Annotated in this window: 830 protein-coding genes, 8 tRNA genes, 1 other RNA gene and 1 pseudogene (2 of these 840 running past the window's edge); 352 read left to right on the top strand and 488 right to left on the bottom strand. The window is 71.9% G+C overall.

Features of this window, described 5'->3' with window-relative positions:
• The 5 genes from ABIQ69_RS11420 to ABIQ69_RS11440 form a co-directional block, all read left to right on the top strand.
• On the top strand, positions 1-111 hold the end of the coding sequence (locus tag ABIQ69_RS11420; protein ID WP_350347239.1) for a hypothetical protein. The gene continues 270 nt to the left of window position 1, outside the view; only the last 111 of its 381 coding nucleotides appear in the window; its start codon lies off the left edge, out of view; its stop codon occupies positions 109-111.
• The gene (locus ABIQ69_RS11425; protein ID WP_350347240.1) at positions 111-491 is read left to right on the top strand and encodes a DUF4326 domain-containing protein; all 381 of its coding nucleotides are present in this window, start codon (positions 111-113) and stop codon (positions 489-491) included. The genes ABIQ69_RS11420 and ABIQ69_RS11425 overlap by 1 nt, the downstream gene beginning before the upstream one ends.
• A gap of 124 nt (positions 492-615) precedes the next feature.
• Positions 616-1,413: a hypothetical protein gene (locus ABIQ69_RS11430; RefSeq protein WP_350347241.1), complete on the top strand. Its 798-nt coding sequence runs from the start codon at positions 616-618 to the stop codon at positions 1,411-1,413.
• A 37-nt stretch (positions 1,414-1,450) separates the two neighbouring features.
• A complete protein-coding gene (locus ABIQ69_RS11435; RefSeq protein ID WP_350347242.1) occupies positions 1,451-1,660 on the top strand; it encodes a hypothetical protein in 210 nt (69 codons plus the stop codon).
• Positions 1,653-1,949: a hypothetical protein gene (locus ABIQ69_RS11440; protein ID WP_350347243.1), complete on the top strand. Its 297-nt coding sequence runs from the start codon at positions 1,653-1,655 to the stop codon at positions 1,947-1,949. The genes ABIQ69_RS11435 and ABIQ69_RS11440 overlap by 8 nt, the downstream gene beginning before the upstream one ends.
• Positions 1,950-2,556: 607 nt before the next feature.
• Here the strand turns inward: ABIQ69_RS11440 and ABIQ69_RS11445 are convergent.
• Positions 2,557-2,796 carry a hypothetical protein gene (locus ABIQ69_RS11445; RefSeq protein WP_350347244.1) on the bottom strand — a complete coding sequence of 80 codons (240 nt, stop codon included), beginning with the start codon at positions 2,794-2,796 and terminating at the stop codon, positions 2,557-2,559.
• Between the two features lie 155 nt (positions 2,797-2,951).
• Between ABIQ69_RS11445 and ABIQ69_RS11450 the strand changes: the two genes are divergently transcribed.
• From ABIQ69_RS11450 to ABIQ69_RS11470, 5 genes are all read left to right on the top strand, one after another.
• Positions 2,952-4,217 (top strand): hypothetical protein, encoded by a 1,266-nt coding sequence (locus tag ABIQ69_RS11450; protein WP_350347245.1) that lies wholly within the window; start codon positions 2,952-2,954, stop codon positions 4,215-4,217.
• A gap of 65 nt (positions 4,218-4,282) precedes the next feature.
• On the top strand, positions 4,283-4,540 hold the full coding sequence (locus ABIQ69_RS11455; protein WP_350347246.1) for a hypothetical protein: 258 nt from the start codon (positions 4,283-4,285) through the stop codon (positions 4,538-4,540).
• Positions 4,537-4,833: a hypothetical protein gene (locus ABIQ69_RS11460; RefSeq protein ID WP_350347247.1), complete on the top strand. Its 297-nt coding sequence runs from the start codon at positions 4,537-4,539 to the stop codon at positions 4,831-4,833. The genes ABIQ69_RS11455 and ABIQ69_RS11460 overlap by 4 nt, the downstream gene beginning before the upstream one ends.
• Positions 4,834-4,837: 4 nt before the next feature.
• Complete coding sequence (locus tag ABIQ69_RS11465; RefSeq protein ID WP_350347248.1) at positions 4,838-5,008, top strand: hypothetical protein; 171 nt, start codon at positions 4,838-4,840, stop codon at positions 5,006-5,008.
• Between the two features lie 14 nt (positions 5,009-5,022).
• On the top strand, positions 5,023-5,520 hold the full coding sequence (locus ABIQ69_RS11470; RefSeq protein ID WP_350347249.1) for a hypothetical protein: 498 nt from the start codon (positions 5,023-5,025) through the stop codon (positions 5,518-5,520).
• A gap of 7 nt (positions 5,521-5,527) precedes the next feature.
• Here ABIQ69_RS11470 and ABIQ69_RS11475 read toward each other — a convergent pair whose 3' ends face one another.
• Positions 5,528-5,764 (bottom strand): hypothetical protein, encoded by a 237-nt coding sequence (locus ABIQ69_RS11475; RefSeq protein ID WP_350347250.1) that lies wholly within the window; start codon positions 5,762-5,764, stop codon positions 5,528-5,530.
• Positions 5,765-5,844: 80 nt separating this feature from the next.
• Here ABIQ69_RS11475 and ABIQ69_RS11480 point away from each other — a divergent pair, with 80 nt between their 5' ends.
• The 21 genes from ABIQ69_RS11480 to ABIQ69_RS11580 all read left to right on the top strand — a co-directional run bounded on the left by ABIQ69_RS11480 (position 5,845) and on the right by ABIQ69_RS11580 (position 24,716).
• Entirely contained in the window at positions 5,845-6,339 is a 495-nt protein-coding gene (locus tag ABIQ69_RS11480) for a helix-turn-helix domain-containing protein (RefSeq protein ID WP_350347251.1), read from the top strand.
• Positions 6,332-7,672: a phage terminase large subunit gene (locus ABIQ69_RS11485; protein ID WP_350347252.1), complete on the top strand. Its 1,341-nt coding sequence runs from the start codon at positions 6,332-6,334 to the stop codon at positions 7,670-7,672. The genes ABIQ69_RS11480 and ABIQ69_RS11485 overlap by 8 nt, the downstream gene beginning before the upstream one ends.
• A 13-nt stretch (positions 7,673-7,685) precedes the next feature.
• Positions 7,686-9,359, top strand: a complete 1,674-nt coding sequence (locus tag ABIQ69_RS11490) for a phage portal protein (RefSeq protein WP_350347253.1) — start codon at positions 7,686-7,688, stop codon at positions 9,357-9,359.
• Positions 9,360-9,543: 184 nt separating this feature from the next.
• Entirely contained in the window at positions 9,544-10,518 is a 975-nt protein-coding gene (locus ABIQ69_RS11495; RefSeq protein ID WP_350347254.1) for a phage minor capsid protein, read from the top strand.
• Positions 10,519-10,751: 233 nt separating this feature from the next.
• Complete coding sequence (locus tag ABIQ69_RS11500; protein ID WP_350347255.1) at positions 10,752-11,558, top strand: hypothetical protein; 807 nt, start codon at positions 10,752-10,754, stop codon at positions 11,556-11,558.
• Between the two features lie 16 nt (positions 11,559-11,574).
• A complete protein-coding gene (locus tag ABIQ69_RS11505; RefSeq protein ID WP_350347256.1) occupies positions 11,575-12,771 on the top strand; it encodes a DUF5309 family protein in 1,197 nt (398 codons plus the stop codon).
• Between the two features lie 69 nt (positions 12,772-12,840).
• Complete coding sequence (locus ABIQ69_RS11510; RefSeq protein ID WP_350347257.1) at positions 12,841-13,272, top strand: hypothetical protein; 432 nt, start codon at positions 12,841-12,843, stop codon at positions 13,270-13,272.
• Positions 13,269-13,610: a hypothetical protein gene (locus ABIQ69_RS11515; RefSeq protein WP_350347258.1), complete on the top strand. Its 342-nt coding sequence runs from the start codon at positions 13,269-13,271 to the stop codon at positions 13,608-13,610. The genes ABIQ69_RS11510 and ABIQ69_RS11515 overlap by 4 nt, the downstream gene beginning before the upstream one ends.
• A gap of 10 nt (positions 13,611-13,620) precedes the next feature.
• The gene (locus ABIQ69_RS11520) at positions 13,621-13,962 is read left to right on the top strand and encodes a hypothetical protein (RefSeq protein WP_350347259.1); all 342 of its coding nucleotides are present in this window, start codon (positions 13,621-13,623) and stop codon (positions 13,960-13,962) included.
• Positions 13,959-14,414: a minor capsid protein gene (locus ABIQ69_RS11525; RefSeq protein ID WP_350347260.1), complete on the top strand. Its 456-nt coding sequence runs from the start codon at positions 13,959-13,961 to the stop codon at positions 14,412-14,414. The genes ABIQ69_RS11520 and ABIQ69_RS11525 overlap by 4 nt, the downstream gene beginning before the upstream one ends.
• Before the next feature lie 69 nt (positions 14,415-14,483).
• Positions 14,484-15,185, top strand: coding sequence for an IPT/TIG domain-containing protein (locus ABIQ69_RS11530; protein ID WP_350347261.1), 702 nt, complete (start codon positions 14,484-14,486; stop codon positions 15,183-15,185).
• Between the two features lie 73 nt (positions 15,186-15,258).
• Positions 15,259-15,651, top strand: a complete 393-nt coding sequence (locus ABIQ69_RS11535) for a hypothetical protein (protein WP_350347262.1) — start codon at positions 15,259-15,261, stop codon at positions 15,649-15,651.
• Positions 15,652-15,728: 77 nt separating this feature from the next.
• On the top strand, positions 15,729-15,926 hold the full coding sequence (locus ABIQ69_RS11540; protein ID WP_350347263.1) for a hypothetical protein: 198 nt from the start codon (positions 15,729-15,731) through the stop codon (positions 15,924-15,926).
• The gene (locus ABIQ69_RS11545) at positions 15,916-18,378 is read left to right on the top strand and encodes a hypothetical protein (RefSeq protein ID WP_350347264.1); all 2,463 of its coding nucleotides are present in this window, start codon (positions 15,916-15,918) and stop codon (positions 18,376-18,378) included. The genes ABIQ69_RS11540 and ABIQ69_RS11545 overlap by 11 nt, the downstream gene beginning before the upstream one ends.
• A complete protein-coding gene (locus ABIQ69_RS11550) occupies positions 18,378-19,214 on the top strand; it encodes a hypothetical protein (protein ID WP_350347265.1) in 837 nt (278 codons plus the stop codon). Before ABIQ69_RS11545 ends, ABIQ69_RS11550 begins: the two co-directional genes overlap by 1 nt.
• 9 nt (positions 19,215-19,223) lie before the next feature.
• Positions 19,224-20,183 (top strand): hypothetical protein, encoded by a 960-nt coding sequence (locus ABIQ69_RS11555; RefSeq protein WP_350347266.1) that lies wholly within the window; start codon positions 19,224-19,226, stop codon positions 20,181-20,183.
• A gap of 26 nt (positions 20,184-20,209) precedes the next feature.
• Positions 20,210-20,395, top strand: coding sequence for a hypothetical protein (locus ABIQ69_RS11560; protein WP_350347267.1), 186 nt, complete (start codon positions 20,210-20,212; stop codon positions 20,393-20,395).
• A gap of 551 nt (positions 20,396-20,946) precedes the next feature.
• A complete protein-coding gene (locus ABIQ69_RS11565; protein ID WP_350347268.1) occupies positions 20,947-21,534 on the top strand; it encodes a hypothetical protein in 588 nt (195 codons plus the stop codon).
• A gap of 4 nt (positions 21,535-21,538) precedes the next feature.
• Positions 21,539-22,492, top strand: coding sequence for a hypothetical protein (locus ABIQ69_RS11570; protein ID WP_350347269.1), 954 nt, complete (start codon positions 21,539-21,541; stop codon positions 22,490-22,492).
• A gap of 99 nt (positions 22,493-22,591) precedes the next feature.
• Positions 22,592-23,869 (top strand): hypothetical protein, encoded by a 1,278-nt coding sequence (locus ABIQ69_RS11575; protein ID WP_350347270.1) that lies wholly within the window; start codon positions 22,592-22,594, stop codon positions 23,867-23,869.
• 16 nt (positions 23,870-23,885) lie between these two features.
• Positions 23,886-24,716 carry a hypothetical protein gene (locus ABIQ69_RS11580; RefSeq protein ID WP_350347271.1) on the top strand — a complete coding sequence of 277 codons (831 nt, stop codon included), beginning with the start codon at positions 23,886-23,888 and terminating at the stop codon, positions 24,714-24,716.
• On the opposite strand, the gene ABIQ69_RS11585 is transcribed toward ABIQ69_RS11580, so the two are convergent.
• The gene (locus ABIQ69_RS11585) at positions 24,713-25,165 is read right to left on the bottom strand and encodes a hypothetical protein (protein ID WP_350347272.1); all 453 of its coding nucleotides are present in this window, start codon (positions 25,163-25,165) and stop codon (positions 24,713-24,715) included. The genes ABIQ69_RS11580 and ABIQ69_RS11585 overlap by 4 nt on opposite strands.
• Positions 25,166-25,231: 66 nt before the next feature.
• On the opposite strand from ABIQ69_RS11585, the gene ABIQ69_RS11590 reads away from it, so the two are divergent.
• From ABIQ69_RS11590 to ABIQ69_RS11600, 3 genes are read left to right on the top strand one after another with little or no spacing between them, the layout of a single operon-like run.
• Positions 25,232-25,591: a hypothetical protein gene (locus ABIQ69_RS11590; protein WP_350347273.1), complete on the top strand. Its 360-nt coding sequence runs from the start codon at positions 25,232-25,234 to the stop codon at positions 25,589-25,591.
• A 17-nt stretch (positions 25,592-25,608) separates the two neighbouring features.
• Positions 25,609-26,052 carry a hypothetical protein gene (locus tag ABIQ69_RS11595; RefSeq protein ID WP_350347274.1) on the top strand — a complete coding sequence of 148 codons (444 nt, stop codon included), beginning with the start codon at positions 25,609-25,611 and terminating at the stop codon, positions 26,050-26,052.
• Positions 26,045-26,893, top strand: a complete 849-nt coding sequence (locus ABIQ69_RS11600) for a hypothetical protein (RefSeq protein WP_350347275.1) — start codon at positions 26,045-26,047, stop codon at positions 26,891-26,893. Before ABIQ69_RS11595 ends, ABIQ69_RS11600 begins: the two co-directional genes overlap by 8 nt.
• Before the next feature lie 38 nt (positions 26,894-26,931).
• Here ABIQ69_RS11600 and ABIQ69_RS11605 read toward each other — a convergent pair whose 3' ends face one another.
• The 3 genes from ABIQ69_RS11605 to ABIQ69_RS11615 form a co-directional block, all read right to left on the bottom strand.
• Positions 26,932-27,393, bottom strand: a complete 462-nt coding sequence (locus ABIQ69_RS11605; protein WP_350347276.1) for a hypothetical protein — start codon at positions 27,391-27,393, stop codon at positions 26,932-26,934.
• 117 nt (positions 27,394-27,510) lie between these two features.
• On the bottom strand, positions 27,511-27,804 hold the full coding sequence (locus tag ABIQ69_RS11610) for a hypothetical protein (protein WP_350347277.1): 294 nt from the start codon (positions 27,802-27,804) through the stop codon (positions 27,511-27,513).
• 9 nt (positions 27,805-27,813) lie between these two features.
• Complete coding sequence (locus tag ABIQ69_RS11615) at positions 27,814-28,080, bottom strand: hypothetical protein (protein ID WP_350347278.1); 267 nt, start codon at positions 28,078-28,080, stop codon at positions 27,814-27,816.
• A gap of 282 nt (positions 28,081-28,362) precedes the next feature.
• Here ABIQ69_RS11615 and ABIQ69_RS11620 point away from each other — a divergent pair, with 282 nt between their 5' ends.
• Entirely contained in the window at positions 28,363-28,803 is a 441-nt protein-coding gene (locus ABIQ69_RS11620; protein ID WP_350347279.1) for an Rv3235 family protein, read from the top strand.
• A 135-nt stretch (positions 28,804-28,938) separates the two neighbouring features.
• Here the strand turns inward: ABIQ69_RS11620 and secA are convergent, their stop codons facing one another.
• The 6 genes from secA to mtrA form a co-directional block, all read right to left on the bottom strand.
• Positions 28,939-31,734 carry a preprotein translocase subunit SecA gene (secA, locus tag ABIQ69_RS11625; RefSeq protein WP_350347280.1) on the bottom strand — a complete coding sequence of 932 codons (2,796 nt, stop codon included), beginning with the start codon at positions 31,732-31,734 and terminating at the stop codon, positions 28,939-28,941.
• Between the two features lie 165 nt (positions 31,735-31,899).
• Complete coding sequence (raiA, locus tag ABIQ69_RS11630) at positions 31,900-32,604, bottom strand: ribosome-associated translation inhibitor RaiA (protein ID WP_350347281.1); 705 nt, start codon at positions 32,602-32,604, stop codon at positions 31,900-31,902.
• Between the two features lie 23 nt (positions 32,605-32,627).
• Positions 32,628-33,449, bottom strand: coding sequence for a phosphoribosyltransferase family protein (locus tag ABIQ69_RS11635; protein ID WP_350347282.1), 822 nt, complete (start codon positions 33,447-33,449; stop codon positions 32,628-32,630).
• A 94-nt stretch (positions 33,450-33,543) separates the two neighbouring features.
• The gene (locus ABIQ69_RS11640) at positions 33,544-35,223 is read right to left on the bottom strand and encodes a GerMN domain-containing protein (protein WP_350347283.1); all 1,680 of its coding nucleotides are present in this window, start codon (positions 35,221-35,223) and stop codon (positions 33,544-33,546) included.
• Positions 35,216-36,898 carry an MtrAB system histidine kinase MtrB gene (gene mtrB / locus ABIQ69_RS11645; RefSeq protein ID WP_350347284.1) on the bottom strand — a complete coding sequence of 561 codons (1,683 nt, stop codon included), beginning with the start codon at positions 36,896-36,898 and terminating at the stop codon, positions 35,216-35,218. The genes ABIQ69_RS11640 and mtrB overlap by 8 nt, the downstream gene beginning before the upstream one ends.
• Positions 36,899-36,906: 8 nt before the next feature.
• Positions 36,907-37,587 (bottom strand): MtrAB system response regulator MtrA, encoded by a 681-nt coding sequence (gene mtrA, locus ABIQ69_RS11650; protein ID WP_350347285.1) that lies wholly within the window; start codon positions 37,585-37,587, stop codon positions 36,907-36,909.
• 189 nt (positions 37,588-37,776) lie between these two features.
• Here mtrA and ABIQ69_RS11655 point away from each other — a divergent pair, with 189 nt between their 5' ends.
• From ABIQ69_RS11655 to ABIQ69_RS11675, 5 genes are read left to right on the top strand one after another with little or no spacing between them, the layout of a single operon-like run.
• Positions 37,777-39,006, top strand: a complete 1,230-nt coding sequence (locus ABIQ69_RS11655; RefSeq protein WP_350347286.1) for a glycerophosphoryl diester phosphodiesterase membrane domain-containing protein — start codon at positions 37,777-37,779, stop codon at positions 39,004-39,006.
• Between the two features lie 10 nt (positions 39,007-39,016).
• Positions 39,017-39,664 (top strand): DUF4129 domain-containing protein, encoded by a 648-nt coding sequence (locus ABIQ69_RS11660; RefSeq protein ID WP_350347287.1) that lies wholly within the window; start codon positions 39,017-39,019, stop codon positions 39,662-39,664.
• A 5-nt stretch (positions 39,665-39,669) separates the two neighbouring features.
• Positions 39,670-40,944: a DUF4350 domain-containing protein gene (locus ABIQ69_RS11665; RefSeq protein WP_350347288.1), complete on the top strand. Its 1,275-nt coding sequence runs from the start codon at positions 39,670-39,672 to the stop codon at positions 40,942-40,944.
• On the top strand, positions 40,941-41,912 hold the full coding sequence (locus ABIQ69_RS11670) for a MoxR family ATPase (protein WP_350347289.1): 972 nt from the start codon (positions 40,941-40,943) through the stop codon (positions 41,910-41,912). The genes ABIQ69_RS11665 and ABIQ69_RS11670 overlap by 4 nt, the downstream gene beginning before the upstream one ends.
• A gap of 1 nt (position 41,913) precedes the next feature.
• A complete protein-coding gene (locus tag ABIQ69_RS11675) occupies positions 41,914-43,254 on the top strand; it encodes a DUF58 domain-containing protein (RefSeq protein ID WP_350347290.1) in 1,341 nt (446 codons plus the stop codon).
• 81 nt (positions 43,255-43,335) lie between these two features.
• On the opposite strand, the gene ABIQ69_RS11680 is transcribed toward ABIQ69_RS11675, so the two are convergent.
• Positions 43,336-44,334, bottom strand: a complete 999-nt coding sequence (locus tag ABIQ69_RS11680; RefSeq protein ID WP_350347291.1) for a stage II sporulation protein M — start codon at positions 44,332-44,334, stop codon at positions 43,336-43,338.
• Positions 44,335-44,351: 17 nt separating this feature from the next.
• On the opposite strand from ABIQ69_RS11680, the gene ABIQ69_RS11685 reads away from it, so the two are divergent.
• The gene (locus ABIQ69_RS11685) at positions 44,352-45,203 is read left to right on the top strand and encodes an RDD family protein (RefSeq protein WP_350347292.1); all 852 of its coding nucleotides are present in this window, start codon (positions 44,352-44,354) and stop codon (positions 45,201-45,203) included.
• 58 nt (positions 45,204-45,261) lie between these two features.
• On the opposite strand, the gene ahcY is transcribed toward ABIQ69_RS11685, so the two are convergent.
• From ahcY to ABIQ69_RS11700, 3 genes are read right to left on the bottom strand one after another with little or no spacing between them, the layout of a single operon-like run.
• Entirely contained in the window at positions 45,262-46,743 is a 1,482-nt protein-coding gene (gene ahcY / locus ABIQ69_RS11690) for an adenosylhomocysteinase (protein WP_350347293.1), read from the bottom strand.
• A gap of 31 nt (positions 46,744-46,774) precedes the next feature.
• Positions 46,775-48,208, bottom strand: a complete 1,434-nt coding sequence (locus ABIQ69_RS11695; protein WP_350347294.1) for a phosphomannomutase/phosphoglucomutase — start codon at positions 48,206-48,208, stop codon at positions 46,775-46,777.
• The gene (locus ABIQ69_RS11700; protein ID WP_350347295.1) at positions 48,205-48,453 is read right to left on the bottom strand and encodes a DUF3499 family protein; all 249 of its coding nucleotides are present in this window, start codon (positions 48,451-48,453) and stop codon (positions 48,205-48,207) included. The genes ABIQ69_RS11695 and ABIQ69_RS11700 overlap by 4 nt, the downstream gene beginning before the upstream one ends.
• A 13-nt stretch (positions 48,454-48,466) precedes the next feature.
• Here ABIQ69_RS11700 and ABIQ69_RS11705 point away from each other — a divergent pair, with 13 nt between their 5' ends.
• Complete coding sequence (locus ABIQ69_RS11705; RefSeq protein WP_350347296.1) at positions 48,467-48,910, top strand: hypothetical protein; 444 nt, start codon at positions 48,467-48,469, stop codon at positions 48,908-48,910.
• Positions 48,911-48,985: 75 nt separating this feature from the next.
• On the opposite strand, the gene ABIQ69_RS11710 is transcribed toward ABIQ69_RS11705, so the two are convergent.
• The 5 genes from ABIQ69_RS11710 to ABIQ69_RS11730 form a co-directional block, all read right to left on the bottom strand.
• Entirely contained in the window at positions 48,986-50,440 is a 1,455-nt protein-coding gene (locus ABIQ69_RS11710) for a DUF5719 family protein (RefSeq protein ID WP_350347297.1), read from the bottom strand.
• Positions 50,433-53,498, bottom strand: a complete 3,066-nt coding sequence (locus ABIQ69_RS11715; RefSeq protein ID WP_350347298.1) for a glycosyltransferase — start codon at positions 53,496-53,498, stop codon at positions 50,433-50,435. The genes ABIQ69_RS11710 and ABIQ69_RS11715 overlap by 8 nt, the downstream gene beginning before the upstream one ends.
• A gap of 98 nt (positions 53,499-53,596) precedes the next feature.
• Positions 53,597-53,914 (bottom strand): WhiB family transcriptional regulator, encoded by a 318-nt coding sequence (locus ABIQ69_RS11720; RefSeq protein ID WP_350347299.1) that lies wholly within the window; start codon positions 53,912-53,914, stop codon positions 53,597-53,599.
• 169 nt (positions 53,915-54,083) lie between these two features.
• On the bottom strand, positions 54,084-55,046 hold the full coding sequence (galE, locus tag ABIQ69_RS11725; protein ID WP_350347300.1) for a UDP-glucose 4-epimerase GalE: 963 nt from the start codon (positions 55,044-55,046) through the stop codon (positions 54,084-54,086).
• 93 nt (positions 55,047-55,139) lie between these two features.
• A complete protein-coding gene (locus ABIQ69_RS11730) occupies positions 55,140-55,292 on the bottom strand; it encodes a hypothetical protein (protein WP_350347301.1) in 153 nt (50 codons plus the stop codon).
• A gap of 97 nt (positions 55,293-55,389) precedes the next feature.
• Here ABIQ69_RS11730 and ABIQ69_RS11735 point away from each other — a divergent pair, with 97 nt between their 5' ends.
• Positions 55,390-56,409 carry a helix-turn-helix domain-containing protein gene (locus ABIQ69_RS11735; protein ID WP_350347302.1) on the top strand — a complete coding sequence of 340 codons (1,020 nt, stop codon included), beginning with the start codon at positions 55,390-55,392 and terminating at the stop codon, positions 56,407-56,409.
• A gap of 1 nt (position 56,410) precedes the next feature.
• Here ABIQ69_RS11735 and manA read toward each other — a convergent pair whose 3' ends face one another.
• Entirely contained in the window at positions 56,411-57,667 is a 1,257-nt protein-coding gene (manA, locus tag ABIQ69_RS11740; RefSeq protein ID WP_350347303.1) for a mannose-6-phosphate isomerase, class I, read from the bottom strand.
• A 113-nt stretch (positions 57,668-57,780) separates the two neighbouring features.
• On the opposite strand from manA, the gene ABIQ69_RS11745 reads away from it, so the two are divergent.
• The 4 genes from ABIQ69_RS11745 to ABIQ69_RS11760 all read left to right on the top strand — a co-directional run bounded on the left by ABIQ69_RS11745 (position 57,781) and on the right by ABIQ69_RS11760 (position 62,502).
• Entirely contained in the window at positions 57,781-58,959 is a 1,179-nt protein-coding gene (locus ABIQ69_RS11745; protein WP_350347304.1) for an acyl-CoA dehydrogenase family protein, read from the top strand.
• A 48-nt stretch (positions 58,960-59,007) separates the two neighbouring features.
• Positions 59,008-60,396: an O-antigen ligase family protein gene (locus ABIQ69_RS11750; protein ID WP_350347305.1), complete on the top strand. Its 1,389-nt coding sequence runs from the start codon at positions 59,008-59,010 to the stop codon at positions 60,394-60,396.
• Positions 60,393-61,703: an O-antigen ligase family protein gene (locus ABIQ69_RS11755; RefSeq protein ID WP_350347306.1), complete on the top strand. Its 1,311-nt coding sequence runs from the start codon at positions 60,393-60,395 to the stop codon at positions 61,701-61,703. Before ABIQ69_RS11750 ends, ABIQ69_RS11755 begins: the two co-directional genes overlap by 4 nt.
• Before the next feature lie 76 nt (positions 61,704-61,779).
• Positions 61,780-62,502 (top strand): class I SAM-dependent methyltransferase, encoded by a 723-nt coding sequence (locus ABIQ69_RS11760; RefSeq protein ID WP_350347307.1) that lies wholly within the window; start codon positions 61,780-61,782, stop codon positions 62,500-62,502.
• Between the two features lie 41 nt (positions 62,503-62,543).
• Here the strand turns inward: ABIQ69_RS11760 and ABIQ69_RS11765 are convergent, their stop codons facing one another.
• Positions 62,544-63,653 (bottom strand): glycosyltransferase family 1 protein, encoded by a 1,110-nt coding sequence (locus ABIQ69_RS11765; protein WP_350347308.1) that lies wholly within the window; start codon positions 63,651-63,653, stop codon positions 62,544-62,546.
• A 67-nt stretch (positions 63,654-63,720) separates the two neighbouring features.
• Positions 63,721-64,722, bottom strand: coding sequence for a glycosyltransferase family 2 protein (locus tag ABIQ69_RS11770; RefSeq protein ID WP_350347309.1), 1,002 nt, complete (start codon positions 64,720-64,722; stop codon positions 63,721-63,723).
• 136 nt (positions 64,723-64,858) lie between these two features.
• Here ABIQ69_RS11770 and ABIQ69_RS11775 point away from each other — a divergent pair, with 136 nt between their 5' ends.
• Genes ABIQ69_RS11775 through ABIQ69_RS11785 form a run of 3 tightly spaced genes read left to right on the top strand, consistent with a single transcriptional unit; the run spans position 64,859 to position 66,886 of the window.
• Entirely contained in the window at positions 64,859-65,743 is an 885-nt protein-coding gene (locus ABIQ69_RS11775) for a glycosyltransferase family 2 protein (RefSeq protein ID WP_350347310.1), read from the top strand.
• Positions 65,744-65,783: 40 nt separating this feature from the next.
• Entirely contained in the window at positions 65,784-66,521 is a 738-nt protein-coding gene (locus tag ABIQ69_RS11780) for a glycosyltransferase family 2 protein (RefSeq protein WP_350347311.1), read from the top strand.
• The gene (locus ABIQ69_RS11785) at positions 66,518-66,886 is read left to right on the top strand and encodes a DUF2304 domain-containing protein (protein WP_350347312.1); all 369 of its coding nucleotides are present in this window, start codon (positions 66,518-66,520) and stop codon (positions 66,884-66,886) included. Before ABIQ69_RS11780 ends, ABIQ69_RS11785 begins: the two co-directional genes overlap by 4 nt.
• On the opposite strand, the gene ABIQ69_RS11790 is transcribed toward ABIQ69_RS11785, so the two are convergent.
• The 3 genes from ABIQ69_RS11790 to ABIQ69_RS11800 form a co-directional block, all read right to left on the bottom strand.
• On the bottom strand, positions 66,846-68,102 hold the full coding sequence (locus tag ABIQ69_RS11790) for a hypothetical protein (RefSeq protein ID WP_350347313.1): 1,257 nt from the start codon (positions 68,100-68,102) through the stop codon (positions 66,846-66,848). The genes ABIQ69_RS11785 and ABIQ69_RS11790 overlap by 41 nt on opposite strands.
• 6 nt (positions 68,103-68,108) lie before the next feature.
• Complete coding sequence (locus tag ABIQ69_RS11795; RefSeq protein ID WP_350347314.1) at positions 68,109-69,146, bottom strand: NAD-dependent epimerase/dehydratase family protein; 1,038 nt, start codon at positions 69,144-69,146, stop codon at positions 68,109-68,111.
• 62 nt (positions 69,147-69,208) lie between these two features.
• Positions 69,209-70,462 (bottom strand): acyltransferase, encoded by a 1,254-nt coding sequence (locus tag ABIQ69_RS11800; RefSeq protein WP_350347315.1) that lies wholly within the window; start codon positions 70,460-70,462, stop codon positions 69,209-69,211.
• Positions 70,463-70,628: 166 nt separating this feature from the next.
• Between ABIQ69_RS11800 and ABIQ69_RS11805 the strand changes: the two genes are divergently transcribed.
• Entirely contained in the window at positions 70,629-72,221 is a 1,593-nt protein-coding gene (locus tag ABIQ69_RS11805; protein WP_350347316.1) for a DUF2142 domain-containing protein, read from the top strand.
• On the opposite strand, the gene ABIQ69_RS11810 is transcribed toward ABIQ69_RS11805, so the two are convergent.
• Positions 72,210-74,129 carry a hypothetical protein gene (locus ABIQ69_RS11810; protein ID WP_350347317.1) on the bottom strand — a complete coding sequence of 640 codons (1,920 nt, stop codon included), beginning with the start codon at positions 74,127-74,129 and terminating at the stop codon, positions 72,210-72,212. The genes ABIQ69_RS11805 and ABIQ69_RS11810 overlap by 12 nt on opposite strands.
• Before the next feature lie 189 nt (positions 74,130-74,318).
• Between ABIQ69_RS11810 and ABIQ69_RS11815 the strand changes: the two genes are divergently transcribed.
• The gene (locus ABIQ69_RS11815; protein WP_350347318.1) at positions 74,319-75,686 is read left to right on the top strand and encodes a glycosyltransferase; all 1,368 of its coding nucleotides are present in this window, start codon (positions 74,319-74,321) and stop codon (positions 75,684-75,686) included.
• A gap of 36 nt (positions 75,687-75,722) precedes the next feature.
• Here ABIQ69_RS11815 and ABIQ69_RS11820 read toward each other — a convergent pair whose 3' ends face one another.
• Positions 75,723-76,991, bottom strand: coding sequence for a glycosyltransferase family 39 protein (locus tag ABIQ69_RS11820; protein ID WP_350347319.1), 1,269 nt, complete (start codon positions 76,989-76,991; stop codon positions 75,723-75,725).
• 303 nt (positions 76,992-77,294) lie between these two features.
• Between ABIQ69_RS11820 and ABIQ69_RS11825 the strand changes: the two genes are divergently transcribed.
• The 5 genes from ABIQ69_RS11825 (at position 77,295) to ABIQ69_RS11845 (ending at position 83,197) form a co-directional block, all read left to right on the top strand.
• Positions 77,295-79,199 carry a glycosyltransferase gene (locus ABIQ69_RS11825; RefSeq protein WP_350347320.1) on the top strand — a complete coding sequence of 635 codons (1,905 nt, stop codon included), beginning with the start codon at positions 77,295-77,297 and terminating at the stop codon, positions 79,197-79,199.
• 34 nt (positions 79,200-79,233) lie between these two features.
• Complete coding sequence (locus ABIQ69_RS11830; RefSeq protein ID WP_350347321.1) at positions 79,234-80,130, top strand: ABC transporter permease; 897 nt, start codon at positions 79,234-79,236, stop codon at positions 80,128-80,130.
• 7 nt (positions 80,131-80,137) lie between these two features.
• Positions 80,138-81,376: an ABC transporter ATP-binding protein gene (locus ABIQ69_RS11835; RefSeq protein WP_350347322.1), complete on the top strand. Its 1,239-nt coding sequence runs from the start codon at positions 80,138-80,140 to the stop codon at positions 81,374-81,376.
• Between the two features lie 34 nt (positions 81,377-81,410).
• Complete coding sequence (locus ABIQ69_RS11840; protein ID WP_350347323.1) at positions 81,411-82,244, top strand: glycosyltransferase family 2 protein; 834 nt, start codon at positions 81,411-81,413, stop codon at positions 82,242-82,244.
• Positions 82,245-82,582: 338 nt separating this feature from the next.
• Positions 82,583-83,197, top strand: coding sequence for a hypothetical protein (locus ABIQ69_RS11845; protein ID WP_350347324.1), 615 nt, complete (start codon positions 82,583-82,585; stop codon positions 83,195-83,197).
• Here the strand turns inward: ABIQ69_RS11845 and ABIQ69_RS11850 are convergent.
• The 3 genes from ABIQ69_RS11850 to rfbC form a co-directional block, all read right to left on the bottom strand.
• On the bottom strand, positions 83,163-84,983 hold the full coding sequence (locus ABIQ69_RS11850; protein ID WP_350347325.1) for a cell wall-binding repeat-containing protein: 1,821 nt from the start codon (positions 84,981-84,983) through the stop codon (positions 83,163-83,165). The genes ABIQ69_RS11845 and ABIQ69_RS11850 overlap by 35 nt on opposite strands.
• A 293-nt stretch (positions 84,984-85,276) precedes the next feature.
• Positions 85,277-86,155, bottom strand: coding sequence for a glucose-1-phosphate thymidylyltransferase RfbA (gene rfbA, locus ABIQ69_RS11855; RefSeq protein ID WP_350347326.1), 879 nt, complete (start codon positions 86,153-86,155; stop codon positions 85,277-85,279).
• Between the two features lie 5 nt (positions 86,156-86,160).
• On the bottom strand, positions 86,161-86,769 hold the full coding sequence (rfbC, locus tag ABIQ69_RS11860; protein WP_350347327.1) for a dTDP-4-dehydrorhamnose 3,5-epimerase: 609 nt from the start codon (positions 86,767-86,769) through the stop codon (positions 86,161-86,163).
• A gap of 79 nt (positions 86,770-86,848) precedes the next feature.
• Between rfbC and rfbB the strand changes: the two genes are divergently transcribed.
• Both rfbB and rfbD read left to right on the top strand, forming a co-directional pair.
• Entirely contained in the window at positions 86,849-87,847 is a 999-nt protein-coding gene (gene rfbB, locus ABIQ69_RS11865) for a dTDP-glucose 4,6-dehydratase (protein ID WP_350347328.1), read from the top strand.
• A 3-nt stretch (positions 87,848-87,850) separates the two neighbouring features.
• Positions 87,851-88,699, top strand: coding sequence for a dTDP-4-dehydrorhamnose reductase (gene rfbD / locus ABIQ69_RS11870; protein WP_350347329.1), 849 nt, complete (start codon positions 87,851-87,853; stop codon positions 88,697-88,699).
• 17 nt (positions 88,700-88,716) lie between these two features.
• On the opposite strand, the gene ABIQ69_RS11875 is transcribed toward rfbD, so the two are convergent.
• Entirely contained in the window at positions 88,717-90,321 is a 1,605-nt protein-coding gene (locus ABIQ69_RS11875; protein ID WP_350347330.1) for a glycosyltransferase, read from the bottom strand.
• Positions 90,322-90,419: 98 nt separating this feature from the next.
• On the opposite strand from ABIQ69_RS11875, the gene ABIQ69_RS11880 reads away from it, so the two are divergent.
• Both ABIQ69_RS11880 and ABIQ69_RS11885 read left to right on the top strand, forming a co-directional pair.
• Positions 90,420-91,331, top strand: a complete 912-nt coding sequence (locus ABIQ69_RS11880; RefSeq protein WP_350347331.1) for a glycosyltransferase — start codon at positions 90,420-90,422, stop codon at positions 91,329-91,331.
• Positions 91,332-91,346: 15 nt separating this feature from the next.
• On the top strand, positions 91,347-92,483 hold the full coding sequence (locus ABIQ69_RS11885; RefSeq protein WP_350347332.1) for a glycosyltransferase family 1 protein: 1,137 nt from the start codon (positions 91,347-91,349) through the stop codon (positions 92,481-92,483).
• Positions 92,484-92,550: 67 nt separating this feature from the next.
• Here ABIQ69_RS11885 and ABIQ69_RS11890 read toward each other — a convergent pair whose 3' ends face one another.
• The 3 genes from ABIQ69_RS11890 to ABIQ69_RS11900 form a co-directional block, all read right to left on the bottom strand.
• Positions 92,551-93,915: an LCP family protein gene (locus tag ABIQ69_RS11890; protein WP_350347333.1), complete on the bottom strand. Its 1,365-nt coding sequence runs from the start codon at positions 93,913-93,915 to the stop codon at positions 92,551-92,553.
• On the bottom strand, positions 93,912-94,379 hold the full coding sequence (gene purE, locus ABIQ69_RS11895) for a 5-(carboxyamino)imidazole ribonucleotide mutase (RefSeq protein WP_350350014.1): 468 nt from the start codon (positions 94,377-94,379) through the stop codon (positions 93,912-93,914). Before purE ends, ABIQ69_RS11890 begins: the two co-directional genes overlap by 4 nt.
• A gap of 85 nt (positions 94,380-94,464) precedes the next feature.
• Positions 94,465-95,595, bottom strand: a complete 1,131-nt coding sequence (locus ABIQ69_RS11900; protein ID WP_350347334.1) for a 5-(carboxyamino)imidazole ribonucleotide synthase — start codon at positions 95,593-95,595, stop codon at positions 94,465-94,467.
• 110 nt (positions 95,596-95,705) lie between these two features.
• On the opposite strand from ABIQ69_RS11900, the gene ABIQ69_RS11905 reads away from it, so the two are divergent.
• Entirely contained in the window at positions 95,706-96,305 is a 600-nt protein-coding gene (locus ABIQ69_RS11905; RefSeq protein WP_350347335.1) for a GtrA family protein, read from the top strand.
• A 22-nt stretch (positions 96,306-96,327) separates the two neighbouring features.
• On the opposite strand, the gene ABIQ69_RS11910 is transcribed toward ABIQ69_RS11905, so the two are convergent.
• The 3 genes from ABIQ69_RS11910 to ABIQ69_RS11920 form a co-directional block, all read right to left on the bottom strand.
• The gene (locus ABIQ69_RS11910; RefSeq protein WP_350347336.1) at positions 96,328-97,176 is read right to left on the bottom strand and encodes a DarT ssDNA thymidine ADP-ribosyltransferase family protein; all 849 of its coding nucleotides are present in this window, start codon (positions 97,174-97,176) and stop codon (positions 96,328-96,330) included.
• Positions 97,177-97,286: 110 nt separating this feature from the next.
• Positions 97,287-97,862 carry a PH domain-containing protein gene (locus ABIQ69_RS11915; RefSeq protein WP_350347337.1) on the bottom strand — a complete coding sequence of 192 codons (576 nt, stop codon included), beginning with the start codon at positions 97,860-97,862 and terminating at the stop codon, positions 97,287-97,289.
• 7 nt (positions 97,863-97,869) lie between these two features.
• Positions 97,870-98,730 (bottom strand): biotin--[acetyl-CoA-carboxylase] ligase, encoded by an 861-nt coding sequence (locus ABIQ69_RS11920; protein ID WP_350347338.1) that lies wholly within the window; start codon positions 98,728-98,730, stop codon positions 97,870-97,872.
• Positions 98,731-98,846: 116 nt separating this feature from the next.
• Between ABIQ69_RS11920 and ABIQ69_RS11925 the strand changes: the two genes are divergently transcribed.
• Both ABIQ69_RS11925 and ABIQ69_RS11930 read left to right on the top strand, forming a co-directional pair.
• On the top strand, positions 98,847-100,436 hold the full coding sequence (locus ABIQ69_RS11925; protein WP_350350015.1) for an acyl-CoA carboxylase subunit beta: 1,590 nt from the start codon (positions 98,847-98,849) through the stop codon (positions 100,434-100,436).
• Positions 100,437-100,444: 8 nt separating this feature from the next.
• Positions 100,445-100,663, top strand: coding sequence for an acyl-CoA carboxylase epsilon subunit (locus ABIQ69_RS11930; RefSeq protein ID WP_350347339.1), 219 nt, complete (start codon positions 100,445-100,447; stop codon positions 100,661-100,663).
• Positions 100,664-100,916: 253 nt separating this feature from the next.
• On the opposite strand, the gene ABIQ69_RS11935 is transcribed toward ABIQ69_RS11930, so the two are convergent.
• From ABIQ69_RS11935 to ABIQ69_RS11950, 4 genes are read right to left on the bottom strand one after another with little or no spacing between them, the layout of a single operon-like run.
• Positions 100,917-101,930: a hypothetical protein gene (locus ABIQ69_RS11935; RefSeq protein ID WP_350347340.1), complete on the bottom strand. Its 1,014-nt coding sequence runs from the start codon at positions 101,928-101,930 to the stop codon at positions 100,917-100,919.
• Positions 101,927-103,111, bottom strand: a complete 1,185-nt coding sequence (locus ABIQ69_RS11940) for an ATP-binding protein (protein WP_350347341.1) — start codon at positions 103,109-103,111, stop codon at positions 101,927-101,929. Before ABIQ69_RS11940 ends, ABIQ69_RS11935 begins: the two co-directional genes overlap by 4 nt.
• A gap of 37 nt (positions 103,112-103,148) precedes the next feature.
• A complete protein-coding gene (locus tag ABIQ69_RS11945; protein ID WP_350347342.1) occupies positions 103,149-103,856 on the bottom strand; it encodes a response regulator transcription factor in 708 nt (235 codons plus the stop codon).
• A gap of 20 nt (positions 103,857-103,876) precedes the next feature.
• Complete coding sequence (locus ABIQ69_RS11950; protein WP_350347343.1) at positions 103,877-105,214, bottom strand: TRAM domain-containing protein; 1,338 nt, start codon at positions 105,212-105,214, stop codon at positions 103,877-103,879.
• Positions 105,215-105,260: 46 nt separating this feature from the next.
• On the opposite strand from ABIQ69_RS11950, the gene ABIQ69_RS11955 reads away from it, so the two are divergent.
• On the top strand, positions 105,261-105,902 hold the full coding sequence (locus ABIQ69_RS11955) for a nucleoside triphosphate pyrophosphatase (RefSeq protein ID WP_350347344.1): 642 nt from the start codon (positions 105,261-105,263) through the stop codon (positions 105,900-105,902).
• 139 nt (positions 105,903-106,041) lie between these two features.
• Positions 106,042-107,826 (top strand): biotin carboxylase N-terminal domain-containing protein, encoded by a 1,785-nt coding sequence (locus ABIQ69_RS11960; protein WP_350347345.1) that lies wholly within the window; start codon positions 106,042-106,044, stop codon positions 107,824-107,826.
• 31 nt (positions 107,827-107,857) lie between these two features.
• Here ABIQ69_RS11960 and ABIQ69_RS11965 read toward each other — a convergent pair whose 3' ends face one another.
• From ABIQ69_RS11965 to ABIQ69_RS11980, 4 genes are all read right to left on the bottom strand, one after another.
• Positions 107,858-108,421 carry a hypothetical protein gene (locus ABIQ69_RS11965; protein WP_350347346.1) on the bottom strand — a complete coding sequence of 188 codons (564 nt, stop codon included), beginning with the start codon at positions 108,419-108,421 and terminating at the stop codon, positions 107,858-107,860.
• 357 nt (positions 108,422-108,778) lie between these two features.
• Positions 108,779-109,288: a nucleoside deaminase gene (locus ABIQ69_RS11970; protein ID WP_350347347.1), complete on the bottom strand. Its 510-nt coding sequence runs from the start codon at positions 109,286-109,288 to the stop codon at positions 108,779-108,781.
• 9 nt (positions 109,289-109,297) lie between these two features.
• On the bottom strand, positions 109,298-110,821 hold the full coding sequence (locus ABIQ69_RS11975; protein ID WP_350347348.1) for an amino acid permease: 1,524 nt from the start codon (positions 110,819-110,821) through the stop codon (positions 109,298-109,300).
• 69 nt (positions 110,822-110,890) lie between these two features.
• Entirely contained in the window at positions 110,891-112,321 is a 1,431-nt protein-coding gene (locus ABIQ69_RS11980; RefSeq protein WP_350347349.1) for an NAD(P)H-quinone dehydrogenase, read from the bottom strand.
• A gap of 84 nt (positions 112,322-112,405) precedes the next feature.
• On the opposite strand from ABIQ69_RS11980, the gene ABIQ69_RS11985 reads away from it, so the two are divergent.
• Both ABIQ69_RS11985 and ABIQ69_RS11990 read left to right on the top strand, forming a co-directional pair.
• Positions 112,406-113,233, top strand: coding sequence for a purine-nucleoside phosphorylase (locus ABIQ69_RS11985; protein ID WP_350347350.1), 828 nt, complete (start codon positions 112,406-112,408; stop codon positions 113,231-113,233).
• 17 nt (positions 113,234-113,250) lie between these two features.
• Positions 113,251-114,978 carry a phospho-sugar mutase gene (locus ABIQ69_RS11990; RefSeq protein WP_350347351.1) on the top strand — a complete coding sequence of 576 codons (1,728 nt, stop codon included), beginning with the start codon at positions 113,251-113,253 and terminating at the stop codon, positions 114,976-114,978.
• Positions 114,979-115,002: 24 nt separating this feature from the next.
• On the opposite strand, the gene ABIQ69_RS11995 is transcribed toward ABIQ69_RS11990, so the two are convergent.
• The 11 genes from ABIQ69_RS11995 to ABIQ69_RS12045 form a co-directional block, all read right to left on the bottom strand.
• Positions 115,003-115,287 carry a PTS sugar transporter subunit IIB gene (locus ABIQ69_RS11995; protein WP_350347352.1) on the bottom strand — a complete coding sequence of 95 codons (285 nt, stop codon included), beginning with the start codon at positions 115,285-115,287 and terminating at the stop codon, positions 115,003-115,005.
• Positions 115,284-115,745, bottom strand: a complete 462-nt coding sequence (locus tag ABIQ69_RS12000; RefSeq protein ID WP_350347353.1) for a PTS sugar transporter subunit IIA — start codon at positions 115,743-115,745, stop codon at positions 115,284-115,286. The genes ABIQ69_RS11995 and ABIQ69_RS12000 overlap by 4 nt, the downstream gene beginning before the upstream one ends.
• Positions 115,746-115,793: 48 nt before the next feature.
• A complete protein-coding gene (locus ABIQ69_RS12005) occupies positions 115,794-116,915 on the bottom strand; it encodes an adenosine deaminase (RefSeq protein ID WP_350347354.1) in 1,122 nt (373 codons plus the stop codon).
• A 107-nt stretch (positions 116,916-117,022) separates the two neighbouring features.
• On the bottom strand, positions 117,023-118,327 hold the full coding sequence (locus ABIQ69_RS12010; RefSeq protein ID WP_350347355.1) for a thymidine phosphorylase: 1,305 nt from the start codon (positions 118,325-118,327) through the stop codon (positions 117,023-117,025).
• Positions 118,324-118,743 carry a cytidine deaminase gene (locus tag ABIQ69_RS12015; RefSeq protein WP_350347356.1) on the bottom strand — a complete coding sequence of 140 codons (420 nt, stop codon included), beginning with the start codon at positions 118,741-118,743 and terminating at the stop codon, positions 118,324-118,326. The genes ABIQ69_RS12010 and ABIQ69_RS12015 overlap by 4 nt, the downstream gene beginning before the upstream one ends.
• 62 nt (positions 118,744-118,805) lie before the next feature.
• A complete protein-coding gene (locus ABIQ69_RS12020) occupies positions 118,806-120,071 on the bottom strand; it encodes an ABC transporter permease (protein ID WP_350350016.1) in 1,266 nt (421 codons plus the stop codon).
• 41 nt (positions 120,072-120,112) lie between these two features.
• Complete coding sequence (locus ABIQ69_RS12025) at positions 120,113-121,453, bottom strand: ABC transporter permease (RefSeq protein WP_350347357.1); 1,341 nt, start codon at positions 121,451-121,453, stop codon at positions 120,113-120,115.
• Complete coding sequence (locus ABIQ69_RS12030; RefSeq protein WP_350347358.1) at positions 121,450-122,970, bottom strand: ABC transporter ATP-binding protein; 1,521 nt, start codon at positions 122,968-122,970, stop codon at positions 121,450-121,452. Before ABIQ69_RS12030 ends, ABIQ69_RS12025 begins: the two co-directional genes overlap by 4 nt.
• A 160-nt stretch (positions 122,971-123,130) precedes the next feature.
• Complete coding sequence (locus tag ABIQ69_RS12035; RefSeq protein ID WP_350347359.1) at positions 123,131-124,231, bottom strand: BMP family ABC transporter substrate-binding protein; 1,101 nt, start codon at positions 124,229-124,231, stop codon at positions 123,131-123,133.
• Between the two features lie 185 nt (positions 124,232-124,416).
• Positions 124,417-125,478, bottom strand: coding sequence for a BMP family ABC transporter substrate-binding protein (locus tag ABIQ69_RS12040; RefSeq protein WP_350347360.1), 1,062 nt, complete (start codon positions 125,476-125,478; stop codon positions 124,417-124,419).
• 47 nt (positions 125,479-125,525) lie between these two features.
• Positions 125,526-126,644, bottom strand: coding sequence for a sugar phosphate nucleotidyltransferase (locus ABIQ69_RS12045; RefSeq protein WP_350347361.1), 1,119 nt, complete (start codon positions 126,642-126,644; stop codon positions 125,526-125,528).
• Positions 126,645-126,843: 199 nt separating this feature from the next.
• Here ABIQ69_RS12045 and sdhC point away from each other — a divergent pair, with 199 nt between their 5' ends.
• From sdhC to ABIQ69_RS12065, 4 genes are read left to right on the top strand one after another with little or no spacing between them, the layout of a single operon-like run.
• Positions 126,844-127,263 (top strand): succinate dehydrogenase, cytochrome b556 subunit, encoded by a 420-nt coding sequence (sdhC, locus tag ABIQ69_RS12050; protein ID WP_350347362.1) that lies wholly within the window; start codon positions 126,844-126,846, stop codon positions 127,261-127,263.
• 10 nt (positions 127,264-127,273) lie between these two features.
• A complete protein-coding gene (locus ABIQ69_RS12055; RefSeq protein ID WP_350347363.1) occupies positions 127,274-127,717 on the top strand; it encodes a succinate dehydrogenase hydrophobic membrane anchor subunit in 444 nt (147 codons plus the stop codon).
• Positions 127,718-127,724: 7 nt separating this feature from the next.
• On the top strand, positions 127,725-129,530 hold the full coding sequence (sdhA, locus tag ABIQ69_RS12060; RefSeq protein WP_350347364.1) for a succinate dehydrogenase flavoprotein subunit: 1,806 nt from the start codon (positions 127,725-127,727) through the stop codon (positions 129,528-129,530).
• A gap of 1 nt (position 129,531) precedes the next feature.
• Positions 129,532-130,293 (top strand): succinate dehydrogenase iron-sulfur subunit, encoded by a 762-nt coding sequence (locus ABIQ69_RS12065; protein ID WP_350347365.1) that lies wholly within the window; start codon positions 129,532-129,534, stop codon positions 130,291-130,293.
• A gap of 148 nt (positions 130,294-130,441) precedes the next feature.
• Here the strand turns inward: ABIQ69_RS12065 and ABIQ69_RS12070 are convergent, their stop codons facing one another.
• From ABIQ69_RS12070 to ABIQ69_RS12080, 3 genes are all read right to left on the bottom strand, one after another.
• Positions 130,442-139,888: a hypothetical protein gene (locus ABIQ69_RS12070; RefSeq protein ID WP_350347366.1), complete on the bottom strand. Its 9,447-nt coding sequence runs from the start codon at positions 139,886-139,888 to the stop codon at positions 130,442-130,444.
• A 313-nt stretch (positions 139,889-140,201) separates the two neighbouring features.
• Positions 140,202-147,347, bottom strand: a complete 7,146-nt coding sequence (locus ABIQ69_RS12075) for a DUF5979 domain-containing protein (RefSeq protein ID WP_350347367.1) — start codon at positions 147,345-147,347, stop codon at positions 140,202-140,204.
• 320 nt (positions 147,348-147,667) lie between these two features.
• Positions 147,668-150,172: a hypothetical protein gene (locus ABIQ69_RS12080; protein WP_350347368.1), complete on the bottom strand. Its 2,505-nt coding sequence runs from the start codon at positions 150,170-150,172 to the stop codon at positions 147,668-147,670.
• A gap of 197 nt (positions 150,173-150,369) precedes the next feature.
• On the opposite strand from ABIQ69_RS12080, the gene ABIQ69_RS12085 reads away from it, so the two are divergent.
• The 4 genes from ABIQ69_RS12085 to ABIQ69_RS12100 are packed head-to-tail and all read left to right on the top strand — an operon-like array spanning position 150,370 to position 154,298.
• On the top strand, positions 150,370-151,650 hold the full coding sequence (locus tag ABIQ69_RS12085) for a YihY/virulence factor BrkB family protein (protein ID WP_350347369.1): 1,281 nt from the start codon (positions 150,370-150,372) through the stop codon (positions 151,648-151,650).
• Positions 151,651-151,660: 10 nt separating this feature from the next.
• Positions 151,661-152,497 carry an exodeoxyribonuclease III gene (locus tag ABIQ69_RS12090; RefSeq protein ID WP_350347370.1) on the top strand — a complete coding sequence of 279 codons (837 nt, stop codon included), beginning with the start codon at positions 151,661-151,663 and terminating at the stop codon, positions 152,495-152,497.
• 18 nt (positions 152,498-152,515) lie between these two features.
• Positions 152,516-153,526 (top strand): tryptophan--tRNA ligase, encoded by a 1,011-nt coding sequence (gene trpS, locus ABIQ69_RS12095; RefSeq protein WP_350347371.1) that lies wholly within the window; start codon positions 152,516-152,518, stop codon positions 153,524-153,526.
• A gap of 1 nt (position 153,527) precedes the next feature.
• Complete coding sequence (locus tag ABIQ69_RS12100; RefSeq protein WP_350347372.1) at positions 153,528-154,298, top strand: HAD family hydrolase; 771 nt, start codon at positions 153,528-153,530, stop codon at positions 154,296-154,298.
• Positions 154,299-154,364: 66 nt separating this feature from the next.
• Here the strand turns inward: ABIQ69_RS12100 and glpK are convergent, their stop codons facing one another.
• The 3 genes from glpK to ABIQ69_RS12115 all read right to left on the bottom strand — a co-directional run bounded on the left by glpK (position 154,365) and on the right by ABIQ69_RS12115 (position 158,718).
• Positions 154,365-155,879, bottom strand: coding sequence for a glycerol kinase GlpK (gene glpK / locus ABIQ69_RS12105; RefSeq protein WP_350347373.1), 1,515 nt, complete (start codon positions 155,877-155,879; stop codon positions 154,365-154,367).
• Positions 155,880-155,994: 115 nt separating this feature from the next.
• A complete protein-coding gene (locus ABIQ69_RS12110; RefSeq protein ID WP_350347374.1) occupies positions 155,995-156,753 on the bottom strand; it encodes an MIP/aquaporin family protein in 759 nt (252 codons plus the stop codon).
• A gap of 195 nt (positions 156,754-156,948) precedes the next feature.
• Positions 156,949-158,718, bottom strand: coding sequence for a glycerol-3-phosphate dehydrogenase/oxidase (locus tag ABIQ69_RS12115; protein WP_350347375.1), 1,770 nt, complete (start codon positions 158,716-158,718; stop codon positions 156,949-156,951).
• Positions 158,719-158,846: 128 nt separating this feature from the next.
• Here ABIQ69_RS12115 and ABIQ69_RS12120 point away from each other — a divergent pair, with 128 nt between their 5' ends.
• From ABIQ69_RS12120 to ABIQ69_RS12160, 9 genes are all read left to right on the top strand, one after another.
• Complete coding sequence (locus tag ABIQ69_RS12120) at positions 158,847-159,836, top strand: sugar-binding domain-containing protein (protein WP_350347376.1); 990 nt, start codon at positions 158,847-158,849, stop codon at positions 159,834-159,836.
• Between the two features lie 139 nt (positions 159,837-159,975).
• Positions 159,976-161,118: a hypothetical protein gene (locus ABIQ69_RS12125; protein WP_350347377.1), complete on the top strand. Its 1,143-nt coding sequence runs from the start codon at positions 159,976-159,978 to the stop codon at positions 161,116-161,118.
• Positions 161,119-161,406: 288 nt separating this feature from the next.
• Positions 161,407-162,477 (top strand): bifunctional diaminohydroxyphosphoribosylaminopyrimidine deaminase/5-amino-6-(5-phosphoribosylamino)uracil reductase RibD, encoded by a 1,071-nt coding sequence (gene ribD / locus ABIQ69_RS12130; RefSeq protein ID WP_350347378.1) that lies wholly within the window; start codon positions 161,407-161,409, stop codon positions 162,475-162,477.
• Position 162,478: 1 nt separating this feature from the next.
• Positions 162,479-163,159 (top strand): riboflavin synthase, encoded by a 681-nt coding sequence (locus ABIQ69_RS12135; RefSeq protein WP_350347379.1) that lies wholly within the window; start codon positions 162,479-162,481, stop codon positions 163,157-163,159.
• Positions 163,156-164,457: a GTP cyclohydrolase II gene (gene ribA / locus ABIQ69_RS12140; RefSeq protein WP_350347380.1), complete on the top strand. Its 1,302-nt coding sequence runs from the start codon at positions 163,156-163,158 to the stop codon at positions 164,455-164,457. The genes ABIQ69_RS12135 and ribA overlap by 4 nt, the downstream gene beginning before the upstream one ends.
• Complete coding sequence (gene ribH, locus ABIQ69_RS12145) at positions 164,454-164,924, top strand: 6,7-dimethyl-8-ribityllumazine synthase (protein WP_350347381.1); 471 nt, start codon at positions 164,454-164,456, stop codon at positions 164,922-164,924. Before ribA ends, ribH begins: the two co-directional genes overlap by 4 nt.
• Before the next feature lie 51 nt (positions 164,925-164,975).
• Positions 164,976-165,329, top strand: a complete 354-nt coding sequence (locus tag ABIQ69_RS12150; protein ID WP_350347382.1) for a Fe-S protein — start codon at positions 164,976-164,978, stop codon at positions 165,327-165,329.
• Positions 165,330-165,524: 195 nt separating this feature from the next.
• Positions 165,525-166,901, top strand: coding sequence for an MFS transporter (locus ABIQ69_RS12155; RefSeq protein ID WP_350347383.1), 1,377 nt, complete (start codon positions 165,525-165,527; stop codon positions 166,899-166,901).
• A 123-nt stretch (positions 166,902-167,024) separates the two neighbouring features.
• Positions 167,025-167,510 (top strand): hypothetical protein, encoded by a 486-nt coding sequence (locus ABIQ69_RS12160; RefSeq protein WP_350347384.1) that lies wholly within the window; start codon positions 167,025-167,027, stop codon positions 167,508-167,510.
• Between the two features lie 62 nt (positions 167,511-167,572).
• Here the strand turns inward: ABIQ69_RS12160 and ABIQ69_RS12165 are convergent, their stop codons facing one another.
• The 4 genes from ABIQ69_RS12165 to ABIQ69_RS12180 all read right to left on the bottom strand — a co-directional run bounded on the left by ABIQ69_RS12165 (position 167,573) and on the right by ABIQ69_RS12180 (position 170,686).
• Positions 167,573-167,923 (bottom strand): hypothetical protein, encoded by a 351-nt coding sequence (locus tag ABIQ69_RS12165; protein WP_350347385.1) that lies wholly within the window; start codon positions 167,921-167,923, stop codon positions 167,573-167,575.
• Between the two features lie 140 nt (positions 167,924-168,063).
• Positions 168,064-168,888: an ABC transporter permease gene (locus tag ABIQ69_RS12170; RefSeq protein ID WP_350350017.1), complete on the bottom strand. Its 825-nt coding sequence runs from the start codon at positions 168,886-168,888 to the stop codon at positions 168,064-168,066.
• Positions 168,888-169,763: an ABC transporter permease gene (locus ABIQ69_RS12175; RefSeq protein WP_350347386.1), complete on the bottom strand. Its 876-nt coding sequence runs from the start codon at positions 169,761-169,763 to the stop codon at positions 168,888-168,890. The genes ABIQ69_RS12170 and ABIQ69_RS12175 overlap by 1 nt, the downstream gene beginning before the upstream one ends.
• A complete protein-coding gene (locus ABIQ69_RS12180) occupies positions 169,760-170,686 on the bottom strand; it encodes an ATP-binding cassette domain-containing protein (RefSeq protein WP_350347387.1) in 927 nt (308 codons plus the stop codon). The genes ABIQ69_RS12175 and ABIQ69_RS12180 overlap by 4 nt, the downstream gene beginning before the upstream one ends.
• Positions 170,687-170,807: 121 nt before the next feature.
• Between ABIQ69_RS12180 and ABIQ69_RS12185 the strand changes: the two genes are divergently transcribed.
• The 4 genes from ABIQ69_RS12185 to ABIQ69_RS12200 all read left to right on the top strand — a co-directional run bounded on the left by ABIQ69_RS12185 (position 170,808) and on the right by ABIQ69_RS12200 (position 174,607).
• Positions 170,808-171,035 (top strand): hypothetical protein, encoded by a 228-nt coding sequence (locus tag ABIQ69_RS12185; protein WP_350347388.1) that lies wholly within the window; start codon positions 170,808-170,810, stop codon positions 171,033-171,035.
• A 26-nt stretch (positions 171,036-171,061) separates the two neighbouring features.
• A complete protein-coding gene (locus ABIQ69_RS12190) occupies positions 171,062-172,966 on the top strand; it encodes an ABC transporter ATP-binding protein (protein ID WP_350347389.1) in 1,905 nt (634 codons plus the stop codon).
• Positions 172,967-173,174: 208 nt separating this feature from the next.
• A complete protein-coding gene (locus tag ABIQ69_RS12195; protein WP_350347390.1) occupies positions 173,175-174,056 on the top strand; it encodes a hypothetical protein in 882 nt (293 codons plus the stop codon).
• Between the two features lie 65 nt (positions 174,057-174,121).
• On the top strand, positions 174,122-174,607 hold the full coding sequence (locus ABIQ69_RS12200; RefSeq protein WP_350347391.1) for a 2'-5' RNA ligase family protein: 486 nt from the start codon (positions 174,122-174,124) through the stop codon (positions 174,605-174,607).
• On the opposite strand, the gene ABIQ69_RS12205 is transcribed toward ABIQ69_RS12200, so the two are convergent.
• From ABIQ69_RS12205 to ABIQ69_RS12215, 3 genes are all read right to left on the bottom strand, one after another.
• Positions 174,579-174,728, bottom strand: a complete 150-nt coding sequence (locus tag ABIQ69_RS12205; RefSeq protein ID WP_350347392.1) for a hypothetical protein — start codon at positions 174,726-174,728, stop codon at positions 174,579-174,581. The genes ABIQ69_RS12200 and ABIQ69_RS12205 overlap by 29 nt on opposite strands.
• Positions 174,729-174,737: 9 nt before the next feature.
• Positions 174,738-175,160, bottom strand: coding sequence for a DUF1622 domain-containing protein (locus tag ABIQ69_RS12210; RefSeq protein ID WP_350347393.1), 423 nt, complete (start codon positions 175,158-175,160; stop codon positions 174,738-174,740).
• Between the two features lie 91 nt (positions 175,161-175,251).
• Positions 175,252-177,123 (bottom strand): phosphoenolpyruvate carboxykinase (GTP), encoded by a 1,872-nt coding sequence (locus ABIQ69_RS12215; RefSeq protein WP_350347394.1) that lies wholly within the window; start codon positions 177,121-177,123, stop codon positions 175,252-175,254.
• Positions 177,124-177,251: 128 nt separating this feature from the next.
• On the opposite strand from ABIQ69_RS12215, the gene ABIQ69_RS12220 reads away from it, so the two are divergent.
• Genes ABIQ69_RS12220 through ABIQ69_RS12230 form a run of 3 tightly spaced genes read left to right on the top strand, consistent with a single transcriptional unit; the run spans position 177,252 to position 180,075 of the window.
• Positions 177,252-178,694 (top strand): helix-turn-helix domain-containing protein, encoded by a 1,443-nt coding sequence (locus ABIQ69_RS12220; protein ID WP_350347395.1) that lies wholly within the window; start codon positions 177,252-177,254, stop codon positions 178,692-178,694.
• A gap of 59 nt (positions 178,695-178,753) precedes the next feature.
• Complete coding sequence (locus ABIQ69_RS12225) at positions 178,754-179,095, top strand: PadR family transcriptional regulator (protein ID WP_350347396.1); 342 nt, start codon at positions 178,754-178,756, stop codon at positions 179,093-179,095.
• Positions 179,092-180,075 (top strand): permease prefix domain 1-containing protein, encoded by a 984-nt coding sequence (locus tag ABIQ69_RS12230; protein ID WP_350347397.1) that lies wholly within the window; start codon positions 179,092-179,094, stop codon positions 180,073-180,075. Before ABIQ69_RS12225 ends, ABIQ69_RS12230 begins: the two co-directional genes overlap by 4 nt.
• Positions 180,076-180,156: 81 nt before the next feature.
• On the opposite strand, the gene ABIQ69_RS12235 is transcribed toward ABIQ69_RS12230, so the two are convergent.
• From ABIQ69_RS12235 to ABIQ69_RS12265, 7 genes are read right to left on the bottom strand one after another with little or no spacing between them, the layout of a single operon-like run.
• Entirely contained in the window at positions 180,157-180,945 is a 789-nt protein-coding gene (locus tag ABIQ69_RS12235; protein ID WP_350347398.1) for a 3-hydroxyacyl-CoA dehydrogenase, read from the bottom strand.
• Between the two features lie 31 nt (positions 180,946-180,976).
• On the bottom strand, positions 180,977-182,152 hold the full coding sequence (locus ABIQ69_RS12240; RefSeq protein WP_350347399.1) for a thiolase family protein: 1,176 nt from the start codon (positions 182,150-182,152) through the stop codon (positions 180,977-180,979).
• Between the two features lie 9 nt (positions 182,153-182,161).
• On the bottom strand, positions 182,162-184,384 hold the full coding sequence (locus ABIQ69_RS12245) for an alpha-N-acetylglucosaminidase (RefSeq protein WP_350347400.1): 2,223 nt from the start codon (positions 184,382-184,384) through the stop codon (positions 182,162-182,164).
• Entirely contained in the window at positions 184,381-185,766 is a 1,386-nt protein-coding gene (locus tag ABIQ69_RS12250) for a Gfo/Idh/MocA family oxidoreductase (RefSeq protein WP_350347401.1), read from the bottom strand. The genes ABIQ69_RS12245 and ABIQ69_RS12250 overlap by 4 nt, the downstream gene beginning before the upstream one ends.
• A 5-nt stretch (positions 185,767-185,771) precedes the next feature.
• The gene (locus ABIQ69_RS12255; protein WP_350347402.1) at positions 185,772-186,641 is read right to left on the bottom strand and encodes a carbohydrate ABC transporter permease; all 870 of its coding nucleotides are present in this window, start codon (positions 186,639-186,641) and stop codon (positions 185,772-185,774) included.
• Positions 186,638-187,600 carry a sugar ABC transporter permease gene (locus tag ABIQ69_RS12260; protein ID WP_350347403.1) on the bottom strand — a complete coding sequence of 321 codons (963 nt, stop codon included), beginning with the start codon at positions 187,598-187,600 and terminating at the stop codon, positions 186,638-186,640. Before ABIQ69_RS12260 ends, ABIQ69_RS12255 begins: the two co-directional genes overlap by 4 nt.
• A complete protein-coding gene (locus tag ABIQ69_RS12265; protein WP_350347404.1) occupies positions 187,597-188,982 on the bottom strand; it encodes an extracellular solute-binding protein in 1,386 nt (461 codons plus the stop codon). Before ABIQ69_RS12265 ends, ABIQ69_RS12260 begins: the two co-directional genes overlap by 4 nt.
• A gap of 175 nt (positions 188,983-189,157) precedes the next feature.
• On the opposite strand from ABIQ69_RS12265, the gene ABIQ69_RS12270 reads away from it, so the two are divergent.
• The gene (locus ABIQ69_RS12270) at positions 189,158-190,141 is read left to right on the top strand and encodes an Lrp/AsnC family transcriptional regulator (protein WP_350347405.1); all 984 of its coding nucleotides are present in this window, start codon (positions 189,158-189,160) and stop codon (positions 190,139-190,141) included.
• Here the strand turns inward: ABIQ69_RS12270 and ABIQ69_RS12275 are convergent.
• Entirely contained in the window at positions 190,138-192,315 is a 2,178-nt protein-coding gene (locus tag ABIQ69_RS12275; protein WP_350347406.1) for a PQQ-binding-like beta-propeller repeat protein, read from the bottom strand. The two genes, ABIQ69_RS12270 and ABIQ69_RS12275, sit on opposite strands and share 4 nt — an antisense overlap.
• 362 nt (positions 192,316-192,677) lie before the next feature.
• Between ABIQ69_RS12275 and ABIQ69_RS12280 the strand changes: the two genes are divergently transcribed.
• Positions 192,678-193,991 (top strand): alkaline phosphatase family protein, encoded by a 1,314-nt coding sequence (locus ABIQ69_RS12280; protein ID WP_350347407.1) that lies wholly within the window; start codon positions 192,678-192,680, stop codon positions 193,989-193,991.
• Here ABIQ69_RS12280 and ABIQ69_RS12285 read toward each other — a convergent pair.
• Complete coding sequence (locus tag ABIQ69_RS12285; protein WP_350347408.1) at positions 193,981-195,474, bottom strand: glyceraldehyde-3-phosphate dehydrogenase; 1,494 nt, start codon at positions 195,472-195,474, stop codon at positions 193,981-193,983. The genes ABIQ69_RS12280 and ABIQ69_RS12285 overlap by 11 nt on opposite strands.
• Positions 195,475-195,623: 149 nt before the next feature.
• Complete coding sequence (locus ABIQ69_RS12290) at positions 195,624-195,926, bottom strand: hypothetical protein (RefSeq protein ID WP_350347409.1); 303 nt, start codon at positions 195,924-195,926, stop codon at positions 195,624-195,626.
• Between the two features lie 143 nt (positions 195,927-196,069).
• On the opposite strand from ABIQ69_RS12290, the gene ABIQ69_RS12295 reads away from it, so the two are divergent.
• The 8 genes from ABIQ69_RS12295 (at position 196,070) to hpaD (ending at position 205,821) form a co-directional block, all read left to right on the top strand.
• On the top strand, positions 196,070-197,275 hold the full coding sequence (locus ABIQ69_RS12295; protein WP_350347410.1) for a metallophosphoesterase family protein: 1,206 nt from the start codon (positions 196,070-196,072) through the stop codon (positions 197,273-197,275).
• A gap of 151 nt (positions 197,276-197,426) precedes the next feature.
• Positions 197,427-199,088 carry a thiamine pyrophosphate-binding protein gene (locus tag ABIQ69_RS12300; protein ID WP_350347411.1) on the top strand — a complete coding sequence of 554 codons (1,662 nt, stop codon included), beginning with the start codon at positions 197,427-197,429 and terminating at the stop codon, positions 199,086-199,088.
• Positions 199,089-199,245: 157 nt separating this feature from the next.
• Positions 199,246-200,031, top strand: coding sequence for a 2-oxo-hept-4-ene-1,7-dioate hydratase (hpaH, locus tag ABIQ69_RS12305; protein WP_350347412.1), 786 nt, complete (start codon positions 199,246-199,248; stop codon positions 200,029-200,031).
• Positions 200,016-200,834: an aldolase/citrate lyase family protein gene (locus ABIQ69_RS12310; RefSeq protein ID WP_350347413.1), complete on the top strand. Its 819-nt coding sequence runs from the start codon at positions 200,016-200,018 to the stop codon at positions 200,832-200,834. The genes hpaH and ABIQ69_RS12310 overlap by 16 nt, the downstream gene beginning before the upstream one ends.
• Before the next feature lie 61 nt (positions 200,835-200,895).
• Positions 200,896-202,395, top strand: a complete 1,500-nt coding sequence (locus ABIQ69_RS12315) for a fumarylacetoacetate hydrolase family protein (protein ID WP_350347414.1) — start codon at positions 200,896-200,898, stop codon at positions 202,393-202,395.
• Positions 202,392-203,090, top strand: coding sequence for a GntR family transcriptional regulator (locus ABIQ69_RS12320; protein ID WP_350347415.1), 699 nt, complete (start codon positions 202,392-202,394; stop codon positions 203,088-203,090). Before ABIQ69_RS12315 ends, ABIQ69_RS12320 begins: the two co-directional genes overlap by 4 nt.
• An 8-nt stretch (positions 203,091-203,098) precedes the next feature.
• A complete protein-coding gene (gene hpaE / locus ABIQ69_RS12325) occupies positions 203,099-204,634 on the top strand; it encodes a 5-carboxymethyl-2-hydroxymuconate semialdehyde dehydrogenase (protein WP_350347416.1) in 1,536 nt (511 codons plus the stop codon).
• A 44-nt stretch (positions 204,635-204,678) separates the two neighbouring features.
• Positions 204,679-205,821 (top strand): 3,4-dihydroxyphenylacetate 2,3-dioxygenase, encoded by a 1,143-nt coding sequence (gene hpaD, locus ABIQ69_RS12330; RefSeq protein WP_350347417.1) that lies wholly within the window; start codon positions 204,679-204,681, stop codon positions 205,819-205,821.
• A gap of 62 nt (positions 205,822-205,883) precedes the next feature.
• Here the strand turns inward: hpaD and ABIQ69_RS12335 are convergent, their stop codons facing one another.
• The 10 genes from ABIQ69_RS12335 to topA all read right to left on the bottom strand — a co-directional run bounded on the left by ABIQ69_RS12335 (position 205,884) and on the right by topA (position 217,111).
• Positions 205,884-206,369: a hypothetical protein gene (locus tag ABIQ69_RS12335; protein ID WP_350347418.1), complete on the bottom strand. Its 486-nt coding sequence runs from the start codon at positions 206,367-206,369 to the stop codon at positions 205,884-205,886.
• An 88-nt stretch (positions 206,370-206,457) separates the two neighbouring features.
• Complete coding sequence (locus tag ABIQ69_RS12340) at positions 206,458-207,246, bottom strand: alpha/beta fold hydrolase (protein WP_350347419.1); 789 nt, start codon at positions 207,244-207,246, stop codon at positions 206,458-206,460.
• Positions 207,243-207,878, bottom strand: coding sequence for an isochorismatase family protein (locus tag ABIQ69_RS12345; RefSeq protein ID WP_350347420.1), 636 nt, complete (start codon positions 207,876-207,878; stop codon positions 207,243-207,245). Before ABIQ69_RS12345 ends, ABIQ69_RS12340 begins: the two co-directional genes overlap by 4 nt.
• Positions 207,879-207,956: 78 nt before the next feature.
• Positions 207,957-209,474, bottom strand: a complete 1,518-nt coding sequence (locus tag ABIQ69_RS12350) for a D-alanyl-D-alanine carboxypeptidase (protein WP_350347421.1) — start codon at positions 209,472-209,474, stop codon at positions 207,957-207,959.
• 103 nt (positions 209,475-209,577) lie between these two features.
• Complete coding sequence (locus ABIQ69_RS12355) at positions 209,578-210,561, bottom strand: Gfo/Idh/MocA family oxidoreductase (protein WP_350347422.1); 984 nt, start codon at positions 210,559-210,561, stop codon at positions 209,578-209,580.
• A gap of 172 nt (positions 210,562-210,733) precedes the next feature.
• Positions 210,734-210,809, bottom strand: a tRNA-Thr gene (locus tag ABIQ69_RS12360).
• Between the two features lie 117 nt (positions 210,810-210,926).
• Positions 210,927-212,453, bottom strand: coding sequence for an alpha/beta hydrolase (locus tag ABIQ69_RS12365; protein WP_350347423.1), 1,527 nt, complete (start codon positions 212,451-212,453; stop codon positions 210,927-210,929).
• The gene (locus ABIQ69_RS12370; protein ID WP_350347424.1) at positions 212,450-213,631 is read right to left on the bottom strand and encodes a DNA polymerase III subunit delta'; all 1,182 of its coding nucleotides are present in this window, start codon (positions 213,629-213,631) and stop codon (positions 212,450-212,452) included. The genes ABIQ69_RS12365 and ABIQ69_RS12370 overlap by 4 nt, the downstream gene beginning before the upstream one ends.
• A 55-nt stretch (positions 213,632-213,686) precedes the next feature.
• Positions 213,687-214,307, bottom strand: coding sequence for a dTMP kinase (gene tmk / locus ABIQ69_RS12375; protein WP_350347425.1), 621 nt, complete (start codon positions 214,305-214,307; stop codon positions 213,687-213,689).
• Positions 214,304-217,111: a type I DNA topoisomerase gene (gene topA, locus ABIQ69_RS12380; protein ID WP_350347426.1), complete on the bottom strand. Its 2,808-nt coding sequence runs from the start codon at positions 217,109-217,111 to the stop codon at positions 214,304-214,306. The genes tmk and topA overlap by 4 nt, the downstream gene beginning before the upstream one ends.
• Before the next feature lie 217 nt (positions 217,112-217,328).
• Here topA and ABIQ69_RS12385 point away from each other — a divergent pair, with 217 nt between their 5' ends.
• Entirely contained in the window at positions 217,329-217,565 is a 237-nt protein-coding gene (locus tag ABIQ69_RS12385) for a hypothetical protein (protein WP_350347427.1), read from the top strand.
• Here ABIQ69_RS12385 and ABIQ69_RS12390 read toward each other — a convergent pair.
• From ABIQ69_RS12390 to ABIQ69_RS12410, 5 genes are all read right to left on the bottom strand, one after another.
• Positions 217,543-217,989, bottom strand: coding sequence for an Rv3654c family TadE-like protein (locus ABIQ69_RS12390; protein ID WP_350347428.1), 447 nt, complete (start codon positions 217,987-217,989; stop codon positions 217,543-217,545). The genes ABIQ69_RS12385 and ABIQ69_RS12390 overlap by 23 nt on opposite strands.
• Positions 217,965-218,309: a TadE family type IV pilus minor pilin gene (locus ABIQ69_RS12395; RefSeq protein WP_350347429.1), complete on the bottom strand. Its 345-nt coding sequence runs from the start codon at positions 218,307-218,309 to the stop codon at positions 217,965-217,967. Before ABIQ69_RS12395 ends, ABIQ69_RS12390 begins: the two co-directional genes overlap by 25 nt.
• The gene (locus ABIQ69_RS12400) at positions 218,290-218,577 is read right to left on the bottom strand and encodes a DUF4244 domain-containing protein (RefSeq protein ID WP_350347430.1); all 288 of its coding nucleotides are present in this window, start codon (positions 218,575-218,577) and stop codon (positions 218,290-218,292) included. Before ABIQ69_RS12400 ends, ABIQ69_RS12395 begins: the two co-directional genes overlap by 20 nt.
• A 61-nt stretch (positions 218,578-218,638) precedes the next feature.
• Positions 218,639-219,661 (bottom strand): type II secretion system F family protein, encoded by a 1,023-nt coding sequence (locus ABIQ69_RS12405; protein ID WP_350347431.1) that lies wholly within the window; start codon positions 219,659-219,661, stop codon positions 218,639-218,641.
• Complete coding sequence (locus ABIQ69_RS12410) at positions 219,658-220,737, bottom strand: TadA family conjugal transfer-associated ATPase (RefSeq protein ID WP_350347432.1); 1,080 nt, start codon at positions 220,735-220,737, stop codon at positions 219,658-219,660. The genes ABIQ69_RS12405 and ABIQ69_RS12410 overlap by 4 nt, the downstream gene beginning before the upstream one ends.
• A 474-nt stretch (positions 220,738-221,211) precedes the next feature.
• Between ABIQ69_RS12410 and acs the strand changes: the two genes are divergently transcribed.
• Positions 221,212-223,167 (top strand): acetate--CoA ligase, encoded by a 1,956-nt coding sequence (acs, locus tag ABIQ69_RS12415; protein WP_350347433.1) that lies wholly within the window; start codon positions 221,212-221,214, stop codon positions 223,165-223,167.
• A gap of 82 nt (positions 223,168-223,249) precedes the next feature.
• Here acs and ABIQ69_RS12420 read toward each other — a convergent pair whose 3' ends face one another.
• The gene (locus ABIQ69_RS12420) at positions 223,250-223,717 is read right to left on the bottom strand and encodes a RidA family protein (RefSeq protein ID WP_350347434.1); all 468 of its coding nucleotides are present in this window, start codon (positions 223,715-223,717) and stop codon (positions 223,250-223,252) included.
• The gene (locus tag ABIQ69_RS12425; protein ID WP_350347435.1) at positions 223,717-223,944 is read right to left on the bottom strand and encodes a hypothetical protein; all 228 of its coding nucleotides are present in this window, start codon (positions 223,942-223,944) and stop codon (positions 223,717-223,719) included. The genes ABIQ69_RS12420 and ABIQ69_RS12425 overlap by 1 nt, the downstream gene beginning before the upstream one ends.
• 135 nt (positions 223,945-224,079) lie before the next feature.
• Between ABIQ69_RS12425 and ABIQ69_RS12430 the strand changes: the two genes are divergently transcribed.
• The 3 genes from ABIQ69_RS12430 (at position 224,080) to ABIQ69_RS12440 (ending at position 227,837) form a co-directional block, all read left to right on the top strand.
• Entirely contained in the window at positions 224,080-226,719 is a 2,640-nt protein-coding gene (locus tag ABIQ69_RS12430; protein ID WP_350347436.1) for a transglycosylase domain-containing protein, read from the top strand.
• Positions 226,716-227,696, top strand: coding sequence for a metallophosphoesterase (locus ABIQ69_RS12435; RefSeq protein ID WP_350347437.1), 981 nt, complete (start codon positions 226,716-226,718; stop codon positions 227,694-227,696). The genes ABIQ69_RS12430 and ABIQ69_RS12435 overlap by 4 nt, the downstream gene beginning before the upstream one ends.
• A gap of 64 nt (positions 227,697-227,760) precedes the next feature.
• A tRNA-Pro gene (locus ABIQ69_RS12440) sits at positions 227,761-227,837 on the top strand.
• Between the two features lie 71 nt (positions 227,838-227,908).
• Here the strand turns inward: ABIQ69_RS12440 and ABIQ69_RS12445 are convergent.
• The 20 genes from ABIQ69_RS12445 to ABIQ69_RS12540 form a co-directional block, all read right to left on the bottom strand.
• On the bottom strand, positions 227,909-229,219 hold the full coding sequence (locus ABIQ69_RS12445) for a UDP-glucose/GDP-mannose dehydrogenase family protein (RefSeq protein ID WP_350347438.1): 1,311 nt from the start codon (positions 229,217-229,219) through the stop codon (positions 227,909-227,911).
• 40 nt (positions 229,220-229,259) lie between these two features.
• Complete coding sequence (locus ABIQ69_RS12450; RefSeq protein WP_350350018.1) at positions 229,260-230,441, bottom strand: heparan-alpha-glucosaminide N-acetyltransferase domain-containing protein; 1,182 nt, start codon at positions 230,439-230,441, stop codon at positions 229,260-229,262.
• Positions 230,372-231,226: a universal stress protein gene (locus tag ABIQ69_RS12455; RefSeq protein ID WP_350347439.1), complete on the bottom strand. Its 855-nt coding sequence runs from the start codon at positions 231,224-231,226 to the stop codon at positions 230,372-230,374. Before ABIQ69_RS12455 ends, ABIQ69_RS12450 begins: the two co-directional genes overlap by 70 nt.
• 140 nt (positions 231,227-231,366) lie before the next feature.
• Positions 231,367-231,987: a thymidine kinase gene (locus tag ABIQ69_RS12460; protein WP_350347440.1), complete on the bottom strand. Its 621-nt coding sequence runs from the start codon at positions 231,985-231,987 to the stop codon at positions 231,367-231,369.
• Between the two features lie 116 nt (positions 231,988-232,103).
• On the bottom strand, positions 232,104-233,192 hold the full coding sequence (locus ABIQ69_RS12465) for a hypothetical protein (RefSeq protein ID WP_350347441.1): 1,089 nt from the start codon (positions 233,190-233,192) through the stop codon (positions 232,104-232,106).
• 54 nt (positions 233,193-233,246) lie between these two features.
• On the bottom strand, positions 233,247-234,452 hold the full coding sequence (locus ABIQ69_RS12470; RefSeq protein ID WP_350347442.1) for an ATP-binding protein: 1,206 nt from the start codon (positions 234,450-234,452) through the stop codon (positions 233,247-233,249).
• Positions 234,453-234,598: 146 nt separating this feature from the next.
• Positions 234,599-235,678, bottom strand: a complete 1,080-nt coding sequence (locus ABIQ69_RS12475; protein ID WP_350347443.1) for an Rv2578c family radical SAM protein — start codon at positions 235,676-235,678, stop codon at positions 234,599-234,601.
• 102 nt (positions 235,679-235,780) lie between these two features.
• Positions 235,781-237,532, bottom strand: coding sequence for an ATP-binding cassette domain-containing protein (locus tag ABIQ69_RS12480; protein WP_350347444.1), 1,752 nt, complete (start codon positions 237,530-237,532; stop codon positions 235,781-235,783).
• A gap of 330 nt (positions 237,533-237,862) precedes the next feature.
• Positions 237,863-239,341, bottom strand: a complete 1,479-nt coding sequence (locus ABIQ69_RS12485; RefSeq protein WP_350347445.1) for a malate:quinone oxidoreductase — start codon at positions 239,339-239,341, stop codon at positions 237,863-237,865.
• A 57-nt stretch (positions 239,342-239,398) separates the two neighbouring features.
• Positions 239,399-240,439 (bottom strand): BadF/BadG/BcrA/BcrD ATPase family protein, encoded by a 1,041-nt coding sequence (locus ABIQ69_RS12490; RefSeq protein WP_350347446.1) that lies wholly within the window; start codon positions 240,437-240,439, stop codon positions 239,399-239,401.
• Positions 240,436-241,692 carry a 6-phospho-beta-glucosidase gene (locus ABIQ69_RS12495; RefSeq protein WP_350347447.1) on the bottom strand — a complete coding sequence of 419 codons (1,257 nt, stop codon included), beginning with the start codon at positions 241,690-241,692 and terminating at the stop codon, positions 240,436-240,438. Before ABIQ69_RS12495 ends, ABIQ69_RS12490 begins: the two co-directional genes overlap by 4 nt.
• 148 nt (positions 241,693-241,840) lie before the next feature.
• Positions 241,841-242,998, bottom strand: a complete 1,158-nt coding sequence (locus ABIQ69_RS12500) for an ROK family transcriptional regulator (RefSeq protein ID WP_350347448.1) — start codon at positions 242,996-242,998, stop codon at positions 241,841-241,843.
• 84 nt (positions 242,999-243,082) lie between these two features.
• On the bottom strand, positions 243,083-243,931 hold the full coding sequence (locus ABIQ69_RS12505) for an ATP-binding cassette domain-containing protein (protein WP_350347449.1): 849 nt from the start codon (positions 243,929-243,931) through the stop codon (positions 243,083-243,085).
• Positions 243,928-244,833, bottom strand: a complete 906-nt coding sequence (locus tag ABIQ69_RS12510; protein ID WP_350347450.1) for an ABC transporter ATP-binding protein — start codon at positions 244,831-244,833, stop codon at positions 243,928-243,930. Before ABIQ69_RS12510 ends, ABIQ69_RS12505 begins: the two co-directional genes overlap by 4 nt.
• A complete protein-coding gene (locus tag ABIQ69_RS12515; protein WP_350347451.1) occupies positions 244,830-245,819 on the bottom strand; it encodes an ABC transporter permease in 990 nt (329 codons plus the stop codon). The genes ABIQ69_RS12510 and ABIQ69_RS12515 overlap by 4 nt, the downstream gene beginning before the upstream one ends.
• Positions 245,812-246,816, bottom strand: a complete 1,005-nt coding sequence (locus ABIQ69_RS12520) for an ABC transporter permease (RefSeq protein ID WP_350350019.1) — start codon at positions 246,814-246,816, stop codon at positions 245,812-245,814. The genes ABIQ69_RS12515 and ABIQ69_RS12520 overlap by 8 nt, the downstream gene beginning before the upstream one ends.
• 43 nt (positions 246,817-246,859) lie before the next feature.
• Complete coding sequence (locus ABIQ69_RS12525; RefSeq protein ID WP_350347452.1) at positions 246,860-247,003, bottom strand: hypothetical protein; 144 nt, start codon at positions 247,001-247,003, stop codon at positions 246,860-246,862.
• Positions 246,997-248,526 carry an ABC transporter substrate-binding protein gene (locus ABIQ69_RS12530; protein WP_350347453.1) on the bottom strand — a complete coding sequence of 510 codons (1,530 nt, stop codon included), beginning with the start codon at positions 248,524-248,526 and terminating at the stop codon, positions 246,997-246,999. Before ABIQ69_RS12530 ends, ABIQ69_RS12525 begins: the two co-directional genes overlap by 7 nt.
• 282 nt (positions 248,527-248,808) lie before the next feature.
• Positions 248,809-249,426 (bottom strand): bifunctional 4-hydroxy-2-oxoglutarate aldolase/2-dehydro-3-deoxy-phosphogluconate aldolase, encoded by a 618-nt coding sequence (locus ABIQ69_RS12535; RefSeq protein WP_350347454.1) that lies wholly within the window; start codon positions 249,424-249,426, stop codon positions 248,809-248,811.
• Complete coding sequence (locus tag ABIQ69_RS12540) at positions 249,423-250,343, bottom strand: sugar kinase (RefSeq protein ID WP_350347455.1); 921 nt, start codon at positions 250,341-250,343, stop codon at positions 249,423-249,425. Before ABIQ69_RS12540 ends, ABIQ69_RS12535 begins: the two co-directional genes overlap by 4 nt.
• A gap of 79 nt (positions 250,344-250,422) precedes the next feature.
• Here ABIQ69_RS12540 and ABIQ69_RS12545 point away from each other — a divergent pair, with 79 nt between their 5' ends.
• The 4 genes from ABIQ69_RS12545 to ABIQ69_RS12560 are packed head-to-tail and all read left to right on the top strand — an operon-like array spanning position 250,423 to position 254,587.
• The gene (locus ABIQ69_RS12545; protein ID WP_350347456.1) at positions 250,423-251,760 is read left to right on the top strand and encodes an alanine racemase; all 1,338 of its coding nucleotides are present in this window, start codon (positions 250,423-250,425) and stop codon (positions 251,758-251,760) included.
• Between the two features lie 7 nt (positions 251,761-251,767).
• Positions 251,768-253,411: an amidohydrolase family protein gene (locus tag ABIQ69_RS12550; RefSeq protein ID WP_350347457.1), complete on the top strand. Its 1,644-nt coding sequence runs from the start codon at positions 251,768-251,770 to the stop codon at positions 253,409-253,411.
• On the top strand, positions 253,411-254,142 hold the full coding sequence (locus tag ABIQ69_RS12555; RefSeq protein ID WP_350347458.1) for an IclR family transcriptional regulator: 732 nt from the start codon (positions 253,411-253,413) through the stop codon (positions 254,140-254,142). Before ABIQ69_RS12550 ends, ABIQ69_RS12555 begins: the two co-directional genes overlap by 1 nt.
• A 58-nt stretch (positions 254,143-254,200) precedes the next feature.
• Positions 254,201-254,587 carry a Rid family detoxifying hydrolase gene (locus tag ABIQ69_RS12560; protein WP_350347459.1) on the top strand — a complete coding sequence of 129 codons (387 nt, stop codon included), beginning with the start codon at positions 254,201-254,203 and terminating at the stop codon, positions 254,585-254,587.
• A gap of 26 nt (positions 254,588-254,613) precedes the next feature.
• Here the strand turns inward: ABIQ69_RS12560 and ABIQ69_RS12565 are convergent, their stop codons facing one another.
• The 3 genes from ABIQ69_RS12565 to ABIQ69_RS12575 form a co-directional block, all read right to left on the bottom strand.
• The gene (locus ABIQ69_RS12565; RefSeq protein WP_350347460.1) at positions 254,614-255,306 is read right to left on the bottom strand and encodes an SGNH/GDSL hydrolase family protein; all 693 of its coding nucleotides are present in this window, start codon (positions 255,304-255,306) and stop codon (positions 254,614-254,616) included.
• An 11-nt stretch (positions 255,307-255,317) separates the two neighbouring features.
• A complete protein-coding gene (locus tag ABIQ69_RS12570) occupies positions 255,318-256,373 on the bottom strand; it encodes an aspartate-semialdehyde dehydrogenase (RefSeq protein WP_350347461.1) in 1,056 nt (351 codons plus the stop codon).
• Positions 256,374-256,489: 116 nt separating this feature from the next.
• Positions 256,490-257,764: an aspartate kinase gene (locus tag ABIQ69_RS12575; RefSeq protein ID WP_350347462.1), complete on the bottom strand. Its 1,275-nt coding sequence runs from the start codon at positions 257,762-257,764 to the stop codon at positions 256,490-256,492.
• A 127-nt stretch (positions 257,765-257,891) separates the two neighbouring features.
• Between ABIQ69_RS12575 and ABIQ69_RS12580 the strand changes: the two genes are divergently transcribed.
• Positions 257,892-258,392, top strand: a complete 501-nt coding sequence (locus tag ABIQ69_RS12580) for a hypothetical protein (protein WP_350347463.1) — start codon at positions 257,892-257,894, stop codon at positions 258,390-258,392.
• 30 nt (positions 258,393-258,422) lie between these two features.
• Here ABIQ69_RS12580 and ABIQ69_RS12585 read toward each other — a convergent pair whose 3' ends face one another.
• The 3 genes from ABIQ69_RS12585 to ABIQ69_RS12595 form a co-directional block, all read right to left on the bottom strand.
• The gene (locus ABIQ69_RS12585; RefSeq protein ID WP_350347464.1) at positions 258,423-258,782 is read right to left on the bottom strand and encodes a nuclear transport factor 2 family protein; all 360 of its coding nucleotides are present in this window, start codon (positions 258,780-258,782) and stop codon (positions 258,423-258,425) included.
• Positions 258,783-258,891: 109 nt separating this feature from the next.
• Positions 258,892-259,488, bottom strand: coding sequence for a recombination mediator RecR (gene recR / locus ABIQ69_RS12590; protein WP_350347465.1), 597 nt, complete (start codon positions 259,486-259,488; stop codon positions 258,892-258,894).
• A gap of 3 nt (positions 259,489-259,491) precedes the next feature.
• Positions 259,492-261,972, bottom strand: coding sequence for a DNA polymerase III subunit gamma and tau (locus tag ABIQ69_RS12595; RefSeq protein WP_350347466.1), 2,481 nt, complete (start codon positions 261,970-261,972; stop codon positions 259,492-259,494).
• A 161-nt stretch (positions 261,973-262,133) separates the two neighbouring features.
• Between ABIQ69_RS12595 and ABIQ69_RS12600 the strand changes: the two genes are divergently transcribed.
• A complete protein-coding gene (locus ABIQ69_RS12600) occupies positions 262,134-262,505 on the top strand; it encodes a TraR/DksA C4-type zinc finger protein (RefSeq protein WP_350347467.1) in 372 nt (123 codons plus the stop codon).
• Between the two features lie 49 nt (positions 262,506-262,554).
• Here the strand turns inward: ABIQ69_RS12600 and ABIQ69_RS12605 are convergent, their stop codons facing one another.
• The 5 genes from ABIQ69_RS12605 to pta all read right to left on the bottom strand — a co-directional run bounded on the left by ABIQ69_RS12605 (position 262,555) and on the right by pta (position 273,650).
• Positions 262,555-268,155 carry an IPT/TIG domain-containing protein gene (locus tag ABIQ69_RS12605; protein WP_350347468.1) on the bottom strand — a complete coding sequence of 1,867 codons (5,601 nt, stop codon included), beginning with the start codon at positions 268,153-268,155 and terminating at the stop codon, positions 262,555-262,557.
• Between the two features lie 102 nt (positions 268,156-268,257).
• On the bottom strand, positions 268,258-269,628 hold the full coding sequence (locus ABIQ69_RS12610) for an MFS transporter (protein ID WP_350347469.1): 1,371 nt from the start codon (positions 269,626-269,628) through the stop codon (positions 268,258-268,260).
• Positions 269,625-270,233 carry a winged helix-turn-helix domain-containing protein gene (locus ABIQ69_RS12615; protein ID WP_350347470.1) on the bottom strand — a complete coding sequence of 203 codons (609 nt, stop codon included), beginning with the start codon at positions 270,231-270,233 and terminating at the stop codon, positions 269,625-269,627. The genes ABIQ69_RS12610 and ABIQ69_RS12615 overlap by 4 nt, the downstream gene beginning before the upstream one ends.
• 49 nt (positions 270,234-270,282) lie before the next feature.
• Complete coding sequence (locus ABIQ69_RS12620; RefSeq protein WP_350347471.1) at positions 270,283-271,497, bottom strand: acetate kinase; 1,215 nt, start codon at positions 271,495-271,497, stop codon at positions 270,283-270,285.
• Positions 271,494-273,650: a phosphate acetyltransferase gene (gene pta, locus ABIQ69_RS12625; protein ID WP_350347472.1), complete on the bottom strand. Its 2,157-nt coding sequence runs from the start codon at positions 273,648-273,650 to the stop codon at positions 271,494-271,496. The genes ABIQ69_RS12620 and pta overlap by 4 nt, the downstream gene beginning before the upstream one ends.
• A gap of 124 nt (positions 273,651-273,774) precedes the next feature.
• On the opposite strand from pta, the gene ABIQ69_RS12630 reads away from it, so the two are divergent.
• The 6 genes from ABIQ69_RS12630 to ABIQ69_RS12655 all read left to right on the top strand — a co-directional run bounded on the left by ABIQ69_RS12630 (position 273,775) and on the right by ABIQ69_RS12655 (position 278,133).
• On the top strand, positions 273,775-275,115 hold the full coding sequence (locus ABIQ69_RS12630; RefSeq protein WP_350347473.1) for an NAD(P)-binding domain-containing protein: 1,341 nt from the start codon (positions 273,775-273,777) through the stop codon (positions 275,113-275,115).
• Positions 275,112-276,056, top strand: a complete 945-nt coding sequence (locus ABIQ69_RS12635) for a bile acid:sodium symporter family protein (protein ID WP_350347474.1) — start codon at positions 275,112-275,114, stop codon at positions 276,054-276,056. The genes ABIQ69_RS12630 and ABIQ69_RS12635 overlap by 4 nt, the downstream gene beginning before the upstream one ends.
• On the top strand, positions 276,053-277,006 hold the full coding sequence (locus ABIQ69_RS12640) for an NAD-dependent epimerase/dehydratase family protein (RefSeq protein ID WP_350347475.1): 954 nt from the start codon (positions 276,053-276,055) through the stop codon (positions 277,004-277,006). The genes ABIQ69_RS12635 and ABIQ69_RS12640 overlap by 4 nt, the downstream gene beginning before the upstream one ends.
• A gap of 53 nt (positions 277,007-277,059) precedes the next feature.
• An RNA gene (ffs, locus tag ABIQ69_RS12645) (signal recognition particle sRNA small type) lies at positions 277,060-277,156 on the top strand.
• Positions 277,155-277,239 (top strand) — tRNA-Ser (locus ABIQ69_RS12650). Before ffs ends, ABIQ69_RS12650 begins: the two co-directional genes overlap by 2 nt.
• Before the next feature lie 390 nt (positions 277,240-277,629).
• Positions 277,630-278,133 carry a hypothetical protein gene (locus ABIQ69_RS12655; RefSeq protein ID WP_350347476.1) on the top strand — a complete coding sequence of 168 codons (504 nt, stop codon included), beginning with the start codon at positions 277,630-277,632 and terminating at the stop codon, positions 278,131-278,133.
• A 25-nt stretch (positions 278,134-278,158) separates the two neighbouring features.
• Here ABIQ69_RS12655 and ABIQ69_RS12660 read toward each other — a convergent pair whose 3' ends face one another.
• The 6 genes from ABIQ69_RS12660 to ABIQ69_RS12685 are packed head-to-tail and all read right to left on the bottom strand — an operon-like array spanning position 278,159 to position 283,848.
• Positions 278,159-278,779 carry a GNAT family N-acetyltransferase gene (locus ABIQ69_RS12660; RefSeq protein WP_350347477.1) on the bottom strand — a complete coding sequence of 207 codons (621 nt, stop codon included), beginning with the start codon at positions 278,777-278,779 and terminating at the stop codon, positions 278,159-278,161.
• A complete protein-coding gene (locus ABIQ69_RS12665) occupies positions 278,776-280,695 on the bottom strand; it encodes a helicase HerA-like domain-containing protein (RefSeq protein ID WP_350347478.1) in 1,920 nt (639 codons plus the stop codon). The genes ABIQ69_RS12660 and ABIQ69_RS12665 overlap by 4 nt, the downstream gene beginning before the upstream one ends.
• Before the next feature lie 9 nt (positions 280,696-280,704).
• Positions 280,705-281,808 carry an ATP-binding cassette domain-containing protein gene (locus ABIQ69_RS12670; RefSeq protein WP_350347479.1) on the bottom strand — a complete coding sequence of 368 codons (1,104 nt, stop codon included), beginning with the start codon at positions 281,806-281,808 and terminating at the stop codon, positions 280,705-280,707.
• Positions 281,805-282,623, bottom strand: a complete 819-nt coding sequence (locus ABIQ69_RS12675; RefSeq protein ID WP_350347480.1) for an ABC transporter permease — start codon at positions 282,621-282,623, stop codon at positions 281,805-281,807. Before ABIQ69_RS12675 ends, ABIQ69_RS12670 begins: the two co-directional genes overlap by 4 nt.
• On the bottom strand, positions 282,620-283,414 hold the full coding sequence (gene modA, locus ABIQ69_RS12680) for a molybdate ABC transporter substrate-binding protein (protein WP_350347481.1): 795 nt from the start codon (positions 283,412-283,414) through the stop codon (positions 282,620-282,622). The genes ABIQ69_RS12675 and modA overlap by 4 nt, the downstream gene beginning before the upstream one ends.
• A 29-nt stretch (positions 283,415-283,443) precedes the next feature.
• Positions 283,444-283,848 carry a TOBE domain-containing protein gene (locus ABIQ69_RS12685; protein WP_350347482.1) on the bottom strand — a complete coding sequence of 135 codons (405 nt, stop codon included), beginning with the start codon at positions 283,846-283,848 and terminating at the stop codon, positions 283,444-283,446.
• Positions 283,849-283,960: 112 nt separating this feature from the next.
• Here ABIQ69_RS12685 and ABIQ69_RS12690 point away from each other — a divergent pair, with 112 nt between their 5' ends.
• Genes ABIQ69_RS12690 through ABIQ69_RS12710 form a run of 5 tightly spaced genes read left to right on the top strand, consistent with a single transcriptional unit; the run spans position 283,961 to position 288,093 of the window.
• On the top strand, positions 283,961-285,184 hold the full coding sequence (locus tag ABIQ69_RS12690) for a ThiF family adenylyltransferase (protein WP_350347483.1): 1,224 nt from the start codon (positions 283,961-283,963) through the stop codon (positions 285,182-285,184).
• The gene (glp, locus tag ABIQ69_RS12695) at positions 285,181-286,479 is read left to right on the top strand and encodes a gephyrin-like molybdotransferase Glp (protein WP_350347484.1); all 1,299 of its coding nucleotides are present in this window, start codon (positions 285,181-285,183) and stop codon (positions 286,477-286,479) included. Before ABIQ69_RS12690 ends, glp begins: the two co-directional genes overlap by 4 nt.
• Entirely contained in the window at positions 286,476-286,958 is a 483-nt protein-coding gene (moaC, locus tag ABIQ69_RS12700; protein ID WP_350347485.1) for a cyclic pyranopterin monophosphate synthase MoaC, read from the top strand. The genes glp and moaC overlap by 4 nt, the downstream gene beginning before the upstream one ends.
• An 8-nt stretch (positions 286,959-286,966) precedes the next feature.
• Entirely contained in the window at positions 286,967-287,854 is an 888-nt protein-coding gene (locus ABIQ69_RS12705) for an NTP transferase domain-containing protein (protein WP_350347486.1), read from the top strand.
• A complete protein-coding gene (locus tag ABIQ69_RS12710) occupies positions 287,854-288,093 on the top strand; it encodes a MoaD/ThiS family protein (RefSeq protein WP_350347487.1) in 240 nt (79 codons plus the stop codon). The genes ABIQ69_RS12705 and ABIQ69_RS12710 overlap by 1 nt, the downstream gene beginning before the upstream one ends.
• 21 nt (positions 288,094-288,114) lie before the next feature.
• Here the strand turns inward: ABIQ69_RS12710 and ABIQ69_RS12715 are convergent, their stop codons facing one another.
• Entirely contained in the window at positions 288,115-288,621 is a 507-nt protein-coding gene (locus tag ABIQ69_RS12715) for a MarR family transcriptional regulator (RefSeq protein ID WP_350347488.1), read from the bottom strand.
• A gap of 135 nt (positions 288,622-288,756) precedes the next feature.
• Between ABIQ69_RS12715 and ABIQ69_RS12720 the strand changes: the two genes are divergently transcribed.
• Positions 288,757-289,548 (top strand): SDR family NAD(P)-dependent oxidoreductase, encoded by a 792-nt coding sequence (locus tag ABIQ69_RS12720; RefSeq protein WP_350347489.1) that lies wholly within the window; start codon positions 288,757-288,759, stop codon positions 289,546-289,548.
• 70 nt (positions 289,549-289,618) lie between these two features.
• On the opposite strand, the gene moaA is transcribed toward ABIQ69_RS12720, so the two are convergent.
• From moaA to ABIQ69_RS12740, 4 genes are all read right to left on the bottom strand, one after another.
• The gene (gene moaA / locus ABIQ69_RS12725; protein ID WP_350347490.1) at positions 289,619-290,632 is read right to left on the bottom strand and encodes a GTP 3',8-cyclase MoaA; all 1,014 of its coding nucleotides are present in this window, start codon (positions 290,630-290,632) and stop codon (positions 289,619-289,621) included.
• Positions 290,629-291,054 carry a molybdenum cofactor biosynthesis protein MoaE gene (locus tag ABIQ69_RS12730; RefSeq protein ID WP_350347491.1) on the bottom strand — a complete coding sequence of 142 codons (426 nt, stop codon included), beginning with the start codon at positions 291,052-291,054 and terminating at the stop codon, positions 290,629-290,631. The genes moaA and ABIQ69_RS12730 overlap by 4 nt, the downstream gene beginning before the upstream one ends.
• Complete coding sequence (locus ABIQ69_RS12735) at positions 291,054-291,560, bottom strand: MogA/MoaB family molybdenum cofactor biosynthesis protein (RefSeq protein ID WP_350347492.1); 507 nt, start codon at positions 291,558-291,560, stop codon at positions 291,054-291,056. The genes ABIQ69_RS12730 and ABIQ69_RS12735 overlap by 1 nt, the downstream gene beginning before the upstream one ends.
• Positions 291,561-291,624: 64 nt before the next feature.
• Positions 291,625-292,113, bottom strand: coding sequence for an SRPBCC domain-containing protein (locus ABIQ69_RS12740; RefSeq protein WP_350347493.1), 489 nt, complete (start codon positions 292,111-292,113; stop codon positions 291,625-291,627).
• A 99-nt stretch (positions 292,114-292,212) separates the two neighbouring features.
• On the opposite strand from ABIQ69_RS12740, the gene ABIQ69_RS12745 reads away from it, so the two are divergent.
• A complete protein-coding gene (locus ABIQ69_RS12745; RefSeq protein ID WP_350347494.1) occupies positions 292,213-293,175 on the top strand; it encodes a helix-turn-helix transcriptional regulator in 963 nt (320 codons plus the stop codon).
• Positions 293,172-294,020: an aminoglycoside phosphotransferase family protein gene (locus tag ABIQ69_RS12750; protein WP_350347495.1), complete on the top strand. Its 849-nt coding sequence runs from the start codon at positions 293,172-293,174 to the stop codon at positions 294,018-294,020. The genes ABIQ69_RS12745 and ABIQ69_RS12750 overlap by 4 nt, the downstream gene beginning before the upstream one ends.
• A gap of 35 nt (positions 294,021-294,055) precedes the next feature.
• On the opposite strand, the gene ABIQ69_RS12755 is transcribed toward ABIQ69_RS12750, so the two are convergent.
• On the bottom strand, positions 294,056-294,649 hold the full coding sequence (locus tag ABIQ69_RS12755; RefSeq protein WP_350347496.1) for a TetR family transcriptional regulator C-terminal domain-containing protein: 594 nt from the start codon (positions 294,647-294,649) through the stop codon (positions 294,056-294,058).
• 67 nt (positions 294,650-294,716) lie between these two features.
• Between ABIQ69_RS12755 and ABIQ69_RS12760 the strand changes: the two genes are divergently transcribed.
• A complete protein-coding gene (locus tag ABIQ69_RS12760) occupies positions 294,717-295,184 on the top strand; it encodes a GNAT family N-acetyltransferase (RefSeq protein ID WP_350347497.1) in 468 nt (155 codons plus the stop codon).
• Positions 295,185-295,189: 5 nt separating this feature from the next.
• Here the strand turns inward: ABIQ69_RS12760 and ABIQ69_RS12765 are convergent, their stop codons facing one another.
• The 10 genes and pseudogenes from ABIQ69_RS12765 to ABIQ69_RS12810 form a co-directional block, all read right to left on the bottom strand.
• Complete coding sequence (locus ABIQ69_RS12765; protein ID WP_350347498.1) at positions 295,190-296,476, bottom strand: FAD-binding protein; 1,287 nt, start codon at positions 296,474-296,476, stop codon at positions 295,190-295,192.
• Positions 296,477-296,501: 25 nt separating this feature from the next.
• Positions 296,502-297,344, bottom strand: a pseudogene (locus ABIQ69_RS12770) (arabinan endo-1,5-alpha-L-arabinosidase); the annotation flags it as partial.
• A gap of 168 nt (positions 297,345-297,512) precedes the next feature.
• Positions 297,513-299,024, bottom strand: coding sequence for an alpha-N-arabinofuranosidase (locus ABIQ69_RS12775; RefSeq protein WP_350347499.1), 1,512 nt, complete (start codon positions 299,022-299,024; stop codon positions 297,513-297,515).
• A gap of 92 nt (positions 299,025-299,116) precedes the next feature.
• Positions 299,117-300,058, bottom strand: a complete 942-nt coding sequence (locus tag ABIQ69_RS12780; RefSeq protein WP_350347500.1) for a carbohydrate ABC transporter permease — start codon at positions 300,056-300,058, stop codon at positions 299,117-299,119.
• The gene (locus ABIQ69_RS12785) at positions 300,058-301,026 is read right to left on the bottom strand and encodes a sugar ABC transporter permease (RefSeq protein ID WP_350347501.1); all 969 of its coding nucleotides are present in this window, start codon (positions 301,024-301,026) and stop codon (positions 300,058-300,060) included. The genes ABIQ69_RS12780 and ABIQ69_RS12785 overlap by 1 nt, the downstream gene beginning before the upstream one ends.
• A 101-nt stretch (positions 301,027-301,127) precedes the next feature.
• A complete protein-coding gene (locus ABIQ69_RS12790) occupies positions 301,128-302,459 on the bottom strand; it encodes an extracellular solute-binding protein (protein WP_350347502.1) in 1,332 nt (443 codons plus the stop codon).
• Between the two features lie 214 nt (positions 302,460-302,673).
• The gene (locus tag ABIQ69_RS12795; protein ID WP_350347503.1) at positions 302,674-303,687 is read right to left on the bottom strand and encodes a LacI family DNA-binding transcriptional regulator; all 1,014 of its coding nucleotides are present in this window, start codon (positions 303,685-303,687) and stop codon (positions 302,674-302,676) included.
• Between the two features lie 58 nt (positions 303,688-303,745).
• Positions 303,746-304,603: a phosphatase PAP2 family protein gene (locus ABIQ69_RS12800; protein ID WP_350347504.1), complete on the bottom strand. Its 858-nt coding sequence runs from the start codon at positions 304,601-304,603 to the stop codon at positions 303,746-303,748.
• 104 nt (positions 304,604-304,707) lie between these two features.
• Positions 304,708-305,994: a multidrug effflux MFS transporter gene (locus ABIQ69_RS12805; RefSeq protein ID WP_350347505.1), complete on the bottom strand. Its 1,287-nt coding sequence runs from the start codon at positions 305,992-305,994 to the stop codon at positions 304,708-304,710.
• Between the two features lie 186 nt (positions 305,995-306,180).
• Positions 306,181-307,377, bottom strand: a complete 1,197-nt coding sequence (locus tag ABIQ69_RS12810; protein WP_350347506.1) for an ROK family protein — start codon at positions 307,375-307,377, stop codon at positions 306,181-306,183.
• Between the two features lie 145 nt (positions 307,378-307,522).
• On the opposite strand from ABIQ69_RS12810, the gene ABIQ69_RS12815 reads away from it, so the two are divergent.
• The 5 genes from ABIQ69_RS12815 to ABIQ69_RS12835 are packed head-to-tail and all read left to right on the top strand — an operon-like array spanning position 307,523 to position 314,832.
• Positions 307,523-308,818, top strand: coding sequence for an extracellular solute-binding protein (locus tag ABIQ69_RS12815; protein ID WP_350347507.1), 1,296 nt, complete (start codon positions 307,523-307,525; stop codon positions 308,816-308,818).
• A 14-nt stretch (positions 308,819-308,832) separates the two neighbouring features.
• Entirely contained in the window at positions 308,833-309,873 is a 1,041-nt protein-coding gene (locus tag ABIQ69_RS12820; protein ID WP_350347508.1) for a sugar ABC transporter permease, read from the top strand.
• Positions 309,870-310,739 carry a carbohydrate ABC transporter permease gene (locus tag ABIQ69_RS12825; protein ID WP_350347509.1) on the top strand — a complete coding sequence of 290 codons (870 nt, stop codon included), beginning with the start codon at positions 309,870-309,872 and terminating at the stop codon, positions 310,737-310,739. Before ABIQ69_RS12820 ends, ABIQ69_RS12825 begins: the two co-directional genes overlap by 4 nt.
• Positions 310,736-313,180 carry a glycoside hydrolase family 3 N-terminal domain-containing protein gene (locus tag ABIQ69_RS12830; protein ID WP_350347510.1) on the top strand — a complete coding sequence of 815 codons (2,445 nt, stop codon included), beginning with the start codon at positions 310,736-310,738 and terminating at the stop codon, positions 313,178-313,180. The genes ABIQ69_RS12825 and ABIQ69_RS12830 overlap by 4 nt, the downstream gene beginning before the upstream one ends.
• 14 nt (positions 313,181-313,194) lie before the next feature.
• Entirely contained in the window at positions 313,195-314,832 is a 1,638-nt protein-coding gene (locus ABIQ69_RS12835) for a family 43 glycosylhydrolase (protein ID WP_350347511.1), read from the top strand.
• Between the two features lie 41 nt (positions 314,833-314,873).
• On the opposite strand, the gene ABIQ69_RS12840 is transcribed toward ABIQ69_RS12835, so the two are convergent.
• Entirely contained in the window at positions 314,874-315,908 is a 1,035-nt protein-coding gene (locus tag ABIQ69_RS12840; protein WP_350347512.1) for a LacI family DNA-binding transcriptional regulator, read from the bottom strand.
• 123 nt (positions 315,909-316,031) lie between these two features.
• Between ABIQ69_RS12840 and xylA the strand changes: the two genes are divergently transcribed.
• On the top strand, positions 316,032-317,225 hold the full coding sequence (xylA, locus tag ABIQ69_RS12845; RefSeq protein WP_350347513.1) for a xylose isomerase: 1,194 nt from the start codon (positions 316,032-316,034) through the stop codon (positions 317,223-317,225).
• Positions 317,226-317,360: 135 nt separating this feature from the next.
• On the top strand, positions 317,361-318,758 hold the full coding sequence (gene xylB / locus ABIQ69_RS12850; RefSeq protein ID WP_350347514.1) for a xylulokinase: 1,398 nt from the start codon (positions 317,361-317,363) through the stop codon (positions 318,756-318,758).
• A gap of 197 nt (positions 318,759-318,955) precedes the next feature.
• Here xylB and ABIQ69_RS12855 read toward each other — a convergent pair whose 3' ends face one another.
• The 3 genes from ABIQ69_RS12855 to ABIQ69_RS12865 are packed head-to-tail and all read right to left on the bottom strand — an operon-like array spanning position 318,956 to position 322,907.
• Entirely contained in the window at positions 318,956-320,095 is a 1,140-nt protein-coding gene (locus ABIQ69_RS12855; RefSeq protein WP_350347515.1) for a glycerate kinase, read from the bottom strand.
• The gene (locus tag ABIQ69_RS12860) at positions 320,092-320,823 is read right to left on the bottom strand and encodes a ThuA domain-containing protein (RefSeq protein ID WP_350347516.1); all 732 of its coding nucleotides are present in this window, start codon (positions 320,821-320,823) and stop codon (positions 320,092-320,094) included. The genes ABIQ69_RS12855 and ABIQ69_RS12860 overlap by 4 nt, the downstream gene beginning before the upstream one ends.
• Before the next feature lie 50 nt (positions 320,824-320,873).
• Positions 320,874-322,907, bottom strand: a complete 2,034-nt coding sequence (locus ABIQ69_RS12865; RefSeq protein WP_350347517.1) for a beta-galactosidase — start codon at positions 322,905-322,907, stop codon at positions 320,874-320,876.
• A 291-nt stretch (positions 322,908-323,198) separates the two neighbouring features.
• On the opposite strand from ABIQ69_RS12865, the gene ABIQ69_RS12870 reads away from it, so the two are divergent.
• From ABIQ69_RS12870 to ABIQ69_RS12885, 4 genes are all read left to right on the top strand, one after another.
• Complete coding sequence (locus ABIQ69_RS12870; protein ID WP_350347518.1) at positions 323,199-323,516, top strand: extracellular solute-binding protein; 318 nt, start codon at positions 323,199-323,201, stop codon at positions 323,514-323,516.
• On the top strand, positions 323,513-324,514 hold the full coding sequence (locus ABIQ69_RS12875; RefSeq protein WP_350347519.1) for an extracellular solute-binding protein: 1,002 nt from the start codon (positions 323,513-323,515) through the stop codon (positions 324,512-324,514). Before ABIQ69_RS12870 ends, ABIQ69_RS12875 begins: the two co-directional genes overlap by 4 nt.
• Positions 324,515-324,614: 100 nt before the next feature.
• Positions 324,615-325,538, top strand: coding sequence for a sugar ABC transporter permease (locus tag ABIQ69_RS12880; protein ID WP_350347520.1), 924 nt, complete (start codon positions 324,615-324,617; stop codon positions 325,536-325,538).
• Positions 325,532-326,482 carry a carbohydrate ABC transporter permease gene (locus tag ABIQ69_RS12885; protein WP_350347521.1) on the top strand — a complete coding sequence of 317 codons (951 nt, stop codon included), beginning with the start codon at positions 325,532-325,534 and terminating at the stop codon, positions 326,480-326,482. The genes ABIQ69_RS12880 and ABIQ69_RS12885 overlap by 7 nt, the downstream gene beginning before the upstream one ends.
• Positions 326,483-326,530: 48 nt before the next feature.
• On the opposite strand, the gene ABIQ69_RS12890 is transcribed toward ABIQ69_RS12885, so the two are convergent.
• Positions 326,531-327,394, bottom strand: coding sequence for an AraC family transcriptional regulator (locus tag ABIQ69_RS12890; protein WP_350347522.1), 864 nt, complete (start codon positions 327,392-327,394; stop codon positions 326,531-326,533).
• Between the two features lie 88 nt (positions 327,395-327,482).
• On the opposite strand from ABIQ69_RS12890, the gene ABIQ69_RS12895 reads away from it, so the two are divergent.
• Together ABIQ69_RS12895 and ABIQ69_RS12900 are read left to right on the top strand one after the other, a co-directional pair.
• Positions 327,483-330,758, top strand: a complete 3,276-nt coding sequence (locus ABIQ69_RS12895) for a DUF5107 domain-containing protein (protein WP_350347523.1) — start codon at positions 327,483-327,485, stop codon at positions 330,756-330,758.
• Complete coding sequence (locus ABIQ69_RS12900) at positions 330,755-332,068, top strand: cellulase-like family protein (RefSeq protein ID WP_350347524.1); 1,314 nt, start codon at positions 330,755-330,757, stop codon at positions 332,066-332,068. Before ABIQ69_RS12895 ends, ABIQ69_RS12900 begins: the two co-directional genes overlap by 4 nt.
• Positions 332,069-332,127: 59 nt before the next feature.
• On the opposite strand, the gene ABIQ69_RS12905 is transcribed toward ABIQ69_RS12900, so the two are convergent.
• The 11 genes from ABIQ69_RS12905 to ABIQ69_RS12955 form a co-directional block, all read right to left on the bottom strand.
• Positions 332,128-333,357 (bottom strand): alpha-L-fucosidase, encoded by a 1,230-nt coding sequence (locus ABIQ69_RS12905; protein WP_350347525.1) that lies wholly within the window; start codon positions 333,355-333,357, stop codon positions 332,128-332,130.
• The gene (locus ABIQ69_RS12910; RefSeq protein ID WP_350347526.1) at positions 333,354-334,013 is read right to left on the bottom strand and encodes a hypothetical protein; all 660 of its coding nucleotides are present in this window, start codon (positions 334,011-334,013) and stop codon (positions 333,354-333,356) included. The genes ABIQ69_RS12905 and ABIQ69_RS12910 overlap by 4 nt, the downstream gene beginning before the upstream one ends.
• A 4-nt stretch (positions 334,014-334,017) precedes the next feature.
• The gene (locus ABIQ69_RS12915; protein ID WP_350350020.1) at positions 334,018-334,917 is read right to left on the bottom strand and encodes a carbohydrate ABC transporter permease; all 900 of its coding nucleotides are present in this window, start codon (positions 334,915-334,917) and stop codon (positions 334,018-334,020) included.
• A 32-nt stretch (positions 334,918-334,949) separates the two neighbouring features.
• The gene (locus ABIQ69_RS12920) at positions 334,950-335,963 is read right to left on the bottom strand and encodes a sugar ABC transporter permease (RefSeq protein WP_350347527.1); all 1,014 of its coding nucleotides are present in this window, start codon (positions 335,961-335,963) and stop codon (positions 334,950-334,952) included.
• Between the two features lie 78 nt (positions 335,964-336,041).
• Complete coding sequence (locus tag ABIQ69_RS12925) at positions 336,042-337,322, bottom strand: extracellular solute-binding protein (protein WP_350347528.1); 1,281 nt, start codon at positions 337,320-337,322, stop codon at positions 336,042-336,044.
• A 172-nt stretch (positions 337,323-337,494) separates the two neighbouring features.
• On the bottom strand, positions 337,495-338,571 hold the full coding sequence (locus ABIQ69_RS12930) for a hypothetical protein (protein ID WP_350347529.1): 1,077 nt from the start codon (positions 338,569-338,571) through the stop codon (positions 337,495-337,497).
• Between the two features lie 7 nt (positions 338,572-338,578).
• Positions 338,579-339,676 (bottom strand): Gfo/Idh/MocA family oxidoreductase, encoded by a 1,098-nt coding sequence (locus ABIQ69_RS12935; protein ID WP_350347530.1) that lies wholly within the window; start codon positions 339,674-339,676, stop codon positions 338,579-338,581.
• Complete coding sequence (locus ABIQ69_RS12940) at positions 339,673-340,443, bottom strand: cupin domain-containing protein (protein ID WP_350347531.1); 771 nt, start codon at positions 340,441-340,443, stop codon at positions 339,673-339,675. Before ABIQ69_RS12940 ends, ABIQ69_RS12935 begins: the two co-directional genes overlap by 4 nt.
• The gene (locus ABIQ69_RS12945) at positions 340,440-341,441 is read right to left on the bottom strand and encodes a PmoA family protein (RefSeq protein WP_350347532.1); all 1,002 of its coding nucleotides are present in this window, start codon (positions 341,439-341,441) and stop codon (positions 340,440-340,442) included. The genes ABIQ69_RS12940 and ABIQ69_RS12945 overlap by 4 nt, the downstream gene beginning before the upstream one ends.
• 60 nt (positions 341,442-341,501) lie before the next feature.
• Positions 341,502-342,602, bottom strand: coding sequence for a M24 family metallopeptidase (locus ABIQ69_RS12950; RefSeq protein WP_350347533.1), 1,101 nt, complete (start codon positions 342,600-342,602; stop codon positions 341,502-341,504).
• Positions 342,599-343,618, bottom strand: coding sequence for a LacI family DNA-binding transcriptional regulator (locus ABIQ69_RS12955; protein WP_350347534.1), 1,020 nt, complete (start codon positions 343,616-343,618; stop codon positions 342,599-342,601). The genes ABIQ69_RS12950 and ABIQ69_RS12955 overlap by 4 nt, the downstream gene beginning before the upstream one ends.
• A 166-nt stretch (positions 343,619-343,784) precedes the next feature.
• Between ABIQ69_RS12955 and ABIQ69_RS12960 the strand changes: the two genes are divergently transcribed.
• The 5 genes from ABIQ69_RS12960 to ABIQ69_RS12980 are packed head-to-tail and all read left to right on the top strand — an operon-like array spanning position 343,785 to position 349,453.
• Positions 343,785-344,708, top strand: coding sequence for an NAD(P)-dependent oxidoreductase (locus ABIQ69_RS12960; RefSeq protein WP_350347535.1), 924 nt, complete (start codon positions 343,785-343,787; stop codon positions 344,706-344,708).
• Positions 344,709-344,734: 26 nt separating this feature from the next.
• A complete protein-coding gene (locus ABIQ69_RS12965) occupies positions 344,735-345,664 on the top strand; it encodes a 5-dehydro-4-deoxyglucarate dehydratase (RefSeq protein ID WP_350347536.1) in 930 nt (309 codons plus the stop codon).
• Positions 345,661-346,752, top strand: coding sequence for a mandelate racemase/muconate lactonizing enzyme family protein (locus ABIQ69_RS12970; protein WP_350347537.1), 1,092 nt, complete (start codon positions 345,661-345,663; stop codon positions 346,750-346,752). The genes ABIQ69_RS12965 and ABIQ69_RS12970 overlap by 4 nt, the downstream gene beginning before the upstream one ends.
• 39 nt (positions 346,753-346,791) lie before the next feature.
• Positions 346,792-348,273 carry an aldehyde dehydrogenase (NADP(+)) gene (locus tag ABIQ69_RS12975; RefSeq protein WP_350347538.1) on the top strand — a complete coding sequence of 494 codons (1,482 nt, stop codon included), beginning with the start codon at positions 346,792-346,794 and terminating at the stop codon, positions 348,271-348,273.
• 22 nt (positions 348,274-348,295) lie between these two features.
• Positions 348,296-349,453 carry an MFS transporter gene (locus tag ABIQ69_RS12980; RefSeq protein ID WP_350347539.1) on the top strand — a complete coding sequence of 386 codons (1,158 nt, stop codon included), beginning with the start codon at positions 348,296-348,298 and terminating at the stop codon, positions 349,451-349,453.
• A 39-nt stretch (positions 349,454-349,492) separates the two neighbouring features.
• Here the strand turns inward: ABIQ69_RS12980 and ABIQ69_RS12985 are convergent, their stop codons facing one another.
• A complete protein-coding gene (locus ABIQ69_RS12985; protein WP_350347540.1) occupies positions 349,493-350,836 on the bottom strand; it encodes a Gfo/Idh/MocA family oxidoreductase in 1,344 nt (447 codons plus the stop codon).
• Positions 350,837-351,039: 203 nt separating this feature from the next.
• Here ABIQ69_RS12985 and ABIQ69_RS12990 point away from each other — a divergent pair, with 203 nt between their 5' ends.
• The 4 genes from ABIQ69_RS12990 to ABIQ69_RS13005 all read left to right on the top strand — a co-directional run bounded on the left by ABIQ69_RS12990 (position 351,040) and on the right by ABIQ69_RS13005 (position 356,261).
• Positions 351,040-352,068 (top strand): LacI family DNA-binding transcriptional regulator, encoded by a 1,029-nt coding sequence (locus tag ABIQ69_RS12990; protein ID WP_350347541.1) that lies wholly within the window; start codon positions 351,040-351,042, stop codon positions 352,066-352,068.
• A gap of 754 nt (positions 352,069-352,822) precedes the next feature.
• On the top strand, positions 352,823-354,049 hold the full coding sequence (locus ABIQ69_RS12995) for a Gfo/Idh/MocA family oxidoreductase (RefSeq protein ID WP_350350021.1): 1,227 nt from the start codon (positions 352,823-352,825) through the stop codon (positions 354,047-354,049).
• A complete protein-coding gene (locus ABIQ69_RS13000; protein WP_350347542.1) occupies positions 354,049-355,380 on the top strand; it encodes a dihydrodipicolinate synthase family protein in 1,332 nt (443 codons plus the stop codon). The genes ABIQ69_RS12995 and ABIQ69_RS13000 overlap by 1 nt, the downstream gene beginning before the upstream one ends.
• Entirely contained in the window at positions 355,377-356,261 is an 885-nt protein-coding gene (locus tag ABIQ69_RS13005; protein ID WP_350347543.1) for a sugar phosphate isomerase/epimerase family protein, read from the top strand. The genes ABIQ69_RS13000 and ABIQ69_RS13005 overlap by 4 nt, the downstream gene beginning before the upstream one ends.
• A 3-nt stretch (positions 356,262-356,264) precedes the next feature.
• Here the strand turns inward: ABIQ69_RS13005 and ABIQ69_RS13010 are convergent, their stop codons facing one another.
• Positions 356,265-356,885, bottom strand: a complete 621-nt coding sequence (locus ABIQ69_RS13010; protein WP_350347544.1) for a hypothetical protein — start codon at positions 356,883-356,885, stop codon at positions 356,265-356,267.
• Positions 356,886-356,946: 61 nt separating this feature from the next.
• Complete coding sequence (locus tag ABIQ69_RS13015) at positions 356,947-358,734, bottom strand: ABC transporter ATP-binding protein (RefSeq protein ID WP_350347545.1); 1,788 nt, start codon at positions 358,732-358,734, stop codon at positions 356,947-356,949.
• Between the two features lie 47 nt (positions 358,735-358,781).
• Here ABIQ69_RS13015 and ABIQ69_RS13020 point away from each other — a divergent pair, with 47 nt between their 5' ends.
• Positions 358,782-360,128, top strand: a complete 1,347-nt coding sequence (locus ABIQ69_RS13020) for a GNAT family N-acetyltransferase (protein ID WP_350347546.1) — start codon at positions 358,782-358,784, stop codon at positions 360,126-360,128.
• 187 nt (positions 360,129-360,315) lie between these two features.
• Positions 360,316-361,908, top strand: coding sequence for a peroxidase family protein (locus tag ABIQ69_RS13025; protein WP_350347547.1), 1,593 nt, complete (start codon positions 360,316-360,318; stop codon positions 361,906-361,908).
• Between the two features lie 125 nt (positions 361,909-362,033).
• Here ABIQ69_RS13025 and ABIQ69_RS13030 read toward each other — a convergent pair whose 3' ends face one another.
• The 4 genes from ABIQ69_RS13030 to ABIQ69_RS13045 form a co-directional block, all read right to left on the bottom strand.
• Positions 362,034-363,164, bottom strand: a complete 1,131-nt coding sequence (locus ABIQ69_RS13030) for an AI-2E family transporter (protein ID WP_350347548.1) — start codon at positions 363,162-363,164, stop codon at positions 362,034-362,036.
• A gap of 9 nt (positions 363,165-363,173) precedes the next feature.
• Positions 363,174-364,256 carry a serine/threonine-protein kinase gene (locus ABIQ69_RS13035; RefSeq protein ID WP_350347549.1) on the bottom strand — a complete coding sequence of 361 codons (1,083 nt, stop codon included), beginning with the start codon at positions 364,254-364,256 and terminating at the stop codon, positions 363,174-363,176.
• A gap of 142 nt (positions 364,257-364,398) precedes the next feature.
• A complete protein-coding gene (locus ABIQ69_RS13040) occupies positions 364,399-365,868 on the bottom strand; it encodes a lipase maturation factor family protein (RefSeq protein WP_350347550.1) in 1,470 nt (489 codons plus the stop codon).
• A gap of 49 nt (positions 365,869-365,917) precedes the next feature.
• A complete protein-coding gene (locus ABIQ69_RS13045; protein WP_350347551.1) occupies positions 365,918-366,631 on the bottom strand; it encodes an NUDIX domain-containing protein in 714 nt (237 codons plus the stop codon).
• A gap of 36 nt (positions 366,632-366,667) precedes the next feature.
• On the opposite strand from ABIQ69_RS13045, the gene ABIQ69_RS13050 reads away from it, so the two are divergent.
• Positions 366,668-367,468 carry an MBL fold metallo-hydrolase gene (locus ABIQ69_RS13050; protein ID WP_350347552.1) on the top strand — a complete coding sequence of 267 codons (801 nt, stop codon included), beginning with the start codon at positions 366,668-366,670 and terminating at the stop codon, positions 367,466-367,468.
• A 9-nt stretch (positions 367,469-367,477) separates the two neighbouring features.
• On the opposite strand, the gene ABIQ69_RS13055 is transcribed toward ABIQ69_RS13050, so the two are convergent.
• The gene (locus ABIQ69_RS13055; RefSeq protein WP_350347553.1) at positions 367,478-368,050 is read right to left on the bottom strand and encodes an NADPH-dependent F420 reductase; all 573 of its coding nucleotides are present in this window, start codon (positions 368,048-368,050) and stop codon (positions 367,478-367,480) included.
• A 104-nt stretch (positions 368,051-368,154) separates the two neighbouring features.
• Between ABIQ69_RS13055 and ABIQ69_RS13060 the strand changes: the two genes are divergently transcribed.
• A complete protein-coding gene (locus ABIQ69_RS13060) occupies positions 368,155-368,673 on the top strand; it encodes a MarR family transcriptional regulator (RefSeq protein WP_350347554.1) in 519 nt (172 codons plus the stop codon).
• A gap of 56 nt (positions 368,674-368,729) precedes the next feature.
• On the opposite strand, the gene ABIQ69_RS13065 is transcribed toward ABIQ69_RS13060, so the two are convergent.
• Together ABIQ69_RS13065 and ABIQ69_RS13070 are read right to left on the bottom strand one after the other, a co-directional pair.
• Positions 368,730-369,032 (bottom strand): DUF1540 domain-containing protein, encoded by a 303-nt coding sequence (locus ABIQ69_RS13065; RefSeq protein WP_350347555.1) that lies wholly within the window; start codon positions 369,030-369,032, stop codon positions 368,730-368,732.
• Between the two features lie 142 nt (positions 369,033-369,174).
• Positions 369,175-370,269: a GNAT family N-acetyltransferase gene (locus ABIQ69_RS13070; protein ID WP_350347556.1), complete on the bottom strand. Its 1,095-nt coding sequence runs from the start codon at positions 370,267-370,269 to the stop codon at positions 369,175-369,177.
• A 57-nt stretch (positions 370,270-370,326) separates the two neighbouring features.
• Between ABIQ69_RS13070 and ABIQ69_RS13075 the strand changes: the two genes are divergently transcribed.
• Positions 370,327-371,340: a PHP domain-containing protein gene (locus ABIQ69_RS13075; RefSeq protein ID WP_350347557.1), complete on the top strand. Its 1,014-nt coding sequence runs from the start codon at positions 370,327-370,329 to the stop codon at positions 371,338-371,340.
• Between the two features lie 9 nt (positions 371,341-371,349).
• Here ABIQ69_RS13075 and ABIQ69_RS13080 read toward each other — a convergent pair whose 3' ends face one another.
• Together ABIQ69_RS13080 and ABIQ69_RS13085 are read right to left on the bottom strand one after the other, a co-directional pair.
• Positions 371,350-371,556: a hypothetical protein gene (locus ABIQ69_RS13080; protein ID WP_350347558.1), complete on the bottom strand. Its 207-nt coding sequence runs from the start codon at positions 371,554-371,556 to the stop codon at positions 371,350-371,352.
• Positions 371,557-371,684: 128 nt separating this feature from the next.
• Positions 371,685-372,323: an SDR family oxidoreductase gene (locus ABIQ69_RS13085; protein WP_350347559.1), complete on the bottom strand. Its 639-nt coding sequence runs from the start codon at positions 372,321-372,323 to the stop codon at positions 371,685-371,687.
• Positions 372,324-372,508: 185 nt separating this feature from the next.
• Here ABIQ69_RS13085 and ABIQ69_RS13090 point away from each other — a divergent pair, with 185 nt between their 5' ends.
• Positions 372,509-372,991, top strand: coding sequence for an NUDIX domain-containing protein (locus tag ABIQ69_RS13090; RefSeq protein ID WP_350347560.1), 483 nt, complete (start codon positions 372,509-372,511; stop codon positions 372,989-372,991).
• Between the two features lie 2 nt (positions 372,992-372,993).
• The gene (locus tag ABIQ69_RS13095; RefSeq protein WP_350347561.1) at positions 372,994-373,950 is read left to right on the top strand and encodes a transposase; all 957 of its coding nucleotides are present in this window, start codon (positions 372,994-372,996) and stop codon (positions 373,948-373,950) included.
• 20 nt (positions 373,951-373,970) lie between these two features.
• On the opposite strand, the gene ABIQ69_RS13100 is transcribed toward ABIQ69_RS13095, so the two are convergent.
• A complete protein-coding gene (locus ABIQ69_RS13100) occupies positions 373,971-374,165 on the bottom strand; it encodes a hypothetical protein (protein ID WP_350347562.1) in 195 nt (64 codons plus the stop codon).
• Positions 374,166-374,361: 196 nt separating this feature from the next.
• Here ABIQ69_RS13100 and ABIQ69_RS13105 point away from each other — a divergent pair, with 196 nt between their 5' ends.
• Positions 374,362-375,195: an alpha/beta hydrolase gene (locus tag ABIQ69_RS13105; protein WP_350347563.1), complete on the top strand. Its 834-nt coding sequence runs from the start codon at positions 374,362-374,364 to the stop codon at positions 375,193-375,195.
• Positions 375,196-375,243: 48 nt separating this feature from the next.
• On the opposite strand, the gene ABIQ69_RS13110 is transcribed toward ABIQ69_RS13105, so the two are convergent.
• Positions 375,244-375,951 carry an NAD-dependent deacylase gene (locus ABIQ69_RS13110; RefSeq protein ID WP_350347564.1) on the bottom strand — a complete coding sequence of 236 codons (708 nt, stop codon included), beginning with the start codon at positions 375,949-375,951 and terminating at the stop codon, positions 375,244-375,246.
• Between the two features lie 95 nt (positions 375,952-376,046).
• Between ABIQ69_RS13110 and ABIQ69_RS13115 the strand changes: the two genes are divergently transcribed.
• The gene (locus ABIQ69_RS13115; RefSeq protein WP_350347565.1) at positions 376,047-377,132 is read left to right on the top strand and encodes a PLP-dependent aspartate aminotransferase family protein; all 1,086 of its coding nucleotides are present in this window, start codon (positions 376,047-376,049) and stop codon (positions 377,130-377,132) included.
• Positions 377,133-377,227: 95 nt separating this feature from the next.
• Positions 377,228-378,247 carry a LacI family DNA-binding transcriptional regulator gene (locus tag ABIQ69_RS13120; RefSeq protein ID WP_350347566.1) on the top strand — a complete coding sequence of 340 codons (1,020 nt, stop codon included), beginning with the start codon at positions 377,228-377,230 and terminating at the stop codon, positions 378,245-378,247.
• On the opposite strand, the gene ABIQ69_RS13125 is transcribed toward ABIQ69_RS13120, so the two are convergent.
• Positions 378,237-382,256, bottom strand: a complete 4,020-nt coding sequence (locus tag ABIQ69_RS13125) for a glycosyl hydrolase (protein ID WP_350347567.1) — start codon at positions 382,254-382,256, stop codon at positions 378,237-378,239. The two genes, ABIQ69_RS13120 and ABIQ69_RS13125, sit on opposite strands and share 11 nt — an antisense overlap.
• Before the next feature lie 211 nt (positions 382,257-382,467).
• Between ABIQ69_RS13125 and ABIQ69_RS13130 the strand changes: the two genes are divergently transcribed.
• Both ABIQ69_RS13130 and ABIQ69_RS13135 read left to right on the top strand, forming a co-directional pair.
• Positions 382,468-383,700: an MFS transporter gene (locus tag ABIQ69_RS13130; protein WP_350347568.1), complete on the top strand. Its 1,233-nt coding sequence runs from the start codon at positions 382,468-382,470 to the stop codon at positions 383,698-383,700.
• Positions 383,697-385,142 (top strand): L-fucose/L-arabinose isomerase family protein, encoded by a 1,446-nt coding sequence (locus ABIQ69_RS13135; protein ID WP_350347569.1) that lies wholly within the window; start codon positions 383,697-383,699, stop codon positions 385,140-385,142. The genes ABIQ69_RS13130 and ABIQ69_RS13135 overlap by 4 nt, the downstream gene beginning before the upstream one ends.
• 101 nt (positions 385,143-385,243) lie before the next feature.
• Here ABIQ69_RS13135 and ABIQ69_RS13140 read toward each other — a convergent pair whose 3' ends face one another.
• From ABIQ69_RS13140 to ABIQ69_RS13190, 11 genes are all read right to left on the bottom strand, one after another.
• Positions 385,244-385,927 carry a glycerophosphodiester phosphodiesterase family protein gene (locus ABIQ69_RS13140; protein ID WP_350347570.1) on the bottom strand — a complete coding sequence of 228 codons (684 nt, stop codon included), beginning with the start codon at positions 385,925-385,927 and terminating at the stop codon, positions 385,244-385,246.
• The gene (locus ABIQ69_RS13145) at positions 385,924-386,709 is read right to left on the bottom strand and encodes a DeoR/GlpR family DNA-binding transcription regulator (RefSeq protein ID WP_350347571.1); all 786 of its coding nucleotides are present in this window, start codon (positions 386,707-386,709) and stop codon (positions 385,924-385,926) included. The genes ABIQ69_RS13140 and ABIQ69_RS13145 overlap by 4 nt, the downstream gene beginning before the upstream one ends.
• A 28-nt stretch (positions 386,710-386,737) precedes the next feature.
• Positions 386,738-388,117: a hypothetical protein gene (locus ABIQ69_RS13150; RefSeq protein WP_350347572.1), complete on the bottom strand. Its 1,380-nt coding sequence runs from the start codon at positions 388,115-388,117 to the stop codon at positions 386,738-386,740.
• An 85-nt stretch (positions 388,118-388,202) separates the two neighbouring features.
• The gene (locus ABIQ69_RS13155) at positions 388,203-389,756 is read right to left on the bottom strand and encodes a metallophosphoesterase (RefSeq protein ID WP_350347573.1); all 1,554 of its coding nucleotides are present in this window, start codon (positions 389,754-389,756) and stop codon (positions 388,203-388,205) included.
• Positions 389,753-390,580, bottom strand: coding sequence for a carbohydrate ABC transporter permease (locus tag ABIQ69_RS13160; RefSeq protein ID WP_350347574.1), 828 nt, complete (start codon positions 390,578-390,580; stop codon positions 389,753-389,755). Before ABIQ69_RS13160 ends, ABIQ69_RS13155 begins: the two co-directional genes overlap by 4 nt.
• On the bottom strand, positions 390,580-391,539 hold the full coding sequence (locus ABIQ69_RS13165; RefSeq protein WP_350347575.1) for a sugar ABC transporter permease: 960 nt from the start codon (positions 391,537-391,539) through the stop codon (positions 390,580-390,582). The genes ABIQ69_RS13160 and ABIQ69_RS13165 overlap by 1 nt, the downstream gene beginning before the upstream one ends.
• On the bottom strand, positions 391,536-392,810 hold the full coding sequence (locus ABIQ69_RS13170; protein ID WP_350347576.1) for an extracellular solute-binding protein: 1,275 nt from the start codon (positions 392,808-392,810) through the stop codon (positions 391,536-391,538). The genes ABIQ69_RS13165 and ABIQ69_RS13170 overlap by 4 nt, the downstream gene beginning before the upstream one ends.
• Before the next feature lie 40 nt (positions 392,811-392,850).
• Positions 392,851-395,757 carry a family 78 glycoside hydrolase catalytic domain gene (locus ABIQ69_RS13175; RefSeq protein ID WP_350347577.1) on the bottom strand — a complete coding sequence of 969 codons (2,907 nt, stop codon included), beginning with the start codon at positions 395,755-395,757 and terminating at the stop codon, positions 392,851-392,853.
• A gap of 141 nt (positions 395,758-395,898) precedes the next feature.
• Entirely contained in the window at positions 395,899-396,807 is a 909-nt protein-coding gene (locus ABIQ69_RS13180; RefSeq protein ID WP_350347578.1) for an inositol monophosphatase family protein, read from the bottom strand.
• Positions 396,808-396,809: 2 nt separating this feature from the next.
• Entirely contained in the window at positions 396,810-397,538 is a 729-nt protein-coding gene (locus tag ABIQ69_RS13185) for a DUF47 family protein (RefSeq protein ID WP_350347579.1), read from the bottom strand.
• Complete coding sequence (locus ABIQ69_RS13190) at positions 397,433-398,401, bottom strand: inorganic phosphate transporter (RefSeq protein ID WP_350347580.1); 969 nt, start codon at positions 398,399-398,401, stop codon at positions 397,433-397,435. Before ABIQ69_RS13190 ends, ABIQ69_RS13185 begins: the two co-directional genes overlap by 106 nt.
• A 142-nt stretch (positions 398,402-398,543) precedes the next feature.
• On the opposite strand from ABIQ69_RS13190, the gene ABIQ69_RS13195 reads away from it, so the two are divergent.
• The 4 genes from ABIQ69_RS13195 to ABIQ69_RS13210 are packed head-to-tail and all read left to right on the top strand — an operon-like array spanning position 398,544 to position 403,124.
• Positions 398,544-399,596: a 2-hydroxyacid dehydrogenase gene (locus ABIQ69_RS13195; RefSeq protein WP_350347581.1), complete on the top strand. Its 1,053-nt coding sequence runs from the start codon at positions 398,544-398,546 to the stop codon at positions 399,594-399,596.
• Entirely contained in the window at positions 399,593-401,032 is a 1,440-nt protein-coding gene (locus ABIQ69_RS13200) for an FGGY family carbohydrate kinase (RefSeq protein ID WP_350347582.1), read from the top strand. Before ABIQ69_RS13195 ends, ABIQ69_RS13200 begins: the two co-directional genes overlap by 4 nt.
• Positions 401,029-402,519 carry an FGGY-family carbohydrate kinase gene (locus tag ABIQ69_RS13205; RefSeq protein ID WP_350347583.1) on the top strand — a complete coding sequence of 497 codons (1,491 nt, stop codon included), beginning with the start codon at positions 401,029-401,031 and terminating at the stop codon, positions 402,517-402,519. The genes ABIQ69_RS13200 and ABIQ69_RS13205 overlap by 4 nt, the downstream gene beginning before the upstream one ends.
• Positions 402,516-403,124, top strand: coding sequence for a histidine phosphatase family protein (locus ABIQ69_RS13210; protein ID WP_350347584.1), 609 nt, complete (start codon positions 402,516-402,518; stop codon positions 403,122-403,124). The genes ABIQ69_RS13205 and ABIQ69_RS13210 overlap by 4 nt, the downstream gene beginning before the upstream one ends.
• Positions 403,125-403,139: 15 nt before the next feature.
• On the opposite strand, the gene ABIQ69_RS13215 is transcribed toward ABIQ69_RS13210, so the two are convergent.
• From ABIQ69_RS13215 to ABIQ69_RS13225, 3 genes are all read right to left on the bottom strand, one after another.
• On the bottom strand, positions 403,140-403,733 hold the full coding sequence (locus ABIQ69_RS13215) for a class I SAM-dependent methyltransferase (RefSeq protein ID WP_350347585.1): 594 nt from the start codon (positions 403,731-403,733) through the stop codon (positions 403,140-403,142).
• A gap of 76 nt (positions 403,734-403,809) precedes the next feature.
• Entirely contained in the window at positions 403,810-405,759 is a 1,950-nt protein-coding gene (locus tag ABIQ69_RS13220) for a DUF2264 domain-containing protein (protein ID WP_350347586.1), read from the bottom strand.
• Positions 405,756-406,769, bottom strand: a complete 1,014-nt coding sequence (locus tag ABIQ69_RS13225) for a hydroxyacid dehydrogenase (RefSeq protein ID WP_350347587.1) — start codon at positions 406,767-406,769, stop codon at positions 405,756-405,758. The genes ABIQ69_RS13220 and ABIQ69_RS13225 overlap by 4 nt, the downstream gene beginning before the upstream one ends.
• Before the next feature lie 122 nt (positions 406,770-406,891).
• Between ABIQ69_RS13225 and ABIQ69_RS13230 the strand changes: the two genes are divergently transcribed.
• The 3 genes from ABIQ69_RS13230 to ABIQ69_RS13240 all read left to right on the top strand — a co-directional run bounded on the left by ABIQ69_RS13230 (position 406,892) and on the right by ABIQ69_RS13240 (position 410,757).
• Positions 406,892-408,844, top strand: coding sequence for a hypothetical protein (locus ABIQ69_RS13230; protein ID WP_350347588.1), 1,953 nt, complete (start codon positions 406,892-406,894; stop codon positions 408,842-408,844).
• Positions 408,841-409,941, top strand: coding sequence for a substrate-binding domain-containing protein (locus ABIQ69_RS13235; RefSeq protein WP_350347589.1), 1,101 nt, complete (start codon positions 408,841-408,843; stop codon positions 409,939-409,941). The genes ABIQ69_RS13230 and ABIQ69_RS13235 overlap by 4 nt, the downstream gene beginning before the upstream one ends.
• Before the next feature lie 69 nt (positions 409,942-410,010).
• Positions 410,011-410,757 (top strand): EI24 domain-containing protein, encoded by a 747-nt coding sequence (locus tag ABIQ69_RS13240; protein ID WP_350347590.1) that lies wholly within the window; start codon positions 410,011-410,013, stop codon positions 410,755-410,757.
• 6 nt (positions 410,758-410,763) lie between these two features.
• Here ABIQ69_RS13240 and ABIQ69_RS13245 read toward each other — a convergent pair whose 3' ends face one another.
• Entirely contained in the window at positions 410,764-411,381 is a 618-nt protein-coding gene (locus tag ABIQ69_RS13245) for a histidine phosphatase family protein (RefSeq protein ID WP_350347591.1), read from the bottom strand.
• Between the two features lie 51 nt (positions 411,382-411,432).
• On the opposite strand from ABIQ69_RS13245, the gene ABIQ69_RS13250 reads away from it, so the two are divergent.
• Together ABIQ69_RS13250 and ABIQ69_RS13255 are read left to right on the top strand one after the other, a co-directional pair.
• Positions 411,433-412,302, top strand: a complete 870-nt coding sequence (locus ABIQ69_RS13250; RefSeq protein WP_350347592.1) for a LysR family transcriptional regulator — start codon at positions 411,433-411,435, stop codon at positions 412,300-412,302.
• A 146-nt stretch (positions 412,303-412,448) separates the two neighbouring features.
• On the top strand, positions 412,449-413,156 hold the full coding sequence (locus ABIQ69_RS13255) for a type 1 glutamine amidotransferase domain-containing protein (RefSeq protein ID WP_350347593.1): 708 nt from the start codon (positions 412,449-412,451) through the stop codon (positions 413,154-413,156).
• A gap of 19 nt (positions 413,157-413,175) precedes the next feature.
• Here the strand turns inward: ABIQ69_RS13255 and ABIQ69_RS13260 are convergent, their stop codons facing one another.
• Positions 413,176-413,721, bottom strand: a complete 546-nt coding sequence (locus tag ABIQ69_RS13260) for a hypothetical protein (protein WP_350347594.1) — start codon at positions 413,719-413,721, stop codon at positions 413,176-413,178.
• Between the two features lie 178 nt (positions 413,722-413,899).
• Complete coding sequence (locus tag ABIQ69_RS13265; protein WP_350347595.1) at positions 413,900-415,048, bottom strand: epoxide hydrolase family protein; 1,149 nt, start codon at positions 415,046-415,048, stop codon at positions 413,900-413,902.
• Positions 415,049-415,128: 80 nt separating this feature from the next.
• On the opposite strand from ABIQ69_RS13265, the gene ABIQ69_RS13270 reads away from it, so the two are divergent.
• The 4 genes from ABIQ69_RS13270 (at position 415,129) to ABIQ69_RS13285 (ending at position 419,711) form a co-directional block, all read left to right on the top strand.
• On the top strand, positions 415,129-416,100 hold the full coding sequence (locus tag ABIQ69_RS13270) for a WYL domain-containing protein (protein ID WP_350347596.1): 972 nt from the start codon (positions 415,129-415,131) through the stop codon (positions 416,098-416,100).
• Between the two features lie 116 nt (positions 416,101-416,216).
• The gene (locus tag ABIQ69_RS13275) at positions 416,217-417,068 is read left to right on the top strand and encodes a class I SAM-dependent methyltransferase (protein WP_350347597.1); all 852 of its coding nucleotides are present in this window, start codon (positions 416,217-416,219) and stop codon (positions 417,066-417,068) included.
• 14 nt (positions 417,069-417,082) lie between these two features.
• Positions 417,083-417,298, top strand: a complete 216-nt coding sequence (locus ABIQ69_RS13280; RefSeq protein WP_350347598.1) for a hypothetical protein — start codon at positions 417,083-417,085, stop codon at positions 417,296-417,298.
• A gap of 40 nt (positions 417,299-417,338) precedes the next feature.
• The gene (locus ABIQ69_RS13285; RefSeq protein ID WP_350347599.1) at positions 417,339-419,711 is read left to right on the top strand and encodes a LuxR C-terminal-related transcriptional regulator; all 2,373 of its coding nucleotides are present in this window, start codon (positions 417,339-417,341) and stop codon (positions 419,709-419,711) included.
• 48 nt (positions 419,712-419,759) lie between these two features.
• Here the strand turns inward: ABIQ69_RS13285 and ABIQ69_RS13290 are convergent, their stop codons facing one another.
• The 4 genes from ABIQ69_RS13290 to ABIQ69_RS13305 form a co-directional block, all read right to left on the bottom strand.
• Positions 419,760-420,284: a GNAT family protein gene (locus ABIQ69_RS13290; protein WP_350347600.1), complete on the bottom strand. Its 525-nt coding sequence runs from the start codon at positions 420,282-420,284 to the stop codon at positions 419,760-419,762.
• Positions 420,285-420,312: 28 nt separating this feature from the next.
• Positions 420,313-421,854 carry an ATP-dependent DNA ligase gene (locus ABIQ69_RS13295; protein ID WP_350347601.1) on the bottom strand — a complete coding sequence of 514 codons (1,542 nt, stop codon included), beginning with the start codon at positions 421,852-421,854 and terminating at the stop codon, positions 420,313-420,315.
• 39 nt (positions 421,855-421,893) lie between these two features.
• On the bottom strand, positions 421,894-423,171 hold the full coding sequence (locus tag ABIQ69_RS13300; protein WP_350347602.1) for an arginine deiminase: 1,278 nt from the start codon (positions 423,169-423,171) through the stop codon (positions 421,894-421,896).
• A 167-nt stretch (positions 423,172-423,338) separates the two neighbouring features.
• Positions 423,339-424,328, bottom strand: a complete 990-nt coding sequence (locus ABIQ69_RS13305) for a DUF5937 family protein (protein WP_350347603.1) — start codon at positions 424,326-424,328, stop codon at positions 423,339-423,341.
• A 109-nt stretch (positions 424,329-424,437) separates the two neighbouring features.
• Between ABIQ69_RS13305 and ABIQ69_RS13310 the strand changes: the two genes are divergently transcribed.
• From ABIQ69_RS13310 to ABIQ69_RS13350, 9 genes are all read left to right on the top strand, one after another.
• Positions 424,438-424,728 carry a DUF4287 domain-containing protein gene (locus tag ABIQ69_RS13310; RefSeq protein WP_350347604.1) on the top strand — a complete coding sequence of 97 codons (291 nt, stop codon included), beginning with the start codon at positions 424,438-424,440 and terminating at the stop codon, positions 424,726-424,728.
• 64 nt (positions 424,729-424,792) lie between these two features.
• Positions 424,793-425,665 carry a 3-methyladenine DNA glycosylase gene (locus tag ABIQ69_RS13315; protein WP_350347605.1) on the top strand — a complete coding sequence of 291 codons (873 nt, stop codon included), beginning with the start codon at positions 424,793-424,795 and terminating at the stop codon, positions 425,663-425,665.
• A gap of 110 nt (positions 425,666-425,775) precedes the next feature.
• Positions 425,776-427,038 (top strand): ABC transporter substrate-binding protein, encoded by a 1,263-nt coding sequence (locus ABIQ69_RS13320; protein ID WP_350347606.1) that lies wholly within the window; start codon positions 425,776-425,778, stop codon positions 427,036-427,038.
• A gap of 97 nt (positions 427,039-427,135) precedes the next feature.
• Positions 427,136-428,083 (top strand): sugar ABC transporter permease, encoded by a 948-nt coding sequence (locus ABIQ69_RS13325; RefSeq protein ID WP_350347607.1) that lies wholly within the window; start codon positions 427,136-427,138, stop codon positions 428,081-428,083.
• On the top strand, positions 428,083-429,051 hold the full coding sequence (locus tag ABIQ69_RS13330) for a carbohydrate ABC transporter permease (RefSeq protein WP_350347608.1): 969 nt from the start codon (positions 428,083-428,085) through the stop codon (positions 429,049-429,051). Before ABIQ69_RS13325 ends, ABIQ69_RS13330 begins: the two co-directional genes overlap by 1 nt.
• 5 nt (positions 429,052-429,056) lie before the next feature.
• Complete coding sequence (locus tag ABIQ69_RS13335; RefSeq protein ID WP_350347609.1) at positions 429,057-431,015, top strand: hypothetical protein; 1,959 nt, start codon at positions 429,057-429,059, stop codon at positions 431,013-431,015.
• Positions 431,008-431,799: a ribonuclease activity regulator RraA gene (locus tag ABIQ69_RS13340; protein WP_350347610.1), complete on the top strand. Its 792-nt coding sequence runs from the start codon at positions 431,008-431,010 to the stop codon at positions 431,797-431,799. The genes ABIQ69_RS13335 and ABIQ69_RS13340 overlap by 8 nt, the downstream gene beginning before the upstream one ends.
• Positions 431,769-432,809, top strand: a complete 1,041-nt coding sequence (locus tag ABIQ69_RS13345) for an aldo/keto reductase (protein ID WP_350347611.1) — start codon at positions 431,769-431,771, stop codon at positions 432,807-432,809. Before ABIQ69_RS13340 ends, ABIQ69_RS13345 begins: the two co-directional genes overlap by 31 nt.
• Positions 432,809-433,648: an amidohydrolase family protein gene (locus tag ABIQ69_RS13350; protein WP_350347612.1), complete on the top strand. Its 840-nt coding sequence runs from the start codon at positions 432,809-432,811 to the stop codon at positions 433,646-433,648. Before ABIQ69_RS13345 ends, ABIQ69_RS13350 begins: the two co-directional genes overlap by 1 nt.
• 36 nt (positions 433,649-433,684) lie before the next feature.
• Here the strand turns inward: ABIQ69_RS13350 and ABIQ69_RS13355 are convergent, their stop codons facing one another.
• From ABIQ69_RS13355 to ABIQ69_RS13385, 7 genes are all read right to left on the bottom strand, one after another.
• On the bottom strand, positions 433,685-434,356 hold the full coding sequence (locus ABIQ69_RS13355) for a GntR family transcriptional regulator (RefSeq protein WP_350347613.1): 672 nt from the start codon (positions 434,354-434,356) through the stop codon (positions 433,685-433,687).
• 48 nt (positions 434,357-434,404) lie between these two features.
• Positions 434,405-435,022, bottom strand: coding sequence for a GDSL-type esterase/lipase family protein (locus ABIQ69_RS13360; RefSeq protein WP_350347614.1), 618 nt, complete (start codon positions 435,020-435,022; stop codon positions 434,405-434,407).
• Positions 435,023-435,097: 75 nt separating this feature from the next.
• Positions 435,098-435,889: a siderophore-interacting protein gene (locus tag ABIQ69_RS13365; RefSeq protein ID WP_350347615.1), complete on the bottom strand. Its 792-nt coding sequence runs from the start codon at positions 435,887-435,889 to the stop codon at positions 435,098-435,100.
• Between the two features lie 105 nt (positions 435,890-435,994).
• On the bottom strand, positions 435,995-437,785 hold the full coding sequence (locus ABIQ69_RS13370; RefSeq protein ID WP_350347616.1) for a beta-galactosidase family protein: 1,791 nt from the start codon (positions 437,783-437,785) through the stop codon (positions 435,995-435,997).
• 114 nt (positions 437,786-437,899) lie between these two features.
• Positions 437,900-439,240: a sugar ABC transporter substrate-binding protein gene (locus tag ABIQ69_RS13375; RefSeq protein ID WP_350347617.1), complete on the bottom strand. Its 1,341-nt coding sequence runs from the start codon at positions 439,238-439,240 to the stop codon at positions 437,900-437,902.
• 51 nt (positions 439,241-439,291) lie between these two features.
• Complete coding sequence (locus ABIQ69_RS13380) at positions 439,292-440,104, bottom strand: carbohydrate ABC transporter permease (RefSeq protein ID WP_350350022.1); 813 nt, start codon at positions 440,102-440,104, stop codon at positions 439,292-439,294.
• Positions 440,105-440,223: 119 nt separating this feature from the next.
• Complete coding sequence (locus ABIQ69_RS13385) at positions 440,224-441,159, bottom strand: sugar ABC transporter permease (RefSeq protein WP_350347618.1); 936 nt, start codon at positions 441,157-441,159, stop codon at positions 440,224-440,226.
• A gap of 117 nt (positions 441,160-441,276) precedes the next feature.
• On the opposite strand from ABIQ69_RS13385, the gene ABIQ69_RS13390 reads away from it, so the two are divergent.
• Entirely contained in the window at positions 441,277-442,335 is a 1,059-nt protein-coding gene (locus ABIQ69_RS13390) for a LacI family DNA-binding transcriptional regulator (protein WP_350347619.1), read from the top strand.
• On the opposite strand, the gene ABIQ69_RS13395 is transcribed toward ABIQ69_RS13390, so the two are convergent.
• Both ABIQ69_RS13395 and ABIQ69_RS13400 read right to left on the bottom strand, forming a co-directional pair.
• Complete coding sequence (locus tag ABIQ69_RS13395) at positions 442,332-445,226, bottom strand: hypothetical protein (RefSeq protein WP_350347620.1); 2,895 nt, start codon at positions 445,224-445,226, stop codon at positions 442,332-442,334. The two genes, ABIQ69_RS13390 and ABIQ69_RS13395, sit on opposite strands and share 4 nt — an antisense overlap.
• A gap of 119 nt (positions 445,227-445,345) precedes the next feature.
• Positions 445,346-446,110: an SDR family oxidoreductase gene (locus ABIQ69_RS13400; RefSeq protein WP_350347621.1), complete on the bottom strand. Its 765-nt coding sequence runs from the start codon at positions 446,108-446,110 to the stop codon at positions 445,346-445,348.
• Positions 446,111-446,279: 169 nt separating this feature from the next.
• Here ABIQ69_RS13400 and sigJ point away from each other — a divergent pair, with 169 nt between their 5' ends.
• Positions 446,280-447,233, top strand: coding sequence for an RNA polymerase sigma factor SigJ (gene sigJ / locus ABIQ69_RS13405; RefSeq protein ID WP_350347622.1), 954 nt, complete (start codon positions 446,280-446,282; stop codon positions 447,231-447,233).
• A 90-nt stretch (positions 447,234-447,323) separates the two neighbouring features.
• On the opposite strand, the gene ABIQ69_RS13410 is transcribed toward sigJ, so the two are convergent.
• Both ABIQ69_RS13410 and ABIQ69_RS13415 read right to left on the bottom strand, forming a co-directional pair.
• Positions 447,324-447,908, bottom strand: a complete 585-nt coding sequence (locus ABIQ69_RS13410; protein WP_350347623.1) for a hypothetical protein — start codon at positions 447,906-447,908, stop codon at positions 447,324-447,326.
• Between the two features lie 77 nt (positions 447,909-447,985).
• Positions 447,986-448,462 (bottom strand): Lrp/AsnC family transcriptional regulator, encoded by a 477-nt coding sequence (locus tag ABIQ69_RS13415; RefSeq protein ID WP_350347624.1) that lies wholly within the window; start codon positions 448,460-448,462, stop codon positions 447,986-447,988.
• 92 nt (positions 448,463-448,554) lie between these two features.
• On the opposite strand from ABIQ69_RS13415, the gene ABIQ69_RS13420 reads away from it, so the two are divergent.
• The 3 genes from ABIQ69_RS13420 (at position 448,555) to ABIQ69_RS13430 (ending at position 451,513) form a co-directional block, all read left to right on the top strand.
• Complete coding sequence (locus tag ABIQ69_RS13420) at positions 448,555-449,583, top strand: alcohol dehydrogenase catalytic domain-containing protein (protein ID WP_350347625.1); 1,029 nt, start codon at positions 448,555-448,557, stop codon at positions 449,581-449,583.
• A gap of 62 nt (positions 449,584-449,645) precedes the next feature.
• On the top strand, positions 449,646-450,623 hold the full coding sequence (locus ABIQ69_RS13425) for a GNAT family protein (RefSeq protein ID WP_350347626.1): 978 nt from the start codon (positions 449,646-449,648) through the stop codon (positions 450,621-450,623).
• Positions 450,624-450,772: 149 nt separating this feature from the next.
• Positions 450,773-451,513 carry an alpha/beta hydrolase gene (locus ABIQ69_RS13430; RefSeq protein ID WP_350347627.1) on the top strand — a complete coding sequence of 247 codons (741 nt, stop codon included), beginning with the start codon at positions 450,773-450,775 and terminating at the stop codon, positions 451,511-451,513.
• A gap of 93 nt (positions 451,514-451,606) precedes the next feature.
• Here the strand turns inward: ABIQ69_RS13430 and ABIQ69_RS13435 are convergent, their stop codons facing one another.
• A complete protein-coding gene (locus ABIQ69_RS13435; RefSeq protein WP_350347628.1) occupies positions 451,607-452,428 on the bottom strand; it encodes an alpha/beta hydrolase in 822 nt (273 codons plus the stop codon).
• A 104-nt stretch (positions 452,429-452,532) separates the two neighbouring features.
• The gene (locus tag ABIQ69_RS13440; protein ID WP_350347629.1) at positions 452,533-453,099 is read right to left on the bottom strand and encodes a TetR/AcrR family transcriptional regulator; all 567 of its coding nucleotides are present in this window, start codon (positions 453,097-453,099) and stop codon (positions 452,533-452,535) included.
• 129 nt (positions 453,100-453,228) lie between these two features.
• Here ABIQ69_RS13440 and ABIQ69_RS13445 point away from each other — a divergent pair, with 129 nt between their 5' ends.
• Positions 453,229-454,272 (top strand): GlxA family transcriptional regulator, encoded by a 1,044-nt coding sequence (locus tag ABIQ69_RS13445; protein WP_350347630.1) that lies wholly within the window; start codon positions 453,229-453,231, stop codon positions 454,270-454,272.
• Between the two features lie 15 nt (positions 454,273-454,287).
• Here the strand turns inward: ABIQ69_RS13445 and ABIQ69_RS13450 are convergent, their stop codons facing one another.
• Positions 454,288-454,944 carry a GyrI-like domain-containing protein gene (locus ABIQ69_RS13450; protein ID WP_350347631.1) on the bottom strand — a complete coding sequence of 219 codons (657 nt, stop codon included), beginning with the start codon at positions 454,942-454,944 and terminating at the stop codon, positions 454,288-454,290.
• A 267-nt stretch (positions 454,945-455,211) separates the two neighbouring features.
• Between ABIQ69_RS13450 and abc-f the strand changes: the two genes are divergently transcribed.
• Positions 455,212-456,873 (top strand): ribosomal protection-like ABC-F family protein, encoded by a 1,662-nt coding sequence (gene abc-f, locus ABIQ69_RS13455; RefSeq protein ID WP_350347632.1) that lies wholly within the window; start codon positions 455,212-455,214, stop codon positions 456,871-456,873.
• A gap of 16 nt (positions 456,874-456,889) precedes the next feature.
• Here the strand turns inward: abc-f and ABIQ69_RS13460 are convergent, their stop codons facing one another.
• Entirely contained in the window at positions 456,890-457,852 is a 963-nt protein-coding gene (locus ABIQ69_RS13460) for an oxygenase MpaB family protein (RefSeq protein ID WP_350347633.1), read from the bottom strand.
• 57 nt (positions 457,853-457,909) lie between these two features.
• Positions 457,910-458,500: an XRE family transcriptional regulator gene (locus ABIQ69_RS13465; protein ID WP_350347634.1), complete on the bottom strand. Its 591-nt coding sequence runs from the start codon at positions 458,498-458,500 to the stop codon at positions 457,910-457,912.
• Between the two features lie 73 nt (positions 458,501-458,573).
• Here ABIQ69_RS13465 and ABIQ69_RS13470 point away from each other — a divergent pair, with 73 nt between their 5' ends.
• The 3 genes from ABIQ69_RS13470 to ABIQ69_RS13480 all read left to right on the top strand — a co-directional run bounded on the left by ABIQ69_RS13470 (position 458,574) and on the right by ABIQ69_RS13480 (position 460,749).
• Positions 458,574-459,509, top strand: a complete 936-nt coding sequence (locus ABIQ69_RS13470; protein WP_350347635.1) for an NAD(P)/FAD-dependent oxidoreductase — start codon at positions 458,574-458,576, stop codon at positions 459,507-459,509.
• Positions 459,510-459,553: 44 nt separating this feature from the next.
• Positions 459,554-459,952, top strand: a complete 399-nt coding sequence (locus ABIQ69_RS13475; RefSeq protein ID WP_350347636.1) for a hypothetical protein — start codon at positions 459,554-459,556, stop codon at positions 459,950-459,952.
• A gap of 89 nt (positions 459,953-460,041) precedes the next feature.
• Complete coding sequence (locus ABIQ69_RS13480) at positions 460,042-460,749, top strand: endonuclease/exonuclease/phosphatase family protein (protein WP_350347637.1); 708 nt, start codon at positions 460,042-460,044, stop codon at positions 460,747-460,749.
• A 15-nt stretch (positions 460,750-460,764) separates the two neighbouring features.
• On the opposite strand, the gene ABIQ69_RS13485 is transcribed toward ABIQ69_RS13480, so the two are convergent.
• Positions 460,765-461,238: a GNAT family N-acetyltransferase gene (locus ABIQ69_RS13485; protein WP_350347638.1), complete on the bottom strand. Its 474-nt coding sequence runs from the start codon at positions 461,236-461,238 to the stop codon at positions 460,765-460,767.
• A 136-nt stretch (positions 461,239-461,374) separates the two neighbouring features.
• Here ABIQ69_RS13485 and ABIQ69_RS13490 point away from each other — a divergent pair, with 136 nt between their 5' ends.
• On the top strand, positions 461,375-461,944 hold the full coding sequence (locus ABIQ69_RS13490) for a hypothetical protein (RefSeq protein WP_350347639.1): 570 nt from the start codon (positions 461,375-461,377) through the stop codon (positions 461,942-461,944).
• Positions 461,945-462,018: 74 nt separating this feature from the next.
• Here ABIQ69_RS13490 and ABIQ69_RS13495 read toward each other — a convergent pair whose 3' ends face one another.
• From ABIQ69_RS13495 to ABIQ69_RS13505, 3 genes are all read right to left on the bottom strand, one after another.
• A complete protein-coding gene (locus tag ABIQ69_RS13495; protein ID WP_350347640.1) occupies positions 462,019-465,765 on the bottom strand; it encodes a phosphodiester glycosidase family protein in 3,747 nt (1,248 codons plus the stop codon).
• Positions 465,766-465,942: 177 nt separating this feature from the next.
• The gene (locus ABIQ69_RS13500) at positions 465,943-466,728 is read right to left on the bottom strand and encodes an MBL fold metallo-hydrolase (RefSeq protein ID WP_350347641.1); all 786 of its coding nucleotides are present in this window, start codon (positions 466,726-466,728) and stop codon (positions 465,943-465,945) included.
• Positions 466,729-466,781: 53 nt separating this feature from the next.
• Entirely contained in the window at positions 466,782-467,447 is a 666-nt protein-coding gene (locus tag ABIQ69_RS13505; RefSeq protein WP_350347642.1) for a CGNR zinc finger domain-containing protein, read from the bottom strand.
• Between the two features lie 63 nt (positions 467,448-467,510).
• Here ABIQ69_RS13505 and ABIQ69_RS13510 point away from each other — a divergent pair, with 63 nt between their 5' ends.
• Positions 467,511-468,836, top strand: coding sequence for an MFS transporter (locus ABIQ69_RS13510; protein ID WP_350347643.1), 1,326 nt, complete (start codon positions 467,511-467,513; stop codon positions 468,834-468,836).
• A gap of 72 nt (positions 468,837-468,908) precedes the next feature.
• Here the strand turns inward: ABIQ69_RS13510 and ABIQ69_RS13515 are convergent, their stop codons facing one another.
• The 3 genes from ABIQ69_RS13515 to ABIQ69_RS13525 all read right to left on the bottom strand — a co-directional run bounded on the left by ABIQ69_RS13515 (position 468,909) and on the right by ABIQ69_RS13525 (position 473,710).
• Positions 468,909-471,566: a lamin tail domain-containing protein gene (locus tag ABIQ69_RS13515; protein ID WP_350347644.1), complete on the bottom strand. Its 2,658-nt coding sequence runs from the start codon at positions 471,564-471,566 to the stop codon at positions 468,909-468,911.
• Positions 471,567-471,754: 188 nt separating this feature from the next.
• Positions 471,755-472,990, bottom strand: coding sequence for an AI-2E family transporter (locus tag ABIQ69_RS13520; protein WP_350347645.1), 1,236 nt, complete (start codon positions 472,988-472,990; stop codon positions 471,755-471,757).
• A gap of 87 nt (positions 472,991-473,077) precedes the next feature.
• A complete protein-coding gene (locus tag ABIQ69_RS13525) occupies positions 473,078-473,710 on the bottom strand; it encodes a glyoxalase (RefSeq protein ID WP_350347646.1) in 633 nt (210 codons plus the stop codon).
• Positions 473,711-473,868: 158 nt separating this feature from the next.
• On the opposite strand from ABIQ69_RS13525, the gene ABIQ69_RS13530 reads away from it, so the two are divergent.
• A complete protein-coding gene (locus ABIQ69_RS13530; RefSeq protein ID WP_350347647.1) occupies positions 473,869-474,285 on the top strand; it encodes a hypothetical protein in 417 nt (138 codons plus the stop codon).
• Here ABIQ69_RS13530 and ABIQ69_RS13535 read toward each other — a convergent pair.
• The 5 genes from ABIQ69_RS13535 to ABIQ69_RS13555 all read right to left on the bottom strand — a co-directional run bounded on the left by ABIQ69_RS13535 (position 474,264) and on the right by ABIQ69_RS13555 (position 481,582).
• The gene (locus ABIQ69_RS13535) at positions 474,264-475,445 is read right to left on the bottom strand and encodes a Cmx/CmrA family chloramphenicol efflux MFS transporter (RefSeq protein ID WP_350347648.1); all 1,182 of its coding nucleotides are present in this window, start codon (positions 475,443-475,445) and stop codon (positions 474,264-474,266) included. The genes ABIQ69_RS13530 and ABIQ69_RS13535 overlap by 22 nt on opposite strands.
• 186 nt (positions 475,446-475,631) lie before the next feature.
• Complete coding sequence (locus tag ABIQ69_RS13540) at positions 475,632-476,180, bottom strand: AAA family ATPase (protein ID WP_350347649.1); 549 nt, start codon at positions 476,178-476,180, stop codon at positions 475,632-475,634.
• A gap of 132 nt (positions 476,181-476,312) precedes the next feature.
• The gene (locus ABIQ69_RS13545) at positions 476,313-478,928 is read right to left on the bottom strand and encodes an ATP-dependent Clp protease ATP-binding subunit (protein WP_350347650.1); all 2,616 of its coding nucleotides are present in this window, start codon (positions 478,926-478,928) and stop codon (positions 476,313-476,315) included.
• Between the two features lie 70 nt (positions 478,929-478,998).
• Complete coding sequence (locus ABIQ69_RS13550; RefSeq protein ID WP_350347651.1) at positions 478,999-481,107, bottom strand: RNA 2'-phosphotransferase; 2,109 nt, start codon at positions 481,105-481,107, stop codon at positions 478,999-479,001.
• A gap of 136 nt (positions 481,108-481,243) precedes the next feature.
• On the bottom strand, positions 481,244-481,582 hold the full coding sequence (locus tag ABIQ69_RS13555) for a hypothetical protein (RefSeq protein ID WP_350347652.1): 339 nt from the start codon (positions 481,580-481,582) through the stop codon (positions 481,244-481,246).
• Positions 481,583-482,445: 863 nt separating this feature from the next.
• Between ABIQ69_RS13555 and ABIQ69_RS13560 the strand changes: the two genes are divergently transcribed.
• From ABIQ69_RS13560 to ABIQ69_RS13575, 4 genes are all read left to right on the top strand, one after another.
• Complete coding sequence (locus ABIQ69_RS13560; RefSeq protein ID WP_350350023.1) at positions 482,446-482,964, top strand: PadR family transcriptional regulator; 519 nt, start codon at positions 482,446-482,448, stop codon at positions 482,962-482,964.
• 53 nt (positions 482,965-483,017) lie between these two features.
• Complete coding sequence (locus ABIQ69_RS13565; protein ID WP_350347653.1) at positions 483,018-484,712, top strand: AarF/UbiB family protein; 1,695 nt, start codon at positions 483,018-483,020, stop codon at positions 484,710-484,712.
• 132 nt (positions 484,713-484,844) lie between these two features.
• On the top strand, positions 484,845-486,488 hold the full coding sequence (locus ABIQ69_RS13570; RefSeq protein ID WP_350347654.1) for a DUF222 domain-containing protein: 1,644 nt from the start codon (positions 484,845-484,847) through the stop codon (positions 486,486-486,488).
• Positions 486,489-486,826: 338 nt separating this feature from the next.
• Entirely contained in the window at positions 486,827-487,303 is a 477-nt protein-coding gene (locus ABIQ69_RS13575; RefSeq protein ID WP_350347655.1) for a GNAT family N-acetyltransferase, read from the top strand.
• 54 nt (positions 487,304-487,357) lie between these two features.
• Here the strand turns inward: ABIQ69_RS13575 and ABIQ69_RS13580 are convergent, their stop codons facing one another.
• A complete protein-coding gene (locus tag ABIQ69_RS13580) occupies positions 487,358-488,137 on the bottom strand; it encodes a TetR/AcrR family transcriptional regulator (protein ID WP_350347656.1) in 780 nt (259 codons plus the stop codon).
• A gap of 55 nt (positions 488,138-488,192) precedes the next feature.
• Here ABIQ69_RS13580 and ABIQ69_RS13585 point away from each other — a divergent pair, with 55 nt between their 5' ends.
• On the top strand, positions 488,193-488,576 hold the full coding sequence (locus ABIQ69_RS13585) for a VOC family protein (RefSeq protein WP_350347657.1): 384 nt from the start codon (positions 488,193-488,195) through the stop codon (positions 488,574-488,576).
• A gap of 95 nt (positions 488,577-488,671) precedes the next feature.
• Positions 488,672-489,451 (top strand): SDR family NAD(P)-dependent oxidoreductase, encoded by a 780-nt coding sequence (locus ABIQ69_RS13590; RefSeq protein WP_350347658.1) that lies wholly within the window; start codon positions 488,672-488,674, stop codon positions 489,449-489,451.
• A gap of 47 nt (positions 489,452-489,498) precedes the next feature.
• Here the strand turns inward: ABIQ69_RS13590 and ABIQ69_RS13595 are convergent, their stop codons facing one another.
• Positions 489,499-490,812 carry a serine hydrolase domain-containing protein gene (locus ABIQ69_RS13595; RefSeq protein WP_350347659.1) on the bottom strand — a complete coding sequence of 438 codons (1,314 nt, stop codon included), beginning with the start codon at positions 490,810-490,812 and terminating at the stop codon, positions 489,499-489,501.
• Positions 490,813-490,982: 170 nt separating this feature from the next.
• Here ABIQ69_RS13595 and ABIQ69_RS13600 point away from each other — a divergent pair, with 170 nt between their 5' ends.
• Positions 490,983-491,423: a VOC family protein gene (locus tag ABIQ69_RS13600; protein ID WP_350347660.1), complete on the top strand. Its 441-nt coding sequence runs from the start codon at positions 490,983-490,985 to the stop codon at positions 491,421-491,423.
• Here the strand turns inward: ABIQ69_RS13600 and ABIQ69_RS13605 are convergent, their stop codons facing one another.
• Positions 491,424-492,389: an SDR family oxidoreductase gene (locus ABIQ69_RS13605; protein ID WP_350347661.1), complete on the bottom strand. Its 966-nt coding sequence runs from the start codon at positions 492,387-492,389 to the stop codon at positions 491,424-491,426.
• Here ABIQ69_RS13605 and ABIQ69_RS13610 point away from each other — a divergent pair.
• Positions 492,379-492,984 carry a dihydrofolate reductase family protein gene (locus ABIQ69_RS13610; protein ID WP_350347662.1) on the top strand — a complete coding sequence of 202 codons (606 nt, stop codon included), beginning with the start codon at positions 492,379-492,381 and terminating at the stop codon, positions 492,982-492,984. The two genes, ABIQ69_RS13605 and ABIQ69_RS13610, sit on opposite strands and share 11 nt — an antisense overlap.
• A gap of 208 nt (positions 492,985-493,192) precedes the next feature.
• Here the strand turns inward: ABIQ69_RS13610 and ABIQ69_RS13615 are convergent, their stop codons facing one another.
• The 3 genes from ABIQ69_RS13615 to ABIQ69_RS13625 form a co-directional block, all read right to left on the bottom strand.
• Positions 493,193-493,726, bottom strand: a complete 534-nt coding sequence (locus ABIQ69_RS13615; RefSeq protein WP_350347663.1) for a dihydrofolate reductase family protein — start codon at positions 493,724-493,726, stop codon at positions 493,193-493,195.
• A 78-nt stretch (positions 493,727-493,804) separates the two neighbouring features.
• Positions 493,805-494,443, bottom strand: coding sequence for a LysE family translocator (locus ABIQ69_RS13620; RefSeq protein ID WP_350347664.1), 639 nt, complete (start codon positions 494,441-494,443; stop codon positions 493,805-493,807).
• Between the two features lie 170 nt (positions 494,444-494,613).
• Positions 494,614-495,285: a DUF4097 family beta strand repeat-containing protein gene (locus ABIQ69_RS13625; RefSeq protein WP_350347665.1), complete on the bottom strand. Its 672-nt coding sequence runs from the start codon at positions 495,283-495,285 to the stop codon at positions 494,614-494,616.
• A 236-nt stretch (positions 495,286-495,521) separates the two neighbouring features.
• Between ABIQ69_RS13625 and ABIQ69_RS13630 the strand changes: the two genes are divergently transcribed.
• On the top strand, positions 495,522-496,241 hold the full coding sequence (locus ABIQ69_RS13630) for a helix-turn-helix domain-containing protein (protein WP_350347666.1): 720 nt from the start codon (positions 495,522-495,524) through the stop codon (positions 496,239-496,241).
• An 11-nt stretch (positions 496,242-496,252) separates the two neighbouring features.
• Here ABIQ69_RS13630 and ABIQ69_RS13635 read toward each other — a convergent pair whose 3' ends face one another.
• A complete protein-coding gene (locus ABIQ69_RS13635; protein WP_350347667.1) occupies positions 496,253-496,996 on the bottom strand; it encodes a flavin reductase family protein in 744 nt (247 codons plus the stop codon).
• A gap of 95 nt (positions 496,997-497,091) precedes the next feature.
• Positions 497,092-498,159 carry a winged helix DNA-binding domain-containing protein gene (locus ABIQ69_RS13640; RefSeq protein ID WP_350347668.1) on the bottom strand — a complete coding sequence of 356 codons (1,068 nt, stop codon included), beginning with the start codon at positions 498,157-498,159 and terminating at the stop codon, positions 497,092-497,094.
• Between the two features lie 119 nt (positions 498,160-498,278).
• Between ABIQ69_RS13640 and ABIQ69_RS13645 the strand changes: the two genes are divergently transcribed.
• Positions 498,279-499,313: an NADPH:quinone reductase gene (locus tag ABIQ69_RS13645; protein WP_350347669.1), complete on the top strand. Its 1,035-nt coding sequence runs from the start codon at positions 498,279-498,281 to the stop codon at positions 499,311-499,313.
• Here the strand turns inward: ABIQ69_RS13645 and ABIQ69_RS13650 are convergent.
• From ABIQ69_RS13650 to ABIQ69_RS13660, 3 genes are read right to left on the bottom strand one after another with little or no spacing between them, the layout of a single operon-like run.
• The gene (locus tag ABIQ69_RS13650; RefSeq protein ID WP_350347670.1) at positions 499,285-499,740 is read right to left on the bottom strand and encodes a hypothetical protein; all 456 of its coding nucleotides are present in this window, start codon (positions 499,738-499,740) and stop codon (positions 499,285-499,287) included. The two genes, ABIQ69_RS13645 and ABIQ69_RS13650, sit on opposite strands and share 29 nt — an antisense overlap.
• Positions 499,741-499,782: 42 nt before the next feature.
• Positions 499,783-500,292, bottom strand: coding sequence for a dehydrogenase (locus ABIQ69_RS13655; RefSeq protein WP_350347671.1), 510 nt, complete (start codon positions 500,290-500,292; stop codon positions 499,783-499,785).
• Entirely contained in the window at positions 500,285-501,148 is an 864-nt protein-coding gene (locus tag ABIQ69_RS13660; protein WP_350347672.1) for a glycosyltransferase family A protein, read from the bottom strand. The genes ABIQ69_RS13655 and ABIQ69_RS13660 overlap by 8 nt, the downstream gene beginning before the upstream one ends.
• An 84-nt stretch (positions 501,149-501,232) precedes the next feature.
• Here ABIQ69_RS13660 and ABIQ69_RS13665 point away from each other — a divergent pair, with 84 nt between their 5' ends.
• Positions 501,233-501,913, top strand: a complete 681-nt coding sequence (locus tag ABIQ69_RS13665; RefSeq protein ID WP_350347673.1) for a DNA alkylation repair protein — start codon at positions 501,233-501,235, stop codon at positions 501,911-501,913.
• 35 nt (positions 501,914-501,948) lie between these two features.
• Here ABIQ69_RS13665 and ABIQ69_RS13670 read toward each other — a convergent pair whose 3' ends face one another.
• Complete coding sequence (locus ABIQ69_RS13670; protein ID WP_350347674.1) at positions 501,949-503,541, bottom strand: ABC-F family ATP-binding cassette domain-containing protein; 1,593 nt, start codon at positions 503,539-503,541, stop codon at positions 501,949-501,951.
• A gap of 181 nt (positions 503,542-503,722) precedes the next feature.
• On the opposite strand from ABIQ69_RS13670, the gene ABIQ69_RS13675 reads away from it, so the two are divergent.
• A complete protein-coding gene (locus tag ABIQ69_RS13675; RefSeq protein ID WP_350347675.1) occupies positions 503,723-504,697 on the top strand; it encodes an alpha/beta hydrolase in 975 nt (324 codons plus the stop codon).
• Positions 504,698-504,763: 66 nt separating this feature from the next.
• On the opposite strand, the gene ABIQ69_RS13680 is transcribed toward ABIQ69_RS13675, so the two are convergent.
• Both ABIQ69_RS13680 and ABIQ69_RS13685 read right to left on the bottom strand, forming a co-directional pair.
• On the bottom strand, positions 504,764-505,711 hold the full coding sequence (locus ABIQ69_RS13680) for an LLM class flavin-dependent oxidoreductase (protein ID WP_350347676.1): 948 nt from the start codon (positions 505,709-505,711) through the stop codon (positions 504,764-504,766).
• A complete protein-coding gene (locus ABIQ69_RS13685) occupies positions 505,708-507,642 on the bottom strand; it encodes an FAD-binding protein (protein WP_350347677.1) in 1,935 nt (644 codons plus the stop codon). Before ABIQ69_RS13685 ends, ABIQ69_RS13680 begins: the two co-directional genes overlap by 4 nt.
• 83 nt (positions 507,643-507,725) lie before the next feature.
• Here ABIQ69_RS13685 and ABIQ69_RS13690 point away from each other — a divergent pair, with 83 nt between their 5' ends.
• Positions 507,726-508,220 carry a MarR family winged helix-turn-helix transcriptional regulator gene (locus tag ABIQ69_RS13690; protein ID WP_350347678.1) on the top strand — a complete coding sequence of 165 codons (495 nt, stop codon included), beginning with the start codon at positions 507,726-507,728 and terminating at the stop codon, positions 508,218-508,220.
• Between the two features lie 13 nt (positions 508,221-508,233).
• Here the strand turns inward: ABIQ69_RS13690 and ABIQ69_RS13695 are convergent, their stop codons facing one another.
• From ABIQ69_RS13695 to ABIQ69_RS13705, 3 genes are read right to left on the bottom strand one after another with little or no spacing between them, the layout of a single operon-like run.
• A complete protein-coding gene (locus ABIQ69_RS13695; protein WP_350347679.1) occupies positions 508,234-509,001 on the bottom strand; it encodes a hypothetical protein in 768 nt (255 codons plus the stop codon).
• Positions 509,002-509,058: 57 nt separating this feature from the next.
• On the bottom strand, positions 509,059-509,952 hold the full coding sequence (locus ABIQ69_RS13700; RefSeq protein WP_350347680.1) for an RNA polymerase sigma-70 factor: 894 nt from the start codon (positions 509,950-509,952) through the stop codon (positions 509,059-509,061).
• Positions 509,949-510,551, bottom strand: a complete 603-nt coding sequence (locus ABIQ69_RS13705; RefSeq protein WP_350347681.1) for a carboxymuconolactone decarboxylase family protein — start codon at positions 510,549-510,551, stop codon at positions 509,949-509,951. Before ABIQ69_RS13705 ends, ABIQ69_RS13700 begins: the two co-directional genes overlap by 4 nt.
• Positions 510,552-510,644: 93 nt before the next feature.
• Between ABIQ69_RS13705 and ABIQ69_RS13710 the strand changes: the two genes are divergently transcribed.
• Positions 510,645-511,856, top strand: a complete 1,212-nt coding sequence (locus tag ABIQ69_RS13710) for an amidohydrolase (RefSeq protein WP_350347682.1) — start codon at positions 510,645-510,647, stop codon at positions 511,854-511,856.
• A 7-nt stretch (positions 511,857-511,863) separates the two neighbouring features.
• On the opposite strand, the gene ABIQ69_RS13715 is transcribed toward ABIQ69_RS13710, so the two are convergent.
• The 6 genes from ABIQ69_RS13715 to ABIQ69_RS13740 all read right to left on the bottom strand — a co-directional run bounded on the left by ABIQ69_RS13715 (position 511,864) and on the right by ABIQ69_RS13740 (position 519,234).
• Positions 511,864-512,655 carry a DeoR/GlpR family DNA-binding transcription regulator gene (locus ABIQ69_RS13715; protein ID WP_350347683.1) on the bottom strand — a complete coding sequence of 264 codons (792 nt, stop codon included), beginning with the start codon at positions 512,653-512,655 and terminating at the stop codon, positions 511,864-511,866.
• A gap of 98 nt (positions 512,656-512,753) precedes the next feature.
• Complete coding sequence (locus tag ABIQ69_RS13720; protein WP_350347684.1) at positions 512,754-515,846, bottom strand: NPCBM/NEW2 domain-containing protein; 3,093 nt, start codon at positions 515,844-515,846, stop codon at positions 512,754-512,756.
• Positions 515,847-516,109: 263 nt separating this feature from the next.
• A complete protein-coding gene (locus tag ABIQ69_RS13725) occupies positions 516,110-516,427 on the bottom strand; it encodes a metalloregulator ArsR/SmtB family transcription factor (protein ID WP_350347685.1) in 318 nt (105 codons plus the stop codon).
• The gene (locus tag ABIQ69_RS13730) at positions 516,424-516,897 is read right to left on the bottom strand and encodes an SRPBCC domain-containing protein (RefSeq protein ID WP_350347686.1); all 474 of its coding nucleotides are present in this window, start codon (positions 516,895-516,897) and stop codon (positions 516,424-516,426) included. The genes ABIQ69_RS13725 and ABIQ69_RS13730 overlap by 4 nt, the downstream gene beginning before the upstream one ends.
• A 36-nt stretch (positions 516,898-516,933) precedes the next feature.
• On the bottom strand, positions 516,934-518,133 hold the full coding sequence (locus ABIQ69_RS13735) for an MFS transporter (protein ID WP_350347687.1): 1,200 nt from the start codon (positions 518,131-518,133) through the stop codon (positions 516,934-516,936).
• Positions 518,134-518,211: 78 nt separating this feature from the next.
• Positions 518,212-519,234, bottom strand: coding sequence for an NAD(P)-dependent alcohol dehydrogenase (locus ABIQ69_RS13740; RefSeq protein ID WP_350347688.1), 1,023 nt, complete (start codon positions 519,232-519,234; stop codon positions 518,212-518,214).
• Between the two features lie 100 nt (positions 519,235-519,334).
• On the opposite strand from ABIQ69_RS13740, the gene ABIQ69_RS13745 reads away from it, so the two are divergent.
• The 9 genes from ABIQ69_RS13745 (at position 519,335) to ABIQ69_RS13785 (ending at position 526,602) form a co-directional block, all read left to right on the top strand.
• On the top strand, positions 519,335-520,027 hold the full coding sequence (locus tag ABIQ69_RS13745; RefSeq protein WP_350347689.1) for a TetR/AcrR family transcriptional regulator C-terminal domain-containing protein: 693 nt from the start codon (positions 519,335-519,337) through the stop codon (positions 520,025-520,027).
• A complete protein-coding gene (solA, locus tag ABIQ69_RS13750) occupies positions 520,024-521,238 on the top strand; it encodes an N-methyl-L-tryptophan oxidase (protein ID WP_350347690.1) in 1,215 nt (404 codons plus the stop codon). The genes ABIQ69_RS13745 and solA overlap by 4 nt, the downstream gene beginning before the upstream one ends.
• Before the next feature lie 96 nt (positions 521,239-521,334).
• The gene (locus ABIQ69_RS13755; RefSeq protein WP_350347691.1) at positions 521,335-522,069 is read left to right on the top strand and encodes an alpha/beta hydrolase; all 735 of its coding nucleotides are present in this window, start codon (positions 521,335-521,337) and stop codon (positions 522,067-522,069) included.
• Positions 522,070-522,228: 159 nt separating this feature from the next.
• On the top strand, positions 522,229-523,104 hold the full coding sequence (locus tag ABIQ69_RS13760; protein ID WP_350347692.1) for an RNA polymerase sigma-70 factor: 876 nt from the start codon (positions 522,229-522,231) through the stop codon (positions 523,102-523,104).
• On the top strand, positions 523,094-523,471 hold the full coding sequence (locus ABIQ69_RS13765; RefSeq protein ID WP_350347693.1) for a hypothetical protein: 378 nt from the start codon (positions 523,094-523,096) through the stop codon (positions 523,469-523,471). The genes ABIQ69_RS13760 and ABIQ69_RS13765 overlap by 11 nt, the downstream gene beginning before the upstream one ends.
• A gap of 33 nt (positions 523,472-523,504) precedes the next feature.
• Positions 523,505-524,038 (top strand): GNAT family N-acetyltransferase, encoded by a 534-nt coding sequence (locus tag ABIQ69_RS13770; RefSeq protein WP_350347694.1) that lies wholly within the window; start codon positions 523,505-523,507, stop codon positions 524,036-524,038.
• 63 nt (positions 524,039-524,101) lie between these two features.
• Complete coding sequence (locus ABIQ69_RS13775) at positions 524,102-524,863, top strand: SDR family oxidoreductase (protein ID WP_350347695.1); 762 nt, start codon at positions 524,102-524,104, stop codon at positions 524,861-524,863.
• Between the two features lie 6 nt (positions 524,864-524,869).
• Complete coding sequence (locus ABIQ69_RS13780; protein WP_350347696.1) at positions 524,870-525,667, top strand: NAD(P)H-binding protein; 798 nt, start codon at positions 524,870-524,872, stop codon at positions 525,665-525,667.
• A complete protein-coding gene (locus ABIQ69_RS13785) occupies positions 525,664-526,602 on the top strand; it encodes an alpha/beta hydrolase (protein ID WP_350347697.1) in 939 nt (312 codons plus the stop codon). The genes ABIQ69_RS13780 and ABIQ69_RS13785 overlap by 4 nt, the downstream gene beginning before the upstream one ends.
• On the opposite strand, the gene ABIQ69_RS13790 is transcribed toward ABIQ69_RS13785, so the two are convergent.
• Positions 526,599-526,904: a hypothetical protein gene (locus ABIQ69_RS13790; RefSeq protein ID WP_350347698.1), complete on the bottom strand. Its 306-nt coding sequence runs from the start codon at positions 526,902-526,904 to the stop codon at positions 526,599-526,601. The two genes, ABIQ69_RS13785 and ABIQ69_RS13790, sit on opposite strands and share 4 nt — an antisense overlap.
• A 130-nt stretch (positions 526,905-527,034) precedes the next feature.
• On the opposite strand from ABIQ69_RS13790, the gene ABIQ69_RS13795 reads away from it, so the two are divergent.
• A complete protein-coding gene (locus ABIQ69_RS13795; protein WP_350347699.1) occupies positions 527,035-527,406 on the top strand; it encodes a hypothetical protein in 372 nt (123 codons plus the stop codon).
• 48 nt (positions 527,407-527,454) lie between these two features.
• Here ABIQ69_RS13795 and ABIQ69_RS13800 read toward each other — a convergent pair whose 3' ends face one another.
• The 3 genes from ABIQ69_RS13800 to ABIQ69_RS13810 are packed head-to-tail and all read right to left on the bottom strand — an operon-like array spanning position 527,455 to position 530,021.
• The gene (locus tag ABIQ69_RS13800; RefSeq protein WP_350347700.1) at positions 527,455-528,423 is read right to left on the bottom strand and encodes a nucleoside hydrolase; all 969 of its coding nucleotides are present in this window, start codon (positions 528,421-528,423) and stop codon (positions 527,455-527,457) included.
• Positions 528,424-528,431: 8 nt separating this feature from the next.
• Positions 528,432-529,505, bottom strand: coding sequence for an epoxide hydrolase family protein (locus tag ABIQ69_RS13805; RefSeq protein WP_350347701.1), 1,074 nt, complete (start codon positions 529,503-529,505; stop codon positions 528,432-528,434).
• 24 nt (positions 529,506-529,529) lie between these two features.
• Positions 529,530-530,021, bottom strand: coding sequence for a DUF6194 family protein (locus tag ABIQ69_RS13810; RefSeq protein WP_350347702.1), 492 nt, complete (start codon positions 530,019-530,021; stop codon positions 529,530-529,532).
• A gap of 41 nt (positions 530,022-530,062) precedes the next feature.
• On the opposite strand from ABIQ69_RS13810, the gene ABIQ69_RS13815 reads away from it, so the two are divergent.
• Positions 530,063-530,839 carry a MerR family transcriptional regulator gene (locus ABIQ69_RS13815; RefSeq protein ID WP_350347703.1) on the top strand — a complete coding sequence of 259 codons (777 nt, stop codon included), beginning with the start codon at positions 530,063-530,065 and terminating at the stop codon, positions 530,837-530,839.
• Between the two features lie 6 nt (positions 530,840-530,845).
• On the opposite strand, the gene ABIQ69_RS13820 is transcribed toward ABIQ69_RS13815, so the two are convergent.
• A complete protein-coding gene (locus tag ABIQ69_RS13820) occupies positions 530,846-531,928 on the bottom strand; it encodes an alpha/beta hydrolase (protein WP_350347705.1) in 1,083 nt (360 codons plus the stop codon).
• Positions 531,929-532,109: 181 nt separating this feature from the next.
• On the opposite strand from ABIQ69_RS13820, the gene ABIQ69_RS13825 reads away from it, so the two are divergent.
• Positions 532,110-532,508 (top strand): cupin domain-containing protein, encoded by a 399-nt coding sequence (locus tag ABIQ69_RS13825; protein ID WP_350347706.1) that lies wholly within the window; start codon positions 532,110-532,112, stop codon positions 532,506-532,508.
• 4 nt (positions 532,509-532,512) lie between these two features.
• On the opposite strand, the gene ABIQ69_RS13830 is transcribed toward ABIQ69_RS13825, so the two are convergent.
• Positions 532,513-532,914, bottom strand: coding sequence for a PLDc N-terminal domain-containing protein (locus ABIQ69_RS13830; protein ID WP_350347707.1), 402 nt, complete (start codon positions 532,912-532,914; stop codon positions 532,513-532,515).
• A 57-nt stretch (positions 532,915-532,971) separates the two neighbouring features.
• Between ABIQ69_RS13830 and ABIQ69_RS13835 the strand changes: the two genes are divergently transcribed.
• From ABIQ69_RS13835 to ABIQ69_RS13845, 3 genes are all read left to right on the top strand, one after another.
• Complete coding sequence (locus ABIQ69_RS13835; RefSeq protein WP_350347708.1) at positions 532,972-533,547, top strand: GNAT family N-acetyltransferase; 576 nt, start codon at positions 532,972-532,974, stop codon at positions 533,545-533,547.
• Positions 533,548-533,650: 103 nt separating this feature from the next.
• Positions 533,651-534,241, top strand: coding sequence for an FMN reductase (gene msuE, locus ABIQ69_RS13840; protein ID WP_350347709.1), 591 nt, complete (start codon positions 533,651-533,653; stop codon positions 534,239-534,241).
• Between the two features lie 71 nt (positions 534,242-534,312).
• A complete protein-coding gene (locus ABIQ69_RS13845) occupies positions 534,313-535,689 on the top strand; it encodes an FAD-binding oxidoreductase (RefSeq protein ID WP_350347710.1) in 1,377 nt (458 codons plus the stop codon).
• Positions 535,690-536,011: 322 nt separating this feature from the next.
• Here the strand turns inward: ABIQ69_RS13845 and ABIQ69_RS13850 are convergent, their stop codons facing one another.
• Entirely contained in the window at positions 536,012-540,391 is a 4,380-nt protein-coding gene (locus tag ABIQ69_RS13850) for an Ig-like domain-containing protein (RefSeq protein ID WP_350347711.1), read from the bottom strand.
• A 242-nt stretch (positions 540,392-540,633) separates the two neighbouring features.
• On the opposite strand from ABIQ69_RS13850, the gene ectB reads away from it, so the two are divergent.
• The gene (ectB, locus tag ABIQ69_RS13855; protein WP_350347712.1) at positions 540,634-541,908 is read left to right on the top strand and encodes a diaminobutyrate--2-oxoglutarate transaminase; all 1,275 of its coding nucleotides are present in this window, start codon (positions 540,634-540,636) and stop codon (positions 541,906-541,908) included.
• 24 nt (positions 541,909-541,932) lie between these two features.
• Here the strand turns inward: ectB and ABIQ69_RS13860 are convergent, their stop codons facing one another.
• From ABIQ69_RS13860 to ABIQ69_RS13870, 3 genes are read right to left on the bottom strand one after another with little or no spacing between them, the layout of a single operon-like run.
• A complete protein-coding gene (locus ABIQ69_RS13860; RefSeq protein ID WP_350347713.1) occupies positions 541,933-542,436 on the bottom strand; it encodes a MarR family transcriptional regulator in 504 nt (167 codons plus the stop codon).
• Positions 542,433-543,236 (bottom strand): alpha/beta hydrolase, encoded by an 804-nt coding sequence (locus ABIQ69_RS13865; protein ID WP_350347714.1) that lies wholly within the window; start codon positions 543,234-543,236, stop codon positions 542,433-542,435. Before ABIQ69_RS13865 ends, ABIQ69_RS13860 begins: the two co-directional genes overlap by 4 nt.
• 47 nt (positions 543,237-543,283) lie before the next feature.
• Positions 543,284-543,823: a bifunctional nuclease family protein gene (locus ABIQ69_RS13870; RefSeq protein WP_350347715.1), complete on the bottom strand. Its 540-nt coding sequence runs from the start codon at positions 543,821-543,823 to the stop codon at positions 543,284-543,286.
• 144 nt (positions 543,824-543,967) lie between these two features.
• On the opposite strand from ABIQ69_RS13870, the gene ABIQ69_RS13875 reads away from it, so the two are divergent.
• Positions 543,968-545,383: an MFS transporter gene (locus ABIQ69_RS13875; RefSeq protein ID WP_350347716.1), complete on the top strand. Its 1,416-nt coding sequence runs from the start codon at positions 543,968-543,970 to the stop codon at positions 545,381-545,383.
• A gap of 74 nt (positions 545,384-545,457) precedes the next feature.
• Here the strand turns inward: ABIQ69_RS13875 and ABIQ69_RS13880 are convergent, their stop codons facing one another.
• The 4 genes from ABIQ69_RS13880 to ABIQ69_RS13895 form a co-directional block, all read right to left on the bottom strand.
• Positions 545,458-546,222 carry a PspA/IM30 family protein gene (locus ABIQ69_RS13880; RefSeq protein ID WP_350347717.1) on the bottom strand — a complete coding sequence of 255 codons (765 nt, stop codon included), beginning with the start codon at positions 546,220-546,222 and terminating at the stop codon, positions 545,458-545,460.
• Positions 546,219-546,848 (bottom strand): hypothetical protein, encoded by a 630-nt coding sequence (locus ABIQ69_RS13885; protein ID WP_350347718.1) that lies wholly within the window; start codon positions 546,846-546,848, stop codon positions 546,219-546,221. Before ABIQ69_RS13885 ends, ABIQ69_RS13880 begins: the two co-directional genes overlap by 4 nt.
• Before the next feature lie 134 nt (positions 546,849-546,982).
• Positions 546,983-547,726 carry an SUMF1/EgtB/PvdO family nonheme iron enzyme gene (locus ABIQ69_RS13890; RefSeq protein WP_350347719.1) on the bottom strand — a complete coding sequence of 248 codons (744 nt, stop codon included), beginning with the start codon at positions 547,724-547,726 and terminating at the stop codon, positions 546,983-546,985.
• Between the two features lie 39 nt (positions 547,727-547,765).
• The gene (locus tag ABIQ69_RS13895; RefSeq protein WP_350347720.1) at positions 547,766-548,248 is read right to left on the bottom strand and encodes a hypothetical protein; all 483 of its coding nucleotides are present in this window, start codon (positions 548,246-548,248) and stop codon (positions 547,766-547,768) included.
• A 134-nt stretch (positions 548,249-548,382) separates the two neighbouring features.
• On the opposite strand from ABIQ69_RS13895, the gene ABIQ69_RS13900 reads away from it, so the two are divergent.
• Positions 548,383-549,801, top strand: a complete 1,419-nt coding sequence (locus ABIQ69_RS13900; RefSeq protein WP_350347721.1) for an APC family permease — start codon at positions 548,383-548,385, stop codon at positions 549,799-549,801.
• Between the two features lie 308 nt (positions 549,802-550,109).
• Here ABIQ69_RS13900 and ABIQ69_RS13905 read toward each other — a convergent pair whose 3' ends face one another.
• From ABIQ69_RS13905 to ABIQ69_RS13935, 7 genes are all read right to left on the bottom strand, one after another.
• Complete coding sequence (locus ABIQ69_RS13905) at positions 550,110-551,429, bottom strand: hypothetical protein (RefSeq protein WP_350347722.1); 1,320 nt, start codon at positions 551,427-551,429, stop codon at positions 550,110-550,112.
• Positions 551,430-551,606: 177 nt separating this feature from the next.
• Entirely contained in the window at positions 551,607-552,494 is an 888-nt protein-coding gene (locus tag ABIQ69_RS13910; protein WP_350347723.1) for a MurR/RpiR family transcriptional regulator, read from the bottom strand.
• 43 nt (positions 552,495-552,537) lie between these two features.
• Positions 552,538-553,740, bottom strand: coding sequence for a M20 family metallopeptidase (locus tag ABIQ69_RS13915; protein WP_350347724.1), 1,203 nt, complete (start codon positions 553,738-553,740; stop codon positions 552,538-552,540).
• A 1-nt stretch (position 553,741) separates the two neighbouring features.
• Positions 553,742-554,548, bottom strand: coding sequence for an amino acid ABC transporter ATP-binding protein (locus ABIQ69_RS13920; RefSeq protein ID WP_350347725.1), 807 nt, complete (start codon positions 554,546-554,548; stop codon positions 553,742-553,744).
• Positions 554,545-555,492: an amino acid ABC transporter permease gene (locus ABIQ69_RS13925; RefSeq protein ID WP_350347726.1), complete on the bottom strand. Its 948-nt coding sequence runs from the start codon at positions 555,490-555,492 to the stop codon at positions 554,545-554,547. The genes ABIQ69_RS13920 and ABIQ69_RS13925 overlap by 4 nt, the downstream gene beginning before the upstream one ends.
• A 44-nt stretch (positions 555,493-555,536) precedes the next feature.
• A complete protein-coding gene (locus ABIQ69_RS13930; RefSeq protein WP_350347727.1) occupies positions 555,537-556,502 on the bottom strand; it encodes an ABC transporter substrate-binding protein in 966 nt (321 codons plus the stop codon).
• A gap of 137 nt (positions 556,503-556,639) precedes the next feature.
• Complete coding sequence (locus ABIQ69_RS13935; protein WP_350347728.1) at positions 556,640-557,575, bottom strand: LysR substrate-binding domain-containing protein; 936 nt, start codon at positions 557,573-557,575, stop codon at positions 556,640-556,642.
• Between the two features lie 77 nt (positions 557,576-557,652).
• On the opposite strand from ABIQ69_RS13935, the gene ABIQ69_RS13940 reads away from it, so the two are divergent.
• Entirely contained in the window at positions 557,653-559,386 is a 1,734-nt protein-coding gene (locus ABIQ69_RS13940) for an FAD-binding protein (protein WP_350347729.1), read from the top strand.
• 66 nt (positions 559,387-559,452) lie between these two features.
• Here the strand turns inward: ABIQ69_RS13940 and ABIQ69_RS13945 are convergent, their stop codons facing one another.
• Positions 559,453-559,854 carry a RidA family protein gene (locus ABIQ69_RS13945; RefSeq protein ID WP_350347730.1) on the bottom strand — a complete coding sequence of 134 codons (402 nt, stop codon included), beginning with the start codon at positions 559,852-559,854 and terminating at the stop codon, positions 559,453-559,455.
• A gap of 92 nt (positions 559,855-559,946) precedes the next feature.
• Here ABIQ69_RS13945 and ABIQ69_RS13950 point away from each other — a divergent pair, with 92 nt between their 5' ends.
• The 3 genes from ABIQ69_RS13950 to ABIQ69_RS13960 are packed head-to-tail and all read left to right on the top strand — an operon-like array spanning position 559,947 to position 561,779.
• On the top strand, positions 559,947-560,912 hold the full coding sequence (locus ABIQ69_RS13950; RefSeq protein WP_350347731.1) for a WYL domain-containing protein: 966 nt from the start codon (positions 559,947-559,949) through the stop codon (positions 560,910-560,912).
• A 39-nt stretch (positions 560,913-560,951) separates the two neighbouring features.
• Complete coding sequence (locus ABIQ69_RS13955; protein ID WP_350347732.1) at positions 560,952-561,359, top strand: VOC family protein; 408 nt, start codon at positions 560,952-560,954, stop codon at positions 561,357-561,359.
• Between the two features lie 21 nt (positions 561,360-561,380).
• Positions 561,381-561,779 (top strand): TIGR03618 family F420-dependent PPOX class oxidoreductase, encoded by a 399-nt coding sequence (locus ABIQ69_RS13960; RefSeq protein ID WP_350347733.1) that lies wholly within the window; start codon positions 561,381-561,383, stop codon positions 561,777-561,779.
• A 53-nt stretch (positions 561,780-561,832) separates the two neighbouring features.
• Here ABIQ69_RS13960 and ABIQ69_RS13965 read toward each other — a convergent pair whose 3' ends face one another.
• Positions 561,833-562,399 carry a GNAT family N-acetyltransferase gene (locus ABIQ69_RS13965; protein WP_350347734.1) on the bottom strand — a complete coding sequence of 189 codons (567 nt, stop codon included), beginning with the start codon at positions 562,397-562,399 and terminating at the stop codon, positions 561,833-561,835.
• Positions 562,400-562,483: 84 nt separating this feature from the next.
• Here ABIQ69_RS13965 and arr point away from each other — a divergent pair, with 84 nt between their 5' ends.
• Positions 562,484-562,894, top strand: a complete 411-nt coding sequence (gene arr, locus ABIQ69_RS13970) for an NAD(+)--rifampin ADP-ribosyltransferase (RefSeq protein WP_350347735.1) — start codon at positions 562,484-562,486, stop codon at positions 562,892-562,894.
• A gap of 51 nt (positions 562,895-562,945) precedes the next feature.
• Here the strand turns inward: arr and ABIQ69_RS13975 are convergent, their stop codons facing one another.
• Positions 562,946-563,404, bottom strand: coding sequence for an Lrp/AsnC family transcriptional regulator (locus ABIQ69_RS13975; protein ID WP_350347736.1), 459 nt, complete (start codon positions 563,402-563,404; stop codon positions 562,946-562,948).
• A gap of 119 nt (positions 563,405-563,523) precedes the next feature.
• Between ABIQ69_RS13975 and ABIQ69_RS13980 the strand changes: the two genes are divergently transcribed.
• Positions 563,524-566,421: an aminotransferase gene (locus tag ABIQ69_RS13980; protein WP_350347737.1), complete on the top strand. Its 2,898-nt coding sequence runs from the start codon at positions 563,524-563,526 to the stop codon at positions 566,419-566,421.
• Between the two features lie 98 nt (positions 566,422-566,519).
• On the opposite strand, the gene ABIQ69_RS13985 is transcribed toward ABIQ69_RS13980, so the two are convergent.
• The 7 genes from ABIQ69_RS13985 to ABIQ69_RS14015 all read right to left on the bottom strand — a co-directional run bounded on the left by ABIQ69_RS13985 (position 566,520) and on the right by ABIQ69_RS14015 (position 574,890).
• On the bottom strand, positions 566,520-567,575 hold the full coding sequence (locus ABIQ69_RS13985) for a sugar ABC transporter permease (RefSeq protein WP_350347738.1): 1,056 nt from the start codon (positions 567,573-567,575) through the stop codon (positions 566,520-566,522).
• Positions 567,572-568,666: an ABC transporter permease gene (locus ABIQ69_RS13990; protein ID WP_350347739.1), complete on the bottom strand. Its 1,095-nt coding sequence runs from the start codon at positions 568,664-568,666 to the stop codon at positions 567,572-567,574. Before ABIQ69_RS13990 ends, ABIQ69_RS13985 begins: the two co-directional genes overlap by 4 nt.
• Positions 568,663-570,294 carry a sugar ABC transporter ATP-binding protein gene (locus ABIQ69_RS13995; protein WP_350347740.1) on the bottom strand — a complete coding sequence of 544 codons (1,632 nt, stop codon included), beginning with the start codon at positions 570,292-570,294 and terminating at the stop codon, positions 568,663-568,665. The genes ABIQ69_RS13990 and ABIQ69_RS13995 overlap by 4 nt, the downstream gene beginning before the upstream one ends.
• 127 nt (positions 570,295-570,421) lie before the next feature.
• Positions 570,422-571,417, bottom strand: coding sequence for a substrate-binding domain-containing protein (locus ABIQ69_RS14000; protein ID WP_350347741.1), 996 nt, complete (start codon positions 571,415-571,417; stop codon positions 570,422-570,424).
• Positions 571,418-571,613: 196 nt separating this feature from the next.
• Complete coding sequence (locus tag ABIQ69_RS14005; RefSeq protein ID WP_350347742.1) at positions 571,614-573,158, bottom strand: sugar ABC transporter ATP-binding protein; 1,545 nt, start codon at positions 573,156-573,158, stop codon at positions 571,614-571,616.
• Positions 573,155-574,183 carry a LacI family DNA-binding transcriptional regulator gene (locus tag ABIQ69_RS14010; RefSeq protein WP_350347743.1) on the bottom strand — a complete coding sequence of 343 codons (1,029 nt, stop codon included), beginning with the start codon at positions 574,181-574,183 and terminating at the stop codon, positions 573,155-573,157. Before ABIQ69_RS14010 ends, ABIQ69_RS14005 begins: the two co-directional genes overlap by 4 nt.
• A gap of 113 nt (positions 574,184-574,296) precedes the next feature.
• Positions 574,297-574,890, bottom strand: a complete 594-nt coding sequence (locus tag ABIQ69_RS14015) for a TetR/AcrR family transcriptional regulator (protein WP_350347744.1) — start codon at positions 574,888-574,890, stop codon at positions 574,297-574,299.
• Between the two features lie 57 nt (positions 574,891-574,947).
• On the opposite strand from ABIQ69_RS14015, the gene ABIQ69_RS14020 reads away from it, so the two are divergent.
• On the top strand, positions 574,948-575,838 hold the full coding sequence (locus tag ABIQ69_RS14020) for an alpha/beta fold hydrolase (protein WP_350347745.1): 891 nt from the start codon (positions 574,948-574,950) through the stop codon (positions 575,836-575,838).
• Between the two features lie 11 nt (positions 575,839-575,849).
• Here the strand turns inward: ABIQ69_RS14020 and ABIQ69_RS14025 are convergent, their stop codons facing one another.
• The 6 genes from ABIQ69_RS14025 to nrdH all read right to left on the bottom strand — a co-directional run bounded on the left by ABIQ69_RS14025 (position 575,850) and on the right by nrdH (position 580,729).
• Positions 575,850-576,008: a hypothetical protein gene (locus tag ABIQ69_RS14025; protein ID WP_350347746.1), complete on the bottom strand. Its 159-nt coding sequence runs from the start codon at positions 576,006-576,008 to the stop codon at positions 575,850-575,852.
• A gap of 126 nt (positions 576,009-576,134) precedes the next feature.
• A complete protein-coding gene (locus tag ABIQ69_RS14030) occupies positions 576,135-576,569 on the bottom strand; it encodes a GNAT family N-acetyltransferase (RefSeq protein WP_350347747.1) in 435 nt (144 codons plus the stop codon).
• A 228-nt stretch (positions 576,570-576,797) separates the two neighbouring features.
• Positions 576,798-577,817: a class 1b ribonucleoside-diphosphate reductase subunit beta gene (gene nrdF, locus ABIQ69_RS14035; RefSeq protein ID WP_350347748.1), complete on the bottom strand. Its 1,020-nt coding sequence runs from the start codon at positions 577,815-577,817 to the stop codon at positions 576,798-576,800.
• Positions 577,818-577,866: 49 nt separating this feature from the next.
• The gene (nrdE, locus tag ABIQ69_RS14040) at positions 577,867-579,972 is read right to left on the bottom strand and encodes a class 1b ribonucleoside-diphosphate reductase subunit alpha (protein WP_350347749.1); all 2,106 of its coding nucleotides are present in this window, start codon (positions 579,970-579,972) and stop codon (positions 577,867-577,869) included.
• 26 nt (positions 579,973-579,998) lie between these two features.
• Positions 579,999-580,415 carry a class Ib ribonucleoside-diphosphate reductase assembly flavoprotein NrdI gene (nrdI, locus tag ABIQ69_RS14045; RefSeq protein ID WP_350347750.1) on the bottom strand — a complete coding sequence of 139 codons (417 nt, stop codon included), beginning with the start codon at positions 580,413-580,415 and terminating at the stop codon, positions 579,999-580,001.
• Between the two features lie 80 nt (positions 580,416-580,495).
• On the bottom strand, positions 580,496-580,729 hold the full coding sequence (gene nrdH, locus ABIQ69_RS14050; protein WP_350347751.1) for a glutaredoxin-like protein NrdH: 234 nt from the start codon (positions 580,727-580,729) through the stop codon (positions 580,496-580,498).
• A gap of 514 nt (positions 580,730-581,243) precedes the next feature.
• On the opposite strand from nrdH, the gene ABIQ69_RS14055 reads away from it, so the two are divergent.
• Complete coding sequence (locus ABIQ69_RS14055) at positions 581,244-582,041, top strand: alpha/beta fold hydrolase (protein ID WP_350347752.1); 798 nt, start codon at positions 581,244-581,246, stop codon at positions 582,039-582,041.
• Here the strand turns inward: ABIQ69_RS14055 and ABIQ69_RS14060 are convergent.
• The 4 genes from ABIQ69_RS14060 to ABIQ69_RS14075 form a co-directional block, all read right to left on the bottom strand.
• Entirely contained in the window at positions 581,984-583,354 is a 1,371-nt protein-coding gene (locus ABIQ69_RS14060) for an acyltransferase (RefSeq protein WP_350347753.1), read from the bottom strand. The two genes, ABIQ69_RS14055 and ABIQ69_RS14060, sit on opposite strands and share 58 nt — an antisense overlap.
• Positions 583,355-583,486: 132 nt before the next feature.
• Positions 583,487-584,158: a response regulator transcription factor gene (locus tag ABIQ69_RS14065; protein WP_350347754.1), complete on the bottom strand. Its 672-nt coding sequence runs from the start codon at positions 584,156-584,158 to the stop codon at positions 583,487-583,489.
• Positions 584,155-585,603 (bottom strand): sensor histidine kinase, encoded by a 1,449-nt coding sequence (locus ABIQ69_RS14070; RefSeq protein WP_350347755.1) that lies wholly within the window; start codon positions 585,601-585,603, stop codon positions 584,155-584,157. Before ABIQ69_RS14070 ends, ABIQ69_RS14065 begins: the two co-directional genes overlap by 4 nt.
• A 113-nt stretch (positions 585,604-585,716) precedes the next feature.
• Positions 585,717-586,292: an HhH-GPD-type base excision DNA repair protein gene (locus ABIQ69_RS14075; protein WP_350347756.1), complete on the bottom strand. Its 576-nt coding sequence runs from the start codon at positions 586,290-586,292 to the stop codon at positions 585,717-585,719.
• 121 nt (positions 586,293-586,413) lie between these two features.
• On the opposite strand from ABIQ69_RS14075, the gene ABIQ69_RS14080 reads away from it, so the two are divergent.
• A complete protein-coding gene (locus ABIQ69_RS14080) occupies positions 586,414-586,788 on the top strand; it encodes a glyoxalase superfamily protein (protein ID WP_350347757.1) in 375 nt (124 codons plus the stop codon).
• 11 nt (positions 586,789-586,799) lie between these two features.
• Here the strand turns inward: ABIQ69_RS14080 and ABIQ69_RS14085 are convergent, their stop codons facing one another.
• From ABIQ69_RS14085 to ABIQ69_RS14125, 9 genes are all read right to left on the bottom strand, one after another.
• A complete protein-coding gene (locus tag ABIQ69_RS14085; RefSeq protein WP_350347758.1) occupies positions 586,800-587,858 on the bottom strand; it encodes a LacI family DNA-binding transcriptional regulator in 1,059 nt (352 codons plus the stop codon).
• A gap of 28 nt (positions 587,859-587,886) precedes the next feature.
• Positions 587,887-589,410, bottom strand: a complete 1,524-nt coding sequence (gene araA, locus ABIQ69_RS14090; RefSeq protein WP_350347759.1) for an L-arabinose isomerase — start codon at positions 589,408-589,410, stop codon at positions 587,887-587,889.
• Positions 589,411-589,489: 79 nt separating this feature from the next.
• Positions 589,490-591,103, bottom strand: coding sequence for an FGGY-family carbohydrate kinase (locus ABIQ69_RS14095; RefSeq protein ID WP_350347760.1), 1,614 nt, complete (start codon positions 591,101-591,103; stop codon positions 589,490-589,492).
• Positions 591,100-591,840 carry an L-ribulose-5-phosphate 4-epimerase gene (locus ABIQ69_RS14100; RefSeq protein ID WP_350347761.1) on the bottom strand — a complete coding sequence of 247 codons (741 nt, stop codon included), beginning with the start codon at positions 591,838-591,840 and terminating at the stop codon, positions 591,100-591,102. Before ABIQ69_RS14100 ends, ABIQ69_RS14095 begins: the two co-directional genes overlap by 4 nt.
• Positions 591,841-592,025: 185 nt before the next feature.
• Positions 592,026-593,285 (bottom strand): multiple monosaccharide ABC transporter permease, encoded by a 1,260-nt coding sequence (gene mmsB, locus ABIQ69_RS14105; protein ID WP_350347762.1) that lies wholly within the window; start codon positions 593,283-593,285, stop codon positions 592,026-592,028.
• A 37-nt stretch (positions 593,286-593,322) separates the two neighbouring features.
• Positions 593,323-594,852, bottom strand: coding sequence for a multiple monosaccharide ABC transporter ATP-binding protein (gene mmsA, locus ABIQ69_RS14110; RefSeq protein WP_350347763.1), 1,530 nt, complete (start codon positions 594,850-594,852; stop codon positions 593,323-593,325).
• A gap of 84 nt (positions 594,853-594,936) precedes the next feature.
• Positions 594,937-596,013, bottom strand: coding sequence for a multiple monosaccharide ABC transporter substrate-binding protein (chvE, locus tag ABIQ69_RS14115; RefSeq protein WP_350350024.1), 1,077 nt, complete (start codon positions 596,011-596,013; stop codon positions 594,937-594,939).
• Positions 596,014-596,172: 159 nt separating this feature from the next.
• Entirely contained in the window at positions 596,173-596,913 is a 741-nt protein-coding gene (locus ABIQ69_RS14120) for an L-ribulose-5-phosphate 4-epimerase (protein WP_350347764.1), read from the bottom strand.
• Between the two features lie 325 nt (positions 596,914-597,238).
• Entirely contained in the window at positions 597,239-598,300 is a 1,062-nt protein-coding gene (locus ABIQ69_RS14125; RefSeq protein WP_350347765.1) for a LacI family DNA-binding transcriptional regulator, read from the bottom strand.
• A 172-nt stretch (positions 598,301-598,472) separates the two neighbouring features.
• Between ABIQ69_RS14125 and ABIQ69_RS14130 the strand changes: the two genes are divergently transcribed.
• The gene (locus ABIQ69_RS14130; RefSeq protein WP_350347766.1) at positions 598,473-598,997 is read left to right on the top strand and encodes a hypothetical protein; all 525 of its coding nucleotides are present in this window, start codon (positions 598,473-598,475) and stop codon (positions 598,995-598,997) included.
• Here the strand turns inward: ABIQ69_RS14130 and ABIQ69_RS14135 are convergent.
• From ABIQ69_RS14135 to ABIQ69_RS14160, 6 genes are all read right to left on the bottom strand, one after another.
• Entirely contained in the window at positions 598,936-600,324 is a 1,389-nt protein-coding gene (locus ABIQ69_RS14135; protein WP_350347767.1) for an MFS transporter, read from the bottom strand. The genes ABIQ69_RS14130 and ABIQ69_RS14135 overlap by 62 nt on opposite strands.
• A 44-nt stretch (positions 600,325-600,368) precedes the next feature.
• A complete protein-coding gene (locus tag ABIQ69_RS14140; RefSeq protein ID WP_350347768.1) occupies positions 600,369-601,199 on the bottom strand; it encodes an aldo/keto reductase in 831 nt (276 codons plus the stop codon).
• A 116-nt stretch (positions 601,200-601,315) separates the two neighbouring features.
• Positions 601,316-602,248 (bottom strand): cyclase family protein, encoded by a 933-nt coding sequence (locus tag ABIQ69_RS14145; protein WP_350347769.1) that lies wholly within the window; start codon positions 602,246-602,248, stop codon positions 601,316-601,318.
• A complete protein-coding gene (locus tag ABIQ69_RS14150) occupies positions 602,245-603,591 on the bottom strand; it encodes an amino acid permease (protein WP_350347770.1) in 1,347 nt (448 codons plus the stop codon). Before ABIQ69_RS14150 ends, ABIQ69_RS14145 begins: the two co-directional genes overlap by 4 nt.
• A 90-nt stretch (positions 603,592-603,681) precedes the next feature.
• Positions 603,682-604,482 carry an ABC transporter permease gene (locus tag ABIQ69_RS14155; protein ID WP_350347771.1) on the bottom strand — a complete coding sequence of 267 codons (801 nt, stop codon included), beginning with the start codon at positions 604,480-604,482 and terminating at the stop codon, positions 603,682-603,684.
• Entirely contained in the window at positions 604,479-605,225 is a 747-nt protein-coding gene (locus ABIQ69_RS14160) for an ATP-binding cassette domain-containing protein (protein WP_350347772.1), read from the bottom strand. The genes ABIQ69_RS14155 and ABIQ69_RS14160 overlap by 4 nt, the downstream gene beginning before the upstream one ends.
• A 72-nt stretch (positions 605,226-605,297) precedes the next feature.
• Here ABIQ69_RS14160 and ABIQ69_RS14165 point away from each other — a divergent pair, with 72 nt between their 5' ends.
• Complete coding sequence (locus tag ABIQ69_RS14165; protein ID WP_350347773.1) at positions 605,298-605,873, top strand: helix-turn-helix domain-containing protein; 576 nt, start codon at positions 605,298-605,300, stop codon at positions 605,871-605,873.
• Between the two features lie 48 nt (positions 605,874-605,921).
• On the opposite strand, the gene ABIQ69_RS14170 is transcribed toward ABIQ69_RS14165, so the two are convergent.
• The 4 genes from ABIQ69_RS14170 to ABIQ69_RS14185 all read right to left on the bottom strand — a co-directional run bounded on the left by ABIQ69_RS14170 (position 605,922) and on the right by ABIQ69_RS14185 (position 612,349).
• The gene (locus tag ABIQ69_RS14170; RefSeq protein WP_350347774.1) at positions 605,922-607,082 is read right to left on the bottom strand and encodes a cystathionine gamma-synthase; all 1,161 of its coding nucleotides are present in this window, start codon (positions 607,080-607,082) and stop codon (positions 605,922-605,924) included.
• Positions 607,083-607,092: 10 nt separating this feature from the next.
• Positions 607,093-608,466, bottom strand: a complete 1,374-nt coding sequence (locus ABIQ69_RS14175) for a cystathionine beta-synthase (protein WP_350347775.1) — start codon at positions 608,464-608,466, stop codon at positions 607,093-607,095.
• A 139-nt stretch (positions 608,467-608,605) separates the two neighbouring features.
• Positions 608,606-610,114: a sugar porter family MFS transporter gene (locus ABIQ69_RS14180; RefSeq protein WP_350347776.1), complete on the bottom strand. Its 1,509-nt coding sequence runs from the start codon at positions 610,112-610,114 to the stop codon at positions 608,606-608,608.
• A gap of 105 nt (positions 610,115-610,219) precedes the next feature.
• The gene (locus ABIQ69_RS14185) at positions 610,220-612,349 is read right to left on the bottom strand and encodes a vWA domain-containing protein (protein ID WP_350347777.1); all 2,130 of its coding nucleotides are present in this window, start codon (positions 612,347-612,349) and stop codon (positions 610,220-610,222) included.
• A 145-nt stretch (positions 612,350-612,494) separates the two neighbouring features.
• Between ABIQ69_RS14185 and ABIQ69_RS14190 the strand changes: the two genes are divergently transcribed.
• Together ABIQ69_RS14190 and ABIQ69_RS14195 are read left to right on the top strand one after the other, a co-directional pair.
• Complete coding sequence (locus tag ABIQ69_RS14190; RefSeq protein ID WP_350347778.1) at positions 612,495-613,172, top strand: DUF3105 domain-containing protein; 678 nt, start codon at positions 612,495-612,497, stop codon at positions 613,170-613,172.
• The gene (locus ABIQ69_RS14195; RefSeq protein WP_350347779.1) at positions 613,169-613,867 is read left to right on the top strand and encodes a DUF305 domain-containing protein; all 699 of its coding nucleotides are present in this window, start codon (positions 613,169-613,171) and stop codon (positions 613,865-613,867) included. The genes ABIQ69_RS14190 and ABIQ69_RS14195 overlap by 4 nt, the downstream gene beginning before the upstream one ends.
• Before the next feature lie 42 nt (positions 613,868-613,909).
• Here ABIQ69_RS14195 and ABIQ69_RS14200 read toward each other — a convergent pair whose 3' ends face one another.
• The 4 genes from ABIQ69_RS14200 to ABIQ69_RS14215 all read right to left on the bottom strand — a co-directional run bounded on the left by ABIQ69_RS14200 (position 613,910) and on the right by ABIQ69_RS14215 (position 619,372).
• Complete coding sequence (locus ABIQ69_RS14200) at positions 613,910-615,784, bottom strand: ABC transporter ATP-binding protein (protein WP_350350025.1); 1,875 nt, start codon at positions 615,782-615,784, stop codon at positions 613,910-613,912.
• A gap of 151 nt (positions 615,785-615,935) precedes the next feature.
• On the bottom strand, positions 615,936-616,940 hold the full coding sequence (locus ABIQ69_RS14205) for a carbohydrate ABC transporter permease (RefSeq protein ID WP_350347780.1): 1,005 nt from the start codon (positions 616,938-616,940) through the stop codon (positions 615,936-615,938).
• Positions 616,937-617,905 carry a sugar ABC transporter permease gene (locus ABIQ69_RS14210; RefSeq protein ID WP_350347781.1) on the bottom strand — a complete coding sequence of 323 codons (969 nt, stop codon included), beginning with the start codon at positions 617,903-617,905 and terminating at the stop codon, positions 616,937-616,939. Before ABIQ69_RS14210 ends, ABIQ69_RS14205 begins: the two co-directional genes overlap by 4 nt.
• A gap of 108 nt (positions 617,906-618,013) precedes the next feature.
• Complete coding sequence (locus tag ABIQ69_RS14215) at positions 618,014-619,372, bottom strand: ABC transporter substrate-binding protein (protein ID WP_350347782.1); 1,359 nt, start codon at positions 619,370-619,372, stop codon at positions 618,014-618,016.
• Between the two features lie 281 nt (positions 619,373-619,653).
• Between ABIQ69_RS14215 and ABIQ69_RS14220 the strand changes: the two genes are divergently transcribed.
• Positions 619,654-620,679, top strand: a complete 1,026-nt coding sequence (locus ABIQ69_RS14220; protein ID WP_350347783.1) for a LacI family DNA-binding transcriptional regulator — start codon at positions 619,654-619,656, stop codon at positions 620,677-620,679.
• Positions 620,680-620,752: 73 nt separating this feature from the next.
• Here ABIQ69_RS14220 and ABIQ69_RS14225 read toward each other — a convergent pair whose 3' ends face one another.
• On the bottom strand, positions 620,753-622,000 hold the full coding sequence (locus ABIQ69_RS14225) for an MFS transporter (RefSeq protein WP_350347784.1): 1,248 nt from the start codon (positions 621,998-622,000) through the stop codon (positions 620,753-620,755).
• A complete protein-coding gene (locus tag ABIQ69_RS14230; RefSeq protein ID WP_350347785.1) occupies positions 621,997-622,476 on the bottom strand; it encodes a MarR family transcriptional regulator in 480 nt (159 codons plus the stop codon). Before ABIQ69_RS14230 ends, ABIQ69_RS14225 begins: the two co-directional genes overlap by 4 nt.
• Positions 622,477-622,756: 280 nt before the next feature.
• Between ABIQ69_RS14230 and ABIQ69_RS14235 the strand changes: the two genes are divergently transcribed.
• The 5 genes from ABIQ69_RS14235 to ABIQ69_RS14255 all read left to right on the top strand — a co-directional run bounded on the left by ABIQ69_RS14235 (position 622,757) and on the right by ABIQ69_RS14255 (position 629,258).
• Entirely contained in the window at positions 622,757-623,686 is a 930-nt protein-coding gene (locus ABIQ69_RS14235) for a sugar ABC transporter permease (protein WP_350347786.1), read from the top strand.
• A 151-nt stretch (positions 623,687-623,837) separates the two neighbouring features.
• Positions 623,838-624,608 carry a carbohydrate ABC transporter permease gene (locus tag ABIQ69_RS14240; protein WP_350350026.1) on the top strand — a complete coding sequence of 257 codons (771 nt, stop codon included), beginning with the start codon at positions 623,838-623,840 and terminating at the stop codon, positions 624,606-624,608.
• A 122-nt stretch (positions 624,609-624,730) separates the two neighbouring features.
• Positions 624,731-626,062, top strand: coding sequence for a sugar ABC transporter substrate-binding protein (locus ABIQ69_RS14245; protein ID WP_350347787.1), 1,332 nt, complete (start codon positions 624,731-624,733; stop codon positions 626,060-626,062).
• 152 nt (positions 626,063-626,214) lie between these two features.
• On the top strand, positions 626,215-628,119 hold the full coding sequence (locus ABIQ69_RS14250) for a DUF6807 family protein (RefSeq protein ID WP_350347788.1): 1,905 nt from the start codon (positions 626,215-626,217) through the stop codon (positions 628,117-628,119).
• Entirely contained in the window at positions 628,116-629,258 is a 1,143-nt protein-coding gene (locus ABIQ69_RS14255) for a Gfo/Idh/MocA family oxidoreductase (RefSeq protein ID WP_350347789.1), read from the top strand. Before ABIQ69_RS14250 ends, ABIQ69_RS14255 begins: the two co-directional genes overlap by 4 nt.
• Here ABIQ69_RS14255 and ABIQ69_RS14260 read toward each other — a convergent pair.
• From ABIQ69_RS14260 to ABIQ69_RS14295, 8 genes are all read right to left on the bottom strand, one after another.
• Positions 629,245-630,417 (bottom strand): lipase, encoded by a 1,173-nt coding sequence (locus ABIQ69_RS14260; protein ID WP_350350027.1) that lies wholly within the window; start codon positions 630,415-630,417, stop codon positions 629,245-629,247. The two genes, ABIQ69_RS14255 and ABIQ69_RS14260, sit on opposite strands and share 14 nt — an antisense overlap.
• 17 nt (positions 630,418-630,434) lie before the next feature.
• On the bottom strand, positions 630,435-632,567 hold the full coding sequence (locus ABIQ69_RS14265; protein WP_350347790.1) for a hypothetical protein: 2,133 nt from the start codon (positions 632,565-632,567) through the stop codon (positions 630,435-630,437).
• Positions 632,568-632,600: 33 nt separating this feature from the next.
• Positions 632,601-633,413, bottom strand: coding sequence for a carbohydrate ABC transporter permease (locus ABIQ69_RS14270; protein WP_350347791.1), 813 nt, complete (start codon positions 633,411-633,413; stop codon positions 632,601-632,603).
• Between the two features lies 1 nt (position 633,414).
• On the bottom strand, positions 633,415-634,356 hold the full coding sequence (locus ABIQ69_RS14275; RefSeq protein WP_350347792.1) for a sugar ABC transporter permease: 942 nt from the start codon (positions 634,354-634,356) through the stop codon (positions 633,415-633,417).
• Between the two features lie 6 nt (positions 634,357-634,362).
• Positions 634,363-635,637, bottom strand: coding sequence for an extracellular solute-binding protein (locus tag ABIQ69_RS14280; protein WP_350347793.1), 1,275 nt, complete (start codon positions 635,635-635,637; stop codon positions 634,363-634,365).
• Positions 635,638-635,689: 52 nt separating this feature from the next.
• The gene (locus tag ABIQ69_RS14285) at positions 635,690-637,510 is read right to left on the bottom strand and encodes a class I mannose-6-phosphate isomerase (RefSeq protein WP_350347794.1); all 1,821 of its coding nucleotides are present in this window, start codon (positions 637,508-637,510) and stop codon (positions 635,690-635,692) included.
• Positions 637,507-638,445, bottom strand: a complete 939-nt coding sequence (locus ABIQ69_RS14290; protein WP_350347795.1) for an ROK family protein — start codon at positions 638,443-638,445, stop codon at positions 637,507-637,509. Before ABIQ69_RS14290 ends, ABIQ69_RS14285 begins: the two co-directional genes overlap by 4 nt.
• Positions 638,446-638,542: 97 nt before the next feature.
• Positions 638,543-639,577: a LacI family DNA-binding transcriptional regulator gene (locus ABIQ69_RS14295; protein WP_350347796.1), complete on the bottom strand. Its 1,035-nt coding sequence runs from the start codon at positions 639,575-639,577 to the stop codon at positions 638,543-638,545.
• Between the two features lie 197 nt (positions 639,578-639,774).
• On the opposite strand from ABIQ69_RS14295, the gene ABIQ69_RS14300 reads away from it, so the two are divergent.
• The gene (locus ABIQ69_RS14300; RefSeq protein ID WP_350347797.1) at positions 639,775-640,914 is read left to right on the top strand and encodes a DUF4185 domain-containing protein; all 1,140 of its coding nucleotides are present in this window, start codon (positions 639,775-639,777) and stop codon (positions 640,912-640,914) included.
• A 185-nt stretch (positions 640,915-641,099) separates the two neighbouring features.
• Here ABIQ69_RS14300 and rplL read toward each other — a convergent pair whose 3' ends face one another.
• Both rplL and rplJ read right to left on the bottom strand, forming a co-directional pair.
• The gene (gene rplL / locus ABIQ69_RS14305; RefSeq protein WP_350347798.1) at positions 641,100-641,492 is read right to left on the bottom strand and encodes a 50S ribosomal protein L7/L12; all 393 of its coding nucleotides are present in this window, start codon (positions 641,490-641,492) and stop codon (positions 641,100-641,102) included.
• A 49-nt stretch (positions 641,493-641,541) separates the two neighbouring features.
• Entirely contained in the window at positions 641,542-642,057 is a 516-nt protein-coding gene (gene rplJ, locus ABIQ69_RS14310) for a 50S ribosomal protein L10 (protein ID WP_350347799.1), read from the bottom strand.
• A 479-nt stretch (positions 642,058-642,536) separates the two neighbouring features.
• Here rplJ and ABIQ69_RS14315 point away from each other — a divergent pair, with 479 nt between their 5' ends.
• From ABIQ69_RS14315 to ABIQ69_RS14325, 3 genes are all read left to right on the top strand, one after another.
• Complete coding sequence (locus ABIQ69_RS14315; protein WP_350347800.1) at positions 642,537-644,240, top strand: MDR family MFS transporter; 1,704 nt, start codon at positions 642,537-642,539, stop codon at positions 644,238-644,240.
• A gap of 10 nt (positions 644,241-644,250) precedes the next feature.
• A complete protein-coding gene (locus tag ABIQ69_RS14320) occupies positions 644,251-644,691 on the top strand; it encodes a MarR family winged helix-turn-helix transcriptional regulator (RefSeq protein ID WP_350347801.1) in 441 nt (146 codons plus the stop codon).
• Positions 644,692-644,784: 93 nt separating this feature from the next.
• Positions 644,785-645,177 carry a RidA family protein gene (locus ABIQ69_RS14325; protein WP_350347802.1) on the top strand — a complete coding sequence of 131 codons (393 nt, stop codon included), beginning with the start codon at positions 644,785-644,787 and terminating at the stop codon, positions 645,175-645,177.
• On the opposite strand, the gene ABIQ69_RS14330 is transcribed toward ABIQ69_RS14325, so the two are convergent.
• Positions 645,174-646,754, bottom strand: a complete 1,581-nt coding sequence (locus ABIQ69_RS14330) for a HAMP domain-containing sensor histidine kinase (RefSeq protein WP_350347803.1) — start codon at positions 646,752-646,754, stop codon at positions 645,174-645,176. The two genes, ABIQ69_RS14325 and ABIQ69_RS14330, sit on opposite strands and share 4 nt — an antisense overlap.
• A 44-nt stretch (positions 646,755-646,798) precedes the next feature.
• Positions 646,799-647,539: a response regulator transcription factor gene (locus ABIQ69_RS14335; RefSeq protein WP_350347804.1), complete on the bottom strand. Its 741-nt coding sequence runs from the start codon at positions 647,537-647,539 to the stop codon at positions 646,799-646,801.
• 140 nt (positions 647,540-647,679) lie between these two features.
• Here ABIQ69_RS14335 and ABIQ69_RS14340 point away from each other — a divergent pair, with 140 nt between their 5' ends.
• The 4 genes from ABIQ69_RS14340 to ABIQ69_RS14355 all read left to right on the top strand — a co-directional run bounded on the left by ABIQ69_RS14340 (position 647,680) and on the right by ABIQ69_RS14355 (position 651,561).
• Complete coding sequence (locus ABIQ69_RS14340) at positions 647,680-649,191, top strand: ABC transporter permease (RefSeq protein ID WP_350347805.1); 1,512 nt, start codon at positions 647,680-647,682, stop codon at positions 649,189-649,191.
• 44 nt (positions 649,192-649,235) lie between these two features.
• Positions 649,236-649,904: an ABC transporter ATP-binding protein gene (locus ABIQ69_RS14345; protein ID WP_350350028.1), complete on the top strand. Its 669-nt coding sequence runs from the start codon at positions 649,236-649,238 to the stop codon at positions 649,902-649,904.
• A 183-nt stretch (positions 649,905-650,087) separates the two neighbouring features.
• On the top strand, positions 650,088-650,774 hold the full coding sequence (locus ABIQ69_RS14350) for an amidase domain-containing protein (RefSeq protein WP_350347806.1): 687 nt from the start codon (positions 650,088-650,090) through the stop codon (positions 650,772-650,774).
• Positions 650,775-650,823: 49 nt separating this feature from the next.
• Positions 650,824-651,561, top strand: a complete 738-nt coding sequence (locus ABIQ69_RS14355; RefSeq protein ID WP_350347807.1) for an amidase domain-containing protein — start codon at positions 650,824-650,826, stop codon at positions 651,559-651,561.
• A 3-nt stretch (positions 651,562-651,564) separates the two neighbouring features.
• Here ABIQ69_RS14355 and ABIQ69_RS14360 read toward each other — a convergent pair whose 3' ends face one another.
• The 7 genes from ABIQ69_RS14360 to ABIQ69_RS14390 all read right to left on the bottom strand — a co-directional run bounded on the left by ABIQ69_RS14360 (position 651,565) and on the right by ABIQ69_RS14390 (position 659,641).
• The gene (locus ABIQ69_RS14360) at positions 651,565-652,593 is read right to left on the bottom strand and encodes a sugar phosphate isomerase/epimerase (protein WP_350347808.1); all 1,029 of its coding nucleotides are present in this window, start codon (positions 652,591-652,593) and stop codon (positions 651,565-651,567) included.
• Entirely contained in the window at positions 652,590-653,459 is an 870-nt protein-coding gene (locus tag ABIQ69_RS14365; RefSeq protein ID WP_350347809.1) for a sugar phosphate isomerase/epimerase family protein, read from the bottom strand. Before ABIQ69_RS14365 ends, ABIQ69_RS14360 begins: the two co-directional genes overlap by 4 nt.
• 87 nt (positions 653,460-653,546) lie before the next feature.
• Positions 653,547-654,752 (bottom strand): substrate-binding domain-containing protein, encoded by a 1,206-nt coding sequence (locus ABIQ69_RS14370; protein ID WP_350347810.1) that lies wholly within the window; start codon positions 654,750-654,752, stop codon positions 653,547-653,549.
• Entirely contained in the window at positions 654,752-655,909 is a 1,158-nt protein-coding gene (locus ABIQ69_RS14375) for an ABC transporter permease (RefSeq protein ID WP_350347811.1), read from the bottom strand. The genes ABIQ69_RS14370 and ABIQ69_RS14375 overlap by 1 nt, the downstream gene beginning before the upstream one ends.
• The gene (locus ABIQ69_RS14380; RefSeq protein ID WP_350347812.1) at positions 655,906-656,973 is read right to left on the bottom strand and encodes an ABC transporter permease; all 1,068 of its coding nucleotides are present in this window, start codon (positions 656,971-656,973) and stop codon (positions 655,906-655,908) included. Before ABIQ69_RS14380 ends, ABIQ69_RS14375 begins: the two co-directional genes overlap by 4 nt.
• Positions 656,970-658,532, bottom strand: coding sequence for a sugar ABC transporter ATP-binding protein (locus tag ABIQ69_RS14385; protein WP_350347813.1), 1,563 nt, complete (start codon positions 658,530-658,532; stop codon positions 656,970-656,972). The genes ABIQ69_RS14380 and ABIQ69_RS14385 overlap by 4 nt, the downstream gene beginning before the upstream one ends.
• Positions 658,529-659,641, bottom strand: a complete 1,113-nt coding sequence (locus ABIQ69_RS14390) for a Gfo/Idh/MocA family oxidoreductase (RefSeq protein ID WP_350347814.1) — start codon at positions 659,639-659,641, stop codon at positions 658,529-658,531. The genes ABIQ69_RS14385 and ABIQ69_RS14390 overlap by 4 nt, the downstream gene beginning before the upstream one ends.
• Before the next feature lie 116 nt (positions 659,642-659,757).
• Here ABIQ69_RS14390 and ABIQ69_RS14395 point away from each other — a divergent pair, with 116 nt between their 5' ends.
• From ABIQ69_RS14395 to ABIQ69_RS14405, 3 genes are all read left to right on the top strand, one after another.
• Entirely contained in the window at positions 659,758-660,945 is a 1,188-nt protein-coding gene (locus tag ABIQ69_RS14395) for an ROK family transcriptional regulator (RefSeq protein ID WP_350347815.1), read from the top strand.
• Positions 660,946-661,157: 212 nt separating this feature from the next.
• The gene (locus ABIQ69_RS14400; protein ID WP_350350029.1) at positions 661,158-661,742 is read left to right on the top strand and encodes a YqaJ viral recombinase family protein; all 585 of its coding nucleotides are present in this window, start codon (positions 661,158-661,160) and stop codon (positions 661,740-661,742) included.
• On the top strand, positions 661,739-662,560 hold the full coding sequence (locus ABIQ69_RS14405; RefSeq protein ID WP_350347816.1) for an alpha/beta fold hydrolase: 822 nt from the start codon (positions 661,739-661,741) through the stop codon (positions 662,558-662,560). Before ABIQ69_RS14400 ends, ABIQ69_RS14405 begins: the two co-directional genes overlap by 4 nt.
• Here ABIQ69_RS14405 and ABIQ69_RS14410 read toward each other — a convergent pair.
• From ABIQ69_RS14410 to ABIQ69_RS14420, 3 genes are all read right to left on the bottom strand, one after another.
• A complete protein-coding gene (locus ABIQ69_RS14410) occupies positions 662,544-663,431 on the bottom strand; it encodes a capsular polysaccharide synthesis protein (protein ID WP_350347817.1) in 888 nt (295 codons plus the stop codon). The two genes, ABIQ69_RS14405 and ABIQ69_RS14410, sit on opposite strands and share 17 nt — an antisense overlap.
• A complete protein-coding gene (locus tag ABIQ69_RS14415) occupies positions 663,428-664,081 on the bottom strand; it encodes a Pr6Pr family membrane protein (protein ID WP_350347818.1) in 654 nt (217 codons plus the stop codon). The genes ABIQ69_RS14410 and ABIQ69_RS14415 overlap by 4 nt, the downstream gene beginning before the upstream one ends.
• A 73-nt stretch (positions 664,082-664,154) precedes the next feature.
• Positions 664,155-665,114: a helix-turn-helix domain-containing protein gene (locus ABIQ69_RS14420; protein ID WP_350347819.1), complete on the bottom strand. Its 960-nt coding sequence runs from the start codon at positions 665,112-665,114 to the stop codon at positions 664,155-664,157.
• A 55-nt stretch (positions 665,115-665,169) separates the two neighbouring features.
• On the opposite strand from ABIQ69_RS14420, the gene ABIQ69_RS14425 reads away from it, so the two are divergent.
• Positions 665,170-666,522, top strand: coding sequence for an MFS transporter (locus ABIQ69_RS14425; protein WP_350347820.1), 1,353 nt, complete (start codon positions 665,170-665,172; stop codon positions 666,520-666,522).
• 39 nt (positions 666,523-666,561) lie between these two features.
• On the opposite strand, the gene ABIQ69_RS14430 is transcribed toward ABIQ69_RS14425, so the two are convergent.
• From ABIQ69_RS14430 to ABIQ69_RS14475, 10 genes are all read right to left on the bottom strand, one after another.
• On the bottom strand, positions 666,562-667,323 hold the full coding sequence (locus tag ABIQ69_RS14430; protein WP_350347821.1) for a hypothetical protein: 762 nt from the start codon (positions 667,321-667,323) through the stop codon (positions 666,562-666,564).
• On the bottom strand, positions 667,320-668,162 hold the full coding sequence (locus ABIQ69_RS14435; protein ID WP_350347822.1) for a protein phosphatase 2C domain-containing protein: 843 nt from the start codon (positions 668,160-668,162) through the stop codon (positions 667,320-667,322). Before ABIQ69_RS14435 ends, ABIQ69_RS14430 begins: the two co-directional genes overlap by 4 nt.
• On the bottom strand, positions 668,159-669,625 hold the full coding sequence (locus ABIQ69_RS14440; RefSeq protein ID WP_350347823.1) for a DUF5684 domain-containing protein: 1,467 nt from the start codon (positions 669,623-669,625) through the stop codon (positions 668,159-668,161). The genes ABIQ69_RS14435 and ABIQ69_RS14440 overlap by 4 nt, the downstream gene beginning before the upstream one ends.
• Positions 669,622-672,201: a transglutaminase-like domain-containing protein gene (locus ABIQ69_RS14445; RefSeq protein ID WP_350347824.1), complete on the bottom strand. Its 2,580-nt coding sequence runs from the start codon at positions 672,199-672,201 to the stop codon at positions 669,622-669,624. Before ABIQ69_RS14445 ends, ABIQ69_RS14440 begins: the two co-directional genes overlap by 4 nt.
• Positions 672,198-673,652 (bottom strand): DUF58 domain-containing protein, encoded by a 1,455-nt coding sequence (locus ABIQ69_RS14450; RefSeq protein WP_350347825.1) that lies wholly within the window; start codon positions 673,650-673,652, stop codon positions 672,198-672,200. The genes ABIQ69_RS14445 and ABIQ69_RS14450 overlap by 4 nt, the downstream gene beginning before the upstream one ends.
• Positions 673,649-674,614: a MoxR family ATPase gene (locus tag ABIQ69_RS14455; RefSeq protein WP_350347826.1), complete on the bottom strand. Its 966-nt coding sequence runs from the start codon at positions 674,612-674,614 to the stop codon at positions 673,649-673,651. Before ABIQ69_RS14455 ends, ABIQ69_RS14450 begins: the two co-directional genes overlap by 4 nt.
• Entirely contained in the window at positions 674,611-674,742 is a 132-nt protein-coding gene (locus ABIQ69_RS14460; protein WP_350347827.1) for a hypothetical protein, read from the bottom strand. The genes ABIQ69_RS14455 and ABIQ69_RS14460 overlap by 4 nt, the downstream gene beginning before the upstream one ends.
• A complete protein-coding gene (locus ABIQ69_RS14465) occupies positions 674,739-680,765 on the bottom strand; it encodes an Ig-like domain-containing protein (RefSeq protein WP_350347828.1) in 6,027 nt (2,008 codons plus the stop codon). The genes ABIQ69_RS14460 and ABIQ69_RS14465 overlap by 4 nt, the downstream gene beginning before the upstream one ends.
• On the bottom strand, positions 680,765-681,901 hold the full coding sequence (locus ABIQ69_RS14470; protein ID WP_350347829.1) for a serine/threonine-protein kinase: 1,137 nt from the start codon (positions 681,899-681,901) through the stop codon (positions 680,765-680,767). Before ABIQ69_RS14470 ends, ABIQ69_RS14465 begins: the two co-directional genes overlap by 1 nt.
• Positions 681,902-682,027: 126 nt before the next feature.
• On the bottom strand, positions 682,028-682,567 hold the full coding sequence (locus ABIQ69_RS14475) for an N-acetyltransferase (protein WP_350347830.1): 540 nt from the start codon (positions 682,565-682,567) through the stop codon (positions 682,028-682,030).
• Between the two features lie 48 nt (positions 682,568-682,615).
• Between ABIQ69_RS14475 and ABIQ69_RS14480 the strand changes: the two genes are divergently transcribed.
• Entirely contained in the window at positions 682,616-684,001 is a 1,386-nt protein-coding gene (locus tag ABIQ69_RS14480) for an ATP-binding protein (protein WP_350347831.1), read from the top strand.
• Between the two features lie 61 nt (positions 684,002-684,062).
• Here ABIQ69_RS14480 and aceB read toward each other — a convergent pair whose 3' ends face one another.
• The 3 genes from aceB to ABIQ69_RS14495 form a co-directional block, all read right to left on the bottom strand.
• Entirely contained in the window at positions 684,063-685,760 is a 1,698-nt protein-coding gene (gene aceB, locus ABIQ69_RS14485; RefSeq protein WP_350347832.1) for a malate synthase A, read from the bottom strand.
• A gap of 33 nt (positions 685,761-685,793) precedes the next feature.
• A complete protein-coding gene (gene aceA, locus ABIQ69_RS14490) occupies positions 685,794-687,140 on the bottom strand; it encodes an isocitrate lyase (protein ID WP_350347833.1) in 1,347 nt (448 codons plus the stop codon).
• A gap of 182 nt (positions 687,141-687,322) precedes the next feature.
• A complete protein-coding gene (locus tag ABIQ69_RS14495; RefSeq protein WP_350347834.1) occupies positions 687,323-688,369 on the bottom strand; it encodes a WYL domain-containing protein in 1,047 nt (348 codons plus the stop codon).
• Between the two features lie 102 nt (positions 688,370-688,471).
• Between ABIQ69_RS14495 and ABIQ69_RS14500 the strand changes: the two genes are divergently transcribed.
• The 9 genes from ABIQ69_RS14500 to ABIQ69_RS14540 all read left to right on the top strand — a co-directional run bounded on the left by ABIQ69_RS14500 (position 688,472) and on the right by ABIQ69_RS14540 (position 696,518).
• Entirely contained in the window at positions 688,472-688,888 is a 417-nt protein-coding gene (locus ABIQ69_RS14500; RefSeq protein ID WP_350347835.1) for a VOC family protein, read from the top strand.
• 55 nt (positions 688,889-688,943) lie between these two features.
• Positions 688,944-689,894 carry a TIGR03557 family F420-dependent LLM class oxidoreductase gene (locus tag ABIQ69_RS14505; protein WP_350347836.1) on the top strand — a complete coding sequence of 317 codons (951 nt, stop codon included), beginning with the start codon at positions 688,944-688,946 and terminating at the stop codon, positions 689,892-689,894.
• 68 nt (positions 689,895-689,962) lie between these two features.
• Positions 689,963-690,328, top strand: a complete 366-nt coding sequence (locus tag ABIQ69_RS14510; protein WP_350347837.1) for a PadR family transcriptional regulator — start codon at positions 689,963-689,965, stop codon at positions 690,326-690,328.
• A 5-nt stretch (positions 690,329-690,333) separates the two neighbouring features.
• Positions 690,334-691,755, top strand: coding sequence for a permease prefix domain 1-containing protein (locus tag ABIQ69_RS14515; RefSeq protein WP_350347838.1), 1,422 nt, complete (start codon positions 690,334-690,336; stop codon positions 691,753-691,755).
• A gap of 128 nt (positions 691,756-691,883) precedes the next feature.
• Positions 691,884-693,392, top strand: a complete 1,509-nt coding sequence (locus ABIQ69_RS14520) for a helix-turn-helix domain-containing protein (RefSeq protein ID WP_350347839.1) — start codon at positions 691,884-691,886, stop codon at positions 693,390-693,392.
• Positions 693,393-693,435: 43 nt separating this feature from the next.
• Positions 693,436-694,071 carry a GntR family transcriptional regulator gene (locus tag ABIQ69_RS14525; protein WP_350347840.1) on the top strand — a complete coding sequence of 212 codons (636 nt, stop codon included), beginning with the start codon at positions 693,436-693,438 and terminating at the stop codon, positions 694,069-694,071.
• Positions 694,068-694,550: an OsmC family protein gene (locus ABIQ69_RS14530; protein ID WP_350347841.1), complete on the top strand. Its 483-nt coding sequence runs from the start codon at positions 694,068-694,070 to the stop codon at positions 694,548-694,550. The genes ABIQ69_RS14525 and ABIQ69_RS14530 overlap by 4 nt, the downstream gene beginning before the upstream one ends.
• A gap of 145 nt (positions 694,551-694,695) precedes the next feature.
• Positions 694,696-696,144, top strand: coding sequence for an FAD-dependent oxidoreductase (locus ABIQ69_RS14535; protein ID WP_350347842.1), 1,449 nt, complete (start codon positions 694,696-694,698; stop codon positions 696,142-696,144).
• Positions 696,141-696,518, top strand: a complete 378-nt coding sequence (locus ABIQ69_RS14540) for a cupin domain-containing protein (protein WP_350347843.1) — start codon at positions 696,141-696,143, stop codon at positions 696,516-696,518. The genes ABIQ69_RS14535 and ABIQ69_RS14540 overlap by 4 nt, the downstream gene beginning before the upstream one ends.
• A gap of 20 nt (positions 696,519-696,538) precedes the next feature.
• Here ABIQ69_RS14540 and ABIQ69_RS14545 read toward each other — a convergent pair whose 3' ends face one another.
• The 3 genes from ABIQ69_RS14545 to ABIQ69_RS14555 form a co-directional block, all read right to left on the bottom strand.
• On the bottom strand, positions 696,539-697,267 hold the full coding sequence (locus ABIQ69_RS14545) for a helix-turn-helix domain-containing protein (protein WP_350347844.1): 729 nt from the start codon (positions 697,265-697,267) through the stop codon (positions 696,539-696,541).
• Positions 697,268-697,271: 4 nt separating this feature from the next.
• Positions 697,272-697,712, bottom strand: coding sequence for a VOC family protein (locus tag ABIQ69_RS14550; RefSeq protein ID WP_350347845.1), 441 nt, complete (start codon positions 697,710-697,712; stop codon positions 697,272-697,274).
• 97 nt (positions 697,713-697,809) lie between these two features.
• Entirely contained in the window at positions 697,810-699,519 is a 1,710-nt protein-coding gene (locus ABIQ69_RS14555) for a PucR family transcriptional regulator (RefSeq protein WP_350347846.1), read from the bottom strand.
• Positions 699,520-699,611: 92 nt separating this feature from the next.
• On the opposite strand from ABIQ69_RS14555, the gene ABIQ69_RS14560 reads away from it, so the two are divergent.
• From ABIQ69_RS14560 to ABIQ69_RS14575, 4 genes are all read left to right on the top strand, one after another.
• Entirely contained in the window at positions 699,612-701,096 is a 1,485-nt protein-coding gene (locus tag ABIQ69_RS14560) for a CoA-acylating methylmalonate-semialdehyde dehydrogenase (protein ID WP_350347847.1), read from the top strand.
• Positions 701,097-701,107: 11 nt separating this feature from the next.
• Complete coding sequence (locus tag ABIQ69_RS14565; RefSeq protein WP_350347848.1) at positions 701,108-702,547, top strand: aspartate aminotransferase family protein; 1,440 nt, start codon at positions 701,108-701,110, stop codon at positions 702,545-702,547.
• A gap of 105 nt (positions 702,548-702,652) precedes the next feature.
• A complete protein-coding gene (locus ABIQ69_RS14570; protein ID WP_350347849.1) occupies positions 702,653-703,000 on the top strand; it encodes a hypothetical protein in 348 nt (115 codons plus the stop codon).
• A gap of 39 nt (positions 703,001-703,039) precedes the next feature.
• Positions 703,040-704,554 (top strand): FAD-dependent oxidoreductase, encoded by a 1,515-nt coding sequence (locus ABIQ69_RS14575; RefSeq protein WP_350347850.1) that lies wholly within the window; start codon positions 703,040-703,042, stop codon positions 704,552-704,554.
• Here the strand turns inward: ABIQ69_RS14575 and ABIQ69_RS14580 are convergent.
• Genes ABIQ69_RS14580 through ABIQ69_RS14595 form a run of 4 tightly spaced genes read right to left on the bottom strand, consistent with a single transcriptional unit; the run spans position 704,439 to position 707,565 of the window.
• Positions 704,439-705,173: a Pr6Pr family membrane protein gene (locus ABIQ69_RS14580; protein WP_350347851.1), complete on the bottom strand. Its 735-nt coding sequence runs from the start codon at positions 705,171-705,173 to the stop codon at positions 704,439-704,441. The genes ABIQ69_RS14575 and ABIQ69_RS14580 overlap by 116 nt on opposite strands.
• Before the next feature lie 53 nt (positions 705,174-705,226).
• Positions 705,227-706,036 carry an amino acid ABC transporter ATP-binding protein gene (locus ABIQ69_RS14585; RefSeq protein WP_350347852.1) on the bottom strand — a complete coding sequence of 270 codons (810 nt, stop codon included), beginning with the start codon at positions 706,034-706,036 and terminating at the stop codon, positions 705,227-705,229.
• The gene (locus ABIQ69_RS14590) at positions 706,020-706,688 is read right to left on the bottom strand and encodes an amino acid ABC transporter permease (RefSeq protein ID WP_350347853.1); all 669 of its coding nucleotides are present in this window, start codon (positions 706,686-706,688) and stop codon (positions 706,020-706,022) included. The genes ABIQ69_RS14585 and ABIQ69_RS14590 overlap by 17 nt, the downstream gene beginning before the upstream one ends.
• Before the next feature lie 52 nt (positions 706,689-706,740).
• Complete coding sequence (locus ABIQ69_RS14595; RefSeq protein ID WP_350347854.1) at positions 706,741-707,565, bottom strand: amino acid ABC transporter substrate-binding protein; 825 nt, start codon at positions 707,563-707,565, stop codon at positions 706,741-706,743.
• Positions 707,566-707,830: 265 nt separating this feature from the next.
• Here ABIQ69_RS14595 and ABIQ69_RS14600 point away from each other — a divergent pair, with 265 nt between their 5' ends.
• Complete coding sequence (locus ABIQ69_RS14600; protein ID WP_350347855.1) at positions 707,831-708,160, top strand: hypothetical protein; 330 nt, start codon at positions 707,831-707,833, stop codon at positions 708,158-708,160.
• 39 nt (positions 708,161-708,199) lie between these two features.
• Here the strand turns inward: ABIQ69_RS14600 and ABIQ69_RS14605 are convergent, their stop codons facing one another.
• Both ABIQ69_RS14605 and ABIQ69_RS14610 read right to left on the bottom strand, forming a co-directional pair.
• Positions 708,200-709,408, bottom strand: coding sequence for an acyl-CoA dehydrogenase family protein (locus ABIQ69_RS14605; protein WP_350347856.1), 1,209 nt, complete (start codon positions 709,406-709,408; stop codon positions 708,200-708,202).
• Complete coding sequence (locus tag ABIQ69_RS14610) at positions 709,405-710,544, bottom strand: CoA transferase (protein ID WP_350347857.1); 1,140 nt, start codon at positions 710,542-710,544, stop codon at positions 709,405-709,407. Before ABIQ69_RS14610 ends, ABIQ69_RS14605 begins: the two co-directional genes overlap by 4 nt.
• A gap of 199 nt (positions 710,545-710,743) precedes the next feature.
• Between ABIQ69_RS14610 and ABIQ69_RS14615 the strand changes: the two genes are divergently transcribed.
• Entirely contained in the window at positions 710,744-712,108 is a 1,365-nt protein-coding gene (locus ABIQ69_RS14615; protein WP_350347858.1) for an NAD-dependent succinate-semialdehyde dehydrogenase, read from the top strand.
• 51 nt (positions 712,109-712,159) lie between these two features.
• Here the strand turns inward: ABIQ69_RS14615 and ABIQ69_RS14620 are convergent, their stop codons facing one another.
• A complete protein-coding gene (locus ABIQ69_RS14620) occupies positions 712,160-712,513 on the bottom strand; it encodes a DUF1801 domain-containing protein (RefSeq protein WP_350347859.1) in 354 nt (117 codons plus the stop codon).
• Between the two features lie 37 nt (positions 712,514-712,550).
• Positions 712,551-712,778 (bottom strand): hypothetical protein, encoded by a 228-nt coding sequence (locus tag ABIQ69_RS14625; protein ID WP_350347860.1) that lies wholly within the window; start codon positions 712,776-712,778, stop codon positions 712,551-712,553.
• A gap of 67 nt (positions 712,779-712,845) precedes the next feature.
• Between ABIQ69_RS14625 and ABIQ69_RS14630 the strand changes: the two genes are divergently transcribed.
• Entirely contained in the window at positions 712,846-713,121 is a 276-nt protein-coding gene (locus ABIQ69_RS14630; RefSeq protein ID WP_350347861.1) for an acylphosphatase, read from the top strand.
• Between the two features lie 108 nt (positions 713,122-713,229).
• Here ABIQ69_RS14630 and rplA read toward each other — a convergent pair whose 3' ends face one another.
• The 5 genes from rplA to ABIQ69_RS14655 all read right to left on the bottom strand — a co-directional run bounded on the left by rplA (position 713,230) and on the right by ABIQ69_RS14655 (position 715,971).
• On the bottom strand, positions 713,230-713,919 hold the full coding sequence (rplA, locus tag ABIQ69_RS14635; protein ID WP_350347862.1) for a 50S ribosomal protein L1: 690 nt from the start codon (positions 713,917-713,919) through the stop codon (positions 713,230-713,232).
• Positions 713,920-714,013: 94 nt separating this feature from the next.
• Positions 714,014-714,442 carry a 50S ribosomal protein L11 gene (rplK, locus tag ABIQ69_RS14640; RefSeq protein ID WP_127792295.1) on the bottom strand — a complete coding sequence of 143 codons (429 nt, stop codon included), beginning with the start codon at positions 714,440-714,442 and terminating at the stop codon, positions 714,014-714,016.
• 143 nt (positions 714,443-714,585) lie between these two features.
• Entirely contained in the window at positions 714,586-715,512 is a 927-nt protein-coding gene (gene nusG / locus ABIQ69_RS14645) for a transcription termination/antitermination protein NusG (RefSeq protein WP_350347863.1), read from the bottom strand.
• Positions 715,513-715,582: 70 nt separating this feature from the next.
• Positions 715,583-715,858: a preprotein translocase subunit SecE gene (gene secE, locus ABIQ69_RS14650; RefSeq protein ID WP_350347864.1), complete on the bottom strand. Its 276-nt coding sequence runs from the start codon at positions 715,856-715,858 to the stop codon at positions 715,583-715,585.
• Between the two features lie 40 nt (positions 715,859-715,898).
• Positions 715,899-715,971: transfer RNA gene (locus ABIQ69_RS14655), tRNA-Trp, on the bottom strand.
• A 196-nt stretch (positions 715,972-716,167) separates the two neighbouring features.
• Between ABIQ69_RS14655 and dgt the strand changes: the two genes are divergently transcribed.
• The 3 genes from dgt (at position 716,168) to ABIQ69_RS14670 (ending at position 721,435) form a co-directional block, all read left to right on the top strand.
• The gene (dgt, locus tag ABIQ69_RS14660; protein ID WP_350347865.1) at positions 716,168-717,685 is read left to right on the top strand and encodes a dGTP triphosphohydrolase; all 1,518 of its coding nucleotides are present in this window, start codon (positions 716,168-716,170) and stop codon (positions 717,683-717,685) included.
• A 118-nt stretch (positions 717,686-717,803) separates the two neighbouring features.
• Entirely contained in the window at positions 717,804-720,074 is a 2,271-nt protein-coding gene (locus ABIQ69_RS14665) for an esterase-like activity of phytase family protein (RefSeq protein WP_350347866.1), read from the top strand.
• A 143-nt stretch (positions 720,075-720,217) separates the two neighbouring features.
• Positions 720,218-721,435: a pyridoxal phosphate-dependent aminotransferase gene (locus tag ABIQ69_RS14670; RefSeq protein ID WP_350347867.1), complete on the top strand. Its 1,218-nt coding sequence runs from the start codon at positions 720,218-720,220 to the stop codon at positions 721,433-721,435.
• A gap of 129 nt (positions 721,436-721,564) precedes the next feature.
• Here ABIQ69_RS14670 and ABIQ69_RS14675 read toward each other — a convergent pair whose 3' ends face one another.
• On the bottom strand, positions 721,565-721,738 hold the full coding sequence (locus ABIQ69_RS14675; RefSeq protein ID WP_350347868.1) for a CsbD family protein: 174 nt from the start codon (positions 721,736-721,738) through the stop codon (positions 721,565-721,567).
• A gap of 94 nt (positions 721,739-721,832) precedes the next feature.
• Positions 721,833-722,741, bottom strand: a complete 909-nt coding sequence (locus ABIQ69_RS14680) for a LysR family transcriptional regulator ArgP (protein WP_350347869.1) — start codon at positions 722,739-722,741, stop codon at positions 721,833-721,835.
• Between the two features lie 72 nt (positions 722,742-722,813).
• On the opposite strand from ABIQ69_RS14680, the gene ABIQ69_RS14685 reads away from it, so the two are divergent.
• From ABIQ69_RS14685 to ABIQ69_RS14725, 9 genes are all read left to right on the top strand, one after another.
• Complete coding sequence (locus ABIQ69_RS14685) at positions 722,814-723,602, top strand: LysE/ArgO family amino acid transporter (RefSeq protein WP_350347870.1); 789 nt, start codon at positions 722,814-722,816, stop codon at positions 723,600-723,602.
• Between the two features lie 35 nt (positions 723,603-723,637).
• Positions 723,638-724,471: a hypothetical protein gene (locus ABIQ69_RS14690; RefSeq protein ID WP_350347871.1), complete on the top strand. Its 834-nt coding sequence runs from the start codon at positions 723,638-723,640 to the stop codon at positions 724,469-724,471.
• An 80-nt stretch (positions 724,472-724,551) separates the two neighbouring features.
• Positions 724,552-725,376 carry a YciI family protein gene (locus ABIQ69_RS14695; protein WP_350347872.1) on the top strand — a complete coding sequence of 275 codons (825 nt, stop codon included), beginning with the start codon at positions 724,552-724,554 and terminating at the stop codon, positions 725,374-725,376.
• A gap of 20 nt (positions 725,377-725,396) precedes the next feature.
• Complete coding sequence (locus ABIQ69_RS14700) at positions 725,397-726,698, top strand: DUF6596 domain-containing protein (protein WP_350347873.1); 1,302 nt, start codon at positions 725,397-725,399, stop codon at positions 726,696-726,698.
• Positions 726,699-726,784: 86 nt separating this feature from the next.
• The gene (locus ABIQ69_RS14705; RefSeq protein WP_350347874.1) at positions 726,785-727,720 is read left to right on the top strand and encodes an ABC transporter ATP-binding protein; all 936 of its coding nucleotides are present in this window, start codon (positions 726,785-726,787) and stop codon (positions 727,718-727,720) included.
• Positions 727,717-728,616, top strand: a complete 900-nt coding sequence (locus ABIQ69_RS14710) for an ABC transporter permease (RefSeq protein ID WP_350347875.1) — start codon at positions 727,717-727,719, stop codon at positions 728,614-728,616. Before ABIQ69_RS14705 ends, ABIQ69_RS14710 begins: the two co-directional genes overlap by 4 nt.
• Positions 728,617-728,705: 89 nt before the next feature.
• On the top strand, positions 728,706-729,887 hold the full coding sequence (locus ABIQ69_RS14715; RefSeq protein ID WP_350347876.1) for a sensor histidine kinase: 1,182 nt from the start codon (positions 728,706-728,708) through the stop codon (positions 729,885-729,887).
• Positions 729,880-730,539, top strand: coding sequence for a response regulator transcription factor (locus ABIQ69_RS14720; RefSeq protein ID WP_350347877.1), 660 nt, complete (start codon positions 729,880-729,882; stop codon positions 730,537-730,539). Before ABIQ69_RS14715 ends, ABIQ69_RS14720 begins: the two co-directional genes overlap by 8 nt.
• Positions 730,540-730,589: 50 nt before the next feature.
• Entirely contained in the window at positions 730,590-732,200 is a 1,611-nt protein-coding gene (locus ABIQ69_RS14725) for a phosphatase PAP2 family protein (protein WP_350347878.1), read from the top strand.
• A 7-nt stretch (positions 732,201-732,207) separates the two neighbouring features.
• On the opposite strand, the gene ABIQ69_RS14730 is transcribed toward ABIQ69_RS14725, so the two are convergent.
• From ABIQ69_RS14730 to ABIQ69_RS14740, 3 genes are read right to left on the bottom strand one after another with little or no spacing between them, the layout of a single operon-like run.
• A complete protein-coding gene (locus ABIQ69_RS14730) occupies positions 732,208-733,392 on the bottom strand; it encodes a UDP-N-acetylmuramate dehydrogenase (RefSeq protein ID WP_350347879.1) in 1,185 nt (394 codons plus the stop codon).
• Complete coding sequence (locus ABIQ69_RS14735; RefSeq protein WP_350347880.1) at positions 733,392-733,817, bottom strand: MaoC family dehydratase; 426 nt, start codon at positions 733,815-733,817, stop codon at positions 733,392-733,394. Before ABIQ69_RS14735 ends, ABIQ69_RS14730 begins: the two co-directional genes overlap by 1 nt.
• 1 nt (position 733,818) lies before the next feature.
• Positions 733,819-734,265, bottom strand: a complete 447-nt coding sequence (locus tag ABIQ69_RS14740) for a MaoC family dehydratase N-terminal domain-containing protein (RefSeq protein WP_350347881.1) — start codon at positions 734,263-734,265, stop codon at positions 733,819-733,821.
• Between the two features lie 153 nt (positions 734,266-734,418).
• On the opposite strand from ABIQ69_RS14740, the gene ABIQ69_RS14745 reads away from it, so the two are divergent.
• The 5 genes from ABIQ69_RS14745 to ABIQ69_RS14765 all read left to right on the top strand — a co-directional run bounded on the left by ABIQ69_RS14745 (position 734,419) and on the right by ABIQ69_RS14765 (position 739,609).
• A complete protein-coding gene (locus ABIQ69_RS14745) occupies positions 734,419-735,270 on the top strand; it encodes an alpha/beta hydrolase (protein ID WP_350347882.1) in 852 nt (283 codons plus the stop codon).
• Complete coding sequence (locus ABIQ69_RS14750; protein WP_350347883.1) at positions 735,263-735,877, top strand: WHG domain-containing protein; 615 nt, start codon at positions 735,263-735,265, stop codon at positions 735,875-735,877. Before ABIQ69_RS14745 ends, ABIQ69_RS14750 begins: the two co-directional genes overlap by 8 nt.
• A gap of 43 nt (positions 735,878-735,920) precedes the next feature.
• Entirely contained in the window at positions 735,921-736,340 is a 420-nt protein-coding gene (locus ABIQ69_RS14755) for a metalloregulator ArsR/SmtB family transcription factor (protein ID WP_350347884.1), read from the top strand.
• A 1-nt stretch (position 736,341) separates the two neighbouring features.
• Positions 736,342-736,992, top strand: coding sequence for an SRPBCC family protein (locus ABIQ69_RS14760; protein WP_350347885.1), 651 nt, complete (start codon positions 736,342-736,344; stop codon positions 736,990-736,992).
• 97 nt (positions 736,993-737,089) lie between these two features.
• Positions 737,090-739,609 carry a carboxypeptidase regulatory-like domain-containing protein gene (locus ABIQ69_RS14765; RefSeq protein ID WP_350347886.1) on the top strand — a complete coding sequence of 840 codons (2,520 nt, stop codon included), beginning with the start codon at positions 737,090-737,092 and terminating at the stop codon, positions 739,607-739,609.
• A gap of 108 nt (positions 739,610-739,717) precedes the next feature.
• Here the strand turns inward: ABIQ69_RS14765 and ABIQ69_RS14770 are convergent, their stop codons facing one another.
• Together ABIQ69_RS14770 and ABIQ69_RS14775 are read right to left on the bottom strand one after the other, a co-directional pair.
• Positions 739,718-740,404, bottom strand: coding sequence for a response regulator transcription factor (locus ABIQ69_RS14770; RefSeq protein WP_350347887.1), 687 nt, complete (start codon positions 740,402-740,404; stop codon positions 739,718-739,720).
• Positions 740,397-741,590, bottom strand: coding sequence for a PspC domain-containing protein (locus ABIQ69_RS14775; protein WP_350347888.1), 1,194 nt, complete (start codon positions 741,588-741,590; stop codon positions 740,397-740,399). Before ABIQ69_RS14775 ends, ABIQ69_RS14770 begins: the two co-directional genes overlap by 8 nt.
• A 115-nt stretch (positions 741,591-741,705) precedes the next feature.
• Between ABIQ69_RS14775 and ABIQ69_RS14780 the strand changes: the two genes are divergently transcribed.
• A complete protein-coding gene (locus ABIQ69_RS14780; protein ID WP_350347889.1) occupies positions 741,706-743,277 on the top strand; it encodes a PspC domain-containing protein in 1,572 nt (523 codons plus the stop codon).
• Between the two features lies 1 nt (position 743,278).
• Entirely contained in the window at positions 743,279-743,773 is a 495-nt protein-coding gene (locus ABIQ69_RS14785; protein WP_350347890.1) for a hypothetical protein, read from the top strand.
• Between the two features lie 59 nt (positions 743,774-743,832).
• Here ABIQ69_RS14785 and ABIQ69_RS14790 read toward each other — a convergent pair whose 3' ends face one another.
• The 6 genes from ABIQ69_RS14790 to gabT form a co-directional block, all read right to left on the bottom strand.
• Complete coding sequence (locus ABIQ69_RS14790; RefSeq protein ID WP_350347891.1) at positions 743,833-745,416, bottom strand: APC family permease; 1,584 nt, start codon at positions 745,414-745,416, stop codon at positions 743,833-743,835.
• A complete protein-coding gene (locus ABIQ69_RS14795; protein WP_350347892.1) occupies positions 745,413-746,291 on the bottom strand; it encodes a universal stress protein in 879 nt (292 codons plus the stop codon). Before ABIQ69_RS14795 ends, ABIQ69_RS14790 begins: the two co-directional genes overlap by 4 nt.
• Positions 746,288-747,655, bottom strand: coding sequence for an NAD(P)/FAD-dependent oxidoreductase (locus tag ABIQ69_RS14800; protein ID WP_350347893.1), 1,368 nt, complete (start codon positions 747,653-747,655; stop codon positions 746,288-746,290). The genes ABIQ69_RS14795 and ABIQ69_RS14800 overlap by 4 nt, the downstream gene beginning before the upstream one ends.
• A 74-nt stretch (positions 747,656-747,729) precedes the next feature.
• Entirely contained in the window at positions 747,730-749,199 is a 1,470-nt protein-coding gene (locus tag ABIQ69_RS14805; protein WP_350347894.1) for an NAD-dependent succinate-semialdehyde dehydrogenase, read from the bottom strand.
• 136 nt (positions 749,200-749,335) lie between these two features.
• The gene (locus ABIQ69_RS14810; RefSeq protein ID WP_350347895.1) at positions 749,336-750,637 is read right to left on the bottom strand and encodes a Glu/Leu/Phe/Val dehydrogenase; all 1,302 of its coding nucleotides are present in this window, start codon (positions 750,635-750,637) and stop codon (positions 749,336-749,338) included.
• On the bottom strand, positions 750,634-751,992 hold the full coding sequence (gene gabT, locus ABIQ69_RS14815) for a 4-aminobutyrate--2-oxoglutarate transaminase (RefSeq protein WP_350347896.1): 1,359 nt from the start codon (positions 751,990-751,992) through the stop codon (positions 750,634-750,636). Before gabT ends, ABIQ69_RS14810 begins: the two co-directional genes overlap by 4 nt.
• A 171-nt stretch (positions 751,993-752,163) precedes the next feature.
• On the opposite strand from gabT, the gene ABIQ69_RS14820 reads away from it, so the two are divergent.
• From ABIQ69_RS14820 to ABIQ69_RS14830, 3 genes are all read left to right on the top strand, one after another.
• Positions 752,164-753,723, top strand: a complete 1,560-nt coding sequence (locus ABIQ69_RS14820; RefSeq protein WP_350347897.1) for a PucR family transcriptional regulator ligand-binding domain-containing protein — start codon at positions 752,164-752,166, stop codon at positions 753,721-753,723.
• 107 nt (positions 753,724-753,830) lie between these two features.
• Complete coding sequence (locus ABIQ69_RS14825) at positions 753,831-754,022, top strand: DUF1918 domain-containing protein (protein WP_350347898.1); 192 nt, start codon at positions 753,831-753,833, stop codon at positions 754,020-754,022.
• Positions 754,023-754,043: 21 nt separating this feature from the next.
• Positions 754,044-754,802, top strand: a complete 759-nt coding sequence (locus ABIQ69_RS14830; protein WP_350347899.1) for an SGNH/GDSL hydrolase family protein — start codon at positions 754,044-754,046, stop codon at positions 754,800-754,802.
• A gap of 58 nt (positions 754,803-754,860) precedes the next feature.
• Here ABIQ69_RS14830 and ABIQ69_RS14835 read toward each other — a convergent pair whose 3' ends face one another.
• The 12 genes from ABIQ69_RS14835 to ABIQ69_RS14890 form a co-directional block, all read right to left on the bottom strand.
• The gene (locus ABIQ69_RS14835) at positions 754,861-755,352 is read right to left on the bottom strand and encodes an FBP domain-containing protein (RefSeq protein WP_350347900.1); all 492 of its coding nucleotides are present in this window, start codon (positions 755,350-755,352) and stop codon (positions 754,861-754,863) included.
• An 82-nt stretch (positions 755,353-755,434) separates the two neighbouring features.
• Positions 755,435-756,385 (bottom strand): bile acid:sodium symporter family protein, encoded by a 951-nt coding sequence (locus ABIQ69_RS14840; protein WP_350347901.1) that lies wholly within the window; start codon positions 756,383-756,385, stop codon positions 755,435-755,437.
• Between the two features lie 72 nt (positions 756,386-756,457).
• The gene (locus ABIQ69_RS14845; protein WP_350347902.1) at positions 756,458-757,768 is read right to left on the bottom strand and encodes an aminotransferase class V-fold PLP-dependent enzyme; all 1,311 of its coding nucleotides are present in this window, start codon (positions 757,766-757,768) and stop codon (positions 756,458-756,460) included.
• 186 nt (positions 757,769-757,954) lie between these two features.
• Positions 757,955-758,620, bottom strand: coding sequence for an alkylhydroperoxidase domain protein (locus tag ABIQ69_RS14850; protein WP_350347903.1), 666 nt, complete (start codon positions 758,618-758,620; stop codon positions 757,955-757,957).
• Positions 758,617-759,195 (bottom strand): CMD domain protein, encoded by a 579-nt coding sequence (locus tag ABIQ69_RS14855; protein WP_350347904.1) that lies wholly within the window; start codon positions 759,193-759,195, stop codon positions 758,617-758,619. The genes ABIQ69_RS14850 and ABIQ69_RS14855 overlap by 4 nt, the downstream gene beginning before the upstream one ends.
• Before the next feature lie 43 nt (positions 759,196-759,238).
• Positions 759,239-760,312, bottom strand: coding sequence for a putative FMN-dependent luciferase-like monooxygenase (locus ABIQ69_RS14860; RefSeq protein ID WP_350347905.1), 1,074 nt, complete (start codon positions 760,310-760,312; stop codon positions 759,239-759,241).
• Positions 760,309-761,961: an ABC transporter ATP-binding protein gene (locus tag ABIQ69_RS14865; RefSeq protein WP_350347906.1), complete on the bottom strand. Its 1,653-nt coding sequence runs from the start codon at positions 761,959-761,961 to the stop codon at positions 760,309-760,311. The genes ABIQ69_RS14860 and ABIQ69_RS14865 overlap by 4 nt, the downstream gene beginning before the upstream one ends.
• On the bottom strand, positions 761,958-762,908 hold the full coding sequence (locus tag ABIQ69_RS14870) for an ABC transporter permease (RefSeq protein ID WP_350347907.1): 951 nt from the start codon (positions 762,906-762,908) through the stop codon (positions 761,958-761,960). The genes ABIQ69_RS14865 and ABIQ69_RS14870 overlap by 4 nt, the downstream gene beginning before the upstream one ends.
• Complete coding sequence (locus tag ABIQ69_RS14875) at positions 762,905-763,843, bottom strand: ABC transporter permease (RefSeq protein ID WP_350347908.1); 939 nt, start codon at positions 763,841-763,843, stop codon at positions 762,905-762,907. The genes ABIQ69_RS14870 and ABIQ69_RS14875 overlap by 4 nt, the downstream gene beginning before the upstream one ends.
• 11 nt (positions 763,844-763,854) lie before the next feature.
• On the bottom strand, positions 763,855-765,492 hold the full coding sequence (locus tag ABIQ69_RS14880; RefSeq protein ID WP_350347909.1) for a TIGR04028 family ABC transporter substrate-binding protein: 1,638 nt from the start codon (positions 765,490-765,492) through the stop codon (positions 763,855-763,857).
• A gap of 265 nt (positions 765,493-765,757) precedes the next feature.
• The gene (locus ABIQ69_RS14885; RefSeq protein WP_350347910.1) at positions 765,758-767,158 is read right to left on the bottom strand and encodes an NtaA/DmoA family FMN-dependent monooxygenase; all 1,401 of its coding nucleotides are present in this window, start codon (positions 767,156-767,158) and stop codon (positions 765,758-765,760) included.
• 289 nt (positions 767,159-767,447) lie between these two features.
• The gene (locus tag ABIQ69_RS14890; RefSeq protein WP_350347911.1) at positions 767,448-767,963 is read right to left on the bottom strand and encodes a hypothetical protein; all 516 of its coding nucleotides are present in this window, start codon (positions 767,961-767,963) and stop codon (positions 767,448-767,450) included.
• Between the two features lie 92 nt (positions 767,964-768,055).
• On the opposite strand from ABIQ69_RS14890, the gene ABIQ69_RS14895 reads away from it, so the two are divergent.
• From ABIQ69_RS14895 to ABIQ69_RS14920, 6 genes are all read left to right on the top strand, one after another.
• Positions 768,056-768,619 carry a GIY-YIG nuclease family protein gene (locus tag ABIQ69_RS14895; protein ID WP_350347912.1) on the top strand — a complete coding sequence of 188 codons (564 nt, stop codon included), beginning with the start codon at positions 768,056-768,058 and terminating at the stop codon, positions 768,617-768,619.
• A gap of 33 nt (positions 768,620-768,652) precedes the next feature.
• Positions 768,653-769,852: a non-homologous end-joining DNA ligase gene (gene ligD / locus ABIQ69_RS14900; RefSeq protein ID WP_350347913.1), complete on the top strand. Its 1,200-nt coding sequence runs from the start codon at positions 768,653-768,655 to the stop codon at positions 769,850-769,852.
• Positions 769,853-769,921: 69 nt separating this feature from the next.
• Positions 769,922-771,067, top strand: coding sequence for a zinc-dependent alcohol dehydrogenase (locus ABIQ69_RS14905; protein ID WP_350347914.1), 1,146 nt, complete (start codon positions 769,922-769,924; stop codon positions 771,065-771,067).
• An 11-nt stretch (positions 771,068-771,078) separates the two neighbouring features.
• Positions 771,079-771,654, top strand: a complete 576-nt coding sequence (locus ABIQ69_RS14910) for a hypothetical protein (RefSeq protein ID WP_350347915.1) — start codon at positions 771,079-771,081, stop codon at positions 771,652-771,654.
• A gap of 53 nt (positions 771,655-771,707) precedes the next feature.
• Entirely contained in the window at positions 771,708-772,331 is a 624-nt protein-coding gene (locus ABIQ69_RS14915) for an NAD(P)H-dependent oxidoreductase (RefSeq protein ID WP_350347916.1), read from the top strand.
• 130 nt (positions 772,332-772,461) lie between these two features.
• Positions 772,462-772,752, top strand: a complete 291-nt coding sequence (locus ABIQ69_RS14920) for a hypothetical protein (protein WP_350347917.1) — start codon at positions 772,462-772,464, stop codon at positions 772,750-772,752.
• A 147-nt stretch (positions 772,753-772,899) separates the two neighbouring features.
• Here ABIQ69_RS14920 and ABIQ69_RS14925 read toward each other — a convergent pair whose 3' ends face one another.
• A complete protein-coding gene (locus ABIQ69_RS14925; RefSeq protein WP_350347918.1) occupies positions 772,900-774,732 on the bottom strand; it encodes a DEAD/DEAH box helicase in 1,833 nt (610 codons plus the stop codon).
• A 69-nt stretch (positions 774,733-774,801) separates the two neighbouring features.
• Here ABIQ69_RS14925 and ABIQ69_RS14930 point away from each other — a divergent pair, with 69 nt between their 5' ends.
• Positions 774,802-775,857, top strand: a complete 1,056-nt coding sequence (locus tag ABIQ69_RS14930; RefSeq protein WP_350350030.1) for a DNA polymerase IV — start codon at positions 774,802-774,804, stop codon at positions 775,855-775,857.
• A 51-nt stretch (positions 775,858-775,908) separates the two neighbouring features.
• Here ABIQ69_RS14930 and ABIQ69_RS14935 read toward each other — a convergent pair whose 3' ends face one another.
• A complete protein-coding gene (locus ABIQ69_RS14935) occupies positions 775,909-778,476 on the bottom strand; it encodes a LamG-like jellyroll fold domain-containing protein (RefSeq protein ID WP_350347919.1) in 2,568 nt (855 codons plus the stop codon).
• 249 nt (positions 778,477-778,725) lie between these two features.
• Between ABIQ69_RS14935 and ABIQ69_RS14940 the strand changes: the two genes are divergently transcribed.
• Positions 778,726-779,430: a DUF2510 domain-containing protein gene (locus tag ABIQ69_RS14940; protein WP_350347920.1), complete on the top strand. Its 705-nt coding sequence runs from the start codon at positions 778,726-778,728 to the stop codon at positions 779,428-779,430.
• Positions 779,431-779,434: 4 nt separating this feature from the next.
• On the opposite strand, the gene ABIQ69_RS14945 is transcribed toward ABIQ69_RS14940, so the two are convergent.
• Entirely contained in the window at positions 779,435-780,142 is a 708-nt protein-coding gene (locus tag ABIQ69_RS14945) for an alpha/beta hydrolase (RefSeq protein ID WP_350347921.1), read from the bottom strand.
• A gap of 49 nt (positions 780,143-780,191) precedes the next feature.
• On the opposite strand from ABIQ69_RS14945, the gene ABIQ69_RS14950 reads away from it, so the two are divergent.
• Positions 780,192-780,887 (top strand): WYL domain-containing protein, encoded by a 696-nt coding sequence (locus tag ABIQ69_RS14950; RefSeq protein ID WP_350347922.1) that lies wholly within the window; start codon positions 780,192-780,194, stop codon positions 780,885-780,887.
• Between the two features lie 36 nt (positions 780,888-780,923).
• On the opposite strand, the gene ABIQ69_RS14955 is transcribed toward ABIQ69_RS14950, so the two are convergent.
• The 3 genes from ABIQ69_RS14955 to ABIQ69_RS14965 form a co-directional block, all read right to left on the bottom strand.
• Positions 780,924-781,787, bottom strand: coding sequence for a hypothetical protein (locus ABIQ69_RS14955; RefSeq protein WP_350347923.1), 864 nt, complete (start codon positions 781,785-781,787; stop codon positions 780,924-780,926).
• Between the two features lie 121 nt (positions 781,788-781,908).
• Positions 781,909-782,997, bottom strand: a complete 1,089-nt coding sequence (locus tag ABIQ69_RS14960; RefSeq protein ID WP_350347924.1) for a saccharopine dehydrogenase NADP-binding domain-containing protein — start codon at positions 782,995-782,997, stop codon at positions 781,909-781,911.
• An 81-nt stretch (positions 782,998-783,078) separates the two neighbouring features.
• Complete coding sequence (locus ABIQ69_RS14965; RefSeq protein ID WP_350347925.1) at positions 783,079-783,687, bottom strand: NAD(P)H-dependent oxidoreductase; 609 nt, start codon at positions 783,685-783,687, stop codon at positions 783,079-783,081.
• A 76-nt stretch (positions 783,688-783,763) separates the two neighbouring features.
• On the opposite strand from ABIQ69_RS14965, the gene ABIQ69_RS14970 reads away from it, so the two are divergent.
• Positions 783,764-784,453, top strand: coding sequence for a TetR/AcrR family transcriptional regulator (locus tag ABIQ69_RS14970; protein WP_350347926.1), 690 nt, complete (start codon positions 783,764-783,766; stop codon positions 784,451-784,453).
• A gap of 66 nt (positions 784,454-784,519) precedes the next feature.
• On the opposite strand, the gene ABIQ69_RS14975 is transcribed toward ABIQ69_RS14970, so the two are convergent.
• The 6 genes from ABIQ69_RS14975 to ABIQ69_RS15000 all read right to left on the bottom strand — a co-directional run bounded on the left by ABIQ69_RS14975 (position 784,520) and on the right by ABIQ69_RS15000 (position 790,648).
• Positions 784,520-784,593 (bottom strand) — tRNA-Met (locus ABIQ69_RS14975).
• 38 nt (positions 784,594-784,631) lie between these two features.
• Positions 784,632-784,703 (bottom strand) — tRNA-Thr (locus ABIQ69_RS14980).
• Between the two features lie 109 nt (positions 784,704-784,812).
• Positions 784,813-786,693, bottom strand: coding sequence for a glycoside hydrolase family 13 protein (locus tag ABIQ69_RS14985; protein WP_350347927.1), 1,881 nt, complete (start codon positions 786,691-786,693; stop codon positions 784,813-784,815).
• A gap of 26 nt (positions 786,694-786,719) precedes the next feature.
• Complete coding sequence (locus ABIQ69_RS14990; RefSeq protein WP_350347928.1) at positions 786,720-787,709, bottom strand: sugar ABC transporter permease; 990 nt, start codon at positions 787,707-787,709, stop codon at positions 786,720-786,722.
• On the bottom strand, positions 787,709-789,334 hold the full coding sequence (locus ABIQ69_RS14995; RefSeq protein WP_350347929.1) for an ABC transporter permease subunit: 1,626 nt from the start codon (positions 789,332-789,334) through the stop codon (positions 787,709-787,711). The genes ABIQ69_RS14990 and ABIQ69_RS14995 overlap by 1 nt, the downstream gene beginning before the upstream one ends.
• Positions 789,335-789,415: 81 nt before the next feature.
• Positions 789,416-790,648 (bottom strand): maltose ABC transporter substrate-binding protein, encoded by a 1,233-nt coding sequence (locus ABIQ69_RS15000; RefSeq protein WP_350347930.1) that lies wholly within the window; start codon positions 790,646-790,648, stop codon positions 789,416-789,418.
• A 275-nt stretch (positions 790,649-790,923) separates the two neighbouring features.
• On the opposite strand from ABIQ69_RS15000, the gene ABIQ69_RS15005 reads away from it, so the two are divergent.
• Positions 790,924-792,618, top strand: a complete 1,695-nt coding sequence (locus ABIQ69_RS15005; RefSeq protein ID WP_350347931.1) for a glycoside hydrolase family 13 protein — start codon at positions 790,924-790,926, stop codon at positions 792,616-792,618.
• A 221-nt stretch (positions 792,619-792,839) separates the two neighbouring features.
• Here ABIQ69_RS15005 and ABIQ69_RS15010 read toward each other — a convergent pair whose 3' ends face one another.
• From ABIQ69_RS15010 to ABIQ69_RS15020, 3 genes are all read right to left on the bottom strand, one after another.
• A complete protein-coding gene (locus ABIQ69_RS15010) occupies positions 792,840-794,330 on the bottom strand; it encodes a peptidoglycan DD-metalloendopeptidase family protein (protein WP_350347932.1) in 1,491 nt (496 codons plus the stop codon).
• A gap of 215 nt (positions 794,331-794,545) precedes the next feature.
• A complete protein-coding gene (locus tag ABIQ69_RS15015) occupies positions 794,546-795,376 on the bottom strand; it encodes an inositol monophosphatase family protein (RefSeq protein ID WP_350347933.1) in 831 nt (276 codons plus the stop codon).
• 178 nt (positions 795,377-795,554) lie between these two features.
• Positions 795,555-796,004 (bottom strand): SRPBCC family protein, encoded by a 450-nt coding sequence (locus ABIQ69_RS15020; protein ID WP_350347934.1) that lies wholly within the window; start codon positions 796,002-796,004, stop codon positions 795,555-795,557.
• A 55-nt stretch (positions 796,005-796,059) separates the two neighbouring features.
• Between ABIQ69_RS15020 and ABIQ69_RS15025 the strand changes: the two genes are divergently transcribed.
• Positions 796,060-796,401: an ATP-dependent DNA ligase gene (locus ABIQ69_RS15025; protein ID WP_350347935.1), complete on the top strand. Its 342-nt coding sequence runs from the start codon at positions 796,060-796,062 to the stop codon at positions 796,399-796,401.
• A gap of 31 nt (positions 796,402-796,432) precedes the next feature.
• Here ABIQ69_RS15025 and ABIQ69_RS15030 read toward each other — a convergent pair whose 3' ends face one another.
• Complete coding sequence (locus ABIQ69_RS15030; RefSeq protein ID WP_350347936.1) at positions 796,433-796,768, bottom strand: ATP-dependent DNA ligase; 336 nt, start codon at positions 796,766-796,768, stop codon at positions 796,433-796,435.
• 138 nt (positions 796,769-796,906) lie between these two features.
• On the opposite strand from ABIQ69_RS15030, the gene ABIQ69_RS15035 reads away from it, so the two are divergent.
• Complete coding sequence (locus ABIQ69_RS15035) at positions 796,907-797,686, top strand: EAL domain-containing protein (protein ID WP_350347937.1); 780 nt, start codon at positions 796,907-796,909, stop codon at positions 797,684-797,686.
• Between the two features lie 49 nt (positions 797,687-797,735).
• Here ABIQ69_RS15035 and ABIQ69_RS15040 read toward each other — a convergent pair whose 3' ends face one another.
• Complete coding sequence (locus ABIQ69_RS15040) at positions 797,736-798,002, bottom strand: hypothetical protein (protein WP_350347938.1); 267 nt, start codon at positions 798,000-798,002, stop codon at positions 797,736-797,738.
• 33 nt (positions 798,003-798,035) lie between these two features.
• Here ABIQ69_RS15040 and ABIQ69_RS15045 point away from each other — a divergent pair, with 33 nt between their 5' ends.
• Complete coding sequence (locus tag ABIQ69_RS15045; protein ID WP_350347939.1) at positions 798,036-798,329, top strand: hypothetical protein; 294 nt, start codon at positions 798,036-798,038, stop codon at positions 798,327-798,329.
• Positions 798,330-798,428: 99 nt separating this feature from the next.
• On the opposite strand, the gene ABIQ69_RS15050 is transcribed toward ABIQ69_RS15045, so the two are convergent.
• The 4 genes from ABIQ69_RS15050 to ABIQ69_RS15065 all read right to left on the bottom strand — a co-directional run bounded on the left by ABIQ69_RS15050 (position 798,429) and on the right by ABIQ69_RS15065 (position 801,556).
• Positions 798,429-800,357, bottom strand: a complete 1,929-nt coding sequence (locus ABIQ69_RS15050) for a diguanylate cyclase (RefSeq protein ID WP_350347940.1) — start codon at positions 800,355-800,357, stop codon at positions 798,429-798,431.
• A 122-nt stretch (positions 800,358-800,479) separates the two neighbouring features.
• Positions 800,480-800,561 (bottom strand) — tRNA-Tyr (locus tag ABIQ69_RS15055).
• Positions 800,562-800,685: 124 nt separating this feature from the next.
• A complete protein-coding gene (locus ABIQ69_RS15060; protein ID WP_350347941.1) occupies positions 800,686-801,375 on the bottom strand; it encodes a PH domain-containing protein in 690 nt (229 codons plus the stop codon).
• Positions 801,376-801,391: 16 nt separating this feature from the next.
• Complete coding sequence (locus ABIQ69_RS15065) at positions 801,392-801,556, bottom strand: hypothetical protein (protein ID WP_350347942.1); 165 nt, start codon at positions 801,554-801,556, stop codon at positions 801,392-801,394.
• Positions 801,557-801,756: 200 nt separating this feature from the next.
• Between ABIQ69_RS15065 and ABIQ69_RS15070 the strand changes: the two genes are divergently transcribed.
• The 3 genes from ABIQ69_RS15070 to ABIQ69_RS15080 all read left to right on the top strand — a co-directional run bounded on the left by ABIQ69_RS15070 (position 801,757) and on the right by ABIQ69_RS15080 (position 804,039).
• Positions 801,757-802,773 (top strand): LacI family DNA-binding transcriptional regulator, encoded by a 1,017-nt coding sequence (locus tag ABIQ69_RS15070; protein WP_350347943.1) that lies wholly within the window; start codon positions 801,757-801,759, stop codon positions 802,771-802,773.
• A gap of 82 nt (positions 802,774-802,855) precedes the next feature.
• Complete coding sequence (locus ABIQ69_RS15075) at positions 802,856-803,344, top strand: YajQ family cyclic di-GMP-binding protein (protein ID WP_350347944.1); 489 nt, start codon at positions 802,856-802,858, stop codon at positions 803,342-803,344.
• Between the two features lie 35 nt (positions 803,345-803,379).
• Positions 803,380-804,039, top strand: coding sequence for an NUDIX domain-containing protein (locus tag ABIQ69_RS15080; protein WP_350347945.1), 660 nt, complete (start codon positions 803,380-803,382; stop codon positions 804,037-804,039).
• A 40-nt stretch (positions 804,040-804,079) separates the two neighbouring features.
• Here ABIQ69_RS15080 and ABIQ69_RS15085 read toward each other — a convergent pair whose 3' ends face one another.
• Positions 804,080-804,847 carry a GAP family protein gene (locus ABIQ69_RS15085; protein ID WP_350347946.1) on the bottom strand — a complete coding sequence of 256 codons (768 nt, stop codon included), beginning with the start codon at positions 804,845-804,847 and terminating at the stop codon, positions 804,080-804,082.
• A 107-nt stretch (positions 804,848-804,954) separates the two neighbouring features.
• On the opposite strand from ABIQ69_RS15085, the gene ABIQ69_RS15090 reads away from it, so the two are divergent.
• Both ABIQ69_RS15090 and ABIQ69_RS15095 read left to right on the top strand, forming a co-directional pair.
• Positions 804,955-806,133, top strand: coding sequence for a histidine kinase (locus tag ABIQ69_RS15090; protein WP_350347947.1), 1,179 nt, complete (start codon positions 804,955-804,957; stop codon positions 806,131-806,133).
• Positions 806,130-806,765 carry a response regulator transcription factor gene (locus tag ABIQ69_RS15095; protein WP_350347948.1) on the top strand — a complete coding sequence of 212 codons (636 nt, stop codon included), beginning with the start codon at positions 806,130-806,132 and terminating at the stop codon, positions 806,763-806,765. Before ABIQ69_RS15090 ends, ABIQ69_RS15095 begins: the two co-directional genes overlap by 4 nt.
• Before the next feature lie 23 nt (positions 806,766-806,788).
• On the opposite strand, the gene ABIQ69_RS15100 is transcribed toward ABIQ69_RS15095, so the two are convergent.
• From ABIQ69_RS15100 to ABIQ69_RS15125, 6 genes are all read right to left on the bottom strand, one after another.
• Positions 806,789-807,802, bottom strand: coding sequence for an alpha/beta hydrolase (locus ABIQ69_RS15100; protein ID WP_350347949.1), 1,014 nt, complete (start codon positions 807,800-807,802; stop codon positions 806,789-806,791).
• A 70-nt stretch (positions 807,803-807,872) separates the two neighbouring features.
• A complete protein-coding gene (locus tag ABIQ69_RS15105; RefSeq protein WP_350347950.1) occupies positions 807,873-808,277 on the bottom strand; it encodes a hypothetical protein in 405 nt (134 codons plus the stop codon).
• A 74-nt stretch (positions 808,278-808,351) separates the two neighbouring features.
• Positions 808,352-808,999, bottom strand: coding sequence for an A24 family peptidase (locus tag ABIQ69_RS15110; protein WP_350347951.1), 648 nt, complete (start codon positions 808,997-808,999; stop codon positions 808,352-808,354).
• Positions 809,000-809,091: 92 nt separating this feature from the next.
• Positions 809,092-810,471 carry an FAD-dependent oxidoreductase gene (locus ABIQ69_RS15115; protein WP_350347952.1) on the bottom strand — a complete coding sequence of 460 codons (1,380 nt, stop codon included), beginning with the start codon at positions 810,469-810,471 and terminating at the stop codon, positions 809,092-809,094.
• 14 nt (positions 810,472-810,485) lie between these two features.
• A complete protein-coding gene (locus ABIQ69_RS15120; protein ID WP_350347953.1) occupies positions 810,486-811,607 on the bottom strand; it encodes a polyprenyl synthetase family protein in 1,122 nt (373 codons plus the stop codon).
• Between the two features lie 54 nt (positions 811,608-811,661).
• A complete protein-coding gene (locus ABIQ69_RS15125; protein WP_350347954.1) occupies positions 811,662-812,366 on the bottom strand; it encodes a class I SAM-dependent methyltransferase in 705 nt (234 codons plus the stop codon).
• Between the two features lie 123 nt (positions 812,367-812,489).
• Here ABIQ69_RS15125 and ABIQ69_RS15130 point away from each other — a divergent pair, with 123 nt between their 5' ends.
• Both ABIQ69_RS15130 and ABIQ69_RS15135 read left to right on the top strand, forming a co-directional pair.
• Complete coding sequence (locus ABIQ69_RS15130; protein WP_350347955.1) at positions 812,490-812,774, top strand: DUF427 domain-containing protein; 285 nt, start codon at positions 812,490-812,492, stop codon at positions 812,772-812,774.
• 74 nt (positions 812,775-812,848) lie between these two features.
• The gene (locus tag ABIQ69_RS15135) at positions 812,849-814,147 is read left to right on the top strand and encodes a chorismate-binding protein (RefSeq protein ID WP_350347956.1); all 1,299 of its coding nucleotides are present in this window, start codon (positions 812,849-812,851) and stop codon (positions 814,145-814,147) included.
• Between the two features lie 6 nt (positions 814,148-814,153).
• On the opposite strand, the gene ABIQ69_RS15140 is transcribed toward ABIQ69_RS15135, so the two are convergent.
• From ABIQ69_RS15140 to ABIQ69_RS15150, 3 genes are all read right to left on the bottom strand, one after another.
• Complete coding sequence (locus ABIQ69_RS15140) at positions 814,154-815,008, bottom strand: polyphosphate kinase 2 family protein (protein ID WP_350347957.1); 855 nt, start codon at positions 815,006-815,008, stop codon at positions 814,154-814,156.
• Positions 815,009-815,139: 131 nt separating this feature from the next.
• Positions 815,140-816,945, bottom strand: coding sequence for a 2-succinyl-5-enolpyruvyl-6-hydroxy-3-cyclohexene-1-carboxylic-acid synthase (gene menD / locus ABIQ69_RS15145; RefSeq protein ID WP_350347958.1), 1,806 nt, complete (start codon positions 816,943-816,945; stop codon positions 815,140-815,142).
• A complete protein-coding gene (locus ABIQ69_RS15150) occupies positions 816,938-817,393 on the bottom strand; it encodes a PLD nuclease N-terminal domain-containing protein (RefSeq protein ID WP_350347959.1) in 456 nt (151 codons plus the stop codon). Before ABIQ69_RS15150 ends, menD begins: the two co-directional genes overlap by 8 nt.
• A 75-nt stretch (positions 817,394-817,468) precedes the next feature.
• Here ABIQ69_RS15150 and ABIQ69_RS15155 point away from each other — a divergent pair, with 75 nt between their 5' ends.
• Positions 817,469-817,747: a DUF4229 domain-containing protein gene (locus ABIQ69_RS15155; protein ID WP_350347960.1), complete on the top strand. Its 279-nt coding sequence runs from the start codon at positions 817,469-817,471 to the stop codon at positions 817,745-817,747.
• A 54-nt stretch (positions 817,748-817,801) separates the two neighbouring features.
• Here ABIQ69_RS15155 and ABIQ69_RS15160 read toward each other — a convergent pair whose 3' ends face one another.
• The 3 genes from ABIQ69_RS15160 to ABIQ69_RS15170 are packed head-to-tail and all read right to left on the bottom strand — an operon-like array spanning position 817,802 to position 821,015.
• The gene (locus tag ABIQ69_RS15160; RefSeq protein ID WP_350350031.1) at positions 817,802-818,773 is read right to left on the bottom strand and encodes a 1,4-dihydroxy-2-naphthoate polyprenyltransferase; all 972 of its coding nucleotides are present in this window, start codon (positions 818,771-818,773) and stop codon (positions 817,802-817,804) included.
• Positions 818,774-818,830: 57 nt separating this feature from the next.
• On the bottom strand, positions 818,831-820,048 hold the full coding sequence (locus tag ABIQ69_RS15165) for an AMP-binding protein (RefSeq protein ID WP_350347961.1): 1,218 nt from the start codon (positions 820,046-820,048) through the stop codon (positions 818,831-818,833).
• Positions 820,049-820,076: 28 nt separating this feature from the next.
• Positions 820,077-821,015: a 1,4-dihydroxy-2-naphthoyl-CoA synthase gene (locus tag ABIQ69_RS15170; RefSeq protein ID WP_350347962.1), complete on the bottom strand. Its 939-nt coding sequence runs from the start codon at positions 821,013-821,015 to the stop codon at positions 820,077-820,079.
• 96 nt (positions 821,016-821,111) lie between these two features.
• On the opposite strand from ABIQ69_RS15170, the gene ABIQ69_RS15175 reads away from it, so the two are divergent.
• Positions 821,112-822,110 (top strand): o-succinylbenzoate synthase, encoded by a 999-nt coding sequence (locus ABIQ69_RS15175; RefSeq protein WP_350347963.1) that lies wholly within the window; start codon positions 821,112-821,114, stop codon positions 822,108-822,110.
• 61 nt (positions 822,111-822,171) lie between these two features.
• Here the strand turns inward: ABIQ69_RS15175 and ABIQ69_RS15180 are convergent, their stop codons facing one another.
• Complete coding sequence (locus ABIQ69_RS15180; protein WP_350347964.1) at positions 822,172-822,477, bottom strand: hypothetical protein; 306 nt, start codon at positions 822,475-822,477, stop codon at positions 822,172-822,174.
• 90 nt (positions 822,478-822,567) lie between these two features.
• On the opposite strand from ABIQ69_RS15180, the gene ABIQ69_RS15185 reads away from it, so the two are divergent.
• A complete protein-coding gene (locus tag ABIQ69_RS15185; protein ID WP_350347965.1) occupies positions 822,568-823,032 on the top strand; it encodes a MarR family winged helix-turn-helix transcriptional regulator in 465 nt (154 codons plus the stop codon).
• Positions 823,033-823,047: 15 nt separating this feature from the next.
• Here the strand turns inward: ABIQ69_RS15185 and ABIQ69_RS15190 are convergent, their stop codons facing one another.
• Complete coding sequence (locus tag ABIQ69_RS15190) at positions 823,048-823,410, bottom strand: MerR family transcriptional regulator (RefSeq protein ID WP_350347966.1); 363 nt, start codon at positions 823,408-823,410, stop codon at positions 823,048-823,050.
• 110 nt (positions 823,411-823,520) lie between these two features.
• Here ABIQ69_RS15190 and ABIQ69_RS15195 point away from each other — a divergent pair, with 110 nt between their 5' ends.
• Positions 823,521-824,753 carry an MFS transporter gene (locus ABIQ69_RS15195; RefSeq protein WP_350347967.1) on the top strand — a complete coding sequence of 411 codons (1,233 nt, stop codon included), beginning with the start codon at positions 823,521-823,523 and terminating at the stop codon, positions 824,751-824,753.
• Between the two features lie 99 nt (positions 824,754-824,852).
• On the opposite strand, the gene pulA is transcribed toward ABIQ69_RS15195, so the two are convergent.
• From pulA to ABIQ69_RS15225, 6 genes are all read right to left on the bottom strand, one after another.
• Positions 824,853-830,885, bottom strand: coding sequence for a pullulanase-type alpha-1,6-glucosidase (gene pulA, locus ABIQ69_RS15200; RefSeq protein WP_350347968.1), 6,033 nt, complete (start codon positions 830,883-830,885; stop codon positions 824,853-824,855).
• A 263-nt stretch (positions 830,886-831,148) separates the two neighbouring features.
• Positions 831,149-832,261, bottom strand: a complete 1,113-nt coding sequence (gene ccsB / locus ABIQ69_RS15205) for a c-type cytochrome biogenesis protein CcsB (RefSeq protein ID WP_350347969.1) — start codon at positions 832,259-832,261, stop codon at positions 831,149-831,151.
• Between the two features lie 9 nt (positions 832,262-832,270).
• Positions 832,271-833,953 carry a cytochrome c biogenesis protein ResB gene (locus tag ABIQ69_RS15210; protein ID WP_350350032.1) on the bottom strand — a complete coding sequence of 561 codons (1,683 nt, stop codon included), beginning with the start codon at positions 833,951-833,953 and terminating at the stop codon, positions 832,271-832,273.
• A gap of 22 nt (positions 833,954-833,975) precedes the next feature.
• Positions 833,976-834,728 (bottom strand): cytochrome c biogenesis protein CcdA, encoded by a 753-nt coding sequence (locus ABIQ69_RS15215; RefSeq protein ID WP_350347970.1) that lies wholly within the window; start codon positions 834,726-834,728, stop codon positions 833,976-833,978.
• A 2-nt stretch (positions 834,729-834,730) separates the two neighbouring features.
• Positions 834,731-835,351, bottom strand: a complete 621-nt coding sequence (locus tag ABIQ69_RS15220; RefSeq protein ID WP_350347971.1) for a TlpA disulfide reductase family protein — start codon at positions 835,349-835,351, stop codon at positions 834,731-834,733.
• A gap of 11 nt (positions 835,352-835,362) precedes the next feature.
• Positions 835,363-836,034: a histidine phosphatase family protein gene (locus tag ABIQ69_RS15225; RefSeq protein ID WP_350347972.1), complete on the bottom strand. Its 672-nt coding sequence runs from the start codon at positions 836,032-836,034 to the stop codon at positions 835,363-835,365.
• A 69-nt stretch (positions 836,035-836,103) separates the two neighbouring features.
• Between ABIQ69_RS15225 and aspS the strand changes: the two genes are divergently transcribed.
• The gene (gene aspS / locus ABIQ69_RS15230) at positions 836,104-837,453 is read left to right on the top strand and encodes an aspartate--tRNA(Asn) ligase (RefSeq protein WP_350347973.1); all 1,350 of its coding nucleotides are present in this window, start codon (positions 836,104-836,106) and stop codon (positions 837,451-837,453) included.
• Positions 837,454-837,521: 68 nt separating this feature from the next.
• Here the strand turns inward: aspS and ABIQ69_RS15235 are convergent, their stop codons facing one another.
• The gene (locus tag ABIQ69_RS15235) at positions 837,522-838,454 is read right to left on the bottom strand and encodes a DUF559 domain-containing protein (protein ID WP_350347974.1); all 933 of its coding nucleotides are present in this window, start codon (positions 838,452-838,454) and stop codon (positions 837,522-837,524) included.
• Positions 838,455-838,772: 318 nt separating this feature from the next.
• Between ABIQ69_RS15235 and ABIQ69_RS15240 the strand changes: the two genes are divergently transcribed.
• The gene (locus ABIQ69_RS15240) at positions 838,773-839,687 is read left to right on the top strand and encodes a formylglycine-generating enzyme family protein (RefSeq protein ID WP_350350033.1); all 915 of its coding nucleotides are present in this window, start codon (positions 838,773-838,775) and stop codon (positions 839,685-839,687) included.
• A 58-nt stretch (positions 839,688-839,745) separates the two neighbouring features.
• On the opposite strand, the gene ABIQ69_RS15245 is transcribed toward ABIQ69_RS15240, so the two are convergent.
• From ABIQ69_RS15245 to ABIQ69_RS15265, 5 genes are all read right to left on the bottom strand, one after another.
• Positions 839,746-840,699 (bottom strand): HAD family hydrolase, encoded by a 954-nt coding sequence (locus ABIQ69_RS15245; protein ID WP_350347975.1) that lies wholly within the window; start codon positions 840,697-840,699, stop codon positions 839,746-839,748.
• Position 840,700: 1 nt separating this feature from the next.
• The gene (locus ABIQ69_RS15250) at positions 840,701-843,049 is read right to left on the bottom strand and encodes an arylsulfatase (RefSeq protein WP_350347976.1); all 2,349 of its coding nucleotides are present in this window, start codon (positions 843,047-843,049) and stop codon (positions 840,701-840,703) included.
• Positions 843,050-843,128: 79 nt separating this feature from the next.
• A complete protein-coding gene (locus ABIQ69_RS15255) occupies positions 843,129-844,673 on the bottom strand; it encodes an FAD-dependent oxidoreductase (RefSeq protein ID WP_350347977.1) in 1,545 nt (514 codons plus the stop codon).
• A gap of 62 nt (positions 844,674-844,735) precedes the next feature.
• Complete coding sequence (locus tag ABIQ69_RS15260) at positions 844,736-845,008, bottom strand: glutaredoxin family protein (RefSeq protein ID WP_350347978.1); 273 nt, start codon at positions 845,006-845,008, stop codon at positions 844,736-844,738.
• Positions 845,009-845,089: 81 nt separating this feature from the next.
• On the bottom strand, positions 845,090-845,188 hold the full coding sequence (locus ABIQ69_RS15265; RefSeq protein WP_003792170.1) for an AURKAIP1/COX24 domain-containing protein: 99 nt from the start codon (positions 845,186-845,188) through the stop codon (positions 845,090-845,092).
• A gap of 131 nt (positions 845,189-845,319) precedes the next feature.
• Here ABIQ69_RS15265 and ABIQ69_RS15270 point away from each other — a divergent pair, with 131 nt between their 5' ends.
• Both ABIQ69_RS15270 and ABIQ69_RS15275 read left to right on the top strand, forming a co-directional pair.
• Complete coding sequence (locus ABIQ69_RS15270; protein WP_350347979.1) at positions 845,320-845,829, top strand: GNAT family N-acetyltransferase; 510 nt, start codon at positions 845,320-845,322, stop codon at positions 845,827-845,829.
• A gap of 28 nt (positions 845,830-845,857) precedes the next feature.
• Positions 845,858-846,340 carry an anthrone oxygenase family protein gene (locus ABIQ69_RS15275; RefSeq protein WP_350347980.1) on the top strand — a complete coding sequence of 161 codons (483 nt, stop codon included), beginning with the start codon at positions 845,858-845,860 and terminating at the stop codon, positions 846,338-846,340.
• 3 nt (positions 846,341-846,343) lie between these two features.
• Here the strand turns inward: ABIQ69_RS15275 and ABIQ69_RS15280 are convergent, their stop codons facing one another.
• Positions 846,344-846,778: a metalloregulator ArsR/SmtB family transcription factor gene (locus ABIQ69_RS15280; RefSeq protein ID WP_350347981.1), complete on the bottom strand. Its 435-nt coding sequence runs from the start codon at positions 846,776-846,778 to the stop codon at positions 846,344-846,346.
• A gap of 71 nt (positions 846,779-846,849) precedes the next feature.
• Between ABIQ69_RS15280 and ABIQ69_RS15285 the strand changes: the two genes are divergently transcribed.
• The 5 genes from ABIQ69_RS15285 to ABIQ69_RS15305 are packed head-to-tail and all read left to right on the top strand — an operon-like array spanning position 846,850 to position 852,084.
• Positions 846,850-848,295: a potassium transporter TrkG gene (locus ABIQ69_RS15285; protein WP_350347982.1), complete on the top strand. Its 1,446-nt coding sequence runs from the start codon at positions 846,850-846,852 to the stop codon at positions 848,293-848,295.
• On the top strand, positions 848,288-848,956 hold the full coding sequence (locus ABIQ69_RS15290; protein ID WP_350347983.1) for a TrkA family potassium uptake protein: 669 nt from the start codon (positions 848,288-848,290) through the stop codon (positions 848,954-848,956). The genes ABIQ69_RS15285 and ABIQ69_RS15290 overlap by 8 nt, the downstream gene beginning before the upstream one ends.
• Positions 848,957-849,016: 60 nt before the next feature.
• Positions 849,017-849,943, top strand: coding sequence for an ABC transporter ATP-binding protein (locus tag ABIQ69_RS15295; RefSeq protein WP_350347984.1), 927 nt, complete (start codon positions 849,017-849,019; stop codon positions 849,941-849,943).
• Positions 849,940-851,562, top strand: a complete 1,623-nt coding sequence (locus ABIQ69_RS15300) for an ABC transporter permease subunit (protein WP_350347985.1) — start codon at positions 849,940-849,942, stop codon at positions 851,560-851,562. Before ABIQ69_RS15295 ends, ABIQ69_RS15300 begins: the two co-directional genes overlap by 4 nt.
• A 12-nt stretch (positions 851,563-851,574) precedes the next feature.
• A complete protein-coding gene (locus tag ABIQ69_RS15305; protein ID WP_350347986.1) occupies positions 851,575-852,084 on the top strand; it encodes a MarR family transcriptional regulator in 510 nt (169 codons plus the stop codon).
• Here the strand turns inward: ABIQ69_RS15305 and ABIQ69_RS15310 are convergent.
• A complete protein-coding gene (locus tag ABIQ69_RS15310; protein WP_350347987.1) occupies positions 852,065-852,463 on the bottom strand; it encodes a hypothetical protein in 399 nt (132 codons plus the stop codon). The genes ABIQ69_RS15305 and ABIQ69_RS15310 overlap by 20 nt on opposite strands.
• A gap of 273 nt (positions 852,464-852,736) precedes the next feature.
• Here ABIQ69_RS15310 and kdpF point away from each other — a divergent pair, with 273 nt between their 5' ends.
• Genes kdpF through ABIQ69_RS15340 form a run of 6 tightly spaced genes read left to right on the top strand, consistent with a single transcriptional unit; the run spans position 852,737 to position 860,514 of the window.
• Positions 852,737-852,826 carry a K(+)-transporting ATPase subunit F gene (gene kdpF, locus ABIQ69_RS15315; protein WP_350347988.1) on the top strand — a complete coding sequence of 30 codons (90 nt, stop codon included), beginning with the start codon at positions 852,737-852,739 and terminating at the stop codon, positions 852,824-852,826.
• The gene (gene kdpA / locus ABIQ69_RS15320; protein ID WP_350347989.1) at positions 852,826-854,499 is read left to right on the top strand and encodes a potassium-transporting ATPase subunit KdpA; all 1,674 of its coding nucleotides are present in this window, start codon (positions 852,826-852,828) and stop codon (positions 854,497-854,499) included. Before kdpF ends, kdpA begins: the two co-directional genes overlap by 1 nt.
• A gap of 1 nt (position 854,500) precedes the next feature.
• Positions 854,501-856,672, top strand: a complete 2,172-nt coding sequence (kdpB, locus tag ABIQ69_RS15325) for a potassium-transporting ATPase subunit KdpB (RefSeq protein ID WP_350347990.1) — start codon at positions 854,501-854,503, stop codon at positions 856,670-856,672.
• 37 nt (positions 856,673-856,709) lie between these two features.
• Positions 856,710-857,321, top strand: a complete 612-nt coding sequence (gene kdpC / locus ABIQ69_RS15330) for a potassium-transporting ATPase subunit KdpC (protein ID WP_350347991.1) — start codon at positions 856,710-856,712, stop codon at positions 857,319-857,321.
• Positions 857,322-857,323: 2 nt separating this feature from the next.
• Positions 857,324-859,810 carry a sensor histidine kinase KdpD gene (locus ABIQ69_RS15335; RefSeq protein WP_350347992.1) on the top strand — a complete coding sequence of 829 codons (2,487 nt, stop codon included), beginning with the start codon at positions 857,324-857,326 and terminating at the stop codon, positions 859,808-859,810.
• Positions 859,807-860,514, top strand: coding sequence for a response regulator transcription factor (locus tag ABIQ69_RS15340; RefSeq protein WP_350347993.1), 708 nt, complete (start codon positions 859,807-859,809; stop codon positions 860,512-860,514). The genes ABIQ69_RS15335 and ABIQ69_RS15340 overlap by 4 nt, the downstream gene beginning before the upstream one ends.
• Here the strand turns inward: ABIQ69_RS15340 and ABIQ69_RS15345 are convergent.
• Positions 860,496-861,074 carry a DUF402 domain-containing protein gene (locus ABIQ69_RS15345; RefSeq protein ID WP_350347994.1) on the bottom strand — a complete coding sequence of 193 codons (579 nt, stop codon included), beginning with the start codon at positions 861,072-861,074 and terminating at the stop codon, positions 860,496-860,498. The genes ABIQ69_RS15340 and ABIQ69_RS15345 overlap by 19 nt on opposite strands.
• Positions 861,075-861,109: 35 nt before the next feature.
• On the opposite strand from ABIQ69_RS15345, the gene rlmC reads away from it, so the two are divergent.
• The gene (gene rlmC / locus ABIQ69_RS15350) at positions 861,110-862,240 is read left to right on the top strand and encodes a 23S rRNA (uracil(747)-C(5))-methyltransferase RlmC (protein ID WP_350347995.1); all 1,131 of its coding nucleotides are present in this window, start codon (positions 861,110-861,112) and stop codon (positions 862,238-862,240) included.
• A gap of 15 nt (positions 862,241-862,255) precedes the next feature.
• Here the strand turns inward: rlmC and ABIQ69_RS15355 are convergent, their stop codons facing one another.
• A complete protein-coding gene (locus tag ABIQ69_RS15355; protein ID WP_350347996.1) occupies positions 862,256-863,569 on the bottom strand; it encodes a family 20 glycosylhydrolase in 1,314 nt (437 codons plus the stop codon).
• The gene (gene proC / locus ABIQ69_RS15360) at positions 863,566-864,414 is read right to left on the bottom strand and encodes a pyrroline-5-carboxylate reductase (protein ID WP_350347997.1); all 849 of its coding nucleotides are present in this window, start codon (positions 864,412-864,414) and stop codon (positions 863,566-863,568) included. The genes ABIQ69_RS15355 and proC overlap by 4 nt, the downstream gene beginning before the upstream one ends.
• A 22-nt stretch (positions 864,415-864,436) precedes the next feature.
• On the opposite strand from proC, the gene ABIQ69_RS15365 reads away from it, so the two are divergent.
• Positions 864,437-865,399, top strand: coding sequence for a cation diffusion facilitator family transporter (locus ABIQ69_RS15365; protein WP_350347998.1), 963 nt, complete (start codon positions 864,437-864,439; stop codon positions 865,397-865,399).
• Positions 865,400-865,458: 59 nt separating this feature from the next.
• Here the strand turns inward: ABIQ69_RS15365 and tadA are convergent, their stop codons facing one another.
• Positions 865,459-865,932, bottom strand: coding sequence for a tRNA adenosine(34) deaminase TadA (gene tadA / locus ABIQ69_RS15370; protein ID WP_350347999.1), 474 nt, complete (start codon positions 865,930-865,932; stop codon positions 865,459-865,461).
• A 43-nt stretch (positions 865,933-865,975) separates the two neighbouring features.
• On the opposite strand from tadA, the gene upp reads away from it, so the two are divergent.
• The 3 genes from upp to ABIQ69_RS15385 all read left to right on the top strand — a co-directional run bounded on the left by upp (position 865,976) and on the right by ABIQ69_RS15385 (position 868,812).
• On the top strand, positions 865,976-866,608 hold the full coding sequence (gene upp / locus ABIQ69_RS15375; RefSeq protein WP_350348000.1) for a uracil phosphoribosyltransferase: 633 nt from the start codon (positions 865,976-865,978) through the stop codon (positions 866,606-866,608).
• A gap of 496 nt (positions 866,609-867,104) precedes the next feature.
• Positions 867,105-867,893 carry a winged helix-turn-helix domain-containing protein gene (locus tag ABIQ69_RS15380; RefSeq protein ID WP_350348001.1) on the top strand — a complete coding sequence of 263 codons (789 nt, stop codon included), beginning with the start codon at positions 867,105-867,107 and terminating at the stop codon, positions 867,891-867,893.
• Positions 867,894-868,407: 514 nt separating this feature from the next.
• On the top strand, positions 868,408-868,812 hold the full coding sequence (locus ABIQ69_RS15385; protein ID WP_350350034.1) for a MarR family transcriptional regulator: 405 nt from the start codon (positions 868,408-868,410) through the stop codon (positions 868,810-868,812).
• A gap of 254 nt (positions 868,813-869,066) precedes the next feature.
• Here the strand turns inward: ABIQ69_RS15385 and ABIQ69_RS15390 are convergent, their stop codons facing one another.
• The gene (locus ABIQ69_RS15390) at positions 869,067-869,366 is read right to left on the bottom strand and encodes a GNAT family N-acetyltransferase (RefSeq protein WP_350348002.1); all 300 of its coding nucleotides are present in this window, start codon (positions 869,364-869,366) and stop codon (positions 869,067-869,069) included.
• A 58-nt stretch (positions 869,367-869,424) separates the two neighbouring features.
• Complete coding sequence (locus ABIQ69_RS15395) at positions 869,425-870,627, bottom strand: hypothetical protein (RefSeq protein ID WP_350348003.1); 1,203 nt, start codon at positions 870,625-870,627, stop codon at positions 869,425-869,427.
• Positions 870,628-871,090: 463 nt separating this feature from the next.
• Here ABIQ69_RS15395 and ABIQ69_RS15400 point away from each other — a divergent pair, with 463 nt between their 5' ends.
• Both ABIQ69_RS15400 and ABIQ69_RS15405 read left to right on the top strand, forming a co-directional pair.
• Positions 871,091-871,942, top strand: coding sequence for a tyrosine-type recombinase/integrase (locus ABIQ69_RS15400; RefSeq protein ID WP_350348004.1), 852 nt, complete (start codon positions 871,091-871,093; stop codon positions 871,940-871,942).
• A gap of 46 nt (positions 871,943-871,988) precedes the next feature.
• Entirely contained in the window at positions 871,989-872,276 is a 288-nt protein-coding gene (locus tag ABIQ69_RS15405) for a hypothetical protein (RefSeq protein WP_350348005.1), read from the top strand.
• Between the two features lie 54 nt (positions 872,277-872,330).
• Here the strand turns inward: ABIQ69_RS15405 and ABIQ69_RS15410 are convergent, their stop codons facing one another.
• From ABIQ69_RS15410 to ABIQ69_RS15510, 21 genes are all read right to left on the bottom strand, one after another.
• Positions 872,331-872,627: a hypothetical protein gene (locus ABIQ69_RS15410; protein WP_350348006.1), complete on the bottom strand. Its 297-nt coding sequence runs from the start codon at positions 872,625-872,627 to the stop codon at positions 872,331-872,333.
• A 66-nt stretch (positions 872,628-872,693) separates the two neighbouring features.
• Positions 872,694-872,891 carry a hypothetical protein gene (locus tag ABIQ69_RS15415; protein ID WP_350348007.1) on the bottom strand — a complete coding sequence of 66 codons (198 nt, stop codon included), beginning with the start codon at positions 872,889-872,891 and terminating at the stop codon, positions 872,694-872,696.
• 18 nt (positions 872,892-872,909) lie between these two features.
• Positions 872,910-873,140: a hypothetical protein gene (locus tag ABIQ69_RS15420; protein ID WP_350348008.1), complete on the bottom strand. Its 231-nt coding sequence runs from the start codon at positions 873,138-873,140 to the stop codon at positions 872,910-872,912.
• On the bottom strand, positions 873,137-873,934 hold the full coding sequence (locus ABIQ69_RS15425; RefSeq protein WP_350348009.1) for a M23 family metallopeptidase: 798 nt from the start codon (positions 873,932-873,934) through the stop codon (positions 873,137-873,139). The genes ABIQ69_RS15420 and ABIQ69_RS15425 overlap by 4 nt, the downstream gene beginning before the upstream one ends.
• A 152-nt stretch (positions 873,935-874,086) precedes the next feature.
• Positions 874,087-874,656 carry a tail fiber protein gene (locus ABIQ69_RS15430; protein WP_350348010.1) on the bottom strand — a complete coding sequence of 190 codons (570 nt, stop codon included), beginning with the start codon at positions 874,654-874,656 and terminating at the stop codon, positions 874,087-874,089.
• A gap of 9 nt (positions 874,657-874,665) precedes the next feature.
• Positions 874,666-876,690: a hypothetical protein gene (locus tag ABIQ69_RS15435; protein WP_350348011.1), complete on the bottom strand. Its 2,025-nt coding sequence runs from the start codon at positions 876,688-876,690 to the stop codon at positions 874,666-874,668.
• On the bottom strand, positions 876,690-877,184 hold the full coding sequence (locus ABIQ69_RS15440; RefSeq protein ID WP_350348012.1) for a hypothetical protein: 495 nt from the start codon (positions 877,182-877,184) through the stop codon (positions 876,690-876,692). Before ABIQ69_RS15440 ends, ABIQ69_RS15435 begins: the two co-directional genes overlap by 1 nt.
• Entirely contained in the window at positions 877,181-879,271 is a 2,091-nt protein-coding gene (locus ABIQ69_RS15445) for a hypothetical protein (RefSeq protein WP_350348013.1), read from the bottom strand. Before ABIQ69_RS15445 ends, ABIQ69_RS15440 begins: the two co-directional genes overlap by 4 nt.
• Positions 879,272-879,443: 172 nt before the next feature.
• A complete protein-coding gene (locus tag ABIQ69_RS15450; protein ID WP_350348014.1) occupies positions 879,444-879,737 on the bottom strand; it encodes a hypothetical protein in 294 nt (97 codons plus the stop codon).
• Between the two features lie 23 nt (positions 879,738-879,760).
• Positions 879,761-880,165 (bottom strand): hypothetical protein, encoded by a 405-nt coding sequence (locus tag ABIQ69_RS15455; RefSeq protein ID WP_350348015.1) that lies wholly within the window; start codon positions 880,163-880,165, stop codon positions 879,761-879,763.
• The gene (locus ABIQ69_RS15460; protein ID WP_350348016.1) at positions 880,165-880,602 is read right to left on the bottom strand and encodes a hypothetical protein; all 438 of its coding nucleotides are present in this window, start codon (positions 880,600-880,602) and stop codon (positions 880,165-880,167) included. Before ABIQ69_RS15460 ends, ABIQ69_RS15455 begins: the two co-directional genes overlap by 1 nt.
• A 1-nt stretch (position 880,603) precedes the next feature.
• Positions 880,604-880,984: a hypothetical protein gene (locus ABIQ69_RS15465; RefSeq protein ID WP_350348017.1), complete on the bottom strand. Its 381-nt coding sequence runs from the start codon at positions 880,982-880,984 to the stop codon at positions 880,604-880,606.
• The gene (locus ABIQ69_RS15470; RefSeq protein WP_350348018.1) at positions 880,981-881,310 is read right to left on the bottom strand and encodes a hypothetical protein; all 330 of its coding nucleotides are present in this window, start codon (positions 881,308-881,310) and stop codon (positions 880,981-880,983) included. Before ABIQ69_RS15470 ends, ABIQ69_RS15465 begins: the two co-directional genes overlap by 4 nt.
• A gap of 5 nt (positions 881,311-881,315) precedes the next feature.
• Positions 881,316-882,905, bottom strand: a complete 1,590-nt coding sequence (locus ABIQ69_RS15475; RefSeq protein ID WP_350348019.1) for an HK97 family phage prohead protease — start codon at positions 882,903-882,905, stop codon at positions 881,316-881,318.
• Positions 882,902-884,062, bottom strand: coding sequence for a phage portal protein (locus ABIQ69_RS15480; RefSeq protein WP_350348020.1), 1,161 nt, complete (start codon positions 884,060-884,062; stop codon positions 882,902-882,904). The genes ABIQ69_RS15475 and ABIQ69_RS15480 overlap by 4 nt, the downstream gene beginning before the upstream one ends.
• A 55-nt stretch (positions 884,063-884,117) precedes the next feature.
• The gene (locus ABIQ69_RS15485) at positions 884,118-885,611 is read right to left on the bottom strand and encodes a terminase large subunit (protein WP_350348021.1); all 1,494 of its coding nucleotides are present in this window, start codon (positions 885,609-885,611) and stop codon (positions 884,118-884,120) included.
• Positions 885,608-885,937, bottom strand: coding sequence for a hypothetical protein (locus ABIQ69_RS15490; protein WP_350348022.1), 330 nt, complete (start codon positions 885,935-885,937; stop codon positions 885,608-885,610). The genes ABIQ69_RS15485 and ABIQ69_RS15490 overlap by 4 nt, the downstream gene beginning before the upstream one ends.
• 97 nt (positions 885,938-886,034) lie before the next feature.
• Positions 886,035-886,286, bottom strand: coding sequence for an HNH endonuclease (locus ABIQ69_RS15495; RefSeq protein WP_350348023.1), 252 nt, complete (start codon positions 886,284-886,286; stop codon positions 886,035-886,037).
• A 344-nt stretch (positions 886,287-886,630) separates the two neighbouring features.
• Positions 886,631-886,936: a hypothetical protein gene (locus ABIQ69_RS15500; RefSeq protein ID WP_350348024.1), complete on the bottom strand. Its 306-nt coding sequence runs from the start codon at positions 886,934-886,936 to the stop codon at positions 886,631-886,633.
• Positions 886,936-887,178 carry a hypothetical protein gene (locus ABIQ69_RS15505; RefSeq protein WP_350348025.1) on the bottom strand — a complete coding sequence of 81 codons (243 nt, stop codon included), beginning with the start codon at positions 887,176-887,178 and terminating at the stop codon, positions 886,936-886,938. Before ABIQ69_RS15505 ends, ABIQ69_RS15500 begins: the two co-directional genes overlap by 1 nt.
• Complete coding sequence (locus tag ABIQ69_RS15510) at positions 887,175-887,876, bottom strand: hypothetical protein (protein ID WP_350348026.1); 702 nt, start codon at positions 887,874-887,876, stop codon at positions 887,175-887,177. The genes ABIQ69_RS15505 and ABIQ69_RS15510 overlap by 4 nt, the downstream gene beginning before the upstream one ends.
• A gap of 114 nt (positions 887,877-887,990) precedes the next feature.
• On the opposite strand from ABIQ69_RS15510, the gene ABIQ69_RS15515 reads away from it, so the two are divergent.
• Positions 887,991-888,290, top strand: a complete 300-nt coding sequence (locus tag ABIQ69_RS15515; protein WP_350348027.1) for a helix-turn-helix transcriptional regulator — start codon at positions 887,991-887,993, stop codon at positions 888,288-888,290.
• Here the strand turns inward: ABIQ69_RS15515 and ABIQ69_RS15520 are convergent.
• The 10 genes from ABIQ69_RS15520 to ABIQ69_RS15565 all read right to left on the bottom strand — a co-directional run bounded on the left by ABIQ69_RS15520 (position 888,256) and on the right by ABIQ69_RS15565 (position 899,592).
• Positions 888,256-888,328: transfer RNA gene (locus tag ABIQ69_RS15520), tRNA-Arg, on the bottom strand. The two genes, ABIQ69_RS15515 and ABIQ69_RS15520, sit on opposite strands and share 35 nt — an antisense overlap.
• Before the next feature lie 151 nt (positions 888,329-888,479).
• On the bottom strand, positions 888,480-889,490 hold the full coding sequence (locus ABIQ69_RS15525) for a carbohydrate ABC transporter permease (RefSeq protein WP_350348028.1): 1,011 nt from the start codon (positions 889,488-889,490) through the stop codon (positions 888,480-888,482).
• Between the two features lie 8 nt (positions 889,491-889,498).
• Positions 889,499-890,485, bottom strand: a complete 987-nt coding sequence (locus ABIQ69_RS15530) for a sugar ABC transporter permease (protein ID WP_350348029.1) — start codon at positions 890,483-890,485, stop codon at positions 889,499-889,501.
• Between the two features lie 87 nt (positions 890,486-890,572).
• Positions 890,573-891,931 carry an extracellular solute-binding protein gene (locus ABIQ69_RS15535; protein ID WP_350348030.1) on the bottom strand — a complete coding sequence of 453 codons (1,359 nt, stop codon included), beginning with the start codon at positions 891,929-891,931 and terminating at the stop codon, positions 890,573-890,575.
• 72 nt (positions 891,932-892,003) lie between these two features.
• Positions 892,004-893,674, bottom strand: a complete 1,671-nt coding sequence (locus ABIQ69_RS15540) for a glycoside hydrolase family 13 protein (RefSeq protein WP_350350035.1) — start codon at positions 893,672-893,674, stop codon at positions 892,004-892,006.
• A gap of 179 nt (positions 893,675-893,853) precedes the next feature.
• Entirely contained in the window at positions 893,854-894,861 is a 1,008-nt protein-coding gene (locus tag ABIQ69_RS15545) for a LacI family DNA-binding transcriptional regulator (protein ID WP_350348031.1), read from the bottom strand.
• A 78-nt stretch (positions 894,862-894,939) separates the two neighbouring features.
• Positions 894,940-895,911, bottom strand: coding sequence for a carbohydrate ABC transporter permease (locus ABIQ69_RS15550; protein WP_350348032.1), 972 nt, complete (start codon positions 895,909-895,911; stop codon positions 894,940-894,942).
• The gene (locus tag ABIQ69_RS15555; protein WP_350348033.1) at positions 895,908-896,915 is read right to left on the bottom strand and encodes a sugar ABC transporter permease; all 1,008 of its coding nucleotides are present in this window, start codon (positions 896,913-896,915) and stop codon (positions 895,908-895,910) included. The genes ABIQ69_RS15550 and ABIQ69_RS15555 overlap by 4 nt, the downstream gene beginning before the upstream one ends.
• On the bottom strand, positions 896,915-898,294 hold the full coding sequence (locus tag ABIQ69_RS15560) for an extracellular solute-binding protein (protein ID WP_350348034.1): 1,380 nt from the start codon (positions 898,292-898,294) through the stop codon (positions 896,915-896,917). The genes ABIQ69_RS15555 and ABIQ69_RS15560 overlap by 1 nt, the downstream gene beginning before the upstream one ends.
• 116 nt (positions 898,295-898,410) lie before the next feature.
• Positions 898,411-899,592, bottom strand: coding sequence for an alcohol dehydrogenase catalytic domain-containing protein (locus tag ABIQ69_RS15565; protein ID WP_350348035.1), 1,182 nt, complete (start codon positions 899,590-899,592; stop codon positions 898,411-898,413).
• Positions 899,593-899,666: 74 nt separating this feature from the next.
• Between ABIQ69_RS15565 and ABIQ69_RS15570 the strand changes: the two genes are divergently transcribed.
• Positions 899,667-899,987: an ATP-dependent DNA ligase gene (locus tag ABIQ69_RS15570; RefSeq protein ID WP_350348036.1), complete on the top strand. Its 321-nt coding sequence runs from the start codon at positions 899,667-899,669 to the stop codon at positions 899,985-899,987.
• A gap of 11 nt (positions 899,988-899,998) precedes the next feature.
• Here the strand turns inward: ABIQ69_RS15570 and ABIQ69_RS15575 are convergent, their stop codons facing one another.
• Positions 899,999-900,238 carry a hypothetical protein gene (locus ABIQ69_RS15575; protein ID WP_350348037.1) on the bottom strand — a complete coding sequence of 80 codons (240 nt, stop codon included), beginning with the start codon at positions 900,236-900,238 and terminating at the stop codon, positions 899,999-900,001.
• A gap of 154 nt (positions 900,239-900,392) precedes the next feature.
• Here ABIQ69_RS15575 and ABIQ69_RS15580 point away from each other — a divergent pair, with 154 nt between their 5' ends.
• Positions 900,393-900,953 carry an SRPBCC family protein gene (locus ABIQ69_RS15580; protein WP_350348038.1) on the top strand — a complete coding sequence of 187 codons (561 nt, stop codon included), beginning with the start codon at positions 900,393-900,395 and terminating at the stop codon, positions 900,951-900,953.
• A 100-nt stretch (positions 900,954-901,053) separates the two neighbouring features.
• On the opposite strand, the gene ABIQ69_RS15585 is transcribed toward ABIQ69_RS15580, so the two are convergent.
• On the bottom strand, positions 901,054-901,413 hold the full coding sequence (locus tag ABIQ69_RS15585) for a hypothetical protein (protein WP_350348039.1): 360 nt from the start codon (positions 901,411-901,413) through the stop codon (positions 901,054-901,056).
• A 181-nt stretch (positions 901,414-901,594) separates the two neighbouring features.
• Positions 901,595-901,762, bottom strand: coding sequence for a hypothetical protein (locus ABIQ69_RS15590; protein ID WP_350348040.1), 168 nt, complete (start codon positions 901,760-901,762; stop codon positions 901,595-901,597).
• Between the two features lie 336 nt (positions 901,763-902,098).
• Between ABIQ69_RS15590 and ABIQ69_RS15595 the strand changes: the two genes are divergently transcribed.
• The 3 genes from ABIQ69_RS15595 (at position 902,099) to ABIQ69_RS15605 (ending at position 904,314) form a co-directional block, all read left to right on the top strand.
• Positions 902,099-902,983 (top strand): SDR family oxidoreductase, encoded by an 885-nt coding sequence (locus tag ABIQ69_RS15595; RefSeq protein WP_350348041.1) that lies wholly within the window; start codon positions 902,099-902,101, stop codon positions 902,981-902,983.
• 73 nt (positions 902,984-903,056) lie between these two features.
• Positions 903,057-903,323, top strand: coding sequence for a Rho termination factor N-terminal domain-containing protein (locus ABIQ69_RS15600; RefSeq protein ID WP_350348042.1), 267 nt, complete (start codon positions 903,057-903,059; stop codon positions 903,321-903,323).
• A gap of 10 nt (positions 903,324-903,333) precedes the next feature.
• Positions 903,334-904,314, top strand: coding sequence for a DNA topoisomerase IB (locus ABIQ69_RS15605; RefSeq protein WP_350348043.1), 981 nt, complete (start codon positions 903,334-903,336; stop codon positions 904,312-904,314).
• A gap of 12 nt (positions 904,315-904,326) precedes the next feature.
• Here ABIQ69_RS15605 and ABIQ69_RS15610 read toward each other — a convergent pair whose 3' ends face one another.
• Positions 904,327-904,668, bottom strand: coding sequence for a hypothetical protein (locus tag ABIQ69_RS15610; protein WP_350348044.1), 342 nt, complete (start codon positions 904,666-904,668; stop codon positions 904,327-904,329).
• Between the two features lie 77 nt (positions 904,669-904,745).
• Positions 904,746-906,132, bottom strand: the 3' portion of a protein-coding gene (locus ABIQ69_RS15615; RefSeq protein WP_350348045.1) for an ATP-dependent DNA ligase. It continues 1,100 nt past the right edge of the window; 1,387 of the gene's 2,487 nt are visible here — the last part of the coding sequence; its start codon lies off the right edge, out of view — the gene reads right to left on this strand; it ends in the stop codon at positions 904,746-904,748.

The raw sequence follows: 906,132 nt of genomic DNA on the forward strand, positions 1-906,132 counted from the left end.
GACTTCGATCCCGAGTTCGACGGGTGCCGTCGGTGTGCGGCCCTTCCTGGGGATGGGCCGATTTGCGATGGGTCGCCGCTGGGTATCCGTACCCGAGAGGAGGGCGACTGATGCCCGAGCGTATCCAGTTGTCGCGTCGGAAGGGGTGGCGGAAGCCGGAGAACACGGTCGTCGTCGCCCGCCCGTCGAAGTGGGGCAATCCGTTCAAGATCACGCACGAGCACTGCGACGAGGCGGAGGTCGGCGGCATGTGCTGGGTCGTCCGGCGCGCGGATCGCCGCCCCGCGTTCGCCCATGAGTCGACCGTGCGTGAGGCCCGAGCCGTGGCCGTCGAGGAGTTCCGCACCTACCTGCGTGCAGGGCTGCTCTCGTTCACGGTCGAAGGGGTACGCGCCGAGCTCGCGGGGAAGAACCTCGCCTGCTGGTGCCCACTGGATCAGCCGTGCCATGCCGACGTGCTGCTCGAGATCGCGAACGAGTCGGGCACATGATCCGGGAACGGTACGCCCCGGACCCTCAACCCCGCACGAGGGAACCGAGATGTTGCGCGAAATGCAAGACCCCGTACGGGTGCGCGAACCCTACGTGCGCCACCTGCCATCCGAAGGAGCAACCGTGAACTACGACGTCCCCTGCCGTCGAGGCTGCACCCGCGCCGACTCCGACGACCTCCTCCCGGCCCGGCACGGCGCCTACTGTGCCCGCTGCTGGGGCCGCATCGAACAAGCCCTCATCCAGGCACCCGAGCTCGCGTCCCACATCCTCGGGCACGTGAACCCGGGAGGCGCGCAGGTCGGGGAACGGGTCAGCAACAGCGGCGACGACGCGCCCCTGCCGTTCAACGAGACCGCGCACGGGGACGTGAACGAGCTGTACGCCCTCCTGGTGTACTGGTGCAGCATCTGGGCCGACTATCTCGAGGTCCGCCCCCCGGCGGTGGCACGGCGGGCGTGGCGGCGCAGGTCGGGCACCGTGATCGGCCTGCCGCCCACGACGACATCGGAGGAAGGGTCCCAGGCGGTCCGGTACATGACCGGGTGGTTGCGGGACCGGCTCGACGAGATCCTCACCCTCGCCCCGGAAGACGTTGACGAGTTCGACGAGGGTATCCGGGACGTGTGGCGCATGAATGCCCGCTGGCCGCGGGTGGAGCGTCCCCGGTTCGCGGCCGCACCGTGCGTGTTCGACGGGTGCGGCCAACGGCTTGCCGTGTACCCGCCCGCGTTCCCCGGGGACGTGCAGCGCATCGTCTGCGAGGCGGGCCACTTCTACGCACCGGATGAGTACGACGACATGGTGGCCACGTTCGTGGCGTTACGGAAGGCGGAGGGCCGGAAAGCGCAGGCCGACGCGGAACGGCCCGAACGAGTCAAGGCGACTCTGATCGCGAAGTACCTGAGGAGGTCCGCATGAACCCGAGAACGGCAGTTACTGGACGAGAGGACGAACGATGACCGACGCACTACCCGACACGACCACGCCGCTGACCGAGGACGAGCGCTGGCAACGCGCCGAGGACTGGTCCGACTACAGGAAGGCGTACGGCGTCAGCGCTGACCCCGTCATCCGCAAGAGCGAGCACCTTCTGTTCTGCGCCGGCTGGGATGCGCGTCGAAACCGTGACCCGGAAACGCACGTAGAAGGGTCCGGCCGTGACTGAGACACCAGAAGAGATCGCGCAGAAGGTAGTGGATGCCGCCATGGAGGAGAGCGATCCATTCATTCGTGAGCTGTTGCTCGCACTCAGAACCGCACGTTTCAGGATCGAAGGAGCGAGCATGAACGTAGGCAAGGACTCAAAGGTCCGACTGTTGTCGTCGGGAGGAGAGGTCGAGTACTCGGTGCAAGCCACGGTGAGCCTCGCACACTTCATCGACATGCTGCGGCGCTTGGAATCGCTCGACGTGAAACCAGACCCAGAATCTCATGATTCGAGGTCTGAGCGATGACCCGGTGTGCTGGCTGCTCGGGTCCGGGTTGCATCGGGCCGCTGCGGAACGGATACGAGCGGCACTGTCCCTGCGAAGGATGCGCGTGCCCTGAAACCGACGATGTTGGGTCCGCTGATGGATGACCTCGACGCCGAGCTCGCGGCACTCACGAAGGAGCGGCCGCCGAAGCGTCCACAGTGTTCCCTGACATGGCCGGCATGGGTGCACGGATACCCCGACGCCCCATGCACGGCCCGCGCGAAATGGGTGGCGGTCCTGTCCTGCGCGTGCGACCCTCGACCCGTGTGCGATGAGCACCGGTCGGCGGGCGCGTACGGGCTCGCGATGGGTAGGCAGGCGACATGCGCCGCGCACGGCGTCGTCGATGTGGAGTGGAGGGAAGCGTGACGTTCGACGAGTACTGCGAGGCGAACAGAATCCAACCCAGTGAAGAGCCTGCCGCGTTCGCCGCGTACCTCCACGAACTCTCGGGCGGCGCATGGGACGGCCCGATGCGCGAGGTTCCCAGGGAAGACACAGCGACGACTTGACAGACTTCCCACCCCCGCCGTGTGTATAATAGTCGTGATAGGTCGCACCCGCTCGGGCGCGGCCTTTCGCGCGTCTACCGCTTGCGGCGGTCGACCTCGGCACGGAGCCGGGTGACCTCCGAGCGCAGCTGCTCCACTTCAGAGATCAGCGCAGCCAGCGAGTTCTGAGCATGCGCTGCGGCCACCGCCAGCAGCACCTCCGGCTTCGGGTCATGCCCGATGTTCCCGAGCACCTGCAGCGCCGAGCTACTCCCGTTGAGCGCGTTCCCGATCATCTTCGCCTGCGACTTCGCAGCAGTGAGGTTGGCAGTCATGCCCGAAGCGTATCGACGGCGACCGACATGGGAGGCCACCATGTCTCGTGGACTCCCCCGAGGCTTCGCCCTCGTGTACGCCGCAGCGTTCATGCTCCTCACCGCGGTCTCCCGCGTGATGCGGCACCTCCGACACCCCCGGTAGGGAGGGCGACGTGGCCGACGCATCGAAGCTGTTCGACAACCCCGAGTTCGTGACCGACGTTCTCGATGTCGACGGCATCAGCGGCGACAAGGTCGCAGCGAAGTGGGGCATCGCGAAGTCCGCGGTCAACAAGTGGCGGCGCCGTGCTCGCGAAGGTCAGCCGCTCCCCGGCCAGAAGGCACCCACAACGTATGTCGGCGGCAACTCGGAAGAGGCGAGTTCGGACGGCACCATCAAACAGGCTGTCCGCATGTCCGACACCCCGTGGGGGCTCGACGAGTGGCGCGCATGGCTGCGGTCGAAGGGCCAGGACCCCGACCGGGTCACGTTCAACTACGGTGTCACATCGAACCCCGCCGGCGGGTACTGGAACAAGCTCAACAACGTCCGCCCCATCGTCGACGACGCCGTCGCGTCCGTGGACTGGGAGGCCGCGGCGCGGTTCATCGAGGGCTTCACGTTCGTCCCCGCGAAACGCGACCACCTCGTCGACGTCGCAGTCCTGCAACCCACCGACGAGCAGTGGGGCAAGACGGACTTCAACGGCGGCACCCCGGAGACTGAAGAGCGCGTCCTGACGTCGTACGCCGGCTTCGTCGAGTACGTACGTGAGTACCGCCCCCGCACCGTGCTCCTCGCACGCACCGGCGACGGCATCGAGAACGCCTGCTCCACCAACTCGCAACGAGACACCAACGACCTCGACCTGCCCCACATGCTGCGGCAGATGTTCGCCATCAACCTCCAATCGTTGAAGATGCTCGCCCCCGAGGTCGACCGCATCATCGATGCCACCATCCCCAGTAATCACGGCCGGTGGCGCACAGGCATCAAGCAGGACGCCGGGAACCCGCACGCCGACTTCGGTATCGCCGTCGCCCGGCAGCTCGAGGACACGCAACGCATCCTCGACGTGTTCCCGAACGTCGAGTTCCGCTTCCCCGACAAGCTCATGGAATCCATGACCGTCGACCTCGGCACGCTCCGCGTCGGCATGGTCCACGGCCACCAGGTCAACTCCCCCGACCGCCTCGGCGACTGGTGGGGCAAGCAGGACCACGGCCGCATGCCCACCTGGGATGCCGACGTCCTCCTCGCCGGCCACTTCCACTCCCACCGCAAGTACCAGTCCGGAGACGGACGGTACGTGTTCGTCGGCCCCGCATCCGACAACGGGTCGTCCTGGTTCTCGAACCTGCAGGGCGAACGCGCCACCGCGGGGATGCTGGCCCTCTGCTTCGAAGGCAAACGACACCGGTTCGAGGAGATCCTCTAGGGGTTAAACCCCGCCGGCTTCACACCCACCGAATGAAGGGGTGAGCATCATGATGGAGCGGGAGCGTGTTCACGGGTAAGGCCGGGCGCGCAATCGACGGCGCCCTCGACCACATCCTGCGGCAACGGAAGCAGACCGCGAAGCAGGAAGCCGAACGCGCCTCCGTGGAGTGGCTGCTCTGGTACGTCGTCGACGGGTCACGCGTCCTCATCGACGCACCCCTCTCGGACCGCCTCCACTGGCTCTCCGAAGTCGACGCCGCCCTCCACGTCGCAGGCCTCGAACGCCCGGCCGCTGAAGAGGTCACGGAGCCCACCGCATGAGCACCGTGCACTTCGTGCCAGACGGTGACCTCATCGAGCACGACATCACCTCCGACGACTGCGTGTGCGGCCCCACGACCCAGCCGGTCGAGTGGGACGACGGCACCACCGGGTGGCTCGTCACACACGCCAGCCTCGACGGCCGCGAAGTCGTCCCATCCGAAGCGTTCACGTTCGAGATCCCCGGAGGCGCGCAGAAGGCGCCCGACACGGAGGTGCTGCAGCAGGCAGCAGACGCCCTCGAACACCGCCTCACTCGTCACGACGAACCGAGGGAGCCGTCCAATGGATGACCGCGTGTCCCGCCTCCTCGACAAGGCAGAGCAGGCGGCCGACCAGAACAACCTCGACCAGGCGGAGACGTATCGCATCCTCGCCGGTCAGGTCGCGTATGGCCAGGTGGCGCCGCAGTGGTCACACGGATGCATCGTGTTCACCGCCCGCTGGGTAGACCGCGGACGCGAGTAACCCCGGAGGTCGCCATGATCGGTCAGGTCGCGATCATCTCCGGACACGGGTGGGCGGCACGCCTCGTCCAGGTGGTCACGAGGTCGGCTCATAATCACGTTGTGATCGGCATCGGGAACGACATCTGCGTCTCCGCGGAACCAAGAGGCGCGATCCTCCGCCCCACCAGCTACTACCCCGACCGAGGCGACCGCATCACCTGGTCCCGGTTCAACCTCACCCCCGACCAAGCCGACGCCATCGCAGACTGGGCATTCGACGCCGAAGGCACCGAGTACTCCTGGATCGACTTCGTCTACGCCGGCATCGCCTCACTCCTGAAACAACACACCCCACGGTTCATCCGCGAACGCGTCGCATCCCCCGACCGGCTGATCTGCTCACAGCTCGCCGACCTCGCACTCCAAGCCGGCGGCATCCACCTGTTCGCAGACCAACGCCCCTACGGAGCCGTCACTCCCGCCGACTTCGCCCAAGTCTTCATCGACCACGGATGGACCGACCAGGCCTGAAGCTTCCTCACCGGATGCGACGCACCGAACCCCGCGACGCACGAGCCGGCTCCGGCTCGGGGAACTCCTCCAGCGCCATCGGGATAGACGGCGACACCAGGATCGTGAGCCACCGGTCATCAGCGAGACGGAACTGCACCGTCCCCTCGGCGATCTCCCCGCCGTCGTTACGCAGATCCGCGAGGACCCGACCATCGTTCGTCTCGAACCTCTGCCCGCCATAGTGCAGCACATACTTCGCCATACCCACACCATCCCACTCGACGCCGACAACGGCGAGAGCCCCAGACGCGGGACAGGCGCCCGTCGAAGAGGTGAACGCACATGGCGAAGCCAGCAACGTTCGACTCTCACGCACGTGTACGCGCGCGGAAGCTGTTCGACGAGGGCATGTCGTGCAACGCCATAGCGCGTGAGCTCGGCGTCTCGGCGTCGACGATCTCTCGTTGGGCGAAGGGTGAGGGGTTGTCGTTCGACCGGTCGGCGACCGCGGCGGCTTCTGCTGCTGTCGAGGTGGATGCGCGTGCACGTCGGACGCTGATCCGTTCTCGCCTGTACGGGCGTGTGGAGAAGCTGCTGTCGTCTGTGGAGGCGGAGACGTTCAAGACGTTGGTGCCGTCGGGCCCGGGCGAGCAGTCGACGCGGACACTGGACTATGTGCCGTCGAACGATGAGCGGAACATCTCGACGTCGATCGCGAACTATCTGAAGGAGGCCCGCGAGCTCGAGCGGGCTGATGACGACCGTGGTGTCGGGTCGGCGGAGTCGCTGCTGGGTGCTCTGGCGCGGGAGTTGGGGCTGGAGCCTGCGGATGGTTGACGTGCTCGACGGCGCCCCCGTGCTCTCCTGCCTGGGTGCGACGCAGCAGACCGCGTTGCGTGGCATGAAGGCACGCGTGAACATCCTCGAGGGCGCGATCCGGTCGGGCAAGACGATCGTGTCGCTGCTGCGGTTCCTCATCGCGGTGGTGTTCGCGCGTGGAGGCGCGATCGTCGTCGTCGCCCGCACCCGTGACTCGGCGTACCGGAACGTGTTCGCCCCGCTGATGGACCCGGCCCTGTTCGGCCGGCTCGCGTTCCTCGTGTCCTACAACTCGGGTGCGCCGACGGCGAAGATCCTGGGCCGCACCGTGCACGTCCTCGGCGCGTCGGATGCGAAGGCGGAGAAGGTGCTCCGTGGTCTCACGGTCGCTCTCGCGTACGTGGATGAGGTCACCGTCATCCCGGAGGAGTTCTTCACCCAGCTGCTGGGCCGTATGAGCCCACCGAACGCGCAACTCTTCGGCACGACCAACCCGGACTCGCCGGCGCACTGGCTGAAGGTCAAGTTCCTCGACCGCATCGGCACCGACCTCGTCGGCTGGGTGTCGTTCCACTTCACCCTCGACGACAACCCAGGCCTGACCGAGCAGTACAAGCTGTCGATCAAGGCCGAGTTCACGGGCCTCTGGTACAAGCGGTTCGTGCTCGGCGAGTGGGTCGCCGCCGAGGGCGCGATCTTCGACATGTGGGACCCCGACATCCACACGATCCCGTGGGACGACCTGCCCGAGATGCAGGAACTCATCGCCGTGGGCGTGGACTACGGCACCACAAACCCGACCGCAGCGATCATCCTCGGCATCAGCGCCGAGCACGACGGGTACGGGCGCCCCCGCCGGCGCCTGTTCTTCGTCGACGAGTTCCGGCACGACTCGAAGACGGCGCAGCAGAAACTCACCGATGCGCAGCTCTCCGAACGGCTGCGGGCATGGCTCGACGAGAACCACCTGCCACCGTCCACAGGGACACGCCTCCGACCCCGGTACGTGATCCTCGACCCGTCGGCCGCATCGTTCATGGTGCAGCTCCACTCCGACGGCGTCACCGCAGCGCAGGCCGACAACGAGGTGCTGTACGGCATCCGCACCGTCGCTTCCCTCCTCGCCGCAGGGAAGCTGCTCGTCGCCCGCCCCACCACGCAGAACCCTGATCGCGGATGCCCCGGCTTCATCGCCGAAGCACCCGGTTACGCGTGGGACCCGGAGGCGACGCTGAAGGGCGTCGACAAGCCGATCAAGGTCGCGGACCACTCACTCGACGGCGGACGCTACTCCGTCGTCACGACCGAGCGCATCTGGCGTTCCCGCATCGACTTCGCTCTCGCTGCCTGAAACGGAGGCCCGCATGGCTGACACGTGGCCTCCCGAACCATTCGACATCGCGTTCGCCCGATTCCGCGAGCTCGACGCCTGGTACACCGGAGACGCGCAGACCCTCGCGGAGATCTACTCCGGGCAGGCGGCCGCTGCAGCGCCCACGCACACCGTCAACGGGCGCGCGTACCGGGGCGGCATCCTCGGTTCTCTGTCGAAGATGTTCGTCGGGCAGCCCGTGGTGCCGGACGAGAAGCGGATGCGGATGCACCTGCCGCTCGCCGCGGACCTGTGCACCCTGTCGGCGGACCTCCTGTTCGGTGAAGCCCCGCAGGTCGTGTTCCGCAACCCAACCCCGGACGCGGCGCCGGCGGACGGTGAGCCGGTCACGAAGTGGACCCACCCGGCGCAGGACCGCCTCGACGAGATCATCGGCGCCGATGAGGCGCACGCGGAACTCCTGCTCGCTGGTGAGTACGCTGCCGCGCTCGGCGGGTCGTACATCGCGGTCGCGTGGGATAAGGAGCTGCAGGACCACGTCTTCCCGAAGGCGTACGCCGCTGACTCCGCCATCCCCACGTTCCGTCACGGCCGCCTGTGGTCGGTGAAGCTGTGGTCCGAGTACCACGACGGCAACGAGGTGTACCGCCTCGTCGAAGAGCACCAGCGCGGCACCGTCGAGTTCACCCTGTACCGCGGCACCGCCCGCACCCTCGGCAAGCCGGTGCAGATCGAGGAACGCCCAGAGACGGCGCATTATGCGTCCCTCCGTACACCGGCGGACTACGACGTCCTCGACGGGGAACTCCCCCAGTCGGTGAAGATCGCGACCGGCTCCGACCGTCTCGCGGTCGCGTACATGCCGAACGCACGCCCCGTGAGGGACTGGCGGAAGCTCGGCCCCCTCGCATACCTCGGACGCTCCGACCTCGACGGCGTGCAGGACATCCTCGACAAGGTCGACATGACATGGTCGTCCCTCATGCGCGACATCGAGAACGGGCAGGGCCGGCTCATCATGCCGGAGGAGTTCCTCACCGTGAACGGTCCCGGGCAGGGTTCCACCGCGGACCTGTACCGGCAGGTGTTCACCCCCGTCGCGGGTGGCCTCGGGAAGTCGACCGACAACAGCGGTGGGATCACGATCGCGCAGTTCGCTATCCGGGTGCAGGAGCACCTCGACACCATCAACGGGTTGAAGAAGGAGCTCGCGTCCGCTGTCGGGTACTCCGAGTCTCACCTCGGCCTCGACGACGCGAGGGGGGAACGAACCGCGACCGATGTGCAGGCTGACCTGTCCGACTCGGAACGCACCCGCGACAAGAAGGCCCTGTACGCGAAGGCCGCGCTCGCACGCTGGTCGCTCGCGGCGCTCGAGATCGACAAGGCCGTGTTCGGCGGCACCGACGTCGGAGACCTGACCTCCGCACCCGACGTGGTGTTCGCGCCTGTGTCGCAGGCGGACCCGGAGAAGATGGCCCGCACCGCGCAGCTGCTCGACGCTGCCCGCGCAGCGACCCGGGAGACCATCGTCCGCACCGTTCACCCCGACTGGGACGACGACGAGGTCAAGGTGGAAGCCGACGGCATCCGCGACGAACTCGATCAGGCGGCGATGCGTGACCCGATCATGTCGCCGTTCGACCCCACCGACCAGGAGAAGCCCGACGACGGCGAGGAGCCTGAGGATGGCGACGAAGACTGAACCGACCGCGGCGCAGCACGCAGCAACCCTGATCGGTGCGTACGTGCTCGCCGAGGTTCAGCTTCTCCGTGGCGTCACCGGAATCCTGCGGACGTCGGAGGGTTTCACTGGGCTGCCTCGCATCCGTGAGCTCGTCTCGCGGGTGGTGAGGTCCCTTGCACGTGGTGATCGTGTCGCTCAGGCGATGGTGTCCGCCGCGATTGTGGAGGGTACGGGCATCGCCCGCGGGCAGACGAAGACGCTGAAGGCTGTGATCCGTGCCGCCGGTGTGGACGCCCGCGGCGGCTCCCGAGGGCCCGGAGGTGGGCGCCCGCCGGGACGTGGGCTGCAGCTACCCGACGATGAGTTCTTCGACCTGTCGATGCCGCACGGGGAACGCGCCGCGCAGGCGATCCGAGACGACATCGTGTCCGAGCTCGAAGACGTGCGGCGCCGCATCACCCGTCTCCCGGACGACATCTACAAGATGATCGCCCCGCACGGTGCGATCTACCAGGTCCTGTCGAACGACGTCACGCCAGCCCAGGCGCAGGCGATGGCGTGGCGGGTGTTCGTGTCGCAGGGAGTCACCGGGTTCACAGACCGTTCCGGCCGGGACTGGTCGCTCTCCGCGTACGTGGAGATGGCGGTCCGGACTGCGGCGGCGCGGGCGCAGAATGCGTCACACCTGGCGCGGATGCGTGCGATCGGGGTGGAGTACTTCACCGTCCCGACGTCGGCGCACCCGTGCCCGCTGTGCTTCCCATGGCAGGGGCGTGTCATCACCGCTGAACCGATCCCGGACCCGGTGATCCCGGTCGCGGGCACGATCGAGCAGGCGACCGCGGCGGGGCTGTTCCACCCGAACTGTGCGCACGTCCTGATCCCGGTGTATCCGGGCATCACGCAGCTCGAGCCGGGTGTGTGGACGGAGGAGTTGCAGCGGGAGTACACGCTGTCGCAGCGGCAGCGTGCGATCGAGCGGGAGATCCGGAAGGCGAAACGTCAGGCGGAGTACGCCCTCACCCCCGAGGCGCGGGCCGACGCGATCGGCAAGCTGCGGCATGAACAGGCGCGGATGCGGTCGTTCATCGCCGACACCGGGTTCCTCCGCGACTCCCGCCGCGAACAGGTCGACCTCACCGACCCGCGCATCAAGCTGCCCCAGCCAATCCGGTGACATCGCATGACCGCAATTCACATGTATCTCGGACGCCCGTTCGTCACCGGCGTCGAGTGTCCTCGATGCCAATTCGATTCGATGCTCGCCGCCCTCGTGCTGATCGACAACCAGCCCGCCTTCCTGTGGGCGTGCGGTCGGCCCGTGTGTTCAGCGGGCGACTAGCTCCCGCCTCGCGCGGGCTCATCCCCATCCACCGACTGCCGGCAGGTCCGGCGAAGGAGACAACCATCATGTCCGAGCAGGCCTCGAACACTCAGCACGACCTCATCGACATCTCGACCTACGCCGATGCGGAACCGGTCTACATGCCGGGCCCCGCGCGACCGTCGAAGCTCGCCCTCATGGGCATCCGCTTCATGACGGACGAGGGAGACGGCACCGGCGCAGGCGACCCGCCCACCGATCCGCCCTCGAGCTCCACCCCGCCGTGGGGTGACGACCCGTCGAAGTTCGACCCGGACAAGGCCTGGAAGCTCATCCAGAACGTCAAGGGCGATCTCGTCGAGGAGCGCACGAAGCGTGAGCAGGCCATCAAGGACGCCGTCGAACAGGCGCAGAAGTCCACCCTCGCGGAATTCGCGAAGCTCCTCACCGGAGGCGAACCCGAGGAGACCGACCCTGAGAAGCTCAAGGCCCGCGTCACCGACCTGTCGACGCAGATCCAGTCGAAGGACGGCGAGCTCACGAAGGCGCAGGCCGACGTGAAGGCCGCGAACCTCTCCACCGCCGTCGCCCTCCTCGCCCCCTCGCTCGGCGGGAACGCGAAGCTCCTCCTCGCGAACGAGGAGTTCAAGACCTCCATCGCGTCGGCAGAGCCGACCGATGAGGCGGCCATCACGGCCGCGATCACCAAGGCGTTGCAGGCCAACGCCGCACTCAAGCAGCCCCCCGCCCGGTCAGGTGCCGGCGAACACACGGGGCCGACCGTCCAGTCCCTCGAAGCGCAGCTCAAGGCCGCGACAGAGAAGGGCGAATGGCGGGAGACCATCCGCCTGAAGCGGGCCATCGCAGCCGCGAAAACCGCCACCGGCAACTGAACCCAAGGAGAACAGCATGGCTGGAATCACCGGGCAGGGGACGACCTTCAACCTGCCCAACTACACCGGCGAGCTCTTCCAGATCTCGCCCGACGACACCCCCCTCCTCTCCGCGATCGGTGGCCTCACCGGCGGCAAGGAGACCAAGTCGACCGAGTTCGAGTGGCAGACCTACGACCTCCGTTCCCCGGAGGAGAACCGGTCCCGCCTCGAGGGCGCGAACGCGCAGAACTCGGACCAGCGTGTCCGCGCGAACGTGTCGAACGTGGTGGAGATCCACCAGGAGACCGTCGAGGTGTCGTACACCAAGCAGGCCGCCACCGGCCAGCACAGCGGCGTGAACAACGACGCGTCGAACCCCGTCACCGCGGAACTCCCGTGGCAGATCGAGCAGGCGCTGAAGGCGAAGGCGACCGACGTCGAAGCGTCGTTCATCCTCGGCCAGTACCAGAAGCCGGTCGACAACACCACGGCCCGGAAGACCCGGGGTCTGCTGCAGGCCATCACGACCAACGTGATCGACCTCGGCACCGCGTTCACCGGCCTCGCCGCCGCGACCGACACGATCACCCACACCGCCACGCCGCTCGCGGACAACGACGCGGTGCGGTTCACGTCGGTGGGCGCGTCGACCGCGATCAAGGTGAACCGCGTCTACTACGTCGTCGGCAAGACCACGAACGCGTTCAAGGTCTCCGCGACGAAGGGTGGCGCGCCGATCAACATCGGCACCGCCACCGTCGACGTGTCGAAGCTCGCGACCGCGGGCCCGACGAAGGACACCTACGACGAGCTGTTCCAGCGCGTCTACGACAACGGCGGCATGCGCGAGGGCGCGACGCAGACGATCATCGTCGGCTCGCGGCAGAAGCGGAACCTGTCCGAGGCGTACGCCCGCGCGTACGGCAAGTACCAGGAGCAGTCCCGGAACGTCGGCGGTGTCAACTTCACCACCATCCAGACGGACTTCGGCACGTTCAACGTGCTGCTCGACCGCTGGCTGCCGGCCGACGTGTTCAACGTCACCTCGCTCGAGCAGCTCGCCCCGGTGTTCCTGAACATCCCGGGCAAGGGCCACTTCTTCGAGGAAGAGCTCGCGAAGATCGGCGCGTCCGACCGCGTGCAGCTCTACGGCGAGATCGGCCTGGAGTACGGCAACGAGAAGGCGCACGGCGTGATCCGTGGCCTCCCCGTCGCGCCCGTCTGGGCCTGACCCGCACTGGCCCCAGCGCTCACCACGGGCGCTGGGGCCAACCCCACCATCCCATCCAAGGAGACGCCCATGTTCGTGGTCCCGACGACCCTGGCCGAACCAGCTGACCTCGCTGCATGGACGGGCACCGACGCGCCGACGAACGCCGCGCAGATCCTCCGCTCCTGCACGTCCCTTGTGCTCGACGAGACGAAGACGGCGACGTACCCCGTCGACCCGGAGACGGGCCTCTCCACCGACACGGACGTGAAGAACGCGCTCCGTGACGCGACCTGCATTCAGGCCGCCGCGTGGGTGGCGTTGAAGATCGACCCGGCGACGGGTGGTGTGCTCGCCCAGTCGGTGAAGAAGCGGAAGGAGCTCGGCACCGCGGTGATCGAGTATGCGGATTCCGCATCCGCCGCCGCGGCGCGGGCGCAGGCGTACCGTGAGCTCGTCCCTGAGGCTCGCGCATTCCTCCGCAACCGGGGCCTGCTGGACGCGGCGGTGAGCCACTCGTGAGCGACCTCGACGACTTCTTCGTCCACACGGTGACGGTGGAAGCGTTCCAAGACACGAACGGGTACGGCGAACCGCAGTACGCCGCCCCAGCCGTCGTGGCGTGCTTCACCGAAGCGAAGCGTCGCCTCGTGCGGTCCTCCACAGGTGAGGAAGTCGTGTCCGAAACGACCCTGTACACCGACGCATCACACGAGACGAAGTTCCCGCCCGGCAGCCGCGTCACCGTCGGCGCCGACGTCGCGACCGTGATCACAGCCGGCGCGTTCACGTCCGGCGACCTCGATCTCCCCGACCACCTCGTCGTGAACCTCGACCGCGGAGCATCCCGCAACCAGTAGGAGGCGCACCGTGGCCGACGATGAAGACTTCCTCGCGGTCCTCCACCGCGTCGACGAGGGCATGGACGGGCTGATGCCCATCGCGCTCGCCCGCGGCATGGAGCACATCCGCGGTGTCGCCGCAGGCCTCACGCCGGTCCGCACGGGACAGCTCGTCGGGTCCGCCTCGGTCACCGTCGATGGTGACGAGGCGCAGCTGTTCTACCCGGGCCCGTACGCCCGCCGACAGCACTACGAGCTCGACTGGCGGCACACGAAGGGCCAGGCGCTGTACCTCGAGCAGCCGATGCGCACCGAGGCCGACACGGCTCTCGGCATCGTCTCCGACACGCTCGGGGGTGCGTTCCAATGAGCAACACCACCGTCCTCGCCACAGGTCTCGCGGAGGTGCTCGCGAGCGCCGGAATCGGGCTCACCTGGAACCCCACAGGCACGTACCCGGCCGGGCAGACGGGCATCTTCATGAAGATCATGCCGCAGTCGCCCGACCGGGTCGTCACCATCAACGTCGTCTGGGCCGGCGACGACATCACGATGCCTCGTGCGCAGCCGATGATCCAGATCCGCGGCCGTGGCCTCCCGAAGAAACCGCTCGACGTCGACGACCTTCTCGACCCGATCGTCGATGTCCTTCACGGCCGCACGAACCTGCCGCTCGGTGGGCTCATGGTCGTGCAGATCAACCGTCGCGTGTCCGCCCCGCTCGGCGCTGACGAGAACGGCCGTTGGGAGCGCGTGGACCAGTACTACGCCGACGTCGACGTCCCGCCCACGATCAACCGCCCCGAAGGCGGTAGCTGGTAGCCGCCAGCGCTTCGCCCCCAAGGCTCATGCCGCGGGGCTCACACCCCGATCAGCCTGAGGAGGCTCATCATGCCCACCGCTCTTGCACGCCGTTTCAAGGTCGATGTTTCGACTGACGGCACCACTTGGCTCACCCTCAAGGGGATCAACGACCTGAACCCTGCGATCTCTCCCACCCTTGTTGGTGCGGACGACTACGACTCGAACGGGTTCGCCTCGTTCGAGAAGACCCTGCAGGGCTGGGTCCTCACGGCCAAGGCGCTGCGGAAGACGAACGCCGGCGTCTTCGACCCCGCCCAGGAACTCGTCCGCGGCCGACAGCTGAGCTTCGGAGACACGGCCCGTGTCTACGTCCGCTGGTACGACCGCAACGGCGCACCGGAGGCGTACCAGGGTCTCGCGATCGTCGGATGGGCGCCGTCGAAGACGGGTGTCGCGGACCTCGACGAGGTCACGATCACCCTCACCGGCGACGGCATCCTCACCCAGATCGCGAACCCGTACAACGCGGCCGCTGTGCCCGTGATCCTCGGTGCCAGCCCGTCGGGCGTCGCCGCGGGCGGCATCGTCAACATCTCCGGCACCGGCTTCGCGGGTGTCAACGGTGCGGCGTCGGTCAAGTTCGGCGCGACGAACGCGACGAGCTACATCGTCGTGTCCGACAACACCATCGTCGCCGTCATGCCTGCTGGCTCCGCTGGTGCCGCGAACATCACCGTCGTGAACAGCGCCGGCACGTCGACCGCGTTCAGCTACACGCGCGGCGCGTAATCCCCAAGCCCCCGGGCGCCCGTATGGGGATGCGGGCGCCCGGGCTCATCCCCACAGAAAGGTCCCCCAGATCATGACGCAGCTTCGCGAGTACACCGAGTTCTCCGACGGCCCCCTGCAGTTCCCGATCCGAGGGAAGGTGTACACCGCCCCGGAGATCGACATCCCGACCGGCATGCGCCTCAACGGGATCGTCGAAGGTACCGCTGACCAGGACATGAACTCCGTCGAGCTCGGACAGCTCATCCTCGGCCCCGTGTGGGACGAGATGATCGCCGACGGTGTCCCCCTCGCCGCAGCCACGCGGGCCGTGTCCGTCGCGATGGCCGACTTCCTCTACGGGCGCGAGTACGCGCAGGCGTACTGGGAGACCGGCAACGACCCAAAAGCGCTGGAGAAGCGCCTGGCACCGAACAGGGCCTCGAGGCGATCGACAAGTACGGGTGGGGCGAGAAAGACCCGCTGACCGGACTGTACGAGGGTTACGACCTTCCCCAAGGCCTGTCGAAGCCGCCCGGCAACCCGATCTCGCTGAGAGCCGTCGTGGAGCAGTGGGCGCTCGTGGAGTTCTCGTTCCACCAGATCCTCGGCGTCGACCTTGAGGACGTGTGGCGGCGGAAGTCGTGGCGCTGGTTCGAGACCCGGGTCCGCGGTCTCCTCTCCATCGACTCCCCACTCGCCCGCTTCTTCGCGCCCGACGAGCAGGCGCCACCACAGCCGGAGGTGAACGATGGCGGGTGACGGACCCACGACCGCAGGTTCCATCGTCGGCAAGCTGAAGATGGACCGGTCGGACTGGCTCGCCGGTGTGGCAGCCACGACGGCCGAAGCGCGAGCGCTCGGTTCCCTCGATCCAACGATCGACATCGACACGAACGCTCGAGACGTCATCCGCGAGCTCGACGACACGGCACAGTCCGTCGGCGTCGTCACCGAGCGGCACCGCACTCTCGGCAGCGTGGTGCAACGCACCACCGACGACACGATCAAGTTCAACGACGCGAACCGTACGTCGTTCACCCGCATGGGCATGATCGCGTCCGCTGTGGCGCTGCTCGTCCCCCTCCTTGGGCCCCTCGGCGCTGGCATCATCGGCGTCGGGTCCGCGTTCCTCGGCATGGGTGTCGCCGGCGTCCTCGCCCTCGTCGGCATCCACCAGCAGATGGAGCAGGGCACCGAACTCGGCCGCCAGTACTCCACCGGCGTCGGCCAGATGAAGTCGATGTTCTCGCAGCTGTCCGCGACGGCTGCCGTGAGCATGCTGACCTCGTTCAACCGGGTCGTGAAGGAGACCTCCGACGCGTTCCCGTTCCTGAACCAGCAGGTCAGCACCTTCTCGGGACTCCTCGGCCGATCGGGCGCGAACTTCCTGTCCGGCGTCATCACGTCGCTGCAGATCCTGAACCCGCTGTTCATGACCGCGGCAGTGTGGATCGAGGACATCTCCGAGGGCTTCCAGCGGTGGACGCAGGATGGCGGGCTGCAGCAGTTCGCGTCCTATGCGCTCTCCGCGCTGCCGTCCGTGCTCGACATGATCGGCGCCCTCTCGGGCATGGTGATCCACCTGATCACCGCGCTCGCCCCGCTCGGCGCGATCGGCGTCGGCGTGCTCACGGGCATCGCGGACGTCATCAACGCGATCCCGGTGGAGGTGCTCGGCACCCTCATCGGCATGGTCACGTGGGGCACCCTCGCGTTCAAGGCGTGGGGGTTCGTTGCCCCGCTGCTCGCCGGTATCGCAACCCAGTTCGGTGCCGTCGGGGCTGCTGCGACCATCGCGACAGGCCCGATCGGGTGGGCGGTCGCAGGTGTCGCCGCGCTCGCGTCGATCCTCGTCATCGCCACTGCGGGCACCCGTGGTGCCACGGCCGCCATGCAGGACTACACCGCAGCGGTGGAGGCCGACAACGGCGCCATCGGTGAGAACGTGCGCGCGAAGGCCGCCCAGCGTCTGCAGGACGACGGAGCGCTCGAGACCGCGAAGAAGCTGAAGATCGCGACCGAGGATGTCGTGAGCGCGACCCTTGGCGACGTGTCCGCGAAGCAGCGCGTCAACGAGAAGCTGGACGAGTTCGCGAAGGGCTCGTCGATCGCTGCGACCTGGGCCGACACGCTCAGGCAGTCGATGGAGGATAACTCCGGCGCGATCGAGGGTGAAGTCGACCGCTACCACGCCCTGAACGAAGCCGTCGGCGGAGTCGCGACGTCGACGGGCACCATGTCCGAGATGACGCGCTCCTCGGCGTCGTCGTACCTCGAGGCGGCGGACGCCGCTTCCGAGCTCCGGAACCAGCTCGAGCAGCTCCTCGCGAAGATCAACGAGGGCAACGACCTCGGGCAGGACGCGATCACCGCGAACTCCGCCTACCAGGACGCCCTCGCGGGCATCACGGAGGAGGTCGAGCGGCAGAAGGCTGCGTACGAGGAAGCGAACGGCACCCTCGACGGGTTCGTGTTCTCCCTCGACGAGTCCACCGCGACGGGGTCAGGGAACGCTGCTATGTTCGCGGATCTCGCGCAGAAGTCGCAGACCGCGGCGGAGAAGCAGCTGCAGCTCACCGGTGACACGGCGGCGTACAAGGCTCAGCTCGAGGCGGGCCGGCAGACGCTGTACGACACGATCCTGGGCCTCACGGGGAACGCGGATGCCGCGCAACGGCTGACGGACAAGATCTACGCGATGCCGTCTCAGAAGGAGATCGACATCCTCGCGGACACGCTCCGCGCACAGTCGGCGCTGGATGCGTTCATCGCTTCTGCGAACGCGCGGGTCGCGACGATCACGGTCCGGGCCACGATGCCGGACCTCAACGGCGAGGCGTCGGGTTCAGGCCGGATGGGCACGTTCGGCGCGAACGGCCTGACCGCGCAGGGACTCGCCTCCGGCGGGTCTGGCACGGTCGTCGGGCCCGGGAACGCGCACTCGGATGGTGCGGGCCTGTACGTCCTTGCCAACGGTGAGGAGGTCACGTCGGACCGGTTCGGGCAGGCATCCCGGAACCGGGCGCTCCTGAAGCAGCTGAACGCCGGCGTCGTCGCACCGATGCTGCCCTCAGCTGGTTCACGTGAGCCAGCCGCGTACCCGCAGCAGGTCACGAAGGTCGAGAAGCACTTCCACTTCACCGTGTACGCCAACGACCCGAACGACCTGTTCCAGAAGGTACAGAACCGGCAGAACCAACTGGGGGGCTGATGGCGACCACGATCGACTACGGCCACATCCCGTTCGGCGGTGTCGACGAGTTCGGCGTCCGGTGGAGGCTGACGAGCTTCGATGGGTGGGACGGGTCTCCCGCTCCCACCCTCGACGTCGTCCAGAACCCGCGCGGCGCTGGCGGGTCCGCAGGTGAGGGCTTCTTCACCCCGCGGTACCTCGCCCCGCGCGGGCAGATCATCGCCCCCACGGCCGAGCTCCTGAACGACGCCGTCGATCGTCTCAACGACGCCGTCGCGCTCGACGATCGACCGTTCACCGTCGCCCAGGCGGGCAAGGAGCGGTGGCTCAATGTCCGCCGGGCAGACGAGGTTCGCGCGCCGAAGCTGAACGACCGGATCGCGGAGTACGCGTTCCAGGTCGTAGCGCTCGACGGGCGGAAGCTCCATGGCGAGATGTCCGGGACGACGGCGCTGCCGTCGTCGGTGGGTGGCCTGACGGTGCCGTTCACGGTGCCGTTCATCATCGACGCGACGCAGGTCTCTGGGCAGGTTTCGCTGACTAATCCGGGCAACGAGGTTGGACCCGTGAAGGTCCGAATCGATGGGCCGTGCGTCGGCCCCGTCGTGACACACGTGTCATCGGGTCGGTCGCTGGTCTTCGCGTCGTCGCTGGTGCTGGGCGCCGGCGAGTGGCTCGAGATTGACATGGACGCCCGGACGGTCCTCGCCAACGGGCAGTCGAACCGGCGCATGTACGTGTACTCCGCCGGCTGGTCGTTCTTCGAACCCGGCGACAACACCTGGGCGTTCACCGCCGCTTCCTTCGATCCCGCTCCCCGGATGACCGTGACGGCCATCCCCGCAGACAAGTAAGGACACCCCATGGTCGACACGCTCTACCCCGCGAACGCGGTGACGGATGCGCCCGCCTACAACGGGCGCATCCTGCGTCAAGCGGGCGCCGTGGACCTCGCCGGCGCGGTAGCCGGCCGCCCGCTTGGCGCTCGATCCGGTGTCCGCCCGGGCACCCCGACGAACACCGTGACGACGACGTCGAGCACGTGGACGTGTCAGCCGTTCGCTGGTGTCGCGGACGTGATGACGGCCGCGGAGTCCGGCCCGTACCGGTTCGCGTTCGACGCTGCGGCGTCGGGTTCGATCGTCGCGGCGGACACGCAGGCGCGGAAGGACATCATCTACGTCGAGGTGAAGGACCCCGCGGAAGGTGTGGGGTCAACGCCGTCGGTGACGCGGAAGTACCTGCCTGGTGCCCCGTCCGGGACGCCGTCGGCTCCGTCGATCCCCCCGACGGAACGCGGCTTCGTGATCGCGGAGATCAACGTCCCGGCGACAGGCGGCGGGGCCCCCACGGTCACGTGGGTTGCACCCTACTGCGTGGCGGCCGGCGGCGTGCTGCCCGTTCCGGCTGGCGTGTACCCGACGTCGCCGTACCTGGGGCAGTACGTCGACGACCCAGTGAAGGGGTTGCTCCGCTACGACGGCACAGGGTGGGTGCCGCAGTCGCCCCTCATCATGCCCGGTGCTGGTCTCGTCGGCGGTACCCCGCCGGCCGGTACCCGGTTCATCGAGAAGTCCGGCGCGTTCCTCGTGAACACGAACGGTTCGGGTGACGCCGGATACACGTACCCGACACCGTTCCCGAACGGGGTCTTGTCGATCGAGCTTCAGCGGCGGGACTTCTCCAACTACGGGGCCACGATCCAGATCCTGAACGCCACCCAGACACTGTCTGTGGCGTCGTTCCGCGTCTACCAGCCGGGTGGTGCCCCACTGACGGGCGTCAACAACGTCCCGTTCACCTACAGGGCCATCGGTTGGTGACCCTCGATCCACAGGGAGGTCATCTCATGGTCGTGATCATCGGCGGCCACAGCGTGCCGGAAGACAAGGTTGACCTGTTCTTCGACGGGAAGTCAGGCCGACGGGTCACAGACGCCGAGTGGGACGAATCGAAGCGGCGCCTACGCGAGGCGGAAGCGCTCCTCGGAGACGCCGCGGTGACGTGGGAGCCGATCGGGGAGCCGGAGTCATGACGCACTCGAGACTCACAAACGGCGTGCAGCTCACGTCGGATTCGAGTGACGCCTGCGTTGACAGCTGCCACCGCCCGTTCGTGCGTTCCCCGGCGAACAGCGGAGTTCGTACTCGCGGCCTGGTCGATCACGCGGACTGGGACACTTCCATCCCGAACATGCATGTCGGTCGAACGGGTCTCGCGCACGGCGCTGTCGCAGCCCAGGACGGGTTCATCTTCTCGACCGAGGGGGCTTCGACGACGATGACCGGCAAAGTCCGCGTATACGGCCACTACTCGGGCTAGGAGATCATCATGCACAACCCGCTCGCGCGCTGGCGCGTCACTGGCACGTGGGAAGACCACGCGTCGTATTCGGAGGGCGGCACTGACCATCCGACACCGTATGGTACTCGGCTCGAATGTCCTGCGTCGGGGACATTGCGGTACGACGGCTGGGTGGGCACGGCGGGGCGCCGTGCGACTCTGTACTTGGATCACCCTCAGGGCCGTGTCCGCGGAGCCTCGGGCACCCGGATGTCGGGTGGGCGCTCGGAGGCTCCTGGCCCGATGGTCGCGGTCGTCTTCCAGCATCTCTCGGCGGACCCGCGGTCGGGTCACTACAACGAGTGGGACCCAGACATGGTCCGCACGGGTGCATCAGCGTCTGGCCGTGAGTTCGGCGGCGACGTCCACCATCACATCCACGGGCTGGATGCCCGCGGATACCGGCTCGATTTCACGAAGTTCATCGGTGCGTCGCTCGCAAGCGTGAGCGAGGCGCCCGTCTCGGAGGAGGACGACATGCTCGACATCATCACGGTCGACGGGAAGAAGTTCTTGGTCACGACGACGTCGATGACGTGGATCGAAGGGCCGGGGCATCTCGGGGCACTCGAGAAGTGGATCGGGGGGGCCAACTCCTTGACGGAGGCGGAGCGCAAGGTCGTGGGGTACTACCAGTCCAAGTTGCGCGGCCGGCCGGACGCGCAGATCGTCGAGATCCCGAACGACCCGAAGTCGCGCTATCTGTCGGTGGGCGGCGAGCTGAAGTGGATTGAGGGGCCGGGCCACCTGCCGGTGCTGGAGAAGTTCGTCTCGGGTGCAGCGTCGTTCTCTCCCGCGGAGCGCGACGTACTGGACCACTACCTGGGCTGAGTTCATGGCTGACACATTCCACGAGACGCCGCGGGTCACACCGTGCGCACCGCAGAACAAGCCCCGGCCCGCCCGGAAGCGGAGGCCGGTCGGCTGGGTCGACCATCACATCGTCGGCACCCTGCCGGGGTGCACTGCCCATTTCCAGAACCCGAGCACCGGCTATGCCACGAACTACGGCATCGGCTCAGGAGACGGACGCGGGGGCGGCGGGTGGTGGATCAACGAGTTCGTGCCCGCTGACGAGGTCGCGTACGGCAACGGGAACGAACACCTCAACGAGGTCGCGATCTCCGTTGAACACGAGAACGACCTCCGGCTCGGGATCGCCGGCAAGCCACGTCCGGAAGTGCACGAGCTGTCCGCTCGGTTCATGGCGGCGTGCGCTGTCCGGTTCGATTGGCGCATCAAGGGGAAGGTGCAGCTGGTGCTGCGCGACTTCCCGAACCACGACTTTTACGGGAAGCGAGTTCCCGGGTTCGGGACGGAGTTCAACGTGATCGGGCACAGCGCTGTGGCACTGAAGGACTGCCCGCGCGACCTCGACATGCAGTGGAAGGTCAACCGGGCGAATCAGATTCTTGCCGATGGCGAGGCGCCGATTATCGAGGAGGTGTTCGGCATGGCCGGACGTATGTATTTCGCGCGAGTTCGCAAGGAAGGCGAGTCCCTCGTCGATGACGGCGAATGGATGATCGCCGGTGTCGATATCCCCCCACACCCGCTGGGTTCGACGGCTCCCGATGCCACACCGGAGCAGCGCCTGTACGCGTTGCAGGACGGATACCGGGTCACGACGGACAAGGTGCAAGCGCTGATCTGGGCGCGGCAGTACAGCTTCTCCCCGGCGAAGACGTTGTCGGTGCAGTTGCCTCGGGAGCAGTACGTGGCCCAGCAGGAGTTCGCACGCCGTGACGCGGCCGAATGGCGCCAAGGCATCCGCAACGCTGTGAAGTGAGGAGAGCGCCGTGACTCGTGTGATCGTGACGAACGCCCGCACGGGTCGACGAGGAGACGTTGAAGACGTTCGGCCTCGCCCGCATCTGACGCAGAGAGGGTGACCGCGATGCGCCATTACTGGCTCGCGACGGCCGCGAAGACCGGTGCGGTCCTTGCCGACCTGCCGGGCCTGTCGGTCCCGAAGGTGAAGAAGGTCATCGGCCGGTATGAGCCCGCGACGGCATCCTTCCCCCTCGTCGGGAAGGGTGTCCCAGTGGACTGGGAACGCATCCTCATCGAGGGTGCGACGGTGTTCCACCTCCTGCGGGACAACCCGAACGACCCCGCCCATGGCATCCCGGTGTGGGGTGGCATGCTCGTCCGTCCCCCGAGGACCGAGGCTGACGACGTGCAGCTGTCGCTGCAGACGGCCGAGTGGTACTTCGATGGTCGCTACGTCGGAGACAAGAAGTACACCGGGGTGGGGCAGAACCTCATCGTCAAGGATCTCGTGGAGTCCTTCGCCGCGGCGGGCCCGAACGGCGGCCTCCCGATTCGTGTGGAGATCGTGAACGGCGGCGATGGGAAGCCCCGAGACCGGGAGTACCAGAACTCTGACGACAAGACCCTGTATTCGGTGCTGCAGGAGCTCATGGGCGTCATCGACGGCCCCGAGTGGACCATCGGTTGGGAGTGGCAGGCCAACCCAGAACGCATCACGCCGGTGCTGTATGTGGGTGACCGGATCGGGACCGCGAAGCCAGCGTGGATGCCATCACCGGCCGCAGTGTTCGAGATGCCCGGTTCGGTGCTGTCGTTCACCGACGACCGCTCCTACGGGCGCGGCAAGGGCGCGAACGTAGTGATGGCGAAGTCGTCCGGACAGGGCGGCGCGCGCCCGGAGTCCACACCGATGGTCGCCGTGGACGATCTGCGGCCAACGTTCGAGTACCGGTTCACCCCGTCGACGTCGATCAAGGACGTCGGGACCCTGGACGAGCATGCCCAGGCGAAACTGCAGATCCTGAAGGACGGCTCGCCGACCCTCGAGATGGTCGCCCTCGCGGACCGGGGCCCGCTGCTCGATGTCGACTGGTTCATCGGCGACGACATCGGCTACAGCATCGGGAAGTCATCCCGCAGCCGCCGCCAGCCCGCCGCGATCCAGGTAGATCCCGAAGGCTACGCTCCGGCCTCACCGGTCGACGGTGAGGGCTACGGCAGCATGGCTGGCCTCACACTCGACACCGACAACTACGCGGAGCCGGCCCCGGATACTCGCCCGATCGTGCCCGCATACCCGCGCGGCCGCGAAGGCGTCGCCCGCGTCATCGGGTGGGAACTCGAACCCCAGGGCACGCCAACCGTGACGCCCATCCTGTACGCCCCGGAGTGAGAGGAGCGCGAGCGGAATGGCACTCTTCCCGACACCTCCCGCCGAGGATGACCTGGTTCGGCAGCAACGCGACCTCGTTCGCGATCAGGAGCAGATCGCGGCCGCCCGTGAGCTGGAGTCATCCTCGATCGGTGAAGGCGGCCTTACCGTCCAGGACGGTGGCGCGATCCGCATTGAGGACGGCGGTGACCTGTTCGTCGACGGTGATGCGACGTTCAACGGCAACCTGACGGTCCCGGCCGGGTCATTGAACACGGCCGGGTCGATCTCCGCGAGCGGCAACGTCCAGGGTGGCGGGCTCATCTCCACGGGCTCGGCGTCTGTCGCCGGGACGTTGAGCGCTGGCGGAATCTCCACCGGGAACCTGTCGGCGTCGGGCACTGTGAGCGGGAACTACGGTGGCGATTTCCCCGCCGGCCTCCGCTCAACTGGCGCGTACAACACGCTCGTGACCGGTGGCGGCGCGTACGTCGCAGCATGGATTCACAGCGACGGCCGAGTTGGGTACGCGCCCTCGTCGCGTCGGTTCAAGACCGGGTTCGTCCCCGTGGTGCTCACCATCGAGAAGGTGCTCGAGCTCCAGGGGTTCTACTTCCAGTACCTCGCGGCGGTGCCGTACGACCAGGCGCAGCAGCGGTGGGTGATCGGCCTCCTCGCGGAGGACACCCACAATGCCGGGTTCCCGTTCCTCGTGGACTACGACGAGGACGGGGAACCGTTCGGTATCCGTGCCGACCTGCTCGCGGTGGTCGTTCTCGAGGGCCTGCGGGACCTCTACCGCCAGCATCTGGAACTCAAGGCGACCGTCGTCGCGCTAGCGGCCCGTCTGGAGGCCGCCGGGATCTAGTGCTGGCAGGGCACCTGGGTGCCGTCTTCTAGCACCTGGCAGATGGTGTGCACTTGGGTTCCGGGCACGGGGCCGGTGTACTCGGGCTCAGGCTCTTCGACGACCGGCTCTTCTTCGGCTACAGCCTGCTCTGCGGCGATCCGCTCGGCTTCCGCGGCGGCGGCCTGCTCGGCCGCGATCCTGGCGGCTTCCGCTGCTGCGGCTTTGGCGGCGAGACGGTCCTGTTCAGCCTTCACGGCTGCGGCGGCTTCCGTCTCCTGCTCGGCGGCGAGGCCGTTGGTGTACGGGACGGATGCCAGGTCGACGGTGATCGCGGCGACGGTGGGTTCCGGGGTGGGTTCTGCGGCGTTCGCACCACCGAAGACGGTGAACGCGCCGAACGCGATCGCGCCGGCTGCGCCGAGGGCTACAGCACCGGCCCCAACGTCTCTGGCCCACTTCTTGTTCATGGGCGGCAGTTAACCGCCGACCACCGACGTACCGCAATAGGTGCAGACCCTGAGATCGGAGACCCCATGCCCGAATGGTTGATCACTGTCGTCGTCGCTGTCATCGCGGCGGCCGGCGGATGGGGGTCGGCGTTCCTGCAGTCGCGAGCGAAATCCCGGGACGACAGACAGGCCCTGATCGACCAGCTCCAGGAGGAGCGGAACTACGCGGACGAGCAGCGCCGCCTCGAGCGGGAGGCGTTCTCGATCGAGCTCGCGAAGGAACGCGAGCAGATCGCGGCGGAGCGGGTCGAGTACACGACCCGTCTGGATCGCATGTGGGCGGACAAGGCCGCGTCGCGTGCTCACGTCGCACAGCTGAACGACCACATCTGGCAGCGGAAGCCGCCGCCCCCGCCGGAGCCGCCGGCCGGGTACATCCACTGATCGCCTGAGGGGGCATTATGAACGACCGCATCATCCAGCTGATCCGGACCTTCTGGCCGGGTGCGATCGCGTGGCTGATCGCTCAGGCGGTGGCGCAGATCCCGGCCGTGGCCGACTGGATCGCGTACGTCGACGACCTCCTCGTCTCGGCTGGGTGGGGTGCGACGGCGCAGGAGCTTCTCACGGCCGCTGCGATCGGTGCGACGATCGCGGGCTACGTGGCGCTGGTGCAGTGGCTGTCGAAGCTGCCGAAGATCGGGCACTGGATCGCCCGCCTCGGGTTGGGCTCGTCGAAGACGCCGACGTACCGCGCCATCGCTCCGGTACCGACGCCGGTGAACATCGATGCGGAGTCCGACGGGTTCCTGCTCGCGCTCGAGCTCGGGGCGGCGCAGGGCCTCACCCGTGAGCAGGTGTGGGACCGGTACGTGGAGAAGATCCGCGGGGGCGACGGTGCCTAGGAAGCCGGTCACCGCGGACACCGACACGGACCAGCTGCAGGACGTCGTCCGCGCGCGACTCGCCTCGAACCTCGGCGACCCCGGCCAGCCCGAGGGCGCAGCAGTGGCTGCGGCGATCGCTGCTGCAGGCCCCGAGGGCTCGTCGGGGGGTGTGCCGGCGGCTTTCGTCCGCCCGGTGCCCGGGTCTGCGACCGCCTCGGTAGCGGGCGTCACGCTGACAGCCGTGGGCACCGCGACCGCAGCGAGCCTGGCGAACACGGCTCACCAGTCACTCCCGCGCGTCGAGTACCTTGTGACCACCGCTTCCACCAGCGCAACCGGTGGCGTTCGATCGTCCGCTCCCCTAGTCGTCCGCGAGGTGACCGGAGCGCCCACGTTCGGCGGATGGGACATCCGAATGCGGGTCGCGCCCGCTGTCGGCGTCACGAACGCCTCACACCGGTTCTTCGCTGGGCTCCGCGCCTCGAGCCTCTCACCGACCGACGTTGACCCGTCAACGCAGGCGTCCTGCATCGGGTTCGGCTACGACTCCGCGGATACGAACCTGCAGGTGATGCACAACGACACCTCCGGGAACTGCACGAAGGCGGACCTTGGGTCTTCGTTCCCGAAACCATCCGCGGACCGGGCGGCGGTGTACGAGTTCACGTGCACGGCAGCGCCCGGTGCGACATCGGTCGCGTGGACCGTGCGCGACGTTGTCACGGGCGCGGAAGCGTCGGGGACCATCACCACCGACCTGCCAGCTTCGACGATGCCGCTCGGGTTCGGTACTTGGACTTCGGTTGGTGGAGTCTCCTCTACCGTCGGCACGGCCCTCTTTGCGCTGAACATCGAGTAACGAACGCCCCGCTCTCCTTCGGGAGGGCGGGGCTTTCGTCATGCCCGGAAGCGCGCGACGTACTCGGAGTGCAGGGCTTCGACGGCGGTCCGGAGTTGGTCGAACCGGCCCACCACGACGCCGTACACCTCACCCTCGTAGACGACCCGGGTGCCGTCGTCGAACAGCTGCACTTGCCACGCGATCCGTCCCTTGAGGTCACGGTGTACCCACACACCGGGCTGGGTCTCCTCCGCTTCGAGTAGCGGGTGCCACGGCACCCCGTGGTGTTCCTTCGCCGCGGCGGGTTCCTGACCTTGCTCCTGCACGGTGGCAGAGTACTCGCCCCACACCGTCTCCGCGGCGAGCCGGAGCTCGTCGGCGGGGAAGAATCCGATGAGGTCCCGGTCGCTCGGGTCGGGCGCCCATGTCTCCGCCCGGAGCAGAGGCCGCGGCGGGGAGGACATCTGCACGACCCGGATCACGGCGATCTTCCGTGACCCGTCGAACTGAATCCACACACCACGCTCGATGGACCTGAGCTTCGGCTGCCAGTACCGCAACGGGCCGGGACTCCTCTCCTGGGGGGTTGAGTGGAGCGCGCCGGCCCGCGCGGTGAAACCGAGTGTGGCAGGACCCTACGACACGATCGTGATACCCAACAGCTGATACCCGTCCGGCACCTTCGCCTGCAGCGCCGCGACCGCGGCCTCATAGGTGGGGCCGTCCGCCTCGATGGGTTCCGTGCGGTCGGGACGGATCAGGCCGTGCACCTCGACGCCGCCGGCCTTCAGCTTCTGGTCATGCGCCCGGATGAGTTCATGCCCGGGTGGGATGAGCGCTTCGAACTGGGCGCGCGCCGACGGGAGATCCTCGCCGGTCGCGGTGAGCTCGGTCGTCGACGTCGGGCGGATGTGGGCAGAGACCTTCACCCTCCGAGCCTACGTGCGCGGCGATTCCTTCACCCTCTGCCGAGCATCCGCGGCGTCGTCGGCGCGCCGGCGCTCACTGTGCCACCAGGCGAACGCCTCGAACAGCATGTACGCGACGAGCGCGAAGCCAGCAAACTGGGCAAGCCACGTGGAGAACGACAGCACCGTCATCCCGTCGAGGCCCATGCCCTGAGCGATGAAGTACGCGATCACCGCGACGACGAGCCCGAGGACACCGACGATGCCGAGGGCCACGCTCCACGGGTTCTGTCTCATGCGGCCGAGCATAGACCCGCAGCGGATGCGCGCGTCAGTGCCTACCCGTAGATGCGACGTATTAACGCCCGAGATCGTCGAAGAGGAGGTCCCACCGCATGCAGCGACGCTACCGGGAGCATCCCCGAGGACGACCGCGTTCTCCACAGGTGGCGAAACTCCTTGACAGAGAAACGGAGCGGGCAGTACCGTCCAGTCCAGGACCACCCTGAGTCCCCCGTTCGGGGGGTGGTCTTGCGGGCCCGAACCCCGCGTCCCTCCTCCCCCTACAGGAGCCTGACGATGACCGCTCTGCCGGCCGCGCGTGCCGAACGCGCCCCGTTCCCCCGCTACCGCGTCGACGATGACGAGTACTTCGCGCGCCAGCGTTCGAGTCGCAGCGAGCTGCCCGACCCCGAGGTCGTGCTGAAGAACCTCACTCACTGCGTGCTCGAGGCGCTGGCCGGGGCACGCGACCTCGAGCAGCTGGCGCGGTGGGTGACCGATGACGTGTACCGAAGCCTGCAGAAGCGCGTGGTGCTCGCCGCACGGTCGCGGCGTGCGCGCGGTGCCAGCGCCCAGCGCCCGGTCTTCACCATCGGCAACATCCACCGCAGCGAACCGGCCGACGGCGTCGTCGAAGCGGTCGTCATGGTGCACCAGCGGCAGCGTTCCCGAGCTGTCGCCATCCGACTCGAAGGCCTCGACGCGCGCTGGCGCGCGAGCGTCATCAGCGTGCTCTGAGCCCCGCCGGCCGGCCGCCTTCGGACGGGTGGCTCGCGTTCACGCGCGACCGCACGCACCTCCCGCCACACGACCACCGACGGAACGGGGTCGCACCGCCCATGGCGATGCGACCCCGTTCTGGTGCGCGAGCGGTCAGCGGCCGCGCTTCTCCTGCGCGCGGCGCTCCGCGCGGTTCTGCGGCGCCGGGCCGGCCGGGGCATCCGTCGCCTGCCCGAACGCACCGCGCTGCTGCGGGGCGGGCTGCTGCTGCGACTGCGCCTCGGCGACCGCGCGGCGCGCTCGCTGGGTCGCCGCCTGCTGCACCTGTCCACGCTGGTTGCGCACCTCGACACCGCCCGAATCGCTCGGCGCCGAGTAGCTGAGCTTGTCCGCGGGGGCTTCCTGCCGGCCGAGCCCCTTGGCTTCGATGGTCGGTGCGGCACCTCCGGTGGGCGCCACTTCGACCTCGAGGTTGAAGAGGAACCCGACGGTCTCCTCGCGGATCGAGCCCATCATCTGCTGGAACATCGCGTAGCCCTCGCGCTGGTATTCGACCAGCGGGTCGCGCTGCGCCATCGCCCGCAGGCCGATGCCGTCCTTCAGGTAGTCCATCTCGTAGAGGTGGTCGCGCCAGCGACGGTCGATGACCGAGAGCACGACCCGGCGCTCGAGCTCCCGCATGGCCGGGCTGCCGAGCTGCTCCTCGCGGCGCTGGTAGGCGAGCTTGGCGTCGGAGATGATCTCGCGGCGGATGAAGTCGCGGTTGACCCGGCCCTTCTCGCCCGCCTCCGCGACGACCTCGTCGATCGTGATGCCGATCGGGTAGAGCGTCTTCAGCTCGGTCCACAGGGCGTCGAAGTCCCACTCGTCGGGGTTGCCCTCGGCCGTGTGCTCGTCGAGCACCTCGTCGATGACGTCCTCGAGGAACTGCTGCGTGCGCCCGTGGAGGTCGTCGCCCTCGAGGATGTGACGGCGGTCGGCGTAGATGGCCTCGCGCTGACGGTTCAGCACGTCGTCGTACTTCAGCACGTTCTTGCGGATCTCGGCGTTGCGCGCCTCGACCTGCGACTGCGCCGACCGGATGGCCCGGGTGACGACCTTCGACTCGATCGCCACGTCGTCGGGCACGCCGCGGGCCATGAGGCTCTCCGCCGCGCCGGCGTTGAAGAGGCGCATGAGGTCGTCGGTGAGCGACAGGTAGAACCGGCTCTCGCCGGGGTCTCCCTGGCGGCCCGAGCGGCCGCGGAGCTGGTTGTCGATGCGGCGCGACTCGTGCCGCTCGGTGCCGAGCACGTAGAGGCCTCCGGCGGCGAGCACCTTCTCGGCCTCCTGGTCGACCTCGGCCTTGGTCGCCTCGAACACGGCATCCCACTCGGCCTCGTACTCGTCGGGCGTGTCGACCGGCGAGAGCCCCTTCTCGTGCATGCGCTGCACCGCCATGAACTCGGCGTTGCCGCCCAGCATGATGTCGGTGCCGCGGCCGGCCATGTTCGTCGCGACGGTGACGGCGCCGAGCCGGCCCGCCTGCGCGACGATCGCGGCCTCGCGCGCGTGGTTCTTCGCGTTCAGGACCTCGTGCCGGACACCCTTCTTGGCGAGCAGTCGCGAGAGGTACTCGCTCTTCTCCACGCTCGTCGTGCCGACGAGCACGGGCTGGCCCTTCTGGTGCCGCTCGACGATGTCTTCCACCACCTGGGCGAACTTCGACTCCTCGTTCTTGTAGACGAGGTCGGGCTGATCGATGCGGACCATCGGCTTGTTCGTCGGGATAGGCACGACCCCGAGCTTGTACGTCGACATGAACTCGGCGGCCTCGGTCTCGGCGGTACCGGTCATGCCCGACAGCTTGTCGTAGAGACGGAAATAGTTCTGCAGGGTCACGGTGGCGAGGGTCTGGTTCTCGGCCTTGACCTGCACGCCCTCCTTCGCCTCGATCGCCTGATGGATGCCTTCGTTGTAGCGACGGCCCATCAGGATGCGGCCGGTGTGCTCGTCGACGATGAGCACCTCGCCGTTCATCACGACGTAGTCCTTGTCGCGCTTGAACAGGGCCTTGGCCTTGATGGAGTTGTTGAGGAAGGAGATGAGCGGGGTGTTCGCCGACTCGTAGAGGTTGTCGATGCCGAGGTAGTCCTCGACCTTCGCGATGCCGGGCTCGAGCACGCCGACGGTGCGCTTCTTCTCGTCGACCTCGTAGTCTTCGCCGGGCACGAGGCGCTGGGCGAGTCTCGCGAACTCGGTGAACCAGCGGTTCGCCTCTCCGGAGGCGGGGCCCGAGATGATGAGCGGGGTGCGGGCCTCGTCGATGAGGATCGAGTCGACCTCGTCGACGATGGCGAAGTAGTGACCGCGCTGGACCATGTCGCTGGCCTGCCAGGCCATGTTGTCGCGCAGGTAGTCGAATCCGAACTCGTTGTTCGTGCCGTAGGTGATGTCGGCGGCGTACTGCTCGCGGCGCTGCGCCGGCGTCTGTCCGGCCACGATGCATCCGGTCGTCATGCCGAGCGCGCGGTAGACGCGGCCCATGAGCTCGGACTGGTAGCTCGCGAGGAAGTCGTTGACCGTGACGACGTGCACACCGCGGCTGGTCAGCGCGTTCAGGTACGCGGCGGTCGTCGCCACGAGCGTCTTGCCCTCACCGGTCTTCATCTCGGCGATGTTGCCGAGGTGCAGGGCCGCGCCGCCCATGAGCTGCACGTCGAAGTGCCGCAGGCCGAGGGTGCGCCGGCTCGCCTCGCGGACGGCGGCGAACGCCTCGGGCAGCAGGTCGTCGAGCGACTCGCCGTTGCCGTAGCGCTCGCGCAGCTCGACGGTCTCGTGCTTCAGCTCCTCGTCGGTGAGATCGCGGAAGTCGTCCTCGAGCGCGTTGATGGCCTTGGCGTAATTCTCGAGCCGCTTCAGGGTTCGGCCCTCGCCGACGCGGAGGACCTTTTCCAGAATCGAAGCCACGAATGCTCTCCTGTCATCGTCGGGCGCGCGGGCCTCGGGGAGCCGGGCACGCCGCATGCCGCCTGCAGACGGACATAGTAGCCATGCTAGCGGGCAGCAGGCTGGCAGGAGCCCCGGCGGGAGCACCCGGGACGGGCGCTCCCGCCGGGTCCGGCGGTCGTGCGGTCAGGCGCTCGCGCGCTCGCGGGCCGCGGACGCCTCGCCCGAGGTCTCGGCGTGCTCGTCGAGGCCGATGAGGCCGTAATCCCAGCCCTTGCGGCGGTACACGACGCTCGGCCGACCCGTCTCGGCGTCGACGAACAGGTAGAAGTCGTGGCCGACGAGCTCCATGTAGTAGAGCGCGTCGTCGACGGTCATGGGCGTGGACGCGAACACCTTCCGGCGGATGACGACGGGGCTGTACGCCTCGTCCTCCTCATCGTCTCGCGGCCGCTCGTCGGCGACGACCGGGATGCTCCCGGTGCGGACGGCCTCGAGGACGTCGACGCCGGCGGCCTGCACGCCGACGCCGCTGAATCCGTCGTCCGCCGCCTCGCGGAGCGAGGTCGGACGCCGCGATCCGCCGCGGTGGAGCTTCCGGCGGTCCTTCGCCCGTCGGATGCGCTCGAGCAGCCGCCCGAGCGCGACATCGAACGCCGCGTACTTGTCTGAGCCGTCGGCCTCGGCTCGCACGACGGGACCCCGGCCGACGAGCGTGAGCTCGACGCGATCGGGACCTGGGTTGCCGTTCTTCTCGCTGTGCCGCGTGAGCTTCACGTCGAGGGAGATCGCGCGCTCGGCGAGATGGGTGACCTTCTCGGCCTTCTCGGCGACGTAGGCGCGGAATCGGTCGGTGACCCCCAGGTTTCGTCCGACGATGTTCAGTTCCATGACGACCTCCATCCACCGGCGTGTCACCCGGTTCTGAAGGGTGGATCGACCACGCCTGTCCTGACACCGTACGCCCGATCCCCCGAGAAGTCACGGAGAGTTTCCCGGCCCGTCGCCGACGTCGCCGTGGCGCTCCGGACCCGCTTCGGCGTCTCCGCGACGACCGCGGCGCCGACCACCGCACCGCCCGCGGCCCGGATCGCCCGGACCGCCTCGGCGAGCGTCGAACCCGTCGTCATCACATCGTCGACGACGAGGAACCGGCGGTCGGCCAGCGGGTGCCGCGCAGCCAGACCGCCGGCCGCGTTCGCCCGTCGCGCATCGACGCCCAGCCCGGCCTGATCCGCGCGGTCGCGGACGAGTCGCAGCACGGGCGCCGCCCGGAGTCCGCAGGCGCCGAGCAGCATCGGCACCGGGCGGTACCCGCGAGCCCGGAGTGCAGCGCCGGTCGACGGGATGTCGCAGAGCTCGATGCCGGCCGGACGGGTCGACCGCGCGTCGCCGGCGGGCGCCGCGTCACCGGGGTCCCGCGCGTCGACCGCGGCGAGCGCGGCACGGATCGCGCACCCCATGGCCGCCGCCAGCGGCGCGGCCGCGTCGGTGCGGCCGCCGTCCTTCACGGCGCCGATGACGCGTGCCACGGTCCCGCCGTACTCCAGCGCCGCCCAGGTGGACAGGCCGGCCCGCTCGACCCGGCGCGGCGCGGGCGTCAGGTCCTGGAGGCAGGCGGCGCAGACGGCTCGGTCGGGCGCGCCGCAGCCCGCGCAGTCGACGGGCACGGCGAGCGCGAGTGCGTCGGCCGCCGCCGCGGCGGCGAGGCGGAGCAGACGACCGGCGGGCGGCATGCTCCGAGCGTGGCAGCGCGGCCGGGGCGGCACCGGCCGCGGCGAGGCATCCGTGGACCGATCGCCGGCGTGCGGGGCGGTGGAGGAGCGAGCGTCAGTCCGGCTGCTGCGCGGCGATCAGCAGGATGCCGGAGGCCTGCACCTGCCAGCCGAGGCCGGACCGCGTCTCGAGGTCTCCCGACGCGGTGCGGACCCGCAGATCGCCGAGGCTGTTCCCGCCGCCGAGTTCCGCACCGTCGACCGGACCGGGCCGGGTGGAGTCGAGGCCGCCGCCGATCGTCTGCGTGAGCACGCGCGTCCCGTCGCTCACCGAGGTCAGGCTCGCCACGGTGCGGTCGTCGAGCCACGCGATGTCGAGCGGCACCCCGTCGACGTCGGCGAGCTCGAGGGTGACCTTCCCGAGCTCGACGGGCACGCCGTCGCCGTCGCGCACGACGGAGGCGGCGACGAACCTCGTGCGCGCACCGTCGGCGAGGAGCGCGACCACCCGGGTCGTGTCGCGCGAGACCTGGAGCGCCGCGATGGCCGTGCCGGTCCACGGCACGGCGAGCTGCACGGGAGTGCCGTCCGGGGCGTAGACCGTCAGCTGGTCCGGCGAGGACCGCGGAACCGACCACACCACCCCGTACCCGTCGATCGCCGGCACGATGAGGTCGCCACGCGGGTCGAGGAGCACCTGATCGTCGCCCGGACCCACCAGCACGACGCCGTCGGCGGTGCGGAGCGCGGCCTGCTCGGCGCCCGGCCCGACGGAGGCGCCGCTCGGGGCGAGCGGCACGACGCGCTCGCTCAGCCCCTCGATCGGGGTCACCGTCTCCCCGGATGCGCTCAGGTGCCCGAACGCCTCGCCATCGAAGACCACGGGGCGCGCCGGCACGAGGGGGTCGACCCCCGGCTCGTTCGGGATCTCGTCCGAGCCCTGCTCGACGCCGTTCAGCGACAGCCGCACGTCGCCGACGCCGCGGACGCCGCGCAGGCTCTCCTCGAGCTGGAAGCGCATGAGCTGGACCGTGCGGGCATCCTCAGCCGGGGCATCCACGAGATCGACGCCGGCCGTCGTGTTCGTCACCGGCACCGCGTCGGCCTCGAGCCTGGCGCCGTCGGGGAACGCGGTCGTGACACCGGGATCCAGCCACTCGGCGGGCCCCGCGAGCAGGGCCCGCACGATCTTGGTCTGCACCGTGTCGCGCCCCGCGAACCACCGGACGTCGGGCACCGCCCAGCGCTCGGTGGGGTCGAGGAAGGTCAGCGCGTGCGCGCGGAACGCCCGCGTGAAGTTCGACGAGTCGATGAGGATGCCGTCCGGGGCCCCCGAGATGCGCCACTCGCCCTCGACCTGCTCGAACGAGTAGTCGAGCGGGATCTGAGCGGTGGACGGCGCGATCGCGTACCTGCCGTTCGGCCCGAGCGATGCCGTCGGGACGACCTCGAGCCGGATGGCCTGCGGACCCGTCGCCTCGTAGTCCCGCGCGCTGAACTGGTCGATCGTCGCCGATTCGTCGGCCCGCCACTCGGCGGAGAAGGCCGGCGTCAGGAACTCGCGGGCGATCTCGTAGTTGTTGCGCGCGTCGGTCGCGGCGTCGATGAACCCCCGCAGGATCTCCTCCTGCGTCTCCCCGCCCGTCGGACCGGAGGCCAGCAGTTCGAGATCCAGCGTCTCGGGCTGGGTCCGCGGCTCGCCGCGGTGCACACCGCCCGAGCTCGGGATGCTCGCGCACCCCGCCAGCAGGGCGGCGATGATCGCGATGGATGCCGCCGCGATGCGCCTACGCATCCCGCACCTCCACACTCTGGGTGTCGAGCCGTGGAGAGGGCGACTCCCCCGGCTCGTCGGCCTCCGGGTCGACCGGCTCCAGCGGGAGCGGTGAGCCGGTGATCGGACGCCCGGCGACCCGCGGCACGGTGAGGCGGAACACCGTGCCCGCCCCGGGCTTCGACCACACCTCGAGCGCTCCGCCGTGCGCGATCGCGTCTTCGAGGGAGATCGCGAGGCCGAGCCCCGTGCCGCCGATCGTCCTCGTACGACTCGGATCCGCGCGCCAGAAGCGGTCGAACACCCGCGCGGCCTCGCCCTCCGTCATCCCGAGCCCGTAGTCCCGCACGCTCAGCGCCACCGCCCCCGCGTCGCTGTCGACCGAGACGACGATCGGCCGGCCCTCGCCGTGCTCGATCGCGTTGCCGAGCAGGTTCCGCACGATCCGGCGGATACGTCGTGGGTCGACCTCGGCGTCGAGGTGCCCGCCCGGAGCGACGAGGCGGAGCTCGCTGCCGTGCTCCCGCGCCAGCTCGTGCATCGACTCGATCGCGTCGCCGGCCAGATGGACGAGGTTCGTCGGCTCGGTCACGAGCTCGACCGAGCCGGCGTCGTACCGGCTGATCTCGAGCAGGTCCGCGAGCAGGCGCTCGAACCGCTCGGTCTGGGTGTGCAGGAGCTCGACGGTTCGCGACGTCGGCCCGGGGAACTCCTCGCGCTGGCCGTAGAGCACGTCGCCCGCGAGCCGGATGGTCGTGAGCGGCGTGCGGAGCTCGTGCGAGACATCCGACACGAATCGCTGCTGCATCACCGACAGCTCGGCGAGCTCCCGGATCCGCGCCTGCAGCGTGTCGGCCATGCCGTTGAAGCTCGCCGCGAGGGTCGCGAGCTCGTCCTCGCCCTGCTCCGGCATCCGGACGCCGAGGTCACCGGCCGCCAGCCGCCGGCTCGTCGCAGCGACGGTCCGGACGGGCTCGATGACCCACCGCACGACGAGGAGGGTGATCGCGGCGAGCAGCACGAGGAGGGCGATGGCCCCGATGATGCCGATGACCTGCATGAACGCGAGCGTCGCCTCGGCGTCGGCGAAGCTGTAGCCGATGTACAGCTCGTAGGTGCCCGCGCCGGGCACCGCGAGGTCGGTGCCGACCACCACGCCGGGCTCGCCGTCGCCGCCGGCCGCGCCGCCGAGCTCGACCGACTGCCAGTACTGCCCGTCGCGGTCCTCCTGCACGCTCGCGCGGAGCTCGGGACTCACGAGGCCCGACATCGACGGGGCCAGCTGGTCCTGCGGAGCGAGTTCGTTCGGCGCCTGGCCGGGTTCGCGGAACAGGGCGATCGACGAGCTGCCCGAGACGGTCTGCACGGTCGCGAACACGCGCTCCATCACGAGCTGGAGCGCGGCGCGGTCGGCGGCGTCCGAGGAATCGAGGAGGGTCTGCGCCTCCTTCGCCGCGTTGTTGGAGGCGACGAGCGCCGACTCGAGCTTCGACTCGAACAGGTTCGAGGCGATGCTGAAGGTGATGTAGAGCCCGATGACGAGGATCGCGAGACCGGAGAGCCCGATGGTGATCAGCACCGTGCGGAACTGCAGCGAGCGACGCCACAGCGCGCCGATGCGTCCACCGGCCGCGGTGAGGCGACGACGCACGCCGTCGGCCACGCCGCCCGGCACCGCGGATGCCTCGCCCGCCATGCCGCGGCCTAGGTGGTCGCGCCGGCGCGGTAGCCGACGCCCCGCACCGTCTGCACGATGCGCGGGTTGTCGGGGTCGTGCTCGACCTTCGCGCGGAGCCGCTGGACGTGCACGTTCACCAGCCGGGTATCGGCCTTGTAGTGGTAGCCCCACACCTGCTCGAGCAGCATCTCGCGCGTGAAGACCTGCTGCGGCTTGGACGCCAGCGCGAGGAGGAGGTCGAACTCGAGCGGCGTGAGGTTGATGCGCTGGTCGCCGCGGCGCACCTCGTGGCCGGCCGCATCGATGACGAGGTCGCCGATGGCGATCGTCTCGACGACGGGGTCGGGTGCCGGGCGGAGCCGCGTGCGGATGCGCGCGACCAGCTCCTTCGGGTTGAAGGGCTTCACCATGTAGTCGTCGGCGCCCGACTCGAGGCCCTTCACGACATCGGTGGTGTCGGACTTCGCCGTCAGCATTATGATGGGGGTGCCCGACTCCGCGCGGATCCGCCCGCACACCTCGATGCCGTCCATGCCCGGCAGCATGAGGTCGAGCAGCACCAGGTCGGGCCGGGTGTCGCGGAACGCCTGCAGGGCACCCGCCCCGTCGGCGCAGAACACCGGGTCGAACCCCTCCGTGCGCAGGACGATGCCGATCATCTCGGCCAGGGCCGTGTCGTCGTCGACGACGAGTACGCGTGCAGTCATCGGTTCGTTCCCGCTCGTGGCCGCCTGGGCGCGGCCGTGGTGATCGGCTCCCAGCGTAGTCGCTCGCCGCTCGGAGGCGCCGGAGCCCGTCGTCGGTTGCGCCGGAGCGATGGTCCGGTGGGGAGAGGATGCCTCGCCGGCACGCGGATGTGCGAGCATGGCAGCACCGGCGGAAGGAGTGGACGGCGCGTGTCCGATCGAGCTTGGCAGGCCCCCGACGGGGCCCGCGACCCGATGCTTCCCCCTGCTCCCCCGCCGCCCCCGCCCGGCTGGGAGCAGGCGCCCCCTCCGCCGCCGCCCGGCTGGCAGCAGGCGCCGGCGCCGGCGCCGCAAGGCTGGGCGCCGCCGCCGAAGCCCGGCCTCATCCCGCTGCATCCGCTCGGATTCGGCACCATCCTCTGGGCGCCGTTCCGCACGCTTCGCCGCAACCCGGCGCCGACCTTCGGCAGCGGACTGCTCGTGCAGCTCGCCTCGGTGCTGCTGACCGCGGCGGTGTTCGTGCCGCTCGCGCTCGTCCTCGCTGCGCGCACCGCTCAGGCCGGCGCCGACGATCAGGACGCCGTGCTGACCGGCTCGATCGCGGCGCTGCTGGTCGCGATGCTCATCCCGATCGCCGTGACACTGGTGGGCGGGGCCTTCCTGCAGGGCGTCATGGTCGTGGAGGTGGCGAGCGGCACCCTCGGCGAACGCCTTCGGTTCGGAGCGCTCTGGCGGCGCGCCGCGACCCGGATCTGGCCGCTGCTCGGCTGGACGGCCCTGGTGGCCCTGGCGGTGGGCGTCGCCGTGGGAGCCGGCATCGCCGTCGTGGTGACCGGCATCCTGGTGGGCGGGCCCGTGGGCGCACTGGTCTCCGTGCTCCTCGTGATCCTCGGTGCGCTGGGCGTCCTGGTGCTGTGGGCGTGGCTCGGCACGAAGCTGGCGCTCGTGCCGAGCGTCATCGTGCTCGAGGGCCGGGGCATCGGCTCGGCGGTGCGGCGTTCCTGGCAGCTCACCGACGGCTATTTCTGGCGCACGTTCGGCACCCTCGCGCTCGTGAGCGTCATCCTGAGCTTCGCCTCCCAGGTCGTCACGCAGCCGCTGGCCTTCATCGGCGGCATCCTCGGCGGGCTGCTCGACCCGACCGGCAGCTCGGGCACCGCCGCAGTCGTGCTGGTCGTCGTCTACGCGGTGACCCTGCTCATCTCGATCGTCATCGGCGCGATCACCACCGTCGTGCAGGCCGGGCTCGTCGCACTCATCGCGATCGACCTGCGCATGCGCAAGGAAGGGCTCGATCTCGACCTGCAGCGCCACGTCGAGCGGCGCGACGCCGGGCTGCCCGTGGGCGACCCCTACGCGGCGCCGGCCGAACGGCCGACGGCCGCCCCGGTGCCCACCCCGCCGCCTCCGGCCGCCCCGTACGCCGGCCCGGTGCGCTGATCGCGTGCGCGTGAGCGACATCCCCGTCGACCCCGACGCTCCCGAGGCGCGCCGGTGGCTGCTCGACGAGCTCTCCCGCCCCGAATACCGGGAGGCCGAGCCGACGTGGTTCGACCTCGCGGCGCAGGCGGTCCGCGACTGGCTGATCGGCCTGTTCCAGGGCGGCGTCGGTCTCCCGGGCGGCATCCTGCCCGTCCTCGCCGTGCTGCTCGTCGTGGTGCTGGTGGTCGTCGGGATCCTCGTGTTCGGCGTCCCGCGGCTGCGCCGCCGACGGGGCGGCGGCGGCCGGGCACCGCTGTTCGACGACGCCGACACGCGCTCGCTCGCCGAGCTCCGCCGGGCTGCGGATGCCGCCGAGGCCGCCGGCGACTACGGCCTCGCGATCGAGGAGCGCTTCCGCGCGGTGGTCAGGGCGCTGGTCGACCGCGAGCTCGTCCGCGCCCACCCGGGCACCACGGCCCACGGCTTCGCCGCCAGCGCGGCGCCCGGCTTCCCCGGCCACGCCTCCCGGCTCCAGAGCGCGGCCGACGCGTTCGACGCCGTGCGCTACCTCGGCCGCCCGGGCACGATCGAGGAGGCGCGCGCACTCGCCGCGCTGGATCGCGACCTCGCCGCGGCGACGCCGGTGCCCGCCGCGACGGCGGGGGCAGTCGCGTGAGCGGCGTGGCGACCGCGGCTCCCGCGGCCTCCCGCACGCCGACCATCCGTGCCCGGCTGCGACGCGGGCGCACCCGGGTCGTGCTCGCCGTGCTGCTGCTCGTCGGCGGTGGCATCCTTCTCGCGCTTCGGGGCATCGGCGGCGGAGGCGGCACGCCGCTCGGCGCCTCCGATGCGACGCCGGTGGGCGCCAAGGCGCTCGTCCAGGTGCTCCGCGCGCAGGGCGTCGAGGTCGTCGAGGCGCGCAGCCTCGAGCGAGCCGTCGACGAGGCCGGTGCCGGGTCGAGCATCCTCCTCTACGACGCCGCCGGGTACCTCGGTCGCGAGCAGGCGCTCGAACTGGCCGAGGCTTCCGACCGGCTCGTCGTCGTGGCACCCGGGTTCGAGATCCTCGATGCGCTCGCCCCCGGCGTCCGGCACGCCGGCGCCGCGCTCGGCGACCTCGACGACGCGCGATGCGACTTCGGACCGGCCGAGCGCGCCGGCGCCCTCTCGGGCGAGCAGCGCCTCTTCTCGATCGATTCCGACGCGGCCGACGGCGGGTGGGTCGGCTGCTTCCCCGACGAGGAGCACGGCTTCGCCGTCGTCGCAGGCCCCGGCGCCGACGGTGGCGAACTGGTGTTCGTCGGCACGGAGGCGAGCTTCGCCAACGCCACCGTCGACGAGGCCGGCAACGCCGCGCTCGCGCTGGGGGTGACCGGCTCCGAGCGGCGCCTCGTGTGGTATCTCCCGGGGCCGGCGGACGCCGGGCCCGGCGGCCCGACGCTCGGCGAACTGACGCCGGAGTGGGTGAGCCCGGTCCTCGTCCTCGCTGCACTCGTCACCGTCGCCGCCGGGATCTGGCGGGGCCGGCGCTTCGGTCGCCTCGTCGTCGAAGACCTCCCCGTGCACGTGCCGGCCGGTGAGTCGGCCGTCGGCCGCGGCCGCCTGTACGCCGCCTCCTCGGCGCGGGAGCACGCCCTCGACCAGCTGCGGATGGGGACGATCCGCCGGCTCGCGGCGACCCTGCGCCTGCCCCGCGCTGCGAACGTCGACGAGGTCGCCGGTGCAGCGGCCGCCGCGACCGGCACCGACGTGCGTTCCATCCGGAGCCTGCTCGTCGACCACCCGCCCGAGGGCGATGCGCAACTGGTGGCGCTCGCCCGAGCGCTCGAGCAGCTCGAGCACGACGTCCACGAGACCCTCCGGCCGGCCCGCGGCGGCGAGCGGCGAGGCGCCGCGCCGCCGGGCACGCACCGCGACCGTCCCGAACGAGATGACCCGACAGGAAGGCGACCATGACCGATCAGACCCCGACCGACGACGAGCTCCGGGGGGCGCTCGACCGGGTGCGCACCGAGGTCGGCAAGGCCGTCGTCGGGCAGGACGGCGCGGTGACGGGCCTCATCATCGCGTTGCTCTCCCACGGCCACGTGCTGCTCGAGGGCGTGCCCGGCGTGGCGAAGACCCTGCTGGTGCGCACCCTCAGCCGCACCCTCCGGCTCGAGACGCGCCGCGTGCAGTTCACCCCCGACCTCATGCCCGGCGATGTCACCGGTTCGCTCGCCTACGATCCGCGGACGGGCGAGTTCGCCTTCCGGGAGGGGCCGGTGTTCACGAACATCCTGCTCGCGGACGAGATCAACCGGACGCCGCCCAAGACGCAGTCGGCGCTGCTCGAGGCGATGGAGGAGCGCCAGGTCTCCGCCGACGGCGTGACCCGCCCGCTGCCCGAGCCGTTCCTCGTCGCGGCGACGCAGAACCCCATCGAGTACGAGGGCACTTACGCGCTGCCGGAGGCGCAGCTCGACCGGTTCCTGCTGAAGCTCGTGCTCGAGGTCCCCGAACGCACCGCCGAGGTGGCCATGCTGCGCCGCCACGCCGACGGGTTCGACCCGCACGACCTGGCTGCGGCCGGTGTCGAGCCCGTGATCGGGGCCCCTGAGCTCGCCGCGGCGCGGGCCGCGGCGGCCAGGGTCGGCGTGACCGACGACGTGCTCGCCTACCTCGTCGACCTCGCCCGCGCCACGCGCGTGAGCCCGTCCCTCCGGCTCGGGGTGAGCCCGCGCGGGGTCGCGGGGCTGCTCACCGCGTCGAAGGCGTGGGCCTGGCTCACCGGATACGACTCCCTCATCCCCGACCACGTGCAGGCGATGCTCCTGCCCGTGTGGCGGCACCGCGTGCAACTGCGCCCCGAGGCCGAGCTCGAGGGCGTCTCGGTCGACCAGGTGCTGCGCGGCATCATGCAGCAGGTGCAGGTGCCGCTCTGAGATGGCGGTGACCGGTCGGTTCGTGTGGCTCGTCGCCGCGGGGGTGGTCCCCGTGGTGCTCGCCGGGGTGTTCGCCGGCCCGGGAGCGGCGTGGCTCGCTCTGCTCGGGTGGCTGCTCGTGGCCGTCGGCGCCGGGGCGGTGGACCTCTCGCTCGCCGCGTCGCCGCGGCAGGTGGGCCTGTCGCGCGAGCTGCCCGAGCGCGTCCGGCTCGGAGAGAGCGTCAGCGCGTCGCTCCTCGTGGCGAACCTGGGCTCGCGCACGCTCCGCGCGAGCGTACGGGACGCGTGGCAGCCCTCGGCGGGCGCGTCGGGCGCGGGCCGCGGCCGGCTCGTCGTCCCGCCGGGCGAACGGCGACGGATGACCCTCCGCCTGACGCCCTGGCGCCGCGGGGACCGCCGGGTCGCGGACGTCACGATCCGCTCGGCGGGGCCGCTCGGTCTGTGGCTGCGCCAGGCGACGCTCGCGGCACCGGGGCGGGTGCGCGTGCTGCCGCCGTTCGCGTCCCGCGTGCACCTGCCGTCGCGGTTGACGAGGCTCCGCGAGCTCGACGGCCGCACGCCGCTGCTCGTGCGCGGCCAGGGCACGGAGTTCGACTCGATCCGCGAATACGTGCGGGGCGACGACGTGCGCTCGATCGACTGGCGAGCCACGGCGCGGCGCCCCGACCCCGAGGCGCCCGGGTCGTCGAAGCTGATGGTGCGCACGTGGCGGCCCGAGCGCGACCGCCGGATCGTGATCGTCGTCGACACCTCGCGCACCGCCGCGGCGCGGGTCGGCGACGAGCCGCGCCTCGACACGGCGTTCGAGTCGGCGCTGCTTCTGGCCGCGCTCGCGGCGCACGCGGGCGACCGGGTCGACTTCCTCGCGTGGGATCGCCGGGTCCGCGGCCGGGTGCACGGGGCGAGCGCCGGCGATCTGCTCGCCCGCATGGTCGACGCCATGGCCACGATCGACGCCGAGCTCATCGAGGCCGACTGGGCCGCCGTTCCGGGGCAGGTGCGCCGTCTCACGAGCCGGCACGCGCTCGTCGTCCTGCTCACGGGCGTGGACTCCCCCGGCAACGCCAGAGGGCTGCTCGCGATGCTTCCGCAGCTGACGGCGCGGCACACGGTCCTCGTCGCCTCGGTCACCGACCCGGATGTGGTGGAAGCCAGCCGCCGCCGCGACGAGCTGGCCGAGGTGTACCGGGCGGCGGCCGCCGAGCGGGCGCTCATCGACGCCGATCGGGTGGCGGCCGCGATCCGCCGGCTCGGCGCCGATGTGGTCAGCGCGCCGCCGGCGCAATTGCCGCCGGCCCTTGCCGACCGGTACCTCGAGCTGAAGGCCGCTGGCCGCCTCTGAGTCGGCGCCGCCCTTCGGCCGGGCCGCCGAGCCGCGCGCGGCTCCGGCGAGCAGCCGGCGCGGAGAGTGATGGTCAGCCGGTCAGCCGGCCACGATGCGCCGGGCGCCGGCGTCGGCCTCGTCGAGGTCACCGGTCGCGCCCTCCGAAGCGGCACGGCGGCCGAGCACCAGCATGTACGCGAGGAAGCCCGCGAGGGCGAGCGCGCCGATGCCGATCTTCACCGCCCACGGCCAGGGCGCCGGCGTCACGAACCCTTCGATGATGCCGGAGACGAACAGGAAGAACACCAGCCCGATCGCCACGCCGAAGAGGGCGCGCGCGTCCTCCGCGAGCGCTTGGCCGCGGCTTCGCGGGCCAGGTGCGATCCAGGCCCAGAAGATCCGGAGCCCGGCCGCGGCCGCGACGAACACGCAGGTGAGCTCGAGCAGGCCGTGCGGGGCGATGTAGAGGAAGAACGCGTCGGCCTGGTCGTGGGCGAACATGACGGCTGCCGTGCTTCCGAGGCCGACCGCGTTCTGCATGATGACGTACGGCACCCAGACCCCCGTGATGCCGAAGGCGATGCACTGGGCGGCGATCCACGCGTTGTTCGTCCACACCGAGCCCGCGAACGAGGCGGCCGGGTGCTCCGAGTAGTAGGCGACGAACCCTTCGTCGGCGAGCTGGCGGAGGTCGGCCTCGGAGCCGAGGCTCGCGAGCGCGCGCGGGTCTGCGCTGAGCCACCACGCGACGAGCCCCGAGATCAGCACTGTCGCCGCAGCCACCGCCAGCGTGAGCCAGCGGAGCCGGTACAGCGCGGCGGGCAACGACTGCACCGCGAACCGCGTGAGCAGCACCATCGGGTTCTCTGGGGCACCGGTGAAGCGGAGCCTGGCGCGCGCGAGCGAGATCGAGAGGCGGTCGCCGAGCGGGGTCGAGCCCGCCGTCGTCTGGATGAGCGAGAGATCGGATGCCGCGGCCTGGTAGCGCTCGATCAGCTCGTCGGCTTCGGCACCGGTGAGGCGCCGTTTCGACCTCCCGAGCGCGTCGAGGCGCTGCCATTCGTCGTGGCGGGCGGAGGCGATCGCGTCGAGGTCCATCTGCTTGAATACTAGCCATGTCCGAGCCCGCGCCCCGCGACCGGTTCGCCACCGCCGGCGCCGACGATCCGCTCGTCACCGGCGAGGCCGTAGCGCTCGACGTCCGGCCCGCGAGCGCCCTCATCCGCGGCGGTGGCACGGCCATCGATGTGCTGCTGAGCGTGGCGCTGCTCGCCGGTGTCGCGCTCGCCCTCCTCAACCTCTCCCTCGATGAGGCGGCCGTCCGTGCCGTTGCGATCACGAGCCTCGTGGTCGTGCTGGTGGTAGTGCCGACCGCCATCGAGACCGCGACGCGCGGCCGCTCCCTCGGCAAGCTCGCGCTCGGCCTCCGCGTGGTTCGCGACGACGGCGGGGCGACGGGCTTCCGGCACGCGTTCGTCCGCGCCCTCACCGGCGTCCTCGAGATCTATCTGACGTTCGGCGGACTCGCCGTCCTGGTCGGGTTCCTCACCCCGTCGTCGAAGCGGCTCGGCGACGTCCTGGCCGGCACGCACGCCCAGGTGGAGCGGGCTCCCCGGGTGGTGACCCAGACCTTCGGCGTGCCGACGGCACTTGCGAGCTGGGCCGTCGTCGCCGACGTCGGACGCCTGCCCGACCCCCTCGAGCGGCGAGTCGCCTCGTTCTTCCGGACCGCCGGTCACCTCGTCCCCGCGAGCCGGGCGCGCGTTGCGGAGTCCCTCGCCGCTGAGGTCGCCCCGTACGTCGAGCCGGTTCCCCAGGTGCCGGCCGAGCTCTTCCTCGCCGGCGTGGTCGCCCTCCGCCGCGAGCGGGACCTCACCGCCCTCCGCCTCGAGCGCGAGCGGCTCGAGGCGCTCGCTCCCGTGCTCGACGCTCGGCCCGTCGGCTTCCCCGTTCGATCCGACGCCTGAGGGGATGCCCGGGCGGGACATCCCCTCGTGTTCCGGTCGCGTGCGCGACCGGGGTCGCTCAGTAGCGGTAGTGGTCGACCTTGTACGGACCCTCGACGGGGACGCCGATGTACGCGGCCTGCTCGGGCGTGAGCACCGTGAGCTCGACGCCGAGCGCGTCGAGGTGCAGGCGCGCGACCTTCTCGTCGAGGTGCTTCGGCAGCACGTACACGCCCACCGGGTAGGCCTCGGGCCGCGTCCAGAGCTCGATCTGGGCGAGCACCTGGTTGGTGAACGAGTTGGACATGACGAACGACGGGTGGCCAGTGGCGTTGCCGAGGTTCATCAGACGTCCCTCCGAGAGGATCAGGACGCTGCGCCCGGTCGGCAGCCGCCACTCGTGCACCTGCGGCTTGATCTCGACGCGTTCCGCTCCCTCGAGCGATTCGAGGGCGGCCATGTCGATCTCGTTGTCGAAGTGGCCGACGTTCGCGACCACCGCGAGGTGTTTGAGCCCCAGGAGGTGCTCGAGTCGCACGACGTCCTTGTTGCCCGTGCCGGTCACGAGGATGTCGACCTCGCCGATCACCGACTCCAGACGCGACACCTGGTAGCCGTCCATCGCGGCCTGCAGGGCGTTGATCGGGTCGATCTCGCTGACGATGACGCGTGCACCCTGGCCGCGCAGCGCCTCCGCGGCGCCCTTGCCGACGTCGCCGTAGCCGCAGACGAAGGCGACCTTGCCGCCCATGAGCACGTCGGTCGCGCGGTTCAGCCCGTCGGGCAGGGAGTGCCGGATGCCGTACTTGTTGTCGAACTTCGACTTCGTGACGGAGTCGTTGACGTTGATGGCCGGGAAGCGGAGGCCGCCCTCGGCGTGCAGCTCGTACAGACGGTGCACACCGGTCGTCGTCTCCTCGGTGACACCACGGATCTCGGCGGCGATGCGGGTCCAGCGATCGGGCGAGAGCTCGAGCGAACGGCGGAGCGTGTCGAGCACCACGCGGTACTCGTGGCTGGCCGAGGCATCCGCCTCAGGCACCTGACCGGCCGCTTCGAACCGCACGCCCTCGTGCACGAGCAGGGTGGCGTCGCCGCCGTCGTCGAGGATCATGTTCGGGCCGATCCAGTCGGCGCCCGCCGCCGCAGCCTCGGCCGACCAGTCGAAGATGCGGTCGGTGCACCACCAGTACTCCTCGAGCGATTCGCCCTTCCAGGCGAAGACCGGGACACCGCGAGGCTCGTCGACCGTGCCGTCGGGACCGACCACGATCGCGGCGGCCGCCTCGTCCTGCGTGGAGAAGATGTTGCAGCTCGCCCAGCGCACCTGCGCGCCGAGCGCGACGAGGGTCTCGATGAGCACCGCGGTCTGCACCGTCATGTGCAGGCTGCCCGCGATGCGCGCGCCCGCGAGCGGCTGGGACTCGCCGAACTCCGCGCGGAGCGCCATGAGCCCCGGCATCTCGTTCTCGGCCAGCCGCAGCTGGTGTCGCCCGGCCTCGGCGAGCGAGAGGTCGGCGACCTTGAAGGGCAGGGCGGATGTCGCGGGCAGCGTGGTCATGGCCCTATTCTCGCAGGCCGCGCGCCGGGGGTCAGCCGCGAATGAGCGCCAGGACCTCGTCGCGGACGCGGACCATGGTCGCCTCATCCGCGCCCTCGGCGTTCAGCCGCAGCAGCGGCTCCGTGTTGGAGGGGCGGACGTTGAACCACCAGAACGGCTCGTCCTGCCCGGTGATGCCCGTCACGGTCAGGCCGTCGAACTCCTCGAACTCGGCGCGTCCGGTGAACGCCTCGACGATGCGCGTGTACGCCGCAGGCACGTCGTCGACGGTCGAGTTGATCTCGCCCGACATCACGTACGGCGTGTAGCGCCGCGACAGCTCGGAGAGCGGCTCGTCGTGCGCGCCGAACTCGGCGAGCACGTGCATGGCCGCGAGCATGCCGTTATCGGCGCCCCAGAAGTCGCGGAAGTAGTAGTGCGCCGAGTGCTCGCCGCCGAAGACCGCGCCGGTCTCCTTCATTCGGTCTTTGATGAGCGAGTGGCCGACACGCGTGCGCACCGGCGTCGCACCGGCCCGCTCGATGGCCTCGGGCACGGCCTGCGACGTGATGAGGTTGTGGATGACGCTCACGTCGGCCTCTCCGGCCGCGCGCACCCGCGCGATCTCGCGAAGCGCCACGATCGCCGCGACGGCCGACGGGTTCACGGCGCCGCCGCGCTCGTCGACGACGAAGCAGCGGTCGGCGTCACCGTCGAAGGCCAGGCCCAAGTCGGCGCCGTGCTCGACGACCGCGCGCTGGAGGTCGACCAGGTTCGCCGGCTCGAGCGGATTCGCCTCGTGGTTGGGGAACGTGCCGTCGAGCTCGAAGTAGAGGGGCACGATCTCGAGCGGGAGGCCGGGCAGGCCGGCGGCCTCGCCGAGCACCGCCGGCACCGTCAGCCCGCCCATGCCGTTGCCGGCGTCGACGACGACCTTCAGCGGCCGGATCGAGGACAGGTCGACGAGGGAGCGGAGGTACGCGGCGTAGTCGCCGAGCACGTCGGCCTCCATGACGGCACCGGGCTCCGCGACGCGCTCGATGCCGGACTCGAGATAGGCGGCCGCGCGGTCGCGGATCGCGGCGAGCCCCGTGTCGAGCGAGATGCCCTGGGCTCCCGCGCGGGAGAACTTGATGCCGTTGTACGCCGCAGGGTTGTGGCTCGCCGTGAACATCGCCGCCGGCGCGTCGAGCGACCCGGAGGCGAAGTAGCTCTCGTCGGTCGAGCACAGCCCGATCGCGACGACGTCGGCGCCACGAGCGGTCGCGCCACGGGCGAAGGCCGCGGCGAACCCCGGCGAGGATTCGCGCATGTCGTGGCCGACGACGATGCGGCCGCCGGCCGCGCCGACCTCGTCGACGAACCCGGCCCCGAGGGCCGCGACGATCTCGTCGGTGAGCCCCTCGCCGACGATGCCCCGGACGTCGTAGGCCTTGACGACGGCGTCGAGCGGGGAACGGCTGGGAGTGGAGTCGGTCGAATTCACGCTGTGAAACCTACCTCACCGAGCGGCAGGTGCCGCACGACCTGCCACCCGCGGGGCGCCGACGTGCGCTCGGCGTGGCGGGCGCACAGGTCGTACCCGTGCGGCTCGGGGCGGGGCGCGAGCGGGCCCAGCACGGCGAGCGAGTCGGCGTAGTCGTAGGTGAGCGTCGCCACCGCCTCGGCGGTGCATGCGGTGCGCGAACAGCGTCTCATGGCACCGAACAGATTAGCGACGGTCGCGGACATTACGATGGATCGCATGCCTCGCCCACGCCGTGTCGCGTCCACGCCGAGGTCGCCCAGGCGCCTCGCCCACGATCGGCACGGCCGCGGACTCCGCTCGCCCGTCACCGGGCCGCACCTGCCGCTGCTGCGCACGCGCGTCGATGAGTTCGACCTGACGGTCGCGACGACCGCCTCGTACCTCCGCGGCCTGTGGCCCGAGCTCGAAGGCGTGGTGTTCGAGGTGGCACAAGGACCCGCCGAGGCCATCCACGACGACCACGTCGACCGCTGGAAGGTCTTCCACGACGAACGGCGCATCACGTTCTACCGCCTGCCGATCGTGCGGTTCCTCCGGCTCCAGGAGGGCGAGGATCGCGACGAGAAGCTCCTGGTCGAGTCCTGCGTTTATCGCGCCGTCGCCGACCTCCTCGGCAAGGATCCGTGGGAGCTCGCGCCCGGCCGGTACCGGCACCTCTGACCCGGAGCAGCCGCGCCCGGCCCACCGGTCGGAAGAGCAGGGCCATGACCGAGCCGCGGCCGAGCCGCGATGCGATCAGTGCGGGAAGACGCGGATCGGCGCATCCGTCGGACCCGGCGGCTCGACCGGCGCCGACGCGATGACCCGCCCCCCGTCGTAGGCGACGGCGCCGTGCAGGCCGGCCGCCTCCCGCAGGGTGACCCCGTCGCCCGCGGTGAGCCCGATCGAGGCTCTGCCGCCGGCCGGGACCTCGACGGTACGTTCGGACCCGCCGGTGACGAGGACCGCGGCGACCGCGGCATCCCCCGGATTCACGAGATGCAGGGTCGGCGAGGGAGCGTCTGCGACCGCGATGGCGGTGTCGCCGATCAGCGGGGAGGTCGCGGTGAACCAGGCGAAGTCGCCGGGGTCGCCGACCGACCGCGTGTCACCGCTCGCCGGGACCGGGGCGACGCTCGTGCGCGCCGCAGCGACGACGGGCGCATCGGCGTCGATCGCGACGGTGTACTCGCCCGCGCGCAGTTCGCCGAGCGGCACCTCGGTGACCTGGCCGGGCACCAGGCGGACGTCGAACGTCGTCCCCGCGCCGCCTCCGGCACCCTGCACCTCGACCGCGGCCTCGACGGGTTCCTCCCCCGGCGCGAACAGGCGGAGCGCGGGGAAGGCGTCGCCGTCGAGATGGTCCTCGCCGACGGCGGCACCGCCGGCCTCGGCCACGAGCACGCCCGGGATCACCTGGGTGCGGGCCGGAGCCGCGGCAGCCCCGACCAGGTCGGCGCCCGCGGGCACGAGGCCGTCGATCGACGTCTGCTGCAGGCTCGCGGCGATCCGTCCGCCCGTCGCGACCACGTGCACCACCGGGGCGCTGAGGTCGGGGGCGAGCCCGGCGAGCGACACGACGCGCTGCTGGTGCGGCGGGACCCGGATCCCGAGCGCCGACGGCGCGTCCACGGGCCCCGCCTCGCCCGAGATCCGGAGGTCGACCGTCGCCGCGACATCCGAGGGATTGGCGAGGAGCACGAGCGTGACCCGGCCGAGCGCCGTCGATCCGCCGACGAGCCAGGACTCCGCGACGGCTTCGGCGCATGAGGCGACGGCGAGACCCGAGATCGTCTCCGTGTCGGCGACCTGCGCCTGCGTCCCGGCGAGGAGGCCCGCGTCCACCGCTCCCGGTTCGGCCACGAGCGCGACCGGCCCGCCGTCGGCGTCGGCATCGGGGTTCTCCGGGGCCTCGACCGGCACCTCCTCGACCAGTCCGCTCGCCGGTTCGACCTGGGTCACGAGCGTCGTGCCGCCGAACGACGTGGCCGTCGTGGCCGACGCGGCGTCGTCGGCGAGGGCCAGCACGGGGCCCGGGCAGACCCGCACCTCCTGCGCTTCGGCCGGCTCGACGACGACAGACGACGGCTCCGCCCGATGTTCCGGCCATGGCACCAGGAGCCCGGTTGCGACGAGCGCGCCACCGGCGGCCAGGGCGGCGACGCCCGCGAGCGTGCGGGTCCCTGCGGAGAGCAGGATGCGGCTAGCCACGGTCGGCTCCCTTCGGGTCGGACGGGTGATCGGGATCGGGATCGTGATCGTGATCGGAATCAGGGTCCGGCCCGGCCGCGGCCGCCCGGCCATCGCCCTCCGCCGCGGCATCCGGCTCCTCCGGGGCATCCGTCTCGACGGCGCCGTCGCCGTCCGCCGCGGCATCCGACTCGACCGCGGCATCCGACTTCGCTGCCACCGTCGCGTCGTCACCCGGCCGCCGGCGCGCACGTCGCGGCTGTCGCGGACGCGGCGCGCGGACGGGGCGTCGGTCGGCCTCCCGGCCGGCTCCGGTCGGGATCGACAGCAGGAGGGTCGCGCCGAGCACCACCAGCTGGAGCACCGTCCAGAAGGTGGCGGCGGCCCCGCCCGCGTCGGCTGGGATGGCGGCGGCGGGGGCGGGCGACGGCGCGTCGCGGAATCGCCAGAGTACGCCGAAGTCCGTCTCGCCGACCGGGATGAGCGACGCATTGCCGTCGAGCGCGGCGCGAGCGCGTTCCTCGGTGGCCATCGCGCGCCGGTCGTCGGCACCGGCGGGTCCGAGCAGGACGAACGTCGTGCCGAACCGGCTCACCGCCGCCTCGGCGTCGAAGCCGCTGCGCGACGCGAGGTTACCGGCCAGCTCGGCGAGTTCGACCTCGTCGTCCGTGAGTTCGGGTCGCGTGGCATCGAGCGTCGACTGGTCGTCGAGCGTGGTCCCGGCGCCGTGCTCGAGCCACGCACGCAGGCCGCCGTCCTCGAGCGGCGCCATCCGCAGCGTCGTCACCCTGGGGTCGTCGGCGACCTCGGCGACAACAAGCGCCGGCAGCTCGCGGTCGGGGGCAGGCTCGACCAGTGCGGCTCCGCTCGCGAGCGCGATCCCGGTCGGGACCACGAGCGCGACCGCCGCGAGGCCGGCCACCGCCGCCACCGGCGCCCACGACCGCCGGAGGCCGTCGAGGGCGACGACCGCGGCGGTCACGAGCCCGAGCCAGGCGAGGCTCTGCCCGCCGCCGGTCCACACGGGGACGGACGCGTCGCCCGTCGTCGCGACGGAGAGGTGGGCCGCGGCGATCGCGGTCGCGAAACCCGCAGCGGCGCACACGAGCGCGAGCAGGGCGGCGCGGAGCCGGCGCCGACCCGCGGCGACGGCAGCGGCCGCGAGCAGCAGGAGCGGGGCCGCGAGCCCGACCGCGGGCCACCACGGATCCCAGTCGAGTCCGGCACCGGCGAGCACGGCGCTCCAGCCGCCGTCCGAGCCGCCGGGGAAGCCCAGGGCGAGCCATCCGCCCGACGGGATGCCGCTCGGCGCCGGCAGCCCGGGATCCGCCACGAGCGAGAGCGGCGTGCCGCGGGTGAGCTGCTCCCAGATCAGCGGCGCGGCGAGCACGAGCGCCGGCAGCGGGAGCAGCGCGTATCGGACGGCGGCGCGTCCGCTGACGGCGAGCGCGAGGATCCACCCGAGCAGGAGCGCCGGCGTCAGGCTCGGGGCGGCGGCGACGACGGCGGCGAACAGCAGCCCCGCCGTCGCGGCGGAGGCCCAGCTCGTCGCTGCGCCGAGCATCGCGAAGGCGAGCCAGCCGAGGAGGGCGTGGGCGAGCACGGCGCCCGGCCGGCCGTCGGCGAGTGCGACGAGGAACGGCGGAGCCGCCGCCCACGCGAAGGCCGCGAACGCGCGCACCGCCGGTCGCTCGGTGAGGCGGGATGCCGTGAACCACGCGCCCATGGCGGCGACGGGAAGGGCGAGGAGCCAGAGCAGCACCATGGCGTACGACGGCGACCAGAACGTGATGGAGCCGAGTACCGCGAGGATCCCCGCGAACGGGTCGGCGGCGCCGACGAAGCCCGCACCGAGATCGCGCCAGCCGTACGCGGCGTTCGCCCACAGCTCGCCGAGCTGTCCGGACAGCGGCAGCAGTGCGCCCCCGGCGACGCCCGACGAGCCCAGGAGCCACGGTGCGACGGCGATGCCGGCGATGAGCGCGGCGAGCAGGACCCAGCCTCCCCCGGTGCCGAGGAACTGGAGGTCCTCCGTGCGTCCCCGGGCGCGGGCGCGGCGCGCCTCGGCGACAGCGCGTCGTCGGCGACGCACCTCGTCGGGCTGGACGCGGAGGGGCGCGATCGCCGACCAACTGCTGGTCTTCGCCGCGCGGAGCGTGCGACGAGCTCGTGCGACGCCGCCGAGTCCGGCCATCGCCTGCAACGCGGCGGCGAACTCGCCGGCGATCGCGCCCGGCTGCTTCACGAGGAGCAGCCGGATGGACCGGAGGAGGGCGAGCGGGAGGAAGCTGAGCCAGTGCAGGGGCACGAGCGCCGCCGGGGCGTACACGAGCCGGCGATGCAGCTCGGCGGTGCGTTCGAGCCGCCGCGCACGACGGGAGACCCGGCCGCGGCCGACCTGGACGCCGGCGACTCCCGATTCGGCGACCTCGACGTGCGCGGTCGGAACGACGCGGACGCGGTGGCCGGCCAGCCGCGCGCGGATGGAGAAGTCGAGCCCGTCGTCGGCGACCGGCAGCGCGTGGTCGAAGCCGTCGAGCTCGCGCCAGACGGTGTGGCGGACGAGGAGCCCGGCCGAGTCCACCCCGAGGACGTCGCTCAGATCGTCGTGCTGGCCCTGGTCGAGCTCGTCCGTGACCAGGTCGACGGTCCGCCCGAACCGGGTCACCGACCGCCCGAGGTGAGCGATGCGGTCGGGAGACTCCCATTGCATGAGCTTCGGGCCGGCGACGGCGACCGAGCGCTCGGTCTCGAGGACCGCGCCGAGCGCGTCGAGGGCACCGGGCGCCGGTGCCGAGTCCTCTGCCAGCAGCCAGAGCGCGTCGCCGTCGCCCGCCGGCGCCTCCAGCACGCGCTCGGCGGCGCGCACGGCCTCGCCGAAGGAGACCCTGGTGGGGAGCTGGACGACGTGGCTCGGAACCGCGGCTTCGATGTCGGCGGTCGCCGCGGCATCCGCGTCGTTCAGGACGACGATGAGGGCGTCGGGGGTGCGGCGCTGGGTGCGGAGCGCTTCAATGGTGCGGCGGAGGCGGTCGCCGCCGCGGTGCACGACGAGGATGGCGGTGACTCGAGGGAACATCGGGGCCAGCCTAGGCTCCGGGTCAGCCGTGAGCGGCCACCCCGTCTGGCGTGCCGCGAACCGATCGTCCGCGGCACGCGACGTCCGTCGGGGTGCCGTCAGCCCGCGCGCTTGCGGAGCTTGCGCCGCTCGCGCTCGGAGAGCCCGCCCCAGATCCCGAACCGCTCGTCGTTCGCGAGCGCGTACTCGAGGCACTGGGCCCGGACTTCGCAGCCCGTGCAGATCTTCTTCGCGTCGCGGGTCGATCCGCCCTTCTCAGGGAAGAAGGCTTCCGGATCGGTTTGCGCGCACAGCGCGTCGCTCTGCCAGGCCAGCGGATCATCGTCGACGTTCCCCCGAACGCCCGGAACGCCGAGGCGAACCGGATCGACGAACCAATCCTCAGGTACCCCAGAACGATATTCAGGATTGCCCATATCGTCTCCCACCCAGTTGTACCGACCGCCACGGGGGCGTGTCAGGACAATTACACCGGTGTAATTCGGAGGCGTCAAGTCGCGAACAATAAACCTTCAATCATCGCTGGAGGCTTCGCACGCGCCGCGACACGCCGCGAGCGTGTCGCAGTTGTGATGATGGGATGCCTCACGCCGCGGCGCGACGGGCCTCCCAGGCGCTCCGGACCATGTCTTCGAGGGTGTGCCGCATGCGCCAGTCGAGGTCCCGCGCGGCCAGTTCGCCCGACGCGACGATGCGCGCGGGGTCGCCGGTCCGGCGCGGACCGATCTCCGGTTGGAAGGCGATGCCCGTGACCTCGGCCACCGCGTGCATGATCTCACCCACGGACACGCCGTCGCCGGAGCCGAGGTTGTAGACGGGCTCGAGCGGCGCGCCGGCATCGAGGCGCTCGGCGGCGACGACGTGCGCGTCGGCGAGGTCGGCGACGTGGATGTAGTCGCGGACGCAGGTGCCGTCGGGCGTCGGGTAGTCGTCGCCGTTGATGCGGGGCGTCCGGCCCTCGAGGAGCGCGTCGAAGACCAGCGGGAAGAGGTTGTGCGGGCTGACGTCGTAGATCTCGTCGCTGCCGGAGCCGACGACGTTGAAGTAGCGGAGCGAGGTGTGCGCGAGCCCCGTCGCCCTGGCCTGGTCGGCGAGGAGCCACTCGCCGATGAGCTTCGACTCGCCGTACGGCGACTCGGGGTGCTTCTCGGTGGCCTCGGTGACGAGGTCGACGTCGGGCGTGCCGTAGACGGCTGCGCTCGAGGAGAAGACGATGCGCTCCACGCCGCGCTCGGCCATCGCGGCGAGCAGGGTCGTCGTGCCGGTGACGTTCTGCTGGTAGGTGTGCAGGGGGCGCTGCACCGAGACGCCCGCGTACTTGAAGCCGGCGAGGTGGACGACGCCCGTGATCGGGAACCGGGAGAACGTGTCTTCGAGGAGCGGTCCGTCGAGGATCGTGCCCTGCACGAACGGCGTGCCGTCGGGGAGGAAGGCGCGCCGACCCGAGGAGAGGTCGTCGATCACGACGGTCTCGATGCCCTTCGCCTGGAATGCGCGCACGACGTGCGCGCCGATGTATCCGGCGCCTCCGGTGACCAGCCAGCTCATCTCACCCTTTCCGGCCCGGTGCCTCCGGAGCCTCCCCGATCGTATCGGGGCGACTCCGGAGGCACCGGGCCGCGGCGGGTGCAGGAGCCGGGCTCACGCGTCGACGAGCGAGCGGTGCCTCGGGTCGCGCGTGGGATCGGGGATCGGGAGGCGGCCGTATCCGTCGCGAACGAGCACCCGGATGGTGGCGACGAGGCCCCAGACGAAAAGGGTGATGAGCAGCAGCAGAACGATGATCGTGGTCATGGCAGAAAAACTACGGCTTGCGACATCCTGCCGACAGTGGCAGAGTGACCAAGCAACGACGTAATCCTGCCAATACGCACCGCCCGCCGGAGGACCCATGCTCCAGACCATCGCCTGCATCGCCCTCCCCCAGATGGCGCCGTTCGAATTCGGCGTGATCTGCGAGGTCTTCGGCATCGACCGGCGCGAGCACGGCGGCCCCACCTTCGACTTCCACGTCGTCGCCGCCGACCCCGGCCCCGTTCGCACCAAGCTCGGCTTCGACATCGTCGTGAACGAAGGGCTCGACGCCGCGCGCACCGCCGATCTCGTCGCGGTCCCGGCCTCCCTCATCGACCAGGCGCCCGACGAGCGCGTGCTCGAGGTCGTCCGTGACGCCGTCGACCGTGGCGCCTGGGTGCTGTCGGTCTGCTCCGGCTCCTTCACGCTCGGGCACGCCGGGGTGCTCCGCGGCCGCCGCGCGACCACGCACTGGATGTACACCGACCGCATGGCCGAGCTGTTCCCCGACACCGAGGTCGACCCGGATGTGCTCTTCGTGCAGGACGGGAAGGTCGTGACCGGCGCAGGCACCGCCGCCGGCATCGACGCCGCGCTGCACATCGTGCGCACCGAGCTCGGACAGTCCGCCGCCAACATCGTCGCCCGGCGCATGGTCGTGCCTCCGCAGCGCGACGGCGGGCAGTCCCAGTTCATCCAGACCCCCGTCGTGGAGTACCGCAGCGACTCGTTCGCGCGCATCACCGAATGGATGCTGGAGCACCTCGACGAAGACCTCACCGTCGACCGCCTCGCCCGCAAGGCGCTCATGTCGCCCCGCACGTTCGCCAGGAAGTTCCGGGCCGAGACGGGCACGACGCCGAACGCCTGGCTCAACCGGCAGCGGCTCCTCCGCGCCCAGCAGCTGCTCGAGGAGACCGACCTGACGCTCGAGGAGATCGCCCGCGAGGCCGGGTTCGGTCAGGCGGCCGTCATGCGCCACCACTTCTTGAAGGTCCTGCAGACGACGCCCACGGCGTACCGCCGGCTGTTCGGCGTGCGAACCGCCGCCGCGGGCTCACCGGCTCGCGTGGCCGCAGCCGCCGGTGCTCAGCACGAGCTGATCGCCGCCGGCTGACTCACTCGAGGGATGCCCCGATCCCGGCGCCCGTCGTCGCGACCCAGGCGACCCCGGCACCGGTGACGACGAGCTCCCGCTCGTCGGGCGTGACGTAGACCGCGCCGCCGCGCGGCACGTCGATCGCGTCAGCAGCGCCGTCGAGCCGGACGGCCCCCCCCTCGGCGAGGACGATCGCCGGGCCGTCGAGCACGATCCGCGCCTCCGAGGCGCCGGGCTCCACGCGGTGCAGGACGAAGTCGGGCACGTCGGGCCGGAACGTGCGCACGCCGGGCGAGGTCGCCTCGGGCTCGAGCCGCGGCGGCTCGATGGGGGTGAAGTCGAGCACGTCGACGAGCTCGCTCACGTCGATGTGCTTGGGTGTGAGGCCGCCGCGCAGCACGTTGTCGCTCGCGGCCATCAGCTCGATCCCGAGTCCGCGGAGGTAGGCGTGGATGTTGCCCGCGCGCAGGTACAGCGCCTCGCCGCGGGCGAGCCGCACGCGGTTGAGCAGCAGCGAGATGACGATGCCCGGATCGCCGGGGTACGCCTCGGCGAGCTCGCCGACCGTCTCGAACGACCGCGCGAGGCCGGGTGCCGCCGCCGACGCGGCCGGCGCGAGCCGGACGACGCGCTCCACCACCCACGACGCCTGTCCCGTGTCGCCGCCGCGACCATCCTGCAGCAGCCATTCGACCGTCCGCTCGAGCCCGTCCTCCCCCGCGAGATGGGACTCCAGCAGGTCGAGGGCGCCGGGATCGGGCTGCTCGTCCGCGGCATCCGCCTGCCGGAGTGCGGCCAGAACGGCTCGCACCTCGGCGAGGGGACGGAAGCCCGACAGGGCGTCGAACGTCTCGCTCACGGCGACGATGAGCTCGGGTTTGTGGAACGCGTCCTTGTAGTTGCGGTCGTAGGCGTCGATCGCGACGCCGTCGGCCTCCTCGCGGGCGAACCCCGCCCGCGCCTGCTCGGGAGTCGGGTGCGCCTGGAGCGACAGCGGACCGCCGGCGGCGAGCAGCTTCAAGAGGAACGGCAGACGACCGGATGCCCCGAGCCCCGGCCCGAGCGCACGCTCGGGGTCTGCGGCGATCCACTCGGCGAGATCGGCTGCCCCGCCGGTCTGCGCGGGGTCGACGATCCGGGCGGGCGAACCGGGGTGCGCGCCGAGCCAGAGCTCGGCCTCCGGGCCTCCGGACGGAGCGGTGCCGAGGAACGCGGCGATGTCGTTGGTCGAACCCCACGCGTAGTCACGCGGAGTGTTGCGGATCGCGACAAACATGCAGCGGACGTCCTTTCAGGCCATTCGCCCCAACCTACAACGGCTTCGTCCGGCATCGACGGGGCTGCATAGGCTCGGGGCATCCGTCGACGCATCGATGCACAGGAGCTGCCATGACCTTCGAACCGCTCGCCAGCGACTTCTACTCGTACGAGCGCCTGCTGACCGACGAGGAGCGCGAGGCGCTCGGTCGGCTCCGCGCGTGGCTCGAGGCCGACGTGAAGCCGATCATCGGCGGGTACTGGGAGCGCGCGGAGTTCCCGATGCAGGTCGTGAAGCCGCTCGCCGAGCTCGGCGTCCTCTCCTACGCGTGGGGGGAGACGAAGCCGTTCGAGAACTCGGCGGTGTTCCGCGGCTTCGTGGCCCTCGAACTGGCCCGGGTGGATGCCTCCGTCGGCACGTTCGTGGGGGTCCAGAACGGCCTCGCGACCGGGTCGATCTCGCTCGCCGGCTCGGCCGAGCAGCGGGCGGAGTGGATCCCCAAGCTCGCCTCGGGCGAGGTCATCGGCGCATTCGGCCTCACCGAGCCGACCTCCGGGTCCGACTCCGCGCGGGGCCTGCGCACCACGGCCCGGCGCGAGGGCGACGAGTGGGTGCTGAACGGCGCGAAGCGCTGGATCGGCAATGCGACCTTCTCGGACATCACGATCATCTGGGCGAAGGACGAGGCCGACGGACAGGTGAAGGGCTTCATCGTCCCGACCTCGACCCCCGGCTACACCGCGACGAAGATCGAGGGCAAGATCAGCCTGCGACCCGTGCAGAACGCCGACATCGCCCTCACCGACGTCCGCGTGCCCGAGTCGCTCCGGCTGCAGAACGCGAACTCGTTCCGCGACACGGCCGCGGTGCTCCGCGCGACGCGCGCCGAGGTCGCCTGGGCGGCTGTCGGCACCGCGATCGGTGCCTACGAGGCCGCGCTCGCCTACGCCAAGGACCGCGTGCAGTTCGGCCGGCCGATCGCCTCGCACCAGCTCGTCCAGGAGCACCTCGTGAACGCGATCGGCAACATCACCGCCTCGCTCGGCATGGTGGTGCGCGCCTCGCAGATGCAGGACGCCGGCGAGCTGCGCGACGAGCACTCGGCCCTCGCCAAGGCGTATGCCACCTCGCGCATGCGCGAGACCGTCGCGTGGGCGCGCGAGGTCTGCGGCGGCAACGGCATCGTGCTCGAGTACGACGTCGCCCGCTTCTTCGCCGACGCGGAGGCGCTGTACTCGTACGAGGGCACCCGCGAGATGAACACCCTCATCGTGGGCCGCGCGATCACCGGTGAGGCGGCGTTCGTCTGATCGGAGCCGGCCGGGCGCTGCCCGCCCGGCCGCGATAGCCTTGACCGCATGACCCCCGCCCGTCGCCGCGCCCTCACCGGCGCCGTCGCGACGTTCGCGCTGTTCACCCTCTTCGCCGGCCAGTTCTGGCGCAACCTCCTCGGCTGGTGGGGCTTCGGCGCCGTGGCGCTCCTCGTGCTCTCCGGCATCGTCTGGCTCGTCGTCACCGCGAAGCCGGCGTGGAACTGGCGGCGGGTGCCGAAATCGACGCTCGCCTTCCTCGGCATCGCGGCGCTCTCCATCGCCTGGTCCGCGTACCCGGCCTCCTCGGCGCTGGCCGTCGCCTCCACGCTCCTCACCGCGTTCGCCGGGGTCGCGCTCGCGCTGTGCCTGCCATGGGACCGCTTCGTCGGCGCCCTCGCCGGGGCACTGAAGTGGATCCTCGGCCTGTCGATCGCGTTCGAGCTGTGGGTCGCGATCGTCGTCCGCCGGCCGGTGCTGCCCGTGTTCCCCGACTTCGATCCCGCGGCCTACGCGGAATCGGGCGAGAAGATCCCCATGGCCTTCTACTGGTCGCGCGCGCTGCTCTTCGACGGCGGGCCCATCGAGGGCATCGTCGCAAGCCGGAACCTGCTCGCCATGACGGCCCTCCTCGGCGTCATCGTCTTCGGCGCCCTGCTCGCGGCCGGCAGCATCCGCCGCGCGCAGGGCATCGGCTGGCTCGTCGTCGCCGGTCTCACCCTGGTGCTCACCAGGTCGGCCACGGTCATCCTGGTCGCCGGACTCGTGCTCGCCGCCTGGGGCTTCGCCGCCTGGGCCAGGCGCGTCGGCCCCGACCGGCGCCGCCCCGTCTATCTCACCGCCGTCCTCGGGCTCGTGGCATCCGGCACCCTGCTCATCGTGTTCTGGGGGCGTCTGCTGGCGCTGTTCGGCAAGAGCGAGGACGTCACCGGCCGGTTCGACATCTGGAACGCCGTCATCGGCCTCGCGACCGAACGCCCGTGGGCCGGCTGGGGCTGGATGAGCTACTGGATGCCCTGGGTCGAGCCGTTCAACGACCTCGCCGAACGCAAGGGCGTCGTGTACCTGCAGGCGCACAACGCCTGGCTCGACGTCTGGGTGCAGCTCGGCGTGATCGGCGTGATCGCGTTCGCCTCCGTCGTGATCGGCGCGCTGTGGCGATCCTGGTTCCTCGCCGTCGACCGCCCGATGGATGCCTCGGGCCGCCCCCTGCCGTACTCGGCCGCGTCGCTCGTGCCGCTGCTCGTACTGGTGGCCCTCATCGGACAGAGCCTCGCCGAGAGCCGCCTCCTCGTCGAAGGCGGATTCGCCGTGCTGCTCGCGATCGCCTGGGCGACGAAGCGACGGCAATGGGCGCCCGAGCCGCTTCCGGCCGCGCCCGCGCGTCCCCGCCTCGACGACGAGCGGCCGAGCACCGACGTCCAGCCCGCCCGATGACCGACGAGCGGCCCGGAGCGCGGATGTGGCAGTCGGCACGCGAAGCCGTCGGCTCGGCTCGGTTCGCCCAGGCCGTCGCGCTCCTCGCCATCGGCCTCGCCTTCTCGACCCACGCGATCACCGCCCTCATCGGCTGGCCGGGGCTGATCGCCGCCCTCGCCACGCTCATCGTCCTCGCGGGCTTCTCCCTCGTGGCCCGCTGGCCCGCCGTCGAGTGGTACGGCATCCTGCCCCTCACCATCCTCGTGTTCGTCGCCTGGTGCGCGGCATCGGTCATCTGGAGCGACACGAGCTGGCTCGTCGCGACCCGCGTCGCCTACCTCATCGCCTTCGGCGTGCTCGGCGTGTACGTCGCGCTCATGCGCGACACCATCCAGATCGTCCGCGCCTTCGGCGACGTCATGCGGCTGCTGCTCGGCCTCTCCCTCGCCCTCGAGGTGCTCTCCGGCATCCTCCTCGACCTCCCGATCACGTTCCTCGGCATCCAGGGCGACCTCGCCGAGCTCGGCCCCATCCAGGGTGTCTTCGGCACGCGCAACATGCTGGGCTTCGTCGCGCTCATCGCCCTGCTCACCTTCATCATCGAGTGGCGCACCAAGATCTCCCGGCGCGGGAAGGCGCTCGCGTCCGTGGTGCTCGCGGGCCTCTGCATCATCCTCTCGGGGTCGCCCACCACCTGGGTCGCCCTCGGAGCCGCACTCGTCGCCCTCGCCGCCCTCTACGGCCTGCGCCGCGCCGCCCCCGCCACCCGCTGGCGCTGGCAGATCGCCCTCATCGCGGGCGGCATCGCCGCGCTCGTCATCGGCTGGCTCCTGCGGATCCGCATCATCGAACTGCTCGACGCCCGCGCCGAGTTCGACGTGCGCCTCGACCTCTGGCGCGAAGCATCCCGATACCTCGCACTCAACCCGCTCCAGGGCTGGGGCTGGGTCGGCGAATGGCCGGGCCGCGTCCCGTACCTCTGGATCGAGACCATGACCGGGCGCGACCACGCGTCGGCCCTCAGCGCCTACATCGACGTGTACTTCCAGGTCGGCGTCATCGGCGTGCTGCTCTTCGTCGCACTCGTCGGCGTCGCCCTCGTGCGCGCCTGGCTGCTCGCGTCGACTCGGAAGAGCCCCGTGTACCTCTGGCCGGCCCTCATGCTCGTCGTCATCGCCGTGACCTCGTTCGCCGAGAGTTTCGCGATCGTCGAGGGCGGGTGGATGCTGCTCGTGGTGTGCGCGGTGAAGGCCGCGCGGGACATGAGCTGGCGGGATGCGCTGGCGCCTGCAACTCCCACGCGGCGTCCAAAGAACGCTAGCTGAAGGAGCGGCCGGCGCATACGGAATCGCCACGGCGGGTGCGCAGCATGGGGTCGTAGGCAAAGATGTTGGGATGAGGATGAGCGAGCGCGACGAGGCGGATCCCTATCTCGTCTGGAAGGGTTGGGGCACCGACTTCGCCAAGCTCAAGCCCGGCGACGTGCAGTACTACGACAGCGAATTGCGCGATGTGATCAACCTGCGCGGCGACCTGCGCGTCCTCGAGGTCGGCTTCGGGAACGGCGCATTCCTCGCGTACTGCGCATCGCGGTCCTGGACCGTCACCGGGACCGAGCTCCTCGCGGATCTCGTCGCGATCGCGCGGGAAGCGGGCTTCGACGCCCACCATGCCGCGGACCTCGGAGCGCTGCCCGACGCCGCGTTCGACCTCATCGTCGCGTTCGACGTCTTCGAGCACATCCCACCCTCTGAGAGCGTCGGATTCCTGCGTTCGCTCGCGACGAAGCTGGCTCCTGGAGGGCGCATCGTGCTGCGTTTCCCGAACGTGGACACGTGGATCGGAAATCCGCTGCAGCACGGAGATGTCACCCACGTGAACGACATCGGCGTGCTGAAGATGGAGTACTACGCGCGTGAGGCGGCGCTGGAGCTCGCGCGTGTCCGGGGAGTTCGGCGTCGAGGCTTCTCGACATCCATCATCCACGGACTGCACAAGTACACGGCAGGCGTCGCCATCAAGATCTATGCAGGGGTTGCGAAGGCGCTCTTCTTCCCCGACCTGCGCGTAGTGCTGTCCACATCGAGCGTCGTCTGCGTCCTCCGGCGCCGTTCTCCCGTCTGAGCCTGAACATCGCTGGCGCGCCGCTCACGGGCACCGAGCAGTTAGCTCCCAAGGGCGCGGCCCGACACGACCTTCCGGTATGCCTCGACATGGCCATCGACGCAGCGATCCCACGTCAACGACGCGACATGCGCGAGCCCGGCGCGCTGGAGCTCCTTGGTCTGGTCGATCGCGTCGCCGATTCCGCGCGCGATATCGACCGGGTCATGCGGATCGAAATAGACCGCAGCGGTGCCGCAGACCTCCGGAATCGAGCCGGCGTTCGACGCCGCCACCGGGCAGCCGGACGCCATCGCCTCGAGCGGCGGGAGACCGAAACCCTCGTAAAGGCTGGGGAACGCGAGCACCGACGCATCCTGGTACAGCCTTCGAAGCTCCTCCCCTGAAACCAGCCCGCGAACGTCCACCCAGTCCGGGAAGTCCCCAAGCCGCTCGAGATCGCCTCCGGTGAGCACGAGGCGGAGGCCGGGACGATCGCGCCGCAGGAGTTCGATGGCTTCCACGAGACGAACGTGGTTCTTGTGCGGCCAGCCCCGTGCCGGGTAAAGGACGAAGGCCGCCCGCTCGCCGAGGTTCGGCTGGTACGACGACGTGTCGACCCCGAGCGGCACGACCTGGACACGCGCCGTGTCGACACCCAGGTGCCGGACGATGCCCGCCTTCGCGAACTCGCTGATCGTGATGACGAGGTCGGCCCGTCGTGCCGGTCGATCGTATGCGAATACTCGGAACAGCCGCTCGAGCGGGCTGAACAGCCGGGGCAGTTCCTTGTGCTGGACATCGTGCACCGTGATCACTGTCGCCTGGTTTCGACGCGCGCGGGGTGCTGCGACGGTGAACGGGTAGTGAATGACTGCAGCATCGGCCAAGGCGGCGCGCACGCGGCGTCCGAGGAGGACGGAGGACGCGATCGCGCGCAGACGTCCGATCGTCGACGGACGGGCGACGATGCCTCGGACCGACACGGCACCTTCGACAGCCACGTTCTCCGGTGTCGCAGCCCGAAGGGCCACGTCATCTCGACGGGCGAGACCGGCCACGAGCGCTCGGGCATACGTTTCGCTGCCTCCCATGCCGCCGGCGACCATCGTCATCAGAGACACGCCGACATCGACCGGCACGCGCGCGTCGCTGCCATGCAGCGGGCGCACGGACAACCCGTCACCTGAACGTGGCCTCATCGTGCCCTTCTCCCATCGGTCGTGGTGGCCATGCGGTTCAACGCGGCTGAACCAGATCGCGCAAGACATCCTGCGGGCCGTTGCCGTAAGCGCTGTAACGGCCCGTCCGCTGTTCCCGGAGCACGGGCAGCACTCGCCGAAGCCGTGGCGCCGGCAGCGTGCTGCGGACCTGCTCATGGCCGAGTTTGTCGATCGCCGCTGCGATGAAGGCCTCGTCACCTGAAGCAATCTCGGGGGCGCGCGCAGCGAGCGCGCCAGCACGAGCGAGCAGGCGGGCATTGCGTGGTGTCCGCGGGGTTCGCAGCCTCGACATCCGGTCGCGGAGGCTCGCGCGCGAGACGCCGATCTGGTTGGCGTCGTGCTGCCGATACCCGATCAACGCGTCGGGGAGGACGACCATACGCCCGGACGCCGCGGCGACGATGGCCAACCACTCGTCGTGAACCCACGAGACTGGAAACGGCGTCGCCCGCTCGACCAGCTGCCGTCGGACGACCATCGTCGCCCCGGTCACGAGGTTTCGGCGCAGGAGCTCCCGGGCCGCGGAGTCCGCACCTAGACGGGCCAGCGTGCGCTCGTCGACGCCGAGCGTCTCGAGGAGCCGCCTGCCGAGCGGGGCGTCATCCGCGCCGATGAGTTCGGCGTCCGAGGCCACGAGAAGAACGTCGGGCCGTTCTCGGAACACCTGAACCGCGCGCTCGACGCGGTCCGGCCTCCAGATGTCGTCCTGGTCGCTCAATGCAATGAGGTCCCCCGTTGCAGCGCGCATCCCCCGCTCGAAGTTGCGGGTGACGCCGAGTGCGATCGGATTCGTGAGCACCACGAGGTCGAGCTGGTGCGTAGGGTCCCGGTACGACTCGATCGTCGCTCGCGCGAGTTCGATGGTGCCGTCCGTCGAGGCATCGTCCGAGAGGACGACTTCATCGATCGGCCGCTGCTGCCGCAGGATGCTCCGGAGTTGGGACTCCAGGAAGCGGGTGCCGTTGTGCGTGGCCACGACGACGGAGACGCGCAGCGCGCGGTCGCGTACGTCGCCCACACGGCTCCTCTCGCTCGACGGCCCGGCACCCGGTTCGAACACACGGTTCGCTCAATGCTACAAGCGGGCGCTCCACCTCGGCCGCCGTGCAATTCCGCGTTCGAGGGCCCGGACCGTCGTGTGTCAGCATGGATGAATGCGCCTCGACATCTTCATGCCGTTCTACGGGCGGTTCGACCATCTCCGGGAGGCCGTGCTCAGCGTGACCGCGCAGGACGACCCGGAGTGGCGCCTCGTCGTCGTCGACGATGTCTACCCTGACACGGCACCGGGCGAATGGGTCCGATCTCTGGGTGACCCCCGCATCGAGTACATCCGGAACGAGGTCAACCTCCGTCCGAGCCGGAACTACCGCAAGTGCGTGTCGCTCGCGGAGAGCGAGTTCGCGACCATCATGGGCTGCGACGATGTGATGCTTCCTGGATATGTGCGCAGGGTGAAGCAGCTCATCGCCGAGTTCCCGGACGCCTCGATCATCCAGCCCGGAGTGACCGTGATCGACGAGCACAGCCGGCCGGTGAGGCCGCTCGCAGACCGGGTGAAGCGGCTCTACCGGTTCTCGGGGCATGGCGCGCGCGCGTACAGAGGCCAGCAGCTCGCGACGAGCCTGCTCCGCGGAAACTGGACCTACTTCCCCTCGCTGTGCTGGCGCGTCTCTGAACTGCGGCGCCACGAGTTCCGGCTCGATCTCGACGTGGTGCAGGATCTGGCGATGCTGATGGACATCACCCTCGCCGGCGGGACGCTCGTACTCGACGACGTCGAGTGCTTCGCCTACCGTCGTCACTCCACGAGTGTGTCGGCCGTCACCGGCCCGGACGGCTCCAAGTTCCTGCAGGAGCTGACGCTGTTCCGGGAAATGGCCGATCGGTGCGCTTCGGCCGGCTGGACGCGGGCAGCCCTTGCCGCTCGGTGGCACTTCTCGTCCCGGTTGAACGCGCTCACCGAGCTTCCGTCGGCGCTGAGGACCCGAAACGAGGCGGGTCGCCGGAACCTCACGAGGCACGTCTTCGGCCGCTGAGCGACGCTGTGCCTTCCGGTCCGATTGATAGGATCTCCACATGACCTCCCGCCTCGAGCACACGCTGATCGTGCTGCCCGCGCTGAATGAGCAGGAGGCGATCGCCGGTGTCATCGCCGAGGTCCACGCGGCCATCCCCGAGGCGAGCGTCGTGGTCGTCGACGACGGTTCGAGCGACCGCACTGCGGAGGTCGCGGCCTCGGCTGGAGCGACCGTGCTCGCGCTCCCCTTCAACCTCGGCGTCGGGGGCGCGATGCGTCTCGGCTTCAAGTACGCGCTGGAGCACGGCTTCTCCTACGTCGTCCAGGTCGATTCGGACGGCCAGCACGATCCCGCCGCGGTCCCCGAGCTACTCGAGGCGCTCGACTCCGCCGATGTCGTCCTCGGCGCCCGCTTCGCCGGCGAGGGCGCGTACGAGGCACGCGGACCTCGACGGTGGGCCATGCGAGTCCTCGCCCTCAGCCTGAGCCGGCTGGCCGGAACGAAGCTCACGGATACCACCTCCGGTTTCCGCGCGACCGGACCTCGCGCTCTCGAACTCTTCGCACGCACCTACCCTGCCGAGTATCTCGGCGACACCGTCGAGTCATTGGTCATCGCACTCCGAGCTGGCTGCACCGTTCGTCAGGTGGCGGTCTCGATGCGCACCCGGGCCGGCGGAGTCCCCTCGCACAATCCACTCAAAGCGGCGATCTATCTAGGTCGAGCGGGGATGGCCTTGCTCGTTGCCTTGTTGCGCCCGCGGGAGACTCTGCGACAGGAACTGGCAACCGCATGAGCGTCACCACCTATGTCCTCGGCATCGCGGCAGCCATCGCCACCCTTGTCGTGGTCATCGAGCTGCTTCGCCGCCGGCGACTACGCGAACGTCACGCGGTCTGGTGGCTGCTCGCGGGATTCCTCGCACTCATCATCGGGATCTTCCCCCAGGTGCTCGTGTGGGCAGCGGGAGTCGTGGGCATCGAGATCCCGACCAACCTCATCTTCTTCGTCAGCCTCGTTCTGCTGTTCCTCGTCTGCATCCAGCATTCTTCCGAGCTGACCCGCCTGGAGGACAAGGTGCGCATTCTCGCAGAGGAGCAGGCCCTCGCCCGCCAACGGATCAGCGACCTGGAGGCGGCGCCCAGCGACGACGCGCACTGAGCCCGATCGTCTGTACGAGCAGCCCCGCGATGGGGCCGAACCAGAGCGCGAGGATCGCTCGCTCGACGAGCGGCAGCGGGAGCAGCAGTAGCCCGACGGTGGCGACCGCGGCGACGACCCAGCCGGCCGTGAACAACGAGTGGCGGTTGCGCGCGAGGACGAGCGGTCCAGTCACGCACAACGCCCCGATCGCCGCCGACGAGCCGATGACGCCCGCGAGAATGAACCCGGGAAGCGCGAACTCGGGTCCGAACGCGACGAGCATCAGCTGCTCGCCCCAGATCCACGCGACGCCGGCGGCCATCCCGCTGAATACGGCCACGATGCCCACGAGACGCGCCGCGTCCCGGAAAGCGTTCCGTGCGGAGGTCTTGAAGCGAACCACCAGATAGCTCTGCAGGGCGAGCACGACGACGACGATGGGGGCACGGGTGAGATTGATCGCGAACACCAGCGGCGCGAACTCCGTGGCATCGGCACCGCCGGTCGTCGCCCCGAGCAGGAGTGGGAAACCACTGATGAGCACACCCGTCGATGCTGCACCGATCACGGTTCGAAGGGAGTTTCCGATCAACCGCGATGCATCGACGTCCAACTCGAAGCGCCGACGCACCCCTCGGGCGGCGAACGGCCAGACGAGAAGCGGTGCCATGAGGAACGGGATGACGACCGCCCAGGCGACGACGACGACGTCTCCGCTGATGAGCATCGACGCACCGGCGAGCACGAGCCGCAGAACGCCATCGACGATGACCATCGCCGCGATCGGGCGCCACAACTGCAGTCCGTACAAGATGCCGGCGACGACGGTCACGATGACATACGAGGCGACGCCGAACGAGAGCGGCCAGATCAGCGAAGTCCAGTCTGCGCCGAACACCGATGGCGACCAGACCGGTGAGCTGCCGAGCACGAGCACCGCGACGGTGGCCGCCGCCGTGGCAGCGAATCCGATGGCGAGTCTGCTCGAGCGCCTCGTCGCGTCTCCACCCGGGGAATCGCTCCGGTGTGCGCTGCGGGTCACCTCTTGCTGAATGCCCGATGCGCCGCTCACCCAGAGGTACAGCGCCGACCAGAAGACGGCGAAGACGGCATAGGTGGATGCGCCGAGCGCCGGCCCCGAGAAGGCGGACAGGAGGTATCCCGCGCCTCCACCGACTGCGGTACCGATGAGGACCCAGCCAGCACCGCCGAGTGCGCTTCCGGCTCTAGCCACCGAAGGTCACAGCGTCTGCTCGATCCACTCCTGGAGATCGGCGATGCCGCGATCGAGCGACCACTCAGGTCGCCAATCGAGCGCCGCGAGGGAGTCGTCGATGTCGCATGATGCGTGGCGGACGTCGCCGTCGCGGAACGCCCCAGTGATGTGCGGCGCGGGCGCGCCGTGGTACTCGGCGAGCTTCCTCGCGAGCTCGAGAATGGTCGTGGCGACCCCGGAGCCGATGTCGAAACAGCTCGCGGGCGCCTCCGGCGGATTGACGGTGACGGCTGCCACCGCCGCCGCGACGTCGTGGATGTAGACGAAATCCCGAGTGATCAGCCCGTCTTCGTACACGGGGATCGATTCGCCGCGGCGCGCGAGCTGCGAGAACAGGGAGACGATCCCCGTATACGGGTTCGACAAGGACTGCCCCGCCCCATAGACGTTCTGGAATCGCAGAACGCTGAGCTTGGACCCGTGCGCGCCACTCCAGGCGGCTAGGATCTGCTCCTGGGCGAGCTTGGTGGCCCCGTAGATGCTGGTCGGCGACGGCCAGGTCCGCGCAGCCGCACTCGGAAGCGACACAGCCCCCGGGAAGTCCCACTGGCCGGATACCAGTTGAGCGTGCGAACGCTGACCGGGGCGGAAGGTGGAGCCGTCAGCGCGCTGCCACTCACCCTCGCCGTAGACTGCCCGCGACCCGCTGAACACGAAGTGCGCGGGTACATGGCCGACGCGGCTGAACCCGTCGAGCATGGCGGTGGTTCCGACGACGTTCACCTCAGCGTGCCGGGTGGCCTGATGCAGCGACTGGCCCGTGCCGGTCTCAGCCGCGAGATGGATGACCGTGTCGGGACGGACATGGGCGAGTAGCTCGTCCCAGGTAGCTGCTCGTGCGACGTCGGCCACGACGAGCTCAGCGGACCCCGCGAGCGACGCCGGCCGGACGGGCTCCGGGTGAACCTGCGGGTGGAGATTGTCGACGACGACCCAGCGCTCGGCTCGCTCAGCGATCAGTCTCGACACTGACGTGCCGATGAACCCGGCGCCGCCCGTCACCAGGACGGTCCCCAACTCGGTCACATGGAGTCCTTTCGTCGAGTGCACAAACCCAAGAGAGCCTACCCGACCTCAGATTCCGGCTCGGCTGTCGTCTGCTGTGGCGAGGAGGTGCGGCCAGCGCGGGACCTGCGGGCGAGGGATCGGGAGCGCTCATACCAGTAGCGCACTCCTCGCCCGGGGCCCCAATCCTTCAGCGCGAGCGCCCACTTCTCAACCCCGTGCCAACTGAGCCAGGCGCATCCGCCGGCGATCACGACGGTCGAAAGCACCCACGGCAGGTAGCCCCAGCGGTACCAACCGAGGGCCGCGGTGGCCTGCTGGACGAGGAACCCGTACACGTAGATGCCATAGGAATAGTCGTTCTTCGCGCCGATCCGCTGGGACCACTTCGGAAGCCGGGCCGCCATCCAGAGCAGGAGATACGCGAAGGCGGGGTATCCGATGAGGGTCCAGCCCGACGTTCTCAACGAGACGATCACGGCGGCCGCGGAGAGCAGGGCCAGGCCGTCGTGGAAGACGATCTCCTTCGAATAGACGGCGATCGTTGCACCGATCATGAAGATCAGGCCGAGCTTCAGCGTGTACCCATCCGCCAGCTGAGGCACGACGGTGCCCGCAGCGCCAGGCACGATCTTCGAAGCGAGTTCCATGACGAAGTAGAAGGCGGTGATGCCGAGGACCAGGAGTCGTGCCCGCTTGAGGATCCCGAACATCACCAGCACGGCGATGATGAGGTAGCAGCCGAACTCGTAGGCCAGCGTCCACAGCGACCCATTGAAGACGCTACCGTGCACGGCCTGACCGTACGGTGTGTCGACGAAGATGTCGTGGATGCCCCACTGTCGCATCGTCAGGTCGGCGTTGCCGGTGAAATACGCCACCGGCCCGCCCGGCCCCAGGGTGAGATAGTCGGCGAGGTCCCGCCCCATCACCAGCCAGGCGATCGGGCCGACGATCAAGGAGCCGACGAGGAGCACGATCCAGAACGCTGGGAAGATCCGCAGCACGCGGCGCCAGAGGAACTGCACGACGTCCGCGTTCATGCCCGATTTCGCGATCAGATAACCGGAGATCGCGAAGAACCCTGCGACGGCGAATCCACCGATCGACTCCTGTCCGCGCGACCAGCCGAGGCTCGGGTTCGGTCCGAATCCACCCAGCGGGAACGCGTGATCGAAGATGACCGCGGTGGCGAGTACCAGACGGATCACTCCGAGCGAGTTCCGGTGCCCGGCGAGCGCCTCACCGATCGATCCGGGGCGCGTGCCCGCGATGCGCGCAGGAACCAGTCCCTGCGTCTCGGTTGACGTCATTCCGCTCCTCGGTAAGCCTGGCGCGGCGCGCCCGTGAATTCCCCGCGCCAGCGGCATGCCAATGATACGTGGTCGCACCGGTCGCCACTCGCGCCCCGCAGGCGCTCGATACCGCCGGTGGCCTATCCTGAACTGGTTTGCCCCCTCCGCCACGCCTGGAGCGCCGATGATCGACCGAACGGCCATGCCCGCCGCCCGTCTTGCTCCGTGGAGCGTGTTCGGCGCGGTGTTCGCCCTGTTCTCACTGCTGATGGGGATCTGGGCGCTCGCGTCGCCACTCATGGCTGTTCCGGACGAACCCGCCCATGCGATCCGCGCAGCGGCAGTCGTACGCGGACAGTTCATCGCCGGTGCATCCCCTGACCAGCCGTGGCAAGCTGAGGTGACAGTTCCCCGCTTCGTGGCGCACACGGGCTCACTGACCTGCTTCGCGTTCGACCCGACGAAGTCGGCCGCATGCCAGACGCCTCTCGACGGCGACCAAGACGAGTTGGTGCCGGCGCCGACTTCCGCGAACGTCAACAGTCCCGCGTACTACGCGATCGTCGGCCTGCCAACGCTCGTCTTGAGCGGCGACGTCGCCATCTACGCCATGCGCCTGGTCAACGCCGTGCTGGTGGCCGCGCTCATGGGATTCACCGCGATGGCCCTCAGTATGGCCCGATGGGCACGGTGGTCGCTCCTCGCGTTCGCCGTCTCGGCCACCCCCATGCTCCTGTTCCTCGGCGGTTCCATCAATCCGAACGCCGCCGAGATCGCATCGGCGATGGCGGTGTTCGCCGCACTCGTCGCGGTGCTGACTGCGCCCATGTCCGATCGGCGGCTTTGGGCCCTCACCGCCGTCACCATCGGCAGTGTGTGGATGCTGGTGAACACGCGGAGCATCGCCCTCCTGTGGTTGGTGGTCGTCGTCAGCGCCGCGCTCGTGCTCGGCCGACCCGGCGTCGTCCGCCGGGTGCTTCGGCGGCCGGCCGCGTGGGTCGCTCTCGCCGCCTCATTCGCTGTCTCGCTCGCCGCCTTCGCCTGGTACACCAAGCCGCAGATCGATGCGCCTGCCGGCTCGGCGCCCGACTACCCGTTGATGGGCGCACCGTTCTTCACGGGATTTCAACTCATGCTCGAGCAGACCTTCGATCTCTTCTCTGGTTGGGTCGGCATCTTCGGATGGCTGGACACTGCGGCTCCGGGATGGGCGCAGGGGGTATGGGCGATCCTTCTCACGACGCCGGTCCTCGGGGCGATCGCATTCGGCAGCGGGCGCGCTCGCATCGCAACGATCCTCTTGGTGGCGGCTGCGTTCCTCATCCCCCCGATCGCCCAGGGCGTGTTGATCACCGACTACGGTCTCATCTGGCAGGCACGCTATGCGATGGCCGTCTACTGCTGCATGGTGATCTGCGCCGGCATCGCGTTGGACGGTATCAGGCAGGACGCGCCACTCCCGTCGCGTGGCCGCATCGGAACCGTTGCACTGGTGTTGGCTGCGTTCGGCCAACTCGTGACCTTCGTCTGGGTCCTCCGGCGGTACGTTGTGGGCACAGGCGGCTGGGCGGACATGCTGCTGCGCCCGGAGTGGCAGCCTCCCCTGGGCTGGCTCACGCTCACAGTGGCCTTCGCCGCCGTCCTCGCCGCAGGCGTGGTGTTTGCCTCCCGGGCCCTGCACCCGCGACTGGTCGCAGCCAACGGGGTGGAGGCGGTCGACGCGATCCAGCCCGTCGTGCCCGCGGGCACGACGCCCAGAACGAAGTCAGCGGGTTAGGTACGCGTACAGGTGAAGGGTACGGTCTTGTGCACCCTCGACCACGCGCAGCGGAACGAGGCAGCTGTACCCCTCGAGCCTGAACTCGGACACGACCCATCCGGGGTCGGCGTGAGCCGCGACGACGGGATCGCAGGGTGAGATCTGCAGGCGCATCATGGTTCCCACATTCCGTTCGATGACGGCTGGTCGGCCTTCCGGTGCAGGCATCCATTCGTACTGCGCGTAATTGTTCCAGAGTGCTTCCTGATCGGGAGCGAGATCGCTCATCAACTCACGATCCGGGTACGGTGTGGTTCCCGATACGCTTTGGAATCCGGCAGATCGGACCCGCGCGACGCTCGCGAGATCGCCGAAGACGAGAACTCGCGGGTTTTCGGAAGGGTCGGCCGACTCGCGGAGCGCCACAGCGAGCGGATCCTCCTCGAGCGGAGAAATGCCGTGTTGGAGAGGATTCACCGGAAGCCAGCTGGCAGCGGCGTACACCGCAAGGACGAGAGCGGCCCATCCCGACCACGACGGGACCAGGACGCAGGCAGCAGCGACCCCGAACACGACGCCGCTCGCGGCAGCGAGCCAGCTCGACACCAGCGTGGTGTCCCACGGGAGCGACTCGGCGGACCAGACCGTCAGTGCGGCGGTCGCCAGCGCGGCGGCCGCGAGCCAGGGCCAGGACCACACCGCCGGACGCCGTCTCACGGTGGTCGCGAGCGCGAGCAGCAGTATCGATGCGAAGCCGAGAGCCAGCGGGACGCGCGCGGGTTGAATCCGATCGAGCAGCGTGATCGCCCCGAACCAGGAGGGAAGCGGCAGAAGCGCCCACGCCAGAAGCAGAACGATCGCGGCCGAGACTCCCGCGAGCATTCCGAACGGTGCGTCGTCCCGCCTCACACGAAGCTTCTTCCTGCGGACGGCCAGGAGCGCGATTCCGAGCGCGACGATCACGACCACGGCCACCGGGAACCAAGACGACGAGGCCCCCGACTGATTTGCGATCTCCCCACCGAGACCCGACGCACCGAGGCTCTGTCCGGCCGCCCCGGTCATCCAGAAGTTCAACGGCGCATCGACCAAGGCGGCCGCCGATGCAGAGCCCGCCTCCACACGACGCTGTCCGGGGTAGATCGTGCCGGCGATCGCCGCGATACCGGCCGAGTGGGTCGCATACCAAACGCCCATGACGCCGCCGGTCGCCAGGATGGCAACTGAGGAAGTCCAGGCGAGCCTCCACCAACCGGGGCGCCGATCGAGCACGTAGCCCACGCAGAGCAGGGCGATCACAATCAGCACGGAGATCTGCCAGCCCGGGTAGAGGACAAGTGTCTGGCTGATCACCGCATAAGCGGCCACGAGCGCGAAGGCGCCAGCGAGGGCTGCCCGCCGCGCCTGCCAAGCGGCAATCATCGCCGCGCCCGCTGCGACACCCCAACCGAGGAACAAGGTCGGCGCCCACCACGCGGAGTACGGCGTGAACGTCGCGATGACCGCGAATGCAGCCGACAGCAGGATGCGCCGGGTCAGGAGCCCGAAAAGCGCGTACGTCGCAACCACGCACACGACGAAACCCCACCACCAGTTCCATGCCAGCCCGCGGCCCGGATCGAGGAGGGCGAAGCCCCAATCCTGCGCCCGGAACGCGATCGACCAGTCCAGCGTCGGGCCTCCGCCCGCCGCGACCGCCTGGTCCACCTCTGCCAGCCCGACCCATGCGGTCGCAGGCATCCCCTGCCGCGCTGAGGAGATCGCGTTCGGGGTCTCGAGGAGGTACTCGTCGCTGCGTACGCCCAGCGGAGCACCCGCGATCAGGCCCCGGTTCTCGGGATGGTCGGCGAACGCGCTGATCGACGAGCCCGACAGATCCAGTCCGACCAGCACCGCGAAGAGGGCCACCACGATGAGCGGCAGCACCGCCCACTCCCAGCGCCGCGCCGCCGCAGAACGCCCAGGGTTCGTCGTTCCCCGTTCTGAGAGAGGCAGGGGTGAGCGCATCCGAACCTTTCTGACTGCAGGCGACGGCCGTGAGTCTAGCAACGTCATCCCCCCGGGACTCGGCACTCCACCGTGCTAGTCTCACAGGCTGGCCGGGGAGGGACGATAGTGAGCAATGGCACGCATGAGCATCCGCGGATCCTGATCTGCACTCCGGATTCGATCGGTGAGCAAATGGCCGGGCCGGCCATTCGAGCGCTGGAAATGGCGAAGGTACTGTCCGCCGGCTGTGAGGTGCGCTTGGTGTCCACCCAGCAGGCCGATCTCACGCGCGCAGGGATCACGATCGCGTACGCCGACGACGACGCCTTGCGCCGCCACGCCGACTGGGCGGATGCGATCGTGTTCCAGGGGCACGTGTTGGCGAGCCATCCCTGGCTCTCCGACGCGCGATACGTACTAGTCGCCGACATCTACGACCCCATGCATCTCGAGGTGCTGGAACAGACCCGATACCTCTCACAGGACGACCGCGAGCACGTCTCAGCGATCACGACGGAGGTGCTGAACACGCAGATCGAACGCGCCGATTTCCTGATCTGCGCGTCTGAGAAGCAACGCGACTTCTGGCTCGGACAGCTCGCGGCGCTCGGACGGATCAATCCTCGGACCTACGATGCGGACACCAGCCTGCGGTCGTTGCTCGCCGTTGCGCCGTTCGGTATCGGCGACGAACCGCCCGTCCAAAGCCGGCACGGCATCAAGGGCACGGTTCCGGGCATCGGCGCCGACGACACGGTCGTCTTGTGGGGCGGCGGGATCTACAACTGGTTCGACCCCATCACGCTCATCCACGCAATCGATCGCCTGGCCCCGAGGCATCCTGATCTTCGTCTGTTCTTCCTCGGCGTCAGCCACCCCAACCCGAATGTGCCCGAGATGGAGGTCTCGATGCGCACGCGGGAGCTCGCGGCCGAGCTCGGCCTCGCCGACCGCGTGGTGTTCTTCAACGAAGGCTGGGTGCCCTACGCCGAACGCGCCGATTTCCTGCTCGATGCAGACCTCGGAGTCAGTACTCATTTCGACCATCTGGAGACGGCGTTCAGCTTCCGCACCCGGATCCTGGACTACCTCTGGGCGGGGCTGCCCATCGTCGCCACGGACGGCGACACGTTCGCCTCCATCATTCGCGAGCACCAACTCGGGCGAGTGGTGCCACCGGAGGACGTCGATGCGCTCGCCGACGCACTCGAGCGTTCGCTGTACGGCGACGGCGAGGCGGAACGGCTTCGCGCCAATGTGCGCACGTACGCGGACCGGATGCGGTGGTCGACGGTCCTCGCCCCGGTCGCGGCGTTCTGCCGGAACCCCCGACGAGCCGCCGACCGCGGAGTGGAATCGGTGCGCCGTCGAGAGCAGCGCTCGCTCGAGATCCGCGTTGAGGCGCTCGAACGCAGCACGTCCTGGCGCATCACGCGCCCACTGCGATGGGCGGCAGGCAAAGTGGCGCGCCGCGCGATGAGGCGGGCGCAGTGAGCTGAGCGCGTGGCGCCTCGACCGCGCGACGCAGCCTTACTCGCCGATGAACAGCAACGCTGTGTAGCTCACGGCGCCGAGGCCCGCGAGGACGACCGAGGATGCACGCCGCTCGCGCACGAGCAGCGTCGCGCACGCGACGAACAACGGGTAGAGCGACAGTCCATACCGCTCGGGTAGCGGGAAGTAGTCACCGGTCGTGACTTTCACCATCACGGCCAACAGCGGCCCCAGGACGAGCGCCATGGCGAGGGTGCCGTAGGCGAGCGAAGCGGACGATGAGGACGAGCGACTGACAGCGGCGAGGCCGACCACCCCGACGACGCCCACCCACGTCGCGATCCCCGAGACCAGGATCGCCGCGCCCGCCGGGCCGCCGACGCCCTGACCCGCCCCGACGAGATAGCGGAACACGAGGCCGAGAAGGGTGTCCCCGGTCAGCGGCTGGGCCGTGCCCTGGTCGCTGTAGATGTGCAGCGAGAGCATCGAACGGATACCCAGCCACAGCAGCTGTGCCGACACTGCGGAGAGGACCATCCCCAGCGCGACGAGCGTGCGTCTGTCGCGGCGGAACTCGCGCCACCCGCCCGCTCCAACCGCCCTCGACAGCGCGAGGAACAGGAGGGCCAGTGCGATCGCACCGACGGCTGCGAAATTCTGGAACTTCAGCCAGACGACGACGGGCGCGGCGCCCACCAGCCACCATCCTGCGGACGCGCCTTGGACGAACCTGATGGCGAGGTAGAGCAACAGGGCGCCGGCGAGCATTGTCGGCGCATCGGTGCTGAGGTACGTCGTATACCAGTACGCCGGAAGCGAGCCCACGACGAGCAGCGTCGCCCCGCCCCCGATCCACGGGGAGACCCGGAGCCGACGCAGCGCGAGGTACAGCAGAAGCGCGGCACCGGCGAGCCACAGTGCGCCCATGAAGCGGCCGGCCTGCGTCGGCGAGTCGATGAGGCCCGTCAGGATCAACGGCTCGGCAAGCGCGCGGGTGATCGCGAAGTAGAGCGGCGTGTAGATATCGGCCGACGTGATGCCCCCCATCGGGAACCGACTGTCGTCGTCGAGGATGGTCGAGGCGGTGGTGCAGCGGTCGTCCGGCACCGGAAGGAGGATCCGCAGGCCGCGGCACCCGAGTTCGCGCCTCGCATAATCACCGACCTCCTCCCCCTCACGCACCACACCCTGCTGAAGCACCTTGTCGTAGTAGTCCACGTAGACGTACTCGTCGATCGGCGAGAGCGACTGGTGCTGAGGAACGTGCACGATGCCGACGAGGAGGCTCGCGACCACGAGGAGCACGGGGACGAGCCAAGTTCCGACGGATCGTCGCGCGGTCGGACCTGGGCGAGTGGGTGCGGAGGACGGCTCGGTCACCGACCTACTCTCTCATGGCCGGCCCTGCTGGCCGAGCCGGGCAGGCACCTGGAGTGGAGTACGGTTGCGGTGTGTGAAAGGGGTCGAATGGCAGGAAGCTCAACGGCGAGACTCCGCAATGCGTTCTGGCGTCGCGTCCGCACGGCGGCACGAGGCGACTCGATCGTCGCGGACCGCCTCCGACGCGCCGATCAGGACTGGCGCATCCGCGATCTCGTCGGCTCGCGTGTGTTCGACCTCGACTACTACCGTTCCCAATCTGGCATCGACTTCGCGACGCGGCGTGATGCGGCCAAGCATTTCCTCGAGGCCGGGGACGAACTCGGTATCTCACCCAGCCCCCTGATCCAACCGGAGTGGTACGCGCACCACGGCGGGGCTCGCGCATCCGGTGCGATCACCGAGCTGCTCTTCGGCGGCGTGCCGGTGACGACCACCGCGCCGTGGTTCGACGGACGGCTGGTCGAGGGCCGCTCGGTCGCGACCATGCGCGACGCGCTCGACGTCTTCCTCGCAGGAGCGGACGACGACACGATTCTGCCGACCCATCCGCTGTGCGCGGGCACTCCCACACTCGGTGCGGCCCGCCGCGCGGCGCTGGAGGCATCCGAGGAGGTTCGCCGCAGGGAACACCTGAACCGACCCCGGCTGCTCGACTCATTCGAATCGCAGCGTGTCCCTGTGGCCGAGACCGGCCCTCTCGTCTCGGTGATCATGCCCGTTCGGGACCGCGCCGACGTCGTGGGTGCCGCAGTGCGATCCGTCACCGATCAGCGCTATCGCAACTGGGAACTCATCGTCGTCGACGACGGATCGACCGATCGCTCCGCGGATATCGTCGCGGAGACGGCCGATGGAGACCCGCGCGTCCAAATCGTCCGGGGACCGGCTGCAGGCGTCTGTGCGGCGCGGAACGCGGGGCTTGCGGCTGCCTCAGGTTCATTCATCGCCTTCCTCGACTCGGACAATCGTTGGCTCCCCGAGTTCCTCGGTGCCAGCGTCGCCGCCCTGATGGAGAGCGACGCGGTCGGCGTCCACGCCGTCGTCGAACTCGTCGATGATGCAGGGCGCCGACGGTTCCTCGCGATCGAGGGCGACCGCGAGGACCTGCTGCATGGAGGGAACTTCGTCGACCTCAATACGCTCGTCACTCGCCGTGATGCGGTCGAGCACATCGGCGGATTCGACGAGTCGCTGCGGCGATGGGTGGATTACGACCTGGCCATCCGGCTCGCCGGGCTCGGACGCCTGGAACTCCTCCCGTTCGTCGGCGTCATCTATGCGGAGTCGAGCGACACGGGGCGGATCAGTCGAATCGAAGCGCCCGGCTGGGAGCAGCGCGTCCTCGCGAAATACTTGCTGGACAGCCCGATCTCATCGGATCCGGTGATTCGCGATCCCGACCTCGTCTCCATCGTGATGCTGACGTACGCTGACTGGTGGGGGACGCTGCGCGCGGTGCGGGACGTCCTTCGTCACACGTCAGGCGCTTCATTCGAGCTGCTCGTGGTTGACAATGGATCGCCCCGCAACACCGCCGAGATCCTCGTCGCCGGCCTCACCGACGCGCCGCACACCACGCTCGTGCCCTTCGAGCGCAACCGCGGATTCGCGCTCGGGAACGACCTCGCGTTCACACGGACGAAGGGGGCCACGATCGTGTTCTTGAACAACGATGCCTCCGTTCACGCGGGCTGGCTGCCGCCACTGCTCGCAGCACTGGACTCGGGTGCAGATGCGGCGCAGCCGGTGACCCTGAACCCTGACGGCTCGATCCAGAACACCGGCCTCTCCCTCGTCGCGGACGAGCCTCGACCGGTCGTGTCGACCGAGCTGGTCGAGGGCGTCGAGCCCATCGACTTCGCGAGCGGGATCGCCATCGCCCTACGGTCGAGTGCGTTCGCCAGGGTCGAGGGCTTTGATCCCCTGTTCACGAACGGGTTCGATGATGTCGACCTGGGACTGCGGCTTCGTACGTCTGGTCGGGGCAAGTTCGTGGTGGTCGGAGACTCGTTGGTGACGCACCACGAGCGGTTCACCCCCGGCCGGTTCGACGCAGACGAGGCGAACCTCAAGCTGCTGGCCGAGCGGCGACGTGACGCGGAGCGTCGGGCACAGCCTTCGGCACTATAATTACCGGAGCCGACCCGGAGCGAGATCCCATCTGATGACATCCCAAGAGCGATTCGACGCGCTTGCGCGACAGCCCATGCACGTGGTCGGATCGACCGGTACTCGAGGGATCTTCTCTTCACTTCGCGAGATCGCCGGTCATCGCGAAATGCTCTCGCTCCTCGTCCGGCGCGACCTCAAGGCTCGCTACAAAGACAGCACGCTCGGATTTCTGTGGACGCTGATCCGGCCGCTGACGCAGCTACTGATCTACTACATCGTGATCGGCAAGTTCCTCTCGGCGGAGCGAGGCATCCCTGATTTCGCCGTGTACGTGTTCACCGGACTCACCGCATACGGGCTCTTCAGTGAGATCGTTTCCGGTGGCACGGCGTCGATCGTCGGGAACGCGGGCCTCATCAAGAAGATCTACCTCCCGAGAGAGGTGTTCCCGCTCGCGACCGTGGGCTCGGCACTCTTCAACTTCTCGATCCAGCTGGCGATCCTGCTCGCCGCGACGCTCGCGCTCGTCGCATTCCCGATCGGCCCGGACCTGGTCTACTTCATCCCCGGAGTGCTCGTGTTGCTCATCTACGGCACCGCGTTCGGCCTTCTCCTCGCCGCCGTCAATGTCTATCTGCGGGACATCCAGTACCTCGTCGAGGTCCTTCTGCTCCTCCTGCTCTGGGCCTCGCCGATCGTGTACTCATGGGAGATGGTCAGGGACGTTCTCGGCGCCGGCCCGGCGCTCGAGATCTACACGAACAACCCCATCACGCTCGGGGTGCTGGCATTCCAGCGTTCGTTGTGGACCGCCGGCGCGGAGACCGCGGCTTACCCGTCCGACCTGATGCTCCGCCTCGGCATCGCGATCGTCATCGGCGTCCTCCTGCTCGTGGGCGCCCACCGAGTTTTCACCAAGCTGCAGGGCAACTTCGCCCAGGCGCTGTAGGAGCGACATGAGCCAGACTCACACCAGCGCCGCGATCACGCCTGCTGAAGCACCCGACATCGTTCGGGTGACGGGAGTGTCCAAGCGGTTCATTCTCAGGAAAGACAACTCCCTCAAGGAGCGACTCGTCACCTTCGGCCGACGCGGTCGACGCCATCGGGAGGACTTCTGGGCGCTCCGCGACGTCACCGTCGCGATCCAGGCCGGTCACACCGTCGCACTCATCGGTCACAACGGCTCCGGGAAGTCGACGCTCTTGAAGACGATCGGCGGCATCATCGACCCGTCCGCCGGCACCGTCGAGCGGCGTGGACGGATCGCAGCACTGCTCGAACTCGGCGCCGGGTTCCACCCCGACCTCACCGGCCGCGAGAACGTCTTCCTCAACGCTTCCATCATGGGACTGTCGCGGAGCGAGACGGAATCCAAGTTCGATGCCATCGTCGAGTTCTCGGGAATCGGCGAGTTCATCGACACGCAGGTCAAGTTCTACTCCTCCGGGATGTACGTGCGACTTGCGTTCGCGGTGGCGATCCACACCGACCCGGATCTCCTCCTCGTCGACGAGGTCCTCGCCGTCGGGGATGAGGCGTTCCAGCGCAAGTGCCTCGACAAGATCCGCGAGTTCCAGGAACAAGGGCGCACGATCATCCTGGTGACGCACACGCTGAGTCAAGTGACAGAGCTCTGCGACCGCGCGATCCTGCTGAACGGCGGCAATGTCGCTTACGACGGCGACCCTCGTGAGGCCGTCGCCCGCTTCCGCGACATCCTTGAGGACCGCCGAGTGAGCGAGCTCCACGACACCCACCCCGAGCAGCCCGATCACGAGGCGGTGATCCATCGGGCGGTCGCGCGAGTGGCGGGGCGCGGCGAAGCCGCCGATCTCGAGATCGGCGACGATCTCGAGATCGAGATGGACGTCGAGTACTTCACGCCGACCGAGGACTGGTTCTGCGCGATCCAGATCGACACGGCCCTTGGCCAGATCGCCTACGGTACGACGACGCGCCGGATGGGAATCCAGCTGGCTCCCGTGAGCGGGCGGCGGACCGTTCGGTTCACGCTGTCGGACACCCGCTTCGGCACAGGCAAGTACTTCGTCAACCTCTCGCTGATGCAAGGCTCCGGTCGACATGTCTTCGATCTGCCCCAGGGCTGTTCGTTCAATGCGGCGGGCGACGTACTGGCCGTCGGAAGCACCTATGCACGACCGTCGTTCGAGGAACTCGGGTCAAGCGCGTGAGACGCCCTGGAGAGGCCGCAGTATGAGCCCTCGTGTGCTCGTCGTCACGGTGACCTACCGGACGGGAGAGACGCTCAGACCATTCCTCGACAGCGTCCGCACGGCGAGCGTCCGTCCGCTCGAGGTCGTCGTCGTCGACAATGCATCCGGTGACCTCACCGTGGAACGCGCGCTCACCGATGCAGCGGGAGCGCGTCTGATCGAGTTGCCAGACAATCGAGGCTACGGGTCCGGAATCGCCGCGGGTGTCGAGTCATCCCAGCCGTCCGACTATGTGCTGGTGGCGAATCCGGACGTGGTCTTCACGCCAGGTGCGATCGATGTGCTGGTCGATGCCGCAGAAGCCGACCCGGCGATCGGGGCGATCGGCCCGAGAATCGACAATCCCGATGGAACCGTCTACCCGTCGGCACGAAAGCTCCCGTCGATCGGCGCCGGCATCGGGCATGCCCTGCTCGGGTCGGTCTGGCGCAGCAACCCTTGGACGCGGGAGTACCTGGCGGAAGGCAAAGCGTCGGCCGCCGGGCGGGATGCCGGCTGGCTGTCCGGGGCGTGCGTTCTCGTACGGCGGCGTGCCTACGACCAGGTCGGCGGATTCGACCCGAAGTTCTTCATGTACTTCGAGGACGTCGACCTCGGCGCCCGGCTCGCCGACGCAGGCTGGCGTAATCGCTACGAGCCGGCGGCCGTAATCACCCACACCGGCGCGCACTCGACGTCGAAGGTCGGTGGCGCGATGGCCGCAGTGCACCACGACAGCGCCTACCTGTACCTCGCGAGCCGGTACGACGCGTGGTATCAGGCGCCCGTCCGCGTCCTGCTCAGGGTCGGTCTGAGTGCTCGCAAGCGTTTGGTGACCCGCCCGTGAGACACCCTCGCGACATCGACGGCGGGCCGCTCGAGGTGGCACGCTGGGCCCTCGGGGCACCGTCGAGGGTCCTGCGACGCACCTACTCTTCCCTACGTCGGCGCATCGACGAGTGGAGTGCACCACCACGGGCCGCACGCGCCCAGGCGCGCGCCCAGCGTGAGTGGGTCCGTTCCGTCCGAGCCCGGCTCCGCCGCCCGGCCGAGGTCGAGGTCCTGCAAGGCACCCCCGCGGCCGACGCCCTACCGGTGATCATGTGCCTTTGGAACCGCCCTCAGCGCATTGACGCAGTCCTCGCCCAGCTCGACGCACAGACATCGTCACGCGGTATCCGGCTGATGCTCTGGAACAACCAACCGGACCACGACGCAATCTACCGGGCGGCGATCGCGGCGTACCGGCGCGACGGTTCACTTCAGAGTGTCGAGTACCACGTAAGCGATGCAAACCTGGGCGGCTTCGCGCGGTTCTTCCTCGCTCGGCACGCCAGGCGTACGGGATCGTCTTCACCGGTCTTCATCATGCTCGACGACGACGAGGACGTGACGCCGTCCTTCGCCGACGACATGCTCGCGTCGGCGGGCCCACGAATCTACGCCGGGCTGTGGGCCTGGCGGTACCTGGGCTCACATTGGGACCGCGTCCCGGCAGCAGTCGGCGAGGAGGCCGACTATGTGGGAACGGGCGGCTCGGTATGCGACATGCAGCTCGTCGACGACGATCGTTTCTTCACGACCCTGCCGCTGCGTTTTGCGTTCCTCGAGGACCAGTGGCTGAGTTCATGGGCCCGACGACACGGCTGGTCGCTACGCAAGGTCGAGACACCGGTCGAGTTCGTGCTGCATGAGTCGAATCAATTTCCGGCGCTCGCGGACCTCAAGGACGAGTTCCGCATCTATCTCGATCGACTGCCCGCGGTCAGCACACGGCGAGGTAAGCGACTCGGTCCGTGATCACTTCTGGTCCACCGAGCAGCATGAGCGAGGATGCCTTCACTGCGTCCTCGCGCAGCTCCGGCGCCACGCAGTCGGCGAACGAGACATAGAGCGGAGCACGCGACTTCCCGGCGGCCGCCGAGCCCGCGAGTGCATCCGGGAAGGAGACGCCCGTCGCGACATACATCCTTGCGGCATTCGGGAAGGCGTCCCGGTTGATGGCCACACTGGTGCGATAGCGGTCCGGACCGGCGAGTCGCTGCACGGTGATGCCCGCCGCGACGAGTCCCTGCTCGACCCCAGCCGAAATCGCGGCGGTGCCACCCACGAGCTTGACGCTCGTGATGCCGAGCGTTCGCAAGGTGGTGATCGTGACAGGATCCACCGCCGGAAGAGCGCCGTTGGTGAGCAGGACCGGCACGCGCTGCGCGCCGGCCGCAGCACTGGCCGACAGCGCGTCAGGAAAGTCCATGCCGGTGGCGAGATAGGCCGTCGTCGCTGACCCGAACGCCCGCTGTGCCACGAGCTTCGCCGTCTCGTATCGGTCCGCCCCGGCGATGCGGGTCACCGGCGCGAGCTTTGACAGCTCGGACTGCACAGCAGGACTCACTGCGGCAGGTCCGCCGACCAACACGATCGAGGAGGGCTTGAGCCGCTGCAACTCGGCGGTCGTCGCCGCCGGGACATAACCGGGATCCGTCAGGAGTAGGGGTCCTCCCTGTACCGCGGCCGCCCCACCGGCAGCGAGGGCGTCAGGGTAGTTTCCTCCGGTCGTGACGTAGACGATCGGCGCCGTGGTCGGGTACGACGACTTCGAGATGCTGACCGCGGTGTCGAATCGGTCCGCCCCGCCTAGTCGAGTGGCAGCCGGGTTGGGCGCGGTCGTCGGGTTGCCGAACCACGCGTTGTAGTAATTCCAGAAGTTGCGGTTTCCGTAGGAAGCGCACGGATCGCTGCTGGCACCCCAGCCCGCCGCGAGCGAGGCGGCGTTCGGCTGATACGGGGTGTACCAGTACAGGGCCGCCGTCGCGATATTGCTGATGTACACCCCCGGTGCGCCGCAGGCGGTGTTCGGGTGGTATTGGATCGGCCTGACCTGGCCCACCGCGTACTTGCCGCTCTGGTACATGGAACTGCCGGGGTTCGTGTACCACGTGAGTTGCCTGGCAGCGGCGTAAACCTGGTTGAAGAACCCGTAGTACTGGGAATCGCAGACACTGGTATCCGGACATCCCATGCCCATCGCCTTGCGGAGTTCGAGCGACGTGGGCGCTGACTTGGTGATGAGGCCCTGCTCCTTCTGCAGGGTGACCAGGATGACCTTGGCGCTGAGGCCGCACGCCCGTTGGACTTTGTAGATGATCCGGGCGGCGCTCTCGCCGGGTGCCCCGGAATACGGAGAACATGTACCGAACGACCATGATGCGTTCGGCGTATCGATACGGAGCGCGGCGAGACAGTTCGAATTCGCACAACTGCCGACCTTGGACTGGAGAAACGCTTGAATCTCAGCCTCGGTCATCGCCCAGGAGTTGAAGAAGTTGAAGTCACTGATCAAGTTGCCCGGTGAGAACGTTGGCGCGGCGGCCGCGGTGAACAGCTCCGCCTTCGCGGAACCCGCGTCGACCAGGGGCGGAGCTGGCTGGATCGAGGGGCCGGCCGGCTCTGAGGCCTGCGGTTCGGTGCCCTCACCTGGCTCGCCCTGTATCGGTTCGGCCGTCGGCAGGGGTGTCTCGGTCGGCCCAGGGGTCTCGGTCGGCACAGGACTCTCGGTCGGCGCGGCTGGATCCTCGGGCTCGCCCATAGCCTGGTCCGTCTCGAATCGGGCCGACGAGCCGGCTGCGGTGTGCGCCGTCGCCGAGGAAGCGGCACTAGCCAAGTTGGATGATGGCGCCGGCGCCGCGACAGCGGCGAGCGGCTGGACCGCCAAGGTGATCGCTGCGATCAGCGCAGCGGAGAGCAATGCCGTTCGTGTTTCCCCCACTCGCTCGACGCTACCGGTTTCCGGTCGCGACGCGCGACTGCATTCTGGCGTGTCATGCGTCCCGACCGTCGTGCGTTCTTGGTCGGGAGAGTCAGGCGCTCACCGACGAGCGCTCAACGCCGCTTCGTACCGGAATTCGCGAGCCGCTCGAGATACGATCCGTACCCGCTCTTCCGCAGCGGTGCAGCGAGCGCTCGGAGCCCGGCGTCGTCGATCCATCCGGCCCTCCAGGCGACCTCCTCGATGCATCCGACCTTGAACCCCTGCCGGTCCTCGATCACCCGCACGTACTCGGACGCCTGCATCATCGACTCGAACGTGCCTGTGTCGAGCCACGCCGTGCCGCGATCAAGCACTTGGACCTTGAGCGATCCGTCCCGGAGGTACCAATCGTTGACCGAACTGATCTCCAGCTCACCGCGAGTGCTGGGTTCGATCGTCTTCGCGACTTCAACGACCCTGTTGTCGTAGAAATACAGACCAGGTACCGCAAAATTGCTCTTCGGCTCAGCGGGCTTCTCCTCGATCGACACCGCCGCGAACGACTCGTCGAATTCGACGACACCGTACGCCGTGGGGTCTACGACCTCGTAGGCGAAGATGAGCGCACCGTTCACATCGTTGTGGGCGCGAAGCGCCGACCCGAGTCCGGAGCCATGGAAGATATTGTCACCGAGCACCAGGGCTACGGACTCGTCACCGATGAACTCCTCGCCGATGATGAACGCCTGGGCAAGGCCATCGGGCGAAGGCTGCACGGCATACTCGAGGCGGATGCCGAGCTGCGAGCCGTCACCGAGCAGCGCCCTGAACTGGTCGTTGTACTCAGGGGTGGTGATGATCAGGATTTCGTTGATGCCGGCCATCATGAGCGTCGACAACGGGTAGTAGATCATCGGCTTGTCGTAGATCGGCATCAGCTGCTTGGAGATGCCCTTGGTGATCGGCCACAGCCGAGTGCCGGATCCGCCGGCGAGAATGATGCCGCGCATCGAGGTTATCTTCCTTCGTTCAGCGAGCGATAGAACGCGCGTGCGGCGTCCCACGTCGGGAGCACACCCGCCTCTGCGGCCTCAGCGAGACTCGGCGCGTCCGTGTCCTTCGGCGAGAGCACCAGATGGGCTTCGTCGATCGGGAACTCCAGGCCGACGCCGGGGTCGAGCGGGTCGATACCGTGCTCGCGTTCGGCGTTGAACGTCGAAGTCACGAGGTAGCTGACGGTCGCGTCATCGGTGAGCGCGATGAAGCAGTGCCCGAGCCCCTCGGCGATGTAGATCGCCCTTCGGTCGACGTCATCGAGGAGCACGGAATCCCACTGTCCGAAGGTCGGCGAACCAACTCGGATATCGATGACGAAGTCCAGGACCGCGCCATGGGTCGCAGTGACATACTTGGCCTGGCTGGGCGGGATGTCGGCGAAATGAATGCCTCGCACTACCCCGCGCTTGGAGACCGAAGTGTTCGCCTGCTCGAGTCGCAGCGGGTGTCCGATCGCCTGCTCCAGCCGATCGAATCGGTACCACTCCAGGAAGACGCCGCGGTCGTCGCCGAACTGTTTCGGGGTGATCTCGTAGCTGTCGGGGATCTTCAGTTCGCGGATCTGCACCCCGAGAGTGTAGCAACCGACGGCAAGGCCCTCTCATAGTGCGCAAGGGGTCTTGCGCGCCGCCGGATAGGATGTCGGGGTGTCAAACCTCCTCGTCACCGGCGGAGCCGGTTTCATCGGCTCCAACTTCGTTCACTACGTGCTCGCGAACACCGACCACTCCGTGACGGTGCTCGACAAGCTGACGTATGCCGGGAACCTGGCCTCGCTCGACGGGCTGCCCGAGGACCGCTTCCGGTTCGTGAAGGGCGACATCGCCGACGCCGGGCTCGTCGACTCGCTCATCGCCGAGCACGACGCCGTCGTGCATTACGCCGCCGAGAGCCACAACGACAACTCGCTCGCCGATCCCCGGCCGTTCCTCGACACGAACATCATCGGCACGTACACGCTGATCGAGGCGGCTCGCCGGCACGGCACCCGCTTCCACCACATCTCGACCGACGAGGTCTACGGCGACCTGGAGCTCGACGACCCGGCACGTTTCACCGAGCAGACGCCGTACAACCCGTCGAGCCCCTATTCCTCGACCAAGGCCGGCAGCGACCTCCTCGTGCGGGCATGGGTGCGCTCGTTCGGACTCCAGGCCACGATCTCGAACTGCTCGAACAACTACGGGCCGTACCAGCACGTGGAGAAGTTCATCCCGCGACAGATCACGAACGTCCTGCGCGGCGAGCGGCCCAAGCTCTACGGCGCCGGCGAGAATGTCCGCGACTGGATCCACGCCAACGACCACTCCTCCGCCGTCCTCACAATTCTCGAGAACGGCGTCATCGGTGAGATCTATCTCATCGGCGCGGACGGAGAGAAGAACAACAAGGAGGTCGTGGAGCAGATCCTCACCGAGCTCGGGCAGCCGGCCGACGCGTACGACCACGTCACCGATCGACCGGGCCACGATCTCCGCTATGCGATCGACTCGACCAAGCTGCGCACCGAGTTGGGCTGGGAGCCGCGGTTCGGCGACTTCGCGGCGGGCCTCGCCGACACCATTCGCTGGTACCGCGAGCACGAGGACTGGTGGGCGCCGCAGAAGGACGCGACCGAGGCACGCTACCGCGAGCAGGGCCACTAGCCGATGAAGGTCCTCATCACCGGCGCATCCGGAATGCTCGGCCGAGACCTGCAGGCCGCGCTGAGCGATCGCGAGGTCACCGCACTCGGCCGAGCCGACCTGGACGTGACGGATGCCTCCGCGGCGCGCGAAGCCGTCGATGGTCACGACGTCGTGATCAACGCCGCCGCGTATACGAAGGTCGACGATGCGGAAACGCACGAGGACGAAGCGTACGCAGTCAACGCGATCGGCGCCGCCAACCTCTCCATCGCCGCGGCCGCCGCGCAGGCGCGGCTCGTGCAGGTGTCGACGGACTACGTGTTCGACGGCAGCGCGACGTCGCCATACCCCGAAAACGGGCCGCATGCTCCCATCTCGGCCTACGGCCGGACGAAGGCCGCCGGTGAGCGACTCGCGCTCGAAGCGAATCCAGGCGCCACGTTCGTGGTGCGTACGGCGTGGCTCTACGGCGCGCACGGGCCGAACTTCGCGAAGACCATGCTGAAACTGGCTGAGACCAAGGACACATGGTCGGTCGTCGATGACCAGGTCGGCCAGCCGACCTGGACGGGTGACCTCGCTCGCCAGATCGTCGCGCTCCTCGATACCGATGCGCCAGCGGGCATCTACCACGGCACGAACCGAGGGCAGGTGAGCTGGTTCGGCTTCGCGCGTGCAGTGCTCGAGGAGGCCGGGCTCGATCCCGATCGCATCACGCCGACCGACAGCTCGGCGTTCGTGCGACCCGCGCCTCGCCCGGCGTACTCGGTGCTCGGACACGACGCGTGGTTCCGCGCCGGGCTCGCGCCGATGCGGGACTGGCGTGAAGCGCTCACGGCTGCAACGGAGGCCGGCGTCTTCACGGCCTGAACCGCCGCCGGCCCGGCTCAGCGCGAGAACCGGTCGTGCTGCAACCGCCCACCCCACCTGGCGTGCAGAAGATCCGTCTCGTGCGGCAGCACCTTCGCGTCCCGTGTGCGCGACTCGAAGTGGTAGAGCTTGACGCGCCCGAGAACGAGGATGCGGTGCCCCCGGTCTCCGATCTTCTGCGCGAGGTCGACGTCGTTGTAGTTTCCCGCGAACTCGCGACTGAAGCCGCCGACCTTCATGAAGAGGGACGCCGGGACCATGGCGCACGCCGCCGTGACCCCCGAAACCTCACGGGTAGCGCTGAGCAGCGCCGGGTCGACGAGGGCGCCCGGCATGAGCCCGAACCCCACGTGGCCGGCGGCACCGCGCTCGTACCGGTGACCGAGATGCTGGATCGACCCGTCCTCGAAATAGAGGGCGCTGCCGACCATGCCGACCTCGGGCTGCTGCGCGACGCCGACCATCTGGTCGAGCCAGTCGGGGGTGAGCAGTTCCACGTCGTCATTCAGCATGAGCAGAAACTCGCCCTGCGCGATGGCCGCGCCTCGGTTCATCTTTGCGCTGAAGTTGAACGGCTCGCTCCATCTGACGAGGCGGAGGCGATCGCCGGCGACCTCGTCGAGCGCGTCGATGACCTCCTGGGGGGTGGGGTCGTCGGCTACGACGATGATCTCGTAGCGGCGCCAAGTCGTGCGTTGAACGATGCCGCGCACGGCATCGACGACGAAGGCGCGATCACGTCCGGCGATGCGGTCGCGGCCGCCGCGGGTCGGGATGATGATCGAGACGAGCGGCTCCCCTTTCGGCCGGTAGACGACCTCGCGGACCCCCCCGCCGAGCGCGATGCCAGCATCGACACCCTCCCACCGCAGGCGTTCCTCGAGCACCGCCGCGGCACGCGCAGCTCGGTCGCCCGAGGGAAGGTCCACGCCCGCACCGATCCCGAGATCGTGCGGCACGCGCACGATCTTGGCAGCGTCGGTACCGAGCAGGAGATCCAGCAGCTGAGCACCGTCGGCGTCAGCACGGAACCCGCCTCGCTCACGAAGCGCGGCGGCCACGACGACCACGACTGGTCCGAGGTCGTCGATTTCGCGCAGGCGGAACACGGAGTAGTCGGCGGCGGGGCGCGGAACGCCGCTCGGGCTGCGGGAATCTCCGAAGAACACCTCGGCCTCGGGGTGTTCGAGCGCGGCCTGTTCGATTGCACGGATCGCATCGGGCGCGAGCCGGGCGCCTGGGCGCACGAGGGCGAGAAGCGGTTCGGTTGCGGAGGCGAGTAGCTGCGCGCCTTCCACGGCGGTCTCGGGTACCGAGGCGACTCGGACGAGTGTGGACCCGATGGCGGGAGCTGCCCCCCGCTGTCGAGCCCGCCAGGCCTCTCGCTTGGCGCGACGAATCGCCTTCTTCGCGAGGGCGGTGGCACCGGTCGCACGAAGCCGGCGCATGACGCCGCCCCTGATCCGACGTTTGAAGGTGAGCGGCGGATGCTCCGCCACCAGCCCGTAGCGCGCTGCCGCATCGAGGGCGACGGTGCGGTCGACACGTGCGAGCTCCGCCTCCCAGTGGAGCTCAGCTTCCCCGATCTCGACCTCGCGCGCCGAATGCCAGCCTTCGTTCAAGAGCTCTGTCGTCCTTTCGCCGAACGGCCATCAACTACTCTAATCTGGGTGGCCGATCGAACGATGTGCCACCCCCCGGCCGGAAGGAGCGATGGGAAGTGCCGCGTGTCGTCGCCGTCGTGCCGAGCTACCACCCCGACCGCGACGTCGTCCAGCACATGCGTGCGCTCATCACGCAGGTCGACCGTCTGATCGTAATCGACGATGGTTCCGGCCCTGGCGCCGAGCCCGTGCTCAGCGAGCTCAGCGCGCTCGGTGCATCCGTGATCCGGCTAGATCAGAACAGCGGCATCGCGCGAGCCTTGAACATCGGGATCGGCGCGGCGCTCCGCGACGATGCCGAGTACATCGTCACGACCGATCAGGACACCGAGCTGCCTCGCGGCTACGTGGAGGAGTGCCTCTCGACATTTGCTCGTGCGAACCCGGTCACCAGGCTCGGCATCGTCTGCGCCGACCGAGTCAACGGCCAGCCCTCGCTCCCGACCTGGACCTCGCCGGAGGGCATCGGGCTGGTGCCGGAAGCCATCCAGTCCGGGTTCGTGATCTGGCGCGGGGTCGTCGAAGAGGCTGGACTCTTCGACGAGCGACTGGTCATCGACTGCGTCGACACCGAGTACTGCATCCGCGTCCGCGACCACGGCTTCCGGATCGGGATCGCTTCGGGCACCGACATCCGCCATGAGCTCGGGGAAATGGTGCCCTTCCGCCCGTTCGGACTCCGCCTGCGCAATCGCAACGGCACCTACGACTACCAGTACCACTCGCCGTTCCGGCAGTACTACATCGTCCGCAACAACATCGACCTCGTCTTCCGCTCAGCCCGGAAACACCCGCGCTGGGCGCTTGCCGTCGTGAAGCGTCAGATCGGACCCGCGGTCGATGCCATCGTCAGCGGCCCGCTGCGGTGGCGACACGCCGTGGCGACTCTCGTCGGCGCCGCGCATGGATACCTTCGTATCCGTGGCCAGATCCCTGCCGGACTCCGCCGCTACCTCACGCGACCCTGACCCTCAGGACCTAACGTGACCACCACCCTCCGCCTCATCGTCGACCAGCTCGTCGCGCCCGTTCCGGGTGCGCTCGGCCGGTACACGGCAGACCTCGGCTGCGCCTTGATCGCGACGGCGCCGGAGGGCTGCGAGGTGGCGGGCATCGTCTCCTCCTCTCCCGAGTCCGACTACGAGCGGATCAGGCTGGAGCTCCCGGGGCTCAGCGACCTCTATAAGACGTCGCTCGCGCGCCGCGAACTCGCGGCCGCGTGGCAGCTCGGGGTGACCACGTCGCCCGGCGGCGGGTTCATCCACGCTCCGAGCCTGTTCGCCCCGCTCCGCCGACACCAGCGGGATCAGGGCGATCAGACCGTCGTGACCGTGCACGACGTGCTCGCGTGGACGCATCCCGAGGCGATGAGCGCGGCCTCCGTGGCGTGGCAGAAGGGCATCATGAAGCGTGCGCGCAAGCACGCCGACGCCGTGGTGGTGCCGACGCACGCCCTCGCCGAGCAGCTGGCCGAGCTGATCGATCTCGGCGATCGTGTCCGCGTCGTGCCGACGGCGGCCAGGTCGGGCCTGATGCTCGGGCCCGATGCGTCGGAGCGGTCGGCGCGCCTCGGTCTCCCGCGCGACTACCTCGTCGTCCCCGGCACGCTCGAGCCTCGGAAGGGCCTCGTGGACGTGCTCGCGGCGCTCGGCCGGCCGGGCGTGCCCCAGGTCCCGATCGTCGTCATCGGGCCCGACAGCTGGGGCGAGCAGCATCTCGCCACCGTCGCCGAGGAGTACGGCGTCGCGGCCAACCGGGTGCAGCACTTCGACGACCTCGACGCCGCCGACCTGGCGGTGGTGCTGGCTGGCGCGCTCGCGTTCGTCGCCCCGAGTCACGAGGACGGGGCGGGCACGGCGCTCATCGAGGCCTTCGGCCTCGGCGCAGCGGTGATCCACTCGGACATCCCGGCTTACGCCGAAGTCGCCGCGGGCGCAGGCCTCTCGGTGCCGATCGGCATCGGCGACGGCTTCGTCGACCGCCTCGCTGCGGCGATCACGCGCGTCGCCGAAGACCCCGCGTTGGTCGAGCGCCTCCGCATCGCCGGGCAGGACCGCGCGAAGGCGTTCAGCTGGCGTGACGCCGCCGAACGCGTCTGGCAGCTGCACGCCGACCTCTGAGCACGCCAGAATCCGACCGCTGCGCGCTGCCGGGCGCAGCGTCCTCGGGCAACTCCGAGGGTGTCGCCTACTCCGCCGGTTCCTCGCTCGCGGGAGGCGCGACGGCCTGCTGCACGAGCTGCCTGGCGTACTCGTAGTCGGGATCCTCGGGGTCGAAGCCGTTGTCGGGCACGAGCTCCACGTCGACGATCGGCAGCTCCTTCGTCTTGCCGGCGAGGTTCACGAAGTAGCCCAGCATCGACTGCGGGACATCCGTCTTCACGACCTGCGCGCCCGCGGCCGCGACGTCCTGGAACTTGGTGAGCACGTTCGCCGGGTTGAACTGCGCGAGCACCGCCTCCTGGATCTGCAACTGGCGCGCCATGCGGTCGTAGTCGCTCGTGCCGTGCCGGGAACGGGCGTACCAGAGCGCGTGGTAGCCGTCGAGGTGCTGCTCGCCGGCGGGAATCCACTCCGCCACGGTCGTGAACGTCTCGTCGGCGTGGATCGGCACGTCCTCGGGGACGTTGATCGTCACGCCGCCGAGGGAGTCGATGAGCTGCTGGAAGCCGGCCATGTCGATGAGGACGTAGTACTGGATCTCGAGTCCAGTGATGGCCTCTGCGGCGTCGCGCATCGCCTCGATGCCGGGCTCGGAGCCCTCCGCGACGGCGTTCGGGTACATGTCGGGGCTCTTCAGCTCCACCTCGGTGTAGATCGAGTTGAGCATGCAGGCGTCCACCTCGCAGCCGTCGATCGAGCCGTAGCCCTCGGGGTACACCTGGTACAGCGGCGAGTCCTCGTTGAAGGGCACGTCCTCCATGTTGCGGGGCAGGCCGATCGTGACGGCCTGCCCGGTCTCGGCGTCGATGCTCATCACGCGGATGCTGTCGGGGCGGAGGCCGTCGCGGTCGGGACCGGCGTCGCCGCCCAGCAGCAGGATGTTGTACCGGCCGTCGACGGGCGGCTCGGTCGGCCCGGCGACGAACACCGAGGAGAGGAACCCGCTGGTCGTCGTGGCGAAGTACGCCGCGTAGCCCGCGGTGCCCGAAACGAGCACGAGGAGCGCGGTGGTCGCGAGCGCGAGCCAGCCGCGCGCGGCGGGCGCGGTCTTCACGAGGCGGAGCAGGCGCAGCGTGTCGAGCGTGAGGACGACCCACAGCACCGCGTAGAAGACGGCGACGAGCGCGACGACCCAGAGGGCGATGCTGTTCGTGGCGACCGTGAGCAGCACCGTCGGCCAGAGCAGCCACACCACGAGGGCCGCGACCGCGAGGGTCCAGAGCAGGAGCGTCGCCCCGAGGCCGAACCGGCCGAGTCGCCGATTCCCGGCGAGCACCTGCGGCGCACCCGGGATGAGGAAGTTCAGCACGACGAGCCACCAGGCCCGCCGCGTCATGAGCGGGCGGGAGGTGGTGTCCGGGAACCGGATGGGGCTGGCGGCGAGGCTCATCGCGCCTGCTTCAGCCGCTCGTTCTTCTCCTCGACGAGAGCGGCGAGCTCGTCGGCGTACGTGGCGAGCGCGGCTGCGAGGCCGGGGTCGGATGCCCCGAGGATGCGCGCCGCGATGAGACCGGCGTTCTTCGCACCGCCGATCGAGACGGTGGCCACTGGGATGCCCGCCGGCATCTGCACGATGGACAGGAGCGAGTCGAGGCCGTCGAGCCGGGCGAGCGGCACCGGCACGCCGACGACGGGGAGGGTGGTGACCGAGGCGAGCATGCCGGGCAGGTGGGCCGCGCCGCCCGCACCCGCGATGATGACGCGCAGGCCACGGCCCGCGGCCTGCTTGCCGTAGGCGATCATCTTGTCGGGTGTGCGGTGGGCCGAGACGACCTCCACCTCGTGCGCGATGTCGAACCGGTCGAGCAGCTCGGATGCCTCGCGCATGACGTTCCAGTCGGAGTCGGATCCCATCACGACGCCGACGAGCGGGGGGCGGTTCGTCTCAGTCACTCGAACGAGTGTAGGGCTGGCCGCTGGGAGATGACCGCAGCGCCACTCAGTCCTGGAAGACGGCAGCGGCGGCCCGGGCCTCGTAGACCACCTCGTCGAGGTCGTCGCCGACGGCGGTCACATGGCCGACCTTCCGGCCGGGGCGCGGAGCCTTGCCGTAGTTGTGCAGCTTGACGGTGGGGTGCCCGGCGAGCGCCTCAGGGTAGCGCTCCTCGAGCGTGCCCTCTTCGGGCCCGCCGAGGATGTTGACCATGACCGACCAGGCGCCGTACGTACCCGTGCCGCCGAGCGGGAGGTCGAGCACCGCCCGGAGGTGCTGCTCGAACTGTCCGGTGGTGGAGCCGTCCATCGACCAGTGGCCGGAGTTGTGCGGGCGCATCGCGAGCTCGTTCACCAGCACGCGGTCGTCGGTGGTCTCGAACAGCTCGACGGCGAGCACGCCGGTGACGTCGAGCCCTTCGGCGACCGCGACGGCGATGTCGCACGCGACGTCGGCGACCTTGCCCGCGGAGTGCGGCGCGGGGGCGATGACCTCGCTGCACACGCCGCCGACCTGCAGCGTCTCGACGAGCGGCCAGGCGGCCACCTCGCCGCTCGGGCGCCGGGCGACGAGCTGGGCGAGCTCGCGACGGAAGTCGACGAGCTCCTCGGCGAGCAGGGCGCCGTCGCCGCCGTCCTCCGCGACGGTGGCGAACCACTCGGCGACCTCGGCGGCGGATCGCACGACGCGGACGCCCTTGCCGTCGTATCCCCCGCGCGGCGTCTTCACGACCGCGGTGCCGCCGTGTGCCGCGATGAAGGCGTCGAGGTCCGCCGGCGTCTGCACCCGGGCCCAGTCGGGCACGGGGAGCCCCAGCTCGGAGAGCCGCTCGCGCATCAGGAGCTTGTCCTGCGCGACGGCGAGCGCGTGCGGCCCGGGTCGCACCGCGACACCCGCGTCGACGAGCGCGCGGAGCACGTCCTGCGGCACGTGCTCGTGGTCGAAGGTGATCACGTCGACGTCGCGGGCGAAGTCGAGCACCGTCGAGGCATCCGTGTAGTCGCCCACCCGATCGGCCGCGAGTGCGGCCGACATTCCGTCGGCCTCCGCGAGCACGCGCAAATCCACGCCGAGCTCGATCGCCGCGGGGATCATCATCCGCGCCAGCTGTCCGCCGCCGATCACTCCGACCCGCACCCGATCGCCCCGCTCTCCTGCTCGTGGGAAGTCGCCGGACCCGCCGGCGTGCGGCGCGAACGCACCGCGCTCCCAGTCTAGGCGCGGCACCGCGCGGCTATCATGGCCCGGTGAGCCAGCAGGTCGATGCGCGCCCGCGCGGGCGCGCCGCCGCCGTCCTCCGACGCGCGTGGCACGGGCTCATCGCGTACGCCCTGAAGTTCGGCGTCGTCGGGCTCATCGGCCTCGTCATCGATGTGGCGCTCTTCAACGCCCTCCGCCTCGGCGCGTTCGGAGCCGACGGCTGGGCGCAGTCCGCGATCGGCGCGAAGACCATCTCGACGAGCGTCGCGATCGTGTGCAACTGGATCGGCAACCGCTATTGGACCTTCCGTCGGCACCGCCGACGCAACTACCTGCGCGAGTTCGCCGAGTACGTCGTCGTCTCCCTCGGCGGCATGGCGATCTCGCTGCTGTGCCTGTGGATCAGCCACCACGTCCTCGGCTTCACGAGCCTCGTGGCTGACAACATCGCCACGAACGTGATCGGGCTCGGGCTCGGCACGGCGTTCCGGTTCCTGCTGTACCGGTTCTGGGTTTACGGGCACCACCGCGCCGACGGTCTGTCGAACCTCGCGAGGGTCGAGGAGGCGCAGCGCTCGCTGTTCGAGGAGCCCGAGCAGCACCCAGGCGACCCGGAATCCGGCGCCGAGCGCCGTTCGACGGCCTGAGCCGCGGGCGCCCGGCGGGCACTCACGCAGACGTCGGCAGGAACCAGGGCGGGTACACGGCGACGCGCGTCTTCACGCCGACGGCGGTGAGTGCCGCCCGGACCCGGTCGCGCACGCGATCGTTCGCGACCGCGATGAGCTGGATCCGCTCGAGCGGCACCTCGTCGCGCACGAGGAACTCACCGGAGGCGAGGCCGTCCTCGGCGACCGAGAGCCGGCGGAGCAGCCGCTCCCCCTCGGCCCAGCCGACCGCAGCCTGGGCGCCGGGCAGGGCGAGGTCCGCCGTGGACACGGCGACGTGGCCGTCGACCGCGGCGCGGGCGCCGGCCGCCTGGCCGGCGGAGCTGACCAGGAGGACGAAGTCCGCTGCCGAGCGGGGCGACTCCTCGGTCTCCGGGACGAGCCGCGGGTCGGGCTCGCCGTCACGGATCGAGGTCCAGAGGTGCGCCTCGGTGCTGAGGAAGAACGGCACGTAGGCGGCGATCGGGACCCCCGACCCCTCGAGCTCGCTGCGTCGCCGGAACTCGCGTGCGGCGGGGGCGGCGACATCCACGACGGGTGCGGCGGGCACCGAGCCGGCGTCCGCGAGGAGCGCGCCGGATCCCAGGATGCGGGCCAAGTTGTCGAGGTGCGTCAGGTGGTAGACGCGCATGGCCGCGGCGTCCACCGGCGGTTCCGTCAGCGGACGCCCGCCCTTCGACGGCGCCGGCGTGCGCGTGGCCCGCGCCGCCGTGCGGGCGGCGGACTCACCGGCCGGCCGGGCAGCGCGCGTGCGCGCGGCGACCACCGGCTGCGGGTCGGGCTCCGGGGCCTTCGGGGGGAAGCAGATGGCGCACAAGCCGTCGTCGAATCCGTGGATGCACTCGCCCAAGTCGAACCTCTCTCGCGGCTCGCGCCGGGTTCACGCGAGCACCGCCCGACCACTGTACGCGCTCCCGAGCGCTCCGGCGGACGCCGGAAGACGCCCGGACCGATGAGCCGCTACCTCGCGCCCCAGATGACGGTGTCGCCCTCGCCGATCGACTGCTCGGCACGCCGGTGCTCGGCGACGATCGAGTGCGACCCGCCCATGAGCTCGTTGAGCGCGGCCTGCACGGCCGCCGGACGCGGCACGTCCCTGAGCACGAACGGCCGCTCATGGCCGGTGTTGATCCGCACATCGCCCGAGCCGAAGATCCGCTGCCCGGGGGTCTGGCGAACCGTGAGGTCGTACCCGCGGCTGAGCAGCAGTTCACGCCGGCTCCGCACGAAGACGCCCGATCGCTGGATGATCCGCCGGGTCGTGATCGTGGTGCGCTTGGTGAGCCAGGACAGGAACGGCAGGACGCACGCGAGCAGCACCACGAGCAGAGCGGCGCCCGCGACCGCGACGCGCGGCCACACGTCCGTCACGGCGAAGACCGCGTACACGGAGACGCCGGCCACGGCGATGAGCACGAGCGCGGGCAGGATCAGCACCCGACCGTGACGGCGGACGCGCGCGACGATGCGCTCGGGCGCCGCAGCTCGCGGCGCCCCGGGCGCCGCCGTCTCGGCGGCCTTCGCGGCGGGGGTCATACGCCCATTAATAGCGCAGGTGCGTGACATCCCCGGCGGCGACAGCCTGGGGCTCGCCATTCTCCCGGTCGCGCACCACGAGCCGCCCGTCGCGGTCGATGCGCTCGGCCGTGCCGACGAGTTCCGCGTCACCGGGGAGCTCCACGCGAACCTCCTCGCCGAGGGTGCCGCAGACGGCGGCGACCCGGTCGGCGATGCCGCTCGCCACGGCGTCGCCGCCGGCCCCGGCGAGCTCGTCGACGAGGGCGATCAGGCGGCGCAGATACTCCGCCAGCACGGCGTCGGCATCGGGTCGCCGGCCCGTCGCGAGCAGGAGCGACGTCGAGGTGAGCGTCGGCAGGTCGTGCTCGTCGAGCGTCAGGTTGAGTCCCGCACCGACGATCACCGCGCCGGGCCTCTCACCCGTCGGCCCGGGCAGCAGCTCGCAGAGGATGCCGCACACCTTGTAGCCCGAGATGAGCACGTCGTTCGGCCACTTGAGGGTCACCTCGAGCAGGCCGGTCCCGTCGTCCTCGCCCTCACCAGGAGCCGCGGATGCCGCGGCCACCGCGGTGCGCACCGCCTCGGTCATCGCGACGCCGGCGATGAGCGGCAGCCACCCGTAGGCCTCGACGGGCAGGGCGACCCCGCCCGGACCATCGCCCCGGAGCACGACCGAAATCGCCAGGGTCTTGCCCGTCGGAGCGAGCCAGGTGCGACCGAGCCGGCCGCGCCCCGCGGTCTGGTCATCGGTGACGAGCGCGGAGCCATGGGGCCAGGCCGAGGCATCCGTCGCCTGCACGGCGAGCCGCAGCTCATCGTTCGTTGACGTCGCCTGCTCGACGAACTCGAACCTCGGCACGGCCTCGACCGCCCGCTTCCATTCCATGCCGCACCCTCCGCGCCCGTGTGGGATTCAGGCTAGTGTCCGGGCCTGATTTGTAGGAAACCGTCAACGAAGCGGCCGTGAGAGGCGCCGGTAGAGTGAACGGCGTGACCGACACGATCAGCGACGGCCCCGACCTCTCCACGACCGCCGGCAAGCTCGCCGACCTCAAGCAGCGCTACCACGAAGCGGTGACCGCCTCCGGCGAGGCGGCGATCGAGAAGCAGCACGCCAAGGGCAAGATGACCGCCCGCGAGCGCATCGCCGAGCTCCTCGACCCGGGGTCCTTCGTCGAGCTGGACGAGTTCGTCCGTCACCGCACGCACGCGTTCGGCATGGAGGCCAAGCGGCCCTACGGCGACGCGGTCGTCACGGGCACCGGCACCATCCACGGACGTCAGGTCGCCGTCTACTCGCAGGACTTCACCATCTTCGGCGGCTCGCTCGGCGAGGTCGCCGGCGAGAAGATCATCAAGGTCCAGGAGCTCGCGCTGAAGACGGGCGTGCCCATCATCGGCATCCTCGACTCGGGCGGAGCCCGCATCCAGGAGGGCGTCGTCGCGCTCGGCAAGTACGGCGAGATCTTCCGCCGCAACACGGCCGCGTCCGGCGTGATCCCGCAGATCTCGATCGTCTGCGGTCCGGCGGCCGGCGGCGCCGTCTACTCCCCCGCCCTCACCGACTTCGTCATCATGGTCGACAAGACCAGCCAGATGTTCGTCACGGGGCCGGACGTCATCAAGACCGTGACCGGCGAGGACGTCGGCATGGAGGAGCTCGGCGGCGCGCTCACGCACAACACCGTCTCGGGCGTCGCTCACTACCTCGCGAGCGACGAATCCGACGCCCTCGACTACGTCCGCACGCTCGTGTCCTTCCTGCCCGACAACAACCTGTCCGAGCCGCCGGTGTTCGAGGCCGAGACGGAGCTCGAGATCACCGACGCCGACCGCCGGCTCGACACGGTCATCCCCGACTCCCCGAACCAGCCGTACGACATGCACACCGTCATCGAGGGCATCGTCGACCACGGCGACTTCCTCGAGGTGCAGCCGCTGTTCGCGCCGAACATCGTCGTCGGGTTCGCCCGCGTCGAGGGCCGGTCGGTCGGCATCATCGCGAATCAGCCGAGCCAGATGGCCGGCACGCTCAACATCGCCGCGGGCGAGAAGGCGGCCCGGTTCGTGCGGTTCTGCGACGCGTTCGGCATCCCGATCCTCACCCTCGTCGACGTGCCCGGCTACCTGCCCGGCACCGACCAGGAGTGGACCGGCGTCATCCGACGCGGCGCGAAGCTGCTCTACGCGTACGCCGAGGCGACGGTGCCGCTCGTCACCGTCATCACACGGAAGGCGTACGGCGGGGCCTACATCGTCATGGGCTCGAAGCAGCTGGGCGCCGACATCAACCTCGCCTGGCCGACCGCCGAGATCGCGGTGATGGGCGGTCAGGGCGCCGTGAACATCCTCTACCGCGGGGAGATCAAGCGCGCCGAGGAGGCCGGCGAAGACGTCGCGGCGGTCCGCACGCAGCTCGCCAACGAGTACACCTACAACGTCGCCTCGCCGTTCCTCGCCGCCGAACGCGGCGAGCTCGACGGCGTCATCGAGCCGGCCGCGACGCGCGTCTCGCTCGTGAAGGCGCTGCGGATGCTCCGCACCAAGCGTGCGAGCCTGCCGCCGAAGAAGCACGGGAACATCCCGCTGTAGGGGGACGCATGACCGACGACACGACCGCTCCCGACCTCCGCTTCCTCACCTCGGTCTCCGCCGAAGAGGCGGCCGCCGCCACCGCGGTGCTCCTCGCGGCCATGGCCGAGCACACCGACACCCCGACCGCGGCGACCGGCGACGACCGGCGCTGGGTGCGCGGCGCCGGCGCGCTCCGGGCGCCGCTGACCGCCGGCCCCGGACGCTGGGCGTCGTGGGGTCGATGAGCGCCCCCCACGGCTGTCCCCCGAAATGCTGACTTCACTTCCCGGCTGCCGTCGCCCAAGATGATGGTGCAGGCTCTTCGTGAGCCGCCCGCGACGCCGGACGGGTAACCGGCCTCGCTGCAATGGGGCGAGTCAGGGCGATATTCGGGTTGTCGCCGTGACTCGGGCTTGATGGGGGCCGGTCATCGACCGGCCCCCTCCTCTTTTCCCGGATCTCTTTACGCGACCCTGCGACCTCCTCGCGCGGCAGCCGTCAGATCCGGCGCGGGATCTCCAGCCAGAGCTCCACCTCGGCGTCCTCCGTGTCCGCAGTGTCGACGCCCTCGTCACCTGGCACCACGAGTCCGACGACCGTCACCGCGACCGGGGAGCCCTCGGCGGCCGTCCGCGCGATGATCCGGTCGGCGCGCGACTTCGCGATCGCTTCGGCCAGACGCGAGAGCACGCGGTCGCGCGTCGCCTCGTCGAGATCGTCGATGCCGCCCTCATCGAGGAGCGTCACCAGCACACCGCGCTCGCGGGCATGCTGCACCTCGGCGCGCACGACGTCGGTGAGGAGCATCCGGCCCCGGATCTCGTCGCGGATCGCCGCCTCCAGCATCCGGCACTCGCGACGTTGCGCCTCGGTGAGGACCCCGCCGCGGTCGGCGATCCGGCGCAGCATGGGCGCGGCGATGCGGTTGGTCTGCGCGAGGCGCATCCGGCCTTCGAAGAGATGCGCGTCCTGGGCCGCCTGCCAGGCCGCCGCCTCCCGCTCGGCCTGCGCATACCGGCGAGCCTCGCGCGCCGCGGTCGCGAGCGCGACGGTGAGCATGTGCGCGATTGCCACCCACACGATGCTGCCGACGACGCCGAGCGTGCCGAGGGCGGGCACGCCGGCCCACACGACCGTCTGCACGGCGAGGGATGCCACGCCGAGCCAGGCGGCCACGAGCTGGCGTCGGGCGGCCGTGATGGTCATGAGGGTGCCGACCGCCGCGACGTACCACGTCGCGTAGCCGTTGTCGGCCGAGGCATCCAGCTGACCGGTGACGAGCAGCGGCATGGCGATGCTGACGGCCAGGTCGAAGGCGGCAAGCCAGTCGGGCATGCGCATGCGCCGCACCGGCCAGAGGCTCAGCACCGTGGCCACGGCGTACAGCACGAGCGCGACGACGGCGGGCCAGGGGTTGTCGGGGATGTCGAGCGAGGTGATGCCGAGCACCACGTGGTACGCGGAGAACAGGGCGGCGAGCACCAGCATCAGCCACCTGGGGACGGTGATCACGAGGCATCCCCCATCGCCTCGGCGGGCCAGGCGAGCACGACGGTCGTGCCGTGTCCGGGCCGCGCATCCAGCCGGGAACGTCCGCCGGCGTTCGCCATGCGCTCCTCGATCGATACGCGCAGACCGAGGCGCTCCTGCGGAACCGCGGCGGGGTCGAACCCCGCGCCGTTGTCGGAGACCTCGATGACGCAGCCGCCGGCCCGCACGCCGCGGACGCGGAGCTCGCGCCGGGTCGTGCGCCCCGGCTCGTCGGCGTGCTGCGCCGAGTTCACCATCGCCTGCACGGCGGCCGTGTACAGGGCGTCCACCGCCTCGACGGGCAGCTCCACGCCGCCCGCGTTCACCACGCGCACCGTGAACGGCGTCGTGAACGTCGTCATCGCGGCGCGGAGCCGCCGCACGAGGACCGTCAGCGCGACGCGCTCGAGCGAGCGCGGGCCCGTCGCGCCGGCCTCGTCCAGGCGTTTCACCGCGTCGCGCGCCATCCGTGCCGCGAGCGCCTGCTCGTCGGGCGTGGTCGCCGCGGCCGCCGAGAGCAGGGTCGTCAGCACCGAATCGTGCACGAGCGCGTCGATCTTCACCCGCTCGATCTCGGTCGCGTGCTGCCTCGCGGCGACGTCGTAGCGCTGCAGCGCGGCGTCCTGCGCCTGGTCGACGGCCTCGGCCGCCTGCCGCAGCATCGTGATGATCACGAGCACGACGATGCCGAGGATGAGCGCGTAGACCGCGTCGAGTCCGGCGAGCGCGGGGCCGACGCCCCCGCCGGCCGGTGACAGCCGGACGAGGCCGTAGAGCATCGGCACCGCGACGGTGTAGCCGACGGCGCCGCCCACCGGGAACGCCACGACGGCCGCCGTCGTCGCGATCGTGCAGAGGTAGTACAGCCAGGGCGCACGTCCCTCGAGGAGCGCGGGATCTTCGACCAGGGCCGGCCAGGCCGCGAGCGCGAGGGCGTACGCGAACGCGTAGCTCGTGGCGGCGGTGCGCACCCCGACCCGGGTGAATGTCGCGAGGGCGACGACCACGGCGATGCCGTACAGCACGGCCATGAGCGCGATGCCCGCGCCGTCGACGAGCGCGCCCGCCTGGGCGAGCGCCGACGGCACGGTCTGCGCCGAGAACACCAGCCCGAAGACGCCGAGCGCGCGCGCGGCGACGGTCTCGACCTGCGCGCGGGTCACGGCGCGCCGGCGGGCGGACGGGCGCTGGACCCGCCACTCAGCCGCGGGCATCTCCGGCGTCGCCGTCGAGCCCGGGGAGGATGCCGTCTTCGACGGCGCGTCGCAGCAGGTCGACCTTGGTCGGCGCGGGCCGGCCCACCTCGACGTACTTCGCCCGGATGCGGTCGAGGTACTCGCGGGCGGTCGAGTGGGCGATGCCGAGCTGCAGGGCGACGAGTTTCAGCGGCAGCCCCGACGCGTAGAGATGCAGCACGTCGCGCTCGCGCCGACCGAGCTGGGCCTTCGCGAAGTCGCGGTCGGCTTCGATGGCGCTCGCCCACTCGACGTTGTTCAGCACCTCGCCGCGCGCGACCGTGTCGATCGCGTTGATGACGACCGACATCGGCGACGACTTCGGGATGACGCCCGCCGCCCCGGCCGCGAGCGCCTCGCGCACGGCCGCCACACGGTCGGCGATGCTGTGCACGAGGACGGCGCTGCCGGTCGCGAGCAGACTCCGCACGTTCTCGGTCACCGAACGGCCGTCGCCGAGCGAGAGGTCGAGGACGACGACGTCGCACCGCCCGCCGTCGAGCCGGTCGAGCAGCTCGGGCACGCCCGCGGTCTCCGCGACCACCCGGTACCCGGCGTCCTGGCACGCGGCGCGAAGCCCCAGCCGGACGGCCTCGTGATCGTCGACGATCGCGACGGTCGCCCCCGGCGACGTCTCCTGCGCCTGCTCGGCGCGTGCGGTCTCCGCGGCCACCGCGTCCCCCTTCCCGACGATCACACGATAGCGCCAAGGCGTGCGACCGCCTCGACATGATGCGTGTTCGGGAAGAGGTCGAAAGCGCGGAGCTCCTCGAGCTCGTACCCGTGCTCCCGGAAGGTGCCGAGGTCGCGGGCGAGCGCGATCGGGTCGCAGGCCACGTACACGAGCTGGGCGGGCCGCAGGGCTGCGAGCCGCTCGACGACCTCGCGCCCCGCGCCGGAACGCGGCGGGTCGAGCACGACGGTCGCGGCCCGCAGACGCGCCTGCAGGGCGCGATCGGCGGATGCCTCGAGCTCGGCGAGCCACCGGTCGACCCGGCCGGTCTCGGCGCGGGCGCCGACGTGGTCGGCGAGGTTCGCTGAGGCGTGGTCGGTCGCCCGCTCGTCCGCCTCGACGCTCGTGATCCGCACCGTCTCGCCGAACCGGTCGGCGACGGCGGCGGCGAGCAGTCCGACGCCGCCGTAGAGGTCGAGGTTCGCGGCGCGGGGGTCGAACCGGTCGCCGTCGACGGCGTCGCGCACGGCGCGGGAGAGCGTGGCGGCCGCACCTCGGTGCACCTGCCAGAACCCTCCGCGGTCGAGCTGGAAGGTGCGCCCCTCGACGATCTCGCGGACGACGGCCCCCTCGCCGCCCGCCGGCGCGTCGACGATCATCTCCGCATCGCCCGCACTCGGCGCGACCAGATCGACGAACCGGCTCCCGGGCAGGCGGTCGCCGAGCGGGGCGCGCTCCTGCAGCTCGCCCACGGCGAGCGGCAGCGAGTCGACCGGCACCACCCGGTGGCTCCGCGCCGCGAACGGGCCGATGCGCCCCTCGTCGTCGACGTGGAGTCGCACCCGGGTGCGCCAGCCGGTGCCGAATCCGGCGTCCACGCCCGGCGCGAGTTCGGCGTCGACCGGCTCGACCGCGACCGCGCGGTCGAGTCCCGCGAACCGGGCGAGCCCCTCGCGCAGCACGTCGGCCTTCAACGCCCGCTGGCGCTCCATGAGGATGTGACCGAACTCCGCCCCGCCCGCGCGGTCTTCCGGCGCGCGGGCGACGGATGCCTCGGCCCAGACGTGCTCGCGGCGGTCGGGCGAGGCGTCGAGCACCTCGATGGTGTCGGCGCGCCAGAACCGGTCCTTCGAGGCATCCGTGACGCGTGCGCGGACCCGCTCGCCGGGGATCGCGTCGGCGACGAACACGACGCGCCCCTCGTGATGGGCGACCGCGACGCCGCCGTGGGCGATGCGCTCGACCTCGAGGTCGAGCAGCGGCCCGTCGGTGGCGGGCGGACGCGGCTCGCGCGAGCGGCGAGCCGGACGCTCGGTGCGGTCGGCACGTGGCCGGCGGGGGCGGGGCGGACGAGGCATCCTCCGATGCTTCCACAGTCCCGGCGTACGCGGGCAGGATGGGGGGATGCGTCTCTACCTGGCCTCCACCTCTCCCGCCCGTCTGCAGCTGTTGCGGCAGGCGGGCATCGAGCCGGTCACCGTGTCGCCCGGCGTCGACGAGGAGGCCCTCGTCGAGGAGATCGAGGCGGTGCGCGGTCCCCTCCCGGCCCAGGAGCTCGTGCAGCTGCTCGCCCAGGCGAAGGCTGAGGCCATCCTCGGCGCGGAGCCGGGCGGAGCACCGATCGACGGGTTCGTGCTGGGCGGCGACTCGGCGTTCCTCATCGACGGGCGCATCCACGGCAAACCCCACCGCCCGGAGATCGCGCGCGAACGGTGGCACGCGCAGAACGGCCGATCGGGCGAGCTCTGGTCGGGCCACTGGCTGATCGACCACCGCGGCGGGACCGTCCGGGGCGCAGCCGGCCGTCCGGCCGTGGCGACCGTGCACTTCGCGCGGCTCGACGACGGCGAGATCGAGGCGTACGTCGAGTCGGGCGAGCCGCTGCTCGTCGCGGGCGCCTTCACGGTCGACAGCCTCGGGGGCCCGTTCATCCGGCGCGTCGAGGGCGACCCGTCGACGGTCGTCGGCCTGTCGCTGTCGACGCTGCGCGAACTCGTCCGCGAGCTCGGCGGGAGCTGGACGGACCTCTGGAACACCCGAGGCTGACCGGCGGCCACTCGCCCGGCCGGGGTGTCGACCGCCCGGCGCGAACCCCGTGCGATTGTCGATCGGCGCAAGAGGCATCCACCGTTTTTGTGGAGGTCACCCAAAGGACGGATGGTGCGCGCGAATAGGCTTGATGATCATGCCGCGCATCACGAAAGTCCTCATCGCCAACCGCGGAGAGATCGCCGTCCGGGTCATCCGCGCGGCGCGCGACTCCGGTATCGCGTCCGTCGCGGTGTACGCCGACCAGGACCGCGACGCCCGGCACGTCAAGCTCGCCGACGAGGCGTACGCCCTCGACGGCTCCACCAGCGCCGACACGTATCTCGTCATCGACAAGCTCCTCTCCGTCGCCCGCCGCTCCGGCGCGGACGCCGTGCACCCCGGCTACGGGTTCCTCGCCGAGAACTCCGACTTCGCCCGCGCCGTCATCGACGCCGGCCTCATCTGGATCGGACCCTCCCCCGAGGCGATCGAGCGCCTCGGCGACAAGGTCTCTGCGCGCCACGTCGCCGAGAAGGTCGGCGCCCCGCTCGCGCCCGGCACGCTGAACCCGGTGGCGGATGCCGCCGAGGTGCTCGAGTTCGTCGACGTCCACGGCCTGCCCGTGGCGATCAAGGCCGCCTTCGGCGGCGGCGGCCGCGGCCTGAAGGTCGCCCGCACCCGCGAGGAGGTGCCCGAGCTCTTCGACTCGGCCACCCGTGAGGCCGTCGCGGCCTTCGGCCGCGGCGAGTGCTTCGTCGAGAAGTACCTCGACCAGCCACGGCACGTCGAGACCCAGTGCCTCGCCGACCAGCACGGCAACGTCGTCGTCGTCTCGACCCGCGACTGCTCGCTGCAGCGCCGGCACCAGAAGCTCGTCGAAGAGGCGCCCGCGCCGTTCCTCACCGACGAGCAGGTCGAGGCGCTGTACACCTCCTCGAAGGCCATCCTCAAGGAGGTCGGCTACGTCGGCGCCGGCACGTGCGAGTTCCTGATCGGCAAGGACGGCACCGTCTCCTTCCTCGAGGTGAACACGCGCCTCCAGGTCGAGCACCCCGTCTCGGAAGAGGTCACCGGCCTCGATCTCGTCCGCGAGCAGTTCCGGCTCGCCGAGGGCGGCGTGCTCGACTACCCCGATCCCGTGGCCGTCGGCCACTCGTTCGAGTTCCGCATCAACGGCGAGGACCCGGGCCGCAACTTCCTCCCCGCCCCCGGCCCGATCCACCAGCTGCGCTTCCCCGGCGGCCCCGGCGTCCGCGTCGACTCCGGCGTGACGAGCGGCGACGAGATCTCGGGCGCCTTCGACTCGCTCCTCGCGAAGCTCATCGTCACGGGCAAGGACCGCCAGGAGGCGCTCGCACGCGCCCGCCGCGCCCTCGACGAGTTCGAGGTGACGGGCCTGCCGACCGTGCTGCCGTTCCACCGCGACATCGTGCGCGACCCGGCCTTCGCGCCCGAGGGCGACGAGCCCTTCTCGGTCTATACGCGCTGGATCGAGACCGAGTACGACAACACGCTCGAGCCGTGGACGGGCGAGCTCGAGGAGCCCCGCGGCCCCGCCGCGCGCACCTCGGTCGTCGTCGAGGTGGAGGGCCGTCGCATCGAGGTGTCGCTGCCGAAGAAGCTGCTGGGCGGCGGGTCGGGTTCTGCGGCCACCGGTGCTGCGGCCTCGGGCCCGGCTCCCCGCCGCCGCTCGGCCGCACACGCCGTGGACACCGCGACGGGGGACGCCGTGAAGGCGCCGATGCAGGCCACGGTCGTGAAGGTCGCGGTCGCCGAGGGCGACCGGGTCGTCAAGGGCGACCTCGTCCTCGTGCTGGAGGCCATGAAGATGGAGCAGCCGATCGTCGCCCACAAGGACGGCATCATCGGGCTCGTGAACGCCGAGGCGGGTGCGACCGTCTCGAGCGGACACCTGCTGCTGTCGATCGCGGACGCGTAGGTCGTGCGGCGGGCGCCCCGTGCGGACCCGCCTACACGTGACCGATGCCGAAGTTCCAGGGTGCGGAGACGACGCTGGTCACGGTCGGGTCCGTGGTGCCGCCGCCCCAGAGGTTCACCGACACGGCGTTGGCGTTCGCGTACTCCACGCACGAGCCGTCCCACTCGAAGCACATCCGCGGCGCGATGTCGGGACCGGTCTCGGCGGGGAACTCGTCGTATCCCGAACCGTGCCACTCTTCGCCCAGTTCGGCGGCGAACGCCTCGAGGTCATCGCCCGGGCGGAACCCTTGCACCGTCGAGACGGAGATACCGTTCCCCACGATCGGGTGGGTGAAGCGGACGCTCACGTTCATGTCGGCGGAAACTCCGTCCGGTTCGTGGTCGTCCACGACCTGCACACCCGGCCAGCGGTCGGCGGTGCTCGGGAACCACTCGTGGCCGCCTCGGCGCTCCTCGACGTCGGGTGCGCCGCCCAGGACCCCGCCGAGGACGTCGATGAAGACCCCCGCGTCGGCGTCGTACGAGAGCGTGTCGACCACTGCGCCCGAGCGGTTCACCAGCTCGAGGTGCTCGGGCCGGACGACGATGCCCACGACCGCGGCATCCGGCGCTGCTGAGGGCGTCGGTGCCGACGCCGGCGGAGTCGGCGCGGGGGCCGCGGTGGCGCTCGGCCGTGCGGACGACGTCGGCGACGGCGGTGGCGACGGCTGGATTGGGGCGGGGACGCACCCGGTCAACCCCGCCGCGGCCGCCAGCACGATGACTGCCGCACAGTACGCCCGAACGGTCACGATCCCCTCCACCTCTTCCCCCGGATACGCCGGGCGAGACGACTGTAGCGGTCGGCCGCGAATGGGAGGGCGATCGCCGCATTGCGATTGGATCACGGCACGGGCCCGCGAGCCGGACGAGCAGTGCAACTGCTCGACGCCGCAGGTGAGGACTGAGCCTCAGCGACCCGCCCGGTCGAGCATCCGCTCGAACAGCACCCGCACCTCGGCGGAGAGCTCGGCGTCGGGCCCGGCCACCTCCACGCCGGGTGCCACGGCCTGGATCGGCAGCGCAGCGACCGGCCCGGCGGGCAGGCCGCGTTCGCGGCGCCACGCGGTGAACTGCTCGCTGCTCGTCGCGTAGACGATGCGGCCGAGACCGACCCAGGCGTGCGCTGCACTGCACATCGGGCAATGCTCGCCCGAGGTGTAGACGACGCAATGGCGCCGTTCCTCGGGTTCCAGGTGCCGGGCCGCCCACTGCGCGATCGCGAGCTCGGGATGCGCCGTCGCGTCGCCGCCGCCTTCGCGGTTGCGGTCCTCGAACCGCACCTCGCCGGCGGCGTCGACGAGGAGGGACCCGAACGGCTCGTCGCCGGCGTCGAGCGCCTCGCTCGCCAGCTCGACGCAGCGGCGCAGCCGTGCACGGTCGACGTCGTCGAGCGGGCGAGTCTCGGGCGAGGCATCCATGCCGGTCACCTACCGGCCCGCCGTCGGGTCGTCGGAGCCCTGCGCGGTAGGCAGCTCGACCTCGCTCACCTGTCCGCCCGCGAGGCGCGAGCGGCGACGGCCGTAGAGCAGGTAGATCACGATGCCGATCGCGAGCCAGACGAGGAATCGCACCCAGGTCAGCGTCGTGAGGTTGAACATCAGCCAGAGGCACAGCGCGGCCGACACGATCGGCAGCACGGGCGACCACGGCACCCGGAACCCGCGCGGCAGATCGGGCCGAGTCCGCCGCAGCACCACGATGCCGACACTCACCAGCACGAACGCCGAGAGCGTGCCGATGTTGATCATCTCCTCGAGCAGGCCCACATCGGTGAACGCCGCTACGAGCGCGACAACCAGCCCGCCGATGATCTGCACGCGCGCCGGCGTCTTCGTGTGCGCCGTCGTCTTCGAGAACCAGCGCGGCAGCAGCCCATCGCGGCTGAGCGCGAACACGATGCGCGAGAGCCCGAGCAGCAGGACCATGATGACGGTCGTGAGACCCGCGAGCGCCCCCAGTGAGATGACCGCCGACGCCCAGTCCTGCCCGACGAGCCGGAACGCCGTCGCGAGCGACGGGCTCTCCTCCTCGGCGAGCTCGCGGTACGAGACCATGCCGGTCATCACGATCGACACGAGCACGTACAGCAGCGTCACGATGCCGAGCCCGAGGAAGATGCCGCGCGGGAGCCGGCGCTGCGGGTCGCGCACCTCCTCCGCGCTGGTCGCGACCACGTCGAACCCGATGAATGCGAAGAACACGAGGGATGCCGCGGCCAGCAGGCCGAACACGCCGTACTGCGCGGGCGCCGCGCCCGTCAGCCAGGAGAACAGCGACTGCGTCCAGGCATCCGACGCGCCGCCCTCGGTGGGCACCGCCTCGGGGATGAAGGGCGTGAAGTTCGCCGCGCGGACGAAGAAGAACCCGACGACGATGACGAACAGCACGATCGCGACCTTGATGATCGTGAACACCGCGCCGACGCGGGCGGTGAGCTTCGTGCCGGCGACGAGCAGCGCGGTGAACACCGCGACGATGAGGAACGCGGGCCAGCTGACCTCGAGGCCGCCGAGCTCGAACGTCGCCGGGAACGGTACGCCGAACGCGAGCAGCGCCTCGCTGAGGTACACGCCCCAGTACTTCGCGAGCACGGCCGCGGCCGTGAACATCTCGAGGATGAGGTCCCACCCGATGATCCACGCGAGCAGCTCCCCCATCGTGGCGTACGTGAAGGTGTACGCACTGCCCGCGACCGGCACCGTGGAGGCGAACTCGGCGTAGCACATGATCGCGAGACCGCAGGTGATCGCGGCGAGCACGAACGAGACGATCACGCTCGGTCCGGCGAAGCTCGCGGCGGCCTGCGCGCCGACGGAGAAGATGCCCGCGCCGACCGCGACCGCGATGCCCATGAGGGCCAGATCCCAGGTCCCGAGCGACCGCCGCAAGCTCCTCGACTCGTCCGCGGCATCCGCCATCGACGCCTCGACCGACTTGACCCGGAGGTCCATCGGTTCCCCCTTCCTGGTGCGCTCCCTCGCGCCCATCCGTGTTCCGGCGCGGCCCCCGCGCCTCGCGCATCAGCGCACGATATGCATCGCCCTCGCCGCGTCGGTCAGCGACCCGCTGAGCGACGGATAGACCGGGAACGCCTCGGCGAACTGGTCGACCGTCAGGCGGTGCTCGACCGCGAGCGCCAGCGGGAAGATGAGATCCGAGGCCCTCGGCGCGACGATGACGCCGCCGATGATGGCGCCCGAGCCGCTCGAGGCGAACAGCTTCACGAACCCGTCGCGGATGCCCATCATCTTCGCCCTCGGGTTCGACAACAGCGGCAGCTTGTAGACGACGCCCGGCACGACGCCCTCGTCGATCTCCTTCTCGGTCCAGCCGACAGTGGCGATCTCGGGCTGAGTGAAGATGTTCGACGTGATGTTGCGGTTCTCGGGCGGGTTCACGATGTCGCCCATGGCGTGGAACATCGCGGTGCGGCCCTGCATGGAGGCGACCGAGGCGAGCGGCAGGAACGTCGTGCAGTCGCCGGCGGCGTAGATGTTGGGGATGGACGTGCGCGCCACCCGGTTGACCCGGATGTGGCCGGACTCCGACAGCTGCACACCGGCGTCCTCGAGGCCGAGGTCGCGCGTGTTCGGCACCGAGCCGACCGCCATGAGGCAGTGCGATCCGCGCACCTCGCGGCCGTCGGTGAGGGTCGCGACGACGGAGTCGCCGTCGCGCACCACCGACTCGGCGCGCGACTTGTTCAGCACCTTCATGCCGTTGCGCTTGAAGACCTTCTCGATGACGGATGCCGCGTCCTGGTCTTCGCCCGGCAGCACCTGGTCGCGGCTGGAGATGAGCGTGACCTTGGCTCCGAGGGCGCGGTAGGCCGACGCGAACTCGGCGCCGGTGACGCCGGAGCCGACGACGATGAGGTGCTCGGGGATCTGCTGCAGGTCGTAGAGCTGCGTCCAGGTGAGGATCCGCTCGCCGTCGGGCACGGCGGTCGGCAGGATGCGGGGCGTGGCCCCGACCGAGATCAGGAGCGTGTCGGCCTCGATGCGGTCGAAGTCTGTGCCGCCCTTCGCCGTCGACACGATGATGGCGTTGGGCCCGTCGAGGCGCCCCTCGCCCTGCACGAGGTGCACGCCCGCGTCGATGAGGTTCTGCCGCATGTCCTCGGACTGCTGCGCGGCGAGGCCGAGCAGGCGCTTGTTGACCGCGGCGAGGTTGATCGCCACCTGGGGCTTCACCGCCTTGTCGGCGGCGCCCTTCGCGTAGAACTGCACGCCGAGGTCGGCGGCCTCCTTGACCGCGTTCGAGGCCTCGGCGGTCGCGATGAGCGACTTCGAGGGCACCACGTCGGTGAGCACGGCCGAGCCGCCCACGCCCGCACGTTCGATGAGCGTGACCTCGGCTCCGAGCTGCGCGCCGGCCAGCGCGGCCTCGTATCCTCCTGGCCCACCTCCGAGGACGGCGATTCTCTGGGTGCGCTCGAACTCGTAGGCCATGCTCATATTCTGTCGCATCCGTCGGATCGACCGGCACATGAGCACGCTCGCGCGCGGCATCCGGCGGCTCATTAGCATGGGGGGATGCAGCAGCAGAACCCGCTCGACGATCCCGCCGCCGACCCGTTCGCCATCGCGCAGGAGGCGGCCGACCGCATCGCCGAGCTCACCGGCGTCGCGCGCCACGACGTGGCCCTCACCCTCGGCTCCGGCTGGGGCAAGGCCGCCGAGCTCCTCGGCGAGACGACCCACACGATCCCCGCGACCGAGGTGCCCGGTTTCTCGAAGCCGGCGCTCGAAGGACACGTGGGCACGCTGCGGTCGGTGGCGCTGCCGAACGGCCGGCGGGCGCTCGTGATCGGGGCACGCACCCACTACTACGAGGGCCACGGGGTTCGACGGGTCGTGCACTCGGTGCGTACCGCCGCGGCCACCGGCGCGACGACGATGATCCTCACCAACGGCGCCGGCGGCATCAAGGAGACCTGGACCCCGGGCACCCCGGTGCTCATCAGCGACCACATCAACCTCACCGCCGACTCCCCGCTCGAGGGCGCCACGTTCATCGACCTCACCGACCTCTACTCGCGGCGACTGCGCGACCTCGCCCGGTCGATCGCACCCGAGCTCGACGAGGGCGTGTACTGCCAGTTCCGCGGCCCGCACTACGAGACCCCGGCCGAGGTGCAGATGGCGAAGGCCATCGGCGGACACATCGTCGGCATGTCGACGGCGCTCGAGGCGATCGCGGCGCGCCAGGCGGGCATGGAGATCCTCGGGATGTCCCTCATCACCAACCTCGCCGCGGGCATCCAGCAGACCCCGCTCAGCCACGAGGAGGTCATCCAGGCCGGCCGCGCCGCAGAGCCCGTGATCTCGCGGCTCCTCGCCGACATCGTGCAGGCCCTGTAACCGGAAGGCGACGACGGATGTCTCAGCCCGAACTCTCCGCAGACGACCGCACGCGCATCGCGCTGGCCGAGTCCTGGATCGCCCAGGACCCCGACCCCGAGACGCGCGAGGAGCTCGCGGCGATCATCGAGGCGGTGCGCGCGGGGGACGTCTCCGCGGCCGACGACCTCGCCGACCGCTTCGACCACCGCCTCGCGTTCGGCACCGCCGGACTCCGCGGGGCGATCGCCGCCGGTCCGAATCGGATGAACCGGGTGCTCGTCGCTCAGGCAGCTGCCGGACTCGCCGCCTACCTGCTCGAACACGCCGAGGCGGGGACGGTGCCGTCGGTCGTCATCGGCTACGACGGGCGGAAGAACTCCGAGGTGTTCGCGCGCGACTCGGCCGAGGTGATGGCCGGGGCGGGCGTCCGCGCCATCCTGCTCCCCCGGCTGCTGCCGACCCCGGTGCTCGCCTTCGCCGTGCGCCATCTCGACACTGCGGCCGGGGTCATGGTGACGGCGAGCCACAACCCGCCGAACGACAACGGCTACAAGGTCTACCTCGGCGGCGCGAGTCACGGGTCGCAGATCGTGTCGCCCACCGACGCGGAGATCGCGGCGCATATCCTGCGCATCGCCGAGGAGCGACGCGTGCCCGACCTGCCCCGCGCCTCGTTCGAGACCGCGCCCGAATCGGTCGTCGACGCCTACGTGGCGGCGACCGCCGCGGTAGCGTCCGCGGCTCGCGCGGACTCCGCCGGTACGGAGCTCCGCGTCGTCTACACGGCCATGCACGGGGTCGGCTGGGAGACGTTCGCCCGCGTCGCCGATGCCGCGGGCTTCCCGCGACCCGCGGTGGTCGACACCCAGATCGCGCCCGACGCCGCGTTCCCGACCGTCGCGTTCCCGAACCCCGAAGAGCCGGGCGCGATGGATCTCAGCTTCGAACGCGCCCGCGCCGTCGGCGCCGATCTCGTGATCGCCAACGACCCCGACGCCGATCGGCTCGCCATCGCCATCCCCGATCAGGCCGCCGACGGCGGCTGGCGCCGCCTCAGCGGCAACGAGGTGGGGCTGCTGCTCGGCTGGCGCGCGGCAGAGCAGGCCGCCTCGGTCTCGGGCGACGGCGGTGCCGAGGGCACCCTCGCGTGCTCGATCGTCTCCTCGCCTGGGCTCGCCGCCATCGCGGAGGCCTACGGCCTCGAGTTCCGCGCGACGCTCACCGGGTTCAAGTGGATCTCGCGGGCGCCCGGACTGGTGTTCGGCTTCGAGGAAGCGCTGGGCTACCTCGTGAACCCCGCCACCGTACGCGACAAGGACGGCATCTCGGCGGCCATCGCGTTCCTCGACCTCGCCGCCGACCTCGCCGCGCGCGGGCGGAGCGTCGCCGAACACCTCGACGACTTCGTCGCCCGATTCGGATGCTTCGCCTCCGGCCAGGTCTCGATCCGCGTCACCGACCTCTCCCGCATCGGCGCCGTGATGGCGCGGCTGCGCGCCGACCCGCCGACCTCGGTGGGAGGCATCCCGGTGGACCGCATCGAGGATCTCGCCGACGGCTTCGGCGACCTGCCGCCGAGCGATGTGCTGAGGCTCGTGCTCGAGCACGGGGGACGCGTCATGGTGCGACCGAGCGGCACCGAGCCGAAGCTGAAGGTCTACCTCGACGCGGTCGCGACCGAGGGCGACGTGGCCGAGCGCCGCGCAGCGGCCGCCGCGACGATCGCCGCGCTCGAAGCCGGCATGAGGGAGCTCGTGGCCTGAGCTCCGCTGCCCACGTGGCGGGCGTCAGCCGAGCGAGCGCTCGAGGTGCGCCGCGATCTCCTCGACGTCGAAGTAGTTGCGTACCTCGATGATCTCGGCGTAGGTGCGCCCGAGTCGTGAGCGCACCTGCGCCGCCAGCTCGCTCGAGGTCAGCACGACTTGCGCGTCAGCCGCGGTCGTCACGATGCCGTCGAGATCGGTCGCCGTCACGTCGGCGGAGAGCCCGAGCCGGGCGAGGGCGCGTTCGGCGTTCACCTTCAGGATGGCCGAGGTGCCGATGCCGGCACCGCAGACGGCGACGATCCTCACGCCGACACCTCCTCGGCGTGGACGCCGAGCACCGCTCGCACCTCGTCGGCCGTCGTGGCCGAGGCGATGCGCCCGATGGCCGTCGGGTCGTTGAACACATTCGCGAGCCCGGCGACCGACGCGACGTGCTCCTCCGCGTTCGACACGGCGAGCCCGAGCACCACGCGCACGGGGTCGTTGTGGGGGTGTCCGAAGGCGACCGGCGTGGCGAGGGTCACGACGGCGAGGCCCTCGCGCACCACGTCGGCGCCTGGGCGTGCATGGGCCAGCGCGAGACCCGGTGCGATGACCACGTACGCGCCGAACTCTTCGATCACGGCGATCATGCGCTCGACGTACTCCGCCTTCGTCGCACCCGACCGGTTGAGCGCCCGACCGGCGAGGCGCACGGCGGCACGCCAGTCGGCGGCCTCGGCTCCGAGCGCGACGGCGGTGTCGGGGAGGGGCGGGAGGGGCATCGACGGATTCCGTTCGGGTGGTGCGGTGCGGTGCGGGCGGCGGGCCGGTCAGGCCTCGTCGAACCCGTCCTCGATCTGCTCGGCGAGCTCCTCGCGGTCGTCGAGCGGCAGGAAGGCCGCCGCGGCCGCGTTCAGCTGGAACACTTCGAGGTCGTCGAGGTCGTAGCCGAAGGCGTCGGCGAGCAGCCAGAGCTCACGCGTCAGCGACGTGCCCGACTGCAGCCGGTTGTCGGTGTTCACGGTGACCCGGAATCCGAGCTGGTACAGCAGGTCGAACGGGTGGTCGACCAGCTCGTCGCCCCACGCTGCGATGGCGCCCGTCTGGAGGTTCGACGACGGGCTCGTCTCGAGCGCGATCTCCCGGTCGCGCACCCACTGGGCGACCTGGCCGAGCGAGACGTACGTGTTCTCGTCGTCCTGCCGCTCGATGACGAGGTCCTCCGCGAGCCGCACCCCGTGACCGAGCCGCAGAGCCCGGCCGTCGATGAGGGCGCCGCGGATCGACTCGATGCCGTCGGCTTCGCCCGCGTGCACGGTCACGGGGAAGAACCGGCTCGCCAGGTAGTCGAACGCGGTCCGGTGCCGGCTCGGCGGGAAGCCCGCCTCGGCGCCGGCGATGTCGAACCCGACGACGCCGCGATCGCGGTGCCGGACGGCGAGCTCGGCGATCTCCAATCCGCGATCGGCGTGCCGCATCGCGGTGATCAGCTGGCCGGTGCGGATGCTCCGGCCCTGGTGCCGCACGTCGTCCGCACCCTGCTCGAGCCCGGCCTGCACGGCCTCGACCGCCTCGTCGAGGGACAGCCCGCGCGTGAGGTGCTGCTCGGGTGCCCAGCGGATCTCGCCGTACACGACGCCGTCGGCCGCGAGGTCCTGCACGAACTCGCGCGCCACGCGGGTGAGCCCCTCACGGGTCTGCATGACGGCCGTCGTGAGGTCGAACGTCTTCAGGTACTCGACGAGGGACCCCGAGTCGGCCTGCGCGGTGAACCAGTCGGCCAGCTCGTCGGCGTCGCTCGTCGGGAGATCGAGTCCGAGCTCGTCGCCCAGCTCGATAAGGGTCTGGGGGCGCAGGCCCCCGTCGAGGTGGTCGTGCAGGGACACCTTGGGCAGCGCCCTGATGTCGGCGCCGTCGCCCTCGAGCCGGTACTGCGTCGGATTCGTCTCCACGGCTCAACGATACCGGCGCGGTGCCCGCGAAGTCTCGGCGATTTCGAAGCCTGGACGGAGTCCGGGGCGCCGCATGGACGCGACGGATGCGCTAGGCGTCGCGCACCTCAGCGGCCGATGCTCTCCGCGATCAGCGGACCGCCGTCGTCGACCGGATCGCCGGGGTCGCCGATGCGCCACGCACCGTCGACCGCCTCCAACGCCCGGGCGAATCGCGCGGGCTCATCGGCGTGCAGGGTGAACAGCGGCTGACCGGCCCGCACCGCGTCGCCGGGCTTCGCATGGAGGTCGATTCCGGCGGCGTGGTGGACCGGGTCCTCCTTGCGCGCCCGGCCGGCGCCGAGCCGCCAGGCGGCGATGCCGAACGGCAGCGCCTCCTGCGCCACCAGCACGCCGTCGCGGTCAGCGGTGACGACGTGCTGCTCGCGGGCGACCGGGAGCGGGGCATCCGGGTCGCCGCCCTGCGCACGCACGGTCGCCCGCCAGGCGTCCATGGCCCTTCCGTCGTCGAGCGCCGCCTCCACGTCGGCATCGGGCTGCCCCGCGAGCGCGAGCATCTCCCGCGCGAGCGCGAGGGTCAGTTCGCGGACGTCGGCCGGGCCGCCGCCGGCGAGCACCTCGACCGACTCCCGCACCTCGTTCGCGTTGCCGATCGTGAGCCCGAGCGGCACGTTCATGTTCGTCAGCAGGGCGCTCGTGGCGACGCCGGCGTCCTCGCCGAGCTCGACCATCGTGCGCGCGAGTTCGCGCGAACGCTCGATGTCTTGCAGGAACGCGCCCGAGCCGAACTTCACGTCGAGCACCAGCGCCCCCGTGCCCTCGGCGATCTTCTTCGACATGATCGACGACGCGATGAGCGGGATCGCCTCGACGGTGCCGGTGATGTCGCGGAGCGCATACAGCTTCTTGTCGGCCGGAGCGAGCCCGGCGCCCGCGGCGCAGATCACGCCGCCCTGCTCGCGGAGCTGCCGGAACATCTCCTCGTTCGTGAGCTCGGCACGCCAGCCCGGGATCGACTCGAGCTTGTCCAGCGTGCCGCCCGTGTGACCGAGCCCTCGCCCGGAGAGCTGGGGCACCGCGACGCCGAACGCCGCGACGAGTGGCATGAGCGGCAGGGTGATCTTGTCGCCCACGCCGCCTGTCGAGTGCTTGTCCGCGGTGGGCTTGCCGAGGCCCGAGAAGTCCATGCGCTCGCCCGAGGCGATCATGGCCATCGTCAGGTCGCGGATCTCACGGCGCCCCATGCCGTTGAGGAAGATGGCCATGGTCATCGCCGACATCTGCTCGTCGGCGACATACCCGCGCGTGTACGCGTCGACGAGCCAGTCGATCTCCGCGGTCGTGAGCTCGCGCCCGTCGCGCTTGGCCCGGATCAGGTCGACGGCGTCGAATGCCTCCACCGCGGCGCTCATGCCTGCTCCCCCGCGTAGGCGGCGAGCGTACGCGGACCGAACGCGTCGGGCAGCACCTCGTCGATCGTCTTCAGCCCGGACACCGTGTCGAGCACCATGCCCTCAGCCGAGTGCTCGAAGAGCAGCTGGCGGCACCGTCCGCAGGGCATGAGCGTGTTGCCGTGCCCGTCGACGCACGCGAACGCGACGAGCTTGCCCCCACCCGACATGATGAGCGCCGACACGAGCGAGCACTCGGCGCACAGCGTGACGCCGTACGAGGCGTTCTCCACATTGCAGCCGCTGACGACACGCCCGTCGTCGACGATCGCCGCCGCCCCCACCGGGAACTGCGAGTAGGGCACGTACGCCTTGGCCATCGCCTCGCGCGCGATGCCGCGCAGGTGGTCCCAGTCGATCGCTGCCGATTCGGTCATGGTGCTCCCCCGTCTCGGGTCGTCGGCCGGAAGGCCCGGCCGTGATGGAGCCGCGAGGCGGCTCAGGACTTGATGTACGGTTTGCCGGATGCCGCGGGGCCTCTCACCTTGCCCACGAGCCCCGCCACGGCGAAGATCGTCACGACGTACGGCAGCATCAGCATGAACTCGCTCGGCACGGGCGACCCGATGACGCCGAGGGTGTTCTGCAGATTGAGCGCGAAGCCGAACAGCAGGGCCGCGAGGGTGGCCTTGATCGGGTCCCACTGACCGAAGATCACGGCGGCGAGGGCGATGAAGCCGAGCCCGGCCGTCATCTCCTTGTTGAAGGCGCCCACCGAGCCGAGGGTGAAGAAGGACCCGCCGAGGCCCGCGATCGCACCGCCGAGCGAGACGTTCCAGAAGCGCGTGCGACCGACGTTGATGCCGACGGTGTCGGCGGCCTGCGGGTGCTCGCCGACCGCCCGGAGCCGCAGCCCCCACTTCGTGTGGAACAGCCCGATGTAGACCAGCACGACGGCGACGTACATGAGGTAGACGATGATGGTCTGCCGGAAGAAGGTCGGCCCGATGAGCGGGATCTCGCTGAGCAACGGGATCGGGATGCGCTCGAGGCGGGGCGGTGAGTTCAGCACCGAGGCGTTCGGGGCGAGCACCTGCGAGAACAGGAAGCTCGTGAGGCCGAGCACCAGGACGTTGAGCACGACACCGACGATCACCTGGTCGACGAAGTACTTGATCGCGAAGGCCGCCAGCACGAACGACACGAGCACGCCCGCGATCGCCGCGGCGATCATGCCGACCGTCTGCCCCAGCACGGCCTGCCCGATCGCCGACGACACCATCGCCGACGTGAACGCGCCGGCCAGCAGCTGGCCCTCGATCGCGATGTTGACGACGCCCACCCGCTCGGAGATCACGCCGCTCAGCGCACCGAAGATGAGCGGCACGGAGAGGCTCAGCGCTCCGGCGAACAGCCCGGCGAGCGGGATGACGTGCGTCGAGGCGCCCGCGGCGGCCCAGGTCAGGAAGCCGAGCATGAACACCACGGCGAACACGATCACGAGCCACAGCGGCACCCGGCGCTTCGCGCGGACGAGCAGGGCACTCCAGACGGTGAGCGCCGCGAGGAGGACGAGACACACCCACGTCGTGGCGATGCCCGGGAGCACGATCTCGGGGATCTGGATGACGTCGCGCGGCGACGACACCCGGAATACGGCCTCCGCGTCGTGCGGGGCGATGAGGAACAGCAGCGCCGAGAGGACCGTCACGGCGCCCAGCGCGATCGGAGCCTTCCAGCTCACGACCACGGTGGACTCGAGCACCGGCTGCTGCGCGGCTCCGGCGTGGGGCTGGGTCGCGGTGGTCACTTGGCCGCCACCTCCTTCGTCACGATCGGCCGAGGCCGCTTGGGGCCTGCGCCCGGTGCCGGCAGGCGGAAGATCGCCCGCACGAGCGGCGGCGCGGCGATGAAGAGCACGATGAGCGACTGCACGACGAGCACGATCTCGATCGGCACGCCCTCGGCGGCCTGCATGGCGAACCCGCCGGCCTTGAACGCGCCGAAGAGGATGCCGGCCGCGAGCACGCCCCACGGCGTCGACCGCCCGAGCAGCGCGACGGTGATCGCGTCGAAGCCGATGCCGGCGTCGATGCCGGACGAGAATCCGGTGGTGACGGTGCCGAGCACCTGGCTCACGCCCGCGAGCCCGACCAGGGCGCCGGAGATGAGCATCGCGTAGACGTACATCGACGTGACGTTGATGCCCGCGACCCGGGCCGCGTTCGGATTCTCGCCGACGGCCCGGAACTTGAATCCGAGCGCCGACCGGCTGAGGATCCACCAGACCAGCACGACGGCGCCGAGCGCCAGGATGAAGCCGAAGTGCAGGTTGTACTGCGGCCCGAGCAGGTCGGGGAAGACGGCCGTGTCCTTCATCGCGGGAGTCTTCGGGTTGTTCGAGCCCGGCGCCTGGAGCAGCCCCGGGGTGCGGAGCATCCACGTCACGAGGTAGAGCGCGACGTAGTTCAGCATGATCGTGACGATCACCTCGTGCGCACCCGTTCGCGCCTTCAGGAGGCCGGCGATGCCCGCCCACAGCGCGCCCGCGAGGAGTCCCGCGAGCAGGGCGACCAGCATGTGGACCCCCCACGGGAGGTCGAACGAGAAGGCGACCCAGCCGGCCGCCGCGGAGGCCATGAGCATCTGGCCGCGACCGCCGATGTTGAACATGCCGACGCGGAACGCGAGCGCCACGCCGAGACCGGCGGCGATGAGCGGCGTCGCGAACGTCAGCGTCTCGGTGAGCGGACGGATGCCTGCGGCGAAGCCCGGGCGGCGGAAGTTGTAGATGGAGCCCTGGAAGAACGCGGTGTACGCACCGGCGACCGAGTCCCAGATCGCGACGAACGTGTCGCCGGGGCGGGCGAAGAAGTACGCGGAGGCGGCCTGCACGCGCTCGTCGGTGAACGCGATCATCACCGCGCCCACGAGAAGCGCCAGCAGCACCGCGAGCACCGAGATGATCGCGTTGCCGGTCGTGATCTCGCGGAACGCCCGGTGCCAGCGCGACTCGGATTCGGGCCCGGGCTCGGCGCCCGGCTTCGCCGCGGTCGGCGGCGCGGGCCGCTCGGGCTGCACCTCCTCCGGCACCTGCGAGCCGGTCTCGAGCGCGACGTCGGGATCGTTCGGGGTGGGCGCGCTCATGCGGCGGCTCCTTCGGTGCTCGGCGCCTCGCCGGCCATCATGAGGCCGAGGATGTCGCGCGGGGTGTCTCCCGGGACGATGCCCACGACCTTGCCGCGGTACATCACCATGATGCGGTCGGCGAGGGCCGTGACCTCGTCGAGCTCGGTCGAGACCACGATGACGGGCACGCCGGCGTCGCGGGTCTCGACGATGCGCTTGTGGATGAACTCGATCGAGCCCACATCGACGCCGCGGGTCGGCTGGGCGGCGACGAACAGGCGCAGGTCGCGGCTGAGCTCGCGCGCGAGGACCACCTTCTGCTGGTTGCCGCCCGAGAGGCGGCCGACCTTGGTCTCGATCGACGGCGTGCGCACGTCGTACTCCGCGACCTTCTCGCGGGCGAAGCGCTCGAGCGCGCCGCGCTGGACGTTGCCGCCCTTCACGAACGGCGCGCCGTCGGCGCGGTCGAGCATGAGGTTCTCCGCGATGGTGAACTCGGCGACGAGCCCGTCCTCCTTGCGGTCCTCGGGCACGAACCCGACACCCGCCTCGAGGATGTGCCGGACGTGGCGCCCGACGAGCTGGTTGCCGTCGAGGGTCACCGAGCCCTGCACGCGCGGCTGCAGGCCGACGAGGGCCTCGGTGAGCTCGGTCTGGCCGTTGCCCTGCACGCCGGCGACCGCGAGGATCTCGCCCCGGCGCACCTCGAACGAGACGTCGTTGACGACGAGCTGCCCGATCGGATCGATGACACTGAGCCCCTCGACCACCAGTGCGGGGTCGCCGAGCGTGGCGGGCTCCTTCTGCACGGTGAGCTCGACCGCACGACCGACCATCATCGACGCGAGCTCCGCGTTCGAGGCCGCGGGATCGGCCTCGCCGACGACCTTGCCGAGGCGGATGACGGTGATCCGGTCGGCGACCTCGCGCACCTCGCGAAGCTTGTGCGTGATGAAGACGATGGAGGTGCCGCCCTCCTTGAGCTGACGCATGATCGCCATCAGCTCGTCGGTCTCCTGCGGCGTCAGCACCGCGGTGGGCTCGTCGAACACCAGCACCCGGGCGTCACGCGAGAGCGCCTTGATGATCTCCACGCGCTGCTGCACCCCGACCGGCAGGTCGTCGACGAGCGCGTCGGGGTCGACGTCGAACCCGAAGCGGTCGGAGATCTCGCGCACCTTCGCGCGGGCGGCCGGGAGGTCGAGGAGCCCGGCACCCTTCGTGGACTCGTGTCCGAGCATGACGTTCTCGGCGACCGTGAAGACGGGGATGAGCATGAAGTGCTGGTGCACCATGCCGATGCCGGCGCGCATGGCGTCACCGGGGCCGGCGAAATGCTGGACCTCGTCGTCGAGCAGGATCTCGCCGGAGTCGGCCTGGTAGAGGCCGTAGAGCACGTTCATGAGGGTGGACTTGCCGGCCCCGTTCTCCCCGAGGAGGCAATGGATCTCACCCGGTTCGACCGTGAGGTCGATGTGGTCGTTCGCCACGAGCGTCCCGAAGGTCTTCGTGATGCCCCGAAGCTCGAGTTTCATGTCACCGATCCTAGTGATGGGCCTGCGGATGCAGCAGATGCTGCGCAGATGTCGGAGAGCGGTCGGACCGCCTGCTCAGATGTTGTGACGGACGCGCATCCGCGTCAACGGCGACGGGGAGGCCGGCGCCTGCCGACCTCCCCGCCGTGTGCCGTTCGGACTACTCGGCCAGGTAGGACTCCACCTGGATGTCGCCCGCGACGATCTGCTCGCGCAGCTCCTGGAGCTTCGCGTCGAGCTCGGCCGGGACGCGGTCGGCCCAGTCGTGGTAGTCGGCGAGGCCCACGCCGTCGTTCTCGAGCGTGCCGACGAACGGCGTCGTGTCGAACTCGCCGTTGCCGGCCTCGACGATCGCCTCGTGCACGCCGACGTCGATGCCCTTCATGATCGAAGTGAGCAGGAGCGACGCGACCGACGGGTCGGTCTCGAACACGTCGGCGTCCACGCCGATGAGCGCGATCTCGCGACCGGAGTCCTCGATGGCGGCAGCGGCCGACTGGTAGATCGGACCGCCGACGGGCAGGAGGACGTCGACGTTCTGGTCGATGATGCCCTGCGCGAGCTGACGGGCGGTGTCGTTCGCCTCGAAGCCGCCGGTGAACGAGCCATCCTCGGCGGCGCGGTCCCAGCCGACCACCTTGACGGCGGTGCCGTTCTCCTCGTTGTAGTAGTCGACGCCCTGAGCGAAGCCGTCCATGAAGATGGTCACGGTCGGGATGTTCATGCCGCCGAAGGTGCCGACGACGCCGGTCTGCGAGACACCGGCGGACAGGTAGCCCGCGAGGAACGCGGCCTGGGCGGTGTCGAAGATGATCGGCTTGATGTTCTCGGCGTCGGTGGTGCCGTCGAAGTCCTGGTCCACCGGGTCGTCGATCGAGATGTACTCGATGTCGGGGTTCTGCTGGGCCGACTCGAGGGCGGCCGGCGCGAGCAGGAAGCCGACCGTGACGATGGCGTTGCAGCCCTGGTCGACGAGGCTCGAGAGGTTGGCGGCGTAGTCGGTCTCGGCGGCCGACTCGACCTCGTTGTACTCGACGCCGAGCTCCTCGGCCGCGGCCTGGAGGCCCTCGAAGCCGAGCTGGTTGAAGGACTTGTCGTCGAACCCGCCCGCGTCGGAGACCATGCAGGGAAGGAAGTCGAGGGCCTCGCCCCCGCCGTCGCCGCCCGACTCCTCGGGAGCCGACGCGCAGCCGGCCAGCAGCGCGGCGGCGCCGAGCATGGCGAATCCGCCGAGCGCGGCCTTCTTCGTCGTGATCGTCACTGTGTCCTCCAAAGACGCTCACCCCGACCGTCGCGGGGTTGGTGCCCTCACGTTACCGAATGTTGCGAGCGCGGCCCGGGTCCCGCCTGCCCGCGCAATCCAATGGTTATCAAGAAGCGACAATCTGCTCATATGAGCAGATGCGGCTCACCCCCGAGCGGGGGGCACGCGGCGGTGGCAGGCCGTCACGGTGCGCTCGGCGACTCCACGAGCAGCTCGCCCGAGATGATCCGCTGGCGCAGCTCGTCGAGCTCGGCGTCGAGCTCGGCCGGCACCAGTGCCTCGAGGTCGTGGTACGGCGCGATCTCGACGCCGCCGTTCTCGAGCGTGCCGATGTACGCCTCGTTCGTGAACGCGTCGTCGACCACGTCACCGACGATCTCGACCATCGCCTGCCGCGTGTTCTTCAGCACGCTGGTCAGGAGCACGGGCCGGTACTCGGCCGGCAGGGTGTCGTAGCCGTCGCTGTCGACCCAGATGATCGACACGCCCGAGCGCTCGATCGCGGCGGCCGCCGCACCCTCGCCGACCTGACCGGCGACCGGCAGGATGACGTCTGCGCCCTGGTCGATGAACCCCTCGGTCAGCACCTTGCCCTTGTTCACGTCCTCGAAGTCGCCGGTGAAGGCGCCGTCCTGGGCGGTCTTGTCCCAGCCGAGGGCCCGCACCTGAGTGCCGTGCGCCTCGTTGTACGCGGCCACGCCGTCGACGAAGCCGTCCATGAACAGGGTCACCGGCGGCTGGTTGCCGCCGCCGAAGGTCGCAACGACCCCCGTCTTCGTGACGCCCGCGGCGAGGTAGCCCGCGAGGAAGGAGGCCTGCGCGGTGTCGAAGACGACCGGCTTGACGTTCTCCGCCTCGACCGTCTCGTCGACGATCGCGAAGGCGAGGTCGGGGTTCTTGCCCGCCTGGTCGAGCGTGGCCTCGGCGAGCTCCCAGCCGACCGTGACGATCAGGCCGCAGCCCGAGTCGACGGCCTGCTGCACGTTGGGGGCGAGATCCGTCTCGCCGGTCGAGACGAGGGCCTCGGCCTCGACGCCGTACTCCTCCTCCGCGTCCTGCAGCCCTTCCCAGCTCGACTGGTTGAAGGAGCGGTCCTCGAGGCCGCCCGAGTTGGTCACCATGCGGACGCACTCGTCGGCGCCGTCGGACTCAGCCCCCGGCTCGGGTGCGCTCTGGCAGGCGGTGAGGGCGAGGGATGCCGCGGCGATGGCTGCGATCGCGAGGAAACGGCTGGGACGGGACATCCGGTGCTCCTTTGTCGGGCTCGGGCGGTACGGGTGGGTGCGGCAGGTCACAGGACGTCGTTCGAACCGCCGAGGCGGAGCGCGTCGACGACGGCCTTCACCCGCTGGGCGTGCTCGCTCGTGGTGACGAGCAGGGCGTCGGGGGTGTCGACGACGACGATGTCGCGGACGCCGATGAGGCTGATGACCCGCTTCGAACGGCTCACGACGATGCCGCTCGACGCGTCGGAGAGCACGCGCGCGTTCTCGCCGAGGATCGCGAGCTCGCCGGAGCGGCCCGAGGTGTTGAGTTTCGCGAGCGAGGCGAAGTCGCCGACGTCGTCCCACTGGAAGTGGCCGCGGACGACCGCCAGCCGGCCGGCCGCCGCCGCGGGCTCGGCCACCGCGTAGTCGATCGCGATCTTCTCGAGGCCCGGCCAGATCCGGTCGACGGCGGGACCCCGCGTCGCCGGATCGTCCCATGCGGCGGCCAGTTCGACGAGACCGGCGTGCAGCTCGGGCTTGGTGCGCTGGATCTCCTCGAGCAGCCGGTCGGCGCGGGCGATGAACATGCCGGCATTCCAGAGGTGGCGCCCGCCCGCGAGGTACCGCTTGGCGGTCTCGAGGTCGGGCTTCTCGACGAAGCTCGCAACGGCCTCGACGTGCGAGGCGCCCGGCACGTCGAACTCGGCGCCGCACTCGATGTATCCGAAGCCGACCGCCGGCTCGGTCGGGGTGATGCCGATGGTCGCGATGTACCCGGCGTCGGCCGCCGCCACCGCGTCGGCCACGGCCTGACGGAACAGCGCATCACCGGAGATGACGTGGTCGGCCGCGAACGAGCCGACGATCACGCCCGGCTCCCGGCGCTGGAGGATGGCCGCCGCGAGGCCGATCGCCGCCGTGGAGTCGCGCGGCTCGCTCTCGAGCACGATGTTCGCGTCGGCGAGGGCCGGCAGCTGCGCCTCGACCGCGGCGCGGTGCGCGCGGCCGGTGACGACCATAATCCGCTGCTCGCCCGACAGGGGAACGAGGCGGTCCCACGTGTCTTTCAGCAGCGTCTGGCCGGAGCCGGTGAGGTCGTGCAGGAACTTCGGCGCATCGGCGCGCGAGAGCGGCCACAGCCGCGATCCCACGCCGCCGGCGGGGATGATGCTGTAGAAGCGGTCGATCGGTGCGTCGTGCATCCGCCCAGCGTATCCGCGACGGCCGGCGCCCGCATGGCGGTGTCCACTGACCACGCGGGCCTCCCGATCTCTCGACGTCGAGACAGTTAGGACCGCCTAAGCAGCGCCGGATGGGCGCTCGGACTAGACTCTGCTCGGGCCTTCACGCCCGACTGCCCGCTCGTTCGGGAGCGGATCACACAGCCATGGAGGGTTGTTCATGCCAGATTCACAGGCAGGGACCCTGACCGCACCCACCCCGGCCAAGGAGCGGCCGGGCGGCACGCTCTACCGCGGCCGCGAGGGCATGTGGTCGTGGGTGCTGCACCGCATCACCGGTGTCGCCATCTTCTTCTTCCTCCTCGTGCACATCCTCGACACCGCGCTCGTGCGGGTCAGCCCCGAGGCGTACAACGCCGTCATCGGCACGTACCAGACGCCGATCATGGGCCTCGGCGAAGTGGCCCTCGTCGGCGCGATCGTCTTCCACGCCTTCAACGGCATCCGCGTGATCCTCGTCGACTTCTGGGCGTGGGCGACGCGCCACCAGAAGCTGCTCTTCTGGATCGTCATCGGCCTGTGGGTGGTCACGATGCTCGGCTTCGTGCCCCGCCACCTCATCAACGTCTTCAGCCACTAAGGAGCGCCGAGTGTCCGTCATCGAAGCGCCCCGCACGCCGGTCCGCCCCGCTCCCAAGCGCGGCGTGAACCTGGAGAAGTGGGGCTGGATCTACATGCGCGTCTCGGGCGTCGTCCTGATCGTGCTGGTCTTCGGCCATCTGTTCGTGAATCTCATGGTCGGCGAGGGCGTGAAGGCCATCGACTTCGGGTTCGTGGGCGGCAAGTGGGCCGACCCGTTCTGGCAGTGGTGGGACGTGCTGATGCTCTGGCTCGCCCTCATCCACGGGGCGAACGGCATGCGCACCGTCGTCAACGACTACACGAAGCCCGGCACCGTCCAGCGCATCCTCAAGGGCGCGCTGCTCGCCGCCGTCGTGGTGCTGCTCGTCCTCGGCACGCTCGTCGTCTTCACCTTCGAACCGTGCCCCGCCGGCGCCCCCGCCGACCTGCTGCCCTCGTTCTGCGCCGCATAGGAGACCTGTGACCACCGAGAACCACGTCGAGACCCAGGTCGTCGACGGAGTCCACTACCACCAGTACGACATCGTCATCGTCGGCGCCGGCGGCGCCGGCATGCGTGCGGCGATCGAGGCCGGCCCCGGCGCGAAGACCGCGGTCATCTCCAAGCTCTACCCGACGCGGTCGCACACGGGCGCCGCGCAGGGCGGCATGGCCGCCGCGCTCGCGAACGTCGAAGAGGACAGCTGGGAGTGGCACACCTTCGACACGGTGAAGGGCGGCGACTACCTCGTCGACCAGGACGCGGCGGAGATCCTCGCGAAGGAGGCCATCGACGCGGTCATCGACCTCGAGAACATGGGCCTGCCGTTCAACCGCACGCCCGACGGCAAGATCGACCAGCGGCGCTTCGGCGGTCACACCCGCGACCACGGCAAGGCGCCCGTGCGCCGGGCCTGCTACGCGGCCGACCGCACGGGCCACATGATCCTGCAGACGCTGTTCCAGAACTGCGTGAAGCTCGGCATCGAGTTCTACAACGAGTACTACGCGCTCGACCTGGTGATGACCGAGGTCGACGGCGTGAAGAAGCCTTCGGGCGTCGTCGCCTACGAGCTGGCGACGGGCGAGCTGCACGTCTTCCAGGCGAAGGCCGTGATCTTCGCCACCGGCGGATTCGGCAAGATCTTCAAGACCACGTCGAACGCGCACACCCTGACGGGCGACGGCGTCGGCATCATCTGGCGCAAGGGCCTGCCCCTCGAGGACATGGAGTTCTTCCAGTTCCACCCGACGGGGCTCGCCGGGCTCGGCATCCTGCTCACCGAGGGCGCGCGCGGCGAGGGCGCCATCCTGCGCAACGCCTCGGGCGAGCGGTTCATGGAGCGCTACGCGCCGACCATCAAAGACCTCGCGCCGCGCGACATCGTCGCGCGCTGCATGGTGCAGGAGGTCGCGGAGGGGCGTGGCGCGGGCCCGCACAAAGATTACGTGTTGCTCGACTGCACGCACCTCGGCGCCGAGGTGCTCGAGACGAAGCTGCCCGACATCACCGAGTTCGCCCGCACCTACCTCGGGGTCGACCCGGTGGTCGAGCCCGTGCCCGTGATGCCGACCGCGCACTACGCGATGGGCGGCATCCCGACGAACGTCTCGGCCGAGGTCCTCTCCGACAACGACACCGTCGTGCCCGGCCTCTACGCGGCGGGCGAGTGCGCGTGCGTGTCGGTGCACGGCTCGAACCGTCTCGGCACGAACTCGCTGCTCGACATCAACGTCTTCGGCAAGCGCGCCGGCCGCAACGCGGTCGAGTACGTCAAGACGGTCGACTTCACCCCGCTGCCCGAGGACCCGGTCGCGTTCGTGCGCGGCATGCTCGACGAGCTGCGCGAGTCCAACGGCACCGAGCGGATCGCCGCGATCCGCAAGGAGCTGCAGGACGAGATGGACAAGGGCGCGCAGGTGTTCCGCACCGACGAGTCGCTCGCGCACGTGACGAACGTGATCGCGAAGCTCCGCGAGCGGTACCGGAACGTCGCCGTGCAGGACAAGGGGAAGCGGTTCAACACCGACCTGCTCGAGGCCGTCGAGCTCGGCTTCCTCCTCGACCTCGCCGAGGTCGTCGTCTACTCCGCCCGCAACCGGCAGGAGAGCCGCGGCGGTCACATGCGCGACGACTTCCCCAACCGCGACGACGCCAACTACATGAAGCACACGATGGCCTACCTGTCGGGCGATGCGCATTCGTCCGACGCCGCCGACCACATCCGGCTGGACTGGAAGCCGGTCACCGTGACGCGCTACCAGCCGATGGAGAGGAAGTACTGACGTGTCGACCGCGACGCTCGAGCAGCCGCCCGCCGAGGCGGCGCCCATCCAATCCTTCACCGTCACGTTCCTGATCCGGCGGTTCGATCCCGACGTGGACACCGAGCCGCGCTGGCAGGACTTCGACGTCGAGATGTACCCGACCGACCGGGTGCTCGACGCGCTGCACAAGATCAAGTGGGAGCAGGACGGCTCGCTGACCTTCCGCCGCTCCTGCGCGCACGGCATCTGCGGGTCCGACGCGATGCGGATCAACGGCCGCAACCGGCTGGCGTGCAAGACGCTGATCAAGGACCTCGACATCTCGAAGCCGATCTACGTCGAGGCGATCAAGGGGCTGCCCCTCGAGAAGGACCTCATCGTCGACATGGAGCCGTTCTTCGCGAGCTACCGCGAAGTGCAGCCGTTCCTCCAGGCGAAGACCGCGCCCGAGCCCGGCAAGGAGCGCGTGCAGTCGGTCGCCGAGCGCGCCCGCTTCGACGACACCACCAAGTGCATCCTCTGCGCCGCGTGCACCTCGAGCTGCCCGGTCTTCTGGACCGACGGCCAGTACTTCGGTCCTGCGGCGATCGTGAACGCGCACCGGTTCATCTTCGACTCCCGCGACGACGAGGCGAAGGTGCGCCTCGACATCCTGAACGACAAGGAGGGCGTGTGGCGGTGCCGCACGACCTTCAACTGCACCGAGGCATGCCCGCGCGGCATCGAGGTGACGAAGGCGATCGCCGAGGTGAAGCAGGCCGTCATGCGCGGCAAGCCGTGACGCCCTGATCGCGGACGCCCGAAGGGCCGGTGCCTCCTGGCACCGGCCCTTCGGCATGGCGGGGAGTTCCCCTTCACGATCCGAGCCCTCGGGGCGAGCGGGGCCGCGGATCGCGGGGCGACGGTTGGAGGACCGCCGCCCCTCCCCGTCATCCCGCGGCGTCCCCCCGACGCCGGCGGCTGATGGCGAGCACCACGGCGATGCCGCCGAGCAGGAGCAGGGATGCCCCGACCCACACGAGCGGACCGCCGGCGAACCCGGTGACGGCGAGCGGTTGCGGCACGGTGATCCGCACGCTCGAGTCGGCGCAGACGATCTGCGCGTTGGCATCGTCACCCGGCGCCTCGCCGTAGCAGACTTCGCCCGTGTTGGTCAGGCTGGTGGCCTTGGACGTCGGGCGGAGCGTGACGTCCAACGTCACCGGCGGCGCCTCGGTGATGTTCGGCCCCAGCACCCCGAGCAGCTCACACCGCAACGTGCCGCCGTACCCGCCGGCACCCCGGCCCGTGACCTCGCAGCCCTCCCAGCGCGGGAACGCCGGAGCACCAGCCGTGGTGATCGCATCCACCCGCAGATCGGCCGGGATCTCATCGATCAACGTCACCGGCTCCGCCGCACCGATCCCCGTCGAACGCACCTGCAACGTGTACTCGAACGACGACCCAGGCTTCGCACTGGTCACACTCGAGGTCTTCTCGATCTCCAGCAGCGGCGGCCGATCGATCGCACACGTCGGCAACGCCTGCGGGTACACCGCCAGCACCGACTGCGACGGGTTCACCTCGAACGTGATCGTCGCCGGGTTCTCCATGTCACGCCACGGATACGTCGCGACATTCTCATCCAGGATCAGATCCAGGAACCGCGTCCCAGGCACCGGCGGATTCGTCAGATCCGCCTCCGTGACCGGACGCCACCCCGGGAACTGATACGGAACCCCGTTCTCATCCACCGCAGCCCCCGGCCACAACAACCGACCTGAGAGGTCCTCGGGCGAGATCACCTCTTCCTTCGTGAGGGTGCCGTCGGCGGAGGTCCACGTGACGGTGACCGGTCCGGGCTCGACGTTGTCGGTGACCTGGATGTCGTAGTAGAGCCATGGCACGTCGTTCACGCACCGGACGTACACCCCGGCGTCGATCCGCTTGACCGGCACCTCGGCGTCGGCGCAGTCGTTGTCGGGCTCGAGGTCGAGCACGAGCGGCAGCTGCAGCGGTGCGATCTCACCGTCGGAAAGCGCGAGCTCCTCCTCGGGCTCCGCTCCGGTGATCTCCACGCACGCGCGGTTCGGGATGGTGGACGGTCCGAGCGGGGGGAGCACCGGCGGCGGGTCATCCGGTCCGACGGCAGGCGGGGTCTCGCCGGCCGGCGGCACCTTCATCAGCACCGGGATGCGGATGGTCGTGACGGCGCCCTCGGGGTAGATCCCCGTGTACGTCGCCGCGAAGGCGTTGTCGGTGCCGCCCGAGACCTGCAGCCAGGTGCCGGGCTGCGCCGGGTCGGCGGCCGGCTCGATCACGGCGGGGCCGGTGACCTCGAGCTCGTCGTCGATCAGGTCGGTCACTTCGAGGTTCTCGACCGGGTCGCCGTGGTTCGTGACGGTGAGCACCCAGGTGAAGGCGTCTCCCGCCTCGACGGCCGTCTCGCCCTCGGGCAGGTCGTCGTACGTCTTCTCGATGCCGACGTCGACGGGCGGGATGTTCGTGCAGGCTTCGAGGGGCGTCTCGATCAGGCCTGTGCTGAACACGGCCCCGTTGTAGAAGCCCTTGCCCTCGGTCTCCTCGACGCAGCGTGCGTCGTCGATCGTGGTCAGCTCGGAGACGTCCGCAACGACGGTGATCGTCCAGACCTCCACCTCGCCGGCGCCGATCGGCCGATCGGCGGCCAGCGCGGTGGCCGCGCCGGTCCCCGTCCAGCCGGCGACCGGGTTGCCATCGGGGTCCTCGGCGGTGGCCGTGAAGGTCACGCCGTCGGGCAGCACCGGCGCATCGCTCAGGTCGTAGTGCGTCTGGAGCGTCTCGGCACCGGTCACCGCGATCTCGTATTCGACGGTGTCCGTGTCGTCGCCGTTCAGGATCGGGCCTCCGCTGACGGTCTTGACGGCTGTCGGGAACTCCGGATCCGCGCAGACGCTGCGCTCCAGCGGCTGCTCGTTCACCGTGAGGACGGCGAGGTTGCGGAACCCGCCGCGCTCGAATTCGCCGGGCGGCGTGCACTGCGTCTCCGGGTGCTCGACCGCACCGACCAGGGTGCGGGCGAGGACCGTCACCGTGTAGGTGTCGGTCGCCCCCGGTGCGAGGAGCGCGCCGTCGGCGAGCGTCTCGACCCGGTCGTCGGGCAGGCCCGTCCAGCTGCCGGATGCCCCGGCCGGGCCGGTCCAGTCGGCGCTGTCGATCTCGATGAGCTCGCCGAACAGGTCGAGCGAGTCCTCGAGGCCGTAGGTCACGGGCGAGACCGCGCTCTCGTTCTCGACGGTGACGTCGTAGACGATCTCCCAGTCGCCGTCCGGCTGCTGCTCGACCGACACGAGGGTCTTGTCGAACAGGTAGGTCGCCGGCCGGGCCGTGTTGACGATGGTGCAGGTGACCTCCTGGCCGGGCTGCAGCACGACCTCGCCTTCGACGATCGTCGCCGGAACGGGTGGCTCCGCGTTCGTGACGACGCACTCCCAGTCGCCGGCTTCGAACTCGCCGGCCTCCGGGAACGTCGCGGCCTCGCTGAGGCCGTACCCGGTGTTCGATTCGACCTCGCCGGTCGCGCTCCCCGCCCCGCTCAGCACGACCCCGTCGCCGTCGCTCGCCTCGAGCGTCCAGAGGGTGGGCGGGAAGAGCTCGGCGACCGCCTCCGGCTCCACGACCTTCTCGAGCGTGAGCTCGGGTGCGACATCCGTGTTCGTGATCTCGCAGTCGACCGTGGCGCCGAGCTCGGTGACGGTGAGGGTGGCGCTGCGGTCGTTCGGCCCGGCCACGAGGGTGAAGGCGTCCTCGCCCTGCTCCGAAGTGCAGCTCCAGGTCGCGGAGACCTGGTACTCGACGCCGTCGTCCCAGATCGTCGAGACCTCGTTCAGCAGATAGCCGACGTTCAGCTCGACGGGGCCGGACGCGGTGCCGTTGCCGCCGAACCCGTCGTCGGGGCCCGATGCGGAGAGCGTCCAGTCGCTCGGGACGGCGTCGCCGCCGTGCTGGTTGTCGACGACCTTGGCGAGGTTCACGGTCTGCGTGCAGTCGACCTCGTTGGTGACGTCGAAGCGGTTGTGAGCGAGCTCGAGGGTATAGGTACCGTCGCCTTCGACGCCGACCAGCTCGCAGCCGGCCGGCACGACGACGTCGGCCTCGTCCACCTCGACGGTGTCGCCGAGCTCGTACGGACCGGATTCCTCGCCCCAGTCCACCGCGACGCCGTCGAGCAGCGCCTGGGCGGAGAAGCCGGCCGGCAGCGCCGGGTCGTCCCAGACGATGGGCTCGCCGCCGTCGATCACCCAGTACTTCAGGAGCTCGACGTCGACGGGCACGTCGAAGCAGGCCTCCGACTCCCAGCTGCCGCCGGAGACCACGACCGCACCGTTCAGCAGGCCCTGACCGCCCTCGCCTTCGCAGAGGAGGGTCGGGTCGTCGGGCTCGGTGTCGCCGACCGTGAACGAGACCGTCACGGTGAACGTGTGGGTCGCGCCGCCCGCGAGCAGCTGATCCTCGACGACGAGGTCATCGGTGGAGCCGGCGCCGTTCCAGGCCGGGTTGACCGTGACGTCGGCGCTCGTCACTTCGCGGTCCGTGATGGTCACGGCCCCGGTGAAGTCGGGCGCGTCCGTCAGGTCGTAGACGAGCGCCTGCGTCGGGCTGCCGTTCTGCACGGTCAGCTCGTAGGTCGCCTCCCAGTGGTCGCCCACTTCGGTGACCGAGCCCACGGTCGTCTTCTCGATGATCGGGCGGGCGGGCAGCCCGCAGCCGAGATCGATCTGCTCCGCGCCGTCGCTCGTGAGGATCGCGGCGTTCAGGAAGCCGACATCGGGGTCGGCGAGGCTCGGCTGGCAGGTCGTGGTCGTCGGGTCCTCGAAGGCCGCGGCATCCACGGTCGCCGTCACGGTGACGGTGTACGTGTGCACCTCGTCGATGCCGATCGGCGTGGCGGTGCCGACGATCGTCGTGGTCGGGTCCGTCTCGGGGTCGGCCCACGTGCCGCTGTCGCCCTCGCCGCTCCACTCGGCGCTCAGCACCTCGACCTCCGGACCGAACCGGAGCGTGTCCTCGAGCGTGTAGGTCGAGATGAACTCGGGGTTGCCGGTCACCGTGAGCTCGTACTCGGCCGTCCAGACGCCGTCGGCATCCTGGCTGACGGTCGGGTCGTCCTTCGTCACGGTCGGCTGGCCGCCCTCCCTGATGTTCGGGCAGTTGTCGTCGCGGTCGACGATCTCGCCGCTCGTGAGGACGGCCTCGTTGAAGAAGCCCTTGCCCGGTTCGCCTGGCACGCAGAGCCGGTCGACGGGCGGCAGACCGGACGGCACCGTCACGTTGAGCGTGATGCGGTAGACGTGAACGGCGCCGGCGGCGATCGGCTCGTTCGCCACGACGGGGATGCTGGCCGGCACCGGCGAGGCATCCGTCACCAGATTGCCGGGCGTCGGCAGGATCTCGTCGATCGTGTACGAGTTGATCGTGAGCGCCGCCGGGAAGTGCGGGTCGTCGACCAGCGTGTAGTGGCTCGGCTTCGCGCCGGGGGCGTCGTTGAACACCGCGAGCAGGTAGCTCACATCCCAGGTGGCATCGGGCTGCTGCACCGCGGTGCCCTCGGTCTTGGTCACCTGCGGCGCGCTCGGCGAGTCGCACGCGGTGTCGATCGTCTGGTCGCCGCCGACCGTCAGGATGCCGGCGTTGTTGAACGCACCGTCGACGTCGTCCGCCGGGCACGCCGTCTGCTGCGGCGTGAGCTCGGGGCCGTCGAGGGCGATCCCGCTGACCGTGACGATCCAGACATCGGATGCCCCGCCGGCGAGGTAGCGGTCGACGACCAGGTCGCCGCTGCCGGTCCACGCGAGGGGTGCTGGCCCCCCGTTCAGCGTGACCGCGTAGCTCGCGCCGCCGAGGTCGACCCCGGCGCCGAAGTGGAGCTCGTCGGCGAGCGAGTACACGCCGCCGATCTCACCGGTGTTCGCGACGTCGAGCCGGTAGGCGATGGTCCAGAGCCCGTCGCCGCCCTGGCTCACCGAGCCCGGCACGACCGACTTGTCGATGGTGACGTCGGGGAGCTCGATCTCGACGCAGCCCGTGGCATCCGTCTCCTGGTTGCCCGAGTGCAGGGTGGCGACGTTGTTCAGTCCGTCCTCGGCGGGGCAGGCGAACGGCCCGTCCTGGGCGTCGAGGGTCACGGTGACCGCGATCTCGTACACGTGCTGGTCGAGGCCCGCGGTCCCAGGAAGCACGACGTCCTCCGCGAGGCGCGTGTTCGGCGCCGCGCCGGTCCAGCCGGCCACCGGGGTGACGCCCGCCGGCGCCGAGACGATCGTCGCCGGGCCGGTGGCGGTGACGCCCGCCGGCAGGTCGAGGACGTCGTCGAGGTCGTACTCGACCGCGGTCGTGGCCGACGGGTTCGTCACCGTGACCGTGTACGGCAGCGTCCACGTGCCGTCGCCGTGGTCGACGGCGGTGCCGCCGGTCTTCGCGATCGTCGGGTTCACCGGCTCGGCGCAGGCGTCGTCGCGGCCGACCTCCTGCTCGTCCACGATGATCCAGGCCGAGTTGAGGAACCCGCCGGCCTCGCCGGACGTCGGCGCCGGGCACCGCAGCTGGTTCTCCGGGTCCTCGAAGGCGCCGGCATCGACCGTCGCGACCACGGCGATCGTCCAGGTCTCCGTCTCGGCCGGTGCGAGGGCGCGGGAGTTCGCGAGCTCCTGCACATCGCCGAAGGGCACGCTCCACGCGGTGGTCGCGCCGTCGGGGTCGGTGTACTCGGCGGAGTCGATGGTGAGGTCGCCGCCGAACTCGAGCTGGTCCTGCAGGTCGTAGTCGACCGCGGCGAACGCGCTCGGGTTCGTCACGTCGATCGTGTAGGTGACGAGCCAGGCATCGCCCTGCGGCACGGGCACCGCGACGTTCTTCACGATCGTCGGCACGAAGGGCTTCAGGGTGTTGGTGACCACGCACTCCACCTCGTCGCCCGCGTCGAGTGCGGGCACCACGGGGCCGGGCACGTCGGGGCCGCCGTTCAGCGAGCACACCCACGCGCCCGCCTGGAACTGGTCGGCGTTCGGCAAGTCGGTCGACTCGGCGAGCGTCAGCTCGACGCCGGCGGGCACCTCGACGAAGCCGCCCGTTCCGCCCGCGCCCGACGCGACGACGTCGTCGCCGTCGGAGGCGCTCAGCGTCCATGCGGCGGGGTCGGCGACGTCATCGGTCACGACCTTGTCGAGGGAGAGCTTCGGCGGCACGGGTTCGTTGCGGAACACGCAGGTGGCGGTGCCGAGCGCCGGCAGCGTCACGCTCGTGGCATCCACGTAGGTGCCGTTCGGTCCGGTGCTGCACTGCAGCGAGACCTGCTCCCAGCCGTCGGGCCCGCCCGACTCGCTGAGGGTGTACGGCTTGCCCGGGCGGAGGTGCATCGACTGCCCGCTGGTCACGGTCTGCGCCTCGAGGCCCGGGATGGCGGGCGCCTGCGGCGTCGCGGTGAGGTCCCACTCGGACGGGTCGGCGCTCACGCCCGGGATCGGGTCGACGATCTTCAGCAGCGTGAGCGTGGCCGTCTCGTTCACCGCGGTGCATCGCACGCGGAAGCCGAGCGGCACGGTGACGCCGCCGTTGATGCCGTCGGAGAAGCCGGGCACGACGTTGCCCTGGGCGTCGGTCTGCACGCAGTTCCAGCTGCCGGTGGACGGCGGGATCGGCTGCCCGCCCTGCAGGATCGACTGCACGTAGCGGGGGTCGCCGTCTTCCACGAGCGGGTACCGCACATTCGGCGTGACCGGGGCGACGACCCCGCTCAGCCCGTTGGGCCCGGGCAGCGAACCGACGGGGGCGACCGCGTCGAGCGTCCAATCGCCGGGTGCGGCGTCGCCGTTGGCCACCTGCTTCACGAGGGTGAGCTCGGCCGCGCACGTCACGACGTTCGTGATCGTGTAGCTGTTCGAACCGGGCTGCAGCGTGGGCGTGTACGGCAGCGCCTGGTCGGCGACCTGCCCGTTCGCGAGGGTGACCCGGCTGCTCGTCACCTGACAGAGGGTGCGGGTGCCGACCCCCGTCGTCTCGCCGATCTTCACCGTGCCGTTCGCGGTGTACCCCGTCTGCACGACGCCGAACGGACGGTTCACGTCGTCGAGCTGCAGCTGGGCGGTGAGCCCGATCGGCTGGTTGCCGTGCTGGAAGGTCTGGCCGTTCACGACCCACACCTTGTCGACGCGCACGTCGGCCTGCGGCAGCGGCGGCCGGTTCCACACGGTGCAGCTGATCGCCGCACTCGGCGTGACCGGAACGGTGAACGAGTCCGGCCCGGTGTTCGTCACGGTGACGGATGCCCCGGTGCCGACGTTCGTGCAGACGGCGTTCTTGCCGCCCGTGGTGACCACCGAGTATCCCGGCTGCTGCGTCTCGTCTACGGAGACGGTGCCGGTCACGGTGCCGCCGGCGAAGTTCAGCGGGAAGTTCACCGCACCGGTGCCGGCCGCGGTGGACCCGTTCTGGCTGAGCGGCGTGATGCCGCCCGTCGTGGGCGCGGCGGTGAACTCCCAGCCGCCCGTCGGCGTCGCACCGGTCTTCTGCTCGCCGGTGGTGCCGGCGTCGACGACCTGCTTCACGACCGAGACAGAGCCCTCGCAGTTGCCGAGCGCGAGGTCGCGCAGCGCCTGCCCGGCCTGCGTGTAGTCGTCGGTCTGGTAGTAGTCGGAGTTCGCGGTCGGACCCGAGATCGCGATGAGGTTCTCGGGGTCGCCGCCCACGCCGTCGCCGACGCCGACCGCGACGATCCTGGTGGCGAGCGCCTTGACCGCGTTCGCGGAGAACACCCCGTTCTCGACCTCGCGGAAGCGTGTGCGGTTGCCCGGGCCCTCGTCGTTGGAGTAGACCGTCGGGTTGCCGTCGGTGAGGACGACCGCGAGGTCGTAGTCGACCCCGCTCGTGGCGACCTGGTAGATGCCGCGATCCCAGTTGGTCGCCTCCGTCGGGGTGCCGAAGCCGTCGATGTGGTCCTTCACGGTCTCGGCGCCGGCGGGCGTGGAGACCGGGGTGATGCCGAGGTTGCCGCCGACGCTCGCCGGGGCGACGTTGTTGAACGTGAACAGGCCGATCTGCGACGGCGTGCCGGTCAAGGCGTCGACGAAGCCCTTCGCGGCCTCCTTGAGGTCCTCCTCGAACGGGGCGACCGAGCCCGACAGGTCGATGATGAGCGCGACGTCGATGCCGCACTGCTGCATCGATGTCGGGTTGGTCCGCGAGTTCTGCCAGATGCCGCCGGAGGCGACGTTGTTGGTGTTGCCCGAGGCGAGCATGAAGTTCGAGTTGGAGTTGATGACGGCCCCGCTGCCCACGGCCGGCGTGATGAACGCGTAGCGCTGGGCGCTCGGGTCGGTGCCGATCGCGAGCTCATCGTTGGAGAACCAGCCGGCCGGCACGTCGTTCGGCGCGGCGCGCTGGACGACCCAGTACTGGGCGCCCGTCGGCGCCGGGACGGTGAACACGCAGGAGCCGGCCGCGTCGGAGGTGCAGGTCGACCAGGGCTGGGCGACCGGCACACCGAGGCTGCCGCCGGCGTTCGTGTAGAGCTCGAGCTGCACACCGGCGAGCCCGGAGACCGCCGACAGGCCGGTGCGGTCGCCGCCGACCTGCACCGTGATGGTGGCGGGCTGGACGAAGGTGTGCGTGAAGGTGCAGGCGGCGAACTTGCCCGCATTGCCGCCGTACGTGACCGTCCGGTCTTCTTGATCCCAGGTCGGGTCGCCGCCGCCCGAGCCGCCCGTCGAGCACTGGAACCCCGTGAGCGCGTAGCCGGCCGGCCCGTTGTCGGCGGCGATCGTGTAGGTCGCGCTGCGCGGCACGGGCCGGGTCTGGGTCGAAGCGAAGTTGTAGTTGTCGCTGTTGCTCTGGCGGACCGCGTGGAGCGCCCAGTCGTTCGGCGAGGCGGTGCCCCCGACGACGACGTTCGTGATCGTGAGGTTCGCGCAGTTCGTCGTACAGTCCGCGGTGTCGGCGGGGAATGCGGCGAACGGTGTGACGTCCGCCGGCGCCCGCGACTCCTCGGCGGGCGGGGCGGGCGGCTGTTCCTCGGCCGGCGGCTCTTCCGTCGGGGGTTCCTCGGCCGGCGGCTCCTCGGCGGGTGGCTCCTCCGCGGGGACCTCCTCGGCGGGCTCCTCGGCCGGCGGCTCGCTCGCTTCCTCGTCCGGCGGCGCCGCGGGCGCCTCGCCCTCGGAATCCGTCTCCGGCTCCCCCGCGGTCACCGCCGCCGGCTCGCCCCCGGTCTCGCCCGCCAGGGCGACGGTCGGCAGCCCGAGTGCGAGCAGCGCCCCGACGGTGAGCGACGCGATCAGCGCCGTGAGGCCGCTGCGTCGTCGGGCCTCACGGCGGCGGCGCTCGCGACGGCTCGGCGTGGACGTGTCGGGCGTGGATCGGAAGTTCATCTTCATCGACCTTCTGCGGCTGGCGCGGCGGTCCCGGGGGTTCGGGGGTTGCGCGATCGCGCCGAGTCAAGCACCGCAGCCGGCGTACCCGACAGATCCTCACTGTCACCAATACGGGGGGATGCCTCCGGAGTGTTTTCCTTTCTGATCAGTGATTTTCTCGGCCTTACCCCTGAACTGGGGGTGAGTGATGCTCACGTTACGTCCGCACTTCGGGGGACGAACTCGCGGAACCGGCCCTCCCCCGGGCCTCGCATCGGAGCGACGCCCGCAGAAGTTCCCCTCCGCGAGCGCCGCCCCGAGGCGGAGCCGATCAGCCCTTCGTCACCTGCTGCTCGCGGCGCCGCCGGCTGATCGCGAGCGCTCCGAGGATGGCGCCGAGCCCGAGCACCCCGAGGGCCGCCGCCAGGAGGCCTCCGGCGTTGGCACCCGTCACGGCGAGCGGTTGCGGCACGGTGATCCGCACACTCGACTCGGCGCAGACGATACCGTCGTCCGGGACATCCGGGTTGCCGTAGCAGACTTCGCCGGTGTTGGTCAGGCTGGTGGCCCTGGACGTCGGGCGGAGCGTGACGTCCAACGTCACCGGCGGCGCCTCGGTGATGTTCGGCCCCAGCACCCCCAGCAGCTCACACCGCAACGTGCCGCCGTACCCGCCGGCACCCCGGCCCGTGACCTCGCAGCCCTCCCACCGCGGGAACGCCGGAGCACCAGCCGTGGTGATCGCATCCACCCGCAGATCGGCCGGAATCTCATCGATCAACGTCACCGGCTCCGCCGCACCGATCCCCGTCGAACGCACCTGCAACGTGTACTCGAACGACGACCCAGGCTTCGCACTGGTCACACTCGAGGTCTTCTCGATCTCCAGCAGCGGCGGCCGATCGATCGCACACGTCGGCAACGCCTGCGGGTACACCGCCAGCACCGACTGCGACGGGTTCACCTCGAACGTGATCGTCGCCGGGTTCTCCATGTCACGCCACGGATACGTCGCGACATTCTCATCCAGGATCAGATCCAGGAACCGCGTCCCAGGCACCGGCGGATTCGTCAGATCCGCCTCCGTGACCGGACGCCACCCCGGGAACTGATACGGAACCCCGTTCTCATCCACCGCAGCCCCCGGCCACAACAACCGACCGGTGCGGGCGTCCCACGGGATCGTCTCGGTCTTGGTCAGCGTGCCGTCGGCCGACGTCCACGTCACCGTGATCTCGCCCGGCTCCACGTTGTCCGACACCTCGATGTCGTAGTAGAGCCACGGCACATCGTTCACGCAGCGGACGTAGACTCCCGCGTCGATCGCCTTCTTCGGCACCTCCACGTCGTCGCAGTCGTTGGCCTCAATGAGGTCGGCGGGCACGCCCTCCCCCTCGGTGATGGCCACGCATGCCTCGTTCGGAATGTCCTCGAGATCGATCTCGGGCACCACGGGCGCCGGGTCGTCGGGGCCGACGGCGTCGGGCGTCTCGGTGGGGGGCGGAGCCGGCAGCGTGACCGGGATGGTGATGGTCACCACGTGGCCCGGCTCGAACGGTCCGACGCCGTGGGCGGTGAAGTCGTTGTCGCCGGCCGTGCCCGTCTCCTCCCAGTTCGCCAGCGGCCCGCCCGCCGAGTCCGTGAAGACGGCGGAGCCGGCCACGACCAGCTCGGGATCGATGAGGTCGGTCACGTCGAGCTCGGCCACCGGCGCCGTGCCGTGGTTCGTCACCGTCAGCACGTAGTCGAACGTGTCGCCGTTCTCCACCGCGCCGTCGGGGTCGTCGCCGAGGTCGTAGGCCTTCTCGATGCCGACGTCGACGAGGTCGGCCACGTTCTCGAGCGAGCACGTGGTGAGCCAGCCGAGCACGACCGTGCCGACCGAGTCATCCGCGATCTCGTCATCGCACACCCAGCCCGTCGCGTGGTAGTAGGCCAGCAGCGGATGGGCCGCCTGGGCGTCGGCGATCTGCTCCGAGAGGAGGTAGCCGCCCACCGGGACCGTGAACACGAGGCCGGCGTCGCCCGCGTGGGCGATGGAGTGCAACAGCGGGTTGCCGGGGTCGCCGCCCTCATGGAGCGCGGCACGGAGTCGCCAGTCGCCGGCGCCCAGCAGCTCGAGGTCGTCGCCGAAGCCGAGGTCGGCGAGATCGACGCCGTCGAACGCCGAGTTGTCGACCGTCTTCGAGAGGGCGATGCGGCCGACCGGGATCGTCTCGCAGTCGCTGTCGGTGGTGACGATCGTGCCGTTGTCCATCTCGGCCTCGTTGAAGAAGCCGCGGCCGCTCGTCGTCGCCGTGCAGGTCACGTCGTCGATGTCGACGATGTCGGTCACGTCGGCGATCACGGTGATCGTGTACGTGTGCGTCGCCCCGGCGAGGATCTCCTCGCCGTCGGCCAGCACCGTCGCGCTCTCACCGTTCCAGCCGGTGGTGTCGACGCCCGCGTCGTTGGTCGCCACGGCCGACTCGATCACCACCCCCTCGGGGAAGCCCGGCGTGTCGGACAGGTCGTAGAAGAGGTCCTGGTCGCTCGGGTTCGCCACGACGACCGTGTAGACGACCGTCCAGTCGCCGACGTTCGGGTCGGCGGGGTCGGTGATGCGGGTCGGGGTGCCGACGAGCTCCTTGTCGAGCGTCGTGCGGCCCGGCTCGTCGCAGTCGGTCGCCGGCTGCGGCTGACCGTCGCCCACCTGCAGCCAGGCGGTGTTCCGGAAGCCGCCCGGCGTGGTCTCGCCGGGCTGGCACAGCTGCTGCGACGTCTCGTAGACCTCGGCGGGCACGGTCGCGTTGATCGTGATCACGTAGGTCGCCGTCGAGGATGCCGCGACCGACGCGTCGTCGGCGAGCACGTAGTCGCCCGCGACGGCGTCCCAGTCGGCGGCCTCATCGCTCGGGCCCGTCGCCGACGAGGAGTTGATCACGACGCCGATGCCGAAGAACGGCCGGTCCTCGAGGTCGTACACGAGCGGAGCGATCGGGCTGAGGTTGGTCACCTCGACCTCGTAGACGAGATCCCACGTGCCGGCCTCGTTCTGGCTGATCGAGGTGAGCTCCTTGGAGATCTCGCCGGCCGGCGGGACGACGGAGTTCGTGATCGCGCACGAGACGTCGAGACCGGGAGTCGCCACGAACTGGTCGCCCGGAAGCTGCGGGTTGCTGTCGGCGACGTCGCAGTCGAGCAGCGACGGCTCGTTCCAGCCATCCGGCGGAGCCACCTCGGTGATCGTGTACTCCGTGCCGATCGCGAGGTTCGTCCAGGTGACGGTGTCGGTGCCGTCGCCGGTGCCGCTGACCTCCTGCGAGGCGCCGGGCAGCACGCCGTCGGCCGGCGAGATCACCAGCTCGAACGACCAGTCGAACCCGTCTGGGGTGCCTTCGACGTGCTTGGTCACGGTCACCTCGCCCGGCACGGCCTCGTTGGTCACGGTGCAGCTGAGCGAGAGACCCGGCGTCACGGTGAACTGGAAGCCGGGTGCGCCGGCATCGGCGTCCTGCAGGCCCTCGCAGACGATCGCGCCCTCGTTCCAGCCCGGCGCATCACCCTCGGTGAGGGTGTACGTCTGGCCGACGACCAGGTCGTTCCAGCTGACGCTGGCGTCGGCCTGGGTCACGTGCTGCGTGGCCTGCTGGCCAGCCGGCACCGGGTCGATCGTGATCGAGAAGTCGAACGGGTATCCCTGCGGGACGCCCTCGACGATCTTGCGGAGCGTCACGTCGCCGGGCTCCGGGCTGTTGAGGTAGGTGCAGGTGACCACCTCGCCCGCGGCGAGGTCGATCGTCGCGAGGCCGTCGGTCACCTCGATCCCCTCGCTGCCGACACAGCTCACGCTGTCGAGCTCCCAGTTCTCCTCGAGGAGCTCCTCGACCGAGTACTCCCCCGGTTCGAGCAGCGGCGAGGCCCACGGCGCCTGGTCGGCCGTGAGGGTGAACGGCGTGACCGTGTCGCCGTCGGAGAACTCGAAGTCGAACACCTGCGCGGCCGGCCCGCCCGCGATGTTCTTGTCGACGATGATCTGGCCGAGCTCCGTGTTGGAGTACACGCAGGTCACGGTCTCCCCGGGGTCGAGGTCGATGAGCCCGGTGAGCGGGTCGCCCGGGTCCACGCCCGACCCGTCGTCGGCGTCGCCGCCGCTGCGGGTCTCGGTGCACTGCTGGAGCTCTCCGACGTAGGAGGTCAGCAGATCCTCCGTGACGGAGTAGCCGCCTGCGACGACGTCGGCGAAGACGGCCTGGCCGGTGCCGCCGGTCGTCTCGATGTCGAACGCTCCGACCTCGGGCTGACCGTTCCACGGCCACGTACCGGTGAAGCCGAAGCTGCCGTCGGCGCCGTCGACGTGCTTGACGATGACGATCGTGCCCTTCGCCGTGTTCGTGATCGCACACGAGATCACGTCTCCGGCGGCGACCGTGAAGCCGGTCTCGTCGATCGCGGCCGGGATCTGGCTTCCGGCGTGCAGCACGGTGCAGACCAGCTCGCCGGCGACCCAGCCCGAGCCGGGGTCGGCCTCGGAGATCGCGTACTCCGTGCCGGGCACGAGGTTCGCGAAGGTCGTCTCGCCGACGCCGCCGCCCGGCGGCGCCACGATGACCTGTTCGACGGCCGGGCCGTCGGGCTCGACCGGGTCGAGCACGAACGTGAACTGGCCGCCGGCGCCCACGGCCGTCTTGGTCACCTTCGCCGAGGCCGGAACGGCCCGGTTCGTGACGTCGCAGGTGAGCGCTGCGCCAGGCGTCGCGGTGAACTGCAGGCCGGGGGCATCCGATTCGTCCTGGATGCCGGTGCAGCTGATCGCGCCGCCCTCCCAGCCGGCGGGCACCTGCTCGGTGAGCGTGTACTGCGTGCCGATCGCGAGGCCGGTCCAGCCGACGGTCGGGTCGGCGTCGGTCGCGGCCTGCGTCGCAGGCTGGCCGCCCGCCCCGTCGGGGTCGGGGGCGATGCTGATGAGGAAGCTCCACGGCGTGCCGTCTGCGACGCCGCTGACGTGCTTCGTGACGTCGACGCTCGCGGGCTCTGCGGTGTTCGTCAGATCGCACTCGAGCGTCAGCCCGGGCGTGACCGTGAACTGGAAGCCCGCCGCGCCGGCGTCCTCGTCGACGAGACCGGTGCACGTGATCGTGCCCGTCTCCCATCCGGGGACCTCGCCCTCGGCGAGGGTGTACTGCACCCCGACGTCGAGATCGGTCCAGCCGACGGTCGGGTCCTCGTCGGTCGCCTGGATCGTGCCCTGCTGTCCGGCGGGCACCGGGCTGATCGAGATCGGGAACGACCAGTCGTATCCCTCCGGGACGCCCGCGACGTGCTTCTCGACCTCGACGCTGCCCTTCGTGGCCGTGTTGAGGACGGTGCAGGTGACGGTCTCACCCGGGTCGAGCGTGAACGCGATCGGCGAGTCGGTCGTGGGAGCCGCCTCGCCCGTGCAGGTCATGCTCGTGACGTCCCAGCCGGCGAGCGCGAGCTCGGCGAGGGTGTACGCCCCGGGCACGACGTGGTTGAACGCCCGGTTCTCCCCGTCGGAGAGGGTGAAGTCGGGCTGTCCGGTGAGGGTGAACGAGAACTCGTCGTCGGCCCCGTCGGGGTTGGTCTGCTTCTCGACGATGATGTTGCCGCGCTGCGTGTTCGTGTAGGTGCAGGTCACGAGTTCGCCAGGCTGGAGCGAGATCGACGCCGTCCCGGTGGCGAGGGTGCCGACGGAGTCGCCCGTCACGTCCTCGACGCAGGTGAGCGCGGTCAGGTCGTAGGCGGGCGCCGGCGTCGTCTCGGTCACGCTGTAGTTCCCGGCGGGGAGGCTCGTGTACTCCTTCATGCCGGTCTTGGCGTCACCGGTCGTCGTGATGGAGAACGGACCGCCCGGGATCGTGGTCGTGAACTCGAACGTGCCGTTGCCTCCGGCCACGTTCTTGATGATCCGGATGGCTCCGTCCTGCCGGTTCGTGAACGTGCAGTCGATCACCTGGCCGGCGACGGTCTGCACGCTCGCCGTCGCGGTGGGGACATCCGTCTGATAGGCGCCGCCCTGCGGAGCGCACGAGATCGACTGCAGCCGCCACTGCGGGCTGCCGGGCTCCGGCTGCTCGACGAGGTTCACGACCGATCCCGGCGTGTACCAGAACACCTGCGAGCTCGAGCCGCCCGCCACCGGCACGGTGCCGGGCTGCCCGGTGACCGCGAAGTCGAACGTCGTCGGGTCGCCCTCGGCGACCTTGGTGACCTTCACGCCGGAGGTGACGTTCGTGATCGTGCAGGTCGTCGTGGCGCCGACGTAGAGCGTGAACGCCTGCGGCGCGGTGTAGGTCTCGAGCTGGTTCGTCGCGGGGTTCGTCACCGTGCAGACGGTCGACTGGTGCTGCCACGGGGCGGGCGGCGCCGCCTCCGTCAGCACGTAGTCGGAGCCGGCGAACACGTTCGCCCAGGTGTGCGTCTCGCCGAGCCCGATCGCGGCGCCGAGGCCGTTCGTCCCGGCCACCGCGTCGCCGCTGGCGTTCTGCTGGCCGGCGGGGCCGACGAGGGTCGTGTCGTGCACGACGCCGCCGCCCGACCGGGCGACCGAGTAGGAGAAGCTCGCCGCCGGTCCGCCGTCCGTGCCGACCTTCTTCACGACGAGGCCGCCGCAGTTGCTGATGGTGAGCGGCGTCGGGTCGCGGACGATGTCCTCGGTGGAGGCCTGCTGGCTGTTGCCGGTCCGGGTGATGAAGCCGTCGGCGGTGAACGTCTTGCAGGTGCCGCTGCCGAGCACGCCGGCGGCGGTGAGATCGATCGCGAGTTCACCGAACGTCGCGTCGTTGCCGGTGGCGGGGGTGTCGGTGTTCGTGCCGACCGCCGCCTGGTACGGGATGCTCCCGCCGAGCGGCTCCCAGCTGTTGCCGTCCCAGTCGAGGACGCGGAGCAGCGTCTGCGCCCCGCTCGACTGGTAGTTGAACTCGATGAGGTAGTCGTCGTCGAAACTGCCCGGGTTGGGGCCTGCGAGCACCTGATAGGTGGTCATATCGCCGAGGCCCTGCAGCCGGGTCCAGTACTGGTAGAGGATGATGTGCGGCGTGCCGCCCACGTCGACGATCTCGTAGGCGCTCGCGGTGGTACACCCGTCGCCCTTGGCGTTCGGCTCGGGGCTCGCCTCGGGGGTCCACGGGTTGTCGTCGATCTTGTCGCCGCCGGCGAAGACCGTGTTGTCCGTCCCGCCCGTGCAGTTCGCCGCGCTCGCGCCGGCGTCGTAGGCGAAGGACGCGTCGACGATCCCCGACGACTGATGCCCCGACGCCGTCACGTAGGGACTGGTCGTCGGGGTGCCGTCGAGGATGGTGTCCCAGTCGACCCCGCTGCCGACCGTCTTGTTCCCGTCGATCTCGAAGGAGGTCGAGATGGGCCCCACGGTGGCCGCCGACGCGGCCGGTGCCGGCCCGACCGGGGCGATCGCGAAGGCCACCGCCCCCGCCGAGGCGAGCAGGGCGCCGATGGTGAGGCCGCTCAGCCACCGCATGCGCTCGTGCCTCCGCCGGCGCCGGAGGTCGGCCCTCGTCTCGGCTCGAGGGGTCGTTCGGGTATGCAGCCGCTTGGCGTTCATCATCAGCCTTCGGGTTACGAGGACGACCGCCGCCGTCCTCGGCTGGGTTCAGGCCCCGGGTAGTGGGCCCAGAGTCCGCGGGTAAGACGGGCTCGCGGTCATCCTCCCACCGTGCCCCTATCGCGAGATAGTCTCAGGTTGGCACCAAAACGGGGGCCAGCATGACGGATGCCGCGGCCCCCTGCCGCGGCATCCGCCCGCTGTTCACGCCGCGTTCACGGCGCCTGCCTCCCCGGTCATCGGGCCTCCCGGAAGCGGCGACCGGCGCGGAGCCCCGCCGCCCCGAGCAGGAGCAGCAGCGCCGCCGAGGCGAGCACCGCCGTACCGTCGACACCGGTCGCCGCGAGGCCGCCGCGCGATGGCGAGGCCGCCGCCGGCGTCACCGGCCGGACCGGCTGGTCGGGCGCCGCGTTGCAGTTCGGCGTCGGCGGCGGGTACACCGCCACCGCGTCGTTCGACGGGTTCACCCGGATCTCCACTACGGCCTCGTCTCGGAGGTCGTAGAACGGGGCCGACGGGTCGAGCACCCAGGTGCCGTCGGCCAGCTGGGTCCAGCCCGGCCAGGCGATCGGGTCGCCCGCCTCGTTCACCGCCGCGCCCGGCCAGAGCCGCTGGCCCGAGATCGTCATGCCGCTCGTCCACCCGGCCGGGTAGGCGATCGGATCGACCTGCGATGCGCCGTCGGCGAGGATCGCCGCGACATCGCTCGCCGGGATCGACGGATCACGCGCCGCGAAAGCCTCCGGCGTCCACCAGATCAGCACGATCGGGTTCGCCGCGGGGTCGCCCACCTCGAACGGGGTGATCGAGAAGGTGAACCAGGGCGTGTCGTTCACGCACTGGGCCATCCCGACGAGGCCCACGGACTTCACCGGGGTCTCGGCCTCGTCGCAGTCGTTCGCGGGGTTGGTGTCGAGCCCGACGGGCTCGTCGTCCGCGACCGCGGCGAGCGCGGGCGCGTCGTCGGGCGGGTAGGCCTCGACGGCGACGCACGCGGCGTTCACGAGCGGCGGGATGGGTTGGTCGGGCGCCGGTTGCGCCAGGTCGCCCACGGTGACGTCGAAGGTGATCGTCACGACGTCGCCCGGGTCGAGCCAGCCCTCGTGCTGCACGGTGAGCACGCCGTCGGCGACCGTCACCTCACCCCACGCATCCGGATCCGGCGAGATGACCGCGGACCCCTCGACGTACTCGACGCCCTCGGGCAGCGTGTCGGTGACGAGCGCGCGGTAGGCGGGGTCGTCGCCCACGTTCGTGATGGTCAGGCTGTAGGTGATCACGTCGCCTTCGCCCGAGTCGACCGGGCCGCCGTCGGCGGTCGTGGCGGTCTTCTCCAGGCCGACGTCGACGAGCATCACCGGGTGGTCGACGACGCACGGATCCTCGTCGACGAGCGCCGCGGGCTCGGTCGGGCATTCCCCGCCGGGCGAGGGCTCGACCTCGTTGTGCAGCAGCGTGCCGCCCGCGTCGGCGTCGACCCTGACGGTGTACCAGGTCGTCGCCTCCTCGCCCGGATCGAGCTCGGGGACGTTCCAGGTGAGCACCGTGCCGGCCGGACCGGTGAGGCCCGGCCCGAGCTCGACGAGCGTGGCGTCGTCGAGCACGTCGGCGAGATCGTCGTACGCCTGGGCGCCGGTGACGACGGTGTCGGAGTCGTTCACGGCGTGGAGGGTGTACGTGATGAGCTCACCGGGCGACACCTCGGCCCCGTCGGCCGGGTCCGAGGACTTGTCGAGCAGCCAGTGCGGCGTGGGGCACGGCAGGATCACGATCGTCCCGGTGCGGTCGTTCTCCGGGTCGTCGCCCACGCGGTGCAGCACGACGAGGTACGCGCCGGGGGCCGGCAGGTCGAACTGCCACTGGAACCCGGTGCCCGTCGCGGTGAAGGTGTGCGAGCCGACGAGCGTCATCGTGTCTCCGGCGTAGACCCGCACCTCGTACTGGAAGGCGAGCAGGAGGCCGGCGAGCGTGACGTCGAGGGCCGGCAGTTCGCCGTTCGGCGCGATGCACGGCACGAAACCGAGCTGGAGCGTCGGCGCTGGCGCCTCGCAGTCCTCACCGAGGATAGGGAGCAGCGCGAGGTTCAGCCCCGGGAAGTGCTTCTGCACCCCCTCGGCGTCGAGGTAGTCGAACGCCGGGATCACGTCGCGCAGATCCTGGTGCAGGGCGTGTGCGTGGCCGCCCGAGTACGGGTCGCTCGGGTCGCCGTTCGGATCGATGATCGACCGCACACTCGGGCTGATCGCCACGTACGGGTTCGCGTCGCTCGCGGTCGCGTGGCAGATGTCCACGTGATCGTTCCACTCGGGCACCGTCGAGGGGGGCCCTGCGAGCGGGGCAGCTTGCGCCGCGTCGGCGGCGGGCGGCGCGACGGATGCCTCGGCCTCGGCGGCCGCCGCATCCGTTCCGGCGTCGGCCGGGACGTGCTCGACGGGTGGCGCTTCCGGTTCGGCCGCGGGAGCCTCCTCCGGCGGCTCGGGTGCAGGCGGTGCTTCCTCGGCTGCCGGCTCGGCGGGCAGCGCCTCGGCGGGGGCCTCCTCGGGCGGCGGTGCCGGCTCCGCGGGCGGCGAGGCCGCGACGGTCGCCGCAGGATCGGCGATCCCCTCCTCGGCGGCGGCCATCGTCGGCAGGCCGAGGAGGATCAGGCCCGCCGTGGTGAGGGCGGCGATGCCCCCGCGCACGGCGGATCGGGTGGAGAGGGAGTTTCGGCGCGCGCGGCGCGCCATGCTGCGCTGTGACATGTCAGCTCCTGTGGGTTTCGGGTTGGAGCCGGCTCGGGTAAGAGTCGGGTGTCAGCGCTTCCAGTGTCCCGCCGCGATCGCAAGAAAAGAAGTATTCCTCATCTTTTGACCCGTGAATGGGGGTGTTCGAGCCCGACGGGGACGGCGGCCGGGTGCGGCATCCCCTCGCCTCGCCACCCCCTCGCTATCGTGAGCGTGTGGGCGATCGCGCGAACGACGGCCGGGGGGATGCCGCAGCGCCTCGCCGCGCGCGCGCCACAGCGGCTCGGGCCGGCGCAGAGGTGAAGGAAGACCTCGAGGCCGCCAGGCGCCGGCTCGAAGAGGCCGGCCAGCCGCTGCGCGAGCGGTTCGACCCGCAGATCCAGCAGGTGAGCCGGATCACGAGGCGCACGATGCGCATCTTCCCGGTGCGCGTCTGGCGCCACTTCCTCCTGCAGAACGGCTTCATCATGTCCTCGGGCATGAGCTATCAGTCGCTGTTCGCGGTCTTCGCCGGCGTCTACGTCCTCTTCGCCATCGCGGGCATCTGGCTCGTGGGCGATGAGGAGGCCATGGAGGCCTTCGCGACGCTCGTCAACACCTACGCCCCAGGCCTCATCGGCGACAACGGCGTGATCACCACCCAGGCGCTCATCCAGATCACGCAGGAGAACACCAGCCTCTTCGGCTGGACCGGCGCCATCGCGCTCGCGGGCTTCATCTGGACCGCGATCGGGTTCGTCACCTACGCGCGCATCGGTGTGCGCAGCATGTTCGGGCTGCCGAAGGACACGCGGTCCTACGTGTTGCTCAAGGCGCGGGACCTCGTCGCCGCCCTCGTGTTCGGCCTCGTGCTGCTCGCGGCCACCGCGATGTCGATCGTCACGACGAACTTCATCGACTGGATCCTCGGCGTGCTCGGCTGGGACTTCGGCTCGAACTGGTCGACCTATTTCGTGCAGTTCGGCGCCCTGCTCGTGGTCTTCGCGATCGACACGCTCGCGCTCGCGGCGCTCTTCCGCTTTCTCTCCGGCGCGGCCATGCCGTGGCGGCGGATGTGGGTCGGCTCGCTGCTCGGGTCGGCGGGGGTCAGCGTGCTGCAGCTGTTCAGCTCCGTCGTGCTCGCCTTCACCACCGACAATCCGCTCCTCGCGACGTTCGCGGTGTTCGTCGGCCTCCTCCTCTGGTTCCGCATCACGAGCATCGTCATCCTCGTCGCCGCGAGCTGGATCGCCGTCGAGGCGAGCGACGCGAACGAATCGCTCCGGCTCGTCACGCCCGAGCAGCTCGAGGCGGAACGGCGCCAGCGGGAGTACGAGGCGCTCGTCACGGCGGCGCGGGTGCGCGTGCGCATGTCGCAGGACGAGCTCACACGCGCCAGCTGGATCGGGCGATTCACCGCGAAGCGCAGCCTCGGCCGAGCGGAGGCCGAGCTCGCCGAACTCGAGGCGTCTCCCCCGCCCCCGGTGCCGAAGAGGGATGTCGGCTGGCTCGAATAGGATCGATCCCATGCCTGCCAAGCCCCTCCGCGTCGCCACTGCCAACGTGAACGGAGTGCGAGCGGCGTACCGTCGCGGCATGGGCGACTGGCTCGCCGCACGCGACGTCGACATCCTCGCGCTGCAGGAGGTGCGCGCCTCCACCGACGACCTCACGGCGCTGCTCGGCGACGAGTGGGACGTGCTGCACGACCCGGCGAGCGCGAAGGGCCGTGCCGGCGTCGCCATCGCGAGCCGGCAGAAGGCGCACATCCACCGCGTCGAGTTCGGCGCGACCGACTTCGACACCGCTGGCCGGTGGCTCGAGGCCGACTACGAGGTCGGCGACCGCATCGTCACCATCGTGAGCGCCTACGTGCACACCGGCTCCGTCGACACCCCCAAGCAGGTCGAGAAGTACCGCTTCCTCGACGCGATGGAGGCGCGGCTGCCGCAGCTGGCCGAGCACAGCGAGTTCGCCGTCGTCATGGGCGACCTCAACGTGGGCCATCGCACCCTCGACATCAAGAACTGGAAGGGCAACGTCAAGAACGCCGGCTTCCTCCCCGAGGAGCGCGCCTACTTCGACCGGTTCGTCGGGGCAGAGGGCGAGCCCGGCTACAACGACGGGGCCGGCCTCGGCTTCGTCGACGTCGGCCGCCGGGCCGCCGGCGAGGTCGACGGCCCGTACACCTGGTGGTCGTGGCGCGGGAAGGCGTTCGACAACGACACGGGCTGGCGCATCGACTACCAGCTCGCCACCAAGGCCCTCGCCGACACCGTGGTCTCCTACACCGTCGATCGCGCGGCCGCCTACGACGAGCGATGGTCCGACCACGCTCCCGTCGTCGTCGACTACGCCATCTGACCCAGAGGAATCCTCCGCATGACCACCGCACATCCCATCGTCTTCTCCGGCATGCAGCCGTCCAGCGGCTCGCTGCACCTCGGCAACTACCTCGGCGCGCTCGTCAACTGGGTGGCGCTGCAAGACCGCTCCGACGCCATCTACTGCGTCGTCGACCTGCACGCGATCACGGTCGCGCAGGACCCCGCCGAGCTCCGCCAGCAGACCCGGTTCACCGCCGCCCAGTACCTCGCGGCGGGCATCGACCCCGAGCGGTCGACGCTCTTCGTGCAGTCGCACGTGCCGGCGCACGCCGAGTTGGCCTGGGTGCTCAGCACCATCACCGGGTTCGGCGAGGCCAGCCGGATGACCCAGTTCAAAGACAAGTCCGCACGTCACGGCGCGGATGCCACCACGGTCGGCCTCTTCACCTACCCGGTCCTGATGGCGGCCGACATCCTGCTCTACGACACGACCCTCGTGCCCGTCGGCGATGACCAGCGCCAGCACCTCGAGCTCACCCGAGACCTCGCCGGCCGGTTCAATTCGCGGTTCGGCGACACCTTCGTGCGGCCGGAGGCGTACATTCCCGAGGAGTCGGCGCGCATCTACGACCTGCAGGACCCCGCCATCAAGATGTCGAAGTCGGCCTCGAGCGAGGCGGGCCTCGTCCGGCTCCTCGACGAGCCCGCGGTCACGGCGAAGAAGATCAAGAGCGCGGTCACCGATGCCGAGCGCGAGATCCGGTACGACGTCGCCGCGAAGCCCGGCATCTCGAACCTGCTCGACATCTACGCGACCGTCACGGGCCGCTCGATCCCCGAGCTCGAGGCCGAGTACGCGGGGCGCGGCTACGGCGACCTGAAAAAGGACCTCGCCGAGGTGGTCGTCGATCGCATCGCTCCGATCCGGGCCCGCACCCTCGAGCTCATGGAGGACCCGGCCGAGCTCGACCGGCTCCTCGCACTCGGCGCCGACAAGGCGGCGGAGCGGGCCGAGCGCAAGCTCGCCGACGTGTACGACCGCGTCGGCTTCGTCCGCCGGCGCTGACGTGGTCAGCCGCACCGGCTCGCGGGTGCGCGAGCCGTCACCCGTCGTCCTGTTCGACCTCGACGACACGCTCATGGCGCATCGAGAGGCGGTCGAGTCGGGCATACTCCTTCACGCCGGCGAGCTCGGGTACATCCCCGACCCCGACGCCGCGGCCATGCAGCGCCTCTGGTACGAGCTCGAGGAACGGCACTACCACGCCTACCTCGCGGGCGAGCTGAGCTTCGAGGGCCAGCGGAGGGCTCGCGCGCGCGACTTCGCGGCGGCGCACGGCGTCGACCTCGACGACGACGCGGCCGGAGCCTGGTTCGCGACGTACTTCGAGCGCTATCGCGAATCGTGGTCGCTTCACGACGATGCGCTGCCCACCCTCGACGCGCTCGAGCGCGAGCTCCCGGGCGTGCGCTTCGGCATCATCACGAACGGCGAACTCGAGTTCCAGACGGCGAAGCTCGTGCGGCTCGAACTCCCCGGGCGGTTCTCCCATGTGGTCGCCTCCGGCGCGGTCGGCGTCACGAAGCCCGACGCCGCGATCTTCCGTCACGCGATCGAACGCTTCGCCGCCGACGCCCCGGTCGGCGCGGCCGCGTACGTCGGCGACCGGCTCCGCACCGACGCGATCGGCGCGGCGCATGCCGGGCTGCTCGGCGTCTGGCTGAACCGCCGCGGCGTCACCCCGACGGCCGACGAGGCCGCCGACGCCGAGGCATCCGGCGTGGTGGAGATCACGCGACTCGCCGAACTGCCCGCGCTGCTGGCCGACCGCTGGTGACGAACGGACGACGCGGGCCGGCCACCTGGAGGTGCCCGGCCCGCGTCGTTCAGTGGTCGCAGCGCGTCAGCGCACGTCCTCGTCGACCCAGTCGAGGGTCTTCGTGACGGCCTTCTTCCAGTTGCGGTCGAGGCGCTCGCGCTCGGCCTCGTCCATCGACGGGGTCCAGCGGCGGTCCTCCTGCCAGTTGGCCCGCAGCTCGTCGAGCGTCGACCAGAAGCCCACGGCGAGGCCCGCCGCGTAGGCCGCACCGAGCGCGGTGGTCTCGGCGACCACCGGCCGGACGACCGGGACCCCCAGGATGTCGGCCTGGAACTGCAGCAGCGTGTCGTTCGCGGTGGCGCCGCCGTCGACTCGGAGCTCCGTGAGGTCGACGCCCGCGTCGGCGTTCACGGCCTCGATGACGTCGCGGGTCTGGAACGCGATCGCCTCGAGCGCCGCCCGCGCGATGTGCCCCTTGTTCACGTAGCGCGTGAGGCCGACGAGGGCGCCGCGCGCGTCGGGCCGCCAGTACGGCGCGAACAGGCCCGAGAACGCCGGCACGAAGTACGCGCCGCCGTTGTCCTCGACCGAGTTCGCGAGCTGCTCGACCTCGGCCGCTGAGGAGATCAGGCCGAGGTTGTCGCGCAGCCACTGGATGAGCGAGCCCGTGACCGCGATCGAGCCCTCGAGCGCGTAGTGCACGGGCTGGTCGCCGAGCTTGTAGCCGACCGTCGTGAGCAGCCCGTTCTTGGAGTGCACGATCTCCTCACCCGTGTTGAAGATGAGGAAGTTGCCGGTGCCGTACGTGTTCTTCGCCTCGCCGGTCGCGAACGCGGCCTGCCCGAACGTCGCGGCCTGCTGGTCGCCGAGGATGCCCGCGATGGGCGTCTCGCGGAGCAGCGAGTGCTCGCTCGCGACGCCGTAGACCTCGGAGGACGACTTGATCTCGGGCAGCATCGAGCGGGGCACGCCGAACGCCGCGAGGATCTCGTCGTCCCACTGCAGGGTCTCGAGGTCCATGAACATGGTGCGGCTCGCGTTCGTGACATCCGTCGCGTGCACGCCGCCCTCGACACCTCCCGTGAGGTTCCACAGCACCCACGTGTCCGTGGTGCCGAAGAGCAGGTCGCCGGCCTCCGCCTGCTCGCGCGCGCCCTCGACGTTCTCGAGGATCCAGACGATCTTCGTGCCCGAGAAGTAGGTGGCGAGCGGGAGGCCGACCTTCGCCTTGAACCGTTCGACCCCGCCGTCGGCCGCGAGGCGGTCGACGATCGGCTGCGTGCGGGTGTCCTGCCAGACGATCGCGTTGTACACCGGCTGCCCGGTGCGCTTGTTCCAGACCACCGCGGTCTCGCGCTGGTTGGTGATGCCGACGGCGGCGATGTCGTGGCGGGTCAGGTTGGCCTTGCCGAGCGCCTGGCCGATCACCTCGCGGGTGTTGGCCCAGATCTCGGTCGGGTCGTGCTCGACCCAGCCGGCCTTGGGGAAGATCTGCTCGTGTTCGAGCTGGCCGGTCGAGACGATCGACCCCTGCTTGTCGAAGATGATCGCGCGCGACGAGGTCGTGCCCTGGTCGATCGCGAGGACGTAGTCAGCCATCGGAGAACTCCATTGTCGGTATCGGTTCGGAAGGGGTGAAGCGGGGTGGGATGCCGCGGCTCGGCCGGTGCTCGCAGGAGCCGGTCGCGCCGCGTGCCGCGGCTCGGACCGCGGCTCAGCCGAGGACGGGCAGCAGCGGGATCGCGGCGAGCCCGGCGAGGACGCCGCCGACGAGGGGCCCGACGACGGGGACCCAGGAGTAGGACCAGTCGGAGCCGCCCTTGCCCGCGATCGGGAGGATGGCGTGCGCGATGCGCGGGCCGAGGTCGCGCGCGGGGTTGATGGCATAGCCCGTGGGGCCGCCGAGCGAGGCGCCGATGCCGACGACGAGGAGCGCGACGGGCAGCGCGCCGAGCGCGGCGAGGCCGCCCGCGTCACCGTTCCGGCCGAAGCCGATGACGACGAAGACGAGCACGAACGTGCCGATGATCTCGGTGACGAGGTTCCACCCGTACGAGCGGATCGCCGGGCCGGTCGAGAACACGCCGAGCTTGTTGGCCGGCTCGGGCTCGGCGTCGAAGTGCTGCTTGTACGCCAGCCAGCAGAGCACCGCGCCGATGAAGGCGCCCGCGAGCTGCGCGCCGATGTAGGCGAGCACCGACACCACGTTCACCGGGACGCCCTGTCCGAACTCGGTCGCGCCGTTCGCGACGAGGCCGACGGTGACCGCCGGGTTCAGGTGCGCGCCCGAGGCGTACGAGACGACGACACCGGCGAAGACCGCGAGGCCCCAGCCGAAGTTCACCATCAGGAACCCGCCGTTGAAGCCCTTGGTGCGCACGAGCGCCACGTTGGCCACGACGCCGCAGCCGAGCAGCACGAGCATGGCCGTCCCGACGAGCTCTGAGAGCACGTCGATGCCGAGATTGTCCACGTTGACCTTCTTTCGAGGGTGGGGCGGCCCTGCGCCGCCGTCGGATTTCCACTGGGCCCGGCGCCGGCACGACGGCCGGCGGCGAGGGCCCCGATGAAAGCTATCCGCCGATCACCCCCGGAATGGCCCGATCCGGGTGCACATCCGTCCAGATTCGAACCGGGCGCGCGGCTGCGGCCGACCCCGGGGGGCGGGTCAGGCCGTCAGGGCTGCGACGCTCCGGGCCGGGGCATCCAGCAGCACGCCGTGCCGCTCGGCGAGGACACGCCGGAGGTCCGCCACCTCGTCCGCCCGGCGCGCGGCGTCCCAGCCGAGCACGTCGCCGGCGATGCCCGCGAGCTCGTCGAGGAGGCCGGCGGTCACGGCGCCGGTGAAGGCGAGGCTCGTGCGCCGCTGGACCAGGTCGCCCAGGTGGGCGACCCGCTCGTGACGGACGAGCCAGGCGATCTCGCCGCGCGTGTAGCCCGGGTGGTGCGCGAGCACCTGGTCGGGCTCGCCCTCGAGGTCGGCGAGGATCGCCTCGGCGCGCGTGCCGTACCGCTCGAGCAGCTGCTCGGCGCGGTCGCGGCCGACCTCGTCGCCGTGTGCGACGACCCAGACACGGCGCGCATCATCGGTCGTGGGGTAGCCCGCGCCGCCGCCGATCGGAAGCCCCGCGGTGGAACGCACGCGCTCGCGGCCGAGGAGGCCGAGCACTTCGTCGGAGAGGTGCTCGGCGAGCGCCCGGAACGTCGTCCACTTGCCGCCGACGAGGCTCAGCAGCGTCGCACCGGGACGCTCGGCGATGGGAGCGCGCTCGATCCGGTAGTCGCGGGAGACGAACCCGGGCTGCGTGTCGTCGTGGCGCGGCAGCGGCCGCACGCCCGAGAACCGGTAAACGATCTGCGTCCGGTCGACCTCGATCGACGGAAAGACGTGCTTCACGAGGTCGAAGAAGTAGTCGACCTCCTCTTCCGTGCAGATCGCGGGTTCGCGCAGGTCGTGCTCGAGGTCGGTCGTGCCGACCATGACCCGGCCCTTCAGCGGGTAGATGAGCACGATGCGGCCGTCTTCGTGCTCGAAGAAGATCTCGCGCCCGCCGGTGGCGGCCAGCAGTTCGGGGTGGTCGAGCACGATGTGCGACCCCTTGGTGCCGCCCATGTAGCTCGTCGGCCGGCCGAGCGCCTCGTTCGTGAGGTCGGTCCAGGGGCCGGAGGCGTTCACGACGACGTCGGCGGCGAGGTCGAACTCCTCACCCGTCAGCCCGTCGCGCACGCGCACCCCGTCGGCGCCGAGCGCGACCGCGGCGAGGTGGTTCGCGGCGCGGGCGTGCGGGCCGGCGGCCAGGCCGTCGTGCAGCACGTCGAGGGCGAGCCGCTCGGGGTCGTGCATGCTGGCGTCGTAGTAGGTGGCCGTGTACTTCACGTCGGGGTTCAGACGGGGCAGCTCCGCGAGCGAGCGCTTCCGTCCGTGGAACCGGTGCCGGGGCACACTGCCGCCGTCGCGCGAGAACGAGTCGTAGATCGTGAGCCCGGTCTTGATGAGCGCTGCGCCGCGTTCGGTCGGCTTGCCCTGCCGGTGGGTGAGGAAGCGAAGCGGCGCTGCGAGGATGCCGGAGAACGTGGAGAAGATCGGCACCGTCGTCTGCAGCGGCTTGACATAGTGGGGGGCGATCTTGATGAGCGCGTTGCGCTCGGTGACCGACTCCTGCACGAGCCGGAACTCGCCGTTCTCGAGGTAGCGGATCCCGCCGTGGATCATGTGCGAGGAGGCCGAGGAGGCGCCGGAGACGAAGTCGTCGCGTTCGACGAGCACGACGTCGACGCCCTGCAGGGCGAGGTCGCGGAAGGTCGCGATGCCGTTGATGCCGCCGCCGATGATGACGACGGATGCCTCGGGCCGGGCGCGGAGCGCCTCGATCTCGGGGCGAGCAGCGCCGGCGGCGCCGGGGGCGCCGTTCGTCGACGTCGACGTGGAGGTGGGCATCGCGGTCCTTTCGGAGCAGTGACGGGCGCGGCGGTTGCGCCGAGCGTCCCGGGTGTGGATGAATACATCGTGAACGCGTGCGAACACTCTTTCAAGCCGCGTGCACAAACGTGCAAGGGGACGCAGACATGGACACCAACCGGACGGCCGAGCGAGATCGCGCCCGCGAGCAGCTGCCGCCGAAGACGCGGGAGGCGCTCCGCGCCGCGCACCTGTACTACATGCAGGACCTCACGATGGACGCGATCGCGCACGAGCTGCACACGTCGCGGTCCTCCGTCTCACGCCTCTTGAGCCACGCCCGCGCGAGCGGGCTCGTGGAGATCTCCATCCACTCGCCGCTCGACCTGCCGAGCCGCCTCGAGCAGGAGATCCTCGAGGCGTACGGCGTCGGCGCCCACGTCGTCCCCGTTCCCGACCATGCGACCGACGTCGATCGCCTCGAGCGCGTGGCCCTGTCGGCTGCACGCATTCTCGGCCGGTTCGTCGACTCGAACCAGACCATCGGCATCGCATGGGGCTCGACCATGGGCGCGGTCAGCCGCCACCTCGTGCCGAAGCCGACGCACAACACCGAGATCGTGCAGCTGAACGGCGCCGGAAACCTCCGCACCACCGGCATCGTCTACGCGAGCGAGCTGCTGCGCCGCTTCGGCGACGCGTTCGGCGCGCACGTGCAGCAGTTCCCGGTGCCGGCGTTCTTCGACGACCCCGCGACCAAGCGCGCGTTCTGGCGCGAGCGCAGCACGAGGCGACTGCTCGATCTGCAGGGCCGGCTCGACGTGGCGCTCTTCGGCGTCGGCTCGCCCTTCGCCGAGGTGCCGAGCCACGTGTACCAGGGCGGCTACCTGGAGCGGGCCGACTACGAGGGGCTCAGCCGCGATGGCGCGGTCGGCGACGTGGCGACGGTGTTCTACCGTGCCGACGGCTCGACCGACGGCATCGCCCTGAACGCCCGCGCCACCGGGCCGGAGTTCCACGTGCTGCGCCGCGCCCCGCGCCGCATCTGCGTGGTCTCGGGGCGCGCGAAGCTGCCGAGCCTGCGCGGCGCCCTCGCCGCCGACCTCATCACCGACCTGATCGTCGACGAAGGCACCGCGCGCGGCCTCGTCGAGTGAGCGCCCGGAGCGAGCCCATCGCGTGAGCCCGTTGCGGGGCTCGTTGCGGGAGCCCGTTGCGCAATCGTGACGACACACGCCGTCGCGGGCGGTTAGCGTGACCACGTCGCCACCGCGGGCGACGCGACGAGAGGATGCCATGGCCCCGACGACGACCGCCGACCGGGCGTCCCGGGTGTGGGTCCCCGTCCTCGCCGGGCTGCTCCTCGTCGGCGGCGGCATCGCCGGCCATCAGCTCGGTTCCGCCGTGCTGCACGAACGTGCATCGGCGATCTGGGCGGCGACCGACGCGCGGTACGACCGGGCCGGCGTCGACCTCGCGAGCCAGGTCGATCAGGCCGAATCCCTCGGCGTGCGTGCGGTGACGCTGCGCGAGGTGCTCTCTGCCGAGCTCGCTGGCGCCGAGGCGCTCGCCGCGCTCGACGCCGACCTCGAGCTGCTCGGCGAGCGGATCTCCGCCCCGCCCGCGCGCCCCGCGTCGGGCGAGATCCGTCTGTCCGAGCCCGACGTCGCACTGCCCGCATGGGTCCGGTACGCCGACCTGGTCCGCCTGCACGAGCTCGTGCCGGCGCGCGTGGAGACGGCCGTCCGCCTCGAGGTCGCCGCCGACCAGGTCCTCGATGCGCGGCGAGCCGTCGACGACGACATCCGGGCTGTGTTCGACCAGGCCGCGACGGCCGCGGAGGCGCAGCTGTCCGCCGCGACGTCGGCATCGCATCGCAGCCGGCTCGCCGTCGAGCGCCTGATCGACGACATCGACGACACCGGCGTCCCGCCCGGCGCCGACGCCTACCGTGCGCTCGCCGAGGCCGTCGCCGAGCTACAGGCCTCCCACGCGGCGGAAGAGGCGCGGAAGCTCACCCGCGAGTACCCGGTCCGTGCAGAGATCGAGGCGTTCGCCCGCTCGATCGCCGCTGGCGTCCCGCTCGATTTCTCCTGGGCGTACGAGGTCGCCGGCAAGCCGAGCGACGGCTGGCTCGCGGGCACCGCGGAGCTCTGGCCCGATGGCGGCGGGTGGAGCCACGTCACCCTCAGCGAGTCGATCTCCGACTCGTGGCCCGATGAGAACGCGCGGGCGGTGGTCGTGCACGAGGTCGGCCACACGCAGGCGCTCCGCCCGGTGTGCGCGGCGATCTTCTCCTCCCCCGTCTTCGGCGGCGAGCACGAGGTGTGGGCCACCGCGTGGGCCATCGGCATGGGCTACGACCTGCCGGGCGCCGGCATCGAGGCGTACGGGCGGCCTAGCGACGAGCAGATCGAGGCGTCGAAGGGATGCCGCTGACCGCGGAACGCCTCCGCCCGTGCGTGCGGGAATAGGCCGGCCGCTGCGGCGTTGACCTAGAATCGACACGACAAGCGTGCTCCGGGGTCGGTGCAAGTCCGAACCGGCGGTGACAGTCCGCGAGCCGGGCGCGCGTGGCCGACCGGCCGCGCGCGCCCGGTTGAACCGGTGGGATTCCGGTACCGACGGTGAAAGTCCGGATGGGAGGCGGCACGTGTCGGCGGCGCCGTGCGTCGCCGACGTCCGGCATGCCGGACGCATCCCCCGGAGCCTGAAGGCAGGACTGGGATGACGGCGAACGAGGTCGGCACCGCCGAGGCGCGCGCCATGCGGCGGGCCCTCGAGCTCGCGGCGCTCGGCCCGGCGACGGGGGTGAACCCGCGCGTGGGCTGCGTGCTGCTCGCCCCGGACGGCCGCGTGCTCGCCGAGGGCTGGCACCGCGGCGCCGGGACCCCGCACGCCGAGGTCGACGCCCTCTCGAAGCTGCCGGCAGGCTCGGCGCGCGGCGCGACCGCCGTGGTCACGCTCGAGCCGTGCAACCACACGGGCCGCACCGGGCCCTGCTCCGAGGCGCTCATCGCCGCCGGGGTCGGGCGCGTCGTGTACGCCGTCGCCGATCCCGGCCGACGCTCCTCGGGCGGTGCGGCGCGGCTCGCCTCGGCGGGCGTCGAGGTCGAGTCGGGCGTGCTCGCGGACGAGGTCGAGGCTTTCCTCGCCGACTGGCTGTTCACGGCCAGGCACGGGCGGCCGTTCGTCACGGTCAAGTGGGCGGCCACCCTCGACGGGCGCACCGCCGCCGCGGACGGCACCTCGCAGTGGATCACGGGTCCCGCAGCGCGCGCCGACGTGCACCGGCGCCGGTCGCAGGCCGACGCCATCGGCGTCGGCACGGGCACGCTCCTCGCCGACGACCCGTCGCTGACGGCGCGCACCGCCGACGGCGCCCTGCTCGAGGCCCAGCCGGTGCCCGTCGTCTTCGGCCGGCGCCCGGTGCCGGCGGAGGCGGCCGTGACGAGGCATCCGCACCCGCCGATCCTGCTCGACGGCGCAGATCTCGCGAGCGACCTCGGGCAGCTCGCCGGGCGCGGCATCCGGTCGCTCTTCCTCGAGGGCGGCCCGACGCTCGCGAGCGCGTTCCTCGCCGCCGGCCTCGTCGACGAACTGCTCGTCTACCTCGCCCCCGCCCTCCTCGGCGGCCCGCGCCTGGCCGTCGGCGACCTCGGCATCGGCACGATCGCCGACGCCCTCCGATTCGACTTCGCCGCCGTCGAGCGGCTCGGCGACGACCTCCTCGTCGTCGCCACCCCGGTCCAGGGCGGCGCCAGCCGCGCCCGGACCTCCACCACCGAAGGGAACTGACATGTTCACCGGCATCATCGAGGAACTCGGCCGCATCGAGCGGGTCGAGCGCACGGCCGACGCCGCGCGCCTCACCGTGCGCGGCCCGCTCGCCGTCCAGGGCGTGCGGCACGGCGACTCCATCGCGGTCTCGGGCGTGTGCCTCACCGTCGTCGACTTCGACGAGACCGGCTTCACGGCCGACGTGATGGCCCAGACGCTCGCGATGTCGACGCTCGACGAGGCCCGCGAAGGGCTCGCGGTGAACCTCGAACGCGCCGCGGAGGTCGGCGACCGGCTCGGCGGGCACATCGTGCAGGGACACATCGACGGCACCGCCCGCGTGCTCGAGATCCGGCCGGGCGAGGCGTGGCGGGTCATCCGCTTCTCGCTCGACCGGGCGCACGCGCCGCTCGTCGTCGACAAGGGCTCCATCGCCGTCGACGGCGTGTCGCTCACGGTCAGCGCCATCGGCGACGAGCCCGACGGGTCGTGGTTCGAGGTGTCGCTCATCCCCGAGACGCTCGCGGCCACGACGCTCGGCGAGCGCCAAGTCGGCGACGCCGTGAACATCGAGACCGACATCATCGCGCGGCACGTCGAACGGATGCTCCGCCTCGGCGTCGTCCCCGCGGAGGCGCAGCGCGTGGAGACGGCCTCCTCGCTCGATCCCGAGTCGGTCGCGACCGGAGGTGCCGCATGAGTCTCGCCACGATCCCCGAGGTGCTCGAGGCGCTGCGCGCCGGCAAGCCCGTCATCGTCGCCGACGACGAGGCCCGCGAGAACGAGGGCGACGCCATCATGGCGGCCGAGTTCGCGACCCAGGAGTGGATCGCGTGGATGGTGCGCCACACCAGCGGATTCCTCTGCGCGCCCATGCCCGGCGCCCTGGCCGACCGGCTCGAGCTGCCCGCGATGGTCGAACGCAACGAAGACGTCCGCGGCACGGCGTACACCGTGTCGGTCGACGCGGCCGACCGCGTGTCGACGGGCATCTCGGCGTCCGACCGCGCACACACGCTCCGCGTGCTCGCCGACCCGGATGCGACGCCCGACCGGCTCATCCGCCCGGGCCACATCCTCCCGCTCCGCGCGGTCGACGGCGGGGTCCGCGAACGCGCCGGCCACACCGAGGCCGCCGTCGACCTCATGCGCCTCGCGGGGCTCGCCCCCGTCGGCGTGATCGCCGAGCTCGTGGGCGACGACGGCGAGATGCTGCGACTGCCGGGCCTCATCGAGCTCGGTGAGCGCGAGGGGCTGCCGGTGACGACGGTCGCGGCGCTCATCGACTGGCTGCGCGAATGGCATGCCGGGCAGGACCTCGAGGCGGGGCCTGCGGCGCCCATCGCCGAAGGCAGCACCGTCGGCTTCGAGGTCGAGACGAACCTGCCGACAGTCCACGGCACGTTCCGGGTGCGCGCCTACCGGGATCGCCGGACGGGTGCCGACCACGTGGCGATCATCGCGGGCGACCCGGCCGGCGACCCCGCCGGCGCGATCGTCCGGGTGCACTCGGAGTGCCTCACGGGCGAGGCGTTCGGATCGCTGAAGTGCGAGTGCGGCCCGCAGCTCGACGCGGCGCTCGAAGCGATCCGCGAGTCCGGCGGCGTCGTGGTCTACCTCCGCGGACACGAGGGACGCGGCATCGGGCTCATCAACAAACTGCGCGCGTACCGCCTGCAGGAGGACGGCCTCGACACGCTCGACGCGAACGTCGCGCTCGGCCTGCCGATCGACTCGCGCGACTACTCGGCCGCGAGCGCCATCCTCGACGATCTCGGTGTGGAGCGGGTGCGCCTGCTCACGAACAACCCCGAGAAGGTCAGGCAGCTCGAAGCCCACGGCATCCGCGTCGCCGAGCGGCTGCCGCTCGTCGTCGGCGTCGGCGCCGGCAACCAGGGCTACCTGGAGACCAAGGCGCGGCGCATGGGCCACGCCATCGACGACGGCCAGCTGGCGGATGCCTCGGCCGAGACCCTCTTGGAAGGACACGCCTCATGAGCGGAGCAGGCTCCCCCACCCTCGACATCGACGGCACCGGCCTCGACGTCGTGATCGTCGCCGGCAGCTGGCACGACGAGATCACCGACGGCCTCATCGCCGGAGCGACCCGGACCCTCGAGGCATCCGGTGCTTCGTTCTCGCTGGTGCGCGTGCCAGGCAGTTTCGAACTGCCGGTGGTCGCGAAGGCGGCGCTCGAGGCGGGAGCCGATGCCGTCGTCGCGCTGGGCGTGATCATCCGCGGCGGCACACCGCACTTCGAGTACGTCTCGTCGGCGGCGACCGACGGGCTCACCCGGGTGGCGCTCGACACGGGAAAGCCCGTCGGCTTCGGCGTGCTCACCCTCGACGACGAGCAGCAGGGCCTCGATCGCGCCGGACTGCCCGGCTCGAAGGAGGACAAGGGGCGCGAGGCCGCGGAAGCCGCGATCGCGACGGCACGCGTGCTCCGGACCCTGCGCGGCTGAGCCCGCGCGCCGATTCGACTTCGACGATCGGTAGAACTTAAACTCGGCTCCATGGAGACCCTCCGTCACATCGTCGTGTTCGTCCACCTGATCGGGTTCGCCCTGCTCTTCGGCGCGTGGGCCGTCGAGGCCGTGAACCGGCGGTTCGACGTGACCCGCCTGATGAGCTACGGCCTGCTCATCGCCGGCGTCGCCGGGCTCGCCCTCGCGGCGCCGTGGGGCATCGAGTACGACCTGAACTACGCCAAGCTCGGCGTGAAGCTCGTGGTGCTCGTCGCGATCGGCGCGCTGCTCGGCATCGGCTCCGCCCGTCAGAAGCGCAACGGCTCCGTGCCGCCCGCGCTCTTCTGGTCGATCGGCGCCCTCACGCTCGTGAACGCCGGCATCGCCGTCATCTGGCGCTGACCGTTCGTCGCACCGACACCGCCGTTCGTCGCACGGTGCCGCCGTCCACCCGGCCGGGTGGACGGCGGCACCGCCGCGATGACGTAATGTGACTGGGTTGCCACAAGCGACGATTCCCACCGTTCCGGGCCCGCCCACGCCAGACCGACGTTCTCGCCCGGGCGACCCCACGTCCCACCGGAGTCCTCGCAGGCGATGTCCACTTCCAGCACGACGGCCGCAGCGGCCGCGTCCTCCAGCCCCACCACCCCGGCCAACCCGCGCAGCCGGGTCATCCTGGCCAGCCTCATCGGCACCACGATCGAGTTCTACGACTTCTACGTCTACGCCACCGCGGCGGTGCTGGTCTTCCCGCACCTCTTCTTCCCCGCGGGCGACGCGACCACCGCGCTGCTCTCCTCGTTCGCCGTCTTCGGCGCGGCGATGGTCGCTCGGCCGCTCGGCGCGGTCGTGTTCGGCCACCTCGGCGACAAGCACGGGCGCAAGGCCACGCTCGTGGGCGCCCTGCTCACCATGGGCATTGCGACCTTCCTCATCGGCGTGCTGCCGACCTACGCCCTCGTCGGCTGGCTCGCGCCGCTGCTGCTCGTGATCCTCCGCATCGCGCAGGGCTTCGCCCTCGGCGGCGAGTGGTCGGGTGCCGCGCTCGTCGCGACCGAGAACGCCCCGACGGGCAAGCGCGCCTGGTACGGCACGTTCCCGCAGCTCGGCGCGCCGATCGGGTTCATCATCGCGAACGGGCTGTTCCTCATCATCGCCGCGGCCCTGCCCTCCGACGACCCGAGCATGCCGTCTCAGGCGTTCCTCGACTGGGGCTGGCGCATCCCGTTCCTGTTCTCGGTCGTGATGGTCGTCGTCGGCCTCTGGGTGCGGCTGCGGCTGGTCGAGTCGACGGCGTTCTCCAAGGCCTCGCAGGAGGGCAAGCTCAAGCGCCTCCCGCTCGCGAGCGTGTTCAAGAGCTACTGGAAGGAGCTCATCCTCGGCACCTTCTTCATGCTGGCGACCTACGTGCTCTTCTACCTGATGACCACGTTCTCGCTGAGCTACGGGCGCGCACCGATCGAGGCCGCCGAGGGCGCCCTCCCCGGCCTCGGCTACTCGTACAACACGTTCGTGCTCATGCTCATCGGGGGCGTCGTCTTCTTCGGCATCTTCACGCTGCTCTCCGGCCCGTGGGCCGACCGCTGGGGCCGCCGGAAGACGCTCATCTGGGTCACGCTCGGCATCATCGTCTTCGGCCTGCTGTGGGTGCCGCTGCTCGGCGCCGGCTTCTGGGGCGTGATGCTGTGGCTCATCGTCGGCTTCGCGCTCATGGGCATGACGTTCGGTCCGATGGGCGCCCTGCTGCCCGAGCTGTTCCCGACGAACGTGCGCTACACCGGCTCCGGCATCTCGTACAACGTCTCGTCGATCCTCGGTGCGGCGGTCGCGCCGTTCATCGCGGTCGCGCTCTGGCAGGCCGGCGGCGGCAGCCCGTTCTGGGTCGGCATCTACCTGTCGGCCATGGCGGTGCTCACCCTCATCGCGCTCCTGGTCTCGCGCGAGACGAAGGACGTCGACATCGATCGCTGAGTCCTGATCAGCTCACGACGGATGCCCCGGGCCTCATGCCCGGGGCATCCGTCGTTCCGCATTCGTTGCTCTCTGCCCCCCTTCTGGGCCGCGGGTCGCCGGCGTAGCATGGCCGGCGACAGGATGGCCGGGTTCCCAGCCGGCATCGTCGTCGCCCGGCGCCCGGTGAGGACGACGCGCGTGATGCACACGACGATGGACATGATGAAGGACGCCATGTCGGCCGAGCAGGGGCCGATGCCGGGCATGGATCTCACGCTGATGCAGGAGTGTCTCGAGGCCCTCTCCGCGTGCGAGCAGGCGTGCGTGATGTGCGCCGACGCCGACGCGGGCGAGGGCATGGGCCGGTGCGCCGGGATGTGCGCGAACTGCGCCGACCTCTGCGGCACCATGATGCGGATGATGCTCCGCATGAACGGCTGGGACGCGGCCGTGATGATGTCGGCGATGGAGACCACCATGGCGATGTGCCGGGCGTGCTCGGCCGAGTGCATGATGCACGCGGAGATGAGCGAGCACTGCCGGATGTGCGCCATGGCCTGCGACGAGGCGGCGTCGTCGCTCGAGCGGCTGCTCGGTTCGATGCGGGAGCGGATGCCCGCGATGTGAGAAGGCCGCGGCGTCAGGCGTCGGCTCCGCGGGGTCGGGCGTCAGGCGTCAGGCGTCAGGCGTCAGGCGGCGGCGACGCTGAGGTGCTCGTCGCCGACGGCGAGCACGCCGTAGACGGCGTGGAGCGCGACGGGCTCGCCGCTCCGGAGGCGTCCGCCGAGGGGCGCATGGTGCCAGACCCGGCGGAGCCCTCCGTCGAGGGCGGCGACGGTGACGAACCCGTCGGCACCGGCCTCGAGCACGACGGCGTCGACCCAGCGGCTGGGGGTCGCGCGCGCGACCCGCGCCTGCACCGCGTTCAGGCCATGGCCCGGCCGGTCGCTCCGGCAGGCCTCGTGCGCCTCGCAGCCCCGCATGCCCATGACCCGGCCCGGCTGGGGCCGGGTGGCGGCGTGCGGTTCGCGGTGCGACATGAGGACTCCTTGCGACGGTGCGGGCGACGATACGCCTCCACCGCGCCGACGTCGCGGGCGAGCGTCACACGCGGCAACACGTCCGCGTCGCACGGGCGGCGCGTGCACCCGTCCTCCGTCGGTGTGCGCCCTCGCGCCCGTCAGTCGAGGAACAGCGCCCGCAGCCGGGAGGTGGTGAAGAACATGCCGGCGACGACCATGACGACGTAGTACGCCACGTGCCAGAGCAGCCCGAGACCGACGGCACCCGTGGTGAGGCCCCGGACCAGTTCGACCCCGTGCCAGAGCGGCAGCGCCTGGATGACCCACTGGATCGGCTCGGGGTACACCGAGAGGGGGTAGAACGTCGAGGAGAACAGGAACATGGGCAGCATCACGAAGTTGATCCAGTCCATCTGCTGGAACGTCTTCAGGTAGCTCGTGACCGCCATGCCGAGGCTCGCGAACCCGAAGGCGATGAGGAGCACGGCGGGCAGGGCGAGCAGCGCCCACCACGAGAGGGTGAGCCCGAGCACCTGCATCACGAGCATGAAGCCCGTGGCGTAGAGCCCGCCACGGAGGAGTGCCAGCGAGATCTCGCCGAGCGCGACGTCGAACGGGCCGAGGGTCGTCGCGAGCATGCCCTCGTAGAGCTTCGCGAACCGGATCTTGAAGAACACGTTCCACGTCGAGTCGTAGATGGCGCCGTTCATGGCCGCGACCGCGAGCAGCGCCGGCGCGATGAACGCGGCGTACGGGATCTCGCGGCCGTCGGCCGTCACCGTGCCGACGAGCGCCCCGAGTCCGACGCCGAGCGAGAGCAGGTAGAAGATCGGCTCGAACAGCCCGGAGAGCATGACGACCCAGTTGGTCGAGCGCGTCGCCCGCCAGCCGCGGTACATCACGGCCCGCGCGTTGCCCGCGTAGAGGGAGCGGAGCGGCCGGCGGGAGGTCCGGTGCTCGATGGCGTGGTCGACGGTCGTCATCATGCGGCGAGCCTCCGGACGGCGATGCGCCGGGCCCACACCCAGCCCACGGCGGTCATCGCGAGGAGCACCACGACGTGCAGGGCGGTGAGCCACACCGGCTCGGGGTATCCGAAGGTCGCGACGCGCGCGAGCTCGGTGCCGTGCCAGAGCGGCGAGATCCAGCCGATCCACTGCAGGAACCACGGCAGCTCGGAGAGCGGGAAGAAGGTGCCGGAGAACAGGGTGAGGGGCAGCACCACGAGCCGCTCGACCATGGCGAGCTGGCCGGTGTCCTCCGTGATCGTGGACGCATAGGCCATGAGCAGCGTGCCGAAGGCCATGCCTGTGAGGATCGCGGCGACGATCGCGAGCCAGCCCGTCGGCGCGGGCACGGCGCCGAAGGCGAGCATGAAGAGGTAGTAGATCGCGACCGTCGCGGCCAGCCGCACGACGACCGAGATGACGAGCCCGTCGACGATCTGCCCCGGCCGGATCGGGGCGGCGTGCATCGCCGAGAAGGTCGGGTTCCACTTGTAGCCGAGTAGCACCGGGTAGGAGAACTCGATCGTCGCGGTCGTGAGGCCGGCACTGCAGAGCAGCGCCGGTGCGACGAACACCAGATAGCCGACGCCCTGCGCCTCGAGGCCGGCGCCGCGGTCGACGAGCGTCGCAAGGCCCACGCCCATCGCGTACAGGTAGATGAGCGGCTCGCCGAAGCCCGTGACGAGGATGGTCTGCGCGTACGAGCGCATGACCCGGAAGCGGTGCTCGGCCACGTACCAGGCGCCGAAGCGCCTCGGCCGCACGCCGGCGGCGAGCGCGCGGCGCGCGTCGGCGGACGGGGCGCCGGACGCGGTCGCGGCGACCGCGTCGCCTGCTGCTGCGCCGCTCATTCGATGAGGCTCCGCCCGGTCAGCCGCAGGAAGACGTCTTCGAGGCTCGAGCGCCGCACGAGGCTGGTGATGGGGTGCAGCCCGCCGTCGGCGATGCGGGCGAGCTCCGCCTCGCCGTCGGCGGCGTAGACGAGGACGCGGTCGGGCAGCACCTCGATGCGGTCGCCCGTGCCCTCGAGCAGGCGCGCGACCTCCTCGTTGCGGTCGGAGCCGAAGCGGAGCTCGAGCACCTCGCGCGAGGAGTACCGGCGGATGAGCTCGGCGGGGGTGCCCTCCGCCATGATGCGGCCGTGGTCGACGACGACCAGCCGGTCGCAGAGCTGCTCGGCCTCGTCCATGTAGTGCGTGGTGAGCACGAGGGTGGTGCCCTGCTCCTTCAGGCGGAACAGGCGATCCCAGAGGATGTGCCTGGCCTGCGGGTCGAGCCCGGTGGTCGGCTCGTCGAGCAGCAGGATGCGCGGGTCGTTGATGAGGCCGCGGGCGATCGTGAGCCGGCGCTTCATGCCGCCCGAGAGCGCGTCGACCTTGGCCTTGGCCTTCTCCTCGAGCTGCGCGAAGGCGAGCAGCTCGTCGGCGCGGCGGGCGACCTGGGCGCGCGGCAGGCCGAAGTAACGGCCGTAGACGAGCAGGTTCTCGCGCACCCGCAGCTCTTCGTCGAGGTTGTCGGACTGCGGCACGACGCCGAGCTGCGAGCGGATCTCGGGGCCGTGCCGGTCGGGGTCGAGCCCGAGGATCGACAGCTCCCCGCCCGTGCGGGTGGACACCGCGCCGATCATGCGCATGGTCGTGGACTTGCCCGCACCGTTCGGCCCGAGCAGACCGAACGACTCGCCGGGCGCGACCTCGAACGAGAGGCCGTCGACGGCGGCGAAGTCGCCGTACCGCTTCACGAGGTCGGTGGCGACGATCACAGGCGCAGGCACGGTATCCCACCGTAGCGGCGGGGTGCGACATCGGCGAGGGATGCCTCGCTCCGCCGAGGTAACCCCCGACAGTTGTCAACGTGAATTGACGCCCTGCCCACTGTCAACTACCGTTGACGAAATGGACGACCGCACCCTCCGCACCGCCATCGCCGCCGCGGACGGCGACGACCCCTACCGCGCCCTCCGCGAGCTGCACCGCGCCCGGGTCGAGCTCACCCGCGAGCTCGACCGCGCGGAGGCCGTCGCCGTGCGGCGCGCCCGCGCGTCCGGCGCGAGCTGGCAGCTCATCGCCCTCGCCCTCGAGGTGAGCAGACAGGCCGTCCACAAGAAGTACGGGCGCGACTGACGCTCGGACACGACGCGTATGCTGCAATGGCCATGACCCAGAGCGAGACCCCCGCCGCCCGTCGTTCGCCCCTCTCCCGCCGCGCCGGACGCGGCGCGCGCACCGGCCCCCGCGCGACCGTGCGCCAGCTGATCCCCTACCTCACCGAGCACAAGGTCGTCCTCGGTGTCGTCGTCGGCCTCAGCCTGGTGCTCGCCGCCGCGAGCCTCGCCCAGCCGCTCGTCGTCGGGCGGGTCATCACCGTCGTCGAGGCCGGTCAGCCGCTCGGCGGCCTCGTCTGGCTGCTCGTGCTGCTCGTGATCGTTCAGGGCGTCGTCAGCGGCTACCAGCACTACCTGCTCCAGCGGACGGGCGAGGGCGTCGTGCTCACGAGCCGGAAGCGGCTGATCGCCCGCATCCTGCGCCTGCCGATCGCCGAGTTCGACACCCGCCGCACGGGCGACCTCGTCTCCCGCGTGGGCAGCGACACCACGCTGCTGCGAGCGGTGCTCACCCAGGGCGGCGTGGAGGCCATCGGCGGCATCGTGACGTTCGTCGGCGCGCTCATCGCCATGGCGATCCTCGACGCCGTGCTGCTCGGGCTCACGGTCCTCGTCGTCGCCGTCGCGATCGGCACCGCCGCGGCCCTCTCGCTCAAGATCCGCGAGGCATCCCATCTCGCTCAAGAGAAGGTCGGCTCGCTCGCCTCCGCGGTCGAGCGCGCGATCAGCTCGGTCCGCACCATCCGGGCCGCCGGCGCCACGGAGCGGGAGATCCGTGCGACGACGGAGGAGGCCGAGGGCGCCTGGCGGATGGGCGTGCGCGTGGCGAAGATCTCGGCGCTCGTCGTGCCGGTCGCCGGCATCGCGATGCAGGTGTCGTTCCTCGTCGTGCTCGGCGTCGGCGGCTACCGCGTCGCGAGCGGCGCGATCACCGTCGCGAACCTCGTCTCCTTCATCCTGTTCCTCTTCATGATGATCATGCCGCTCGGCCAGGTGCTGGGCGCGGTGCTCGCGATCAACCAGGCCCTCGGCGCGCTCGGGCGCATCCAGGAGGTCCTCGACCTGCCCGACGAAGATCAGGAGGACCGCCGCCTGGCCCCGCTCGCCGTCATGGTCGGGCCGGCCAACGAAGGGCTGCTCCCGAACGCGCCCGCCGTCGAGTTCGACCAGGTCTCCTTCGCGTACGCCCGAACCGACCCCAACGACCCGGCCGATCCCGCGAACGACTCCCCCGACGAGCACCTGCCAGAGCCCGACGTCACCGGACGCCAGCCCGTGCTCCGCGGTGTCTCGTTCCAGGTGCCGCGCGGGCAGCGCATCGCCCTCGTCGGCCCCTCGGGCGCCGGCAAGTCGACCATCCTCTCGCTCATCGAGCGCTTCTACGACCCGAGCGTCGGCACCGTCCGCCTCGGCGGACTCGACCTGCGCTCCCTCGATCGCACCGAGCTGCGCGCGCAGATCGGCTACGTCGAGCAGGACGCGCCCGTCCTCGCCGGGACCATCCGCGACAACCTCCTCCTCGGCAGCCCCGACGCGACCGACGTCGAGTGCGAGTACGTGCTCAGGCAGGTCAACCTCGGGCACGTCCTCGAGCGCGACCCCGCCGGCCTCGATGCGCAGGTCGGAGAAGACGGCATCATGCTCTCCGGCGGTGAGCGCCAGCGGCTCGCGATCGCCCGGGCGCTGCTCGCGGCGCCGCCGATCCTGCTCCTCGACGAGTCGACGTCCTCCCTCGACGGCGTGAACGAGCGGATGATGCGGGAGGCGATCGACGCCGTCTCCGCCGGACGGACGCTCATCGTCATCGCCCACCGGCTCTCGACGGTCGTCGACTCCGACCGCATCATCGTCCTCGACGAGGGCCGCGTGGTCGGCGAGGGCACGCACGCCGAACTCGTCGCCAAGGTGCCGCTCTACCGCGAACTGGCCGAGCACCAGCTGCTCGTCTGACGCGCCTCGGCGGGCCGCCGTCCCGGCCGCCGACGGCGGCGGCTCGGGTGGTCGAGACCGGTCGCACCGCCGTGACGGTTCAGGGCGAACCCGAGGGCTCCTCAGTGACGGCACGGATGCCTCGCCACCAGCGGCATCCGTAGCGTGGCGTCGTCCTCATCGACCCACATCGGGCGGCGCTGCCGCCCGGCCGACCGGAAGCCGAGCCATGACCCTCACCGACGCCGCCCGCCGGGGCGCACCGACCTCCGCCGCCCGAGCGCACGCCGCTCGCACCGCCGCGACCCGAGCCGAAGCCGCCCGCACCGAGGCCACGCCGCATCGGCCCGAGCCGCCGTACGACCGCATCGCCGCGCTCGGAGACCCGAGCGCCATCGAGGCCACCGACACCTTGCCGGCCGATGCGCTCGGCGACGGCTTCGACGACCTGCACTCGCGCATGCGGGACTGGCTGCGCCGCTGGGAGCTCGTGCCCGTGCCGGCGTTCGAGCCCGTCCGCGACGCCTTCCCTGCGGTGGAGCAGCGGAGTTCGCTCCGCTCGCCCGCGACGCGGGCCGACGGCGCGGTCCGGGTCACGGCGAGCCTCTACGATCCGCCGACGCGCGCGGGAGCGCCCCTCGCGTGGTCGCGGAACTGGGTGAGCGTCGTGCCGCTCCCCCGAGCCGAGGAGGCCGGGCGGCTGCACTACCGGTTCGCCGTCGGCAGCCGCCTGGTGCTCGACGGTCAGGCCGAGACGAGTCTGGTGTCGACGAGCCTCAACGTCGGCGTCGTCGCCGACTCCGCCACCGCGAGCCCCTTCGACGCCCCGGGGTTCGCGACGCCGATCGCCCGGCCGCTCGTCGCGGTGCAGTGCCGCGAGGACGCGGAAGCCGACGCGACGCAGTCCTTCGAGGGCTCGGTCGACGTCGAGGCGGGCGACTCGCCGGTGCTGGCCTTTGTGATGGGCATTGACGTCGTGTTCCGCGACGGCTGGGTGCGCATCCACGAGGGATCGAGCAGCTGGGTGGGCCCCGCCGCATCGGGCGCGACGGGCGGCATCGAGGTCCGCTTCACGCCGGCGCCGCTGCTCGCCATGTTCGGTCGGGACTGACCGAGACCGAGACCGAGCGGGCCGAGGCCGACGGGGCCGAGCCCGACCGGTCGTAGACTCCCCGCATGGCGCGGTTCGTGGTGGTGCTGCCGGTGGCGCCGCTCGAGGCCGGAGCGGAGTTCGAGGTGGCCGACTGGCCGCTGCACGTGACCCTGGTGGAGCCGTTCGACGCCGCGGACATTCCGGGGACGCGGCTCGCCGCGGCGCTCGACGCCGTCGCGCGAGCGGCGACGCCGATCCGGGCGACCGCGGGCGGCGACGCATGGTTCGGACGCCGGCACGACGTACCCGTGACGCTCGTCGTGGACGGCTCGGGCGCCATCGCCCGGCTCCGTTCGGCCGCGGTCGACGCGATCCGGGCGACCGGCATCCGTCTCGACGTCAGGCAGGACTTCCGTCCGCACGTCACCGCGAAGCCCCACGGCCGGCTGCATCAGGGCGCGGCGGTCCTCCTCGACCGGATCGCGCTCGTCGATCAGCGCCCGGCCCGCGGGGCGGGCCACCGCCTGGTCGAGGCGGTCGTCAGTCTCGCGGGAGCTGATCGGGCGTGACGGTGTCTCGCCGCCGCACGATCACCCGGACGAGCTGGACCAGCACGATGACGGCGACGACGGGCAGGGCCACGACGGCGAGGACGATCATGGCGTGCCATCCGGTGAATGAGTCCAGCATGCGCCGACCTTAGCGCGCGGGCCCGGCGGGCGCGACGGTTCCGCCCGCAGCGGGCTCGTCCGGAGCGTCGTCGCCGGTCGCCGACGTCGGCGCGGCGCCCCGCCCCTGCCAGGGCCAGCGACCCGAGATCTCCAGCTCGAGCGACCAGCTGAGGAAGGTCCGGATGAGCACGATGATCGCGAGCACGCCCACCGATTCGAGCGTCGGCGTGACCGCGACGGTCTTGATGATGTCGGCCGCGACGAGGAGCTCGAGGCCGAGCAGGATGGCTCGCCCGAGCACGCGCCGGAACCGCGTGTAGACCGGCGAGATGCGGCGCAGCCCCCGCGTGGCCGCATCCACGACGGCGTAGAGCACGCCCACGACGATGGCGACGACGCCCGCCACATCGACGATCTCGCCGACCGCCGAGATGATCTCCCCGAACTGCATGGCCACCCCCTCGCGCCACACGGTATCGGCGGCGGGCGACGCCGGCGGCGCGACATCCCGACCGTCGTCGGATGGCGCGCCGCGCGGCTCGCTACGCGCGCTCGCGCTCGAGGTGGTAGCGCAGGCTCGCGAGCTCCGCCTTCAGCGCGGCGGGCACGCGGTCGCCGAACTGCGCGAAGTACTCCTCGGTGAGGTCGCACTCGGCGAGCCAGGAGTCGGGGTCGACGTCGAACAGGTGCGCCAGCGTCTCCTCGTCGAGGTCGAGTCCGTCGAGGTCGAGCGCGCCGTGCGCGGGCAGCAAGCCGATGGGCGTCTCCGTCGCGTCCGCCGTGCCCTCGATCCGTCCGACGATCCACTCGAGCACCCGCGAGTTCTCGCCGAACCCGGGCCAGAGGAAGGAGCCGTCGGCGCCCTTGCGGAACCAGTTCACCTGGAAGATCTTCGGGGCGTTCTCCCCCAGCACCCGGCCCATCTTCACCCAGTGGCCCCAGTAGTCGGCCATGTTGTAGCCGCAGAACGGCAGCATCGCGAACGGGTCGCGGCGGAGCTCTCCGACGGTGCCCTCGGCCGCGGCCGTCTGCTCGGACGAGATCGTCGCGCCCATGAACACGCCGTGCTTCCAGCTGCGCGCCTCGGCGACGAGGGGCACGTTCGTCGCGCGGCGCCCGCCGAAGAGGATCGCGTCGATCGGCACACCATCGTGCGCGTCCCAGTCGTCAGAGATCTGCGGGCACTGCGACGCCGCGACCGTGAACCTCGAGTTCGGGTGCGCGGCGGGCCGGCCGGAGGCCGGGGTCCAGGGGTTGCCCTCCCAGTCGGTGAGCTCGGCCGGCGGTTCCTCGGTGAGGCCCTCCCACCAGACGTCGCCATCGGGGCGGAGCGCCACGTTCGTGAAGATCGTGTTGCCCCACAGGGTCTGCACGGCGGTCGGGTTGGTCGTCTCACCCGTCCCCGGGGCGACGCCGAAGAAGCCCGCCTCGGGGTTGATCGCGTACAGCCGCCCGTCGGCGCCCGGACGCATCCAGGCGATGTCGTCGCCGATCGTCTCGACCTTCCAGCCCGGGATGGTCGGCTGCAGCATGGCGAGGTTGGTCTTGCCGCAGGCCGACGGGAACGCGGCGGCCACGTGGTAGGCCCGGCCCTCGGGCGAAGTGATCTTGATGAGCAGCATGTGCTCGGCGAGCCATCCCTCGTCGCGGGCCATGACGCTCGCGATGCGCAGCGCAAAGCACTTCTTCGCCAGCAGCGCGTTGCCGCCGTAGCCCGAGCCGTACGACCAGATCTCGCGGGAGTCGGGGAACTGCACGATGTACTTCGTCTCGTTGCACGGCCAGTTGACCTCGGCACGGCGGTGTCCGACGCCGTCGACGAGCGGGTAGCCGACGGAGTGCACGGTGCGCACCCACGGCTCGCCCGCCTCGATGAGACGGACGACCTGCTCGCCCATGCGCGTCATGATGCCCATGGAGAGCACGACGTAGGGCGAATCGGTGATCTCGACGCCGAGCTGGGAGATCGGGCCGCCGAGGGGCCCCATCGAGAAGGGCACCACGTACATCGTGCGACCCTTCATCGACCCGTCGAAAACCTCGGCGAGCTCCTCGCGCATGGCGTGCGGGTCGCGCCAGTTGTTCGTGGGACCGGCGTCCTCTTCGTAGGTCGAGCAGATGAAGGTGCGGTCCTCGACCCGGGCCACGTCGCTCGGGTCGGTGCGGGCGAGGAAGGAGTTCGGCCGCCACTCGGGGTTGAGCTTGATGAGCTTGCCCTCGGCGACGAGCTGCTTGGCCAGGAGGTCGGCCTCGTGCCGCGACCCGTCGCACCAGACGATCTCGTCGGGCTTCGTGAGGGCGGCGATGTCGGCGACCCAGGCGGCCAGCGCCGGGTCGGTGGTGCCGCGGCGCGCGCTCGCGTCGGCGCCGTCGGGGACTGCGGCGGTGTTTGGCGAGAACTCGGAGATGGTCATCGTCGTCCCTTCCTGTGGGGCCTCCGGCTGGCCGGAGTGGAGCTGTGTTTCCAGAATGCGCGCATTTCGGACCCCTGATGCGAGATTCCGCGCGTTAAGAATCGCGGTTCTTTCGGTAGGCTTAAGGCATGAAGGCAGGCACGCCAGACCTCGCGACCCTCGGCCACCGCATCCGGCACTTCCGCGGCGAGCGCGGACTGACGCTCGACCAGCTCGGCGAGGCCGTCGGCCTCGCGGGCAGCCAGCTCTCGCTCATCGAGAACGGCAAGCGCGAGCCGAAGCTGTCCACGCTCGACGCGCTCGCCGTCGCGCTCGGGGTCGAGCTCGCCGACCTCCTCGCGCGAGAAGCGCCCAGCCGGCGGGCCGCCCTCGAACTCGAGCTGGCGCGCGCCCAGGCGAGCCCGCTGTACCAGAGCCTCGGGCTGTCGCCCATCCGTCCGGCTCGCGGCATCTCCGACGAGACGCTGGAGTCGATCGTCGGGCTGCACCGAGAGCTCCAGCGCCGCGCGAGCGAGGCCATCGCCACCCCGGAGGAGGCTCGGCGAGCGAACACCGACCTGCGGGAGCGCATGCGGGAGCGTGCGAACTACCTGCCCGAGATCGAGCAGCTCGCCGAGGAGCAGGTGCGCGCGTCCGGCCACCGCACCGGAGCGCTCACCCACCGCGAGGTGAGCGTCATGGCCGAGCGACTCGGCTTCAAGCTCATCTACGTCGACGACCTGCCCGACTCGACGCGCTCGATCACCGACCTCGAGAACGGGCGCATCTACCTCCCGCCCGCCTCGATCCCCGGCGGCCACGGCCTGCGATCCATGGCGCTCCAGGCCATGGCGCACCGCCTGCTCGGGCATCAGCCGCCCGCCAGCTACGACGAGTTCCTGCAGCAGCGGCTCGAGATCAACTACTTCGCCGCCGCCTGCCTCATGCCACAGGAGGCCTCGGTGGCCTTCCTCCAGGAGGCGAAGAAGGACAAGCGCCTCGCCATCGAGGACTTCCGCGACGCGTTCGGCGTGACGCACGAGGCGGCGGCCCTGCGGTTCACGAACCTCGCGACGAGCCACCTCGAGATGACGCTGCACTTCCTCCGGGTCGCCGGCGACGGCGCCCTGCTGAAGGGCTACGAGAACGACGGGCTGCCCCTGCCCACTGACGTCACGGGGTCGATCGAGGGCCAGTGGGTATGCAAGAAGTGGAGCGCCCGCACCGCGTTCGAGCATACGAACCGCACGACGGAGAACTACCAGTACACCGATACGCCCGCGGGCACGTTCTGGTGCGCGACGCAGACGGGCCGCACGGATGCCGCGGAGTTCTCGATCACCGTCGGTGTGCCGTTCAGCCAGGCGAAGTGGTTCCGGGGCCGCGAGACGACGGTGCGCGCGGTCTCGACGTGCCCCGACGAGTCGTGCTGCCGGCGGGCGCCCGCGGGGCTCTCCGAGCGCTGGGCGGGGCGGGCGTGGCCGAGTGCCCGGCTGCACGCGCACGTGCTCTCCCCCCTGCCCTCGGGCACGTTCCCGGGTGTCGACGACGCCGAGGTCTACGCGTTCCTGGAGGCGCACGCCGACCAGTAGCAGCGGAGACTTCATCGTGCCTCTTGCAATAGTGTGCGACACACAGTAACGTGTCGGACATGAGCACAGAGGACATCACCGCCGGGCATCTCCAGGAGTTGCGCCGCGGCACCGTCGTGCTGGCCTGCCTGATCCGGCTCCGCACCCCCGACTACGGGTACGCGCTGCTCGAATCGCTCAACGGGCTCGGCATCACGGTCGACGCCAACACGCTGTATCCGCTGCTGCGCCGGCTCGAGAAGCAGGCGCTGCTGACCAGCGAGTGGAACACCGACGAGGCCCGGCCTCGCAAGTTCTACCGCACGAGCCCCGACGGCGAGCGTCTCGCCGAGGCGCTCACCGCCGACTGGCACCTCATCGACGCGGCGCTCGCGCGCCTGACTACCGGAGACGAATCATGACCGACCTGACCGACCGCTACATCTGGGCCGCGATCCGCAGCGTGCCGATCGCCCAGCGCGCCGACCTCGAGCGCGAGCTCCGCGAACGCATCGGCGACGAGACCGACGCACTCGTCGAACAGGGGCGCACCGAGGCCGAGGCCGAACGGACCGCGCTCACCGAGCTCGGTGACCCGGTGGCGCTCGCCGCCGACTACGTCGACCGGCCGCTGCACCTCATCGGGCCGAAGTACTACCTCATGTGGTGGCGCCTGCTGAAGCTGCTGCTCGCTGTCGTCCTGCCGTTCGTCGCCCTCGGGTCCGCCATCGCGCAGGCCGTGTCGGGTGCGCCGGCGGGCGGCATCGTGGGCGGGGTGATCGGGCTCACCCTCTCCGTGGCCGTGCACATCGCCTTCTGGACGACCTTCGTCTTCGCCATGGTCGAGCGGCTCCCCGCCCGGCAGGGTCAGCGCCCGATCGAGGTTCCCTGGACCGTCGACCAGCTGCCCGCCCTCGCCGACCCGGCGAAGGCGTCGCGCCTCGGCGACCTGATCGCCTCGCTCGTGTTCCTCGCCGTCTTCGCCGTCGCCCTCGTGTGGCAGCAGTTCGGCATCCCGTGGGTGCCCGAGCTCCAGCAGGTGCCGCTCCTGCAGCCCGAGCTCTGGTCGTTCTGGCTGCCGTACTTCCTAGGGCTCATCGTGCTCGAGGCGCTGTTCGCCGTGGCGGTCTACCTGCTCGGCTGGACGTGGTGGCTCGCGGCCGTGAACCTCGTGCTGAACGCGGCGTTCGTGATCCCCGCGGTGTGGCTGTTCCTCACCGGTCAGTTGGTGAGCGAGCCGGCCCTCGAGGCGATGAACTGGCCGTGGGGCGACTCGGCTCCCGTCATCGTGGCGGTGATCGTCGTGACGGTCATCGGCGTCGCGATCTGGGACGTCGTCGACGGCGCGATCAAGGCGGCCCGGGCGGGCGGCGCCCGCCGCGCGGAGGCGCAACTCACCTGACCGGACGCACCGGCCGACGGATGCCGCGGCGGAGCCCTCGGGCCCGCCGCGGCATCCTCGTCGTCGGGTGGCCTGGCCGCCTTACTTCGGCTGCATGCGGATCGCGCCGTCGAGGCGGATGGTCTCGCCGTTCAGGATCGGGTTCCGGACGATCGCGAGCGCGAGGTCGGCGTACTCGGCCGGTGAGCCGAGGCGGGAGGGGTGCGGGATCTGCGCGGCGAGGGAGTCCTGCACCTCCTGCGGCATCCCGGCCATCATGGGCGTCTCGAAGATCCCGGGCGCGATGGTCACGACACGGATGAGCAGCTTCGCGAGGTCGCGCGCGATCGGCAGCGTCATCGCCGCGACCCCGCCCTTCGACGCCGAGTAGGCGGCCTGGCCGATCTGCCCGTCGTACGCCGCGACGGAGGCGGTGTTCACGATCACGCCGCGCTCGGCGGTCGCCGGCCCGGCGGCCACACCGGACGAGACGGGCTCGGTCTCGGCCATGGCCGCGGCGGCGAGCCTCGTCACGTTGAAGGTGCCGATGAGGTTGACCCGGATCGTCCGCTCGAACACGTCGAGCGGTGCCGGGCCGTCGCGGCCGACGGTGCGGTTGCCCGTGGCGATTCCGGCGCAGTTCACCGCCACGCGGAGCGGTCCGAGCGCCTGGGCGGCGCCGATCGCCGCCTGCACGCCCGCCTCGTCGGCGACGTCCGCCGCGACGAACCGCGCGCGAGCGCCGAGCTCCGCCGCGGCCTCCTCGCCGCGGGGCCCGGCCAGGTCGACGATCACCACGGAGGCACCCGCGTCGAGCAGGGCGCGCGCGGTCGCGCGCCCGAGTCCGGATGCCCCGCCCGTGACGATGGCGGATGCGCCGGTCAGTTCCATCTGGTCGGTCCTCTCGTGGGTTCGGCGTGGATCAGATGCGCTCGACGATCATGGCGTTCGCCATGCCGCCGCCCTCGCACATCGTCTGCAGTCCGAGGCGGCCGCCCGTCGTCTCCAGGTGGTTGACGAGGGTCGTGAGCAGCCTCGTGCCGGAAGAGCCGAGCGCGTGGCCGAGGGCGATCGCGCCGCCGCGCGGGTTCAGCTTCGCGGGGTCGGCGCCGGTCTCGGCGAGCCAGGCGAGCGGCACTGAGGCGAACGCCTCGTTGACCTCGTAGACGTCGATGTCGTCGTGGACGAGTCCCGCCCGCTCGAGCACGCGTTCGGTCGCGGGGACGACCCCGGTCAGCATGAGCAGCGGATCGCTGCCGACCACGGAGAACGCCCGGAACCTCGCCCGCGGTTCGAGCCCCAGCCGTTCCGCGGCATCCGCACTCATGATCAGCGCCGCCGACGCGCCGTCGGTGAGCGGCGAGGAGTTCCCGGCGGTGATGCGCCAGTCGAGCTCCGGGAATCGTGCGGCGAGCTCGTCGGTGCGGAACGCCGGCTGGAGCGCGGCGAGCGACTCGGGGGTCGTGCCGGGTCGGACCGTCTCATCGGCGAGCGCGTCCACGCCCGGCACCGGCACGACCTCGGTCGCGAAGGCGCCGGTCTCGCCGGCCTCTGCGGCGAGCCGATGGCTGCGCGCCGCGTACGCGTCGAGGTCGTCGCGCGTGAGGCCCCAGCGCGCGGCGATGAGCTCGGCCGACACGCCCTGGTTCACGAGGCCCTCGGGATACCTGGAGCGCAGCAGCACCCCGTGCGGGTCGGTGCCCTGCGTCGACGACCCCAGCGGCACCCGGCTCATCGACTCCACACCGCACGCGATGACGATGTCGGCCTGGCCCGACATCACCGCCTGCGCGGCGAAGGTCGCGGCCTGCTGGCTGGACCCGCACTGCCGGTCGATCGTGGTGCCGGGGACCCGGTCCGGAAAGCCCGCGGCGAGGACCGCGCTCCGCGTGAGGTTGAACGACTGCTCGCCGACCTGGCTCACGCAGCCGCCGATGACGTCCTCGACGAGGCCGGGGTCGAGGTCGCTGCGATTGACGATCGTGTCGAGCACGCCCGCGAGGAGATCCACCGGGTGCACACCCGACAGCTGCCCGCCCGGCTTGCCACGGCCCACCGGGGTGCGGACGACGTCGACGATGACGGCTTCGGTGCTCATGCTGCCAGCCTACGTCGGCGCGCCCGCCCGCAGACCGGTGCTCAGCCGCCCATCCCGTGCGAGCCGGTCGAGGACGGCGGCCGCGACCACCACCACGGGCACCGGGGTCTCGGACTCGGCCGTGCCGTCCGCCGCGTCGAGTCGGGCCGCCCGCCAGCGCTCCTCGATGTCGACGATGCGCTCACGGAACGGGTCGGGGTCGGGCGGCGCGCCGCGATCGGCGGCGTCCGCGAGCCAGTCGGCCCATGCCTGCCACCGAGGCAGGTAGAGGCCTCGGATGAGGCCCGCCCAGTGCCGTCCGGAATAGTCGTGGAGCCCGCTCGTCTGGTGCCCCCACACGGAGATCAGGCTGCGCGCATCGCGCTCCATCGCCGAGGCCTCCTCCTCGGTGTCCGCCCAGGAGCGTGCGGCTCGGATCCAGGTCGATGCCCGCGATTCCGCGAGGGTCCCGGAGAGTCGATCGAGTTCGAGCAGGTCCTCGCGGAGCGCGTCCGCGTGCCGGCGGATCGCCGGCGCATCGCCGTCGGCCGCGCCGCGCAGGATGCCCCGGATGTGCGTACGCGTCTGCTGGGCGAGCACGTGGCCGGTGAGCTCCACGACGTCGCGCTCGAGCGCGGCCTGGTGCGGGGCACGTCCGTCGAGCCCGATCAGCAGCCGCGCCGCCTCCGCGATGCGCGGCAGGTCGCCGAGCACCGCCGGGTCGTTCTCGGCGTCGATGTTGGCGGACATCCGGGCGGGATCTGGTGGCAGTGCCTCGCCGGCGAGCCGCTGGCCCGCGAACGGCGCGGCGGCGCTCCACGGCCTCGCGATGACCGGCGACGGGATCGACCGAGTGCGCCCCGGACCGTAGAGGGTGTCGGCGAGGCTCAGCCACGCCGCGCGGGCGGCGGGATCGTCGACGCCGTACCGCTGTGCGGCGAAGTCGCCGAGCCAGGCTCCCACGTCGTCGACGCGGCGCCACACGAGGTCGGAGGCGAGCTCGGTGAAGACCGTGTTGTTCTCGATCGCCTCGGGCGCGAGCCCGACGCCTTCGAGCCTCGGGGGGCGCAGCCGGGCGAGTTCGCCGACGTCGCGCGCGAGCCCGGCGAGGTCGCCGAACAGGGCGAACCGTCCGCCGAAGTTGTGCACCGCCGTCCAGATCCAGCGCCGTCCGTGCATGCCCTCACGCCACATCGGCGCGTGCTCGCCCCACAGATCGATGAGCAGGAGTCGGTCGTGCGGGACCTCCGAGAGATACGCCCCGACCCGTTCCGGCGTCCAGAACGAGCGGTGGTAGTGGAACGGCCAGCCCTGCAGCAGCCAGGTGGCGTCGGGATGCACGGCGGCGATCGCGCGGTGCACCCCGCCTCCGGCCGCGGCGAGCGCGGCGGGGTCACCCGACGGCGGAAGCGATTCGATGAACGGGTCGACGGCGAAGACGGGCGACGGGCCAGGGTCGCCGAGTCGCTCGCGCTGCACGTCGAAGAACTCCGCCAGGAGGCGCGCGTAGGCCGGCGAGTCGGGCGCGAGCATCGGCGTCCGCCAGCCCTGCCACTCGATCTCGTCGGTGTCGGGGCCGGCGAGGGAACGGGGCACGTGGCCGCCGGGCAGGGGAAGCACGGGGGTCATCCCGAGCTCTCGCGCGCGGGTCAGGATGCGCCGGGCGAGGTCGGTGCGGGCCTCGGCCCAGCCGGCGGGCAAGGGCCCGCCGAAGTCGTGCATGCCGCCCATCGACATCCAGGGCACGTGCGGCGCGCCGCCCACCCAGGACGCCGCGTCGGCGTCGGACACGCCCGCCCGGCGCAGGGTGTCGGCGAGCACCACTTCGTACGCCGTCAGGATGAGGGGGTGGGTCACCCCGTGCAGCGCCATCCAGTCGAGCTCGCGCTCCCACCGCGCCCAATCCCAGTACGGGGTGGAGTAGCCGTGCGTGACGACGTTCAGGTGGTAGCGGATGCCGAACGGCGTCGAGAGCTCCGTCGCGGGCGCATCGGGCCAGTGCCCGATCGGCGGCTCGAGCCGTGGCGACTCCCAGGTGATGCGCCGGCCGATCCGGTGCAGGTACGCCGCCAGACCTGCCGCGGCCGCGACCGGATCGCTCCCGCGCACGACGAGCACGCCGTCGGCCGCCTCGTAGCCCGCAGCGGCGGCGTCGTCGTCCGGGCGGGGCATCCGTTCCACACGGACGCGCGACGGGTCGCCGCCGATGCGCTCGACGACGCCGAGAAGCGCGCGGCGGGAGGCCGGGGTCACGCCGCACTCCCCGTTCCGGCCGGCGCGCCCTCGGCGATGCCGAGCCCAGCGACCCACTCCGCGAAGTCGACGCGCGCGCCGGTGAGCCGCGACTCCTCGGCGGCGAACGCCATGAGGTGACTGTCGAGGGCCGTGCTGAACGAAAGCTCGCCCGAGCCGACCGTGCCGCGCCCGAGTGCCGCGACGAACTCCGCCATGAGCCCGGCGTCGCCGCCCGCGTGCCCGGCGTGATCGCCGAGGTCCTCCCGCGGAGCGGCCACCCGGAGACGGTGCCTGGCGTGGTTCATCGGCGGCTTCGCCGTGACCTCGTGCTCGGCGAGCGGCAGCCCCTCCGGGAGCGACGCGCCGGGCGAGAAGAGGTCGATCACGAGCTGCCCGGTCTCCATGTGCCCCGTGAGCTGGCCCGCAGATCCGGTGATGGCGACGTTCCGCGTGTTCTCGGCCGTGAAGGCCGAGGCGGTGAGCGTCGCGGTGAGCCCGCCGGGGAACCGGATCGCCGTCTGCTGATGATCGGCGACGTCGTTGTCGCTGCGGAACACGCAGCGACCGTAGTCCCCGGTGCGGAGTGCGGCGAGTCGGCCTGCGACAGACGTGTCCGAACCGAGCAGGTGCACGGGGTGACCGTGCACGCCGGCCAGGGCGTCGACGTAGTAGCGCGGCGCGAAGAACGGGCAGGTCTCGGCCGCCGGGCAGCCGTCGAGGCAGAACTCCGGCGCCCCGGGCGGCGCGTGCTCGGGGCGGAACCAGCTGAGCCCGCCGATGCTGTACAGCGATTCGGGGGCACTTCCCGCGATCCAGCGGATGAGGTCGAGATCGTGCGACGTCTTCGCGAGCACCATCGGACTGGAGGCGGCCGTCTTCCGCCAGTTCCCGCGCACATACGAGTGCGCGAAATGCCAGTAGCCGATGTTCTCGCGCACCTCGATGGTGATCAGCTGACCGATCGCACCCGAGTCGACGACGCGCTTGATGGTGCGCCAGAACGGGGTGAAGCGCAGGACGTGCCCGATGGCCAGCCGCGCGGCGACCCGGCCGGCGTGGCCGGCCAGTCGCTCGAGCTCGGCGAGCGTGGGCGCAGCGGGCTTCTCGAGGAGGAAGGGCACCCCCGCGTCGGCGACCGCCAGGGCGACGTCCACGTGCAGCGCGTCGGGCACTGCGATCACCACGCCGTCGGCGTCCAGCCGCCCGAGGTCGCCGACGGCGTCTCGCCAGTCGGCGTACTCCGCAGCGCCGCCGGCGGCCGTGGCGAGCGCCGAGCGCCGCTGGTCGTCGATGTCTGCCACGGCGACGATGATCGCCTCGCCGGGGTGCTCGATGGCCCACCGCCCATACGCGTCGCGCCCCCGGCCCCCCGCTCCGATGATGACGATCCGTTGTGGCATCCTGCTCACTTCTCCGCTCCCGAGGTCAGCCCGTCGACGAGGTAGCGCTGCGCGAGGAAGAACAGGACCACCACGGGCAGGGTGACCGCGATCGATCCGGCGAGCAGCACCGTCACCGGCACGTTGAAGTCCGTCAGCTGGGAGATGCCGAGCGGCGCCGTCCACAGCGTGCGGTCCTGCACCAGGAACAACAGCGCGTAGAAGTACTCGTTCCACGCGATCATGAACACGTAGATCGCCGTCGCGACGACCCCCGGCAGCGCGATGGGCAGCACGACGCTCCGCAGCATCCGAGGCAGCGAGGCGCCGTCGATGATCGCCGCCTCCTCGATGCTCTCCGGCAGGGCGAGGAAGTAGTTGCGCATCATGTAGATCGCGACCGGCACCGTCGTCGCCACATACACGAAGTACAGCCCGAGCAGCGATCCCGTGAGCCCGGCCCGCGCGAGCAGCACGAACAGCGGTACCGAGAGCACGATGCCCGGGAACAGGTAGACGCCGAGGATGATCGCGTTCACGGCGCCGCGACCCCGGTACCGCAGCCGTGCGGCCGCGTAGGCGCCGAGGATCGACACCACGACCGACAGCACCACGGTGCCGAGCGCGATGAGCAGGGAGTTCAGCACGAACCGGCCGAGGCCGAAGCCGCCGTCGGCCTCGTCGAGCATCGCGGTCGTGAAGCCGGAGAAATCGAGCTCTTCCCACGACGGGATCACGTCCAGCGGGTTCTGCACGACGGCCGAGTACGGCCGCAGCGACAGCAGCACGCCGTACAGCACCGGACCGATGGCGAGGATCAGCGCCACGGCGATGAGCACCGCGCGCCCGGCTGAGGCGGCACGGCTCGGAGCGAGCGGGGAGCGACGGCGGTTCATTCGACATCCACCTTCCGGCGCGCGAGCACGATGTAGACGACCAGCAGCGCCACCAGGACCACCGACATGAGCAGGCCGTACGCGGCGGCGCTGCCGATGTCGGCGCGCGTCACGAGCTCCGTGTACACCTTCAGCGCCATGACCTGGGTTCCGCCCGCGCCCTCCGTGAGCAGGTAGATCTCGCTGAAGCTCTGGAAGGTCCAGATGAAGCGCAGCAGGCAGAGCAGCAGGATGACGCCCTTCAGCTGCGGCAGCACGATACGGGTGGTGATCTGCCGGCTGTTCGCCCCGTCGAGTGCGGCCGCCTCCTCGATGCTCGGCGCGACGCCCTGGAGCCTCGCCGTGATGAACAGGAATGACAGTGGTGCCGACGTCCAGATCTCGAAGCACACGACGACGAGCAGTGACAGCGGAATCGGGATGCCCCACACCTCGGCCGTCGTCGTGTTGAGGAAGCCGACCGCCGACGGCCAGCCGAGGAACTCCCGTCCGACGGCGTTCACGATGCCGTACTGCGGGTTCAGCATCGTCTGCCAGATCGTGACCGCCGCGATCACGGGGAGCACGTACGGCACGAGCAGGAGCGCCCGCACCACGCCCCGCCCGCGGAACGGCCGGCGCAGCGCGAGCGCGAGCACGAGCCCGACGCCCACGGAGCCGATCATCGCGAGCGTGGCGTACAGCAGCGTCGTACCGAGCGCCTGCCAGAAGGACGGGTTGCCGAGGGCACGGCGGAAGTTGTCGAGCGTCCACTCGATCGGCTCGGTGCCGAGCCGTGGGATGTCGACCAGGCGGATCTCGCTGAACGCGAAGACGACCACGAGGACGAGCGGGATGATCGAGGCGATCAGGACGACGAGGAGCGTGGGGGCGGTGAGCAGGAGTCCATTGCGGTCGTCCCGCCGGGAGCGACCGGGCGGTCGTCCCCGGCGGAGTCCGCGGGGTGCAGCGGTCGTCACAGGCCTGCCTGGACCTCCTCGACCGCGGACTTCATCGCGGCGGTGACCTCTTCGGGGCTCGCCCCGTTGTAGAGCTGCTCGATCTGCGCGGCGAGTACGCCCTGACTCGAGACGAGACCGGCGAGGGTGGCGTCCTCGGTGCCCATCCCCCAGAGTGAGACGGCGTTGATGCCCTGCTCCATGGCGCTCACGAACTCCTCGCCGTACAGGTCGACGGACGTCTTCTCGTGGGCCGGGCCGATGCCGAGCCCGCCCCAGGCCTCGATGAACTCGGTCGGGTTGTCGGAAGTGCCGTTGCGGAGGGGGATGCGGCCTTCGGTCGCGACGCCGAGCGTGTCGAGGTAGCCGGTGCCGAGCACGTACTCGATGTACTGCTGGGCGGCGCCGACGTTCGCCCCGGTCGGGATGCCGTAGCTCAGGATCGCGCCGTACTGCGCGGGGTGCTCCTCGTCCACGACGGTGATGAACTCGGTGTGGTCGGCGAGGAAGGTGGGCGAGCTCGCGCAGTCGGCGCAGGTCGCCGGCGTAGCCGGGTCGAGACCGGCGAGCTCGTCGAGGATGTGCGTGGAGAACAGCAGCATGGCTGCGTCGCCGTTCATATACGCGGCGCGGGCGCTCGTGACGTCGAAGTCGCCTGCGACGGAGGAGTTGCGGAGGGCGAGGAAGTTCTCGGCGGCCCGGATGCACTCGTCGGAGTCGATGGTGACCTCGCCGTCCGTGACGAGCTCACAGCCGGAGCTCTGGAAGATCGACTGGATGCCCTCCGTCGCCGACGCGGTGCCGGCCTGCGTGCCGAAGGCGAGGCCCGTGATGCCGAGCCTCTCCTTGACGGCGGTCGCGGCCTCGGCGAGTTCGTCGACGCTGGTCGGCACGTCGACGCCCGCCTGCTCGAGCAGGTCCGCGCGGTACGCGATGACGTGCGACCAGCCGTCGCTCGGCACCGCGGTGACGGTTCCGTCGAGCGTGACGGCCTCGAGGGCGTGCTCGTTGAACGTGTCGGTGCCGAGCGACTCGACCGTGGCCGCGGCCGCCTCGGCGTCGAGGAGGCCCTGCGCGTTCCACGCGCCGGTCTGCGTCGACGCGTGCAGGATCACGTCGGGCACGTCGCCGGAGGCGGCGCCCGTGACGAGCGCCTGGTCCTGGTCGGCGCCCGCCATCGGCACGACCTCGACCTCGATGCCGGTCTCCTCGGTGAAGGCCTCGGCGATCGCCTCCTGCGCGGCGAGCCGGTCGGGCGTGGTCTGCGGCGTCCAGAAGGTCACGGACTGCGCGCCGGTCTCGTCGGCGCCGGCGTCGTCGCCGGAGGTGCAGCCGGCGAGCAGGGCGAGCGCGGCAGCCGCCGCGATGGATGCCGCGATACGCGGTCGGGACATGCGGGTCATGTGCGTCACTCCTCAGGGGGTCGTGGCGTCGAGCGCCGGTGCTGCGGGACGCGGCAGCCGGGGGCGCCTGCCGCGTGGCTGACCATCTTCCCGTCGCCCGAGAGTATTCGATGACGTGGCAGGGTAGCTTGCAAGAAAGCGGTAGCCCCGGCCGCTGTCGTGAAGCGAAGGTGCCATGCTGGACGATCTGGATCGCCGCCTCGTCGGCGCGCTGATGGCGAATCCCCGTGCGTCGAACCCGCAATTGAGCGAGGTGCTGTTCACGTCCGAGGCGACCGTGTCGCGCCGCGTCGCGCGGTTGCTGCGCGAGGGCACCGTCCGCGTCGTCGGAGTCCTCGACGGTGAGGCGACCCGGCGCACCCGTTCGCTCTTCGTCCGGCTGCGCTGCCGCCCCGGCGAGGCGCATCGGTCGGCCGAGCGGCTCGCCGCCTGGCCGGAGTGCGGGTCGGTGAAGCTGCTGACGGGCAGCGTGGAGTGCGTCGGCGAGATCAACTACACCTCCAGCGACCATCTGCTCGCGATCACCCTCGAGCAGCTGCCGGCACTGGACGGCGTGCTCGCGGTGTGGAGCAATCAGGTCATCCGCCGCTTCGCGACCCCGCACAGCTGGCTCCCGCGGCTGCTGCCCGACGAGCTCGTCGAGCGGCTGCGCGCCCAGCGCCTCGACCCCTGGCACGACCCGCTGCCCGACCGGCTCGCCACCACCGACGAGCTCGACGAGCGCATCGCCGCCGCCCTCGCGGAGGACGGCCGGCTCGGCTGGCAGCATCTCGCCGGGCTCTGCGACGCGAGCCCGGTCACCGTGCGGCGACGCACGGAGGCGATGATGGCCTCGGGTGCGCTGCGGATGCGGGCGGTGGTCGAGCCCGAGCGCATCGGGCTTCCGGTGAACGCGTTCGTCTCGCTGAACGTGAACCCGACCCAACTCGGCCGGGCGGGCGAGCTGCTCGCCGCGCATCCGGCCGTGCTGATGATGGCGGCGACGACCGGCGACCGGAATCTCTGCGGCGAGGTCGCGCTCGCGTCGGATGCCGCGCTGTACGAGTTCCTCTCCCAGACCATCGGCGGCCTGCCGGGGCTGCAGCACGCCGACGTGGCGGTCGCACTGCAGTCGCTGAAGCGGGCCGGGCGGGTCACCGCCCAGCCCGCCGCGGACTAGAGCCGGATGCCTCGCAGCACCCCGTCCTGTGCGGCCACGACGAGCGTGTCGCCGGCGATGACGGGCGTGGAGAACGTGTTCGCGGTGAACAGCTGCCGGTGCGCCGCGATCGCGGGCGCTGCCGGGTCGAACGAGACGAGCAGGCCGCCCGTGCCCACGAGCCAGACAGTGCCCGTGCGCGGGTCGCGCACCGGTCCGGCGTTCACGACCCGGGGCACGGCCTGACCGCTCCACCGCTTGGCCCCGGTCGCCGCATCGACGAGATCGAGCACGCCCCACTCCGTCGTCAGCAGGAGGGTGGCGTCATCCAGCACGAGGCTCGGGGCGAGCAGGTAGCCGCCCGGCGTCCGCCAGAGCTCTGCACCCGTCGCCGGGTCGGCAGCGATCGCGTCGGTGACCGTGCTGAAGAGCACGGCGCCCGTCGGCAGCACCTGCACCCAGTCGTCCCAGGGGCCGTAGATGAGACGGCGATAGGTGTCGGGTCGCTGGTTGGTGAGGATCGACCACAGGTGCGCTCCCGTCGCGAGGTCGTAGGCGTGGCCGCGGCCGTCGCCGCCGCCGACGTAGACGCGAGCGCCGTCGGCGGTGGCACGCCCCGCGAAGAGCCGGGGTACCTCGGCGGTCCACCGCACGGCGCCGTCGCGGTCGAGGCTCATGAGCCGGTCGCCGGCCGCCACCACGATGTGCTCCTCGCCGCCGATGTCGAAGACCGCGGGGGTCGACATGACCGGGCGCCCGAGATCGGCCCGCCAGCGCCGCCGACCGCTCGCTGCGTCGAGGGCGGTGAGCGTGTGGTCGGCGCTCGGCACGTAGACGGCCGACCCGTCGGCGGAGAACGCCGCACCGCGATGCACCGCGCCGAGGTCGACGCTCCAGCGCACGTCGGCGCGCGGGCCGCGGTCGGCGCGCACCGAGACGACCCGGCCCGACGTCGAGACCGCGAGAACCGTCGCACCCGATGCCGCCAGAGCGCCCTGCAGGCGGCCGCCGATCGGCAGCTCCCAGTCCGCCGACGCTGGGCGGGCCGGGCGCACCTCGAGCGGCGTCGTCTCCGTCCGGGATGCCCCGGACGCGTCGACGGCACGCATCTGGATCCGATGCCGCCCCGGCGTGAGCGCGGCGGCATCGAGCCCGCCGTGCCAGCGCTGCCCGCGCGCCGAGAGCGCGGTCCAGGCGCCGGCGCTCGCCGCACCGAAGAGATGCTGCGGGTACACCTGCGCCTCCACGCGGACGGCCGCCGGACCGGGGTCGGCGGTGACCTCGATGGTGGTGCCGACCGCCTGCACCTTCGGCCGCATCGCGGTGAGCGCGGCGCCGGGCGCGGCATCCAGGGGCATCTCGGCGACGGGGGCGAGCTGCACGGGGTCGGCGTCGGTAGCGCCGAGCGTCACCTGCTCGACCACCAATCGCCGGCCGACGCCGTCGCGCTGCTCGGTGACGCGCAGATAGAACGGGCCCGACCGGGTCGCCACCCCCGCGACCTGGGTCAGCCCGTTGCAGCGGTCGACCTCGTTGCGGTGGATGTGACCCGCGAAGATGCCCCGTACCGGGAAGGGCTCGATGGCGCGCAGGAATTCGTCGGCGTCGTTGACGTAGGCGTACCGGTCGCCGAGCGGGAAGTGCAGGAACATCACGGTCGGCCGGTCGCCCGCGGCCACGAGGTCGCTGCGGATCCAGTCCAGATCGTCGCCGAAGAGGCCGGGCTCCTGCAACGTCTGCGTGGGGTCGAGCGCGACGAAGTGCACGCCGCCCGCGTCGAAGCTCGAGCTCGTCGGACCGAACCACCGCTCGAAACGCTCCCGTGCCGTGACGTCCCATCGGATCTCGTGGTTGCCCGGGACGTGGCGGATCCGGTCCCACAGGCCGGCGGGGATCTGATCGCGGTACGCGGCGAACTCGGATTCCTGGCCGGAGTCGCTGATGTCGCCGCAGTGCAGCACGAAGTCGGGGTTCTCTGCCTCGATCGCTACGAACACGCGGGCGAGGTTGGCCAGGCGCGCCGTCTCCTCGTCGTTGCCGTGCGTGTCGGTGAGGACCGCGAAGCGCAGCGGCGCCGTCTCCGCCCGTGCGGCTCCCATCGCGCGGCCGGGCCACGGCCCCCATCCGCCGACGGCGTCGAGCGCCCCGAGACCGAGTCCGATGGTGCCGAGGCCGAGCACCCCCCTCCGGGTCATCCCTGCAGCGTGTGGCATCCGCTCCGTCGACGGCGTCGCCCCGGCCCGCGGCCGGTCCCTGTTGGCTCGGTCCTGCGTCATCGCTCCTCCATCGCATCGTTCCGGTGCCTGCACCCAATCGGCCCCGGCGACGGCCTGCCAACGCCGCGGCGCGGGAATGCGAGGGATCGCCACCGGGCAGGGCCGGCGCGCAAGGAAACGTCAGCGGGTGCGCCCGGCCGCTGTCGCTTTCCCGTCACGTCGTGCAGTGCGATCGCCGCTTCCTTGCACGAACGGGCCCGGGCGTTGCCCGTCCCGTCGTCCGGCGCGAGCGTCGTTCGCAGCCGGCCGGTGCCGGGCACCGAATCGAGTCAGGAGACCGCGTGCGCAACCGATCCCGTCCCCGTCCCCTCGCCCTCCTCGCCGCCGGCGGCGTCGCGCTCGCCGGCACCGCCGGTTTCGGCGCGGCGCCGGCCCTCGCCGATCCGCCCGCCCACGTGCCCCCGCCCGCCGACCACGTCGTGCTCATCGCGCTCGACGGCTTCGACGTCGACTACCTCGATGACGCGCCGATGCCGAACCTCAGCGCCCTCGCGCAGCGCGGCAGTCTCACCGCCTCGACCGGTGTGATGACGTCGATCACCAACCCGTCCTGGTCGTCGATCGCGACCGGAGCCTGGCCGTCGACCCACCGCAACACCGCCTACTGGTTCGACCAGACCACCGGCACCGCCCGCGGGCAGCAGCGCGACCTCGCCGTGCCCACGATCGCCGAGGCCATCCGCGAGCAGGGAGGCACGGTCATGGCGTCCCAGTGGTTCATCGTGCAGAACCACGGCGTCGCGTTCGGCGACCCCGACGGGTTGTACACGCAGCCGGGCGGGAACTGCGCCAGGCGCACCGACGACGCGGTCGCCGTCCTGAACGGCCGGCCGGTGCTGAGCGGCGGGCAGCTCGTGGCCGCCAACGGGATCCCCGACCTCGTCGCCGTCTACTGCGACACGCTCGACGCGCTCGGACACGCCGACGGCGCCGAGGCGCCCGGCATGCCGGCCGCGCTCGCCGACGTCGACGCGCAGATCGGCCGCCTGGTGCAGGCGGCGAAGGACGCCGGCATCTTCGGGCGGACCGCGTTCGTCGTCACGGGCGACCACGGCATGGGCACGTTCACCCAGGGCATGCGCGACGAGCTCCTCGGCGCCATCGCAGCGGCCGGCTACCGTGCCGAGATGCTCACCGCCGGACAGGCGCCGGCCGCCGACACCGACGTGGTCATCGTCGTCGGCGGGGTCGGCTCGCTGCACCTGGTCGGCGACGCGGCGGGCGACGAGCACGCGCTCGCCGCCATCGAGGCCGTCGTCACGGAGCTGCCGCATGTGGCTGCCGTGTACGACCGCGCCGAGCAGGCGGCCATGCACGTCTCGCCGAACTACGGCGAGCTGGTGATCGAGCCCGAGGCCGGCTGGTCCCTCGGCGCCGCGCCGGCCGATCCGGCGGGCGTGCACGGCACGACCCGCGAGCTCGAGGTGCCGCTCGTGCTCTCCGGCGCCGGCGTCCGACCCAACGTCGCCCCGGCGGCACCTCGCCACATCGATCTCGCGCCGACGATCGCGGCGCTGCTCGGGTATGCCGGTCCGGACGGTGCCGACGGCCGGGTGCTCGAGGAAGCGATCCGCGCCTCGGCCGTCACACGCTGACCGGCTCCCCCGCCTCGGCCCGCACCGGCTCACGCTCGGGCAGGACGACGGGGTGGCTTCCGGCCATCGCCTCGATCACCCGCACCACCTGGCACGAGTAGCCGTACTCGTTGTCGTACCAGACGTACAGTACGACGTCGGTGCCTGAGGCGATGGTCGCGAGCCCGTCGACGATGCCCGCCCGGTTGGAGCCGACGAAGTCGGTGGAGACCACCTCGGGCGATTCGATGTAGTCGACCTGCTGGCGAAGCGGCGACGTGAGCGAGACCTGGCGGAGGTACCGGTTCAGGCTCGTCTTGTCGGTCGGGCGCTCGAGCTGGAGATTGAGGATCGCGAGCGAGACATCCGGCGTGGGCACACGGATCGCCGACCCGGTGAGCTTGCCCTCGAGCTGCGGGAGGGCCTTCGACACCGCCTTGGCGGCACCCGTCTCGGTGATGACCATGTTGAGCACCGCGGAGCGGCCGCGCCGGTCGCCCTGGTGGAAGTTGTCGATGAGGTTCTGGTCGTTGGTGAACGAGTGGACCGTCTCGACGTGGCCGCGCACGACGCCGTAGGCCTCGTCGATCGCGGCGAGCACGGGCGTGATGGCGTTCGTGGTGCAGGACGCGGCCGAGAGGATCCGGTCGGCGTCGTCGATGGCGTCGTGGTTGATGCCGTGCACGATGTTCTTGATCGCGCCCTTGCCGGGCGCGGTGAGGAGCACCCGCGAGACGCCGGTCGAGCGCAGGTGCTGCGAGAGCCCCGCTTCGTCGCGCCAGCGGCCGGTGTTGTCGACGACGATCGCGTCGTTGATGCCGTAGGCGGTGTAGTCGATGGAGGCGGGGTCGTCGGAGTAGATGACCTGGATGAGCGTGCCGTTCGCGAGGATCGTGTTGCGCTCCTCGTCGACCTCGATGGTGCCCTGGAACGGCCCGTGCACCGAGTCGCGGCGCAGCAGGCTGGCCCGCTTCTGCAGGTCATTCGGGCCGCCCTTGCGCACGACGACGGCCCGGAGCCGAAGCCCCTGGCCGCCGCCCGTGTGCGCGACGAGGATGCGGGCGAGCAGCCGCCCGATGCGGCCGAAGCCGTAGAGCACGACGTCGGTGCCGCCGGCCGCTTCGGCGCCGTCGTCGACGAGGACGCTCGCCAGCTCGCTGCGGAGGAACGCGACGAGATCGGATGCCCCGCCGGCGTCCTCCTGCTCGCGGTGGCGCTGCACGAGCCGGGCGACGTCGATCGACGCCGGCCCCGGCGCGATCTCGCGGAGCGCCTCGAGCACGCGGATCGTGTCGGCCGGGTCGAGCTCGACGTCGCCCGCCTGCCTGGCGAAGCGGTGCGCCTTCAGGAGGTCGACGGGCGAGCGGTTGATGAGCCGCCGGCCGTGGATCGAGGTGACGACCCCGTGGTCTCGGTAGAGGCCGCCGATGAGCGGGATCATCCGCTCGGCAAGCTCCTCTCGGGCGATCCAGTCCTGACGGCGGGCGATGAACTCGTGGCTCACGGTCTTCCTCTCGGGCGAGCCGCCGGTGGGCAGCGTCGACCACAACTCGAATCCGGGGGGATGCCTCGATCCTACGGGCCGCCCGCCCGTCCGCCGTTGTACAGGCCGGCGTGCGGAGCCGCCGTCACCCGACACAGCGGCGACGGACGTTACGCCTGCGCGTCGTCCACGAAGCCGATGACCGACGCCGCGACCCGCTGCGGCACCCCGTCGAAGGCGGCCGCACGTTCGGGCGAGACGAGGTAGGCCGCCTCCCGCTCGACGAACGCGTCGCGGTCGCCCTCGGCGCTGACGGCCCACACGAACTCGTTCGTCTCGGGCACGCCGTACGCGAACTCGATGGCGAACCCGGCCTCGGGCCGCACGCGCGGCATCCATTCCTTCCACCAGGCGACGAACGCCTCGTACTCCCCGTCGACGATCGTGTACCGGCGCAGCTGGATGGTCTTCACCCCGCCATTCTGCCGTGCCCGGCCGGCCCCGGACGCCGGACGTTCACCGGCCGGCCGCGCCCGGGACATCCGGCCGCCCTACCGTCGTCGCTCGACCGCACCGAGCGACGAGCTCGACCGCACCGACCGATGAAGGAGTCTCCATGACCGAGCAGTCCGGCCTCAGCCGCCGAGCGATCCTCGCCGCCGGAGGGCTCGGCGCGATCGGCGCCGCCATCCCCGCGGGCGCCGCCCACGCCACCCCGCAGGGCGCCGCGAAGACCGCGCCGGCCGGACGACCCGCCGGGGGCGCGCCGAAGCTGCGGTTCCGCGACGACGGCACCTTCAAGGTCGTCCAGTTCAACGACACCCAGGACGACGAACTCACCGACCGCCGGACGGTCGAGCTCATCGAGAAGACCCTCGACGCCGAGCAGCCCGACTTCGCGCTCATCAACGGCGACGTCATCACGGGCGGGTGCGAGACCCGGCTGGCCGTGAAGCAGGCGATCAACAACGTCGTCTGGCCGATGGAGAGCCGGGGCATCCCGTGGGCCGTCACCTACGGCAACCACGACGAGGACTCGCTGCCGCAGTCGGGCGTCGACGAGGCGGGGATGCTCGAGTTCTACCGCAGCTACGACTTCAACCTCAACGCCGAGAACATCGCCGGCGTGACCGGCACGGGGAACACGATCGTGCCGATCCGCTCCTCGCAGGGCGGCCGCGAGGCGTTCGCGCTGTGGCTGCTCGACTCGGGGCGCTACGCGCCGGACTCCATCAACGGGCAGGACTTCGCCGGCTACCCCACCTGGGACTGGCTGCGCATGGACCAGGTGGCCTGGTACCGCGACGAGTCGATCCGCCTCGAGCAGCGTCTCGGCCGGAAGCTGCCCGGGCTCATGTTCATCCACATCGCGCTGTGGGAGCACCGCTTCATGTGGTGGGGCGGCGTCGACACGCGCACCGAGGCGGACGCCGCGCGCGGCCGCGCCAGGCACGGCATCGTCGGCGAGCGCAATGAGGACGAGTGCCCCGGGCCGATCAACTCGGGCATGTACAACGCGATCCTCGAGCGCGGCGACGTGAAGGGCGTCTTCGTCGGGCACGACCACGTGAACGACTACGTCGGCGACTACTACGGGGTGCTGCTCGGCTACGCGCCCGGCACCGGGTTCGGCGCGTACGGCCTGCCCGGCCCGGAGCGGAACCGGATGCGCGGTGGCCGGGTGTTCGAGCTCACGGAGACGGGCGACGAGGTCTCGATCGCGACGCGCGTGGTGTACGCCCGCGACCTCGGCATCGATCTCACGGCGAACGACCAGCCGATGGAGCCGACGCCGCTCGCGCCGAAGCAGGCGGCGATCTGAGCGGGCGGCAGCCCGTCGCGTAGACTCGGCTCGTCCAGGCGGAACGAGCCGCCGGTGCTCGAAAAATGGGCACGAAGCCGACCGGCGGCGAGCCGCTCGCGCGAGACACATACGGAAAACCCCATCCGTCATCGTCTCGAGAGGCTTCAGCATGCCCACCGTCTCCGCCCACGTCGCCCGCACCCTCGCCGCCCACGTCGACCACGTCTTCGGGGTCATGGGCAATGGAAACGCTTGGTTCCTCGATGCGCTCGAGCGCGAGACGGATGCGACATTCACCGCAGTGCGTCACGAGGCGGGCGGCGTCGTCTCGGCGGACGCGCACTTCCGGGCGTCCGGACGACTCGCGGCGGCGACGGCGACGTACGGTGCGGGGTTCACGAACACGCTGACCGCTCTCGCCGAGGCGGCGCAGGCGCGGGTGCCGCTGGTCCTCGTCGTCGGCGACGAGCCCACCTCGGGGCCGCGCCCGTGGGACGTCGACCAGATCGCGCTGGCCTCCGCGGTCGGTGCGCGCACGTATACGGTGGGCCGGGCGGATGCCGCGGCGACGACGGTCATCGCGGTCGAGCACGCGCTCGCGTACGGCGTGCCGGCCGTTCTCGCGATCCCGTACGACGTGGCGGCGCTCGAGGCCGGCGAGGTTCCCGCGGCGCCGGCCGTGCGCCTGCCGGGGCCGCTCGCGCCGCGGGGCGAGTTCGCCGCCGGCGTGGTGCGAGAGCTCGCCGAGGCGCTCGCGGGCGCGAGCCGCCCGCTCCTGCTCGCGGGGCGCGGGGCGTGGCTCGCCGGCGCGGGCCCGGTGCTCGGCGAGCTCGCCGACGCCACGGGCGCCGTCACGGCGACGACGGCGCTCGGCCGCGGCGTCTTCCCCGACCACCGATACGACCTGGGCGTGACGGGCGGGTTCGGGGCGGCGGGCGCGATGGAGCTCGTGCGCGAGGCCGACGTCGCCGTCGTCTTCGGCGCCTCCCTCAACCAGTTCACGATGCGCTTCGGCGAGCTCTTCGCGCCGTGCACTCGCGTGTTCCAGGTCGACACGGCGCCGGCGGCGACGCATCCCCATGTCGGCGGCTTCGTCCGCGGGGACGCCGCGCTCGTGGCCCGGGCGGTGCTCGAGGCGCTCGACGTGCTCGGCGCGGAGACCTCGGGCTGGCGCGAGCAGGCCGACGTGTCGCGGCTTCGCGCGCAGCCGGCGCCCGAGCGCACCGACGGCCGCTGCGAGGACGGCCGGCTCGACCCGCGCGCCGTCGCCGCGAAGATCGCCGGCCTGCTGCCCGAAGACCGCGTCGTCGTCTCCGACGGTGGGCACTTCATCGCCTGGGCGAACATGTACTGGCCGGTGGCCTCGCCCGACCGGATGATCATGGTCGGCACCGCCTATCAGTCGATCGGGCTCGGGTTCCCGAGCGTGCCGGGCGCGGCGATGGCGCGCCCGGAGTCGACGATCGTGCTGACGACGGGCGACGGCGGCGGGCTCATGGCGCTCGCCGACCTCGAGTCCGCCGTCCGGTCGGCGGCGGGGCGCGGGCTCGCGGTCGTGTGGAACGACGCCGCCTACGGCGCCGAGGTGCACCTGTACGGTCGCAAGGGCCTCGCCGAGGCGCCGATGCGGATCCCGGAGACCGACTTCGCGGCCCTCGCCGCGGCCGTCGGGGCCGAGGGCGTGGTCGTGCGCGAGCTGGCAGATCTCGACCGTCTTGCGACGTGGGCTGCGGAACCCGCCGCCTCGCGCCGGTTCCTCCTGCTCGACTGCCGCATCTCCCGCTCCGTCGTGGCGCCGTACCAGCACGAGGTCATCCGGGTGAACAGCTGAGGGGCGACCCGGGCGGGGCATCCCACCGTGGCGGCGCCGGTGACGACCAGCCTGCCGACGCGAGGCGAGTGCAGGTATCGTATATGATTTGAGATACCAAATGCGACGCCCGGTCCGATACGATCGCGGATGACGCTCACGACGAAGTGGAGGCCCCGTGCCCGACCCCGCCCGCATCCAGGCGATCGCCGACGAGCTCGTCGCGGCCGACCGAGACCGCACGACCGTCCCGCTCCTGACCGCCCGTCATCCTGACCTCACCGTCGACGACGCGTACGCCATCCAGCGCCTCTGGGTGGAACGCCGCCAGGCCGACGGCGCCCGGCTCGTCGGGCGGAAGATCGGGCTCACCTCCAAGGTCATGCAGGTCGCGACCGGCATCACGGAGCCGGACTACGGGGCCATCCTCGACGATATGGTCTTCGAATCGGGCTCGGTGCTCGAGTTCGACCGCTTCTCCAACGTCCGCATCGAGGTCGAGCTCGCCTTCGTGCTCGGGGCCCCCCTCGCGGGCCCGGGCACCACGATCTTCGACGTGCTGCGGGCGACCGACTACGTCGTGCCGGCCCTCGAGGTGCTGAACTCGCACATCGAGCTCGAGGGGCGGACGATCGTCGACACCATCTCCGACAACGCCGCGATGGGCGCGATGATCCTCGGCGGCCGGCCCGTCAAGCCCGACCAGGTCGACCTCCGGTGGGTCGGTGCCCTGCTCTCGCGCAACGAGACCATCGAGGAGTCGGGCGTCGCCGGCGCGGTGCTCGGCCACCCCGCGATGGGCGTCGCCTGGCTCGCGAACAAGCTCGCCCAGCACGGCCAGTCGCTCGGCGCCGGCGAGATCGTCCTCGCCGGGTCGTTCACCCGGCCGATGTGGGTCGAACGCGGCGACACCGTCCACGCCGACTACCGCGACCTCGGGAGCATCTCATGCCGGTTCGTCTGACCCTGCCCGACACCTTCGCCGCCCGGCTCGCCGCCGCCGACCGCCCGCTGGTCGGCATGTGGGTGTGCTCGGGCAGCCCGATCATGGCCGAGGTGGCGGCCGGAAGCGGCCTCGACTGGGTGCTCATCGACGCCGAGCACTCCCCCAACGGGCTGGAGTCGATCCTGGCGCAGCTCTACGCGGTCTCGGCCTACCCCGTCGCACCGGTCGTGCGGGTGCCATTCGGCGACGCCGTGGTCATCAAACAGGTGCTCGATCTCGGTGCGCAGAACCTGCTCGTGCCCATGGTCGACTCCGCCGAGCAGGCGCGCGAGCTCGTGCGCGCCGTCCGCTACCCCGGCGCGGGCATCCGGGGCGTGGGCGCCTCGCTCGCACGCTCGTCGCGCTGGAACCGGGTGCCCGGGTACCTGGCGGGTGCCTCGTCGGCCGTCAGCCTCACGGTGCAGATCGAGTCCGCGGCCGCGGTCGAGGCGGCCGAGGAGATCGCCGCCGTCGACGGCGTCGACGCGGTCTTCATCGGGCCGGCGGATCTCGCCGCGTCGATGGGGCTGCTCGGGCAGCCGGGGCATCCGGATGTCTCGGCCGCGGTGATCCGCGCCCTCGAGGCGGCCGCGCGCGCGGGCACCCCGGCCGGCGTCAACGCGTTCGTGCCGGAGGAGGCCGACCGCTACCTCGCGGCCGGGGCCGCGTTCGTCGCAGTCGGCGCCGATGTCGCGATCGTCGCGCGCGCGTCGGAGGCGCTCGCGGATCGGTTCATCGCACCGGGAGCAGGTGCCGGGGAGGCCGGCGCCGCCAGCTATTGAGCACCTTGTCCCGGCTCGCACAATCGTATACGATTTCACATATTGTCAGACGAGGGAGTCCATGAGCACCATCGCCACGCCCGGCAAGATCATCGCCGTGCACCTGAACTACCCCTCGCGTGCCGCGCAGCGCGGGCGCACGCCCGCCCAGCCGAGCTACTTCCTGAAGCCCCAGAGCTCCCTCGCCGGCACCGGCGGCACCGTCGTCCGCCCGGCCGGGACCGAGCTGCTCGCGTTCGAGGGCGAGATCGCGATCATCATCGGCGAGCCCGCTCGCTACATCACCCCCGCCGACGGCTGGCAGCACGTGGCGGCCGTCACGGCCGCGAACGACTTCGGCCTGTACGACCTCCGCGCGGCCGACAAGGGCTCCAACCTCCGTTCGAAGGGCGGCGACGGCTTCACGCCGCTCGGCCCCGTCGCGATCCCCGTCGACGGCATCGGCCCCGGCGACTGGCGGGTGCGCACCTGGGTGAACGGCGAGCTCGTCCAGGAGGACACCTCCGACACCCTCCTCTTCGACTTCGGCCGGCTCGTCGCCGATCTCTCCCAGCACCTCACCCTCGAGACCGGAGACGTCATCCTCACCGGCACCCCCGCGGGATCCTCCGTCGTCGTGCCCGGCGACGTCGTCGAAGTCGAGGTCGACGCCCCCGCCGCGCCGGGGGCGCCCACGACCGGCCGACTCGTCACCACGGTCACGCAGGGCGACGTCCCGTTCGGCGACTTCGGCTCGGTGCCGGCCGCCGACGACCTCCAGCGCGTCGAGGCGTGGGGGTCGGAGGCGGCCCTCGCCGAGGCCGTCGCCGCCGGGCGCGCGACCGCGCCGGACGTGCCGCCCGCCGCCTCGCCGTCCCCCTCGTCGTCCGGCCTCGACGACGACCTGCGGGCCCGGCTCGGCGCCGTGGGCGTCGCGACCCTCTCGGTCGCGCTCAGGAAGCGCGGCTACCACGACGTCTTCGTCGAGGGCGTCGCGCCGCTCGCCCGGGGCATGCGGCTCGTCGGCCCCGCCCGCACGCTCCGGTTCATCCCGTTCCGGCCCGACCTGTTCCAGTCCCACGGCGGCGGATTCAACGCGCAGAAACAGGCCTTCGACACCGTCGAGCCGGGCGAGGTCATCGTCATCGAGGCCCGCGGCGAGCGCACCACCGGCACGGTCGGCGACGTCCTCGCGCTGCGGGCCCGCGTGCGCGGTGCGGCGGGCGTCGTCACCGACGGCGGGGTCCGCGACGCCGACGTCGTCGCCGGGCTCGGCCTGCCCGTCTACGCGCAGGGCCCGCACCCGAGCGTCCTCGGCCGCAAGCACGTGCCGTGGGAGACCGACGTCACCGTCTCCTGCGGCGGCGCCGCCGTGCAGCCCGGCGACATCATGGTCGGCGACGGCGACGGCGTCATCGTCATCCCCCCGGCCCTCGTCGAGGAGGTCCTCGCCGAGGCCGAGGCGCAGGAGCGCGAGGACGCCTGGGTCGCCGAGCAGGTCGCGGGCGGGGCATCCGTCGACGGGCTGTTCCCCATGAACGCGGAGTGGCGCGCCCGCTACGAACGCGAGGCCGGGCGATGAGCGCCGAGAGCAAGTCGCAGCAGGCGTACCGGTTCATCCGCGAACGCATCGACGACGGCCGCTTCGTGCCCGGCTACCGGCTCGTGCTCGCCCAGATCGCCGGCGACCTCGACGTGTCGGCCGTTCCCGTCCGCGAGGCCATCCGGCGCCTCGAAGCCGAGGGCCTCGTCACCTTCGAACGCAACGTCGGCGCCCAGGTCGCGCTCATCAAGGAGACCGAGTACCTGCACACCATGCAGACGCTCGCCCTCGTCGAGGGCTTCGCGACCGCGCTCACGGCACCCGAGCTCACCGCCGCCCAGCTGCGGCGCGCCCGCGAGATCAACGAGCGGATGCGTCGCACGCTCGACGACTTCGACCCGCACCGCTTCACCGAGCTCAACCTCGAGTTCCACGCCGTGCTGTTCGAGGGGTGCCCGAACCCGCACGTGCTCGACCTCGTGCACCGCGGCTGGAACCGGATGCGGGTGCTGCGCGACTCCTCGTTCAGCTTCGTGCCGGGGCGCGCCCGCGCGTCGGTCGACGAGCACGAGCACCTCGTTGCCCTCATCGAGCGCGGGGCCGACCCGCTCGAGATCGAGCTCGCCGCCCGGGCGCACCGCACCGCGACCCTCGATGCCGTGCTCGCCTACCAGTCCGACCACCGACCCGCCCACTCCGCGCCGGCCCACGAGGCCGCCGCGGCCGCCGAATGAGGAAACCGATGACCCACCGCGTGCCCGAGGGGCTTCCCGACCGCATCCGCCACTACATCGACGGCGAATTCGTCGACTCGATGGGCGGCGAGACGTTCGACGTGCTCGACCCGGTCTCGAACGAGACCTACGTGCAGGCTGCGGCCGGCCAGCAGGCCGACGTCGACGCCGCCGTCGCCGCCGCCCGCCGCGCCTTCCGCGAGGGGCCGTGGCCGAGGATGCTGCCCCGCGAGCGCTCACGCGTGCTGCACCGGATCGCCGACCTCGTCGAGTCGCGCGACGCCCAGCTGGCGGAGCTCGAGTCCTTCGACTCGGGCCTGCCGATCACGCAGGCGCTCGGCCAGGCCCGCCGTGCGGCCGAGAACTTCCGCTTCTTCGCCGACCTGATCGTCGCCCAGTCCGACGACGCCTTCAAGGTTCCCGGCCGGCAGATGAACTACGTCAACCGCAAACCCATCGGCGTCGCAGGGCTCATCACCCCCTGGAACACGCCGTTCATGCTCGAGTCGTGGAAGCTCGGCCCCGCCCTCGCGACCGGCAACACCGTCGTGCTGAAGCCCGCCGAGTTCACGCCGCTCTCGGCGTCGCTCTGGGCCGGCATCTTCGAAGAGGCCGGGCTGCCGAAGGGCGTCTTCAACCTCGTCAACGGCCTCGGCGAGGAGGCGGGCGACGCGCTGGTGAAGCATCCCGACGTGCCGCTCATCTCGTTCACCGGCGAGAGCCGAACCGGGCAGATCATCTTCGCCAACGCGGCGCCCTACCTGAAGGGCCTCTCGATGGAGCTCGGCGGCAAGAGCCCCGCCGTCGTGTTCGCCGACGCCGAACTCGACGTCGCGATCGACGCGTGCATCTTCGGCGTGTTCTCGCTGAACGGAGAGCGCTGCACCGCCGGCAGCCGCATCCTCGTGCAGCGCGAGGTGTACGACGAGTTCGTCGAGCGTTACGCGGCGCAGGCGACGCGCGTGAAGGTCGGGCACCCGAGCGACCCCGACACCGAGGTCGGCGCACTCGTGCACCCCGAGCACTACGACAAGGTGATGAGCTACGTCGAACTCGGCAAGACCGAAGGGCGGCTCGTCGCCGGCGGAGGCCGCCCCGAAGGCTTCCCTACGGGCAACTACGTCGCCCCGACCGTCTTCGCCGACGTCGCCCCCGACGCCCGGATCTTCCAGGAGGAGATCTTCGGCCCCGTGGTCGCGATCACCCCCTTCGACACCGAGGAGGAGGCGCTCGCGCTCGCGAACGACACGAAGTACGGCCTCGCCGCCTACGTCTGGACGAACGACCTGAAGCGCGCGCACACGTTCGCGCAGGCCGTCGAGGCCGGCATGGTGTGGCTGAACTCGAACAACGTGCGCGACCTCCGGACGCCGTTCGGCGGGGTCAAGGCCTCCGGCCTCGGCCACGAGGGCGGCTACCGGTCGATCGACTTCTACACCGACCAGCAGAGCGTGCACATCACCCTCGGCGCCCCCCACAACCCCACGTTCGGCAAGCAGGACCCGCACGAGGCATCCGACCTCGACGACCCCGACCCCCGCTGAGCCGCGCCGCTCCCCCGCTCGATCCCAGGCAAGGACGCCCCCGCATGACCCGCCGCGACGACATGACCCTCACCTCCTCGGGCTTCTACGTGAGCCAGGAGGCCCCGATCCGGAGCGACGACCCGGTGCCGACGCCGTCGGTGCCGGCCCCCGACATCCTGCGCTGCGCGTACATGGAGCTCGTCGTCACCGACCTCGCCGCCTCGCGCGAGTTCTACGTCGACGTGCTCGGCCTGTACGTCACGGAGGAGGACGACGAGGCGATCTACCTCCGCTCGACGGAGGAGTTCATCCACCACAACCTCGTCCTCCGCCAGGGGCCGGTGGCCGCCGTGGCCGCCTTCTCCTACCGCGTGCGCACGCCCGAGGACCTCGACAAGGCCGTTGCCTTCTACTCCGAGCTCGGCTGCCGCGTCGAGCGACGCTCCGACGGCTTCACGACGGGCATCGGCGATTCGGTGCGCGTCGAGGACCCGCTCGGCTTCCCGTACGAGTTCTTCCACCAGACCGAGCACGTCGAGCGGCTCTCGTGGCGCTACGACCTGCACACGCCGGGCGAGCTCGTGCGCCTCGACCACTTCAACCAGGTCACGCCCGACGTGCCGCGCGCCGTGAACTTCATGCAGTCGCTCGGCTTCCGCGTCACCGAGGACATCCAAGACGAAGAGGGCACCGTCTACGCGGCATGGATGCGTCGGAAGCCCACGGTCCACGACACGGCGATGACCGGCGGCGACGGCCCCCGCATGCACCACGTCGCGTTCGCCACGCACGAGAAGCACAACATCCTCGCGATCTGCGACAAGCTCGGCGCGCTCCGGCGCTCCGACGCGATCGAGCGCGGGCCCGGCCGGCACGGGGTCTCGAACGCCTTCTACCTGTACCTGCGCGATCCCGACGGGCACCGCGTCGAGATCTACACGCAGGACTACTACACCGGCGACCCCGACAACCCGGTCGTCACGTGGGACGTCCACGACAACCAGCGCCGCGACTGGTGGGGCAACCCGGTCGTGCCGAGCTGGTACACCGAGGCCTCGCTCGTGCTCGACCTCGACGGGAACCCGAAGCCCGTCGTCGCCCGGACCGACGACAGCGAGATGGAGGTCACGATCGGGGCCGACGGCTTCTCGTACACGCGGAAGGGCGACGAGGAGCAGGGTTTCAAGCTCGGCAACACGCTCTAGGCTTCGCAGACGACGACGGGGGTGCGACGCCGCGGCGTCGCACCCCCGTCGTGTGAGGTTGGTTACTGCGTGCAGAGCTCGCCGATGGCGACAAGCTCGGTCTGCACGCCCTGCGCCGTCGTGAGGAAGGCGGTCGCGTCGAACGCAGCGGGGTCGGCGACGCCGGCCTCGAGCGCGACAATCATCTCGTCGAGCTTCGCGCCCGCGGCCTCGGCCTGGGCCTTCACCTCGGCGTTGCCAAGCTCGGCGCGGACGGCCTCGAACTCGTCGGCGAACGACGTGAGCGCGGCCACGGCCGCGGCCGGGTCCTGCGAGAAGGTCGACATGCCGTCCTGCAGGGCGGTGGCCGACTCGTTGAGCGTGGTCTGCAGCTCGGTGCAGGCCTCGGCGATCGACTGCTCGGCCGGGGCCTCGGCGGCGGTCGACTCCTCGGCCGTCGCGGCCGGCTTCGTGTCGGCCGTCGAGTCCGTGCCCGCGGCGCAGCCGGTGAGCAGAAGGCCGGCGATGGCGGCGAGGGCGAGCATGGGCGCGGCGGAGCGCGTGGACATGAAGACTCCCTGAGTGATGAAGTGGGGGACGGCAACGGATCTCGCGCCGGGAGCCACCCTACCCGGCCCGGGTGACGCGGGCGAGCCGTCAGCCGGCGAGGAACCCGATCGCCGCGTCCTTGAAGGTGCGACTGGTGAGCGTCGAGACGTGGTCGCGGCCGGGCACCGTGATCACGTCGCTGCCTCGATCACGGGCGAGCTGCTCGACGCCCGCCGGAACCGGATCCAGCTCGCCGACGACGAAGAGCGCGGCAAGCTCGCTCGGCAGCTCCAGCGGCGCGCCCGCGATGCCCTCGATGCAGGCGAGCAGCGCCTCACGGTCGGCCCCGCTCTCGAGGGCCGGACGGAGGACCTGCGCGATGACCGGGTTCCGCGGCGGCGCTCCGCGGAGCAGCAGGCCGCGCGCCTCCTCCGGATCCCAGGTGGCGAACAGCTCGCTCGGGCCGGCGCCGCCGATCACGACGCGACGGACGCGCCCGCTCGCCCGGCCCGTCAGCGCGGACACGATGCGACCGCCCAGCGAATAGCCGACGGCATCCACGACCTCGACGCCGGCGGAGTCGAGCACGGCGACGAGGTCGTCGCCCAACCGGTCGCGCCCGTACGACGCCGCGTCCACCGGCTTGTCGCTGTCGCCATGCCCCCGCAGATCGGTGACGATCACGTCACGGCCGGCCGCCTGCAGCGCGCGAACCCAGCCCGTGCCCTCCCACGTCACTCGCGCCGTCGTCGCGAAGCCGTGCACGAGCAGCACGGGCGGAGCGGCATCCGCGGCGTCCGTCGCACGCTCGCCGGCGAACCTGCGGTACGCCACGAGGACACCGTCGGGCGCCTCGGCGTGCAGCGTCGGCACGTCGGGCGCGCCCGCGATGATCACTCGGATGCCTCGTCCGAGCGCTCCTCCTGGGGCACGGGCGACTCGGCGAGCACCGACGACTCCGCGAGCACCGCGCCAGCGTGCGCGAGCTCGGCGAGCGCGCGCTCCGACGACTCCGGTGCGACGCCGGCGACGAGGTCGGTGAAGATGCGGACGTGTCGGCCGTGCTCCACGGCGTCGAGTGCGCTCGCGCGGACGCAGTAGTCGGTCGCGATGCCCACGACGTCGACGTCGGTGACGCCGTGCTCGTCGAGCAGCTGCGAGACGGTGCGTCCCTCGTCGTCGACACCTTCGAACGCCGAGTAGGCGGGCTTGCCCTGCCCCTTCCTGATGTGCGCGTGGACGCCGGAGGTGTCGAGGGACGGGTGATACTCGGCACCGTCGGTGCCGGCCACGCAGTGCTCGGGCCAGGTCTCGACGAAGTCGGGGTCGCCGGCCGTGGCGAAGTGCCCGCCGTTGTCGTTGTCGGCGTCGTGCCAGTCGCGCGACGCGATGACGAGCGCGTACTCGTCGCCATGGGCGGCGAGCAGGTCGGTCACGCCGGAGGCGACGGCGGCGCCGCCGTCGACCCCGAGGGCGCCGCCCTCGGTGAAGTCGTTCTGCACGTCGACGATGAGGAGTGCCTTGGTCATGCTTTCATTGTCCCCCTTCGGGTGGCGGACGCGCCCGGCGTTCCGCGAGTAATGCGGCCGCGCGTCACCCGGGGGGCGTCAGAAGTTGCCGAGGTTGTCGCCGCAGAGGAAGAACCCGGTCGTGAGCGTGTCGATCGCCTGCTTCGCCTCGTCGGTCACGTCGCCGAGCGCGTACACGGCGAACGTGAGCGTGCTGCCGTCCTGCGCGTGGACGACGCCCGCGAGCGTGTACCCGGTCTCGATCCACCCGGTCTTGGCGAACACGGCGCCGTCGGCGACCGCGTTCTCGCCCGCGAAGCGGTCGCTGTACGACAGCGACCCCCGCACACCGGAGACCGGCAGGCCGTCCATGATCACGCCGAGGTTCCCCTCGCGCGCGTTGATCTTCACGAACAGCCGGGTCAGGTACGACGGCGGCACGGCGTTCGAGTCCGACAGCCCGGACCCGTCGACGACCACGACCGCCGTCGTGTCGACGCCGTAGGCCTGGAGTCCCTCGAGCACCCCGGCGTTGATGGCGTCGAAGGTGTTGCCCGCACCGGTCTCGATCGCGACGAGCCGCGCGAGCATCTCGGCGACGCTGTTGTCGGAGACCACGAGGGCCTTGTCGACGAGTTGCGCGACCGTCGGCGACGACACCTGGCCGAGCTGCGCGGCACCTGCCGGCGCCGTGCCGCGTTCGATGCTCGCGATGCCGCCGAGCTCTGCGGCGAACGCGTCGCCGGCCCGCCCGATGGGGTCGGTGCTGCGCCACGACGTGTTCGCGCCGGGGTCGTCGCGGTCGCCGTCGACCTGGAGCGCGGTGATCTGCGACATGTAGCCGTCCTCGCGCTCCACCGGATCCCACGTCGGATGCCATTCATCGCCGCCGAACGCGCTCGCATCGAGGATGAGCTTCGTGAGCGGCGGGTTCGACGGGTCCGCCGCCCACGCCGCACGCACCTGAGCGGCGAGGTCGTCGAGGTGGGCGGCCCCCGGATACACCGTCTCGGTGCCGCTCGGCGTCCGCGAGAGCGTCACATCGCCGCCGCCGACCAGGACGACCGAGCCCGGCTCGGCGCCCGTCACGACGGTCGTCGCGGCCCGGTAGTCGGGGCCCAGCACCGACAGCGCCGCCGCGGAGGTCAGCACCTTCATGACGCTCGCGGTGCGCGAGGGCGTCGTGCCGCCGCGGTCGTACAGCACCTCGCCGGTCGCGGCATTCACGACCTGCGCCTGCAAGTTCGCCAGCCGTGGGTCGGCGGCCCGGTCGGCGACGGAGCAGGTGCGCACGCGCGCCGCTGCCGGGAGGGCTGCCGGGACGGGCCGGCCCGGGTCGACGGTGGGGGTGGGCGTCGGGCTCGGCTCGGCCGTGGCCGGCGCGACGGTCGCCCCCGCGTTGCCGACGCCCATCCCCGCGGCCAGCGCGCCGCCGCCGAGGAGGGTCACGGCGAGCACGCCGCCGCCGATGGCGACGGGCAGGCGGTGCCGTCGCGTGAACGCGGTCAGCCGTGTGAGGATGCCTCCCCGCCCTGCGGGCGGGCCGTCGGGCGTCGACGGCTCTGCGGGGTCGACGGGTTCCGGCGCGTCGCGCGGGGCATCCGTCTCTTCGCTCACCCGGGCATTCTAGGAAGGCAACCCGAAAGAACCCCGAGGCAGCCTCGGCTTCCGCCAGGCTCCACCGCGGTGAGCGGCGGCTCCCATGCGCCGGGACGGCGGGTCACTCGCCGGGGTAGCGCAGCCCGATCTGCTCGCGGATGGCGTCCAGCGTGCCCATGATGGCGACGGTCTCCGCGATGGGCAGCACGTCGCCGCCCAGCGTGCCCGCGGCGACGAGGCGCTCGACGGCCTCCGCCTGGTAATGCATCCCCCGGCCGGTCACCTCGGACCGGTACTCCTCGAGCACCGACCCGTCGTGCGACACCACGCGGAAGGTCGTCGGCGTGTACCAGATGGGGTCGATGTCGATGCGCGCCTCGGTGCCGATGATGCTCGCCGTGTTCGGCCCGCGGGTGTCGCTCGCCGAGACAGTCAGCGCGACCCTGGCGCCGTCGTAACCGAAGATCGTCGCGATCTGCGCGTCGGCGCCAGTGCCCTTGAACGTGGCGGTCGCCTGGATGGTGCGCGGAGCGCCGAAGAGGTCCCAGGCGAACGAGATCGGGTAGATGCCGAGATCGAGCAGCGCACCGCCGCCGAGCTCGAGCGCGTTGATGCGGTGCGCCGGGTCGTCGGTGATCTTCTGCGTGTGGTCGGCGATGAGCGTGCGCACATCGCCGAGCGTCCCCTCGGCGATGATCTCGCGCAGCCGGACCATGTGCGGCAGGTAGCGCGTCCACATGGCCTCGAGGACGAGCACCCCGCGCTCGGCCGCGAGGTCGGCGACGCGCTGCGCCTCGGCGGCGTTCAGGGTGAACGGCTTCTCGACCAGCACGTGCTTGCCGGCCTCGATCGCGAGGGCGGCGTTCTCCGCGTGGAACGGATGCGGCGTCGAGACGTAGATCGCGTCGACCTCCGGGTCGGCGACGAGCTGCTCGTAGCTGCCGTACGCCGTGGGGATCTCGTGCGCCGCGGCGAACGCGTCGGCCGCCTCCTGCCGCCGCGAACCCACCGCACGCACGTCGAAGCCGTTGAGCTTCAGGTCGGTCGTGAAAGCGTGGGCGATGCCGCCCGTCGCGAGGATGCCCCAGCGCAGTCGTTCCGTCATGCGCGCCAGCCTATCGGCGGGCGGAGGGTCGTCCTGACGACGCGGACCCGCGACGACATGCGGGCTGGACCACGGTGGACGGACGCGATCACGAGCCCTCGAACGATGATGGGCGCTGAGACGACGGGCCCTCGAACGACGATGGGCCCGGATCTCTCCGGGCCCATCATGGTGGAGCCGCCTGTGGGAATCGAACCCACGACCTATTCATTACGAGTGAATCGCTCTGCCGACTGAGCTAAGGCGGCGTGACACCGGGGCGCGAGGCGCACCGTGGCACGAGCATCAATAGTAGCGGGTTTTCCAGACGCTCATGACCACCCGCGGCACCCGCGAACCGCCCGGATGCTGCGGCGCGTTCACGGTCAGCAGTTCGGGTCCGAGCCGGGCGCGACACCCTCGATGAGGTACCGCTCGACGGCGTCGTCGACGCAGGCGTTCGACTTGTTGTACGCCGTGTGCCCCTCGCCGTCGTAGCTGACGAGCACGCCGCTCTCCAGCTGGTCGGCGAGCGAGACCGCCCAGTCGTACGGCGTGGCCGGGTCGCCGGTGGTGCCGACGACGAGGATCGGGGCCGCGCCCTCGGCGTGGATGGGAGCCCGCACCGCCTCACTCGGGACGGGCCAGTCGGTGCAGCTCGGGGCGCCGAAGTACGGCCCGATGAGCGGCGCCGCGGCCGCGATCTCGGCGGCGGAGGCCCGGACGGCGTCGATGCCGACGAGCGGCTCGTAGTCGAGGCAATTGATGGCGGTGAACGCCTCGCTGGAATTGTCGAGGTAGGTGCCGTCGGCGTCGCGGCCGTTGTAGCCGTCGGCGAGGGCGAGCGCCAGGTCCGCCTCCCCGAACTGCACGGAGGTGAAGAGATCGTCGAGATACGACCAGCTCTCGGGGCTGTACAGCGGGTAGATGATCGCGGTGATGAACGTGTCCGACCCGACCATGCGCCCGTCGGTGCCCCGGAGCGGGCTCTCGCCGACGGACGCGATGAGCGCGCCGATCTCGTCCATCGCCTCGTCGGTGCTGCCGGTGAACGGGCAGTCGTCGGTGGCGAGGCAGTCGTCGAGGTAGGCACGGAGGGCCTCTTCGAAGCCGACGGCCTGCGCCGCGGACACCTCGGTGAGGCTCGCGGCCGGATCGATGGCGCCATCGAGCACGAGTCGCCCGACGTGCTCGGGGTAGAGGCCGGCGTACGTCGCACCGAGGAAGGTGCCGTAGGAGTACCCGAGGTAGTGCAGCTGCTCGTCGCCGAGCACGGCGCGCAGCAGGTCGAGGTCGCGCGCAGCGCTCACGGTGTCGACGTTCGCGAGCAGCTCGCCGGTCCGGTCGGCGCAGGCGGCGCCGAAGTCGGCCTGCGCCTGCCCGACCTCCTCGATCCAGGCGTCGGTGCCCCGCGCGTTCTCGGGGATGCCGTACAGGTACTCGTCCATCTCCGCCGCGTCGTAGCAGGCGACGGCCGACGATCGGCCTACCCCGCGGGGGTCGAAGCCGACCACGTCGAAGCGCTCCTGCAGGGGCTGTCCGACGGCGTAGTCGAGCGAGTCGTGCACGAAGTCGTAGCCCGAGGCACCGGGGCCGCCCGGGTTGACCAGCAGCGACCCGATGCGGTCGCCCGTGGCGACGTGCCGCACGAGTGCGAGCTCGATCTCGCCGGCCGACGGGTCGTCCCAGTCGAGGGGCGCCGTGGCGGTGGTGCATCCCAGCCGGTCGCCGCACTGCTCCCACTCGAGCACCTGGTGATAGAACGGCTCGAGCTCGGGCGCGACCTCCTCCCCGGTCGGCGTGGAGGTGGGCGCGGGCGGCTGCAGGAACGACGGCACGCAGCCGCTCAGCAGCAGCACGGCTGCGGTCGCGAGCGCCGCGAGCGCCCCGGTGGTCTTCTTCCGCCGGCTCATGCGGCTCCCCGTTCTGGTCTGCGGATGGCTGAGACGAGCATGGCCTCGAGCGCGAGCACGGGCTGCACGTTGCCCTCGATCCGAGTGCGGGCCTCCTGGATGGCGTCGAGCGTGCCGAGCGTCTGCGCCGGCGTCGACGCGGACGCGGCCTGCCGGAGCTCGGGCTCGAGTTCACGGTTGACGAGCGCGACCCCGGCGTCGAGCTGCAGCACGAGCAGATCGCGGAAGAGCGAGGCGAGGTCGACGAGGATGCGGTCGATGCCGTCTCTCAGGCTCCGTGTGGCGCGGCGCTTCTGGTCGTCTTCGAGGGTCTTGATCTGCGCGCGGAGCGCGGGCGGGATGGCTTGCCCGGGGTTGAGCCCGAGCGAGCGGAGGGCGTGCTCGCGCTCTTCGGCGTCGCGCAGCTCGGTGATCGCCTTCGCGTCGTCGCCGGCGATCTCGAGGAGACGTGCCGCGGTCCGCACGGCACCGGATGCCGATCGCACGCCGAGCGCCAGCCGCAGGGTCTCCTCGCGGCGGAGGCGGGCCTCATCGCTCGTGGCGAGCCGGTGCGCCATGCCGATGTGGCTCTGGGCCTCACGAGCCGCGCGTTCGGCGACGGCGGGGTCGACACCATCGCGCCGGACGAGGAGCGCCGCGACGTCGTCGACGGAGGGCACCTGCAGCCGGACGGTGCGCACGCGCGAGCGGATCGTCGGGATGAGGTCGGCGTCGCTCGGCGCGCAGAGCAGCCACACCGTCCGCTCGGGCGGCTCCTCGAGCTCTTTCAGCAGCACGTTCGAGGTGTGCTCGGTCATGCGGTCGGCGTCTTCGACGATGATGACCCGGTGCCGTCCGACCGACGGCGCGTAGTGCGACCGCCGGACGATGTCGCGCACGTCGTGCACGCGGATGATGACGCCCTCGGTCGAGAGGACGTGCAGGTCGGGGTGGCTGCGGGCTTCGACCTGGATGCGGGTCGCCTCGTCGCCGTCGGGGTCACCGGAGATGAGCGCGGTCGCGAACGCGAACGCGATGTTGCTGCGCCCCGACCCGGGCGGGCCCGTGATGAGCCACGAGTGCGTCATCTGGCGGGATGCCTCGGCCGAGGCATCCGCCGCTCCCACGGCCGCTGCGGCGGCCTGGCGGAACGTCGCGATCGCGGCATCCTGCCCGGTCAGCTCGCTCCACACGCTCACGCGTCCACGCTACCCGCAGCCGGCGACGCGCTTCGGCCGCTGGGGCGCGGCCGGCTCATCGGAGCGCGCGGACGCGCTCGCGGATCTCCGCGGCGATCTCCTCGACGGGCCGTGCCGCGTCGACGACGAGGAACCGATCCGGCTCGTCGCGCGCGAGGTCGAGATAGGCGCGGCGGACCCGGTCGTGGAACTCGGATGCCTCGGCCTCGAGTCGGTCGTACCGGGTGCGGGCGGCGTCGAGCCGGGTTCGTGCCGTCTCCGCGTCGAGGTCGAGCAGCACGGTGAGGTCGGGCAGCAGCCCGCCGGTCGCCCATTCCGAGAGCCGCCGCACCTCGACGGGGTCGAGCACGCGGCCGGCGCCCTGGTACGCGACGGACGAGTCGAGGTAGCGGTCCTGCACGACGACCTCGCCGCGCGCGAGCGCCGGGCGGACGAGCGTGGCGACGTGGTGCGCACGGTCGGCGGCGTAGAGCAGCGCCTCGGCACGCGGGTCGATGTCGCCGCGGTGGTGCAGCACCAGTTCGCGGATCTCGACGCCGACGTCGGTGCCGCCGGGCTCCCGGGTGCGCACGACGGTGCGCCCTTCGGCGGTCAGCCAGTCGCGCAGCAGCTCGGCCTGCGTGGACTTGCCCGATCCGTCGCCGCCCTCCAGCGTGATGAAGAGTCCGCGGCTCACGCCTGGCTCTTCTTCGGCGCCGACTTCCGGGTCGTCGTCTTCGCGGCGGTCTTCGCCGTGGTCTTCGCACCCGACTTCGAGGTCGCCCGCTTCGTCCGCGGCGCCGCCGGCCCCTTGTCGCGCTTGATCTGCAGGAGCTCGATCGCGCGTTCGAAGGTGAGGTCCTCGACGTTCTCGCCGCGCGGGATGGTGGCGTTCGTCGTGCCGTCGGTGACGTACGGGCCGAACCGCCCGTCCTTCACCTTCACCGGCTTGCCGCTCACGGGGTCGGCGTCGAACTCCTTCAGGGCGCTGGAGGCGCGGCGTGCGCCGTACTTCGGCTGGGCGTACAGCTCGAGTGCGCCCGCCAGGTCGATCTCGAAGATCGCGTCCTCGCTCGGAAGCGTTCGGGTGTCGGCGCCCTTCTTCAGGTACGGGCCGTACCGGCCGTTCTGCGCGGTGATCTCCTCGCCCGACTCGGGATCGGTACCGACGACCCGGGGCAGATCGAGCAGCTTCAGCGCCGTGGCGAGATCGACCTCCTCGATCTGCATCGACTTGAACAGCGACGCGGTGCGAGGCTTCGGCGCGGCCGCCTTCTTCGCACCCCGCTTCGGCTTCGCAGGTTCCGTCACCTCGCCGCTCGCGGGGTCGACGGATGCCTCGGCCGCCTCGGGCTCCGGTTCGAGCTCGGTGACGTACGGGCCGAACCGGCCGTCCTTCACCACGACCTGCTTGCCGTTCTCGGGGTTCAGACCGAGGACCCGGTCGCTCTGCACCGGTGCGTCGATGAGCTCGCGCGCCTTCTCGGCGGTGAGCTCGTCGGGCGCGAGGCCCTCGGGCAGGTTCACCCGGCGAGGAGGCGCATCGGGCGTGGCATCCTCGGCCGGCGTCTCGAGGTAGGGGCCGTACTTGCCGATCCGCAGCGTGATGTCTGGCGCGATCTCGACGGAGTTGATCTCGCGCGCGTCGATGTCGCCGAGGTTGTCGACGATCTGCCGCAGGCCCTTGTGCTTGTCGCCGCCGAAGTAGAACTCGTTCAGCCAGTCGACGCGGTCGGCCTCGCCGGAGGCGATCCGGTCGAGGTCGTCCTCCATCTCGGCGGTGAAGTCGTACTGCACGAGGTCGCCGAAGTGCTCCTCCAGGAGGCGCACGACCGAGAAGGCCGTCCAGCTCGGCACGAGCGCCTGGCCGCGCTGGGTGACGTATCCGCGGTCGAGGATCGTCGAGATGATCGACGCGAAGGTCGAGGGGCGGCCGATGCCGAGCTCCTCCAGGCGCTTCACGAGGCTCGCCTCGGTGTAGCGCGGCGGCGGCGAGGTCTCGTGACCCTTCGCCTCGAGGTCGTCGAGGCCGACCTGCTGGCCCTCCTCGAGCGGCGGCAGCTTGGCCTCGCCAGGCGTGTCGTCGCCGTTGCGCTCCTCGTCGCGGCCCTCCTCGTAGGCGGCGAGGAAGCCGCGGAAGGTGATGACGGTGCCGCTGGCCGTGAACTCCGCGACGGTTCCCGCGACGGGCGCCGTGGCGGCCTCCGGGGTCGCGGCATCCCGCGACGTCGGCCCGACCTCGATGGTGACGGTCGCCGTGTGGCCCTTGGCGTCGGCCATCTGGGAGGCGACGGTGCGCTTCCAGATGAGGTCGTACAGCTTGAACTCGCTGCCGCGGAGCTGCCCCTCCACCTCCGCCGGGGTGCGGAACACCTCGCCCGACGGGCGGATCGCCTCGTGCGCCTCCTGCGCGTTCTTCGACTTGCCGGCGTAGGCGCGGGGCTTTTCGGGCACCGAGTCGGCGCCGTAGAGCTTCGTCGCCTGCGTCCTGGCCGCCGTGATCGCCTGCTGCGACAGCGACGACGAGTCGGTGCGCATATAGGTGATGTAGCCGTTCTCGTAGAGCGACTGGGCGACCCGCATGGTGTCGCGCGCGGAGAGGCGGAGCTTGCGCGCGGCCTCCTGCTGCAGCGTCGACGTCGTGAAAGGCGCGGCCGGGCGGCGCGAGTACGGCTTGGACTCCACCTTCGAGACGCGGCGGGCGACCGTGTCGTCGCGGAGCGCCTCGGCGAGCGCCGTCGCGGTCGCCTCGTCGAGGACGACGGCCTTGCCGGTGAGCCGGCCGGCGTCGTCGAAGTCGCGTCCGGTGGCGACCCGCTCGCCGGCCAGTCGCACGAGACGGGCGTCGAACGAGGAGCCGGCTCCGGAGAACCGGCCGACGAGGTCCCAATAGGATGCCGCGACGAACGCGAGCCGCTCGCGCTCGCGGTCGACGACGAGGCGCGTCGCGGCCGACTGCACACGGCCGGCGGAGAGGCCGGGGCCGACCTTCCGCCAGAGCACCGGAGAGACCTCGTACCCGTACAGCCGGTCGAGGATGCGCCGGGTCTCCTGCGCGTCGACGAGCGAAGTGTCGAGGTCGCGCGTCCGGTCCTTCGCGGCGAGGATCGCGTCCTTGGTGATCTCGTGGAACACCATGCGCCGCACGGGCACCTTGGGCTTCAGCTCCTGCAGCAGGTGCCACGCGATGGCCTCGCCCTCGCGGTCTTCATCGGTGGCGAGCAGGAGCTCGTCAGCGTCCTTGAGGGCGCGCTTGAGTTCGGCGACCGTCTTCTTCTTGGCATCCGAGACGACGTAGTACGGCTCGAAGCCGTTCTCGACGTCGACCGAGAACTTGCCGAGCGAGCCCTTCTTCAGCTCGGCAGGCAGGTTCTTGGGCTCGATCAGGTCGCGGATGTGCCCGACCGACGACAGCACCTCGTAGCCGTCGCCAAGGTACTGGGCGATGGACCGCATCTTGGTCGGCGACTCGACGATGACCAACTTCTTCGCGCCTGACACAGACTCCTCTGATTCCATTCGAAAGCGAGAACGCACGATTTCCGCGCCCCCGAGCGGTGTGCCGTCAATCGGCGGGATGTCGCGCCGACAGCCACACCATACACACCGGAGCCGGGAGCGCACCGCCTCCACCCGGTCGATCGGCCCGCGATCGCCTCGCCGCAGGAGGTGGTCGGGGCCCCTTGCGGACACCGGCAAGCGGAGGACAATGGGCCGCATGGACACGTCATCCGCCGGCTCGTACACCGCCAAGTTGATCGACGGACCGCTCGAGGGCAAGACCGTCGCGACCGCCTTCGCCGAGACCGGGGACCCGCAGCCCCGTCTCGAACTGCACGCCGATCCGGGCAAGCGCTACGTCTATACGCGCGGCGGCGGCCTCGAGTTCACCACCGAGGGCGACGGCCGGCCCACCGCCGTCGAGTACCGGTTCATCGAGACCGTCTTCGACTGAGACGCGGCCAGGGGGTACCCCGGGCGCGCGCACGGCGGCGAGGCGCTGGAGCCGGACCGGCCCGTGCCCGAGCCGTGACCTCGAAGACGAGGGCCTCGACCACCACCGCGACCGTCGCTTCCCCATCGTCGCCCCCCGTGCACCCGGTGAGCCGCGCTCCGTTCCGCGCGGCCACCGTCGCGGCCAGCGCACACGGCTCGCCCGCGACGGCTCCGGACACGGCGTCCGCCGCGGCGAGCGCCGCCGCGTCCGCCGCGTTGGCCGCACGCTGCGACTCGACGAAGACGGCGAGCACCGGGACGAGGCCGAGCGTGACGGCGACCACGGCCCCGACGAGCGCCAAGGCGAGCACCGAGCCGGCGCCGCGTTCGCTCACCCGTACGGCGGCGCCGACGCCCATCATCCGCCGCCCGCGACGGCGCACGATTCAGCGCTCAGCGAGATCCCGCCGAGGAGGCCGCCGGCGGTCGCGGTGAGTCGAGCGCACACGAGCGGCGTCTCGTCCCACACGGTCATCCCGACCCCTCCGCCCGCGACCCGTTCGGCAATGCCGCCCGCGACATCCGCTGAATCGCCCCGGCCGAGCGCCCGGGCTGCGTCGGCGGCGGCATCCGTGAGCCGGACCTGCCGCCCCACGACGTGCACCGCGCCGAGGCAGAGCGCCAGCACGAGCGCGACCGCGGGCAGTGCGACCGCGAGCTCCGCGGTCGCACTGCCGCGATCATCAGCCCACCGTGAGCGCATTCCGCACGAGATCGGTGAGGATGCCGCGCACCTCGTCACCCCGCAGGATGATGACGAGGAGGCCGGCGAAGCCGACGGCCGCCATCGTGGCGACGGCGTACTCCGCGGTCGCGGCACCTCGTTCGCCGACCAGCCGGCGGAGCAGGCGAGCCGGGCGACTGCTGAGGCGTCGTGACGCGCCGGCCCGGCGGGTCGCGGACGCGGGGTTCGCGCTGGGTGTGGCGTCGGATGCCTGGACGGCACGAGCGGCACCGGAAGGTCGGGACATGGCGGATCCTTTCGTCGATGGCCGCGGGGCGGCCGCTGGTCGGCACGAGTCGGAGCGGACCTCACGAAGCACCGCCGAGGGTGCCCGTGACGACCGAGATCATGAGGGGCGCGACCCCGAGGAGCACGAAGGCCGGCAGGATGCAGGCCCCGAGCGGGAGCATGAGTCGCACACCGAGCGCGGCGGCGCGCGTGGCACCGTCCGTCCGTGCGGTCCGCCGTCGGCGCGCGGCCTCCGACCGGAGCAGTTCGGCGATGGGAGCGCCGGCTTCGGATGCCAGCCGGACGGTGGCCGCGATGTCCGCTCCGGCGTCGGACGCGGACGGGAGGTGCTCGCGCATGGCCCGCCGGGTCACCTCGGTCGCCGCGTCGAGCGATGCGCCGCTCGACATGGCGATCGCCAGCAGGTCGAACTCGAGGCCGGGGGACGCGGACGGCGGTGCGGCGCGCGCGGCGAGCGCGCGGTTCCATCGGGCGCCCGCCCACAGAAGGCCGCCGCCGACGGCGAGGCACGCCCAGCCGAGCGGGTTGCCGAACAGGATGCCGACCGTGTCGAAGCCCATCGCGAGCCCGAGCACGACGGCGATGGCGGGAAGCGCGGTGACCAGCCTCGCGCTGGCCTTCGGCCCGGCGAGCGCGGCCCGCACCTCGCGTCGGAGGTGCGCGTCGTCTCGAAGCGCAGCCGCGAGCTCCCTGAGGCTCAGTGCCAGCGGCGCCCCGGTCGCGTTCGCCACCTCCCACGCCGCAGCGACGGCCGCCCACGCGCCGGTCGCACCGGCCTCCGCAGGGGGACGCCCGCGGCGGGCACCGCATCCCCGCCCGGGCCGACCCGGATCGTCGTTCCGAGTCGCCCGCCGGATGGCGGCCGCGACGGGCTCGCCCTCCTCGGCGGCCACCGCCGCGGCTCGAGTCGCGGGCTCGGCAGCGTCGTCGGACGCGAGCTGCCGCCACGCGATCGGTGCGGAGACGCCCGCGGCCAGCAGAACGGCGAGGCGTTCGGCGAGCGCGACGACCCGATCGGTGCTCGCGGACTCGTCGACGCGGCCGGCTGAGCGGAGTGCGCGAAGCCGCGCACCGACGCTCACTCCGCCTCCACCGCGAGTCGCCCGGTCTCGTCGAGCTGGAAGCGGCCGATGCCGCCGAGCCGTCGCGAGCCCGCGCGCCGCTCGAGGTGCACGACGAGATCGAAGGCACTGACCGCCTGCCGCGCCACCGCGTCCGCGGACATGCCGGCGATCGAGCCGAGCGCCTCCAGCCGGGCCGGGACGTCGTCCACCGAGTTCGCGTGCAACGTGCCCGCTCCCCCGTCGTGCCCGGTGTTGAGCGCGGCGAGGAGCTCACGGAGCTCGGCGCCCCGGCACTCCCCCACGACCAGCCGATCCGGGCGCATCCGCAGCGCTTCCCGGAGCAGCGCGTCCAGGCCGATGCGCCCCGTGCCCTCGAGGTTCGCCTGCCGCGCCTCCAGCGAGATCACATGCGGGTGCGACACGTCGAGTTCCGCGACATCCTCGATGATGACGAGCCGCTCGCGGTCGGGCGCCTCGGCGAGGAGCGCCGCGAGCAGGGTGGTCTTGCCGGTGCCTCCGGCGCCGGTGACGAGGAGGTTCTTGCGCGACAGCACCGCGTCGCGGAGCAGCCGCTCGTCGTCTGCGGTGAGCATGCCCGCCCGGGCGAGTGCGGCGAGCGAGAATCCTCCCGGGCGCGGGATGCGGATGGAGAGCAGGGTCCCTCCGGTCGAGACGGGCGGCAGCACGGCGTGGACCCGCATGCCGCGACCCAGCCGCACGTCCACCGCCGGAGTCGCCTCGTCGATGTGGCGCCCGCCCCGGGCGATGAGCTTCACGGCGAGCGCCCGCACCTCGGGCTCGGTCGCCGTCCACGCGGGCTCGTGCTCCGGACCGGTGCCGCGGTCGACCCAGAGACCCTGCGCACCGTTGACGAAGAGATCGGTGACCGGACCGGAGGCCGCGAACGGTGCGAGCGGGCCGAGAACGTCGAGATCGGCCGCCGAGGCGGCCCCATCCATCGACGCCCCCGAGCCCAGCGGCGCGGTCGGCGCCGCGGACGCCGCGAACCTCCGAGGAACGCCCGGACGTTCCGGCCGGGGCAGGTGCTCGCCCGGCTCCTCCCACGATGGCGTGGCGACGAAGGGGATGGTCATGCGGCGAGCGTAGGCATCCCGCTCGCCCGCGCCCGGGCCGTTCGACCGCAGAACGAGAAAGAGCCTCCTCCACGTCATTGTGGAGGAGGACTCGTTCGGAGTGGGCGGCTCGCGCAGACCCGTTAAAAGAAGGGGGCGGCACCCATTGGGGGGAACAGGTGCCGCCTCGGCAGCGCGAGGATTGGGGGGAATCTCAGCGCGCTGCAGGCCTCGAAACGAGTGTTCGGGCGGTACTCAGTGTACGGGTTCGCGATCCATGCGCAAGTACTTTTTGTCCTCATTTGTGCGGACACACAGATTTCTCTGCGCAAAGGCACAGGGATGCCCATGAGAGCGATTCCCTGAGGCATCGTACGACCCCTGGTGACGGAACGGAATGGGAGGCGGCCGAATCCGGCGCTACAGTGCTAGCGGGGCAGGCGAAACCCACGAATCCATCGAATCCCTGATTCGCGAAGGAGCGACCGGAGAACCATGACCGTGCAGATCGATCACGCCCTCGAGGAGATCAGGCGCTTCCGCCCGAGCCCCGAATTCGCCGCCCAGGCCGTCGCCGACGCGAGCCTCTACGAGCAGGCCGCCGCCGACCGGCTCGGCTTCTGGGCCGACCAGGCCCGCTCCCTCCTCAGCTGGGAGAAGCCGTTCACGCAGACCCTCGACTGGTCGAACCCGCCGTTCGCCCGCTGGTTCGCCGACGGCGAGCTGAACGTCGCCGTCAACTGCCTCGACCGGCACGTCGACGCCGGCCTCGGCGACCGCGTCGCCCTCTACTGGGAGGGCGAGCCGGGCGACAGCCGGGCGATCACCTACGCCGAGCTCACCGAAGAGGTCAAGCGCGCCGCGAACGCCCTGACCGCCCTCGGCATCGGTCAGGGCGACCGCGTCGCCATCTACCTGCCGATGATCCCCGAGGCGGTCGTCTCGATGCTCGCCGTGGCGCGCATCGGCGCCATCCACTCGGTCGTCTTCGGCGGCTTCAGCGCCGAGAGCCTCGCCTCGCGCATCGACGACGCCGAGGCATCCCTCGTCATCACCGCCGACGGCGGCTACCGCAAGGGCAAAGTCTTCCCGCTGAAGCCCGTCGTCGACGAGGCGCTCGCGAAGGCGGAGGGCGGCAGCGTGCGGAACGTGCTCGTCGTCCGTCGCGGCGAGAACGACATCGAGTGGAACGCCGACCGCGACCTCTGGTGGCACGAGACGGTCGCGACCGCGTCGGCCGAGCACGAGGCGAAGGCGTTCGACGCCGAGAATCCGCTCTTCATCCTCTACACCTCCGGCACCACGGGGAAGCCGAAGGGCATCCTGCACACGTCGGGCGGGTACCTGACGCAGACGGCGTTCACGCACAAGAACGTGTTCGACCTGCACCCCGAGACCGACGTCTACTGGTGCACCGCCGACGTCGGCTGGATCACCGGCCACTCGTACGTCGTCTACGGTCCGCTCGCGAACGGCGCGACGCAGGTGCTCTACGAGGGCACTCCCGACACCCCGCACCCCGGCCGCTGGTGGGAGATCGTCGAGAAGTACCGGGTCTCGATCCTCTACACCGCGCCCACGGCGATCCGGTCGTTCATGAAGCTCGGCCGGCAGATCCCGCACGAGTTCAACCTGCGCTCGCTGCGCCTGCTCGGCTCGGTGGGCGAGCCGATCAATCCCGAGGCGTGGATCTGGTACCGCCACGTCATCGGCGGCGGCTCGATCCCCGTCGTCGACACCTGGTGGCAGACCGAGACGGGCGCGATCATGATCTCGGCCCTTCCCGGCGTCACCGACCTCAAGCCCGGCAGCGCCCAGGTGCCGATCCCCGGCATCACGGTCGACATCCTCACCGACGACGGCGAGAAGGTCGAGGGCGAAGGCGGCGGACTCCTCGTCATCACCGAGCCCTGGCCGTCGATGCTCCGCGGCATCTGGGGCGACCCCGAGCGGTTCAAGGAGACCTACTGGGAGAAGTTCGGCGACAAGTACTTCGCGGGCGACGGCGCACGGCGCGATGAAGACGGCGACATCTGGCTGCTCGGCCGCGTCGACGACGTCATGAACGTCTCCGGGCACCGGCTCTCGACTGCCGAGATCGAGTCGTCCCTCGTCGCGCACCCGTGGACGGCCGAGGCCGCCGTCGTCGGGGCATCCGACGAGACGACCGGGCAGGCCGTCGTGGCGTTCGTCATCCTGAAGGCCAGTCAGGCCGAGCAGGTCACGGATGTCTCGGAGGCCGCCGAGGAGCTCCGCCGGCACGTCGCGACGCAGATCGGTGCGATCGCTCGGCCCCGCCAGGTCTTCATCGTCAACGAGCTGCCGAAGACCCGGTCCGGGAAGATCATGCGTCGCCTGCTCCGCGACCTCGCGGAGGGCCGCCAGGTCGGCGACACGACGACGCTCGCCGACACGTCGGTGATGACCGCGATCACCGAGCAGGTCCGCTAAGACCCCCAGAAGACGGATGCCTCGGCGGGAACGTTCCCGCCGAGGCATCCGTCTTCGTGTCGAGGCCTGTTCAGAGCGAGGCCTACGCGAACTCGACGATCAGCTCGAGCTCGACGGGCGAGTCGAGCGGCAGCACGGCGACGCCGACGGCGGAGCGGGCGTGGCGTCCGGCGTCGCCGAAGACGTCGCCGAGCAGCTCGGACGCGCCGTTGATGACACCCGGCTGCCCGGTGAACGACGGGTCGGATGCCACGAACCCGACGAGCTTCACGATGCGGGTCACCCGGTCGAGCGAGCCGAGCTCGGCGCGCACGGCGGCGAGGGCGTTGAGCGCGGCCGTCCGGGCGTAGCCCTTCGCGTCGTCCGCGGGGACGAGGCCGTGACCGTCGCCGACCTTCCCCGTCGCGGGCAGCGCGCCCGCGGTGAAGGGCAGCTGCCCGCTCGTGTAGACGTAGGGGCCGGAGACGACCGCTGGGATGTACGCCGCGACGGGTGCGGCGACCTCAGGCAGTTCGATGCCGAGCTCGGCCAGACGCTGCTCGGCCGACATCACGCCTCCCCCTCGAACTGCTTCGCGGCCTGTGCGGCCGCAGCGGCTCCGGCAGCGGCGGCCGTCGACGACTCGCCGCCCACCGGCCGCTTCAGGTACGCGACGAGGCCGCCCTCGGGCCCCTGCACGATCTGGACCAGCTCCCAGCCCTCCGATCCCCAGTTGTTCAGGATCGCGGCGGTGTTGTGGATCAGCAACGGGGTGGTGATGTACTCCCAGGCCGGCATGGGCTCCTCGTCTCGGTGAGCGGAATCGGTCGGAAATCCGGTACGGATCCCCGCGGAGTCGGCGTGTCGGCGCCGGATTCCGGCACACAGCCCGCATAGCGGGTTTCCCCAGCCTTCTCCGTTAGGCTCCACTATATGTCTGCCCAGAATCGTTCGACGAGCGGTGCCGCGACAGGCGTTCTCGCCTTCCTCGGACTGAGCGCGCTCACCGGTGTGCTCGTCACCGCTGCCGTGACCCCCGCCATCGCCGTGACCGGCATGGCCGCGAGCAGCAGCATCAACATGTTCGAGAACATCCCCGACTATCTCGACATCAACGAGCTCTCCGAGAAGACCGACATCTATGCGACGCGCCCGGACGGCTCGCAGCAGCTGCTGGCCTCGTTCTTCAGCGAGAACCGCGAGGAGGTCCCACTCGACCGCATCAGCCAGTTCGTGAAGGACGCGGCGGTCGCGGGCGAAGATCCGCGGTTCTTCGAGCACGGGGGCATCGATATCCAGGGCACGACGCGCGCCGTGCTGAACGAGTTCGTCCTCGGCGGTGACACGCAGGGTGGCTCGTCGATCACGCAGCAGTACGTGAAGAACGTGCTCATCAACAACGGAATCCGCGAGGCGAAGACCGAGGAGGAGAAGCAGGCCGCGTATGAGGCCGCGACCGCTTCGGACGGCAACGCGGGCATCACCCGCAAGCTGCAGGAGATGCGGTATGCAATCGCACTCGAGAAGAAGTACGACAAGAACGAGATTCTCAAGGGCTACCTCAACATCGCGGCATTCGGCGGCCGCGTCTACGGCATCGAGTCTGCGGCGCAGTACTACTTCGGCAAGCCCGCGGCGGACGTGTCGCTCGCCGAAGCCGCGAGCCTGATCGCGATCGTGAACCACCCGGAGAAGTTCCGCCTCGACCGGCCGGACGACCCCGAGAACGGCGTCGCTTCCGTGAACGACGCAGGCGAGCCGACCCCCTACGCGGCCAATAAGCAGCGCCGAGATTACATCCTCGGCGAGATGCTGAAATACGGCAAGATCGCGCAGGCCGACTACGACGCGGCGATCGCCACACCGGTGGCACCGGTCATCACCGAGCCGAGCACCGGATGCCAGACCGCCGCAGGAGCCGCCTACTTCTGCGACTACGTGAAGAACATCATCCTCAACAATTACGACGACCCGAACACCCCAGATGTGGACGAGGGTCTGACGATGCTCCAGGAGGGCGGCCTCCAGGTCTACACCACCCTCGACATGGAACTCCAGGCGAAGGCGGAGGAGGCCATTACCGCGAACGTCCCGTTCAGTGACGAGCGGTTCGATGTCGGATCGGTCGCGGTCACCGTTCAGCCGAACACCGGCAAGGTGCTCGCGATGGCCCAGAACAAGTGGTACACGAATGTCCAGGAGATTCTCGATACCAACCCCGAAACGATGGCTGTGAACCTCAGCACCGATTATGCGTACGGTGGCTCCAGCGGTCTGCAGCCGGGCTCGACGTTCAAGGTGTTCACCCTGGCCGAATGGCTCAACGAGGGGCACTCCCTTCTCGAGTCGTTCAACGGGTCTCGGCGCGCGTTCACCAGCTTCCCCGACAGCTGTGAAGGCAACTGGAGCGGCTCCTTCAACCCGCGAAACGACGACGGGCGGATCGCCAACAACGCGGTCAACGCGACGAAGTGGTCGGTGAACACCTCCTTCATGGCCATGGCGCAGCAGCTCGATCTCTGCAAGATCAAGCAGACCGCCGCGGCATTCGGTGTCCACCGGGCCGACGGCTCACCGCTCGGCGAAGGCCTCGATGCCGACGGCAACCGGATCCCGTTCGGCCCCAGTGCGGTGCTGGGCACTGAGGAAGTCGCCCCTGTCACGATGGCCGCCGCGTTCGCCGGTATCGCGAATGACGGTCTCACCTGCACCCCCATCGCGATCGAGTCCATTACCAAGGCGGACGGCACGCCCGTCGACCCGCCGAAGTCGAGCTGCACGCAGTCCGTGAGCCCGGAAGTCGCGCGGGCGATGCAGTATGCCATGCAGGAGACCTTCCGCGGTGACGGTACTGCGACCGCGTCAAACACCGGAACCGGGATCGCCCACATCGGCAAGACCGGTACGACCGACGATGCCTTCGACACCTGGATGGTCGGGGCCAGCAAGACAGCTTCGACGGCGGTGTGGGTCGGCAATATCACGGGCGGCAGCGACCGTACGAATCTGCGCAACGTGAGCTTCGACAGCGGCCCGGCTGCCACCGCGCGCCACCGCATCTGGCCGATGATCATGGAGCTCGCCGATAACAAGTACGGCGGGAATGACTTCACCGAGCCCGACCAGTCCGCGTTCAAGCAGGTCTTGGTCGATATTCCCCAGGTGACGGGGCTGTCCTTCGACGCGGCGAAGCAAGCACTGGAAGCCGCTGGGTTCGTCGTCGAGGACGGCGGTCAGCAGGATTCGAACCTTCCGGCCGGCCAGGTGACTGGAACGGACCCCTCAGGCCAGGCGGGTCGTGGTGCCACCGTCCGCGTCTTCACCAGCAACGGCCAGGGCACGAGCGTGCCGAACGTAGTCGGGATGAACCAGCAGCAGGCGAAGGCCGCGCTCGACCAGGCCGGGCTGAAGATGCAGGGCGGCGGTGGCGGCCAGAACAACCAGGTCGTCACGAGCCAGAACCCGGCGGCGGGCACTCCGATCAAGCGGGGCGAGACCGTGACGGTGACGTTCGGCGCGCCGAGTACCGAGGGTCCGATCATCCCCGGTGGCGACACCGACGGAGACGGTTGACCGAGCGCCGCGGCCTCTCCCCCGTCGCGCGGACCGCACTCGCGGTCGGCGGGGCGGGGGCGGCCGCATTCGCCTGGGGGTCGCTCGTCGAGCGCACGCGCTGGACGCTGCGTCACGTCGACGTGCCGGTTCTGCCGGCCGGCGCCCGACCCATCCGCGTCCTGCACCTGTCGGATCTGCACATGGCGCCGTGGCAGCAGGGCAAGCAGGAGTGGGTGCGTTCGCTCGCGGAGCTCAAGCCCGACCTCATCGTCGACACCGGCGACAATCTGGGGCATGAACGCGGACTCGAGGGCATCCGCCGCGCGTTCGACGCCTTCCAGGGGGTGCCCGGCGTCTTCGTCAACGGCTCGAACGACTACTTCGGGCCGGTCCCGAAGAACCCGTTCGCCTACTTCGCTGGCCCCTCTCGACTCGCCCCGCGTTCGCGCCGCCTCGACATCGACGCGCTCCACGGCTATTTCGACGAGCTCGGCTGGGTCGATCTCGACAACGCCGCCGCGGCGCTCGAGGTCAACGGCACCAGGCTGGAGTTCTTCGGCGTCGACGACCCCCACAAGGGATACGACCGGCTCGACGTGATCACGGGCGCCATCGATGACCTCCGGGCCGACGATCCCCTTGCCGATGAGACCTGGCCCGACGAGGCATCCGTCACGGTGAAGCGGCCGACGCTCACCATCGGGGTGACGCACGCGCCGTATCAGCGCGTCCTCGACTCGTTCGTGAACCACGGGGCGCAGCTCATCCTCGCCGGCCACACGCACGGCGGGCAGGTCTGCGTTCCCGGGTTCGGGGCGCTGGTGACGAACTGCGACATCCCGCGCCGGCAGGCGAAGGGGCTCAGCGTCTGGCGGCATGGGCTGCGGTCGGCGTTCCTGAACGTCTCGGCGGGTCTCGGCACGTCGATCTACGCTCCGGTGCGCTTCGCCTGCCCGCCCGAGGCCACGCTGCTCACGTTGCGGGCGGCCGCATAGCGGCCGCGGCGGTGGTCTGAGGCCGGCCGAATATGGGCTATTCTTGTGGAGGCCCTCGGGCCGCCGGGGTGTGGCGCAGCTTGGTAGCGCGCTTCGTTCGGGACGAAGAGGTCGCAGGTTCAAATCCTGTCACCCCGACCACGTGAACGGCCCCTCCATTCGGAGGGGCCGTTCGGCGTTTCCCGGTGGTGCGGCGGAGGGCTAGGGCGTCATCACGGCCGCCCGATGCCGCGGTACTGCCAGCCTGCGGCTCGCCACGCAGCCGGATCGAGGGCGTTCCGGCCGTCGATGATGCGCGCCGTCGCGACCTTGCGCCCGGCATCCGCGGGGTCGAGGGTACGGTAGTCGCGCCATTCGGTCGCGAGGACGACGAGATCCGCATCGGCCAAGGCCTCGTCGATCGAGGTGGTGTATTCCAGCTGCGGGTGGCGTCGACGGGCGTTCTCCACGCCTTCGGGATCCGTGGCGACCACCTCGGCGCCGAGGCCTTTCAGCTGCACCGCCACATCGAGCGCGGGCGAGTCGCGCACGTCGTCGGAGTCGGGCTTGAACGTGACGCCGAGCACGGCGATCCGCTTCCGGTAGGCGGAGCCGCCGAGGGCTGCGACGGCGAGGTCGACCACTCGCTGGCGTTGACGGAGGTTGATCTGGTCGACTTCCTTGAGGAAGGCGAGGGAGTGCCCGACTCCGAGCTCCTCGGCGCGCGCGGTGAACGCCCGGATGTCCTTGGGAAGGCAGCCGCCCCCGAAGCCCACGCCGGCGTTCAGGAACCGCCGTCCGATGCGAGCGTCGTGGCCGATGGCGTCGGCCAGGGCGGTGACGTCGGCGCCCGAGGCATCCGCGATCTCGCTCATCGCGTTGATGAAGCTGATCTTGGTCGCGAGGAAGGCGTTCGCCGCGACCTTCACGAGCTCGGCCGTCGCGTAGTCGGTGACGATTCGGGGAGTGCCGGCTTCCACCGCAGCGCGGTAGAGGTGGTCGAGGACCGATGTCGCGTCGACGTGCCCGTCGCTCGCCACCCCGTACACCAGACGGTCGGGTTCGAGCGTGTCCTTCACGGCGAATCCCTCTCGGAGGAACTCGGGGTTCCACGCGAGCGCGGCGTGCGGCGCAGCATCGGCGAGTCGATTCGCGAGTCTCGCCGCTGTGCCGACCGGCACCGTGCTCTTGCCGACCACGAGCGCTCCATGCCGAAGATGTGGGAGGAGCGACTCGAATGCGGCGTCGACGTAGCTGAGGTCGGCCGAGTATCCGCTCGCCTGCTGAGGCGTCCCGACGGCGATGAAATGCACATCCGCTTCGGCGGCCGCGGCGATGTCGGTGCTGAAACGCAGCCGGCCGCTCGCGGTCGCGCTCTCGAGGATCTCGGGCAGCCCCGGCTCGAAGAAGGGCGGCCGCGCGGCAGCCAGCTGGCTGATCTTGCGCTCGTCGACGTCGATGCCGACGACGTCATGGCCGAGCTCGGCCATCGCCGACGCGTGGACGGCTCCGAGATAGCCGCAACCGATGACCGAGATGCGCATGTGGTCCCCTTCCAATGGGCGGATGCTGACCGCCATTCTCTCAGGCGGGCCTGGTCCGCCCGCTCGCCCACCGCAGGAGCTGCTCCAGCGGTCCGCGGCCGATCCATTTGCGCCAGCACCAGGCGAGCACCATCGATCCGAGGATGAGTCCGATGGTCAGCGGCCAGGAGTCGTCGGTGCGGTAGCCGTTCTCGACGCGAATGGAGGCGGCGAGCACGAGGAGGTGGGCGGTGTAGATGGTGAGTGGCATCGCCCCCATGGCCGTGATCGGCGAGAGCATCGCGGCGGCGACGCGCCGGGCGCCTTCCGCTTTCAGGATGCCCGGCGCGGTGAGGGCGACCGCCGCCGCGACGATGAGCGCGCACACGCCGACGTTGCCGAGCACCTGCAGCGACTCCCCGAGAGCGAGGGCTCGGAGCGCCTCGTCGGCGAGGACGACCTCGGTCTGCTGCCGCTCCCCCAGCCGGAGCAGCGCGACGCCCGGCGGAAGGAAGACGACGGCTGCCAGCGTGCCGAGCAGGGCGGTCCATGCGAGCAGCCGCGGCCGGGTGATGCCGTACCTGGCGAGGGCGATGCCGACGAGCATCACGGGTACCCACTCGATCACGGGGTACGCGCCGGCGAAGAACCAGTCGACCGGCAGGCCCCAGCCGGCGAGCCTCGCCTCGGCGACCCAGGGCATCCGGCTGACGGCGACCGCGATGCCCGGCGCCAGCGCCGCACCCGCGATGCCGACCCCGAGCGCGACGCCGCGCGGAAGGAAGAGGAGCGGGAGCAGCACGAGGAACGCGACCCCGTACACATCGAGGATCACGAAGACGAGCGGCGCCAGGCCGAAGGTGATCCCGAGTCCGAGAGCGATCAGCAGGAGCGCGCGGATCGTGATCTGCCGGCGGAGCCGCGCCCTCGCCGGTCCCCCGCCGAACCCCGGCGCGGCCGGGATCGGCCGGATGCCTCCGCTGATGAGGCCGAGCGCGATGCCGGCGGTCAGCGCGAACAACAGGCGCGGACGTTCGTCGGCGATCGCGAGCAGCTCAGCGCCGGTGACGGATGCCGCTGCCGGCGCCGCGTGCGCGAGGAACATGCCGATGAGCGCCAGACCGCGGGCCGCGTCGACGCCGTCGACCCGGGCGGATGCCTCGGCCGCGTCGGTCAGCGCACCACCACGGTCGGCCCCTCGAGGTGGGCGAGCACCCCGTGGCTGACCGAACCGAGCAGGAATCGGGCGAGCGCGCCGCGGCCGTGACTGCCGACGACGAGGAGCGAGGCATCCGCTGCTTCGTCGACGAGGGCGCTGACCGGATCGCCGGCGACGACACGGCGTACGACGTCGAGTTCCGGATGCTCCGCCTCGACGGGTGCGATCACCTCGTCGAGCACCTCGGCCGCCGCGGCGCCGAGTTCCTCGGTGCCGACCATCGCGACCCCGTACCCGTACTCCCCGCCGACCATCACCGCGATGTCCCAGGCGTGGACGGCGATGAGCGGCTCATCGAGCCGGATCGCCTCCGCGACGGCGAAGTCGAGCGCCCGCTGCCCCTCGACGGATCCGTCGACACCCACCACGACGCCGCGGCGCGCGCTCGTGTCGATGTCTGGGATCACTGCGACGGGCGCGCGGCTCGCCGCGGCGATGCGCAGGCTATGCACGCCGCGCCGACTCGGACGCTTGCCGCCGTGCCAGTCGCTGCCGACGACGAGCAGCTCGGCGTTCTTCGACACCCGTTCGAAGACCTCGACGGGCTGGCCCTGTTCGAGATCGGTGACGATCTCGACGCCGCCGCCGACTTCTCGCTCCGCCGTCTCACGGGCGGCAGCGAGGCTGTCGCGGGCGGCGGTATGGGCGGCGAGCAGCAGCTCCGCATCGCCCGTGGCTTCGATGGCCCCGTCGACGACGTGGACGAGCCGAAGCCGGAACCCGCGGGCCGCAGCCCGCTGCGCCGCCCACCGCACCGTGCGTTCGCACGCGTCGCCCGCCGTGCTCACTCCGACCGCGATCTCCGTCATCTCGCCCTCGCTTCCGACCGGCCCGCCCGGCGATCCCCCGCCGCCCTCACGACCGTGCACATCGATCTGCCCCCATCATGCTGCCGCACCGTGTCGATCGGAAGGGGCGGGGGCGGCATGGCGACGGCGCGGCCGGGCCCTCAGCGCCCGGGGTGCCCGTTCAGCACGCCACCCGACTCCTGCAGGTAGCAGACGCCGCACAACGACTCGTAGGTGACCTCGGCGCCGTCGATCGCGACCTGGTCGCCGTCGAACACGTAGACGCCGTCGATCTTGCGGCCGTTGAAGATGGCCTTCCGTCCGCAGCGGCAGATGGTCTTCAGCTCTTCGAGGCTGTGCGACACCTCGAGGAGCCGCCGGCTGCCGGGGAACGCGACGGTCTGGAAGTCGGTGCGGATGCCGTAGGCGAGCACCGGGACGCCGTCGAGCAGCGCGATGCGCAGCAGATCGTCGACCTGCCCCTCGGTGAGGAACTGCGCCTCGTCGACGAGGAGGCAGCTGACGTCGCGGCCGGTCGACTCGATGACCCGGGTGCGGTGGTGCTGGAACGTCTCGAGCACGGGTTCGTCGGGCGAGATGGTGAAGTCGACCTCGCGCGTGACGCCGAGGCGGGAGACGATGTCGCGGTCGCCCTTGGTGTCGACCGACGGCTTGGCGAGCAGGACCTCGTGCCCGCGCTCCTCGTAGTTGAAGGCCGCCTGCAGCAGCGCCGTCGACTTGCCGGAGTTCATCGCCCCGTAGCGGAAGTAGAGCTTGGCCATGCAGTGCGCCGTTCGGTGGTTCGCGGTCGGTCGGTCGGCCCTCCCCCGCTGCACGCCGAGTGCTGTGGCGTGCGGTGCGCCGGACGGCCCACCCGATCGTACTTCTCCTCGGCCCATCACTCGATGACGTAGTCCAGTTCGACGGTGATCTCCTCCCGCGAGATCGCCGTCCTCGTGCGGAATCCGACGACGCTCGCGACGGCTGCGAATCGTTCGAGCTCGCGCCGACGGACCTGGCGTGTCCCGCGTTCGGCGAGGATCACGAGTCGGCCGTTCGGGTCGTCGAGATCCCGCTCGGCGCGCACGCGCACCGCGGCGGCACGCTCGTCCGCGGCGAGCCAGGTGAGCAGTGCGGCGACGGCGGCCCACTGATCGTCGGCGAACTGCCCGGCGTCGCCGTCGCGGTCGGCGATGTCGACGGGGATGCCTCGCGCCGAGGCGAGGCTCGCCGCGAGGTCGTCGAGCCAGGTCGCCTCGATCCCAGCGCGGAGCGCCCGCCGCAGCGCCTCCGCGAGCTCGCGCGCCCGGTCGGCGTCCTGGACGGTGATGCGGTCGGCCGTCATGATCTGCGCGAGGAACGGCAGGACCTCGCGCCCGAGCACTGACACCCGGGACTGCTGCGCGCTGCGGGCGAGGCCGGTGCGGAGCTCCTGGTCGCGGCGGAGCACCGCGCGATTGGCCTCGCGCTGCCAGGCGAGGACGGCGTCGACGATCGTCGACGAGTACACCGCCGCGGCGGCGGTCAGCGCGAGCACGACCGCGACGTCGACGAGGATCAGCGAGGCGAGCGGCCCGTCGGTGGCGGTCGTCGCGGCCGCGCCGACGACGAGGATGGAGAGCACCCCGGCGGCGAGGACGCCGGCGATGGCGAGAGCGGTCCAGTTGCAGAACGGCGCGAGCGCGAGGATGAGCATCCCGATCACGGCGGGACCGTAGTCGTCGTACAGGTACCGATTGTGCCCGGCGGTAGAGACGTACTCGGCGATGGCCGCACCGACGGCCAACGTGACGACGAGCCCGAGCCGTTCCGACGTGAACGGGGCGCGAGCCGGGGCCGTACCCGTCGCGGCGGCGACGGCCGCGGCGCCGACCAGCATGATGCCGATGACGGCCACGGCCGGCAGTCGCACCTCGCCCCAATGCGCAATGGTGAGCGCGATCGAGAGTGCGACGGCGAGCGCCGCACCGATCGACGCGATCCACACGGCCGAGATCCCCCCCGATCGGGTCGACCTCCTGCTGGGTGAGCCTGAGGCGTCTCACTCGGCGGCTCCGATCGGGACGGTGAGCACGATCGTCGTGCCGACGCCTTTCGTGGACCACAGCCTGACACCGCCGCCCACCTGCTCGATCCGGCCGCGAATCGAGGTGCGCAGGCCGATGCGGTCGGCCGGCACCTCGTCTTCCTCGAAGCCCGCACCGGAGTCCATGACGGCCACAGTCAGCTCCCCGCCGCCGACGCCGATGGCCAGTTCGGCGTCGGCGACGCCGGCGTGGCGCCCGACGTTGACGAGGCACTGCGCGACGGCCGCGTCCAGCGCCTCAGCGCGCGCGGTGGTGACCAGCTCGAGTGCGCCGAGGTCGCCCATGATCCGCACGGTGACGCCGGCGGTGGCCGCCGCCTCGAGCGCGGTCGCGAGACCGCCGGGCGGATCGGATGCGTCGGCGGTCGGGGTGCCACGCGGTGACGGTTCGGGCCGCTGGTCGATCGCCCAGTCGCGGCCGACGATGAGACCGAGGTCCTGGCGGATGCCCGCCCTCAGCCGCTCGTCCACGCGGCCCGAACCGGCCGCGGCGATCGCGACGAGGTGGCTGAGCGCCGTGTCGTGCAGCCGTGCCGTGGCCCGCAGTTCGTCGTCGTGTCGCAGTGCGAGCTCACGCGCCTGCTCGCTCGCGCGGTGCAGCCCGGTGTCACTTCTCGCGCCCCGGTTGCGGCTCACGCCGTCGAAGACACGGGTCGTGAGCACGAGCCCGAGGGCGAACAGCGCGGCGATGCTGGGCGACCACGTCGCCCCGACGAGGGCGCAGCCCAGGAAGGCCGCGGCTTCGCCGAGCCCGAAGCCCAGCACCGCCCAGGTGACCGCGATCGCGGTGCCCGAGCCGGCGCCGCCGACGAGCACCATCGCCACACGCGGCAGTGCCAGCACCGCGTTGTTGGAGGTCGCGAAGCGGCTGTCCTCCCCCATCACGATCATCGTCACGCCGACCATCACCGCGGTGCCGACGACGAGATAGGCCACCGTCGCCGTGACCGTCGGGGCGAACCAGAGGACTGCGAGCAGGGCGATCATGACGAGTACGGCGCCCGACGCGGCCCACGCCACGTGCCGGTCGAGCGCGACGGCGCTGACGACGCCGACCAGGACGGCGATGGTGAGGCAGACGAGCGCCGCCGCCTGCCCCGCCCGGTCGAGCGCGTGGCTCAGGGCGTCGCGAGCAAGATGCCCGGGCAGCCCCAGCGCCATGCGTCCCTCCGGATACGGTCCTCCTGCGGATTATCGCACCGGGGCGACGCGCGGGGCGGTCGGGTTTCGTCCGGCGTCGGTCGATCCGGCCATGAGCCGCGTCGGACCGGACCGTCGCCCGTGGCCGGACCGGCCGCAGCCCGGACTCAGAAGAGCGCCGACGGGTCGGGCGGCGGCGCGAACGTCGGCACGGGCTGCCGGCCGGGCGCGAGCTGCTCCCGGCTGCCGCGCGGCGCGCTCGAACGGACGCCGCCGGTGGTCGGATCGGGGGCCCGGGTGCCCATGCCGTGCGACCGCAGGATCGGGCGGACGCGTTCGGCGAGCCACGCGCGGTACGCCTTCGGCGCGTACGCGTTGCGACCGTAGTACATCGAGCGGTACTTCGGCACGAGATCGGGATGCTCCCGCTCGAGCCACTGCATGAACCACGGCTTCACCGACCCGCGCAGGTGCAGGGCCGCCCACGTCACATGGGTCGCGCCGGCCGCCTTCGCCCGGCCGATCGCGTCGTCGAGGTGTGCCCGCGTGTCGGTGAGGTACGGCAGGATCGGCATGAGGAAGACGCCGCAGTCGAAGCCGGCCTCGCGCACCGCCGTGACGGTCTGCAGCCGGGCCTTCGTCGACGGCGTCCCTGGCTCGACCGACTGCTGCAGGTCGTGGTCGTACACCGCGATCGACATGGCGAGGTCGACCGGCACGTGCTGCGCAGCATCGGTGAGCAGCGGCAGGTCGCGCCGAAGCAGCGTGCCCTTGGTCAGGATGCTGAGCGGCGTGCCGCTCGCCGCGAGCGCCTCGATGATGCCCGGCATGAGCGCGTACCGGCCCTCGGCGCGCTGGTACGGGTCGGTGTTCGTGCCGAGCGCGACGTGCTCGTGCCGCCAGGACGGCTTCGCGAGCTCCTTGCGGAGCACCTCGGCGACGTTGACCTTCACGATGATCTGGCGGTCGAAGTCGTCGCCGGCGTCGAGGTCGAGGTACTCGTGCGTCGGGCGGGCGAAGCAGTACGCGCACGCGTGGCTGCACCCGCGGTAGGGATTGATGGTCCAGGCGAACGGCATCGCCGACTGGCCGGGCACGTGGTTGAGCGCCGACTTCGCAAGCACCTCGTGGAAGGTCATGCCGGCGAACTCGGGCGTCTGCACCGACCGGACCAGGTTGTTCAGGCGCGCGAGCCCCGGCAGCGCGTCGGACTGATCGACGCCCAGTTCCTGCCCGCTCCACCGCATTTCCTTATTCGAACACATGTTCGAATCGATCGCAAGACGACTCGCGTGCCCGGATCGGAGGCGCGGGCGGGCGGGCGAGGAGCGCCCGCCCGCCCCCACGGGTCACCCCGCCGCGGCGATCGCCGCTTCGGCCGGACGGCCCGCCTCGAGCCGGAGCTCCGCATCGCTCCAGCGACGCCGCATCCACCGGTCGTGGCTCGCGATCAGGACCGCGCCCGGATACCCGCCGAGCGCCGCCTCGAGCTCGGTCGCGAGCCCGAGGGAGAGGTGGTTCGTCGGCTCGTCGAGCAGGAACAGGTGCGGCGGCTTCGCGATGACGAGCGCGAGCGCCAGCCGTCGCTGCTGCCCGACCGACAGCGCGCCGACCGGGCGGTCGGCATCGCGCGGCGCGATGAGCCCGAGCGAGGACAGCGGCACCTGCTCGGCGCGCCGCTCGCCGAGCGTCCGCTCGTACAGCTCACGCGGCGAGGCATCCGGATCGGCGAAGCGCACATCCTGCTCGAGCAGGCCGATGCGCAAGCCGCGGCGCCGGTGCATCGTGCCGCCGTCGAGCGGCACCCGCCCCGCGAGGACGCCGAGCAGGGTCGACTTGCCCGCCCCGTTCGCGCCGGTGACCAGCAGCCGCGCGGTCGGCGCGATCTGCAGCGAGCCGATCGACAGCCGCCCGGTGACCGACGCATCCGTCAGCTGCACGAGCAGCCCCGCCTCCTCGGTGAGCGCGTGCGCGCCGGTCGGGATGCCGGTGAACGCCAGCGCCTGCGGGGGCTTCTGCACCTGCTCGCGCTCGAGCGTCTCGAGGCGCAGCTCGGCGTTCCGCACCCGCCGTGCCACCGTGCGGGCGACGTTCTCGCCCTTGAAGTGGCGGATGAACTTGTCGTTGTCGGTCGCCGCCCGGCCGTGCGCGACGGTCCGCGCACTCTGGTCCACGACGCTCCGCAGCCGCGCGAGCTCGTCCTGCTCGTCCTCGTACTGGCGCTGCCACCTGGCGCGCTCGTCGGCCTTCACCCGGAGGAACTCCGAGAAGCTGCCGCCGAACACGGTCGCCCCGGCGGCCGGCTCCCCGGAGCCAGCCGTGGCCACCGCCCCCGAGGCGAGCCGGCGTGCGGGATCGAGGTCGAGCAGCCCGGTGGCCACGCGATCGAGGAACGCGCGGTCGTGGCTCGCGAAGACGACCGGACCGCGCCACGCGCGCAGCCGATCCTCGAGGAACGTCGCCGCCGTGTCGTCGAGATGGTTCGTCGGCTCGTCGAGCAGCAGCGCATCGGACGCGCGGAGCAGCAGCGCGGCCAGCGCGAACCTGCTCCGCTGCCCGCCCGACACCTCGCCGATCGTGCGATCGAGCGGGATGCCGGCGACACCGAGCCCCTGGAGCAGCTCGTCGCGGCGCGCGCCGGCCGACCACACGTCGGCCCGCTCGGCGGCGTCGAGCGCGGCGGAGTAGCGGGCGGATGCCTCGGGCGAGGCATCCGTCAGCGCGGCGGCCGCCGCATCGAGTTCGCGCTCGATGGCGCGGACCTCGGCGAGCGCGGCCTCGAGGATGGCGTCGAGGCGCTCCGACGGGGCGAAGGGCACCTCCTGCAGCAGCAGGCCGATGCGGGAGGGCCGGGTGATGCGGCCCGCGACCTCGGGTGGGACGCCGCCGGTCGGCAGCGGCACCGCGGCCGCGTCCGCATCGCTCAGCCCCGCGAGCAGGCGCAGCAGCGTGGACTTGCCGGCGCCGTTCTCGCCGATGAGGCCAAGGCGTTCGCCCGGCGACACGGTGAGGGACAGGTCGGCGAGCACTCGTCGCTCGCCGTAAGACACCGACAGGCCGTCGGCGCGGAGATGGTGGGAGAAGGAGATCGTAGTGGGCAAGAAGTCCGCCCTTTCGCGATGGTGCTCCCGGGCGGGCGAGCCGGCGACGCGGGTCGGCGACCGGTTCGCGCGACGGCGCAGAGGGCTCGCCCGCCTCTGGAGCGGAAACGGATGACTCCCGCCGGGCATCTGCCGTGCGCGAGGGTGCACGGCAACGCTGTCGCGATCAGCGGAACGGGCACACCACGGGTCAACGGCGCCTCAGGCGCGGGACGGTGGGTGTGCTCACTTCATAGCCGTACGACCATAGCAGACCGGGAGGTCTGCTCGTCAAGTACTGATCCGCCGTACCGGCGCCCGCGCACCGCCCCGAAGCGCTGCCGCTTCGGCTCAGGCGGTGAGGTGCAGCGCCTTCGCCGTCGCCGCGAGCGACTCGGCCGCCGCGGCCGGATCGTCGTTGAGCTTCTCCCCGTAGTGCGGGATCATCTCGCGGATCTTCGGCTCCCACGCGGAGAACCGGTCGGGAAAGCAGCGCCGCAGCACGTCGAGCATGATCGGCGCTGCCGTCGAGGCGCCGGGCGACGCACCCAGGAGACCGGCGATCGTGCCATCGGCACCCGTGATGACCTCGGTGCCGAACTGGAGCACACCGCCCTGCTCGGGGTCCTTCTTCATGACCTGCACGCGCTGGCCGGCCGTGATGAGCTCCCAGTCCTCCTTCTTCGCGGTCGGCATGAACTCGCGGAGGGCCTTCATCTTCGCGTCGCGGCTCGCGAGCAGCTCGCCGACGAGGTACTTCACCAGGTCGAAGTTCTTGAACGCGACCTGCAGCATCGGGCCGAGGTTGTGCAGACGCACCGAGAACGGCAGATCGAACCAGGTGCTCGACTTCAGGAACTTCGGGGTGAACCCGGCGTACGGACCGAACAGCAGGGCCGTCTCGCCGTCGACGACCCGGGTGTCGAGGTGCGGCACCGACATGGGCGGCGCGCCCACGGCCGCCTTGCCGTACACCTTGGCCTGGTGCTGGGCGACGATCTTGGGGTTGGTGGTGCGCAGGAACTGGCCCGAGATCGGGAAGCCGCCGAAGCCCTCGATCTCGGGGATGCCCGAGTGCTGCAGCAGCGCGAGCGCGCCGCCGCCGGCACCGACGAACACGAAGCGGGCGCGCACCTCGTCGGGGGTGTTCCCGACGAGCCGGCGGAGCCGCAGCTTCCATGCGCCGTCCTTCTGGCGCTTCAGCCACGTCACCTGGGTGTCGGTGTGGACCTCGGCGCCGCGGCGCGAGAGGTCGTCGAAGAGGTGGCGGGTGAGCGCACCGAAGTCGACGTCGGTGCCGGCCTCGATGCGGGTCGCGGCGACCTTCTGCTTCGGGTTGCGCTTCTTCGCGAGCAGCGGCGTCCATTCGGCGATCTGCTCGAGGTCTTCGGTGTACTCGAGGCCCGGGAAGAGGGGCTGGTCCTTCAGGGCGTCGACGCGCTTGCGCAGGTACTCGATGTTCGACTTGCCCTTGACGAACGTCATGTGCGGCGTGGAGTTGATGAACGTGTTCGGCTCGGGCAGGTCGCCCTGCTCGACGAGGTGCGCCCAGTACTGGCGGCTCACCTGGAACTGCTCGTTGATGCTGATCGCCTTGGCGGGGTCGACGGTGCCGTCCTTCGCCTCGGGCATGTAGTTCAGCTCGCACAGCGCCGCATGGCCGGTGCCGGCGTTGTTCCACGCGTTCGAGGACTCCTGCGCGACCTCACCGAGGCGCTCGTAGACCCGGATGCTCCAGTCGGGCTGGAGCCGGGAGATGAGGGAGCCGAGCGTCGCGCTCATGATGCCCCCGCCGATCAGCACGACGTCGACGGTTTCCTCTGAATGCACGATTTCCAGTCTATGTCTCCGGGGCGGCGCGCTTGACCGCGGGTCGGGGCTGCGCTATCAGGCCCGGGCGGCCGCCGGGGTCTCCCCGAGCGGCACCGCGGCGGCCGTCCCGAACGCCGCGCGGGCGCGCGCGAGCGCGTCGGGGGCGGCCCCCGCGTGCTGCAGGGCGAGCAGGCCCGCCCCGACGATCGGCGGGCCGTCGAAGATCTCGACGACGGCGAGCGGGGCGTCGAGGGCGAGGCGGTCGAGGATGCCGCCGATGAGGCGCGGGTCCCTCGCCTGCACGATGCCGCCGCCGAGCACGACCGGCACCGGGCGGTCGAGCAGGTCGAGACGGGTGAGGCACGCCCGCGCGAACGCGACGATCTCCTCGGCCTGGCGGTCGACCAGCTGAGCCGCGACCGCGTCGCCCTGCCGCGCCGCCTCGAACACGGAGGGGGCGAGCACGGCGAGCTCGGCCGAGTCGCGCCGGCCGAAATGGAGATCCTCGATGAGCTCGGCGACCGAGCCCAGCCGCAACTGCTCGAGCAGCATGCCGGTGAGCAGCGTGCGCGGCCCACGACCGTCCACCTCGCGGGCCGCGTGCCAGAGCACCTCCTCGCCGAGCCCGCTGCCCCCGCCCCAGTCGCCCGAGAGCGGCCCGAGCGAGGGGAACCGCGCATCGGCGCCGTCGGCCCGCACGCCCACGGCGTTCACGCCCGTGCCGCACACCACGACGACCGCGTCGGGCGAGTCGGTGCCCGCCCGCAGCAGGGCGTACAGGTCGTTGTCGATCACCGTCGAGGGCGACACCCATGGCCGGCCCTCGATCGCGGCGCGATACTCCGCGAGTTCCACGGGAAGGTCGATGCCCGAGAGGTACAGGTCGGCCTGCACCACCGGGTGCTCGCCCGCGACCTCGCGCACGAGCGCGTCGACGACGCCGACGGAGGCGTCCAGCCCCTCGAAATGCGGACTCGAGCCCGGGCCCCGCCGCCGCGACACGATCCGGCCGTCGAGGGTCAGCGCCGCGGCATCCGTCTTCGAACCGCCTCCGTCGACACCCACCACCACCGGCTCGAGGGCACCTGACGCCGCGGCATCCGGCCGCCCGGTCACGCCCACTCCAGGAACCGTGCGTTCTCGGCGAGCAGGAGATCGGTGAGCCGTTCGGCCCGCTCGTGCTGCAGCACCAGCGGGTGCGCCCGCATCGCGCGAAGCACCCGGTCACGTCCGCCGTGGACGGCGGCGTCGAGCGCGAGCCGCTCGTACCCGGCGACCCCCGCGATGAGCCCCGCGATATCCGCGGGGAGCGGCTCGACCGGCTCGGCCTCGAACCGGTCGTCGCGGTAGCGGGCCGGCACCTCGACGACGTGGTCGTCGGGCAGGAACGGCAGGAGCCCGTCGTTGCGGAGATTCACGACGCGCGGGGCATCCGCGCCGCGATGCATCGCGGCCAGCAGCTCGATCGCCGCCTCCGAGTAGAACGCACCGCCCCGCCCCTCGAGCGCGGCCGGCTTGTCGTGCTGCGCCGGGTCGGCGTAGAGCTCCAGCAGCTCGCGCTCGATCGCGCGCACGGCCTCGGCCCGGGTGGGCTCGCGGAGCTGCTCGGCGAGCACCTCGTCGTGCGCGTAGTAGTAGCGCAGGTAGTAGGAGGGCACCACGCCCAGCTGGGCGAGCAGCTCGGGCGCCAGGTGCACCTCCCCGGCGAGGTCGCCCAGCCGGTCGGCGAGCAGCGACGGCAGCGCGTCCCGTCCGTCGACCGAGACGCTGCGCTCCCAGGTGAGGTGATTGAGCCCGACGTGCCCCAGCCGGACCTCGTCGTGGCCGACGCCGAGCATCGCGGCGAAGCGTCGCTGGAAGCCGATCGCGACGTTGCACAGGCCGACGGCCCGGTGGCCGTGCTCGAGCAGGGCCCGGGTGACGATGCCCACCGGGTTGGTGAAGTCCACGATCCACGCGTCGGGCTTCGCGTGGCGTCGGACGACGTCGGCGATCCGCAGCACGACCGGCACCGTGCGCAGCGCCTTCGCGAGCCCGCCCGGCCCGGTCGTCTCCTGGCCGATGCAGCCCGCCTCGTGCGGCCACGTCTCGTCGGCGTGCCTGGCGTCCTGCCCGCCGACCCGCAACTGGACGAGCACCGCGTCGGCGTCGGCGACGCCCGCGACGAGGTCGGTCGTGCCCACCACGCGAGCGGGATGAGCCGCGTGGCGGAGCATCCGCTCGCTCATGCCCGCGACCAGCGCGAGCCGGCGCTCGTCGGGGTCGACGAGGTGGATCTCCTCGAGCGGCAGCTGCTCGCGCAGCCGGGCGAATCCGTCGATGAGCTCCGGCGTGTAGGTCGAGCCTCCGCCGACGATGGCGAGTTTCATGGGTCCTCCGATGGGTGGATGGGAAGCGGATGAGCGGGCGAGCCGCCGGATCCGGGCAGACGGATGCCGCGTACGGGTGACGATCGACCGGTGGGCGGTCGATCGGATGTGGCGATCGATGGTGGCGCGGCGGTGTCGCCGCGCGGGGTCAGACGGCGACCGTGATGTCGGCCTCGAGCCGGTCTCGGATGCGATCGACGAGCAGCTGGCGGGCGCCGAGCAGCACCGGCTGATCGCCGGTTCCGCTCGCGCGGACCACGAGCTTCGGATGCGCCGCCGCGTCGATGCGGTCGCCGACGAGTTCGGCGAGCCGCGTGCCGCCCGCCCGGCCCGTCGGGCCGCCGAGGACGATCATCGCGGGATCGAGCACCGCGAGGAGCGGCGCGACGGCATACGCGACCCGGTCGGCGACCGCCTCGAGGGCGGCGGCATCGCCGGCGAGCCGCGGCAGCACCTCGGCGAGCGCGGTGCCCTCCTCCGCCCCGAGCAGGTGCGCCACGGCGGGCCCGCCGAGCAGGTCGGTGAGGTCGTTCGCGGTCGGCGCGATCGCGGTCGCGCTCCGCGCCACTTCGAGGTAGCCGACCTCGCCCGCACCGCCGGCGGCGCCGCGGTGGACGACCCCGCCGAGGTCGATGCCGACGCCGAGCCCGTCGCCGATCCAGAGCAGCACGAAGCTCGACGCGGTGGTCGCCACGCCTCCGGATCGCTCGGCCATGGCCGCGAGGTTGACGTCGTTCTCGATGAGCACGGTGCGGCCGAGCGCGCGCTCGAGCCGGCGCCGGCTGCCGACCTGCGGCCAGCCGGGCAGCGTGTCGGTGAACGAGAGCTCGTCGCCCTCGTCGTCGAACGCGGCCTGGACGCCCGCGACCACGAGGCCGACGGAGTCGACATCGACGCCCGCGGCCCGGCACGCGGCCTCGACGGCGCCGAGCACGTCGGACTCGGGCGTGCGCCCGGCCGTCGCGGCGGGGACCTCGACCACGGGGTGGTCGGCGTCGGCCGCGTCGACCACGACGGCCTCGATGGCGCCGGCGAGCACGCTGATCGCGACCCCGGTCACCCGGTCGGTGCGCACCCCGTAGCTCACCGCGTTGGGACCCCGGCCTCCCGACACCTCGCCCACCGCGTGGATCAGCTCGACGCGCTCGAGTCGCGCGATCATCTGCGCCGCGGTCGGCTTGGACATGCCGGAGAGCTCGCCGAGCTGGGCCCGCGTGAGCGGGCCGTGCTCGAGCAGCAGGCGGAACGCGGTGCGGTCGTTGTGCGCGCGCAGCCACGTGGGCGTGCCCGGGTCGATCCGGTTCATCGCCTCCTCCTGCCCCGCCGGTGCATCCGGCGCTCGGTCGTCATCGATCACTGTATCTGAAAGGTTTCTTTCCTGAATGACGCCTCACCCGCCTCTCCGGACTTCGTCCCGGAGCGCCCCGAGGCGGTCCGGGTCGGCCGCGGCCTCGAGCAGGGTCTTCGTGTACTCGTGCTGCGGTCGCAGGATGACGTCATCGGCCGGTCCGCGCTCGACGATCTCGCCGCGGGTCATCACGAGGATCTCGTCGGAGAAGTGCCGCGCCGTGGCGAGGTCGTGCGTGATGTAGAGCACGCCCAGCCGCTCCTCCCGCTGCAGGTCGGCCAGCAGGTTCAGCACGCCGAGCCGGATGGAGACGTCGAGCATCGACACCGGTTCGTCGGCCACGATGAAGCCCGCCCCCGGCGCGAGCGCCCGCGCGATCGCGACCCGCTGCCGCTGACCGCCCGACAGCTCGTGCGGCCGACGGTTCGCGAAGCTCGCCGCCGGCTCCAGCCGCACCCGCTCGAGCAGCTCGTACGCGCGCTCGCGCGCCTGCGCCGCCGACAGCTGCGGATGGTGGATCCTGACCGGCCGCTCGAGGTGGTGCAGGATCGTGTGGAACGGGTTCAGCGAGGCGAACGGGTCCTGGAAGACCATCTGCACGTGCCGCCGGTACCGCGCGAGCCCCGCACCCCGCGTCGCCGTCGGCCGCCCGTCGAGGAACACCCCGCCCGACGTCGGAGACTCCAGCTTCGCCAGCATCTTCGCGATCGTCGACTTCCCCGACCCGCTCTCGCCCACGAGCGCGACCGTGCGGCCGGGCTCGAGGGTGAACGAGACATCCTTCACCGCGTGCAGCGTCTGGAACCGCACGCCGCTGCGGAGCCGGAAGTCCTTCACGAGGTTCCGCGCCTCCAGGCGCTCCGGTCGCGCGTCGCGTTCGGTCGCCCTCATGCCACCCCTCCCTTCTCGCGGACCGGTCCGCCGTTCTCCCGGACCGGTCCGCCGTTCTCGCCGACCGGCCCGCGTCGCACGAAGTCCCCCCGGTCGCCCCGCAGACTCGGGAAGCTCGCGAGCAGCCGCTTCGTGTACTCGTGCCGCGGGGACCGGTAGATCTCCTCGGCGTCGCCCTGCTCGACGATCTCGCCGGCGAGCATCACCGCGATCCGGTCGCTGATCTCGATGAGCAGCGGCAGGTCGTGCGTGATGAAGATCACCGCGAACCCCAGTCGCTCCCGCAACCGCATGAGCTCCCGGATGATGCCGCGTTGCACGACGACGTCGAGCGCCGTCGTCGGCTCGTCCATGATCATGACCTGCGGGTCGAGGGCGAGCGCCATCGCGATCATCACGCGCTGGCGCATGCCGCCCGACAGCTCGTGCGGGTAGCTCGACAGCCGCGACGGGTCGACGCCGACGAGTCCGAGCAGTTCGGCGCTGCGCGCCTCCCGCTCGGCCCTTCGCAGCTCCGGCCGGTGCGTCCGGAACACGTCGTGCAGCTGCGCGCGCACGCTCATCACGGGGTTCAGGGAGTTCATCGACCCCTGGAACACCATCGACACCTTGCTCCAGCGGAACGTGCGCAGCGCCTCGCCGTCGAGCGCGACGACGTCGATGTCGCGGCCGGAGGCGTCGTGGAACACGACCTCCCCGCCTGTCATCAGCGCCGGCGCCTTGAGCAGCCGGTTCAGGCCGTACGCGAGCGTCGTCTTGCCACAGCCGGACTCGCCGGCCAGGCCCAGGATCTCCCCGCGGTGGAGGGTGAGCGACGCGTTCCGCACCGCCTTCACCGGCGGGTCGACCTGGTACTCGATCGACACGTCGCGGGCCACGAGCACCGCCTCACCGCGGCTCATGCGAACGCCCCCGAGTCCGCGACGCCGCGACCGGCCTTCTCGGCCTTCCGCTGGTTGCGGGCCGCCTGCGGCGCGATGCGCAGCTTCGGGTTCACGACCTCGTCGATCGCGAAGTTGATCAGCGACAGCCCGGCGCCGAGGAGCGCGATGACGAGGCCCGGCGGCACGAACCACCACCAGGCCCCGGTGCCGACCGCCTGCCCGGTCTGGGCGTCGTTCAGCATCGTGCCGAGCGTGATCGAACCGGTCGGACCGAGCCCGAGATAGGAGAGGCCGGCCTCGCCGAGCACCGCGAAGATGATGCCGAAGATGAACTGCGCGGCCAGCAGCGGCACCAGGTTCGGCAGGATCTCGACGAAGATCACCCGCATCGGCTGCTCCCCCGCGACCCGGGCCGCGGCGACGTACTCGCGCGTGCGCAGCGACTTCGCCTGCGCCCGCAGGACGACCGCGGACCCGGCCCAGCCGGTGACGCCCAGCACTAGCGCCACGAGCAGCGAGCTTCGGGCGAGCGGCCCGAGCCCCTCGGTGTTCTGCACGTACGCCGCGATCACCATCACGAGCGGCAGCCCCGGGATGACGAGCATGATGTTCGTGAACAGGGTGAGCACCTCATCGAGCACCCCGCCGAAGTAACCGGCGAGCACGCCGAACACGATCGCGAGCAGCAGCGCCACCACGCCCGCCACGAGGCCGACGAACAGCGACCCCTGCGTGCCCCAGGCGAGCTGGGCGAAGACGTCGTAGCCGAGCTTCGTGGTGCCGAGCCAGTGCTCGGAGTTCGGCGGCAGCAGCGCCGGGTTGCTCGAGTCGCGCGGCGGCTGCGCGATCATCGGCCCGAAGAGGCCGAACGCGACGATCGCGCCGACGATGACCAGCCCTGCGATGAGTTTGCCGGATCGCTGCGGGAGCAGGTGCGCGAACCGCGACGGGCGCTCGACGCGCGTCGCCGCGACCGCGGCGGTGGTGGCTGGAGCGTCAACCATGGTGCCTCGCTCTCGGGTCGATGAAGCCGTAGACGAGATCCATGACGAAGTTCGCCGCGAGCACGGTGAGGGTGATCACGAGGAACACGCCCTGCATGAGCGCGTAGTCGAGCCCCTGCACGGCCTGGATCATGAGTTTGCCGATGCCCGGGTAGCTGAACACCTGCTCCATCACGATGGAGCCGGCGACGACGAACCCGAGCGCGATGCCGAACCCCGCGAGGCTCGGGATCGCCGCGTTGCGCGCGGCGTAGCGGGTGCGGATGCGCCGGGGAGTCAGGCCCTTGGCCTCCGCGGTGACGACGTAGTCCTCCGACATCGTCGAGACCATCATGTTGCGCATGCCGAGCAGCCAGCCGCCCACGGAGGAGAGCACGATCGTGGTGGCCGGCAGGATGGCGTGCACCACCGCGCTGCCGACGAACGCCCAGCTCCACTCCGGTCCCGCCGGGAACTCGAACACGTCGTACCCGCCGATGATGGGCAGCAGGCCGAGCTGCACGGAGAACACCGCGACGAGCACGAGCGCGAGCCAGAAGTACGGGATCGACTGGAAGACCGTCGTCACCGGCACGAGATGGTCGAGCCAGGTGCCGCGCTTCCAGCCCACCCATGCACCGACCGCGAGCCCCAGGACGAACGAGATCACCGTGGCCGTGCCGACGAGGATGACCGTCCACGGCAGCGCGCTCGCGATGAGCTCGCCCACCGGAGCCGGGTACCGCGTCGAGGAGACGCCGAGGTCTCCGGCGAGCAGCCGGCCCCAGTAGGCGAGGTACTGGTCCCAGAGCGACATCCCCCGCTCCGCGCCGAGGATCGAGGTGATCGCCTGCACCGTCTCCTCGGAGAGGGGACGCCCGCCGTTGGCACGCCGGAGCTTGCCGAGCATGATCGCGGCCGGGTCGCCCGGCAGCAGCCGGGGGAGCAGGAAGTTGAGCGAGATCGCCGCCCAGAGGGTCACCAGGTAGAAGACGACGCGACGCACGTAGAACATCAGGTCGCCTCCCCTCGGGCGCGGAGCAGGGATGCCACGGCCGGGCCTACTTCTCGACGGGCTTCAGGTGCGTGAGCACGACCGCCGATGCCGCCGACAGGTACGGCAGCGGCGCCGCGTAGAGGTCGGACTCGCTCGGCCAGCCGCTGAACTTCGCGGTGTTGAAGAAGGCCTGGGAGGCGTTCAGCACCACGGGGATGTAGGGCAGGTCGCGGGCGATCTCCGTCTGATCTGCGCGTACGCGGCCTGCTTCGTCGGAACGTCCTGCGTGGCGCCCGCCGCGAGCACGGCCTGGTCGACGACCGGGTTGCTGTAGCGGGAGTAGTTCTGCCCAGCCAGGGGGTCCTCCCCGACGGGCGCGGTCGAGGTGCCGGCGAAGTACTCGCTGTAGTTGGAGTACGGGTCGGCGACGAGCGACTGCGTGAGTCCGTACAGCGCGCTCTGGAAGTCGCCGGCCGAGATCGGCGTCCAGTACTCCGCGTCGGAGACGGTGCGCGCGTTGATCCGAATACCGGCCTCGGCGGCCTGCTCGGAGATCAGCTTGGCGGCGTCGTTGTAGTCGGTCCAGCCGTCGGGCGAGAACAGGTCGATCTCAATCGCCACCCCGTCCTTGCCGTAGAAGCCGTCGGCGTCCTTCGTGTAGCCGGCCGCCTCGAGGATGGCGCCGGCCTCGGCGGCGTCGGACTCCTGCGGGCTCGTCGCGAGGGACGGGTCGGAGAGCCACTGCTCGTCGCGCGGCTGCAGCGTGAACGAGGGCGTGGCCTCGCCCGCGAGGCCGGCGAAGGCCTTCTCGCGGATCGTGGCCCGGTCGATGGCGACGTTGATCGCCTGGCGGACGGCGGGGTCGGTCTGCGGGCCCTCGCAGCCGAGCTCGGCATTGGCGCACGTGATCATGACGGTCGGATCCTGCTGCTGGTTCAGCGTGGAGATCTCGCCCGAGCCGGTGACGGCGTCGGGGTTCGCGATGAACTGGCCGACCCAGTCGATCTTGCCGGTGGCGAGGAGGTCCTGCGAGGACTGGTTGGAGTCGAGCCCGAGGTACTGCACCTCCTTCACGGCCGGCGCCCCGTCGCGGAACAGCTCGTTCGCCTCGACGGTGTAGGCGGCCTCGGTGAAGCTCTTCACCGTGTAGGGCCCGGAGCCGACGGGCTCGGGGTTCGTCTCGCTCATGAAGTCGTCGATGTCCTCCCAGATGTGCTTGGGCACGATCCAGGTGGCGCCGAGGATGAGCGACGCGGCGGTGAACTTCGGCTCGCTGTAGGTGAGGACGACGGTCGTCTCGTCGGTCGCCTCTGCCGAGACGAGCTGCTCGTCGACGTTCGAGCCGTAGGTGAAGGTGAAGGCGACGTCCTCGGCGGTGAGCGGCTCGCCGTCGCTCCACTGCTGGTCGGGCTTGATGGTGATGGTGAGGGTCGTGCCGTCTTCGCTGTACTCGTAGCTCTCGCCGATGAGCCCCGTGGGCGGCTCGGCGGAGAGCTGGTTGAAGAAGAACAGCGGCTCGTAGATCGCGCCGTAGGTGGCGTGCACGGCGGTGTCGACCGCGAAGGGGTTGAAGTTGTGGTTGATGGGCGTGGCGCTGCCGGCCCAGACGCGGAGCACGGCATCACCGCTCCCGCTCGAGCCATCGGAGGGCGCGCATCCCGTGAGCGCGAGCGTGACTGCGGTCGCCCCGGCGGCGAGGACCGCCGCCACGGAGCGTCTGGTTCGAATCATCGTTCCGTCGTTCCTTTCAGTGCTTCGTTGCGTGGAAGGTGCTGGGTTGCAGTGACGCCGCTGCGATGCAGGAACCGGTGCCCGGCGTTACTGGAAGCGACCCTAACAGAAAGGAGACTATCTAGAAACAACTTTTCCAGATACTGTGAACGGTGGGTTACGGGTGCGCTCCGCCCGTGTTTCGGGCGCGCCGAAGCGCGGACGGCCGCACGCGTCACGGGAACGGTCGGCGGTGCCGCCGCGTCCGCCGGTGCCGTCGCAGACACCGATCCGCGACGCGGCTCAGCGGTCGAGCAGCCTCGCGAGCGCGGGCAGCTGCGCCGGGTCCTCCAGCGCCGAGCCGACGGCGACGACGCGCACGCCCGCGGCGAGGAACTCGGCGGCGTTGCCTGCGTCGAGTCCACCGGTCGCCACGAACCGGACGTCGGGGAACGGCCCCCGCATCGCACGGAACCAGCCGGTGCCGAGCACCGAGGCCGGGAACGCCTTCAGCCACGTGAGCCCGAGACCCATGGCCGCCATGACCTCGGAGGGCGTCGCCACGCCGGGCAGCGGCGGCAGGCCCGCGTCGAGACACGCGCGGACCACCGCGGCGTCCAGTCCCGGACTCACGGCGAACGCCGCGCCGGCCGACGCGGCGACCTCGACCTGGTCGACCGTGACGACGGTGCCCGCGCCCACGCGGGCGCCCCGCGCGCGACCGGCCTCGACGACCGCGGCGAGCGCGTCCACGTCCTCGGCCGACTGGATGGGCAGCTCGACCACCTCGATGCCGAGGTCCCACGCGGTGACCGCGAGCTCGAGGCTCCGCTCGACGCCGAGCCCGCGGAAGATCGCCATCAGCGGGCGCCCCGCGAAGAGGTCTTCGAACACCGTGTCGCAGGCGGCCGCGGCGCTCATTCGTCGATCCTCTCGGCTCGTGGGAAGTCGGCGGTGTCGGCGAGCGCGGTGGCCGCGCGCGCATGCCCGGCCGCGAGGCGGGCCTCGACGGGCCGGCCGTCGAGCAGGGCGTCGAGGTACCCGGCGGCGAACGCATCACCGGCGCCCACCACCTCCACGACCTCGACCGACGGCGTGGGCACCACGACGAGCTCGCCGCTGCGCGAGACGGATGCTGCGCCGACAGCACCGTCCTTCACGATGAGTTCGCGCGGCTCGGGCAGCAGGGCGCGAACGGCCTCGGGCGTCTGCGCGCCCCAGAGCGCCTCGGCCTCGTCGAGCCCGACGAAGACGACGTCGGCGCGTCGGGCGAGAGCTCGGAGCCGCTCGGCCGCCGACTCGGCGTGGGCGGAGCCCGTCCAGAGCACGGGGCGGTGGTTGACGTCGAACGCGAGGAGCGCACCCGCGGCGCTCACGCGGTCGGTGGCCGCCTCGAGGAACGCGTCGCAGTCGGGTGAGAGCGCCGGCGTGATCCCGCTCAGATGGACGACGCGCGCCGTCTCGATCGGCAGCGCGTCGAGGAAGGCCGGGCCCATGCGCGAGGCGGCCGACCCCGCCCGGTAGTAGCGGACGCCGGCGCCCGGGTCCTTCAGGTACAGCCCGGTCGGCGCGTCGGGGTCGAACTCGATCCAGCGCGTGTCGACGCCGCGGGCGTCGAGTTCGTGGGCGATGCGGTGGCCGAGGGCGTCGTCGCCGAGGCGGCCGGCGAAGGCGGCCGTGCGGCCGAGCGCCGCGGCGTGCGACGCGACGTTCGCCTCGGCGCCCGCGGTGTCGATGCGGAACTCGCGGGCGGTGGCGAGCGGCTCGGCCACGGCGGGTGCGAGGAGCGCCATGGCCTCGCCGACGGCGAGGATCTCGGGCTGCGGGCGGGTCTCCACGCGCCCTATGCTGACTCCTGTGCACATGTGACGCAAACGCGTTGCAAGATATGCAACACAGTGAATGGAGCAACGCGGGATGCCCCGACTCGACCCTTCGGCCCTCGCCGCCCTCGGCGACGAGCGGCTCGGCGCCGCGGAGAAGGGCCTGCCTGCGCGGGCCGCCGGCTCGACCGTGCGCGACTTCCTCGCGACGACGCCCTCCCTCGACGAGTTCTGGACCCCCCTCCTCGTGCTCGACCGCGCGGCGCTCCGGCACAACGCGCGGGTCATCCAGCACTGGGCCGGATCGCGCGGTCTCGAGCTCATGCCGCACGGCAAGACGACGATGGCTCCCGAGCTCTGGCAGCTGCAGCTCGAGGCGGGCGCGACCGGGCTCACCCTCGCGACCCCCGGCCAGGTGCGCGCGGCCCGCGCGTTCGGTGCGGATTCGGTGCAGCTCGCCAATGCCTTCGTCGCGCCCGCCGCGCTCGCCTGGCTCGCCGCCGAGCTCGAGGACCCCGGCTTCGCGTTCTGCTGCTGGGCCGACTCGGTCGCGACGGTCGACGCCATGGAGCGCGGCCTCGCGGAGACCGGCGCCGCGGCCTCCCTGCCCCGGCCCATCGACGTGCTCGTCGAGCTCGGGGCGCCCGGAGGCCGGACGGGCGCCCGCACCGTGGGGGAAGCCGTCGAGGTGGCCCGCCGCGTCACGGCCTCGCCCGTCCTCCGCCTCGCCGGCGTGGCCGGCTACGAGGGCAGCCTCGGCCATGATCGCTCCCCCGAGTCGCTCGGCGCCGTCCACGACTACCTCGATGCGCTCCGCGCCCTCTTCGACGTCGCCCGCGACCTCGCCGCCGACGCGCGCGACGACGTCACCGCGCCCGTGCTCTCGGTCGGCGGCAGCGCCTACCTCGACCTCGTGGCCGAGACGGTCGCGCCGGTCGTGGCGGCGGCACGCGACTCGGGTGAGGCCGCCCGCGTCGTCGTGCGCTCGGGCGCCTCCCTCGTGCACGACGAGGGCTTCTACCGCGGCATCTCCCCGCTCGAGGGCGAGCTGACCGCGGCGATGCGCGGGCTCGCGCGCGTCGTGTCCCACCCCGAGCCCGGGCTCGCGCTCCTCGACGCGGGCAAGCGCGACCTGCCCTACGACGAGGGGCTCCCCGTGCCGCTCGACGTCGCCGCCGGCGTCGGCGCCGCACTCGCGCAGGCCGCCGGCGTCGTGCCGGGAGCGGGCCGGCTCGCCGACGCATCCGTCTCGGCCATGAACGATCAGCACGCGTTCCTCCGCGCCCACGGGGCGTTGCCGGTGGCCGTCGGCGACGTCGTCGCGCTCGGCCTCTCGCACCCCTGCACGGCGTTCGACAAGTGGCGATTCGTCCCGATGGTCGAGGGCGGCGGGTCCGACACCGTCGTCGGCCTCGTGCGGACCCTGTTCTGAGGCCCGCGTGTCCGATCTGCTGATCCGCGAGGTCGTCGCCGTCGACGGCGACGGCGAGGTGCGCGGCGGCGAGGCATCCGATGTGCTCGTGGTCGACGGCCGCATCGCCGCCATCGCTCCGGCCGGCTCCCTCGCACGCGACGCGCCCGCCGCGGCAGCCGTCGTCGAGGGCGACGGCCGGCTGCTGCTGCCCGGCTTCGTCGACGCGCACTCGCACGCGAGCGGCCGGGTCTTCGACGCCGACGTGCAGCTCGCGCTGCTGCGCCAGGGCGTGACGAGCGTGATCGCCGGGCAGGACGGCGTCGGCTGGGCGCCCGGCGACGGCGCGTACGCCACCGAGTACTTCGCCGCGATCGACGGACCGCACCCCGGCTACGCGGGCGGCGGCGTCGCGGAACTCCTCGCCGCGCACGACGGCACGACGCCGCTGAACGTCGGATACCTGGTGCCCGCGGGCACCGTGCGCCACCTGGTCACGGGGCGGTCGACGGATGCCCCCTCCCCCGATGAACTCGCCGCCATGGTGCGCCTCGTGGCCGAAGGGCTGGAGGCCGGCGCACTCGGTCTCTCGACGGGCCTCGACTACGTGCCGGGCATCTTCGCCTCCACGACCGAGCTGACCGCCCTCGCCCGCCCGGTCGCCGAGGCCGGCGGCGTGGTGGCCTCCCATCTCCGCGGCGGGTACGAGTCGGGGTCCGCGGCGGGCGTCGCCGAGCTCGCTGCGATCGCCCGCGACGCCGGGACGCGGGTGCACATCTCGCACTTCCACGCCGAGCCAGCGATCGTGCTGGAGCTCATGGCCGGGCTCGCCGCCGGCGACCTCGCGGGCGGGCGACCCGTCGACGCGACGTTCGACGCGTATCCGTACGGTCGCGGTTGCTCGATCCTCGCGATGCCCATCCTCCCCGCTTCCCTCACCGTCCGCCCCGTCGACGAGGTGCTGGCCGTGCTCCGCGACCCGGCCGAGCGGGCGCGCCTGCTCGACGAGTGGTTCCCCACGATCGTCGACTACCCGAGCCTCGGACCCGACTGGCCGTCGATGCTCACCTTCGCCCACGTGGCCGCCGCCGAGTACGACTGGGCGCACGGGCTCACCCTCGCCGAGGCCGCGGCCCGCCACGGCGTCGCACCCGCCGACCTCGCGCTCGACGTGCTCGTCGCGAGTCGGCTCGAGGTGAACGTGGTCATGTCCGTCCGCGCCGAACGCTCCGACGCGGACCTTGCCCGCATCCTGGCTCATCCGGCCGCGCTCGGCGGCTCGGACGGCATCTTCGTCGGCCGGCATCCGCACCCGCGCGCCCGCGGCACCTTCGCGCGCTACCTCGACCTGCTCGTCCGCACGGACCACGGGCCGGGCGCGCGGCTCGACTGGGCGGGCGCCGCCGCGCTCTGCTCCACCCGCGCGGCCGACCGGTTCGCGCTCGGCGACCGCGGCCGGGTGCGCGTCGGCGCCGTCGCCGACCTGGTGCTGGTCGACCCGGCAGCGGTGCGGGACCGCGCGACGTACGACCGCCCGCTCGAGCTCGCCGAGGGCATCGACGACGTCGTCGTGGCCGGTGTGCCGGTGCTCGCGCGCGGCGCGCTCACCTGCCGGACGCCCGGACGCGGGCTCCGGCGCGCTGCCCGCGCCGCCCGACCGGAGGTGGGCTGATGTCGCAGTCCGTCACCCGCGCCGCTGCGATCATCGACCGCGTCGCCGCCGAGGCCCGGACCGTCGCCGAGCTCGCCGAGGAGTTCGGCCTGCACCGCTCGACCATGTTCCGCGAGCTGCAGGCCCTCGAGCGGGTCGGCTGGGTGCGCCGTCGTCCGAGCGGGCGGTATGCCCTCGGCACACGGCTCGCCACCCTGTCGAAGCAGGCACTCGACTCCCTCGATCTGCGCGATGTCGGCGGCGAGCACGTGCGGCGCCTGCACCGGCGGACGGGTAACACCGTGCACCTCGCGGCGCTCATGGACCGCTCGATCGTCTACGTCGACAAGGCGGAGGACGAGGCGGGCGTCCGCATGTACTCCCGCGTCGGCAAGGCCGTCATCCCGTACTGCTCCGCCGTCGGGAAGGCGATCCTCGCCGAGCTCGACGGACCCGGGCGCGACACAGTCCTCGCGGGCGCCACGTGGGAGCGGTACACCGACACCACGATCACGACGCGAGAGCGGCTCGACCGCGAGCTCGCCACGGTCGCCGCACGCGGCTACGCGACCGACGACCGCGAGTTCGAGGCGTTCGTCAACTGCATCGCCGTGCCGATCGTCTCGAGCGCCGGCGTCGTCGGAGCGATCTCGGTCACGGCCATCCGCATGGTCGCCGACCTCGACCGCCTCGCCGCGCACCTGCCGGCCATGCGGGAGGCCGCCGACGCGATCTCCCGCGAGCTCGGCTGACCGAGCGGATGCCCCGCCCGGGGCATCCGCACCACCATCACCACCACAGGAGGACCCCATGACCAAGACCGCCGTCACCCTCTCGAACGCGCCGAAGCCCGCCGGGCCCTACAGCCACGGCGTCGTCGCGAACGGCTTCCTCTACACCGCGGGCTTCGGCCCGCAGGACCCGGCGACAGGCCTCGTCGTCGAGGGCGGTGTGAAGGAGCAGACGCGCCAGGTGCTGCGCAACATCGGCGCCGTCCTCGCCGAGTACGGCCTGACCTTCGACGACGTGGTGAAGGTCACCGCGCACCTCGAGGACCTCGCCGACTTCGCGGAGTACAACGAGGCGTACGCCGAGTTCTTCACCGAGCCCTATCCGGTGCGCACCACCGTCGGCTCGCGCCTGGCGGACATCCTCGTCGAGATCGACGCCGTCGCGGCGGTGCCGCAGGCCGGCTGACCGGCCCGGGCGCGGGGCGCTCCGCATCAGAGCCCGAGTCGCCCGAGCGCCTCGTCCATGCGCCGGGCGATCTCGGCGTGCCCCTCGTCGTCGGGATGGATGCCGTCGGCCGCCATCCACTCGGGATGCCCCTCGAGCCAGCGTGACGCGCCCGGGATGTGATCGGCGTCGACGCGCTCCGCGGCTTCCTCCACCCAGGCGATGATGCGCTCGATCGCCTCGGGCCGCTCATCCGAGTACCAGAACGGTTCGACGACGATCAGGCGGGCGTCGGGCAGCTCGTCACGGAACCGGTCGAGGTCGGCGTCGATCGCCGCGGCGATGTCGTCGGCGCGTGCCGGCATCGAGAACGCGTCGTTCAGGCCCATGGTGACGATCACGACATCGGGTGACGGGCGCAGCCCGACGATCCGGTCGACGAGGTCGTCGGACCCGGCCAGCCGGTCGCGGTTGTTCACGAAACCGAGCCCGTCGACGCTCGGATTGAACTCCCACCAGCCGCGGTCGGCCGCGATGATCGACGACCAGCGCCGCTCAGGTGCCGACGTGCCGGTGCCGCGCGTGTACGAATCGCCGTAGAACGCGGTGACGACCTGCCCCGGCGCGGGTGAGGCCGCCTGATGGGGCGCCGACGTCACCGGCGCTCCGCAGGCGCCGAGCACGAGGCATCCGGCGGCGACCACGATGGCCGCCGCGTGCCGGATGCGGGACCGGCGCACGGCTCGGACGCCTAGACCGCGACGGCCACCTTCGCGGCGACCAGCTCGGCGATCTGCACCGCGTTCAGCGCGGCGCCCTTCCGGAGGTTGTCGTTGGAGACGAAGAGCACGAGCCCGCGTCCGTCGGGCGCCGACTGGTCCTGCCGGATGCGGCCGACGTAGCTCGGGTCGGTGCCGGCCGCCTGGAGCGGGGTGGGCACGTCGCTGAGCTGCACGCCGGGCGCCTCGGCCAGCAGCTCGGTCGCGCGCTCGGGCGTGATCGGGTTCGCGAACTCGGCGTGGATCGACAGCGAGTGACCGGTGAAGACCGGCACGCGCACGCAGGTGCCGGCGACGCGGAGCCCCGGCAGCTCGAGGATCTTGCGGCTCTCGTTGCGGAGCTTCTTCTCCTCGTCGGTCTCGAGGTCGCCGTCGTCGACGATCGAGCCCGCGAGCGGGATGACGTCGAACGCGATCGGACGCGGGAACTTCTGCGGCTCGGGGAAGCTCACGCTCGCGCCGTCGTGGACGAGTGAACGCGGGTCCTGCTCGAGTGCGGCCTTCGCCTGCTCGTAGAGCTCCTCGCCGCCCGCGAGCCCGGCGCCCGAGACCGCCTGGTACGTGGAGATCACGAGCCGCTCGAGGCCCGCCTCGCGGTCGAGCACCTTCAGCACCGGCATCGCCGCCATCGTGGTGCAGTTGGGGTTCGCGATGATGCCCTTGCGCGCCTCGTCGATCGCGTGCGGGTTCACCTCGCTGACCACGAGCGGGACGTCGGGGTCCATGCGCCAGCCGGAGGAGTTGTCGATGACGGTCACGCCGGCGGCCGCGAAGCGGGGGGCCTGCGCCTTCGACGTCGTCGCGCCGGCCGAGAAGATCGCGATGTCGAGGCCAGCCGGGTCGGCCGTCTCGGCGTCCTCGACGACGATGTCCTCGCCCTTCCACGGCAGCGTCGTGCCGGCCGAGCGGGCGGAGGCGAAGTAGCGGATGCTCGCGACGGGGAAGTCGCGCTCCTCGAGCAGACGGCGCACGACCGCGCCGACCTGGCCGGTCGCGCCGACCACGCCGATGTTCACTCCGTTGGCCATGGGGTTCCTCACGTTCGTAGGTTGCGGTTCCAGTGTGCAGGAGATCGCTGGGAGTCCGGGCCGAACGGGCGCCGGCCGGCCCGATGTGGCGGAGTTCGCCGGAGAGCTGGCAGGAACTACCGGCCCGTGCCGGCGTAGACGACCGCGTCGTCTTCGCCGTCGAGGTCGAAGGCCGTGTGCACGGCGCGCGCCGCGGCGTGCACGCTGTCGGCGCGCGTGACGACCGAGATGCGGATCTCGCTCGTCGAGATCATCTCGATGTTGATCCCCGCCTCGTACAGCGCCTCGAAGAGCTTCGCCGACACCCCGGTCGCCGACCGCATCGCGGCGCCGACGAGGGAGAGCTTGCCGATCTGGTCGTCGTACTGCAGCGAGAGGAAGCCGATCGCCTCCTGCGCGCTCGCGAGCGCCGTGAGCGCCTTCTCACCGTCGGCCTTCGGCAGCGTGAACGAGATGTCGGTGCGACCGGTCGCCGCGGCCGAGACGTTCTGCACGATCATGTCGACGTTCGCATTCGCGTTCGCGACGATCTTGAAGATCTTCGCCGCGACACCGGGCTTGTCGGGCACGCCGACGACCGTGATCTTGGCCTCGGACAGATCGACCGCGACACCGGCGATGACGGACTCTTCCACAGCGGCTCCTTCGGGAAGACGCGAGGGGTCGTAGACGATCGTCCCCTCGGTGTTGTTGAACGACGACCGGACGTGCAGGGTCACGCCGTGGCGGCGCGCGTACTCCACTGCCCGGATGTGCAGCACCTTCGCCCCGGATGCCGCGAGCTCCAGCATCTCCTCGCTCGTGACCTTGTCGAGCTTGCGCGCCTTCTTCACGATGCGCGGGTCGGAGGTGAAGACACCGTCGACGTCGGTGTAGATCTCGCACACGTCGGCGTCGAGCGCGGCGGCGAGCGCCACCGCGGTCGTGTCGCTGCCGCCGCGGCCGAGCGTCGTGATGTCGCGCGACTCGCGGCTGAAGCCCTGGAACCCGGCGACGATGACGATCGCGCCGTCGTCGAGGGCCTCGCGGAGCCGCACGGGGGTGACGTCGACGATGCGGGCGGCGCCGTGCGTGGCATCCGTGATCATGCCCGCCTGGCTGCCGGTGAAGCTGCGCGCCTCATGGCCCATGCTCTTGATCGCCATGGCGAGCAGCGCCATCGAGATGCGCTCTCCGGCCGAGAGCAGCATGTCGAGCTCGCGCGGCGCCTGGATCGGGGCGACCTCGCCCGCGAGATCGAGGAGTTCGTCAGTGGTGTCGCCCATCGCGGAGACGGCGACGACGACGTCGTTGCCCGCCTTGCGGGTCTCGACGATGCGCTTGGCGACCCGCTTGATGCTCTCCGCGTCGGCGACGGAGGATCCGCCGAACTTCTGCACGATCAAGCTCACGTGGTCTCCCGGGGGTGGTGTGCGCCGCTCGCGGCGGGCGCCGGAGCCACCATCATACGGCTGGCCGCATGCGCGCCTCGCCATGTGACGACGGGCGACGGATGCCCCGTGCCAATACCATGCGGCCATGCCGGAGCTGCTCGACGCGTGGTCGGAGTTCAACGTCGCGATGGTCGGCGCGACCGCCGCGCTCGCCGGCCTCCTCATCGTCGCGATGTCCGTGAACATCCAGACGATCATGGCCTCGCGATCGCTGCCGGCGCGGATCGCGGCCTCGCTTGCGACCCTCGTGCTGGCCATCGCGGTGACCGCGCTCGGCCTCGCCCCCGGCCAGCCCGGGTGGGCCTATGGCGTCGAGGTGCTCGTGGCGACCGCCGTGGCGGCGACGTTCGAGTGGCATGCCGTCGGGGTCATCGCGCGCGACCACGAGCGCAGCCCGAGCCTGCGGGAACGGCTCGCGAAGTCGGCGCTCGGCGTCATACCGCTCGCGGCCTACCTCGCCGGCGGGCTCGCATTGCTCGCGGGTGCGGGCAGCGCCGGCCTCTGGTTCCTCGCGCTCGGCGCGATCCTCGCGATCGCCTCCGCGATCGTCCACGCCTGGGTCGTGCTCGTCGAAGTCCTGCGCTGAGCGCGCGCCCTCACCGCCGCTCGCGCGCCCTCAGGTGCGGTCGCGCTCCATGTACCACTCGGTGAAGTGCGTCGCCCGGCCGTCGGGCGCGAGGCGCACGACCCAGAGCGAGTCGTAGTCCTTCGCCGCCGGATACTCCACACGTCCCGTCACGATCACCAGGTCGGGGGTGTCGACGAGCAGCCGCCAGTCGTACGCCCAAGTACCCGGCTGATCGTCGGCCTCGAGCCACGCCGCGACGATGGCGTCGCGCCCGCGCGCGGCATCCGGATCGTCGGGCCGGAACTCGTACACCGCGTCATCGGTGAACAACGCTCCGATGTCCGCCGGATCGTTCGTCTCCCAGGCCCGGACGTAGCCCGCGACCCATTCCGCACCTCTGCTCGCCATGCCGCCCATTCGAGCGCGTCGGTGCGACCCGGTCAAGGGGTGGCGCGATGCGGCCGCGGCGGGTAATCCGGGGAGGCGACTCTCCGGGGAGGCGGCGCTTCGAGGAGACTCAGCCGACGACGCGCCGGCCCTCGAACGCCCGGCCGAGCGTGACCTCGTCGGCGTACTCGAGATCGCCGCCGACCGGCAGACCCGAGGCGAGGCGCGTGACCTTGATCTCGAGCGTCGTAAGCAGCCGGCTGAGGTAGGTCGCCGTCGCCTCGCCCTCGAGGTTCGGGTCGGTGGCGATGATGACCTCGCGCACGGTGCCGTCGGCGAGCCGCTGCATGAGCTGCCGGATGCGCAGCTCGTCGGGGCCCACGCCGTCGATCGGGCTGATCGCGCCGCCGAGCACGTGGTAGAGCCCCCGGAACTCACGCGTGCGCTCGATGGCGACGACGTCTTTGGCCTCCTCCACGACGCAGATGAGGCTGGGGTCGCGGCGCGGGTCGCGGCAGATCGAGCAGGTCGCCTCCTCGGAGACGTTGCCGCAGATCTCGCAGAACCTCACCTTGTCGCGCACCTCGAGCAGCACCTCGGCGAGCCGGGTGACGTCGAAGTGCTCGGTCTGCACGATGTGGAACGCGATGCGCTGCGCCGACTTCGGCCCGATGCCGGGCAGGCGACCGAGCTCGTCGATCAGCTCCTGGACGATGCCTTCGTACACGCGCTAGCCACGCTCCCCGAAGCCGCGCGCCGGGGCCTCGACCTCTTCGAGGAAGGTCGCGCCGAGCACCTCGCGCACCACGGCCTCGCCGTACCGCTGGATGCCGTCGGGGGCCGCTGCCGGGCGCCGCACAGGGGCGCCGCGGCCTGCGGCAGGCCCCCGCTCGGCCCGCTCGGCGCGGCTCGCAGCCGCTGCGTCGTCGGCGGAGCCGGGCACAGGCGCGTCAGCGGCCCCACCCACCGGCGTGGCGTCGAACTCGGGCGGGGGCCCCGGGTCGAACGGCGGCTCCTCGTCGAGCGGCGGGGCGTCGTCGTCGCTCGGCAGGTCGTCGACGGGCCGCACCGGCGGCTCCGCGAGCGCGGTCGCCGTGACGGCGTACGAGGCGCTCGCGGCCGGCTGCGCGTCGCGTGCGGCGCCGCCGATTCCCGTTCCCGATCCGCCCACACTGCCGTCCGCCGGCTCGGGGCCGGGATCGGTCGGGATGGCGACGGTGGCCCAGGAGTCGACCGGGCCGGTCGGCGCCGGCCCGCGCGTCGAGGCGGACGGCGCGGCAGAGGTGGCCGCGTCGTTGTTCGGACCGCCGCCCGCGGCGGTGCGCGGAGGCTCGGCGGGTGCAGCGGATGCCGGGCGCGCGGCGGTTCCCGCACCGGTGGGCGACGCCCCCGTGGGCGCACCGCCCGCCGTCGGACCGGTACCAGGCCGCCCGGCCGCGGGGTCGGCACCAGCACCGCCGCCCGAGCCGCCGTCGCGGGCCGCGGCGCCCTCGGCGCGCGCGATGAACTTCACCCGCACACCGAGCACCTCGGCGATCGCGTTGCGCAGCAGCTCGCTGACCGACTGGCCGGGCGCACCGCCGCGGAACCCGGCGACGTCCTGCTCGCTCGGGAAGCCCAGCACGAGCACGTCGTCGTCGCGGTAGTCGCGGACCTGCGCGGTGAACGCCACCATCCACGCGCTGCGCTTCGTGCGCTGCAACGAGGCGAGCACCTCGGGCCAGGCGTCCTTCACCTGTTGCAGCGTGACCGGGCCGACGGGGACAGCGGGCGCCGGCGTGGTCGTGGCCGGCGCGGTGGCGGCTCCGGCGTCGGCGGCTCCCCCGGCCGCCGAGGCGGCCGCTACCGGGTCGGGCGCGCCACCGGCGCCGCTCGGCGACTCGGCGCGTGCGGTCGAGGCACGGGCGGGCGCCGACTCGGCAACGGGAGCGGGCGTCACCGCCCCCACCTCGGTGGCGGGCGCGGGACGGCGAGCGGGCGCCGACGCGGGCGCCGACGCGGCGGCGCGATCGGCCGAGGCCGCAGGCTCCACGGGCACGGCGCCCTCGACGCCGACCCGCCGCTCGAGCCGTTCGACGCGGGCGAGCGCGCCGCGCTCGGTGTCGTCGGCGGACGGCACCAGCACACGCGCGAGCATGAGCTCGAGGTGCAGCCGAGGCGAGGTGGCGCCGGTCATCTCGGTGAGCGTCTGGTTGACGAGGTCGGCGACGCGCGACAGCTCCGCCCGACCGAAGGCCTTGGCCTGGGCGGCCATGCGGGCGAGCTCGTCTTCGGGCACGCCGCGCAGCACTGCCGCGGCCGCCTCGGGCGAGGACGCGGCGACGACGATGAGGTCGCGCAGCCGCTCGAGCAGGTCTTCGACGAACCGACGGGGATCCTGCCCGGTCTGCACGACCCGGTCGGCCGCGGCGAACGCCCCGGCGGCGTCGTTCGCCCCGATCGCGTCGACCACCTCGTCGAGCAGGGCGCCGTGCGTGTAGCCGAGCAGGGCGACCGCGCGCTCGTAGTCGATGGTCGATCCTTCGGAGCCGGCGATGAGCTGGTCGAGGAGGGACAGCGTGTCTCGAGGGGACCCTCCGCCGGCGCGCACCACGAGGGCGAGCACGCCGGGCTCGACCGTGATGCCCTCCTCTTCGCAGAGCTGCTGCACGTAGTCGAGCATCGGCGCGGGCGGCACCAGCCGGAACGGGTAGTGGTGCGTACGCGAACGGATGGTGCCGAGCACCTTGTCGGGCTCGGTCGTGGCGAAGATGAACTTCACGTGCTCGGGCGGCTCTTCGACGAGCTTCAGCAGGGCGTTGAAGCCCTGCGGCGTGACCATGTGCGCCTCGTCGAGGATGAAGATCTTGTAGCGGTCGCGGGCGGGCGCGAACACGGCACGTTCACGCAGGTCGCGCGCGTCGTCGACGCCGTTGTGGCTCGCCGCGTCGATCTCGACCACGTCGAGCGATCCGCCGCCGCCGCGCGAGAGCTCGACGCAGCTCGGGCACGTGCCGCACGGGGTGTCGGTGGGACCCTCGGCGCAGTTGAGGCAACGCGCCAGGATGCGGGCGGAGGTGGTCTTGCCGCAGCCGCGCGGGCCGCTGAAGAGATAGGCGTGGTTCACCCGGTCGGTGCGCAGCGCGGTCATGAGCGGCTCGGTGACCTGCGACTGGCCGATCATCTCGGCGAACGTCTCTGGCCGATAGCGGCGATACAGGGCGGTGACCACGGGTCAATGCTAGACGTCCCGGCTGACAGCGGGCCCGGGCCGGAGCGACACGCTGACCGGGCCCGCGGGGCCCTTCCCGCCCGAGGCATCCCAGACGACTACGATGCGAGGACGCGAGGCGCGCCACGCGTCGGCGAGGGCGCCGGCGGAAGGGGGAACCGATGACCAGGACCTTCACACCCGATCGGGTGGCGAAGTTCGAGAAGCTGCTGCTCGCGGAGCGCAGCGAGGCGGAATCGCGGCTCGCCGAGCACCGGCAGGGCATGGCCGAGGTCCGGGTGGCGAGATCGGATGCCTCCGCCGACGACGAGCACGACCCCGAGGGTCCGACCATGACCCAGGAATGGTCGCAGCGGACGGCCGTGCTGGCCGACGCCGAGGCCGAGGTCGCCGACGTCGACCGGGCGCTCGCCCGGCTCGCCGACGGCACCTACGGCGTGTGCGAGCGCTGCGGCAAGCCCATCACGGTGGCGCGGCTCGAGGCCCGCCCGACCGCGACGCTCTGCATCGACTGCGCCCGCCTGGAGCGCTGACGCGGGTGCCGGCCGCCGGCGAACCGGCCGCCGGCACCCGCCTCGTCCGTCAGGCGCCGGCGCTCCGGCGTCGTCCGATCACCAGCGCGGCGACGCCCGCGACGAGCACGAGCAAGGCGACCGCGGCGGGACCGGCCGCCTCGAACCCGGTGTCGGCCGTGCGACCGGGCGTGCCGCCCGTCCCGGCACCACCGGTGCCGCTGCCACCGCCGCCCGCGGGCTGGTAGACGAAGCCGCCGGGCAGGGTGCCCTCGCCGCAGTCCTCCGACCCGATCACCGTGACGTCGACCGTGCCGGTGCCGGCCGGCGCGACCGCGGTGATAGTCGTGTCGTCGACCACCGTGAAGGAGGTCGCGGGGGTCGTGCCGAAGAGCACGGCGGTCGCGCCTGCGAAGCAGTGGCCGGTGATGGTCACCTGCGTGCCGCCCGACGCCGGCCCCGTGCCCGGCGTCACCCCGTCGACGGTCGTCACGGGCAGGTAGGTGAACTCGACGGCCTCGGTCGGGCCGGCGGCCGTGGTGACCACGACCTCCACGGCGCCGGGCGCGTGCGGCGGCGTCGTGAAGGTGATCGTCTCGTCGTCGACCTGCACGAACGGGACGGACACCCCGTCGACGGTCACGAGGCTCGCGCCGCCGAGGTCGGTGCCCGTGAGGGTCACCGGGGTGCCGCCGGTCTCCGGCCCGCTCGCCGGCTCGATCCCGAGGATCGCGCCGAGCGGCGGCAGATAGGTGAACGCGTCCTCCAGCACGCCGGTGCCGCAGTCCGCGCTGCCGACGACCGAGACATCCACCACGCCCACGCCGGGCGGCGCGACGGCGGTGATCTGCGTGTCGCCGTTGATGACGAAGCTCGTCGCCGGCACGTCGCCGAAGAACGCGGCCGTGGCCCCGGTGAAGCAGAGGCCGGTGATCACGACCGAGGTGCCGCCCGCCTCCGGTCCCGTCGCCGGGGTGACCGTGTCGATGCTGGTGACCGGGTTGTACGTGAACGGCAGCTGCGCGGTGCCCACGGGGTTCGTCACGACGACCTGCACGACGCCCGGCGCGTGCGGCGGGGTCACGAAGGTCAGCGTGCCGTCGTCGACGATCGTGAACGGCACGCTCACCCCGTCGATCGTCACCTCGGTGGTCGTCGACAGCCCGGTGCCCGTCACGGTCACCGGCGTGCCGCCGGTCTCCGGCCCGTGGTCGGGGCTGAGGGCCGTGAGCACCACCGGCGGGATGTAGGTGAAGGTCAGCGGCCCGCTGGCGCCGAACGGTCCGCTCACCACGACCGGCACGGGTCCGGCCGCGTGCGGCGGCGTCGTGAACTGCAGCGTCGTGTCGGTGAGGAAGACGAACGGCACGGGCACCCCGTCGACGGTCAGCGTGGTGGCGCCGACGAGATCGGTTCCGGTGACGGTGACGGCGGTGCCGCCGAGCGTCGTGCCTTCGTCGGGCTCGAGCGCGGTGATCGCGGGCGGCGGCACGTACGTGAACGGCAGCGGGCCGCTCGTGCCGCCCGGCGTCGTCACCGTCACGTCCACCTCGCCCGCGGCGTGCGGCGGCGTGACGAACGTGATCTCCGTGTCGCTCACCTGGGTGAACGGCACCGGGACACCGTCGATCGTCACCTCGGTGGCGCCGCCGAGTGCGGTGCCGGTGATGGTCACCGGCGTGCCGCCCGCGATCGGCCCCTCGTCGGGCGTCAGCAGTGCGAGCACCGGCGCGTCGACGAAGGTGAACGGCAGCGGGTTGCTCGATCCGCCGGGCGTGATCACCACGACGTCGACGGCGCCCGCCGCGTGCGGCGGCGTGACGAACGTGATCGTGCCGTCGTCCTCCACGGTGAACGGCACGCTCACCCCGTCGACCGTCACGTCGGTCGCGCCCTCGAGGTCGGTGCCCTCGATGGTCACCTCGGTGCCGCCCGCGACGGGCCCGGTGTCGGGCGTGAGGGCGGTGATCGCCGGTGCGGCGACGTAGGTGTAGGGCAGCTCGTTGCTCGGCCCGCCGGGCGTGATGACCGCCACGTCGACCGCACCCGCCGCGTGCGGCGGCGTGACGAACGTGATCTCGGTGTCGCTCACGGGCGTGAACGGCACGCTCACTCCGTCGACGAGCACCTCGGTGACCCCACCGAGGTCGGTGCCCGTGATGGTCACGGGCGTGCCGCCGGCGGTCGGCCCTTCATCGGGCGTCAGGGCGGTGATCACCGGTGCGGGCACGTAGGTGAACGGCAGAGGCGCGCTCGCTCCGCCGGCGGTCGTCACGACGACGTCCACGGTTCCCGCGGCGTGCGGGGGCGTGATGAACGACACGGTCGTGTCGTCGACCTGCGTGAACGGCACGCTCACCCCGTCGATGGTCAGCTCGGTGGCGCCGCCGAGGTTCGTCCCCTCGACGGTGACGATCGTGCCGCCCGCCGTCGGGCCTTCATCCGGCGTCAGCGAGGTCAGCACCGGCGCCGGCACGTACGTGAACGGCAGCGGCTCGGATGACCCGCCCGGCGTCGTCACCACCACATCGACGACGCCGGCCGCGTGCGGCGGCGTCACGATGCTGATCGTGCCATCCGGCTCGACCGTGAACGGCACTTCGACACCGTCCACCGTCACCGAGGTCGCATCCTCCAGAGCGGTGCCCGCGATGATCACGTCCGTGCCGCCCGCCGTCGGACCCTCATCCGGCGTCAGCGAGGTCAGCACCGGCGCCGGCACATACGTGAACGGCAGCGGCTCGGATGACCCGCCCGGCGTCGTCACCACCACATCGACCACCCCGGCCGCGTGCGGCGGCGTCACGATGCTGATCGTGCCATCCGGCTCGACCGTGAACGGCACCTCGACGCCATCCACCGTCACCGAGGTCGCACCCTCCAGATCGGTGCCCGCGATGATCACGTCCGTGCCGCCCGCCGTCGGACCCTCATCCGGCGTCAGCGAGGTCAGCACCGGCGCCGGCACGTACGTGAACGGCAGCGGCTCGGATGACCCGCCCGGCGTCGTCACCACCACATCGACCACCCCGGCCGCGTGCGGCGGCGTCACGATGCTGATCGTGCCATCCGGCTCGACCGTGAACGGCACCTCGACACCGTCCACCGTCACCGACGTCGCACCCTCCAGATCGGTGCCCGCGATGACCACGTCCGTGCCGCCCGCCGTCGGACCCTCATCCGGCGTCAGCGAGGTCAGCACCGGCACGGGCACGTAGGTGAACGGCAGCGGGTTGCTGGTGCCGTTCGGCGTGGTCACGACGACGTCGACCTCGCCGGCCGCGTGCGGCGGCGTCACGAACGTGATCTCCGTCTCGCTCACCTGGGTGAACGTCACCGGGATCCCGTCGATCGTCACCGAGGTCGCACCGCCGAGGTCGGTGCCCGTGATCGTCACGGGCGTGCCTCCGGCGATCGGCCCGGCGTCGGGGTCGAGCTCGGTGAGCAGCGGCGCGGGCAGGTAGGTGAAGGGCAGCGGGCCGGACTCCCCGCCCGGCGTCGTCACGACGACGTCGACCTCACCGGCCGCGTGCGGCGGCGTCACGAACGTGATCTCCGTCGGGCTCACCTGCGTGAACGGCACCTCGACGCCGTCGATCGTCACCGAGGTCGCACCGCCGAGATCGGTGCCCGTGATCGTCACGGGCGTGCCGCCGGAGGCGGGTCCCTCGTCAGGCGTCAGGGCCGTGAGCACGGGCGGCGGCACGTAGGTGAACGGCAGCGGCGCGGATGCCCCTTCCGGCGTCGTCACGACGACGTCGACGGTGCCCGCGGCGTGCGGGGGCGTCACGAACGTGATCTCGGTCTCGCTCACCTGCGTGAACGGCACCGAGACCCCGTCGATCGTCACCGAGGTCGCACCACCGAGCTGCGTGCCGGTGATGGTCACCTCGGTCCCGCCCGCGGTCGGCCCCTCATCGGGATCGAGCGCCGTGAGGACCGGTGCGAGGGAGTCGAGCGCGATGACCGACGAGGAGGCGAGGTCGAGTTTCACGAGGTTCGAGCCCGCGACGTTCGGCAGCAGCGTGACGCTCAGCGCCCGCACGGTGAACGACCCGTCGCCGAGGTCGCCCGGCGTCGGCTGCTCGTTGATCACGACCGTGGCGATGTTCGCCAGCAACCCGTCGATCGCCGGGGAGAGCAGGTCGAGGACGGCGTCGACGACGCCGTCGATCGCGGCCGTCACCTCCGTCGAGGTGGCCGCGAGGATGCCCGTCACGGCCGGGCCGAGCACGCCGAGCACCGGGTCTGCCACCTCGTCGAGGAGGAGCGTTTCGAGTCCCGCCGTCAGGCCGTTGATGACGGTGGCGAGCGGGCCGGGCAGGCCGGGAAGCACCGTGATGTCGGCGTCGGTCGTGCCCGTGCCCGACGCGAGCTGGGCGAGCGTGCCCGAGACGCTGACGTTCGCGGTGAGCACGTCCTGATCGGGGATACCGAGTACTGGCAGCCCCGCGGTCGCCGAGATCGGGATGTCGATGTCGACCGTGCTCTCCTGCACGAGCTGGTTGACCGCATTCGTCAGCGGCGTGACGATCTTGCCGAGCGCGTTCGAGACGCCCGCCGTGATCATCGCGATGACCTCGGTGGTGAGCACCGACGTATTCGGCGGCAGGCCGTTGAGGTTCGGGCCGCCCGGATTCACCAGGGTCGCGAGGTCGACCGTGATCGATCCGTCGGTGAGGTTCACCGTGACGGCACCGTCGTCGCTCACGAGGACGGCGCCGTCACCGCCGAGCACCGTGTCGACCGCCGACTGGAGGTCGCCGACGGCGACCGTGATGGTCGGCTCGCCGATGGTGATCGAGCTGAGGCCGGCCAGTTCGAGGTCGACGCCGGCGAGGAGGGTGTCGACGACGCCCCCTGGCGCGGCGAGGCCGTTGAGGCTGGTGGTGAGCGAACCGCTCACGCCGGTGATCGCCGTGCGCAGGTCGGTGGTGATCGCGGCGACGGCGGGGCTGTGCAGGTTCACCTGCAGGTCGGTGACCCGGTAGTCGGAGGTCGGATCCGCTCCCGGGAGGTCGACGGCGCGGCTGGCGAGCGCCCCGACCTCGAACGAGGCCTGGTCGATGAGCTCATCGGTCACGGCCGCGACGCCGAGCTGAGCCAGCAGGTCGGTGAGCTCGATGGTGGCGTTGCCGAAGTCGGCCGGATCGGCGTCCTCGCTCACCGCGATGGTGCCGTCGTCGGAGACGGCTCCGCTTGCGGCGACCGCTTCGGCCGCCGACGGCGTCGACGCGTAGCTGTTCACCACGCCGATCTCGCCGAGGTTCAGGATGCCCGGTCCGGTGCCGTCGGTGACGAGCGGCACCTGCAGCAGGCCGTCGCCAATGAGGTCGAGCTCGAGGCCGAGCGCGCCGAGCACGGCGAGGTTGAACGGGTCGGTGTCGAGGGGCGGTCCGCCGGGGTCCGAAGCGTAGGCGTAGGCGAGGTCGGCCGCCTGGAGTTCGAGCAGGTCTGCGCCGATGAACTGGCCGAGCGCCTCGGCGTCGTCGCCCGGCGCCGCGACCGCGGTCAGCGCGGTCGAGCCGCCGAAGACGAGCGCGAGCGCCGACGTCCAGGCGACGCCGCGGAAGAGGCGTCGCCTCAGCCGGCGGTGCGCGGTGGCTTCGGCGCGCGTGGGCGCCGAAGCAGTGCTCGTGGTGCGGACAGTCGGGTGCTTCCCACCGGTCATCGATCCCCCCAGATCAGACGAGCCTCGGCCATCTCCATCGATGGACCGCGATGTTCTGAAAGCTAGGCCCCGAGGATTACTCGCGTCAAGGGCGCGTTTCGATCACCCCGCAGCGGCCGCGGTGCCACCGCCCGCGTCGACCTCCGCCCCGGGGTCCGCCGACCCGTTCGACTCGCCCGCGCCGGTTCTGGCGTCCGAGAGCCCGGCGAATGAGCGCAGGACGAGCGGACTTCCGGCGATGACGACGTACAAGCCGGCGCAGATGGCGAGGGTCGCCGTGATGCCGATCTGCTGGACCGCGAGCCCGCCCGCGAACGCCCCGAGGGGCATGGTCGCGGTGACCCCGGCGGTCATCGCGCCGAACACCCTCGCCTTGACGCCGTCGGGCACGAGGCCGTACATCGCGGTCGCGATCATGGGATTGATCGCGCCCGCGGCGAGGCCCGAGAGCACGAGCACGGGCAGCAGCACCGGCGGCTCGGCGCCGAGCGCCATGGCCGTGTACGGCGGTGCCCCGGCGAGCACGAAGCAGGTCGCGAACATGATCCGGCCCGACCAGCGGTGCCCGATCGCGCCGAAGACGGCCGACCCGGTGAGCGCGCCGGCGGCGAAGCATCCCACCATGAACCCGAGCAGGGCCGGATCGCCGAGCACCTGCGTGGCGTAGACCGGCTTCAGCACCGTCATGCCGGCCGCGTCGATCGCGTTCGTGAGGGTCACGAGCAGCACGATGGCGCGCAGCAGGGGCGAGCGCGCGATGAACCGGATGCCTGCGACGAAGCCGCCGGGGACGGCGCCCGCGGGATCCGCGTCGGGATCGACGGCGGTCGCCGCGATGCGCCTCGGCACGAGCCCGAGCACGAGCAGCGCCGAGAGCACGAATCCGGCGCAGTCGACGAGGAGCGCGGGCATGGGGCCGGCGAGGGCGATCAGGGCGCCCGCGCTGCCGGCGCCGACCATCGAGGCCGTGCGCTGCACCGCCGACTGCGCTCCGGCCGCTCGGGCGAGCGGGGTGCGCGCGAGCTCGGCCAGACGCGGCATGATGACGGTCTTCGCGGTGTCGCCCGGCGGGTCGAGGAGACCGCCGAGGAAGACGAGCCCGAGCAGCACGCCGAAGGGCAGGCCGACGGTCGCGTGCAGGACGGGGACGGCGAGCACGGTCGCGGCGCTCGCGACGTCGGCGACGATGCTCGACGTGCGGTAGCCGAAGCGGTCGACGAGCACGCCGCCGAAGGCGCCGCCGATCACCAGGGGGACGGTCGCGAACACGCCGGCGACGCCGGCGGCGAGCGGCGAGCCCGTCTGCTGGAGCGCGATGATCGGGATGGCGACGAGCGCGATCGCGTTGCCGCCGAGCGAGAAGAACTGGGCCACGAAGAGCGCGATGAGCGGCGTGCGCCGGCGCGGGGCATCCGCTGTCTGGCCGAGGGCCGGGCCGGCGACGGATGTCTCCTCCTCGACCGGCCCGCTCATGCCGCGCTCCTCGGGAAGACGTGGGTGATGAACCGGATCGCCCGGGTGCCCTCGCGGGGCTCCCGGCCCAGCCGATACCACTTCTCGCGCACCGCGGCGAGCTCGGCGACGAGTTCGCGCGCCTCGTCGAGCGTGAGGTGCGCGCCGGCGTCGGACGAGTCGGCGGCGTCGAGCCACTCGGGCTCGAGTGCGGCCTCGGCCTCGAGTGCGCCGAGCAGTTCGGCGTGGTACGAGGCGAGCACCGCCCGGCGCAGCTCGGCGCCGGCCGCGAGTGCGTCGGGGTCGCCGAGGTGCTCGGCCGTGCTCCACGTCGTCATGTCGTGCGCGGCCCGCCACCAGCGTTCGCGGCGATCACGTGCGAGGTCGGGCGCCTCGATCACGAACCCGTGCTTGGCGAGGGTCTGGACGTGGTAGCTCACGGTGCCGGCCGACTCCCCCACCGCGTCGGCGAGCGCGCCGACGGTCGCGGGGCCCTCGACCCGGAGGCGGCCGAGCAGGCGGAGGCGCAGCGGGTGCGCCATGGCGCGCATGGCACCGGGATCGTGCAGGTCGATGCGCGTCGGCTCGGTCACGTCCGTCGGGGCGGTGCGGGATGCCTCATCCATGCCGCCAGACTAGTTCTACAAGAACTCTTGTACAAGAGTTCTTGTAGAATTAGGCGACGGCCACCGCCCCGAGCGTCTGCCGCGCGATCTCGAGCTCCTCGTTCGTCGGCACCACGAGCACCTCCGTGCGCGAGGCATCCGTCGAGATCCGGCGTGCGACCGAGCCGCGCTCGCCGTTCCGCGCCGCGTCGAGCTCGACCCCGAAGCCCTCGAGTCCCGCGAGCGACCACTGCCGCACGAGCGGCGCGTTCTCTCCGACGCCCGCGGTGAACACGATCGCGTCGACCCGGCCGAGCTGCGCGGCGTAGGCGCCGACGTAGGACCGCACCCGGTGCGTGTAGACCTCGAGCGCGAGCGTCGCCTGCGCGTCGCCGCGCTCCGTCGCCGCGACGAGGTCGCGCATGTCGCCGTGCCCGCCGAGGCCCAGGATGCCGCTGCCCGAGTTCAGCAGCCGATCGACCTCGTCGACGCCGAGGCCCGCCCTCCGCTGGAGGTGCAACAGGATCGCCGGGTCGAGGTCGCCCGAGCGCGTCCCCATGACGAGCCCCTCGAGCGGGGTCATCCCCATGCTCGTCTCGACCGACCGGCCACCAGAGACCGCGCACGCCGACGCCCCGTTGCCGAGGTGGAGCACGATCATCCGCAGCTCCTCCACCGGCCGGCCGAGGAACTCCGCCGCGGCACGGGAGACGAACCGGTGCGACGTGCCGTGGAAGCCGTACCGCCGGATGCGGTGGCGGGCGGCGACCTCGCGGTCGATCGCATACGTGTACGCCGCCGGCGGCATCGTCTGATGGAACGCCGTGTCGAACACGGCCACGTGCGGCACATCGGGGAACGCGCGCTGCGCGGCCTCGATGCCCGCGAGGTTCGCGGGATTGTGGAGCGGCGCGAGCGCCGAAAGCTCGTCGATGTTGATCTTCACCAGGTCGGTGACGATCGTCGGCTCGAAGAACCGGGCCCCGCCCTGCACCACGCGATGCCCCACCGCGACGGGCGCGTGCGCCTCGAGCGACGGCCCGTGGGCGGCGAACGCCTCGAGCATGACCTCGAACGCGGCGAAGTGGTCGGGGACCTCGGCGGCCGTGTCCCAGCTCCCGCCGCTGTCGGCATCCGTCGCCTCGTCGTTCCGGTGCCGCGCGTGTCCCACGCCCGCCCCGATGCGCTCGACCAGCCCGCTCGCGAGCGTCTCCGAACGCTCGACGTCGATGAGCTGGTACTTGAACGACGACGAGCCCGAGTTGCAGACGAGGACGACACTCACGATCGCTCCTCCGCCGCCTGGATCGCCGTGATCGCGACCGTGTTCACGATGTCCTGCACCAGTGCGCCGCGCGACAGGTCGTTCACGGGCTTCCGGAGCCCCTGCAGCACCGGGCCGATCGCGACCGCGCCCGCGGAGCGCTGCACGGCCTTGTACGTGTTGTTGCCCGTGTTGAGGTCGGGGAAGACGAACACCGTCGCCCGGCCCGCGACATCCGACTCCGGCAGCTTCGTCCGCGCGACGGCCGCATCCGCTGCCGCGTCGTACTGGATCGGCCCCTCGACCGCGAGCTCGGGAGCGCGCTCGCGGACGAGCGCCGTGGCCCGTCGAACCTTGTCGACGTCGGCGCCGGAGCCGGACTCCCCCGTCGAGTACGACAGCATCGCCACGCGCGGCGGGATGCCGAACTGCGCCGCGGTCTCCGCCGAGGAGATGGCGATATCCGCCAGCTGCTCGGCCGTCGGGTCGGGCACGATCGCGCAGTCGCCGTAGACGAGGACCCGGTCGGCGAGCGCCATCAGGAACACGCTCGAGACGACCTCCACGCCCGGCTTGGTCTTGATGATCTCGAACGCGGGCCGGATGGTGTGCGCCGTGGTGTGCGCTGCGCCGGACACCATGCCGTCGGCGAGGCCGAGCTCGACCATCATCGTGCCGAAGTAGGAGACGTCCTGCACGGTCTCGCGCGCCTGCTCGAGCGTGACGCCCTTGTGCGCGCGGCGCCGCTGGTACTCGTCGGCGAACCGGTAGACGAGCACGGAATCGTGGTTGGAGAGCACCGTCGCCCGCGAGATGTCGAGTCCGAGCCCGATCGCCCGCGCACGGATCTCGATCTCTTCACCGAGGATCGTCAGGTCTGCCACGTCGCGTGCCAGGAGCGTCGCCGCCGCCCGGAGGATCCGATCGTCGTACCCCTCCGGCAGCACGATGTGCTTTCGCGTCCGTCGTGCCCGCTCGAGCAGGCCGTACTCGAACATGAGCGGCGTCACCACGTCGGTGCGCGCGACGTCGAGCCGGTCGAGCAGCGCCTGCCCGTCGACGTGCGTCTCGAACAGCGCGAGCGCCGTGTCGCGCTTGCGCTGCGACTCCGCGGCGAGCCGCCCCCGGGTCTGGGTGATCGCCACCGCGGTGTCGTAGCTGCCGAGCTCCGTGCGGATGATCGGGAGCCCGGCCTTCAGACCCTCGATCAGCCGCTCCACGGCCTCGGGCGTCGGGAACCCGCCGTTCAGGATGATGCCCGAGATCGACGGGAACGTCGCCGACGCGTGCGCCGTGAGCACGCCGAGCAGCACCTCGCTGCGGTCGCCGGGCACGATCACGACCGACCCCTCGATCAGCCTCGTGAGCACGTGCTCCATCGACATCGCCGCGATGACCACGCCGAGCGCCTCGCGGTCGAGCAGGTCCGGGTCGCCGGCGTACAGCTCGCCGCCCACGGCGTGCATGATCGCCCGCATCGACGGCGCCACCAGATACGGGTCCTCGGGGATCGCCGACACGAGGACGCCGCCGGTGGTCGAGGCATCCGTCATGCGCGTCTCGTCGTCGGCCGCCCGGGCGACGGCGACCGCGATCTCGTCGAGGCGGTCGGGATCCGCCCGGTTCGCGATGATGCCGAGGAGGGTCGCGTGCTCGCGGGCGAGCTCGTCGATGGCGAGCTCGGCGAGCTGGGCCAGCTCATCGGGAGTGCGCGCCTCGCTGTCGCCCAGCCGCTCGGAGCGGACCCGCCCCTGCCCGACCCGGCCGCCCAGGACGAGCAGCACCGGCGCGCCGAGGTTCGCCGCGATGCGGGCGTTGAAGGCGAGCTCGGTCGGGCTGCCGACGTCGGTGTAATCGGAGCCCAGCACGACCACCGCGTCGCATCTCGCCTCGACGGCCTTGAAGCGGCGCACGATCGTCGCGAGCGCCCCCTCGGGGTCGGCGTGCACGTCGTCGTACCCCACGCCGACGGCCTCGTCGTAGGCGAGCTCGACCACACCCTCATGCGCCAGCAGCAGTTCGAGCACGTAGTCGCGCTCGTCGGTCGAGCGAGCGACCGGCCGGAACACGCCGACCCTCGTCGCCCGCCGCGCGAGCGTGTCGAGGGTGCCGAGCGCCACGGTCGACTTGCCGGTGTTCCCCTCGGCGGAACAGATGTAGATGCTGTGCGCCACGGCTCCAGCCTAGGCGGACGCCCGCGCCCGGCCCCGTGCGAATCGACAGCGGCGTTCGGTTTATGCTGACGGGGCGCCGCGCTCCCCCACGCGGCGGTTCCCCTGTGCAGACACTGGAGTCTGAATGAACCCCATCGCCGTGATCGGCGCGGGCCCGTCCGGCCTGGCCGGTGCACGGGCGCTCGAGCGCGCCGGCCTGCCCTTCGAGGTCTACGAGGCGGCCGACGACGTCGGCGGCCTCTGGAACATCGACAACCCTCGGTCGACGGTCTACGAGTCCGCCCATCTCATCTCCTCGCGGACGACGACCGAGTTCGCCGAGTTTCCCATGGACTCCGCGACCGACTACCCCGGCCACCGCGAACTCCACGCCTACTTCCGCGACTACGCCCGGCACTTCGGCCTGCTCGATCGCATCCGGTTCGGCACGCGCGTCAGCCGCGTCGAGCCGGTCGGCGGCGACGACAGCGGGCGCAGCGGATGGCTCGTCACGAGCGAGCCCGCCGACGGCTCGGGCGGCCCGGTCACCCGGGTGCACTCCGCGGTCGTCCTCGCGAACGGCACCCTCGCCGAGCCCAATGTGCCCGTCTTCGAGGGCGAGTTCGCCGGGGAGATCGTGCACACGAGCGCCTACAAGCGCGCCTCGGTCTTCGACGGAGAACGGGTGCTCATCGTCGGCGCCGGCAATTCGGGGTGCGACATCGCGGTCGACGCCGTCCACCACGCGGCATCCGTCGACCTGTCGGTGCGGCGCGGCTACTACTTCGTGCCGCGCTACCTGTTCGGCCGCCCGGCCGACACGCTGAACCAGGGGCGGCCGCTGCCCGCCCGCATCAAGCAGGCCATCGACACCAGAGTGCTCCGCGCCTTCACCGGCGACCCGGCGAAGTTCGGCTTCCCCGTGCCCGACTACCGCATCTACGAGTCGCATCCCATCGTGAACACGCTCGTGCTGCACCATCTCGGGCAGGGCGATCTGCGCGTCATGCCCGACATCGAACGCTTCGACGGCACGACGGTGCGGTTCCGCGACGGCCGGTCCGCGGACTACGACCTCGTCATGCTCGCCACGGGGTACCGCCTCGACTACCCGTTCGTCGACCGCGCGCACCTGAACTGGACGGGTGCGTCGCCCTCGCTGTACCTCAACGTGTTCCCGCCCGCGTTCAACGGGCTGTTCGTGCTCGGCATGATCGAGGCCTCCGGCATCGGCTGGCAGGGCCGCGCCGAGCAGGCCGACCTCGTCGCCGCGTACCTCTCGGCGGCGCAGCACGCGCCGGAGGAGGCCGCCGCGTTCCGGCGCCGCGCGGCCGGCCGGTGGCCCGACCTCACGGGCGGGTACCGCTACCTCGGCCTCGACCGGATGTCGTACTACGTCAACAAGGACGCGTACCGGCGGCAGCTCGCGCGGCACCTGCGCGCCCTCCCCCGGCCCGCCGGCGCCTCCACGGGAGCCCGGTCGTGAACGTCGACGACGTCGTCCTGAACTTCGCCCCGGGATCGATGATCGCGCTGAACGTCGTGCTCGGGCTCATCATGTTCGGCATCGCGCTCGACACCTCGGTCGACGACTTCAAGGCCGTGGCGCGGGCGCCGAGGGCCATGGCCATCGCGCTCGTCGCGCAGATCGTGCTGCTGCCGGCCGTCACCTTCGGGCTCACCCTGCTGCTGCAGGTGCAGGGCTCGATCGCGCTCGGCATGATCCTCGTCGCGTGCTGCCCGCCGGGCAACATCTCCCAGGTGCTCACCTACCGCGCCCGCGGCAACGTCGCCCTGTCGGTGTCGATGACGGCCGTCGCGAACGTGATCTACATCTTCGTGCTGCCGCTGAGCCTGGCGTTCTGGGGCGGCCTGCACCCGACCGGCCGCGAGTTCCTGCAGGAGGTCAGCCTCAACGGCTGGCAGATGATGGCGGAGATCCTGCTCATCATCGGGCTGCCGTTCGCGGCCGGGTTCCTCCTGCGAGCCAAGGCGCCGCGGCTCGCCGCCCGCGTGCAGCCGTACGCCCGCTGGGTGAGCCTCATCGGCCTCGTCGGCTTCATCGTCGCCGCCCTCGTCGGCAACTGGGCGGTGTTCGTCGCCGTGCTCGGCATCGTGCTCGCCGTGGTGTTCCTGCACGACGCGGTGGCGCTCGGGCTCGGCTACGCCAGCGCGCTGGCGGGCCGCCTGCCGTCGCGCGACCGCAAGGCCGTCACGTTCGAGGTCGGCATCCGGAACGCCGGCCTCGGCCTCGGCCTGGTCTTCACATTCTTCGACGGGCTCGGCGGCATGGCGGTCGTCGCGGGCTGGTGGGGCATCTGGGACATCATCGCGGGCCTCGTCGTCGCGTCCCTGTGGGCGTGGCGCACGCGCCGCCGCGAGGCCGCGGTCTCCGAACGTGCCGCGCACCCGGAGGGTGTCGCATGAGGCGCATCCTGGTGACCGGCGGGTCGGGCTTCCTCGGCTCGGCCGCGGTGCGCGCGCTGGCGGAGCATCCGTCGGTCGCCGCGGTCGTCTCGGGCGACGTGCGCGAGCCGGCGGCGCCGCTGCCGGCGGGCGCGTCGCACGAGCGGCTCGACGTGACGGATGCCTCCGGCGTCGCCGCGGTGCTCGCCCGCCACCGGATCGACACGATCGTCCATCTCGCCGCCATCGTGAACCCTGGCACGGTGGGCGAGGAGGTGGAGCGCCGCGTCGACGTCGACGGCACCCGCAACGTGCTGGAGGCCGCGGTCGCGGAGGGCGTCACCCGCCTCGTCGTGTCGTCGTCGGGTGCGGCGTACGGCTATCACGCCGACAGCCCCGACTGGCTGTCCGAGGACGACCCGATCCGCGGCAACGAGGAGTTCAGCTACTCCCGGCACAAGCGCCTCGTCGAGGAGATGCTCGCCGGGTACCGCGTCGATCATCCCGAGCTCGCCCAGGTGGTGCTGCGCATCGGCACGATCCTCGGTCCGACGGTGCGCAATCAGATCACCGCGCTGTGGGATGCCCCGCGCCTCCTGCTCGTCCGCGGCAGCGAGAGCCCGTTCGTCTTCGTCTGGGTCGACGACGTGGTCGGGGCGATCACCGCGGCCGCGGTCGGCGACGCGACCGGCGCGTTCAACGTCGCCGGGGACGGCAAGGTGACCGTGCCCGAGATCGCGGCGCGACTCGGCAAGCGGACCGTCGCGGTGCCGGCCGGCCTCCTCGCGGCCGCCCTCCGGGTCGGTCACGCGCTGCGGCTCACGGTGCACGGGCCCGAGCGGGTCGGCTTCCTGCGGTACCGGCCGGTGCTCGACAACACGCGCCTGAAGCAGGTCCTCGGGTACGAGCCCCGGAAGACGAGCCGTGAGGCGTTCGAGGCGTTCGCGGCCGTGCGGTTCCCCGATCGGTGAGCGGCCGGCGCGGCCGGCGGTCATCCTGGAGGCTCCGGCTCGGGTAGACTGTCTCCGGCTCCTCACGTGGCGCCATCCAGGCCAACTCCCCCAGGGCGGAAACGCAGCAAGGGTAACCGGGCTCTGGCGGGTGCGTGAGGGGTCTTCAGGAGGATTCGCCTAGTGGCCTATGGCGCACGCTTGGAAAGCGTGTTGGGTGAAAGCCCTCGGGGGTTCGAATCCCCCATCCTCCGCTGATGACGAAAGCGCTCGCCCGAAGGGTGGGCGCTTTCGTCATCATTGGGCGCTGTGGATTCGGGGAGGAGCGAGGCGGAGCCGAGCGACGGAGTCCCCCATCCTCCGCTGATGACGACGCGCTCCCCAGCCGCTCCCGGGTGCTCCCCGTCACCCGCCCGTCGCGGCCGAAGATCGCAGCCGACCAGGTGCGGACACTCGTGTCCTCATTAATGCCGAATAGCGCGCGATGCGCGGCAGTCCGCATGATGTGAGAGATGTCAGCGGTGCCGATGAAACTGAGGAGTGGGGACGCAGGGGGCTCCGTCTCGGTACCGACGGCAGAAGGGGGCGACGGCCTCAGGGTTCTGACCCTGAGGCCGCGTCGCTCGCTTGGACGCAGCATCGGGTTGCAGATCGCGATCATCGCCGTTCCGTTGATCGGTGTCGCCGCCTGGTCGGAACAGCAGTCGAATCCCGGCTTCCGCTCCGCGATCGTCTGGAGTGTGCTGATCGTCGCCGTCGCGGTGCTGTACGCGGTGTTCCGCTACCGCCTCACGAGCATGTCGGTGAGCCGGTACGGCATCGTCGAACGCGGCTTCTTCGGCGGCATCACGTCGGTGCCCGCGCGCGATGCCGCGGCGGTCATCCGTCTCGAGCTCTACCGGGGCGCGAGCGACGAGACGTCGCCGCAGTTGTTCGTGGTCGATCGCGACGGGCGCTGCCTCATCCGCATGCGCGGAGCGTTCTGGGATACCGAGGACATGGATGTCGTCGCCTCTGCGCTGGAGGTGGGCGAGTTCATCCGCCCCACGCCGGTGACGCTCGGCGAGCTCCGGGCGAGCGATCCGAAGCTGCTGTACTGGTTCGAGCGGCTGTTCGCGGGCCGCGAGACGGGCCGTCGGCAGAGCTGACCTGACAGCGGCCGGTCGGCACCGCTCAGTCGGTCGTCGAGATGCCGAGGAGCGGGGCATCCGGCCGGCTCGACGGCAGTTCGTGGAAGCCGAGCCGGTCGTAGAAGGCGCGCGCCCCCGTGTTGAGCGGGTCCATGCCGAGGTGCACCGCCGGCACGCCTCGCGCCGCGAGCGCGGCGCGGAGGGTGTGGATGAGCCGGCGCCCGAACCCCTGCCCCTGGAGCTCCGGCAGCAGGTCGATGTGCAGGTGCGCGGGATAGTCGTCGAGCTCGGGGATGCGCATGCGCTCGGGGTCTCCTCCGGCCCGGACGAGCTCCTCCTCGGTGAATCGCGGGTTCGCGGCCGTGGGCGGCGCGGCGACCGGATGCCGGTCACGGAACCCGGGCGCCCAGTCGCGGGCGTACCAGTCGATGAAGTCGGCCGTGTCGGCGACGCCGAGCACGTAGCCGAGCACGCGGTCGCCGTCGGCGACGACGAACGCGAGGTCGGGCGCGTACTCGACGTACGGCAGCGCGAAGACCTCGGGCATGAGCGTGTCGTCGGAGTACACCCCGGTCGCATCGGTGCCGCCGCGGGCCGTGAGCAGGCAGATGCGGGCCACCTGGTCGCGGTCGGCGGGACGGTACGGCCGGATCTCGGCGGTCATCGGCGCCGCCTCGTGCCGAAGATGCCCTCGACGACGCTGGTCAGCACGTCGCGGGTCGCCTTGGAACCGAGCACCTGTTCGAGCACCGACGAGGAGCCGCGGGTCGACCGCGACCTCGAGCCCGAGGACCGCGACGACCCGGTGCGCTTCATCAGCCGGTCGTACTCGGCCTGCGCGGCCTTCGCCTCTTTCTCGCGCTGCTTCTCGATCGCGGCCTGCTGTCTGGCGTACTCCGCGTCGGCCTTCGCCTTCGCCTCGGCCTCCTCCGCGGCCCGGGCGGCCTCGGCGGCGGCGTTCATCTTCGCCGTCAGCAGCTCGCCGGCCGACTCGCGGTCGACCGGCGTGCCGTACTTCGCCTGCAGGGGCGATGCCGCGACGGCCTCGTCGATGGCGGCATCCGGGGTCGGAGACATGAGCGCCTGGGGGGCGCGGAGCCGGGTCCAGGCGACCGGGCTTGGCGCGCCCTTCTCGTTCATGACCGTCACGATGGCCTCGCCGGTGCCGAGCGTGGTGAGCACCTCTTCGAGGTCGTAGCCTGACCTGGGATAGGTCGAGACGGTGGCGCGCAGCGCCTTCGCGTCGTCGGGCGTGAACGCGCGCAGCTGGTGCTGCACGCGGGAGCCGAGCTGGGCGAGCACGTCGGCCGGAACGTCTTTCGGCGTCTGGGTGACGAAGAACACGCCGACGCCCTTCGACCGGATGAGCCGGACGGTCTGCACGACCTGGGCGAGGAAGTCCTTCGAGGCGCCGGTGAACAGCAGGTGCGCCTCGTCGAAGAAGAACACGAGCTTCGGCTGATCGAGGTCGCCGACCTCGGGGAGGTCGTTGAACAGGTCGGCGAGCAGCCACATGAGGAACGTCGAGTACAGCGCGGGACGGTCGGCGACGCCGGGCACCTCGAGCAGGCTGATGGTGCCGCGGCCGTCGGCCGCGACGCGGAGGAACTCTGCGGTGTCGATCTCGGGTTCGCCGAAGAACGCGTCGGCGCCGGCCTCGGCGAACGCGACGAGCTCGCGGAGGATGACGCCGACGGTCGCCTTGCTGAGGCCGCCGAGGCCCTCGAGCTCGCCCTTGCCCTCGTCGCTCACCAGGTACTGCAGGACGGCGCGGAGGTCCGCGAGGTCGAGGAGGGCGAGCCCGGCGTTCTCGGCGTAGTGGAACACGAGGCCGAGGCTCGACTCCTGGGTGTCGTTCAGACCGAGCACTTTGCTGAGCAGCAGCGGACCGAAGCCGGCGACGGTCGCCCGGATCGGCACGCCCTTCCCGATGCCGCCGAGCGAGAAGAACTCGACCGGGAAGGAGGCCGCCTCCCAGGCCTGGCCGATGCCCTCGGTGCGCGCGCGCAGCTTGTCGTTGCCCTCGCCCGGTGTGGCGAGCCCGGACAGGTCGCCCTTGATGTCGGCCGCGAAGACGGCGACGCCCGCGGCCGAGAGCTGCTCGGCGAGCACCTGGAGCGTGCGGGTCTTGCCGGTTCCGGTGGCGCCGGCGACGAGGCCGTGGCGGTTCGTCATCGCGATCGGGATGCGCACCTGCACCTCGGGTCGCGGCTCGCCGTTCACGAGCGCGCCCATCTCGAGCACCTTGCCCTCGAACGCGTACCCGGCGCGGATCGCGTCGACCTGGGCCGCGTCGAGCGGGCCGGATGCCTCGCCCGCCGGTGTTCCTCCCGGCGCCGCGGATGCCTCGGTCGCGGGCTTGCCGTCGGGTGAGACGGATGCCTCGGCCGCGGCATCCTTCGCCCGGTCGGCGGCCGACTGCCGGTCGGCGGCCTCCTGCGCCTCGGCGGCCGCCTGCGCGAGGGCCGCAGCCTCCTCGGCCTTGCGGATCGCCTCTTGCGCTTGCGCCTGGAGCGCCTCGGCCGCGGCGGCCGCTGCCGCGGCCGCCTCCTTCGCCTGCTGCACCGCGTCGTCGGACATGGGCCGATCCTATCGACGGGGTCCGGCGAGGGGATGGAGCCGCACCTCCGCGGCCTTCACCGCGAGCCAGACCTCCAGGCCGGGCGCGAGCCCGAGCTCGGCGACGGCCGCCGCGGTGACGTCCGCGGCGAGCACGGGCCGTTCGAACCGCACGCGCGCGCCGCCCGGGAGCGCGTCGACCGCGATGATGCGGTCGCGCCAGATGTTCCTGAGGCTCGTGCCCTCCGGACGCGCCGTAGCGAGGATCACCGAAGCTGGGCGGAACACGGCGGCCGCGGCATCCCCCGCCGACATCGTGTCGGCCGACGGCACCCCCTCGAACCGCACCCCCTCGGCGACGATCGCGGCCCCCTCGACCTCCCCGGCGACGAGGTTCAGCCCGGCGAGGGCGGCCGCGAACGCGCTCCGCGGCGCGGCGAGCACCTCCTGGGTCGCCCCCTCGTCGACCAGTCGGCCCCGCTCGACGATCGCGGTGCGGTCGGCGAGGGCGACCGCGTCGAGGACGTCGTGACTGACGATGATCGCCGAGGTGCCCGTCTCGACGAGACGGTCGCGGAGCAGGCGGCGGATCTCGGGCACGGCCTCCGCGTCGAGCGAGGCGAACGGCTCGTCGAGGAGCAGCACCGCGGGATCGGCGGCGAGCGCGCGGGCGATCGCCGCACGCTGCCGCTGTCCGCCCGAGAGCTCCGCCGGACGGCGGTCCGCGAGATCGGCGAGCCCGACCCGCTCGAGCCACTCCTCGGCGAGCGTGGCCGAACGGCGCCGGCCGAGCCCGGCGGCCCGGGGTCCGAACGCGACGTTCTCGGCCGCGGTGAGGTGCGGGAAGAGTCTCGGGTCCTGGCCGAGCAGCCCGATGCCGCGTCGTTCCGGCCGGACGTGCACCCGGCCGGAGGCGCCGCCCATCGCCGTCAGGGTGCGGCCGTCGAGCACGACCTCGCCCCCGTCGGGCAGGACCAGCCCCGCGAGCGCCCCGAGCAGCGTGGACTTGCCCGCACCGTTCGGGCCGAGCACGGCCAGCACCTCGCCGGGGCGTACCGCGGCGTCGATCGCGAGCTCGAAGCCCGGCCGGGTGAGCCGGAGCCGGGCGCGGAGGTCGCCGCGCCCGCCGGTCACGAGACGCTCCCCGGCCGCCACCCGCGGACGAGCACGAGGATCACCACGGCCACGACGAACAGCAGGAGCGACAGCGCCACCGCCGACCCCTGCGACACCCCGGCGCCGTTGAACGCGGTGTAGATCGCGAGCGGCATCGTGCGCGTCGTGCCGGCGGCGTTGCCCGCGAACAGGGCCGTCGCGCCGAACTCGCCGAGGGCCCTGGCGAAGCAGAGCACCGTACCGGCCACGAGTCCGGGTGCCACGAGCGGCAGCGTGACCCGCCGGAACGCGGTCCACCGGCTCGCGCCGAGGGTCGCGGCGACCTGCTCGTAAGAGGTGCCCGCCGCCCGCAGGGTCCCCTCGACCGCGAGCACGAGGAACGGCAGGGCGACGAACGTCTGCGCGAGCACCACCGCGGCCGTCGTGAACGGCAGGCGGATGCCGAGGCCGGCATCGAGCACCTGGCCGACGAGGCTCGTCCGGCCGAGGAGGGACAGCAGCGCGATGCCGCCGACCATGGGCGGCAGGACGAGCGGGATCGTGACGAGGGCGCGGAGCCAACCGGCGACGCGCGGGCCCGCGCGAGCGATGACGAGGGCAAGCGGCACGCCGAGCACGAGGCACGCGAGCGTCGCCAGCGCCCCGGTCGCGAGCGAGAGGCCGAGGGCGTCGAGCGCCGCGGGCGAGGTGAGGTCGGCGACGATGCTCGACCAGTCGACGCGGCCGACGAGCGCGACGAGCGGCAGCACGAGCACGGCGATCGCCGCCACGGCGGGGACGAGGAGCAGCGGAGGGATGCCGCGGAGCGGCGCGTCATCGACGCGGCGCGTCATGGCGCCCCGAACCCGCGCGCCGACAGGATGGCCCGCCCCTCGTCACCCGTCACGAATGCGACGAACGCGGCCGCGGCCTCGGGGTTCGCAGCGTCCGCGAGCGTCGCGACCGGGGAGTGGTTCACGACCTCGTCGGCGCGGTTCGGCGCGAACGCCTCCACCTCTCCGCCGGCGCTCAGGACGTCGGTGGCGTAGACCAGCCCCGCATCGGCTTCTCCGGCCCGGACCTTCGCGAGCACCGCCTGGACGTTCTGCTCCTCACTCGCCGGCGATACCGACACCCCCTCGAGGTCGAGCAGGCGGTGCGCGGCCGCACCGCAGGGCACCTCGACGGCGCAGAGCACGACCGCGCGATCGGGATCGGCGAGGTCGGCGAGCGTGCGGATGCCGCCGGGGTTGCCGGCCGGGACGACGACGCGGAGGGTGTTCGATGCGAAGCGGCGGGGCTCCCCGTCGATGAGGCCGGCCTCGACGACGACGTCCATGGTGGCCTCGTCGGCCGAGGCGAACACATCGGCGGGCGCCCCCTCCACGAGCTGCGCCGCCAGCGTCGACGAGCCGTCGGAGACGATGGGGCGGACGTCGACCTCGGGATGCCGCGCCTCGAACTCGGCCGAAATCTCCTCGAACGCCGCGGTGAGCGAGGCCGCCGCGTAGACCGTGAGCTCACCGGAGGGCTGCGGCTCGCCGCTCACCGCCGTGGGGGCGGCGGCGCCGGCGGTCGGCGGCGACGAGGCGGCGCATCCGGCCAGCGCGAGGCTCGCCGCGGCCGCGAGGATCGCGGCGCCCACGGCCCGCCCCGGCGCGGCCGGGCGCCCGCTCACCGGGCGCCCTGCGGCGTCTCGACGATCACGGACGTCGCCTTCACGACCGCCACCGCCAGGGAGCCCGGCGCGAGCCCGAGCTCGTCGACCGCCTCCGCCGAGACGAGCGAGACGACGCGGTGCGGGCCTGCCTGGATGTCGACCTGGGCCATGACGCCGTCGCGTTGCACGCGCGTCACGAGCCCGACGAACCGGTTCCGCGCGCTGCGCCCGACCCCCGACGGGTCGGCGGCGGCCTCGGCGAGCTCGACGGCGCGATGCGCGGCATCCACGCCGTCGACGACGAGGCGACCGGTGTCGTCGGTAGTGGCCCGCAGGGTGCCCGCGTCGACCCAGCGGCGAACGGTGTCGTCGCTCACGCCCAGCAGGCCGGCGACCTCGGAGATCCGGAATTGCGGCACGAATCGCATGCTAGCGCCGCATCCGCGGATCGAGAAGCGGCGTCGACCAGACGTGGCGCCGCATGACAGCCCGCCCGCGACGGCGACGCCGGCCCCGGGCTAGCGTGGACGCATGTCGCTCCCTCCCCTCGTCGAGCCGGCCGACGCCCTGCCATCCCGCGAGGCCGGCCGCACCGCCCGCCAGCGACGCCTGCCCGAGCTCGGCGAGCTCGGCCAGCTCAGGCTCGCGAACGCGCGCGTCCTGGTGCTCGGCGCGGGCGGCCTCGGCGCCCCGGCCCTCACCTGGCTCGCCGCCGCCGGGATCGGCACGATCGGCATCGTCGACGACGACGTCGTCGAGCTCTCCAACCTGCACCGGCAGCCGCTCCACGGCGTCGCCGACCTCGGCCGGCCCAAGGTCGACAGCGCGGCCGAAGCCATCGCCGCGCTCGCCCCCGACGCCGTCATCGAACGGCACCGGCTGCGCCTCGAGCCGGGCAACGCGGCATCCGTGCTCGCCGGCTACGACCTCGTGCTCGACGGCACCGACACCTTCGAGACCCGCTACCTCGTCGACGACACGTGCGCCGAACTCGGCCTGCCGCTCGTGTGGGCGAGCGTGCTGCGCTTCGACGCGCAGCTCTCGGTGTTCTGGGCGCGGCCGCCCATCGGCGAGGGAGTGCGGCTGCGCACCCTGTTCCCCGAGCCGCCGGCCCCGGGCGAGGTGCCCTCCTGCGCGGAGGCGGGCGTGCTCGGCGCACTCTGCGGGCAGGTCGGCGCGATGATGGCGCAGGAGGCCGTGAAGCTCATCACCGGGATCGGCGAACCGCTGCTCGGCCGGGTCGTGGTGATCGACGCGCTGCGCGGCCGCCAGCGCGAGATCCCGCTCCGCCCGGTCGGACAGCCCGCGGCGCCGGTGGACGCGGACGCACCCCGAACGGCGGCCGAGGCGGCAGCGCCGGCCGGGCCGGGCGCGCCGTCCGCGTCGGCGGCGTCGTCGGCGTCGGCATCCGACCCGTTCGACCGCATCGACGCGGCGACTCTCGCCGCGCGCCTGCGCGAGCGGGCCGCCGGCCGCGACCGGTTCGTCCTCGTGGACGTACGCGAGCCCGGCGAGCACGCCGAGGGCGCGATCGACGACGCCGTGCTGCTGCCCCTCGGCGAGCTCCTGCGCGACCCGGCGGCCGCGCGAGACCGGGTGGCCGGCGAGGCGTCCGCACCGCTCGTCGTGCACTGCCTCGCCGGCGCGCGCGCCGAACGCGCCGCGCTCGCACTCGCGCGCGTCGGCGAGCGGGTCACCGTCGTCGACGGCGGCTACGAGGCCTGGCTCGCGGCGACCGCCGGGAGCCGTGCATGAGCGCGCGGCGCCAGCACGCGGCAGGCACCGCCGCGCCCCGTTCGACCGCGACTGCCCCCGTGCCGGTCGAGGCGCACCTCGCCGAGGTCCTCGCCGCCGTCGCGCCGCTGGCGCCGGTGCGCGTCCCCCTCGCGTCCGCGCTCGGCCGGGTCCTCGCGGCGGAGGTGGTCGCAGCGTCGCCGGTGCCGGCGTTCGACAACTCCGCCATGGACGGCTACGCCGTGCGATGGGCGGACGTCGGCGGCGCCGGCGAGCAGACGCCGGCACGCCTCGAGGTCGTCGCCGAGGTCGCGGCCGGCAGCGGCGAGGACCCGGCGATCGGGCCCCGGCAAGCCGTGCGGATCATGACCGGCGCGCCCGTGCCGAGCGCGGCCGACACCATCGTCCCGGTGGAGCACACCGCGGCCCACCGCTCGGACGGCGCCTGGGCGGACGTCGGCGGCCCGGTCGAGGTCGTCGTGGCCGCGGCTGAGGGCGCCCACGTGCGACGTGCCTCCGAAGACCTCGGCGTCGGCGACGTCGTGCTCCGCGCGGGCCGCGTGCTGACGCCGTACCGGCTTGGGGCGGCGGCCGCCGCGGGCGTCGCGACCGTCGAGGTGCGCCCCGCGCCCAGGGTCGCGGTCGTCGCCACGGGAGACGAGCTCGTGCCGGCCGGTGCGCCGACCGCGCGCGGGCAGATCCCCGATTCGAACTCCGTGCTCCTCGCCGGCGTGGTCGCGAGCGCCGGCGCGGAGGTCGTCGCCGTCTCGCACGTCGGCGACGCCCCGGAGGCGCTGCTCGCCGAGCTCGACCGGCTCGGCCGGGAGGCAGCGCCCGACGTGGTGATCTGCACCGGCGGAGTCTCGGTCGGCGCCCACGACGTCGTGAAGGCCGCGCTCACCGGACGCGGGGTGACGTTCCGGAGCGTCGCGATGCAGCCCGGCAAACCGCAGGCCGTCGGCCGGCTCGAGTCGGGTGCGCTGCTGTTCGGCCTGCCGGGCAACCCGGTGTCGGTCGCGGTCTCCTTCGAGGTCTTCGTGCGGCCGGCCCTGCAGGCGATGCAGGGGCTCGATGCCGTCGGCGCGCCGCGCGCCGAGGCCGAGGTCGCGGAGGGATGGCGCACGCCGCCGGCCCGGCGGCAGTACATGCCGGTGACGTTCGACGCCGACGGCCGGATCCGACGGGCGACGGCGGGCGGTTCCGGCTCGCACCTCGCGGGCGGCCTGGCGCACGCGGAGGCCTTCGCGGTCGTGGGCGCCGAGGTCGACGAGGTTCGCGCGGGCGACCGCCTCGCTGTCATGCTGGTCGGATCATGAGCGAAGCGCCCCACTCCTTCACCCACCTCGACGCGTCGGGCCACGCTCGCATGGTGGACGTCACCGCGAAGACCCCGACCGTGCGGACCGCGACCGCGGAGGGGTTCGTGCGCTGCCCTGCCGCGATCGTCGCCGCGCTCCGCGACGGCGCGGTGCCGAAGGGCGATGTGCTCGCCGTCGCCCGCATCGCCGGCATCCAGGCCGCGAAGCGCTGCGCCGAGCTGCTGCCCCTCGCCCACGTCATCGGCGTGCACGCGGCGTCGGTCGACCTCGAGGTCGTGGACGACGGCGTCGCCGTCCGTGCGACCGTCGGCACCGCCGATCGCACCGGGGTCGAGATGGAGGCGTTCACCGCGGTCTCCGTCGCGGCCCTCGCGGTCGTCGACATGGTGAAGGGCATCGACAAGGACGTCTCGATCGAGGGCGTGCGCCTCGTCGCGAAGACCGGCGGCAAGTCGGGCGACTGGCTGCGGAGCTGACCCAGGCCATGGTCGCCTTCGACGCGGTGGTGCTCGCCGGCGGACGCGGGTCGCGTCTCGGCGGCGTCGCGAAGGCGCAGCTCGCCGTCGGCGGGCGACGACTCGTCGACCGCGTCGTCGCGGCAGCCGCCGCCGCCGGAGCGCGCCGGGTGATCGTCGCCGGTCCCGCCGAGACCGCGACGCCCCGGCTCGAGCGGGCGGGGCTCGACCTCCGGGTCGTCGCCGACGACCCGCCGTTCGGAGGCCCGCTCGCCGGGCTCGCCGCCGCACTGCCCGAGACGGATGCCCCGCTCCTCGCCGTGCTCGCGGGCGACCTCCCATTCGTGGCCGGGGCGATCGGTCCGCTCCTCGCCGCGGCCACCGCTCATCCGGAGGCCGACGGCGCCGTGCTCCACGACGTCGACCGCGCGCAGTGGCTCTGCGGCGTCTACCGGCGGGCCGCTCTCGCGGCCGGCCTCGAGGCGCTCGGCGACGTGCGCGACCGTCCGGTGCGGGCGCTGCTCGAACCGCTCGCCCTCATCGCGGTGCCCGCTCCCGCCGGCGCCGCGCTCGACGTCGACACCTGGCCGGACCTCGCCCGGGCGTCCGACCTCGCCACCCGCATCCCCGAGCCCGTCGAAGGAGACCCGAACGTGTCCGACCCGTCCCCCGCCCCCCTGCCGCCCGAAGCCCTCGACGACTGGGGCGCCGCACTCACGAGCGCGCTCGGCCTCGACCCCGCCGACGTGCCCGTCGGCGAGGTGCTCGATCTCGCCCGCGACGCGGCGCACGGCGTGGCCCGCCCGGCGGCGCCGCTCACGGCCTTCGCGGTCGGGCTGGCCGCGGGCCGGTCGGGAGACGCCGATTCCGCGCTCCGCCGCGCCCGCGAGCTCGCCGCCGCCTGGCGGGAGCGCTAATGGCGATCGTGCGGTACTTCGCCGGCGCCGCCGAGGCAGCGGGCCGCGAGGAGGAACGGCTCGAGGCATCCGACGTCGCGGGTCTGCGCGCCGCGATGATCGCTGCACACGGCGAGCCGCTCGCGCGGGTGCTCGGCCGGTGCAGCCTGCTCGTCGACGGCCGCCGCGTGGAGGACGACGACGCGGCGATCGCGGGCGACGCGACCGTGGACGTGCTGCCGCCCTTCGCGGGCGGCTGATCGGCGCGCCGGCGCCGGAGGTCAGCCGGATGCCGATCCGCCGGTCGCGGGACTCCAGGTCTCGGCCGGGTCGATGGCCTGCGCGAGGCGCCGGCTGATCTCGCCCAGCTGGCGCACCTGCGCCGCGGTGAGCGGCGCGAACACGAGTTCCTCGACCAGCGCGTGGTGGGCGGGCGTGGACCGCAGGAGGACCTCGTGTCCCTCGTCGGTCAAGACCGCGAGGGTGACGCGCCGGTCGCCGGGGTCGGGCTCGCGGCGGACGAGGCCCTTCCGTTCGAGGCGGGAGACGGCTTTGGAGAGCCGGGAGAGGGTGCTGCTCGCGTAACCCGCCAGCGTGCTCATCCGCAGGGTGCGCTCGGGTGCGCGGCCGAGCGCGTACAGGAGGCCGTGCTCGTAGTGGGTGAGGCCGCTGTCGCGCTGCAGCTGCGCGTCGAGGGCCGCGGGCAGGCGTTCGAGGAGCGTCGCGACCGACGCCCACACCTCGAGATGATCGGGACGCAACCCGGACGGCTCTGCTGACGGCGGCACGATCCGAGGCTACGGCATCGCGGCCGGTGGGAGCCGGCCCGTCCGCATAACTTGCTCAGGAAACGAATTGCGATAGGGTTGCTTTCCTGGGCAAATGAATGCGACGTCGGACGGCGTCGCGAGAGGAGCACCACCATGGACCTGGAGCTGCGGGGCAAGTCCGCGTTCGTCAGCGGATCGACGCAGGGCATCGGCTTCGCCATCGCGAGCGCGCTGGCCGCCGAAGGCGCCCGCGTCATCGTGAACGGCCGCTCGGCCGACCGCGTCGACGCGGCCGTCGCCCGCCTGCGCAGCGAACATCCCGAGGTGGACAGCAGCGGTCTCGTCGCCGACTTCGCCGTCGCCGACGACGTGCACCGCCTCGTCGAGCACCTCCCCGCCGTCGACATCCTCGTCAACAACGTCGGGCATTTCGGGCTCGCCGACTTCGCCTCGATCACCGACGACGACTGGGCCCGCTCCCTCGACGTGAACCTCATGAGCGGAGTCCGCCTGTCCCGCGCCCTGCTGCCGGGCATGCTCGAGCGCGGCTGGGGGCGGGTGCTCTTCATCGGCAGCGAATCCGGCGTCAACATCCCCGCCGACATGGTGCACTACGGCGTGACCAAGGCCGCCATGATCGCCCTCGGCAACGGGCTCGCCAAGCTCACGCGGGGTACCGCGGTCACCGTCAACACCGTGCTCGGCGGACCGACCTACTCCGACGGCGTCGCCCGGACGGTCGAGTCGATCGCCGACGCGCGGTCCGCCCCGGCGGAGGCCGTCAAGGCGGCCATCATCGGGCAGAACGCCACGACCCTCGTCGAACGCTTCCTCGATCCGGCCGAGATCGCGAGGCTCGTCGCCTACCTCGCGAGCCCCCTCGCCTCGGCGACGAACGGCGCCGCCGTCCGCGCGGACGGCGGCGTGCTCACCGCGATGCTGTAGCCGGCCCGCCGGGGCGCAGGCGAGCGCGGTGGTCGGCCCGGGACGCCCCGCACGCGGCCTGCCGGCGCGCTCAGCCCCCGATGGCGGACATCGGCCGGTCGGGCTGCAGGAAGCCCTCGTCGTCGATGCCGTGCCCCGCGCGCTTGCCGACGATGCACCGGCGCATGAGCTCGGCGAGGTCGTCGTCGGTCGCGTCGCCGCGGAGCAGCGGCAGCAGGTCGTCCTCCTCGCGCGCGAAGAGATAGTTGCGCAGCTGCCCGTCGGCCGTCAGGCGCACCCGGTCGCACGCGCCGCAGAACGGCGCCGTCACCGAGGCGATCACGCCGACGGTCGCGGGACCGTCGTCGACGAGGAAGCGCTCGGCGGGCGCCGCGCCGCGCTCGCCGATCGGCGTGAGCCGGAACGCGCCGCGCAGCGCATCGAGGATCTCCTCGCCCCGGATCATCTCGACACGCGACCAGATATGTCCCGCGTCGAGGGGCATCTGCTCGATGAAGCGCATTTCGGCGCCCCGGTCGACGGCGAAGCGCACGAGGTCGACGAGCTCGTCTTCGTTGACGCCCCGCATCGGCACCGCGTTGAGCTTCAGCGGTGCGAACCCGGCGGCCTGGGCCGCGTCGATCCCCTCGAGCACATCGTCGAGCCGGTCGCGCCGGGTGAGCTCGGCGAAGCGGTCCCGGCGGAGCGTGTCGATGCTGATGTTCACGCGCGCGAGGCCGGCGGCGGCGAGGTCGGGGGCGAGCTCGCCGAGCCGCAGACCGTTCGTCGTCATCGACACCTCGAGCGGCCCGTCGATGCCCTCGATGCGGCTCATCCGCCGTACCACGTCGACGACGTCGCGGCGGAGCAGCGGCTCGCCGCCCGTGAGGCGCACCTCGACGATGCCGAGTGACGCCGCGACGCGAGCGACCCGCTCGAGCTCGTCGGTGGTGAGGAGGTTGTCCTTCGCGAGCCAGGGCACCCCCTCGGCGGGCATGCAGTAGGTGCAGCGGAGCGAGCAGCGGTCGGTGAGCGAGATCCGCAGATCTCGATGCACCCGGCCGAATCGGTCGACCAGGGCGCCGCGCTGCGGGACGGCGCTCATGCGAGCCCCACCCAGTGCGCGTCGCCGTCCGCGGTCCGCTGCCGCTTCCACACGGGCAGCTCCGCCTTCACCGCTTCGACGAGCGCCCGGCACGTTTCGAACGCCTCGGCGCGGTGGGCGGTGGACACGGCGCACACGAGCGCCGCGTCGCCCACGTCGAGCCGGCCCACGCGATGGCTCACCGCGATGCGCACGCCGTCGCCCGCGAACCGGCCGGCGAGCTCGCCGAGGATGCGCTCGGCGTCGGGGTGGGCGCTGTACTCGAGCGCGACGACCGTGCCGGATGTCTCGGGGTCGTGGTCGCGCACGATGCCGACGAAGTTCGCCACCGCGCCGGCGTGCGGGTGGGCGACCGCGGCGAGGTGACCGGCGACGTCGAGCGGCTCGGCGGAGATGGCCGTCGAGACCGCAGGCGGGGCCATCAGTGGTCGCCTCCGTCGAGCTGCGCGACGGCGTGGGCCGCGACCCCCAGCACCACCTCGATGCCGTCCGCGGCGCCGCCCGGCGAGCCCGGGAGATTCACGATCAGTGCGCCGCCGGTGCCCTCCTGCGGGGCGATGCCCGCGAGCCCGCGCGACAGCACGGCCGTCGGCACCCGGTCGGCGCCCGCGCCGCGGATCGCCTGGGCGAGCCCGGGCAGCTCGCGAACGAGCGTGGCGGCGGTGCCCTCGGGCGTGCGGTCGCGGGGTCCGAGGCCGGTGCCGCCGCTCGTGATCACGAGCCGGGCTCCGGTCGCGACCGCAGCCTCGATCGCCGCGCGCACCGAGTCGGCGCCGTCGGGCACGATGGCGGCCGCGGGCACGTCGAGGCCCGCCGCGCGCAGCCGATCGACGAGCGCCGGGCCGACGGCATCCGCGCGCTCGCCTCTGGCGCTGCGATCCGAGACGATCACCACCGCCGCGCCGAAGGTCGCCTGACTGGGCTGCATCCTCCTCAGCGTAGACGCCGCACGTGGCCGCGAGGTTTCGCCCTCCCGGCCACGACGCGGGACGTCACACGGATGCCGCGGCGCCCTCGGTCGCCGGGAACGGCAGCGCCCGGCCGGTCTCGACGTACGACTTGAAGCTCGACAGCACGTGCGGCCACGTCTCCGCCGTGTCGCCCTGAGCCGGGTGGCCCGGGCTCCACTGGTCGTTCGTGAAGGTCAGGCGCGTGAGCCCCTCGCCGGCCCGCTCGAGCTCCCACGTCATCCGGCTCGTGAGCTCCGCGTGGTTCTCGCGGTAGGTCGGCCCGGGGTGCTCGGTGAGCTGGAGCAGCCGCGGCGGCTCGGCCTGCAGCACCTCGCCGTAGACGTGCACCGTCTCGTCGCCGTCCTGGCCGGGGCCGACGTACTCGTACCGCGACCCCGGAACCAGGTCGCCGCGTAGGACACTGCCCCACATCACGGCACGGCTGCCCTCCTCCCCGGTGATCGCCTCCCACACGACGGCGGGCTCGGCGGCGATGTACACGGTCATCTGGAAATCGGTCTCAGTACTCATGCCGCCGACGCTACGGATGCCTCCCCCCTGCGTCTTGCACGAACGCGACATCCCGCTCGCGGGATGCGGCGGTCGACGGGGCATCCGATACTGGGACGGATGGACGACGACCACTGGCGCGCACGGGCCGGCGTTCCGCGCAGCCGCGGCGTGCTCGCTCCGCGACCGGGCGACCCGCCCCTCACGGCCGGCGGGGCGCTCGACGCACCGCCCGCGGATGCGCCCGTGCGGATGGCTCGGATCGCCGCGGCACCGGGGGTTGCGGAGCTCGTCAGGCACTACTGGATCCCCCGCTGGCGGCTCGCGCCTGGCACGTCGGTCACCCAGCGGGTGCTCGAGTACCCGACCGCGAACCTCGTCATCGACGAGCACTCGATCGCCGTGCACGGCACCGCGGTCGGGCTCGGCACCAAGCGTCTCGAGGGCCGGGGGTGGGCGTTCGGCGTGCTCCTGCAGCCCGGCGCCGCCGGGGCGCTCACCGGGCGGGCGCCGCGAGCGCTCGTCGCCCGTTCCGAGCCGCTGCGCGACCTTCCGGGCGTCGACGCGATGCGAGATCTGGTGCGCGAGCACGTCGCCGCCGGCGACGACGCCGACGCCGTCGCGGCGTTCGAGCGCTGGCTCGTCGGCCTCGGACTCGAGGTCGGCGAGGACGCCCGCCTGGTCCGCGAGCTCGTCGCCCGGGCCGAGGAGGACCGGTCCCTGATGCGTGTCGACCGCCTGGCCGAGCTCGCGGGCGTCGGGGTGCGCCAGCTCGAGCGCATCGTGCGCGACGAGCTCGGGCTCACCCCCAAGTGGCTCATCCGCCGATACCGGCTGCAGGAGGCCGCCGCGCGCCTGACCGCCCCCGACCGCCCCGCGCTCGGCGCGCTCGCGGCCGAGCTCGGCTACGCCGATCAGGCGCACTTCACGCGCGAGTTCCAGGCCGTCATCGGCATCCCGCCCGGGCGGTACGTGCGCGAGGCGGCCGCCGCCGCGGCCTCCGGGTCCGGCGCGACGGCGACGGCGACGACGGCGACGGCGACGGCGACGGCGACGACGGCGACGGCGGGAGGTAGGCGATGAGCGATCTGGGCCCCGTCTCCCCGGGTCACGCCGCGGACGCCGCCTGGCTCCGTCGGTGGCGGCTGCGCCCCGACGGCGACCCGCAGACGACGGCGTCGAGCACCCTGCTGCCCGTCCGCACGTGGGAGGGACAGCCGGCGATGCTGAAGCTCTCCCAGACGGAGGAGGAGGCGCGCGGCGGCGCCCTGCTCGTCGCGCTCGACGGAAGCGGCGCCGCCCGCGTACTCCGCCACGACGGCAACGCCGTGCTGCTCGAGCGCGCGACGGGCGCGCGGAACCTCGTGGCCCTGGTGCGCGAGGGCCACGACGACGAGGCGACGCGCATCCTGTGCGCCGCGGGCCGCACCCTGCACGCCGCGACCGCGCAGGTGCAGGACGCCGACCCGCCGCCCCCGCTCGTCGACCTGCGGACGTGGTTCCGGCAGCTCTTCGCCCACGCCGACGACCTCGGCCCGGTGCACCGCCGCGGCGCCGACATCGCGCGGTCCCTGCTCGACGACCCGCGCGACGAGGTCGTGCTCCACGGCGACCTGCACCACGGCAACGTGCTCGACTTCGGCGAGCGCGGCTGGCTCATGATCGACCCGAAGGGCCTCATCGGCGAGCGCGGCTTCGACTTCGCGAATCTCCTCTGCAACCCCTCGCACGACCGCGCGCTCGAGCCCGGGCGGCTGGAGCGTCAGCTCGCAGTCGTGGTCGAGGCATCCGGCGTCGACCGCGACCGCATGACCGACTGGCTCGTCGCCTGGTGCGCGCTCTCGTCGACCTGGTTCAGCCTCGACGACGATCCGGCGCATGCGGCCTCGGCCGCGGCGATCGGCGAGCAGGCGGCGGCACTGCGCTGAGCTGCGGATCCGCGCTGAGCGCGTGCGGACCCGGGTCAGTCGAGCCGGTCGAGTTCGGCGCGGAGCGCGGCGTCGAGCGCGGCGAGCTGCACGTCGGGCGTATAGCGCTCGGGGTCGACGGCGGCGAGTGCGCCGAGGCCCTCGATGAGGCCCACGAGGGCGACCGCCGTGGCCTCAGCGGCCTCGCCGGAGGCGTGCGGGCGTGCCTCGCCGACGAGCCGGCGCACTCGGGTGAGCATCGCCCGGTTGTACTCCCGGTGCAGGTCGGCGAGGGCGTCGTCGCCGAGGGCGGCGGCCGCGTACGCGAGCCAGACCCGCGCCTCCTCGCGGCGCTCGTCGTCGAGCGGGAGCGCGTGCACGAGGATCTCCCGCAGAGCGCCATCGGCGCCGGGGGCATCCGCCTCGAGCCGGTCCATGCGGACGCGGGTCCGTTCGTGCAGCAGCCGTCTGGCGTGGGCGAGCAGGTCGCGTTTGCCGGCGTAGGTGCTGAACAGCAGGCCCGTGGTGCACTGCGCGCGCTCGGCGACGGCGCGCATCGTGAGGCCGTCTGGTCCGCGCTCGGCGAGCAGCGACCAGACGGCGTGCGAGATGCGCGCCTGGTTGCCGGCGAGGTCTCGGCTGCGAGCCATGGTGCATCCTCCGTTCGCCACAATGATAACGTGCGTTACGATAACAAGCGATATCGAAAGGAGTCTCATGCAATACCGCATCGAGCGCACCGACTGGCACGACCCCGACGCGGAGCGGCTCCGCGCCGCCCAGCGCACCGAGCTCGATGCGCGCTACGGCACCGACGACCACGAACCGGGCGCCATGCCGACCGCCGACACCGTGGCCGTCTTCCTCGTCGCACGCACCCCCGACGGCACCGCGGTCGGCTGCGGCGGCCTCCGCCTCCTCGACGGGGGCACCGCCGAGATCAAGCGGATGTACGTCGACCCCGCGTTTCGCGGCACCGGCGCGTCCACCGCGATCGTCCGCGGACTCGAACGCGAGGCCGCACGTCTCGGGCTCGACCGACTCCTGCTCGAGACGGGCCCGGCGCAGCCCGACGCCATGCGCTTCTATGAGCGCGAGGGGTACGAGCGCATCGAGAACTTCGGGCCCTATCGAGGCGAGCCGCTCTCGGTCTGCTACGCCCGCTCGCTCGTCGCCGCGGCCTGAGCGCGTCAGAGATCGAGGCGGTCGAGGAAGGCGTTGCGGAAGCGGCCGTCGGGGTCGAGGCGGGCGCGCAGCGCGCCGAAGTCGTCCCAGCGCGGAATCCGCTCGCGGAGCACATCGCCCGGCAGCGTGAAGACCTTGCCCCAGTGCGGCCGCGCCGTCGCCGGCAGGGATGCTTCGAGCACGGGCAGGAGCGCCCGCACCGCGGGCTCGTCCCGAACCCAGGTGAAGTGCAGGCCGACCACGTCGGCGTCGAACGCGGGGCTCAGCCAGAGCTCGTCCCGGCGGACGGTGCGGATCTCGCACACCTGCAGCAGCTCCGACACGGGGCCGGCCAGGCGCCGGACGGCCTCGATCGCGGCGACCGCGTCGGCGCGGGGCACGAGGTACTCCGACTGCAGCTCCTCGCCCGCGGAGGGCGTGAACTCGAGCCGGAAGTGCGGCAGCCGCTCGAACCACGGCCCGGGCACGCCGAGCTGCGGTGTGCACGCGTCGGCCGCGATGCCCGGGATCGGATGTCTCGCCACGGTCGCCGCGGTCGCGCCGAGCGCCGCGACCGACGGCTCGCCGGCGCCCTGCGCCAGCCGCTGCTTGACCCAGAGCTGATCGGCGACGTCGGCGCTCCGCCAGGTGGTGAAGACGCTGACGCTCGTGCCGAGCGAGGTAACGGCGTCGAGGTCCGCGAGGATCGCGTCCCACCGGGGCGTCTCGAAGACGGTCTGCGCGACGTCGTACGTCGGCTCGACGTCGAGTTCGAGCGCGACGACCACGCCCAGGGCGCCGAGCGAGACGACCGCGCCGGCGAAGTCCGGGTCGCCCCGGCGCAGCACGAGCCGGTCGCCGCCCGCGGTCACGAGCTCCACCGCGCGGACCGCGCTCGCGAGCGACCCGATGCGGTCCCCCGAGCCGTGCGTGCCCGTCGCCACGGCGCCGGCGACGGAGATGTGGGGCAGCGAGGCGAGGTTCGCGAGCGCCAGCCCGCGCTGCTGGAGGAGCGGCGCGAGGGCGCCGTAGCGCACGCCGCCAGAGACCCGGACCGCGACGGTCGCCCCGGCCTCGTCGGCGATCTCCTCGAGCTCCGCCGGGAGCCCGTCGGTCTCGATGAGCGTCCCGCGGGTGTCGGCGAGGTCGTTGAACGAGTGCCGGCTCCCGAGCGCACGCACGGCCCCGCCCTCGGCGAGGACCTCCTGCAGCTCGTCGACGCTCGCCGGGCGGACGAGGCGCCGCGCGCCGTACGTGAGGTTGCCGGCCCAGTTGCGGCCGGCGACACCGGGCGTGGCATCCGTCTCGGTCATGCAGGTCCTCTCGCGATCGCCGCGCTCACCAGCGCAGCACGGGCCATCCGTCGGCGTCCCACTCGAGCGGCACGAGCGCGAGCCGGAACTGCCCGTTCAGGTCGCCGTCGTAGTAGTGCAGCGCCATCATGCCATCGGCGATCGACTGCCCGCCGGGGCCGATCCGCGATCCCTCGGTCTCGGCGAGGACGGTGCCGCCGTCCTCGAGCAGCGGCACCCCGTCGCGGTCGACGTAGGGGCCCGTGATCTCGTCGGCCCGGCCGACGGCGATCTTGTACGTCGAATCCGCCCCCTGACAGCAGGCGTCGCGCGAGACGAACAGGAACCAGTGGCCGTCGTGCTCGACGAGGTACGGCGCCTCGATCGCGTTGGGCGGCGCGCCCCGGTCGGCGAGGCGCAGCGGTTCGGAGGCATCCGGATGCCCCGCCGCGGCGCCCGCACGCAGCCCGCTCGGCCACTCCAGCTCCACCATGCGAATGCCGCTCCAGAACGAGCCGAACGCCATCCACGGCGTGCCGTCCTCGTCGGTCGCGACGCCCGGGTCGATCGCGTTGAAGTCGTCGCCCGACGTGGAGGCCACTACCGGTCCGCGGTCGACCCACTCGTAGTCGGGATCGTCGGGATCGAGTGTCGTGTTCGTCGCCAGCGCGATGACCGAGGTGTTCTTGCCGAACGTCGACGCCGAGTAGTACAGGTACCAGGTGCCGTCGTGCTCGACGAGCTCGGGCGCCCACAGGTTCGACACCCCCGCGACCTGCTCGCGGAGCCAGGCCGGCTTCTCGTCCCACACCTCGCCCGCGTACCGCCAGGCGCGCCCGTCGGTCGAGGAGCGCACCTGGATCGTGCCGTCGGCGACCGTCTGGTTCCCGGTCGAGTAGACGAACCAGGTGTCGCCCTGCCGTGCGAGGGCGGGGTCATGGGTCGCCCCGCAGCTCCCACGCCCCGCCGCCCGCGCAGCCGGCGAGCGCCAGCACGGCCGTCAGGGCGGCCGCGAGCGCGCCGAAGCGCGCCGGCGTCCGCCCCGCGGGCCGGCGCGTCAGCCGAGCGAGAGCGCGGTCCACGACACCGGGGGCAGCGTGATCGTGAGCTCGCCGCCCTCGATGCGCACCGAGTCGTTGGGACGCGGGGCGACCCGCTCGGGCTCCGCGAGGGTGTTCTTGGCGTACACGTCGTCGTCGGCGATGGTGTGCGACTCGAGCACCGATACGTCCCCGAGCGAGGCGATGTCGATCGTGAGGGTCAGCGCCTCGTCGACGCTGCGGTTCACGAGGAACACCGCGCTCCGGCCCGTCTCGGGGTCGCGCGTGGCGACGGCGTCGACGAGCGGCACCACGCCGTACTCCTTCGTCTCGTACGTCGGCGCGTCGAGCTTCAGCTCGAGCGCCTCGCCCTGCGCGAGGCGCGAGGTGATCGAGAACGGGAAGAACGTCGTCTGCCGCCAGGCCGGGCCGCCGGGCTCGGTCATGATCGGCGCGATGACGTTCACGAGCTGCGCGAGCGAGGCGCTGCGCACCCGGTCGGCGTGCTTCAGCAGCGAGATCATCAGGTTGCCGAACACGACCGCGTCGGCGACCGAGTAGACGTCCTCGAGGAGGCGCGGGGCGACCGGCCAGTTGTCGATGCCCTCGATCTTGTCCACGTCGTGGAAGCGCGTGAGGTACCAGACGTTCCACTCGTCGAACGAGATGTCGATCTGCTTGTCGCTGCCGTTCACGGCCTTCACATGGTCGGCCGTCGCGACGACCGACTCGATGAAGCCGTCCATGTCGACCGCGGAGGCGAGGAAGCTGCCGAGGTCGCCGTCCTTCTCCTCGTAGTACGCGTGGCAGGAGATGTAGTCGACGTCCTCGTACGCGTGGGTCAGCACGACCCGCTCCCACTCGCCGAACGTCGGCATGTGCGCGCTCGACGAGCCGCACACCACGAGCTCCACCGACGGGTCGAGCTGGCGCATCGCCTTCGCGGTCTGCGAGGCGATCTTGCCGTAGTCCTCGGCCGACCGGTGGCCGAGCTGCCACGGGCCGTCCATCTCGTTGCCGAGGCACCACATCTTCACGCCGAACGCGTCGCGCTTGCCGTTCGCGATGCGCTGCTCCGACAGGGCTGTGCCGCCCGGGATGTTCGCGTACTCGAGCAGGTCGAGCGCCTCGAGCGTGCCGCGCGTGCCGAGGTTCACTGCCAGCATCAGGTCGCTGCCGACCTTCTGCAGCCAGTCGTCGAACTCGTGGAGGCCGACCTCGTTCGTCTCGGTCGAGTGCCAGGCCAGGTCGAGCCGGCGGGGCCGCTGGTCGCGCGGGCCCACCGAGTCCTCCCAGCGGAAGCCCGAGACGAAGTTGCCGCCCGGGTAGCGGATCGTCGAGACGCCGAGCTCCTTGACGAGCTCGATGACGTCGGTGCGGAACCCGTCGGCGTCGGCGGCGGGGTGCCCGGGCTCGTAGATGCCGTCGTAGACGTGACGGCCGAGGTGCTCGACGAATCCGCCGAAGACGCGGCGGTCGATCCGCCCGATGGTGAAGTGGGGGTCGATGGTCAGGCGTGCGGTGGGCATGCGATGGTGCTTTCTGTGTCGTTGGGCATGGTCTGCGAGGGATGCCCCGGCCGGGGCATCCGCTGGTCGTCGTGGGGCCGGCGGCGCGGCGGCTACTTCACACTGCCGAGCGTGAGCCCGCCCTGCCAGTAGCGCTGCAGGAACAGGAACGACAGCAGCAGCGGCAGCACGGAGATGAAGGCGCCCGAGGTGATGAGGTTCCACACCTGCTCGCCGCCCGCACCCGCGTTGGACAGCGCGAGCCAGCGGTTGAGCCCGACGGTGACCGGCAGCAGGTCGGGGTTGGTGAGCACCGCGAGCGGCAGGAAGAAGTTGTTCCAGGTGCCCACGACGCTGAGCAGCAGCACGGTCACGATCGCCGGGCGCAGCAGCGGCACGACGATGGTCGAGAACGTGCGCCACTCCCCCGCGCCGTCGATGCGGGATGCCTCGAGCAGTTCGTCGGGCACGGCGTCCTGCGTGTAGACGCGCATGAGGTACACCCCGAACGGATTCAGCAGGCTCGGCAGGATGACCGCCCACGGCGTGTTGATGAGGCCGTACTGGCTGAGCAGCATGAACGTCGGGATGACGAGCGCCGTCAGCGGAACCATGACCGACCCGAGGATCATGCCGAACACGGCGGTGCGGCCCCGGAACCGGTACTTGGCGAACCCGTACCCGGCGAGCACGGCGACGATGGTCGCGCCGATACCGGCCGTGAAGGCGTAGAGGAACGAGTTCCCGAGCCAGCGCCAGTAGATGCCGCCCTGGTGCTCGAAGAGCCCGGCGACGTTCGCGAAGAACGCGAGCGGATCGTCGAACCACAGCGCCGGGCTGGAGAACAGGCTGCCGGTGCTCTTCGTGGCGGCCACGAACAGCCACCAGATCGGCACGACGAAGTAGATGGCGAGGATGACGAGCAGGATGTGCGAGCCGATGCGGCGGCGGCCGCTCGGACCCGAACGGCGCCCGCGCTCCTGGCGGCGCAGCGCACGCGTATCGGCGACGGTCATCGCCCGGGTGTCTGCGGGGGCGGCGGGGAGGACGGCCATCACTTCAGTCCGTTCTGCTTGCGGGTGAGGAAGAGGAACCCGAACGATCCGAGGAAGACGAGGATGCCGAGCGAGAACGCGATGGTCGACGCGTAGTTGAACTGGCTGTAGCTGAAGGCCAGGGCGAAGGCGTACATGTTCGGCGTGTAGTCGGCTGGCAGGGCACCGGATGCCACGCTTCGCAGCACCGTCGGTTCGGTGAAGAACTGGAGCGTGCCGATGAGGGCGAAGGTGATCACCATGACCATCGAGGACGAGATCATCGGGATCTTGATGCGGGTCGCGATCTGGAGGCCGTTGGCGCCGTCGATGCGGGCCGCCTCATAGATGGAGGCGTCGATGGCGCGCAGCGCCGCGTAGATGACGATCATGTAGTAGCCCGACCACTGCCACGTCACCACGTTCACGAGCGAGAAGAAGATGTTGTCCTTCGACAGGAAGTTGGGGGCATCCAGGCCGAACGCCTCGAAGATCGTCGAGCCGGGGCCGAAGCGGGGGCTGTAGAGGAAGCTCCACATGAGCGCCCCGATGACGACGGGGATCGCGTACGGCGCGAAGATCAGCAGTCGCGAGACCTTCGACAGCCACGTCGCGAGGGTGTCGAGCAGCAGCGCGGCGACGCCCGCGACGATGAGCTGCGCGGGGATCATCACGATCGCGTACAGCAGCACGCGCCCCATGCCGCCGAGGAACAGGGGGTCGGTGAAGGCCTTCACGTAGTTGTCGACGCCGACGAACTTCGTGCCCGTCGCGAGCGTCGAGCTGAACAGGCTCATGCCGAAGGCGTACACGAGCGGGAAGACGAGGAACGCCGCGAAGATCACGAGGAACGGGGTGATGAACAGCCAGCCGACGTTCTGCCGGCGCTCGATGCCGCTCCGACGGCGGCGGAGTCCGCTCGCGGGGCGCCGCCCGTTCGCCGGGCGCTGGGGGGTCGGCGCGGGCGCGTCGACGGCCTGGGTGGTCATGGAGATCTCTTCCTGGTGCGGATGCCGCGGCTCGCGCCGCGGCGGGATCGGAGTGCGGGGGCGGGCCGGCCCGGTGGTCGCCGAGCCGGCCCGCCGCGAGATTACTTCAGTTCGAAGCCCTGCTCGGTCGCGTACGTCTCGAGCGTGGACTGCAGGTCGTCCAGCGCCGTCGAGGCATCCTTCGACCCGTCGACGACGACGGCCGTGACCTCTTCCTGGAGCTGGTCGTAGGCGTAGTTCTGGAACGGGCTGAAGGTGAAGCCCTGGTAGCCGGCGGCGGCCTCCAGGAACACGTCCTTGTTGATCTGCTGCCCGCCGAAGAACGGGTACTCCAGGTCGCGGAAATAGTCGGACTCGAGGATCGGCCTCCACAGCGGGAACAGCGCGGCCTGCTCGATGCCGATCTTCCACGCCTCCTCGGTGCCGAAGATCTCCTTGGCGACGACCGCGGCCGCCTCCTTGTCCTTCGCCTGGCTGGTCACGGCGAACGCCGAGCCGCCCCAGTTGATCTGCACCGGGTTGGCCGGGTCCCACTGGGGAACCGGCGCGGCCTGCCACTGGGCGCTGTCGTCGGTGCCCTCGAGGCCCTGCAGGTAGCCGGGGCCCCACGCGGCGGCGACGTAGATGGCGTAGGTGCCGTCGACCAGCATGGTGTTGTAGTCGGCGGTGAACGCCTCGTCGGTGGCGACCACGCCCTGCGCGGCCAGGTCGGCCCAGAAGCTCAGCACGTCCTTCGAGCCCTGGTCGTTGACCGAGATGCCGATCTCACCCGGCTCGGCGCTGTCGTAGTCGAACGGCACCGACCCGGCCTGGGCGAACAGCGCCTGCGTGTAGGCGCGGCCGTTCGGCGGGAAGTCGGCCAGCACGCCGGGCGCGCCGGCGTCCTTCAGCGCCTTCGCGGCGGCGGCGAACTCGTCCCACGTCGTCGGGACCGGGATGCCGTACTGGTCGAGGATGTCCTTGCGGTAGAGCATGCCCATGGGACCGCCGTCGACCGGGATGGCGTAGACCGCCTCGCCCGAGGAGACGTCCTTCCAGGCGCCCTCGGTGTAGTCGCTCTGCACGTCGGCCGCGCCGTACTCGCTGAGGTCGACGAGCGCGTCGCGGATCGAGAAGCTCGAGAGCACCTCAGACTCGAGCATGATCACGTCGGGCGCCCCCGAGCCCGACTCGATCGCGGTCGAGAACTTGGTGTACTCGTCGTTGCCCTGGCCCGCGTTGGTCCAGCAGATCTGGACATCGTCGTGGTTCTCGTTGAACAGGTCGACGACCTCTTCGAACGCGGGGTACCAGGCCCAGACGCTCACCTGCGTGGCATCCGGGTTCTTGATCTCGTTGGTGCAGGACTCCTCGGATGAGCCGGCGGAGCAGCCGGTGAGCGCGGCGACGGCGACGGCGACGACGCCGGACGCGGCCAGGAGCTTCGACTTCATGGCTGTGTGCTTCCTCTCGCGGTGGTTGGACACCGTTGTCTCTGGCGATATGCCTCGAACCGGCGCGGGAGCGGGTGGACTCCGCGTCGAGTTCCGAGTCTTTACAACGTTGTAAAGTAAACGTTGTAGAGACATGGTGACGCGTTCGGCCGCGACTGTCAAGCCGGAGCCGGCGGGCGGCCGGCGAGCGGGCGCACACCCCGGCGCGACAGGGTCAGCGCGACGGCGCCGACTCGCGTTCCACGACGCGGTAGTCGGCCAGCAGCAGCCGCGGCGGGACACCCGAGTCGGGTCGCTCGATGCGCTCCAGCAGGGTCTGCACGGCCGTCTTCGCGATCCAGCGCTGCCCCGGATCCACCGTCGTGAGCGACGGGATCGAATACTGCGCCTCGTCGAGATCGTCGAACCCGACGACGGCGGCATCGTCGGGCACCCGGCGGCCGGACTCCTGCAGCACCCGCATCGCGCCGAGGGCGAGGGTGTCGTTCAGCCCGAACACGGCATCGAATTCGGCGCCCCGATCGAGCAGCTCGCGCATGCTCCGAGCCCCGTTCGCGCGATGCCAGAGGGTCGTGTACCCGATGATCGAGTCGTCGAAGGGCACGCCCGCCGCCTCCAGCGCCTCGCGGTAGCCACGGAGCCGGAGCCCCGCCGAGCCGATGACCTCGCCCTCATGCGCGCCGATCACCGCGATGCGGCGGCGGCCGGACGCGAGCAGGTACTCGGTCGCGGCGCGGGCGGCCTCGATGTTGCGCATCGTGACGTGGTCGGTCGGCCCGTCGAAGATCCGCTCGCCGAGCAGCACCATCGGGTAGGGCACCTCGAGGGCGGAGGCGTCCTCCTGCCCCATCCCCAGCGCACTGAAGATGAGCCCGTCGGTCATCTTCAGCCGCGGACTGCGCAGCAGCTCGAGTTCACGCGCAGGGTCGCCGCCGGTCTGCTCGACGAGCACCACGACGCCGGCGGCCTCCGCCGCCTCGATGACGGATGCCGCGAGCTCGGCGAAGTAGCTGAGGCCGAGCTCCGGCACGGCGAGGGCGATCGCCCCCGTCCGCCCGGACCTGAGGCTCCGGGCCGTGAGGTTCGGCGTGTAGCCGAGTTCGGCGATCGCCTGCTCGACGCGCTCGCGGGTGGCGGGCCGGATGTGCGGGTAGCCGTTGATGACGTTCGAGACCGTCTTGATCGACACACCGGCCAGGCGTGCGACATCGTGGAGCGTCGGTGCCATGCGCCCTCCTCGACCGCAACTCTACAACGTTGTAACGCTCGCCCCGACGGCGGCCGGCTCAGCGGCGCGCCGACCCGCCCGACGGAGGCGTCACATGTGCCGCCGCGCGCGCGGCGTTCACCTCCATGCGATGCGCCGACCACGCCAGGCGCTCGCGCTCGAGCGGGCGAGCGAGCACGGCCCAGGCGAGCAGCGCCACACCCGCCCCGACGAGCAGGCCGCCGAGCGTGTCGGTCAGCCAGTGCGCGCCGAGATACGTGCGGCTTGCGGCCATCAGCACCGTGTACACCGCCCCCGCGATCCACACCCAGAGCGCCGGGGCGATGACCCCGAGGGCGACCGCGATCGTCGCCGCGTTCGCCACATGCCCCGACGGGAATGAGCCGAAGTCGGAGACGACCATGATGTCCTCCGGTCTCGCGCGGCCGAACGTCTGCTTCAGCAGCTGCACGACGCCGGCGCTCGCCGCCGACGCGAGTATGAAGTACGCCGCACCCCACGGCCGTCGGCAGATGAGCAGGACGACGGCCGCGAGCACGGGGACCACGAACACCCCCACGACGCCTCCGCCGAGCCAGTTCATCAGCAGCGCGAGGACGTCGCCGACCGGGCCGCGGAGCTCCAGCATGTCCTCGGCCCACTCCTCGTCGAGGTCGACCAGCTCACCCGAGCGGACGACGACGAGCCAGCCGAGCACGGCCGCGATGAGCACCGCGGCGATGCCCACGGCGATCGGCACCCGCCGCCCCATCGTGCGCGCGCGCTGCTCGCGCCGGACGGGCCGCACCTCGGCCGCGGCCTCCGCATCGGGCGCCGCCGACGCGGCCGCCCGCGCATCTGCTGGGCCCGGCGCCGCGGCATCCGTCTCGTGCGCCGCGGCATCGGTCTCGTGCGCGTCCTCGCGTTCGTCCGCCATCCGCCCACGCTACCCACGGAGGGCGCCTCGCAGGGCGAACCGGCCCGCGCGTCAGCCGTCGAGCGAGGGAACCGCACCTCAGGGTGCGCGCGGCGGCACCTCTCTCAGTCCTCGAGCGGCGGCACCGAGCGCGGACGCACGAGCGCCCACAGCGCGATCACCGCGACGGAGGCCGCGAGCAGCATGACGAAGCCCATCGGCACCGCGCTGCCCACGCCCAGCAGGCCGATCAGCGGCGAGATCACGCCGGCGAGCCCGAAGTTCAGCGCGCCGAGCAGCGACGCCGCGGTGCCGGCCTCCGCGCCGTGGTTCGCGAGCGCCAGCACCTGGACCGCCGGGAACGAGAAGCCGCACGCGAGGATGAAGAACCACAGCGGGATCGCCGTGCCCCAGAACCCGGCGCCGGCGGAGTCGAGCACCATGATCGCCGCCGCCATCGCGACGTGCACCAGCGTGGTCCCGGCGAGGATCCACTGCGGAGCGATGGGGCCGCGCATGAGCCGGGAGCTCGCCTGCACGCCGATGATGACGCCGAGCGAGTTCACCGCGAACAGCAGGCCGTACTCCTGGGCGTTGAACCCGTAGACGTCCTGGAAGAGGAAGGAGGAGGTCGACAGGTAGCCGAACAGCCCGGTGAAGGTCATGCCGCCGACGATCGCCGCACCGAGGTAGACCCGATCGCGGAACAGCGCCGCGTAGCGCGAGCGCATGGTGGCGTGGCCCGCGACGTGGCGGCGCGCCGGCGGCAGCGTCTCGACGATCCAGAGCGAGACCGCCACGACCACGACGAGTCCGTAGGCGCCGAGCACCCAGAAGACGCCGCGCCAGTCCATCACGACGAGCAGCTGCGAGCCGATGACCGGCGCCAGCACGGGCGCGAGGCCGTTGACGAGCGCGAGCCGGGACAGCATGCGCACGAGCGGCTTGCCGCCGAAGAGGTCGCGCACCATCGCCATCGCCACGACGCCGCCGGCGGCGGCGCCGAAGCCCTGGAGCAGCCGGAAGATCGCGAGCCAGGTGATGTCGGGCGCCATCGCGGCGGCCGCCGAGGCGGCGATGTGCAGCAGGGTCGCGAGGATGAGCGGCAGTCGTCGCCCGACCTTGTCGCTCCACGGGCCGACGATGAGCTGGCCGAACCCGAAGCCGATCATCGTTCCGGTGAGGGTGAGCTGGACTGCCGTGGCCGAGACGCCGAGCTCCTCCTGCAGCACCGGGAACGCGGGCAGGTAGAGGTCGACCGTGAAGGGCCCGAGCGCGGTGAGCGCGCCGAGCACGAGCACGTAGACGAGGCGCTGCCGGCTCGAGAGGGCGTCGCCCGGGTGGACGCTGACGACGGGAGTCGACCGGGTGTCGTCGGGTCGGATGATCGGGATGGGGCTGGTGGCGGACATGGCGTTCCTGACGGCGTGCGCGGGCGGACTCTGAAGGCGACGGCGCACGCCCTCGGGCGCCGGGATGGCGACGGCGGCGCCGCAGGGACGCCGCCGGGATCCGATGAGCCGGTGGAGCGGGCTCGAATCGATTCGACTCCGTCCAGTCTAGACTCGGCCCCCCGTCGGCGCGCAAGGGGCGCCGACTCAGCGTGCCGGTTCCCCAGCGATCGGGTCGGCGAGGAGCTCCGCGAACGCGGCCTCGGCCGCGCCGATCATCAGGCGGTCCTCACCGAGGGCCGCCACGCGCAGGTCGAGGCCTTCCGCGGCCGCCGGCATCGCCTGAGCGGCGACCGCCTCGCGGAGCGCCTCGGGATCGCGCTCGGCGAGCGTCGCGAGGAAGCCGCCGAGGATCACCAGCGAGGGGTTCAGCACGTTCACCGCGTTGGCGAGGGCGGTGCCGAGGATGCGCCGTTGCCGAGCGAGCTCGGCGCCCACGGTCGCTGCGCGATCGGATGCCTCGCCCACGGCCTCCTCGATCGCCGCCGCGAGCGTCGGCTCGTCGGCGTGGGTGAGCCCGACCGCGTCGAGCAGTCGCGACCGGCTCACCTCGTCCTCGAGCACCCCGCCGGGTGCCCGGCGGTCGTCGGGGTCGTCGATGCCCGGCCGGTTCTGGCCGAACTCGCCGGCGTAGCCCCCCGCACCGCCGACCGGCCGGCCGGCCACGACGAGCCCGCCGCCGATGCCGCTCGCCCCGCCGTTCAGGTACACCAGGTCGTCGACGCCGCGGCCGGCACCGAACAGATGCTCGGCGATCGCACCCAGCCCGGCGTCGTTGCCGACCGAGACAGGCAGGCCGGTGGCGTCCTCGACCAGGGTGCGGAGCGGGGCATCCCGCCACTCGAGGTGCGGCGCCAGCCGCACCAGCCCGTCGGAGGCGCGCACGAGACCGGGCACGGCGAGGCCGACGCCGACGAGGCGTGCGCGGCGGAGCGGGCCCGGGCGCCAGCGCTCGATCGCAGAGCCGATGAGCTCCGCGGTCTCCTCGGGCGTGACGACATGGTCGACCTCGACGCGTTCGCGCGCCCGGATGCGACCGTCGAGGCCCACGGCGGCGATGGTCACGGCGTCGAGCTCGGGGTTCACCGCGATCGCGACGACGTCGGGCGACGGCGCGACGACGGGTGACGGACGCCCGACCCGGTTCGTCGGGTCGGGTGCGCGCTCGACGGCGAGGCCGAGGTCGGCGAGCTCTGCGGCGAGCGCGGCGACCGTGGAGCGGTTGAGCCCGGTCATCGCGGTGAGCCTCGCGCGCGAGAGCGGCCCCTCGAGGTGCACCAGGGTCAGGAGTTTCGAGAGGTTTCGACGGTGCACGCCGTCGAAGGTGCCGCTCCGTTCGTTCACCCCCTCACTCTAGGCAGCCCGGGCCTCCGTCTCGGCTCGGACACACCCTATTTGTTGCGCTTGACTCGATATCCGAACGGGACGTATATTCAAGGCGTCCAGATCACTTTCGGCAACAGCGCCGAAAATTTCGAGAGGTTCAAAGATGAACAGACGCAGCACTCGCCGGCTCGCCGCTATCGGCGCCGCAGCCGCACTCGCCGTGGGCGCGTTGGCCGGTTGCAGCGCCGGCGGCGGCGACTCCGCCGACGGCTCGGTCACCCTGACCTTCTGGCACAACTCCACGACGGGTGACGGCAAGGCGTACTGGGAGGCCACCGCCGCCGACTTCGAGGCCGAGAACCCCGGCGTGACGATCGAGATCCAGTCGATCCAGAACGAGGAGATGGACGGCAAGCTGCAGACCGCCCTCAACTCCGGCGACGCCCCCGACATCTTCATGGCCCGCGGCGGCGGCAAGCTCGCGGCCGTGGTCGAGGCCGGGCAGGCGCAGGACCTCAGCGACGCCCTCTCCGACGAGACGAAGGAAGCCCTCGGCGAGGGCGCCCTCTCCGCGTTCACGATCGACGGCAAGCTCTACGGCGTGCCCTCGTCGGTGCTGCCCGGCGGCATCTACTACAGCAAGGATCTGTTCGCCCAGGCGGGGATCACCGCGACGCCCACGAACTTCGAGGAGCTCGGCGAGGCGGTCGACAAGCTGAAGGCCGCGGGCATCGACCCCATCGCCCTCGGCGCGAAGGACGCATGGCCCGCCGCCCACTGGTACTACTTCTTCGCCCTCCGCGAGTGCTCCCAGGACGTCTTCTCGGGGCTGACCGAGGACCCCAGCTTCTCCGACGAGTGCTGGCTGCGCGCCGGCCAGGACCTCGAGGAGTTCGCCGCGACCGAGCCGTTCAACCAGGGCTTCCTGACCACCACCGCCCAGCAGGGCGCCGGCTCGTCCGCCGGCCTCATCGCGAACCACAAGGCCGCGATGGAGCTCATGGGCGCCTGGGACCCGGGCGTCATCGCCTCGCTCACGCCCGACGAGAAGCCCCTCGCCGACCTCGGCTGGTTCCCGTTCCCGGCCATCGACGGCGGTGACGGCGAGCCCGGCGCCATGATGGGCGGCGTCGACGGATTCTCGTGCTTCGTCGACGCGCCGAAGGAGTGCGGCGAGTTCCTGGAGTTCGCGTCGCAGAAGCAGTACCAGGAGGGCTACGCCGAGGCCTTCGTCACCCTGCCCGCCAACAAGGACGCCCAGGGCGTCGTCACCGACCCCGCCCTGCAGGAGGTGCTCGCGGCCGTCAACGAGGCGCCCTACGTCTCCGTGTGGCTCGACACCCTGCTCGGCCAGAACGTGGGCAACGCGCTGAACGTGGGCGTCGTCGACATGCTCGCCGGCAAGGGCTCGCCCGAGGGCATCGTCGACGCGGTCGACCAGGCCATCCAGAAGGGCTGAGGACCCAGCACATCATGAGCGTTCGCACCAACTCCCCCAGCGTCGGGCGAGTCGAGGCGGACGACGTCACGGCCGGGGACGGCTCGCCGTCCCCGGCCCCCGGCCGGGTCGCCGCGACGTCGTCCCGTCCCGGACGTCGTCGCCCCCGCCGCGACTCCCTGAAGGCCGTCGAGATCGCGGTGCTCGTCGGCCCCGCACTCGTCGTGTTCCTGGCCTTCGTCATCTTCCCGGTCATCATGGCCGGCTACTACGGCTTCTTCCGCTGGAAGGGCTTCGGCCCGCCGACCGACTTCGTCGGGCTGCAGAACTACGTCACGATCCTCCAGGACTCCGCATTCCACGAGGCGCTCTGGCACAACGCCGTCATCGTCTTCGGGTCGCTGCTGCTGCAGGGGCCGGCGGCGCTGCTGCTGGCACTGCTGCTCAACCGCCCGATGCGCGGCCAGTCCGCGATCCGCGTCCTCATCTTCGTCCCGTACGTGATCGCCGAGGTCGTCGTCGGCACGGGCTGGAGCCTGATGCTGCAGAGCGAGGGCGCGCTGAACGGCCTCCTCGAGAAGATCGGACTCGGCGCCTTCGCCCAGGACTGGCTCGCCGACCCGAACATCGCGATCTGGACCCTGCTCGGCATCATCACCTGGAAGTACATCGGCTTCGCCGTGATCCTCTTCCTCGCGGGCCTGCAGGGCATTCCCCAGGAGCTCACGGAGGCGGCCCAGATCGACGGCGCGTCGTACTGGCAGATTCAGCGGCGGATCACCCTGCCGCTGCTCGGACCGACGCTGCGGATCTGGGCGTTCCTCTCGATCATCGGATCGCTGCAGCTGTTCGACCTCGTCTATATCATCTGGGGCCAGTACGTGGCCTCGACCGCCGGCACGTCGACCATGGCGACCTACATGGTCGCGAACGGCCGCAACGCCGGCAACTACGGCTACGGCAACGCCGTCGCCGTGGTGCTGTTCCTGATCTCCCTCGTCGTCGCCCTCGTCTACCAGCGCTACGTGCTGCGACGCGACACCGCCGGCGCACTCACCGAACGGACCGACCGATGACCGCATCGATCGCCCTCCCGCGCGCCCGGCGGCCGCGCGGGCAGGGCACGCTCCCGTGGGGCAGCCCCGTCGTCTACTTCATCGCGCTCGTCATCGTCGCGCTGATGCTCGCGCCCATCGCGTACATCATCATCGGCGGCTTCCGGACGAACTCCCAGATCACCACCGACCCCTCGGCGTTCCCGTCGCCGTGGGTGTTCGACAACTACGGCGGGGTGCTGGTGAGCGGCACGTTCTGGGGCGAGGTGGCGAACTCCACGGTCGCCGCCGTCGTGACCACGGTGGCGGTCGTCGCGCTCGGACTCATGGCCAGTTACGTGCTCGCCCGCTACCGCTTCAAGGCCCGGGGCGTGCTCTACGCGGTGTTCGCGGCAGGCCTGATGTTCCCCATGACCGTCGCGATCACGCCGCTCTACCTGGTGGTGCGCAGCCTCGGCCTGACGAACTCGCTGGCGGGAGTCATCCTGCCCCAGATCGCGTTCGCGCTGCCGACGACGATCATCATCCTGGTGCCGTTCCTGCGCGCCATCCCCGACGAGATCGAGGAGGCGGCGTCGATCGACGGGTGCTCGCGGCTCGGGTTCTTCTGGCGCATGGTGGTGCCGCTCGCGATGCCCGGGGTGATCACCGTCGGCATCCTCGCGTTCATCGCGAGCTGGAACAGCTACCTCCTCCCCCTGTTCATCCTGAACAACGAGGGCGCGTACACGCTGCCCCTCGGGGTGCAGGCCTTCGCGTCGCAGTACTCGGTCGACACCGCGAAGGTGCTGGCGTTCACGTCGCTGTCGATGATCCCGGCACTGGTGTTCTTCAGCATCTTCGAACGCCGCATCGTCGGCGGCCTCACCGGGGCGGTGAAGGGATGAGCGCCGAGCAGCACGCCGTCAACGGCACGGATGCCTCGGGCCGGACTGCGCCCGCGTGGCGCGACGCGAGCCTGCCGCCCGCCGAGCGCGCGGCCGCACTCATCGCCGAGCTCACCCTCGAGGAGAAGATCGCCCAGCTCTACGGCGTCTGGGTCGGCGCGTCCGCCGAGGGCGGCGACGTCGCCCCGAACCAGCACGAGATGAGCGGCGACGTCGACCTCGACGACCTGCTCCCGAAGGGGCTCGGCCAGTTGACCCGCCCGTTCGGCACCGCGCCGGTCGACCCGGGGCTCGGCGCCCTGTCGCTCGCGCGCACGCAGCGGCGCATCGTCGCCGACAGCCGTCTCGGGATCCCGGCGCTCGCGCACGAGGAGTGCCTCGCCGGCTTCGCCGCCTGGGGCGCGACCGCGTACCCGGTGCCGCTGTCGTGGGCCGCGACGTTCGATCCCGACCTCATCGAGCGGATGTCCCGCCGCATCGGCGAGGACCTCAGATCGGTCGGCGTGCATCAGGGGCTCGCGCCCGTGCTGGACGTCGTCCGCGACGCCCGCTGGGGCCGGGTCGAGGAGACCATGGGCGAGGACCCGTACCTCGTCGGCACCGTCGGCGCCGCGTACGTGCGCGGCCTCGAGGCGGCCGGGGTCGTGGCGACGCTGAAGCACTTCGTCGGCTACTCGGCGTCGAAGGCCGGGCGCAACCTCGCCCCGGTATCGGTCGGCCCGCGGGAGCTCGCCGACGTCCTGCTGCCGCCGTTCGAGATGGTGCTCCGCGAGGGCCGGCCGCGCTCGGTCATGAACGCGTACACCGATCTCGACGGCGTGCCCACCGCGGCCGATGCGGCCCTGCTCACCGACCTGCTGCGCGACGTGTGGGGCTTCACCGGAACGGTCGTCGCCGACTACTTCGCGGTCGCGTTCCTGCACACGCTGCACGGGACTGCCGGGTCGCTCGGCGACGCCGCTGCCGCCGCGCTCGAGGCCGGTATCGACGTGGAGCTGCCGACCGTGCATGCCTTCGGCGCCCCGCTCGTCGAGGCCATCGCGGACGGTCGGCTCGACGAGGCGGTGCTCGACCGGGCGCTCCGCCGGGTGCTCGCGCAGAAGGCCGAGCTGGGCCTGCTCGACGCCGACTGGGATGCCACGCCGCCGGCGCTTCGCGCACTCGGCGACCTCGCGGACGACCTCGACGCCGTGCGCGGCACGATCGACCTCGATCCGCCCGCGAACCGGGCCCTCGCGGCCGAGATCGCGGAGCGGGCCATCGTGCTGCTCCACAATGACGGGACGCTTCCGCTCGACGGCGGCACCGCGCCGTCGCGGATCGCGGTGATCGGCCCGACGGCCGCCGACCGGTTCGCGGTGCTCGGCTGCTACGCGTTCCCGACGCACGTGGGCGTGCATCACCCCGAGTCGGGCGACGGCATCGAGCTGCCGACCCTGCTCGAGTCGATCCGCGCCGAGTTCCCGGGCGCTGAGGTCGTGCACGTGCCGGGCACCGGCATCGACGACGGCGACACCTCGGGCTTCGACGCGGCCGTGGCCGAGGCATCCGCCGCCGATGTCGTCGTGCTCGCCCTCGGCGACCGCGCCGGCCTCTTCGGCCGGGGCACGAGCGGCGAGGGCTGCGACGCGGAGTCGCTCGCGCTCCCGGGCGCGCAGGCTGCGCTGCTCGAGGCGGTCCTCGACGTGGGGACCCCGACCGTGGTGACGCTCCTCGCCGGCCGGCCGTACACGCTCGGCACCGCGCCGGACCGCTCGGCCGCCATCCTGGAGGCGTTCTTCGCCGGTGAAGAGGGCACGCGTGCCCTCGCGGGCATCCTGAGCGGACGGGTCGCTCCCTCCGGCCGGCTGCCCGTGTCGGTGCCGGCGTCCGCCGGCGTGCACCCCTCGACGTACCTGGCCTCGACGCTCGCGAGGGCGAACGGCGTGTCGAGCATCGACCCGACGGCTCGCTACCCGTTCGGCCACGGCCTGACCTACACGTCGTTCGAGTGGAGCGACTGGTCGGGCGACGAGTCCGAGATCACGACCGACGGGACCGCGTCCGTGCGGCTGCGCGTGCGCAACACCGGCGAGCGCGACGGCGTCGAGGTCGTGCAGCTGTACCTGCACGATCCCGTCGCGAGCGTCGTCCGGCCCGTCCAGCGGCTCATCGGGTTCGCCCGGGTCAAGCTCGCCGCAGGCGAGGCGGCCGACGTGCGGTTCGCCGTGCCCGCGGACCTCGCATCGTTCACCGGTCGCGACGGCACCCGGGTGGTCGAGCCGGGCGAGCTGGTGCTGAACGCCGGCCGCTCCAGCGGCGACCTGGTATTCGAGCATCGCGTCGTGGTGACCGGCCCGGTGCGCGTGGTCGACCACACGCGGCGGCTGCATCCCGAGGTCCGGGTCGATGCGGTGCCCGGTGCCGCCCTGGGCGGCCTCGCCGTGGCCGCGGCGAGCTGACGGGCGGGGCCCGGATGACCGCGATCGCGCACAACCCTGTGCTGCCCGGGTTCCGCCCGGACCCGAGCGTCTGCCGGGTGGGCGACGCGTTCTACGCCGTCACGTCATCGTTCGAGTACTTCCCGGGGCTCCCGGTGCACCGGTCGACCGACCTGGTGCACTGGGAGCCCGTCGGGCACGTCATCCATCGGGAGGACCAGCTCGACCTGTCCGGCGTCGCGTCGTCGGGCGGGCTGTTCGCGGCGACGATCCGTCACCATGACGGGCGCTTCTGGGTGGTGTGCACGCTCGTGGGCGGCACCGGGCGGTCCGGCGGGTTCGTCGTCACCGCGGCCGACCCGGCCGGCCCCTGGTCGGACCCGACCTGGGTCGACGGCGGGGACGGCCGAGACGGCATCGACCCGTCGCTGCTGTTCGCCCGCGACGGGCGCGCGTGGTGGTGCGGCACCCGGCTCGCCTCGCCCGGCGCGTGGCCCGAGCAGACCCAGGTCTGGGTACGCGAGTTCGACCCCGTCGGGCTCCGGCTCGTCGGCGACGAGCACGTGGTGTGGCACGGCGCGCTCGAGGGGGCGGTGTGGGCCGAGGGCCCGCATCTGCTCGAGGTCGACGAGGCGCAGGGCGGCGGCGTGCTGCTGCTCGCGAGCGAGGGCGGCACCGAGCGGCATCACGCGGTGAGCGTCGCGCGCGGCGCTTCGCCGATCGGCCCGTTCGCCGGGAACCCCGGCAATCCGGTCCTCACGCACCGGCACCTGGGTCGCGGTGCGCCCGTCGCGAACGTCGGTCACGCCGATCTGGTCGACGACGGGCGCGGCGGCTGGTGGGCGCTCGCGCTCGCGACCCGCTGCCTCGACGGCATCGACTCGTTGCAGGGCCGGGAGACCTGGCTCGTCCCCGTCGCCTGGGAGGACGGCTGGCCCGTCTTCGCTCCCGGCGAGGGGCGCCTGTCCCGCGAGGTCGAGGTGCCGTGGGCGGAGGACGACGAAGCTGAGGATGCGGGCCGGTCGGCCGCGGCGGGCACGGCGGCAGCGGCGGGCACGGCGGGCACGCGCCTCGGCTCGCTCCTCGAGGAGCATTTCGACGGCCCCGAGCTGCATCCCGACCTGATCCGGGTCCGGACCGCGCCGGGCGTCGATCGGATCGGCCTCGGCGCGAGGCCCGGCCACGCCCGGCTCCGGCCGACGTCGCAGAGCCTCGCCGAGGTCGCGCCGCACGCGTTCGCGGGGTTCCGGCTCGAGCAGCCACGGGCGAGGGTCACCGCGGTGATCGAGGCATCCGGCGCGCCCGGAATGACCGCGGGTCTCGCGCTGCGCCAATCGGAAGCACGTCACCTGCGCCTCGGCGTTCGCGACGGCGTCGTCGAGCTCGTGCTCCACGTCGACGGCGACGAGCACGTGCGCGGCACCGCGCCTGCGGCGGACGGCAGCGTGGAGCTCGAGCTCGCGATCGACGGTTTCGCGGTCGCCGCGCGCGTCCGCACCGCGCAGCAGGCCGATGCGGACTGGACCGAGGTCGGGAGGGCCGGCGTACGCCCGCTCAGCAGCTCGGGGATCGGCAGCTTCGTCGGCGTGACGGCCGGAGTGTTCGCGACCGGCACGAATGCGGCGGACGCCTGGGCCGACGTCGACGTGCTTCGGGTCGAGCACGTCGCCTGACGGCGGCGGCACCGGCGCCGCCGCCGGCGCCGGCGCTGGCCTCAGCCCGCGGGCGGCGCGGTGCTCTCGCGGACGACGAGGCTCGTGGCCAGGTCCATCCGAGGGGTCGGCACCCCCGTGCCCGTCGGCGCCTCCGCGAGCCGGATCGCGAGGCGTGCCGCTTCCTCCCCCATCCGGCGCAGCGGCTGGTGCACGGTGGTCAGCCGCGGCGTGAGCCACCGGGCCAGCGGGATGTCGTCGTAGCCGACGACCGAGAGGTCCTCCGGCACCCGCAGGCCGAGCTCCCGCGCCACCTCGAGCACGCCGAGCGCCTGCATGTCGCTGCCCGCGAAGACCGCCGTCGGGCGTTCGGGGCCCGCGAGCAGCTCGCGGGCGTGGTCGCGGCCGCCGGTGACGTGGAAGTCCCCGAACCGGATCCAGGCGGGGTCGATCGACACCCCGGCGGAGTTCATGGCCGACCGGTAGCCGTCGACCCTGGCGAGCGAGCACATCATGTCGGCGGGGCCGCTGATCGCGGCGATGCGGCGGTGTCCGAGTTCGAGGAGGTGCCGGGTCGCCGCCAGACCCCCCGACCAGTTCGCGGAGCCAACGCTCGGCGCGTCGGGCGACGGGTCGCCGGCCGGGTCGACGATGACGAATGGGATGGCTCGGGCGCGCAGCTGCTCGCGGTACTCGGGTGCGAGGTCGCTGAAGACGAGCACCACCCCGACGGGTCGGCGGCGCATGACGCCCTCGATCCAGTCGGCGTCGGGCGAGTGCCGGCTGCCGCTGACGGTGAGCACGACACTCAGGCCGTGCTCCTTCGCGACCGATTCGACGCCGTCGATGAGCTCCATCGACCAGATCGGGTCGAGCTCGTGGAAGACGAGCTCGATGAGCTCGGCGCGCGCTTCGCTGCGTCCGCCTCCGCGCCGGCGGTAGCCGCGGTCCGCGAGGACTCGCTCGACGCGCTCCCGGGTGGCCGGCGACACATCGGCCCGCCCGTTGAGCACCTTCGAGATCGTCGACAGCGAGACTCCGGCCTCGTCGGCGACGTCGGCGAGCCTGACCCGCTCGGTCGCGGCATCCGTTTTCATGTTTCGAATCCTAGTTCCGAAAGTTGCGGCGTCAGCGTCGCGTCCCCCGGCTTGCATCTGCTCCATGGGACAATTATGTTGGTTTTGCCAACAAATCATCGACGACGCTGAAAGGCGGATCCCATGGCCACTGCGCCCACCCGCGACGACAAGTTCTCCTTCGGGCTCTGGACCGTCGGCTACAATGGCACCGACCCGTTCGGCGGCCCCACGCGGAACGCGCTCGACGTCGTGCACGTCGTCGAGAAGCTCGCCGAGCTGGGCGCCTACGGGCTCACTTTCCACGACGACGACCTCTTCGCGTTCGGCTCCGACGACGCCGAGCGCCAGCGGCAGATCGACCGCCTCAAGCAGGCCCTCGCCGACACCGGCCTCATCGTGCCCATGGTGACGACGAACCTCTTCTCCGCCCCCGTCTTCAAGGACGGCGGCTTCACCTCGAACGACCGCGACGTCCGCCGCTTCGCGATGCGCAAGGTCATGCGCCAGCTCGAGCTCGGCGTCGAGCTCGGCGCGAAGACATTCGTCATGTGGGGCGGTCGCGAGGGCGCCGAGTACGACGCCGCGAAAGACATCCGCGGCGCGCTCGAGCGGTACCGCGAGGCCGTGAACTTCCTCGGCCAGCACGTGATCGACCAGGGCTGGGACATCCGCTTCGCCATCGAGCCGAAGCCGAACGAGCCGCGCGGCGACATCCTGCTGCCCACACTCGGCCACGCCATCGCGTTCATCGAGTCGCTCGAGCACCCCGAGCTCGTCGGCCTCAACCCCGAGGTCGGCCACGAGCAGATGGCGGGCCTCAACTTCGCGGCCGGCATCGCGCAGGCGCTGTACCACGGCAAGCTCTTCCACATCGACCTCAACGGCCAGCGCGGCATCAAGTACGACCAGGACCTCGTGTTCGGCCACGGCGACCTGCACAACTCGTTCGCCCTCGTCGACCTGCTCGAGCACGGCGGCCCCGGCGGCGTGCCCGCCTACGACGGCCCGCGTCACTTCGACTACAAGCCGAGCCGCACCGAAGACGAGGACGGCGTGTGGGAGTCGGTCAAGGCGAACATGCGCACCTACCTGCTGCTGAAGGAGCGTGCCGCGGCGTTCCGCGCCGACCCCGAGGTGCAGGAGGCGCTCGCCGCCGCGAAGGTCGACGAGATCCAGACGCCCACCCTGAACGAGGGCGAGACCTGGGAGGCGCTCGCGGCCGACCGGTCGGCCTTCGAGGACTTCGACGCGAACGCGTACCTCGGCGGCAAGGGCTTCGGCTTCGTGCGCCTGCAGCAGCTCGCGACCGAGCACCTGCTCGGCGCCCGCGGCTGATCCACCGCGTCCCCACCACCTCGTCCCCCACCAGTCCGTCGAGCGTTCCTTGTTCGCGCCCCCGGTCTCCGCTCGTGCGGAAACGGCGGGCGGGAACGGGAACGCTCGGCGCACGATCGCCCGAAGGAGGGCACCATGGCACTCGTCGCCGGAGTCGACTCGTCAACCCAGTCGTGCAAGGTCGTGATCCGGGATGCCGAGACGGGGGCCCTCGTCCGCTCCGGTCGCGCGCCCCACCCCGACGGCACCGAGGTCGACCCCGCCGCCTGGTGGGGCGCCCTGCTCAGCGCCTTCGCCGACGCGGGCGGGCTCGACGGGGTCGAGGCGATCTCCGTGGCCGGTCAGCAGCACGGCATGGTCGTGCTGGACGCCGAGGGGCGGGTCATCCGCGATGCGCTGCTCTGGAACGACACGCGTTCCGCGCAGGCCGCGCGTGAACTGATCGACGAGGTCGGAGCGGACGCGTACGCGCACCGCACCGGCGTCGTGCCGGTCGCCTCGTTCACCGCCACGAAGATGCGCTGGCTGCGCGACACCGAACCCCGGAACGCTGCCCGGGTCGCCGCCGTCGCCCTCCCCCACGACTGGCTCACCTGGCGGCTGCGCGGCTACGGACCCGTCGGCGAGTCGCCCCGCGGGCCGGTGCTCGAGGAGCTCACCACCGATCGCTCCGATGCGAGCGGCACCGCGTACTGGGGTGCGGAGGGCTACGACCGCGACCTGCTCGTGCGCGCCCTCGGCCGCGATGCGATCCTGCCGCGGGTGCTGGGCCCAGGCGAGGCGGCCGGCCGCACCCCCGACGGCATCCTCGTCGGCCCGGGTGCGGGCGACAATGCCGGCGCCGCGCTCGGACTCGACGCCCGCCCGGGCGACGTGGTCGTCTCGATCGGCACGAGCGGCACGGTGTTCGCCGTGACGGAGCATCCGATCGCCGACGCGAGCGGAACGGTCGCGGGCTTCGCGGATGCCTCGGGCGCCTGGCTGCCCCTCATCGCGACGCTGAACGCGGCCCGCGTGCTCGACCGGGTGGCAGCGCTGCTCGGCGTCGACCACGACGAGCTCGGCCGCCTGGCGCTCGAGGCGGAGCCCGGCGCATCGGGGCTCGTCCTCGTGCCGTGGTTCGAAGGCGAGCGGACGCCGAACCGACCCGACGCGACCGCCTCGCTCACCGGCATGACGCTGGCCTCGACGACCCGGCCGAACCTCGCGCGGGCGGCGGTCGAGGCGCTGCTCTGCAGCCTCGCCGAGGGCCTCGACGCGGTGCGCGGGCAGGGCGTCGAGGCGCGCCGCGTGCTGCTCATCGGCGGGGCGGGGAAGAATCCGGCGGTGCGCCGCATCGCCGCGCAGGTCTTCGACGTGCCCGTGGTCGTCCCGGCGGCGGGCGAGTACGTGGCCGACGGCGCCGCGCGGCAGGCCGCGTGGGCGCTGACGGGCGACCGGCCCGGCTGGCGCGTCGAGCTCGACGACGAGCTCACTCCCGACCCGCACCCGGAGATCCGCGCGCAGTACGCCCGCGCGACCGCCGGCGCCTGACCTCGCCGTGTCGGCGCCCGCACGGCGCCGACCCCCTGCACCCCGCGTGCCCCATCCCCTCTTGTGTCGGCGATATCCGCCCGTCGGCCCGACCCCGCACCGGCGGATTCCGCCGACACACTTGGGGGCGCGGGCGCGAGGGAGATCGGCCGCGGGAACGAGCGACCCGGGCGCGAGAGCCCCGCCGGCCGCGCCGGTCAGCCCTGCGTGCGCGCCAGCGCGCGTCCGGCCGCCTCGAGCCAGGCGACAGGGTCCACCATCGCGGCGGCGGAGGATCCGGCGAGCGCCGTCAGAGCGACGGATGCCTCGAACCCGGCGGGCTCCGCCGTGATCGCGCCCGCCACGAGGGCGACGGGCACCCCGGCCTCGCGCGCGAGCCGGGCGACCTCGGTGGGCGCCTTGCCCGCCTCGGACTGCCCGTCGTAGCGGCCCTCGCCGGTGATGACGAGGTCGGCGCGGGCCGTGGCATCCGCGAGGCCGATGGCGTCGGCGACGAGCCTCGATCCGGCACCCATCTCGGCACCCCAGGCGAGCAGCCCGAACCCGGTGCCGCCGGCGGCGCCCGCGCCGTCGGCCGCGGCGAGGCGGGCCCCGTCGGGAACGAGGGCGACGAGCCGTTCGAGCCGGTGCTCGAGCAGCGGGATCGTTTCGGCGTCGGCGCCCTTCTGCGGCCCGAAGACGGCGGCGGCGCCGGTCGGCCCGAGGAGCGGGTTCGTCACGTCGCCGAGGATCAGGGCGCCGCGGGGCGGCAGCGGCGGGAGCCCGGTGAGGTCGACGCGTGCGAGCTGGTCGAGTCCGCGGCTGCCGGGGTCGACCGGCCGTCCCGACTCGTCGACGAACTGGGCCGCCATCGCGGTGAGCGCGCCGGCGCCGCCGTCGGTCGAGGCGCTGCCGCCGAGCCCGAGCAGCAGCCGCTCGACGCCGGCTTCGAGGGCCGCGACGATGGCCTGGCCGAATCCGACGGTGTGCGCGTCCTCGGGCCGGAGCGGGTCGACGAGGTGGAGCCCGCTCGTGGCCGCGAGCTCGACGACGCCCGTGCCGTCGGGCAGCCGCAGCCAGGCGGTGGCGACCTCGGGCGCGCCCGCGACCGGCCCGGAGACGGTGACCGGCACGCGCTCGGCGCCGGGGACGGCGGCGGCGAACGCGTCGATCGTGCCCTCGCCGCCGTCGGCCATGGGCCGGAGCACGAGGTCGTCGCCCGGTCGTTCGGCGAGCCACCCGCGTGCGATGGCCGCGGCGGCGCCCGCCGCATCGACGGTGCCCTTGAACGAGTCGGGAGCGACGACGATGCGGCGCGCCGCGCCCTCGCCTGCCGCGCCCGCGGGGCCCGCGCTCACGCCGGGGATCCGGCGTCGGCGAGCGGATGCCCCGCCGTCGGCGCCGGCACCTGGCGGAGCCACCGCAGGGCGCGGTGCACCAGGTCGCGGTGCGCAGCCGACTCGTACGACCGGAGGTCGTGCCCGAGCCCCGAGTACACGACACGCGAGCGGCCGAGCTCGCGGGCCCAGACGAGCGGATGCCGGATCCCGGCCTCCTCGTGCTCGGCGATCGGCTCGATGACCCCGGTCAAGGGCAGATCGGTGTAGCGCTCGTCGAAGACGGTGAAATCGGCCAGCCCGTCGGCGATGGCGTGGTTGCCAACGATGTGCACGTGCGCCTCGCCGATCTCGGGATGCCACGACCGGTCGCGCACCCACCGCCCGCCGAGCGCCTCGCCGTAGGCGGGCAGCTCGCGGAGGGTCGCGGCCGCGGAATGCACGGCGAGCACGCCGACGCCGCGGTCGAGCGCGCGGTCGAGGCCGTCGGCGGCGCGGGAGACGAGCTCGGGCGACGGGTCGCCGGGGTCGGGGTCGCCGTCGGGGATCGGCCCGTCGGGGTCGCCCGCGTTCACGATGACCACGCGCACGTCGTCGTCGAGCGACGCGAGGCCCTCGAGCGGGCCGAGGACGATCTCGACGTCGAAGCCCGCTTCGCGGGCGATGCCGGCGAGCACCAGGCTTGTGTCGGCGTACGGGTGCCAGGGGTCGGCCGTCCGGCCGGACCCGCTCAGGATGACGGCGCGCATGGCCCCTCCCTCGGTCGTCGCGTGCATCGTATCCTCCGGCTCGGCGCCCGTCACGCGCCCGGCGCGCCCTCCGGGCCGGATGCCGGCTCGGTCGCCGCCGCGGCGGGCAGCCGCAGGATCCGCCAGTCGTACGGGTCGAGCCGGATGCCGTCGATCGCCTCGCCCGTGACGAGGTCGGTGCCGGCGACCGTGGCCGACACCCGCTCCGGGCCGTGGTTCACGACCGTGAGCACGTCGCCGCGGCGCATCGCCTCGACGTCGGCGGGCAGCTCCGGGACGACCGGCTCCACGCCGGCCGCCGCGAGGACGTGGTCGACGACCGCCTGCACGCCCGCCTCGTCGGGCACCGTCGCGAGATAGCGGGCCGAGCCGCGGCCGGTGTCCCGCACCGTGAGCGCGGGGCGCCCCGTGAGCCGCCCGCCGGTGAAGAAGGCCTCGACCGAGGCATCCGTCACCCGCAGCTCTTCGGCGAGAAGCGTGCCGACGGCGGCGCCGAAGGGCCCGGAGAAGGGTGCGGTGCGCTCCCCCGGCGAGGCGGCCGGCGCGTCGGGGGCGACGAGGGCGCCGAAGTCCTCGACGTCGACGCCGAGGATGCCCCGGAGCTGCGTGAGGAACCCGCCGTCGCGGAACCGGTCGTACTCATCGACGATGTCGGTGAAGGGGCCGGCGACGAGATGGCCGCCGGCCTCGACGAAGCCCGTGAGCGCCGCGGCATCCGCCTCGCGGAGGAGGTACAGGAGCGGCGCGACGACGAGGTCGTACCCCTCGCCGACGCGCGCCGCGGGCACGAGGTCGACCTGCACGTGCCTCCGGTGCAGGGCGCGGTACCAGCGCTGGACGACGGCGAGGTAGTCGAGCCCGTTCTGCGGGTGATCGGATGCCTCCACCGCCCACCAGTTCTCCCAGTCGAACACGATCGCGACCCGCGCGTCGCGCGCGCCCGCCGGCAGTTCGGGCAGCGCCGCGAGCGCGTCGCCGAGCGCGACGACCTCGCGCCAGGTGCGCGTGTCGGTGCCGGCGTGCGGCAGCATCGCCGAGTGGAACTTCTCGGCACCGGCCCGCGACTGGCGCCACTGGAAGAAGAGGATGCCGTCGGCGCCGCGGCCGATCGCCTGCGCGCTGAGGGCCGCCATCTGCCCGGGCGCCTTCGGCGCGTTCGTCGGGCGCCAGTTCAGGGCGTTCGTCGCCTGCTCCATGAGCAGCCACGGCACATCGGGCTTCAGCGAGCGCACGAGGTCGCGCTGGAACGCCGCCGCACGGAAGGACTCGGGATCGTTCGGGTCGGGGTAGCAGTCGTCGCTCACGAGGTCGACGTGCTCGGCCCACCGGGCGTAGTCGGCGGGCTTGAAGGCGCCCATGAAGTTGGTCGTGATCGGCTGCGTCGCGCCGGCCGCGCGGATGAGCTCTTTCTCCATGAGGTAGCACTCGAGGAGCATGTCGCTGGTGAATCGCCTGAAGTCGAGCATCTGCCCGGGGTTCCGGCTGTACGGCGCCTTCCTCGGCGGCAGGATCTCGTCGAACGACGAGTATCGCTGCGACCAGAAGTTCGTGCCCCAGGCCGCGTTCAGCTCGTCGATGCCCGCGTACCGGTCGCGGAGCCACCGACGGAACGCGTCGCGCGCGGCGTCGGAGTAGTCGAAGTTCAGGTGGCATCCGTATTCGTTGTTGACGTGCCACATCACGACGGCCGGATGCTCCGCGTACCGCCCGGCGATCGCGGCGACGAGCTCGCCGGCGAGGCGGCGGTAGACGGGTGACGAGGGCGCGAACTGCTGCCGGCTGCCCGGCCAGAAGATGCTGCCGTCCTCGTCCCTCGGCAGGATCTCGGGGTAGGCCGCGCTCGCCCACGGCGGCGGGGACGCCGTCGCGGTCGCCAGGTCGACGGCGATGCCGCCCTCGTGCAGCAGGTCGATCACCCGGTCGAGCCAGGCGAAGTCGAACTCGCCCTCGCGCGGCTGGATCCTCGCCCATGAGAAGATCCCGAGGCTCACCATGGTGACGCCCGCCTCGCGCATCCGCGCCACGTCGTCGGGCCAGATCTCCTCCGGCCACTGCTCGGGGTTGTAGTCGGCGCCGTAGTGCACGGGGATCCTCCATCGGTCGGTGCGTGAGCGGAGTCGGGCCGCGCCAGCGGAAAACGTATTCCAATCTATCGCGGATCGGCACGGGCGCGGCATCGCGTTTCGCCGGCCGCCGGCGGGCGCGGAGGCGCCCCGCCGACACTGATACGATTCAATCACAGCCCTCGAGGATGTCGGCGCACGGTGAGCCGACCGTCGAAATCTCCAGGGATCCGACTGGATCGGCCATGGGCCCGGGTCGCGGCCGCACGTAGCGTCGCATCCCGCACGCATTCCCATTGCAAAGGAGCATCCATGTCGCAGCGCACTCGCCGACGTGCCGCAGTCGCGGTCGCCGGCGCCCTCGTCGCCACCCTCGCCCTCGCCTCGTGCGCCGCCGGGGACGGCGGATCGTCCGACGAGCCGGTCGAGCTCACCTTCCAGTCCTGGGTCCCGAACATCGACCAGGCCGTCGATGCGTTCAACGAGGCGCACGACGACATCCACGTCACCCTCGAGACCATCACGGCCGGCCCCGACGGCGGCTACGCGAAGATGTTCTCCGCCGTGCAGGCCGGCAACCCGGCCGACGTCGCCCAGGTGGGCTACGACGCCATCCCCGAGTCCTCGTGAACGACGCCGTCGAAGACATCACCGACTACGTCGGCGACTCCGCCGACCTCTTCACCGAGTGGCAGTGGCAGACCGGCGTCTTCAACGACTCCGTCTACGCCGTGCCGCAGGCGTCCGGCCCGCTCGGGCAGTTCTACCGCAAGGACATCTTCGATTCCCTCGGCCTCGCGGCCCCGACGACGTGGGAGGAGTACTACGAGGCCGCCAAGGTCATCCGCGCCTCCGACCCGAACCGGTACATCGCGGCGTTCGCGTTCAACCAGGCGCCCTGGCTCATCGGCCTGTCCCAGCAGGGCGGCGGCGAGTGGTTCACGCCCGAGGACGACGCCTGGAAGGTCGCCATCGACGACGAGAACACGCTCAAGGTGGCCGAGTTCTGGCAGAAACTCATCGACGAGGACCTCGTGAAACTCGAGGCCGACATGTCGAGCGAATGGAACGCCGACCTCCAGAACGGCAACATCGTCAGCTGGATCTCCGGCTCGTGGGCCGACGCCATCGTCCGCGGCACCGCCCCGGACACCGCGGGCGCCTGGGCGGCCGCGCCGATGCCGCAGTGGAGCGACGGCGAGAACGTGTCGGCAACCTGGGCCGGCGGCTCGGCGAGCGTCGTGCTGAAGGGCACCGACCACCCGGCTGAGGCGGCCGAGTTCGCCCTGTGGCTGAACAGCGACCCCGAGTCGGTCTCGATCCTCACGAGCGTCGGCGCCGGCTGGCCTGCGATCAAGGACCTCGACTCGATCGAGGCCCTGCAGGACGACCCCGAGGTCTTCGCCTTCTACGGCGGGCAGAACATCTGGGACGTCTTCGCCGAGTCCGACGCCGCCGTCGCGTCGACGTGGACCTGGCCGCCGCTGTCGCAGACCCTGTTCGCCGACCTCACCGACAACGTGAAGGCCGCCGTGGAGGCAGGGACGCCGCTCACCGAGGCGTTCACCCAGACGCAGGCGGACTTCACCGCCGCGCTCGAGGACAAGGGCATCTCGGTCGCCGAGTAGTCCCTGCGGGGCGGGCCGGTCTCCGGCCCGCCCCGTGCTCCACCCGATCCGCACCGCTCGGATGCCGAGGCATCCGCTCCCCCGCACCCGAGGAGTCACCGTGTCGGCCACTACCGCCGCCCCCCTCACCCGCCGCCGCCGGCGCCAGCCCGCCGCCCTCTGGGTGCTGCTCGTGCCGTTCCTCGTCATGTTCGCCGCGTTCTTCCTCGCGCCGATCGCGTTCGCGATCGTCGACAGTCTGTTCTCCCAGAAGTCCAGCGGCCTCGGGCTCGGGGCTCCGACCCGCGAGTTCGTCCTCTTCGACAACTACGCGGCCGCGCTGTCGAACCCGTCGTTCATCGCGAGCCTCGGCCGGCTGGTGCTGTTCTCCGCCATCGAGGTGCCGCTCATGGTCGTCACCGCGCTCGGACTCTCCCTGCTGCTCGGCGCCGCCGCCGCGCGCTTCCCGCGGTTCTTCCGCGTCACCTACTTCATGCCGTACGGCGTGCCCGGCGTGATCGCCTCGCTCCTCTGGGGATTCCTCTACATCCCCGCCACCAGCCCGGTGCTGCAGCTGCTCGGAAACGTCGGCATCGACCTGAACCCGCTGTCGAGCGACGCGGTGCTGTTCGCGATCGCGAACATCGCACTCTGGGGCTTCGCTGGGTACAACATGCTCATCCTCATCGCCGCCCTCGACGCGATCCCGTCGGAGCTGTACGAGGCCGCCCGGCTCGACGGCGCCGGGGAATGGCGCATGATCTGGCACATCAAGCTGCCGCTGATCCGGCCCTCGATCGTGCTCATCACCCTGTTCACCATCATCGGCACCCTCCAGCTGTTCGTCGAGCCGCTCGTCCTGCGCCCGCTGACGACCGCGATCAGCTCCGACTACACGCCGAACCTCGCCGCCTACAACCAGGCGTTCGCGCAGGGCAACCCGAACCTCGCGGCCGCCATGGCCGTGATCGTGGCCGTGCTCGCGTTCGCCTTCTCCGCGCTGTTCCTGCGGATCGTCAACCGGAAGGGGAACCGCGCATGGTGACCACCGAAGCCCCCACTCGCGCGATCGTGACCTCCGACGCGGCCTCCGCAGGGCGCCGCGCCCGGCGCACTGCAGCCCGCGCCCCGCGGCCGGTCGGCCGACCCGGCGGCATCGCCGGCGCCGTCCTCGTGAACGCGGCGCTCGTCGTCGCGGCCGTGTACTTCCTCCTGCCCATCGTGTGGGTCGTGATCGCGGCGACGAAGTCGACCGGGGACCTCTACGGCACCTTCGGCCTGTGGTTCTCCGACGCCCCGCAGGCGTGGGAGAACCTCGTCTCGCTCTTCACGCAGGACGGCGGCGCGTTCTCCATCTGGATCGTGAACTCGGTCGTCTACTCCGGCGGCGGCGCACTGATCGCCACGGTGATCTCCACGGCGGCGGGCTACGCGTTCGCGAAGTACTCCTTCCGCGGCAAGGAGGCGCTGTTCTGGACCATCCTCGGCGGCGTGCTCGTGCCGGCCACGGTGATCGCGCTGCCGCTGTACTTCCTGCTGAACTCCATCGGGCTCACCGGCTCCTACTGGAGCGTGCTGCTGCCCTCGATGGTGAGCCCGTTCGGCGTGTACCTGGCGCGTATCCACGCGAACTCCTCTGTGCCCGACGAGGTGGTCGAGGCCGCCCGCATCGACGGTGCGGGCGACCTGCGCATCTTCTCGTCGATCGCGTCGCGCATGATGACGCCCGCGATCGTGACGATCTTCCTGTTCCAATTCGTGACGATCTGGAACAACTACCTGCTGCCGCTCGTCATGCTGAACGACCCGAAGCGGTTCCCGATCACCCTCGGCCTGACGCTGTGGAACTCGCAGATCCAGCGCGACCCCGCCTTCACCACCCTGGTGGTGACCGGGTCGGCGGTCTCGGTGATCCTGCTCGTCGTGCTGATGGTGTCGCTGCAGCGCTTCTGGAAGGCCGACCTCACCGCCGGGGCGACCAAGGGCTGAGCCGGCTCGTCCCCGGCCGTCCGGGAGGCGTCGTCGCTCGCGGCGGCGTCATCCCTTCCGCTGGAGCCGGTAGTCGCTCGGGCTGACGCCGTGCATCCGGCTGAACTGCCTGGAGAAGTAGAACGGGTCGCTGTAGCCGACGTCGCGCCCGATCTCCGAGACGTGCATCGACGTGGTGTCGAGCAGGCGCCGGGCCCGCGCCATCTTGAGCGCGGTGTGGTAGGCCAGCACCCCGCCGCCGGTGGCGTCCCGGAAGAGCGCGCCGAGGTGCGAGGTGGAGACGCCGACCAGTCGGGCGAGGTCGGAGACCCGGATGTTGCCGTCGACGCGCTCCTCCAGGTACCGCATCGCCCGCTCGAGCGGCTCTCCCTGCTCCGGGAGCTTCCGGTCGACGGCGAGCTGCGTCATCAGGCGCCAGGCGATGCCGGCGGTGGCGAGCAGGCGCGCGGGCGACTGGTCGCGTTCGAGCGCGGAGACGATCTCGTCGAGGAGCACCGTGACGCGGTCGAGCGCGCGGAGCGACACGAGGGGGCGGTCGGCGGCGGCGCCCACCGACGTCCAGAGGTCGGCGAGATCGCTGCCGCGCAGGTGGCACCACCAGATCGTCCAGGGCTCGGTGTCGTCGGCACCGTAGGAGTGAGGGATCCCCTGGGGGATGAGGACCGCCGTCGACGGGCTCACCCGCACGCGACCGCCGTCAAGGTCCACCCAGCCGGCCCCGGCCAGGCACACGATGACGATGGCCTCGTCCGCTCCCCCTGCGCGTACGCGCAGATGGCCGGATGCCTCGGGGAACCAGCCCGCGTCGGTGACCACGAGCCGGCGGGTCACCGGCCGGGCGAGCGCCTCGGCGACGGCCGGCCTCGGCACCACGCACAGACGCTGGTTCTCGAAGCCGTCGCGACGTTCCATGCGACCATCATCACACGGCGTCGATTCGTCCATGCGTCGCCGAGGATCGGCCATGTCGCGCACGGATGCTCCGACCTACCGTGGACGCGTGAGCACCGAGAACCACCCCATCGAGCTGCCGGATGCCCCGGCCGACCAGCGCCGTGTCCTCGAGGCGGGCGGCGTCGCCTGCTGGGAGGCGCCGCTCGAGATCGACACGTACGAGCCCGCGGAGCCCGACCGCTACCCCCTCTTCCTCGACCGGCGGGTGTATCAGGGCTCCAGCGGCCGCGTCTACCCGATCCCGTTCACAGACCGGATCCTGCCGGAGCGCACGCGCCGCACCTGGCGCGCCATCCACCTGGAGAACCGCTGGATCCGGCTGGTCCTGCTGCCCGAGCTCGGCGGCCGGATCCACATCGGCTTCGACAAGACGCGCGGGTACGATTTCTTCTACCGCAACAACGTGATCAAGCCCGCGCTGGTCGGCCTCGCCGGCCCGTGGATCTCGGGCGGGGTCGAGTTCAACTGGCCCCAGCACCACCGCCCGGCGACCTACCTGCCCGTCGAGACCGCGATCGAGCGCGACGCCGACGGCTCCGTCACCGTCTGGCACAGCGACCTCGACCAGCTCCAGCGCATGCGGGCGTCGCACGGCATCCGGCTCCGCGGCGACCGCGCCGTCATCGAGCTCGACGTCCGCCTCGTCAACCGCACCGAGGTCCCGCAGACGTTCCTCTGGTGGTCGAACGTCGCCGCACGCTCGCACGAGCGCTACCAGTCGTTCTTCCCGACCGACGTGCGGTACGTCGCCGACCACGCGCGGCGCGCGATCACCGCGTTCCCTCGCGCCGACCGCCCGTACTACGGCGTCGACTATCCCGCCCTCGCGAGCGAGCGGCCCGACGCCGACCGCATCGACCTCTACTCCAACATCCCCGTCCCGACGTCGTACATGATCACCGACACCGCCGACGACTTCTTCGGCGGCTACGACCACGACGCCGGTGCCGGGTTCGTGCACTGGGCCGACCGCGCGGTGGCACCCGGAAAGAAGCAGTGGACGTGGGGCGACGGCGAGGTCGGCCGGGCCTGGGACCGGCACCTGACCGATGCCGACGGCCCCTACGTGGAGCTCATGGCCGGGGTGTTCACCGACAACCAGCCCGACTTCAGCTGGCTGCAGCCGGGCGAGACGCGCCGCTTCAGCCAGTACTGGTACCCCATCCAGGAGATCGGCCCGGCGGTGCAGGCGACCCTCGAGGCCGCCGTCTCACTCGAGGTCCACGGGTCGCAAACGCGCGTGGGCGTCGCGACGACGGCCGAGTTCGAATCCGTCCGCATCGAGGTCGCGCGCGACGGCGCGACCCTCGCCGAGTGGACCCACCGCGTCGCCCCCGGCCGCCCCTTCACCGCCGACCTGGACCTCGCAGCCCCGGCGCACCGCGACGAACTCGTCGTCCGGGCGAGCGCAGGCGGGCGAACGCTCGTCGAGTGGCGCGCCCACCGCGCGGACGCCGCCGAGCCTTGGGTCGCGACCGAGCCGCCGGCCCCCGCGGACATCGCCGCGTCGGACGAGCTCGTCCTCACCGGCATCCACCTCGTGCAGTATCGCCACCCCACCCGCGCGGCCGAGCCGTACTTCCGCGAGGCGCTGCGCCGCGACCCGGGCGATTCGCGGGCCCGGCTCGCGCTCGCGCGCCTCGCGTACGACCGCGGCCTGCTCGGTGAGGCGCTGGAGCACCTCGATCTCGCCGTCGAGCGCCTCACGCGGCGGAACCTCAACCCCGAACGCGGCGACGTCCATCTGCTGCGGGGGCTCGTGCTCGAACGCCTCGGACGCCTCGAGGAGGCGGCGGACGCGTTCGGCAAAGCGTCGTGGGACGGCGCGCTCGCCCTGCCGGCCGCGCTCGGGCGCTCGCGCACGGCGCTCCGGCTGGGCGACGCGCGTCGTGCGCTGGAGTTCGCGGATGCCGCCGCGGCGGCGTCTCCCGCGAGCCCGCAGGCGATCGCCGCTCGGGTCGTCGCGGCCCACGCCGTCGGCGGGGCGACGGCCGCGGCAGCCGACGCGGAGCTCGCCGCGGCGCGCGCGCTCGACCCGCTCGATCCGCTGCTGGCGGCGCTCGCCGGTGAGCTCGACCCGATCGACGCGCGTACGCTCGTGACCATGGCGCACGAGCTGCATCGCATGGGTGCGACCCCGCTCGCGGCAGAGCTCGCGCGCCGCGCGGAGGCGGCCCCCGCCACGGCGTTCGGCAACCCGGCGCCGCTCGCCGGCTACGCGTCCGCGTCGTTCCATCGGGCGACGGGCGACGCCCAGGCGGCCGCCGAGGCCCTTCATCGCGCGCGGACCGCCGACCCGCGCTGGGCGTTCCCGTCCGGGCTCGACGACCTCGCCGTCCTCGAAGCGGCGCTCGCGGACGATCCCGGCGATGCGCGCGCGAACGGCTATCTCGGCTGCTGGCTGCTCGACGCCGGCCGCACCGACGATGCGCTCCGCGCGCTCGACGCGGCGCTGGCCGCGGGAATCGACGACCCCGTCGTCTGGCGGAACGCCGCCGTCGCCGTCGTGAACACGGGCGGCGCCCTCGACGAGGCCGACCGCCGGTACCGGCGCGCCCTGGAGCTCAGCCCGGGCGATGCCCGCCTGGTCTTCGAACGCGACCAGTTGGCCGCGCTCAGCGGCGCGAGCGTCGCCGACCGGATCTCGGCCATCGAGGCGGCCGGACCCGGCGCGCTCGTCCGCGACGACCTCGCCGTCGTCTGGGCCGGGCTCCTCGTCGACGACGCTCGCCCGGCCGAGGCGCTCGACTTCCTCACATCCCGTCGGTTCCAGCCCTTCGAGGGCGGCGAGGGCCGCGTCATCGCCGTGTGGGACCGCGCGAGCTGCGCCGTCGCGCGCGAGCTCCTCGCCGCGGGCGACGCGGCGGCGGCCGCCGACCTGCTCGAGCGCGGCACCCACGTGCCCGAACAGCTGGGCGAGGGGCGGCATCCGGCCACCGTCGTCGCGGAGCGGTTCGTCCTGCTCGGCGACGCCCGCGACCGGCTCGGCGACCGCGCCGGCGCCGAACTCGCCTGGCGGCGCGGCGCCCGCATCGGCGGTCCGCTCGCCGCTGGCGAGCACATCGTGTCCGAGGCCGACGCCTGGGTCGGTGCGGCTCGCCTGCGGCTCGGCGACCTCGCGGGCGCCGAGGAGATCTGGACCTCGCTGGAACAGCGAGCCGCGGCCCTCGAAGCCGCCGCCGACCGGGTCGACTACTTCGCCACGTCGCTTCCCGAGCTATTGCTCTTCCGCGTCGACACGGCCGAACGCCGGCTCGCCGAGGCCGAGCGGCTTCGTCGGGCGGCAGCCGACCGGCGCTCGGGGCAGGCGGCAGCCGCATGAGCGCCGAACGCTACCTCGGCACGCCGGCCGTCGACATCCCGGCCGACGGCACCCCCACCGGTGCGGTGCCGGCGCACCTGCCCGGGCGCCTCGCGATCTGCCTGTGGGACTTCTCCTGGTACACGCGCGCCGGCGCCGGGGAGCCCTACGCGGACCTCGACGGTGCCATGGCGGAGACCGTCGACCGCGGGTACAACGCGATCCGGATCTGCGCCGCGCCGCTGCTCGTCGCCGGCGGGCTCGGGCTCGACGCGCTCGCGCGCGACCTGACCGTCGAAGGGCTCGGCAGCGCTCCAGGCGGCGGCTACTACGGGCAGCGCACCCGCTGGTACGACGCGCCGGGCGGCTACCGCATCGATGTCCGCAGTCGTCTGTTCGAGCTGCTCGAGGCCGCACGTCGGCACGGCGTGGTCGTCATCCTCGCGAGCTGGGAGTACCAGCAGTCGCCGGCGTTCGCCGCCGACGACCGGTGGTTCCGCGCCATCGACGCCATCCCGCTCGGCGAGCGGTTCGCGGTGCTCGCCGCGGCCTTCGACCGGCTCCTCACCGACATCGCCGCCGAAGGCCTCGCCCAGACGATCGCCTTCACCGAGCTGCACAACGAGGTCGACTTCTCCATCCTCCCCACCGTTCAGGAGGGCGGCGAGGAGGCCATCGCCTGGCTCCGGGAGCGGCATCCGGAGCAGCTGATCACCGCCAGCTACGGCAAGCCGCCGCACCTCGCGATGCACGGCCTCTCGTCCTCCCTCGGCGTCGCGCAGTTCCATGTGTACAGCTACGGCGTCCTCGACGCCCTGCAGCGGCGCATCGACATCCGGTCGGAGGGCACGGCCGGGTTCCCGAACGAACAGCTCCGTGCGCTCCTGCAGGACGGGGCGCCCTCGGTCGCCGAGTACGGCCGGCCCGCCGCCTGGAAGCTCGAGGCCACCGTGGTGACCGACCAGATGATCTACGGGTACGACTGGATCGACGCCGACGCCTGGGACGCCTGGCTGTACGACCACTACGGCGAGCATCGCGAGGTCATGCTGCGCGAGATCGAGTCAAGGGTCGTCGCCGTCGCCGAATGGGCGAGATGGCGCGGCGTGCCCGCCGTCGTCGGCGAGGGCTGGGTGGGCTACACGCCGCGCAACGGTTCATTCGAGGAGGGACCGGTCGGCCGCGCGCTCGCCGAGCACGGGATCCGCGTCGCGCTCGATCACGGCGTCTGGGGAGTCGTCACCTGCTCGAACGCGGCGCCGCATCATCCGATGTGGCGGGATGCCGACTGGCAGCGCCGCATGACGCGGCTCATCCTGGGCGGCGTCTGAGCGACGGCGCCGTGCGCCCGGGCGGCGCTCGGCGCCGGCGGCACCGCGGTGCGCAGCGGTCAGCCGGGCAGGCCGATGACCTCGACCGCGCGCCCATCCACCGCTTCGGCGCCGAGCCCGTCCGCGTCGTCGGTGACGACGACGATCCGATCGCCCGACACCCAGCCGCGCCACCAGGCGTCGGGGTTCGCGAGCCGAACCTCGTCGGGACGCAGCCGCGCGCGGTCCGCGGTCAGCGGCTTCACGCGGGACATCCAGTCGGCGACCCCCTCGAGGGTGCGTCGCTGCACGTCGGGAATGCGACCGGATGCCTCGGGCCCGACGTTCAGCAGCAGCCGGCCGCCGCGGGAGACGACGTCGGCGTAGAGCCGGGCGAGCTCGTCGGGGGTCATGGTGAGCGAGGCGTCCTCGACGCGGTTGTGGCCGAACGAGTAGCCGAGGCCCCGGCAGTGCTCCCAGCCGTCGCCCGTCTCGTTGTCGGTGTCGTGCGCGTACTCGCTCGTGGCGTAGTCGCCGACGGGCGCACCCCAGCGGTCGTTGACGATGCCGTCCGGCACCCGCGAGCGGTAGCGCTCGAGCAGCGCGGAGATCGAGAACGGGCCGTCCGCCTTGCCGGCGTCGGGCCAGTCGATGTCGTTCCAGAGCACCGACGGCGCGTACCGGTCGACGAGGTCGGCGACCTGCCGCCAGGCGTAGGCGGCGTATGCCTCGTCGACGGGACGCGCGCCGAGCATCTCCTCGGTCGACGCGACGGGCGGCTGCTCGCGGAAGCCCCAGTCGAGCCCGCCGGAGTAGTAGACGCCGAACCGCACGCCCTCCGCCCGAACGGCCGCCGCGAGATCGCCGACGAGGTCGCGGCGGGGGCCGCGCGCCACGGTCGTCCGGTCGCCCGCACCCGGCGCATCCCAGAGGGCGATGCCGTCGTGGTGCTTCGTGGTGGGCACGACGTAGTCGGCGCCCACGGCGGCGAACAGGCGCGCCCAGTCGGCCGGGTCGAACGACTCGGCGCGCCAGTCGTCGAGGAACGCGTCGTAGGGCCGGTCGCCGTACGTGCGCGCGTGGTGCTCGGCGGCCGGTGAGCCCTCGAGCCGGATGGTGTTCGCGTACCACTCGGCGTAGGCGTTGTGCCGGTACCACTGGTCGTCGGGGACCGTGCCGAGCGCACCAGTCGGCTCGGCCCAGGCGGGTACCGAGTAGGCGCCCCAGTGCACGAAGATGCCGAGGGTCGCCTCCTTCGCCCAGGCCGGGAGCGGGCGGCGCAGCACGTCGTCGCGGGTGGCGGTGGTCACTGGGTCTCCTGTCGGCGGGACGGTCGTTCGGGCACGGCGAAGATCGCGAGCGTGACGCAGCCGAGCGCGGGGACGATGAGCGGGACGAGCTGCCAGGTGACGACGCCCGCGAACCCGGCGGCGGAGAGCAGGTAGGCGGCGCCGGCGGGGTCCGAGCGCCAGGCCGCCGGCACGCCCCGGACGGCGGCCGGCCAGCCGGTCTCGGGCGACCAGCGCCCCGCGGCCGTCGCCAGCGCCGTCGCCACGATCGCCAGTCCGAGCCAGCCGACGACCGCGATCGCGCCCCCGCCGGGCAGCGACCCGGTCGCCGCGAGCACGAGGTCGAGCATCAGCACGGCGGCTGCCCCGACGGATGCCGCGCCCACGACGAGCCCGCCGGGCAGCGCACGACGCAGGTCGCCCCAGAACGTGCCGAGGCCGGAGCCTTCGGCCCGGAGGAACCGGCCGAGGTGGCGCACCCCGGCCGCGAGCGCGGCGGGCAGCGTCAGGAGCGGCAGCGAGACGAGCGTGACGAGCACGCCGACGAGCAGCACCTCGCCGAGCAGCCCGAAGGCGCTCGTCGCCCCGGGGAAGCGGGCCGGCGGCGCGTCCGAGCGCACCGGACCCATGCCCGACCGGTCGGCCCGGCGCGCGGCGCGATCGCTCGGCTGCGGCATCCGCTCAGCCCTTCAGTCCCTGGGTGGCGACGCCGTCGACCAGGAAGCGCTGGAACACGATGAAGAAGATGAGGATCGGCAGCAGCGCGAGGAACGACACCGCGACGGTGGCCCCGTAGTCGGACGTCGAGGTCTGATCGTTGTACAGCCGCAGCGCGATCGGCAGCGGGTACTCCTCGGGGGTGTTGATGTACAGCAGCGGGCCGAGGAAGTCGTTCCACGTCCAGATGAACGTGAAGATGGCGCTCGTGATGAGGGCCGGCTTGATGAGCGGCAGCATGATCGAGAAGAAGATGCGGATGTGTCCGGCCCCGTCGATGCGCGCCGCCTCGTCCATATCGCGCGGGATGTTGCGGATGAACTGCACGATGAGGAAGACGAAGAACGCCTCGGTCGCGAGGAACTTCGGCAGGATCAGCGGCCAGTACGTGTCGACCAGCTCGAGCTTATTGAACATGATGTACTGCGGGATGATGATCACGTGGAACGGCAGCAGCAGCGTTCCGATCATCGCCGCGAACAGGATGCCCACCCCGCGGAACTTGATCCGCGCGAAGGCGTAGGCCGCCATCGCCGACGACGCGAGCGTGCCGATCACGGCCATCACCGCGATGAACAGCGAGTTCGCGAAGAAGCGCCAGAGCGGGGTGCCGGCGATGCCCTCGACGACCTTCACGAAGTTGTCGAAGGTCGGGTTCTCGGGCAGCAGGCCGGGATTCTGGCCGAACTCGCTCGACGGCTTGAAGGTCGCGAACACCAGCCAGACCAGCGGGTACAGCACGATCGCGGTGAGCGCGAGCAGCACGACGAACCAGACGATCGTGTTCACGGTCTTCCGCTTGATGCGGCGCCGTCCGTCGGCGCCGCGCCGCGCCGCGCCCGTCTCGGTCTCGACCTCGAGCATCGCGGCCCGGTCGGCTTCGAACGTGGAGGTGGTCATCGGTTCTCTCCCGCGTAGTGGACCCAGCTCTTCGACGTCTTGAACAGGATGAGGGCGATGATCGCGACGACCACCACGAGCACCCAGGCCATGGCGGAGGCGTACCCCATCTGCAGGTCGGCGAAGCCGCGCTTGTAGAGGTAGACGGTGTAGAAATTCGTCATGCCGGCGGGCCCGCCGGTGCCGTTGGAGATGATGTACGCCGACGCGAAGACCTGGAATGCGTTGATGAGCTCGAGCAGCAGGTTGAAGAAGATCACCGACGAGAGCATCGGGAAGGTCACCGAGCGGAACTTGCGGAACGGTCCGGCGCCGTCGACCTCGGCCGCCTCGTACAGCTCCTTCGGCACCTGCTTGAGGCCCGCGAGGAAGATGACCATGGGTGCGCCGAACTGCCAGACGGCCAGGAGGATCATCATGGGGATGACGAGGGCGACGTTGCCGACCCATCCCCCGAGGTCGATGCCGAAGAAGCTCAGCGACGTGTCGACCGGACCGTCGGTGGAGAACATCGCACGCCACACGATCGCGACCGACACGGAGGCGCCGATGAGCGAGGGCGCGTAGAAGGCGGAGCGGAAGAAGCCCGACCCGCGGTCGCGATAGTTCAGCAGCATCGCCACGCCGAGGGCGGCGGCGAGCTTGATCGGAGTGCCGACCAGGACGTAGACGAGCGTGATCTGCACCGACTGCAGGTACTGCGGGTCTTCGGTGAACATCCGCACGAAGTTGTCGAGGCCGACCCACTCGGGGTCTTTGAAGAGGTTGTACTTCGTGAAGGCGAGGTAGAGCGAGTAGATCATCGGGCCGAGCGTGAGCCCGAGGAAGCCGATGAGCCAGGGCACGAGGAAGCCGTACCCGGCGAGGGCTTCGCGTCGATCGGCGCTGCGTCGTCCCGGGCTCGCGACGGGGCCGCGACCCCGTTCGGCTCGGCGCAGCTCGCGTCGCAGCGCCTTCTGGTCGGCTCCCGCCGTGACGATGGATCGGGTGCTGGTGCTGGTGGTGCTCATGTGGGTCTCCCGGCTCCTGCTGAGCGTACCGGGGCCCGGCCCTGCCTGGCCGGGCCCCGGGTGGTGCTGGTCGAGCGCCTACTGGTTGAGGACGACGTCCATCTCGTTGAAGAACTGCTCGACGGCCTCGTCGACGGTCAGGGTGCCGTAGCCGAGCTCCTGTCCGATCTGGCGGAACTTCTCCTCGAGGGTGCCGTAGCCGACGATCGGCACGGGCGGCGCGTCGCCGAGGCGGTCCTCGATGGATGCCTCGTAGTCGGCGATCTGCTGGCTCAGCGGGTCGAGGTCCGCGCCCTCGAGCGCGGTCTCCGAGGCGGGCAGGCCGCGGTTGGTGCCGAACGCCTCACCCGACGCGGGCGAGTTGACGAGGAAGTTCACGAGCGTCGCCGCGGCCTCGGGGTGCTCGGTCTTCGCGGAGATCGAGTGCAGCATCGACGGCTTGAGGTAGAGGTCCTTCGCGCCCTCCTCGGTGACCGGCGGCTCGACGAGACCGAGTTCGGTGAAGTCCGCGCCCAGGTTGCCGAGGTAGCCGGCGCCGAAGTTGTCCCACGTGAGTTCGCTCGCGGTCAGCGCCGAGTCGAAGCCGGAGAGCGGGTAGATCTCCTCGAGGCGCTGCTGGCCGATGACGGTGCCGTCGGTGCGGATGCCCTCGCCCTGCTCCCAGAACGCCGCGAGGTCGTCCTCGGTGAAGTTGGGCTCGCCGTCCTCGGTGAAGAGGTCTTCGCCCTTGGCGCGCTGCTGGATCTCGAAGTTCTGGATGCGGCCGGTCCAGTCGGTGCCGCCCCAGAGCTCGATGCCCTTCGCGGCCGCCGCGTCGGTGACCTCCTTCATCCAGGCGTCGTAGTCCTCCCAGTCGCCGCCGGCGAACTCCTCGACGCCCGCCTGCTCCAGGAGCTTGGGGTTGGTGTAGAGGCCCCACGCGTTGGTCGAGGTCGGGATGCCGGTGGTCTCGCCGCCGACGACGCCGATGTCGAGGATGTTCTGCGCCAGCGGCTCGGTGTCGATGATGTTGCCGAGGTAGGGCTCGAGGCCGAGCAGGAGCCCGTTCTCGGAGTACTGGCGCAGGTAGGAGTAGTCGAACTGCATGACGTCGGGCAGCCCGCCACCGGCCGCCTCCGTCTGGCGCTTCTCCCAGTACTCGGGGAAGGCCAGGAAGGAGGTCTGCACCGTGATGTTCGGGTACTCCTCGTTGAACGCCGCGATGGCCGCGTCGTAGAGCTCGGCGCGCACGTCGTTGCCCCAGAACGTGAGGGTCAGCGTGACCTTCTCGTCGGGGTCGAAGCTGGGGGCCGCGTCGCTGCCGCCGCCTCCGACGGAGCATGCGGTGAGTGCGAGCGCGGCGCCGGCCGCGAGGGCCATGGCCGCGACGCCTGCACGGCGCCTGCGAATATCGAACATCGTTGTCCTCCCGGAAACGTCTCTGTCTCTGCCTGGTGCTGGGTGGGGCTTGCACTTGGGAAAGCGCTTCCCACACGGTAGCCCACCGATCCGACTCGGTCAATCTGAAACGCAAAATCGTTTCAACGACGCGTCACGATTGGGTCACGTGCCCGGCCGCCGCCTTGCCGGTCGGGCCGGGCGGCTCGGTCACCCCGCCCGACCGGCGGCCAACGAGCACGCCGTCGACGACGTCGAGCCGGGCGAGGTGCACCGCGCTCACGCGCGACGCCCGGCCCGGCTCCGAACCGAGCTCCGAGCCGTCCCACCAGGGATGCGTGAAGTAGTACAGACGCGCTCGATCGCCCTCCACCACGACGTCGCCATGCCGGCCGAACGTGCGATCCTCCCGATGCGCGCCCGGGCGGGCGAGGATCACGTCGTCGGCCCCGCCCTGACGGGTCCACGCGATCGCGTCCGCCGAGCGGTGCACCGCCATCCCGCGCCACTCGTCGACGAGCATCCACCACCACCCGCCGAGCTCGAACACGTTCGGGCCCTCGTGCGGGCGCCCGGCGATCACGCGCCCCTCGACCCGCCACGACGCCAGATCGTCGCTCACGGCCGACCACGTCATCGACCCGTCCGCCTCGTCCTTGTACCAGAGCCGCCACCGGCCGTCTGGGCAGCGGGCGACGCACGCATCGATGACCCGGTCGCTCGAGAGCGCCAGGTCGCCGACCGCGTGCCACCGGCGCAGGTCGTCGCTCACGTACTCGCGGATCGCCCTCGGATGCCCCGGCCAGGCGTCGGGCACGCCGCGCACCACGGTGAGGTACATCCGGTACCGGGCGCCATCCCAGACGACCTCCGGCGCCCAGTGCGTATGCGGACCCGGGCCGTCCCCTGGCACGTCGAGCCCGTCGAGCACGCCGTCGTAGCGCCACGCGAGCCCGTCGTCCGACCGGGCCACCGCGATCCGGCTGCCGTGCACCCAGGCGACCCCTTCGGCTTCCACCTGTGCGCGGCGCTGCGTGGTGAACATCCACCACTCCCCCGTCGTCCGGTGCCGGATGACGGTCGGGTCGGCCGCGCCGTCGGTGACGGGGTCGTGGTACGGCTCCGGCCAGGGCAGCTGAGCCTCGGAGTCGGCCACGAGCAAGTCGCGCGCGACCGGGCCGGTCTCGGCGGGGTCGCGCTCGTCCGGGCCGGTCTCGCCGGGGTCGACCACGGCCCGGTCAGCCCCGGCCCGGGCGGCGCTCGATGACCGGCGCCTCGAGGCTGCGCCGACGGGCGGGGTCGGCGCGCAGCGTGTCCGGCGTCACCGCGGCGCCGGTCGCGGCCGACGAGGAGACGGCGGTCACGAGCTCGAACGAGCGCGCCGGGTCGGCCGCGACGAGCGGCAGCGGCGCGTCGGAGCGGAGCGCGTCGTACACCTCGCGGATGAATGGCACGTGTCCGCTGCCCTCCTCCCGGGCGGGCAGCGCCCAGGTCTCGGCCTCCGCCGCAGGCACGTGCGGCGCCGGCGTGATCCGCCAGTGCTCGTGCGCGTGACCGTAGAGGTGGTCGACCGTGATCGTCGCCCGCTCGGTGTCGATGCGGATCGAGCTGGTCTCGCGCGGGGAGACGGCGCTCGTGATCACCGACGCGACGGCGCCGTTCGCGAAGCCGATGACGGCCGTCGAGACGTCCTCCGTCTCCGTCTCGCGGCCGAGGCGCCACAGCCGGCCCTCGACGCTCGTCCAGTCGCCGAGGAGCCAGGCGAGCAGATCGATCTGGTGGATGCCGTGGCCGAGCGTCGGCCCGCCGCCCTCGGTCGCCCAGGATCCGCGCCACGGCACCTCGAAGTAGGCGTCGTCGCGGTACCACAGCGTCTGGCAGGTCGCGACGAGCGGGCGGCCGAAGGCGCCGTCGTCGAGCAGCCGGCGCACGTGCGCCGCCGCCGTCCCCGTGCGCTGCTGGAAGACGACCGCGAGGCGGCGACCCGCACGCTCCGCCGCCGAGAGCATCTCGTCGAGCTCGTCGAGCGATCGTGCGGGCGGCTTCTCGACGATGACGTCGAGCCCGGCCTGGAGTGCGCGGATCGCCTGCTCGGCGTGCACACCCGGAGGCGTGCAGACATGCAGCACGTGCAGCGGCTCGGCGGCGAGGAGCGCCTCGAGGTCGTCGAAGACGACGGGCACGCCGTACCGCTCGGCGAACCGCTCGGCTGCCTGGGGGTCGCGGTCGACGACGGCGACGAGCTCGGCGTCGGGGTACGCCGCGATCGCCTCCGCGTGGGCGTGGGCGATCGCGCCGGTGCCGATGATGGCGGCGCGCAGGAGCTGACGGGTCACAGGGATGGTCCTCTCGGGGTCGGTGCCGGGTCGGCCTGGGGGGCCGGCTGCAGGGTGGACGTCGCCGGTTCGGCGACCGCACGCACGAGGCGGCCGCACATGCCGAGCGCAGCACTCGCGCCGGCGATGCGGACGCCGGCGTCGAAACCCGGCACCGCACCTCGGGCGAGTGTCGCGAGGCGCGCTCGGTCGTCGGCGACGACGGATGCCACGTCCCGGTCGAAGGCCTCGAGCCAGCCTCCTGCGGCCGGCGCCGACAGGGCCGCCGCACGCTCGAGCAGCCGCCGGTAGGAGCGCACGTCGCCGCGTTCGGCGGCGCGGCGCAGCTCGAGGAATCCCTCCACCGCGAGATCACGTCTTCGCCGCGCGGCGGTCTCGGGATCGAGCTCGGGCAGGCGGCGCGCGGCGTGGTACCGCTGCGGGTCGGCGAGCACCTCGTCGGGGAACGTGAGCACCGCATCGCCGGCCTCGGGCAGCCCGGCGTTCGACATCACCACGAAGGCCCGGAGCCCGCCGTCGTTCACGGCCCGGTGCACGGTTCCCGCGCCGAACCAGACCACCGAGCCCGCCTCGACCGGCCGCTCGTGGAACCCCTCCGCGTCGATCGAGTGCACGCGGCCCCGCCCGCCCGTCACAAGGTAGGCCTCCGCCGAGACGAGATGCAGGTGCGGGCTGCCGCCCGCGAGACCGTCGGGGGCCGCCGAGTCGTAGACCTCGAGCTCGCTCACCGACGTCGCCCCGGGGAAGCCGGGCAGCACCGCGCTCATGAGCCGCTCGTCCGGGCCGCCGCGGCATCGGCGTCAGGCGCCCGGTGGGCCGAGGCATCCGCTTCGCTCGCCGACGCGACCGCCGGCCCAGCCGTGAACACCGCCCGGCCGTGCTCGGCGAGCTCCGCCGCCCGCGCCGGATCGGCGTCGCCGTCGGCGACGACGACCGCGACCCGTTCGACGAGGTCGCCCCCGGCGGGCACCACGTGCTCCTCGCTGAAGAACGGAGCGGGGCAGAGGCAGGCGAAGTCGTCGCTCCGCGCGAACCACTGAGGCGGGTGCGCCACGTTCGCAGGATGGTCGACCATCACGATCGTGGAGTGCGCACCGGTGCCGTCGTGGCGGCCGGTGAACCCGAACCACGGGGCGCGCTCGCCGCGCAGCTCGTCGCCTCCCGATCGGCCGGGGGCGAGGATGGTGCCGCCCGTGAAGGAGCGCGGTCCCCGCCAGAACAGGCCGCCGTACCCGGCGTTGTCGCGGCCGCGCGTGGTGGGCGAGCCGATGGGGATGGGCGCACTCGAGACGTTCCGCATCCTGGTGGCGAACCCGAGCACCCAGGTCGTCTCGTCGACGACCTGGACGCTGAGCTCCCGGCGCTCGTCGAACCAGGTGGCACCGGCCTCGGTGATCCAGTCGAGCTCCTCGACGACGCGCCCGGTCTCCCCCGAGCGGACCTCGGCGAACCCGCGGTGCCGTTGCGCGCCGTTGTTCGGCAGCTGCACGTAGCCCTCGCCGCGGACGAACGTCGGCCCGCCCCAGAAGTTCTCGTCGCCGACGACGGGCAGCGACCACGCGATGCCCTTGTGCCAGACATGGTCGTGCGGTCGATAGAGGCTCACCACCTCGCCGCCGAGCGTGCGGATGGGGCTGAGGTACGGACGCGGCGACTCGAGCACCGGGTCGCCGGGGTGGAAGACGTAGTCGAGCAGCTCGCGCTCGCCGGCGCGCACGCGCAGGCGGTCGGATGCCTCGTCGATGCGGATATCGGGCTGGGGCACCGTCGGTCCTCCGGGTCCTCGCGCGGATGGGAAAGCGTTATCCCGATCCAGGCTACACGCTCAGCGCAGGAGGGACACGGGTCTGGCCCGTCCGCCGACGTCGATGCTCGGCCAGGCGGGGTCGATGGTCAGGACCTCGAAGCCCGTCGCGTCGCGGACGACGGTGTCCTCGACCTTCGCCCCCGGCGCGCTCGGGTTCCAGGCGAACGCCTGACCCACCTGCACGAGCTCGCCGATACCCGGCACCGCCCGCGGATCGCGCCCGACGTAGCCCGCCGCGCCGCCCTGGTGGTGGCGCCGCCACTCCTCCGCGTCGAAGCCGTGTCGCGCGTACGCCGCCGCGCCGGCCGCGAACGCCTCGCCGAGCGTCGCGCCCGGCCGGGTCGCGTCGAGGAAGGCCCGCTCGACCTCGAGCATGCGCGCCTCGTCGTCGCGCCACGCGAGACGGGCCGCACGGGTCGGGCCCTCGGCGGCCGCGGTGAAGGCCACCCAGCGCGTGAGGTTCGCAATGAGTCCGTGCCGTCGCGCGCACGCAACCAGCATGGCCCGGCCGCCGAGCACGCCGTCGGTCGGCAGCGGATGCCGGTGAGCCAGCCGGCCCTCGCCCGCCACGAGCACGACCAGCGGGTCGATCCCGCGTTCGACGAGCGCGCCTGCGATCCGGGCCGCGGCGCGCCGCTCCGACCAGGACGGGTCGAGCTCGCCGGCGACGGCGGTCATGACCTCGGCCGCCTCGCGCCCGAGCCGCCGGAACCGTTCGCGCTCGGCCGGCAGGAGCACGGCGCGCGCGGCGCGGAGCTCGGCCGCCGCATCGGCTTCCTCGAGGTCGGCGATTCCCGCCGGCGCGAGCGCCTCGTGCCAGGCGATCGGATGCAGCGCCCGCAGGTCGCCGGGGGCGAGCTCCTCCGCGGCGAGGCGGTCGGCCTCGTTGGCGAGCACGCGGATCTCATCGCCCGAACGGTCGACGACGACGGCGAGCACCGGATCACCCGCGAGCGACACGTGGCTCCGCACGCCGTCGAGGTACCACGCGATCGCCGCGTGCGAGCGGAGCACGATCGACTCGACCCCGCGCTCGTCGAGCAGGGCGAGGATCCGTCGCCGCTTCGCGGCGCGGTCGTCGGCCGACGGCGAGGCCCAGGCCGCGGGTGCCGCGGTCATCGCGCCGCCCCCGCTCGGACCTCGGCCGTGCTCGCGCGCGCTTCGAGCCGCGGCCGGAAGACGACGGCGTGGCCCGCGGGCTCGCCCGCGATGAGGGCGTGCAGCCGCGACCAGACCTGGGCGCCGAGCTCCGCGCGCGGCACCGAGAGGCTCGTCAGCGACGGCGTCGCGTAGGCCGCCATGGGGATGTCGTCGAACCCCGCCACCGAGAGCTCGCCCGGCACGTCGATGCCCAGCTGCCGGAGGCGTGTCAGCAGCCCGAGGGCGACGAGGTCGTTGAACGCGAGGACCGCCGTGACCCCGCCGCGGGCCGCTGCGGCCACGCCCTCCGCCGCGGCGAATCCGTCGTCGAGCCGTGAGCCGCACGGTTCGACCGCGATCTCGAGCGTCGCATCGGCGGCGAGGGCGTCGGCGACGCCGCGCAGCCGTTCGTCGTTGGAGGCGCTTCGCTCGGGTCCGGCGAGGTAGAGCATCCGGCGGTGGCCGAGCCCCGCGAGGTGCTCGATGAGATCGCGGATGCCTCGGGCGTAGTCGACTCCGACCACCGGCGTCCCTGGCACGACGCGATTGACCACGACGACGGGGTCGAGTCGGGCGGTGAGGCGGGCGAGCTTCGCGGCCGGCAGCCGCGGCGCGCACAGGACGATCGCGTCGGTGCGCTCGCGCGCCTCGATCGCGGTCGGCTCCTCCTCGTCGACGCGCTCGACGGTGTCGGCGACGAGCACCCGGTACCCATCTTCGGCAGCCGCGACGCTGAGGCCCTTGAGGATGCCCTGGAAGAGCGGGTTCTCGAGGTCGGGCACGACCATCGCGACGGTGTGGTTCCGGCCCTGCACGAGGCTGCGCGCCGCGAGGCTCGGCCGGTACCCGAGCTCGGCGATGGCGCGCTGAACGGTGCGCACGATCTCGGGATCGACCGACGCCTTGCCGTTCAGCACGCGCGAGACGCTCGCCGGCGATACTCCGGCGCGGGCCGCGACATCGGCGATGGTGGCCGGCCTGGCGCGCTCGGTCATCGCACTCCTCTTCCGATCGGGAAATCGATTCCCCATCCTATGGGGATCGTTTGCCGAGCATGCGCGGATTCTGTAGGCTCACGCCGAGAAATCGTTTTCCCGGTCGATCGCCGCCCGTGATGCGAGGGTGCGGCGATGAGAACGGATGCCCCAGCGAAGGAGTCCCATGCGCGTGCTCGTCACCGGTTCGGCCGGCCGGCTCGGCCGGAGCACGGCGCTCGGCCTCGTCGCCGCGGGCCACGACGTGGTCGGGGCAGACCGGGTCACCGCCGGCCTCCCGGGGGTCGACGAGCGCCTCGCCGACCTCGCCGACGCCCGGGCCGCCCGCGATCTCCTCGCCGAGGTGCGCCCTGACGCCGTCGTCCATCTGGCCGCGATCGCGGTGCCGTTCAGTGCGCCGGAGGACGTGATCCTCGCGACGAACACGGCCATCGCGCACGCCGTGCTCGGCGCTTCCGCCGAGGCGGGCGTCGGCCGCGTCCTCGCCGCGAGCAGCCCGACCGTCATCGGGTACGGCGTGCCGACGTGGCATCCCGAGCGGTTGCCGCTCGACGAGACGCACCCGGTCGCCCCCTCGAACGCGTACGCGCTCTCGAAGGTCGTGATCGAGGAGCTCGTCCGCATGTTCACACGCACCTCGGCGGGCGCCTTCGGGTTCTTCCGGCCGTGCTACGTGATCTCCCCCGAGGAGTGGGCGGGCGCGCCGACCCAGCAGGGCCACACGATCGCCGAGCGGCTCGCCGAGCCCGCCCTCGCGGCGGTGAGCCTCTTCAACTACGTCGACGCCCGCGACGCCGCCGACTTCGTCGCCGCCTGGCTCGAGGCGCCGGCCCGGGCCGTCGACGGCGAGGGCTTCTTCGTCGGCGCCACCGACGCGCTCGCCGTGCGGCCGGTCTCCGAGCTCTGGCGGGCGTCGGCGCCCGCGCTCGGCGAGGCGGCCGACGCGCTCACGGGCACGAGCCCGGTGTTCTCCTCGGCCAAGGCCGAGCGACTGCTGGGCTGGCGCGCCCGCCGGACCTGGCGCAGCGAGCTCGACGCCGACGCGGCGCGCGCCGTGCCGGCCCTGATCGGAGAGGTGGGTTCGTGGTGAGTGGGGTTTCGGGGTTCGATGGGGTGTTGTTCTTCCCGGTGACGCCGTTCGATGCGGCGGGTCGGGTGGATGTGGACCTGCTGGGCGAGCAGGTGCAGGACCGGTTGGGGTACGGGCCGGGTGGGGTGTTCCCGGCGTGCGGGACGGGTGAGTTCCATGCCCTGTCCGCCGCCGAGGTCGCGACCGTGGTGCGGGCGACGGTGGCGGCGGTCGGCGGGCGGGTGCCGGTGATCGCGGGCTCCGGGGGGCCGCTCGGGCATGCGATCCAGACCGCGGTCTCAGCGCAGGAGGCGGGTGCGGACGGGTTGCTGCTGCTGCCGCCGTACCTCGTGTCGGGCACCACGGACGGGCTGGTGGGCTGGGTCGAGGCGATCACCGCAGCCACCGACCTGCCGGTGATCGTGTATCACCGGGCGACGGCGAGGTACACCCCGGAGGCGATGACCCGGCTGGCGGGCAACCCGAAGGTGATCGGGTTCAAGGACGGGGTCGGTGATATCGGGTTGGCGCAGGAGATCGTGCTGGCCGCCCGGGCCACGGGCCGGGAGCTGGCGTTGTTCAACGGGTTGCTGACCGCGGAGCTGAGCCAGGGCGCGTACCGCGGCATCGGGATCCCGTTGTACTCCTCGGCCGTGTTCGCGATGCTGCCCGAAGTCGCGTCGGCGTACTACCGCGCCTACGTCGGCGGTGACGAGCAGACCCGGGTTCGCCTGTTGGACGGGTTCTACCGTCCGTTGGTCGCGCTCCGGGACGAGACGCCCGGGTTCGGGGTCTCCCTCGTCAAGGCCGGGCTCCGGGCCCGCGGCGTCCCGGTCGGGCCGGTCCGACCACCCCTGGTCGATCCGACCCCCGACCAGGAACACCGCCTCACCGACCTCCTGAACACCGGACTCCGACTCCTCACCAACCACGACGCCAGGGCCGCCGAGCCCGTCACGTCGGGCATCGCACGATGACCGCCGTCATCCGCCGGCTCGAGACCCGGCTGCTCCGGGCCCCGCTCAGCCGGCCGTGGGGCGTCGACCGCACCTCGCTCGACCTCATCGCAGTCGAGGTCGAGGATGACGAGGGCGCCGTCGGCCACGGCCTCAGCTGGACGCCGACGATCGGCGGGTCCGCCGTGCAGGCGATGCTCGAGCGCGACATCCGCGACGCCGTCCTCGGCGGGCCCGCTGACGCGCGCGCCGTCTGGCAGCCGCTCTGGGAGCACCTGCACGAGGCGGGCGGCGGCGGTGTGACGACCATGGCCATGGCGGGGCTCGACCTCGCCCTCTGGGATCTCGCGGCGCGGCGGTCCGGTGTCGCGATCGCCGATCATCTCGGCCGGCGCCGCGACCGGGTCCGCGCGTACGGCAGCGGCATCAACCGCCACTACCCGCTCGACGAGCTCGTCGCCCAGGCCGAGCGCTGGGTCGCGGCGGGCTTCGACGCCGTGAAGGTGAAGGTCGGCCGGCCCGACCTCGCCGACGACGTGGCCCGCGTCCGCGCCGTGCGCGAGGTGATCGGGTCCGACCGCGACCTGATGATCGACGCGAACCAGCTCTGGAGCCTCGACCAGGCGCTCCGCGCCATGGAGGCGCTCGCGCCGTTCGGGCTGCGCTGGATCGAGGAGCCGCTCCGTGCCGACGATCTCTCCTCGCACATCCGGCTCGCGGCGACGATCGACGTCCCGATCGCGGCGGGCGAGAACCTGTACACGGGCTACCGGTTCGCCGAGTTCATCGACGCGGGCGCCGCGCAGATCGTGCAGCCCAACGTCGTGCGGGTCGGCGGCATCACGCCGTTCCTCGAGATCGCGGGGCTCGCGGCCGACCGCGGCGTCGAGCTCGCACCGCACCTCCTGGTCGACCTGAGCGCCCAGCTCGCGATGGCCGTCGAGGCGGAGATCGCCGTCGAAGCGGCCGAGGACGCCGCCTTCGCGGAGCTCGGCGTGCTGGCCGACGACGCGCCGGTGGCCGTCGAGGCCGGGTGGGCGCGCGACACGCGTCAGCCGGGGCTCGGCGTCCGGCTGCGGGATGCCCCGATCGCGGCCACCCTCGCCTGACGATGTGACACGCTGGAACACCCACCACCGGAGGTTCGAATGACCGACCAGATCGCCGCCCCGACGCCCTCGACGACCGTGGCGGTGCCGGTGGGGTTGGGGGGTGCGGCGTCGGCGGCGCGGGAGGCGTTCGGGGTGACGGTGACGTCGTCTGCGGTGGAGCGTGCGGCCTGGTTGCGGGCCGGAGCGGAGGCGCTGGACGGGCACCTGGACGAGCTCGTGCCGTTGGCCGATGAGGAGACCCACCTCGGCACGGCGCGGCTGACGGGCGAGCTGGCTCGCACGAGTGCGCAGTTGCGGTTGTTCGCCGGCGTCGTGCTCGAGGGCTCTTACCTGGAGGCCACGATCGATCACCCCGACCCGGCCGCGACCCCGCCCCGACCCGATCTGCGGCGGATGCTGCGCCCGCTCGGACCGGTCGCGGTGTTCGGGGCGTCGAACTTCCCGTTCGCGTTCTCCGTCGCCGGCGGCGATACCGCGTCCGCGCTGGCCGCGGGCTGCCCGGTGATCGTGAAGAACCACTCCGCGCACGCCCGCCTGGGCCGCCGCACCGCGGAGATCGTCACCGCCGCCCTCCAGGCGGCGGGCGCCCCGGCCGGGATCCTCACCCTCGTCGAGGGGCGGCAGGCCGGTGCCGACCTGGTCGCCCACCCCGCGGTGCGGGCGGTCGGGTTCACCGGGTCGCTGCACGGCGGGCGGGCCCTGTTCGACCTCGCGACCGGGCGACCCGACCCGATCCCGTTCTACGGCGAACTCAGCGCCGTCAACCCCGTCCTGATCACCCCCGCCGCCCTCGCCGCCCGCGCCGGTGAGCTCGCAGCCGGGCTGGCCGGGTCGTTCACCCTCGGGGTCGGCCAGTTCTGCACGAACCCCGGTGTGGTGCTCGTCCCGGCCGGGTCCGGGTTCGCCGACCTCGTCACGACCGCGGTCGGCACCCCCACCCCGGCCCGCATGCTCACCGACGGCATCGCCGACGCCTACGCGCAGGGCCTTGCCGGCCTCGCCGCCCACGACGGCGTCGAGCTCGTCACCGGCCGGCTCACCCAACTGCCCGGCACCGGCACCCCCACCGTGCTGGCCACGACCGCCCAGGCCGTGCTCGAGGACCCGGCGGTGCTCCTGACGGAGTGCTTCGGCCCGGCCACCCTGATCGTCGAATACGACCACCCCGACGACGCGCTCGACGTCATCCGAGCCGTCGGCGGCAGCCTCACCGCGACCGTGCACGCCGAACCCCACGAAGACCTCACCAGCATCGTGGCCGTGCTCACCGAGATCGCCGGACGGATCCTGTTCACCGGGTGGCCCACCGGCGTCGCCGTCAGCTGGGCCCAACACCACGGCGGACCCTGGCCCGCCACGACCTCCATCCACACCAGCGTCGGCGCCACCGCCATCCGCCGCTTCCTCCGCCCCATCACCTACCAAGACGCCCCCGAGACCGTCCTCCCACCCGAACTCCGCGACACCAACCCCCACCGCATCCCCCGCCGCATCAACGGCCAACTCCAGCTCCCGTGACCCGCTGCGAGACCGCGCTCGAATGAGCGCCGCCGGCTATCTCTCGGTCGCGACGCCGCTCCGCCTGTCGGTCGGCGGCACCACCGTCGCGCTGCCGATCCTCGCGGTCGAGGCACTCGGCGACGTCGCGCTCGGCGGCCTGCTCGCCGCGGCCTGCCTCGCCCCCAGCATCCTCGCCGCGCCGTTCGTCGGGGCGCTCCTCGACCGGACGCGGCATCCGCGCCTGCTCATCGCCGCCGCAGGGCTCGTGACGGCGCTCGGCACGCTGGTCGCCGCGTTCCTCGGCCTGCTGCCGACCGCGGTCGTCGCGCTCTCGGTCGTCGCCGCCGGAGCCACCACGCCCTTCTTCATGGGCGGCCTGTCGAGCTTCGTCACCGAGGAGGTGCCGGGCGAGCGCCGCGCCTATGCTCTCGACGCCCTCTCGTACAACCTCGGCTCGGTGGCCGGCCCGGCGATCGTGGCCGCGGCCGCGGCGCTCGGGTCGGCGCGCGTCGCCCTCGTGCTCATGGCGGTCGCGGCTCTGGCCGGCGCGGCCGCGACGGCGCTCACTCGACTGCGTCCGCTCGGTGCCGAGCCTCGCTCGATGGGTGCGGCCATGCGGGCCGGCCTCCGCCACATCGTGCGGTACCGCCCGATCGCCGTCGTGACCGCGTCGGGCACGCTCAGCCAGTTCGGCGCCGGCGGGCTCGCCGTCGCGGCGGTCGCCCTCTCCACCGAACGGGTGGGCACGCCCGACCAGGGCGCGATCGTCGTGGCCGCCTTCGCCGTCGGCGGGCTGCTCGGGGCGCTCGCGATCTCGCTGCGCCCGGTGCGGATGCCGCCCGAATGGGAGATGGGCACCGGCTTCGCCGCCACCGGCCTCCTCACGATCGTCGCCGCCATCGACCTCGGCACGTGGTGGACGACGGCGCTCATCGGGCTGTCGGGCCTGTTCACCGCGTCGAGCTCGGCGGCGATGCTGCTGCTCCGTAAACAGCAGAGCCCGCCCGGCGTCCGCTCGCAGGTCTTCACGGTCGGCGCCGGGCTCCGCGCCTCGGCCGCGGCCGTGGGCGCCGCCGTCGCCGGACTCGCGGCCGGCATCGGCGGCGGGTGGCTCATCGCCGCCATCGGCGTCGTCTGGGTCGCCTCCGCCCTGCTGCTGCTCGCCTACCCGCCGGGGACGCGCCCGATCGACGGCTGACCGCGTCGGGCGCGACCGGGCCAGGGCCGACGCAACGGCTCAGCCCGCGAGCCCCAGGTCGGCGATCCGCACCGGCTCACCCGTCTCGAGCGACCGGTTGCCGGCGATGCCCACCGAGACGGCGCGGACGCCGTCGGCGTAGCCGGCGACGCGACCGAGCGGCGCGTCATCCGTCACCCGGCCGAACAGCTGCCGGAGCAGGTACGCGTCACCGCCGCCGTGGCTGCCGATGCCCTCGGGGATCGGGACGACCTCGGCGCCCTCCCAATGCCGCTGCACCACGAGCCGCTCACCGTCGGGCCGCACCTCGTCGACGGGCGAGAGGTCGGGGTGCATGCTCGGGTCGACCACGACCCGTCCGTCGTCGGCGAGGCGCACGGCGCCGCGCTCGACGACCTCGAGCTCGGCCCGCCCCTCGGTGCCGTTCACCGTGACGCGGTAGCCCTCCCACGGCGCGTGCGCGTTCAGCGAGTAGCTCATCGTCGCGCCGGTGTCGTAGTCGACGAGCGCGGCGAGATTGTCCTCGATGGTGATGCCGGGGTCGAACACGTCGCGGTCGCGGAGGTAGCCGTCGTGGTGCTCGGTGTCGAGGTAGAGCTCCTTCAGCCGCGCGTCGGCCGCCAGGTCGAGCGCGAACGGGTCGCCGGTCGTGCCGGTGCCGCGCTCGGGTCGCGCGCCGAGTCCACGGGCGGCGGCGTTCTCGGCGCCGTAGAACCGCAGGCCGCCGCTCGCGAACACGCGCACCGGGGCCGCCTGGATCCACCAGTTCACGAGGTCGAAATGGTGCGAGGCCTTGTGGATGAACAGGCCTCCCGAGTTCGCCTTGTCGCGGTGCCAGCGACGGAAGTAGTCGGCGCCGTGCACCGTGTCGAGCGCCCACTCGAAGTGCACGCTCGTCACGCGGCCGATGCGGCCGTCGGCGATGACCTGTCGGAGCGTCGAGTTGCGCGGGCTGTAGCGGTAGTTGAACGTCGTGATGACCTCGCGCCCGGTCTCGGCGATCGCCGCGCCGATCCGCCGGACGCTCTCCGCGTCGATCGTGAGGGGCTTCTCGACGACGACGTCGGCACCCGCGCGGAGGGAGCGGACGATGAAGTCCGCGTGCGTGACATCGGGCGTCGTGATGATGACGCGGTCGAGCCGCTCGTCGGCGATCATGCGCTCCAGGGCGTCCGGCGCGTACCTCGCCGGAGCGGAATGGCCGGCGGCGACGACCTCGCGCTCGTAGACGTCGAGGCGTCCGGGGTTGGCATCGCTCCACGCGACGAGCTCGGCGAGCTCTGGCACCTGCTCCGCGCCGGTCACGGTGCCCGTCATCGCGCCGATGTACATGCCGGCGCGGCTGCCCGTGCCGATGAGTCCGTACCGTTCGCGCTGCGTCATCGCGTGCTCCTGCCGTTGGACCAGAAATCGTTTTCCCGCGCGCGCTCGGGCGCGTCGAGGGGTGAACGGATGCCACTGGGAAAGCGTTATCTCGGTTCGCTATCCTTTGTAGCAGCCCGCCGCACCGCCGCCAAACGCCGGGCCGGAACGGGCCCCGCGCTAGCATGGGGCGCCCGCACCGAGGCGGGCCGCTGGAGGAGCCCATGAGCGAGACGAGCCGCACGAGCCCGGCGACCCTGCACGACGTCGCACGCGAGGCCGGCGTCTCGCTCGCGACCGCGTCGAGGTCGCTGAACGGCAGCACCCGCAAGGTCAACGAGGAGTACCGCCGGCGCGTGCTCGACGCCGCCGCCCGGCTGAACTACTCCCCGAACCTCTCCGCCCAGGCGGTCGCCCGCGGCACGACCACGACCGTGGCCCTGCTCGTCGCCGACATCGCCGACCCCTACTTCTCCTCCATCGCCTCCGGCGTCGTCGCCGAGGCCGATCGCGAACGCCTCATCGTGACCATGGCGGCCACCGAGCGCGACCCGGAGCGCGAGCTCGACCTCGTCCGCCAGCTGCGCGGCCAGCGCCCCCGGGTGATGATCCTCGCGGGCTCGCGACCCACGACCGACCCCACGGCCGGGGCCCTCGGCGAGGAGCTCGCGGCGTACGAGGCATCCGGCGGCCGGGTCGTGCTCATCAGCCGCAACGAGCTCGACTTCCGCACCGTCCTGCTCGACAACCGGGCCGGCGCCGAGGCGCTCGCCCATGAGCTCACCGCCCTCGGCTACCGCCGGTTCGCCGTCGTGACGGGCGGCGAGGGGCTCCGCACGGCCGCAGACCGCCTCGACGGGTTCCGCGCGGGCCTCGAGGCGACGGGCGGCCGGCTCGACGAGGCCGACGTCGTGCGCGCCGCGTTCACCCGCGACGGCGGGTACGACGGCATGACGCGGCTCATCGAGCGAGGCCTCGACGGCATCGAGCTGGTGTTCGCCGCCAACGACGTGATGGCCGTCGGCGCGCTGTCCGCGATCCGTGATGCGGGCCTCGCCCCAGGACGCGACCTCGCGGTCGCCGGCTTCGACGACATCCCCACCGTCCGCGATGTCACCCCGCCCCTCACGACCGTCCGGGTGCCGCTCGACGAGCTCGGACGCCGCGCCCTCCGCCTCGCCCTCGACGACGGCGACGAGGGCGGCGCGATCCAGACCGAGGTCGTCCTCCGCGAGTCGACCCCCGCCCGCTGAGCACCCGCGGCGCCCTGCCGCCTCCCCGGATGCCCCGACGCGGTCCACCCGCGCGCGTCACGCCCCGCACCTCCCCCGGATGCCCCCTGTCGGCGCGATCCGCCGATGTTCGACATCCCACCGCGATTCCCGGATGCCCCGTGTGGGCGGAATCCGCCCGTGCGAGGCATCCCCCCGCGCTTCCCGGATGCCCCGTGTGGGCGGAATCCGCCCGTGCGAGGCATCCCACCGCGATTCCCGGATGCCCCGTGTGGGCGGGATCCGCCGGTGCGAGGCATCCCTCACCGGCGAATACTGCCGACACGACGACGATCACTCACGCCGGCCGGTCCGCCGGCCGGCCCGCCGGCCGGTCGGTGCGCCGGCAGGTCGGCCGGCCGGCGCGTTCGGCGTACGGCTGCCGCCGCTGCCCGTGACCACTCCCGGATGACCCGTGTCGGCGGAATCCGCCGGTGCGAGGCATCCCACACCGGCAAATACTGCCGACACGACGATGTGCGACGGCTCGCGCGGACTGCACCCACCCGCCCGGCTGCACCCCGCCCACCGATTGCCCGCACCCATCGCCTGCCCGCGCCCGCTTCCCCGCACCCGCCGGTTGCACGAGCGCGCTTCCCTGTGCCACACTCTGGTAAACGCTTTCCCGCAGCGGTGCGGCGATGCCCGCCACCGCTCCCGGCTCGAACAGGACTCCACCGTGGCAGAGCAGACCACCCAGCAGACCCCGCCCGCCCCGCAGACGCTCGGCATCATCATGAACGGCGTCTCGGGCCGCATGGGCTACCGCCAGCACCTCGTGCGCTCGATCCTCGCCATCCGCGACCAGGGCGGCGTGCTCCTCTCCGACGGCGAGACGCGGGTGCAGGTCGAGCCGATCCTCGTCGGCCGCAGCGAGAAGAAGCTCGCCGAGCTCGCCGCGCGGCACGGCATCGAGCACTACACGACCGACCTCGACGCCGCGCTCGCCGACGACCGGTGGCAGATCTACGCCGACTTCCTCGTCACGAAGGCGCGCGCCGCCGCCATCCGCAAGGCCATCGCGGCCGGCAAGGCGATCTACACCGAGAAGCCCACCGCGGAGTCGTTCGAGGAGGCGCTCGAGCTCGCCCGCCTCGCGCAGGAGGCCGGCATCAAGAACGGCGTCGTGCACGACAAGCTCTACCTGCCGGGCTTCCAGAAGCTCCGCCGGCTCATCGACTCCGGTTTCTTCGGCCGCATCCTGTCGGTGCGCGGCGAGTTCGGCTACTGGGTGTTCGAGGGCGACTGGCAGCCCGCGCAGCGGCCGAGCTGGAACTACCGCGCGGAGGACGGCGGCGGCATCATCGTCGACATGTTCCCGCACTGGAACTACGTGCTCGAGAACCTGTTCGGCCGCGTCGAATCGGTCTACGCCAAGGCCGTCACCGAGATCCCGGAGCGGGTCGACGAGCGCGGTGACGCGTACCCCGCGACGGCCGACGACGCCGCCTACGCCATCTTCGAGCTCGAGGGCGGCATCACCGCTCAGCTGAACTCGAGCTGGACCACGCGCGTGAACCGCGACGAGCTCGTGGAGTTCCAGGTCGACGGCACGCACGGTTCGGCCGTGGTCGGGCTGTTCGGCTGCAAGATCCAGCCGCGGAACGCCACGCCGAAGCCCGTTTGGAACCCCGACCTCGCCGACGAGCACGACTACGCGGCCGACTGGATCGAGTCGCCCGGCAACCGCGAGTTCGAGAACGGCTTCAAGACGCAGTGGGAGGAGTTCATCCGCCACGTCGTCGAGGACGCCCCGAACCGCTTCGACTTCCTCGCCGGCGCGCGCGGAGTGCTGCTCGCCGAGGCGGGCCTCGAGAGCTCGAAGGCGGGTCGCCGCGTCGAGATCCCGGTCGTCACGGTCGAGCAGGGCCGCGGCGGCGCACCGGATGCCTCGTCCGAGCCGGCCGCGTCGGGCGGGGCGTCGGGCGTGTCGTCGGATTCCGAGCTCGCCGGGGTGCGCTGATGACCTCGCTGACCCTCCTCGGCGCCGACGGCGGCGTGGCATCCGCTGCGCTGAACCCGGCGCCCGCGTTCCAGAAACCGCGCCGGCCGCTCGAGCGCCGCGTCGCGTACGCGGCGGCGCACGTCGTGCCGAAGGCGTACGCCGACAACACGCCGGGCAGTCCGGCGGATATCGACTGGGATGCCACGCTGGCGTTCCGCCACCACGTCTGGTCGTGGGGGCTGGGCGTCGCCGACGCCATGGACACGGCGCAGCGGAACATGGGCCTCGATGCCTCGGCGACGCGGGAGCTCATCTCACGGAGCGCGGCGGAGGCGGCCTCGGCCGGCGGCCGGCTCGTCGTGGGCGTGAACACCGACCACATCGAGGACGAGTCGATCGGCCTCGACGAGGTCGTCGAGGCCTACACCCGGCAGCTCCACCACGCCGAGGATGCCGGCGCCGGCGTCGTGCTCATGGCGAGCCGGCACCTCGCGCGCGCCGCGCGCACGGCCGACGACTACCGCCGCGTCTACCGCGAGGTGCTCGCCGCGGCGGGCGCACCGGTGATCCTGCACTGGCTCGGCACCGCGTTCGATCCGGCGCTCGCGGGCTACTTCGGCTCCGAAGACACGGATGCCGCGTCCTCGACGCTCCTGCAGATCATCGAGTACAACCGCGACAAGGTGGCGGGCGTGAAGATGAGCCTCCTCGACGCGGACGCCGAGGTGTCGGTGCGCCGGCGTCTGCCGGAGACGGCGCGGATGTTCACGGGCGACGACTACCACTACGTCGGCCTCATCGAGGGCGACGAGCACGGGCACTCCGATGCGCTGCTCGGCGCGTTCGCGGGGCTCGCGCCCAACGCCTCCGCGGCGATCCAGTCCCTCGACGCGGGCGACGCGGCGGGGTACCGCGCGGTGCTCGGGCCGACCGAGGCGCTCTCGCAGCAGGTGTTCGCCGCGCCCACGTACTACTACAAGACGGGCGTCGCCTTCCTCTCGTGGCTGAACGGGCACCAGCGGGCGTTCCAGATGGTCGGCGGCCTGCACGCGGCGCGCAGCCTGCCGCACCTGTCGCGCATCGTGGAGCTCGCGAACGCGTCCGGGGCGCTGGAGCGGCCCGAGCTCGCCGCCGCGAGGTGGCACGAGCTGCTCACCGTGAACGGCATCGACGTCACGGCGGCGGCCGCAGGGTCGGCGACCGGCGCGGCGACGGATGCCTCGGCGGACGATGCGGCGGCGGATGCCTCGACCGACGGCACCGCACGCGAGAACGCGGCCGACGGCGCCCAGCGTGCCGCCGCGCCGACCGCGACCGATCCGGTCGATCTCTCGGAGGTGCCCGCGTGAGCGCGCACCCGCGTCTGTCCATGAACGTCGCGACGATCAAGTACGCGCCGTTCGACGAGTCACTGCGCGTGCTCGTCGAGGCGGGCTACGCGTCGGTCGGGCTCTGGCGCGAGCCCATCGCGGAGGCTGGCCTCGGTGAGGCCGCGAGGCGGTTCGCCGACACCGGCCTCCGGCTGTCGACGCTCTGCCGGCAGGGCTTCTTCACCATGGCGGAGGGCCCGGAGCGCCGGGCCTCGATCGACGAGAACCGGCGCGCCATCGATGAGACGGCGACGCTCGCCGCCGCAGGAGCCCCGGGCTCACGCGCGGTGCTGGTGCTCGTCGCCGGCGGCCTTCCCGACGGCTCGACCGACCTCGTCGGGGCCCGCGGCCGCGTCGCCGACGCCCTCGCCGAGCTCGCACCCGAGGCGGCCGCTGCCGGCGTCACCCTCGCGATCGAACCGCTGCACCCGATGTTCGCCTCCGACCGGGCGGTCGTCTCGACGCTGAAGCAGTCGCTCGACCTGGCCGCGCCGTTCTCGCCCCAGGCGGTCGGCGTCGCCGTCGACACGTACCACCTCTGGTGGGACCCGGAGGCCGAGGCCCAGATCGCCCGCGCGGGCGATGAGGGCCGCATCGCGACCTACCAGGTCTGCGACTGGGCGACCCCGCTGCCGGCCGACGCCCTGCTCGGCCGCCACTACCCGGGCGACGGCGTGATCGACTTCGCGCGGTTCACGCGTGCGGTCGAGGCGGCCGGCTACACCGGCGACATCGAGGTCGAGATCTTCAATCAGTCGGTCTGGGATGCCCCGTGGCCGGAGGTCGCGGCCCGCACCGCGTCGTCGTTCGACGCGGTGGTCGCGCCGTCGCTCGCGGCGGTCGCCCGGACGAGCGCCTGACCGTCACTCGGCGTCGACGAGCGCGGACACGACTGCGACGACGCCGTCGCCGTAGCGCTCGTCCACGGCCGCCTGGACGGTGCCGTCGTCGTAGCGAACCGTGACGACGACGTGGCCGTTCTCGAGCGTCGAGCCGAGGTACGCGTCGCCAGCGCCGGCCGCGAGGTCAGCCGAGATGGCGTCGAGATCGCCCTCGCCGGCCGTGCCCGCGGACTCCGGGCTCTGCCACCATCCGGGCTCGGCGGCAATGGGATCGAACAGGGCCAGCGGCACCGCGTCGCGTGTGACGGTGAAGACCTCCCCGCCCCAGGTGCCGGTGACGGCGTAGCTGCCCCACGTCCCTCCCGACATGCTCGTCGAGAGGTCGTCGGGCGGCGCCCACGTCCAGCCCTCGAGGGGCAGGCCGTCGCACTGCGGCGGCGCGGACTCGGCGACCGGGCCGAGGCAGAGCTCTGGCCGCTCGCCCTCGAGCTGGAGCACGGTGCCGATGCCGCGGACCTCGCCGCCCGGCAGGGGCTCGGGCAGCGGCCCGGAGGCCGGCGCCCCGCCGACGGATGCGCACCCCGTGAGTGCGACGGCCACGACGAGCGCTATCGCGGCCGCGGCGGGCCGGAAGCTGGTCATGCTCCCAGTGTCGGGCGCGGGGCATCCGCACCGCCACCCAACGTTCGACGCGAGCCGCTCGTCAGGCCGACTGCACGCGGTGCAGCTCGGCGTACCGGCCGCCGGCGGCGACCAGTTCGTCGTGGGATCCGATCTCGACGATGCGTCCGCGTTCGAGGACGACGATGCGGTCGGCCGACCGGATCGTCGAGAGGCGGTGGGCGACGACGAGGGTCGTGCGCCCGGCCATCAGCCGCTCGAGCGCGCGCCTGACCTTCGCCTCGGATTCGGGGTCGAGCGCGCTGGTCGCCTCGTCGAGCAGGAGCACCCGCGGATCGCGTACGAGCGCGCGGGCGATGGAGAGTCGCTGGCGCTGGCCTCCTGAGAGGCGGGCGCCGCGTTCGCCCACCACGGTGTGCCAGCCGTCGGGCAGTGCCTCGACGATCTCGAGCGCGTTGGCGTCGCGGAGCGCGGCGAGCACGCGCTCGTCGGACACGTCGCCCAGCCCGTAGGCGATGTTCTCGCGGATGGTGCCCTCGAAGAGCACCGATTCCTGCGGCACGACCGAGACGAACCGGCGGAACGTGCGGAGGTCCAGGTCCTCCATGTCGGTGCCGTCCAGCCGCACCCGGCCGGAGCTCGGCCGGAGGAACCCGAGGACGAGGTTCAGCAGCGTCGACTTGCCCGAACCCGACGAGCCGACGAACGCGACCGTCTCGCCCGGGCGGATGGTGAGGTCGACGCCGTCGAGGGCCGGTCCGTCGGCGTCGGGGTAGCGGTAGCCGACGGCTTCGAGCGCGAGCTCGCCGGCGACGCGGTCCACCCGGCGCTTGCCCTCGTTGTGCTCGAGGTCGGGTTCCTGCATCACCTCGGCGATGGAGCGCACGGATTCGGTGCCGCGGGCGACGACGGGCAGCAGCATGAGGAGGTTCGTGGCGCTGCCCGTGAGCAGCGTGAAGTACGACGAGAGGAGCACCACCTGGCCCGGCGTGATGGGCAGCCAGCCCGACACCGAGACCCAGGCGGCGAGGACGAGGCATCCGACCGTCAGCAGTTGCAGGCTGACCCACGACAGCGACGCGAAGCTGCCGTTCATCACGTCGAGGCGGAGGCCGGCGCTGCGCACGCCCTCCGCGCCGACGGCCACTCGGCTGACGGCCGTCTGCTCGAGGCCGTGCGCCCTCGTGATGGGCATGAGCGTCGCCATCTCGCCGACGCGGGCGGAGAACTGCTCGACCTCGCGCCGGAATGTCTCGTTCCGCTCGCGGCTGCGCTGGTTCAGGATGGCGCGGAGCAGCACGGCGAGCGGGATGGCGAGGGCGTACACGGGCAGGAATGCGGGCACGTTGATCGCCGTCATGACGATGGCGCCGAGCGCGACCATCGTCGCCGAGAGCAGCGGGTGCGAGACCTGCTGGAGCATGACCTCGACGTTCTCGACGTCGCGAACGACCTTGGTCTGCACGATCGCCGAATTGGCCCGGGTGTGGAAGCCGATCGAGAGCGACTGCAGCCGTGCAGCCAGTGCGTTGCGGAGATCGGCGCCGATGGAGCGGACCGTGCCCATGAAGAGGCGCGTGTACATGACGTGGTTCGGGTAGTTCTGCAGCAGCGCGACGACCGCGATGCCCGCCCAGAGCCAGAGCGTCGTGAGGGGGCCGCCGGCGACGACGACGTCGATGATGGCGGAGGTGACGACCGGCAGCAGCCAGAGCGGGGTGTCTTTGAGGGCGAAGAAGGCGACGGCCGCCGTCACCCGCCCGCGGCGGAGACCGAGGAGCCGCAGCACGGAGCGGCCGGGGTGCCGGCCATCGACGGCGCCTTCGACCGCGTCACGGGGGATCTGATGGGAAAGCGCTTGCCGAGTCATCCCGACCATTCTGCCCCGCGCACAGGCGCCCTCGCTACGCTGGATCGGTGCCGTTCGATCTTCGCAGCCTCCCCGTCGACCGTCGAACCGAGGCCGCCCTTGGTGCGCGCGGGCTCGAGTACCGCCTCGTCGACCCCGCCGACCGCGCGGGGCTCGACGCCTGGTCGCAGGCCGACAACCGCGGGTTCCACCACGCGAGGCCCCGCGAATCCGATCTCGAGCACGAGCGGCGCATCTTCGCCGAGCGCCGCGTGCACGGCGTCTACGACCCCACGGCCGCCGAGCCCGAGCTGCCCGTCGCGACGATCTCGAGCTGGCCCACCGGACTCAGCGTGCCCGGCGGGCGCAGCGTCGACGCCTGGGCCGTGAGCTCGGTGACCGTCGCCCCGACGCACCGCCGCAAAGGCATCGCCCGCGCGCTCATGGAGGCGGAGCTGCGCAGCGCCGTCGACGCGGGCGCCGCCCTCGCCATGCTCACCGCGACGGAGGCGACCATCTACGGACGCTTCGGCTTCTCGCCGGCGGCGCGGTCGGCGACGGTCGTCGTCGACCGCCGCCGGGCGGCATGGGCCGGGCCGGATGCCCCTGGCCGGGTCCACCTCGTCGACCCGCGCTCGCTCCGCGACGCTGCCCCGCAGATCGCCCGCCGCGCGGTCGCCCGCACCCCCGGCGAGATCGACCGCTGGGCGGGGCTGCTCGACCGGGTGCTCGGCGTCACCGACCCCGAGTCCGAGGGTGCCAGGCGCACGCGGGCCATCCGGTACGACGATGAGCACGGCGAGCCGCAGGGCTTCGCGACCTACCGCATCGTGCGCGAGCCCGACCGGCCCGGTGTGCTCGAGTTCGACTTCCTGGCCGCGGCGACCGACGACGCCGAACGCGCGCTCTGGCGCACGCTCATCGAGGTCGACTTCATCACCGAGGTCCGCGGGCACCTGCGCTCGGTCGACGAACCCCTCCCGTGGCTCCTCGAGGATCCGCGCGCGGTGCGCTTCGAGGAGCTCGTCGACCACCTGTGGGTGCGGGTGCTCGACCCCGTCGCGGCGCTCGGCGCCCGCCGGTTCGGCGTCGGCGGGTCGCTCACGCTCGAGGTCGACGATCCCCTGGGCCACGCGCAGGGCACGTTCGAGCTCGAGGTGTCGGGCAGCGGTCGCGCCGAGGTGCGCCGCGTCGAGCAGGCGGATGCCGCGCGCGCCGCCGCCTCCCGGCGGAGCCGCCAGGCCGGCGGCCTGAAGCTCGGCGTCCGCGAGCTCGGATCGATCCTCCTCGGCGACGTGCGGGCCACGACACTCGCGCGCGCCGGCCGGATCACCGAGACCGGAAGCGGCGCACTCGAACTCGCCGACCGGATGTTCGCCGCGTCGCGGGCGCCGCAGCTGAGCGTCTGGTTCTAGGCGGGCGCCCCGGTCTCAGGGGCATCCCTGAAATGCGTGCCATGCGTCCGGGTCCGCGTGGAGGCGTACCGAGCGCCGGCGTACCGTCGCGCGCGTCCACCTCACCACCACGCACGACGCGATTCTCCCCGGCCGCTCCCTGCAGCGGCCGCGCGGCGGGCGGACCCTACGCCAAGGGAGACCGATCATGCCTCACGCCGTCGCGCACAGCATCGTGCCGCAGTCCGTGCCGCACTCGAGGAGCCACGAGGGCCGCTTCGGCCGGCTCTTCGGTCGCGGCTTCACCGTCTGGGAGCCGCCGGGGGCCGACGATCTCGAGCGCGAGCTCGCGATCCAGGACTTCGCCGTGGCCGAGATGTTCGGCGACGACGCGCCGCCCGACTCCGCCACGCCCGTCGGATACACCTACCTCGGCCAGTTCGTCGACCACGACATCACGTTCGATCCGCAGTCCTCGCTGACGAGGCACAACGACCCCGACGGCCTGCAGAACTTCCGGTCGCCCCGGCTCGACCTCGACAGCCTGTACGGCCGCGGACCCGACGATCAGCCCTACCTCTACGACCAGTCCCGTCCGCTGCACGACGGGTTCGCCGGCTTCCTCCGCATCGGCCGCGGCCAGGCGACCTCGTTCGTCGAGCCCGACCTGCAGCGCAACGCCGACGGCGTCGCGATCATCGGCGACCCGCGCAACGACGAGAACGTCATCGTGAGCCAGCTCCAGCTCGCCGTCGCGCAGCTGCACAACGCGATCCTGCAGAAACTGGCGGATGCCTCGTCCGGCCCGTCGACGCCCGGGCGGAAGCTGTTCCACGAGGCGCAGCGGATCACGGTGTGGTTCTACCAGTACGTGGTGTGGAACGATTTCGTCTCGCGCATCACCGACCCCGCGATCTTCGCCGAGGCGCTCACGATCGACGACGACGGCGGCGACGGCACCGGGCCGCGGTACGCGGTGCGGTGGGGGCTGAAGCACGTCTACGACTGGGCCGAGAACCCGTTCATCCCCGTGGAGTTCTCCGTGGCGGCGTACCGGTTCGGGCACTCCATGATCCGGGCCGGCTACCAGCTGAACTTCCCGCTCCAGGGCGGGGTCGGGCTGGAGTTCGGCAAGCCGATCTTCGCGGTGCCGCCCGTGCCGGCCGCGCACGCCGTGACGCCCGGCCCCGCGGACCTCCGCGGCAGCCGTGCCCTCCCCGAGAAGCACACGCTGCAGTGGGACTGGTACTTCGACTTCGCGTCGTCGGTGAAGGGCGGGCCCACCCCGTTCCCGCAGCTGGCGCACAAGATCGACACCCATCTCGCCCGCTCGGTGTTCGCGATCCCCGCCGGCCCGAATGCGACCAACCCGCTCGCCGCGCTCAACATCCGGCGCGGCTGGCGCATGGAGCTGCCGCCCGCGACCGAGGTCGCGACGGCGCTCCACATCGAGCCGCTGCCGATCGAGCACCCGATGGAGCAGTCCCTCTGGGTCTACGTGCTGAAGGAGGCGCAGACCCAGCACGACGGCGAACGACTCGGCGCCGTCGGCTCGACGCTCGTCGCGTCGGTGTTCTCCGGGCTCCTCCGGGGCGACCCGTTCTCCTACCTCAACCGCGCCCCGCACTGGACGCCGGCGCACGAGCTCGTCGACGGCGAGCCGCTCTTCGAGAAGGTCTCCGACGTCCGCGACGCCGACCGAGGAGTGGAGCTGCGGCCCGGGTGGGAGATGGTCGACCTGCTGCACGCCGCCGGCGTGCCGGAGGACGTGCCCGCCCTCACCGCCGTCTTCGGCGGCTGAGACGCGGGACGCGGGACGCGAGACGCGAGACGCGCGACGCGCGACGCGCGACGCGGGACGCGGGACGCGGGACGCGCGCAGCGGACGGGGCCCGGGGCCCGCCCGCTGCCGCGTGCCGCCGGGCGCTAGATCGAGTCCTGCCGGGGGAAGACGACCTTCTCCATGATGGTGATGAGCGAGGCCGCCACGGGAATCGCGACGAGCGCGCCCAGCACGCCGCCGAGCGTGCCGCCCGCGACGGCCGCGATGACGACCAGCGCACCGGGAACGGCGACCGCGCGGTTCATGATCCGCGGGCTCAGGACGTAGGCCTCGACCTGCATGTAGATGAGGTAGTAGATCGCCGCCGCGAGCACCGTCGCGGGCGACGCCGCGAAGCACACGAGCGAGATGATGACGGCGCCGGTCAGGGTTCCGACGAGTGGCACGAGGGAGCACAGGAAGGCGACGAAGGCGAGCAGGATCGGCGCCGGCGCACCGATGATCGACAGGTAGACGAGGCTCAGCACGCCGTTGATCGCGCCGAGCGAGACCTGGCCGATGACGTAGCGTCCGACCGACCCCGTGATCTCGTTCGACACCTCGCGGAACTTGCCCCGCGAGCTCGCGGGCACGAATCGCGTCGCGTACCGCTTCATCGAGTCGAGCGAGGCGAGGAAGTACAGGGTGAGGATGAGCACGATCGTCGCGCCGGTGAAGCCGCCCGCGATGCCGACGCCGACGGCGAGCAGGCCGCCGCCGAGCGAGCCCAGGTTCTCGGGGTCGGCGAGCCAGTCGCCGGCAGCCGTCAGCGCCTCGTCGATCGCGTCGCCCGTGCCGGTCATCGAGTTCAGCCAGCCGACGAAGTCGCTGTGGCGCACGTTGTCGACGATGTCGGGCCAGTCCTGCACGATGTTCGTGGTCTGCTCGATGACGATCGGCACGATGGTCGCGATGAGTCCGACGAAGAGACCGATGACGACGACGAACACCAGCAGGATGGCGAGCCACCTCGGCATGTCGCGCCGCTGGAGCCAGCTCACGACCGGGTCGAGCCCGAGCGCGAGGAACAGCGCCAGCGCGACGTAGAGGATCACGGTGCCGAGCTGGCCGACGATCCCGCCGAGCAGCAGCGCGAGCAGCACCCCGAGCGCGCCCACGAACCCGATCCGGAACGCCCGGATCTTCACCTCGGGCCCGCGCGAATCGGCCTCGCCCGTGACCTCGGCCGCGGGCGGCGGTTCGACCCGCAGCCGGCGCTTCATCCGTATCGCCATGGCTCGACGCTAGCCGCGGGTGCCGCCGAAGGGCCAGAGCGACCCGCGGCGACGGGCCGACCCGCCCCGCGCCGCGCTCCCCCGCCTGGGGCCGGAGGCCGCGGCCATGTCGTGGATCGACTCGCGCATGATGGCCGCCACGTCGTGCGCGGTGGGCCTCGCGTCGGGGTCGTCGGCCGTCATCGCGGCGATCAGGTCCTGCCAGTCCTCGGGCAGCTCCTCGGGGATCGTCGGCGGCCGGTGCAGTCGCGCGAGCGCCGCCTCGATGGGCGTGCCGGAGTACTCCCGCTCGCCGCTGAACGCCTCGAGCATGACGAGCCCGAGCGAGTAGACGTCGCTCGCCGGGCCGGCTTCGGCGCCGCGCGCCTGCTCGGGAGAGATGTAGGCGGCGGTGCCCATGATCGAGCCGTCGCCGGTGAGCCGGGTGCCGTCGATGAACTGGGCGACGCCGAAGTCGGCGAGCTTCGCGGTGAGCGTGTACCCGTAGGCGGGCTCGTCGCTCAGCAGGATGTTCTCGGGCTTGACGTCGCGGTGCACGACCGAGCGGGTGTGGATGTACGCGAGCGCGTCGGCGATCTGGGCGCCGACGTCGGCGACCTGTCGCGGCTTCAGCGGCCCGCGGGCGAGCCGCTGGGCGAGGGAGCGCCCGCGGACGAGCTCCATCACGATGAACCGGCGCCCCGCCTCCTCAGGGCCGAGGAAGCCGGCGTCGTAGATGCCGACCAGGCCGAGGTGCGTGAGGTCGCCGAGCAGCTGGATCTCGCGCTCGCGGCGAAGCCGGTCGGCGGGCGTGTCCTGCTCCGCGCGGAACAGCTTGACCGCGACGTCGCGGCCGAGCTGGGTGTCGGTGGCGAGGTAGACGTCGGCCATGCCGCCGGCGCCGATGAGCTCGCGGATCGCGTAGCGCCCGACGAACGTGGGGACGGGCTGTGTGATCGGCGTCGTGAGCGGCGCCAACGGGGTGTCGGTGCGGCCGAAGCCCGCGGGAACGTCGCCGGGGAGACCGCCGGAGATCGTCGGCCCCTCGCCGGCGAGGTCGCCGGAGCGGACGGGGGGCGGGTCGGCGAACCCCTGCGTGGCGATGTCGGTCATGGAGCCTCCTGGGTCGAACTCCGGGGTCTCGCCCGGCCGGCGCGCATCGAGTCCCATGCGATGTCACCAGCGTACGGAGCGGAACCGCTTCAGGCAGGGGCCTTGCGTTCCGCGCCTCGACCTGCAAGGGCGGGCGAACGTCTCACTCGGGAAGGCCCGCCGGCGGCACCACGACGCCGTCCAGCTCGCGCACCCACCTGGCGCGTGTGGTCCGGAACTCGGCGCGCGTCGAGAAGCGGTACCGATAGGCGAGGGCGCGCACCCACACGGGACGCCGCCCACCGAACGGGTCGTGCGCGAGCAGCCGCAGCGTCGGCGCATCGGCCTCGAGGAGCCGGGCGAGGAACGCCTCGAACCACGGCTCCCACATCCGCCCGAGCGGGAGGAACCACATCAGCCAGTCGAGGCGGAGGTGGTACGGGGCGAACTGCCCGGGGATGCGCCGGACATCGCCCGGCTTGCCCTTGAAGCCGTACTCGCGCCAGACGGCGTCCGGGTCGTCGGGGTCCTCCGCCAGCGTGCCCTCGACGACGATCTCGATGCGCCGCTTCGTGACGGTGCCGAACGCGCCGTACGCGTTGCCCAGGAGGAACCGGTTGAAGCTCGCGTTCATCAGCTGCCGCTTCGAGAGGAGGTTGCGGACGGGCGCGACCGCGAGCCAGGCGAACAGCAGGGATGCCCCGAGCACGACGACCGCCCACCACACGGGCAGGCTCGCGGCCTCAGCGCCGAGGTCGAGCGGCACGGCGGGAAGCACGCCGTGCCAGGCGGTGTCGGTGATGGCGCCCGCCGCGAGCACCACGGTGATCCAGTTGAGCCACGCGAAGTTGCCGGTGACGATGAGCCACAGCTGGGTGAGGATGATCACCCCGGCGGCGATCGACCCGACCGGGACGCCGCCGATCGCGGGCACGAACAGCAGAAACGGCACGGCCAGTTGCGCGACGTGGTTGCCGACGACCTCGACCCGGTGGAACCAGGGTGGCAGCAGGTGCGCCTGGCGGCTGAGGGGGCCGGGCATCGGCTGGGTCTCGTGGTGGTACATCAGGGCGGTGAGGTCGCGCCACTCTCGCCCGCCGCGGATCTTGATCATGCCGGCTCCGAAGTCGAGCCGGAAGACGAGCCACCAGATCGCGATCAGGACCGTCAGCGGCGGCGGCTGATCGTGCGAGCCGAGGAAGGCGACCGTGAACAGCGCCTCGCAGAGCAGCATCTCCCAGCCGAAGCCGTAGAACGTCTGCCCGACGACCACGATCGAGAGGTACAGCAGCCACAGCACCAGGAAGACGGCGAGCGGCACGATGGGCGGCCCGAGCTGCGGCACGCCGGCGACCACCGCGAGCCCGAGCGCGATGCCCGCCCAGCACACGAGGGCGAGCCGGCGGTCGGTGTAGCGCCACCACCGGAACAGGCTCGGCCCGCGCAGTCGCCCGCCCGTCGCGCGGAGGAGCATCGGCACCGGCAGGAGGCCGTGTTCGCCGAGGAGCGGACGGAACTGGTTCAGCGTGGAGACGAACGCGACGACGGCGAGCGCCGCGACGCCACGCTGCAGGATCTCCCGCGCGACCTCGTAGTCGCGGGCGTCGAGCCACGCGAACCAGTCGAGCTCCACGGGCACACGCTACGCGCGGTCCCGGGTTCCCGTGAAGGCGGTTGCCGGTTCAGAGGTCGTTCAGGTAGACCCACGGCAGCCGCTCCATCACGAGCCGGTGCCGTCGGGCGCCGGATGCCTCGGCCGAGGCATCCTCGTCGTCGGTGGCATCCGCCGCGAAGCCGGCGTCCTCCTGCCAGATGACCGTCGTGCGCGTGTCGTCGAAGCGCGACACGTAGGGACGCACCTCCCGCGCGCGAAGTGCCGCGAGCGCCTCGTCGACGGATGCCGCGTCTTGGAGGCCGTGCAGCGTCACCCAGGTCGGCGGCCAGAGCGTCAGGATGCCGGCGGCGTGGCGGTCGAGCGCTTCAGCCGGTCGCAGCCACGCCACGGAGGCGACCTCGTCGGGCGCGGGGCGGACCTCGCCGTCGGGCACCCGGGCGGCGAAGAACGTGGTGATGAGGCGTTTGGGCGAACCCGCCGGCGGGGTCCAGCTGGAGAAGGGCACGAGCTCGGCTGGGTCGATCACGAGTCCGACCTCCTCCTCGGTCTCGCGGACGGCTGCGCGCCGTGCCGCGGCCTCGCTCTCGGGGTCGTCGCCGTCGCCGAGATCGGCGGCCTCGACGGCGCCGCCGGGGAAGACCCACGCGCCGGCGAAGGAGCCGCGGTCGCGGGGCCGCTCCGCGAGCAGCACCTCGACTCCGAGCTCGCCGTCGCGCAGCAGCACGACCGTCGCCGCGAATGCGGCGGATGCTTCGGGCTTCGTCTCTGAACGCTCCGTCATGCCGCCACCCTAAGCCCGCGAGGTAGGCTGCCCGGCATGGGCGGCTTCGGAGATCCGGCGGCGATCGGCGAGCAGGTGTCGGAGTTCGGGCGGCTGGTGCTCGCCCCGAATCCCGGGCCCATGACGCTCGACGGCACCAACTCGTACGTGCTGCGCGCCCCCGGCGCTGCGGGCTGCGTGATCGTCGATCCCGGGCCGGCGATCGAGGAGCACCTGCGCCTGCTGGCCGCGGCGGGCCCCGTCGAGCTGGTGCTGCTCACGCACCACCACTTCGACCACACCGCCGGCGCCGCCTGGTTCGCCGAGCTGACGGGCGCGCCCGTGCGGGCGATCGATCCCGAACTCTGCATCGGGGCCGACGCCGTCGTCGACGGGGAGCGGATCTCGGCGGCGGGCCTCGAGCTCGAGGTGTGGGCGACGCCGGGTCATACGGCCGACTCGTTGTCGATCGTGCTCGCCGACGACGGCGAGCACGGCGCGGCGCTGACCGGCGACACGGTGCTCGGGCGTGGCACGACGATCATCGTCGATCCCGACGGCGCGCTCGGCCCGTACCTCGGCTCGCTCGAGCGGCTTCGCGATTTCGGCGCCCGCGGGCCGGTTTCGGTGCTCACGGGGCACGGCCCGACCCTGCCCGACCTCCGCGAGATCTGCGAGGCGTACCTCGCCCACCGCGCGGAACGGCTCGACCAGGTGCGCGCGGCGCTCGCGATGATCGGGGCGGATGCCTCGGCCGGGGCCGTGACCGACATCGTCTACGCCGATGTCGACCCGGCGGTCCGGGGCGCGGCCGAGGCATCCGTTCGCGCGCAGCTCAGGTACCTGCGCGAGGGGTGACGGCGCGCGTCACTTGACGATCGCGAAGCCGCCGCTCCAGCCGATCTTCTCCTGCACGGCCAGCACCAGCTGAGCGAACCCGAGGGCCTCGAGCTCGCGGGCGCGGGCGAGCGGGCCCGCGTCGACGGCCTGTACGCCGCCGGTGGTCACGAGGTCGGCGAGCGCCTGCTTGGCGTCGGCGTCGTCGCCCGCGATGAGCACCGTCGTCGGCAGGCCCCCGACGGTCTTCTGGGCGAGCGTCGCCGCGAAATTCGTGTTGAAGGCCTTCACGATCTTCGAGTCGGGCAGCTGTGCGGCGAGCCCGGCGGCGAAGGAGGAGTCGGCGGGCACCACGAGCGAGTCGAACGTCGCGAAGTCGAGGGGGTTGGTGATGTCGACGACGATCTTGCCGGCGAGCTCGTCACGGCGTGCCTCGACGATCTCCGCGACGGCCGGGTGCGGGACGGCGAGCACCACGATGTCGCCCGTGAGGGGCTGGGCGTGGTCGCGCCCGATGAACTCGACGTCGTTGCCGCCGGCGGTGACGATGCCGCCGATCGCGGTGCCCATGTTGCCGGTGCCGATGATGCTGACCGTGGTCATGAGGTGAATCCCTTCGCGCGTCGCCGCGACGCATTGGTTGTTGGAACAACTATCACACTACGCCGATTCAGTTGTTGCGTCAACCAATGCACTAGGATGAGAACATGAGCGACCCGACCCGCTGGCTGAGCGACGAGGAGTCCGCCGCCTGGGTGCGGCTCGTCGCGGTCGCCGAGCTGCTGCCCACCGCGCTCGACGCCCAGCTCGGCGCCGATGCCGGACTCACCCACTTCGAGTACCTCGCACTCATGTCGCTCGCCGGCGCGCCCGAGCGCACCATGCGCATGACCGCGCTGGCCTCGCTCACCAACGCCACGCTCCCCCGGCTCTCGCACGTGATGCGCCGCCTCGAAGACCGGGGCCTCGTGCGGCGCTTCCCGTGCCCGGAGGATCGCCGCGCGACCAACGCGAGCATCACCGACGACGGGCTCGCGCTCATCGAGCGCGCCGCGCCGGGACATGTCGGCGTCGTCCGCGAGACGGTGCTCGACGCACTCACGCCTGAGCAGCAGCGTCAGCTCTACGACATCGCGGGCGCGATCCTTGCCCGCCTCGACCCCGACGAGCGATTGAACGCGACGAACTGCCAGTTCAGCCAGGCGCCGGAGCGGCGCGCGGTCTGACGCGCACCGATCGCACGATCGGCGGGGCGAGCACTCCCGCCGATCGGAGGATCAGCTCAGCGCACCTCGTACGTGAGGCAGTCGGCGTCCTCGGCCCCCGGGCCGACGCGCACCGCGGCCGCCGTGCACTCGAGCTGGGAGTTGTGGATGCACTCGGCCCGCTGGCAGGCGCCGACATGCGAGACGACCTTGTCGAGCCCGCCCTTCGCGCCGAGCGGGATGAACGTCGCGCATTCGGCGTCGCCGACCGAGCCGGCGATCGTCACGGCCGCGGCGTGACAGTGCGAGTGGTCGTTGTAGGAGCATCCGGTCACCGAGCATTCGGCGACGGCGGGCAGTTCGTCGAGCGTCAGGCTCATGGTGGCCTCCCGGTTGGCTGGCGTGCCGCGCCGGTGCGGCCCGCGTGCCGTCGATGCTACGCGCGAGGCGCCGCGGCCGGAAGAGCTGACGCGCCGGATTTCCGCAGATCAGGCGGGATTTTCTAGTAAGGCAAGCCTCACCTCAGAGCACCCGGACGTAGCTCTGGTGCGAGTTCGCGACCTCGAAGCCCATCCCCCGGTAGAGACCCAGGGCACCGGTCGGGTTCTCGGCGTCGACGTCGAGCGTCGCCCGCTCGAGCCCGGCCGCGGCGGCCGCCGCGAGGTGCTCGGCGAGCAGCGCCCGGGCGAGGCCGCTGCCGCGATGTTCACGGACCACGCCCACCAGCTGCACGTACGTCGAGGTGAACCCCTGACCGGCCCAGTCGCCCTCGTTCCGCAAGGCCAGCACGAACGCCACGACGCGCTCCCCTGCGGGCGCGCCGTCGGCGGGCGCGCCGTCGTCGGGCGCGCCGTCGTCGGGGACCGTCGCGAGGAAAGAGAGCCCCGGTGCGAACGTCTCCCCCGTCACGAGCCCCGCCCAGCTCTCCCGGCTCGTCGACTGGCTGCCCCAGTGGTCGGCGAAGGCGGCGTTGCGGGCGAGCCTCGCACTCTCGGCGAGCGAGTCCGCCCACGGCACGATCCGCACGCCCGCACGGCGGGCCGTGTCGCTCAGCGGCACCGGGTCGACCGGGCGGGCGAGGTCGCGCTGGAGCTCGAAGAAGTGCCGGGTGAGGGGCATCCCGTGCCGTTGCAGCAGACGTGCCGCGTCGGGCGCGCGCTCGTCGGCGTACCCCATGATCCAGCCGGGCAGGCGTGCCGGGCTGCCGGCGAACACCTGGAGTGCTCGCGCGAGCTGCCACTCGATCAGGGCGGTGCCGATGCCCCGGCGTCGGACGTCGGGTCGGACCGCGCCCAGCACGATCGCGCGCACGAGCGTCTCCTGCCCGGGCGGCACGACGACGGTGCCGTAGGCGAGCACGCTCCCGTCCGCCGCGAGCCCGACGAGGGTGTCGCGCGCCGGGTCGATGTGCGGCAGCTCGAAGGCCTCCAGCACCTCGTCGCGCGTCTCAGTCCAGTTCGGGTGGTCGGCGCGGGCCACGTCGGCGAAGAACGCGAGCAGGGCGTCGACATCGGCAGGCGCGGCCGCGCGCCAGATCGTCGCATCGGGATGCGTCGGCACGACGGGCGCGGCGACCGCGCCGACGCGCTCCGCGAGCGGTAGCAGAGCGTCGGACATGCGATTGATCCTGTCACGCCCCTCCCGCTGCGGCTGCGTGCGAGGCAGGATGGCTGGATGGACGCCCGCTCGGCCCTCGAGGAGATCGCGACGCTGCTCGAGCGCGAACTCGCCAATCCGTACAAGGCGCGTGCCTTCCGCAAGGCGGCGGCCGCGATCGAACCGCTCTCCGACGACGAGCTCGCCGCACGCATCGCCGACGGACGGCTGCGCAAGCTCGCGGGCGTCGGCGAGACGACCTACGAGGTCATCGTCGAGGCGGCCGCCGGGCGCGTGCCCCCGTACCTCGCCGACCTCCGCGAGAAGGTCGGCGGCGGCGCACGCTCGGGGCTCGCGGCCGAGCTGAAGGGCGACCTGCACAGCCACTCGGAGTGGTCCGACGGCACGACGAGCATCCAGGCCATGGCGGCAGGCGCGAAGGCCGTCGGACTCGAGTGGGTCGCGCTCACCGACCATTCGCCGAGCCTCAGGGTCGCGAACGGGCTCAGCGCCGAGCGGCTCGCCTCACAGCTCGACATCCTCGCCGCGCTCGACGCCGACGGCGACCTCGGCATCCGGCTGCTGCCCGGCATCGAGGTCGACATCCTCGAAGACGGCTCCCTCGACCAGACGCCGGACATGCTCGGCCGGCTCGACGTCGTCGTCGCGAGCGTCCATTCGAAGCTCCGCTCCGCCGCTCCCGCCATGACCGCGCGGATGCTCCGCGCCGTCGCCGATCCGCACACGAACGTGCTCGGCCACTGCACCGGCCGGCTCATCCGCGGCTCTCGCGGCACCCGGCCGCAGTCGGAGTTCGACGCCGAGCGCGTGTTCGCCGCGTGCGCCGAGCACGACGTCGCGGTCGAGATCAACTCGCGTCCCGAGCGCGAGGACCCGCCCGACGACCTGATCGCGATCGCGCTCGAGGCCGGATGCCTCTTCAGCATCGACTCCGACGCGCACGCGCCCGGGCATTACGGGTTCCTCGGGCTCGGCGCGGCCCGGGCGGAGCGCGCGGGCATCCCGCCCGAGCGGATCGTCACGACGTGGGACGTCGACCGCCTGCTCGAGTGGACGCACCGCAAGCGGTGACGGCCCGGCTCAGGCCGGCGGGTTCTCGGGATCGAGCGTCTCGAGGGTGTCCTCCTCGACGGGGTTGTCGGCCTCGAGGTCGTTCGGGTCGTCCTCGGGGTCGGTGTCGGGCTCCGGCGGACGCGGGGCCTCCATCTCCTGGGTCGCGACCTCCGAGAGGTCGCCGGTCGGGCGGAGGCGATCGTGTTCCTCCCACGGGTTGAGCGGGTCGCTCATGTGATCCTCCAGACTTCGGATGCCTCGAGCCTCACCTGCTCGGCAGCGCGCGGCAACGCCTTGACGTGACGGCGGGCGCGTGGCATCCGGCGTAGTGGGCTCGTCGAGGTCGAGGCGTGGGCCTCGGGTCAGGCGATGGCCTGCGCGATGGGCGTCTCACCGGTGTTGAACCGGATCGTCCGGCGGATCGTGCCCGGATCGGCGAGCACCGCCGCGGCGACCGCCGCGACGTCGTCGCGCGGCACGCGTCCGCTCGACTCCGCGTGGGTGTCGATGCGCCCAGTGCCCGGGTCGTCGGTGAGCGAGGAGGGACCGAGGATCGTCCAGTCCAGATTCGATGCGGCGAGGTGCTCGTCGGCGTCGGCCTTCGCCTCGGCGTAGGTGCGGAACGGGTTGGACTCGGGGACCGAGCGGTCGGGCGATCCGAAGTAGGACACCATGACGAAGCGGGCGACGCCCGCACGCTCGGCTGCGGCCATGGTGCGGATCGCGGCGTCGCGGTCGACGGCGATGGTGCGCGCCGGGTCGCCTCCGCCGGCCCCCGCCGACCACACGACCGCGTCGTGCCCGTCGAGCAGGGCCGCGAGCCCGTCGACCTCGAGCGTCTCGACATCGGCGACGACGGCCGAGGCGCCGGTCGCCTCGACATCGGCCGTGTGCGCGGGATTGCGGATGACCGCATCGACGCTGTCGCCACGCTCGGCGAGGAGGCGGGCGAGCCTGAGGGCGACCTTGCCATGGCCGCCGATGATCGCGAATCGTGCCATGTCTCCACGCTAGCCCCGGGCGCGGGCGGCGGGGCAGAATGGGCGGAGATCCGACGAAGGTGGGGGCATGGAGATCGAACAGGTCATCTGGGCGGTGCTGGGCGTGATCGGCGCGGTCGGCGGGGTGCTGCTGCTGGCAGCGGTGTGGTCGCTCGTCAAGGCGCCGAAGCAGTAGGACCCGGCGCGTGCCGGTGACGAGCGCCGGGCTCCTGCTCGTGCGACGCGGGCCCGGCGGGCCCGAGGTCTTCATCGCGCATATGGGCGGCCCGTTCTGGGCGCGCAAGCGCGAGGGCGCCTGGTCGATCCCCAAGGGCGAGTTCGACGTCGGCGGAGAGGATCCGCTCGCCGCGGCGCGGCGCGAGTTCGCCGAGGAGCTCGGCCGACCGGCGCCGGCCGGCACCGCCGTCGACCTCGGCGAGTTCCGTTACGCATCGGGCAAGCGCCTGCACGTCTTCGCGGTCGAGGTGCCCGACTTCGACGCCGAGCCGGTGACGAGCAACACGTTCGAGCTCGAGTGGCCGCCCCGCTCGGGCCGCCGGCAGGCGTTCCCCGAGATCGACGAGGCGCGCTGGTGCGCCCTCGACGAGGCGCGGCCGCTGCTCGTGGCCGGCCAGCGCCCCGTGCTCGACGCCGTCGCCGCGCACTTCGGCGAGCAGTCGGGCGGGTGAGCATGGCCGACGCCGACGCGCTCGCCGACATCGCGGACGAGCTGTACGGGCTCGACGCCGACGAGTTCACCGCGGCGCGCAACGCGCGCGTGAAGGCCCTGCGGATCCAGGATCGCGCGCTCGCCTCGCGGGTCGCCGAGTTCCGGAAGCCCTCGACGGCCGCGTGGGTCGTGAACCAGCTCGCCCGCCACCGGCCCGACGAGCTCGACGAGCTGCTCGCCCTCGGCAACGAGCTGCGCGCCGCCCAGGCCGACCTCGACGCGAAGGCGCTCACCGCCCTGGCGCGCGAGCGGCGGAAGCTGGTCGCCGCGATGGCACGCACGGCCGCCGCCGTCGCCGAGGAGCTCGGCAGCCCGGTGCGCCCGGCGACGGTGGAGGAGGTCGCCGAGACGCTGCAGGCGGCACTGACGGATGCTTCCGCCGCCGACGCCGTCCGGAGCGGCCGGCTCGTCCGCGCGCTCGAGGCGATCGGCACCGAGGTCGACCTCGGCGGCGCCGTCGCGGGCGGCGTCCCGCGCCGGGGCGGGTCCGGCGCCGCGCGCGTCCGGGCGGGCGGCTCGCGGTCGAAGGGCGATGACCGCCCGGCCGGGCCGGTGGCCGTGCCGCCTCCGTCGGTGGAGGAGGACGCCCGCTTCGCGGCGCGGAGGAAGGCCGAGCGCGAGCGCGCCGAGCGGGCCGCCGCCGACGCCGAGGGCCGCGCGGAGGACGCCGAAGCCGCCGAGGCCGCGGTGCGGGAACGGCTGACCGCGGCCCAGGAGGCGCTGGAGGCGGCGGAGCGGGAGCGTGACGAGCTCGAGCACCGCCTGCGCGAGATCGAGTCGCAGCTCGCCGACGCCGAGCGCACGGTCGCGGAGGCGCAGCGCGCCCTTCGCCCGCTCGAGCGCGAGCACGACCGCGCCGCCCGGTCGGCCGACGAAGCCCGGGCCGCGGCCGACGAGCTTCGCGCCGAGCTCGACTGAACCCGCGTGGACCCGGCGGGCTAGCGCCCGCTCGCGCCGTCGTCGCGACCGCCGCCGACCGCGATCCGCAGCACGAAGAACACCACGACGGCGACGCCGGCGACGATCGCGAGCTTCGCGATGAACCACAGCACGCTGAACACCACGTCGACGAGCACCCAGGCGATGATGACGGCGACGATCACGCCGATGACGGTCCAGACGGTGCGGCTCATCCTCCGAGCCTACGCGGCGCGCCGGGCCGGGGCCCGCCGCCGGAATCGGAGATCTTCGTCCGTCCTCTGGCGCGTGCCGGGAAAAGCCAAGAGAATTCGGACATCTTCTGAGAAGACGGGACGGAACGACCGTCCTCCCACAGCACCGCAGGAGCCGCACGAGAACCACGAACCACCGACCGCGAGGAGCAGGAACATGACCACCACCGAACCGACGCCCATCGTCCTGGTCCACGGACTCTGGATGACCCCGAAGAGCTGGGACACCTGGGCGGAGCGCTTCCGCGCCCGCGGCCACGAGGTGATCGCTCCAGGCTGGCCGGGGATCGACGACCGAGCGGTCGCGGACATCCGGTCGAACCCCGAGGCCCTGAAGGGCGTCGGGCTGAAGCAGATCGCCGACCACTACGAGCAGATCATCCGCGCGCTTCCTCGCAAGCCGATCATCATGGGCCACTCCTTCGGCGGAGTGCTGATGCAGATGCTCGCCGACCGCGGGCTCGGCGTCGCGTACGTCGGCGTCGCCCCCGGCCAGACCGCCGGCATCGCGACCCTGCCGTTCTCCACGCTCTGGAGCGGAACCCCCATCCTGTCCAACCCGTTCGGGCGCAACGGCGCGAAGCCGCTCTCGAAGCGGCACTTCCACTACACCTTCGGCAACGACCTCAGCCGCGCCGAGTCCGATCGCATCTGGGAGGAGCAGGCGGTGAACTCGGTCAACCGGGTCTTCTTCGAGGGCGTCGCCTCGACGCTCAACGAGCGCGGCGGGGTCACCCACGTCGACTACGCCCGGCCCGACCGCGCGCCGCTGCTCGTCATCACCGGTGAGCGCGACCACGTGGTGCCTCCCGCCATCGGCAAGGCGATCGTGAAGAAGTACACGTCGACCGGCAGCCCGTCGGTCGTCGAGTACCGCCAGTTCCCGGGCCGCACCCATCGGCTGGTCAGCCAGGACGGCTGGGAGGAGATCGCCGATGCGGCGCTCGACTGGGCGCTCGCCCACCAGCAGGCGCCCCGCGTCGACGCCTGAGCACCGGTGAAGACGGATGCCCGGCCCGGGGCATCCGTCTTCATCGGGTCACGGCGTGCCAGGACCGATGGCCTGCAGCACCTCGTCGACCCACGCCGGCACGAGCATGCCCGCGAGGCCGTGCCTGACCTCGTCGAACAGCAGCGACACCTCGCTCTCGACGAGGTTCAGCTCGAGCGTGGCGGCCCCGAACCCGGCGGCCGTGAGCACGAACCCCGCCGCCGGGTAGACCGCGCCCGAGGTGCCGATCGCGACGAAGCGGTCGCACGCGGCGAGCGCGAGGTCGATGCGGTCGAGCTCGTACGGGCGCTCGCCGAACCAGACCACGTCGGGGCGGAGCGCTCGCGCACCGCACACCGGGCAGGTCGCATCGTCGGCGAGGTCGCCCGGCACCGGCATCCTGGCGCCGCACGCCTCGCAGAGCGCCGTGTCGAGCCGGCCGTGCATGTGCACGACCCGGGTCGACCCCGCCTGCTCGTGCAGATCGTCGATGTTCTGCGTCACCACGAGCAGGTCGTCGCCGAGACGCCGCTCGAGGCGGGCAAGCGCCAGGTGCGCCGGGTTCGGGCGGGCGGATGCCGCGGCCCGGCGCCTGGCGTCGTAGAAGCGCTGCACGGTGAGGGGGTCCCTGGCGAACGCCTCCGGCGTCGCGACGTCCTCGACCCGGTGCCCCTCCCAGAGCCCGCCGTCGTCGCGGAACGTGGGCACGCCGCTCTCGGCGGAGATCCCCGCCCCGGTCAGCACCACGATCCGCACTCCCCCATTGTGACGCCGGCGCCGCGGGCCCAAACCTGAGACCCTGCGTGACGGGCGGTCGGATCGGCCGCCGACGACCGGGTTACGCTCGTCGCATGCCCGCCCACGAGTCCGGTCGCCCTGCCGCCCTCCACCCCGAGACCGTCGTCGTCACCGCCGGCCGCCCGCCGCACGACCCCGACCAGCCGCTCAATCTGCCGGTCCACCTCACCTCGACCTACGTCGCGGGCGGCGAGCTCGAGTACGGCCGATACGGGAACCGGTCGTGGACCGCCTTCGAAGAAACCCTCGGTGCGCTCGAGGGAAGCCGGTGCGTCTCGTTCGCCTCCGGCATCGCCGCGATCGCCGCGGTGCTCGACCTCGTCGAACCCGGCGGCGTGGTGGTCGCGCCGCGCCACTCGTACACCGGCACGGTGGGCCAGCTCGCCGACCGCGAGGCATCCGGCCGGCTCCGCGTGCGCTGGGTCGATGTCACCGACACGGACGCGGTGATCGCCGCGACCGACGGCGCCGCGCTGCTCTGGTTCGAGACGCCGACGAACCCGGCGCTCGAGGTCGCCGACATCGGCGCGCTCGCGGCGGGCGCGCACGCCAACGGTGCGCTCGTCGCGGTCGACAACACGTTCGCGACGCCGCTGCGCCAGCGCCCGCTCGCCGACGGCGCCGACCTCGTCGTGCACTCGGCCACGAAGTCGATCTCGGGCCACAGCGACGTGCTCATGGGCGCCGTGGTCGCGGCATCCGAGGCGCACGCCGACGCGCTCGTCGCTCGACGGTCGCTCGGCGGAGCCATCCCGTCGGCCTTCGAGGCGTTCCTCGCGCTGCGGGGTCTGCGCACGCTCCCCGTACGGCTCGACCGCGCCGAGGCGACCGCTCGCACGCTCGTCGAACGGCTCTCCGGTCACCCCGGTCTCGACGAGGTCCGCTACCCGGGCTTCGGGTCGATCGTCTCCATCGTGCTCCGCGGCGGCGCCGCCCCGGCCGACGCGCTCGTCGGCCGCACCGCCCTCTGGATCCACGCGACCAGCCTCGGCGGGGTCGAGTCGACGTTCGAACGCCGCCGGCGCTGGCCCGCTGAGGCCGAGACCATCCCCGACGGGCTCGTCCGACTCTCCGTCGGCCTCGAGCACCCCGACGACCTCGCCGCCGACCTGATCCAGGCACTCGACGCCGTCGGCTGAGGCCGGCCCGCCCGCACTCGGCCATGTCGGGCGATGCCCGGACTACGCTCGAACCGGGCGGTCCGCATCGACGGCCGACCGGGAGGAGCAGTTCCGTGGGCCGCAGCGACGACATCGGATTCGCGGCCGTCGCACGGCTCGCCGGCGTCTCGCCCGGAACCGTCTCCAACACGCTGAACCGGCCCGAGAAGGTGGCCGCCGCCACCCGCGAGCGCGTCCTCGCGGCCATCGAGGCGCTCGAGTTCGTGCCCAATCGCGCCGCCTCCGCCCTCCGCCTCGGCAGCAGCAAGCTCATCGGCCTCGTCGTGCCCGAGACGACCAACCCCTTCTACGCGGCCATCGCGAGCGCCGTCAGCGAGGAGGCGGCCCGGCTCGGCTACCTCATGGCGCTCTGCGTCAGTCACGACGATCCCGACCTCGAGCTGGCGAGCTTCAACGCGCTCGCGGAGCAGCGGGCCGCCGGCGTGCTCGTCGTGCCGCTCAGCGCCGACCGCGACCGGCTCCGCCGACTCCGGATGGTCGGCGCCCGACTCGTGCTCGTCGACCGGACCGCAGACCCCGAGGAGGGTTGCTCGGTCGCCGTCGACGACGTGCGGGGCGGGCGGCTCGCCGTCGAGCATCTCGTCGACAGCGGCTGCAGCTCCATCGTCGTGGTCAACGGCGACCTCGACATCCCGCAGTGCGCCGACCGCAGCGCGGGCGCGCACGCCGCCGCCGCGGCGGCCGGTGTGCAGCTCCGCGAGGTCGTCGTCGAGAGGATGACCGTCGAGGCGGGCGCCCAGGCGGGTGCCGCGCTGGCGTCCGACCCGCCCATGGGCGTCTTCTGCGCGAACGACCAGCTGGCGGTCGGCGTCATCACGGCGCTCACGGACGCCGGTGTCCGCGTCCCCGAGGACGTCGCGGTGGTGGGCTACGGCGATCTCGAGATCGCCGACATCGGACGGGTGCCGCTCACCACGGTGGAGCAGCCCAAGGCCCGCGTCGGCCGTGCCGCCGTCGACGCCCTCGCGGCCGAGCTCTCGACCGACGCCGAGCAGCACGAGCACGTCGCCGCCGTCTTCGCGCCGCGCCTCGTCGTCCGCCGGTCGGCGCCCGGCCGGCGACTCAGCTCGTGACGAGGGTCACCGGACCGATGAGCCCCGAGCCGAGCTGCTCCGGGAACGCCCACGCGGTCGGCGTCGACTCGGCGAGGAATGGCGCCAACGTCGTGTACACCGTGACCGACACCTCCAGCTCCCCGCGGCGATCGCCGAGCTCTACCCGGTAGGGCGCGCAGAACAGGTCGGCCACGACCTCGCCGTCGACCTCCACGCGCACGCTCCCCTGCACGCGGCCGAGTTCGAGCGCGGCCGCAGGTGCGTCGCCGGCTACCTCGATCCGCGCGGTGTACCGTACCCCGCCCGACCACGATCCGAGACCGATGTCCCGCCAGTCGCCGAGTTCGATCGGGGCAGGCGCCGTCCGCACCCTCACCGGCCCGGCGAGCGCCGACCCGCCGCGTGCGAACACCGTCTCCGCGGTGCGCACGAGCACCGTCCCCGGTGCGTCGAGCGGCCGCTCGATGGCGATCCGACCGGCGCTGACGGGGACCTCCGCGCCGTCCACCCACACGCGCGCGGGCAGCCGGAGCGGGATCTCGATCTCGGTCGATCCCGCCGGAACTGTGAACCGCAGCACCTGCGCGGCCGGGACGACATCGTCGGTCGTACGGAACCCCGGAACGCCGGTGCCGAGCACGGGTTCGCCCCTGAGCCACCCGACGTCCGGGAGCGGGTGAGCGCGCAGGACGGCGTGCGTCGACGCCGGCTCGTCCCAGTGCCCGAGGTGCTCGACCGACTCGCCGCTGCGGCCGTCCGCCTCGACCTGCCAGCCGGGCCCGCTCACCAGCGCCACTGCGCCGTCGGAGGTCGTCGCCACGAGATCGACGAGGACGACGTCGTCGACGCGGGTGCTCTCGAGCTCCACCTCGACGCGATGCCGACCCGCCCCGAGCAGCCCGGTGACGTCATGGGCGAAGTACGCCGGCGTCGCGCCCCATGTCTCCTCGTAGTACTCCACCTTCGCCTGGCGCGCCACGACGGCTCCGTCGACCGAGATCGTCGCGCCGACCGCCGCGCCCACGATGAGCCTCGCCGCTCGCGCGTCTTCAGGCAGCTCGATCTCCGCCGTGAATCGCGCGGATCCGTCGGGCCGCAGGCGCTCGGGAAGCCGCATGAAGACCGGCCGCTCGCCGAAGTCGCCGGCCGGGGCGAGCGTGAACCAGCTCTCCAGCACCTCGTCGGCGTTCGCGACGGCCCGTCGATTGCGGCTCGCGCCCAGGCGGTATTCGAGTACGTTCGTCGGGTCGGTCACCGACACGACGGCACGGGCGGTGTTCGCGGATGTCGCGGCGACGAGCTCCCCGTTCCACCAGACCTGCTTGTCAGCCCCGGCACCGACGACCAATTCGACCTCGCCGCGGAGCCCGGTCTCCACGATCGTGCGCACGAGCGCGACCTCGCCGGCTCCGCCCGCCGGCAGCCGGACGAACCCCTCGGGGACGATGCCCTTGTTGCCGAGCGTGCCGCGGCCGAGGTCGGCGGCGCCGCGGCTGGTCGAATGAACGCGCCGCGTCCAATCGGCTCCGGCGAGCGCGCGGTCCCCTGCGAGGACCGCGGCGACCTCGGTCGCGGAGAGCGGGCCGGGCGCGTGCTCCACCGGGACCGGGCCGAGCGTGCGGACGCGTTCGCCGAACGTCGCCCTGACCCGGAGCCACCCGCCGTCGTCGAACTCGTCGCCGCCCGCCCCGCGCTCCTGCCAGTCGAACGACCAGATCTGCAGCGCCGCTACGTCCGTGCCCACCGGCAGCGCGAAATCCCCCCACGTGTTGTCGAGGGTGGGGCGCAGCTCACCGGTCCACGGCACGTCGACCGGGACGCGGCGTTCCCGGCCGCGCTCGGGTACGACGGGTGCGAGGTCGACCGCCGGGGAACGATCGCTCCCGTGGTCGGCCCCGCCCCCGCCGTCGGCCTCCCGCCAGACGAGGATGACGGCCGGGGCGCCTCCGGTCCCGAACGAGATCGTGCTGACGTCGCCGTCGGACTCCACTCGCGGCCTGCTCCGCACACCGGTCGCGGGGTCGAGCACCATGGCCTCGTCCACCCGCGCCCGGACCGTCACTCGGCGGTCGCGGGCATAGCGGCCCGGATCGAGCGGCGCCCGTCCGCGGGCCGCGCCCGGGTCCGTCCCGCCCTTGGGCTCGCTCGCCCCGGGGAACGCCCCGGTCACGAGCGCGGCGCCGTCTCGGCCGGAGCGACGCACGAGCAGCGGGACATCCGCCTCGGCATGCCCGCGCAGCTCGTTCAGGGACCGAGCGGCGGCAGCCGCGTCCGCCTGTCGCTCCAGACGCGCATGCCGTACGAGCGCCGCGACCACCGCATCGTCGCCGCCGCGGCCGGCGGCGAACTGGGGGTCGGCGCCGACGACGATCACGCGTCCACCCGCGTCGAGCAGCTCGAGGAGACGGCGCGCCGTCGGCTCCTCGAGCACGGTCGCCCCGGGGAGCACGACCGCTCGATACCGCTGCGCGGAGACCCGGACGGCCGCACCGTCGAGCGGTTCCCGCGTGAGCGAGTCGTCGTCGATCACATCGAACGCGACGCGCTCGCGATCGAGCGCTCCGATCCGGGGATGGAACCAGTTGGTGCTGCCGACGAGCGCCAGGTAATGCTCCTGCGCCGCGTCGAGGTCGGAGTACGCCGCACCGCCGAGGATCCCGTCGCCGAAGTGGTCGACCGGCAGATCGAGGGTGAGTCCGGCCTGCGCCGTCGCCGTCGGATGCAGCACGGCGACCTCGGCGTCGTACACGCCCCACGACATGATCGAGGCGATCCGGGCGACGGCCCGCGAGAACGCCGGGTACTGCTCCCAGTACGGCTGGCGCCAGTCGGTCGACGGGGGCGCCCACTCGAACCAGCCGCCCGCCGTGCCGAAGTACGTCGCATGCGGGTTGTAGAGGTTCGCGCCGCTCCGGAGGAGCGGCAGGAGCCAGTCGTAGGTGTCGGCCAGGGTGCCGCCCCAGCCGCTCGAGTGGAACGACTCCATCCAGACCCGCGGATGGTCGTACAGGTGGGCGATCGAGGAATGGATCTTGGCATCGCCCTCGTGGTCGCTGCCGACCGCGCCGTACCAGCGGTGCGTGCGGATGTAGTCGGTGTAGAGCTGCGTCGCCTGGGTCGGGTACCCGGCACGAGCGGGATTGGCCTGATCGGCGCCGATGAGCATTCCCCGCTCCTCGTGCCAGCGGGCGAGGGGACGGAAGAACGCCTCCTCGGCGAGCGCCGCGCGCACGGCGTGGTAGTCGCCGCGGATCTTCCGCGCCTCGGTGGAGGCACCCTCGAAGAGCGACGGCAGATGATCGAGGAGGTCGTATCCGCGGCGGGACCGGAACTCCTCGGCGAACCGGTCGGTCCAGGCGTTCGCGGCCGGCGCCTCGTCCTGGAAGCTGCCCGCGATGGCCCGGCCGAGGTGCTCTGGCACCCGTCGGTCGTACTCGCCGTGGACGAGGTCGATGATGCGGGCCACGGCGTCGGGTGCGAGGTAGTCGAACGCGGTGGGCGCGCTCACGACGACTCGGACGACCTCGCCGTCCCGGCCGGTGACCGCGCCGTCGGCGGCGCTGTCCAGCCGCCGCCCGCGGGGGTCGAACGCGCCGACCAGCGCTTCGCCGCCGTGGAGGGGAACCCGCCCATCGGCGACGGCCGCCTCACGGAAGCGGAGCGAGCGGCCGGCCGCATCGGGGTGCACGCTCGTGATCTGCCCCTGGAGGTTCGCGCCCGAGAACCCGATCTGGTCGTAGAACCAGACCCGAAGGTCGCGCTCCGCGGCGATCTCGCAGGTCAGGCGGAACCGGTCCCACCACGTCTCGCTGAACCAGGGCGGATCGTCGGCGAGGGCGCCGAACAGCGGCCCGGCGGGTGCGAGGTTGATGACGACCAGGTTGTGGATTCCGCCCTCGTCGAACCGCTCGAGCTGCCACGCGAGCCGGTCCTCCGTCACGGCGGCCCCGGACCACCACCAGAGCGGCGTCGGCCCGAATCGTCGCGGCGGAGCGTCGAACAGCGCGTCCAGCTGTGGGGAGATCATCGGTTCGCGTTCCTCCTCGAACGGCGTAACGACCGGTTGTAAAATCGATTTAATCCAGCTATCGTCACGCTACGTCATTGCGGCGCCGGTTGTCCACGACGCCATCCGAACGCACGACCCAAGCGAAAGACAGAGCTGTCACGTGAGTACTCCAACCCCCCAGAGACAACGCATCCCCGGCCGATACTGGCGCCTCGCCGCCCTCTCCGGGATGGCCTCCTACCTCGACTCGGGCATCATCGTCTCGGTCGGGGTCTCCCTCGCCATCTGGGGCGAGCACTTCGACATGTCGGTGTGGATGCTGGGCTCCATCAGCGCCATCCTCACCGCCTCCATCGCGATCGGATCGCTCGTCGGCGGCCGCCTCGCCGACCTGTTCGGTCGCAAGCTCGTCTACGGCGTCGACATCGCCGTCTACGCCGTCGGCACGCTGCTCATCGTGTTCGCACCCGACGCGACCGTGCTCCTCATCGGCGTCCTCATCGCCGGACTCGCGGCCGGAGCCGACCTGCCCACGTCGCTCGCCGTCGTCTCCGACTCCGTGCCGGTGTGGGCTCGGGGTCGCCTCATCGGCTTCACCCAGGTCATGTGGACGATCGGCATCGCGGTCGTGACGGTTCTCGGCATCGTCACCTCCACGCTCGGCTACTTCGGCACGCAGCTGATCGTGGGCCATCTCGCGATCGCGGCCATCGTCACCTGGGCCCTCCGCTCGCGACTGAAGCTCGAGGACCATCGCGACGACGCGAGCGGACTCGAGGCCGACCGCGCCGACCTCGAGTCGGACCGCCCCGAACTCGAGCGCGCCCCGCTCGCCGACCTCCTCCGGCCGGCGACGCTCTGGCCGCTCCTCACCACCTTCGCCTACTACGTCTTCTGGGGCATCGCCGCGAACACCTTCGGCCAGTTCGGCACCTACTTCCTCGTGACGGTCAGTGGTGCGAGCCAGACGGTCGCGACCGTCATGAACTTCGCGTTCCTCCCGCTCGCGATCGTCCTCGGACTCGTGTTCGTGCGCTTCGCCGATACCGTGTGGCGCGACCGGCTCTTCGTCGCGGCCGCGATCCTGCAGATCCTGGCCTTCGCCGTCGGGGCCGTCTCCGCGGGCTCCAGCCTCGTCGCCATGGTGGTGTTCTTCGCGCTCTACAACATCGCGTACAACTTCGCCGGGGAGGCGAACTACAAGGTGTGGTCGCAGCTGCTCTTCCGTCAGGACGTCCGCGGCACGGCGCAGGGGGTGAGCTACGCCGTGGCGCGCGGCGTCTTCGCCCTCGTCGCCCTGTTCACGCCGGCGCTGCTCGCCTGGAGCCCCGAGGTGCTGCTCTGGGGCCTCGTCGCGTGCCTCGTCGTCTCCACGCTCATGGGCATCGTCATCACTCGACGGCAGATCCCGGCCCACGAACGCACCGCGCCGCGTCCGGCGCTGGAGGGCGAGCGCCGATGAGTATCCCCGCACCGGCCTCCGTCGACCGGCTGCTGCCGCCGAAGACGAGACGGAAACCCAGGATCGGCCTCGTCGCAGGCGGACTCGGCACGTACTGGCCGCAGTTCCCCGGCCTGTTGCCGCAGCTGCACGCCTCGGCGGCGTACGTGTCGGAGCGGTTCCAGGCGATGGACGCGGAGGTCACCGACGTCGGTTTCATCTCCGACGCCCAGGAGGGGGCCGCCGCGGCCGAGCAGCTGCGACGCGCCGACTGCGATCTCATCGTGCTCTTCCTGACGACCTATCTCACGAGCTCGATGGTGCTGCCCATCGCTCAGCGGGCGAACACCCCCGTGCTGGTGATCGACCTGCAGCCCACGGAGAAGATGGATCACGCCGCCTTCGACACCGGCGCCTGGCTCGCGTACTGCGGCCAGTGCCCGGTTCCGGAGGTGGGCAACGTCTTCCGGCGGGCCGGCATCCCCTTCCGCTCCGTCTCGGGCTGGCTCCGCCAGGAATCGGCCTGGGAGCGCATCGGTCAGTGGATCCGGGCGGCACACGTGCGGGCGGCGCTGCGACACGCTCGACACGGGTTGATGGGCCACCTGTACCCGGGCATGCTCGACGTCTCGACGGATCTCACCCTGCTTCCGGCCACGTTCGGTTCACACGTCGAGGTGCTCGAGTTCGACGACCTCCGGGTGCGGGTCGAGGAGGTGACCGACGAGCAGACCCGAGAACGGATGGCCCTCGCCCGCGAGATCTTCACCCTCGACGACAGCGTCGTGGAGGAGGACTTCGCGTGGGGCGCGCGGGTCTCGGTGGGTCTGGACCGCCTCGTCGAGGAGTTCGAGCTGGACTCGCTGGCGTACTATCACCGCGGTCTCGCCGGCGAGCAGCACGAACGCCTCGGCGCGGGCATGATCCTCGGGGCCTCGCTGCTGACCGCCCGAGGCATCCCGGCGACCGGCGAGTTCGAACTGCGGACCACCGTCGCCCAGCTCGCCACGCAGGTCGTGGGGGCGGGCGGATCGTTCTGCGAGATCCAGGCGCTGAACTTCGAGGACGGCGTCGTCGAGATGGGCCACGACGGTCCCGCCCATCTGGCGGTCTCGAGTCGCGATCCGCTGCTGCGCGGTCTCGGCGTCTACCACGGCAAGCGCGGCTGGGGCGTCTCGGTGGAGTTCGACGTGCAGCACGGCCCAGTGACCCTCCTCGGACTCGGGCAGGACCGCGACGGCTCCCTGGTCTTCGTCGCCTCCGAGGGCACCGTGGTGCCCGGCCCGCTGCTCGAGATCGGCAACACCACGAGCCGCGTCGACTTCGGACGCGATCCCGGCGAATGGGTCGACGCCTGGTCGGCGACCGGAGTCGGGCACCACTGGTCGCTGTCGGTCGGCGCCCGGGCCGCGGAGTACCGGGCGGCGGCATCGCTGCTCGGAATCGAGTTCCGGCAGGTCTGACCTCAGGCCCATCGAGCACTGCCAGCCGACTGCAGCCGCCGGCTTCCCCGCCCTCGGGCGGCGGAGCCGGCGGCTGCAGGCGTCGCGGTGCTGCCGGCCCGTCAGGCCGGTCGGAGCGCCGCGCGGGCGGCGACGGCACCAGCGGGGTCATCCGTCGTCAACCCGGCGAAGCCCTCGTCGGCCGCCCGGCGCACCGACGCCACGTCGTTGCACGGCCAGACGTAGACCGGCCGGCCGGCGATGACCGGTGCGGCCGCGACGTCCCAGTGCAGGTACAGCTGGTCGACGCCGAGCTCCTCGGCCAGGTCGGGCTTGCCCGGCTCGTTCCTGCCGCAGATGAGCCCCACCCGCCACGTGCGGTCGCCGGTGAGCGCTGGCGCGATCGCCTCGGGGAGGAAGCTCGTGATGACGATCGCTCCCCCGCGGTCTCCGCGCTCGCGCACGGCGTCGAGCACGGCGGCCGTGGCCGCCGCGGCCTTCACCTCGATCTGGAATGCGGTGTCGGGGAACCGGTCGAGGACCTCGTCGAGCTGCGGCACCCGCTCGCCGAGGCCGGCGTCGAGGACGGCGATCTCGGCCCAGGTGTGCGCGGACACGGGACCGGACCCGTCGGTGGTGCGATCGAGCGTCTCATCATGGATCACGACGAGATACCCGTCGACGGACAGGTGGACGTCGAGCTCGATCTCGTCGACGCCGGCGTCGACCGCGGCCTGGAACGAGCGCATGGTGTTCTCGGGTGCCACCGCGAGCGCTCCGCGATGACCCGTGATCCGCAGCGTCATGCGGTCTGCCTCGCGGCGACGTGCACGTCGACGTTCTCGGCGATCCGCTCCACGACGTCCGCGGGTGCGGCATCGTCGATGATCACCCGGCCGAAGGCCGAGGTCGGCGCGAGCCGGTAGAGGGCGGTGCGCGCGAGCTTGCTCGCATCCATCAGCAGCACGGACAGCGTCGCGGCACTCATCATGGGCCGCTTCACCTGTACGATCGCCTGCTCCTGATGGAACGTCATCTCGGGCGTCATCGCCGAGGTGCTGAGGAAGGCGACATCCACGTTCAGCGCCGAGACGGCGTCTTCGGCGCCGACGCCGAGGAACGAGTCGTGGGTGCGCGAGTAGTCGCCGCCGAGCGCGATCAGCTGGATGTCCTGCTTGTCGTGGAGCAGATCGATCACGCGACGGAAGTTCGTGACCACCGTCAGCGGTCCGATCTGCGGGAGCAGCTCGGCCACGGAGTAGGCGGTCGTCGAGTCATCGAGCAGCACCGACATGCCGGGCTCGACGAGGGTGACGGCCTCGCGGGCGATGGCCTCCTTCGCCGTCGTGTTCACGCGCATCCGGAACTCGGAGCTCGATTCGAAGACGGTGGACGGCAGCGCGGAGACGCCGCCGTGGAACTTCCGCACGAGGCCTCGGTCGACGAGCGCGTCGATATCGCGGTGGATCGTCATGAGCGACACGCCCGTCAGCGAAGCGAGCTCGGCACTCGAAGCCGTTCCCGCCTGCAGCACGTGCTCGAGCACACGGGTCAGGCGCTTGTCTCGGGGAGCTCTGCCGGCGGGCATGGCTTCATCCTCTCAGGTCGGAACACGGTCAGGCCGATGCGACGGCGATCTTTCCCCACGGCGACGTCGCGCCGGTCTCCGTCACGATGCGCACGAACATCTCGGGCAGCGTGCCTGTGCCGTACCGTGTGAGCGTCTGGCGGCAGCCGCCGCTCCCGTGCGACGTCAGCGCGCCGACGTCGAGGAGGTACCCGCTCGCCGAGGCCGAGGCGGGTCGGTCCGCGAGCGCTGCGAACGCGGCAGAGGAGAAGTAGTACGAGCCGGGGTCGCGGAGCGCGGCCAGCTGGGTGAGGCCGGAGGGCGGCATGCGGTGGCGCCCGCGCTGCTCGGTGAGGGGGTGCGGCTGCATCGGCTGGAGCTGCTGCCCGGTGAACGCGTCGGCGCCGAGGTCGGGGAACGCGTACACCTTCGATCGGCGACGGCCCTGCTCCCCCGTCACCACACCGGCGAAGAGCGTCTTGCGCCCCGTGAGCTTGTCCTTGTGCAGGAAGATCGACTCGGGCTCACGGAAGTTCCCTCGGTACCCGCCCTCCGGGTCCTCTCCGAACACCCGGGTCACCCGGGTCTTGACCTGGCCGTCGGTGAAGGAGAACCGGGTGATCTCGCTCGGGTAGGTGGCCGAGTTGGTGTCGCCGGAGTACCAGTACGCATCCGTGCCGTCGACGGCGAAGCCCTGCATGTGCACGAGGTCGCCCGGGATCTGGATCGTGACGCCGATCGGCGCGTCGACGCCCGCCACGACGTCGTCGATGCGCCGCAGCTGGAGGCGCTGCCCCGCGGTGTCGCTGATCCGGAATCCGACGGTGCCGTTCTGCGGGTCGAGCACCGGCGTCACGTACGACGTGGTGAAGGAGGACAGCGTCTCGATCTCGGGATGCGTCGACGGGACGGTCTCGCCCGGCAGGTACGGCAGCCGCACGAGCCGGTTGCCCGTGATGGTGTTGCCGGCGTCCACATGGTTCCAGTTCGTCCACACGTACGGCCGGCCGTCGATCCGCTGGATGCCGACGGTTGTGCCGTGCCCGGCGGAGGTGAGGATCATGTGGTCGAGGAGCTGGCCGGTGTGGCTGAGCCGGCTGAGCGCGAACGACTCGGAGTTCCCGGTGGCCGGAGGGATCGCCTGCGTCGCCCAGATCTCGCCGGTGTCCTCGTCGACGCCGAACCATTGCAGCACCGTCAGCCGCGGGAGCTGGAGCAGGGTCTGGAACACCGGCCGCACGAGCGTGAAGTCGTAGTCGGCGGGATCGGCCCCCGCGATCGCGCGCACCGCGGATGCCGCGACGGGCGCGGTCGCCGCCGCCGCGGGTGCCGCGGCGGCCGGCGCGACGACCGACCCGGCGACGGTGCCGAGGCCGGCGAGCGCCGGGAGGGTGGTCAGGCCTATGAACTCTTTGCGGGTGAAGGACATGTCAGCTCCTTGCTCAGCAGTCGGACGGATCGGTTGGTGGAGCGGGATAGTGGATGAGCGGAAGCCGGCCGCGGTGCGTCGGCCCTCAGCGCTCGCGTGCCAGCGGATGGACGAGCGTGACGACGACGTTCCGGTCGGCGTCCGCGCCGAGTGCGCCCGGCCGGCCGGCGCCGCGCCAGAGCTCGTTGGCGGCGAGCTCGTGATGCAACCGGGCGAGCTCCGCGGGCGTATCGAGACCCGGCCGCTCGCCGACGGCGGCGTGGTGCATCGTGGTCGTGATCCGGATGCTGCGCGGCAGTTCCTCGATCTCGATCTCCCGCACCTGGCAGGGCCAGTCGGCGATCGCGGCGGTGGTGATCTCGACGACGCCCGACCCGCCGGGGCGCGGGTGGATCCGCACCTGGTTGCCGTGGTGGTGGCCGTTGAGCCATGCGACGGTGTTGCGGCGCCGCAGGAGGAGGTCGACGATCGCGTCCGGATCGGCGATCTCGTCGGCGCACATCCGGTAGTCGTTCGCGAGGAACCCGCTGCCGTGGTGCGTGACGAGCACGGCGAGCCGCCCGTCCTCGTCGGCCGCGGAGAGCGCATCGTCGACCCAGGCGAGTTGCTCGCGGGCGAGCATGCCGTCCCACATCCCGCGGTGGTTGTTCGTGTCGAACGCCACCAGGCGGAACCGGTCGCCGAGATCGGCCACGTAGCGGCCGTGCCGTTCCGCGTCCGGCGACGACGCGAGCCCATGCCCGGCGACCGGACCGGCCCGGTCGTCGCGATGGGCGACGGCGAACTCCCTCGGGCCGAGCAGCGCCCGGGCCTCGTCCGCGGCGATGGTCGCGGCCGGGCCTGCGTAGACGGCGTGCGGTCCGGTCAGGTATTCGTCCAGTCCGGCGTGAGCGTGCGGATCGCCGGCGAGCGGTTTGCGCGCGCCCCGGGCGATGCCGTCGAAGTCGTCGCCGAGGCGGGCGGTGCCGAGCACCAGCACGTCGTGGTTCCCGCGCACGGCGACCCACGGCGTCTCGAGCCCGCCGCTCGCGTGGGTGGCCGCCGCCTCGGCGAGGAGCCCCGGGATCACCGGGAGTCCGAAGCGCTCGCTGTACGCGTTGCCCGGCCGCTCGGGCTGCCAGACCCGCTGCACGGGCCACTCCGACGAGAGCGGACTCGCGTCCGGGTCGCCGAGCAGCGGGTCGACGCGCCCGCCGCGCATCGCGGCGAGGTAGCTGCGCACCTCGTTGCGTTGCGCGTTGTCGACCGCGTCGCCGGTCTGCACGACGAGGTCGACCCCGAGGGCGTCGAGCGTCTCGAGCGCCGCCGTCACCGCGCGGGTGGCGAGCAGCTCCTGCGGGCGGAACGCGTAGGGCACCGGGCCCGACCACCGCGCGGGATCGACGAAGTCGAGCCGCAGCGGCGACGCGACGTCGGCGAGGTGCAGATCGGTCAGGTGGCCGAGCCGCACCCGTGCGAGGGGTTCGGCCGCGTCGGGCCGGCCGCCCCGCGGCAGATGCGGTTCGCCTGGCCCTTCGGCCAACCGGCGGAAAGGCGCCTCGACGCCAGCGGCGAGCACCTCGCCGGGCACCAGCGTGCGCTGCACGGTGCTCGTCACGGGCGTCGCGGTCGACGCGAGCGACACCGGGCGGCGGGTCATCCCTTCAGCCCGCTCGCGAAGCCGTGGATGACGTAGCGCTGCAGCAGCAGGAACAGCACCAGCACGGGCAGCGACGCGAGGATGATGCCGGCGGCCACCAGCCCGTAGTCGGACGTGTACTCGTTCACGAAGGAGTACACCCGGACCGGGATGGTCTCGAACCCCGAGTTGCCGAGGTAGAGCAGCGGGGTGAAGAAGTCGTTCCACACCGACACGACGTTCAGGATGATCACGGTCCCCGTGACCGGGCGGAGCAACGGGAAGAGAACCCGCCAGAACGCCTGCCAGTGATTGGCGCCGTCGATCAGCGCGGCACCCACGTAGTCGTCGGGCAGGGCGCGGACGAAACCCGTGTAGAGGAAGACGGTCAACGGCATGTGCACGCCCCAGTAGAAGAGGATGACGCCGAGGTGCGTGCCCGTGAGCTCGAGGACGACCATCGCCCGGTACAGCGGGATCATCGCGAGCTGGAACGGCAGGATGATGCCGGCGACCATCGCCATGTACGCCCAATAGCTCATCCGGGTCGCTCGCCGGGCCAGCACGTACCCGGCGAGGGAGCCGAACAGCACGAGCCCGCCGACGCTCGCGACCGTGATGATGAGGCTGTTGACCGTCGCCGGGATGAGCCTGGCCGACTCGATCGCGCGCCCGAAGTTGTCGAAGTTCAGCGTCGACGGCAGCCCGAGCGGATTCGTGACGATCTCCGCCGCGTCCTTGAACCCCATCGTCAGGAGCGCGTACACCGGGAAGAGGAACGCGACGGCCGCCGCGATGAGGCCGATCTCCAGCAGCAGGGTGCGGAACGTGTAGCGCTTGGTCATCAGTCGACCTCCCTGCGGCGCATGATGCGCAGCTGGGTGAACGCCACGATGGAGACGCCGATCGTGAGCAGGACGGCGATGGCGGCGCTGTAGCCGAAGTTGCCGTAGATGAAGGCCTCCTTGTAGATGATCGTCGAGAGCGTCTCGGTGGCGTAGCCCGGACCGCCGCCGGTCGTCGTGAGCACCTGGGTGAACAGCGTCAGCGCCCCCGTGAGCGAGAGCAGGACGTTGATCGTCATGGCAGGGGCCAGCTGCGGGATCGTGATGTGCCGGAAGCGCTGCATGGGCGTCGCCCCGTCGACCATGGCGGCTTCGTAGAGCTCCTCCGGGATGCCCGTGAGCCCGGCGAGGAAGATGACCATCGAGTAGCCCGCCGCCTGCCAGATCACGATGATCGCGATCGACCACAGGGCCATCTCCGGATCTCCGAGCCAGTCCTGCTGCAGCCAGTCGAGCCCGAGAGCGCCGAGCACCCCGTTGATGCCGGCGTCGGGTCGCGGGTTGTAGATGTACTTCCAGACGAACGAGATCATGACCGCGCTCACGACCATGGGAGCGAAGAAGATCGTGCGGAGCGCGAACCGGCTCTTCACCCGGCTGTGCACGCCGAGGGCCAGCAGCAGACCAATGACGTTCTGCACGATCACGATGACGACCGTCAGCAGCAGCGTGTTTCGGATGGAGCCGAGCGCCTGCTTGTCGCTGAACACGTCGATGAAGTTCTGGAACCAGACGATGTGCTCGATCTCGCCGAGGCCGGACCAGTCGGTGAACGCGACGCCCAGTCCGGTGAAGGTCGGCACCGCCACGATCGCGGCGAACATGAGGAACGCCGGCAGCGCGAACCACCAGGGCGGCGACGTGTGGATGCGGGGCCGCCGCCGCCGGGGCGACGGCACCCGGGGTGCGGCGGCGACCTCGGGCGCCGCCGCACTCTCGAGCGTGGACGAGGACGTCACTGCGCGAAGGCCTCGTCCATCTGGGCGAGCGCTCCCTCGGGCGTGGTCTGCCCGCCGAGCATCTCCTGGATGGCCGCAAACATGGCCGGCTGCACTTCGGCGTTCGGCCAGGTCTGGTCGGGGAACGGCGCCGTCTCGCCGGCGTCGAAGTACTCGGCGAACGGGGTCAGGAGCGGGCTCAGCTCGTCGGACGGGGCGAAGGGGATCGAGTTCATGGCGGTGGCCATCTCGACGATGTTCTCCTCTTCGCCGAGGAAGGCGATGAAGTCCTTCGCGAGCTCGGGGTCAGCGGCCTGCGTGGTCACGCCGAGTCCGACGACGGTGCCGCCGGGGATCCAGTTGCGCGCCTCGTCGTCGGTGGCCGGCAGCGGGAAGTAGCCGAGCTTCTCCCCCATCACGTCCTGATACCCCTCCAGCGTCGCCGAGACCATGACGGCCATCGCCGCGGTCCCGTCGCCGAGCGCCTGCACCATCTGGTCGCTCGTCGTCCCGTTCGGGTTCTCGTTGAAGAACCCGCGCGCCTGCCAGTCGGCGTAGGTCGAGAAGGCGTCGAGCCAGCCCGACTCGACGAAGGTCGTCTCGCCGTCGATCATCTGCTGGCCGAAGTCCGGGTCCTCGGAATAGACCATGCCCGGCACCAGGGCGTACGGGATCAGCTGGGTGATCCACGGGGTGTTCGTCCCGAGCGCCAGCGGTGTGACACCTGCGGCCTTCACCTGCTCGGCCACGGCCTCGAACTCGCTCATGGTGGTCGGCACCTCGAGGCCGAGCTGTTCGAAGAGCTCGGTGTTGTAGACGACGCCGAGGACGCTCGCCCCCGGCGAGTACACGTAGACGCCGTCCTCGTAGGTGAACGCGCCCTGGAAGCCCTCGGGGACGGTCGAGGTCCACTCCTGGTCACTGAGGTCCTCGAGCATGCCCGCCTCGGCGAGCTGCGCCATCGACATGGCGCTGCCGTTGCCCGGGTACACCGCAACGATGTCGGGCGCGTTGCCGCCGGCGAGCTGGGTCCGGACGGAGGTCTGCAGCTCCTGGTTGGGGGCGAAGGAGGCCGTGACGGTGACCCCGGGGTTCGCCTCCTCGTATTCCTCGATGAGCGCCTCCAGCGCCGTCTGCTGACTGCCGGAGGCGATGATCGTGAGCGTGCGCTCGCCATCACCGGCTCCGGACGGCCCGTTGGTGCTGCAGGCCGTGAGCAGCAGTCCCGCGGCGGCCGTTGCGGCGAGCACGGTCGCGCGGCGATACCCGCGGCGAGAACGAGATTCGGACATGGGGGTTCCTTTCGATCGGCCGATGACCCGCGGTTCGGGTTCAGGCGGTGGGGATGCGTTGGACGGAGGGGCGGAGACCGGGTGCGAACTCGAGGTCGACGCCCGCCGGGGCGACGACCTCGACGTCGAGGCCGCCGTCGTCGGCTCGCGCCCACGAGACGGACAGCTCGCCGCCCGCAGGCAGCGGGACCCGGCCGCGCGCCCAGTCGAGGTCGCCGGCGAACGGGTCGATGCGCACCCGCGCGAATCCGGGCTCCAGTGGCTGGATGCCGAGCACGCGCTCCGGCAGGAATGAGGCGGGGGCCGCCGACCAGGCGTGGCAATGGGAGCGGGTCACGCGGTCGACGTTCGACATGGTCGAGCCTGGATAGGTCTCCCAGCAGGTGACCGCGCCCTGCTCGAGCATCATCCCGTACTTCTCCCGGAGGTCGGCGACCGCCAGGTCGGTGCGGCCGCGGCCCGCGAGGACGTCGTAGAGGAAGATCGCGAGCCACGGGCTCGCGATCCGCACCCACCCGGCCGGGGGCTCGACGACGAGGTCCTGGAGCCGGTCGAGCCGGTCCGCATCGCCGGCGCCCGCGAGGAGCGCGAACAGCTGCGTCTGCTGGCTGAACCCGTTCGACCGGGTGCCGTCGACCGCGATGGAGTCGAGGTACGCGCCCGCGCCGTCGTCCCAGAGTTCCCGCACGACGATCGCCCGCTGCTCCTCCGCGCGCGCCGTCAGTCGCTCGGCCGATCCGGCGTCGCCGAGCGCGGCGGCCAGGGCCGCCGCGGCGTCCCAGGCCATGACGAAGAGCATGTTCTGGTGTCCCACGACGCCGCTGTTGTCGTGGTCGAGTTTGGCCCAGTCGAGGAAGTTCCAGGCGTCGATGCTGAGCAGTCCGCGCTCGTCGCGGTACGCGTCGAAGGCGTCCAGCGTGCGGGTGACCGCTGGCAGCAGCTCCGCGGCGAAGGCGGCGTCGCCGGTGCGGAACCAGTGGTCGCGTACCGCGATGACCCAGAGGAACGTCCAGTTCGGGATGACGTTGGTCCAGCCCGACGGCACCTGTGAGGTGAGCAGCGGGGTCTGGGCCTCCGAGCCGGCGACCAGTCGGAGGCAGCGCTCGATCAGCGCATCGGCGTCGAACATCGCCGATGCGAATCGGGAGGAGGAGTAGCTGTCGCCCACCCAGAACGCCTGCTCGTAGATGGGACAGTCCACGAAGGTGTCCTCCATGCAGGTGATGAGCGTCCGCCGCGAGAGCTCCCAGGCATCGACGAGCAGCCGGTCGCTGGCCTCGAACCGGCCGGTCCGCGACACCGGGTAGTGGGCGGCGACGACGCCGATCTCGTGCACGAGCACTGGGGCAGAGGCATCCCGGACGGTCAGCTGCACGTACCGCGCGCCGTGCCGCACCTCGCTGCGGTAGCGCTGGCGACCCTCGCGAGTCGTGTAGCGGAGCGTGTTGTCGCAGCCGATCGTGTCCTCGCGCCATCCTTCGTGGAGGTACTCGAACCCGTAGACGTCGACGACGGCTCCCTCCGGCGCGGTGAGCTCGAACTCGTAGTAGCCGGAGACCTCCTCGCCGAGGTCGAACACGACCTCGGCGTCGAGGCCCTCGCGATGCGGCAGCCACGCGGCCTGCGCCGAGCAGAGGGCGCTCAGCGAGCGGGGCGGCAGGACCGTCGAGCGCGACCTCGGATGCACGTTGTCGCCGTACACGCTCGCGGGGCTGACGTGGGCGGCGGCGATGGCGCGCACCGGCTCCTCACCCGGACCGGGGGTCGCTCCGCCCGACACGAGCTCGCTCGCACGCGCTCGGGAACCCGCCGGCAACGGCGGAGCCTCGACGGGAGGATGCGCCAGCGCGCGAGCCGGATCCGCCTCGGCGACGGCGACGGTCCACGCGACGAAGGGGGTCTCGGACTGGTGGGCGCTCGGGGCCCGGACGACCAGGTTGCCTCCGTCGGCGCTCAGCTGGAGGTTCAGCGGGTAGCCGTGGTCGGTGAGACTGGTCTCGATGAGCAGCAGATGCGTCCCGGCGTCGAGGTCGAGCCGTGTGGAGCGGCCGAGGGCCGGGTCGTGGTCGAGGTCGTCGCGCTCGCTCCACCGACCATCGACGCCGATAGCGGTGACTCGGACGTGCGAGCGGGCGAAGGGCAGGGAGATCTCGAGCGTCGCCGCCGCGTCGAGCTGAATCTCGGTGGCCACGTAGCCCGCATAGGCGACGACGTCGGCATGGTGCTCGGTCTCCGGGACGAAGTGGTTGCGTGCGTCGATCGTGGCACCGAAGTCGTGCCGCGTCGTGAACGCGAGGCTTTCGACGGAGGCGGGCCGCACCGTCCGCTCCTCGAGCGCAGGGATGTCGCGCGGAGCCAGGGCGCCCCAGGGCGCCGTCCCCTCGGGCCCGAGCACCTCGACGGGCGTCCACCCGGCGCCGGGGCGGAAGTCCGCCTCGTGCCATCCGGGCTCCCAGCGACCGTCGACCACCTCGGTGAAGGCGAGCTGGGGCGACATGCGACTGGAGCGCGGCTCCTGGCCGCGGTGTGCCGTCGAGAGCCAGCGGCCGTCGCTCACGAGGAGCGCTCCGGCTCCGTCCGCTTCGACGGCGAGCAGGAGTCCTCCGCGCGATCGGCGGTGCGAGAACGTCGGCACACCGAAGTGCCGCACGAGGACGGCGACCGTGTTAGGGCCGTCCTCGACGAGCAGGTGCCCGATCTCCCAGGTGTCGACGCGGTACTGTCCGACGTACCCGCGGACGGGTCCGTCGCCGACGCGGTGTCCGTTCACCCACACGGTGTACCGCGAGTCGCCGGTGATCCGGAGGCGGGCCGTCGGGTCCGAGCCGATGAACTCGGCACGGAAGCAGCGCCACGCGTTGCGCGGGCTCTCCTCGTCGGCATGCCAGATCCATCGTGCGGTCGCGGGGAACAGGTCCCCGGACCGGTGAGCGACGGGCGATTCCACGGAAGCTACCTCTTTCTGCCAGACGGCAGCGGGCCGGAACCGCTCCGGGCCGCACTGACCGAGCATGATGAGACTAACTGAACGGGGAGAAAAAGCACAAGGAATTCGTGATGAACATCTTTTGTGATGTGATTTCTACCGTTAATTCGACGTTTCGCCAGCGACGCCGAGGCGGGCCAGGACGGCAGCGTCGAGCGGCGCGACGACGTCGGCGAGCTCCGCGGCGATCCCCGGCGCCGCCGCGGTGACCAGCCGGCTCCCGTCCGCCGCCGGCTCCGTCGCCGAGACCGCGGCACCGGCCTCCTCGGCGATCAGCACCCCCGCGGCGTAGTCCCACGGATTCAGCCACCGTTCGACGTAGCCGTCGAGACGCCCCGTCGCCACCGCGCACAGGTCCAGTGCCGCTGCGCCGATCCGCCGCAGATCGCGCACGCGCGGCAGGAGTTCGGCCGTCATGGCGCCCTGCGCACGCCGTCGCTCGGGCAGGTACGAGAAGCCGGTGCCGACGAGCGCGAGGGAGAGCTCTCCCGCCGCACTCGCCCGGACGGGACGACCGTCGAGGAAGGCTCCACCGCCGCGGGACGCGCTCCAGATCTCACCGGTCGCCGGATTCGCGACGGCACCGGCGAGGAGCCCGCCGTCGAAGGGGTCGGATCCCGACATCACCGCGATGGACACCGCATAGGCCGGGATGCCGTACAGGAAGTTCACCGTGCCGTCGATGGGGTCCACCACCCAGGTCAGCCCGCTGGCACCCGCGCTCGAGCCCGACTCCTCGCCGATGAAGCCGTCGTCCGGCCTGAGCTCTGCGAGCGCGGCGCGGATGAACGCCTCCGACGCCTGATCGACCGCGGTCACGACATCGACGAGCGAGGACTTCGTCGCAGCGACCGACACACCCGCCTGGCGCTCATCGGCCACGAGCCGGCTCGCCCGTCGCGCGAGATCGGCGGCGAGCGCTCGCAACTCCGGGGGGCCTCCGGCCGCCGTCATCCCGTCCATCGCCGTCACTGCTTGTCCGTCCATCGTCGCCTCTCGTTCACTCGTCACCGTCACGCCCCTCGCTTCACGGCACCGTCGGCGATGGCGTCGGCCGCCTCGCCGAGCCGCAGCCCGATTCCGTCGACCCGGCGCAGGAGCTCCCGCCGCTCGAGCGCCCGCGCATCGCTGCCCGCACCCTCGAGGAGTTCGGCCATCGCCCGCTGGAACCGGCGCCGGACGTCGTTCTTCTTCGCCTGCAGCGCGGCCTCGCGCAGGCGCGTGGTATCTGCACCCAGCTCCCCGACGGCCTCGCCGAGACGCGGGACGGCCGCGGCGACGCCGGCGAAGACCGTCGCGAGCACGGGGTCGGGCGGCATCCGGTAGAGGTCGTACTCGCGGACGAGGTCGCGCACCGTGTCGAGGACGTCGTCGATGGACCGCGACAGACGGAACAAGTCCTCCCGGTCGATCGGCGTGATGAATGCCCGCGAGATCGCTTCGACGACCGCACCGCGCGCATCGTCGCCGTCGTGTTCGATGCGGCGCAGCCGGCGCCTCGCGGCCTCGGGCTCGAGCTCGCCCCGCAGCATCCGGGCGGTGACCTCGACCCCCCGATCGAGCGCGGCGACCTGCTCGGAGAGCCGTCGGACGAGCTCGCGGTCGGTCCGAGACCCGAGCGCGGAAGGCAGGAGCCTCAGACCGCGACGGCGCCCACGATCAGCCCGGCCGCGAACCCGGCCAGCAGCGTCGCCGGCACCGTCGCCACCCAGGCGTTGCCGAGTCTGGCGGCGTTCTCCCATCTGATCCTCCTCATTCCCGATGACATCCCGATGCCGATGAGCGAACCGCTCACGACCTGCGACATCCCGGCCGGCACCCCGAGCGCCGACCCGCCGAACATGACGGCCGCGGTGGCCAGCTCGCTCGTCGCCGCCGCGTCGGGGCGCACCGCCAGCACCCCGCGGTTGACGGTGGCCGCCATCCGGCGGACGCCGAACGCGGCACCGGCGGCGAACACCACGCCGGCGACCGCGAGCTGCAGGGGCACGATCTCGGCCCGCTCGCCGACCGTGTCCATCGCCACGGCCATGACGGCGAGGATCTTCTGGCCGTCCGCGGCGCCGAAGGCCATCGCGAGCGCGGCGAACGCGAGCACATGGACGCCACCGGCGACGTCGCGCACGGCCCAGCGCGTCCGCCACGGGCGCAGGCCCAGCCGGAGCAGCAGTGCGGCGATCACGCCGAGCAGGGGCGCGAGCAGGAGCCCGGCGGCCACCTCGGCGAGGCGCGGCCACGACACGTCGGTGCCCGCGCCGAGCCCGACGCCGGTCATCGCCGCGAGCAGGGCGAGGGTCATGCTCGTGGGAAGGCCTCGCCACGACAGCACGGCCGCGACGAGCATCGCCGACACCACGGCCGCGACGAGGAGCCACCGCCCCGCCTCGCCGTCGAGCGTCACGAGCTCGGCGGCGATCGTCGTCGCCACCCCGGTTCCGAGCAGGACCGGGGCGATGGCGACGGCCGCGCCGAGTGCGAGGACGGCCAGCCAGACCGGCGTGTTCGACGCGGTCAGTCCGATGGAGACCAGCACGCTTCCCGCGTTGCTGCCGTAGACGAACGCGAAGAGCGACGCGACGAGGAAGAGCGCCAGACCCGCGCTCACGGCCGGGCCCCGACGTCGCCCGGGGCGCTTCCGCGCTCGCTGCTTCGATGCATCCGGGGATACTAACATCTATGACGTTCTAATTATCGTCTTTGATGATATGGTCGGTCGGACACGGCATCCGGCCGACGAGAAGGGCATCATGGTCGACATCCTCATCGCGGGCGACAACTTCATCCTCCCGAGCCTGTTCCGCGACGCGATCCTCGCGCACGCGACGCGCGCGGGTGTGAGCGACGACCTGCGGTTCCGGGAGCTCACGCTGCCGTGGCCGCAGGTCCCGTTCGGGCCCGTCGACGGCGTCGACGAGGCCAGCGGCTCCGTCGAAGAACTGATCGACGCGTTGGACGGCGTCGACGCCGCAGTCACCCAGCTGGCACCGTTCAGCCGATCGGTCATCGAGGCCAGCCCCGCGCTGCGATTCATCGGCATCAGCCGAGGGGGCCCGGTCAACTGCGACCTCGACGCGGCGAGCGCAGCGGGTGTCGCGGTGTCGTTCGCTCCGGGCCGCAACGCGCGCGCCGCCGCCGAGTACGCCGTGGGCCTGATCCTCGCGGCCACGCGCCACCTCACCGCCGCGCATACCGAGCTCGCCCGCGGCGTCTGGCGCGGCGACTACTACACATACGAGAACGCCGGGATCGAGCTCTCCGGCTCCACGGTCGGCCTCATCGGCTACGGCGCGATCGGCCGGCTCGTCGGCCGGATCCTGCTCGCGTTCGGCTCGCGCGTCCTCGTCCACGACCCGTACGCCGCCGTCGACGACCTCTACGCCGACGGCGTGGAGCCGGCGAGCCTCGACGACCTCCTGGCGGCGAGCGACATCGTGAGCCTGCACGCCCGTCTGACCCCGGAGACGACGCTGCTGCTCGACGAGGCGGCGCTCAGACGGCTTCGCCCCGGCGCGGTCGTCGTCAACAGCGCGCGCGGCGGACTGCTCGACTACGGGGCGCTCACCCGCCTGCTCGCCGACGGACACCTGGGAGCCGCCGCGCTCGACGTCTACGACGTGGAGCCGCCCTCCCCCGACTCCGAGCTCCTGTCGCTGCCGAACGTGGTGCTCTCACCGCACCTGGCAGGCGCCAGCCGGTCGACGGCCCGGCGCGGGGCATCCATCGTCGCGGAGGAGCTCGTGCGCCACCTCACCGGCGCGCCGCTCGCGCACCGCGCGAACGCCGAGGTGTCGGTCTCGTGAGCGAGTCGGGGGCCGCGGGCCGGGTACTCGCCATCGACGTCGGCACCAGCATCGTCAAGGCGGCCGTCGTCGAGCCCGACGGCACCGTCGGCGACGCCGTCGCCCGCCCGGCCGAGCTGCACGCCGGCCGCGACGGCGTCGTCGAGCAGCGCATCGAGGAGCTGACCGGCGCCGTCCTCGAGGTCGCCCGGCGGGTGATCGACACGGCCGACCGGCCGATCGACGGCATCGCGATCACCGGCCAGGGCGACGGGCTGTGGCTCCGCGACGCGCAGGGCTCCCCGGTGCGGCCGGCGATCTCCTGGATGGACTCCCGTGCCGCCGCCGTCCTCGACGAGTGGGACGACGGGGTCGCCGACGAGCTCTACCGCGGAACCGGGTCGTGTCTCTTCCCCGGTTCCCCGCCCGCGCTCCTGGCCTGGCTCGATCGACACGAGCCCGAGAGTCTCGACCGGTCGGCCGTCGCCGGGCGCTGCGTCGACGCGATCGCCGAGCAGCTCACCGGCGCCGTGGTGGTCGACGCGGCCAGCGTGTCGGCACCGTTCCTCGACGTGCGCACCCGCGACTACCTCGACTGGGTGCCGGAGGTCTGCGGGTTCGGGCATCGGCGCGCGCTGCTGCCCGAGGTCGCGCCCCCGGGAGCCAACGCCCCCCTGCTCCCGCGCGTGGCGTCCGAGCTGGGCCTCGCCGCAGACACCCCCGTCTACGCGGGGCCCTACGACGTCGTCGCCTGCCAGTACGGTGCGGGCGCTCACCGCACCGACGCCGCGGTCGTGGTGCTCGGCACCACCCTCAGCTGTCAGAAACTCGTCGACTGGCCGGTCGCACCGGTCGACGGCGAACCGGCCGGGAGCTACCTCTGCACTCCGACGCCCGATCGCGCGCTGCGCATCATGCCGTCGATGGTCGGCACGCCGGCCATCGACTGGCTGCACCGGCTGATCGGCACGCGAAGCGACGAGCTCGACGGGCTGCTGCGCGACAGTGTCGCGGGGGCCCACGGTGTGACGGCGCTGCCGTTCTACTCGTCCGCGGGCGAACGTGCGCCCTTCGTGGACAGCTCGGTCCGAGCGAGGTTCGACGGGCTCGAGCTCACGAGCGACCGGCACGACCTGATGCGGGCGCTGTGCGAGGCGATCGCCTTCGCCGCGAGGTCCTGTCTCGCGAGACTGGGCGAGGTCGATGCGGTCACCGGCGTGGGCGGCGGCTTCCGGTCACGGCAGCTCGCCCAGCTGTTCGCCGATGTCCTGCAGCTGCCGATCATGCTTCCCGGCGTGGAGCAGGTGGGCGTGCGCGGTGCCGCGGTCATCGCTCAGGGCCTCACCGACGACCCCGTCCCCGACGGGGTGGTGATCGAGCCTGATCGGCGGATGGCAGCGCAGTACGAGGACGCGTACGCGCGGTACCTCGTGACCGTGGACCAGGCCCGCCGGTGACGCACGACCCGCTGTGGGTCGGCGTCGACCTCGGCACGCAGAGCGTGAAGGCGGCCGTCGTCGACGATCGGGGTGACGTCGCCGGCCGCGCCGACGCCCCGCTGCGCAGTCGACGCGTCGACGGTCTGCACGAGCAGGATCCCGCGCTGTGGCGCACGGCCGCCGCACGAGCCGTCGCCGCGGTGATCGCCCCCCTCGCGCCTGCCGCCCGCGAGCGGATCGGAGGCATCTCGCTCTGCTCCACCTCCGGCTCCGTCGTGCTGGCGGACGCAGCAGGCATCCCGGCGACACCCGGAGTGATGTACGACGACCTCCGCGGCGCATCCGCGGCGGGCGAGGTCGCCGCGGCGGCCCCCGCGCTCTGGGCGCGTCTCGGGTACTCGCCGCAGCCGAGCTGGCCGATCTGCACGCTGGCGTGGTGGGCCTCGCACGGCGACCTGCGCGACCGGCGTCTCGTGCTCCAGGGCGACGTCGTCGCCGCGGCGATCTGCGGTCACCCCGTGCCGACCGATTGGACGAGCGCGCTGAAGCTCGGCTACGACACGCACGAGCTCCGCTGGGACGACGACCTGCTCGAGCATCTCGGCGTCCGGCGCGACATCCTGCCCGATGTGGTCGCCCCCGGCACGACGATCGGCGTCGTCGGCGCCGACTGGGCGCGTGAGACGGGGATCCCGGCCGGCGTGCCCGTCTTCGCAGGGCTCACCGACGGCTGCGCCGCGCAGCTCGCCTCGGGCGCCCTCGACGCCGGCGCCTGGCACACCGTGCTCGGCACGACCCTCGTCTTCAAAGGCGTCTCGGCGAAGCCGGTGTCGGGCGGAGACGGCGCGGTGTACGCGCACCGCTCGCCGGACGGGCTGACCTGGCTGCCCGGCGGGGCGTCGAACACCGGTGCGGGGATGCTCGCCGAGGTGGTGTCGTCCGATCGCGACCTGGCGCCGCTCGAGGCCGGCGCCGAGGCACTCGATCCGGTCACCGTGCCGCTCAGCTACCCGCTGACGGGCGTGGGCGAGCGATTCCCCGTCGTCGCGCCCACCGCCCGCGGGTTCGTGCTCACCGCCGACGGCACCGCGCCGCTCGACTCGCTCCGCGCACTCGGGCCGGCGGGCCTCCTGTCGGCGTTCGCCGGTGTCGCGTTCGTTGAGCGGCTGGGCCTGGAGGTGCTCGCCGCCGACGCGGCCTCCGCCGTCCGCACGGTGAGCACGTCCGGCGGCGGCACCCGCAGCCGGCTGTGGAACCGGGTGCGTGCCTCGGTGCTCGGCGTCCCGCTCGCCATCACCGCGGCGGACGGCGCGGTCGGTGCCGCGATGCTCGCCGCGTGGGGGGCCCGCTCGGGCTCGGAGCGCCTCGCCGAGGTGGCCGCGCGACTCTCGCGCCCCTCGACGGTGGTCGACCCGGAACCGGCGTGGGTCCGCGGACTCGACGATCACTATGCCCGGTTCACGGAGGCGCTCATCCGATTCGGCTGGCTGGAGGCCCGCACATGAGGCTCGTGCTCGCCCGTCACGCCGAGACCGTGTGGCACCACGAGAACCGCTACGCCGGCTCCTCCGACGTCGCGCTCACCGCCGCCGGCCTCGCGCAGGCGGAGCGCCTCGCCGAGTGGGCGTCGACGGCCGGGCTCGCCGCGGTCTGGTCGTCGCCGCAGTCGAGGGCCACCGCGACCGCGGCGCCGTCGGCCCGCGCGGCGGGCGTGCCCCTGCGGACCGACGACCGGCTTCGCGAGGTGGCGTTCGGGCGCGGTGAAGGGCTGACGCGGGCGGAGATGCACCGCCGGTTCCCAGCGGACCTGGCAGCGTACCTCGCCGAGCCGGCGTCGGTACCGCTTCCAGGCGGAGAGCGCGGGACGGACGCGATCGCCCGCGCCATGCCCGCGCTCGAGGAGATCGGCGCGGCCCATCCCGACGGCACCGTGCTGGTGGTCATGCACTCCACGCTCATGCGGCTGCTGCTGTGCGCGGTGATCGGCGTGGCGCCCGACCGCTACCGAGAGGTCTTTCCCGCCGTCGGCAATGCAGCGCTCACCGAACTGCGGTGGGAACCGGGCCGGGCAGGACTCGTGTCGCACAACGTCCCGCCGGTCGCCCGCTAACCTGCCGCCCGCCGCTTACCCGGCATGCCCGTCGAAGACGAGTACCGGCACCGGGCCGAACGGCGTCGACCGCACACGGAGCCGGTGCACGTCGTCGCCCGCGAACCCCGCCGCGGCGAGCGCGGCCTCGGGGTCTCGGTCCCAGTGGCAGCCGTGGCAGCAGCGCTTGGAGATGGGCGTCGCGACGCGTTGGACGACGCGCTTGAGGGTCCGGGGCGGCGCGACGACGTGGTCGACGAAGACGACCCGGCCGCCGGGCACGAGCACGCGGCGCACCTCGGCGAGCGCGGCGGCGAGGTCGGTCACCGAGCACAGCACGTACGTGCCGACGACCGCGTCGACCGAGGCATCCGGCAGCGGGATCGACTCCGCGACGGCGTCGAGCGGCGCGGCGTCGTGGCGCCACTCGCGAGCCCGCGTGGCGAGCTCGGTGCGGCGACGCGCGTCGGGTTCCAGCCCGATCCACGACACGTCGGGATGCCACGCCCCGAAGTTCTCCCCGTCGCCCGCCCCGATCTCGAGCACGCGTCCGCGAACGCGGCCGAGCACTTCGCGCTCGAGGTCGTCGAGCTGCTCGTCGTCGATGAGCGGTCGCGGGTCTGCCGGCATCCGACCATGCGACCACCCGGCGACGCTCGCGTCAAGGCGCCGGCGGGCGCTGCGCGCGTCAAGGCGCCAGCGGGCGCTACTCGGCCGGGAGGTCGATCTCGACCCGGGCGCCGTCGGCCCAGTCGACCCGCACGACGTCTGCAGACGGAACCGGGGTCACGCCCGGCGGTGCGCCCGGCCGGACACCGGCGAGGGCGATGATGGCCACCGTCCACTCGTCCGCGACCACCGGCCCCTCGGCCCACGGCGTGGCGGTCGCGGGACCGAGGAACGTGACATCCGCGTCGAGCTGCACCCCGGTCTCGTCGAAGCCCGACACCGCGACGAGCACGGACTCGAGCCCCGCGTCGGTGCGAACGGCGGCCGCTCGCTCGGCACCTGGTGGCGCGGAACCCTCGCTCAGCGACGCCCCGCTCACGGGCCAGCCGCTGACGCGCACACGGTCGCCGGGGCGGAGCCCGTCGCGTCCGACGCGGACGAGGCGGACCTCCCACGGACCGCGCACGATCGACACGGTCGTCGTCTCGGGGCCGCGGCGCAGGTGGCCGCCGGGCAGCGGGTGCCCGAGGTCGGGATGCGGCGGCCGGTCGTCGACCCAGTGCGCGGTGGCCGTGGAGATCGCGACGCCCACTGGGCTGCCGTCTTCGGCCTGGAGCACCTCGAGCCGGTCGGTCGCGAATCCCGCCCGGGAGCTCGACCGCCCACCCCGCACGATGCCGGCGGACTGATCGGGGCGCTCCTCGGCGACGCCGCCCGCGAGGAGCGGTGCGGTGGCCGTCGAGTAGCCGAGACGCGCGTACAGCGGCCCGTCATGGATCAGGTCTCCTGGCCCGAGGGCGTAATCCGTGCCGTGGTTGACGACGCGCACGATCCCGTCGGCGCGCGTGCCGCTCACGAGCCATCCCGGGGCGACGAGCCGGCGCAGGGTGTCGCCTCGTTCGACGGGCAGCGGCAGCTCGGTCGCCTGCCACACCGGGTGCGACTCGGGCAGCGCGATGCCGAGCATGCCCTTCGCCGCCCAGTACGGCGAACCCGGGCCCGAATAGGACTGCGCGATCGCCCGCCACGCGCCGTGCCAGCCGAGGCTCAGCCGGCCCTCGGCGTCGGGAGCGCCCCGTTCGGCGAAGTGCGAGACGATGCCGCTGGCCGCCCGGCGGATGGTCCCCGGCTCGAGGGCGGTCGACCCGGCGAGGGCGCCGGCCCAGAACGGCGCGGCGGCGGCGAACCGGTAGGTCAGGCTCCGGCCCTGGATGAGCGGCCCGCCGTCGGCGCCGACGAGGTGGACCGCATCGGCGAGGTACGCGTCGAGGCCGGCCCGGACGCCGGCGAGCCGCGCCCGACGCGGGTCGCCCGGCGCGAGCATGGTCTCCCAGAGCACCGGATACAGGTGCAGCGCCCATCCCGTGTAATGGTCGAAGGCGCGCGCGGCCCCGTCGGAGATCCACCCGCCGTCGCGGGCGAACGTGTCGAGCAGGTCGAGATCGGCGTCGAGGTCGTCCTCGGCGTACGGGCCGCCGACGTTCCCGAGGAACTGCTCGACGACGATGCGGAACCACGCCCAGTTGTTCGGCGGATGCGAGCCGCCCACGAACCCGGCCAGCCAGTCCACGAGCTGTCCCCGCACCCGGTCGTCGAGGCGGTCCCAGAGCCGGGGGCGGGCCAGGTGCAGTCCGATCGCGATGGCGGCGGCCTCCACCTTCGCCTGGTCGACCTCGTCGAGACGGGGCCACCGCTCAGGCGAGCGCGGGTCGGTGCCCGCGTCGAGCCCCTCGGCGTACCAGTCGGCGAGGTCCTCCGTGTCGTCGGGCGAGCCGGCGATGCGGAACGCGGCCAGCAGGAAGGTGCGGGCGAACCCTTCGAGCCGGTCGACGTCGCGACCGCGGCCCCCGGGCCCGCCCGGGAAGTCGAGCTGGGCATGCCGGGGCGAGGCGACCGTCCGCGCGGCGCCGAGCATCCGGTCGGCGAGGGCGAGCCAGTCGGCCCGGCCCCAGCCCGTGATGGGGGCCAGCGGGTCGCGCTCGCTCATGCCCGTCGGCCCAGGTCCCCCACCCGCACCTCCTCGTCCAGCGGCTGCCCGAGCGTCCAGCGGGCGAGCTCGCCGAGCGCGGCGTCGGCCATCCGGCGCGTCTCGGTGCCGAGCGAGCCGGCGATGTGCGGCGTGATCGAGACGTTCGGCAGGCGCAGCAGCGGCGAGTCGAGCGGCAGCGGCTCGGGGTCGGTGACGTCGAGCACGGCGTCGAGCCGGCCGCGGGCGCATGCTTCGGCCAGTGCGTCGGTGTCGATGAGACCGCCGCGGGCGGTGTTCACGACCGTGGCGCCGTCGCGCAGCCGGGCGAGCTCGGCGGCCCCGATCATGCCGCGCGTCTCGGGCAGCTCGGGGGCGTGCAGGCTCAGCACGTCGACCGCGTCGAGCAGCTCGTCGAGCGGTACGAGACGCCCGCCCGCCGCCCGCACCTGCTCGGGGTCGGCGTACGGGTCGGCGACGAGCACCTCCACGTCCTCGAGCTGCTGCAGCAGCTCGACCACCCGTCGGCCGATGCGGCTGAAGCCGACGATGCCGATGCGGCGGCCGAGGTTCGACGAGCCGCCGGCGTGCAGCTGCGCGCTCCAGCCGTCACGATGCGCGAGCGGGTCGCGCGCGAGCACCTGGGCGCGCTTGCCCGCGAGCACGATGGAGGCGAAGGTGAACTCGGCGACCGGGATCGCGTTCGCGGAGGCGGCGCTCGTGATGCGGATGCCTCGCTGCCAGAACGCCTCCGTCGTGACAGGCCGCACGGAGCCCGCGGCGTGGAACACGGCGCGGAGGCGCGGCATGCGGTCGAGCCGGTCGGCGGTGAGGCGCGGCGCGCCCCACGAGGTGACGAGCACCTCGACCCCGGCGAGGTCCTCCGCGAGGGCCGGGTCGTCGAGGTCGACGACGCCCGGCCGAAGGAGCTCGGCGAGCTGGGCGAGCCGCGCGCTGTGCGGCGCATCGAACTGGAGGCGGAAGACGTCCGGGCGCATCGCGATGAGCGCGGCTGGGCGGGCGTGGGTCATCGGTGGCTCCTCATCGGGCGCTTGCGGGCCGGCAGACGACCAGTGAATACTCTCCTTCGATCACCGGCAACGCATTCGAACACAACCGATCAGAGTCGATCCTCTTCTGCATCTGGAGCCCCATGGCACTGCACCCCGCCCTCATTCGCCGCGGCGCCCTCGTCGACGCCTGGCGGCGCACCGGAGGGCTCCCCGCCGACGTGCCGCGCCGCTTCGCCGCGACGCTCGATCATCCCGCCGCCGCGGCCGAGATCCGCGCGTTCACCGAACGGGCCCTCGCCGCCCGCGGCGCACCCTGGCCCGACACGCGCCTCACCGACTTCGCCCGGTACCCGCGCGACGGCGACCGCTCCGCATACGAGGCGGCGGTATTCGGCCGGATGGACCGACTCGCCGTGGCGGCGCTCGCCGCGACCGCCGCGCTCGACGCGGGGGCGACTGCCGCACCCGACGTCGCGGCCGCACTGCTCGCCGAGGTCGCCGACGGCGTGCTCGTCGTCTGCGAGCAGTCGACCTGGTGCTGGCCGGCCCACGACGACGTGTTCGCGCGCACCGGCGGCGTCGTTCCGGATCCGACGCATCCGGTCCTCGACCTGGGAGCCGGCGAGATGGCCGGGCTCGCGGCGTGGATCGCGCTGACCATCGGCGACGAGCTCGACGCCGCCTACCCGGGCCTCCTCGGCCGGCTCGCCGCCGAGGTCGAGTCGCGCGTCCTCGGCCCGTTCCTCGTCCGCCGCGACTGGACGTGGCTGACGGCGCCGCGGCCGAGCAACTGGAGCCCCTGGATCCACGCCAACGTCATCGCCGCCGGGTCTGCCTTCGCCGACGGCCCGCAGCGTGCACGCATCGTCGAGCTCGCCGTCGACGAACTCGACCGGTATCTCGCCGTGCTCCCGGCCGACGGCGGCATCGACGAGGGCGTCGCGTACTGGTGGAACGGTGCCGGCCGCGCGCTCGAGGCGCTCGAGCTGCTCGGGCGGCTGACCGGCGGCGCGTTCGATCCCGCCGCCGAGCCCGAGCTCGCGGGGATCGCCGAACTGCTCGGCTTCCCCGGCCGCATGCGGCTCGGCGACGAGTGGGTGCTGGGACTCGCGGATGCGAACCCGCACCCCGATCCGGTGCATCCGTGGCGCATCGCACACACGTGGGGGCTCCGGTTCGGACTCGACGACGTCGTCGCCGCGGCGCGCGCCCACCGCGCCGAGCCGGCGTCGCCGCACGCCCCGAACAGCGGGCTCGGGCGGCTCATCGCCGCCCTCGGCGATCACGACTGGCAGTCGGCCGCGCCCGCCGAGGCGCCGCTGCCGGCGAGCGTCGTGCTCCCGTCGCTCGCCGTGGCGCTCGCGCGAGAACGATCGGATGCCTCCGGCCTCGCCATCTCGCTGAAGGGCGGCCACAACGCCGAGCACCACAACCACAACGACCTCGGCAGCGTGACGGTCGCCCTCGACGGGCTGCCGGCGATCGTCGACGTCGGCCGGCCCGTCTACGACGCCCGCACCTTCGGTCCCGACCGGTACGACCTGTGGCCCGTGCGGAGCGACTGGCACAGCGTGCCCGAGCCGCACGGGGCGGTGCAGGCGCCGGGCGCCGGATTCCGCACCGGGCCGCTCGACGGACGGGATGACGCCGCCACGGGCGGGCCGGCGGCGTGGTCGCTCGACCTCTCGCAGGCCTGGCCGCTCGGGCCGGACGAGTCCTGGCGCCGGCGCATCGAGCTCGACCGCGAGCGCGGCGTCGCGATCGTCGGCGACGACTGGCGGCTGGCAGGCACCGGCACCGGCGGCGACGGCGACGGCGACGGCTCGACGCGGACCACCTGGATCGCGTGGGGCCGGGTCGAGGTCGTCGGGCCCGGCGTCCTCCGCGTCGTGCGGCCCGTGGCGGGCAGTCGCGACCTCCTCGTCGAGCACGATGCCGAGCAGGTCGAGCTCGACCACCCGCCTGTCCCGGATGAGATGGTCGATCGCGCCTGGGGCGCCGGCACCATCACGCGCGTGCGGCTCCGGCCCGCGGCATCCGCTCGCACCGCCACCGTTCGTTTCCGCGCCGCCGACCGGGAGGCGACCGTATGAACGACGCTCGCGCCCCGCGCTTCGCGATCGAGCGCCGTGAACGCATCCTCGACGAGCTGCGCCGCCAGGGCGCGGTGTCGGTGCGGGAGCTCGCCGCCGAGCTCGGGGTGACCGAGATCACCGTGCGACGCGACATCGGGGCGCTCGCCGACCAGGGCCTCCTGACCCGCGTGCACGGCGGAGCGACCCTGCGCAGCCCGCTCGACCGGACCGTGCCGCGCGCCGCCGACGCAGCGCACGCGAGGTACCGCATCGGCATGGTGGTGCCGTCGCTGAGCTACTACTGGCCGCAGATCGTGATCGGCGCCCGCGCGGCGGCGAGCGCGGCGCAGGCCCAGCTCGTCCTCCGCGGGGCGTCGTACGACCCGGCCGATCAGCGCCGGCAGATCCAGGCGCTCGTCGAGACCGGCGGGGTGCACGGGCTCGTCGTGGGGCCCGAGACGTCCGGACGCGACGGCGCGGCCATCCTGACCTGGCTCGACGGGCTCGACCTCCCCGTCGTCCTCGCCGAGCGCCGTGCCCCGGCAGCGCTCGCGCTCCAGCGGCTCGAATGGGTCACGACCGACCACGAGTTCGGGGCGATCCTCGCGGCGCACCACCTCTACGAGGAGGGTCACCGACGTCTCGCGCTCGCACTGCAGCGCGACTCCCCCACCGCCGAGCACCTCCGCCGCGGCTGGGCGAACGGCCTCGCCGACCTCGGCCTCCGCGCCGCTGCGTCGTTCGAGTTCGCCCTGGAGGACCTCGACGGCGCCGGGCGCGAGCGCACGCTCGCCGAGCTCGTCGACCGCTGCCTCGCCTCCGGCACCACCGCGCTGCTCGTGCACGCCGACCCGCAGGCCATCCATCTCGCGCATCAGGTCCGCGATCGCGGCCTGCGGATCCCCGAAGACCTCGCGATCGTCGCGTACGACGACGAGATCGCCGAGCAGGGCGAGCCGCCCATCACCGCGCTGCGGCCTCCGAAGGCGCAGATCGGCCGGCTCGCGGTGGAGACGCTGGTCGCCCGGCTCGATGAGGGCCCCGGCCGCCCGGTGCAGCGCACGCAGACCCTGCCCGAGCTCATCGTGCGGGCGTCGTCGCGCCGGCTCGCCTGAGACGCCTCGACGGCGGACTCCTCAACGAGGGATGCCTCGCGCTCGCGCCCAGCCGCCTATCCTGATCCGATGCTGAAGGAGTTCGCCGCCGGGTTCGGCCTGCTCGTCCGCGGCTTCGGGTTCTGGCGCCGGCGGGCGGGCGCGATGCTGCTCGGGCTGGTGCCCGCCGCGATCGCCTTCGTGCTGCTCGCGACCGCGCTCGTCGTGCTCGGCGTGAACCTGCCGGGCCTCGTCGACTGGGCGACGCCGTTCGCCGACGACTGGGTGGAGGTCTGGCGGGACCTGTTCCGCATCTCGGTCGCCGTCGTCGCGTTCGGCGGCGCCGCGGTGCTCGCCGCCGTGACCTTCACCGCGCTGACGCTCGTCATCGGCGACCCGTTCTACGAGCGCATCTGGCGCGCGGTCGAGGAGGACCTCGGCGGCGGGGTTCCCGAGAGCGGCGGAGGGTTCTGGCGCGCCGTCGTCGACGGGCTCGCGCTGGTCGCGCTCGGTCTGATCGCGGCGGCGGCGGTCGCGCTCGTCGGCCTGATCCCCGTCGTCGGGGGCGTGATCGGCGCGGTGCTCGGCGTCGTGCTGACCGGGCGGCTGCTCGCGCGCGAGCTCATCACGCGCGCGTTCGAAGCGCGCGGACTGCGCCCTGAGACGCGCCGGGCGCTGCTCCGGTCGCGGCGCTGGCGCGTGCTCGGCTTCGGGGTGGCCACGCAGCTGTGCTTCCTCGTGCCGCTGGGCGCGATCGTCACGATGCCCGCCGCGGTGGCCGGCTCGACGATGCTGGCCAGGCAGCTGCTCGAGGCGACACCGCCCGCTGAGGGCTGAGGCGGCTCAGCCGGCGAGCGCCGCGAGCTCGGCCGCGCGCGCCTCGACCTCGGCGCGGACGATCGCGAACTCCACACCTCCGACGGTGAGCACCGACCAGTCGGCGCCGACGCGGTGCACGTGAGAGCTCGAGACGTTGTCGAGCTTCGGGAAGTGCGCCCGGTCGTGCCCGGAGATCGCGGCGAGGGTCGTGCGGATGAGCGTGCCGTGGGCGACCGCGAGCACGTTCCGGCCCTCGTACGCGTCCGCGAGCCGGCCGAGGGCGGCGAGCCCGCGCGCCGCGACGTGCTCCACGGGCTCGCGGCCCGGGATGTCGCCGTCGGGCCAGCGTTCCGCGACGGCGGCGACGAGCATGCCCTCCGCCTCGCCGAACTCCTCCTCGATCAAGTCGTCGTCGGTGCCGCCGAGCTCCGCGCGGATGCCGTCGGCGAGGATCTCCGCCGTCTCGCGAGCCCGCACGAGCGGTGAGCTCACGACGAGATCCCAGCCGCCGTCGGCGAGCCGCCGCGCGGCGGTGCGCGCCTGCTCGCGGCCCGTCGCGTTCAGCGGGATGTCGGTGCGGCCCTGCATGCGCAGCGCGAGGTTCCAGTCGGTCTGACCGTGGCGGACGAGGGCGATGACCATCGCTCCAGCCTAGGCGCGGGCCCCTGGACGCCCGCCGGGTAAGGTGGCCGCGTGGCGGCCCACGACCTCGACCACCTCCGAACGTTCGTCACGGTGACCCGTGCGGGCTCGCTCACCGCGGCGGCCGCGCTGCTCGGCATCTCGCAGCCGACCGTGACGGCGCACATCCAGGCGCTCGAGGCATCCGTCGGGTTCTCGTGCCTCGAGCGCACCCGCGCGGGGGTCCGGCCGACGCCGAAGGGTGCGGCGCTCGCCCGCGAGGTCGCGGCCCACGTGGACGCGCTGGAGGACGCGATGTTCGCCGCGACCGCTCGCGACCACGACACCACCGGCGTGCACCTCGGCGGACCGGCCGAGCTGGTGAGCACGATGGTGCTGCGCGGGCTGGCCGAGCTCGCCGAGGCGGCGGGCGGCCCGGTGCACGTGCGGTTCGGGCTCGCCGACGACCTGCTCGACCACCTGTCGTCGGGTTCGCTCGACGTCGTCGTGAGTGCCGTACGACCGAACGTCAGGGACCTCAGCGCGGTGCCCGTCTACGACGAGGTCTTCCAGCTCGTCGCCGCGCCCGGCTGGGCGGGGCATCCGATCGACGAGGTGCCCGTGCTCGCCTACGACGAGGCGCTGCCCATCGTGCGGCGGTACTGGCGCTCGGTGTTCGACCGACGGCCCGACGGTCTGCACGTGGCGGCTGTCATCCCCGACCTGCGCGCGATCGCCGCAGCCGCCGTCGACGGTATCGGGATGTCGGTGCTGCCCGAGTACCTCGTGCGCGACGAGCTGGCGACCGGCCGGCTCGTACTGCTGCACACGCCGGAGGTGCCGCCGCTGAACACCGTGTACCTCGCCACACGCGGCCGTGACGCCGAGCGCGACCCCGCGATCGCCGCGACCGTCGGCGCGCTCAGGGACCTGATCGGCTGAGCGGGCGCCGGTGATCGGGCCGGTATCCGGCCGACTGACATCGGGATTCCTTGCCCGCGGTGCGATTTCTTCGATGCCCGCGGGAGCGACTCGGGACGAGACTCGTCGTCGGATCCATCCGATCCCACCGACGAACGGAGCGAACCATGTCCAGCATCCTCATGGCCGTCACCGCGGCCGACACCATCCGGCTCGCCGACGGCACCGACCACGCCACCGGGTTCTGGGCCGAAGAACTCGTGGTCGCCCATCGTGACCTCGTGGCTGCCGGCCACCGCGTCACCATCGCGACGCCGGGCGGTCGCCCCGCCCCCGTCGACCCGGGCTCGCTCACGGCGGAAGGCGTCGGCGACGAGGCCCGGGCGGCGGAGTACGCCGCCTACCTCGAGCGGCTGCAGCCGCAGCTCGACGCGCCCGCAGACCTCGCCGCCGTCGCCCCCGCGGGCTTCGATGCGGTGGTGCTGCCGGGCGGCCACGGCCCGATGGTCGACCTCGCCTCCGATGCCGACCTCGGCCGGCTGCTCGTCGCCGCCGATGCCGCCGGCACGCTCATCGCGCCGTTCTGCCACGGGCCCGCGGGCCTGCTCGCCGCCACCCTCGACGACGGCTCCTTCGCCTTCGCCGGTCGCCGGCTCAGCGTCTTCTCCGACGCCGAAGAGCGCGCCGGCGGCCTCGGCGACCGCACGCCGTGGTGGGTCGAGGCGACCCTCGCGGAGCGCGGCGCCGTGATCGACGACGGCGAGCCCTGGGCGAGCCATGTCGTCCGCGACGGCAACCTCATCTCGGGGCAGAACCCGCAGTCGAGCCACGCCGTAGCCGCGGCGCTCGTCGCCGCCCTCGCCGAGCGCAGCTGACGGGCCGGCGCGACCGGCGTCAGGCCGCGCCGCCGAGCCCCACGCGGTCGGGCACCTGGCCGACCACGCTCGGCAGCCAGCGCTCCACCTCGGGCCACGCTCGGCCCGTCGGCAGGCGACGCAGCAGCCGCGCGAGCGACTCATCGGCGTCGGGCCACGGGATGACCCGGGTCGGCGAGGCCGTCGCCACGACTCCGAGCCACCAGTGCCGCCAGGTGACCGGCAGCGACTCGGGGTGGATCACGACGTAGTAATCGGGCACGGCCATCTGGCGACGTTCGGCGGCGGCCACGGCGCGCTCGATCTCGAGCTCCAGCACGCCGAGCGTGACCTGCTCGTCGAAGAACTCCACCCAGGCCGCGGCGACATGGCCCAGCGGGTCGTGGTCGTGCACGACATAGGGCGCGGTCGCCCCCGACTGCCAGCGGGCGACCTCGGCGTCGGAGGCATCCGCTCGATCGTGGAAGGACGCGGCTCGCACGTTGGCGAACCCGGACAGGGAACGGACGGCCGTCGGCGCCTCGTCGCCGACGACCACCACGGTGGTGCTCGTCGTTGGCTCCATTTCCAGAGTGTACGTCCGGCCGGCGGCGTCGGCGCAAGCGACGAGCCGTCGCCCGCGGTTCACCGCCGCCGCACGGTCCGCCCGCGGCGACGCGACGTGACGCGAAGTGCTCCTCCCCGTCGGGAGCGGAGCACCTCGCGTCACGTGGCCGGGCGTCGAGCCCGGCGCCGGGCGTCGGTCAGGCGAGTCCGGCGAAGAACGCGCGGATGTCGCCCGCGAGGACCTCCGGCACCTCGAGCGCCGCGTAGTGCCCGCCGCGCTCGAACCGGCTCCAGTGGACGATGTTCGAGTTGTCGCGCTCGGCGAACACCCGGATGGTCTGGAAGTCGTCGGCGAAGACCGCGACGCCGGTCGGCGCGGCGTTCACCGCGGGACCCTCGCCTTCGCCCTCTGCGGCCTTCGCGTTCTCGTAGTAGCTCTGGCTCATGCCGGCCGCGGCGTTCGCGAACCAGTTCACGCTGACCTCGAGCAGTAGCTTCTCCATGGGCACGAGCGCCGTGCCGTTGCCGAACGACTCGAAGAGCTCGCTGTAGGCGAGCAGCCCGATGGGCGAGTCGCTGAGCCCGACGGCGACGGTGTGGGGGCGCGAGGCGTTCATCGTATTGTACCCGCCGACCGACTGGAACCACTGCATGTGCTCGAGTCCGGCGTAGTCGGCCGGCTCGAGGCGTTCGAACTCGGCGGGGTCGCCCGACGGGAACGAGAACAGCTGCAGCACGTGCAGGCCGAGGAAGCCGTCGGGGTTCAGCAGGCCGAGCTCGCGCGCGACCATCGCGCCGTTGTCGGAGCCGTGGATGCCGTAGCGCTCGTAGCCGAGGCGGCGCATGAGCTGGTCGTAGGCGCTCGCGACCTTCCCGACGGTCCAGCCTCCGGCCGCGAGCGGCTGCGAGAAGCCGTAGCCCGGGGCATCCGGGATCACGACATCGAAGGCGTCCTCGGCGCGGCCGCCGTGCGCGACCGGGTCGACCAGCGGGCCGATGACGTCGAGGTAGTCGACCGAGGAGCCCGGGTAGGTGTGCGCGAGCAGCAGCGGGGTGGCTCCGGCGTGGGGCGAGCGGACGTGGATGAAGTGGATGGGCTGGCCGTCGATCTCGGTGATGAAGTGCGGCAGCTCGTTGATGCGGGCCTCGGCGGCGCGCCAGTCGAACTCGCGCCAGGCCTCGAGCGCCGCCCGGAGGTAGTGGTTGGGAGTGCCGGTGCTCCAGTCGTCGCCGGGGGCGGGCTGGGGCAGGCGCGTGCGGGCGAGGCGCTCGCGCAGGTCGTCGAGCTCGGCCTGCGAGACCTCGACGCGGAAGGGGCGGATGGCGGTAGCGGTGGCGGTGTTCATGTCTCCGACGATAGGCTCGATATAGGAACACTCAGTTCCTATATCTCGGACGAGTTCACACGGATTTCGGGAGGGCCCGGATGTCCATCGACACGGCCGCTCGCCGGCTCGCCGTGCTCGGCCTCCTGCAGGCCCGGCCCGCGTGGACGGGCCGCGAACTGGCCGACCGGTTCGGCGTCAGCACGCGGACGATCCGGAACGACATCGAGGCGCTCCGCCGACTCGACTACCCCGTCGAAGCCGCCCGCGGCGCCACGGGCGCGTACCGCCTCGGCGCGGGCGGCCGGCTGCCGCCGCTGCTGCTCGACGACGAGGAGGCCGTCGCCATCGCGGTCGGCCTCCGGGCCGCCACGGGCCTCGCCGGCATCGAGGAGTCGAGCGCGCGGGCACTGGCCAAGCTCGAGCAGGTGCTGCCGGCGCGGCTGCGGGCGAGCGTCGAGGCGCTCACCCGCGTCGTCGACCGCGCACCGGAGAACGTCGGCACGGATGCCCCCGACCCCGAGGTCGACCCGGGCGTGCTCCGCCAGCTCGCGACGGCCGTGCACGACGTCGAGTGGGTGCGCTTCGACTACGACAACCGACCCCGGCTGGTCGAGCCGTACCGGCTGCTGTCGTGGCAGCGCCGCTGGTACCTCGTCGGCAGGGACCCCTCGACCGGCGAGTGGGACGTGTTCCGCGTCGACCGGCTCGTGCCGCGGATGCCGACCCGGCGCCGGTTCGACCCGCTCCCGGTGCCCGGCGGCGACGTGACGGCGTTCCTCATGCGGCGGGTGGCCTCGAGCGGGTGGAACGTGCACGCCAGGCTCCGCATCGCGGCCCCCGCCGAAACGGTGCTCGCCCGCATCAATCCGAGCGTCGGCGCGGTCGAGGCCGTCTCCGACTCCGAGAGCGTGCTCGTGACCGGCGCCGACAGCCTCGACACCGTCGCCGCGTACATCGGCATGCTGAACATGGAGTTCACGGTCGACTCGCCGCCCGAGCTCGTGCCGCTGCTGCGGGCGATCGGCGAACGGTATCTGCGCACCGCCGCCGCGAGCGAATCGGCGCCCTGAACCCGCCTGCGGGCGAACACTGAGGAAATCTCCGTGTTGTGCACGGATGTCGCGCCCTGCGAGATCCCGCACCCTTGGCAGCACGAGACATCCGTGCATGCGAAGGAGAAGACGAGATGACCGACCGTACGACCGCCACGACCGTGCCGCCCCTCGAGGACCGCGACCTCAAGGCGCGGCATCCCGCCTTGTGGGCCTCCGGCGACTACCCGACGCTCGCGTCCGACCTCATCTGGGAGCTCGGCGAGCGGCTCGTCGACGCCGTCGACGTCCGACCCGGCGACCGACTGCTCGACATCGCCGCAGGCAACGGCAATGCGGCGATCCCCGCCGCGCTGCGCGGTGCGACCGTCGTGGCCTCCGACCTCGCTCCCGAACTGTTCGGGGCCGGACGGCGACTCGCCACCGAGGCCGGCGCCGAACTGGAGTGGCGCGAGGCCGACGCGGAGGCGCTGCCCTTCGAGGACGCCTCCTTCGACGTCGTCACCTCCTGCGTGGGGGTCATGTTCGCCCCGCATCACGCGCGCGCCGCCGACGAGCTCGTCCGGGTCGTCCGTCCCGGCGGCCGGATCGGCCTGCTGAGCTGGACTCCCGATGGCTTCATCGGTCGGATGTTCGGGGTGATGAAGCCCTACGCGGCACCGCTGCCGCCCGGTGCGGATCCCGCGCCGCGCTGGGGCGATGAGGCGCACGTCCGCGAGCTGCTGGGCGACCGGGTCGAGGCCCTCAGCGCAAACCGCGACACCGTGGTGATCGACCGGTTCGAGACGCCCGAGCAGTTCCGCGACTACTTCAAGACCCACTACGGGCCGACGATCGCCGTCTACGCGCGCATCGCCGACGACCCCGACCGGGTCGCCGCCCTCGACGACGCCCTCGCCGCGCTCGCCCGCGAGCACGGCGTCGACGGCCGAGGCGGCGGCGCGATGAGGTGGGAGTACCTGCTCACCACCGCCCACCGACGATGAGAGGACAGACCGACATGTACGTCACCGAACAGCACTTCCCCTGGCTCCGACGCGAGTACGAGGCCGAGCTCGCACGCGACCTCGAGCGCCGGCGCGTCCTCGCCGAGCGCATCGCCGAGGAACGCGATGCGTCCGACGGCCGGACGGATGCCTCGAGGGCGCGCGGCATCCGGCAGCTCCTGCCGACGCGGCTCGCCGCCTGGCGCCGCGCGCATGCGCTCCCGGCGTGAGAGCCGGGATGCCGCGATCGGCCGGGTCCGAGCGTCCACCGTGCTCACCCTGCCCCGGCTCGACGTCCCTAGACTGGGCGGCGTGCCGGGGCAGAACCTGACCCCGAGAGAGCGGGCGGTGCTCGCCGCGGTCGAGCGGCGGCTGAACAACTCCGAGATCGCAGCGGAGCTGTTCATCTCCGTGCGCACCGTCGAAAGCCACATCGCGGCCCTCCGACGCAAGCTCGGGGCGGACTCGCGCGGCGGCCTCATCACCGCAGCGACCGAACGGCACGGCGTCGCGGTGCGCGTCCCGGCGACGGCGTTCGTCGGCCGCGACGCCGAGCTCGCCGGCCTGCGCGACCGGCTCGCGCGCCACCGCCGGGTCACCATCGCCGGCCCGAGCGGAGTCGGCAAGACGCGCCTCGCGCTCGAGCACGCACGGTCTGGCTCGGACGAGGCCATCCCCGTCGTGGTCGAGCTGGAGCACGCGGGGGCCGATGACGTGGTCGCACGGATCGCGCGGGCGATCGATCTCGAGTCCGCCCGTGGCGCGGACATCCTCGCCGCATGCGGCATCGCGCTGGCAGCGCATCCGTACCTGCTCGTCCTCGACAACGTCGATCGCGTCGGCGAAGCCGTCGCGGCGGCGGTGAGCGCGCTGCAGACGTCGGCACCCGACCTCCACATCGTGGCGACGTCGCGCACCCCGCTCGGCTATCCGGGCGAGGCGGTGCTCCACATCGCCCCGCTCGACTGCGCGGGACCGGGCGCACCCGGCGTCCAGATGTTCCTCGATCGGCTCGACCGCACCGGTCGGACCCCGCAGCCCGGCGACCGCGAACTGGCGGCCGAGGTGTGCGCCCGGCTGGACGGCCTGCCGCTCGCCATCGAGCTCGCCGCGAGCGTCGCACGCCATCTCTCCCTGCCGGAGCTCGTCGCGCGGGTCGACCACGATCCCGGAGCGCTCGACCGTGCCGCGCCGGCTGGACGTCATCGCACGCTGGCGACCGCGTTCGAGTGGACGTGGGATCTGCTCGATGCCGAGGAACGTGAGGCGCTCTGCCGGCTGGCCGCTCTCCCTCGCACGTTCGACGTGGCGCTGGCCACCGCAGTGGCCGGCGAGGACGCGTCGGGCGTTCTGCTGCGTTTGCTCGACCATTCGCTGATCGTGCCGGCCGGCGGCGAACCCGCCCGGTTCCGGCTGCTCGCGGTCATGCGGGAGTTCGTGCGGTCGCGTACCTCTCCCGAGGTGATCCGGGAGGTGCTCGAACTCCACGCCACGCACTACTCCGCCCTCGCCACCGCATTCGTCGCGAGGGCACGGATCGACGACGGTGAGGCGGCGCTGCGGCTCTCAGCCAGGCTCTGTCCCGAGGTGAACGCCGCGCTCCGATGGGCGCTCGCCGCAGGGCATCCCGCCGCGACGCCGCTCGCAGCGGCGCTCTCGGTGGGGATCGAGCAGTACGGCTCGGATGTCGACAGCGTGCACTCCGTCGCCATGGCGGCGCGCGATCCGCTCGTGCGGGCCGCAGCGACGCCGCGCGACCTCCTGGCGATGGGCATCGGCCTCGCGTACCTCGACATGCCGCTCGTCGGCGAACTCGCCGACCTCGCACTCGCCCGCGCGGAGGACGCCGAGGCGGGCCCGGTCGGGGATCCGGCGCGCCTGGCGGCGCAGCATCTCGCCGGGATGGCCGACGCCTATCGCGACCGCGGGTCCGAGGCCCTGGCGCACCTCGCCATCGCGGAGCGGCTCGCCCGCGACCTCGGCGACGACTGGGAGCTCGCTGCCGTGCGGCAGATGCGCGGCATCGCCCTCCGAGGAGCGTCCGTCGGAGACGCGGCTGCCGCCATCGACGAGTTCGCCGCCGCGATGCACTCCTACGCGGTCGCGGGCGATGCCATGCACGTGAACAACGCCCGCTACATGATGGCCATCACCGCGGCCGAACACGGCATCCATCGCGAAGACCCCGCGGCCTGGGCTGCCGAGTGCGTCGACTACGCCGCGGGCGTCGGCAACGTTCACGAACTCGCCCACGCCACACTCGTGCAGCAACTGCTCGAGGTGGCGGATGCCGCCGCCGACCTCGAGGAGCTGACCGACACGTTCCGCCGGCTGGGAGACGCGCGATGCCTCACGCGGTGCCTGCTGATGGCCGCCGACCGCGCCGCGGCGGCCGCCGCCAGCACTCCGCGCGCCCGGCGGGCGCCTGCGGTGACCGTGCTCGAGGAGGCGCTGCGGCTCTCTGATGCCGCAGGCGATGACGCCCATCGGTCGGCTGCACTGCGCCGCCTCGTCGGGGCCTACTGGTCGGGCGGCGACCGCGTGCGGGCGCGCACAGCGCTCGGCCGCCTCGAGGCGATCGCCGGGCCCGACGTGGCCGCGGCCGCCGTCCCGGAGGACATGGCCCGCTCAGCCCGCGTGTAGCGTGCTCCGGTCGCCGGCCAACCTGCTCCGGTCGCCGGCCGCTCGGGCTCAGTCCTCGTCGGCGAGCCGCTGGAAGAGGTAGTGGTCCTGCCAGCGTCCATCGATGCGGAGGTACCGGGGCGCCATGCCGATGCGCGTGAAGCCCGCCCGTTCGAGCACGCGCTGCGAGCGTTCGTTGTGCAGCAGCGTGGAGGCCTCGACCCGGTGCAGGCCGAGCTCGCCGAAGGCGAGGGCGAGCATCGCCCGCACGGCGTCGGTCGTGTAGCCGCGGCCGTTGACGTCGGGTGAGAGCCAATAGCCCATGCTGGCGGACTGGAACGGGCCGCGCACGATCCCCGTCAGCGTGATGCGTCCGACGGCGTGCCTGTCGGGGGCGAGGATGACGTGCGGCACCACCTCGCCGCGTTCGTACCGCTCGAGCATGCCGGCGATCTCGGCGGCCTGCCCGGCCGCCGTGAACCACGCCTCGTCGCGCTCCTTGTCCCACGGGGCGAAGAAGTCCCGGCCGGCCGACTGGAGCTCGGCGAGGCGGTCGGCGTCGGCGGGGTGGATGAGGCGCGTCGTAGCGGGCATCACCCCAGCTTCGCAGACACCGGGCCGGTCAGCCCCGCAGCAGCCCGCGGAGCGCCTGGATCGTGTCCGCCTCGTCGGGGCGCTTGTCGTCGCGGTACGCCTTCACCCGGGCGAAGCGCAGGGCGACGCCGCCCGGGTACCTGGTCGAGCGCTGCACCCCGTCGATGGCGATCTCGACGACGAGCACGGGGGCGATGTGCACGGTGTTCGCCGTGCGCGACGTCTCGAGCTCTTGGAAGCGCTCGGTCTGCCAGGTGAGCAGCCGGTCGGTGAGGCCCTTGAACGTCTTGCCGACCATGACGAAGCCGCCCGGCTCGCCGAACTCGCCGTCGGGGTCGCGCGCCCCGAGGTGCAGGTTCGACAGCCACCCGGTGCGGCGCCCGTACCCCCACTCGGCGGCGAGCACGACGAGGTCGTAGGTGAGCACGGGCTTCACCTTGATCCAGCTCGAGCCGCGGCGCCCGGCCGCGTAGACGGAGTCGATGGCCTTCACCACGACGCCCTCGTGCCCGGCGGCGAGCGCATCGCGGGAGACGCGCTCGGCGGCCTCGGGGTCGGCGGACACTTCGCCCGGGATGCGGTGCCCTGGCGCGATCCGTTCGAGCTCGGCGAGGCGCGCGGCGAGCGGCTCGTCGATGAGGTCGCGCCCATCGACGTGCAGCACGTCGAAGAACCACGGATGCAGCAGCGCCTCGCGGGCCGTCTCGGCCCCGAACCGCGACATGGTGTCTTGGAACGGCCTGGGTGCGTCGTCTTCATCCAGGGCGAGCGTCTCCCCGTCGAGGATGACCCGGTCGACGGGCAGCCCGCGCACGACCTCGACGACCTCGGGCAGCCGGTGGGTGATGTCGGCGAGGTTGCGGGTGAACACGCGCACGTCGTCGCCTGCGCGGTGCACCTGGATGCGCGCGCCGTCGAGCTTGTACTCGATGGATGCCTCGCCGGTCGTGCCGATCGCCTCGGCCGGGCTCGCCGCGGTCGCCGCGAGCATGGGCAGCACCGGCCGCCCCACGACGAGGCCGACCGCGGCCAGTGCGCCGGGTTCGTCGGGTTCGACGGCGAGCGCGATGCGCGCCGTCTCGCCGAGGTCGCCCGAGAGCATCGCGGCGCGGCGCACGACCGGCCCGGGTTGGTCGGAGGCTCGGGCGAGCGCGTCGACGAGCACGCCCTCGAGGGCGCCGGTGCGGAGCTCCCCGAGGAGCACCCGGCCGAGGAAGTCGCGTTCGGCCGCGGTGGCGCGCTCGGTCAGCTCGCGGAGGATCGCCTGGCGGGCGCCCGCGGAGCCCTGACCCGACGTCGCGAGCAGGCGATCGAGCAGGTCGTCGACCTCGCCGATGGTGAGGCTCGGCTGCTCGGGCGGCTCGCCGGCGGCTTCGGATGCTGCGGCCCAGCCGCGCCAGCCGACCCCGACCCGGCCCTGCCGGGGCTTCGCGACGAGCATGCCGACGGCGGGCACGATCTCGTCGGGCGCGAGCCCCGTGAGGAGGCCGGCGAGGGCGTCGACTTTCGCCAACCGGGAACGCGTGCCCGCGACGGCGTCGGAGGCGGCGACGAGCTCAGCGAGCAGCATGGGGCGAGTCTTCCAGCATCCGCCGACAGCCGAGCCGGGTCATCCGACCGGATCCCGGGCGATGGGGCACGTGAGGCAGTGCGCGCCGCCGCGCCCGCGGCCGAGCTCGGCGCCGACGACGGGCCGCACCTCGACGCCGGCCCGCACGAGCCGGTCGTTCACCTCGGTGTTGCGGTCGTACGCATAGACCACGCCGGGCGCGATGGCGACGGTGTTGTTGCCGCCGTCCCACTGCTGGCGTTCGGAGAGGTCGGCGTCGGCGTCGCTGCGGACGAGGCGGAGTCGAGGCATCCCCATCGCTGCCGCGACGACGTCGACGAACGCCGCATCGCCGTGGTCCTCCACGCGGGGCGGTGCGTGGTCTGCGCCGGGGCGGAGCGTGAACGCGTGGATCTGGTCGACGACGGGCGGATGCACCGTGGCGAGGTCGGCGTCGACGAAGGTGAAGACGGTGTCGAGGTGCATCGATGCCCGCGCCCTCGGCAGGGCGGCGACGACGACGCGGTCGGCGGCGCCCCGCTCGAACAGGGCGGCGGCGAGCTGGGTGATCGCCTGCCGCGAGGTGCGCTCCCCCATGCCGATCAGCACGAGCCCGTCGCCCACCGTCATCACGTCGCCGCCCTCGAGGGTCGAGCGACCGGAGGCGCGCTCGGGGTCGCCCCACCAGACCTCCGTGCCGGTGTAGTCGGGGTGGAACCCGGTGACGGCTTTCATCAGCATCCCCTCGCCGCGGCGCGCGGGCGCCGACAGCGGGTTCAGCGTGAGGCCCGCACCGATCCAGCTGGTCGTGTCGCGCGTGTAGAGCGCGTTCGGCAGCGGCGGCAGCACGTACTCGCGCGCTCCGCCGGCGTCGCGGGCGAGTACGGCGAGCGGCGGACGCACGTCGTCGGGCAGCTCCGACGTCGCGAGGCCTCCGAGGAGGAGTTCGGCGAGCCGTTGCGCGGGAAGCTCGCCGAGATAGCCCCGGACGGGATCGACGAGCCCGAGTCCCACCTCGTCGGCCGTGACCAGCCGGTCGAGCAGCCAGTCGCGCGCCTCGGGCACCGCCATCGTCTCGGCGAGCACGTCGTGCAGCTCGACGACCTCCACGCCGGAGTCGCGAAGGCTCTCGACGAAGGCGGCATGGTCGTGCTGCGCGCGTTCGACCCAGAGGACGTCGTCGAAGAGGTAGTCGGCGGCCGTCGACGGGGTGAGCCTGCGGTGCGCGAGGCCGGGCGAGCAGACCAGCACCTTCCGGAGCACGCCCACCTCGGAGTGGACGCCAGGCGCCAGGTCGGCGCCCGCGACGTCGCCGGCCTCGAGCATCGTGTCGGTCATCGTGCCCCCGTTCGACGCCGGCGCCCGCGGCCGGCCGCCTGTGGCCCGAAGCTATCCCCGGCCCCGCGGACCGGTCAACACGGCGGCCGGGGGTTGCGCCCGCGGCATCCCTCGTGCTTCGCCGCCGCGTGCACCCGAGCCCCGACCGGGAGCCCGCCCGCCCGAGCTCAGAGCGCGGCGCCGACGACCGCCTCGCCGACCGGCGTGCGCAAGTGGAGCACGCGCGAGCCGTCGCGACGGGATGCCACGAGCCCGGCCTCGCGCAGCACCGTGAGGTGGTGCGACGCGGTGGACAGCGCGAGCCCGGCGTCGGCGGCGACCTGCGAGGTGGTGCGCGGCGCGTGCGCGGCCAGCAGGATGCCGGCACGCGCGGGCCCGAGGAGGGCGCCGAGGGCGCGTTCGGCCTCGGCCGGGTCGCGCGCCCAGGTCTCGGTGACGCCCTGCGCCGGGTAGAAGAGGGTGGGCTGGGCCGGCGGCTCCGTGAGCACGCTGCAGCCCGCCGAGCCCAGCACCGACGGCACGAGCACGAGCCCGCTGCCGCGGCAGTCGAGGACTTCGCTGTGCCAGCGCATCGCGACGCGCACGGCGTCGGACTCGAAGTCGACCGACCGGTGCAGGTCGCCGGCCATGGCCGCGATGCCCTCGGTCGCGATCCGCCGCGCCCGCACGGCGATGTCGGCCCGGAGGAGACGTTCGAGCTGGGTCCACACTGGCGCGAGCAGCGCCTCCCAGACCGACGTCCAGGCGTCGGCGACCATCGCCCTCGCCCGTTCGGGCTGGTCGCGCATCCGGGCGATCGCGTCCTGCCGCGCGCCGCTCGACCGGAGGAGCATCTTCTCGAGATCCACGCGCATGGGGCCCACCGGCACCTCGCGGAGCCGGGCCGCCTCGTCGGCGGGCGTCATGTCCCACGACGGCGTGGCGGTGAGGAAGTCGGGGAAGTAGCCCTCGGGTCCGATGAGCAGGGCCAGCACGTCGAACGACTCCCGCGGGACGCGGTCGCGGACGGCGCGCAGCCACCCCCACTGCAGCGGATGCTCCGCCGGGCGCTGCAGCACGCGGACGGCGTGGCAGAGCTCGTGCCCGGGCGAGATGCCGAACCGGATGGCCGAGAGGTCGTCGGGGGCGAGCCGGAACTCGACGAAGTTTCGATCCACGTCGAAAGCGTACCGGCGGCGCGGGCGGTGCCCGAGGCTGGGGGCAGCTCATCCACCCGCGGCAGGCACCTCATCCACCGCGCCCCGCGCCGACTCCACCGGAGGACCCATGTCGTTCCAGGCCTATCTCGACAACATCGAGGCCAAGACGGGCGTCACGCCCAGGCAGTTCATCGAGCTGGCGCGCGAACGCGGGTTCGACGAGACCACCAAGGCGACGCCGATCGTCGCGTGGCTGAAGGAGGACTACGGCCTCGGGCACGGCCACACCATGGCCCTCGTGCACGTCATCACGAAGGGCGACCGCATCAGCGCGAAGCACGTCGGCACCGACGGCACCCACGCCGACGACTCCGACCGGCTCTGGCTCGACGGCGCGGCGACGAAACCCGCGGGCTGAGGCCGGCGCCGCGCGGGCGTCTTCCGGGGCCGGCATCCGGCTGACTCGGACCTACCATCGAGGGGTGCCTCAGACCAGCCCCGCCGTCGTCCTCGACGCGGCCGAGTGGCGCGCCCGTGAGCAGGAGCACGCCGAGCGCGCCGATGCCCTGACGGCGGCCCGCCGGGCCCGCGCGGCGCGTGGCGAGCGGCATCCCGTCGAGGACTTCCTGTTCACCTACTACTCCTACTCGCCGTCGCTGCTGCGACGCTGGCACCCGGGCGCGGGCATCGAACTCGCCGATGCGGCTGACGAGCCGCGCGCGGCGTGGCGCTGGTATGCGCCGGGCGGAACGCCGGGCTCGCTGATGGTCGACCGGGCCGCCATGGAGCGCGAGAAGGCGCCGCTGCTGCGGACGATCGAGCGGATGCTCCGCCTCACCGCGTCCCGCCCTGGCGCCTTCGGCTGCTTCGGCCTGCACGAGTGGGCGATGGTCTACCGCCAGGCCGAGCACCGTCACCCGGTGCCGCTGCGGCTGGGGCAGGCCGCGACCGACGAGGTCGTCGAGACCCACGAGCTGCAGTGCACGCACATCGACGCGTTCCGCTTCTTCACCGACGACGCGGTGCCGCGGAACCGGTTCGCTCCGACCCGCGAGACGCAGCCCGAGCTGGAGCAGCCCGGCTGCCTGCACGCGAACATGGACGTCTACAAGTGGGCGGTGAAGCTCGGCCCGCTCCTGCCGGGCGAGCTGCTGCTCGACGCGTTCGAGCTCGCCCGCGACATCCGCACGCTCGACATGCAGGCCTCGCCGTACGACATGGAACCCTGGGCCGGCGAGCCGGTGCGGATCGAGACGCCCGAGGGCAAAGCCGAGTATGTGCGCCGGCAGCGGGCGTTCGCCGGCCGGACCAACGAGCTGCGGGCCCGGATCCTCGCGGCCTGGTCGCCGGCCTGAGGTGCGCAGCACGCTCGGCGAAGCCGGTGCTTGCATCCGTCAGCGATTATCGATTAGTCTCACATCCCAGATCGTGCCCCACTGTCGCTGCACCCACGAGAGGATCGATGATGATCACCACCCGCACCATCGCCGCCGGCGCCGCCGTCGCGGTCACCGCGCTCGCCCTGAGCGCCTGCTCATCGCCAGGCGCGAGCGAGGAGAGCGGAGACGTCGAGCTCCGCGTGCTCGTCAACGTCACCCCCAACCTCACCGAGGAATGGTGGAACGAGCTCGTCGCCCCGTTCGAAGAGGCCAACCCCGACATCGACGTCGTCATCCAGAACCCGGGCGCTGAGGGCGTCGCGGCCGCGGTCCCGCGCCTGCTCGCCGCCGGCGACGCCCCCGACATCGTCCAGTCGCAGGCCCCGTCGGTCGAACTCGCCCCCGAGCTCGTCGACCTGTCCGAGTACGAGTGGGCCTCCGAGGGCCCCCTCGCCGACCAGTACTCCATCGACGGCAAGTACTACATGGCCGGCATCGGCGTGCAGCTGCAGAGCCTGATGTTCTACAACAAGCAGGCCTTCGCCGACGCGGGCATCACCGAGCCGCCGACGACCCTCGACGAGCTCGACGACGCCCTCGCGAAGCTCAAGGCCGCGGGCTGGGAGACGCCTATCCAGACGGGCGGCGACTGGATGTCGAGCCACGTGCTGCAGGCGGTCGGGCTGCCCTCGATCATCGCCGAGTACCCCGACTGGTTCCAGGAGATGAGCGACGGCGAACTCACGTTCAGCGAGACCTACGGCCCCGCGGTCGAGCGCTACGCCGACTGGGTGGCGAAGGGCTACATCCCGAAGGACGCGCTCGGCGTGAAGTACCCCGACGCCGAGCAGAACTTCCTCGCCGGCGGCTCCGCGATCTACCCGATGGGCAGCTGGTTCGCCGGCACCGAGGCGAAGACGCCGGATGCCCCCGAGATCGGCGTGTTCCGCGCGCCGGCCGAAGACGGCATCGACAACCCGGCCATGGGCGCCAACATCGCGAGCCCCTACTTCATCATGAAGGCCTCCAAGCACCAGGACGCCGCGGCGAAGCTGCTCGAGTACCTCACCACCGACGAGGACGCGGTCGTCTCCCAGCTCGAGGTCGACGGCAACTTCCGCGACGGCTACGAGTACGAGACCACCGCGCTCGGCCAGGAGCTCGGCGCGATCGTCGCCGACACCCCCGCCAGCGACTACACCCCGACCGGCGGCGGCTACGGCGAGCGCAAGCTCCCCAACGGCTACTCCGACGAGATCAACGCCCAGACGCAGGCCCTCATCGGCGGCACGCCCGCCGCAGACGTCCTGTCGTCGATGGACGCGTGGTTCGCGGCGAACGCGAACTGACCCGCCTCCACGAGGCATCCTGATTCCCGGGCGCGGCGAATCCACACTCCCGGCGCCGCGCCCGGGCCCACCCCTTCTCGACGGAGGTTCACCCACGATGGCTGACACCGTGACCACCGCGCCCCGCGCCCTGCGCACCACGATCGAGCGGCGCCGCCCGGGCGCGCTCGCCGTCTGGCGCGGCCGCCTGCCGGGCCTCATCATGGGCGGGCCGGCCGTCCTGGTCTTCCTCGCGATGTTCATCATCCCGATGTTCCTCGCGTTCGTGCTGAGCTTCACCGACTGGAACGGCTACAGCCTCAACTTCAACTTCCTCGGGTTCGAGAACTACGAGCACGCGTTCCGCAACCCGCGCACCGTCGACGCCGCCATCTTCACCGCCGTCGTCGCGTTCTTCGGCACCATCCTCTGCAACGGCGTGGGCCTCGCGACCGCGGCCCTCATCTCCGGCCCCGGCCGGGCGAACACCGTCATGCGCACCGTGTTCTTCTACCCCTACATCATCAGCTCGCTGATCATCGGCTTCATCTGGTCGGCGATGCTCGCGCCCGAGGGCGTCGTCAACAGCCTCCTCGGCGGCGTCGGCATCCCGCCGCTGCCGTTCCTCACCGATGTGACGTTCGCGAAGGCGAGCATCATCCTCACCATCGTGTGGTCGCACTTCGGGTTCAACATGATCCTGTTCCTCGCGGGCATCAAGTCGGTGCCCGTCGAGTACTACGAGGCGGCGACCGTCGACGGGGCGACGCGCTGGCAGCAGTTCCGGAACGTGACGCTGCCCCTCATCGCACCGGTCGTCACCGTCAATCTCGTGCTCACCCTGGTCGGCCTCCTGAAGGTCTACGACGTCGTCCTCGCCCTGACGAACGGCGGCCCGGCCGGCTCGACGCAGACGATCGTGTTCCAGATCCTCAACGACTCCTTCGCCAACGCCGACCTCGGCTTCGGCGCCGCCCAGTCCGTGATCCTGCTCATCGTCACCGCCGTGCTCGGCCTCGGCGTGACCCTCGCCCGACGCGGCTCCGAGAAGAAGGTGGCCGACTGATGACCACGACGACGCAGACCAGCGTGAATCCGGCGGCCGAGGTGCTGCTGACCGATCCCGACGAGCTGGGCGCGAAGCGCCGGTTCCGGCTGCGCCGCCGCAGCCCGCGGCCGCCGGCCGGCACGAAGATCCGCACCTCCCTCGTCGGCGCGATCGTGAAGTGGGTGCTCCTCGGCGCCGGCGCCATCGTGATGCTCGTGCCCTTCTACATCATGGTGATCAGCGCCTTCAAGCCGCAGGAGGCGATCATCCGCGACCCGCTGATGATCTCGCCCGCGACGTTCACGCTCGAGTACCTCGGCGACGCGATCACGAGCGAGAAGTTCAACGTGATCGGCGCCTACGGCATTACCCTGCTGTTCGTCGCGCTGGTGAACCTCTTCGGCATCGCGCTGTCGGCGCCCGTGGCGTACGTCATCGCGCGTGGCCGGTCGAAGTGGCACCTCGGGCTGCTGCTGCTCTTCGTCTCGGGCCTGTTCATCCCCGGGCAGGTCACGCTCATCCCCGTGGTGTTCATCCTCCGGCTCCTCGGCCTCATCAACACCATCCCGGGGTTCATCCTCTTCGAGACGGCGGCGACGCTCCCGGTCACGATCTTCCTGTTCGCGGCGTACCTGCGCACCGTGCCCCGCGATATCGACGAGGCCGCCGCGCTCGACGGCGCCGGCCGCATCCGCGCCTTCTGGTCGTGCATCTTCCCGATCATGAAGCCCGTCGTCGCGACGATCGTGGTGCTGAACTCGATCAGCGTGTGGAACGACTTCGTCAGCCCGCAGATCATCCTCGGGCCGAGCTCGGGCATCTACACCGTCACGACCGGCGTGTACGCCGCCGTCGGCGAGTTCTCGACCGACTACACGACCGTCTTCCCGACGCTGCTGCTCGCCATCACGCCCGCCGTGGTCTTCTTCATCGTCATGCAGCGGCACATCATCGGCGGCCTCGTCGCCGGCGCGACGAAGGGATGACCCGGATGCCTCAGCCGTTCGTGCGCACCGTCCCGATGCGCGAGATCCCCGCCTGGGCGGTGCTCGAGCGCCGGCTCTTCGACGAGATCGAGGTCGCCTGGCGGCGCTTCGCCGAGCTGTACTGCGAGCCCGACGGCCGCATCCGCTACACCGGCGGGTTCCCCGACCGCGACGGCGTCGACGACTTCTACGAGCCGTTCTTCAACTGGCCGACGTTCCATGCGCTGGGCGGCAGCGACGAGATCCTCGACGCCGCGAAGCACCACTGGGAGGGCGTGACCCGGCAGCTCACCGAGGCCGGCATGCTGACCGACGAGTACGAGAACGGGTACGACTGGTTCCACCAGGGCGAATCGCTCATCTTCTTCTACGCGTTGTGCGCGGCCGACCCCGGCGACGAGCGGTTCGCCGAGCGCGCCCGCCGGTTCGCCGCGCTGTACACCGATCCGGCCCGCGGCAACTACGACCCGGCGAGGAACATGATCACCGCCCCGCACACCGGCGCGCTCGGGCCGCTCGAGGGCACCGGCCCGCAGTGGCAGGCCTACCGAGCCGAGCAGCGCGAGATGCGCGCGTACGGGCTGCCGCTCGAGCACCTCCCCGGCATCGAGCGCTGGGAGGACCTCGAAGACCCCGCGAACGCCGATGCCATGGGCCAGGCGATGCAGCGCCTCGCGGCAGGCGACGTGGCCGTGAACCTCGCGGCGACGAGTCTCGTGGCCAACCGCTGGCTCTACGACGGCGACCCGGCCTCGCGCGACTGGATCCTCCGATACGTCGACGGCTGGCGCGAGCGGGCCGCGGCGAACGGCGGCATGATCCCCGACAACGTCGCCCCGGACGGCACCGTCGGCGGCCTCCACGACGGCCGCTGGTACGGCGGCCACTACGGCTGGACCTGGCCGCACGGCCTGCCCTCGGTCGGCATGGGCGCGCTCATCGGCGGCATCAACGCCGCCTTCGTCGGCGGCGACGACGCGGCGCTCGACCTCACCAGGGTCATGCTCGACACCGTGCTCGACCACGCGATCACCGCGTCGGTCGAGGAGACGCCGATGAGCCTGCGCGGCGGCTGGCTCAGCCGGCTGGGCGCGGATGCTTCGAAGCCCGCCCTGCTCGTGCCGCACCGCTTCGGCCGCCACGGCTGGTTCGACTACGGGCCGATGCCGCTCGACCTGCCGACGTGGCTGTGGTGGACCTCCCGCGAGCCGGGCGACTGGGATCGTCTGCGGCGCGTGATGGCCGGCTACCCCGAGGCATCCGTCGACGTGAAGCCGTTCCGCGACAAGGCCGAGGCCGGCCACGAACTCCCGTGGCTCGCCTTCCTCGCCGGCGAGAACCCCGACTATCCGGCCCGGGCGCTGTCGATGGCGCTCGGTCAGGTGGCGCGGCGGATGGCGCTGATGGAGACCGAGCACCCCGACCCCGCGACCGTCCACATCCACTTCTGGCAGCGGGTGAACCCCGTGGTGACCGAGATCCTCGGCCAGCTGATCACCGGCACGCCGCAGGTGCTGTACAACGGCGGGCTGCCGTTCCAGGCGCTCGCGTACGAGGACGCCGACCGCGGCCGGCCGGGGCTGCCGCGCGACGTCGCCGCCCTCGTGTCGCGCCTCGACGGCGACCGCATCGACCTCACCCTCGTGAACCTCGCCCCCACCGCGACGCGGCGCGTCGTCGTCCGCGCCTCCCGCTTCGGCGAGCAGGACCTCGCCGAGGCGACCTCGTTCGGCGAGGAGGGCGGCGAGTACCCCGGATCCTCCGTCTGGTACACCTCCCGGCCGGGCGAGCCGGTCGCCGAGACCGTCGCGGTCGACGCACCCGAGCTCGTCGTCGAGCTGCCGCCGTCGCACCGGGCCGACCTCGTCCTCACGACCGTCGCGTCCCGACGCGAACCCCGCCACCGCCGCGGCACCGCCCTGCCGGCCGCGACGCACGAGAGCAAGGAGCACTCGCATGTCTGATTCCGTCACCCGGCTCGTCCGGCCGCCGTTCTCGCTGCCCGTCCGCGGCGACGAGTACACCCGGCCCACGGCCGGCGAGCTCGAGCGCCTCCAGCGGGTGTCGTCGGCCACCGCGTGCGCGAAGCTGCACGGCCTCGGCATCCGGCACTCCTTCGTCGACGGGCCGCGCCCGCTGAGCCCGGGCCAGCGGGTCGTGGGCTCCGCGCTCACGCTGCAGTTCATGCCGCAGCGCGAAGACCTCGCCTCGGGCCTCGGGCAGGAGTACGTCGAGCGCCACACCGCGCTCTGGGCCGTGATGGAGACCGTGCAGCCCGGCGATGTGCTCGTGATCCAGGCCTACGGCAGCCGCTTCTCCGGCGTCATCGGCGACATCCTCGCCCGCTACTTCAAGCGCAAGGGCGGCGCGGGCATCGTCGTCGACGGCCGCATCCGCGACTCGGGCCGAATCCGCGAGCTCGGCATCCCCGTCTGGTCGACGGGGACGACGCCGCACTACGCGTCGCAGTCCGAGCTCTTCCCGTGGGGGTACGACGTGCCGGTCGCCGTCGGCGGCGCACTCTGCCTGCCGGGCGACATCGTCGTGGCCGACGACGACGGCCCCGTGATCGTGCCGCAGGCGATGGCCGACGCGGTCATCACCGACGCGCAGGACCATGAGGACTGGGAGGTCTTCAGCCGGCAGCGTCTCGACGAGGGCGCCCGCCTCAGCGACTACTACCCGCTCACCCCCGACACGCGTGAGGAGTACGAGGCATGGCGTTCCGGGCGAGTCTCCGGCCTCTGAGCGACGGCGCGGGCCGCCCGGCTGATGCCGCAGCAGGCGGCGTCCCGGGCGCCGCCGCTCCCGACTGGCTCGGGCTCGGCTGCGCGCCGATCGGCAACCTCTACGCGCCCGTCGCGGAGGCCGACGCCGACGCGACGATCGCGGAGGCGCTGGCGCGGGGCATCCGCTTCTTCGACACGGCGCCGCACTACGGCGCCGGCGTCAGCGAGCAGCGGCTCGGCCGCTCCCTCGCCGGCACCCCGCGCGCCGACGTCGTGATCGCCACGAAGGTCGGCCGTCAGGTGGTCGACGCCGACGGACTGCCGGTCGCGCCGGGCGCGACGGGCGTCGACACGATCGGCGATCTCAGCCGCGACGGCGTGCTGCGCAGCCTGGAGGGCAGCCTCGCCCGGCTCGGCACCGACCGCATCGACCTGCTCTACCTGCACGACCCGGCGGATGTGGACGAGGCGCTTCGCGGCGCCATGCCCGAGCTCGAGCGGCTCCGCGATGAGGGCGTGGTGCGGGCCATCGGCATCGGCATGGTCCGGACGGCACCGCTCACGCGGTTCGCCCGCGAGAGCTCGCCCGATGTGATCATGGTCGCCGGGCGCACGACGCTGCTCGACCGGACTGCCGAGCTCGACCTGCTGCCCGCCGCACGTGAACGCGGCATCGGCATCGTCGCCGCGGGGGTGTTCAACTCGGGCGTCCTCGCCGATCCGGCGGGCTCGCCGTGGTTCGACTACAAGCCGGCGCCCGACGCGCTGGTTCGGCGCGCGCGTGCGCTCGAGGCGCTCTGCCTCGCGCACGGCGTCGAGCTCCGCCACGCGGCCGCACGCTTCGCCCTGCGCCTCGACCCGGTCGAGGCCGTCGTCGTCGGCGCGCGCACCGCCGACGAGGTCCGCGATCTCGCCGACGGGGCGGCGGCCGCGATCCCCGACGAGCTGTGGGCCGAGCTCGAGGCTGTGACGGCCGGCGCGGCTCCGGAGGCCGTGGCGCCCGCTCCCCCGACGGCACCGGTCCGATGATGCTCGACGCCCACGTGCACCTGTGGGATCTCGACCGGGTCCACCTGTCGTGGTTCCGTCCCGATCTCGCGCTACCGCGGGTCGTCACCGCGGAGGATCTCGCGCGCGCGTCTCGCGGGGCGGTGGAGGCGGCGGTCGCGGTGCAGGCCGGCGACACCCTCGGCGAGGCCGAGTGGCTGGCCGGGCACGCGGCGACCCACCCCATCATCCCGGCGATCGTGCTGCAGTACGAGGCCGGTCGACCCTGGGCCGGCATCGTGCAGCCGGTCGTCGATGCGTCCACGCGATCGGATGCCCCGCACCCCCGCGTCGCCGGCATCCGCGTGCCGACGCCGCAGGGCGCCGCCGATCTCTCCGACGTCCGCGGCCTCGACCGCCTCGCCGACGGCCTGGCCACGAGCGGTCTGGTGCTCGAACTGCTGATCCGCCCGGATCAGCTGCCGGCCGCGGCGGCCCTCGCGGCACGGCATCCCGAGCTCACCGTCGTGATCTGCCATCTCGGCCTCGGCCGCGGCACCCCCGACGCCACCTGGCGACGCGGTCTCGACGCGATCGCGGCGCACGACCGCGTCCTCGCGAAGCTCTCCGGCCTCCACGCCGACGGCGACGATGCCGCCAGGGTCGCCGGGATCGCGGCGACCGCGTTCGACGCGCTCGGCCCCGACCGGCTCATGTTCGGCAGCGACTGGCCCATGTCGGCGCGCGTCGCCCCGTATCCCGAGATCGTCGAACGCACCGCGGACGCGCTTCCCGAGCTGGATGCCACGGCCGCCGACGCGTTCTGGCACGGCACCGCCGCACGCGCCTACGCCCTGCCGGCACCGGCCGACGTGCGCTGAGCGCGCTGCGCTCGCGAGGCGCTGGAGCGATCGCGCCTAGGCGCCGGCCGGCTCCTCGCCCAGCAGCCGCCCGGCCGCGTGCGCCCGGAACAGCTCGGCGGCGTGATCGGCGTCGCCGCCCTCCAGCACCTCGAGCAGGTTGCGGTGCCACTCGGCGACGACGTGCCAGTCGCCCGCGAACTTCGGGTCGCCGAGCATCTGCATCGAACGGAGGCTCGGCTCGACGATGTCCCACATCTTCGGCAGGTACGCGTTGCCGCTCGCCTCGATGACGGCGCGGTGGAACACGAAGTCGAGCTCGCGGAACTCGATGAGGTTCTCCGCGTCGGCGGCGCGGTGCATCTCGTCGATGGTGGCGTTCAGGCGCGCGCGGTCTTCGTCGTCGAGGCGACCGCAGGCGAGCCGGCCGGCGAGCTCTTCGAGCGCGGCCCGGGCGACCTTCGCCTGCTCGGCCTCCTCGTCCGAGTAGGTGGCGACGAAGTTGCCCTGGTGCCGGACGTGCGTGACGAGCCCCTCGTGCGCCAGCCGCTTGAGCGCGTCGCGCACGGGCGCCTGGCTGACCTCGAGCTTGCGGGCGAGCTGCGACTCGACGAGCTGCTCGCCTGGCGCCAGCGAGGCATCCTTGATCATCTGCTTGATCAGGTCGTAGATCTGGTCGGAGAGCAGGCCGCGCTGCAGCCCCGGGATGGCGCTCAGCGAGTCGGACATGGCCATCATCGTAGCGTCCGATCGACTATCGACAGCGGATGCCGCATCTCAGCGTCCGCCGTCGTACGCGGCGAGCCACGCGTCGGCGATGAGCCGGTGGCCGCGCGGGGTGGGGTGCACGCCGTCGGGGGCGAGGTCGGCCGGAGCTGCCTCGGCCGCGGCATCCGTCATCGGCTGGTGCAGGGCGACGAATGCGGCGCCGTACTCGCCCGCGAGCTTCGCGACGACGGCTCGCTTGCCGTCGAGGTCGTCGAGCCACGCCCGCTGCTCGTCGCGCACGGGGACGAGGAAGGGTTCGACGAGGATGAGCCGCGGGGCTCGGGCCGCGCGTGCCGCGTCGAGGAGCCGGCGGCAGGTCGCCTCGAAGGCCTCGGCGGTCGTCTCGTCGTCGCGGTCGAAGCGGCGCCACATGTCGTTCACGCCGACGTAGACGGTGAGCACGTCGGGCGCGGCCGGGATCAGCTCGGTCTGCCACCGGCGCTCGAGGTCGACCGCACGATCGCCCGCGATGCCGAGGTTCAGCACCTCCTCGCCCGTGCCGCGTCCGGCGAGCGCGTCGACGATGAGGCTCACGTAGCCGTCGCCGTAGGAACGGGCGTCGGATCGGTCGCGGCCGCAGTCGGTGATCGAGTCGCCGATGAAGACGAGCCGGGCGGGGTGGGGCATTCGGGTCCTCCGCAGAATCGATGATCGATTATGAGTCTTCCCGATCAGGCTCCCCCGCGCAAGGCGAGCCCGGCGTCAGCGCGCGCGCCAGTACCCGCAGAACGTCACGTCGGTCTTGGGCACCCCGCGATCGTTGACGAGGTGGCGCCTCGTCCCGGTGGCGAGCTTCGACTCCCCCGCCGCGAAGGCGGTGAGCGTGCCCTCGAAGGCGGGCAGCTCCCGGAGGTGGGCGAGCGCGGCCTCGCCGGGCGCCTGGTCGGGGCGGCGCACGATCCAGTGCACCTCCACCCCCTCGGGAGCGTCCACCGGCTGCCGGTCGTCGAGGTCGGCGAGCTCGACGAGCGCGTCGCCGCGCGCACCGCGCGGGAGGTCGCGCAGGATCCCGACGACGGCGGGCAGCGCGGTGTCGTCGCCGACGAGGAGCGTGCGATCGGCGTCTGCGGGCGTGAAGCCGCAGCCCTGATCGATGAGCGCGACGGATGCCCCGAGGGGCAGGCTCTGCGCCCAGGGGCCCGCCACCCCGTCGTCGCCGTGGACGACGAAGTCGATGTCGAGCTCGCGAACCTCCGGCCGGAACTCGCGCACGGTGTAGTTGCGGATGACGGGCCGGGTCGCGCGCGGCAGGGTGAGGTACTTCAGGTACCCGGCCATGTCGTACGTGTCGGACAGATTGTCGAACCGCGTGTGGTCGGAGGTGGGCACGGCGAGCCGGAACCACTGGTCGAAGCCGAGGTGACGCCAGCCGGCGAGCTCGTCGCCCGCGACCGTCAACCGCACGAAGTGCGGCGAGATCTGGCGGGCCCCGACGACCTCGGCGGTCACGACACCGGTCTCGGCGTGGGTCACGGTGATGTTGCTCGACGCCATGGCCAGCCTTTCGAAGTTGAGGTAAGGCTTACCTTAGCCGAGCGAGGTCGGACACGCCATGCCGAGCCGCTCGCCGCCGACGATCGGCGCGCGGAGGCGGCGGCCTCAGATCTCGGTGTGCCCCAGCATCGGCCCCGCGACGAACCGCACGACCGGGTCGGCGAACGCCTCGAACTCGAGCACGACGAGCTCGTTCGCCCCCGCCCTGGTGACGGGCGACGGCACGATCAGCGTGCGCTGCGGACCGCGGCGCCAGTACCGGCCGAGCAGGAAGCCGTTGACCCAGACGAGGCCCTTGCCCCAGTCCAGCGTGTCGAGGTACAGATCGGCGGGCGCATCCAGTTCGAACCGCGCGGTCGCGTACGCCGGTCCGGCGGCGAAGCGGCCGGGCGCCGCCGAACCGTCTGCGTCGCGACTGGCGCCCGCTCCACGCGCACCGTCCGCGAGCCGCCGGAGGTCGAGCGGCCTCGCCCGCCAGCCGGTGACCTCGAGCCCGTCGAGCCGCACCCCGCCGATGAGGCCCTTGTGCTCGCCGATGCGGGGACCGTAGTCGACGCGTCCCTGGTCTTCGACCACGATGGCGAGTTCGCCTCGCGCCTCGGGCAGCGTGATCGCGCGTTCGTGCGCGTCGCGGGCCAGCACGCCGACCGGCACACGGTCGACGAGCACCCAGGCGCGGTCGCGCACCTCCTCGCCGACGGTGAGGGTGGCCGGGCCGCCGCGGTCGAGGCGAGTCGTGAAGATCGCCAGCCCGCGGTCGTGCGCGAGGTCGTCGAAGGTCGGCATGCGGTCGTGATCAGATGCCTCGCCGAGCGCGTCGGCGACCTCGAGCAGCGCCGGGCCGGGGCGGAGCGGCGCCTCGAGCGCCGGCGCGGCCGGGCGTGGCGGCGGCACCTCGTCGGGGACGGGCGCGTAGCGCGCGATGACCTCGCGGAAGGCGAAGTACTTCTCCGTCGGGTGCCCGCTCTCGTCGAGCGGTGCGTCGTAGTCGTAGCTTGTCGTGATGGGCGCGTAGCGGCCCTTGTCGTTCGCGCCGCTCGTGAGACCGAAGTTCGTGCCGCCGTGGAACATGTAGATGTTCACCGAGCCGCCGGCCGCGAGGATCGCGTCGAGCTCGGCCGCCGAGGCCGCGGCGTCCGTGAGGTGGTGGTGCGAGCCCCAGTCGTCGAACCAGCCGCACCAGAACTCCATGCAGACGAGCGGCCCGGTGGGCTGGAACTGCCGGAGCGTCGCCATCCGCTCGACCGCGCGCGAGCCGAAGGAGCCGGTGAGGTGCAGCCCGGGCAGGCTGCCGGCCGCGAGCATCTCGGGCGTCGGCTGGTCGATCGTGGTGAGCGGCACCGTGATGCCCGCCTCGCGCGTGACCTCGACCAGGTGCCGGAGGTACGCCGGGTCGTTGCCGTACGCGCCGTACTCGTTCTCGATCTGCACGAGCACGACCGGGCCTCCGGCGTCGATCTGCCGCGGCGCCACGATCTCGTAGACCCTGCGGAGGTACGCCGACACGGCGTCGAGGTAGCGGGGCTCCGCACGCCGCACGCCCACCTCGGGGTCGCGGAACAGCCAGGCCGGCAGCCCGCCGTTGTCGAACTCGGCGCAGATGTACGGCCCGGGGCGGACGATGGCGTGCAGCCCCTCGGCCGCGACGAGGTCGAGGAAGCGGCCGAGGTCGAGGCCGTCGTCGGCGACCCACTCGCCGCGCCGCGGCTCGTGCTGGTTCCACGCGACGTAGGTCTCGATGGTGTTCAGCCCCATGAGGCGCGCCTTGCGGATCCGATCGGCCCAGAGGTCGGGGTGCACCCGGAAGTAGTGCAGGGCGCCGGCGATGATGCGGACCGGCTGCCCGGCGAGCTCGAAGTCGGTCTCGCCGATGGCGAAGCGGGAGGTGACGCTCACGTGAGAGGCATCCGTTTCTGGTCGTGGGTCGGGAGGGCGCGGTCGGCGGGCGGGCGGGTGCGGGTGAATGGCGGAGGCCGGCCGGGGGCGCCGGCCGGCCTCCGCGCGGGTCCGCTACTCGGAGACGGTGAAGCCCTGCTTCTGGCCGTACTCGACGAGCTGCGACTGCCACTCGGCGAGCCCGGCGTTCAGGTCGGTGCCGTTCGCGTACGCCTGGCCGACGGTGTCGCCGAAGATGCTGTTCGCGTACACCTGGTACGGCAGGTACGACCAGCCGGTCGAGACGTCCTTCGAGGCCTGCGTGAGCACCTCGTTGATCTTCTGGCCGCCGAAGTACTCCGACGCCGCACCGACGAACTCGGGGTCCTCGAGTTCGTTCGTCGTCGCCGGGAAGCCGCCCGACTCGAGGAAGACGTCGATCGAGGCCGGGTCGTTGTTCAGCCAGCGGAGGAACGCCGCGGCGAGTGCCGGGTTCTTCGACTGCTTGGTGACCGACTGGCCGCCGCCGCCATTCTCGGCCGTCACGGGCGTGCCGTCGTACGTCGGCATCGGCGCGACGCGCCAGTCGCCAGCGGCGTCGGCGACGCTCGACTCGAGCACGCCGGGCATCCAGGCGCCCGTGACGAGGGTCGCGATGGACCCGTCGCCGAGGCCCTGGTACCACTCGTCGGTCCAGCCGGGCGTCTGCGAGAGCAGGCCCTCCTCGACGAGCTGGTTCCAGACGCCGGTCCACTGCTGGGTGCCCTCGTCGGCGAGGTCGATCGTGACGTCGGTGCCGTCGATGGAGAACGGGCGGCCGCCGGCCTGCCAGATCATGCTCGTCGCGAAGCCGGCGTCGCCGGTGTCGCTCGTGATGTACTTCGTCGGGTCGGCCGCGTGCAGCTGGCGGGCGGCCTCGACGTACTGGTCCCACGTCTCGGGCACGGCGATGCCGTACTGGTCGAACACGGTCTTGTTGTAGAACAGCGCCATGGGACCGGAGTCCTGCGGCAGGCCGACGAGCTTGCCGTCGACGTTCACGGCGCCCCAGGTGGAGGCACTGTAGTCGTCTTCGAGCTCGTCGAGCCCATACTGGCTGAGGTCGACGAGCGCGTCGGAGAGGGCGAACTGCGGCAGCGCGTAGTACTCGATCTGCACCACGTCGGGCGCGCCCGAGCCGGCCTTGATCGCGTTCTGCAGCTTCGTGTACTCCTCGGTGTTCGTGCCGGCGTTCACCAACTCGACGTCGACGTTGGGGTACGCCTCCTCGAACGCGGCGACCTGCGCCTCGGCGCTCGGAGTCCAGCTCCAGTAGGTCAGCTCGCCGCCGGCTTCGAGGGCGGCGTCGAGGTCGGTGGCGTCGCCCGAGCCGGCGTCGGTGCCGCCGGACGAGCAGGCGGCGAGCGAGCCGATCGCCAGGGCGGCGGTCGCGGCGACCGTGAAGGTGCGCCGCAGGGCGGAGCGCGAGGTGCTCATGGTGTCCCTTTCACTTCCTTGTGCTGTGCGTGGTGCGTGGGTGGATGCGCGTCATTGCTTGACGCTGCCGGCGCTGAGCCCCGACTGCCAGAACCGCTGGAGTCCGAGGAAGGCGACGACGATGGGGATGATCGTGAGGAGCGACCCCGTGATCACCAGGTTGTAGATGGGCTGGGCGCTCACGCCCGTGGCCTGCGCGTTCCACTGATTGAGGCCGACGGTGAGCGGATACCACGTCGGGTCGCTCAGCATGATGAGCGGCAGGAAGTAGTTGTTCCACGTCGCGACGACGGTGAACAGCAGCACCGTGACGATGCCTGGCGCGAGCAGCCGGATCGAGATGGTGAAGAACGTGCGGAACTCGCCGGCGCCGTCCATCCTGGCGGCCTCGAGGAGTTCGGTGGGCACCGAGTCGACGGCGTAGACCCAGATCAGGTAGAGCCCGAACGGGCTGATGAGCGACGGGATGATGATCGCCCATGGCGTGTTCGTGAGCCCGAGCTGGCTGAACATGAGGAAGGTCGGCACGGCGAGCGCGGTGCCCGGCACGGCGATCGCTCCCAGCACGACGGCGAAGATCGCGCGGCGCCCGGCGAAGCGGAACTTCGCCAGGCCGTAGCCGGCGAGGGTCGCGAGGAGCGTGGCGCCCCCCGCGCCGACCACGACGTACAGCAGCGTGTTGCCGAGCCAGCGGAGGAAGATGCCGTCTTTGTAGGTGAGCGTCTCCCAGACGTTCTGGAAGAGCACGAAGTCGTCGTCGAACCAGAGGCCGAAGCTCGAGAACAGGCCGGCTTGCGTCTTGGTCGCGTTGATCACGAGCCAGAGCAGCGGCACGAGCGCGTATACGGCGAAGATCGCCATCATGATCGTGAACGCGACGGACTTGCGGGGGCGGAGGCCCGAGCGCGCCGGGCGGCGGGCGGTGTCGCGTCGTCCGCGGCGGCCGGCCGGGGCATCCGTGGTCATGGCCTCGGTGAGCGTGGTCATCGCTCCTCCTTCCGCGAGCCGCGCAGCTGCACGACGTAGGCGATGACCGCGGTGATCACGCCCATGACGATCGCGACCGTGGCCGAGTAGTTGTACTGCTGCCCGCTGAAGCTGAGGTTGTAGGCGTACATGTTGGGCGTGAAGTACGTGGTGATGATGTTCGGCGCGAGCGTGCGCAGGATGTTCGGCTCGTTGAAGAGCTGGAAGCTGCCGATGATCGAGAAGATCGTGGCGATGACGATGGCGCCGCGGAGCGCGGGCAGCTTGATGCCGGTGACGACCCGCCACGGGCCGGCGCCATCGAGCTCGGCGGCCTCGTAGAGGTCGCCCGGGATGACCTTCAGCGCCGAGTAGAAGATCAGCATGTTGTAGCCGACGAACTCCCAGGTGACGATGTTGCCGATCGACGCGAGGATCCAGTCGCGGGAGAACGGCGCGAAGACGGATGACCCGAGCCAGTCGTTGAGGTTGCCGACGAGCCCGAACTGGTCGCCGTAGATGAAGCCCCACATGAGCACGGCGACGACCGCCGGGACGGCGTAGGGCAGGAAGATCGCGATGCGGAAGAAACCGGAGGCGTGCAGCCTCGCCGAGTCGATGGCGAGCGCGGCGACGAGGGCGAGGCCGAGCATGATGGGCACCTGCACGACGAGAAAGAGCAGGACCCGCCCGAAGCCCTCCCAGAACTGCGGATCGGAGACGAGCTCGGCGTAGTTCTCGAGCCCGACGAAGGCGTTGCCGCCGACGAGCTGCTCGCGGAAGAGGCTCAGGTAGAGCGAGTACGCCACTGGGGCGATGAAGACCAGGAGGAACACGATCAGGAAGGGCGCCGTGAAGGCGAGGCCCTTCCACTCGCTGCGCTGCCTCGTGCGGATGCGCCGCGGTGCCGGCGGGGGCGCCGCGACCGTCGTCGGCGGGGACGTCGTCGTCATGCGGGTTCGATCCAATCATGCATGTTCACGTCAACATGCTGCGCGGTCACCGTAGCATGTTGACGTGAACATGCGCCAGTCTGGCTCCGAGGCCGACCGGCCGCGAAGGAGCCCCCGATGACCAGCACCCCTGCCGACTCCGCCACGGTCGACGTTCCGGCCCCCGACGCCGCCGCCCGCCGGCGCGGCCCGTCGATGGCCGATGTCGCCCGCGAGGCGGGGGTCTCGGGCCAGACCGTCAGCCGGGTCGCGAACGGTCGGCGCAACGTCGACCCCGAGACGCGCGAACGCGTCCTCCAGGCCATGCGCACCCTCGGCTACCGGCCGAACAGCGCCGCGCGGGCCCTCCGCTCCGGTCGCTTCCACAGCATCGGCGTCATCATGTTCACGCTCTCCAGCTTCGGCAACATGCGCACCCTCGACGCCGTCGCGGCCGCCGCGACCGACGCGGGGTATTCGATCACGCTCATCCCCGTGCCGCACCCCACGCGGGGCGAGGTGTCGGTGGCGTTCGACCGGCTGAGCGAGGAGGCCGTCGACGGCGTCATCATCATCGTCGAGGCGCACCTGCTCGACGAACGCGACATCGAGCTGCCCGCCGGGCTCCCCGTCGTCATCGTCGACTCGAACGCCGGCGACCGGTTCCCCGTGGTCGACACCGACCAGGCGCACGGCGCCCGGCTCGCCACGGCGCACCTGCTCGATCTCGGGCACGCCACGGTGCACCATGTCGCCGGACCCGACCGGTCGTACTCCGCCGTGCACCGCCGGGAGGCGTGGGAGGAGGTGCTGCGTGAGCGCGGGGCATCCGTTCCCGACGTGCACGTCGGCGACTGGTCGAGCGAGTCCGGGCACCGCATCGGGCACGTGCTCGCAGGCGACCCGAACGTCACGGCGATCTTCGCCGCCAACGACCAGATGGCCCTCGGCGTGCTCCGCGCGATGCACGAGGCGGGGCGCCGGGTGCCCGAGGACGTCAGCGTGGTGGGCTTCGACGACATGGAGGAGTCGGCGAGCTTCTGGCCACCGCTGACCACCGTCCGTCAGTTCTTCGGCGAGGTGGGGCGGCGCTCGGTCGAGGCGCTGCTGCAGGAGGTCGAGTCGGGCGAGGCGCGCGGCACGACGCTCGTGCCCACCGAGCTCGTCGTGCGCCGGAGCACCGCCGCGCCGCGCTAGCCGCCCGCGCGGGCGCCGGCCAATTCGTCCGGCGGCGCCGTCGGTGCCGGCGGTGCCACCCGCGCCGCTGCCGCCTCCTCCGCCTCGGCCGCCACCCCGGCCTCGCTGCCGAGCGCGGTCACGAGCTCCCGGCGCGCGCGCCGGTACTGCTCGGTCGGCAGGTAGTCGTTGTGCTGGGCGACCTGCCAGAGGTAGCTGACCGGCGACCGCTCGCTCGCACCGCGGTCGACGGGGTTGCCGTCGGGGTTGTAGCCGTAGGCCGGGAAGCCGAGGTAGTCGGTGCGGCGCCAGAGGCTCCGCCAGCGCACCGGCGTCGCCGGATCGCCGTCGACGCCCAGCACTCGTGCGACGGTGAGGTCGGTCGCGTCCTCGTCGAACGGGTTCGGGCGAACCCCTGCCGGGGTCGGGAAGACGCTCGGCCACTCGCGCCGCACCTGACGTCGCCACGGGTCGGCCCGCCAAAGCGACGGCCCCGCGCACCCCGGCACGCCGAGCACCTGGGGCCCGAGCACCGATGGGAAGAACCGGCTGAAGAACGCCCGCAGCTGCGTACCGTAGGTCAGCATCGCGACATCCTCCACGCGGCACCTCGCCCGCCCGTCCGCGCCGACGTCGCGCGTCGTGACGTCGGCCTCGTTCGAGAGCGCGAGCACCGTCGCAGCGGCGAGCACCGACCCCATCGAGTGCGCCGCGAGGATGACGCCGCGGGTGCCGCCACCGCTCCGCTCGCGGAGCCACGTGCAGGTGCGCGCGGTGAGCTCGGGTACGGCCCGCTCGCCGTAACACGGCGGCGCGAACGGATGCCCCGCCCGCGGGAAGAAGCACACGATGTCCCAGAACAGCGCGAGCGGACGCTCCGCGCTCGACGCCGCCCGGGTCGCGACGGCGGCGACCGCGCCCAGCGCGACGAGCCCCAGGATGGCCGCGGAGGCGGACCGGATGCCCGTACGCACGGCATCGGGCGCGAGGGCGCGCACGGCGTCGAACAGGTCGGAGGACACCAGCGGCAGGAAGCCGATCGCGGTGAGGAGGGCGACCAGGCCGATGAGCGCCTCGCCGCGGTGCACGATCGTGGCCGACCGACGGGCGGCGACGACGCGACGCGCGTGCCCGGTGAGGTCGGCCCGGGCCTCCTGCCGGGTGTAGCGCGCATCGGGCACCGGGATGCCGAGCAGGTTGCGGTCGGCGGCTCCGCCGCCGGCGACGGGCGGCAGGGTGAGCCGCGGCGTCCGGGTGAGCGCGACCACGGCGGCGGAGCCGCCGACGGCGGCGACCACGATGGCGAGCACGGCCAGCACCACGCTGAACCGCTCGTACGCGTCGGGAGCGTCGAGCACGGCGAGGCCGGCCGGCGGCGGCGTCCGCCAGATGTCCTCGACCTCGCCCGTCGAGGCGGGCGTGCCGAGCCAGGTGCTCACGCCGATGACGAGCAGGCTCGAGATGACCATCGAGGTGAGCAGGCCGAGCAGCATGCCGATCGCGGGGCCCTGCCCCGACCAGCCGACGCTGCGGACGTCGACCCGGCGCGTCCACACGACGACGAAGTAGGCCACGACGCACGCGAGCGATCCACCGACGAGCCAGTACACCGCGGCGGGCGCCCGGCCGTCCGCCCCATCGGGCACGAGCTCGGCGGCGCCGAGCAGCACCAGCGCGCCGAGGAGCAGCGGGAACGACACCGCCTTCGGCACGCCCCGGACCCACCCGGCGCCGGCGTACGCGAGCCCGAGGGCGAGGACGACGAGCACCATCGGGGTCGTGATCAGCCCGGTGAACACCGGCGAGGCCGAGGCATCCGCCCCGCCCCGCTGCGACGTCGACGCGAGCATCAGGGCCACGTAGCCGACGTAGGCGACCGCGGCGATCGCGAGCACGAGCCGCGCACGCACCCGGCCGGCGAGATCGCCCGCGACGTCCTTCGGGCTGGTCGAGGTGAGCACGCAGATGGCCGAGGAGATGAGCACGCCGGCGCCCACGGCGATCGCGAGCAGCGCCCACGGGCTCGCCGCCGCGAACCCGCCCAAGGTCGCGGCGAGCGGGTCGGCGCCCAGCTCCCGATCGGTCACGCGGCCGCCGAGCGCGGCATCCCAGCCGAGGAGCAGCAGCACGAGCCCAAGGGATGCCGCGAAGTGCAGCTGCTCGCTGGTCGAGGTGATCCGGGCCATGGACCAGAAGCCGACGGTCGCGAGCAGCGGGCGCCGCTGGGGCTTGCCCTCGAGGAACGTGCGGGTGAACTCGGCCACGTTCGCCTCGTAGCGCACGCGTCCGGTCCGCGAGACGAGGTAGATCACGAGCATCGCGGCGATCGGCACCACGCTGAGGAGCGCGGCCCTCGCCCCGCGATCGAGGTCGCCGAGGCCGTCGAGCCAGGCCGGCAGCGCGGCGCAGACCCGGCCGTCGCGGTAGCACTGCACGGCGATCAGGTCGACCGCGACCGACAGGAACGCGGTGACGTAGATCAGCGTGAGCACGAGCCCGAACAGCCGCAGCATCGCCGCGCCGCGGCCTGCCGCCCAGGCGGCCTCGTCGGCGCGCTCGGGCACGGGGATGCGTCTCGTCCAGTAGGCGATGTTGCAGAGCCCGAACGGCAGGATGAACAGCCAGCCCAGGTGCACGAACACCCGGCCGATCACCGCCAGCGCGCCACCTCCGCTCCGGGCCTGCCGGCCCCACGAGTACGCCTCGATGGCGTCGACGTCGCCGCCTCGGGGGTCGGCGGCGGGAGCGGGCGCGCCGGGCGCGGCGTCCTTCCGGCTCCAGAAGGAGCCGAGGTCGTCGCCCGTGCGACGGGTGATCTCGTCGCGCTCGGCCTCGAGCATCACCTCGGGCGGGGCGTTCGCGATGCCGTGGATGCGGATCTCGAGGACACTGGGGCGGTCGCCGGTGGACATGGCGCACCTTCTTCCACGAAGGCAGGAGTGCTGATGAGCCACATCGTGCTCGCGCGGCGGGACGCACGGATCAGGGCCGCCCCTGAACGCGCGTGCGCTTTAGGCGAGGACGCGCGATCTCATCGGACGGCCCGAGGGCTCGCCGCCCGCTCGGCCAGCCACTCGTCGAAGCTCTGCCGCGCGAGGACGGCGTCGGGGCCCGGCAGGGCCTCGCCGCGTCGCATCGCCTGGAACTGCTTGCCGGGCAGCGCGAGGGCGAGGATCGGACCACGGACGCCCGTCGCCTCGGCGAACCGGCGGATCATGTCCTCCAGCCGCTCCCGGCGTGGGCCGGCGAACTCGGGCGCACGACCGGCCGGTGCCCGCTCGGCGAGCTCGACGAGCCGTTCGCCGACCTCGCGGGCGGCGACGGGCTGGGTCGGCAGCTTGGGCGCGACGTGCAGTCCCGCGACGGTGAGGCCGGCGAGCATCTGCTCGGCGAACTCGTGGAACTGCGTGACGCGCAGGATCGTCCAGGGCACGGGCCCGGCCTCGACGGCGCGCTCCTGGGCGAGCTTGCCGGCGTAGTAGCCGTACGGCGCACGGTCGACGCCGACGATGGAGAGGGCGACGTGGTGAGGCACGCCCGCGCGCTGTTCGGCGGCGAGCAGGTTCCGCGTCACGGTCGTGAAGAATTCCGTCGACGCCTTCGCGGATGTGGCCTGGCGGTTGCTCGTGTCGATGACGACGTCGACCCCGGCGAGCGCGGCGTCGAGCCCGGCCCCCGTCATCAGATCGACCCCGGCCGACCGGCTCAGCACGACCACCTCGTGCCCACGCCCGCGCGCTGCCTCGACGACGTACGACCCCACGGTGCCGGTTCCTCCGGCGACGGCGATCCTCATGCGTTGCTCCTTCTCCACTTCGGCGGTGCGGCGGTGGCCGCGGGCGAGGCATCCGCTCGCTCATTCAACTCGACGACGCAGCCCGCCGGGATGTGAGGCTCACATCCGCGGCATCCGTGTCGTCGTCTCAGGTGAGGCGGACGGACCGCCGGGATGGAAGGCTGACGGAATGACGACGACTCGTGGCGGGTTCGACCCGGCGGCGCTCGACGAGGAGCGCGGGAAGCTCATGAGCCTCGCGTACCGCATGCTCGGCACGGTCGCCGACGCCGAGGACGCGGTGCAGGAGACGTACGCGCGCTGGTACCGGCTGCCCGAGGCCGAGCGGGAGGCGATCGAGAACCCGGCGGCCTGGCTCACGCGCGTCGCGAGCCGGGTGTGCCTCGACGCGCTCGGCTCGGCCCGCGCACGCCGGGAGCGGTACGTCGGCGAGTGGATGCCCGAGCCGCTCCCCCGCGCCGACGGCGGCTGGGCCGGGTCCGCGTGGCATGCGGTGTCGGGGCTGCCCGGCGCGAGGTTCGAGGCGCAGCAGGCGACCGACCCGCTCGACCGGGTGTCGCTCGACGAGTCGGTCAGCACAGCGATGCTCATCGTCCTGGAGTCCCTGACGCCGGCCGAGCGCGTGGCGTTCGTGCTGCACGACGTGTTCGCGATGCCGTTCGCGGAGATCGCCGAGGTCGTCGGGCGCTCACCGGAGGCGTGCCGTCAGCTGGCGACGTCGGCGCGCCGCCACGTCCGCGAACGGCGCGCGGGGGCGGCGACGCGCGAGCAGCACGACGCGGTCGTGCGAGCCTTCATCGCCGCCGCGGACGGCGGCGACCTGGCGGCGCTCGTCGCGGTGCTCGACCCCGGTGTCGAGCTGCACTCCGACGGCGGCGGGCTCGCGACCGCGGTGCGCCGGCCGGTGCTCGGCGCCGACCGGGTCGCCCGCTTCCTCGTAGGCACGCTGTCGAAGCGTCCGGCGATGCGGATGTCCGTCGAGCGGACCGCCGACGGGCTGACGCTCGCGTTCGCCGAGGACGGGGTCGTCGACTCGGTCGCCGTGCTGGATGTCTCGGGCGACCGGGTCTCGCGGATCTGGATCATGCGCAACCCTGAGAAGCTGCGCCGCTGGAACCGCTGAGCGCCGAGCCGCGCGAGCGGCGTCGGCCGGCGGTCGAGATCGGCGGGCGGTCGAGATCGGCCGGCAGCCGGGATCGGCCGGCGGTCGGGATCAGCCGGTGACGGCGAGGACGACGCACGCGCCGCCCAGCACGAGGTCGAGGCCGAGGCACCAGAGCGCGAGGGACCGGTTCACGACGATGTCGCGACGGTAGTGGAGGAGATCCCATCCGGCGTGCGCGGCGAGCGCGACCCCGGCGACGACGAGCCCGAAGCGCGGCTCGAGGAGCAGCGCGAGGGCGGCCACGCCGAAGAAGCCCACCATGGCGAGCGTCTGCGGCAGCGTGACGGCCGGCCTCCGCACGAGGCCGACCACGGCGAAGACGCCGCCGGCGACGGCGAGCACGACCCAGCGCGGGAGATCGAGCAGTTCGGCGCCGAACACGAGCAGCGTCCCGATGCCGGCGAACAGCCACGCCATCCAGCGGATGCCGGTGGCCGCGGCCGCGAGGTAGCAGAGCGCGGCGATGCCGACGGCCGTCATGGGCACGCTCGCGGTGACCTCGCCGCGCGCGCCTTCGCCGACGAGCAGGCCCACGGCGGTGAGCACGCCGACGGCGACGAGCAGCACGATGAACCCGGCCGACGTGCGGCGGGCCGGAGCGGACACGGTGGACGATGCGGCTGCAGCGGTCATATTGATACCCCCGGTGGGTACCTTAGCGAGCGTCGGATGCCTCGGCAAGAGCCGCTGATGTCACGAGCACCGGCACCTCATGCCAGCCAGTCGCCGATGTTCGCGTCGCGCGGGTGGATGGGCTCGGAGAGCACGACCCCGGTGGTGGTGTCGCCGAGCTCGGACAGTCGCTCGATCACCGCCTCGAGGTGCTGGGCGTCACGGACCGCGATGGTGAGCTCGTAGCAGTTCCGCCCGGTCACGTGGACGCAGGAGAGGACGTTGCCGACCGCGAGCAGCCGCGCTCTGATGCGATCGGGTCCGGCGCCCGAACGGTGACGCGGACGGAGGGAGACGTGCGCACGCAGTCCGAGGCCGAGCCGGGCGAGGTCGAGATGGACGCCGTAGCCCTGGATGACCCCGGCCGCCTCGAGCCGGCGCACCCGGTCGGCCACCGCCGGCCGGCTGAGCGCGACGCGTCGCCCGAGCTCCGCGAAGCTGGCCCGCCCATCGGCGGCGAGTTCGCCCAGGATGGCGAGGTCGAGGGCATCGATCGCCGGATCGATCGTAGTCATGGCTGAAGTCCTTCCATTCGACATCCACGCGGGCGATTCGACGTCGTTCTGCGATGGTCTCCCGACGAATCGGAAGCATATCGTGGACTCCCATGAGAGCTGCCGTCCTGCACGAAGTCGGGGACGTCCGCGTCGCCCAGGTGCCCGATCCCGGGCTGGTGCACCCCCACGACGCGATCGTCCGCATCGAGCTGGCCGCCGTCTGCGGCTCAGATCTGTGGTCGTACCGGGGCCTCGAGCCGTTCGCGCCGGGTGCGCGGATGGGGCACGAGTGGGTGGGCACGGTCGAGGAGGTGGGCACCGAGGTCGTCGGCATCCGGCCAGGCGATCTCGTCGTCGCGCCGTTCGCCTTCGCGGACGGCACGTGCTCGGCGTGCCGCGACGGCGTCTTCACCTCGTGTCCGCGAGGCGGATTCTGGGGCGGCCCGAACGACGGCGGACAAGCCGAGGCCGTGCGCGTTCCATTCGCCGACGCCACCCTCGTCCGCGTACCCGCCGAGGCCGACGCCGATCTGCTGCATCGCATCCTCCCGCTGACCGACGTGATGGCGACCGGCACGCACGCCGCCGTCCTCGCCGAGGTCCGCCCCGGATCGACCGTCGTCGTCGTGGGCGACGGCGCGGTCGGCCTCTGCGCGGCGCTCGCGGCACGACGGGCGGGCGCCGAGCGGGTCGTGCTCGTCGGCCGGCATCCCGACCGCGCGGCGCTCGCCCGCCGGATGGGCGCGACCGACGTGCTGGCCGCCGACGACCCGGCGACCGCGCTCGCGATCCGCGAGGAGACCGACGGGGGCGCGGCATCCGTCGCCGAGTGCGCCGGCACGCAGAGCGCGCTCGATCTCGCGCTCGACGTCGTGCGGCCGGGCGGCACGATCGGCTCCGTCGGCGTGCCGAACGGAGTCGAGCGCGTCGACCTCCTGCGGTTCTTCCGACGCAACGTCGCGCTGCGCGCCGGGGTCGCGCCCGCGCGACGCTACCTCGACGACCTCCTCGGCGACGTGCTCGCCGGACGGCTCGACCCGTCGCCGATCCTCTCGGCGGAGTTCCCGCTCGACCGCATCGGCGACGCGTACGCGTCGATGGATGCCCGCCAGGCGGTCAAGGCCGCCGTCCGCCCGTGACCGGAACACCACTCCACACCCCCGCACCCGCACGCCGCGCCCTCGAAGGAGACCCGCACCAGATGACCGAGCCGTTCCAGCCGCAGTTCCCGATCCTCACCGAGCGGCTCGCGCTTCGACCGCACCGGGCCGACGATCTCGACGACCTCGTCGAGTTCCACGGCGATCCCGAGGTCGTGCGCTTCCTCCCGTGGCCGCTCCGCGACCGGGAGGCGACGCGAGCCGCGCTCGAGGTCAAGCTCGGTCAGGGCGAGCTCACCGAGCCCGGCACCTGGCTGGTCCTCGCCGTCGAGCAACGCGACACGGGCACCGTGATCGGCGAGGTGCTGCTGAAATGGGCCAGCGCCGAGCACCGGCAGGGGGAACTCGGGTTCGCGCTCGGCCGCGCACATCACGGCAAGGGCTACGCGGCCGAGGCGGCCGCCGCGATGCTGCGCCTCGGATTCGAGCAGCTCGGCCTGCACCGCATCAGCGCCGTCTGCCTCGACGACAACGAGGCCTCGGCGAAGCTGCTGCGCCGGCTCGGGTTCAGCGAGGAAGGCCGCGTCGTCGACGACCTGCTGTTCAAGGGCGAGTGGGCGACCCGTCGCATCTTCGGCCTCACGGAGGACGCGTGGCGGTCGGACGAGGCGGGGCGCGACGCGGCGGAGATCGAGTCGCTCGCGCGCTGCTTCCTCGACGCGTTCAGCAGCGCGCCCGGCGTCGACGAGCGCATGGACGCGCTGCGCCGGGTGATGCTCGCCGACGCTCGCATCATCCGGACCGGTGCCGCCGGCACAGACTCGTTCGACGTGGAGTCCTTCCTCGAGCCTCGCCGCGCCCTGCTCACGGACGGCACGCTGACCGACTTCTCGGAGGAGCTGCGCTCAGGCACCGTGGCGGTGTCGGGAGATGTCGGGCACTGGTTCGGCAGGTACGCGAAGGCCGGCGTGAAGGACGGCGCCCGCTTCACCGGAGGCGGCTCGAAGTCGGTGCAGTGCGTGCGCACGACCGAGGGGTGGCGCATCAGCTCGGTCGCCTGGGCCGACGACCGCTCCTGAGCCGCTCGCCGTCCGAATCCGAGGGATTCCGGGCCGCCCGCGGTGGCGCGCGAGGGCACCGCTCGGACGACGCTGGAGGCAACCGGGATGCGATGCCGCAGGGGCATCCGTCCCCGCGGCCGCCGCCCGTCGACCGAAGGAGCACCACCATGACCACCACACCGACCATCGTCCTCGTGCACGGCGCGTTCGCCGATGCCGCGAGCTGGGCCCCCGTCACCGCCCTCCTGCTCGAGCAGGGCTACGACGTGCGCGTACCGCCCGTCTACAACCGCAGCCTCGCCGCCGACGCGGCGTCGATCCGTGCCGTCGTCGAGCAGGTCGAGGGCCCGGTCCTGCTCGCCGGCCACTCGTACGGCGGCGCGGTGATCACCGTCGCGGGTGCGGCCGAGAACGTCGTCGGCCTCGTCTACGTCTCGGGGTACGCGCTCGACGAGGGCGAGAGCCTCGGGCAGCTGCAGGGCGGCTTCCCCGACTCCGAGCTCGCCGCGAACCTCGTCTACACGCCGTTCCCGGTCGAGGGCGGCGAACCCGGCACGGATGTGTCGGTCGCGATCGACGCGTTCCCGGCGGTCTTCGCCGCCGGCGTTCCCGAGCAGACGGCGCGCGTGCTCGCCGTCTCGCAGCGCCCGCTCACGGCGTTCGCCTTCGGCGAGCCGGCGAGCGTGGCGGCGTGGAAGCAGAAGCCCGGCTGGGGCATCGTCTCGAGCGCCGACCACACCATCAACCCCGAGGTCGAGCGCTTCGGCTACACCCGGGCGGGCCTCCGCTCGGTCGTGGAGCTCGACGCCCCGCACCTGGTGATGCAGACCCACCCGGCCGAGGTCGCCGCGGTCATCACGGGCGCCATCGCCGAGCTCGCGGGCGGCCCGGAGGAGTCCGCCGCCTGAGCCGGGAGCACGAGAACGGCCGCCCCTCGCGTCGAGGGGCGGCCGTTTCCGTCGGCCGTGGGCGGCCGGCCCGCGCGGCCGGCTGCCGGGCGGTCAGCCCGCGATGAAGGCGAGGATGTCGCGGTCGAGCTCGCGCTGGTAGTCGCCGAAGATGCCGTGCGGGGCGCCCTCGTACACCTTGAGGGTGCCGTGCTTGACCAGCTCGATGGACTTCAGCGCGGCGGCGGCGATGGGCACGATCTGGTCGTCGTCGCCGTGGGCGATGAAGATCGGCACGTCGAGGGCGCGGAGGTCCTCCGTGAAGTCCGTCTCCGAGAACGCGCGGATGCACTCGTAGGCGGCCTGGATGCCCGCGAGCATGCCCTGGCGCCAGAAGTCGTCGCGTGCGCCCTGCGACACCGCGGCGCCCTCGCGGTTGAACCCGAAGAACGGCTCCGAGAGGTCGCGGAAGAACTGCGACCGGTCGGCGAGCACGCCCGCCCGGATGTCGTCGAACGCCTCGATGGGCGTGCCCTCGGGATTCGCGTCGGAGCGCACCATCACGGGCGGCACCGCGCCGGCCGTGATGACCTTCGCGACCCGGCCGGCACCGTGCTGCGCGGCGTAGCGGACGACCTCGCCGCCGCCCGTGGAGTGACCGATGAGGACCACGTCGCGGAGGTCGAGCGCCTCGATCAGCTCGGCGAGGTCGCGGGCGTAGGTATCCATGTCGTTGCCGTTCCACGGCTGCGCCGAACGGCCGTGGCCGCGACGGTCGTGCGCGATGGCGCGGTAACCGTGGTCGGCGAGGAGCTTGCGCTCCACCGCCCAGGCGTCAGAGCTCAGGGGCCAGCCGTGGCTGAGGACGACGGGCTGGCCGGTGCCCCAGTCGGAGTAGTACAGGTCGGTGCCGTCTGAGGTGGTGAACGTGGGCATGGTGCTCCTGTCTGTGGACGGATTCGTCCCTGCCATGCTGCGTCCGCGGGGATCGGGATGCCCCCGCTCCAGCGGCCGGGTATCCCTCGGATCGGGACAGCCCGTCAGCCGACGGGGAGCCGCCCGGCGTACTCGGAGGCGAGCGCCCTGAGCTCGTCGGCGGGCACGTGCAGGCGGCTGGCCTGGATGAGCCCCTGGGAGAAGAGCAGGATCTCGGCGGCGAGCACGTGAGCGGGGCCTGCGACGTCCGGGGCGATGCGGTCGGCGATGGCCTGCTCCATGTCGCGGGTGGCCCCCTGGCAGAGCTCGAGCACCTCGGGCTGGCGCTCGCCGAACTCGGCGAGGCTGTTGAGCATGAGGCATCCGCGCCGTGCGGGCTGGGCGGCGCAGTCGGCGATGACGGCCTCGAGGAGGGCACGGATCGCGTCGCCCGTGCCGCCCGGCGTGGCCATCGCGGAGCGGACCAGCTCGACCCGACCGCGGCAGTACTCCTCGAGGACGACGAGGAAGAGGCCGAGCTTGCTGCCGTACGCGGCGTAGAGGCTGCCGTTGCCGACGCCGCCTGCGGCCGCGATGTCGCCCACGGACGTGCGTTCGAAGCCGTGCGTCCAGTACGCCTCAAGCGCTGCGGCGCGCAGGGCGGGCTCATCGAACTGGCGGGGCCGGGCCATCCGATCAGCCTAGTCCCGCTGAACCGGGCAGGCGCGTGCGGCGCTCCGCTGCTGGGGCGGATCGCCGGGCTCACCGGCCATTCTGTTCCAGGACTTTTGCTGGAGCGCACATTCCAGAATGATGAACCCATGGCTTCGCTCGCGCCGATCGTGCCCCGTCGGCCCCGCCGGATCGGCTTCCTGCTCTTCGACGGCGTGAAGGCGCTCGACTACGTCGGCCCCGCCGAGGTCTTCGTCGAAGCCAACCAAGCGGTCGGCGCCTACGAGGTCCTGCTCCTCTCGCCGACGGGCGACGAGGTGACGACCTCGCTCGGCGGCCGCGTCGAGGTGCACGCGGCCGCCGACACGATCGACGCGCTCGACACCCTCGTCGTGCCGGGCAGCGAGCAGTCGCCCTCGACGTTCGCCCGCGGCGCCGTGCTCGACGCCGTCGCCGGCCTCGCGGCACGCAGCAGCCGGGTGGTCTCGATCTGCAGCGGCGCCTTCGTGCTCGCGGCCCTCGGCCTGCTCGACGGGCGTCCCGCGACCACCCATTGGAAGTTCGCCGCCGACCTCGCTCGCCGCTACCCCGCCATCGACGTGCAGGCCGACCGCATCTTCGTCCGCGACGGCGACGTGGCGACCTCGGCGGGCGTCGCCGCGGGCATCGATCTCGCGCTCGCCCTCGTCGAGGACGACCACGGCGCCGACGTCGCTCGACGCGTCGCGCAGGGCCTGCTCGTGTATCTGCAGCGCTCGGGCGGGCAATCGCAGTTCTCCACCCCGCTGCGCGCCCGGGCCCCGCAGCAGAGCGTGGTGCGGCGGGTCACCGACCTGATGGAGTCCGATCCCGCTCGCGCGTGCACCGTCGCCGACCTCGCGCGGGAAGTGAACGTCAGCGTCCGCCACCTCACGCGGCTGTTCCGCGAGGAGCTCGACACGTCGCCGGCCGAGTACCTCGCCGAACTCCGGTTCGAGCTCGCCCGCGCGCGTCTCGAAGCAGGCTCGTCCGTCGCCCGGACGGCGCTCGAGGCGGGCTTCTCCAGCGCGGAATCGCTTCGCCGGGCGTTCGTGGCGCGCCTCGGCGTCTCCCCGTCGCAGTACCAGCGCCGGTTCCGCTCGTCGGTGCGTCGTGACGAGCGCGCGCCGAGCGCCGTCGACGGGCCGCGCGGCGCCCTGGGTCGCGCATCCTGACGCGCGGGCGGGGGTTCACCTCCGACGTACCGGCTGTCTGAGGATGGTCTTCAGCTTCTCCGGGGCGGTGCGGCGGGGATCGCCGAGGTAGATCTCGTGGTGGTCGCCGTTGAAGGCGAGTCCGTGGCGGGGCATCCAGTCATCGTGCAGTCGCGCGAGCGTCGGCCCTTCGTCGTCGTACGAGCCGAGGTGCAGGATCTGCGCGCTGAGACCTTCCTCGAGGTGGAGCAGACGCACCCGGTCGAGCGCGGCGGGCGCGGGCTCGCGCTTCCGCTCGGCCTTCGCCCGCACGGCCGTGATCGCCGCCGCGACGGCGTCGTCGTCGATCCACTCGGGCTGGGCGATGAGCATGGTCCAGCTCCACGCCTCCTTCTCGCGCGACACGAACGCCGCCGGGTCGTCGGCGCGCCAGAGCCCCTCGAGCGGGCCGACCACGAAGTCGCGGCCGAGCTCGCGCTTGCTCTGGAACTTGGCCGTGTACGCCACGGAGTACAGCGCCTCGACCGCCTCCGCGTACGCGGGTGCACGGTTCGGGTCGCCGTGGCCGTCGACGGCGAGGTACCGCATCGGCGGCACGTCGACGAGCACGAACTCGCGTGCGGCGCGGGCGGATGCCGCGTACAGCTCGGGCATCGCCCGCTTGAGGTCGAACTTCTCGGTCGCGTCGCTCATGCTCGCACCCTACGCGGCTCGCGGTCTGGACCTGACCGGAACCCTGTGCTAGCTTCGGCAGCCGTATGGGTACGCTGATTTTCCAGTAGGTGGCCTCCGCGTCGAGCACAGCTCCGCGGATCCGGTTCCGGCGCGCGTCGCGCGCACCACCCACTGATCACGAGCCGCTGAGGCGCTTCCGTCTGCGCCTGCCCGCTGCGTCCACGCCACCGACCTGTCGTCGGGCGTCGGACCGGCGCCGCGGCGGGCTCGGGAAATGAGTTCGACATGACTCGATCACTCCACTCCCCCTCCTCCCAGCTCGCGCTGCGCGCCGTGACGAAACGGTTCGCCGAGCGGGTCGTCCTCGACCGCGTCGACGTGACCGCCCGGCCTGGCGAGCACATCGGCGTCATCGGCGACAACGGCTCGGGCAAGTCGACCCTGCTGCGACTCGTCGCCGGCGAGCTCGCGCCCGACGCCGGCGAGGCGATCGTCGTGGCCCCCGGCGGGCTGGCACTGCTCGACCAGGTGCTCGATCTGCCCGACGGGTCGAGCGTGCACGACGCGATCGACACGGCCTGGCGCGACCTCCGTGCGCTCGAGCGCGACCTGCATGCCGCGGAGACGGCGCTCGCGGGCGTCGACGGCGTCCCGCTCGAGGGACGCGACCTCGAGGCTGCGCTGGCGCACTACGGCGGGCTGCTCGACCGGTACGAGGCTCGCGACGGGTACGGGGCATCCGCCCGGCTCGACGCGGCGCTGCAGGCGCTCGGCGTCGGCGGCATCGCTCGCGACCGCGAGTGGGCGAGCCTCTCCGGCGGCGAACGCGGACGTGTGGCGCTCGCGGCGACCATCGCGGCGAACGCCGAGCTGCTGCTGCTCGACGAGCCGACGAACGATCTCGATGACACCGCGTGGGACTGGCTCCTCGGCGCGCTGCGGGCGCATCGCGGCACGGTCATCGCGATCACCCACGATCGCGCCTTCCTCGAGGCGTTCACCGACGCCATCTGGGAGGTCGATCGGGGAACGGTCGCCCGGTACGGCGACGGCTACGCCGGCTACCTGCGGGCGAAGGCCGCCGCGCGCGAGCGTCAGCGGCTCGCCCACGAGGCGTGGCGCGAGGAGCTCGCCCGGCAGCGGTCGCTGCTCGAGGCGAACGCCTTCCGCCTCGACGCGATCCCGCGGCGGATGGAGAAGGCCGGCTTCGGGCACGGCGCCTTCCGGCTGCGCGGCCGCGACCACGGCGCGATGAGCCGGATCCGGAACGCGAAGGAACGGCTGGAGCGGCTCACCGCGCATCCGGTCGCGCCGCCGCCCGAGCCGCTCGCCTTCACCCCGTCGCTGCGGCGCGAGGCGATGGGCGAAGACCGGGATGCCGCTGCCCCGGCGATCCTCGAGCTCGAGGACGTGCACGTGGTGCGGACGTCGGTCGAGCGGCTCCGGCTCGGGACGGGCGATCGAGTGCTCGTCACGGGTCCGAACGGCGTGGGCAAGACCACCCTGCTGCGCGCCATCGCGGGCGAGCTGTCGCCGACCTCGGGGTCGGTGAGCGTCACCGGGAGCATCGGGCAGCTGCGGCAGGAGTCCGCGCCGACCGCCGGGCGGACGACGGTGCTGGAGGCGTTCGCCGCCGGGCTCAGGACGGATCTCGACAGTGCCCGCGAGCGGCTGGCGCTGCTCGGGCTGTTCCGCGACGCCGAGTTCGGGGTGCCGGTCGGCGGCCTCTCGTACGGGCAGCGCCGGCGGCTCGAGCTGGCAACGCTGGTGAGCCGTCCGCACGATCTGCTGCTGCTCGACGAGCCGACCAATCACCTCTCGCCCGACCTCGTCGACGACCTGGAGCAGGCGCTCGGGTCCTTCGACGGCGCGGTGGTGCTGGTCACCCACGACCGGCGCATGCGCGAACGGTTCGCGGGCGAGCGGCTGCACCTGGTTCCGGCCTGACCGTCAGCCGGGCCGGTCAGCGCGCCGGCCCGGCGGACGGGCTCGCCGGCCCGGCGCACGGGCCTGCGGCACCGGTCGCGGCCGTGCCGTCGGCGCGAAGCCGGGCGATCCTCGCCCGCGCCTGCCGCTCGCTCGGCGAGACCCGCCCGAGGACGCGGGCGCCCGCCGCAAGCAGCAGCCTCGTCCCGGTGATCGCCGGCCACCAGGGGCGTCGCAGTCCGAGCCGCTCTCGGATGCGCGGCGGCAGCGAGGCCACGGCGCCCGCGAAGAGGATCGGGTAGAGCCGGCCGGTGAGTCCGGGCAGCCCGGGCCGGCGGATGAATCGCACGGCGTCGCGCACCCGCGCGTCGACCTTCGACTCGTCGAGGAACGCGTCGAGCTCGGCGTGCAGCTGCGCCCGCGTCGTCGGCGGATCCTCGACGCCCATGAGCCGCCCGGCCTGCGCCCACTCGCGGACGTACGCGTCGGGTCCGCCCGGGATGGCGTGGCCCCAGGTCTCGTGCGCCCCGAGGAAGGCCTCGGTGAACGCGTCGTGCACCCAACGGAGCAGGTGCCGGTCGTTCGCGGAGTAGGAGCGCTCGACGCCCGAGGCATCCGTGTAGGTGCCGGTGATGCGGTCGTGCAGTCGCGAGACGCGGGCGGATGCCTCCGCGGCCGCGCGCCGGTCGCCGAACGTCGTCGTCGCGACCCACCGGATGGTGCCGTCGAGGCGGCCGAGCGGATCCTCGTGGTAGCGCGACCAGTCCGCGACGCCCGCCATGGCGCCCGGGTGCAGGGTCTGCAGCAGGAGCGCGCGGATGCCGGCGACGAGCGTCGGAAGCGCGCCGTTCACCGTCCAGACCGCGCTGCCGGGCCCGAACCACCCCTCGTCGTCGCCGTCAGCCAGCGCACGTGTCCAGGGCGGAAGCTCGGCGTCGGGCCGGTCGGTGCGGCCGCGCACGCGGAACGGCGTCTTCGTCGCGCCCGTCGTCGTGGCCATAGTCGACGGTACCCTCGCTCGCCTGCGCGCCGGCTCCGGGTTGGCTGCGAACCCGGGTCAGCCCGCCTCGTCGCCCGCGCGGACGTGCACGCGCTCGCCCTGCGCGCTCAGGAGGTTGAGGATCTCGGCGGGCTCGGTCGACGCGCTCGCGGTGCCGTGCGGCGTGCGGGTGTCAAACTCGGCCGCCTCGCCGGGTTCGAGCACGAGCTCGCGATCACCGAGCGCGAGCCGCACGCGGCCGCTCAGCACGTAGATCCAGTCGTAACCCTCGTGCGTGCGCTGCGGTACCGGCTCGTCGGGCGGATGCCCCGGCAGCACCATCTTGTAGGCGTGCAGGTCGGGGTTCGCCCGCGTGAGCGGGATGATCGCGCGGCCGCCCCTGTAGAACGGCTTCGGGTGGATGCGCGGGTCGGCGATCTGCGGCGCACCGACGAGGTCGTCGAGGCTCGCGCGATAGGCGGCGGCCAGCCGGATGAGGAGGTCGAGCGTCGGGCGCCGGCCGCCGGATTCCAGCCGCGACAGGGTGCTGACCGAGATGCCGGTCAGCTCGGAGAGCTCGGCCAGCGTGAGGCCGCGCCTCGTGCGGAGGGCGCGCAGGCGCGGCGCGACGCCGTCGAGCATCGCGGCGAGGTCGGGGTCGTCGGCCACGGGGCATCCTCTCGCTTTGCGGTTTCAGCAAACGTTCTTGCCATTCCATCACGCCCGCCCCGACGATGTCAGCATGCAGCAGAACTGGGACGTCATCATCGTCGGCGGCGGCAGCGCGGGGCTCAGCGCCGCCCTCATGCTCGGCCGCTCCGCACGGCGGGTGCTCGTCGTCGACGAAGGCCGGCCGCGCAACCGCTTCGCCGGTCACATGCACGGCGTGATCGGCCGCGACCACACCTCGCCGCTCGACCTGCTCGCCGCCGGCCGTGCCGACCTCGCCAGGTACGAGGGCGTGACGATCGTCGAGGGCAAGGTCGCGGAGGCCTCGCACGGTGACGACGGCATCGAGGTGGTCCTCGCCGACGGCGCCCGGCACCGCGGCCGGCGCCTGCTCGTCGCCACCGGCCTTACCGACGAGCTGTCCGACCTCCCCGGCCTCGCGGAGCAGTGGGGCCGCGGCGCCTTCGTGTGCCCCTACTGCGACGGCTGGGAGCAGCGAGGCCGCCGCATCGTGGTACTCGCCGGCGGGCCGAACGCGGCCCACCAGGCCCAGCTCATGCGGCAGCTCTCCGACGAGGTCACGGTGCTCGCACAGGGCGTGGTGCTGTCGCCCGAGGTACGCGCGGGCCTCGTCGCGCGGGGCATCCGCGTCGACGATCGCGTGGCGACCTCCGTCGTCGCCGACGAGCGCGGCGAGCTGCGGGGCCTGCTGCTCGACGACGGCGCGGAACTGCCGGCCGACGCGCTCTTCATCGGCCCGGCGCCCCGCCCGAACGACGCGGTCGCCCGCCTGCTCGGCGCCGAGGTCGCGGCGCACCCGGCCGGCGGCGAGTTCCTCGTCGTCGACGCCATGGGCCGCACGAGCGCCCCCGGCGTCTGGGCCGCCGGCAACGTCACCGACCCGCGCTCGTCCGTGCCCTTCGCGATGGCCGCCGGCAACTTCGCGGGCGCGGCGATCAACGCCGACCTGGTCGAGGAGGACGTGCGCGCCGCCGTCGCGGCGGCGTGATCGGCACTGGCCGGGAGGGCCGCCGCTCGGGCAGGATGGCGACTATGAGCGCCGTCGCACCAGACCCCACGCCCGCACCGTCGTCGACCCACGGAGCCCCGGCCCCGGCCGGCGCCGCCGGCACGGAGCCCGCCCGCCGTTCGCCGCTCGGGCTCGTCTCGCTCGTCGCGGGCGCGGCCGTCGTGCTGGTCGGGGCGATCACCGCGTTCGTCCTGCCGTTCGTCGTGGTCACGACCGACTACGCGCTGATCAGCCTGGTGCAGTCCATCAGCAGTGCGCTCGTCACGATCCTCGCGCTCGTGGCCGTGATCACCGGCGCGATCGTGCTCTTCGGGCGTGACCGGCGGAAGGCGTTCGCCGCCTCCGGCACGGCGCTCGGCGCTGCGGCACTCGTGAACGTGGTGATGGGCCTCGTGCAGTCCGGCATCTACTCCGTCCTCTGACGGCACGATGACGGGACGGAAGGTAGCCACCCGGCGAACATCGAGGCAACCCGTCGAAATCGCCCAGCTCCGGCTCCTAGGCTGAAGCGATGCTGGCCATCAGCTACAACCTGCGCAAGCACCGCGCCATCTCCGAGCTCGCGGCGCTCGACGAGCGGTACTCCCCCGATGTCGTGTGCCTGCAGGAGGCCGACACCGCCGACCTCGCCGAAGACGTCGGCCGGCTCCAGCTGGCGCACTCGACGACGGGCAATCGGCTCGGCCTCGCGATCTATTACCGGCCCGACCGGCTGCTGCCGCGCTCGATCCGGGCGTTCGCGCTGAAGAAGTCGCTGCACGATCGGCTGCTGCGCCCCGCGCACGAACGGCTCCTCGGAGCCAAGTTCGTCGACCTCGAGCATCAGCGCGAGCTCATCGTGGCGTCCTTCCACGCGGCACCGCTCACGGCGCTCAACTCGCTCCGCCGGCACCAGATCCGCTCGGCGCTCGGCGAGCTGCAGTTCCTCGGGCCGGGGCTGCCGACCCTCATGGTCGGCGATTACAACTATCCCGTCTTCAAAGAGAACCTCGCCGAGAAGGTCCGCGAGTCGGGGTACGAGCTGACCCTCAGCGACAGCCGCACGTACACGCGGTACAAGTTCTTCCGCGGCCACTTCGACCTCGCGACGTCGGCGGGGTTCGAGATGAAGCGCGTCGAGACCCTGCCGCGCGGGTCATCCGATCACCTGCCGATCCTGGTCGACGCGCACTACACGGATGCCTCCGCCGAGGCGGCCGAGATCGACGTCGTGATCTGAGGCGCACCGCCCCGATCAGGCGGGGTCGAGCTCGAGCGTCATGAAGACGCTGTTCGGGTCGAGGCGGTAGTCGGCGAACGGGCCCGTCGTGCGGAAGCCGTACTTCGCGTACAAGGCGCGCGCCGGGGCGAAGAACTCCTGGGAGCCCGTCTCCAGGCTCAGCCGTTCGTACCCGCGGCGAGCCGCCTCGCCGAGGACGTGCTCGAGCATGCGGGCCCCGATGCCGCGGCCGCGTGCCGCTGCGTCGGTCCGCATCGACTTGAGCTCGCCGTGGCGGGGGTCGAGCTCCTTCAGCGCGACGCAGCCGAGCACGGCGTCGCCGTCGGAGAGGGTCCAGAACGTGACCTCGGGTGCGGCGAGGGCGGACACGTCGAGCGCGTGCACGCTCTCCGCCGGGGAGGTGGCGAACATGTCGGTGAGGTGGTCTTCGAGGAGCCGGACGACTCGCGGGTCGTCGAGGTCCCCGGGGCGGATGTCGAGCGCGGTCACCGGTCCATTGTCAGTGATCGCTGCGATGGTCGGTGTTCGCTTCGCCCTGCCGGTGCGAGGCGGCTCCGGCGGACCCACTCGGAATGCGGGGGTCGGCCGGATATCGCCGCGCCCGCGCCGTCCATAGCCTCGACGCATGACTCTCGCCCCCATCGCTCGCACCTGGCTCACCATCACCGCGGGCAGCGTGCCGCTGCTCGCGCTCCTCCTCGTCCCCGAGCTCATGCGGAGCCGGGCGGGCAGCGAGCAGCTGCTCATGATCGGGATGCTGCTGCTGCTCGCCCTGCTCGTCGCGGCGTTCGTCGCCGCACCCGTCTTCGCCGCGCTCGCCGACCCGGCGCCGGGGCGGTGGACGCCGGGCACCGCATTCCGGTCGACGCGGCGGGTGTGGCGGCGACGCCCGGCCGGCGCCTGGCTCGCCCTCGGCGTCTCGCTCGCGGGGTACGCCGCCGCGCAGGTCGTCGGGTACGCGGTCGGCGCGGCCGTGCCGGCCGTGAGCGACAACCCCGCGTTCGCGGAGGGCGGCACGGAGCCGCGCTGGCTCATCGACTACCCGGCCTACGCCCTGCAGGCCGTCGTCATCTACCTCGTCACCACGCTCGCGCTCACCTGGTACGCCCGCCGCATCCGGGCGCTGGCGCTCGAGCTCGGCCCGGCGCCGTCGGCGGCGACGGCGACCGCGACTGGTCGCACGGTCGGCGCGTGAGCCGCGCCCCAGCGCCGGCCCCGGCCCCTGCTCCGACCCGTCGAGCGACGGGCCGGGGCCGGGCGTCCGCGGGGTCAGTCCGACTGGTCGGCGGCGGCCCGGCCGGCGTCCGTCTGCTCCCCCGCAGCCTGACCGTCGCCGGCGGCCGTGACCGCCGCCGCACGCCTCGCGCGGAGGCGCATCACCACGACGGCTCCCCCGCCGAGGAGGAGCAGGACGACGGCGAGTACGACGAAGCCTGCGCCGTCGAAGCCCGTGCCGGCGAGGTCCGGCCCGGAGCCCGCACCATCCGCGCCTGCGGGCGTGGATCCGCCACCGCCTGCACCCGCACCCGTTCCCGGGCCCGTGCCGGGACCGGTGCCCGGGCCGGTGCCGGGACCGGTGCCCGGGTCGGTGCCGGGATCCCCGCCGACCACGCGCACCTCGACACTGGCGCGCTGACCGTTCACGACCACCTCGACCACGCCGGTGCCGGCGGTCACGGCCGTGAGCTGCCCCGTCTCGGGGTTCAGCCGCAACGCGCCGGCCGCAGCCACTGCGCGCTCGAGCTTCGCCGAGCTGCCGTCGTCGACCGTCACGCCCTCGCCGCCCCACGTGGCGCTCATGGGCCAGCCGACCGGCACGACCCGGCCGTCGTCCTGGGTGATGGATGCCCCGACCTCGACGGTCTCGCCCGCTTCGAGCACCGACGGCACGTCGAGTTCCACGGCGTCGACCCGCGCGTGCACCTCGGCGCGCATCCAGCGGGTGCGGTCCTCGACCACCGTCGGGTCGGCGCCGACGAGGCCGGCGGACGGGTTCAGTCCGAGCATCGTCCAGCCCGTGAACCCTCCTGTCGCGGGCGTGCCCGACGGGCTCTTGCCCGAGTTGCCGTTGATGAGCTGCGAGACGCCGTCGGTCGCCGCGGCGTGGAACGCCCCGACGTGGCCGTTCACCACGGCGATCGACTTGCCCGTGTCGGTGCGGAACTCGGCGAGCGCGGCGGTGAACGCGGCGGCCTCGGTGCGGTCGCTCAGCTGGCTGGCCTTCGCCGGCTGCGGGTCGTCGGCGGGGTGATGGGCGAAGACGAGCACGCCGGTGACCGACGAGTCGTCCGCGGCATCCGCCAGCTCGTCGCGGAGGAACGCGAGCTGCGAGGCATCCGACGCGCGGAAGGAGCCCGCCGAGGAGTTCAGCGTGATCAGCCGGGTGCCGCCGACCGTGCTCGCGGTCGTGGTGTCGCCGAAGGCGGCCTCGAAGTTCGAGATGGGCCCGCCCATCACCTCGTGGTTGCCGGGCACGTACACGTAGGGCAGCCGGTCGCCGATCTCCTCGTCGAGGATGCGCGACGCGAGCTCGAAGTCGGCCGGGCTCGCCTCGTCGACGAAGTCGCCGACGATCACGAGCCGGTCGGGCTCGGCGGCGAGGATCTCGCGCAGCGTCTGTCTGGCCCCCTGCACGGCGCCGCTCTCGGGGCTGCGGGCGACGAACTGGGCGTCGCTCATCACTGCGATCCGCTGGGGCCGGTCCGCGACGGTGCCGTTGGTCACGATGACGGGATCGTGCACGACGGGTGCGACCGGCTGGGCCACGTCGGGCGCGACGATCGACTCGAGCGCGGCGATCTCGACGTGGCCGCGATAGCTCACGGCCGAGCGGGTCTCGAGCAGGCGGATGCGCTGCAGGTGCAGCGGATAGGGCGTGCCGGCGGGCACCGTGAACCGCGCCTGCTGCCAGCCCGTCCACGTGACGTTCGGACCGTCGAGGTTGATCGTCGTGCCCGCACCGTTCTTCATCTGGATGCGCGGCCACACGCCGCTGCCGTCGCCGTTGATCCACAGGGTGAGCGCCTGCGGCTGCCCCTCGAGCTGCCGGCCGAGGCTGCCCGACGTCGCCATCTCCGGCGCGACCGCGTAGTAGCCGCGCGTGCCCGTGCTCGTCGTGAAGTCGTAGTCGAGGGCGAGCGCGGGCTCGCCGTTCGGACCGGTCGTGAGCGTGGTCGTGCCGGTGGCCCGGTCGGCCGCCTTGCCCCACGAGGCACCGTCGGCGAAGTCCGCGACCGAGAGGCTGCGGTACCCGATCGTGACGGCGACGTCGACGCTGCGCCCGTCGGCCGTGAACGTCACGGTGGCGGAGCCGCTCGCGACATTCGGCGTGATGACGAAACCGTCTCGGCCGTCGGCGGTCACCGTGACGTCGGGACCGCTCGCGACCTGCAGGTCGTGCGTCTCGACCGGCGCACGGAAGCCGTCGGCGTCGAGGCCGACGAGGCTCACGCGTGCACTCTGGCCGGGCTCGGGCAGCGAGACGACCGTGCTGCTCGGCCGCAGCCGCTGCAGGTCGCCCAGCACGCGCAGCTCGGTCGTCGCCGTCTTGCCCTGGGCGGTGAAGCTCACGGTGCCCCGGCCCGGGTCGCCCCCGACGAAACGCGCGGTGGCGCCGTCGACCGGCTCGACCGTGAGCGCCGCGTCGGCCGCGAACACACCGTCGACCGGCACGCCGCCGAAATTCTCGTCGAGCCCCGTCGCGGAGACGGTGCGGCCGAGCCGCGGGAACACCGCATCGGCGTCGGGCAGGGCGGATGCCGGCGCGACCGCGACATCCGTCACCGTGCCGGCCGGCGCCGACGAGAAGAACGCGAGGCTGTTCGCGACCACGCGCTCGCTGCCGTCGGACGGGCGGTTCGCGATCGTCGCCTCGGTGGTGCCGGGGCGACGCGCGGCGAGCATCGTCGACCCGCCGCCGTCGAGGTTGACGGCGTTGTACACGTCGAGGTCGAGCATGAGGTCGCCGAGCTCCCGGATCGTCATGCCGCGGCTGTCGGTGGCGCGGCCGTCGATCGAGACGATCGTGATGCGCGTGCCGTCGCGGTTCACGCCGACCGCGGTGCGCGCGGCCTCGACCTGGTCCTCGTCGGTCTGCACGCCGTCGACGATCAGGCGCTGGGAGCCGCTCACCGCGAGGTCGACGTCGGCGTTCGTGCCGACGCGCACGTCGACTGTCTGCCCGACGGTGAGCGCCGCGAGCGTCGCGGCTCCGGCGTCGCGGCCGACGAGCACGCCCGTGCCGTCGGCGATCGCCGTCGGACCGGTGACGGCGGCCGGATCGGTGGTGACCGACTGCACGACGCCGTCCGCGACGACGACCATGGCGATGGAGGGCGCGAGCGCGCCCGGGCCGCCGAGCGGCCGGCTCAGCGGATGCTCGCCCCACGCCGAGGTGTACCAGCCGATGGCGTTCGTCGCGAGCCCCGGCGTGTTGACCCCGCCCAGCGGCGTCTCGACGGCGTCGACCGTCAGGGTGCCGTCGACCATGAGCTGCTGCACGGCCGCGACGCCGTCGGTGACCGTGAAGGCCTGCCGGGGGCCCCCGCCCGCGGTGCGGAGGCCCTGCGTCGGCGACACGTTCGTGCCGACCGGTGCGACGGAGGCGTTCATGTCGAAGTAGTCGCCGTTCACCGCGGCCACGGCGCCGGTGCCGGCGATCTGCTCCGACAGCGTCGCGCCCCCCGTCACCGTGCCGGCGTCGAGCACGTCGAGCGAGAGCGTCGGGGTCGTCAGGTCGGCCTGCATCACGTGCCCGGTGACCCACCCGGCCGGCTGCAGCCGCCGGAAGTCGGTCAGCTCGAGGCCGGGCGCGAGCGTCTCGGTCTCGGCCGTGAGCAACGACGACCCGCCGCCCGAGAGGTCGAGCCCGCCGGTGTCCGGCGCCGCGGTCGCGGCCGGGACATCCGGCTGCGCGACAGCGACCCCGCCCGCCGCCAGTGCGGTCGCGACGACGAGGGCCGCGAGGCGCGGCGTCCTCCGGAGAGCTGATCGGTGGCTGGTGGACGGCAAGGGCATGGCTGACGAACCTCGTACGTGTCGAGTGGTGGTCCTGCCGCGAGTGCGGCGCCGTCAGGCTAGGCACCCCGTCGGACCCGTGCCCGTCCAGGTCATGTCATGGAGGTGTCCCGGGGGTGAACGACACGCCGGTGACGCCGGGACCGTCGGGACGGCGAACGGCCCGCCCGCGCCGCCCTACCAGGCCGCCCCGTGCGCCAGCGCGATCGTGACGGCGGCATCGACCGGCCCGGCCCAGGGCTCGCCGTGTCCCGGCAGCACCACCCTCGCGTTCGAGCCGCGGAGCTCGCCGAGCGACGCGGTCGCACGGGCGAGGTCGTGTTGGAAGATCGAGGGCAGCAGCTGCGGGCCCTCGATCGGCGACGTCCGGTGCCGGGTCACGAGCGCGTCGCCCGCGACGAGCACGCCCGCCTCCTCGAACTCGTAGGTCGCGTGACCGCTGGTATGCCCCGCGATGAGCCGCAGGAGCGGACGCCCCGGCACGTCGACCCGACCGTCGCGCATCGGCAGCGCGGTCGCGCTCGGGACGCCGAGCCTCGCCCCACCGCGGAGGAGGGGAAGCATGCCGGCCGCCCAGCGACCGACGCCGGGTCGCCAGCTGTTGCGGATCACCTCCGCCGGCCCCGCCTGCTCGACGACCTCCCGGTGCAGGTTCGCGAGCTCGTCGACGGGCGCGTACACGGGCGTGCCGTACGTGTCGGCGAGCCAGGCGGCGCCGCCGAGGTGGTCGGCGTGGGCGTGGGTGATGAGCACGGCGGTCACGTCGTCGGCGCGGCATCCGACCGCTTGAAGGGATGCCTCGAGCACGTCGACCTGTCCCGCGTAGCCGGAGTCGAGCAGGGTGACGCCGCCGGGTCCGACGTGCAGCACCCAGTTGACGTGCTCGGTCTGCACGAAGTGGACGCGGTCGCCGATGGCGTCGACGCGGAACGCCGGCGGAGCCTCGCGCCCTGCGCCGACCATGGCCGCCCCCTACCGTCGGTGCCCGGCGAGCAGCCAGACCCGGTGCTCCGAGGCTAACGCGTCGCCGCGACCGCGGGCTCTTCCGGGGTGCCGGCGGCTCGTTCCCCGGCCGCGTCCGTCTTCCGGCTGCGTGCGTAGTGCTCGCGCACGCGGTTGCGGTTGCCGCAGTCGGAGGCGACGCACCAGCGCCGGTTGTGCCGGGGCGAGGTGTCGAGGAAGACCCAGCCGCATTCGGCATCGGAGCACTGCCCGAGCCGGTCGAGGTCGTCGCGAAGCAGCAGGTCGACGGCGGCGAGCGCGATGCGACGTCGCGGCAGCGCGAGATCGACGGGGAAGCGCCACGCCCACCCGTCGCCGTCGCCGTCGCGCTCAAGCCGGCCGGCGGCGACCGCGTCGGCGTGCTCGCGCACGACGGGCTCGGTCGGCGCTCCGTCGTAGGCGGCGTCGTAGAGCGCTTCGCGCAGGTCGAGGATGCCTCGGTGCTCGACCGTGGCCCCCTGGGGATCGGCGGCGGCGAGTCGCTCGAGCGCCCGGATGGTCTCGCGGTCGATCAGGCCCACCTGCGCGGCCCAGCGGAGCACATCCCCGTAGTCGACGAGGTGCTCGATGCGGCGTTCGGCGCTGAGCCGCCACGACACGGTGTTCACCAGATCGAGCGCGAGGGCGCCCGCGATCTGGGGGTAGGTCTCGCGGGAGACGTGGGCTGCGGCATCCGCCATCTCACCATCCTAACGCGTGAAAGGGGCTTTACGCATTGGAACGTCTCTGCCATCGTGTAATGCATGTCTGCCGAATCATCCGTTAGCCGATCGTCGCAAGCCGCACGCTCGTGGCGCCGCGACTTCGGACGCCTGTGGGTGTCGCAGGGCGCCTCGGTCGTCGGCGCCGAGATCGGCGACCTCGCCATTCCGCTCCTCGCGGTGCTCGTGCTGCACGCCTCCGCGCTCGAGCTCGGCCTCATGAGCCTCGCCCGCTGGCTGCCGTTCCTGCTGCTCGCCCTCCCGCTCGGGGTGCTGGTCGACCGCATGCGCCGCCGGCCGCTCATCGTCACCGCGGACTGGGCCCGCGCCCTGCTCTGCGCGGCCATCGCGACCGCGGCACTCACGGGCGTGCTCACCTTCCCCGCCCTCGTCGCGCTCGTCGCCGTCATCGGCTGCTTCACGGTGCTCTTCGAGGTGTCGTACCAATCCGTCCTCCCGACGGTGGTGCCGGTGCCCGAACTCGGCACGGCGAACGCCCGGCTGGGAGCGACCGCGTCGGCCGCCCAGGTCGGCGGGCCCGGGCTCGGGGGCCTGCTCGTGCAGTGGCTGACCGCCCCGGTCGCACTCGTCGCGACCGCGCTCACCTACGTGGTGTCGGCCGTCGCGGTGCAGCGCATCCGCGCCGTCGAGCTCCCGCCGGGCGCCACGGGCGGCTTCGCCGCCGAGCTCCGCGAGGGCCTGCGATTCGTCGCCCGAGACCGCTACCTCGTCGCGAACCTCGGGTTCTCGGCCCTGTACAACCCGTTCGCCGAGTGGATCCTCGTCCTGTTCACGCTGCACGCCGTCCAGTCGCTCGGGCTCGACGCCGCGCAGCTCGGCTTCGTGCTCGCGACCGGCGCGGTCGGCGCCCTCGTCGGCTCGGTGCTCGCCGGCCGAGCGGTCCGCCGGTTCGGCGCGGGCCGGCCGCTGCTCTGGTGCGCGATCGTCGAGTGCGTCGTGCTGCTGGCGCTGCCGCTGGCGGATGCCTCGTGGGGCGTCGCCGCCGTCATGGCGACGGTCTCGGTGGCGTTCGCCCTGAACGGCGCGGGAACGGCGATGTCGAGCGTCATCCTCATCACGATCCGGCAGCTGCGCACCCCCGACCGCCTGCTCGGACGCGTGAACGCCAGCATGCGCTGGGTGTCGTACGGCACCATCGCGCTCGGTGCCGCGGCCGGCGGGGTCGTCGGCGAGCTGCTCGGCACCCGGCTCGGGCTGCTCATCGGCGCCCTGCTCTGCCTCGCCACCGTCGTGTGGGTCGCGCTCTCACCGCTTCCCCGCATCGGCGACCCCACCGCCCTCGCGATCCCCGAGCGCCGAGAGCCGCTCGGCCCCGAGCCGTCGGAACCCGCCGCCCGCCCCGCCTGAGCCCGGCGGGACGGCCGGGTCACTCGGACGAGCGCGGCCACGCCAGCCGCCGCGCCCGCCCGGCGGGCCGGATCAGCGCTCGGCGCCGGCCCCACGTCGGCGCGACAGGACGAGGAGGCCCGCACCGGCCGCGACGATGACCGCCGCGAGCGGCAGCAGCGCGAGGAGGCCGTCGTCGACGCCGGTGTCCGCGAGTCCGGGGACGGCCGAACCGCCCGCGCCCGCCGTGCCGGAGCCCGAGCCACCGGCACCAGGGCCGCCCGCACCGGGCCCGCCCGTGCCGGGCTCACCCGGCACGGTCGCCGGCACCCCGGGCAGCGTGCCCGCGCGAAGTGCCGCCGGCTGCTCGCCGTCCGCGAACCACCACACCGGGCGCACCGTCGCGACCTCGGCCGCGGCGGCGACTCCGCCGGCGGCCTCGGCGGTGACGGATGCCTCGGCCGAGGCATCCGCTCGAGCGAACGCAGCCTCGCCGGCAGCAGCAGCAGCAGTCGCCGCCTGCCCGGCACCGGGCGCCACGCTCAGCGACGCGGGCGCGGTTGCGAAGCCCTCGTTGTTGAGGTTCGGCATGCCCGCCGGACGGGCGACGTGCACGATGCCGGGCTCGGCGCCGGTGAGCTCGATCTGCGCCGCGAGCCCCTCGCAGCCGTTGTCGCACACGGCCCAGAGGCGGTCGAGCACGGTGTCGTAGTCGAGGGCCATGACGCCGCCGAGGCCGGGGTCGATGGTCGCGACCTGGGCGACCGAGCCGTCGGTGCCGAGTGCGTAGGCGTAGACGAAGCCGTTGTCCTCGACCGCGACGAAGAAGAGGCCGTCGCCGTGGCCCGGGTAGTCGGCCGGGTTGTAGCCGGCGCCCGAGTTCTGGTCGACGAGGAGACCGGCGAGCGCGTCATCCGCCACCCATTCGACGGCCTCGATGCCGGTGTTCGCGGCGACCTGTGGCAGGGATGCGGTGAGGTCCCACTCCTGCGACGCGACCACGTCGGGGCCGGGCGCGTCGGGGTCGACGCGGAGCACGACGTTCTGGTTCACGCCCTTGTTCGAGTTGTCGCGCTCGGACGCGAGGTAGACGCGGCCGTCGCCGTCGACGGTGACGCCCTCGGCGTCGGGGCCGGCGGCATCCGGGTTCGCGGCGTCGCGCTGGAAGCGGGCGCGCTTGCCGTGCTCCCAGCCGTCGGCGAACGACACGGCGCCGGACGCGTCGGCGCGAAGCTTCCAGAACGTGCCGGTGCCGTTGTCGACGGCCCAGAGCACGACGCCGTCGGCGGTCTGCTGGGTGTCGAGGCCCGACGAGTCCTCGAGGAACATGGGCTGCTCGTCGATCACGGTCACCTCGGCCGATCCGGGCCAGACCAGGCCGGCGCCGGGGCCGCCCGGCTCGCCGGGACCGCCGGGCCCGCCGCCGCCGTCGCAGTTCGACGCGCCCTTCGTGGCGGCCTGCGAGTCGGCGAAGTCGCCGGTACCGTCGGGGCACCGCGCGAGCGTCACGGGGGCGTGGTCGGGGCCCCAGGTGTGCTCGGCCACGGCGAGTCCGTCGGCGTTGCGGATGGTCGCGGTGTCCGCTCCGCCGAGCCCGAAGGTGAAGTGCTGGCCGCCGTCGAAGACGAAGAACGCGCCGGGCGCGAGCACGGTGCCGGCCGCGACGGGCGTGACGTCGGCGGCGTGGCCGATCGGGTCGGAGTCCATGAGCGTCCACCCCGAGAGGTCGACGGGCGTCGTGCCGGTGTTCACGACCTCGACCCAGTCGGTGGCGTCGCCGTTCGACTCGATCTCGTTGATCGCGATGCTCGGCAGCACGCAATCGTTGACCGCGCCGGGCGTGACCCGGGCGAGGCCGAAGCTGCCGGTCGCGTCGGGGCAGCGCGCCCAGCTGGCGGCCGCCTCGTTCCCGTCGATCGCGGGGTGCGCGCTCCAGGCGTGCCGGTCGAGCAGCGTGCCGGCCGGGTCGAGCAGGCGGATCTCGTCCGCGCCGCCGATGCCGATCGCGGCCTGGAACGGCTGGGCCGCGCCGTTCACGTCGGCACCCACCGTGGATGCCTCGACCACGAGGCGCTCGCCCGCGTCGATGGTCGTCCCGGGGGCGAAGAACCAGCGGTGGTCGTCGGAGTCGTCGCGCAGCTCGTACCCCGAGAGGTCGAACGCCGCGTCGCCGGGGTTGATCAGCTCGACCCAGTCGGCAGGGCCGGAGTCGATCTCGTTCAGCACCACGCTGCCGGGCGCGGCGGGCTCGTCGCAGACGTTCGGCGCGCCGAGAGTGACCGCGGTGGCGTGCGCCCACTCGCCGCCGTCGGCGCAGCGCGACCAGTCGCTCGTGGGCGAGTCGCCGGTATAGGCGTAGGAGTCGACGACCTGGCCTGCAGCGTCGAACAGCACGACCTCGTCGCCCTTGCCGAGCCCGAACGGGAAGCCGAGCGGCGTGGCGTCCTTCGCGAGCACGAGATACGCGCCCGGCTCGATGGTGGTGCCGCCAGGAATCGTGCCGGTCTCCGTGCGCTTGTCGTCCTGCACCGTCCAGCCCGAGACGTCCACGGCGGTGCCGGACGAGTTGTACAGCTCGATCGCGTCAGCGGGCGTGCCGTCGTACCAGATCTCGTTGACGACGACGCCGGGCTCGGCGGCGACGGCCGGGGCGGCGGTCCCGGTGCTTGCGGCGATCGCGAGACCGGATGCGGCGACGGCGGCCGCCGCGAGCATCGCGGACGCGCGGCGGAGTGGACGGGGCATCGACATGCGGGCGCTCCTGACGGGCGGGAATGGGGGCCCTCGTACTCGACCGCGCCCGCGTGTCGCGCACGGGTCGCGTCGGTGAACGACGGGTGACCGTCAGCTGGCCGGATGCCTCGCCCCGGGGCATCCCGCACCACGAACGGATGCCCCGCCCCGCGGCATCCCGCACCCACCCAACGTCGCCGTCGCCGTCACGCGACCGGCGTGCCGCCCGCCGAGTCGCTGGGCACCGCCTCGGGGTCGCGGAGCGCGCCCGACCGCTCTCGTCGTCGCCGGCCCGGCCTCCGGCGCACGTCGAGCGACGGGTCGGGGTGGTCCCAGACCTTCACGATCGCCCAGCCGACGGCGGTGATCGGCACGGCGAGCACTGCCCCGATGATGCCGCCGAGGATCGTGCCGGCGGTGAGGGCCACGAGGATGACGAGCGGGTGCAGCTTCAGCGACTGCGCCATGACGACCGGCTGCAGCAGGTCGCCCTCGAGCTGGTTGACGGCGATGACGATCGCCACGACGATGAGCGCGACGATCGGCCCGTTCGCGACGAGCGCGACGAGCGCCGCGAGGATGCCCGCGACCGTGGCGCCCACCAGCGGGATGAACGCGCCGAGGAAGACGATGACGGCGAGCGGCAGCGCCAGTGGCACCTGCAGCACCGCGAGGCCGATGCCGATCGCGGCGGCGTCGACGAACGCGACGACGGCCGTGCCCCGCACGTACCCGCCGAGCACCTTCACGCTCGTGACCCCGATACGGCGGCCGCGCTCGAGACGCTCGCCCTGGAACGGGCGCAGGAAGAACTCCCAGATGCGGTCGCCGTCCTTCAGGAGGAAGAACAGCACCACGACCACGAGCAGCGCCCCCGTCACCACCTCGGCCGCCGCCGAGACGCCGGCGAGCGCGCCCGTGCCGAACTCCGCGCTCGTGACGAAGTCGACGATCGCGTCACGGGCGTCGTCGATCTGCGCCTGGTCGATCGGGATGGGCAGCGTCTCGGCCCAGCCGAGCAGGTCGTCGAAGCCCTCGCTCGCGGAGAGGACGAGCTCGTCCCACTGGTTGCGGACCGCGAACACGATGCCGGTGACCACCGCGCCGAGCACGATGAGGCTCCCGAGGAGGGTCACCCAGGTGGCGAGCATCGCCGGCCAGCCATGGCGGCGGAGCCAGGCGACGAGGGGCGCCGCGGCGGCCGCGAGGATGATCGCGATGAGGACCGGGATGACGACGAGCTTGACCTGCACGAGCCCCCAGACGGTGAGCCCGGCGAGGGCGAGCACCATGAGGATCTGCAGGCTCCGCGTCGCCCAGCGGCCGAGCCGGTCGTTCCAGATCGACCCGAGCGCGGAGCCGGGCGGCGAACCGGCTCCCCCGGGGTCGGTGATGGCGACGGGGTCCGGCGACGGACTGGACTTCCTGCGACCGAACAGCATGGTTCGACGCTAGGCGGCGTTCGACGCCCGGATCAGGGCCTTGACAGGTTCACGCGGCGGCGGGGCGGCACGGCGCCGCGGGAAGCGTCACTCCCCTGCGCTGCCCCAGGCGAACCCGTCGGGGTCGGTGAACGCGCCGCCGTCGGAGTTCAGCCGGATCCGGTGCGCACCGCTGCCCTCGGCGGGGACGCCCGCAGCCTTGGCGAGCGCACGCCGCTTGTAGAGGCCGAGGCCGATGGGGCTGTCGCCGGTGGCGAAGTCGACGTAGCTGCCGAAGCTCTTGCCCACGGTCAGGCCGTGGTCGACGTAGAACTTCTTGCTCGCGGAGACATCCTCGGCGCCCAGCAGGACGACGATGTGGTCGATGTCGCGCGTGACAGGGCCGGTGTCCTTCTTCTGCGACGTCGCGATCTGCCAGATCGTGCCGTCGGGCGCCTGCACGACGCCGCCGATGCCCCAGAGGGACTTCTCGACGTGCTTGATCACGGTGGCGCCCGCGGCGACCGCGGAGTCGAACAGGGATCGGACGGTGCCGGGCTGCGAGACGACGAGCGAGACCGTGAATCCGCGGAAGCCGCTCGTCTCGGCATCCGACTTCACGGTGCGGACCTGCGTGGTGAGCCCGAACGCGTCGGCGTAGAACCGGGTGGCCGCCTCGGGGTCGGCGACCTCGAGGGTGATGGAGTCGATGGCGCTGATGGTGGCGTGTGTCGTGTTCATATCGCCGACGGTACGCGCGGGCCCACGGGCCGGGCTTCTCGATTCCTGCTCGATCGCGCTGGGTCTTCCCACTCGCCCCGGCCGCATGATCCCCGTCCGCGCGTGACCACGATTCGCCCACCTCGACCCCGGATGACCCCGGTGCTACCGTCGGCCCCATGGCCGACGCATCCCACGTTCAGCGCTTCGCGATCGACGCGGTGACGGCCTTGCGGCTCGTACGCGACGAGCCGGGCATCGGTGCACGGCGGGCGCTCGTCGGTCCGGCGATCCTCCGCAGCCACGTGCTGTCGATGCTGTACCGCGAGGTGCGCGCCGGGTCGCTCGACGAGCGGGCGGCCCAGGCGCAGCTCACCGCGCTCGCGGGCCTGAAGATCCGGCTGCTGGGCGATCGGGTGTCGCGGGCGGTCGCTTGGCGTCTCGCGACGCAGCTCGACTGGGATGACACGGAGCTCGCCGAGTACCTCGCCGTCGCCAGTCTCCAGGCCGACGTCCTGGTGGCGGGCGACCCGAGCATCGCTCGGGCCGCCCCAGGGATCGTGCCCGTCGCGGGCTACGACGACCTCGTCCGCTGACCCGTCAGCAGCCCTACACCGAGCGCGAGCACGAGCGCGACCGCGGTCGCCGACGCCGCGACCCAGACGGGGCCGAGGTCGCCGACCGCCGTGGTGAGGGTCGCCGCGGCGATGACCGGTCCGACGGCTGCTCCCATGTTCAGCGCCGCCGTGGCATACGACCCGCCCATGGTCGGCGCGCCGGTCGCGGCATAGAGCACCCGCGTGATCAGCGTGCTTCCGACGGCGAAGCCCAAGACGCCCTGCACGAGAACGAGGCCGAGCAGCGCGACGGGCCGATCGGCGTACAGCGCCATGGCGACCCATCCGAGGAGCAGCAGGACCCCGCCCGCGGTGATGACGACGCGGGGGTTCCGGTCGGACACTCGCCCGGCGACGGTCACGCCGATGAACGATCCGACGCCGAACAGCACGAGCGCGAGCGCCACCCACCATTCGGCGAGGCCCGCGACGTCGGTGACGATGGGCCCGAGGAAGGTGAGCATCGCGAACGTGCCGGTGTTGACGAGCGCGGCCAGCGCCATCGTCAGTAGGAGCCGGGGTGTGGCGAGCTGAGCGAGCTCGGTTCGGAGCGACGGCGCCTCCGCGGATTCGGCTGAGGCGCGTGGGGCACGCGGATCGGCGGGGATCCCCGTGGCGATGCCGACCGCGGCGGGAACGCAGAGGAGGGCGATCGTCCAGAACGTCGCCTGCCACCCGAGGACGGCGCCGAGGAGCGCGCCGCCCGGGACGCCGGCGACGGTCGCGACGGTGGTGCCGGACAGCAGCACCGCGACGGCGCGACCCTTCTGGTCTGCGGCGACGAGCCGGGTTGCGGTGCTGAGCGCCACGGCCAGGAAGCCCGCGTTCGCGAACGCGGCGACCACCCTCGTCGCGAAGAGGATCGCGAAGTCGAGGGTGACCGCGCCCACCACGTGCGCGAGCGCGAACAGCACGACGCAGCCGAGCAGGGTGCCCCGCGCCGGCACCCGCCTGGTGAGCGCGGCCATCGTGGGAGCGCCGACGACCATGCCGACGGCGAAGGCCGAGGTCAGGAGGCCGGCGGTTCCCACGGAGACGCCGAGACTGGTGGCGATGTCTTGCACCAGCCCGGCGAGCATGAATTCAGAGGTGCCCATGGCGAAGACCGCCAGGGCGAGCAGAGAGAGAGCGAATGGCATCGAAGACTCCGAGGCGAGAGAACGAACAGGAAGCGTCTCGTCACCACGGTCAGCGCCCGGCGGCGCCCGCAGGACCTCCTGCGCAGACAGGCGGAGGCGGGGTCAGGAACTCAGCGGTTCAGGGGGCTGACGGTGTGACCGAAAGCCCCCGAAGTGGATGCCTCAGGGCTCGACATGCGTTCCAACCTACCCGAGCCCGGCGACCCGAAGATGTCCTCCCGCGACGAGCGTCCGCACCGCGTCGACGGTGTCGTCGACGTCGAGCCCGCTCGTGTCGAGCACGTGGCCGGCGAACCGCCCGAGCTCGGCGAACTGCTCGTAGAGGTCGCGGACGACCGAGTCGTCTCGGAGCTCGTCCTCGGTGCGCGCGAGCGCCCGGGCGATCGTCGACTCGAGGTCGGGCCGCAGCACGAGGTAGTGCAGGTCGAGTCCGCGGTCGTCGGCGGTGCGGGTGAACGCGTCGAGGAACCACGGCCCGACGATGCCGTCGATGACGACGTCGTACCCGCCCGTCGCGTATGCCGCCGCGGCGGTGGCGATCGCGTCGATGACGACCTCGTTCTGCCGTTGCGCTTCGGGAAGGTAGGGCGCGATCCATCCCGACCGGATGTACCGGTAGAAGTGGTCGGTCACGAGGTGCACGGTCGGATGCTCCGCCCTCTCGGCGTACCGCGCGGCGATGGTCGACTTCCCGGAGCCGGGCGCGCCGGTGACGATCACGAGGGTTCCGGTCATGCGCCCGACTCTACGAGACCGACCGACCCAGACACGGCGACGGCCCGGCCCTCTGAGAGGGCCGGGCCGTCGCACCGGGTTCAGCCGGTTACCGTCACGCCTCGGGGCGGTTACCCTGACGGGTTCAGCCGGTTACGCCGCCTGCGGCACGGTGACGCTCGCGCGCGGCACGGATGCCACGACCAGGTGCCCGTCGACCGCGTCGACCTTCACGGCCTCGCCGTCGCCCAGGTCGCCCGAGACGAACAGGTCGGCGATGCGGTCGTCGACCTCGCGCTGGATGAGGCGGCGCAGGGGCCGGGCGCCGTACTCGGGCTCGTACCCGTTGGCGCCGAGCCACTCGATCGCGGCATCCGTCACCTCGAAGGCGACCTCGCGCGACGCGAGCCGCTCGGTCGTGGCGCCCAGCATGAGGCGCACGATGCGGGCGATCTCGTCCTGCGTGAGCTTCGTGAACAGCACGATCTCGTCGATGCGGTTCAGGAACTCGGGGCGCATGGCTTCGCGGAGCTTGCCCATGACCCGCTGGCGCACGTCGTCCTGCGACGAGAAGCCGTTGGCCGAGGCATCCGTCGACGCAACGAACCCGAGCGCGCCGGAACGCGACGCGAGGAACTCCGAGCCGAGGTTCGAGGTCATGATGACGACCGTGTTGCGGAAGTCGACCGTGCGACCCTGGCCGTCGGTGAGGCGGCCGTCGTCGAGCACCTGCAGCAGCAGGTTGAACACGTCGGGGTGCGCCTTCTCGATCTCGTCGAACAGCACGATCGAGTACGGGTTGCGCCGCACCCGCTCGGTGAGCTGCCCCGCCTCGTCGTAGCCGACGTATCCGGGAGGGGCGCCGACGAGTCGCGACACGGTGTGCCGCTCGCCGAACTCCGACATGTCGAAGCGGATGATCGCGCCCTCGTCGTCGAACAGCCGGTCGGCGAGCGCCCGAGCGAGCTCGGTCTTGCCGACACCGGTCGGTCCGAGGAAGAGGAACGACCCGACGGGCCGCTTCGCGTCGCCCATGCCCGTACGGTTGCGGCGCACGGCCTTCGCGACGGCGGTCACGGCGTCGTCCTGCCCGATCACGCGTGCGTGCAGCTCGCCCTCGAGGTCGGCGAGCCGCTCGCGCTCACCCTCGGTGAGGCGGTTCACCGGGATGCCGGTGGCCCGCGAGATCACCGCGGCGATCTGCGCCTCGTCGATGACGGTCGCGGATGCCCCGCCGCCGGCGCCTGCGGTCGCGACGGCGCCGCGCTCCTTGGCCCGGGCGGTGGCCTCGTCGAGCTTGGCCTGCACCTTCTGGATCTCGTCGCGGATGCGCGACGCCTCCTCGTAGTGCTCGGCGGTGACGGCCGCGTTCTTGTCGGCCTCGAGCGACGCGAGCCGCTCGATCAGCTCACTCACGTCGACCTTGACCCCGAGCTTCAGGCGCAGGCGCGCGCCGGCCTGGTCGATGAGGTCGATGGCCTTGTCGGGCAGCACCCGGTCGCTGAGGTAGCGGGCCGACAGCTCGACGGAGGCGCGGATCGCGGCATCCGTGTACTCGACGCCGTGGTGCTCCTCGTACGCGGGCTTCAGGCCCTGCAGGATCAGCACGGCGTCCTCGATGGAGGGCTCGCCGACCTTCACGGGCTGGAAGCGGCGCTCGAGCGCCGGGTCCTTCTCGATCTGGCGGTACTCCTTCAGCGTGGTCGCGCCGACGAGGTGCAGCTCACCGCGCGCGAGGCGCGGCTTCAGGATGTTTCCGGCATCCATGCCACCGTCGCCCGCGCCACCGGCGCCGACGACCGTGTGCACCTCATCGATGAAGACGATGAGCTCGCCCGTGTTCGCGGCGATCTCCTCCATCGTCTTCGTGAGGCGCTCTTCGAAGTCGCCGCGGTAGCGGGTGCCGGCGAGCATGCCGGGCAGGTCGAGCGCGATGACGCGCTTGCCGAGCAGCGCCTCGGGCACCGACTCCTCGACGATCGCGCGGGCGAGGCCCTCGACGATCGCGGTCTTGCCGACGCCGGCCTCACCAACGAGCACGGGGTTGTTCTTCGTGCGACGCGACAGGATCTCGATGGTCTGCTCGATCTCATCGACGCGGCCGATCACGGGGTCGAGCTCGCCGCTCGCGGCGCGCTCGGTGAGGTCCATGCCGAACTTGTCGAGCATCGGGGTCTTCGACTCCCCCGCGCCGGCGTTCACGCCGGACTCGGTGTCGTCGTCTACGCCCGGCTCACCGGCGTGCACCGTGTCGCGCATGCCCTGCGTCAGCGCCTCTGCGGTGACGCCGGCGCGCGCGAGCACCTGGCCGGCCGGGGCATCCTGCCCCAGCACCAGCGCGAAGAAGAGGTGCTCGGGGTCGATGTACGTCGACCCGCTGGAGCGCGCCACCTGGTAGCTGTGGAACAGCGCGCGAGACGCCGACGGCGTGATGGTCGCCGCGTTGATGTCCGCGGTCTCGGTCGCCGCGGGAAGGCGCGCCTCGGTCGCGGTGATGATGCGCTCCGGGGATGCCCCGACCCTGCGGATCGCCTGCTGCACACTGTCGTCCTCCACGATCACGCGCAGGATATGCAGGGCGTCGAGCTCGGTCTGGCCGCGTTCGAGCGCGAAGCGGCCGGCACGCTGCAGAATGCCTTGCGTACGGGCGGTCAGGAAGCGGCTGAGGTCGATCGACCGAGCCTGCCGCGCCTGCTCACCCGCGAGATAACGGGCAAGGAACTCGTCGAACGAGCTCGAGCCGGCCTCGGGGTTGAAGTCTTCGGGCACCTAGTCCTCCTGGAACTTGAGTTGGGTACGCTCAAGTTCAACGCGTGAGGGGTGTGGGTATTCCCGGGCATCAATCTTCCAAGCGAAGCACCCACTCTTCGAGAATCGTCATCACCACGATCGACTCAACCGCTACTCGCTCAGTCAGCCAGGTCCGCTGCGCAGCGCGAACTAGGTCGCTCCCCATGCCCTCTGTGTCAACTCGCAACAAGACAACCTCCTCGCCGTGTCGCTCTCCCGCCTGGCGCGCCACGGCGACGTCATCGCTTAGGTGCACCATCCGCCGCGCCATCGGCAGCAAGCCAGCGCGGGCTTCAAAGATCGAGGGCAGCGCCGAGGCCGGGGCGGCGTGGTAAAGGACTGAAATCGGCTGGGCGGGCTCGTACACCACTCCCCGGTCGACCGAATGGCCATATGCCGCCCGGATTTCCAACTCGTCGAGCTCAAATCGTGGCTCCCCCATTGCGCCCGCAATGACAAGCAACTGCTGAGGGGTGACCTTATGCCCGCTTGCTCTTAAGAGTTCCGCAAGGTCGTCGGCAAACATCCACCCGCCTCGCGAGGTCGCCGCGGTTGGGTCATGCCGAAGGTGATATGCCATCGCCTTGCTGATGCGGACACGGTCAGCAGGAGAGATGGCATGGAATCGGCTCGGATCCGACAGGCCAACCCGAACACGCCAACCATCGGCGACCGAACTGCACCAGGCGGCGACCTCGGCAGACCGCGAGTTCAGCATGAGGTACTCAAGGAGAGCAAAGCCGTGGAGTCGGCTTTCGTTCGCTCCTTCCGGATCGCTCAAGAGCCCAACTGCACGTGCCGCAGTGGACGCTTCGTACACGCGCAGGGCAACATCCCAAGAAATCTCAATCCCGGCACGCCGGAGCTGCCCCAAGTATGCGCGGAGCAGTGATTCCCGGGTATCCCAGTCATCTGGCCGCAGCACCGGAGCATCATCGATCAGTTGCGCGAGTTCGTACGTGGCAGGGCGTCGCCCGATTGCATCGAGATCGACAGCCAGGATTCTCCCATCAGCGGCAACGAGCCAATTTTGGGCGTGCGCGTCGCGTCTGGGCAGCAAAGGGACGTCAGCGACGAGAGACACCCATGCATCAAACGCCGCGGCATGGTCAGTCACGACCGCTTTCAGCCACCTGCCAAGTTCGCGCGTCTTGACAGACCTGCGCCAAGTGCCTCGTTCCCGGAAGCCGTCAGTCCTAGTGTGAGTGAACGCTAGAAAATCAACGGCAGAGCGGAGATGGCCAGCGGCGGACGCCGCGGCCTGGCCTTCACGGTCATCGAGGACTTCTCTCAAGGTGCGCCCACTCACGAACCGCCGGATGCTAAGTACCTCTTCGATAGGGCCGTCCTCTAGCTCAACGGTAAGCAGGTGATCAACGACCCCGAACTTGCCCGTAAGCCCTTCACGAGCCAACTCTGCACTCAGTGCCGCGCCCCGCTGAAGATCTCGTTCGTGACAAACCCTTGTCATTTGCTTGAAGATGAACGCCTGCCCCGAGACGCCGAGATAGTCGTCGGCGGTCGCAACGCCGCCCCTACCACCGAGTTCGCGCCGTCTCATATGCGGCGTCTGCAGCACCAGTTTCGCCGAAAGTCGGAGCACGGCATCGTGATCGCCATTCGACACGGCCGACCTCAACTGGGGCTCGATGTTCCCTCGGGGCCTCTGCAGTCCGCCTCCAACCCTCAACTCCTCTGCAAGCAAGACCAGGGGGTCTGGTGAGTTGGGGACGCGCCCGTGCACCTCCAGTAGCAGTTCGAGGGCGGTCCTCCGGTGCTTGGTGTCGCCAGAGATCTTTGCCAGCAGAATGTAATCTGCGGCCTGAGCGAGTTGGCTGCGCATGCCCGCCAGCGCCCTTTTCGCCCCGACCGGGCCGCGGAGTCGAATTGCCTCAGTCAGAAGCTCTGCTCGGTCAGTTCGGCTGGGGTCGTTCCGCGCCAAATACGCAAGCAACTCCGAAAGAAAGTCCCGGTAGGAATACTGGCCTCGGTTCGCCGACGGCTGCAAGGCCTCGACCAACGAGTCCGCCGCCGAAAAGAAGATCGTAGGCATTTCGGATGGGGTGCGCAGCCCGAACGGGAAACGCATGCCACGGATCGAAAGCGCGAGCAGGCTCGCCGGGCTGCGCTCCAAGTAGCGAACAAAGGCATCGAGCAATCGATATCGCACTTCGTGCGCGAGTTCGAGCTCTGCGTCAATGGCGCTATCTAAGGAGCTTCTCGCCCGCAGGAGAAAGCCCGCTCGACCTTCTGCACCAGACGCATGCTCAACTAAGTTCAGCCAAATTTCCGCCTCATTGAGATGCCAAGTCCCCCAGTCGCCCGTTGGGAGCCCATCGGACCGCTTCTATCAGCAACTCTTTGCCACCGCTTGAGTGATACTGCTCCAAACTGGCCTCGAGATAGTACGCCGCAGCTGAGAGATCATTCATCACATCTGCGTAGTCGGCAAGCAGCGCGCGAGCTGCGGCCAGTTCCTCACCGTCCACACGCGAGAACCTCGCCGCAACAACAGTCAGCTTTCCAATGTCGCGGCGGACCTTCAGACTCTCCTGGGACTCGTCACCTGCCGCCTCGTCTTGCAGGACCGACCGCAGATATTCGCGCCCTAGATTGCAGTTGCGTACCAGCATGATCGGCCGATCGAATCGAATCCGAAAGGCGTTCGAAACCAAGCACATGGCAACGTGCCTCCGGGCGACCCGCAAAGATCCAATATAAGAATGCCCGGAGGAACGTAAATCCGCCCCTACGTCGGCCCCGCGGGTCGAAATTCTGTACTCACGTACAAACGCGGAGATGAGGTTAATCGGCCGCGTGTTGGATTGCATCAATCGCACCCAGTCGCGTGCAAGGTCCGCACCCACAGAGCCTTCTCGGACCCACATGGTCACGGTCGCGACCCCTTCCGCCTCAACCCATTCAGCGATCGCCTCGTCAACGTTGACGTCTAGTCGGCTTGCCGCCCGAACGATGTGCGGAAGCGTGCGCGCGAGCTCGACCCGAAGGTCCGCTGATCCCGCAGGATGGCGAGTGGCAAGACGTGCGGCCATGTCCGCGGGGGAAGGGGGTTTCACTGGCTTCTCTCGCACTCTGCTGATCGGATTCCTACGCCCGCGGCGCGTTCGCCAGCCTCTCAGAAACAAATGGCCGGACGAATCCCTACGCCACCCCCAATACGGGGACTTTCGGCGTGCACCGACGTCGATCTCTTCCGAACATCGGGGCAGGCCCGCAGGAACCGACGTCTAGACCGGAGCAGCCGGGCGGCACATTGTCGAGATCGGGCGACAGTTCACGGAACTCGTTGAGCGATTCTTTGCTTCTGCGATGAGCCCTAGCCAGCTCTTGTGAACGCCTCTATGCCGGGAGTATAAAACGATATATCGTTGATATATCGTCGAACGGAGCGGGCGGCCGGTCTAGGGAGGTCATCATGAGCGAGCCATCCATGGGTAGCCGCTTCGGCAGCAGCTCGAGCAACTGGGGCCAAGGCATGGGCCCCGGCCCCAACATATGGGGGGTCATGGACCAACTCCGCGCCTTCTTCGGCCAGAAACCCGCCCCGCGCATGGCTCGCGGCGACGTCCGCGCCGCGGTCCTCGCCCTCCTCGCCGAGCGCCCGATGCACGGGTACCAGATCATCACCGAGATCGCCGAGCGCAGCGGCGGCACGTGGAAGCCGAGCGCCGGCTCGGTCTACCCGACCCTGCAACTGCTCGCCGATGAGGGACTGATCAGCGCCGAGGAGTCGCAGGGCCGCAAGACGTATTCGCTCACCGAAGCGGGACGCGTCGAGGCCGAGGCATCCGCTGGCCGGCAAGCACCATGGCAGAGCCCGCGTGAGCAGCAGAGTATGGGCGCCCTGCCGAAGGCGGGCATCGAGCTCGCGCAGGCGGCGGTGCAGGTGCAGCGCACCGGCACGCCCGAGCAGGTGAAGCAGGCGGTCGAGGTGCTCGACGAGGCGCGCCGCCGGCTCTACTCGATCCTCGCGCAAGACTCGGCGCAGGGCTGAGCGAGTCCAGGGCTGACCGGGTGACCTCGACACGTCGGCATCCAGCAGGCAGGATGCCCGATGTGGGGAACACGCGCGCTCGCTACCGGCGCATCCTGCGCTTCGCCGCGCGGCACATCGTGCAGACGTGGTGGTTCGAGCTGGCCCTCCCCCGGCTCGGCCTCGCGAAGCTCGCGGCCCGCAGCCGCACGGCGCGGCTGACGCGCATCGCGCAGCGCTTCCACGTGCTCGCCGTCGACCTCGGCGGGCTCATGATCAAGGTCGGCCAGTACCTCTCGTCGCGGCTCGACGTGCTGCCGCCCGAGATTACGAAAGAGCTCGCCGGACTCCAAGACGAAGTCCCGCCCGTGCCGTTCGACGCGATCCGCCGCCTCGCCGAGGCCGAGCTCGGCCTGCCGCTCGAACGCGCGTACACGTGGTTCGACGAGACGCCGCTCGCCGCGGCATCCCTCGGTCAGGCGCATCGCGCCCGCCTCTCACCGATGGATGCCGCCGACACCGGACTCGATGACGCGGTCGTGAAGATCCAGCGGCCCGGCATCGAGACCATCGTCGATGTCGACCTCGCGGCGCTCCGCCGCGTCGCCGGATGGCTCAGCCGCGTGCGCTTCATCGCGAGCCGGGTCGACCTGCCCGCGCTCGTCGAGGAGTTCGCCGCCACCAGCCTCGAAGAGATCGACTACCTGCACGAGGCGGGCAACGCCGAACGCTTCGCCGAGAACTTCGCCCACGACCCCCGTGTCGCCGCCCCCGAAGTCGTCTGGGAACGCACCACGCGCCGCGTGCTCACCCTCGCCGACGTGACCGCCATCAAGATCAACGACCGCGACGCCCTGATCGCCGCCGGCATCGACCCGAAAGAGGTCGCGAACCGGTTCGCGTCCGTCATGTTCGATCAGCTGTTCCGCGACGGCTTCTTCCACGCCGACCCGCACCCCGGCAATATCTTCGTGACACCGGTCGAACCGGTGACGGATGCCTCCGCCCCCGACTGGCGGCTCACCTTCATCGATTTCGGCATGATGGGCGAGGTCTCCGACGACCTGCGTCGCGGCCTGCAGCAGCTGATCCTCGCGGTCGCCGCGCGCGACGGGAAACGCCTCGTCGACAGCATCCGCGGCGTCGGCATCCTGCTGCCCTCGGCCGACACCGCCGAACTCGAACGCGCCATGTCCGAACTGTTCGCCCGCTTCGGCGGGATGGGCCTCGCCGAGCTCCAGCGCGTCGACCAGCGCGAGCTCCGCAGCTTCGCCATCGAGTTCGGCGAGGTGATGCGGGCGCTGCCGTTCCAGCTGCCCGAGAACTTCCTCCTCATCATCCGCGCAATGTCGCTGACGTCGGGCATGTGCAGCGCGCTCGACCCCGACTTCAACATGTGGGACGCCGTCGAACCCTACGCCGCAGGCCTCCTCCGCGACGAACGCGGCAACGTCGCCCAGGCGATCGGCCAGCAGGCCTGGTCGATCGCGACCACCGTCGCCCGCCTGCCGCAACGCCTCGACGCGCTCGCCGACCGCATCGAGGAGGGACGTCTCGTCGCGACCTCCCCACGCATCGAACAGCGGATGTCCCGCCTCGAACGCGCCGCGCAACGCATCGTGTCGGCCGTGCTGTTCGCGGGCCTCTTCCTCGGCGGCATCCTGCTGCGCCGCGACGAACCCGCGTGGGGCGTGACGCTCATCGTGGTGTCGGTCATCCCGCTGCTGCATGCGGTGTTCGGCGGCTTGATCGGGCGGCGGCGGAAGTAGCCGCGCGGGCGGCTCGCACGACGCAGCTCCGACGACGCAACGCATCCGGCGCGCCTCGTGCGACGCAACTCGTCCGGCACAGCTGTCGAGTGCGGCGGGACTCCGTCGTGCCGCTCGGGGACGGAACGAACGATGGCCGGCAGTACCGTGATCCAGAGCTCGGCGTCCCCTCCTCCACAGCCGATCGTTCCCACGAGTTTTGCACAGAAAACACCCTGGTCAAGAGTGATTTTCGGCGGGGGCGATGTCGGTGGGTCGGTGCAAGATCGAAGTATGGAACAGGTCGCAGCGACGCTCGCCCCGGTCGGGCGGGGCACGCCACCCGCGGAGGTGGCGGCGTCGGCGTTGCGGCTGCGAGGCGTGGAACCTGCAGCAGCACCGACCGGCTCCCCACGCGCGGTGCAAGCACTCGAGCGCGATGTCGCCGCGCTGCATGCAGCCTGGTCTGGGGCGATGCCGGCGTGGGGCGCCCTCACCGGGTCCGCGCAGGTCGAGGTCGAGCAGATGAGCGATCCCGGCCTGATGGAGGTCGTCGACGCGCTGGCACGGGTGCGGCGCGATGCCGATGCGCTGTTCGCAAGAGTCGCGGCGGAAGTGGCGAAGCGATCCGGCCCCGAGTTCGGCGATGTCGGGTTCGCCAAGGCGCAGGGCTTCCACAACCCGTCGCGGCTCATCGCAGCGGCCACCGGGGCATCCCGCGCCGACGCGATGCGGCTGATCGCCGTCGGCACGGCGACCGCCGCGCGCCAGACCTTCTCGGGCGAGCATCTTCCGTCGCGGCATCCGCATGTCGCGGCGGCCGTCGAGGCGGCCTCGATCGGCATGGAGGCGGCATCCGTCATCATCGCCATGCTCGATCGTGCGTCGGTGCGCGCCGAGCCCCGGCGCGTCGAGATCGTCGAAGCCGCGCTCGTCGAGTTGGCGTCCCGAGTGCCGCTCGAGACGCTCACGCGCGGAGTGCGGGAGGCCGAGGCGCGACTCGATCCCGACGGCATCGAGCCCCGTGAAGACGCGCTGCGCGGCGAGCGGTCGCTCACGATGCGCGAAGACGGCCGAGGCATGATGCACCTGCACGCGCGCCTCGATCCCGAGAGCGCCGCGCCGGTGAAGGCGGCCATCGAGGCGCTCGTGAGCGATGTGCTGCGGCGGCGCGACCCCGGTGACGACGGCGGCTCCCCCGTCGTCGAAGACCGGCGATCGGTCCCGCAGATCCAGGCCGACGCGTTGGCAGCGCTCGCCCGCCACACGCTGGGCTGCGCCCAGACGCTCACGCCGCTCGCCAAGACGACGGTCGTCGTCCGTGTCGACCTCGACTCGCTCGTGAGCGGTCTCGGTGGCGCGAGCATCGACGGACTCGACCAGCCCGTCTCCGCCGCCACCGCTCGGCGGATGGCCGCAGACGCCGAACTCATCCCGGCCGTGCTCGGCGGTGAGAGCCTCCCCCTCGACCTCGGCCGGTCCGCGCGACTGTTCACCCGGGCCCAGCGTCTCGCTCTCGGCGAGCGCGACGGCGGATGCGCGTCCTGCGGCCAGAACATCGCCTACGTCGAGGCCCACCACATCGATTGGTGGCAGCGCGATTCCGGACCGACCGACCTCGCCAACGGCGTCCTCCTCTGCAGCTTCTGCCATCACACGGTCCATCGCGAAGGATGGCGCATCCACGCGAGCCCGAGCGAGGTGTGGTTCATCCCACCACCGCACGTCGATCCCACGCAGGTTCCGCGGCTCGGCGGCCGAGCGCGCTTCGCGCTGCCGCGAGGGCTCGCGGCGTGAGAACGCCGGCGTGCGTGTGCGGGGTGAGGACGTCGGGCGTGCCGGGCTCGGCGCCACCCGCTGGCAGGGCCGGCATGAGTAGGTGAGTACGCGGCGGCAGGCGCGCGCCGCGTACGGACACTCGGCATGAGCGCGCGCGGCATCAGCGTGCCCGCATCAGCGCGCGCGACGGTAGCCACATCGCGTCCGCGGCCGATACGCTGCGGACATGCGCAACGACCGAGCGAACTGGTGGCGGCTGCAGTAGCAGCCGAAGATGCGCATGTTCGCGGGCTGCACGGGCAGCTCGCATCCGTCGAGCCATCAGCCGTGCGGCCCCTCACCGAAGGGACGGCACCATGGAATCGTCCGAGGCCACGCTGCCGATGACCGAGCGACCGCTCGATGAGCAGGTCGCCGGCGAGCTGCTCACGCTGCAACGCGCCGCCTACGCCACCGAAGCGCAGCTCTACCGCGACCCCAACCTCCCCGCCCTGACGCAGTCGCTCGACGACCTGCGGCGAGAGCTCCGCGGACCCGGCCTCGGACTCTGGCACGGGCCGCGCCTCGTCGGAGCCGTGCGGTGGACCGTCGACGGCGACGAAGCGCACATCGGACGGCTCACCGTCGCCCCCGACCTCCAGGGGCGCGGCATCGGCACCCGGCTGCTGCGCGCGGCCGAGCGCGCCAGCGGGGCATCCGTCTTCGAGCTCTTCACCGGCCACCTCAGTGTGGCCAACATCCGCCTCTACGAACGTGAGGGCTACGCGATCACCCGCCGCGAGCCGCTGCACGACGGCGTCGACCTCGTGTTCATGCGGAAACAGGCGAGCTGACCCACGCCCGACCGGCCGGCCCGGTCGAGGTCGGGCGGGTCGGGCGGACGCGGCTCATCCGCCCGGGTGTCCCGCGCCCGCGGGGGCATCCTGCTGCCGCTCGATGCCGTCGAGGATGACCGCCAGGCCGAACTCGTACGCCCGGCGCGCGTCGTGCGCCGCGTTCGCGGCGGCGCCGGCCGCGCTGCCGATGCGGCTGGCGAGCGGAAACCGGCCCTCGAGGTCGAGGGACGCGAGCACCGCGCCCTCGCGCGCCCACCACGCCTCCGGCGTCTCCTCGGCGCGCTCCGCCTCGGCGGCCGCCATCGAGCGGGCGCCCGCGCGCACGAAGTCGAGCACGAGCGTGAGCGCAGCATCCTTCGCCTCATCGCTCAGGGCGAGCGGTTCGACGGCGGCGAGCTCCCGCTCGTACTTCGCGAAGGTGCCAGGTCCCAGCACGGCGCGCTCGGATTCCAGGTGCGACAGCCACGGATGCCTCCGCAGCAGCGCCAGGTTGTCCGCGGCGACCTGGGTGAGCCGGTCACGCCAGGAGCCGGAGGCGTCGGTGTCGGTGTCGGCGTCGGTGAACGCCATGCTCGCGCGGCAGCGGTCGACCATGAGTTCGAGCAGCTGCTCTTTCGTGGCGACGTAGGAGTAGAGCGTCATGGTGCCCGCGCCGAGCTCGTCGGCGACCGCGCGGAGCGGGAAGTCGGGCGTGCCGAGGCGGTCGGCGACGGCGATGCCGGCGTGGACGACGGCGTCGAGCGTCAGTTTCCGCGGCCGGCCGGCCCTCGGTTCGCTCGGCAGCTCAGCACGCCAGAGCAGCCGGACGATCTCGGAATCGGGTGTTGCCATGTATTTCAGTATGCTGTACGTTATCATTCTCGTACAACATACGGAAAGGTGCTCCATGACTCACGCCATCACCGCGACCGCGATCTCTCTGAACGTCCCGGACCCGACCGCGTCCCGCGACTTCCTGGTCGAGCACTTCGGCTTCGAGGTCGAGATGGAGCACGACGGCATTGTGTCGCTGCGTCGAGCCGACGTCGGCTGCAACGTGATCTTCCTGCGCACCGGGCTCACGACCTTCAAGCCCGCCCGCCGCGCGGGCAGCGCCGGCGACGGCCTACTCCTCGCCTTCGTCACCGACGACCTCGACGCCTGGCACGCCGAGCTCGTCGAGCATGGCATCACCGTGGTCACCGCTCCCGAGACCGAGCCGTGGGGCGAACGCTATAGCCAGTACGAAGACCCGAACGGCCTCATCGTGCAGCTCGTGCAGTGGGTGTGAGCTGAGCTGGATGCCCCGGCGCTCGGTCACACGGGCGCGGGGCATCCGGTCTCTCTTGATGTCGCGGGCCGATCGGCCCGCCGGAAGGGACCACCGTGAACTCCGCCGCACACGCAGTCGAAGACCTCGCCCCCGACGCGACCCGCCCGCTCGACGGCCGGGTCGTGCTCGTGACCGGAGCCTCATCGGGCATCGGCCGGGCGACCGCACTGGCACTTTCGGCCGCGGGTGCGCGCGTCGCGATCGCCGCCCGCCGCACCGACCGCCTCGCCGAGCTCGCCGGGGCGGCGCCTGGCGAGGTCCACACGCTGGAGCTCGACGTCACCGACGCCGCGTCGGTGCAACGCGCGGTGAGCGAGACGGTCGGCCGGTTCGGCCGGCTCGACGCGCTCGTGAACAACGCCGGTCTGATGCAGAGCGGCCTCATCCTCGACGCGGACGTCCGTGAGTGGCAGCGGATGGTCGAGACGAATCTGCTCGGCTCGATGTACGCCGTGCACGCGGCGCTGCCGCACCTGCTCGCGACGAAGGGCGCGATCGTGCAGGTCTCCTCGACCGCGGCACGGTCGGCGTCCCTCGGCAGCGGCGTCTACGCCGCGACGAAGTTCGGCATCAGCGCGTTCGCGGAATCGCTGCGTCAGGAGGTGACCACTCGGGGCGTCCGGGTGATCGTCATCCAGCCCGGGTTCGTCGAGACCGAGCTGACGAGCCACATCACCGACCCGACCATGCAGGCGGCGGCGGCCGAGATCGCGTCGTCGATGCGGACGCTCCAGCCCGACGACATCGCGACCGCCATCGTCTACGCGCTCACGCAGCCCGAGCACGTCTCGATCAACGAGCTGCTCGTGCGCCCCACCGATCAGGTGCGCTGACCCGGGGGCGTCGGAGCGCCGGGGGGCGGAGGTGCCGGAGCCGGCGCTCAGTCGGCATCCTGCGGCCGGACGAGCGGCAGCCCGAGCGCTGCGGCGAGCGCGTCGGCGAGGTACACGGCCGGGTCGCTGCAGGGCCCGGTCGTCCGTCCGCCTGGCGTCGTCGGCGCCCCGGGCGGGCACTCGCCCGACTTGATGTCGCTGTTCGCCATGACGACGAGCGTCGTGCCGCTCTCGGGGTGATGCTGCACCACGGTGTTGTAGCCGGGCAGCTCCCCCGTGTGCCCGTACCAGCCGAGCGCCAGCCCGAGCCCGAGCCCGTACGCACGCGCCGGGCTCTGCGGGGCATCCGTCGTCTCGTCGACGTACACGGGCACGTCGAAGTCGAAGGAGTTGAGCCGCTGCTCCTGCCATTCGGGTGAGAGCAACCCCTCGCCGGTGACGAGCGCCTCGCCCCACATCAGCAGATCCTCGAGGTCGGAGATCATCGCGCCCGCCGACCACCCCCACGACGGGTTCCAGTCGGTCGCCTCGACGGGTGTGCCGTCGTCGGAGCCCTGCGTCGTGTACCCGTGTGCGTGCGGGTCGGGGAACGAGGCATCCGTCGGGAACTCGGTGGCCGAAAGCCGCAGCGGCTCGATGATCTGCTCGTTCATCACGTCCAGGATGGGCTCGCCCGTGACCTGCTCGATCACCATGCCGAGGAGCACCGTGTTCGTGTTCGAGTAGAAGGTCTTCGCGCCGGGCGCGAACATCGGCTCGGTGCCCTTCACGAGGTCGACGAGCGCCTGCGGCGTCCACACGTAGTCGGGGTCGGTGAACAGCGTCGTCTGGAACGACTCGTCGAACGTGTAGGACGGGATGCCGCTGCGCATGGCGGCGAGGTCGTACAGGGTCGCCCCGCCGTTCGGAAGTCCCGGGACATACTGCTCGACCGGATCGTCGAGCGACAGCTCGCCGCGCTCGGCCAGCTGGAGCAGCGCTGTGACGGTGAAGGTCTTCGTGACGCTGCCGATGCGCTGGTGCACATCCGCGCTCATCGGGGTGGTGGCATCCCAGTCCTCGAACCCGATCGTCGCCACCCAGGTGCCCTCGGGCGCGCGGATCGCGAGGACCGCACCCGGCGTGCTCACGCCCTCGAACGCCTCGGTCGCGGCGGCGTTCAGCTGCTCGGTGGTCTCCGCGCCGAGGCCGTCTTCGACGACGGTGAGCGCGCCATCGGGTCGCGAATCACCGGGTGCGGATGTCTCAGGCGACGAGGCCTCCCCGCCGGGGCCGCACGCCGTGAGCGCCGTGAGCGCCGCGAGCAGGACGACCCCGCCGGTGAGGACGCGGAATCGGGTTCGAGCGATGGTGCGCGGCATGGCCTGCCCCCTCTGTTCGGCCATCCGGCGCGACTGGCTCCAGGCGAGTCTGCGCTGCGGCTGACCTCACTCTAGGGGCGCCAGGGGACCTCGGATAGGCCGTGTTCGGGTCACGACCCCCTGCACATCACCCCTGGTCGCTGACGTCCGTCGAGCGTAGGGTCGCCCGCATGGCCATCAACCGACTCGACAACGTCGGCATCGTCGTCGACGACCTCGACGCCGCGATCGGGTTCTTCCAGGAACTCGGCATGGAGCTCGAGGGGACCGCAGACATCGAGGGCAGCTGGGCCGACCAGAGCGTCGGCCTCGACGGCATCCGGTGTGAGATCGCGATGCTGCGCACGCCCGACGGGCAGGGCCGGCTCGAACTCTGCCGGTACCGCCACCCAGAGGCATCCCCGTTCTCACCGCCCGACCCGCCGCACAACATCGTCGGCATGCACCGCGTGATGTTCGAGGTCGACGACCTCGTCGACACCGTCGAGCGGCTTCGACCGCACGGCGGCGCCTTGCTCCGCGAGATCGCGAACTACCAGGACGTCTACCGCCTCTGCTACCTCCGCGGGCCATCGGGCATCATCGTCGGCCTCGCGGAGAAGATCGGCTGATCAGTCCACGAGCGCTCCGGCGGAGAGGTTCGCGATGGCGCCGGTCATCGAGCCGGCGCGATCGGATGCCGCGAAGGCGAGGTACTCCGCGGTCTCGTCGAGCACGGGGAGCCGCCCGAGGAGCGTCATGCCGGCCAGGCCCGCGAACCATTCATCCATCGGTGTGCCGCTGGCGGCGGCCGTTCGGGCGAACATCTCGCGCGTGTACGACGTCGGGAGTGCGTCCGACATCGCATGCGGGCGGACGCAGACGACGCGGATGCCGGCCGGCCCGAGTTCGCCGGCAAGTGCCCGTGAGAACCCCTCGAGGCCGGCGGACTGGGCGGCGTTGCCGAGGAGACCGAGCCCGGTGAGCCGTGCCCCGGGCGTCGAAACCGTGAGGATCACGCCGCTGCCCTGCGCGATCATGTGCCGCGACGCGGCCTTCGCGGTCACGAAGTTGGTCCGCAGGTAGCCGTCGATCGGGTGCAGGTACTCCTCGACCGACGTCTCCGCGATCGACCGGCCCTGCACGTGGTCGAAGCCGACCGTGTTCAGTGCGATGTCGACGCGGCCCGTGGCATCCGCGATGCCGTCGACGTGCCGGTCGACCGCGTCCTGGTCCATCGCGTCGACGACCGCGATCGAGACGTCCGCGCCCTCCGCTCGCGCGGCCGCGGCCGCCGCCTCGAGCCGTGGAAGGCTCCGGCCCGCGAGGTACAGCCGCGCACCCTCTCGCGCGAACACGCGCGCCGCCGCGGCTCCGATCGATCCGCCGCCGCCGTGGATCACGGCCACCTTGTCTTCCAGCAGCATCGCGCCGCCTCCGTTCTCATTGTGTGCTCGGTTCTGACGTGCAATCCGATAGTTGCATGTCTGAGTTCGTGAGGCAACCCGCGAGTTGCATATCGCGCTCTCGACGCCGACGGCGGGATCGACGAGACTGCTCGACGACGGCACCTCGGAAGGACCGGACATGAAGCTCATCACCAACACCCAGATCACCGTCGACGGCGTGATGCAGGCGAACGGCGGCAACGATCCCGACCTCGACCCCGGCTTCACCCGCGGAGGCTGGGCGATGCCGCTCGGCGAGGAGGAGTCGGAGACCTACATCGCCGACTGCTACCTGCGAGCCGACGCCTTCCTCTTCGGCCGGCGCACCTACGACCTCTTCGCGCGGTACTGGGGCGGCGTGCGGAAGGACGACGTCGACGACCCGTTCGTGCGCTCGCTCAACTCGCGGCCGAAATTCGTGGCCTCGAACACCATCACCGAGCCGCAGTGGGCCGACACGACCGTGCTCGCCGGCGACGTGGAGTCCGCCATCCGCGAGCTCAAAGCCGGTCCTGGCGGTGAACTGCAGGTGCACGGCAGCGGGCAGCTGATCCGCTGGCTGCTCGACCGTGAGCTCGTCGACGAGCTCACGCTCATCGTCTTCCCCGTCATCGTCGGCGCGGGCACCCGCCTCTTCGCCGAGGAGGGCCGAGACCACGCCCTCGAGCTGATCGAGTCGCGCACCTTCCCGACGGGCATCGTCGCGCAGACGCATCGACCGACCGGGCGGCCCGAGTACGCGTAGCCCACCCCGCACGGGCAGCGATTCCGCGGCATCCCCGCCGGTCGCCGGGCACGTCTTGTCGCGGCCTGCGGTGAGCTGCCACGATGCCGGTACGACCCGCATGGGAGACCCGATGTCGACATCGATGTCCGGCCGATGCAGCAGCCGAGCCCGGGCGCCCTCGGTCACCGGGCCTGACGGCCGGGCCGCGGGCTACCTCGGCGCTTCTCTACTTCGGCGCGTACCGCGCGGAGATGATCCCGGATTCGAACGGCTCCACGCTCAGCAGGCGAAGCCCGACCGGGTGCGGCGCGCTCAGGCGCTTCTCGGAGTCGCCGACGATGAACGGGTGGATGCCGGCATGCACCTCGTCGACGAGGCCGGCGTCGACGAGCGTCGCCGCGAGCTGCCCGTAGCCGTGGGAGATGAGCGAGCCGTACCGGCCCTTCAGCTCCCGAACCGTCTCGGCGACATCGCCCTCGATGAGCGTGCAGTTCCAGTCGAGCGGGCCGGTCAGCGTCGTCGACGCCACGTATTTCGGCAGCGCGTTGTAGTGGTCGGCGAAGCCGCGTTCGTCGGTCTGCGCGGGCCAGTACTCGCGGAAGAACTCGTAGCTCTCGCGTCCGAGCAGCACCGCGTCGGCCCCGAACACGAGTTCGTCGGAGTGGCGCACCAGGTCGGGATCTTCGACGTCGAACCAGTCCTCCATCCGGTCGAAGACCCCGTCGAGCGACATTTCGAATGAGATCGTCACGGTTCCCATGCGGCCCAGCATGCTCCGATGCGGTTCGGATGTCACGGGCGGTGCGGACGACCGTCACCGCGGTGCGGCGGCGTCAGCTCACGTCGAGGGCTGGCGTTCGAACGCGAGCTTCACCGCGAAGCCGGCGAGCAGCGTGCCCGACAGCCACCGCTGCACGCGCATCGCGAGCGGCTTCGCGCGGAGGAAGCGGGCGAGGCTGCCGGCGCCCAGCACCACGAGCGCGTTGACGGAGAGTCCGACGACGATCTGCACCGCGCCGAGGATGAGGAACTGCGGCCACACCGGCTGCGCGGGATCGATGAACTGCGGCAACAAGGCGGCGTACAGGATGGCGATCTTCGGATTCAGCAGGTTGGTCACGAGGCCCATGCCGAAGAGCCGCCACGGCCGGACCGGCGCGACCTCCGACGAGTCGAACATCGACCGGCCGCCGGGGCGCAGCATCTGCCACGCCAGGTAGGCGAGGTACGCGGCGCCGGCGATCTTCACGACGAGGAACGCGGCGGGAACCGCGGCGAACAGCGCAGCCAGGCCGAACGCGGCGGCCGCGAGGTAGACGAGGAACCCGACGGCGGTGCCCGACAGCGCGACCATCCCGGCGCGGACGCCTTGCCCGATGGACCTCGACGCGAGGTGCACCATGTTGGGGCCCGGCGTGAGCGCCATCCCGAGTTCCACCAGCGCCACGCCCAGTACGGCGGCCCAACTCACCAGCATGCGTCTCCCATCCGTCGCCAGCCCACCCTATGGGGCGGGATGGCGCAGACGGATGCCTCGTGCTGCCGAGGGCCGGGGCCGGGGCCGGGATCTGGGCCGAGACGACGCGGCGCGCCGCCCGACCCGGTCGGGTCGAGCGGCGCGCTGCGGTGGATCGATGCCGATGCCGCTCAGAGGCTGCGGGCCTCGATGTTGCCGTACGAGGTGCTCGCCTGGATGGCGAGCTCCGCGTCGGCCCCCTTGGTGTTGGTGAGCGCGTTCTGGATGCGCCCGTAGGTCGCGCCCGCGTCGAGCGTGGCCGACACGCCCGGTGCGGTGACGACGGTGATGTCGCCCGCCTGGGTGCCGAGCACGAGCGAGCCGCGGACGGCCTCGTCGATGCGGATGTCGCCCTTCGCGATGCTGATCTCGGCGCCGCCGGTCAGGCGGCCGACGGTCACGTTGCCCGCCTGCAGGGTCACGCGCGCGCCGGCGGCCTCGTCGAGCTTCGTCTCGCTCTGCGCCGCTTCGACGGCGACCTGACCGAGGCGGCCGACGCCCCGGAAGTCGGTGGCGGCGCCCGTGGCCTGAACGTCTGACCCCGCGGGCAGCTGCACGGTCACCTCGATCGAGCCCGACGGCCCGAGGATCTGCACGCTCGTCGGCAGCTCGACGCGCAGGACGCCGTCGCGGTACTCGACGGTCGTCTGCTCGGCAGCCTTCACGTCGCGGTGCTTCGACGCGTCAGCCGGGCGCACCTCCACGACGGTGTCACCGCGGTCGGCGGCGATGAGCTGCACCCGGCCGGCGGGCATGTCGAGAACGGCGGTGATGGGGGCGGGGGTCGTGAACTGCTGGGTCATGGTGTGCTCCTGTGATCTCTGGATGTGCGGTTGTTTCCGATGTCCGTAACGCTACGTTGCATTGCTCAGTCTGGCAACATGATTGTTGCGTACCGAATCGAAATTCCCTGATCACTCTGCGGATATCGTTGCACCCAGGTGGAACGCAACGCAACATCACGGCTCGACGGCGTTGCAATGGATGACGGTGAAGGCGATACTTGACCCGTCGTAGGACCCGATCAGAGGAGACGCGCATGCCGGGAGGCCGGCTCACCCAGCAGGAACGTCAGCAGATCGCGCTCGGCCTCGCCGACGACCTCGCCTACGCCGAGATCGCGCGTCGCCTCGACCGCCCGACCTCGACCATCACGCGCGAGGTCATGCGCAACGGAGGTCCCGGCGCCTACCGGCCCGACCTCGCGCAGCGCGCGACCGAGCGCCGTGCGCAGCAGCGCCGCCGGACAGCGCCGCGCGACACCGGGCCGCGTCCCCAGGAGCACGGCCGCGACCCCGAGACGGTGCGCGAGTACGAGGAGACGTTCACGACCCTCTTCATGCAGTCGGGACTGCCGAGGATGGCTTCCGGTGTGCTCACGTGCCTGTACACGAGCGACGCGGGCAGCCTGACCGCCGGCGACCTCGCCGACCGGCTGCAGGTCAGCCCGGCCTCGATCTCGAAGGCGATCACCCTGCTCGAGAACCTGGGCCTCGTGATCCGCGAACGCGAGCCGGGCCGCCGGGAGCGCTACAGCGCCGACTCCGACGCCTGGTACCAGTCGGTGGTCGCCGCGGCGCGCTCGAACGCCGAGATGGCCGAGACGGCGCGTCGGGGTGTGCACGTGCTGGGCCGCGGCACCCCCGCGGCCGCGCGGCTGGAGAACATGGCCCGGTTCCTGGACTTCGTCGGAGAGAGCATCGCCCGCGCCGCGGAGCAGGCGCGCGACATCCTCGCCTCGCAGCCGGCCCGCGACTGACGCGTCGCGGGCTACCGGTACCACTCCTCGTCGATGCTCGCGAGGCGCGACGGTCGCGCCTCGCGTCCGAGCTCGAAGAAGCGCTGGAAGCTCAGCACGAGCGGCCGCCACCGCTCCGGGTCGATGCGGTTCGCGTGCTCGCGCGACCGGATCCGTTCGTGCACGTGCACGCGCACGACCTCGATCTCGACGGCGAGCACGTCGGCCTGCTGCGCATCGACCGCGCCGTTCATGGGGTGCACGGCGCCCACGCGTCCCTCGAGGTGCACGGGGAACTCCGCCACCCGCGGCGGTGCGACGAGCTCGGACGGCATCGGGTGCACCCCGCCCTCGCCGAACTTGTCGTGCACGTGCCGGTACCCGGCCGCCGCCTTCCGCGGCGACACCGGGTCTCGGCCGGTCGTGAGCGCCAGCCGGTCGACCGCGTCGACCTCGTCCGACGACGGCAGGTTGATCACGACCTCGCGCGTGGCGAGCAGGTTGCGCCCCGTCTGCGAGCGTGCGCCGACGCCGACGACCGCGGTGTGACCGAGCCACCAGATCGACGAGTTCGGCGCCAGATTGGGATGCCCCGACTCGTCGAGTGTGCTGAGCAGCGACACCGCCGAACCGAAGTAGAGGATCGCCGGGTCGATCGTCGTGTGGCTCCCGTCGTCCGCGCGGAAGCGCGGCGAGCGCGGTGAATGCGGTGAGCTCGGGGAGCCCGGGGAGAGCTCGGAGAGCGGGGTGCCGGTGTGCTGGGGAGTGATGCTCATGGCCTGCCTTCTGGTCGTCGACTTCGACGCTCGCATCCGGCGGCCGGGGCGGGCTGGCGCGAATCGGACCTCGCGTCGCCGTCGCCGCGCCCGGCTCAGCGGCCCAGCTGCACCCGCGGCTCGAGCCCGAGGAAGGCGCCGTATCGCGCGGCGGCCTCGTCGATGGCGTCCACTTCGCGCGCCCGGAGCTCGCGATACGGCTGCAGCGCGAAGGTCACCGCCTTCGCGGTGACGGTGCGCTTCATCGCGGCGACGAGCTGCCCGTCGACCAGGGCCATGCCGATCGCCGTCTCACGCCCGCGCGGCACGACGCCGTCGGCGTCGAGCACCCAGCGCGAGTCCTGGTAGCCGCGGTACATCTCGTCGAGCACCTGCAGCAGGTGCCCCGCGGGAGCGGCCGAGCCGGGAGCGCTGCCCGGTGCGTGGAAGTACGTCCGCCCGTCGTGCTCGAACGACGCGAGCCGGTCGCCGGCCGCCCCGATGCCCCGTCGCACGTCGGTGACGGTCAGCGTCGCCCAGTACGCGAGGTCGCGGGCGGTCGCCGGCCCGTGCGAGGTGAAGTACCGCACCGCGAGTTCGGCGAGTGCCTCATCGCGCTCGAGCCGCCGAGGCGAGGGCACCCGGTCGGCGAGTCGGGCGTAGGTGTGCTCGCCGTCGCGCGGCGCCCCGCTGCAGACGAGGTTCTGCACCTCGAGCCGGCCGAGCAGCAGCATGAGCTGGTGGCCGGTGAGCTCCTCGCCCTGGTCGGCGAGCATCTCGGCGACCTCGACCCGGGTGCGGTCGGGAGACTCGGCGAGGAGGGTCAGGATGCGGTCGCTTGCACGCTCGACCCGCGCATCGCCCAGCGGCTGCAACTGCTGCGTGAAGATCGGCATGACCCGCGGCGAGGTGAGTTCCTGCAGCCACACGGCGTCGTCGGCGAGCACGTAGTGCCATGTCGAGCGCAGCACGTGGAGGCGCAGCACGCGGGCCTCGGCGAGGGCGCGGTCGAGGTCGTCGGGACTCGGCGCCGCGGTGCGCGTCGCGACCGCCCACGCCGATTGCGACGGATTCTCGGCCTGCACGGCGAGCAGACCGCCCACGACCTGCTCGGCGCCGCGCACGGGCGCCGCGAGGAACTGCGAGTGGAGCCGCCAGCGTGCGAGATCGCGGTCGGTGATCATTCCAGCAGCGTAGTGTCGGCCGCCCACCGCGGCCCCGGGTGGAACTGCCCCGGTCGGAACGGCCCCGGTCGGAACGGCCCGGTCGGAACACCCGCCGCCCGCGGTGCGTTGCCCTCAGCATGAGAGCGATCGCCTACGCGCAGACCGGTGCCTCGTCCGTCCTCCGACTCGTCGAACGCGACGTGCCGGAGCCCGCCGCCGGTGAGGTGCGCGTGCGCATTGTCGTCTCGGGGGTGAACCCGACCGACTGGAAGGCGAGGGCGGGCGCGCAGCCCGGCAGGCCGACCCCGTTCGATGAGGTCGTGCCGAACCAGGACGGCTCGGGCGTCGTCGACGCGGTCGGCGACGGCGTCGACGGATTCGCGCCGGGCGACCGGGTCTGGGTCTTCCTCGCCGCGCACGAGCGGCCGACGGGCACCGCGCAGGAGTTCACCGTGCTCCCGGCCTCCCGGGTGGTGCACCTGCCCGACTCGGCGAGCTTCGAGCTCGGGGCATCCCTCGGCGTGCCCGCGATGACCGCGCACCGTGCGCTCACGGTGCACGAGGGCGGGCCGCAGCGGCTCGCGCCCGGCGCGCTCGACGGCCGCACCGTGCTCGTCGCCGGCGGCGCCGGCGCGGTCGGCCATGCGGCGATCCAGCTGGCACGCTGGGCCGGCGCCCGCGTCATCACGACGATCAGCTCGCCCGAGAAGGCGGCGCTCGCGACCGCGGCGGGCGCCCACCACGTGGTGAACTACCGCACGGAAGACGCGGCGAGCGCCATCCGCGCCATCGCACCCGACGGAGTCGACCAGGTCGTCGAGGTGTCGCCCGCCCGCAACGCCGAGCTGAACTCGCGCGTCATCGCCAACCACGGCTCCATCGCGGTGTACGCGACCGACGGGGGCGGCGAGATGTCGCTCGACGTGCGGCACCACTTCGCGCTCAACGTCAGGATCCAGTTCCTGCTGCTCTATACCGTCGGCGCCGAGCCGCTCGCAGCGGCCGCCGCCGACATCGGCCGCGCCCTCGACGACGGCGCACTGCCCGTCGGCGAGAATGCCGGGCTGCCGCTCACGCGCTTCCCGCTCGAACAGACCGCGGAGGCGCACGACGCCGTCGAGGCGGCGACGGTCGGCAAGGTGCTCATCGACGTCGCGCCGGAGCCGGCGTAGCGCCGACGAGTCCCGCCCCGCAGAGCCGTCGGCGCAGCCACGCCGAGGCGTCCGCCTGACGGAGCGTCCCCGACCGGATTTCCTCGACGAACGCGATCGCTTCGTCGGTCAGCCGGCCGTCCGCCGTGGCGGGGCCGTCGCGCAGCAGCGTGCGGGTCAGCCACCGCGTCGCCCGTCCGCCGATCCGCGCCGCCACCGCCACCGATCCGGCGAAGTGCCGCGCCTGCCCGTCGGTGTCGTCGTCGAGCTCGGGCTGGAAGCCCCGGCCGCGGATGCGGTTGCTGCCGCCGCTCGCGGCATCCGTCAGCCACAGCGGTCCGCGCCGGACGCCGCCGGCACGCCCGACCTCCTTCAGGAACCGGCGGTCGCTCAGCCCCAGCGCGGCGAGACGGTCGATCCAGTTCGCGAGGGCGGTGCAGGCATCCACCCCATCAGCGTAGGGCGGATGCCTCCGCGCATCGCGGCCGACTCAGCTCCGCGCGTCCTCCAGGTGCGGGGCGCCGTGGCTCAGCACCTTCACGACGAGGTTGTGCCGTCGCAGGGCCCGGATGGTGCGGGCCACCTCGTCGGGCGTGCGGCCGAGCGCCCGCTCGTTGGACACGACGAGCACGTCGCCCGCCCGCAGCGTCTCGAAGATGCGGCTGAGCCGCTGCTCCCACGTGACCGACACCTCGGGCACCGGGTGCTTGAAATCGAGGATCGCGACGCCGAAGCGGGCGAGGTCGTTGCGCTGCTCGGTCACCGACGGCATGTCGTCGCGGGCGATGACGAGGCCGACCAGGCGCGAGCCCTCGGGCCGCGCCTTCCACCAGTCGTGGTTGCGCTGCAGTTCCTCGAAGCACTGCGGGCAGCCGATCGCGTGGTGGCCGGGTCCGTGCGCGACATCGGTCGAGGCCGCGGGCAGCGTCGTCGCCGCACCGGTCGCGGGCGATCCGATCGTCGCGTCTCCGGTCGCCGTCGGTTCCGTCGTCTCAGCCATGGCCTCCCCTTCGTCGCCCACCATTGTCGCGCGATTCGGAGACGGCCGCGGAGAGACGTCGTCGCCAGCGCTTCCACGGCAGCTCCTCCGGCCAGTGCGCGACCACGGAGTGGACGCCGCGCCGGATGCGGAGACCGCCCCCGCCGCCGGTGATCGCGCGCATCGCCATGCCCATGCGGAGCCGCCGATCGAAGCGGAACCGGCGCCGGGCGTCGAGATGCACGGCGCCGAGATGCATCGAGAGGTCCATGTCGTCGTGCATGAGGTCGTCGAATCGGTGCACGTCGCGGCTGACCGCCTCCCACGCGGAGCGGCGCACGGCGAAGTTCGAGCCGAACAGCGGCGTGTGCCCGAGCGTCGGCACCATCACCGCGCGGTAGGCGCCGACATACAGTGCCGCGAGCGGCAGCCGAAGCGCGCGCGGCCCGTCGACGAAGCGCGCCGGCCCCGTTAGCCCCGTGAGTCCGGGGTCGACGGCGAAGCGCCGGCCGATGCGCGCGATCCAGTCGGGCGGGGCCACGCAGTCGGCGTCGAGTCGCGCGATCACCTCGCCCGTCGCGTGGTCGCAGCCCGTCGCCGCCGCGGCCGGGATGCCGACGTGCGGCTCCGCCACGACGCGGGCGCCGAACGCGCGGGCGACCTCGGCCGAGGCATCCGTCGAGCCGTTGTCGACGACGATCACCTCGTGCGGCGCGACCGTCTGCCGGGCGAGCGCGGCGAGGCATCGACGGAGCAGCGCCGCATCGTCGCGCACCGGCACCACCACCGAGACGGATGCCCCCGCGCCGGGCGCGTCCCGCAGCTCGTCGCGGGGCGGGCGACGCCGGCGACGACGGTCATGGGCGGTCGGCGGCATCCGGCGAGGCTACCGGCGGTGCAGCGCAGACGGCACGGGCTTGACGGCCTCGCCACGTCACGCCCGCGCACGTACCCTGGACGGATGACGGACACCGCCGCCGGCTTCACCCTCGACACTGTGCTCGCCGCGCTCGCCGCGCTCGAGGATCCGAAGATGCGGGCCGTCAACGAACGCCACGGCGACGACCACGGCGTGAACCTCAGCCGGCTGCGGGCGCTGGCCAAGCGCATCAAGATCGACCCCGCCCTCGCCCGAGAGCTCTGGGCCACGGGCGAGACCGCCCCCAGGCTGCTGTCACTGCTCATCTGCCGGCCTCGCGACTTCGACGCCGACGAACTCGACCGGATGCTTCGCGAGCCGAGCGCGCCGAAGGTGAACGACTGGTTCGTGAACTACCTGGCGAAGAAGTCGCCGCTCGCCGAGGAGCTGCGGCTGCGCTGGTTCGACGACCCCGACCCCACGGTCGCCGCGGCCGCGTGGTCGCTTACCACCGAACGCGTCGTGAAGCAGCGCGACGGACTCGACCTCGAGGCGCTGCTCGACCAGATCGAGCGGGAGCTGCAGTCCGCTCCCCCTCCTCTGCAGTGGGCGATGAACGAGACCCTGGCGCAGATCGGCATCCACGAGCCGGCGCTCCGCGAGCGCGCCATCGACATCGGCGAGCGCCTGCAGGTGCTCGCCGACTACCCCACGCCGCCCGGCTGCACGTCGCCGTTCGCGCCGATCTGGATCACCGAGATCGTCCGCCGCCGCGAGGGCTGAGCCGGCGCCGCGCGACGCGCGCCGACCCCGCCGCGCTACAGCGCCCCGGTCGCCGGCGTCTCGCGGACCCGGCCCGCACCCTCGAACACGAGGAGCCGGTCGGCGAGCTTGTCGACGAAGAACCGGTCGTGGCTCACGACGAGCACGGCGCCCGGGAAATGGGTGAGCGCCCGCTCCATCACCTGCGTCGACGTGATGTCGAGGTGGTTCGTCGGCTCGTCGAGCACGATCACCGCGGCGCCCGAGAGCAGGCACTGCGCGATCGCGACCCGCGCACGCTGACCGCCCGACAGGGTGCCGATCTTCTGCTGCAGATCGGCCTCCGAGAACTGCAGCATCGCGAGGAACCGGGCCACGCTCTTCTTCGTGGCCGCGAACGCCAGCGAGTCGGGGTACGCGTTCACGGCGTGCCCGACGGTGTCGGTCAGGTCGAGCTCGGCGTACACGCGGTTGTACGACACGTACCTGGCGCCCTTCGCCCACCGCACCGAGCCCGAGTCGGCCTCCGTCTCCCCGGTCAGCACGTCGAGCAGCGTCGACTTGCCCGACCCGTTCGAGCCGATGACGGCGACGCGGTCGCCACGCTGCAGGTCGAACGAGACGTCGGCGAACAGGGGGTCGCCGCCGAAGCCCTTCGTGAGGCCGGTCACCGTGAGCAGGTCGTTGGACACCTTCAGGCCGTCGTAGATCGAGGTGATGATCTGGTCGATGGGGCGCGGCGCCTGCCGCTTCTTGATGTCGGCGAGCCGGCGGGCGACGGCGTTCGACGGGTTCCGCGCGGCTTCCCGGCGGGCGGTCGCGGCGGCCTGCTCGTACCCGAGCAGCTCTTCCTCGTGCGCGAACTGGCGCTCGAGCATCTTCAGCCGCGACTGCTTGGCGTGCACGTACGCCGAGTAGTCGCCCTCGTACTCCTGCAGCCGGTAGTTCTCGATCTCGATGATCCGGGTGACGACGCCGTCGAGGAACTGCCGGTCGTGCGAGACCACGAGCACCGCGCCGGCGAAGCCCTGCAACCAGTTCTCGACCCATTTCACGCCGTCGAGGTCGAGGAAGTTCGTGGGCTCGTCGAGGAGCAGCACATCGGGCGCCTGCACGAGGATGAGCGCGAGCGCCGCGCGGTTCCGCCATCCGCCCGAGAGCCGGTCGACCGGCAGATGCCGGCGCTCCTCGTCGAAGCCGAGGCGGGTGAGCACGGTGTCGATCGTCGTCTCGTAGGTCCAGCCGCCGATGGCATCCATGCGCTCGAACAGCTCGCCCTGCTCGGCGAGCAGCTTCGTCATCGCGGCATCCGTCATGGGTTCGGCGAGCTGCGCGCCGATCTCGTCGAGCCGCGCCTGGGTCTCGTGCACCTCGGTGAAGTGCGCGCTGAGCGTCTGCTGCACGCTCTGCTCGCCGTCGAGCTCGGAGAACTGCGAGAAGTACCCGATCGTCGTGCCCTGCGTCACATCGACCGTGCCGCCCGTCGGCTCGCGCCGGCCCAGCACGATCTCGAGGAACGTGGTCTTCCCTGTCCCGTTCTTGCCGATGAGCCCGACCCGGTCGCCGCGCCGCAGCTTCAGGTACGCCTCTTTCAGCACGGGACGCCCGTCGAAGTCGATGCTCACGTCGTTCAGGCGGATCAGGCTCACAGGGGTCCTCGCGTCGGGTGGGAAGAGAGACGGCGAGACGGATGCCTCCAGCCGCGCCAACTCTACCGACGCCCTCCTGAACGACCTGTCACAGCCGGCGCACCGACCCGGTCCTCGCTGATGAACCCGATCCACCCGGCCCGCCGACCGGCGGCCGGCCATCTCTCGGAAGGGACCCATCATGACCGACCACATTCTCGAGCCCGCCGCGCAGGCGCTCGCCGACGCGACGGCCCAGCCGCCGTACTTCTACCAGATGACGCCGGACGAGGCCCGGAAGGTCCTCGACGACGTGCAGGCGGCACCCGTCCCCAAGGCGGAGGTCGACGAGCGCTGGGTGACCGTGCCCGCCGAGGTCGGCGACGTCCGGGTCCGCATCGTGACGCCCCCGGGTGCCCACGGGCCCCTGCCCGTCGTCCTGTACATCCACGGCGGCGGCTGGGTGCTCGGCAACGCCGGGACGCACGACCGTCTCGTGCGCGACTTGGCGACGGGTGCCGACGCGGCCGTCGCGTTCGTCGAGTACGACCGGTCGCCGGAGGCGCGCTATCCCGTGGCCATCGAGCAGGCGTACGCCGCGGCGCAGTGGATCACCCGGCACGGTGCCGACGAAGGGCTCGACGCCTCACGGCTCGCGGTCGCCGGTGACTCGGTCGGCGGCAACATGACCGCGGCCGTCGCCATCATGGCCAAGCAGCGCGGTGACGTGACGTTCGTGCACCAGTCGCTGTACTACCCGGTGACGGATGCCGCGCAGGACACCGACAGCTACCGCGAGTTCGCCGCCGGCCCGTTCCTGCTCGCCAAGAGCATGGCCTGGTTCTGGGACGCGTACCTGCCCGACCTCGACCGGCGGGCGGAGATCACCGCATCACCGCTCCGCGCGACGCTCGACGACCTCGCCGGGCTCCCCGACGCTTTCGTCGTCGTCGACGAGAACGACGTCCTCCGCGACGAGGGCGAGGCCTACGCGCGCAAGCTCACGGCCGCAGGCGTGCGCACCACGAGCATCCGCGTGAACGGCACGATCCACGACTTCATGATGCTGAACCCGCTGCGGGAGACCGCCGCGTCATCGGTCGCCGTCGAGCTCGCCGTGCACGAGCTGCGTGCGGCGTTCGAGCGGGCGGCGGAGCGGTCCGCCGCTGCGGCATGAGGTGCTGCCGGCGCCGGGCCTCCGGCGCCGGCAGCCACTCGCCCTCAGCTCGCCGGCCGGCAGGCCTCAACCCGCCCGGCCCGCCTCAACCGGCTCGCCGCGCCTCAACCGGCCCGGCGCGCGCTCCGTCGCCACGAGCTCCCGCACCGCGGGCGCGATCTCCGCGCCGTACCGTTCGGCGAGCACCGGGTCGTCGCCGCCGATGAGCACCGCGGTCACGCCGTGCTCGAGGGCCAGCGTCGCGAGCTGGTCGACCCACTGCTCGACCGGCCCCTCGAGCAGCCCCCGCGACACCGGCGAGAGCCCGACGCGCATCACGTTCAGCAGGCGCCGCACGTCGGCCGGCGACCGGCCCGCGGCCACCGCCGCCTCGTCGATGCGGGCGTTGTGGTCGGCGAGCGACGCGACGCCGCGCGGCAGGTACTCCAGCGTCGGCAGCCAGCCGTCGCCGAGCTCGCCCGTGAGCGCGAGCATGCGCGGTTGGTACGAGCCGATCCAGATGCCGATGTCATGCGCCGGGCGCGGCCCCCGCTTCGCACCCGCCACGTCGTAGTACCTGCCGTGATGCGACACGCGGCCCGAGGCATCCACGTCCCAGAGGTCGCGGATGATCGCGATCGCCTCCCGCAGCGCGTCGACGCCCTGACCCGGGGTGAGCCGCCGGCCGCCCATCGCCGCGATGCCGTCCCAGAACGCGCCCGCCCCGAGGCCGAGCTCGAACCGGCCGCCGCTCAGGATGTCGAGCGAGGCGGCCGCCCGCGCGAGCACCGCCGGCGGACGCAGCGGCAGGCTCGCCACGTTCGCGCTCACGTGCACCCGCTCGGTGCGCGCGGCGACGAAGGCGAGCAGCGTCGACGTGTCGAGGAACGCCGCCTGATACGGGTGGTCCTGGAAGGTCACGAGGTCGAGCCCTGCGCGATCGGATGCCACGGCAACGTCGATCGCGTGCTGCGCGCCCTGCGCGGAGGGCGTGACGAAGGTGCCGAACTTCAGGTCGTGTCCGTAGTCGGTCATGATGCGGCCTCCAGCCGGGTCGGGGTGGCGGCCTCCGCGGCCGCCGGGTCGATGAAGAAGTTGTCGCGGAAGACGCTGCCCGGATCGTACCGGCGCTTCAGCTCGCGGAGGCGGCCGAGCGTCGGCTCGGGAAACGCGTCGGGGAGCGCCTGCGGGTCGCGGCTCGTCTCGAAGCTCAGGTAGAGCCCGTCGAAGTGACGGCGGAGTCCGCGCCAGGCGTCGCGGAGCGCCTCGTCGTCGGGCCCCATGGCCGTCACCTGGAATCCGACGGTTCGGTGGGCGAAGGCCGTCGCGTCGGACGGCACATCGGCGATGGCGCCGCCCATGGTGCGGAGCTGGAAGAAGGAGACGAGTCCGCGCTCCAGCAGCCGCGCGGTGTCCCGGGCGAAGGCCGGGGTGAGCTCGGGCAGGAACGCCGAGCGCGACACCGGCTCACCCGCGCCGTGATGTCCGTCGGGTCCGACGTCTGCGGCCTCGGCCATGACGTCGCGATACGGCATTACCGCCGCCTGCTGCTGGGCGAGGAGGCCGAGTGAGGTGAACGGCGTCAGCCGCTCGACGATCTCGTCGGGGCGGTCGTCGTCCACCATCGCGTACAGCTGCAGCACCGACTGCCCCTCGCGCGGAGCGCCGGTGACGAGGAACACGGTCGTATCGCGCGGCGCACCGCTCGCGAGCCGCCCGAAGTCGCGGAGACTGCCCTCGAGGTCGGGCGTCACGAGCGCGAGCTTCGCCCACCCGACCTCGCCGACCTCGTCGACCTCGAACTCGAACGCCGTCGCGATGCCGAAGTTCGCCCCAGCGCCGCGGACCGCCCAGAAGAGGTCGGGATGCTCCTCGGCGCTCGCTCGCACCCAGGTGCCGTCGGCGAGCACGAGCTCGACGGCGCGGAGGTGGTCGATGGTGAGTCCGTGCGCCCGGGAGAGCAGGCCGATGCCGCCCGCCGTCGCGAGGCCGCCGACGCCGACCCCGCCGTAGTCGCCCGAGCCGAGCGCCCAGCCGTACGGCTGCAGCGCCGCGGCGACGCGCTTCCACGTCGCGCCCGGGCCGATGCGGACCAGCCGCCGCGCCCGGTCGAGCACCTCGATGCCGTCGAGCGCGCCGACGTCGATCACGATGCCGCCGCGGTTGGTCGACCGGCCGCTGATGCCGTGGCCGCCGCTGCGGATGCCGAGCTGGACGCCGGGATGCCTCGCCGCGAACCCGACCGCGTCAGCCACCTCCTCGACGGAGCGAGGGCGGAGCACGAGGCCGGGGGCGCCGCCGCGGAGGTAGGTCGATGAGACGCGGCGGAAGGCGGCATCCCCGGGTTCGACGGCTCGGGCGGCGAGGGACTCGGGCACGCCGTCGTAGTCGATCCCGGCGACGCGGCGAGCGCGCACGGCGACGGAGCGACGCGGGGCGGCGGGCACGCGGGTCCGGAGTTCGGCGGCGATGGCGCCGAGCCGGGCCACGTCGTCGAGCGTGCGGGCGGGAACGACGACCGGCAGGCCGGCTTCGGCGAGCGCGGCGAGGTCGTCGGCGCCCGCGTCTGCGGCGGCGACGACCCAGGGACGCCCGGCGCCCTGATCGGGGCGGGCGGTGATGAGCCGGCCCGGCGCGAGCACGTCGGCGGCCTCGCGGCCGCGCGCGAGCATGCTCGGCACGGGCGCCTCCGCATCGAGGGGCGTGCGTGCCGTGCGGGATTCGGCGACCCCGATCGCGATGCGGGTCGTGCGCGCCGCGAGCCACACCGCCGTCGTCCAGGGGTCGAGCCCCGACTCGGGCGCGTCGCGGCCGGTCGTGAGCACGACGAGGTCGAGCCCCGCGGCCTCGGCGGCGCGGGTCAGCTCGGTCGTGGGGTCGGGCCGGTCGGCCGCGCCGGCGCTGGCGCCGGGGCCGGGGCCGGCGACCCAGTCGGGCTCGATCAGGACTCCGAGTTCGAGGGACATCCATCCTCCAGATTTCACGTTGCAGAAAAGATAATCGAATTCACAGATGATTTATTTCCCCGCACGATTGGTAGGATGGAGCGATGACCGATCCAGTCCGACCTGCGCCCGTCGCCGGGCTCGACCTCGGTGACGATTTCGGTTGGGCGCTCGGCGTGCTGCTCCGCAGCTATCGCGACCGTGTGCAGCGCGCGCTCGGCGACTTCCCTCACGGCCCGCGCGGCTACGAGACCATGGCCGAGGTGCTCCGCGGCACCCGGCCGAGCCAGCTCGCCCTCGCGAACCATCTCGGCATCGACCGCACCGTCATGACCTACCTCGTCGACGATCTCGAGCGCGAGGGGCTCGTCGAGCGCCGGCCGAATCCGGCCGACCGCCGCCAGCGCCAGATCGTGGCGACGGAGCGGGGTCGCGAGCTCATCGAGGCCGCCTGCGCCCGCGTCGTCGACGCGCAGAACGAGCTGCTCGCCGGGCTGCCCGCCGAGGAGCGAACCGTCCTCCGCCGGCTGCTCACGAAGGCGGCCGTCGCCACGGGCGACGACGTCACCGACCCGTGCGAGGTCGCCGAGGAGGCCTGAGCCCCCGCGCCGGTCAGTCCTGCGGCGCCGTCTCGCCTGAGGGTGCTCGGCCGCGGGTCCGGGCCCGGCGGAGGATCGCCGGCACGACGAGCGCCAGCAGCAGCGCGGCGACGAGGATCCGGACGATCCACAGGCCCGCCGGCCACGCCACATCGTACGTGCCGGGGATGCCGAGCAGCGCCCCGAGGATCTGCCCGCCCGCGATCCGGCCGGGCGCGAGCCCGTCGAGCGACAGCCCGCCGATGACGATCACCGCGCCGAGCGCGAGGAAGACCAGGGGCACCACGAACATGCCGGCCGAGATGCGCTCGCCCCGCACCCGGCGCTCCACGAGCCGCACCACCATGTCGAGCGGGAACAGCCCGAAGAACCAGACGAGACCACCGAGCGCCATCGCGAACACGATGATGCCGAGCATCAGCGCGAGCGTGCCGATGAAGCCGCCCGCGGTCTCGGCCTCGAAGTACTCCGCGTTCCCGAGGATCGTCGGCACCGAGCACGCCAGAATACCGAGCGGCATCACCACGAGTACCCACCACAGCGCCCTCGGGGAGAACCGCCGCGACGAGCCGACCGTGCGGGAGACGATGAGGATGACCACGGCGCTCGCCAGCATGGGCACGCCCGCGACGGCGGCGAAGACGGCGAACCCGTCGTCGGCCTGCGGATCGAGCAGCAGCAGCGGAATGGCGGAGAGCACCACCGCGAGGAGGGAGACCACGGCGATCGGCAGCGTGACGGTGCGGTCGGTCGACTCGGTCGATGATGGAGCGTCGGTCACGTGCCCATTCTGTCGTGCGCCCGTGCGCCGGAGCGTCCGATCGCCCACGCGCCACGCTCAGCGCGCCAGCGCCGCCTCCTCGTCGAGCCAGCCGAGCTTGTTCGGGTTCGCGACGGAGAAGATGCGCGTGATGCGCCCGCCCTCGATCACCACGCTCACGGCGCCGACGAGCTCGCCGCCGACCTCCGCGCGCACGGCCGGCTGCCCGTTGATCCACGCCGGCTGCGCGAGGAACGGGCGGTCGAGCTTCGCGAGCCCGCCGAGCAGGTACCGCGCCATCTTCTCCGCGCCCTCGATCGGCCGTCGTGCGGCACCCTTCACGAGCCCGCCGCCGTCGGCCACCGAGACGACGTCGGGCGCGAGCACGTCCATCAGGCCCTGCATGTCGCCCGAGTTCACCGCCGCGACGAACTTCGCCACCACGGCCTCCTGCTCGGCGCGGTCGACCGACACCCGCGGGCGACGAGCGGCCACGTGCTCCTTCGCGCGATGCGCGATCTGCCGGACGGCCGCCGGAGTCTTGCCGACCGCCTCCGCGATCTCGTCGTAGGGCACGTCGAACACCTCGCGCAGCACGAACACCGCCCGCTCGGCCGGCCCGAGGGTCTCCAGCACCGTCAGCATGGCGATCGACACGCTCTCGGCGAGCTCGACGTCGTCCGCGACATCCGGGCTCGTGAGCAGCGGCTCGGGCAGCCACTCGCCCACGTACTGCTCGCGGCGCCTCGCCTGCGAGCGGAGATGGTTCAGCGCCTGCCGCGTGACGATGCGCACGAGGTACGCGCGCGGGTCGCGCACGTCGGTGCGGTCGTCGGCGGCCCAGCGAAGCCACGACTCCTGCAGCACGTCCTCCGCGTCGGCGGCCGAGCCGAGCAGCTCGTACGCGACGGTGAAGAGCAGGTTGCGGTGCGTGACGAACGGGTCGCCTTCGAGGCCGGCGGGGCTCATCATGCGATCGACCCTACGGCGGATGCCTCCTCGGCCGGCGCGGCGAGCGGCGGCAGACCGCAACTCGTGGCGAACTCCGCCGAGTGGATGCCGAGCGCCACGTTCGACCGTGCGCTGAGGTTCATAACGCCGATCCGCGCGGTGAGCTCCAGCAGGGCCGCCTCCCCGAGGTCGCGGCGGAGCGCCTCGACGAGGTCGTCGGTGACGGCGACGGGCGTCTGGCTCATCCCGTTTGCGTACTCCATGACGCGCCGCTCGACGGGCGTGAACACGGATGACTCCCGCCACCTCGGCACCTCGCGCGCCTTGGCCTCGTCGAGGCCCCGGTTGTGGGCCATGAAGTAGTTGAGGTCGAGGCAGAAGCTGCAGCCGACCGCCGCTGCGGTCGCCATGTGCGCGAGCGAGGCGAGGTCCTCGTCGAGCTCGTGCCACTTCTCGACCTTGCGGTTGACGCCCATCAGGTCCATGAGCACCCGCTTGTTGTGCCACATCACGCCGATCTGGTCGGGCACCTGTCCGAGCATCCGGTTCGCCACGAGCTTCACGAGGGTGCCGGTGAACCCGGTGACCCGGGCGGCGGGGATGCGTGCGATGTCGGTCATGTCGTCCTCCGATGGCGGTCGTCTCAGCTGCGGTCGACATGGAGACACCGGCCGGGCCGCGGGTGTGACATCCCGACCGCCTACGCTTTCGACATGACCATCGATCTCGCCGCGATCTACCGCGATCTGCACGCCCACCCCGAGCTCTCGTTCCAGGAGCACCGCACCGCCGGCATCGTCGCCGAGCAGCTGACGGCGCTCGGGTACGCGGTCACCACCGGCATCGGCGGCACGGGCGTCGTCGGCGTGCTCGAACGCGGCACCGGCCCCACGGTGCTGCTGCGCGCCGACATGGACGGGCTGCCAGTGCAGGAGGCGACGGGCCTCGAGTACGCGTCCACGGCGCGCGGCACCGACGCCGACGGCAACGACGTGCCCGTGATGCACGCCTGCGGCCACGACGTGCACGTCACGTGCCTGCTGGGCGCCGCAGAGGTGCTGACGGCGTCCGACGACTGGTCGGGCACGCTCGTGGTGCTGTTCCAGCCGGCCGAGGAGTGGGGCGGCGGCGCGGAGCGCATGGTCGAAGACGGCCTCTACGACCGGGTGCCGAAGCCCGATGTCGTGCTCGGCCAGCACGTCGCGCCCTTCCCGGCCGGCTTCGCCGGGCTGCACGCGGGCGTCGCGATGGCCGCAGCCGATTCGCTCGACATCGTGCTGGACGGCACCGGCGGGCACGGGTCGCGCCCTGAGACGACCGTTGACCCCGTCTACCTCGCGGCGAACGTCGTCACGCGCCTGCAGGGCATCGTGGCCCGCGAGATCGCGCCGGCCGACAGCGCCGTCGTCACCGTCGGGCAGCTGCACGCCGGCACGAAGAACAACATCATCCCGCCGTCCGCCCGGCTCGGGCTCAGCGTCCGCACCCTCGACGACTCGGTGCGCGACAAGGTGATCGCCGCGATCGAGCGCATCGTGAAGGCCGAGGCGAAGGCGTCGGGCGCCCCGCGGGAGCCGGAGTTCGTCTATCTCGAGCGCTTCCCGCTCACCGTCAACGAGCCCGCCGCCACGGCGCGCACGTTCCAGGCGCTGCAGGCGGCCCTCGGCGAGGGGCGGGTGCTCGACCCGGGAGCCATTTCCGGCAGCGAGGACGTGGGCGTGCTCGCCACCGCCGCAGGCGCCCCGCTCGTCTACTGGTTCCTCGGCGGGTTCGACCCGGCGATGTTCGCCGACGCGCTGCGCACCGGCCGACTGCCCGAGGACGTGCCCTCGAACCACTCCCCCCATTTCGCGCCGCTCATCGAGCCGACGCTGTCGACCGGCGTCGCGGCGCTCGTCGCGGCCGCCAGGGAGTGGCTCGACTGATCCGGGGTCAGGGCGCCGCCGGCTCGGCCGGGGCGCCCGAGTCGGCGACGCGCACCTCGACGCCCGCGGCGCGGAAGCGCTCCAGCTCACCGGGGTCGGCGCCGTCGTCGGTGATCAGCACGTCGATCCGCTCGGTCGGCACCGTCTGCATCATCGAGTCGGTGCCGACCTTCGTGTGGTCGGCGAGCACCACCACGCGCTGCGCCGCCTCCACGGCGGCGCGGTCGAGGCTCGCGACGTGCATGTTGGGCGTGCTGAGCCCGTTGGCCGCGGTGAGCCCGTTGCCCGACAGGAACACCGTCTGGAACCGCAGGCGCGAGACCGCGCGCTCCGCCTCTCCCCCGATCGCCGCACGGATGTTGCCGCGCAGGATGCCGCCGATGAGCAGCACCTCCACGTCCGGGGCATCCGCGAGCGCGTCGGCGACCAGCAGCGACGTCGTCGCCACCATCAGCCGTCGCCGGGCGAGCCGGGTGGCGACGGCCTGCGTCGTCGTGCCGGCGCAGAGCATCACGACGTCGCCGTCGTCCACGAGGTCGGCGGCGAGCTCGGCCATCGCGAGCTTGTGCGCGGCCGCGACGACGCGCTTCTCCCGGTACGTCGGCTCGTCCATCACCGATCGCGCGACGGATGCCCCGCCCCGGTGGCGCACGAGATGCCCGCCCTCCTCGAGGGCTTTCAGGTCGCGGCGCACGGTGATCTCCGACGAGCGCACCATGCGCGACAGGTCGGCGACCGAGATCGATCGGTGCACCGCGAGGGCCGAGAGGATCACCTGCCGGCGTTCATCCGTGAACACGTCGCCTCCTGTGGCCGTGCTTGCGTGCCTTCACCCTATGACCCGGCCGGCAGGGCGGGCGGCGCCGTCGGCGCTCGCTCCGCCCCGCCGGCCGCCCCTCAGCTCGCGCTGCAGGTGAGCTTCGCGTCGGCCCAGTCGGCGTGGTCGAAGTTCTTCCCGTTCGTCGCCTCGTGCGCGACCAGCTGCAGCCGCTGGACGCCCGTCACGTCGACCGAGAGCGGGAGCGCGGCATCCGCGTTGGTCAGCACCGCGGTCTCGGTGAGGAGCCGCCCGTCGCCGAAGACCTGGAAGCGGACCGACCCGGTGCCGCTCTCGCCCGGCGTCTCGAGCACCTCGTCGTCGATGCCGACGATCGCGTCGAACACCGAGCAGGTGCCGCCGACCCACGCCGTGATCGATCCCGTGGCATGCATGCCGATGCCCTTCTCGTAGGTCACGTCGTCGATCTCGAGCGGGCGCCCGTCGCCGGCGGCGGCCTGCCCGTTCGACTGGTCGCGCTCGACCGGCCCGTAGCCGTTGCTCTCGGCGAGCCAGGCCACGTCGGAGAGGTACACCGTGCCGTCGAGCGGCGGCGGCGTCACCCAGACCGTCGCCTGGCTCGACGCGGCGCCGGGCCGGTTGCCGTCGCGGTACTCCGCCGTGACGGGCAGCTCGACCGTGCCGCTCGCCCCGTCGGCGGGGACGCTCACCCGCCAGGTCGCCTGCAGCACCTCGCCGGCGGCGAGCCGCTTCGCCGTCGCGGGCTCACCCTCGACGGCCCACCCCTCGGGCACGGCCGGGGCGAGGACGACCTTGCGGACGTCGCGGTCCGCGACCGAGAACGACGCGGTGACGTCGAACGTGCTGCCGGGCTGCACCTCCGCCTCGACCGGCTCGACCTGGAGGGCGGCGGCCGGGCCCGGCTCCACCGGCTCGAGGCACGTCGTGCGGTGCGGCGACGCCGGGCAGATCACCGCGGCGAAGCCGCCGTTCGTCGCCGTCGGAACCGAAAGCACGTCCCGCGAGGACGCCTCGACCGTCGAGGCGACCGTCGCCGAGCCGTTGGCACCGTCGTCGGCGAGCAGGTCGACGATCAGCCGCTTGCCGCCGAACTCCGCGAGTGGCAGCTCGAGCGGCGCACCGGAGCCCGCGCGCATGCCCCCCGCGAACCAGCGGTCGCCCGACTGACGGGCGAGCACGACGTCGGAGCCCGGCGTGCCGCTGACGAGCTTCGTGGCCTCCCACGACTGCGGCAGGTTCTGCAGGAAGGGGATCGCGTTCGGCTCGGCGGCGTACGCCTCCGGCTTGTCGGAGAGGTGCTGCCATCCCGACTCGTACACGATCGCCATGGCCACCTCATGCGCCTTCGACGAGTTGCCGTTGCCGCGCGAGAAGGTCACCGGCGTCCAGTCCATCGAGCCGACGACGTTGCGCGTGAACGGAACGATCAGACTCCGCTCGGGGTTGATGCCGTTCTCCGCACCGCGCACGGCCTCGTACGACATGATGTGCGGCCACGTGCGCTGCAGGCCGGTCGTCAGGGCCGAGCCGTGGAAGTTGATCATCAGGTGGTGCTTCGCCGTGTCGGCGGCGACGGCGTCGTACCAGCGGTGGATCTCCTGGCTGTCGGTGTCCATGAAGTCGACCTTGATGCCGCTGACGCCCCACGAGGCGAGCTTCGGCAGCCACTCGTCGCGCTGCTCCTGCGTGCGGAGGTCGCGGCTGTGGAACCAGGCGATCACGTCCACGCCCTTGGTGTGGGCGTACCGCACGGTGCGGGGCACCCAGCTGGCGTCCCAGCCCTCGTCGAGGAGGACGTACTCCCAGCCCATCCGCGCCGAGAGGTCGATGAAGTCGCGCTGACGCGCCTCGTCCTTCGGGCTGTTCCAGTCGGTCAGCCAGCTCCAGCTGGACACGCCGGGGCGGATCCAGTCGGCGTCGTCGGCGTCGAGCTGCGCGGGAGTGGCGAGGTCGTCGACGAGGTTCGACTCGACGACTCCGTCGAGGCCGCCGATGATCGCGACGCGCCACGGGGTCGAGAGGTCACCCGTGGAGGTGACCCGCTGCCCCTGGAAGAGGTCGACGCCGTACGACAGCGAGCCGGCCGCGTGCGCCAGATGCGAGCCCGAGTAGTCGCCGTGCACGTCGGACTCGGTGAGCAGGACGTACCGCGCGCCCTGCTCGAACAGCGCCGGGTAGCCGACCGAGCCCGTGCCGTTCGCCGCGGTGGCGGTGGTGGTCATCCACTCCGCCTCGTAGTTCACCGCGTAGGAGCGCTGCATCCACGCGGTGCCATCGGCCGGGAGCACCCAGGCGCCCGACTCGTCGTCGACGCGGTGCTCGCCGTCGCCCTCGATGAGGTAGCGGTACGCGGCGCCGTCGTCGGCGAGACGGACGGCGATCGCGAAGCGGGCGCCGCCCGCGTTCTCGAACTCGAAGACGGACTCGGCGTGCGTGTACTCCCGCTCCTGCTCCTTGCCGGTCGTCATGGTGTAGCGGTCCTTCACCCGCCGGTCCTCACGGCCGACGAACGCCAGCCCCGAGCGGAAGTCGCCGTCGCTGCCCGTGAGCCCGAGCCTGGCGGCGCTCACCACGATCGTCTCGCCCTCGCGGACGACGAGCCCGACCCGTCCGGCGGAGTCGAGCGTCAGCTCGGCGTCGAGCGGCGAGCCCTTCGGCCCGTCGATGCTCCAGCGATCGACGACGGCGGGCTCCTCCGGCTGCTCGTCGGAGCAGGTCAGCCGCGCGTCGCCCCAGTCGGCGTGGTCGAAGTTCTTGCCGTTCGTGGCCTCGTCGGCGACGAGGCGGAGCACCTCGACCCCCGTCACGTCGGCCGTGAGCTCGACGGGGGCGTCGGTGCCGGCGAGCACGCCGGTCTCGGCGAGGAGCGTGCCGTCGCCGTAGACCTGGAACCGGGTGGTGCCGATGCCGGTGGTGACTTCGTCGTCGAGTCCGACGAAGGCGGAGAAGCTCGTGCAGTTGGCCGCGAGCTCGACCGAGAGGGCCCCGGTCGCGTGCATGCCGATGCCCTTGTCGTAGGTGACGCCGCCGATGGTGAGCGTGCGTCCGTCGCCGGCGGCGGCCTCGCCGTTCGAGGCGTCGCGCTCGATGGGTCCCCACCCGTTCGACTCGGCGAGCCACGGCAGGTCGGAGACGTACACCTCCCCCGTGGGCGCGTCCGCGTGGGCGGGGGCCGCTGCGACGGCCGTCATCCCCGTTCCGATCAGTACTCCCGTGACGAGCGCGGCGGTCGTCGCCGACGGTCGTGGTGTGCGTCGTTGCACGAGGTCTCCCTTGACTCGTGGCCCCCATCCGGGGCACCCCGAGCCACAGGGTAGGGACGTGCGATCGCGAGCGGCAACGCTGCGATCGGTATCGATCATCGGATGCCGCTGCACCGATCGCATTCGCACAGCTTCGATCAGCGCCGATCCGATCCCGGTGAGCCGGGCGCAGGGCCGCGCCGCGCGCGGCCCTACAGCCCCTCGGCGATCTCCTTGATCGCCGCCAGGCGGCGGTCCCACTCGGCACCGACCGCGTCGAGCCGTCGCGCCGTCGCGCTGAGCTCGGCGCCGACGACGTGGAACCGCACCTCCCGGCCCACGCGCACGGGCTCCACGAGACCGACCTCCTGCAGCACCGCGAGGTGCTTCGCGATCGCCTGCCGGGTGACCGGCAGCCGCCCGGCGAGGGCGGACGCGGATGCGTCGCCCTCGCCGAGCGCCTCCAGGATGCTCCACCTGGTCTCGTCACCGAGTGCGGCGAACACCGGCACCAGCGTTCCAGCGGTCATGCGTCGCCCTCGAGCAGGGCGACCAGCTTGTCGAGCTCGCTGACCCAGCCCTCGGCGTGGCTCGCGAGGTTGGCGGCGGGGTCGGAGGTCCGCTCGAAGCCCGTCTCGACGACGGTGAGCTGCGTGCCCCCGGCGACCGCCTCGAGCGTGAACGTGAAGACCGTGGAGGCGGCCTCGTCCATGCGGTCGGGCAGCCCGCCGGCCGCGTCGTCGTTGCTCCAGCGGTATGCCACCCGGTGCGGGGCATCCATCGCCTCCACGCGGAGCGGCACGGCGCCGTAGTCGGGGAAGGTGATGGTGCCTTCGGCGCCGGCGCCCGCCCCGTGGAGCACTGTGGTGCCGAACCACCGCGAGATATGCGCGGGCTCCGTGACGGCCGACCACACCTTCTCGATGGGCGCGGCGATCCGGATGGTGCGCCGGACGGTGAAGGCGTCCTCGTCGACGACGGACGGCTGGTTCTCGGTCATGCTCACAATCATGGTTCCTTTCGATGGTTCCTGCAGCTAACTGGTTGCAGCAGGTTCTGGGACGGCGACGGCCGGCTTCAGCAGCCCGGTCGCCCACGCCGCGCCGATGGAGGCCGCGGCGACGACGACGCCGGTGAGCGCGGCCGCGGGAAGCCCGGCCGCGTCGATCGCGACACCTCCCGCGAACGCACCGCCCGCGATGCCGGCGTTCACGGCCGAGGCCGGCAGCGACGAGGCGAGCGGGGCGCCCGCGCCCGCGAGCGCCACGACCCGGTGCTGGAGCGACGGGCCGGTCGCCATGCCGAAGAAGCCGATCCCGACCACGGCGATCGCCACCGCGACCGGCGACCCACCGAGCAGGACCATCGCGAGGAGCGAACAGGTGAGACCGGCCGTGGCGACGACGAGCGCCCGGCTCGCGTCGGCATCGGCGAAGCGTCCGCCCACGAACGAGCCGGCGGTCGTCGCGATGCCGTAGGCCGCGAGGAAGAGCCCGACCGGCGGCCCGGTCACGCCCGTGACCTCGGCCAGGAACGGCACCAGGTAGGTGATCGCCGACTGCACGGCGACGAAGACGAGGGCCGCGAGCCCGAGGATCGCGAGGACGCGGGGTGCGAACGCGAAGCGCGCCTGGCCGGCGGCGCCGCTGTCGCGCGGGGTCGGCACCGAGGGCAGGACGGCCACGGCGGCCACGAGGACGACGAGGGCCGCGCCGACCACGGCAGCGAAGGACCCGCGCCAGCCGACCGCCTGCCCGAGCAGCGTGCCGAGCGGCAGGCCGAGCGCACTCGCCGAGGCGAAGCCCGTGATGACGATGGCCATCGCCCGGCCGGCCCGCTCGGGCGGCGACACCGTCAGGGCCGTGACCATCGCCGCGGCGATGAAGAGCCCCTGCACGGCGCCGATCGCCACCCGGGCCACGAGGAAGGCCGCGTACCCGGCGCCGAGCACGGCGACGAGGTTGCCCGCGACGAACACCACGATGGCGGCGAGGAGCACTCGGCGCCGGTCGATGCGCGTGGTGAGCAGGGTCAGCAGCGGGCCGCCGACGGCGAGTCCGAGGGCGTTGGCGGTCACCAGCGCGCCCGCCTCCGGGACGGACACGTGCAGGTCGCTCGCGATGAGATCGATGAGGCCGACGACGAGCATCTCGGCGCATCCCATCACGAAGGCTCCCGAGAACAGCACCGTGAGCACGGCGGCCGGCCGCGCGGAGCCGGGATGGATCGTCGTCATGTGACCTCCTCAGATATGCAACGCTACGGTTGCACACCTGAAGCCTCGACGCAACCCTTGAGTTGCATATGGACGCACTCAGGCCACCCTGACGACCACACTCCCGCGCTTGCGCCCGGTGTCGACGTAGCGATGCGCGTCGACGATGTCGTCGAGGTCGACCACCCGGTCGACGACGGGCCGGAGCTCGCCGGCCTCGGCGAGCGCGGCGAGTCGCGCCATGCCGTCGGCACCCATCGATCCGCCGCGGAAATCGACGACGAGGCCCGTCCGACGTGATCGGCGCCCCGCGGCGAGCATGGCGGGCAGGTCGGCGACGACGAGCAGGAGGGCGCCGCCCGGCCGGAGGAGGGACGCGAGCCGCTCGAACGACGTGCCGCCCACTCCGTCGACGATCACGTCGTACGCCCCGGCGGGCGAGGCGGTGAAGTCCTCGCGCGTGTAGTCGACGACCTCCGCTGCGCCGAGCGCGCGCACGAGGTCGGCGTTGCGCCCGCTCGTCACCGCGGTCACCCGCGCGCCCCGTGCGGCCGCGAGCTGGACGGCCGCCGTGCCGACGGCGCCCGAGGCCCCGTTCACGAGCACCTCGGCGCCCGGCGCGAGCCCGACTCCGTCGAGGAACCGCAGCGCGGTATGGCCGCCGAAGACGATCGCGGCCGCCTCCTCGAAGCTCAGGTTCCGGGGCTTCCGGGCGACCTCGCCGTCGGCGGGGATCGTCACGTAGTCGGCGTGGCATCCCATCGGCGTGCCGCGCATCAGGATGACCTCGTCGCCCAGCGCGGAGGCCTCGACTCCGTCGCCGATGGCCACGACCGTGCCCGCCGCGTCCATGCCGAGCACCCGAGTCCTCGGCCGGACGAGGCCGATGGTCGGCGCGACCACGAGCGAGAGGCCGCGCGGCACGCGACGACTGCGCAGCCGCTGATCGGCGATGCTCACCGTCGAGGCGTGGATCCGTACGAGCAGCTCGCCGGCGGCGGGCCGCGGCGTCGGCACCTCGGCGATCCGCACCACCTCGGGCGGGCCGAACCGATCGGCGACGGCGGCGCGCATGGTGGGCGGCACGCCCGTGGGCTTCGATGAGCGAGGATCGGCGGACATGATGCTCCCTTACAACGTACGACTTACGCTGTAAGATACGCGGATGGATCGCCCGTGTCCACCCCCGTGGAGTCCCAACCTGACGTTGTACGGTATGGGCATGCCGCCGAGAACCGCCGCCCGCACGCCGCTCAGCCGCGAGCGAGTGCTGGCGACCGCGATGCGTCTCGCCGACCGCGACGGCATCGACGCGCTCACGATGCGCGCCCTCGCCGACGAGCTCGGCGTCGAGGCCATGTCGATCTACTACCACCTGCCCAACAAGCAGGCGATCCTCGACGGACTCGTCGAGTCGGTCTTCACCGAGATCGAGGCCGAGGCGGGCGGTTTCGCGGTTCCGCCCGGTACGGATGCCTCGACCTGGGGGCGCGCGCTCCGCGACCGCATCCTCGCCGCCCGCCGCGTGCTGCTCCGGCACGCCTGGGCACCGAACCTCATGAACGCGCGCGGCACGCCGGGCCCGACCGCCACTCGCCACGTCGACGGCATCGTCGGCATCATGCGCGCCGGCGGGCTCTCGCACGACCTCATCCACCACGGACTGCACGCCTTCGGCAGTCGGATCCACGGCTACGTGCAGGAGCTCAGCGACGACCGCGACGCCCCGGCTCCGGCGCCCGCCGAACTCGAGCAGCTCGCCGCGCTGGCGCCGAACCTCGCCGGGATGCTCGCCGAGGTCGCGCACGACGACCCCGGCTCCACCCTCGGCTGGTGCGACGATCAGACCGAATTCGAGTTCGGCCTCGATCTGTTGCTCGACGGGCTGGAGCGACGCGCGAGAATCATGGGATGACCCTCCCCGCAGCAGCCCCGCTCTTCGATGCCGACGTCGCCGTGATCGGTCTCGGAGCCGTCGGCTCGAGCGCGGCCTGGCGACTCGCCGTCCGCGGACTCGACGTGCTCGGGTTCGAGCAGTTCGAACCCGGTCACGCGTGGGGGGGCTCCACCGGGCGGACGCGGCTCTTCCGCGTCGCCTGTCTCGAGCACCCGGGCCTCACGCCGATCGCCCGGCGGGCACGCGACCTCTGGCGCGAGCTCGAGGACGAGAGCGGACGGCCGCTCTTCCACGAGACCGGCGGTCTCATGATCGGGCCGCCCGACTCGCACATCATCGAAGGCACCCTGCGCGCCGCCGAGGCGCACGGTCTGCCCGTCGAGCGGCTCGACGGCGACGAGATCGCCTCGCGGTTCCCGGCGCACGCCCGGCTCGATCCGGGCGACATCGGAGTCTGGGATCCGGAGGCCGGCATCCTCCGCCCGGAGGCCGCGATCATCGCCGCGGCGGAGTCCGCGCGAACCGCCGGCGCCGACCTCCACATCGGTGTGCGGGTCGTCGCCATCGACCCCGACGACGACGGCGTCACCGTGCGGACGGAGCGCAGCGCCTACCGGGTGCGCTCGGTCGCGATCACCGCCGGTCCGTGGATCGCCCGTTTCGTGCCCCACCTTCCGCTGACCCCGCACCGGGTCGTCATGACCTGGTTCCGCGCCCGCGACGGCCACGAGGCGACGCTCGACACGCTGCCCGTGTTCATCCGCAGCGTGCCGGGGCGCGACACGTGGATCTGGGGCCACGGGGCGATGGCGGGAACCGACGGCGACACGGGTGCCGATCACGTCGACGGCTTCGACGGCTCCGACGGCTTCGACGCGAAGGTGGGCCCCGAGTTCGACGGCCCGTTCCCCGCCGACGATCCCGACGCGATCGACCGCCTCGTGCACCCCGGAGAGACCGACGGGATCAGCGACCTCGTCGCCGCGACGTTCCCCGACCTCGACCCCGAGCCGTCGGGCACGACGACGTGCATCATGACCCACACGCCCGACGGCCAGTTCGTCGTCGGCCCGACCGCGCACCCGCGGGTCGTCGTCGGCGGCGGCTGCTCGGGCCACTCGTTCAAGCACGCGTCGGCGCTCGGGGAGCTCGTCGCCCAGTCCATCGCGGGCGAGACCGCCTTCACCGACGCGGCCTTCCTCGATCCGCGCCGGTTCCAGGCGGGCTGACTCACCGCTCGCCGCCGCTGTCACAGCCGCGGCGGCCATCCGGTCTGAGCTGATCGGACGCCGCCCGCCGGTCGGCGCCATCGAGAGGGGAACATCATGTCCGATCAGCCGACCGTCGTGCTCGTGCACGGCGCCTTCGCCGAGTCCGCCAGCTGGAACGGCGTCATCGAGCGTCTCTACGCCCAGGGCATCACGTCCGTCGCCGTCGCCAACCCGCTGCGCAGCCTCGCCGGCGACGCCGCGTACGTCCGCGACGTGCTCGCGACGATCGACGGGCCGGTCGTGCTCGTCGGCCACTCCTACGGCGGGCTCGTCATCAGCGAGGCCGCCGCCGGCGACGACCGGGTCGCTGCACTCGTCTACGTCGGCGCGTTCACGCCCGAGCCCGGTGACAGCGCCTTCTCGCTCTCGGCGAGCGAACCGGGCAGCACGCTGGGCGAAGCGCTCGACGCGCACCCGCTCTCCACGGGCGGCGTGGAGTTCGTCATCCGACGCGCGGTCTTCCGCGACCAGTTCGCCGCCGACGTGGCGGCGCAGACCGCCGGCCTCATGGGCGCGACGCAGCGGCCCGTGACCGAGGCGGCGCTGAAGGACGCCGTGCAGGCGGCCGTCCCCGCCTGGAAGGACCGCCCGTCGTGGCACGTCTTCGGCGCTGAGGACCGCAACATCCCCGCCGCCGTGCTCCGGACCGGCGCGGCACGCGCGAACGCGCGGACCACCCGCGAGGTCGCCGGCGCGTCGCACGCCGTCGCCGTCTCGCAGCCCGGCGAAGTCGCCGCGGTCATCGCGGAGGCGGTGCGCGCGGTCGCCGAGGACGCGGCAGCCGCCTGAACACCGGGCGACGCGGCGGACCGCCGCGGCGGGGGCGAGTATTCCTCCCGCCGCGGCATCCGCGTCGATTCGACGAACCTGTCACACATCGAGGGGGGATCCGGTCGGAGTGATCAGGAGGCCGGTGCGGCCTGCCCGGCCGACTGACAGGATCACCACATGGATGCGAACCTCGCCGACGCGCTCACCGTCTTCACCGCGGTGCGCGGGCGCCTCTTCGGCATCGCGTACCGCATGCTCGGCAGCGCCACCGAGGCGGAGGATCTCGTCCAGGAGACCTGGGTCCGCTGGCAGGGCACCGACCGCGGCGCCGTGCAGGATCCGCCGGCGTTCCTCGCGACGACCACCACGAGGCTCGCCATCAACGCGCTGCAGTCGGCGCGCGTCCGCCGCGAGACCTACATCGGGCCGTGGCTCCCCGAACCGGTCGACACGAGCCAGGATCCGACGCTCGGCGCGGAACGAGCCGAGGCGCTCGGCTTCGCCGTGCTCACGATGCTCGAGCGGCTCACCCCGACGGAACGCGCCGCCTACGTGCTGCGGGAGGCCTTCGCCTACGACTACGCCCAGATCTCCGAGGTGGTGCAGCTCTCGGAGCCGGCCGTCCGTCAGCTCGTGAGCCGAGCCCGCAAGCACCTCGCCGGCGAGCGACGGCGCGAGGTCGGGCCCGGCGAACAGCAGCGCTTGCTCACCGCGTTCCTCGCCGCGGCCAAGACCGGCGACCTCGTGCAGCTCGAGCGCCTCTTCGCGGAGGACGTGGTGTCGTACTCCGACGGCGGCGGCAAGGTGCGGGCGTCGAAGTTCCCCGTGTTCGGCCGGCTCACCGTCGCGAGGTTCATCCACGCGTTCCACACGCACTTCTGGCAGGGCGTCGCCGAGACGTTCACCGAGGTCAACGGGCAGCCGTCCGTCCTGCTGTCGAAGGACGGCACGACTTTCGCCGTGATCTCCCTCGTCGCCTCGGAACGAGGCATCGACCAAGTGCTCTGGATGATGAACCCCGACAAGCTCACCGTGATCTCCCGTGCCGCATGACGATCCCGCCGCCGCACTCATCGCCGCCGTCCGGCATCGCGACGAGGTGGCGCTCGCCCGGCTGCTGACCCCGCAGGTGCACCTCGTCGTCGACGCCGGCGACGCCACCGGCGTCGACGTCTACGGCCGGGCCGGAGTCATCCCGGCCCTCATGGCCCGGCTGCACCCGGAGCCCACGACGAGGCTGCTGCGCGTGCACGTGAACGGGGCCCCCGGCGTGGCGGCGCGCCGTGCGAACGGCGAGATCGCCGCGGTCCTCGCGCTCGGCGAGTCGTCGGGCGAGGGCCGGCCGGTCGCGCAGCTCTGGCTCACCACGGCTCCGCGGAAGCTCGCGGCCTGGAACCGCCGGCGCCCCGAGCCCGACTGAGGAGCCTGACCGACGCGCTGCGAGACTGGTGCCATGCTCGACGCCCTCCAGCTTCCGGTCGCCCTCGACGCTCGCTCCGGACCCGTCCTCCTCCGCCGCGCCACCCGCGACGACCTCGACCAGCTCATGGCGCTGCTCGCCGACGACCCGGTGAGCGCCGCCCGCGGCGACGTCGCCGCGCCGGGCGACCTGCCCGCCTACCTCGCCGCACTCGAGGAGATCCTCGCCGACCAGGGCAACGACCTGCTCGTGGCCGACGACGCCGACGGCCGCCTCGTCGGCACCCTCCAGCTCACCCGCATCCCCGGCATGGCGCGACGCGGGAGCACCCGGCTGCTGGTCGAGGCCGTGCGGGTCCGCAGCGACGCCCGTTCGGCCGGCATCGGCGGCGCGATGATGCGCTGGGTCGTCGACGTCGCCGCCCCGGCCCTCGGCTCCGGGCTCGTCCAGCTCACCTCGGACGCCGCGCGCACCGATGCGCACCGGTTCTACGAGCGGCTCGGGTTCGCGGCATCCCATGTCGGATTCAAACGACGGATTCCGGCGGCCCCGTCACAGACCGGCTGAGCATCCGGTCGGAGCTTCATGACGGCAGCGGAACCGCCGCGGCCCGGACGGAAGGCACCAGTCATGAAGATCGTCGTCATCGGAGGCACCGGCCTCATCGGCTCCAAGGTCGTCTCGCTCCTCACCGAGCACGGGCACGAGGCCGTGGCCGCCTCGCCGAACTCGGGCGTGAACACGCTGACCGGCGAGGGCGTCGCCGAGGCGCTCCGCGGTGCCGACGTCGTCGTCGACGTCTCCAACTCGCCGTCGTTCGCCGACGCCGACGTGCTGGAGTTCTTCACGACCTCGACGTCGAACCTCATCGCCGCCGAGCGCGAGGCCGGGGTGCGGCTGCACGTCGCCCTCTCGGTCGTCGGCGCCGACCGGCTGCCCGACAGCGGCTACCTGCGCGCGAAGGTCGAGCAGGAGCGGCTCATCGCCGACTCGGGGCTGCCGTACACCATCGTTCGGGCCACGCAGTTCTTCGAGTTCGCGCTGCGGATCGCCGACGAGGCGACGGTCGACGGCGTCGCCCGTCTCTCGACCGGGCTGATGCAGCCGGTCGCCGCCGCCGACGTGTCGACCGCCGTCGCCCGTGCCGCCGGGTCGGGCGAGCCGGTGAACGGCATCGTCGAGATCGGCGGCCCCGAGCGGCTGCCCATGGCGGAGTTCATCGGCCGCGCACTGACAGCTCACGGTGACTCCCGCACCGTGATCGCCGACCCCGAGGCGCCGTACTTCGGCACGAAGCTCACGGGCGACGAGCTCACGCCCGGGCCCGACGCGCAGCAGGCGGCCACGACGTACGACGAGTGGCTCGCCGCGCAGCCGGCGACGGCCAGGTAGCCCGCCATGCGCATCGCGGTCATCGGCGGCACCGGCCTCATCGGCACCCGCCTCGTCGCTCGCCTGCAGAGCGAGGGCCACGACGTCGTCGCCGCGTCCAGGGCGACCGGCGTCGACTCGTACACCGGCGAGGGCCTCGACGAGGCCCTCGCCGGCGCCGACGCGCTGGTCGACGTCTCGAACTCCGGCTACCTCGACGAGCGGGGCGCGAACGAGTTCTTCTACGCCTCCACGCTCAACCTCCTCACGTACGGCGCGGCGGCCGGGGTGCGGCACCACGTCGCACTGTCGGTCGTGGGCACGGACCGGCTCGCCCGCAGCGAGGGCGGCTACTTCGCCGCGAAGGCCGCCCAGGAGAAGCTGATCCGCGAGTCGGGCCGGCCGTACACGATCGTGCACGCCACCCAGTTCTTCGAGTTCATCCAGGCCATCGCCGACTCCGCGTCGGTGCGATACGTGGTGCGGCTCTCGAACGCGTTCTTCCAGCCGATGGCGGCCGACGACGTGGCGGCCGCGGTCGCGGGTACTGCTGTCGCCCCGCCCGCGAACGACGTCGTCGAGTTCGCCGGGCCGGAGCGCTTCCGCCTCGCCGAGCTCGTGCAGCGCGGCCTCCGGATCCGCCAGGATCCCCGAGAGGTCGTCGCCGATCCGCTCGCCGAGTACTTCGGCGCGCGGCTCGAGGAGGACGAGCTGCTCCCCGGCCCCGCCGCCGCGCTCGCGCCGACCCGGTTCGCCGACTGGCTCGCGGCAGGTGCGGGATCCGCCGACTCCGGCCGTGCGCTCGGACAGCGGGCCGTGTCGTGATCCCGAGCGCTTCGTCCGCCCGCCTGGGCCCTCTGCGTCGGGTCGAGGCGGGCCCCCTCGACGTCGCCTACGTCGAGGCGGGGCCGTCCGACGGGCCGGCGGTGCTGCTGCTGCACGGGTTCCCGTACGACATCCACAGCTATGTCGACGTCGTGCCGCGGCTCGCACAAGCGGGCCACCGCGTGATCGTGCCGCACCTGCGGGGGCACGGCGCGACCCGGTTCCTCGACCCGGATACGCCGAGGTCGGGTCAGCAGGCGGCGCTCGGGCGCGACGCCGTCGACCTCATGGACGCGCTCGGCCTCGACCGGGCCGTGCTCGCCGGCTACGACTGGGGCGGCCGCGCGGCCTGCGTCGCCGCCGCGCTCTGGCCCGACCGGGTCGAGGGCGTGGTCAGCGTCAACGGCTACCTCATCCAGGACATCCGGGCGTCGGCTGAGCCGCTCCGCCCCGAACTGGAGGCGGGCTTCTGGTATTTCTTCTACTTCCTCACCGAGCGCGGTCGCGCCGGCCTCGCCGCCGACCCGCGCGGCATCGCCGAGGTGATCTGGCGCCGCAACTCGCCTGAGTGGCGCTTCGACGCGGGCGAGCTCGATCGAGCCGCCGAGGCGTTCCGGAACCCCGACTACGTCGACGTCGTGATTCACTCGTACCGGCACCGGCTGGGCCGGGCCGAGGGCGCTCCCGAGTACCGAGACCTCGAGGCTGCGCTCGCGGAGCTGCCGCCGGTGCCCGTGCCGGCCGTCACGCTCGACGGGCTCGCCGACGGCAACTTCCCGGCGACGGATGCCGCCGCGAGCGCGACGCACTTCACCGGACCGCGGGTGCACCGGCACGTGCCGCACGCCGGGCATCACCTTCCTCGTGAAGCGCCTGCGGCGTTCGCCGACGCGGTGCTGGAGGTGGGTGCGCTCGCGCGGGCCGATCGCCGCTAGCGCCCGTCGTCTCGACGACGCCGGAGCACGGTGACGAGTCCCCATCCGAGCAGCAGCAGTCCGGCACCGCCGGCGACCGCCGACCCGATGATCAGCCCGGCCTGCCAGAGCCCGTCGGCCGTCTCCTGCCCCTCGACCGGGGTGTTCCGGGGCGTGAACGTGTACACGGCGATGCCGACGATGCCCACGAGAGTCAGGATGCCGCCGAGCACGAAGTAGAGCGTGCTGCGCGCGGGGGAGGTCCGGATCTCCCCGCCCGCAGGCTCGTCGCGAGCTGCGCGCCCGCTGTCTCGTGTTCCCATGGGCCCGACGGTAGGCCGACCGGCCGGGCGCCGCGAGGGGGTTGACGCTCCCGAACGGGGCGCGTGACCACCCGGACGCCGACGCCGTGCCTCGGGCGACGCCCCGCCGGCGTCCGGATAGGCTCGCCCTGTGCCCGCCGCCATCGCCCTCACCGTCGTCCTCGCGCTCGTCGCCGTCTTCCAGCTCGCGCTCGTGTTCGGGGCTCCGTTGGGCCGGTTCGCCTGGGGCGGCGCGCACCGCGTCCTGCCCGCGCGGCTCCGGGTCGGCAGCGCGGTGTCTATCGTGATCTACGCGGTGATCGCGCTGCTCGCCCTCGACCGCGTCGGGGCCGTCGACGTGGTGCCCGACGTGGTGTCGGTCGTCGGCATGTGGGTGGTGTTCGGGTACTTCGTGCTCGGCATCGCGCTGAACGCGATCTCGCGGAGCAAGCCCGAGCGCGCGGTGATGACGCCCGTCACGGCCGTGCTCGCGGTGCTGAGCCTGTTCGTCGCATTGAGCTGACAGCCCGGCCGTCACGCGGGCCGACCCTCGGGCGTCGAGCCCCGGTGGTCACGCCGGCCAGGCGTGCGGGAGGATCCGGCCGAGCACGATCTCGGCGACGGGGTCGTCGGTCGACATCACGGCCCCGGTCGTGACGGCGGTGCCGTCGTCCTCGAGCTCGATGACGCGCCCGTGGTCGGGGCCGTCGTCGCTGACGACGTCGAACACGCCGTGCCGCCACTGCGCGCTGGGCACCTCGCCCGCGACGACCGCGGCCGCGAGCGGGTCGTGCAGGGCGCACCGCCGATCGCCGAACACCGGCGTGTAGAAGTCGAGATAGGTGTCGAGCATGCCGGCGAGGAGGGCCGGAACGGCGGCGCCTGCGGCACCCGCCGCCCGCAGCCGCTCGCGGTGCCCCTCGTCGAAGGTGTGCGACATGGTGACGTCCAGCGGCACGAGGGTCACGGGCCAGTCGGCGGTGAGCGCCTCCGCCGCCGCGAGCGGGTCGTTTCGGAAGTTCGCCTCGGCGACGAGCGACACGTTGCCCGGGGCATCCACCGCACCGCCCATCACCGTGACCGAGTGGACCCGGGCGACCAGCCCGGGGTCCTCCCGCAGCGCGAGCGCCAGGTTCGTCAGCGGACCCACCGCGAGCACGCGCAGCTCGCCCTCGTGCTCCAGGCTGAGCCGACGCAGCAGGTCGGCCGCGGTGACGCCGGCTTCCGGCTCACGGGTCGCGGCAGGCAGCTCGGATGCCACGCGCCCGAGTCCGTCGTCGCCGTGGACGGCAACCGCCCCGCGGTCGAACGACCGAGCGAGGAAGTCGTGCGCGCCGACGGCGACGGGCACATCCTCGACGCCGGCCGCGGCGAGCAGGCCGAGGGTGTTGTCCGCGGCACGTTCCGCCGACGTGTTGCCGGAGACCGTGCCGATGCCGACCAGCCGCACGCTTGGGTGGGCCAGCAGGTAGGCGAGCGCGATGGCGTCGTCGATGCCGGTGTCGCAGTCGAAGTAGACGGGAACGGGGGTCGTGGTCATCCGGGCGGTCACCCCACCTCGCGCATGAACGCGCTCAGTTCGTCGGCGACGAGCTGCGGCTCCTCGAACGCCATGAAGTGGCCGCCGCGGCCCGGCGCGCTGAACCGGCGCAGGTCGCTGACGGCGCGTTCGGCGATCGAACGCGGGAACAGGTCGAGCGGCGGCTCGCTGCTCTCCGTCACGGCGACGGGCACGGTGATCGCCGGGCGCTTCCCGTTCATCGGCCAGTCGAGGTACTGCCGGAACGACGTGCCGATCGACCCGGTCGCCCAGTAGAGCGTCAGCAGCGTGCAGAGGTCGTCGCGGCTGAACCGCGACTCGAGGTCGCCGCCGCAGTCGCTCCAGTCGCGCAGCTTGTCGATGATCCAGGCGGCCAGACCCGCGGGCGAGTCGACGAGCGCGGCCGCGATCGTGTCGGGCCGCGTGCCCATGATGGCGCTGTACCCGCTGTCGCCCTCCTCGCGCGCCTCGTCGGCATCGAGGAACGCCTGCTCCTCGGCTGTGATCGGTGACGCGTCGAAGTCCGCCGGGAACGGCCCGTGGATCATGTGCAGGCCGGCGACCGATTCGGGATGCATCGCCGCGAGCCAGCTGGATGCCACGCCGCCGATGTCGCCGCCGAACAGGAAGTAGCGCTCGTAGCCGAGCGACTCCGTCATGGTCCGGTGGAAGGCGCCGGCGATCGCCGCGCGGGTGAGCGGCCCGTCGACCAGCTCGGAGAACAGGAAGCCCGGCAGCGACGGGATGACGACGTCGACGTCGAGCAGGTCGGCGAGCGGCAGCATCTCGAGGAAGCTGCTCGGCCAGCCGTGCGCGAGCAGCACCGGCGGTCGCGAGGCGTCGCGACGCAGGTGGACGAAGTGCTGGCCGTGATCGACGAACTGCGGGTAGCCGCCCAGCCGGGCCTCGGCGGCCCTCCAGTCGAATTCGTCGGCCCAGTACGCGACGAACGAGCGCAGGTACTCGGGATCGACACCGGCCGTCCATCCGGCCGCGCTCGGGGTCGTGAAGCGGGAACGTCGCAGCCGCTCGCCGAGGTCGTCGAGCACGTCGTCGGGGATCGCGATGCTGAACGGGCGCATGCACCGACCCTAGCGTCGGCGCACTCAGCCCTCGTCGCGCCGGGGACGCCGAGCCGCGCGGGCCCGCGCGGCCTCGTGGGCCTCCGCCAGGAGGCCGCTCAGGAGGTCGGCCGTCCGCGTCGCCGGGTTCACCACGGCCACCCAGCCCTGCGCGGCGTACACGGGGTGCGGCAGCACCTCGTCGACGGCCGAGGCATCCGTGTTCGCGGCGGCCGAGCCCTCCGCCGCGAACGCCCGGGGCGGCGCGCCGATGAGGGCCTCGAACTTCGCCCGGCCGACGTGGACGTTCACCCGCCAGCGACCGGGCTCGTTCAGCCCCGAGGCCGTGTCGCCCGGGTAGTCCTTCGTGACGATGGTGGCGTACGGCTGCTCGCGCTCCGGCATCCGCCCGTCCGGGGCGTAGTAGAAGAACGCGTCGCCCCACGCGAGCTCGGGGAACGGGCCGCCCGGCTCGGGCACCACGACCAGGGCCCCGTCTCGTCCGCGAACCTCTTCGATGATCTGCTCCATCTCCATGGTTCGAGTGTGACCTTGAAGTGCTTATGTAGGGTTGCCCCATGGATGCGGAGGAGCCGGAGGCTGGCCGCGAGGCGGTGCCGGAGGCGGCCGAGCCCGTCGACCGGCCACTCCGCCCGGTCGACGCGGCCCGCGCCGCGGGATACTCCGTGCAGCAGGTGCGCGACCTAGAACGGCTCGGCGTCATCCCGCCGGCTCAGCGGGGCACGAACGGCTACCGTCGGTACACCGTCGTCCACGTCGCCGCACTCCGGGCGTACCGGGGCCTCGCGGCCGCGGCCGGCCCGGTCGAGGCGCGTGCGCTGCTCGCGTCTCTGTCGTCGGCCGGCGTCGCGGACGCGGCGGCGGAGCTCGACGCGGTCCACGCCCGGCTCGCGCGCGAACGCACGGAGGCGCTTCGGGCGAAGGCCGCGCTGCGCGAGATCGGCGCCGAGGCGGAGGCATCCCGACCCTCGAGCGAGACGCGCGAGGACGCGATGACGATCACCGAGCTCGCCGACGCGCTCGGCGTGCGCTCCTCCACGCTGCGATTCTGGGAGCGCGAGGGCCTCGTCCATCCCGAGCGCGTGACGACGCTGCGGGCCCGCCGGTATCCGGCTTGGGCGATCGCCGAGGCGCGCATCGTCGCCGCGCTCAGATCCGCCGGCTCCGGCATCCCCGCCATCCGCGAGGTCCTCGCCACGCTCGGCGATGCCGGCGGCCTCGCGCACGCCGAGCGCGTGCTCGACCGGCGGCTCGCGAGCATCGCGGCCCGGAGCGTCGCCCTCCTCCGGGCGGGCGCCGACCTCGCGACCGTCATCGACCGCAGGGGCGTGTGACGCCGGTCAGCCCGCGTCGGTGTGCTTCGCGAGGAAGTCCAGGGTCTGCTCGAGGGCCACGTGCGCCTCGTCGAAGTCGAGGTGGAACTGGTACTCGTGCGGCAGCGCCGGCTCGTGATCGGCGGCCCAGAACAGCTCGGTCGTGTCGACGCCGGCGTCCTGCAGCGCTCCGCTCATGGGGATGGACTGGATCCAGGTGAGCGCGTCGCCGTTTCCGCCGGTGATGAAGGTCGGCGGGAACTCCTCGGTGACGAAGTCGATGGTCGACATCGTCGAACCGGCGTAGTCCGACGACCAGTTCTTGGTGCCGGTGTAGGCCCAGAGCGCGACCTGGAACCCCCACGCGCCGATGCCGTTCAGCTCGGCCATCGCGCGCAGGTCGTACACCCCGCAGTTCAGGATGACGCCCACGAGCTGGTCCGCGTCGAGCGCGGGCTCGACGCCCAGGATGCCGGCGTACTTCGGGTTCGTGGTGAGCACGGCGAGCTGGCTCGCGAGCTGGGCGCCCGCCGAGTCGCCCGCGAGCACGATCTGGTCGGGGTCGACGCCGAGCTCGTCGGCGTGCTCGACGAGATAGGCGAGCGAGTCGTTCAGCTGCTTCGTCGCGGTCGGATAGGTGGCCTCGGGCGCGATCGTGTAGTCGAGCCCGATCGCGGTGTAGCCATGGCCGGCGAGGATCTGGAGGTAGGGCGCGACGTTCTCCTTCGAGCCCGAGATCCACGCGCCGCCGTGCACCCACACGACCGTGGGGTTCGGCCCCTCCGAGTCGCTCGGCGTGAACACGTCGAGCCCAGTGCCGGGCCCGCCGGCCTCCCCCTTCGCCACGTCGAGCCGGGAGTCCACGCCCGTCTCGGGCACGTACGGCTGCATCTCGGCGACCGTCTCGGCACCGCCCTTGGTGAAGACCGCCCGGATCAGCAGCGCGGACGGCCACGCCGTGCTCGTGAGCACCGTGGTGACCGCCACCGCGACGAACGCGACGATGAGCGTCGCGAGGGTCCAGCGGCGCGCGCGAGCGCTCAGGATCGGACGACGGTCGAGGACGGGATCGGTCGGCCCGCCGACCCCCGTGCGGCGATGAGGAGACACGGCTCTCATCGTGGCAGCGGCCTCGCGCGGGCCGAGGCAGACGCGCCGCCCCAGGTCAGCCCGCGGCCGCCTCCACCGCGCGGGTTTCGATGTGTATCGAAAGAGTGACGGTCGGGATGCCTCGGCGCGAACCTGGTGCCACCGGCGGCACCCGGCCGCCCGACCGAGACGAGGCATCCTGATGGCCAGCGCGACCTTCACCACCGAGCTCCTCATGGAACCGACCATGACCCCGCCCGTGGTGCCCGAGATCATCCCCGCCGAGGCGCTGCGGATCGGCACGAGCACGACGCGCCGGTTCGTGGGGCGCGACCACGGCGCCGGGATCTCGTACTTCTTCGTCGACAACGAGCCCGGCCAGGGGCCGGATCTCCACTGGCATCCCTACTCCGAGACGTGGGTCGTCATCGAGGGCACGGCCCGGATCACGATCGGCGACCAGCTGCTCACCGCCGGTGCGGGCGACACGGCGACGGTGCAGGCGGGCGTGTGGCACGGGTTCAAGAACGCCGGGACCGGGCGGCTGCGGGTGCTGTGCATCCACGCGTCCGACGTGATCATCCAGACCTGGGCCGAGTGACCCTCTACGCGGCGGGCGGCACAGGCGGCGCCGGCGGCGCGTCGGCGTCGTCGCCCGACCGGCGTGACTCGAGCTCGCGCCGCCGCTCCCACTCCTCGATCTCGCGATCGAGGTCGGCCAGCTGCTCCTCGGTCGAGCGGGTGTCGACCGGGTAGGTGCGTACGTGCGCCGCAGGCGCGGGAGCATCCGTCGCCGGTCGGCGCTGGGGACGCGGGAGCCGCACGCCGCCGCCCTCCCAGTCGCGGCCGATCGTGAACCAGAGGATCGAGCCGATGAGCGGCAGCAGCACCACGAGCAGGATCCAGGCGAACTTCGGCAGATGCTTCACCTGCCAGTCGCCACGCGTGATGATGTCGATGAGCGCGACGACGACGACCACGATGAGCAGCAGCGAGAGCACCGGCATGGCGGTCAGCCTAGCGGCGGGGGTGCCGGTGACGGCGGTCGATGGCAGGCTGTGGACATGACGATCGTGGTGCGGCCGGCGGCCGTGTTCGAAGATGTCGCGGCGGTCCTCGGGCCGAAGCGGCCCGACGCGAACGTGTGCTGGTGCCTGAGCTACCGGCTGCGCTCGTCGAAGGAGAACGTGGCGCTGCGGGGCCCCGCGCGCGGCGAGCGGGTCCGCGAGCTCTGCGCCGAGGATCCCGCGCCCGGCGTCCTCGCCTACGACGGCGACGAGGTCGTCGGCTGGGCCGGGGTGCATCCTCGGGCCGACACGAGCTTCGCCACCAACCGGAAGATCCCGCACGTCGACGATCTCGACGTCTGGACGGTGTGGTGCATCCGCGTGCGGCCGGGACACCGCGGCCAGGGCATCTCGCACCGGCTGCTCGCCGGGGCGGTCGAGTTCGCGCGCGATCACGGCGCTCCGGCGATCGAGGGCTACCCGGTCGACAATCGGGGCGCGAAGGTCGACCTCACGATGGCGTACGTGGGCACGCGCGGCCTGTTCGAGGCGGCGGGCTTCGAGCACGCCGCCGACACGACGTCGGTGGTCGGCGGATTCCCCCGCGTGCTCATGCGCCGCTCGCTGAGCTGAGTCGGGCTGCGCCCGCCCTCCTGCGTGGCGCCGTGTTGCGTCCGCTTACCCCGCGCGACGAGCGACGGGCGGCAGGCCCCGCACGCCGCCTAGCGTCGCTGTCATGGCCGATCCCGTCTCCATCGTCGCCGTGTCCGGCAGTCTCCACGCGCCGTCGAAGACCACTGCGCTCGCGCACGAGCTGCTCGAGCGCTTCGCGGACGCGCTGCGCGCGGAGGGCGCCGAGGTCGACACCGACCTGATCGAGCTCAGCCGCGTGGGCCGCGATTTCGCGGGCGCGCTGACCCGAGCAGACCTCGGGCCGGCTGCCGAGGCCACGCTCGGCCGCATCGAATCGGCGTCGCTCCTCGTCGTCGCGGGCCCGGTGTACCGGGCGAGCTTCACCGGGCTGTTCAAGCACGTGTTCGATTTCGTCGGGCAGTACTCGCTCGTCGACACACCCGTGCAGCTGGCGGCCACTGGTGGCAGCGACCGGCACGCGCTCATCATCGAGCACCAGTTCCGCCCGCTGTTCTCCTTCTTCCAGGCCATCACGCTGCCCATCGGGGTCTACGCGAGCGACGCCGACTTCGCCGACGCCCGGATCAGCTCCCCGGCCCTCCGCGACCGCATCGGGCAGGCGGTGCAGCGCGGGGTGCCGATCGTCCGCGGCACCTTCTCGGAGCCGGTGTCGGAGTACGTCTCGACCTGGTGAGCCCGCGCTCGCCGATGTCGGGGGCCGGGAGTAGCTTGGCCGGGAATCTCCTTCCGACGAGAGGAACCTCGGTGTCCGCTGCGCCCGCCCACGCCGTCGATCCCGCCGAACTCGAACGTCTGCGCACCGAGGTGCGCGGCCGGGTGCTGCTGCCCGGCGACGCCGGGTACGACGAGGCGAGACTGCCGTGGAACCGCAGCGTCGACCAGCGGCCGGCCGCGGTCGTCGAACCGGCGGATGTCGCCGACGTCCAGACGGTGCTCCGCATCGCGCGCGCCGCGGGCGCTGGCGTCACGACCCAGCCCAACGGGCACGGCGCCGACGGCGCCCTCGAGGGGGTCGTCGTGATCCGCCCGGTCGCCTTCGACGAGCTCGTGGTCGACGAGCAGGCGCGCCTCGTCCGCATCGGCGCGGGCGTCAACTGGGGCCGGGTGCTGGCGGCCCTCGACGGCACGGGGCTCATCGCGCTCGCAGGCTCGAACCCCGAAGTGAACGCCGTCGCGCTGGCCATCGGCGGCGGCCACTCCATGTTCAGCCGCAAGTACGGGCTCACCGCACGCTCCATCATCGCCGTCGAGCTCGTCGACGCCGCCGGCGAGGTGCGCCACGTGACCGATGCCGACGACCCCGAGCTCATCTGGGCGCTCCGCGGAGGCGGTGGGCTCTTCGGGGTCGTCACAGCGATCGAGCTCGCGCTCTACCCCGGCGACCGCCTCTTCGGCGGCGGGCTGCTCTTCCCGATCGCGCACGCCGAGGCGGTGCTCGAAGCGGCGATCGAGCTCTCCCGCGACGAGCCAGAGCTGGGCCTCGACCTCGGGCTCATGCGCTTCCCCGACGCCCCGATGGTGCCGCCGCCGCTCCGCGGGCAGACGGTCGCCACGGTCAGTCTGGTGCACATCGGCGATGAGGCATCCGGGCGGCGGTTCGCCGAGCGGCTGCTCGCGGTCGCCGAGCCGATCGCCGACACGCTCGCCCCGTTCACCATCGGCGGCCTCGCGGCGGTGGCCGCGGAGCCGGTCGACCCGATGCCGGTGGCCGACTTCGGCTCGGCGCTCGACCTCACGGCCGAGGGTTTCCCGCGGGCGTTCGTCGAGGCGTTCCTCGCGGGTGCGGAGGCGGGCCTCGGCCGGGCGAGTGTGCGGGCGATGGGCGGCGCGATCGTCGAGGAGCTCGGCGCCGGGCAGTCGGCGGTGGGTGCGATCGGCGCCGCCGGTCTGCTGAGCTCCGGAGTCGTGCTGTTCGATCCGGCGATCGACGTCGAGGCGTCGCTCCGACCGCTCCGCGAACTCGCGGCGGCCTTCCCGGCCGAGGGGACGGTGCCGACCTTCCTCGGCGGCGGTTCCACCCTCGCCGACGCCTACGGGCCCGAGGTGCTCGAGCGTCTGGCCGCGGTGAAGCGCCGTGTCGACCCCGAGGGCGTCATCCGCAGCAACCGTCCGCTCGGCTGACGCCCGCCCTCGACCGCGGCGGAGCGGCGCCGACGGGCAGCGGCGCGGGCAGCGGCGCGGGCAGCGGCGCCGACGGGTGCAGCCGAGCGGAACCGGTCGGGCCCTGCCGGACATCCCACTGCATGGACGCGACGCGACTCGACCCCGCCAGCCCCGATCTGCCGCCGACCCAGCCGATCGACATCACCGCCTACCTGCCCGACCCGTACGACGAGCCCACCGACTGAGCCGGCTGAGCTGACCAAGCTGACCACGACGAAGCGCGGGGCGGGTGACCGAGTCACCCGCCCCGCGCCGTCGCTCGCGATCGGCGACGCTTCGGTCAGCCGCGCACGGTCAGCGTCACGGGCTTCGACGCCGTCTCGCCGTTCGCATTCGCGAACACCGCCACGAGCGTGTGCTCCCCGGGCGCCACGCCGGTGAGCTTCACGGTCGCCCGCTGCGCCGACGGCGTGGACGCCGTGAGCTCGCCCGAACCGACGAGCTGCCCGTCGAGCTCGAATCGGTAGCTCGTGGCGTTGGTGCCCCACCACAGGTTCGCCGTCGCGGTGAACGACCCGTCGCGGTCCCAGTCGTCGTGGCTCACCACCGGAGCGCCGGGTGCCGCCGCCGTGACCTTCACCGTCGTCGACGTGGTGGCGGTGACCCCCTTCGAGTTGATGAGCTCACCCGTGTACACGTAGGTGCCGTTCGGCTTGTCGGTAAAGCTCACCCCGGTGGTCTGCGACATCCCGGCGGTCGGCCCGAGCTGCTTCGTCGCGACGAGCGCGCCGTTCTCGTACAGCTTGAACGTGCTGCCGGGAGTGCCCCACCACAGGTTCATCATCACGTCGTAGGTGCCGTCGTGGAGACCGTACTCCCAGCCGCTCGTATTCGAGAGGGTGCCGACGCCGGGTGCGGCGGTCGCGCCGTCGTCCACGACGACGGGCTGGAGCCGGAGGGCGTTCTGCTCGACGTAGTGGTAGACGTTCAGGTACCCCTCGGCCCCGATGGGGTTCGCCGCATCGGCGTCGAGCCCGCTCCACACCGTCTTCCCGTCGACGCGCAGCACCAGCCGCGTGCCGCCGTCGACCACCGCGGTGCCGAACTCGAGCACATGCTCGGTGCCGGCGGTGATCGCCGTGTTCGGGATGACGTCGAGCATCGTCTGCTTGGGCTTCCAGCTCTGGAACTCGATCTGGTCCTCCTTGATCACGACGAGGTAGCCCCGGTTGCCGTTCACCCACGCGGCGTCGTTCGGACGGTCCGAGCGCACGGCGAACCCGTACCAGCCGCCGTCGAACGCGTCGACCGTCGCCCGGAACTTCAGCAGTCCGTCGCCGAACTTCTCCGCGTCGTAGCCATAGACGCCCTCGCCCGAGATGCGCAGCGTGCCCTCGTCGAAGTCGACGGCGTCGACGGCGGGCCAGTGCGCGGCGTCCGACAGCTGGTCGCCGAGTTCCACCACCGGATGCTCCGCCTCGGCGACCTCGATGGTCGAGGCATCCGAGATCGAGTCATCGGCCTGCGAGGTCGCGGTGACCGTCGCGGTGCCCGCGGCGAGCGCGGTCACCTTGCCGGACTCGTCGACGCTCGCCACCTCGGGCGCGCTGGATGTCCACGAGACGCGCGGGTTCGTGGCATCCGACGGCGTCACGGCCACCTCGAGCTGCCGACGCTCGCCGGGCTCGAGGGTCGCGTCGGCGGGCGACACGTCGATACCGGTCACGGGCGTGGCCACGATCGAGAACTTCACGTCGTCGAAGTCGAGCGTCGCGAACTTCTCGACGTAGAAGCCGACCTTGCCCTTCGCCGTGGCGGAGGGGCTCGGCCCGTCGATGACGAGCTCGCCGTCGACGAACACCCGGATGGAACTGCCCTGCACGATCATGCGCACGTCGTACGTCGTCGCGGGTGCGAACCGCTCGCCGACCGGCAGCGTGACCTCCTTCAGCACCTGCCACTGCGGACCGTAGATCGTCCACTTCGAACCCGTCGCCGAGTCGCGGTAGCGGACGAACCCGCCGGGCGTCGCGCCCGTGCGGTCGTACATGAGCATGATGGCGCCCTCCGGCACCTCGGCCGGCGTCGTGACCTGGTACTCGAGGACGTACTCGCCGAACTCGCGCGGCAGCTGCGAGTTCGCGCCGTTCTTGATGCGGTAGACGTGGTCGCCCTCCGCCGTCTCGACGACGCTCCGGTTCGGGTCGACCGGCCAGCCGTTCGATCCCGACTCGAAGTCGGTGAAGTGCATCACCCCGTCGCCGTCGGCGACGATGACGAGGGCCTGGTCGGAGATCGACGGGTCCGCGGTCGAGGTGACCGTGATGGTGGTCTCGCCGGGCGCGAGCGCCGTGATGAGGCCGGCACCGTCGATCGTGGCGACATCGGGCGCGCTCGACGTGTACGTCACGCCGCGGTCGGTGGCGTTCCACGGCACCGCCTCCGCCGCGAACGACGCGGTCTTGCCGAGGTCGACCGTGAACTGGTCGGCCGGCAGATGCAACGCGTCGAGCGCGATCGTGTCGGGGCTCATCGGCGCGCCGATCTTGCCCTGCGTGCCGATCTGGTCGAACGGGATCGCGGCGAAGCCGGGGATGCGGTCGAAGACCGCGGCACCCTCGGCCAGACGGAAGTCGCCCGCCTGCCAGTCCACGAAGCCCGGGTCCTCGTTCGCGACCCAGTTGTCGGCGTAGTTCATGAGGTTCTTCACGTCGCGGGCGCCGTGCTCGTTGACCTGCGGGCCACGGGCCATGGTCGGGTTCCACGTGACGTTCTTCTCGAACACGTTGTTCGCCGGGAAGTAGTGGTTCTCGTCGAAGAACCTCAGCAGCTCGGGGTACTTCTCCGCGTAGGGCGTGCCGACGAAGCCGTTGTTCTCCTCGAACAGCTCGATCCAGCCCGGCATGTACGACGTGTCGACGGTGTTGCCCGGCTGGTCGCCCATCCACATCTCGTAGTTGTCGTACGGCACGTGCGTGTCGACGAACACGTTGTTGCGCGCGGTGATGTAATCGCCCGACCCGCTCTTGATCGCGTCGTTGCCCATCCGGTAGAAGACGTTCTCCTCGATCGTCAGGCCCATCGTGAGGTTGTCGGGGTAGATGCCCTCGACGCCCAGCCGCCCGACGCCCGTGTCGTGGAAGTAGTTCTGCCTGATCACGGTGCCCCGCTGCTGCGGGGTGGAGCCGGCGTTCATGTAGATCGCGCCGAGGTCTTGGAACGTCTTGCAGATGTCGTAGATCTCGTTGCGCTCGATGAGGTGGTCGTTGCCGTGCACGATGATGCCGGGGTGCGGCGCGTCGTGGATCTCGTTCCCGCGGCCGATGTTGCCGACGCCGTCGAACATCACACCCGGGTTGTACGCCTTGTGGTAGTACGCGAAGTCGTGGATGTGCGAGTTCTCGACGCGGTTGCGTCCGGGCTCGAGCGTGGTCTTGTCGCCGCCCTGCAGTACGACCGGCACGCCGCCGATGTGCTCGAGGTGACTCGAGACCACCGCGTGGTCGCGGCCGCCGCGGTTCACCGGGATGCCGTCGTACGTGTAGCGGCCCGGCGAGTTGATGAGGACGCCGCCGTCGGCGAAGTTGCGGATGTCGCTGTGCGAGACGGTGACGTGGCTGCCGCCGAGGATGACGGCCGCGTTCGCGCGCCCGTACTCCATGACGAGCTCGTCGAAGGTCAGGTGGGATGCCCCGTCGGTGCGGAGCATCGGCTCGCTGAGCATCGTGACGGTCGCCTCGGCGGCGCCGCTCGCGAACGCCTGGTTCGGCACGAAGTAGAGCTTCCCGGCCTCGCGGTCGATGTAGTACTCGGCGGGGGCGTCGAGCTCTTCGAGCAGGTTCTCGGCGAAGTGGAAGTCCTCGAACCAGGTCTTCATGATGCCCGACATCTCGCCGTACCGGAGCGTGATGGTCTTCGCCTCGGGGTCGATGGACTCGATCTTGTTGTACGACCATTCCCAGCTGTAGCCGAAGATGCCGTCGAGCCAGACGTCGTCGGCCTCGGTCCAGTACTGCGGACGGTCGTAGGCGTAGCTGAACGTGCCGCCGCGGTTCTGCAGGTCTGGCGATTTGCGGTCGGGCCCGGGGTCGATGATCTCGTCCATCTGCACGGTGCCGGCGTTCGGCCACCTGGCGAGCGTCATCCCCTCGCCGCCGATGTACAGCTCCATCGGAGGCACGGTGCTGACGTCGTTGGCCTTCCAGTAGCCGTGCCGGCTGAGCTGGCCGTAGTCGGTGATGCCGGCGGCGGCGAGGTCGAAGCCGAGCACCTTGCCGCGCGCCGACTCGTCGACGATGCGGCCCAGGACGGCCTCGTCGGTGACGGGTTCGAAGCCGTCGCGGTCGAGGTCGAGCCCGCCCGAGAGGCGCGCGGTCTCGCCGGGGTACGAGCGGTAGGTGATCGGGGCCTCGGCCGTGCCGGAGTCCTGTTCGCCGAGCTCGAACGTGTGGGTGCGCAGATAGGTGCCCTCGCGGAGGTAGACCGTGACGCCGCCCGCGGGCAGGCCGTCGTCGGCCTTCAGCTCGCGGATGGCGTCGCGTGCCGCCTCGAGGGTCTGGAGCGGGGCATCCTCGGTGCCCGCGTTGGTGTCGTCACCGGTGGGCGCGACGTAGAGGGCGGCGCCCGCATCGGCCGCCTCCTCCTCGGCGGCCTGGGCGACGGCCGGCGCTCCGAGCGCCAGCATGGACGTGAGCACGAGTGCTGAGAGTGTTCGCTTCATTGCGAGCCGTTCCGGCCTTTCAGGAGTGACCGCGCGAGGCGGTGCTCGATCATCGTCGATCCGGCCGGATGCCACGCGCTCGGCGGTGCAGCGACCGGGAGTGGTTGGAACGATCGCGACGTTACACTAATCGATAATCGCTCACAAGCAATCGATAAAGCCCCCGCAATCGCTGGCACGGTCCCCCAGCTCGCAGTCGTAGGCTCGATGCACCGCATTCATTCCTGAGGAGCCCGCCTGCCATGAGCGATGCCACCGCACTCGACGTCTTCGATCGCCGCGAGTCCGAGGTGCGCGGCTACGTCCGCGCCTTCCCGACCGTCTTCGACCGGGCCACCGGCTCGACCCTGATCGACGCCGACGGCCGCGAGTACCTCGACTTCTTCGCGGGCGCGGGCGTGCTGAACTACGGCCACAACAACCCCATCTTCACCCGCGCCCTCGTCGACTACCTCGAGCGCGACGGCATCATCCACGGGCTCGACATGGCGACCTCGGCCAAGCGCGGCTTCATCGAGGCGTTCGAGCGGCTCGTCCTCGAGCCTCGCGGGCTCGACCATAAGCTCCAGTTCACCGGCCCCACCGGCGCGAACGCCGTCGAGGCGGCCCTGAAGGTCGCCCGCCAGGCGACCGGGCGCACCACCGTGGTCGCGTTCACGAACGCCTTCCACGGCCTGAGCCTCGGTGCGCTCGCAGCGACTGGCAACAGCCACTACCGCGGCGCCGCGGGCGTGTCGCTCGGCGACGTGGCTCGTCTGCCCTACGACGGCTACCTCGGCCCCGACGTCGACACGCTCGACCTGTTCGAGAAGATGCTCGACGACGCCGGCAGCGGCCTCGACCGGCCCGCGGCCGTCATCGTCGAGGCCGTGCAGGGCGAGGGCGGCATCAACGTCGCGAGCCCCGAGTGGCTGCAGCGCCTGCGTCGCCTCACCGAGGAGCGGGGCATCCTGCTGATCCTCGACGAGATCCAGGCGGGCGTCGGCCGCACGGGGACGTTCTTCGCGTTCGAGGCGGCGGGCATCGTGCCCGACCTCGTCACCGTCTCGAAGTCGATCTCGGGCTCGGGCCTGCCGATGTCGCTCGTGCTGCTGCGCCCAGAGGTCGACGTGTGGGAGCCCGGCGCGCACACCGGCACGTTCCGCGGCAACAACCTCGCGTTCGTCTCGGCGCGGGCCGCCCTCGAGACCTACTGGCAGGACACGGCGTTCACCGACGGCGTGCAGGCGAAGTCCGCGGTGCTCCGGGCCGAGCTCGAGGCCATCGCCGCCGAGCACCCCGAGCTCGGCTTCGTCGTGCGCGGCCGCGGCCTCATGATGGGGCTCGCCTGCGACGCCGATCGCGGGCTCGCCGGTCGCATCTCGAAGGCCGCCTTCGCGCGCGGCCTCGTCATCGAGACGTCGGGCGCCTTCGACGAGGTGCTGAAGTTCCTGCCCGCCCTCACCATCACCGAAGACGAGCTGCGTCGCGGCCTCGCCATCGTCCGCGAGTCGCTCCAGGCGGCGCTCACCGCCTGACCGGCGCTCCGCCGGGCCTGGCCCTCAGTCGCGGCCGGCGAGGCGGCGGAGCAGGCCGGCGAGCGCGGCCTGCTCCTCGGGGCTCAGACTCCGCAGCTCCTCGGCCTCCCGCGCGGCGAGGCTGCGCATGGCGTCGTCGACCCGGCTGGCCCCCTCATCGGTGATGCGCACGAGCACGCTGCGCCCGTCGCGCGGATTCGGCCGGCGCTCGACGAGCCCGCGCTTGGCGAGGTTGTCGAGCCGGTTCGTCATCGCGGCGCTGCCGATCATCGTGGCCGTCATCAGCTGGGCAGGGCTCAGCTCGTGCGGCGGCTCCTCGCGACGGAGAGCGGCGAGCACGTCGAACTCCCACGACGCGAGGCCGGCACCGCCGAACGCGGCCGACCGCAGCTTCGCCAGCCGGTTCGCCGCCCGGCGGAGCCGCGACATCACATCGAGCGGCGTGAGGTCGACGTCGGGCAGTCGGCGCGACCAGGCGTCGATCAGCAGATCGACCTCGTCGTCGCGGCGGTCGTGGGCGACCATCATCGCGCCCCGGTCGTCAGGAACTCGACGGCCGCCTGCCGGAACACCCGCGAACCGGGCGCGTTGAAGTGGTGGCGGCCCGGCAGTTCGAGGAACGTGCCGTTCGGCGTGACATCCGCCAGCGCTTTCGATCGCTCGAGGATGGCGTCCTCGCTGCCGGTGGCGAAGAGCACGGGCTGCTGCGGCGGGTGCGCCGGGTCGGGGTCGGCGTCGCCGAGCCGCATGCCCTCGGCGAGCGCGACGAGGGCGAGCAGATCGTTGCCGGCGACCCGTTCGGCGAGCGTGACGTAGTTCTGCGTGACCCGGTCTTCGACGGGTGTGCCGTGCTCGGCGTAGGCGCGCACCTGGTCGATCTGCAGGCGGGCGAGCGGGCGGCCGTCCGGGATGCCTCCGAGCACGGCCCGCTCGACCCGCGTCGGCGCCTGCACGGCCACCTGCCAGCCGACCCGCGCGCCGAGCGAGTAGCCGGCGTACACGACGGTGTCGAGCAGGTACGTGTCGAGGACGATCACGAGGTCCTGCACGAGGGCGTCCATCGTGTATTCGCCCCACTCGCGCGGCTTGTCGCTCGCGCCGTGTCCGAGCTGGTCGACGCCGAGCACTCGGAACCCGGCGCGGAGCAGGTCGCGGACCCAGCCGGTGTTCACCCAGTTGTCGCGCGTGCTCGAGGCGAAGCCGTGCACGCAGAGCACCGTCGGCGCATCGTCGGCGCCCCACGAGTAGGTCGCGATGCGCCGGCCCTCGGCCGACATCACGTACTGCGGCGACGGCATCTCGGTGAGCGCTGGGAGCGAGGCATCCATTCGGCCATTCTGCCGCGCGCGGGTCGACGCTCGCGCGAGGCCGGGGGTCAGCCCTGGAAGTCCTCGGGGTCGACGTCTTCGAGGAAGCGCTTGAACTCGGCGAGCTTCGCCTCGTCGAGCGCGGCCCCCTCGGCGACCTCGGCGTCGCTCGGCTCGTGCGGCTCGTGCGGTTCGAGGAGCTCGGCGGCGATGCCGGCCTCCTCGAGCACGTCGTCGTCGACGAGGATGGGGGCCCCGGCGCGCACCGCGAGCGCGACCGCGTCGGAGGGTCGCGCGTCGATCATCTGGCGTCCGGTCGGGGTGCGGAGCGTGAGCTCGGCGTAGAACGTGCCCTCGTCGATTCGGGTCACCTCGGCCTGCTCGAGCGTCGCGCCGACGGCACCGAACAGCGTGGTGATGAGGTCGTGCGACAACGGCCGCGGTGCCTGCTCGCCCTGGATGGCGATGAGGATCGAGGTCGCCTCCTGCGCGCCGATCCAGATCGGGAGGATCCGCCCCTCGCCCTCCTCCTCGAGGATCGGCTTCAGCAGCACGACGTGCTGCCGGGCGGCGTCGAGCGCGACGCCGAGCACGCGGACCTGCACCATGGGGACTCCCGTCGGCCGAGCGGGTATGCAGCCATCGTACGTCCGCAGCGCGCGAGACGGCCGGCGAGGCGCCGGGCGGGCGATGTCGGGGCATCCGGGCGCGACGTCCGCGGCGGGGGCTAGCGTGAAGGCATGGCTGCGCGGATGTCCCCTGACCAGCGCCTCGTGCTCTCGATCGCGGTGCTCGCCTCCTTCGTCTCGTTCCTCGACAGCACCGTCGTCACGGTGGCGCTGCCGGCGATCATGGACGAGCTCGGCGGCGGGCTCGCGACCCAGCAGTGGGTCGTCGACGCGTACCTCATCACGCTCGGCTCGCTCATCCTCGTGGCCGGCTCGGTGAGCGACGTCTACGGGCGCCTGCTGGTGCTGCGCATCGGCCTCATCGGCTTCGGCATCGCGTCGATCGCGATCGCGGCGGCGCCGACGTCGGAGTTCCTCATCGTGGCCCGCGGGGTGCAGGGCATCGCCGGCGCCCTGCTGGTGCCGAGTTCGCTCGCCCTCATCACCTCGAACTTCCGCGACGAGGCGCAGGCGCGGGCGATCGGCATCTGGACGGCGCTCACGACGGCGGCGATGATCGCGGGCCCCGTCGTCGGCGGATTGTTCGTCGACCTGGCCTCATGGCGGTTCGCGTTCCTCATCAACGTGCTGCCGATCGCGGTCACGCTGTGGCTGTCGGCGCGGCTCGTGAAGGTCGGGCACCGTGATCTCCGCGAGCCGGGCGGCCGCATCGACTGGCTGGGCGCCGCGCTCTGCACGGTCGGCCTCGGCGGCGCGGTGTTCGCGCTCATCGAGCAGCCGAACCTCGGCTGGTCGTCCCCGCTCATCTGGGTGCCGCTCACGGTCGGGCTGCTCTCGTTCGCGGGGTTCCTCGTGCGTCAGCGCTTCGCCGCGCAGCCGATGATGCCGCTGTCGCTGTTCCGGGTGCGCAACTTCTGGAGCGGCAACATCGCGACGCTGTTCATCTACGGCGCGCTGTCGCTGAACGGGTTCGTGCTCGGGGTCTACCTGCAGCAGGGGGCGGGTCTCCCCGCGACGCTCGCGGGGCTCGCGACCCTGCCGACGACCGTCATCATGATCCTGCTGAGCTCGAAGGTCGGCTCGTGGTCGGGCAAGCTCGGGCCGCGCCTGTTCATGACGGCGGGGCCGTTGATCATGGCCGCCGGGGCGTTGCTGCTGCTCACCGTCTCGAGCGATTTCTCGTACTGGTGGCAGGTGCTGCCGAGCGTGCTCGTGTTCGGCTTCGGCCTGACGCTCACGGTCACCCCGCTCACGTCGGCGATCCTCGGCTCGATCGAGCCCGAGCGGTCGGGCATCGCGTCAGCCGTGAACAACGCGGTCTCCCGCGTCGCGGGCCTGCTGGTCATCGCCATGCTCGCGGCGATCGTCGGCGGGCAGCTCGACCTCGACGGCTTCCACCGGGCGGCCGTCGTCACCGCGGCGCTCATGGCCGCGGGCGGCATCGTGTCGTGGATCTGGATCCGGAAGCCGGAAGAGCAGCCCGGCAGCGCGGCCGCGCTCGAGGCCGAGAGCGGCGAGGCTCCGGCGCGGGCGGACTGAGCCGGCCGGCCCGAGCACCGGCTGTGCGCCGGCCGACGGCACGCCGGCCGACGCCGCGACGCCCGCACACCCGGCTACGAGCCGGCGCGCCCGATGCTCAGCCAGCCGCCCTCGCCCGGTCCAACTCCGGCCGCCCCGCCGCGCTTCAGCGCCTCGACCTGCCGGTCGATCTCCGCCTGCGCCGAGACCGCCGCGAGCTGGCGCTCGATGTCGGCGTCGGGGGTCGCGGTGAGGTCGGTGAGCGCGCCGCTCGCGAGCAGTTCGTCCGTCGCGGCGGCACGGGCCTGCATCTGCGCGACCCGGTCGCGCGCCCGGTCGAGGCTCGAACCGACGTCCTGGATCGAGGAGCTGAGACCCGAGACCGCCTCGTTCGCGCGCACCTGCGCCTCGGACGCGGTGTAGGTGGCCTTGATCGTCTCCTTCTCGATGCGGAACGCCGCGACCTGGTCGGTGAGCCGCCGTTCCCGTTCCTGCAGCTGCGCGGTCTGCTGCTCGAGCGCGGTGTACTGCTGCTGCAGCTTCCCGACCTGGCCCTCGAGCATCGCGCGTCGTTCGAGGGCGGCGCGGGCGAGGTCCTCACGGCCCTGCGCGAGCGCTTCCGCGGCCTGGGCGCCGAGCCGCTGGTACCGGCCGCCCATCTCCTCACCCTGGAGTTCGATTCGCTTCCTGGCCGTCGCGACCTCGGCGACGGCCTGACGCACCTGCTGGAGGAGCTTCACCTGCTGGTCGTAGCTGTCGTCGAGGGTCTCGCGCGGATCCTCGATGCGGTCGAGCGCCTTGCGCGTCTTGCTGCGGAAGATGGTCCGCACGCGTGCGGCGTTGCTGTCGGCGTTGCTCATGGTCGGTTCCCCTCATCTCGAACGGTGGATGCGGCCCGCTGCCGCCCGGTCTCACCGACGCGACCGTCGCGCCGGTTCAGTTCCTGAAGCTCCTGGATGCCCGCGCGGAGTGCCGCGACCTCGCGCTCGACGTCGGATCCGAGCGCGGTGAGCGCGTCGTCGGTCGTGCCGGTGAGGCCCGCCGACACCGCAGCGCGCACGCGTCGCACGAGCTGCTCGACCTGCTCCACACGTCCTCGTGCGGCGGGCAGCTCGTCGGCGAGCACACGCGCGTCGGTCTCGCTCTCCATGAGGCGCAGCTGCAGGTCGAGCACGGATGCCTCGTCGCCGACACGGCGGAACAGCCTGGGCAGCTCACCTCGAGGCCCGGGGCTTCCGGCCGCGACCTCCACAGCGGCCCGGCCGCTCCGGACGGCGTCGTCGAGCCGGACGCGGAGCGCGAGCACCGTGCGCTGCGGGCCTCGGGCGACGCGGGCTCGGGCGCGGAGCGCCGCTCCCCCGACGGCGCGGCTCCGGCGGATCCGTCGCACGACGGAGCGCAGGACGAGCACGAACGCCACGGTCACGCCGAGCGAGAGGAGCACGATCACCCCGAGCACGGTCAGCACGAACTCGATGCCGGTCACGCACACCACCCCCTGCCCCGTCGATGGCTCGACGGCGAGCTTCCCACGAAACGCGATATAACGCGTCTGCTGAGGATACCCCGGATTCGCCGGAGGTGGTCGGGTCGGAGGAGATTCGCAGGTGGGACGCAGGCTCAGCGTCTCGGCGTCCACCCGTACGGCAGGGGGCCGTCGATCGCGGCGCGTTCGGCATCGATCGCCGCGGACCATCCCTGTGCAGCATCCGCGCCATCGAAGCCGCCACGCGCGACCCGGAACCCGACGTCCTCGTGATGCATCCGCGGTGCGCCACCGCGACGCGTCGAGGCGCGCACGCTCCACGCGTCGTCGGCGAACCCGCCTCCGCGGAAGACGCGATACCCGTCGTACCGCGCGGGATCGAGCAGGTCCCAGCACCACTCCCACACGTTGCCGAGCGTGTCGAAGAGCCCGTTGAGATTCGGATGCTTCCCGCCCACGTCCTGCGGCGTGGTCACACCGTCGGCCGCCGTCCACGCGACCTCGGCGAGCGGACCGTAGTGCGGACCGGTCGATCCCGCGCGACACGCGAACTCCCACTCCGCTTCGGTCGGGAGCCGGTACCCGCCGGCGTCGACGTGCCACGTGACCTCTTCGCCGTCGAACGTGTACGCGGGGTCCAGTCCCTCCCACTCCGATGCGGCGTTGCAGAAGCGGATGGCGCGCAGCCAGCTCACCTCGGTCGCCGGGCGGCGAGGGTGCGCCGCGGTCTCACCGAGCAGACCGCCGAGCTGCTCCTCGGTGACGGGGTACACGCCGATCTCGAACGGTTCGAGGTCCACACTCCAGCGCACCTGCCGGCGCGCGTCGTGCAGCGCGACGGTGCCGCCCTCGATGCGGGCGAGTTCGAGGTCGGTCATCGGGGCAGTCTCGCACGGCCGGAGCATCCGCTCGCTCGGCTACCGCCGTTCGCCGGACGCGCTCGACGCCACCCGCGCGCTGAACTCGTCGATCATGTCGCGCATGCGTGCGGCGGCCGCGTCGGGATCCTCCGCCTCCCACACGGCTGCGACGCGCTGCTCGAACTCGTGGACCTCGGCGCGAAGCGCCTCCTCGCTGCGGCGCCGGGCGTCGCGCGTCGCGGTGCGGACCACGCTCACCGCCGTGTCGATGATCCGCCGCTCGAGCAGCACGACCACGCCGACGAGCAGGAGCGTGGTGCCGATGCCGCCCAGCACCCCGCCCAGGTAGCCGAGCCGGTCGGCTGGCGCGGTGAACGTCCAGCCGATGGAGATCGCGGCGAGCCCGAGCGCGATGCACGCGGCGAACCAGCCCCACCGGATGCGGACCGGCGCGGGCGGGGACGCGGACGTCGCCGGCGGCATCGGAGTGCCGGTCGGCGCGGGCGCGACGGCGGGCTCGCGCTGCGGGTCGGAGATCACCCGACCAGCTTCGTCGCGACGGGTCCGAACCGTCAACGGCGCCGACGCCCGCCTCCCCCGTGACACGCCCCGCCCTCGTCGAGCCCACGCCGCTCGGAGAGTATGGTCTGCTGCCAAGGGGAAGGGGGCACCTCATGAACGATCCGTCCTGGACGCAGGTCGTCAAGGCCGTCGAGCCGGAACAGCCCGAGCTGAAGCGGGCGCTCGGCCCGGGACTGCTGCTGCTGTTCATCGTGGGAGACATCCTCGGCACCGGCATCTATGCGCTGACCGGTCAGGTTGCGGCGGAGGTCGGCGGGGCCGCATGGGTGCCGTTCCTGCTCGCGTTCGCGGTGGCGACGGTGACGGCGTTCTCCTATCTGGAGCTCGTCACCAAGTATCCCCAGGCGGCCGGCGCCGCCCTGTACACGCACAAGGCGTTCGGCGTGCATTTCTTCACCTTCCTCGTGTGCTTCATCGTGATGACCTCCGGCATCACGTCCGCGTCGACGGCGTCGCGCGCGTTCGCGGCGAACCTGGCGGTCGCGTTCCCGGTTCCGGATGACACGCTGACGACGATGCTCATCGCGCTGGCATTCATCGCGCTCATCATGCTGGTGAACCTCCGCGGCGTGACCGAGAGCATCTGGCTGAACGTGGTCCTCACCCTCGTCGAGCTGTCGGGGCTGCTCATCGTCATCTTCATCGGCATGTGGGCGATCGCGGGCGGCAACGCCGACTGGTCGCGGGTCGTGGCGTTCGAGACCCCCGAGGACAAGGGCATCCTGCTCGCCGTCAGCACCGCCACCTCGCTCGCGTTCTTCGCGATGGTCGGCTTCGAGGACTCCGTCAACATGGCGGAGGAGACGAAGGACCCCAGTCGGATCTTCCCGAAGATCCTGCTCAGCGGGCTCGCCATCACGGCGGTGGTGTACGTCCTGGTGTCGATCACGGTCGTCGCGCTGGTGCCGATCGGCGACCTGGTCGGCAGCGAGACGCCCCTCGTGACCGCGGTCCAGGCCGCTGCCCCCGGCTTCCCGATCGCCGATCTGGTGCCGTTCATCTCGATGTTCGCGGTCGCGAACACGGCACTCATCAACATGATGATGGCGAGCCGGCTGCTCTACGGCATGAGCCGGCAGCAGGTGCTGCCGCCGTTCCTCGCGAAGGTCGCCCCGAGGCGGCGCACGCCGTGGGCCGCGATCCTCTTCACGAGCGTTCTCGCCGCCGGCCTGATCGTGTACGTGTCGCTCGACGCGGAAGGGTCGATCGTGGCGCTGCTCGGCGGCACGACGTCGCTGCTGCTGCTCACCGTGTTCGCGGTCGTGAACGTGGCCGTGCTCGTGCTGCGTCGGCAGCCCGTCGATCACCGTCACTTCCGGACGCCGGTGGTGCTCCCCGTGATCGGGGCGATCACCTGCCTCTTCCTGGTGTTCCCGTGGACGTCAGGACGGCCATCCGGGCAGTACGGCATCGCACTCGGGCTGCTCGGCGTCGGCGTCGTGCTCTGGATGATCGAACGGATCTACACGGCGATGGCGCGACGGCGGGAAGCCGGCCAGCGGTCAGGGTGATCCTCAGGGTGATTTCTCCAGCGCGCTCGGCGCGCGTGTGATGGACTCCCGGTGCTGGAGTATCCAGTCCCCCGAGGTTCGCGACCGGTCACGGCCCACGAACCGGTGGGGTGCGTCGCCCCCTGAGCCGCGCTCCGGCGCCGAGCGAGTCGATCGCTCGGCGCCGGCGGCCGGTGGCGGCGCCGGGTGGCAGCCCGACCGTGGTGCGGGAGTGTTCGGGGCTCCGGCACCGCCCCGGTGGGTGCCGGGAGGGGCCGGCACCCACCATCACCGCGCCGCGGCCGACGGCCGCGCCGAAGGCCGACGGCCTACGGCCGCGCCGAGATCGACAGCTCGAGGGCGGCGAACGACACCGCGCCGGACGGCGTCGTCCACGCCCGCGTCTGCCGCTCGCGCAGCAGCGTGGTCTCGAACTGCGGACCGGTCTCGAGGCTGGTGCCGCTGCCGGCTCCGTCCGCCGATCGGGCGACGGCGCGGGCGAGGTCGCGGAGCGAGTACTCGCCGCCGGCTCCCGACATGGAGTCCCACACGTCGGCGACCGGCGCCACGGTCGCGCCGTCCGCGGCCAGCGGCACGGAGCCCGGCGCCTCGGACGCCCGTCCGGAGCGGAGGTTCAGCGAGTCCCCGGCGGTCGCGTACGTCCAGCGCACGCCGTCCACGCCGTCCACGCCGTCGGCTCCGCCGCGCGCTGCACGGAGGTCGAGGAGCGACACGCCCTGCTCGCCCACGACCCGTCCCTGCATGCTGCGCCGGTCGAGCACGAGCGCCGTGGTCTCGTCGACGCCGAGGACCCGGTCGTGGCCGGTCGCGAGGGCCAGCGCGACGGCTCGGCCCTGCCGGCCCCATGTCGTGAAGTGGCTGTCGAGCAGCGTCCCGTCGACGAACCCGAAGCCGCCCGACGGCAGGTAGCCGAGCGCGGATGCGTCGTCGAGGTAACCCGCGGTGGCGCCGTCGCGCCAGGCTTCGTACGACTCTCCTCCCGTGACCATGTCGGCCCCCTGCAGAATTGTGAGGCCGGCGCTGACGCCGGCGACGACACCGCGTGCGGCGACGTCGCGGATGGCGGCGAGCGCGGCCGTGTCGGTGCAGGAGGTGAAGGCCTCGAGTTCGGCGGGCGCGCAGTCCTGGAGGGTGCGGACGTAGCGCATCTGGTCGCCGCCGCCGAAGAACACGGCGGTGCCGGCCCGGATCTCCGCCGCGACGTCGGCGTCGTCGGCGCGGCCGGGCGTGTAGGGGTCGCTCTCGTAGTCGACGGCGGTGTCGACGGGGACGGCGTAGGTCTCCGCGCCGAAGCGCTCGAACAGCGCCGAGTAGTAGAGCCCGTTGGCGGCGGCGTTGTTCAGCGAGTCGTCCGCGGCCTCCTCCGCGGTCTCGGCGGGAGCTGCCGCGGCGGTGACGATGGCGATGCGCGCTCGCGCCGGGCCCTCGCCGTCGGGGTCGGCCGCATCGACGATCGCACGGAGGATGTCCGCGTTCTCGGAGAGGTTGCCGCCGATGAGGACGGCGGTCGGCCGGATCGGGGCTGAGTGGCCGGCGGCGGACGCGGGGGCGGCGGTGACACCGGTCAGCAGGAGGCCGGCTGCGACGGCGACGGCGACGAACGCAGCGGGGACGGGAGGTCGGGACACGAGGTCTCCTTCACGAAATGAATGTTTCAAATCTGGTGAAAACACCCAGACTCTAACCGGTGTTACAGCCGAGGGGAAGAGGAGCCACGGGCGCATGCCGGCACGCCGAACGCCCGAGCCGAACGACCCGCCCCGGCGCGGCTCGGCTCTGCTCAGTTCGGCTCGGCTCGGCTCAGTTCAGTAGAGACCGAGCTGCGACGCCGAGCGCTCGATGCGGCGCATCCGCTCGGTCGCGCGGTCGCCGAGGCGCTCGAGGCATCCCGCGATCACGGCCTCGACGAGCGCGAGCGCCGGGGTCATGGCATCGAACGGCGACGCCGAGGTCGTCTCCGACTGCACCACGACGTCCGCCTCCGACGCGATCGGCGACAGCCACGCATCGGTGAACAGCACCACCGGCACGCGCTGCGCGCGCACGTGCTCGACGAGCGACCGCGTCGACTCCTCGTAGCGGCGGTAGTCGAAGACGACGAGCGCGTCTGCTCGGCCGAGGCCGGCGACCACCGCGGCCCGCGTGCTCGGGTCGTCGGGCAGCATCGCCACCCGCGGTCGCAGCTGCAGCAGATGCTGGGCGAGGAACCTCGCGAGCAGTCCGCTGTAGCGTCCGCCGGCCAGCCACACCGACCCCTTGGCGTCCGCGAGCAGTTCGACGCAGGCGTCGAAGTCGTGCGGGGCGAGGCGCCGGAACGTGGCATCCACCGTCTGCACCGTGGTCGCCGCCGCCCGCTCGAGCACGCCGCCCTCGGGGCTCTGCTGCTGCTCCCCCGCGGCCTCCCGCGCACGGTCGTAGATCGACAGCGGCGAGGCCGACCGCTGGTCGAGGTCGTCGCGCAGGGCCTGCTGGAACTCGGGGAAGCCGCTGTACCCGAGCCGGTTGGCGAACCGCACGACCGTCGGGCCGCTGACGCCCGCCCGTGCCGCGAGCTTCGCCACGGTCTCGAAGCCGGCCGACGGGTAGGAGGCGAGGAGGACCCGCCCGACCTTGCGCTCGGCGGGGGTGCAGTCGCCGAGGCCGCGGCGGATCGCCTCCGCCACCGATGCCGGCTGCGCGCTCGCTGCGGTCATCCCACTCCCCTCGTGTCCTTCACGGTAGCGGCAATCGCCCGGCTCATCGGCAGCACTCGGCGATCACGCCGGCGAGCAGCGCCACCCGCTCCGGGACGCTCGCCAGGTCGAGCCACTCGTCCACGCCGTGATCGCCGCCGCCCACCGGGCCGAGGCCGTCGAGCGTCGGCACCCCGGTCGCGGCGACGAAGTTGGCGTCGGATGCCCCGCCCGTGCGGGCGATCTCGAACGCCAGCCCGAGCTCCTTCCCCACACGGCGGGCCACCGCGGCGAGCGCGTCGGTCGCCGCGGGCTCCAGCGGCGGGCACACGTCGAGCCGCTCGATCGAGACGGCCGCACCTGTGACGACGGGTCGCGCCGCCCGGTCGTCGAACGCGTCGAACGCCGCGAGCAGGTCGTCCGTGCGTTCGGCGCGGACCTCGACCTGGAGCTCCGCGCCGTCGGGGACGATGTTCGGCCGCGATCCCGACCGCACCCGGCCCACGTTCACGGTCAGTCCGGGGCGTGTCGCGCTCAGCCCCTGGAACTCGAGGACCAGATGCGCGGCCTCGACGGCCGCGTTGACCCCGCGCTCGGGCTCGACGCCGGAGTGCGCCGCGCGGCCGCGCACCGTCACCCGCAGGTCCGCCACCCCCTTCCTGGCGCCGACGAGATCACCGTTCTCGCGCGCGCATTCGAGGCAGAGCGCGACATCCGACTCGCTCGCGAGCGCGGCGAGGATGTCCCGGCTCGCGGGCGACCCGACCTCCTCGTCGGGGGTGAAGGCGAGCACGAGCTCGCCGTAGCCGTCCCACCCGGTCTCGGCGAGCACCCTCGCCGCGGTCAGGCCGGCGACGAGACCGCCCTTGTCGTCGCACACGCCGGGACCGTACGCCCGGTCGCCGGACACCCGGTACGGGCGCTCGGCGGCGACGCCGTCGGCGAAGACCGTGTCGAGGTGCGCGAACAGCAGCACCCTCGCCGACCCGGTTCCGCGTCTGCGGCCGACGACGACGTCGGCGAACCGCGCCCCGGCCGTCTCGGGCGTCGGGATCCGCTCGACCAGGAAGCCGTCGGCGGTCAGCCGGTCGGCCGCCCACGCGGCCATCCGGCCGACGCCGTCGGGGCTCCAGGAGCCGGAATCGATGGACACCGCCGCCTCGAGGTCTCGCCGGAACGCCGCGTCGAGGCGTCTCGCCGCCGCCAGCAGGTCGGCGCCGGCCGGGCGGGCGGGCGTGACGGCACCGCCCGGCATCGGACCCGCCATCTCAGAGCACCTTCGACAGGAACGACTGCGTGCGCGCCTCGCGCGGGTTGCCGAGCACCTCGGCCGGCGTGCCCTGTTCGACGACCACGCCGCCGTCCATGAAGACGGCGGTGTCGCCGACCTCGCGCGCGAAGCCGATCTCGTGCGTGACCACGACCATCGTCATCCCGGATGCCGCGAGCCCGCGCATCACGTCGAGCACGTCGCCGACCAGCTCGGGGTCGAGCGCCGAGGTCGGCTCGTCGAAGAGCATCACCTCCGGGTCCATGGCGAGGGCCCGCGCGATCGCGATGCGCTGCTGCTGGCCTCCCGACAGGGCACTCGGGTAGGCGCCGGCCTTCTCAGCCAGCCCGACCCGTTCGAGCAGCTCGAGGGCTCGCTCGCGCGCCGCGGCCTTCGACTGACCGAGCACCTGCGTGGGCGCCTCGATCACGTTCTCGAGGGCCGTCATGTGCGGGAAGAGGTTGAAGCGCTGGAACACCATGCCGACGCGCCGTCGCTGCCGTGCGACCTCCGCCTCGCGGAGCTCGTGCAGCCGGCCGCTGCGTTCGGCGTAGCCCACCGTCTGCCCGGCGACGCGGATCACCCCGGCGTCGATCTTCTCGAGATGGTTGATGCACCGGAGGAACGTCGACTTGCCGGAGCCGCTCGGCCCGAGAAGGCATGCCACCTGGCCGCGCTGCACCGAAAGGCTGATGCCCTTCAAGACCTCGAGCGAGCCGAAGCGCTTGTGCACGTCGGCGGCCTCGATCATCGGGACGGCGGCCGGCGCCGAGGCGGCACCGACGGTGTGGAGCGTGCCGGTCATGCGGTGGCGCCCTTCCAGGTGTCGAACACGCGCGACACGAGCGACTGACGCCCGCCCGTCACGCCGCGGCCGTAGCGCCGCTCGAGCCAGTTCTGCGGCACGGTGAGGATGCTCGTGAGCGCGAGGTACCAGATGGCCGCGACGACGAGCAGCGGGATGATCTTGAAGTTCTGCGCGTACGCGGCCTGCAGGTTGGACATGAGGTCCTGCCCGGCGACGACCGACACGAGCGCGGTCGTCTTCAGCATGGTGATGACCTCGTTGCCCATCGGCGGGATGATCACCCGCATCGCCTGCGGCAGCACGATCCGGCGCAGGGTCTTGCCCGGCGACATGCCCAGGGAGTGCGCCGCCTCGGTCTGCCCGTGGTCGACCGAGAGCAGGCCGCCGCGGACGATCTCCGACGCGTAGGCCATCTCGTTCAGTCCGAGCGCGAGCAGCGCCGCGACGGTCGCCGGGATGAGGTCGGCCGTGTCGACCGACCAGAACTCGATGCTCGTGAACGGTACGCCGATCACCAGCTTCGGGATGAACGCCCCGATGAAGCCCCAGAAGATCAGCTGCAGCAGCACCGGCGTGCCGCGGAACACCCACACGAACAGGCCGCTGACGACCCGCAGCACGGGGTTCTTCGACAGCCGCATGACGGCGACGATCACCCCGCCGACGAGCCCGAACGCCATCGCGGCGACCGTCAGGTAGAGGGTGACGCCCACGCCTCGGAGGGTGAGGGGCGCGAAGAGGTACTCGCCGACGGTCGGCCAGTCGATGTTGGGGTTCTGGGCGAAGCCGACGATGAAGAGGGCGGTGACGAGCCCGACGAGGACGGCCGCCACCCACCGGCCGGGATGCCGCAGTGGGACGGCTTGGATGGGGCCGGCGCCGGCGGCGCCCGCGGATCGCTCCGCGGGCGCCCCGGCCACCGGCTGCTGCGTTGCAGTCATGAGGGTCTTCCGGTCGTGGTCGATGCGGTGACGCGAGGCGGCCGCTACTGGTCCTTCGCGCCGTTGATGGTCGCCCGGTCGATGCCGATGCCCTCGACGCCGAACTCGGCGAGGATCTGCTCGTACGTCCCGTCGTCCATGAGCGACTGGAGCGCGAGCTGGATCGCGGTCGCGAGCTCCTCGTCGGCCTTCGGCACGCCGATGCCGTTGAGCGTCGCGTTGTACCCGGTGGGCGCCTCGGGGTCTTCGACGACCTCGAACACCTCGGCGTCGCCGGTGGTCTTCGCGACGTACCCGGCGCTCGGCTTGGTGAGCACGGATGCGGCGACCTTCCCGGCGGTGATCGCGAGCTGGGCGTCGGAGTCGGCGGGGAACTCGGAGAGCTCGATGGGGCCGGCGCCGGCCGCCTCGCAGTCGGCCTGCCAGACCTCGTTGACGAGGTCGACCTGGCTGGTCGCGGCCTGCGCGGCGACCTTCTTGCCGCACAGGTCGAGGTAGCTCTCGATGCCGTCGGGGTTGCCGGCCGGGACGAGGATGCCGGTGCCCGATGCGGAGTAGTCGACGAAGGTCAGCACGTCCATGCGCTCGACGCTCGAGGTCATGGCGGAGATCGCGACGTCGTAGTTGCCCGCCTGCAGGGCCGGGATGATTCCGTCGAAGCCCTGCTGCGCGAACTCGAACTCGACGCCGAGCTTCGCGCCGATGGCGCGGCCGAGCTCGACGTCGACGCCGGTGAGCTCGTCGGAGCCCTCGCTCACGGCCATCTCGAAGGGGGCGTACGGGGCGTCGGTGGCGACCTTCACCACGCCGGCCTCCGTCACGTCGGAGGGCAGCGCCGCGCGCGCGGCCCCGTCGACCTCGATCGAGATGCCGAGCACCTCGGCGGGGCCGGCCTGCGCACCGGCGTCGGCGGACTGGGCGGGGGCGGAGCAGCCGGCGGTGAGCAGGGCGGCGGCCACGATGGCGGCCGCGGCGGCCGAGCGGGCGGCGAGCGGAGAAGCGAGTTCCATGGGAGACCTTTCGGGTGCGCTCGACGGTGAGCGGATGGGACTCCAATTATGAAACATCTGTTTCATCGTGTCTACATTCTCATTCGATGTAATACCTGTTTCGTTGTGGAACCCGTCGCTGCGGGCTCGCCCGGCGGTCAGGCGACGGGCGCGGCCGCTCGCATCGTCGCCCCGGACCGAGCGGCGAACACGGCCGCACGCTCCGTGATCGTACGTCGCATCACCTGCACCGCCGCGGCCGGCGCGACATCGGCGGGGCGGGCGAGGCTGATGGCGCGCTCGAGCCTCGGCTCGGCGAGTCGCACCGACCGCAGCCCGGGACGGTCGATGAGCACCATCGCGGGCACGATCGCCACGCCGAGGCCCCGCTCGACGAACCGCAGCACGGCGTCCATCTCGGCGCCTTCGAGCGCGACGTCGGGCACGAGGCCTGCGCTCCGGAACGCGGCATCCGTGGCGTTCCGCAGGTCGTAGGTGGAGCTGAACAGGATCTGCGGCAGCCGGGCGACCTCGGCGAGCGCGATCGCATCGCCGGACGTGACGGGCGGCTCCGCGGCCGAGGAGATCACGACGAGCTCCTCGACGAGCAACGGCGTGACGGTGAACCGCTCGGCCGGCGAGGCATCCGTCGTCGTGATGAGGGCGAGGTCGAGTTCGCCGGCGGCGAGCTCGTCGAGCAGGCGCCGCGACCCCTGCTCCGAGAGGTGCAGGTGGATGCCGGGATGCTCCGCGTGGAACGCCCTCAGCACCTCGGCCACGAGGCTGATGCAGAGCGTGGGCGTCGCGCCGAGGCGCACGCGGCCGCGCTCCAGCCCGGCGAGCTCGGCGAGCTCTCGCCGCACCGATTCGGCGTCGGCGAGCATGCGGCGGGCGAGCGGGAGGAGGGATTCGCCGGCCGCGGTGAGGGTGCTGCCGCCGCGGGCGCGGTGGAACAGCTGGGCGCCGAGGTCGCGTTCGAGCACCGCGATCTGGCGGCTGAGGGAGGGCTGCGCGAGGTGGAGCTCGTCGGCCGCCTGGGTGAAGTTGCCGAGTCGGGCGATCTCGACGAAGCCGCGGAGCTGGTCGAGGTTCATGTCCATAGCCTATGCGCATCGTGCAGAGCCGAAAGATGCATTGGACGGATGGATGCCGCCGACCTACCGTCGAGAACATGAGCAATCCTGAACGCCAGATTTCCACGACCGTGCTCGTCATCGGCACCGGCGGCTCCGGCCTGCGGGCCGCCATCGAGCTCGCCGAGGCGGGCGTCGACGTGATGGCACTCGGCAAGCGGTCGAAGTCCGACGCGCACACCGCCCTCGCCGCCGGCGGCATCAACGCCGCGCTCGCGACCATGGACCCCGACGACAGCTGGCAGCAGCACGCCGCCGACACGCTGAAGGAGAGCTACCTGCTCGCCGACCCCCGCACCGTCGAGCTCGTGACGAAGCACGCGGCCCGGGGCATCCACGATCTCGAGCGCTACGGCATGCCGTTCGCCCGCGAGGACGACGGCCGCATCTCCCAGCGCTTCTTCGGCGCCCACACGTACCGGCGCACCGCGTTCGCGGGCGACTACACGGGCCTCGAGATCCAGCGCACCCTCGTGAACCGGGCAGCACAGTTGGACATCCCGATCCTCGACACCGTCTACGTCACGCGCATCCTCGTGAACGACGACGGCGCCGTCTTCGGCGCGTACGGGTTCGACCTCGACGACGGCACCCGCTACCTCATCCACGCCGACGCCGTCATCCTCGCCGCCGGCGGCCACAACCGCATCTGGCGGCGCACCTCGTCGCGGCGCGACGAGAACACGGGCGACTCGTGGCGCCTCGCCGTCGAGGCCGGCGGCCGCGTGCGCGACCCCGAGCTCGTGCAGTTCCACCCGTCGGGCATCATCGAGCCCGAGAACGCAGCCGGCACCCTCATCAGCGAGGCGGCGCGCGGTGAGGGCGGCATCCTCACGAACGCCCTCGGCGAGCGCTTCATGGCGAAGTACGACCCCGAGCGCATGGAGCTCTCGACGCGCGACCGTGTCGCCCTCGCCGCCTACACCGAGATCAAGGAGGGACGCGGAACCCCTAACGGCGGCGTCTGGCTGGATGTCTCGCACCTGCCCCGCGAGACGATCATGACCCGTCTTCCCCGCGTGTACCAGACCATGCTCGAGCTGCAGATGCTCGACATCACGAAGCAGCCGATCGAGATCGCGCCGACGGCGCACTACTCGATGGGCGGCGTCTGGGTGCGGCCAGACGACCACGGCACCGACGTGCCCGGGCTGTACGCCATCGGCGAGGCATCCAGCGGACTGCACGGCGCCAACCGGCTGGGCGGCAACTCGCTCATCGAGCTGCTCGTCTTCGGCCGCATCGTCGGCCAGGCCGCGGCCGAGTACTCGCGCGGACTCGCGGCGCAGCAGCGCTCGGCCGCCGCGGTACGGGCGGCACGGGCCGAGATCGACGGACTCCTCGCCGCCGACGGCAGCGAGAACGTGCGCGCGCTCCAGCGTGCGATCCGCGACACGATGACCGAGCACGCCGGCGTGGTTCGCGACGAGCAGGGCCTCACGGCCGGCCTCGCCGAGCTCGACGCGATCGAGGCCCGCATGGCCGACATCGGGGTGCATCCCGACCTCGCCGGCTACCAGGACCTCGCGCATGCCTTCGACCTGAAGTCCGCGGCGCTCGCCGCGCGCGCGACGCTCGAGGCCGCGCTGGAGCGGCGGGAGACGAGAGGATGCCACAACCGCAGCGACTTCCCCGAGCTCGACGAATCGTTGCAGGTGAACCTCGTCTGGTCGCCGTCGACCGGGGTGACCCGCGAGGAGATCCCGCCGATCCCGGCGGAGATCGCGGCGCTCATGCGCGACGTGTCGACGGTGGGCAAGCTCGTCGAGTAGCGCAGGAGACGCCAGGGCGGGCCGGTTCTCGGACCGGCCCGCCCTGGCGCGCACGCACCCGCGGACTCAGGCGACGGCGGTCCCCTCCAGCTCGACGAGTTGGCCCGGAACGGCGAGCCGGGTGACGCCCAGCATCGTCGTGGCGGGCGCGACGCCGGCCGCACCGAGACGCGCGGCCAGGAGACCGTAGTGCGGGAAGAGCGCGTCGACGTCGGTGGTGGCGACATTGAGGCGCACCAGGTTCGCGAGGGTCATCCCGGCGCGCTCGAGCACCGCCTCCAGGTTGTCGATGCTGAGCGAGAGCTGCGCCGCGACGTCGCCCGCGTGCTGCGGCCGCCCGTCGGAGTCCATCGCCGTCTGCCCGGAGACGTACAGCGTGCGGGTCGCGCCGGAGACCAGCACTCCCTGATCGAATCCCAGTTCGGCCGACCACGTCGCGGGGTTCACGGCCGTTCGTTCGAGTGTCATTCCAGCTCCATTCATGTCTTCGGAAGGACGTCGGACTCCAGCCTCTCGATAAATCACGACACCGTCTGTCAGGTATCGGGCAGAGTGGGCAGATGCGCGCAGATCGTCTCGTCTCGCTGGTCCTGCTCCTCCGTCAGCGCGGCCGACTCCCCGCGTCGACGATCGCCCGGGAGCTCGAGGTCTCGACCCGCACCGTGCTGCGCGATATCGAGGCGCTGTCGGCGGCCGGTGTGCCCGTCTACGCGGAGCGCGGGCGACACGGCGGATTCGAGCTGCTGCCAGGCTTCCGCACCGAGCTCACCGGCCTGAACCACGATGAGGCGCTCGCGCTGCTGACCGCCGGGTCCGCCCGGAACGACCGGCTCTTCGGACTCGGCACGGCGCTCGCTTCGGCCATGCGCAAGGTCGTCGACGCGCTTCCCGAACGGCACCGGCTCGACGTCGACGGCATGTCCCGTCGCATCCTGGTCGATCCCGAGACGGACCTGCTCGTGCGCCGGGGCGCCGGCGACGACGTGCCCGACGCGGTGATGCTCGCCGTTCGACGGGCCGTGCTCGGCGGCCGCAAGCTGCGCATGCGATACGCCGCGGCCGAGCGCGAGCCCGCGTGGCGCACCGTCGACCCGATCGGGCTGGTGACGGTCCGGCAGATCGGGTACCTGCTCGCCACGGTCGCGGGGGCCGACCGCACCTACCGGCTCTCCCGGATCCTGGAGGCGGAGGCGCTCGACGAGCCCGCCGAGCGCCCCGATCAGGTCGATCTCGAACGGCTGTGGACGGAGCGGAGCACGCGGTTCCGCACGGGCGGCGATCAGGTCGTCGTGCGAGCGAGGATCTCACCCGAGCGTCGCGAAGAGGTCGTCGGCACGGCGCTCGCGGTGCTGGCCGAAGCGCTCGACGCCGATGGGAGGCTGCTCCTGGATGCGAGCTTCCAGGATCTGCGGCACGCGGAGTGGGCCCTGTGGCAGCTCGGGACGGATGGCGAGGTCCTTGCTCCGCGTGAGCTCCGCACCGCCATCCGCGACCGGGCGTCAGCCCTTGCCGCCAGGTACTCGTGACCGCGCGGCGAGGGTCGCGGGCCCTCCTAGGATGTCGGGGTGGCTCTCTTCGATCACCTCGGCATCACCGTCGATGACCTGCCCCGTTCGATCGCCCAGTTCGATCCCGTGATGCAGGCGCTCGGCTGCACCCGTCAGGACGCCGACGGCAGCGTCGCCTGGTCCCTGGGCGAGGAGGAGCTGATCCTCTTCCCGGCGCGTGAGGCGGGCAGCGGTCCGCACCGGCACGGACGGGTGGGGTGGCAGCACCTCGCGTTCGCGGTCGACTCCCGAGAGAAGGTCGACGAGCTGCACGCGATCGCGATGCAGGCCGGGTGGACGGCCGTTCGCGAGCCGAAGGTCTTCCCGCGGTTCAACGACCGCTACTACGCCTCCTTCGTCGAGGACGACAACGGCATCCGCCTGGAGTTCATGCACAACCCGCCGCGGGAGTCGGCCGAGGGCTGAGCGGCCGCCGCCGCAGCAGCCGTGACGACACCCATGCTGACCGATGCCGCCCGGGAGTTCCTCGCGGAGTACCACCTCGCCACCCTCTCCACGCTCGACCGGAACGGGCGGATCCACTCGGTGCCGGTCGGCATGACCTACCTCGACGGCGTCGTGCGCGTCATCGGCAGCGGCGGCTCCCAGAAGTTCCTGAACGCCGAGCGCAGCGGCCGCGCCACCGTGACGAGCGTCGACGGCCGCCGCTGGATCAGTTTCGAAGGACCGGTTCGAGTGACGGATGACCCCGATGACGTCGCCCTCGGCGTCGCGCTCTACGCCGCTCGCTACCGCCAGCCGCGGCCGAACCCGCGACGCGTCGTGCTCGAGCTCACGGTCGAACGGGTGCTGGGGTCCGCTGGGATGCGCTCGAGCGAACGCTGACGATCCGGGCCACGCAGTGACCGATCATCTCGCCGTCGGAACGGGAGAGTCCGTCAGGCCGCCGCGGCCCGCAGCATCGAGTACACGGTCGGACCGCTCTGGACGAAGGTGGTCGCGGTGGTCTCGAAGCCGAGGCGCTGGTAGAGGCGGACGTTCCGCTCGTCGGAGGTCTCCAGAGCAACCGGCGCGCCGTGCTCGCCGGCGGTCTCGAGGCCGGCTAGCGTGACGGCGCTGCCGAGACCGGCGCCTTGGTGCGCCGGGTCGACCCCGACCGTTTCGAGCGTCCAGGCCTCGGTCGGCGGCGCGGGCAGCCGGAGCGCTCCGAGCACTGCGAGTCGCGACCCATGCAATGCGGCGATCTCCCGTTCGGCCGGTTCGTCCGGGGCGGGGGCGCCGGGCGGAAGGAATGCGGCGACAGCGCGGAGCCTCGCCTCGACGAGTACGATGCCGTGCTTCAGCGCATGGCCGAGGTAGAGACGCTGGAGGGCCTTCAGGCGGTGCGAGTAGTCGTCGGCGGGGATGCTCCAGCGGGTCCAGGAGTATCGATCGAAGGCCGCGGCCAGCACGTCGGCCGCGGCATCCAGGTCTTCTGGCCCGGCGGGGCGCACGAGGTGGGTCACGTGGCGTTGCTCCAGAGGTGCGAGATGAGACGCCGCCGGTTCGGCAGCCTTCCAGGCTACCGGCCCGTCGCTTAGGCTGCCCCGATGAGCGACGTGCTGGACGAGGGCCCCTTCTACCACGGCACCAAGGCCGATCTGCAGGTCGGCGACCTCCTCACCCCCGGCTTCCGGTCGAACTACCGCCCGGAGGTCGTGATGAACCACATCTACTTCACCGCGCTGCCCGACGGCGCGGGCCTCGCGGCCGAACTCGCGGCGGGGGACGGCGAACCGCGCGTCTACCTCGTCGAGCCGACCGGGCCGTTCGAGAACGACCCGAACGTGACCGACAAGAAGTTCCCCGGCAACCCCACCAGGTCCTACCGCAGCGGCGCACCGCTCCGCATCCTCGGCGAGGTCGCCGACTGGACGCGGCTGACCCCCGAGGCCCTGGCTTCCTGGCGGGAGCGGCTCGCCGCCCTCCAAGCCGACGAACGCGGCGAGATCATCAACTGACGCGGGCCGCTCCAGGCATGCCCGCCTGGGGCGCCACCCGCCGTCGCCGAGTCAGTTCGTCCCCCACCCGAAGCGGTGGGTCCGGATGCCGTAGTACGTGAACGTCTCCGCCCGACTCACGCCCGGGATCGTCCGCAGCTTGCGGTTGACGAGCTCGAACAGCGCGTCGCGGTCGGCCGCGATGACCTCGACGAGCAGGTCGTAGCGCCCGGCCACGAGCACGACGTAGATGACATCGTCGATCTCGTTGATCGCGGCCGCCACCTCCTCGGGGTCGCGGTCGGAGACGATGCCGATCATGGCCATGCTCTGGTACCCGAGCCGCAGCGGGTCGGTCACGCCGACGATCTGGATCACGCCGCGGTCTTCGAGCCGCTTGACCCGCTTGCGGGCGCCGCCCGCGGTGAGCCCGACGAGGGCCCCGAGCTCGGCGTAGCCGAGCCGGCCGTCCTCCTGCAGCGCGGTGATCAGCGCTCGGTCGAGGTCGTCGAGGTCGTCCCGGTGATCCATGGGGGCAGCCTATCGGTGCCGCGTCATCCGATGGAACTAGAAGCGGCATCCGGGTGCTCGTTCATCACTGATACAGTCGGCGCGGTGTGTTCTGCGCACCGCGGGAGGAGAATCGCATCATGGATGACGCCCCGACGACGGGCACCTGGCTGCTCGCACGTCCCGACATCGACCTCGCCGCGGTGCGCGAGCTCGCGACCACCGCGTACGGGCTCACCGGCGAGCTCCGCGAGCTCGGCAGCCAGCAGGACCGCAACTTCCTCGTCTCGACCGGCGACGGCGGAGCGCTGCTCAAGGTGAATCATCCGAGCCTGCCAGCGGAGGCCGTCGCCCTGCAGGCCGCGGTCTCCGACCGGCTGCGCGAGCGCGGCCTCCTCACGCCGGAGCTGCTGCGCACCGTCGACGGCCGGCGCAGCATCCCCGTGGAGGTCGACGGCGGCAGCACCGCCCACGCCTGCGCGTTCGAGCTCGTACGCGGCGAGACGCTCGCCGAGCTCGAGGAGCTGTCGGGTGCGCTCGCCGCCGAGCTCGGCGCCATCGCCGGCCGCACGGTCGAAGCACTGCGCGATCTCCGGCACCCCGCCGCCGGGCGGCGAACCCAGTGGAACCCGATGTCCGCCCTCGACGTGGTGGATGGCCTCGCCGACTGGCTGCCGGAGGACCGGCGCCTGGCGTGCACGACGGCCGCACGCGACGCCGCGGCCCGCATCGGCGCCCTGCCCGAGCTGCCTCGCCAGATCATCCACGGCGACCTCACGAGCGACAACCTCATGCGCGACGCCGACGGCGCCCACTGGATCATCGACCTCGGCGATGCCGCCGAATCCTGGCGGGTCGCCGAGCTCGCGGTGCTGGTGGCCGACCTCGTCGGACGCACCGGCGACCTCGCGATCGTCGGCCGGGCCGTGCGCGGCTTCGCCGCCGAGGTCGACCTGGGCGATGACGAGCTCGAGGCGATCTGGCCACTCGTCGTGCTGCGCGGTGCCGTCCTCGCAGTGAGCGGCTGGAGCCAACTCGGCATCGACCCGGAAAACGCCTACGCCCGCGAGCGGATCGAACACGAGTGGGAGGTCTTCCGGCGCGCCACCGCGTACGACCACGAGACCGTCACCGCGCAGCTGCGACTCGCCGCCGGCCGCCCGCACGCGCGGGGCCTCCGCTACGCGCCACTGGTCGCGGGGCTCGCCGATGCGCGCGTGATCGACCTCGGCATCCGCAGCGACCTGCTCGACGACGGACGCTGGACCGAGGCATCCATCGAACCCACGCTCGCCCGCGAGGCGCTCGCGGGTGCCCCGGTCGCCGCCATGCGATTCGGCGAGAGCCGCCTCACCCGCGTCTCCCGGGAGGTCGCCCGCCCTGCTCCGACGAAGGCGAGGTTCGTCGAGCTGTGGACCCGGCCTGGTCAGGCGGTCTGCGCCCCGTTCACCGGCGCGCTCCGGGCGGGCGACGGCTACGTCGAGCTCGCCGACCGCGGGGTCGTCCTGCGCATCGACGGGGTCGACGCGGTCACCGAGGCCGGTGACGCGGAGGCCGGCGAGCAGATGGCCCGGGTCGGCGAGGCGGCCTCCGGGCTCGGCCGCCTGCGCATCACCCGGCGCATCCTCGGGGCGGCCTCTGCGGCGGGACCGTTCGGTGGTCCGGGCGAGGAGTACGAGACGGAGGGCGCGGCCGACCCCTCCCCCATCATCGGCATCGCCGCGGCCGAGGACCCGATCCTCCGCCTCCGCGCCGAGCGCCGCCGTCGCGACCGGGTCATGGGCGCCGCGGCCGAGCGGTACTACGAGGAGCCGCCGCAGATCGAACGGGGCTGGAACACCCTGCTCATCGACACCGAGGGCCGCGCCTACCTCGACCTGGTGAACAACGTCTCGGCCATCGGACACTCGCACCCCCGCTTCGCCGACCGGGTCTCGCGGCAGCTGCACCTGCTGAACACCAACTCGCGCTTCCTCTACGAGGCGTACGCCGACTTCGCCGAGAAGCTGCTCGAGCATTCACCGGATGCCTCGCTCGACACGGTGATCCCGGTCAACAGCGGCTCGGAGGCCATCGACCTCGCGCTGCGCCTCGCGCAGGTCGCCACCGGCCGCCGCGACGTCATCGCCGTGCGCGAGGGCTACCACGGCTGGACGATGGCGGCCGACGCCGTGAGCACCTCGGCGTTCGACAACCCCGAGGCCCTCGGGTCCCGGCCGGACTGGGTTCACCTCGTCGACGCACCGAACGCGTACCGCGGTCCGCACCGCGGCCCCGACGCCGGCCGGGCCTACGCCGCCCAGGTCGCCGATCTCTCCCGGCGGCTCGCCGACGAGGGGCGGCCTCCTGCCGCGTTCATCTGCGAACCGGTGCTCGGCAACGCCGGCGGGGTCATCCCGCCCGACGGGTACCTCGAAGCGGCGTACGCGGCCGTACGCGCCCACGGCGGGCTCGCGATCGCCGACGAGGTGCAGGTCGGCTACGGCCGGCTCGGCCGGGCGTTCTTCGGCTCCGAGATGCTGGGCGCAGTTCCCGACATCATCGCCGTGGCGAAAGCCGCGGGCAACGCCTTCCCGCTCGGCGCGGTGCTCACCCGGCGCGAGATCGTCGACGCCCTGCGCCGCGAGGGCATGTTCTTCTCCTCGGCAGCCGGCGCCCCGGCCGGGGCCGTCGCCGGCGCCGCGGTGCTCGACGTGATCCGCGAGGAGCGACTGCAGGAGCATGCGCTGCGCGTCGGCGGGCACCTGCTCGAACGGCTCGCGCAGCTCGGCGAGCGGCATCCGCTCCTCGGCACCGTGCACGGCACCGGCCTCTACCTCGGCGTCGAGCTGGTGCGCGACCGCGAGACGCGCGAGCCCGCCACGGAGGAGACCGCCTGGATCTGCGGCCGCCTGCTCGACCACGGCATCATCATGCAGCCGACCTCGGAACGGCAGAACGTGCTCAAGGTCAAACCGCCGATGACGCTCTCGATCGCCGAGGCGGACGCGTTCGTCGACGCCCTCGACGCCGTGCTCGGCGAGGCGGAGCGGCGCTGAGGCCGAGCGGCGCTGAGGCGGAGCGGCGCTGACCGGGCTCGGCGCCGCACGCGGGCGGAGCCGGATGCCCGGAGCATCCGACCCCGCCCGCCGCACGCTCAGGTCTGCCGTTTGGAGGTGACGGCGCGCTGCAGCAGCACGAACACGAGCAGGATGCCGCCCGTGATGATCGTCGTCATCTCGGGCGGGATGCCGCCGTCGCGTGTGATCAGCACGTTCATCAGCCCCAGCACCAGGGCTCCGACCACCGAGCCGAGGACGTAGCCGTAGCCGCCGGTCAGGAGCGTGCCGCCGATGACGGTCGCGGCGATCGCGTCGAGCTCCCAGCCGATGCCGGTGATGTTCTGCGCGATCCCGAGGCGCGAGGTGTAGACGACCGCCGCGATGCCCGACAGCGTGCCGCTGATGACGTAGACCAGCACCTTGGTGCGCGGCACCGTGAGCCCCATCAGTGCGGCCGAGTTCTCGGATCCGCCGATCGCGTACACCGTGCGGCCGGTGCGGGTCCGGTGCAGCACGAAGAACGCGACGAGCACCACGACGACCGCGATGATCACTCCGGGGGTGACGACGACGTCGTTCACCTTCTCACCGTCGATGACCTTGAACTGCTCGCCGAGCCAGAGGATCGGCGAATCGTCGGCGAGGCGCTCGGGCTGCGTGCTGAGCAGCGCCGCGAGCCCGCGACCGAGGAACATCATCGCGAGCGTCGCGATGAACGGCTGCACGTTGAAGTACTGGATGAGGATGCCGCTGACCAGCCCGAACCCCGTGCCGATGAGCACCATCATCGCGATCACGACCCACGGGTTCCAGCCGGCGTTGGAGAGCATGACGCCCGCCACGCTCGAGAGGGCGATGACCGAGCCGACCGACAGGTCGATGCCGCCCGTGAGGATCACGAACGTCATCGCCACGGCGAGGATGATGAGGTGCGCGTTGTTGATCAGCAGGTTCGACAGGGTGTTGTACTGCACGATGCGCCCGTAGGCCACTTCGCCGTAGATCACCATGCCGATGAAGATGATGATCGCGGCCACCGTCGGAAGCACCGACGGGTTCGACGAGACCACGCGCTTCACGCGGTCGATGAGCGTCGGCGACGCGGATGCCTCGGAAGGTCCGTCGACGCGCGGGGTCTGCACGGCGGTCATGCCGTCACCTCCTGCTTCTCCTGCTTCGACGGGACCGACGGCTGCTCAGGTTGCGGCCGCGGCGGCTTGCGGCGTTGGACGAACCAGCTGCGCACGCGCTGCGACTGCAGGAGGCACAGCACCACGATGACGATCGCCTTGAAGGCGGGCGTGGCCGACGACGAGATGCCGAGGAACACGATCGTCTTGTCGAGGGTCGCGATGAGCAGGCCGCCGACCACGGCGCCGCCGATCGAGAACTTGCCGCCCGCGAGCGACGTGCCGCCGATGACGACGGCGAGGATCGCGTCGAGCTCCAGCTGATAGCCGGTCCGCGACACGTCCACGGTCATCACCGTGCCGACCGACATGATGCCCGCGATGCCCGCGAGCACCGCGCTCAGGATGTAGACCGTCAGCAGCAGCCCGCTGGGCTTGATGCCCGCCATGCGGCTCGCCTTCGGGTTGATGCCGATCGCCTCGATCATGAGGCCGAGCGCGCTTCGGCGCACCACCAGGCCCACGACGATGACGATGGCGATCGCGAGGAGGAACACCACGGGCAGGCCGAGCACGAAGCCGTTGGCAACCCAGCGGAACGGCTCGTTCGATGCCGACGTGTTCTGCCCCTCGGTGATCACCTTCGCGATGCCGCGGCCGGCGAGCATCATGATCAGCGTGCTGATGAAGGGCTGGAGCCCGACGTAGGCGACGAGCACGCCGTTGACGGCGCCGAGGATCGCGCTCACGAGGAGCGCCAGCCCCATGGCGCCGAGCGCGACGACGACCGAGTCCGCCTGCCCGGCCTGCTTCAGGAACACCATCGAGACGGCGCCCGACACGGCCATCACGGAACCGACCGAGAGGTCGATGCCGCCGGTCGCGATCACGAGCGACATCCCGACCGCGATCATGAGGATCGGGGCCGACGCCCTGAGGATGTCGATCAGGTTGCCCACGAGGTGACCGTTGCCGGAGTTGATCGACACGGCGAGGTAGTTCGGGTCCTTGAGGACGTTGAGGGCGAGCAGCGCGACGATCGCGACCAGCCCCCAGAAGAACGGCTTGCGGACGAGGTCGCGCAGCCAGGTCGTGCGAGCAGCGGTACTCATGCTTCCTCCTCCGTCGCAGCGGCCGCGGGGACGGCCGCGTGCGGAGCCTCGGCGGGGTGGGGGCCCGCGTCAGCATCGATGATGCCACTCTCGACGGCCGCCTCGACGCCGTGCGCAGCGATGACGTCGACGACCTGCTGGGCGGTGACGTCTGGACCGTTCACGATCTCGCCGATCTTCTGGTGGTCTTTCAGGACGATGATCCGCTCGCTGAGCCGCACCACCTCCTCGAGTTCCGAGGAGATGAAGACGACCGAGACGCCGTCCTCGGCGAGCGCGGCGACCGCCTCCTGGATCTCGGCCTTGGCGCCGACGTCGATGCCGCGGGTCGGTTCGTCGAGGATGAGCAGTTCGGGGTTCGTGGCGAGCCAGCGGCCGAGGAGCACCTTCTGCTGGTTGCCGCCGGAGAGGTTCTTGATCGGGCGGTTCGGGTCTGCGGGGCGCACGTTCAGGGCGGCGATGTACTTCGCCACGAGCGCGTCCTGCTCCTTGCGCGGGATGGGCCGGGCCCATCCCCGCTCCGCCTGCACGGCGAGGATGAGGTTCTCACGCACGGTGAGGTCGCCGACGATGCCTTCGTCGCGGCGGTTCTCGGTCGAGAACGCGATGCGCTTGCCGAGGCCGTCGGCGGGGCTCTTGAGGTCGACGCGCGTGCCGTGCAGGGTCACCTCTCCTTCGTCGGCGCGGTCGGCGCCGTAGAGCAGGCGGGCGAGCTCGGTCCGGCCGGAGCCCAGCAGGCCCGCGAATCCGATCACCTCGCCGGGATGGATGTCGAGGTCGGTGGGCCCGATCGAGCCGCGTCGGCCGATCCCCCGCGCTTCGAGCAGGGGCGCCTCGCCGTCGTAGTCGCGCTCGTCGACCCGACGGTTGCCGCCGAGCGACGCGAGCGCGTTCAGGTCTTTGCCGATCATCTTCGAGATAAGCGCGTGCCGGTCGAGCTCGCGGGTGAGGTACTCGCCCTCGTACCTGCCGTTGCGGAGGATCGTCAGGCGGTCGCTGATCGCGTAGACCTGGTCGAGGAAGTGCGAGACGAACAGGATCGCGACGCCCTGGTCGCGCAGCGACCGGATGACTCGGAACAGTCCGTCGACCTCGGCCGCGTCGAGGCTCGAGGTCGGCTCGTCGAGGATGAGGACCTTGGCCTTGACGGCCATGGCCCGGCTGATCGCCACGAGCTGCTGCATCGCGATCGAGAGGGTCGACAGGGGCCGGTGGGTGTCGAGGTGGTCGAGGCCGAGCCGGGCGAGCGCCTCAGTCGCTGCCGCGTGGGTGGCCCGCCAGTTGACCCCGAAGGGCCCCCGCACCTCGTGGCCGAGCATCACGTTCTCGCCGATGGAGAGGTTCGTGACGAGGTTGACCTCCTGGTACACGGTCGAGATGCCGGCGCCCTGCGCGTCGCCGGTCCCGTGGAACTGCCGCTCACGGCCGGCGACGACGATCGAGCCGCCGTCGATCTTGTAGACGCCGGTGAGAGCTTTGATCAGCGTCGACTTGCCCGCGCCGTTCTCTCCCATCAGCGCATGGACCTCGCCCTGGAAGAGCCGGAAATCGACTCCGTCCAGCGCCTTGACGCCCGGGAATTCGATGGAGATGTCGTGCATCTCCACGATGGGCAGTGCTTCGCTCATGACAATCGCATTCTGTGCTCCGACCGCGACGCCGCGATCGGCCGTTCGAGATGACGGTGCGGGGCCGCTGCGGCAGCCGGCCCCGCACCGCGGTGCTGTTCGCCGCTTGGCTGCGGCGAGGCGCGCGTCAGTACTTGCGGTCGGCGAGCACGGCCTGCGCAGCCTCGGGCGAGTCGAACGCCTCGCTCGGCACGATGATGTACGAGTCGACCGACTCGCCGTCGAGCGTCTTCTCCACCACCTCGAGGGCGGTCTCGCCGAACAGCGGGTTGTACTCGTGCACGAAGCTGAGCTTGCCGTCGGCGAGCGCCTCCATGGCGGACTTGGTGCCGTCGATGGTGGCGATCTTGACGTCGACGCCCGGGGTGAGTCCGGCCTCTTCGACCGCCTGCGCCGCGCCGAGGCCCATCTCGTCGTTCTGGGCGAAGATGAGCTGCACGTTGTTGTTGTTCGCCTTGAGCAGCGTCTCGGTGACGCTCTTGCCCTCCTCGGCCGACCAGTTCGCGGTCTGCGCGGCGACCTCGACGAGCTTCGAGCCGTCGACGGCCGAGTCCCAGCCCTCGTTGCGCTCGTTGACCACGCCGACGCCGGCGGGGCCTTCGAGGGTGATGTAGTTGCCGCCATCGGGGAACTGTTCGACGGCCCAGGCGCCGACCGCGGCGGCGACCTCGACGTTGTCGGGCGCGATGCGGGTGACGTAGAGGCTGTCGTCGTCGGGCTCGATGCCGCGGTCGAGCAGGATGACGGGGATCTCCGCCTCCTGCGCACGCTCCAGCGAGTCCTCCCAGCCGGATGCCTCGGTGGCGGACAGCAGGATGACGTCGACGCCCTCGTCGACGAATGACGTGAACGCGTCGATCTGCGACTTCTGGTCGAGGTTGGTCGCGGGGGCGTACTTCAGGTCGAAGCCGGCGTCCTTGGTGAACGTGTCCTGGATGTTGGTCTCGTTCGCCTCGCGCCAGGCCCCCTCGGGGCCGACCGCGACGAAGCCGACGGTGATGAGGTCGCCGTCGCCGGACGAGCCTTCGCCGCCCCCTCCGCTGGAGCACGCGGCAAGACCGATGCTCAGCGCGCCGACGGCCGCCAGGCCGAGGAACTTCGCGTATCGCCTCTGAACTGACATGAGATCTCCTCCTTGAGATCCGGCGCCGTGCGCCGGGCTGCGTACGTCCGCGAAGCGGACATCCGGGTGATTGCAGGACGCCAGATGCGTGCCGCTGGCTGCCGATGTTACCGGGAACAAAATCTGCCGCACAAGGACCGATGTTCCCGGGAACATAACGATCCGGCAACCGTCCGGACAGCCCGATCCGAGGGCTCTAGGCGTCGTCCTCGTCGTCGGCAGCGATCATCTCGATGATGGTGTCGACGCTGAGCCCCGGACCGTTGCTGACCTCGCCGATCTTCCGCCGGTCCTTCAGAATCACGATCCGATCGCTGAGCCGCACCACCTCGTCGAGCTCCGACGAGATGAACACCACCGCCATCCCCTCGCGCGCCAGCTCCGCCACGCGCGCCTGGATCTCGACCTTCGCCGAGATGTCGACCCCGCGGGTCGGCTCGTCGAGCACGAGCACGTGCGGCCTCGTCGCGAGCCACCGCGCGAGCAGCACTTTCTGCTGGTTGCCGCCGGAGAGCTGCCGCGCGGGGGCATCCGGACCCGGCGCGACGATGAGGAGCGACTCCATGAACCGCTCGACCAGCGCGTCGCGCTCGGCGCGCGAGATCGGCCGCGCCCACCCCCGCATCCCTTGCAGCGCGAGGATGATGTTGTCGCGGACGCTCAGCTCCTCGATGATGCCGCCGTCCCGCCGGTCCTCGCTGGCGTACGCGACCCGCCGCCGCAGCGCGGCCGCCGGGTTGGGCAGCGCGGCCTCGCGGCCGTCCACCCGGATCGTTCCGGAGTCGCGACGGGCCACACCCGAGAGCAGCTGCCCCAGCTCGCTCCGGCCCGACCCGCGCAATCCGCCGAAGCCCACCACCTCGCCCCGGTGCAGTTCGAGGTCGGTCGCCTCGAACTCGCCTCGCCGTCCCACGCCGGTCGCCTGGTACACCGGCTCACCCGTCGGATCCACGCGATGCGCCCGGCGCTCCGACCCGATGCGCCGCAGCTCGGTCAGGTCTTTGCCGATCATCTTCGAGATGAGCACCGCCCGGTCGAGCTCCCGGGTGCGGTACTCGCCCTGACCGACCGCGTCGCGGAGCACGGTGATGCGGTCGCTGATCGCATAGACCTGCTCGAGGAAGTGGGAGACGAAGAGGATCGCGACGCCGTGATCGCGAAGTCTGCGGAGGGCGCGGAAGAGGGTCGCCACCTCGTCGGCGTCGAGGCTCGACGTCGGCTCGTCGAGGACGAGCACCTTCGGATGCGTCACCATCGCCCTCGCGATCGCGACGAGCTGCTGGATGGCCGGGGGCAGCGTGGAGACGGCGCGCTTCGGATCGAGGTCGCCGAGGCCGAGCTCGTCGAGCACCTCGACCGCGCGACTCCGGGTCCGCCGCCACGAGATGCCCGACCAGCCGCGCTCCTCGTGGCCGATCATCACGTTCTCCGCGATCGAGAGGTTGCCGCACAGGTCCACGTCCTGGAACGCGGCAGCGATGCCGGCCGCCTCGGCCGCCGCGGGCCCGGCGAGCACGACCGGCTCGCCGTCGACGCGCAGTTCGCCGCCGGCGATGCGGTACGCCCCCGTGAGGGCCTTCACGAGCGACGACTTCCCGGCGCCGTTCCCGCCCATCAGGGCATGGATCTCGCCCGGGAACAGGCGGAAGTCGATCCCGCGCAGCACGGTCGTCTCGTCGATCATGACGGTGACGCCCGTCATCTCGACGATGGGCGACGCCGAGGCATCCGTCGTGCTCATGACGACCTCGGGGCAGCGGTCGAGGAGCGGGTGATCAGCTGGCTCGGGATCTTCGAACGCTGCGGGATCTCGCGACCCTCGAGCGCGGCGCGGAGCACCTCCATCGCCTTCATGCCGAGCGCGTGGAAGTCCTGCCGGACGGTCGTGAGGGGCGGGATGAAGTGACGCGAGAGCGGGAGGTCGTCGAATCCCACGATGCTGACGTCTTCCGGCACCCGGATGCCGCGGTCGTGGAAACCGTGGACCACGCCGAACGCCATCTCGTCATTGGCGACGAACATCGCGGTGTACTCGGGAACGCCCTTCAGGCCGATCGCGTAGTCGTAGCCGAAGTCCGCGGTCCAGTCGCCGACGACGATCGGGCGCGCCTTCAGCCCCCACTGCTCAACGCGCGTGTGGAACGCGCGCTCGCGGCCGCGCGCGTCGAGCCAGTCGAGCGGGCCCGCGAGATGCAGGATGTCGCGATGCCCGAGCGAGACGAGATGGTCGACGGCGAGCGTGGTGCCGAGCTGCTGGTCGACACTCACCGTGAGGAAGTTCGGATCCTTGGCGGCCTTCACGACGAGGACGGGCACGTCGATCGAGATGCGGCGCAGCGCCGAGACGGAGGAGGAGCGCGGGGCGACGATGCACAGCGCGTCGACGCCCTCGGCGATGAGGTGGCTGACCGCACCCTCTGGCGTGAGATTCGCGTCGTCCTGCATGGCGACGGATGCCACGGAGTAGCCGCTCGACCGCGCGGCGAGCTCGAGGCCGCGCAGCGTGCTGGTCGGCCCGAACTCGACCGAGCTGTCGACGATCACGCCGATGCGCTGCGTGCGCTGGGTCGCCAGCGCCCGCGCCGCGCTGTTCGGCTTGAAGTCGAGCTCCTCGATGACGTCGAGGACGCGCTGACGGGTTGCGGGTCGGATGTTCGGGTGTCCGTTCAGCACCCGGGAGACGGTCATGTGGGACACCCCGGCGAGCGCGGCGACCTCGCGGATGCCGAGCTTCTCGGGGCGCTCGCCCGTCTCCAGGTCACTCACGGCACCAGCCTATGGCGTCAGCAAGATGGCGGACCTGCGCCGGTCGGGCACGGATTCGCGGCGGGCGGCACGGTGCCCGAACCGCGTGTTCGCCGGCGCGAGCCGGCGCGGCCTCAGTGGACGAGCATCCGATCCAGGAGCCGGTCGATGAGACCCGGCGCTCGCGCGACGAGGCGGGCATCAGCGAGCATCGCCTGGGCGAGACCGGATGCCGCCGCGACGATGAGCCGTGCGTCGGCCTCCGCCGTGGAGGGATCCGCACCGGCCAGGACGACCTGCTGACACACGAGATCCTGAAGATAGCCGGACGCGTCCGCGGCGTCATCAGAAGGTGTCTCCGCGGCCGTGCTCGTGATCTCGGCGAAGAAGAACGCGTCGAGGACCATGGTGTCTTCTCGGCGGGCGACGTCGATCGGCAGGAGCTCGAGCAGGATCGCCCGGATGACCTCGGCAGGGCGCGAGTCGCCGGCGAGCTCGGACACTGCGCGCTGCATCCGCTGAGCGGCGTCGGCGGCGACCGCTGCCCGGGTGGCTCGAAGCACGTCCTCCTTCGACCCGAAGTAGTACTGCACGAGGCGGACCGAGAGCCCGGCTTCGGTCGCGATGGATCGGAAGGTCGCAGCGCGCAGGCCATCGCGCGCGACGACCTGCCGCGCCGCGTCGGTGATCTGCCGCCTGCGCTGATCGTGGTCGGCTGGCTTGGGCACCGCTTCATGATACGCTCATACCATCGTTTTGGTACACGTGTATCATAGGGAGTGAGCATGGCACGCCCGAGGGTTGGAAGATTCGTCAGCGCGACCGCGCGCGATGCCTACGCCGCGGCGTACGAGTCGGTCCGGAGCCTCTGGCCTCTTCCGGCGCATTCGCTCGACGTCCCCACGTCCTTCGGCACGACGCGCGTCACCCGCTCGGGCACCGGCGCTGGGACACCACTGGTGCTGTTCCACGGGCTGAACGGAGCCGGGCCCTCGTGGCACGCCGCGGTCCGAGAGCTCGCCGACGCTCGCGAGGTCTTCGCGGTGGACATCCTCGGGACGGCCGGACGGTCCGTTCAGACCCGAGCGTTCGAAGCCGACGCCGACGTCGGCAGATGGTTCGACGAGGTACTGGCGGGATCGGGCCTCGGCCGCGTCCATCTGCTCGGCGAATCGAACGGGGCATGGGTCGCCTCGGTCGTCGCCATGCACACGCGCTCGACGCCGACGTCCCTGACCCTCATCGAACCCAACGGGTTCATTGCGCGGCCCCGTCTCCGGACGCTGCTGAGGTTCGCCGCCCTGTCGGCCCGGCCCACCGAATCGGGCCTGCGGCGCCTGTCGGACTGGCTCACTCCGGGCGTCTCGCCGACGCCTGAAGAGCAGGAGCTCGCTCGCGCTGCCATGGGCTTCCGGCCGGGCCTCGGTTGGGCGCGGCTTCTGACGGATGACGAGCTCGGGAGGATCGGCTCGCCCACCCTCGCAATTTTCGGGGCGGAGTCGGTGCTGAGCCGACCGGCCGAAGCCGCCGCCCGGCTGCGCGAGACGGTGTCCGACATCGACATCGTGCTTGTTCCGAATGGCGGCCACGCCGTTCACGGCCAATTCCCCGGCCGCGTGCGGCCGGCAGTCCTCGACTTCCTGGCGGCGCACGACCCCGCCGACAGCCGCCTCTGACGTCCAGCCGTTCACCCGCCGATGCGCATGAGGATCGCGGCGGGGATCGAGAGCACCAGCTCTCTCACGCCGACCCAGAATGCGCGGCGGCGGGCCTGTCGCCGCTGCCGTATCGCCAGCCGCAACTCACGTATGCGGTCGGCATATTCCGATTCGTCCTCGGCCGTCAAGCGCGCTGCTCGCATGCCGAGACCTCCCGTCCGGGGCGGATCTTGGTCGCCCTCAGCAGCTCAACGAACGAGTTGCGACGTTTTCGACATGCCGGCCGCCGGGCAACACAATCCGGCGACCCGGGGTCAGCCCTCGAGGTCGGAGAACTGCCGGTTGCTCGCCATGAACGCGGAGACGACCGGACACTCAGCGGTCACCTTGAGACCGCGCGACCGGAAGTCGTCGAGGACATCGGCGATGAACGCTCCGGCGATTCCACGGCCGCGGAACTCCGGATCGACCGTCGTCGCGACGACGATCACTCGCCCCGCTTCTTGGCGGAACCGGATGCTCGCGATCTCACGGTCACCGAGCGTCGCGGAGTAGACCGGTCGACCGTCCAGGCGATGCACCGCGATCTCCTGCTCGGTTTCCGCCGACGGTGTGTCGACGTCGCGCAACGCTCCTGCGGTCACCTCGTCGATCAGGTCGGCGGTTCCCTCGTCGAGGAAGCCGGCCCCGTCGGGATACCCCGCGCCGTCCGGGTACTCCAGCCGGAATCCGTCAGCTGCCGTGCTCATATCCGCTCCATTCCTGAGGGTCCGGCGGCGGGTGGGACCAGTCGCGGTCTGCTTGGCGCAACCCTGAAGGCCGCCTGAAACCCGGTGCTCCCGCTCTTACCTCGCGACTCGGCCGAACCCCTTCTCGAAGAGAATGACCGTGGCGCGCGGCGGTTTGTGACAGTCCAGCTCACAGCGAACCGGCGTGGATCCCAGAGGATCCACGCCGGTTCACTCACGCATGACGACTCAGAAGTCCCAGTCCTCGTCCTCCGTGTTGACGGCCTTGCCGATGACATACGACGAGCCCGACCCCGAGAAGAAGTCGTGGTTCTCGTCGGCGTTCGGGGAGAGCGCGGAGAGGATCGCCGGGTTCACGTCCGTGACGGACTTCGGGAACATCGGCTCGTAGCCGAGGTTCATGAGGGCCTTGTTGGCGTTGTAGTGCAGGAACTTCTTCACGTCCTCGGTCAGGCCGACGCCGTCGTAGAGGTCCTGCGTGTACTGCACCTCGTTGTCGTAGAGCTCGTACAGCAGCGAGAAGGTGTAGTCCTTGATGTCGTCGCGCTCGGCCTGGCTCACGAGCTCGAGTCCGCGCTGGAACTTGTAGCCGATGTAGTAGCCGTGCACGGCCTCGTCGCGGATGATGAGGCGGATGAGGTCGGCCGTGTTGGTGAGCTTCGCCCGCGACGACCAGTACATCGGCAGGTAGAAGCCGGAGTAGAACAGGAAGCTCTCGAGGAGGGTCGAGGCGACCTTCCGCTTCAGGGGCGAGTCGCCACGGTAGTACTCCATGACGATCGAGGCCTTCTTCTGCAGGTTCTCGTTCTCGACCGACCAGCGGAACGCGTCGTCGATCTCCTTCGTCGAGCAGAGCGTGGAGAAGATCGACGAGTAGCTCTTGGCGTGCACCGACTCCATGAACGCGATGTTGGTGTACACCGCTTCCTCGTGCGGGGTCAGCGCGTCGGGGATGAGCGCGACCGCGCCGACCGTGCCCTGGATGGTGTCGAGCAGGGTGAGCCCCGTGAACACCCGCATGGTGAGCACCTGCTCCTCGGGCGTCAGCGTGTTCCACGACTGCACGTCGTTCGACAGCGGCACCTTCTCGGGCAGCCAGAAGTTGCCGACGAGCCGGTTCCAGACCTCGAGGTCCTTGTCGTCCTGGATCCGGTTCCAGTTGATCGCGTTGACGTGGTCGATGAGCTTGATCTTGCCGCCGTGCGCGGGGTCGTTCTTGGCCGAGTTCACCGGGTCGGTGAGAGTCATCCGTCTAGTCCTTCAGTCCTGGCGTGGCATCCGAGAAATTGAGCAAAGCTCACAGCATGCAGCTGACGCACTCCTCGAGGTTGGTCCCCTCGAGCGCGAGCTGCCGCAGCCGGATGTAGTAGATGGTCTTGATGCCCTTCTTCCACGCGTAGATCTGCGCCTTGTTGATGTCGCGCGTGGTGGCCGTGTCCTTGAAGAACAGCGTGAGCGAGAGGCCCTGGTCGACGTGCTGCGTCGCCGCGGCGTAGGTGTCGATGACCTTCTCGTAGCCGATCTCGTAGGCGTCCTGGTAGTACTCCAGGTTGTCGTTCGTCATGAACGCGGCCGGGTAGTAGACGCGGCCGAGCTTGCCTTCCTTGCGGATCTCGATCTTCGACGCGATCGGGTGGATCGACGCCGTCGAGTTGTTGATGTACGAGATCGAGCCGGTCGGCGGCACCGCCTGCAGGTTCTGGTTGTAGATGCCGTGCTCGCGAACGGATGCCTCGAGCTCGCGCCAGTCCTCCTGCGTGGGGATGTGCACGCCCGAGGCGTCGAACAGCTCCTGCACGCGCGCAGTCGCCGGCGTCCACTCCTGGTCGGTGTACTTGCGGAAGAACTCGCCCGAGGCGTACTTCGAGTCCTCGAAGCCCTCGAACGTCTCGCCGCGCTCGATCGCGATCTTGTTCGACGCGCGCAGCGCGTGGAACAGCACCGTGTAGAAGTAGATGTTCGTGAAGTCGATGCCTTCTTCCGAACCGTAGAAGATCCGCTCGCGGGCGAGGTAGCCGTGCAGGTTCATCTGGCCGAGGCCGATGGCGTGCGACTTGTCGTTGCCGTCCTCGATGGAGCGCACCGACGAGATGTGCGACTGGTTCGACACGGAGGTGAGGCCGCGGATCGCCGTCTCGACGGTCTTGCCGAAGTCGGGCCCGTCCATCGTCAGCGCGATGTTCAGCGAACCGAGGTTGCAGCTGATGTCCTTGCCGATCTGGTCGTACGAGAGGTCCTCGTTGTACGTCGTCGGGGTGTTGACCTGCAGGATCTCCGAGCACAGGTTCGACATGTTGATGCGGCCCTTGATGGGGTTCGCCTTGTTCACCGTGTCTTCGAAGACGATGTACGGGTAGCCCGACTCGAACTGGATCTCGGCGAGGGTCTGGAAGAACTCGCGCGCGTTGATCTTCGTCTTCTTGATGCGGGCGTCGTCGACCATCTCGCGGTAGTGCTCGGTGATCGGCACGTCGCCGAACGGCTTGCCGTAGACGCGCTCGACGTCGTACGGCGAGAAGAGGTACATGTCCTCGTTGTTCTTCGCGAGCTCGAACGTGATGTCGGGCACGACGACGCCGAGGGAGAGCGTCTTGATGCGGATCTTCTCGTCGGCGTTCTCGCGCTTGGTGTCGAGGAACCGCATGATGTCGGGGTGGTGCGCCGAGAGGTACACCGCGCCGGCGCCCTGGCGCGCGCCGAGCTGGTTGGCGTAGCTGAAGGAGTCCTCCAGCAGCTTCATCACGGGGATGATGCCCGAGGACTGGTTCTCGATCTGCTTGATCGGCGCACCCGACTCGCGGATGTTCGACAGCAGCAGCGCGACGCCGCCGCCGCGCTTGGAGAGCTGGAGCGCGGAGTTGATGCCGCGGGCGATCGACTCCATGTTGTCTTCGATGCGGAGCAGGAAGCAGGAGACGAGCTCGCCGCGCTGCGCCTTGCCCGTGTTGAGGAAGGTCGGGGTGGCGGGCTGGAACCGGCCGCCGATGATCTCCTCGACGAGGTCGATCGCGAGCTGCTCGTCGCCCTGCGCGAGGCCGAGGGCGGTCATCACGACGCGGTCTTCGAAGCGCTCGAGGTAGCGCTTGCCGTCGAAGGTCTTCAGCGTGTAGCTCGTGTAGTACTTGAACGCGCCGAGGAAGGTCTCGAAGCGGAACTTCTTCGAGTACGCCAGGTCGTTGAGCTTGGTGATGAACTCGAACGAGTACTGGTCGAGCACGTCCTTCTCGTAGTACTCCTTCTCTACGAGGTAGTCGAGGCGCTCCTTGAGGGAGTGGAAGAAGACCGTGTTCTGGTTGACGTGCTGCAGGAAGTACTCCCGCGCCGCTTCCCGGTCTTTCTCGAACTGGATCTTGCCGTCGGGGCCGTAGAGGTTCAGCATCGCGTTCAGAGCGTGGTAGTCCATCGCCTGGCGCGGCGCCTCCATGAGCGCTACGCCGTCAGTTGCGGTTGCGTGTGCCAAAATGCGTCCAATCCCTCGTCGACGGCGCGGACGTCGTCGGGTGTTCCGAATACTTCGAAGCGGTACAGGTGGGGCACGCCCGTCTTCGCGGCGATGATGTCGCCGGCGAGGCCGTAGGCGGTGCCGAAGTTGGTGTTGCCGGCGCTGATCACGCCGCGGATGAGTGCGCGGTTCTCGGGGTCGTTCAGGAACCGGATGACCTGCTTCGGGACGGCGCCCTTGCCGTCGCCGCCACCGTAGGTGGGCACGACGAGCACGAAGGGCTCGTCCGCGTGCAGCGGTTCGTCACGCGCATGCAACGGGATGCGGGCCGCGGGGCGGCCGAGCTTCTCGATGAAGCGCTGCGTGTTCCCCGAGACGCTCGAGAAGTAGACCAGGTTCGTCATGGCATCCTCTGCGTCATCCCGTGGTCTCGATGCGGCCGGCGGCTTCCGCCCGCCCGCGCCGAGACCCGGGAAGCGGGGACCTACGCCAGGCGGGAGGCCAGTTCGGCGATCTTGTCGGGACGGAAGCCGGACCAGTGGTCTTCGTCGGTGATGACCACCGGCGCCTGCTGGTACCCGAGCTCTTTGACGTGCGCGAGGGCGCTCTCGTCGACAGACAGGTCGAGCACCTCGTACTCGATTCCCTTGCTGTCGAGGGCGCGATACGTCGCGTTGCACTGAACGCAGGAAGGCTTCGTGTAGACCGTGACCGTCATGTGGTTCCCCTCGTCGTTTCGTGGCTCCTGGAGGAGCCGATTCCCCCGGTGGTGCTGGTGGTGCGTGGTGTTCTTCAATACTACATCTTGTGTTCGCCCAAGAGAACGACCCCAAGATGCAGTAGTTACATTCATGTAGTTTTCCACCGGATCATCCACAATCCATCCCCAGCCGGATGCCCCGGTGACCGGCGGATTCTCAAGGGCGAGCCGCTGGTTATCCACACCTGGAACGAATCGCAGATTCTCGGATGTGGATGGAATCCCCGGCGTGTCGCGGCGTGTCGCCGACCCCGACACCTGGGGCGATGACCCGCCCCGGACCCCTACATATGGTGTTGTGAGACTCATCGTGCCACCACCCGCCGACATCGCCGGATGCCTCGTCCGCGTGTCGCGGCCGGCATCCGGCACCGCGTCGTCGACGTGTCCCGCACGCCCCTGGATCGGCACGGAACCCCCTCGCGCGCGGCATCCGATCGGCATACCCTGACGGTGCACGCGAGGGGGCGAGATGACCGAATACGTGACCAGTGCCGACGGCACGCGCATCGCATTCGACCGCGAGGGAGCGGGCCCGCCGGTGATCCTCGTCGACGGGGCGTTCCAGTTCCGCGCCTTCGACCCGGCCACCGCCGAGCTGCAGCGGCTGCTCGCCGAACGCGGCTTCGAGGTCGTGCGCTACGACCGCCGCGGCCGCGGCGAGAGCCCGGCCGATCCGCCGATCACCCTGGCTCAGACGCTCGACGACCTGCGCGCCCTCGTCGACGAGCTCACCGAGGGCACCGACGACGCCGTCGCGCTCGTCGGCAACTCCTCCGGCGGGTCGATCGCCCTCGCCGCCGCCGCTGCCGGGCTCCCGGTCTCGAAGCTCGTCGTCTTCGAGGTGCCGCTCGACGAGGAACTCGGCACCGACGGCGCCGACTCGCTCGCCGGCCTGCGCGAGCACCTCGCCGCGGGCGATGCCGACGCGACCATCCGCTACTTCATGCACGGCATGCCGCCCGAGTGGGTCGAGGGCGCGAGGCGGAGCGACGCATGGCCGGTGATGACCGGGCTCGCGGCGAGCCTCGAACCCGACACCGAGTCGCTGGCGTGGACGCAGTCCGCGGCCCGCTCAGCGCTCTGGGCCGGCATCGCCGCACCGACGCTCGTCCTCGTGGGCACCGAGACGCTCGACGTCATGCGTCCGGCCGCCGAGTCGCTCGTGGCGAACCTGCCGCACGCCGAACTCCGCGAGATCGAGGCATCGGATCACCGGTGGGAGCCGCGCTCGATGGCGCTCACCATCGCGGAGTTCCTCGTCGGCTGAGCAGCGGCGGCGGGCGCCCGAGATCCGGCGAGCGCGATCCAGAGCAGCACCACCGCGGCGAGCGCGGGCAGCGGCGCGAAGCCGATGACGAGCGCCACGCCGACCCCGACGATGCCGGCGGGCACCGCCAGCCAGACCGGCACGCGGACCCGCGTGCGGGGTGCCGCGACGCTTCGGCCCGTGCCGCCTCGCTCGAACCGGGCGAACACCCGCACGAGCAGGGCGGTCGCGACCGCAGCGCCCACGAGCCACAGCGGGCGGCTCATCCACCACTCGGGCGTGAGCGGCACGGGCAGCGCGACTCCGGCGACCTCGTGCAGCACCAGCAGCCCGGCCGCCAGACCGACGAACGCGGGCAGGTGCCAGAGGTAGAGGGTCATCCCCCACTCGCCGAACCGGCCGACGAGCGCAGCCGGCGCCGGCCGCACCGCCCAGCTCCGCAGCCGGTCGCGCACCAGCGAGAACAGCGCGAGCTGCGCCACGCCGAGCAGCACGAGCGCGACGGTCGGCGGGTTGAGGTTCTGGAACAGGTCGGGCGTATAGGGGCCCGCGAGCGTGATCACGAGGAGCACAGCCACGGCGACGGCGGCGACGAGGAGGCGCGTGCGACGAGGCATCCGATCGACCCGGCCCTCGGCGAGGAGAAAGCCGAGCTGCTGCACCAGCAGCCACACGAAGAGCAGGTTCGCGAAACCGATGCCCTCGACGCCCGTCGCGAAGCGGAGCACGTCGACCGCCAGCACGGCCGCGAGGAGCGCGCCGAAGGTGACGAGCGGATACCGCTCGTGCAGGCGCGCCATCGCGGGCACGAGCGCGGTACAGGCGAGGTAGACCGCGAGGAACCACAGCGGCTGACCGATGCGGAAGCCCGCCGTGGCGACCACCTCCGCCGGCACGCCCGCGAGCACCAGGCCGGCGAGCGCGGTGGCCACGACGACGACCAGCGCGATGGCCGGCCGCACGAGCCGGGCGAGTCGCCCGCGCACGAACTCGGCCGGCGTGCCGCCCCGTTCCCGCAGCCGGTGCCACGCCGTCCAGCCGGCGTACCCGCCGATGACGAAGAAGAGGGGCATGACCTGCACGATCCAGGTGGCGGGTGCGAACCCCGCCCAGCCCTCCATGGCGTTCTCGAGGACGGGCCCGTCGGGTCCGACGCTCACACCGACCATCATCGCGTGCAGCACGAACACGACGACGAGGCATGCGGCACGCGCGGCGTCGATGCCGGCGTCGCGTCCGGAGCGGCCGGCAGCCGCCACCCTCTCCGGCTCGGAAGGGTCCGCCGGGGCGGCCCGGCCTGCGATCAGCGTCACGGGAGGCTCCTCACCCGGGCGGCGTCTCCGCCCTGCCCGGGCAGGTTAGGAACGCGGTACCGAGCCGGGCATCACCCGCCGGAGCCGTTCGCGCCCCCTACCCCGGTACGGGCGGCTCCCGGTCGGGGCGGCTCAGGTGCCGGGGCGGACCAGACCCGTGTCGTAGGCGAAGACGACCGCGTGGACCCGGTCTCGAAGCCCGAGCTTCTGGAGGATCTTGCTCACGTGCGTCTTCACCGTCTGCTCGGCGATGAACAGCTCGGCCGCGATCTCCTGGTTCGAGCGGCCGCGGGCGACGAGCTCGAGCACCTCGCGCTCGCGGGCGGTGAGGGAGGCCAGGAGATGCTCGTCGACGGCCGGCGCGGGAGCCTGCTGCGCCACCTCCTCGATGAGCCGGCGTGTGACGCTCGGCGCGAGCAGCGCCTCCCCCGCTGCGATGACCCGCACCGCGCGCGCGACCTCGTCGGGCAGCGCGTCTTTCAGGAGGAATCCGCTCGCCCCCGCCCGGAGCGCCGCATGCACGTACTCGTCGATGTCGAAGGTGGTGAGCATCAGCACCCTCGGCACGTAGTCGCTCGAGCGCGGCGGGGTCTGCAATGCGGAGGTCGCGTCGATGCCGTTCATCCCGGGCATCCGCACGTCCATCACGACGACGTCGGGCCGGAGCTCGTGGGCGAGCCGCACCGCCTCGGCGCCGTCGGCGGCCTGCCCGACGACGCTGATGCCGTCCTGCGCGTCGAGCACAGCCGCGAACCCGGCGCGCACCATCGCCTGGTCGTCGGCGATGAGCACGGTGATCGTCACGGAGCCTCCCGTCGTGCGGTGGTCGATGCCGCGGCTCGCGCGCCCCCGGGGAGCACCGCGCGCACCCGGAACCCGCCGCCGACGACGGGACGCGCCTCGAGCGCGCCGCCCGCGAGGCGGGCGCGCTCGCGCATGCCGACGAGTCCGTGACCCGGCCGGCTCACACCGCCGCCGACCCCGTCGACGTCGGGGGCCGATCCAGCGGCACCCACTTCGGCGTCCGTCGGCTCGACGCCATCGGATGCCCCGGACCGGGCGACCGACGCATCGTTGACCACCTCGACCACGACGCGTCCGTGCTCCTCGACCACGGTGACCGTCGTCGTGGCGCCGGGCGCATGGCGCAGCACGTTGCTGAGGGCCTCCTGCACGATGCGGTACGCGGCCTGCCCGACGACCGTGCCGCCGGGGAGGTCGCGCTCGATGAACGCCGTCACCGGCAGGCCGGCGTGCCGGACGCTCGCGACGAGCGCGTCGAGGTCGTCGATGCCGGGCTGCGGCGCGGTCGCGGCATCCGCATCGGGATCGCGCAGCACAGCCAGCAACTCCCGCATCTCGGCCATCGCATCGCGGGCCCCCTGCGCGATCTCGGCGAACTCCCCGGCGACCGCCGGGTCGAGCCCCGGCAGCCGGTACGGCGCACTCGTGGCCTGCACCTGGATCACCGACATGCGGTGCGCGACGACGTCGTGCAGGTCGCGGGCGATGCGCGTGCGCTCCTCCGCGATGAGCCGCCGCTCGTGCTCGACGGCGCCGGCCCGGCGCTCCTCGTCGATCGCGACGGCGAAGCGGCGCTGGCTGACGGCGATGGCGCGGCCGACGCCGAGGGCCATCGCGGTGATCGCCGCGCTCGTGACCAGGTTCGCCACGACGCCCTCTGGCGTGGTGCCGCGGTCGGGCAGGAACGCGAGGCCGAGCGGCACGGCGATCATGCCCGCCCAGAGTGCGAGCGAGACGAGGGCGTGGCTGCGCCAGGCGAGGAAGCCGACGAGCAGCGTCAGGAGGATGATCTGCGGCACGCTCACGGGCCACGGCGTGCTGGCCGGCGCCGCGCCGAACAGGCCGAAGAGCGCCTGCCCGACGAGGAACGCGGCCACCGCGATCCACGGCCAGCGCAGGGCGAGCGGCAGGCTTCCGGCCTGCAGCAGCGCGATCGCGAAGGCGATGGCGACGTGCACGCCGTAGATGGTCGCGTCGAGCGGCACCGAGACCGCGAAGAGCGGCACCGCGGCGCTGATGACGATGAACCCGAGGATGATCGTCGACGGCCACGCGTCGCTGTCGATGAGCCTGCGTCGCGGGGCGGCCGAATCCGGCTCTCCATCGACGGCCGCTCCGGGGGCCGTCGGGCGCGGCGGCTCGGGCGGCAGCGGCGGCTCGGGGGCCGGGCGCGACCGCGGCGGCTCGGGCGAGTGCGGTGGTTCGGGCGCGGTGGTGGCGATCATGTCCCCAGCCTGTTCGTCACCACCCGGCGGCGCATCCCTCCGGTGAGCCATTCCGTCCCCCTACCGTCGTACCGGGCTCCCCCCGCTCGGCGCGCCGGCGGACGGGGCATCCGTCAGTTCTTCGCGGCCTTCGCGGCCGCCTTCGCCGCCTGCTTGGTCGCGCGCACCTTGGCGAGCGACTCGGGGCTCACGATGTCGGCGACCGAGCGGAACGAGCCCTCTTCGCCGTAGGCGCCGGCCGCCTCGCGCCAGCCGGGCGCCTCGAGGCCGCACTGCTTGCCGAGGAGCGCGAGGAAGATCTTCGCCTTCTGCTCGCCGAAGCCGGGCAGCGCCTTCAGCCGCTTCAGCACCTCGGCGCCCGTCGGCTCGCCCCTGGTCCAGATGGCGGATGCCTCGCCGCCCCAGTCGTCTCGCACGGCCGCGGCGAGCGCCTGCACGCGTCCCGCCATCGATCCGGGGTAGCGGTGCACGGCCGGCGGCTGGCGGAACAGCTCGACGAGCCGGTCGGGGTCGGTCGAGGCGATGGTCGCCGGGTCGACCGTGCCGAGGCGGTCGCGGATCTTCTGCGGGCCCGCGAACGCGGTCTCCATGGCGACCTGCTGGTCGAGCAGCATGCCGACGAGGAGCGCGAACGGGTCGGAGCCGAGCAGCTCGTCGGCGGCCGGGTCATCCGTGATGTGCAGTGCCATGCGCCCATCCTCCCACCGGCGATTCCGTCGCCAAAGCGGACGGAAACCGGCCGGATGCTTCGCGACACTGGCCGTACGCGGTCGGATGGACCCACCGCACCTCGTCGAAGGGATCGCACTCATGGACTGGAAGATCGAACTCATCTTCGTGCCCGTCACCGACGTCGACCGCGCGAAGGCGTTCTATGTCGACAAGCTCGGCTTCAACGCCGACTACGACCAGCGGGTCACCGAGAGCCTGCGATTCGTGCAGCTGACCCCGCCAGGCTCCGCCTGCTCGATCGCGATCGGCGAGGGCCTCGGCAGCACGATCGAGCCGGGGTCGCTCGATGTCATCCAGGTGGTGATCCCCGACGCAGATGCCGCGCTCGCCGAACTCCGGGCCAAGGGCGTCGAGGCCGACGGCGTCGACGAGCAGGCCTGGGGCCGCTTCGTCACGCTGAAGGACCCCGACGGCAACCGCTGGACGCTCCAGCAGCTGCCGCCGCGGGACTGAGCGCCGCCCGCTCAGCCGTGCGGCGGCGCGGTGCTCGCGCGCACCACGAGCTCGGGCACCAGCGCCGGCCGCACCGCGTCGGCCGGGGCGCCGTCGAGCGCGGCCAGCACCGCCGCCATGATGTCGCGGCCGAGGCGGTCGAAGTCCTGCCGCATGGTCGTGAGCGGCGGCGCGAAGAACGCCGCCTCGGGGATGTCGTCGAAGCCGATGACGCTCAGCCGCTCGGGCACCGCCACGCCGGCCTCGCGGCACGCCGCGAGGAGCCCGAGCGACATCTGGTCGTTGCCGACGAACACGGCGGTCGCCTGCTCATCGGCGAGCAGCGCCCGCCCCGCGGCGTAGCCGGAGCCGGGCAGCCAGTCGCCGGGCAGCGCCTGCGAGGCCGGCAGGCCGTGGCGGCGGAGCACGTCGGCCCAGCCGCGGCGCCGCTCGGCGGCATCCATCGAATCGGCCGGCCCCGTGACGTGCCGGATCTCGCGGTGCCCGAGCGCGATGAGGTGCTCGGTCGCCGCCACCGCGCCCGCGTACTGGTCCATCGACACCCGGTGCAGGCCCGGCTCCTCCTCGGAGGCCACCGCCACGATCGGCAGCCCGGCGTCGATGCCTCGGAAGATCTCCACGGCCTCGCGTTCGCCCGAGATGACGACGATCGCCTCGACGCGCTGCAGCACGAGCCGGTGCACCGCCTGCGTCAACGGTTCGGCATCGACCGCTCGCATGCTGACCTGGCTGACCGTGTATCCGCCGGCGCGGGCGGCCTCGTTGAAGCCGAGGGCCGCGCTCGACGGGCCGTAGTCGGGCCGGCCCGCCTGGATGAGCCCGATCTGCCCCGACCGACGGTTCGCCATGGCCCGCGCCGTCGGGGAGGGCGCGTAGTTCAGTTCCGCGATCGCCTGCTCCACCCGCTGCCGGGTCGCCTCGGCGACCCCGCTCCGCCGGTTCAGCACGCGCGAGACGGTCATGTGCGAGACCCCGGCGCGGCGGGCGACGTCGAACATGGTCGGCACCGACGACGAGACGGATGCCCCGGCCGCGGCATCCGCCCGGCTCGTGGCATCCGTCTCGGTCATCAGACCATCCTCGCGTACCCGGCCGCGCTCAGAGGCCCTGCGCGAGGCGGTAGTACGCCTGGTTCCAGCGCACCTCGCGCTGGAACCCGCGGATCGTGGTGTCCTCGTCGATCACGAGCAGCTCGACGCCCGCCATCTCGGCGAAGTCGCGGAACACGTCGACGCCGACTGCGGTCGTCATGACCGTGTGGTGGGCGGCGCCGGCCGTGAGCCACGCGGTGGTCGAGGTCTGGAAGTCGGGCGCCGGCTTCCAGATCGCGCGGCCAACGGGCAGCTTCGGCAGCGGCTCGCGCGGCGCGACGTTCTCGACCACGTTCGCCGTGAGGCGGAACCGGTCGCGCATGTCGGAGAGTGCGACGACGACCGCGGGGCCGGGGCCGGCGGTGAAGACCAGGCGCACCGGGTCCTCCTTGCCGCCGATGCCGAGCGGGTGGATCTCGAGCGACGGCTTCTTCGTGGTGATCGAGGGCGCGACCTCGAGCATGTGCGCACCGAGGATGAGTTCGTCGCCCGGCGTGAGGTCGTACGTGTAGTCCTCCATGAGGGTCGCCCCGCCGGGCAGGCCGGCGCCCATCACGTTCGCGATGCGCACGAGCACCGCGGTCTTCCAGTCGCCCTCCGCGCCGAAGCCGTAGCCCTCGGCCTGCAGGCGCTGCACCGCGAGGCCCGGCAGCTGGCGCAGCGCGCCCAGGTCTTCGAAGCTCGTCGTGAACGCGCCGAAGCCGCCCTCCTCGAGGAACGAGCGGAGGCCGAGCTCGATCGCGGCGCCGTAGCGCAGCGAGTCGTGTCGCGCGCCGCCCCGGCGGAGCTCGGGCGCGACGTCGTACTCGTCCTCGTAGACCGCGACCAGCTCGTCGATCTCGGCGTCCGACGCCGCGTGCACCGCGTCGGCCAGCTCGTTCACGCCCCACGTGTTCACCTGCACGCCGAACCGCAGCTCGGCCTCGGTCTTGTCGCCCTCGGTCACCGCGACGAAACGCATGTTGTCGCCGAAGCGCGCGAGCTTCAGGTCGCGGGATGCCGCGAGCCCCGCCGCCGCCCGCTGCCACGTGCCGAACTCGCGCTGCACGCGCGGGTCGCTCGCGTGGCCGACGATCGTCTTCCGCGGCACGCCGAGCCGCGACTGGATGTAGCCGAACTCCCGGTCGCCGTGGGCGGCCTGGTTCAGGTTCATGAAGTCGAAGTCGATCTCGCCCCAGGGCAGCTCGACGTTCGCCTGCGTGTGCAGGTGCGCAAGCGGCTTCTGCAGCGCATCGAGACCCGCGATCCACATCTTCGCCGGGCTGAACGTGTGCATCCAGGCGACGACGCCGATGACGTTCGGCGCGGCGTTCGCCTCGAGCATGACGCGCTTGATCGCGGCGGAGTCGGTGAGCACCGGCAGCCAGACGACCTTCACGGGCACGTCGCCGGCGGCGTCGAGGGTCTCGGCGACGGTGCGCGACTGGTCGGCGACCTGGCGCAGGGTCTCCTCGCCGTAGAGGTGCTGGCTGCCGGTGAGGAACCAGACCTCGTAGCCGTCGAGCGAGGTGGTGAGCGGGGTGCGGGGCATGGGATCTCCTGGTGCGAGTCGTGGGTGGTCGGTGGGGACGGGTCAGTCGCGGCGGCTCGGGCTGGGCTCGGGTCGCCGTTCAGAGTGCCGTGACCGCGGCGGCCTCGGCCGCGAGGCCGGCCCGGTAGCGGTCGAGGTAGGCGGCGAAGCCGGCGACATCCTCGGCCGCGGGTTCGACGGTCTCGAAGCCCGCCTCGGCGAAGACGCGCCGGTCGAGGTAGTCGCCGAGCGGCAGATCGGCCTCGGCGAGGTAGGACGCGAGCACCGCGATGCCCCACGCCCCACCCTCGGACGCGGTCTCTCCCACGGCGACGGGCGCGTCGAGCGCCCCGGCGAGGAAGCGCTGGGCGACGCCCGCGGTGCGGAAGATGCCGCCGTGGGCGAACATCCGGTCGAGCTCGACGCCTTCGCCCCCGAGCACGCGCATGCCGAGCGCGAGCGTGCCGTACACCCCGTAGAGCTGGGCGCGCATGAAGTTGCCGAGGGTCAAGCGGCTGTCGGGCGTGCGGACGACCATGGGCCGACCCTCGTCGAGGCCCGCGATGGGCTCGCCCGCCAGCGTGTTGTACGCGAGCAGCCCGCCGGCGTCGGGCTCGCCTGCGAGCGCCTCGCGGAACAGCACCTCGAACACCGCGTCGGAGCCCGCCGGCTGCCCGGCGGCCTCGGCGAACCGGCCGAACAGGCCAGCCCACGCGGCGAGCTCGCTCGCGCCGTTGTTGCAGTGCACCATCGCCACCGGGTCCCCGGCGGGCGTCGTGACCAGGTCGAGTTCGTGGTGCGCGTGCGCGAGCGGGCGCTCGAGCACGACCATCGCGAAGATGCTGGTGCCCGCGCTGACGTTGCCGGTCCTCGGCGCGACCGAGTTGGTCGCCACCATGCCGGTGCCGGCGTCGCCCTCCGGCGGGCAGAACGGGATGCCGGGGCGCAGCGCCCCCGTCGGGTCGAGCAGCGCCGCGCCCTCGGCCGTCAGCTCGCCGGCCGCCCGGCCCGCGGGCAGCACCTCGGGCAGGAGATCGCGAAGCCGGAGCGGCAGCGCGGTGCCCGCGACCAGCTCGTCGTACGAGTCGAGCAGGGCCGCGTCGTAGTCGGTCGCGGCCGAGTCGATCGGGAACATGCCGGATGCGTCGCCGACGCCGAGCACCTTCCGGCCGGTGAGCCGCCAGTGCACGTAGCCCGCGAGGGTCGTGAGGAACGCGATCTGCGGCACGTGCGGCTCCTCGTCGAGCACCGCCTGGTGCAGGTGCGCGATCGACCAGCGGAGCGGGATGTTGAGCCCGAAGCGCGCGCTGAGCTCCGCCGCGGCCGGGCCGGTCGACGTGTTCCGCCACGTGCGGAACGGCACGAGCAGCTCGCCCTGAGCGTCGAAGGCGAGATAGCCGTGCATCATGGCGGAGACACCCACGGCCCCGAACGTCTCGGGCACCGCTCCGTATCGGCGCTGGACGTCGGCGACGAGGTCGGCGTACGCCGCCTGCAGCCCCGACCAGACCGCCTCGAGCGAATAGGTCCAGCGCCGGTCGACGAACGCGTTCTCCCACTCGTGGCTGCCGACCGCGAGCACCTCGGTCGGCCGGTCGGCGTTGACCAGGCAGGCCTTGATGCGGGTCGAGCCGAGCTCGATGCCGAGTGATGTGCGGCCGGCGAGGATGGCCTCCGTCGTGGCATCCGTCGGGGTCTCGGTGGGTTCGCTCATCGTGGCGCCTCTCCGCTCTGGCCGGCCGGGCCGGCCCGTCGTGCGTCTCCGGCCTGGCCGTAGACGTTCTGGTACCGGTCGTACAACCGATCGATCGAGTCCTGCGGAATCGGGATCAACGGCCCCGCCTCACGCGCCAGATGCACCGTCCGCGCGACATCCTCGACCATCACCGCAGCCTTGACCGCATCCTTCGCACTCGCCCCGATCGTGAACGGCCCGTGATTTTGCATCAACACCGCCCGCGACCGATGCCCCCGCAACGTCTCCACGATCCCCCGACCGATCGAATCATCACCGATGATCGCGAACGGCCCCACCGGAATCGGACCCCCGAACTCATCCGCCATCGCCGTGATCACACACGGGATCTCCTCACCCCGCGCCGCCCACGCCGTCGCATACGTCGAATGCGTATGCACCACACCCCCCACCTCGGGCATGTTCCGATACACATACGCATGCGCCGCCGTATCACTCGACGGCGACCGCTCAGCCCCAGGCGTGCCCTCGACCACGTTCCCGTCCAGATCGCACAAGATCATGTTCTCCGGCGCCAACTCGTCATACGACACCCCAGACGGCTTGATCACGAACAACTCCGCACCAGGCACCCGACCCGACACGTTCCCACCCGTCCACACCACCAGGCCATACCGCGTCAACTCCCCATGCAGGGCCGCAACGTCCGCGCGCACCTGCGCGATCGCCGCCTCGATCTCGGATGTGGACTCCATTGGCTCTCCTCGGATGGCCGAGTGCCCGCCGCCTCCACAGCAGCGGGCACTCGTTCGCGCGAACATGTCGATGTTAGCGCTAACGAAGCTGCGAGCCAACCCGCGCCCGACACCGCCGGCACGCACGACGACAGGCCCCCGCCTTGCGGCGAGGGCCCGTCGGGACCGTGGGACCTTCGGTCGGGTCAGCGACCGCCGGAGCGGCGCTTGTTGTACACGTCGAAGGCGACCGCGAGCAGCAGCACCAGACCCTTCACGGCCTGCTGCCACTCGATGCCGATGCCCATGATCGACATGCCGTTGTTCAGCACGCCGATGATCAGACCACCGATGATCGCGCCGCCGATCGTGCCGACGCCGCCCTGCACCGCCGCGCCGCCGATGAAGGCGGCCGAGATGGCCTCGAGCTCGAACCCGTCGCCGGCCTTCGGACCCGCGAGGTTCAGACGCGCGGTGAAGATGAGGCCCGCGAGCGCGGCGAGCACGCCCATGTTGACGAACAGCCAGAAGTCGACCCGGCGGGTCTTGATGCCCGACAGCTCGGCCGCGTGGCGGTTGCCGCCGATGGCGTAGATGTGGCGGCCGAACACGGTGCGGTTCATCACCACGCCGTAGACGAGCACGAGCACGGCGAGCACGATGAGCGTGATCGGGATGCCCTTGTACGAGGCGAGCGCGTACGCGAAGAAGGCGATCGCGGCCGAGACGAGGACGAGCTTCGTGATGAACCACGTCATCGGCTCGACGTCCTGGCCGTACTTCTGGCGGCCGCGGCGGGTGCGCACCTGCTGCACGACGAGCGCGATGATCGCGAGCGCGCCGACGCCGAGGGTCAGCGGGTCGAGCTCGAACTCGCCGAACACGTTCGAGAGGAAGCCGTTGCCGAGCGCACGGTACTCGGTCGGGAACGAGCCGATGTTCGCGTTGCCGAGCACGACGAGCGCGAGACCGCGGAAGATGAGCATGCCCGCGAGCGTCACGATGAACGCCGGAATGCCGACGTATGCGATCCAGAAGCCCTGCCAGACGCCGACGAGCGCGCCGATGGCGAGCGAGAGGATGATCGCGAGCCACCACGGCAGGCCCCACTGCACCGCGAACACGCCGGAGCAGGCGCCGACGAACGCCGCCACCGAGCCCACCGACAGGTCGATGTGGCCGGCGATGATGACCATCACCATGCCGATCGCGAGCACGAGGATGTACCCGTTCTGCACGATCAGGTTCGAGATGTTCTGCGGCCGAAGCAGGATGCCGTCGGTGAGGATCGAGAACAGCACGACCACCGCGATGAGCGCGATGAAGATGCCGTTCTTGCCGAGGTCGCCGAGCACGTGGCTGAGCCACGCGGTGAACTTGTTGTCGACCGGGTTGATGTTCGCACCGGCGGCGGTCGACTCGCCGGTCGGCCCCGTGGGCGTCTGGGTCGGGGTGGGATTCGTCATCGGATGTCTCCTGGGATGCGGGTCCGCGTACGCGGGGTCAGCGGGGCTTTTCCATGGTCATGAGCTTGAGCATCGCCTCGGGCGTGGCCTCCTCGATCGGAAGCTCCCCCGTGATGCGGCCCTCGGAGAGGGCGTACACGCGGTCGCAGATGCCGAGCAGCTCGGGCAGCTCGGAGGAGATGACGATGATGCCCTTCCCCTCGGCCGCGAGGCGGTTGATGATCGTGTAGATCTCGTACTTCGCGCCGACGTCGATGCCGCGCGTCGGCTCGTCGAGGATGAGCACGTCGGGGTCGGAGTAGATCCACTTCGACAGCACGACCTTCTGCTGGTTGCCGCCCGAGAGCTTGCCCGTCTTCACCAGCACGTTCGGCGCCTTGATGTTCATCGAGCGCTTGAACTCGGTGGCGACCTTGTACTCCTCGTTGTCGTGGACGAGGCCGCCCTTCTCGAGCTTCTTCAGCGACGCCATCGAGATGTTCCGCTTGATGTCCTCGATGAGGTTGAGCCCGTAGGTCTTGCGATCCTCGGTGGCGTACGCGAGGCCGTTCTCGATCGCCTCGGACACGGTGCGGGTTTTGATCTCCTGACCGCGGAGGAACACCTTGCCCGAGATCTTCGACCCGTAGGAGTGGCCGAAGAGGCTCATCGCGAACTCGGTGCGCCCGGCGCCCATGAGGCCGGCGATGCCGACGATCTCGCCAGCGCGCACGTGCAGGTTGACGTTGTCGACGACGACGCGCGAGGTGTCCTGCGGGTGGTGCGCGGTCCAGTCCTCGACGCGCAGCAGCTCCTCGCCGAGGTGGGGCGTGTGGTCGGGGTAGCGGTGCTCGAGGTCGCGGCCCACCATGTCCTTGATGATGCGGTCTTCCGTGACCTCGGACTTCGCGATCGTCTCGATCGTCTTGCCGTCGCGGATGACGGTGACCGAGTCGGCGACCTTCTTGATCTCGTTCAGCTTGTGGCTGATGATGATCGACGTGATGCCCTGCCCCTTCAGGTGCAGGATCAGGTCGAGCAGGTGGTCGGAGTCCTCGTCGTTGAGGGCGGCCGTGGGCTCGTCGAGGATGAGGAGCTTGACCTCCTTCGACAGGGCCTTGGCGATCTCGACGAGCTGCTGCTTGCCGACGCCGATGTCCATGATCTTGGTGGTCGGGTTCTCGCGGAGCCCGACCCGGGCGAGCAGCTTGGATGCCTCGAAGTTGGTCTTGTTCCAGTCGATGAGGCCGCCGCGACCGGTCTGCTCGTTGTTCAGGAAGATGTTCTCGGCGATCGAGAGGTAGGGGCTGAGCGCGAGCTCCTGGTGGATGATCACGATGCCCTTGGCCTCGGAGTCGCCGAGGTCCTTGAACTCCACGACCTCGTTCTCGAAGACGATGTCGCCGTCGTAGGTGCCGTGGGGGTAGACGCCCGACAGCACCTTCATGAGGGTGGACTTGCCCGCGCCGTTCTCGCCGCAGATGGCGTGCACTTCGCCGCGCTGCACCTCAAGGTGGACGTTCGAGAGCGCCTTCACACCGGGGAAGGTCTTCGTGATGCCGCGCATCTCGAGAATGTTGGTGGTCATCCTTGCTCCTGCTCCGTTGCCGAGTGACGAGACCTGCCGGTGGGGGAAGCGTAGTCCCCCCACCGGCCGGTCTGCGCAGACGGACTAGCCGTCGATCTCTTCCTGGGTCCAGTAGCCGCTGTCGACCAGGACCTCGGTGATGTTGTCCTTGACCACGATCACCGGGTCGAGGAGGTACGACGGCACGACCTTCACGCCGTTGTCGTACGTCTCGGTGTCGTTGACCTCGGGCTCCTCGCCGTTCAGCAGGGCGGTCGCCATGTCGACGGCCACCGAGGCGAGCTCACGCGTGTCCTTGAAGATGGTCGCGTACTGCTCGCCGCTGTTGATCGCCTTGACCGAGTCGAGCTCGGCGTCCTGGCCGGAGATGATCGGCCAGCCGTCGCCGACGGTGTAGCCGGCGTCGGTCAGGGCGGAGATGATGCCGCGCGAGATGCCGTCGTAGGGCGAGAGCACCGCGTTCACCTTCGAGCCGTCGGAGTAGTCCGCGGTGAGGATGTCCTCCATGCGGCTCTGGGCGGTCTCGCCGTCCCAGCGGAGCGTGGCGACCTGCTCGATGTCGGTCTGGCCCGACTTCACGACGAGGGTGCCCTCGTCGATGTACGGCTGGAGCACGCTCATGGCGCCGTCGAAGAAGAAGAAGGCGTTGTTGTCGTCCAGCGAACCGGCGAACAGCTCGATGTTGAACGGGCCGGCGGGCGCGCCGTCGGTCGGGTTGCCCTCGAGGTCGGTGAGGCCGAGGCCGTTCAGCACCGACCACGCCTGCTGCTCGCCGACCTTGAAGTTGTCGAAGGTGGCGTAGTAGTCGACGTTCTCCGAGTCGCGGATGAGGCGGTCGTAGGCGATGACGGGGATGTCGGCGTCGGCCGCGGTCTGCAGCACCTCCGACAGCGTGGTGCCGTCGATCGAGGCGATGATCAGCGCCTCGGCGCCCTTGGTGATCATGTTCTCGATCTGCGAGACCTGGGTGGGGATGTCGTCCTCGGCGTACTGCAGGTCGACCTTGAAGCCCTGCTCCTCGAGCTGCTCCTTGACGGCGTCGCCGTCCTGGATCCAGCGCTCCGAGCTCTTGGTGGGCATCGCGACGCCGATGAGGCCGCCGTCGCCGCCGCCCTCGCCGCCGCCGTTGCCGCCGCCCGAGCACGCGGCGAGCGCGAGCATCGAACCGGCCGCGATCGTCGCGAGGAGCACCTTCTTCGCGTTCTTCACGGTGTGTCCTTTCACTGTGTCAAATGGACGTCGTTGTCTTGGTGACAGTCGGATCCGGCCACGTCCATGCAAGCCGTCTCCCTCGCGCCAACCGTGCGGTGGCAGCAAGTCTCATGTGGGGGCCGCGCCGGTGGCTCCGGCGGTGGCCCGTCGTGCGTCTCCGGCCTGGCCGTAGACGTTCTGGTACCGGTCGTACAACCGATCGATCGAGTCCTGCGGAATCGGGATCAACGGCCCCGCCTCACGCGCCAGATGCACCGTCCGCGCGACATCCTCGACCATCACCGCAGCCTTGACCGCATCCTTCGCACTCGCCCCGATCGTGAACGGCCCGTGATTCTGCATCAACACCGCCCGCGACCGATGCCCCCGCAACGTCTCCACGATCCCCCGACCGATCGAATCATCACCGATGATCGCGAACGGCCCCACCGGAATCGGACCCCCGAACTCATCCGCCATCGCCGTGATCACACACGGGATCTCCTCACCCCGCGCCGCCCACGCCGTCGCATACGTCGAATGCGTATGCACCACACCCCCCACCTCGGGCATGTTCCGATACACATACGCATGCGCCGCCGTATCACTCGACGGCGACCGCTCAGCCCCAGGCGTGCCCTCGACCACGTTCCCGTCCAGATCGCACAAGATCATGTTCTCCGGCGCCAACTCGTCATACGACACACCAGACGGCTTGATCACGAACAACTCCGCACCAGGCACCCGACCCGACACGTTCCCACCCGTCCACACCACCAGGCCATACCGCGTCAACTCCCCATGCAGCCGGGCGACCTCGGCGCGGACACGCGCGATGGCGACCTCGATCTGCGGCCCGAACGTGCTCATCGCGGGCCCTCCACGGTCGTGCGGGCGAGGCGGTCGCCGGGGCGATGCTCGTGCGCGACGGGGGCGGCGGACACGTGGACTCCTTCGTCAGGGGCGGTGCGATGGGGCGTCGGCCGGTGAGCGGTCGGGATGCCTCGTGCCCGGGCTGTTCGCTCGGGCGGCTCCGATGTGACCGTTCACATGGCGTTGCCCATGTTAGCCACAAGCGCGTTCGGGATGTCAACTCGGTGCGATCACGGATCGGTAACGCGAGCGGAACGCGAGCGGAACGTGGCCGGAACGTGGGCGGACTCGGGGCGTGCGCCGGCAGGTGAGCGGCGGCGAGCTAGAACGCGGGCGCGCCGGTGGATCCGCGCACGATGAGCTCCGGCACGATCGTGATCGGTGCCGGGGGCTCGGCCCCGGCATCCCCGCCACCGCCGGCGGTGCCGGCGCTCTCACCCGTCGCGCCCAGCAGCAGCGAGACGCAGCGGCGCCCGAGCTCGGCGAAGTCCTGTCGCACGGTCGTGAGCGGCGGCCAGAAGTGCGCCGCCTCCGGGATGTCGTCGAAGCCGACGATCGACACGTCCCGCGGGATCTCGAGCCCGGCGTCGCGGATCGCGTGCATGAGCCCGAGCGCCATCTGGTCGTTCGAGGCGAAGATCGCGGTGAAGTCGCGTACCGTCAGCAGCTCGCGGCCCGCGTGGTAGCCGAAGTCGGCCGTCCAGTCGCCGAGGATCGGCGCGGTCGTCGGCACGTCCTGCGCGCTCATCTCCTCGAGGAATCCGCGCATGCGCGCCTCAGCCTCGATCCAGTCCTGCGGGCCGGTGAGGTGGTAGATGTTGCGGTGGCCGAGCTCGATGAGGTGCCGGGTCGCGAGCCGGGCGCCGGCGATCTGGTCGACCGAGAGCGCGTGATCGGGGTCCCGGCCGGTGGACTGCAGCGTCACGTACGGCACATCGATCGAGAGCTGGGCGAGCGTGTCGAACACCCGCACCTGCGGCGCGATGACGACGAGCCCTTCGATGCCCTGGGCCGCGAGATGGGCGGCGCCGTCGGCGATGGACGCCTCGTCGGTGGCCTCGATGTTCGCCGTGCTCACCCAGTAGCCCGCCTCGCGCGCGGCCGATTCGATGGCGGCGATGCTCGAGGCCGGCCCGTACTGGGTGCTGGTGAGCGAGGACGACAGGATGCCGATCGTCCGTGAGCGGCTCGTGACGAGCGCGCGGGCCGCCCGGTTCGGCTTGTACTGCAGCTCGGCCATGACGTCGAGCACGCGCTGCTTGGTCTCGGGCCGGATGCTCGGGTGGTGGTTCAGCACGCGCGAGACGGTCTGGTGCGAGACGCCGGCGAGGCGCGCGACATCCCGGATGCTGGGGGCCCGGCCCCGCTGCGGCTCTGCTGTCACGGCGACCTCGTTCGGGAAGCGGCATGTGCACGGTCACACGCGCCAGGCACCAGTATGCCCCAGTCCCTGGGCGGCATGTGACGGTCACACATGTGACGGTCACATGACCGGGATGCCCCACGCCCGTCCCCCCGAGTCACCGGCAGGCGCCCTCCGGAGGGACAATGGGCCGGTGTCCGACTACATGAGGAACCTGCCGCTCAGCTGGAAGGAGCGCCGCGACGAGTCCGACGTGCATTCCGACTGGCGCGCCGAGCTCGCCGGCGTCCTCGCCCAGGCCGAGGCGATCACCGCCGCCGCAGCGCCCGCCTCGGATGCGGCCGAAGCCCTCGCCGCCGGGCTGCACGCGCTCGGCGCAGAGGCGGCCGCCCGCCGCAAGGTGCCCGTGCGCCTGCTCACCCGAGCGGTGCTCGATCTGCTCGCGCTCGCGCGGGAGGCATCCGTCGACGTCGCGCTCGCGCCGCGTACGGGCGGCGCCGTCGCGCTCTACCTCGCGGCGAAGGCGCCGACCGAGATCAAGGCCGTCACCCGCGGCCACACCTTGCGGGCCACCGACGCCGACTGGGAGTTCGGCACCGGGCCCGTGCTCGAGGCGCCCGCCGTCGAGTTCATCGAGTTCCTGGCGGGCCGCAGTCTTACGCCGCCTCGACCGCCGGCCGCACCCGAGGGGCCAGCAGCACCGCCGCGAGGGCGATGACCACGGTCACGGCGAACTCCGTCGTGTAGCCGCCCGCGGCGAGGACGCTGGCCACGAGCGCGGTGATCGCGATCGACGTCGAGGCGCCGAGCGACTCCCCGATCGTGAGCGCGGCCGAGTTGAACCCCTGCGCCTGCTGCGGCGAGAGCTCCAGCACGGCCACCGAGAACCGCGGGTACATGAATCCCATGCCGGCTCCGGCGAGGGTCCACGCGGCGAACGCGAGCGCGGGATGCCAGTGCAGCACCGCCACCGCGAGCACCACCGCGAGCGCGACCACGAGCGCCGCGCTGCCGATGCGCACCGCCGCGGTGTTGGAGACCCGGTCGATGAGCCGGCCCTGCAGCCATGAGGCGAACGCCCAGCTGATGCCCGCACCCGTGAGCACGGCGCCCGCGAGGCTCGGCGACATCCCGTACTCCTCGCGGAACATGGCCGGCAGATACACCTCGGTGGCGAAGAACGCCGCCGCGACGACGGCGCGCACGAGCACCGTGGCCGGCATGCCGCGACGGCCGACGAGGGTGCCTGCGGGCAGCAGCGGGCGCACCGCGACGACGATGAGCGCGATCGCCCCGATCGCGACGACCGCGCGCCACGGGTCGGGGAACTCCTTCGCGAGCCCCAGCGCGAGCGCTGCGACCGCCGCGAGCGCCGACCACGCGAGCCGGCTCCCGCTCCACGGCACCGACGGGTCGCCGGCGAGGCGATCACGCGCTCGGACGAGCGGCGGCACGACCATCGCGGCGACCGGCAGCACGAGCACGATGACGCCGAGGAACACCCAGTGCCAGCTCGTCGCCTCCGCGATGAGCCCCGCGAGCGCGGGCCCCACGATCGAGGGGATCACCCACGCCGCGGCGAAGCCGGCGAACACCTTGGCCCGCAGCCGCTCGGGGTAGACCCGGGCGACGATGACATAGAGCGGCACGGTGACGGCGGCCCCGCCGAGGCCGTGCACGAAGCGACCGACGACGAGCATCTCCATCGTGACCGCGGTGCCGGCGATGAGGACGCCGACGAGCCACACGCCGGCGGAGGCGACGAGCGGCGCGAAGGGTCCGCTGCGGTCGGCCCAGTTGCCGGCGATGACCATGCCGACGACGCCGGAGGCCAGCGGCATCGCGAAGGCGACGGCGAACAGCGACCAGCCGTCGAGGTCGTCGGCCACGAGCGGCATCACCGTCGTCACGGCGAGCGATTCGAACGCCGCCAGGAAGATGAGGGCGAACATGCCCAGGCTGAGCCAGCGATGCGGCGAGGAGAACACCCCCGCAGCGACCTCGGTGCGCGACTGGACGGGCGGGCTGGAGGGAGCTTCGGTCACCCGCTCGACCCTAGGACTTCAAGGACGCTCGAAGTCAAGCCGCCTCACATCTCCTCGTGCGTCTCGGGGTCGCCGCCCCAGAGGCGGCCTCGTTCGAGTGCGGAGATCGCCTCGACCTCCTCGGGCTGCAGGCCGAAGCCGAAGACGTCGAGGTTCGCCTTGCGCCGCTCGGGGTCGGCGGACTTCGGGATCGGGATCGCCTCGAGCTCGACGTGCCAGCGGAGCACGATCTGGGCGGGCGTCACACCGTACCGCGCCGCGAGCTCGGTGATGACCGGCTCGCCGAGCAGCTCGCTGCGCTTGGCCAGCGGGCTCCAGCTCTCGGTGCGGATGCCGTGCTCGTCATGGAAGGCGCGCAACGCCGCCTGCGGGAAGTACGGGTGCAGCTCGACCTGGTTCACCACCGGCATGAGCCCCGTCTCGCGCTCGAGCCGTTCGAGCATCCCCTCGGTGAAGTTCGAGACGCCGATCGAGCGCACGAGGCCCTTCTCGCGGAGCGTGATCATGGCGCGCCAGGTCTCGACATACTTGTCGACGCTGGGATTCGGCCAGTGGATGAGGTAGAGGTCGACCCACTCGAGCCCCAGCCGCCTGCGCGACTCCTCGAAGCTCGCGAGCGCCTCGTCGTAGCCGTGCTGACGCCCGGGCAGCTTCGTGGTGATCACGAGATCGCTGCGGTCGACCGGGGTGCGGGCGATCGCCTCGCCCACGACGTCCTCGTTGCCGTAGTTGTAGGCGGTGTCGAGGAGCCGGTAGCCGTCGTCGATCGCCGAGAGGATCGCCTCGACCCCCGGCTGCTCGTTCAGGCCGTAGGTGCCGAGGCCGAGGGCGGGGATCCGGTTTCCGTCACGAAGCGCATACTCGGGAACGGTCATTGCTCCATCCTCACGCACACGGGCGGCGGATGCCACCGCGCCCGCCGGCCGCCCACAGGGTTATCGCCGGGTCGGGGCCCGTCCCGAGGCCCCGACCCGGCGCGCCGGCGCGCGGGTCAGCCCGCGGCGGCCGGCACCTCGGCGAACGCCCGGACCGGGAACGTGCCGAAGTCTTCGACGCGCGGCGGCACCGCGGTGAACCGGGCGCCGCGCGGTGGCAGCCGGTCGAGCGCCGTCAGGTGCTCGACCACGTGGACGCCCGCCTCGAGCAGGATCGAGTGCGCCGGCCGCTGCCCGCCCGACTCCACGTCGTCGATGTTCAGGGAGTCGATGCCGACGAGGACCGCACCCGCGGCCACGAGGTGCCTGGCGCCGGCCTCCGTCAAGAACGGCGCCCCGTCGGCATAAGCCGGGGTGCCGAACCGGCTGCTCCACCCCGTGTGCAGCAGCACCGCGGCGCCCGCGAGGTCGCGGTCGTAGAAGACCTCGGCCGGGATGCCCCGCCCCGTGGCATCCGTCAGATGGAACACCTCGGCCGGGAGCCCGACGAGGGTCTCGAGGCGGAGCGAGGCGAGGTCGCCGCCGTCGGCGTACCGGTGGTAGGGGCTGTCGAGGTAGGTGCCGGTGTTGCCGATCATCGTGATGACGTCCATCGCGAACTCGGTGCCCGGGGCGTACTTCTCGCGCGAGGCCTCGCGCGTGAGGTGCGGGGTGATCGTGGGCGCGGGCAGGCCGGGATACGTCACGAGGCCCGCGCGGATGGGGTGGCTGAGGTCGACGAACTCGATGCGGCGGGCGGCCTCCCCCTCGCCCGACCGGGCGTCGGCCGAGACGCCGCGAGAGCCCTTGTGCGCCTCCTCGACGATCTCGAGGTTCGTGAGCGTCACGGTGCCGACCATGGCGAGGCCGAGATGGCGCACCAGCAGCTCGCCGATCTCGCGCTCCGAGAGCCCGTGCCCGGGCAGGTCGAGGCGGAATCCCTCGGTCTGCAGGCCGCCGCCGTTCACGAAGGCGATGTCGGCGTCGAAGACGGCGCGGTAGTCGGTCACTGCGAGGCTCCAGTCGAGACGGCGGACGCGCGGCGCGCCCTGAGCTTGCGGACGACGGTGACGACCACCGCCGCGAAGGCGAGGAGGGCGGGCACCAGCAGGTTGCCGCCGGCGAGCACGAGCAGCCCGAGCGTGAACACCGTCGCCACGACCGCGAGCCACCATCCCACCGACCAGCGCCGCAGCAGGAGCGTGGCCGCCAGCATCCCGGCCGCGTAGATCGCGACCATGTTCGAGGTGTGGATGAGGATGAACGGGGTGAGGTCGAAGCCGTTCAGGAATCCGAAGAGGAAGTAGACGGCCATGAGCGCGCCCGTGAGCGCGAGCGCCCGCCGCGGCACCTCGCCGTCGGCCGCACCCTTCGCGAAGAAGCGCGGCAGGTCGCCGTCGCGTCCGAGCGCGGCACCGAGCTTGCCGAAGGCGGGCAGATAGGCGTTCAGCACGCCCGTGGTGACGATGGCCGCGACGATCGCGACGACGACCGGGCCGACGCCCGGCGCCGTCTCTCGCACGAGGTCGAGCAGCGGCACCTGGCCCTCGCCGGCCCGCTCGCCGAGGACCCCCACGGTCACGATCTGCAGCGCCAGGTAGCCGACCCCCACCACGACGACCGCGATCGCGGTCGCGATCGGGATGGTGCGGCGCGGATTGCGGAACTCGCCGGCGATATGGGTGCCGACCTCCCACCCGGCGAACGCCCAGACGAACAGGCTGATCGCCGTGCCGACGCCCGCCCACCCGTTCGGCAGGAAGGGCTGGAAATTGGAGGCCTCGACCGACGGCACGGTGACCGCCACGACCCCGATGACGACGGCCAGGAGCAGGCCGGTGAGCACGAACTGGATCCAGCCGGCCACGCGCACACCGAACCAGTTGGCGACGCACGGCAGGACGAAGATGATCAGGCCGATGAAGGGCGCGACCGCGCGGTCGACGCCGAGGATCGCCGTGACGTACTCACCGCCGAGGATCGCGACCACGGGCGCGCCCACGCACACCCCGAAGAAGAACCAGTAGCCGGTCATGCGCGCCGCCGTGCCGCCGAGCGCCCGCCGCACGTAGCTCGCGACGCCGCCCGCGTCGGGGTATCGGGCGGCGAGCGCCGCGAACGTGCCGGCCAGCGGGATCGAGAGCACCAGCACGGCCGCCACGGCCACGATCGACGCCGGCCCGGCCGCTGCGGCGGCGAGACCCGGAAGGGCGAGGATGCCCGTGCCGAGCACGCTCGCGATGTAGAGCGCCGTGCCCTGGCCGAGGCCGAGCGTGCCGTGGTGGCCGGAGGGGGCAGATGCCGCGCCGGGCGCTGAGGCGCTCGGTCCGGGATCGTGGAGCTGCGTGGTCACCCGCTCAGTCTGGAGCATCCCGCCGATGCGTGTCGCTGGCAGGCGCGACACCGTTCGTCAACAACCTGCCAACGCGCGCGGCGGCGCTCGTCACCGCAGGTCGCGACGAAGCGGCACGGCCACCGCGGCCACGGCCGCCGCGGCCGCGTACGCGAGCAGCAGCAGCGCTCCCCCAGCCGCCGAGAGGTGCTGCGGGGCGAGCAGCATCGGCACTTCAGCGGCGACGGCCTCGCCGAGGAAGGTCGAGGCGAGGAGCGCGGCAGTGGCCCCGCCCGGAAGCACGGCGTACACGGCATTGACGCCCGGCACCAGCATGAGCAGCGGCTCGAGGAAGTAGAACACGCCGAGGACGATGCCGATGGCGACGAGCTGATGGCGGGCCAGCGCCCCGATCGCCACGCCGATCGCGGTGTACACGGCGGCGGCGAGCGCGAGGCGCACGAGGAGCGCACCGAGCTCGGCGGGCGTGACGCCGAGGGGCACGCCGCGGACGGCCGCCGCGCCGGCGAGCGCCAGCCCGGCCGACGCGGCCGTCACCGCCCCGTACGCGAGACCCACGAGCGAGTACACGCCGAGCTTGGCCACGAGCACCCGCGCTCGGCGCGGTGCGACGAGGAACGTGGTGCCGATGGTGCGGTGCCGGTACTCGCTCGTGACCGCGACCGTGCCGATGAGGGCAGGGAGGAAGAGCAGCATGGCGTTGATCCCGAGCACGAGGGCGACGCCGTCGGCCGTGTCGATGCCGGGCATCGGCGGGGTCGCGTGCTCGGGGCCGACGAGCGCGAGGAGCCCGGTGATGGATGCCCCGGCCGCCACCGCGACGACCGCGGTCCAGACGGGCAGCCGGGTGGCGGCGAGACGCACGAGCTCGCCGTGCAGCAGGCGGCTCATGCGCTCGCCTCCGTCGCCGTGAGCGCGAAGAACACGGTCTCGAGATCGCCGCCGAGCTCGAGCAGCTCGGTGCGCGTGCCGTGCCAGCGGATGCTCCCGCGATCGATGAGCACGACGTCGTCGACGAGCTGCTGCAGCTCGGTGAGCACGTGGCTCGAGATGAGGACGGTGCCGCCGTCGTCGGCGAACCCGCGCAGGAACGAGCGCATCCAGACAATGCCGGCGGGGTCGAGACCGTTCGACGGCTCGTCGAGGACGAGGACGTCGGGGTCGCCGAGGAGGGCCGTCGCGAGGGCGAGGCGCTGCCGCATGCCGGTGGAGTACCCGCGGATGCGACGGTCGGCGAAGTCGGCGAGTGCGGTGAGCGCGATCACCTCGGCGACTCGCTCGCGCGGGTGTCCGCCGAGGGTGGCGTAGGTGCGGAGATGCCCGCGCGCGGTCATGGCCGGGTTCGCGGAGGCCAGGTCGACCACCGCGCCGACGGTGCCGGAGGGGTCGGGAAGGTCGCGGTAGCGCGTGCCGCCGAAGCGGGCGTCGCCGCCGTCGGATGCCACGAGCCCGAGCAGCATCCGCAGGGTCGTGGACTTGCCGGCGCCGTTCGCGCCGACGAAGCCCGTGATGCGGCCGGCCGGCGCGGTGAACGAGACGCCGGCGACTGCTTCGACCTCGCCGAACCGCTTGGCGAGCCGATCGACGGCCACTCCGACGGGCCGCCTCGCGGCCGGCATGGTGGGTGCGCTCATGGGATGCTCCTCTTCCGCCGGTAGGATCGAACCGACGTTGAGAATGTTATCACGATGAGAATGGTGGCCAGGATGCCTCCCACGCCGAACCTCGCCGACCTCGTCATGCACCCCGTGCGCCTGCGGATCATCCAGCAGCTCGGCGGACGCGACCGCACGACGGCCGAGCTGCGCGCCGCGCTGCCCGACGTCTCCCAGGCCACGCTCTACCGGCACGTCGCGGCCCTCGTCGACGCCGGGGTCATCGCCGTCGCCGACGAGCGACGCGTCCGCGGCGCGGTGGAGCGCACGCTGACGCTCGGCTCACGCATGGCCCACGTCGACGCGCCGGAGCTGCGCGGCATGGAGGCCGAGGATCTCCGCCGGTCCTTCCTCACCTTCCTCGCCCACCTCGGCGAGGACTTCGACCGCTTCGCAGCCGCCGACGATGCCGACTCGCTCCGCGACTCGCTCGGCTTCGGGCAGGTGCCGCTCTACGCCACGCAGGCCGACCTGGCGGACATCCAGAGCGGGCTCGGCGCGCTGCTCCAGCCGTATCTCACGCCGGGTCGCGCCGACGCCCGACGGGTGCTGTTCTCCACCGTCCTGCTGCCGGATGCGGACGCCGAGTCCGGCGCGCCGCGGCCCGCGGCGCCCGGGATCGGCTGACCGCGCCGGCCCGCGCCCGCTACAGCGCGCCCGCTACAGACGCGCCCGTTACAGCCGCGCGAGCGCCTGGTCGATATCGGCCAGCAGGTCCGCGGCATCCTCGATGCCCACCGAGAGCCGCACGATCGACTCGGGCACCTCGGCCTCCGTGCCGCGCACCGACGCATGCGTCATCGACCACGGGTGATTCACCAGCGACTCGACGCCGCCGAGCGACTCCGCGAGCTGGAACAGCTCCGTCGACTCCGCGAACCGGCGGGCGGCCTCCCCGCCGCCGGCGAGCTCGATCGACAGCATGCCGCCGAAGCCCGACATCTGGCGGGCGGCGAGCTCGTGCCCCGGGTGCGACTCGAGCCCGGGATAGAACACCCGGGCGATGCCGTCGTGCGCGGCGAGCCGCTCGGCGATCGCGAGCGCATTCTGGCTGTGCCGCTGCATCCGCACCCCGAGCGTCTTGATGCCGCGCGACGTGAGGAACGCATCGAACGGGCCCGACACGGCGCCCGCCGCGAACTGCGTGAACGCCACGCGCTCCGCGAGCTCCTCCTGCCCGGCCGCGAACACGAGCGCGCCGCCGACCACGTCGGAGTGACCGCCCAGGTACTTCGTCGTGGAATGCGCGACGACGTCGGCGCCGAGCGCGAGCGGCTGCTGCAGCGCCGGGCTCGCGAACGTGTTGTCGACCACGGTGAGCACCCCGGCCTCCTGGCCGAGCTCGGCGAGCGCGGCGATGTCGGAGATCTTCATCAGCGGGTTCGACGGCGTCTCGACCCACAGCACCTTCGTCTCGCCGAGCTCGATGGCGGCGCGTACCGCATCCAGGTCGCTCGTGTCGACCGTCGAGTGCCGGACGCCCCACTCGCCGAAGACCCGCCGGATGAGCCGGTGCGTGCCGCCGTAGACGTCGTCGCCGATCACGACGTGGTCGCCGGGCCTGAGCACCGTGCGCAGCAGCGCGTCCTCCGCCGCGAGGCCCGATGCGAACGACAGCCCGCGGACGCCGCCCTCGAGCGCCGCGAGCTGCGTCTCGAGCGCCGTGCGCGTCGGGTTGCCGCCGCGGGAGTACTCGTAGCCGCCGCGGAGGCCGCCGATGCCGTCCTGCACGTAGGTGGAGGTCTGGTAGATGGGCGGGATCACCGCGCCGGTGGTGGGGTCGAACTGCTGGCCGGCGTGGATGGCGCGGGTGTCGAAGCGTGCGTCGTCGTGCATGAGCGGTGCCTTAGTGGGAGAGGTAGGTGAGCAGGTCGGTGCGCGTGATGACGCCGAGCGCCTTGCCGCCGTCGGTCACGAGGAGCGCCGGCGCATCGGTGAACGCCGCCCTCGCCGTCGCGACGGGCTCCGTCACGCCGACGAGCGGCAGGGATGCCCCGATCACCGCCTCGACCGTGTCGGTCAGCTTCACGTCGCCGGTGAAGACCCGATCGAGCAGGTCGGCCTCGTGCAGCGCGCCGAGCACCTCGCCGAGCACCACGGGCGGCTCGGCCGAGAGCACCACGAGCTGGGAGACGCCGGCCTGCCCCATCCGGTCGATCGCCTCCCGGACCGTGTCGCCCGGGTGGACGTAGACGAGCGGCGCCGTGCGATCGGCCTTCGCCTCGAGCAGGTCGGCGATGGTGTGCCCCTCGGGCGCGTTGCCGAAGCCGTACGCGCGCATCCACTTGTCGTTGAAGATCTTGCCGAGGTACCCGCGGCCGCCGTCGGGCAGCAGCACCACGAACACGTCGTCGGCGGTGACCTCGGGGCGGGACGCCGCCTCGAGCGCGGCGACGACGGCCATGCCGCTCGAGCCGCCGACGAGGATGCCCTCCTCGCGCGCGAGCCGGCGCGTCATGCGGAACGCGTCGGCGTCGCTCACGGCGATGATCTCGTGCGGCACCTCGGGGTCGTACGCGCTCGGCCAGAAGTCCTCGCCGACGCCCTCGATGAAGTACGGCCGGCCGGTTCCGCCCGAGTAGACGGAGCCTTCGGGGTCGGCGCCGATGATGCGCACCCGGTCGTCGCTGACCTCGCGCAGGTAGCGCCCGGTGCCCGTGATGGTGCCGCCCGTGCCGACGCCGGCGACGAAGTGGGTCACCTCGCCCTCGGTGTCGCGCCAGATCTCGGGACCGGTCGTCTCGTAATGCGAGCGGGGGCCGTTGGGGTTGGCGTACTGGTTGGGCTTGAACGCGCCGGGGATCTCACGGGCCAGCCGGTCGGAGACGCCGTAGTACGACTCGGGGCTGTCGGGGGCGACCGCGGTGGGCGTCACCACGACCTCCGCACCGTAGGCGGTGAGCACGTTGCGCTTGTCCTCGCCGACCTTGTCGGGGCAGACGAAGATGCACCGGTACCCGCGCTGCTGCGCGACGAGCGCGAGCCCCACGCCGGTGTTGCCCGAGGTGGGCTCGACGATGGTGCCGCCGGGCTTCAGCTTGCCCTCCGCCTCGGCGGCGTCGATGATCCTGGCCGCGATGCGGTCCTTCGACGAGCCGCCCGGGTTCAGGTACTCGAGCTTGACGAGCACGGTCGCCTTCGTCACCCCGTCGGTGACCCGGTTCAGCTTGACGAGCGGGGTGTCGCCCACGAGGTCGACGATGGTCTCTGCGTACTTCATAGCCGTGTGTTCACGTCCCTGGTTGTGCCTCTGGTGGAGTGCGTCGGACCGCGAGCGAGTGCTGCGCGCGACGCGTCGGAAGGGGTCGCCTGATCAGCGACGACAACACAGCAGCAACGGAGCGCTCACGGCACCCACCTTATCGGGCGGACCCCGCGGCCGGGGAAGGGCGCCTCGCCGACCCCTTGGGCGGGAACAGCGTCTCGGACTCCTCGAGGGACATCCCGTTCGTCTCCGGCACCTTCCAGAACACGAACACGAACGACAGCGCCGCGAACGCCGCGTACAGGCCGTACGTGAACAGCAGCGAGACGTCGCTCAGCAGCGGGAAGGTGACGGTGACGATGAAGTTCGCGATCCACTGCGCCGCCGCTGCCAGCCCGAGCGCGCGGCCGCGGATGCGGTTCGGGAAGATCTCGCCGAGCAGCACCCAGACGAGGGGGCCCCACGAGAAGCCGAAGAAGACGACGAACAGGTTCGCCGCGACGAGCGCGACCGGCCCCCACGCCCCCGGCAGGCTCACCGCGCCGTCGACCTCGACCGAGTTCGCGAACGCGACGGCCATCGTCGCGAGGCTCACGGTCATGCCCGCCGAGCCGATGAGCAGCAGCGGACGACGGCCGACGCGGTCGACGAGCGCGATCGCGATGAAGGTGACGACGATGTTCGTCACCGAGGTGATGACGCTGATCGTGAGCGAGTCCGACTCGTCGAACCCGACCGCCTTCCACAGCGTCGTCGAGTAGTAGAAGATCACGTTGATGCCGACGAACTGCTGGAACACCGACAGCAGGATGCCGATCCAGACGATGCCCTTGAGGCCGAGCACCGGCCCGCGGAGCGCGCCCTTGGACTTCGCGGCCTCGGCGTCGGCCTCCATCGAGGTGCGGATCTCGCGCACGGCGCGGTCGACCTCGGTCGGCTGGATCTGACCGAGCACCCGGCGGGCATCGTCCTCCTTGCCGACCTTCATGAGGTACCGCGGCGACTCGGGCAGCAGCAGCGCGATGACGCCGTAGACGACGGCCGGGACGGCGCCGGCGAGGAACATCCAGCGCCATGCCTCCAGGCCGAACCAGAACGGCTCGGATGCCCCGCCCGCGACGTTCGCGAAGATCGCGTCGGAGAGCAGGGCGGCGAAGATGCCGAAGACGATGGCGAGCTGCTGCAGCGACGCCAGCCGCCCGCGCGCGCGGCGGGGCGAGATCTCGGCGATGTACGCGGGCGCCACCACCGAGGCGATGCCGATGCCGAGTCCGCCGACGAGCCGCCAGACGATGAGGTCCCAGACCGCGAACGCGTAGCCCGAGCCGATCGCCGAGACCAGGAAGAGCACGGCACCGATGACCATGACGGGGATGCGCCCGAACCGGTCGGCGAGCCGGCCCGCGAGCTCGGCGCCCGCCGCGCAGCCGAGCAGGGCGCTCGCCACCGCGAGGCCCGTGAGCCCGGCGGAGAGGTCGAACTGCTGCTCGATGGCATCGACCGCGCCGTTCACGACCGACGAGTCGAAGCCGAACAGGAAGCCGCCGACCGCGCCCGCGACGGCGAGCCAGATCACCCGCGCGTTCAGTCCGCTCCCGCGGCCCGCGAGATCGACCGGCTCTGCTGCGGCATCCTGCTGCGCGTCCTCATGCGATACGGCCATCCCATCCCCCTTCGACCTGGCGAGCCTACCGTCATGCCGAGGGGGTGCGGCCGATCGCCCGGGGTCAGCGCCGCCTGCGCGCACCGGAGACTACATGCCCGATACTCACGTCCGCCCGCGCTCGCCCGTGCGGACGGCCACGGGTCGTCGTGCCCATCTGATCGCGACTCCGGCGACCACGAGCAGCCCGGCGGCGATCAGCATGCCTGCCGGTGCGGTTCCGGTCGCTGGCAATGTCGACACACCGCCGGGCGACGGGCTCGCCGACGGCGTCGGCGGTTCCGTCTGGATGACATCGCACGCGACCGTGTTCGTCAGCTCCACCTCGGTCACCGGCCCGGCGATCGCCGCGGTGAACGGCAGGTCGGCATCGATTCGCTCACCGTCGAGGGCGGTGACCCTGGAGGCGACCAGCGAACACCCGTCCAACTCCAGCGCCGTCGTCTCGTCGACCGTGACGGTCTCGCCGCGACCGTAGCCGTCCCGGCCGACGCCGAACGGCTGCGGCGACGGCGACGCGCCGTCTGGCCCCGAGAGGGTCGCGGCGGCCTCGAGCCCCTGAGGCTGCTCGCCGTGCTCATACGAGCGCCCGTCGATGACCCAGCGCTTCGCCACGACGACCTCGCCCGTGAACGGCGGTCGGTTGTACAGGGTGCAGCTGACGGCAGCCTCGGGTGCGAAGGGCACCGTGAACGATGCGGCTCCGGTATTGGTCGCCTCGACCGCGTCACCGGTGCGCAGATCGGTGCAGAGCGCGTTCGCTCCCGACTGCGTCACGAGCGTCCACCCGTCGTGCTGAGTCTCTGCGACCGTGATCGTCGCGGGGTCGCCGACCGCGCTGAACTGCACCTCGAACGAGACAGCACCAGTGCCGTCATCGGACGTCGTCGCGTTCGGCGGCTGCACGCCGACGCCTGGGGCGGTGCTCGACGCGGCGAACTCCCACCCCGCTCCAGCAGGCACGGCACCGGTGACGTCCTCACCCTGGTTGCCCTCGGGTACGAGCTGTTTCACGATCGACAACGAGCCGCCGCAGCTCGTGAGGGCCAGCTGGCGCAGCGTGTCACCGGCGCCCTCGAACGTCGGGATCTGGAAGTAGTCCGCCGTTGCGACGTTCGTGCCGTCGTAGGCCGTCGGCCCGGAGATCGCGGCGAGGTTGAGCGAGGTCAGGCCGGAGACGCCGGCCCCGATGCCGAACGACACGACCCTCGTGCCCTCGCGCTTCAGCAGGTTGGCCGAGAACACCGCTTCCTCCACATCGGTGAAGTGGGTGTTCGACCCGTCGCCGTGGAGCGCGTCGATCCCGAACCTGGTCGGATTGCCGTCGGTGAGCACGACCGCCGCGTCGTAGTCGGCGTCTGCTTCCGCGACCCGGTAGAGCGCCTGATCCCAGTTCGTCCCGCTCCCGAGGTTCCAGTCGGCGTATTGCGCTTTGAACGCGTCGGCGCTCGCCGTGGTCGAGACCGACGAGAGCTCCGGGTGATTCTCGTAGACCACCCCGGTGCTCCGATCGATGCTCGGGGACGTTGCGGAGAACCCGAAGACGGACATCCGCGTGGGCGTGCCGACGAACGCATCGACCAGTTGGTCCGCCGCACCGATGAGCACCGGGAGGTTGCTACCGACCGAGGACGACAGGTCCAGCACCAGCGCGATATCCAGTCCGCACGTGTCGGGCAGCAGCGGGTTGATGCGCGACTGCTGCCAGGTCCCGTTGGAGCGGGTGGGAAGCGAGTTGGAGCTCGAGCGCATGAAGTCCGACAGCGAGGAGTACGTGGAACCGGCCACGAGCGTCGGGGTCTGGAACGTGTAGGGACTCGCGACCGATCCCGACCCGCTCCCTGGGCCTGTGCGGAGCGTCGGATTCGCGAACCAGCCGGTCGGCACCCCGATCTGCCGCACCCACGGCTGCGCGCCGAGCAGCCCCGAGGCCGCCTCCACGACGAAGCTGCAGTCCCCCTCGGAGTCGGAGGTGCAGGTCAGCACCGGGTCTCCAGCGTCCACAGTTGCGAAGAGGCCGAGTTCGACGCCCGCCAGCGGCGAGACGCTTCCATCCGTCCCGGCACGGTCGGCGCCGGTCTTCACCACGACGACGGCCGTGGTGTCGGTGGGCGGGGGGACGGCAGCACGTGCTGACGCAGCCGCGGGTGTCGGGGACATCATCGAGACGACCGCGATCACGAGCCCGGCACCCATCAGGCCGGAACTGCCGAGACGTCGTAGTCCGCGCATCATGATGCCCCCTCCGCATGCGACCCCTCCACGCTAACCGGTTCAGTAGCGCACCACATCTGCGGAGCTCATCGCAGCGCCTTCCCAGCTCGATACGCTCGAATCGATCTCGCAGTCGCACTCCTCGCCCCGACCGGAAGGCCCGCACGTGAGCGCCGCCCCTCGCCAGACCGACTCCGCCAAGCCGCTGACGACGAAGCAGCAGCGCGCCGCCGAACGTGAGCGCAAGCTCGCCGAGTTCAAGAAGCGCGAGGCGAAGGCCAAGCGCAACCGGCGCATCGGCATCATCGCGGGCGTGGTCGCGGCCGTCGCCGTGATCGGCGTGCTCATCGCGTCGATCGTGCTCGCGCCGAAACCCGCGAGCTACAGCGCCGGCGGGTCCGGCGCCGAGATCGAGGGTGTCGAGACCTTCGACAACCCCGCCGGACACGTGCAGGGCGCCGTCGACTACGAGCAAACCCCTCCTGCCGGGGGCGAGCACAACCCGGCCTGGCTGAACTGCGGCGTCTACACCGAGCCGGTGCCGAACGAGAACGCCGTCCACTCGCTCGAGCACGGCGCGATCTGGGTGACCTACGACCCCGAGCTCCCGGCGGCCGACCTCGACGCGCTGAAGGCGAAGCTGCCGTCGACGTACGTGGTGCTCTCGCCCTTCGAGGGGCTGCCGTCGCCGGTGGTCCTGAGCGGCTGGAACGTGCAGCTCCAGCTCGATGAGGCCGACGACCCCCGCGTCTCGGAGTTCTTCGAGGAGTACTGGAAGAGCGACCTCGTGCCCGAGCCGGGCGCGCTCTGCACGGGCGGGGTCGACGCGCCCGGCAAGGCGTGACCGAGGAGCCCGCCGGCTCCCCCGCGGCCGATGCGCCAGCGGGGCGCCGGCCGGCGAGGCTCGCGGCGATCGTCGCGGGCGCGATCGCGCTCGTCGTCGTCGCCGTCGTCGCGTTCTCGTTCGGCCGGCTGTCGACCCTCGCGGAGCCCACGCCCGGCGACCGCAGCGCGGACGCGGGCTTCTCCCGCGACATGCAGGTCCACCACCTCCAAGGCGTGGAGTTGGCGATGATCGTCCGCGACCGCACCGACGACGAGGACGTGCGCCGGCTCGCGTACGACATCGCCACCACGCAGGCCCAGCAGGCCGGGCAGATGTACGGCTGGCTCGAGCAGTGGCGGCTCTCGCAGGCCGGATCCGAGCCGTCGATGACGTGGATGACCCGGCCGGCCGACGACGGCTCGGGCGGGCACCCGCACGACGGGGCGTCGGGTGAGGCGCACCGGCCGGGCGACCCGATGCCGGGGCTCGCGACGCCCGAGCAGATCGACGAGCTGCGCGCCGCGAGCGGCGTCGATGCCGAGCGGATCTTCCTCGAGCTGATGATCGCCCACCACCAGGGCGCGGTCGACATGGCGCAGGCGGCCCTCGACCGCGCAGACTCGCAGGTGGTGCTGCGCCTCGCGCGGTCGATCGTCGACAGTCAGCGCTCGGAGATCGACCTCATGCAGGACATGCTCGCCGCTCGCGCCTGACGCCGGCGACGCGGCGCCCGGCCGCTCCCCGCCTCTGCGGCACTACGCCACCGGCACCTCGGGCTGGTCGGCCTGCTCGCGAGCGAGCGACGCGTACACGCCGCCGGCCGCGATGAGCTCGGCGTGGGTGCCGTGCTCGACCACGCGGCCCTCGACGATGACGAAGATGACGTCGGCCGACACGACGGTGGAGAGCCGGTGGGCGATCGCGATGGTCGTCCGCCCGCGCGCGGCGTCGTCGAGCGCCTGCTGCACGACCCGCTCGGAGATGGTGTCGAGTGCGCTCGTCGCCTCGTCGAGCACGAGCACGGGCGGGTCCTTCAGCAGCACCCGCGCGATCGCGATGCGCTGCTTCTCGCCGCCCGACAAGCGGTACCCCCGCTCGCCGACGACGGTGTCGTACCCGTCGGGGAAGCTCGCGATCGTCTCGTGGATGTTCGCCGCCCGGGCCGCGGCCTCGAGCTCGTCGTCCGTGGCATCCGGTTTCGCGTAGCGCAGGTTCTCGGCGATGGTCGCGTGGAAGAGGTAGGTCTCCTGGCTCACGATGCCGATGTGCGAGATGAGCGACTCCTGCCGCAGCTCCCGCACGTCGACGCCCGCGAACCGCACGGAGCCGCCGGATGCCTCGTAGAGCCGCGGCACCAGGTACGACACGGTCGTCTTGCCGGCCCCCGAGGGACCGACGAACGCGGCGTACTCCCCCGGCCGGATCGTGAACGAGACGTCGTCGAGGGTCGGCCGGGCGTCGTCCGCGGCATCCGGATACCGGAACGAGACGTGCTCGAACTCGACCTTGCCCAGCTCGCCGTCGGCGGGCACGTCGCGGGCTCCCGGGGCGTCGGTGATGGCCGGCCGCAGGTCGAGGTACTCGAAGATGCGCGCGAACAGCGCGCTCGAGGTCTGCAGGTCGAGCGCGACCCGCATGAGGCCCATCAGCGGGAAGAGGAGGCGCGCCTGCACGGTCGTGAACGCGACGATCGTGCCAGCCGTGACGTCGGCCATGCCGCCCGTGATGAGCCAGCCCGAGACGAGGTACACGATCGCGGGGATGGAGGACATGAAGATGTTCACCATCGCGAAGAACCACTGGCCCGTCATCTGCTGCTTCACCTGCAGCCGGATCTGGTTCCGGTTCTCGTCCGCGTAGCGGTCGATCTCGCTCTGCTGCCTTGTGAAGCTCTTCGACAGCAGGATGCCCGACACGCTCAGCGTCTCCTGCGTGATCGCGGTCATCTCCGACAGCGACTCCTGCGTCTTCGCCGCCACCCGCGCCCGCACCTGGCCGACCCGGCGCTGCGCGATCACCATCACCGGCAGCAGCACGATGGCGATGAGCGTCAGCTGCCAGTTGAGCAGCAGCATCGCCACGAACGCCGAGATCACCGTCACGGTGTTGCCGAGCACGCTCGAGACCGTGTTGGTGAGCACGGATGCCACGCCGCCGACGTCGTTCTGCAGCCGCGACTGGATGACGCCGGTCTTCGTGCGGGTGAAGAAGCTCAGCTCCATCGCCTGCAGGTGCGTGAACAGCCGGACCCGCAGCGCCCCCATGACCTTGTTGCCGACGGTCGCGGTGAGCCAGGTCTGCCACACCCCGAGGAGGGCCGAGACGACGAACACCGCGATCATGAGGGCCACGAGGCCCGCGAGCACCGGCAGGTTCGGCGCGGATGCCTCGCCGTCGGCGCCGATCGGGAAGAGCCCGTCGTCGAACGCCCGCTGGGTGAGCAGCGGCGGCACGACGCTCAGCGCGGCGCCGATGAGGACGAGCACGACGGTCGTGGCGAGCGCCGCACGGTGGGGCCGGAACAGCCCGCCGATGCGGCGCACGAGGTGCGGGATGTCCGGCGCGTCGGCGTTCTCGGCGCGCTGCGCCGCCTCGTCGGCGTTCGAGATGCGCGTGCGGGGCTTGCCCATGCGACCGGACTGCCCGCCGGGGGCCGACGCGTGCATGCTCATGGCTTCACCCTACGCCGGGGCCGCCGCCCACCCGGCTGCGCGGGCGGGCCGGAGCAGACGGATGCCGCGGGCCCCTACCCGCGGCATCCGCTCCCCCTGCCCGCTCGGGCTAGCCCTTCGTCGACCCCGCCAGGAGGCCGCGCACGAAGTAGCGCTGCAGACTGAAGAACACGATCAACGGGATGATCATCGAGATGAACGCCGCAGCGGTGAGCCGCTGCCAGTCCTGACCTCTGGTGCCGACCATCTCCGCCAATCGCTGGGTCAGCGGTGCCACGTCCTGCGTGCCGCCCGAGAAGATCAGCGCGACGAGCAGATCGTTCCAGACCCAGATGAACTGGAAGATCGCGAACGAGGCGATGGCAGGCGTCGCGAGCGGGAGCACGATGCGGAAGAAGATCTGCCCGTGCGTCGCGCCGTCGACTCGGGCGGCCTCGATGACGTCGCTCGGGATCTCCGAGATGAAGTTGTGCAGCAGGAAGATCGCGAGCGGCAGGCCGAACATCGCGTGCGCGAGCCACACCGGCGCGTAGTTCTGCTCGGGGATGATCGGCACGACGTCGTGCAGCCACGCCTGCATCGGGCGCAGCCAGGTCGAGAAGATCTGCAGCAGCGGCACGAGGGCCATCTGCAGCGGGATGATCTGCAGCGCGAACACGAGCACGAACAGCGCGTTCGCACCCTTGAACTTGATCCACGCGAACGCGTACGCCGCCATCGACGCGAACACCAGCGGGATGAGAGTGCCGAGCAGCGCGATGGCGATCGAGTTGACGATGTACGCGCCGAGCTGCGGCGACGACGAGGACGTCGACAGCAGCACATCGGCGTAGTTGTCGAGCGTGAAGCCCCAGTTCTGGAAGATGGTCCACCAGCCGGTCTCGCGGATCAGCTCGGCGGGCCGGAACGAGGAGATGAACAGGCCGAACGTGGGGATGGTCCACACGACGGCGATGATCAGCGACACGATCGTCGCGGTGCGGGAGGTGAGGCGCTGCTTCACCCGGCCGGTCTTGGTGCCGACGACGTCCTGCAGGGCGGTGGTCTCCGCGGCGGTCTCGAGCGAGCCGCGGTCCTTCCCGATCGGGAGGTCGGCGGGGGCGACGCTGCTCATCGGATCTCCCTCTGCTTGCGAAGCACGTTGATGTTGTAGATCACGATCGGCAGCACCAGCACGAACAGGATCAGCGCGAGCGCCGAGCCTCGACCGACCTCGCTGGCGCGGAACGCCTGCGTGTACATCTCGTTGGCGATGACCGACGTGTTGAAGTTGCCGGCCGTCATCGTGCGGACGATGTCGAAGACCTTGAGCGTCGCGATCGAGATGGTCGTGAGGACGACCACGAGCGAGCCGCGGATGCCCGGCACGGTGACGTTCACGAACCGCTGCCAGGCGTTGGTGCCGTCGAGCTGGGCCGCCTCGATCTGCTCGGTCGGCACGCCCTTGATGGCGGCGCTCAGCAGCACCATCGCGAAGCCCGTCTGGATCCAGATCATGACGACGATGAGCAGGAACGTGTTGATCGGGTCGGTCTGCATCCACTGCACGGGTTCGCCGCCGAAGGCGACGACGATCGCGTTCAGCAGGCCGATCTGCTCGCGGTCGCCCGAACGGTACTCGTACACGAACCGCCAGATCACGCCCGCGCCGACGAACGAGATGGCGATGGGCATGAACAGGATGACCTTGTAGAACTTCTCGCCGCGCGAGCGGTCGATGAACACCGCGTACGCGAGGCCGATGATGGTCGAGATCGTCGGCACGAACAGCACCCAGATGATCGTGTTGATCAGCGTGCGGATGGCGGTCGGCTGCGTGAACGTCCAGATGAAGTTGTCGAGCGTCCAATTGCCGGAGTTGTCTTGGAAGGCCAGCAGGCTCGTCCGGATCGCCGGGTAGATCAGGCCGATGATGAGGAAGATGAGCGCCGGTGCGAGGAAGCCGGCCAGCTGCCAGTAGTCGCGCCCCTTCTTGGGCGCCTTGTCGATGAAGAAGATGAGGAGGCCGACGACGGCAGCGAAGATCGCGAGCCCCATCACCACCTGCAGGATCTTGCCGAGCAGATCGGCCGTGGTCATCGTGCCTCCCGGGTTTCGTCGTTGAAGGTGCCGAGGGGCGGGGTCCGGAAACCCCGCCCCTCGATCATGCCGCGCCGCGCGGATGCGCGCGACCCGACTCGCGGTGCGCTAGCTGGTGGGCCAGCTGGCCTCGATGGTGTCCACGACCTCCTGCGTGCTGGAGCCGCTCACCCACGACACGATGCCCTTCCAGAAGGAGTCGGCGCCGACGGCGCCCGGCATCAGGTCGGAGCCGTCGAACCGGAACGTGGTCTCGGGGTCCTGCAGGATCTCGATGGACTGCACGAGCAGCTCGCTCGACGCGTTCTCGGGGTCGACGCCCGTGTTGGCGCTGATCACGCCGCCGAGGCTGACGCGGTTGTTCGCCCAGGTGTCGCTCGACAGGTAGGCGCGGACCGCCTCGACCTCTTCGGCGTCGCGGAACGCGACCGGGAACTCGCCACCACCCGTGACGGCCTGCGGGTCGTCGGCGTTGGCCGGCGGGAGCAGGAAGCCGAACACGTCGCCGTCGGAGGCGACCTTCACGTCGTCGCCGCCCTCGGGGTTCCAGAAGGTCTCGTAGAACGACGCCTGGTGGTGCAGCGAGCACTCGCCGTCGATGATCGGCAGACCCGCGGTCTGGAACGCCTCGGTCACGAGGGTCGACACGTCGCCGATACCGCCGTTGACCATGTCGTCGCTCTTCAGGTACTCGCCGACCGCGTCGAACGCCGCGACGATCTGCGGGTCGTTGAACGGGATCTCGTGCGTGACCCACTGGTCGTAGACCTCGGGGCCCGAGAGGCGGAGCACGTAGTCCTCGATCCAGTCGGTGCCCGGCCAGCCGGTCGCGTCGCCGGACTCGAGGCCGACGCACCAGGGCTTGTGCTCGCCCTCGGCCGCGATGGTCTCGCTGAGCTCCTTCAGCTCGTCGAGCGTCTTCGGGATCTCGTAGCCCTTCTCCTCGAACTCGGCCGGGGAGTACCAGACGTAGCCCTTGATGCTCGCCATGAGCGGGGCGGCGTAGAAGGTGCCGTCGTAGGTGCCGTACTGCTTCCAGTCCTCCGACCAGAACTCGTCGACGTTGGCCTCGACCGCCTCGGACGCCGGGATGAGCCAGCCGCCCTGGGCGAGACGGGCCAGGAGGCCCGGCTGCGGGACGATGCCGATGTCGGGCGCGTTGCCGCCCTCGGCGAGCACCGCGATCTGCGCCTCGAACTCGCTTGAGCCCTGGTAGTCGATGGTGATGCCGGTGCAGTTCTCGAAGTCGGACCACGACTCGACGAGGCGGTCGGCCTCGAGGTCGAGGATGGTGCCGCCGATCGTGACCTCGGCGCCGTCGAACGTGCCGTAGTCCTCGTAGGGGCCGCAGTCGACGTCGCCGGCCTCCTGGTCAGCGATGTCGCCGGTGCAGCCGGTGAGTGCCAGGCCGACGGCGGCGGCCGCCGCGGCGGGGACCAACCACCGGCGATGCCGTGTGAGTCTCATGTCGTCTCCTCGTTGAGTGTGGTGCAAGGGCGAGGCCCGACCACGAGGCCGGAACCGTTTCCAGCGTCCACGGTAGGACACTCGCGGCGCTCGGCACAAGGTGGCTCCGGTCACGATCGGGCCACCATCTCCGGTTCTTGCGACCATTGCGATGAGAGCGCGATCACGCGCCCGTGGGGATGCCACGCCACGATGGCACGGCTCGGGTGGAACCGGTTCCACCACGGGGCATCCTGCGGCTATGCTCGGCTGCGGAACAGCCCGACGGAGGGAGGCCCGTGATGGCCGCGATCGGCGATGTCGCGCGTCTCGCCGGCGTCTCCAAGGCGACCGCGTCGCGGGCGCTGTCGGGCCGCGGCCACGTCGCGCCCGACACCAGGGAGCGCGTCGAGCGGGCGGCCGCCGAGATCGGCTACATCGCCTCGCCCGATGCGGCGAGCCTCGTCACCGGCCGGACGAAGAACGTCGGCGTGGTCATCCCGTTCGTGAACCGCTGGTTCTTCGGCGAGGTGCTCGAGGGCGTCGAGCGGGCACTGCTCGCCGCGGGGTACGACCTCACCCTGTACAACCTCTCGCCCGGCGGTCCCGAGCGCGCGCGGGTGTTCGACTTCTTCCTCGCCCGGAAACGGGTCGACGCCGTGCTCGCGGTCGGCGTCGACCTGTCGTCGCACGAGGTGGACGCCCTCGACCGCCGCGACAAGCCGCTCGTGCTCCTCGGCGGCAGCGGTGCGGGCGCCGCCCGGCTCGCGGTCGACGACCGGGCCATCGGCCAGCTCGCCACCGAGCACCTGCTGCACCTCGGGCACACCCGCATCTCCCACCTCGCCGGTCACGGCGCGGCGACCTCGCCGGAGAGCGTGCCGGGCCTTCGCCGCCGCGGGTTCCTCGAGGCGATGTCGGCCGCCGGCCTCACCCCGGGCGGCCGCGCCCACATCGTCGAGACCGACATGTCGCTGCCGGGCGGCTACACGGCCGGGCTCCAGCTGCTCGGCCACCCCGGGCGGCGGCCGACGGCCGTGTTCGCCGCCTCCGACGAACTGGCGTTCGGGCTCATGCGCGCCGCCGAGCGGCTCGGGATCGCGATCCCGGGCGAGCTGTCGGTGATCGGCGTCGACGGACACGAGTACGCCGAGCTGTTCGGCCTGACGAGCATCGAGCAGGAGCCCGGCGAGCAGGGCCGGCTCGCGGTCGAGGTGGTGCTGCGCCTGCTCGGCGAGGGCGTCGCGGCGGATCCGCTGCCCGACTCGGGCGCGCCGCTGCCGACGCGGCTGGTTGTGCGGTCGAGCACGACGAGCGCGCCGCGCTGAGCGGGCGACCGGTCCCCCTCGGCCGCACCCGCCCTCACCGGCCCTCGCCGGCCCGCGCCGGCCCTCGCCGGCCCTAGGCGGCGTCGCCGACCAGGATCGCCTCCGCCTCCCCGGACTCGTCGAGCTCCTCCGCGTCGGCGTCGGCCCGAGCGAGCGCCTTCCCGCTCGCCACCACGATGATCGCGGCGATCGCCACGGAGGCGGCGCCCGCCCAGTACGGCGCCTCGGGCGAGAGCAGCTTCGCGAGCTCCGTGGCCGCGGGCGGCGCGATCGCGCCGCCGATGAAGCGGACACCCGAGTATGCGCCGGATGCGACGACTCGCGGCAGGTCGGTCGCGCCCATGACGCACTCGGTGAGCACGGTGTTCAGCACGCCGAGCACGAGCCCGCCGACGACGATGAGCACGACGAGCGCCGTGACGTTCTCGATGAACACGGCGCAGAGCGCCAGGTCCACCGCGAGCAGCGGCAGCGCGACCCACAGCACGCGCGAGCGCCGGACCCGCGCGGTGAGCCACGGAGCCACGAAGACGGAGGTGACGGCGAGCCCGACGCCCCAGCCGAAGAACGTCAGACCGAGCCCCCACACGTCGAACATGAGCACGAACGGCGAGTAGGCGAGGAGCACGAAGAAGCCGATGTTGTAGAACAGGGCCGCAAGGGCCAGCACGAGCAGCGTCGGGTTGCCGAGCGCGCGGATGGAGGCGCTGAGCCTCGTCGGCTCACGATCGGCGGAGTCGTCCTTCTGCAGCAGCACGACGATGGCGATGAAGGCGAACGCCATGAGCGCGGCCGTGCCGAAGAAGGGGCCGCGCCAGCTCACGTTGCCGAGCGCGGCGCCCACGAGCGGGCCGATCGCGATGCCGAGCCCGAGCGCCGCCTCGTAGAGCACGATGGCCGCGCCGGTTCCGCCGGAGGCGGCGCCCACGATCGTCGCCAGCGCGGTCGAGATGAAGAACGCGTTGCCGAGGCCCCATCCGGCGCGGAACCCGATGATCGCCTCGACGTCGTTGGAGAGCCCGGCGGCCGCGGCGAACACGATGATCAGGCCGAGACCGATGAGCAGGGTCTTCTTCGGGCCGATGCGGCTCGAGACGAAGCTCGTGATGAACATCGCGAGGCCGGTGACCGCCAGGTAGGCGGTGAACAGCATCTCGGCCTCGGTCGGCGTCGCGTCGAGGCTCTCGGCGATGGCGGGCAGGATCGGATCGACGAGGCCGATGCCCATGAACGAGATCACGCTCGCGAAGGCGACGGCCCAGACGGCCTTCGGCTGCTTCAGGATCGAGGCGGATGCGCCGTGCGATGTGCCGTGGCTCACGCGACGTCTCCCTTCTGCGCGGCACGATCCGCGCGTTCGAGTCGGGTGCGGATGAGGTCGACGGCGCTCGCGAGGGTGTCGCGCTCGGCGTCGTCGAGGTGGGCGAAGTACGGCGTCATGGCGGCCGAGAGCTCGACGCGCCAGGCGTCGAGGGCGGCGATGCCGCGTGGGTCGGCCGAGATGAGCCAGGCGCGGGCGTCGCCGGCGTCGGCGACGCGGCGGATCCAGCCTCGCTCGTCGAGCGTCTGGACGAGTTTGGTCATCGTGGGCTGGGCGACCCGGCTCACCCGGGCGAGCTCGCCGAGCCGCATGGGCCCGAGGTCGCGGAGGACACTGATGGTGCGCCAGACCGCCGGCGACTCGGCGTTGCCCGTCGCGGCGGCCGCGAGGCGGGTGAGGCGATGGTTGACGGAGACGAGTCCGCCGATGAGTTCGGCGAGCTCGGCGTGCTGGGCGGAGGCGTCGGGTCCGGGCATCCCTCGATTATATAGCCAAGCTATGGATGCCTCGCCCCGGCGGACCGACTCCTGCCATCGCGCGCCCGCGGTAGCCAGAAAGCCCTTTCTCGTACGACGGCCGATACGTCGAGGCGAATCCCGGAAAACGGTTGCGCGTCACGGCAAGACTGGGGTAGAAACGTCGTCAGCTGCTGAGATAGCGCTTTCTCAGCCGGTGATCAACGACGATGACTGGAGCATCCGTGCACGACACGAATCCCCGCCGCGGCCCCCGCCGCGCCTCCCCGGGAGCGCCGACGTGAGCGCGCTCGGGGAGCTCAGGAGCCTGAAGGGCCAGGGCGCCGCGAAACAGCGGAAGCAGAACCGCGCCGCCTTCCTGTTCCTCCTGCCGTGGTTCGTGGGCCTCGGCCTGGTCACGATCGGCCCGATGGTCGCCTCGCTCGCGCTGTCGTTCACGCGGTACAACCTGCTCAGCCCGCCCAGGTTCAACGGCTTCGCCAACTTCGCGCGGATGCTCGAGGACGAACGGCTGCACCAGGCGCTGCTGGTCACCTTCCAGTACGTGTTCATCTCCGTCCCGCTCCAGCTGGCGCTCGCCCTCCTCCTCGCCGTCGCGCTCGACCGGGGCCTGCGCGGCCTCGCGTTCTACCGCTCGGCGTTCTACCTGCCGTCGCTGCTCGGCGCGAGCGTCGCGATCGCCATCCTCTGGCGGCAGATCTTCGGCGTTGACGGGCTCATCAACGTCGTCCTCGGCTGGTTCGGCATCGTAGGCCAGGGCTGGATCTCGAACCCCGAGACCGCGCTCGGCACGCTGATGGTGCTGAACGTCTGGACCTTCGGCTCCCCCATGGTGATCTTCCTCGCCGGGCTTCGGCAGATCCCCGCGATGTACTACGAGGCGGCCTCGGTCGACGGCGCCAACCGGCGGCAGCAGTTCTGGCGCATCACCATGCCGATGCTGACGCCGATCATCTTCTTCAACCTCATCCTGCAGATCATCGGCTCGTTCCAGTCGTTCACCCAGGCGTTCATCGTCTCGGGCGGCACCGGCGGGCCCGTCGACTCCACGCTCTTCTACACGCTGTACCTCTACCAGCGCGGCTTCGCGAACCTCGACATGGGCTACGCCTCGGCGATGGCCTGGCTGCTGCTCGTGATCATCGCCGCATTCACGGCCGTCAACTTCTGGGCCTCGAAGTATTGGGTGTTCTACGATGACCAAGACTGACCCCGCGATCGACCTCGCCCCGCCCACGGAGTCGGTCGTCGCCGGCATCCCGCCCGAGACGGTGCGCGATCGCCGACGCCGGCGCTCGGCCCTTCGCCGGCCGTTCTCGAGCCTGCTGCGCCATGCGATCCTGATCGCCGCCGCCGCGCTCATGCTCTACCCGGTGATCTGGATGGTCGTGAGCTCGCTCCGGCCCAACGAGCTGATCTTCCGCGAGGCCGGCATCATCTTCGACAGCTTCGAGATCTCGAACTACGTCGACGGCTGGAACGCCCTCAGCTACCCGTTCAACGTCTACCTGGTGAACTCCGGACTCGTCGTCCTCGGCTCGATCATCGGCAATCTCGTCTCGTGCTCACTCGCGGCCTACGCGTTCGCGCGGCTCGAGTTCACCGGCAAGCGGTTCTGGTTCGCGATCATGCTGCTGACGATCATGCTGCCGATCCACGTCATCATCGTCCCGCAGTACGTCATGTTCTCCCAGTTGGGCTGGGTCAACACGTTCCTGCCGCTCATCGTGCCGAAGCTGCTCGCCACCGATGCGTTCTTCATCTTCCTGATGGTGCAGTTCATCCGCGGCATCCCGCGCGAGCTCGACGAGGCGGCGCGCATCGACGGGGCGGGGCATCCGCGGATCTTCCTGCAGATCATCCTGCCGCTCATGGTGCCCGCGCTCGCGACCACGACGATCTTCACGTTCATCTGGACCTGGAACGACTTCTTCAGCCAGCTCATCTACCTGACCAAGCCGAGCCTCTACACCGTGCCGCTCGCGCTGAACGCGTTCCAGGACGCGCAGAGCGCGACCGACTTCGGCGAGATGTTCGCCATGAGCGTCGTCTCGCTCATCCCGATCTTCCTGATCTTCCTCTTCGGCCAGCGGTTCCTCATCAAGGGCATCGCCACGACGGGGATCAAGTGACCGGCCCCCGGTCGCACCCTCACCCGCACCACCGCACCGCGCCCGCCACGCGGGCACCGCAGCCCGCCAGCCGGGCCGCGCACCACCCCACGCACCACCCGACAGCAAGGAAGGAACCGACCATGCGAGGCATCACACGACGCCGTGCCGGGGTCGTCGCCGCCATCGGCGCCGCGACGCTCGTCCTCACGGCGTGCGCCGGCAACGACGCCGGCGGCGAGGAGCCCGAGCTCGTGCTCTCCGACGAACCCGTCACCCTCTCGTTCACCTGGTGGGGCAACGACACCCGCCACGCGATCACCGAAGAGCTCATCGCGGCCTTCGAGGAGGAGCATCCGAACATCACCATCGAGCCGCAGTACACCGACTGGGCCGGATACTGGGACAAGCTGTCGACCTCGGTCGCCGCCGGAGACATCCCCGACCTCATCCAGATGGACGAGAAGCAGCTCTCGACCTACGCGGCCAACGGCGTACTCATGGACCTCGGCGAGCTCGGCGGGTCGCTGCCGACCGACGACTTCCCCGAGGCCGTGCTCGGCACCGGTGCGCTCGACGGCACCCAGTACGGCATCCCCGTCGGCATCAACTCGTACACGATCATCGCCAACGAGGACCTGCTCACGCAGTACGGCGTCGAGCTTCCCGACGACGAGACGTGGACGTGGGACGACTTCATCGCCACCGCGGAGGAGGTGGCCGCCGCCTCCGGCGGCGCGGTCGTCGGCACCCAGTCGTGGGGCTTCGAGGACGGCGGGCTGAACAACTGGCTCCGCCAGCACGGCGAGTCGCTCTTCTCGGCCGACGAGGCCGAGGTCGCCGCGAGCGAGGACGCGCTCGCGAGCTGGTGGCAGCTCCTGCTCGACGCGACCGAGGCGGGCGCGACGCCCGACCCGGCGGCCACCATCGAACGCGAGTCCGGCGGACTGGCCGAGTCGTTCACCGCGACGAACCAGTCGGCGTTCGGGCCGTGGTGGTCCAACCAGGTGCAGGCGCTCCGCGACGCCAGCGGGCAGGACCTCGTCGCCCTGCGCGTGCCCGCCACCGACGACGCCGAGGACGGCTGGGCGTACTACAAGCCGTCGATGTTCTGGTCGGCGTCGGCCAAGACCGAGCACGCGGCGGAGGTCGCGGCGTTCCTCGACTTCCTCGCCAACAGCGAGGAGGCCGCCGACCTGCTGCTCGCCGAGCGCGGCGTGCCGGCCAACGAGAAGATCCGCGAGTACATCACGCCGAAGCTCGACGAGGTCAACCAGACCGTCGTCGCCTTCCTCGACGACCTCGCACCCGAGGTGGGCGACGCCCCGCCCGCGACCCCGCCCGGCGGCGGCGCGATCGAGGCGATCATCGACCAGCACACCCAGAAGGTGCTGTTCGGCGAGCTCACCCCGGAGCAGGCGGCCACGAGCTTCATCGAGGAGCTCCAGCGCGCACTCGACGACGCCGCCATCTGACCCACCCCACGTGGGCGGCACGCGCCGCCCGCCCGACGGTTCCTCCCGGACCGTCTCACCCGGAGCGGCTGCCGCGACTGCCTGCGCGGCAGCCGCTCCACCTTCCCCCGGACGCGTAGCGTCGAATCATCACACCCAGACCGGAGGTCCACGTGCCGAACCCGCCGCAGCGGCAGGTCACCATCGCCCAGGTGGCCGAGTACGCGGGCGTCTCGCAGGCGTCGGTGTCGCGAGTGCTCAACCGGAACCAGAAGGTCGACCCGGCGATCTCGGCCAAGGTGCTCGACGCGATCGACAAGCTCAACTACTCGCCGAGCCAGATGGCGCGCAACCTCGTCCGCGGGCGGAGCAACACGGTCGCGCTCGTGGTGCCCGACCTCGAGAACCCGATGTTCCAGGGGGTGCTGAAGGGCCTCAGCCGCGAGGCGGCGCGCGACGGCTACCGCGTGCTCGTGGCCGACACGGCCGAGCGCGTCGCCGACGAGGAGGAGATCGCGGTCGAGGCGCGATCGCGCTGCGACGCCCTCGTGCTCGTCTCGCCCCGGATGCCGGCCGAGCGCCTCGAAGCCCTCCTCTCCCGGTCCGGCCCCATCGTCGTGGTGAACCGCCCGGTCGCGAGCGACCCCGCCGCCGAACTCTCGGTCGACTACGAGCATGCGGCCCGCACGCTCGGCGAGCACCTCATCTCGCTCGGCCACACCCGCCTCGCGTACCTCGCCGGCCCCCCGCAGTCCTACGCCGACGGGCTGCGCCGGCGCGGCCTCGCCGAGCTCGTCGCGCGCCACCCCGACGTCGAGGTGCAGGACATCGCGGGCGGGTCGCAGGTGGAGGACGGCTACCGCGCCGCCGAGGACGTCCTCTCCTCCGGCGCCACCGCGGTCGTCGGCTTCAACGACCTCATCGCCCTCGGCCTGCTCGCCCGCCTCCGCGAGCTCGGCGTCGACGTGCCCGGCGAGCTATCGGTGACGGGTATCGACGACGTGCCGCTCGCCCGCTTCGCCGCTCCCCCGCTCACGACCATGTCGGTGCCGCGCCTCGAGCTCGGCGCCCAGTCGTGGCGACGGCTCCGCGACGCCATGGCCGGCGAGCCGGCGACGCATCCGCTCTCCTACCGCGCCATCCTCGAGGTGCGCGGCAGCACCGGCCCGGCGCCCGAGGCCTCCGGGTGGCTCTCGCCCGGCCGCCCCGTGCTGCGACTCGGCGACCGCATCGTCGCCCGGTACGAGGAGGGGACAGCGATCGACGCGGTCCTGTCTCCGCGCCCGTTCCTGCACCCGGTCGAGACGCTCGGCGGCGTCCGCGTCACCGACGTGCACCCCACCGACCACCTCCACCACTTCGGCATCGGCGTCGCCCTGCCCGACGTGAACGGCACGTCGTACTGGGGCGGACGCACCTACGTCCAGGGTGTCGGCTCGGTCATGCTCGAGAACCAGGGCAGGCAGCGCCGCGACGACCTCGTCGCCGACGGCGACACCCTCACCGAGCGGCTCACCTGGATCGACGAACGCGAGGTCGCCCAGCTCAGCGAGGTGCGCACCATCCGCGGCCGCGCCGTGCGCCTCGGCGAGCGCGACGCGTGGTCGCTCGGCTGGCGGAGCGTGCTGACGGCGAACTTCGGGGCGCTGGAGCTCGGCTCGCCCGCGACGAACGGACGGGAGGGCGCCGGCTACGGCGGCCTGTTCTGGCGCTTCCCCAGATGGGAAGCGACGGTCACCACGGCCGACGGCAGCGGCGAGCAGGCCGCCCACGGGTCGCGCTCGCCCTGGCTCGCGGTCACGGATGCCTCGCGCCGGGTCACCGTGCTCCTGCTGCAGCCGGCCGGGGCCGAGCCGCTGCCGTGGTTCGCCCGCGTCGCCGAGTACCTCGGCATCGGGCCGGCGGTCGCGTGGGACGAGGTCGTGCACGTCGACGAGGGCGGCACGCTCGAGCTCGGCATCGACGCGCTCCTCGTCGACCGGGCGATCACCGACCCGGTCGAGCTCGCCGACCTGGCCGCCGCCCACGCCTCGGCCTGGCGGGCCGGGCCGACGCCGCGACCTGCGCCGAAGGCATGACGCGCGACCTGCCCCGCATCGGCGTCGCGGGCATCCACGGACACGGTGCGACGCACGTGCGCGCCGCGCTCGAGCTCGCCCGGGCCGGACGCGCCGAGCTCGTCGCGCTCGCCGACCCCCGGCCCGTGGCCGCCGACGCGGTGCCCGGTGCCCGGCTGTTCGACGACGCCTCGCGGATGATCGAGGACGGCGGGCTCGACATCGTCGTGCTCTCCACGCCGATGCACACCCATCTCCCCCTCGCGCTGGCCGCCCTCGAGGCCGGCGCGCACGTCCTGCTCGAGAAGCCGCCGACGCCGACGCTCGCGGACTTCCACGGGCTGCTCGCCGCAGCCGAGGCCGCCGGACGTGCGGTGCAGGTGGGCTTCCAGAGCCTCGGCTCGTCCGCGATCCCCGCCGTGCGGAGACTCATCGACGAGGGCGCCGTGGGCGAGGTCCGCCGGTTCGGTGCGCTGGGCACGTGGCTGCGCAGCGAGGCGTACTGGACGAGGGCGGCCTGGGCCGGTCGACGGGAGCTCGACGGCCGGCCCGTCGTCGACGGTGCGGTGACCAATCCCCTCGCGCACGCGGTCGCGACGGCACTCGCGGTCGCCGGAGCCCACGGCGAGGACGACGTCGCGGACGTCCGGCTCGACCTGCACCGCGCGAACCGGATCGAGGCGGATGACACGTCCTCGTTCGTGGCCGCACTCGCCGACCGGCCTCCGCTCGCCGCAGCGCTCAGCCTGACCGCGCCCCGCCGCAGCGAACCCTGCGTCATCGTCGACGGCACCGACGGCCGGATCATGCTCTGGTACACGCTCGACCTCGTGCAGGTGCAGCACGCGGGATCCGCGCTGCCGAACACCACCGCGCACGAACGGACCGGCCTGCTCGACAACCTCGTGGACCACGTCTCGTCGGGAGCCGACCTCCTGGTCCCGCTGTCGTCGACGGGGGCGTTCATGCGCATCCTCGAGGCGGTGCGCACCGCCCCCGACCCCACGCCGCTCGACCCCGCGTACGTCGAACGCCGCATCGACGACGAGGGCGCTCACCTCGTCGTCGACGACATCGAGGCCTGGAGCGAGCGGGTCGTGCTCGAGGGCGCGACGTTCTCCGAGCTCGGCGCGCCGTGGGCGCGCGTCAGCGAGCGCTGACGGCGCTGCGGAGCACGAGATCCGCGAACCGCTCCCCCATGAGGCGCTGCACATCCGGCCCCGGATGGAGGTTGTCGGGCAGCGGCATGCGTCTCGCATCGTCGGCGCCGTAGAGCCGGAGGCCCGAGAGCAGCTGCAGATTCGGGTCCGTCTGCTGCCGCCGTGCCACGATCTCCGCGAGCGCACGCCGGATGACGCCCAGCGAGAGCTTGCCCGCGGCGACGTCGGCCTCGGAGCCGCCCGCGATCGACCATTCCTCCGAGCGTTCCGGGTCCTGCACGGTCGGCCCGGCGGCGGTCTCGACCGGTCCGCACCAGATGGGCGACACCACCAGGATCGGCGTGGACGGGTGCCCCTCGCGGATGGTGTCGAGGAAGCCGTCGACGGCGGGACGGAATGCGCGCATGCGCATCACGTCGCCGTTCACGAGATTGATGCCGACCTTGAGGCTGATGAGGTCGGCCGGCAGGTCGCGCATCGTGCGGGCGGTGAACGGATCGAGCATCGCGTTGCCCGAGAAGGCGAGATTGGTGAGGCTCGCCCCGGCGGCGAGCGCGGCCACCACTGGCCAGGTCCCCGTCGTCGTCTCCGCGCGGTACCCGTGGCTGATCGAGCTGCCATGATGCATCCAGCGGAACCCGGGGTCGGGCGCAGGCGGCCCGACGGGCGCATTCGCGCGGAGTGCGACCACCTCCACGGCGTCGGTGAAGGGCAGCCACAGCTCGAGCTCGCGGTCCTCCGCCGGCAGCCCGCTGAAGCGCACCACGGTCTCCGGGCCGTCGACCACGCGCCCCGCGGGGTCCGCGAACGAGAAGACGTAGCGCGCGCCGGCGGCCGCGGCCGCCGACGCGATCAGGTGGCCGCCCGCGGTGAGCTCGTACATCCCGGCCGGGATCTCGCATCGCTCGTCGGGCACCATCCTCCGCGCCCGCACGACGAGCTCGAGCTCGGTCGCCGCGGTCCGGAACGCGAGCCTGACCCCGGCCGACTCAGCGGACGTCTGCACCATGAACCGGTCGGGCACCTGCGCCCTCGCCCAGGCCGGGAGCCGGTGCGGGCACAGGCCGTGCCCCGTGGTCTCGACTTCGGCGGCGCCGCGCACCTCGACCAGGCCGAGCGGCACGTCCGCGAGACCGGGCGGCGCCTCGGGCGGCGGCATGTCCGGCACCACCTGCCTCATCCGGCGGTCGCGTCGAGGAGGCGCCCGTCGGCATGCACGTCGACGAGACGGTCGCCGACCCGCAGACCGTGCAGCACCGCCTCCGGGTCGAGGCGGGCGACGCATCCCGACGCGGAGACCGTGCCGTCGACTCCGGCTCCTACCCCGAACAGCGACTCGATCACGAGCGCCACGTAGGCGCCGGCCGACGAGCACGCCCAGTCGTTGATGTACGGCAGCTGCGGCGGGGCCTTCCGGGCGCCGCCGTTCACCGGCGGCTCGGCCTCCTCCACGAAGTGCGCCTGACCGGGAGGACCCTGATTCGCCGTCCGGGCGAGGCCGGGCAGCCAGTCGAGGGCGACTTCCGGCGCACCCAGCGCCACGAGCGACCGGGCGGCGTCGGCGGGCCAGGCGGGGTACGCGCCGTTCCACTGGTGGTCGGGGCGGATGCTGTACGCGGCGTCCGGGTCCCATGGCGACAGGGCGCGCATCCAGGTCGGCGTCTGCAGCTCGTTCCGGAAGAACGCGACCATCTCCCGCCGAGTCGACTCGTCGAGATCGGCGGCGACCGTCGTCCCGACGACGTTGAAGTCGTAGCAGTGCCGTACCGGCAGCCTGCTGCCGTCGGGCTGCCCCGCGGCGAAGACCCCCTCGCCGGGCACATACAGCTCGAGCACCGCGCCGACGAGTTCGTCGGCCGATTGGCGCAGCCGCGCCGCCTCCGCCTCCTCGCCCCGGACGGCGAGCACATCGGCGCTGGTGCGCAGGTTCCACACGTTCGCCGCGTTCAAGCTCGCCACCTCGTGGGTGTACGAGCTCACGCACTCGAGCAGGTTGTCGATCTCGCCGTAATCCGCGAGGGCCGAATCGCGGCGCAGCCCTTCCCAGGCGCGCGCCCAGAATCGGAGGTGATCGACGACGCGGCGGCCGTCGGCCTGCACCTCGTCGAGCCAGGCCGTGTCGCCGGTGAAGCGCACGTAATCGTGCACCAGCCTGGTCATGGCGTAGTCGTTCACGGAGTACCAGCGGCCGACCGGTCCGCCGGTGAGCGACGACGTGCCGAAGTGGCGGTGGGTGTCGCTGTCGATCCAGTGGCTCAGCTGGCGTCGCATCGGCTCGGGGTCGAGCAGCGCGTGGGCGATGGAGCTCAGGCTGAAGTCCCAGATGAACGTGGTCGTCGACCAGTAACTGGGCATGAGGGTGTCGTAGCTTCGGCCGAGCACGTTGCCGGCGTAGTCGCGTCGGAACCAGACCACGCCCAGCACGCCCCACCAGTAGAGGCGGCGCAGCGCCTCCGAGTTCGTCTCCAGCACCGGCAGATGACCCGAGAACTCGTCGTTCCCGGGGGTGAATGCCGCCTCGAGCCGGGTGTTCCAGGCCAGCTCGGATGCGGCGACGGCGGCCGGCACATCGACGGCGACCGCATCGTACTCGGCGATCGCCGCGTCGCGGGACGCGGCCGTCGCATGCACGTATCCGAACCGCGCGCTCCCCCCGGCCGGCACGTCGAGCTCGACCGTCACGTCGCCACCGCGCCCCGTACCGCCGATCCCCACCTCGTACTCCTCGGCCGCTGGGGCCACGCCGCTCACCCTCGCCGTCGCCGGCGTGTCGACCCCCTGCACGCTCCAGGCCGATCCGTCGGGGGCGCCGAACACCAGCCGGCTCCCATCGGCCTCGACGTCGTTGCGCGCACTCGGCGACTCCGCGGACAGCCAGGCCTCGCCGCTGACGACGACGCGGGCGCTGAGGGCGAGTCCCACACGCACCGAGCGGTCGGAGCCGCCCGTGTTCCGCACCCGCACGTCGATGGCGACCGCCGTGCGTCCGGGCACGCACACGGTGACCGTCTCGAGCTCGAGACCGGGCAGCACGGCCCGCCTGACGACTCGGTCCGGCCGCCACTCGTGCGTGATCGGCGCGCCGAACGACTGCAGGATCCGGCCGTCGACGAAGCACACGGCCGTGGCAGCGAGTCCCTGCGAGACCGGCGGGAAGGTCACGGCCGCGACGGCCGTCAGATCGTGCTCGACCCGCGCGGTGCCGAGATGGTTGGTGAGGCCCGACGGCGCGATCAGATCGTCGTAGTGGTGGGTGATCGGATCGGCCGCCAGGTCGTCGACGGTAGGGATGAGATCGGGACGGGGCATCCGTGCTCCATTCATGCCGCGCGGGCGGCGAGATCAGTACTGGCCGAGCGCGAGGCCGCGCGCGAAGAACTTCTGGGTGAAGAGGAACAGCACGACGGTCGGCAGCGACACGAGGACGCCGGCGGCGAGCACGGTCGACATCTGGGCGCCGCCGTACGTCGACTGCATGCCCGACAGGGTCGTCACGATCGGTCGCACGTCGTCCGACTGGCTGAGGGTGAGGCCGAGCAGCAGGTCGTTCCAGATGAAGGTGGCCTGCAGGATGAAGATCGCCACCAGTGCGCTCGCCGCCATCGGCAGGTAGACGCGCGAGAAGATCCGCCAGGTCGTCGCGCCGTCGAGTACGGCGGCCTCGAACACGCTGTGCGCGATGCCGGTGAAGAAGTTGCGCATCACGAACGCCGAGAACGGAATGGAGATCGCGGTGTACACGATGATCATGCCGAGTTGGGTGTCGAACAGGCCGACGCGGGAGTACGCATCGAACAGCGGCAGCAGCACCATCTGCAGCGGGAAGACCGTGCCGCCGAAGATCACGACGAACCAGGCGAAGCCGTGCTTCAGCCGCAGCGCCACGATCGCGAAGCCGGCGGCGGCGCCAACGAGTACGGCGATCGCGGGCGACACGATCGCGTAGACGAGTGTGCTCAGCACGCTGTCGCCGAGCCCCGAGAGCCGCATCGCCTCGGCGATGTTCGAGAACAGGGAGAAGTCGGTCGGGATCCACGACTCGGTCGTCGTGAACGTCAGCGGGGACTTCGCCGCGTTGACGAGGAGCAGGTAGACGGGCACCAGCCACAGCGCGCCGAGGACGACGAGGATGCCGGTGCGGAGGATTCGGGTCATGTCAGAGCTCATGCTTCTTCGACAGCTGCTCGCGCAGGTACAGGATGGCGGCCAGCAGCGTGACGATCGTGAGGAACACGGCGATCGCGGAGCCGAGCCCGTAGTCGCTGTTCACGAACGTCTCCTTGTACATCGTGAGGGCGAGCGTCTCGGAGGCCCGGCCAGGACCGCCTTTCGTCATGCCCTGCACGATGTCGAACGTCTTCAGGCTCGCGACGATCGAGAGTCCGACGACCACCGCGGTCAGGGGGCGGAGCATCGGCCAGAGGATACTGCCGAACAGCCGGAATCCGCGCGCACCGTCCACCCGGGCCGCCTCGAGCGGCTCCTTCGGGATCGACTGCAGCCCGATCGTGAACAGCAGCGCGTTCACGCCGACGCCCTGCCACGCGGCCGCGACGATCATCACGACCGTGTTGAGCGGTGCGTCGACGAGCCATCGTGGCGTATCCGTGATGCCGAACGCGGCGAGCGCCTGGTCGAGCGCGCCGTTGCTGGAGAGGATGAACGACCAGATCAGGCCGACCCCGATGCCGGAGAGGGCGTACGGGATGAGGAACGGCAGCCGCAGCCAGACGCCGCCCGCGAGGTTCCAGGTGAGCAGCGCGATGCCGAGTCCGATGCCGACGGGGATGAGCAGGGTGCCGACGACCCACAGCAGCGTGTTGCCGAGCGAGCCCAGGAACGCCGGGTCGTCGAACATGTCGCCGTAGTTGTCGAAGCCGACCCAGTCAGGATCGCCGAGCCCGTTGTACTCGGTGAAGCTGAGGAACGTCGTCCACAGCAGCGGCAGGTAGAGCAGCACCGCGACCAGCAGCACGCCCGGGGAGATGAATCCCAGCGCGGACCAGCGGTATGGCGTCTTCCGTCGGGCCGGGCCGCCCGCGGGCTCGGTGAGCCCGCGGGCGGTCCGCTCGCGTTCGGGCGTCTGAAGGACGGCCATGCGGCGTTACTCCTGGTCTGCCCAGTATTTGTCGGCCTCGGCTTGGATGGTTTCGAGGAACGGCACGGGGTCGGACGGGTTGGCGTTGAACGCGCCGAACTGCTCGATGGCGACGGTCACGATCGGGGTGGGGAACGCCTCGAAGAAGCGGGTGAACAGCAGGTGCTGGCCGTCGGCGACGGTGGTGCCCAGCTCGGCGAGCATGGGGTCGGCGACCTCCGCCTTCGGGTTGAATGCGACGTCGCCCCGTGCGGCGTTCCACGCGGTCTGGGCGTCGGCCGACATCCACCACGCGGAGTATGCCAGGCCGAGGTCGCGCTGCTTGGAGCTCTCGGCCACGCAGAGCGGCCCGGACTCGACGGCCACGGGCGTCTGCTCCAGGTCGGGATTCACCGCGGGGATGACGAACATGCCGTAGTCCTCACCCGAGACCATGCCCGCGCCGTCGAGCGAGCCGTTGAAGAACGACCCGAAGTTGATCATCGCGTAGTCGCCCTGCTTCAGGCCGACGGCGGGGTCGACGGTGCTGCCCGCGTCGGAGAACCAGCCGGCCTCCTGCTCCTCGAGCCACACGTTCATGATGTCGACGACCTCGGGATCGGTGAACTTCGCCTCGCCGGTGGCGAGCGCGTTGTAGAGGTCGGGGTCTGTGCCGGCGACGAGCTGCTGGAACCACTGGAAGGTGAAGAGCGTGCTCGTCTGGTAGTACGGCGTGATGCCCGCCGACTTCAGGGTCGTCGCCGCGGCGTCGAGCTCTTCCCAGGTGGTCGGCACCGCGATGCCCTGCTCCGCGAAGATGTTCTTGTTGTAGTACATCACCCAGTAGGCGATGTTCATCGGCACGCAGTACTGCTTGCCGTCCACCGTGTACGTCTCGCGGAGATCTTCCGTCGCCCAGCCTTCGTCGATCGCCTTCGACCAGATGTCGGTCGTCTCGGCGATGAGGCCTTCGTCCACGAGCTCGGTGAGCGAGCTGCCGGTGTGCCAGGTGAACAGGCCCGGGCTCTTCTGCGTGCGGAACGACTGCTTGATGAAGGCGTCGTACTGATTCGCGTCCGAGTAGCCCGTGGTGTTGAGCGTGATGTCGACGTCGGCCTCGCTCGTCTCGTTGAGCTCGTCGAAGTCGGGCTCCCACGCGGCCTTGTCGGTGTAGAAGTCGAGCGTGCCGGTCGTCGCGCCGTCGCCTCCTCCGCCACCGCCGCCCGCCGAGCAGGCGGCGAGCAGCATGGATGCCGCGGCGAGCGCGATGACGGCTCCGCCGGTCTTGCGTGGTGATCTCACTGGAACTCCCTTGTCCGTTGTGTCGCTGTGTCGGTACTGCGATGGTGCCTATTCAGTTGTCGGTGCTGCGGGTCCCGCGCACGTACGCCTTCACGGTCGCGAAACGTTCGCTTCGCGACTCGGGACTGCGCCGGATGACGTACGGCCCCACCGCCGCGGGGATGATGAAGGTCTCGGCGTAGTGCACCCGGTACGGCGCGAACGCGCCGGTCGGGCTCACCACCTCGACCTCGTCGCCCTCGACGAGGTTCAGCACGTTCACGGTGCCCTCGGTGTCGTGGGCGGCCTCCTCCTCGAACCAGTGCCGTCTGACCTCGATGAACTCGAGCTCGTGCAGGCCGGTGCGCTCCTCGACGAGGCCGGGTTCGCGGCGCAGCTCCTGCACCTGCCCGACGAGGTTCCGCTCGACCCAGTCGGCGTCCCGCTCCCACTGCACGTTCGCCTCGCCGTGATCGAGGTGCACGGGCCGCGGCACGCCGTCGAGCCCGACGCGGCCCCAGTCCCAGAGCTTGAACGTGAAGATGAACGGCGTCGCCGAGATCTCGAGCACCATCGAGTTCGCCCCGGAGCAGTGGATGGTGCCGGCCGGGATCGCGAAGTGGTCGTGCTTCTTCGCCGGGTAGGTGTTCACGTACCGCTCGGCGTCGAACGGGTGCTTGCCATCGGTCGCGGCCCGCAGCGCGGCGAACATCTCGTCGGGGTCGACGCCCGGCTTCACGCCGAGGTAGACCACGGCGTCGTCACCGGCGTCGAGCAGGTAGTAGCTCTCGTCCTGCGTGTAGGCCATGCCGAACGTGTCGCGGATGTAGTCGGTGAGCGGATGCACCTGCAGCGAGAGGTTGCCCCCGCCCATGGTGTCGAGGAAGTCGAACCGGATGGGGAACTCGGCGCCGAAGCGCGCGAAGGTGCGCTCGCCGAGCAGGGCTCTGGGCTGGCTGAGCACGAGGTCCATCGCGGGGATCTCGACGACCCTGCCGCCGGCCTCGAGCAGCAGCGAGTTCTCCTCGGGCACGCAGTCGAAGCACCACGCGTAGTTGCTGGCCGACGGGTCGAGATCGAGCGTGCTCTTCATCCACTGTCCACCCCAGACGCCGGGGTCGAAGAACGGCACGACGCGGAAGGGCGCGGTCGCAGCCTTCCGCAGCGCGCTGCGGAAGGCCTCGCCCGTGACCGCGCCGGCGCCGTCGAGCGCCGCGTTGCCGTCGACGAGGAGGTCGACCCGGTCGAAGAGCGTCCGCTTGTGCCGGTCCGCCGCGCGCCATTCGACGAAGAAGCCGCGCTTGTACTTGCGCAGGGCGTCCTCGTCGCCGTTGCCCGCTCGCCAGTTCGGCGCACCGGCGCGCTGGCGCTGCTGGATCTCCCAGCGCGCGAGATCGACGAGTACGAGGGCGTCGGCGCGGCGCCGTGCCGCGAGGTCGGCGCCCCACCCGACCAGCACGGTCGGCCGCTCGCGGGCCTCGACGCGGTGGGCGAGTCGGTCGAGCCGCTCGGCGTCGTAGAATTCGTCGACCGTGAAGTGGCTCATGACGCCGAACACCCGATCGTCGGTGAGGCTGCGTCCGATGAGCGAATCGATGCTCGCCCGGTCTGCCGCCGCGGCCTCCTCGACGTCGATGACGTCGGCCTCCGGCAGCACGCGCGCGATGCGCTCGGCGATCGCCGCGACATCGCCGCCCGGGTACACATCGACGACGACGAGCGGATGCTCCTCCGCCCGTCGGGTCGCGACCGCCATCGCCGCCCGCCACGCGTCATCGCCGACGAGCACCTCGCTGCCCTCTGGCAGCGGCACGGTCGGCAGCTTCACATAGCTGCTGCGGTCGTCGACGAGGTACTCCTCGAGCGTGCGGTCCGGCCGGTCGTCGGTAGTCATCGGTGTCCTTCGTGTGTCTGAGCGGAAGCGAGGGCGGCCAGGCCTCGGAGCACCGAGGTGGCGGGGTCGTCGGCCGCCACGAGAGGCGGCCGGAACGAGGAGGACCAGAGGTGGGCGTGCACACGATCGCGCAGTCCGGGCAGGATCAGATCCGCGGCCCGCAGCACCCCTCCCGTGACCACGACGACCTCGGGGTCGAACGCGTGGCACAGGGTGACGGCGACGGCCGCCCAGACGTCGAGGAATCGGCTGAGCAGGACGGCGGACTCGGCTTCGTGCGCCGTCTCCACGAGGTCGCGGATGCCGAGCGCGGCACCGCTGGATCGGCGAGCCTCGAGCTCCGGCCCGAGCGCGACGTCGCCGCGGCGCGCCGCCTCGGCCAACGCCCAGGTGCTCGCGACCGCCTCGGCGCAACCGATGTTGCCGCACGGGCAGCGCGGGCCGTCGAGGTCGACGGTGACGTGACCGTTCAGGACGCCGGCGTGCCCGTGCCGCCCGCGGAGCAGACGACCGTCCACGAGGGCGGCGGTGCCGATCCCCGTCCCGAGCGTGAGCAGCACCGCGTCCGCGGCGCCGGAGGCCGCGCCGGAGGCGATCTCCCCGGCCAGCGCCGCCCGTGCATCGTTCTCGACGATCGCGGCGACACCGAATCGCGCCGCGGACCAGGCGCAGAGATCCACGCCGTGCAGGTCGGCGTACTTCCCGTGCGCCGCGACGAGGCGCCGGCCGCCACGGTCGACGACGCCCGGCACGGCGATGCCGACGGCGTCGGCGTCCACGGCCTCCCGACCGCGCAGCGCGTCGACGGCGGCCGCGACTTCGGCGAGGTCGACGCCTCCCGACACCGGCAGCTCGCTCACCGACTCGATGACACCGTCTACGACCAGGCCGAGCTTGACCGAGGTACCGCCGAGGTCGATCGCAACGCTGCGCATGCCGTCCTCCTCGTCGGTCCGAGCGGGCGTCGGTCGCCGACCCGGTTGGTAACGTTACCATAGCGTCGGTACCGCACCTTCGCAAGCGCGCACGCGCTCAGTCGGCCGCAGGCGTCTCCAGGCGCACAGGCATCTCGACGAGTCGTGCCGGGCCGCGGTGCCCGTCGGCGCCGACGCGACCGAGCAGCAGGCGTGCGGCCTCGCGACCGAGCTGTCTCGGGTCGTGATCGATGATGGTCACCGGAACGGGCATCAGCTCGGCCAGCTCGAAGTCGTCGAAGCTCACGAGCGCCGGCATCGCCTCCCGCGCCGCACCCGCCCGGAGCCGCCGTCCGATCTCGCGGAGCGCGCCGATCGTGTTGCGGTTGTTGGCGCTGAAGATCGCGGTCGGCGGCTGGGCCAGGTCGAGCAGGTGCCGCGTCGCTTCCCGCGCCGAGTCGGCGTCCTGCTGCCCCCGCTGCACCAGCTCCTCCTCGGGCAGGATGCCGCGCTCGGTGAGCGCACGCACGTACCCCTCGTACCGACGTTGACCGGTGAAGACGGAGCGCACGTTGCTGAGGAAGCCGATTCTCAGGTGGCCCGCGTCCAGCAGCGCGCGGGTGCCTCGATAGGCACCGCCGACATCGTCGAGGAGTACCGCGTCGACGTCGAGCCCGTAGACGCGCCGCGACGCGAGGACGAGAGGAACGTCTCCGAGGCGCTCCGGGCGCAGGTGGTCGGCGTTGCCACCGGAGGGGACGAGCACGAGCCCTTCGACCTGCCGACCGAGGAAGTCGGCGACGAGCTGGCGTTCGCGGGCCGGATCCTCGCCCGTGTTCCCGAGCACGATGCGGCGGCCGTACTCAGCGGCGACCTCCTCCACACCGAGCGCGAAGTTGCCGTAGTAGGGGTTGCCGAGATTCGTGATCGCCACGCCGATGAGCCCGCTCGCTTGGCCGGGCCGGAGACTCCGGGCGTTCTCGTTGCGGTGATAGCCGAGCTCCCGCACGGCCTGCAGCACCTTCTCCTGCAGATCGGGCCTGACGTTCACCCCGCCGGCGAGCGTGCGCGACACGGTCATTGGACTGACGCCCGCGTGCAGGGCGACCTCTTTGATGGTCGGCTGCCTGCCGGGTTGGACGACCTCGGCCATCTCGCGTGGAACCTCCGCCTCGCTCGGCCGTTCGGCCGTTCTCACGGTACTACCGCGCCGACCGGCTGAGCGGCGGGCGCGCGGAGCCCTGTACAGCGTCGGATGCCGCTGCTACGCTCCCCGCTTGGTAACGTTAACAGGAGTGCTGCGACGACGCATCACTCCCCGGGCCGGCGACGACGCCGGGAGGGAGCACCATGACGCACCGATTCCAGACCCGAGGCCGTCGACTCGCGTCGGCCTCGGCCGCCGCGCTCGGCGCGATCGCACTCGCGGGCACAGCCGTTCCGCCGGCGGCGTGGGCGCAGGCCGTCTGCGCGGATGTCTCGGCCGCCGTCGACCCCGTGCTGACCGAGCGGTTCGGCACCTACGGCGACACGGCCGGCCGCTGGACGGGGGCCGACTCGGCGTACAGCGTCGAACTGCCCGACGGGCGGATCGCCTGGATCTACTCCGACACGTTCCTCGGCGAGGTGGACGCCTCGCACGGGCGCCCGCTCGACTCGCCGTTCATCCACAATTCGATCGTGGTCGACGACGACGGATCGCTCACCACCTTCACCGGCGGCACGGAGGCGACGCCTGAATCCCTCGTGAAAGTCGCCGGCGCCGATGAGGGCCGCGACTGGTACTGGTTCGGCGACGCGACAGTGCACGGGGACGAACTGCAGGTGATGCTCGTGGAGTTCGTCAAGACCGGAGGCGGAATCTGGGACTTCGCGTTCGCCGGCAACGGCGTCGCGACCTTCGACGCCGAGACTCTCGAGCTCCGCTCGGTCGACGACCTCGCCACCGACGGCGTCAACTGGGGTTCGGCGATCTACGAGCATCCCGACGACGGGTACACCTACGTCTACGGTGTCGAGGACCTGCAGTCGCAGAAGTTCGCCCATCTCGCCCGGGTGGCCGGCGGCGACCTCGCCGACGGCACCTGGGAGTACCTCGGCGACACGGGCTGGTCGACCGACCACTCCACCTCGAAGCGCATTCTCGAGGGCGTCTCGAACGAGTTCAGCGTGCAGCGGTATCAGGGCCGCTACACCCTGGTCACGGGCGATGCCACCGAGCCGCTGAGCGCGAGCATCGTGATGTACCGGAGCGAGAGCCTCGAGGGCCCGTTCACGGGGAAGACCGAGCTCTATCGCACGCCCGAGACCGGCGGGAACATCTTCACGTACAACGCCAAGGCACACCCCGAGCTCGGCGACGGGCACACGCTCCTGGTGACCTACAACGTCAACAGCTTCGACACGAACGACCTCTACGTCGAAGTCGACCACTACCGCCCCCGCTACATCGAGGTCGAGGCCAAGGTCGCGAACGGTCACTGCGACTGAGCTCAGCGCCGCCCCGGAGACGACGGATGCCCCGTGGCTCGTGAGCCACGGGGCATCCGTGTGTTCAGGTGACGCCAGTCATCTCAAGTGCGCGCCTCCCGGCGCACTGCCCTCCGAAGAGGGCGGTGATCACTTGAGGGTGACGGTGGCACGCTCAGCGCACTGCCCTCCGAAGAGGGCGGTGATCACTTGAGGGTGACGGTGGCGCCGGCCTCCTCGAGGGCGGCCTTGGCCTTCTCGGCGGTCTCCTTGTTCGCGCCCTCGAGCACGGCCTTGGGAGCACCGTCGACGACGGCCTTCGCCTCGCCGAGGCCGAGCGAGGTGAGCTCGCGGACGACCTTGATGACCTGGATCTTCTTGTCGCCGGCGGCCTCGAGAACGACGTCGAACGAGTCCTTCTCCTCGGCCTCCTCGGCACCGCCAGCGGCGCCACCGGCGGCGGGAGCAGCAGCAACCGCGACGGGGGCGGCGGCGGTGACCTCGAAGGTCTCCTCGAACGCCTTGACGAACTCCGAGAGCTCGATGAGGGTCAGGCCCTTGAACTGCTCGAGCAGCTCCTCAGTGGACAGCTTCGCCATGATTTTCTCCTTAGATTTCCTGGTAACTCACCGCTTGAGAGGCTCGCGCCTACGCAGCGGACTCCTGCTTCTCACGCAGCGCGTCGACCGTGCGGACGGCCTTCGAGAGCGGTGCGTTGAACAGATATGCGGCTCCGAACAGCGAGGCCTTGAAGGCACCGGCGAGCTTCGCCAGCAGCACTTCGCGGGACTCGAGGTCGGCGAGCTTGCCTACCTCTTCGGCGGTCAGGGGCTTGCCATCGAAATAGCCGCCCTTGACCACGAGGAGAGGGTTCGCCTTGGCGAAGTCACGCAGCGACTTCGCGACGGCGACCGGGTCGCCGTGCACGAACGCGATCGCCGACGGGCCCGCGAGGGCGTCGTCGAACGCGGTGATCCCGGCATTGTTGGCCGCGATCTTGGTCAGCGTGTTCTTCACCACGGCGTAGCTCGCGTCCCCACTGATGGACTTGCGCAGCGTCTTGAGCTGCGCAACAGTGAGGCCGCGGTATTCGGTCAGCAGAACGGCGGTCGAGCTCTCGAACAGGTTCGAGAGTTCGGCAACCGCGGCTTCCTTGTTCGCCATGGCCACTCCTTGTGTCTTCAACGTGCATCGCGGAGGCGGTGCACGGCCTGGGAGCGCTGGCGCATGAAAAAAGCTCCGACGCAGTTGCGCGGAGCTCGGCCCGGAATCGGGAAGTCTTCGTCACACCTGCGCGGGCCCCTGCTTTCACAGGACTTCGGTCGGTTCGCACGCGAAACGACGACCAGCGGTCTTCGGCTCCGTACAGCGTAGCGGATGCCTCACCCCCGGCCAAATCCGCCCGGTCTCGGCGCCAGCCCGCACAAGCACCCACCCGGCCCCTCACGCAGGACCACGTGTGGACGGAATCCGCCGGTGCGAGGCATCCGTCACCGGCACATCCCGCCGACACGTCGCCGTCGCGTCCGCCGGGAACCATCACCCGGGGAATAGTTGACGGACATCAATAGTTGACGTAATGCAACCAATGTCATATAGTTGACATCTATCAACGAATCCACTCGGGCAAGGACACACTCGATTTGACTGCAGCACCCACCACCGAACTCGAGGCCAAGCGCACGCACCGCGAGGTGTTCACTGCGCTCTCCGGCCTCATCATGGGCATGTTCGTGGCCGTGATCTCGGGCACGGTCGTCTCGACCTCGATGCCCGTCATCATCGCCGACCTCGGCGGCGACCAGGCCGCCTACACCTGGGTCATCACGGCCAGCCTCCTCGCGACCGCCGTGTCGACCCCGATCTGGGGCAAGCTCGCCGACCTCGTCGACCGCAAGCTCCTGCTCCAGCTCGCGCTCGGCCTCTTCGTGGTCGGCACCGTCATCGCGGGCTTCTCGCAGAGCACCGAGATGCTCATCGGCGTCCGCGTCATCCAGGGCATCGGCGCCGGCGGCCTGATGTCGCTCGTCATGATCGCCGTCGCGCTCATCATCTCCCCGCGCGAGCGCGGCAAGTACATGGGCGTCGTCGGCGGCATCATGGCCCTCGCGACCATCGGCGGCCCGCTCCTCGGCGGTCTCATCACCGACGCCTGGGGCTGGCGCGCGAACTTCTTCATCGGCGTCCCGTTCGCGGTCGCGGCGATCATCATGATCCAGCGCACGCTGCACCTGCCGAAGCCGAACCGCGACAAGGTCCGCATCGACTACCTCGGCGCGATCCTGCTCGCCGTGGGCGTCTCGCTCCTGCTCATCTGGGTCTCCATGGGCGGCAGCCAGTTCGACTGGGACTCGACCGAGAGCATCGTGATCGTCGCCATCTCGGCGGCCGCGATCATCGCCTTCGTCGTGACCGAATTCTTCGTGCCCGAGCCGATCGTGCCGATGACCCTCTTCAAGAACCGCACGTTCACGCTCGCGGTGGTCGCCTCGATCTCGGTCGGCGTGGCGATGTTCGCGACGAGCGTCTTCCTCGCGCAGTACTTCCAGCTGGCTCGGGGCGCGACCCCGACCGAGTCGGGGCTCATGACCATCCCGATGATCATCGGCCAGATGGGCGCCTCGATCGGCATCGGCGCGCTCGTGAGCCGGTACGGCAAGTGGAAGGGCTGGATGCTCCTCGGCTCGGTGCTCACCATCGCGGGCGTCAGCCTCATGGCGACGCTCCGGTACGACACCGACTTCCTGTGGGTCTCGGTCTACATGGTGGTGCTCGGCGCCGGCCTCGGCATGGTGATGCAGAACCTCACGCTCATCGTGCAGAACGACACCCCCGTGTCGCAGCTCGGTGCGGCCAGCTCGAACGTGAACTTCTTCCGTTCGATCGCCGGCACCATCGGCGTGACGATCATGGGCTCGCTCCTCGCCACCCAGGTCACCACCCACATCACCGACGGGCTGAAGCACTTCACGCCCACCTCGCCCGACGAGGTCGAGGCGCTGAAGGGTCTCGCCTCGGGCAACGTGCCGAAGGTCGGCGAGCTGCCCGACGCGATCCGCGTGATCGTCGAGGGCGCATACGGCCACGGCATCGCGGACGTGTTCATCATCGCGATCCCGCTCGCGGTGATCAGCCTCATCGCGATCGCGTTCCTGCCGAACAAGTCGCTGTCGACCAAGAACGCGGCGCAGACGCTCGCCGAGGAGGCCGAGGGCGCGGCCATCGACCTCGCCGAGGCCGAGATCGCCGCGCCGGTCACCTCGTCGGTGCAGGTGCTCGAAGGCGGTCGCCCGTCGGACGCCGCGTCGGGCGGGCAGGATGCGTCATCCTCCGGGACGCGCAAGTAGCATGATCGCCATGACCGCGGACCCCGCCGTCGACGAGGCCATCGCCGCCGTCGAGGACCAGCTGAGCCTCGTCTTCACGCGGGCCCGCGCGATCTGGAAGCAGGCCGCGGAGCTCATCCACCCCGATCTGCAGCCGGCCGGCTACAAGGTGCTCGCCTCGATCGTGCGGCTCGGCCCCACGAACGCGCACGTGCTCTCCGACCAGCTCGAGATGGACAAGAGCGTCATCAGCCGCCAGGTCAGGGTCCTCGAGGACCTCGGCCTGGTGGTGAGCCGGCCCGACGAGCGCGACGGGCGCCTGCGGGTGCTCGAACCGACCGAGGAGGCGACCGAGCGGGTCGCGTCGGTTCGCGCGCACAACCAGGCGCGCGTGCGCACGGCACTCGCGCAGCGGTCGCCCGAAGAGCTCCGGGTCTTCGCCGACATGCTCCGCATTCTGACCGAGGCCTGATCCGCCACCACGACGGCCCGCCCTTCCCGGGCGGGCCGTCGTCGTACCCGCGGAGCACCGGTCGATGTCGGCGGCGCGTGCTTTGCTCAGCCCATGGAGATCATTCACGTCAACCCCGACTCGCTGCACAAGAACCCCGCGTTCAGCCAGGGCATCCTCGTGCGCGGTGACCACGACACGCTCTACATCGGCGGCCAGAACGGCACGGATGCCTCCGGCGCGATCATCGAGGGCGGCGCCGGTGCCCAGTCGGCGCAGGCGATGCGCAACGTGCTCGCCGTGCTCGAGGAGGTCGGCGCCGACGCGTCGAACGTCGTGCGGCTCGCCATCCACCTGCACCCCGACGCGTCGCTCGAGGAGGCCTTCGGCGGCGCCATGCAGGTCTGGGGCGGCGTCCCCTCGACCGTGACGGTGCTCCGCGTCGCGCCCGTGCGCCCGGAGGCTCTGGTCGAGGTCGACGCCGTCGCCGTCGTGCCCCGCGCCTAGTCGCCGGCGCCGGATTCGGCGGCCGCGGCCCGGGCCGCTCCGGCGGTAGTCGCAGGCTCGGCGTCTTCCGACGACGCTCGCGCGCCGGTGTCCGCCGGTGCCGGCGCCTCGACGGGCAGCCGCACGGTGAACACGGTGCGCCCCGGCTCGCTCTCGACGGAGACCTCGCCGTCGTGCGCCTCGACGACAGCGCGCACGATGGCGAGACCGAGCCCCGTGCTGCCGGCGCGCCGCGATCGCGAGCTGTCGCCCCGCGCGAACCGCTCGAACAACGTGTCGCGGACGCCCGGGTCGATGCCCGGGCCGTCGTCGGCGACGGTGATCGTCGCGGACGAGGCATCCGCTGTCAGGGTCGCGGCGACCGCGGTGCCGGCCGGCGTGTGCACGCGCGCGTTCGCGAGGAGGTTGCCGAGCACCTGCCGCAGTCGTGGCTCGTCGCCGGTCACGAGCACGGGCCGCTCCGGCACCGAGACCTCCCAGTCATGGTCGGGCCCGGCGACCTGGGCGTCGGCGACCGCGTCGGCCACCAGGGCTCCGAGGTCCACCTCGGCGTGCACGAGCTCGCGTCCCTCGTCGAGTCGGGCGAGCAGGAGCAGGTCCTCGACGAGCTCGGTCATCCGCACCGTCTCCGACTCGATGCGGCCGATCGCGTGCCGCACGTCCTCGGGCAGCTCGCCGCCGTGGAGGCGGGTGAGCTCGGCGTAGCCGCGGATCGAGGCGAGCGGGGTGCGCAGCTCGTGCGAGGCATCCGCGACGAACCGGCGGACCTTGCGCTCCGACTGCTCGCGGGCGGACAGCGCGGACGCGACATGGCCGAGCATCCGGTTGAACGCGGTGCCGAGGCGCCCGACCTCGGTGCGCGGGTCGTCGACGGCGACCCGCTCGTCGAGGTCGACGTCGCCGCGGTCGAGGGGCAGCTCCGAGACGGCCTGCGCGGTCTCGGTCACCCGGCCGAGCGGTGCGAGCGCCCGCCGCACGAGCAGGGTGCCGGCCCAGAGTGCGACGAGGATGCCGCCGGCCGCGACCACGGCGACGGTGACGGCCAGCTGCGTCGTCTGCGCCGTGACGTCGCCGAGCGGCAGTGCGAGCACGACTCGCACGCCGACCTGCGACTCGACGGCGAGGGCGCGGTACGCGCCGAGGGCGCCGGCCGTGATGGTGTGCGGTTCGCGATCGGGCGCCACCTCGGCGAGCGCGGCGGAGGCCGCCGGCCCGGGCTCCGCGATCTCGCCCTGCGCGATCACGCCGGCGACGACGGTGGCGTCGGCGCCGAACACGAGGCCCCCGAGGGTGCCGTCGGGCTGGCCGGGGATGCGGAGGAACTCCAGCACCGTCGCACGCGGGTCGTCGGGGATGCCGGGGCCTGCGGCGGCGGTCGCCCGCGAGGACGCCGCCCGAAGGCTCGCGTCGAGGCGTTCGACCGATGACGCGTGGAAGAGCAGCACGGTGGCGACGCCGATCACGGCGCTGATCGCCACGAGGAGTCCGGCGATGAGCACGAGCAGGCGCCGCTCCAGCGTCCAGGGCAGGCGCGGCCGGCCGCCGGCCGGGCTGCTGCCGCGGGGTCCGGTGGCCACGCGGGCACGCACGGCGGCGGCGTGCCCCGGATCGCCGGGGCGGGTCATCCGGCGGCCTTCAGCATGTACCCGGCGCCTCGCACGGTGTGGATCATCGGCTCGCGCCCCTGGTCGATCTTCTTGCGGAGGTACGAGATGTACAGCTCGACGACCGACTCCTTGCCGCCGAAGTCGTACGACCAGACGCGGTCGAGGATCTGCGCCTTCGACAGCACGCGGCGCGGGTTGCGCATGAGGAAGCGGAGCAGCTCGAACTCGGTCGCGGTGAGCTCGATGGGCTGGCCGGCGCGTTCCACCTCGTACGAGTCCTCGTCGAGCGTGAGATCGCCGACCCGCAGCACCGGGTCCCGCTGCTGGGCGAGGGTGAGCGTGGAGCGGCGGATGAGTCCGCGCACGCGCGCGACGACCTCCTCGAGGCTGAAGGGCTTCGTGACGTAGTCGTCGCCGCCCGCGGTGAGGCCTGCGATGCGATCGTCGAGCGAGTCCTTCGCGGTGAGGAAGAGCACCGGCGTCTCGGTGCCGTCGGCGCGCACCCGCTGCAGGACCTCGAGGCCGTCGATGTCGGGCAGCATGATGTCGAGCACGATCGCATCGGGCCGGAACTCGCGCGCCGTCTTCACGGCGGCGAGGCCGTCGCCCGCGGTCCGCACGTCCCAGCCCTCGTAGCGGAACGCCATCTTCAGCAGGTCGGCGAGGGATGCCTCGTCGTCGACGACGAGCACCCGCACCATCGACCCGTCGGGCTTCTGCAGCTGCGGGACGCGGTGGGTCTGCTCGGTGCTCATGCCACCAAGTATCGTCATGCCGCTATGCGTTCCCTATGACCCCGCTGGACGTTCGGCGGTCGGCAGCGGGGGCCGCACTCATGGGGAATCCATAGACGCGTGCTGGCGCCGCCATAGCGCCGCTCCCTAGCGTCTGGCCCATGTTCTTCACCTACCTCCGGCGAGAGCTCGCCGGCCGGCGGCGCCAGACCGCGATCATCGCGATCGGGCTCGCCCTGGCCATCGGCCTCGTGATCATCGTGAATGCGGTGTCGACCGGCGTGCGCAGCGCGCAGGCGGCCGTCCTCGAGTCGGCGTACGGGGTCGGCACCGACCTGACCGTCAGCGCGACCCCGACCGCTGAGGGCGGAGCCGCGGGACCGCAGCGGTTCGAGTTCGGCGCCGACGACGGCACGACGGCCGACGGGTCGACGCAGCTCAGCCAGTCGCGCCTCGTCGCCGCCCCCGGCAGTTCGACGTTCGACGAGTCGGCGCTCGAGGAGGTGCAGGGCGTCGACGGCGTCGCGGCGGCCTCCGCGACGCTGTCGCTTCGGAACCTGGCGTTCTCGGGCGAGCTGCCCGACGTGCGGCAGTCGCAGGACGGCGGCGAGACCGGCCCGTCCGACGAGGTGATGCAGCAGCCTCCGTCGGGCGGCGCCGACGGTGCGGGCGGCAGCGCCTTCGACGTCGACACGTTCTCCGTGCTCGGGCTCGACCCGTCGGCGGAGTCCGTCGGCCCGCTCTCCGCCGTCGAGCTCGCCGACGGGCGCGGGCTCGAGGCATCCGACACCGGAGACGCGGTCGCCGTGCTCGACGCGACGTACGCGACGACGTCGGGGCTCGCCGTCGGCGACACGATCGATATCGGCGGCACGACGTTCGAGGTCGTCGGGACCGTCGCCTCGACCTCCGCCGACGCGTCGACCGCGTCCGATGTGTACATCCCGCTCGACCTCGCGCAGGAGCTCTCGGGCAACGAGGGACTCATCAGCGACGTCTACGTGCAGGCGTCCTCCGCCGACCGCATCGACGCCGTGCAGGCCGGGATCGAGGAGGCCCTGCCGGACGTCACCGTGAACACGCAGTCCGACCTCGCCTCCCAGGTCTCGGGTTCGCTCGCCACCGCGTCGAACCTGGTCTCGAGCCTCGGCCTCTGGATCTCGCTCGCGGTGCTCGTCGCGGCGTTCCTCATCGCGATCCTCCTCACGATCCAGTCGGTGACCCGTCGGACGCGCGAGTTCGGCACGCTGAAGGCCATCGGCTGGTCGAACCGGCGCATCGTCGGCCAGGTCACGGGCGAGTCGCTCGTGCAGGGCCTCATCGGCGGTGCGGCGGGGCTGGTCGTCGGCCTCGGGGGCATCCTCGTGATCAACCTGCTGGGTCTCACGCTCGGCGGCGGGGTCTCCGGCGACGGCGCCTTCATGGTGGCGGGCCCCGGCGGGCAGACACCCGACGGCGCTCCGGGCGGCGCCGTGAGCGGCGGACCCTTCGGCGACCGCGCCGACGCGCTCGCGCAGGGCACGACCGAGGTGGTGCTGAACGCGCCGGTCACGGTGGGCGTCATCGCGATCGCCATCGGGCTGGCTCTCCTCGGCGGCATCGCGGCCGGGGCGATCGGCGGCTGGCGTGCCGCCCGCCTCCGGCCCGCCGAGGCGCTGCGGAGCGTCGCATGAGTGGCAGCGAGCCCCGCATGACCGATACCGAGAAGGGAACCACCATGTACACCCTCGAGCAGGTCTCGAAGTCCTACGCCGGCGCCAAGCGGAACGTCGCCGCGCTGAAGCGGGTCTCCCTCACCATCCCGGCGGGCCAGTTCGTCGCGGTGCAGGGCCCGACGGGCGGCGGCAAGTCGACGCTGCTGCAGCTGCTCGGCGCACTCGACCGCCCGACCGACGGTCGGATCGCCCTCGGCGACGCGGAGCTCTCGCATCTCGGCGACGGCCCGCTCGGCCGGATCCGGGCGCGCGAGATCGGCTTCGTGTTCCAGAGCTTCAACCTGATCCCGACGCTGACGGCGCAGGAGAACGTGGAGACGGCCCTCGAGCCGCTCGGCGTCGGCACGGCGGAGCGGCGGGAACGCGCCGCCGCGGCGCTCGCGTCGGTGGGCCTCGGCGACCGGGGCGCCCACCTGCCCGGCGAGCTCTCCGGCGGCCAGCAGCAGCGCGTCGCGATCGCCAGAGCGCTCGTGAAGGAGCCCGACGTGCTCCTCGCCGACGAGCCCACGGGCAACCTCGACGAGGAGACGCGCGACGAGATCATGGACCTCCTCGAAGGACTCTGGCGCGACCGCGGCCTCACCCTCGTGGTGGTCACCCACGACTCGGCGGTCGCGCGACGCGCGGAGCGACGGCTGTACCTGAAGCACGGCACCGTCACCGAGCGCTGACGCCCGGCCGAGCCGGGGCCTGGACCGGCGGATGCCGCGGCGACTCCCTCCAGCCGCGGCATCCGCCATTCGTGCCGACCCCGGGGCCGCGCCCGGCCGGCCCGCGAGGCGGCACCACCGCTGCGCCGTCGGCCACGCGAGTCGCTCAGCCGCGGCCCGGGCGGCCGTCGTACCGTGGAGGGGATGACCCAGACGACCGGCCGCCCCTCCCCCGCCGTGTTCCGACGCCGCCGACTGGTCGCGGCCGGCGCGCTGGTCGCGGTGGTGCTCGCCATCGTCGCGATCGTCTCGGCGATCGTCGCCGCATCGGCGCCGAAGGGGCCGGGCACGCAGGGCGGCGACGGCAGCCACCCGAACGCCGCCGCCCTCGAGCTCGACCCCGAGCTGCCCGAGCCGGTGCTCCGGCAGCTCGAGTACGTGCGCGAGCACTGGGATGCGACGTCGAGCGAGCGGTACGGCGTGCTCGGCGACGACGACTGCGTGAACTTCGCATCGCAGTCGCTCATCGAGCGCGGGTGGCTGCCCGACGACGAGTGGTGGTACTCCGAGGACGGCGACGCCTACGCGCACGCCCCGGCCTGGCGCTCCTCGACGCTCTTCCGCGACTACCTGGCCGCCCACCCCGAGCGCGCCACCCCGCTCTCAGACGCGCAGCGCGACCGGGTGAAACCCGGCGACATCGTGCAGTTCGACTGGGATGCCTCGGGCGACCGCGACCACACCGCGATCGTCACCGCCGTCCGCGAGGACGCCGACGGCGAGATCCGCGTCTACTACGCCGGCCACACGGATGCCACCTGGGACCGCTCGGTCGACGACCATCCGCGGCATCCCGAGACGCAGATCACGTTCTGGAGCGTGCACGACTGAGCCCGGCCCGCGGAGCCGACGCTCAGGCATGCCGCGTACAGTTGAACGGATGTCCCGCCCCACCCGTGCTCCGTTTCCCCGCCGCCGCATGCTCCTCCTCGGGGGCGCGCTCGGCCTCCTGCTGATCCTCACCGGAGCGGTCGTCTGGGCGGCGGCCGGACCCGGCGCCCACGCCGCCGGTCCCTCGTCCGTCGCCGCCGACACCGCCTCCGGCGCCGGATCGACCGCCGCGGACGGCGATCCCGACGGCGACGATCCCGACGCCGATGGGGAGACGGCCGCGCAGCCCGCCGCCCTCGCACCGGCGGTGGCGGCTCAGCTGGCGTACGTCCGCGCCCACTGGCAGGACACCTCGAACGACGTCTTCGGCTACCTCGACGACACCGACTGCATGAACTTCGCGAGCCAGTCGCTGCTCGAGCGCGGCTGGCAGCCCGACGACGAGTGGTGGTACGAGGGCTCGGGCGACGGCTACGCGAACTCGACCGCCTGGATCAGCTCGACGGCGTTCATGGAGTACCTCGAGGCGCGCCCCGACCGGGCGACGGCCCTCACCGATGCGCAGCGCGACCTCGTGAAGCCCGGCGACCTCGTCCAGTTCGACTGGGACGACTCGGGCGACCGCGATCACACGGGCATCGTGACGAAGGTCGAACGCCGGGCCGACGGCAGCATCTCGATCGAGTACGCCGGCCACACCGACGCGACCTGGGACCGGACGGTCGACGAGGCGATCACCGAGCTGCACCCCGGCGGCGTCGCGTACTACTGGAGCATCCCCGAGTAGCCGCTACTGGTTCGAGAACGCCGCGTCGAACGACGCCGACGGTCGCGGGAAGAGCTTCGACCGGATGAAGCCGACGGCCTCGGCCGCCCCGTGCAGCCGATCCATGCCGGCGTCCTCCCACTCGACCGAGATGGGCCCGCGGTAGCCGATCGCGTCGAGCGCGCGGAACGCGTCCTCCCAGGGCACGTCCCCGTGCCCCGTGGAGACGAAGTCCCAGCCCCGCCGCGGGTCGCCCCAGGGCAGGTGCGAGCCGAGGATGCCCGCACGGCCCGTGGCCGGACGCATCCGCGTGTCCTTGCAGTCGACGTGGTAGATGCGGTCCGCGAAGTCGACGATGAACCCGACGGGGTCGATGCCCTGCCACATCATGTGGCTCGGGTCCCAGTTGAACCCGAACGCCTCGCGCCGGTCGACCGCCTCGAGCGTGCGCACGCTCGTCCAGTAGTCGTAGGCGATCTCCGACGGGTGCACCTCGTGCGCGAAGCGCACGCCCTCGGCATCGAATACGTCGAGGATCGGGTTCCACCTGGCCGCGAAGTCCTCGTAGCCGGCGTCGATGACCGAGGCTGGCACGGGCGGGAACATCGCCACGTACGGCCAGATCTTCGATCCGGTGAAGCCGACGACCACGTCGACGCCGAGCGCCCGCGCGACCCGCGCCGACCGCTTCATGTCGTCGGCCGCCCGCTGCCGCACGCCTTCAGGGTCGCCGTCGCCCCACGTGTACGGGCGCACGATGCCCTGGTGCCGGAAGTCGATGGGATCGTCGCACACCGCCTGCCCGGTGAGGTGGTTCGAGATCGCGTAGACCTCGAGGCCGTACCGCTTCAGGATCTCGCGGCGCTCGTCGAGGTACCCCGGCTCCTCCTCGGCCAGCTTCAGGTCGAGGTGGTCGCCCGAGCAGGCGATCTCGAGCCCGTCGTAGCCCCACTCCGCGGCCCGCCTCGCGACCTCCTCGAACGGGAGGTCGGCCCACTGCCCCGTGAACAGGGTCACCGGGTGGCCGGCCCGATCGGTCGTGGCATCCGTCATCGTCGTTCCCTTTCGTCCTGCAGCGCGGTGAGGTAGCGGATGCTGCGCTCCGCGAGGTCGTCCTGCGAGTCGGCGAGCGGCCGCCACACCGAGGCGGCGACCGCGATCGTCGCGTTCTCGCCCGTGAAGCTCTCGAGCCCGAGCGGCCCGGTGTAGCCGGCGTCGTCGAGGGCGTCGAGGAACGCCGGCCAGTCGATGTGGTCGTCGCCGACGGCCCCCCGGTCGTTGCCGCAGACCTGCACGTGCGCCAGGTGCTCCCCTGCCAGGCGCACGGCGTCGCCGATGCGGCGCTCCTCGATGTTCAGGTGGTAGCTGTCGAGCGCGAGCCCGAGGCCGGGGCCGAGCAGCGGATCGAGCGCGTCGAGCGCCTGCTCGACGGTGTTCACGAGGCTCGTCTCGTACCGGTTCAGCGGTTCGACCGCGAGCCGAATGCCCCGCTCCTCCGCCTGCCGGACGACCGGCGCGAGCGCGGTCCGGAGCTCGGCGTACCTGGCCCGGCGCTCCTCGTCGTCCATGCGCCAGGTGCGCCCCGTCGCCGCCGTGAACGGGCCGGCGACGACCCGCGCGCCGAGCCGCTCGGCGACCTTGACGCAGTGCACCAGGTAGTTCTGGGTGGCCACGACCTCCGACCCGGGCGCGGCGACGAGGTTCCGGCCGGGCCCCATCGCCCCGACCACGATGGGCGCCAGCCGGTGCCCGGCGAGCACGTCGGCCGCGGCATCCGGCGACCAGTCCCCCGGCTGCTCGACCGGCAGCTCGATCGCGCCGAAGCCCATGCCGGCGGCCTTCGCCGCGATCGACGCGAGCGACGCATCGTCGAGTGGCGAGGTCCAGACCCACGTGTTCACGCCGATGGTGCGGCGCATGCTGCCTCCTTGCGAGCGTGCGATCGGGCGGCGGCCGGAGGAACCGGGCCGCCGCCCGACCAGATTAGGCGGTGGTCACGCCGAGGGTCAGGGGATGACCCGGTCCTGCCACACCTGCGGGTAGCCCGGCAGGTCCTCGCCGCCGAACTTCGCGTAGTGGCCGTCGGGCATGCCCTCGTTGGCGGCCAGGTACTGGTCGACCTCCTCCGCGGTGATGGGGCTCTGCGGGAGCACCCACTCCTTCGGGATCTCCTCGCCGGCGAAGATCTTCTGCGCGGCGAGCAGCGGCGTGCGCCACTGGAAGTTCGAGTACACCGGCGCGAGGCCCGTGAGCCCGGTCTCCTTCCACTTCCGGAGGAAGCTCATCTCGTCCTCGCCGGTCATCACCGGGTAGTCGGCGCCGGCGTCCTCGAACGCCTCGATGGCGGCCACCGCGCCGTCGCCCGCGTCCATCCAGACGCCGTCGACGTCGCCCTTGGCGAGCTCGTCGGAGATGATCTTCTTGATCTCCGCCGGGTCGGCCCCGGTGAAGTAGTCGACCGCCTCGATGTCGTTCTCCTCGAACAGCTTCTCGGCCGCGGCCCAGCGCTGCTCGAGCACGTCGACGCCCGGCAGGATGCGGAGCGCGACGACCTTCGAACCCGGCTCGAGCTCCTCGATGAGGAACTCCGCCGTGTCGATGCCCCACGCGAAGCCGCCGATCGGGTGGATGAACGTCACGGGGCAGTCGGTCTGCACGCCGCGGTCGAACACGATCACCGGCTTGCCGGTGTCGCACGCGCGCTCGACGGCCGGCGTCATCGCGGCCGTGGAGTTCGGCGAGATGATGAAGACGTCGCAGTTGCCCTCGTTGATGAAGTAGTCGATGTCGGCGATCTGCGTGTCGTCGGAGTCCTGCGCGTCGCGCGTCTCCATCTCGGAGATGACCCCGGCCTCCTGCAGCACCTGCAGCTGCTGGTTCATGGTGATCCAGCCGGTCTGACGCCACGGGTTCGAGATCGACGCGTTCGCGAAGCAGGCCTTCTTCGCGCCCGAACTCGCGTACTGCGAGGTGTCGACCATCTCGGGGTTGATCATCTGCAGGTACGGCTGGCCCTCGGGGCCTTCCGGCACGACGTCGCGCTCGGCGTCCTGCTTGTCGAAGAGCTCCTGGTCGAACCAGTCGACGGCCTCCTCGGTCTCGGCGGCCTCCTCGCTCGGGGCGGAGACATTCGGGTCGGTGGTACAGCCCGCCAGCGCGATCAGCGCGAGGGCGCCGACCATGGCGGATGCCACGGTGAACCTGCGTCGCATCACGAACCTCCCTTGGTTTCGTTGTCAGCCCTCGGCGTCGAGGGAATGGGTGCAGGACGAGCGGATGCCGCGTCGGCGTCCGGCTCCTTCGCCCCGTCCGGCCCGGGCGCTGGTGCCTGCGCGGGCTCGGCGAGGGAAGCTTCGAGGGCGCGCCCGCGTCGGCGGGCGCGGAACGTCGTCGCGGCGTACGCGACGGCGAGGATGATGATGACGCCCTGGACGGCGTCGCGGTACGTCGACGGCACGCCCGCGAAGTTCAGCAGGGTGAACAGCGCCTCGAGCGCGAACGCGCCGGCCGCGGCGGCGACGACCCAGCCGCGTCCGCCGCCGAGCACCACGCCGCCGAGGACCACGGCGGTGATCGCCGTGAACTCGTAGCCGCGGCCGACGCTCGGGTGCACGCCCGCGTAGCCGACGAGGAGCATGCCGGCCACGGTCGCCGAGAGCGCCGAGATGATGAAGGTCGAGGTCTTCACCCACCAGGTGCGGGTGCCCGAGTAGCGGGCCGTCACCGGGTTGTCGCCGAGGGCGACGATGGTGCGGCCGAAGGGCCGGCGGGAGAACCACACGGCGAGCGCCAGTACCGCGACGAAGATCACCACGGCCCACGGCAGGATGCCGATGACGGGCAGGTCGCGGATGCCGCCGCGCCCGAGCTCGCGGAACTCGTCGGCCGGGTTGCCCGTCGCCGCGCCGCCGGTCCAGTAGAGGACCCCGCCCAGCAGGGCGAGCATCATGCCGAGGGTGACGATGAAGCTCGGCACCCGCAGGAACGACACGATGAGGCCGTTCACGAGGCCGACGAGCGCGCCGAAGGCGAGCATCAGGACGGTCACCGGCAGCGCCTTCGAGGCATCCTGACCGATGAGGTTGCCCGCGATCACGACCTGCGCCGTCACGACCGAGCCCATCGACAGGTCGAACTCGCCGCCCACGATCACGAAGTACTGGCCGATCGCCACGATCGCGACGGGTGCGACGCGCTGGACGAAGCGGATGAGCTGGTCGGGCTCGGCGAACGACGGGTTCAGCACGATGATCGCGACGAGGAGGATGACGAGCAGGAGGAATACGGCCCCCCTCGGGCTCACGAGGGTGCGCCCCCATCGGGCCAGCCGGTCGCCGAGACCGGGCTGCGGCGTGGTGGTCGCGGTCATGCCCGCACCTCCTCTCGATCGGATGCCGCATCGGGAGCGCCCGGCGCGGCGATGGTGCCGCGCGGCCCGAACCTCGGCCGCCGGCTCTCGACGCGACGGCTCGTGTAGACCGCCACGGCCGCGACGATGACGACGCCGCGGACGACGTCCTTCAGGAACGGGTTCACCTGCAGCACGCTCATCACGTTGTCGACGACGGCGAAGATCGCGACGCCGCCGATGGTGCCCCAGATGGAGCCGCGCCCGCCCATGAGCAGGGTGCCGCCGAGCACGACGGCCGCGATCGAGAGCAGGTCGTACCCGCCCTGCGTGCCGACGGTGGGGCTGCCGACGCCGAGCCGGCTCGCGAGGAGCAGGCCGGCGAGCGCCGCCGAGATGGAGCAGAGCACGTGCGCCACGATGAGCGGCCGCGCCGTGCGGATGCCCGACAGCCTCGCCACCTGCTCGTCGCCGCCGACCGCGTAGATGCGGTGGCCGGTTCGGGTACGGGCGAGGAAGAGGGCGGCGAGCAGGGCCACGAAGAGCATCAGCAGCGTCGAGACGGGCACCGGGCCGACGCCCGTCGCGCCGATGAGCTGGAAGTCCCAGGGCACCGACCCGCTGGTGCCCTGGTAGTTCGTGTCGAGGTAGCCCTTCACGATGAGGCCCGTGCCGAGGGTCGCGATGAAGCCGTTGACCTTGAGCTTGGAGACGATGAGCCCGTTCGCGAGGCCGATGGCCGCGGCCACCGCGAGCACCGTCAGCACCGCGATCGGGATGTTCGCCGGGTTGCCGGCCATGAGGTCGGCGGCGATGAGGCTCGACAGGCTCACGACGTACGGCACCGAGAGGTCGAGCGACGCGCACAGGATCACGAGCGTCTGCCCGATGGCGACGAAGCCCAGCACGCTCATGCCGGTGAGGATGTCGCGGATGTTGCCGGCGCTGAAGAAATTGCGGCCGACGGAGGCGAGCAGCACCGAGCCGATGATGATGACGGCGATGAGCGCGATGCCGACGATGAGGCTCGCGTCGAGCCGGCGGCGGCGCCGCGCGGGCCGCGGGGTCCCCGTGGCGGCGCTCATGCTCCGCCTCCGAGCCCGGCGGCGTCGGCGCCCGGCAGGCGCAGCGTGCCGGTGGCCGCGGCGAGGATGGTCGCCTCGTCGGCGCGGGCCGGCAGCTCCGCCGAGGCCCGGCCATCGTGCATCACGAGGATGCGGTCGGACATGCCGATCACCTCGGGCAGCTCGGACGAGATCATGAGGATCGCGACCCCTTCCTTCGCGAGTCGTCGCATGAGGCGGTACACGGCGACCTTCGCGCCGACGTCGATGCCGCGCGTGGGCTCGTCGAGCAGCACCACTCTGGGCCCGGTCGCGAGCCATTTGGCGAGCACGACCTTCTGCTGGTTGCCGCCCGAGAGGTACTGCACCTCTTGGTCGCTGCCTCGCGAGACCACTTCGAGGCTCGACAGCACGCCCGGCAGGTCGCGCCGGGCGGCACGCGTGCGCCGGGCGAAGACCGAGCGGATGACGAGCAGCGCGTTGTCGGCGATGGACTGGTTGAGGGCGAGCCCCTGCGCCTTGCGGTCCTCGGTGATGAGGGCGAGCCCGGCCCGCACGGCCTGGCGGGCGCCGGTGACCCGCACCTCGCGGCCGTCGAGGCGCATCGAGCCGCGGGTGAACGGCGCGATGCCGAAGATCGCCTCGACGAGCTCAGTGCGACCCGACCCCTGCAGCCCCGCGATGCCCACGATCTCGCCTGCGCGCACCTCGAGGTCGACGCCGTCGACGTAGTCGTTGCCCGCGCCGCGCAGCTCGAGCCGCGGCGCCCCCGGCTCGGTGCCGGGCTCGGGGTCGGGGTAGTACGCCTCGATGGGCCGGCCGACCATGCGGCGCACGAGTTCGTCGGTGTCGAGCGCGGAGGCCGGGTCGGTCGACACGAGCGCGCCGTCCTTCAGCACGGTGATGGTGTCGCAGAGGTCGAAGATCTCCTTCAGCCGGTGCGAGACGTACAGGATCGCGACGCCGCGCTCCTGCAGCCGGCGGATGATCGAGTAGAGCAGCTCCACCTCGTGGTCGGCGAGCGCGGCAGTCGGCTCGTCCATCTGGATGACCCGGGCGTCGGTCGAGAGTCCCTTCACGATCTCGACGATCTGCTGTTCGGCGACGGTGAGGGTGCGTACCGGGGCATCCGCGTCGATGAAGTCGATGCCGAGGTCTTCGAGCAGCTCGCGCGTGCGCCGCACCATGCCGGCGCGGTCGACGAACCCGCCCTTGCGTGGCTCACGGCCGAGGAAGACGTTCTGGGCGACGCTGCGCTCGGGCAGCAGGTTGAACTCCTGGAAGACGGTGGCCACGCCGGCGTTCGCCGCCTCGACTGGGTGCCGGAAGACGACGGGCTCGCCGCCGAGGCGCACCGTGCCGGCGTCTCGCTCGTAGACGCCCGCGAGGATCTTCATGAACGTCGACTTGCCGGCGCCGTTCTCGCCGACGAGGCCGTGCACCTCGCCGGCGCGGAGCGCGAGGCCGACGCCGCGGAGCACGGGCACGCCGAAGAACGACTTCTCGAGCCCGTCGGCGACGAGGACGGGGGCGCCGGTTGCGACCGTGCCGGCGGCCGGAGTGGGCATCGCGCCGCTCATGCCGCGACCTCCGTCCACTCGCCGGATGCCGCGGATCGCAGCACCGCCTCCGTCACGCGCACGGCGCGGACGCCGTCGGCGAAGGTGGGCAGCCCGTCTGGGCGCTCGCCCGCGATGGCGGCGTAGGCGTCGGCGACGAAGGCATTGAAGGCGTCCTGGTAGCCCATCGGATGCCCCGCCGGGACGATGGACAGCCGGGCGGCGTCGGGCGAGAGCCGCGCAGCGTCGCGTTCGAGCAGGCGCGAGTCGCTCGTGCGGCCGACCCAGAGCCGCTCGGGCCGCTCCTGCTCGAACCGGACGCTCGCGGCGGTGCCGCCCAATTCCACGACGAGCCCGTTCTTGTGCCCGGGGGCGACCTGGGAGACGAGCAGGGTGCCGACCGCGCCGCCGGAGAGCTCGACGACCACCGCGACGAGGTCTTCGGTGGCGATGTCGGTGTTCGTGGCGCGCGCGCCGTACACGGTGCGGGTCACGGCGTTCAGCCGGGTCACCCGCTCCCCGGCGGTGAACTCGAGCAGGTCGACGAGGTGGCTGCCGATGTCGGCGAACGCTCGCGACGGGCCCCCGAGCGCACGGTCGACGCGCCAGTCGTCGTCGTTCGGCGTCGCGAGCCAGTCTTGGAGGTACGCGCCCTGAACCGAGACGAGGCGGCCGGTCTCGCCGCTCGCGACGAGGGCGCGGGCCTCGCGCGCCATGGGGTGGAAGCGGTACACGAAGGGGACGGCGGCGACGAGCCCGCGCTCCGCCGCGAGATCGGCGAGCTCAGCAGCGGTGGCCGCGTCGGTCGCGAGCGGCTTCTCGCAGATCACGTGCTTGCCGGCCTCGAGCGCCGCGCGGACGATGTCGGCGTGCGTCGCGTTCGGCGTGCACACGTGCACGACGTCGAGGTCGGCATCGGCATCGGCGAGCAGGTCGTCGAGCGAGTCGAAGCCCCGCGCGAGACCCAGCCGCTCGGCGGCGTCGCGCGAGCGGGATGGCGAGGATGACGCGCCCCCGGCGAGTGCGGCGCCGACCGCGCGAGCCGCCCGGGAGTGCACGGCGGCCATGAAGCCGCCCCCGACGAAGCCGGCCCTGATCGTGCGGGCCGGGGCGGTGACATCCGTTGTCATGCGGACATGCTGACACAGCTCCGGCATCTTTTGCCAGTCTTTGATCAAAAGTCGCCTGCGTCGTGACAGTCCTGTGATCAACGCTCAGACGAAGACGGTGTGCTTTACTCGGGTGCATGGTCGACATCAGCCGCGGATCGGCACTCGGCGTCTCGGGTGCGAGCGAGCTGTTCCAGCTCCTCCGCGACGGTGTGCCGCGCACGCGTGCCTCGCTCGCGCAGTCGACCGGGCTCGCCCGTTCCACCATCGCCGCGCGCGTCGACGAGCTCATGCGACTCGGGCTCGTGACGCCCGTGGCCGACGCGGCCTCCACGGGCGGTCGTCCACCGTCGCAGTTCGCGCTGAACCCAGAGGCGCGCGTCGTCCTCGCCGCCGACCTCGGCGCCTCGCACGCCACCATCGCCGTCACCGACCTCGCCGGCACGGTGCTCGCCCAGCACGGCGAGCGCCTCGACATCTCCGACGGCCCGGAAGCCGTGCTCGGCTGGATGGTCGAGACCGGCCACCAGCTCATCGACCGCCTCGGCCGCGACCGCCACGACCTCGCCGCCATCGGCATCGGCGTCCCCGGCCCGGTCGAACACGACACCGGCCGCCCCGTGAACCCGCCGATCATGCCCGGCTGGGACCGCTTCGACGTGCCCGGCTGGGTGCAGCAGCACCTCGAGGTGCCCGTGCTCGTCGACAACGACGTGAACATCATGGCGCTCGGCGAGCGCGCGCTGGCCTGGCCCGCCGTCGAGCACCTCGTCTTCGTGAAGGTCGCCACCGGCATCGGCTCGGGCATCATCTCGGGCGGGCTCCTCCAGCGCGGCGCGCAGGGCATCGCCGGCGACATCGGGCACGTGCGCGTCGCGCGCGGCGCCGACGTCCCGTGCCACTGCGGCAACCGCGGATGCCTCGAAGCGCTCGCCTCCGGGCCCGCGATCGCCAGGGCGCTCCGCGAGCAGGGCGTGGCCGCGAACTCCGGCGGCGACGTCGTCGACCTCGTCAAACGCGGCGACCTCGACGCCATCCAGGCCGTCCGCCAGGCCGGCCGCGACATCGGCGAGGTGCTCACCGCCTGTGTGAGCCTCGTGAACCCGTCGGTCATCGCGATCGGCGGTTCGATGGCGCGCGCGGGCGAGCACCTCATCGCGGGCGTCCGCGAGGTCGTGTACACCCGGTCGATGCCGCTCGCGACCGAGCACCTCGCGATCGTGCAGTCGGCCGCCGCCGAGAACGCCGCCGTGCTCGGCGCGAGCATGCTCGCCATCCATCACGCGCTCTCCCCCGAGGGCATCGACCAGCTCGCCGCCCGGTGACAGCGAGCGCCCTGCGCACGCCGCGGCCCGGCGAGGCGCGGCGGGCTCCTGACGGCCCCCGGCGGTACGCTCGTGGGGTGACCGACCAGCCCTTCGCGCTCTTCGAGCTCGAGGACTACGCGCCCCCGGCTCGAGCGCCGGTCCGGGCCGAGCGCGCCCCGCTCCCGCACGAGCGACGCGTCGTCGCCGACTCGGGCGACCGCGTCGCCTGGCTGCGGGCCCGCTCGCGCGGGGTCACCGCGACGGATGCCGCGAAGCTGTCGAGCCGGCAGGCCGTGCGCTCGGCGGCGTGGGAGAAGCTGCACGGCTCCGGCGGCCGCAGCTTCGGCGGCAGCCGGTACACCGACCACGGCCGCGAGCGCGAGCCGGTCATCGCCGAGTGGGTGCGTCGCGAGCACGGCATCGCGCCGTCGAGCCTGCTCTTCCACGCGGAGTCCGATCGCCGCCACCTCGCCACCCCCGACGGCCTCGCCGTCCGCGGCAGCAGCGTCGAGCTGTGCGAGATCAAGACGACCACGAGGCCGTGGCGGGGCATCCCTCGCGGGTATCTGCGACAGGTGTGGTGGCAGCAGTACGTGCTGGGCGCCGAGCGCACCCTCGTCGTCTGGGAGCAGCACGACGGCTTCGTGCCCATCGGCGAGCCGCAGTGCCGGTGGGTCGACCGCGACGACGACCAGATCCAGATCCTCCTCGGCCTCGCCGACGAGCTGCTCGCCCTCATCGCCCCGTCCGCGCCGCCGCTCACCGCACCCGACGGGCGCGATCGCACGTTCTACCGGCCGGGTCCGCTCGCGTGACCACGCTGCTGCTGCACGGACTCGGCGCCGACCGGCGGCAGCCGCTGAAGCTCTTCAGTCCCGTGCTCGCGGCGATCGACGGCGCCGACGGCCCGGTGGTGGCGATCGACGTGCGCGCCCACGGCACGTTCCACGAGGTCGGCACGCCCGCGGACTTCGCGCTCGATCGGCTCGCCGCCGAGGCCGCGGCGGCGACCGTCGCCGAGGTGCCACGGCTCATCCAGGCCGAAGACGCTCCCGACGACGCGGCCCTCGGGCCGGCGCCGCTCACCGTCATCGGCATCTCCATGGGCGCCGCGATCGCCCTCCGCCTCGCCCTCGACGGCCTGCTGCCGGTCGACCGGGCGGTGTTCGTCCGCCCCTCGTTCGACGACCGCTCGCTGCCGCCGAACCTCAGGGCATTCCCCGTGATCGGCGAGCGCCTCCACGATGCGGGTGCCGACGGGGCCGCCGAGTTCCGCGAGACGAACCTCTACCACGAGGTCGAACGCGTCTCGCCGGCCGGCGCGGCGGGACTGCTCGCCCAGTTCACGGCGCCGCTCGCCGAGGAGCGGGCGATGCGGCTCGTCGAGGTCCCCCGGAATCGCGCCTTCTCCGACGACGCCGAGCTCGCAGGGCTCGCGGGGCGAGGCATCCGATCGCTCGTCGTCGGCGCGCCCCGCGACCCGGTGCATCCGCTCGCCACCGCCGAACGGTGGGCGGGCGCGCTCGGCGTACCGCTCGAGACGGTGCCGGCCCGCGACGACGGGCTCGCCGCGCAGACCGCCGCCATGCGCGATGCCGTCGGCCGCTGGCTCGCCCTCACAGCCCGCGCGTGACGAGCCGGTCGAGCACGGAGCCGGCGGGCACGGCCTCGGGATCGTACTTGTAGCTGAGCTTCTGCACGAGTGCGGTCTCGAGGATGAGCCGGACCTCGTCGGCGTCGTACGGCCGCAGCATCGCCAGCTGCAGCAGATGGCTCGGGATGGTCGAGACCTTCGGCATCCGGCGGGCGATGCGGCGCGCGTCGGGGTCGAGCGTCCGGAGCGCCTCGAAGATCCGGTGGTAGAGGAAGTAGTCGGGCAGGTCGCCGCGCTCGCGCCACCACCGCTCGAGCGCGGCGCGCTGCAGCGCGATGAGCGGGTTGCCGCGCCGCGCGGCGATGAACCAGTTCGACACCTCGTTGCCGGGCCAGCGGAGGTACAGGGCGCCGGCATCGAGCAGCGGCGCGACGCGGTCGGCGAGCGGCTCGGGGGCGAAGGCCGTCGCATCGACCCAGATGCCGCCGTAGCGCTCGAGCAGCGTCACGCGGATGAGGTCGGAGCGCTGCGCCGGATGATCGGCGAGCGCGGCGGCGGCCTCCGGAGCGATGGGGGCGACCTCGTCGACCGTCGTCGCATCGAGGATGCAGGCGTCGGGGTGCACGCGTTCCAGCTGGTCGAGGCAGGCGCGCACGAGCGGCGGCGCCTCGTCCCGCGGGCCGTCCCAGTAGCTCCACACGGGCAGGGGCTCCGCGTCGAGGCCGGGCGTCGCCGGGTCGAGCATCGTGGCCGAGGCATCCGCGCGCAGCTCCTCGATCGAGGACGCGACGAACTGCTGGGCGTCGAGTCTCGCGCGAGCCGACGCGATCGGATCGATGGTCGGCGCGTAGTACCGCTTCGCCCGCCGCACCTGCGCGACCAGGCGCGAGACGAGGTCGTCCGCGGTCACGACTCCACGGCGGCGCGGGCCGGCGCGCCGGGGACCGGCAGCCGGCTCAGTGCGACGAAGGCAGATCCGACGAGCAGGATGAACGCCGCGATGGCGATGACGTACACCGCGACCCCGCCGTACCCGGCCTCCTGCGCGGGGTTCAGGAACGGGTACGGGTACCAGCCGATGAGGGCGCCGCGGATGAGCGAATAGCCGGCCCAGGCGACGGGGAACGCGGCGATCAGCCAGAACCGGTTCCAGGGGACGCGGTTGCGGCCGGGAGCGAGGAGCCAGTCGAGGACGACGAGGATCGGCCCCCAGACATGCAGGATCTCGTTCGACCACGGCACCGTCGTCGCCTGGTCGAGCGAGATCTCCCGCAGCAGCAGGTTGTACACGACGAGCGTCGTCGCCATGTACGTCGCCGCGCAGACCCGGACGATCGTGAACCAGTCGGGCTCGACGGCGCGCGTGAACGAGAACCAGGCGCCGACCAGCAGCGTGAGCGCCGCCAGCGCATTCGAGAGGATCGTGAAGAAGCTGAAGAAGTTCACGACGAACGCGGCCCGGTCGGGCACCATCGACCAGCTGACGACGAACTGCCCGACGATCGCGACGACGATGAGCACTGCAGCGGCGACGCGAAGCACTCCGGCGACCTGACGCACGTGGACCCCCTCCCCGCCGCCCCGTGGCGGCGCTGACCGCAGCATATCGGCGGTCGGCTCGGCCGGGCGATGCTCAGCCCGGCACGCCGGCCAGCAGCGCGGTGCCGAGCTCAGAACGCAGATAGAGCACGCTGCGGCCATACCTCGTCGAGGTGAGCAGGCCCGCGTCGCGCAGCACGCGCAAGTGCTGGTTCACGGCCGAGGGCGTCACCCCGAACCGTACGGCGAGCTCGGTCGACGAGGCGGGTTCGCCGAGAGCGGCGACGAGCCCCGCCCTGGTGTCGCCCAGCACCGCCGCGACCGCGGCCGGGTTCGGCGTACGCTCGGCCTCCCAGAGCGCACCCTGCCCGCGCGCCGGGTACAGGATCATCGGCGGCCCATCGCCCACCGGCGCGGAACCGCGTCGCGTGAACATCGTGGGCAGGAGCGTGAGCCCCTCGCCACCGACAGGCCGCAGCCGGGGCGTCGGATCGGCGAGCCGGATGCTCAGCACGCCGTGCTCGTAGACCACCCGCGAGGTCAGGCCGTTCAGCATCTCGGAGAGTCCGGACAGGGCGACCTGCCGCCCCCGGTAGACGATGTCGGCCTCGAGCACCGCGCGCATGCGCGGCCAGTACGGCTCGAAGCACGTGGCCCACAGGCTCCGGAGCGCCGTGACGATGCGCTCCAGCGCACGGTCGGTCGGGCCCTGCAGCACGTCGGGGACGCGGCCGTGCACGCCCTCGAGGTCGGCCCGGAACCGGTCGGGCGAGGTGGCGAGGAGACCCGCGAACTCGTCGTCGATGCGGGTGAGCGGCGAGGAGGGTCGCGGGTTCAGGAAGTCGGGCGTCCAGCCGCGGTGGTCGATGAGGGCCATCAGCACCTCGAGGTCGAGACGCTCGCGCGCGGCCTCGGTGCGGCGGAGCCAGCCGAGCTGGAGCGGGAACCGCGACGGGTCGGCGATGGCGCGGAGCGAGAGGCCCAGCTCGGTCAGCGGCGAGATGCCGAAACGGACGGCGCCGACGTCGTCCTCGGTGAGCAGGTACTGCAACATGTAGCACAACGCTACATCGATTCTGAACGACCTCCGACTCTGACAGAAACGAAGCGTGACCACCCGCACCGCCCCCGCCGATCCCTCCCCCGACACCGGGTCGGTTCCCGCCCCCCGCCCCACGCTCGCCGCCCGAGTCGCGGCATCCGTCGCCGACCCGGTGCTGCGCATCCTCGTCACGGCGACCCTCATCAGCCGCGTCGGCCGGGGCATCTTCCTCACGGTCACGGTGCTCTACTTCACGCTCATCGTCGGCCTGCCCGCCCACGAGGTCGCGATCGTGCTGTCGGCCTCGAGCGCGGTCGGCATCGTCGCCTCGCTCGCGGGCGGCTGGCTCTCCGACCGCTGGAGCGCCAGGCGGCTGCTGCTGATCTTCACCGCGCTCGAAGGCCTCGGCCTGCTCGGGTACGCACTCGCGGACGACTTTGCGGCGGCCCTCATCGTGGGCATGGTCGTCGGCGGCTTCGGACAGGCGGCGAACTCCGGTCGTATGGCGATCATCGCGCGCGCCTTCGAGGGCGAGCCGCGGGTGCAGGCGCGCGCCGTGCTCCGCACCGTGACGAACGCCGCCATCGCCGTGGGCAGCGGCATCGGCGCGATCGCGCTCGCGATCGGCACCGCCGAGGCGTACCGGATCCTCCTCGTCCTCGCGGGCCTCGCCTACCTCGCTGGCCTGCTCCGTCTCGTTCGGCTGCCCAAATCGGTCGACGCCGTGCCGCCGCGCGAGCACGAGCCCGTGCTCACCGCCACCGGGTCGACCGACGTGCTCGCGACGAAGCGGCAGGCCAGGCGCACGCTGCGCGCCCACTCCCCGTGGCGGGACCCGCGCTACCTGCTGCTGACGCTCTGCAGCGCCGTCTTCGGCATGCAGTTCGGGGTCGGCGAGCTCGCCGTGCCGCTGTGGATCGCGCAGGACACCGCGGCGCCGGAGGTCCTCGTCTCCGTCGTGCTCATCCTCAACACGGTCGTCGTGATCCTCTTCCAGGTGCCCCTGTCGCGCGGCACGCACGACCCGCGGCGCGCCGGGCGGGTCTCGGCGATCGCGGCCTGGCTGATGGCGGCCGCCTGCCTCGTGTACGCCGCGGCCGCCGGACTGCCCGCCTGGGTCGCCGCCGTCGTGATCGTCAGCGCCGCCCTCGCCCACGCGTTCGCCGAGGTGCTCTCGCAGGCCGGCGGCTGGGGCCTCAGCTTCGAGCTCGCCGACCCCGTCCAGGCGGGCACCTACCAGGGCGTCTTCGGTATGGGGTACTCGGTCGGCGCGATGTGCGCACCGCTCGTGGTCGCGGCCACGACGGAGCAGCTCGGGGGCGCCGGGTGGGGCATCCTCGCGGTGGTGTTCCTCGTCTCGGGGCTCGGCACCTGGGCGATCGCCCGGTGGTCCGCGCGGACGGCGGCGGCCGCGGCCTGATCGGAGCCCGCCAGCGGGTCAGCGGACGGACGGCGTACGTCAGCTCGCGACGAGCAGGGACACGGCCAGCACCGCGCCGCCGAGGCCGACGACCACGGCGGCCGCGAGCCCGCCCAGCGCGAGAACGGCCGTGCGCCGCGAACGACGCTGCACCGACGGGAGCACCCGGTCGGCCGGTCGGGCCGCGGGCGGGCCGGCCGGGGCGACCTCCGGTGCCGGCGACGCCGCCGGCAGCTGCCGCGGACGGTAGAACTCGACGGCACCCGCGCCGGCGCCGGGCACCGAGCGGCGGAGGTCGATGGGGTCCAGGCGCAGCTGGTCGGCCGCACGACGGCCGGCCGGGCGTCGGCGCCGGACCTGGGTGACGGCGTGGGCCGACTCGTCGGCGGCATCGGCACCGTCCGGCGTCGCACCTGCGCCGGTCGGGGCCGACGGCGACCGGCGGGCGACGACCAGGGTCGCGTCCTCGGGATCGTGGAGCGCGCCGTCGCCCGGGGCGTCGCCGCCGTGCTCGCCGACGCCCGCGCCGTCGGCCGGTCGCGCCTCGGCACCTCCGCGGCGGCGGTCGACCACGACGGTCGCGTCATTCGCCGAACGGTCGACGACGACCGTGTCATCCGCGGATGCCTCGAAATCGGAAGCCTCAAGAGCGGATGCCGCGCGGTCGGACGCCCCGCGGTCCACGACCACCGTGTCGTCCACGGATGCCTCGGCCCCGTCTCCCGGCGGCCGTCGGTCGACGACGACCGTCTCGTCGATGAGTTCGTCGTCGACGAGCTCGTCATCGCCCCGCAGCGTCATCGCACGACCCGGACGGGCAGCGTCGTGGCGTCGATCGTGGACTCCGTCGACGGGGCACCGAGCCGCTCGCCCGTCGGCTCCTCGCCGACCGCCGGGCTCCCGCCCGCGACGACGTCGATCACGACGACGGTCACGTTGTCGCGCCCGCCCGCGTCGAGCGCCCGCTTGACGAGCGCATCGGCGGCGGACTCGGCCCGCCCGGTCATGGTCAGGGTGGCCCGGATCGCCTCGTCGGACACTTCCCCGGTGAGCCCGTCGGAGCAGATGAGCAGGCGCTCCCCGGTCGTCACGGGCAGCAGCCAGCTGTCGGCGGCGCTGTCGGCGGCGCCGATCGCCCGCGTGATGACATTGCGCTGCGCGAAGTCGCGCAGCTGGTCGGGCCGGAGCGACCCTCCGTCGACGAGCTCCTGGCCGAGGCTGTGGTCGACCGTGATCTGCTGCAAGTCGGTGCCGAGCTGCCGGTACACGCGCGAGTCGCCGACGTTGAAGACGAGCCAGCAGGGCAGTCCCTCGTGCTCGATCAGGGCGACGCCCGCGACCGTCGACCCGGCCCCGCGCGCGGTGCTCGCCGCGAGCCGGGACACCTCCGTGTCGGCGAGGGCGAGCGCCGTGCGCACCGCGTCGATGCTCGTGCGTGGCCCCTCCGGCACCTTGGAGCGGAAGGCGGCGACCACGGCTACACTCGCCCGATCGCCGGCGTCGTGACCGCCCATCCCGTCGGCGACGACGAACGCCGGGGCGACCGCCAGGTAGGAGTCCTCGTTGCCCGCCCGCTTGCGCCCCGTGTCGGTGCGGGCACCGACGGCGAGCGTGACGGGCACCGCGGATGCCTCGCTCACCGGGCTGCCTCTGAGAGCCGGATGCCGACCTCGCCGAGCACGAAGCGCCCGGTGACCGGCACGGCCACGTCGGGGTCGAGGAGTGTCTCTCCGCCGTCCTCGTCGACGATGAGGACGCCGTTGGTCGAGCCGAGGTCGGTAATCGTCCATCCGCCGTCGACGTGGTCGAGCCGGGCGTGCGTCTTGGAGAGGGTGCGCGTGCGGTCGGGGACGACCAGGCGCTGCTCGCCGGCGGCGGCCGCCGGGTTCCGGCCGAGCACCACCGATGTGCCGCTCAGCTCGAGCACGTCGCCGTCGTCGAGCACGAGCTGCCACGTGACGCGCGGTGCGCGCGCCACGACGACGGTCTCGTCGACGTCGTCGTCTTCGGGGTGCACGACGATGGTCGCCGCCTCGGCGTAGTCGAAGCCGTCGGGCGCCTCGAACGCCGGGGCGGGAGCGGGGAGCCGGTCGGGGGCTGCGGGTTCGTACGCGAGGAGGTCGGGTGCCGGCTGCGCGGGCGGTGCGGCGGGCGCACCGGGCGCCGGCGGAGCGGCGGCCGGCACGGCCGCGATCGCCTCATGGGCGGGCGGTTCCGCGAACCGGTGCGCGGGCGCCTCGGCGAAGGTCTGCGAAGGCGGCTCCGCGAGGGTGTGCGCTGCCGGTTCGTCGGCGCGGTGCTGCGACGGCGGCGGCGCGATCGGAGCGGGCGGCACGATGGGCCGCACCGGCGAGGCGGCGGCCTCCGCTCCCAGGGGGTGCGTGGCAGGCTGAAGCGGCTGCGCCGAGTCCGATGGTGCGTACGTGGGCGCGGACGCGTATCCCGCGGGCGCGGGCGCCGGGTACGCGGGCCCCACGAGCGCGACCGGCGATGCGGCCGGCGCTGCCGGTTCGGCGGGCACGGCGGAACCGGCCACGGGCGAGGTCGCCGGCGTGGCGGCTCCCGGCCACGCGGGCCACGTCGACGACGGCGCCGCCGGCGAGTTCGAGGCCGGCGCGCCCGGGTAGGCCGGGTACCCGGTCGATCCGGGCGCCACGGTCGCGAGCGGCCCGGTCGGGGCGGCCTGGCCGCCGAGCGCCGTCGCGAGACGACCGCGCTCGGGGTCGGGCGCGGTGCGCCCCCACGCGAGCAGCGTGGCCCAGAGCGGCGGCACGAGCACCGCGAGGACGGTCATGCCCACGCCGCGGCCGAACAGCGCGTTGATGCGGTGCGCGGCCATGGCGTAGAACGCGACACCCACGAGGTTGGCGATCGGCACGACCAGCAGCAGCACGAGCCACGGCGAGTAGCCGCCGAGGGCGAGCACCTCGGCCGTGTTGACGAACGGGACCCAGCCCTTCCACGGCTCCGAGGAGAGCCGGGCGAACAGCCGCGACATCGCGAGGCCGGTCCAGACGTACAGCCCGGCGCCGACCAGCAGGTACACGAACAGCAGGACGATGGCCATCGCGGCGAGCGAGCCGGTGTCTGGCGTGGGGGTCACGGGGTGATCTCCTTCTGGTGGACGGCGCGTCGGGCCGTCGTGGTGCTGCGCACCCGGCCGGTGAACGAGCGGAGCGACAAGGCCATGCGGATCCGCTCTCGGGGCCGCGCGGCAGCCCTGAGCTCGGCGCGCTCGCCGTCAGCGAGCCGCCACGCCTCGTCGGCCTGCTCCTCGGTCGGGGGGAACGGCGAGAATACCGCTTCATCGACGGATGCCGCGAGCCGAACCAGCGCGGGGCGGCCGGTGCGCTGCGCCGCCGTGCGCCGGCTGGCGGCCTCCGCCATGGGGCGCCCGGCGTCGGCGTAGGCGTCCGCCACCTCGTCCCACGCGCCGAGGACACGCAGCTCGGGGTCGGGTGCCCGGCGTCGTCCGGCGCGCCGGACGGCCTTCGCGACCAGGACGGCCACGAACGGCAGGGCGAGGAACACGACGAGCGCCGCCCAGAGGCCGATGGTGCGGACGAGCTGCCACACCCAGGCGGAGGTCGCCGTCTCGTCGTCGGCGGGCGAGGTGGCGGAGGCATCCGCGTCGTTCTGCGCCCGCTCGGGGTCGAGCGGCTCGCTGCGCGCGTCGTCGGGGACCGTGGGGTGGTGGGGCAGCTGCTCGCCCTCGGCGATCTCGGTCGGCAGTTGCGCGAACTGCGGGGTGACGTCGAGCGGCGTCCAGTCGCCGCCGGATGCGCGCACCTCCACCCACGCGGCCATCGATGCGCCGGTGCAGTCGCCCTCGCAGCCCGGCTCACCGGGCACCGCTTCCGCGCCGGGGAGCCGGACGCCGAGGGCCACGCGCGAGTCGAAGCCGAGGTGCCGGGCGAGCAGGGCGGCCGCGACCGCGAACTGCTCGTCGTCGCCCACACCGGCCACGAGGAGCGAGTCGGGCGCGCCCTCGCCCGCTCGCCGCTGCTGGTCGAGCAGCGACTCGAAGAGCGTCTCGATGCGCGACCTCGAGTGACCGGCGTAGCTCGGCAGGAAGGCGTAACCGCCCGCCTCGGCGGCGAGCGCCGCCATCCACGACTCCGTCGAGGCGTCCTCGACCAGGGCGTGGCTCAGATAGCCCCGCGCACGCAGGCGTTCGACGAGCTCGATCAGGCCGGCGCCCGTGCGCGGCTGCTCCTGCTCTTCGGCCCACGCCGTGAGCTGCGGGTAGAGCTCGGGGTCGAGCGTCCGCGCGTCGCCGGTCGCGCCGGCGAGCCGGTCGCGCAGCTCCTGCTCGGTCGCGTCCGGCCGCTCGGCCACGACCGTGTAGCGGTCGCCCGGCGCGAGGCCGACGGCGCCCGAGGCATCCGTCACCCCCTCGACCGGGGCGATGTCGACGACCTCCCCGCCGGACGCGCGGTGGAAGCCGTCGGCGAGCTCCTCGGCTCGCGCGCCGGAGAAGCGCGGTGCGGCGGCCAGGCCCGCGGGCGCCGGCACCCAGACGCCGCCGTACGCATCGCCGACCTCCACCTCGACCTCGACGAGCTCGGCGCCGACCGGCGGGTTGCGAGGGAGCCGGGCGAAGCGCGCGTCGGGGTCGACGTGGAACACCTCGCCGTCGTAGGCGTCGAGCGTCGCGAACGGCAGCCGGCTGAGCTCGTGCACGTCGCCGTCGAGTCGCACTGCGACCTCGTCGAACCGGTCGGCCGCGAGCCAGGAGCGGTAGGCGGCCAGGGGGCTCGGCTGGCGCTGGACCACGACGGAGGGCTCGACCTGGTCGCGGAGCGCCTGCCGTTCGCCGAGGGAGGCTGCCGCGGGCGCCACGGCGACGCCGCCGACGAATGCGACGACGAGGATCGTGGCGGCCAGGGCGCGACGGCGCAGGGCGGGCAACCCGGAGCCGGCCGACGTCCGGACCGTGCCGGCCCGTGCGCGGGCGAGCGCCCTGGCGCGGAGCATCCGGTGCCGGATCAGCAGCCAGCCGACGGCGGCCGCGACGCTCGCGAGTCCCACACCGAGCTCGCGCGGCGCCGACAGTTCGACGCCGGCGACCATGATCGGCGCACTCGTCGAGCTCGCCCCGAACGCCAGCCCGAACGCGCTCATCGCGAGCACGGGCAGCACCGCCCACGGCGCCGACCGGCCGCCGCGGAGCACGAGCATCGCCGCGGCGGTGGCGCCGGCCACCACGACCACGGTGAACGGCACGAGGACGGCCTGGTACTCGCCGAGCGGAAGGTCGAGGGTGAGCAGCTGCTTCCAGCCGACGACGATGCCGACGATGCCGTCGCGGAGTCCGCGCACCGCGTCGGGCACCGACCGGAGCGCCGACGGGATCGACACCGGCACCACGATCACGACGTACCCGGCGAGCGCCAGGCCGGCGGCGAGGGCGGCACGCGCGACGCCGCCGCGGGCGAGGCGACGGGCGAGCACCGCCGCGCCGACGCCGACCACGAGCCCGGCCGCGGCGACGAGCAGCAGCCGCAGGGTCTCGTGGACGGGCCACGCGGCGAGCACGGCGATCACGGTGCCGACCACGAGGTAGCCGAGCCCGACGAGCTCCTGCGGACGATCGCGCTCCCTGCGCGCGGCGAGCGCTGCGGCGCGCTTCGACCGGGCGGACCGGTCCCGGCGCGGGAGACGACGGTCGGAGTTCACGAGATCACCCCGCGCGCGAGGAGCCGGGGCAGGTCGCCGAGCGCCCCGATGGTGATCACGGTCGCCTCGCGGGTGGTGCGCACCGTCGGCTCGGCGGCCGGCTCGCAGCGCACTGCGACGACGGCGATGCCGCCCGGCAGCGCCACGGCGGCCTGCCGGATGCGCTGCAGCGGCATCCGCGAGCCCGTCACGAGGAACACGATCGAGAGGTCGGCGAACGTCTGCGCCGCGAGCGCCGCGGATGCCTCGAGCCTCGTGATCCGCTCGCCGGCGTCGATCGCCGACATGCCGTCGAGCAGCACCCGGGGCGTGGTCGTCGGCAGCGTGCGGATCGACTGCACCGCCCCGGCCGCCTCCGGCACCTCGCCGCCGACGGCGGCGAACACGTCGCGGCCCTCGCGCACGGCCTGAAGGCCGACGGATGCCGCCGCGCTCACCGCCATCTCGAACTCGTCCTCGCTCTCGTACTCCTCCTCGGCGAGGTCGAGCAGGAGGGCGAAGCGGGCGTGCCTGGACTCCTCGTACTGGCGCACCATGAGGGTGCCGGTCTTCGCGGTCGCCTTCCAGTGCACGTGGCGCTGCGAGTCGCCGTGCACGTACTCGCGGATCGCGTGGAAGGAGAGATCGGCGTCCACGAGCGTGCCGGTCGGGGTGCCCTCGAGGTCGCGGATGAGCCCGGCGCTCGTGCTGGGGATCGCGACGGTGACCGGATGCACGTACACCCGCTGCACCTCGGGCCACGCCTGTTCGCGGCGGAGGATGCCGAGCGGGTCGCCGCGGCTCACGGTCATGGGGCCGACGTCGATGACGCCGCGCCGCTCGGCGCCGATCGTGAGGTCCTCGGCGTGCTGGGCGCCCGGCCGCAGCAGGGGCACGTGCACCTCGACGAGCCCCGCACCCACGGGGAGGTCGACGACGCCGGGGAGGGACGTGCGTCGCCCGGCGTTCACGAGCTCGAGCCGGCCGCCGACCTCGGAGCCCGCGACGACTCGGTCGCGATCGAGGTTCAGCTCGAGCCGGTAGTCGTGCTCGCCCGCGAGGAACGGCAGGGCGAGCAGCAGCAGCACGGCGGCGACGGCGGCGGCCGTCCACGCTTCCACCCAGCCGAAGGCGAGCCCGGCGGCGGAGCCGACGACGGCCACGGCGATGAGCACCGCACCGGCGGCCGAGACGGTCTCGCGCGCACGCGCCGCACCGGAGCGGAGGGCGCGGCCGGCGCGCCGGGCACTCGCGCGCGCCCCGAGCCAGGCGCCCGCGACGCCGCTCGGCCCGCCTGCACGACGCGTGACGGTGCCCGTCCGCGTGAACGTGCCGGTGCGGGTCGACGTGCTCGTGCGGCCGAGGCCGCTCGTGCGCGTCACGCCGGCCGAGCGCGGCAGGCCGCCGGAGCGCCCGGCGGTGCCGGTGCGCCCCGTGCTGCGGCCCTGCCGCGACTGGGTGGGAGGGGTCACGCCGCGCCGTTCTCCCGCGGGGCTGCGACGTCGAGGAGGATCTGGCCGATGACGGCCACGGCGGTCACTCCGTCGAACTCGGCCTCGGGTTCGAGCACGAGGCGGTGGGCGAGCGCCGGCACCGCGAGCTCACGCACGTCGTCGGGGGTCGCGTAGGCGCGACCGTGCGCCGCCGCCCACGCCATCGCCAGGCGCGACAGGGCGATCGCGCCGCGGACGCTGACGCCGAGCCGCACCTCCGACGCGCGCCGCGTGGCGTCGACGAGCCGCATGACGTAGTCCGAGACGAGCGGGTTCACGTAGACGCCGCGCGCGAGATCGGTCATCGCGACGATCGTGTCGGTGGAGGCGACGGCGGAGAGGTCGCGTCGCGGGTTCGCGACACCCTGGAGGATGCGCAGCGTCGCCGCCTCGTCGGGGTAGCCGACGGAGGTCTTGATCATGAACCGGTCGAGCTGCGCCTCGGGGAGACGGTACGTGCCGCCCTGCTCGATCGGGTTCTGCGTGGCGATCACGAGGAACGGGTCGCCGACCTTCCGGGTCACGCCGTCGACCGTGACCTGCCCCTCCTCCATCACCTCGAGCAGCGAGGACTGGGTCTTCGGGCTCGCCCGGTTGATCTCGTCGGCGAGCACGATGTTCGCGAACACCGGGCCCGAGTGGAACTCGAACTCGCCGCGCTTCTGGTCGTACACCGTGATGCCGGTGACGTCGCCCGGCAGCAGGTCGGGCGTGAACTGGATGCGCGAGTTCGTGCCGGCGATCGTCTGCGCGATCGCGCGCGCGAGCGCGGTCTTGCCCGTGCCGGGGAAGTCCTCGAGCAGCACGTGGCCGCCGGCGACGGCGGTCGCGAGGACGAGCTCGACGACGTGGCGCTTGCCGAGCACCGCCTGCTCGACGTTGTCGGCGATGAGCGAGAAGGTCTCGGCGAACCAGGCGGTCTGCGCGGGAGCGAGCGTCATGGGTGGTCCTTCACGGAGTCGGTTCGGTCGGGCTGGGAGGCGGAGGCGGAGGCGGAGGCGGAGGCGGAGGCGGTGGCGGTGCTGGAGCCGACGATCCGGCTCGAGGAGCGGACGGTCGTGGCGGTCATGGCGTCGTCCCGGTGCCGCCGGTGTCGGTCTCCCCGCCACCTTCACCCGGGGGCGGGCCGGCGCACTTCTCGGTGGGCACCTCGATCGGGGCGAGCGCGGCGTAGGCACCGCCGAAGGTCACCGTGTAGCGCTCGACACCGTCGGTGCCGGTCACCACGGCGACGGTCGCGGCGCCACGCGCGGCCTGCGTCACCGTCACGTCTTCGGCCTTCGCCGCCGGGCGGCACTCGGCGGGGAAGGTCACGGTCACGGTCGTCGGCGCCGTCGCCGCGCTCACCGCGGCCTCGCCCGTGCAGTCGTTCGACCACCAGTCGGTGGAGCAGCCCCTCGCCTTGACGCCGACCGGCGCGCTCTCGTCGGACAGCACGAAGTCGCCGCGCCACTGGCCGTACAGGTAGAACTGCGGCGCGAAGCCCTCGGGCAGCCCGGTCGGCTGCGGCGCCGACTGCAGGCCGTAGCGGTACACGTTCCCGTCGCGCGTGGGCGACGTGGCGACCGAGTACGACAGCCCGCCGTTCGGCGGCGGCGCGTCGACGAACGTGCGCGTCTCTGCGATGTTCGAGCTCACCACGCCGAACCCGTTGGAGCCGCAGGCCTTCACCGCGTACCGCTTGTACTGCTGCAGCCCCGAGATCGTCGAGCTCGTCGAGACGACCTCGCCGCCGTCGACCTGCAGGCCGCCGCCGGTCGGGCCGACGGAGCAGCGCGGCTCGCCGCCGCCCCGCCACGCGATGTACCGGACCTCGATGGGCTTCGCGCTGTGGTTCGCGCCCACCGCACCGCCAGACACCACGATCGACGTGTTCGACGCCGGGCCCGCGCTGATGCCGTCGATCGTCGGGGCACCCGCAGCGGTCGTGCTCGCCACCTTCGACGCCCCGTCGGAACTGCCGTCGATCGGCGGCTCGAACCGGCTCACCGGCACCACCGTGACGAGGAAGCTGCCGGGCGGGACATCCAATCGCAGCGACGCCTGGCCGCCCGGCGCCTGGATGGTCTGGTTGCGCTCGGCGAGGCGGAATGCCTGCGTGTCGCCCGTGCCGCGGAGCGTCAGATCGACGACCGCGTTGCTCTGCGTGGTCTGCCCCTCGACGTACACGGCCGTGGCCTCGGCCACCTCGACCTGCGGCGCCTGGTACGCCCACGACGTCTCGGCCGAGGTCTCGAGTGACTCGCCGACGGAGTTCACGGCCCGCGCCGTGAACTGGTGCTTCTCGCCGTTCAGGAGGCCGCCGACCACGCAGGAGTAGACGCCCGCGAGCGACGGCGCGCAGTTCGCGCCGGCGGGTCGGCCGTCCTGCTGGATGACGACCCCGGTCAGGGGCGGGTGCGCCTTCAGCGCGTCGCCGAGCGTGACGTCGAGCGTGACCGAGTCGCCGGTGTACCGCGACGTCGTGATGCTGCCCGGCCGCTGCGGATACCCGAGCACGTCGATGGTCAGGCTGCCGGTGCCCGTGCGTCCCTGCGCGTCGGCCACGGTGAACGGCACGGCGCACTGCCCGCCGAACGCCGACTGGCCGCCCGGGAAGGTCGCGACCACGGCGGTGCGGCCCGCCGACTGCACGGATGCCACGTCGCAGACGACCCCGCCGCCGGAGCCGACCCCGGTGAGCGTGAGCCCGGCGCCCTGCTTGCCCGCGAACGGGTCGTACTCGCCGGAGACGCCGACGACCTCGATCGTGCAGGAGCCGGCGCTCACCGTGCACTCGCGGGTGAGCGTCGCGCCGCGGGGCGCGTCGGGCGGCGCGATGCCGACGACGACGGTGATGGTCGCGGTGATGCCGCCGAAGCCGGGCACGGTCACGGTCGCCGTCTCGCGGGTGCCGGGCTGCGCGTCCGCGCGCGCCTCGAAGACGACCTCCTCGCCCGCCCGGGTCATCGTGAACGCCGAACCGCCGTAGTCGACGCGGTAGTCGAGCCTCGACCGGTCGCCCTCGCGCCCGCCCTCCCAGGTGGTGAGGTCGCGGTACAGGTCGACGCGCTCGGATGCCCCGGGCGGCACGGTGCGGGAGATCGCGGTGAGGATCGCCTGCGGGTCCTTCGGCTCGATCTCGACCGGCACGACGACGTACGACCAGCGCGACTGTCCGTCGATCCGCAGCGGCACGAGGCAGGAGTCCGACCACGGCGCTTCACGGCCGGCGTCATAGGTCGCCTCGCGGGCGCCGGTCGGCCGGCACGTCGCGGCCTCGCGCTGCGTCGCGAACGGGCCGGCGTCGAGGCGGATGTCGTCGCCCGCCGGCAGATCGACGAGCTTGCGCAGGTCGAAGGCGGCCGAGCGCTCCTCCTTCACCTGGATGGGGTCGATGTCGGCGCGCAGCTGCACCGGCATGTCGTCGAAGGCGGGGATGCGGAGCAGCCCGTACGCGACCACCGGGTTGCCCGCGGCGTCGTCGCCCGACAGCTCGAACGGCACGAGCTCGCCGTTGCGCGGCAGCTCGCCCGACACCTTCCAGCCGTCGACCCGGTAGCGCTCCGCGGCGTCGCCCCAGATCGCGAGCGTCAGGCCGCGGATGTCGCCGGTGGCCCAGCGCACCCGGCCGGTGACCACGTCGAGGCCCTTCGCCTCGAACTCCGTCCGCGTGCGCGCCGTGACGACCGTATCGGCGACCACGGGATGATCGACCGCCGCCGACTCCCCCACGGCGAGGACGATGAGCCCCTGCGCCGTCGACGACGTCCGCGCGGAGCGCACGGTGTAGACGTACGAGTTCGTGCCCGCGACATCCCCGGCCCGAAGCGCGACCACGCCGTCGCCGAGCGCCGCGTCGTCGACGAGTGCCGCGAGCCGGTCGTATTCGGCGGTGCCCGCCGGCGCGTTCGGCTCCACCGACACGAGCTCGAGGCGGCCGAGCGCCGGGTCGCGGTCGTTCGCGAGCGGCGTGAGCTGCACCGGCGCCTGCGCGCCGCGCGTGGCCCGCGCGTAGTCGCTGAAGGTCACGGGCGCCGCGTCCGCGAGCTCCGCCGCGAGCACGCCCACCCGGATGACCCCGACGCTCTCGGCGCCTTCGGGGTCGCGGACGGTGTACGCGAATGAGAGCTGTCCGCCGTCGACGCCGTCGGCCGGGGCGTGGTACACCACGGTGTCGCCCTCGGCGGCCACCGATGCCGTGCCGAGGCCGGCGCCGGGCTGCTCGACGCCCGCGAGGACGACGCGGTCGCCGTCGGGGTCGACGCCGTAGTCGGGCACCGGGATCTCGACGGTCTGGCCGCTCAGCACCCGGGCGCTCAGCACGGGCGGACGCGGCGGGCGGTTCGCACCGCCGGGCAGCACGGTCACGGCGATGTCGGCGTAGTCGAGGCGATCGGGGTGGCTCTCCATCGCGACCGCGTAGCGCAGCCGGTAGGTGCCGGGCGAGTCGGGCGCCACGTAGCGCACGGTGTCGCCCGAGGTGAAGGCGAGCTCGCCCTTCGCACCCGAGCCCTGCACCTCGTGCTGCACGACCAGCCGCGCCCCGCGCGGGCTGACGTCGTTCGCGAGCACCGGGATGGTCGCGAGGCCGCCGGCGCGCACGGTCACGCTGTCGGGCAGCGCGATGGGCGCGTCGTCGCCGGCGTCGGCGGCCAGGAACACCGAGACGACGCCCGTGACGGCCTGTCCCGACCCGTCGGTGACGGTCACGTCGGCGCGGCCCACGAGGGCCCGACCGACGGCCGTGCCGCCCATCACCCCGAGTCGGACATGCGAGCTCGCCACGACGCCGACCGTGAGCTCGGGGCTCGAGCTGCGCGCTCCGGACACAAGCAGCACGCGCCCGGTGGCGTTCTGGACGGCGCCGAACACGTCGATGGTGGTGTCCTCGCCGGGGCGCACGTACGCCGTCATGGGGGCGATCGCGAGCGGGCGGCCCCCGGGCACCACCGACAGCCGGATCGTCGCGGACTGCTCGGCCTGCGAGACCGTGTCGGCCACGGTGTACCCGACGACGTACTCGCCGGGCTCCGTGGCGCTCAGCTCGACCTGCCCCGACGAGGCATTCGGCGTGACGGCGAGCCCCGCCGCAGCCCCCGACGCGACGGCGTCGACGAGCTGGAACGAGCCGGAACCGCCGACCACGTGCTCGGCGACGTCGACCGAGACGGTCTCCCCGACTGCGGCGGCGACCGCGATGCGGTCGGCGGTGATCGCGGGCCGGCCGGAGGCGCGGACGACCAGCGCACGCTCGGCGGTGGCGCCGCGGGCGTCGACCACCGTGAGCGTGATGCCGATCTCGCCGTCCGCCGCGTTGGGGTCGGTGTGGCGCACGGCGAGACGCCCGTCGGCTCGCGGCACGACCGTGACGGGTGCGGCCGAGTCGTCGGCGCGGGCGTCGGCGAGCACGAAGGCGTCGCCCTCGGGGTCGACCCAGCCGTCGAGGACCGGGACGAGCAGGGTGCCGCCCGGCAGGATCTCGGGCGACGGCCAGTGCTGCGTGCACGCGTCGACGCCGCACCAGGCGGGCGCGGAGTTCTGGTCGTCGGGCACGACGGTGAGCGTGACGGTCACCGGCGGCGACGCCTGCTGCCCGTCGGTCACGGCGTAGCTGAACCGCGCGGTGCCCGACGTCGCGGCCACCCGGACGGCGAACGCCTGCCCGTTGGAGACGACGGCGACCTCGCCGAACCCCTCGACGTCCAGACCCGTGACCTGGTCGGCGGCGATGGTGAGGACGTCGGAGCGGTTCGGGTCGTGGTCGTTCAGCAGCACCGGCAGGCTCACCAGTTCGCCCGCTCGCACCCCGAACGAGTCCGCGACGGCGACGGGCGGGCGCTGCTCCGCGACATCCTCGACGACGGTCGTGCCCTCGCGCTCTTCGGTGTCGTCGTCGACCGACCACTGCTCGAGCGGGACGAGCCGCCCGTCGGGCAGGGTCCAGACGAGACCGGTGGCGGGCTCGTTGAGGACGGCGCGGTCGCCGTTGGAACGGATCACGGGCGTGATCTGCGCGGCCTGCTCGAGGGTCTCCTGCGGCACCTCGAGCGCGTGCTCGCCGCTCACCGAGCTCCACGCGGTGCCGCCGCCCTGGCCGACCCAGGCGGCGAGCGCCTCCTCGCCGACCACGACGGGCGCGGCCGGGACGCCGTCGGCCTCGAGCACCCGCTCGGGCGCCGACCCGTCGACCGGGATCGCGACCAGCCCCGCGGAGTCGGCGGTGTACACGACGTCGCCGCCGGCGGCGCCTTCCTGCAGCACCGCATCGGCCTCCACGTCGACCTCGACGGGCTCCGCACGGCCGGCGACCCAGGCGCGACCGCCGGCCGCGTCGAGCAGCACCCAGTTCGAGCCGGCCATGGCGAGGTCGAGCTCGGCGTCTGCCGCGGGCGGGTCCTCGAGCTCCTCGGGCGTGCCCGATTCGAGGCTCGTCGCGTCGAAGCGGCGCACCGCTCCCTCAGTCGCCGAGTAGGCGGCGAGGTCGCCGTCGGGCGAGACGCCGACGGCCGCCGCGGTGTAGACGACGGGCTCCTCGCCCTCCTCCGCCTCGGTCGCGAGGGGGTCGATGGGCGCGGCGCCGGGGGCATCCAACCCGCCGAGGAAGATCCGGCCCGTGTCGGTCCGGTAGACGACGTAGCGTCCGGCCGCGCTGACCTCGCGCGTGCCGGCGGGCGTCGGGTCGGCCACGGCGGCGGGCCCGGCGTCCGAGACGGGCGCCACGGATGCCCCGCCGCCCGTGCCGGCCTCGGCCCCGGCATCCGCCTCGCCGCTCTGCCCGCCCACGAGATCGAGCGGGGCCGCGGGGTCGAGGGCCCACCGCTGCCGAAGGCCGCCCGAGTACACGACCCCGGCGGCGCCGGACTGCACCACGGTGGTGGGGTCGTCGACCGACCGCACGGTGTCGAGCTCGGCGAGCTCCGTGTTGACGCGGGCGTAGCGTCCGTCGTCGCGGGTGACCCAGACGGATGACTCGAGCCGGGGCACCTCCTGCGACTCGTACCCCGTCGCGACGACGGCGAGCGTGGCGACCACGCCGACCGCGGCGATCCCGGCGACCGCGGCGATGATCGGGGCGCGCCGTCGGGCGGAGCGCTCGGCGGCGGCTCGCATCAGATGACCCCGAGCACGCGGGCCACGATGAACCCGCCGACGACGAGCGTGACCGCGACGCCGGCGCCGATGAGACCGGCGGCCACGCCGCCGAGGCTCCGGCGGCTCGCGGCGACCGGCAGGCCGTCGCGGTCGGTGCTGCCGGGCTCGATGCGCTTGGAGAGCCGGGTCGCCCGCCGGGAGTCGGGCTGCACGGTGGTGACGACGGGCCCGCGGAACGAGGAGTCGGAGAAGCGCACGGGGGCCGCGCCGGCCCACTCGGGCGAGATGACCTCGAACGGCGTCGGCGGGAGGCCGAGCTCTGCCTGCACCTGGCGGAGCCGCTCGGCGAACGCGGCCATGCTCGGGTAGCGCTTCTGCGGGTCGCGCGCCATCGCGGTCGACAGGAGCTGGTCGACCTGGGCCGGCATGCCGGGGATGGGCAGGGGCGTGTACCCCGCCTTGACGATGCGGCGGGTGAGCTGCTCGCGCGTGTTCCGCGACCGGTCGGCGACCTCGAAGGGGCTGCGCCCGGCGAGCAGGGTGTAGAGCGTCGCGCCGAGGCTCCACACCTCGGCGGCGACCGAGCCCGACACCTCTTCCTTCAGCACCTCGGGCGCGCTCCACGGCACGCTCATGGCGAAGACCTCCGCCTCGCCGGCTTCCGCGGCCCGGGCCGCGGCGATGCCGAAGTCGGCGAGCACGGGGGCGCCGAGCGCGTTGACGAGCACGTTCGAGGGCTTGATGTCGCGGTGGAGGAGGCCCGAGCGGTGCGCCGTCTCGAGGGCTCCCGCGAGGCGCACCCCGGTGTCGAGCGCCTCGGGCAGCGACAGCGGCTGCCGCTTCGCGCGCGCGCCCATGGTGTCGGGGCAGTACTCCATGGCGAGGTACGGCCGGCCGTCGGCCGAGACCGATGCCTGGTAGATGGTGACGATGGCCGGATGCGCCGAGAGCCGGGCCGAGACATCCGCCTCGGCGTTGAACGCGCGCCGCACCTCGGGGTCGAGCGCGTCGGCGAGCAGCACCTTCACGGCGGCGAGGCGGCGGGGCATGTCCTGCTCGTAGAGGAAGACATCGGCGAAGCCGCCGGCGCCGAGCGGCCGCACGTAGGCGTAGCCGGCGAGCACGGGCGGCGTCGCCGTCATCCGTCTCGCCACGATCTGGTCCTCCCCGTTCAGCCGGGGCTGACCGGACCCGACGTGCTCGCGGGCAAGTATAACCGGGCGGAGAACTCCCTCCGAGTCGCGGTCGAGCTCCGTCCCGACCGCGTCATGGGGGCCCGATCAGGCGAGCGGCCGCTCCAGCACGAAGTCGTCCTCGACGCGGTCGCCCACGGTGAAGTGCTTGCGGCCGACGACCTCGAAGCCGCGCTTGCGGTAGAAGCGGATCGCGCGCTCGTTCTCCTCGTTGACGCCGAGCCAGCAGACCGCGGCCCCGGTCGCCGCGGCGACGTCGAGGGCGGCCGTCATGAGCGGCGCGGCCACGCCGGCGCCGTGCGTCGCTCGCCGCGTGTAGAACTTGCTGAGCTCGATGGCCGGCCGCGCGGTCACCGCCGCCGCGGCGTCGGCGTCGGCGGGCTCCCCGGAGACGAGCATCGCGTACCCGACGAGCGTGCCCTCGGCGTCGACGGCGACGAGCACGGCGCGATCGGGGTCGGCGAGGTAGCCCTCGAAGTGCGCAGGCTGGAAGGTGCGCGCGATGAAGTCGGCCACCGCCTCCGGCGTCGTGTGCGGCGGGCACGCGAGCGGGAACGTCTCGGCCGCGAGATCGGCGAGCGCGGGCACGTCCGCCGGGTCGGCGGCACGGATCAGCAGGTCGGACACGAAGGCCGATTCTTCCAGAGCGGTGCCCGCCGGTGCGAGGATCGCCCCATGGACGCCATCAGGGGGGTCGTCGCCCGCAGCGACGACGGCAGATCCTTCAGCATCGCGGATGCCTCGGGCACGGGCCTCGTCGCGGGAGCGCTCGTCGTGCTCTCCGACGACGGCGGCCGCCAGCTCGCGGTCGTCGAAGCGCTCACCGACGGCGCGGCGCCCGCGCTGCGCGGGCGTCTGCTCGGCGAACTGGGCGACCCCGGCGACGCCCGGCTCGACGTGCGCTCGAGTCATCCGTTCGAATCGGCCGCGGTCGCCGCGGTCGACGAGGCGACCGTCGAAGTGCTGCACCGCACGACCGGTGCGCTGCTCGAGGTCGGCACGGCGCTGACGGCACCGGGCGGCGCCGCACGCCTGCTGCCGACCCGCTTCAACCGGCACACGTTCTGGTGCGGGCAGAGCGGCTCGGGCAAGACGTACGCGCTCGGGGTCGTGCTCGAGCAGCTCATCGCGCACACCGCGCTGCCCGTCGTCGTGTTCGACCCGAACTCCGACTTCGTGCGGCTCGGCGAACTCGCGTCCGGCGCGGCGGGTCCGACGGCGGAGGCGCTCGCCGGCCGCGACATCCGGGTGCTCCGCCCGCGCGACCCGGCCGCGCCGCTGCGGGCTCGGTTCCTCGGGATGCCGCTCGCCTCGAAGGCCGCGGTGCTGCGGCTCGACCCGGTGGCGGACCGCGAGGAGTACAACGCGCTCGTCCACCTCGACGAGGCGGTCATGCGGGCCGGGGAGCTCGACGAGCTGCTGCCGGCGCTGAACCGCATGCGCGGCGACGGCCCGCACCCGCTCGCACAGCGCATCGAGAACCTCGGCCTGCTCGAGTGGGAGGTCTGGGCGGGCGAGGATCGCGCCGTCACCGAGGTCGTCGGAGAGCGACCCGATGCGACCGTGCTCGACCTTGGCGGGTTCTCCACGCCCGAGCAGCAGCTGGTCATCGCGCTCGCGCTCCTCGACGACCTGTGGCTGCGCCGCGAGGAGCGCCGACCGGTGCTCCTCGTCATCGACGAGGCGCACAACCTCTGCTCCCCCGCGCTCGACTCCCCCATCGCGATCGCGGTGCGGGAACGCCTCGTGCAGATCGCCGCGGAGGGGCGGAAGTTCGGGCTGTGGCTGCTGCTGTCCACGCAGCGCCCGTCGAAGGTGCATCCCGGCATCATCAGTCAGTGCGACAACCTGGCGCTCATGAAGATGACCTCACCGCTCGACCTCGCCGAGCTCGGCACGTACTTCGGCTACGCCCCCGAGGCGCTGCTCCAGCGGTCGCCGTGGTTCCGGCAGGGCGAGGCGCTGTTCGCCGGCGGGTTCGTGCCCACGCCGTCGCTGGTGAAGATGAACGCCCGGCTGACGCCCGAGGGCGGCAGCGACGTGCGGGTGCCGCTTCGCTGACCCGGCCGATGCGCTGAGGCGGATGCCGCGACCCATCGCCGCGGCATCCGCCGTCGCCTGGCTACAGGAACCTGGCGTACGCCCCCACCGTGAGGAAGGTGGGGAACTCCGGCTCGAGCGCCACCGTGCGGAACACCGAGATGGCGTCGTCGAAGCGGTCGCCCTCGAACCGGGGCAGCCCCGCCACGGCCGCCGCCATCAGCCGGACGATCGACGTCTGGTCGATGCGCGTACCCTCCGCCGTGACGGTGTTGTCGTGAAGCCACTGCCACACCTGCGAACGGGCGATCTCCGCGGTCGCGGCGTCCTCCATCAGGTTGTCGAGTGCCGCGGCACCGGTGCCCCGCAGCCACGACTCGAGGTAGCGGATCGCGATCGAGATGTTCTCCTGCACGCCCGCCTCGGTCACCTCGCCGCCCGTCGACGGGATGTCGAGGAGCTGGGCCGCGGTCACGGCGACGTCCTCGCGGAGCCGGTGCAGCTGGTTCGGCCGCTCGCCGAGCACCCGGTCGAACTCCGCGCGCGCCGTCGGGATGAGGTCGGGGTGCGCGACCCAGGTGCCGTCGAACCCGTCGGTCGCCTCACGGCGCTTGTCCGCGGCGACGGCGGCGAGCGCGCGCTCGGTCACCTCGGGGTCACGCCGGTTCGGGATGAACGCACTCATGCCGCCGATGGCATACGCACCGCGCTGGTGGCAGGTCGCGACGAGCAGTTCGGTGTACGCCCGCATGAACGGCACCGTCATGGTGATCTGCTTCCGGTCGGGCAGCACCCAGCGGCGGCCGCGGGAACGGAACGTCTTCACGATCGAGAAGATGTAGTCCCACCGGCCGGCGTTCAGCCCGGCGCAGTGCTCGCGCAGCTCGTAGAGGATCTCCTCCATCTGGAAGGCGGCCTGGATCGTCTCGATGAGCACCGTCGCCCGGACCGTGCCGCGCGGCAGCCCCACCGCCTCCTGCGCGAACACGAAGATGTCGTTCCACAGCTTCGCCTCGCGGTGCGACTCCAGCTTCGGCAGGTAGAAGTACGGCCCGCGGCCGAGCTCGACCAGCCGGCGCGCGTTGTGGAAGAAGTACAGCCCGAAGTCGACGAGCGACCCTGACGCCTGGAGGGCGCGCCCCGCCCGGTCATGGAACCGAAGGTGCTTCTCGGTCAGGTGCCAGCCGCGCGGACGGAAGACGATCGTCGGCGTCTCGGCGAGCTCCCGCTCGACCCGATAGGCGCGCCCGTCGGGACTCGTGTACTCGAGCCTGCCTCGGAGCGCGTCGAACAGGCTCAGCTGCCCCTCGACGACGTTGCGCCAGGTCGGGCTCGTGGCATCCTCCTGATCGGCGAGCCAGACCTTCGCGTCGGAGTTCAGCGCGTTGATCGCCATCTTCCGATCGGTGGGGCCGGTGATCTCGACCCGGCGGTCTTCGAGGCCCGGGCCCGCGCCGGCGACCCGCCAGGAGCGGTCCGCCCGGAGGTGCGCGGTCTCGGGCAGGAAGTGCGGGTCACGGCCGTTCGCCGCGTCGACCCGCGTCTGCAGGCGTGCGGCGAGCAGGTCGTGCCTCGTGCCGGCGAACCGGTCGTGAAGCTCGGCGAGGAAGGCCAGCGCGTCGGGCGTGAGGATCTCTGCGTCGCGCTCGCCGAGCGGCGCGACGACCTCGATCCGGGGCTCGTGCGCCTCGAAGGGGCGCGGGGCGGGCGGGCGGGCGGTGGTCGCGCCGGTCGCGGGCGCGGTCGTCTCGGAGTCGGTGCGGTCGATCGTGATGGTCATGGTCTTCGTCCTCTGCGTGGTGGACCCGACGGGTCAATGGCTGAACTGGTCTTCCTCGGTCGATCCGACGAGGGCGAGCGTGGCGCTGGAGGGGTTCAGGGCCGTGGCGATGCGGTCGAAGTACCCGGTGCCGACCTCGCGCTGGTGGCGCGTGGCCGTGTAGCCGGAGGTCTCCGAGGCGAATTCCGCCTCCTGGAGCTCGACGTAGGCCGACATGTGGCGCTCGGAGTAGTCCTTCGCGAGCGTGAACATGCCGTGGTTCAGGGAGTGGAAGCCCGCGAGGGTGATGAACTGGAACGCGTAGCCCATGGCCGCGAGCTCGCGCTGGAACTTCGCGATCTGGTCGTCGTCGAGGTGACGCTTCCAGTTGAACGACGGGGAGCAGTTGTAGGCGAGCCGCTTGCCCGGGAACTTCTCGTGCACCGCCTCGGCGAAGCGGCGCGCCAGGTCGAGGTCGGGCTCGGCGGACTCGACCCAGAGCAGGTCGGCGTACTCGGCGTACGCGAGGCCGCGCGCGATGACCGGCTCGATGCCGTTCCGCACCTCGTAGAAGCCCTCGGCGGTGCGCTCGCCCGTGACGAAGGGCCGGTCGCGCTCGTCGTGGTCGCTCGTGAGCAGCGTCGCGGCGAGCGCGTCGGTGCGGGCGATGATGATGCTCGGCACGCCGGCGACGTCGGCCGCGAGACGCGCCGCGTTGATCGTGCGGATGTGCTGGCTCGTCGGGATCAGCACCTTGCCGCCCATGTGCCCGCACTTCTTCTCGCTCGCGAGCTGATCCTCCCAGTGCACGCCCGCGGCTCCCGCCTCGATCATCTGGTGCATGAGCTCGTACGCGTTCAGCGGCCCGCCGAACCCGGCCTCCGCGTCGGCGACGATCGGCGCCATCCAGTCGCCGCCGTGGACGGAGGACGCACCGGGCTGCGAGGCATCCGTCTCGATCTGGCCGGCGCGCAGGAGCGCGTTGTTGATACGGCGCACGACCGCGGGGACCGAGTTCGCGGGGTAGAGCGACTGGTCGGGGTAGGTCTGCCCGCTGAGATTCGCGTCGGCGGCGACCTGCCAGCCGGAGAGGTAGATGGCCTTGAGACCCGCGCGCACCTGCTGCACGGCCTGGTTGCCGGTCAGCGCACCGAGCGCGGCCGACCACTCCGGGTCCTCCATGCGCTCGAACGCGGTGCCGGTGTTGCGCTGGATCTGCTCCCAGAGCCGCTCGGCGCCGCGGCGGGCGAGCGTGCGCTCCTCCCGGACGGGTCCGCGGAGGGCGATGACGTCCTCGGCGGTGTAGTCGCGGCGGACGCCCTCCCAACGCGGGTCGGCATCCCACTCGAGCTGCAGTTCGGCAGCGGTCTGGGTCTGGTCGCCGGGGCGGGTGGTGCTCATCGTCGAAGCTCCCTCGTGTCGTCGTGGCCCGGATGCGAGACCGCGTCCGGGGCGGTGTGCATTCAGCCTGCGGGCGCTCCGGTGGGGTCGACGACGATCCGAGGGGGTGAACTTCCCGGGTTCTTCTGCGGCACGGAAGATTCCCGACCCGGCGCACCGGCCGGCCGGGCTTCGTGCGCCGATCAGCCGCGCGAGGTTCCGTAGCGGGCTGCGAGCGCCTCCCCCAGCTCGGCGAGGCGCGCCCGGAGCGAGTCGGGTTCGACCACCTCGGCCACGGCGGCCCACGCCGCGAGCTTCGTGGCGAGCACGGCTTCGGCCGGCGCCCGGGCGATCACCCGCACCCGCCCGTCGTCCGCCGTTCCGTCCAGTTCGGCGTCGCCGAGCCAGCCCCGGACTTCGTCCGCCGAGGCGGGGTCGACGAGCACGACGGCCCGCGCGCGCGAACGCGCCTCGGCGATGCCGGCGGATGCCTCGGCCCAGGCCTGCTCGAGCGAGAACGCGTCGGGCGGCTCGAAGGTCTCCTCGAGCGGCTCGACGTCCTGCATCCGGTCGAGGCGGTACGTGCGGCGCGCTGCGACCGCGTCGCCCGGCAGGTCGGCGCCGTCGGCCCGTGCCACGTCGGCCACGAGGTACCAGGTGCCGCCGTGGTCCACGAGTCCGAGCGGTCGCACGACGCGCTCGCGGTCGGACTCCGACCCCCACGCCCGGTAGCCGAACCGGATGACCCGACGCTCGACGACGGCTGCCTGGACGACGGCCAGGGACCGGGCACCGGCCGCACCCGCCGCACCGTCGCCGGCGCCGACGGTGGCGGTGGCGGTGGCGGTCGTGACGTCGAGCCGCCTCGCCCATCCGCCCGCTTCCGCGATCACCGCGCCGGCCGCCGCCTCGGCATCGGCGCGGAACGTCGCGGGCAGCGCACGGAGCACTTTGCGCAGGACCGAGCGACCCTCCGGACTGTCGCCGGCGCGCGGCCCGAGGAGCAGGAACAGCGAGCGCGCCTCGGCGGCGGTGAACCCGCTGAGGTCGGTGCGCCCGCCCCCGAGCAGCGACCAGCCGCCGCCGCGGCCGGGCTGCGGGTACACGGGGACGCCCGCGCCCGAGAGGGCCTCGAGGTCGCGCCGAGCGGTCGCGACCGAGATCTCGAGCTCCGCGGCGAGCTCCCGCGCGGTGACGCGACCCCGCGCCTGCATGAGCAGCAGGGTGGCCACGAGTCGGTCGGCGCGCATCTCCCGATTCTCCTCCGAAAAGTAGTCAGAACGTGAGCACTTCTGCGTTCGACCATGGATGCATCGGGTGACGACCGGTCGCCCCGACTGAAGGAGATCCCCATGCTGCGAGGCATCGCCACCGCGAACTGCTATGTCGACGACCCGGCCGCGGCGGCCGCGTGGTACGCCGAGGTCCTCGGCATCGAGCCCTACTTCCATCGCGACGGTCCGGACGGACGCCCCGCGTACGTCGAGTTCCGCATCGGCGACCATCAGCAGGAGCTGGGGTTCATCGACCGCCGGTTCGCTCCGGCGACGCTCGGAGAGGGACCGGCCGGCGCGATCGTCCACTGGCACGTCGACGACCTCGAGGGCTCGCTCGAGCGGCTCGTCTCGCTCGGCGCGACCGAACTCTCCCCGATCACCGAGCACGGGCCGGGGTTCGTCACCGCATCCGTCGTCGATCCGTTCGGTACCGTGCTCGGCATCATGACGAACGTGCACTACCTCGCCCAGCTGGAGCCCGCAACGCCCTGACGGCAGGCACCGCCCGCGCGTAGCGTGCACGTTCCGAGACGAACGGAGGCGTGACATGACCCAGTACGGCTACAAGCTCGCGGCGGAGGGGTACGGCCCCGCGGAGCTCCGTCGGCAGGCGCGGCTCGCTGAGGAGGCCGGGTTCGACTTCGTCGAGATGAGCGATCACTACCATCCCTGGCTGGACTCGCAGGGGCATTCGCCGTTCGCGTGGACGGTGCTCGGCGCGATCGCCGCCGAGACCGAGCGCATCGGGCTCGCGACCGGTGTGACCTGCCCGACCGTGCGGTACCACCCGGCGATCATCGCGCAGGCCGCCGCGACCCTGCAGCTGGTCTCCGACGGACGATTCACCCTCGGGCTCGGCAGCGGCGAGCGGCTGAACGAGCACGTCGTCGGCCGGGGATTCCCGGCCGTGGCGGACCGGCAGGCGATGCTCCGCGAGGCGATCGAGATCATCCGGCTCCTCTGGGAGGGCGGTTACCAGTCGTACCGCGGCGAGTGGCTGGACCTCGAGGACGCCAGGGTCTTCGATCTGCCCGACATCCTGCCGCCCATCGCGGTGGCGGCCGGCGGGCCGAGCGCCGCGCGCCTCGCGGCGGAGCTCGGCGACGGCATGTTCGGCACCGAGCCGAAACCCGAGCTGCACGAGGCATACGAGTCCGCGGGCGGCACCGGGCCGCGGTACGGCGAGGTCGGTCTCGCGTGGGCGCCGACCGAAGCGGAGGCCATCGACGCCGCGTTCGCCTCCGCCCGGTGGTCGCTCACCGGCTGGAAGGTGATGAGCGAGCTGCCGAATCCGGCGAACTTCGAGGCATCCGCGTCGCTCGCGCGCAAGGAGGACATCTCGGCGGCGATGCCATGCGGTCCCGACGCGGCGCGCCACCTGGAGGCGATCCGCGAGTACGAGCAGGCGGGTTACGACCATGTGGTGCTGATGAACAACGGGCCCGACCCCGAGGGATTCATCCGCTTCTTCGCGGAGGAGCTGCGCCCCGCGCTCTGAACCGCTCGCAGCACGGGCGTGATACCTTGTAGCTCTAGGTACGTAGATCTTCAAGGTATGGAGGCGCCATGCGCATCGGCAAAGACCTCGTCGCAGCGGCCGCGACCCCGGTCGTGCTCGGCATCCTGGCCGACGGCGAGTCGTACGGGTACGCCATCCTCCAGCGCATCGCCGACCTCTCGGACGGCGAGCTGCAGTGGAGCGACGGCATGCTCTACCCGCTGCTGCACCGGCTCGAACGGCTCGGCCACATCGAGTCGGAGTGGCGGCAGTCCGACTCGGGCCGCGCGCGGAAGCACTACCGGCTGAGCGCGGCGGGCGCCGCCGCGCTCGCCGAGCAGCGCCGGCAGTGGACCATCGTCGGCGACGTGCTGAACCGCGTCTGGCCGCCCGACGGCGGCCCTCGCGCGAGCCTCGCGTACGGACAGGGGTGAGCGCGATGACGGATGCCACGCAGCAGACCCCCGGCACCGACGACCTCGAGGCGCTCATCGGCTCCTGGCGCGCGTGGATGCTCCGCCGCGACGCCGTGACCGAGGCCGATGTCGACGAGCTCGAGGGCCACCTGCGCGACCGGGTCGACGACCTGTCGGCCCGCGGCCTCTCGGGCGACGAGGCGTTCCTCGTCGCGGTGAAGCGGCTCGGCCGCATCGACGACCTCGCCCGCGAGTACGCCCGCGAGCACTCCGAGCGGCTCTGGAAGCAGCTCGTGCTGGGCGACGCGCCGGCGAACGGCGGCCCGCGCGTTGGCGGCAGCGCGGGCACCGGATCCGCGCCGCGGCCGCGCCGGGCGACCGGCCTCGCGGTGGCGCTCGGACTCGGCGTCGGCGCCGGCCTCGCGATCAAGGCGCCCTCCCTCGCCGGGCTCGACCTCGCGAGCGACCCGTCGTTCTTCCTTCGCAACGCGGTGCTCCTCGTGCTGCCGTTCCTCGCGGCGTACTTCGCCTGGCAGCGCCGGCTCGCCCTCGTGCCGGCCGCCGTGGTCGCGGGCTCGTTCGTGCTCGCGGCCGTCGTGCTGAACGCGTTCCCGTTCGACCCGATGGGCGCCACCGAGGTGCTCGCCTCGATCCACGCGGCGGTCGCACTGTGGCTGGTGACGGGGCTCGCCTACAGCGGCGGCGAGTGGCGCGGCGAGCGGCCCCGGATGGACTTCGTGCGCTTCAGCGGGGAGTGGTTCGTCTACTTCGTGCTCCTCGCGCTCGGCGGCGGGGCGCTTTCCGGCCTCACCATCGCGGTCTTCGCGGCGATCGGCGTCGACGTCTCGTGGTTCGTGCTCGACTGGGTGCTGCCGTGCGGCGCGGCCGGCGCGGTGCTCGTGGCGGCGTGGCTCGTGGAGGCGAAGCAGCGGGTGATCGAGAACATCGCCCCGGTGCTCACCAAGGTCTTCACCCCGCTCGTCACGGTCATGATGCTCGCCCTCATCGTGGCGGCCCTCGTGCAGTGGAACCTCGTCGACGCGAGCCGCGACCTGCTGATCGCCTTCGACCTCGTGCTCATCGTCGTGGTCGCGCTGCTCGTCTACTCGATCTCGGCGCGCGACCCGCTCGCGGCGCCCGGCTGGTTCGACCGGCTGCAGGTGCTCATGCTCGCGAGCGCGCTCGTCGTGGACGTCGTCGTGCTCATCGCGATGATCGGTCGCACCGGCGAGTTCGGCTTCAGCGCGAACAAGACCGCGTCGCTCGGCCTGAACCTCATCCTCGCGGCGAACCTCGCCCGGGCGCTGTGGCTGCAGCTCGGCTTCGTGCGCGGCCGTCGCGGGTTCGGCGCGGTCGAGCGCTGGCAGATGTCGTACCTGCCGGTCTACCTCGCATGGGCGGCGATCGTCGTGCTGGCCTTCCCGCCGGTCTTCGACTTCGCCTGAACGATCCGCGATCTTCGCGGCACGAACGGCGACGAGGATGCCTCTGCCCGGGGCATCCTCGTCGTCGTTACAGAACTTCCGCAGTTCTTCCGTTTGCGGCGCCGGGGAGCCCGTGTGACCATCGAGGCATGGTCATCGCGGATCGAACCGGCACGGAGGCGCTCCACGCGCGCGCCGAGACCGAGCCCGAGACCTCGGCGGGCGAGGTCGATGCCCTCACGCTCGGCCGACGCATCCGCGACCGTCGCACCGCGATCGGGATGACCCTCGGCCAGCTCGCCACCGCGATCGACCGCGCGCCGTCGCAGGTCAGCGCGATCGAGAACGGCAAGCGCGAGCCGCGACTGTCGATGCTGCGCACCATCGCCCTCGCGCTCGGCACCACCGCCGATGAGCTGCTGCGGCCGGATGCCCCGTCGGAGCGGGCCGCCCTCGAGATCGCCGTCGAACGCGCGCAGCGGGGTCCGGTGTTCCAGGCGCTGGGCCTCGCGCCCTTCCGGGTCTCCAAGACGATGAGCGACCAGACGCTCGAGACGATCCTCGCGCTGCACCACGAGATCGACCGGCTGCACCGCGAGCGGGCGGCGACGCCGGAGGAGGCTCGGCGGGCGAACGCCGAACTCCGCGCCGAAATGCGCGCCCGGGACAACTTCTCCCCCGAGCTGGAGGCGAAGGCGGCCGAGCTGCTCGACGCCGTCGGCCACGCCGGGGGCCCCGTGTCGCACCAGCTCGTCGCCGACCTCGCGAACCACCTTGGGTTCTCGCTGCACTACGTCGGCGACCTGCCGCATTCCACCCGCTCGGTGACCGACAAACGCCATGGCCGCATCTACCTGCCGACCCAGCAGTCGCCCTCGCGGGACTCGCGCTCGCCCATCCTGCAGGCCCTCGCCTCGCACGTGCTCGGGCACGAGGAGCCGTCGAGCTATGGCGACTTCCTGCGCCAGCGCATCGAGACGAACTACCTCACGGCCGCGATCCTGCTGCCCGAGCAGGCGGCGGTGCGCTTCCTCACGGAGGCGAAGAACCTCAGGCGCATCTCCATGGAGGAGCTCCGCGACCACTTCGCCGTCTCATACGAGACCGCCGCGCACCGATTCACGAACCTGGCGACGGCCCGCCTCGGCATCCCCGTCCACTTCATGAAGGTGCACGAGTCGGGCACGATCATCAAGGCGTACGAGAACGACCGCGTGCGGTTCCCCTCCGATGCACTCGGCGCCGTCGAGGGCACGACCGTGTGCCGCAACTGGACCGCACGCACGGTTTTCGACGTCGAAGACCGGTTCAGCCCCTGGTACCAGTACACCGACACCCCGTCGGGCACGTTCTGGTGCACTTCCCGCATCGAGAAGGCGAAGGAGGGCGAGTACTCGGTCTCGGTCGGCGTGCCGTTCGAGCACGTGAAGTGGTTCCGCGGCCGCGAGACACCGCATCGGGCGGTGTCGCGCTGCCCCGACGAGTCCTGCTGCCGGCGGGCGCCCGATGCGCTCGCCGAGACGTGGGCGGATGCCTCGTGGCCGGCCGCCCGCACGCCGACGAGCCTCCTCGCGGCCCTGCCGACGGGAACGTTCCCGGGCGTGGACCAGACCGAGGTCTACCAGTTCCTGGAGGCGCACGCGCCGCGCGAGCCGTGACGCATTGCATGCACTATTCTCTATTGCATGCAATACTGACGGCATGGCCACCGTCACCGACGCACTGCGCGACCTCGTCATCCGCGGCGCCTTCGACGACGCCGACCGGGTGAGCGAGAGCGCCATCGCCGAGCGACTGGGCGTCAGCCGCACCCCGGTGCGGGAGGCGCTGCAACGTCTCGAAGCGGAAGGGCTCGTCTTCGCCCAAGGCCGAGGCGTGCGGGTCCGGCGCCGATCGCCCGCCGAGCTCCGTGAGGTGTTCGAGGCGCGCGCCGCGCTCGATGCCGCCGCGGCCGCCCGGCTCGCCCGGTTGCAGCGCGAGGGGCTCCTGGCGCCGGCGCACCTCGCCGAGCTCGACCGACTCGCCGAGGAGACCGACGCGGCGACCCGAGCCGGCGACCTCGCCCTCGCGACGACCCGCAACCGCCGGTTCCACGAGCACGTCGCCGAGCTCGCGGGCAACGCGGTCATCGCCCAGACCCTCGCGCGCTTCTGGGATCAGATCGAGATCTCTACGCGCGCCGAACTCCACCGCCCCGCCCGCGTCCGCGCGGTCCACGACGAGCACCTCGCACTGCTCCGAGCCATCCGCGCCGGCGACGCGCGCACCGCCGCCGCGGTCGCCGAGCACCACGCGCTGGACACCAGCACCATCACCGAACCCCAGGAGGCCCCATGACCCGCGACCACCACTACGCCATCGAGCTCGCCTGGACCGGCAACGACGGCGACGGCAACCGCAGCTACCGCGGCTACCGCCGCGACCACGTACTGTCCGCGCCCGGGCTGCCGGACATCCCCGGCTCCTCCGACCCCTCGTTCCGGGGCGATCCCGCGCGCTGGAATCCCGAGCAGCTGCTCGTCGCCTCCATCGCCCAGTGCCACCTGCTCTGGTATCTGCACCTCGCGTCGACGGCCGGGGTCGTCGTGACCGCGTACGAGGATGCGCCCACGGGCACCATGGGCGAGGAGCCGGGCGGAGCGGGCGCGTTCAGCGAGGTGACCCTGCGACCGCGGGTCACGATCAGCGCCGAGAGCGACCCCGAGGCCGCGGCGGCCGTGCACGAGCGGGTCGGCGACTTCTGCTTCATCGCGCGGTCGGTGAACTTCCCGATCCGCCACGAGCCCGTCATCCTCGTCGAGGGCGGGCAGGCCTGATCGCTCCACTGCGCCTGCCGGCGATCGGATGCCCCGGCCGGACGACCCGTCCCGCCGAGGCATCCGATCGCGACACCCGGCAGTGGCGCCGGCACCCCCGCGACCGCGAGGATGAAGGCACCACAACCGCATCGGAGTGATTTCCGTGGGCACGACCGTCTTCGAACGACGCCGACCGTCCGACTCCGTCGTCGAGCACGCGCTCGACGGCGCCCGACACGCCGTGTTCTGGCGCGACGACCTGCCCGAGGGGCTGAAGCCCGACCGGCCCCGGCTGACGGGGACCCGCGTGGCCGATCTCGTCGTCGTCGGCGGCGGGTACACCGGACTCTGGACCGCACTGCTCGCCAAGGAGCGCCACCCTGACGCGCACGTCGTGGTCGTCGAGGCGAAGCGCGTGGGCTGGGCGGCATCCGGTCGGAACGGCGGGTTCTGCGAGGCGAGCCTCACGCACGGCTACGACAACGGCGTCTCCCGCTGGCCGCGCGAGATGCCGCTCCTCGAACGACTCGGCCTCGAGAACCTCGACGCGATCGAGGCGGCCGAGACCCGCTACGGGATGGACTTCCAGTTCGAACGGACGGGGCAGCTCGCTCCGGCCGTCGAGCCGCACCAGGTCGAATGGCTGCACGAGTGGGCCGCCGAGGCGGCGTCGCGCGGCGAGGAGGGCGTGGTCTTCCTCGACGAGGCCGAGGTGCGGGCAGCGGTCGATTCGCCGACCTACCTGGCCGGCATCTGGGAGCAGCGCACGAACGGTCTGCTGCACCCGGCACGGCTTGCGGCCGAGCTCGCCCGCGTCGCCGAGGAGCGCGGCGTCGAGATCTTCGAGCGGTCGCCCGTCCGCCGTCTCGAGACGCCGGGCTCGACGGGCGCCGTCGAGGTGATCACCGACGGCGGGCGCGTCGATGCCGCCCGCGCCGTGCTCGCGACCAACGTGTTCCCCTCGCTGCTGAAGCGCAACCGCCTGATGACCGTGCCGGTGTACGACTACGTGCTCATGACCGAACCGCTCACCGCCGAGCAGCGCGCCTCGATCGGGTGGCGCGACCGGCAGGGCATCGGCGACCTCGCCAACCAGTTCCACTACTACCGGCTCACGCAAGACGACCGCATCCTCTTCGGCGGGTACGACGCCATCTACCACTACGGCCGCCGCGTGCGGGAGTCGTACGAGCGCCGACCCGAGTCGTGGCGGCGGCTCGCGAGCCATTTCTTCACGACCTTCCCCCAGCTCGAGGGCGTGCGGTTCAGCCACCAGTGGGCCGGCGCGATCGACACGAGCACGCAGTTCACCGCGTTCTTCGGCACCGCGCGCGACCACCGGGTCGCCTACGCCGCGGGCTTCACGGGCCTCGGCGTCGGCTCGACGCGCTTCGCGGCCGAGGTCATGCTCGATCTGCTGGAGCGCCGCGAGAACCAACGGACCTCGCTCGAGATGGTGCGGAAGCGCCCGCTGCCCTTCCCGCCCGAACCCGCTGCGGCGATCGGCATCAACGCCACCCGCTGGTCGCTCGACCGGGCCGACCACAACGCCGGCAAGCGCAACCTGCTGCTGAAGACCCTCGACGCACTCGGCCTCGGATTCGACTCGTGACGAGTGACGCGGCGGTGCGACTCGTCTCCGGCATGGCGACGGATGCCTCGACCCTGCCGCTCGCGCACGAGCCGGTGCCGGCCGACCAGGTCGTGGCCGGTGCGCCGACGACGGGGTCGGCCGTACTCGACGCCGGAGCCGCGGAGGCGGCTGCGCCCGAGATCGGCGTGTGGGAGATGACCCCCGGGACGATGCGCGATGTCGAGGCCGACGAGGTGTTCGTCGTGCTCTCGGGCGACGCCACGGTCGAGTTCACCGACCCGCCGGGTCCGCCCGTCGAGCTCGGGCCGGGGTCGGTCCTCCGGCTCGACGCCGGCATGCGGACGGTGTGGACGGTCCGCGGGACGCTGCGGAAGGTCTACCTGGCCCCGTAGCACCCGCCCCGGCGCGCACCCTACGCGACCGACGCGGCCGCCTCCGCGTCGCGCGCACCGCCGACAGGCCCTGCGGGCTCGATGTGGAAGGTGCGGGTGAAACGCTCGAGGAACGCCGGTCGCCCGGAGAGCACCGACACCCGATCGGGATCGGCGTCGCCGGCGAGCAGGCCCGTCAGCGCCGCCGGGTCGGCGAGGAGCTCGAGAATCGCCTCGGGCGGCTCGGCCGACACCGCCCGCGCCGGTTGCGGGAGGGCGGCGGGCCCGACCGGGACGACGTCGAGCCGGTCGCCGACGACGGTCGCGGAAACCGAGGTGCCGGCGACGTGGAGGACGTACTCGGTCGGCGGCAGCCCGGCGGCGACGTCGGGCCGGAAGGCGGCGCGGAGCGTCGTGGCGAGCACGTCGGCGGTGACGATCTCACCGTCGCCGGGCTCGCCGAGCGCGGAGAAGCCCCAGCGCTCGAGTTCGAGCACCACCGGTTCGAGTGCGCGGCCGTACGCGGTGAGCTCGTAGCCGCCGCGCACGGTCGGCACCCGGCGGACGACACCGGCCTCCTGGAGCTCCTTCAGCCGATCGCTCAGGATGTTGGTCGGGATCCGCGGCAGCCCCTGCTTCAGGTCGCTGTAGCGGCGCGCGCCGTGGAGCAGGTCGCGGACGATGAGCAGCGCCCATCGTTCACCGATCCGTTCCACGGCGCGCGCGACGCCGCTGTACTGGCCGAGGCCTCGAACGGCGCGGGTGGCCATGCGATCAGGCCGTCGCCTGCGACTCGGCCCAGGCCTCGGGGCCCTGCTCGGCGGCGGCCGGCTCCATGTACAGGAAGGAGAGGTTGTTGCCGTCGGGGTCGTCGAGGTCGCGCGAGTACATGAACCCGAGGTCCTGCGCCTCGCGCGGCTCGGTGCCGCCCGCCGCGAGTCCCTTGGCGAGGATCTCGTCGACGGACTCGCGCGAGTCGCGGGTGAAGGCCAGCGAGACCTGCGCCTGGGTCTTGGGGTCGACGATCTGCTTGTCGGTGAAGGTCGCGAAGTACTCGCGGGTGAGCACCATGAAGTACAGGTGCTCGTCGATGACGACGCAGGCGGCGTTGTCGTCGGTGAAGGCGGGGTTGATGCTCCAGCCGAGCGACTCGTAGAAGGCCTTGGCCCGCGGGAGGTCGGTGGTGGTGAGGTTCACGAAGATGCTGCTGGACATGGGGTCCTCCGGTCGTGGTTCGGTCGATTGCGTTCCCGGGTTCGAGCCAAGCTTGCTCTTCGCAAGTGAACTTGTCAATAGCAAGTTTAGGGATGCCTCACCGCCTGGCCGACCTCCGAACGAGCAGCGCGAGATGCAGCGCCGTCTGCGTCTCGCCGTCGTCGAGATCGACGCCCAGCAGATCCTGGATGAGCGTGATCCGCTGATAGAACACCGACCGCGACAGATGCGAGGCGGATGCCGCCGCCGTGCGGTTGCCCGGATGTGCGAGCATCGCCGCGAGCACGTCGAGCAGGTCGCCCCCGCGCGCGAGGTCGTGCTCGACGAGGGGCGCGAGCATCGCCTCGCCGTGCGCGAGAAGCCGATGATCGTCACGGAGCGTCGCGACGAGCCGGACGAGGGGACGATTCTCTGCACGCCGGAGCTCCGGCCCGCGGCCCGAGAGCGTTCGCCCGCGGGGCGCGCGACCGCGGGCGAGGTCGACCGCCTCCTGGAGCGAGGCGAGGCCTCCTTCGACCCCGTCCGCCGCTGAGCCGATCGAGAGCACGAGCCGGTCGGCCGCCGACGGATCGGCGACGAGGCCCCGCGCGAGGCCGATCGCTGCCGCGTCGTCGAGCCGGCGACCGGGCGGAAGCGACAGCAGCACAGCGGCGCCCGCCCCTGGTGCGGAGCCCAGCCCCAGACCGCCCGCCCCGTCCGGCACCGCGCCGACCAGCGCCCGTCCGCCGAGCGCCCGGGCCGCGGCATCCGCTCGCTCGGCCGTCACGGCCGCCCCCACGGCGACCAGCCCGTGCAGTCGCGACCCCTCGATCGGGAGCCCCGCCGCCTCGAGGCGCGCCGCGGCGCCGTCGAACCCGGCGAACCGCCCCGAGAGCAGGTCGTCGACGAGCCGGCGGCGACCGATCCGCGCCCACTCGTCGGCTTCGCCGTCGGCCAGCCGGCCGAGCGCGAGCGCGATCGCCCCCTGCTCCAGCACGCTCGATCGACCGGCGGGATGCGCCGGCCCCGGCAGCGCGATGAGGCTGCCCCACCGGATGCCGCGGGCTTCGACGGGCACGATGAGCCAGCCGTCGGGCTCCGGCGCGCCACCCGAGGCGCGACGCTCCTCGTCGCGGCGGTGCGCCGATCGCGAGCGCGCCTCCCAGCCCGTGAAGAGCGCCGCCTCCGCGGCCGCGGGCACGTCCGCGGCGACCACCTCGTGCGCGAGGTTCTCGAGCACGACGGGCGCGTCGAGGGTGCGCGCGATCTGGTGGACGATGAAGTCGGCCGGCGACCCCCGGAGGGCGAGGGCGGTGAACCGCTCACGCACCTCGTCGCGGGCGCGGAGCGCGGCCGTCTGCTCGGAGATGATGCGGCTGTGCACCGCCTCGGTCAGCGTCACGAACTTCACCTCGCGGTGCAGGGCCACCAGGGCGAGCCCGTGCTCGCGAGCCGCCTCGACGACGACGGCGGGCACGAACCGGTAGTGCGCGCCGAGCTCCACGACAAGGCCCGCCACCCCGGCGGCGACGAGCCCGCCGACGAACCCGCGGAGCTCATCGGGTTCGGCCGGCCAGCCCGACCCCGTCGAGAGGAGGAGCTCGCCGCCGTCGAGGAGCCGGGCGACTCCCGCGCTGTCGGACACGTGCACCCAGCGCACGCGAGCGCCGAGCGCATCGCCGGCGTCGTCGCCCACGAGGACCTCGGGAACGCCGGCCGCGACCGCGTCGATGGCGAGGATCTCCCGCACGGTCGGCAGGCCCTGGTCGGCCGCCGCGCGTGACGGACGTTCCGTCCGGATCATCGCTCCTTCGCGACGGTCTGCCATCCGCGTGTCCCTTCGGGCTCTGCAACACTGAGGATCGCCAGCCTAGACGACGGCCGGTCGATCTGTCCGATGCGCACGCGAAGGAACCACCCATGAGCCTCATCCGCCACCACATCGACGGCCGCGAGGCCGGCGCCGCCGAGCGCACCGGCCCGGTCTTCGACCCCGCGACCGGCGTGCAGCAGCACGAGGTCGCCTTCGCCTCGACGGCGGAGGTGGAACAGGCCATCGCCGCGGCATCCGCCGCCCTGCCCGGCTGGCGGGCGACCGGCCTCGTGAAGCGGGCCGACGTGTTCTTCCGGCTCCGTCAGCTGCTCGTCGAGCGGCAGGACGAACTCGCCGCGATCATCACCAGCCAGCACGGCAAGGTGCTCTCCGACGCCAAGGGCGAGATCAGCCGCGGCATCGAGAACATCGAGTTCGCCGCGGGGCTCGTGCACCTGCTGAAGGGCGAGCACAGCGAGCAGGTCGCCCGCGGCGTCGACGTCCACTCCGTGAAGCAGCCCGTCGGCGTCGTCGGCTGCATCACGCCGTTCAACTTCCCGGTCATGGTGCCGCTCTGGATGGTCTCCTCGGCGATCGCCTGCGGCAACACCGTGGTGCTGAAGCCGAGCGAGAAGGACCCGGGCGCCTCCGTGTTCCTCGCCCGCCTCTTCGAGGAGGCCGGGCTGCCCGCGGGTGTGCTGAACGTCGTGCACGGCGACAAGGTCGCCGTCGACGCCATCCTCGACTCCCCCGTCATGAAGGCCGTGAGCTTCGTCGGCTCGACGCCGATCGCGAAGTCGATCTACGAGCGGGCCTCCTCGAACGGCAAGCGCGTGCAGGCCCTCGGCGGGGCGAAGAACCACATGGTCGTCATGCCCGACGCCGACCTCGACTCCGCGGCCGACGCCGCCGTCTCCGCCGCGTACGGCTCGGCCGGCGAGCGCTGCATGGCCGTGTCGGTGCTCGTCGCCGTCGGCGACGTCGCCGACCCGCTGATCGAGCGGGTCGCCTCGCGCATGGCGGCGCTGAAGATCGGCGCCGGCACGGATGCCTCGAGCGAGATGGGTCCCCTCATCACCCGCGAGCACCGCGACAAGGTCGCGTCGTACGTCACCGGCGCGGCCGCCGAGGGCGCGACCGTGGTGGTCGACGGCACGCAGGCCGAGTTCGACGGCGACGGCTTCTTCATCGGCACCTCGCTCATCGACCACGTGCGCCCCGGCATGAAGGTCTACGAGGACGAGATCTTCGGCCCGGTGCTCTCGGTCGTCCGGGTCGGCACCTACGAGGAGGCGGTCGAGCTCGTGAACGCGAACCGCTTCGCGAACGGCGTGGCGGTCTTCACCCGCGACGGCCGCACCGCGCGCCAGTTCGAGTTCGACATCGAGGTCGGCATGGTCGGCGTGAACGTGCCCATCCCGGTGCCGATCGGCGCCTTCTCGTTCGGCGGATGGAAGGACTCGCTGTTCGGCGACTCGCACATCTACGGCCCCGAGTCGATCCACTTCTACACCCGCTCGAAGGTCGTGACCACCCGCTGGCCGAACCCGTCCGAGTCGCAGATCAACCTCGGCTTCCCGAGCAACCACTGACGGAGCATCCGATGACCGACCTCCTCTCAGGAACCGACACGGCCACCGACGCCGAGACGCCGGCCGCGACCTACGCCGATCGCTCGGGCGAGCGGCATCCGCTGCCCGACCTCGACGCGGACGCGCGCGTGCGCGCCGACGACCGGGCGCACGTGTTCCACTCCTGGAGCGCGCAAGCGCTCATCGACCCGCTGCCCGTCGCGGCCGGCGAGGGCTCGACGTTCTGGGACTACCAGGGCAACGCCTACCTGGATTTCAGCTCGCAGCTGGTGAACCTCAACCTCGGGCACCAGCACCCCGACCTCGTGGCGGCGATCCAGCAGCAGGCCGGGCGGCTCGCGACGATCCAGCCGTCGATGGCCTCCGACGTGCGCGGCGAGCTCGCCCGCCGGATCGTCGAGGTCGCACCCGGCGACCTCGACAAGGTGTTCTTCACGAACGGCGGCGCCGACGCGAACGAGTACGCCGTGCGCCTCGCGCGTGCGGTCACCGGTCGCCGCAAGGTGCTCTCGATGTACCGCAGCTACCACGGCGGCACTGCGACGGCGATCTCGCTCACCGGCGACCCCCGGCGCTGGGCCAACGAGCCGAGCGACGGCAGCGTCGCCCACTTCCTCGGGCCGTACCCGTACCGTTCCTCGTTCCACGCCGACACCCCCGAGCAGGAGACCGAACGCGCGCTCGCCCATCTCGAGCAGGTCATCACGCTCGAGGGCGCCTCGACGATCGCCGCCGTCATCATCGAGACCGTCGTGGGCACCAACGGCGTGCTCGTCCCCCCGCCCGGCTACCTGCAGGGCGTGCGCGAGCTGTGCGACCGGTACGGCATCGTCTACATCGCCGACGAGGTCATGGTCGGCTTCGGCCGCATCGGCGAGTGGTTCGCCGTGAACCACTTCGGCGTGACTCCCGATCTCATCACCTTCGCGAAGGGCGTGAACTCGGGCTACGTCCCGCTCGGCGGCGTCGTCATCTCGCAGCGCATCGCCTCGCACTTCGACACGGTGGCCTTCCAGGGCGGCCTCACCTATTCGGGGCATCCGCTCGCCTGCGCGGCCGGCGTCGCGACCTTCGAGGTGTTCGAGCGCGACGGCATCCTCGAGCGCGTCCGCGACCTCGGGTCGCGCGTCGTGGAGCCGCGGCTGCGCGAGATCGCCGCCGCGCATCCCTCGGTCGGCGAGGTGCGCGGGCTCGGCCTCTTCTGGGCGATCGAGCTGGTCCGCGACCGTGCGACGCGCGAGCCGCTCGTGCCGTTCAACGCGTCCGGTGCGGATGCCGCGCCGATGGCGGAGGTCGCAGGCGCGTGCAAGCGCGCCGGCGTGTGGCCGTTCACGCACTTCAACCGGATGCACGTGGCACCGCCCCTGGTGATCGCCGAGGAGGAGCTGCGGCGAGGGCTCGACGTCATCGACGAGGCCCTCGCGATCGCCGACCGGTACGTCGTCGGGTAGCGCGCTCCCTCGAACTGGGGGCTGACGCGGGCCGTCGGCCCCACGAGCATGGCTCGCGTACCCCGTCGCCGGCCGGTCCGGCGCCGAGGGGAAGGGGGAACCACCATGCATCACCTGAGGAACGGCGCAGCCCTGGCCGCCGCCGCCGGATTCCTGCTCGCGCTGGGCGCGGCGTCTCCGGCGACGGCGGCGGGCAGCGCCGTCTGTCCGCAGACGGACGGCTGGACGAAGGTCGAGGAGGTCGCGGGCGACGCGACCTCGATCGGCTTCGCCGTGCCCGACGGCTACAAGGTCGTCGCGACGTGTGTGAAGAGCTCGACCGTCGTGGCGTACGCCGAGGTCGACGAGACCGACTGGGTCGAGTTCGAGTCACCCGCGTTCAACGGCAGAGGCACCCCGAAGGCCATCAGCCACTACGCGTACGTGCTCGTGGAGGACGACGACCGGAGGTAGCGCCCGCCGATCCGCCGCCGGGCGGTTTAGCCTGAGTCCATGGACTCCGAGGCGACGCCCGGCGGCATGGCCCGGCGGACCTTCCTGGCCGCCGCGCTCGCCGGCACCGCCTCCGTCGTCCTCGCGAGCTGCACCGCACCCGAGCCGACGCCGGTGCCGAGCACGACCCCTCCGCCCTCGCCGAGCCCCACCGCCACGACGGCCCCGCCGACGCTGCCGCCCGGAGTCCCCGCCCCGACGGCGATGCGGCGCAGCAGATGGGCGGCCGACCCCTTCGCCCGCGGCGCCTTCAGCTTCGACGCGGTCGGCTCGACCTCCAACCTCCGGGCCGATCTCTCCGCACCCGTCGCCGACCGGATCTGGTTCGCCGGCGAGGCGTGCTCCATGGACGCGCCCGGCACGCTGCACGGTGCGCTCGCCTCCGGTCTCGCGGCCGCGGACTCCGTCGCGCGCACCGCGGAGGACGGCGAACGCATCGCGGTGGTCGGCGCCGGCCTCGCCGGCCTCGCCGCCGCGAATCGGCTCGTCGAGCGCGGGTACGACGTCGTCGTCATCGAAGCCCGCGACCGCATCGGCGGGCGCATCCGCTCGGCCGATGACGAGGCCCTCACGGGCCGGCCGCGAGGCACGATCGAGCTCGGCGCGATGCTCGTCGCCGACGACGAGGCTCTCGCCGAGCTGCTCGACGAGGCCGGCGTCGAGGTCGGGCCGCTGCAGCCTCCCGTCGACGCGCGAACGCTCGAGGGCGTGTGGGCGCCGATCCAGCCCACCGGCATCGACGCGATCACGGCCGCGCGCGCGTGGGCGGAGACCTGGCCCTTCGACGTCGGCCTCACGACCGCGCTCGCCGCGAGCGGCGCCGGGGACCTGTCGACGGAACCCGACACCGAAGGTGTGCCCGGCCCGGCCCCCGCCGACTGGCTCGGCTACACGCTGCAGAGCGGCGTGCAGCCGCTCACCGGGGCACCGGCCCGCCTGGTCTCCGCGCGGGCCTTCGACCCCGCACGACTCTCGCAGCCGGCATCCCTGGTCACGGGCCGGCTCGCCGACGTGGTCGACGAGCTCGCGGCATCCGTCGACGTGGCGATCTCCAGCGTCGTCACCCGCATCGCCTACGACGACCGGCGCGTGAGCCTGCGCCTCGAGACCGGCGAGTCGCTTCGCGTGGACCGAGTCGTCGTGACCGCCCCGCTCGGCGTCCTGCAGACCGACACCATCCGATTCTCGCCCCGCCTGCCGCGCACGCACCAGCACGCGGTCTCGGTGCTCGGCATGGGCGTCGTCGACCTCGTCTGGCTGCGCTTCGACGAGGCGTTCTGGCGCACCGGCGCCGCGGGCGACCCCGTGCGCGAGGTGCTCACCGTCGTCGGCGAGACACCCGTCGTGGCTGCCTGGATCGACGCCGGCCTCGCCGGCGACGAACCCGTGCTCGCGGGAGTCATCGCCGGAGAGCAGGCTCGGCGGCTGGAGGAACTGGACGACGACGAGTTCCGCGACGAGGTGCTCGCCGCGCTCGCCCCGTTCGTCGCCGCCGCGCCCACAGGCGGCGGTTGAGGGCGACGAGCCCCGCCGTCACGGCCACGAAGATCGTCAGGCACAGCAGGCAGTACAGCACCACGCCCGACCAGCCGCCCACCTGCGTCTCGTCGAGGAAGAAGTATGGGAACCAGCCCACGTCCTGTCCGCGCACGAGCGTGTACCCGAGCCACAGCGTCGGATAGGCGAGGACCCAGCCGATCGTCGACCACGGCACGCGCGGGTTCACCGCCATAATGCTGTCCGTCGTCCACGCGACGAGCGCGAGCGCCGGCACCACGAAATGCAGCAGCGTGTCCGACCACGGCACCTCGATGCGGTAGTCGCGCGTCGAGGCCTGACTGACGATGAGCCCGAAGACGATGCCCGAGACCACGACGTACACCGTCGCGATCGTGCGGACGATCCCGAGCCAGGCGGGATCGCGGGGCGCCGCCAGCGCGAACACGCCGCCGACGACCAGCACGAGCACGGCGAGGAACGCCGACTGGATCGTGAAGTAGCTGAAGAAGTTCGCCGTCGCGAAGAAGCGGAACCCCAGCACGTACTGGAAGTTGCCGACGATGGCCACGACCTCGAGCACCGCGACCGCGAGGCGGAATCCGCCCAGGAACCGGCGCGCGGTACGCGGGGACATGCCTCCACGGTACGCGGCGCCGACGCCGACGCGCGTCGTCGGCGCCGGGCGGGTCAGTCGAACGGCCGGAGGATCCGGTCGAGGAACCGCCGCGTGCGTTCCTCACGGGGCGACGTGAACAGCTTCGCCGGCGCGCCGCGTTCCACGATGACCCCGCCGTCGAGGAAGACGACCTCGTCGGCCACCTGCCGCGCGAACGCGAGTTCATGGGTGACGATGACCATCGTCCACCCCTCGTCGGCGAGCTCCTTGATGACCAGCAGCACCTCGCCCACGAGCTCGGGGTCGAGTGCGCTCGTCGGCTCGTCGAAGAGCAGCAGGTCGGGTTCGAGTGCGAGCGCGCGCACGATGCCGACCCGCTGCTGCTGCCCGCCTGACAGCTCGAAGGGGTACGCGTCGCGCTTCTCGGCGAGCCCGACGCGGGCGAGCAGCGCCTCAGCGCGTGCCGTCGCCTCGGCGCGGGGCATCCGCTGCACCTGCACCGGGCCCTCGATCACGTTCTCGATGACCGTCATGTGCGGGAACAGGTTGTGCTGCTGGAACACCATCGCCGAGCGGTCGCGGAGCGCGTAGCGGGTCGCCTTCGGCAGCGGGCGGTCGGCGGCGAAGTCGATGCTCGGCCCGCCGTCGACCGTGAGCACGCCCGCGTCGGGCGTCTCGAGCCCGTTCAGCGAGCGCAGCACGGTCGTCTTGCCCGACCCGCTCGGTCCGATGAGGGCGACCACCTCGCCCCGGCGCACGTCGAGGTCGACGCCGCGGAGCACCTCGTTCCGGCCGAAGGCCTTCCGGATGCCGCGCACGGTCACGAGCACCGAGTCGTCGGGCGCCGCCTGCGGGGCGAGCGCGTCAGGCTGTGGCGACATAGCGATCGAGCCTCCTCTCGATGCGGGTCTGCCCGGCGGAGAGCACGAGGCAGAAGACCCAGTACACGAGCGCCGCCTCGAGGTAGAGCAGCATGAACTCCCGGCTGAACGCCGCGATCTCCTGCGCCACCCGGAACAGCTCGGTGACGAGGATGAGCGAGGCGAGCGAGGTGTCCTTCACCAGCGAGATGAACGTGTTCGACAGCGGGGGCACCGACACCCGGGCGGCCTGCGGCAGGATGATCCGCCGCAGGGTGCGGCCGCGGGACATCCCGATCGTGTACCCCGCCTCCCACTGGCCCTTCGGCACCGAGAGGATCGCCGCGCGGATCACCTCGGCGGCGTACCCGCCGACGTTCAGCGAGAACGCGGCGATCGCACTCGGCCACGGATCGATGACGAGCCCGATCGTCGGCAGACCGTAGAAGATCACGAAGAGCTGCACGAGCAACGGCGTGCCGCGGATGACCGAGACGTACGCGCGCGCGATCGCTCGGAGCACCCGGTTCTTCGAGATCCGCGCGAGGGCCACCCCGAGCGCGATCACGAGACCGATCACGAACGAGGCGAGCGCCAGCGGGATCGTGCCCGTCAGCCCGCCCAGCACGATGGGCCACAACGAGTCGAGGAACAGCTGCCAGCCGTCGCTCATGCCCGGCCTCCCTCCGGCGGCGTCCGCCGCGGAGCCACCATACCGGCGGAGCCTACTCGGAGACGTCCTCGCCGAAGTACTTCTCGCCGAGCTCGGCGAGCACGCCCTCCTCGCGGAGCTCCGCGAGGGCGCGGTCGATGGCCTCGACGAGCGCGGTCGACTCCTTGCGGGCCGCGAAGGCGCTGAGCGAGGGGTCATCGGTCTCGGCGGCGATCTCGATCGGGGCGCCCGGCGTGGTGTTCACGTAGTCGAGGAAGGTGAGCTTGTCGTTGATGGTCGCGTCGACCCGGCCCTGCTCGAGCAGAGCCACCGCCTGCGCCCAGCCCTCGACGGCCTCGACGTTCGCGCCCGACTCCTGCGCGAGCTCGTACCAGTTGCTCGTGAGCGACTGCGCCGTCGTCTTGCCGGCGAGGTCGTCGAAGCTCGAGATGGAGGTGTCGCCCTCGTTCACGACGATGACACCCGGTGAGACGGTGTACGGCTCGCTGAAGAGGTAGTCCTCCTCGCGCTCTGGGTTGATCGAGACCTGGTTCGCGACGACGTCGAAGCGGCCGGCGTCGAGGCCCGCGAAGATCGCGTCCCACTGGGTCTCCTGGAACTCGATCTCGAGGCCGAGCTTCTCCGCCACGGCCTCGGCGATCTCGACGTCATAGCCGACCAGGTCGCCCGAGCCCTCGTCGTGGAAGCTGAACGGCCGGTAGGTGCCCTCGGTGGCGACCGTCAGGGTGCCACCCGTGACGAGGCCGTACTCGTCGCCCTCCGCGGAGGCGCCGCCCTGCGTTCCGCCGTCGCCGGAGGAGCAGGCGGCGAGCGCGATCACCGCGGCGGATGCGGCGGCGAGACCGAGGACGGTGCGGAAACGGCGGGGGTGGGTCACGGAACGGCTCCTTCGTGGGGATGTCGGCTGCCGGAGGGCATCGATCGATCGCCCCCGACGGGTCAAGTCCAGCACGGGAGCACGACGGAGCCCAACCCGATGACGCCGTATGGCATTCCCGTCCGCCGTATTCCGTCGTCGGCATACCGGCTCGCCGGCGGGCACCGCAACCCCTCGTCCCCGCCGCCGGGGCATCGCTAGCGTGACGGACGTCGCGGGATCCCTCCCGCGTCGCGGTGCCCCCCACACCAACGGAAGGTCTGACATGATCACCCTGTCCTGGCTCCTCGTCATCGCCCTCGCCGGCGGCGTGCTCGCCCTCGTCGACGGCATCTGGCGGCTCCGCGCCCGCGGCGGTTCGACCGTCGTCGGCGTCATCGAGGTGATCGTCGCGGCGCTGTTCCTGCTGTCGCTGTTCCTGCCGAACATCCCCTTCGGCTCGATCGTGCTCGGCGTCGCCACGCTGATCGCCCTCGTGCTCGCCCTGTTCATCGGCGGCCGCACCGGCCGCGGGCTCACCGTGGCTGCGCTCGTCGTGGTCGCGATCTGGCTCGTCCTCGTGAACCACTGGCTGGTCATCCCCGGCGTCAACTGAGCCGGCCAGGCGGCCCCGGCCCGCGTCGCGCCGGGGCCGCTAGAACGCGCTCAGTCCCGTGAGCGCCCGACCGATGACGAGCTGGTGGATCTCGTCGGTGCCCTCGTACGTGCGCACCGATTCGAGGTTCGCGGCGTGCCGCATCACGGGCCACGCGTTCGTGATGCCGTCGCCAGCGAGGATCGACCGCGCCTCGTGGGCGATGCGCAGCGCCTCGCGCACGCTGTTGAGCTTGCCCACCGAGATCTGCGCCGGGGTGAGCGCGCCGCGTTCCTTCAGCCGGCCGAGGTGGAGGGCGAGCAGCACGCCCTTCTCGACCTCGACGAGCATGTCGGCGAGCTTGGCCTGGGTGAGTTGGTTCGCGCCGATCGGCTTGCCGAAGACCTCGCGGGTCACCGACCGTTCGAGCGCGGCTTCGAGGCACGAGCGGGCGGCGCCCATGGCGCCCCAGACGATGCCGTAGCGCGCCTCGTTCAGGCACCCGAACGGCCCCGAGAGCCCGGCCGCGCCCGGCAGCATCGCGTCGGCGGGCACCCGCACGCCGTCGAGCGCGATATCGCACTGCACCGACGCGCGCATCGAGAGCTTCCCGTCGATGGGCGTCGCCGTGAATCCCGGCGTGCCGGTGGGCACGAGGAAGCCGCGCACCGCGCGAGCGCCCTCGCCGGCGGTGTTCGCCCCGTCGGCGCCGGCCTCCTCGACGCGCGCCCAGACGACCGCCACGTCGGCGAGGGAGGCCAGCCCGATCCATCGCTTGGCGCCGTCGATGACCCACTCGTCGCCGTCGCGACGGGCCACCGTGGTCATGGCGGCGGGGTCGCTGCCGCCCTGCGGCTCGGTGAGGGCGAAGCATCCGATCAGCTCGCCGGCCGCCATGCCGGGCAGCCAGCGCTCCTTCTGCGCGTCCGAGCCGTACTTGTGGATGGCGCTCATCGCGAGCGAGCCCTGCACCGAGACGAACGTGCGCCAGCCGCTGTCGGCCGCCTCGAGCTCGAGGCAGACGAGTCCGTAGGCGACCGCTCCGGCGCCCGCGCAGCCGTACCCCGTCAGGTGCATGCCGAGGAACCCGGCCGCGCCGAGCTCGGGCACGAGCTCGCGGCGGAAGTGCTTGGCCTCGAAGTCCTCCTCGATGACCGGCACGATCCGCTCCTGCGCGAACGCGCGGGCGCGCTGCTGCCAGTCGCGCTCCTCCTCGGTGAGGAGGGCGTCGAGGTCGAAGACGGCGTCGATGCGGGGGGCGGTGGTCATCGGGGATCCTCTCGTCGGGATTCGGTGCTCCAGTCGGCTCCGGCGTGCTCGTCGAGCGCGGGCGGCGGGGTCCGGTAGGCGGCGGGCGCCCGCGACAGGCCGATCGGGTCGGCGATCGAGCGGCGGCCGTCGAGGTCGACGACGGGCTCGATCCCGAGCCCCTCGGCGAACGCGATCGCCTCGGCGACGTCGTTGACCAGGCCCGCGGGCACGCCCGCCTGAGTGAGCCGCTCGACCCAGTCGGCGGCGCGGCCGTTCGCGAGGGCGGCGACGAGCTCGTCGCGGAGCGCGTCGCGATGGCCCACGCGCGCCTCGTTCGTCGCGTAGCGCGCATCACCGGCGAGCCCCGGCCGGCCGAGCACGCCGGCGAGCGCCCGGAACTGGCGGTCGTTGCCGACGGCGATGACGAGGTCGCGATCGGCGGCGCGGAACACCGCGTACGGCGCGATCGAGGGGTGCTGGTTGCCGAGCCGGCGCGGCGGATGCCCCGTCGCGAGCGTCGACCCGGCCTGGTTGGTGAGTCCGGCGAGCAGGCCCTGCAGGAGGTTCACCTCGACGAGCTGCCCCTCCCCGCTACGGTCGCGCTCACGGAGCGCGAGCAGGATGCCGGCGACGGCGTTCTGCCCCGTGAGGACGTCGACCAGGGCGACGCCGACCTTCGCCGGCTCGCCGTCGGGCTCGCCCGTGATCGACATGAGCCCGCCGACGGCCTGCACGAGCAGGTCGTACCCGGCGAGGGTCGCCCCGGCGCCCGCACCGAAGCCGGTGATCGAGCAGTAGACGAGCCGCGGGTTGCGGGCACGCAGCTGCTCGTAGCCGAGCCCGAAGCGCTGCATGACGCCCGGCCGGAAGTTCTCCACGACGACGTCGGCGCTCGACGCGAGGCGCACGGCCTCGGCCCGCCCCGCCTCGGTCGTGAGGTCGAGCACGACCGACCGCTTGTTGCGGTTCACGCTGCCGAAGTACGTCGCCTCGCCCGAGGCATCCACCGGCGGCCGCCACGCGCGCGTGTCGTCGCCGCCCGGCGGTTCGACCTTGATTACGTCGGCGCCGAAGTCGGCGAGGGTCATGGTGGCGTACGGGCCCGCGAGCACGCGCGAGAAATCGGCGACGCGGATGTCTCGCAGCACGCCCATCGGCCCTCCTCAGCTCGACCACGGCCACCCTACCCATCGCCGGCGCGCCCGCCGGATGTACAGGTCGTCGAACGCGGCGCCCGCACTCGACACCTCGTCCATACCCGGCGGTTGGTGCCCGACGTAGGCTGGACGCAGGTGTGCACCGTCGTCACCGCCCGGTCGACGAGTCCCCGTGCACCGTCGGAAGAGGAGCGCAATGAGCTACGCCGTGGTCAATCCGGCTACCGGAGAGACGATCCAGACCTACCCCACGATCAGCGACGCCGAGCTGGAGTCGGCGATCGCCTCGGCCGACGAGGCGCACCGCACGTGGTCGAAGCAGTCGACGCTCGAGGAGCGTGCCTCGCTCGTCCGCCGTGTCGGCGAGCTGCACGTCGAGCGCCGGCAGCAGCTCGCCGAGATCATCGTCCGCGAGATGGGCAAGCCGATCGAGCAGGCCCTCGGCGAGGTCGACTTCGCCGGCGCGATCTACGAGTACTACGCCGACCACGCGGCGGAGTTCCTGCAGGACGAGCCGATCCAGCTGCTCGACGGCGAGGGCTCCGCGGTCATCCGCCGCTCGTCGCTCGGCGTGCTGCTCGGCATCATGCCGTGGAACTTCCCGTACTACCAGGTCGCCCGCTTCGCCGGCCCGAACCTCGTCATCGGCAACACCGTCCTGCTGAAGCACGCCGAGCAGTGCCCCGAATCGGCCGCGGCCATCGAGGCCATCTTCCGCGACGCCGGCTTCCCGGCGGGCGCCTACGTGAACATCTACGCGTCGCACGACCAGATCGAGCGCGTCATCGCCGATCCCCGGGTGCAGGGCGTCTCCCTGACCGGCTCCGAGCGGGCGGGTGCGGCCGTCGCCGAGATCGCCGGCCGCAACCTCAAGAAGGTCGTGCTCGAGCTGGGCGGCTCGGACCCCTTCATCCTGCTCTCGACCGACGACCTCGACGCCACGGTGCAGAACGCCGTCGACGCCCGCCTCGACAACAGCGGCCAGTCGTGCAACGCGGCGAAGCGCTTCATCGTCGCCGACGAGCTGTACGAGCCGTTCCTCGAGAATTTCACCGCGAAGCTCGCCGAGGTCGAGGCGACCGACCCGACCTCGCCCGACTCGGCGCTCGGCCCGCTGTCGTCGCTGAAGGCCGCCGAGGGCCTCGACGAGCAGGTCAAGCGGGCGGTCGAGCACGGCGCGACGCTCGTGCGCGGCGGCGGCCGCGACGGCGCCTTCTTCCAGACGACGGTGCTGACGGATGTCTCGTCCGACAACCCCGCGTCCAAGGAGGAGTTCTTCGGCCCCGTGGCGCAGGTCTTCCGCGCGAAGGACGAGGCCGACGCCGTGCGCATCGCGAACGACACGCCCTTCGGGCTCGGCTCGTACGTGTACACGACCGACCAGGAGCAGGCCCTGCGGGTCGCCGACCAGATCGAGGCCGGCATGGTCTTCGTGAACGTCGTGCTCGCCGACGGCGCCGAGCTGCCCTTCGGCGGCATCAAGCGCTCGGGCTCGGGCCGCGAGCTCGGCCGCTTCGGTGCCGACGAGTTCGTCAACAAGAAGATGATCCGCATCGGCTGACGTCGACGCGATCGGATCGAGCGGATGTCCCGGACGGGGCATCCGCTCGATTCATTTCGCCTTGGCGTCGATCTCGTCGCGCCGGAGGAGGACGATGCGGTCGACCAGCGTGTCGGGCAGCAGGTGGTCGGCGCTGAAGCGGATGGTGCCCTTCGACCGGGAGAAGCCCTCGAGGTCGCCGGCGACGTGGTCGATCACCGCCGGACTGTAGGGGTAGAGGCCGATGTGGTCCTTCGTCGACATGACGCTGAGCAGCGGCGAGCCGCGGTACCGCAACGCCGGCATGCCGTAGCTGCGGCCCTCCTCGGCATCGGGCACGAGCGCGACGGCACGTGCCCGGATCCGCTCGATGACGTCGCGATCCGGCCCGTCGAGTCCGGCGATGTAGTCGCTCAGCTCCCCCATGGCGGGCAGCCTACTCGCCGCACGCGGGATCCGGCGCTCAGGGCGACCATTCGAGCCCGTGCGGGCTCGCGCCGGGGTCTGGACGGCCGGCGCCGTGCGGCCGCCGCAGATGGTCGGCCACGAGCAGCCAGCCGATCACCGCGCCGAGCACCGTGCAGTAGATCACGAGCCCCCACGCGCCGAGGCGCGACAGCCAGAGGTCGGCGCCGACCACCGCGATGGCGAGGCCGACGACGGCCCAGATCACCTTCGATCGTTCGCTCATGGCACGGATGCTACGCCCGGCCGCCGTCATCGGCGAGCGCACCCTGCGCCCGGTATAGCGTGGCACCATGCCGGTCATCCGTCGACGCGTCGTCGTGCGCGGAATCGTCCAGGGCGTCGGATTCCGCTTCGGCGCCGCACGCGAGGCACGCCGCCTCGAGGTCGCCGGCTGGGTCCGCAACCGGCCCGACGGGGCCGTCGAGGCCGAGCTCGAGGGGCCGCAGACCGCGGTTCAGGCGATGCTCGACTGGCTCGGCACCGGGCCGGCGGGCGCGCACGTAGATGGCGTCGACGTCACGGAAACCGAACCCCTCGGAGCATCGGGGTTCGAGATCAGGCACTGACCGGAGCCGGCGCCGGGCTGGGTGCGCCGGCATCGACCGGCGGGGCATCCGGAGACGGCGAAGGGCCCGCCGGCGAACCGGCGGGCCCTTCGAAGGTCGCGGGGCGACTCAGATGGCGTTGACGTCCAGCGGGATGCCGGGGCCGAACGTGGTCGACACGGCGCCCTTCTGGATGTAGCGGCCCTTCGCGCTCGACGGCTTCAGACGCACGACCTCTTCGAGGGCGGCCTTGAGGTTGTCGTCGAGCTGCTCCTGCGAGAACGACGCCTTGCCGACGACGAAGTGCACGTTGGCGTGCTTGTCGACGCGGAACTCGATCTTGCCGCCCTTGATCTCCTCGACGGCCTTGGCCGGGTTCGGGGTCACGGTGCCGGTCTTCGGGTTCGGCATGAGGCCGCGCGGGCCGAGCACCTTGCCGAGACGGCCGACCTGGCCCATGAGCTCGGGCGTCGCGACGGCCGCGTCGAACGACGTGTAACCGCCGGCGACCTTCTCGATGAGCTCGGCGCCGCCGACCTCGTCGGCGCCCGCGGCGATCGCGGCCTCGGCCGCGGGGCCGGTCGCGAACACGATGACGCGGGCGGTCTTGCCCGTGCCGTGCGGGAGGATGACGGTGCCGCGCACCATCTGGTCGGCCTTGCGCGGGTCGACGCCGAGCTTCAGCGCGACCTCGACGGTGGCGTCGAACTTGGCCGAGCCGGTCTCCTTCGCGAGCGCGACGGCGTCGGTCGGGGTGTAGTACTTGCCGGCCTCGATCTTCTCGGCCGCGGCCCGGTAGGCCTTGGACTTCTGTGCCATGTGGATTCTCCTAGCGAGAGTGTGGTCATCGCGCCTGGCCGGCGCTGCCACGAATGAGAGTTCTGTGTGCGGATGCCGAGGCATCCGGAGCCGATTACTCGACCGTGATGCCCATCGAACGGGCGGTGCCCGCGATGATCTTCGACGCGGCGTCGAGGTCGTTGGCGTTGAGGTCGGCCATCTTCTGCTCGGCGATCGCACGGACCTGGTCGGGCGAGATCTTGCCGACCTTGGTGGTGTGCGGGACGCCGGAGCCCTTGGCGACGCCGGCGGCCTTCTTGATGAGCTCGGCGGCGGGCGGGGTCTTCAGGACGAAGGTGAAGCTGCGGTCTTCGTAGACCGTGATCTCGACGGGGATCACGTTGCCGCGCTGCGACTCGGTCGCCGCGTTGTAGGCCTTGCAGAACTCCATGATGTTCACGCCGTGCTGACCCAGCGCCGGACCGATGGGCGGTGCGGGGTTGGCGGCGCCGGCGTTGATCTGAAGCTTGATCAGACCAGTGACCTTCTTCTTCGGTGCCATGATTTCTCTCTTTCTGATCGAACGCCCCTGGTGGGGCACTCTCCCGCGACACCCGGCGGATCCGGGACGCGGTGGTCGGTGTGCTCACGCGGCACAACCCTCCGATGATACCGGAGGGTTGCTTCGCGCGGGCTGGGAGCCTTCTAGAGCTTGGTGACCTGGTCGAAGCTGAGCTCGACCGGGGTCTCGCGCTCGAACAGCGAGACGAGCACCGTGAGCTTGCCGCTCTCGGGCTTGATCTCGTTGATCGTGCCGGGCAGGCCCGCGAACGAGCCGTCCTTGATGGTGATGGTCTCGCCGATCTCGAAGTCGACCTCGGCGGGGATGGCACGGGCGGCGCCGCTCGCCGCGGCGGCCTTCGAGCCCTTCGCGACGGGCACGTCGGCCGGCGTGACGAGGCTCTTCAGCATGCCGAAGGCCTCCTCGAAGCGCAGCGGCGTCGGGTTGTGCGCGTTGCCGACGAAGCCGGTGACGCCCGGGGTGTGCCGGATGACCGACCAGCTCTCCTCGTTCAGCTCCATGCGGACGAGCACGTAGCCGGGGATGCGGACGCGGGTGACCATCTTGCGCTGGCCGTTCTTGATCTCGACCACGTCTTCCATGGGCACTTCGACCTGGTAGATGTAATCGGCCATGGCCATCGACTCGCGGCGCTGCTCGATGTTCGCCTTCACGCGGCGCTCGAACCCGGCGTAGGAGTGGATGACGTACCACTTGCCCGGGAGGAAGCGCAGCTCGTTGCGGAACTCCTCGTACGGGTCGGCGGCCTCCTCGGCCTCCTCCTCGGTCGCCTCGGCGGCGGCCTCCGCCTCCTCGACGGAGTCGATGTCGAGGGCGTCGTCCACGACGGCGTCGGCCTCGGGGTCGGCGGCCTCGGCGATCGCGTCGAGGACGGCGTCGAGGTCGATGTCGTTGCCCTCGTCGTCGACGACGTGCACGGCGCGCTGCTCGGCCGGCTCGACCGACTCTTCGTCGTGCTCGAGCGACGAGCCCTCCTGGGCCTCGTCGTCCTCGGCCGACTGCTCGGCGGCGGTCGCCCAGTCGACGTCGTCGCGCTCGTACTTCGTCACTTCGTTGATCCTTCTCTCTCGCCGGATCGGAGATCCGATCCGGGATCCCGCTTCGGCACCGAGGGCCCGATCAGACGCCCGGTTGACCGAAGAGGTACACCACGATGAGGCCGGAGATCCAGTCCAGCCCGGCCACGATCGCCATCATGATGACGACGAACACGAGCACCACGGCCGTGAAGCTGATGAGCTCACGGCGAGTCGGGGTGACGACCTTCTTCAGCTCGGCGAAGACCTGCCTGATGAACAGGGCGATCCGCGAGAACGGGTTGCGCTTCGCCGCGCGATCGCGCTTGGCGTTGGCGACGACGTCCTCGCTGGGTTCGTCGATGACTTTCCGGGCCACTCGTATTCCCTTTCGTGGGCCGGCATTCACTGCCGGCTCGCAGGGCGGACAGGACTCGAACCTGCAACCTGCGGTTTTGGAGACCGCTGCTCTACCAATTGAGCCACCGCCCTTCGAGGACTCTCGCCCTCGTCGGAGTCGCGCCCGGCCCTTTGCTTCCTACCCGATTCCGGGCATGGAAAAGCTTGGTTTCGAACCGCAACCTCAGCAAGTTTAGGCGACGGATGCCCCACGGCCAAACCAACCGTAGATTGGGCTGTGCACGGCCGAGGCATCCGTCGCCGACGCCCGCCGACCGAGGGGAGCCGGATGACCGCCGACCGCGCAGCCAGGCGCGTCGCCGAGCCGACGCGGAGCGTCGAGGTCGTCGGCGAGCACTCGCAGTTCCGCCTCGATCTCGAGCGCATCCGCTTCTCGCCGTACTTCTCCCGGCTCTCCGCCGTGACGCAGGTGATCGCCCAGCCCGGGGCGGGTCCGCTGATCCACAACCGGCTGACCCACTCGATCAAGGTGACGGCGGTGGCGCGCGCCATCGCGGTGGGGCTCACGGATGCCTCCTCCCCCGCATATCCCCTCGCGCTCGAGCACGGCTGCGACGCGGTCGTCGTGCAGGCCGCGGCGAGCGCGCACGATCTCGGGCACCCGCCGTTCGGGCACCTGGGCGAGCGCGTGCTCGACCGGCTGGCGCGCGAGACTCTGGGCCTCGCCGACGGCTTCGAGGGCAATGCGCAGACCTACCGCATCATCGCCGCGCTCGACGTGACCGAGTCGGCGCCGCACGGGCTGAACCTGACCGCCGCAGTGCGGGCGGCCGTGGCGAAGTACCCCTGGACGCGGTTCGCGGACACGCGCGGCTTCGGCACCGGGCCGCTGCCGCGCGGCATGCGCCGGGTCGGCGGCGGGGTCGAGGTCGCGAAGTTCTCGGCATACGACCTCGACGCGGTCGATCTGACCGACGCCCGGCGCGGGCTCCCGGCGTTCGAGCAGTCGCTCGAGTGCTCGGTCATGGACCTCGCCGACGACATCGCGTACTCCATCCACGACGTCGACGACTTCTACCGCGCGGGGCTGCTCAGCCAGGGCGCCGTGGCCCGCGAGTTCCGCGGCTGGATCGAGGGCGCGGCGGACCTGCGCTCGCTCGACGACGAGGCGCTGCTGCTGCGCTCGGCCCCGCCCGGCTCCGCGCTCGAGGGGCTTCGGCGCAAGCTCCGTCGAAGCGACCCGTGGGTCGCCGACGACGACGCCTTCGCCGAGGCGGTCGACGTGGTGGCCGACGACCTCGTCGACGGCCTGCTGGCCATCCCGTTCGACGGGTCGATCGCCTCCGAGCGCGCACTCTCGTCGTTCACGAACCGCTGGATCGGGCACCTGCAGACCTCGGTGGTGCCGGCGCCGGCCGGCGAGGCGCGGACGGGTCTCGTCACCCTCGACCGGCTCGCCTGGCACGAGGTGGAGGTGCTGAAGTTCGTGCACCGGCACTTCATCCTCGACCGCGCCGATATCGCCATGTACCAGCGCGGGCTCAGCCGGGTGCTGACCCGCGCGGTCAAGGGCCTCACCGCGTGGGTGACCGACGACATCGACCGCCACCGCGTGCCGCAGCGGCTCCGCGAGCTCGTGGAGCTCGCCACCGACGGCTACGCGCGCGTGCGGGCCGCCCGCCCCGACGGCGTGCCCATCCCCGACGCCGGCGACGTCCTACGCCTCGGCGTCGGCCGCGGGGTCGTCGACTACGTCGCCTCGCTCTCCGACGACCAGGCTCTCGCCGTCTCCGAGGCGATCGACGGGCGGCCCGACCGCCTGTGGGACATCGGCCAGAACCTCTGAGGCGCGACCTCTGAGGCGCCATGTCCCCCGTTCGGGGGCACCGGCGTTCACCGATCCGACGCCGACCCGTCGACCGACCGACACCGGCCCGCCGCCCTGCGCCGGTTGGCTCGGGCGCATGAGTCGAATGCAGACGCGGCGACGGATGCCGCTCGCCATCGCCCTGACCGTCGCGGCAGCGACCGCGGCCACCGCCCTCGTGCCCTCGGCCGCGCTCGCAGCCGGCGCGGACGAGGCATCCCGATCGCCCTTCGTGCAGGCGCACGTGCCGACGCTCGTCGCGCGCGCCACCCTCTCGGCCGACCACCTCGAGCCCGGACCGGCCTCGGGCGCGCTGGCGTCGCCCGCGAACGGCCGCACCGCGCCCTGGGCCGGCCAGGTCATCCCCGGGTTCTCCGCCATGATCGACAACGGCGACGGCACGTTCTGGGCCCAGCCCGACAACGGCTTCGGCAGCAAGGGCAACTCGGCCGACTTCCTACTGCGCAACTACCTCGTCCGCCCGGCGTGGCAGACGGCCGAGGGCGGCGACGGCGCCATCGCGGTCGAGCGGTTCATCTCGTACAACGACCGCAACGACGTCCTCGATTTCCCCATCGTGAACGGGGCGACCGAGGAGCGCCTGCTCACCGGCGCCGACTTCGACATCGAATCGGTCGTGCGCGCCAAGGACGGCACGTTCTGGGTCGGCGAGGAGTTCGGCCCGTTCCTGCTGCACTTCGACGCCGACGGCACGCTCCTCGAGGCGCCCGTGTCGCTCCCCGGGGCGAAGTCGCCGCAGAACCCGACGCTGCAGCCCGGCGAGACGCCGCGAGTGCGGGCGAGCCGCGGGTTCGAGGCGCTCGCCGCCTCGGCGAACGGCCGCTTCCTCTACCCGATCCTCGAGGGCGCGTTCGTCGACGACCCCGACCAGCGCCGACGCGAGATCCGCGAGTTCGACACCCGCAGCGGCGCCTACACCGACCGCACCTGGAGCTACCAGACCGACCAGGAGGCCAACGTCATCGGCGATGCCTTCCTGGCGAAGCAGGACCGGCTCCTCGTCGTCGAGCGCGACGACTTCGAGGGCGAGCAGGCGGTCACCAAGCGCGTCTACGACATCGACCTGCGCCGCACCGACGCCGACGGGTACGTCGAGAAGTCGCTCCTCGTCGACGCGCTCCGCATCGCGAATCCCGACGGCATCGGCTCGGGCGACGGCTACGGCACGGGAGAGGTGTTCTCACTGCCAGTGCAGTCGTTCGAGACCGTCGTGCGGCTGCAGGACGGCCGGCTGCTCATCGGCAACGACAACAACTATCCCGGCAACGACGCCCGCGTGCCCGGCACGCCCGACGACACCGAGTTCGCCGTCATCGACCTCGACAAGACGAAGATCGAGCCCTCCGACGTGACGCTCATCGGGCACCGCGGCGCGAGCGGATACCGCCCCGAGCACACGCTCGCCGCGTACGAGCAGGCGATCGTGCAGTGCGCGGACTACATCGAGCCCGACGTCGTCGCCACGAAGGACGGCGTGCTCGTCGCCCGACACGAGAACGAGATCTCGGGCACGACGGATGTCGCGGCCCGGGCCGAGTTCGCCGCACGCAGGACGACCAAGACGATCGACGGCACGGCCGTCACCGGCTGGTTCACCGAGGACTTCACCCTCGCCGAGCTGAAGACGCTCCGCGCGAAGGAGCGCCTCCCGCAGACCCGCCCGGCGAACACCGCCTACGACGGGCTCTACCAGGTCCCCACGCTCGACGAGGTGATCGACCTCGCCCGGCACTCGGTCAGCTGCGACGGCCGCCAGGTGGGCGTCTACCCCGAGACGAAGCATCCGACGTACTTCGACTCGATCAGCCTGTCGCTCGAGGAGCCGCTGGTGGCCGCGCTGCAGGCGAACGGGCTCGACCGCGCGGACGCGCCGGTCATCGTGCAGAGCTTCGAGGTGGGCAACCTGCGTGAGCTCGACGGCCTCACCGACGTCTCCCTCGCACAGCTCGTGAGCAACGCCGGCCGGCCGTACGACTTCACCGCGGCGGGCGACCCGCGCACGTATGCCGACCTCGTCACGCCCGCCGGGCTCGCCGAGATCGCGACCTACGCCGACGGCGTGGGCCTCGAGAAGTCGGTCATGATCCCGCGCACCGCTGCCGGCACGCTCGGCACCCCGAAGCCGGTCATCGCCGACGCGCACGCCGCGGGCCTCACCGTGCACGGCTGGACGTTCCGGCTCGAGAACCAGTTCCTGCCCGCCGAGTTCCGCTCCGGCACCGACCCGAGCGCCCCCGGCGACCTCGTGGGCGAGATCCGGGCGTTCGTCGACGCCGGCATGGACGGCGTCTTCAGCGACCACCCCGAGGTGGCCGTGACGATCGACACCGTCGACGCGGGCGAGTAGCCCGCAGCCCGGAGGGGGCCGGGCACGACCGAACGTGCGACGGGCGGGAGCGAGGCATCCCGCCCGTCGCCGCATGAGGCGGATACCCCGTCGCCGGCATCCGTCGGATGTCACGCGGGAGGCGCGCGCCGTAGGCTGTCAGCGTGACCGAGAAGCCGCGCCTGTCCGCTCGTATCGCCGCCATCGCCGAATCCGCCACGCTCAAGGTCGATGCGAAGGCGAAGGCCCTCCAGGCCGAGGGCCGTCCCGTGATCTCCTACGCCGCCGGCGAGCCCGACTTCGCCACGCCCGAGCACATCGTCGAGGCGGCGCTGGCCGCCGTCAGCGACCCGCGCAACCACCGGTACACGCCCGCCGCCGGCCTGCCCGAGCTGCGCGAGGCGATCGCGGCGAAGACCAAGCGCGACTCTGGGCTCGAGGCATCCGCCGGCCAGGTCATCGTGACCAACGGCGGCAAGCAGGCGGTCTACCAGGCCTTCCAGACCCTGATCGACGACGGCGACGAGGTGCTCGTGCCGACGCCCTACTGGACCACCTACCCCGAGGCCATCAAGCTCGCCGGCGGCCGGCAGGTCGACGTGTTCGCCGGCGCCGACCAGGGCTATCTCGTCACGGTCGACCAGCTCGAGGCCGCCCGCACCGAGCGCACGAAGGCGCTACTGTTCGTCTCGCCGTCGAACCCGACCGGCGCCGTGTACGCCCAGGAGCAGGTGCGTGCCATCGGCGAGTGGGCGCTCGAGCACGGCATCTTCGTCGTCGCCGACGAGATCTACCAGAACCTCACCTACGCCGACGACGTCGACGGCGTCCCGCCCCATGCCGTCTCCATCGTCGAGGCCGTGCCCGCACTGGCCGACCAGACGATCCTCGTCAACGGCGTCGCGAAGACGTACGCGATGACCGGCTGGCGGCTCGGCTGGATGGTCGGCCCCGCCGACCTCATCAAGGGTGCGGCGAACCTGCAGTCGCACCTCACGTCGAACGTGTCGAACATCTCCCAGCGCGCCGCCCTCGCCGCCCTCACCGGGCCGCAGGAGCCGGTCGAGCAGATGCGCCGCGCCTTCGACCGGCGCCGGCGCACCATCGTCGCCGAGCTCTCGAAGATCGACGGCTTCACGGTGCCCGTCCCGCAGGGCGCGTTCTACGTCTACCCCGACGTCACCGGCCTCCTGGGGCGCGAGTGGAACGGCATCACGCCCAGCACGTCGCTCGAGCTCGCCGACCTCATCCTCGAGCAGGCCGAGGTGGCCGCCGTTCCCGGCGAGGCCTTCGGCCCGTCCGGGTACCTCCGCTTCAGCTACGCCCTCGGCGACGACGCCCTGCTCGAGGGCGTGCAGCGCCTGCAGCGACTGTTCGGCTGAGTCGGGCGCGCGGGATCCGCGCGAGCTCCCGGGTCGATCCACGCGCGACGCGCACGCGAACGGCCGCCGAGGCGAGCTGGTCGCCCCGGCGGCCGGGATGCGTCGATCGCGGGCACAGCCCGCGGTCGGTCAGTGCTTGAAGGCGTCCTTGACGTCCTCGCCGGCGTCCTTCAGGTCGGACTTGGCCTGGTCGGTCTTGCCCTCCGCCTCGAGCCTCTCGTCGTCGGTGAGCTTGCCCCAGGCCTCCTTGGCCTTGCCCTTCAGGTCTTCGCCGGCATTCTCCATGCGGTCATCGGCACCCATCTCAGACTCCTTTCCAGGCGGGTTCGCCGCCTGATCCCAGTGAACGCGATGACGTCGGCGGGCGGCAGGGGCTTGCCCTCGGCGCGAAGACCGGCTACCCGGTGAACGCGGCGACCGTGTCGAGCGCGCGCCGCGCCTCCGCGACGATCGCGTCGGCGATCGCTTCGAGCAGCGGCGAGCGCAGGTTCCACTGCTGCCAGTACAGGGGCACGTCGATGGGCGGGCCGCCGAGCGGGACGAGGCTGCCGGCGGCGAGCTCGTCGGCCGATTGGAAGCCGGGCAGCATGCCCCAGCCGAGGCCGAGCTTCACCGCGACGGCGAAGTCGTTGGACGCGGGCACGTAGTGCCGGGGCGCCGCGGCGGCGTCGGCTCCGACGAAGCGCAGGTACCCGGTCTGGAGGTCGTCGCGCCGGTCGAAGTCGACGACGGGCGCTCGCGACAGCGCGGCGGGCGTCGCTCCCGCCGGGCACCAGCGCGCCGCGAACTCCGGCGTGGCGACGGCTCGGTAGCGCATGACGCCGAGCGGTCGCGCGATGCAGCCGGCGACGGGGGCCGACTGCGAGGTGACGGCCGCCATCACGGTGCCCGACTCGAGCAGCTCGGCGGTGAAGTCCTGGTCGTCGCGGTGCAGGTCGAAGACGACGGGATGCTCCGCCGCGAGCCGTGCGAGCGCCGGGAGGATCCACGTGCCGAGCGTGTCGGCGTTCACCGCGAGCGGGATGGAGGCGGGACGGTCGGCGGCGGCCTCGAAGCCGAACTCGGCGAGGGCGTCGTGTTCGAGCAGCGCGAGCTGCCGGGCGAGTCGCACGACGACGGCGCCCGCGTCGGTGGGCCGCACCGGCTTCGACCGCACGAGCAGCACGCGGCCGAGCTGGTGCTCGAGGGCCTTGATCCGCTGCGACACGGCCGACGGCGTGATCTGGAGCACGCGCGAGGCCGCGTCGAACGTGCCCTCGGTCACCACGGCGGCGAGGGTGCGGGCGAGTTCGAGCGGAATCTCCATCTTCAGCAATGCTAATGGTGATGCAGAATTCTGAACTGGGCTTCATTCGAAGGTGCGGCTAGCGTTCCAGGCGTGGATCTCTCCTCCGTCGCGGCGGGTCTCGGCCTCGGACTCTCGCTCATCATCGCCATCGGGGCGCAGAACGTGTTCGTGCTGCGCCAGGGGATCCGGCGCGAGCATGTCTTCGCCGTAGCCGCGGTGTGCGCCGTCTCCGACCTCGTGCTCATCGTCGTCGGCGTCTCCGGCATCGGCGCGGTGCTGGACGCGGTGCCGTGGCTCGTCGACGTGGTGCGCTGGGTCGGCGCCGCGTTCCTCGTCGGATACGGACTGCTCGCGGCACGTCGCGCCTGGCGGCCGAGCGGCGAGGCGCTCGAGGTCCGCGAAGCGGCCGAGGCGGATGCCGCCGCCCTCGCGACCTCCGCCTCCGATGCCTCCCCCGCCGCCCCGGCCTCGCCCAGCCCCTCCGCCGCGCGAGGCGACGCGGACGGCGCGTCAGGTCGCCCGGGAACCAAGGTTCGCGTCACCTCGGCGGCTGTCGCCGCCGGGCATCCGGCGCATGCACAGCGGGGCCGGGGACTCGCCGCGGTCATCGGGACCTGCCTCGCGCTCACCTGGCTGAACCCGCACGTGTACCTCGACACCGTGTTCCTCCTCGGCTCGGTCGCGAACACGCACGGCGACGGGCGCTGGGCGTTCGCGCTCGGGGCGGGCGCGGCATCCCTCATCTGGTTCTTCGCGCTCGCCTACGGCGCGCGCCTGCTGGGCCGCGTGCTGACCAGCCCCCGCGCCTGGCGCGTTCTCGACGCGATCATCGCCGTCGTGATGATCGCGCTCGGCATCTCGCTCGTGCTCCCCCGCTGAGCGGCACCGCCACGCCGCCGTGGCAGGATGCGGGGATGCGTGTTCGATCGACCGCCGCGTTCGTCGTGAGCCTCGCCGCCGCCGCCGCCCTCCTCTCCGGCTGCGCGGGTCAGTGGCCGGACCACCGCGATCTCGTCGGCCGGCTCGAAGGGCTCGAGGGCGTCCTCGCGGTCACGTACGACGTCGGTGGCGGCACCCTCATGCCGGCGGAGCATCGGCTGGAGATCGTGGTCGAAGCTTCCCTCAGCGAGGCCGACGCCCGGCGGATCGCCCAGGAGACCTGCGCGAAGGAGGTCGCGCTGTCGATGCTCACCGTCACGACCGAGGACGACCTCTTCACGCCGGGCGCCGTGCTGAACGTCCACCGGCCGTCCGCCGGCGTCGCATGCATCGCCGAACGAGGCATGGTCGACTTCGCCCGCGCGAGCGCCGCGATGCAGGAGCTCCGCCCCGGCTACCAGGGGAGGTTCAACGTCTCGCTCGACCGCCCCGCCGACGGACCCGCCTGGGTGTCGACCTCGTCGACCGACCGGAGCCGACTGGTCGACGCCGTCCGAACCCTCCGCGCGCACCTGCCAGGGGTGGGGCTCGAGTTCGAGGGTGAATGGGACGAGAACCGCGATGAGGTCCTGCCCGACGACGTGTGGCTCACCGTACGTCTTTCCGCGGAGGCCGACCTCGACCCGTTCATCCCGATCATCGAGCTCGCCGACGAGCTCGGCACCGGCAGCGTCACCGTCGACGACGCCGGCATCACGGTCGAGCTGCTCCCCGAGACGCCCGCCGGGGCGTCGGCCTCCCTCACCGAACTCGCGACCCAGACGGGCGTCGCACTGACCGTGGTGCCGCCCCCGGCTCCCGTCCCCTGACATCCGGACGCGCCGATGTCGAAACGGGCTTCCGCCGTTCGTCGTGCCTGCGTAGCGTGACCGAGAGAGAGGATTCCACCATGGAATACGCGCTGTTGTACGCCGAGGGCGACGACCCGCAGCCCTACGACCCCGCTCAGGACGACATCGGCGCCTGGGTCGACGACCTCGAGGCCCGAGGCGTCTCCGAGTACGGCGAACGCCTGCGGCCGGAGGTCGACGCCACCACGGTGCGGGTGCGGGGCGGCGAGCTGCTCGTCACCGACGGGCCGTTCAGCGAGGCGAAGGAGTCGATCGGCGGCTTCGACATCATCGACGTCGCCGACCTCGACGAGGCGATCGAGATCGCGTCGAGGCATCCGGCGGCACGGTTCGCCCGCGTCGAGGTGCGGCCCTTCATGCAGTGGCCCGGCGCCGAGCCGGGCGCGCGGGTCGTGCCCCGCGACCTCGCCGACCGTCCGGTGCGCGGACGGCGCTACCTGCTCCTCGTCATCTCCTCGCCGACGGGCGAGGCAGACGGCGACGGCGATCCCGAGGCCTGGGTGAGCGAGATGGATGCGCGCGGCGCCCGCCTGTTCGGCGACGTGCTGCGCCCTCCGGCCGATGCGACCTACGTGCGGCGCCGCGACGGCGAGGTGCTCGTCGCCGACGGGCCGTTCGTCGAGGCGAAGGAGTGGGTTGCGGGCTTCGACCTGCTCGAAGTGCGCGACCTCGCCGAGGCGATCGAGGTCGCGTCGAAGCATCCGATGGCGCGTGGCGGCGTGCTCGAGCTCCGGCCGCTCTGGCCGTTCGACGAGCACGGCGACCACGTCGCACGGCTCGAGCACGAGGTCGAGGTGCGCGACGTGCGGCTCGAGCCGAGCGCCGACGAGGCCCTCGCCGCCCTCGCGGCGGCGGGCCGCTGAGCCGCGAGCCGCTGAGCCGCATGCCGAACGGAACGCCGCCCGGGCCCGGGCTCCCGCCCGAGGTCGGGGCGGCGCTCCGCCGCGCGTTCGAGGGGGAATGGGCGCGGATCCTCGCCACCCTGATCCGAGTGACCGGTGATTGGGATGTCTCGGAGGAGGCAGCAGCGGGGGCCTTCGAGCGGGCAGCCGCGACGTGGCCGCGCGACGGTGTGCCTCGCACCCCCGGCGCGTGGCTCACGACGACGGCCCGGAATCTCGCGCTCGACCGGCTCCGCCGGGCCGGTGTGGAGGCGGGGAAGGTGCGCGACTGGCTCGCCGACGCCGAGGCGGAGGGCCGGCTCTCGGGCCCGCCCGACCCCGCCGACCTCGTCGCCGACGCCGGCGAGCCGCTGCAGGACGATCGGCTGCGTCTCGTGTTCACCTGCGCCCATCCCGCGCTGCCGATGCCCTCGCGGGTGGCCCTCACCCTGCGCACGGTGGGCGGCCTCGAGACCGCAGAGATCGCGCGGGCGTTCTTCGTCGCCGAGCCCGCGATGGCCCAGCGGATCGTGCGCGCCAAGCGCAAGATCGCGCACGCCGGCATCCCCTACCGCGTGCCATCGCCCGCCGACCTGCCCGAACGGCTGAACGGCGTGCTCGCCGTGCTCTACCTGATCTGGAACGAGGGCTATCTCGCGTCCTCCGGCGACCGGCTGCAACGCCTCGACCTCGCGGGCGAGGCGATCCGGCTCACCCGGCTCGTGGCGGGTCTGCTGCCCGCCGAGGAGGACGTGCGGAGCCTCCTCGCCCTGATGCTGCTGCAGCACGCCCGCGCCGACGCCCGCACCGACGAACGCGGCGACCTGGTGGCGCTGGAGGACCAGGACCGCTCGGCCTGGCAGGCCGACGAGCTCGCCGAAGGGCTCGCCCTGCTCGAGACGCTCCCCGCGACGCCGGCACCGCGGAGTCCGTACCGGATCCAGGCGGAGATCCAGGGCGTGCACGCCCGGGCCGCCGACGCGGCGGCGACGGACTGGCCGGCGATCGCCCGCTGGTACGACGAGCTGCACACGGTCTCGCCGTCGCCCTTCGTCGAGCTGAACCGCGCGATCGCACGCGGGCTCGCCCACGGCCCCGAGCGCGGGCTCCACGACCTCCGGGAGCTCGAACGCACGGGCCGGCTGGCGGGCTACCATCTGCTGCCCGCCGCGCTCGCCGACCTGCATCGCCGCGCCGGCGAGCCGGGGGCCGCAGCAGCCCAGTACGCCCGCGCGATCGCGCTCGCTCCGACCGCTCCCGAACGCCGATACCTCGAGCGACGGCTGGCGGCGCTCGTCGACTGAGCCTCCGACCATCCGCCGATCGGGGGATGCCGGAACCATCCGGTCGACGGCTGCCGCCCGGCCGCACGAACCGGGAGGCTCGGAGCATGCATCCCACCGACTCCACCCCCGCCGTGCGCATCCGAGCGCTCCGCAAGACCTACGGGCACCGTCACGCGGTCGACGGCCTCGACCTCGACATCCACCGCGGCGAGACGTTCGCCCTGCTCGGGCCGAACGGCGCCGGCAAGTCGACCACGGTCGAGATCCTCGAGGGATACCGCACCCGGACCTCGGGCGACGTCGCCGTGCTCGGCGTCGACCCGCAGCACGGCGGCCTCGACTGGAAGGCGCGACTCGGCATCGTGCTGCAGTCCAGCGGCGAGTCCGGCCAGTTCAGCGTCCGCGAGCAGCTGCGCCACTTCGCCGGCTTCTACCCCCATCCGCGCGACGTCGACGAGGTCATCGCCGCGGTCGGCCTCGAGCAGCAGGCCGGCACCCGCATCGGGAAGCTCTCCGGCGGCCAGCGGCGGCGCGTCGACGTCGCGCTCGGCATCGTCGGGCGGCCCGAGCTGCTCTTCCTCGACGAGCCCACCACCGGGTTCGACCCGGAGGCGCGGCGGGAGTTCTGGGGCCTCATCCGCCGGCTGAAGGCGGAGGGCACGACGATCGTGCTGACGACCCACTACCTCGACGAGGCGGCGCAGCTCGGCGATCGGGCGGGGGTCATCGTCGACGGGAGGCTCGTGGACGTGGGGCCGATCGACGAGCTCGGCGGCGCCGCGGCCCGCGTGCCGATCGTGCGCTGGCGGGGCCCCGACGGGCGCCTGCACCAAGAGCGCACCACCGAGCCCGCGCGGCTCGTGGCCTCGCTGGTCGCGGGCGACGGCGCAGGCGCAGCCGCCGGCACGGGCGCGGGCGCCGGCACGCCGAGCGAGCCGGCCGAGCTCGAGGTCATCCGGCCGAGCCTCGAAGACCTCTACCTCGGCCTCGTCGGCGCCGAGGCGACCACCGCGATCGACGCCGAGGAGGCCCGCGCATGACCACGACCACCCCGACTACCCCGAGCCGCCCCGAGCCGCGCGGAGCCGCCGCCCGACCGGCGGGCCCGCGCGCCGGAGGCGGAGGCATCCGCCCGAACCGCGTCGCCGTCGGCATCGCCCGCATCGGCTACGAGACGAAGGGCTACTTCCGCTCGCTCGACGCGGTGTTCTTCACGTTCCTGTTCCCGCTCATCATGCTCGGCATTTTCACCGCCGCGTTCAGCTCGCAGGGCGACCTCGGGCCGACGGGGTCGCAGGTGAGCGTCGGTGCGTACTACCTGCCCGGCATGCTGGCCGCCGGACTGCTTCTCTCGGGAGTGCAGAACCTCGCCGTGGACATCGCGACCGAGAAGAGCGACGGCACGCTGAAGCGACTCGGGGGCACGCCGCTCTCACCCGTGTCGTACTTCCTGGGCAAGATCGGCCAGGTGTTCGTCACGGGCGCGCTGCAGGCGGCCCTGCTCCTCGTCGCCGCGGCCACGGTGTTCGGCATCGCCCTGCCGACCGAGCCCGAGGCGTGGCTCACGTTCGCCTGGGTGTTCGTGCTCGGCATCACGACCTCGGCCCTCCTCGGCATCGCCCTGTCGGCCCTGCCGCGCAGCGGCAAGTCGGCCACGGCGGTCGTGATCCCGATCGTGCTGGTGCTGCAGTTCATCTCGGGCGTCTACCTGCAGTTCTCGATGCTGCCGGAGTGGATGCAGAACGTCGCCTCCCTGTTCCCGCTCAAGTGGATGGCGCAGGGCATGCGGGCCGCGTTCCTGCCGGAGGACTTCGCCGCCCTGGAGCAGCACGGCAGCTGGGACCTCGGCTGGGTCGCGGTGTGGCTGCTCGTCTGGCTCGTCGTGGGGCTGATCGTGAGCCGGCTCACGTTCCGCTGGATCCGGCGCGACGCGTGACGGATGCCTCCGGCAGTCGCCGCCGGCCAGCCCCGCCGGCTCGCGCCCGGGCCCCGCAGCCGGGCCCGGGCGCGTGAGAGCATGACGACATGCTGAACCGCCGGTGGTGGGACCTGGCCGCCGTCGCGGTGGCCGTCGTCACCGTGCTGCTGAGCCTCGTCGACCCGCCCTACGGCCCGTCCGACTGGGGCCTCTGGGCGACTTCGGCCGCCTTCCTGGTCGTGTACGCGGTGTATCTCCGCGGGCGCATCGGCAGCGACGACCCGCGCCACCACGTCGTCATCACGATCCTCCTCACGGCGCTGGCCGCCGTCGGCAACGCCTTCGAGCCGTCGTTCGCGATCCTGCAGGCCTTCGGCTACCCGTTCCTGTGGATCACGGCGGCGAGCACCAGGCAGGCGATCGCCGGCAACATCGCGTTCGCCAGCTCGATCGTCGTCGGCAATGTGGCGCACTCGGGCATGGCGGGCCTGCCGCCCGGCCTCGGCGTCGCGGCGCTCTCGCTCGGCTTCAGCCTCGCACTCGGCCTCTGGATCACCCGCATCGCCGAGATCGGCGACGAACGCGCCCAGCTGCTCGCCGAGCTGCAGGCCGCACAGGGCGAGCTCGCGGCGATGCACCGCGACGCGGGCGTCACCGAGGAGCGGGGCCGGGTCGCGCGTGAGATCCACGACACCATCGCGCAGAGCCTCACTGGGCTCGTGATGGTCGCCCAGCGCGCCGGCAACCGGCTCGCCCCGCTCGACGAGCCGGAAGCGGCGGCGGCGCGCGAGGACGTGGCGCTCATCGAGGACATGGCGCGCGAGGCGCTGACCGAGGCGCGCGGGCTCGTCGCCGCGCTCACCCCCATGGCCGTCGACACGACGCTCGCCGACGCCCTCGGCCGGCTGGCGTCCGCGTTCGAGCGCGAGACCGGTGTGCGCGTGACGGTGCGGTCGGATGCCCCGGGCCTCGGCCGCGAGCTCGAGGTGGTACTGCTCCGCTCCGCGCAGGAGGGGCTCGCCAACGTCCGGAAGCACGCGCGGGCGCGCTCCGCCGCGATCGAGGTGGTGCGCCGCGACGACGGTGTGCGGCTCGTCGTCGAGGACGACGGGGCCGGCCCCGGCGACGTGCGGCGCGCGGGCGAGCGCGGCGGCTTCGGCCTCTCGGGCATGCGCGACCGGGTGGCCCTCGTGGGCGGGCGGGTCTCGTTCGGGCCCGCACCGGGCGGCGGCGCCCGACTCGAGGTGGAGGTGCCGGTCAGCCGGCCGGAGGGAGCGACCGATGAGTGAGACGGGGAACGGCCGGGGCGCGGGGCATCCGATCCGCGTCGTCGTCGCCGACGACCACCCCATCGTGCGGGCCGGCATCGTCGGCCTGCTCGAGACAGCGGGCGGCATCGAGGTCGTCGGCGAGGCGGCCGACGGAGACGCCGCCGTGCGGCTCGCCGAATCGGAGCGACCCGACCTCGTGCTGATGGACCTCCGGATGCCGGTGCTCGGCGGCGCCGAGGCGACCCGGCGGATCGTCGCCGCCGGCGGGGCGCGGGTGCTCGTGCTGACGACGTACGACACCGACGACGATCTGCTGCCCGCGATCGAGGCGGGCGCGAGCGGCTACCTGTTGAAGGCGGCGCCGCAGGAGGAGATCCTCGCGGGGGTGCGCGCCGTCGCCGCGGGCGAGACGGTGCTCGCGCCATCGATCGCGGCGAAGCTCGTGCGGCGGGTGCGCGACGAGGCGGATGCCCCGCGCCCGGCGCTGTCGCCTCGCGAGCTCGAGGTGCTGCGACTCGTCGCCGACGGCCGCTCGAACCCCGAGATCGCGCGCGCGCTGCATCTCGGCGAGGCGACCGTGAAGACGCACCTCGGCCACGTGTTCGAGAAGCTCGGGGTGGGCGACCGCACCAGGGCCGTGACGCTCGCGATGGAGCTCGGGCTCCTCTGACGGACCGTCGGCCTCCGCGTCCCGCGCGTTCCGACCCGTACCCTGGACGCATGGCTTCGGCGATCCGCACCGCCATCCAGCGCACCCGGCTCCTGCCGGCCTGGGTCCGCCGGCTCGACACGCGAGCCGCCCGGGCCGTGAACACCCGGCGCACCCACTCGCTCGCCGACCGGTTCTGGTCGACGGTGACGGGCTTCGCCGATCGAGGCATCCTCTGGTGGACCCTGTCGGGCGTCCTCGCGGTGACCGGTCGGCGCCGGGCCGCCGCCCGAGGGCTCCTCTCCCTGCTCGCCGCGAGCGCCATCGCGAACCTCATCGCCAAGCGCTGGTTCGGCGGCGACCGGCCGATCCTCGAGGAGGTGCCGCTGCGCCGGCGACTGCCGAAGCAGCCGTCTTCGGCCGCCTTCCCGTCGGGGCATTCGGCGAGTGCGGGCGCCTTCGCCGTGGGCGTCGCCATCGAGGATCCCCGGCTCGGCGCCGTGATCGCGCCGCTCTCGCTCGGGGTCGGGTACTCCCGACTCCACGTCGGCGCGCACTGGCTCTCCGACGTCGCGGGCGGCCTCGCCCTCGGCGCGGCGGTCGCGGGTGCGGGAGCCGTCGTCGCCCGGCCGGGTCGCGGTCGCCGCGCGGCCTCCGGCGGGGCCCGGCCGGCGCCGACCGAGCCGGCACCGACCGGGGAGGACTGCGCGCTCCCAGCCTCACCCGACGGCGAGGGCGTGTTCATCGTCGTGAATCCGTCCTCGGGGACGAGCGTCGTCCGCGCCGACCCGGTCCGCGTGCTCGAGGACCGTCTTCCGCAGGCGGAGCTGCACCGCCTCGACGACGAGGACCCCGCCGACATCGCGCGGACGGCGCTAGCCCGGCCGAATCCCCCTCGCATCCTCGGCGTCTGCGGCGGCGACGGCACCGTCGCGGCCGTGGCGCACGTCGCCCGCGAAGCGGGCGTGCCGCTCCTCGTGGTCCCCGGCGGCACGTTCAACCACTTCGCGCGTACCGCCGGCGCGTCCACGCCCGAGCTCGCCGTCGAGGCGCTCCAGCGGGGCGAGGGCGTGCGCGCGGACGTCGGCGAGCTGCGCTTCGGCGACCAGGCGCCCATCACCGTCCTGAACACCGCGTCGGTCGGCGTCTATCCCGACTTCGTCGCCGTGCGCGAACGGCTGCAGCCGAAGCTCGGCAAATGGGTCGCCGCCGTGATGGCCGCCGCGCGGGTGCTGCGGCGATCCGATCCCGTGCGCATCGTCATCGACGGGCGGACCGCAGAGGTGTGGACCCTGTTCGTCGGCATCGGGCCGAACGATCCCGGAACCCCGGCGCCCCTGCAGCGGCGCCGGCTCGACGGCGGCGTGCTCGACGTGCGCCTGCTCCGGGCCGGGTCGCGCACCAGGGCCGCGGCATCCCTCGCCTTCGGACGCCGCACCAGCGCCGTGCTCCGGACCCTGCGCGTGCTGCCGCGGCGCATCGAGACGTTCGAGACCGAGTCGATCGAGGTCGTCGTGCGCCCGCGGCACGGGCAGCCGCCGGGCTTCGCCCACGACGGCGAGGTCGCGCTGAAGGAGACCGCGGAGGCCGCCGAAGCGGCTCCCGGCCCCGGCTATCGGACCACGATCTCGATCGTCCCCGCCGCGCTCGAGGTGTACCGGCCGAGCGCTGGGCGCGGCTGACCGCGTCCTACAGCTCGAGGTCGACGAGCACCGGCTCGGGGTGCAGCACGATGCCGAACTCCGCCTGCACGCGCCCCTGCACGAATCGGGCGAGCTCCGCCACATCGCGAGCGGTCGCGCCGCCGCGGTTCGTGAGGGCGAGGGTGTGCTTCGACGAGATCGCGGCGCGCGAGCCGGGCAGCGCGAACCCGCGGCGGATGCCGGCGTGCTCGATCAGCCACGCGGCCGACAGCTTCACGAGGGGCTCGGCCGGTTCGTCCACCGCCACGGCCTCGGATGCCTCGACCGACGCCTGATGCGCCAGGAAGGCGTCGAGCGGGCTCTGACTGGCGAGGGCGGCGAGGGGCACGACCTCGTCGGGCCGGTCGGGCTCGAGGTACCAGCGGGGGGCGTCTCCGGGCAGGGTTCGGGCGACCCGCTCGGTGACGATGGGGTTGGTGAAGAAGGACCCGGCGCTCACCGAGTCGCGGTCGTCGGCGTCGAGCACCATGCCCTTCGAGCGGCGCAGGCCGAGGACCGCGTCGCGGACCGCGGCGACCGGCACCCGGTCGCCGAGCTGCACGCCGAGCGCCTGCGCGAGCTGCCCGTAGGCGATCGGCTGGCCGAGGGCCTCGCCGAGCACGGCGCGCTCGCCGGCCGTGTCGTGCAGTTCGAGCTCGACGGAGACCACGATGCCGGCGAGTCCGCGCTTCAGCACGGAGGTGCGGTAGCCGAGCTCCAGCTCGTCGGCCGGCATCCGGCGGGGGGCGTCTGCGCCCTCGTCGAGGAACTCGACGGCGACGAGCGACGCCTCGAGCTCCTGGCCGTAGGCCCCGATGTTCTGCACGGGCGCGGCACCGACCGACCCCGGGATGCCGGAGAGCGCCTCGAGACCCGAGAAGCCCTGCGCGACCGACCAGGCGACCAGGTCGTCCCAGGTCTCGCCGGCCTGGACGCGCACCCGCACGGACCCGGTGGGGGCGTCGGACAGCACCTCGATGCCGCGGGTGAGGATGCGGATGACCGTGCCGTCGAAGCCGTCGTCGCCGACGAGCAGGTTGGAGCCGCCTCCGAGCGCCAGCCAGCGCTCGCCGTCGTGCCACGCCGCGGTCGCGAGGTCGACGAGATCGCGCTGCGTGGTGGCGGTGACGAGCCGCCCGATGGGGCCGCCGACCTGCAGGGTCGTGAGGTCGGAGAAACGCACGTCGCCCATCAGAGCTGCACGCGCACCTGGGCCTTGCCGAGCACGGTCTCCTCGCCGACCTTCACGGTGAGGTCGATGCGGGCGACCGACGCGGCCTCGTCGAGCTGGCCCAGCTTCGCGATGACGGCGACGACGGCGCCGATCTCGGGGTCGACGACCACCGGGCGGGTGAAGCGCACCTGGTAGTCGACCACGCGGGCGGGGTCGCCCGCCCAGTCGACGACCGGCTGCACCGCGAAGCCCATGGTGAGCATGCCGTGGGCGAGCACGCCGGGCAGGCCGACGGCGCGCGCGATGTCGTCGCGGTAGTGGATGGGGTTGAAGTCGCCCGACGCGCCGGCGTACCGGACGAGCGAGTCGCGGGTGAGCGGGAAGGAGCGCTCGGCGACGATGTCGCCGACGGCGATCGAGCCGATCTCCGGAGCTGCGGTCATGTCAGTCCTCCCCGCGTACGACGAGCTGGGATGTCGCGGTCACGACGTGGGCGCCGTCGGCGTCGACGATGTTCGACTCGGCGACCACGATGGAGTGCCCGCCGAGGCTCTTCACGCTGGTCACGGTGAGCGTCGCGGTCAGCTCGTCGCCCGCGACGACCGGGCGGGAGTAGCTGAAGCGCTGGTCGCCGTGCACGACGCGGGAGAAGTCGATGTCGGCGTCGGGCTCGGCGAGCAGCTGGGCGAGCGTGAGCTCCTGCACGACGATCGGGAAGGTCGGCGGGGCGACGACGTCGGCGTGCCCGGCGGCCCTGGCTGCGTCGGGGTCGAAGTGGATGGGGCTGGTCGCGAAGACCGCGCGCGCGAACTCGCGCACCTTCTCACGCCCGACGAGGTACGGCTCGGTGGGGGGCAGGGTGCGCCCTTGGAGCTCGGGGTTCACTGGCACCCCGACAGACTACCGAACGGCGCCGGGGGCGGGCCGGCTGCCCGGCTGGGCGCTGCGGCGTGCGGAGCCGGCGCGGCCGAGGCATCCCGGATGAGATTCGACGACGCCCACTTGCGGTTCGTAGCTAACTGAATTAGCTTTACGGCTATGCGCATGAGCGAAACGATCGAGGTCCGATTCCTGTCGCGGCCCGAGGGTCGCATCTCCTACACCGTCGCGGGCGCGGGCCCGCTCGTGGTCGCCGCACCCGGCATGGGCGACCTGCGCGACTCCTACCGCGACCTCGCCGGGCCGCTCATCGCCGCCGGCTACCGCGTCGCCGTCACCGACCTGCGCAGTCACGGCGACTCGGACACGGGGTTCACCGACTTCAGCGACGCGGCCGTGGCGGGCGACCTGATCGCCCTGGTCCGCGAGCTCGGCGGCCCCGCCGTCCTCATCGGCAGCTCCCTGAGCGGAGCGGCCGCCGCGATCGCCGCCGCGCGCGAGCCGGGCCTCGTCGCCGGAGTCGTCGGGCTCGGCGCCCTGCTGCGCAACCCCGACTCCCCCGCGATCGTCCGGACCGTCATGCCGCTGGTGTACCGCGTGGCGCTGGCCCGCCCCTGGGGAGCGGCGTTCTGGGGCGGCTTCTACCGGTCGATCAACCGCGGCCGCACCGCCCCCTGGCTCGACGAGCACGTCGCGGCGGTCGCCGCCAAGCTCCGCGAGCCGGGGCGGCTCCGCGACCTGCGACGACTCACGCTCGCCCTCGACCACGAGGAGGCCGAACGCGCCCTTCCCGCCGTCCGCGCCCCCATGCTGCAGGTCGTCGGACTCCTCGACCCCGACTTCCCCGACCCGGCCGCCGAGGCGGAGTGGTTCCGCACCCTCGGCGCACGGGTCGTCGAGGTGCCCGAGGCCGGGCACTACCCGCACGCGCAGCGCCCCGACGTCGTCGTTCCCGAAGTCGTCGCCTTCGCCGACGGACTCCGGTCGGGCGACGAGTGGCGGATGCCCCGTGCCTAGGGCGGGGCTCTCGCGCGACGCGGTTGTCGCCGCCGCCCTCGAGTTCGTGGACTCGGCGGGCGTCGACGGCTTCGACCGGCTGACGCTCGCGGCGATCGCCGAGCGCACGGGCGTGGCGGTGCCGAGCCTCTACAAGCACGTCACCGGGCTCGACGAGGTGCGGCGCGGAGTGGCCCTCGGCGCGGTGCAGGCGCTGCGGCGGTCGGTCGACGCCGAGGCCGTGGGGCGCTCGGGCGCGGACGCCTTGGGCGCCGTCGCGCGAGGCATCCGCACGTTCGCGAGGCAGCACCCGGGCTGGTACGCCGCAGTGCAGGTCGCGCCGGCGCTGCGGGCGGCGGCCGAGGCGAGTGGGGGCGGCTGGCCCGAGCGCGAGCTGGCGGAGGAGTCCGACGGGCTCCTCGCCTCGCTCGCGGCAGTGCTCCGCGGGTTCGGACTGCCCGCCGAACGCGAGGTCGACGCCGTGCGGCTGCTCCGATCGGCGGTGCACGGGTTCGTGGCGCTCGAGCTCGGCGGCGGGTTCGGACTGCCCGACGATCTCGACCGCAGTTTCGAGGTGGTGGTCGCGGCCGCGGTCGCGGGCGTCGAACGGCTCTCGGAGTCCGCATAGATTCACTCTTGACTTATATAAGCTTCGAGTGAAACATAGAGCCATGCACGCACTCGATCTCCTGGGCGACCCGGTCCGCCGGCGCATCGTCGAGCTCCTCGCCGACGGCGAGCGCTCGGCGGGCGAGGTGGGCGAGGTCGTGCAGCGCGAGTTCGGCATCAGTCAGCCCGGCGTCTCGCAGCACCTCCGCGTGCTCCGGGAGGCCGGGTTTGCCACCGTGCGCGCCGAGGGCACCAGGCGCCTCTACGCGCTCGACCCTGAGCCGATCGCCGAGGCGGCCCGGTGGTTCACCCCGTTCGAACGGTTCTGGGAGCCGAGGCTCGACGCGCTCGGCACCGAGCTGGCCCGCTCGAAGCGGCAGCGCCGGCTCGCCGCCGAGGCGGCGTCGGCCGGCGGCCCGCCTGACCCGCCCGACGACGACGGCGGCCCCCGCACCCGCGATTCCGAGATGAAGGAGACCTGACATGGACATCCGAGCCCAGCTCGACGCCGCCGACCGCGGCATCGCCGACGGCGAGCGCGACGGCGAGGCCGTGCGTGTGCAGACCGTCGCCCGCATCTATCCCGCGCCCATCGACGACGTCTGGAGCGCCCTCACCTCGGCCGAGCGCATCCCGCGCTGGTTCCTGCCGGTCTCGGGCGACCTGCGCCTCGGCGGCCGCTATCAGCTCGAGGGCAACGCCGGCGGCACCATCGAGGCGTGCGACGCCCCGAACTCGTTCGCCGCGACGTGGGAGTACGGCGGCGGCGTCACCTGGATCACGGTCCGGCTCAGCGCCCTCGACGACGAGCGCACCCGCGTCGAGCTCGAGCACGTCGCCCGGGTCGCCGACGTGCCCGACGAGATCTGGGAGCAGTACGGCCCGTCCGGCACCGGCATCGGCTGGGACCAGGCGATGCTCGGGCTCGACCTGCACCTGACCACCGGCGAGGTGACCCCCGAGAACGCCAGCGAGTGGGTGATGAGCGACGAGGGGCTCGCGTTCATGCGCGGCAGCGCCGACCGCTGGGCCGCCGCCCAGGCCGCGAACGGCACCGACGCCGCGGTCGCGAACGCCGCGGCCGACGCCACCTACGCGATGTACACCGGCCAGGCGCCCGGCCCCATGGGGTGAGCCCGGCCGCCACCTGGGGAGTCCTGCCCATCGCGTAGTGCAGTCTCCGTTTGTAGCGTCGGAATGCTGCCATTCCCGGCTCGCACGGAAGGACATCATGCAGACGCACGCTCACGGATCCCCGCCCGGCCGGCTCGGCCGGCGCCTTCTCGCCGCCGCAGGCGCCTTCGCGGTGGCGCTCGGCCTCGCCGGCTTCGCCGCACCCGCGAACGCGGCCGAGCCCGAGACGACCGGCTCGATCGCCGGTGTCGTCACCGGCGAGGCAGGGGCGCCCCTCGAGGGCGTCTGGGTGCAGCTGTTCCACTGCGACCCCGACTTCGATCCCACGCAGCAGATCGACTGCTGGAACCTGCTGTGGGGCGAGGGCCAGGACGCCCGCACCGCCGCCGACGGCTCGTTCGCGATCGAGGGCCTCGAGCCCGGCACCTATCGCGCGGCGCTCGGCCCGCAGGCCTCGACCGCACAGTACGTGTACGAGTACTGGGACGGCGCCGCCTCCCTCGAGGGCGCGACCGACATCGTCGTGACCGCCGGCGCCGCGGCCACCATCGCGCCCACCCTGGAGGTCGGCGCGACCGTCTCCGGCACCGTCGTCGACGACGCGGGGGCGCCGGTCGCCGGCGGGTACGTCTACGCGTACCTCACGAGCGATCTGAACAGCACGCGCGGCGGGGCCTCCGTCGCGGGCGACGGCAGCTACACGATCACCGGGCTCCCCGCGGGCGAATACGTCCTGAAGGCCGGTCCCGGCTGGGGCAGCACGACCGAGCTCGTCGACGAGTACTGGCAGGACGTCTACTCGGCCGACGCCGCCACCCGCCTCGACCTCGAGGCCGGTCAGGCGGTCACCGCCGACTTCGAGCTGAACGCCGGCGCGGTCATCGAGGGCACCGTCACCTCGGGCGGCGCACCCGTCGAGGGCGTGGACGTCTCCGCGGTCTACGCCGGCTCGCCCGACCGCTGGGTCGAGACGGTGACCGCCACGACCGCCGCTGACGGCACGTACCGGCTCGCGGGTCTCGAGCAGGCGGACTACGTGGTCGGCTTCTCCGACTTCGACGGCGACCTCGGGCAGCAGTTCTGGCAGGGCGCGGTCGATCGTGCCTCGGCGACGGTCCTCTCGGTCGCCCCGGGCGACGAGGTCGAGGGCGTCGACGCGCAGCTGACCGCGGGCGGCTCGGTCTCGGGCATCCTCACGCAGGGCGCAGCGGGCGCGGCCACGCCTGCCGCGGGCGCGTACTTCGACGTGCTCAGGAAGGACGCCGCAGGCGCCTGGGAGCGCGTGACCTCCGAGCGAGCGGGCGAGGACGGCGGGTACGAGGTCTCGGGCCTGGCGCCAGGCGAGTACACCGTGCTGTCGTACGGCTCGTCGAGCGCGAGCTGGGCGGCGACTTACTACGGCGACGCGTACTACCCCGAAGAGGCGGCGGCCGTGCAGGTCGCGGCGGCGACGGATGCCGGCGACGTCGACGTGCTCACCCGCCCCGGCGTCACGATCGGCGGCAGCGTCATCGATGAGCACGGCGGCCCCGCTCGCGACGCGCGCGTCACGATCCTGTACGAGCGCGCGCCGGGCACCTGGGCCGAGCCGCCGGCCCACGGCGGGTCGGGCGACGAGATCTCCTACCGCGCGGGCGGGATGCCGCCCGGCAACTACGTTGTGAAGTTCGAGGATGTCTCCGGCTCCGCCGATCCGTACGTCACCCAGTACTGGGAGCGTGCGGCGACGCAGGCCGAGGCGACCGTCATCGAGGCGCCGAACGGCGGCGAGTTCTTCGGCATCGACGCGGTCATGAGCCGTACCGAGCCCGAGCCGGAGCCCGCGCCGACGTCGACGCTCACCGGGGTCGCGCAGGTCGGCCAGACGCTCACCGCGAACGCGGGCGACTGGGGCCCCGGTGCCGAGCTCGCCTACCGCTGGCTCGCGGGCGGTCAGCCCGTCGACGGCGCGACCGGCGCGGAGTTCACGCCCGCCGATGCGCAGGCCGGTGCCGCGATCAGCGTCGAGGTCACCGGGACCCGTCCCGGCGCCGAGCCCCTCGTCGCCACCTCGGCCGCGACCGCCGCGGTGCTGCCCCGCTTCGCGGACGTCACCGGCACCACCGGGCACGCGGCGAACGTGGCCTGGGCGGGCGCGAACGGCGTCATCGACGGCGTCCGCGGCACCGACGGGATCGTCCGGTTCGACGCGAAGGCCGCGGCGACACGCGCGACGGTCGCGGTCGCGCTCTACCGCCTCGCTGGCTCACCCGAGTTCGTGTTGCCCGCGACGCCGACCTTCCGGGACGTCCCGGCCGACCACGAGGCGCGCACGGCGATCGAGTGGCTGAAGGCCGAGGGCATCACCTCGGTGACCGGCACGTTCAGCCCGTCGGCCCAGCTCAAGCGGCAGGAGCTCGCGGCGTTCCTCTACCGCGCGGCAGACGTGTCGTTCACAGCGCCCGCGACCGCGACGTTCAGCGACGTGCCGAAGGGTCACGCGTTCTTCACGCCCATCGAGTGGCTGAAGGCCGAGGGCATCACGACGGTGAGCGGCACCTTCGGCCCGACCACCGTCGTCACGCGCGAGCACCTCGCGACGTTCCTCAAGCGGTGGGACGCCGTCACCGCGGAGTGACACCGGCCGGGCTCTCCGGCACCGATGAGCGGATGTCCCGTCGCGGGGCATCCGCTCATCGCGTTCCGGCCCGCTCGCGCGGCGACCGTCGGCGCCGTCGCCCGGTCGTCAGAGCAGGCGGCGCGCCGTCGCCCACGCCGTGAGCTCGTGCCGGCTCGAGAGCTGGAGCTTGCGCAGCACGCTCGACACGTGCGTCTCGACCGTCTTCGTCGAGATGAACAGCGTCGAGGCGACCTCCTTGTAGGCGTAGCCGCGGGCGATGAGCCGCATGACCTCCTGCTCGCGCGCCGAGAGCCGGTCGAGCTCGTCGTCGGCGGCCGCGGTCTCGCCGACCGCCGCGCCGAAGGCGTCGAGCACGAACCCCGCGAGCCTCGGCGAGAACACCGCGTCGCCGCTCGCGACGGCGTGCGCGGCACGGCTGACCTCCGCGCCGGAGGCGCCCTTGGTGATGTAGCCGCGCGCACCGCCCCGGATCACGCCGACGACGTCCTCCGCCTTGTCCGACACGCTGAGGGCGAGGAACCGGGTGTCGGGCACGAGCGGGGCGACGCGTCGCAGCACCTCGGCGCCGCCGGTGACGGTCTGATCGCTGCCGCCCGGCAGGTGCACGTCGAGCAGCACCACGTCGGGCCGCTCGCGCGCGACCACCTCGAGCGCGGACGGCACATCGGATGCCTCGCCGACGACCTCGATCGACGCGTCGAGGTCGGCACGCAGCCCCGACCTGAAGATCGAGTGGTCGTCCACGACGACGACGCGCAGCGGCGCGGCCGCGGACTCGTGCGGGTCAGCCACGGGCGGCCTCCGTCTCGTGTCGCAGGTGCACCTCGGTGCCGGTGCCGTCGGCGCCGCGGCCGACCGTGGCCGACCCACCGGCGCGGCGCATCCGGCCGATGATCGACTCCCGGACGCCGAGGCGGTCGGTCGGGACGTCGGCCGGCTCGAATCCGGGTCCGCGGTCGCGGATGTAGACGTCCACACCTCGCTCCGAGCCCTCGAGGTACACCGAGATCTCGCCGCCCGCGTGCCTGGCCGCGTTCAGCATCGCCTCGCGTGCCGCCGACGCGACGTCGCCGCTCGCGCGCTCGTCGGACATCCCGACGGCGATGACCTCGATCCGCACGGGGTAGTCGAGCTCGAGCGCCGCGGCGAAGTCCCGCAGGTCGGTGGCGAGATCGCTGTCGGCCGGGGCATCCCCGCCGTGCAGCCAGCTGCGGAGCTCGCGTTCCTGGGCGCGCGCCAGACGACCCGCCTCGCTCGACGCGCCCGCCCGGTTCTGGATGAGCGCGAGGGTCTGCAGCACGGAGTCGTGCAGGTGCGCGGCCATCGCGCTGCGCTGCTCGTCGCGGATGCGGCGCACGCGCTCGTCGGAGAGGTCGCGCCAGAGCCGCACGAGCTCGGGCGCGTAGACCAGCGCGACGCCCACGAGCGCCCCGAAGGCGCAGCCGAGCGCCAGCACCGGATCGGCGTCGGCGGCGCGTCCCGCGGCGAGGGCCACCGCGAGGGCGACGAGCGAGACGGTCAACGCGATCCGGACGCCGAACTCGAGCCGGCGGCCCCGCTCGGGGTCGGGCCGGTCGATGAAGCTCGCCCAGGCCCCCGCCGCGACGGCCAGCGCGATGGCGATCACGGCCGGGGCGGTCCAGCGCGGGGACGCGTCGGGCGCGGCCTCGGCGACCGTGGCGAGCGCGATGGCGACCAGCGCCGCGACGACCGCCCCGGCGGTGAGGACGACGGCGACGGGCGCTCGACGCACGATCGCCTGCTCGCGCCGCTCGCCGTCGGGATCGGCCCACGGCGTCAGTGCCCACAGCCAGCCGTACAGCAGCGCACCCGCCCCCGCGAGCAGCGTCGTGGCGACGAAGACGAGGCGCACCACGAACACCGGCCAGCCGAGATGGTCGGCGAGGCCGCCCGCGACGCCCGCGACGTAGCAGTCGCGCCGGCGCACGAGCACGGGAGTCGCCCGCACGGTGCTCATGTCCTCGATCCAAGCACGAGCGAGGTGCCCCCGGCGGGACCGGGACCCGGAATCAGGGTCGGCTCAGGGTGGTTCCCGATGGCGGGGCACCCCGATGCGGCGGGAGCATCGGAACATGGCATCCATTCCGACCCCTCCCGCCCCAGAGGCGCCGCCGCCCCCGCCGCCGCCCGCCGCGCCGGGCGCGGCCCCCGGCACCGGCTTCTTCGACTGGCTCCGATCGCTCGGGGTGCCGAGGCGCCCGGGCTGGATCGGCGGGGTCGCCGCCGGCGTCGCGGCACGGCTCGGCATCGATCCCGTCATCGTGCGGGGCATCCTCGTGGTGCTGGCGCTCTTCGGTGCACCGGCGTTCCTCGCGTACGGCGTGGCCTGGCTGCTCCTGCCCGACGAGCGCGGACGCATCCACCTCGAGCAGACTATCCGCGGCGTGTTCGACAACGCCATCGTCGGCATCGGCATCTTCCTCGTCATCGGGCTCTTCGCGCCGGCGGTCGGCCTGCCCTGGTGGCTCGACGGGTGGGGCTGGGGCTGGGGCGTCGACGGCGACGGCGCGTTCGACGTGCTCCGCGTGCTGTGGATGCTCCTCGTCCTCGGCGGCGTCGTCACCGGGATCTTCTGGCTCGTCACGTGGCTGAGCCGGCGCGGCGCCCCCGGTGCGGCCGCCTCGCCGGGCGCGCCGGCTCCAGGGGATGCCGCGTCCGGGAGTGCAGCCCCCGGCGCTGCGCCGGGGGCGTCGGCCACGACCGCGTCCGCGGCATCCGACGCCGCGACGGCGGCGGCCTCCACCGGCCCGGCTCCGGTCGAGCCGGCCCCGCCGGCGCCGTCGAGCTCGACCGCCGACTACGAGACCTGGAAAGCGCAGCACGAGGCGTGGCGTCTCGAGCTCGACGCGTGGAGGCGGGCTCAGGCCGAAGCGAACCGCCGGGCGCGGGCGCAGATCCACGCCGAGCACCGGGCGAGGGCCGCGGCATACCAGGCCGAGGCCGAGGAGGCCCGGCTGCTCCGGCGCGCGACCCGCCCGCGGACGAGCTTCGCGTACGTCGTCGCGACCTTCGGCGCCGCGATGCTCGCGGGCGCGGTGGCCTCCTTCCTCGCGCTCACCGCCGAGGGGCAGTCACCGTGGGCGCTGCCCATCGGCCTCGCCGCGGCGGCCCTCGTCACCGCACTGTCGATGGTGCTCGCGGGCGTCCTCCGCCGGCGCAGCGGCTTCCTCGCCTTCGTCACCGTGGTGCTGCTGGTCGCGGCGCTCGGCGCCGCCACCGGACCGCGCAGCGAACTCGCCTGGGCGAGCTCCGGCGGCGACGTCAGGTCGGCGACGCTCATCCAGCCCGTCGGGGAGGTGTCGCTGACCCTCGACGAGTCCGTCGCCGAACGCGCCGGCACGCCCGAGATGACCGTCCTCCAGGGCGCCGGCTCGGTGCAGGTCGAGGTGCGCGACGGCACCCGGCTGTCGCTCGACATCGCCTGCGGCTCGTGCTGGGTGGAGCTCGCCCGCGACATCGGCCGCGGCCCGCAGACGTTCGAGGGCGCGCAGCTCACCGCCGCTCGCGACGGCGTCAGCACCCTCCACCGCGAGATCGGCCCCGGACTCGAGACCGGGGTCGCCGACGCGCACCTGGCCATCCGCGCGGGCGCCACCCGCATCGTCGTCGTCGAGGTCGACGGCCCCACCACCGAGGAGCGTTGAGATGACCGACGACACCACCGAGCCGATCACCGGCCGCACCGAGCGAACCGGCGGCGAGCACCCGACGCCGCGCACCGAGCCGGCCGGCGACGACCACCCGACGCGACCGTACGAGGCCGCCCCCGAGACATCCGGCGTGCCCTTCACGCCCTCCTCCCCCGAAAATCCCACCGTGCCGCTCACCCCGCCGGCGGCCGAGGCATCCGCGTCGTCGTCGCCCGCACCCGGCGCGATGCGCGCGGAGGCGCCCGCCGCGCCGCCCGTGCCGCCCGCTGGGCCCCGCATCCGCTGGGCGGGGATCATCTGGGGGCTCGTGTTCGCCGCGATCGCGGGCGGTCTCCTCGCCGTGCTCGGCGACCCCGACCGCCGCGCGGCGGCGACCGACTGGTGGTCGCAGCTCACGCCCGGAGGATTCGCGCTCGTCTTCGTCGTCGCCCTGGGCGCGCTGCTGCTGATCGGCGGACTCGCCGCCCTCGCCCGCCGCGCCGCACGCTGACGCGGAAACGCAGACCGCCCGCCGGGTATCGCCGGCGGGCGGTCTGCGTTCGGGGCCGGTTACGCCTTCGCGACGTCCTTCGACAGCCGCTCGCCGCGGAAGAACTCCGGGCGCTTGATCCGCTGCCACACCATGATGACGACGCCCGTCGCGAGGATCACGATGCCGAGGATGAACACGAGGCCGACGCCGCCGATGTTCGACCCGCTGCCGTACGAGGGGTCCATGCTGTCGATCAGCGTCGTGAAGAACAGCACCGCGAGGATCAGCCCGCCCACGAGCGGCGCGACGAGCCGGAAGAACGCGTTCCGGAAGCTCTGGAACCAGGTCTTCCGGAAGTACCAGACCGCCGCGAACGCCGTGAGCCCGTAGTAGAAGCAGATCATCATGCCGAGGGTGGTGATCGTGTCCCAGAGGACGTCCTCGCTCACGAACCGCATCACCGTGTAGAAGACGGCGGCGACCACGGCCGACACCACGGTCGCGTAGCCCGGGGTGAAGAACCGCGGGCTGACCCGGGCGAACTTCGACGGCAGCGCACCGTAGTGCCCCATCGCCAGGAGCGTGCGCGCCGGCGACACGAACGTCGACTGCAGTGAGGCCGCCGAGCTCGACAGCACCGCGAGCGACATGAGGATCGCGAGCGGGCCGAGGATGGGCCCGGCGAGGTAGAAGAACGCGTTCTCCTGGATCTCGGGATTGCCGAGCCCGACGCCGGAGTCGCCGGTGCCCGCGAACGCGAGCGCCCCCATCGCGACGAAGAGGTAGATCGCCACCACGATGGTGACGGTGAGCGTCGCCGCACGACCGGGGGTCGTGTTCGAGCCCTTCGTCTCCTCGTTCATCGTGAGGGTGACGTCCCAGCCCCAGAACACGAACAGCGAGACCGACAGGCCCGCGACGACGGCGGTGAACGAGCCCACCTCGAGCGGGTTGAACCAGCTGAGCTCGACCTGCGTCGGGTCGAACGCGGTGCCGTTCGCGACGTGCCAGAACGCCGCGACTCCGAAGCCGATCATCACGATCAGCTGGAACCCGACCAGCCAGTACTGCACCTTCTGCGTCGTTTGCATGTCGCGGTACGAGATGAACGTCGCGCCGAGGATGAACACCAGGCAGGTCACCACGTTCACGAACGGGTTGCCGACGAGCTCGGCCAGATCCGGGTTGTTGAACGCCTGCGCGAGCGCGAGGTAGAAGAACTCCACCGCGATGCCCGCGAGGTTCGAGAGCACCACCACCGTCGCGGCGATGAGGCCCCAGCCCGCCATCCAGCCGACCCACGGGCCGAAGGCCCGCGTCGCCCAGGTGAACGAGGTGCCCGAGTCGGGCATCGCCGAGTTCAGCTCGCGGTAGCCGAAGGCGACCAGCAGCATCGGGATGAATCCGAGCAGGAAGATCGCGGGCAGCTGCGTGCCGACCTCGGCCACGGTCGGGCCGAGCGCCCCCGTCAGCGTGTACGCCGGGGCGATGCACGAGATGCCGATGACGATCGCCCCGATGAGCCCGACCGACCCGGCCGACAGGCCCTTCTTCGAGAGGCCGGCGTCGCCGTCGATGGTCGCGCTGGCCTCTGTCAGCGGCGCGTGCGGTTCGGCCGCGGCGGGCGCGGTGCGGGGGGACGGGGCGTCGGGATGCGTCATTGCACGGTCTTTCCGGTGGTGCGGGGTACCACGATCAGCGGCACCGGGAGCTCGCGCAGCATCTTCGATGCCGTCGAGCCGAGGAACAGTCGCGAGGGGGCGGCCAGCCGGCTGGAGCCGACGAGCACGACCTCGCCGGCGTGCCACTCGAGCGCCCGGACGGACTCCTCGATGGTCTCGCCGGTCGCGACCGTGGCGGTCGCCTCGACGCCGGCGGGCAGCGCGGCGCGTGCGTCGTCGAGGAGACGTTCGGCGCTCACCGTGCTCGTGAGCTCGACGAGGTCGGTGTCGACGCCCGAGGGCAGATCGACCGGCACGAGCGAGAGCAGGCGGAGCGGTGCGTGCACGGCCCCGGCGAGCGCGACGGAGGCGTCGAGCACGGGGCCGGGCTTGTCGCCGACCGCTGCGGTCACGCGCGTGACGCCCTGCCCGAGGGCGACCTCACGCGACCCGACGGGGGCGAGCGCGACGGGCACGTCGGAGGAGTGCAGCAGCTCGTTCGCGACCGAGCCGATGCGGGTGCGGCCGAACAGCCCGCCGCGGGCGGCGCCCACGACGATGAGGGCGGCGTCGAACTCGTGCGCCGCCTCGACGAGGCCGGCGGCGAAGGACTCCGCGTAGCGGATGTGCAGCGACTGCGGCACGGTGTCGCCGAGACGCGACGACGCCTCGGCGAGCCAGCCCTGCGAGCGCTGCTTCACGAGCCGCTCGTACGCGGGGTCGCGCGGCACGACGCCGCCGCGGGCCTCGATGGGCAGCACCATGACCACCTCGAGCAGCGCCTCCGCGGCCGCCGCGATGCGGGCCGCCAGGGCGAGGGCGTCGGCCCCGGAGTCGTCGGCGGTGTAGCCGACGAGGATGCGCAGGTCGGTCACGAGGTTTCCTCGACGAGGCGGTCGGCGACGAGGCGGCCCATGCGGATAGCCCCGTCGACGTGCTGGTAGCCCTTGCCGGCCAGGTCGGAGCAGGCGAACGAGATCGGGCCGACGGGGGTGCGCAGGTCGGCGCCGTAGCGGGCGAGGCCGCCCATGTCGAAGCTCGCCGCGTACGCGCCGCGGGTCCACTCCTCGCTGCCCCAGTCGCTCTCGTAGTAGACGACGGGGTTCAGCGCCTCGTCGCCGTAGTAGTGCGACAGCGACTCGAGGATGCGCGCCTTCCGCTCCTCGGCCGAGAGGGCGAACACGCCGTCGGCCTCCTCGTCGGAGACGAACCCGACGAGCGTGCCGCGCGGGTCGCCGTGCAGCGTGTTGTCGTAGGCCTCGTGGCACAGCTCGTACGGGCTGAACGCCGTGCCAGAGAGCCCCTGCTCACGCCAGAACGGCGTCTCGTAGACCGCGTGCACCTTGATCACGAAGCCCATCGACAGGTGCTGGTGCAGCTGCTGCTGCCGGCGGGGCAGCGGCGGCTCGTACGAAATACGGCTGTAGAGCACGGGCGCGAGGGCGAGCACGACGCGCTGCGCGTGCACTTCGAGCGAGTCGGTGACGACGGCGACGCCGCGCTCAGGGGCATCCGGCGACCAGCGGATCGTGCGCACCGGCTGACCCAGCCGCACCGCGTCGCCGAGGCGCTCCGCGAGGCGCAGCGGCACCTGCTGCAGGCCGCCGACGACGCGCTTGTCGAGGATGAAATCGGCGTCGACGAGGTTCGAGAACGAGCCCGCGGAGGCCGCCATGAGCAGCGCCTGCAGGGCGGAGAACGCGTGCGCGGGCTTGGTCAGCATGGCGCCGGCGATGAACATGCCGATGTTCAGCCGCGCCTCCTCGTCGTCGGTCTGCGTCTCGAGCCAGTGCGCGAACGAGATCTCGTCGAGCTCCTTGGCGCGCGGATGCGCCCACGGGGCATCCGGATCGATCTCGGCGACCAACGCATCGAGCTTCTCGATGAGGCCGACGATCTCGTTCTCCGTCGGCGCCGGCACCGGGAAGATGTCGCCTTCGAAGAGCCGCCGCTCGCCGTCTTCGCCGATGTAGACGTTCTCGCCCTCGCGGTAGCGCGAGTAGGTCTCGAGTCCCAGCTCGTCGAGGGTCTCGATGAGCGCGTCCTGGTCGGGCGAGACCCACTGGCCGCCGATCTCGAGCGTCGCCCCATCGATGTCGTCGGTCCAGAGCCGGCCGCCGACGCGGTCGCGGGCTTCCAGCACGACGACCGAGCGCCCCGCCTCCTTCAGCCGGGTGGCCGCGGTGAGGCCGGCGGCGCCGGCGCCGACGATGACGACGTCGCAGTCGATGCGTTCCATGGGTGGTGCTGCTTTCTCGGTTGGGATGCGGGCGCGCCGCAGCGGCGGCGCACCCGGTGAACGGATGCCCCGGCTCAGGCGACGGGGATGAGGGTGTACTTCGTGTCGAGGTACTCGTGGATGCCCTCGAACCCGCCCTCGCGGCCGATGCCCGACTGCTTCACGCCGCCGAAGGGGGCCGCCGCGTTGGAGACGAGGCCCGTGTTCAGGCCCATCATGCCCGTCGCGAGCCGGTCGATCATGCGGTGCCCGCGCGCCAGGTCCTGCGTGAACACGTAGGAGATGAGGCCGTACTCGGTGTCGTTCGCGAGGCGCACGGCGTCGTCCTCGGTGGAGAACGTGGTGATGCCGAGCACCGGGCCGAAGATCTCCTCCTTCAGCAGGCGTGCGGTGGCCGACACGTCGCCGAGCACCGTCGGCGCGTAGAACGAGCCGGCGCCGTCGATCGGCGCGCCCCCGGTGAGCACCTTCGCGCCCTTGTCCACGGCGTCCTTCACCAGCTCGTCGGTCGAGGCGACGGCCTTGTCGTCGATCAGCGGGCCGATCGTGATGCCGTCCTCGGTGCCGCGTCCGACGCGCATGTCCTGCACCCGCGCCGCGACGCGGCGGGCGAACTCCGCGGCGACCGACTCGTGCACGATGAACCGGTTCGCGGCCGTGCAGGCCTGCCCGATGTTGCGGAACTTCGCGACCATCGCGCCGTCGACGGCCGCGTCGAGGTCGGCGTCCTCGAAGACGACGAACGGCGCGTTGCCGCCGAGCTCCATCGACGTGCGGAGGATGCCCTGCGCCGCCTGCTGCATGAGGCTGCGCCCCACCTCGGTGGAGCCCGTGAAGCTGAGCTTCCGCAGCCGCGGGTCGGCGATGATCGGGCCCGACAGGGCCGACGACTTCGACGTGGTCACGACGTTCACGACGCCCTTCGGCAGCCCGACCTCCTCGAGCAGCTGCACGAAGGCGATGGTCGTGAGCGGCGTCAGTGCCGCCGGCTTCACGACGACGGTGCAGCCGGCCGCGAGCGCCGGCGCGATCTTCCGGGTCGCCATCGCGAGCGGGAAGTTCCACGGCGTGATGAAGAACGACGGGCCGACCGGGCGCTGCGAGACCACGATGCGCCCCGTGCCCTCGGGGTTCAGGCCGTAGCGGCCGTGCACGCGGACGGCCTCCTCGCCGAACCAGCGGAGGAACTCGCCGCCGTAGTTCACCTCGCCGCGCGCCTCGGCGAGGGGCTTGCCCATCTCGAGGGTCATGAGGAGCGCGAACTCCTCCTTCCGCGCCATCAGCGTGTCGAACGCGCGGCGGAGCAGCTCGGCCCGCTCGCGCGGCGCCGTCGCGGCCCACGCGTCCTGCGCGGCGACCGCGGCGTCGAGCGCCCGGATCCCGTCGGCCGGCGAGGCATCCGCGATCTCCTTGATGACCTCGCCGGTGGCGGGGTCGGACACCGTCATGGTCTTGCCGCCTTCGGCGTCGACCCACTCGCCGCCGATGTAGAGGCCGGTGGCGACCCGGTCGAGGACCTCGGATTCCTGCGTTGCGGTGGTCATGGCTGCCTTCCGTTTCCGTTCGGTGCGACGTGCGTTCGGTGCGATGTGCGGTTCGTGTCGATCTGCGGTTCGTGCGGTGGATGGATGCCCCGGCGGGGCAGGTCTGGGAGCCGAACCCCCTGGCCGGGGCATCCGGTCAGGGGTACAGGCCGCGGAGGCGGTGGGCCTCGGCGACGCGTTCGACGGCGAGTGCGGTCGCGGCGGTGCGGAGCGACAGCCCCCTCGCCCCCGCGTAGCCGAGCACGTGCTGCCACGCGTTCAGCATCCGCTCCTCCAGTCTGCTCTCCACCTCGTCGGCCCGCCACCAGTAGGCCTGGTTGGCCTGCACCCACTCGAAGTACGAGACGATGACGCCGCCGGCATTGGCGAGGATGTCGGGGACGACGAGGACGTCGCGCTCGCGCAGGATGCGGTCGGCGGCGGGGGTCGTGGGGCCGTTCGCGCCCTCGACGACGACCTTCGCCCGCACCGCGGCCGCGTTGCCCTCGTGCAGCACGCCCTCGACGGCGGCCGGCACGAGCAGATCGACGTCGTGGGTGAGCAGCGCCTCGCGGTCGAGCGGCTCGGACTCGGCGAAGTCGACCACCGAGCCGGTCTGCTGCACGTGCGCGATGAGCGCCTCGACGTCGAGGCCGCCGTCGTTCGAGACGGCGCCGTACTGGTCGCTCACCGCGGTGACGCGGACGCCCGCCTCGGCGAGGAAGCGCGCCGTGTCGGCGCCGACCTTGCCGAAGCCCTGCACGGCCGCGGTCGAACGCCCCGGCTCGAAACCGGCGTGGCGGAGCGCGGCGAGGGCGATGTGGGTGACGCCGCGGCTCGTCGCCGACGCCCGGCCGAGCGATCCGCCGAGCGCGATGGGCTTGCCCGTGACAATGCCGGGCACGGTGTACCCCGAGTTCACCGAGTAGGTGTCCATCATCCAGGCCATGGTGCGCTCGTCGGTGCCGATGTCGGGCGCCGGGATGTCGCGCTCCGGCCCGATGATGGGCAGGATCTCGCTCGTGTAGCGCCGGGTGACGCGCTCGAGCTCGGCGGTGGAGTGCGCGCGCGGGTCGATCGCGATGCCGCCCTTGGCGCCGCCGTAGGGCACGTCGAGCAGGGCGCACTTCCAGGTCATCCACATCGCGAGCGCGCGCACCTCGTCGAGGTCGACGTTCGGGGCGTAGCGGAGACCGCCCTTCGCGGGGCCGCGCGAGAAGTTGTGCTGCACGCGGTAGCCCGTGAACAGCTTCGTCTCGCCGTCGTCGGTGCGGAGGGGCACCGCGACGGTGAGCTCGCGGCGGGGCGTCGCCAGCAGCTGATGCGTGCCCTCGCTGAACCCGAGCAGGGCGATCGCCTCGGCGAGCTGCGCGCGGGCGTCGTCGAGCGGGGTCGCGATCGGGGCGGCGTTCGCGGCCCCGGCGGATGCGGCGACGACGGTGTCGGCCAGGGTGGTCATGCGCGCTTGAGCCCCTCCGCGACGATGCCGATGCCCTCGACGAGCAGGTCGTCGCCGATCGTGAGGGGCGGCAGGAACCGGATGACGTTGCCGTAGGTGCCGCAGGTGAGCAGCACCACGCCGTGGGCGTGCGCGTAGGCGGCCACCTCGGCGGTGAGCTTCGGGTCGGGAGCCCCGGTCTCGGGGTCGACGAACTCGATCGCGACCATGGCGCCGCGGCCGCGCACGTCGCCGATGCGGGGGTCGGCGGTGCGCAGCGCGTTCAGACGTCCGAGCAGCACCGCGCCGATCTCCTGCGCCCGGGCGATGAGGCCCTCCTCCTCGTAGGCCTCGATCGCGGCGAGCGCGGCGGCGCAGGCGAGCGGGTTGCCGCCGTAGGTGCCGCCGAGGCCGCCGGCCATCGCGGAGTCCATGATCTCCGCCCGGCCGGTGACCGCCGAGAGCGGCAGGCCGCCGGCGATGCCCTTCGCGGTGACGACGAGGTCGGGCACGATGCCCTCGTGCTCGCTTGCGAACCAGGCGCCGGTGCGGCCGAAGCCGGTCTGCACCTCGTCGGCGATGAAGACCACGCCGTTGCGGTTCGCCCACTCGACCAGTGCGGGGAGGAAGCCGGGCGCCGGCACGATGAAGCCGCCTTCGCCCTGGATCGGCTCGATGATGACGGCCGCGAGGTTCTCGACGCCCACCTGCTTCTCGATCTGGAGGATGGCACGGGCGGCGGCCTCGCGGCCGTCGAGGCCGCCGTCGCGGTAGGGGTAGCTGAGGGGCGCGCGGTACACCTCGGGCGCGAACGGGCCGAAGCCGCTCTTGTACGGGATGTTCTTCGCGGTGAGCCCCATGGTGAGGTTCGTGCGCCCGTGGTAGGCGTGGTCGAACGCGACGACGGCCTGCTTCTTGGTGTGGTGGCGGGCGATCTTCACCGCGTTCTCGACGGCCTCGGCGCCCGAGTTGAACAGCGCGGAGCGCTTCTCGTGGTCGCCCGGGGTGAGCTCGTTGAGCTTCTCGGCGACGGCGACGTACCCCTCGTAGGGCGCGACGGTGAAGCAGGTGTGCGTGAAGGCGTTCAGCTGCGCGGTGACCGCGTCGACGACGCGGGGGTTGGCGTTGCCGACCCCGGTGACGGCGATGCCCGAGCCCAGATCGATGAGCGAGTTGCCGTCGGCGTCGACGACCACGCCGCCGCCCGCGGCGACGACCGAGATGGGCAGGGTGTGCCCGACGCCCGACGCGACCGCGGCGGCCTTGCGCGCGATCAGCTCCTGCGAGCGCGGACCCGGGATGGCGGTGACGAGGCGGCGCTCCTGCGCGAGCGAGGGACCTCCGGTGGCGGTGGCCGGCGTGTCGACGATGGTCATGGCTGCTCCTGCTCCGATGCGAGATGGCTGGGCGACCGGGCCATGCTAGGCACGCCGACTCGGATGCCGCTCCGCCCGTGTGTACACTCGAAGCCGACTTCCTCGACGCGGTGTACAGCTCCGGCGCTGCCCGGCGTCGAGGCATCCCGACCGGCTGAGGAGGCGACGGCGATGCAGCCCACGGTGCGCACCATGCTGGAGCTCGACGAGCTCGCCCTGAGACTCGTCGTCGACGCGGCGCAGCTGCCGCCCGCCGCGCTCGACGCCCCCGTCGCCTGGGCGCACTCCTCCGACCTCGTCGACCCGACGCCCTTCCTCGACCCGGGCCACGTGCTGCTCACCACGGGCACCCAGTTCGGCGCCGACGCGGGTGCCGACGACCCCGCGCGCTTCGACGCGTACGTGGCGAGGCTCAGGGCGGCGGGCGTCGCCGCGCTCGGCTTCGGCACGGAGGTGATCCGCGACGGCACGCCCGCCCTGCTGGTGGCGGCCAGCGAACGCCACGGCCTGCCCCTCTTCGAGGTGCCCTACCGGGTGCCCTTCATCCGCGTCGCCCGCGCCGTCGCCGACCTCACCGCCGCCGACGCGAACGCGAGGCAGGCGTGGGCCCTGCAGGCGCAGCGCGCCATCTCGCTGGCCGCCCTCCGCCCCGACGGGCTCGGTGCCACGCTCGCGGAGCTCTCGCACCGGCTCGGCGCGTGGGTCGGCCTCGTCGACGCCGCCGGCGCGCTGGACCGCGAGGCGCCGCCCGCCGGGCTCGCCCAGCCCGCGCTCGGCGAGGTGGTGGGCGAGGCGAGATCGATGCTCCGCCGCGGCCAGCGGGCGAGCCGCACCCTCGAGGCCGGCGCCTCGGTCGGCGCCGCGCACCGCGTGACCCTGCAGACCCTCGGCGCCGGGGGCGCGCTCCGCGGCGTCCTCGCGATCGGCGACTCGCCCCAGCTCGACCAGGCCGGGCGCGAGGTCGTCACCGCGGTGATCGCGCTCGCGGGCCTCGCTCTCGAGCAGAACCGCGACCTCGACCGGGCGCGCGGGCACCTCCGGTCGGGCCTGCTGCGGTCCATCCTCGCCGGAGACCTCGACCTCGCCGCCGAGGTCGCCGGCGAGATGTGGGGCGCCCTCCCCCAGACGCCGCTCCGCATCGCCGTCGCCGACGCGCCAGCCGAGCACGCCGATCGCCTCGTCGAGTTCCTCGAGCTCCGCGTCGACGAGCGCCGGGGCCGCCTCTTCTTCGGACGCGACGGCGACACCGTGGTCCTGCTGGTCGAGCAGCAGGATGCCTCGCTCCCCGACGAGCTCTCCGACGAGTTCGACGTCGCCGTAGGCGTGTCCGACCCGGTCGAGTCGCTCCCTCGGCAGGTGCAAGCCGCGCACGAGCAGGCGCTCCGCGCCCTGGAGCGGGCCAGGGAGCAGGGCAGCGTCGTCGTCGCGTTCGACGAGATCAGCCGGCAGGGCGTCCTCGCCTTCCTCGCCCGCACCGACGCGCGGGCCGTCGCGCGCGCCACGCTCGCGCCGCTCGCCGACCACGACGCTGCGAACGGCACGAGCCTCGTCGAGACGACGCGCGTCTGGCTCGAGCACGGCGGCCAGTTCGACGCGACCGCCCAGCAGCTCGGGGTGCACCGGCACACCGTTCGCAGCCGCATCGCGCTCGCCGAGCGCCTCCTCGGCCGCGACCTCTCCGGCTTCCACGCGCGGGCCGATCTCTGGGCCGCACTGCTCGCCGTCGGCTGACCCCGGCTCGGCGGCGCACGGCCCGGCGGCGCCCGGCCCGGCGGCGCCCGGCCTACCGCGCCGGCGGAGCTCCGCCGTACCCTGGAGACGAGGGGAAAGGGGAGATGATGCACGCGGTCATCGGGGATCGTCTGGTCATCCACGGCAAGCAGGTCGGGCAGTCCGACCGTCACGGGGAGGTGCTCGAGGTACGGGGTCCCGACGGCGGCCCGCCGTATCTCGTGCGGTTCGACGACGGGCACGAGACGCTGTTCTTCCCAGGTGCCGACTGCGAGGTCGAGCACACGCCGGGCGCCTGATCGCGCGCTAGCGTGGAGCGCATGTTCCACACGTACGCGGCGATCGGCGACAGCTTCACCGAGGGCGTGGGCGACGAACTGCCCGACGGCAGCGTCCGCGGCTGGGCGGACTTCGTGGCCATCGGCCTCGCCCGCCACGCCCGCGAACCCATCGGCTACGCCAACCTCGCGATCCGCGGGCGCAAGCTCGGGCCGATCGTCGACGAGCAGCTCGAGGCCGCGATCGCGCTGCGTCCCGAGGTGATCAGCTTCAACGGCGGCGGCAACGACATGCTCCGCCCCCGCATGCCCGAGGAGCGGGTGGCCGGCCGGTTCCGGCAGGCGGTGCACCGCATCCGCGACGAGGGCATCCACGTCCTCATGCTGAGCGGCGCGAACCCCACGGAGCATCTGCCGCTCGGGCGCGTGTTCGACGCGCGCGGCGTGCGGCTGACCGAGGCGCTCCGCGACCTGGCCGAGCTCGACGGGGTGACGTTCGTCGACAACTTCAACGACGTCGGGCTGCGCGACATCCGATACTGGTCGCCCGACAAGCTGCACCTGAACTCGCTCGGGCACGCGCGTGTGGCGAGCAATGTGCTGACGGCGCTCGGCGTGCCGGTGCCGCCCGAGTGGGGGGTCGAGGAGGTCGCCGCGGCTCCGCCGGGCGCCCGCAGCCGGAACACCGCCGCGTACTACCGCGAGTTCGTGCTGCCGTGGATCGGCCGCCGCCTCACCGGACGATCGTCGGGCGACGGCCGCACCGCGAAGCGCCCGGCGCTCGACCCCGTCGAGCCCTGAGCGCCCGAGCCGGCGACCCCGCCCCGCGGGAGGCGAGCGCCCGAGGCAGGCGAGCGCCCTACGCGAGCACGTCCGCGACGAAGGCCCGGGTGCGGCGCGCGAGCCCCTCGATGCGCTCGAGCTCGCGGACGCCCGGCAGCATCTCCGAGGGCGCCGCCGGACGGCCGAGGCGCACGGTCTCCTGGCAGGCCAGGTCGCTGCAGATGTAGGTGCCGACGCTGTCGCCGCGCTCGCCGGCGACGCCCGCGCGGCGTGCGGAGAACAGCACGACCTGGTCGCCGGGCTGCTGGGTGTGGCAGAGGCTGCAGATGGCGGCGCGGTGGTGCGACCCGGAGTGCTCGGCGGCGCGCAGCACGACGCCGGCGGGTTCCCCGTCGAGCTCGGTGACGAGATAGCCGCGCGACGGGATGCGCGGGTCGCGCCAGCCGAACGCGTCGAGCGGGGCCCACTCGGTCACGAAGAAGCGCACGGGCAGCGAGACCTGGTCGAGCTCGGCCTCGCTCGCGTTGCGCAGCACCGAGCGGATGTCGCTCTCGACCAGCGCCTGCATGCGTCCCCTCTCCGCCCCGTCCAGTGTAGGCACGGTGATCGGATGCCCCGCCCGGAGCCGCACGCCCTCGGGGAACGAGGAGCTACCGGTCGGCCGACGCCGCCCCCGCGTCCGTCCCGCCGCCGCCGGCCGTCGCCGGCCGGCCGACGCCCGTGGGCACGGGCTCGCCCTCGTTGCCTGCGACCCTCCGCCCGCGGATGAGGAACCCGAACCCGAGCGCGACGAAGAACATGAGCACCCCGTACACCGCCGCAGGCAGGCTCATCTCGACGCTGCCGATGACGGTCTGGGCGATCACGATCGCGAGGGTGGCGTTGTGGATGCCGATCTCGAACGAGCTCGCGATCGACTGGCGGCGATCGACCCGGAAGAGCCGGGGCACGAGGTAGCCGACGGCGAGGCTGATGACGCAGAACAGCACGGTGATGCCGGCGAGCCGGCCCGCGTTCGCGACCAGCAGGTCGAGGTTGGAGACGATGGCGCCCGCGATGACGACGACGAGGATCACCACGGACGCGATGCGCACCGGCCGGTCCATCCGCTCGGCGAAGCCGGGCCGCCACCAGCGCACGAGCATGCCGAGCACGACGGGCAGCAACACGATCGCGAAGACCTCAACGGTCTTCGCGAGCTGCAGCCCGAGCTCCTCGTCGCCCGGCAGGAACACCTGGATCGCGAGGTTCGTGATGAGCGGCAGGGTCACGACGGCGAGCACGGAGTTGATCGCGGTGAGGGAGATGTTCAGCGCCACGTCGCCGCGGAAGAGGTGGCTGTAGAGGTTCGCCGTGGTGCCGCCTGGCGAGGCGGCGAGGAGCAGCATGCCGACGGCGAGCACGGGTGGCAGCTGGAACAGCAGGACGAGGCCGAAGCAGATCGCGGGCAGCAGGAGGAGCTGGCAGGCGAGGGCGACGACGACGGCCTTGGGATGCCTCGCCACCCGGGCGAAGTCGCCCGGCGTGAGCGTCAGGCCGAGGCCGAACATGATGATGCCGAGGGCGACGGGCAATCCGATGGTGGTCAACGCTGATCCCATGCGACCAGTGTGGCCGAGGCCGGGCTGGAGCGGGAGAGCCGATTCCGCGCGAGGGCGCGCGGATCCAGCGCGTCAGCGCGCGAGGAGCGAGGGCCGCGGCCGGTCGTCGACGATCGGCTTCCACCCGTCGGCGCTGCGGTGGTAGACGGCGCCGAAACCGCCAGCGACGACCGTCTCGAGCGCGTCCGCGAAGCGGTCGACGTCGGCGGACGTCGAGCCGATGCCGAGGCTCGCGCGCAGGCCGTTCGACCTCGTCGCGACGCGGTCGAAGAACGGGTGCGCACAGAAGCGGCCCGCGCGCACCGAGATGCCGTGCTCGGCGGACAGCGCCGCGGCCACCAGCCCCACCGACCCGCGCTCGAGTTCGAGCGTGACGATGCCGACGCGGGCGGGGGCATCCGTGAAGCCGCGCACGATGCGGACGCCATCGACGGCGGCGACGCGGCGTTCCAGTCGCGTCGCGAGCGCGTGCTCGTGCTCGATCCGGGCCGATGGGCCGAGCGCATCGAGCTCTCGGAGCGCGACGGCGAGCGCGGCGATGCCGAGGACGTTCGGCGTGCCCGCCTCGTGCCGCTCGGGCGAGGCGTGCCAGATCACGCGGTCGAGGCCCACGCGTGCGACGGCGCCGCCGCCCGCGAGGTACGGCGGCGCCTGGTCGAGCCAGTCGGCCCGGCCGACGAGGGCTCCCGCCCCGTAGGGGGCGTACGCCTTGTGGCCCGAACACGCGAGGTAGTCGACGCCGTCGGCGGCGAGGTCGACGACTCGGTGCGGCAGCAGCTGCGCCGCGTCGACGACGATCCGGGCGCCGTGCTCGTGCGCGAGGTCTGCGAGCCGGGCGATGGGCAGCAGTTCGCCGGTGACGTTCGAGGCGCCGGTCACGGCGAGGAGCGCGGCTGGCCGGCGGGCGAGCTCGGCGCCGAGCGCCGCGATGGTCTCCTCGATGCTGGGGGCTCCGACCACGACGCGGCGGCTCCGCCACGGCAGCAGGTTGGCGTGGTGCTCGATGTCGAGGACGACGACGTCGCCCGGCACGGCGGAGGCGAGCAGGTTCAGCGCGTCGGTCGTGTTCCTGGTGAAGACCACGACGTCGCCGTCGCGCGCGCCGACGTGGCGGGCGACGGCACCGCGGGCGTCCTCGACGAGCTCGGTCACGAGTTCGCTGGGGTAGCCCGTGCCGCGGTGCACGCTGGAGTACCAGGGCAGCAGATCGGCGACGGCCCGCGCCACGACCGCGAGCGGCGGGGCGGATGCCGCGAGGTCGAGGTTCGTGTGCGGCACGCGTCGTCCGCCGAGCACGGGCACCTCGAGGCCCGCGTCGGCGAGCAGCGCGAGCGGGGGCACGGTGCGCGACTCGGCGCGCGGTGCGGCGACGGCGATGCTCACGGCTCCCCCGATCCTGCGGGGCGCGCCGGTCGGCGCGCGGTCTGGTCGAGGGTACGGATGCCCCGTCACGCCCTCAAGGGTCCGCCGACGCGGGCCGTCACGGCGCGCAACACGGCGCAACGTGCGGACGCCCGGGCGAGTGGAGGCCGGACCGGGTCCGCGGTCCGGCCCCCGCCGGGTCGCCGGTCAGCGCCCCGGCTCGTCGGCCCGTGGCTCGTCGGCCCGCGGCTCGTCGGGTTCGCCGAGCGAGAGCATGAGGCGGTTCGCCCAGTTGAAGAACGCCGCCGAGTGGATGACGTCGGCGACGGCCTGCTCGTCGTATCCCGCAGCCCGCAGCGCGTCGAGGTGGCGCCGCTCGAGCCGGGGCGGCGTGGCGGCGAGCGCGGCCGACGCGTCGATCACGGCGCGCCACGCGGCATCCTGCTGCGCGTCGACGCCGTCGTCGAGGAGGCGCTGCACGTCGCCGGGCCGCTTCGAGTAGTGCCCGGCGAAGCGCGCGTGCACCGAGGCGCAGAACACGCAGCCGTTGACCCGGCTCGTCGCGGCGGCGGCGAGCTCGCGGTCGGCCCTGGGCAGCCCGTCGGCGGCGTTGGTGAAGATGTCCTTGTCGGCGAGCGTGCGGGCGCGCAGGATGTCGGGATCGCGCACGAGGAGGCGGAAGTAGTCGCTCTTCGCGCGGGCCCGGTCGACGAGCCCCGCCCACTGTCGTTCGGTCAGCTGCTCGGCGTCGGCCGGCTCGAGCCAGGGCAGCCAGCCGAGTTCGGCGGCCGTGAAGGCGGCGGGCGTGGATGCCTCGGGGCGGAGGATGACCGCGACATCGGGCTCCGCCACGCGGTCGGCGGTGTCGGTCATGCGGCCTCCTCGGTGAGCAGGCGCAGCCCGGCGGCGACGCGCAATTGGTACGCGAGGAACGCGACGAGCTGCGACAGGGTGACGATGCCGTCGGCGGACCACCCGGCGGCCGCGAGCCGCTCGAGGGCCGCGGGCGACGCCTCCCGGGGCCGGAAGACGAGCAGGTGGGCGTGCTCGAGGGCGGCGGCCGAGCGGTCGCCCACGGCCGCGCGAAGCGCATCGGATGCCTCGAAGCCGAGCCCGTCGCGCGACTCGGCGGCGAGGCCCGGCTCGCGGTACGCGCCGTAGGGCCCGGTGGTGCGGGCCGCCTCGGCGGCGAGCCGCGCCGCGTCGGCGAGGTCGCCCGCGAGTCCGGCGTAGAGCTCGGTCGCGGCCTCGTCGTCGTGCAGCGCGGCGACGAACGTCGCGACCAGGCCGCGCTCCGCACGGGTCGTGTGGGTCTCGTCGATGTCCGCGCCGAACAGGGCGTCGTGGCTGGCCTGCGACTGGTCGCGGGTCACGGGCCGGTGACGCCGGAGCGCGTCGACGCGGTCGCCGGGCGCGACGCCCGCGAGCCGATCGATGGTGTCGGTCATGTGGTCCTCTCTCGTTGCCGGGCGGGCCGGGCGGCCCGGACGTTCATTCGGTCGCGAGCGCGGTCGCGGTGGCGGCGGCGGCCGCAGTGACGCTCCTCGCGCCCGCCCCGACGGCTCGCCGGGCGCCGGCGCCCCAGCCGAGCGCCGGGGCGACCTCGGTCGCGATGAGCTCGATCGAGCGCAGCACGAGCTCGTGCGGCGGGTCGACCGAGTGCACCTGGAAGGCGACGTCGGTGGCCTCGGCCGCGACGGAGTCGCGCGCGAGCGACTCGACCACCTCGTCGACGGTGCCGACGTGGGTGTCGTACGACGCGATGAGCTCGTCGAGGCTCTCGCCGACCGGCGGTTGCCCGGTGCGCGCGAAGCCTGCGGCTGCGCGGCGCAACCCGAGCTCGGCGCAGCGACGGGCCTCGTCGCGCGAGTCGGCGACGAACAGCGTCCGGGAGGCGAGGATGCGCGGAGGCACGCCGTCCGGCAGCGACTCCCGGTACGCGTCGACGATCGGCAGCTGGAGCTCGGAGAGGGTCCGGCGCGGGGCATCCGCCGGTCTCGGCTGGGTGCGGGAGAGCAGCAGACCGTGCCCCGCCCGGCCGGCGCGCGTGCCGCCGAACGCGGAGAAGGTCGCCTGCCAGAGGTGGCCGAGCAGTCCGCGCCCGTCGGGGTGCAGCCGGTTGCGGTCGTCGCCGAGCGCGCCGCCGGCGAGGGCCGCGACGAGCGCGTCGACCTTCTCGCCGAACACCCGGGCGCGGTCCTCGTGCTGCTGCCCGAAGGCGAGGAACGACGCGGGCGTCGAGCCGGAGCCGACGCCGAGCTCGATCCGCCCGCCCGAGAGCAGGTCGGCGACCACCGCATCCTCGGCGACCCGGACGGGGTCTTCGAGAGGCAGGGTCACGACCGCGGTCCCGAGCCGGATCCGGCTCGTCGCGGCCGCCGCGTGCGCGAGGAACACGAACGGCGACGGCAGGCCGCCCTCGGCCGCGTGGAAGTGGTGCTGCGCGACCCACGCCGAGTCGAAGCCGTGGCGTTCGGCCGCGACGATCTGCTCGGTCGCGATGCGGTACCGCTCCGCGGGCGTGGTGTCGTCGAGAAGCCTGGTGAAGAATCCGATGCGGGTCATGCGACTGCGCCTTCCGTGCGGCCGGGGACCGCGGCGAGCAGCTCCCGGGTGTATTCGTGCTGGGGAGCCCGGAACACCTCGGCGGTCGTCCCGTGCTCCACGATCCGGCCGCGGTGCATGACCGAGACCGTGTGGCTGATGCGTGCGACGACCGCGAGGTCGTGCGAGATGAAGAGGTAGCTGAGCCCCAGGTCGGCCTGGAGCCGTTCGAGCAGCTCGAGGATCCGGGCCTGCACGGTCACGTCGAGCGCCGAGACCGCCTCGTCGAGGACGAGGAGCTCAGGGTCGAGGGCGAGCGCCCTCGCGATGGCGACCCGCTGGCGCTGTCCGCCCGACAGCTCGGCCGGGCGGTGTCCGGCGAGGTGCGCGGGCAGGGCGACGCGGTCGATGAGGTCGGCCGCGCGTGCGGCCCGGGCCCGCCGGTCGCCGATCCCGAAGTTCCGCAGCGGCTCGGCGACGATCTGCGCGACCGTCTGTCGCGGATCAAGCGAGGCGAAGGGGTTCTGGTAGACCAGCTGCACCCGGCGTCGGAAGTCCCGCCGGGCGGCCCCGGTGAGCCCGCCCGAAGGCCCGACGACCTCGTCGCCGCCGAGCAGCACCGTGCCGGCGTCGGGCGCGACGAACCGGGTCGCGATGCGCGCGGTCGTGGTCTTGCCCGACCCCGATTCGCCGACGAGCGCATGCGTCGTGCCGCGGAGCACGCGGAACGAGACGTCGTCGACGGCGCGGAACGGCTCGCCGCGGCCGCCCACCGGGTAGGTCTTCACGAGCCCGGATGCCTCGAGCACGAACGGGTTCGTGGCGGCCGCGACGCCCGCGTCGCGGAGGTAGGGCGGTGCGGCGGGGCTGCGGAACACCGGGGCGGCGAGGCCCGGGGCGTCGGCGACGAGCCGGCGCGTGTACGCCTCGCTCGGCGCGTCGAGCACCTCGCGGGTGGGTCCGCGCTCGAGGATGCGGCCCTCCTGCATCACGACGACCCGGTCGGCCCGCTCGGCGGCGACGCCGAGATCGTGGGTGACCAGCAGCACCGCGGTGCCGTGCTCGCGACGCAGCTCGTCGACGAGGTCGAGGATGCGCCGCTGCACGGTCGCGTCCAGTGCGCTCGTGGGTTCGTCGGCGATGACCAGCTCGGGTTCGAGCGCGACCGCGTTGGCGATGAGGACCCGCTGGCGCATGCCGCCCGAGAGCTCGTGCGGGTACTGCCGGGCGCGCCGCCCGGGGTCGTCGATGCCGACCCGGTCGAGCAGCTCGAGCACCCGGCGCTCGACGGCGCGGCGGTCGTCCCGCCGGTGCACCCGGAACACCTCGCCGAGCTGGGCGCCGATGGGTCGCACGGGGTTCAGCGAGGTCACCGGGTCCTGCGGGATGAGCCCGATCCGGATGCCCCGCACCGCCTGGAGCCGACGGTCGCTCCAGCCGGCGAGGTCGGTGCCGCGGAGCCGGATGGCGCCGCGTTCGATGCGTCCACCGGGCGGGAGCAGACCGAGGACGGCGCTCGCGGTGGTCGTCTTGCCCGATCCGGACTCGCCGACGAGGGCCACCACCTCGCCCTCCCCCACATCGAAGGAGACGTCGTGGACGACGCGCCGGTCCCGCCCGCGGGTGCGATACGCGATGTCGAGGCGGTCGATGTCGAGCAGCGTGGTCATGAGGTCCTCCCGGCGGCGTGGCTGAGACGGTTGGCGGCGAGGACGACGGCCACCACCACGAGCCCGGGCAGCACGGTCAGCCACCACGACGTCGCGACGTAGTTGCGCCCCTCGGAGATGAGCAGGCCCCATTCGGGCGTCGGCGGCGGGGCGCCGTAGCCGAGGAAGCCGAGCGTGGAGATGGCGAGGATCGCCGAGCCGAACTGCAGCGCGGCGAGGCCGACGACGGCGGTGAGCGAATTGGGCAGGACGTGCCGGAACAGCACGGCGGGCAGCCGCGCCCCCGATCCGATCGCGGCCTCGACGTAGTCGGCCTGGCGCACGCGCACGACCTCCGATCTCGCGAGCCTCGTGAACGCGGCGATCGAGCCGATGCCGACCGCGATGGCGGCGTTCACGGTGCCGAAGCCCAGCAGGATGATGATGCTGAGCGAGAGCAGCAGGCCCGGCACCGACAGCAGCACGTCGACGATCCGGCCGACCACGGCGTCGACGGCCCCGCCGAGCGACCCCGCGGCGACACCGAGCAGTGTGCCGCCGACGAGCCCGACGGTCACCGCGACGAACGCACCCGAGAGCGAGTGGACGGCGCCGTGCACGACCCTCGCGTACAGGTCGCGGCCGATGGCGTCGGTGCCGAACAGGTGCGCGAGGCTCGGCGCCTGCAGCTTCTCGGCCGGCACACCGGAGATCGGATCGGCGGCCGTGAAGAGCCACGGCACGAGGGCCCACGCCACCGCGATCGCGACCACGAGCCAGGCGAGCACGAGACCCGGGCGGATGCCGCGCACCCGGCCGACCCCCCGCACCCGGCGGCCGGACCGCGACGGCCGGCTCGCGGCTTCCGCGGGCGCATCGACCGCCGCGACCCCGCCCGTGACGACCCCGCCCGTGACGTCGACCGCCGGGGCCGGGGCATCCGTTCGCTGCTGGACCGGCGCGCTCATGCGGCCACCGCCTTCCGCTTCAGCCTCGGATCGAGGACGGGATACACGAGGTCGACCGCGAGGTTCACCACGACGAACACGAGCGTCGACAGGATGACGATCGCCTGCAGCACCGCGACATCCTGATTGGCCACCGCCTGCTCGGTGAGCCGGCCGATGCCGGCCCGTCCGAACACCGTCTCGGTGACCACGGCGCCGCCGATGAGCTCGCCGATCAGCACGCCGGCGATGGTGATCGCCGGCAGCATCGCGTTCCGGGCGACGTTGCGCCACAGCACCCAGGCCCCGCTCGCGCCCTTCGCCCGCACGACCGCGACGAACGGCGACAGCTGCACCTCGTCGATCGAGCGGGCGAGCACCTGCGCGAGGGGCGCTGAGATCGGCACCGCGAGCGTCAGCACCGGCAGGATGAGCCCCTGCACGGGGTCGGCGCCGATCACCGGCACGAGCCGCAGCTGGAACGAGAACACCTGGATGAGCACGATGCCGAGCCAGAACACCGGCACCGACACGAACACGCCGGGCAGGGCCCGGAGCCCCCGCCGCAGCCATCCGAACGGCGCGAGCGTCGACAGGAACGCGATGCCCACGGCGAGCACGACCGCCACGAGGAAGCCGAGGCCCGCGAGGGCGAGCGTGTCGGGCAGCGCCGAGCCGATCAGCTCGTGCACGGGCGTGCCGTACTGCACCGAGGTGCCGAAGTCGCCCTGCAGGAACCCGGCCAGGGTGTGCCCGAACTGCTGCCACAGCGGCACGTCCGCGCCGTACGCCGCCCGGATGTCGGCGATCTGCTCCGGCGAGAGCCCGAGTTCGGGGCTCTCGAACTTGATCAGGATCGCATCGCCGGGCAGGGCCTGCAGCAGCACGAACGTCGCCGTGAACGCGACCGCGAGCACGATGAGGGCCTGCCCGGTGCGACGGAGGAGGTACGGCACGGTTCCGGCTCCTACCGCTCGTCGAGCCAGGTGTCGTAGAACTGCGGGCGGGCGACGGCCTCGGTCGTGAAGCCGTGCACGTACGGCGCCGCGCCGTAGACCTGCGGCTCCTCGAACAGCGGGATGACGTAGGCCTGCTCGGTGAGGTAGTCCTGCACGGCGGCCGAGGCGGCGTCGCGCGCGGCCGGGTCGGCCTCGGATGCCACGGCCGAGAGCAGCGCGTCGAGCTCGGCGTCGTTCGAGAGCAGCGTGTTGCGGTTCTTCGTGAAGTACTGGCTCTTGATCACGTCGTGGTCGGCGCGGCCCACCATCGAGTGGTACAGCGGCGTCTTCAGCGGGTCGAGGATGTCCTCGGCGTAGCTGCCGGAGTCGGCGGCCTTCACGTTCAGCTCGACGCCGATCTCCTTCAGCTGCTGGCTGACGAGCTCGAGGGTCTGCTTCGACAGCGGCTGCGGCTTCGCCTCGTACACGGTGAGCGAGAGGCGCTCGCCGTCGCGCTCGCGGATGCCGTCGGCGCCGACGACCCAGCCGGCCTCGTCGAGCAGCTCCTCCGAGAGCTCGGGGTCGTACGCGAGCCCCTCGGACTCGTCGGTGTAGCCCTGCGCGGTCGAGGCGAGCTGGGACGTCGCGACCGGGTAGTTCTCCGTGAAGATCGTGTCGACGACCTCCTGCGCGTCGACGCCGTGCACGAGCGCCTGACGCACGCGCAGATCGCTCAGCAGCGGGTTGGTGAACCGCAGGCCGATGGAGTTGTTCACCCCGCGGGTCGGCGCGGCGACGATCTCGAACCCGGCACCCGAGACCTGCGCCTCGTCGAAGGCCTGCACGTACCGGATGACGTCGGCCTGGCCGGCGAGCAGTGACCCGATGCGCACACTGTCCTCCGGGGTCACGATGACCTCGATCGCGTCGAGGTACGCCCGGCCCTGGTGCTCGAACGACTCGGGCGCCCAGTCGTAGTCCTCGCGCGCCTCGAGCAGCAGGGTGGTGCCGATCTCCTCGTCGGCCGCGACGAACGGCCCGCTGCCGACGATCTCGGCCGCGTTGCCCGCACCCCAGTCCTCGAGCTTCCGGTCGAGCGTGGCCGGCGAGACGAGCCCCGAGTTGATCGTCGAAGTGGCCTGCAGGAAGCCCGGCGCCGGCGCCGAGAACCGGAACGTCACGGTGTCGGCGTCGACGACCTCGCTCGAGGCGTAGTTGTTGATCGCCTCGGAGATCGTGAGACCCAGGTCGGTGTTGCCGAGCCCGTAGGTGTCGAAGTTCTTCGCGACGGCCGCCGCGTCGAGCGCGCTGCCGTCGGAGAAGGTGACGTCGTCGCGGAGGTCGAACGTGTACTCGGTGGCATCCGCGTTCACGGTCCAGTCGGTCGCGACCCACGGCTGGATCTCGAGGGTCTCGGGGTCCTGCCAGGTGAGGCGGGCGGTGAGGTTGTTCACCAGCCCGCCGTTCGGATAGAAGCCCGCCTGCGGCGGGTAGAGCGTGGTGTACGCCTGGTGCTCGAGATACGTCAGGGTGCCGCCCTCGACGGGGTCGCCGGAGGCGGAGCCGGCTGAGCTCGCCTGGCCGCTCGCGCACGAGGCGAGCATGGCGGCGGCGGCGAGCGCGGCGGCGCCCGCGATGACGGTGCGGCGGAGGCGGGTCGTTGGCATGGGCGGATCGTTCCTTCGGTCGGGATGCTGCGGTCCGGTGGCGCCCGGTCGGGGCGTGAGCCTCGACGGTACGGATGCCTCGCGCCGGGCCTCAACCGGGCGCCGTCTCGCGGATTCATCCGCCGACACAGCTCGTCGTGTGGCGTCATCCCGCGTCGTCTTCGCGAGGTGCGCGCTGCTGCGACGGGCGGTGAGACGCGGGCGCGGAGACACATCCGGTCATGTGACGCCGTGCGGCGGGACGGCGCGGGTCGGTGGTCGAGCGTCAGCGGCCGAGCGTCAGCGCGGCGTCGGCGGCTAGGTGCACGTTGGCCGGCCGCTCGAGCCCGAGGTGTTCGCGGAGCGTCGAGCCCTCGTACTCCGTCGGGAACACGCCGAGGCGCTGCAGCTCGGGCACCACGCCGAGCGCGAAGGCCTCGAACTGCGCGGGCTGCACGGCCGAGAGCACGTTGAAGCCGTCGACCGCTTCCGCGTCGGCCCACGCAGCGAACTCGGCGGCGATCTGCTGCGCCGTGCCCACGATCATCGAGGCGTGCACCGTCGCGGTGACCAGCAGATGCCTGAGCGTGGGCGGCGCCTCGCCGCCGACCCGGCGGCCGGTGCGCTCTCCGGCGATCTCGGCCAGCTCCTGACCGAGCTGGGAGAAGCCCGCCGCGAGCTGCGGCGTCACGACCGTGTCGGGACCGAGCCCGTCGAGGGCCACGCCGACGAGCGTCGACAGGTGGGCGATCGAGCGCTGCTCGGGGAAGACGTCGGGCGGACCGCCGGCGAAGTCCTCGGCGACCGGCACGAGCACCGTCAGCTCGTCGGCGATGGCCTGCGCGTGCTCCCTCGTCTCGCCGACGATCGGCAGCACCGGGGCAATGACCTTGAGCGTGCGGTCGTCACGGCCCGACTCGAAGGCGAGCGAGCGCAGCTCCTCGCGGAGCGCCGCGGCCTGATGGATGTCGGACACCGCGACGAGCGCGAGGTCCGCGCTCCGCGCCGCGAACAAGCGCGACCGCGGCGACGTGCCGGCGTGCACGAGGGGCAGGTGCCCTTGCACGGGCCGGGCCACGTTGAGCGGCCCGGTGACGCTGAGCTGGGCGCCGTGGAAGTCGGTCGCGTGCAGCTTCGACGGGTCGAGGTACACGCCGGCCTCGGCGTCGGCGACGATGGCGTCGTCCTCGAAGGAGTCCCAGAGCCGCCGGAGCACCGTCTCGAACTCGTCGGCGCGGTCGTAGCGGGTCTCGTTCGTGGCGTGGGCGTCGCGCCCGTGGTTGCCCGCGGCGCGCGGTTCGGCCCCCGTCACGAGGTTCAGGCCGGCCCGGCCGCCGGAGAGCAGGTCGATGGAGGCGGTGGCCCGGGCGAGTGTGTACGGGTCGGAGTAGCTCGTGTTCGCGGTCGCGATGAGCCCGATGCGGCTCGTCAGCGCCGCCAGGTAGGTGACCGCGGAGAGCGGGTCGATCCGGGCGACGAGGTACGGGTCGCGGTACTCGAGGTCGTGGCCGGTGGCGAGCCAGTCGCCGAAGAACAGGTAGTCGAGCCTCGCCCGCTCGGCGACCTCGGCCGTGCGGCGCAGTACGGCGGCGTCGCCGCGGGGGTCGCGATGCGCGCCCGGGTAGCGCCACCCCGACGGGTACGCGCCCACCGTGCGGACCATCGCGCCGATGATGAGTCGAGACATCAGGCACCACCTCCACCGGCGACGCTAGGAGGGCGGGCGGCGGCACGGCGAGCGGGTCCGTCACAGTCGGGAACGCGGGGTCATATGACTTGATCGGCGGTCACACGGCGTCACGCATCGTTCGCGCCGGCAGGTCCGCGGATCGGCGTCACGATCCGGCGTCTCGAGCATCTCTCAAGTGAGGCGGTGTGGATGCATCCCCCGAAATGCCCGCGTCGCCTGTCGCCCCGATGGTCCCCACGGCCGGGCGACGGCCCCCGGGCGTGAGCCGCCCGGGGGCCCTCCGCGTTCAGCGGCCGGGCTTGTCGGGCCGCTTGGTGTGGCCGGGCGGCACGTCGGGCTCGGGCTCGGGCTGCGGGTCGGGCTCCGCCGTGGGCTCCGGCTCGGGCTCGGCGACCGGTACTTCCGGCTCGGGCACCGGTTCGGTGTCGACGGGCGGCGCCTCGGTGCCGGGCGCGGGCGACGGCAGGATCGGCGCATACGACGCCGGCGGCGAGGTGATCGCCGCCGGCGTCCTCGGCCGGTCGCGCGGCTCCGCGACCGGCGCTCCGGACGGCAGCGACTGCAGCAGAGCGATCGTCGCGCCGAAGGCGATGAGCATCGCGAGCGCGGTGCCCGTGATGAACGCGCCGAGCCGGTGGGTGCGCACGATCCGGGTGAGCACGACGACCGGGCGCGACTCGAGTACGCCGCGCAGCCCGCGGAGCACGACGGCCGAAGCTGCGGCGCGGAGCGCTTCGGCCCGCCCCCGAGGCGCGACATCGGAGGCGCGGACGCGCGGACGGCGCATCGGCTCCTCGGTCATGGGGCTCTCCGGGTCGGCGGGTCATGGGCGGCGGCCCGATCGGCCACGCATCGAGGATATGCAACGTCGGCGGTGCGCCGTAGCCTGCGGGCGTGATCATCCGCTGCGGCATCCGTTCGGCCGACGGCACGGCGTGCGCCGAACCGGCTGAATCCGGTGCGCCGCTGCCGCTCTGCACGACACATCTGCTCGCCGCCCATGACTGGGTCGAGCGGAGCGTCGGCACCGCCGACCTCCTGCCCGCCCCGTGCACCGCGTGCGGGCACCCCGTGGGCCGGCGGTATCCCGCAGGGCTCGTCTGCGAGCGCTGCGACTGGCGCGTGGGCGACGTGCCAGACCTCGAGCTCGGCTCGCCGGCGATCGACGTCGTCTACTACGTGCGCTGGCGCGACCGGGTGAAGATCGGCACGAGCGCGAGTCCGAGGCGCCGCCTCGCGGCGCTGCCCGTCGAGGAGGTGCTGGCGTTCGAGCGCGGCGACCGGCTCGTCGAACGCCGCCGCCACGAGCAGTTCGCCGCCCACCGCCACCCGGGCACCGAGTGGTTCGCGATCCACGACGAGCTGCTCGCGCACATCGCCGAGCTCCGCGCCGGCGTCGACGATCCCTGGGCGCTCGTCGACCGGTGGACGGCGCACGCCCTCGCCGCCAGGGCCTAGCCGCCCGCCCGGCCCGGGCATAGGGTGGGCCGGGTGAGCGCGACGGAGTCCGCCGAGGTGCTGGAGATCGATGGCCGCGAGGTGCGCGTGAGCCACCCCGACAAGGTCGTCTTCCCCGAACCCGGCCTCACGAAACTCGATCTGATCAGGTACTACCTCGCGGTGGCCGACGGGGCGCTCCGCGGTGCGGCCGGACGGCCGATGGTGCTGAAACGGTTCGTGAAGGGGATCGACCGCGAGGCGTTCTTCCAGAAGCGGGCGCCGGAGAAGCGGCCCGACTGGATCGACACCGCCACGCTGCACTATGCGCGCGGCACGTCCGCCGAAGAGGTCGTCGTGCGCGACGCCGCCGCCCTCGCCTGGGTGGTGAACCTCGGCTGCATCGACCTTAACCCGCACCCGGTGCGCGCCGAAGACCTCGACCATCCCGATGAGCTGCGCGTCGACCTCGACCCGATGCCGGGCGTCGAGTGGAGCCAGCTCGTCGACGTCGCGTTCGTCGCGCGCGACGTGCTCGCCGAGCACGGGCTCGTCGCGTGGCCGAAGACGTCGGGGTCACGGGGCATCCATCTGCTCGTGCGCATCGAACCGCGCTGGGACTATCGCGACGTGCGCCTCGCCGCCGAGACGCTCGCCCGCGAGGTCGCGCGCCGCGAACCGGGGCTCGCGACCGCGCGCTGGTGGAAGGAGGAGCGCGGCGAACGCGTCTTCGTCGACTTCAACCAGAACGCGAAGGACCGCACGGTCGCCTCGGCCTACTCGGTGCGGCCGCGGCCCGACGCCCGCGTGTCGACGCCGCTCGACTGGGACGAGCTGCGGCTGCGCCGGCCCGAGGAGTTCACCGTCTCGACCGTGCTCGAGCGCTTCGCGGAGCGCGGCGACCCGATGGCGGGCATCGACGACGCCGTCGGCGTGCTCGACGGCCTGCTCGGGCTCGCGGCCGAGCTCGGCCCCGTCGAACGCGACGCCGACGCCGAGCCGCTGCCCGTCATCGAGATCGCCCGAGCTGAGACGAAGGAGGAGGCGCTCGACGGCCTCGAGCGCTGGAAGGCCCGCCACGCGAAGGTCGTCGGCCACCTGCACCCCGCCGACGTGCTCGTCGACGGCATGCGCGGCTCGAGCTCGCTCTGGTACCGCATCCGGGTGAACCTCCAGCACGTGCCCGAGGATGAGCGGCCAGAGCAGGAGCCCCTCGAGGTCGACTACGACCCGTGGAAGGACCGCCGGCCCTGACCGACTCGGCCCGGGACCGCCGGCGCAAGCCCCTTGAGGCACCGCGCCGACGGTGATCGGCTGGCGGGCATGCGAGCCATGGTGTACCGCGGGCCCTACAAGATCCGGGTCGAGGACAAGCCCCTCCCGACCATCGAGCACCCGAACGACGCGATCGTCCGGGTGAGGCTCGCCTCGATCTGCGGGTCGGACCTGCACCTCTACCACGGCATGATGCCCGACACCCGCGTCGGCACCACCTTCGGCCACGAGTTCATCGGCGAGGTGGTCGACGTGGGACCGTCGGTCGAGCGGCTTCGTCCCGGCGATCGGGTGATGGTGCCGTTCAACGTGTACTGCGGCTCGTGCTATTTCTGCCTGCGCGGGCTCTTCTCCAACTGCCACAATGTCAACCCCAACGCGACGGCCGTCGGCGGGATCTACGGGTACTCGCACACCTGCGGCGGCTACGACGGCGGGCAGGCCGAGTACGTGCGGGTCCCCTTCGCAGACGTGGGCCCATCGGTCATCCCGGAATGGCTCGCCGACGAGGACGCACTCATGCTCACCGACGCCCTCGCCACCGGCTATTTCGGCGCCCAGCTCGGCGACATCGCCGAGGGCGACACGGTCGTGGTCTTCGGCGCCGGCCCGATCGGGCTCTACGCCGCCGCTTCGTCCTGGCTGATGGGTGCGGGACGTGTGATCGTGGTCGATCATCTCGACTACCGACTGGCGAAGGCCCGCTCGTTCGCGCACGCGGAAACGCTGAGCTTCACCGAGGTGGACGACGTCGTGGTCGCACTGAAGCGCGCCACCGACGGTCTCGGCGCGGATGTCGTGATCGACGCGGTCGGGGCGGAGGCCGACGGCAACCTCACCCAGCACATCACGGCCGCGAAACTGAAGCTGCAGGGCGGCTCCCCGGTGGCGTTGAACTGGGCGATCGACGCGGTGCGGAAAGGCGGCACGGTGTCGGTGATGGGCGCCTATGGGCCCATCTTCAGCGCCGTGAAGTTCGGCGACGCGCTCAACAAGGGGCTGACGTTGCGGATGAACCAGTGCCCGGTGAAGCGGCAGTGGCCGAGGTTGCTCGAGCATGTGCGCGCGGGCTACCTGCAGCCGAGCGCGATCATCACGCACCGCATCCCGTTGGAGCACATCGCCGAGGGGTACCACATGTTCTCCGCGAAGCTCGACGACTGCATCAAGACCGTCGTCGTCCCCGGCGCCTGAAGGGAGCCCTCATGCCGTACACGCCCGCCCCGCATCTGCCCCGCCACGACCCGGAGGCCCTCCGTCGCCGGATCCCGGGATGGGGCGTCGACCTCGATCCCGCCGACCGTCCGGCCGTGCCGCGCGAGCTCGCCCTCACGGTCGAGGACACGGGGGCGCACTGGGACCTCCCCGAGCCGCAGCCAGAGCATGCGCCTCGGGAGCGGTCGATCGAGCACCTCATGCTGCCGCCGGTGTTCGGCACGGCGGCGCCGTTGCACGGGCTCTCCGGGCGGATCCGGGCGTTCGCGTACCGCCGGTACAGCGAGGGGCGGGCGGCGCACTGGCTGCTGCTCATCCTCGGAGACCGCGTCGAGGCGGCCGGCAGCCACCTCCGCTCGTTCGTGTCGAAGCGCCCCGACAACCTGCTGACGGAGACGGGCGTCCTCAGCGAGCGCCGTCGCCACGGTGTCGCGTCGCGATTCGGGCGAGGCCGCGCCGACCTCTCGCACCAGTGGATCGACCCGATCCTCGTCGCGGGGCCGTGGCTCCTCGCCGTCGCCGGCGCGGCGGTCGTCGGGCGGGCACTCGTGCGACGGCGGCGCTGAGGGCGGCGCGTCAACCCCCTGACACGCGCGCCGGACGCGACCAGGCTCGGGGCATGGAGACGAACACCCTCACCGCCATCGCCCTGGTCTGCACGCTGAGGCCCTCCCCTGCGCCCTCGAGCAGTGAGAAACTCGCCCGCGAGGTGCTCCGCGAGCTCGAACGGCACGGCGTCTCAGGCGATCTGGTCCGCATCGTCGACCACGACGTGAAGCCGGGCGTCACCACCGACGAGGGCGAGGGCGACGCCTGGCCGGCGATCCGCGACCGAGTGCTCGCCGCCGACGTGCTCGTGCTGGCGACGCCGACCTGGATGGGGCACCCCTCGAGCGTCGCGCAGCGGGTGCTGGAGCGGCTGGACGCCGAGCTCTCGGAGACGGATGCCTCGGGCCGGCCGACCATGTTCGGCACGGTCGGCATCGTCGCCGTCGTCGGCAACGAAGACGGCGCGCACGCGATCGTCGCCGATGTCGAGCAGGCGCTGAACGACGTGGGCGTGACGATCCCGGCGCAGGGCTCGACGTACTGGAACGGCGAGGCGATGGCGAAGACCGACTACCTCGATCTGCCCGCGACGCCCGAGTCGACGGCGTCGGCGACGGCCACGGCGGCCCGGAACGCGGCCCATCTGGCCGGGTTGCTGAAGAGCGACCCGTATCCCGCGCCCGCGGGCGCCTAGGGTCGCGCAGTCGCGTGGCATCCGCAAGGGGTTGAGGCGGTCCGCGCGTCTCGGCATCGTGGACGGTTCATGTGCCGCCGGCGCATGCCCGCGCCGCAGGGCGCGGTGACCACACCGGAAGGGAGCCACCATGCTCACGCTCACCGACACCGCCAGCACCGTCGTGAAGGAGATCGTCTCCCGCAGCGGCGGACCTGACACGGGCGGGCTGCGGATCGACGCGGACTCCCCGCAGTCGAAGGACTTCCAGGTCGCGATCGTCCCCGGCCCCGAGGCGCAGGACCAGGTCGTCGAGCAGGACGGCGCGCACGTCTACCTCGGCCAGGCGGCCGACGAGGCGCTCACCGACAAGATGCTCGACGCCCGCGTCGACGAGGAGGGGCGCGTCGCGTTCGACGTGCTGCCCCAGTCGATCTCGTAGCGGCGTGACCGCCGCCCGTTCCGCGACCGCCGCGGAACGAGCCGACCCGGGCAGGGGCCGTGCATCGGCCCCTGCCCGGGTCGTCTGCGTTCGCGGCGTCTTCGTCAGGGCGCCCCGGTTGCGAGTCGCCGTCCGCGCCGCCGCTGCTCAGCTGCTGCGGTGCCTCGGCTTCCGCGCCGGCCGCTCGTCGCCGTCGGTGCGCTCGCGCGGCGCCCACTCACGGGGCGCCCTCGCCGGGCCGCCGCGATCGGGCCGCAGCTCGATCAGCCGGCCCGAGATTCGGGTCCGCTCGAGACGCTCGAGCGTGTCGGGCGAGAGGTCGGCGGGCAGCTCGACGAGCGAGAAGTCGGGCCTGATCTGGATCGCTCCGAAGTCGGCGCGGCTGAGCCCGCCCTCGTTGGCGAGCGCGCCGACGATCTGCCGCGGTTCGACGCGCTGGCGCCGGCCGACCGCGATGCGGTAGGTCGCCATGGCGCCCCCACCTCGGCGCCGACCGCCATCGCGGTCGTCGTCGCGGCCCCTCCCGCGGTCGCGGTCACGGGTATCGCGCCGGTCGTCGCGGTCGCGATCCCGGTCGCGACGCGCTCCGCGGTCGCGCTCGGCGTACGCGGGCCGTTCGGGCTCGGGCTCGAGCAGCAGCGGGTCGTCGCCCTGCGCGACCACGGCGAGCGCCGCCGCCACGTCGACCTCGGGCACGTCGTGGTGGCGGACGTAGTGGGCGATGATGTCGCGGAAACGCTCGATCCGCTCGCCCTCGCCGAGCGCCGCCGTGATGCGGTCGTCGAACCGCGCGAGGCGGGTGGTGTTGACCTCGTCGACGCTCGGCAGCTGCATCTGCGTGATGGGCTGCCGGGTCGCCTTCTCGATGCGCGCGAGCAGCGAGCGCTCGCGCGGCGTGACGAAGCTGATCGCGTCGCCCGTGCGGCCCGCGCGGCCGGTGCGGCCGATGCGGTGCACGTACGGCTCGCTGTCGGTCGGGATGTCGAAGTTCACCACGTGGCTGATCCGCTCCACGTCGAGGCCGCGCGCCGCGACATCCGTGGCCACCAGGATGTCGAGCTTGCCCGACTTCAGCTGATTCACGGTGCGCTCGCGCTGCGCCTGCGGCACGTCGCCGTTGATCGCGGCGGCCGAGTAGCCGCGCGCGCGGAGCTTCTCGGCGAGCTCCTCGGTGACGTTCTTCGTGCGGACAAAGATGATCATGCCCTCGAAGTTCTCGACCTCGAGGATGCGCGTGAGGGCGTCGACCTTCTGCGCGTAGGAGACGACGAGGTAGCGCTGGGTGATGTTCGCCGAGGTCTGGGTCTTCGCCTTGACCGTGATCTCCTCCGGGTCGCGGAGGTACTGCTGCGAGATGCGGCGGATCGCGGCGGGCATGGTGGCGGAGAAGAGCGCCACCTGCTTGTCGTCGGGGGTGTCGGCGAGGATCGTCTCGACGTCCTCGGCGAAGCCCATCTTCAGCATCTCGTCGGCCTCGTCGAGCACGAGGTACTTCAGCTCGCCGAGGTCGAGGGTGCCCTTGTCGAGGTGGTCCATGATGCGACCGGGGGTGCCGACGACGATGTGCACGCCGCGGCGGAGTGCCGACAGCTGCACGCCGTAGCCCTGACCGCCGTAGACGGGCAGGATGTGCACGCCCTTCAGGTGTGCGGCGTACCGTTCGAACGCCTCGCACACCTGCAGCGCGAGCTCGCGGGTGGGGGCGAGCACGAGGGCCTGCGGGGTCTTCTGCGACACGTCGAGGCGCGCGAGGATGGGCAGCGCGAACGCGGCCGTCTTGCCGGTGCCCGTCTGGGCGAGGCCGACGACGTCGCGCCCCGACAGCAGCGGGGGGATCGTGGCGGCCTGGATGGCGGAGGGGGTCTCGTATCCGACGTCGTTCAGCGCTTTGAGCACCGCACCGTCGAGACCGAGGTCGGAGAACGTCGTGGCGGGCTCCTCGGGAGCCCTCTCCGCGACCCGGACATCGTCTGAAGTCACGCTTCAGGGTACTCTCCCCCGCATGCCCGCGGCAGACTGGGGGGCGTGAGCCGGCCACCGGACGCCTGGGTGCTGCACGTCGACCTCGACCAGTTCGTCGCGGCCGTCGAGGTGCTGCGGCGCCCGGAGCTCGCCGGCCGGCCCGTCGTCGTCGGCGGCCGCGGCGACCCGACGGAGCGCGCCGTCGTCTCGACGGCGTCGTACGAGGCGCGCGAGTTCGGCGTGGGGTCGGGGATGCCGCTGCGCATCGCCGCCCGCAAGGCGCCCGACGCCGTGTTCCTGCCGGTGGATGCCCCGGCGTACACGGCGGCCTCGGAGGAGGTCATGGCCGCGCTCCGCGCACAGCCCGGCGCGGTGGTGCAGGTGCTCGGCTGGGACGAGGCGTTCGTCGGCGTGCGCACCGAGGACCCCGAGGCGTACGCCCGACGGCTGCAGGAGGCGGTGTTCGAGGCGACCCGGCTGCACTGCAGCGTCGGCATCGGCGACACGCTGGTGCGCGCGAAGGTGGCGACGGGCTTCGGCAAGCCGCGCGGGGTGGCCCGGCTCACTGCGGCGAACTGGCTCGAGGTCATGGGCCCTCGGCCGACGAGGGAGCTCTGGGGCGTCGGCGCGAAGGTCTCGAAGCGTCTGGCGGCGCTCGGCATCACGACGGTCGCGGAGCTCGCCGCCGCCGATCCGGCGGTGCTCGCGGCCGAGTTCGGCCCGCGCATGGGCCCCTGGTACGGCGAGCTCGGCCGCGGCGAGGGGGCGAGCGAGGTGGATGACACGCCCTGGGTCGCGCGCGGCCACAGCCGGGAGACGACCTACCAGCAGGACCTCGAGGACCCCGGCCAGGTCGAGGCCGCGCTCCGCGAGCTGGCCGAGCGCGTGCTCGACGACGTCGCCGCGGAGGGCCGGCCGGTGGTAGGGCTGACGCTGAAGGTGCGCTACGCCCCGTTCGAGACGAAGGTGTTCACGAAGCGGATCCACGAGACCGGCGATCGCTCGGTCGTGCTCGACCGGCTGCTCGACCTCTCGGCACGCATCGAGCCAGGGCGTGGCATCCGCCTGCTCGGCGTGCGTGCCGAGATGACGATGCCCGAGGACGCCCGTGAGGGGCACACGCCCACGCGCGGCGGGTGGTGACGGGGCCGATGGGCGACTCGCCCATCGGCCCCGTCGGGCGCGGTCTCCGACCTACTCGGCGGCGGCGCGTGCGCGGCGCCGCACCACGACGAGCGCGGCACCGCCCGCGGCGAGCAGCAGCAGCGCGAGGCCGCCGACCCACGCTCCCTCGAAGCCGGTCGAGGCGAGGTCGCGCTCGCTTCCGCCGGCGGTCGTCGAGCCGGCTCTGCCATCCGGAGCGCCGCCGCCGCCCGCGCCCGGTCCGGCACCGGGACCGGTGCCGGGGTCGACCGGCGCGGCCGCGATCGTGAACGACCCCGTGATCGGGTCGGACACCCGGGTGCCGAAGCCCTGCCGCAGCTCGAACTCGTAGACGCCCGGCTCGGAGAGCGCGGCACGGATGCCGCCCGCCCCGACGGCCATCGCCGCGACCCCCGCGCCGCCACCGACGCCGGACACCGCCGGCGTGCCGAGCTCGATGCGCCAGGCGCCCGAGTCGTCGACGACCGCCTCGCCCTCGAGCCCGCCGGTCAGCGTCACGGTCGCGCCCGGCGTGCCGGCGCCCTCGATCGCCTCGACCGTCGAGCCGGCGGGCAGCTGGCCGCTCGGCACCTCGGCCGCGAAACCCTCGAGCGAGGGCCGCGCCGTCAGCCATTGATCGGGCGTCGTCGGGTGGTCGATCACGCGCGTCTCGCCGATGCAGCCGTTCCAGCCGTTGCGTGCCGCGTCGTCGACCCAGTCGGCCCCGAAGATCCACGGCATGCCGCCGTTGACGCTCTGGCCGAGCACGTCGGTGGCGTTGCGGAGTACGGGCGCGCCGTCGACGTACATCGTGGTGCGGGACGTCGCCGAGTCGTTCACGAGTGCGACGTGCACCCAGCGGTCGAGGATGATCTCACCCGACCAGGAGGTCCGGTCGCCCTTCGTGGTCGTGACCGGCACCTCGGTCCATTGGAACTCCTTCAGGTTGGAGATGCCGAGCGCGGCCGGCGACGCGGTGTAGTCCCACTGCGACCAGGGCATGCCGGGCAGCTGCGAGCGGTTGCCGCTGCGGACGATGGCCTTCGACCAGGCGTTCGCCTCCGAGGTCCACGACGGGTCGACCTTCAGGAACGTCTCGATCGTGTAGCCCTGCTCGAACCGCAGGTCGTTGACGGGGGCATCCGCGGCGGTGGCGAGATAGCTGAACCGGTCGGTGCGCTGGTCGGCGTTCGCGAAGCAGATCGCGGCGCCGTCCGACGAGAACGGGTTCGCGTCGGTGACGACCGCCACGTCGCCCGGCTGGGCGGTGCCCGACCCGGAGTCGGCGATCGCGACCCGGGCGAGGTCCGCGTCGCCCGCGACATCCTCGAACGTCTGTCCCTCTGCCACTGGGCCTTCGCCCTGTGCGCCGAACCGCCAGTGGGCGACCGTGCCGTCGACCTCGACGAAGTCGTCGCGCGAGCCCGGCTGCGCCAGACCGATCGGGTCGGGGCCCTCGAAGCCGTCGAGCAGCAGGTCGCGCGCGACCTGGGTGAGCGAGGGCTGGTCGGCCGGACCGGTCTCGAAGTCGGGCGCGAAGCCGGCGAAGCGCTCGGCGAAGTCGATATCCAGCGTGTACTGCTGGTTCGCCGCCTCCAGGAACGGCTGGTCGTACGAGGTGAGCGACTCCTGCGGCTTCTGCACCACCCAGGGCGACGCCGTCTGCACGGAGATGCGACCGGCGCCCAGGTCGAACTCGACGAGCCCGAGGTAGCCGTTGCCGCCCTCGTAGGCCATCTGGTGGTCCATGAGGATATGCGTCACCTCGTGGCCGGCGTCGTTCGCGCGGGTGTAACGGGTGGACCCGTGGAAGTGGCCGTTGAAGGTGAGGAAGATCTGGTCGTTGCCCCGGATGAGCCGCTCCCAGAGCCGCTCGCCGTACGCGTCGAGGCGCGCGGTCACCGCGTCGGCGTCGATGTTGATCAGCGAGTGCGTCGTGAGGATGGTCGGCAGGGTCGGGTGGGCGTCGAGCACGCCCTGCGCCCAGGCGAGGGACGCGTCGGAAGAGCGCCAGCCGAGCGCGAGCACGAGGAACTCCTGACCCTGGGCCTCGAACACGTGATACCGGTTGAAGCCGGTCGGGTCGCTGCCGCCGTAGCCGGGGACCGCCTCGGCGCGCGACGTGCCGAACCACTGCAGGTAGGGCTCGGCGGCGAGGTCGTAGTCGGTGTCGTACCAGTCATCGCGCGAGTTCCGCACGTCGTGGTTGCCGGCGAGGATCGAGTACGGCATGCCCGCCTCGTCGAGCGTGTCCATGGCGCGATCGGCCGCCTGCCACTCGACGCCCCGGTTCACCTGGTCGACGACGTCGCCGAGGTGGGCGACGAACGGGATGTTCAGCTCGTCGCGGTGTTCGGCGAGCCACTCCGTCTGCACGGCGAACGGATCGCTGCCGTACCGCGGCACGAACTGGTCGGCCGAATAGCGGGAGTAGAACTGGGTGTCGGGCAGCACGGCGAGCGTGAACCGAGAGCCGAGTTCGCCCGGCTCGGCTTCGGCCGCCGTGGCGAGCGTGGGGGCGGTGAGCAGGGCACCGGCCGCGGCGAGCGCGGCACCGGCGGCGAGCGAGCGGATGCCGCGCCGCGGTGCGGCCCGGTGGCGTGGGGGAACGAGCGTCACGCGAGTCCAATCCTTCGAACGGGATGCCGCCCAGGGTTCGGGCAGCCTCGATCACGCTGGCCAGGTCGGGTGAACGGGAACCGTCGGCAGCTGGTCGTCGGCCTGAACCGGACGGGAAGGGGAGCCCGGCTCCGGCGCGGCGGCGTCCGCCCGCGATGCGGCGCGACTCCCGCCCGACGCGGTGCGGCTTTCCCGGTCGCGGTCGCGCGCTCACCGCTACCATGACGTCGACGAAGAGACGGGAGCGGCATGACCGACGGCACCGGACAGCAGATCGCGGCGGGCTGGTACCCCGACCCCGCGGGCTCGGGAGGGCAACGCTGGTGGGACGGCACCGGCTGGACGTCGCACGTCGCGCCGCCGGTCGTGGCCCCGGCCTCGGCCGCGGCCGCGCCCGCCGCCCCGGTGGCTCCGCCGGCTCCTGCAGCTCCCGCTGCTCAGCCGTACCGGCCGGAGCTGGTCGGCGGAGACATCCAGGTGCCGGCGTCGACGCCGACCGGTACCGTGTGGATTTGGCTGCTCATCTTCGTGCCGCTCGTGTCCCTCCTCCCGCTGTTCCTCTGGGACCCCCTCAGCTCGATGTCGGGTGCGCTCACTCAGCCGTACGCAGCCCCGTTCGCGACGTTCCTCGACCCGGGGTACCTCCTGATCACTGGGCTGAGCTGGGTCGTCTACGGGGTTAGCGTGTGGTTCGCCTTCCTCGACTCCGCGGCGCTCGCCCGCCTGGGGTACGCCCGCCGATTCCACTGGGCGTGGACGTTCCTCTCCTCGCTCGTATACGTCATCGGGCGGAGCGTCGTCGTGCGGCGACAGGCCGGCGGCCGCGGGCTCGGGCCGCTCTGGACGGTCGTCGCCGTCAACGTGGCCGCGTTCTGCGTCTCGATCGTGTGGATCATCTGGGTGACGGTGCGCATCTTCGAGTTCAGCATGGCGTCGGCGCTCACGACCTACTGACGCCTCAGGCCGCGGGCCGCCCGGCGCCGGCTCGATCCGCGTCGAGGAAGGTCTGAATGGCGGCCGAGGTGCGATCCGGGCACTCGAGCATGGGCAGGTGTCCCGACGGGAGCTCGCCGCTCCAGTGCTCGCCGAGCCGCTGCGCGAACCGGCGCTGCAGCGCGGCGGGGAACTCCGGGTCTCGCGTCGTGCCGAGGTAGCCGCGGGCGGCGGTGAACGGGCCGTCACCGGTGCGGTCGAGGTAGAGCCTCGACGACTCGGGGGCGAACTCGGCGACGAGCCGGTCGGCGGTCGCCTCCGGGATTCCCGCGGCGACGCCCCGGCGGATGGCGGACTCCGGCGGCCGGGTGCCCGCGAGGCGGAGCATCGCCGCGAGCAGCCAGCGGTTGGGCGCGGGCATCGCCGACACGAACGAGTCGCCCGGCGCCGGGACGGCCGCGGCGAGCCCGAGGACCGCGGCGACCCGGTCGGGCGCGCGCCGCGCGAGCTCCAGGCCCACGACGCCGCCGATGGAGTGGGCGACGACGGCGAACCGCTCGGCGGGGGCGGCATCCAGTGCGGCTGCGACGTGGTCGGACAGGGAGGCATCCGGGTCTGTAGGCCGGGGCGCGACCGCGCTCGTGGACGGGAGCGACGCGCGGACGTCGTCCCAGATCCACGGCTGGAGGCCGGCACCGCTGAGGAAGAGGACGGGAAGGCTGGTTTCGGTCATACGGCCATGCTTTCGGCCGCGGATGTCACCCCTATGTCACCATTTCTGGATGAATCGCACCGACCGGCTCTACGCGCTCCGCGAGGAGCTCCGCCGCGCCGGGGAGGCCGGGCGCACCGCGGAACGACTGGCCGAGACGTTCGAGGTGAGCGTCCGCACCGTGAAGCGCGACATCTCCTCGCTGCAGCAGGGCGGCTTCCCCGTGTGGGCGAGGCCCGGGCCGGGCGGCGGGTACGTCGTCGACCGGCACGCGACCCTCCCGCCGGCGAACTTCACCGAGTCCGAGATCGCCGGGCTCGCCGCGGCCGTGTCGGCCCACCGCGGACAGCCGTTCGAACAGCACGCCCGACTGGTCCTCACGAAGGCCCTCGGACTGCTGGGCGCAGCGGCGAGAACTCGCGCCGAAGCGCTCACCAGCCGGGTCTGGATCGACGCCGACTCCGAAGCCTCCGAAGCCGCCGCACGAGGCGGCATCGAGCGCGCCCTGAGCGAGATGCGCATCGTCTCGCTCCGCGTGCGCGACCGCGATGGGGGCCTCACCGAGCACCGCGTCGACCCCATCCTCCTGGCCCGCACCCGCGGCCACTGGTATTTCGTCGGCCACTCCGACACGGTCGGCGCGATCCGCTGGTTCCGGCTCGACCGCATCGACCGGGCCAGCCCGACGAGCGAGCCGGCGTCGGGCATCCCCGTCAGCGAGGTGGGTGCTCCGCCCGCGACCGCCGCTCCCCTCAGTGCGTTCTGAGCAGGCCGACGCGCTCAGGCGCGGGGGGCGTCGCCGTCAGTCTTCCGGCGCGCGGTAGCGCTCCTCCGGCTGGAAGGCGATCTCCGCCGACTCGTCGAACTCGAGAGCGACCGAGCCCTCGCCGTCGGTCAGGACGACCATGCGCGTCCCGACGACGGGGACGCGATCGGCGTCCGCGCGCATGCGAGCCCGCGCGAGCCGCTGGGCGCCGTCGGCGTCGTAGGTCGCCTCGATCGTGAACTGCGGCTGGCTGCCGACCCAGTGGTTGCCGAAGGTCACATCCGTGAGCACGGCCGCGTGGCGCCGTCCGTTCGCGCGAAGTCGCTCGAGGGTCCGCTGGCGCGACCGCGCGTGGTGGATCGCCCCGGGCAGTCGGCACAGGATCACGAGCGCCCACACGGCGTAGACGGCGCCGATGAGGGCGCTCAGCTCGCGAGGGATGTCGGGCGCAGTGGCGATCCGCTCGAGGTCGAACGGCGGCTCGGGGTCGGTGCGGAGGCTCGCGGCGAGCCATCCCGCCGTGCCGGCGGCCAGACCCGCGCTCACCGTCAGCCAGGCGAGGAGGCCGGCCACCCGCGTCTGACCGAACGAGGCCTTCGCACGTTCGTACACCCAGATCGACTGGAGGATCGCGAACCAGCCGAGCGCCAGCGCGGCCACCGCCGCCCACGGGCTCCCCAACACTCGGCCGACCTCCGAGCCCGGAGCGAGACCGAACAGGGCGGCGGACATCACGAACGACACGATCGCCCACGTCGCCCAGCCGAGCACGATCCGCAGGATCACGGCCGCGCCGAGGCGTCCGACCGGCCGGCCGGGCTCGAGCGTCGTCATCCGCCCGCCGCGATCCGTGGTCGACAGGGTGGGCAGGCGGTCGACCGCCGTGATCTCATTCGACACGCGTGCCCTCCTCCGCTGCGCTGTCCCTATCAGAGCACGTCGCAGGCGCCGCGATCAACGAGTCCGGTCGGGTCGGTCGAGGGCTAGGTCAGGACGCTGGGGATCCGCGTGCTCGACGCTGCTACCGCACCGCCTGAACCGCGGACGCCTGCTGCAGCGACCAGCTGAGGTCGGGCCTCAGCTCGTCGAGGAAGCTCGCCGCGTCGAACATGGCGCCGGCCGAGGCGACCCCCGTGGTGCGAGTCCGGCCTTCGAGGATGCGCTCGACCGCTGTGACGGCGAGCGGGCCGGTGATGGCGTAGATGTCGCGACCCCAGGCGGCGGCACGGCGCTGCTCCGTTCCGCGGCGGACCACGACGTCGACGACGAAGGTCTGCTCCGATCGGCCCCGCTCGTCGGAGCTGTCTGGGCCCGGAGTCTCGGGCGAGATGAGCTGCGTCACCGCGTCGACGGTCATGAAGCAGGTCACCTCGGGCACGCGCAGGTGCTTCGGGATGGTGACGATGTCGGCCATCGAGAAGTGGCTCCGCACCTGGCGTGCGCCGGCCTCGGGGAAGTCCCACTCGGTCGTCTCCGACAGGTCGTCGCCGTACTGGAGGCCGCCCTCGCGGTAGGTGACGTGGCGCCCGTCGCGTCGCTCCCGGGAGACCGCGCCGGCGGCGCGCGTGCCGACGGTCGGCCGCCAGCCGCTCAGACCGTACGCGACGAGCACCTCGTCGGCGTCCTCCCAGTCGTCTGCGGCGACTGTCGCGAGCAGGTCGCCCAACCCTCCGAAGAAGGCCATCGCCGGGACGACGACCGCATGCTCCGCGCCCGCCTGAGCCCCGAATCGGCTGAAGGTGTCCTCGTTCGCCTCGATCTCGGCGGCGACGTCGACGTAGGCGGCGCCTCGCCTCAGCGCCGCCTCGAGCAGCGGTCCCGCGGTCAGCGCGAACGGCCCGGCGCAGTTGACGACGACCGCGACATCCCTCATCGCGTCGTCGAGCGCGGCGGCATCGGTCACGTCGGCGGCCCGCGCCTCGAGACCATGCGCCTCGGCGAGTCGCTCGAGCGCCGCAGCGTCGCGCCCGGCGAGCACCGGCCGACGTCCGCGTCGGAGGAGTTCGTCGACCACGAATCGCCCGGTGTGCCCGTATGCCCCGTAGACCAGGATGCCCCGGCCGTCTGCGGAGCCCGCCGACGCGGCGTGCCCCTCCGTGTGCTGCTGCACTCCGTCTCCTTCGTCAGACCCTGCGGCGGCGCCCGCCGCGAGTGAACCTATCAGGCGGCACGGACACCGCGACCGAGGTGCTCACGCGGTGAGCGCGGGCGTCCGGATGGGGCGCAGCGCGCGCGACCACGTCGCGACCTCGTCCACCACCCGCGCCAGGTCGTCCGCGTGGCGGGCATCCGGGGCGAATACGCCGGTGGCGGTCGGGTCGCCGAGGTCGACGCCGCGGTAGTCGAAGTCGGTGTACGTGTTCAAGACCACCTGCGACCGGACCACCGCGAGGTGCAGCTCGGCGGCGACCTGCCGCAGCTGCTCGACGGCGCGGACCCCGCCGTTGACGCCGTAGCTCACGAAGCCAACGGCCTTGTGGTGCCACTCGGCGAAGAGGAAGTCGATGGCGTTCTTGAACGGCCCGGGCACGCCGTGGTTGTACTCGGGGGTCACGAAGAGGTACCCGTCGAACGAGTCGATCGCCTCCGACCACCGTCGGGTGTGCTCGTGGGCGTAGATCCCCCACGCACCCGGAGCGGGTTCGTCGAGGACCGGGAGGGCGAAATCGGCGATATCGACGAGTTCGAGCTCGACGCCCTCGGGCGCCGTCCGGCGCGCGGTGGCGAGGGCCCAGTCGGCGACGGCCGCACCGCGGCGGTGGGTGCGGGTACTGCCGAGCACGATGGCGAGACGGATCATGAGGCGACCTTCCTGTAAAGTACAACGGGTACTTTACACACTAGGCTGGTCCGCGACGCAACCCACGAGGAGCACCGTGACCGCACATCCCGCGACGCACGAACCCCCCGCCGGTGCCCGCCCGGAGAAACGGCGGGCGATCCTCGCCGGCGCGCGCGACGTGTTCGCGCGCGACGGCTTCTCGCGCGCGAGCATCGACGCGATCGCCTCGGCCGCCGGGGTGTCGACCCGCACCATCTATAAGCACTTCGGCGACAAGACCGCACTGTTCGAGGCCGTCGTGATCGAGTCGTCGCGAACGGTCGCCGAGGCCGAGATCGCGGCGCTCGACGCCCACCTCGGGGCGGTGTCGAGCGCCGACGACGTCGAGGGGGCGCTCCGGACGTTCGCACTCGCGTGGCTCGGCGCGACGGGACGCCCGGCAGACGACCACGAGCTCGTCACGCACCGCGCACTGATCGCGCAGCTGCGCACGGACGCCGCGCAGCTGCCGGCCGAACTCCGCCGGGCCTGGTGGGCGGACGGCCCCGGACGCGTCCGGGGCGCCCTCGCCGCCGTGTTCGAGCGGTGGTCGTCGCGAGGATGGATCGAGGTCGAGGATGCCCCGCTGGCCGCGGCCCAGTTCTCGGCGTTGGTCGCGGCCGTCCCCGACCCGCTCGAGACCGACGTGTCGGATGCGACGCGCGCGAAGCGGATCGCCGCAGGCGTCGCGACGTTCGTTCACGGGGTGTCGAACCGCAGCTCGAGCGGGCGCCGGCCCGGCTGATCGCCGACCCGCCCGAACGGCGGAGCCGGCAGGTCGTCGCGCGAGCCGCGCGAGAGTCTGATGCGGTAGCGAGGGCGGGACTCGAACCCGCGACACCACGATTATGAGCCGTGTGCTCTAACCACCTGAGCTACCCCGCCGCGAGGCTTTCGGCCGAACGAGTCGAACCGAGAACCAGAGCCCCGAGTCAGGATTGAACTGACGACCCCTTCCTTACCATGGAAGTGCTCTACCACTGAGCTATCGGGGCGTGCTGCCGCTCGCGGCAACCGTACGAGGATATCACCTCGCGGGCGGTGCTCCGAATCGGCTCCGACATCGGTCGACGGCCGCCTCGAGGCGCCCTCCGAACGGGGCGTTCACCACTCCGGGCCGGGCACTCCGGGCAGCCGCCAGGCCGCGAAGGCAGGCCCGTCGGAGGCGAGGATCATGGTGTCGCCGGACGACTCGACCCGCACCGATCCGAACGCCACGAGCCGCTCCGCGAGCGCCTCGGGCGAGGCGTGCTGCAGCTGCGGCAGCGCCGCCTCGTCGAGCTCGAGCCGGGCGGCGTCGCGTGCGGCGAGCACCAGCACCGAGGCATCCGCCGACTCGCGCACGAAGGCGACCGCGTCGTCGCCGACGGCAAGCCAGCGGAGGCCGCCCGTCGCCAGCACGTGGTTCGACCGGCGCAGGCCGATCAGCGCGCGGTACGCCTCGAGCATCGGTGCGACGGCGGGGCCGCCTTCGCTCCCCCACGGCATCGGCGTGCGACTCGCCTCGCCATCGACGCCCGTGAGCCCGAACTCGTCGCCCGCCCATACCACCGGCAGGCCCGGCAGGGCGACCGCGAGGCCGAACGCGACCGGCGGCGTTCCGGGCCGGGCGTGCGTGGCGAACCGCGGCGTGTCATGCGTGTCGAGCGCGTTCATCGTCGCGAGGCGCGTGCGCCACGGGAACCCGGCCGCGAAGCGGCGGTGCGTCTCGACGAACTCGGGTCCCGTGAGGGTCGGTACGCGGCCGAGCGCGAAGCCGATGCCGCCGCCCGCAGGACTCCCCGGCTGCTGCAGCCAGCCCCAGAGCGGCCGGGTGAAGGGCGTGTAGGTCATCGCGCCGTGCCACGCATCGCCCTGGAAATCGGACGCCGCATCGTTGGTGGACTCCCCGAGCAGGACGGTGTCGGGGTTCACCTCGAGCATGGTGCGCCGGATGGTCCGGCGCACCTCGGCGTTCAGGTCGACCGAGCCGAGCCGCCCGGTCATGTTCGCCACGTCGATACGCCAGCCGTCGAGCCCGAACGGCGCCTTCAGGTACCGGGCCACCACCGAGTCGGGGCCCTCGATGAAGCGGCGCCGCAGCTCGGCCGACGACCAGTCGAATTTCGGCAGGCTCGGCACACCGAGCCAGGACTCGTACGAGCCGTCGTCGCGCAGGTAGTAGAACTCGCGCTCGGGCGCCGACAGGTCGGCCTTCGCCGCCTGGGACCACTCGTGCGCGTCGCCCGAATGGTTCGAGGTGAGGTCGCCGATGACGCGGATGCCTCGCGCGTGCGCAGCCTCGACGAGCCGGACGAGCGCCTCGTCGCCGCCGAGCAGATCGTCGACGCGGTCGAACGTCGTGGCGTCGTAGCGGTGGTTCGAACGTCCGGGGAACACGGGCGTGAGGTAGAGCAGGTTCACGCCGAGCGCCTCGAGGTGGTCGAGCCGCTCCCGCACGCCGTCGAGGTCGCCGCCGTACACCTGCTGCGAGCGGCCCGGCGGTTCGGGGTCGACCGGGTCGGACCACTCGGCGGGGATCGCCCAGGCGGGCAGCTCGCGCGAGTCCGCGGCATCCGATCGCGCGAACCGGTCGGGGAACACCTGGTACAGCACCGATTCCGCCGCCCACTCGGGCGCCGGAGGGTGGGCGACCAGCCGGAAGTCGTCCTGATCGCGCGTCTCGATCGCCGAGAGGCCGAGCTGGTTCAGCCACCGCTGCCGGCCGTCCTCCCCCACGAGCAGCCACCGGTAGCCGTGCTCGGGGTTCTCGACCTCGACCTCGGCCTCCCACCAGTCCCAGCCGCCGATCGAGCGGCCGGCCGGAGACTCCACGCGGCGCGCCTCGCTGAACCGCGGCTCGTGGTTCGGGTTCGATCGCGTGCCCGCCCACGCGAGCGGGCCGAACGCGTGCGGCACCCGCAGCCGCACGCGCACGACCTCGCCGAGCTCGGGCGTCGCCGTGGAGACGTGCAGCGGAGATCCGTCGTGGTGCGGGGTCAGCATGCCCGGAGCGTATCCGACCGGTGCGACTACTTGACCGCGCCCGCGGTCAGCCCGCCGACGATGTACTTCTGCAGGAAGAGGAACAGCGCGACCACCGGCGCCGCCGACATCACCGCGCCCGCGGAGAACGCCGACCAGTCGGCGTAGCGCGGGTTCGACACGAGCTTCGTGAGGCCCACCGCGAGCGTCTGGTTCTCGGTGTCGATGAGCAGCACGGATGCCACGACGAACTCGTTCACGCTCGAGATGAACGACAACAGCGCGACGACCGCGAGGATCGGCGCCACGAGCCGCAGGATGATGGTGAAGAAGATGCGGGCGTGCCCCGCGCCGTCGATCTTCGCGGCCTCGTCGATCGAGGCGGGCACGGTGTTGAAGAAGCCGTACATGAGGTAGGTGTTCACGCCCAGCGCGCCGCCGAGGTACACCATGATGAGGCCGATGTGCGTGTTCAGGCCGATCGCCGGGAACAGGTCGCCGATCGTCGACATCAGCAGGAAGATCGCGACGACCGCGAGCAGCTGGGGGAACATCTGCACGATCACGATCGTGATCAGACCGAACCGGCGCCCGGTGAACCGCATGCGCGAGAACGAGTACGCGGCCAGCGCGCCGAGGAACACCGTGCCGAGCGCGGTGACGCCCGCGATGATCAGCGTGTTCGCGAACCACCGCGCGAACGGGATCTGCGGGTCGGAGAGGATCCGCACGTAGCTGTCGAGCCCGATCTGGGAGAACAGCGCGTTCGAGCCGGTGAGTGTGCCGTGCGGGTTCAGCGACGACGACACCACGAACACGATCGGGAAGAGCGAGAACACCACCATGACGACGCCGACGATGTGCCGCCAGCCCGTCTGACGGAACCACCGGCCGAAGTTGAACGGCCGCTTCGTCGGGATCCGCCGAGGGGCGTCGCCGACCGCGACGGACGCCCGCGTCGAGTCATCCGCGAACTCGTCGACCTCGCCCGCGAGGAGTCCGCTCTGGCTGCCGGGGACGGGATGCTGCGCGGCCATCAGTTCAGCTCCTCGAGGCTCTTGGTGCGCCGGAACGCGATGATCGAGATGATCGCGACGACGATGAAGATGATGATCGAGTACGCGCTCGCGAGGCCGTAGTCACGCGTCTGCCCGGTGAACGCCACCTTGTAGACCATCGTGATCAGGATGTCGGTGAACCCGACCGGGATCGGCGCGTTCGAGTCGCGCGGACCGCCGTCGGTGAGCATGTAGATCGTGTTGAAGTTGTTGAAGTTGAACGCGAACGACGCGATCAGCAGCGGCGCGACCGTCACGAGGAGCAGCGGCAGCTTGATCAGCCGGAACACCGCCCACGGCTTCGCGCCGTCGACCGTCGCCGCCTCCTGGAGCTCATCGGGGATGGACTGCAGGGCGCCCATGCACACGAGGAACATGTACGGGAAGCCGAGCCAGAGGTTCACGATGAGGATCGAGACCTTCGCGAGCAGCGGGTCGGTGAGCCAGGGAACGGATGCCCCGCCGAGGAGCACCTGGTTGATGAAGCCGAAGCTCTGGTTCATCATTCCCGCCCACACGAGCGCCGAGAGGAACGACGGGATCGCGTACGGCAGGATCATCAGGACCCGGTAGATCTTGCGGCCGCGCATCCGCAGGTCGTTGAACACGATCGCGAGGAAGAGGCCGAGGAAGAAGGTCGACGCCACCGAGATCAGGGCGAACGCGAACGTCCAGAGCGTGACGTAGACGAGCGGGCCGGCGAGGCGCGCGTCGGTGACGGCGCGGACGAAGTTGTCGAAGCCGACCGTGATCTGCCAGCCGGGCAGCAGCTGCTCGCCGTCCTCGGCGGTGAACGCGCCCACGCCGGTGTCCGCGTAGACGGTGCCGGTCTCGAGGTCGGTCATGGTGCCGGCCGCCTCGTCGTACTCCAGCGTCGAGACGTAGAGGTAGCCGCTGGAGCCGTCGGGCGTGCGGATGGCGCCGTCGTTCGGGTCGTCCGAGAAGGGCACCGCGAGGGCGGTGACCTCGTCGGTGCGCGCGAGCACGTCGGCGAACTGCAGCGTCGTCCAGCCGTCGGCCGCGACCGCCTTGTCGCCCTCGAACTCGACCCCGGAGACCGGCTCGAGCGGCCGGTCGTTCGTGCCGATGCTCGCGTCGCCGTCGGGGTCGGTGACGAGGAGGCCCAGCTGGCCGCCCTGCTCGACGACCGTGACGGGGTAGGTCGGCGAGTCCTCGACCCGTTCGAGCGAGGAGGCCATGAGCGAGGAGACCGCCTGCTCCTTCGACCCGTTGTGGCCGGTGCCGTAGTTCGTGAACGCGATGTAGCCCGTGTACAGGAGCACGAACACCTGGAACACGGCGAGGAAGATGACGCCAGGCGTGAGGTACTTCGCGGGCAGCTTCTTCCGCGAGAAGTAGATCCAGTTGACGACGGCCGTCACCGCGACGACCACGACCATCGGCACCCACTGCGCGTGGGCGATCAGCACGAAGATCGCGTACACGGCGAGCGCGTCGACGATCGCGAGCGCGATGAGCTTGACGAAGAAGACCTTCATGCCGCCGGATGCCGCGTCGGCGATGGCCGCCGCCTGGCGCTGGCGCCTGCTCGGCTTCGGCGGCGGGGCGTCCTGCCTCGTGCCGTCCTCGATCGTCGTGCTCATGGTGCTCACTCTTCCCACGTGGATACAGGGCTGCGCTCCGGGACGGGCGCCGGTCGGCGCCCGTCCCGGAGCGGCTCGGGATTACTCGGAGATCGCGGCCTGCACGTCGGACGCGAGCTTCTGCCACGTCGCGACCGGGTCGGCGCCGTTGATGATCGCGGCCTCGGCGATGCCCCAGTACTGCCACACCGCGCCCATGGCGGGGATGGCCGGCATCGGCACGGCCTCGGCGCCGACGGCGGCGAAGCCCTCGATGATCGGGTCGCTCGACGCGGTCTCGGCCGCGGCGGTGAGCGCCGGGAGGATGTTGCCCGCCTCGAACAGCTCGAGCTGCACGTCCTCGGTGCCGAGGTAGTTCACGAGGAAGTCGTTCGCGGCGACCTTGTTCTTCGACTCCGAGGAGATGAAGAAGCCCTTCACGCCGGCGAACGGCTGCGCGGGCTCGGCGGTCGGGCTCGGCACCGTGTCGATGGCGACGTTGATGCCCGCGTCGACGGCGGCGCCGACGTTCCACGGGCCGGTCAGCCAGAACGCCGACTTGCCGGTGAGGAAGCTCTCCTTCGCGATGTCACCGTCGATGTCGGTGTTGAACACGCCGGTGCCGTTCTTGCCCTGCGAGCCGAGCCACGTGGCGAACTGATCGCCGCCGGCGTTGCCGAGCTGCAGGTCGGTCGGGTCGTAGCCCTCGTCGTTGGTGCCGAAGACGGGGGCGCCGAACGCGGTCTGGAAGGGGTAGAGGTGGTAGGGGTTGCCCTCGGCGCCCTGCTCGACGACGAAGGGCTGGGTGAGGCCGGCGGCCTGGCCCTTCGCGATCATGTCGTCGAAGTTCGCGGCCGGCTCGGGCACGAGGTCGGCGTTGCGGAGCACGGCGATGTTCTCGACGGCGTAGGGCAGCATGTAGACGGTGCCCTCGTAGGTCGAGGCCTCGATGGCGACGGGGAGGTAGTCGGCGGCGGAGTCGCCCAGCTCGATGGGGGCGACGACGCCGTTGGTCGAGAGCTCGCCCAGCCAGTCGTGGGCGCCCATGGTGATGTCGGGGCCCTTGCCGGTCGGCACCTGCTGGATGAAGTCGTCCTTGATGTCGGCGACGTCCTTGCCGACGATGTCGACCTTCACGCCGCTCTTCTCGCTGTACGCCTCGGCTGCGCCCTTCAGCGCGTCGACGCGCTCGGCGTCGACCCAGACGGTCAGCGTGCTCGCGGCCGACGAGTCGCCCTCGGAGCCGCTGTCGCCACCGGCGCAGCCGGCGAGCCCCAGCGTCGTCACGACGGCGACGGCGCCCGCAGCGAGGAGGCCCTTCCTGTTCACCCTCATTGGTGTGCCCTTCTCAGTTCGCGTGAATCGGCGCCTTCGCCTGGTGGAGGAGGGCTGTCCCTCGTCGTCCCGCGTGAAGCGGAACCGCGCACCGAGCCCGAAAGGCCGTTCTTCCGTGTTGGATGCTCGCCGTATGCAAGCGATTACAGGTATACCTCGTCACAAGATGTTCACAAAACCGAGCGCCCGCCTTTGATACAGGTTCGTGACCATTGTGTGTCCGGAAGCGACTGCAAGCGTTTCCAACAAATGTCGAAATGTCGTAGGGTTTCGGCATGACTTCGGAATGGTGGCGCACCGCCGCGATCTACCAGATCTACCCCCGCTCCTTCGCCGACGCCAACGGCGACGGCATGGGCGACCTCGCCGGCATCACCTCGCGACTCGGCTCGCTCGAGGCGCTCGGCATCGACGCGATCTGGCTGTCGCCGTTCTACACCTCCCCCCAGAAGGACGCCGGGTACGACGTCGCCGACTACTGCGACGTCGACCCCCGGTTCGGCACCCTCGCCGACTTCGACGCCATGCTCGAAGAGGCCCACGCGCGAGGCATCCGCGTCATCATCGACCTGGTGCCGAACCACTCCTCCGACCAGCACCCCTGGTTCCAGGAGGCCCTCGCGTCGCCGCCGGGCAGCGCCGCCCGCGGCCGCTACCTCTTCCGCGAGGGCCGCGGCGAGCACGGCGAGCTGCCCCCCAACAACTGGGAGTCCGTGTTCGGCGGCCCCGCCTGGACCCGCGTCATCGAGGCCGACGGCACGCCCGGCCAGTGGTACCTCCACCTCTTCGACAGCTCGCAGCCCGACTTCGACTGGACGAACGAGGAGGTCCGCGAGGAGTTCCGTCGTATCCTGCGCTTCTGGCTCGACCGCGGCGCCGACGGCTTCCGCGTCGACGTGGCGCACGGCCTGGTCAAGGCCGACGGCCTGCCCGACTGGACCCCGCCGCAGGGCTCGGGCTCGATGGGCGGCGCCGGCGGCGTCACCGTCGGCGAGGACGGCGCGGGCGTCGCCCTCGAACCCGCGATCAGCGAGGAGAACGGCGACGGCGCACCGTACTGGGCACAGGAGGGCGTCCACGAGATCTACCGCGACTGGCGCCGCGTCCTCGACGAGTACCCCGGCGACCGCGTGCTCGCCGCCGAGGCGTGGGTCGACCCGCTGCCGAAGGTGGCGAAGTGGGTGCGCTCCGACGAGATGCACCAGTCGTTCAACTTCGCCTACCTCGAGACCCCGTGGAACGCCGCATCCCTCCGCACCGTCATCGACGACTCGCTCGACGCGTTCGGCTCCGTCGGCGCGCCCTCGACGTGGGTGCTCTCCAACCACGACGTCGTCCGCCACGCCACGCGCCTCGCCGTGACCGCCGACAACCCGCAGGGCCACGGGCTCGGACCGCGTTCGAAGGGCATCCCCGAGTACGCGGACGGCCTCCGCCGCGCGCGGGCCGCGACGGCGCTCATGCTCGCTCTGCCCGGCTCGGCGTACATCTACCAGGGCGAGGAGCTCGGCCTCCCCGAGGTCATCGACCTGCCCGACGACGCCCGCCAGGACCCCACCTGGTTCCGCACGAACGGCGAGCGCTACGGCCGCGACGGATGCCGCGTGCCGATCCCGTGGGAGGCCACGGCACCCTCGTACGGATTCGGGCCGACGGATGCCTCGTGGTTGCCGCAGCCCGCGCAGTGGGCCGAGCTCGCCCGCGACCGCCAGCAGGGCGTGCCCGGATCGACGCTGAGCCTCTACCAGGACGCCCTTCGCCTCCGCCGCGAGCACGACCTCGGCTCGGGAACGCTGGAGTGGCTCGACGGCTTCGACGCCGACACCGTGGCCTTCCGCAACGGCGACGTCACCGTGGTCGCGAACACGGGCTCTGCGCCCGTGGCGCTGCCGGGCGGCACCGTCCTGCTCGCCTCCGGCGAGCTCGACGGCTCGCTCCCCGCCGACACCACGGTCTGGCTCCGCGCGTAACGCGCTGCGCGGCGGGACGTGCCCGACGGGGCGCGTCCCGCCGCGTCGTCTCTTCCGCCGTGCACGCGGCTCCGCGCGCCCCGACTCGGGCTCAGGGGCATCCGCATTCGGACGCAATCGGGCGCCTCCGCGCGGTGGTCCCGCGACGAAACGAGTCCGAACCGCGCGCGGTGCACGCGATCAGCGGATGACCCCGCGGTCGGCCGGGCGGCCCCGCGCGCCTAGTTGGTGTTGGCGTAGAGCCACTCGAGCGGGTCGACCCATTCGCCGTTCACGCCGCCGATGCGGATCTCGAAGTGCAGGTGGGGACCCGTCGACATGCCGGTGTCGCCGGTCGTGCCGATGACGTCGCCGACGTGCACCGTGTCACCGACCTCGAACCGGCGCGAGTCGAACTCCATGTGGGCGTAGACGCTCGTGACGACCTCGCCGTCGATGACGTGGTCGATCATCATGACGACGCCGAGGGATCCGCCGGAGTCGGTCGAGACCGACACGACGCCGTCGGCGATGGCCTGGATCTCGGCGCCGAGACCCGGGTTGAAGTCCTGACCGTGGTGGTCGGCCGAGCAGCCGGCGCAGTTGCGGTAGCCGAACCGGTCGCCGATGTGCACGCCGACGGCGAAGGGCCACTGGATGGTGCCGAGGGGGTTGTTCGTGAACGTCGCCTCGGGCCGGATGCCGGCGGCCGCCGCGTACTCGGCGATCGTCTGGTGCTGGTAGCCCTCGCGGTCGACCGTGGGCGACGCGATCGCGTCGCCGTCGACCGTCACGCGCTGGCCCGGGCCCTTGGCGTCGGCCGCGGCGGCGAGCGCCATGGCCTGCACCTCTTCGGGGCTGAGCAGCGACAGCGCGGGCACGGACGTGGCGAGGGCGAGCGTCGCGGCGAAGCCCATGGCGACGACGGCACGCATGCCGCGCCGGCCGCGGCGCGCGCGGGGCGGTGCCGTCGGGGTGACGGATGCCTCGGCCGGGCGCCGGGAGGCGAGCTGGCGCGCCCGTTGGTCGGCCGCCTCGCGGCGTTCGGCACGCCCGGGGCGAACGTCGGTCTCGACGCGGCGCTGGTCGCGTCGGGAGGCCTGCTGGGGCGCGACGACGCCATTCGGCAGACCATCGGTCGCGACGGAGTCGTCGAAGGCGAGTCGGGGGCGACGAGCGGATGCCCCGAGCGCGGCGGCGAACTCGGCGGATGCCTCGGCGACCGAGCGGTCGGCCGGCGGCACGGCGGCCTGCGTCGCGCCGGGCTCGACGCGCCGCCCGGCTCGTCGGCCACGGGCGGCGGAGTCGGGCTCGGCGTCGGCGGTGAGGTCGCCGAAGAGGGCGTCGAACGCTTCGACCGGACGTTCGTCGGTACGCGTCGAGCGGGCATCGCGGCGGGTCGGAGCCGCTGGCGCACTCCCTGCCGGGGGCGTGGCCGGCCGCTGGACGATCGGCTGCTGCGCCGAAGCCGGCTGCACCGAGACCGGCTGCACCGGCGAGACGGGCTGCACCGGCGAGACGGGCTGCGCCGGTGCGGCGTGCTGCTGCACGACCGGCTGCGAGGCGGCGGGCCACGAACCGTGAGCCTGCGTCGCAGCCGGGTTCGGCTCCTGCGTCGCACGGGCCGCGGCCTCGCGTTCCCTCAGTTCCCGCCGGGTCAAGGGTCGTTCGGGCCGCAGCGGGGACTGCGTGCCTGGCGTGGGACCGTCGGGCACGAGAGGGGACTCGAGCACGTGGGGGGAACCTTCGGCGTCGGGGAACGGACCGGATGGGGAGGTGTGCATCCCGACGCCTTGGCCGAGATAACGGATCGGTAAAGCGTACCCCGAGTCAACCGTTCGCGCCACGCGAGACGAGCGATTCCCTCGCTCACCGGGCCGAAGCACGACGAATCCCGCAGATCACGCCCGATTCGCCGCAACGATCACGCCGACGCGTGCCGCCAGGGTCAGGCGGGCGCCCCCGCAGCACGGAGCGCTGCGCGCAGCTCCTCGTGCAGTCCTGGCGCCGCCGCGAGCAAGAACTCGACACTCTCGGGGCCGCCGTCGACGCCCGTCACGATCGCCCCGGCCTCGCGGGCGATGAGCGCGCCCGCTGCGTGATCCCACGGGTTCAGCCCGACCTCGTAGAACGCGTCGAGCCGGCCGGCTGCGAGGCCGCACAGATCGAGCGCGGCCGAGCCGATGCGGCGGATGTCCCGCGCGAGCGGCAGCAGTCCCGTGAGCACCTGCGCCTGCTCGCGACGCCGCTCGGCCGAGTACGCGAATCCGGTGCCGACGAGCGCGTGCGACAGCGGGACCTCCTCGTTCACCGCCAGCTCCCGGCCCGCGAGCCGGGCGCCGCCGCCGCGGCTCGCCTCGAACAGCTCGCCCGTGACCGGGTTGACGACGACGCCGGCGAGCGCGGTCCACTCCCCGGGGTTCGGCGGCCCGGCGACGACCGCGATGCTCACCGCCCAGGCGGGGATGCCGTAGAGGAAGTTGACGGTGCCGTCGATGGGGTCGACGATCCACTCGACGCCGCTGGTGCCGACGCGCGCGGCGTCCTCCTCGCCGAGGATGCCGTCGTCGGGCCGGGCCTCGAGGATGAGCTCGCGGATCAGCGCCTCGGTGTCGCGATCGACGGCGGTGACGATGTCGACCGGCGTCGACTTCGTCGCGGCGACCTCGACGCCCGCGCGTCGCGCCTCGAGGGCGGCGCTGCCGGCGCGCACGGCGATGTCGCGTGCGATCTCGAGCAGGTCGGCCGGAGCGGGAATGGATGCCTCTGACGCGGTCATGTCTCCACGGTACGCGGTGCGCATCGGGCGAGCCGCGACGGCCGGCTTGAGGCAATGGGGTGCAGCCGCGGCTCGCTGAGCCGATGCGCACATTCGACTCCGTGCGATTCTGACCGACGGCGTCCCCGGGCGACAGCGCCCATCCGGGGGACATCCGGGATGCCTCGTCCAGGCCCGCTCAGGGCAACGGCGTCGCCGCGAGGTGCGCGTTGCGGTGCTCGATCAGCCGTCGCAGGCACGGCCGCAGCACGAGTTCGGCCAGGCGGCCCAGCACGCCGAGCGGGGGACCGAAGTCGACGCGGTCGAGCATCAGGGTGCCGTCGCCGTCGGGCTCGAAGCGGTGCTCGTGCCGGAAGCTCGCGAACGGCCCGCGGAGCTGTTCGTCGACGAACGACTCCGGCCGGGACATCCGGGTGATGCGGCTGGTCATCGTGAACGTCACGCCGAGATGCCGCGCCCGCCAGGTCACCTCCTGGCCGGCCTCGATCAACCCGGAGGTCACGCCGCGGACGGCACGCTCGCGGGAGGCCGCCATCGAGCCGATATGCAGGTCGATGCTGCGGGCGCGGTCGAACGCCTCCGGCACCGGGACGGCCAGGCGCGTGCGGCACTCGAAGGATGCGACCACCCGCACAGGTTATCCCCGACCGACGCGGGACGCCGTGAGATGGCAAGCTGGGTACGTGGGCATCCTGACGTGGAACTTCATCCGCACGATCGAGATCGAAGATCGTCCGCTCGCCCACCTCCGGAGCGTCGTGTTCGCGAAGCTGCGCCGGGGCGAGTCGTTCTCCTACTCCTGGGAGACGCCGCTCGAGCAGGGCAGCGGGCGGCACTCCATCTGGTTCAGCCCCGACGTGCCCGTCACATTCGAGTTCTTCGACGGGCGGGACATCCCGCTCAATCCGCACTGGATCCGCGAGCTCACGCGCGCCGCGAACTCGCCCGGCGGCCTCGTGCTGCTGCCCGAGCCCGAGGCCCAACCGTCGGCCGCTCGTCCGGAGGGCCGCGGCGAGACGGACTGATCCGCGCCCGTCACCCGGACGCCGGGCGTGCTCAGCCGTCGGACGGTGCCGCAGCGGGGCCGGTCGGCCCGGGCGGCTCGGGCACGACCGTCAGCCCGCCCGCGGAGTTCGCGGACCGGTTGAGGGCGTGCACCCAGGCGGGGTTCAGGCGAGGCGCCCGACCACCGAAGTACTCGAACGCGACGGGGATGGAGGGCGCCAGCCAGACCGAGGTGCGCCCGAACCCGCTCGCTGAGGACGACTCGGTCCAGGAGAAGGCGAACGGCTCGCCGCGGCGCAGCTTCGCCCAGATCACGGCCTGCAGGTGGGCCAGCACGCGGTCGTCGAAGGAGACCACCAGCTTGGAGTCGTACGTCAGAGTGCCCATCACGGGAAGGATATCCGTTCGGAGCGGGCCGCGCTCTCGGGGAGCGACGGACGTGATGGAGCGGCCGCGAAGTATACGGGATGCACCTGAGTCGCCGGTCGCGTTGCACGCAGGGCTTGACACGGTGATGCTGGACGAATGGAACGCGGCGCGTCGAACGCGACAGCCGGCCTCGAGGTCGGCGAGCTTCGTCGCGCCGTGACCCGAGGGGAGCTCGTCGCCTACTACCAGCCCGAGTACGACCTCACCACCGGCAGGCCCGTCGTGCTCGAGGCCCTGTGCCGATGGGTGCACCCCGACCGGGGCCTCATCCTGCCCGACTCGTTCATCCCGATCGCCGAGCGTTCAGGCCTCATCGCCGACCTCGGACGGGCCATCCTCGAGCAGTCGGGGCGGCGCGCGGCCGAGTGGCACCAGCGCGGCCTCCGCGTCGGCATCGCCGTCAATATCTCGCCGTCGCAGCTCACGCCGGCCTTCGCCGAGGCGGTGCTCGAGATCGTGCACGGGCTCGGTCTGCCGCGCTGGACCGTGACCGCGGAGATCACCGAGACGCCGGCGCTCCTGGAGTCCTGCGACGAGTACCGCGCGCTTGCCGCGCTGATCGACGGCGGCGTCGGCATCTCGATCGACGATTTCGGGGCGGGAACGACCTCAGTGGAGGGGCTCCGCCGGATGCCGTTCACCGAGGTGAAGATCGACCGCTCGCTGATGCGGGATCGACGCGCCGAAGCCGACGACCTGGTCGCGGAGTGCGTCGAGATCGCCCGCGCACAGTCGGCGATCGTCGTCGCGGAGGGCGTCGAGACGGCCGACGACCTCGAGCGCGCGAGGCGCTGGGGCTGCGACCGCGCGCAGGGCTACTACTTCTCGCCGGCCGTCGCGGCCGAGGAGCTCGAGCCGCTGCTCCAGCCGGCGTGAGGTCGCGCGTCGCCGACTGAGGCGGCGCGTCGCCGCCGCCTCAGCGCGGTCAGAGCCCGAAGTCCTCGTCGTCGCCGTCGCCGGCCCTGTCGTCGCGGCGGTCGGCGAGGTCGCCTCCCACCTCGATCTGCGACCACGTGACGGGCATGCCCGGCGAGAACAGGATGTCGATGCCGGGGCCGCCGCGCAGCGGCGGGATGTTCACGTAGCCGCCGCCCGCGCGGATGGCCTCGAGGATCTGCTGCTTCAGCTCGGTCACGGGGTCGGGCAGGAAGTAGTCACGGCCGTCAACGGTCAGTCGGTGCACGAGAGTCACAGGTTCAGGCTATCGCGACGTAGGATCGCTTCGATGGGACACCTCCACTACGGCTCGCCGCCCGCATCGTTCGAACTGCCTGATCGCACCCTCGCCCACATCGAGTTCGTCGTGCTGGCCAAGCTCCGGCGCAAGGAGAGCTTCGCGCTGTCGATCGAAGGCGAGGCCGGCGGCCGTCAGCAGATCTGGATCAACCCGGCCGCGACGCTGCGGTTCGAGTTCGACGAGAACGTCACCGACATCAACCGGCACTGGCTCGAGGAACTCATCGAGTCGGCGAACGGCGCCGCGGGCATGCGGCTCGTGCCGGAGCCGACCGGTCGCTGACCGACGCGGCCGCAGCACTGCCGAGGCGCGGCGCCGACTCGGGCGACCCGCGCTGATCGCCCCGCCCCGCCCCGCCCCGGCCTACCCGGCCCGGCCGTCTCAGCGCGACGTGCGGTTCCGGCCGGCGTTCTTCGCCCGGTACATCGCGGCGTCCGCGGCCTCGAGGAGTCCGGCGCGCGGCGAGCCGGGGTCGGCCACGACGATGCCGCACGACGCCGTGACCGACAGCAGCACCCGCCCGGTGACGATGGGTGCCGCGATGGCGCGGATCATCCGATCGGCGACCGCCTCGACGTCTTCACCGATCACGCCGTCGAGCAGCACCACGAACTCGTCGCCGCCGAGACGCACCACGACGTCTTGCTCGCGCGAGTGCGCGACGAGCCGGTCGGCGACCTCGAGGATGACGGCGTCGCCGATGTCGTGGCCGTGCTGGTCGTTGATGCGCTTGAAGTCGTCGAGGTCGACGAAGAGCACGGCCTTGCCGGCCTCGCCGACGGGGCCGAGCGTCGCGAGCCGCTCGACGAGGTAGCGCCGGTTGTAGAGCCCGGTGAGTGGGTCGCGCATGGCGAGCTCCGCGAGCTGGGCCTCTGCGCGGCGCTGCAGCGCGATCTCGAGCTCGCGTCCGAGTTCGGCGGCCTCCTCGACGACCGTGCCCCAGGGTTCGCTGCGCCCGCGCACGGTGCGCCGCCACGCGGAGAACGAGGTCCGCGGGGAGAGTTCCCCGGGGCGGTTCGTCCCGCCCGGGTCGCCCAGCCAGGACACGTCTCGGGCGACTTCCGCGCGGAAGAACACCAGGGCCTCGCCGGCATCGGTCAACGGCACCACGAGGAGGCCGGCGACGCCGGGCAGGAGCCTCGCGAGCTCGGGCCGGTCGGTGACGAGACTCTCCGACACGAAGGAGCCGCCGCCGAGCCGTTCGAGCACGCGGAGGACGGATCCGAGCGGCGGCACCTCGCCTGCCGCACGAGAGGTGCCCCCGATGCGCACGAGCACGCCGTCGGCCGGCACCAGATCGAGCACCGTCGAGGACCCGCCGAGGAGCGCGGCGTGGATGTCGTCGGACCCGTAGAGCGGGGCGAGCAGCTCGCTCCGCCGCTCGCGCACCTCGACCATGTGGCGGAGGCGGGCGATCTCGCGCATGGACGCCATCTGCATGGCGATCTGGCCGGCGAGCACCTCGAGGGCGCGCCGGAGCAGCACGGGCAGCCGCCGCTCGGTCCGGTGCGCACAGGTGATCATGCCGATGAGCCGGCCCTGATCGACGAGGGACAGGGAGAAGGTCGAAGCCTGGCCCATGTTCCGCATGAACTGCAGGTGGTACGGCGAGACGCTGCGGAGCTCCGCGTTCGACAGGTCGACGTCGTGCGCGTCGCCGGCGAGGGCGAGCAGCGGGATGCCAGGAGCCGTGGTGCTCGCGATCATGCGCCCGATCTTCGAGATGTAGAGCGCGCGCGCCTGGGGCGGGATGTCGGACGACGGGAAGTGCAGACCGAGGTAGGGCTCCATCGCGGGGTCGCGTTCGTCGGCGACGATCTCGCCGTGCCCGTCATCGTGGAAGTGGTAGACCATCACACGATCGAAGCCCGTGATGTCGCGGATCTCCCGCGCGGCCAGCTCGCGCACCTCTTCGATGGAGGTCGTCTGCGCCACGCGGGTGATCGCGCCGACCACGGCGGTGCGCGCATACTCGTTGCCCGGTGGCACCGGCTCGATCTCGACGAGGGTCAGCCCGTCGACGCGATGGACGATGGCGTCGGACTCGACGCCCTCCCACGTGATGCGCACCGGATCGACGGCCCGGCCCGTGCGAACCGCGTACTCGAGCTCGGCGTTGCCGACCTCGAGCACGAGCTGACCGAGCCAGCGGGCGGCGTTCTCGCTGACGACGGCGATCACGCCCGTCTGGTCGACGCCGAGGAGCGTGCCGTGGCCCTGGATCGAGCCGGGGGTCCGGATCGGCTCCTTCGCGCACTCCACGAGACGGCGGAGTTCATCGGGGTCGAGGGCGAGCTCGGCGGGGTCCACGGATCCTCCGTCTTCCGGTCGGGTCGATGGAGAACCGGTGGGGAAATCGTATGTCACCGCGCACGACCGGGCACGGCGGGCCGCCTGGAACGGCAGAAGCCCCGGCGAACCGGGGCTTTCCGTGGCGAGTGAGGGATTCGAACCCCCGAAGTCGTAGACAGCTGATTTACAGTCAGATCCCTTTGGCCGCTTGGGTAACTCGCCATGTGCACCCGACCACGTTCTGCACACAACCGGGGGCCACACAATGGTACCCGCCGACCCGCGCAGGGCGAAATCAGGCCGGGAGTCGTCGAGCCCGCGTGCGGACGTACCCGGAATCGGTCCGCTACGTGCCGTCCTGGGTCGAGATGGGCTGCGTCCAGGTGTCGCGTTCGCCGGCCTCGCCGGCCATCGGGTCGCCGACGATGCGGTCGAACGGATGCGCCGTGGCGGAGGCATCCGTCATCAACATCGGCATCGTGACGCCGGCCGGATCGACCGGGCGGCCGAACCGGCCGGCGGTCGGGCCGCTGACCGCTCCGCCACGGAGGCCGGCGCGCTGGATGACCCGCTGGATGGTGAGTCCCCGCTCGTCGGGGTCGCCGACGAAACGGATCTCGCGCAGGCCCTGGTCCTGCGCCGCCGACTCGAAGATGAAGTGCCCGTAGCCGAGCACCCGGCCGATGAGCGGTTTCTTCACCGAGATGTCGAGGATGCGGGAGATGGGCATCGTCGCGATGTGCTGCGACAGGATGCCGTGCACCCGGAACACGCGCATGTTCGTGATGACGAACCGGTCCATGCGGACGTCGAGGATGCGCCACGCCGCGTGGATGGCGATCGCCGGCGCGGCGAGCAGCGGCAGGAAGTAGAGCTGCGAGGGCAGCACGAGGATGAGCAGCAGCACCGGGATCGCGAGCAGCAGCTCGAGGACGGGCTTGACGCTCGCCGTCCAGTGCTTCTCCACCTCGTCGACGATCACCTCGCCCTGGTCGGCGATCAGGTGCCGGTCGACCTTCGGGTCGAAGAGGCTCATCGGTGCCGCACCCGGCTCAGCCGGCGAGAGAGCTGAAGAACACGCCGATCGACGAGATCGCTCCCCACACCGCTCCCACGGCGGCCTGGACCGCGCTCGCGGCGTCTTCGGGCCTCGTGACGAGGTAGAACAGGGCGAAGACCACCACCAGCGCCACGACGATGCGCTTGACCCACTTCACGCGAGCATTCCCTTCGGTCGGCGTCGGCAGGCAAGCCGCGCCCCCCGTGGGCAAGCCCCGAACGGCCATTTCTACCGCACGCCCGACGGCCGCGGCAACGCGCCACGCGGTGCGGCGGGCGATAGGATGCCTCAGTCCGGGCAGGCCCGGGAGGATCCGGTTCCACCGGGCTGACTCGGCACGGCCGGGAGTGAGGGCGCATGGCCGGCATCGAAGAGGTCGCGAAGCTCGCGGGGGTCTCCACCGCGACGGTGTCGCGCGCGCTGTCGGGCCGCGGCCACGTGTCGCCGACGTCGAAGGCCAAGGTCGAGGAGGCGGCGGCCAGGCTGGGCTACGTCGTCTCGTCGAACGCGTCGAGCCTCGCCTCGGGGCGGACCCGCAACATCGGGGTCGTCATCCCCTTCCTGAACCGGTGGTTCTTCTCGTCGGTGCTCGAGGGCGCTCAGCAAGCGCTGCTCCGGCATGGGTACGACCTCACGCTCTACAACCTCTCGGGCGACGGGCGCGAGCGCGAGAGCGTCTTCGAGCACTTCCTGCTGCGTCAGCGCGTCGACGCCGTCATCGCGGTGTCGCTCGAGCTCACCGAGCCCGAGGTGCGTCGACTGCACCACCTCGGCAAGCCGCTCGTCGGCGTGGGCGGACCGATCCCGGGCGTGCGCACGCTCACCATCGACGACGTCGCCGTCGCGCGGCTCGCGACCGAGCATCTCCTCGGGCTCGGGCACCGCCGCATCGCGCACATCGGCGGCGACCTCGAGTTCGACCTCGACTTCCATCTGCCGACCAACCGGCGCCTCGGGTACGAGGCCGCGCTCCGCGACGCCGGCGTCGACGTCGAGCCGCGGTTCTTCGCACCGGCGGACTTCACCATCCGCGGCGGCTACCACGCGGCGAAGCAGCTGCTCGGGGTGCCGCATGAGCGGCCGACCGCGATCTTCGCGGCCTCCGACGAGATGGCGATCGGCACCATCCTCGCCGCCCGCGACCTCGGCATGTCGGTGCCGCGCGACGTCTCCGTGATCGGCATCGACGACCACGATCTGGCCGACTTCTTCGGGCTGACGACCGTGGCGCAGTTCCCGCGCGTGCAGGGCGAGCAGGCCGTCGAGGTGCTGATGGACGAGCTCGAGCCGGGCGGCGACGCTCCCGAGCCCGAGGCGACGCCGCTGCCGTACGACCTGCGCGTGCGCTCGTCGACGGCTCGCCCAGCCGAATAGCGCCGAAGAGCGCCGGGGCGGGGCATCCGGTGTCGAGTGCCCGCCCCTGACCTGCGGAATCGCGCTCGCTAGACTGGCGGGCATGGCAGATTCGACGTTCGACATCGTGAGCAAGGTCGACAAGATGGAGGCCGACAACGCCGTCAACCAGGCCCGCAAGGAGATCGAGCAGCGCTACGACTTCAAGGGCGTCGGCGCGTCGGTCGAGTGGAGCGGCGAGAAGATCCTGCTGAAGGCGAGCTCGGAGGAGCGCGTCAAGGCCGTGCTCGACGTCGTGCAGTCGAAGTTCATCAAGCGCGGCATCTCGCTGAAGTCGCTCGACGCGGGCGAGCCGTACCCGTCGGGCAAGGAGTTCCGCATCGAGGTCGGGCTGAAGAACGGCATCGACCAGGAGCACGCGAAGAAGATCGGCAAGATCATCCGCGACGAGGCGCCGAAGACCGTGAAGAGCCAGATCCAGGGCGACGAGCTGCGCGTCTCCTCGAAGAGCCGCGACGACCTGCAGGAGACGATCCGGCTGCTGAAGGCGGCCGACCTCGACGTCGACCTCCAGTTCGTGAACTTCCGCTGAGCCGCCGGGTGAGTTCGGTGGGTACGGGCGAGCGGATGCCGCAACCCGGGGTCGACGTGCCCGACCGGCGCGGACGCACGGGGCTCGATCAGGTGGGCCGCGACCTTGATCGCAACCCCGACGTGATCGTGCGCGACGTGCGCGTGCTGACGTCGAACTGGTACGTCACCCGCGCCACGACGTTCGATTACCGTCACGCCGACGGCCGCTGGACGACCGAGGAGCGGGAGACGTACGACCGCGGCGACGGTGCGACCATCCTGCTCTACGACGTCGACGCCCGCACCGTCGTCCTCACCCGGCAGTTCCGCTTCCCCGCCTACGTGAACGAGCACCCCGACGGCCTCCTCATCGAGACCGCCGCAGGTCTCCTCGACGCCGACGATCCCGAGACGGCGATCCGGCGCGAGGCCGAGGAGGAGACGGGGCTCCGAGTGGGCGAGGTCGAGCACGTCTTCGACGTGTACATGAGCCCGGGGTCGGTCACCGAGCGCCTCCACTTCTTCGCCGCGCCGTACCTGCGCGGCGACGTCGCGGCGGGCGCCAGGGCCGGACTGGCTGACGAGGGCGAGGACATCGAGGTGCTCGAGCTCGACCTCGACGACGCACTCGACCGCATCGGCCGCGACATCGTCGACGCGAAGACGATCATGCTGCTCCAGTGGGCGGTGCTGCGGGGGCCGTTCCGCGGCTGATCGCGGGGCGTTCGGTGGCGGCCGTGGCCGCCCCGGCCCGTCAGCCGTCGCCGAGCGTGAACTCGAGCAGGCCGAGCGTCGTCGCCGCATCGCGCAGCACGAGGAACCCGACGATTCCGACGATCCACGCCGTCGTCTCGCCCGACGTGCGCTGCAGCCAGTCCGCGAACCGGCGGAGCGCGGGCTCCACGAGCGGCCGAGCCGCGACGCGGACGAGGAGCAGCAGGAGCGCGGGCGCGATCATCACCAGGCAGTACGCGGCGAGCACCCAGATCCACTCGGAGGCCGGGAGCCCTGCACCGGTGATGAGCCCGACCGCTCCGAGGTAGGGCAGCATCGTCGCCGCCTCGATGAGTCCGGCACCGAGCGCGACCACGACGACGGCACCCGCGGGGCCGTCGTCGAGCAGGCGCGCGCGCCAGCGGGTCAGCCGCCCGGTGCGAGCCGTGGAAGCCACGGGCGGTGCGGCCTCGCCGGCGGCATCCGACCCCCGCTCCCCCGCCTGCCGGTCGCGACCGATGAAGAAGCTCCACACGAGGAGCACGGCGCCGACCACGAGCTGCACCCAGCGGGCGGCCGGCGTCTCCAGGGCGGCCGCGGCGCCCTCGATGATCGCACCGGCGCCGGCCGTGAGCCCGATGCCGAGGAGGAAGTAGAACCCGGCGATCGTGCCGAGGTAGGCGAGCATCCGCCCGGCGCGCACTCGTCCCGGCGCGATGAGGAAGAACAGCGGGATGAGCAGGGTGCCGATGCTCAGGCTGTCGACGAGCGCGAGCGCGGCGAGCGTCAGGGCGAGTTCGGGGGTCATGCTCCGATCGTGCGCGCCCGCGGGCAGGCACGCATCGGGCGAACGACGTGCCGACGCTGCATCCTTCGGATGACCCGCCCCGCGGCGGGCTGTGCTGGGATGAGGGTATGCACCCCGCCCGCCGGCTCGTCGAGCGTGCGACGACGGCGTACCGCCGGCATCCCGAGCTGTACTCCGCCGTCGCGACGGTCGGCGCGGGCGCGATCCTCGTCGCCCTCGACCTGCCGCCGCTGTGGATGTCGGCCGCCTGGGCCGATCCCGCGGCGACGCCCGACGCCTGGCGGTACGCGCTGCTCGCGGTCGCCTTCGGCGTCATGCTCCTGCGGCGGCGGCATCCGATCATCGCGCTCTCCGCCGGCACGGTGCTCTTCGCCGTCGACCTCGCGATGGGCGGCACCATCGGGATGCTGCTGGTCTTCTTCGACCTCATCTACTCGGCCGCATACTGGGGCTCGCCGCGCGCCCGGACCGTGCTCCTCTGGCTCATCGTCGCCGCCGTCGCGGCGAGCGCCGTGATCCCGGTCGCCGTCGGCCTGCCCGCTCAACTCGTCGTCCTGCTCGTCCTGCAGTCGTTCGCGATCCTCACCACGCCGTACTGGTGGGGTGCGGCGGTGCGGCGCAGCCGCGAGCTCGCCGCAAGCGAGGCCGCCCGCGCCGACGATGCGATGCGGCTCTCCGCGCACGAACGGGAGCGCGCGATCCGCGCCGAGCGCGCGCGCATGGCGCAGGACCTGCACGACGTCATCGCGGGCAACCTCTCGGCCATCGCGATCCACTCCGAGGCGTCGCTGTCGCGCTCGCCCGACACGGCGCGCGATCGGGCCGCCCTCGCCGCGGTCCGCGAGGCCAGCGTCGCCGGGCTCGACCAGATGCGCTCGATGATCGTGCTGCTGCGCACCGGCGACGAGTCGCGCGCGGCGCCGCCCCGACTGGCCGAGCTCGACGACCTCATCGCCGCGTCCGGTTTGCCCGTGACCGTCACCGGCACCCCGCCCGATCTGCCCACCGCCGCCGACCAGGCGGCCGCCCGCATCCTCGTCGAGAGCCTCCGCAACGCGGGCAAGCACCACACCGGCGGACGGGTCGAGCTGCACTTCGACGCCGGGCCCGGCGTGCACACGATCGTCGTCAGGTCGACGGGCGGCACCCCGGCCCGCGCACCCGGGACCGGTCACGGGGTGCCCATGATGCGCGAGCGCGCCGAGGGCGTCGGCGGGTCGCTCAGCGCCGGGCCACAGGGCGACGACTGGGTCGTGACGGCCCGCCTGCCGAGGGAGGACGGATGAGCATCAGGGTGCTCGTGGCCGACGACCACGCCGCGATCCGTGCGGGACTCCGGGCCATGCTCGACGGCGACGGCCTCGAGATCGTCGGCGAGGCGGGGGACGGCGCGGCGGCGGTCAGGAACGCTCGCGCGCTGCGGCCCGACGTGGTGCTCATGGACGTCCGCATGCCGGGCGTCGACGGCATCGAGGCGACACGCGCGATCGTGGCCGACGGCCTCTCGCAGGTGCTCGTGCTCACCACCTTCGACCTCGACGACTACGTGTTCGGCGCCGTCCGCGCCGGAGCCGCCGGGTTCCTCCTGAAATCGTCCACGGCCGACCAGCTCCGCACGGCCGTGCTGGCGGTCGCGCGCGGCGAGGGCGTGCTCGCTCCCGAGGTCACCCGCCGGGTGCTCGCCGAGTTCGCCGGCCCCCGCGAGGCGCCGCCGCCGCCCGGACTCGACGACCTCACGCCGCGGGAACGCGAGGTGCTGCAGGCGCTCGGGCGCGGCCTGTCGAACGCCGAGCTCGCCGCCGAGCTGGCGATCAGCGAGCCGACCGCGAAGACGCACGTCTCACGGATCCTCGCCAAGCTCGGCGCGTCGAGCCGCATGCAGCTCGCGGTCATCGCCCGGGAGGCCGGGCTCGCCTGACGCCGGTCCCCGTCGACGGCTGCTCAGTGCGGCGCGTAGCCGCCGAGCCACCGCGTGATCGCGCGATACGCGGCGGCACGGACCGGGGGTCGGGAGAGCAGCACGTCGTGCAGCGCCCCGTCGATGCGGGAGACGGATGCCTCCGCCCCGAGCCGCAGCGACCGTTCGGCGATCTCGTCGACCACGAGCACGATGTCGCTCGAGCGCATCTCCTCGCTCCACTGCGGCTGAATGGTCGAGCGGGCCGACAGCAGCGTGAGCACCGGGGCACCCACGTCGATGCCCGCCGCGACCGTCGCGTGCCCGGCGAGGATCGCGGTGAGCCAGGCCGGATGCGTCGTGAACCCCCGGTCGGGCCGCCAGTCGTGGTCGTACTCCCACTCCCCGCCCAGCTCCTTCGCGACCGAGCGCGTGTAGAAGCCCAGATCGACGTTCGGCAGCGGCCCCTGCGGGTTGAGCCGGGCCCCCCAGCCGATCACGGGTGCGAGCGCCTCACGGCCGACGCGGCTGAGCTGGAACTCCAGCCATGGGCTGTTGAGCACCAGTGCATCGGCCCGGCCCGGATGACGGGCCGCCCAGAGCGACAGGGTCAGCCCGCCGGTCGAGTGGCCCATCAGGATGAGCGGGCGCCGGGAGGAGGCATCCCGATCGTCGCCGTCGCCCTGCCCCATGGCGATCAGCGCGGCCTCGATGTCGGCGTCGTAATCGGCGAGGTCCGTGATGTAGCCGCGGGTCTGGCCGGGTCGGATGCTGCGACCGTACTTGCGCAGGTCGAGGGCGAAGAAGCGCGCGCCGAGCCGGCCCCAGTACTCCGCGAGCTCGGGGTTGAAGAAGTAGTCGCTCCAGCCGTGGACGTAGAGCACGTCGGTCCCGGCCGCGGCGCCTGGGGCGAAGCGCAGGCGGAACGGCGGGCGGAACCGGACGAGGGTCGCGACGACCTCGCCCTCGTCGTCGGTGCCGAGCGGCAGCGTCAACTGCTCGAAGCGGTCGCCGAGCACATCGGGCTGCCAGTTCCGCGGCACGGCCGGCTCGGTCACGGCGCCTCCCCTCGTCGTGCGAGCCAGCCTAGTGAGGGGCGCGGCCGCCGAGTCGCAGCCGCGGCAACCGTCACGGCTCGGCGGGCTCGGGCAGTGACGGCGACTCGGGCGGCTCGAACGCTGGCGGAACCGGCGTGAATCGCTCCGGACGAGCCTTCTGCGGGCGCCGGCGCGTCTGCGCGAGCGGGCGCAGCCGTCCCTCGAAGAACGCCACGGCCGCGAAGGCCACCACGTGATTGAGCGTGATCCGCCGCCCCTCGATCGGCAGCGGGTAGGAGGCGGCGTGGTACGTCGCGGCGATCCGCCTGATCGCACGGAGCTCGTCGACCGTCATCGTCAGCGCACGATCGGCGAGCCGGTCCTCGCCGTAGTCCCACAGGCTGGCCGCCGTCTGGCTCTCGGAGAACACGATGCTGAAGTTGCTCCGGCCCTGCATCGCGCGCACGACGTCGCTGTCCCATCGGTCCGACTCCATCGCGGTCCTCCCTGCACGTCACCCGCGCCCGACCACCATGCTGGCACGGGGCACCGGCGAACCATCGTGTCGCGCTACCCCACGAGCAGCACCGCGACCAGCGCCCCGGCGAGCATCGACGGGCCGAACGGAATCGAACCGCGCAGCGTGACGCGCCCCAGCGCGAGGGCGATGATCGCGATCGCTCCGCCGATGACGAACGCGCCGGCCAGACCGATGAGCCACGCGTTCAGCCCGAACCAGCCGAGGAGCATGCCGATCACGCCCGCGAGCTTGACGTCGCCCATGCCCATCGAAGCGGGCGAGACGAGCGCGAGCAGCAGGTAGGCGGCGAACATGGCGGCTCCGCCGAGGAGCGCCCAGACGAGCGGCAGCCAGGCTCCCGTCACGGCCGAGGCGCCAGCGAGCAGTGCGGCGACAACGGCGAGCGTCGGCACGATGACCCGGTTCGGCAGGCGCTGCTCGGCGAGGTCGACGATCGCGAGCACCGTCGACGCGGCCGTGAACGCCAGCACCGCCGGCAGCACCGGCTCGAGGCCGACCCGCCAGACGACCACACCCCAGACGACCGCGGTCGTCGCCGCCGAGACGAGCCGGATGGTCGCCAGCGGCATCCGATCGCCGTGCATGCTGCGCGCAGCCCACGATGCGAGCGGCCACCAGCCCAGTGCACCCCCGAGCACGGCGGCGATCAGCACGCTGATCGACGTCGCGAGGGGCATGCAGGCACCCTAGCGCCCGCGCCGGCGGTGCCTTCCGCGTCGTGCACACGCGGGTGGCCGGGAGCTCGGGGCGGTCGCCCGGCGACCGCCCGCTAGAGCTCGCCGCGCGAGATGTCGACCATGTCCTCGCGCGGTACGACCTTGATGCGGGCGCGCCCCTCGGCCTCGCCGAGCGCCATCTCGTGCTCGTCGAGCCGGTGCCAGCCGTCGAGGTCGGTCCAGCGGATGCCTCGGGCCTCGAGCATCTCGACGACCGACTCCTCCGACGGTGACTCGGGGTTCCACCAGTTGCCGAGGTCGTTGATGACGTGCTTGATCGTCTCCATCGCGTCGGACTTCGTGTGCCCGATGAGGCCGACGGGGCCGCGCTTGATCCAGCCGGTGGCGTACACGCCGTACATCTGACGCGCCTCCCCGGTCTCCTTGTCGCGGATCAGCACCTGGCCCTCGTGGTTCGGGATGACGCCGAACTTCTTGTCGAACGGGATCCCGGGCAGCGGGGAGCCGAAGTACCCGACGGCCCGGTACACGGCCTGCACGGGCAGCTCACGGATCTCGCCGGTGCCGACCACGCCGCCCTCGCCGTCGGGTGCGGTGCGCTCCCACCGGATCGCGCCCACGCGGCCGGTGCCGTCGTCGACGAGCTCGAGCGGCTTGGCGAAGAAGTGCAGGTGCAGACGGCGCGACGCCTGGCCGACCTCGCGCTGACGCCACTGCTGCAGCACCTTGTCGATGACGAACACCTGCTTGTTGCCGGCCACGGCGGCGCGAGCCGCGTCGTCGTAGTCGAAGTCCTCGTCGTAGACGATCATGTCGACGTCGCGGAGCTCGCCGAGCTCGCGCAGCTCGAGCGGCGTGAACTTCACCGAGGTCGGGCCTCGGCGGCCGAACACGTGCACGTCGGTGACGGGCGAGGCGGCCAGGCCCTCGGCGACGTTCGCAGGGATCTCGGTGGGCATGAGGTCTTCGACGTGCTTGGCGAGGATGCGCGAGACGTCGAGGGCCACGTTGCCGTTGCCGATGACGGCGACCTCTTTCGCGTCGAGCGGCCAGGTGCGCGGGAAGTCGGGGTGGCCGTCGAACCAGCTGACGAACTCAGCGGCGCCGTAGGAGCCCTCGAGCTCGATCCCCGGGATGTTGAGCGAGGCGTCGCGCACGGCGCCCGTGGCGAAGATCACGGCGTTGTAGTGGCGCTTGAGGTCGTCGAGGGTGAGGTCCTCGCCGAAGCGCACGTTGCCGAAGATGCGGATGTCACCCCGGTCGAGCACCTCGCGGAGCGCGGTGATGATGCCCTTGATGCGCGGGTGGTCGGGCGCCACGCCGTACCGCACGAGGCCGTAGGGAGCCGGGAGGTGGTCGAACAGGTCGATCGAGACGTCGAAGTTCCGTTCCGCCTTGAGCAGGATGTCGGCGGCGTAGATGCCGGCGGGTCCGGCGCCGATGATGGCCAGGCGCAGCTTGTTCCTCGTCACGGGTTCGGTCTCTCCTAGTTGGATCGTTCGACGATGGTGTCGGCGAAGCGCGTGAGCGCCTTCTTCACGGGGCCCTCGGGCAGCGGCGCGAGCGCATCGACCGCGTCGCGGGCCCAGCGGTGCGCCTCGTCGAGGGTGGCGCGGGTCGCCTCATGATCGCGGAGCTCCGCGACGATCGCGTCGACCGTCTGCGCCGAGGGCACGATGCGGGATGCCTGGGTGTTGGTGTCGAACGCGTCGGCGGCGGCCGCTGGGTCGGGCGGCATGACGTCGCGCTCGATGCGCGCGAGCAGGGCGGCGGAGGAGGCATCCGTCTTCGCCAGTTCGCGCAGCCGCAGCAGCGGCAGCGTGACGACGCCGGCGCGCAGGTCGGTGCCCGGCACCTTGCCGGTGGCCGCGGGGCTCGGCGAGAGGTCGATGACGTCGTCGATGAGCTGGAACGCGACGCCGATCTTCTCGCCGAACGCCACGATGGGCGCCTGGTACGCGGGGTCGGCGTTGGAGAAGATGATGCCCGACTGGGCGGCGGCGGCGATGAGCGAGCCGGTCTTGTCGGCGAGCACCTGGATGTAGTGCGCGATGGGGTCTTCGTGGCCCTGCGGCCCCACGGTCTCGTGCAGCTGCCCGAGCACGAGCCGCTCGAACGTGTCGGCCTGCATGCGGATGGCCCGCTCGCCGAGCCGCGCCATGAGCTGGCTCGCGCGGGCGAACAGCAGGTCGCCGGTGAGGATGGCCACCGAGTTGCCCCACACGGTCTGCGCGCTCGGGACGCCGCGGCGGCGCTCGGACTCGTCCATGACGTCGTCGTGGTACAGGCTCGCGAGGTGGGTGATCTCGATCGCCTCGGCGGCGGTGACGACGTCGTCGGTCACACCGTCGCCGAGCTGCGCGGTGAGGAGGGTCAGCATGGGCCGCACGCGCTTGCCGCCGGCGTCGAGCAGGTACCTCGCGGACGTGCCGGCGATCGGATCGGCGTAGCTGACCTCGCGCACGAGACCCGCCTCGACGCGGTCGAGCCCGTCGTCGATCGCCCTGGCCATGGCCCGATCGGCCGCGGAGGCGAAGACGCGCTCGCTCAGCCCGAGGTTGGCGGCGAGCGAGGAGCCGCGACGCGCGACCGGGAGGCTCGGTTTCACGATCCCCAGCCTACCGGGGCGGTCGCTGAGCGGTTGCCGCGTGCCGTCCGCTGGTCAGCTGGGCTTTCTGGCGCGATGCAGCGCGACCACGCCGAGGGTGAGGTTGCGCCACTGCACGTCGCGCCAGCCCGCCTCGCGGAGCCAGCCCGCGAGGGTGCGCTGGTCGGGCCAGGCGTTGATCGACTCGTTGAGGTAGTCGTAGGCGGTGTCGTTGGAGCTCGAGAGCCGCACGAGCGGCGGCATGACGTACCGCTGGTAGAACCCGTAGCCAGCACGCACGAGCCCGACCGGCGGGTGCGAGAACTCGCAGATGACGAGGCGGCCGCCGGGCCTCGTCACCCGAAGGAACTCCGCGAGGGCGAGCTTCGGCTCGTTGACGTTGCGCAGGCCGAAGGAGATGGTGACGGCGTCGAACTCGTCGTCGCCGAACGGCAGCGCGGTGGCGTCGGCCTCGACGAAGACGAGGTTCGGCACGTGCGCCTGGCGGCGCCGCCCGACCTCGATCATTCCGGGCGAGAAATCGGCGGCGACGACCGAGGCGCCCGACTTGGCGAGGCTCGCGCTCGAGGTGCCCGTGCCGGCCGCGACATCCAGGATCTTCTCGCCGCGCTTCGGGTCGACCGCGCGCGTCGTGGCGACGCGCCAGAGGGGTGCGTTGCCGACGGAGAGCACGGTGTTCGTGCGGTCGTACCCAGCGGCGACGCGGTCGAACATCGCGGACACCTGCGAGGGGTCTTTGCCGAGGTCTGCGCGGGTCATCCTCCGAGTCTACGGCGGGCGGGAATGCCCCGCCCGTGCGCCTCGTTCTCTCTCAGTGACGCTCGGCCCACGCCGGGCGTCGCGCACGCCGCGTGGTGTGCGCACGCCCATCGAGAGGAACACATGCAGGCCATCTGGAACGGCGCCGTCATCACCGACTCCGACGCCACGGTCGTGGTCGAGGGCAACCACTACTTCCCCCGCGAGGCGATCGACGAGCGCTACTTCGCGCCGAGCGAGAACCGCTCCGTCTGCCACTGGAAGGGCACGGCGTCGTACTTCCACGTCGAGGTCGACGGCAAGCGCAACCCGAATGCCGCGTGGTTCTACCCCGAGCCGTCGCCCGCCGCGGCCGAGATCGCCGGGCACGTGGCGTTCTGGCACGGCGTCGACGTCGTCGACGCCTGAGCGCCGGGTCGCGGCGACGCGAGCGGAGCGGGCGTCGCGGGCAGCGGCCCGCTCCCCCGACGTAGGCTGATCCGGTGAACCACACGGATGCCACGGCGCCGGGCGCCGCCGAGCCGCGGCTCGTCGTGCGCACCTTCCCCGTCGACGAGACCGAGCCGCTCATCCCCCGCACCGACCCGCGCAACCCCCTCGTGTGGTTGCGTCGCGGCGAGGGCATCGTGGGGCTCGGCGAGGTGCTGCGGATCGAGTCGAACGGCCGCACCCGCGTGGAGGACGCCGCAGCGGCGTGGACCGAGCTCGCCTCCCGGGCCGAGGTCGACGACCGCGTGGGCCTGCCCGGCACCGGCCTCGTCGCCTTCGGCGCGTTCGCCTTCGCCGACGACTCGGCCGCGACGAGCACGCTCATCGTGCCCGAGCTCGTCCTCGGACGCCGCGACGGCCGAGCCTGGGTGACGCGCATCGGCCTCGCAACGGGCGACCCCGAGGCGACGGCCGGCGCGGGCGTCGTCCCGGACGAGGCCGTCATCCCCGAGCCGGCTCCGAAGCGCAAGGTCCCGCGCGTGACGTTCGCGCCCGGGAGCGTGCCGCCGGCGGCATACGAGTCCGCCGTGGCCGAGGCGGTCCGGCGGATCGACGCCGGCGACCTCGAGAAGGTGGTGCTCGCACGCCAGCTCGTCGGACGGCTCGACGAGGAGGACGGCCTGCGCGCGACCATCTCCCGCCTCGCCGAGGACTACCCAGACACCTGGGTCTTCGCCGTCGACGGGCTCATCGGCGCCAGCCCCGAAACCCTCGTCCGCGTCGACCACGGCCAGGTGTCGGCCCGCGTGCTCGCAGGCACGGCGTCCCGCGGGGCGGGCGAGGCCTCCGACCGCGAACGCGCCCTGACGCTCGCGAGCTCGCCGAAGGACCTCGCCGAGCACGCCCTCGCGGTCGCGAGCGCCGTGAAACGACTCGCCCCGCACACCGCCAGGCTCGATGCGAGCCCCGAGCCGTTCACGCTGCAGCTGCCCAACCTGTGGCATCTGGCGACCGACCTCAAGGGCACGCTGGGCGACGGCTCGAGCTCGCTCGACCTCGTCCGTGCGGTGCATCCGACGGCCGCGGTGGCGGGCACGCCGCGGCGGGTGGCGATCGCGACGCTCGCCGAGCTCGAGGGGTTCGATCGCGGCCGCTACGCCGGCCCCGTGGGCTGGATCGACGGCGACGGCGACGGCGAGTGGGCCATCGCGCTCCGCTGCGCCCAGGTCGACGGCGACGGAACGGTCACCGCATATGCGGGCTGCGGCATCGTCCACGATTCGGTGCCCGCCGACGAGCTCGCGGAGACCGACATGAAGTTCCGGCCGATCGTCGAGGCGTTCGGCGGCTGAGGCCGGTCAGCTCGCGAGCAGCCGCGCCTTCTGTTCCGCCACGTCGTAGTCGGCCGCCGGCCACTCCAGCTGCATGGCCTCGAGCGCGTCGATGAGCAGGTGCTGGACCGCGAGTCGGGCGTACCACTTCCGGTCGGCGGGGACGACGTACCACGGGGCATCCGCCGTCGAGGTGCGGTCGAAGGCGACCTGGTAGGCCTCCGCGTACCCCTCCCACCGTTCGCGCTCGTCGAGGTCGCCTGGGTTGAACTTCCAGTGCTTGTCTGGCCGTTCGAGGCGTTCGAGCAGGCGTCTGCCCTGCTCCTCGCGCGAGAGGTGCAGCATGACCTTGATGATCGTGGTGCCCGTCGCCGCGACCTCGGACTCGAACTCGTTGATGGCGTCGTAGCGGCGCTCGATCTCCTCCGGCGGTGCGAGCTCACGCACCCGCCCGATGAGCACGTCCTCGTAGTGCGAGCGGTCGAAGACGCCGATCATGCCGGCCTCGGGGAGCCGCTTCCTGATCCGCCAGAGGAAGTCGTGCGCGAGCTCCTCGTCGGTCGGCTTCTTGAACGCAGCGAGCTGGACGCCCTGCGGATCGACCGAGCCCATGACGTGCTTGACGATGCCGCCTTTGCCCGCGGTGTCCATGGCCTGGAGCACGAGCAGGATCCGTCGTTCGTCGCCCATGCGGCTGTTGGCGAAGAGACGTTCTTGCAGGTCGGCGAGCAGCTTCGCGCCCTCGGCGAGCGCCCGGTGCCCGGCGGCCTTGTCGCCGTCGAACCCCGGATGCGCGTCGCTCGGCGCCTCCGCGAGTCGGAAGCCGGGCCCGACCCGCAGCAACGGCGCCGGGTCCTCGGTCCAGAACGGCTCACGGCTCATCTCGACTCCCCTCGACTGGCTGGCGCTGCTCGGCTCAACCGGTTCGGGTTCGGGTTCGGATCGGATCGGCCACGCGCCGAGCCCTATCCTGCCCGGCCGGGGCTCGCCGTGTCGACGGGTCGACCGAGCGGCTACCGCGCGAGCGGCACCTCGAGGAGGGTCGGCGCAGCCACCGCCGTGCCGAGCACCGCCTCGAGCTCGCCGCGCGTCGTCGCCCGCGCGTACGTCCATCCGTACGCCGTCGCGAGGGCCGCGAGGTCGACGTGCTGCGGCGTGAACTGCACCCGGTCGAACGCCTCCGCCGGCGCGGATGCCGCGACCTCGAGCGAGTCGAAGATCGTGCCGCCGCCGTCGTTGCCGACGATGAGCTGGATCCGCGGGCGGTGCTCGCCGTCGCCGAGCAGCAGCGAGCCGACATCGTGCAGGAGGGTGAGGTCTCCGATGAGGGCGCGCGTCGTGCCGGGCTTCGCGTCGGGCTCGCGCTGGCTGGCGATGGCGATGCCGAGCGCGGTCGCGACCGTGCCGTCGATGCCCGCGAGGCCGCGGTTGGCGTGCGCCGCGATGCGCCGGCCGGCGACGACGCGGTCGGCGTCGCGGATGAGCCGGGATGCCCCGAACACGAGCCGATCGTGCGGCCACGTGGCCGCCCACACCGCCTCGACGAGCATGCGGCGGGTGACGGGCTCGCGGACCCGCGCGAGCTGCGCCTTGAGGTAGGCCCGCTGCGCGGCGAAGTCGGAGACATGGCCGGTCTCGTCGACACCGCTCAGCACGGGCGCGTCGCCGCGCGAGGCAACCGTGGTGCCCGGATCGGCCGCCTCGCCCGCGGCGAGGATCGCGCGGCTCGCGTGGACCCAGCGTCCGGTCCAGGCGCGCTCCTCGGCGGTCTGCTCGTGCGGTTCGGCGCGCACCGCGCGCTCGAACCGGCGCACGCGGTGGCCGGGGTTGAACCACTCGATGCCCGACGGCGCGACCGCGATCGCCTCGACGCCATCGCGCTGCACGAGCGACGGCACCTCGCGCGACAGCGTGGGATGCCCGAACACGACGACCCGCTCGACCTGATCGCCGAACCCGGGCTCCTGGATGAGCTCTCGGTAGGCCACGACGAGGTTCGGCCCGAAGTGCGCGCCGCTCGTCACCTCGGCCGCGAGCGGCCAGCCGCCGGCGCGGGCGAACGCCTCGGCCTCGGGTCCGGCCCCGGCGCCCGCGATGACGAGGGTCCTCGGCCCGGCGGTGATCACGGCGGCGGCGCCGGCGGCGTCGGGGCCCGGGCGCTGCTCGGCGAGCGTCGCGCGGCGCGCCTCGACGGCCGCCCGATCGACGGCGACCGCGGCCGACAACGGTTCGACGAGCTGCAGGTTCAGGTGCACGGGGCCCGGCCCGGGATGGGCGATGGCCGCGCCGCGGTCGTCGACGCCCTGGGAGGCGTCGACCGCGCGCCGGGCGAGCCGGCGCGCGGCGTCGCGTTCATCGGCCGCGCCGCTCGGCGCGGTGACATCCCGCTCGTACCGCACGGCCCCCGCGAAGATGCCGGGCTGCATGGTGGTCTGGTTCGAGCGGATGCCCCGGAGCTCCGCCGGACGGTCGGCCGTGACGGCGATGAGCGGCACGCCCGAGTGGTGGGCTTCGAGCACCGCCGGGTGGAGGTTCGCGACGGCCGTGCCCGACGTGGTGATGACGACCGCCGGGCGACCCGTCTCGACGGCGAGCCCGAGCGCGAGAAACCCCGCGCCCCGCTCATCGATGCGTACGTGCAGGCGCACGAGGCCGGCACGCTCGAGCTCGGCCGCGGCGAGCGCGAGGGCTTGGGACCGCGAGCCCGGCGCGACGACCAGGTCGGTCACGCCGAGTGCGACGAACTCCGCGAGCAGCGCGAGCGCGAACTCGGCGGCGGGCGACTCGCGGGAGGGGCGCTCGTGACCGGGCTCAGCCATTCGGCCGGCCGGTCGAACCGGAGTCCCCGGGGTCTGGCGCGTCGGGCCGCTTGTGCTCGTGCGGTGCGCCGGGGCCGTCGGCGCCTCGGCCCTCGGCATCGGTGCCGGCATCGCCCGGCTCCGAGTCGAGGTCGGCGAGCTCCTGCTCCAGCCGGCGGATGCGCTCCTCCTGCTCGGCGTCGCGCTCGAGCCGGCGGAGGAACTCGGTGTCGTCGTCGGGCGCGACCTGTCCGCCGCGCGGCACGCCACGGGCCGCGCCGCGGGCCCGACCGCGACCGATGATGAACCACAGCGCGGCGCCGATGACCGGCACGAGGAGGATGACCACGATCCACCACCCGCGAGGGAGGCCGCGGATGCGCGACCGATCGAACAGCGCGCAGTCCACGACGGCGTAGATCATGAAGACCACGGCCGCGACCACCAAGGGGATGGCGAGCCTGACCATGCCCCAAGTGTAGGCACGTTCGGCTCACGGTCGGCTGGGAGCGCTCGCCCAGGTCGCCGCGCCTACACTGTCAGGGTGAAATCCGCCCCCGCCTGGCTCTGGTACACCGTCCTGCGCGTGCTGCTGTTCGCCGTGCCGTTCGCGGTGCTGATGCTCTCGGGCGTGGTCTGGTGGCTCTCGGCGATCGTGGCGGCGCTGTTCGGCCTCGCCGCATCCGCGGTGTTCCTGCGGAAGCAGCGGGACCAGATCTCCCGCGACCTGTACGCGGTCCGTCACCGCGAGCGCCCGGCGGTCACGGCCGACGACGAGGCCGAGGACTCGGCGATCGAGTCGCGCGAGCGCGCCGCCGAGTAGCCGAGCGGGCGCACACAGCCGAGCCGGCGAGCCGCACGGCACCGCGGCCGGCGCCTACAACGCGAAGACCAGTCCGAGGCCGATGCCGTAGACGAGCGAGGTGAGGCTCGCCAGCTGGAGCGCGGTGATGAGCTCCCGCGGCGTGCGCCCCCAGATGACGATGATGCACGCGGGGATCGCCGCGAGGAGCGCGAACAGCACGAGCACCGCCGCCGGGTAGAGCAGCGCGAAGAACGCGACGAGCCCGAACGGCACGAGCATGAACACCGCGAAGAGGATGCGTCCGGCGAGGGGGCCGATGCGCACGGCGAGGGTGCGCTTGCCGGCGAGGCGGTCCTGTTCGACGTCGCGGAGGTTGTTGGCCATCAGCACCGCGCAGGCGATGAGCCCGACGCCGACGCCGCCGAGGATGGCCTCCAGGTTGACCGCCAGCGCCTGCACGTACGCCGAGCCGACCGTGGCGACCAGGCCGAAGAACACGAACACGACGAGCTCGCCGAGCCCGGCATAGCCGTAGGGCCGCTTGCCGCCGGTGTAGAACCAGGCCGCGACGATGGCGACCGCGCCGACGGCGAGGAACCACCACTGCTGGGTGATGATCGTGAGCGCCAGGCCGGCGAGGGCGGCGAGGGCGAAGAAGGCGAGGGCCACGGCGAGCACCTGCTTCGGCCGGGCGGCGCCCGAGCCGGTCAGCCGGGCCGGGCCGACCCGGTGGTCGTCGGTGCCGCGCACGCCGTCGGAGTAGTCGTTGGCGTAGTTCACGCCGATCTGCAGCGCGAGCGCGACGACGAGCGCGAGCAGCGCTCGCACCGGATGCCACGGCTCGTCGGGCAGCAGCACGACGCCGGCGCCGGTGCCGAGCGCGACGGGCGAGATCGCGAGCGGCAGGGTGCGCAGCCTGGCTCCGGCGATCCAGTCGGACGCCGTCGCCGGCCCCCGGGCGACCGTCGGGGCCGCGGCGGCCTTCGCGGGGTTGCCCGAGCGCCCACGGGTGCGCGAGCCGGATCGGGGGCTGGGGGGAGTCATCCGCTGCTGTCTCGGGCGTGCCACCCGGCCATCGTAACGACGCCGGCTTGCCGGTTCCTATGCGTGATCGCGGGCGAGCGCGGCGATCGCACGCCGGTCTGGCTTGCCGCTCGCGAGCATCGGCAGTGGGTCGGCGACGACGAGGCGGACGGGGCGCCCGGCCGGCGGCAGGCCGGCGGCATCCGTCGCCGCGGCGAGCGCGTCGAGCGAGACGGATGCCCCGGTCGCGACCACGGCCGCCCGTTCGCCCCATTCGCGGTCGGGCACCGCGACGACGACCGCGTCGGCGAGCCCCGGCAGCGTGCGCACCGCGCGCTCGATCTCGCCGAGCGCGACCTTCACGCCGCCGGAGATGATGACGTCGTCGGCGCGTCCGCGGATGCGCAGCACGCCCTCGGGCGAGAGCTCGCCGAGGTCCCCGGTGCGGTACCAGCGTGAGCCGTCGGAATCGGTCGTGAAGGCGCGGGTCGTCCGCGCCGGGTCGCCGAGGTAGCCGTCGGCGAGGGTCGGCCCGCCGAGCTCGACGACGCCGTCGCCGGCGACGCGCACCCGGACTCCCGGCAGGGGCCGGCCGTCGTAGACGCAGCCGCCGGCCGTCTCGCTCGCGCCGTAGGTCCGGACCACGCGGGCACCGAGCACCGCGGCCGCGACCCGCACCGGCTCGGGCAGCGCCTGCCCGCCGATGAGGATGCCCGCGTACGCGCGGAGCGCCCCGGCGACCTCGTGGTCGGGGTCGCCGGCCGCGGCCTCGACGAGCCGCGCGAGCTGCACGGGCACGAGCGAGGTGAGGCGCGGACGGGCGTCGCGGGTCCGCATGAGACGGGCCGTCGCCTCGACGAACGCGCCGGGCTCGAAGTGCCCGCCGTCGAGCACCGCCGGCTCCGTTCCGGCGAGGATGCTCCGGACGAGCACCTGCGCGCCCGCGATGTAGTGGGCGGGCAGGGCGAGCAGCCAGCGGCCGTGGCCGCCCATCCGCTCCGCGGTCGCTTCGGCGCTCGCCCGGAGGGCGGCGGCGGACAGCGCGACGCGCTTCGGCGCCTCGGTGGAGCCGCTCGTCTCGACGACGAGCGCAACCCCGTCGGGCACGTCCGCCGGGAGCGCGTCGGCCCGGAGCACGTCAGCCGGAAGCGCGTCGGCCGCGCCACGGGAGTCGGGCGCGGTGCCCACGGTCGTCTCGGCGACGGGCCAGACGGCCGGGCCGCCGTCGAGCGCGTCGCGCAACGCAGCCGTGACCGCCGCGACGTCGCCCGTCGGGACGCGGACGAGCGCCGTCATCGCCGGCTCCCCCACCGGCCGGCTGCCGTCAGTAGTGCCATGGGTACGGGCCCCAGTCGGGATCGCGCTTCTCGAGGAACGCGTCACGTCCTTCGACGGCCTCGTCGGTGCCGTACGCGAGCCGCGTCGCCTCCCCCGCGAACACCTGCTGGCCGACCATGCCGTCGTCGACCGCATTGAACGCGAACTTCAGCATGCGGATCGCGGTCGGCGACTTCGTGAGGATCGTGCGCGCCATCGCGATCGCCTCGCGCTCGAGCTCGGCATGCGGGACGACCCGGTTCACGGCGCCCATCTCGTAGGCCCGGTCGGCCGAGTACTCCTCGGCCAGGAAGAACACCTCGCGGGCGAACTTCTGCCCGATCTGCCTGGCGAAGTAGGCCGAGCCGTAGCCGGCGTCGAACGAGCCGACGTCGGCGTCGGTCTGCTTGAACCGGCCATGCTCACGGCTCGCGATGGTGAGATCGCAGACCACGTGCAGGGAGTGCCCGCCGCCGGCCGCCCAGCCCGGCACCACGGCGATGACGACCTTCGGCATGAACCGGATGAGCCGCTGCACCTCGAGGATGTGCAGCCGCCCGACCGCCGCGTGGCCGTGCGGGTCGGCGGTGCCGCCGGCGCCGTCGACGATCGCCGTCTCGGCGTCGGAGTACTTGTAGCCGTCGCGGCCACGGATGCGCTGGTCGCCGCCCGAGCAGAAGGCCCACCCGCCGTCTTTCGCGCTCGGCCCATTGCCGGTGAGGAGCACCACGCCGATGCGCGGGTTCGTCCTCGCGTCCTCGAGCGCGCGGTACAGCTCGTCGACCGTGTGGGGACGGAACGCGTTGCGCACCTCGGGCCGGTCGAACGCGATGCGCGCGATCCGACCGTCGAGCGAGTGGTGCACGGTGACGTCGGTGAAGGATGCCCCGACCGGAGCCGCCTGCCACTCGGCCGGATCGAACAGTTCGGAGACCTCGGCGCTCATGCTCACAGCCTAGTTTCCGCGGGGCCGTGGACCCTCGTTCCCGGACGTGCCCGCGCGGGGCGGGCGCGCACGGCCGGCAGGGGGCACGATGGGAGCGTGACCGACGACGCCGCACCCCTGCCCCCGCTCACCGACGTGCTCGCGACGGCCCGGGTGGTCGCCCTCCCGCTCGTCACGAGGTTCCGCGGCATCGACGTGCGCGAGGCCGTGCTCTTCGAGGGACCTGCGGGGTGGACGGAGTTCTCGCCGTTCGCCGAGTACGACGACGAGGAGGCAGCGGCCTGGCTCGAGGCATCCCTCGACTACGGCTGGCGGCCCGCGCCGCCCGCCCGGCGCGACCGGATCCGGGTGAACGCGACGGTGCCCGCGGTCGATCCCGACAGCGTCTCCGCCGTGCTCGCCCGCTTCCCCGGGTGCCGGACGGCGAAGGTGAAGGTCGCCGCGGGCGATCAGACCCTCGCGCAGGACGTCGCCCGGGTGCGCGCGGTGCGCGAGGTGCTCGGCCCCGAGGGCCGGGTCCGCCTCGACGCGAACGGCGGCTGGAACGTCGATGAGGCCGAGCACGCGCTGCACGCGCTCGCGGAGTTCGATCTCGAGTACGTCGAGCAGCCGTGCGCGAGCGTCGCCGAGCTCGCCGAGATCCGCCGGCGGACGAAGTACATGGGCATCCCGATCGCGGCGGACGAGAGCGTGCGGCGTGCCGCGGACCCGCTCGCCGTGGCCCAGGCGGGCGCGGCGGACCTGCTCGTGGTCAAGGCCCAGCCGCTCGGCGGCATCCGGCGGGCGCTCGCAGTCGTCGAGGCCGCCGGCCTGCCGGTGAACGTGTCGAGCGCGCTCGACACGAGTGTGGGGCTTGCGATGGGCGCGGCCCTCGCGGCCGCCGTGCAGGAGCTCGACTACGACTGCGGGCTGGGCACTGCGTCACTGCTCGCCGCGGATGTCACGGCCGAGCCGCTCGTCCCGGTCGACGGGGCGGTGCCGGTCGGCCGGGTGGTGCCCGACGCAGCCCTGCTCGACCGGCACGCCGCCGACGCCGAGCGCACGGCCTGGTGGCTCGCTCGCCTCGAGCGCTGCCACGCCGTGCTCGCCGGCTGATCCATGCTCCCTCGCGCTCCACGGGGGCCGGGCGGCGGTGCGGTGGTGCGGTGGGCCGGGTTCACGACTCCGGCGACGACCCTTCGTCGAGCGCGGCGTCCTCCCCCGCCTCGGAGGAGATGAGCGCGTCGATCGCCGCGAAGAACGCACGGATGCCGGGGAGGTTCCCGCCCTTGGCCCGCGAGGCCTCGAGGGCCAAGGCATCCGCCCATTCGACGAGGTCGAGCCATTCATCGCCCGCGAGCCGCACGAGCCGCGCACCGCGGAAGCCCTCGCGGTCGGCGGCGAAGTCGGCGAGCATGGCGGGTCGCGCGGCGAGGAGCGCCTCGCCGTCGGCAGCGGTGAACCGGGTGAGTTCGATGGTCATCGTGCGCTCCTTCCGCGTACACCGAGGGACGCTATAGTGAGTATCAGTGATCGTCAAGATCAGTGACTATATTGACCGCAGGGGACGGATATGACCCGCAGCGACCGCAAGACCGCCGACCCCGACCTCGGGATGCTCGCCGCGCGCGTGCTCTTCGCCGTGCAGCGCGAGTTCACGGCAGACCTGCGCGCACGTGGCGTCGACGGCCTGCGACCCAAGCACGGCGCCGTGCTCGCCTACCTCGACGAGGGAGGCAGCCGCGCGACCGATCTCGCCCGGCGTTCCGGACAGCACAAGCAGGTCATCGGCACCCTCGTCGACGAGCTCACCGAGCTCGGCTACGTCCGGCGCGAGCCCGATCCGGCCGATCGGCGCGCGAAGCTCGTCGTGCCGACCGAGCGCGGGCTGGAGGAGATGCGGCGCTCCGACGCGATCGTCGCGGAGTTCGAGGCGCGCTGCGCCGACGCGCTCGGCGCCTCGGAGTACGGGGCGTTCAAGGACGCGCTCCGCCGGGTCGCCGCAGTCGGAGCGGGCGACACCGCTGAAGCCCGCTGAGGCGACGGCGCCGGCTCAGTTCGTGACGGTCGCCCGGGCGAGGTAGGCGGTGATCGCGTCGCGGTTGCGGGTGAGGCATCCGATGCGCTGGTCGAGCTGCGCGCGTCGTTCGGCGAGCGTGTCGGCGACGTCCTGCATGATGACGGGCGCGGTCGGCGACGACGTGTTCGCGAGGCACGGCAGCATGTCGTAGATCACGCCCGTCGGGATGCCGGCCTCGATGAGCCCGCGCACCTGGGAGACGCGCTCGATGGCGCTCTCGGGGTAGTCGCGGTAGCCGTTCGCCTCGCGCTCGGAGGCGATGAGTCCCTGCTGCTCGTAGTACCGCAGCAGCCGGGTCGACACCCCCGTGCGGGCCGCGAGTTCGCCGATGCGCATGCCACTCCTTTCCGCCGACAACATTCACACTAATGTCAAGGTAGTCGCAGGGCCACCCGGGATGCCCCGACTTGACCTTGACACTAGTGTCAAGGTTTCACACTGACGGCATGGCCTCACCGATCACCGCCTCAACCCCCGCCGTCGACGCGCACGCGACGCCCGGCGCTGCATCACCCCGGGCGGCGCGACCGACCCGCTTGCCCTACAACGGGCTCCTCGCCCTCGCGTCCATCGTGTTCGTCGGCGTCGTCACCGAGATCATCCCTGCCGGGCTGCTGCCGCAGATGACCACCGACCTCGGAGTCTCCGAATCCCAGGTCGGCCAGCTCGTCGCCGTCTACGCCGTCACCACGGCGATCACCGCCATCCCCCTGACCGCGCTCACCCGCGCCATCCCGCGGCGCCGGCTCCTCGTCGGCCTCGTCGTCGGATTCGCGCTCGTGAACGGCGTCACCGCGATCGCCGCGGACTACCCGACCATCCTCATCGCCCGCATCGCGGGCGGCATGCTCGCCGGATTGCTCTGGGCCGTCGCCGCCGGCTACGCCATGCGCATGGTCGAATCCGCGCACGCCGGACGCGCGCTCTCCGTCGCGATGGTCGGCACTCCCCTGGCCTTCGCGTTCGGGCTGCCGATCGCCACCACGCTCGGCACGACGCTCGGCTGGCGGGCCGCATTCGGGGTGATGGCGATCGCCAGCGTCGGCCTCGCGGTGTGGGCGGCGCTCGCGCTCCCCGCGTTCAGCGGTGAGCAGGCCGGCGCACGTGCGGGCCTGCGCTCGGTCCTCCGCCTGCCCGGCATCGCCCCCGTCCTCGCCACCACCGCCGCGTTCGTGCTGGCGCACAACGTGGCGTACACCTACATCGCCCCCCTCACGGTGCCGTCGGGCGTCGACCAGCACCTCGACGTCGCGCTGCTCGTGTTCGGCGTGCTCGCCGTCGCGGGCGTGCTCACCGCGGGGGCGCTCGTCGACCGGCACCTGCGGACGATGGTCGTGATCTCCGCCGCCCTGCTCGGCGGCGCCATGATCGCGATCGGTCTCGTCGGCGACGTGCCGTGGATCGTCTACGCGGCCGTCGGCGTCTGGGGGTTCGCCTACGGCGGCGCGCCCACCCTCCTGCAGGCCGCGCCCGCGCGGATCGCGGGAGAGTCGGCGGATGTCGCGCAGTCGATGGTGGTGGCGACGTGGAACGGGTCGATCGCGGTCGGCGCCTTCCTCGGCGGCGTCGTGCTCGACACCGCGGGCGTCGGCTGGCTGCCATGGGTCGCCCTCGCGCTCGTCGGGGTCGCGGCGCTCATCGCGACGACCTCTCGCGCCGCGTTCGCCCGAGCGAGCTGAGCGCGGCGGCGCCGCGGGTCGACGCCGCAGGGCGACGCCACCGTGCAGCGGTTGCGCGGTGCGGCGGGGCAGGTGCCCCGCCGCACCGCGCGGCACCCGCTACCAGAGCAGGACCGGCAGCGGCGGGTAGCCGGAGTCGGCGTAGCCCTCGCCGCCGTCGAACGCGACCTGCACCCAGTGCAGCCCGCGCCCGAGCTTCGGCAGCTTCACGTCGAACCGGCCCCGGTCCTTCGCCGTCAGCTCCTCCGTCGCGACCGGCTCGCCGTCGACCGTCACGGTCACCGTGCCCTCGGGCTTCGCGCCGTCCACGGCGAACACCTGGCCGATCACGCGTACCGCGCTGCCCGCCTTCGCGAAGAGCTTCGACGGCGTCGCTAGCACGAACGTCGCCACGGCGGGCGGCGGCTGCTCGTCGACGAGGACCGCGGCGCTCCGCGCCGGGATGGTGAGCGTGCCCGTCGCGGCATCCCACGACGTCTGCTTCACCACGTCGTCGGCGCCGTTCGCCTGCACGTCGTTCAGCGCGAACTCGCGGCCGGCGAGCCCCTCGATCTGCTCGGTGATCGGCTCGGGCGACGCGTTGAAGACGACCAGCGCGCCGTCCAGCGCGGGGTCCACGTCAGTGCCCACCCGATCGTCGACGAGCATCGCGATGAGCCCGGGCGTGGCATCCGGACCGCTGTTCGGGAACGTGACCTTCTCGTCGATCAGCTCCGCGCTGCCGAGCCGCAGCAGGTCGACGCTCGAGCGCACGCGCAGCAGGTCGAGGGCGGATGCCTCGGCCGCGGCGATGTCCGCGGGCGCCGGCTTCAGCGCGGGGTCGGCGAGGAGCGGCGCCATCTCGTCCCAGAAGTCGCCGTTGTCGGCCTCCATCGGCAGCCCCGAGCCGAACGTCGACTCCTGGCCCGTCCAATCGATGCGGTTGAACCAGTCGCCCGAGTTGTAGCTGTTGCGGTCGAGCGACTTCGATCGCAGCAGCTCGGTGCCGGCGTGCCAGAACGACGGGGTCTGCGCGAACGCGGTGGTCGCGAGCGACAGCGTGTTCATCCGCACCCGGTCGGCCATCGGGGTGTCGGCCGGCAGCTTCAGGATGCCGTGGTCGTACAGCGTCTCGTTGTCGTGCGCGTCGACGTAGGTGATGATCTCGTCGGGCTGATCGGCGTAGCCGGCCGGCGAACCCCGGTAGTCGAGCTCGTCGCCCCGCACGACGGTGCCGTCGGAGGCCTCGAGCTCGTACGCGCGGAGGTTGCCCGCGAGGCCGAGCTTCACGAGGTCGGACTGGTGCGCGAGGTCGGCGAGCTGCTCCTCCGGCGTCGCGTCGGCGTGCGCGTTCGGGTCGGTGCCGAGGCCGGTGCCGAAGCCCTGGTCGGACTTCGTGTCGGCCGCGACCGGGCTGCCGCCGTGCACGGCGTCGCGCAGCCGGTCGCTGAACGTCGCGATGCCGGTGCCGCCGAGCTGGCCCTGGGTGGCCTGCTCGAAGAGCGCGTTGTCCGCGACTTCACCGAAGTTCCAGCCCTCTCCATAGAGGAACACCTTCGAGCCGTCGACGCCGTCCTCCTCGAGCGTGAGCTCGTCGAGCGCCGCCCGGATCGCGAGCATGTTCTGCTTCGAGTGGTGGCCCATGAGGTCGAACCGGAAGCCGTCGACCTTGTACTCACGCGCCCAGAGCACGACCGAGTCGACCATGAGCTTCTCGGCCACGGCGTGCTCGGTCGCCACGTTCTGGCAGCACGTCGAGGTCTCCACGCCGCCCGCCGCGTTCAGCCGCTGGTAGTAGCCGGGCACGACGCGGTCGAGCACGCTCTTGCCGCCCTGCCCGGACTCGGCGGTGTGGTTGTAGACCTCGTCGAGGACGACCTCGAGGCCCAGGCCGTGCAGCGCGCCGACCATCTCGCGGAATTCCGAGACCCGCGCCCCGCCGTTCGCGTCCACCGCGTAGGAGCCCTCGGGCGCCTGGAAGTGGTACGGGTCGTAGCCCCAGTTGAAGCCGTCGGCGTCGCGGATCGCGGCGATGCACGCCTGCTGCTCGGCCGAGGCCGGCCCGAACGATGCGAGGTCGCACGCGGGCGTGGCCTGGAGCTCCCGCCGCTCCTCGATCGTCGCGAGGTCGAAGGTCGGCAGCAGGTGCACGGTCGTGATGCCGGCATCGGCGAGCTCGGCGAGCTGGGCGGTGCCGGCGCTCTCCCGGGTGAAGGCGCGGTAGGTTCCGCGTTCGGTCTCGGGCACGGTCTCGTCGGAGATCGAGAAGTCGCGCACGTGCAGCTCGTAGATCGAGCGGTCGACGGCCTGCTCGACCTCGGGTGCCGGCGTCTCGGCCCACTGCTCGGGCGCGAGCGACGGGTCGTCGAGGTCGACGACCACGGAGCGCACCGAGTTCGGCGTGAGCGCGGTCGAGTACGGGTCGGTGACCGAGTTCACCTCGATCGCGTCGGTCGTCGGCGCGTAGACGGTGACCGACCAGCGGTACTCGCTGCCCGAGGCCACGGGTTCGCCGTCGGGGCCGGTCGCCCCGGCCACGGTCCAGACGCCCGAGTCGGCGTCGAATGCGGCGGGCGTGAGCGCCGGCTCGCCGGACTCGCCCGCGGGGAACACCTCGAGCGCGACGTCCTGCGCGGTGGGCGCCCACAGCCGGAGCGTCGGCTCGTCGCCCGACCAGCTGACGCCGAGCTCGACGTCGGCGACGGCATCGGCGTAGAGGTCGTCGAGGACCCCCGGCACCTGCACCCCGGTGAACGCGGTGAGCTCGCCGTCGGGGTCTCCGGCGCGCTGCGCGACCGCCAGCTCCTCGGTGAGCAGCTGCGCCGCACCAGAGCGGTCGAGGCCGACCGGCTTCAGGGCGAGGAAGTCGGCGAGCGCCGGGAACCTCCTGGCCTGCTCGTCGCTGAGGCCTGCGGGGTCGAGCTCGAGCGCGACGGGCTCGCCGCCGCCCGCGACCTCGCCTTCGGCGACCTCGAGGCCGGCGTCGGCCGCGTGCTCGAGCGTCCACGCGAGGTCGGCGGCGTCCGCGCCGCCGAGGAGCGACGGCGGCCACGCGAGCGTGTCCGCGTCGATCCAGTGGGCCCGAAGCTCCCCGGTGCCCGCGAGCGGCGGGTCGCTCACGACGATCTCCAGCACGTGCGTGGCGAGCGTGTAGCGGAACTCGACGAGCTTGCCGCCGGACGTGGTGAAGGTGTAGTTCGCGCCGCCGGGTGCGCCCCCGACGCCGTAGTTCTCGTCCCACGACAGGCCGTGCGCGACCTTGCCCTCGTACGCGCCCTCGGGGATGCGGTCGGTGGCAAAGGTGTAGACGCCGTCGCGGTCGCCGTCGAACATCATCGAGGCGAGGCAGTCGGGCGACCAGTCGCCGGCGCAGCCGAGCTCGGACTGGAAGGAGCCCGGTACGGTGACGATAGGGCCCTCGGCCGTCGAGGTCATGACGTGGCTCCGCGGGTCCCAGTAGAACGTGATCGGTCCGCCGTCGTGGTGGTAGGTCACGTTCGGGCCGTTCGGCACGCCGCCGGCGCCGTAGTTCAGATCCCAGCTGCCGTTCACGGCGACCTTGTACTCGTAGTCGCCTGCGGGCACGTCGAAGGTGCCGGCGTACACGCCGTCGGCGCGGAGCGAGAGCTTCGCCTGCTCGCAGCCCGGCGTCCAGTCGCCGGCGCAGCCCATCTCGGAGTTGTGGTTTCCGGGCACCGTGACCAGCTCGATCGGCTGCTCGGGCTCCTCCTCGACGACGAGGCTGACGGCGTTGCCCACGGATGCGTAGGTCGAGGCGGCGGCGCGGTTGCCGGCCGCGTCGGTCGAGATCGCGCGGTACTCGAGGAGCGTGCCGTTCGCGAGCCCCTCGGTGTCGTGGAACACGCGCGGCGTCGTGTCCTCCGCGGTGCCGAGCGGATGCCACTCGGCGTCGCCCGCGACACGCCACGCGAAGCTCGTCTCCTGCCAGGTCGCATCGTCGACGTCGGCGGCGACCGGGCTCACGCCGGTCACGCCCGCACCGGCGGTGGGTGCCGACACCGAGATCGCGTCCGCCGCGTCGGGCGCCGTCACCGGGCGATCGGCGCGGTACACCACCGTGCCGAGGGCCGGCACCGTGACGGATGCCACGCCGTCGGCGCCCGCCGTGACCGCTCCGCCGTCACCGTAGAGCGGCGCGAAGACGCCGTCCGCGGTGAGCGTCGGCACGTCGACCGTCTTCGGGGCGGCCGAGTTGTTCGCGGCCACGAGGTACTCGACCCGCTCGTCGCGATCGACGCGGCTGAACGCGTAGACCCCGGCGCCCGAATCGGCGTAGCGCTCGATCTGCGCGCCGGTCGAGAGGGCCGGATGCGCCGCGCGGAGCGCCGCGAGCCCGGCGATGTGCTCGTAGAGCGGGGCATCCGTCGACGTGTGCTCGCCGGTGCCGAACGGCTCGCCCGTGACGAGCGTCTGACCGGTGTACTCCGACACCTGCGACGGGAACAGCGTCTGGCGCGCGCTCTGGTCGCCGCCGGTGCCGGCGAAGCCCTGCTCGTCGCCGTAGTAGACGACGGGCTGTCCGCGGGTGAGGAAGAGCAGCTCGTGGGCGAGCTCGTCGCGCTGCAGCGGGGCATCCGTCGACTGGAGGAAGTATCCGATCCGGCCCATGTCGTGGTTGCCGAGGAAGGTGGGCAGCGCGGTCGCCGACGAGTCGGGCGTCGTGTAGTAGTCGTCGCCCGCGAAGAGCGACTGGAGGTTCTTCGCCGAGTTGCCGGCCGCGAAGCTGACCGTCTGGGACTGGAAGGTGAAGTCGAGTACCGAGTTCATGTCGGTCTTGCGGACGTAGGGGCTGAGCTTCACCGGGTCGGCGTCGTAGACCTCGCCGAACATGAAGAAGTCGTCCTTGCCGAGGCCGTGCGCGTACTCGAGCACGTCAGCCGACCACTGCTCCCAGAACTCGAAGTTCACGTGCTTGGCCGTGTCGATGCGGAAGCCGTCGATGCCGAGGTCGATCCACTGCTCGTAGACGTCGACGAAGCCGTTGACGACGGTGGGATGCTCCGTCATCAGGTCGTCGAGGCCGACGAAGTCGCCGTACGTGACCGACTCGCCCTCCCACGTCGAGTCGCCCCGGTTGTGGTAGAGCGTCGGGTCGTTGAGCCATGCCGGGACCTTCAGCGTCTCCTCCCCGGGCTCGAGCACGGGGGTGTACGGGAAGCTCGTGGCGGCGTCGAGCGCCGGGAAGTCGGCACCCGTGTCGGCGTCGGCGTAGTCGGCGGGGTCGAAGGGCGTGCCGCTGGCGTCGCGGTAGGGCTCGGTCGCCTGGTCGATGTACGCGTACTCGCCCTCGGCGTAGTCGATGACGTCGGCCGTGTGGTTCGTGATGATGTCGAAGTAGACCTTGATGCCGCGCTCGTGCGCGTCGGCGATGAGCGCCTCGAGCTCGGCGTTCGTGCCGAGGTGGGGATCGATCTGGGTGAAGTCGGTGACCCAGTAGCCGTGGTAGCCGGCGCTCGCGTTCGCGCCCTCGCCCTGCACCGGACGGTTCTTGAAGCTCGGGGTGAGCCAGATCGCCGTGGTGCCGAGACCCTCGATGTAGTCGAGCTGCGAGCGCAGGCCCGCGAGGTCGCCGCCCTGGTAGAAGCCCTTGTGGGTCGGGTCGAAGCCGGTCGTGAGCGCGTCGCCCTCGAGGCCGCCCGTGTCATTGGCCGGGTCGCCGTTCGCGAACCGGTCGGTCATCACGAAGTAGAACTGCTCGTCGCTGCCGGGCTGGCGCACCGGGTCGGCGGCGAGGGCCGCGTCGGATGCCTCGTCGTAGGCGCCGCGGACGTCGAGGAGCTCGAGGCCCACGCGGTGGGTGGTGTCGTCGAACAGCACGCGCACGCGCGTGTCGCCGGCGACGGTGAGCGGGATGTTGTCGCCGCCGCCGTTCAGGCCGTACGACTCGTCCCAGGTGTCGTTGACGGCGATCTTGTACTCGTAGCTGCCGGCCGGCACCGTGAACTCCGCGGCGTGGATGCCGGGGGTGTCGGTCGCGGCGAGCTCGGTCTCGGCGCACTCGGGCGCCCAGTCGGCCGGGCAGCCGAGCTCGGACTGCAGGCTGCCGACCAGCGCGAAGGTGCGATCCTCCGCCGCGGCCGGAAGGGCCGGGAGCACGACGACCGCGGAGGCCGCGAGCGCTCCCGTCACCATCGCTGCGAACCATCTGCGCGCGCGTGCGCTCTGCGTCATCATCGACTCCCGAGGCTCAAGGGGCACGACCGCGTGCCTCCGACATCGCTCGCGACGCTAGCAGCGGGACGCGGAGGAATGCAAGCGCTTGCAACGCGAGAGCGGCACCGTGACTCGAGCGAGCAGACGCTCACGCCCGCGCGCTGCAAACGCTCTCACGCCCGGCAGGCCTGCCAGACGTACCCGGCTCACGGCCCACCGCTCACGACTTCGGGAGGAGCTGCTTACAGCCCCGAATACGCGTGGAGGCCCTTGAAGAAGAGGTTCACCACGGTGAAGTTGAACAGCACCGTCGAGAAGCCGATGATCGCGAGCCACGCCGACCGGGAGCCGCGCCAGCCCCGCGTCGCGCGGGCGTGGATGTACCCGGCGTAGACCACCCAGATGATGAAGGTCCACACCTCCTTGGTGTCCCAGCCCCAGTACCGGCCCCAGGCCTTCTCGGCCCAGATCGCGCCCGCCATGAGGGTGAACGTCCAGAGGATGAACCCGATGATGTTCACCCGGTACGCGAGGTTCTCGAGCGAGGTCGAGTCGGGCAGGGTGGCGAGGAACGACTGCTTCACGGCCGCAGCGCTCGCGACGAGCGCCTCACGGCGGGCCTGCATGAGCTGCACGACCGAGAGCGCGAAGCCGAGGGCGAAGAAGCCGACGGAGGCGGTGGCCACGAAGACGTGGATCACGAGCCACACCGACTGCAGCGCCGGCGGCAGCGGGGCGACCTCGACGCGGAAGTTCACCGCGGCCACCCCGAGCAGCACGAGCACGAGTCCGGTGACGAACGTGCCGAGGAAGCGGAGGTCCTGCTTGGCCACGAGCAGCACGACGAGGAAGACGGTCGTGACGACGAGCGTGCCCGTCATCGCGAACTCGTACATGTTCGCCCACGGCACGCGGCCGGCGGCGAAGCCGCGGAGCACGGTGGCCGCGAGGTGCAGCGCCCACGCCAGCACCGTCATCGCGACGGCGACGCGGAGCGAGGGCGAACGGCCGTAGTCGACGGATGCCCCGGCGTCGGTCGCCTTCTGCCACCGGGAGCGGGACCGGCCGGGCTCGCCGTCCGCCGCGCCGTCAGCCGCTGACACGCCGGACGGAGTCGCACCGGTGCCCGTCGACGCCGCGCCTCGCGGGCCATACGTGGCCGCGCCCGCCGACACCCCGGCGCCGACCACCGCGGCCTCGACCGCAGCGGGCTGCCCGGCCGAGGCATCCGCCGCCTTCGTCGCCGCCGCGCCGCGGCGCGCGAGGTCGATCGAGTACGCGATGAACGCGATCGCGTACACGGCCAGCGCCGAGTAGAGGCAGAGGACCGAGATCTCGTCGAGCGTGAACGTCACGGGACCACCTTACGTCGTGGGTTTCGGGGATTCATCAGCGGATTCGTCCGCGCGCACCGGGCCAGCGTGCGCGTCGGCGAGGGCGCGCACCGCGGCGTCGAGGCCGGGGTCCTCGCCGCGGGCCAGCCCGGCGTACTCGAGCACGACCCGGCCGTCCGGTCGCGTCGCGGCCTTCACCCAGATGCGGCGGCGCGGCACGAACAGCGAGGTCAAGAGACCCGCGAGGATCGCGATGGCGAAGACGAGCACCCACACCTGCGTCGGGTCGCGGTGGATGTCGAACGACGCGAACCGCTTGACGCTCTCGGAGTAGTCGCCCTCCGCGGCATCCGGCGAGGCGTTCTCGAAGGTGACCGTGCCTCGTCCGTCCGGCAGATCGGCGGTCTCCCCCGGCATGAGCTCGACGGAGTCGACGCCCGTCTGCCCGCCTGTGAGCTGCGTCATCTCCGACGTGTCGAGCGCGTACACCGAGGTGGGCGTGCCGCCGTCGATGCCGAGGTCGCCCTCGTACACGTTGAGCGTGAGCACCGGGTAGACGAGGTCGGGGTACGTCGACGTGTAGGCGCCGGTCTCCAGCGTGCTCTGCGTCGGGTAGAGGAAGCCCACCATGCCGAGCTGCTCGGGCAGGCCGTCGGGCACCTTGACCACGCCGATCGAGGTGAGGTTCGCGTCCTGCGGGAGGAACGGCACCGAGTCGGTGAAGACCACCTCCCCGTCGGGATCGCGCACGGTGATGGTCGGCGCGTACCCGTTGCCGAGCAGGTACACGTCGGTGCCGTGCGTGTGGAGCGGCTCGTTGACCTTGACCGTGCGCTCCTCGGCGCCCTCGCCGTCGCCCTCGCCGTCGACCGTGACCCGCGCGGTGAAGTCGATCGGCTGGCCGATGGCGTTCGCGTTCTGCGTCTCGTACACCGCGTCGAGCCCGTCGAGCGTGAGCCGGTACGGCTCGAGACTCTCGCCGTCGAAGAAGCGTCCGGGGTTGAACGAGTCGAACGCCGCGAGGGTGTTCACGAACGACTGCCCCTCGACGAGCACCCGCTGGCCCGAGAACCCGAACCCGCCGCCGATGCCGACGGCGACGAGGACGCCGAGGAGCGCCGTGTGGAACACGAGGTTGCCGGTCTCCCGCAGGTAGCCGCGTTCCGCGGAGACGGATGCCTCGCCCCGCAGCTCGTACCGCTCGACCCGGTACCCCAGCCCTTTCAGCCGCTTCGCGGCATCCTCGATCGCCGTCGCCGCGTCGGCGCCCGGGGACAGCTCGCGCTCGGTGTACCCGGCGAGCCGGGAGAGCCGGACGGGCGTGCGCGGCGGCCGGGCGCGAAGCGCCTCGAGGTGGTGCTTCGTGCGCGGGATGATGCAGCCGATGAGCGACACGAACAGCAGCAGGTACACCGCGGAGAACCACGCCGACGTGTACACGTCGAACATCTGGAACGAGTCGAGCACCGGCGCGAGGTCGGGGTTGTCCTGGAAGTACTGCGTGACGCCGTTCGGGTCGCTGGAGCGCTGCGGCACGAGCGAGCCGGGCACCGCGGCGATCGCGAGCAGCAGGAGCAGCAGCAGCGCGGTGCGCATGCTCGTGAGCTGCCGCCAGGCGAAGCGCAGCCAGCCGACGAAACCGAGCTTCGGCTGCGCGATGCCGGGTCCGCCGCCGCCCGCGCCGCCGTCGTCGTCGGGGTCGGCGGAGTCGATGTGGTCGCTCGGCCGGAGCGGGTCAGAGGACGAGGTCGATGCCACTCATCACCCCTTGCAGCTGGGTCATCCACGCGGTCCACAGCCCCGACACCATGACGATGCCGATGACGATGAGCAGGCCCCCGCCGATGAGGTTGATGGTGCGGATGTGCCGGCGCAGGAACGCCATCGAGCCGGTCACCCAGCCGAATCCGAACGCGACGAGCAGGAACGGGATGCCGAGCCCGATGCAGTACGCGAGCCCCAGCACGGCGCCGCGCCACGCCGACTCCGCGTTCAGGCTGAGGCTCAGCACCGCGGCAAGCGCCGGGCCGATGCACGGCGTCCAGCCGAGGCCGAAGACGATGCCGAGCAGCGGCGCGCCCGCGAGCCCCGTCGCCGGGCGCCAGCTCGGCTTCAGCTGCCGCTGGAGGAAGGTGAACTGCCCGACGAACACGAGGCCCATGACGATGAGCACCACGCCGAGGACCCGGGTGATCGGATCCTGCCAGGCGCGCAGCCACGCGCCGGCGGCGCCCGCGAGCACCGCGTAGACGAGGAACACGGCGGTGAAGCCCGCCACGAACAGCGCGACGCCGAGCAGCAGCCGGCGCCGGTTGCGACGCTCGACGGATGCCTCGGCCGAAGCATCCGTGAATCCGCCGAGGTAGCCGAGGTATCCGGGCACGAGTGGCAGCACGCAGGGCGACAGGAAGGAGATCAGCCCCGCGGCGAGCGCGATCGGGATCGCCACGACGAGCTGACCGCTGAAGACGAGATCGCCCGGTCCCACGGTCAGGCGCCCTCGGCGACGAGGTCGCCCACGATGGAGGACAGGATCGAGTCATCCTCGATCTGCCCGAGGATGCGCGCGGCGACGCGTCCCTCCTGATCGAGCACGAGAGTCGTCGGCACCGCAGCCGCCGGCACCTTGCCGGCGAACGCGTACTGCACGCGTCCCTCGTCGACGTCGAGGATCGACGGGTAGGTGATGCCGAAGTCCTCCTCGAACGGACGGGCGGTGCCCGCCTGGTCGCGGACGTTGACGCCCACGAAGGTCACGTCGTCGCCGAAGTCCTCGTGCACCTGCTGCAGGATCGGCGCCTCGACGCGGCACGGGGCGCAGCCGGCGTACCAGAAGTTCACGACCGTCACCTCGCCGAGCGAGTCGGCCGAGTCGAAGGTGCCGCCGTCGACCGTGGTCCCCTCGAAGGAGACGGGTTCGCCGCGCTGGTCGGCCGCGAACTCCGCGACCGAGCCGTCGCCGGCGATGTAGTTCTTGCCACTGCCCTCGCGGTACTGCTCCGCGAGCGGGTCGGAGCTGCACCCTGCGAGGAGCAGGACGGCCGCGAGACCGGCCGCCGTCGCCGACGCGAAGCGGGCGCCGATACGCGCGCGACGCTGGGGTCGAGGCATCCGCTGCATGCTCACACCGCCCCCACATCGGTGGCGCGCGCGCCGAGGCCCGCCGCCGGATCGCGATAGCCGACCTCCACGAAGCGGGTCGCGGTCGCGCCGCGCCCGCTCGCGAGCGTGCGGCGTTCGAACGTGGTGATGCTGGACAGCGCGCATCGGCGTCGGCGCGGATCGTGCGCGAGCGACTCGCCCGCGAGACGCCGGTGCACCATCCAGATCGGCAGCTGGTGGCTCACGAGCACCACGTCGCCGCCGTCGGCGGCCTGCCAGGCGTCCTCCATCGCGGCGAGCATGCGCGTGGCGATGTGCCGGAACGGCTCGCCCCAACTCGGCTCCCAGGGGTTCACGAGGAATGCCCAGTTGCGCACGTCGCGGAGCGCCGACCCGCGCCCGCCCATGCGCTTGCCCTCGAACCGGTTCTCGGGCTCGATGAGGCGCTCGTCGACCGAGGCGGTCACGCCGAAGGCCTCCGAGATCGGCTCAGCCGACTGACGGGTCCGCTGCAACGGCGACGCGGCGAGGGCGACGACCGGACGGTTGCGGGCGGCCAGGTCGTCGGCAGCGGCCTGCGCCATCCGGCGACCGAGGTCGGAGAGCCCGAAGCCGTCGAGCCGACCGTAGAGCACGCCCTGGGGGTTGAACACCTCGCCATGGCGCACGAGATGGATCTGCTCGGCCGGCACGGCTTCCAGTCTAGAGAGGCGATTCCTTTGAAACCGCCGAGATCCGGGCCGCGGGTAGGATAGTGCGCTGTGACTTCACGCACCCTCATCTCGGACCTCGCCGCCCTGCCAGACGGCCCCGTCACCGTCGCCGGATGGGTCGAGACCGTCCGCGATCAGAAGAAGGTGCAGTTCGTCATCCTCCGCGACGAGTCCGGCGCCGCCCAGCTGGTGAACCCCGCGACCCGCGAACTCGCCGAGGATGCCCCGGCCGACGGGCCCGGCTCGGCCGCCGCGCTCGAGCTGACCGAGGCGATCTCCGGCCTCTCGCACGGCTCGTTCGTGCGGGTCACCGGCGAGCTGAAGCACGACGAGCGCGTGAAGCTCGGCGGCCTCGAGGTGAAGATCGGCTCGCTCGAGGTCGTCTCGGCCGCGCTCGAGACCCCGATCGCCGCCGACTCGGGGCTCGACAAGCGCATGGACTGGCGATTCCTCGACCTGCGTCAGCCGAAGCAGAACCTCATCTTCCGCGTGCAGACGACCTTCCTGCACGCCCTCCGCGGCGTCTGGGTCGAGAAGGGCCTCATCGAGATCCAGACGCCGAAGCTCATGGCCTCGGCCTCCGAGTCGCGCGCCGAGCTGTTCGAGGTCGAGTACTTCGAAACCAAGGCCTATCTCGCGCAGAGCCCGCAGTTCTTCAAGCAGATGGCGCAGGCCGCGGGCTTCGGCGGCGTGTTCGAGGTCGGCCCCGCGTTCCGCGCCGACCCCTCGTTCACGAGCCGGCATGCGACCGAGTTCACCTCGATCGACACCGAGATCAGTTGGATCGAGTCGCACGAAGACGTCATGGCTCTCCACGAGGAGCTCCTCGTCGCCGGCTTCCAGGCCGTGGCCGACAAGCACGGCGACGAGATCCGCGAGCTCTTCGGCGTCGAGGTCGTCGTGCCCAGCCGTCCGTTCCCGCGCATCCCGCTCGCCGAGGCGAAGCAGATCGTCGCCGACCGCGGCTACGTCGTGCCCCGCGCCGACGCCGACATGGACCCCGAGGGCGAGCGTCGCATCTCGGAGTACGTGAAGGAGGAGCTCGGGCACGAGTTCGTCTTCCTCACCGACTACGCCTCGAGCATCCGGCCGTTCTACCACATGCGCCACGAGGGCGACCCGGGTCTCACCAACTCGTACGACCTCATCTACAACGGCGTCGAGATCTCCACCGGCGCGCAGCGCGAGCACCGCGTCGACGTGCTCGTCGAGCAGGCGAAGGAGAAGGGGCTCGACCCCGAGGAGCTCGGGTTCTACCTCGACTTCTTCCGCTACGGCGTGCCGCCGCACGGCGGGTTCGGCATGGGCCTCGCCCGGGTGCTGATGCTCATGCTGCACGAGCACTCCATCCGCGAGACGACGTACCTCTTCCGCGGCCCCACGCGCCTGCTGCCGTAGGCCGCGCGGGCGGGTGATGTCGCGCAACTCGACCTCACGCGCGAGGAATGACGACGGATCGCGCGACATCACGTGCCGATCGAGCCCGTCCAGCCACGCTCGCGCAGCGCCAGGCGCACCTCCTCGATGCGAGCGACACGCGCCGCACCGCGATGGCGCTTCGTGAAGCGGATCGCGCGCCAGCCCTCGGCCGCGAGCTCGTCATGACGATGGATGTCCCTGGCGTACTGCCGATCGTCGGTGCGGTGTTGATCACCGTCGTACTCCGGCATCACGCGGTACTCGGGGTAGGCGAGATCGGCGATCGCGATCAACCGGCCCGAGGCATCCGTCACCGCGTAATTGACTCGTGGTTCCGGCAGGCCGGCGTCGCGAAGGTCGAGACGGAGGAGCGTCTCCTGGGGTGAATCGGTGTTCGCCCGCAGTAGCGGGAACGCGGCGGCGAGCGCGCGATGTCCGCGGCGACCGGCATGGCGACGGAGCGCACGCCCGAGAGCATCGAGGCTTGAACGAGGCGCGTGCCGACGCAGCAGAGAGTCTCCCGCCACGACCAGCTCCCGCACGGTGACGAGGGTCGCGAGCTGACACCACGCATCCTCGGGCGAAACGATGGGCAGGCCTGCGAGCAGCCCGACCTCCGTGCCGCCGCTCGCGAGCCGGTGACCACGGACTCCTCGACCGCGTGGAATCGCCCGAGGCGCGAAGCCGGCGACGTCGATCTCTTCGACGATCGCTTCCCGCACGCGCCGCGGCAGGACGATTCCATGGAGCGCCGCGGCCGTCGCATGACTGAACACATCGCCCGGCCGCATCGTGACGAGTTTCGCCTGGCACCGCTCGAGGAAGGTCGGCGGCTCCTGGGCGGGCATCCGCACCCCGTGGAACGGACGCGCGAGATCGCGTCCTCGCAGCCTCCCCTCCTTCGCCCCCGCCCGGAGCGCCTCGCCCACGGCGAACGCCCGAGTGCTGAGCTCTGCCGGTAGCGGAGTGGGTGGGCGCACCTCGGCAGTCTCGCCTCGCCCACCTCCACCCGTCGAAGCCCTTCCGGCACCGTCGACGGCTCACCCCGCCGCCGCCCTGTGGAGGGACGCTTCACCGGCGGCGGGCGTCCGCCCGGTGCTGCCCGCGCCTCCCCGGCGCCCCGAGTCCTCCACTCACCCGTCGGCGCACGATGTCGCTCGAACCGTCGTTGAGCACCCCGAATGGCAGCGGTTTGAGCGACATCACTGGATAGGAGGAGCAGGGAAGGCAAGGGGAAGAGGAAGGCGAGGGGAGGCGCGGACGCCGCGTAGGCTCGGAGGGTGACCGAGACGACGCCGATGGTGCGGGTGCCCGCGGGACGGTTCCGCATGGGCTCCGCCGAGTTCTACGCCGACGAGACGCCGGTGCACGAGCGCGAGGTCGCGGCGTTCGAGATCGACATCCACCCGGTGACGACCCGGCAGTTCGCCGCCTTCGTCGAGGACACCGGCTACGTCACCGTCGCCGAGCGTCCGCTCGACCCCGCCGAGTTCCCCGGCGCCGACCCGGCCGACCTCGTGCCCGGCGGCCTGGTCTTCACCCCGACGCCCGGCCCCGTCGACCTGCGCGATTGGCGTCAGTGGTGGCGATGGGGGGCCGGAGCGTCGTGGCGTCGCCCGTTCGGTGCCGACGGGCCCGACGCCCTCGACGAACGCGGCGATCACCCGGTCGTGCAGGTGAGCTTCGAGGATGCCTCCGCCTACGCCGCGTGGGCCGGGAAGCGGCTGCCGACGGAACCCGAGCTCGAGTACGCCGCCCGCGGCGGCCTCGACGGCGCGCGCTTCGCGTGGGGCGATGAGGAACGACCCGACGGCCGCGTCATGGCCAACCGGTGGCAGGGGCACTTCCCGTACGAGACCGACGTGCCCGACGGCTGGGCCGGCACCTCCCCCGTGATGACGTATCCGGCCAATGGCTACGGCCTGTACGACGTCGCCGGCAACGTCTGGGAGTGGACGACCGACTACTACACGCCCCGCCACCTCGTACCGGGTGCCGAAGACGCCGCGGTCGACGCGGGCGCCCGGCCGAATCTGCTCGCCGCCGCGTCGGCCGAGCCCGGCTCGCGGATCCCCCGCCGGGTGCTGAAGGGCGGGTCGCACCTCTGCTCGCCCGAGTACTGCCTCAGGTACCGGCCCGCGGCCCGCTCGCCGCAGTCCGACGACACGGCGACGAGCCACATCGGCTTCCGCTGCGTCCGCGACGCGGCCTGAGCGGCCGTTCAGCCCGAGGTCGCCCCGAGGCATCCATCACGGCATCGGGTGAGGCCGCTCAGCCCGAGGCATCCCGCTCGGCGTCGGCCGGGAAGACGGTCGCCCAGTCGCGGCGGACGCTCACGACCGTGAACCCGTGCTCGGATGCCGCGGCGAGCGCCTGCTCCGCGCCGGCGTCGTAGGGCTGATCGCCGCGGCCGGTGTCGTCGTCGTGGTGGACGAGGAGGCTGAGCGATCGGGGCGCTCCGCCGACGTACGTGAGCATCGGCACGTCGCCGTTGGAGTTCCCGGCCGCGAGGATCGGGCGCCGGCCGATGGCGGTCCAGATGCGGATCGGCTTCTCGGGGCCGTCGTCCATGAAGTCGAAGGCGGTGCCGTAGCGCACCTCGTTCGAGGCCTCGTCGTACTCGAGGCCGACCGCCGACCCGATGACCCGTTCGACGGGGATGCCGTAGTACTCGGCGCTCATCGGCCGCATGAAGTCGCGGTCGCCGCCCGAGACGAGGTAGGTCGTGAAGCCGTGCTGCTCGAGGTGCCGCAGCAGTTCGAGCATCGGCTGGTAGATCGCCTCGCGGTACGGCCGGTGCAGCACGGGATGCCTCGCCTCACGGTAGAAGGCGGCGACCTGCTCCGCGTACCGCTCGACCGATTCGTGCGCCGTCGACCCGAGGATCGCGCCGATCATCTGCTTCAGGTCGGTGTCGTCGCCCGCGTAGTGGCGATCGAGGGCGCCGCCGAGCCAGGCCAGGTCCCCGCTGACGGCCGCGCGGTACGGCTGGCGGTCGGCGAGCGATGGGTCGGCGGAGGCCTGGCGCTTCCAGCCCTCGACGATGAAGTGCAGCTGCACCGGCATGGGCTTCTCGGTCCACAGTGTGCCGTCGTTGTCGAAGACGGCGACGCGCTCGGCCTCGGGCAGCGCGTCGGGGCCCGACGAGACCGACTCCACGAACGCGAGGATCGCGTCGCGGGTCGGCCCGTCGGACCACGACGGAAGCGGGCGGGCTCCGGTCACGTCAGTCGCGGGCCATGGCCGCCGCGAGGTGCGCTTCCAGATCGACGTACGCGTCGTCGGCGATGTCGAACACGACCTTGCGGATCTCACCGTTCACGAACGGGAAGTTCGACCCGGCGTAGTCGGCGGCGACGGCGTCGGCCGAGTCGTACCCGATGCACAGCCCCTCGCCGCAGAGCGAGAAGTGGCCGAGCACCGTGCGGATCTCGGTCTCCGCGACCTGCTGGTCGTCGATGTACAGCTTCAGCGGCCCGATGCCCTCCCGGTAGTCACCCATCCGCTCCTTCGTGAAGTCGACGCCGATGATGTGCGGCCCCGAGGTGGGCGCCGGCGCGGCCACCCGGTAGATCGGCGGGACGCCGAGGAAGTTGTACACGTAGACGATCTGCCCGTCTTTCACGAACAGGGCATGGCCGCCGAACCGGGATCCGTGGGCGAAGATCACGCCCTCGGTCGTGGGCGTGAGGTCGACCTCGGCGAGCACCTTGTACGAGACGCCGTGCGTGTTCGCCGCCGACCGCTCGGGCACCTCCGACGTGCCCGGATAGTACGTGTACTGGCCCGACGGCGGCACCGGGACGTGGAACTCCATCTTGTTGACGAAGAGGTCGAAGTCCTCGGGGTTGGCGATGATCGCGAGGTCGTTCAGCGGCAGCACGAGGTTGCGCTTCGCCTCCGACATCCACAGCTCCTTCAGCTCTTCGAGCTTCTCAGGATGCTCCGCCGCGAGGTCGTGGGCCTCGGCCCGGTCGACGTCGGTGTGGAAGAGCTGCCAGACGTCCTCCTCGTACTTCCCGCGCCCGCTGATCGGACCGTGCTCGGTGACCGCCTTCCAGCCCTCGTGCCAGATGCCGCGGTTGCCGAACATCTCGTAGTACTGCGTCTGCTTCTGCGTGGCACCGTCGGGCTCGGCGTCGAAGCTGTACCGCATCGAGACGCCGTCGAGCGGACGCTGGGTGACGCCGTTGTACTCGTCGGGCAGTTCGACACCGCAGGCATCGAGGATGGTCGCGACGATGTCGGTCGAGTGGTGGTACTGGTTGCGCACTTCGCCGCGCGCCTTCATACCGGCGGGCCACGAGATGACGAGCGGGTCGCAGACCCCGCCCTGGTAGACGTACCGCTTGAACATGCGGTACGGCGTCGAGAACGCTGCAGCCCACCCGGTCGGGTAATGGTTGTAGGTGTCGGGGCTGCCGAGCTTGTCGACGAGGCGGAGGTTCTCCTCGAGCGAGTCGGGGTAGCCGCCGAAGATCTTGCCCTCGTTGACCGAACCGTTCGGGCTGCCCTCACCGGAGGCGCCGTTGTCGGCGGCGTAGATGACGAGCGTGTTCTCCAGCTGCCCGGATTCCTCGAGGTAGTCGATGATGCGGCCGACCTGGGCGTCGGTGTACTCGCTGAAGCCGGCGTACACCTCGGCCATGCGGCAGAACATCGCCTTCTCCTCGTCGCTGAGCTCGGCCCAGGGCCGCACCCGGTCGGTCTCGGAGAACGTGCCCTCCGGCATCGGGTTGAGGGGGGTGAGTTCGGTGCCCTCGGGCAGGATGCCCTTCTCGAGCATGCGCGCGAGCACCCACTCGCGGTACGCCTCGTAGCCGTCGTCGAAGGCGCCCTTGTACTTGTCGATGTACTCCTGCGGCGCGTGGTGCGGCGCGTGGTTCGCGCCGCGGCAGAACCAGAGGTACCAGGGCTTGTCGGGCTCGGTCTGCTTGACGTCGCGGATCATCTTCAGCGCCTGATCGGCGAGGTCCTTGGAGAGGTGGTAGCCCTCTTCAGGGGTGTAGGGCTGCTCGATGTAGTGGTTGTCCTCGGCGAGCGACGGGTACCAGTTGTTCGTCTCGCCGCCGATGAACCCGTAGAAGCGGTCGTAGCCCTGCGCGAGCGGCCAGTTCTTCTTGGACGCACCGGCCGTCCATTCGTCGATCGGCACGTTGTGGTTCTTTCCGACCCAGAACGTCGCCCATCCGGCGTCGCGGAGCAGGTGCGCCATCGGCACGTTCTCCGGCGGGATGTGCGAGTTGTAACCCCGGAAGCCGGTCGACGACTCGGAGATCGTCGCGAAGCCGTTCGAGTGGTGGTTGCGGCCGGTGAGGAAGGTCGATCGCGTCGGCGAGCACAGCGCAGTGGTGTGCCACTGCGTGTAGGTCAGCCCGTCGGCCGCGAGCCGCTCCATCGTGGGCATGTTGATCCGGCCGCCGTAGGGCGACCACGCCGCCTGGCCGGTGTCGTCGTACAGCACCACGAGCACGTTCGGGGCGCCCTCGGGCGCCGTATCTGGGAGGAACGCCTCCCAGTCGCCGACCGAGTCACGGACGTCGAGTTCGATCTTCCCCTGGAACTCCCGAGCCAATTGGATCCCCCTCTGCATGGCGGTGGGGGGCGCTCACCGACCCCCTGCCGCCACCCTAGGCGGCGGACGTGCGACTCGGCTAGATCTGCGACGCCGCCGGCAGGCGCGGGAGATCGCGGAGCGCGGGCCCCTCGATCCGGCGCCCGTCGGCGGTGAACCGCGAGGCGTGCAGCGGGCAGTCCCAGGTCTGCTCAGCGGAGTTCCACCGCACGATCCCACCGAGGTGCGGGCACACCGCCGACACCCGGCAGGTGTCACCATCGACGGTCGCGGTCGCCACCGGACGGATGCCTCGCCGCCCGACCGTCCCCTCGCCGTCGGCGGGGGCATCCGTGGTCTCGGGGGTCGTGAGGGCGCGGGCCCAGCCGGTGACCGCGCGACCGAGCACCTTGGCGTTGCCGAGCGCGCCGGCGGCGAGGTCGGCCGGCACGGTGAGGCGGGTGCCGATGACCTGCGCCCATCCGGGTCGGCGGGCGCCCTGGTCGGCGAGGAGTTCGGCGGTGAGCCGGATGGCGGCGCCGGCGGCGTTCGTGAGTCCCCATTTCGCGTAACCGGTGGCGAGGAAGACGCGCCCGCGGCCGCGGGGCATCCGCCCGACGAACGGCAGCCGGTTGAACGACTCGTAGTCCTGCGCGGCCCAGACGACTGGATCCGCCGCGTCGGGGAACCAGGCGGCCGCCCAGTCGAGCAGGCGTCGGCGTTCGACGGCCAGCCGTTCGGTGTCGCCGACATCGACGGAGCCGCCACCGATCCAGAGCCGCTCCTGGCCGCCGGAACCGGCACGTCGGATGCTCCGCACGGGTTGGTCGACGGAGATGAACAGCCCGTCCGGGGCGTTCGACGGCAGCGTGAACGACGCGATCTGCGACCGCGACGGCGAGAGCTTGGCGAAGTAGTGCCCGCGATCGAGGATGGGCGTGCCGGTGGCGATGACGACGCGTTCGGCGGTGAGCATGCCGCGCGCGGTGCGCACCACGACCGGGTCGGCCGCCCGGACGCCGAGCGCGCGCACCCCGGTGACGATCCGCACCCCCGCCGCCTCCGCGGCCCGGGCGAGTGCGGCGACGAGTTCGGCCGGGTCGAGGGCGAGCTGGCCGGGCAGCGCGGCGGCGCCGAGCAGCGGGAAGGGCACGTCGAGCCGGTCGACGCGTTCGACCGGCAGGCCCGCCTCTCGGGCGGCGGCGACTTCGGCGTCGACGCGTTCGAGTCCCTCGGGCGACTGGGCGTAGCTGTACGCGGTCGCCTCGCGGAACGGCACGCCCTCGCGCTCGCAGAACGCGCGGAGCCAGTGCTGCCCCGATCGGTTGGCGTCGACGTACGCGCGCACGAGCCGGGCGGGGTGGTGACGTCGGATGGTCGCGAGCCGGGTGCCCTGCAGCAGGGTCGCCTTGCCGGTGTTGCGCCCGCTCGCGAGCTCGCCCGGGCTCCCCTGCTCCACGACGAGGACCCGCACGCCGCGTTCGGCGAGCATGATCGCCGTGCACAGCCCGGTGAGGCCGGCTCCGATGATGAGCACCTCGGCGTCGGGCGCGCGCCCGTCGACCGGTCCGTGCCGGCCCGCCGGGTCGTGCAGGTCGGCCGGCTCGCGCCGGCCGGCGGGTCGGATGTCTCGCTGCCCGTCCATGCCCCAAGTCAAGGCGCCGCGGCGGTCGGGCGGCCAGGCCTTGACGAGTGGCGGACCCGGCTCTACCGGCCGGCCTCGAGCAGTGCGGACTTCAGCCGAACGGGGTCGATGCGCCAGTAACCGTGCACGTCGTCGTCGATGAGCACGACGGGGATCTCCTCGGCGTACCGCTCCGCGAGCGCCGGGTCGTCGAGGATGGAGAGCTCTTCGAACGCGAACTCGGGTGCGTCGGGCTGTGCCGCGACCTCCTCGCGCACCGCGGCGACCACGTCGCGGGCATCGTCGCAGAGGTGGCATCCGGGTTTGCCGACGAGGGTGAGGCGGTGCTGGGTCACCCTCTCAGGGTACGCCGAAGGGCGCAGCGAAAAGCGCCGGGCCGACGAGGCCCGACGCTCAGCCAGTGGTCGTGCGTGCGACTACTTCTTGTTGCGACGCTGGTGGCGCGTCTTGCGAAGCAGCTTGCGGTGCTTCTTCTTCGCCATGCGCTTGCGACGCTTCTTGATGACGGAACCCATCAGTACCTCACTGGAAACTCGAGCCGGCGGCGCGTGCCGCTGCCGGGGGCGGGAAAAGCCTCGGGATAGTCTAGCCGATTCGGCCAAGTGCCCCGTTCGGGGTGCGCCGGCTCCTGCGATAGCGTCGAAGGATGCCTCGCCCGAACCTCATCATCCGCACCACGCGCGAGGACGACTGGGCGGCCGTGCGGGCGCTCCGCCTCGAGATGCTGCGCGACTATCCGCTCGCCTTCGGCGAGACGCTCGAGCACGCGCTGCAGGTCGAGGAGGCCGTGTGGCGGCAGCGTGCGCGCCGCGGCGAGACGCCGGGACAGACCTCGGTGGTCGCCATCGAGGGCGAGCGCTGGGTCGGGCACATGGGCGGCTACTTCCCGGATGCCGCGACCGGGCCGATGCTCGTCGGCGTCTACGTCGCGCCCGACCGGCGCGGCGACGACTGGGGCGTCTCGCGGGGCCTCCTCGCCGCGGTCGAGGAGTGGGCCGCGCAGTACGGGTCCACGCTGCGACTGGAAGTGCATGAGGACAACCCCCGCGCCCAGCGGTTCTACGAGAAGCTCGGGTTCACGCTCACCGGCAGCAGCCGTCCGTACGAGCTCGCGCCCGGCGGACTCGAGCTGGAGATGATCAAGCGCCTCTCCTGAGGTCGGCAGGCTCCGCCAGACTGAGGGGATGTCGACGCTCATCGTGATCCTGCTCGTCGCCTCCGTCGTGGGCTCCGGCGTCGCCGGCGGGGTGTTCTTCGCCTTCTCGGGGTTCGTGGTGCAGGGGCTCGACCTCGTGCCCGCCGCCGCCGCGGCCCGCGCCATGCGCGGCATCAACGTGACGGCGCTTCGCCCCCCGCTCATGCTCGAGCTGTTCGGGACGGCGCTCGTCGCGGTCGCGGTGGCGGTGCTCGCATTCGTCGCGGGCAGCGACGCCGCGTGGTGGATCGCCGCCGCCGCCGTGATCTACCTGGTGAGCGTGGTCGTCGTCACGGGTGGCGCGAACGTGCCGCGGAACACGGCGCTCGCCGCCGCAGCCGACGACGACGCCTCGCTCGCCCGGGCCTGGGCCGCCTTCCGTCCGGGATGGCTCGCGTGGAACCACGTGCGGGCGGGCGGGGCATCCGTCTCGTGCGCCCTGTTCGCGATCGCGCTCGCGCTCGTCTGGTGACCGCTACTTGCGGCCGACGACCGAGGTGACCTTCTGCGCCGTCTCGGCGAACGCCTTGCCGATCGCGGAAGCGAACGCGCGCTGCTCCTGGCTGAGCCCCGCGGCGGCCGCGGCGGACTCGGCCGACGCGAGCGTCGCGGCATCGGCCGCGGCGCCGTCGGAGAGGAAGGGGATGAGCCAGTCCTCGAGCTGCTCGAGCGGAGCTCGGTCGAGCTTGTAATACCGGTGCTGCCCCTCCTCGCGCACCGCCACGAGCCCCGCCTCGCGCAGCACCTTGAGGTGCTTCGAGACGGTCGGCTGGCTGGTGCCGAGGGCGGTCACGATCTCCGACACGCTGATCTCGCCGCCCGACTGGGGCGCGTCGGTCTCGCGTTCGAGGAGGACGCCAAGGATGTCGCGCCGGGTCCGGTCCGCCACCACGTCGAAGATGTCCGCCATGGCTCAAGGCTAGTCATTCGCGCCGGGGAGTACCATGACACACGCGTCGCGGAGGCATCGGAGGGGGCTGCATGGCAACTCGGGCGATGAGGCCGCGCGGTCGCTTCGATCAGCGGTCCTGGCTGGGCCGGGCCCGCGACGCCCTCGACGGGCTCGTGAAGCACTCGCCGTCGCGCTTCGCGATCCTGATCTTCGCCGGGCTCATCCTCATCTTCACGCTGCTGTTCTCGCTGCCCATCGCCCGGGCCGGCGAGGGCTCGAGCGCCCCCCTGCACGACGCCCTGTTCACCGCCGTCTCCGTGATCTGCGTCACCGGCCTCGCGACCGTCGACATGGCGACGTACTGGTCGCCGTTCGGTCACACGCTCGTCTTCGTCGGCGTGAACATCGGCGGCATCGGCGTGCTCACGCTCGCGTCGATCCTCGGCCTCGTCATCTCGCGGCGCCTCGGCCTGCGGGCCAAGCTCATCGCGGCGAGCGACACGAACCCGTCGCGCATCCACGTGGGCCCCGTCGCCGAGCGGCAGGCGGTGCGCCTCGGCGAGGTGGGCGGGCTGCTCGCCACGGTCGCGATCAGCGCCCTCGTCATCGAGGTCGTGATCGCGGTCGCGATGATCCCGAGCATGCTGATCGCCGGGTACGACTGGTGGCACTCGACCTGGTACAGCTTCTACTACTCGGCCATGGCGTTCACGAACACCGGCTTCGCGCCGAATCCGGGCGGGCTCGCGCCCTTCGTGGACGATTACTGGTTCCAGTCGCTGCTCATGATCGGGGTCTTCCTCGGCAGCCTCGGCTTCCCCGTGATCTTCGCGCTCGCTCGCGCCTGGCGTCAGCCCCGCAAGTGGAGCGTGCATGTCAAGCTCACGCTCACCACCACGACGATCCTGTTCGTCGCGGGCGCGGCCATGTTCCTGCTGCTCGAGCACGCGAACCCGAAGACCTACGGCCACCTCGACGCGGGGCCGACGATCTACCAGTCGTTCTTCATGTCGATGATGACGAGGTCGGGCGGCTTCGCGACGATCGACATGCACGACCTCTACGGGTCGAGCCAGCTCGTGAGCAGCATGCTCATGTTCGTCGGCGGCGGGTCGGCATCCACCGCCGGTGGCATCAAGGTGACCACGCTCGCGGTGCTGTTCCTCGCGGCGTTCGCCGAGGCCCGCGGGGCCCCCTCGATGGAGGCCTTCGGCCGGCGCATCCCGCGCGACATGCTCCGCCTCTCGGTGAGCGTCGTGCTCTGGGGCGCGACCATCGTGGCGGTGTCCTCGATCGTGATCCTGCAGATCACGAAAGCGCCGTTCGAGAACGTGCTGTTCGACGTCATCTCGGCGTTCGCGACCTGCGGCCTGTCGACCGGCCTGACCGCCGAGCTGCCGCCGTCGGGCGTGTACGTGATGGCAGCGACGATGTTCATGGGCCGTGTCGGGACCGTCACCCTCGCCGCCGCCCTCGCAGCCAGCCAGAAGCGGCAGCTGTTCAAACGACCGGAAGAGAGGCCCATCGTTGGTTGATCGCATCAGACACGACGCCCCCGTCCTCGTCATCGGCCTCGGCCGTTTCGGCGCGGCGACGGCCGGCCAGCTCGACCGCCTCGGACGCGAGGTGCTCGCCGTCGACACCGACGAGGGGCTGGTCCAGAAGTGGTCGGAGCGCGTGACCCACGCCGTGGTCGCCGACGCGAAGTCCATCGACGCGCTGAAGCAGATCGGGGCGCAGGACTTCTCGATCGCCGTGTGCGCGGTGGGGTCGTCGGTGGAGGCATCCGTGCTCATCACCGCCAACCTCGTCGACCTGAAGATCCCGCAGATCTGGGCGAAGGCGATCTCGGCCTCGCATGGCAAGATCCTCGAGCGCATCGGCGCGAACCACGTGATCTACCCCGAGCGGGAGGCCGGCGAGCGCACAGCCCACCTCGTCTCGGGCCGGATGCTCGACTTCATCGAGTTCGACGACGACTTCGCGCTCGTGAAGATGTACCCGCCGAAACCGATCCGCGGGAAGAATCTGACCGAGTCGGGCGTGCGCAGCCGGTACCGGGTCACGGTCGTTGGTGTGAAGAGCCCGGGCAAGCCGTTCACCTACGCGACGGAGCAGACGGTGGTCTCGAACCACGACCTCATCATCGTCTCGGGCACCGAGGGCGACATCGAGAAGTTCGCCGCGCTGGAGTAGTGCCGTCGATTCCGTTTCGGGAATTCACAAATTTGTGAAATCGGCGTAGCATCCCCGTCTATGACGACAGTGATCAGTGCGCGCGGCCTCGAGAAGCGATTCGGCCGCACCATCGCGCTCGACGGATTCGACCTCGAGGTCGAAGCGGGTGAGGTCCACGGATTCCTGGGGCCCAACGGCGCCGGCAAGTCCACCACCATCCGCATCCTGCTCGGGCTCGCCAGAGCCTCCGGCGGCCGGGCCACCCTGTTCGGCGAGGACCCGTGGACGCACGCCGCCGAGCTCCATCGGCGCGTCGCCTACGTGCCCGGCGACGTGAGCCTCTGGCCGAACCTCACGGGCGGCGAGGCCATCGACCTGCTGTCGCGGCTGCGCGGCGGCACCGAGGACCGGGCCGCGTACACCGCCCGGCGTCAGCGCCTGCTCGAGGTGTTCCAGCTCGACCCCCGCAAGAAGGGCCGCGCGTACTCCAAGGGCAACCGGCAGAAGGTCGCCCTCGTCGCCGCGTTCGCGACGCCCGCCGAGCTGTACATCCTCGACGAGCCGACGAGCGGGCTCGACCCCCTGATGGAGCAGGTCTTCAACCGGGAGATCGCGCGCGTCGCGGCCGAGGGCGCGACCGTTCTGCTCTCGAGCCACATCCTCTCCGAGGTGGAGGAGCTGTGCGACCGGGTGAGCATCATCCGCGCGGGGCGCACGGTCGAGTCGGGCACGCTCGCCGAGCTCCGCCACCTCACCCGCACCCAGATCGCGTTCGCCGCCGACGGCGCGGGAGCGCCGCCCGCCATCGAGGGCGTGCACGACGTCGTCGTCGACCACGGACGCGTGAGCTTCACCGTCGACAGCGACCGGGTCGCCGACCTCCTGCCCGAGCTCGGACGGATGGGCGTGCAGGGGCTCACCGTCGCCCCGCCGTCGCTCGAGGAGCTGTTCCTCCGGCACTACGGCGACGAGCTCGCCACCGCCGGCGAGGGGGCCGGAGCGTGAGCGAGCTCGCCGCACTGCTCGGCCAGCGCCTCCGGCGCGACCGGTGGCAGCTGCTGCTCTGGATCCTCGGCACGTCGCTGCTCGCGTACGCCTCGGTCTCGGCGGTGGACGACACGTACGGGGAGGAGTCCGACCGGGAGGAGATCCTCGCCGTGGCGATCGCCACGCGGACGATCCTGATCTTCCGCGGCACACCGAACGGCACCGACGAGGGCGCTTTCGTATTCTTCCTCCTATTCGCCTGGCTCGCCCTCATGGGCGGCCTGATGAGCACGTTCCTCGCGGTGCGGCACACCCGCGCCGAGGAGGAGCAGGGCCGGGCCGAGCTGATCGCGGCGACGCCGGCCGGGCGAATCCTGCCGACCGTCGCGACCGTGGTGCACGGCGTGCTCGCGAACGTCGTGCTCGGGCTCGGCATCGCCGTGGCCTGGATCGCGACGGGGCTCGACCCGGCGGGCTCGTTCACCGCGGGAGCGGCGATGGCGGCCTCCGGGGTCGCGTTCCTCGCCTTCGGGCTGGTCGCCGCGCAGCTGTTCCGCACCTCGCGGTCGGCGAACAGCTGGTCGGTCGGGTTCGTGCTGGCGGCGTACCTCCTCCGCGGCATCGGCGATGCGGCCGGCACCCCGACCGACGATCTGCAGCACGTGACGCCCGCGTGGCCGAGCCTGCTCTCGCCCATCGGGTACGGCCAGATGACGGGCGCCTACGTCGAGAACGACCTGCTTCCGCTCCTGGTGCCCCTGGCGTTCGCGGCCGTGGCGGTCGCCGGGGTGTTCTGGCTGCAGTCGGTGCGCGACCAGGGTGCGAGCCTCGTCGCCGGGCGTGCAGGCCGTGCCTCGGCCGGCGGCTCGCTGTCGTCCTCCTTCGGCCTGGCGTGGCGACTGAACACCGGCATCCTCGCGGCGTGGACGGTGGGCGGCATCGCCACCGGCCTCCTCGCCACCTCGCTCTCGTCGGTCATCGAGCAGGCCGCGGGCACCTCGCCGGAGATCGTCGACACGCTGCGCGCCGCGATCGGCGACGACGCGACGCTCGAGCAGGCCTTCATCGCGACGTTCTACGGCGTCGTCGGCATCCTGGCGGCCTGCTGCGCCGTGCAGGTCGGCATCCGGGCGCGGCAGGAGGAGGCGCACGGCACGGCGGAGCTCGTCCTCGCGACCCCGGTGCCGCGCGTCCGCTGGCTGCTCGAGTACGCGATCGTCGGCGCCGCGGTGATCGTCATCGTGCTGGCCGCCTCGGCGGCGGCCGGCGTGCTCGGCGCGCTCGCCGGCGACGCCCCGGCCGACCTGGTCCCGAACGTCCTCGAGGCTGCGGCGGCGCAGCTGCCCGCGTGCCTGGTCTTCCTCGGCCTGACGCTGCTCGTGTTCGCGTTCGCCCCGCGGGCGACGGTCGCGGTGGGCTGGACGATCGTCGGCCTCGGCGCGATCCTCGGCACGTTCGGCCCGATCCTGCAGCTGCCCGACGCGTTGGTCGACCTGTCGCCGTTCGCGCACTCCCCCGTTCCGGCGGGCGAGGACACCGACTGGACGGGCGGGTTCTGGATGCTCGGCATCGGCGTCGCCGCCGCCGCGATCGCGGTCGCGTCGATGCGTCGGAGGGAACTCGCGACCGGCGGCTGAGAGACTGGACGGATGGCACGCGACGAGCAGGCACTGCGCGCGGCGGTCGAGCAATCGGCCGCCGTGCTCACCGCTGCGGGCTTCCCGAAGATGCCCGCGCGCGTCCTCATGGCCCTGCTCGTCGCCGACGAGGGCGGTCTCACCGCATCGGAGCTCGCGGAGTCGCTCGGCGTGAGCGCCGCCGCGATCTCGGGCGGCGTCCGGTACCTCCGCTCGCTCGGCATCATCCATCGGATGCCTCAGCCCGGGAGCCGCCGCGAGAAGTGGGAGATCTTCGACGACGCCTGGTACGTCGCGCTCGCGGGCAAGAACTCGGTCTACGGCACGTTCGCCGCGACGGCGGCGCAGGCGCTCGACGCGATCGGCGACGCGGATTCGGCCGGCGCCCGGCGCACGGGCGAGATGGTCGAGTTCTTCCGGTTCATCGAGCGCAAGATGCCGGATCTGCTGCAGGAGTGGGAGGCGCTGCGCGATGCCCGCCTGGGCGAGGCATCCGACGGCGTCAGCCGGCCACCAGCATGAGCACGACGGATGCCGCGAGCGCGGCGATCCCGACACTCAGGAGCACCCAGGCGAGCACGGCCAGGACCCTCGCGGCGTGGCCTCGCCGTTCGAAGGAGAGCCGACCGCCGGGGCGGGCGTAACCTTCAGCGCTCTCGTGGTCGGCGATGCCGTGCAGCTCGTCGGGGGCGATCGGTCGCTCGTGCAGCTCGCCGTCGGCGAACCAGCGCACGAGCGCCGGGCCGTGGCCGTCTGCAGGCTGGACGACCACGACGTCCACGCGTTCGCGGCGGTCCGCAGCGCGCGCGATGACGGCCGCGATGAGCACCGGGAGGCCGAGCCCCAACCCGACCCAGGCGAGCAGCTCGACGAGGACGGCGATCAGGTCGAGGTTGGGCACGAGCCAACCGTATCCTCCGTCCGCGCCGGCGAGCGCGCTCGGCGTCAGCCGCGCGTAAGCATCCCCGGCCCCAGGCGTTAGGGATCCGTGAGGATCGGCCCCGGGCCCCGGGCCCGGGTGTTGCATCGCAGGAGCAGCGAGCCGCTGCCCGCCGCCGCGGTCGCGGCGACGGCCGTCCACTCCTGGAGTCTTCGTGCTCGACCTCGTCTTCGTCATCGGCGTCATCGCCGTCTTCGTGGTCGTCGGCCTCATCGCGAAGGGGGTCGAGAAGCTGTGATCGTCTTCGAGCTGCTCGCCGCCGCGCTGGGCGTCGCCGCCGTGCTGTACCTCGTGTACGCCCTGATCAAGCCCGAGCGGTTCTGATGGGCGCGCTCTTCGCCGTCCTGCAGGCGGCCACCCTCGCCCTCATCCTCGCGCTGCTCTACCGCCCCCTGGGCGACTGGCTCGCCCACGTCTACACGATGACGAAGGACTGGCGCCTCGAGCGCGGCATCTACCGCGTCGTCGGCGTCGACCCCCGTTCGGAGCAGACCTGGGGCGCCTACCTCCGCGGCGTGCTCGCGTTCAGCCTCATCGGCGTGCTCCTCGTGTACCTGCTGCAGCGAGCGCAGGCCGTGCTGCCGTACTCGCTCGGCCTCCCCGCCGTGCCGGAGGGGCTCGCATTCAACACCGCCGCCTCGTTCGTCGCGAACACGAACTGGCAGTCGTACTCGCCCGAGCTGACGATGGGCTACACCGTCCAGCTCGCGGGACTCGCCGTGCAGAACTTCGTGTCCGCCGCGGTCGGCATCGGGGTGGCGATCGCGCTCGTCCGCGGCTTCGCCCGCCGCCGCTCCGGCACGATCGGCAATGTGTGGGTCGACCTGGTTCGCGGCTCGTTCCGCGTGCTGCTGCCGATCTCGCTCGTGGGCGCCGTCGTGCTCCTCGCGGGCGGCGTGATCCAGAACTTCGCCGGGTTCACCGAGGTCGGCACGCTGGCCGGCGGCTCGCAGACGCTGCCGGGCGGCCCCGTCGCGAGCCAGGAGGCGATCAAGCTCCTCGGCACGAACGGCGGCGGCTTCTTCAACGCCAACTCCGCGCATCCCTTCGAGAACCCGACGGCGTGGACGAGCCTCGTGCAGAACGTCCTCATGCTCGCCATCCCGTTCGCGCTGCCCCGCGCATTCGGCCGGATGGTCGGCTCGAACCGGCAGGGTTTGGCGATCCTCGGCGTGATGGCAACCCTGTTCGTCGTCTCGCTCACCGCGCTCAGCCTGCTGGAGGCGCGCGGGGCCGGCACGGCGCCCGAGCTGGCCGGGGCGGCGCTCGAGGGCAAGGAGCAGCGCTTCGGCATCTTCGCCTCGACGCTCTTCGGCTCGACGTCGACCCTGACCTCGACTGGTGCGGTCAACTCCATGCACGACTCGTACACGGCCCTCGGCGGCATGATGCCGATGCTGAACATGATGCTCGGCGAGGTCGCCCCCGGCGGTGTCGGCTCGGGCCTGTACGGCATGCTCGTGCTCGCGGTCATCGCGGTGTTCATCGCCGGGCTCCTGGTGGGGCGAACGCCCGAGTACCTCGGCAAGAAGATCGGGCCGCGCGAGATCAAGCTCGCGAGCCTGTACATCCTCGTGACGCCGACGCTCGTGCTCGCCGGCACCGCGCTGAGCTTCGCGGTCCCCGGCATCCGCGAGGACGTCGTCTCGACGTCGATCTGGAACCCGGGCGTCCACGGCCTCTCCGAGGTGCTCTACGCGTTCACCTCCGCCTCGAACAACAACGGGTCGGCCTTCGCGGGGCTCACGGCGAACACCCCGTGGCTGAACACGGCGCTCGGCGTGGCGATGCTGCTCGGCCGGTTCATCCCGATCGTGTTCGTGCTCGCGCTCGCCGGCAGCCTCGCCGCGCAGGACACGGTCCCGGCCACCGCCGGCACGCTTCCCACCCACCGGCCGCAGTTCGTCGGTCTCCTCGCGGGCGTCACCGTCATCGTGACGGCGCTCACCTACTTCCCCGTTCTCACGCTGGGTCCCCTGGCGGAAGGGCTGATCTGACATGGCCATCACGACCACCGACCAGGGCGCCGCGAGCACGCTTGCGCAGGCGCACCACGCACAGCCCCATTCGGCGCCGAGGGCGCCGTTCGGCCCGCGACAGCTCGTCGCCGCGCTCCCCGGCGCGCTCCGCAAGCTCGATCCCCGCCTCATGTGGCGCAGCCCCGTCATGTTCATCGTCGAGATCGGCGCCGCGCTGACGACGGCGATCGCGGTGGCGGAGCCGTTCCTCGGCGGGCCGGCGCCCTCGGGCGGCAGCGACGTGCCGGCGAGCTTCACCTGGGCCATCGCGGTGTGGCTCTGGCTCACGGTCGTCTTCGCGAACCTCGCGGAGGCGGTCGCGGAGGGGCGCGGAAAGGCCCAGGCCGACACGCTCCGGAAGACCCGCACCTCCACGCTCGCGCGCGTCGTCCGGGGGTACGACGAGGTGGGCGACCCGGCCGCGACGTCGGCCGAGCTGACGGAGGCCGCGAGCGGCGACCTGCGCGTCGGCGATCACGTCGTCGTCGAGGCGGGGCAGTTGATCCCGGGAGACGGCGACATCGTGTGGGGCATCGCCTCCGTCGACGAGTCGGCGATCACGGGCGAGTCCGCCCCGGTCGTCCGGGAGTCGGGCGGCGACCGCAGCGCCGTGACCGGCGGCACCCGGGTGCTCTCCGACCGCATCGTCGTGCGCATCGCCTCCAAGCCCGGCGAGACGTTCGTCGACCGCATGATCGCGCTCGTCGAGGGCGCTGCCCGGCAGAAGACGCCCAACGAGATCGCGCTGAACATCCTGCTCGCGAGCCTGTCGATCGTGTTCGTGGTGGTCGCGCTGACCCTGAACCCGATCGCGTCGTACGCCGCGGCGCCCGCAAGCGTGCCGGTGCTGATCGCGCTTCTGGTCTGCCTCATCCCGACGACGATCGGCGCCCTGCTCTCCGCGATCGGCATCGCCGGCATGGACCGGCTCGTGCAGCGCAACGTCCTCGCGATGTCGGGGCGCGCGGTCGAGGCCGCGGGCGACGTGACGACGCTGCTGCTCGACAAGACCGGCACGATCACCTACGGCAACCGTCGGGCGAGCGCGTTCGTCCCGATGCCGGGCGTGGACGAGGGCGAGCTGATCCGCGCGGCCGCGCTCGCGTCGTTCGCCGACCCGACGCCCGAGGGCGCCTCGATCGTCGAACTCGCCGCGGAACGGGGCATCCGCTTCGCCGACGCGCCCGCGGGCGAGCCGGTGCCGTTCACCGCGCAGACGCGCATGTCGGGCCTCGATCTCGCCGACGGCTCCGTCGTGCGCAAGGGCGCCGGGTCGGCCGTCGTGGCGTGGGTCGAGGAGTCCGGGCGCATTCCGTCCGGCGAGCGCGCCGAGCTGCAGCAGCGCGTCGAGGCGATCTCGACCGGCGGCGGCACCCCGCTCGTCGTCGCGGTCCGCGCGGCGGACGGGCCGGCGCGCCTCCTCGGCGTCGTGCACCTGAAGGACGTCGTGAAGGACGGGCTCGTCGAGCGCTTCGCCGAACTGCGGTCGATGGGCATCCGCACCGTCATGATCACGGGCGACAACCCGCTGACGGCCGCCGCGATCGCGAAGGAGGCGGGCGTGGACGACTTTCTCGCGGAGGCCACTCCCGAGGACAAGCTCGCCCTGATCAAGCAGGCGCAGGAGCACGGCGACCTCGTCGCCATGACCGGCGACGGCACGAACGACGCCCCCGCGCTCGCGCAGGCGGATGTCGGCGTCGCGATGAACACCGGCACGTCGGCGGCGAAGGAGGCGGGCAACATGGTCGACCTCGACTCCGACCCGACGAAGCTCATCGACATCGTTCGCATCGGCAAGCAGCTGCTCATCACGCGCGGCGCGCTCACGACGTTCTCCATCGCGAACGACATCGCGAAGTACTTCGCGATCATCCCGGCGATGTTCGCGGGCGTCTTCCCCGGTCTCGCCGTGCTGAACGTCATGCAGCTGCACTCGCCCGCGTCCGCCGTGCTGTCGGCGATCGTCTTCAACGCGGTGGTCATCGTGTTCCTCATCCCGCTGGCGCTCCGCGGCGTGAAGCTGCGCACGGGCGACGCGTCATCGACGCTCAGTCGCAATCTGCTCGTCTACGGGCTCGGCGGCATCCTCACCCCCTTCATCGGCATCTGGCTCATCGACCTCGTCGTGCGCCTCATCCCCGGGTTCTGAGCCGGCTCGCACCGGCCCCACGAAAGGAAGCCATCCCATGAGCACCACCCGCACCACCGTCCGCACCCACTGGGTCGCGATCCGGGCGATGGCGGTCTTCACCCTCGTCCTCGGCGTCGGCTACCCCCTCGTCGTCACCGGCATCGGGCAGCTCGCGCTGCCGGCCCAGACGAACGGCTCGCTCGTGCGCGACGCCGACGGCGAGGTCGTCGGCTCGTCGCTCATCGGGCAGTCGTTCACGGATGCCTCGGGCGACCCGGCGCCCGAGTGGTTCCAGCCGCGGCCGTCGGCGGCCGGCGACGGTTACGACGCCGGCGCGTCGAGCGGCAGCAACCTCGGTCCCGAGAACCCCGACCTCGTCGCCGCGATCGCCGAACGGAAGGCCCAGGTCGCCGCGTTCGACGGCGTGTCCGAGGCGGAGGTCCCGGCCGACGCCGTCACCGCATCGGCGTCGGGCCTCGACCCCCACATCAGCCCCGAGTACGCCCGGCTGCAGGTCGCCCGCGTCGCCGAGGCCCGCGGGCTCGCGGAATCGGCCGTCGCCGACCTCGTGGAGTCTAGGATTCAGGCACGGGACCTCGGGTACCTGGGCGAGCCGAGCGTGAACGTGCTCGAGCTGAACCTCGCCCTCGCCGAGCTGGAGGGGTAGCCATGCGGAGGGGGCGGCTTCGAGTGCTCCTCGGTGCCGCTCCGGGCGTCGGCAAGACCTACGCGATGCTCGAGGAGGGCCGGCGGCTGCGCAGCGAGGGCCGGGACGTCGTCGTGGCCTTCGTCGAGACGCACGGCCGGCGGGCCACCGCCGCGATGGTCGCCGGGCTCGAGGTCGTCCCCCGGCGGACGCTGTCGCACCGCGGCCTGGCGCTGGAGGAGCTCGACCTCGACGCGGTCCTCCGGCGCCGCCCCGACGTGGCGCTCGTCGACGAGCTCGCGCACTCCAATGCGCCGGGGTCGCGGCACGAGAAGCGGTGGCAGGACGTCGAGGAGCTGCTCGAGGCCGGCATCGACGTGATCTCGACGGTGAACACCCAGCACATCGAGTCGCTCGGCGATGTGGTGCTCGAGATCACGGGCGCCGAGCAGCGCGAGACGGTGCCCGACCGGGTGCTGAGGGCCGCCGACCAGATCGAGGTCGTCGACCTCGCCCCCGAGGCGCTGCGCGACCGACTCGCGAACGGGCTCGTCTACCCCGCCGAGCGGATCGACGCGGCGCTGTCGAACTACTTCCGGCTCGGCAACCTCACGGCCCTGCGGGAGCTCGCGCTGCTGTGGCTGGCCGACGAGGTCGATCAGGCGCTGAAGGCCTACCGCGCCGAGCACGGCATCGACCGCAAGTGGGAGGCGCGGGAGCGCGTGGTGGTCGCCCTCACCGGCGGCCCCGAGGGCGAGACGCTCGTGCGCCGCGGCGCGCGGATCGCGTCGCGGTCGTCGGGCGGCGAGCTCATCGCGGTGCACGTCACCGCGCCGGACGGCATGCGGGCGAGGCATCCGGGCGCCCTCGACGCGCAGCGCGCGCTCGTCGAGCAGCTGGGCGGCACCTTCCACCAGGTGGTCGGCGAGGACGTGCCGCGTGCGCTCGTCGAGTTCGCGAGGGCGTCGGATGCCACGCAGCTGGTCATCGGCGTGAGCCGCCGGTCCCGGCTCGCGGCGGCGTTCACGGGCCCCGGCATCGGCGCGACGGTCATCCGCGAGTCGGGCGACATCGACGTGCACATCGTCACGCACGCCGCCGCCGGCTCGGGCTTCTCGCTGCCGAAGGCGGGGGGCGCGCTCAGCCGCAGGCGTCTCGTCTGGGGGTTCGCGCTGGCGCTCGTCGCCGGGCCGCTCCTCAGCTGGCTGCTGCGCGCACTGCACACGGAGACCTCGATCACGAGCGACGTGCTCGCGTACCAGCTGCTCGTGATCGTCGTCGCCCTGGTCGGGGGCATCTGGCCGGGGCTGTTCGCCGCCGTGCTGTCGGGCATCACCCTCAACGTGCTCTTCGTCGAGCCGCTCTACACGCTCACGATCGCCGACCCCCGCCAGTTCCTCGCCCTCGTCTTCTACGTCGCCAACGCGCTCCTCGTGAGCTACGTCGTCGATCAGGCCGCCCGCCGGAGCCGCACGGCACGCCGGGCCGCCGCCGAGTCCGAGCTGCTCGCCACGATCGCGGGCAGCGTGCTCCGCGGCGAGGACGCGCTGCAGGCGATGGTGACGCGCACGCGCGAGGCGTTCGGGCTGACGGGGGTGCGGCTCCTCGTCGACGGCGAGCCGCGGGTCGCCGACGGCGAGCCGGCCCGCGACGACCGGGTGACGAACGTGCCCATCGGGCGTCGCGGCGTGCTCGAGCTGCACGGACCCGACCTCGCGGCGTCCGAGCGCCGGGTGCTGCAGGTCATCGCCGCCCAGCTGGATGCCGCGATCGAGCACGGCGCGCTCGCGAACGCGGCACGGACCGCCGATGCGCTCGCGGAGACCGACAAGGTGCGCTCCGCGCTGCTCGCGGCGGTCGGGCACGATCTGCGCCGTCCGCTCACGTCGGCGTCGGCGGCGATCAGCGCGCTCCGCTCCGACGAGGTGGCCCTGCCCGCGGCGCAGCGGACCGAGCTGCTCGACACCGCGGCGGAGAGCCTCGACTCGCTCGCCGCGCTCGTGACGAACCTGCTCGACGTGAGCCGGGTGCAGGCCGGCGCGCTCGCGGTGCAGATCTCCGCGGTCGAGATCGCCGACGTCGTGCTCGCAGCCCTCGACGAGCTGGGCCTCGGCCCCGGCGAGGTCGAGCTCGACCTGCCCGAGGACGCCCCCGCCGTGCTCGCCGACGCGGGTCTGCTGCAGCGGGTGCTCGTGAACCTGCTGGCGAACGCCGTCCGGCACTCCCCCGACCACGCACGCGTGCGCGTCTCGGCCTCGGGGTTCCGCGGCCGGGTCGAGCTCCGCATCGCCGATCGCGGGCCGGGGATCCCCGCCGAGCGACGCGAGGACGTGTTCACGCCGTTCCAGCGGCTCGGCGACACCGACAACGAGACGGGGCTGGGGCTCGGACTGGCGCTCTCGAAAGGGTTCGTCGAGGGCATGGACGGCACGCTCGACGCCGAGGACACCCCGGGCGGCGGCCTCACGATGGTGGTGCGGCTGCCGGCCGCCGGGGAGGGGGCGCGGTGAGGATCCTCCTCGCGGACGACGACGACCAGCTGCAGCGGGCGCTGCGCATCACGCTCACCGCGCGCGGGTACGACGTGCTCTCGGCTCGCGACGGCGCCGAGGCGATCGACCTCGCCGCGAACGGACATCCCGACCTCATCCTGCTCGACCTCGGGATGCCCCGCGTCGACGGGCTCGACGTGATCCGGGCGGTGCGCGCCTGGTCGGACCTGCCGATCCTCGTGCTCTCGGGCCGGGCCGACTCGGCCGAGAAAGTCGAGGCGCTCGACGCGGGCGCCGACGACTACGTCACGAAGCCGTTCGCGATGGACGAGCTGCTGGCGCGGATCCGCGCGAGGTCGAGGCGTCCGGCGGGCGGCGCGGACGAGGCGCTCGTCCGGATCGGCGACCTCGAGGTCGACCTCGCGGCGAAGACCGTGCGGCGGGCGGGCGGCGCCGAGGCGGCAGGCGAACACGGTGCACGGGAGGCCGCGATCCGGCTGACGCCCACGGAGTGGCGTCTGCTCGAGCTCTTCGTGCGGAACCCGGGCAAGCTGCTCACGCGCGAGATGCTGCTCTCCGACGTGTGGGGTCCGTACCACCGCAACGACGCGGGCTACCTCCGGCTCTACGTCGCCCAGCTGCGACGCAAGCTCGAGCCGGTGCCGTCGGAGCCGAGGCACTTCCTCAACGAGCCGGGACTCGGCTACCGCTTCGAGCCCTGACCCCTGTCGGGCGCCAGCGCCGCCAGTTGCGCGAGCCAGCGGTCGGCGGTGGCGCCGTCGAACGGCGCCTCGCGACCGCGCACGGATGCCAGCACCGCCGAGGCATCCGCTCGTACCCGCTGCACGACCTCGGCCGGGTAGCCGAACCGCTCGAGGTGCACCTCGAACTCGTCCTCGTCGTCGATGAACGGCGGCGCGCCGATGCGCTCCACCACGTCGAGGTCGAGGTCGATGTAGAAGACCGTCGGGCCCGAGGCATCCCGCTGCCACTCGGGGACGCTCGCGAGATCGACGTAGATCGCGAGGCCGCGCGGATGCTCCGCCGCGAACGACGCCGCCCACCCGGCCCGCGGGAACAGCGTCACCGACGGCCAGGTCGCGACGAACGCGTGCCCGGGCCGGGCGAACGGCGTGCCCGGCGGGAAGCCGACCCAGTCGCCGTGCCCGTCTGAGCCGAGGCCGATGCCCTGGAACTCCCAGTGCGGCCGCCGGTCCCACTTCGTCGCCCGCACGCGCACGGCCTCGCCGGGCCGGAGGGCGGGTCCGTTCGTCGCGCTCACGGCTCCACCGTACGCGCGGCGCGTACCCTTGACGGGTGCAGTGCCGGTACTTCGACGCCGGGCGATGCCGGTCGTGCTCGCTCATGGGCGAGCCGTACCCGGCGCAGCTGGCCGGCAAGCAGCGGCACGCCGAGGCGCTGCTCGCCCCGTTCGGGGTCGGCTCGTGGCTCGCGCCCGTCGCCTCCGGCGAGCGCGACTACCGCAACAAGGCGAAGATGGTCGTCGGCGGAACGGTCGCCGCGCCCACGATCGGCATCCTCGACGCCGACGGCCACGGCCTCGATCTCCAGACGTGCGGCATCTGCTCGCCCGGGCATCGCGCCGCGTTCCCGGTGATCGCCCGGTTCATCTCCCTCGCCCGGCTCACGCCGTACGACGTGACGACTCGAGCCGGCGAGCTGAAGCACCTCATCGTCACCGAGTCGCCCGACGGCGAGCTCATGGTTCGCTTCGTCCTCCGCTCGACCGAGCCGCTCCCGCGGCTGCGCAAGCACCTCCCGACCCTTCTCGCGGAGCTGCCCGCCGCGCGCGTGGTGACGGCGAACATCCTGCCCGAGCACAAGGCGGTGCTCGAGGGCGAGACCGAGCACGTGCTCACCGCGCAGCAGACCCTGCCGATGCGGCTGAACGACGTGACGATGCACCTGCGTCCGCAGAGCTTCTTCCAGACCAACACGGCCATCGCCGCGGCCCTCTATGCCGAGGCACGGGACTGGATCCGCGACCTCGCGCCCGACACCGCATGGGACCTGTACTCGGGCGTCGGCGGGTTCGCCCTGCATCTCGCGGATGCCGCGACCGAGGTCACCGGCATCGAGACGAGCGTCGAGGCGGTCGCGTCGGCTGAGCTGAGTCGCACGGATGCCGCGCTCGAGCGCGTGCGCTTCGCCGCCGGCGACGCGACGGCGTTCGCGCTCAGCGCCGCGCCGGCGGAGGCGCCCGACCTCGTCGTGGTGAACCCGCCGCGCCGCGGCATCGGCAGGGAGCTCGCCGGCTGGCTCGAGGCGTCCGACGTGTCGCACGTGCTCTACTCCAGCTGCAACGCCGCCTCGCTCGCCCGCGACCTGGCGGCGATGCCGTCGCTCCGGCCCGTGCGGGCGCGCGTGTTCGACATGTTCCCGCAGACCACCCACTTCGAGGTGATGGTGCTGCTGGAGCGCGCCTGATCAGAGGGCGCGCTGCTACCGCGCCAGCGTCGCCGTGAGCCGCGCGAGCTCCGCGATCCTCGCCGCCCGATCACGCGGCACCCCGGGCACGCCGGGCCGCTGCTGATCGGGCCGGGGCCCGTCGAGCGGACGGAAGTCGACGCCCTGCTCCTCGAGCCACGCGAGGTACGCGGGCAGCCGCGCGGCGAAGTCGGGCCAGTCGAGCGGTCCGCCGTTCCAGGCGACCTCGGCGAACGCCCCGAGCCGCGGGAACACGGCGTAGTCGAGCCGGTCGCGCGAGTCGAGGTGCTCGGTCCACACGTTCGCCTGCACCCCGAGCACACGGTCGGCGAACCAGGCCGGGGCGTCCGCCGGCACCGGGTCGAAGCAAGCCGCGTCCTCGAGGGAGAGCACCGTGCCCACCGGGATCGGCTCGGCCGGGTCGTCGGACTGCCGGTAGTCGAAGTAGGTCCAGAGATCCGGGCAGAGCACGACGTCGTGGCCGAGCCGCGCGCCGAGCTCGGCACCCACCGGACCGCGCCAGGACGCCACGACGGCATCGGGTGCGGGGTCGCGGCCTTCGAGCATCTCGTCCCACCCCACGACGCGCCGGCCGCGCTCGCGCACCCGGTCGGCGAGGCGCCCGAGGAACCACGCCTGCAGTTCCTCCTCGTCGGCGAGCCCGCGTTCGGCCATGAGCGTCTGCGTTCGGGCGTCCTCTCGCCAGAGTCGTTTCCGCACCTCGTCGCCGCCGATGCCGACGATCTCGGAGTCGAAGACCTCGCAGAGCTCGTCGAACACCGTGCCGACGAACGCGAGGGTCTCCTCCTCGACGTTCAGCACCTCGTCGGAGATGCCGAAGCGGGTCCACGGCTCGGCGACTCGGGCGCGCACCGCGTCGCCTCCCCCGACGCCGAACTCGGGGTAGGCGGCGAGGATCGCCTGCGCGTGCCCCGGCACGTCGATCTCGGGCACCACGCGGATGCCCCGCTCCCGCGCGTAGTCGACCAGTCGGCGCAGCTCGTCCTGCGTGTACCAGCCCTCGTGCGGCACGCCGTCGACCGTCGAGGCCGGTCCGTGCCCGAGCTGCGACCCCGAGCGCCGGCCGCCGATCTCGGTGAGCCGCGGGTACGCCCGCACCTCGAAGCGCCAGCCCTGATCGTCGGTGAGGTGCAGCTGCAGCACGTTGAGGCCGTGCGCCGCGATGAGGTCGACGAAGCGCAGCAGGTCGGGCATCGGCCGGAACCGCCTGGCGACGTCGAGCATCACGCCGCGCCAGGCGAACCGCGGCTCGCCGTCGAGGCGCAGCGGCGCCAGTTCGGCGTGAGCGCGGCCGTCGCCCGCGCTCACGCGCCGGCCGCCAGCTCGCGCGCGCGGGCGAGGGCCGCCTGCGTGGCGGAGTCGAACGTCTGCTTCAGCGCAGCCTCCTCGAGTACCGCGATCGCGCGCTCGGTGGTGCCCTTCGGGCTCGTGACCCTCCGGCGCAGCTCCGCGGGATGCTCGCCGGAGTGTGCGAGCAGCTCGGATGCCCCGCGGAACGTGCCCTGCACCATGAGCGCCGCCTGCTCGGGGGTGAAGCCGAGGTCGATCGCCGTCGCGGTGAGCTGCTCGATGAGGTAGAAGACGTAGGCCGGACCCGAGCCGGAGATCGTGGAGAGCGCGTCGAGCTGCGCCTCGGGCACGACCAGCACGTCGCCGACGGTCTCGAAGAGCGATACGGCGAGTGCCAGGTCGGCCTCGCTCGAACGGGTGCCGCTGGCGACGCCCGTGACCGCGCGGCCGACGATCGCCGGCGTGTTCGGCATGGTTCGGACGACCGACACGTGCTCCGGCAGCAGCGACTCGAACGTCGCGACCGTCACCCCGGCGGCGACGCTCACCACGACGGTGCCGGGCTCCAGCGCGTCGGCGATCTCGCGGAGCAGATCGGGCACCATCGCCGGCTTCACGCCGACGACGACGAGCTTCGCTCCGGCGACCGCCGTGCGGTTCGCCGCCGGGTCGGCCTCGGTCGAGAGCGAGGTCACGCCCGGCAGGGTCGCGAGCGCCTCAGCCTTCGCCGCGGTGCGGTTCGTGGCGCGGATGCCGTCGGCCTCGAGGCCCGGGCGGAGCAGGCCCGAGAGGATCGCCCCGGCCATCGATCCGGCGCCGAGGAAGGCGATCACGGGCAGCTTCACGACGGCGTCGGCACTCATGCGACCATCCTAGGATTGGGTCATGAGCGCATCAGGTGGCACCAAGGCGATCATCGCGGCCTTCCTCGCGAACACGGGCATCGCCCTGACGAAGTTCATCGCGTGGTTCTTCTCCGGATCCGCCTCGATGCTCGCCGAGGCGGTGCACTCGGTCGCCGACGCCGGCAACCAGCTGCTGCTCATCCTCGGCGGCCGTCAGGCGAAGCGGAAGGCCGACAAGGAGCACCCCTTCGGGTACGGCCGCGAACGCTACGTCTACGCCTTCGTCGTCGCGATCATCCTGTTCTCCGTCGGCGGCGTCTTCTCCATCTACGAGGGCGTCGACAAGCTGCAGCACCCGCACGAGCTCGAGGTGTGGTGGCTTCCGCTGCTCGTGCTCTCCATCGCGATCGTGCTCGAGTCGTTCTCGCTCCGCACCGCGGTGAAGGAGTCAAACCACGTGCGGGGCCGGCTGAGCTGGATCCAGTTCGTCCGCCGCGCGAAGGCGCCCGAGCTGCCGGTCGTGCTGCTGGAGGACATCGCCGCCCTCCTCGGCCTCGTGTTCGCCTTCCTCGGCGTGGGCCTCACCGTCATCACGGGCAACTCGGTGTTCGACGCGATCGGCACTCTCTTCATCGGCACGCTGCTCATCGTCGTCGCGATCGTGCTCGGCATCGAGACGAAGTCGCTCCTCGTCGGCGAGGGCGCGAACGACGACGACGTGGCCCGCATCGAGCAGGCGATCCTCGAGGGCGACGAGGTCGAGCGCATCATCCACATGAAGACCCTCTACCTCGGCCCCGACGAGCTGCTCGTCGCCGCGAAGCTCGGGCTCGCGGCCGACCAGAAGCTGCTCGAGGTGTCGGCGGCCACCAACGTGGTCGAGCAGCGCATCCGCCAGGCGGTGCCGGCCGCCCGCGTCATCTACATCGAGCCCGACGTGTACGTCGACCCGAACACCACGACGCCGCCGACCGACGCGATCGTCATCAAGGGCCTCGAGTGACCGGCCTCGACGCGCGCCGCGCGGCCGCGGCCTGACGCGTCCCCTGCGACGCCCGCCCGCTAGTCGCCTGCGGACACCCGGCGGGCCTGGAAGAAGTCGAGCAGCAGCGCCGCGGATGCCTCGGCCTCCACTCCCCCGATCACCTCGGCCCGATGGTTGAGGCGCCGGTCGCGGAGCACGTCGTAGACACTGCCTGCCGCGCCTGCCTTCTCGTCCCAGGCTCCGAAGACCACCGTCGGGATGCGCGCGGCGAGGATCGCCCCCGCGCACAGGACACACGGCTCGAGGGTCACGACGAGGGTGCAGCCCGGGAGCTGCCAGTCCTTCTTCGCGGCGGCGGCCTGACGGATCGCGAGGACCTCGGCGTGCGCGGTCGGATCGTGGCGGAGCTCGCGCTCGTTGTGGCCGCGACCGATCACGGCACCATCGGCGTCGATCACGATCGCCCCCACGGGGACGTCGGCCGACGCGCCGGCGGCGGCGGCCTCGGCGAGGGCGAGGCGCATCCACTCGAGATGCTCGCTGCGATGCATCCGACCCCTCTTCCGATCGCGGCCGCGAACTAGACTCGAGCCTATGCGAGTCCACGTGGCAGACCACCCGCTCATCACCCACAAGCTGACGGTGCTCCGCGACGTGAACACGCCGTCGCCGATCTTCCGCTCGCTGGTGGAAGAGCTGATGACGCTGCTGGCGTACGAGGGCACGCGCGGCGTCCGGGTGGAGCCGGTCGACATCGTCACGCCGGTGGCGCCGACCACGGGCGTGCGCATCGCCGAGCCGAAGCCGCTGATCGTGCCGATCCTCCGCGCGGGCCTCGGCATGCTCGACGGCATGGTGAAGGTGCTGCCGAGCGCCGAGGTGGGCTTCCTCGGCATGGCGCGCAACGAGGAGACGCTGCAGCCGGCGACCTACGCGGAGCGCCTGCCCGACGATCTCTCCGACCGGCAGTGCTTCGTGCTCGACCCGATGCTCGCCACGGGCGGCTCGCTGACGGCGGCGATCGAGTACCTCTTCGACCGCGGCGCCGTCGACGTCACCGCCATCTGCATCCTCGCCGCGCCCGAGGGCCTGCAGGCGGTCGAGCAGGCGCTGCAGGGGCGCGAAGTCACGATCGTGCTCGGCGCGGTCGACGAGCGCCTCAACGAGCTGGGCTACATCGTCCCCGGGCTGGGCGACGCGGGCGACCGGCTCTACGGCACGGTATAAGCACCATCCCTTCTGGCTGACGCGAAGGATCTTCGGTCAGCGACACGCCAGCGCGCTCCGCGACTACAGAAGATTTTCTAGATTCGCGCTTGATCGAGGATTCTTGCGTGACTGCGACCCGCCGCCCCGATCCTTCCGGATGCCCCGACCCGGTGCGCACCGCGTGCGACGTCATACCCCGTCATGCGGGCGTCACGAATTGACACACCACGGGGCATCCGTTTTACTCGCACCCATGACTGACACCGCACGCACCCTGACCGCCCGCGAGGCGAACAGGACTGCCGACATGATGATGTCGGCGCGCGCGCCCATGTGTTGTCGAATGTGCCGCTGACCCGCGCCCTTCCCGCCGAGCCGAGTGCGCGACCCGATCCAGGTCGCCCCGGCTCCGTCTGAACCCATCGCATCCGAGGGTTCGCCAGGCCACCGCCGGCCATTCGTCGCCGACCCCGCAACGCGGGGTCCGTCACCGCACCCCGCACAAGGATTCGTCATGTCTCTCGCTTACGCTCCCGTCCGCCAGACCACCGTCCACCCCGCCGCCCGCCCGGTCGGGCTCGCACCGCGTCCCGCCGCCCGGCCCGAGCTCGCCCGGCCCGCGGCGCCCGCGTCGACGCCGTCCATCCAGGCCGCCCCGACCGCGCCCGCCGCGCCGCGCGTCCGAGCCGTGCCGGAAGGCACCGAAGCCCGCGGCTTCGTCCTCTACGTCGGCCTCGACGAGGCCAAGGCCGCGGCCGACGGCACGAGCCTCCACCGCGTCGTCGAGGCACTGCGCCGCCTCGCCGCCGAGATCGCGCCCTCCTCGGAGACCTACGCCGCCGTCGCGCTCGCGCCGGAGGGCGCCGGCGGCCGCGACGTCGACGTCGTCCGTCTCGCACTCCAGGACCCGTCCGCCCTCGCCAAGCAGCGCGAGCAGCAGAGCCCCGGCGACGACACCGACCGCCACCCCAACGGCGTGATCATCGACATCTCGCGGAAGCGCGTCCTCCTCGACGGCGAGCCCGCCGGGCTCACCTACAAGGAGTTCGAGCTGCTGCAGTACCTCGTCCTGCGCGAGGGCCGCACCATCGACCGCCACGAGCTCATCGACAACCTGTGGGCCGCGGCCGACGACGACATCCCGAGCGAGCGCACGATCGACGTGCACGTCCGCCGGCTCCGCTCCAAGCTCGCCCACTACCAGGACATCGTGCGCACCGTGCGCGGCTCCGGCTACCGCTTCGACCGCCACGCCGACGTGTCTATCCGGCAGGCCTCCACGCCGTCGCCCGACGTGTTCTGACCCGAACGGAAAATCTCCGGGACGGGATCTAGCGCCCGTTACCGATCCGTTATATATTCGTCAGTGCACCGACTGTTTGCTGTGGCGGTCGGTGCGGAATGTGATTGCAGGACACTCTTGGTGCAAGGGAGAGGGCCGGTCGTCAGCCTCTACGACCGGCCCTCACTCATGCCCGGGGCATTGAGCGACGGGGCTGCATCCACGCAGCCTCTCCGACCGGCCCTCACTCATGCCCGGGGCATTGAGCGACGGGGCTGCATCCACGCAGCCTCTCCGACCGGCCCTCACTCATGCCCGGGGCATTGAGCGACGGGGCTGCATCCACGCAGCCTCTCCGACCGGCCCTCACTCATGCCCGAGGCATGAGCGACGGGGCCGACGAGCCGTCGGTGGGGGTGGCAGTCCGTATTCTTGGTTGAGTCCGACTCGACCGATGAAACGGAGCCGTCACGTGGCAGATCGCGCTCGCACCGTCGCGGCGTGGGAATCGCTGTTCCGCGCCCAGGTCGCCGTCATGCGCGCCCTCGCGGCCGAGTTCCCCTCCGAGCTCGTCTCGCTGAACGAATACGACGTGCTCTTCAACATCACCCGGGCGCCAGAGCGCCGGCTGCGGCTGAAAGACCTCAACCGGCATGTGTTGCTCACCCAGCCCAGCGTGAGCCGGCTCGTCGACCGCCTCGCCGCCCGCGGGCTGGTGAAGAAGACGGATGACCCGAACGACGGCCGCGGCACGATCGTGGCGATCACGCCCGAGGGATTCGACCTCTTCCGCCGCGTCGCGTACGTGCACATGGACGCCATCACGCGGCACGTCGGCAGCGCCCTCGACGAGCAGGAGCTCGCGATGCTCACCGAACTCTGCGACCGCCTCCGCATGGCCGTGAACGGGGCCTCGGCCAACGGCGACGCGTCGGCCTGAGCGACGACGGTGGGGCGGGAACCCTACCTCCCGCCCCACCGCGACCTCCAGAGGAGGCCTTCCCCGCCGAGCGACCCGAACTGAGCTCGGCGAGCACACCCCCGATCGTTCGGCGCTGGCGCGGCCGATCGCGAGACGTCACAGGGCAACGCCGCCGGTTCGGGCCCGGCTCGGGTTTGGTCGAGTTTAACGCGAGTAAGTCTCACGGTATAGTGCCCCCGAACACGGGGCATCCTGCAGGTCGCCGCCCGACGTCAGCTGGACGGCTGGACCACCGACCCAGCGTACTCGGGATGCCGCTCGAGGTAGGCGGCGATGAAGGGGCACTCCGGCACGATCTGCTCGCCCCGTGCGACCGCGTCGTCGAGGACGTGCTTCGCGAGACGGCCGCCGATCCCCCGGCCCTCGAACTCGGGCTTCACGATCGTGTGGGTGAAGACCACCCGGCCGGGCTCCTCGCGGAACATCGCGACCCCCGCGACCTGATCGCCGAGGCGCACCTCGTAGCGCTGACGCTGCTCGTTGCGCACGATCTCGAACGATTCCTCGGCCACGGTGCTCTCCTCTTCCTCGGGCGCCCGCACCGAGCAGGCGCCTCATGTTCTCAACGTCTCACACGCCGCGGGATTCCCGCAGGCGGGCGTCTGGAGGTTCCTCGGGATGGGCGGCGACCAGCCGGCGCGGCAGCGCGCCCCGCACGCGCGGGGTCCGGCGGCGCGGACGACCCCGGTGAAGCGGCGTGCTTCCCCCGCTCCGGGCCGGCGGACGCGTGCGGGCCGCCGCGACCTCCGGCTTCCGCCGTCGCCGCGCGACGAACCGGCGACGCGCCGGCGACCGCTCGTCGGCGGCGGCCGCCGACGTGGTCGCCACCAGCGCGATCAGCCAGGCGAACACGAGGCTGAAGGCGACGATCTCGAACACCGTGAGGTTGAACAGCCCGAGCCGGTCGTAGGCGACCATGGCCGCCACCTCGACGGTGATCGCGGCGTACGAGAAGACCACGAGGGTACGGGGCATCCGTCTGGCGTAGCCGCGCACGCCGATCGACAGCACCGCGAACCCGGCCGCCGCCCCGCACGCGAAGAGGTTGTGCAGATCGGTGGCACCGTCGATGGGCACGAGCCCGACGCCCATGAGGCTCGCTCCGATGACGGCGATCAGCACGCGGATGGTCGTGAGCCCGCCGCGCCGGAGCCCGAATCGAGGGGCGCGCAGCGCGCGCGTGAGGGCCGGGCCGAGCAGGGCCATCGCGAGGCCGGAGACCACGATCGCCACATTGAAGCACGCGGCGGCGATGTCGTCGGAGGTGCCGAGCGTGCTGAAGTTCAGCGTCCACCAGCTGCCCGTCGGGGTGAGGCTCATGCTGGCGAGGGCGCCTGAGGCGAGCAGCATCGCGACGAGGTTGAACGTGCGGTACGCCTCGTGCGAGACCGCGGCCGCGTGGAGGTGGGCGGTGCCCGTGCCGAGGCCGAGACCGAGCACGAGGGCGGCGAGGAGCGCACCTCCGGGCAGGGGCTCGAATGCCGGGGCGGTGAAGTGGACGGCGAGCAGACCGATCGCCGCCCAGACGAGGCCGTTCGCCTGAGCCCGGTGACGCACCTGCACCGACGGGAGCCCGACGCGGCCGAGCAGTGCGAGCGTCTTGGGCGAGGCCGAGGCCACGAGCAGCGCGGCACCGATCACGGCTCCCCCGGCGACCGCCGGGAGCATCCAGACGTCGAGCACCGCGCCGGCGCTCGACGAGCCGACCGGTCGACCTTCGCCGAGCCGGAAGATCACGATCGCGAACGCGAGGACGATGAGCAGGACGTGCACACGCCGGATGCACGCTTGTCCCCCTCGGCCCACCATCACGTTGACGATCGACGGCGCGGCTTGGCCGCCGGTGTGCACACCCCACATATGCGGAACTCTCGGTCACGGGAGAACGGTCGTGAGGCGAGCCTATCTTCGCGCGCTGCCACGGCTCGCGGCCGATCCGGAGATGACCCTCTGATACTCAGCCGATTCCCAGCAGCGCGCCGGACGACCCCACGAACCCTGGACAGGAACGGCGCCGGCGACAGAAACGGCCCCGGCATTTCGCCGGAGCCGTTTCGCACTGTCTCAACCAGTGTGCGCCCGGAGGGACTCGAACCCCCAACCTTCTGGTCTGTAGTCGTTTCACCCCTGGCCGGCATGCTCTGGCTCGGGTTGGCTTTGCGCTCGATCGTATCCGAGCGGTCGGAACGTCGTGGCGAAGCGGAAGCATGCTCCCGCATCGATCGAGACTGATCTGATGATCATTTCGGGGGAATGGGCTTCGGCCATCCAGGACTATCTCAATGCCATCACCGCCGCCGGCCACAGGCCGAATACCGTCTACGCGCGCCGGCAGCAGCTCCAGCACCTCGCGCGGCGGGTCGAGGTCGGACCTTGGCAGCTCGATCACGAGCAGCTCGTCGCGTACCTCGGCGCTCAGCAGTGGGCGCGCGAGACTCGGCGGAGCCGGATCGCGGCCATCGAGGGCTTCTATGACTGGGGCGTCAAGCGGAAGCACATCGGCCGGAAGCGTCGGCCGACCAAGGGCCTGACGAAGCTGTCGCCGGCCGACCCTCAGCCCCGGCCGGTGCCGGACCAGGTGTACCTGGAGGCGCTGATCCGAGCCGGCGCCGATGAAGCGCTCTGGATCGATCTGGCCGCCGAGCATGGGCTACGCCGCGCCGAGATCGCCGGCATGCACTCGCGCGATATCGTGCCGACTCTCCTGGGCTATGACCTGATCGTCCACGGCAAGGGCGGCAAGGATCGGCTGGTTCCGCTCACCGCGCCGATGGCTCGCGCACTCCTGGAGCGCGGCGACGGGTGGCTCTGGGTGGGCGACGATGGCGGGCACATCTCGCCGCGCTGGCTCGGCTTCCGGGTGAACCGGCTGCTGTCGGGCGCCTGGACAATCCACAAGCTCAGGCATCGAGCGGCCACGCGCTTCTGGGTCACCGCCGGCGGCGACCCGTACGTCGTCGCCGAGCTCATGGGCTGGGCGTCGATCGCAATGGTCCGCACCTACGTGAAGTTGCCCGACGATCGGCTGCGGAACGTCGTGGAGGGCGCCTCGCGCGCCGGCTCCCCCATCGTCAGGGGGATTCCCTGACGCCGAAATCCCGAGCGCTGGAGGTCGCATAGTGGCAGTCGAAACGATGGAGTACCTGGGCGCGGCGCGGCGTTTCATCCGCGCCGCCGGCCGCCGGGTCGCTGAGGCTGACGAGTATGAGCTGCGCGCGCTCGCTGACCTTCGGGCGGTGCTAGACGAGGCGCTCCAGGCCGGCGTCGATGGACAGCGCGCGACGGGCCGCTCGTGGGCGGCGATCGGCGCGGCGCTCGGCACGAGCAAGCAGGCAGCCTATGAGCGGTTCGGGCCGAAGCGGGAGAGCGCGGCGGCGCCTCGGGTCGATCCGAGCTTGCCGCCGCCGCTCGATCTGGACTGAACGAGCAAGCGCCCGTCTGGCTTCGGCCAGGCGGGCGCTTTCGTGTTCGGCGGGTCAGTTGGAGCTGGTGCGGACCTTGCCGTAGGCGTCCACGGTGATGATGAGGGTGTTCTTCTTGCGGTTCACGATGCGGACGATGACGACGATGCCCCAGATACCGGCCGTCAGGAAGATGAGCACGAGGTTCCAGAACCAGCCGATGCGCTTGTTCTTGGACAGGACGGCCTGTCCGGCGGTGGCGGTCTGGACGTTCCAGCCCTTGGTGGCGTACTTGGCGACCTCGGCGTTGAGGACCTGGGCGCGCGCCTCGTCGCTGAGCGTCGGGCGCGTGGTGGCTGTGGCATCGGACATGAGAGAACCCTATCGAGTGCGGAGAGGGGCCGGCCTCCCCCCCCAATGGAGGCCGGCCCCCCTCCCCTACTCGTCGGCGACGTGCTTGCCGCCGCGCTCGGCCGGCACGAGGTAGCCGGCCGCGAATGCCACGATGACCGTGGCGGCGCTGGCGACCTCGGCGGGGACGGTGACGCCGGCGAGGCCGACCGCCCAGACGCCGATGGTGACGACGGCGCCGGCGACGCCTCCAGCGGCGACCTTCGGGTTGATGCGTGTTGCCATGGTTGGCGGGTTCCCTTTCTACTTGATGATCTGGTCGGCGACCCGAGCGAGCACGGCGCCGGCGATGGCGGCGACGCCGGCGAACGACCAGGAGCGGCGCTCCAGTGCTCGGATGCGGCGCTCGTGGTCGTCGCGGCCGGCGTTGATCATGGTGAGCTGGGCCACGATCACGGCCACGTCGGTTTTGACGGCGTTGATCGCGTCGTAGACCTTGCCGATGCTGGGACGCTCGTCGGTGCTGCCCGTCACGGGCGCTCCAGGCCGAGCGCGAAGCAGGACCAGGAGAGCACCTCGGGGCGCCCGTCGCGCACGCCGCCGTGCTGGCTGTAGTCGCCGAACGCGATGGCGTAGTCCTGGATGCCGTAGCAACCGCCCCGCTCGATCACGCCGTCCTCCAGGCCCCGGAACATGCCGGAGTAGTTCAGGGTGACCTGGACGGCGGTGTCGAACACCTCGCGCGGGTCGCCGTCGTTGTTGTAGTCGGCGGGCAGCCGGCCCTTGCCGATGAGGGCGTTGGCGACGCGCTTGGCGAGGTCGCCCTGGGGCCGGCGGTAGGCCCAGTCGGCGCCGGAGCGGACGATCGGGCCGAGCACGCCGGACGAGGGCGCCGGCGCGTAGCCGCCGCTGGCAATGTCCTCGCCCGCGAGCGCCTTGCGAACCCAGGGCATCGGGTCCTCGCAGTACGAGTAGCCGACCGCGAGCGTGTTGCCCACGGCGAGGTGGAGGTGGGGGCCGGTCGCGTAGCCCCGGTCGGCGACGTAGTTGACGGTCTCGCCCTGGGCAACGTGGTCGCCCACGTCGAGGGGCGAGGGGTTCGCGGAGTGGCAGTAGGTGAACACCTTGCCGTTGGCGGCCTTGATCTGGGTGTAGCAGCCGAGTTCGGCGCTCACCCCCTTGGCGACGACGACGCCGCTGAACAGGGCCGGGATGGCGGTGCCGAAGCCGTGCGGGAAGTCGGTGCCGCCGTGCGGGCGGACGCGGCCGGCGGTGGCGCCGAAGCCGTCGGCGAGGTCGGGGTTCGAGTAGAACGTGGCGAGTGACATGTCATTCTCCTTGGGTGGTGGTGGGCGGTTCGGGGGTCGGGACGACGGCGGCCTGTACGGCGGCGATGAGCGCGAGGTGTCGGCAGCCGGCGCGGTGTAGCGGACGGTCGTGGAGGTCACGGTCTCCTGGGTCTGTTCGATCACTGGGGCTCCTAGGTGCGGATGATGAAGTTGAGGACGAGGTAGGGCTGGAGGTTGTTGTGGGCTTGGCCACCGCCCGAGCCGCCGGTGTTGATGCCCTGGGGGTAGATGCCTCCGGCCGAGTCGGAGTCGTAGTCGTTCCGGACGGCTGTCCCGCCCGTGTTGGCGCTCACGTTCTGCGCGTGGGAGTGGTTCGGCATCTCGGCGATGGTGAGTGTGTGGGTCTTGGCGCCGCCTGTCTCTCCCATGGCGTTGAACTCGGCTTGTGCGGCGTCGAGGGCGACCGGGACGCGGCCTTTGAGGTTCGGCAGGTTGAACGTGCTGGAGCCGTTGCCGGCGCCGTAGGTCGAGCCGATGAGGGCGTAGAGGTCGGCGTACGTGGTGCGGGATACGGCCGCGCCGTCGCAGAGCAGCCAGCCGGCGGGCGCCGCCGAACCGGCGAACGCTTCGACGGCGCCGGTCGGCACGGTGCGCGCTTCGGCGGCGTCCAGGTCGCCCTGGATGATGGCGAGCCGGGTGAGCAGGTCGCCGTTCTTGGACTCCAGGATGCGGAGCCGCTCTTCGAGTTCTCGGAATGCCATGGCGTCGTCCTAGAGGGGTTGGAGGTCGAGGGTGATCAGCCAGCGCGTCGGCTGAATGTCGTGGGTGATCGCGATGATCTGCGAGTCCTGTTCGGAGCCGTTGAAGCGAACGAGGATGCGCTGGCCCACGTCGAGGGCTCTGGCCATTGCGAGGTCCTGCTGGGCATTGAGGCGGAGCTGGGCGACGAGCAGCTCGGGCTGGTCGCGGGAGTCGAGGATCGCGGCCAGGCGGTCGTTGAGCGAGTCGTCGTAGGGCGGTTCGCTGTAGAGGTTCGTTCGGAGGGTCTGCGAGCGAGTGCCGTAGGCGGTGATGGAGGCCGGCGAGGTGACCACCAGCTCGTCGTTCTTCTCGTTGGTGCGGGCCTCGTCCACGCCGTAGTTGGTGACCACCAGGCGGTTGGTCATAGCACGGGTGTCGTAGCCGGCGGACACGTCGATGTAGCTGTGCGCGTCGGCGTCAACGGCATCCGAGAACACGGCGGACATCGGCAGGGCGCTGCCGGGGAGGACGAAGCGGGTAACGCCGTCCTTGCCGACGAGCCACGAGGCGCCGACCGAGTTGCATGCGAGGTCGAAGTGTGTGGCAAGGTCGGACTCCAGCACGGTCTCGCGGAGGCGCTGCGGATAGTCGGTGTTCCGCTCCAGCAGCTTCATGCCGGTGAACGCGGCGCGCTCCACGGAGTTCTGGGCGCCGGTGACAACGACGGCCTCGGCCAGGAGAATCTGGACGGTGACGGTCGTGGCGTCGGCGACGAACTCGACGTAGCCGAGGCTCGTCGGCGCCTGGCCGAGGGTGACCGGGGCGGCGCTCGATTCACTGAGGACGCGGAGTCGGTAGGCGTCGGCGAGCGGCGCGCCGGAGATCGAGCCGGATGCCTCGAAGCGGTACGCCTTGCCGGGCACGAGGCCGGCGATGACTCGCTGAATGCCGAAGGTGTCGGCGGCGAGGTTGACCGAGCCGGTCGAGAGCGACTCCAGCCAGAGCGCCTGGGCGGCGCCCTGGGTGCCTCGGCGGAGGCCCGAGGCGGTGAAGTAGCTGATGGCGGCGGGCTTGGCGCCCACGCGGGTCCAGCCGTCGAGGTCGCCAGAGTCCAGAACCAGGAGGTGGCTTCTCGAGCTGGAGTAGCTGTTCACGCCGCCGGCGGTGCGCGCGGCGACGCGGGCGTAGTAGATGCGCCCGCCGGACAGGCCGGGGTGCGTGTAGGTCAGGACGTTGCCCACGTCCACGTTCACGAGGTCGGTGGTGAACGTCGAGTTGGTCGCGATCTGGACGCGGTAGCCGATGAGGCCCGTGGTGACGCTGGGCGCGGTCCAGGAGGCGATGAGACCGCCGGCGGCGTTCTGGGTGAGGTCGGTGAGTGTCGGCGCCGGCAGGCCCACGGCAACCGAGAGCGAGGTGGACCAGGCGCCCCAGCCCTGCACGTTGCGCCCGCGCGAGCGCGCCCAGTAGGTGTATCCGGGCGCGACGGTGAACGTGGTGGTGCCGCTGGAGCTGACGGTCTGGACGTTGGTGGTGAACGCGGAGTCGGTGGCGATCTGGGCTTGCCACTCCAGGATCGGGGCGCCGTTGTCGCTGTTGCCGGAGAACCGGTAGCGGAAGCTGCTACTGGTCACCTCGTCAATGCCGATCGGCGTCGGCGCGTCCGGCGGCTTCGGGATGCGGGAGAACGTGACGCTGCCGCCGGTCGAGCCGTCGCCCAGCTCGCCCCAGGTGTTGTTGTCGTCCCAGCCGGCACTAAACGAGGCGGTGAGGTAGCCGGCGGAGTTGTGGCCGAGGTTCACCTGGCCGGAGCCCAGCACCAGCTCGGAGTAGTTGCGGAAGTCGTACGAGGGGATCGAGCCCGACCCCGGCACGCCTCCGATGTTCACGGACCAGTAGTGCGGGCCATCGGCCCAGCGGCCGGAGCCCGAGCCCTTGATGATGCGGAGCGACCAGCCGACGACGGTGTAGTTGCCGGCGTAGCTCTGGGCGTCCTGGGTGATGGTCAGGCGGAGGATGTATCCGCTCGCGAGTGCTGCGTCGAACGTGGCCATTAGAACGCGTACACCTCCCTCGGGGCGCCCACAGGTGGCACTTCGACGGGCGCCTGGGCGGAGCCGGACAGGCGGTTGACGCGGGACTCGAAGGTCTCGAAGCCCTCGGCGATCTGGACGCCGTAGCGGGGCGTGGCGGCGTGCACCTGCACGGCGTCGGAGGCGGTGACGGTGACGACGGCTCGGAGGGCGCCGGTGCCCTTGTTGATCGGATAGGCGGAGGCGATATCCACGATGCGCCCGGTGAAGAGCGGCCCGGCCTCGGCCATGACGCGCACGGCCTGGCCGGGCACGAAGGTGCCGCCGGCGAGCGGGTCTTGGGCGTCGCGGAGGGTGAAGGTGCAGAGCCCTACGTCGGTCTTGACGCCGAGGCCGTCGCGGCTGCCGCCTCGGCGGATGGTCACGCCGGTCGCGTCGGCGATGTAGGTGACCCAGGCGGCGCCTTCCAGGGCCTGAATGTCTACCTTCTCGAAGAGCGGGCGTTCGGTGATCACAGCCGGCCTCCAGCGCTCTCGTAGTCGCGGATGGACTGGACGATGATCCGGCCGGTCTCGGCGGTCGGGTTCAGGGCTGACAGGTAGATGTTGTAGACGGGCGCCGGCCCCCCGGCGGCGGATGCGCCGGCGGCGGCGAACCCGAGGTCGGGGGCGGCGACGGTCGGGCGGAAGTCGGCGACGCGGCCGGCCAGGCCGTCGAGGCTCTTGTCCACCAGGCGAGCGTTGCCGTCGAGGCCCTGCACCAGGCCCTGAACGACGTTCTTGCCGTAGCCGGCGAACAGGCGTGAGGGCGAGTGGATGCCGAGGAAGCCGAGGAACCCGTCGATGGCGCTGCCGGCGATATCGAGCAGCGCGGCGCCGACCGAGCCGGCGGCTTCCCAGAGCCCGCTCACGAGTCCGCCGATGAGATCGATGCCGGCCTGGATGAGCTGGGGCACGAGCCCGATGAGGGTGGAGACCATCTTGGGAGCGAGGTCGATGAGGGCGGTGATGAGCTGGGGCAGCACCTTGGGGATGGCCTCCACGATGCCGGTGAAGAGCTTGACGGCGGCGTCGATGAGCTTCGGGATCATGCCGACGACGGTGGTGATGATCTTGGGCAGCAGGTCGAGGATGGCCGTGATGAGCAGCGGCAGGATGATCGGCAGCGACTCCACGAGGGAGGTGAAGAGCTTCACGGCGGCGTCGAGGATCGCGGGGATCAGGCCCAGGATGGTCTCGATCAGCTTCGGCAGCAGCTCCACGATGGCGGTGACGAGCAGGGGCAGGATGACCGGCAGCGCCTCCACGAGGGAGGTGAACACCTGGACGGCCGCCTCCAGGAGCACGGGGATCATCGAGATCAGGGTGGTCAGGATCGGCGGCAGCAGCGCGACGATGCCGGACAGCAGCGCCGGCAGTACCTGGATGAGCGCGTTGAGCAGGCCCTGGAAGAGCTGCACGGCGCCGGCGAGGATGACGGGCGCCTGGGCGACCAGCATGGTCGCGAGCTGGGTGACCAGGGCCACGAGCCCGGTGACGATCGCGGGGATCGCGGCGACGAGGGCCTGGAGGATGGCGGGGAACACCTGGAGGGCGGCGTCGAACACGGCGGAGCGACCGGACACGATGCCGTTGACGATCGTGGCGGCGCCGCCGGCGGCGAGCCAGTTGGCGGCGTTCTGGATGCCGCTGACCGCGGCGTCGAGCAGGCCGGAGAACATCGAGCCGAAGTCGAGGGAGGCGGTGCCGTTGAGCAGGTTGAACACGAAGTCGGCGAACGTGTTGGAGGCATCCGTCAGGTAGCCGGTGAACGCCTCGAAGGCGGCGGACTCCTGTACTCGGGTGACGAGGGCGCCGATTGCGGCCGTGACGGCGGTGACGGCCGGCAGGAGGGAGAACCCGAGGGTGGCGAACAGGTTTTCGGTGCCGGCGGCGAGCCGCTGCTGGGCGCCGGCGAGGGTGGTGCTCTCGCGGGAGAACGCGCCCTGAGCGTCGGCGGTCTGCTGGTACAGCAGCGCGAGCGTCGCCTGGAGCTTGGCATTCTTCTCGGCCTCGCCGGTGAGCCCGGACAGGCCCATCTCGGCGAGCTTGGCCTGGACGGCTGCCTCGTTGATCGAAACGCCGTAGCGCTCGATCGGGTCGCGCTCGCCTCGGAGCAGCGACGAGAGCGCCGACACGGCGTCCGAGGTCGAACCGCCGAACTGGGCAGCGAGGTCGGCGCCGAGGCCGACGAGCTTGTTGGTCTGGCCGGCGAGCTGATCCTGGGCCACACCCATGTTCTTGAGCTGGGCGCCGAGCACGGTGGACAGCGAGGCGTACTCGCTCTTGGCCAGGCCGACCGAGTTGGCGGCCTTGGTCGCCCACGCTTCCATCTGGGTTCCGCTCTTGCCGAATACGGCGTACATGCCGCCCATGGCTTGCTCCAGCTCGGAGGCGCTCTTGACGGCCTTGACGCCGAGGGCGCCGACCGCGACGGCGGCGGCTGCCGCGACGGCGCTGGCGACCTTGCCGAACTTGGCCAGGCCCGACTCGCTCTCGCCGAGCGCCCGCTGGAGGCTGCGGGCGTTGCCGGTGATGCTGACGACGACGGTATTACCGGCCATGTCGGTGGTCCTTTCGGTGGCGGCTCACCCTCCGCCCCTGGTTGGGGCGGAGGGGCCGGCTGCTATCGGAGGCGGCGGGAGCGGCGGGCGGCGTCAGCGATGGCGCGCTGTTCGCCGAGGGTGAGCTGGTCGTACTCGGACGGCTGGATGCCGAGCACGACGAAGCTGGCCTTTACTCGGTCGCGCTCTCGTCGGAGCGCTCGCCTTTTCCCTCGTCGGAGTCCTCGGCGGGCTCGTCGTCGTCCAGGCCGATGACGGCGTTGGCCTCGTCCAGGGTCAGCGCCATCGCCTGGTTGAACGTGAAGGTGGGCTCGCCCGAGCGGCGCTTGGCCACCATGGCGAGAGCGGCGAGGGCCTTGCCCTTCGGGGACTCCGCCACGGCGATGGCGGAGATCGACAGGCCGGAGAGGTCTTCGATGATGGACACCTCGCCGAGGGTGAGCGAGTCGAAGTCGAACGATGCCATGGGTGTCTCGTTTCTGCTGGGGGCTACGTGAGCCCGTTGTTTCGGAGGATGAGATCTATGCCGGAGGCCAGCTCGGCGACGACGCGGCCCTGGGAGCGCTTGAGAGCGTCGGTGAGGAACGGCTGGGCTCGGTTGCCTCGGTGCGGGTCGCCGTAGTGGACGACGCCGGCGTGGGCGCCCCGGCTGCGGTAGCCGGCGCGGACGACGGCTTTGGTTTTGCCCTTGCCGGCGCGGAGGGTGCCGGCGAGCTCGCCCGAGTTGCGGGGCGGGCGGGCGTTGGTGATGACGATGGTTCCCAGGCGGTGCATCAGCTCGGACATTTCGCTGAGGTCGGAGCCGGCTGCCCGGAGCTTTCGATTCACCTCGGCCACGCCTTCCACCAGGACGGTTCCGCCCTGGTGGAAGGCGCTGCCTGCCTGGGTGGCCATTACGGGGTGCCGTCGTCCAGGACGGGCTCGCCGTCGATCTTGAACTCGAACTCGAACGAGAACGCCGAGGTGGGCGAGGTCGAGGCTTCGCCGCCGATGGTCGGCTTGGGGCCGATGGTGAGTGTGCCCACCAGGTGGGGCTCGTTGGCGGTCGGGGCGGCGTTGCCGTGGGGCGCGACCGTGTACGGGACTTCCGTCTGGCCGGTGTTCTCCCAGACGTAGCGCCAGAACGAGACCGTGGCGGTGGACTGCGTGGCCGAGCCTCGCAGGTAGAACTGGCGGGCACCGCCCGAGGCGGCGTCCTCGAACGTCACCACGTCCGAGTCGGCCTCCTCGTTCTCGATCGAGTACGAGATCAGGTCGGCGGACTGGTCGGTCCCCGGCGTGCCGAGGGTGAGGACGGGCTTCTTGTTGCCCCTGATGCGAGGTGAACCCATTTCATGCTCCTTGGGTGAAGGTCACGGGTGTCGTGACGGTGATGGCGGTGACGAGGCCCTGGGCGTTGTTGAACGCCATGGCGTAGGGCTGGCTGACCTGTTCGACCAGCCAGCCGTCCGCCTCCAGCGCGGCCTGGGCGGACTCGATCAGCTCGTCCAGAGCTGACGTTTCGGAGTCGTTGTCCCCGGTCTGGGTGCAGACGACGACCTCGAATCGGACGGTTCGCTCGCCGAGCGTCGGCCCCGATTCGATGTAGGGCGAGCCGGCCATGACGAACACGCCGGGAAGGGCCATGCGGCCGGGGACGTGGGTGTAGAGGTTGAGGTCGAGGCCGGCCAGCGCGTCAACCAATTCCTGACGGAGGGTGCCGAGCTGGCTCATGCGAACCCCAGCGGCAGGTAGGGCTGGAGGATCGGGTAGGCGCCGACCATCGGGTCACGGGCGACCCGGATGGCGGACCCGTCCGGCCCGGCGAACTGCGAGATGCCGTTCGGGGCCGCGCGGCGGTTGAACAGCTCAGAGCCGACCTCGATGGTCGCCCGGTCGAGCACCGCCTGGGGAACCGTGGCAGCGCCGACGTAGGCGACGACCAGGGCCTCCGCCTCGGTCAGGCTCGCCTCGATGAACTCCTGGTCGGTGGTCGAGACCTGGGCGGCCCCGGACTTGACGTAGGAGGTGAGGCGGGCGATCAGCTCGGCGGAGGCCATGGCGATCAGGCCGCCGCGAGCTTGACGGGGACGACGAGCTGGGGCACCTCGGCCGCGACGGCGCCGTAGCGGTAGACGCTGAAGTCCTTGGACAGGTTGATGATGTTCTCGTCCTGGAGCGAGACCAGGCCGCTGTCGTACTGACGGATGGCGCGGCCGTTGACGAACACCGCCTTGTCGCCGGCCTGGCCGGGGTCGAGGTAGACGGGCAGGCCGGCCAGGTTGCCGGTGAGGCCGGGGAGGTTGAGCGTGCCGCTCGCGTTCTTCTCGGCGACGGTGAAGACCCGCTCGCCGGCGACGGTCAGCGAGCGGAGCTTCTTGAACACGGTGGCGGACACGATGAGCGCCTCGGGGCTCGCGTCCTCGCCGTCGTACTTGAGCGCGGCGTCGATCAGGGCGTCCTCCCAGTTGCCGGCGACCGAGGCGGCGAGGGTGGCGCCGAGCAGGACGACGCCTGCGTTGGCGGCGATGCCCTCGCGGGCGGCGACGAGCGTGCCGAACGCCGAGCGCAGGACGGCCTTCTTGCGGGCGCCGGCGGCGAGGGCGAGCGCCTCCAGCGAGCGGTTGAGCAGCGGCATCGTGGAGCGCTCGATGGCCTGGCGGGTGAGCTGGGTGTAGCCGCCGAAGGTCTCGACCGGGGCGGTCTGGGTCGTCAGGGTGACCTTGCCGTAGGCGAGGTCGTCGCCCTCATTGGCCTGCTTCTCGACCTTGACGGTGTTGCTGGCCAGCTCGCCGTATTCGATCGTCATGCCCTGGGCCGGCAGGGTGCCGGTCGAGAACACCTCGGCGAGCACGCCGGACGAGCTGTCGAACAGGCGGGTCAGGTCACCGACCCACTGGTCCTGCATCGGCGCGTCGGCCGAGGTGCCGCCGGTGTAGGCGCGCTCCTGGGCCTGGTTGTAGCGGTCGATGGTGGACTGGTCGCCGGCGACGATGGCGCGGAGCACCTCGCCGGCCGAGCGGGTGTCGATCTCGGGGGCGTCGTCGCGCTGCTGGCCGAGCGCGAACCGGCGCTCCAGCTCCTGCACGGTGTCGGCGAGTTCGCGGACGTCGATCTCGGGCTCTTCGGTGACTGCGGGCATGGTGTTCTCTCTCTCCTGGGTGGTGGCGGCGGGGATGGCCTCGCGGACGCTCGTGACGACGGCGCCCTCGTAGGCGGGGAACGGCACGAGGCTGACCTCGTAGACCTGGGCACGCTTGTGCGTGATGTGGGGCACGTCGCCGGACTCGTCCACCTCGTACTGGTCGAAGCGGAAGCCGACCGAGTGCCGGGTGAGCACGCCGTCGCGGGCGAGCGTGAGCGCGTCGTCGCCGGCGCGCGTGTTCGACACGAGGGCGGTGATCTCCCAGCCCTCTTCGGTGTCGCGGTGCGAGGTGATCCGGCCGATCGGCTCGCCGTGCCGGTAGAGGTAGAGCGCGCCGTCCGAGTCCTGGATCGCGCCGCGCTCGAACTCTTCGGTGAACCAGCCGCCGATATCGGCTCGCTGGCCCCAGGGCACGGCGATGCCGGTGATCTCGCGGCGCTCGGTGTCGGCCGACCGGATGGTCAGCTCGCGGGTCGCGTGCTCGGCGAGCAGCGCGGCGTAGTCGGTCATGCGGTGGCCTCCTGGGTGGTCGGGGCGGTCTCGGGGAGCGGGCCGAGGTTCTCGATCTCGCGGACCTCGGCGACGGTCATGAAGCCGGCCTCCAGGGCGACCTTGTGCGCGTTGTAGCGGGTGGTCGTGTCCGAGCGGAGCAGCGCTTCGACGTTGAACTTGGCCGAGGTGCCGCGCGGCAGCAGCTCGGTCAGCGCGTCCTCGATCTCGACCAGGTAGGACATGAGGGCGAACCGGATGTAGCCCAGCCAGTCCTGTTCGACGTTGGCGTAGGTCTGGGTCGAGCCCTCGATCGAGGCGAGCATGAGCGAGGCCGGCACGCCGAAGAGGCGGGCGATCTGGGTGACGGTGAACTTCTGCGATTCGAGGAACTGGGCGTCCGCCGGCGAGAGGAAAATCTGCTGGTATGCGAGGCCGGCGCCGAGCACGGCGACGCCCTTGCGAGCGCCTTGGCTCTCGTTCCACTGAGCCTTGGCCTGCTTGGCCACCTCGGCGGTGAGGTGCTGGTCGGATTTGAGCACGCCGTTCGGGACGCCGGAGTCCTCGAACCAGTTGGAGCTGTAGTCGCGGAGGTCGAGGGCGCCGCGCAGCTCGACCTGGGCGGCCTGGATCGGGCCGAGGCCCTTGAGCGAGCCGGGGACGCGGAGCAGGCTGAGGTGCTGCACCTCGTGAGGCTTGAACCGGGTGGTGCCGGCGCCGCGCCGGTAGTCGTAGCCGATGAGCTTGCCGGCGGCGTCGGCGACGGGCTCGCAGTCGAGCGGGTTGAGCACGGCGACGTTCTGCACCTGGCCGAACGAGTCGAGCGTCTTGCGCCAGTAGGCGTTGCCGGAGCAGGCGAGGGACACGACGCTCTGTTCGATGAACGCCGAGCGGCTGACGCCGAGGTCGGGCCGGCGGATGAGCGCCGGGGTGCGCTTGACGAGCTTGCCGTCGCGCTCGGCGCCGAGCGAGAGCTGCTTGGCCGAGATCGCGTGAATCTGGATCGCGCGGTAGACCATCGAGATCGAGAACGCGTCGCCGGTCGTGACGGCGCGCGGCGCGGCAGTGCGGGCCGGCGGCGTGGTCGCGGTGCTCGGGTCCGAGGGCGGGGCGGTCTCTTCGCGGGTCGCGGGCTCGGCCGGAATCGGGCCGAGCAGCCAATCAGCGAACCGCCCCATGAGACTGCCTTCCGTCGTGGTGATCGAACGGAAGGCAGTCTCGGAGTTCCAAAATTTAGAACACCTGCAGCGTGTCGTCGGTCTGCGTTTCTGCGGCCAACACGCCGAGAGCGAGGGCCATGATGCCGTCGATCTCGATGGACGAGTCCTTGCGGCTGATCCTGAACCCGTCGCCGACGTTCTTGCGGACGGTGCGGGGCGCCTGGAGGTTCAGCAGCTCGGAGCCGTCGTGCTCCAGGTCGCCGGTCGCGAGCTTCGCGTAGAGCAGCGCCGAGCCGTTCATCACGTCGCCCTGGCTCGCGCCCCAGACGGGCAGGCCGCGCTTCTTGAGTTCGTTGCCGAGATCCTTGAGCGCGTACCAGTCCATGGCGAACGTGAGCGGCTGATGGCGGGCGAGATCGACGCACACGTTGACGAGCTGACTGAGCGAGGGTTTCGCGATCGAGGCGACCAGCTCGGCCGAGGTCGTGTCGCCGTGCTTGATCGTCGCGACGATCGCGGCGAATCCCCAATCGGGCGTGCGGTCGATCGTGAAGATCGGCCGGCCGGCGGGGAACTCATCGGCCTTGCGCTTGCGGCTGGCCCAGAGCGTGGCGGTGATGAATGCGTTGGTCGAGGCGGTGAAGCGGTTGAGGCGGTAGCGGATCACGTCGGCCTCGGGCATCCCTCGAACGTCGCTGATCGCGGTCTCCAGGTCGAGCCGGCCGCATGCGAGACCGGGCGAGGCGGCGATGAGGTAGCGGCCGAGGGTCTCGTCGTCCTCGGGGACTCGCGCCTCGGGCGCCTCCCAGATGAAGTAGCCGAAGCGCTCGGGGGCGTCCTCGGCCAGCTCGTAGAGGTCGATCAGCAGCTCGGAGTTCTCGTCGCCGGCGGTCGTGAGCCCGATGACGATGCCGTTGCGGCGGGCGGCGGTGCCGTTCACCATGTCCGACCACAGCTCGCGCTTGGTGATGTGCAGCTCGTCGGCGAGGCCAACGGTGAGGTCGAGGCCCTGGACGGCAGCGGACTTGGACGGCTTGATCTCGTAGCGCCCGCCGTCCACGGACTGGATGCCTCGGGTGTCGGTGAGCCGCTTGAACTTCGCGGCCAGGCGCTTGTTGCCTCGGATGACGGCGAGCAGTCGGGCGTAGATGATGCGGGCCTGTTCGGCGGACGAGGCGATGCCGATGACGAGGGCGCCGGCCTCGCGGACGAGCCCGTAGAGGCCGAAGATCGCACCCAGGACGCTCTTGCCGTTCTGGCGGCTGACGCTCACGAGCACCTGGCGGTAGCGGAGTTCGCCGGCGCGCGGGTGGCCCTCGGGGTACACCTCCAGGGCGGCGATGATGAGCCAGCGCTGCCACACGTCGAGCTGGATCGGGCTGCCGTCCGGGAGCTTCCAAACCTTATCGACCAGGCGGAGCAGCCAGTAGCCGTGCGAGGGGAAGCTGTCGGGGTTGCCGACCCAATCGAATCCATCGTCGGGGCTGACGCCGAGGGGCAGCGAGAACCGCGCCGGCAGCCAGAGCGGTCGCTCAGGCGCCGGCGCGGCGGGCGTCAGGACGGTCACGAGTTGCGGGCCTCGTCCAGGATGCCGTCAACCTCGTCGTCGTCGTCGCCGTCGAGCGCCGGCGCCTGGTTGCGGAGATCGCGGAAGGCCACGCCGAACTGGGAGACCATGGCGGCGGTGACGCGCTGGTCGAGTTGGCGGGCGAGGGCTCGGAGGGTCACCAGGGCCGGCTTGTGCTGGGGTCCCAGCCAGTCGCTCGCGTCGATGAACTCGCGCACGGCGCCCACGAACGAATCGTCGGCGTCGTCGGTCGCTTTCCGGTCGAGATCGGCGTCAATCTGGGCATCCACGAGGGCGTCGATCGGCCCCTGGTTTGCTCCGCTCATCTGCTGTTCCTTCGGTCTGAAATGTTTGGGGACTGTGCGTGAAAATCGGGACTGGGGGCGGGGTGCGGGAGGTGCCGGCCAGGAAACCGGCCGGCCATCAGACCTGGCTCAGCCATCGGCGGTTGAACCAGGTGATGCGAGCCCCGAGCCGATTGCCCTTCCGGCTGTTGCACGGCTTGCACGAGGCCACGAGGTTCAGCAGCTCGTCCTTGCCCCCGGCCTCCTTCGGGATGATGTGGTCGGCCTCGGTTGCCTCGCCTCCGCAGTACGCGCAGATGTGCTGATCGCGCTCCAGCACCTGGAGGCGCAGGGCATCCCACGCGGCGCCTCGGCTCGAATGCTGGCTCATGCACGGCCGGCCTTCCCGAGGTAGCGCTGCCGGTCGTAGTGCGGGCGGCAGAGCCCACGAGTCACGCCGTACTCGTTGCACCCTGTCTCGCTACACCTGGGCAGGGCACGCTCTCGCTCGATGAGGCGGTGGGCCGTGGCCTCGGTCTCGGCTCGTGTCTTGCTGAGGTAGACCCAAGAGGCCCGGCAGATCGAGCAGTAGACGACATGCGAGGCATCCGACGAGTCAACGGTCACGGGAGTCGGGCGCCCGGTCGCCTGGTGGTTCGCCACGGTGTCAGTCCTCCAGGATGAGCATGGTGATGCCGACGCCGAACATGGCGCCGACGAGCAGAGCGAGCAGGATCATCGGCGGGTCCGCTCGATCGCGGCGCGCCCGGAGTCGAGCCAGGCGATGCCGGCGTCGATGTCCCACCGGCCCGAGGCGACGAGATCGGCAGCCGCGACGGTGTTGCCGGCCGCGACGACGAGCAAGCAGGCATCCGTGGTGAGCCGGCCCAGTTCGTCGGCGCGCTCGTGCATGTCGTGGGCGAGCTTGAGCAGGTCGTCGTGGAGCGCGACGACGGCGTACTCGGGGCGGGCCGTGCGCTCGGCGCAGGGGCAGGCGGTCGAGGTCTGGACCAGGTGAGGGGCCGGGCTCGGCTTGTGCATCAGCGGACACCGCCCGTCATCAGCCAGGCCGCGACAGCGGCCATGCCGATCGCGAGCACGGTGAGGCCGGCGATCGTCAGCACCTGGGCGGCTGCCGTGTCGCGGAAGGTGCGACGACGGTGAGCCACAGGGCGGACGTGCTCGCGCTCAAAGCCGGTGCTGTGGAGGCCGGCGTGACCGGACTCCAGGACGCACTGGATGGCGGGCACTGCGGCCGTGAACTTGCTGGTGCATCGGGTCATGCGACTTCTCCTGTCGTGGTGTTGACGACGAGGGGCGCCTGCCCCTCATCGGGGCGGCGGGCGCCGCAGTGCCGGCAGTAGCCGGAGGTCTCGTAGGAGTGCTCGCCGGCACGACGGCCAGGGCACTTCGACTCGCTCGACTTGAGGCGAGCGGCAGCCAACGCGGCGGAGCCGCCAGAGGGCCGGGCGCTCTGCGCCTCCGATCTCGCTCTGTGGTTGCTTTGGGAAGTCTTAGAGAGTGTTTTAACTGGTGTTCTTATAGGCGTTGGATCATCCAATGCGGTCCGCGTTGGATCATCCGATGCGGCGATCGACTTATCCACAGGCCGCGTTGGATCATCCAATGCGGTTCCGAAGAGGGCCAGGTCGCCCTGGTCGTGCGGGTCGCTGATCTCCCAGTCGTGGCCCAGGAACTGCGAGCCGACGCCCTTGATCGGGATGCGCTTGAGGTAGCCGGCCTGCTCCAGCTCTTCGACGGCCGTGCGCACGGCGTCGATGCCTTCCCTGGGCGACTCGGCGGCGAGGTTCTGGAGCGTGATGGCCCAGCCGTCATCGTGCGACCAGACGGCCGAGAGGATGCCTCGGGCTCGATAGCTGAGGTTCTTGTCGCGGAGCCAGGAGTTCGCGATCTGGGTGAAGTTGCGCTCGTACCGTGCGCGGCGTCGGATGAGGCGCGGTTCGCGGCCGGCGCCGCTCATCGGCGCGTCCCAATTTTGTGCATAACGCCCACGTTCATCCACAGTGTGAATAAGTCTGTGGATTGATCGCGGCGTGTCGCGATTTTGGGCGCGGTGCGCGATATGCTGGCGCCCATGACGATGTTCGTGGAAACCCCGACCGGAACGCTGGCGGAACGCCTACGGAAGGCTCGCCTGCTCGCTGACCTCGACCAGAACGAGCTGGCGGCTCAGCTCGGCATCGCGCGCAACTCGATCTCGAACTACGAGACCGGGCGCAGCGAGCCGAGCGCCTCGACGTTCGTTCGGTGGGCGCAGATTACCGGCGTGACGCTCGAATGGCTCGCCGAGGGCGTTAACGCGAAAACGGCCCCAGTCGAAACTGGAGCCGTTCGCTCAGTGCGCCCGGAGGGACTCGAACCCCCAACCTTCTGATCCGTAGTCAGATGCTCTATCCATTGAGCTACGGGCGCGTGGGATGTCACCTGCGCACTCACGGCGATCAGGCAACCACGTAACTCTAACCCACGGCGCCGCGGAGCGCCAATCGAGCGCCGCGGAGCGCCGATCGAGCGCCGCCCGGCGTCGACCGGGCACCCCCGACCACCGATCGAGCGACCTCGGTCATCCCTTCACCGCCCCGCCGAGCCCAGCACCGCGGAGGAACAATCGCTGGAACACGAGGAACAGGACGACCGGGATGAGCGTCGAGATCGCCAGAGCGGCGAGGAAGACGTCGAGCTCGGTCTGCGACTGGACCGCTGGCAGACGAACGGAGAGCGGCTGGACGGCCGGGTCGGGCAGCACGAGCAGCGGCCACAGGAAGTCCTTCCAGGCCGCGATGACCGCGAACACCGACACGACGCCGAGGATCGGCTTCGACATGGGCAGCACGATCGACCAGAACATCCGGAACGGCCCGGCCCCGTCGGTGCGGGCCGCCTCGAAGACCTCGCGCGGGAGCCCGTCGAAGAACCGCTTCACGAGGAGGATGTTGAACGCGTTGGCCGCTGCCGGCAACCACACCGCCCAGTACGTGTTGAGCAGCGAGGTGTCGATGAGCGGCGGGTGCAGCACGGTCAGGTACAGCGGCACGAGCAGCACGACCGCGGGGATGAACAGCGTCGCGAGCACGAGCACGTTCAGCACCGGGGCGTACTTCGGCCGGAGCACCGACAGTGCGTACCCGGCGGTCGTCGCGACCAGCAGCTGGAAGAACCACGACCCCGCGGCGACCCAGATCGTGTTGAGGAAGTACTGATCGATGTGGATGTCGTTCCAGGCCGTCGCGAGGTTCGCCCAGTCGATGCCGCTCGGCCACAGCTCGAACGGATGGCTCAGCGTGTCCTGCGTCGTCGACACCGCCGACTTCGCGAGCCACAGCAGCGGCCCGAGGCCCGCGACCACGAGGCCGACGAAGAGGAAGAGCTGCACGAGCGTCATCGACGCCCGCACGGGTCGGCGGCGCCGGTCGTGGGCGCTGAGGATGCCGCGGTCGGAGGCATCCTCGTTCGCATCGCCCGCGCGGCGGCCGAGACGCCGGCGCTCGGGGCGGGCCGGGAGCGATCCGGTCGCCGCGTCGACGGCGGCTCCCTCGACGACGGCGGTCGCGCCTCCGGGCGCGGACTCTGGCATGGGGGCGGTCAATTCGTGCTCCACCGTTCGGTGAGCTTGAAGTAGGCCCAGCTCAGCAATCCGAGGAAGATCGCGAGCATGAGGCTGAGGGCGGTCGCCTCGCCGTAATCGCCGCCCAGACTGTTCTGGAAGGCGTACCGGTAGATCAGCAGCAGGATCGTGAGCGTCGCGTTGTTCGGGCCGCCGCCCGTGAACAGGAACGGCTCGAGGAAGACCTGCGAGGTCGCGATGATCTGCAGGATCAGCATGATGAAGAGGATGCCCCGCAGCTGCGGCAGCGTGACGTGCCAGATCTTGCGCCAGATGCCCGCCCCGTCGACCTCCGCGGCGTCGTACAGCTCGGGCGGCACGGCGATGAGGGCGGCGAGGTAGACGATGATCGACCCGCCCGCGCCCGCCCAGGTCGCCTCGAGCACGAGCGAGGGCATCGCCGTCGCCGACGACTGCAGCCACGGCTGGGGCGGGATGCCGACCCACCCGAGCACCGTGTTGAAGACGCCGTCGGCGCCGCCGGAGTAGAACACCTTCCAGAGCAGCACCGCGACGACCGGCGGGATGACGACCGGCAGGTAGGCGAGCGCGCTGTAGAGGCCCTTGCCGCGCCTGACCTCGCTCATCATGACGGCGAGCAGGATCGGCAGCGGGAAGCCGAACAGCAGCGCGAGCAGGGCGAAGTACAGCGTGTTCAGGACGGCGACGCCGAGGTTCGGGTCGGCCAGCACCCGGGCGAAGTTGTCGAGCCCGACCCACGCGGGCGGGGTGATCAGGTTCGTCTTCTGGAAGCTCATCACCACCGACTGCACGATGGGGCCCCAGCTGAACACCCCGAAGACGATGAGCATCGGCGCGAGGAAGACGAGGTTCGACAGTCCTCCGCCGCGCACCCACGTGATCGGCGTCCGGCGGCGGCGCCCCGTCGCGGAGGCCCGCGGCGGGGTCGCCGGCGGCGGGCCGTCCGGTGCGGTCGCGGCATCCGGTTCTCTGGTCATGGTCATCGGCTTCGTTCCTCCGTCGCGGCTGGCGGGTGGCCGGAGGCCGCGGCCGTGCGGGAAGGGCACGGCCGCGGCATCCGGGCTCGGCGGCTACTCGTCGAGCAGGGCCTGCGCGTCGACGTCGATCTGCTTCAGCAGCGCATCGATGTCGGCGTTCTCGTCGGTCAGGACGGCCTGGACGAGGTTGTCCATGAGCGCGTAGATCGGCTGGGTCTGGCCCTTGAACTCGCCGACCGGCGTCTGCTCGAAGATCCCCTCGGTGAACCCGGTCATCTGGTCGAGCGGGACGTTGATGTAGTCGGCGATCCACTCCTGCGACTCGAGGTAGGTCTCCTGGTCGAGCACGGGGAGCACAGGCGTGCCGACGGCCTGGTCGGCCTCGGCGAGCGCCTTCGCGTCGGCGACCGCGGCATCCTCGTTCAGCAGCTTCTGCATGTAGTACCAGTCGATCCAGGTGACCGCGGCCGCCTTGGTCTCCTCGTCGACCGTGGGCGCGACCACGGCGATGTCGCCGCCGCCCAGCACGCCGCCGCCGTCTTCGGTGGGGATGACGGTGAGGCCGTACTGGTCGGGGCTCATGCCGAAGTCGCGCACGAGGGCGGTGTAGACGTCGGAGCCGGTGGTGTACATGCCGATGTTGCCGGCGGCGAACTCCTGGTTGATCGACCCCCAGTCGAGGTCGAAGTTCGCCCCCATGGAGTTGTCCTCCCAGCGCAGGTCGTGCAGGTACTGCAGCGTCTCGCGCGTGGCCTCGTTGTCGATCGTCGACGTGTACGTGCCGTCGCCGTTGTCGGTCTGCAGCTCCGCGCCGCGTGAGTCGGCCTGCACCGAGAGCTGCCAGCCGCCCGTGTTGCCCGTCGTCATGGTGGCGTACCCGGCCTTGCCGGTCTTCTCGGCGATGGTCTTCGCGGCCGCGCGGACCTCGTCCCACGTGGTCGGCGGCTGGTCGGGGTCGAGCCCGGCCTGCTCGAACAGCTCGCGGTTGTAGTGCAGGCCGTTCGCGTACGCCTGCCGCGGGAAGCCGTAGAGCTTGCCGTCGTCGCCCGTGACCTCGTTCAGGATGACGGGGTTGAACTTGTCGGTGTAGCCGAGCTCCTCGATCTCGTCCGTCAGGTCCATGAGCTGGTCGTTCTCGAGCAGCGTCTTGGAGTCGGTGAACGGCACGGTGAAGACGTCGGGGAGGCTGCCGCCCGCGAGCTGCGCCGCGAACGTCGGCGCGGTCCACTCGTACTCGACGCCGACGACGTCGATGTCGGGATGTTCCTCCTCGAACTGCTTCTCCTGCTCGGCGAAGGCGTCGTACGCGGCCTGGTCGGCGCCGGGCGGGAAGGTGGCGACGCGGAGCTCGAGCTTGCCGTCGTCTTCGGCGGCCTGGCTGCATGCGGCGAGCGAGCCCACCATCACGAGCGCGGTGAGACCCGCGATCGCGATGCTGTGTGGTGACTTCATTGTCCAGATCCTTTCGGTGCTGTGTTCAGGTGTGGTGCGGTGGGTGCGTGCCGCGCGAGGCGGCCGCGGCGGTCAGCTGTTCGCAGGGGGTACGCGCAGCCAGGCCGTCGCATCGGTCGGGAGCAGGCCGTCCTCGAGCGGGGCGCTCGCGAGCAGGATGCTCTCGTGGTCGGGCAGGGCGACGCTCGCCCGCCCGAGGTTCGTGATCGACACGAGGTCATCGCCCCGGCGGAAGCAGAGCACCTCGGGTCCGCGGTCGACCCAGGTCATCGGGCCGTCGCCGAGCGCGGCCTCGCGGCGCCGGATGCGCAGCGCCTGGCGGTAGAGCCAGAGCATGGAGGCGGGGTCGGCCTCCTGCGCCTGCACGCTCAGCGCCGCCCACTCGGGCGGCTGCGGGAGCCAGGGCGCGGCGGCCGCCCCGTCGGGGCTGAAGCCGTACGGCGCCGAGGTGCCGCGCCAGGGCAGCGGCACCCGGCAGCCGTCGCGGCCGGGGTCGACGCCGCCCGAGCGGAAGTGCATGGGGTCGTCCAGCACCTCGCGGGGCAGCTCCACCTCCGGCAGGCCGAGCTCGTCGCCCTGGTACAGGTACAGCGATCCCGGCAGGGCCGCGGTGAGCAGCGCGGCCGCGCGGGCGCGGCGCCGGCCGAGCTCGAGGTCGGTCGGGGTGCCGAACCGTTTCTTGGCGAACGCGAACGAGGAGTCCTCCCGGCCGTACCTCGTGACGGGCCGGGTGACGTCGTGGTTGGAGAGGACCCAGGTGCTCGGCGCCCCGACGGGCGCGTGCGCGTCGAGCATCAGGTCGATCGAGGCGCGCAGCTCGGCGGCGTCCCACGGCCGCGACATGAAGTCGAAGTTGAAGGCCGTGTGCATCTCGTCGGGGCGGAGGTACGCGGCGAAGCGGGAGGCATCCGGCACCCAGACCTCGCCCACGAGCACGCGAGTGCCGTCGTAGGAGTCGGCGATGCGTCGCCAGGCGCGGTACACGTCGTGCACCTCGTCGCGGTCTTCCGTGGGGTGGGCGCCCGGCTCGACGACGTCGGGGACCTCGGGCAGTGCGGGGTCCTTGATGAGCAGGCCCGCGGAGTCGATGCGGACGCCCGCGACGCCCCGGTCGAACCAGAACCGGAGGATGTCCTCGTGCTCGGCGCGGACGTCGGGGTGGTTCCAGTTGAGGTCGGGCTGCTCGGGCGTGAACAGGTGCAGGTACCACTCGCCGGGCGTGCCGTCGGGCTCGGTGGTGCGGGTCCACGTGTCGCCCTGGAAGTTCGAGACCCAGCGGGTGGGCATCTCGTCGCCGTTCGGTCCCTTGCCGGGGTGGAACCAGAAGCGCTCGCGCTCGGGGCTGCCGGGGCCGGCGGCGAGCGCGGCCTGGAACCAGGGATGCTCCGAGCTGACGTGGTTCGGGACGATGTCGATGATCGTGCGGATGCCGAGCGCGGCGGCCTCGGCGATGAGCAGCTCGGCGTCGGCGAGGGTGCCGAAGGCCGGGTGGATGTCCCGGTAGTCGGCGACGTCGTATCCGCCGTCGGCGAGGGGCGACGGGTACCACGGGTTGAACCAGAGCGCGTCGACCCCGAGCTCCTTCAGGTAGCCGAGCCGGCTCCGAACGCCCCGAAGGTCACCGGTGCCGTCGCCGTCGGAATCGGCGAAGCTGCGCACGTAGACCTGGTAGATGACGGCGCTGCGCCACCAGAGGGCGTCGTCCGCGGGAGCGGCGGGCGCCGCGGCATCCGTCAGGGGCATCGTCACTGGTGCGGTCTCCTCGTTCGGCGGCGGGCCGGCGTTCGAAGGAGACACCGGCGTCGATGCCGGTCAACGTAATGACAGCAACAGAATGATGCAACTATTCAACAATCGAGCATCAGGTTGCGATGATTTGCGTGGAATTGCGGTTCCGGTTTGCGGGATCCGCGCAAACCGGGTCAGCGCGGCGCTGGGGCCGTCGAGCCGCGGACCACGAGCTCGGGCGCGAAGAGCACCTCGTCGCCGATCGGCCGCTCGCTCGACATCTGACGCATGAGCAGCTCGATCACCATCTTGCCCATGGCCTCGATCGGCTGGCGCACCGTGGTCAGCGGCGGCTCGGTGCAGTTCATGAGCGCCGAGTCGTCGTACCCGATCACCGACACGTCCTCCGGCACCCGCAGCCCCGCGCGACGGACCGCGCGGACCGCGCCGAGCGCCATCGGGTCGCTCGCGCAGACGATGCCGGTCGCGCCCGCCGCGAGCAGCTTCGCCGCGGCGGTCTGCCCTGACTCCAGCGAGTACAGGGAGTGGACGACGAGATCGTCGCCGAGCTCGAGACCGTGGCGTTCCGCCGTCGCCACCGCTGCGGCATGCTTGCGCCGCGAGGGCACATGGTCCCTCGGCCCCAGCAGGATTCCGATGCGCCGGTGCCCGAGCTGCACGAGATGCCCGAACGCCTGCTCCATCGACACCGCGTCGTCGCAGGAGACCGTCGCGAAGCCGAGCCCCTCGACCGGGGCGTTCACGAGCACCGCCGGCAGCTTCAGTTCGACGAGCCGCGCGTAGTGCTCATGCGAGGCATCCGCCTGCGCGTACGCGCCGCCCGCGAAGATCACCCCCGACACCTGCTGGTGCAGCAGGAGCTCGACGTAGTCGGACTCGGAGATGCCGCCGGCCGTCTGGATGCAGAGCACCGGCGTGAAGCCGTTCTGCGCGAGCCCGCCGCCGAGCACCTCGGCGAGCGCTGGGAAGATCGGGTTCTGCAGCTCGGGCATGACGAGCCCGACGAGCCTCGCGCGTTCGCCGCGCAGCTTCGTCGGGCGTTCGTAGCCGAGCACGTCGAGCGCCGTCAGCACCGCCTCGCGCGTGGAGGCGGAGACCCCCGGCTTGCCGTTCAGGACGCGGCTGACCGTGGCTTCGCTGACTCCGACCTTCCGCGCGACATCCGCAAGCCGTCTCGACATGGGCGCCATGGTACGCGAGCGCACGCAAGAAGACGACAAGCAGACGACGGATGCCGCGCCGCGCCGGCGCCGACCGCGTCAGCCCTTCAACCCGCTCGACGCCACCCCGTCGATGATCTTCCGCTGCGCGAGGAAGAACACGATGATCATCGGCACCGTGGTGATCACGCTCGCCGTCACGATGATCTCCCAGTGCCACTCGCCGCCGAAGCCGTACGCGTCGACGAGCGCTTTCAGACCCCTCGGCACGGTGAACGTGTCGGAGTCGCGCAGATAGATCAGAGCGCGCATGAGATCGGTCCACACGGCCTGCACCTCGAAGATGAGCGTCACCGCCAAGACCGGTTTCGCGAGCGGCACGGCGATGTGCCAGAATACGCCCCACTGGTTCGCCCCGTCGACCCGCGCCGCATCGAAGAGGTCGCGCGGCAGGCCGAGGAAGAACTGCCGGATCAGGAAGATGTAGAACGCGCTGCCGAAGAGGTTGCCCGCCCACAGGGGGGTCAGCGTGCCGACCTGCCCGAGCGCGTTCCAGATGAGGAACGTCGGGATCATCGTCACCGCGCCCGGCAGCATCATGGTCGCGAGCACCAGGCCGAAGAGCGCGCCGCGACCGCGGAACCTGAAGTACGCGAACCCCCAGGCCACCATGGCGCTCGAGATCGTCACGGTCGTCGCAGCGAGCACCGTGACGATCACGGTGTTCAGCAGCCAGAGCGCGAGCGGGGCCTCCTGCCAGACCTGGACGTAGTTGTCGAACGTGAAGGTCTCGGGGATGAGCCGGTTGTCGAAGACCTCGCCGCGCGGCTTGAACGACGCGCTCACGAGCCACACGAACGGGTAGACGAAGACGATGCCGAGCACCGTCAGGGCGATCCACGCGAGGACCTGCCCGACCCGCGACCGCCGCCGTCGGCTCGGGCCGCGCACCAGACGCGGCTCCGCCTCGGCGATCGCATCGGCCGACCCGGCCGTCCGGACGCGGCCCTTCGCGTCCGCCGCCCCGGCGGGCGGTACGAGCGGGGGCGTCACCCCGACGCCGGCGCTCACTTCCGGTCCCCCTCGTAGTAGACGAGGCGTCTGGACACCACGAGCTGGATCGCCGTCACGATCATGATCACGACGAAGAGCAGCCACGCGAGTGCGGACGCGTAGCCCATGTTCAGGAATCCGAAGGCCTGCTGGAAGAGGTAGATGACGTAGAACAGGGCGGCGTCGTTGCTGTACGTCGTATTGCCCGAGCCGAAGAACGCCGTATACGCCTCGTCGAAGGTCTGGAACCCCGCGATCGTGTTGACGACGATGATGAAGAACAGCGCCGGACTGATCATCGGCACGGTCACATTCCACGCGGTCCGCCAGAACCCCGCACCGTCGAGCCGGGCGGACTCGTAGAGCATCTCCGGGACGTTGCGGAGCGCCGCCAGCAGGATGATCACCGAGGCGCCGACCGTCCAGAGCGACATGAACACCAGGCCGGGCTTCACCCACGCCGGATCCGTGGTCCACGCCGGCCCGTCGATGCCGAACCAGCCGAGCACGGTGTTCACGATGCCGTTCTGCCCGTTGAAGAGGAGCAGGAACAGCACGCCGACGGCCACCGGCGGGGTCATCTTCGGCAGGAAGAACACGGTGCGGAAGAAGCCCGACGCGCGGCCCGCCCGGTCGAGCAGGAGCGCGAGGATCAGCGACACGACGACGTAGAGCGGCACCTGCATGAGCGTGAACAGGGCGGTGTTGCCGAGCGCCAGGAGCAGCTTGTCGTCGGAGGCCATCGCGACGTAGTTCTCCACGCCGATGAACTCCGGCGAGTTGATCACGTCGTAGTCGGTGAGCGAGAGGTACGCGCTGTAGATCATCGGCCACGCGGTGAAGACGAGGAAGCCGATGATCCACGGGCTGAGGAAGAGCAGCGCCGGCCGCGCCTCCCGCCACCACGAGCCGGGGCGACGGGAACGCACCGGACGCGAGGCATCCGGCCCCTCGGCGCCGCCGGGCCGACGGGCCGCCGGCGTCGCGGCGCCGGCGGCGGCCGATGGCGCGGCGGCGGTCATCAGTCGCCGTCCTCGAGCTCGGCCCACGCGTCGTCGAGCGCCTTCTGGGCCTTCTCCTGCGCCTCGGCGAGCGCCTCCTCGGGCTCGGCCTGGCCGTTCAGTACACGGTTCACCGCGTCCTGCATGGCGTCTTCGAACTCGGCGTCGGCGGGATTCGCGGGCATCGCGACGGCGTGGTCGTTGGCCTCGTACATAGCCTCGACCCCGGAGTCCCACGGCTCGCCGCCACCGGTCACCATGCCCTGGATCTCCTCGTCGGCCACCTGGTTGCCGGTGAGGATGCCGGTGAAGGGCTTGCCCTCCGCGTCGCGGGCGGCCAGTCGCGCCTCGGCTGCCGCGCGCCAGGCGTCGGTCGAGGTCATCGCGCGCGCCCAGCGGCACGCAGCCTCGGGGTTGTCCCCGCCGGAGGGGATCGCCCACGCCGAGCCGCCGGTGAAGGCGATGGGCTCGCCGTCGGTGCCGCGCACGGTGTCGAACGCCATGGGGGCATCAGGCGAGACGTCGTTCAGCACGTTGAGGTACCACTGTTCCATCGGCATCGCGCCGAGCGTGTTCGTGGCGAACTGGTTGCCCTCGCCGAAGAAGTCGGCGGAGTCGCGGAACGCCTTGACCGCGCTGAACCCGCCCTGGTCGTCGTAGATGCCCACCGCCCAGGTGAGCGCCTCGACGGCCTCAGGCGAGTCGAGCTGCGCGGTCTTCGCATCGTCGGAGATGAGCGATCCGCCCGCTCCGGCCACCCACAGGGGAAGGAACTCGGGCAGCTTCGAATCGACGCCGATGACCTGCACCTGGCCGCCGCTGGTCTTCGCGAGCTTCCGGTTCGCCTCGGTCATCGCCGCGCGATCGGAGCCGTTCACCTGCTCGATCGTGACGCCGGCGGCCTGCAGCAGGTCGGCGTTGGCCATGGTCACCTGCACCTGGCTGAACTCGGGGATGCCGTACACCTCGCCGTCGAGGGTCACCTGCCCGACCGCGGACTCGAGGAACTGATCCATCTCGATGCCCTCGCCCTCGATGCAGCGCTCGAGCGGGAGGATGGCGCCGCGGGCGGCGAGGGAGCCGATCTGGTCGCGGTCGGCGTAGAGCAGCGACGGCGGCTCACCGGATGCCACGGCCGAGAGGAACTGCTGCAGGTCGAGCTCGCCCTCGATGAGCTCGACGTCGACGTCGCCCAGCTCGGTCTCGGCGACGTCGATGCGGGCCTGCGCGACCTCGTCGACCGCTGAGAACCCCATGACGGAGAGCTCGCCGGACAGGTCGCTCCCCGAGTCGTACTCGGCGTCCGCGTCGCCTCCCGAGCCTCCCGTGCCGACGGCGCATCCGCCGAGGAGCAGTGCGGTCGCGGCCGCGAGGCCGAAGACGATGGGTGTGCGTTGCATGATGGCGCTCCGATCCCCCGGGCTCGTTGTGGGCTCCCGGCTCGGTCACGGTAGGTCGGCGAGCGCCGCGCCCGGCAGGGGCTTGACAGAAGCGCTTCTCTGGAAACAGGACGTGATCAGGGCTTCAAGACGACCTTGATGCAGCCGTTCGACTTCTCTTTGAACTGCTCGTACAGATCGGGTGCCTGCTCGAGCGAGCCGCGATGCGTCACGAGGTCCTCCAGGCCGAGCGGGTCGTCGTCGCGTTCTGCGAGCCCCACGAGGTCGTCGAGCCAGCGCTGCACGTTGCACTGGCCGAACCGCATGGTGAGCTGCTTGTCGAAGATCCGCAGCAGCGGCATCGGGTCGACCGCGCCCGCATAGACGCCGGCCACGGAGACGGTGCCCCCGCGTCGGACCGCGTCGGTCGCGAGGTCGAGCGCCGCCATCCGGTCCACCCCGGCGTGCGTCATCATCGCCTTCGCGGGCGCACCCGCCATCGAGCCGGTGACGTTCTGCACGAGGGCAGTCACGGGGTTGCCGTGGGCCTCGAGACCGACGGCGTCGATCACGGCGTCGGGTCCCCGGCCGTCGGTCCGCTCGCGGAGCCAGTCCAACGCGTCGTCGCGCTCGCCCAGGTCGTGCACCTCGGCGCCGTACCGCTCGGCCATCAGTCGGCGTTCGACGACCGGGTCGACGGCGACGGCCCGCAGACCGAGGATCCGTGCGACCCGCACCGCGAGCTGGCCGACCGGTCCGAGACCGAGGATGCCCACGATGGCACCAGGCTCGAGACCCGTGTACCGCACCGCCTGCCAGGCCGTCGGAAGCACATCGGTGAGGAAGAGGTACCGCTCATCGTGGAGGTCACGGCCCACCACGCGGAGGTTCGCGTCGGCGAGGAGCACGCGGATCGCCTCGGCCTGGCCGCCCGGCACCCGGCCGTACAGCTCGGTGTATCCGTAGAGCATCGCCCCCGTGCCGTGCTCGGTGTTCTGCGTCGTCTCGCACTGGGTCGTGAGGCCCAGCTCGCACATCCGGCACCGGCCGCACGCGATGACGAAGGGCACGATCACCCGGTCGCCCGGCCGGATCCGCTGCACCACCGGGCCGACCTCCTCGACCACGCCCATAGCCTCGTGACCGAGGACGTCTCCCCGGTGCATGAAGGGGCCGAACACGTCGATGAGGTGCAGGTCGGATCCGCAGATGGCGGTCGACGTGATGCGCACGATCGCATCGGTCGGCTCGAGGATCCGCGGGTCGGGCGCGTCCGCGACTCGGACGTCGCGGGCGGCATGCCAGGTGACTGCTCTCATCCGGCCAGTCTCCGCGCGGGCGGATCGTCCCAGGCAGGGGGTTGACAGGCAGCCCGCCCGGCTACGATTCCGACATGGGCAAACTGATCTACAACTCCTCGAACCGCGAGCTCGAGATCGACGACCGGACGCTGGCCCATCTCCGCGTGGCGATCCTCAACAAGCTGCGCCGCTCCGAGAGCTTCTCCATGACCTGGGAGCACGGCGTCGAGAACGGCAGCGGCCGCACGACGCTCTGGCTCCACGAGTCGATCCCGCTGCAGTTCGTCTTCAGCGGCAACCGCCCGCCGAAGCTCAACCGGCTGTGGATCGAGCAGCTCCTGCTCGCGGCCAACAGCACCGCGGGCCTGCAGTACGTGCCCGAGCCCGACGAGAACGAGGACTTCGACGACTGACGGCGGCCCGCCTAGTCGACCGCCTCGACCTGCGTGCGGATGTAGTCGCAGTCCTTCCGGCTGAGCCGAACCGGCGTCGCAGCGGATCCCCCGACGCGTTCGCTGATCTCCGCCGAGACGACCTCGTCGAGCTCGACCTCCTCCGCGTCCCCGGCCCCCTCGATGGCCGCGAGCACGCGGTGCTTCGCGTCGATCGAGAGCCCGGGCCACCAGCGCTCGACACCGTTGCCATGGGTCGCCTGCTCGGTCATCGACCACCTCCGCCTCGGCCGCGGTCCGCGGCATCCGTCTCCTTCCGTCGTATCAGCCGCTCCGACCGTCGACAACCCCCTCGCCCTCGGCGACCGGGTCTGCCTACCGTGGCGGCGGGCGCGAACCCGGCGCCCCCAACGGAAGGAATCGATCATGAGCACCACCGTGACCGCGGACATCGTCGTCGACGTGCCCGTGTCCGTCGCCTACGACCAGTGGACGCAGTTCGAGTCGTTCCCGCACTTCATGCACGGCGTCGAGGAGGTGCGCCAGGAGGGCGACACCATGACGCACTGGGTCGTCTCGATCGGCGGAGTCCGCCGCGAGTTCGACGCGGAGATCACCGACCAGGTGGCCGACGATCACGTCGCCTGGCGCAGCATCGACGAGATCACCCATCGCGGCCGCGTCGCGTTCCGCCCCGAAGGGCCCGAGCGCACCCGCGTCGACCTCGAGCTCGAATGGGAGCCCGAGAGCCTGACGGAGAAGGCGGGCGCCGCCCTGCAGCTCGACGACCTCCAGGTGCGCCGCGACCTCGACCGCTTCAAGGAGTTCATCGAGGACCGCGGCGGTGCGACCGGCGCCTGGCGCGGCGAGGTCCACGGCGGAGTCGAGACGCGCGGCGACGAGACGGGCGGAACGAGCCGGGTGACTGGTGCGGTGCCGCCGACGAGCGACGGCGCGCTCGGCCAGGACCCCGACCTGCGGGCGTAGCACCGGCCGCCGGGGCATCCGCCCTGCGACGAGACGACCCCCGCCCGGCAACGCCGGCGGGGGTCGTTCGGTTGCGCGTCCGAGGGGCCTTCGCGTCGCCCTAGGCGAGCTGCGGGTCGGCCTCGGCGAGCGGCTGGGTCGCGATCGAGATCGCGCCCGTGTCGAGGTTCTCGGGAACGAGCTGGATGCCGCCGGTCGAGTTGGCGGACTTCATGAGATCCTCGATCCACTGCCGGCTGAGGTCGGGCCGCTCGGGCTCGTCGAACACGAACCGCAGCGGGATCGACGGGTGCAGCCAGAGCGTGCTCCGCCCGCGGGGCTGATCGTCGGCGTGCTGCCACGAGAGCGTGAAGCTCTCGCCGCGCCGCAGCTTCGTGACGATCGCGACCTTCAGGTGGGCGAGCGCGCGGTCCTCGATGCCGATCGGGGTACCGGAGTCCCCGTAGTAGAGGGTTCCCATGCCGAGAGGATACGCCGAACGGGGCCCCGCCGTCAGTCGTTCCGGCGTCGTCCCGACACGGTTCGCGCGTCGTCCCGGCACGGTCCCGGCGTCGCCCCGACACGAAGGGTCCCGGCGTCGTCCCGACACGAAGGAGCGGGCGCCCGATGGACGCCCGCTCCTGCAGTGAGGTCGTAGTCGGCTACACCGACGTGCGGTTGCCTCCGATGTACCGCACGAGGAACACGATGACCGCGATGACCGCGAGCGCGATCCCGACCCAGATCAAGAAGTTCAGGGTCGGCACCACCCCACCGGTGATCAGCAGCACGACGGCGGCGATGGCGATGATGGCGACGAGGATGTTCATGTCATTCTCCTTCACGGGTTCCGTCGCGTCGGGAACGCGGCGGTGCCGGCGGTGAAGCCGGGTCAGGGGGCGCCGGGAGCGCCCCAGTGCCTCGAAGCTACGCGCCCTCCGGTCGACGGGGCGAGGGGTTGACCGGCCGGAGATCGCGGTGGTAGCCGTGCGAGTGCGCGCTCTCATGCGCGTCGGGACGCGGATGCCCACACATTCTCCCGAGGCACGTTCCGAGACCCGCTCTGGGTCCGGCCCTCCGACCTGTCAACCCCTCTCGTGGGCTCCCCGCGCACGCGTAGCGTGGCCGCACGACCGAAGGAACGACCGAGGAAGGGGGCATCGACGATGCACGACGACCACCTCGTCGACCCGACGACGAAGCACACCACCGACCGGTTCCCGCGCCAGGAGCAGACGCCGCCGGGGCGCACCGAGGACATGCACCCGCTGCCCGACCACGGCGAGCAGAGCTACCACGGCAGCGGCCGGCTCACGGGGCGCCGGGCCCTCATCACCGGCGGCGACTCGGGTATCGGCCGTGCCGTCGCGATCGCGTTCGCGCGGGAGGGCGCCGACGTCGCCATCGCGTACCTGCCGGAGGAGCAGGAGGACGCGGAGGAGACCGGCCGCTGGATCGAGGACGCGGGGCGGGTACCGCTGCTGATGCCCGGCGACCTGCAGGACGAGGCCTTCTGCCAATCGCTCGTGGAGCGCACCGAATCGGCGCTCGGCGGCCTCGACCTCCTCGTGCTGAACGCTGCGCACCAGCGCAACCGCGGCGGCATCGACGAGATCCCGACCGACGACTTCGAGAAGGTCATGCGGGTGAACCTGTTCGCCCCGGTCTTCCTCACCCGCGCCGCCGTGCCTCGCCTCAGCGCGGGCTCGTCGATCATCACGACGACGTCGATCCAGGGCTTCGACCCCTCGTCGGCGCTCGTCGACTACGCGATGACCAAGGCGGCGCTCGTCGCGTTCACGAAGGCGCTCGCCGAAGAGCTCGGGCCGCGAGGCATCCGCGTGAACGCCGTCGCGCCTGGCCCGATCTGGACCCCGCTCATCCCCGCGACCGGGTGGCCCGACAAGGTGCCCGAGTTCGGCCAGAACACCCCGCTCGGCCGTGCAGGCCAGCCCGCGGAACTCGCGGGCGCGTACGTGTACCTCGCCTCGGAGGAGGCATCGTACGTGTCGGGAGCGATCCTGCCGGTCACCGGCGGCAAGCCGCTGTAGGCGGGCTGCTCCCGCCGACACGCGGCCGGCAGATGTCGCCGGCCGCACGGACCACGAAGAGAAGGAGGATGCCATGCCGGGACGCAGGAACGCGTCGCTGAAGGACCCCGAGCTCTACGAGGAGCTGCGTGAGGACGGCGCATCGAAGGAGAAGGCGGCCCGCATCTCGAACGCGGCCGCGAACCGGGGGCGCAGCGCCGTCGGCCGCAAGGGCGGCAAGAGCGGCGACTACGACGACTGGACGGTGCCGCAGCTGAAGAAGCGCGCGAAGGAACTCGGGCTGCACGGCTACAGCGACAAGCGCAAGGGCGAGCTCATCGACGCCCTGCGCAACCACTGACGGTCGCCGGATGCCCCGCCTCAGGCGTGTCGAGCCGTACGCGTCGCCCGGCTGGCGACGCATCCGCCGCGGGTCGGGGTTCGCGTACGTGCACGCCGACGGGTCGACCGCCGATCGCGCCGAGCGCGCGCGCATCGCCGAGCTCGCCGTGCCGCCAGCCTGGCAGGACGTGTGGATCGCGGATGTCCCGAATGCGCACATCCTCGCCGTCGGGCAGGACGCGGCGGGTCGGCGCCAGTATCTGTACCACCCCGCATGGCGGGAACGGCAGGACGCCGCGAAGTTCCAACGGATGACGGAGCTGGTGCGGGCCCTGCCCGGCGCACGCCGGCTCGTCCTCCGAGACCTCTCCCTCGACGAACTGCCACGCGACCGCGTGCTCGCGGCCGCGTTCCGCACGCTCGACCTGGGCGGCATCCGCGTGGGGTCGGAGGAGTACCTCGCGACCGCCCGCAGCCGCGGCCTCACCACGTTGCTGGTGCGGAACGCGGCGGTCGATCCCACGACCCCGGCGGTGCGGCTGCGCTTCCGGGCGAAGGGCGGGATCGCGCAAGACCTGCTCATCCCCGATGCGCCGCTCGCGACCTTCGTCGAGCAGACCTCTGAGCGCGCGGCATCCGCCCGCCTCTACGCCTGGCGCGACGGGCGTCGCTACCGCGCCCTCACCGCCTCCGACGTGAACGACGACATCCGCGCGCGCACGGGAGGCGACTTCACCGCGAAGGACTTCCGGACGCTCCGTGGCACGCTCGTCGCAGCGACCCGTCTCGCGGAGCTGGGCCCGGAGTCCACCGCGCGCGCCAGGGCCGCCGCGATGCGGGAGGCGGTGGTCGCGGCATCGCAGGCGCTCGGCAATACGCCGACCATCGCGAAGGCCAGCTACATCGACCCGCGGGTGCTCCGGGCGTACGAGTCGGGGCTCGTCATCGTGCGCGGCGGCGACGCCGAACGCGCCCTGCTCGATCTCGTCGAGCAGGGCGCGCAGGCCTAGGTCGGGCGGGCGTCAGGCGACGCGCTGGGTGGCGGTCGAGGTGACCGGCTCCAGGTCGAGGTGCTCTTCGACGAGCTGAATGCCGCCGGTCGAGTTGGCCGACCGCATGAGTTCCTCGATCCACTCGCGGCTGAGTTCGGGCGTCTCGGGTGCGTCGAACACGAAACGGAGCGGGATGCTCTGGTGCACCCACAGCGTGCTTCGTCCGCGTGGCTGGTCGTCGCCGTGCTGCCACGAGAGCGTGAAGCTCTCGCCTCGGCGCAACTTGGTCACGACCGCCACCTTGAGGTGGGCGAGCGCGCGGTCCTCGATTCCGATCGGGGTCCCGGAGTCGCCGTAATAGAGAGTTCCCATGGGGCGAAGCGTACCCTCGAACGGGGCGTGTCGTCTGGCCCCCGTTTCGCACCCTTGACAGTGAACGTCGCGGCACGCTAGGCGGATGCCTCGCGCACGACCTCCTCGGGCGTCTTGTCGGGTCGGAGGCCCCGCCACCGTGGGTGCCTCGCGATGCCCTGCTTCGTCCACTCGCCGAACTCGATCTCGCCGACGAGCACGGGCTCGAGCCAGACGGCGTCGGGGACGTCGGCCTTCGGCACCTCCACGAACGGCGAGGTGTCGCGCTCCAGCGGGGCGAACGTCTCGAGCAGTCGGGAGAGCTCGGCCTGGCTGAATCCCGACCCGACGCGCCCTGCGTACTCCAGCCCGCCCTCGCCCGGGATGCCGATGAGCAGCGACCGCAGCCGCTCCGTGGTCCGCCCGTCGCCGCGCCGGTAGCCGCCGATGACGACCTCCTGCGTGCTCGTGAGCTTCAGCTTCACCCAGTCGTCGCTGCGGGTGCCCGGCCGGTACGGCGAACCGAGGCGTTTGGCGACGATCCCCTCGTAGCCGCGGCGGCGGCTCTCCTCGAGCGCCTCCTCGGGGGTGCCCTCGGCGGCGGGGGGCACCTCGACCGGCTCGTCGGTGCCCGGGCGCAGCAGTCGCTCGAGCCGTCGGCGCCGCTGCTCGTACGGCTCGTCGACCGTGGGCGTGCCCGCGATCTCCAGCACGTCGAAGAGCAGCAGCCGCACCGGCACGGATGCCGCGAGCTCGGCGATCTCGCGCCGGCCGGTGACGTTCATCCGAGGCTGCATCCGCCCGAAGTCCGGCCGCCCGTGCTCGTCGAGCGCCACGATCTCGCCGTCGACGAGGGCGTCCGCGCGGAGCGCGCGCGAGACACCGGCGAGCTCGGGGTACCTGGCCGTCTCGTCGCGGCCGCTCCGGCTGGTGAGGGTCACGGTGTCGCCGTCGGTGCGCGCCAGCACGCGGATGCCGTCCCACTTCCACTCCAGCGCCCAGTCGCCCCGGCCGAGGCGGCCGACGGAGCCGAGCGTGGCGAGCATGGGGCGCGGGACGGGCGTCGGGGCGGAGGCATCCGGGGCGGTCCCCGCGACGGCGCGCTTCGCCCGTGCGCGCGTTGACATCGGGGCGGAGGCATCCCGACCGCCCCCCGCGGGGCCCGCGTGCTGCTCCTTCATGCGGTGCAGCAGCCACTGCGACTTCTCGCCCTCGCCGGACGTGCGGATCAACGCCAGCCGGACCGTGCCGAGCGGGCCGCCGGGCCGACCCGAAACCGTGAAGATCACCTCGTCGTCGCGCCACTTCTCGGCCTCGTAGGTGCCCGTGTCCCAGACGGTCATGCTGCCGACGCCGTACTGGCCAGCCGGGATCGTGCCCTCGAACGTGAGGTACTCCAGCGGATGATCCTCGGTCTGGACCGCGAGGTGGTTCGTGCCGGTGCCCTCGGGCACGCCCTTCGGAACCGCCCAGCTCTTCAGCACC

Origin of the sequence: Agromyces sp. G08B096, from assembly GCF_040267705.1 — a bacterium.
Taxonomy (GTDB): domain Bacteria; phylum Actinomycetota; class Actinomycetes; order Actinomycetales; family Microbacteriaceae; genus Agromyces.

Coding starts and splice junctions, on each gene's coding strand:
- ABIQ69_RS11480 (WP_350347251.1), top strand. CDS start 5,845: ATGGCGAAGCCAGCAACGTTCGACTCTCACGCACGTGTACGCGCGCGG.
- ABIQ69_RS13525 (WP_350347646.1), bottom strand. CDS start 473,710: ATGAACACGACACACGCCACCATCAGCGCCATCGACTCCATCACCCTC.
- ABIQ69_RS11990 (WP_350347351.1), top strand. CDS start 113,251: ATGTCTCAGCCCGAACTCTCCGCAGACGACCGCACGCGCATCGCGCTG.
- ABIQ69_RS14455 (WP_350347826.1), bottom strand. CDS start 674,614: ATGACGCTCGCTCCCGCGCAGACCGCCTGGTTCGCCGAGACCTTCTCG.
- ABIQ69_RS15030 (WP_350347936.1), bottom strand. CDS start 796,768: ATGGGCACTCTGACGTACGACTCCAAGCTGGTGGTCTCCTTCGACGAC.
- ABIQ69_RS12900 (WP_350347524.1), top strand. CDS start 330,755: ATGAGCGCCGAACGCTACCTCGGCACGCCGGCCGTCGACATCCCGGCC.
- ABIQ69_RS12755 (WP_350347496.1), bottom strand. CDS start 294,649: ATGGCTCGCAGCCGAGACCTCGCCGGCAACCAGGCGCGCATCTCGCAC.
- ABIQ69_RS12455 (WP_350347439.1), bottom strand. CDS start 231,226: ATGACGGAGATCGCGGTCGGAGTGAGCACGGCGGGCGACGCGTGCGAA.
- ABIQ69_RS12170 (WP_350350017.1), bottom strand. CDS start 168,888: ATGACGACCGTCGACCACGCCATCGAGCACCGGACCTCCCGCCGGCCG.
- ABIQ69_RS12120 (WP_350347376.1), top strand. CDS start 158,847: ATGGACACCAACCGGACGGCCGAGCGAGATCGCGCCCGCGAGCAGCTG.
- ABIQ69_RS12555 (WP_350347458.1), top strand. CDS start 253,411: ATGTCGCAGTCCGTCACCCGCGCCGCTGCGATCATCGACCGCGTCGCC.
- ABIQ69_RS14945 (WP_350347921.1), bottom strand. CDS start 780,142: ATGACCGAAACCAGCCTTCCCGTCCTCTTCCTCAGCGGTGCCGGCCTC.
- ABIQ69_RS13835 (WP_350347708.1), top strand. CDS start 532,972: ATGACGATCGTGGTGCGGCCGGCGGCCGTGTTCGAAGATGTCGCGGCG.
- ABIQ69_RS13380 (WP_350350022.1), bottom strand. CDS start 440,104: ATGATGGCGATCTTCGCCGTATACGCGCTCGTGCCGCTGCTCTGGCTC.
- ABIQ69_RS11805 (WP_350347316.1), top strand. CDS start 70,629: ATGATCGACCGAACGGCCATGCCCGCCGCCCGTCTTGCTCCGTGGAGC.
- ABIQ69_RS12545 (WP_350347456.1), top strand. CDS start 250,423: ATGCCCCGACTCGACCCTTCGGCCCTCGCCGCCCTCGGCGACGAGCGG.
- ABIQ69_RS13080 (WP_350347558.1), bottom strand. CDS start 371,556: ATGAGCGACCCGCTCAACCCGTGGGAGGAACACGATCGCCTCCGCCCG.
- ABIQ69_RS13085 (WP_350347559.1), bottom strand. CDS start 372,323: ATGGCACGATTCGCGATCATCGGCGGCCATGGCAAGGTCGCCCTCAGG.
- ABIQ69_RS15475 (WP_350348019.1), bottom strand. CDS start 882,905: ATGACCGACTACGCCGCGCTGCTCGCCGAGCACGCGACCCGCGAGCTG.
- ABIQ69_RS15270 (WP_350347979.1), top strand. CDS start 845,320: ATGCCTCGCCCGAACCTCATCATCCGCACCACGCGCGAGGACGACTGG.
- ABIQ69_RS12640 (WP_350347475.1), top strand. CDS start 276,053: ATGAGGCGCATCCTGGTGACCGGCGGGTCGGGCTTCCTCGGCTCGGCC.
- ABIQ69_RS12630 (WP_350347473.1), top strand. CDS start 273,775: ATGAACCCCATCGCCGTGATCGGCGCGGGCCCGTCCGGCCTGGCCGGT.
- ABIQ69_RS13235 (WP_350347589.1), top strand. CDS start 408,841: ATGAACGACGCTCGCGCCCCGCGCTTCGCGATCGAGCGCCGTGAACGC.
- ABIQ69_RS13685 (WP_350347677.1), bottom strand. CDS start 507,642: ATGTCCCTCGAACTCGGAGTCCTGATCGAGCCCGACTGGGTCGCCGGC.
- ABIQ69_RS15070 (WP_350347943.1), top strand. CDS start 801,757: ATGGCCGGCATCGAAGAGGTCGCGAAGCTCGCGGGGGTCTCCACCGCG.
- ABIQ69_RS14370 (WP_350347810.1), bottom strand. CDS start 654,752: ATGCGACGCAGGTTCACCGTGGCATCCGCCATGGTCGGCGCCCTCGCG.
- ABIQ69_RS14690 (WP_350347871.1), top strand. CDS start 723,638: ATGCGTGTTCGATCGACCGCCGCGTTCGTCGTGAGCCTCGCCGCCGCC.
- ABIQ69_RS12830 (WP_350347510.1), top strand. CDS start 310,736: ATGAGCGCCGAGCAGCACGCCGTCAACGGCACGGATGCCTCGGGCCGG.
- ABIQ69_RS14210 (WP_350347781.1), bottom strand. CDS start 617,905: ATGACCACGGCCGATCTGCTCGGCAAGATCCTGCAGGTGGTGATGGGG.
- ABIQ69_RS13445 (WP_350347630.1), top strand. CDS start 453,229: ATGGCTTCGCTCGCGCCGATCGTGCCCCGTCGGCCCCGCCGGATCGGC.
- ABIQ69_RS14600 (WP_350347855.1), top strand. CDS start 707,831: ATGATCACCCTGTCCTGGCTCCTCGTCATCGCCCTCGCCGGCGGCGTG.
- ABIQ69_RS14700 (WP_350347873.1), top strand. CDS start 725,397: ATGCCGAACGGAACGCCGCCCGGGCCCGGGCTCCCGCCCGAGGTCGGG.
- ABIQ69_RS14220 (WP_350347783.1), top strand. CDS start 619,654: ATGGCCGCGATCGGCGATGTCGCGCGTCTCGCCGGCGTCTCCAAGGCG.
- ABIQ69_RS12675 (WP_350347480.1), bottom strand. CDS start 282,623: ATGACGCGCCGCGTCGATGACGCGCCGCTCCGCGGCATCCCTCCGCTG.
- ABIQ69_RS12185 (WP_350347388.1), top strand. CDS start 170,808: ATGGACGACCGCACCCTCCGCACCGCCATCGCCGCCGCGGACGGCGAC.
- ABIQ69_RS13070 (WP_350347556.1), bottom strand. CDS start 370,269: ATGTCCGACGCTCTGCTACCGCTCGCGGAGCGCGTCGGCGCGGTCGCC.
- ABIQ69_RS14380 (WP_350347812.1), bottom strand. CDS start 656,973: ATGAGCGCCGCCACGGGGACCCCGCGGCCCGCGCGGCGCCGCCGCCGG.
- ABIQ69_RS13790 (WP_350347698.1), bottom strand. CDS start 526,904: ATGGGAACACGAGACAGCGGGCGCGCAGCTCGCGACGAGCCTGCGGGC.
- solA (WP_350347690.1), top strand. CDS start 520,024: ATGACCCTCCCCGCAGCAGCCCCGCTCTTCGATGCCGACGTCGCCGTG.
- rplJ (WP_350347799.1), bottom strand. CDS start 642,057: ATGGCGAACAAGGAAGCCGCGGTTGCCGAACTCTCGAACCTGTTCGAG.
- ABIQ69_RS11525 (WP_350347260.1), top strand. CDS start 13,959: ATGAGCAACACCACCGTCCTCGCCACAGGTCTCGCGGAGGTGCTCGCG.
- ABIQ69_RS11955 (WP_350347344.1), top strand. CDS start 105,261: ATGCGTCTCTACCTGGCCTCCACCTCTCCCGCCCGTCTGCAGCTGTTG.
- ABIQ69_RS12200 (WP_350347391.1), top strand. CDS start 174,122: ATGGCGCGGTTCGTGGTGGTGCTGCCGGTGGCGCCGCTCGAGGCCGGA.
- ABIQ69_RS12920 (WP_350347527.1), bottom strand. CDS start 335,963: ATGAGCACCACCAGCACCAGCACCCGATCCATCGTCACGGCGGGAGCC.
- ABIQ69_RS11835 (WP_350347322.1), top strand. CDS start 80,138: ATGAGCCAGACTCACACCAGCGCCGCGATCACGCCTGCTGAAGCACCC.
- ABIQ69_RS12795 (WP_350347503.1), bottom strand. CDS start 303,687: ATGGCACCGACGCTCCACGATGTCGCACGCCTGGCCGGTGTGTCGATC.
- ABIQ69_RS11975 (WP_350347348.1), bottom strand. CDS start 110,821: ATGGACCTCCGGGTCAAGTCGGTCGAGGCGTCGATGGCGGATGCCGCG.
- ABIQ69_RS14160 (WP_350347772.1), bottom strand. CDS start 605,225: ATGAGCGCACCCACCATGCCGGCCGCGAGGCGGCCCGTCGGAGTGGCC.
- ABIQ69_RS13620 (WP_350347664.1), bottom strand. CDS start 494,443: ATGCTGGTGAGTTGGGCCGCCGTACTGGGCGTGGCGCTGGTGGAACTC.
- rplA (WP_350347862.1), bottom strand. CDS start 713,919: ATGGCACAGAAGTCCAAGGCCTACCGGGCCGCGGCCGAGAAGATCGAG.
- ABIQ69_RS13735 (WP_350347687.1), bottom strand. CDS start 518,133: ATGACGACGATCCATCCCGGCTCCGCGCGGCCGGCCGCCGTGCTCACG.
- ABIQ69_RS12090 (WP_350347370.1), top strand. CDS start 151,661: ATGCCTGCCAAGCCCCTCCGCGTCGCCACTGCCAACGTGAACGGAGTG.
- ABIQ69_RS13930 (WP_350347727.1), bottom strand. CDS start 556,502: ATGGAACTCGCTTCTCCGCTCGCCGCCCGCTCGGCCGCCGCGGCCGCC.
- ABIQ69_RS15540 (WP_350350035.1), bottom strand. CDS start 893,674: ATGCCCCTGACGGATGCCGCGGCGCCCGCCGCTCCCGCGGACGACGCC.
- ABIQ69_RS15075 (WP_350347944.1), top strand. CDS start 802,856: ATGGCAGATTCGACGTTCGACATCGTGAGCAAGGTCGACAAGATGGAG.
- ABIQ69_RS14515 (WP_350347838.1), top strand. CDS start 690,334: ATGACGGATGCCACGCAGCAGACCCCCGGCACCGACGACCTCGAGGCG.
- trpS (WP_350347371.1), top strand. CDS start 152,516: ATGACCACCGCACATCCCATCGTCTTCTCCGGCATGCAGCCGTCCAGC.
- ABIQ69_RS14775 (WP_350347888.1), bottom strand. CDS start 741,590: ATGAGCACCGTGCGGGCGACTCCCGTGCTCGTGCGCCGGCGCGACTGC.
- ABIQ69_RS14580 (WP_350347851.1), bottom strand. CDS start 705,173: ATGTCCCCGCGTACCGCGCGCCGGTTCCTGGGCGGATTCCGCCTCGCG.
- ABIQ69_RS14800 (WP_350347893.1), bottom strand. CDS start 747,655: ATGGAACGCATCGACTGCGACGTCGTCATCGTCGGCGCCGGCGCCGCC.
- ABIQ69_RS11775 (WP_350347310.1), top strand. CDS start 64,859: ATGCGCCTCGACATCTTCATGCCGTTCTACGGGCGGTTCGACCATCTC.
- ABIQ69_RS11960 (WP_350347345.1), top strand. CDS start 106,042: ATGCCGCGCATCACGAAAGTCCTCATCGCCAACCGCGGAGAGATCGCC.
- ABIQ69_RS13630 (WP_350347666.1), top strand. CDS start 495,522: ATGCCGGGAGGCCGGCTCACCCAGCAGGAACGTCAGCAGATCGCGCTC.
- pulA (WP_350347968.1), bottom strand. CDS start 830,885: ATGGTGACGGGAGCGCTCGCGGCCTCCGCGGTCGTCGTGCTCCCGGCC.
- mtrB (WP_350347284.1), bottom strand. CDS start 36,898: ATGGCGGGCGAGGCATCCGCGGTGCCGGGCGGCGTGGCCGACGGCGTG.
- ABIQ69_RS12765 (WP_350347498.1), bottom strand. CDS start 296,476: ATGACCGAGACGGATGCCACGCCCGGTGTCGCCGGCCGCAACTGGGCC.
- ABIQ69_RS13540 (WP_350347649.1), bottom strand. CDS start 476,180: ATGACCGGAACCCTCGTGATCGTCACCGGCGCGCCCGGCTCCGGGAAG.
- ABIQ69_RS13390 (WP_350347619.1), top strand. CDS start 441,277: ATGACCAGCACCCCTGCCGACTCCGCCACGGTCGACGTTCCGGCCCCC.
- ABIQ69_RS13495 (WP_350347640.1), bottom strand. CDS start 465,765: ATGCCCTTGCCGTCCACCAGCCACCGATCAGCTCTCCGGAGGACGCCG.
- ABIQ69_RS14755 (WP_350347884.1), top strand. CDS start 735,921: ATGCACGCACTCGATCTCCTGGGCGACCCGGTCCGCCGGCGCATCGTC.
- manA (WP_350347303.1), bottom strand. CDS start 57,667: ATGTTTGTCGCGATCCGCAACACTCCGCGTGACTACGCGTGGGGTTCG.
- ABIQ69_RS15600 (WP_350348042.1), top strand. CDS start 903,057: ATGCCGGGACGCAGGAACGCGTCGCTGAAGGACCCCGAGCTCTACGAG.
- ABIQ69_RS11470 (WP_350347249.1), top strand. CDS start 5,023: ATGATCGGTCAGGTCGCGATCATCTCCGGACACGGGTGGGCGGCACGC.
- ABIQ69_RS15525 (WP_350348028.1), bottom strand. CDS start 889,490: ATGCCAGAGTCCGCGCCCGGAGGCGCGACCGCCGTCGTCGAGGGAGCC.
- ABIQ69_RS12135 (WP_350347379.1), top strand. CDS start 162,479: ATGTTCACCGGCATCATCGAGGAACTCGGCCGCATCGAGCGGGTCGAG.
- ABIQ69_RS14085 (WP_350347758.1), bottom strand. CDS start 587,858: ATGACCGAGACGGATGCCACGAGCCGGGCGGATGCCGCGGCCGGGGCA.
- ABIQ69_RS12205 (WP_350347392.1), bottom strand. CDS start 174,728: ATGCTGGACTCATTCACCGGATGGCACGCCATGATCGTCCTCGCCGTC.
- ABIQ69_RS14805 (WP_350347894.1), bottom strand. CDS start 749,199: ATGACCACCGCAACGCAGGAATCCGAGGTCCTCGACCGGGTCGCCACC.
- aceA (WP_350347833.1), bottom strand. CDS start 687,140: ATGAGCACCACCCGCCCCGGCGACCAGACCCAGACCGCTGCCGAACTG.
- ABIQ69_RS11930 (WP_350347339.1), top strand. CDS start 100,445: ATGACCGACGACACGACCGCTCCCGACCTCCGCTTCCTCACCTCGGTC.
- ABIQ69_RS15490 (WP_350348022.1), bottom strand. CDS start 885,937: ATGAGCGGAGCAAACCAGGGGCCGATCGACGCCCTCGTGGATGCCCAG.
- ABIQ69_RS14825 (WP_350347898.1), top strand. CDS start 753,831: ATGCACGCGGTCATCGGGGATCGTCTGGTCATCCACGGCAAGCAGGTC.
- ABIQ69_RS13535 (WP_350347648.1), bottom strand. CDS start 475,445: ATGCCATTCGCTCTCTCTCTGCTCGCCCTGGCGGTCTTCGCCATGGGC.
- ABIQ69_RS14605 (WP_350347856.1), bottom strand. CDS start 709,408: ATGACCACCGCCCCCCGCATCGACGCCGTCTTCGACCTCGACGCCCTC.
- ABIQ69_RS15240 (WP_350350033.1), top strand. CDS start 838,773: ATGGTGCGGGTGCCCGCGGGACGGTTCCGCATGGGCTCCGCCGAGTTC.
- ABIQ69_RS11620 (WP_350347279.1), top strand. CDS start 28,363: ATGACCGCTCTGCCGGCCGCGCGTGCCGAACGCGCCCCGTTCCCCCGC.
- ABIQ69_RS13065 (WP_350347555.1), bottom strand. CDS start 369,032: ATGAGCCTGACGCTCGACGAACTGCCCGCCGTCGCCGAATGCTCGGTG.
- ABIQ69_RS14525 (WP_350347840.1), top strand. CDS start 693,436: ATGGCCACCGTCACCGACGCACTGCGCGACCTCGTCATCCGCGGCGCC.
- ABIQ69_RS12970 (WP_350347537.1), top strand. CDS start 345,661: ATGACCGCCGTCATCCGCCGGCTCGAGACCCGGCTGCTCCGGGCCCCG.
- ABIQ69_RS15610 (WP_350348044.1), bottom strand. CDS start 904,668: ATGGGAACTCTCTATTACGGCGACTCCGGGACCCCGATCGGAATCGAG.
- ABIQ69_RS13595 (WP_350347659.1), bottom strand. CDS start 490,812: ATGCCGCGCACCATCGCTCGAACCCGATTCCGCGTCCTCACCGGCGGG.
- ABIQ69_RS12820 (WP_350347508.1), top strand. CDS start 308,833: ATGAGCGTTCGCACCAACTCCCCCAGCGTCGGGCGAGTCGAGGCGGAC.
- ABIQ69_RS14335 (WP_350347804.1), bottom strand. CDS start 647,539: ATGAGCACCGAGCAGACCCACCGCGTCCCGCAGCTGCAGAAGCCCGAC.
- ABIQ69_RS12510 (WP_350347450.1), bottom strand. CDS start 244,833: ATGAGCCGCGGTGAGGCGGTGCTCGTGGCCCGCGACGTGTCGATCGAG.
- ABIQ69_RS13130 (WP_350347568.1), top strand. CDS start 382,468: ATGGCCTCCTACCTCGACTCGGGCATCATCGTCTCGGTCGGGGTCTCC.
- ABIQ69_RS12690 (WP_350347483.1), top strand. CDS start 283,961: ATGTCGCTCCCTCCCCTCGTCGAGCCGGCCGACGCCCTGCCATCCCGC.
- mmsA (WP_350347763.1), bottom strand. CDS start 594,852: ATGACCACCAACATTCTCGAGATGCGCGGCATCACGAAGACCTTCCCC.
- ABIQ69_RS15150 (WP_350347959.1), bottom strand. CDS start 817,393: ATGGTCAGGCTCGCCATCCCCTTGGTGGTCGCGGCCGTGGTCTTCATG.
- ABIQ69_RS14985 (WP_350347927.1), bottom strand. CDS start 786,693: ATGCTGACCCCGCACCACGACGGATCTCCGCTGCACGTCTCCACGGCG.
- ABIQ69_RS12860 (WP_350347516.1), bottom strand. CDS start 320,823: ATGCGCGCCGTCATCCTGAGCGGGTCCGGCCGGACGGCCGACCCCTGG.
- ABIQ69_RS13480 (WP_350347637.1), top strand. CDS start 460,042: ATGCTGGCCATCAGCTACAACCTGCGCAAGCACCGCGCCATCTCCGAG.
- ABIQ69_RS14575 (WP_350347850.1), top strand. CDS start 703,040: ATGGACTCCGAGGCGACGCCCGGCGGCATGGCCCGGCGGACCTTCCTG.
- ABIQ69_RS14285 (WP_350347794.1), bottom strand. CDS start 637,510: ATGACTACCGACGACCGGCCGGACCGCACGCTCGAGGAGTACCTCGTC.
- ABIQ69_RS15165 (WP_350347961.1), bottom strand. CDS start 820,048: ATGACGGCGCTCGTCCGCGTCCCGACGGGCGACGTCGCGGCGGTCACG.
- ABIQ69_RS14270 (WP_350347791.1), bottom strand. CDS start 633,413: ATGACCCGAATCCTCCGCACCGGCATCCTCGTCGTCCTCGGCGCGCTG.
- ABIQ69_RS14140 (WP_350347768.1), bottom strand. CDS start 601,199: ATGACCGTTCCCGAGTATGCGCTTCGTGACGGAAACCGGATCCCCGCC.
- ABIQ69_RS13510 (WP_350347643.1), top strand. CDS start 467,511: ATGTCTGCCGAATCATCCGTTAGCCGATCGTCGCAAGCCGCACGCTCG.
- ABIQ69_RS14185 (WP_350347777.1), bottom strand. CDS start 612,349: ATGATGCGCGGACTACGACGTCTCGGCAGTTCCGGCCTGATGGGTGCC.
- ABIQ69_RS13330 (WP_350347608.1), top strand. CDS start 428,083: ATGACCACGACGACGCAGACCAGCGTGAATCCGGCGGCCGAGGTGCTG.
- ABIQ69_RS11435 (WP_350347242.1), top strand. CDS start 1,451: ATGACCGACGCACTACCCGACACGACCACGCCGCTGACCGAGGACGAG.
- ABIQ69_RS11565 (WP_350347268.1), top strand. CDS start 20,947: ATGGTCGCGGTCGTCTTCCAGCATCTCTCGGCGGACCCGCGGTCGGGT.
- ABIQ69_RS15045 (WP_350347939.1), top strand. CDS start 798,036: ATGGGACACCTCCACTACGGCTCGCCGCCCGCATCGTTCGAACTGCCT.
- ABIQ69_RS12730 (WP_350347491.1), bottom strand. CDS start 291,054: ATGGCCCCGCCTGCGGTCTCGACGGCCATCTCCGCCGAGCCGCTCGAC.
- ABIQ69_RS14500 (WP_350347835.1), top strand. CDS start 688,472: ATGCTGCGAGGCATCGCCACCGCGAACTGCTATGTCGACGACCCGGCC.
- ABIQ69_RS15170 (WP_350347962.1), bottom strand. CDS start 821,015: ATGAGCGCCGAGGTCTCCGAACTGTTCGATCCGGCCGAGTGGCAGGCG.
- ABIQ69_RS13775 (WP_350347695.1), top strand. CDS start 524,102: ATGAAGATCGTCGTCATCGGAGGCACCGGCCTCATCGGCTCCAAGGTC.
- ABIQ69_RS15495 (WP_350348023.1), bottom strand. CDS start 886,286: ATGAGCCAGCATTCGAGCCGAGGCGCCGCGTGGGATGCCCTGCGCCTC.
- ABIQ69_RS12275 (WP_350347406.1), bottom strand. CDS start 192,315: ATGACCCGGAGGGGGGTGCTCGGCCTCGGCACCATCGGACTCGGTCTC.
- ABIQ69_RS12025 (WP_350347357.1), bottom strand. CDS start 121,453: ATGAGCGCGCCCACCCCGAACGATCCCGACGTCGCGCTCGAGACCGGC.
- ABIQ69_RS11715 (WP_350347298.1), bottom strand. CDS start 53,498: ATGTTCCCTCGAGTCACCGCCATCCTCGTCGTGCACCGCGGCGGCGAC.
- ABIQ69_RS12265 (WP_350347404.1), bottom strand. CDS start 188,982: ATGACCCGCATGTCCCGACCGCGTATCGCGGCATCCATCGCGGCGGCT.
- ABIQ69_RS13160 (WP_350347574.1), bottom strand. CDS start 390,580: ATGACCAAGCGCTACACGTTCCGCACCCTGCTGCTGGAGATCGGCCTC.
- ABIQ69_RS11595 (WP_350347274.1), top strand. CDS start 25,609: ATGAACGACCGCATCATCCAGCTGATCCGGACCTTCTGGCCGGGTGCG.
- ABIQ69_RS13900 (WP_350347721.1), top strand. CDS start 548,383: ATGAACGATCCGTCCTGGACGCAGGTCGTCAAGGCCGTCGAGCCGGAA.
- ABIQ69_RS13360 (WP_350347614.1), bottom strand. CDS start 435,022: ATGCCCCACCCCGCCCGGCTCGTCTTCATCGGCGACTCGATCACCGAC.
- ABIQ69_RS15335 (WP_350347992.1), top strand. CDS start 857,324: ATGCGGAGGGGGCGGCTTCGAGTGCTCCTCGGTGCCGCTCCGGGCGTC.
- ABIQ69_RS11845 (WP_350347324.1), top strand. CDS start 82,583: ATGCTCTGGAACAACCAACCGGACCACGACGCAATCTACCGGGCGGCG.
- ABIQ69_RS13420 (WP_350347625.1), top strand. CDS start 448,555: ATGAGAGCTGCCGTCCTGCACGAAGTCGGGGACGTCCGCGTCGCCCAG.
- ABIQ69_RS13910 (WP_350347723.1), bottom strand. CDS start 552,494: ATGACCGCAGCGAGCGCGCAGCCGGCATCGGTGGCGGAGGCGATCCGC.
- ABIQ69_RS13725 (WP_350347685.1), bottom strand. CDS start 516,427: ATGACCGCTGGAACGCTGGTGCCGGTGTTCGCCGCACTCGGTGACGAG.
- ABIQ69_RS15365 (WP_350347998.1), top strand. CDS start 864,437: ATGAGCGCATCAGGTGGCACCAAGGCGATCATCGCGGCCTTCCTCGCG.
- ABIQ69_RS11530 (WP_350347261.1), top strand. CDS start 14,484: ATGCCCACCGCTCTTGCACGCCGTTTCAAGGTCGATGTTTCGACTGAC.
- ABIQ69_RS12960 (WP_350347535.1), top strand. CDS start 343,785: ATGCGCGTGCTCGTCACCGGTTCGGCCGGCCGGCTCGGCCGGAGCACG.
- ABIQ69_RS13770 (WP_350347694.1), top strand. CDS start 523,505: ATGCTCGACGCCCTCCAGCTTCCGGTCGCCCTCGACGCTCGCTCCGGA.
- ABIQ69_RS14460 (WP_350347827.1), bottom strand. CDS start 674,742: ATGACCGCCACGACCGTCCGCTCCTCGAGCCGGATCGTCGGCTCCAGC.
- nrdF (WP_350347748.1), bottom strand. CDS start 577,817: ATGACTCTCACCGACCCGGTGAACTCGGCCAAGAACGACCCCGCGCAC.
- ABIQ69_RS11800 (WP_350347315.1), bottom strand. CDS start 70,462: ATGACGTCAACCGAGACGCAGGGACTGGTTCCTGCGCGCATCGCGGGC.
- ABIQ69_RS13075 (WP_350347557.1), top strand. CDS start 370,327: ATGGACGCCCGCTCGGCCCTCGAGGAGATCGCGACGCTGCTCGAGCGC.
- ABIQ69_RS13145 (WP_350347571.1), bottom strand. CDS start 386,709: ATGCCCGCCGGCAGAGCTCCCCGAGACAAGCGCCTGACCCGTGTGCTC.
- ABIQ69_RS14495 (WP_350347834.1), bottom strand. CDS start 688,369: ATGCGCGCCGACCGACTCGTGGCCACCCTGCTGCTCATGCAGGCGCGG.
- ABIQ69_RS13675 (WP_350347675.1), top strand. CDS start 503,723: ATGACCGACCACATTCTCGAGCCCGCCGCGCAGGCGCTCGCCGACGCG.
- ABIQ69_RS12940 (WP_350347531.1), bottom strand. CDS start 340,443: ATGAGCGCGGTGCTGCCCGGCTTCCCCGGGGCGACGTCGGTGAGCGAG.
- ABIQ69_RS13505 (WP_350347642.1), bottom strand. CDS start 467,447: ATGGCGGATGCCGCAGCCCACGTCTCCCGCGAGACCTACCCCCAGATC.
- ABIQ69_RS13720 (WP_350347684.1), bottom strand. CDS start 515,846: ATGACGGCCGTCGCAGCGGCCCCCGCCCACGCGGACGCGCCCACGGGG.
- ABIQ69_RS12410 (WP_350347432.1), bottom strand. CDS start 220,737: ATGACCATCCCCTTCGTCGCCACGCCATCGTGGGAGGAGCCGGGCGAG.
- ABIQ69_RS15415 (WP_350348007.1), bottom strand. CDS start 872,891: ATGGCAACACGCATCAACCCGAAGGTCGCCGCTGGAGGCGTCGCCGGC.
- ABIQ69_RS13755 (WP_350347691.1), top strand. CDS start 521,335: ATGTCCGATCAGCCGACCGTCGTGCTCGTGCACGGCGCCTTCGCCGAG.
- ABIQ69_RS11615 (WP_350347278.1), bottom strand. CDS start 28,080: ATGAGACAGAACCCGTGGAGCGTGGCCCTCGGCATCGTCGGTGTCCTC.
- ABIQ69_RS14000 (WP_350347741.1), bottom strand. CDS start 571,417: ATGTCAGTTCAGAGGCGATACGCGAAGTTCCTCGGCCTGGCGGCCGTC.
- ABIQ69_RS15140 (WP_350347957.1), bottom strand. CDS start 815,008: ATGAGCCGTGAGCCGTTCTGGACCGAGGACCCGGCGCCGTTGCTGCGG.
- ABIQ69_RS12070 (WP_350347366.1), bottom strand. CDS start 139,888: ATGAACTTCCGATCCACGCCCGACACGTCCACGCCGAGCCGTCGCGAG.
- ABIQ69_RS14585 (WP_350347852.1), bottom strand. CDS start 706,036: ATGTCGCCACAGCCTGACGCGCTCGCCCCGCAGGCGGCGCCCGACGAC.
- dgt (WP_350347865.1), top strand. CDS start 716,168: ATGACCGCCGACCGCGCAGCCAGGCGCGTCGCCGAGCCGACGCGGAGC.
- ABIQ69_RS14570 (WP_350347849.1), top strand. CDS start 702,653: ATGCATCACCTGAGGAACGGCGCAGCCCTGGCCGCCGCCGCCGGATTC.
- ABIQ69_RS12075 (WP_350347367.1), bottom strand. CDS start 147,347: ATGCGGTGGCTGAGCGGCCTCACCATCGGCGCCCTGCTCGCCTCGGCG.
- ABIQ69_RS13635 (WP_350347667.1), bottom strand. CDS start 496,996: ATGAGCATCACTCCCCAGCACACCGGCACCCCGCTCTCCGAGCTCTCC.
- ABIQ69_RS11785 (WP_350347312.1), top strand. CDS start 66,518: ATGAGCGTCACCACCTATGTCCTCGGCATCGCGGCAGCCATCGCCACC.
- ABIQ69_RS13935 (WP_350347728.1), bottom strand. CDS start 557,575: ATGAACCTCGACCAGCTCCGCGGCTTCGTCGAGATCGCCCGACTCGGC.
- ABIQ69_RS14950 (WP_350347922.1), top strand. CDS start 780,192: ATGAATCGCACCGACCGGCTCTACGCGCTCCGCGAGGAGCTCCGCCGC.
- ABIQ69_RS15470 (WP_350348018.1), bottom strand. CDS start 881,310: ATGGCCTCCGCCGAGCTGATCGCCCGCCTCACCTCCTACGTCAAGTCC.
- ABIQ69_RS13805 (WP_350347701.1), bottom strand. CDS start 529,505: ATGCGCCCGTTCAGCATCGCGATCCCCGACGACGTGCTCGACGACCTC.
- gabT (WP_350347896.1), bottom strand. CDS start 751,992: ATGACCATCGTCGACACGCCGGCCACCGCCACCGGAGGTCCCTCGCTC.
- ABIQ69_RS15095 (WP_350347948.1), top strand. CDS start 806,130: ATGAGCATCAGGGTGCTCGTGGCCGACGACCACGCCGCGATCCGTGCG.
- aceB (WP_350347832.1), bottom strand. CDS start 685,760: ATGACCATCACGATCGACCGCACCGACTCCGAGACGACCGCGCCCGCG.
- ABIQ69_RS15605 (WP_350348043.1), top strand. CDS start 903,334: ATGCCCCGCCTCAGGCGTGTCGAGCCGTACGCGTCGCCCGGCTGGCGA.
- ABIQ69_RS15185 (WP_350347965.1), top strand. CDS start 822,568: ATGACCCGCAGCGACCGCAAGACCGCCGACCCCGACCTCGGGATGCTC.
- ABIQ69_RS14345 (WP_350350028.1), top strand. CDS start 649,236: ATGTACACCCTCGAGCAGGTCTCGAAGTCCTACGCCGGCGCCAAGCGG.
- ABIQ69_RS13350 (WP_350347612.1), top strand. CDS start 432,809: ATGCTCGACGCCCACGTGCACCTGTGGGATCTCGACCGGGTCCACCTG.
- ABIQ69_RS14075 (WP_350347756.1), bottom strand. CDS start 586,292: ATGGCACTGCACATCACGGATGACCCGGCCGCCGACGAGCTGCTCGGC.
- ABIQ69_RS14610 (WP_350347857.1), bottom strand. CDS start 710,544: ATGGGCGTGCTGCGAGACATCCGCGTCGCCGATTTCTCGCGCGTGCTC.
- ABIQ69_RS11670 (WP_350347289.1), top strand. CDS start 40,941: ATGACCGATCAGACCCCGACCGACGACGAGCTCCGGGGGGCGCTCGAC.
- ABIQ69_RS11495 (WP_350347254.1), top strand. CDS start 9,544: ATGGTGTCCGCCGCGATTGTGGAGGGTACGGGCATCGCCCGCGGGCAG.
- ABIQ69_RS11590 (WP_350347273.1), top strand. CDS start 25,232: ATGCCCGAATGGTTGATCACTGTCGTCGTCGCTGTCATCGCGGCGGCC.
- ABIQ69_RS14905 (WP_350347914.1), top strand. CDS start 769,922: ATGCGAGCCATGGTGTACCGCGGGCCCTACAAGATCCGGGTCGAGGAC.
- ABIQ69_RS12460 (WP_350347440.1), bottom strand. CDS start 231,987: ATGGCCAAGCTCTACTTCCGCTACGGGGCGATGAACTCCGGCAAGTCG.
- ABIQ69_RS15545 (WP_350348031.1), bottom strand. CDS start 894,861: ATGTCGAGACGGCTTGCGGATGTCGCGCGGAAGGTCGGAGTCAGCGAA.
- ABIQ69_RS15425 (WP_350348009.1), bottom strand. CDS start 873,934: ATGTCACTCGCCACGTTCTACTCGAACCCCGACCTCGCCGACGGCTTC.
- ABIQ69_RS15465 (WP_350348017.1), bottom strand. CDS start 880,984: ATGAGCCAGCTCGGCACCCTCCGTCAGGAATTGGTTGACGCGCTGGCC.
- ABIQ69_RS14915 (WP_350347916.1), top strand. CDS start 771,708: ATGGAGACGAACACCCTCACCGCCATCGCCCTGGTCTGCACGCTGAGG.
- ABIQ69_RS15400 (WP_350348004.1), top strand. CDS start 871,091: ATGATCATTTCGGGGGAATGGGCTTCGGCCATCCAGGACTATCTCAAT.
- ABIQ69_RS13115 (WP_350347565.1), top strand. CDS start 376,047: ATGCCCGCCCACGAGTCCGGTCGCCCTGCCGCCCTCCACCCCGAGACC.
- ABIQ69_RS12910 (WP_350347526.1), bottom strand. CDS start 334,013: ATGCCGCAGCCGAGCGATCGCGCCGCGCGCCGGGCCGACCGGTCGGGC.
- ABIQ69_RS14840 (WP_350347901.1), bottom strand. CDS start 756,385: ATGGGATCAGCGTTGACCACCATCGGATTGCCCGTCGCCCTCGGCATC.
- ABIQ69_RS13600 (WP_350347660.1), top strand. CDS start 490,983: ATGGCCATCAACCGACTCGACAACGTCGGCATCGTCGTCGACGACCTC.
- ABIQ69_RS12225 (WP_350347396.1), top strand. CDS start 178,754: ATGAGCACAGAGGACATCACCGCCGGGCATCTCCAGGAGTTGCGCCGC.
- ABIQ69_RS13605 (WP_350347661.1), bottom strand. CDS start 492,389: ATGAGCTTCATGTCCGGTCCTTCCGAGGTGCCGTCGTCGAGCAGTCTC.
- ABIQ69_RS12800 (WP_350347504.1), bottom strand. CDS start 304,603: ATGGCGGACGAACGCGAGGACGCGCACGAGACCGATGCCGCGGCGCAC.
- ABIQ69_RS14965 (WP_350347925.1), bottom strand. CDS start 783,687: ATGATCCGTCTCGCCATCGTGCTCGGCAGTACCCGCACCCACCGCCGC.
- ABIQ69_RS13450 (WP_350347631.1), bottom strand. CDS start 454,944: ATGAGCGACGCGACCGAGAAGTTCGACCTCAAGCGGGCGATGCCCGAG.
- ABIQ69_RS15220 (WP_350347971.1), bottom strand. CDS start 835,351: ATGCCTCGACCCCAGCGTCGCGCGCGTATCGGCGCCCGCTTCGCGTCG.
- ABIQ69_RS13690 (WP_350347678.1), top strand. CDS start 507,726: ATGACCGATCCAGTCCGACCTGCGCCCGTCGCCGGGCTCGACCTCGGT.
- ABIQ69_RS12780 (WP_350347500.1), bottom strand. CDS start 300,058: ATGGCCGTCCTCCCCGCCGCCCCCGCAGACACCCGGGCGATGACCGTC.
- ABIQ69_RS14860 (WP_350347905.1), bottom strand. CDS start 760,312: ATGACCCGCATCGGATTCTTCACCAGGCTTCTCGACGACACCACGCCC.
- ABIQ69_RS14420 (WP_350347819.1), bottom strand. CDS start 665,114: ATGTTGCAGTACCTGCTCACCGAGGACGACGTCGGCGCCGTCCGTTTC.
- ABIQ69_RS15060 (WP_350347941.1), bottom strand. CDS start 801,375: ATGAGCCTCTTCGACCCGAAGGTCGACCGGCACCTGATCGCCGACCAG.
- ABIQ69_RS12705 (WP_350347486.1), top strand. CDS start 286,967: ATGGTCGCCTTCGACGCGGTGGTGCTCGCCGGCGGACGCGGGTCGCGT.
- ABIQ69_RS12220 (WP_350347395.1), top strand. CDS start 177,252: ATGAAGGCAGGCACGCCAGACCTCGCGACCCTCGGCCACCGCATCCGG.
- ABIQ69_RS14885 (WP_350347910.1), bottom strand. CDS start 767,158: ATGTCTCGACTCATCATCGGCGCGATGGTCCGCACGGTGGGCGCGTAC.
- ribA (WP_350347380.1), top strand. CDS start 163,156: ATGAGTCTCGCCACGATCCCCGAGGTGCTCGAGGCGCTGCGCGCCGGC.
- ABIQ69_RS14530 (WP_350347841.1), top strand. CDS start 694,068: ATGACCCGCGACCACCACTACGCCATCGAGCTCGCCTGGACCGGCAAC.
- ABIQ69_RS13565 (WP_350347653.1), top strand. CDS start 483,018: ATGCCCGATGTGGGGAACACGCGCGCTCGCTACCGGCGCATCCTGCGC.
- rplL (WP_350347798.1), bottom strand. CDS start 641,492: ATGGCGAAGCTGTCCACTGAGGAGCTGCTCGAGCAGTTCAAGGGCCTG.
- ABIQ69_RS11475 (WP_350347250.1), bottom strand. CDS start 5,764: ATGGCGAAGTATGTGCTGCACTATGGCGGGCAGAGGTTCGAGACGAAC.
- ABIQ69_RS12430 (WP_350347436.1), top strand. CDS start 224,080: ATGTCTGCCCAGAATCGTTCGACGAGCGGTGCCGCGACAGGCGTTCTC.
- ABIQ69_RS12750 (WP_350347495.1), top strand. CDS start 293,172: ATGAGCGATCTGGGCCCCGTCTCCCCGGGTCACGCCGCGGACGCCGCC.
- ABIQ69_RS11780 (WP_350347311.1), top strand. CDS start 65,784: ATGACCTCCCGCCTCGAGCACACGCTGATCGTGCTGCCCGCGCTGAAT.
- ABIQ69_RS14385 (WP_350347813.1), bottom strand. CDS start 658,532: ATGAGCGGCGCGATGCCCACTCCGGCCGCCGGCACGGTCGCAACCGGC.
- galE (WP_350347300.1), bottom strand. CDS start 55,046: ATGAGCTGGCTGGTCACCGGAGGCGCCGGATACATCGGCGCGCACGTC.
- ABIQ69_RS13645 (WP_350347669.1), top strand. CDS start 498,279: ATGAGAGCGATCGCCTACGCGCAGACCGGTGCCTCGTCCGTCCTCCGA.
- ABIQ69_RS14940 (WP_350347920.1), top strand. CDS start 778,726: ATGACCGACGGCACCGGACAGCAGATCGCGGCGGGCTGGTACCCCGAC.
- ABIQ69_RS12255 (WP_350347402.1), bottom strand. CDS start 186,641: ATGAACCGCCGTCGCTCCCCGCTCGCTCCGAGCCGTGCCGCCTCAGCC.
- ABIQ69_RS12950 (WP_350347533.1), bottom strand. CDS start 342,602: ATGACCGCGGCACCCGCGGCCTGGGCCTCGCCGTCGGCCGACGACCGC.
- ABIQ69_RS11730 (WP_350347301.1), bottom strand. CDS start 55,292: ATGACCACGATCATCGTTCTGCTGCTGCTCATCACCCTTTTCGTCTGG.
- ABIQ69_RS14360 (WP_350347808.1), bottom strand. CDS start 652,593: ATGACGGATGCCACGACCGATCGGGCCGGCCACCCGGTGACCCTGTTC.
- ABIQ69_RS13105 (WP_350347563.1), top strand. CDS start 374,362: ATGACCACCACCGAACCGACGCCCATCGTCCTGGTCCACGGACTCTGG.
- ABIQ69_RS13240 (WP_350347590.1), top strand. CDS start 410,011: ATGCTGAAGGAGTTCGCCGCCGGGTTCGGCCTGCTCGTCCGCGGCTTC.
- ABIQ69_RS13625 (WP_350347665.1), bottom strand. CDS start 495,285: ATGACCCAGCAGTTCACGACCCCCGCCCCCATCACCGCCGTTCTCGAC.
- ABIQ69_RS13340 (WP_350347610.1), top strand. CDS start 431,008: ATGTCTGATTCCGTCACCCGGCTCGTCCGGCCGCCGTTCTCGCTGCCC.
- ABIQ69_RS12745 (WP_350347494.1), top strand. CDS start 292,213: ATGGACGACGACCACTGGCGCGCACGGGCCGGCGTTCCGCGCAGCCGC.
- ABIQ69_RS14325 (WP_350347802.1), top strand. CDS start 644,785: ATGGAGATCATTCACGTCAACCCCGACTCGCTGCACAAGAACCCCGCG.
- ABIQ69_RS13025 (WP_350347547.1), top strand. CDS start 360,316: ATGCCTCACGCCGTCGCGCACAGCATCGTGCCGCAGTCCGTGCCGCAC.
- ABIQ69_RS12400 (WP_350347430.1), bottom strand. CDS start 218,577: ATGTCCCGACCTTCCGGTGCCGCTCGTGCCGTCCAGGCATCCGACGCC.
- ABIQ69_RS13475 (WP_350347636.1), top strand. CDS start 459,554: ATGAGCGCCGTCGCACCAGACCCCACGCCCGCACCGTCGTCGACCCAC.
- ABIQ69_RS13280 (WP_350347598.1), top strand. CDS start 417,083: ATGTACGTCACCGAACAGCACTTCCCCTGGCTCCGACGCGAGTACGAG.
- ABIQ69_RS15570 (WP_350348036.1), top strand. CDS start 899,667: ATGGGCAAACTGATCTACAACTCCTCGAACCGCGAGCTCGAGATCGAC.
- ABIQ69_RS14880 (WP_350347909.1), bottom strand. CDS start 765,492: ATGCCAACGACCCGCCTCCGCCGCACCGTCATCGCGGGCGCCGCCGCG.
- ABIQ69_RS12985 (WP_350347540.1), bottom strand. CDS start 350,836: ATGACGCAGCGCGAACGGTACGGACTCATCGGCACGGGCAGCCGCGCC.
- ABIQ69_RS12835 (WP_350347511.1), top strand. CDS start 313,195: ATGACCGCGATCGCGCACAACCCTGTGCTGCCCGGGTTCCGCCCGGAC.
- rfbD (WP_350347329.1), top strand. CDS start 87,851: ATGAAGGTCCTCATCACCGGCGCATCCGGAATGCTCGGCCGAGACCTG.
- ABIQ69_RS13255 (WP_350347593.1), top strand. CDS start 412,449: ATGTCCAGCATCCTCATGGCCGTCACCGCGGCCGACACCATCCGGCTC.
- ABIQ69_RS15015 (WP_350347933.1), bottom strand. CDS start 795,376: ATGACCGCGTCAGAGGCATCCATTCCCGCTCCGGCCGACCTGCTCGAG.
- sigJ (WP_350347622.1), top strand. CDS start 446,280: ATGACGACGACTCGTGGCGGGTTCGACCCGGCGGCGCTCGACGAGGAG.
- ABIQ69_RS14555 (WP_350347846.1), bottom strand. CDS start 699,519: ATGGCAGACCGTCGCGAAGGAGCGATGATCCGGACGGAACGTCCGTCA.
- ABIQ69_RS15085 (WP_350347946.1), bottom strand. CDS start 804,847: ATGACCCCCGAACTCGCCCTGACGCTCGCCGCGCTCGCGCTCGTCGAC.
- ABIQ69_RS12915 (WP_350350020.1), bottom strand. CDS start 334,917: ATGCTCGAGGTCGAGACCGAGACGGGCGCGGCGCGGCGCGGCGCCGAC.
- ABIQ69_RS13800 (WP_350347700.1), bottom strand. CDS start 528,423: ATGACCACGACCCCCGTTCCCGTCTACTTCGACTGCGACACCGGCATC.
- ABIQ69_RS14365 (WP_350347809.1), bottom strand. CDS start 653,459: ATGCGCCGCACCATCGGCGTGAACACGTGGGTCTGGACCTCGCCACTC.
- ABIQ69_RS13050 (WP_350347552.1), top strand. CDS start 366,668: ATGGGCGGCTTCGGAGATCCGGCGGCGATCGGCGAGCAGGTGTCGGAG.
- ABIQ69_RS15080 (WP_350347945.1), top strand. CDS start 803,380: ATGCCGCAACCCGGGGTCGACGTGCCCGACCGGCGCGGACGCACGGGG.
- ABIQ69_RS14265 (WP_350347790.1), bottom strand. CDS start 632,567: ATGCCCCGTCCCGATCTCATCCCTACCGTCGACGACCTGGCGGCCGAT.
- ABIQ69_RS13230 (WP_350347588.1), top strand. CDS start 406,892: ATGGCACTGCACCCCGCCCTCATTCGCCGCGGCGCCCTCGTCGACGCC.
- ABIQ69_RS12080 (WP_350347368.1), bottom strand. CDS start 150,172: ATGTCACAGCGCAGCATGGCGCGCCGCGCGCGCCGAAACTCCCTCTCC.
- ABIQ69_RS13440 (WP_350347629.1), bottom strand. CDS start 453,099: ATGGCCCGGCCCCGCCAGTTCGATGAGCCCGCCCTGCGCGCCGCAGCG.
- ABIQ69_RS12805 (WP_350347505.1), bottom strand. CDS start 305,994: ATGTCCGCCACCAGCCCCATCCCGATCATCCGACCCGACGACACCCGG.
- ABIQ69_RS11570 (WP_350347269.1), top strand. CDS start 21,539: ATGGCTGACACATTCCACGAGACGCCGCGGGTCACACCGTGCGCACCG.
- ABIQ69_RS11760 (WP_350347307.1), top strand. CDS start 61,780: ATGAGCGAGCGCGACGAGGCGGATCCCTATCTCGTCTGGAAGGGTTGG.
- ABIQ69_RS15000 (WP_350347930.1), bottom strand. CDS start 790,648: ATGAGGGTGAACAGGAAGGGCCTCCTCGCTGCGGGCGCCGTCGCCGTC.
- ABIQ69_RS12580 (WP_350347463.1), top strand. CDS start 257,892: ATGCCGGAGCTGCTCGACGCGTGGTCGGAGTTCAACGTCGCGATGGTC.
- ABIQ69_RS13710 (WP_350347682.1), top strand. CDS start 510,645: ATGACCATCGATCTCGCCGCGATCTACCGCGATCTGCACGCCCACCCC.
- ABIQ69_RS13170 (WP_350347576.1), bottom strand. CDS start 392,810: ATGTCCGAATCTCGTTCTCGCCGCGGGTATCGCCGCGCGACCGTGCTC.
- ABIQ69_RS13975 (WP_350347736.1), bottom strand. CDS start 563,404: ATGGATCACCGGGACGACCTCGACGACCTCGACCGAGCGCTGATCACC.
- ABIQ69_RS12760 (WP_350347497.1), top strand. CDS start 294,717: ATGCAATACCGCATCGAGCGCACCGACTGGCACGACCCCGACGCGGAG.
- ABIQ69_RS15530 (WP_350348029.1), bottom strand. CDS start 890,485: ATGACCATGACCAGAGAACCGGATGCCGCGACCGCACCGGACGGCCCG.
- ABIQ69_RS13925 (WP_350347726.1), bottom strand. CDS start 555,492: ATGACTGCAACGCAGCAGCCGGTGGCCGGGGCGCCCGCGGAGCGATCC.
- ABIQ69_RS14710 (WP_350347875.1), top strand. CDS start 727,717: ATGACCACGACCACCCCGACTACCCCGAGCCGCCCCGAGCCGCGCGGA.
- ABIQ69_RS14995 (WP_350347929.1), bottom strand. CDS start 789,334: ATGAGCACGACGATCGAGGACGGCACGAGGCAGGACGCCCCGCCGCCG.
- ABIQ69_RS12420 (WP_350347434.1), bottom strand. CDS start 223,717: ATGTCGGCCGAGCAGCGTCTGGCCGAGCTCGGCATCGAACTGCCTGAG.
- chvE (WP_350350024.1), bottom strand. CDS start 596,013: ATGCTCGCGCTCGCCGCGTGCTCGGGCGGCGGCAACGGCGGCGGCGAG.
- ABIQ69_RS12230 (WP_350347397.1), top strand. CDS start 179,092: ATGACCGACCTGACCGACCGCTACATCTGGGCCGCGATCCGCAGCGTG.
- ABIQ69_RS12890 (WP_350347522.1), bottom strand. CDS start 327,394: ATGGAACGTCGCGACGGCTTCGAGAACCAGCGTCTGTGCGTGGTGCCG.
- ABIQ69_RS12975 (WP_350347538.1), top strand. CDS start 346,792: ATGACCGACCAGATCGCCGCCCCGACGCCCTCGACGACCGTGGCGGTG.
- ABIQ69_RS13740 (WP_350347688.1), bottom strand. CDS start 519,234: ATGTCCGCCGATCCTCGCTCATCGAAGCCCACGGGCGTGCCGCCCACC.
- ABIQ69_RS15480 (WP_350348020.1), bottom strand. CDS start 884,062: ATGGGGCGGTTCGCTGATTGGCTGCTCGGCCCGATTCCGGCCGAGCCC.
- ABIQ69_RS12530 (WP_350347453.1), bottom strand. CDS start 248,526: ATGATTCGAACCAGACGCTCCGTGGCGGCGGTCCTCGCCGCCGGGGCG.
- ABIQ69_RS14850 (WP_350347903.1), bottom strand. CDS start 758,620: ATGACCGACACCGCCGACCGCGTGGCGGAGCCCGATGTCGCGGTCATC.
- xylB (WP_350347514.1), top strand. CDS start 317,361: ATGGCACTCGTCGCCGGAGTCGACTCGTCAACCCAGTCGTGCAAGGTC.
- ABIQ69_RS14820 (WP_350347897.1), top strand. CDS start 752,164: ATGCAGCCCACGGTGCGCACCATGCTGGAGCTCGACGAGCTCGCCCTG.
- ABIQ69_RS14355 (WP_350347807.1), top strand. CDS start 650,824: ATGTCCCGCCCCACCCGTGCTCCGTTTCCCCGCCGCCGCATGCTCCTC.
- ABIQ69_RS15160 (WP_350350031.1), bottom strand. CDS start 818,773: ATGACTCCCCCCAGCCCCCGATCCGGCTCGCGCACCCGTGGGCGCTCG.
- ABIQ69_RS11490 (WP_350347253.1), top strand. CDS start 7,686: ATGGCTGACACGTGGCCTCCCGAACCATTCGACATCGCGTTCGCCCGA.
- ABIQ69_RS13705 (WP_350347681.1), bottom strand. CDS start 510,551: ATGACCGACATCGCACGCATCCCCGCCGCCCGGGTCACCGGGTTCACC.
- ABIQ69_RS14855 (WP_350347904.1), bottom strand. CDS start 759,195: ATGACCGACACCATCGATCGGCTCGCGGGCGTCGCGCCCGGCGACCGC.
- ABIQ69_RS15435 (WP_350348011.1), bottom strand. CDS start 876,690: ATGGCCACGTTCGACGCAGCACTCGCGAGCGGATACATCCTCCGCCTG.
- ABIQ69_RS14545 (WP_350347844.1), bottom strand. CDS start 697,267: ATGGCCACCCGCGCCGTTCGAGGCCTCGGCCAGTACAGCGGCGTCGCG.
- ABIQ69_RS15265 (WP_003792170.1), bottom strand. CDS start 845,188: ATGGGTTCCGTCATCAAGAAGCGTCGCAAGCGCATGGCGAAGAAGAAG.
- ABIQ69_RS15455 (WP_350348015.1), bottom strand. CDS start 880,165: ATGGCCACCCAGGCAGGCAGCGCCTTCCACCAGGGCGGAACCGTCCTG.
- ABIQ69_RS15130 (WP_350347955.1), top strand. CDS start 812,490: ATGCAGGCCATCTGGAACGGCGCCGTCATCACCGACTCCGACGCCACG.
- ABIQ69_RS12980 (WP_350347539.1), top strand. CDS start 348,296: ATGAGCGCCGCCGGCTATCTCTCGGTCGCGACGCCGCTCCGCCTGTCG.
- ABIQ69_RS12775 (WP_350347499.1), bottom strand. CDS start 299,024: ATGCCCACCGCACGCCTGACCATCGACCCCCACTTCACCATCGGGCGG.
- ABIQ69_RS14680 (WP_350347869.1), bottom strand. CDS start 722,741: ATGGAGATTCCGCTCGAACTCGCCCGCACCCTCGCCGCCGTGGTGACC.
- ABIQ69_RS14465 (WP_350347828.1), bottom strand. CDS start 680,765: ATGCGAGCCGCCGCCGAGCGCTCCGCCCGACGGCGCGCCCCGATCATC.
- ABIQ69_RS11445 (WP_350347244.1), bottom strand. CDS start 2,796: ATGACTGCCAACCTCACTGCTGCGAAGTCGCAGGCGAAGATGATCGGG.
- ABIQ69_RS14520 (WP_350347839.1), top strand. CDS start 691,884: ATGGTCATCGCGGATCGAACCGGCACGGAGGCGCTCCACGCGCGCGCC.
- ABIQ69_RS12310 (WP_350347413.1), top strand. CDS start 200,016: ATGCCGGTTCGTCTGACCCTGCCCGACACCTTCGCCGCCCGGCTCGCC.
- ABIQ69_RS12160 (WP_350347384.1), top strand. CDS start 167,025: ATGGCCGGGTTCCCAGCCGGCATCGTCGTCGCCCGGCGCCCGGTGAGG.
- ABIQ69_RS15410 (WP_350348006.1), bottom strand. CDS start 872,627: ATGTCCGATGCCACAGCCACCACGCGCCCGACGCTCAGCGACGAGGCG.
- ABIQ69_RS13980 (WP_350347737.1), top strand. CDS start 563,524: ATGGATGACGCCCCGACGACGGGCACCTGGCTGCTCGCACGTCCCGAC.
- ABIQ69_RS12505 (WP_350347449.1), bottom strand. CDS start 243,931: ATGAGGGCGACCGAACGCGACGCGCGACCGGAGCGCCTGGAGGCGCGG.
- ABIQ69_RS14340 (WP_350347805.1), top strand. CDS start 647,680: ATGTTCTTCACCTACCTCCGGCGAGAGCTCGCCGGCCGGCGGCGCCAG.
- ABIQ69_RS14565 (WP_350347848.1), top strand. CDS start 701,108: ATGACCGACCTCCTCTCAGGAACCGACACGGCCACCGACGCCGAGACG.
- ABIQ69_RS12385 (WP_350347427.1), top strand. CDS start 217,329: ATGGACACGTCATCCGCCGGCTCGTACACCGCCAAGTTGATCGACGGA.
- ABIQ69_RS14765 (WP_350347886.1), top strand. CDS start 737,090: ATGCAGACGCACGCTCACGGATCCCCGCCCGGCCGGCTCGGCCGGCGC.
- nrdE (WP_350347749.1), bottom strand. CDS start 579,972: ATGGACTACCACGCTCTGAACGCGATGCTGAACCTCTACGGCCCCGAC.
- ABIQ69_RS15005 (WP_350347931.1), top strand. CDS start 790,924: ATGACTTCGGAATGGTGGCGCACCGCCGCGATCTACCAGATCTACCCC.
- ABIQ69_RS15515 (WP_350348027.1), top strand. CDS start 887,991: ATGACGATGTTCGTGGAAACCCCGACCGGAACGCTGGCGGAACGCCTA.
- ABIQ69_RS13140 (WP_350347570.1), bottom strand. CDS start 385,927: ATGACGCTGCGGATCACGGGTCATCGCGGAGCGCTCGCGGTGGCACCC.
- ABIQ69_RS14590 (WP_350347853.1), bottom strand. CDS start 706,688: ATGAGCGACGGCTGGCAGCTGTTCCTCGACTCGTTGTGGCCCATCGTG.
- ABIQ69_RS15560 (WP_350348034.1), bottom strand. CDS start 898,294: ATGCAACGCACACCCATCGTCTTCGGCCTCGCGGCCGCGACCGCACTG.
- ABIQ69_RS14290 (WP_350347795.1), bottom strand. CDS start 638,445: ATGCGCAGCGTTGCGATCGACCTCGGCGGTACCTCGGTCAAGCTCGGC.
- ABIQ69_RS13125 (WP_350347567.1), bottom strand. CDS start 382,256: ATGATCTCCCCACAGCTGGACGCGCTGTTCGACGCTCCGCCGCGACGA.
- ABIQ69_RS11750 (WP_350347305.1), top strand. CDS start 59,008: ATGACCCCCGCCCGTCGCCGCGCCCTCACCGGCGCCGTCGCGACGTTC.
- ABIQ69_RS12610 (WP_350347469.1), bottom strand. CDS start 269,628: ATGAGCGGGCCGGTCGAGGAGGAGACATCCGTCGCCGGCCCGGCCCTC.
- ABIQ69_RS13310 (WP_350347604.1), top strand. CDS start 424,438: ATGTCGTTCCAGGCCTATCTCGACAACATCGAGGCCAAGACGGGCGTC.
- ABIQ69_RS13260 (WP_350347594.1), bottom strand. CDS start 413,721: ATGGAGCCAACGACGAGCACCACCGTGGTGGTCGTCGGCGACGAGGCG.
- ABIQ69_RS15595 (WP_350348041.1), top strand. CDS start 902,099: ATGCACGACGACCACCTCGTCGACCCGACGACGAAGCACACCACCGAC.
- ABIQ69_RS12250 (WP_350347401.1), bottom strand. CDS start 185,766: ATGCCACAACGGATCGTCATCATCGGAGCGGGGGGCCGGGGGCGCGAC.
- ABIQ69_RS12365 (WP_350347423.1), bottom strand. CDS start 212,453: ATGAGCCGGCGGAAGAAGACCACCGGGGCGCTCGCGGCGCTCGCGACC.
- ABIQ69_RS15285 (WP_350347982.1), top strand. CDS start 846,850: ATGGCAACTCGGGCGATGAGGCCGCGCGGTCGCTTCGATCAGCGGTCC.
- raiA (WP_350347281.1), bottom strand. CDS start 32,604: ATGGAACTGAACATCGTCGGACGAAACCTGGGGGTCACCGACCGATTC.
- ABIQ69_RS12345 (WP_350347420.1), bottom strand. CDS start 207,878: ATGACCAAGGCACTCCTCATCGTCGACGTGCAGAACGACTTCACCGAG.
- ABIQ69_RS15445 (WP_350348013.1), bottom strand. CDS start 879,271: ATGGCCGGTAATACCGTCGTCGTCAGCATCACCGGCAACGCCCGCAGC.
- ABIQ69_RS13640 (WP_350347668.1), bottom strand. CDS start 498,159: ATGATCACCGACCGCGATCTCGCACGCTGGCGGCTCCACTCGCAGTTC.
- ABIQ69_RS15255 (WP_350347977.1), bottom strand. CDS start 844,673: ATGGACGGGCAGCGAGACATCCGACCCGCCGGCCGGCGCGAGCCGGCC.
- ABIQ69_RS13135 (WP_350347569.1), top strand. CDS start 383,697: ATGAGTATCCCCGCACCGGCCTCCGTCGACCGGCTGCTGCCGCCGAAG.
- nrdI (WP_350347750.1), bottom strand. CDS start 580,415: ATGACGAACCTGGTCTACTTCTCGAGCGTCTCGGGGAACACGCAGCGC.
- ABIQ69_RS13760 (WP_350347692.1), top strand. CDS start 522,229: ATGGATGCGAACCTCGCCGACGCGCTCACCGTCTTCACCGCGGTGCGC.
- ABIQ69_RS15180 (WP_350347964.1), bottom strand. CDS start 822,477: ATGACCATCGAACTCACCCGGTTCACCGCTGCCGACGGCGAGGCGCTC.
- ABIQ69_RS15105 (WP_350347950.1), bottom strand. CDS start 808,277: ATGGAGTCGGACCGATGGGACAGCGACGTCGTGCGCGCGATGCAGGGC.
- ABIQ69_RS13945 (WP_350347730.1), bottom strand. CDS start 559,854: ATGACACTCGAACGAACGGCCGTGAACCCCGCGACGTGGTCGGCCGAA.
- ABIQ69_RS14095 (WP_350347760.1), bottom strand. CDS start 591,103: ATGAGCGAACCCACCGAGACCCCGACGGATGCCACGACGGAGGCCATC.
- moaA (WP_350347490.1), bottom strand. CDS start 290,632: ATGAGCGCCGTCCCGCAGCGCGGCGCCCTGGTCGACCGATTCGGCCGG.
- ABIQ69_RS14725 (WP_350347878.1), top strand. CDS start 730,590: ATGGCTTCGGCGATCCGCACCGCCATCCAGCGCACCCGGCTCCTGCCG.
- ABIQ69_RS11635 (WP_350347282.1), bottom strand. CDS start 33,449: ATGCCGCCCGCCGGTCGTCTGCTCCGCCTCGCCGCCGCGGCGGCGGCC.
- ABIQ69_RS11720 (WP_350347299.1), bottom strand. CDS start 53,914: ATGGGCAATCCTGAATATCGTTCTGGGGTACCTGAGGATTGGTTCGTC.
- ABIQ69_RS11685 (WP_350347292.1), top strand. CDS start 44,352: ATGTCCGAGCCCGCGCCCCGCGACCGGTTCGCCACCGCCGGCGCCGAC.
- ahcY (WP_350347293.1), bottom strand. CDS start 46,743: ATGACCACGCTGCCCGCGACATCCGCCCTGCCCTTCAAGGTCGCCGAC.
- ABIQ69_RS13680 (WP_350347676.1), bottom strand. CDS start 505,711: ATGACCGACTACGGACACGACCTGAAGTTCGGCACCTTCGTCACGCCC.
- ABIQ69_RS11640 (WP_350347283.1), bottom strand. CDS start 35,223: ATGCGTAGGCGCATCGCGGCGGCATCCATCGCGATCATCGCCGCCCTG.
- ABIQ69_RS12785 (WP_350347501.1), bottom strand. CDS start 301,026: ATGACCACCCAGGCCGTCGACGCGCCCGCGCCGACCCCCCAGCGCCCG.
- ABIQ69_RS13035 (WP_350347549.1), bottom strand. CDS start 364,256: ATGACCGACATCGCCACGCAGGGGTTCGCCGACCCGCCCCCCGTCCGC.
- ABIQ69_RS12125 (WP_350347377.1), top strand. CDS start 159,976: ATGGCCCCGACGACGACCGCCGACCGGGCGTCCCGGGTGTGGGTCCCC.
- ABIQ69_RS12235 (WP_350347398.1), bottom strand. CDS start 180,945: ATGGAACTGACCGGCGCATCCGCCATCGTCACGGGCGGGGCATCCGGA.
- ABIQ69_RS13415 (WP_350347624.1), bottom strand. CDS start 448,462: ATGACTACGATCGATCCGGCGATCGATGCCCTCGACCTCGCCATCCTG.
- ABIQ69_RS11970 (WP_350347347.1), bottom strand. CDS start 109,288: ATGGATGCCTCGCCCGAGACTCGCCCGCTCGACGACGTCGACCGTGCA.
- ABIQ69_RS14630 (WP_350347861.1), top strand. CDS start 712,846: ATGCCGGTCATCCGTCGACGCGTCGTCGTGCGCGGAATCGTCCAGGGC.
- ABIQ69_RS13300 (WP_350347602.1), bottom strand. CDS start 423,171: ATGACCGACACGATGCTCGAGGCCGGCGACGTCGCGGGCGCCGACCTG.
- ABIQ69_RS13430 (WP_350347627.1), top strand. CDS start 450,773: ATGACCACCACACCGACCATCGTCCTCGTGCACGGCGCGTTCGCCGAT.
- ABIQ69_RS12955 (WP_350347534.1), bottom strand. CDS start 343,618: ATGACCGAGCGCGCCAGGCCGGCCACCATCGCCGATGTCGCGGCCCGC.
- sdhC (WP_350347362.1), top strand. CDS start 126,844: ATGCCAGATTCACAGGCAGGGACCCTGACCGCACCCACCCCGGCCAAG.
- ABIQ69_RS13950 (WP_350347731.1), top strand. CDS start 559,947: ATGCGCGCAGATCGTCTCGTCTCGCTGGTCCTGCTCCTCCGTCAGCGC.
- ABIQ69_RS13530 (WP_350347647.1), top strand. CDS start 473,869: ATGGCCGACGCATCCCACGTTCAGCGCTTCGCGATCGACGCGGTGACG.
- ABIQ69_RS12425 (WP_350347435.1), bottom strand. CDS start 223,944: ATGCCGGCCTGGGAGTACATCACCACCCCGTTGCTGATCCACAACACC.
- ABIQ69_RS14870 (WP_350347907.1), bottom strand. CDS start 762,908: ATGAGCGCGCCGGTCCAGCAGCGAACGGATGCCCCGGCCCCGGCGGTC.
- araA (WP_350347759.1), bottom strand. CDS start 589,410: ATGCCCCGCACCCCGCTCACCACCTCGCTCGACGGCTACGAGGTCTGG.
- ABIQ69_RS13580 (WP_350347656.1), bottom strand. CDS start 488,137: ATGGCAACACCCGATTCCGAGATCGTCCGGCTGCTCTGGCGTGCTGAG.
- ABIQ69_RS13730 (WP_350347686.1), bottom strand. CDS start 516,897: ATGACCGAGAACCAGCCGTCCGTCGTCGACGAGGACGCCTTCACCGTC.
- ABIQ69_RS13220 (WP_350347586.1), bottom strand. CDS start 405,759: ATGAGCGAGCGCGACCCGCTGGCCCCCATCACGGGCTGGGGCCGGGCC.
- ABIQ69_RS13290 (WP_350347600.1), bottom strand. CDS start 420,284: ATGCCCGCTACGACGCGCCTCATCCACCCCGCCGACGCCGACCGCCTC.
- ABIQ69_RS13860 (WP_350347713.1), bottom strand. CDS start 542,436: ATGATGGTCGCCCACGACCGCCGCGACGACGAGGTCGATCTGCTGATC.
- ABIQ69_RS14350 (WP_350347806.1), top strand. CDS start 650,088: ATGACCCAGACGACCGGCCGCCCCTCCCCCGCCGTGTTCCGACGCCGC.
- ABIQ69_RS13825 (WP_350347706.1), top strand. CDS start 532,110: ATGGCCAGCGCGACCTTCACCACCGAGCTCCTCATGGAACCGACCATG.
- ABIQ69_RS13060 (WP_350347554.1), top strand. CDS start 368,155: ATGAGCGACCCGACCCGCTGGCTGAGCGACGAGGAGTCCGCCGCCTGG.
- mmsB (WP_350347762.1), bottom strand. CDS start 593,285: ATGACGAATCCCACCCCGACCCAGACGCCCACGGGGCCGACCGGCGAG.
- kdpB (WP_350347990.1), top strand. CDS start 854,501: ATGGCCATCACGACCACCGACCAGGGCGCCGCGAGCACGCTTGCGCAG.
- glpK (WP_350347373.1), bottom strand. CDS start 155,879: ATGGCTGACTACGTCCTCGCGATCGACCAGGGCACGACCTCGTCGCGC.
- ABIQ69_RS14760 (WP_350347885.1), top strand. CDS start 736,342: ATGGACATCCGAGCCCAGCTCGACGCCGCCGACCGCGGCATCGCCGAC.
- ABIQ69_RS11890 (WP_350347333.1), bottom strand. CDS start 93,915: ATGAGCCTCGCCGCCAGCCCCATCCGGTTCCCGGACACCACCTCCCGC.
- ABIQ69_RS14320 (WP_350347801.1), top strand. CDS start 644,251: ATGACCGCGGACCCCGCCGTCGACGAGGCCATCGCCGCCGTCGAGGAC.
- ABIQ69_RS12190 (WP_350347389.1), top strand. CDS start 171,062: ATGGCCATGACCCAGAGCGAGACCCCCGCCGCCCGTCGTTCGCCCCTC.
- ABIQ69_RS13575 (WP_350347655.1), top strand. CDS start 486,827: ATGGAATCGTCCGAGGCCACGCTGCCGATGACCGAGCGACCGCTCGAT.
- ABIQ69_RS13185 (WP_350347579.1), bottom strand. CDS start 397,538: ATGGGAGAACGCCGCCAGACTCGGCAACGCCTGGGTGGCGACGGTGCC.
- ABIQ69_RS12355 (WP_350347422.1), bottom strand. CDS start 210,561: ATGACGGAACGACTGCGCTGGGGCATCCTCGCGACGGGCGGCATCGCC.
- ABIQ69_RS14295 (WP_350347796.1), bottom strand. CDS start 639,577: ATGGCCGAGGTCGTCCAACCCGGCAGGCAGCCGACCATCAAAGAGGTC.
- ABIQ69_RS12840 (WP_350347512.1), bottom strand. CDS start 315,908: ATGAAAACGGATGCCGCGACCGAGCGGGTCAGGCTCGCCGACGTCGCC.
- ABIQ69_RS13490 (WP_350347639.1), top strand. CDS start 461,375: ATGACTCTCGCCCCCATCGCTCGCACCTGGCTCACCATCACCGCGGGC.
- ABIQ69_RS15280 (WP_350347981.1), bottom strand. CDS start 846,778: ATGGCGGACATCTTCGACGTGGTGGCGGACCGGACCCGGCGCGACATC.
- ABIQ69_RS13700 (WP_350347680.1), bottom strand. CDS start 509,952: ATGATGAGCCCCGCCGGCCTCGAAGGCGACCCGTTCGTCACGCACCGC.
- ABIQ69_RS14510 (WP_350347837.1), top strand. CDS start 689,963: ATGCGCATCGGCAAAGACCTCGTCGCAGCGGCCGCGACCCCGGTCGTG.
- ABIQ69_RS14375 (WP_350347811.1), bottom strand. CDS start 655,909: ATGACCGCGACCACCACGCCGCAGCCCGGTCTCGGCGACCGGCTGGCC.
- ABIQ69_RS15590 (WP_350348040.1), bottom strand. CDS start 901,762: ATGAACATCCTCGTCGCCATCATCGCCATCGCCGCCGTCGTGCTGCTG.
- rplK (WP_127792295.1), bottom strand. CDS start 714,442: ATGGCACCGAAGAAGAAGGTCACTGGTCTGATCAAGCTTCAGATCAAC.
- ABIQ69_RS13810 (WP_350347702.1), bottom strand. CDS start 530,021: ATGGAGATGGAGCAGATCATCGAAGAGGTTCGCGGACGAGACGGGGCC.
- ABIQ69_RS12660 (WP_350347477.1), bottom strand. CDS start 278,779: ATGACCGCCGAGATCCGGCCGTACCGTCCCGCCGACCGCGACCAGGTG.
- ABIQ69_RS15295 (WP_350347984.1), top strand. CDS start 849,017: ATGACGACAGTGATCAGTGCGCGCGGCCTCGAGAAGCGATTCGGCCGC.
- ABIQ69_RS13375 (WP_350347617.1), bottom strand. CDS start 439,240: ATGAGCACCTCGCGCTCCGCCCTGCGGCGCACCTTCACGGTCGCCGCG.
- ABIQ69_RS15380 (WP_350348001.1), top strand. CDS start 867,105: ATGTCTCTCGCTTACGCTCCCGTCCGCCAGACCACCGTCCACCCCGCC.
- ABIQ69_RS14830 (WP_350347899.1), top strand. CDS start 754,044: ATGTTCCACACGTACGCGGCGATCGGCGACAGCTTCACCGAGGGCGTG.
- ABIQ69_RS11535 (WP_350347262.1), top strand. CDS start 15,259: ATGACGCAGCTTCGCGAGTACACCGAGTTCTCCGACGGCCCCCTGCAG.
- ABIQ69_RS13000 (WP_350347542.1), top strand. CDS start 354,049: ATGACCTCGCTGACCCTCCTCGGCGCCGACGGCGGCGTGGCATCCGCT.
- ABIQ69_RS12300 (WP_350347411.1), top strand. CDS start 197,427: ATGCCCACCGTCTCCGCCCACGTCGCCCGCACCCTCGCCGCCCACGTC.
- ABIQ69_RS12825 (WP_350347509.1), top strand. CDS start 309,870: ATGACCGCATCGATCGCCCTCCCGCGCGCCCGGCGGCCGCGCGGGCAG.
- ABIQ69_RS14505 (WP_350347836.1), top strand. CDS start 688,944: ATGACCCAGTACGGCTACAAGCTCGCGGCGGAGGGGTACGGCCCCGCG.
- ABIQ69_RS13990 (WP_350347739.1), bottom strand. CDS start 568,666: ATGAGTACCGCTGCTCGCACGACCTGGCTGCGCGACCTCGTCCGCAAG.
- ABIQ69_RS12600 (WP_350347467.1), top strand. CDS start 262,134: ATGACCAGGACCTTCACACCCGATCGGGTGGCGAAGTTCGAGAAGCTG.
- mtrA (WP_350347285.1), bottom strand. CDS start 37,587: ATGACTGCACGCGTACTCGTCGTCGACGACGACACGGCCCTGGCCGAG.
- ABIQ69_RS15575 (WP_350348037.1), bottom strand. CDS start 900,238: ATGACCGAGCAGGCGACCCATGGCAACGGTGTCGAGCGCTGGTGGCCC.
- ABIQ69_RS14200 (WP_350350025.1), bottom strand. CDS start 615,784: ATGGGCAAGCCCCGCACGCGCATCTCGAACGCCGACGAGGCGGCGCAG.
- ABIQ69_RS13400 (WP_350347621.1), bottom strand. CDS start 446,110: ATGAGGATCGCCGTCGCCGGAGGAACCGGCACCGTGGGGTCGTACGTC.
- ABIQ69_RS12535 (WP_350347454.1), bottom strand. CDS start 249,426: ATGAGCGCCGCGGCCGCCTGCGACACGGTGTTCGAAGACCTCTTCGCG.
- ABIQ69_RS13470 (WP_350347635.1), top strand. CDS start 458,574: ATGCAGCAGAACTGGGACGTCATCATCGTCGGCGGCGGCAGCGCGGGG.
- ABIQ69_RS11950 (WP_350347343.1), bottom strand. CDS start 105,214: ATGCCTCGTCCGCCCCGCCCCCGCCGGCCACGTGCCGACCGCACCGAG.
- proC (WP_350347997.1), bottom strand. CDS start 864,414: ATGAGTGCCGACGCCGTCGTGAAGCTGCCCGTGATCGCCTTCCTCGGC.
- ABIQ69_RS13325 (WP_350347607.1), top strand. CDS start 427,136: ATGGCTGACACCGTGACCACCGCGCCCCGCGCCCTGCGCACCACGATC.
- ABIQ69_RS13010 (WP_350347544.1), bottom strand. CDS start 356,885: ATGACCAGCTTCCGGCCCGCCGCGGCCGCGATAGCGCTCGTCGTGGCC.
- hpaD (WP_350347417.1), top strand. CDS start 204,679: ATGACCCGCCGCGACGACATGACCCTCACCTCCTCGGGCTTCTACGTG.
- ABIQ69_RS12395 (WP_350347429.1), bottom strand. CDS start 218,309: ATGCGCTCACGGTGGGCTGATGATCGCGGCAGTGCGACCGCGGAGCTC.
- ABIQ69_RS13940 (WP_350347729.1), top strand. CDS start 557,653: ATGAGCAATCCTGAACGCCAGATTTCCACGACCGTGCTCGTCATCGGC.
- ABIQ69_RS13610 (WP_350347662.1), top strand. CDS start 492,379: ATGAAGCTCATCACCAACACCCAGATCACCGTCGACGGCGTGATGCAG.
- ABIQ69_RS13045 (WP_350347551.1), bottom strand. CDS start 366,631: ATGACGGAGCGTTCAGAGACGAAGCCCGAAGCATCCGCCGCATTCGCG.
- ABIQ69_RS13780 (WP_350347696.1), top strand. CDS start 524,870: ATGCGCATCGCGGTCATCGGCGGCACCGGCCTCATCGGCACCCGCCTC.
- ABIQ69_RS13515 (WP_350347644.1), bottom strand. CDS start 471,566: ATGTCGATGCCCCGTCCACTCCGCCGCGCGTCCGCGATGCTCGCGGCG.
- ABIQ69_RS13210 (WP_350347584.1), top strand. CDS start 402,516: ATGAGGCTCGTGCTCGCCCGTCACGCCGAGACCGTGTGGCACCACGAG.
- ABIQ69_RS12615 (WP_350347470.1), bottom strand. CDS start 270,233: ATGGATGAGGCATCCCGCACCGCCCCGACGGACGTGACCGAGCCGACG.
- ABIQ69_RS12515 (WP_350347451.1), bottom strand. CDS start 245,819: ATGGTTGACGCTCCAGCCACCACCGCCGCGGTCGCGGCGACGCGCGTC.
- xylA (WP_350347513.1), top strand. CDS start 316,032: ATGGCCACTGCGCCCACCCGCGACGACAAGTTCTCCTTCGGGCTCTGG.
- ABIQ69_RS12585 (WP_350347464.1), bottom strand. CDS start 258,782: ATGGCGAGCAGAGGTGCGGAATGGGTCGCGGGCTACGTCCGGGCCTGG.
- ABIQ69_RS12735 (WP_350347492.1), bottom strand. CDS start 291,560: ATGCAGCCCAGTCAGGCGACCTTCGGCGCGGCGGTGGTGATCGTCTCG.
- ABIQ69_RS15450 (WP_350348014.1), bottom strand. CDS start 879,737: ATGGCATCGTTCGACTTCGACTCGCTCACCCTCGGCGAGGTGTCCATC.
- ABIQ69_RS14480 (WP_350347831.1), top strand. CDS start 682,616: ATGGACGCCATCAGGGGGGTCGTCGCCCGCAGCGACGACGGCAGATCC.
- ABIQ69_RS13155 (WP_350347573.1), bottom strand. CDS start 389,756: ATGACCCGCCGCCCGGTGTCGCTCGCGTCGACCGCGACGCCCGTGACG.
- ABIQ69_RS14550 (WP_350347845.1), bottom strand. CDS start 697,712: ATGTCCAGCAGCATCTTCGTGAACCTCACCACCACCGACCTCCCGCGG.
- ABIQ69_RS12475 (WP_350347443.1), bottom strand. CDS start 235,678: ATGCGGTGGAGCGGGCAGGAACTGGGCGTCGATCAGTCCGACGCGCTG.
- glp (WP_350347484.1), top strand. CDS start 285,181: ATGAGCGCGCGGCGCCAGCACGCGGCAGGCACCGCCGCGCCCCGTTCG.
- ABIQ69_RS14165 (WP_350347773.1), top strand. CDS start 605,298: ATGCCTCCCACGCCGAACCTCGCCGACCTCGTCATGCACCCCGTGCGC.
- ABIQ69_RS12040 (WP_350347360.1), bottom strand. CDS start 125,478: ATGTCCCGTCCCAGCCGTTTCCTCGCGATCGCAGCCATCGCCGCGGCA.
- ABIQ69_RS12150 (WP_350347382.1), top strand. CDS start 164,976: ATGGAGACCCTCCGTCACATCGTCGTGTTCGTCCACCTGATCGGGTTC.
- ABIQ69_RS13815 (WP_350347703.1), top strand. CDS start 530,063: ATGGATGCGGAGGAGCCGGAGGCTGGCCGCGAGGCGGTGCCGGAGGCG.
- ABIQ69_RS13095 (WP_350347561.1), top strand. CDS start 372,994: ATGGCCGACGCCGACGCGCTCGCCGACATCGCGGACGAGCTGTACGGG.
- ABIQ69_RS12815 (WP_350347507.1), top strand. CDS start 307,523: ATGAACAGACGCAGCACTCGCCGGCTCGCCGCTATCGGCGCCGCAGCC.
- ABIQ69_RS13570 (WP_350347654.1), top strand. CDS start 484,845: ATGGCCGGCAGTACCGTGATCCAGAGCTCGGCGTCCCCTCCTCCACAG.
- ABIQ69_RS15460 (WP_350348016.1), bottom strand. CDS start 880,602: ATGGGTTCACCTCGCATCAGGGGCAACAAGAAGCCCGTCCTCACCCTC.
- ABIQ69_RS13410 (WP_350347623.1), bottom strand. CDS start 447,908: ATGACCGCTGCAGCCGCATCGTCCACCGTGTCCGCTCCGGCCCGCCGC.
- ABIQ69_RS14275 (WP_350347792.1), bottom strand. CDS start 634,356: ATGGCCGTCCTTCAGACGCCCGAACGCGAGCGGACCGCCCGCGGGCTC.
- ABIQ69_RS13275 (WP_350347597.1), top strand. CDS start 416,217: ATGACCGACCGTACGACCGCCACGACCGTGCCGCCCCTCGAGGACCGC.
- ABIQ69_RS13320 (WP_350347606.1), top strand. CDS start 425,776: ATGATCACCACCCGCACCATCGCCGCCGGCGCCGCCGTCGCGGTCACC.
- ABIQ69_RS13830 (WP_350347707.1), bottom strand. CDS start 532,914: ATGCCGGTGCTCTCGCTGCTGCTCATCGTGGTCGTCGTCGTCGCGCTC.
- ABIQ69_RS13890 (WP_350347719.1), bottom strand. CDS start 547,726: ATGACCGACCTCGAACTCGCCCGCATCGAGGGCGGCACCGTCGCGCTG.
- ABIQ69_RS14625 (WP_350347860.1), bottom strand. CDS start 712,778: ATGAGCGAACGATCGAAGGTGATCTGGGCCGTCGTCGGCCTCGCCATC.
- ABIQ69_RS12030 (WP_350347358.1), bottom strand. CDS start 122,970: ATGAAACTCGAGCTTCGGGGCATCACGAAGACCTTCGGGACGCTCGTG.
- ABIQ69_RS14155 (WP_350347771.1), bottom strand. CDS start 604,482: ATGAGCCGCCTGCTGCACGGCGAGCTCGTGCGTCTCGCCGCCACCCGG.
- ABIQ69_RS15195 (WP_350347967.1), top strand. CDS start 823,521: ATGGCCTCACCGATCACCGCCTCAACCCCCGCCGTCGACGCGCACGCG.
- ABIQ69_RS14255 (WP_350347789.1), top strand. CDS start 628,116: ATGACGCGCGACCTGCCCCGCATCGGCGTCGCGGGCATCCACGGACAC.
- ABIQ69_RS11560 (WP_350347267.1), top strand. CDS start 20,210: ATGGTCGTGATCATCGGCGGCCACAGCGTGCCGGAAGACAAGGTTGAC.
- ABIQ69_RS12560 (WP_350347459.1), top strand. CDS start 254,201: ATGACCAAGACCGCCGTCACCCTCTCGAACGCGCCGAAGCCCGCCGGG.
- ABIQ69_RS15125 (WP_350347954.1), bottom strand. CDS start 812,366: ATGACCCGCGCAGACCTCGGCAAAGACCCCTCGCAGGTGTCCGCGATG.
- ABIQ69_RS13555 (WP_350347652.1), bottom strand. CDS start 481,582: ATGCTGGTACGCAACTGCAATCTAGGGCGCGAATATCTGCGGTCGGTC.
- ABIQ69_RS14080 (WP_350347757.1), top strand. CDS start 586,414: ATGGACTGGAAGATCGAACTCATCTTCGTGCCCGTCACCGACGTCGAC.
- ABIQ69_RS15500 (WP_350348024.1), bottom strand. CDS start 886,936: ATGCACAAGCCGAGCCCGGCCCCTCACCTGGTCCAGACCTCGACCGCC.
- ABIQ69_RS13385 (WP_350347618.1), bottom strand. CDS start 441,159: ATGACGACGACGTCCCCGCCGACGACGGTCGCGGCGCCCCCGCCGGCA.
- ABIQ69_RS14620 (WP_350347859.1), bottom strand. CDS start 712,513: ATGGGGGAGCTGAGCGACTACATCGCCGGACTCGACGGGCCGGATCGC.
- ABIQ69_RS13870 (WP_350347715.1), bottom strand. CDS start 543,823: ATGGTGCAGGTCCGCGTGCTCGGCGTCGCGCTCGACGCCGCCCGGCAG.
- ABIQ69_RS14260 (WP_350350027.1), bottom strand. CDS start 630,417: ATGCCGCCGCCCGAGGCGCCGCCCGGTCTCGCGGACGTGCCGCTCGGC.
- ABIQ69_RS14070 (WP_350347755.1), bottom strand. CDS start 585,603: ATGATCGCCACCACCGCGCCCGAACCACCGCACTCGCCCGAGCCGCCG.
- ABIQ69_RS14120 (WP_350347764.1), bottom strand. CDS start 596,913: ATGAGCACGTTCGGGCCGCAGATCGAGGTCGCCATCGCGCGTGTCCGC.
- kdpA (WP_350347989.1), top strand. CDS start 852,826: ATGGGCGCGCTCTTCGCCGTCCTGCAGGCGGCCACCCTCGCCCTCATC.
- ABIQ69_RS11585 (WP_350347272.1), bottom strand. CDS start 25,165: ATGAACAAGAAGTGGGCCAGAGACGTTGGGGCCGGTGCTGTAGCCCTC.
- ABIQ69_RS14030 (WP_350347747.1), bottom strand. CDS start 576,569: ATGAGCACGGCAGCTGACGGATTCCGGCTGGAGTACCCGGACGGCGCG.
- ABIQ69_RS15565 (WP_350348035.1), bottom strand. CDS start 899,592: ATGAGAGCAGTCACCTGGCATGCCGCCCGCGACGTCCGAGTCGCGGAC.
- ABIQ69_RS11700 (WP_350347295.1), bottom strand. CDS start 48,453: ATGTCCGCGACCGTCGCTAATCTGTTCGGTGCCATGAGACGCTGTTCG.
- ABIQ69_RS12885 (WP_350347521.1), top strand. CDS start 325,532: ATGGTGACCACCGAAGCCCCCACTCGCGCGATCGTGACCTCCGACGCG.
- ABIQ69_RS14695 (WP_350347872.1), top strand. CDS start 724,552: ATGGAATACGCGCTGTTGTACGCCGAGGGCGACGACCCGCAGCCCTAC.
- ABIQ69_RS12315 (WP_350347414.1), top strand. CDS start 200,896: ATGAGCACCATCGCCACGCCCGGCAAGATCATCGCCGTGCACCTGAAC.
- ABIQ69_RS11745 (WP_350347304.1), top strand. CDS start 57,781: ATGACCTTCGAACCGCTCGCCAGCGACTTCTACTCGTACGAGCGCCTG.
- ABIQ69_RS11550 (WP_350347265.1), top strand. CDS start 18,378: ATGGCGACCACGATCGACTACGGCCACATCCCGTTCGGCGGTGTCGAC.
- ABIQ69_RS14245 (WP_350347787.1), top strand. CDS start 624,731: ATGCGAGGCATCACACGACGCCGTGCCGGGGTCGTCGCCGCCATCGGC.
- ABIQ69_RS14100 (WP_350347761.1), bottom strand. CDS start 591,840: ATGGAGTCCACATCCGAGATCGAGGCGGCGATCGCGCAGGTGCGCGCG.
- ABIQ69_RS13395 (WP_350347620.1), bottom strand. CDS start 445,226: ATGTCCACCGGCGACCGCCCCAGTGTCCTCGAGATCCGCATCCACGGC.
- ABIQ69_RS12270 (WP_350347405.1), top strand. CDS start 189,158: ATGCTGGACGATCTGGATCGCCGCCTCGTCGGCGCGCTGATGGCGAAT.
- ABIQ69_RS15385 (WP_350350034.1), top strand. CDS start 868,408: ATGCGCGCCCTCGCGGCCGAGTTCCCCTCCGAGCTCGTCTCGCTGAAC.
- ABIQ69_RS12710 (WP_350347487.1), top strand. CDS start 287,854: ATGGCGATCGTGCGGTACTTCGCCGGCGCCGCCGAGGCAGCGGGCCGC.
- ABIQ69_RS13270 (WP_350347596.1), top strand. CDS start 415,129: ATGTCCATCGACACGGCCGCTCGCCGGCTCGCCGTGCTCGGCCTCCTG.
- ABIQ69_RS13615 (WP_350347663.1), bottom strand. CDS start 493,726: ATGGGAACCGTGACGATCTCATTCGAAATGTCGCTCGACGGGGTCTTC.
- ABIQ69_RS12790 (WP_350347502.1), bottom strand. CDS start 302,459: ATGAAGTCGAAGCTCCTGGCCGCGTCCGGCGTCGTCGCCGTCGCCGTC.
- ABIQ69_RS12870 (WP_350347518.1), top strand. CDS start 323,199: ATGTCGCAGCGCACTCGCCGACGTGCCGCAGTCGCGGTCGCCGGCGCC.
- ABIQ69_RS11485 (WP_350347252.1), top strand. CDS start 6,332: ATGGTTGACGTGCTCGACGGCGCCCCCGTGCTCTCCTGCCTGGGTGCG.
- menD (WP_350347958.1), bottom strand. CDS start 816,945: ATGGCTGAGCCCGGTCACGAGCGCCCCTCCCGCGAGTCGCCCGCCGCC.
- nrdH (WP_350347751.1), bottom strand. CDS start 580,729: ATGACGGTCACGGTCTACACGAAGCCTTCCTGCGTTCAGTGCAACGCG.
- ABIQ69_RS11555 (WP_350347266.1), top strand. CDS start 19,224: ATGGTCGACACGCTCTACCCCGCGAACGCGGTGACGGATGCGCCCGCC.
- ABIQ69_RS12720 (WP_350347489.1), top strand. CDS start 288,757: ATGGACCTGGAGCTGCGGGGCAAGTCCGCGTTCGTCAGCGGATCGACG.
- ABIQ69_RS12010 (WP_350347355.1), bottom strand. CDS start 118,327: ATGAGCGCCGCGGTGGAGGCATTCGACGCCGTCGACCTGATCCGGGCC.
- ABIQ69_RS15580 (WP_350348038.1), top strand. CDS start 900,393: ATGAGCACCACCGTGACCGCGGACATCGTCGTCGACGTGCCCGTGTCC.
- ABIQ69_RS14180 (WP_350347776.1), bottom strand. CDS start 610,114: ATGGCCGTATCGCATGAGGACGCGCAGCAGGATGCCGCAGCAGAGCCG.
- ABIQ69_RS13875 (WP_350347716.1), top strand. CDS start 543,968: ATGTCCCCTGACCAGCGCCTCGTGCTCTCGATCGCGGTGCTCGCCTCC.
- ABIQ69_RS13425 (WP_350347626.1), top strand. CDS start 449,646: ATGACCGAGCCGTTCCAGCCGCAGTTCCCGATCCTCACCGAGCGGCTC.
- ABIQ69_RS14810 (WP_350347895.1), bottom strand. CDS start 750,637: ATGACCACCCTGGCCGACACCGTCGTCGCCGCATCCGCCGGGGCCGCG.
- ABIQ69_RS13995 (WP_350347740.1), bottom strand. CDS start 570,294: ATGAGCGAAGCACTGCCCATCGTGGAGATGCACGACATCTCCATCGAA.
- ABIQ69_RS11850 (WP_350347325.1), bottom strand. CDS start 84,983: ATGGGCGAGCCCGAGGATCCAGCCGCGCCGACCGAGAGTCCTGTGCCG.
- ABIQ69_RS14720 (WP_350347877.1), top strand. CDS start 729,880: ATGAGTGAGACGGGGAACGGCCGGGGCGCGGGGCATCCGATCCGCGTC.
- ABIQ69_RS14665 (WP_350347866.1), top strand. CDS start 717,804: ATGAGTCGAATGCAGACGCGGCGACGGATGCCGCTCGCCATCGCCCTG.
- ABIQ69_RS15510 (WP_350348026.1), bottom strand. CDS start 887,876: ATGAGCGGCGCCGGCCGCGAACCGCGCCTCATCCGACGCCGCGCACGG.
- ABIQ69_RS12215 (WP_350347394.1), bottom strand. CDS start 177,123: ATGACCATCTCCGAGTTCTCGCCAAACACCGCCGCAGTCCCCGACGGC.
- ABIQ69_RS14715 (WP_350347876.1), top strand. CDS start 728,706: ATGCTGAACCGCCGGTGGTGGGACCTGGCCGCCGTCGCGGTGGCCGTC.
- ABIQ69_RS14055 (WP_350347752.1), top strand. CDS start 581,244: ATGACCGAATACGTGACCAGTGCCGACGGCACGCGCATCGCATTCGAC.
- ABIQ69_RS12335 (WP_350347418.1), bottom strand. CDS start 206,369: ATGTCCACGCGCTCCGCCGCGCCCATGCTCGCCCTCGCCGCCATCGCC.
- ABIQ69_RS12295 (WP_350347410.1), top strand. CDS start 196,070: ATGACCGAGCAGTCCGGCCTCAGCCGCCGAGCGATCCTCGCCGCCGGA.
- moaC (WP_350347485.1), top strand. CDS start 286,476: ATGAGCGAAGCGCCCCACTCCTTCACCCACCTCGACGCGTCGGGCCAC.
- ABIQ69_RS13295 (WP_350347601.1), bottom strand. CDS start 421,854: ATGCTGCTCGCTGAGCTCGTCGCCGCCTCCGACGCCGTCGCGGGCACG.
- ABIQ69_RS12570 (WP_350347461.1), bottom strand. CDS start 256,373: ATGGCCAACGGAGTGAACATCGGCGTGGTCGGCGCGACCGGCCAGGTC.
- ABIQ69_RS12500 (WP_350347448.1), bottom strand. CDS start 242,998: ATGAACCGGATCGACCCGGGCACGCCCACGTGGCTGCGCGCGCACAAC.
- rfbA (WP_350347326.1), bottom strand. CDS start 86,155: ATGCGCGGCATCATTCTCGCCGGCGGATCCGGCACTCGGCTGTGGCCG.
- ABIQ69_RS13655 (WP_350347671.1), bottom strand. CDS start 500,292: ATGGCTGAGACGACGGAACCGACGGCGACCGGAGACGCGACGATCGGA.
- ABIQ69_RS14205 (WP_350347780.1), bottom strand. CDS start 616,940: ATGAGCAGCGTCGCCCCCGCCGACCTCCCGATCGGGAAGGACCGCGGC.
- ABIQ69_RS13225 (WP_350347587.1), bottom strand. CDS start 406,769: ATGACCCACGCCCGCCCAGCCGCGCTCATCGCGATGCGCCCGGACGTC.
- ABIQ69_RS14735 (WP_350347880.1), bottom strand. CDS start 733,817: ATGACCGCAGCTCCGGAGATCGGCTCGATCGCCGTCGGCGACATCGTC.
- ABIQ69_RS11545 (WP_350347264.1), top strand. CDS start 15,916: ATGGCGGGTGACGGACCCACGACCGCAGGTTCCATCGTCGGCAAGCTG.
- ABIQ69_RS13245 (WP_350347591.1), bottom strand. CDS start 411,381: ATGGTCATCGCCCTCGTCCGCCACGGTCAGACCGACTGGAACCTCGCG.
- ABIQ69_RS15555 (WP_350348033.1), bottom strand. CDS start 896,915: ATGACCGCCGCCGCGCCATCGGCCGCCGCCGGCGCCGCGACGCCGGCG.
- ABIQ69_RS12155 (WP_350347383.1), top strand. CDS start 165,525: ATGTCCACTTCCAGCACGACGGCCGCAGCGGCCGCGTCCTCCAGCCCC.
- ABIQ69_RS13055 (WP_350347553.1), bottom strand. CDS start 368,050: ATGACCACGGTCAGCATCATCGGCACCGGCAACATGGGCACCGCGATC.
- ABIQ69_RS12320 (WP_350347415.1), top strand. CDS start 202,392: ATGAGCGCCGAGAGCAAGTCGCAGCAGGCGTACCGGTTCATCCGCGAA.
- ABIQ69_RS14230 (WP_350347785.1), bottom strand. CDS start 622,476: ATGCCCGGACCCGACGCCTCCGCCCAGCACGCCGAGCTCGCCGAACTC.
- ABIQ69_RS11510 (WP_350347257.1), top strand. CDS start 12,841: ATGTTCGTGGTCCCGACGACCCTGGCCGAACCAGCTGACCTCGCTGCA.
- ABIQ69_RS14215 (WP_350347782.1), bottom strand. CDS start 619,372: ATGAGACTCACACGGCATCGCCGGTGGTTGGTCCCCGCCGCGGCGGCC.
- ABIQ69_RS11680 (WP_350347291.1), bottom strand. CDS start 44,334: ATGGACCTCGACGCGATCGCCTCCGCCCGCCACGACGAATGGCAGCGC.
- ABIQ69_RS14005 (WP_350347742.1), bottom strand. CDS start 573,158: ATGAGCACGACGGATGCCTCGGCGTCGCCCATCGTCGAGATGACGGGC.
- ABIQ69_RS13520 (WP_350347645.1), bottom strand. CDS start 472,990: ATGCTGTTCGGTCGCAGGAAGTCCAGTCCGTCGCCGGACCCCGTCGCC.
- ABIQ69_RS13665 (WP_350347673.1), top strand. CDS start 501,233: ATGACGGACACCGCCGCCGGCTTCACCCTCGACACTGTGCTCGCCGCG.
- ABIQ69_RS14020 (WP_350347745.1), top strand. CDS start 574,948: ATGGCACGCCCGAGGGTTGGAAGATTCGTCAGCGCGACCGCGCGCGAT.
- ABIQ69_RS12470 (WP_350347442.1), bottom strand. CDS start 234,452: ATGGCGCTGGGGCTGCCCGGGCATCTTGCTCGCGACGCCCTGAGCCAC.
- ABIQ69_RS11915 (WP_350347337.1), bottom strand. CDS start 97,862: ATGACCCCCGCCGCGAAGGCCGCCGAGACGGCGGCGCCCGGGGCGCCG.
- ABIQ69_RS13355 (WP_350347613.1), bottom strand. CDS start 434,356: ATGTCCGACTCGCTGAGCGCCATCCCGGGGCTGCAGCGCGGCCTGCTC.
- ABIQ69_RS12740 (WP_350347493.1), bottom strand. CDS start 292,113: ATGAGTACTGAGACCGATTTCCAGATGACCGTGTACATCGCCGCCGAG.
- ABIQ69_RS11500 (WP_350347255.1), top strand. CDS start 10,752: ATGTCCGAGCAGGCCTCGAACACTCAGCACGACCTCATCGACATCTCG.
- ABIQ69_RS14865 (WP_350347906.1), bottom strand. CDS start 761,961: ATGACCACGCTGCTCGACATCGACCGCCTCGACATCGCGTATCGCACC.
- ABIQ69_RS11460 (WP_350347247.1), top strand. CDS start 4,537: ATGAGCACCGTGCACTTCGTGCCAGACGGTGACCTCATCGAGCACGAC.
- ABIQ69_RS14170 (WP_350347774.1), bottom strand. CDS start 607,082: ATGCACGACGACGCACGCTTCGACACCCGCGCCATCCACGCCGGCCAG.
- ABIQ69_RS14890 (WP_350347911.1), bottom strand. CDS start 767,963: ATGACCGAGGAGCCGATGCGCCGTCCGCGCGTCCGCGCCTCCGATGTC.
- ABIQ69_RS12995 (WP_350350021.1), top strand. CDS start 352,823: ATGAACGGCGTCTCGGGCCGCATGGGCTACCGCCAGCACCTCGTGCGC.
- ABIQ69_RS11705 (WP_350347296.1), top strand. CDS start 48,467: ATGCCTCGCCCACGCCGTGTCGCGTCCACGCCGAGGTCGCCCAGGCGC.
- ABIQ69_RS14780 (WP_350347889.1), top strand. CDS start 741,706: ATGGCATCCATTCCGACCCCTCCCGCCCCAGAGGCGCCGCCGCCCCCG.
- ABIQ69_RS14395 (WP_350347815.1), top strand. CDS start 659,758: ATGGTCGACATCAGCCGCGGATCGGCACTCGGCGTCTCGGGTGCGAGC.
- ABIQ69_RS13365 (WP_350347615.1), bottom strand. CDS start 435,889: ATGGCGTCGAGCAACATCACCGTGACCCACGCCGAGACCGGTGTCGTG.
- ABIQ69_RS14835 (WP_350347900.1), bottom strand. CDS start 755,352: ATGCAGGCGCTGGTCGAGAGCGACATCCGCTCGGTGCTGCGCAACGCG.
- ABIQ69_RS14240 (WP_350350026.1), top strand. CDS start 623,838: ATGCTCTACCCGGTGATCTGGATGGTCGTGAGCTCGCTCCGGCCCAAC.
- ABIQ69_RS14910 (WP_350347915.1), top strand. CDS start 771,079: ATGCCGTACACGCCCGCCCCGCATCTGCCCCGCCACGACCCGGAGGCC.
- ABIQ69_RS13015 (WP_350347545.1), bottom strand. CDS start 358,734: ATGACTCGGCAAGCGCTTTCCCATCAGATCCCCCGTGACGCGGTCGAA.
- ABIQ69_RS14705 (WP_350347874.1), top strand. CDS start 726,785: ATGCATCCCACCGACTCCACCCCCGCCGTGCGCATCCGAGCGCTCCGC.
- ABIQ69_RS14790 (WP_350347891.1), bottom strand. CDS start 745,416: ATGACGCATCCCGACGCCCCGTCCCCCCGCACCGCGCCCGCCGCGGCC.
- ABIQ69_RS12210 (WP_350347393.1), bottom strand. CDS start 175,160: ATGCAGTTCGGGGAGATCATCTCGGCGGTCGGCGAGATCGTCGATGTG.
- ABIQ69_RS12925 (WP_350347528.1), bottom strand. CDS start 337,322: ATGGCCCTCGCGGCCGGCGCCGCGCTCGCACTCACCGCATGCTCCGTC.
- ABIQ69_RS12240 (WP_350347399.1), bottom strand. CDS start 182,152: ATGAGCACCGAAGCCGTCATCGTCGACGTCGTCCGCACCCCGGTGGGC.
- arr (WP_350347735.1), top strand. CDS start 562,484: ATGAGCGACGTGCTGGACGAGGGCCCCTTCTACCACGGCACCAAGGCC.
- ABIQ69_RS14730 (WP_350347879.1), bottom strand. CDS start 733,392: ATGGGCGACGTGCGTTTCTCCGACCTCACGACCCTGCAGGTCGGCGGC.
- ABIQ69_RS13150 (WP_350347572.1), bottom strand. CDS start 388,117: ATGTCCTTCACCCGCAAAGAGTTCATAGGCCTGACCACCCTCCCGGCG.
- ABIQ69_RS13560 (WP_350350023.1), top strand. CDS start 482,446: ATGGGCCCCGGCCCCAACATATGGGGGGTCATGGACCAACTCCGCGCC.
- ABIQ69_RS13460 (WP_350347633.1), bottom strand. CDS start 457,852: ATGGCCACGACGACGGGCGCGACGAAGACGCCGTTCCGCGTGCGCGGC.
- ABIQ69_RS15090 (WP_350347947.1), top strand. CDS start 804,955: ATGCACCCCGCCCGCCGGCTCGTCGAGCGTGCGACGACGGCGTACCGC.
- ABIQ69_RS11675 (WP_350347290.1), top strand. CDS start 41,914: ATGGCGGTGACCGGTCGGTTCGTGTGGCTCGTCGCCGCGGGGGTGGTC.
- ABIQ69_RS15035 (WP_350347937.1), top strand. CDS start 796,907: ATGGAACGCGGCGCGTCGAACGCGACAGCCGGCCTCGAGGTCGGCGAG.
- ABIQ69_RS15430 (WP_350348010.1), bottom strand. CDS start 874,656: ATGGCATTCCGAGAACTCGAAGAGCGGCTCCGCATCCTGGAGTCCAAG.
- ABIQ69_RS13920 (WP_350347725.1), bottom strand. CDS start 554,548: ATGACCGGCACGCTCCACACCGTCGGTGCCGCCTCGGCGCCGGCCGCC.
- ABIQ69_RS12115 (WP_350347375.1), bottom strand. CDS start 158,718: ATGCCCACCTCCACGTCGACGTCGACGAACGGCGCCCCCGGCGCCGCC.
- ABIQ69_RS13745 (WP_350347689.1), top strand. CDS start 519,335: ATGCCGCCGAGAACCGCCGCCCGCACGCCGCTCAGCCGCGAGCGAGTG.
- ABIQ69_RS12495 (WP_350347447.1), bottom strand. CDS start 241,692: ATGAAACTCGCCATCGTCGGCGGAGGCTCGACCTACACGCCGGAGCTC.
- ABIQ69_RS11505 (WP_350347256.1), top strand. CDS start 11,575: ATGGCTGGAATCACCGGGCAGGGGACGACCTTCAACCTGCCCAACTAC.
- ABIQ69_RS14560 (WP_350347847.1), top strand. CDS start 699,612: ATGAGCCTCATCCGCCACCACATCGACGGCCGCGAGGCCGGCGCCGCC.
- ABIQ69_RS15405 (WP_350348005.1), top strand. CDS start 871,989: ATGGAGTACCTGGGCGCGGCGCGGCGTTTCATCCGCGCCGCCGGCCGC.
- ABIQ69_RS12000 (WP_350347353.1), bottom strand. CDS start 115,745: ATGCCCCTCCCGCCCCTCCCCGACACCGCCGTCGCGCTCGGAGCCGAG.
- upp (WP_350348000.1), top strand. CDS start 865,976: ATGCGAGTCCACGTGGCAGACCACCCGCTCATCACCCACAAGCTGACG.
- ABIQ69_RS13265 (WP_350347595.1), bottom strand. CDS start 415,048: ATGAACACCGCCACCGCTACCGCCATCCGCCCCTTCCGCGTCGAGGTC.
- ABIQ69_RS12165 (WP_350347385.1), bottom strand. CDS start 167,923: ATGTCGCACCGCGAACCGCACGCCGCCACCCGGCCCCAGCCGGGCCGG.
- ABIQ69_RS12195 (WP_350347390.1), top strand. CDS start 173,175: ATGACCCTCACCGACGCCGCCCGCCGGGGCGCACCGACCTCCGCCGCC.
- ABIQ69_RS13100 (WP_350347562.1), bottom strand. CDS start 374,165: ATGAGCCGCACCGTCTGGACCGTCATCGGCGTGATCGTCGCCGTCATC.
- ABIQ69_RS12015 (WP_350347356.1), bottom strand. CDS start 118,743: ATGACCGAATCGGCAGCGATCGACTGGGACCACCTGCGCGGCATCGCG.
- ABIQ69_RS12445 (WP_350347438.1), bottom strand. CDS start 229,219: ATGCGCATCTCGGTCATCGGTTGCGGCTATCTCGGAGCCGTCCACGCG.
- ABIQ69_RS13435 (WP_350347628.1), bottom strand. CDS start 452,428: ATGCCCACGTTCACCACCTCAGACGGCACCGACCTGTACTACTCCGAC.
- ribH (WP_350347381.1), top strand. CDS start 164,454: ATGAGCGGAGCAGGCTCCCCCACCCTCGACATCGACGGCACCGGCCTC.
- ABIQ69_RS11920 (WP_350347338.1), bottom strand. CDS start 98,730: ATGGAATGGAAGCGGGCGGTCGAGGCCGTGCCGAGGTTCGAGTTCGTC.
- ABIQ69_RS13500 (WP_350347641.1), bottom strand. CDS start 466,728: ATGGTCGGCGCAGGGCGCGAGGCTCCGCCGGCGTTCCGCGTCGACGCC.
- msuE (WP_350347709.1), top strand. CDS start 533,651: ATGGCCGATCCCGTCTCCATCGTCGCCGTGTCCGGCAGTCTCCACGCG.
- ABIQ69_RS14785 (WP_350347890.1), top strand. CDS start 743,279: ATGACCGACGACACCACCGAGCCGATCACCGGCCGCACCGAGCGAACC.
- ectB (WP_350347712.1), top strand. CDS start 540,634: ATGAGCGATGCCACCGCACTCGACGTCTTCGATCGCCGCGAGTCCGAG.
- ABIQ69_RS12665 (WP_350347478.1), bottom strand. CDS start 280,695: ATGTCCGACGACGCGGTGCAGCAGGCGAAGGAGGCGGCCGCGGCAGCG.
- ABIQ69_RS14675 (WP_350347868.1), bottom strand. CDS start 721,738: ATGGGTGCCGATGACCGCATGGAGAATGCCGGCGAAGACCTGAAGGGC.
- ABIQ69_RS14300 (WP_350347797.1), top strand. CDS start 639,775: ATGACGCACCGATTCCAGACCCGAGGCCGTCGACTCGCGTCGGCCTCG.
- ABIQ69_RS15305 (WP_350347986.1), top strand. CDS start 851,575: ATGGCACGCGACGAGCAGGCACTGCGCGCGGCGGTCGAGCAATCGGCC.
- ABIQ69_RS14390 (WP_350347814.1), bottom strand. CDS start 659,641: ATGACAACGGATGTCACCGCCCCGGCCCGCACGATCAGGGCCGGCTTC.
- ABIQ69_RS13335 (WP_350347609.1), top strand. CDS start 429,057: ATGCCTCAGCCGTTCGTGCGCACCGTCCCGATGCGCGAGATCCCCGCC.
- hpaE (WP_350347416.1), top strand. CDS start 203,099: ATGACCCACCGCGTGCCCGAGGGGCTTCCCGACCGCATCCGCCACTAC.
- ABIQ69_RS15535 (WP_350348030.1), bottom strand. CDS start 891,931: ATGAAGTCACCACACAGCATCGCGATCGCGGGTCTCACCGCGCTCGTG.
- ABIQ69_RS14990 (WP_350347928.1), bottom strand. CDS start 787,709: ATGGCCGCGCAGCATCCCGTCCCCGGCAGCCAGAGCGGACTCCTCGCG.
- ABIQ69_RS13865 (WP_350347714.1), bottom strand. CDS start 543,236: ATGGATGCCTCGCTCCCAGCGCTCACCGAGATGCCGTCGCCGCAGTAC.
- ABIQ69_RS11830 (WP_350347321.1), top strand. CDS start 79,234: ATGACATCCCAAGAGCGATTCGACGCGCTTGCGCGACAGCCCATGCAC.
- ABIQ69_RS12175 (WP_350347386.1), bottom strand. CDS start 169,763: ATGAGCGGCGCAGCAGCAGGCGACGCGGTCGCCGCGACCGCGTCCGGC.
- ABIQ69_RS12605 (WP_350347468.1), bottom strand. CDS start 268,155: ATGACCGGTGGGAAGCACCCGACTGTCCGCACCACGAGCACTGCTTCG.
- ABIQ69_RS11985 (WP_350347350.1), top strand. CDS start 112,406: ATGCAGCAGCAGAACCCGCTCGACGATCCCGCCGCCGACCCGTTCGCC.
- tadA (WP_350347999.1), bottom strand. CDS start 865,932: ATGCATCGCAGCGAGCATCTCGAGTGGATGCGCCTCGCCCTCGCCGAG.
- acs (WP_350347433.1), top strand. CDS start 221,212: ATGACCGTGCAGATCGATCACGCCCTCGAGGAGATCAGGCGCTTCCGC.
- ABIQ69_RS13985 (WP_350347738.1), bottom strand. CDS start 567,575: ATGACCGCCGTGCAGACCCCGCGCGTCGACGGACCTTCCGAGGCATCC.
- ABIQ69_RS13215 (WP_350347585.1), bottom strand. CDS start 403,733: ATGCCGGCAGACCCGCGACCGCTCATCGACGACGAGCAGCTCGACGAC.
- ABIQ69_RS12990 (WP_350347541.1), top strand. CDS start 351,040: ATGAGCGAGACGAGCCGCACGAGCCCGGCGACCCTGCACGACGTCGCA.
- ABIQ69_RS11735 (WP_350347302.1), top strand. CDS start 55,390: ATGCTCCAGACCATCGCCTGCATCGCCCTCCCCCAGATGGCGCCGTTC.
- ABIQ69_RS13915 (WP_350347724.1), bottom strand. CDS start 553,740: ATGGCGGGTCCGATGCCGGGCGGTGCCGTCACGCCCGCCCGCCCGGCC.
- ABIQ69_RS13345 (WP_350347611.1), top strand. CDS start 431,769: ATGGCGTTCCGGGCGAGTCTCCGGCCTCTGAGCGACGGCGCGGGCCGC.
- ABIQ69_RS14745 (WP_350347882.1), top strand. CDS start 734,419: ATGAGCGAAACGATCGAGGTCCGATTCCTGTCGCGGCCCGAGGGTCGC.
- ABIQ69_RS13195 (WP_350347581.1), top strand. CDS start 398,544: ATGGTCGACATCCTCATCGCGGGCGACAACTTCATCCTCCCGAGCCTG.
- purE (WP_350350014.1), bottom strand. CDS start 94,379: ATGGGATCCGACTCCGACTGGAACGTCATGCGCGAGGCATCCGAGCTG.
- ABIQ69_RS15190 (WP_350347966.1), bottom strand. CDS start 823,410: ATGCGCATCGGCGAACTCGCGGCCCGCACGGGGGTGTCGACCCGGCTG.
- ABIQ69_RS11580 (WP_350347271.1), top strand. CDS start 23,886: ATGGCACTCTTCCCGACACCTCCCGCCGAGGATGACCTGGTTCGGCAG.
- ABIQ69_RS15585 (WP_350348039.1), bottom strand. CDS start 901,413: ATGGGAACCCTCTACTACGGGGACTCCGGTACCCCGATCGGCATCGAG.
- ABIQ69_RS14615 (WP_350347858.1), top strand. CDS start 710,744: ATGAGCTACGCCGTGGTCAATCCGGCTACCGGAGAGACGATCCAGACC.
- ABIQ69_RS13660 (WP_350347672.1), bottom strand. CDS start 501,148: ATGCCGCCGACCGCCCATGACCGTCGTCGCCGGCGTCGCCCGCCCCGC.
- ABIQ69_RS13585 (WP_350347657.1), top strand. CDS start 488,193: ATGACTCACGCCATCACCGCGACCGCGATCTCTCTGAACGTCCCGGAC.
- ABIQ69_RS14920 (WP_350347917.1), top strand. CDS start 772,462: ATGCTCACGCTCACCGACACCGCCAGCACCGTCGTGAAGGAGATCGTC.
- ABIQ69_RS12045 (WP_350347361.1), bottom strand. CDS start 126,644: ATGCACGACGCACCGATCGACCGCTTCTACAGCATCATCCCCGCCGGC.
- ABIQ69_RS14430 (WP_350347821.1), bottom strand. CDS start 667,323: ATGACGCTGCGGGGCGATGACGAGCTCGTCGACGACGAACTCATCGAC.
- ABIQ69_RS11755 (WP_350347306.1), top strand. CDS start 60,393: ATGACCGACGAGCGGCCCGGAGCGCGGATGTGGCAGTCGGCACGCGAA.
- ABIQ69_RS14175 (WP_350347775.1), bottom strand. CDS start 608,466: ATGAAGTACGCAGAGACCATCGTCGACCTCGTGGGCGACACCCCGCTC.
- ABIQ69_RS11425 (WP_350347240.1), top strand. CDS start 111: ATGCCCGAGCGTATCCAGTTGTCGCGTCGGAAGGGGTGGCGGAAGCCG.
- ABIQ69_RS15275 (WP_350347980.1), top strand. CDS start 845,858: ATGTCGACGCTCATCGTGATCCTGCTCGTCGCCTCCGTCGTGGGCTCC.
- ABIQ69_RS13850 (WP_350347711.1), bottom strand. CDS start 540,391: ATGAAGCGAACACTCTCAGCACTCGTGCTCACGTCCATGCTGGCGCTC.
- kdpC (WP_350347991.1), top strand. CDS start 856,710: ATGAGCACCACCCGCACCACCGTCCGCACCCACTGGGTCGCGATCCGG.
- ABIQ69_RS15110 (WP_350347951.1), bottom strand. CDS start 808,999: ATGCCCCTCGCGACGTCGATCAGCGTGCTGATCGCCGCCGTGCTCGGG.
- ABIQ69_RS13030 (WP_350347548.1), bottom strand. CDS start 363,164: ATGGCGATACGGATGAAGCGCCGGCTGCGGGTCGAACCGCCGCCCGCG.
- abc-f (WP_350347632.1), top strand. CDS start 455,212: ATGACTCGATCACTCCACTCCCCCTCCTCCCAGCTCGCGCTGCGCGCC.
- ABIQ69_RS13880 (WP_350347717.1), bottom strand. CDS start 546,222: ATGAGCAACGCCGACAGCAACGCCGCACGCGTGCGGACCATCTTCCGC.
- ABIQ69_RS11980 (WP_350347349.1), bottom strand. CDS start 112,321: ATGGCCTACGAGTTCGAGCGCACCCAGAGAATCGCCGTCCTCGGAGGT.
- ABIQ69_RS15505 (WP_350348025.1), bottom strand. CDS start 887,178: ATGACCCGATGCACCAGCAAGTTCACGGCCGCAGTGCCCGCCATCCAG.
- ribD (WP_350347378.1), top strand. CDS start 161,407: ATGACGGCGAACGAGGTCGGCACCGCCGAGGCGCGCGCCATGCGGCGG.